An 881103-nucleotide genomic window follows, 5' to 3' on the forward strand; every position below is an offset into this window, starting at 1 on the left:
ACGGCGAAAACCCCGGCGTCGCAGAATCGTTGGACAAATACTCGTTCGCCGCCTCGGACGCGCTCGCAGTGCTCGACCGGCTCATCGCGGGCGGCCCACGCCGCGCGGTCGTCTCCGCGGGACAACTGCATCGGCGTATCGACGCGTGGGTCGGCGGCGGAGATCCGTTGCGCGAGAACTTCTCTGTGGCAGCAGAGATCACCACCGCGCCACCCGAGCGCACCATCGAGGACTACCGACGCCGACTCGCCGAGCTCTGGCAGCAGGCCCTCGGCGTCGACCAGGTCGGCCCGCACGACAACTTCTTCGAGTCCGGCGGCAATTCGCTGGTCGGCCTGCAACTGATCAACTCGATCAAACAGCAGTTCCGCGCGGTCATCCCGACGGTCGCGCTGTTCGAAGCGCCGACCATCGCCGACATGGCCGACTACCTGCTCACGGCGACCACAGAGGAAAGGAAGGCGCGGACATGAAACTCGTCGGAGTCATCGGGGCCGGCGTCATGGGCACCGGCCTCGCCCAAGCGCTTGCGGCGCACGGAATTTCGGTCGTCCTCGTGGACAGCTCCCGCGAACAGCTCGACCGGGCCGAGAGCGAGGTGGTCCGATACTCCCGCACCGGCCGCCTGTTCGGCCACGACACCGAGAAGTACGGTGACCTGACCCAGCGGGTCACCTACACCACCGATATCGCCGAGGCGGCCCCGGCGGAGTTCGTCATCGAGAACATCACCGAGAACTGGGCGCTCAAGGCCGAGATCTATCCGGAGCTGGACCGGATCTGTTCGCCGGAGACGGTGTTCGCGGCCAATACCTCGTGCATCCCGATCACCAAGATCGGCGGCGTGACCAACCGCCCGGATCGGGTGATCGGCATGCACTTCATGAACCCGGTGCCGATGAAATCCACCGTCGAGGTGATTCGCGGCTGGCACACCTCGGAAACGACGATCGCCACCGCGATGCAGCTGCTCGCCGATCTCGACAAGCGCGGCATCCTGGTCAACGACATGCCCGGTTTCGTGTCCAACCGGGTGTTGATGCTGATGGTCAACGAGGCGATATTCCTGTTGCAGGACGGGGTCGCCGCGGCGGCGGAGGTCGACGAGATCTTCCGCTCCTGCTTCGGGCACGCCTCCGGACCGCTGGAAACGGCGGACCTCATCGGGCTCGACACCATCCTGTACAGCATCGAGGGCCTCCAGGAGTTCTACGGAGACAGCAAGTATCGCCCGTGCCCCTTGCTGAAAAAGATGGTGGACGCCGGACTGCACGGCCGGAAAACCGGTCAGGGCTTCTTCTCGTACACCCCATAACCGACAGGATCGCAGTTATGTTCTCCGATGCCCGTGCCGAACTCCGTGAATTCGTCGCCAAGCGGTTCCCCGAGGGGAAGCTGCAAGACGACCACGACATCTTCGAAAGCGGCTTCGTCAACTCGCTGTTCGCGATGGAGCTGGTCATGTTCATCGAACAGAACCTCGACGCCCGGATTCCCAATGACGAGCTGAACCTGGACAACTTCCGCACCGTGGACGTGATGACCGACCTGGTCGGCAGGCTGAGCAACGGTCGTGGCACGGTCACCGAGGTGGCCTGATGGCCGTGCGGACCGAGGTGCGCCACGACTGGTCGCGGGCGGCGATGTCCGCCTTCGTCGACGAGGTGGTCGCGCCGCGGGCGGCCGAGTTCGATCGCGCGGGCCGGATCGACCCGATCATGGTGTCCGAGTTCGCCGAACGCGGTCTTTGGGGTGCGGTGCTGTCCGCGGCCGATGGCGGGACCGGTGCGGGCATGGTCGCCTTCGCGCGTGCGCACGAGGAGGTGGGTCGTGGCTGCTCGTCCATGCGCAGCTTGCTGACCGTGCACTCCATGGCGTTGTACGCGCTGGATCGGTGGGGGACGGAGACGGCGAAGCGGCGGTGGCAGGCCGATATGGTCACCGGCGCGGTGCTCGGCGCGTTCTGTCTGACCGAGCCGGAGGCGGGCAGCGATTTCGCTGCGCTTCAAGCGACCGCCGAGCGGGACGGCGACGAGTGGGTTATCAACGGTCACAAGCTGTGGGTCACGGGTGGTCAGCTGGCCGACGTGCTGCTCGTGTTCGCCCGCACCGAGCGTGGGCCGGCCGCGTTCCTGGTCGACGCGGCGAGTCCGGGGATTCGCCGAATCCCGGTGTCGCACATTACCGGAACGCGCGGCAGTCAGGTCGCCGAGATCGTGTTCGAGAACTGCCGGGTCGGCGCCGACGCGATCATCGGGCCCGAAGGGATGGGCTTGGCCATCGCGACCGGAGTGCTCGATATCGGGCGGTTCAGCGTCGCCGCCGGATGCGTCGGCATCTTGCAGGCCTGCTTGCAAGCCTGCGTGAGTTACGCCAATACGCGGCATCAAGGTGGGTCGTTGCTGCGCGAACACCAACTCGTGCAACAGATGATCTCCACCATCGCCACCAATACGCGCGCCGCCCGGCTTCTCGTTCACGAGGCCGCGCGGCTGAAGGATGCCGGTAGTCCCGACACCATCATGTCGACCTGTATCGCCAAACAATTCGCCGCCACCTCCGCGGTCGCCGCCGCCAATGACGCGGTGCAACTGCACGGTGCGCGCGGATGCAGCGACGAATATCCGGTCGGCCGATATCTGCGCGACGCGAAGGTGATGGAGATCATCGAGGGCAGCACCCAGATGCAACACGTGCTCATCGCCACCGACGCCTGCCGCAATCAGGCTCGGGTCGTCGAGGTCGATTGATCAGGAAGGCGAGGGAATCCGATGACATCCAACGTGCGTAAACGTCCCCGCTACATCAAATGCGTGGTCTGGGACCTGGACCACACCCTGTGGGACGGGATCCTGCTGGAGAACGCCGCGGTCACCGAGCTCAAGCCGGGCATCCGGGAAACGATCGTCGCGCTGGACGAGCGCGGCATCCTGCATTCCGTCGCCAGTCGCAACGATCCGGAAATCGCCCTCGCGAAGCTCACCGAACTGGGGATCGCCGAATACTTCCTGCATCCGCAGATCAGCTGGGACAACAAATCCGCCTCGGTCGCGACAATCGCCGCGCGGCTGAATATCGGCATCGATACGCTCGCCTTCGTCGATGACCAAGCGCTGGAGCGGGACGAGGTCGGATTCGCCCACCCGGAGGTGCTCTGCATCGATGCCGAGGAGGCGGCGGGGTTGCCGGACCGGCCGGAATTCCAGCCGAAGCAGGTGACCGCGGACTCGCGGGTGCGGCGGCACATGTATCAGGCGAGCATCGAACGCTCGACGGCCGAGGACCAGTTCTCCGGTACCAATGACGAGTTCCTGGCCACGCTGGATATGCGCTTCACCATCAGTCCGGCGGGTCCGGCGGACATCGGTCGCGCCGAAGAGCTGGTCGTGCGGACCAATCAGCTGAACTCGACCGGGGTGATGTACTCGGCCGAAGAGCTTGCCGCGCACGCGGATTCCGATGATCATGTGCTGTTGATGGCCGAACTGGAAGACAAGTACGGGACGTACGGGCAGGTCGGGCTGGCGCTGGCGCAACGCGGCGCCGAGCAGTGGCGGCTCAAGCTGCTGTTGATGTCGTGCCGGGTGATTTCGCGGGGAGTGGGGACGGTATTGCTGAATCATGTGGTCCGGCTGGCGCAGGCCGACGGGGCCCGGCTGGTCGCGGAATATGTGCCTACCGAACGGAATCGGATCATGTACATCACCTATCGGTTCGCCGGGTTCACCGAAATCGGTGAGCAGGACGGCATTACGCTGCTGGCCGCGTCCGCCGAGGCGCCACCGCCGCCACCGGCCTACCTCACGGTGCAGACGCTCGCCGCGGAGCACCGGCGATGAACGCGCCCGCGATCGACGCGCGTAAATGGATGCCCTACCCGCCGCCCGGCGGCGCGGCGACGACGTTGTACTGCCTGCCGCACGCCGGGGCCGGCGCGTCGACCTACCTGCCGTGGCGCAAGCAGTTGCAGCCCGAGGTGGACGTGGTGCCGCTGCAACCGCCGGGGCGCGAATTGCGGCTGCGCGACGAGCCTTTCGAGCAACTCGGACCGCTGCTCGACGACCTGCTCGCGGTAATGGACGGCGAATGGCGCGAACCGTTCGTGCTGTTCGGGCACAGCCTGGGCGCCCTCGTCGCCTACGAGCTGGCCCGCAGGCTCAGCGCGGGCGCGGGGCCGCGGCCTGCGCATCTGATCGTGTCGGGACGGCGTGCGCCGCACAAGCCGTCGCGGCTGCCGTGGGTCCGCATGGCGTCCGACTCGACGTTGCTGGAGATCGTGTACCGCCTCGGTGGCACCCCCGAGGAGGTCCTCGACGACCCGCAGATGCGTGCGCAGGTACTGGGTTTGATGCGGGCGGATCTCGGGGTCGACCAGACCTACCGTTACGTGCCGGAGCCGCCGCTCGACGTGCCGATCACCGTGCTCAGCGGCAGTTCCGACACCCACGTGTCGATGGCCGAACTCGAGCCGTGGGCCGAGTGCGGTTCGGCCGGGGTCGATATTCGGCTGGTGCCGGGTGGGCACTTCTTCCCGATCACGCACCGTGACACCGTGCTTCGGCGGGTGCGGCACTGCGTGCTGGGCTCGTTATGAGCGGCGACACCGCCCCGCGCCGGACGATCGCGCCCGACGGTGTCGCTCTGTGGTGGTTCGGGCTGAACGGGAAGTGTTGCGCCGGTGACCGTCTGGTGTTGTCGTCCGAGGAGCTCGCGCGCAGCGACCGGTTCGATACTGCTGCCTTCGCGGCCGACTACATCCGTATCCGGGCGACGATGCGGCGCGTGCTTGCCGCGTATGCCGGAACCGCGCCCGCGGATCTGGCGTTCACCGTGGGGGAGCACGGCAAGCCGGGATTGGCCTGCGCGGCACCGGCATTCAATCTCACGCACACCGATGGGCTCGCCGTCATCGCGATCGCCGGGTCCGGTTCGATCGGGGTCGATGCCGAATCGCTCGACGCCTACTTCGATCTGGCCGGATTGGCGCCGCGGGTGCTCACGCCGCGTGAGCGGGAGCGGGTGGGCGCGGACCACGGGCGCTTTCTGCGCCACTGGGTGGCGAAGGAGAGCTACCTCAAATGGCTGGGCAGCGGGCTGACGGTCTCGCCCGACACGATCGAGCTGAGCGCCGATCAGGCGGGGCGCGCGGTGGTTTCGGGGGTCGACGGCGTCGATCTGCCCGCGCGATATGTCCATCAATTCGGCCTCGGCACCCGTTACGTCGGGGCCGTCGTCGGCGACCGAGTGCCCCGTCGTTATCCGCTGCGCCCGGCCGAATCCGCCAGTGCCGAAGCGAATGTCCGGCACCGGACGTCAGGAGTGCAAGCATGACAACCTATTTCGCGGACGAACCCGCCACCCTCGCGGAGATGCTGGCCGCCCGCGCTGCGGCCACGCCCGACCCGGTGCGGTTCCATCATCTCGGTGACGGCGACCAGGTCACGGCGACCATGACGTTCCCGCAGCTGGATCGCGCGGCTCGCGCGGTAGCCGCGCATCTGGCGTCGGTCGCCCGACCGGGGGATCGGGCATTGCTGCTCTACGCGCCCGGACTGGAATTCGTGGTCGGCTTCTACGGATGTCTCTATGCCGGTGTGGTCGCGGTGCCGGTGGCGCCGCCGCAGCCGAACAAGTTGGCGGACAGTCTGGCTCGGCTGGCGTCGATCGCCGGTAATTCCGGCGCGCGGCTGCTGCTCACCAGCGCCGATATCGAGCCGCTGCTGACGCCGGTACTGGCCGAGGCCGACGGATTCGCTGCGCTGCGCACGGTTGTGACCGACCGGGTCGAGCTGTCCGAGGCCGACGGTTACCGTGATCCGGGCATCACCGGTGACACCATCGCCCATTTGCAGTATTCGTCCGGGTCGACCGGAGAGCCGAAGGGCGTCGCGCTCACGCACGGGAATGTACTGGCCAACCTGAGATTGGTCACCGGTCAGATCGGCGCGGGCGTCGGCGTGGCCTGGTTGCCGACCTTCCACGACATGGGTCTGCTCAGCATGGTCACCTATCCGGTGTACAGCGACTCGACCGTTATCAGTATGTCCCCCTTGGCTTTTGTGCAGCGGCCGGCCCGGTGGATCGCGGCGATGTCGAAGTTCGGCGCGACCCACACCGTTGCGCCCAACTTCTCCTTCGCCCTCTGCGTGCGACGGGTGTCCGCCGAGCAGGTCGCGACCTATGACCTGTCGCCGCTGCGGGTCGCGCTCTGTGGCGCGGAACCCGTTCGCGCGGACACCATGGCCGCCTTCGCGGATCATTTCCGTGCGTCAGGTTTCGACGCGCACAGCCTGTTCCCCTGCTACGGCCTCGCCGAGGCAACGCTTTTGGTGACCGGCGGTCCCCGCGGCAGCGGGCTCACCACCGTCGAGGTGGATCCCACCGCACTCGCCAAGGGCCGCGTCGAACCGGTAGCGAGCGGCGGTCGCCGCCTGGTCGCCAGCGGCGAACTCAACGACGCCTACGAACTCCTCCTCACCGACCCCGACACGAACACCCCACTGCCGGACGGGCAGGTCGGCGAGATCTGCCTGCGCGGCGACAGCATCGGCCTCGGCTACTGGGACGCACCCGAGGCGACGGCAGACACCTTCGCCGCCACCGTCACCGGCCGCGACGGCCACTTCCTGCGCACCGGCGACCTCGGATTCGTGCACGAGGGACAGCTTTACGTCACCGGCCGCCGCAAAGACCTGATCATCGTCGACGGATACAACCACTACCCCTCCGACATCGAAGCGTCCGCGATGGACTCCCACCCCGCGCTGCGCCCCGACCGCTGCGTGGCCTTCCAGGTGCTCGACCGCGACGAACCCGCCCTGGTCGTCGTCGCCGAACTGAACCGGGACCGCAACGCCGAGGAGGTCGACAAGACCGAGATCGTCACCGCCGTGCGCCGAGCAGTCGGCGAGCACCACGGATTACGCCTCGACGACGTGGTTTTGGTGACCGCAGGCTCGGTCCCCCTGACCTCCAGCGGAAAAGTCCGCAGATACGTTGTCCGCGAACAGTATCGAGACGGCGCACTGACCGTCCTGCCCTGATCGGGCCGAACCGGTACGGCCGCCTCTGCGGCGGTGTCGTTTTCGGCGATCGAGGAGTGCGGTGAGTTCGGCTCAGGCAAGTTTCTACATCTGGCGTACCTCGAGAATCGCCGACTGAATCGAATTATGCTGGTGGATCACGTGTTTCGATCAACGATGATTGAGGAATAATGGCCGAAATCCGATGTGGGCAGACCGTCCGTAGTTATGCCGAGTTGCGGGCGCGTGCCGCGCGGGTGGCCAGCGGGCTTGCCGCACAGGGCATTGTGGCCGGTGACCGGGTCGCGATCTACCTGCACAACGACGTCGCCTTCGTCGAGGCCAGCCTGGGTGCGGGGCTGCTCGGGGCGATCCCGGTGCCGGTGAACTGGCATTGGAAAGACGCCGAACTCGCCTTCCTGCTCGACGACAGCGGCAGCCGGGTCATCTTCGCCCACACCGATCTGGTCCCGACCGTCGAAGCCGTCGCCGGCGACCGGACCGTGATCGAGGTGCGCCGCGAATCCGCGCCGCCGACCGGGCGGCACCTCGACTACGAGGACTGGCTCACCGAGCAGCAGCCGTGGTCCCAACCACCCACGCAGGCACCGCAATCCATGATCTACACCTCGGGCACCACCGGGCGGCCCAAAGGCATCATCCGCGATTCGACCACACCCGAACAGAGCCAAGCCCTCGCCCGACTGGTGTTCGGTACGTTCGGTTTGGAGCCCGGGATGCGCACCCTGGCTCCCGCGCCGATCTATCACACCGCGCCCAACGTGCAGTGCCTCGTCAGTGCCGCGGCCGGCATCGACCTGACGATCATGCCGAGGTTCGACCCCGAAGAACTGCTGCGGCTGATCGAAGCCCATCGCATCGACCATTTCCAGGCGGTCCCGACGATGTTCGTCCGCCTGCTGCGCCTGCCCGAGGAGGTCCGCAACCGCTACGACCTGTCCTCACTGAAGGTGATCGTGCACGCCGCCGCCCCGTGCTCGCCGGAAATCAAGCGCCGCATCATCGACTGGCTCGGGCCGATCGTGCGTGAATACTACGGCGGCTCCGAAACCGGCGGCTGCGTCGCCTGCGACAGCAAGCAGTGGCTCGATCACCCCGGCACGGTCGGTGCGCCGATCGCGGACGCGGCGATCCGCATCTACTCCGATGCCGGCGATCTGCTGCCCGTCGGCGAGTCCGGCCGGATCTATATGCGACCACCGTCGAGCTGGCCGAACTTCACCTATCACCAGAATCCGGGCAAGCGGGCCGACATGGAACGCGAGGGCTTCCTGGACATCGGCGATATCGGATATCTCGACCATGACGGGTTCCTCTACCTCAACGACCGCAGCATCGACATGATCATCTCCGGCGGCGTGAACATCTATCCCGTCGAAATCGAGGCCTGTCTGCTCGAACTCCCCGGCGTCCGGGATGCTGCGGTATTCGGCATCCCCGACAACGATCTCGGCGAATCGGTCGCCGCGCACGTCGAGGCCGACGGCGTCACCGCCGACGCGGTGCGTGAACACATCCGCGCCAATCTGGCCGGTTACAAGGTGCCGAAAGTTGTTGTCTTCGACGACAATCTGCCTCGCGAAGACACCGGGAAGCTGTTCAAACGGAAGATCCGCGCGCAGTACTGGCCCTGAGGCTCAGATCCCGGCCGTGATGATCCAGGCGCGCGAGCCGAACCACACGCCGTCGGCGGTGTGATGCGCCGTCATGACGGCGCGGAGCCGGTCGAGCGCCCGCTCGGTTTCGGCGGCGTCGAATTCGCTGAGCAATTCGCCTGCCATGCGTAAAGCGAGCACGGAATCGACGCCGTCTTCGGGATCCTTGCCGTAATAGACCGGCTCGGACGCGTCGGTGACATCGACCTCGGTGAATCCGGCGGCGGTGAGAATGCTGTGTGCCGTCGCCGGATCGGCGAGGGAAAACGCCCCGCCCACCGGGGCGGTGATCGGTGCGCCCGCGAGTGCCGCACGGATCGCGACAACCCATTCCTGCTGATCACCGGCTTGCCAAACCAGTTGCACCAGCCGCGAACCGGGCCGCAACGCGCGGCTGATATTGGTGAACGCCGCAACCGGATCGGCGAAGAACATGGTGCCGAATCGGCTGACGGTGAGGTCGAAATGGTCCGGCGGGAACGGATGGGTTTGCGCGTCAGCCTGTTCGAAGCGCACGTTGTCGACGTCCTCGGCGGCGCTGAGCTGGACCGCGGTCGCCAGCATCGTCGTCGAGATGTCCACGCCGAGCGCGCCGCCCTGGTGTGCGAGCCGCGCGGCGTCGCGGGTGAGCTGACCGGTGCCGCAACCGATGTCGAGAACCTGGTCACCAGGTTTCACCTCGATCGCGTCGCGCAACCGCCGATGGTAACGACGCAGCTCCGCGTCGTAATCGAAGGCGTTGTTCGAGACCGGTACGTCGGGATTCGCGCTGTCGACCATGCGCACATCCTGGCAGTAGTGCCGGGCACGCGCAGCAGGAACAACCGCCGGAGTCGTAGACGGGCCGGCGCGCGACCATCGAGACAACTTGCCCGCGCGTTCAGTGGAGTTTCCGCCCCGGTTACCTGCGGGGCAGTTGTCCGTACAACCCGTCCGGCCATTGTCGTGGCATGACAGAGCAGCGGTACCGAGCTATCGCGGACGAGCTGGAAGGCGAGATCGCGGGGCTGCGACCCGGCACCCGGCTCGACAGCGAGCACACGTTGATGGAGCGGTTCGGGGTCAGCCGGGCCGCGGCCCGCGCGGCGGTGCAGGAGTTGGAGCGCCGGTTGCGGGTGCGGCGGGTGCGCGGGTCGGGCACGTTCGTCAGTGAACGGATCGACTACGTCATCTCGGGGGACCGGCGGCCGTCCTGGCATCGCACGGTGCTGGCGGCGGGTGCCGTACCGCGGTCGGTAGTCCGGGAGTCGGCGCTGGCCCCGCTCCCGGCGGATTCCGCGCACCGGCTGGAGGTCGAGCCGGGCACGCTCGCGCATCATATGACGCGGCTGAGCTACATCAATGACGCGATCGCCGCGTGCGGCTCGGAATGGGTTGCCTACGAGGCGGTTCCGGATCTGGCGGCGGGCATGCGCGTCGAGGAGTCGCTCGACGAGGTGCTCCGCCAGATGGGACACGTGCACGCGGTCAGGTCGTGGTGCCGGGTCGCCTCCGACATTCCCTCGCCCGAGGTGCAGGAGCGGTTGCAGCTGATCACGGCCACCCCGGTGTGGGTGGTCGAGTCGGTCAACCGCGACGCCGGCACCGGCCGCCCACTCACTTACAGCACGTCCTGGATGCGCGGCGACGCTGTGCGCGTCGTGATGGAGATCGGCACCGCGCCCACGCGGTCCGCCGCCGATCCGAACTATCTGAAAGAGGTTGTACAGCAGTGACTTCCCCTGTCTACAGTCGCGAACGCGTCGCCGAGCTGCTCGCGGTGGCGCCGGAACGCGACCTGGTCGAACTGGCCGACGCGTGCCTGGCCGACGGCGCCGAATTCGCGGTCCTGACCGCGCCCGAGATCGGTTCGATCGCCGCGCAGGTGCGCGAGCCGATCGCGCACGACCGCTTCTTCCTCGGCGCGGTACTGGCCTGCCGGGCCGAGGTGCTGCTCGGCGGTACCCGGGGCTGGGCCATGCGGATGGGGGACAACCGCAGAGCGACGCTCGCCGCGGCCGTCTGTGCCGCCGAGGTCGAAGCCGAACGCGCGCAGCGTGATCGGGTCCTGCACCTGTGCGCCCGCGTCGAGAACGATCAGCGCGCGGCCGAGCGCAGCGAATGGGCGCAACTGGCCCCCACCATCGTGCAATTCGAGGAGTTGACCTGATGACCGTGACCGCCCTCGGCGCGGCCCTACGACCGGACCAGACGCAGCGTGTATTTCGCGCCGTTCTCGACGCGTTCGCCCGTCCCGGCATCGCGGTGTCCCTACCCCGCACCGACTTTCCGGCGGCCCTGCTCCCGGTGCTGTGCCTCGCAGACCTCGAGACCGGCATTCATCTGCTGGACGACGACGGCTGGGACACGGTCGTCGCCGTGGCCACCGGAGCACCCGCTGCGACTTTGCAGACCGCGAAATATGTGACCGCATTACGCCCGCTCACCGCGGCCGAATTCAGTGCGGTCGCCGTCGGCACCGCCCTCGCCCCGGAGTCCGGAGCCACCGTGATCTGTGCCGTTGCCGCTTTGTCCGGCGGGACCAGCGTGCGACTCAGCGGCCCCGGCGTGCGCGAGCCGATCGAATTCGCCCCGGCCGGATTCGATTCCGAGCTGTGGTCGGTACGCGAACGCCTGATCGGCTTCCCCGCCGGAACCGACCTGCTCCTGGTAGATCCCGACGGCGGCCTGGTCGGCATTCCGCGCACCGCCGTCGTCGACCCCCGAAAGGCCAACTGACATGGGATATTCAGGAGCCCGCGGCGGCCTGGACGCGATCCTCGCCGCCGAGTCCCTGGTGCACGGCGCGCGAAACCACGACCCCGCACCATGGTTGACCACCGAGCAGATCACCGGACGTATGCGCCTCGCGGTCGATCGTGTGATGGGCGAAGGCGGACTGTACGACGAGAACACCGCCGCCGACGCGCTACGTCAGGCGGAGGGTGACGTCATCGAGGCCACCCACCTGGTCCGCGCCCACCAGTCGACGCTGCCGCGACTCGCGGTGAGCGAGCCGATCGACCCCGACGAGATGGTGGTCCTGCGCCGGATCGTCCCCGCCCACCGCACCCCGGACGGCCCGCAACTACTCGGCCGCACCAGCGATTACACCGGCCGCATGCTGGACCGGAACGCGCAACCGACCCCGGTCGTCGTAGAGGCGGAGCAGCCGGCCGAAGCCGAACGCACCGGGGCACAACGACACCCACGCCGCTTCTCCGACATGCTGCGCGAAATGGACCTGCTGGTCGACAACCGCCCCGCTGCGGACACACCGGACCCCGAGCCGTTCGACATCACCAAACACCCGGCCCGGCCACCGGCCCCGCGCTCGGCGATCCTGGCCAGCATGGCTCGCGCCGAAACCGGCTCGCTGATCAGCACCTGGTACCGCTCCATCCGCGGCCCGGAGGGCAACCTGCACGAGGTCACCCTCGGCGAGGTCCGCCACGGACGGCTGCCGCTGCGCGTCACCCACCCGCACACCGGAAACCCCGTGTCGCTCGGTCACATTCGAGCCTCGGAATGCGAGGCCATCGAGGACCTCGACGGCGTCGAGGAGGACCGCAGCCGCTTCGACGTCGGCTACGGCCTCTGCTTCGGCCACAACGAGCGCAAGGCCATCGCCATGGCCAATCTCGACATCGCCTGGCGCCGCTTCGGCGACGTCGACGGACTCGAGCAGGTCCTGCTGCTGACCACGGACGGCCTGGATTCCTGCGGCTTCCTCGAACACCTCAAGCTGCCGCACTACGTCACGTTCCGCTCGATGATCGACCGCAAGCGCGCGGTGCGCGACATCGACGCGGACGTGAGCGATCGGATCGCGGACTCGATCGGAAGGACCTGCTGATGACCATCACCGCCACGGATGCCGAAACGCCCACCATGGCAACGGTATTCGCCGCCATCGACGAAGCCGCGATCACGCCCGGCATCCTCGACGAGGGCTCCAAACGCGAAATCCGCCGCGCCACACTGGCCGCCGTCTGCATCCCCGGCTACCAGGTCCCGTTCGGCTCGCGGGAGATGCCAGTGGCCCGCGGCTGGGGCTCGGGCGGCCTCCAGGTCACCCTCGGCCTGCTCGGCCCCGCCGACACGGTCAAGGTCATCGACCAGGGCGACGACGACGGCGTCAACGCCACCAACCTGCGCCGGCTGATCGTGGCCAGCGAGCACTGCGGGCAAACCCAGGACACCCGCGAGAGCACCGTCGTGCAGACCAGGCACCGCGTCCCCGAGGAACCGCTGGTCGAGGGCCAGACCCTGGTCTTGCAGGTGCCGGTCGCCGAACCGCTACGCGGAGTGCAGACTTCGGTGCGCGAGTGCGCCCGCATGCACGCCGAGGCCGACTACTCGATGATCTGGGTGAGCCTCTACGAGGACCTGGTCCGCAACGGCGTCATCACCAAGACCACCGGCTACCCGGTGCTGGTGAACGGCCGCTACGTCATGATCACCACGCCGATCCCGCGCTGGGATGTGCCGCGGCTCAACGATTCCCCGCAGCTGTCGCTGTTCGGCGCGGGCCGGGAGAAGCGCATCTTCGCGGTCCCGCCCTACACCGACGTGCGGCCGCTGACCTTCGACGATGTTCCCTTCGAGGTCGAGGGCGACGCCGAACAGCGCTGCGCCCGTTGTGGTTCAGCCGACACGTTCCTGGTCGAGGCACCGGGCGGTCGTCAGTCGTGCAGCGACATCGAATGGTGCACAAGAACTCTCACCGGCGACGTGGACGCTGCCGCGCACACCGAGCACGCACCTCTGCGCTACCTGCCCGACCCGGCCCGCCGCGTCCGCGCCGCCGCCGACGCGGTCCGCCGCGACCCGGTGGAACTCGCCACCCGCCCGGTTCCCGCCACCCCGGACGGCTGGACCCTCGCCGTGCACGGTGTCGGCAAGGTTCACGGACCAGGCGGCGCCGCAGCGGTTCCCGGCACCGGCCCGGAAGCCGGCACCGCCATCAGCCCGCGCACCGGCGCGGTCGTCGCCGCCTGGGACGTCAGCTTCGACGTCGCGCCCGGCGAGGCGCTCGGCCTGATCGGCGAGTCCGGCTCCGGCAAGTCCACGGTGCTGCGCTGCCTGGTCGGCGAGGAAACCGCAACGGCGGGAACGATGTTCCTCACCACGGTCGGCTCCGGCCGTACCGACGTCTTCGGCCTGGACGCCGCGGCCCGCCGTGCGCTCCGCATCGACACCCTCGGCCTGGTCCACCAGAACCCGGCCGACGGCCTGACCATGCGCGTCTCCGCCGGCGGCAATATCGCCGAACGCCTCACCGCCGCAGGCTGGCGTAACTACCACGAGATCCGCGACCGAGCCGCCTACCTGCTGGAACAGGTAGAGGTGCCGCTGGATCGGATGGACGACGCCGTGCATACCTTCTCCGGCGGCATGCGCCAGCGGGTGCAGATCGCCAAGGCGCTGGCCACCGACCCGCGGGTGCTGCTCCTGGACGAGCCGACCACCGGCCTCGATGCCTCGGTCGCGGCCGGCGTGCTCGACCTGCTGCGCAAACTGCTCGCCGAACGCGACACCGCCGCCGTGGTGGTCAGCCACGACTTCGCCGTCATCGAAGCCCTCACCGATCGCTGCCTGGTGATGAACGTCGGCCGCGTGGTCGAATCCGGCCTCACCGACCAGCTGTTCCAAGACCCGCACCACCCCTACACCCAGCGCCTCGTCGCGTCCGCGCGCAGGTGAACCCGGCCATGCCCATGGAGGTGACCATGAACGATCAATCACCCGGCGTCCCAGTGCTTTCCGTGCGCGGACTGCGCAAGACCTTCACCCTGCACACCATCGACGGCCGCACCGTGACCTCGCTGCACGGCGTCGACCTCGACGTCGCGGCCGGCGAGCACGTCGCGCTGGCCGGACCCAGCGGCGCGGGCAAATCCAGCCTGCTGCGCTGCGTGCACCGCAGCTACCTGCCCGACGCGGGCACCGTCACCCTCGGAACCGACACCGGCCCAGTGGAATTGACCACGCTCGGTGATCGCGAGATGGCCCGGCTGCGCGGCCGCGAACTCGGCTATGTCTCCCAATTCCTTTCCGCGCCGCCCCGCACCGGACCGCTGGAAGTCGTTGCCGCGGCGGGCCGTCGCCGCGGCCTCGGCCGTGCCGACGCACGCGACGCCGCGGTCGAATCGCTGCGCCGCTTGGCCTTGGACGAAACCCTCTGGGACGTCGACTGCGGCGTCCTGTCCGGTGGTGAACGCCAACGGGTGAACATCGCCGCAGGCACCGTGCACCCACCCCGCCTGCTGCTGCTCGACGAGCCCGTCTCCGCCCTCGACCCGACCAATCGCGAACGCGCCCTGGAACTCATCGCGTCGCTGTCCGCCCGTGGCGTCGCCGTACTGGCCGTCTTCCACGACTTGGCCGCGATGCGGCAGCTGGCGTCGCGCGTGATCCGCTTCCGTGACGGCCGGATCGTGGAACAGGGCACCCCCGCCGAAGTATTGGGAGCAGCGGCATGACACACACCTTGGAACAGCCCCGCGCCTGGTCGCTACCGCAGTCACCGCGCGACTACGTGCTCGGACACGTCCGCGCCGTGCTGGCCGACCGCGTCCTCGACGACGCGCGCATCGTCGTCCGCGACGGCCGCATCGTCGAGGTCGGCCCGACCCGGCCGGGCACCGCGGTCGATGTCGACGGCGGCGGACTCATCTGCACCCCCGGCCTGGTGGACGTGCACTCCGACGGACTCGAACGCGAGCGCATGCCGCGCCCGGGCGCCGAACTGCCCTGGCTGTTCTCGATGATGTCCTTCGAGGGCAAGTTGCGCGCGGCCGGCGTCACGACCGTCTTCCACGGCGCGTCGTTCTCCGATCAGGAGTCGGCGAAGGACCGGCGCAGCGTGGCGGCCGCGCTACAGATGTGCGAGGCCATCGCCGAGTGGAACGGCCGCGACAGCGTCAGCCGCCTGGTCGATCACCGGGTACTGTACCGGCTCGACGTGCGTTCGGCGGCCGGTTTGGCCGCGCTGCAAGGCCATTTCGAACAGCAGGTCGCGGCCGGCCGAATCCGGCGCGACGCCCAGGCCGTCATCTCGCACGAGGATCACACCCCGGGCATCGGGCAGTACGCCGACCGCACGTTCTACGAGAAGTACATGGTCGGCATGCGCGGAATGAACGCCGAGCAGGCCCGCGACGCCGTGGACGAACTCATCCGCGACCGGGCGGGCAACGTCGCGGTCCGCGAGGATTCGATGGACTGGCTGGCCCGGCAGGCCGGAACCGGCCGGGTGCGGATCTTCGGCCACGACCCCGAATCCGCGGTGGAGATCGCCGACCTGGCCCGCCGCGGCGGCAATGTCGCGGAGTTCCCCACCACCGAGGAGGCGGCCCGCGAGGCGCGCGTGCGCGGCATGTCGGTGGTGATGGGCGGCCCGAACATCCTGCGTGGCGGCTCGCATTCGGGCAATGTGTCGGCCGCGGAACTGGCCGGACTCGACCTGGTGACCGCGCTGGCGTCGGACTACCTGCCGTCCTCGCTGCTCGGTGCCGCGTTCAACCTCGCCGACAACGCGACCATGCCGCTGCACGCGGCCGTCGCGCTGATCACCAGCGGACCCGCGGCCGCGGTCGGACTGTCCGATCGCGGCGCGCTCACGCCGGGCCAGCGCGCGGATCTCGTGCTGATCAGCCTCGAACACGGTTGTCCCGTCGTCCGATCGGTGCTGCGGGCGCACTGACGCCGCGGTCGAGTTGTCCGCGCCGTGCTGAACAACTCGCGCCACCTGCCCCTGCGCGTTTCGCCGGGATTCACTGGCGGTTGGAGCGGGGGACACGGCGGTCGCGGACGCTCGACCCTGCGGTGCGGTCTCGCCCGCCCCCGCTTCAAGGCCCGGACCTCGGGGCACAGAAGGAGACAGACTTCATGGGTAGCAAGGTTCGCCCTTTGTTCGCTGCCGCCGCGATCGCGGCGGTCGCCGTGCTCGCCGGTTGCGGCAGCAGCGCTGTGAAAACCGACGCGGGCACCGCGGAAGATCCGCAGACGCTGGTGTTCGCGTCCATCCCCTCGGAGAACTCGCAGAGCCTGCAACAGCAGTACAAGCTGGTCGCCGACGCCATCGAGAAGTCGACCGGCCACCCCGTGCAATTCCAGAACGCCACCGACTACGCGGCCGTGATCGAGGGCCAGCGCGCGGGCAAGATCCAGCTGGCCGGCTACGGGCCGTTCTCCTACGTCACCGCGAAAGACAGTGGCGTGCCGACGGTTCCGATCGCCGCGCCGATCAAGCAGGCGGGCGCCGCGCCCGGTTACCTGTCCTACGGCATCGTCAAGGCGGGGTCGAATATCAAGAGCCTGACCGACTTTCGCGGTAAGACGGTCTGCTTCGTCGACCCCTCTTCGACTTCCGGCTACCTCTACCCGTCCGCGGGGCTGAAGGCGGCGGGCGTCGATCCGGAGAAGGACATCACGCCCGTCTTCGCCGGTGGTCACGACGCGTCGGTGCTGGCGGTCAACAGCGGTCAGTGCGACGGGGGATTCGCCTACGACACGATCGTGGACAAGACCCTGCTGGAGAAGAACCAGATCAAGCCCGGCGACATCACCGTGCTGTGGAAGTCGGAGACCATCGCCGCGAGCCCGGTGGCGATGAGCAGCAAGCTCTCCCCGGAGTTGCAGGCGAAGCTGACCGCCGTGTTCCGCGACCAGCTGAACAAGCCGGCCCTGATCCAGGCCGGGACGTGCACCGACGAGAAGAGCTGCCAGCTGCCCGAGGCCGCGTACGGCTATGCGGTGGTGCAGGATTCGCTCTACGACGGGGTCCGCAACGTCTGCCGGATCACCAAGGCGAAGGTCTGCCAGTCGTGACCGGCGTGCCCGCGGACGTCGCGCTCGGCGCGACCATCGACCACATCCTGCGACCGGCCATCCGCCTCGACCACGTGCGCAAGGATTTCGGTCCACGGCTCAGCGCGCTCGACGACGTGTCGCTCGAGGTGTATCCGGGGGAGGTGGTCGCGCTGCTCGGCCTGTCCGGCTCGGGTAAGTCGACGCTGCTGCGGCTACTCGACGGCCTGCATCTGCCCAGCTCCGGCACGGTGACGGTACTCGGCCAAGACATGGGCTCGGCGCGCGGCGGCGAGCTGCGCGCGCTGCGCCGCCGGGTGGGTTTCGTGTTCCAGCAGTTCCATCTCGTCGGCAGCATGTCGGTGCTGGAGAACGTGTGCACCGGCGCGCTCGGCACGTTGCGCGGTCCGCGCATCGGGCTGTTCATGTATCCGAAGTCGGTGCGCTCGGCGGCGATGGCGCAACTCGATCGAGTCGGGTTGGCGGACCGGCCGTTTCAGCGGGCCGACACGCTCTCCGGCGGGCAGCAGCAGCGCGTCGCGGTGGCCAGGGCGCTGGTGCAGCGGCCGAAGATCCTGCTCGCGGACGAGCCGGTGGCGTCGCTGGATCCCGAGTCGTCGGCGCAGGTCATGGCCTTGATTGCGCAGGTCGCCGCCGAGGACAACCTGACCGTGCTGTGCAGCCTGCACCAGGTCGAGCTGGCGGTGTCCTGGGCGCATCGCCTGGTCGGGCTGCGCTCCGGGCGAATTGTGCTGGACAAGCAGGTTTCGGCGCTGGATCGCAACGCTACGATGTCGATCTACTCGAGCGTCGCCGCCTCGACCACCCAATTCGCATGAACGCCACGGTCGTTCAGTTGCCGGTTCGCGCGCCGGAGCCGGCGACATTGCGTCGGCCGTCGGGTACGGCGATCGGTGTCGCCGTCGTCTATACGGTGTGGTTGATCGCCTCGCTGTGGTCGGTGGCGTCGCTGCAACTCAACCTGGCCACCTTCGTCGACAGCATCGGCAACGCCGTCGATTTCGTCTCCCGGATCTTCCCACTGGACTTCCCGCCCTTCGGCGAGGTCGTGCGGATGACCGCGCAGACCCTCGCCATCGTCACCTGCGCAACGGCATTGAGCGTCGCGCTCAGTGTGCCGGTGTCGCTGGCCGCCGCCCGCAACACCAATCGGCACGGCTGGCTGCGCTGGACTATGCGCGCGGTCATCGTCGTGACGCGCGCATTGCCCGAAATCGTCTTGGCCATCGTGTTTTTGCGCCTGTTCGGGCTCGGCCCCGCGGCGGGCATCCTGGCGCTGGCCATCCATTCCGTCGGCATGGTCGGCAAGATGTACGCCGACGCGATCGAGGACACCCCGGCGGGACCGCGGGACGCGTTGCGGGCCGCCGGGGCGACGTGGTCGCAGCAGATCACCGGAGGCGTTGTGCCGCAGGCGATGCCCGCGTTCATCGCCACCGCGCTGCACCGGTTCGACATCAACCTGCGGGCCTCGGTGCTGCTCGGGTACGTCGGCGTCGGCGGGATCGGCATGGAACTGTCCCTGGCGATGAAGACCCTGCACTATCGGCGCGGAATCGCGTTGGCGCTGTTGATCGTCGGGCTGTGCATCGTGATCGAGACGATCTCCGGCGCGGTGCGCTCGGCCATGCTCGGCGCGCAGTCGCCGAGGCGGGCCGGGTGGTGGAGCAAGCTCCGGCACCGGGTGACGAGCGGATGGGTAGACGGCGGACCCGTTGCGGTCGTGGCCAAGCCGCATCCGATCAGTCCGCCGTGGTCGGCGGGGCGGATTCGACGCGCCGCGTACTTCGGGCTGACGGCATTGATCCTGATCGCGTCGGTGTGGGGCGCGGGTATCGATGTCTCGCGCATGGCCGACAGCATCTCCACGCTGTGGACCACGCTCGGTCTGTTCGTCCCGCCGAGCACGGGCGGCATCGGCGGCGAACTGTTCGCGCAGCTGCTCGTCACGGTCCAGATCGCGCTGGCCGCAACGTTTCTCGGTCTGGTGCTCGCCGTGCCGATCGGCCTGCTCGCGGCCCGCAACGTCGCGCCGACGCCGGGCATCGCGCGGTTCTTCCGGATCGTCATCGTCGTCGTGCGCGGCATCCCGGACCTGATCTTCGCGATCATCTTCATCGTCATCACCGGGCTTGGCGCGCCCGCGGGCGCCCTGGCCTTGGCGGTCGGCGCGGTCGGCCTGCTCGGCAAGCTCATCGCGGATTCGCTGGAGGAGTCCGACGTGCGCGTGCAGCAGGCGGTGTCCGCGGCCGGGGCGACCCGGCCGCAGGTGTTCGTCGCGGCGACGGTGCGGCAATGCGCTCCCGCGCTGGCGGCGCACGTGTTCTACCAGCTGGACGTCAATATTCGCGCCGCCACGCTGCTCGGTGTCGTCGGTGCTGGCGGTATCGGCTTCTACCTGATGAACGCCGCGCGTGTTCTTCAGTTCGACGTCGTCACCACGATCGTCCTGATGGTCTTCGCCGTCGTGCTGGCCGTCGAAGGCGTCGCGATGTGGGTCCGCCGCGCACTGTCCTAGTTCGTCCCAACCCCGGAGTTTTTCCATGATCATCTCGAATCCTGTTGGTGTCGAAGCGAACAAGGCGCTGCTCGCCGCAGCGGATGCGGCCGTGCTCGCGCACCGCGACGCGCTGGCGAAGCATTCGCCCGCCGAACTGAGCGCCATCAGGATGGAGGGTGCCGACGGAACCCCGACGATGTTCATCGACGTGCTGGTCGAGGACGCGATCATCGCCGCGGCCACCGCCGCCGGGGTCAATGTGCTTTCCGAGGAACGCGGTTGGGTGGATGTGGGGTCGGCGGTGACCCTGGTCGTCGATCCCGTGGATGGTTCCGCCAATGCGGCCGCCGGCATCCCGCTGGCCTGTTTCAGTGCGGCGGTGGCCATCGACGGCGAGTTCACCGAGGCCTTGACCGTGTGGCTGCACACCGACGAGCGCTGGTGGGCCACCCGCGAGCACAGCGAGTTCCGCACCAGCGGCCGCACGACGGTCGCCGGCGCAGCGGTATCCATGTTGCGGCCGCATCCGCGTAACTGGGAGGCGTGGTCCCGAGTCGCCGAGACCGCCGGTCGAATCCGCATCCTCAGTTGCAGCACGCTGGACGCGGCGTTCGTCGCGACCGGCGCCATCGATGCCTTCGTCGACGCGGGCAGCGACACTCACCGCCTGATGGACATCGCCGCCGCGACGATCCTGGTCGGCGCGTCCGGCGGCGCCGTCCTCGACGCGTTCGACCGCCCGATCGGCTTCGACACCGACCTCACCCGCCGCTGGAGCGGCATCGTCGCCGCCACCGCCGAACTCGCCGCTGAACTCCGCGCGCTGATCCAGGACGGTGCGGCATCGAGGACAACGACCTGAGTGCGCCGCCCGACACACCCCCGCCAACCCCCAAGAATTGCCCTGACCTGCGGCTACAGTCGGGCGAACGGCAAACTCGACAGGCGGGAGCTGACGGATGTGGGCGGTCGTCGACAAGTGGTACGCCGGTAGGTACGAGGGCTTCGGGGTCCTGATCACCGAGGACTGCGAGGAAGTCATCGCACGAGATCCGGTGGTGGACAGCGATATTCCGCTGAAAGCGGGCGATCGCGTGCTGATCGACTACCTCTCCGGCGCCGAGGGAGCAGGCACGATCAAGCTGGTCAAGGTCCAATAGAAGTCGTCCTATCGTCCTACGCTGGTGTGGTGTTCGACTCGCAAACCTTCGATCTGGCACCGTACGCGGACTTCGCCGACCTGCCCGCGCACGTGCGGCGCACGTATTGCAGCTGGCACGACGCCAGCTGGCGGTCGCTGCTCGTGCAGACGTTCGAGCACGCCACCGAGGCCGAAGACGTCGCGCTGCCCGGAGTGTCCGATCTGCACCTGGTGCTGTGCGTAGCCGGTGACGCGGTCATGCGCACGCACGCCGACGAGAACTCGATGCGCCGCTGGGTGCCGGGCACGCTGGAACTCATGGTGCCCGGCCGGGCGAGCGTGGTCGGTTATCGCGGCGCATCCGCGATGCGTACTGTCCAGGTGCACATTCCGTCGGCGACGATCGATCGGGCGGCGGCCCAGGCGGGCCGGTCGAGGCCGGACTTCGAGGCGCTGGCGGCCAGGTTGCGGGCCGGCGACGCACTCGTCGAACAGCTCGTTCGCGCCCTGCCCGGCGTCGAACCGGAGAACGATCTTTACGCCGAAAGCGCCGCGGCTTTCCTGGTCACGCACCTGCTCACCGAGGGCAAGCGGGACCGGCTGGCCGGTCCCGAGCACGCTGCGGTCCGGGCCGCCACCGCCATCATGCGCGACCGGCTGGCGGAATCGCTGACGCTGTCCGACATCGCCGCCGAACTGCACCTGAGCGTGTTCCACTTCATCCGGGTCTTCCGGGCCGCGACCGGCGAGACGCCGCACCGCTACCTCACCCGGCTGCGCATCGAGCACGCGCGACGGTTGCTGTCCGGTACTACGCTCACCATCGAACAGGTCGCCGTCCGCTGTGGATTCGCCAGCCCCGGCGCGCTGTCCACGACGTTTCTGCGGCACGTCGGTGTCCGGCCGTCGGTGTATCGCAGCAGGAACTGATCGATGTTCGGCAATCGCGCACCTGGTCCCCGACCTTCCACTCGCTTAGTTTCGAAGCGGCGCAGCAACTCTCGCGTCCCGGGTCGATGCCGGCAGTGAACGAAAGGATCTCCAGCCATGCAGAGCTATGACGCGACCGCGACCTCGACCGCCTCGCCCGCCGACATCTGGCGCCTGCTGATCGATGCCCGCACCTGGCCCGAATGGTCGCCCATCGACGCACTGGACACCGAACGCTCCAGCGGCCTCGATCCCGACGGCCGCGATCGGGTCGGCACGGTCCGCGCGTTCCGCACCGGGCGAATCGTCACCGCCGAACGGCTGATCGGCCTGGACGAGGAGAAGCGCCTCACCTACGAGGACGAGTTCAACTGGGCCATCCGGGACTACCAGGCGGTCGTCGACCTGGTGCCCGCGGCGAACGGCGGCACCACCATCCACTGGTACGGAACCTACACCGCCCGTTGGGGATTGGGCTGGCTGATGCGCACCGTCATGCGCCGCACCATGCAGCGCATGGCCGACGGTCTGGCGGCCCATGCGACCGTGCCGTCCTCCGGCAGCAAGACCCCGTAGCCGGCGCCGGGGGAGAGTTCGATCCGGGCTATTGCGCAGGTATCCGGTACCGGTAGTCTGGGCAACGTCAGAGCTCGGTCGCGTTCAGCGTGGTGAGGAACCTCATGCCATCGAATTTCGCTCTCAAGACGATGAATACAGCGCATCGGGTGCTGTTGAAGGTCAGTTGCGGGAAATTGGGCAACGACTTCGGCGGGATGCCGTCGGTCGAGCTCGTGACCACCGGACGCAAGTCGGGGCGCGAGCACGCGGTGATGCTGACCGCGCCGATCGTCGACGGGGACACCTACGTGGTGGTCGCCTCCCGCGGCGGCGACCCGACGCATCCGGCCTGGTTCCTGAACCTGCGGGACAACCCGAACGTGCAGGTCTCGGTGCGCAGCGGACCGCGCGTGCCGATGATCGCCAAGGTCGCCGACGCCGCCGAGCGGGCCGCCCTGTGGCCGCGGGTAACCGCCGCGCAGAAGGTGTACGCCGGTTACCAGGAGAAGACCACTCGTGAAATCCCGCTCGTGCTGTTGAGCCCGGCCGCGGATCCCGCGTCGAACTGATCGTCTCGGCCGGGCAGATTCACGTCGGCGGTTGCCGCAGGAATCTGCCCGACAGCCGGTAGACCAGCACGACGCCGACCACGTTGGCGGCGAGCGTCAGCACGCCCTGCTCGCCGAGCCACAGCCAGGCCTGCGAACCCGACGTGTGCGGGTCGAACACGCTCTGGATCACGCTGTTCCACGATGCGTGCAGCACGACGGCCGGCCAGATGCTGCCGGTGTCGAGCCGCAGCCGGGCGAACACGTACGACACCACCGTCACCTGGACCACGAAGAGCACGGCGATCAACGGCACCGATCCGCCGTTGCCGGTCAGATAACTGCCGCCGAGAATCAACGGCAGATGCCAAGCGGCCCAGACCAATCCGCTGACCATGATCGGCCGCGGCACCCCCGCATCGATGAGCCGGGTGAGCAGATACCCGCGCCACCCGAGTTCCTCGCCCAGCGCGAACACCACTCCGATCGCCGTACCCAGCCCGAGACCGACCAGCAGTTCACCACCGAACGCGACCCATCCGGTGGATGCGCCTGCGGGAGTGATGAACTGGGCCAGCCCGCTCGCCCAGCCCACACCATAGGCGGCCGCCGCGACGCCCACCGGATAGCCGAGCCCGATCAGCAACGCCCACCAGGTGCGCCGCCCGCCGAGCCGCAGCGAGATATCGCCGAACCCTTCCCGCAACACCAACCGGCTGATCAGGCCGGCCACGCCCGGCGCCCACATCAGGAACAGGACCGCGATCTCGTTCTGCGCGATCACCGCGTAGATCATGGCGGGCGCGGACAACACGACCAGCCCGACCAGGAAGATGCCGACCCCGCGCTGCGCCGTTCGCCGCCGATCCGCCGCCGGCGCCGACAGATCCGCGTGCCGCCCAAGTGTCATGCAGGCACACTAGGCAGCACCGGCCGACCCGGTCGTCACCCCGCAGGCCGGTATTCGCCTCCGGGACAACCCTGAAACGGCCCCTAGGCGATCAGTTTTTCCTTCTTCAACCAGTCATATGCCACATCGGCCGGATCCTCGCCGTCGATATCGACGCGGCCGTTGAGCTCCTGCATCAGCTGATCGGTCAGATGTTCGGAGATCGTCCCGATCAGGCCGCGCAGCTGCGGGTAGCGGTCGAGGATCGCGCCGCGCACCACGGCGGTGCCGCTGTAGGGGAGGAAGAACTTCTTATCGTCGTCGAGGGCAACAAGATTCAGGTTCTTGACCCGGCCGTCGGTGGTGTACACCATGCCGAAGTTGCACGGCGCGCCCTTGGAGGTCGCGGTGTAGACGACACCGGCGTCCATCCGGGTGACGTTCCCCGACGGAACACCATTCGGATCGTTATAGGGCACACCGTATTTCTGCAACATCGGAATGAATCCGTCGGAGCGACTGAAGAATTCGTCGTCGACACAGAAGGTCCGATCGGGCACCGGCAGCTTCGCCACATCCGAGAGCGACTTCACCTGCAACCGTTCGGCATTCGGCGTCGACGCGGCGAACGCGTACGTGTCGTTGAAGTTCGCCGGCGGCAACCACTCGAGATTGTGATCGCGCTTCTCGACCGCGTTGACTCGCTGCCAGAGTTCCTTCGGGTCCGCGATCGTCTCGGTCTCGTTGTGATAGTTGACCCATCCGGTGCCGGTGTATTCCCAGAGAATGTCGGCGTCACCGTTGAGCTGGGCTTGGCGAGAGGACGCGGAACCCGGTGCGCCCGTGAGGTCTTTCACCTGGGCGCCCGCCGCGGCCAGGTAGGTCGCGGTGATCTTGCCGAGCAGCACACCCTCGGTGAAGCTCTTCGAGGTCACGACCAGTTCAGCCCCGTCGAGCGGCTGCTCCCCGCCGGGCAGATGCGCCTCGTGGAACGTCCCGGACGAGCTGACCAGACCGCACCCGGCGAGCATCGTCACGAGAAGTGTGGAAAGCAGCGCGACGCGTGTCGATTTCATGAGATCCCCCGCGGGGTCGCGGCGAGTTCGACCAGCCGGCCGAGCCAGTCGATGCTCAACGCGAGCAACCCGACCAGAATCGCCCCGGAAATCAGCAACTTCGGCAGGAACAGCGTGACCCCGGTGGTGATCAGCGTGCCCAGACTGGTCGCGCCGATGAACGTGCTCAACGTCGCCGTCCCGACCAGAATCACCAGCGCCGTCCGCACACCGTTCAGAATCACCGGCACCGCGAGCGGCAACTCCACCTGGAACAGCGTGCGGCTACCCGAATATCCGATACCACGCGACGCCTCGATCGTCCGGTGATCCACCTGCCGCAGCCCGACGATCGTGTTCTGCAAGATCGGCAGGATCGCGTACACCACCAGACCCACGATCGCCGTGCGGAACCCGGTGCCCAACCAGAACGTGAACAAGACGAGCAGGCCGACTGCAGGTGCGGCCTGACCGATATTGGCGACGTTCACCGCGATGGGTTCCAGGCGCTTCAACGCGGGCCGGGTCAGCGCGATGCCCAGCGGAATCGCGACGACGACCACGATCAGCGTGGCCACCACGGTCAGTTTGATGTGCGCGAGAATCGTGGTTTGCAGGTTGTCCCAGCCCAGCGACGCCTGCTCGGTCGGCGTGAACGTGGTCGACCGATACCAGAGCACGTAGCCGATGCCGATGACCGCGATGATGATCGGCTCGAACCAGACGTCGAGCGGAACGCGGCGGCTCATGACGGCTCGCCCGATCCGGGCTCCTCGTCGGCCGCCACCACCGGGGTCGGCGCGGGATCCGTTCCGTCGACGTAGGTTTCGTAAGAGAGGTCCGCCTCCGCCGAGCGCACCTCGGCGAGCTTGGCCTGGATCGTCTCGGTCACCGACCCGATGCTGAGCGAGCCGACCACCGCGCCGCGACCGTCGGTGACCAGCGCCGCGCCCTGGCTCGCGGCCAGCATCGCGTCGAGAGCGTCGTTGAGCGTCGAGGAGCGCGCGACCACCGGCAACCGGCGATCGAGGAAGTCCGAAACCTCCGGCTTGGTCGCCACTTCGGTCAGCGACGGCCACGACCGCGGCCGTCCCGCCTCGTCCACCACCACGACCCAGGTGTGCCCGGCCGCCTTCGCGCGGGCGATCACGGCCGACGCGGACTCGCCGACCCGCGCGGTGATCACCTTGTCGTAGTCGACATCTCGCACCCGCTGCACGGTCAGATAGGCCAGTTTCGCGCCGGATCCGACGAACTCCTCCACGAACGGCGTCGCCGGATCGGTGAGGATCTCCTCCGGTCGCGCGTACTGCTCGATGTGCCCGCCCTCGGACAGGATCAGCACCTTGTCGCCGAGTTTGGTCGCCTCTTCGAAGTCGTGGGTGACGACCACGATGGTCTTGCCGAGCTCGTGCTGGATCGCGATCAGGCTGTCCTGCAAGCGAACCCGGGTGATCGGGTCCACCGCGCCGAACGGCTCGTCCATCAGCAACACCGGCGGATCCGCGGCCAGGGCGCGCGCGACGCCGACCCGCTGCTGCTGGCCGCCGGACATGTCCTTGGGCAGCCGATCGGCGAACGTGCCCGGATCGAGCCCGACCAGATCGAGCAGGTACTCGGTGCGCTCGGCGATCCGCTTCTTGTCCCAGCCGAGCACCCGCGGGATGGCGCCGACATTCTTGGCGACCGTCCAGTGCGGGAACAGGCCACCGGACTGGATGACATACCCGATCGACTGCCGCAGCTTGTCCGGATCCTCCCGGGTGACATCGCGGCCGCCGATGAAGATCCGCCCCTCGGACGGCTCGATCAGCCGATTGATCATCTTCAACGTGGTCGTCTTGCCGCACCCGGACGGCCCGACGAACGCGACGATCTCGCCCGCGTCGATCTCCAGGTCCAGGCGCTCGACCGCCGCGTTGTCCTGCCCCTTGTACCGCTTGACGACCCCGTCGAGCTTGATCGCCGCACCGGTCACATTGCGCTCCGCCGAAGCGGGCCGGCTGGTCACTTCTGTCATGACAGTCCCTTTGCGATCGTGAGGCGTCCGAGCAGGACGAGGAGCGCGTCGAACACCAACGCGATGAGGACGATGAGAATGGTTCCGGTCAGGGCCATTTCGATGGCGTTCGCGCCGCCGAGGCGGGAGAGTCCGTTGAAGATCAGCGAGCCGAGGCCGGGGCCGAGGACGTAGGCGACGATCGCGGCGACGCCGACGATCATCTGGGTGGACACCCGAATGCCGGTGAGAATCACCGGCCAGGCGATCGGCAATTCGACAGTCAGCAGAATGCGCCAGCGGGAAAACCCGATGCCGCGCGCGGATTCGATCACCGACGCCGGCACCGAGCGCAACCCGACGATGGCATTGCCGATAACCGGCAACGCGGCGAAGAACGCGAGCATGATGAACGACGGGACGACGCCGAGTCCGAACGGGACCAGCAGCAGCGCGAGCAAGGCGAGCGAGGGAATGGTCAGCGCGACCCGGCTGGAAGTAAGGGTGAGCGAGGACAACAGCGGGAGCCGATATACCGCCACCGCGACGAGGACCGCGATCACCGTCCCGACCAGGACCGTTTGAAATGCCAGAGAGGCGTGCTGATACGTGAGAAACGTCAGGAACTCACCCCGTCCCCGGACGTAATTCCATAGATTCACGCGTGTCCCATCGTCAGGCGAAGTCGTTACCTGTTTGTGCGTAGTCACCGGGCGCGAGCCGTCAAAGAGTAATCGACGCCGCGCGTTCGGCTCTGGATGACGCGCGGCGGGCGAATCGGCGGATTGTCGATCTCGCGCTGGCATTCCCCCCGCTACCGGCGGTCAAACAGAATGGTGCGCAGCAACTCACAATGGGTTCGAACGCATGGAATCAGGGTGGCAGCAATGGTTTCATGACGTCGGATCATCCGACGACCGAAGCTATGCTGCCCCTTTCAGGTCGATGGCCGAGTAGTACTCGGCATTGCCGGCGATCACCGTGCTCGACGCGCCGTCGACGCCGACCGGAACGCTCCCGGCCAGGGTGATGCGGGTCAGCCTGCGGTGTTCGCTGCCGTCGTAGTCGTCGATGGCGTAGTGCTGGGTGGCGTGGTTGTCCCAGATCGCGACGTCACCCAGCGACCAGTCCCAGCGGGTGGTGTTCTCCAGGCGGGTCACCCGATCCTGGAACAGCCGGAACAGTGCGTGCGATTCGCTGTTCGACAGGCCGGCGATCTGCTTCACGAAGCAGCCAAGCAGCAGGGCGCGCTCGCCGGTTTCCGGGTGCACATGCACCACCGGGTGCTCGGTTTCGAAGTAGGTGGATTCGAACTCGCGACGGTAGGCCTTGCCGTTCTCGTCCAGGCCCGCTTCGTTCTCCGCGGCGTAGTCGTACTGATTGGAGTGCCGCGCGCGCAGGCTCTCGGCCAGCCGCTTGAGCGGTTCCGGCAGCGCGTTGTACGCGGCCACGGTAGACGCCCAGGTGGTCGAGCCCCCGTAGCTGGGCAGCGCGACCGCGCGCAGGATCGACGCCTTCGGCACCCGATCGACGAACGTGACATCGGTGTGCCACACGTTGGAACGACCATGCTTCGAATCGATGGCCAGGCTCTTCACGCCCGCCGAGGTGAGCGTCGGATGCGGGCTGGTCGGGGTGCCGAGCAGCTCCGCGAACTCGTACTGCCCGTCCTCGGTCAGGTGCTGCTGCCCGCGGAAGAAGATCACCTTGTGCTCGTGCAGCGCCGCGCGAACGGTCGCGACGGTCGCCGCGTCCAGATCGGCGCCCAGCCGGACACCCTCGATCCGGGCGCCGATGTGCGCGCCGAGCTTGACCACCCGCACGGCGGTATCGGTCTCCGGCAGGTAATCGACGGACATACGAGGGCCTTTCGCTCAACCTGATGGTCTCGTCCGACGAAACCATCCCGGGCCGGGCCTGGCCAGTATTACGGTCAGCCAGATCGAAACGGACGACCGGTTCAGGTGCTCGATGCCCGCCGGGCCCGGAATGCCGCTGTCTTCGACCGGTTTTGGCACGCGGTGCTGCAAAAACGCTTGGTGCCGTTGCGGGAGGTGTCGAGGTAGACGCGGTCGCAGTTGTCGGCCGAGCAGACGCCGATCCGGTCGGCGTGTTCGCTGCCGAGCACGAAGGCCAGGCCGACCGCGGAGGCGGCGGCGATTCCGTCGACCAGCGCGGCATCGGGTGCGTGGAAGTGCAAGTGCCAGGGGCGCGTGCCGTGCCGGATGAGCGTTGGCCTGGCGCCGTATTCGGTGATCATCGCGTTGATCTGAGTGGCGGCGCGGTCCATGTCCGCGTCGGCGACCGCGTCGAACACCTCCCGAAGTTGCCCAGCGGCGCGGGCCATGCCGTCGGTGTCGGCCGGCTGGACCAGATAGCCGTAGGCCGAGACCACGGTGTTCAACCGGTCGAGCAGCTCCGCCTCGTCGGCCGCAGGCGGATACGGCCTGCCGCGGCGTTCGCCGGGCACGGTGACGTTCACCAGCTCGACGCCGTCCCGGACCACGGCCAATGTGTGACTGTCTAAATGCACTTGATCAGTCACCTCGCTTTCGATATGGTCGTTACTGTCGTTGAAGATTATGACAGTAACGGGAGTTGCTCATGTCGCTCACACCCACCCTCGCCAAGACCTGGATCGATCGCTGGGATCGTCAGCAAGAGGGATACCTGCCCGACCGCGAAACCATGTTCGCGGTCATCGCCGACGCGGTCGCCGCCAACACCGACCGCCCGGACCCGCTCGTCCTCGATATCGCCTGCGGCCCGGGGTCGCTCGGCGCCCGCATTCGCGAACGGCTGCCGCACGCCCGGGTGATCGGCGTCGACGCCGACCCGGTGCTGCTCGAATTGGCCCGCACCGCATACGGATTCGAACTCGTCGATCGCAACCTGGCCGACCCGGCCTGGATCGCCGAGCTGCCCGCCGAGCCGGTCGACGCGATCGTCAGCACCACCGCACTGCACTGGCTCGACCGAGACCAGCTCGCCGCGCTCTACACCGAGTCCGCAAAGCTGTTGCGCCCCGGCGGCATTCTGCTCAACGGCGACGACATGGCCACGCAGGCAACGGATATCGACCACCTGCACGACGTGATCTGGACCCGCCAGATCGAACGCGAAGGCGTCGGCGATCGCGAAGGCTGGGTCGAATGGTGGACGGCGATCACCGCCGAACCGGAACTGTCCGCCGCCGTAGCCGAACGCGACAACCGCCGCTGGGAGCATCCCGCCGACAACGGCGTCACCTACGACCAGCATCTGAACCTGTTGCGCGCGGCCGGATTCCGGACCGTCGAGTCGATCTGGCAATACGGTCGCCGGCGCATCGTCGCCGCCGTCAACTAGCGGATTAGCACCTTCGGCAGCGGGTATGCGCCCCGATGTCAACCGTTCATCGGATTGTGTCGGAGGTACTGGTGTCAGAGCATGAAAGCGGACCCCGCGAAGGGATCGAAGGCGTTGTCGAAGGCGTGAAGGGCAAGGTCAAGGAGGCTGCTGGCGTCGTCACCGGAGACGAGAACCTCAAAGGTGAGGGACAAGCACAGCAGGACAAGGCCGCATCCGAACGCGAAGCCGCGCAGAAGGAAGCGGAAGCGGAGAAGGCCCGCGCGGAAGCCAAGGTGGACGAGGCGCGGCAGGCCGGATATCAGCACGACCAGTAGCCGTCGAAGAACCCGCAGGCCGGCGGTGGTTTGCCGCCGGGCTCGCGGGTTATCCGGCGAACAGGAGGTGTGATCATGCCGAAGGAATGGACCGCCAAGCAGGAACGTCAGTACGAACACATCCGCGATTCGGAGAAGTCGCAGGGCAACAGCGCCCGTGCGGCCAAGGAGATCGCGGCGCGCACGGTGAACAAGATTCGCGCGCAGGCAGGTCAGACCAAGACGGCCAGCCGGACCTCGATCGAAGACATGAAACCGCAGCAGCGCGCCGGGCTGCGCGCCCGTCAGCGCAATGCCCCGACCGGCCCGACGCGCGACCAGCTCTACAACGAGGCCCGCCAGCGCGGCATCGAGGGCCGTTCGAAAATGAACAAGAGTCAGCTGGCCAAAGCACTGGACGCGAAGAAAAGGAAGTAGGTACGCATGAGTAGCACGCTGGCCGCCACCGTGGACGTCGAAGTACCGGTCCGCACCGCCTACAACCAGTGGACGCAGTTCGAGTCGTTCCCCGAATTCATGGAGGGCGTCGAGGCGGTGCAGCAGCTCGACGACCAGCACACCCACTGGAAGATTCACGTCGGTCCCGCGACCCGTGAATTCGACGCGACCATTACCGAGCAGCACCCCGACGAACGAGTCGCCTGGAAATCCGACAACGGTCCGCAGCACGCGGGCGTCATCACCTTCCATCGACTCGACGACACCCACACCCGGATCACCGCCCAAATGGAGGTCGACCCCGAGGGTTTCGTGGAAACCGCCGCCGACGTCCTCGGTGTGCTGAAGCACCGCGTGAATGGCGATATGCAGCGCTTCAAGCAATTCATCGAGAGCAGGCATCACGAAACCGGCGCGTGGCGCGGTGATATCGCGCGCCCCGACGCCTGATCGGCCGGACCCGGGGGAGCCGATTTCGTTAGCGGCGAGCGGTTTTCGAGCTCGCCGCTGACGTCGGCGTTGGCGCGCTGTTTCGGGTGCGGCAGGCCGGGAAGGCTATATGGATGAAGGACGTATTAGAACGCGAAACGAAATGGGAGGTCGACCGGGCATTCACGCTGCCGCCGATCGACGACATCGTGCCCGGCGGGCACATCGAGGAAACGTCGGTCGAACTCACCAGCACTTATTTCGACACCTCCGCGCGTGACCTGCTCACGCATAATTTGACGTTGCGTCGCCGGGCCGGCGCCGACGAATCGGGTTGGCAACTCAAGGTTCCGCAGGCCGACGGGCGCGTCGAGCTGGTCGCCGAATGGTCCGACGAAATGCCGAGCGAACTGGCCGATCTCGTCACCGGTGCCGCGTTGGGGCAGCAGTTGCGCGCGATCACGACGATTCACACGCTGCGTAATCGGCACCGCGTGCTCGGCCCGGACGGCGAACTAGTTCTCGAGATCGATGACGATGTCGTGCGCACGACACCCGCCGATGCCGACGCGGACGCACTGGCGTGGCGCGAGATCGAGGTCGAACTCGGCCCGCACACCGACGCCGTCCCCGCGCTGCTGATGGACCGGCTCGCCGAGGCGGGCGCGTCCAAGGCGCAATATCCGTCGAAGCTTTCGCGCGCATTGCCGCAGCCGAGCCCGCGCGCCGCCGGCTCGAAGGCCGAGCGTGCGATCCACGACTATCTGATCGCGCAGATCGACACGATCTTCGCCGGCGATGTCGCACTGCGCCGCGGCGAGGACCCGATCCACGACACCCGCGTCGCGACCCGGCGACTACGCAGCACGTTGCGCGTGTTCGCCGCACTGCTGGACCGCTCCGCGATCGACGGCATCGCCGACGAGCTGAAGTGGTACGCGGGCCTGCTCGGCGAGGTCCGCGACTGCCAGGTGCAGCGCGCCCGGCTGGCCGGCAAGATCGGCGATCTGCCGCCCGAACTCGTGCTCGGCCCGGTGGCCGCGCGCATCGAGAAGACGCTGCTCGAACGGCAGCTGACCAGCCGCAACGTGCTCGCCGAGGCGATGGACTCGCCGCGCTACCTGGCTCTGCTCGCGGTGTTGCAATCCTGGAAGCCGGAGCCGCCGTTCACGATTCGGTTGCGTACGCGCGAACTGGTGCGGCGCGCCCGGCGTGCCGCAGGCAAGGCCGACAAGCGGCTCGCGCAGGCGGTGCGGGATCGGCGCGACGAGTCCCTGCACCGGGCGCGCAAGGCCGCCAAACGCGCCCGCTACGCCGCCGAACTGCACGAACCTGTGCGAAAGAGCGCGGAGGCGAAGTCGAACATCAAGTACTACAAGCGGCTTCAGCGCGTGCTAGGCGACCACAACGACGGTGTCGTCTCGGCCGATTTCCTGTGGCGTACCGCGACCACGGCAGGCACGGCGGCGGGGGAGAACGGCTTCACCTATGGCCTGCTCTACGCCAACGAAAAGCACGCGGCTGAACGCGCGCGAACGGCCGTCGCGGCGGTCGCGGACCGTCGATAGCGGCAAACCGCGCGGCAGGAATGTGACGTAGCAATAAAAGCATGGGTTGCGCTCGTCCGGTGATTCGCCGGCAAAATATTGGGAAACACCCTGGTGCCGACGTGATTTGGCTGTTATCCGTCACGGCGACCGACCCCCGATTTTGTGATACCCGTCTGCTATTGATGCGCCATTGACAACTGGCGCATGCATGCTGAATTCTTGCCGGGTGACGGGGAAAGGGCCGAGCCGGCGAAAACCGCCATCGCACGTGTTAGGAGAATTGATGACTTTGCCGCAGTGGCCGGACCAGGACATCACACAGCTACGTGAGGTCGCGGACCGAATCGCGACCCTCATCCAGCGCAACACCGAAGGCAGCGGGGGACTGCCGCGTTTCGTCGACGCCCTGCGCCAGAGCGGGCCGATCGCGGAACTGCTGATCGAATACTCGGTCCGCTGGTTCAACGACAGCAACGGCGAGTCCGTCCTGCTCGGACCCGAGTTGTACTGGGTGCTCACCGAGACCGTTCCGGTCGAGGAACAGGTCGCCGCCGGGGAAGGCTTCGGCCAGGCAGGCATGAACTGCCATCCGGTCACCCGCACCCGGCAGATGCTGCTGATCTGCGTGCTGGAAAAGCTGTCGACCCGCCCGTGGCGCCCGGAAACTCCGGAGCAGGCCGCGGCGATGGTCAAGCGGCGCTACAGCGACAACGCGCGACCGGTGCTGCCTACTCGCTCGCCGGAGCCGGTCGGCGTCGAAGGCGTGATCTCGACCTCGCAGTTCCCGTAGGGTTCCAACGTCGAAAACCCGTGCGGTGCACGGTGTATTCGGCTCATCGATCGGGTTCGACTGTGGCAGAGACGCGTTCGTCATCGCGGTTAGCTCGTCGGCTGCGGTCGATATGTTCATGTTTTGTCGCACGGCACGCATGACACGGGTGGGATAGCGTGCGGGACTATGGGTTTCGCGCGCACCGCATTCGCGGTCGCCGCTGCCGTGGTGCTCGCGTCGGCAGGTGTCGCGCATGCGGAGGCGGACGATCCGGGGCGGTGTGAAGATCTGCGACTAGGAGTGCCCGGTGGCGAGCTGGGCGCCCGGTTGTGTCTGCCGGGGCAAGCCGCCGACACGCTGCTGGTGCTGATCCCCGGTGCGGCGATCAATGCGCGGTACTGGGATTGGCCCTACGAACCGGCGACCTACAGCTTCCGGCGGGCGGTCAATGCCGCCGGCTTCGCGGTGCTCTCGATCGACCGATTCGGCGCCGGCAGCAGTTCCCGGCCGCCGAGTGGCACCGTCACCTCGGCGCGCGAGGCCGACGCGGTCACCGGAATCATCGCGGGAATTCGACGCGGCGGCATTGCCGGACATGAGCCGTTCGCGAAGATTGTGCTGGGCGGGGTGTCGCTGGGTGCGGGCATCGGCGTGCTCGCCGCGATCGGCGGCGCACCGCTCGACGGTCTGCTGCTGACCGCCTACTCCCATTCGGTGACCCCGTCGAACACCATGGCCGTCGCGGGAACGTTCCGTCCCGCGGTCACCGATCCGGACCGGCGGTTCGCCGGCTACGACCCCGGATACCTGACCACCGAGCCCGGCACGCGCGCCGGCAGTTTCGCCGGCCCCGGCACCGATCCCGCGCTGCTCGCCGTCGATGAAAACCAGGTCAAAGACACGTTCTCGCTCACCGAAATGATCACCGGCCTGGCCGCGACCACCGGGTCGTCGACGCGGCGGATCGCCGCGCCGGTGCTGATCGTCAACGGCGCGCAGGACAAACTCTGTTCGGTGTGCGCGACCGACGAAACCCTGTACGCGGCCGAGGCGCCGTACTTCGGGCCCGCCGCGCGACTGCGCACCTTCGTGCTGCCCGACGCCGGGCACGCGCTGGTCATCGCCCGGAACACGGGTGCGCACCAGGCTGCCGTCATCGATTGGCTGCGTTCGCTCGGCTGATTCCTGGTCCCCTCCGGCCCGCGCGAGCGCTATCGTGGATGCGCCTTACACCTGTTCTGCCCGTTGCAATTCGAGGTGGTGGTTCCCATGAGCGCATCCGGCGTGACCGCAGAGATCTTCCGACGGGATCTGCGTGAGTTCGCGCGTCTGGCCGAAACCCGTTACGACCCCGTGGTTGTCGACGCGGTGCTGGACGCGCTCGGCGAGCGGTGGGCCGACGCCTGGCTAGCCGTGCGCACGACGACGCATCCGGCGCCGGTCCGGCAGGTCAGCGCGCGGTTCATGAACCTGCCTGCGGCGGCGGATCCGGTCGGTAAGTTGCGGGCGGCCGGATTGCTCGACTTCGTCGGGCACCCGATGGAGGAACTGCTGGCGCAGGTCTCGGCCGCCGTGCCGGTGGACTGGGGCATCGACGTCGCCGTCGACCGCGGCGTGCAGAAGATCTGGACCGCCTTCCCGGACCTGATCAGCGTGGACCGGATCGTGAGTTTCGCGGGCATGCCGGCCTCGGCGCGCGATCACGCCGAACGGCTGAGCCGGTGGGGTGGGGGCGAAATCGCCTTGATGGCGGTGGATTTCGTCAATCGAACGCTGAATCTGTACACCCAGATCCTGGCGCCGGGGCAGCTCACCGCCACCGACATGGCCACGATCCTGCGCGAGCTCGATTTCGTCGCCGCCGACGAGGACGAGCTGGCCGCCGTGGGCTGGCCCTACACGGTGTACGCGACCTTCAACTGGACCACACCGAACGTGCAGCGGATCTGCTTCCCGGCCCGCTACACCGCGGAGACCTTTCCGGCGATCGATCCGGTGCTGACCCGCTTCGTCGAAGGCGCGCCGTTCGCCGGGCCGGGGCCGCGCGGCTTCGCCTTCTATGCCGCCTACGGTCCGACCGAGCGGTACTACAAAGTCCAAGTCGACTACACCTCGGCGGCGCGGCAAACGCTGCCGGGCGGTGTCGGTGTGCCGCAGTCGCGGTAGCGGTCAGGCGCGGGACGGCGCGTCCACGAGTTTCTCCATCCGGCGGATGACATCGATCTGCGCAGGGTTGTACAGGTCCTCGAGGGCGGCGCTGATCGTCCGGCCGGCGAAGTGCGTGCCGCGGGGCGCGTCGGTGATCGGCGCCCGAAGCTGCGGGTGGTCGTCGAGCAGCGTCTGAAAGGCGGGTGCCAGCCGTTCGGCCAGCTCGCTGCGGGTCCGCTGATCGGCATCGGGCGGCAGCCGGTCCAGCTCGAGCACACCGGGGTGGGTGTAGTAGGCCTCCAGCGTCTCGGCGTACACCCGCAGCGTCGAGGGGCCGAGCACGCGCGCGAGCACGACGAGCAGCGCCCGGTCGGCGTCCGGGATATCGGCCGCCATGGTGGCCGCGGCCAGCTCCCGCGGCAGATCGGTCGGGGTCGGTGCGCGGAGAACCGATGCGAGTTCACTCCGAATCCGTTGTAGCCGCTCGATATTCGTGGCCATCTCGTCATCCAGCGCGCGCAACGCGTGTTCCGGATGCTCGTCCGCCGCACCCATCTCCGCGATCCGCGTCAGCGAAAACCCTAGATCCCGCAGCCGTTTGATCCGTAACAGCCGCACCAGGTGGGCAACCCCATAGCTCTTGTAGCCGTTGGACTTTCGTTCCGGCTCGTCGAGCAAACCCACGTCATGATAGTGCCGCACCGCCCGCAGGCTCGTCCCGGCGAGCTCGGCGACCTGACGAGTGCTCCACGCCATGACAGCCTCCTCTGGACTCGGATCCGCCGGCGCCTGCCGACACCCAACAGTCAAAACCATGCCGTCAGGTCAAGGTCAAACTCCCTGGTCATCCGGACCGGGCGAAATTCAGGGACGAGTTGGGGGATCATCCCGATGTCCGCCGACGTCCCTGTGGATCAGGATCGATCGATCAGCTGATTCGGGAGGGATCTGATGTCGTCGGCCACTGATGAACACGTACAGACCACTCAGGCTCCGGGCAGGTGGACGAATGCGCTTCTGCTGCTGGCAGGTTCGGCCTCGATAGTATTCGCCATCGGTACCGCGCTCCAAGCCTTCGTGATCGTCAACCAGGACACCCTGACTCGCATGATGATCCTGGCCGACGCCGATCCTGTTGGCGCAGAAGGATTTCTGACCGCTTTCCGGCTGGTCGGCTGCGTCTGCCTGATCGGCAACGCGATCGGCATCCTAGCCCTCCGCCGCCGCCCATCGCCGTGGCTGTTCTGGCTGATGCTCGCCGTAAACGCCACCCAGGCAGTCGGTTTGAAGGCTGTCCCTGCGGAGATGTTCACCGCCGCCCGCGACGAATTCGGCTGGCCAGGCATGCTTCCATCACTCATCACCGACGGCGGTGCCGCCATACTGGCCATCATCCTGCTGGCCACCTACGCGGTAACCCACACCACATGGGGTCAAGTCCGGCGATGAACCCGCCGCGCGCACGCGATATGGCGTTCAGGTGACGCGCATCGCACCCGTCGCGCGAAGATCGGCGGTCGGATAAGGTGACCGTGGGCGCGGCCACGGGGGTTGATCGGGGTCGCTGAATATTCATTGTTGCCAGTTTCGGGCAGGGCATGCCCCGGGCCGGTTGGGGGAGATTCACCGAATCGCCGCACGGACAGGTCGTTGGCTGGCGTACGAGGAGGTTTTTTCGTGCCATACGCGGTTGTGGGTCTGTTGACCCTTGCGTTGTGGATCTACTGTCTGATCGACATCATCACCTGCCCTGACGTGGGAATTCGGCATCTGCCGAAGATGGGGTGGTTGATCGTCGTCATCCTGCTGCCGACCATCGGCGCCCTGCTCTGGCTGTTCGCGGGCCGCCCGCTGAACGAGACCGGCCCGCGCTCGACCACCAGCTATTCCGAATACGACCGCCCCGGTCGCTACGTCGCCCAGGACCCGGAGGCCGACGCGGCATTCCTGCGCGGACTGCGCGAGCGCGCCGAACAGCAGCGCGCCGAAGCCCGCCGCCAGGAAGCCGCTCGGCAAAGTGACCTGGATCGCAGGCGCGAACAGGGCGAACAGCTCTAGTCAGGTTCCGCATCGCGCTCCCCGCCGACCTTCGCCCTGGCGACAGCGCCGGGAGTAGGCGCATCGCGGTGCGGCAACCAGATCGCCGCGCTCACCGCGCCGAGTGCGGTGATCGCGGCGGCAGTGCACGCACCGGCGTGCATGCCGTCGGTGAACGCCAGTTCGGTGGTCCGGATCGCCTGCGCGGCAAGGGGATCGGGCAGCCGAGTCGCGATGCCCAGCGCGTTGATCACCGAGTCTTGTCCGTGCTCGATGAGCTGAGGCGAAATGCCGAGTGCACGCCACTGCTCCGCGAGGCGACCGCGAAAGATCGAGCTCAACACCGAACCCATCACCGCGACACCCAACGCCACACCGACCTCGCGCGTGGTGTCGTTGACCGCGGAACCGACCCCCGCCTTGTCCGGCGGCACCGTGCTGATCAGCGCGTCCGTTGCCGGCCCGGTGGTGAGTGCCAGACCGATCGCGACGATCGACATCGCCAGCACAACCGGACCGAAGTACGGCGCGTCGACCGATATCACGGTGGCGATGAGGAAGCCGCCGCACATACAGGCCAACCCCGAGGCCACCACGATCTTGTTCCCGATCCGCCGCGTCAGCACGAGCGCAACTGGCGAGAAGACCGCAACGCAGATCGCGAATGGCAACGTCGCCACCCCGGTGCGCACGGTGCCGTAGCCGCGCACGATCTGAAAGAAGAACATGATCATGAAGACCAGTCCGACCAGCCCGAAGAAGGCGGTGGCGATGGCACCGCTCGCCACGGCGAAGCGCGGATTGCCGAAGAGCGAAACATCAAGCAGTGGTGTGGGATTGCGCCGTTCCCAGCCGTAGAAAACCGACAATAACGCGGCCGCGGCAACGAAGGCACCGACCGTCGTCCGACTGGTCCATCCGTGTCCCGGCGCCTCGATAATGGCCCAGACGAACAACGTCAGACCACCTGCGGCCGTCACCGCGCCGATCACGTCGAAGCGTCCGGGGCGCGGCGTCCGCCATTCCGGCACGACCATCATCGAGGCGACAATCGCTACGGCCGCGACCGGCACCGTGACCAGAAATACCGAGCCCCACCAGAAATGCGCGAGCAACAGCCCACCGGTCAGCGGCCCGAGCGCGATCGAAACCCCGGAAACCCCTGACCAGATCCCGATGGCCAGCGCCTTCTCGCCGCGATCGGTGAACACCGCCGCGATCACCGCCAATGTAGTCGGATAGATCAGCGCCGCCGCGACCCCCATCGCCGCCTGCCAGCCGATCAACGGTCCGATACTGGTACAGGTCGAGGCTGCCGCCGACGACGCGGCAAAACCGGCCAGCCCGATCACCATCACCCGTCGGTGCCCGTATCGGTCCGCGAGGTAGCCACCGACCAAGAGCAGCCCCGCGAATGCGAGAACATAAGCGTCGACGACCCATTGCAATGCCGTCGTCGTGGCGCCGAGTTGAATACCGAGCTCTGGCAACGCGATGTTGACGATGGTGTTGTCGATCCCGATCACCAGCACCGCCAGACACACCGTGGCCAGTATCAACCAACGCGAAGACCGTTCGAGTCCCACCATCTGCGACCACCTGATCGTCCGGTACGGATCGGTCCCCGGCCAGCTCGACCGGCTGGTCTCACGGAATCACAGCACTCATGTTATGCGCTATTTGCTGACTATTCGCCATTTCGGCGATCTAGTGCGGACTCGAATCGGGTGCCTATGCCGACGGCGGATTCCAGCGGCGCGCCAGCTCGTCGAGTCGATCGCGGATATGCCGAATTCGTTTGTCCGGTGCTGTTTTCGACGAGAACAGCGAGACCGACAGGGGATTCAATCGGGTCCGTGCGGGGTGTGGCACATCTGTGCGTTGCAGGATGCCGCCGAGTTCGGGTCCGTACCCGAGATCGACGACTATCTGGTCGGCTCGGTATTCGCTGCGGGCGACGACCGGTCGCACCGCCAGTGCCGCGATCTCGGGTAACAGTCGCAGCAGCAAGGCCGGTGCGAGACCGATGATCACCGTGGCCGCCGCGACCGTCGGGCAGGCGACGAGCACCCGGCTGAACACGGTCCAGCCGATCCCGAACACCCGGGAACTGCGCTCGGGCATCCGCCGCGCGATCGCATCGCCGACCGTGACCAGACCCAGACCCGACAGCAAGGCCCGTTCGATCCACACCACGGGCAGGTTGTAATGCCGGAAAGTCAACTGCCAGAACGCAGCACGTCCCTGAACCCGTTGCGCGAGTTGATGCGCGAGCGCCGCCTCCAACTCCCGCGGGCTCAGCCGTTGCGACGACTCGGGCGGCGTGGTGATCATCCGGCGCGGCACCACGAACTGCCGATCGGCGCCCTGCACCCACAGCGTGTACGACGCCGCGGAAACCCCGCCCTTGTGCGCGACCTTCGCCCACGCGGAACTCAATTTGCCCTGCTCATCGGCCGTCGGCTGCCGCACCCGGAATACCCGCAGCAGCCAACGCCGCGGCGGGCTCCGGAAGCACACCACACTCCAGACAAAACACACCACAAACCACGCCGCAGGCAACGCACCGGGAGCGCCGACGCCGAGCGCGCGGCCGAGCCCATAGAGCAACACCGTCATCGACGCCGCGGACGGTATCGCAGACAGCAGCAGCACAATCGATGCCCGCACGCGGTCGGCGATCGACCGCCGGGCAACTGCAGTTCCGCCTGGGTAATTCGCCTTGGCGATCACTTCGGAGGTCATGCCCGACCGTACAGCGGATTCCGGCCACACCGTTAAACCACCGGTGATCAACCGGTGGCCGACGGCTGGCCATCAGGAGCCGGGAATTGGCCCGTGACCAGGGCCGTCGACCGGTTGCCCTGATTCGCCGGTCTTCACATCGGAGGTGTTCGTCTCATTCGGGGCCGGCGCGGCAGCAGTAGTGTCGTCGGTCCCGTAGCGCCTGCGCAGCAGATGGTGCGCGACCGCGAGGGCGACGGCCGCCACGACGACGAGGGCGGCGAGGAACGGATTGATGTCCTTCGAGAGGCTCTGCGCCGGATCGGACCGGAGCCGCCAGATACCAAGGGGCACAGCATAAGCCGCGGCAAGCGCGACGGCGAAGCAACGCAGCGGGCGCAGCCGCGCATCCCGCAGCGTGCCGATCAGCGCGATCACCACCGGCACGACGGCCACCATCGCGAACTGTCCGATGATCAGGACCGGCACCGCCCACGCCGAGATGATGACGGACCGGGCGGCGGGATACCCATCGCGTTCGCGACGTGGTGTTGTGCTGAACATGTGCTTGTCCTCCGAGCCGAGCCGTCTAGAGCTGAACGCCGAGCGACCCGAGCAGCACATGGGTGTCCGAATTGACCCAGTACTCGACGATCAGATCCCGCTCGATGCGCAGAATGTCCGTTCCGGTGAAGCGGATCGCGGTGCCCGCCGGGGCGGTCGCACCGGGGAACCCGCCGCCGTAGTTGCCGACGGCGATCCAGCGGAGCGCGAGCTGGTCCCGGTCGATGATGGGGCCGACCTGCACGGTGAACACCAGCTCGGTGAACGCGGCGCGGATCTGCGCGATCCAGTCGACCAGCCCGTCCGGCCCGCGGACCGCGCTCCCGTCGGTGCCGTCCAGCATCGCGGCGTGCACGCCGAACTCCGGCGCGACGATATCGCTGACCGAGGAGTAGTCGCCGTTCCAGAGGGCCAACCAGCCGTCTACGAGTTGCTGGGCGGTGCGGGCCGGGGCGGTGGTGTGCTGTTCCATGACGAGCCTTTCGGATTGCGTTGTCGGAGAATCAGTTTCGAGAAGGACTTCGGGGCGGGCCGCTAGATTGAGGCAGCGATCGCGTTCCCATGCCAGTAAGTTTCGTGGCGACGGCGACCTGCTCGCGTCGGTAGTTCCTACCTATTACCTAGGGACCGCGCCTTACCTAGAGCTGCGCCGCCGGTTCGCGCCTCGCCCAGGACCAGCCATTGCGCACAGCGAGGTCGAATCATGTTGCGGCAGCGCTCGTTTGCGCATGCTCGCGCTGCCCGGCGGTTAGGCTCGACAGATCTCATGCCGTCGTCCGCCACCCCATGCACGCCGGAACACTGCTCTATCTGGGGGCGATGCCCGTCGCCCTCGGATCCTGGTGGGGTTTGGTCGTGTTCGCGGTCATTCTGCCGCTGTCCTTGGTGCAGCTGTTCTACGAGGAGAAACTCGTCCGCGCGAAGGTCCCCGACTACGCGGACTACGCCCAGAAGGTCGAGTACCGACTGCTGCCGCACATCTGGTGACCAGGGCCGGGTGGCGTATCGGCGGCGTGCACGCCAAGATCGTCGGGTGAACCAGAGGTATCGCGCGCTTCGGTGGATGATCGCGCCGAGCGTTGAAGAGGCACGATCGTGAGCTATTTGGTCGGGCGATCGGCGGAAACGGCGCGCCTCTTCGCGCTCCTGCACGAGGCCCGCGAATCCCGCGGCGGCGCGGTGGTCGTGCTGGGGGAGGCGGGCATCGGCAAGAGCTCTCTGCTGGAACACCTGGCCAAGGCATCCTCGGGTTTCATGGTCATGCGCGCTTCAGGCGCCGAATTCGAAACCGAACTGCCGTATTCGAGCCTGCATCAGCTGTGCGCCCCGGTGCTCGAACACCTCGACGCGCTGCCTGCCCCGCATCGCACCGCACTGCGGATCGCCTTCGGCCTGGAGACCGGCACCCCTGACCCGTTCCTGGCCGGTGCGGCGGCCCTCGGCCTGCTGCTCGAAACCGATCGACCGCTGCTGTGCCTCATCGATGACGCGCAATGGCTCGACCACGCCTCCGCGCGCGCACTGGCTTTCGTGGCCCGCCGGATCGGCGCCGAACGAGTCGCGCTGGTCTTCGCCGCGCGCGAAGGCTTGGCCGCGCTGGATCAATTGCCGCAGCTGACCGTCGAGCGGCTGAGCGAATCCGAGGCGCGGTCGGTCCTGGTTCGCGAGGTCCCGTCCTCGCTGGACGTGCGGGTGCGCGACCGCATCCTGGCCGAGGCCCGAGGCAACCCGCTGGCCTTGGTGGAACTGCCGCGGACCGCCGGTCTGGCCGGCCTGGCCGGCGGTTTCGACCTGCCCGCGCCGCGCGTCGCCGAACGGAGCTTCCGTGCCCGCCTCGAAGTGCTGTCCCCCGAGGTCCGGCTGCTGCTGACGGTGGCCGCCGCCGAGCCGGTCGGCGATCCCGGCCTGCTCTGGGCCGCGGCGGCGCTCCTCGGTATCGAGGACGCGGCCGCCGGCGAGGTACCGCTGGTCGAATTCGGCACCCGGGTGCGCTTCATCCATCCGCTGGCCCGCTCGGCGGTCTACCACGCGGCGACCGCCGCCGAACGTCGCCGCGCGCACGGCGCGCTGGCCCAGGTCAGCGATCCGGTCGCCGACCCGGACCGGGTCGCCTGGCATCGCGGGCTGGCCAGCGCGGGCCCCGACGAGGACGTGGCGGTCGCGCTGACCCAGTCCGCGGCTCGCGCCCGGGCCCGGGGTGGGCAGGCCGCCGCGGCGGCGTTCCTGGAACGCGCGGCCGCGCTGACCCTCGAACCCGGCATGCGCACCGAGCGGGTACTCGCCGCGGTCGAAGCGAAACTGTCGGTCGGCGACTTCGGCGTTGCCGCGGAACTACTGTCCACCCTCGACTCCGAGGACCCGCGGGTCGACCTGCTGCGCGGCCGAATCTCGTTCGCCCGCTTCCGCGGTGAGGATCAGCCGACCGATCATCTGCTGCGGGCCGCCGCCAAGCTGGCCGGGCCGGATCCGGTCCGGGCGCGCGAGTATTACGTGGACGCGATCGAAATGTCCACGCTCACCGGCGGTCTCGACGCGGTGATCGCCGCCGCCCGCACCGCACCGCCCAGTCCACAACCGCAGACGAGCGCGGACATCATCCTGGACGGCGTCGTCGCACTGGTCGTCGAGGGACATCAGGCCGCCGCGAAGCTGCTGCGCGCCGTCGTGGCCGGCGGCGCGGACCCGGCCTGGTCCAGCTGGCCCACCCTCGGATTCCTACTGGCCCTCGAATTTTGGGACGGCGACGCCATGCGCGGGGTCGCCACCCGGGCCACCGAGTCCGGCCGCGAGCTCGGCTCATTTCACCTGTTGCCGATCGGCTTGGCCATGCTCGCCACCGTCAACGCGTACGCCGGCGACTTCGGCGCCGCGGCCGCGATGATCTCCGAGGAGGAGGCGATCGCGGAGGCTACCGGCGCCGCCCCGCTCGTCTATCCGCGAATCCACTTGGCGGCGTTGCGCGGTCGGCGAGTCGAGGCCGAGCAGCTGTTCGCCGGAGTCGGGCCGCACATGTCCTTGAGCGTGCAACACGCGACCGCCATCCTCAACAACGGTCTCGCCGACTATCCGGCGGCCATGCGGGCCGCCGAACTCGCCGTCGCCACCGGCAGTCTCGGGTCGGCCGGCCTTGCGCTACCGGAACTCGTCGAGGCCGCCGTGCGCTGCCGCGAATTACCCACCGCGCGAGCGGCTCTCGCGACGCTGACCGATCGGGCCGGGGCGGGCGATCAGCCGTGGGGTCGCGGAGTCGAAACGTACGCACGAGCTTTGGTGGACGACGACGAAGACACCTATCGAAAAGCCGTGTCCCTGCTCGAATCCAGCAACCTCGCCGTCTGGGCTGCCCGCGCCCACCTGATCTACGGCGAATGGCTGCGCCGTCAAGGCCGCCGCCGTGACGCCAGAACCGAACTCCGCCTGGCCCACGAAGCGTTCTCGGCCTTCGGCGCCGAAGCCTTCACCGGCCGAGCCGCCGCCGAACTCCGCGCCACCGGCGAACAGACCCGCAGCCGATCCACCCCCGACGTCGAAACCCTCACCGTCCAGGAAATCCACATCGCCCGCCTGGTGGCCGACGGCGCCACCTCGAAAGAGGTAGCCGCCAAACTCTTCCTGAGCCCCCGCACCGTAGACGCCCACCTGCGCAACATCTTCCGCAAACTGGGCATCAACTCGCGCAGGCAACTCCGCGACCTCCCTGCCATCAAATAACGGTCGACTGCCACATTCACCGGCCTGCCGAACATGATTGGGCACTTGTCGGTGGGTCGTGATTGAATCTCGACGATTGTGCTGGAATCCGCCGTGTGCGGAGGGGGAGGGATCGTGCGGTACTGGATCGGTGCTGTTTTGGCATGCCTTGCGCTGGTGGTCAGTGGGTGTTCGCTGGTCGGGGCGGCAACGAAATCGGTCGCGCAAGGCGATTGCGTGAAGCAGGACGGTGCGGATTTCACCGTGGTCGACTGCTCGTCGGCAGAGGCCAAATTCGTCGTGTTGAAGAAGCTGAGCGGCTCGGAATACACCTGCAAGGACGTGGCGGGGGTGACGTACACGTATTACGAGGACAAGCAGGTCTGTCTCGGGGACAAGGGCGCTGATCCGCAGCAGGCGAGCAATTCCGCGCGCCCGGGCGACTGCCTCACCGATTCCAGCGTGCCCCCGGTGCGCAAACTGCCGTGCACCGACCCGCAGTCCATCTACAAGGTCCTGGAACGCAAAGACGGCGGACTCAGCTCCTTGGCTTGCGACAGCGTGACCGGCACCGAGGTCACCTACACGTGGGAGCTCAAACAGATCGGCGACGGCAAGAAATTCCCGAAGCTCGGCCCGGATCTCATCTTCTGCCTGGCGCACAAGGAAGTCGACACCACCCGCGCCCTGGAAAACGCCAAAACCGGTGACTGCCTGCGCGATACGAACATCAAGCCGAATCTGGAAACCACCGACTGCGGCGGCAACGACGCGAAATACCGCGTCCTGCGGATCGTCGGCACCGGCCACCAGTGCGACAACGTCCAGGGCGCAACGAGTTCGTTCACCTTCACCCCGGGCGGCCTGGCCATTCCGCGAGTGTTCTGCGTCGCCAGACTGCGCTGAATCCGCTCCGGTCGGCTAGGGTCGGACTCGCTCTGGCCGACCACTACCTGCGACGGATCCCATGATGATCGAGCTCGTACTTGCCGCGGTTGCCGCAGTGGAGGCCGTCGGTCTGGTGGTGTTGTTCGTGCTGCTGACCCGCAGCCGCCGGGAATTCGACGAGCTGCAACGCAAGGTCGACAGCAGGCAACTGCTGATGATCAGCGGCCGGGAAGCGGTGAAGACCGTGTGGGATACCGCGAACCTGTTGCGCAAGAAGGGCTTCCGGGGCGCGGTGCTCACCTCGATCGAGAATCTGGCGGGCTGGGCGCAGGTCGAACGACCGGATCTGGCCGGCCTGACGCCGGACGGGCACGTCGTGATCATGTTCTCCGACATCGAGGGCTCCACAGCGCTCAACGAACGGCTCGGTGATCAGGCCTGGGTCAAACTGCTCGGTCGCCACGACCGGCTGATCCGCAACTGCGTCGCCAAGCACGACGGGCACATCGTGAAGAGCCAAGGCGACGGCTTCATGATCGCGTTCGCCGAACCCGAGCAGGCGGTGCGCTGCGGTCTCGGCATCCAGAGCGCACTCGGCAACGGGGCCAAACCCATTGGCCGCGAACGCGTCCGGGTGCGGATCGGCATCCACATGGGCAAGTCCGTTCGCCGCGGCGACGATCTGTTCGGCCGGAACGTGGCGATGGCGGCCCGGGTCGCCGATCAGGCGAACGGCGGGGAGATCCTGATCAGCGAGGCGGTGCGCGAGTCCCTCGCCGGCGAACCGGATATCGCGGTGGTCGCCGAACGCGACGTCGAACTGAAGGGCCTGCACGGCACTCACCGCCTCTACACGGTCGACCGCGCACGGTCGGAGCAGCGCCCGCAGTAGCCGGCACCGCAATCACGGCGAAAGGCCGACCTCGATGTCGGCCGTCTTCGCCCATGCCGAATCATGGACGGGTTCCGCGTGTGGCAGGCAGCATCCGGACTCGACGGACAGGGGCAACACAGCAGATGGACAGTGGCGAGGAGCGAGACGAGCGGGAGCCGTCGCCGAGGATGACCGGCTGGACGGTGGCGCTGACCTGTGTGGCGATCGTGGCCGGCGGCGTGATCGTCGGCGGGTTGTTGCACAGCCGGGAACCGGAGCTGACCACCGCGCCGGTGGTTCCGTCGCCGATCACGGCTCAGCCGGAGGTCGACAGTTCCTATGTCACTCCGCCGGTCGTGTACCCCGTGGACATCCCGGGGTGCGCGGTCGTCGAGCCACCCAGTACTGGTCCGTCGATGTCGTTCGTCGAAGCGGAACCTTCCGGCTACGACAATCCGGCCTATCCGTGGTTCTCCGGCCCCAAAGCGGTGGCGATGTCGCAAGCGCTGCGCGACGCACTCCCGGACGCGGTCGATGTCGGGTTCGCGCCGGTCAAGGAATCGCTGCTCTTCGACCCGATCTTCGATCCGACCACCGATTCCGGCGAGCGGGACCTCGGCGCAGGCTGGACCACTGCTCACGGGCCGCTGCTCCGGGACGGCAAGCCGGGTCAATTGATGGTGTCGGTGAAGCAGTCCACGGCGCCGATTCCACCTTGTGTCGCAGGCGATCTCGATGAACGCCGTCGCCTCGCCGACGGCACGACCGTCGATGTGCACGATACCTGGAGCGAGAGTCGCGGGGTTCGCACGTTGACCCGTTCCGCGTACGCCTACCTGCCCGACGGCACCGTCGCCACCGCTCGGGCGACCGATGACAGCATGGACGGCAGCAGCCATTCCGGCACGGTGCCGCTGTCCCTCGACGATCTTGCCGCGGTCGCCACAGCCGCCGGACTCCGCGTCAGCACACCCGTGCCGCCGGGTACGCCGGACGTGCCGCAATCCTGCCACGGCGGTTCGGATTCCGGGGGAACGATCGACGAGGCCGCCGCTCACCGGCTGGATGCTGTGCTGGCGCGAATCCCGTTGGACGGCCTCGCTTTCGATCGGCCGCTCGGCCAGCTGCGACCGTCGGAGTCGGGCGCCAGTGGGGTGTGCCAGGCCGTTCAGGTGACCACCCAGGGGCGGCAATCGTTGCTGAGTGTCGCGATCGCGGTGGGACAGCGGGTTCCGGAGACCGCGGCGTCCGGGTCTGTCGGTGACCGCGTCCAGTCCCGGCAACTGCCGGATGGAGCGGTGGTCGAGAGCCGGGAGTCCCGGTCGACGAAGTACGCGAACGAGGCAGGCGCACAGCCTATTCCGGAGACCAGCCGCATCGTCACGGTCACCCGCCGGTCGGGCACTCAGATCCGGGTGAGTTCCACCGCCGAGGGCGCTACCGAAGCTTTGCCTTTCGACCAGCTGGAGGCGATCGCCACGAACCCGGACCTCGAGGTGCGCTGATGAAATCCATCCCAGGCCTGCGCGGGCTGCTTCTCGCGGCCACTGCGGCGGTGATCACCAGTGCCGGAGCGGTTTTCGTGCTGATCCAGCCGGACGATGGAACGCGCAAGATCACCGGCACCGCCGACGCAGCGCCCGGACTGGGTTGGTCGGTCGCCGCCGCCACCGACGGACACCCGAAGGCGGAGTTCCGTAATCCGGTCGGCGGGACCGAGTTCGACGTCGGCAGCGCGGGATTCGTCGAGGCCGGCGACACTCTGATCACGGTGACCGGCACCTCGAACGGCGATATGGCGCTACAGGATCCGACGATGGTCGGCATCGATGCGACCACCGGTGCGGTGCGCTGGCGAACGCCCGCCGCAGACCTGGGCGGTTGTGGTCGTGTCCCGGTCGACGGCCGCCTCGTGTGTTTCTCGGTCCCGGTCACCGGGCAAGGTGCCCTCGTCGGGTTCGACATCGGCAGCGGCGAGATCACCCGGACACCCACGGACTGGCTGGTTTTCGCGCTCGCGACCACCGCCGATCGGGTGTACATCGCCGAGGGCGACGTCGAATCCGACGACGTCCGCGTGCACGCCGGAACCCTCGCCCGGCCCGAGGCGAACTGGTCCCGCGCGTTCCCCATCGGCACCTTGTGGGAGGACGTCTCGACCGACGCGCTGGACGTCACCCACGGACAGGGCCTGCTGACCCTCGGCGCCCATGTCGCCGGATTCGATCTCGGCACCGGCGAACCCACCTTGACCGCGGATCTCGCCGGATGCGCCAGCAGCGGGTCGACGAGCGCGGCACTGGTCATCCGAACCAAGTCCGGCTGCTCCGGCAACGGGATCTCCGGCACCGACATCCTCGACCGCACCGGACGTGTACTCGCCGCCAGCGATGTCAAGGTGACCCACTCGCTCACACTCGACCAACCCGCCGACGACACCATCCCCGTCCTGCTCGGCGACAGCGCGCGCGATCGCCGCACCGGAGCAGTGGTCTGGACCAGCGCCGACCTCGTCGCCGTCAACGGCACCGCGACCGCCGTCCTCGGCGACGTCGCGTTGCTCCGAGATGACGTCGCGCACAAGATGACCGGCCTGGACATGCGAACCGGACGCCGGCTCTGGCAGATCGATTCCCAACGCTCCGGTACAGCGGACGCCTGGGACGGACACGTCGTCGTCCTGTCCGACTCCACCGGCCTCTGGGCGATGGACCCGAAAACCGGTAAAACGATCTGGGACATCCCATTCCGCGCCGTGAACGACAAACCCGAAGCCATCACCGGCGGTGGGCAATTGGCGGCCCGAAACAATGGCAGCTACGTCTATGCCTCCGCTCACACGATGATCGGTCTGCGCCCTATCGACCATTAGCAGGTGTAGATACGGTGTGGATTGTGTAGATGGTTCGCGGAGCAGAGTTGCGGCACAAGGTATTCGGATGAGACTGGCGACGTGAACGGCACCTGGACGGCATGGGGCGACGTCGTACTCGCCGCGATCGCCGCCATACCGATCGCCGCTATCGCGGCATGGTGGCTCGCCCGACGCCGCGGCCGGCGAGCGGCGCTCTGCGATGTCGGCATGGTGTTCGGCACCGCGCCGTGGCTGTGGATGATCCTCACGCCCAAGGGAACTGGGCGCTCCCTCAACCTGATCCCGCTACGCGACCTCACCGAGCAGCTGTCCGACAACCGAGTCGTCGAACAGTTCGGCGGAAACCTTCTGGTCTTCGCCGCCCTCGGCTTTCTCCTGCCGATCCGCCTACCCTGGTTCGCGCACCCGTCCCGCATCCTGCTCACCGGCGCGGCGGCCTCGATCGCGGTCGAGACCCTGCAATACGTCCTCGCGATCGGTCGCCACTCGTCCATCGACGACGTCCTGCTGAACGCCGTCGGCGCCCTGCTCGCGGGCATCCTCTCCCGGCCCTGGTGGGCGCGGCCCGACGAGGCGCCCCGCTACCTCACGACATCTCCTGGTCAACCATCGCGGCCATAGCCGACGCGCGCAGCGCGGGCGTCATATTGCTCAGGATCAGATCCGCGGCCCGCCGGAACTCCGCCGACTGCGTCTCCGCCGCCCTGGTCGCCGTACTCGCGAGGAACGTCGAGTCGATGCTCGCGACGTGATTGGCGATCCGCTGGGTCTCCGGAATCCCCAACCCGGCCGCGATCGTCAACGCCGCCTTCCAGCGCTGCCGGGCCACGGAGAAGTGCGCCGAGCAGTAGTGCACCGTGGCGATCGCATCGTTGGCCAGCACCTCCTCATACGGCGACCCGGACGCGTAGGCGATGTGCAGCGCCCGCTCGTACTGGGTGAGCGCCTCCCGATACTGCCCCTGCCGGCGATGCACGTCCCCGATCCCGAGATGCGTGCAGCACTTGAGGATCAGATCGTTGTTCCGCTCGGCCCGCGCCGACGCGGTCCGGAATCCGTCCAGCGCCAGGTCGAATTGCTTCAACGCGCAGTACACGTTGCCGATGCGGATCGAGAAGTAGTTGTGGAACAACGTATTCGACGGCATCGGCGACAACGCCTTGCGCGCGTCCTCCAGGTGCGCGAGCGCGTCGTCGTAGCGGCCGATCCGCATGTCGGTGTCGCTCATCCGCATCAGCGCGCAGGCGCGCAGATACGGATCGTTGGTCTCGTCCGCGACGCCGACCGCCTGGTGCAGATAGTCGAAAGCGTCGTCGTAGTAGCCCATCCGCTCATGCACCTGGCCCAAACCCTGTAGGGCGTAGCCCTCCATGAACTTGTCCCCGCTCCACCGCGCCAACGACAACGCCTGGTGGTATCCCATCAGCGCGTCCCGATACCGGCCCTGCCGGAAGTAGACCAGCCCGCTGTGGTGCATAGCCCTTGCGGCACTGGCATAGTCGTTCATTCCGTGCGCGAGCCGCACCGCGTCGTTGAGCACCACCAGCGCCTGCCGGCAGTGCCGCATCCGCCAGAGCGTGTACCCGAGATTGACCAGCAGGCGGCACTCCTCGGCCTGCTCGCCGCTGTTGCGCGCGACCTCGACCGCATCGAAGTGCAACGTGATGGCGTCATCGGAGCACCGCAGTCCGGTCACATAGGGCCACCACAGGATTTCGGAGAACAGCCTCGTGTAATCGGACCACCGCCCCCGGGTCGCCTCGCGCGCAATGGCGAGCAGATTGAGTCGTTCGCTGTGCAACCAGGCCACACATTCCTGGTGACTGGCCAGCGCGGGTGTCGGCGTTCCCGGCACCGGCAGGTCGACGATACGACTGGTTCGATCGGGCAGAATCTTGCTGCCCACCGCCCAGGCGCAATATCGGTAGTAGTCGAACAGCCGGGTCAGTGCGGCGCCGTCTTCGAGGTCCGAGGCCTGCGCCAGGGTCGCGGCATAATCGCGCACCAGGTTGTGGAACCGGTAGCGCTCGGAGACCACCTGTTCCAGCAGATGAACGTCCACCAGCGCTTCCAGCAACTGCTCTGCGGCATCTATCCCGATGTCGGCAAGAGCGGCAGTCGCATAGGTATCGAAGTCGCGACCGGGGTGCAATCCGAGCAGCCGGAACGCGTTCTGCTGATCGACCGGCAGATCGTGAAAACTGGCCGACAGCGCGGCCGCCACACTCCGCGATCCCGCGGACAGGTGCTCGAGCCGATTGGTGGGGTGCCGAAGCCGCTCGGCCAATCGATCGATCGGCCAGACCGGCCGCGCGCGCAGCCGTCCGGCCGCGATCCGGATCGCCAGCGGAAGATATCCGCACAGCCGAACCGTTTCCTCGACCGCGTCCGGCTCGGCCATTATTCGGTCGTCATTGACGATCGTGGTGAACAACGCCGTCGCGTCCGCGCGTGAAAGCACATCCAGTGAAAGGGTTTTGGAGACCTCCAAATCCACCAGCCGGCGCCGGCTGGTGATCAGCACCAGGCAACTGGGTGTACCGGGCAGTAGCGGCCTGATCTGGTCGGCATCGGCGACATTGTCCAATACCAGCAACGCCGCCCGAGTCGCGATTTCGGTGCGCCACAACGCCGCTCGCGCGTCCAGATCCGGCGGTATCGACTCGCTCGGCACGCCCAGCGCGCGCAACAGCCGCTCCAGCGCCACCATCGGATCGAGGGGAGTGCTGTCCGCGGCGTGCCCGTGCAGGTCGAGATACAGCTGGGCGTCCGGAAAACGGGCGCTGAGCTGGTGCGCCGCATGGATGGCCAACGTCGTCTTACCCACGCCGGCCATGCCGTCGATGGCCTTGATCAGCACGGTCGGGCGGACCGCCACCGGCGGGATGTCGGTCAGCAACCGGGCCATCTCGCCGTCGCGACCGGTGAAGTCCGCGATATCGCCGGGCAATTGGTTCCGGCTGGGCACGACGTCGGGGCGAGATTCTGTTTTACTGCCGCGGACGATCACGTCGGCGGCGGAATCCTCCGCGACCGGCTCCTCGGGGGGCGGCGGCAGTTGGTCCAGGCCGGTGAAATCCGCGACGTTGTAAACGGATTCATTCCGGCCGGTCGGTGTCCTGGTGGCCGCGAGCGGCGGCTCGATCTCGTCGCGCAGGATCCGCCGGTGCAACTCGCGCAGCTCGCGCCCCGGTTCGATGCCGATCTCGTCGGCGAGCCTGCGCTGCGCGTCCTGGAAGACCATCAGCGCCTCGGCCTGCCTGCCGCAGTGGTAGAGGCCGAGCATGAGCAGCGTACGAAACCGCTCCTGCAGCGGATACGAGCTGACCAGCGGCGCGAGCTCGGCCACCGCCTCGGCGTGCTGGCCGCGCGCGAGCTTGATCCCCGCGCGGTGCTCGAGCGCGGCCAGGTACCGCTCCTGCAACCTGCGGCGTTCGGCCTCGACGATCGGGCCGGCCAGGCCGCTGAACGGCTCACCCCGCCACAGCGCCAGCGCGGCGTCGGTGTGTGAGGCCGCCGCGGCCAGGTCGCTGTTGCGCCGGCAACGTTCGGCCGTCGCGATGAGCCGGTCGAACGCCACGTGGTCCGACAGCGACGGGTCACCGTGCAGCACGTACCCCGTATCCGCCCGTACCAGTGCGGGTTCGGCGACTCGACGGCGCGGCGCCAGGACCCGGCGCAGGCGGCTGACGTAGGTCTGTACACCGTTGCGCGCGTCGCTCGGCGGGTGTTCGCCCCACACCCCGTCGATAATTGCATTCACCGAAACTGGACGGTTCATTTCTAGCAGGAGTGCCGCAAGGACAGCCTGTTGTTTCGCTGGACCCAACTCGATTTCACGGTCATCACACCATGCCGTGAACGAGCCGAGCACGCCGTATCTGATCTGTGTTTGCGCCATGGACAAGCCCTCCTGAACCATGTGCTGCCAGCGCTGAGCATAGGTGGCGCAGGACGCGTCACATGCCGGATCGGGCGATAGTTACCACTTTGACCAGTCATTTACGCACTAGTACAGCGTCAGTTATGCAGACTGCGACATCCTGATCGAGTGTGCGACAGCATGATTCGGGGGATACGAGTTCATCGGCAGTCGACCGGCTGTCCGGTGCGCTTCCGTGTGCCCGATCATGGTCAAGCGTCCAGTTGGTGTCTCGAGCAGACGGTGCACCCACCGAGTCGTTGTTTTGTCGTGCTGCCGCGGGTCGCGGACGGGGTTGGCGCTCACGGGGATTCGGGGTGTGCGGTGTCGTCGGGCGATGGGTGTGCGGGTGGTCGGTTTCGCCGAGAGCTATGTCCCTCGGTGACCAGATCGATACCGCCCGGCACAGGTGATAAGCGAGGGAGTTTGCCATGCAATCCGGTAACAAATCACTGCTGCGCAGTCTGACTTCTATTCAGAAAGAATTGTGGATAGCGCACGAGCTGGCAGATATTCCTAATAATTGTATCGTTTACATCGACATTCGCGCCGACCTGGATCCGGGTCAGTTTCTCGCCGCGGCCCGGCAGGTATTCGGCGAATCCGAGTCGCTGACTGTGAATTTCGTGCGCGGCGCCGACGGGCCGATGCAGGTCGAACGCGATATCGCCGATTGGGCGCCGTCGTATCTGGATCTCACCGAGAAGCCGGATCCGGTGGCGGCCGCGCTGGACTATATGACGCGCGAACGCGAGGTGGGTTTCGATCTGGAGCACGACGCGCTGTTGAGCGTCGCGTTGCTCGAGGTCGGCGCCGAGCACTACATCCTGTCGATGTGCTTCGCGCACATCATCATGGACGGCGTCGGCGTCGCCTCCTGGGCGCAGCGGGTGCTCGACGTGTACTGCGCGATGAACGCCGGAACGCCCGTCGCACCAACCGGATTCGCGCACATCGATGACATCATCGACAGCGATCACGCGTACCGCCGCAGCCGGGAAGCGGCCGACCGCGCCTACTGGTGCGGTCAGATCCCGGCCGGGATCGATCCGCTGCGTCTGCCCGGCAGCGCCGCCCACGGCACCGAGCCGGGCCGAATCGGTTGCACCCACGGCTTTTCCGGCGCGGAGCTGGGTGAGCTGATGAGCACCGCGCAAGCGTTCGGCGTCAAGCTGCCCTACCTGCTGATGTCCGTCGCGGCGGCGGCCATCCAGCGCTACGCGCTGCGGGACGAATTCTGCGTGCAGATACCGGTTTCCAATCGAGACGAGGTCTCCGGCCGGACGCCGTGCCAACTCTCCGACACCGTGCCCATGCTGGTCGACTCGAGCCGGGAGCTCTCGCTCGGCGAGCTGGCCGAGCGGATCCACGCCACCATCGCCGGCGCCAGGGATCATCTGCGCTACGGCATGTCGGAGATCCGGCGCGACCTGAAAATGCCGAATTCCCAAGGGAATCCGTTCGGCCCGGTGATCAACGTCATGTCGTTCTTCGGCGCGCTGAAGATGGCCGACGGCGAGGCCGACCTGCAACTGTTCTCGGCCGGCAACAGCGGTGATCTGTCGATCGTCTTCTACTACGAACGAGAGTCCTCGCGCGGTGGCTACCTGCGAATCGAAGGCGACGCACAGCTCTACACCGACGAGGACCTGCAGGGCTACCTCGAGTCCATCGCCCGGTATCTGCGGCAAGCGATCTCCGACCCGCGGGCGCCGATCGGGACCCTCGACATCCTCGGTGCGGATCGCCGGCTGGTGGTCGAGGAATGGAACGACACGGCGGTGCCGGTCGACCCGGACGCGACCTTGGTGGGGATGTTCCAGGAGCAGGTGCGGCGGGGGCCGGACTCGGTGGCGGTGGTCTCCGGTGCCGTGCGGCTCTCCTACCGAGAGCTCGACGCCTGGGCGAATCGTGTTGCGTGCAGACTGATGTCGCACGGTGTGCGCCCGGACAGCGTGGTGGCGGTGGCACTGCCGAGGTCGGTGGAGCTGATCGTCGCGATTCTGGCGGTGTCGAAGGCCGGTGGCGCGTATCTGCCGATCGATCCGACCTATCCGGCGCAACGGTTGGCGTTCGTGCTCGGTGATGCCAGGCCGATCGCGGTGCTGACCGACAGCGCCACCGCAAAGGCATTGCCGGACAGCGAAGTTCCGCGCATCTTCATCGAAGAGGCCGGGCAGAGCGAGGCTGCGCAGCCTGTCGCGCCGCTGCCCGGCAACCTCGCGTATCTGATCTACACCTCCGGTTCTACCGGCACGCCGAAGGGCGTCGCGGTCACCCATCGCAATGTGACCTCGCTCTTCCAGAGCACCGCGCCCTGGTGTGACTTCGGCGCGGATGATGTTTGGGCCTGGTGCCATTCGCAGGCCTTCGACTTCTCGGTCTGGGAGATCTGGGGTGCGCTGTTGCACGGCGGCCGGGTCGTGGTCGTGCCGTGGGACGTCGTGCGCACGCCCGCACAGCTGTGGCATCTGGTGGTCGGCGAGAAGGTGACCGTCCTCAATCAGACGCCGTCCGCCTTCTATGCACTGGCGGAGGCCCGATCTGCTTGCGGCAATACCGATTCCGCTTTGCGGATGGTGATATTCGGTGGGGAGGCATTGAATCCGGCGAACCTGCGACCGTGGCGTTCGTCCGGCCGTGGCGCCGGTCCGGCGCTGGTGAACATGTACGGGATCACCGAGACCACGGTGCACGTCACCAAGCTCGAACTGTCGGCCGATGACACGCGCAGCGGCAGCCCGATCGGGTCTCCGCTGGGGAATCTGCGCGTGTTCGTACTGGATCCGTGGTTGATGCCGGTTCCGGTGGGCGTCGCGGGGGAGCTGTATGTGGCCGGTGCGCAGTTGGCGCGTGGGTATCACGGCCGGGCGGATCTGACCGCGACTCGGTTCGTGGCCGACCCGTTCGATCCGTCCGGTGGCCGGTTGTATCGCACCGGCGATGTGGTGCGGTGGACCGCGGGCGGGGTGCTGGAGTTCCTCGGCCGGGCCGACGATCAGGTGAAGATCCGCGGCTTCCGGATCGAGCCCGGTGAGGTCGAAGCCGTTCTGGCGCAGCACCCTTCGGTGACGCAGGCGGTGGTGGTGGCCCGCGATACCGATGGCGGTGAGCAACTGGTCGGATACGTGGTCGCGGACCGGGTCCGCTCGGTCACGGGCAACGGCAACGGCCACGTCCTCGACGGGGCAGAGGTGCGTAAATTCGCCGCCGCGCGGCTGCCGGAGTTCCAGGTGCCGTCCGTGGTGATGGTGATCGACGCGCTGCCGTTGACCGCGAACGGGAAGCTCGATCGGGCCGCGCTGCCGGTTCCGGAGTTCGCCTCCTCGGTGGCGTATCGGGCGCCCGGCAGCGAGCGTGAGCGGATCCTGGCCGGGTTGTTCGCCGAGGTGCTCGGACTCGACCGGGTGGGTCTGGACGACAGCTTCTTCGAGCTGGGCGGGCATTCGCTGTCCGCTACCCGCCTGATCAGCCGGATCCGGGCGGTGCTCGGCGTCGAGGTGCCGATTCGGACCGTCTTCGACGCGCCGACGGTGGCGCAGCTGGTGCCACGGCTCGATACCGGTGTGCAGATGCGTCCGACCTTGCAGGTCCGGCCGCGTCCGGAGGTCGTGCCGTTGTCGTTCGCGCAGCGGCGGCTGTGGTTCATCCACCGGCTGGAAGGCCCCTCGGCCACCTACAACATGCCGTTGGCCGCGCGATTGACGGGCGCGTTCGATCCGGCGGCCTTCGCGGCGGCGATCGCCGATGTGGTTGCCCGGCACGAGAGCCTGCGCACGATCTTCCTCGAAGCCGACGGCGTCCCGACGCAGCGGGTGCTGGAGTCCGGCAGCGTCGAGGTTCCGATCGCGATGACCGACGTCGATCCGGCCGACCTCGCCGCGGCGGTCGCCGAGGCGGCGCAGCATCGGTTCGATCTGTCCACGCAGCTTCCGTTGCGGGCCAGTGTGTTCCGTTGCGGCCCCGATGAATGGCTGCTGGTGTTGCTGATTCACCACATCGCCGGTGACGGTTGGTCGGCGACGGTGACGTTGGAGGATCTGTCGGCGGCGTACGCGGCGCGCGGGCAGGGGCAGGCGCCCGAGTGGTCGCCGATGCCGGTGCAGTACGTGGATTACGCACTGTGGCAACAGGAATTGCTGGGCTCGCCGACCGATCCGGACAGTGTGCTGTCGCGGCAGTTCAACTACTGGCGTGCCGAACTCGACGGTCTGCCGGAGCAACTGCGGTTGCCGATGGATCGGCCGCGGCCACGAGTCGCCAGCTATCGCGGAGACGCGGTGTTGTTCGGGATCGATGCTCAGCTGCGCGCCGAGGTGGAGCGGTTGGCCGCCCGCGAGGGCGCGACGGTATCCATGGTGCTCCAGTCGGCCCTGGCCGTGCTGTTGTTCAAACTCGGTGCGGGAGAAGATATTCCGATCGGCGCGCCGATCGCCGGCCGCACCGACGACGCGCTGTCCGATCTGGTCGGGTTCTTCGTCAACACCTGGGTGCTGCGCGCCGCGGTCACACCGGCCGCGACCGGGACGGAAATCCTGAGTCAGGTCCGGGCGAAGGCGCTGGCCGCCTACGAGAATCAGGACGCACCGTTCGAGTTGCTGGTGGAGTTGCTCAACCCGGCTCGCTCGGCGGCGCATCATCCGCTGTTCCAGGTGCTGCTGACCTTGCAGAACAACGCCGTGCCCACCCTGGAACTGCCAGGCGTCGCGGTCGAGCCCTACACGCCGCCGACCACCACCTCGCGATTCGATCTGACCTTCAACATCGGTGACGCCGTGGCCGCACGGCGGACCAACGGGGACGCCCCGGCGCCGCTCGGCTGGGACGGATACATCGAATACGCCACCGAGCTGTTCGACCGGTCCACGGTCGAGGCCATGGCGGGGCGGCTGGTGCGGATACTGCGGCAGCTGGTGCAGAACCCGGCCATCCCGGTGGGGGCGATCGATGTCCTCGACGGCGACGAGCGTGAGCTGGTGCTGCACCGGTGGAACGACACCGCCGTCCCGGTCGAGCAGAACGCCACAATGGTGGAGCTGTTCGAAGCGCAGGCCGCTGCAACGCCGGATGCGGTGGCAGTCGTCTTCGCGGACACCGAAATGTCGTACCGGGATCTCGATGCGCGCGCCGAACGGCTGGCACAGCTGTTGATCTCGCGGGGAGTCGGCCCGGATTGCGTTGTCGCGGTAGCGCTGCCGCGGTCGGTGGAGTTGGTCACGGCGCTGCTTGCGGTGCTGAAGGCCGGTGGTGGATATCTGCCGATCGATCCCGCCTACCCCTCGGATCGATTGGCGTACATTCTCGCCGACGCGGCCCCGGTCGTCGTCCTCACCGACCAGGCCACCGCAAACACCCTGCCCCACACCACCGCGCCGCATCTCTACCTCGATACCGACATCGACGATGCGGGCAGCCGGGACCGGTCGGTCAGGGTGCGCCCGGGCAATCTGGCCTACCTGATCTACACCTCAGGTTCGACCGGCGTGCCGAAAGGCGTTGCCGTCACCCACCGCAACGTGGTGACCTTCGCGCGTAAGCCGGAGTGGCAGGGTGGCGCGCACGAGCGGGTCCTGGTGCACTCCTCGGTCGCGTTCGATGCCTCGACCTATGAGATATGGGTTCCGCTGCTGGCCGGCGGCCGAGTGGTCATCGCACCGCCGGAACGCACGGACATAACGGCGCTTCGGCGGCTGATGGTGGTGAACGGGGTCACCGCCGCGTTTCTGACCACGCGGCTGTTCGAGTTGTTCATCGATGACTGCCCCGACGCGCTCGCCGGGCTGCACCAGGTCTGGACCGGCGGCGAGGAGATGCCGCCGGAGGTATTCGGGCGCGCCCTGCGCATGCTGCCTGACACCCGTGTCGTGCACGTGTACGGGCCCACCGAGACAACAACATTCGCGATCCGCCGGGCGTTCGGGGTTGCGGAACACTTCGACGGTGCGTCGGTGCCGATCGGGTCGGCGTTGCCGAATGTGCGGGTGTTCGTGCTGGATTCGTCGTTGATGCCGGTTCCGGTCGGGGTCGCGGGGGAGCTGTATGTCGCCGGCGCGCAGCTGGCGCGGGGCTACCACGGGCGGGCGGCGTTGACCGCGGCGCGGTTCGTGGCCGATCCGTTCGATCCGGACGGTGGCCGGTTGTATCGCACCGGCGATGTGGTGCGCTGGAATTCGGCCGGGCAGCTGGAGTTCGTGGGCCGGGTCGATGATCAGGTCAAGATCCGCGGCTTCCGGGTGGAACCCGGCGAAGTGGAAAACGCACTGGCGCAACACCCCTCGGTATCCCAGGCGGTGGCAGTCGTCCACGACGCTGACGGTGGCAAGCAGCTGGTCGGGTATGTAGTTGCAGGTCAGCGTGATTCGATCGACGGCGCGCAGGTGCGCGCCTTCGTCGCGGACCGGCTGCCCGAGTACATGGTGCCGGCCGTGGTGATGGTGATCGACGCGGTGCCGTTGACCGCCAACGGAAAACTGGATCGCGCGGCGCTGCCCGACCCGGAGCTGATGTCCTCGGTGCGGTATCGAGCGCCGGGCAGCGAGCGCGAGCGGGCCCTGGCTCAGTTGTTCGGCGAGGTGCTCGGCCGCGACCGGATCGGCCTGGACGACAGCTTCTTCGAGCTGGGCGGGCATTCGCTGCTGGCCACCCGCCTGGCCAGCCGCATTCGCGTCGCCCTTGGCGTCGAGGTGCCGATCCGGACCATCTTCGACGCGCCGACGGTGGCGCAGTTGGTCACCCGGCTCGATGCCGGCGTGCAGGTGCGTCCGGCGCTGCTGGAACGGCAACGGCCGGACGTGGTTCCGGTGTCGTTCGCGCAGCAGCGACTGTGGTTCATCCATCGGCTCGAAGGGCCCTCTGCCACCTACAACATGGCGCTGGCCGTGCGGTCGCACGGGATGAACGTGCCGGCACTGCGTGCGGCGATCACCGATGTCGTTGCGCGCCACGAAAGTCTGCGGACCGTCTTCGTGGACGCCGATGGCGTGCCGTCGCAGCGCGTACTCGCCGCCGAGCGCGTCGAGGTGCCGTTCGCGGTCACCGAGGCGGACGCCGCCGACCTCGACGCCTCGGTGACCGCGGCGGTGCGGTACGGCTTCGACCTGTCCACGGAAATCCCGATCCGCGCCGACGTGTTCCGCGTCGACGCCGACGAGTGCGTGCTGGTGCTGCTGATCCACCACATCGCCGGTGACGGCTGGTCGCTGTCGCCGTTGTTGCGTGATCTGTCGGTGGCGTATGCGGCGCGACTGGATGATCGTGCTCCGGGGTGGAGCCCGCTGCCCGTGCAGTACGTGGATTACACGCTGTGGCAACGCGAATTGCTCGGCTCCGCAACCGATCCCGGCAGCGTGCTGGCACAGCAGTTCACCTACTGGCGGGACGAACTCGACGGCCTGCCCGAGCAGCTGCGGCTGCCGATGGATCGGCCACGGCCGCGGGTCGCGAGCTATCGCGGAGACATGGTGCTGTTCGACATCGATCCCGAGACCCGGATCGCGGTGGAGCGGCTGGCCGCCCGCGAGGGTGCGACGGTATCGATGGTGCTGCAATCGGCGCTGGCCGTACTGCTGTTCAAACTCGGTGCGGGAGAAGATATTCCGATCGGCGCGCCGATCGCCGGACGCACCGACGAGGCATTGACCGACCTGGTCGGGTTCTTCGTCAACACGTGGGTGCTGCGCGCCGCGGTGTCCCCGTCGGCCTCGTTCACCGAGCTGCTGAGCCAGGTCCGGGCAAAAGCGCTGGCCGGGTACGAGAATCAGGATGTCCCGTTCGAGCTGCTGGTCGAGTTGCTCAACCCGGTCCGCTCGGCGGCGCATCACCCGCTGTTCCAGGTGACGATGGCATTCCAGAACAACACCCTGCCCGCCCTCGACCTGTCCGGAGTGCGGATCGAGCCGTACCCCGCCGGCACCGCGACCGCGCGGTTCGACCTCTTCTTCAATATCGCCGACGCGCCCGCCGGCGCCGGTTGGGACGGGTTCGTAGAGTACGCGACCGAGCTGTTCGATCGGTCCACCGTCGAGACGATGGCGCAGCGGTTGGTGCGGATCCTGCACCTGCTGGTGCGGAAGCCGGAAGCCGCCGTGGGCTCGATCGATGTCCTCGGCCCGGTGGAACGCGAACGGGTGCTGCGGCGCTGGAACGACACCACCGTCGCGGTTGCGGACACCACGCTGGCCGGGCTGTTCGGGGCGCAGGTCGCTCGGACGCCGGACGCGGTCGCGGTGGTCTGCGCGGATACCGAACTGACCTATCGCGAACTCGACCAGCGAGCCGACCGGCTGGCGCGGGTGCTCGTCTCGCGGGGAGTCGGTCCGGAGGGCGTTGTCGCCGTTGCCTTGCCGCGATCCGCGGAACTGATCGTCGCGCTGGTGGCGGTGTCGAAGGCCGGTGGCGGGTATCTGCCGATCGATCCGGCCTATCCCTCGGATCGGCTGGGCTTCATCCTGGTCGACGCCGCGCCCGTGGTCGTGGTGACCGATTCCGTCACCGCGCCCTTGCTGCCGCAGGCAATGACCCCGCGTCTGTACCTCGACACCACCGATACGGAGGGCTGCAACGGCCTGGCTCGGCCCGTTGCACCGATGCCGCAGAACCTGGCGTACGTCATCTACACGTCCGGCTCCACGGGTGTCCCGAAAGGCGTTGGTATCACGCACCGTAACGTTGTGAACCTGGTCGCTCAGGCGTGGTCGACCTCCACCGAGGACAGGGTGCTGGTGCACTCCTCGGTCGCCTTCGACGCCTCGACCTACGAGATCTGGCCTGCCCTGTGCGGCGGCGCGACCTTGATCGTCGCCGGTGCACAACGGTCGGATCTGGCCGAGATCACGCAGCTGATCGCGGGCCGCTCGGTGACGAAGATGTTCGCGACGCCACCGCTGCTGTCGGCGCTGGTCGAGCACGCGGACTCGTTGCCCGACAATCCGTTCCAGAGCCTGACCCAGGTGAACACCGGAGCCGACACCCTCACCGCGAGCCTGGCGGACGCGCTGAAGACCACGTGCGGGATCGCGCGGATCGACAACCTGTACGGCCCGACCGAGGCAACGGTCGACGTCACCTCCCACACCGTCCCCGACGACGCGGCGAGCACCGGTGCGGTGGTGCCGATCGGCGCCCCGGTAGCCAATACCCGCGTGTTCGTGCTGGATTCGTGGTTGGTGCCGGTTCCGGTCGGCGTCGCGGGCGAGCTGTATGTCGCCAGTGCGCAGCTGGCCCGCGGCTATCACGGTCGGCCGGCGCTGACCGCGGCGCGGTTCGTCGCCGATCCGTTCGACCCGTCCGGTGGCCGGTTGTATCGCACCGGTGATGTGGTGCGCTGGAACAGCGTCGGGCAGCTGGAGTTCGCCGGTCGCGCCGACGACCAGGTCAAGATCCGCGGTTTCCGGGTCGAGCCCGCCGAGGTCGAAACGGTACTGGCGCAACATCCTTCGGTCACCCAGGCCGTGGTGGTCGCGCGCGACCTCGACACCGGCGGCAAGCAACTGGTCGGATACGTGGTCGCCGACCGATCGGGCCCGCTCGTCGGCGAAGGCGAGCTGGTCGGGCAGTGGCGTCGCATCTATGACGACCTGTACTCCGAGGCCGTGGTCGCCAAAGCGGCCGGCCTGCAACCTGTCTCCGGCAACGGAGCCGAGTTCGGCGCCGGTTTCGACGGCTGGGACAGCAGCTACACCGGATCCCGGATTCCGGTCGAGCAGATGCGCGAATGGCGGGCGGCCACCGTCGAGCGCATCCGGGGTTTGAAGCCCAAGCGGGTGCTGGAGATCGGCGTCGGTTCGGGACTGTTGTTGTCGCAGTTGGCCCCTGACTGCGAGGAGTATCGGGCGACGGATCTCTCCGCCGCGACGATCGCCGTCCTGCGCCAGCAACTCGCGGACCTCGATGAGCGATGGGCGGATCGGGTCGTCCTGAGTGCCCAGGCGGCCGACGACGTCGCCGGATTGCCGGAAAGTCATTTCGACACCGTGGTGCTCAACTCCGTCATCCAGTACTTCCCGAGCCAGAACTACCTGCACACAGTCCTCGACCAGATCCAGGGACTGCTGGCTCCCGGCGGCGCGGTGTTCGTCGGCGACGTGCGCAATCTCGCCCTGCTCGAGGAGTTCACCACCGCCGTCCAGATCAGCCGCAACGGCGACGACGATCCGGTCGCGGTCGCAGATCGCGTCCGCCGCGACATCGCGGCCGAACAAGAGCTGCTGCTCGCCCCGGAGTACTTCGCCGGAATGTGCAGCGACGCCACCGGATTCGATGCCGTCGACATCCAGCTCAAGCGCGGGTACTCGGTCAACGAGCTGACCAGATATCGCTACGACGTCGTCCTGCACAAAGCGCCGACGAAACCGCGATCGGTCGCCGATACGCCGAAAGCCGCTTTCCGCGGCCATGATTGGCTGCGCAGCCTCCTGCAGACCCGGCATACCGAGGGCGTCCGGGTCACCGCGATCCCGCATGCCGGACTGGTCGGGCAGGTCGAGGCCGCCGACCGGGTCAGGGCAGGGCTGTCGGCCACCACCACCGACGCGCTCGGCGTCGCCTTCGAAGGAATACTCGACACCGCCGCCGACCGGCGAGGTCTACTGCCCGAAGACCTCTACCTGCTGGGCGAACAACTCGGATACACCACCGCCGTCACCTGGTCCGCGGAGCCGGGGCGGATGGACGCGGTCTTCCTCTACGCCGGTACCGCGCAGGGGCAACCGCTGACCGACATCTATGCCATATCCGCACCCGTGGACGACCCCGGCGCGTACGCCAACAACCCGCAATCGGGCCTGCTGGCCGCGGACGTCCGCCGCTGGGCGACCGATCGGCTGCCGGAGTTCATGGTCCCCGCGACGGTCATGGTGATCGACGCGGTGCCGTTGACCGCCAGCGGCAAGCTCGATCGCGCCGCCCTGCCGGACCCGGAGTTCGCCTCCTCGCTGGAGTACCGGCCGCCGACCACCGAGCGTGAGCGGGTCCTGGCCGATCTGTTCGCCGAGATCCTCGGACTCGATCGGGTGGGAATCGACGACAGTTTCTTCGTGCTGGGCGGCCACTCGCTGCTGGCTACCCGCCTGGCCAGCCGGATTCGGGCGGTCCTTGGTGTCGAGGTGCCGATTCGGACGGTCTTCGACGCGCCCACGGTAGCGGAGCTGGTGACCCGGCTCGACGCGGAAGTCCAAGTGCGCCGGCCGTTGTCGGCCCGGCAGCGCCCGGATGTGGTCCCGTTGTCGTTCGCCCAGCGACGGTTGTGGTTCATCCATCGACTCGAAGGGCCTTCCGCGACCTACAACATGGCGTTGGCGGTGCGGCTGCACGGTGTGGACGTCTCCGTCCTGCGCGCCGCGATCGGTGATGTGGTCGCGCGGCACGAGAGTCTGCGCACGGTCTTCGTCGACGCCGACGGTGTGCCGTCGCAGCGGGTCCTCGATACCGTCGACGTGCCGGTGGACGTGTCCGAGGTGGACCCCACAGAAGTGGACGCCGCTGTAACCGCGGCGGTGCGTTACGGATTCGATCTGTCGACGGAAATCCCGATCCGCGCCAACGTGTTCCGCTGCGGTACGGACGAATGCGTTGCCGCGATACTGATCCATCACATCGCCGGCGACGGCTGGTCGATGACCCCGCTGCTGCGCGACCTCTCGGAGGCCTACGCGGCGCGCCTCGAGCATCGGGCGCCGGGCTGGCAGCCGTTGCCGGTGCAGTACGTGGACTACACGCTGTGGCAGCACGACGTCCTCGGCTCGCACACCGATCCGGACAGCCTGCTGTCGCAGCAGTTCAACTACTGGCGCACCGAGCTCGACGACCTGCCCGAGCAGCTGAGTCTGCCGACGGACCGTCCGCGTCCGTTGGTGGCCAGCTACCGCGGTGACATGGTGCTGTTCGGCATCGATCCCGAGATTCGCACCGCGGTAGAGCGGTTGGCCGGCCGTGAGGGTGCCACGGTGTCGATGGTGCTGCACTCGGCGCTGGCGGTCATGCTCTTCAAACTCGGTGCCGGAGAGGATATTCCGATCGGCTCGCCGATCGCCGGACGCACCGACGAGGCTCTCGCCGATCTGGTCGGCTTCTTCGTCAACAGCTGGGTGCTGCGGGCGAAGGTGTCGCCCGCGGCGGCGTTCACCGAGCTGCTGGCCCGGGTCCGGTCGAAGGCGCTGGCCGCCTACGAGAATCAGGATGTTCCGTTCGAGTTGCTCGTCGAACTGCTCAATCCGACCCGCTCGGCGGCGCATCACCCGTTGTTCCAGGTGTCGCTCGCCTTCCAGAACAACGCCCTGCCGGACCTCGAGTTGTCGGGTACGCGCATCCAGCCGTACATCGCGACCACCGCGACCGCACGATTCGACCTGTTCTTCAACGTCGCCGACGCGCCCGCCGGTCAACCGTGGAATTGCCTGGTCGAGTACGCGACCGAGCTGTTCGACCGGCCGACGGTCGAGTCGATGGTGGCGCGGTATGTGCGGATACTGCGGCAGATCACCTCGGATCCGAGCGCGCCGGTCGGGTCGATCGATGTGCTCGACACCGATGAGCGCGACCGGGTGTTGCACTGGTGGAACGACACCGCGGCCGACGTCGCCGCCGACACCATTGCCGGGCTGTTCCGTACCCGGGTCACCGCGACCCCGGACGCGGTCGCGGTGGTGTGTGCGGATGCCGAACTGACCTATCGAGAACTCGATATCCGAGCAGATCGGTTGGCGCACGGGCTGATTGACCGCGGGGTCGGACCCGACACCGTAGTCGCGGTGGCACTGCCCAGATCCGTGGAACTGATCGTGGCGCTGCTCGGTGTGCTGAAAGCCGGTGGCGCGTATCTGCCGATCGATCCGGGCTATCCCTCGGACCGGCTGGAATTCATCCTCACCGACGCCGCGCCGGTCGTCGTGGTGACCGATTCGGCGACCGCACCGCTGCTGCCGCATACCGGCGCGCCGCAGCTCCACCTCGACACCACTGAGCTGAACGACCAGTCGAGGGTCGACACGATGGTCACGCCGCAGAATCTGGCGTACGTGATCTACACCTCCGGTTCGACCGGCATCCCCAAAGGCGTTGGTATCACCCATCTCAACGTGATCAACCTGGTCGCCTCGGCGTGGACGACCTCGGCCGAGGACCGAGTGCTGGCGCACTCCTCGATCGCCTTCGACGCCTCGACCTACGAGATCTGGCCCGCGCTGTGCGGTGGCGCGACACTGGTGGTGACCGGCGAGCAGCGGTCCGATCTGCCGGAGATCACCCGGCTGATCCAGACCCGGTCGGTGACGAAGATGTTCACCACGCCGCCGTTCCTCTCGGCGCTGGTCGACCACGTCGAATCCCTGCCCGGCAGCCCGTTGCAGTCGATGCGCCGGGTGATCGTGGGCGGCGCGGAGCTGACCGCGTCGGTCGTGCACAAGCTGAACGCGAAATATCCCGGCGCCCAGGTGATGAACGGGTACGGGCCGACCGAAACCACCGCGTGCGTCACCGATTACGACGCGCAGGACGAGGTCGACGGCGCGGTGCCGATCGGCCTGCCCGTGGCGAATACCCGGGTGTTCGTGCTGGATTCGTGGCTGGTCCCGGTTCCGGTGGGCGTTGCCGGCGAATTGTATGTGGCCGGTGCGCAAGTGGGGCGGGGCTATCGCGGCCGCGCGGGGTTGACCTCGGCCCGATTCGTGGCCGATCCATTCGATCCGTCCGGCGGCGGCCGGCTGTATCGCACCGGTGACGTGGTGCGGTGGACCTCGGCGGGAGTATTGGAGTTCGCGGGCCGGGTCGATGACCAGGTGAAGATCCGCGGGTTCCGGGTCGAGCCGGGTGAGGTCGAAACGGTTCTGGCGCAGCATCCTTCGGTGTCCCGAGCCGTGGTCGTCGCGCGCGATGTCGAAGCCGGCGGCAAGCAGCTGATCGGATACGTCGTCGCCGACCGTTCGGGACCGGTGGTCGCCGAAGAAGAGCTGGTGGGGCAGTGGCGCCGGATGTATGACGACGTATACGCCGGAGCCGGTAACGGAAATGGCAATGGAAACGGGAACGGCGCTCGCCGGGTCAGCGGCGCCGGGTTCGGTGCCGACTTCGGCGGCTGGAACAGCAGCTACACCGGCGCGGCGATCCCGGAAGAGCAGATGCGCGAATGGCGCTCCGCCACGGTGGACCGAATCCGCGATCTGGGACCGCGCCGCATGCTCGAGATCGGCGTCGGTTCGGGATTGTTGTTGTCGCAGTTGGCCCCCGACTGCGAGGAATACTGGGCGACGGACTTCTCCGCGGCCACCATCACCACATTGCGTCAACGACTGGCCGAGCTGAAAGCGGGCTGGGTCGATCGGGTCACGTTGAGCGTCCAAGGCGCCGACGACGTCACCGGATTGCCGGACGGCTATTTCGACACGGTGGTGCTGAACTCTGTCGCTCAGTACTTCCCCGGCGAGCGGTATATGCGCCGAGTACTTGAGCAGATACAAGGCTTGCTCGCGCCCGGTGGCGCGGTGTTCGTCGGCGATGTCCGCAATCTGGCGTTGCTCGAGGAGTTCACCACCGCGGTCCAGATCAGCCGCAATGGCGACGACGACCCCGCGGTCGTGGCCGATCGCGTTCGCCGGGAGATCGCGGCGGAGAAGGAAATGCTGCTGGCGCCGGAATACTTCCTGGCGATCTGCCACGCCGACAGCGGCTTCGACGCCGTGGATATCCAGCTCAAACGCGGATTCTCGGTCAACGAGCTGTCCCGATATCGATACGACGTCGTCCTGCGCAAGGCACCGACGAAACCGCGTTCGGTGTCCGGTCTCCCGACGGTGGAGTTCTGCGGCCTCGCGTGGCTGCGCACACTGCTGCACACCGGCGATCCCGACGGCATTCGGATCAGCGGAATTCCGCACGCCGGACTGACCGGGCAGGTCGACGCGGTACACCGCATCCGGACCGGTCAGCCGGTGTCCGCCGGCAGCCAAACCGATCCGCGCGCGGTGAATTTCGAAGGAATCCTGGCCAACCGTGGCCCCCGCGTCGACGCGGGCATGCTGCCGGAGGATCTGTACGAACTCGGCCGGCAACTCGGATACCTCACCGCGGTCACCTGGTCCGCGAAGCCGGGACAGATGGATGCGATATTCCTTGACTCCGCGACGGCCGAGGGGCAACGACTGACCGATGTATTTCTGCCGACCGGAACCGTGGGTGATCCCGCCGCCTACGCCAACAATCCGCACGATTCGCTGCTGCCGGCCGCGGTGCGCGGATTCGCGGCCGAGCGATTGCCCGACTTCATGGTGCCGGCCGCGGTCATGGTGATCGGCTCGGTGCCGTTGACCGCGAACGGCAAACTCGATCGCGCCGCACTGCCGGATCCGGAGTTGGTGTCCGCGCGGGCCTATCGCGCGCCGCGCACCGAGCGGGAAAAGGTCCTGACCGAGTTGTTCGCCGAAATTCTCGGCGTCGGCCGGGTCGGCGTGGACGATAGTTTCTTCGCCCTGGGCGGTCACTCGCTGCTGGCTACCCGCCTGGCCAGCCGGATTCGAGCCGTATTGGGGGTGGAGGTCCCGATCCGGGTGATGTTCGAGGCCGCCACCGCCGCCGAACTCGCCGCCAAATGGCCGCAGCTGGCGCCCTCGCGCCGACCGGCGCTGCGCCGAATGAATCGAGAGGTGGGTCTGTGATGATTCCATTGTCGTTTGCCCAGCGGCGGTTGTGGTTCATCCACCGGCTGGAAGGCCCCTCCGCCACCTACAACATGCCGTTGACCGTGCGGCTGACCGGTGTATTCGATGCGCCCGCGTTCGCGGCCGCGGTCGGCGACGTGGTCGCCCGGCACGAGAGTCTGCGGACGATCTTCGTCGAGGCGGACGGCGTGCCGGGTCAGCAGGTGCTGGACGTCGACGGCGTCGAGGTGCCGGTGACGATCACCGATGTGAATGCCGCCGCGCTGGATGCGGCGGTGATCGCGGCGTCGCGGTACGCGTTCGACCTGTCGACGGAAATTCCGATACGCGCCTTCGTGTTTCGGGTCAGTTCCGACGATTGCGTGGTGATGCTGCTGATCCATCACATCGCCGGTGACGGGTGGTCGATGGGGCCGCTGCTGCGGGATCTTTCGGAGGCGTACGCGGCTCGTCGGCAGGGACAGGCGCCGGGGTGGGAACCGCTGCCCGTGCAGTACGTGGATTACACGTTGTGGCAGCAGGAACTGCTCGGCTCACAGGCGGATCCGGACAGTGTGCTGTCGCAGCAGTTCGAATACTGGCGGGGCGAGCTGGCGGGGCTGCCGGAGCAGCTGCGGTTGCCGATGGATCGGCCGCGGCCGCGGGCCGCCAGCTATCGCGGCGATATGGTGGTCTTCCGGGTCGATCCGGAGATCCGCACCGCGGTCGAGACATTCGCGGCGCGCGAGGGTGCCACCGTCTCGATGGTGTGGCAGTCGGCGTTGGCCGTGCTGTTGTTCAAACTCGGTGCGGGGGAGGATATTCCGCTCGGCGCACCGATCGCCGGACGGACCGATGACGCCCTGACCGATCTGGTCGGGTTCTTCGTGAACACCTGGGTGTTGCGGGCCGCGGTCGCGCCGGGGCAGTCGTTCACCGAGATCGTGGCGCAGGTGCGGGCGAAGGCGTTGGCCGCCTACGAGAATCAGGACATCCCGTTCGAGCTGCTGGTCGAGTTGCTCAATCCGGCGCGGTCGGCGGCGCATCATCCGTTGTTCCAGGTGCTGCTGAGCGTGCAGAACAATGCCGCGCCGACCTTGGAGCTGGCGGGGGTCGAGTTCGAGCCGTATGCCCTCGCCGCGAAGACGTCTCAGTTCGATCTGACCTTCAACATCAGTGATGCCGGTCCGGCCGCGTGGGATGTGTACGTCGAGTACGCCACCGATCTGTTCGACCGGTCCACGATCGAGGCGACGGTGGCGCGGTTGGTGCGGGTGCTGCGGCTGGTGGTCGCGAATCCCGCTGTCCCAGTAGGGACGATCGATGCGCTCGATATCGATGAGCGGGAACTGGTGTTGCGTCGGTGGAACGACACCGCCGTTGCGGGGCAGGACAGCACCCTCGTTGATCTGTTCGCGGCGCAGGTGGCCAGAACACCGGATGCGGTGGCAGTTGTCTGCGCGGACGCTGAGATGACCTATCGGGACCTTGATGTCCGATCCGGTGGGTTGGCGCAGGTGCTGATCTCACATGGCGTCGCTTCGGATGGTGTTGTCGCCGTGGCGTTGCCGCGGTCCGCGGAACTGATCGTGGCAATGCTGGCGGTGTTGAAGGCCGGCGGCGGGTATCTGCCGATCGATCCGGGCTATCCCTCGGATCGGTTGGCGTTTGTGCTCGCCGATGCCGCGCCGGTCGTCATCGTGACCGATTCTGTCACCGCGAAGGTGTTGCCCGACACGGAAACACCGCATCTCCAGCTCGATACGACCGATGTCGAAGACCGCCCAGAGATGGATCTGGTTGTCGCGGTACGGCCACAGAATCTGGCGTACGTGATCTACACCTCCGGATCGACCGGAACCCCCAAAGGCGTTGGTATCACGCATCGTAACGTCGCGAGCCTGATCGCTCAGGCGTGGTCGGCCGGTCCCGACGACCGGGTACTGGTGCATTCCTCGGTCGCGTTCGACGCCTCGACCTATGAGATCTGGCCCGCGCTGGCCGGCGGTGCGACGCTGGTCGTGGCGAGCGAGCCGCGGTCGGACCTGGGCGAGATCACCCGCCTCGTGGAGTCGCGGTCGGTGACGAAGATGTTCGCGACACCACCGCTGCTGTCGGCGCTGGTCGATCACGTGGAATCGTTGCCCGACAATCCGTTCCAGAGCTTGACGCAGGTGAATACCGGCGCTGACACGCTCACCTCGGGTCTGGTCGATGCGCTCAAGACCAAGTGCGGGGTCGGTCGGGTCGACAACCTGTACGGTCCGACCGAGGCGACGGTCGATGTGACGGCGTTCGTCGTGCCCGACGACGTGGTGGATGCGCTCGTGCCGATCGGTGTACCGGTGGCCAATACGCAGGTGTTCGTGCTGGATTCGTGGCTGGCGCCCGTTCCGGTGGGAGTCCCCGGCGAACTGTATGTGTCCAGTGCTCAGCTGGCGCGGGGCTATCACGGGCGACCCGGCCTGACCGCAGGCCGGTTCGTCGCTGATCCGTTCGATCGATCCGGTGGCAGGCTCTATCGCACCGGTGATGTGGTGCGCTGGACATCGGACGGGGTGCTCGAGTTCGCGGGCCGAGTCGATGATCAGGTCAAGATCCGCGGCTTCCGGGTCGAGCCCGGTGAAGTCGAAACCGCACTGACGCAACACCCTTCGGTATCCCAGGCGGTCGTCGTGGCGCGGGACACCGAGGGTGGGAAGCAACTGGTCGGCTACGTCGTCGCCGACCGGACCAGTTCTGTCGAGGGCAACGGGCTCGCGGGCGCGGACGTGCGCCGGTTCGTGGCCGATCGGCTGCCGGACTTCATGGTGCCCGCGGTGGTGCTAGTGATCGACTCGGTGCCGTTGACCACCAACGGGAAACTGGATCGTGACGCATTGCCGGTCCCGGATCTGCGGTCGACGGTGGCGTATCGGCCGCCGACGACGATCCAGGAGCAGATGCTGGCCGCGTTGTTCGCCGAGATCCTCGGCCTCGACCGGGTCGGCATCGACGACAGCTTCTTCGCGCTGGGCGGGCATTCACTGCTGGCCACCCGCTTGGTCAGCCGGATTCGCGTCGTCCTGGGCGCTGAGGTGCCGATTCGGACGGTGTTCGACGCGCCCACGGTGGCACAGTTGGCGACCCGGCTCGACGACCGCACTCGGCGGCGTCCGGCGTTGCTGGCTCGGCAGCGCCCCGAGACGATCCCGTTGTCGTTCGCACAGCGGCGGTTGTGGTTCATTCACCGGCTGGAAGGTCCTTCGGCGACCTACAACATGCCGCTGGTGGTGCGGCTGCACGGGGCGGACGAGCCGGCTCTGCGCGCCGCGATCGGGGATGTCGTTGCGCGGCACGAGAGTTTGCGCACGATCTTCGTCGAGGCCGATGGGGTGCCCGCCCAGCGGGTGCTCGATGCGGACAGCGTCGAGGTGCCGATCGCGGTCACCGACGTGGATCCAGCCGAGTTGGATTCCGCGGTCGCCTCGGCGATGCGGTACGGATTCGACCTGTCGTCGGAGATCCCCGTCCGCACCGACGTGTTTCGGTGTGGCGTCGATGAGTGCGTCCTCGTTCTGCTGATCCATCACATCGCCGGTGACGGTTGGTCGGCGGGACCTTTGCTGCGGGACCTGTCGGTGGCGTACGCGGCGCGCATCGAGGATCGGGCGCCGGGATGGAGTCCGTTGCCGGTGCAGTACGTGGATTACACGTTGTGGCAGCAGGAAGTGCTCGGGTCGTCCGCCGATCCGGACAGCCTGCTGTCTCGGCAATTCGACTATTGGCGTGCCGAACTCGCCGAGTTGCCGGAGCAGTTGCGGTTGCCGGCCGATCGTCCGCGGCCGCGGGTGGCCGGCTATCGCGGTGACATGGTCGCGTTCGATATCGAACCGTCGCTGCGCGCTGAAGTGGAGCGGCTGGCCGGTCGTGAGGGTGCGACGGTATCGATGGTGTTGCAGTCCGCGTTGGCCGTATTGCTGTTCAAACTCGGTGCGGGGGAGGATATTCCGCTCGGCTCGCCGATCGCCGGGCGCACCGATGACGCGCTGACCGATCTGGTCGGCTTCTTCGTCAACACGTGGGTGCTGCGGACGAAGGTAGCGCCGGGGACGTCGTTCGCCGAGATCGTCGGGCAGGTCAGGGCGAAAGCCTTGGCCGGGTACGAGAATCAGGACGTCCCGTTCGAGTTGCTGGTGGAGTTGCTCAACCCGGTCCGCTCGGCGGCGCATCATCCGCTGTTCCAGGTGTCTCTTGCATTCCAGAACAACACCTTGCCTACCTTGGCGCTGCCCGGGGTTCGATTCGAGCCCTATGACGCGTCCGTCACAACCGCCCGGTTCGACCTGTTCTTCAATATCGCCGACTCCGCCGCCGGTCAGCCGTGGAACGGGTTGGTGGAGTATGCCACCGAGCTGTTCGATCGGTCCACGGTCGAGACGATGGTCGCGCGGTTGGTGCGGACGCTGGAGCTGGTCGTATCGGATCCCGGTGCGGCGGTGGGCTCGATCGATGTTCTCGACGCCGATGAGCGTCAGACGGTATTGAGCCGGTGGAATGACACCACGGCCGAGATTCAGGACACCACCCTGATCGGGTTGTTCGAGGCGCAGGTCGCCGCGGCTCCGGACGCGACAGCCGTTCTCTGCGGTGCGGTCGAGGTGTCCTATCGGGAGCTGGATGATCGTGCCGATCGGCTCGCGCAGATCATGATCTCGCGTGGGGTACGGCCGGATGCTGTTGTCGCGGTAGCCTTGCCGCGATCGGTGGACCAGATCGTGGCACTGCTAGCGGTGCTGAAGGCGGGTGGCGGGTATCTGCCGATCGATCCGGGGTATCCGTCGGATCGGTTGTCTTTCATCCTCGCCGACGCCTCCCCGGTTGCCATCGTGACCGATTCCGTCACGGCAAAGGGATTGCCGCACACAGAGACTCCCCACCTTTACGTCGACACTGTCGATTCCGAGGGGACCGATCTGCCTCGGGTCACGGTGGCACCGCAGAACTTGGCGTACGTGATCTACACGTCCGGCTCGACCGGCGTCCCCAAAGGTGTTGGCATCACGCACCGGAACGTGGTGAACCTCGTCGCTCAGGCGTGGTCAGTCGATCCGGAGGACCGGGTGCTGGTGCACTCGTCCATCGCCTTCGACGCTTCCACCTACGAGATCTGGCCCACCTTGTGCGGTGGCGCGACATTGGTGCTGGCCGACGCGCCGCGGTCGGACCTGGACGAGGTCACGGGGCTCATCGCCGGCCGGTCGGTGACGAAGATGTTCGCGACGCCGCCGCTGCTGTCGGCACTGGTCGAGCACGTGGAGTCGTTGCCAGGCAACCCGTTGCGGACAATGCGGCGGATCATCGTCGGCGGTGCGGAGTTGACCGCAGGAGTCGTGGATCGACTGAACGCTCAGTACCCCGATGCTCAGGTGATGAACGGGTACGGGCCGACCGAAACCACCGCGTGCGTCACCGCTTACGACGCCGGGGTAGCGACCGGTGGTGCCGTTCCGATCGGACGCCCGATGGGGAACGTACGGGTATTCGTGCTGGACTCCTGGTTGGTGCCGGTCCCGGTCGGCGTCGCCGGTGAGTTGTATGTCGCCGGTGCGCAATTGGGTCGCGGCTACCTCGGCCGGACGGATTTGACCGCGTCGCGGTTCGTGGCCGATCCGTTCGATACCGCCGGCGGTCGGTTGTATCGCACCGGCGACGTGGTGCGCTGGAACAGCCAGGGGGAGTTGGAGTTCGTCGGGCGGATCGACGATCAGGTCAAGATCCGCGGCTTCCGCGTCGAACCCGCGGAGATCGAAACCGCTCTGGCACAGCATCCTTCGGTATCCCAAGCGGTCGTGGTAGCCCGTGAGACCGGCGGTGGCAAACAGCTGATCGGCTACGTCGTCGGCGACGGGTCCACACTCGACGGGGCGGACGTACGCGGGTTCGTGTCCGAACGCCTGCCGGACTTCATGGTCCCGACCGTGGTGATGGTGATCGACTCGCTGCCGTTGACCACCAACGGGAAGCTCGATCACACCGCACTGCCGGAGCCGGAGATCACCTCCTCGGCACGGTACCGCGCGCCCCACACCACCGAAGAACAGATCCTGACCACAGTGTTCGCGGAGTTGCTCGGACGCGAGCTGGTCGGCGTGGACGACAGTTTCTTCGAACTCGGCGGCGACAGCATCCGTTCGATTCAGGTGGTGTCGCGGGCACGCGCGCTGGGCGTCGACATCAGCCCACGGGAGGTGTTCGAGCACAAGACGGCCGCGGCGCTGGCCGCCATTGCCGCCGGGCGGGATACGTCCGCACCAGTTCTGGCGGAGCTGGCCGGCGGCGGGGTGGGCTGGCTGCCATTGCTGCCGGTGGCTCGATTCGTGCGCGAGCTGGGCGCGGGGTTCGACACTTTCACCCAAACACTGGTGCTCGAGCTGCCGGAGGGGATCGATCGAGCGGGCCTGGTGGCGACGTTGGCCGCGGTGATCGATCGGCACGACGTGTTGCGATCGCGGTTGGTCGACGATGAGCGTGGCGCGGGGCTCGAGGTGGCACCGGCGGGTTCGATCGATGTGGACGGCTTGCTGCACCGTGTCGAAATGACTGCCGCCGAGGCACATTCGGCGGAGCGGACCGAGGTGGTTGCCGCCCAGGTGCGCGCGGCAGTGGATCGGCTGGCTCCGGCGGCCGGTGTGCTGCTGCAATTCGTGTGGTTCGACGGCGGACCCGCACGGACGGGTTCGCTCGCGGTCGTCGCCCATCATCTAGTGATGGACGGCGTGTCCTGGCGGATTCTGTTGCCGGACTTGGCGTCTGCCTGGCAGGACGTGTCGGCCGGTCGGTCGCCGGTGCCGGCGGAGACCGGCACCTCGATGCGGCGGTGGGCGCACGGACTCGTCGAGCAAGCGCATACCCCGCGGTGGGCAGAGCAATTGGCGTGGTGGCGTTCGGTTCTCGACGGCCCCGATCCGACCTTGGGTACCCGTCCGTTGGACCCGACGGTCGATGTCATGGCGACCGTGGACCGCGTGCGCGTTCAGCTGCCCGTGGCCGAGACCGACGTGCTGCTGACGACCTTGCCCGCGCTGTTCCACGGCGGGGTCGAGGACGGGCTGCTCGCGGCCTTGGCGGTGGCGGTCATTCGCTGGCGGCACACGCACGGCATGGGCCAGGAATCGGTGTTGATCCGGCTGGAAGGCCATGGGCGGGAGGAGGACACCGTTCCCGGCGCCGACCTGTCCGGCACGGTCGGGTGGTTCACCAGCATGTTCCCGGTGCGCCTGGCGGCGTCTGCGACGGAGTGGGAACAGCTGTGCGCCGGTGGCCCGGCCGCCGGCGCCGTGTTCAAATCGATCAAAGAGCAGTTGCGTTCCGTGCCGGACAAGGGCATGGGATACGGGTTGCTGCGCTACCTGAACCCTGACACCGCTGCTGTGCTGCAACAACATTCGGCCGGGCAGATCGGGTTCAACTACCTCGGCCGGCTCACCTCCGCGGATCTGCTGCCGCAACGAGCGCAGGGCACGGCATGGTCCCCGGCGGAAGACGCCGTCGGTGCCGCCCTCGACCCGGCTATGCCGGCGATGGCGGTGCTGGACGTGAGCGCGATGGTCGCCGATTCCGAAGAAGGCCCGGTATTGCAAGCGGTGTTCGCGACGCCTGCCGGGGTGTTGGCGACGGCTGAGACCGAGGACCTCGCCGACCTGTGGCGCAGGGCGTTGACGGGATTCGTGCGGCACGCCGAGACGTCGGGCGCAGGGGGCCTGACGCCCTCGGACGTGCTGTTCGATGCCGTGGACCAGGGTGCGATCGAGGCACTCGAGACCCGGTATCCGGGCCTGGTGGACGTGTGGCCGCTGACCCCGATGCAGTCGGGGCTGCTGTTCCACCAGGCCCTGGCCGAGCCGGGTTTCGACGCGTATCACATGCAGGTCGTCTTCGGGCTGGCCGGACAGGTGGATCCGGAGCGGATGCGGGCGGCTGGGCAGGGACTGCTGGACCGGTATCCGAATCTGCGGGTGGGCTTTGCCGCTGCCGCGCACGGCAAGTCGGTTCAGGTCGTCGTGGCGAACGTCGAACTGCCCTGGCGGGTAGTCGATTTGCGGCATCTCGACCAGGCGGCGCGCGATGCCGCATCGGCTCGGCTGTTCGTCGAAGATCAGCGCGCGCATTTCGATATGACGGTCCCGCCGCTGCTGCGATTGACGCTGGTGGTGCTCAATGACCGGCAGGCGGAGCTGGTGTTGACCGCCCATCATGTGTTGCTGGATGGCTGGTCGCTGCCGCTGTTGATCCGAGAGCTGTTGCGGCTCTACAGTTCTGCCGAACTGCCACCGGCTCCCGCCTACCGGCGGTTCTTGAAATGGTTGGGGGAGCAGGACGCCGAGGCCGGCGTGCGAGCGTGGCGGCAGGAACTCGACGGCGTGCACGAACCGACCCTGCTCGCGGACAGCGTGCGGGGCGGCGACGGCATCGAGGGCGTCGCACGGGTCGAGGTACCGCTGACCGCCGAGACCGGCGCGGCCTTGGGCAGGCGGGCAGGCGAACTCGGAATCACCGTGAACACGGTCGTGCAGGCCGCGTGGGGGATTCTGCTCGCCGCCATGACCGGGCGGCACGACGTCATCGTCGGTGCCACCGTGTCGGGCCGACCGCCGGCGATCGCCGACGTGGACTCGATGGTGGGCCTGTTCATCAACACCGTGCCCGTCCGGGTGCGGTTCGGTCCGCGGGACTCGCTCGCCGATCTGCTGACCGATTTGCAGGCTCGTCAGTCCGCGCTTCTCGACTATCACCATGTCGGGTTGAGCGACATCCACCAGGCCGTCGGGGTGAATGTCCTCTTCGACACGCTGATCGCGTTCGAGTCCTATCCCGTCGACCGGACCGGCATCGCGGCGGCCACCGACACCAGCGGCATCGCCATCAGCGACCTGCGACCGACCTCGTCGACGCACTACCCGTTGACGGTCATCGCCGGTGCCGCGCCCAGCCTGACGCTGTATTTCGACTATCGCACCGATGAATTCGGCCGGAGCGCCGTCGAGTCGATGGCCGAGCGCCTGGTGCGGATTCTGGGCCAGGTGGTCGCGGACCCGGATGTACCGGTGGCCTCGATCGATATTCTCGGTGCCGAGGAACGCGAGCTCGTGCTGCGCCGGTGGAACGACACCGGCAGCGACATCCCCGACGTCACCGTCGTGGGACTGTTCGAGGCGCAGGTTGCGCAGACGCCGGACGCGGTCGCGCTCACCTTCCCGAACGCCGACGTGTCCTACCGCGAACTCGACAGCCGGGCCGACCGGCTTGCGCGAGTGCTGATTTCGCGCCGGGTAGGGCCGGACAGCATTGTCGCGGTGGCAGTGCCGCGGTCAGCGGACTTGATCGTGGCGTTGCTGGCGGTGTTGAAGGCCGGTGGCGCATATCTGCCGATCGACCCGGCGTATCCGTCGGATCGGTTGGCGTTCATCCTGACCGACGCCGCGCCGGTGGTTGTGGTGACCGACCGCGCGACTGCGGACACGCTGCCCGACACGACAACTCCGCGGGTCTACCTCGACGCGCTCGAGATCTCGGAGGACCAGACAGCGATAGGTCGCTCGCCGAAGCCGCAGAATCTGGCCTATGTGATGTACACGTCCGGCTCGACGGGTACGCCCAAAGGCGTTGGTGTCACGCACCGGAACGTGGTGAATCACGTGTCTCAGGGGTGGCTGCCGGGTTCGGCCGAGCGGGTGCTGGTGCATTCGTCGATGGCGTTCGATGCCTCGACCTACGAGATGTGGGTGGCCTTGTGTGCCGGCGGCGGGCTGGTGCTGGCCGGTGAGTTGCGTTCGGATCCAACGGAAATGCTGGAGCTGGTCGCGAATCATTCGGTCACGCGGCTGTTCGCGACGCCGGCGCTGTTGTCGGTGCTGCTGGATCATGCGGAATCGTTGCCCGGCAATCCGTTCGCGCGGCTGACCGAGGTCATCGCCGGTGGCGCGGAACTCACCTCGACCTTGGTCCGACGGGTGCACCGCATCGCCGAGAGCGTGCAGGTGGTCAATGGTTACGGTCCGACGGAGACCACGGTGTTCGCGACGACCTTCGCTGCCGATCCGGCAGTCGACGGGTCGGTGCCGATCGGTCGGCCGCTGGTCAATATGCGGACCTACGTGCTGGATTCGTGGCTGACACCGGTGCCGGTGGGCGTCGCGGGTGAGTTGTATGTCGCCGGTGCGCAATTGGCGCGGGGATATCAGGGCCGCGCCGGGCTGACGGCGTCGCGCTTCGTGGCCGATCCGTTCGATCCGGCCGGCGGTCGCCTGTACCGCACGGGCGACGTGGTGCGCTGGAACTCGGCGGGAGCCCTGGAGTTCGTCGGTCGCGTCGATGACCAGGTCAAGATCCGTGGCTTCCGGGTCGAACCCGGTGAGGTCGAATCGATGCTGGCACAACATCCGTCGGTCGCCCGAGCCGTGGTGGTCGTGCGCGAAACCGATACCGGCAGTAAGCAGCTGATCGGGTACATAGTGGCCGATCGGACCGGCTCGGTAGACGGCGCGCAGGTGCGTGACTTCGTCGCCGAGCGGCTGCCCGACTTCATGGTGCCGACCGCGGTGCTGGTGATCGACGCGGTGCCGTTGACCGCGAACGGCAAGGTGGACCGCAAAGCCCTGCCCGACCCGGAGCTGACCTCGTCCCGGGCATACCGGGCGCCGGTGTCGACGGAGGAAAGGGTCCTGGTATCGGTATTCGCCGAGGTGCTGGGCCTCGATCGCGTCGGCGTGGACGACAGCTTCTTCGAACTCGGCGGCGACAGCATTCGCTCGATTCAGGTGGTGTCACGAGCGCGCGAGTTGGGCGTGGAGGTCACTCCGCGTGAGGTGTTCGAGCAGCAGACCGCAGGGGCATTGGCGGCGATCGCCGCCGGGCGTGAATTGACCGGACAAGTGCTGGCGGAGTTGCCCACCGGTGCGGTGGGCTGGATGCCGTTGCTGCCGGTCGCCCGGTTTGTGCGGAACCTCGGCGGCGGGTTCGACAGTTTCACCCAGTCGATGGTGCTGGATCTGCCGGTAGGCATCGATCGGGCCGGATTGGTCGCGACATTGTCGGCGGTGATCGATCGCCACGACATGTTGCGCTCACGACTGGTCGATGACGAGCGCGGGGCAGGGCTCGACGTGGCACCGGCGAGTTCGGTGGACGTGGATGGCCTGGTGTCCCGGATATCGGTGGTCGACGTAGCCGACATCTCGGCATTCGTGGTGTCGGAGATGGGAACTGCCGTGGGCCGGTTGGCTCCGTCGGCGGGCGTGATGGTGCAGTTCCTGTGGTTCGACGCGGGTCCGGATCAGGCGGGGTGGTTGTCGATCGTGGCGCATCACCTGGTGGTCGACGGCGTATCGTGGCGAATCCTGTTGCCGGACTTGGCGAACGCCTGGCAGGACGTGTCGACGGGGCTGACGCCGGTGTTGGCCCGCTCGGGAAACTCGATGCGGCGATGGGCCCACGGATTGGTCGAGCAGGCGGCCCGGCCGGAGCGGGTAGCCGAGTTGTCCTGGTGGCGTTCGGTTCTCGACGGACCCGATCCGATGCTCGGCAAGCGGCCGCTGGATCCGGCGATCGACGTGATGGCCGACGCCGGTCATGCACTGGTGCGGATTCCGGTGGCGGCCACCGAGGTTCTGCTGACAACCTTGCCCGCCGCATTCCACGGCGGCGTCGAAGACGGCCTGCTGGCGGCCCTCACGGTTGCCGTGCACCGCTGGCGTGAGCGCCGGGGTGTGCGCGAGGCGTCGGTGTTGATCCGGTTGGAGGGGCACGGTCGCGAGGAAGACGTCGTGCCCGGTGCGGATCTGTCGACCACCGTCGGCTGGTTCACCAGCATGTTCCCGGTGCGGTTGACCGCGCCCACGGCCGCGTGGGACGACCTGTGCGCCGGTGGCCCGGCCGCGGGCGCGCTGGTCAAATCGGTGAAGGAACAGTTGCGCGCGGTGCCGGACAAGGGCATGGGCTACGGGTTGCTGCGATATCTGAATCCCGCGACCGAGGAAGTGCTGGAACAGTATTCGGCCGGGCAGATCGGGTTCAACTACCTCGGCCGCTTCACCTCGACGGACCTCCTGCCGCATCGACTGCGCGGCGCGGGCTGGACGCCGTCGGTCGATGCCGGGCAGCTGATCAGCCCGGTCGATCCGGCGCTGGCGGCGATGCCCGCGATGGCGGTGCTGGACGTCAATACCATCGTGCTCGACACCGACGAGGGGCCGGTGTTGCAGGCAGTGTTCGCCGCGCCCCCGGAAGTGCTGGCCGAGAACGAGATACAAGAGCTGGCCGACCTGTGGCGGGACGCGGTCGCCGGGTTGGCCGGGCACGTGTCGGCCGGCGGGGGTGGCCTGTCTCCCTCTGATGTGCTGTCGAAGGGTATGGCGCAGACCGAGATCGAGGTGCTGGAGGACCGGTATCCGGGGTTGGTGGATGTGTGGCCGCTGACCTCGATGCAGTCGGGACTGTTGTTCCACCAGGTATTGGCCGGGTCCGGTTTCGACGCGTATCACATGCAGATCGTGTTCGGCCTGGATGGCCAGGTCGATGTGGAACGGATGCGGGCCGCCGGTCAGGGAATAGTGGATCGGTATGCCAATTTGCGGGTCGGGTTCGTTTCCGATCGCCGGGGTGACGCGGTTCAGGTCGTGCTGGACCGGGTGGAATTGCCTTGGCGTGTGGTGGATTTGAGCGGACTGGCCGAAAGTGCACGGGATGCGGCTTTGCGGCAACTGCTGGCCGAGGACCGGGATACGCATTTCGATGTGACGGTTCCACCGTTGTTGCGGTTGATGGTGGTGCGACTGACCGCGGACCGGTCCGAGTTGGTTTTGACGGCGCACCACGTGCTGGTCGACGGATGGTCGTTGCCGCTGCTGGTCGTGGATTTGTTCCGGCTGTATGGCGGGTCCGGTGTGCTGCCGCCCGTCGCCGAATACAAAGAGTTCCTGAAGTGGCTGGGGGAGCAGGACGCCGACGCGGGCGTGCAGGCGTGGCGTCGGGAACTCGACGGTGTCCGCGAGCCCACGCTGCTCGCCGACAGCGTGAGCGGCACCACCGACGGGTCCGAGCTGCCGGAAGTGGACCGGATCGAGGTGCCGCTGCCGTCGGCGACGGCACTGGAATTGACCCGGCGGGCCACGGAACTCGGGACGACCCTGAGCACCATGGTGCAAGGCGCGTGGGGAATTCTGCTGGCCACGGCGACCGGCAGCCACGATGTGATCGCGGGTGCCACGGTGTCCGGCCGGCCGCCGGCAATCGCCGGGGTGAATTTCATGGTCGGATTGTTCATCAATACCGTGCCCGTGCGCGTACGGTTCGATCCCCGCAACAGTCTCACCGAACTGCTGACGGATTTGCAGGCGCGGCAGACCGCGTTGCTGGACCATCACCATGTCGGCCTGAGCGACATCCATCAGGCCGTCGGGGTGAATGTTCTCTTCGACACGCTGATCGCGTTCGAGTCCTATCCGGTCGACCACACCGGAATCGGCGAAGCCACCACGACCGGCGGTCTCGCCATCAGCACCGCCCGGCCGAACGCGCCTACGCACTATCCGTTGACTGTAATCGCGAATACCGCGCCGACCCTGACCCTTCAGCTCGAATATCACCCCGCCTCGTTCGATCGGTCCACGGTCGAATCCATGGCCGGTCGGCTGGTCCGGATTCTGCGACAGGTGGTCGCGGATCCGGACGTGCCGGTGCGTTCGATCGATCTGCTCAGCGCCGACGAACGTGAGTTGGTCCTGCATCGGTGGAACGACACCGCCGCTTCGATCGAGCCGGGCCGGTCCCTGGTGGGACTGTTCGAAACTCAGGCCGCCCGGACGCCGGACGCGGTCGCGTTGATCGGCGTCGACATCGAGGTGTCGTATCAGGAACTCGATGCTCGCGCCGAACAGCTTGCGCGGGTGCTGGTTTCGCGTGGTGTGCGGCCGGACAGCATTGTCGCCGTAGCGGTGCCCCGGTCGGTGGAGTTGATCGTGGCTTTGCTGGCGGTGTTGAAGGCAGGCGGTGCGTACCTGCCGATCGATCCGGCCTATCCGTCGGATCGGTTGGCGTTCATCCTGACCGACGCCACGCCGGTAGTCGTGCTGACCGACCGCGCCACCGCGCGCATCCTGCCCGGCACCGCGACGCCGCTGCTCTATCTCGACTCCGTCGACCAGTCCGACGTCGAGGAACAAGCCGGCCGCATCCCGGCGGGACCGCAGAATCTGGCGTATCTGATCTACACCTCGGGCTCCACCGGTGTGCCCAAAGGCGTTGCCATCACCCACCGCAACGTGGCCAACCTGGTCGCGCAGCAGTGGTCGACCGGCCCGAACGAGCGGGTGCTCATGCACACCTCGGTGTCGTTCGATGTCTCGACTTACGAGATCTGGCCGACCCTGTGCGACGGCCACGCCCTCGTGCTGACCGACGCACCGCGTTCGGACCCCGCCGAGATGGCCGAGCTGATCGAGACCCACGCGGTGACCCGGGTGTTCGCCACGCCGGGTCTGCTGCCGGTGCTGCTCGATCGAGTCGAAACCATGCCGGGCAATCCATTCCGGACGGTGACACAGGTCGTCGCAGGTGGGGCAGAGGTGTCCGCGGCGCTCGCGCGCCGGGTGTGGGCAATCGCGCCCGGCATCGAGGTCGTCAATGGCTACGGTCCCACCGAGGAGACGGTGTTCGCCACAGTGTGCGCGGCCGACGCCGCGACCATGCGGACCGGCGCGGTGCCGATCGGGCGGCCGCTGGCCGGTGTGCGGGCGTTCGTCCTGGACGCGTGGCTGACGCCGACGCCGATCGGGACCGCCGGTGAGCTGTACCTCGCCGGATCCCAAACGGCGCGGGGGTATTACGGCCAGCCGGGACTCACGGCGGCCCGCTTCGTCGCCGATCCGTTCGATCCGGCCGGCGGCGGGCGGCTTTACCGCACCGGAGATGTGGTGCGCTGGAATAGCTCCGGGCGGCTGGAGTTCCTGGGCCGGGTCGACGATCAGGTCAAGATCCGTGGTTTCCGGATCGAACCCGGCGAGGTCGAAAGCGTGCTGGCACAGCATCCTTCGGTTGCGCGAGCCCTCGTGGTCGCGCACGACACCGAGGCCGGTGGCAAGCAGCTGGTCGGCTACGTAGTCGCCGATCGCACCGCCTCGACCGCGCTCGACCCGGGACAGGTACGCCGATTCGTGGCCGAGCGGTTGCCCGACTACATGGTGCCGTCGGCGGTGCTGGTGCTCGACTCGGTGCCGTTGACCGTCGCGGGCAAGGTGGATCGGCAGGCGCTGCCGATGCCGGAGTTCGCCTCGTCCGCGGCATATCGCGCGCCGCGCGGCGACGACGAACGGGTGCTGGCCGAATTGTTCGGCGAGGTCCTCGGCCGCGACCGGGTCGGGATCGACGACAACTTCTTCGAGCTGGGCGGTCATTCCCTGTCCGCTACGCGGCTGGCCGGTCGGATCCGGGCGGAGCTCGGGATCGAGGTGCCGATCCGGACGGTCTTCGACGCGCCGACGGTGGCGCAGTTGGTGACCCGGCTCGACGCCGACGTGCGGATGCGGCCCACACTGATGGCCCAGTCGCGCCCGGACGTGGTGCCCGCGTCGTACGCGCAGCGGCGGCTGTGGTTCATCCATCGGCTGGAAGGGCCGTCGGCGACCTACAACATTCCGCTGGCAGTGCGGATGCGCGGCCTGGACGTGCCGGTGCTGGGCGCCGCGATCCGCGACGTGATCGCGAGGCACGAGAGCCTGCGCACGGTCTTCGTCGAGGTCGACGGCACGCCCGCGCAGCAGGTGCTCGACGTGGACTCGATCGAGGTGCCGGTGGTCGTCACCGACGCCGATCCCGCCGAGCTGGATGCCGCGGTGACCGAGGCCGTGCGGTTCGGGTTCGACCTGGCCGGCCAGATCCCGATTCGGGTCACGGTGGTGCGTCCCGGCACCGAGGACTGCGTGGTGGTGCTGGTGATCCACCACATCGCCGGCGACGGCTGGTCGATGGCCCCGCTGCTGCGCGACCTGTCGGTGGCGTACGCGGCCCGCAGCCAGGACCGGGCGCCGGACTGGGAGGCGCTGCCGGTGCAGTACGCGGATTACACGCTGTGGCAGCAGGAACTGCTCGGCGCGGCGGAGGACCCGGACAGCCTGCTGGCCCAGCAGTTCGAATACTGGCGCGGCGAGCTCGACGACCTGCCGGAGCAACTGCGGTTGCCGACCGATCGGCCGCGGCCACGAGTGGCGAGTTATCGCGGCGACATGGTCATGTTCGACATCGATCCCGGGCTGCGGGCCGGTGTGGAGCGGCTGGCGGCGCGCGAGGGCGCGACCGTGTCCATGGTGCTGCAATCGGCGCTGGCCATGCTGTTGTTCAAACTCGGTGCCGGAGAAGACATTCCGCTCGGCTCGCCGATCGCCGGCCGCACCGACGAGGCGCTGGCGGACCTGGTCGGATTCTTCGTCAACACCTGGGTGTTGCGGACGCGGATCTCGCCGTCGGCCTCGTGTGCCGAGGTGCTCGGGCAGGTCAGGACCAAAGCGCTGGCCGCCTACGAGAATCAGGACGCGCCGTTCGAGTTGCTCGTCGAGCTGCTCAACCCGGTCCGCTCGGCGGCCCGGCACGCGCTGTTCCAGGTGACGCTGGCCTTCCAGAACAACAACCTGGCCAGTCTGGAGCTGCCGGGCGTCCGGTTCGAGCCCTACCACGCGTCCATCGGCGCCTCCCGGTTCGACCTGTTCTTCAACATCGGGGACGCGCCCGCGGGCTATCCGTGGAGCGGGCTCATCGAGTACGCGACCGAGCTGTTCGATCGCGGCACGGTCGAGATGCTGGCCGCACGCTTCGTCCGCATGCTGGCGGCGATGGTGGCGGATCCGGGTGCGCCGGTGGGTGCCGTCGACGTACTCGACACGGCTGAGCGCGAATTGGTGTTGCACCGGTGGAACGAGACCGCAGTCGCGATCGAACCGGATGTCACGGTGGTGGGGCTGTTCGAGGCCCAGGTCGCGCGGACGCCGGACGCGGTCGCCGCGATCCACGCGAACACCGAGGTATCGTACCGGGAGCTGGATGCCCGCGCGGATCAGCTTGCGCGGGTGCTGGTTTCGCGTGGTGTGCGGCCGGACAGCCTTGTTGCCGTAGCGGTGCCTCGGTCCGTGGAGTTGATCGTGGCCTTGCTGGCGGTGTTGAAAGCAGGCGGTGGGTACCTGCCGATCGATCCGGCCTATCCGTCGGATCGGTTGGCGTTCATCCTGACCGACGCGGCACCGGTCGTGGTCCTGGTCGATCCGGCCATCGCCGAGGCAGTGCCGGAAACGTCCGCGCCGCGGCTGGCGTTGGACGAGGTCGCCGTCGAGGACACATGCAGTCCGACCCACCGGCTTGCGCCGAGAGCGCAGAATCTGGCGTATGTGATCTACACGTCCGGTTCGACCGGTGTCCCGAAAGGCGTTGGGGTTACGCACCGGAACGTCGTTAATCACGTGTCTCAGGGATGGCTGCCGGGCGCGGACGAGCGGGTGCTGGTGCATTCGTCGATGGCGTTCGACGCTTCGACGTACGAGATGTGGGCGGCGCTGAGTTCTGGCGGTGCGCTGGTGCTGGCGGGTGAGTTGCGTTCGGATCCAACGGAAATGCTGGAGCTGGTCGCGAATCATTCGGTGACCCGGTTGTTCACGACGCCGGCGCTGTTGGCGGTCCTCCTGGATCACGCCGAGACGCTGCCGGGCAATGCTTTCCAGGGGCTGACGCAGGTGATCGCCGGTGGCGCCGAACTGTCCTCGGCGCTGGTGCGCCGGGTACAGACGGTCGCCGCCGATGTTCAGGTGCTCAACGGTTACGGCCCGACAGAGACCACGGTGTTCGCGACTACCTTCGCTGCCGATCCGGCGATCGAGGGGGCGGTGCCGATCGGGCGGCCGCTGGTCAATATGCGCGCCTACGTGCTGGATTCGTGGTTGATGCCGGTGGCGGCCGGGGTCGCCGGTGAGCTGTATGTCGCCGGCGAGCAGTTGGCGCGCGGCTATCAAGGGCGGGCGGGGCTGACTTCCACCCGCTTCGTCGCGGATCCGTTCGATCCCGCCGGTGGTCGTCTGTATCGCACGGGCGATGTGGTGCGCTGGAATTCGGCGGGAGCGCTGGAGTTCGTCGGCCGCGTCGACGATCAGGTCAAGATCCGCGGCTTCCGGGTCGAGCCGGGCGAGGTCGAATCGATTCTGGCGCAACATCCCTCGGTGTCGCGCGCGGTGGTTGTCGTGCGCGACAGCGAAATCGGCGGCAAGCAGCTGGTCGGATACGTGGTCCCCGACAAGTCCGGGCCTGCGGTCGGTGAAGACGAGCTGGTCGGGCAGTGGCGCCGGGTATACGACGACCTGTATTCGGCCGAAGAGGCCGACGGCCCGGCGGACGAAGCCACGGTCGGCAGCGTCGGATTCGGCGCCGACTTCGGCGGCTGGAACAGCAGCTACACCGGGGCGGCGATCCCGCTGGACCAGATGCGGGAATGGCGCTCGGCCACGGTCGAACGGATTCGCGGGCTGGCACCGCGACGGGTGCTGGAGATCGGCGTCGGCTCGGGCCTGCTGCTGTCGCAGCTGGCGCCCGACTGCGACGAGTACTGGGCCACGGACTTCTCCGACGCGACGATCACCACGCTGCGGCAACGGCTCGGCGAGCTGAACGAGGAGTGGGTCGACCGGGTCGCGCTGAGCGTCCGCGGCGCCGACGACATCGCCGGACTGCCGGAAAACTACTTCGACACCGTCGTGCTGAACTCGGTGATCCAGTACTTCCCGAGCGAACAGTATCTGCGGCGAGTCCTCGAACAGGTGCTGACGCTGCTGGCCCCCGGTGGTTCGGTATTCGTCGGCGACATCCGCAATCTGGCCCTGCTGGAGGAGTTCACCACGGCGGTCCAGATCAGCCGCAACGGGGGTGACGATGCCGCGGTCGTCGCCGATCGGGTGCGCCGCGATATCGCGGCCGAACAGGAATTGTTGTTGTCGCCGGAGTATTTCCTGTCGCTGAACCGGATGCTCGGCTTCGGTGCCGTGGATATCGGGCTCAAACGCGGATTCTCGGTGAACGAGTTGACCAGGTACCGATACGACGTGGTCCTGCACACCGCTCCGGTGACCGCCCTCTCCGTGGCCGACGCGGCGAAAGTCGAGTTCCGCGACCATGTTTGGTTGCGTGCGTTGTTGCGCACCCGCCACCCCGGCGGAATTCGGGTCACCGGCATCCCGCACGCCGGGCTGACCGGCCAGATGGAAGCCGCGAACCGGATCCGTTCCGGCGACCCGGTGCCGGTTACCGGCCAAATCGTCCCGCTGGCAGTGGGATTCGAAGGAATCGTGGCCGACAGCACCGCGCGGATCGATATGGGCGTAGTGCCGGAGGATCTGCACCGGCTCGGACAGCAACTCGGCTACGTCACCACGGTCACCTGGTCCGCACAACCCGGGCACATGGACGCGGTCTTCGTCGACACCGCGACGGCGCGGGACCGAGCACTGGCCGACGCGTACCTCGCGCCCGGCCCCGTGTCGGATCCGAGCGTCTACGCCAACCATCCCCACGCCGGCCTGCTCGCCGCCGAGGTCCGGCGCTGGGCGGCCGAACGCCTGCCGGAATTCATGGTGCCCGCGACCGTGCTGGTGATCGACAGCGTTCCGCTGACCCCCAACGGAAAACTCGATCGCACGGCGTTGCCCGACCCGGAAATGTTGTCCGCCAACGACTACCGGGAACCGCGCACCGACCGGGAGCGGACCCTGGCGGAGCTGTTCGCCGAAATCCTCGGGCTCCCACGCGTAGGCATCGATGACGACTTCTTCGAGCTGGGCGGCCATTCCCTGCTGGCCACCCGCCTCACCAGCAGGATCCGGGCGGTGGTCGGCGTCGACGTCCCGGTCCGGCTGATCTTCGATGCCCCGACCGTCGCGCTGCTGGCGCCGCGGCTCGACGAAGGCGCCGCCGGGGGAACGGATTTCGATCCGGTGCTGATCCTGAAGGGCTCGGGCACGCGGCAGCCGCTGTGGTGCCTGCATCCCGGTGGCGGTCTCGGCTGGTTCTACCAGCAGCTCGGCCGGCACCTGCCCGATCGGGCGGTCTACGCCATCCAATCCCGCGGACTGGACGGCGGGCCGACGGCCGGATCCATGGCGGAGATGGTGGCGGACTACATCGACCGCATACAGACCTTGCAGAGCGAAGGTCCTTACCACCTGCTGGGCTGGTCGTACGGCGGTGTCGTCGCGCAGGCGATGGCGGCCGAATTGTCCCGGCGGGGAATGGAAGTGGGTTTTGTCGGCGTGCTGGACAGCCAGCCGCCGCACGGCACCGCTGCGGATTTCGATGTGACCGACGACGAAGCAATGGCCGGTGTGCAGGCCTGGGCGGTCGAGCGATTCGACGGGCAACTCGACGCGCCGGTGATTCAGGAACTGGTGGAGCGGCTGACCACAGTTCTGATCAACAACTGCAAACTGTGGGACGGCTATACCTCGCCGTTCTATGCCGGGGATTTGACCATTTTCGGCGCGACTCTGGACCAAGCGGGGAATCGGACGATCGATGTGAAGAACGAGCTCGAACAGGCCTGGCGCTCGTATATCGGCGGCCGTATCGACGTCATCGAGGTGGACTGCGCGCACGGTGACTTCGATCGCCCCGAAATGATGAGCCTGGTCGGCCGGATGCTGAACGACCTGCTCTGATCCGATCACCGCGGCCGCGGTGATCGGAGCTAATTGCACACCGTAACAGAGCATTTGCCGGATCAGTCGTCGAGCCGCAACCCTGTGTGGTGGGCGACGAAGGCGAGTAAGCAGATGAGCCCGTTGTCGGAGGCCGGACCTCCACCAGCGTGTCCCTTGCCGACGATCACATCCAGCAGCACCGGCCCGCCACCGTCGTGCTGGAGCGCGGCCACCATCTTGCAGGAGTGCACCGCGGGCACCCTGGTATCGCTGTCGCCGGTGGTGAACAGCGCGGGCGGCCAGCGGTGCGACGGCTCGCCGGACCGGGCCGTGACGTTGTAGTACGGCGAATACCGCAGCAGGACAGACAAAGCCGCCGGGTCGTCGACGGATCCGTATTCCTCACGCCACGCGCGGCCGAGCCCCCACCGTTCGTAGCGCACCATGTCCAGCGGGGCGCCCGCACTCACCACCGCGGCATAGTCGCCCGGCCGCTGCACCATCGCGCCGACGGCCATCAGCCCGCCGTTGCTGCCGCCGAGCAGCGCCAGTTCGCCGCGGCGGGTCCAGCCGGTCTCCACCAGCCAGTCGCCCGCGGCGTGCAGGTCGGTGAACGCGTTGGGTTTGTGCACGCCCGCGCCGTCGAGATGCCAGCGGCGTCCGCGTTCGCCGCCGCCGCGCACGCCCGCGATGGCCATGACCCCGCCGGCCAGCACCCAGGTCAGCCCGTCCGGCTGATAACCGGGCCGGAAGGTGATGCCGAAGCCGCCGTAGCAGCTGAGGATGGTCGGCCGGGGCACCTGCGGCCCGGCCGGGGCGAGCACTGTCACCGGCACCTCGGTGTCGTCGCCGGAACGGTAAGTCGTTCTGGTGACGGTGATTCCGGGCAGCAGGCGCGTGGACGGTTCGTCCGAGGTGACCCGGCCCGACCGCAGATCCAGCCGCCACACCCCGAGCGGCCGGATCCAGTCGGTGTAGCTGAGCACCAGCACGCCCGGTTCGTCGGTGGACTTGATCGCGGCGACCGTCCCGGCGCCGGGCAGGTCGGCGTCGAGCAGCCAGGTGCCGTCCTCGGCATCGTGCACCGACAACTCCGCGTAGCCGTCCCGGGTGCGCAGAATCAGCAGCCGATCGTCGCCGTCGGCCGGGGCGAGGGCGAACGCGGCGAGCACCGCGGGCTCGTCGGCTTGTACGAGCACCCGCCATGGACCCCAGCCGCCCGACGGATCCGGTTCGGCGACGAGCAGCTGGCCGAATTCGCAGGTGGCGGTGGAGATAGCCAGAATGCGGCCCGCACTGTCGAGTACGACACCGGCCGAGGAGAGTCCGCCGAGTTCGAGCGGGCGCGGCGGCCCGCCTTCGGTCACATCGGCGATCGATACCCGAGTGGTCCGGCTGGTGCCGGCCCGGCCGGTCAGGATGAGCCAGCGGTCGTGCCAGAAGGTGAGGTGGTAGCGGCCTACCGGATTGTCGTCGCCGACGAGCAGTTCGTCGTCAGCGATCGTGGTGCCGAGGTGATGTCGGTAAACACCGCTGCCGCAACGGTTGTCGTGGCGGCGCACGTAGAAGTAGCCGCTGCCGTCGGCCAGCCACTCCACCGGTGAGTACCGGGTCAATGTGCACGTCTGTACCACTTTTCCGGTCGCGGCATCGATCAGCGAGAGCGGCGTCGAATCCTCAGACCCGCCCACGCTCGCCTGCACGGCCACGAATCGGCCGTCCGGTGACGGCGTCCACCGCCGCAGGATCGCCCCGGCACCGAGGGTCGACGCGTCGAGCAGCGTCCGCCAGTCCGCGGCGGGCGCATCGGCGACCTGCAACTGCCACGGCCCGCCCACGTGCGCGCGGCCGACCCGGAACCGGCGATCGCCCGCGGATTTCACCGGGGAGGCGGTCGGTCCCTGAACGATGATGTCGCGCAGCACTTCTCGCAACCGTTCCTGGCCTGGCAGCGCGGTGAGGTATTCCTCGGTCAACTGCCGCTGGAATGCGACCCAGGCGAGGTTGTCCGGATCGTCCGCGTCCTCGAGCGGCCGGTACGGATCTGGAATCCGGTTGCCGTGCAGGACATCCCACACATCGGACATCGGGGCGTCGGGATATTCGGCAGTCATGGTGCCACCTTCACAATCGATTCGTCGGTGCTGCGGTCGGCCGCCGGGGTGCGCCCGATGATCAGCAGAAAAGCCACGGAGGCAAGCAGATCCGCGGCAACGAACGCCCAGATCCCGGTGCGGGCGCCGCAGCGTTCGCCGAGCACGCCGCCGAGCACCGCACCGAGCAGATTCGCCGCCGTGGTACCGGTGGCCAGCAGCGCGCCGACCCGGGCGAAGTAACCGTCGCCGACCTCGCCCATGACCGTCACCAGCGCGATGTTGAGCACCGCACCGAAGAACATCGGCACGGCCGCGCCGAGGCAGGCGGCGAGCAATACCGCCGCGGTCGGCCCGGTCGCCATCGGCAGCGCGGCGGTGCCGATAGCGCCGCCGAGCACCGTGACCGCCAGAACTCGCCGCGCGGGTATGCCTTTGGCGTGAATGCGCGGGGCCAGCAGCGCTCCCGCGGCGGAGAACAGCGTGGCCACCACGGCCGGAATCCCGTAGACCGCAACGGGTAACGCGACGTCGTCGAGCAAGAACACCGCTCGCAACGCGGCGATACCGCCCGAGGCGGCCCCGCCCGCCAGGAGATACACGGCCAATGCCGCGAGCAACGTGTGCCCGCGCAAAGCCCTTACACCGTCGAGGAATTCGCGGGCGAAGCCGTGCCGCTGCTCGGTCGTCCGCCGGTCGGGCGCGGCGATCCGGGTGAGGCAGTAGGCGCTGAACAAATAGGTGACCGCGTCGCACGCGAACATGACCGCCGCGCCCGCCGAAGCCACCAGCGGACCCGCGACCGACGCCCCGACCGACCGCGAAACCATTGTCGTGGACTGCAATCCCGCCCGTGCCCGACCGAGGTCGGTGACCCCGAGCGTGGTCAGATGGCCGAAGTACAGGCCCTCGATCACCACCCGGGCGACGCCGAGGACGAAGGACAGCGCGGCCAGGCCGGCGATGGTCAGCACACCCGCGCTCGTTCCCGCCGCACAGCCGAGCACCGCCGCCGCGGCGACCAGGTCGGCGGCGAGCAGCAGCCGCCGCGGCTTGCGCACGCGATCCAGTAACACCCCGGCCGCCGGGCCGAGCACCAGCGGCGGGATCATCGCGCTGGTCACGATCAGCGAAACCTCGTGCGGCCCAGCCCCCAATCCGACGACCGCGACCACGGAGACCGCGGTGCCGGTGAGGGTGCTGCCGAACGTCGAGGCCGCCTGCGCGATCCGGTAGGTCCGCAGATCGGCCTCGGGCGAGGCCGCGGTAGCTGCTGTTCTCATCGATTCACCCGAAATACGCGTCGTCGCAGTAGGCGACGCTCAACACGCTGATCGGCGCGTCGTCGAACAGATCGTCGTCGGTGTTCATGGCCGCCAATGTGACCATGTTCTTGATTTCCATGTGCTTTCCTTTGATTAGCTTGGTGTACAAGAGATTTCGCCGGGCGCGGGGGTTGACCCGCGCCCGGCGAATGATCGGACTACAGCACCTCCTCGGAGCCGCCGCCCTGGCCGCCGCCGCAGTGGTGCTCGCTGTAGGAGCTCATCGGCGCGTCGTCGCCGAGCTCCGGATCGGACTGCAGCTGCAGTTTGAGAACCTTCGTCATGTCGTTCACCTCCTCTCGATTCGTGGGTGTCGTATTCGGTTCAGCGCACTTCTGCTTCGGCGCGGGTCAGAGGGTCTCCTCCGCGTTGTTGCAGTGGTGCTCGCTGTAGGAGCTGAGCGGGGCGTCGTCGCCGAGTTCCGGATCGGAATGCAGCTGGAGCTTGAGTACCTGGGTCATGTGGGTTCACCTCCTCTGGTGATCTCGTCGTGGCCGGATGGCTTGTGGGGCGCCGTCGAGGCAGTGGTCGAGGGTGAACAGCGGGTCGGGGACGCCGGCGGTGGCGTGCTGGAGGGCCAGCAGGATGCCGGCCGAACCGGTGGCCAGGTCGGCGCTGAGCCGCTGCCCGCGACCGCCGAGCCAGCGGACGCCGGTGTCGCCGGCGATCGCGTACTTGAACAGCGCGGTGGGACGGGACGGTGCGTCGGACAGAAAGTTCTCGTCGGGGAACCGGGCGGCTATATCGGCGTGCACGAGTGCCAGTCCGGCCTGCCCCTGGAACAACCCGGGGGCCGCGGTGAACCGGATGCCGGCGGCGCGAACGCAACTGCGCAGCAGCTCGAAGAGTTCCGCGTCGGGCTGGCGGCCGAGGTAGCGGGCCAGCACGTGGGCGTAGCCCGCGCTGCCGCACGCGAGGTACGGCATATTGCGCCGATCGGCATCCGAGACGCGAAAACCCTTGGCATCGACCGGCAATGGCTCGACGTGCACGAGTTCGTCACGCAGCAGCCGCAGCCCGCGCTCGAACGGCTCGTCCGCGCCGGTGAAGGCCGAAAGGTAGTACAGCGCAAGGGCGATGCCGGGCCGGCCGTGCACGAGTCCGGACGGATGGTCCGGGCCGAGCGCGGGAATCAGCGCGTCCCCGTCGGGGACGGCGTCGAGCAGCCGCTGGGCTTGGTCGAGATGGTCGGGGTCGCCGGTGCGGTGGAAGAACGACAGGTGCGTCATGGCGACGCCCGCCGCTCCACCACCCCAGGCGGCCGCTTCGGTGGCGAGCCGGTGCCGGCCGGCCTCGGCCAGCAGGGTCGTCGCCGCGTCGCGCTCACCGAGATCGTCCAGGACCCAGGCGATTCCGGCATTGCCGAACAGCAGTCCCGGTCCGGTCGTCTTCCGGTCGCGCAGCGCGAGGGTGCGCAGCCGCTCGATCACCTGCTGGTCGATCTCGCGGCCCGCCGCGTGCAATGCGTGCAGGACGCCGGCGGTGCCGTAGGCGACACACCGGGTGTTGGACCGAAGTCCGTCCGGTGCGGTCGGATACGTCCAGCGGGGGTTGGTGAGGTCGGCCATGCGTTCCAGCGCGTCGGCCGTACGGTCGCGCAGCCAGCGCACCGCGTCCTCCGGTGTCGCACGCACCTGGGCGGGCGTCGGCAGCCGTAGCACCGCCGGTGCGGTCTGCGATCGCAGCACGGTCGCCCACAAATCCGTTGGCGGCGGGCATGATTCGGCCAGATCCGCATGCAGGTGGTGCAGGGTTTCCGGGCAGCGCCGGGCGGTCTCGTGCATGGGGAAGACGAGCAACTGCGCGATCGCGGTCAGCCCGTAGGCGTCCACGTGCAGCGGATCGGTCTTCGCCCGTCCGCCCGGCGATCGCGATTCCGGCGGTTCGTAACCGGGTGTGCCGAGCAGGCCGAGCGGATGGTCGACGGGCTGGGTGGCCTCGAAGTCGATGAGCCGCACCGTGTCGTCGTCATCGACCAGGATATTGCCGGGGGAGACGTCGACGAAGGCGTAACCGAGCCCGTGCAGGGTGGCCAGCTGGTCGGCGAGCTGATCGAGGATCCTGGTGCATCGCCGGTAGTAGTCGGCGAACACCGTCGGATCCGCGCCGGCGTGGATCGCCGGATTCGTCGCGACCATCCACTTGGTGAGCGTGCGGCCCGGGATGAATTCGGTGACCAGGTACGTGTGTTCCCACTCGGTGAACAGCTCGACCGGTTCCGGCGCCAGGCCCGGCGCGCCGGCGTGCAGGGCGCGCAGCATCAAGTACTCGCGCTCGAGCCGGCCGCGTGCGTCGTCTTCGCCGCTGTAACCGTTGTGTGCGCGAGCCTCTTTCACGAACACCGGACTGCCGTCCGCGCGGCGGGCCCGGTAGGCGCCGCCCGCGTTGCTCGGTTGCAGCACGCTCTCGAAGGTGTAGCCGTGGAAGCTCACCTCGTCGGTGTCGTCCGCCTCGGGGACCGTGCCGAACGGGTCGGCAGTGCCTGCGGGGAGCAGGAATTCGGGCCGGCGCTCGTCCGGGACCTCGGTGCCGTCGAGGGCGAGCATGGTCGGCAGCCGGGTGCCGTCGGGTTGCAGCCGATGCCGGGCCCGGAACGCGCCGTAGCGGTACGACACACACTGCGACGCACCGAAGCGCCGGTCGGTGAGCACGTATGGTCCTGCGACGCCGGACAATTCGCGCTCCAGCCGTTCGAGCAGGGCGTAGGCGAGCTGGGGCGTGGGCGGATAGAGGGCGCAGAACTTGCCGCTCTGGACTCGGCTGCCGTGCTTGCCGTGCATCCAGAGGAAGTACTGCTTGCCGGTGAGGTGCTTGAACGAGACGCCGAGTTCGGCGCACGCGGTGCTCACCACATCCAGCACCTGCTGTGCGGAGCCCAGCGGGCTCGATACGTGTACCTTCCAACCCTGTTCCGGCAGTTCGGTATTCGGGGGCGCCCAATGGGTCCACACCTCGAACTGATGCCGGGTCCAGCCCGCGGGCGGCCGGGTCGGGTTGTAGCGCCGGCCCGGATCGGTGCGCTCGAATGGCTCGTAGTAGTCGGGGTTGGCGAACGTGAACGCCGTATCCTGGAGCATCATGGTCCCGTCCTTCTCGGATTCGGCCTGTTCGCCGGGGGAATCGAACAAGTCGAGAATGGCCGAGGACGGGGCTCGCGCGAATCGGCCTGCCGCGGTGTTCCCGGCCTACCGCGCCGCGATGAGAACCCTCATCACCCCGTCGTAGCGTCACGATTCGTGCGACACTTCTGCCCATGACGAGGCGTACCTCGGTCGCGGTGTACGCGGTCGGTGATGCGGGCGCCACCGGGGAACTCCTCGGGGCGGCCACTTTGCTCGAGCCGGGCTTCGTGCTGGTCGATCCACCGCTGAACCAGGCCCTCGCGGAGCAGCCGCGGAAACTGCGGGTCGGCGTGTTCGCCGCCGAGGACGGCATCGCCGAGGTCATCGACGTGGCCCAGGTGCGGGTGGTGCCCGACGCGCCGGACCTGGTGCTGCTCCAGCTCGCCGCCGAGTCGACGGCGCCGGCCCGTGGCGTGCCGGTCGAACTGCATTTCGATCGGCTCGGCATCGAGTTCCAGCCGCCGAGCGTCCCCGAGATCGTCGCGGCGGTGCGGGTGGTGCTCGCCGAGGCTCCGCCGCCGCCCGGACTGCCCGAGAACCCGGTCGAGGATCCGCTCCGGTTCGTCTTCCGCCTCTTCGGCGGCGGATGAACCCAGCGTGGGGAACCGCCGCTCATGACACCCGCTCTGCTCCGCAGGATCGCCGACGTGCTCTTCGTGATCGTCGCCGGTGCGGTGGATCTGATCTTCTGGGGCGGCGACCGGGACCTGGTCGGCGGCGCGACGCTGCCGGTCTGGGTAGTGCCGCTCCTTGCCGTCGGCCTGTGCGCGACGCTGCTGGTGCGCGGCCGGTTCCCGCTGCGGGTGTGGTTGGTGGTGTGGGTCGGTACCGGCGTGAATCTCATTCTCCCCGGCTACTTTCCGTTCGCCTACCTGCTCGTGGCGGTCTACTCGGTGGCGAATCGGGTGCCCGGGACCACCGCCCGGCTCGTGCTCGCGGCGTCCGCGCTGCCGCTCGGGCTGTTCAGCTATCGATTCGCGCAGGCCGAACCGCCGGAAGGCCAGCTGCGCGGGTTCGTGGCCGCCGCGGCGGCGTGGGCGCTGTTCCTGTCCATCGCCTGGGGTCTGGGCAGGCTGGCGCACGCGCGTGAACAGCATGCGCGCGCCGAGCGGGACCGGCTCGCCGCCGAGGCCGAAAAGGCGCTCGCCGCACAGCGTTTGCGGCTCGCGCACGAACTGCACGACAGCGTCACCGGCGCGGTGGCGGGCATGATCCTGCACGCGGGCGCCGCACGCGGGCTGGCGACCGGCGCCGATCCGCGGGTGCGGCAGGCGCTGGAGGTGATCGAGCAGGCGGGTGTCGAGGCGATGACCGAATTGCACTCCATGCTCGGGCTGCTGCGCTCGACCGACGCCGGCGGCACCGCGCCGGCCCGCCTCGCCGATCTCGAGCAGCTGCTCGAATCCGCTCGCCGCTCCGGGCTGAACGTGCGGCTGGACGTCACCGGCGCCGCACGGTCGCTGGATCCCGATGCCGACCTCGCGGCCTACCGGATCGTCCAGGAGTCGCTGACCAACGTGACCAAACACGCGGGACGCGACGCGACGGTCACGCTCGACATCGCCTGGAGCGAGCGCACTCTCGACCTCACCGTGCGCAGCTCCGGTGGCCGCGACGCACCTGCCGGGGCGGCGCTGTCGTCCGGCAACGGGTTGCGCGGGCTCCAGGAACGACTCGGTGCGCTGGGCGGTGAGCTGACCTCCGGGCCCGACGACGACGGCTGGTGTGTCCACGCCACCCTGCCCGCCTACGCATCGATCGAGGTGTCATGACGATCACCGTGCTGGTCGCCGAGGACGAGGCGCTGGTGCGCGCGGGCTGCATCATGCTGCTCGGCGCGACCGACGACATCGAGGTGGTCGGCGAGGTCGGAGACGGTGCCGCGGTGATCGAAGCGGTGAAAACCCTTGCACCGCAGGTCGTTCTGATGGATCTGCGGATGCCGATCATGGATGGCATCGAGGCGACCAGGGCGATCGCCGCCGGACCCGACGCGCCGGCCGTCCTCGTCCTCACCACGTTTCACGAAGACGCCGCGGTCCAGGAAGCACTCGCCGCGGGCGCCAGCGGCTTCCTGCTCAAGCACGCCGCCCCCGCCGACCTCGCCGAGGCCATCCGCCGCTGTGCCGCCGGCGACGGCTGGCTCGATCCGGCCATCGTCGGCAGCGTGCTCGGCGCCCTCCGCCGCGCCGGACCCCGCGCCGTCGCCGCACCGACCACCTTGTCGACCCTGACCGCCAGGGAACGAGAAGTGCTGGTGCTCATGGCCCGCGGCCGCTCCAACGCCGAGATCAGCGCCGAACTGTTCATCAGCGCCGCCACCACCCGCACCCACGTCGCCCACGTGATCGCCAAAACCGACTCCCGCGACCGCACCCAAGCCGTCGTCCTCGCCTACCAGAGCGGCCTGATGAGCTGATCTACTGCCTGGGGAACGGGCGGTGGCTCAGGGTGCGGTGGACCATTTCGGTGAGGGTGACTATGTCGAAGACGGGGAGGCCCAGGCGGTCTTGGATCGCGTGGCCGTAGGGGACGAGGTCGGTGCATTCGATTACCAGGGCACCCATATCGGGATTGGCGGTGGCGAGTTGGTCGATTTCGCGGAGGACTTCCTCGCCCAGACGGTCGGCGTTCAGTTCGTCGCGGCGGCCTTCGAGGATTACTTCGCGGAATTCGGGTTGGGCGTCCATACCGGCTACGCAGATAGGGACGGATTCACCGCCGATCGCGTTCAAATGGCGTGGGGTGAGGGCGGCTTTCTTGGCCACCAGCAGACCTACTTTTCGGTCCGCGCCGAGCATTCTATGGACCATCGGCACTTGGATGAGGCTGGAGCTGTAGAGCGGGATCTGGACGGCGTCGGCCAATTGCTGTTGGAAGATGACGAGAAAGCCGCAACCGCTGGTGATCGCCGCGACGCCGCGGGCCTCGAGTTCTTTGGCGGCGATGATGAACGGGTCGAGCAGGGTCGGGTCTGCCTCGGTGACCATTCGTTGCGGGGTTGCGCCGTGCACCACCTGGTAGTCGACCGGAAAGTCGAAAGTCGTCGGATTGCGGATGTGGCCGGGAATTTTGGTGAAGGCGGTGTCCAGGCAGAGTACGCCGATTGTGGTGTCGCCCTTGACACCTGGTTGTTCGTTCACGGTTAGAGCCTTATCGAGCGGGTACTGCTGAAACGATCCGGCCGCAGCGGGACGGGGTCGGTAGTCGGTTCTGCGCCGGCCAGGATTTGGCTGACGAGTTCGCCACCGGCGGGGGCCAGGCCCATGCCGATGTGGCCGTAGCCGGCCGCGACCAGGAGATTGCGCAGGCCGGTGCGGCCGATCACCGGCAGGCCGTCCGGCGCGCAGGGGCGCAAACCGCTCCAGGTTTCGCGGGTTTGCGTTTCCTCCAGTTCGGGGAGATATTCGGTGACCGTGCGCAGCATGCCCTGCACGCGGCGTTCGGAAATGGCGGTGCTCATTCCGGTCAGTTCGAGGCGGCCGCCGATGCGCAGGCGATCACCCAGGGGCACCATTGCCATTCGGCCCTCGCTCAGCAATACCGGCCGGCTCGGGCCGCTGGGCGGCATGTCCACGGTGACGCTGTAGCCCTTGATCGGTTGCAGCGTCAGGCCGATGCCGGCCAGGCGTGCGCATTCGGTCGACCACGCGCCCGCCGCGATGACCACGTCACGCGGGCGGAAGTCCCCGCGATTCGTGTGCAGCCGTTCGACTTTGGCCGCGGAGACCTCGAATCCGGTCACATCGATGTGCTCGCAGATCTCGACGCCCATCGTGCGCAACAGCTTGCCGAACTCGAGCACGAACTCCGGCACGTGCAGGTACGCACCCTCCGGGTTGTACAGTGCGCCTTGGATATCGAAGCGGGTCTTCGGCTCGAGTTCGTCGAGTTCCCCCGGACCGAGGACGCGCAGCGGCACTCCGTTCGCGACAGTTCGCGACACGGCTCGGCCGGCATCCGCGAAGCCCTGCGCGGTCTTGTACGCCAGCACGATGCCCGGCGACTCGAAAGTGTCGGCGATGCTCGGTGATTCGCACAGGTCGAGGAGTATGTCGAGACTGCGCTTCTTCATCGCGATCAGCGTGCGGAAGCCGGCTGCGGCGGCGAGTGGAGTGCATGCGCGCCCGAAATGCGTGAGCCAGCGCAGTAATTCGCGGTCCGCCCGCAATTCGACGTAGAACGGCGCGTCCGCGCTCAACATCCCGAGGGTGCGCAGCGATCGCATCCCCGGTTCGGCCAGCGGCGCGGCGCCGTGGGTGCCGACGAAACCGGTGTTCCCGTAGGAACACGACTGCGGCCCACCGAGCGCGCCACGCTCCAGCACGGTGACCGACGCCCCGTTGCGCCGCAGGTAATACGCACAGAACAGACCGGCGACCCCGCCGCCGACAACCACCACATCGGGGTCGTTGCGCACGGGACTCGCCTCGTCACTCGTCACGATCCACCTACACGGTCACGACGAAGAAGTTGGTCGGTAGGTTGACCACGACCCGCTCGTAGATCTCCGCCATGACCGCCGGACCCGGCTCGGCGAAGGTTCCCGGCGGTGGCTCGGCGAAGCGGATCACCGAACGGCCCGCATCGAAAAGCTGTGCGCCGTGGCCGAAGTCGCCGACGATCGCGCTGCCCGGTTCGACGAGGCGGGTGCGGCAGATGAACACGCCGTTCTCCTCGAGGTCGGCCATCAGGCGGCTGGTACCGAGGGCGCGGTAGTAGTCGACCGGATTGATGATCAGGCCGTCCGCGGTGCCGCCCATCTGCTCGACTTCGTTGCAGGCCCACAGGATCGTCGAGGCGAACGGCCCGGGGTCGGTGATCCGGGCGATGCCGGGGATGTTCAGCAGGCCGCCCTCGCCGCTGATGATCGTGTAGTTCTCGGCGGTGCACAGCCGGACGATCAACCGATAGTTGATGAACGACTCGAACGTCTCCGGGTCCTCCCACATCTGGGGCGGCACCTGCACCCAGGCGGTGGTGGTGAGCAGTTCCGGGATCGGCGACTTGTGGAACCGGCTGGCCAGCTCGCGGCGCACCTCGGCGCCTTCGATCGGCACATCGTCCGCGCCGGGGGCGCTCTCGTGCCAGTAGAACTGGCGCGGATCACGGGACAGGTCAATGGCTTTGAGCACATTGCGCGCGGGATAGCGGGGTTTGCGGCGCGAGCTGGTCAGGGTGTCGGTGATGGTCACGTCGTACTCGACCGACGCGTCGAGCCCCTTGTCCGCGCAGGCCTCGACGAACATCCGCCCCGGCGAAAGCTCCTTCTTGCGATCCGAGACGACCTGCGCCAGCGTCTCTTTGATGCCCTCTGTCTTCAGCATGTAGTGATTCCTTCCCTGTCATCGGCAACGCGCCGAGACTGTTCACTCCGGTTCGGCGGGTCCGTGCACGTCGGCTTCCCAGGGCAGGTGCGCCGAGGTCGGTCCGAGCACGCTCGCGCCGCCGTCGACGAGCTGGACCGTGCCGGTGAGATAGGAGGCGCGCTCGCTCGCCAGGAAGGCGGCCACGGCGGCCATCTCCTCCGGGCGGGCGATCCGGCCGACCGCCGTGTGCGTGCCCATGGCGTCGAATTGTGCTTCGAGCGAGCCGTCTGCGGATTGCTGTGCCGCAACGTGTTCCAGCAGGGGAGTGCGGGTCGCGCTGGGGGCGAGCACGTTGACGGTCACGCCGTCGCGGCCTACCCCGGCGGCGAGCGACTGGGCGAAGCGCACGATGGCGGCGCGGGTCACGCCGGACATGGCCAGGCCGCTGATCGGGACGCTCGCGGTCTCCGACGCGACGAACAGCACCCGGCCCCAACGCGCGGTCCTGAGGTAGGGCAACGCGGTGAGGGCCACATCGACGGCGGGCAGCAGGATTGCGTCGACCGCCGTTCGATAGTCCGATGTCTCGAAGCTCGCGGCGTTGCCGGTCGGCGGGGTGCCGCCGCTGATGACGACGACGTGCAGCGCCCCGAACTCCGCGGCGACCTCGTCGATCCAGCGGCGGGTGGCCGCGCTGTCGGTGATGTCCACGCTGGTGGCGTGCACGCGGCCGCGCGCGACCTCTTTGACGGCGGTTTCCGCCGCGGCGAGCCGACCGGGGTCGCGCCCGCCGATGGCGACGTGCGCACCCTCGGCGGCGAGCTCCCTGGCGATCGCCAGCCCGATTCCGCTCGTCCCGCCTGCTACCAGCGCGACTTTGTTCTCCAGACCCAGGTCCACTCGGTCAGCCCTTTCCGTTCGAATCCGTTGCGCCGAAGCGGTATCCGTAGCTGCGGGCGAGCGGCCACGACAGCGCCGCGACGGTCCGCTGTGCCGATCTCGCCAGACCGGTCCGCCAGGAGTCGTCGGTCGGGCGGATGACGGTGGCGCCGACGTTGAAACGGTCCGGGTTCCCGGTGACCGTGTGATTGGCGTGCAGTTCGACGGTTCGATCATCGAGGGGGTTGTCCGCGGGATCACTCGCGCACAGCCGCAGCATTTGATCGACCGTGCCCGCTGGATCGGCGATGAAATCCTCGTACCGCAGGAACATCGACCGCTCGGGATGGCGCTTGGTGAGCGCGTGCGCGGCGAGATTGAAGCCGGTCCAGTAGCCGGTGCTCTTCGCCGGACCCATCGCGTACACGTATTCTTTCGGCTTGCTCCATGATTGGGCCACCGCGCGGGGATCGCGGACCAGATGGACGTAATACGGGGTGATGCCGTCGAGATGTTCGAGCAGCGCCGATTCGCCGGGGATCTTGGTGGTATCGACGATGACGCGGGACTCGGTGCGCTTGGCCACGGCCTGGTAGACCTGGGTCATCAGGTCGGCGTGCGCCCGGATCTGCTCGTTGTGCAGACCGCGCCTGAGCACCTGCCAGGTGTGCCTGGTCCGGACGTTGCCGAGTTGCCGGCGGATGACCTCGTCGGCGTGCTGCACCAGGCTGGTTCCCGCGGGCTGCCCGATCGGCAGGATGGTGGACCAGACCGGGCAGTCGACCAGTTTCCTCCCGCAGCCGCAATCCTCGTTCACCCCGCGGCCCGCCGCGTTCTTCCATAGAAAGTGCAGTTCACCGACGTGGAAGAAGCCGGGGATCTCGTTGAGGATATTGCCGATGATGGTGCTGCCGTTGCGGCACCAGCCGGTGATACATAGGACCTTCAGCGGTTCGCCGTTGTCCGATGGTGGGTTGGTCATCTCTCGACTGCCTTCTCGATGGACACCGATTGCCGGAGCGTCATGGCCAGCACCGAGGCGGCGAGCGCGCAGGCCGCGCCGACCACGAAGACGGCCGGATAGCCGAAGCCGGTCGCGATCGCGCCGGTCGCCGGGCCCCACACGAACAGGCCCAGATCCCAGAACGAGGTGTAGGCGCCGAGCGCGGCTCCCTGCTTCGAGCTTTCGGTGTTGTTCATGACGATCAAGGCCAAAGACGGGTGCAGCAGCGAGAATCCGACGCCCATGACGATCGCGCCGAGTACCGCGATCGGCAGGTTCGGGGCCCAGGCGATGATCAGCAGTCCCGCGGCTTCGCCTGCGCCACACCAGGTCGCGACCCGGCGCGGTCCGAGCTTGTCCGGCAGATGTCCGATGACCAGCCGGGTGCCTGCGTAGACCGCGCTGAAGGTGCTCAAAACGATGACGCCCGAGTCGATTCCGCGTGCTTGCAGGCCGGTGATGACGAACGCGGCCAAGCCGACATAACCCGCGGCACCAAGTGCGAGGCCCAGACCCGGCAGTACGGCGGGGCGCAGCAGGAGTCCGCGGCCACCGCCGGACGGTTCGACGTGCGGCTGCGGCGCGACGATGCTGATCAGCACGAGCCCGACGAGCGGCGCGATGGCGCAGAAGGCCCAGACCGCGTCGATCCCGAAGTGGCGCAACACCGCACCGAGCGCGGTGCCCAGCGAGATACCGCCCCACATCGCGACGCCGTAGAGCCCGATCACCTGGCCGCGGCGGTTGTGCGGGGCGAGGGTGACGGTCCAGACCGCGCCCGCGACGAACAGCGCGGCCTCGCCGACGCCGACCAGCAGGCGCACCGCCAGCAGGCCGGCCAGGCCGATCGGCAGGAAGTAGAGCAACCCGCCCACCGCGATGGCGAGTGCGCCGAACCGCATGACGGAGCGGTGGCCGTGGCGGTCTGCGAGTCCGCCGAAGATCGGCCGGGTGAGCAGCGCGGTGAGGGCGGTGGCGGTCACCGCGATGCCGACCGCGAAATCGCCGGCGCCGAACTGGTCCCTGACGTGGGCGGGGATGACCGGGATCGCCGCGGACAGGCCGAGGTATCCGCAGAACAGTCCGCCGAATACCCCGGCAAGTGCGAGGCGCGGCATCGCCCCTGTGTCCGAGGGTGCGGTCATCGTCGTCCGGCCCACGCGGAGCTGGAACCTTCGTCGGTGGCGATCGGGTCGTCGCTGGCGGCCACCTTGCGCACGGCCGCGACGAGTTCGTCGCAGTCCGCCTCCGACAGCGTCGAAGAGAGCGGAATATCCACTGCGCGTTGGAGATAGCGAGTCGCGTTGGGCAGGAGTTCCTTGATGGCCGGGGTCTCCATGCCGCGGAACATGAACCGCCAGTTCCAGAATGCGCGGATGTTGTGATCGTCGTCCGAGCCGAGGTTGCGGGCCTCGATGCCCTCGTGGCACAGCGCCCGGGCGAACCACGGCGCGCGGCCGGTCGGGACCAGGAAGATGAAGGCTTCGCCGAGGTAGGCGCCGGTGGCGACCGGGCGGCGGATGTGGATCCCGTCGACGTCGGCCAGGGCGGCGGCGACGTAGTCGTAGTTGCGCCGGAAGGCGGCCAGCCGGATCGGCAGCCGGTCGAGCTCGGCGCGCAGCAGCGCGGCCCGGATCTCGTCCATCCGGAAACTGAGCAACGGTAGGTCCAGATCGGTGGCGATCGGCGGCTCGCCGTCCGGGAAATGACGGCGCAGCCTGCCCTCGTAGGCGCCGGAAAGCACTGTGGCGCGGGCGAATAGCGTGCTGTCGTCGGTGAGCAGGAAACCGCCCTCACCGCTGTTGAGTGCCTTGTCCGACTGGGTGCTGAAGCCGCCGGCCAGGCCGAAGGTGCCGAGTTTGCGGCCGTCCAGTTCCGCGCCGAGCGCCGGGACCGCGTCCTCGAATACCGGGACGCCCATTTCGTCGGCGAAGCGCAGCAGGGCGGTCATGTCGCCGGCGAAGCCGCGCATGTGCACCACCATGATCGCCTTGACCTGCGGGGTCCATCGACTGCGCAGGTCGGCCACGTCCAGGTGGAGGTTTTCGTCGACATCTACGAGGAAGGGGGTGCAGCCGGCGAGCAGAATGGCACTCGGCGTCGCTGCGAAAGTGAAACCGGGACAGGCGATCAGGCTGCCCGGCTCGATACCCGCGGCCATGATGGCCAGCGCCAGCGCGGTGGTGCCGCTCGACGTCGCCAGCGCGTGCTTACATCGGAAGTAACGACAGAGCTCCGCTTCGAACTGGCTGCATTCGGTTTCGTGTGCCTGACGATAGTCGTAGCGGAAGTAGAGGTGGCTGCGGATCGCCCGCATCGCCGCTTCCTCGTCCTCCGGATGAACGCATACCGCGCCGCGATCGTAGGTCGGCCAGGGTGCGCGCCGAATCGGGTCGCCGCCGTCCAGGGCCAGTCTCGAATCGGCGGCAATTGCCGCGCCCGGCAATTTCCGGGCCGATGCCGAATCATCGATCTCATTGTCCGCCATCGCAATTCCTACCCAACTAAAAAATAAAACATTGGCGAGTCGCCACCGTATCGCCCACCGAGTTTCTGCGGTACCCCCAGTAGGGCGTTTGCGCAACGCTACACCGAACCTTCATTCCGGATACCCGAAATCGATTGCTCGCCAATGACATCGGAAGTTGGGGCTTGCCTGAGATCAACTTGTCCAGTTGGACGAATACCCCCCCCGAGTGGGGGGTGTCGCGGAAGGGCCAGAGCACGAAAGTAGTCGCAGGAAAACGGGTTTGGTGCATTGTCTGCGACAAAAGGTTCGGCGCGAGCCAGGGTGTCGTCGGTGGCGATCGGCCGGCCTTGTCGATGACTCGCGCGGGAGGCCCAGACGCCGCCTCGTCTTGAGCGAGGTTCGAGGCGGGCTCGGTGCAGAGGTTGCGATTCGGGACCGGCTGGCCGATCAAGGCGGCGGTCCGTTGCCCAGCGCCTAGGTTTTGCCGAGAAGCTTTACCTGGATGTGACTCGATCCGCCGCCTCGTCCGGGTCCCGGCGCACGGCGTGGTGCCGGGGTGAGTGCGGGTGCTGCGCGTAGCGTTAGCCCGGTGACCACGTGTAATGCGGAGGATTGCCCCGGTTTCACAGTCGGGTTCGGGCAGTAGGCGAGCGGTGACTGCCGAGCGAGTTCGCCTCGCCGCCCTGCTGGCGATCGCCGGTCTGGTCGCGGGCGGGTGTGCGGACGGGCCCTATCCGCGCCCCGACGAGCGCCCGCCGCGGGAGTCGCGTCCGGCCGCCGAGGCGGTCGTCACCGCCACGCCGCAGGGGTTGCGATTGCGGGGCGCGCCGTGGTGGCCCGCCGGATTCAACGCACCGCAGTTGGCGACGAACTGGTCGGTGAACTTCGGTTGTGGCGCGCAAACGGATCTGGACGGCTATTTCGGCGCGCTGCCGGCCAACTCGATGACCCGGTTCAATCTTTTCCAGGCATTGTCGATCAATAAGCGAACCGGCGCAATGGATTTCAGTGCGGCAGACGCGGTTTTCGCGGCGGCCGAAAAGTACGGGCAGATCGTGCTGCCGGTGCTTTCGCCGCAGGACGGCGGCTGCGCGGACGAGCAGTTCAAACAGCGGCAGTGGTACGTCAAGGGCTGGAGCACGCTCAATCCGGTGCACGGCCGGTCGGTGATGAGTTTCCGGGACTGGATCGAGCGGGCCGTGGATCGGTGGAAAAGCATTCCGGTGATCGCCGGGTGGGAACTCGTCGGCGAACCGGAGCCGAGCAATTGCACCGGCAATCACTGTGATCTGCCCGCCCGCACCTGCCCGCCGGATGCCGCGGCGGTGCTGCGCAAGTTCATGGATGATGCCGGAGCCATTGTGCGGGAACTGGATCCGCAGCGGCTGATCTACGCCGGGTTCGCGGGTGGTGGACAGTGCGGTACGCAAGGCGACGAGTTCCGCAAGGTCAGTGCGTCGCCGGGGATCGATGTCGTCGAGTATCACGACTACCTCCGGGACTCGCTGCCGGGAGATCAGTTCAACGGCTTGGGAGTTCGGTTGCGTCAGGCCGCCGAATTGGGAAAACCGTTGCTGGTGGCCGAGATCGGCGAGGAGGCCGGGTCCTGCGGCAGTCTCGAGGATCGTCGGGCGCATCTGGACGCGAAGTTCGTCGCGCAGCGGGCTGCGGGTACGGCGGGCGCGCTGATCTGGGCGTTCGTGCCCGATCCGCGACCCGATCAGTGCACCTTCGATGTCGGCACGGATGATCCGCTCTGGTCGCTGGCGGCCGAGCGGACGACCGTGGGGTGATCAGTCCGCGCCGAGGACTCGGTAAATGCGCCATTCCGGTTGGCCTGCGCCATCATTGGGTGCCTCCAGGGCCAATGTCGCGATACCGCTGCCGTTTTCGTACATGGTCGGATAACGCCGGTTGACCGCGTCGGAGGTGCCTCGTCCGGTGTTGGGCACCGCGAGAATGTATTTCACGCCGCGTTCGGCGGGCCGGTTGAGCACCCGTACGAAATCGCGATCCGAGGGGACGACGAACTGATCCGGCCGGTGTGAGGCGACCACGACGGCGAACCCGTACACGGTGTCCATCAGCACCGCGCCGCGCGGCAGGTCCATGGAATCCAGATAGTTCGCCAGTCGCCGCTCGGTACTGAAGGTCGCGGCGATTCTGCGCTCGTCGGCTCGGCGCTCGGATGCGTTGTCGGGATCCGGGAACAGCACCGCTCCGAGTGAGTACTCCTGGACCGAGATGGCGTGGCTCGACATTCCCCACGCGGTCAGCGGAACGGCGCCGGCGAGTAGTGCGAGCGTCAGCGCCATCCCGACTGCCGGTGCGCGCCAACCGGTTCGAACCCGATGCCGGCCGGTTGCCGGGCTCGTGTCCGTCGTCGCGGTCTGCGCGTGCCGGCCTGGACGACGGCTCGGCGGAAACCCGCGCACGGGCGAAACCTGTAGTGCCAGAACAGCAGCCAACGGAATGGCGGCAACGTAGAACCGCAGGAACGCGAACGTCGACCCGCTCAGATAGCTGAATGCCTGAAAAGCGAGCACCGAACCGCACAGCAGGATCGGCACCACCACCTGCGTATCACGCCTGCGCACGGCGAGCGCGGCGACGATCGGCACGAGCAGCGGCAGCGTCGGTCCGAGAATGAGCGTCGCGGCGGTCGAATACTCCAGCGCCGCAGTAGTTTCGGTCGCCGACGAGCTGGACTGCTGCAAGATCGACGAGTTCCCGTACTGCGAACTGAACTGCTGGAACGCCAACCCGGTGATCAACCAGCTGGTCGCCGCCCACACCACGAACGCGGCCGCGACGGGCAGCACGACGAGGATGAAATCCATGACGGAGCTGTGCCATCGGCCGGCTTCGCCGCGACAACGCCGGTAGGCGACCACGAAGACCAGCGCACCCGCGGCCGCCGCGGGCGCGAGCGCGTCGTACCGGGTCAGGTAGGCGAGCCCGAGCGCGATCCCGCACGCGGTCAGGTCATTCGCGTCATCGGTGCGCATCCAGCGGATGAGCCGCCGCAGTGCCCAGCAGAGGCAGAACAGGAACGGCGCCTCGCTCATCCCGTTGGCGCCGTAGAACACCACCATCGGGTTGAGCGCGAACAGCACGGCGACACCCCCGCTGAGCCACAGCGGCGCGCCGCGATCGGTGCCGATGCCGAACACCATCACCACCGCCCCGGCCATGAACAACGCCGACATCAGCACACCCGACAGCCCCCAGGTGGTGATGCCCGGAAACCACTGCGCCAGTGCGACCATCGGCAACTGCGCCAGCGAGGTCAACGGCGTGAAGACGAAGCCGATCGCCGACAGGTGCGGATCGCGGCTGAACAGCGTTGCCTGCGTGGCGGATACCCGGCTGAGCGCGTCGCCCATCAGGAACCCGTTGCCCGCGCTCAACCAGGTGCCCGCGGCGAGATACAGCAGCGTCGATGCGGCGAAGATCCAGCGCTCTCTCACTCGGCGGCCTCCTTGGTCCCGAGCCCGTGAAAGGTCTTCTCCCAGTAGGACGGATTGCGGACCAGCTGATAGCAGCCCTTGGCGGCGGCGATGCTCATCAGCAGCCAGTAGAACGGCACGGTCAGGCAGGCCACCAGCAGGTCCGATCGGTTGTTCTCCCGGCACGCGAGCAGGTTCATGTAGATGGTCGCCCCGTTGCCGAGGATCATCGCGATCAGCGAGGGAAAGTAGATCGCGGCGGGGAAGAGCTGACCGATCACCGCGGGCTGACCGAGGATCCAGGACAGGGTGATGAACCAGAACGCCAGGTTCAGGCAGGCGATGATCGGTGTGCCCGCGAGGATCAGGGTGAACCGGATGAAGCTGACCGTGCCGATGCTGCGCCACAACCGGATCGGGCGCCGGGTATGCACCAGCCAGGTCTGTAGGTAGCCCTTGTACCAGCGGGATCGCTGGCGAACCCAGTTGATCGGGTCCGGGTTGGCCTCTTCGAGGGTGGTCGAGTCGATCACCGCGGTCCGGTAGCCCGACACCGCGATGCGCACGCCCAGATCGGCATCCTCGGTGACGTTGTAGGGATCCCAGGCGCCGATGTCGGTGACCACGTCGCGCTTGAAGTGATTCGACGTGCCGCCCAACGGAATCGGCGCCTTGCTGCGCATGAGCCCCGGCAGCAGGAACCCGAACCACAGTCCGTAGTCCGCGGTGAACCAGGCGGTGAGCAGATTCTGGCGGCCGTTGTGGAAGGCCAGCTTGGCTTGGATGCACACGACTTCCGGCGGTAGCTCCGCGAAAGCCGCGACCACGCGCCGCAATTGGAGCGGATCGGGGATGTCCTCGGCGTCGTAGATGGTGACGATGTCGCCGGTGGCCAGATGCAGTCCGTAGTTACAGGCCTTGGGCTTGGTCCGCGGTTGTGCCTCCGGCACGAGGACAATGGTGACGTGGTCGACGCTGGCCAGGGTGCCGATGCCGGCCCGCCGGGCGGCCTCGATGGTGGGGGAGTCGTCCTCCTCCAGCAGGAGCAGCACCTGCAACCGGTCCTTGGGATAGTCGAGCGCGGTCATCGCGCCGATCAGGTCGCCGACCACCTCGGGTTCGCCGTATGCGGGAACGAGAATCGTGTAGGGCGGTAGCTCGGCATCGGTGAGTGCGCGCGCCCGCGCGTCGCTGACGGTCATGATCGCGTCCCTGGCCATGCCGCGCTGGAAGATCAGCACCCGGTCGCCCATCGCGGCGAGATAGCCGAGCGTGCACAGGGCGACGAGCACGACGCAGGTTCCCATCGGGAAGAACACGGCGCACACCACGACCAGTAGCACGAGCCCCAGCGCGGTATTGCGTTGCCACGGCAGGAAAGCCACCGAGGCCGAGGCCAGCGGATCGGATTCACGCAGCCCGTGCACCGCCGAATGCAGTGCGCGCGCACTGTCCCAACCCGGCTGGGGCGCTTCGTCGATCGTCATGCTTTCCCCGCTCCCGCCACGATCGCCCGGGCGACCGAGAGCAGCATGTCCTGGTCCTTGTGTTCGGCGTCGGAGTCGACGTCCGCGGATTCCGAGTCCAGGACAACGGCTTTGCCGCGCAGGAACTGATGCAGGAAGTTCTCGAAGATGCCGAGCATCGACGGCTGCGGCGGCGGGAACGCGGCGTCGGACTCGTGATTGTCCGCCGCGATCAGGCTGATCCGCTCGGAACCGCCTGCGCCGCTCCAATTCCAGGTCAGCCAGGTCCAGCTGAGCAGGCGACGATCGTCGAGGACGGTATTGAGGCGGGCGGTGATGCCGTGGCCGAGGTCGATCCGGGCCGGCGGGCTGATCCGCGGCTGCGGCATGTTGTAGAGGACGAATTCGGGATATCGGTCGATCGCGTACTGATCCTCGGCGCGCACGGTGTCGACGACGATGCGACGACGTCGAGATTCGTTGTCCCACAGCGGGTTGTGCTGGTCGGCGCGGATCATCCGGCGGCTCATCGAGGTGCCCTGCCCGAAGTAGTGCTGCGCCCACGGATATTGCCGCTCGCTGAGCTGACTCCAGCCGGGCGGCACGGTATGTGGCTGCGTGAGCACGAGTCCGGGCATGACCGGGAAGGTGCGGTCGTAGTCCGGGGGGATCGGAATGATCATGATCAAGAGCGCGGCGACGGTCACGGTGGCCGCCGCCGCCCAGGCCTGCGGGGCGGTGAGCGGATCCAGTTCGCGGTCCAGCGGTTTGAGCGATGTTCCGCGCCGGCGCCGCCAGTCCACGTACATCACCGCGGCCACGATCAGCACCGCGACCACCGACGGAATCGCCTGGTAGACGAGCACTCGTGCCGACGGCCACCGGATGCGCAGCACCACCAGGACCGCGCAGCCGACGGCGAACGCGAGGCCCGCGCCGACCCACGCACGGGTTCGGGTGCGGCCCACCGCGATCGCGGCGGCGAACGCGGCAAACAACAGCATGGTCGCGCCCGCCGCGACGCTGCCGCCGCCGATGATGACGCGCATCGCTCGGTACGGCGGCGGGAACGCGGCCAGCAGGAGCAGCCAGCACGGCCAGTACCGGGTGACCGGGCGCAGACCGAACAGCAGCACGCACGCGGACAGGACGAACAACCACGCCGCCAGCAGGTCCAGGTGCAGCATCTCGTACAGGTAGCGATAGCGGGGCGTCAGCAAACCCAGTGTGCAAGCGGACAATCCGAGTCCGATCAGGCCGACGATGAGGTCGGTCTGCCGGTCGTGGATGGGCAGTTCGGCCCCGCGGCGCAGGGTCAGTCCGATCGCCGAGAAGATCGCCAGCACCGGTAGGACGAACACGAAGCCGATGCTCGAACCGGTCCAGGTGTCGTGCACCAGCCGCACCCAGGTGGTCCAGAACGCGGCGGCGGTCGCCAGCAGGATCAGCACGATCCGCGCCGTGATTCTGGTGACAGTTCCGCGGACGTGTCCGCGGGCCGCCGTGCCGGTGGACATCTACCGCCTGCCGCGCCGCAGCAGGAGGATCAGGCCGATCAGGAGTCCGAGTAGCACTACTGCCGCTCCGGCCGCGGTGAGAATCTTTGCCAGAGAAGTCATTTCGGAGCTGTCCGAGGTTTTCGGGGCCGCGGTGGCCGGATCGAGGAACTCCGGTGTTCGATCACCTGCCTGGAAGAGCACGGCACCGTGCAGCCGAGACCATCGGTTCGGATCGGCATTGAGCCAGCCGAGTACCCGGTCCAGGCGCTCTGGCGTATCGCTCGAAGAGCCGACGACGACGGTCCGTCCACCGGACCAGGTGCTCTGCAACGACGCGAACGGAGTCGCCGGGTCGGTGGTGATCTTGCTGATCGTCTTGCCGTCGTCGCCGGTCAACGCCAGGCCCGCGTCGGTCTGGCGCAGGGGCAGCCGGATCGATTCCGGCACATCGCCGTTCGCGGCGATCAGCACCGCAGGCGACTTGCTCGCGACCGCCTGATCGAAGGTGACCAGTTCGGGGCGGAGCGGGATGCTGGTCAACCGCTGGAGTCCGGTCAGCACCGTCACCGCGCGCACGGTGTCCGCGAAACCCGGTGTGCGCAAACCGATCTGTACCTCGGGGAGCAAGGCCTGTGGCAGCGCGCCGAAGCCGCCGGGGATCGGCGGTGTCGAGACGTTGCTGGTGACTTCGCTGCTCGGCTCGATGGTCAGCGTCAGCGGCGCTTCCAGTCCACAGCCATGGGTGAGGCCTGCCTGCTGGAGCGTCACCGACAGCGTGGTGAATCGGCCGAGGATCGAGTTCGGGATGGAGATCCACCGATCGAACCGGCCCGATCCGTCTACTGGCCAGCTGTCGATATAGGTCGTTCCCGTGCTCACGGTGAGCTGACCGTTGAGGGTGTCCGGCAGCGGGGTGTAGCTGCCGCGCAATCGAACTCGCACATCCTTCGACGGGCGGCCGAGGCGCGACTGATCGATGCCGACATCGACCCGCACCGGGCCGATCGCCGTCGCGCTGAGCTGGGTCTGGCCGAGTGCGCCGAGTGTCGTGCTGTCCGGGGCGATCTGGGGTGCGGGCGGCAGCGCCACCGCCGTCGCGGCCGAGGAGATCGCCACCTTGGCCAAATCGCTGACCAGCAAACGCATCTGATCCGGCAGGGTCTTGTCGGTCCCGTTGATCGTCAGCACCGGCGTCGGTCCGGTCGCCAAACGCAATGCCGCATCGGCCGATTCGCCGATGACCACTTGGCGCTCGAGGAACCCCGGCGGGTGGTCCGGGACCGTCGACCCCGGCTGCACCGCCCGGACATCCACCGCCACCGGCTGATTGCCGTAGCGGGCGATCACCGCGGTGGTCAGCGACATCGCCGCGGCGCTCTCCACCTTGCTCGGACTGGCAGGCAGGTAGACGGTCAGCTTTTCCAGTACCGGCGGCAGGAAGTCGGCGACCGTCGTCGGCTGCTGTTCCTCGCCGTTGTAAACGACCGCGGCCTCGGTCAGCGTCAATGGCCGCCCCAGCCAGTCGACGACGCACGCGCCGGCCTCGGAGATGAGCGACGACGTGACCGTCACCGCGATCGCGTTGTCGACGATCTCGGCACCGGCCAGCGACAACCGGATCGGCCCGCGCGGCACCAGCGGAAGCTCGATCCGGTCGATGAGCCGCTCACCCGAATGCACCTCCAACGACCCGCGCGCCACATGCGGCGGAAGTTGAATCGTGCCGATCAGCGCGGTCGGCGCCAGACCGGGCAACACTGGAATGTTCACCGAGACCTGATGCTCGGCGCCGGGGAAGGCCAACGAGGTCCCGAGCCCGAGCGACGGCAACCCGAGCGGCACATCACGCGGCTCGGCCTTCGCGATCGGCGCCGCCGACAGCGCCACCGCCGCGGCGACCACCGCCACCGACCGCCGCCATCCCGGTAGTCGACGCGTAACGCCGGAGTCTGCACGCAAGGTCATGAGCCGTCTCCCTGGTGTCAACCGCGGCTACAGACCTGGCCCGGACCAGCCAGCACCGCGCGAGCGAATCCTGGACCTACCGCTGAAATTCTAGGATGGACCTGCGTTGATGTGTCTACGACATGCCAGGATCAGTTGCTGATTCGATGTCCAGCAACCATCTGACCGGCTGGTTTGGTGCAACCTTGCGGGCGAATTCCGCTCCGGGGGCACTGTCGCGGCCGAGTTACTGTCGAGGAATGAGTCCGCAGCCGCTTGCCCTGCCCGCCGACGACTGGTCCGACTGGCTCTCCGGTTATGTACGCGACCGGCTGGAGACCGTCGCGGAGACGTTGGCGCGGCTCGGAGATGGTCGCCCGCGTGATACCGCCGAAGTGCTCGGCTTGTGGAACGACGCGGACATCGCACTGCGCGGTGCCGACTCCGCTGCCTTGTTGTTCGTCGAGGTGCATCCCGATTCCGATGTGCGGCGGCGTGGTGAGGAACTGGTTCAGCAGGTGGATCGGGTCCGGACCGAGCGCGACCTCGATCGCGCGCTCTACGAGGTGGTCGCGGCCACCGACACGACGGATCTGGACGAGGCGGCCGTGCGCATGCGCGAGCACGTGCTGCGCGACTTCCGGCGCGGCGGTGTGGACCGCGACGATCGGACCCGCGCCCGGCTGCGAGAGATCGCCGAGCGTCTCACCGTGCTAGACCAGGATTTCGGCCGAGCCATCCGCGACGACGTCCGCGCGATTCGCCTCGCCCCCGAGCAGCTGGATGGGCTGCCCGCCGACTTCATCGCGGCACATCCGCCCGCCGAGGACGGACTGATCGCGGTCACCACCGACTACCCGGACTACCGCCCGTTTCGGGCCTACGCCCGCGATGCCGATGCCCGCCGCAGCCTCACGATCGAGTTCGAGAGCCGGGGCTGGCCCACCAATGACGCTGTCCTGCACGAGATGTTCGACCTTCGGCACGAGAAGGCTCAGCTCGTCGGCTACGACAACTGGCCCGATTACGACGCGGCGGTCAAGATGGTCGGCACCGGCGACGCCATCGCCGAGTTCATCGAGCGGATCTCGACCGCCGCGGCCGCCGCCGGCCGGCGCGACCTGGACGCCGTGCTCGCGCGACGACGTGAGGACGACCCCGCGGGCACTATCGACCGCTCCGGCATCAGTTACTACACCGAGCTGATCCGGCGCGAACAATTCGACGTCGATGCCAGGGAAGTACGCCGGTACTTCGATTTCACCCGGGTGCGGGCCGGTCTGCTCGACGTCACCGGGCGGCTGTTCGGGCTGGAGTATCGGCAGGTCGATGTTCCACGCTGGCACGCGGACGTCACCGCCTACGACGTGTATGTGGACGGGGAACGGCGCGGCCGGATCTATCTCGACCTGCATCCGCGCGAAGGCAAGTACAAGCATGCCGCGCAATTCGACCTCGTCAGCGGGGTCACCGGCCGACTGCTGCCCGAGGGGGTGCTGGTGTGCAACTTCTCCCGCGGGCTGATGGAACACCAGGACGTGGTCACGCTGTTCCACGAATTCGGGCACCTGATCCATCATGTGCTCGGCGGGCGACAGGAGTGGACGCGGTTCTCCGGAGTCGCCACCGAGTGGGACTTCGTCGAGGCGCCGTCCCAGATGCTCGAGGAATGGGCTTGGGACGCTTCGATTCTCGGCACCTTCGCCCTCGACGAGACTGGCACCGCCATCCCGGCCGAGCTGGTGGCACGGATGCGGGCGGCGAAGGACTTCGGCAAGGGCATGGCCGTCCAGACCCAGGTCGGCTACACCGCGGTGTCGTATCTGCTGCATCGCGACCGGCCCGGCGATCACACCGAAGCGGTCTCGGCCGCGATGGAACGCTACGGCGTGCTCCCCGCGCTGCCCGGCACCCACTTCCAGGCGTCGTTCGGCCACCTCGCGGGTTACACCTCCGCGTACTACACGTACCTGTGGAGCCTGGTCATCGCCAAAGACCTGTTCTCCGCCTTCGATCCCGCTGACCTGTTCGATCCCACAGTGGCCCACCGATACCGCGACCTGATCCTCGCCCCCGGCGGTTCCCAAGACGCAGCCGACCTGGTCGCCACCTTCCTCGGCCGCCCCTTCACCTTCGAGGCCTTCGCCGCATGGCTGGACCGCGCCCCGGTCCCGCAGTCGACTCGGTAAGTACAAGCAGCGACTCGTGCTACTTGCGGCGGTAGGCCATGCGTACCTGGCTCGGTTGGATTCCATACCGCTTTTCGAACGCGTCTCTGAATGCGCTCAGTGACCTGAAACCGGACTCGAAAGCGATGGAATCAACGGTGCTGACATTGAGTGGATCCTGAAGTCGCCGCCGTGCTTGCTGGAGTCTGGCCTCGCGGATGAGCCGTGCCGGTGGAGTGTTGGTCGTACGTAGTGCGAGTTCGAGCTGGCGTCGTGAGCAGCCGAGATGATCAGCCACTGACAGCGGGGTGATGGTGGGGTCGTCGGAATACTTTCGGACATAGGTTGCGGCGTCCTTCGCAATCGATGCGAGACGATCCTGATGCGGCGCTTGTCGTTCGTGAATGGATTTGCCCAGTAGGTCGACGAGTCGTCCAGAGATCTCCACGAACTCCCATTCGGACATTGTCTCGCGGTGGAGGGCAAGTTCCCTCGTCATGGCGCGCACCGTGCCGAGGATTGCGCTCTGCGGATCGAGCGTCAGCGGTACGCCGCAGTTGTCGAGCTCGGGCGGAATATCCTCTGCGGGAACGGTGAGAATCCAAGCGTGGGCGTTGTCTTCATGTGCCAAGCTCAGCGGGCGATCCAAGGAAACCATGCCCATCTGCCCGGGTGTCAGTAAGGCGGCCTCCTCACCTTGAGCGAGTGCGATCCGCCCTTGTAGCGGAATCACCAGTCGCGCACTCCGATCATCGTCTTCGCGGACATGAGCGGCGGTCCGTACATAGCGGATGCGCCTCGATTCGAACTCGACCAGTTGGTATGGGCCGCAACGTTGGACCTCGGTCTGGCCGACGAAATCTCGATGTTCGCCGAAATCGAACCTCAATTCGCCGTGGTTCATACGAACATGACGTATCCAATAGTCTGGTCGGTCCGTGTCGGAGACATGAAGCGTTGAGAAAGTTTGTCTCTGATACTCCAGGTCGGCCACGCAGCTCCCTCTCATGCGTAAATCCGGAGTGAAGTGTACGCAGATCCGGTCGCGCCGAATCTGGTTCTCCCCCTAGCCTTTGCGTGAAAGTACCAATAGCACATCGGCTTGATGTGCCGCAAGAAGAAGTATTTTCGATAGGAAGGAAGAGTTCTTGCCCATGCAGTCCAGGTCGCCTCTTGACGGAAGATCGCTGAGAGTGTGCCATGAATCTAGTGCGAGTTCCGTCGAATTGGACAAGCGACTAGTAGGGTTGTCGGGCGCTGGCGGCACATCGAGGTTGACGATGAACCCCTGCTACCCGAAATGGCGATCATTCAGGTTGTCCCTCTGCGGTGTGGAGGTGGAGCTGTCATGCGAGTGACCGTATATCTGCTGCGAGAGCACGCGCGGCTCTCTGAAGAGGTCTTGCGACAACCTAATGGGTATAAGGAACGACCACTGATACCCGCCGAGGATGGCGTGCGGTGGCGACTGTTCGTATATCAAGGAAGTGATAAGCCGGTCTGCTGGCACGATTATCTCGTCCCGCTGCTTGACCACACCGATGGTGACGAGCCGATTACGGGCCGGTCCGCCGGTGCGGTGCTGATCGTAGAGGCGCACGCTCGACTTTTTGCGATCACTTTCGGCTACGGATTCCAGGCGATCGAGAAGTCCTTGATAGAACACGACTTCGGATTGAAGGTCGCGGCAAATTCGATAAATCCCGACCGGGTCAACCTCGCAGACACGCGGGGGCTCGGAAAGGGGCGGCGCAATGCAAGTAGTCGGTTGCCGACCCCGAATGAGGCATTCGCGCTGGGACTGCTGACCGATGAGGAATGGATCCGCAGGTTCGGCGGCGAAGTGAAGATCCCAGGTTTCGCCAAGACTGTGAACGGTTCCGATGCCCTGCAGTTGAATGTAGACAGCTTCGACTTCACTGCACTTTCGGGCAAGCTGGGAAAGGTGTTGGAGCTCTACGGATCTGATGACTACACGTCGATATTTCCGTTCCTGGACTACTTTCGTCGCGAAACCGACAAAGAGAAGATCGCCGAGCTGGACACTCAAATCACCACCGCTATGCGTGACAGAGACCCCGAGATCGGGTTCGCGCTCCCGGACGACTCGGATCTCGCCGCAGACTGGTTCAGGCTCTCCCGCCGTCGTACAGGGGGGATGGTGGCAGAACTACTGGCAGACGATGTCTACTCCGCGATCGATGGCGTCGATGGGTGGTCCGATCCCCTGAACGCGGTCAAGGTTCAGGCATTCGACCTCGGCGGGGAGCCGATCAATGAGAAGGAGCCTTTACGGAACTACGTGGTCGGTTCTGCCAAGAGCATCCTGAATGGCCGTGCCCAAGACTACGCACTCACTGCAGGGACCTGGATCCGGATCAACAACGACTACGTCGATCTGGTGAACCGATACATGCGCGACAGCATCTTAGATATGACTGAGGATCTGCACCTGCCGGCATGGGACGACCAATTCCTGCTCGACAACGTGCCGGGAAAGTACGGCGAGGAACGTTATAACAACTGGTTGGGTCAGAAACTTCCAGACGCGATCGTCCTGGATCGACAGCTCTATCGCGGCCGGCCTGGGGTCAAGATCGAGGTTTGTGACGTACTGACCCGGGACAAGAAGTTGCTGTGTGTCAAGCGGATGGATGGTTCCGACAAGATGAGCCATCTGTTCCAGCAGGGTTCGGTGTCGGCACGGATGTTGTTGGACGACAACGACTATCGAGAGAAGGTTATGGACGATCTGCGTCGTTTGGACCCTTCGGCCGAATTCGGTTCGGCCAGTGAATGGACGGTGGTCTACGCGATCGCAACCAGTAAGAAGGGGAATCTCGAGGACATCATGTACTTCTTCTCTCGGGCCGCTCTGAAGATGCACGGCGAAGCCATCGGGAGTCGGGGCTTCAAGGTTGCGATCGCAAAGATCAGGCACGCTGCAATCGCCAAGTGAGTTGATTGCCGGATCGGTCGACGCTGTCGGTCCAGGCCTCGGAATGTCTCTTCAACGGGTGCGGGACTTGGTCAGCGAAGTTTCCTGGCGACTTCGCCGAGGCCGTCGGCGATGGCGGTGACCTGTTCGGGGGTGAGGACGTCGATGAGGAGGTTGCGGACCAGGGTTACGTGGCCGGGGGCGGCGGATTCGAGTTTGCGGAGGCCGGCGGGGGTGAGGGTGGCGATGATGCCGCGGGGGTCGTCGGGGGCAGGGCTGCGGCGGACGAAGCCGGCCTTGGTCAGCTGGTCGATCTGGTAGGTGAGGCCGCTCTTCGAGGTGATCAGGGCGTCGGAGAGTTCGGTCATCCGCAGGCTGCGGCCGGGGGCTCGTTCCAGCCGGACGAGCACCTCGTACTGGGCGTGCGACAGGTGGGCGTCGTCCTTGAGCTGCTGCTCGATTCGGCGATTCAGCAGGGCCGTCGCGGCGAGGAACGCGTGCCAGGCGCGCATCTCCTCGTCGTCAAGCCAGCGCGGTTCGGTCATTGGACCACCTTACCGGGGTTGTTCAAATTCGAACAATAATCTACGATCGGGTGGAAGTTCAAATTTGAACTACCGGAAGGAGTGGTGAGACCGATGCGCATGCCGGTTGTCTACCTGTCGCACGGCGCTCCGCCGCTGGCCGATGATCCGATCTGGCCGGGCCAGCTCGCCGCATGGTCGGCGGAGCTGCCGAAACCCGAAGCGGTGCTGATGATTTCGGCGCACTGGGAGGACGCGCCGTTGGCCATCGGGGCGACCACCACTATCCCGCTGGTGTACGACTTCTGGGGCTTCCCGCAGCACTACTACGACGTGACCTACCCCGCGCCGGGCGCGCCGGAGCTGGCCGAGGACGTGCGGAAATTGCTGCGCCGACCTGGCATGTCGGTGCAGGACGTGCCCGATCGGGGACTCGACCACGGCGCGTACGTGCCGATGGTGGAGATGTATCCCGATGCCGACGTGCCGGTTTTGCAGATGTCCATGCCGACCCTCGACCCGGCGAGCCTGATGGACATCGGCCGCAAGCTCGCGCCGCTGCGCGACCAGGGCGTACTGATCGTCGGCAGCGGCTTCTTCACGCACAATCTGCGCGCACTGAACGACGACGGATCGGTGCACCCGGTGATGGCCGAATTCGACGAATGGGGCCGGCGCGCGCTCGACGCAGCCGACGTCGACGCCCTGCTCGACTTCGAACACAAAGCTCCCGCAGCACAATTGGCGCACCCGCGCACCGAACACTTCGCGCCGCTGTTCGTTTCGCTCGGCGCGGCCGACGCCGACCTGGCTACCCAACGCAGCGTGATCGACGGCTTCTGGCTCGGCCTGGCCAAACGCTCCCTTCAATTCGGCTGAACCCGGTCGAGCTCACCCCACCGAAAGGAACACCTGAGATGAGTTACACCGCAACGACTTCGCCGACCGAGGCCGCTCCGGCGCCGGTCGAGACCACGGGCCATGCCGCCACCCCGCACGCCTACGACGCCGGACTGCTCCTGCTGCGCATCGCGGTCGGGCTGACCATGGCCGCGCACGGTGCGCAGAAGCTGTTCGGTTCGTTCGGCGGCGGGGGACTGGAGGGGACCGGAAAGTTCTTCACCAGCAAGGGATATCCGGCCGGTGAGGCGATGGCGCTGGTCGCCGGTGTAACCGAGACGTTCGGCGGGCTCGCGCTCGCGATCGGCCTGCTCACCCCGCTGGCGGGCGCGGCCGTGGTCGGTACGCTGCTGAATGCGATCGTGGTCAAGGGAACCGGTGCGTTCTTCGCGCCCAAGGGGATCGAGTACGAGCTGATCCTCACCGCGGCCGCCGCGTCGATCGCGCTGACCGGTCCCGGACGCTATGCCGTCGACCGCTTCGTCCCGGTATTGCGCTCGCACCGCCTGGTTTACGGGCTCGCGGCGATCGTGCTCGCGCTGCTCACCGCGGGTGCTGTGCTGCTGGTGCGCACCTAGACCACTCGATTCCCCCGATCGGGGGAGCACGAAATCCGACTCACGGGCGACGTGGACGCGTACCGATGATCCGTACCGTCGAAGGCCCTTGACCGGCGCTTTTCCCCTTGCTTGCCATGGGGATTCGCCTGGTCCAACCGCGTCGTTCGTCTGGAGGATTTTGTGTTTTCCGCCGTGGTATCGGCCTGTCGGGCCCCGGATCTACGGCGGAAGATCCTCTGCACCTTGGGTTTACTCGCGCTGTATCGACTCGGCGCGGCGCTGCCGTCACCCGGGGTCGACTACCGGTCGGTGCGCGAGTGCATCGCGATCGTCTCCGGTGGTGAATCGGCCGGCATCTACCAGCTGATCAACCTGTTCTCCGGCGGAGCGATGCTGCACCTTTCGGTGTTCGCGATCGGCATCACGCCGTACATCACCGCGGGCATCATCATCCAGCTGCTGACCGTCGTGATCCCGCGGTTCGAGGAGTTGCGCAAGGAGGGGCAGACCGGGCAGGCGAAGATGACGCAGTACACCCGTTATCTGTCGATGGCACTCGCGGTTCTGCAGGCCTCGACGCTGGTCGCGCTGGCCGCGCGGGGTCAATTGCTGCGCGGGTGTCCCAAGGACATCCTGTCCGACACGTCGCTGTTCGGGATGATCATCATCGTGCTCGTGCTGACCGCGGGTGCGGCGCTGGTCATGTGGTTCGGCGAGTTGATCACCGAGCGGGGCATCGGCAACGGCATGTCGTTGCTGATCTTCACCGGCATCGCGGCGCAGCTCCCGAGCCAGGGGACGGCGATCCTGAACAGCCGGGGCGGGTTGATCTTCGCCGGCGTGTGCGTGGCGGTGTTCGTGGTGATCGTCGGGGTGATCTTCGTCGAGCAGGGGCAGCGGCGGATTCCGGTGCAGTACGCCAAGCGGGTGGTCGGGCGGAAGATGTACGGAGGCTCGTCGACGTATCTGCCGCTGAAGGTGAATCAGGCGGGCGTTATCCCGGTGATCTTCGCGTCCTCGCTGCTGTATCTGCCGCAACTGCTGGTGCAACTGACGCAACACAGCTCGGGCCCGCAGGCCAAGTGGCAGGAGTTGATCCAGAAGTACCTGGTGAACCCCGGCAGCCCGGCGTACGTCGCGATCTACTTCGCGATGATCGTGTTCTTCACCTACTTCTACGTCGCGGTCACGTTCAACCCGCAGGAACGCGCGGACGAGATGCGCAAATTCGGCGGGTTCATGCCCGGCTACCGGCCGGGAAAGCCGACGGCGGACTACCTGAGTTATGTGCTCAGCCGGATCACCCTGCCCGGCGCCGTCTACCTCGGTGCGGTGGCGGTGCTGCCGAACCTGCTGCTGGGCGCCGGTTCCTCCGGTCCGACGGCGGGTCTTGCGTTCGGTGGTACCTCCGCGCTTATCGTGGTGAGCGTCGGACTGGATACGATCAAACAGCTCGAGAGCCAAGTGATGAACAAGAACTACGAAGGGTTCCTGCGCTGACGATGAACTCACGGTCGGACTCGGCGTCGAATCACCCGCTGCTCAAGGTAGCTTCGTCATTCGTCCTCGCTATCACCGCGGCGACGCTGTCGGTGACCGGCGTGCCCAGCGCCACCGCCTCGGCGAGCAGCACGGTCGAAACGCATCAGCCCATCGATTGCGACCGGCATTTCGATCGGTCGCAGACCGACACCGATTCGACGTCGCGGGCGACGATTTCGGTATTGCTGGCCGACAATCACGCGGTATTCCGTTCAGGCCTGCGGGCGGCGATCGGCACCCAGCCGGACATCGAATGCGTCGCGGAGGTCGATCACGGGGTTGCCGCGATCAGGGAAATCGAACGGCTGCGGCCCGACGTCGCGCTGCTCGACCTCGACATGCCCGGTATCGACGGCCCGGCCACCATCGACGCGTTCGCGGCGCTCGGTGGCGCCACCCGAATCCTGACGCTCACCAGCTCGGATACCGACGAAAACCTCTATCGCGCACTGTGTCTCGGCGCATCCGGGTTCCTGGTGAAAACGCTGCCGTCGACCGGCTTGATCTCCGCCATCCGGATGGCGGCGCGCGGGGACGCGCTGATCGATCCGAGCCTGACCCGTCGCCTCGTCACCCGCCTGGCCACCGGCATCGAGCCGTTCCCGGCCGCGCCGGAGGTCGAAACCCTCACTGCCCGTGAGCATCAGGTGCTGATGCTCATCGCGAGGGCGTACACGAACCCGGAGATCGCCGAGGCGCTCGGCGTCGGCGAACAGACGGTGAAGACGCACGTCTCGAATGTGCTGGCCAAGTTGGGTGTTCGCGATCGGGTGCACGCGGCGGTCTACGCGCACACCCGTCGCATCGTTTCGCAGGAAGCGCCGGATACGTTCCCGCGCTACGACCTTCGCGGCGGTTCAGCTCACGGCGCGGCCGGCATGATCGGCGGGACGTAGTCGAAGGTCAATCCGAGTAGCCACACGAGCAGCAGAATCACCGGCAGGTGAAAAATGAACTGCAGGAACGTGAATCCGACCAGATCGCGCGCCCGTAGTTTGAGCACCGCGAGCAGCGGCAGCATGAAGAACGGATTGATCAGCGTGGGCAGCGCCTCGGCCACGTTGTAGATCTGCACCGTCCAGCCGAGGTTCATGTGCACGTCGTTCGCCGACTGCATCACGTACGGCGCTTCGACCAGCCACTTTCCGCCGCCGGACGGGACGAAGATGCCGAGCACCACGGTGTAGATGGCGATCACGATGGCAAAGCTGCCGCCGCCACCGATACTGGTGAAGAACTCCGCGAGATGATGCGAAACGGTGAATCCGCCCCGGCCTTTCGCCTTGGTGAGGACCGCGGCCATGGCGGCGTACAGCGGGAACTGGACGAGGATGCCCGCCGTGGCCGGCACCGCGAGGGTGACCGCCTGGAGGAACTTGCGCGGCGTTCCTTGCAGCACCAGGCCGAGGATCAGGAAGACGAGCAGGTAATTGTTCAGGCTGCTGACCACGGTGAGCACGGGCTTGTCCAGCAGCTGAAAGATCAACCAGGCCAACGTCAGCAGGCCGGCCAGGATCGGCAGGATGTGGCTGTATTCGAGCCATTCGCCGGGCCGGGAGCGCGGCGTCACCTCTTCGGGCTGGTCGTCGAGATCGACCTCCAGGATCTCGGCGGTCTTGATCGCCTCGCCCTTCGGCGCCGAGAGGTGCGCGATCACCGCGGTCAGCGCCATGAGGATGACGCACATGAGCAGGGACTGCCAGGTGAAGATGGTGCGCCCGAAGTCGAGCACGCCGGTGATCTTCAGCAGGGCCGGCGGTAGCGAGCCGGCGGTGGCCTGTAGCTGCGCGGCCGAGGACGAAAGGCCAAGTGCCCAAACGCCGCCCAGCCCCATGAAGGCCGCCGCGCCGAGTGCGCGATAGTCCACGCGCAGGTCGGTTCGCCGCGCGATCGCCCGGCAGAGCAGGCCGCCGAAGACCAGGCTCAGGCCCCAGTTCAGAAACGAAATCGACATGGAAAGCAGCGCAACGAAACTCACCGCGCCGGCCGCTGATTGGGGCATCACGGCGAGCCGGTCGATCAGCCGGGCGACCGGTGGAGATGTGGCGACGACATAGCCGGTGAGCACCACCATGGTCATCTGCAAGGTGAACGCGGTCAGATCCCAGAAGCCGTCACCGAACGCGGTGGCGACCGTTTTCGGCGACGATCCGTTGGCGAACGCGGCGAGCGCCACGATGAATACCCCAGCTAACGCGAAGACATAAGCGTCCGGGAACCACTTCTCCGTCCACCGTGCGAGCGACTGCGCGATCCGCGCCAGTCCCGTTTCGGAGCTTGCTTCTTCAATCGTGGACGTCATCGGAGTTGTTCCTCTACCTTCCAAACGCTGCCCGCACGCGTGTGACCCACCGCACACGGGTTCGGTTGGTCAGTATTGGTGCCCACCTGTGCGCAGACAAGGGGGAAATGCGCAGGTGCCATCTGCGAAACTGCAGAAACCGCCGATGGTCTGGGCACACGAGGGTCCATCGATGCCCAAAATGTCTGGCATGCCCGAAAGTTTGTGTGGCATGGATGCCATCGGATGTCTTCCCGTGTGGCAGTCTAGTCCGCAAGATCGGTTGGGGATGTGAGGAGGTCGGTCTGTGGATCCGGTGACGATCGTGGCTACGGCGGTGGCGGTGGGTGCCGCCGCGGGGGTGACGGATACCGCCAAGCAGTCGGTGAGCGATGCGTACGCTGCGTTGAAGCGGCTGCTCGGTAGTCGCTTTCGCGGTGTCGATGTCGGTGCGGTGGAGGATGCGCCGGAGTCGGCCGATGCACGGGAAGCGTTGGCCGATGAGCTGGCAGCGCAGGGTGCCGGCGCGGATACCGAATTGCTCGCCGCGGCAGAAGCATTGATCGGCTTGGCACGCGTGCAGGCCGCTGAGGTCGTCGCGGTGGTCGGCGTGGATCTGTCACAGTTCGAGGCGAATTCGCTGCGGATTGCCGACGTCGCGTCGTCCGGCAGCGGAGTGCGGGTGCGGGACGCGCAGCTGGCCGGGGATATCGATATCTCGAATGTACGTGCGGGGCAGGGGGAGTCACCCCACCCTCAGTAGGCGCGGGGGCTGGTTCTGCGGCCGCGCAGACCTTCGGGCAGGTGTCGTTCGCGCATGTCCAAGCGGGCAACATCACGGTCGCCACCACGATCAATCAGGTCGTGCCGCCACCGGTCGGCCAGGTGGTGGTCGGGCAGATTCCGCGGCGGCCGCGCTGTTTTGTGGACCGGACGGAGCTGGCCGAGTTACGTTCCGTGCTGAACGGGGAGCCGGTGGTGGTGACCGGGATGCGCGGAGTGGGCAAGACCCAACTGGCCGCCGCGCTGGCTCGTGACGACATCGACAGCGGGACAGAGTTGGTGGGGTGGGTCGACGCGGAGACCCTGGAAACCGCCTGCGCCGGTTTGGCCGAGATCGCCGAGCGGCTGGGAGTCGCTGACCCGGAAGGGGATTCGGCGGTGTCGGCGCGGCGGCTGCGCGATTGTCTGGCCGGGCGTCGTCAGGCGGGCCTGCTGGTGTTCGACAATGTTGTCGATCCCGACGCGATCCGGCCACTGCTGCCGATCGCCGGCGGTACGCGGGTATTGATCACCAGCACCAATCGCGACTGCGATGCTTTGGGCCGGTCCGTCGACCTCGGCAGCTACACCCGTCAGCAATCGGTGCACTACCTCACCCAGGCCACGGGGCGACCCGACGTGGCGGACGCCGGTCTGGTCGCCGCCGCCCTCGGTGATCTGCCGCTGGCTTTGTCCTGTGCGGCCGCGACGATTACCGGTCGCCGACTCGACTACGCCCGGTACCGCGACTTGCTCGGGCAGCGGACACTGCCAGAGGTGTTGGAGCGCAAGGCCGGTCACGAATATCCGCGGTCGGTGGTGCAGGCGATCCTGCTGTCGGTCGACGCCGTCGAAGCGCGCACCGGTCGCGACGATCGCGACGACCCGGTGCTGTGGCTGCTGGCCGCGATGTCGATGCTTTCCCCGGCCGGCGTACGACGTTCGATCCTGCCCGATCTCGACGGCCGTCTCGACGAGGCGCTGGAGCGGTGCGTCACGGGATCGCTGCTGTCCTGGTCGGCGGACGGTGATGCGGTGATCATGCACCGGCTGGTGGCCCGGGTGTTCCGCGAACGCGCCCAATCCGACGGTGTGGCAGGTGATTTCGTGTTCGCCGGGCTGGCCGTGGTCGGACCGCTGCTGACCGATGGCCGCGAGGTGTGGGCACGGCGGTACGAAGGCTTCCATGTCGTCGACCAGATCCACGCGATCTGGAACACCGGCTTGCCCGAGACGATGGACGGCGCACTGCTCGCGCAATTATTCGCGACCCGGGCGTGGGCCGTCGTCCAGTTGACCGAGGCGGCGGACTTCGCCCGCGCGTTGATCGCCGCGCACGACACGGTCATCGATTGCGGGCGGATTCTGGGTCCGGATCATCCGGACACGCTCATATCCCGTAGCAATCTTGCTCGTGTCCATGAATCGGCCGGGCGTCTCGACAAAGCTATTCCGCTGTATGAAGCCGTCCTGGCAGATTGCGAGCGTGTCCACGGCCCGGACCACCCCGGTACCCTGATCACCCGCCACAACCTCGCGGTCGCCTACACAACAGCGCAGCTGTTCGACAAGGCGATCCCTTTGTACCAGGCCATACTCACCGATTACGAGCGGGTCTTGGGCCACGGCCACCCGAACATTCACCTGGCGCGCATCCATCTCGCCAATGCGTACGGGGCGGCGAACCGACCCGACGAGGCCATACCTCTTTGCGAGACCACCCTCGCCGAACACGAACAGGCCTTGGGTGCGATGCACCCCGACACGCTATCCGCGCGACACGCTCTCGCCGCCGCTTATGCGTCGGCGGGACGTTTCGATGAGGCCATACCCCTGTTCGAAACCACGCTTGCCGACAGCGAACAAGTTCTGGGCGCGGATCACCCCGACACTCTGTCCGCGAGCAGCGACCTCGCCGACGTCTATCATTCGGTTGGCCGGTTCGAGCCGGCCATCGGAATTCTCGAGCCGACGCTGACCACGTACGAGCAGGTCCTCGGTCCGGATCACCCGCGCACCCTGATCGCCCACAACAATCTCGCCGCGGCTTACCAATCAGTGGGGCAGCTCGAAAGGGCTACGCGCATCCACGAGACCACTCTCGCCAGCCGCGAACGGGTGCTCGGTCCCGACCACCCGCACACTCTGATTTCCCGCAACAACCTGGCGGGCGCCTACGCGGTGGCCGGTGAGTTCGACCGTGCCATACCGCTTCTGGAGTCGGCCTTCGCGGCCCGTGAACGAGTCCTGGGCCCGCGGCACCCTGCCACCTTGCTCGCGCGCAACAACCTAGCCGAGCTCTATCAATCGGCAGGTCAGCTCGCCCGGGCAATCTCCTTTCTGGAAAACACACTCAGCGACTACACGCAGCTCTTCGGTCCCGATAACCCCCACGTTCTGATCGCCCGCAATAACCTTGCCGCCGCCTATCATTCGTCAGGCCGGTTCGATGAGGCGATAAAGCTTTTCGAGACGATGCTCGCTGCCTTCGAACGGACCCAGGGTCCGGACCATCCGATCACCGCCGCGGCACGCAGAAACCTCATCCAATTGCGCGAGTCCAAGTTCGAATGATGTGTCGTGTACGTAGTCGAATGCGGCAGTCTGTGGATTACCGTGGGGTTTTCGGCGCGGAGGGCGCTGCCGATTCGGTCGGTTCGGAAGTCTTCAGTCATGGGCGGCAATCGCGATGTCGTGGCGGATTCTTGTCATGGTGGCGTGGGTTTTGCTCTGGTCGGGACGATGGGTCCAACGTATCGGCAGGTGCGTCTGTTGACGGCGCGCGATTTGGTGGAGTGCGTTCCGGGTTCGTGTGGGGATAGCGGATAGAGTCGCCGGGCGAAGGAGGTCGGGTCGATGTATCGCGGTCGAACTGGGGTGAGCAGGCGGACGGTGCTCTGGGCAGGTGGGGTGGGGGCTGTGGTAGCCGCATTGCCGGTGTCGGCGTCTGCCGCGCCGGAGGGGCCGACGACCGTGGCGGAGTCTGCGCGGCGGGCTTGGCTTGCGGAGCAGGCGGTTGTGGCTCGGCATGTGCTGGCGGTGTGGGGTTTGCCGGGGACGTTGCTCGGGGTGATCGCGTGGCCGCCGTCGCCGTTGGAAGAGGTGTTCGAGGAGTGGGACTATTGGTTTCAGGCCCACCTTGTGGATTGCGCTATCGATGCCGCGTTGCGGGCGCCGGCGCCTGAGCGGCGGGATCGAGTTGCCGCTCTCGTCCGGGGCATTCGCACTCGCAACTTCACCGGCTGGACGAACCAGTATTACGACGATATGACCTGGCTTCTGCTGGCGCTCGAAAGAGCCGATCGCACACTCGGCGTCAGGTTTCCCGACGGCATCGATGCCTTGCGTGCGGCATCCGCAGAGAGCTGGGAACCGGAGGTCGGTGCGGTGCGCTGGCGTGTTGGTTCCGACTACTACAACGCGTGCACGAACGCCCCGACCGGTATTGCGCTGGCCCGTTTCGGTAACCTATCCCGCGCCGGCCAGCTCGCCGATTTCGTCGATACTCGATTGCGCGACAACAACTCCGGCTTGATCGTCGATGGCCTCCACGAACCGGGCGTTCGGCTCGAGACCGCTGTCTACAGCTACAACCAGGGCACCGCAATCGGCCTGGAGGCCGAATTGTCGGCGCGCACAGGCACTCCCGAATACCGCCGCCGAGCAACCGCGTTGATCGTGGCGACCAGCAAAGGTATGACCGACAACGGCGTCATCAACGGCGCGGGCGGTGGCGACGGCGGCCTGTTCATGGGCATCCTCGCTCGCTACCTCGCTCTGGCCGCAATCACCTTGCGCGACACCACCGCTGCTCAGATCGTCCACACCTCTGCCCAAGCCGCGTGGGCAAACCGCACCGACGTCAACGGCTTACCCCTGTTCGGTGCCGACTGGTCGACCCCGGCCACCGTCCCTGACCAACCCGAAGACCGAATACGACTGTCCAACGGCCGAATAGCCGCTTCCGCAACCCCGAACCGAGACCTCTCCGTGCAACTCAGCGGCTGGATGCTCCTCGAAGCCGACCACCAGCTCACCATCGCCGGCCTCTAGCGGCGAGACTCCGGGCGGGCAGCAGCAGGCGATCCAGGAGGAACACCGCGGCGGCCATCAGCAGGGCAGCGTCGAGGTAGTGGCAAGCCATGGCGCCGAGATAGGTCGGCCCACCCCAGGCGTTGGCGGTGAAGTTGGGATCGAGGCCGCCGAGGACTTGCATGCCGATTCGGAACGGGCTGTAGATCAGCAGAGCGATCGGCAGGAAGCCGAGGATCAGGCGCAGCAGGGCGGTCGGATGGTTCAGGATCGACCGGAGGGTGCGGGTGAGGCGTTGCGCCGCGGTGGTACTGAGCGGCGAGCGCAGCATGGCGATGAATGCCGGTGTGCCGCGTCTGCGTAGCACGACGACGGTGAAAGCGATGGTCGCGGCCAGCAGGAATGCATGTATTCCCCACGCCCCCGTGCCGCTCACCTGGGTTTCATGTTCCGGGGAGCGGTTGAGGTAGATCAGACCACCGGCCGCGATACCTGCCGTCAGGGAGACCGCAGCGATGACGAGCAGTGGTCGCGATAGCTGGGACCGGATGTGGTCGGCGGCGAGGTTGCGTGCTCGAGATCCCGTGTCGTAGGCGTTCATATCTCAAGCCTCGCCCGCTGACCTGGGCGTTGTCGTCATCCTCGGGCCGCGAGCTGCGCGCCCGCTCCGGGTGGACCCGACGGGGAGTATCCGACTTGCGGATGATTCGCGGCCTCGACCTCGGGGCGATGCATGCGCGCTATCGGGCCGATTACCGTCTGCGTTATGGCGATTACTACCTTGCCGCCGGAGCACACCGCGCGACCATGGCATCAACGACTGCCGGTGTTCCAGCACCGGCCGGGCGATGCCGGGCCGGACGCGATCGATATCGCGATCGCGGTCGGCTGCTTCGCGGTGTTCACGCTGCCGCTGCTGGTGGGGGCGGTCAGCGGGATCGGCTCGTTGCCCGCGATCGCGATATTAGGTGCGGCGGCGGTGGTTCCGCTGATCTTCCGGCGGCGGTGGCCGCTGGCGGTGCTCGTCGCGGTGGCCGCGGTGCTCTGCCTGGCCGCGGTGCTCGGCATTCGATTCACCCCGTGGGTGAGCAACACCGGTCCCGCGTTCGGCATCGCCGTGCTCACGCTGGCGGATCGGCGACCGCGGCGTGAGTCGCTGGTCGCGACCGGTGTGGCGCTGGTCGCGCTGTACATCACCGGGTGGGTCGCGACGGACCTGCATCTCGATCAGGAACAGGACTTCGTGCAGCTGCTGATCGCCATTCCGGCCTGGCTGATCGGCGACATGCTGCGCGCTCGGCGCGACTATCGGAACAGTCTTGCCGTGCAGCAACGGCATTGGGCCGCGGAAGAGGAACGCCGGATTCGCGCCGAGGAACGGTTGCGGGTGTCGCGCGACGTGCACGACTTGATCTCGCACACGCTGAGCATGGTCGCGGTCCGTTCGGGAGTGGCACGACTGCTGCTCGACGAGCAGCCGGGGGAGGCCCGCCAGGCGCTGGGCGCGATCGAGACGGCCAGCCGGTCGGCGCTGAACGAACTGCGGCGCGTGCTGGCGCAGACCCGCGAACCCGGGCAGCGACTCGACCCGGGCGAACCGGGGCTTGCCGAGATTTCCGGCCTGGTCGACGGCCTGCGGCACGACGGCCTGGCCGTGGAATATCACGTCACCGGCGAACCGGTCGACTATCCCGCGCTGTTGCAGACCACGGTCTATCGCATCGTGCAGGAGGCGCTCACCAACGTGGTCAAGCACGCGCACACCGACCGCGCGCGGATCGAGATCCGGCATGCGCCGCACGAGCTGACGGTGTCCGTCGAGGATGATGGTCCGGTGGCCGAGGCCGCCGATCGGCCGGACGGCAGCGGCTCCGGCCTCGGCCTGATCGGGATGCGTGAGCGAGTGTCGTTGTTCGGCGGACGATTCGAGGCCGGCTCGCGCCCCGAGGGCGGCTTCGCCGTCGCCGCGTACTTCCCGATCGACGAGGATGCCGATGTTTCCTGAAACTGTTGCTACAACAAGCGAATCGGATCCGATCCGGGTGCTGATCGCCGATGACGAAGCGTTGGTCCGCGCCGGGTTCCGTGTCCTCGTCGACTCCGCGCCGGATCTCACCGTCCTCGGCGAGGCCGGCAATGGCGGCGAAGCGGTGCGGCTCACTCGGCAACTGCGACCCGACGTGGTGCTGATGGACATCCGGATGCCGATCATGGACGGCCTCGAAGCGATGCGGCACATCGCGGCCGGCGGCGCGGACGGCCCACATGTGTTGATAGTGACCACGTTCGACCAGGACGAGCACGTCTTCCAGGCGCTGCGCAGCGGCGCGAGCGGCTTCATCCTCAAGGACTCGCCGCCGGAGGAACTGCTGCACGCGATCCGCGTCGTCGCCAAGGGCGACGCACTCCTGACGCCGAGCATCACCCGCCGCATGATCAGCGCGTTCGCCCGCCAGCCCGCGGCGCCTGCCTCACCGCCGGGTGCGCTGTCCGCGCTCACCGACCGCGAGCGGGAAGTCTTCGAACACATCGCGACCGGGCGCTCCAACGCCGAAATCGCCGACACGCTCTTCGTGAGTGTCGCGACGGTCAAGACCCACGTCGGCCGCCTGCTCACCAAACTCGACGTCCGCGATCGCGCCCAATTGGTCGTTCTCGCTTACGAAACCGGCATCGTGGTGCCGGGCAGCAACTGATCAGTCCGGCTTCGGCGGTGTCTCGACGGCGATTTCGTCGCCGAGTTCGAAACCGTTGGACAGGCGCAACCGGTCGCCACTCCAAAACCGGCCCGGGTCATACCAATTGGGGCTGCGGTCCGACGGCAGCAGCCCCATCGACTGGTAGGTCGCGGCCACGATCTCCGCGCAATACGCCTTCTCCAACTCCCGGGCCGACGGCTGACGCGACTTGCGCGGCAGGCTCACCCGCCCGCGCAGCCAGCGTCCGGCCAGACCGGCGGTGGACGGGAACGGGGTTCCGTCGAGCCGTGCGATGGTGCGCAACAGGCTGTCTTCCATCTCCCGGGTGGCCGGACGATTCAACTGCCGAAACCAGGCCTGCTGACCGTAGCGATGCGCCCACACCAGCACGGCGTCGCGCAGACTGTGCAGCTGGACGCCGCGGTGTGTGGTGCCCGACCACATGTCGACCAGCGAGTGGCCGAGCTCGGCATGCCAGATCAGCGCGGGCATATCGTCGATCACCACCGACATGCCGACATGATTCACCGGACTGTTCGTGGTCAGCCGAATCGCCCGGTCAGCCGCCGAATGGCCGCGGAACAGCCAGATGTCGCCCGTTCTCGTCAGCTCGAGCGCTCGGTCGAGATTGATGCTCGTCCCCGTCATGGCCGTAGCCTATGCGGTATGAGGTGGTGGAAGGCAGTGGGATTGGCGGGTGCGGCCGGTGTGGTCGCCACCGGCGTGGTGGTCGTGCGGGCCGAGCGTCGTCGTCGCGCGTACACCCCGGATCAGGTTCGCGAACAACTACACGTGCGCTTCGCCCAGGCCACGTCGGCGGAGCAGGCGGTCGAAACCGCTGCTCCGGCAGCACAAGAGGCGCGCGGGATCCGGGCGCTGCTGCGGCGGTTGTTCCGGCGGTCGCAACGCTGAACCGGCGCATTCGGCTGCGCGCGGGCGGTATCCGGTGATCTGATCGATCCACCCGGCGCCGCCGAGCCGGGGCTCCGAAAGGCAGTGACATGCGCGCAGCGGTCTTGGAGACGGTCGGGAAGATCGCGATCGTGGAACGGGCCATCCCCGAACCGGGTCCGGCCGAGGTGCTGATCAAGGTCGGTGCGGTCGGGGTGTGCGGGTCGGACGTGCACTACTACGAGCACGGCCGGATCGGCGGGCACGTGGTCGAACAGCCGTTGGTGCTCGGTCATGAAGCGTCCGGCGTGGTGCTCGGGCTCGGTGCGAACGCGCGTCGGCATGCTGTCGGGCAACGGGTTTCGCTCGAGCCGGGCGTGCCGGACCTCACCTGCGTGCAGTGCCGGGCCGGGCGCTACAACCTGTGCCCGGGCATCCGGTTCTTCGGCACGCCGCCGATCGATGGCGCGTTCTGCGAATACGTCGTGCTGCACGAGGAATTCGCGCACGCGGTGCCGGATTCGCTGACCGACGAGGCGGCCGCGCTGCTCGAGCCGCTGTCGGTCGGGGTGTGGGCGTGCCGGAAAGCGCGCGTGAGCGCGGGTGATCGCGTGCTGGTGAACGGCGCGGGACCGATCGGACTCGTTTGCGCGCAAACGGCATTGGCCTTCGGGGCGGCCGAAGTGGTGATCACCGACGTGAATCTGCGACGGCTGACGCTGGCCACCGAACTGGGTTGTACGCGCGCCGTGGATGTCGGCGTCACCGAGCTCGGCGACACCGGCTTCGAACCGAACGTCCTGCTGGAATGCTCCGGCCATCCGGTGGCGATCGGCGCCGCGGTGCGGACCGTGGCCAGGGCCGGACGGGTGGTGCTCATCGGCATGGGCGGCGACGATGTGCCGCTGCCGTTGCCCTACCTGCAAGAACATGAGCTGGAGCTGACCGGGACTTTCCGCTACGCCAACACGTGGCCGACGGCGATCGCGCTGGCGGCCGGCGGACACGTCGACCTCGATAGACTGGTCACCGGCAGATTCGGCCTCGAACAGGTAGCGGACGCGTTGACCAGCGGACGCGTCGACCCCGGCTCGATCAAGCCGATCGTGCTACCCGGCAGCTGATCGCGAACCCAGCCGAAATTGCCAGGGCTGCAACCTTTCACGACACGTAACGTTGCACGGCACGCCAGATCTGCACGTCGAATCGGAAGGAGCACAGAAGGATGACCACCAACTCCGAACGCCTCGCCCGAGGTGCCGCGCTCGCCGCGGTAACCGGCGCGGCCCTGCTGATGAACACCGGCACCGCCGCGGCTGACGAATGGCCGTCGAACACCGGCGGGCTCTCCGTCTACGAGACCAAGGACTTTGCCGTCCCCAGCGATCCCGACTACTGGAATCCGTTCTCCGAACGCCACCGACTGAGTTCCCCGTTCGGCACCGGCACCCGCATCGTGTGCACCGGCTTCCACGGTGTCCAACAGGACTGCTGGCAAGCCGACCTCGACGGCAACCCGCACAAGCTCAACCGCGCCCCGCTCGACGTGCCGTGGGCCGGCTCCGCCCAGACCGGACGTTACGGGCCGATCCACTACGTGTACCCGAGCTGAGTTACCGAGTCGACGCGGCGTGCCGCCTCCCTCCCGGGGATGATTTCGCCCCCACCGGCCACCTTCTTACCTCCCTTTGTCATCGGCCCGACATTGGTTTGCCGACGGTCGCGCAGCATAAGCGCTGAACACCCGGCAGCTGCCGGGTGCGCCGACGAAGAGGAGTTCGGAAGGTGCGCATCATTGCCGCAATCATGCTCGCGCTGACACTGCCCGTGGCCGGTATCGCCGGTGCGGCCGAGCCCGACGTGCCGCAGGTGTCGTCGGGCTCGGCTGTAGCCGCGGTCGTTCATTTGCCTACGCCCACTGGGTCTTTCGCGGTGGGACGGAATGTGCTGCATCTCGTCGATTCGGCCCGGTCGGATCCGTGGACGCCGGCGCAGTCGCGTGAGTTGATGGTCAGCATGTACTACCCGGCGCAGCGAGGTGGTGGTTCGCTCGCGCCGTACGCGACGGATCAGGAAAGTCGGCTTCTGCTCGATGGCGGCGGGATGGCGGGTGTCCCCGCGGAGTTGCTGAGCAAGGCGGGTACCAATGCTGTGGTGGATGCCGCGCCGGTGGCGGGCGCTTACCCGATGGTGGTGTTGTCGCCCGGGTTCACCGCGGGCCGATTCACCCTCACCGCGCTGAGTGAGGAGCTGGCGAGCCGCGGCTATGTGGTGGCCGCGGTCGATCACGCCGGTGAGACGTTCGGGACCGAGTTTCCCGGCGGCCGGATATCCACCTGCGTGGCCTGTGATCGGGTGACCGATGCCGCTTCGCTGAAGACGGTGGCCGAGACCAGAGCCCGCGACGTCGCCTTCCTGCTCGACCGACTCACCGGACCCGCGCCGATCTGGCCGCACGCCGGCCTCATCGATAAGGCGCGAATCGGCATGGCGGGCCACTCGATCGGCGGTGCGAGCGCCGCCGCCACGATGGCGGTCGACGCCAGGGTGCGCGCCGGCGTGGACATGGACGGCTCTTTCCCCGGCATCGTGCCGGCGGCGGGTCTGGGCGAACGCCCCTTCCTGATGCTCGGCGCCGACGGTGAGACCAGCCCCGGCGGCGATCCGTCGTGGGACGAGGCCTGGACCCGGCTGCACGGCTGGAAGCGATGGCTGACCCTGGCCGGCGCGGATCACGACTCGTTCATCGACACCGGCGCGCTCGCCGAGCAGGCCGGAATGCCGAGCCAGACCGCGCTGAGCGGTGCCCGGGCGGTCGAGCTGACGCGCGCAGTGGTGGCCGCGTTCTTCGACCATCAGCTGCGCGGTCTCGACGAACCGTTGCTGGACAATCCGGTAGCCGCCTTCCCGGAGATCCGATTCCACAATCCGTAACCCGGCCGATCGACTCGACGAAGGGAGCTGCGCGAGATGGGCAGCAAGATGTTGGCCGGGATCGGACTCACCGCGGCGCTGACCGCCGGCCTGATCACGGCCTGCGGCAGCGGTGAGTCCGCGAGTCCCGCATGGTGTCCGACGGTGCCGGGGCACGAGGTGTCCTGCGGCGTGCTGAAACGGCCGGTCGTCGCCGATCGGCCCGAGCTGGGCGAGCTCGACGTCAGTTACGCGCTGGTGCGACACAGTCGCCGGGACGCGCCCGTCGCGGGCACGATCGCGCCCAATCCGGGTGGGCCGGGCGGGCCGATCATCGAGCAGGCGGAGCCGGCGGTGACGTTGGCCGAGTCGCTCCTCGACGATCACGACCTGCTGCTGATCGATCCGCGCGGGACCGGATTGTCGAGCCCGTTGGACTGCGGACTCGGCGCCGAGGCGGTCGAACTGGCCAGCCGGGCTCGGCAGCGGGACGTGGTCGGGCAATGTGGTGAGCGGCTCGGACCGCGCGCGGCGGGCTACACCTCCGCGGCCACCGCCGATGATTTCGACGCCGTGCGTGCCCGGCTCGGCATCCCGAAGCTGGTGCTGTACGGCCTGTCCTACGGAACGTATCTGATGCCGATCTACGCGCAGCGGCATCCCGGCACCGTACAGTCGATCGTGTTGTCGGGCGCGTATCCGATCGATTTCGATCCGTTGTCGCGGCCGAGCGCCCAAGCGGTTTCGCTGACCCTGCACCGCATCTGCGAGCGCAGCAAGCAGTGTGACGGCGACACCGCCGTCGCCGATCTGGCGGCAACGATGGATCGATTGCGGACCGCCCCGCTCACCTTCGACGGTCTGTCGGTGACCGAAAGTCAGCTCAGCAGTTTGGTCTTCGAGTCGGCCAGCGGCGGGGTCGGGGCGGATCCGGCGACGCTCACCCCGTTGGGCGCGCTGCCCGCCGCGCTGCACAAAGCGGTGCGCGGCGACGATTCGGCGCTGCTGGAGTTCGTCAAGGCGACCGCGCCGTCGGACGACGGGGACGCGCCCCTGGCGATAGCGGTGGTCTGCAACGACTACGCCAAAGCATGGTCACCGGATATGCCGATAGCACAACGTGATTCGGCATATCGGCAAGCCCTGTCCGCGACCGCGCCCGGTGACTTCGGTGCGTTCAGTGCCGCCGGCTTCGACGGCGGCTCGAGCGACGGCGGCGACATCTGCCTGCAGTGGCCGAGTTCCGGTTCCGTACAACCGCATTCGAACGGCCTGCCGGACGTGCCGGTGCTGGTGCTTTCGGGTGATCTGGACGCGAACACCCCTGACGTCAACGGCCGGCTGGCGGCCGCGCAGTTCCGGCGGGCCACGTTCGTATCGGTCCCGAACACCGGTCATGTGCCCGGACCGGAACCGACCGGTTGTGTCGTCGGCATCGTCGACCGCTTCGTCCGCGCCACCTCGACGGACGATCTCACCTGCCTTGACCGGATACCGCCGATCGCGGTGACGGCGGTCACGAACTGATGGCCTGTGTCGCTGGTCGACGGCCCGACCAGCGACAATAGCCGGATGATCACTGCCGCCGATCGTCCCGAGCCGTGCCGAGGCGTCGGATCTCGGGTCGCGTGATGCTCCGGGCCAGGATCACCGCCGTCGCGGTCGCGGCAACCACGGTGGCCATCGTCGTCATCGTCGGCTCGTTCTACGGCAGGACCAGCGAGGTCGTCGCCGATCAGCTCGATCGCAGCCTGAACGACCGCGCGGACACCGTCCTGGCCGTGCTCGACTCCGGCGGTTCGCTGTCTCCGCGACCCGACACCGTCGAGCAGATCCTGTTACCCGACGGCACCGTGCGCCTGCTGGGCTCGGGCTACCAACCGCTACCGATCTCCGACGCGGATCGTGCGGTCGCCCGAACCGGCAGCCGCACAGTCGAATCCGACCTGGACGTCGACGGTCAGTCGTACGGGCTGCTCACCCGGCCGCGGCCCGGCGGCGGCGCGGTGATGGTCGCCCAGCGCTATCACGAACCGGAACGGATCGCCCGCGAATTCTTCTGGCGCGCACTCGGGATCACCATGATCGCGGTGGTGGTCGCGGCGCTGCTGAGCTGGCTGGCGATCGGCCGCATCCTGCGACCCGTGCGGCGGCTGCTCGCCGCGACCGAACGCATCAGTTCGACGCAGGACCTGCGCACGCCGCTGCCCGCCGCGGGCCGCGACGAAATAGGCCGCCTCACCGGCAGTTTCGACACCATGCTCGCCGCGTTGCGCCGCTCCCGCGACCAGCAACACCGGCTGGTGCAGGACGCCGGCCAGGAACTGCGCACACCGCTGACCTCGATCCGCGGCAGCGCCGAACTCCTGCACAGCGCCGAACTCGACGCCGAGGCCGAAACTCGCGTGCTGGCCACGCTGGTCCAGGAATCCGCCGCGCTCGACGAACTGGTGGCGGAGCTGGTCGAACTCGCCTCCGACAAGCACAGCGCGGAATCCGACGCCAGGTGACGCTATCCCGCTGCGGGGGAAGGGATTGCGAGACGTCCGGTTCGATATCCGCGAGCCGCGGCATAGATCTTGCTGCGCTCCTTGGACAGCTGGTCCTGCGGTGCGGTGATGCCGTCCGGCACGCGGAGCGTATCGAAATCGGGTTCCGCTGAAGGTGATTCGCTTCGAGTGAGCGTCAAGGTGCCGAGCGGGACTGTTTGCGTGCCGTGCCACAGCCGAGTCGGGTCGTGCACTTCGTCGATGGCGTCCGGCAAGTGCGCGGTCAGCTCGAACCGAACCGGGAGACGATCGGCCAGGTCGGTCACGAGATAGTCGCGCGGCATTGCCTGCGCCGCAACGGGATCGAGGGTCGGCAGCGGGCGCAACGGCCGCCAGCTCAATCGCGCCCATCGAGTCGCGCCCGGCGGGTACGGGGTGAATTCGCCGGTCGCCCAGCCGCCGCGCGCGTGCAGCAGTCGCTGCCCGAGGTTTGCTCCGGTCGCCGCCGCCACCTGTTCGGCGAGGTGGGCGCCGTCGTCATGCGGATCGCTGTTCACGCTGACGACGGTACGGTCTGCGCGGTCGCGAGCGTATCGGTCACCGTATCGGTCGTTCGTGACGCGCATAACGCGCCGATGGTCGGTCGCCCGGATTCCCGTACGATTCCTTCGAAATGAAACTGTTCGGACGGCGCCAGGAAAAGACGGAGCTCGAGCGGGTCCTCGATGGCGCGCGGCGTGGCACGGGGTCGGCACTGATGTTCTGGGGTGACCCGGGCATCGGGAAGACCGCGTTGCTGGAGTACGCGACCTCGACCGCGGCCGACTTCACCGTGCTGTGTTGCCGCGGCACCCGGATGGAGTCCGGTCTCGCCTTCGCCGCACTGCACGAGCTGCTGTGGCCGGTGATCGATCGGATCGACGCATTGCCGGCACCTCAGGCGGCGGCCTTGCACGGTGCCCTCGGGCGCAGCGGTGAGGCGGCGAACCGATTCCTGATCGGCGCGGCCACCCTCACGCTGCTGTCCAATTTCGCCACCGAACGACCATTGCTGATCACCGTCGACGACGCCGACCTGCTCGACGAGCCGACCGCCGAATGCCTGGCCTTCATCGCCCGGCGACTGCGCACCGAACCGATCGCGATGCTGCTCGCCGGACACGACGACCCCGCGCACGGCGGACCCTGGGAACAGATCTCCGGCGTCGAAGTCACCCCACTGTCCGACACCGACGCGAGCGACTACGTGCGGCACGAAGTCGCGGGCGCCGACGCGGACACCGTCCGCCGCACCGTGCGGATGGCCGCGGGAAACCCGTTGGCACTCCGCGAACTTCCCGGCATCAACGACGACGACGGAGAGCGGGCACCGGTCGGCCCGCTGTTGCGTCGCGCGTTCAGCGCCCGCACCGCCCGGCTCAGGCCGGCGGCCCGGACCTTGCTCCTGGTCGCGGCGGCCGAGAACCGTGGCGACGCGCGCGCGATCCGCGAGGCGGCGGCCACGCTCGGCGCGGGCCCGGCGGCCTGGGACGAAGCGCAACGATCCGGCCTGCTCGTCGTCGCCGACGGCCGAACCCGATTCCGCACCCCGCTGGTCTCGGCCGTCGTATACGAAGAAGCGCCCTTCCCGGAACGCCAAGCGGCACACCGTGCATTGGCGCAGACGATGCGCGGCCAGGACAACGAAGGGCTGCGCGCCTGGCATCTCGCCGCGGCCGCCGACGAGACCGACGAGGAGATCGCCGCACTGCTGGAGAACCACGCGCGCGACTGCTGGCGCCGCGGCGGTTATGCCACCGCCGCGCGAGCGATGCGCCGGGCGGCGGCGTTGTCACCCCTGCCCGCCGACGCGGGCAGGCGGCTAGCACTCGGCGCCAGATCCGGCTGGGAGGCAGGTCAAGTCGACACGGCCCGCGAGCTGCTCGATCGCGCCGACCGACTGGCCTCCGCGGAAGCGGTGGCGCTGGGCAGCGGCGGGCTGCGCGGCATCATCGAATTCGCCTGCGGTGATCAGGGGCGCGCGAATCGGTTGCTGCTGCGCGACACGCACTCGGTGGCGCACGCGGCCGAAGCAGTCGAGCTGGCGTGCTTGGCGATTCGAGCAGGCTGGTCGGGCGGGTCCGTCACCGCGCAGGCCGACGCGCTGCACCGGCTCGCGGAATTGGCGACCGACGCCGAATTCCCGGAGGTCACCCTCCTTTCCACGGTCGAGCAGTGGTGGAGCACCGGCCCCGGCCCGCGGCCGGTGCCGTGGACGGACGAGACGGTCGCCCAACTCGACACGGTCTCCTGGCGGCTGATGCCACCCGCGCCGCTGGGCGTCGCATGGGGCTTGGAACTTCGCCTACGAGATGTCTACCGGCACAAGGTCGACGAACTACGCCGGACGAACGCGCTCATCGGCCTGATCCTGACGACCTCCCAGACGGTGACCCTGGACATCGTCTGCGGGCGCTGGACCGAGGCGACCGCCAACGCGACGGAAACGTTGCGCCTCGCCGAGGAGATCGGCGCCGAACACGGTGCCTCCCAATGCCGTAACTCCTTGGCCTGGCTCGCCTCGTTACGTGGCGACCAGCAGGCCGTCACCGAATTAACCTCCCGCACACTGGAACTGTCGATCCCGCGCGGCGTGCGCGCACTGACCGCCGCCGCCTACTGGCACCGCGGCCAGGCCGCGCTGTTCGCCGGCCGACCGGGCGAGAGCCTGGAAGACCTGCTCCGGCTGACCGAACCCGGACACCACGCCGAACACCCGACCTTCGCCCTGCTCGCCGCCGAAGACACCGTCGAAGCGGCGTGCCGGGCGGGACGCGCCGAACAGGGTGCCGCGGCGTTGCGCCCGTTGCAGGAATGGGCCGACCGCACCGGAGCCACCTGGGCCGTGGCCGCCGCGTACCGAAGCGCCGCGCTACTCGCCACCGACGACGCGGAAGAGCTGTTCCAGCGCGCCCTCCAAGTCCCCGGCGCGGCCGAGCGCCCCTTCTGCCACGCACGCACCCGGCTGCTCTACGGCGAATGGCTGCGCCGTGCCCGCCGCCGCACCGATGCCCGGGTACAGCTGGCCGAGGCCGCCGAGGTCTTCCGCCGTCTCGGCGCCGTGCCGATGCTCGAACGCAGCCTGAACGAGCAGGAACTGACCGGTCAGCAACTGCGCCGCACCGAATCGCCGAAGGGCAGCATGGAGGCCCCGCTCACCCCGCAGGAACTGCGGGTGGCCAAGCTTGCCGCGGACGGCCTCACCAATCGCGAGATCGCCGCCCAACTGCTGATCAGCCCCCGCACGGTCGGCCATCACCTGTCCAGCGTCTTCCCGAAACTCGGGATCGTCGGACGCGGCGAACTGGCCAGGGTCGATTTCGAGAACGGCCTGCGCCTGACGGTCGACAGCTCTCCCGTGACCTAGGCCGGTGACGTCGGTCACCGACCTATTCGATGACCGATTTCAGGCGGCGCGCACACTCATAGCGTCGTCGGTATGAACGACGACAACGCATCTCGGCTCACCGTGATCGTCGGTGGCGGTTCGGCCGGGGCTGTGCTCGCCGCCCGGCTCAGCGAGGATCCCGATCGACAGGTCCTCCTGCTGGAGGCGGGCCCGGCCTACGCGCCGGACGGATATCCCGACGAGGTCGCCGACAGCAGCGTGCTCGGCGGGTACACCGGGCACGACTGGGGTTACCACTCCGAGCCGGGCTATCTCGGCCACCCCGTCGCGGTTTACCGCGGCAAGGTGCTCGGCGGCAGCTCGGCGGTCAACGGGTCCGTCGCCGTTCGCGCTCTTCCGTCCGATTTCGAGCGCTGGTCGAAGAGCGGACTCGAGGGTTGGTCGTACGAGGACCTGCTGCCCGCCTTCCGGGCGTTGGAGTCCACCAGTGCGGGTGCGGACGCGCTGCACGGTCGCACCGGGCCCCTGCCCATCGAGCAGTTGACTCGCGAGGACCTCAGCCCGATGCAGCGGGCGTTCGTGGATGCCGCTCTCGCCCAGGGTATTTCGGGTGTCGATGACTTCAACGGCGCCGACCCCGACGGCGTCGGCCCGTACCCGATGAACGTGCGCGACGGTGTCCGCGTCAATACCGGCATGGCTTACCTGACCGAAGAGGTGCGCGCTCGCCCCAATCTCACGATCAGCGCCGGCCTGCTCGTCGACCGTGTGCTCTTCGAGGACGGGCGAGCGGTGGGTGTCGTCCTCGCCGACGGCACCGAGGCGCGGGCCGACGAGGTGATCCTCAGCGCGGGCGCCTACGGCAGCGCCGCGATCCTGCTGCGCTCGGGCATCGGCCCCGCCGCCGATCTTGCCGCCCTGGACATTCCGGTGGTCGCGGACCTGCCCGTCGGGCTGCGATTGCAGGATCACCCGTTCTACTACAACGCCTACGCCGCCGACCCCGATCGCATCGGTGCGCAGACGCCGGTGATCGGCGCGAAGGTCTGGACCGGTAGTTCCGAAGCGGCCGAGGGCGAACTGGATCTGCACATCACCGCCACGCACCTGTTCGACCACACCACCAGCCCCACCGGCGTCGGGTTCGTGCTCGCGGTGGCACTGGTGCGCCCGCAGTCGCAAGGCACGCTGACCCTGGTCAGCCGCGACCCGGCGGACGCGCCCCGGATCGAGCTCAACTTCCTCGCCGAGCCCGACGACCGCCGCCGCCTGATCGAGGGCATCGAACTCGCCCGCCGTCTCGGCGGCACCCTGCCGCTGGCCGAACTCGTTGTGCGCGAGCTGAATCCGGGTCCGCAGGCGGTGAGCGCCGCCGACCTCGAGGCCTCGATGCTCGCCACCCTGGACACCTACCACCACCCGACCTCCACCGCCCCGATGGGCGCGGACGACGATCCGACCGCGGTGACCGACCGGCTCGGCGCGGTGCGCGGTGTCCCCGGCCTGCGTGTGGTCGACGCCTCGATTTTCCCCGACGTCCCCTCCGCGGCGACCAACCTCACGGTCATCGCCGCTGCCGAACACATCGCCCGCCAGATCTGAAGGAAAGACGTCACTGTGACCAATTCCGTTCTCCCGCACGCCCGCAACTACATCGACGGTCAGTGGACCGACTCCACCACGCACACCGAAACTTTGAACCCGGCCACCGGTAAGGTGCTCGGCACCTTCGCCGACGCCGGCGCCGACGAGGCCCGGGCCGCAATCGCTGCCGCCCGAACCGCTTTCGACACCACCGGCTGGGCCCGCGACCGAAATCTGCGGGCGAAGGCGCTGTTCGAGATGGCGGATCACCTCCAGGCCCGCCGCGAGGAATTCATCAGCCTGCTCGCCCGCGAGAATGGAAAGATCTTGGGCGACGCGACTTTCGAGGTCGACCTGACCGTCCCGAAGTTGCGGTACTACGCCGCGCTCGCGCTGAGCGATCACGGCGGCGCGGCCGAGGTCCGGCCCGGCCTTTACTCCATGACGCTTCGGGAACCCGCGGGTGTCGCCGGTGTCATCGCACCGTGGAATTCGCCACTGGTGCTTGCTGTTCGGTCGTTCGCCCCCGCCCTGGCCGCAGGCTGCACGGTGGTGCTGAAGCTGCCCGGTCAGACCGGCTTGATCAACGGTTTGATCAGCGAGCTGGTCGCGCAGACCCAGAGCCTGCCCGCCGGAGTCATGAACGTTTTCACCGAGTCCGGCAATGACGGTGCGCCGCTGCTCATTTCGTCACCCGACGTGGACGTGGTCAGCTACACCGGCTCGACCGCGGTCGGCCGGGCGATCATGGCGAACGCCGCGCCGACGCTCAAGCCGCTGTCGCTGGAACTCGGCGGCAAGAGCCCGATGATCGTCTTCGACGACGCCGACCTCGACGCCGCGGTGCCGGTGCTGACCAAGGCGATCACCACCTTCACCGGCCAGTTCTGCATGACCGGTAGCCGAATCCTGGTGCAGCGCGGCGTCGCCGACGAACTGCGGCGCCGGATGGTCGCCGCGCTGGAAGCGGTGAAGGTCGGTCCCGGCGACGACCCGGACAGCGAGATGGGCGCGATGATCGATGAGCGCAACGCCGAGCGGGTCGAAGGCGTCGTCGCCGACGCCGCCGCGTACGCGACGGTGCTGGTGCGGGGTCGACGGGACGGCGCGTTCCTGCATCCGTCCCTCGTCGAGGTCGACGATCTGAATGCGCCCATCGTGCAGCACGAGGTATTCGGCCCGGTCGCCACCTTCGAGGTGTTCGATACCGAGGCGGAGGCGATCACTCGGGCCAATGCCACGGAATACGGTCTGGCGGCGTCGATCTGGACCCGCGACGTCGATCTGCCGCTGCGCGTCATGCGGGAGATCAAGGCGGGCACGGTCTGGACCAACACCTGGGCCATCGTGCACGACATGTTCGAGGAGGGCGGCTTCAAACAGTCCGGTCTCGGCCGCCTCAACGGTCTGCGCGGTCTCGAAGAGTTCCAAGAGACAAAGCATTTCGTGCACGCGGCCGCGCGGGGCTGAGCATGTCGTCCGTTGTCCTCGCGCATCGCGGGGATGTGGCGCTGATCGTGGCCCGAACGGTCGAACCGGGTCACGAGCAGCACTTCCAGGAGTGGGCGCGCGGGATCCTGGCGGCCGCCGCCACTACGGACGGCTACCTGGGCGGCGGCCTGTTCCATCCGGTCGCGGACGGTGACCCGTGGATCATCGTGCACCGCTTCCGGAATCAGGACGCGCTGCAAGCGTGGCTGGACTCGCCGCAGCGGGCCCGGTTCTTCGACAATTCCGCGGGACACCGGCACACCGAGGTCGCGCGGCGTGAGCTGACCGGCATGGAGACCTGGTTCGCGGACCTGAACCCCGCCGCGGTCGTCCCGCCGCGCTGGAAGATGGCGGCCAGCTCCGCTATCGGGATCTTCCCGATCTCCCTATTCGGCAGCGCGGTCCTCGCCCCGCACCTGACCGCGCTGCCGCTGGTATTGCGGACCGCCGTCTTCGCCGCGCTGTTCAGCGTCCTGATGACCTACGCGTCCATGCCACTGGTGACCCGCGCACTGCGCCGCTGGCTCCGACCGAACATCAACCCCCACAAGGAGATTCCATGACCACCGCAATCATCGGCACGGGCAACATCGGCAGTCGCCTCGCGGCCGACCTGATCGAGGGCGGCGTAGACCTGCTGCTCGCGGGCACCGACCTGGCCGGCACCCAGGCCCTCGTCGCGAAGCTCGGCGAGCGGGCGACCGCGGTCACCGTTGACCAGGCCGTCGACCAGGCGGACGTGATCATCTTCGCGGTCTGGCTCGACACCACCAAGCAGCTGCTTGCCGAATACGGTGACCAGCTGTCGGGCAAGATCCTGGTCGACCCGTCCAACCCGATCGCACCGGCCGGCGACGGCGGTTTCGTGAAGACGATCCCCGCCGACCAGTCCGCGGGCCAGATCCTGGCCGCCCTCGTCCCCGCGAACGCCAAGCTGGTCAAGGCCTTCGGCACGCTGTCCGCCGAGTCCCTCGGTTCCGCCTCCCGTCGGACACCCGAGCTCGCGGTCGGCTTCTACGCCGCGGACGACGAGGCGGCGGGCAAGACAGTCGCCGAGCTGATCACCGCGGCGGGGTTCGACCCCGTCCCGGTCGGCGGCCTCGACCAGTCCATCCGCATCGAGGTCTTCGGCGACCTGCACGAGTTCGGCGCGCTCGGCAAGGTGGTCGGCCGCACCGCGGCGCTCGCCGCGCTCTGACCTCGGACGCCGCCTTCGGCACCGCGCTGAGCTGCGCGTTCAAAATCCGTTCAGTGGGCCTCGAGGCGCCGCCCGCATCATCTGTGCCGAGTGCCGGGCACCCGCGCGGCACTCGCTCTCAGACAAGGAAGTGCATGAGTTCGGATATCAACGTCGCGATCATCTACTACTCGGCCACCGGCAGCGTGCACGCGCTGGCCCAGGCGTCCGCCGACGCCGCCGAGAAGCTGGGCGCGACCGTGCGGTTGCGCCGGGTGCACGAGCTGGCGCCGCCGGAGGCCATCGCCGCCAACCCGCGCTGGGCGGCGCACTTCGCGGCCACCAGGGACATCCCGGAAGCCGTTGTCGGCGATATGGATTGGGCCGACGTCATCCTGTTCGGCTCGCCGACCCGGTTCGGCCTGCCCGCCGCTCAGCTCAAGCAGTACATCGACCTCGCGGGCGGACTGTGGGCGCGTGGCGGGCTGGTGAACAAGGTCTGCTCGGCGTTCACCTCGACCGGCACCGCGCACGGCGGCCAGGAGACCACGATCCTGGCCATCGCCAACACCTTCTACCACTGGGGCGCGATCATCGTCCCGCCCGGCTATGCCGACCCCATCCAGCACAAGTCCGGAAACCCTTACGGCACAAGCCATGTCTCGGACAACGGCGCGATCGTGCCGGGCGAGACCGAGCTGGCCGCGATGGAATTCCAGACCCGCCGCGCCGTCGAGGTGGCCGCGGCCCTGCACCGCGGCAAGGAAGTTCGGTAACTCCAGCATGAGGAATGACGTGAACCACGATTACATCGTTGTCGGCGCCGGCTCCGCGGGCGCGGTCGTCGCGCGCCGGCTGGTCGACGCGGGGCATCGGGTGTTGCTCCTGGAAGCCGGTCCCGCCGACCGCAATCCGGCGATCCACGACCCGTTACGCTCGGTCGAGCTGTGGGGCAGCGAGGTCGACTGGGCGTTCAGCACCGAGCCGCAGACCTATGCCGACGGCCGGTCGCTGCCGTGGCCGCGGGGCAAGACCCTCGGCGGCAGCAGCGCGTTCAACGGCATGATCTACGTCCGCGGTATCGCCGCCGACTACGACGCGTGGGCGTATCAGGGTGCGGCAGGCTGGGATTGGCGCGGCGTCGAGCCGTACTTCCGCCGCCTGGAGCGGTTCGAGGACGGTGCGGACGGCCGCGGCACCGACGGGCCGCAGTACGTGCAGCGCAACCCCGGACCGGATCCGCTGGTGCGGGCGTGGGTCGCGGCCGCGCAGGAGTACGGCCTGCCGTTCAACGACGACTACAACACCGGGGACATCACCGGCGTCAGCTACACCCAGCACACCATTCGTGACCATCAGCGGCAGAGCACCTGGGTCGGCTACGGCCGCCCCGTGCAGGACAACCCCGACCTGACGGTGATCACCGGCGCGCAGACCACCCGCGTGCTGTTCGACGGAGATCAGGCGATCGGCGTCGAGTACCTGCGCGAAGGACTGCGCTACACCGCGTACGCCGACGCCGAGATCGTGCTCTCGGCAGGCGTTTTCGGCTCGCCGCAGCTGCTCATGCTCTCCGGCGTCGGCCCGGGGGAGCACCTGCGGTCGCTCGGCCTTCGGGTGCGTGCGGACCTGCCCGGCGTCGGGCAGAACCTGCAGGACCACTGGTCCAGCCCGCTGGTCTGGCGGTCCAAGCAGCCGGGTCCGGCGTGGGCCGCGCAGGGACTGGAGGCGCACTTCTTCGCCGGCACTCGCCCGGGTCTGATCGCGCCGGATATCCAGCCGCTGTTCCTGTCCTGGGTCTACCCGCTGCCGGGTGTCGAGCTGCCGGAACAGGGCTTCTCCGCGGTCGCGCAGCTGCTGCACCCGTACAGCCGGGGCGAATTGCGTTTGCGCTCTGCCGATCCCACCGCGGCGCCGATCCTGGACCCGCGCGTATTCGCCGATCCGCGCGACCTCGAGACCCTCGTGGACAACCTGGAGATGCTGCGCGCGATCACCGCCCAGGACGCCATGCGGGACTGGGTCGACGGCGAGGCGGTACCGGGACCCGGCGTGCGCACGCGCGAGCAATGGCGCGATCACGCGCGCGCCACCGTCGTCAGCGGGCATCACCAAGTCGGCACGGCCCGAATGGGTCTGGACGCCCACTCGGTCGTCGATCCGGAACTGCGGGTGCACGGCATCGCCGGCCTGCGCGTCGCCGATGCCTCGATCATGCCGACGCTGCCCAGCGGAAACACCAACGGCCCCAGCATCATGATCGGCGAGAAGGCCGCCGACCTGATCCTCGATCGGGCGGTGGAACTCGGATGACGACCACGATCACCGCGTCCGTCGCCCGCGAGGGCCTGGACGAATTCCGGGTAGAGCAACTGGAATTGGAAGATCCGCGGCCGGACGAGGTGCTCGTCCGTTACATCGCCTCGGGCTTGTGCCACACCGATCTGGAGGCCGCGCGCGGCAATGTGCCGACGCCGCGGCCGGTCGTCCTCGGACACGAAGGCGCGGGCGAGGTCGTCGCGGTGGGCTCCGCGGTCACCGGTTTCGCGGCGGGCGACCGGGTGCTGCTGAGCCTGGACTCCTGCGGCACCTGCCTGAATTGCCTCAGCGGCCAGCCTGGTTACTGCGATCGCCACATTCCGCTGAACTTCCACGCGGCGCGCGCCGACGGTTCGGTGGGCTTGCGCGACGCCGCGGGCAAGCCGGTGCACGACCACTTCTTCGGGCAGTCCTCGCACGCCACCCACGGTCTCGCGCATCCGCGCAGCCTGGTGAAGGTGGATTCGCGGACGCCGCTGGAGGTGCTCGCGCCGATGGGTTGCGGCGTGATCACCGGCGCCGGGGCGGTGCTGAACTCGCTGCGGGTGCAGGCCGGCAGCACGGTCGCCGTCTTCGGGGCGGGCGCGGTCGGGCTGAGCGCGGTACTGGCCGCGGTGGTCGCGGGCGCGGCGCAGCTCATCGTGGTCGACCGCAATGCCGAACGGCTCACGCTCGCAAGTGAACTCGGTGCCACCCACCTGGTGGATGCCACCGAGGCGGACGCGGCCGAAGCGGTGCGCGAGCTCACCGGCGGGCGCGGCGTGGACTACAGCGTCGAATCCACCGGCGTGCTCGCGGTGATGAACACCGCCATCGCCGCCCTCGCGCCGCTGGGGGCCGCGGCCATCCTCGGCGTCACCGCGCCCGAGGCGGCCCTGCAGGCGAACGTGTTCGAACTGCTGAAGGGCCGCACGGTCAGCGGGTCGGTGATGGGCCACCAGGCGCCGGGAGTGCTGATTCCACGGCTGCTGCGCCTGTACGAGGAGGGCCGATTCCCGGTGCATCGGCTGGTCCGCACCTACCCGCTGACCCAGATCAACACCGCCGTCGCCGACGTCAAAGCCGGCGCCACGGTGAAAGCGGTGCTCACCACATGACCCGCACGCAAGACCTGACCACTGGATTCACTACGAAAGGCACATCGACCATGAAGACCAAGCGCACTCGCGTCGGCCGCACCATGCTCATCGGCATGGCGGTCGCGCTGAGCATGGCCGCGACCGCGTGCTCGGCCAAGGCCGACAACAGCCCGGCCGCCGACCAGTCGTTCGAGAAGCCGTCGGTGCTGCTCGTGCACGGCGCGTTCGCCGACGGCTCCAGCTGGAGCAAGGTGGCCGAGAAGCTGCAGCGGGACGGCTACCGGGTCACCACCGCCGCGGTCCCGCTGCGCGGCCTGACCTACGACGCCGCCTACATCCGCGGTGTGCTGGACGGCATGCCGGGCAAGACCATCGTGGTCGGTCACTCCTACGGCGGCGCGGTCATCACCAATGCCGCGACCGGCTCGCCCAAGGCCGCCGGACTGGTCTACATCGCCGCGTTCGCCCCCGACAAGGGCGAAACCCTCGGTGAGCTGGACGGGCGTTTCGGCGGCCCGGCCAGCAAGATCGCCGGGCCGCGCGAGTACCCGCTGCCGGACGGCAAGGGCAACGCGCCCGAACTGGTCATCGCGCAGGACAAGTTCGGCGAGTTCTTCGCCCAGGACCTGCCCGCCACCGACGCGGCGGTCCTCGCGGCCGGGCAGCGGCCCATCGCGGTCGCCGCGTTCACCGATCCGTCCGCGGAACCGGCCTGGAAGACGGTGCCGAGCTGGACCCTCGTGGCCACGGACGACAAGATGATCCCGCCGGCCGGACAGCGCGAGATGGCCGCCCGGATCAAGGCCACGGTCGTCGAGCACGCGGGCAGCCACGCCATCGCGCTGTCGCAGCCGCAGGCCGTGGTCGACATCATCGAATCCGCGGCCGCCAAGACCGCCTGATCGGCGCCCGGCACGCCGGATATGGGCGGGCGATACCGGTCGGCTGTAATAGTCCGCCGGTATCACCGATAGTCAGGGCATGAAACGAGTACTCGCGTGCGTAGGTATCGGTGCCGCTGCTCTGCTGTTCGCTGCTCCGATCGCCTCCGCTGACCCTGACGCCGACGCCACGCTTGCCAACCGGCACGACTGGTCCGGTGAGTTCATGTCGCAGAACAACCTGCGCCTGTCGTCGCGGATCGTGATCAGTCCGTACGGCACCAGCCGGCCGATCATGTGCAGTGGCGGGGACGGGCACTATTCGCTGTTCCCGTACGACTGCACGCAGAACGACGACAACGGTGTTCCGCACCAGCTGGACCGCGTCATCGCCCTCGGCGGCGGCGGTGTCTGGCTGTACCGCTGACCGTGTCGAACTGAAGGTCCCGCCTGTTCGCAGGCGGGACCTTCATTCTGTTCAGGGGCGGTCGGGCTGACCGGACAGGTCACCGGGCAGCAAACTGAACAGCACGGAGTCGCGGCGCTCGTCCTGGGCCCGCATATGCGAGCGCAGGATGCCCTCGCGGACGAATCCGGCACGCTCGGCGACGCGCTGGGAGGCGAGGTTGTCCGGCGAGCAGGTCAGTTCCAGACGGGCGATGTCGAGTGCCTCGAAGGCCCAATGTGCCAGCAGCCGAACGGTTCTGGTGGCCGCACCGCGTCCGCGGGCCGGTGGCGCGAGCCAGTAGCCCACGCCGGCCCGCTGCTGGTCGAGGTCGATGTCGTAGACCGAGCAGCCGCCCCAGACGTGCCGCGGATCGGCGGCGTCGACGATGGCGAGGCTGAGTTTGCGGCCGCGCTCCCGATCGCGCGTCTCCTGCGCGAAGGTCTCACGTACGCGCGCCTCGGTGATCGGTTCGGCGGACAGCAGCGAGAAGCGGCGGAACTCCGGGTCGGCGTACCCGGCCAGCCGTTGATGCAGGTCGGAGGCCCGCCAAAGCCGTAGCGCGACAACGTTATCGCTGAGCGGCGGGTCGGGAATCGGTAGATCCGGCATGATTCGAACGGTAGCCGCCATGACGCTGCGTGCCCACCGGCCCGAGGTGCACAGGTCGGACCGGTACGGGCGGCTGTTCACTCGGCCGCCCTGGTGCGGAACGACCAGAGGAAGACCGGGAAGTAGTTGCCGTCGAGTTCGACGTTGTAGCCGGTCGGATCGAAGTGTTCGTAGCCACTCAGGCGGGGTACCTTGACCGGTGCGGACACCTGGGCCTCGTCGATCTGCCAGAGTTCCGGTTCGCCGGAAGGTCCGCCGACCAGAACGATTTCGATCATCTGTGACACCCTTATCACCTGACTTGCTGTGGTCGAGAAGGTCGGGAAATACCGACTACTCCGCGACCTTAGGTATGCGGCGGAGGGTGTCTAAGCGAGCGTTCCGGGGCATGGAACATCGGTCGGGCGAACGGAATTCGGCTCGATGTGCGCGAATTGCCACGAAATCGGCTATGTGGGTGGATAAACCCTGGCGTACTGAACTCGAGGGTGCGACATTAGTTGTGTAGTTGCGATACAGCGCTCTGCACGGTGTACGTGCAAACCCTATGTGGAAGTGCCGTTTCGCGTAGTCCGTGACGTAAAGTCCGGATTCGCGGGCTCGGGAACAGGCCTTTCATAAGGGAGTTGCGGATGTTGATTCCATCGCGGTCACCCAGCGTGCTCAGCGGTATGTGCAATTATCCAGCGCGGTCGCCGAGTGCGGCAGTTCGCCGAGTCGAGATCCGGTCCGATGTCTGAGTCGCTGGAGGCCGACAATCTGGTGAGCCGGGCGGCGCGGGTACTGGATCTGCTGGGGGATCAGGCGAGCCCGGTCGCGCTGTCGAATATCGCTCGATGGGCCGGAATACCGAAGACCACGGTGTGGCGGCTGCTCCGGATTCTCAGCGCGAACGGCCTGGTCGAGCGGCAGGACGTCGGATATGTCGTCGGACCCCGGCTGGTGCACATCGCGGCACTGCCGGAGGACCACGAGCTGCTGCGCGCCTCGGCCGTGCCGTTCCTGGTCGATCTGCACGTGCGAACCGGGGCGATGGTGTCGCTCGGCGTGCTGGCCGGCTCGGAGGTGCGCTACCTCGAACGGATCTACGGGCACCTCGCGGCGCGGACGCCGTCCTACGGGCGTTCCTTCGCGCCCGCCCACTGCACCGCGATCGGCAAGGTCCTGCTGGCCTACAGTCCGGACCGGCCGTTGGAGCTGACCCGGCCCGGCGCGCTGATCCCGGTCACGCCGCGATCGATCACCGATATCGACGAACTGAGCGCGCAGCTGCAGGCCGCTCGCGACCTCGGAATCGCGGTCAACGACGGGGAATTCGTGCGTGGCGTGCGCTGTGTCGCCTGCCCGGTGCTGGAGGGGCATCAGCGGCGGCCGATCGCGGCGGTGGCCATCGGCGACACGGCCTCGAGTCTCGACGTGGATCGGGCGAGTAAGCAGATCCGGCAGACCGCGTTCGCGGTGTCGGTCGCGGTCCGCGCGGCGGCGAACAGCCGGCGCGGGCACGCCATGAGCCGAAGTTGCTGAGCGATGAGATGATCTGCGCATGGATGCGGGTGTGCGGCGGGTGGCGTTGGTGACCGGAAGTTCGCGCGGACTGGGGCGCGCGATCGCGCTGCGGTTGGCGCGGGATGGAATGGCGTTGGCGGTCAACGGATTACGTGAGAGTGCGGCGGCGTGTGCGGTGGTCGGCACGATTCGGGACGAGGGCGGCGTCGCGGATCTGTTCGCCGCGGACGTGACCGACGCGGATCAGGTAGCGGGGCTGGTCGATTCGGTCGGGGAGCGGCTGGGACCCATCGAGGTGCTGGTGTTGAACGCGACCGGCCCGCAGCCGGGCTCCGCGATCACCGACACCGGGTGGGAAGATCACCTGGCGCAGCTGGCGTTCTTCGTGAAGAGCCCGGTTCTGTTCGGGCGCACGGTGATTCCGGGGATGCAGGAGCGGCGATTCGGCCGGGTCGTCACCATTGATTCCGAGGTCGCGCATCGGCCGCCGCCCGGGCACTCGCCCTACGCGGTGGCGAAGAACGCGCAGATCGGTGTCGCGACCAGTTGGGCGCGCGAGCTGGCGCCGTTCGGCATCACCGTCAATAGTGTTGCGCCGGGCTATATCCCGTTCGAGCGGCACGACGAGCGACAGCTGGAAGTCGCGGACATGGACACCGCGGGTTACCTCGCGTCGGTCCCGGTCGGTCGGATGGGGACCGTCGAGGACATCGCGCACGAGGTCAGCTTCCTCGCCTCCGACGGCGCGGGATTCGTCACCGGACAGCGCATCGTGGTCGACGGTGGACGCGCGCTCGGCGCCTGAACCGCGGCCGCACCGGACCGAATTGTCACACAGATGTGTCGCCGATCCGGACACTTGTTCACCTGGTCGTGGCCTTGCCGCACGATGCTGTATGGAGGCAGGCAAGCCGTGCGGCGCCGACTTCCGCTACCCGCTGTCATCGGCCGCGGCCTGGCAGGCGACAGTTAGGGCCATCAGAACACCACTGCTAACAGGATGCGCAGGCGCCCCGTGGTAACAGGAAGATCTACCGGCTCGGCGGCACCGGGATTCGTCGCGACGACGAGTACGGTCGCGGACGTGTTGGACATGGATCCGGGCGAACAGAGCGCCGCGCAATCGGCGACGACGACCCGGCCGATGAAGCGAGGCAGCGAGTACGCGGTGCTGTTGCGCCGGGTGCGCGACGCGGGACTGCTGGACCGGCAACTGCGGTACTACCTCGGCAAGACGGCGATCGTCGTCGGCGCGTTCGTCGCGGGGTGGGCAGCGTTCTTCCTGCTAGGCGACTCGTGGTGGCAGTTGGCCGTGGCGGTATTCCTGGCGGCGGTGTTCGCCCAGTTCGCCTTCCTCGGGCACGACGCGGGGCATCGGCAGATCTTCGGCACCCGGCGGGCCAACTACCTGTACGGGGTGCTCGCGGGCAATCTCGCGATCGGGCTGAGCATCGGGTGGTGGACCAGCAACCACAATCGGCATCACGCGCATCCGAACACCGAGGGCGCCGATCCCGACATCATGGGCATCCTGGCCCACTCCGATGGCCGGGCGCGGACCGGTAAAGGATTCCGGCGCTTCATCTTCCGGCACCAGGGCTGGCTGTTCTTCCCGATGCTGCTGCTGGAGGCGGGCAGCCTGCACTTCTCGAGTGTCCGGGCGGTGTTCAAGTGGCCGATTCCCAACCGGGTCTGGGAAGGTGTGCTGCTCGCCGCGCACTTCGCCGGCTATCTCGCCGCGGTGTTCCTCGTGCTCTCGCCGGGGAAAGCGGTCGTGTTCATCCTGGTTCAGCAGGGGCTGTTCGGGTTCTACATGGGGTGCACGTTCGCGCCGAACCACAAGGGGATGGCCGTCCTGGCCGAGGACGACGCCACCGACTTCCTCCGCCGGCAGGTGCTCACCTCGCGCAATGTGCGCGGCAGTCTGCTGGTCGACACCGCGCTGGGCGGTCTGAACTACCAGATCGAACACCACCTGTTCCCGTCCATGCCGCGAGCCAATCTGCGCCGGGCACAACCGATCGTGATCGAGTTCTGCGCCGAGATCGGGGTGCCCTATTGCCAGACCGGACTCTTCGACTCGTATGCCCAAGCGCTACAACACCTGCACAGCGTCGGTAAGGCGACGCGGCCGGTACTGTCGGAACCGCTGGCGCTGGGCGGACTTTCTGGGGACACTGTTCCCATCTGCGGGGACGTTCCCGACGGCAACACGAAAATATCCACCTGAAGAAAAGACAGCCATCGGCGCTCAAACGGACACCGGGCGCCATCGCCGACCGGGCCTCGGTCCGGCAGTGAACACGGAGTACACGATGTTATCGCGATGGAAGAACACCGCCGCATGCGCGGCAGCGATGGTCACGGCCGCCCTACCGGTCAGTGTCGCGTCGACCGCGCAGGCCGCCCCGCAGGACTGCCCCGACATGTATGTGGTTGCGGTTCCCGGCACCTGGGAGACCTCCAATTCCGACCCGGGCAAGGGGATGCTCGCGGGGGTCGCCGACAACCTGCCGGGCAATGTCCGGACCGACTACGTCGTCTACCCGGCGACCGCGTTCCCGTGGGAAGGCGACGTCTACGGCAGGTCCAAGGGCGAGGCCATCGACCATGCGCGCGGCCTGGTCGCCACCATGGCGCAGCACTGCGACAACACTCGATTCGCGCTGCTCGGTTACAGCCAGGGCGCCGACGCCGCCGGTGACCTCGCCGCGGAGATCGGCACGGGCCTCGGCGTGGTGTCGCCGAACCGCGTCGCCCTGGTCGGGCTCATCTCCGATCCGCGTCGCTCGCCGACCGACACGCTGATCGGCCCGCCCGTCGCGGGTGCGGGTGCGGGTGGCCCGCGCATCGGCGGCTTCGGCTGGCTCAGCCCGCAGACCTACACGTTCTGCGCCGCGGGCGATCTGTACTGCGCGACTCCCGACGGCGACTTCGCCGCGCGGTTCGCCGGCCTGTTCGCCCAGATGTCGAACCCGAACCCGGCGCTGTTCGGCAGCTACCAGCAGCAGGCCAACTCGCTCATCGCCGACGCCCTGGCCGCCGGCGGTCTCGGCCTGCTCGCCGACCAGCTCAACAACTCGGCCTACGAGGAGCGCAAGCGTCAGGTCGACGACTTCCTGAAGTCCGGCATCCACCAGAGCTACCCCGGCTACCCGATCGGCGGCGGTGCCACCCCGCTGACCTGGCTGCGGCAGCGACTGATCGAAGCGTCCCGCTGAGCCGGCGGTCCGGCGGCTACTCGGCCGCCGGACCGCACCCACTCAGTGCCGGCCGCGGACCAGTTCGCACAGCGCGGCCGCCTCTGCGGGGCCGGTGTCGAATCGGTCGAAGCCTTGGGGGACACCGACTCCCGCGAAGAGATCCGCCGCACCGGGCACCGGCGTGCGGACCGCGGCGTGCACTGCCGATACTCCGGTCGCGCCGATCACCTCGCTGACGTTCGACGGTCGAATACCGCCACCCGCCATCACCTCGATCGCACCGGCGGCCTGCCGCACCAGATCCTTGATCACCGCCGCGCCTTCCAGCGCGGAGCGCTGCCTGCCCGAGGTCAGCACGCGAGCGAACCCGAACGCGACCGCCTGGTCCAGCGCCCGCTGCGAAGACGCACTGACGTCGATCGCCCGATGCAGCGTGACCTCCAGGCCTTCGGCCGCCGCCACGAACGCCTTGTTGATCGGATCGAGCGCACCCGCGAGATCGAGCGCACCGACCACCACCCCGTCCGCGCCCGCCGCACGAGCCGCCTGAATATCGCGCACCATCAACGAGATCTCGTCGGCCGAGTAGTGAAAGTCGCCGGCCCGCGGCCGAATCAACACGTGCACTTGGGTTTTCACTGTTCGGGCGACCGCGAATTCGATCAGCGCGAGGCTCGGCGTCAACCCCCCGTCGGACAGACCGCCGCACAACTCGATCCGGTCCGCACCCGCCTCTTCGGCGACCCGTACTCCACCAACCGACTCGACACAGATCTCTACACGCACATCAGCGAGTATCCACGTCGCTACGGAATGTGCTTACCCAGACCGCGTCATGCCGGGTCATTGCGCTGCACGCCGGCGTTACTCGCGGTGCTGGTTACGGTGCGCGAGTGGGCGGACGCTGCGGTCCGCCGCGCCGGCTAGTTCCCGGACGGATTGCGGGTGAAGCGTACGGTGTCGTGCCACCGGTTTCCGGTCGCGTCGAGCAAGGTAAAGCCTTCCGGCTCAACGAGTTCCCGCAGCCGGGCCACGCTCAGCCGGTCCGGGTCGGGGAAGTGTTCGAAGAAGGCGAGTTGGCCGCCGGTCTTGAGGATGCGGGCGAGCGAGCGGATGCAGGCAGGCTTGTCCGGGACCTCGCCGATCACGGCCGCGAGGAACGCGACATCGAAGGTCTTGTCCGGAAAGGGCAGGCCCGCGCCGGCGTCACCGCTGTGAAAGCCGACGTTGGTGTATCCGGCGGCCTCCAGCTTGTGCCGCGCCTTGTCGAGCATCTGCGGCTGGAGGTCGAACAGCTCGAGCCTGCCGTCAGTGAGTTCGCGGGCCAGTTCGAGACTGTAGAAACCAGGCCCGGGGCCGAGCTCCAGGACCTGGTCGGTAGGGGTCAGTTCGAGTTGGTCGACGGTGTCGCGGGGGTTCGTGAAGAGCCGTCGTACGGGGTTGTCCAGTAGGAACGCGGCCTGATGCGGATAGGGGAAGTCGCCTCGACGGGTTTGTCGGAGCAGGGTGTCCAGCCAGGTGGTCGTCATATGCGCCTCCAAGAGGGAGTGGTAAGGGTTACCTTACTTTGCGGGATCCCGTTGCGCTACAACGTCGATTCGCCAGTCGCGGACAATCGCTCATAGACACCTTAGGTGACCCTAAGTTACGCTGCGCGAGTGGCTGAAACGGTATCGCTGGGCGAAGTTCAGGAAACACTGCTGATCCCGTTGTACGGGCGTGCTCGCGACGCCCGGCAACGCCGGAGCGTGCTGAGCGACCGCAAGGCAATCGAACTGGTGGAGTCGATCGACTACGACTTCGAGAAGTTCCGCGGGCCGTCGCTGGCCGGGTCGGTGCTGCGGGCGTCGATCTTCGACGAGTACGTGCGCGGCTTCCTGCGCGAGCATCCCGAGGGGACGGTCGTGGACCTGGGCTGCGGGCTGTCGACCCGGTTCGATCGCCTGGACAACGGCCGCCTGCGCTGGTTCGACCTGGACGTCGAGGACACAATGGCGTTGCGGCGCAAGTTCTTCGACGACGGCGACCGCTACACCATGATCGCCGGATCGCTGTTCGACACCGACTGGTACGCGAAGGTCGCCGAGCGATCTGGTCCGATATTCATCCTGAGCGAAGCGGTCATGCTCTACTTTCCCGAGGATCAGGTCCACGAGACCTTGCGGCAGATCGCGGCGGCGTTCCCGGCCAGCCCGTTCGCCTTCGACACCGGCGGCGCGATCATGATGAACAATCAGGACAGCAACCCGGTTTTCAAAGCTGTTCCGGCGCGGATGAAATGGATCTGCGAGGACCCGGCCACCTTGGCGCGGTACGGGTTACGGCTGCGTGAGTCGCGCACCTTCGCCAGTCCGCAACCGGCGGTCGCCGGTACCTGGCCGGCCCGGTACCGCTTCGGGCTCAAGGTCATCGGCTGGACGCCGCCCGTAAAGACCTACAAACTCAACCTCTTCACCACTGCCGATTGAGGTGAGCGCTCGAGTCGCCAGCGGCAATCATTGGGCAACGTCGCTGTGCGGTAGTGGTATTTCGACGGCGCTGCCCACAGATGTGGGGGTTCGGAAAGGGCATCGAAGGGCGGCGAGCGCGGCTAACGTAGGACGAATGTTGCCTTGGTCTGCCGAACTTGCCGGACGTCTCGACGAACACATCTTCGACAGCACGCTGCTCCGCGACAATCCGTTGAAAGACCCGCACGAACGCCCGCTGTGGGTATACGTGCCACCGGGTTACGACGAGGACAGCGATCGCCGGTATCCGTCGATCTACGTAATCCAGGGCTACACCGGCCATATCGCGATGTGGCGAAACCGGTCGGCGTTCCGGCTTCCGTTCCCGGAGGCCGCCGACGCGATGTTCGCGGCGGGCGAGGCCCCACCGGCGATCGTCGTCTACGTCGACGCCTGGACCGCTTACGGCGGCAGTCAATTCGTCGACTCGCGCGGCACCGGCCCGTACCACTCCTACCTCTGCAACGAGATCGTCCCCTGGGTGGACGCCCACTACCGCACGGTCGCCGACCGCGACCACCGCGCCATCATGGGCAAGAGCAGCGGCGGTTTCGGCGCGATGATCACCCCGATGCTCCGCCCAGACCTGTTCGGCGCCTTGGCCACCCACGCCGGTGACACCCTCTACGAGTACAGCTATATCCCCGAATTCCCGGTCGCGGTGCGCCACCTGCGCGCCTACGACGGCGATATCGAGCGCTGGTGGGCGGAGTTCCGGAACCGGGTGGCCTTCACCGAACCCGAAGACATGGTGCTCATCTCGCTCTACGCGGTCGCGGCCTGCTTCTCCCCGGCCGCGGACGGCCGCCCCGAACTGCCCTTCGACGCCCGCACCGGCGTGCTGAAACCTGAAGTCTGGCAACGCTGGCTGGACTGGGACCCGGTCCGCATGGTGCCGGTGCACGCCGAGGCGATGCGCTCGATGCGGGCGATCTGGATCGACGGCGGCACCAAGGACGAGTGGTTCCTGGACGTCGGCGGCGAAGCCTTCCGGCAGGCGCTGCTCGATGCCGGGGTGTCCGCGGACGTCATCAACTTCGAACTGTTCGACGCCGGACACGGCGGCATCGACTACCGCTACCCGATGTCGCTGGCTTGGCTGGCCAAGCACCTCGATTCGCCTCGAGCCTAGCCGTGCCACGAGTGCCATAGCGCCGCATAGGTTCCGTCGCGCGCGACCAAATCGTCGTGGGTGCCGAGCTCGACGATGCGACCGGCGTCCATCACCGCGACCCGGTCCGCGTCGTGCGCCGTCTGTAGCCGGTGCGCGATCGCGATCACCGTGCGTCCTTCGAGGACAACACCCAGTGCTCGCTCGGTGTCTCGGGCCGACGCCGGGTCCAGCTGCGCGGTGGCCTCGTCGAGCACGACGGTGTGCGGGTCGGCGAGAACTACGCGGGCCAGCGAAAGCTGTTGTGCCTGTGCGCCGTCGAGGTGGTAGTCGTTGCCTTCCAACGTGGTGTCGAGACCATTCGGCAGATTCTCGGCCCAATCAGCGCCCACCGCGGCGAGTGCGGCGCGCAACTGGGTGTCGGTGGCGTCGGGCCGGACGATGAGCAGGTTCCCCCGAACGGTGTCGTTGAAAACGTGCTTTTCCTGCGTGACCAGGACAACGTGGTGGCGCAGGCGATCCGGGTCCAGCTCCGAAATCGGCACGCCCCCAAGGTGTACCGCGCCGGTCCGCGGGGCGTCGACCCCCGCGAGAAGCCTGGCGAGCGTGGACTTGCCCGCCCCGGACGTCCCGACGACCGCGAGCCGTTCGCCCGGCCGGATATCGAGGTCGACGCCGTGCAGCACATCGCCGCGGTCGTACGCGTACCGCACGTCGGCGAGGTGGATCCGGTTGTCCGCAGGCTCCGCCGAGACAGTCGGCTTCGCTGTCGGCGCCGATGCGAGACCCTCCAATCGCGCGTAGGACGCGACGGCGGTCTGCACACCGTCCACCCACAACATGACCGTGTCCAGCGGGTCGACCAGTTGCCGCAAATACAGCGCCGCGGCGACGATGGAGCCGAGGCTGACGGCCCCTCGGCTGTGCAGCGCGCCGCCGATGAGCAGCACCGCGACCAGCGGCAGCACATACGAGACGTCCAGCGTCGGGAACAGCACTGTGCGCAGCCGCAAGGTCGCCAATCGGGCGGCGCGGGCCGTGCCGATCGCGGAAGTGGTTGTCGCACTGTGACGTTCCGCCAGGCCGAGCGCCTCGATCGTGCGCGCCCCGGCCGCGCTGGTCGCGATGAGTTCGGCCAGTTGGGAGCCGCTGGCCGCCTCGGTGCGATACGCCGCCCGGGACCTGCGCAGATACCAGCGCAGGACAACGGTGCCGACGAGCAGACAGCTGAGACTCGACACACCGAGAACCGGGTCCAGGACCAACACCGCACCGATGATGAACGCGCCCTGGATGGCGGCGACGAAAACATCCGGCGCGGCAGTCCGGAGCATCGCCGCGATGGTCGGCGCGTCGGTGGTGCCGCGCGCGATCAGGTCGCCACCGGAGACCCGCTCGACCACCGCGGCGGGCAATGCGAGGACGCGACCGAGGAACCGTTCGCGAATACGGGCCGCGGCCCGCGCACCGAAGCGATAACCGACATATCGCGCGTAACGGGTGAGCACGATCTGCGCGACCGTGCAGGCGAGGATAGCGAGGGCCAATCGATCGACGGTGCTGACCGCCGTCGGCGTTCTACCGACGGCATCCACGATCTTGCCGAGCAGCCACGGACTGGCCAGACCGGCGGCCACCGCGAGGGTATTGAGCACCAGGACTGCGGCGAATGCGACAGGGTCAGTGCGGATCTCGTTCGCCGCGGCGCGACGGATCTGCGCGGCGTCGGCGACCGGTAACGGGGTGGTCACCGGTGTGCTCCCTCGTCGGTGCCGCGCGACACGAGGGCGCGGTAGCCGGGCTCGGCCTGCAGCAGATCGTGGTGGGTGCCGGTTGCCGCGACGACTCCGTCGACCAGGTAGATCACGGTGTCCACGTGGTCGAGGACGAGCGGAGACGTGCTGGCGACCACCGTTGTCCGACCTCGTCGCGCGGCACGCAACCGAGTCGCGATCGCGGCCTCGGTGTGCGCGTCCACGGCCGACGTCGGTTCCACCGCCAGCAGGAGCTCGGGCTCGGCGTAGACCGCACGAGCCAGCCGGAGCCGTTGGCGTTGCCCGCCGGACAGATTTCCGCCCCGCGGAGTGATCGTCGAGGCGAGGCCGTCGGGCAGCGCGTCGACCACGTCGGTCGCCACCGCAACGTGCAATGCGTCGCGTATCCGACCGTCGTCGGGCGCGTGCCGGCCGGCGACGACGTCTCGGACACTCCCGGTGAAGAGGTAGGCGTCGTTGTCCGCGACCAGGATTCGACGTCGGAGCTGATCGGCGAAGACGATGTCGACGCGAACATCACCCCACGTGACATCCGATTTGGTGAACCCGCCGAGCCGATCGATGACCGCCGCACTCTCGGCCGGGTTATCGCCGACCAGCGCGGTCGACAGCCCGGGCCGCACCTCGACGCCGGAGGCGGGATCGCGCAGCATCGATGCCGCGGGCGGGGCATCGACCGTGCCGGATTCGGTGCTGCTGTCGGGCGAGATCGACAGCAAACCTGTCACTCGCCGGGCGGCAACCCGTGCGCGGGCAATATCTCCCGCGGCCTCGATGAAGAACGACACCGGAACGACCAGCATCGCGGTGTACCCGTACACGGCAACCAGACTGCCGACACTGATCGAACCCTCGGCGGCCATCCGCGCGCCCAGCCAGATCACGACCGCGAGGAACGCCGCGGGCAACCCTCGGCCGAGCGCGTCCACCCAGCTCGTAGCGACGCCTACCCGGTACCCCTGTATCACTAGAGCCTGCGAATCACTTTGGTAGCGAGCGGCATACACGGATTTGCCGCCGAGCCCGTTCAGCACCGGGAGACCGTTGAACACATCGACCAGCCGGGTGGTCAGCGTGCCCTGCTGCTCACGGTGACCGGCCCCGGCCCGCTCGATCCGATGCAGCAGCGGGCCGACGGTCAGCGCCAGGATCGGCACACCCGCCAGCACCACCACCGCGAGCAGCGGCGAGATGGAAAACATCACGACCGCGATCACCACGTATCCGACCGCGGCGCCGACACCGGGACCGGTCACGGTCAGCGACTGCGCGATCACCTGCACATCGCCGCTGCCGATCGCCACGATCTCACCGGCGGTGATCCGGCGCGACAGGTCGGCGCCGAGCCGGACGCAATGCTCGACGGTCGTCGACACCGTCTGAAAGGACGCCTCCATGCGGACCTTCGACATGGTCCGATGGCGGGCAATGCTCAACGCCGCGTTGACCACTCCGATGCCGAACAACGCGGCGACCCAGCCGGTCAGCGCAGCCAGGTCGTTCTTCGCCAGACCGTCATCGATGGCGCGTGACAGCAGATAGGGCGGCACCGTGAGCGCCACCATCCACAGGCTGCCCAGCGTCGCCCCGAGCAGGACCCGCCGGGGCTGGCTGATCACCAGCCAGAGCAGAAACCTGTTGGGACTGGACCTTTCTCGTGGTCCGGGCGGATCGGCGATCGAGGGCACTCGCTCACGATAGGTGGCGAAGATCGCGCACGGGCGCGATCGCATCCTCCGGGTCGGCGATCACGACGGTGTTGCCGCCCAATTGCTTTGCGCGGTACATGGCCGAATCGGAGCTGCGGAACAACAGCCGTGGCGTGATCGTCGGGTGCGGTTCGCAATTCGGGCCGGGTTCGAATTCCGCGGCCCCGACGCTGGCGGTGATCGTGCTCGGCAGGCCCGGCATCGTCTCGACCGCGCGCCGCAGGCGTTCGGCGACGGCGGCGAGGTCCGCGCCTTGCCCACGGCCGATGACCATGAACTCCTCGCCGCCGGTGCGCACGACGATGGCGTCGGGCGGCGCGGCCGCCCGCAGTTGCTCGGCGGTCTGGATCAGGACCTTGTCGCCGAACGAATGGCCGAAGGTGTCGTTGACCGTTTTGAACCGGTCCAGGTCGAGGGTCACGACGTAGACGCGATCGCGGCGGCGCGGCCCGAAGTACCGCGGCAGGTGCGAGTCGAGGCCGCGGCGGTTCAGCAGCTTGGTCAGCGGATCGGACAGCGCGTCCACCCGCAGCAGCCAGCTACAGAACTGCACGACGGGCAGCACCACGCCGGTCACCGCGATCACCACCAGCACGACGACGATGCCGAGCGCGACATCACCCTGCCCGTGCCCGTTGCCGGTCGGCACGCCGAGCACCATCATCGCCGACAACCCGAGAATCGACAGCACGGACCAGCCGACGTGCAGCGCCAGCACCGGCGGCCCGTGAAAGATCGTGATGTACCCGCCGGTCGTGACCAGCAATACGCAGCCCATCGCGCCCAGCAGCCGATCCTGGATCATCACGTTGTTGGCGGTGATGGCGACATCGACGGCGACGACCCACAGCAGCGATTCGCGCTCGCTCGGCCATGGCAGCGACCACCAGCGCACGGTCCATACCGCGGCCATCACGATCACGATCACCGCCTGCGCCTGCCCGGCCGGTCCGGGTTGCCCGGCCTGCGAGATCAACGCCATCACCGTGATGAATCCGAGGACGATGCCGCCCGCGCCGACCATGAACTTCAACGCCCCGAGCGCGGAGTGGGATTCGAACGTCTCGATCAGCCAGCGATAATCCACCCGGTAGCGCCACCAGGCACGAACCATCACTCGACTGTTGGTCACCGATCCACCGCCTTCGGCCGGCAAGTTGCGGATACCTGACTGTAACCAACAGTAACTGAGAGTTTGCTCCTAGTCTGTGGGCCCGGTCTCGAACCATTGCGGGATCACGTCGCGGACGAACGAGCTGATGCATTCGGCGGTCGGACCGGAGAGGATCTCGCCGACGAAGTAGATGCCGTCCCGGCCCTGGATGCCGGCCACCCGGTCGAACCAGCCGGCGCGGACCGCGGCCGCGCTCGGGTAGGCGGGCCATTCGGCGATCGTCTCGGCGATCAGTTCGGGGTCGTCGAACAGAAACAGGCTTTCCTTGGCGAGCGACCAGGCTTGTGCGTCGGAGATCGAGGTGTCGGAGTTGCTGAAGCAGACCCAGTACGGTCCCGGATTCTGTTTGTTGGCGGCGGTGATGCGGTGCATGGCCTGCTCGGGATCGGTGTCGGTGTAGCTGCCGTACGGGTCGATCACCCAGAAGCCGAGGGGCTCACCGGAATCCGCGCGCCGAGGGAAGGCGATGCGCTCCTCGCGTACTCGGATGAGGTAGCTGCGGGTCCACGCGCGCGGGCAGTTCCGTTCGGCGAACAGTTCGCGAATGTCGCCCGCGGGGAACATCTCTCGAATCTGCGCGGGGCGCGCGGTCACCACCACACGCGAATAGAGTGCACTGCGCTGCTCACCGCCGGCGGAGTAGGAGACCCGAACCCCTTGCGATGGAACGGGTTCGATGCGGGTCACCTGGCTGTCGACGGTGACGGTGAGCCGGTGGTCATCGGCGATTCGGCGCAGGAAGCTGACGAACCCGCCGTGGAAGCTCAGGCTGACCGGTCGCCGGGAACTCAGCTGCGCGACCAGCGACTGCGGCATCCGGGCGAGCAGTGCCTGCTTCTCGGTTGAATACAGCGAAAGGACCAGCTTGGCGAGTTGCGAGACATGGCCGGAGATATGCGCGTTGATATTGATGATGGTTTCGGCGGGCTGCCGCGGCCTGCGCATGTTGGCGTAGATCGCCAGCCCTTGCAACACCTCGCTGACCAGCGGTGCGTGGCGCGCCCGGTAGGTCTCCCAGGTCTCGCCTGAGGTGTGGTCGAAGGCCAATCCGCTCTGCCCGGGCGCGTGCCGGTCCCGCATCGCCCGTTCGATGATGTTCCAGGCCTCGACCAGCTGATCGATCGCCTGCTCCGGGGTCATGCTCTGGAACAGTGGCAGGAAATGCGGCGGCACGGCCGGCTGCGGTGTGCCGGAGTCGGACCGGCCGACGAAGTAGAGCGTCTCGGTTTTCGTCGGCACCGGATGGTTGCGCAGCAACTCGTCGATGGCCGTGCCCGCCATGTCCGCGCCGAAGGACTGCTGGATGACCAGGTGTGACTGGAAATCGTAGGTGTCACCGTCGACGTCGACGGTCTGGCAGTAACCGCCGAGTTGCGGTCCGGCCTCGAGCACGTCGATGTTCTCGAACCCGAGCTCGCGTAGCTTCGCCGCGGTGAGAATGCCGCTCTGGCCGGCGCCGATGACGCAGAGGGGTGCCGCGAGATCCATGGGGACTCCTACGGGTTGGTAGTCATGAGTATGCGGCACCCGGCGTCCCCGGCTCGGCGGTTTCAGGTGCGGATCAGCTTGGCCACCGTGTCGACCAGACGATCGATATCCGCGTCGTTGTTGTAGCCGTGCGGCGAGATGCGCAGGCCGCCGGCGCGGGCGGAGACCGCGATGCCCTCGGCCTGTAACTGCTTGGCGAGCAACGGGATCGGCGGGCCGTCGAGGTGCACCGCGACGATCCCGGAACGACCTTCGGCCGAGCGATCCGACAGCACGGTCGCTCCGATCGAGGTGAGACCGTCGCAGATCCGATCGCAGAGGCGGTCGACGTGCGACCAGATCGCCGGGACGCCCGCCTCGAGCAGCAGATCGATCGATGAGCCGAGCGCGGCGATACCGGTGACGTTCGGCATTCCGCCTTCCAAACGTCGTGCGGTGTCGTCGAATACGAGCTCGAGGTTGTCCCATTCCTCGCGATGCGCCACCGAGTTCCAGCCGGGCTCCAGCGGGCGCAGCGACTCCAGCCGGGAGCCGCGCACGTACAGGATGCCGCTGCCTTCCGGGCCGAGCAGCCACTTGTGGCCGTCGGCCATGGCGAAATCGACGCCCCAGTCGGCCAATTCGGCGGGGATCGCGCCGAGTCCTTGAATCACGTCCGCGCACAACAGGGCTCCGGCCGCGCGGCACGCGCGGCTCAGCGCTGCCAGGTCGACGCGCCAGCCGCGGCCGAACTGCACCCAGCTGGTGACGACCAGCTTCGGCGGCGGTCCGGCCTGGATCCGATCGATGAACGCCTCGACGGTGAGTCTTCCGCTCGGGGCTTCGGGCTGTACGCGATCGACGATCACGCCTCGATCGGCCAAGGCCAGCCACGGGTAGAGCGTGGACGGGAACTCCAGATCCGGCACGATCACGCGGTCGCCAGGGGACCAGTCGAGGCCGTTGGCGATCATCCCGAGCCCGGTGGTGGTGTTCTTGACGAACGCCACGTCGCGCGACGGCACGCCCATGAGCCGGGCCGCCGACGCTCGTACCCGTTCGATCTCGGCACTGTGGGCCGCATAGGTGAACTCGCCGTCCAGTGAAACCTCGGTCGCGCGCCGATGCATCGCGTCCACCGACGGCTGGGGCATCGGGCAGATCCCGGCGTGATTGAGATACGCCCACCGGCGCGCGGCCGGAAAGTGTTCGCGGGCAAGGGGAGTGGTACCGACTGTCGTGGGCATCTCGTAACCTCCGAATCAAGCGGACATTATGTCCACTTCTAGCTGGCTGCAGACTACGGCTTAACCGGTCACTCCGTCCACTTATTCGCGAGTGTGGTTGCCCGGTATCGAAGCGGGCGATTCGTGATCGGGGCCCGGGTGATCTGCGCAACTGGCTCGGCGTCGGATCGATGCCGGTCGGGGGCGCGGGAGTTGCCGCGCGTTATCTTCGGTCGTGACTAAAACGATGAGTTCGGTGTCGATGGGGGTAGTCGCGTGCTGATTGGTCTGTTCGCGGCGTTTCTCGCGTGTATCGGATACGGGGTGGCGTCGGTTCTCCAGGCGTATGCGGCGCGTCGGTCGGCCGCGGCGGCGGAGGCGCGAGGTGACGACGGGCAGCTGACCGAGACCGGCGCGCCGACGGTCGCGTCCACGGTCGCGGCGGTGCTGACCGTGTGGTTCATCGTCGGCACCGTGCTCGATGTGGTCGGGTTCGCCGGGAACGCGGTGTCGGCGCGATTGATTCCGCTGTTTCTCTCACAGACGATCATGAGCGCGAATCTGATCATCACCGCGGTGCTGGGGATCTTCGTGCTCGGCATCCGGTTGCATGCGCGCGACTGGGTGGCGATCTGCACGGTGATCTTCGCGCTGGCCGCGCTCGGTGCGGCCGCGGGGCACGAGGGTGGCGGTAGCGACAATCCGGTGATGCATTGGGGCGTGTTGATCGCGTCGGTGGTGTTGTTCGCCGGCAGTCAGCTGGTCGTGCGCCGGCTGGGTTCGCGGGGTGCGGTGGCCGCTGGGTTGGCGGCGGGAATGTTGTTCGGGGCGTTGGCGATCGCGGTGCGGATCGTGCAGGGGATCGATCCGTTGAACGTGGGCACACTGCTCGCCGATCCGGCCGCATGGACGATCGCGATCGCCGGCATCGGCGGGTTCTACCTGCACACCGTTGCGCTGCAACTGGGTTCGGTGAACGGGGCGACCGCGGCGTTGGTGGTCGGCGAGACGGTCATTCCGGGCATCGTCGGCGTGCTGGTGCTCGGCGACACCTCACGGCCCGGCCTCGCGTGGCTCGCGGGACTGGGCTTCGTGCTCGCCATCGGCGGCGCGGTCGCCGTGGCGGTCTTCGGCAACGTATCCCAGCTCGAGCACGCCGACGCGTAGGCGCCGCACCACTTTTGACAAACGCACGCGTGTCAGCGCGGCGAGTCTGAGTGCGGGAGGTCAGAAGTAGTGCGGCTGGTGTCGAGTGCGGCGCGGATCGTCTCGCGTAGCCAGCGCTGGGCCGGGTCGGCGTCGAGCCGGGCGTGCCAGAGCAGCCGGACCTCGATGTCCGGCAGGCCGGGGATGCGGAACCAGCGGATGCCGAGCGCTCGGCCGTACTGCTCGGCCAGGCGCTGCGGGGCCAGGCCGACGTAGTTGCTCGTGGAGACCAGCAGTGCCGCGACCGCGGCGGTCGGCACCACCGCGGCGACACGACGGTGCAGGCCCGCGGCGTCGAGCACGTCGTCGAGGGGGCCGCGCGCCCGGCCGCGGCGGGAGGCCGAGACGTGCGGGTACTCGCACAACTGGGACAACGTCGGGCGGCGGTGTTTGCCCAGCGGGCTGTCGGCGCGGACGATGCCGACGATCTGTTCCCGGTAGAGCAGGTCGTCGCGGATGTCGGGCGCGGTGACGTCGGTGGCGCCGATGTCGAGATCGACCGAACCGTCGCGCAACGCTTCGATGCTCTCGCTGCCTTCCGCGACGAACCGCAGCGTCACGTCGGGGGCTATCGCGGCGGTGGCCTCGGCGGCTGCCGCGGAGAGCGTGACGGCCACGCCGTCGTTGATGCGAATCGTGAAGGTGCGCTTCAGGTCGGCGACGCTGAGCTCGCGGTCGGCGCTGATCAGGGCCGAGGCCTCGTCGAGCAGTGAGCGCACGCGCGGGGCGGTGCGCAGCGCGAACGGGGTCGGCGCCATCCCGCGACCGGCCCGCACCAGGATCGGATCGTGCATCGCGCGCCGCAACCGGCCCAGTGCTCGGCTGGTTGCCGGGATGGAGAGGTGCAGGCGCTCGGATGCCGCCGTGACGCTGCCGTCCTGGAGTAGCGCGTCGAACACGCGAAGGAGGTTCAGGTCGAGCTGCTCGGGCATAGTTGCATCGTACGCAAGTGACTGTTGTCAAAGTTGCGTGGCATGGAATCCGGCTGAGTCCATAACGTCGTGACCATGCCATTCAATGTTTTGACCCGTGATCGTCCACCGACCTCACCGGCGAGCCCACCGAGGCCGGACACCCAACGCGGCCTGCTCGCCGTCATGTGTTCCTGTGTCGTGGTCGTCGTCGGGATGGTCGCCGCGATCAATCTGGCCGTCCCGATGCTCGCCGCGAGCGGGCTGCACCCGTCCGCGTCGACGCTCGTCTGGATCGTCGATACCTACGTCATCTTCTTCGCCTGCCTGGTGATTCCCGGTGGCGCCGCGGGAGATCGCTTCGGGCGCAAGGGAGTTCTGCTGGCCGGTCTCGGCCTGTTCGCGGCGGGCGCGCTGTTGTCGGCGGTCGCGCCGAATGTCGCTGTGCTGCTGGTCAGTCGCGCGATCACCGGTGTCGGTGCGGCCGCCGTGCTGCCCAATACGCTTGCGGTGCTGTTGCATGCGGTTCCCGCCGAACGTAAGGGCGCGACGATCGCGGTCTGGGCGTCGATGACCGGCATCGGCGGCGTGGTCGGCAATGTCGGTGGCGGAGCTATCCTTTCGGGCGGCTCGTGGCGATGGTTGTTCATTGCCGCCGTGCCGATCTCGCTGGTGCTCGTGGCCTTGGTCTGGCGGATCGCGCCGGTGTCGCCCCGGCATGATCGTGCCCTCGACCTGCCCGGCGCGGTGTTGTTCGTCGCGGCGTCGGTGGCGTTGCTGCTCGGCATCGTGCAGGGGCCGGAGTCGGGGTGGGGGAGCCCGGTCGTCGTCGGCGGGTTCGTCTGTGCCGCGGTGCTGTTCGTGGTCTGGGCGGCCGTCGAGCTGAAAGTCGAACACCCGCTGCTCGATCCGCGCTTGTTCAAGGTCCCCGGCCTGCGCAGTGCCTGCCTCGGCATGACGGCGATCTTCTTCGGCATGTTCGCGCTGTTCTACGTCAACGCGTCGTTCCTTCAGTACGGCAAGGGATTCAGCGTCCTGCGCACCGGCCTCGGCATCATTCCGCTGACCATCCCGATCATCCTCGGCGCCCGCCACGTCGGCCGCCTGTCTCAGCGCTTCGGCCTCGACGCCACCATCGCCCTGGCCTTCGGGTTCGTCGGCGGCGGACTGCTCGGCCTGTCCACCAGCAATGCGCAGACGCCTTACGTCGAGTACGCCGCCTGGTTGATCGTCACCGGAATCGGTGTGACCCTTGCCCTCCCGACCCTCTCGGGCGCAATCTCGGGCTCCCTGCCGCACGCGCAAGCCGGTGTCGGTGCCGGATTACAAGCCACCACCCGCGAATTCGGCAGCGCCCTCGGCGTCGCCGTGATCAGCACGATCCTCACCGCCCGGTTCATCGCGGCCCTGCCCACGGACATCCGCACCACCCACGACCCGCACACCGTGGCCCAGGCGCTCGCCGCCACCCCCGACCGCACCGACGACGTTGTCACGGCGTTCATCTCAGGAGCCGATCTCGCCCTGCGGATGATCGGCATCACGGTCCTGATCCTCGGCGCGCTCGTCGTGGGCCAGTCCCTGCTGTCCCGACGGGGACAGGCGCGATGACCCGACGGCGGGTCACCGATCGGTGCTGAAGGCCGCGTCGAAGGACGCGGCCGGTGGGGTGATGGCGTTGAGGCCGCGGATGAAGGTGAGGGCTTCGGGTGCGCCGGCGAGGCGGTCCATGCCGGCGTCTTCCCATTCGATGGAGATGGGGCCGGTGTAGTGGATGGCGTTGAGGGCGCGGAAGCAGTCCTCCCAGGGGACGTCGCCGCGGCCGGTGGAGACGAAGTCCCAGCCGCGGCGCAGGTCGGCCCAGGGGAGGTGGGAGGAGAGGCGGCCGCGGCGGCCGTCGCCGCAGCGGACCTTGGTGTCCTTGCAGTCGACGTGGTAGATGCGGTCGGCGAAGTCGAGGATGAAGGCGACCGGGTCGAGGTCCTGCCAGATGAAATGGGAAGGGTCCCAGTTCAAGCCGAAGGCGGGGCGGTGGTCGATGGCGGCGAGGGCGCGGACGGTGGTCCAGTAGTCGTAGGCGATCTCGCTGGGGTGCACCTCGTGGGCGAAGCGGACGCCCTCGGCGTCGAACACGTCGAGGATCGGGTGCCAGCGTTCGGCGAAGTCCTGGTAGCCGCGTTCGATGGCGTCCGCCGGGACCGGCGGGAACATGGCGACGGTGTGCCAGATGCTCGATCCGGTGAAGCCGACGATCGTGTCGACACCGAGTTGGGCGGCCGCCCTTGCGGTGTCGGCCATTTCGGTGGCGGCACGCTGACGCACGCCTTCCGGTTCGCCGTCGCCCCAGATGCGTTGCGGGACAATCGCACGGTGCCGTTCATCGATCGGATGGTCGCAGACGGCCTGGCCGACAAGGTGGTTCGACAGTGCGAACACCTGAAGTCCGTGGCGTTCGAGGGTTTCCTGCTTGCGCTTGGTGTAACCAGGATCGGCGAGTGCCTTGTCCACCTCGAAATGATCGCCGGAACAGGCGATTTCGAGTCCGTCATAGCCCCATTCGGCGGCCAGCCGGCACACTTCCTCGAACGGTAGATCCGCCCATTGCCCGGTGAACAGCGTGATCGGTCTCATGGTTGTCCTCCTCCGATAGCGGTCCAGCGCCCGTCGTCGGCCGCGCTCGCCTCGACCGCGGCCAGCACCCGCTGCACGGCGAGCCCGTCGGCGAAGCTGGGACTCGGATCCTTCCCCGCCGCGATCGCGATGACCAGGTCGGCGACCTGGTTGGTGAAGGTGTGGTCGTAGCCGAGCCCGTGCCCGGGCGGCCACCAGGCCCCGGTGTAGGGGTGCTGCGGTTCGGTCACCAGGATGCGGCGGAAACCGGCGGTCTGCGGTTCCTCGGTGTGATCGTGGAACCACAGCTCGTTCATCGACTCGAGATCGAAGGCCAGGCTGCCGTGGGTTCCGTTGAGTTCGAGGCGAAGTGCGTTCTTGCGCCCGGCGGCGACCCTGGTCGCCTCGAACGACGCGAGTCCGCCGCCGGAGAGCCGGCCGAGGAACAAGGCGGCGTCATCGACCGTGACCTGGCCGCTGCCCACGCCGTCCGGCAGCGGGCGTTCGGTGACGAACGTGTCCATCAATGCCGACACCCCCGTCAACGACTCCCCGGTGACGAACTGCGTGGCATCGATGATGTGCGCGCCGATATCGCCGAGCGCCCCGGACCCGGCACGCTGCCGATCGAGCCGCCAGCTCAGCGGTGCCTCCGGATCGGCGAGCCAATCTTGCAGATACACCGCCCGCACATGCCGGACGGTGCCGATCCGGCCCTGCGCCACCAGATTTCGGGCCAGCGCCAGCGCGGGCACCCGCCGATAACTGAACCCCACCATCGACCGCACCCCGCGCAGCGCGGCCTGCTCGGCGGCGGCGGCCATCGACTCGGCCTCGGCCACGGTGTTGGCCAGCGGCTTCTCGCACAGCACGTGCTTGCCCGCTTGCAGTGCGGCAATGGCGATTTCGGCGTGACTGTCGCCCGGCGTGCAGATATCGATCAGATCGACGTCGTCGCGATCGAGCAACTGCTTCCACGCACCGACGGCGCTCGCCCAGCCGAGCCGCCCGGCGGCGACCGTCGCCCGGCCGATGTCGCGGCCCGCGAGCGCCACCGGCACCGGCCGCCACGGCAGATCGAAAAACGCGTCCACACTGCGCCAGGCCTGCGAATGGGCGCGCCCCATGAAGGCGTGGCCGACCATGCCGATGCCGAGGGTGCGGCGGTCTGTCGAGGTCATCGGTCTCCGATCGGTTAATAGCCGTTCGCCAGGTACTGTTCGGCGTTGTCCTTGGTGACCACCGCCGAGAAGGTCGTAATCTTCGCGGGCACATCGTGTTCGGCGAGATCGCCGAGCGCCCGGCGCTGCCCGAGCAGCCGGGCCAGCGCGACCGCCGAGGACGCCATCGCCGGGCTGTAGAGCACGGTGGCTTGCAGTGGCGAGTTGCCGGTCTGGATCTCCTTCATCGCCTGCGCCGAGCCGCCCCCGCCGACCATGACGAACTCGCCGGATCGATTGGCCTGCTTGATCGCGGCCAGCACGCCGATGCCCTGATCGTCATCGTGATTCCACATCGCGTCGATCTTCTTCGTCGCCTGCAACATCTGGCTGGCCACCTGCTGACCGCCCGCCGCGGTGAAATCGGTGGATTGCCTTGCGGTGATGCGGAATCCAGCGGCGGTGACGGCGTCGTGGAACCCTCGGCTGCGTTCCTGGGTGAGCTGGAGGTTGTCGATCCCGGCGACCTCGACGATCACCGGATCGCCGATGCCCGCGTCCTTCATCTTGCGGACGATGAAACTGCCCGCGTTGACGCCCATTCCGTAGTTGTCGCCGCCGATCCAGGTCCGGTAGGCGAGTGCGGAGGCGAAGACGCGATCGAGGTTGATCACCGGAATGCCCGCGTTCATCGCGTTTTTCGCGATCTCGGTGAGTGCGTTGCCGTCGAACGGCAGGATCACCAGCACGTCGGCCTTCTGGTTGATCATCGTCTGCACCTGTTCGATCTGGCGGCTGACGTCGTTGGTGCCCTCGGTGACGTTGAGCGTCAGATCGCCGAACTTCTCCGCCTGCGCCCGCGCGTTGCGGGTGATCGCCGCGGTCCAGCCGTGATCGGCGGCGGGTGCGGAGAAGCCCACGCGCACTTGGGCTCCGGCGGCGGAGTTGTCCCCGGTACTACCGGCCACCTGCGTGCTGGCCGTGGTGTCGTTGGAGGTGCAGGCGGCGGCGAGCACGCCCGCGCCGGCGGCGAGACCGGACAGGAGGATGCCGCGGCGGGGGAGAGAGACTGTCTTGCTCATGGTGTTCCTTGATGCGTGATTCAGGTGAGGGTGGGGACCGCGCGGGCGCGGCCGAAGCGCTGGAACAGCAGGACGGCAACGATGATGGCGCCCTTGCCGATTGCCTGGATGGGTTGCTCGAGGTTGTTGAGAATGAACAGATCCTCGATCACGGTGAACACGAGCACCCCGAGGATCGACCCGGTGATCGTGCCGAAACCGCCGCTCAGCAGGGTTCCGCCGATGACCACCGCGGCGATCGCGTCCAGCTCGTAGAGCTGGCCGTTGGTGCTGGTGCCGGTGGTGGTCTGCGCGGTGAGCATGATGGCGGCGACGCCGCAGCACAGCCCCGACACCGCGTACAGGAGCAGCGTGTGGCGGCGCACGTCGATGCCCGCCAGCCGGGCCGCCTCCGGATTGCCGCCGACGGCCGCGCTGCGCCGGCCGAAGGTGGTGCGCTCCAGCACGATCCAGCCGACCGCGACCACGATGACGAAAAGGTAGACCAGCAGCGGGATGCCGAGCACCCGATTCTGTGCCAGGGCGAGCAGATCGGTGGTGACCAGCTGGGACTGCCGCCCGGAGATCTGCTCGGCGAGCCCGCGCGCGGCCACCATCATGGCGAGCGTGACGATGAACGGCACCAACCGCCCGTAGGCGATGAGCGCCCCGTTCAGCAGCCCGCAGCAGAGGCCGACGAGCAGCGCGCTGAGCACCATCCCGCCCACGCCGTAGGACTGGGTGGCGGTGGTGGTGCACCAGACCGACGCCAGCGCGATGATCGCGCCGACGGACAGGTCGATGCCGCCGCCGATGATCACGAACGTCATCCCGACGGTGACCACGCCGATCACCGAGGCCAGGGTCAGGATGGTGATCATGTTGCCGGCGCTGAGGAAGTCCTCGCCCTTGGTCAGCGCGCCGACGATCAGCAGCGCGAGTAGTGCGACGATCAGCGTCAGGTGTTTGCGTAGTTCACTGCGCCCGGTCTTGCGGCGTGGTGGCGGATCCCCCTCCGCCGCTGTTGGTTTCGCTCTCGTGCGCACTGCGGTCGTCCGGCGGATCGGATCACCGCCACGCTCGGTTCCGGCACGCTGCATCTCGGATTCGCTCACAGCGCACTCCCTTCCATGATCATCGCGATGATGTCGGGTTCGGTGAGGTCGGCCGCGGCCGCGGTGTGGATGATCTCGCCCTCGCGCAGGACAAGCACCCGATCGGCCAGCCCGAGCAGTTCCGGCAGGTCGCTGGAGACCATCAGCACCGCCACGCGGCGCTCGGCCAGACCTCTGATCTGCGCGTAGACATCGGCGCGGGCGCCGACATCGACGCCGCGGGTCGGTTCGTCGAGCAGCAGCACCCGGCAGTCCTCCAGCAGCCAGCGGGCCAGGACGGCCTTCTGCTGGTTCCCGCCGGACAACCCGCGCACGGGGTAGTCGGGGTCGGCCGGGCGGATGCCGACGCGAGCGAGCACGTCGCCGGTATCGGCTCGCGCTCTGCGCCGATCGAACCAGCCGAATCGGGAGTAGCGCGGTATCGAGGCGGCAGAGATGTTGCGGCCCAGCGATTCCAGCAGAAACAGGCCCTGAGATTTGCGTTCCTCCGGCGCCAAACCCATTCCGGCGGCGACGGCGGCGCTCGTGCTGCCGGGCCGTACCCGGCGGCCGTCGACGCGGACCTGTCCCGCCGACGCGCGGCGCGCGCCGTAGATCGTCTCCAGCACCTCCGATCGGCCCGCCCCGACCAAACCAGCGAGGCCGACGATCTCCCCGGCCTGCACCGTGAACGAGACGTCCTGGAACCGGCCGGTCAGCCCGAGCCCTGACACCTGAAGCACCTCCGCGGTGTCCTCAACGCGCGGCTGGTGTTGTGCCAGAACCGCTTCGGCCCGGTTGCCGGTCATGAGCGAGACGACCTGTTCGGTGCTGGTGGTGCGCGCGGGCAGTCCGGCGGCGACGGTGCGGCCGTCCTTGAGCACGGTGATCCGATCGCCGATGGTGCGGATCTCGTCGAGCCGATGCGAGATGTACACGACGGCAACGCCATCCGCGCGCAACTGATCGATGGTGCGAAACAGGTTGGCCACCTCGTCGTTTCCGAGCGCGGCCGATGGCTCGTCCATCACGATGAGCCGCGCGTCGTGCGACAGCGCCCGCGCCATGCTGACCACCTGCTTGGCGGCCGTCGGTAGCGTGGCGACGACCGTCTCGGGTCGCAACTCGCCGTGACCGAGGCGGTCGAGCAACGCGGTCGCGGCACGCGCGGTCGATCCGCGCCGGGTGAAGCCGGCGCGGGACTTCTCGTGGCCGAGGAAGATGTTCTCGGCGATGTCGAGTCCGTCGCAGAGATCCAATTCCTGATAGATCGTCGCGATGCCGAGCCGAGTCGCGGCCAGCGGATTGGCCAGCCGGACCGGCTTCCCGAGCCAGCTCAGCTCGCCCGAATCCGGTTGGTGCGCACCGGCGAGCACCTTGATCAGGGTGGATTTGCCCGCGCCGTTCTGCCCGAGCAGGCAGTGCACCTCGCCGGCGCGGACGTCGAGGTCGACCTGATCGAGTGCGCGTACGCCGGGGAAGTCCTTGACGATGCCTCGCATGGTCAGCACAGTGTTCATGGCCGGTGCTCCTAGCCGTGTCGTCAGGCGACGCTGAAGATATGGTCGCTGATCAGGCGCGCCGCGCCGATCACCCCGCCGAGCTCGGCCAATTCGGAGAGCACGATCGGTAGGTTGCCGGTGGCCAGCGGGGACGACCGGCGATAGACCACGCTGCGGATCTCGGCGAGCAGCGGGTGCCCGAACCCGGTCAGCCCACCGGCGATCACCACGAGTCCGGGGTTGAAGAAGCTCACCAATCCGGCCAGGGCGGTGCCGAGATGGGCGCCTGCCTCGCGAATCATCGCTACTGCCAAGGGGTCTCCGGCGGCAGCGGCGTCGGCTAGGTCGGTGGCGGTGAGTGTGCCTGCGGCGGTGAGGCGTTCGCTGAGGAAGGGGGAGCGGCCGGCGCGGGCGATGGCTTCCCGCGCCAGCGCCGCGCCGCCCGCGTACGCCTCCAGGCAGCCGCTGTTGCCGCAGGCGCAGACCGGTCCGTCGTCGGTGATCCGGAGGTGGCCGATGTCGCCCGCGCTACCGGAGACGCCACGGTAGATGCCGCCGTCTACGACGATGCCGCAGCCGATCCCGGTGCCCGCCTTGACCAAGAGGAAGTCCGCCACCGAATGCGCTGAGCCGGCCTGCATTTCGCCGAGCGCCAGGATGTTCACGTCATTGTCGACCAGGACCGGGCAGCCGAGTTCCTGCGCGATCGCCTCGCGCACCGGAAACCGATGCCAGCCCGGCATGATCGGCGGCGCGACCGGCATGCCCTCGCGGAAGCTCACCGGACCGGGCACGCCGACTCCCGCGCCGTGCAGCCGTCCGGCCATGTGTGCGTCGGTGCGTAGCTTGCCCAGGAGATCCACAGCGCGTTCCAGCACCGGGGCCGGTCCCTGCCGGATGTCGCACGGCTCGGACAGCTGCCCGAGTACCCGCAGCTCACCGTCGGTCACCGCGACGTCGATGGAGGTGGCGCCGATATCGATGGCGGCGAAACGCAGACCCGAGGCTAACGTGGCGATGGCCGATCGACGACCGCCGCTCGACGCGGCCAGCCCGCCGGCCTCGACCAGTCCGAGCTCGGCGAGCCGATCGAGTTCCACCGCCAGCTTGGAGCGGGACAGCTCCATCGGCTGACCCAGTTCCGACCGCGACTGCGGGCCCCGATCGCGCAGCAGCCGCAAAAGCCGTGCCTGGTGGGCGTTTTCCGGTCGGGCCGCGATCCGCATCAGCTACTTCTTCCTGTCCAACTGAGCGAATTCAACCGCACTTTGTCGAGTCCTGTGGGCGCTTTCGTCGAACTCGGGCAAAGTTTGTTTTTCGACAGGACAAAGTTGAGACAGGGACGGCTCGACCGGCCGCAGGACCGGATAAGGGAAGATGGCTCGATGCCCAGGCAAACCGATCGCCCAGGAAAAGTCGGTCGACCACCGCGCCTCTCGCAGGAGGCGATCGTCGCGGCCGCCGACCAGGTGCTGCGGACCGAGGGCGCGGACAGCCTGTCGATGCGGCGCGTGGCCAAGGAACTGGGCAGCACGCCGATGGCGCTGTACCACCACGTGCGGGACAAGGACGAGCTGCTGCTGCTCCTGCTGGAGTCGCACGCACAGCACATCCCGCAGCGGGAATTCCCCGACGACCCGCGCGAGCGGCTCCTCGAGGCCGCGTTCACTCTTTACGAGGGCCTCGCCGAGCGCCTCTGGATCATCGAGGTGCTGGCCTCCGACCCGGTGGTCGTGCCGGCGGCCATGGGAATGGTCGAGATGATCATCGCCGCGGCCGTCGACTATGGCTGCACCGTCGAGGAGGCCGTCGACGTGTACCGCGCCATCTGGTACTTCATCGTCGGGGATCTACTGATCCGGGCGAGCCGGGATCGCCGACGGGCCCGGCTGGCGGCGGCGTCGGCGACCGAGGCGGGCATCGACCAGCTCGACCTGACCGAACTACCCACGCTGGCGGCGATCGGCGACAAGTGGGTCGAGACGACCTCGCGCGATATTCACCGGAAGGGATTGGAAGCCATAGTGAACGGCCTCCTGCCCTCGCGCTAGCGAATCACCAGACCACGACCGAGCGCAGCACGTCGCCGTGCTGCATGGCGGTGAACGCCTTCTCGACCTCGTCGAGCGAGATGCGTTCGGTGACAAAGCGTTCCAGCGGCAGTCGGCCCTGCCGGTAGAGATCGATCAGCACCGGGAAGTCGCGCTCGGGAAGGCAATCGCCGTACCAGGACGATTTGAGTGCGCCGCCGCGCGAGAACAGGTCGATCAACGGCATGTCCAGGGTCATCTCCGGCGTGGGTACGCCGACCAGCACCACGGTGCCGGCCAGATCGCGTCCGTAGAAGGCTTGCTTCCAGGTCTCGGGACGACCGACGGCATCGATGACGACATCCGCGCCGAAGCCGTCGGTGAGTTCCTGGATCCGCTCGACCACCTCCTCGGTGCTCGCGTCGATCAGGTGGGTAGCGCCGAATTCGCTCGCCCAGGCCAGCTTTCGCGCGTCCCGGTCGACGGCGATGATGGTCTTGGCTCCGGCGAGCAGGGCGCCGGCGATCGCGGCGTCGCCGACACCGCCGCAGCCGATCACCGCGACGCTGTCGCCCCGGGACACGTTGCCGGTGTTCATCGCGGCCCCGATACCCGCCATGACACCGCAGCCGAGCAGCCCGGCGATGGCCGGGTCGGCCGCGGGATCGACCTTGGTGCACTGCTTTTCGTGCACGAGGGTCTTGTCCGCGAAGGCGCCGATGCCCAGGGCGGGCGTCAGTTCGGTGCCGTCGGCGAGGGTCATCTTCCGGCCGGCATTGCTGGTGTCGAAGCAGTACCAAGGACGGCCGCGGCGGCACGCGCGGCATTCGCCGCACACCGCGCGCCAGTTCAGCACGACGAAATCGCCTACGGCCACGTGGGTTACGGCGTCGCCGACGGTCTCCACGATCCCGGCCGCCTCGTGCCCGAGCAGGAACGGGAACTCGTCGTTGATGCCGCCCTCGCGGTAGTGCAGGTCGGTGTGGCACACCCCGCACGACTGCACGCGCACGACGACATCGTGCGATCCGGGGTCGGGGATGACCACGTCGACGATCTCGACCGGCGTTCCTTGGCGACGGGCGATGACGCCGCGCACGGTTTCGGACACGAATCCTCCTACGGGGTTGCGATGGCCGCGGGCCGCCGCTCGATCTGCTTGCGGTAGCGGGTGAACAGGCGTGCGTTGTCGATGGCGAAGACGGCCACCGGTTCGCCGGCGCGTTCGTAAAGGGCGGTGCACGACGGGGTCGACGGGTCGCCGTCGATGAAGCGCACCGCGTCGCCGGGCCGTCGGTGGCCGGCGAACTGGATCATCCGGCCGTACTGGCGCGACCAGAAGTAGGTGTTCGGGACGTTCGCGGGCGGTTCGCCGACGATGGCCGCGGCGGCGACGCGGGCTTGGGCGGTCGCGTTCGACCAGTGCTCGCTGCGGTGGTGCGCGCCCAAGGCGTCCTGATAGGCGCGGGCGCAGTCGCCGATCGCGTAGATGCCGGGAACGGCGGTGCGGCAGCAGGAATCGGTGACGAACCCGTTGTCGATGTGCAGCGGGGAGTCCTGTGCCCACTCGGTGTTGGGGATCGCGCCGATGCCGACGATCACGGCGTCGGCGGGGAGCAGGCTGCCGTCGGTGAGGCGCACTGCGCTGACGCGTTCGCCGCCGAGGAACCCGGTCACCGCGACGCCGGTGCGTAGCTGAACGCCGTGGGCGGCGTGCAGATCCGCGCACAGCGCCCCGAGCTGCGGGCCGAAGACGCCGGCCAGGGGATCGGTGGCCAGTTCGACAATGGTTACCTGCACTCCGAGAGTGGCTGCGGTCGAAGCGATTTCGGAACCGATGAGTCCGGCGCCGATGATGACGGCGTGGCGCGCGACGCTCAACGCGGCACGAATCGCCCGCGCGTCATCGATCGTGCGCAAAGTGTGTACGCCGCTGAGTCCTCGCGCGCCGGGCAGTGTGCGGGCGCGAGCGCCGGTGGCCAGCACCAGCGACTGCCCGGCGACGACCGTGCCGTTATCGAGCGCCACGCCGGGACCTATTGCGGTAGAAGCGATTCCGATTGCACTCTGACCGAGTATCCAGTGCGCGCCGAGGTCGTCGCCCAAGGTGAGATCGATATCGCCGTGCAGGAATTCCTTCGACAGCGGCGGCCGATCGTAAGGCGGGTGAACCTCCGCGCCGACCACCGTGACCTCGCTGTCGTAGCCACGTTCGCGAAGATCGCGCACCAGCGAGAACCCCGCGAGCGACGCGCCGACGACGACCACGCTCATGACGGTTCCGCCGTAACCACGATGCCGCCGTCGAGCACCCGCACCGGGTAGGTGCGCACCGGGACCTTGGCCGGCGGCCCGGAAACCCGCCCGGTGCGCAGGTCGAAACATGACTCGTGCAAAGGACATTCGACTGTGCAGTTCTCCACCCAGCCGTCGGCCAATGACGCATCCTGGTGGGTGCACGTGTCGTCGATCGCGAACAGACCCTCGTCGGTGTGGAACACCGAGATCGGCAGCCCGCCATCGGTCCGCACGGTGGCGACCTCGCCGACCGGCAGGTCCGCGAGGCGTGCGACGAACAGTTCTGTCCCGGAGGTCGCCGAGTGCTTCGCAAGGGATTCCATAAACCCTCCATGAGTTGCTTAGAGCGCAACAGGTATCGCGATACGCAACAGTGTGCGACAGGCTGGAGCCCTCGTCAACCCCTGGAATTCCCCGGTAAACAACTGGTTTCCAACGGTTGACAGGGTGCCACGACAGGCGGACTATTTGTTGCGTAATACGAATTCGTTGCGCTACTAGCAACAACGGAGGCACCCTTTGGCTCACCCGAAAGTCGTCATCATCGGAGCCGGGATCGTCGGGGCATCGCTGGCCGACGAAATGACCGCACGTGGTTGGGCCGACATCACCGTGCTCGACCGGGGACCGCTGTTCACCACCGGCGGATCCACCTCGCACGCACCAGGTTTGGTGTTCCAGACGAATCCGTCCAAGACCATGACCGAGTTCGCGCGGTACACCACCGAGAAGTTCGGCGCGCTCAGCCACCCGGCCGGTCCCGCGTTCGACGCGGTCGGCGGGCTCGAGGTGGCGACCACGCCGCAGCGCTGGCGGGATCTGCACCGCAAGTTCGGCTGGGCGCAGTCGTGGGGGATCGAGGGGCGTCTGCTGGACGCGTCCGAATGTGCGGCTAGGTACCCGCTGCTCGATGCCGACCGGATTCTCGGCGGATTCCACACTCCGGCAGACGGTTTGGCGAACGCCGTGCGCGCGGTGGAGGCGCAGGCGCGGGCGGCGATCGGTCGCGGCGCGCGCTTCTTGCCCAATCAGGAGGTTCTCGGGATTGCCGAAAGCGGCGGCCGAGTGACGGGTGTGCAGACGGCCGACGGAGTCATCGCCGCGGACATCGTCGTCTGCGCGGCCGGCTTCTGGGGCGCGGAACTGGCGAAGCAGACCGGCCTTATCCTGCCGCTGGTGCCGATGGCGCACCAGTACGCCAAGTCCGGGTCCCTTGCCGCCCTGGCGGACGGTCCCGTCGACGCCGCGCGCCTGCCGATCCTGCGGCATCAGGATCAGGACCTCTACTACCGCGTGCACGGCGATCGCCTCGGCATCGGCTACTACGGCCACCAGCCGATGCCGGTGGACATGTCGACTCTGTCCGCGGCCACCGCCGGCGAAGCGATGCCCTCGATGCTGCCCTTCACCGACGCAGACTTCGCCCCCGCGTGGCGTGAGTCCATGGAATTGCTTCCCGCGCTCGGTGATTCGAAGCCGGAAGAGGGATTCAACGGAATCTTCTCGTTCACCCCCGACGGTTTCTCGATCATGGGTGAACACCGCGACCTCGCCGGGTTCTGGGTTGCCGAGGCGGTATGGGTCACCCATTCGGCCGGTGTGGCCAAGGCGACCGCCGAATGGATCATCGACGGCGCACCCAGTACCGATGTACACGAGTGCGATCTTTACCGATTCGAAGACGTCGCGCGCAGCGGTGAATTCATCATGCAGACGAGTTCGCAGGCTTTCGTCGAGGTCTACGACATCATCCATCCGCACCAATACCGAACGGCGTTGCGCGGTCTGCGCACCAGTCCCTTCTATGCTCGCCAGAAGGACATGGGCGCGTTCTTCTTCGAGGGCGGCGGCTGGGAGCGACCCGCGTGGTATGAGGCCAATGCGGAACTGGCACAACGGCTTTGTGACGACGGAATACCGTTCCCGGAGCGCGACGACTGGTCGAGCAACTTCTGGTCGCCCATCTCCATCGCCGAAGCCCGCTGGACTCGGGAACGTGTCGCCATGTTCGACATGACCCCGCTGACTCGCTACGAGGTATCGGGCCCCGGGGCACTCGAACTCCTGCAACGACTGACCACGAACAATCTGGACAAGTCCGTCGGCTCGGTCACCTACGCACTGGTGCTCGACGAAACCGGCGGTATCCGTAGCGATGTCACCGTCGCCCGGCTGGACCCGCAACGCTTCCAGGTCGGCGTCAACGGCCCGATGGACTTCGACTGGTTCACCCGGCACCTGCCCGCCGACGGCTCGGTGACGCTGCGCGACATCACCGGCGGCACCTGCTGCATCGGCGTCTGGGGACCGAACGCGCGGGACCTGGTGCAGCCCTTGTGTTCCGACGACCTGTCGCATCAGTCGTTCAAGTACTTCCGCGCGCTGCAAACCTATCTCGGCGCCATCCCGGTCACCATGATGCGCGTCTCCTACGTCGGCGAGCTCGGCTGGGAGATCTACGCGACCGCCGAATACGGCAACGCGCTATGGGATCTGCTGTGGGCGGCGGGACAGGCACACGAGGTCATCGCGGCCGGCCGGATCGCGTTCAACAGCCTGCGCATCGAAAAGGGCTACCGCAGTTGGGGAACCGACATGACCGCGGAACACCAGCCGGCTGCCGCCGGCCTCGACTTCGCGGTCCGGATGGCCAAGCCCGACTTCATCGGCAAGACCGCCCTGGAGCAGGCCGACCCGCCGGCGAAGATCCTGCGCAGCATCGTCTTCGAGAGCCCGACGGCGGTCGTCCTCGGCAAGGAGCCGGTCTACGTCTACGGCCTGCTGGGTGGATATGTCACCAGCGCAGGCTATTCGGCCACGATCGGGCGCGGCATCGCCTACGCGTGGCTGCCCGCGTCCGTCGTCGTCGGCGATGCGGTGGAGGTCGAATACCTCGGCCGGCGTCTCATCGCGACGGTGCACGCCGAACCGGTGGTCGATCCCGAGATGTCCAGGATCAGGAGGTAGCGAGATGGCCACGGCGACAACGGGCTACGACGTCATCGTGATCGGCGTCGGCGGCATGGGCAGTGCCGCCGCCTATCACCTCGCGGCGCGCGGCCGGCGGGTGCTCGGGCTGGAGAAGTTCACCCCCGCGCACAATCGGGGCTCGAGTCACGGCGGTTCGCGCATCGTCCGGCAGTCCTATTTCGAAGACCCTGCCTACGTTCCGCTCCTGCTGCGTTCCTACGAACTCTGGGCGAAGCTGGCCGCGGACTCGGATCGTGAGGTCATCCGGCTCACCGGCGGCCTCTACCTCGGCCCGCCGGACAGCCTGACGGTCGCGGGCAGCCTGCGGGCGAGCCGCGAATGGTCGCTGCCCCACGAACTGCTGGACGCCGCCGAGATCAAGCGGCGCTTCCCGAACTTCGACCCCGCGGCGGACGACATCGGAATCTACGAATCCAACGGCGGATTCGCCCGCCCCGAACTGACCGTGCAAGCGCACATCGACCTGGCCCTGCGCGCGGGCGCGACACTGTCGTTCGGCGAAGAGGTGATCAGCTGGGCCGAAACCGATTCCGGCGTCACGGTGACCACCGCCAAGGCCACCTATCACGGCGATCAGCTCCTGATCTGCCCGGGCGCCTGGGCACCGAAACTGCTGGCCGAGTTCGGCATTCCGATCACCATCGAACGCCACGTCCTGTACTGGTTCGATCCGATCGGCGGCACCACCCCCTTCGAGGACGAGCCGATCTACATCGCCGAGGACGACTCCGGCATGCAGATCTACGGCTTCCCCGCCATCGACGGGCCGACGGGTGGCGTGAAGACCGCGTTCTTCCGCAAGGGCACCGTCTGCACACCGGAGACCATCGACCGCGTCGTCCACCCGCACGAGATCGACGCGATGCGCGACCGCGTCGCCGCCTTGCTCCCGGCCGTGGCCGGCCCGTGCGTCCACACGGCCACCTGCATGTACTCCACCACCCCGGACGAGCACTTCGTCATCGCCCGCCATCCCGGCGGCGACCGCATCACCATCGCCTGCGGCTTCTCCGGCCACGGCTTCAAATTCGTACCGGTGGTGGGCGAGATCCTTGCTGATCTGGTGATCGACGCCGCCACCAAGCACCCGATCGCCCTATTCGACCCGCAGAGGCTGGTGACCGCATGACGGCGGACCTGTCGCCGGTGAGCACACCGGCCCTGATCCCCACGCTCGGTGGCAAATGGTATGTCGACGACACCATCTTCGCGGCCGAGCAGGAACAGCTCTTCGAACGAATGTGGTTCTGCGCCATCCGAACCGGCGACCTCGCCGAACCCGGCCAGTTCAAACGAGTCCAGGTGGGCCGGGAAAGCGTCCTGATCGTGCGCGGCCGCGACGGTGCGCTGCGCGCGTTCCTGAACATCTGCCGCCACCGCGGCGCGATGCTGTGCACCGAGGACCAAGGCCAGGTCCGCCGCAACCTGCAATGCCCGTACCACGCCTGGACCTACGGCCTCGACGGCAAACTGGTCGCCGCGCCGAACATGGCCGCACTGAAGGACGCCACCGGCGCCGACATCGATCGAGTCGCCTACGGCCTGATCCCGGTGGCCCTGCGCGAATGGCTCGGCTACGCCTGGGTCTGCCTGGCCGACGAACCTCCGTCGTTCGAGCACGAGGTGATGGGCGCGGTCACCGAGCGCCTCGGCGACCCGGCCGCCATCGACGCCTACGAGATCGACACCCTCGCGGTGGGCCGCCGGGTGGTGTACGACGTCGCGGCGAACTGGAAGCTCATCGTGGAGAACTTCATGGAGTGCTACCACTGCGCGACCATCCACCCCGAACTCACCGAGGTGCTGCCCGAATTCGCCGAAGGACTGGCCGCACAGGTGTTCGTCGGCCACGGCGCGGAATTCGGCGCCGATATCGCCGGATTCACCGTCGACGGCTCACCGGGTTTCGGACGGTTGCCCGGGGTTACCCCGGAACAGGACCGCCGCTACTTCGCCATCACGGTCCGGCCGACCGTTTTCGTCAACCTGGTCCCGGACCACATCATTTTCCACCGGATGTTCCCCATGTCGGCGGACCGAACTATCGTCGAGTGTGATTGGTTGTATACCAAGGATGTGGTTGCGGCGGGACGCGATGTGTCCCGCTCCGTCGAATTGTTCCATCGGGTGAACGAACAGGATTTCGCGGCATGTGAGCGAACGCAACCCGCAATGTCGTCGCGCGCCTACCGTGAGGGCGGGGTGCTGGTGCCCGCCGAGCATCACATCGCGGAGTTCCACGAGTGGTTGTCCTGTCGGATCGGCGACGTGAGGTGACGTGCAATGAATGGTGATCCGGATCTGCTCATCGGCGGTCGATGGACGCATGCCGCCGACGGCGGGGTGCGGCAGATCATCGACCCGGCGACCGGCACCGTGGTGGCGACCGTGGACGAGGCGACGCCGGCCGACGCGCGCGACGCCGTCGCGGTCGCCCGCACCACCTTCGACGAGGGAAAGTGGGCCGCGACTCCGGTCGCCGAACGGTCCGCGCTGCTGCTGCGGATCGCCGACCTGCTGGCCCGGGACAAGGACCGGCTGGCCCGGCTCGAGACGGCGGACACCGGAAAGACGTTGGTGGAGAGCGAGATCGACATCGACGATGTCATCTCGGTGTTCCGCTACTACGCGAACGCGGTCGCGGTGCAGGCCGACCGGCTGATCGACGTGGGCGACCCGGCGGTGATCAGCCGGGTGATCCGCGAGCCGATCGGCGTGTGCGTGCTCATCGCGCCCTGGAACTACCCGCTGCTCCAGATGTCCTGGAAGGTCGCGCCCGCGCTGGCGGCCGGCTGCACCATGGTGCTCAAGCCGAGCGAGGTCACCCCGCTCACCACCATCGAATTCGCGCGGCTCGCCGAGGAGGCGGGCGTACCCGCCGGCGTGTTGAACCTGGTCCAGGGCAGCGGCGCCGTGCTCGGCCCGGCCCTGACCGACAACCCCGACGTCGACTTCATCTCGTTCACCGGCGGCCTGGCGACCGGCCGGACGATCAGCAAGGTCGCCGCCGAACACGTCACCAAGGTGGCGGTGGAACTCGGCGGCAAGAACCCGCACATCGTATTCGCCGACGCCGACTGGGAATGCGCCGTCGACCACGTCCTGACCGGCGTGTTCCTGCACTCCGGGCAGGTCTGCTCGGCGGGCACCCGGCTGATCGTCGAGGAATCCATCGCCGAGGACTTCGTCGCGGAACTGGCGAGCCGGGCCGAGCGGATCCGGGTCGGCCCCGGCCTCGACCCGGCCAGCGAGACCGGCCCGATGGTTTCCGTCGAACACCGCGCGAAGGTGGAAGCCTATGTCGCGCTGGGCATCTCGGAGGGCGCGAAGCTGGTGACCGGCGGCGCGCGGCCGACCGACCCCGCCTTGCAGGACGGCAGCTACTACCTGCCGACGATCTTCGATCGGTGCGATCGATCGATGCGCATCGTGCAGGAGGAGACGTTCGGCCCGATCCTCACGGTCGAACGATTCACCACCGAGGCCGAGGCGATCCGGCTCGGCAACGACACCGAATACGGCCTCGCCGCGGGCGTGCGCACCTCGGACGCGGCGCGCGGCGAGCGCGTGGTGCGCGCGCTGCGGCACGGCACGGTGTGGCTCAACGACTTCGGCTATTACACCGCCGGTGCGGAATGGGGCGGGTTCAAGAAGTCCGGCAACGGACGCGAACTCGGCCCGACCGGCTTGGCCGAATACCAGGAAATCAAACACATTTGGCACAACACGGCACCAAAGCCGGCGGAGTGGTTCAAGGGCGTCTGATCGTAAGCAACAAATCTCGGCCGGACAGCCCGTACGGCCGCCCGCGAAAGGCACGGTAAGCAATGGTGGTCCAGGAACACGGTGTGTCCGATGACAGCGGAATGGAGGATTTCGGCTACAAGGAATCCCTCGACCGCAGTATCGGGAAGTTCGCCAGCTTCGCGGCGGGGGTCAGTTATATCTCGATCCTCACCGGCACGTTTCAGCTGTTCTATTTCGGTTTCGGCAGCGCGGGTCCCGCGTATCTGTGGTCGTGGCCGATCGTTTTCGTCGGACAGCTGGCTGTCGCACTGTGCTTCATGGAGCTCGCCGCGCGCTATCCGGTCGCCGGGTCGGTCTACAACTGGTCCAAACAGCTCGGCAGCAGAATCGTCGGGTGGTCGTCGGGCTGGTTGATGCTGACCGCATCGATCGTGACGCTGGCCGCCGTCGTGCTGGCGTTGCAGCTGAACCTGCCCCGGTTGTGGAGTGGCTTCCAGATCATCGGGGACGGCAGTGGTGAGCACGATTACGCCACCAACGCGGTGGTGCTCGGCACGATCATGATCATCTTCACCACCACGATCAACGCGCTCGGCGTCCGGCTGATGTCGATGATCAACAGCGCCGGCGTGTTCATCGAGATCATCGCGGCGGTGCTGATCGCGATCATCTTGGCGGCCAACGCGACTCGCGGCCCGCAGGTGTTCTTCTCGACGCACGGTTACGGCGCGGGGGAGTCCGGCGGCTATCTCGGCGCGTTCCTGGTGGCCTCGCTGGCCTCGGGCTATGTCATGTACGGCTTCGACACCGCGAGTTCGCTCGGTGAGGAGACGGTGGAGCCGCGGCGGACCGCGCCTAAGGCCATCCTGCGCGCCGTGCTCGCGTCCTTCGTCATCGGCGGCGCGATTCTCGCCTTCGCGGTGATGGCGGCTCCGGATCTGGACGATCCGCAGATCGGTAGCTCCAGCGGCGGCCTGCAATACATTGTCGAGCAGGTGATGTGGGGCCCGCTCGGCACGATTTTCCTGTGCTGCATCGTCGTCGCGGTGACCGTGTGCTCGCTCGCCGTGCACACCGCCGCCATCCGGCTCACCTTCGCCATGGCCAGGGACAACGCATTGCCGTTCGGCGAGAAGCTCGCCCGGGTGCATCCGAAGACCCAGACGCCGGTCATCCCGGCCGTCCTGATCGGCGTGCTCGCCGCGCTCATCCTGGTGATCAACATCGGGCAGCCGAAGATCTTCACGGTGCTCACCTCGATCGCCATCATCATGATCTACCTGGCCTACCTGATGGTGACCGGGCCGATGCTGAAGAAGCGGCTGCGCGGACAGTGGCCGCCGAAAGAGCTTGCGGCGGGCGGGTATTTCACCATGGGCCGCTGGGGGATGATCGTCAACATCATCGCCGTGGTGTGGGGTATCGGGATGGCCTTGAATCTGGCCTGGCCGCGCGCATCCGTCTATGGCACACCCTGGTACAACACCTGGGGCGCGTTCGTCTACATCGGCGCGATCCTCGGCGCCGGCCTGCTCTGGTACATCCTGAAGGGCCGCAAGCGAATCGGCACTCTGGCATCCCACGCAGCGGAGGTACGCAATGTCTGACGCCGTGTTCGACTACGTGATCGCGGGTGGCGGGACCGCCGGGTGCGTGCTCGCCGCCCGGCTCAGCGAGGACCCGGACGTCACGGTATGTCTGCTGGAGGCGGGCCCGTCCGACGTCGGTGACCGCGCCATCCTCGAACTCACCCAGTGGATGCGTCTGCTCGATTCCGGTTACGACTGGGACTACCCGGTCGAACCGCAGGAACGCGGGAACAGCTTTCTGCGCCATGCCCGCGCGAAGGTCCTCGGCGGATGTTCCTCGCACAACTCGTGTATCGCGTTCTGGCCACCCGCGGAAAACCTCGACGAGTGGGCCGCGCTCGGTGCGAAGGGCTGGGGCGCGGCCGACGTGCTGCCGTACGTGACCCGGCTGGAGAACAACGACGCACCCGGCGACCAGCACAGCCGCAGCGGCCCGGTCCGGCTGCGCGATGTGCCGCCGGACGACCCGTGCGGCACGGCGGTGCTCGCGGCGGCCGCGGCGGTCGGGCTGCCGACGGTGCAGTTCAACCGCGGCGCCACCGTGCGCAACGGGGCGGGCTGGTTCCAGATCAACGCCGCCGAGGACGGCACGCGCATGTCGACATCGCACGCGTATCTGCATCCCGTGCTGGATTCGCGCCCGAATCTCGAGGTGCGCACCGACTGCTGGGTCAGCGAAATCCTGTTCGACGACGCGCGCGCCGCGACCGGCGTGCGGTATCTCCGGCCCGACGGCATCGGCTACGACACCGTCTCGGCACGCCGCGAAGTGATCGTGACGGCCGGCGCCATCGATACGCCGAAGTTGTTGATGCTGTCCGGGATCGGGCCCGCCGAACACCTGCGCGAGATCGGCATCCCGGTGCTGGTCGACTCGCCCGGCGTGGGCGCGAACCTGGACGATCACGTGGAAGGGCTGGTGTTCTGGGACGCCGCCCGGCCGATGGTCGCGACCTCGACGCAGTGGTGGGAGATCGGCATCTTCGCCACCCTCGACGAGTCGCTGCGGGTGCCGGACGTGATGATGCACTACGGCAGCGTGCCGTTCGACATGAACACGCTGCGCCGCGGCTATCCGACCAGCGACAACGGCTTCTGCCTGACCCCCAACGTCACGCAGGGCCGCTCGCGCGGCACGATCCGGTTGCGCAGCCGCGACTTCCGTGACCGGCCGAAGGTCGACCCGCGCTACTTCACCGATCCGGACGGCCACGACGAACGGGTAATGCTGGCCGGCGTGCGGCTGGCCCGCAAGATCGCCGAGCAGTCCCCGCTGCACGAGTGGATCGCCGCCGAACTCGCGCCCGGACCGGACGCGACGACCGACGACGAACTGCTCAGCTACATCCGCGCCACCCACAACACGGTGTACCACCCGGCCGCCACGGCCCGGATGGGCGCGGTCGACGATCCGCTGGCGGTGCTCGATCCGGAACTGCGGGTGAAGGGGGTGTCCCGGCTGCGGGTGGTCGACGCGTCGGCGATGCCGAAATTGCCCGCGGTGAACCCGAACATTACTGTCATGGCCATGGCGGAGAAGTGCGCGGATCTCGTCCGGACCACGTGAGCGGCCATGTCGGCGGAGGGCGAACTAGCCGCGTTCCTCGGCGGGCACGCGCCGTTGCAGTCGATGACCGCCACCGATCTCGACCGGCTCGCCGCGGCCTCGTCGCTGCACGAGTTCGCGGCGGGCGCGGTGATCAGCGACTATTCGGCACAGGTGCCCGACGACATCTGGATGGTGTGGACCGGCCGGGTGATCCTGCGGCGCAACGGTCCCGATGCCGCCGCGTCGTCGCTGTCGGACGAGAGCCGCACGATCGACACCGTCGAGGCCGGTGGGATCTTCGGCTACGTGCCGCTGCTCACCGGCGGCAGCGCCGAATTCGTCGCGCTGGCCACCGAAACCAGCCTGCTGATCCGGTTGCCGGGCGAGCACGTGCGCGCGCAGTTCGCGCAACCGGACGGGCTGGCGTTTCTGGCGTCGTCGGCGTGGAAGACGGTGTCCGGCAATCGAACCCCGATGGCTCAGGTGCTCGGCACCCGTCCGGCGAGCGAACTCGTCTCCGCGGAACCGATTTTCGTGACGCCCGAGACCAGCGTCCGGGACGCGGTGATCCAGATGACCGAACAGCACGTCTCGGCGGTGCTGATCCGGTTGCCGGACGGGGACTTCGGCATCTTCACCGATCAGGATCTGCGGGCCAAGGTGGTGGCCGCCGGGCTGCCGGTCGACCTGCCGATCGCGCGGGTGATGAGCGCGCCGGCCCGGCGGGTCAGCGCCGACCTGTCCGCCGAGACCGTGCTGATGGAGATGCTGGAGAGCGGCCTTCGGCACATGCCCGTGGTCGCCCGGCGCGGCGAGGTGCTCGGCGTCCTCGAAGACTCGGATCTGCTCGCGGCCTCCGCGCGGCAGAGCTTCGCCCTGCGCCGGGCGATCGGCGCGGCCACCGATGCCACACAGCTGCAGGAAGCCGCGCGCGAAATCCCCAGCACCACAGTCGATCTGTTCCGCAACGGCACCAAAGCGTCCGCGACGAGCGGCATCCTTTCCGTGGTCATCGACTCGGTGGTGCGCAAGGCGCTCGAGCTCGCGATCGCCGAGGCCGCGGACGCACCGAACGGCGGGTTCGCCTGGCTGACCCTCGGCAGCATCGCCCGGCGCGAGGCGATGCCGTCCTCGGATGTGGACAGCGCGCTGTCCTGGGCTGATGAATTGTCTACGGCGAGTGGGCAACTGCGTGCGATCGCCGAGCGCACGCACGCCATCCTGGACGCCTGCGGGCTGCCCGCGGACAGCAACGGGGCGATCGCGGCGAAGCCGAAATTCGCACGCTCCCGGTCGGAATGGACGAAGGCGGCGATGCGGTGGTTGAACGATCCGCTCGTCGATCGCGGGTTGGTCATGTCGTCGCTGTTGATCGACGGGCGGGTGGTGTGGGGTGATCCGGGGCTGCACGCGGTGCCCGCCGCGTTCGCCCGGATGCGCGCCGACTATCCGAACGCCCTGCGTCTCCAGTTGCTCGACGCATTGTCCGGCCGGGTCCGGGCGCGATCACTGCGCGACGTCCTGTCCCGGCGCGGCGGCACCTTCGATCTGAAAAGTCACGCGCTGGTCCCGATCGTCAACCTCGCCCGCTGGGGTGGGCTGGCGGCCGGTGTGACGGCCGCGGCGACGCCGGTGCGGTTGGCCGCGGCGGCCACGGCCGGGGTGATCGCCGATCGCGATGCCGCGGTACTCACCGAGGTGTTCGTCATGTTGCAGCGCATGCGGATGGTGCATCAGGTCGAGCAGCTGTCCGCCGGCCACCGGCCCGGCGACGTGGTGGTGATGTCGGAGTTGTCGCCGTTGAACCGGAGTTTGCTGAACGACGCGCTGCGTGAGATCGCGGCCGTGCAGCGACGCGTCCGCGGGATCGCGATGCCCTCGGCTTAGAATGACGGCGTCATGGCGAAACAGGATGGTGAGGACCCGGGCCGGGCCGCTGCGGTGCAGTCGGTCGACCGCGCACTGCTCGTGCTGGAGATCATCGCCAAGCTCGGTCAGGCGGGTGTCACGGAGATTGCCGCCGAACTCGGTGTGCACAAATCTACCGTCTCTCGATTGATCGCCGTGCTGGAATCGCGCGGTTACGTCGAGCAGCTCTCCGACCGCGGCAAGTACCGGCTCGGCTTCTCCATCGTCCGGCTGGCCGGATCCACCAGTGCACAGGTCGATTTGGTCGGGCAGAGCCAGGGCGCGTGCAACGCGCTGGCCGCCGAGACCGGCGAGACCACGAATATCGCTGTGCTGGACGGCAATCGGATCATCAACATCGTGGAGGCGGCCGGCACCGGGTCGATCGCGTTGCGCTCCTGGGTCGGGCAGAGCTGCCCGGCGCACGCCACGTCGAGCGGCAAGGTGCTGCTGTCCGGGCTCGAACCGGCGGCATTGCGCAAGCAGGTCGGCCCGAAGCTGGAGTCCTTCACCGGCAACACACTGACCAAGGTCGCCGATCTCGCCGCCCAGCTGGTGGAGGTGCGGGAGAACGGATGGGCAAGTGTGCGTGAGGAACTGGAGATCGGATTGAACGCGGTCGCCGCTCCCGTCTTCGACAGCAACGGGGTTATCGTTGCCGCGCTGAGCGTTTCGGGTCCGGCCTACCGCCTGTCTCCGGATCGGTTCGCGCCGATGGCCGAGCTGGCCATCGCGAGCGCCGCGGAGATCAGTCACCGGCTCGGCTACTTCGGCTGATCGCGCCGGGTGCGGTTCGCCATTGACAACCCGCGCGGCCGACGATAATACTATGTTGCATATCGCGCGCCTGTTGCGCTATATGCAACAAATGTCTGTATCTGCCAACTGAATATCGCCGCACACGCAGCGGGAGATCTCCATCCGTTCGATGGAGAGCCGAAGGAGCAACACCTCCCGGGAATCTCTCAGGCCCAGTACCGCTACGCATAAGGCAACTCTGAAAAGTAGTGCACCACGCACTCGCCGACGGGGCAAACGCGCAACGCGTGAATCTCTCAGGCCATAGGACAGAGCGGGAGGAGCCACCCCCACGCATCCGCGAAAGGCTCCCCATGGCTGATCCTGCCTCCGCCCTGCGCACCGAACTCGATGTTTCGCTGCGCGAGTTCGACCCGGTCGTCGCCGCACTGGTCGACCAGGAGACCAGCCGCCAGCAACGCGGACTGGAAATGATCGCCTCGGAGAACTACGCGCCGCTCGCGGTGATGCAGGCCCAGGGCACGGTGCTCACCAACAAATACGCCGAAGGCTATCCGGGCCGCCGCTACTACGGCGGTTGTGAGTACGTCGACGAGATCGAAACCCTGGCCATCGAGCGGCTGCGTTCGCTGTTCGGCGCCGAATACGTGAATGTGCAACCGCATTCGGGTGCACAGGCGAACGCGGCGGTCATGCACGCGCTGCTGCGGCCCGGCGACGGCATCCTCGGCCTGGCGCTCGACCACGGTGGTCACCTCACCCACGGCATGAAGATCAACTTCTCCGGCCGGCTGTACAACGTTGCGGCATACCATGTTCGGGCCGAGGACCAGCTGGTCGACATGGCCGAGGTGGAGCGGCTCGCGCACGAGCATCAGCCGAAGCTGATCGTGGCCGGCTGGTCGGCTTACCCGCGGCATCTCGACTTCGCCGAATTCCGGCGCATCGCCGACGAGGTCGGCGCCTACCTGATGGTCGACATGGCCCACTTCGCCGGTCTGGTCGCGGCCGGGCTGCATCCGTCGCCGGTGCCGCACGCGCATGTCGTCACCTCGACCACGCACAAGACCCTGGGCGGGCCGCGCGGCGGATTCATCCTCGCCACCGCGGATCTGGGTAAGAAACTGGATTCGGCGGTGTTCCCCGGCCAGCAGGGCGGGCCGCTCGAGCATGTGATCGCCGCGAAGGCGGTCGCGTTCAAGATGGCGGCCGAGCCGGCCTTCCGCGACCGGCAGGAGCGGACCCTCGCGGGCGCGCGGATCCTCGCCGACCGGCTGCTGGCCGCGGACTGCCGGGCGGCAGGCATCGGAGTCGTCAGCGGCGGCACCGACGTGCACCTGGTGCTCGTCGATCTGCGCGAAGCGGAACTGGACGGAAAGCAGGCCGAGGATCTGCTGCAGACCCTCGGAATCACGGTGAACCGCAACGCGATCCCGTTCGATCCGCGCCCGCCCATGATCAGTTCCGGACTGCGGATCGGCACGCCGGCGCTGGCTGCCCGCGGCTTCGATGCCGCCGCGTTCACCGAGGTCGCCGACATCATCGCGACGGCACTGAGCGGTGGCGCGCCCACGGCGGCGTTGACCGCGCGGGTAGACGCGCTGGCGGAGCGGTTCCCGCTGTACCTCGGCTTGCGGAACCCGGCGTGACGATCAGCGTGTTCGACCTGTTCCGGGTCGGTATCGGGCCGTCGAGTTCGCACACCGTCGGGCCGATGCGCGCCGCGGCGGCGTTCGTCGAGCGGCTGAAGGACGCCGACGTGCTGCATCGGACGGCCGCACTGCGCGTTCAGCTCTACGGTTCGCTCGGCGCGACCGGGCGCGGTCACGGCAGCGTCGAGGCGATCGTGGCCGGGCTGGCCGGCGCGCAGCCGGAGAGCATCGACCCGGACACCATGGTCGCCACCGTCGCCACGGCGCGCGCCACCGGCCGGTTGTATCTCGGTGGCGTGCAGTCGATCGCGTTCGCCGTGGACAGCGATGTCGAACTGCTCGGGTTGGCCCGCTTGGCCTTTCACACCAACGGGATGCTGTTCGGCGCGTACGACGACGCCGGGCAGGTGCTGCTCGAACGCCAGTACTTCTCGGTGGGTGGCGGTTTCGTCCTCGACGAGGACGAGATCGACGGCCGGACCGTCGAAGCACCGGTCTCCGTGGCACATCCGTTCCGCTCAGCGGACGAGCTGCTCTCCATCACCGCCGCCACCGGCAAGTCGATCAGCGAGGTCGTGCTGGCCAACGAAATGTCTTGGCGCAGTGCGGATCAAGTGCGGACGGACCTCCTCGACATCTGGAAGGTGATGCGCGGCTGCGTCGACCGCGGCATGTCGACCGGGGGAGTGCTGCCGGGTTCCCTGCGGGTGCGCCGCCGCGCGGCGACCCTGTTCGAGCGCCTCGGCACCGAGGCCGAGGACAACGACCCGCTGCGCGCGATGGAGTGGGTCACCCTGTACGCGATGGCGGTCAACGAGGAGAACGCCGCAGGCGGCCGCGTCGTCACCGCGCCGACCAATGGCGCCGCGGGCATCATTCCCGCTGTGCTGCACTACATTCAGCGATTCATCGGCGGTGCGGACGAGGACAGCGTGGTCGAGTTCCTGCTCACCGCGGGCGCGATCGGCCAGCTGATGAAGGAGAACGCGTCGATCTCCGGCGCCGAGGTCGGCTGCCAGGGCGAGGTCGGTTCGGCCTGCGCCATGGCCGCGGCCGGACTCGCCGCCGTGCTCGGCGGCACGCCCGCACAGATCGAGAACGCCGCCGAGATCGGCATGGAACACAATCTCGGCCTCACCTGCGACCCGATCGGCGGACTCGTGCAGATCCCGTGCATCGAACGCAACGGCATCGCCGCGGTGAAGGCGATCACCGCGGCCCGCATGGCAATTCGCGGTGACGGCATGCATCACGTGTCGCTGGATCAGGTCATCCAGACCATGCGCGCGACCGGGGCCGACATGCTGGACAAGTACAAGGAGACCTCGCGCGGCGGGCTGGCGGTGGCCGTCGTCGAGTGCTGAGTTCAGCGGGCGGGGAAGCGGATGATCCGATCGTCGCCGGTGCGGACGTCACCGCGGCCGTCGGTGTTGGAGGTGGTGAGCCACAGCGAGCCGTCCGGCGCGACCTGCGGGGTGCGCAGCCGGCCGTAACGGTCACGCAGCTGCGCGACGGGGTTGCCGAGTGTGCCGTCGGCCAGCTGCGGAATCGTCCAGAGCCGCTCGCCGCGTAGGGCCGCGACGTACAACGTGTTCGCGGTGATCGCCAGGCCCGAGGGCGATGCTTTGCTGGTCGCCCAGGTGATCAGCGGATTGGTGTAGCGGCCGCCCTGGGTGTCGCCCTTGCCCTCGACGACCGGCCAGCCGTAGTTGCGTTTCGGCTGGATCAGGTTGATCTCGTCGTAGGTGTCCTGACCGAACTCGGTCGCATAGAGCCGCCCGGTCGAATCCCAGGCCAAGCCCTGCACGTTGCGGTGGCCGAGGCTGTAGACCGGTGAATTCGGCGTCGGGTTGCCGGGCGCCGGTTTGCCGTCGGGATCCAGGCGGAGAATCTTGCCGTTCGGACTCGCCGCGTCCTGCGCGCGACTCGACTGCCCGGCGTCGCCGGTGCCGACATACAGCATGCCGTCCGGGCCGAAGGCGATTCGGCCGCCATTGTGAATGGTGTTCTTCGCGATGCCTTGGAAGATCACCTGCGGCTGACCGTCGAGCCGGAAACGCACGATCCGATTGTCGCTACTGCTGCTGAAATAAGCGTAGACATAACCATTTTCGGCGTACTTCGGGGACACCGCGATGCCGAGCAGCCCGCCCTCGCCACGCGCAACGACCCCGGGTACCCGGTAAGCCTGTGTGGGCGCCGAGCCCGGCGTGATCCGCGTGATCACCCCGGTGTTGCGCTGCGCGACCAGCGCGGAACCGCCCGGCAGGAAGCTCAGACCCCACGGCACGGCGATGTTGCGCGCCAGCTCCTCCGGAGCATTGAGGTCCGGGACGCCGGCCGGGACTACCGGCTGTGCGACGGAACTGGGCAGGGCGACGAAAAACGCTGTCGCTATTGCGATCACAGCGGTGCCGGCGAATTGTGCCGCACTTCGAAGTGTCGAAGTCATGCCTAAGTAGAACCCCATTCAGCTGATCAACTCGACTGGCGAACGACTGGGGAAGGGGAAACGAATTCGGCCGGGCGAGTGGAAACTCGCCCGGCCGTTTGACCCGTCGCTGATCAGGCGTCCGGCACGATGACGACTTTGCCGGTGACCGTGCGGGATTCGGCGAGCTCGAGCGCCTTCGCCGCCTGGCTCAACGGAATTCGGGCCGCCACCTGCGCGCGCAGCGTGCCCTCGGCGGCCAGGTCGAAGACCGCGCTGAGGTCCTCGTGGATCAGGTTGCGGAACTTGGTCAGGTTGCGCTTGCCCGCCCACAGGTTGTAGAAGTGCGCATTGCGCTTGTTGGGCAGTGCGTTCCAGGCCATCAGCTGGGCGAACAGCTTCAGCACGGGCAGCCGCGAGTTGCCCTCCTCGTCCTTGGTCGAGGCGGTCCCGTAGGCGACCAGTGTGCCGTGCGGGGCGAGCAGCCCGAACGAGTCGACGATGCCGGGGCCGCCGACGTGATCGAACACCGCGTCGACACCCTGCGGTGCCAGCGCCCGGACCTGTGCCACCACATCGCCGCGGTAGTCGACCGCGGTGGCGCCCAGCGCCTCGACCGCCGCCGCGTGCCGGGCCGACGCCGTGCCGATCACCCGGATGCCTGCGGCGCGGGCCAGCTGGACCAGCGTCGAGCCCACGCCTCCGTTGGCGCCGTGCACCAGGATGGTCTCGCCGCGCTTGACCTTCGCCGTCCGGTACAACATCTGCCAGGCCGTAATGCCGTTCACCACAAAGGTTTCCGCTTCGGCCGCGTCGAGCGCCGCCGGCACCGGGACGAGGTCCGCGGCGTCGAGCACGACGTGGCTGGCCCAGCCGCCGATCTTGGTGAGCGCGGCGACGCGGCGGCCGATCAGCGTCTGGTCGACCGCCGAACCCGTCGCGATGACCGTGCCGACCAGGTCGTAGCCCGGCACGAAGGGGAACGCAGGCTGGTCGTAGTACTTGCCGCGGCGCATCTGCTGCTCGGCGAAGGACACGCCGGACGCGTCCACCTGGACCACGACCTGGTCCGGTCCCGGCGACGGAAGCTGACGCTCGGTGACCTGCAAGCCGGACGGCTCGACCAGGCCGGGGAGGACGATCTCGACTGCGGTGACGGGCTTCGTGGTGATCATGATGACTCCTAGTGTGTGACTGGTCAGTCACTTGAGGTGCTGAAAAAACGGCCCCGAGATCGGGGCTCGGTTTGTCTAGTGGGCGTCGGGATGGCGCATGCCGTCGGTGAGTACCGCGGCCCAGGCGCCGTCCTGGTGGTCGAGTTGGAGGGTGACGATGAGGTGGCAGAGCTGGCCGTAGGCCATGAACCGCTGCACCGCGCTGTCCGCGGCGCCGGATCGGGTCTTGGCGAAGTCGGTCACCTTGGCCAGGCCCCGGCGCATCGCGTCCGCGATCTCCGGGATGTCCGCGGCGGACTGGGCGTGCACCTGCAGCATGAGCAGGCTCTTGTCCGCGATGAGCTGGGCATACGCGCCGCCCATGGCGTACAGGATCTCGTCCGGGCTGGTGCTCTCGACGCGGGCGGCGCCGGCCGAAAGTGCTTGCTCGACAAGCTCGAAGCAGCGGTCGATCGCCGCCACGAACAGCGCGATCTTGCCGGGGAACAGCTTGAAGACGTAGGCCGGTGAGATCTCCGCCTTCGCCGCCACGTTGTTGATCGGCGTGCCGTGGTAGCCGGTGCGGGCGAACTCGGTGATCGCCGCATCGACAACCGCGTCCCGCCGAACCTCCGAGGTGGAGAGGGTCGCTCCGCGCTTTGTCATGTGAGTGACTGTACACTCACTCTTCGTCGGACGTCAACCGGAAGCGGTCAACTGCCGATTCGATAGCCCCCTACCAGCGAATGCGGTGGATAGTGGAGACGTGTCAGGTGAACAGAGTGCCGATCCGGAGCGACTGGGCGCGCCGGCCGGGCGGCGTCTGGTGCTGGGACTGCTCGCCGCGGGTGCCGCGGGTGTGCTCGGCGGCGCGTCGATCCAGCAGGGGTTGTCGGCGGTGCTCGGCCCGATCGGCAACCGCGATCCGACCGGGTTGGTCGGACTGCTCCCGGTGGGCAACACCTTTCGCTTCTACTCCGTCACCAGCAGCGTCCCGAAGCGCGATGCGAGCGACTACCGGCTCGACATCACCGGCCTGGTCGACGCGCCCCGCACTCACACCCTCGGGGATTTGCGGGCGATGCCGCAGCAGGAACTCGTGCGCGACTTCCAATGCGTCACCGGTTGGCGAGTGCCAGAAGTGCGTTGGCGCGGTGTCCGTCTGGTCGATCTGCTCGATGATGCCGGGGTACACGAGAACGCGCGTGCCGTGCGGTTCACCTCCTTCGACGGCACGTACTCCGAGAGCCTGACGCTCGAGCAGGCCCGGCGGACCGATGTGCTCGTCGCGCTGGAGATGCTCGACGGCCCGGTCACCCACGAGCACGGTGGCCCGGTCCGGCTCTATGTCGCGCCGATGTACGGATACAAGAGCATCAAGTGGCTCGCCGGGATCGAGCTGACCAAGGATGTCGTGCCCGGTTACTGGGAGCGGCGGGGTTACTCGATCGACGGGTGGGTCGGCCGATCGAACGGACGTGACGATGACCCGACCGGCTGAGCGCGACCTGCACCGGTTCACCCGGGCCGAGCGCTGGGTGCATTGGCTGACCGGTGTGCTCGTGCTGATCTGCGTCCTCACCGCCGCGATCCTCTACCTCGGCCCGCTCGCCGTGCTCGTCGGCAACCGCCAGATCGTCGAGATCATCCACGTCTACTGCGGTTTCGCGCTGCCGGTGCCGATCCTCGCCGGCCTGCTCTCGCGCGCCTACCGGGTCGACCTGTCCCGGCTGAACCGCTTCACCCGATCCGACTGGCTGTGGCTGCGGGACAAAGGCCGCCGCCTGTCCGGCGACGGCGTCGGCAAGTTCAACGCCGGACAGAAACTCAACGCGGCACTGAGCGCCGGCTCGATCCTCGTCCTCCTCGGCACCGGCGTGATCATGTTCTTTCCGGACTGGACCCGGCTCGCCTGGCGCACCGGCGCGACCCTGATGCACGACTGGTTCGCGCTCGCCTTCGGCCTGCTCGTCGTCGGCCACATCATGTACGCGCTGCGGGACGCGGAAGCCATGCGCGGCATGCTGACCGGAAAGGTCGCGAAGACCTGGGCCGAGCAAGAGCACGAGCGATGGGCCGCCGAGCGGGACGCCGACTAGGAACTCAGGTCCTGGCGCCGGTGCGGCGGTACCGGGCGAGCCGGGCGCGGTCGCGGGTGAGGGTGCGGACGTGATCGAGTAGGCCGGGGCTGACTCCCGCTGTGCCGGTGGGGAATCGGGAGGCATCGGTGTACGCGCCGCCGGCCATGAGGCTGTGTTTACCGCGGAAGGTGACCAGGGCGTTCATGATTCGGATCACGCCGTCCATGGCGTAGGCGACCCTGGTCGCGGGCGGCGCGGGGCGGTCGAATTCGTGCACGAGACGGGTGACCAGGGAGGCGGCGCCCTCGGTGCGCTCGAACAGCTTTCGCCACTGGGGGAGTCCGTAGCGCACCAGATCGTTGTGGAAGTACCGCAGGTCGGCGTCGGGGTGATCGGCGGACCACACGAGGCGATCGATGAGATAGAGCGGGACGTGCACGGGCGCCGGACCGTAGTACTGGCGGTCGGCCACGGTCACGTCCGCCATGAACGGGCGAAGCTGTGCGGCATAGAACTCGACCGGATCGACGTTGCGATAGACGGCGTCCATCACCTCCGGCAGGGTTTCCAACTGGTCGGCCGCCTTGTGACAGATCTCGCCGAACGCGCCGTCATCCGGTGACAGGTCGGCCAATCCGGCGAGCGTCGGCGCCATTTCGTCGATCAGCAGGGTGCCGACCCGGACGGCATCGATCAGCACGTTCTCCTGGCGGTCGCCGAGGAACATCCGCTGCCGCTTGTCGTGCGGATTCCAGACGCCGTAGTGCAGCGCGGTATCGCGCGGGACCATGTCCACGGAGAGCCCCCAGGCCAGCAGCGCGTCGGTGGCCTCGGGCACGGCGTCGAGCGGTTCCACGCCGTGGCGCTGCAACGACGAGAGCACCATTCCGACATCCCGCATCGCCGCCAACCGGTCGGCGACTTGCAGTAGTTCTACCTGGCGGGACCGCCATACCAATTGCCGAAGACCTTTGGCGAGTTCGCTCACCTCGGCGGCCGCGTTCATCGCGGGCAGGTTCGCCAGCAATGCGTCGGCGGACAACGGATCTCGGCGGGCAACCTCGTGGCAGGCCGATTCATCCAGGCGAATCGAGCGGGCTCCGCTACTACCCGGATCGGCGTGTGCCGACGGCCGGGACCGCTTTCTCAGGGCTGGCATCAGGTCCTATCTTTGTTCCGCGAGTCGTCCTGACCCGCAGGTGGTCGCACATGCATGCCGTCACCCGAGTGCGGTCCGAAGCGATTGTGCAGCAAGGCAAACAAACATCCCATGAGTTTGTCAATAAGCCCAATGGCAAACTTCCGGTAAATCACGCCGGGAAATCGTGCGATCCGGCGTGTCCCATCGTTATTCACGGTATGTTCGTCCTGATTTCGGTTCGCCGACCGCGCGGGTTTCGATGCGCAGGACCGAATCGGCAGCACGCCACGTGGCGGGGGGCGCTGCCTCGGAGCCGAAGGCCAGGTCAAATGTCCGTTGTTCGACCGATATCCGCAGATCCATCGCCCGTGAAACGCTGTTTGCAGCGAGGCTCTTCAGTCAAAAGGTTGAATCACTTGATCGGAACGCACCCGGTGCGCACCGCCTACTCGAGGCTCAGTGCGGCCCTATCGGGCTGGTTCGGCAAATCGGCGACAAGATCGGGCGTGGCCGCGTCGGTCGTGTTCCGGACCGCGACCGAGCCGGATGAGCTGAATCAGGCCGTCCAGAATCATTTTCCGGCCGCCCCGCACGCGGGTCGCGCCCATGTGTACATCGCCAGGACGCGGCCCGGATACATTGCGTTCAGCATCGGGAATGAGTTGGTCCCGCAACTGCTCGCCGCCGAGATGTTCTTCAAGGCCGACGACCGGGCAACCCGCGGCACATTTCGATTCGTCGAGTGGCCGGCCGGCTATCTGGATATCTTTCAGGACGACATCGACGGATTGCGCGAATCCATCCTTCGTTTGCTATACGAATCAGACTCGCGTACAGCATTTTTCCTGCAGTCATCGGCCTGACAACTGGGGATCCCCGGATGGGTGCGGCCGTGATCGGTTGAACTGGACGTGTGACCATTAAGTCCGTTGGTCACACGAGCGGAGATGCCGATGCGCACAGTCATAGCGAGAACGATGGCCGCGGTGCGGACCCGCGGCGCGATCGGCGCGGCCGTGCTCGCGATCGGATGCTCCGCGTTGGTGTCGCTGCCGGCGCCCGCGCAGTCCGCTCCGGCGGCATCGCTCAGCCGGGTGCAGGCCGAGGGGAGCTACCTCGTCGACGCGGCCGGCCGCAAGGTGCTGCTGCATGGCGTGAACAACGTCGACAAGCAGGCGCCGTATGTGGAACCCGGCGACGGGTTCACGCTGACCGATGCGGACGCGGCACTGCTCGCGAAGCACGGGTTCAATACCGTGCGGCTGGGCGTGAGCTTCGACGGGCTGATGCCCACGCGCGGTGTCATAGACACTGCCTATCTCGACCGGATCGGCGCAGTCATCGATACCCTTGCGGCACAGGGCATCTACACCCTGCTCGACAACCACCAGGACGGACTGTCGAAGATCTGGGGCGGCAACGGATTTCCGGAGTGGTCGCTGCGCGCCCGCCCGGCCGTGTGGGAGCCGAATCCAGGGTTCCCGCTGTACTACCTGATGCCGAGCATGAACCGCGGCTGGGACGAAGTGTGGGACAACAGCAATGGCGTGCTCGACTATCTGGGGCAGGCCTTGGGTGCGCTGGCCGCGAAGACGACCGGGCGCTCGGGCGTGCTCGGCATCGAGTTGATGAACGAACCGTGGCCCGGCTCGGCCTTCCACACCTGCTTCCCGAACGGCTGCCCCGGCTTCGACACCAAATATCAAGCGGCCATGCAGAAACTGACCGACGCGGTCCGGGCGCGCAACGCCACCCTGCCGGTCTTCTGGGAACCGAATGTGACCTGGAACGAGACCATGCCGACCAACCTCGGCAAGAACCCGCCGATCACCTCACCCGACATCGTCTTCGCGCCGCACGACTACTGCATCCCCAGCCAGCTGGCCATCTACCTCGGCCTGCCCGAACAGCTGCGCGGCGTATGCCCCGTGCAGCAGGACAAGACCTGGGGCAATGTCGACGCGTTCGTCCGGCGAACCGGAATCCCTACGTTGGTCACCGAATTCGGCGACGGCGACGCCACGGTCCTGCGCAACACCCTGGTCCGCGCCGACGAACGCTTCATCGGGTGGCAGTACTGGCACTACGCGTCCAGCTTCGCCCCGAGCGGCCCCAAACCCGACCCGTTCCTCGGCGACATCGGCCGGGACCTGGTCCGCACCTACCCCCGCGCCACCGCGGGCACCCCCGGCCGCCTCGTCTTCGATTCCACCACCGGCGATTTCAGCTACACCTACACCCCACGAGCCTTGTCCGCCCCGACCGAGATCTACGTCTCCGACCTGCACTACCCGAACGGCTACGACATCCGCGTCGACGGCGGCACCGTCACCTCGGCCCCCGGAGCACGGGTGGTCACGGTGGAAGGCAACGGCGCCGCCGCGGTCACGGTGCGAATCAACCGGCGGGCGTAGGCCGGGTCAGCGGATGGCTCGCCAGAGGGTGCGATAGAAGTCCGGGTAGGTGCGTTCGACGTGGACGGCGCGTTCGCGGACTTCTTCGTGGCGGGCGGGTAAACGGTTGAGCGGCACCGACATTGCGGCGTGGTGTTCTATGTGCAGATTGTTGCCGTTGGTGAACCAGGTGGACAGGTGGCTGCCGCGGATGGAGCGGGTGTTGCGGAGGACGTCGGTGGTGTCGGGGTCGCAGAGGATGTGTTCGGGGAGTTCGACGAGGAAGTGCATCGGGACGGCGAAGAGCAAGGGCAGCAACCAGAGTCGGAGGACGAGGTCGTGGTAGCCGGTCACGGCGAGGATCACGGCGGCGAGTAGTAGTGCGCCGAGGATCAGGTGTTCGGTGATGGTTCGGCGGCGCATGGTGGCGCTGATGTCGCCGTGTTCGTACTGCCAGCGGCCGGTTGCCGCGCGCAGCACGTCGCGGATGACGACGGCGAGCCGCGCGTAGTCGAACATGCCGCGCAGCAGCAGGCCGACGGTCAGTGGCTTGCGGGTGTCGAAGCCGAAGAACTCGGTGTCGCTCGGTGTGCCGAGGTAGCGGTGGTGCTGCAAGTGGCGTACGCGGTAGTTGGTGTAGACGACGAGCAGGGGCAGGCCGAGCGGTACGCCGACCAGTCGGTGCGGCCACGCGGTTCGAAAAGCGGAGTGGTGCAACGCTTGATGCTGCAACTCGACGGCGTGGGTATACATGGCCGCCAGCAGCAGCACACCGACGATCAGCGCGAGAGGTTCCGGTCGCAGGGCGAGCACGACGCCGAGCGTGGTGAGCACGGCGAGCAGAGCAAGTTTGGCGAGGAAGACGCGCTCGTCGGCGCGGGTGGTCCGGGCACGGGCGAACAGCAATCCCGGAGCAGGGTGGTTCATCTGGATCTTCTCGGCTTCGGGTCAGCGGCCGCTGAGCAGGACTACGTGGGTTCCGGTGAGGGTGGCATTCCGGGCATGGCCGAGCAGTCCGGCGAGGGCGACCGCGCCGGAAGGCGTCGGCTCGGCACCGTGCTCGGCCAGCAGGTCGCGAGCGGCCAGCAACTCGGTGTCGTCGGCGCCGAACACCGCGCCGCCGGTCTCGGCCACCGCGACCATCGCCTCCGGTCCTTGCAGCGCATGCCAATTCACCAGCGGCTGATTGTGATCGGTGGTGACGACGCCGTCGGCCGGCAGCATCCGATACTCGCCGGGCCAGCTGGTCACGACGGGATTGTTGGCGGCGGACCCGACGCCGTTGATCGGCACCGACCAGCCGACGGCCCGCAGCTGCCGGTGCACCGCGATGATGGTGGTGCCGTTGCCGACCGGAATCCACAGCGCGGCAGGCGGTTCGGTCAGCGCGGCGTGCAGCGCGTGCACGACGACACCGTGTCCCTCGAACACCGCGTCCACGAACGGGCCGTCGACGTTCCCGTCGATCGAGCCCGCGGCCTGCGCGAGCCGCCGGGATTCGTCGACGGCGTCCTCGTAGGTACCGGGAACGAGGTGCACGTCCGCACCCGCCTCCCGCATGAACGCGCCGCCGTCGCTCCATCCGGCGGGCAGCACGACGGTGCAGGCGATCTCGGCCGCGGCACACGCCATGGCCATGGCGCGGCCGTAGTTGCCGCACGTCGCGATGACGACCCGCTGATACCCCTCCGCGATCGCCCGGGCGACGACCGCGCGAGCGGCCGGCTCCTTGTGACTGCCTGAGGCGTAACGGGTTTCGTCTTTGATCAGGATCCGAGTTCCGGGCACGAGCGCACCGGCGTCGATGAGCGGCGTGGCATACGCGTCGGTCGGCGCGGTGGTCAGGGGTGAGGCGGGCACGGTCGGCCTTTCAGCGGAGAAGTTGAGCGTCGGCAAGGCGTTGCAGGTCGTCGCGCGAGTCGATCTCGGCGGGCGGGAGGGCGTCGGGGAGGTGGTCTTCGAGCAGGCGCAGGCGGGTGTCGAGCCAGCCGCGCACGGCCCAGGCGAGTTGCAGCAGGCCGCTGGCGACGACGAGCAGCGCGAGCCCGCGGCCGGGGCCGACGCCGATGAGGTGCCCGACGGTCGAGGCGAGCGGCCCGCCGGGTTCCAGCAGCGGTCGCACGTGTCGTTCGGCGAGCGGGCCGACCAGCAGGTAGCCCAGCGGCATGGTCAGCATCATCACGGTGATGAAGATGGACAGCACCCGGCCCTGGAGTTCGAACCCGACCTTGGTCTGCACCACGGCGATCCAGTGCCCCTCGGCCAGCGATTCGCCGAAGGTCAGCAGGAACATGCCCGCGATGACGAAGGCCGGGGAGCTGCCCAGCCCGACCACGGTCATGCCGAGGCTGCCGATGCCCATGAAAATGATCAACCCGTTGGTGCGCCGGACGGTCCCGCCCCACAGTCCCATCACGAGGCTGCCCGCCAAACCGCCGAATCCGCCCGCGCCCAAAGCGATTCCGAGCACGGTCGGCGACTGTTCGATCAGCAGCATCGGGGTGATGACGGCGAAGCCGAGCGTGTAGAACGCGTGGTCGATGACGAAAAACCGCAGTGCGGCCTGCATTCCGGGACGGCGGGTGATGTAGCGCCAGCCGTTGACGATCTCGCTGCGGAAGGACTCCTCCCGGCGGTGGAACATCAAGTTCGGGAATCGGACCAGCAGCAGCGTGACCACGCCGACGGTGAAAGTCAGCATGTCGAGCAGGATCACGCCCGCGATGCCGATCAACCCGATCAGCCCGGCCCCGAGCATCGGCGCGAACACCAGGCCCACGCCGACACCTAGTTGGCTGATGCCGTTCGCGTGCCCGAGATAGCGCTTGGGCACGAGCTGCGCGACGGCGGCGAGATAGGCGGGCCGCTGGAACGCCCCCGCGATCGAGGTCACCGTGACGGCCAGATAGATCTGCCACAGCTGGAGTCCACCGTTAAACACCAGCGCCGCAAGGGCACTCATCGCCAACGCGGCCGCACCGTCGCTGATCAGCATCACCCGGCGACGATCCCAGCGATCCGCGGCCGCACCCGCGACCGGACTCACGAGAATGCCCGGCAACAGCCCGATCGCGTTGACCACCGCGAAGTCGGTGATCGACCCGGTCTGCTGGAAGACCCAGATGCTGAGCACCAGCGCGCTGAGACCGCTGCCGACCATCGAGATGAACTGACCGAGCGCGACGAGCGCGAAGCGGGACAGGCTCGGCGGCGGACCGGCATCCGGAACTGTCGCCGGCGCAACGGGTTCGGTGTCGCGCTCGGCGAAATCGACCAGCGCCTCGGCGAGCGGTTCGGCGTGACTCTTCACGAAGAAGTGCCCCGCCCGTGGAAGTACGGCCAGATCGAGCGGACCGTCGCTGAAGTGCCGCCACTCGTGATGGCGCTCCGCATAGTGCTCGGTGACCCGGTCTTTCGCGCCGACGACCGCGAGCACCGGTGTGCGCAGCGGAGTCTGCGGGTCGGTGTAGGCGGCGGTGAAGTACTCCTCGGCATCCCGGGCGTCATGACGGACGTTGCGCAGCACGAACGCCTGCTGCTCGGCGTCATCGATATCGACGAAGCCGCCGCGGCCACGCAGATACGTCAGGTATTCGCGGTCGGAGGTGAAGCGGTCGGTCGGAACCAGCCGGTAGAACCAGTCGAAGAATCGTCCGGGCAGGCGCGCGGTGGGGAAGCCCGCGCCGAGGGCCACACCGACCAGATCGATACCCGCGGCCTCCGCTTGCCGGGCCAGCTCGACCGTGGCCGCGACGCCGAGACAGTGCCCGTACAACAGAATCGGCCCGGCGATCGCCGGCAACTCGACCAGGATCAGCCCGGCGATGACCGCGGCGGGCAGCAACTCCTCATCCGGCCGGGCGCGATCGTGACCGGGAAGTTCCACCGCGTACAACGCCCAGTGCGCCGGAAGTGCCTCGGCCAGAGGCTGATAGGCGACGGCACTGCCGCCGGAGTACGGCACCGCGACCACGGTTACGCCGTCGGCAGCGGCGTCGGAGTCGGTGAGCCGGTGCAACATTCGGCGTTCGACGATCACACCGGGCGAGCGCTCATCGAGCAACGCGGCCAGCCGCCGGACCGTCGGATATTGATACAGCTCGACCAGCGCCGGTGCCGGCTCGATCCGCCGGATCACCTTCAGCGCCGCGAACGAATCACCGCCGAGCGCGAAAAACGTGTCGTCGATGCCGAATTCGCCGACGCCGAGCACCTCGCTCCACACTGCCGCGATGTGCTTCTCGGTCGGAGTACGCGGCGTGGGACCGGTATTCGACCCGAGGTCGTCGGGCGGCGCCGGCAGCCGGGGACGATCGAGTTTAGCGTTCGGCGTCAGCGGCAGCGCCTCGAGCGCGAGCACCCGGGCGGGCACCATGTGCGCGGGCAGTTCGGCGGCGAGCGCCTCGCGGATCGCGGCCTCGTCGGCGTCCGCGCCGTCGCGGGTGACGACGTAGCCGATCAGCCGGGCCAGCCCGGATGGTGGCGTGTGCAGGCTCACCGCGCATGCCACCACCTCGGGCAATGCGCCGAGCACCGCCTCGATCTCACCGATCTCGACCCGATAGCCGTTGACCTTCACCTGCCCGTCGAGCCGGCCGAGGAAATCGACCAGCCCGTCGAGCCGCCAGCGCGCGGCATCGCCGGTGCGATACATCCGCGTACCCGGCACGAACGGATCGGTGACGAACCGCTCGGCGGTCAACTCGGGTCGCTCGTGATACCCGGGCGTCACGCCGGCCCCACCGAGATACAGCTCGCCCACGATTCCCGCGGGCACCGGTTGGCGATACTCGTCGAGCACGTAGACCCGGTTGTTCGCGAACGGTATTCCGATCGGCAGCGGCGCATTGCCGGGCAAGTGCGCCACCGACCCGTCGAACCACACGTTGTCGACGCTGACCTCGGTGACGCCGTACGCGTTCACCACCGAGTTCGACGGCCCGACCAGCCGCCGGGCCAGCTCGTACTCCCGAACCCGCCACTCGTCCCCGCCGCCGATCAGCACGCGCACGAAATCCAGCCGCTGCCCGCTCTGTTCGACATGGGTGAGCAGCGCGCGCAGCACCGCGGGGACCAGCTCGGTGCACTGCACGCCCTCGGACCGCATCAACTCGTACAGTTCGGCCGGATCGAGCAGCGTCTCCCGCGGCACGATCACCAGTTGTCCGCCGGTGGTCAACGCGCGCAGCGTCTCACCGACGAACATGTCGAAGGAGAAGCTCGCCGCCTGCTGATACGTCCACTCCGGACGCAGCTCGTAGGCGTGCCGCCACATCCCGACCGCATGCACCAGGTTGCCGTGGTTCACCACGACACCCTTGGGTTTGCCGGTCGAGCCGGAGGTGTAGATCAGGTAGGCCGGGTCGTCCGGAGTATTGCGCGGTGGGAGATCGCTGCTGTCAGAGGGTGTTTCGCCGGCCAGGTACTCGGCGTCGATGACCAGCCGCGCGCCGCAGTCGGCGAGCATGTAGTCGAGCCGGTCCCGCGGATACGCCGGATCGAGCGGCACGTACGCCGCACCGGCTTTGAGCACCGCCCACATCGCGGTGAACAGATCGAAGCCGCGATCGAGACAGATCGCCACCCGCTCGCGCGGTGCGACACCGTCGGCGCACAGTCGCCGGGCGAGCCGGTTGGCCCGCTGGTTCAGCCCGCCGTAACTGATCGTGCTGCCGCGGAAGGTGAGCGCCGGCGCGTCCGGAGTCGTTGCGGCGCAACGCTCGAACAGTTGGTGAATGGTCGTCGCCTCGATCTGGGGGCGGGCGCTGTCGTTCCATTCGTGCACGATCCGCTGCCGCTCGGCCGCGGTGAGCATGGGCAGCCGGGTGACCGGGGTGAGCGGCTCGGTGACGGCGGCGGCCAGCACGGTCAGCAGGTGGCCGAGCAGGGCCTCGATCCGGGCGGCGTCGAAGAGTTCGGTCGCGTAGTCGATGCTCAGCACCGCGCCGCCGACCGGGAAGTCCAGTCCGACAGCGAGATCCACCATGGTTGCCGCGGGTGCCAGTTCGCCCGCGTACCGGACGGTGTGATCGCCGGGCTTCGGGGTGTTGTGCACGGTCAGCATGACCGGGCTGAGCCGATTCCGGTTTCCGCTGCCAGGACGGGCAAGGGCGTCGACCAGATCCGGCAAGGCGAGGTCTTGATGCTCCAGATCGAGCAGCACGGCGTCGCGGACTCGGTCGAGCAGCTCGGCGAACGACGGATCGCCGGAGACGTTGCCGCGCATCGGCAAGATGTTCAGCAACGGACCGACCAGGGATTCCGAACCGCTCGCGGTGCGGCAGGCGACGGGGGACAGGATGGTGAGGTCGGTTCGGCAGGTATAGCGGGACAGCACCGTCTGCAAACTTGCCAGCAGTGCCATGAACAAGCTTGCACGCCGGCTCTGCGCGTAGGTCCGCAGTCGGTCGAGCAACTCCGGGTCGACGCGGGTGGAAACCCGTGCCGCAGCGAAAGATCGAGCCGTCGGGCGTGGACGGTCGGCGGGCAGTTCCACGTCGAGGTCCGCATCGTCGAACCGTGCTTGCCAATAGGCAGTCAGCAACGGATCGGACTTCGCGGCGGCAGCTCGGGCGGCCAGGTCCGGCAAAGGTGTTGGCGCAGGCAGCGAGTCGCCTTCTGCGGCAGTTCGATACAGCTGTGCGAGCTCGTCGCCGACGATGCCCGCCGACCAGCCGTCGAACGCGAGATGATGCACGACGAGCACCATCTCGTCCGCGCTGACCAAGAACGCGCGCGCGATCGGCCCGTGCCGCAGATCGATGGGGCCCGGCGCGGATTCGACCAGCGGGATGGTCCCGTCCGGATCGATCACCATGCTCGGTTCCGAACCGTCATCGGGGAAGCGGGATCTGAGCATCGGATGCCGGCGGGCGAGTTCGGCCAGCGCGCGGGTGAGCGCCGTCACGTCGATGCGCTCGTTCCATCGATACCGGATGCCGAGCGTGTGCGCGGGCAGCCCGGCGCACACCTGCTCGGCGACCCAGAAGTCGCGTTGCAGAGGGTTCAGCCGCAGCGGCACGTTCTCCGGCAAGCCGGTTGCCGGGCCTGTGTCCACGCGGACCCGCTGAACCAGCCGGTCCGCAATCGCCGCAATCGTTGGGTCCGCGTACAACTCACGCAGCGTGAGCTCGACGCCGTACTCGTGACGGAGCGCGGAACACAGCCGCACGGCGCTGAGCGAATCACCGCCGAGGAGAAGGAAGTCGTCGTCCGGACCGCCGATCGGAACTCCGAGCAACGACTCCCACAGCGCGGCGATCTTCGCTTCATCGGCCGTGCCCGTCCACGGCGCATTGCTGCTCTTAGCCGGCGACACCAGTGCGGCGCGGTCGATCTTGCCCTGCGGAGTGAGCGGAAACCGAACGTGCCCAACGAGTTCGGCGGGCACAAGATAAGCGGGCAAAGTTGCACCCAGTGCCATCCGCACAGCTTCGAGATCGGTACCGGCATCGGTCACGACATGGCCGATCAGAACGGACAACCCAGCCCGCTCGGCGACCGCCACGACGGCATCGGAGATCCCGGGGACCGCCCGCAGCGCCACCTCGATATCGCCCGGCTCGACCCGGAACCCGCGGATCTTCACCTGATCATCGAGCCGGCCGAGGTATTCCAACTGACCGTCGCGCCGGCGGACCCGGTCACCGGTCCGGTATTCCGTGCCGTCGGGTCCCGGCTGGAACCGTGCGGCGGTCAGTTCGGGCCGATTCAGATACCCGTCAGCGACCATGCGCCCGCCGATCAGCAGTTCACCGATCGATGCCGGATCGCCGTCGGCGTCGACCACCCGACAGGTCACCCCGTCCAACGGCGTCCCGATCGGCACCGCGTCGCCGACCCAGCGGGTCAGGTCCGCGACGGTCGCGACGACCGTGGTTTCCGTGGGGCCGTAGGTGTTGAGCAGCCGCGTCCGATCCCCGGCCACCGCCTGCCACCGGCGCACCGCATCGGGCCGCGCCGCCTCGCCACCGATGATGGTCAGCCGAACCGTCGTGGGCAGCGTGGCCTCGCCGCGATCGAGCGCGGCGACCAGTTCATGCCAGTACGCCGTCGGCAGGTCGAGCACGGTCACCCCGAGTGCCGCACACCGGTCGAGAAACAGATCAGGACGACTGATCATGTCCTCGTCCCGAAGCACCACCGCCGCACCACAACTCAGCGCCGGAAACAGCTCTTCGACACTCGCGTCGAAACTCAGCGACGCGAACTGCAACACCCGATCGTCGGCGTCGAGTCCATACCGATCGACCGCAGCCGCACAGAACCCCGCGAGCGCCCGCCGCGAGACCAGCACGCCCTTGGGTCGTCCGGTCGTGCCCGACGTGAAGATCGCGTAGGCCGCGCCGGCCCGCGGCACGCCACCCGGCAGGGCGACGACTCCGTCCGCGGTGACCAGCGCACTAGGCCGGGCATCATCGATCATCGCCGCCAGCCGCGCCGCCGGATACGCCGGATCGAGCGGCACATACGCCGCTCCCGCCCGCAGCGTGCCCAGGATCGCGACCACCGCCGCCCGACCGCGCGGCAGCTGAATGCCCACCACGTCGCCGACCCGAACGCCGTTGCCGCGCAAGCACTCCGCGAAATCGTCGGCCAGACCGGCCAGCTCGGCATAGGTCAGCGTGCCGTCGCCATCGATGAGTGCCGCCGCTCCCGGCTGCCTGCTCACCTGCTCAACAAAGGACTCCCACATCCCGTCATTCACATCGGATCGGAATGCCTCACCGGCAGCACTCACCGGATCTCCTCGCCTCGGTCGAACTCCGGGGCGAATGCTATGGCGCTGACCGTCGGTGAATGCGACGGCGGAAAGGGTCGATGATGATTTGATGACGGCGGTTTTCCGGAAAGGCCAGAGTGCGGGCGAGGTGGGATCGGTGTCGATTATCCAGCGATTATGGGCTCGGCGTCTCGAATCTATGACGACGAAACATGAAGCAGTGCAACGGTATTCGTTAGACCTATGTTATTCACGCGATGTATTTGCCTGCGTGGGTCAGGCGTAACCATAAAGTGGTTGGGAGCGTCGCCGTCGGTCATTCGGTCCGACGGTCTTTCGGGTGAATTGGGCGCGCAATTCGCGGGGCGGCCACTGCTCGTGCATCGACGTCAATCCGTCAGTTACGCAAGGAGTTCGGGCGGTCGGTTCGGTACGGTGGTTGACGTGGGCCGCTCGTCGGTGGTTCACGGGTGGGCGCGGCCGGTCCCGGTCGCGAAATGCAGGGAGGGCGGCATGGCCGATACCGAGGCGCAAGATCAGATCGAGCAGGTGGGTGCGGACTTCTTCGACGACCCGCAGGCGTACTACCGCCGGTGGCGCGAGCGCGGCCCGGTGCTCCAGGTTCAATTCACGCGTGGCATACCGCAGTGGGTGATCATCGGATACCCGGAGGCGCGGGCGGTGCTCGCCGATCCGCGCATGCACAAGAGCCTGGCCGGCATCGTCGAGCTGTTCCGCAAGAAAATGCCGACCGAGAACCAGGATTCGCTGGCCATCAGCGCGGTCAGCGGCCACATGCTCAACACCGATCCGCCCGACCACACGCGACTACGCAAGATGATCAACAAGGCGTTCACTACTCGCCGGGTGGCGGCGCTGCGGTCGCGGCTGGAAGAGATCACCGCCGGGCTGCTCGACGCGATGGCCGGGCACGACGAGGTCGACCTGCTGGAGGCGTTCGCGGTGCCGCTGCCGGTCACCGTGATCTGCGAACTGCTCGGCGTGCCGTTCAGCGATCGCGAGGATTTCCAGCGCTGGACGAAGGTGATGGTCGGGGTGGGCGGCGACCCCGCCGACCGACAGCAATGCGCGGACGAGATGGCGCAGTACCTGGCCGCGCTGGTGCAGACGAAGCGCACCGACCCGGGCGAGGATCTGCTCTCCGGGCTGGCGCAGACGCGCGAGGACGGTGACGAGCTCACCGAGGACGAACTGATCGCCATGGCGTTCCTGCTGCTGATCGCGGGCCACGAGACCACGGTCAACCTCATCGCCAACGGCACATACGCACTGCTGCACAACGAATCCCAGTTCCGTGACCTGCGCGAGGATCCGTCCAGGATGCCCGCCGCGGTGGAGGAGTTCCTCCGCTACGGCAGCCCGGTCGACTGGGCCACCGTGCGCTACACCTCGGCGCCCGTCGAGGTCGGCGGCGTCGAGATCCCGGAGGGCGAGTTCGTCTACGTCTCGCTGGCCGCCGCGAACCGCGATCCCGCCCGGTACCACGACCCGGACCAGCTCGACCTGGCCGGTGATCCCGCCGGGCACTTGGCGTTCGGGCACGGCATCCACTTCTGCGTCGGCGCTCCACTGGCCCGGCTGGAGGCGGAGATCGCGTTTTCCGCACTGCTGCAACGCTTCCCGAAGCTCGCCCTGGCGCCGCAGACCGACCCGCTGCCATGGCAGCCCAGTCTGCTGATCCGCGGCCTGGTCACGCTGCCGGTGCGGTTGCACGGGTAAACCGGGGTGTGATCGCCCGTCGACCGCGGCTCGTGGTGGAGTGGCGGTATGACGGACGAGAAACGAGCGGTGGGCGCGCTGGCCGGGATTGTGGTCGCCGACTTCGGGCGGATTCTGGCCGCGCCCTACCTGACGATGATGCTGGCCGATCTGGGGGCCGAGGTCATCAAGGTGGAGCGGCCGGGCGCGGGGGACGACACGCGGGGGTGGGGGCCGCCGTTCGCGGGTGGGCAGGCCACCTATTTCCAGTCGGTGAATCGGAACAAGACGTCGGTTGCTCTCGATCTGCGGAGCGCGGAAGGACAGCGGTACGCGCGAGAATTGGTGCGGCGGGCCGACATTGTGGTGGAGAACTTCCGCCCGGGGACGATGGCGAAGTTCGGGCTGTCTTATCCAGAGGTTCAGGAACTGAATCCGCGGGTCGTCTATTGCTCGTTGTCCGCGTTCGGCGGAGATAAAGGCGCCGAATTGCCCGGTTACGATCTGCTCATTCAGGCGGCGGGCGGGTTGATGAGCATCACCGGGGAGGGGCAGCCGATGAAGACCGGGGTCGCGGTGGTCGACGTGCTCGCCGGATTGCACGCGACGGTGGGAGTGCTTGCGGCGCTGCGGCATCGGGACGCGACCGGGGAGGGGCAGCTGGTCGAGGTGAACCTGCTGTCGAGTCTGCTGGCCGGAATGGTGAACCAGAGCGCGGCGTATGCGCTGGCGGAGGTGGTGCCGTCGATGCTCGGCAATCGCCATCCGTCCATTGCCCCATACGAGGTGTTTCCGACCGCTGATCGGCCGTTGGTCTTGGCGGTCGGTAGTGACGGCCAGTTCGCGACGCTGTGCCGGGCGATCGGGGCCGAGCGGCTGGCCGGCGATCCGCGGTTCGCCGACAACGCCACGCGCGTCGCGCATGTCGAGGTTCTGGCGGCCGAACTCGGCGGCATTCTGACGACCAAGACCGCCGCGGACTGGGAAGCGCTGCTCACGCCATTGGGTGTCCCGTGCGGGCCGGTCAACGACATGGCGGGCGCGTTCGCGCTCGCCGACCGGCTCGGACTGCAGCCGCGGATCCCCGCCGACACCGGGCTGCCGCCGCTGGTCGCCAACCCGATCACGTTGTCCCGCAATCCGGTTCGCTACACCGATGCGCCACCCGAGCTGGGTTCGGGCACCGATCGAATCCGGGCCTGGCTGGACGCGGATCCCGACGGCGTCAGCTCGCCTTGAGCGCCACCGGCAGCCGCGCGGCCATGCGCCGGGCCAGCAGGATCACCACGTGCGCGCGCAGCATCCCGATCGTGGCCGCGCAGGCGTCCGCCCGTGCCATGGCGGCGTAGTCGTTCACGTTTTCCGGATCGCTCAGCAGTTCGTCGAGTTCCATTCCGGCCCTGGCCTGTTCGAGGGTCAGGGCCCGGTCGGGCAGCCAGCTCAACCGCCACGCGGGCCGCCCGCGGTGGGTGATGCGCGACGCGCATTCCGGGCTTGCGTCACTGGTGATCGACCATTCGGTGACATAGAGCGCCATGTGAATTCCTCCAGGAGCGCGAGGCGAGGAAGCCTGATTCGGTCCATCTCGTCGGTATCAACGGGGTGTCGATCCCAGGTCCAAGGTAGAACTTGTGGTGACATTCCACGAGCCGCGAGCCGAATTCTAAAATCGACTTCAGATGGCGTTAACTGGCATATCACGGTCAATCACGAGCTGATCACGTCCTGATCATGGACGGAGGATCGTTCGATGGTTTATCGGGGGAATTTCCGCAACGACGTTCTTACTGTTCCGGCAGGGTGACGGAGGCTCGATAACCGGGGCACTGTTCCAAGTCGCCGTCGTGCGAGCAGGTGAGGAGCCAGTGCAGGTAGTGGCGGGCGTTTTCGAGTTCGCGCATGCGGGTTTCGATGGCGGACAGGTGGGTGTTGACGGTGCCGCGCCAATCGGCGGTGGTGGAGCGGGCGGTGAGCAGGGTGACGATCTCGTCGAGGCTCATCAGGCCGGTGGTCTGCCACTGCTTGATCAGGGCTATGCGGTAGAGCTGGTCCTCGTCGTAGCAGCGGCGACCGCCGCGACGGTGGGCGGTGAGGATGCCGCGGCGTTCCCAGTAGTGCAGCGTGGACAGGGGGATGTCGAAGTGGTCCACGACGGAGGCGATCGGGGTCAGCTGCATTCTTCTAGTTGACCTCAACCCGGGTTGAACAGGCAAGGTAACCCTAACTTTGTTCGTTCGACCTGGAGGATGAGTTGTCAGTGGAGTTGTATTCCGTTGTCGCTGCGGCCCGTGCGTTGCGGGCGGGGGAGACGACCAGTGTCGCGCTGGTCGAGGACGCGATCGCGCGGGCCGATCGGCACGATGGTGAGCTGGGGGTTTATCTGGCCCGGTTCGATGAGGAGGCCAGGCGGCGGGCCCGGGCGGCCGACGAGGAGCGGGCCCGTGGCCTCGATCGAGGTGTTTTGCACGGCGTTCCGGTCGCGGTGAAGGACACGATCGCGGTGGCCGACGGGGAGACCACCGCGCAGAGTTCGGTGCACGATCGCGCGTGGGGCGCGGGGCGGGATGCGCCGGTGGTGGCCAGGTTGCGGCGGGCGGGCGCGATCTTCACCGGGAAGACCACGACGATGGAGTTCGCGTGTGGGGTGCCGAGTTCTCCCGAACCGTTTCCGTTGCCGCGCAATCCTTGGGATCGGAGTCGGTGGACGGGTGGGTCGAGTTCGGGTACGGCAGGGGGGATCGCGGCGGGGTTGTTTCCGGCGGGGCTCGGGTCGGACACGGCGGGGAGTATTCGGATGCCCGCGGCGTTCTGCGGGGTCACGGGGTTGATGCCGACCTTCGGCCGGGTGCCGAAATCCGGTTGTGTGCCATTGGGTTACAGCGCGGATCGGGTCGGGCCGTTGGCGCGGACCGCGGCGGACTGTGCGGCGGTGCTGGCGATGATCGCCGGTCCGCATCCGAGTGATCCGGACAGCGTCGCTGCGCATGCCGGCGGACTCGCGATCGGTGAGTTCGAAGCTGGGCCTGCGGATCTCACCGGGTTGCGTGTCGGAGTGGTGCGGCGGGCGCATTTTCCCGACGGCTCCGATCCTGGTTTGGCTGGTGTATTCGACAGTGCGATAGATGTTCTCGCGGCGTGCGGTGCTGAACTCGAAGAGGTCGTCCTGCCGTACTGGGCGGAAACCATCACGGCGACGCTCGTGATCGCAACCTGTGAGGGACTTGCCTACCATCGGGCCGCGCTGGCTGAGCGGTGGAACGACTATTTCGTGTCGTCGCGGGGGTTGCTGGCGAAGGGCGCGCTGGTGTCGGGTGCCGATTATGTTCAGGCGCAACGGGTCCGGCGGGTCGCGCAGTCGGCGATCGGGGAGTTGTTCGACCGGTTCGACGTGGTGGTCGGTCCGACGGCGTCGGTCGGTGCGCCGCGCTTCGACGAAGTGGTCGATGCGGCAGGATTCCAGGACGACGCAGAGCTTTTCGTGAACGTGCACACGCCCTACTGGAACGGGCTCGGTAACCCGGTGCTGGCGATGCCGATGGGGTTCGGCGCGACCGGGCTGCCGTTGTCGCTCCAGATCGCCGGGCCCGCGTTCGGTGAGGCGATGATCCTGCGGGTCGGTGATGCTTTTCAGCAGCGCACCGAATGGCATCGGCAACTGCCCCAGGGCTATGGGGCGGTGGCGGCATGAACGAGTCCTCGGAAATCATCCGCACACTGTTGAACTCTGCTGGGCTGCCTGCGAATTCGGCCGAGATCGCCGGTCTGGCAACAACTTACCTGGCGTATCGCGCCGCGATCGATGCCCTCTACGCCGTGCCCGCGGCACGATACGTCGATCCCGCGACGCGGTTTCACGCGTCTGCTCGTGTCGAGGAGTGGGATCGATGAGCGCGATGCTGGCAGACCGGGCACGCGACCGGATCCAACGCTGGGAACCGCAACGGTTGGTCTTGATCCTGGCGTGCATCGGATCGTTTTCCGTCATCATGGACGCCACCATCGTCTCGGTCACCCTGCCCGATCTGCGCGCCGACCTCGGGTTCACGCCCGCCGCGTTGCCGTGGGCGGTCAACGCGTACACCCTCGCCTTCGCGGGTTGCCTGCTGTTCGGCGGGCGGTGCGCGGATGTGTTCGGCCGTCGGCGAATCATGTTCGTGGGGATGGGGATATTCACCGTGGCCAGGGTGGCCGTCGGGTTGGCGGATTCTCCGGCATTTCTTTTGACGGCGCGGGCGGTGCAAGGGCTCGGTGGTGCGCTGCTGATGCCGGTCACATTGTCCATGCTGACAACGGCTTTCGTGGAACCGGCGGCGCGAGCCCGCGCGTTGGCGCTGTGGAGTGCGGTAGGTGCCGCGGGTGCCGCGAGCGGTCCCGTGGTCGGCGGACTGCTCACCGAACTGGCCGGATGGCGTTGGGTGTTCTTCGTTCTCGCACCGTTGGGTGTGATCGGTATGGTCGGTGCGATTCTCGTACTGCCACCGCAGGTTTCGGCGGCCCCGCGGATGCGCCTGGACATCGTCGGCGCACTGCTCGTCACCGCGGGCATCACCGGCGTGGTGCTGGCGATCATGCGCTCGGCCGCCGTCGGCTGGACCGACTCCGGCGTGCTCGGCGCACTACTCGGCGGTTTCGCACTGCTGGGAATCTTCGGAATTCACCAAACCTATTGGGCCGCAGACCCGATCCTGCCGTTCGACGTTTTCCGCATCCGCTCGGTGAGCAGCGCCAACGCGGTGATGTTCCTGGTCGGTGCAGGCTTCCTCGCCAGCCCCGTCCTGCTTGCCCTGTATCTGCAAGACGTCCACGGCTTCTCACCACTCCTGGCCGGTGTCGGCTACCTACCCGTCGGCGTCGCGATGACCGCCGGCTCCCGCTCGGCCGGCTGGCTGACCGTCCGCCTAGGCGTCCGCACCGCCACAGTCCTGTGCTGCGCCGTCAGCGCCACCGGCCTGGCCGGCACCGCCATCTGCATCGCCCTGGACGCGTCCTACTTCTGGACAGTCCTGATATGCGGCGCAATCCTCGGCTACGGCACCGCCGCCGCCTTCACCCCCATCACCGTAGCCGCCACCAACGGCGTCCCACCCGACCGCAACGGCCTAGCCGCCGGCGTCCTCAACACCGTCCGCCAAACCAGCGGCGCAGTAGGCCTAGCCGCCCTCTCCGCCATAGCCCTCTCCGCCGGCTACGCCCCCAGCTTCGCCACCTGCGCCCTCTGCCTAACCGCCGCCGGCCTCGTCGCACTGGTGACAATGCCTCGCGATAGGTCGGAAAGGGGACTGGCGCAATAGTGTTCACGACTGCCGCTCATCGCTTCCGTGCGGAGTCCGGCCGCATACGCCCGGCGTCGATGAGCGCTTGCCCCGCCGTGTGATAGACCGGGGCGCTCATGGCATCTCAGCTCGCGTCATAGTCGCCATAGCGTCGAGGGGCGGGTGCCGCGGCGGCGAGTTCGTTTGCTGCCTGTTGTAGTGACACCGCCGCCGCGTGCTCGGCGCCGAGCAGGGCGACTGTTTCCTCGTAGATCGGCTGGATCCTGTCTCGCAGTTCCCGGGACTTGGTCACATCAATGGGGTCTGACATCTGGAGTCCTTTCATCGGCTCGGGCATTGGCTGGTCGGCACGTCACGCGTCGCCGAGCGGTCGCTGAACACGAACGGGTTGCCTTGCAGGCGGCCGGTCACGCTCATACTGACACGCCAGGTTCCCGCGTAACAGGCTGCGCGCACCTCGTACGACCTCGAATTCGGCGGACCCGGCGGAATCACCGAATCGGTGATGTAGGTGGCAGTCTCCCACCTGCTGCCCTGCTGGTATTCCAGCGCTAGAGTCAAGATGTGCTCGTCGGGTGGCGCGTCGCACTGGGCGATGCCGTTACCGGTAATCATCGGTGGGTAGACCGATGGTCGGCTGTATGTGAATTCAAACCCGCAAGACTTGGCGGAGACGAACTCGGGGTGTGCATTGGGCATGGCCTCGGCAGGTGTGATGCCGAGCATGGCGGAGCCGAGTAATCCCGCGAAAATGATTGCGTTACAACGAGATATCATGGGTTTCCCGACCTCTCTTCTGCCTGAGCAACCTGTGCGCGCCCGGTACTCCTGTGCGCGCCCGGTACTCCCGTGCGGCCCTCCGGCCGCTTGTTGTCGTTCGTCGGAATCCCGTTCGACCATGCGAGCTTTCAGCTCGGCGATGCCTTCTGCGCGCGGCAGTTCCGCGACCTTCCCTCGAACTTCGCTGGTGATCCAGCCGGCTGTTTCCATCTCGGTGAGCAGCCCGGCGAACACTTCGAGGGTCGGTGTGTTCGCCTCGTAGTACAGGATCTTGCCGGTTACCCCGTCCGCCTTCTTGGGTGGCGGTGGCCCGCCGGCCGAGAACTCGGCGACCTCTTCGGGTGTGCCTTGGCGCTCGAGGAAGTACCGCCGTGCGTAGTAGTGCTGCTGCGGTGTCACCCCCAACGGTGAACGCAGTTCATCGTCCGAACCCATCGCTTGCGCCTCCTGCTCGCTCGTCGGTTGGAAAGCACCCGACGCCGAGGAGGCGTGCACACCGACCGGCGGCTCACAACGCATGTCGGTCATGTGCCAATGGGGGAACTCCCTCTGCCCGGCGTCGGGGCCGGTACCACCATCGCGCCTGTTTGAGCACGTCGGAAGGGGTTTTCGGTCTACGCTGGTCTAACCGGCGGTCTACTCTGGTCCACTCGTGGTAGCCCAGGCCACTACAGGGAGCGAATGTTGGGTATGCAGGTCAAATGGACCGGTACCGAAGCCACGGCCTTGCGAGAAGCGCTGGGGCTCACGCAGAAACGGTTCGCGAGCCGTGCCGGAATCGCCAAGAGCACGGTGACGAAATGGAAGCACCGCGGCGGCGCCATCGTGCTCGGCGACAAGTGCGCCGCCATCCTGGACACCATGCTGGCCCGCGCGACAGCTGAACAACGTGCCCGGTTCGGCGCCGCAGTTGAAAGCCAACTCGCCGACGATCCCACCGACCCCGTTGTTGCCCTGTGGGTTCCAGGTATTTGGACTGCGGAATCGACCGCGGTCGTGGACAGCCTTATCGGAGAGGACCTCACCTTGGATCGACGCCAAGTCGGCCGAGCCCTGCTCGGTGTTGTCGTAGGAACGCACCTTCTCGAACCGCTGGAACGATGGTTGCTGTCGTCTGCGGAGGTGACGCCACCCAGAGTCACGGCCGTCGGGGTCGGCTTCCAAGAGGCAGTCGAGTTGGAGAACGCGGCCCGAATCTTCCGCGAATGGGACGACCAGTTCGGTGGCGGTCTGCGCCGCAAGGCCGTGATCGGTCAGCTCAGCGAGGTGAACGAATTGCTGCGGGATTCCCACCCGCCCGAGATCAAACGGCGTCTGACCAGAACAAAGGCGCTGCTCGCGGAGACCGCAGCGACAATGTCGTGGGACTCGGGCCGCCAGAGCAAGGCACAGCAGTACTACGCCATGGCAGTTCGCGCGGCGAAGGAAGCCGACGACCCGGCGTTGTGTGCGAACGCCATAGCCGGTATGGCTCGCCAGCTTCTCTCACTCGATCACTACGGGCTAGCAGCCGGGCGCGAGAGCGTGGAGCGCGAGCGAGCCATGGACGCGCTCGAACTGATCCGGCTCGCGCAAGACCAATTCGGCCACCGCATCACGGCGACGACGCGTGCGATGCTTCACACACGGGAAGCGTGGGCATTCGGGAAATTGGGGCGGCCCACCGCGTTTCACCGAGCCGGCGATCGAGCCCACCAAGCCCTCAGTGAGTCGGATCCGAGCGCCGATCCGTATTGGATCAATTACTTCGATGCCGCAGAGCTGGCGGGCACACTCGGCGGGCGGCTGTTGGAAATGGCGCGCAGAGAACCCGCGTTCGCCACTGCAGCGGCCGAGCAGATCGACCACGCGATCCAGCTGCGCCGTCCTGGTCGACGACGTAGTGCCGCGCTGGATCAGTTGGGAATGATGGAGGCCCGGCTCATCGAGGGCGAGGTGGAGGAGGCGTGCCGGATCGGGGAGACTGCCGTTGAAGCGGTCGGCAAGACAGCGTCGGACCGGGTGCAGAAGAAGCTGATCAAGGTGTATCGCGCGACGGAACAGTTCGTGCAGGTCGGTCGGGTTGCCGAGTTGCGCGGTCAAATGAAACCGTTGTTGCTCGCGACAGCGTAGGAGGAGCTGAGTGGTGCGTATTGGGGTTACCGGGCACATGAACATCACCGAAGACACCGCACCGCTGGTGTACGACGCGATCAGCAAGCTGCTCACCGAGCGTGTGGATTCCGCCGGGCTGGTGGGCGTCAGCTGCATTGCGCGTGGCGCTGACTCGGTGTTCGCTCGGGCTGTCCTCGATGCCGGAGGCCGGCTCGAGGTTGTGCTGCCCTCGCGGAACTATCGTGAGCGGAAGGTGAAGGCGGATCATGCGGAGCTGTTCGATCGGCTGATCGGTGCCGCGGAGACTGTTCACGTTATGGATTTCGAGGACGCGGGTAGGGAGGCGTACGAGGCGGCGAACGAATCGATGCTCTCCTCGTGCGACCGACTGGTAGCTGTGTGGGATGGCGGAGCCAGCGAAAAGGGTGGGACGGGCACAGTCGTAGAGCTGGCGAACACGAGAGGTGTTCCGGTGGAGATTGTGTGGCCCGAAGGTGCTGCGCGGGGCTAGGTCTCGATACCGCGAGCCAGTTGACTACCTAAGCCAAAGAGGATCGCTGGGTTACTGCGATGGAGAAACGTGGGTGCCGATGTTGCCGTGTAGGGGTTTGAAGGTGCCGTTGCGGAGGGATTGTTCAATGTCTTCCAGGGAGTGGCCTTTGGTTTCGGGGACGAAGAAGTAGACGAAGAGGAGGGAGAGGAGGTTGAAGGCGGCGTAGAGGATGAAGGCGGGGCCTAGGCCTAGGGTGTCGATGGTGCTGAGGGCGGTGAGGGTGAGGACGAGGTTGGAGCCCCAGAGGGCTACGGCGTGCAGGCTGGTGGCGCGGTCGCGGATGCTGAGGGGGTAGAGCTCGGAGCCGAGGAGCCAGCCGACGGCTTGCAGGCCGGCGGCGTTGCAGGCCATGTAGGCGAGCATCAGGGCGAGGGTGAGGTAGCGGTTGGGGTGGTCGGTGAGGACGAAGAGCAGGCCGAAGCCGAACAGGAAGGTGGTGGCGCCGGGAATCAGCAGGAGCATCAGGCGGCGACGGCCGACCTTGTCGACGAGGCGTTCGCCCACCGCGGTGAAGACGAGGTAGACGGTGGCGATGCCGAGTCCGGACCAGACGACCAGTCCGGTGCTGAAACCGGCTGCGCTGCCGAGGATCGTGTGCGAGTAGTAGATCATCATCTCCAGCCCGGAGAGCTGGGTGAAGGCGGCGATGCCGAGGCCGGCGACCAGCGCGGGGCGAGCCCAGCGCTGGGTCAGGTTGGCCCAGCCGCCGCGCGAATCCTTTTGCTCCTGTTGCGAGATCGCCCAGATCTTCAGGGTTTCGTCCACGGCGGCCGAACGGTTAGGGCGCATCCAGCGCAGCACCACCCTGGCCTTGCCGACCGTCCCGTTGTCGATGAGCCAGCGCGGCGTCTCCGGCAGTTGCAGCATGGCGGCGGCGAGCACCAGCGCGGGGATGACGGCGATGCCGATCATCCAGCGCCAGTCACTGCTCGGCTTAGCGGTGCCTTCGCCGGCCGCGACCACGCTGACCAGGTTGGCGAGGAAGATGCCGATGCCGATCGCGATGTTGAAGAAGGTGACCATCGCACCGCGGCGGTGCGGCGGCGCGAGTTCGGCGATGTAGGTCGGCACGATCTGCGAGCAGGCGCCGACGGCGAGGCCGAGGAACAGGCGGCAGGCGGTCATCATCCACGCGTCGACCGCGAGCGCGCAGGCCACGACGCCCACGGCGAACACGCAGGCGATGATGAAGATGGTCTTGCGCCGGCCTAGCGTCTTCGACAGCGAACCGCCGACCAGCGCGCCGATCACCGCACCGGCCAGGATCGCGGCGGTCAGGATCTCCTGACGGGTGTGGTCGATGCCCCACTGCGCCGACATCTTGGGCAGCGCGCCGGAGATGATGCCGGTGTCGTAGCCGTAGAGCATGCCGCCGAGCGCGGCGAACAGGGCCACGATGACGACATTGCGGTCGGCGCTCTGGTTTTCGTCCGCCGTCGGTTTCTCCGGCGCGGAGACGACCATCTCGTAGCCATCGAGGTTGCGACGGCGCAGCCGCGGGAGGAAACTCCGGCGCCTGGTTATCGTCGTATTCTCGGTGGGCATGCGCTCCAGTGGATAGTGCCGGAACCAGCTGCGCAAACTTAGCGGTCTTGTTTGTGAACAGAATTACTTTCGCGTTTAGTCGAATGCGTGGTTTATCGGTTTTATGAGCTGGTTGTCCCCGCCTCGACGGGAATTGACAGTTCCGCCGCTGACCGGGCGTCAGCCGCCTTTTCGGCCCGTCCGGCAGTCAATGCGACCACGACGATCGCGGCCACCAGACTGGTAATCGCGATGATCGAGGCCACTCTGCCGGTCGCGTCGCCGACTTCCTGCGCACGCCCGAGGTCGATATGTCCGAACACCACGGTGGCCACGGCCGCCCCGATCGCGCCGCCCAGATTGTGGAATGTCCACGAGGCGCCGACCGCGAATCCGGACCGCGTCGGCGACACGGTCGAAATCGCCAGCACGGTCGCGGGGCCGAGCACCAGGGCCCAGCCGCCACCGAACAGGACCAGCGCGACGAACAGTACCGCCAGTTGGTCACCGAACGCCGACCACGCGATACCGGCTCCCGCGAGCACCAGCAACCCGAATCCCCACGGCAGCAACGAATGTGCGCCCAACCGATCGACGAACCGGCCCGTCACCGGCGACGAGAGCGCGAGCGTCCCGCTGACGAGCAGCAGCACGAATCCCGCCTGCCGCACATCGAAGTCCCGACCCTGCGTCAGATACGTCGGAATCACCAGCAGCGCAGCGGCATAGCACAAACCGAGCGAGAAATCCGACACGATCGCCGCCACGAATCGGCGATTACCGAACAGCGCGGGGTCGATCAACGGATTCGCCGCCCGCCGCTCCGCCACGATCCCGACCGCCACGGCCGCGACCAGCACGACCGCGGCGATCAGTACCCATGGCGACAGCCAGCCGCGCAGGTCGCCCAGGACGAAGATGCCGACGGCCGAAACCACGGCGAACGCGACCACGACCTGTCCGGCCCAATCGGTCCCGCCGCTGGTATCGGGCTGCGCCCGCGGAACCGCGAGCGCGATAGCGATCAAGGCCGCGATGCCGAGCGGAATGTTGATCCAGAAGATGGACTGCCAACCGAGACTCGGCACCAGCAGGCCACCGAGCACCGGACCGATGGCCAGCCCGAGCCCGTTCACCGAGTACAGCCATCCGATCGCCTTCCCCCGATCACCCTGCGGGAAAAGCGATTCCACCAACGTCGACGTACTCGTGTACAGCACGGCACAGGCCGCGCCCTGCACGAACCGCGCGACGAGCAGCACCCCGATCGACCACGACACCGCCGCCCCCGCGGACGCGACCACGAACAGCGCGAGCCCGAACAGCAACACCTTCCGCCGGCCGAGCCGATCGGCCACCCGCCCCGCCATCACCATGAACATGGACAACGCCATCAGGAAGACGCCGAGCGTCAGCTCCGTATTCGACGCTCCCGCTCGCAGATCCGCGCCGATGGCGGGCAGCGCGGTGGTGACGATGGTCAGGTCGATGCAGCCGAGAAACGACGCCACCGCCAATCCGGTGAACCCGATCACCCGCCGCCGCGCGGGAATCTCGACGGTCATCGGTCGCCCTCCGCGTTGTTCAACGCCGACTTGCGCTTCTTGAACCGCAAGGGCAACCACGCGACCCGGTCCGGGTGCTCCGGCTCGACGAAGAGTTCTCGCGTGCGCCCCATCGCGGCGGAGATCTTCTGCGGGTAGATCACGTAGTCGAAACCCTCGTGCGCCCACAGTGGCATGATGATCGGGCATTCCTCTAAAAGATATGCGCGGCAAGACTTCCGGACCGACTCCTGATCGACGTCCGGTTCGCGCGAGAGCCGCCGCTCGATGAACCGATCGATGGTGCTGTCGATCGCGTGACGATACGGCTCGTCGGTCTCGTAGGCATGCTCGATCGCGTCGTATAGATCGCCGTAGCGCGGATGCGAAAGCGCGAAGTCCCAGCGCAATATGTTTGTCGGGCAATCGATCTGGTCCAGGTAGCCGATATTGCGGGCGATCCACTGGTCACCGGCGATGCGCGCCCGCGCGTGCCGATCGATATCGGTTCCGCCGCTGAGGTTGTGGCGTTGCAGGGTATCCGCGACCGCGATCGCGCAGCGGCCGAAGTTCGACCGATTGATCAGATCGATGGTGGCCGCGAGCTTTTCGCCCTCGTGATAGTCCGCACCCACGCTGACCAGCAGCACGGTGGAGCGTCCGTCGGTGGTGATGCCGTCCGAGCGTAGGTCGTAGGCGGCCTTGTGCGACGCGGAAAGCAGCGTGGTCGTTGTCATCAGCTCCACACCTTCAACGACTCGGCCGGATCGCTGACCCCGATGAACAACCCGATGGTGATGCGCGGGCGGTCCTGCGACGGCGCGACCGCGTGCACCCGGCGCGGATCGATGAAGATCGCGTCGCCGACCTGCGGCGTGATGACCAGCGCGGGCTCGCCGACGGCCGCGCGATCGATGCCGTAGACCCGGTCGCCGGAGCGGTCTCGATACTCGCTTTCGCCGGGATAGTCGTCCCAGATCTCCAATTCGCCGCCCCGGTCCGGCACGTCGAGGTAGACGTTGACCGAGAGCTGGCGGACGATCCGAATCTCGAAGTCCTCCGGCAGGTTTCGCCCCACGTTGTCGGTGTGCGGCTCGAGATCCACTCCCGCGAGCTGGTAGCGCGCGACGCCGGCGAAGAACGCCTGCCCGTTGCGCCGGAGCAAACTCGCTCCGGCGGGCCAGATCTCGTCCAGCAGCAGCCGAATGTCATCCGCGGGATAGGAATACGGCGAGGCGATATCGCGCAATCGGTCGATATTGTGGCGCGCCTCGTCGAAGTACGCCCCACGTCCGGCCTCGGTGCTGGTTTCGGAGAACGCGTGCCCGATCCGCCGGAACTGCGGGTCGGTGGCCAGCGGCCCGTGATCCTGTCTGCCGACGAACGCCTTGCGTAAGTGGTCGAGTGCGTCGGGCCGGACGAATCCGGCCAGTCTGACCGCGTGCACGTCGCCGTTCAACAGCGCGGTCAGCGACGCATGGTCGAATTCTTGCCTGGTGGTGTCCAACACGCGGTCTCCGAGAGCTGGCGTGGCCGTACTCCACCCGGGCACAGGCCCAGGCGTGAGAGGGGAGTTCGTGGTTCGGGCATGGCTCGGACCCCCGTCTCTCGAGAGGGCTCCAGGTGTCCGTGGAGCCCGCGCTTGCCCGGGCCGCATTACGCGGCTCGGCCTGGTCTTGACCCGGGGCACCCCGCCGCGGTTGGAGGGTTGCCGGCCAGCTAGCCGGGGACTTGACGTGTTATGTACCGAGATCGTCGAGGCGGCGCTGGGCGACGGCGGCGGCGAAACCACCGGCGAAGGACCGGCTGAACAGGATCGACAGCCCACCGGCCGGGCGGATGATGATGCCGAGGATCTCGCTGTCCCGGGGGAAGGTGGGCAGGCGTTCGTCGTCGGGCGCAACCAGGCGGATCGGCCGCGCGAAGGCGTCGCTGATCCCGTCGGACAGGTTGCGCTGGACCTTGGCGGCGATCTGGTCGAGCCCGCCGCGGGCGACCACGCGCGGGCTGCCAGGCATCAACTCGACCACAAGATTCTTGCCCATGAATCCGGCTCGCTTTTCGGCGGGGATGTCGGCGGGCACGACATTGTCGACCTCGTGCATCAGCAGATCCATTTGCGCGGACCACTCGGTATCGCCGATCAGCAGGCCGTTGTCACGGAACCCGTTGATGGTGACGGTCATGATCCGGTTGCGGGCGCGGAGAAAGTCACCGCCGGTCGAACTCATCCGGTCTCTGGACTTCTGCGGATACAGGCCGATGTTTTCGGGGCTCTCGTGCACGAAGCGATCGAAGAACCGCCAGATGAAATCCAGCAGCGGGCCGGAATCCAGGTTCGCCGCCGGGGCATCGACGGCCGGATCACCTCCGTCCTGCGAGAGTCCGCCGTTCTGGAACAAGCAGGATTGTGAACCGGACGGCGTGCTGAACTGGTCGCAGATCGGATAGCCGAGCGGTCCGCGCTCCATGCCGCGCTGCTGCCACAGGTCGTGGATCGCGCCGTGCACGGCGAACGGTCCGGTGTCGGGATGCCAGAAGATCGAGCCGTTGGTGAAATGGTTGAACCGGCCGACGCCGTCCGCGCACGCGGTCTCGTCGGTGATCGGCATGCCCAGGACGGCACCGAGATTCAGGTATTCGTACTTGCGCCGGATCTCGCCGTGGATCTCGAAAGCGCCGACATCCTTGTGGTAGAAGATGGTGCATTTCTCGTAGCGGGTGCTGGCGATGTCGAACGAGGTGAGTCCGGTCGCGGCCCCGCCCTGGCGTGGTCCGGTGAAGGTCTCGCCGCCGAGCTTCTCCGCTTTCGCGTCGATCTTCTGCCTGACGTCCTCGGCGGTGGCCGCCAAATCGGGGAACAATTCGCCGACCAGGTTCCGGGTGTACCGGACGCTGTAATCGCCACTGCCGGTGAAGTCGTGCGGGTTTCCGTCCCAGCAGATTCCCTGGCCGAAACCGGAGAAGATCAAGCCCTGGCAGCGATTACACCAACGCCACCCGTCTTGCGTTCCGTTCGGCCGGACATTCGCATAGACCACATAGAGCCCGCTGCCGTTGTAATCGTGTTGGTGTCCGTCCCAGCAGACGCCGTAACCGTATCCGGACCAGGCCAGCCCCTGACAGCGATTACACCAGCGCCAGCCGCCCTGTACGTCGGCTCCGGGGTCGGCGGTGGTGGCCAGGAAGTAAGGGCGACTGTCGTTTCCGTAATGGGGTGCGCCGTCCCAGCACACTCCGGGGCCCGCCCCCTGATAGGTCAGGCCTTGGCATCGGCTACACCAACGCCAGCCCGGTTGCCATATCGTGTCGTCTGCCATGGCGTCCCCTTGTCCGAATTCAATCTACGTGAATTCAGCTGCCGCGCAGGCCCAGACCGCGCAATTCCAGCGCGGCCAATTCACGGACCGTGTCGTCGTCACCGCGCCGCCACGCGTCCACCACGTCCGCGTCGATTCGATTCAGTTTGCGCAGTGGCTGATTGGTGAGCGCGCGCAAGGCGAGCAGGTCGCGTCCGCCCGGCACGGTAGATAGCGACACGGCCGCGGCGGCCCGGCGGATCCAGCGCACGCGCAACGGTAGCCAGACGAACAGGACCAGCCCGAGCGGGACGATCAGCAGGCTGATCGCGAGGGCCATGGCCAATTGGTTGGTCAGCGCCTGCTGATCGTGTCCGGCCTCGGCCATCGAGCGGGCGGCGCCGGCGGCTCGCTCGAACGGCGAGGTCAGGTCGTCGCCGACCACCGGGACCCGGCCGACCTTGCGGCCGACGTCGCCGAGGCTGTCGGCCAGGCCGCCGCCCGCGCCCTCCAGCTTCTGACCCGGAACAGCGAGTTTCTGCACCAGATCGTGTAGCCAGAGCGCGGCCTTGATCGAGCCGTACACCCACGCCGTCACCAGCAGATCCGTGACCAATTGCCGGGCGGCGACGGGGGCCCGATCGGCGTAAATCTTCACGGATTCAGAATCCTCGGTCCGTTGAGTGAAAACAGGGCTTTCGCGTTCGATCGAACAGGGGAGAGGCTGGACGGAAATCTGCCCGGCGCGGCGCGCGCCCGACGACGAAGGAGTTCGCAGATGGCCATTCGGTCGCTGGACGACGCGCTCGGTGCGGTGACCGAACTCGCGCCCATCGCGCGGCAGTACAGCCAGAAGGCCGAGGACGACCGCGACCTTCCGGCCGACGTGGTCGATGCCATCGCGGCCACGGGTTTGTGGGGCGTGTTCACCCCGACCGGCGTCGGCGGCAGCGGGCTGATCGGGGTCGACGAGGCGTTCGAGATCGTGCGGGCGGTCGCCTACGCGGATACGAGCACGGCGTGGAGTCTGTTCATCGGTGCGACGACGCCGGCGATCGTGGCGTCCAAGTTGCCGGCCGACGGTATCGAGGAGGTCTTGGCCGAAGGGATCGGGCCGATGTCACTCGTCTTCGGTCCGAACGGCCGGAGCACACCCACCGAGGGCGGGTTCCGGGTGACCGGGCGGTGGCCGTTCGCCAGCGGAATCGGTTATGCCGGTTGGGTTATGGCGAACACCGTCCTGCTCGACGCGGACGGTGCGCCGAAGGCGGGGGCCGGTGGGTTGCCCGAACTCGTCTCGGTCGTCGTATCCGCCGAGGAGGTGAGCATCATCGATGACTGGCATGTGGCCGGGCTGCGCGGCACCGGGTCGATGAGTTTTGCGCTGGACGACGTGTATGTGCCTGCGCGCCGGACGTTTCCGTTCTTCGCGCCCAGTCGGCTCCAAGAGTCGAAGTATCGGCTTCCGCTGTTCAGTCTGCTCGCGCCCGGGTTCGCCGGGGTCGCGGTCGGCACCGCCGAGCACGCGCTCGACGAGGTCCTCGCCGTGCTGCCGACGCGTGTCGGACCGCCGAAGTTCCAGCCCGCATCCGAGGATCCGGTGATCCAGCGGACGGTCGGACGCGCACAGGCCGCGATCCGGGCCGCCCGCGAGTCCACGCGGGCGGTGTTCGACACCTACGTCGACCGGCGGCTGCGCGGCGACGACCTGAGCCTGCTCCCGGTCGCCGGCCGCTGCGAGCTGCACCAGCAGGCGGTGTGGGCCGCCAACACCTGTCGCGACACGGTCGACGACCTCTTCCGCATCGCCGGTGCGAGCGCGATCTACGAGTCGAGCCCGATCCAGCGGCTCTGGCGCGACATCAACGTGCTCAACCAGCACCTGTATCTGCGCGACACGCAACACGAGAACGCGGGCAAACTCGCGCTCGGCATCGACGTGGTGAACCCGACGATCTGAGCCGGGGCAACACTTTTCAGAGCGTGCCCTGCCGCGCCGCCCGCCACAGATCGACCTGCCCGTCGTCCTCGAGCAGCGCGTCGATCTCGGCCAGCTCATCGGCGCTGAATTCGAGCGTGCCCAGCGCCGCGACGTTCTGCTCGAGCTGCTCGGTGGTGGACGCGCCGATCACCAGCGAGGTCACCCGGTCGTCGCGCAGGGCCCAGGCCAGGGCCAGCTGGGCCAGCGTCTGCCCGCGCTTGTCCGCGAGCGCGTTCAGCTTGCGCAGCCGATCGATCATCTCGGGGGTCAGCAGCTCGTTCTGGAACGACTTGTCCTGGGCGGCGCGCGATTCCGGCGGGATGCCGTCGAGGTATTTGGCGGTGAGCAGGCCCTGCGCGAGTGCGGTGAACCCGATGACGCCGAACCCTTCCTCGGCGGCGGCGTCGAGCAGACCCTCGGTCTCGATCCAGCGGTTGAGCATCGAGTAGGACGGCTGGTGGATGAGCAGCGGCGTGCCGAGGTCGCGCAGCAGCTTCGCCATCGTCAGGGAATCCTGCGCGGTGTAGGAGGAGATCCCGACGTACAGCGCTTTCCCTTGGCGGACAGCGGTATTCAGCGCGGCGGCGGTTTCCTCCAGCGGAGTCGTCGGGTCGAAGCGGTGCGAGTAGAAGATGTCGACGTAGTCGAGTCCGAGCCGGCCCAGCGACTGATCGAGGGAGGCGAGCACATACTTGCGCGACCCGCCGCCCTGCCCGTACGGCCCCGGCCACATGTCCCATCCGGCCTTGGTGGAGATGACGAGTTCGTCGCGATACGCGGCGAGATCCTCGCGCAGGATGCGCCCGGCATTGATCTCCGCCGACCCGTAGGGTGGGCCGTAGTTGTTCGCCAGGTCGAAGTGCGTGATACCGAGATCGAAAGCGCGCAAGGCGATTTCGCGCTGCACGAGGTAGGGGCGATCGTCGCCGAAGTTGTGCCAGAAGCCGAGCGAGAGCAGCGGCAGGTCGAGACCGGATCGGCCCGAGCGGCGGTAACTCATAGTGCCCTCGTACCTGGTCGGTTCCGGAACGTATGTCATGCGGACCTCCTCGTCGTCGCGAAATCGGTTGTGCGGATGGTCAGTTCGAGCGGGGCGCGAGCAGGTCCTCGACGAGGGTGTCCACCAGTGCGCGGGGGATGGGCGAGCCGGTCAGGGCGCGATAGACGATCGAGCCGACGAGTGCGTCGAGCGCGTCGTCGGGGCTCAGTCTCGGCGCGATCACGCCGGCCTCGATGCCGCGCACGAGCAGATCGCGTTCCTGCGCGCGGCGCGGACCGAGATAGCGCTCGTGAAAATTCTCGGCAGTGGCGGGATCATGCTGTGCCTGGGCGATGAGCGCGAGCAGCACCTTGCCCGCCGGGTCGTGGGTGAGGAAACGGGCGAAGGCGCGCAGATAGTCCCGGATGCTTTCTGCCGTCGGCGTTTCCGTCGGAACGGGCAGGTGTTTGCCGGTGTCCTCGATGATCGTGTCCAGGAGAATGTCGACCTTCGACGGCCACCAGCGGTAGATGGTCTGCTTGGCCACGCCGGCCCGGCGCGCGATGGCCTCGATGGTCAGTGCGCTGAAACCGTGCTCGGCGAGCAGATCGTCCGCGGCATGCAGCACGGCCAGGCGGGCGGCCTCGTCGCGCCGCGGACCGGAGCGGGGGCGCGGCGACGGCGTGCTCGTGGCTGGCATGCGAAACACAATACCCATCGGCGGCTTCGGTGAGTTAGTCTAGACGCGACGTCTAGTCTAGAAAATATTGCCGCAGTTAGAAGGAGTTTCCGTGTCTGACACGTCGAACCGTCAAGCCCTCGTCATCGGGGCCTCCCGTGGGCTGGGACTGGTGCTCGCCAACGAACTCGCCGGACGCGGTTGGCATGTCATCGCCACCACGCGCCAGGGTGGCGGCGAGTTGCAAGCGAATGCCGATGCGTCCGACGGGCGACTGCGGGTCGAATCGCTGGAGATGACCAGCGCCGACGAGCTGGCCGCACTGCGCGGCCGCCTCGCCGGTACCCGGCTCGATCTGCTCTTCGTCAACGCCGCCATCGACCGCGGCGACCTGCCCATCGGCGAGGTGCCGACCGACATGTTCACCGAGGTGATGATCACCAACGCGCTGAGCCCGCTGCGCACCGTGGAGGCGCTGCGCGATCTCGTCGCGCCCGGCGGCACGGTCGCGGTCATGTCCTCTGAGCAGGGCAGCATTTCGCAGAACACCGAGGACGGCTACGAGCTCTACAAGGCGAGCAAGGCTGCGCTCAACCAGCTGATGCGCAGCTACGCCACGCGCAATGCCGACGACGGGCAGACCAAGCTGCTGATCGACCCGGGCCACAATCAGACCCAGCTAGGCGGACCCGACGCGCCGCTCGACCCCAAGGAGAGCATCCCCGCCGTCGTCGATGTGCTGGAGGCGCAGGCCGGCGCGCAGGGCTTGCAGTTCCTGGATCGCCACGGCGAGACCGTTCCGTGGTAGCGGCGGTATTGGCCTGGGCCCGAATGGCTTTCGCGTCAGGTGCAGGGGCCCGCGTCGACGGACTGGTCCAGCACGTCGTCGAGAAGCGGTAACCACAGGTCCGGGGCGTTCGTATTCCCCAGTTATTCCTCAGTCGAGTTGGCTGCTCAAATGTGGTTCCTTGGTTAGGAATTCGACAGACCGTAGATCGGCACGCGCCGTCCGGAGCGAATTCGCGAACCACTCGAGGAGCTCCGTCATGCCCTTGTTACGACGCATGTTCGCAATCATGCTCGGCGCGTTCATCATTGCCGCGATGTCGGTCGCGGTCGGATCGGCCGCGCCGACCGAGGAACGGGAAGTGTTCGCCCCGGACGGCACGATCAGCCGGGTGGTCACGCCGGTGCCGGACAAGACGCCTGCACCGCGGTCCGCGGTGCAGGCGGACGTGATCGCGATCCAGCAGACCGGGCCGTCGGATCAGCGGTTCGACCTGGTGTTCGTCGGCGACGGGTACACGTCGGGTCAGCTGGGCACCTACAAGCAGCACGCGATCAACCGGTGGAACGAGATCACCCAGGTCGAGCCGTTCAAGACATACAAGAACTCGTTCAACGTCTGGGCGGTCAACGTGGTCTCCCAGGAGTCCGGCGTGGACAACGATCCGCGCGGAACGATGCGAAATACCGCACTGGACATGACCTTCTGGTGCGGCGGCACCGAACGCCTGCTGTGCGTCAACGAGACCAAGGCGTTGCAGTACGCCCGGTTGGCGCCCGCGGCGGATCAGGTGATCGCGCTGGCCAACACCACGAAGTACGGCGGCGCCGGCGGCGGCGGCGTGGCGACCTCGTCCGGTGGCAACGCCCAGGCGGGCCAGATCGTGCTGCACGAACTCGGGCACTCGGTGGGCGGCCTGGCCGACGAGTACGACTACCCCAACGACCGCTACACCGGGCGCGAGCCGCGCGAGGCCAACGCCTCGGTCTACACCAGCGCGCAGATGCAGCAGAACCATGCCAAGTGGTACCAGTACCTGGGCAAACCGTCCCCGGACGGCGGTGTCGTCGGCACCTACGAGGGCGCGGTCTATTACAAGCGCGGCGTGTACCGCCCCACCGACAACTCGTTGATGCGTTCCCTCGGCCGCGAATTCAACCTGATCGGGCTGGACGCGATGAAGGCCGCGATCGAGCGCAAGGCCCCGCCGAGTCGTCCCTGATCCCGCACCGGCAATTCCCCTGAGCCAGCAGTTATTTCGAGTCTCACACGGGAGTGCCTCGTGCTGAGCGGTGACAAGGAGAAGGCAATGGCATCCAGACAGCACCAGCACAGACCCGATCGGCGAGGACCGCGCACCCGCGTGGTCCGGGCCGTCGGCTGGACCGTGTCGAACCTGCGGCGGCTACCCCGGCTAGCGCTGCTGGCCGTGGCCGCCGCGCTATTGCTCTCGGGCGCACCCGCGACGGCCGAGCCGCAGACCGGACCCAGCTTCTCCGGCGGCGAGGCCCAGCCGGTGTTCAATCCGGCAGCGCCGGTACGCCAAGACCTTTGGGTGCGCGCGCCGATCGACAGCGATGCCGACGGCAAGGACGACGAGGTGCACGTCCAGGTGGTCCGCCCGGCCAATGCCACCGGCAAGCTGCCGGTCGTCTACCAGGCGAGCCCGTACTTCTCCGGCGGCAACGACGTCACCAATCACGGTGTGGACGTGGAGCTCTACGTGCCGGACGGCGCGGAGGCGCGGATGGCGCCGGCGCCCGGCGAAATGCGTGCGCGGGTGGCCGAGGATCTCCGGGCCGCGGGCATCACCCTCGACAAGGGCCAGATCACTTGGCAGTACGAGGAATACTTCCTGGCGCGCGGTTTCGCCGTGATGTACGGCGAGTCGCTCGGCACCGGAACCTCCACCGGCTGCCCGACTTCCGGCGCCCGCAACGAGACCATCGGCGCGCGGGCCCCGATCGACTGGCTCAACGGCCGGGCGAAAGCCCGTGACGCACAGGGCAAAGCGGTCACCGCCACGTGGGCCAGCGGCAAGGTCGGCATGATGGGCGTGTCCTACAACGGCACCCTGCCCAACGCGGTCGCCTCGACCGGCGTGCCCGGGCTGGAGGCCATCGTGCCGATCGCCGCGATCAGCAACTGGTACGACTATTACCGGGCGGGCGGCGCGGTGGTCGCGCCCGGCACCTACCAGGGCGAAGACACCGACGTGCTGGCCAAGTACGTCTACACCAGAGCCGATCGCAAGATCTGCGCCCCGATCATCGACAAGATCGAGCAGGACCAGAACCGGGTCGACGGCAACTACACCGCGTTCTGGAACGAGCGCAACTACCTCAACGACGTCGGCAAGGTGCACGCCGCGGTGCTGGCCGTGCACGGTCTCAACGACTTCAACGTCAAGACCAAGAACGTCGCCCAGTGGTACGACGCACTGAAGAAAGCCGGTGTGCCGCACAAGATCTGGCTGCACCAGTCCGGCCACACCGATCCGATCGGCCTGCGCAAGGACGAGTGGCTGCGCACGGTGAACCGCTGGTTCAGCAAGTACCTGCTCGGCCAGAACAACGGGATCGACCGCGAGCCCAAGGCCACCATCCAGCGCGAGGACAAGTCCTGGGTGAACGAGGCGGAGTGGCCCGCCCCGGGCACCGCCGCCGCGACCGCGGTCTTCCAGCCCGGTGGCCGCAATGTCGGCGGTCTGGCCACGACCGGCGCCGGGCGGGTCACCGAATCCCTCGACGACGACGCGACCAAGCTGGCCGCCGACCTCGTCGCCGCGCCGAGCTCACCGAACCGGCTGGCGTACTTCTCCAAGGCGACCGCGACCCCGTTGCGGATCAGCGGCGCGGTGGATGTCGCGCTCGGGGTGACGTTCCAGCGGCCGGCCGCGAATGTGACCGCACTGCTGGTGGATCGCTCGCCCGACGGCAGCTCCCGGATCGTCACCCGCGGCTGGGTGGACCCGCAGAACCGGGAATCGCTGAGCAAGACGAGCCCGATCACGCCGGGTAAGGAGTACGCGGTCAACCTGTCCATGCAACCGCACGACTACCTGCTGGCGCGTGGGCACAAGCTGGGCGTGGTGGTGTTGTCCAGCGACAACGAGTTCACCCTGCGGCCCAAGCCGGGTCCCGGTTTCGGCGTGAACCTCGCCGAAACGAAGGTGTCGTTCCCGGTGGTCGGTGGCCAGGCGGCGCTCAACGCCGCGATCGGCTGACCGGCCGAAATCCGGTCACGCCCAACGATTGTCGGGCGTGACCGGATTTCCGGCGGCTACTTCTCGGCAGCCAGGGTGATCAGGTCGCTGACCACGCCGGGCATGGAGACGCTCACCGCGTGCGAGGCGGGGACCTCGACGGTGTGCGCGGACGCGCGGTCGGCCATGAACCGCTGTGCCTCGACCGGAATGTTCTTGTCCTCGGTGGTGAGCAACGCGAACGACGGGATCGTCTGCCACGCAGCCGCTTTGGCAGGTTGCTGGAGGGCGTCCAAGGCGACGGGCCGCTGGGTTGCGGCCATCAGTTCGGCGGCGGTGGCGGGGACATCCGCGGCGAACTGGGCGGGGAACTCGTCCTGCCGGATGTAGAGCTCCGTGCCGGTATTGCCGTCCGCGAGCGGGTAGTTCGCCGGACGGGTGGTCGGCCCGAGGGTGGATCCGGGGAACTTGTCGGTCAGCTCCAGTGCGCTCTCACCCTCGGCGGGGATGAAGGCGGCGATGTAAACCAGTGCTTGCACGTTCGCCTTGCCCGCCGCGGCGACGGTGATGACGCTGCCGCCGTAGGAATGACCGACCAGAACAATCGGGCCGTCAACGTCATCGAGGACCGAGCCGATGTAGGCGGCGTCGCTGTCCAGGCCGCGCAGCGGGTTCGCTGCCGCGACGACCGAATAGCCTTGGGCGCGTAGTACTTCGACGACGCCGTTCCAGCTGGAGGAGTCGGCGAACGCGCCGTGCACCAGCACGATGGTGGGGGTGGTACTCACGAATGGGTCCCTTCTGGTTTATGCGGGGTACAGGGCGGCACGTAGCACCGCAACGGCCTGGGCGACAGCGGCTTTGGCCGCGTTGGTGTCGTGCATCGAGTTGACCATGACGAAATCGTGGATGATGCCGCCGTAGCGCGCCGCGATCACCGGCACGCCGGCGGTGCGCAGCTTGGCCGCGAAAGCCTCGCCCTCGTCCCGCAATACGTCGTTCTCGGCGGTGATGACCAGCGCGGGCGGCAGGCCGGACAGCTGCTCGGTGGTGGCGCGCAGCGGCGAGGCGGTGATCTGGGCGCGGTCCTCGGCGCTGGTGGTGTACTGGTCCCAGAACCATTTCATGCCGTCGCGGGCCAGGAAGTAGCCCTCGGCGAAGCGTTCGTAGGAGCCGGTGTCGAAGTTGGCGTCGGTCACCGGGTAGAACAGCACCTGCTGGACGAAGGAGACGTCACCGCGTTCCTTGGCCATCAGGGTGAGCGCGATGGCCATATTGCCGCCGACCGAGTCGCCCGCCACCGCGATGCGGGACGGATCGAGGTTCTTCTCCGCGCCCTGGGTGGTGACCCACTGGGCGACGCGGTAGGACTGCTCGTTGGCCACCGGGTAGCGCACGTCCGGCGAGCGGTCGTACTCGGGGAACACCACCGCCGCGTGCGCGCCGACGGCGAGGTCACGCACCAGCCGGTCGTGAGTGTGCGCGTCGCCGAAAACCCAACCGGCGCCGTGGGTGTAGACGATGACGGGCAGGGTCTCGGTCGCGCCCTGCGGCTTGACGATCCGCGCCCGCACCGAGCCGGTCGGGCCGCCCTCGATGGTGATCCACTCTTCATCGATCTCGGGCTTGAAGATGGGGGAGTCCTGCACCGAATCGACCGCCTTGCGGCCCTCCTCCGGCGCGAGCTGGTAGAGGAACGGGGGCGTCGAAGTCGCGTCGACGAACTCCTGTGCGGCCGGCTCCAGTGCGACGCCGTGCGGATTTCCGGTCATGGTCGTTCCTTTCGATAGTGGCGGAAAAACATTGCGGTACTGCTATTTTTGAGTGGTCAGGACAGCTCGGCCAGTGCTTCGGTGATGACCGCGGCGACCTCATCAGGGTGGGTCTGCATCACGAGGTGCGGCGCGTCGAGCTCGACGACGGAGCGCAGCGCGGCCCGCTGATAACCGAACCGTTCGACGTCGGGATTGATGGTGCGGTCCGCACTGGAAACGATCCCCCAACCCGGCTTGGTGCGCCAGGCCGTTTCCGTCGCCGGCTCGCCGAACGCGGCCGCGGACAGCGGTCGCTGCGACACCGCGAGTACCTGTGCCCGCGTCGTGTCCAGTCCCGCCGCGAACACCTCGGGGAAGGCCGCGACCTCGACCGAGACGTCGGTGCCGGGCTCACCGCCGGCGACCGGATACGGCGCGTAGACGAGGTTGGCGGCCAGATCGGAGTCGGGGAAACCGCCCTGCAATTGCCCGAGGCTCTCACCGATTTCCAGGACATAGCCCGAGACGTAGACCAGTCCGACGACATTGTCGGCGACCCCGGCGACGGTGATCACAGCGCCGCCGTAGGAGTGGCCGCACAGGAGAACCGGTCCATCGATCTGCTCGACGAACGACTTGATGTACGCCGCGTCCGCCGACAGGCTGCGGTTGAACACCGGCGGCGCTACCACGCGGTGGCCCGCGGCGATCAGCCGCTCGGTGACCGGGGCCCAACTGGACGCGTCGGCGAACGCGCCGTGCACGAGAACAATGGTGATCGCGGAAGACATAGAGTTCCTTTCTCGATCACGGGGATCGATGGCGTTGTGGCGCACTCAGTTTCCGGTGCGTGACCCGTCCGGCGCCCCTCCGCACGGGCCGCAAAAGCCCCCGATCAGGACACGGCGGCGGCCATCGGTTCGAATACGGTGCCGGTGGACCGGAAGCGCTGCTGATACTTGCGCGGCGAGATGCCGAGCCGGGCCACGAACGCCCGCCGCAACGCCTCGCTGCTGCCGTACCCGGCGCTCATCGCGGCCTCGGTGACGCTGTGTCCGGCGTGCAGCAGATCGCGGGCGACGCCGAAGCGGATGAACGCGACGTATTCGGCGGGGGAGCGTTCGAGTTCGGCGCGGAACAGCCTGGTCAGGTGCCGGACGCTGACCATGGCATGCGCGGCCAGCGTCTGGACGGTGTGCGGGAACGCCGGGTCGGCGCAGATCAGGTCGACCACCTTGCGCACCAGCGGGCTGCGCGGCACCGGTCCGCTCAGCGACGCCGAGAACTGCGATTGCCCGCCGGCGCGCTGCATGTAGACCACGAGCAACTGGGCGACCCGGCGGGCGGCGTCGGCGCCGTAATCTTCCTCGACCAGGGCCAGAGCCAAGTCGACGCCGGCCGCGACTCCCGCTGAGCTGTACAGGTTTCCGTCGCGCACGAAGATCGCGTCGGCGTCGACCAGGATCGACGGGTAGCGCCGCGCGAGGTCCGCGGTGAACTTCCAGTGGGTGGTCGCGCGGCGGCCGTCGAACAGACCCAGTTCGGCCAGGACGAACGCGCCGCTGCAGATCGACGCCAGCCTGCGCGTGTGCCAGGACAGGTGCCGGGCCGCGGCGATCAGCTCGGGCGTGACGAACTTCGCGGGCGGCAGTTCGCTGCCCGGGATGACGACCGTGTCGAAGCGGCCCGCGTCGGCGGCCGCGGCGCCGACTTCGATCCGCGCGCCGATCGAGGTCTGCACGTCGTGGCCGTCGGCCGAGACCAGCACCACCTCGTAACCGGGCGCGGTCTGGTTCGCCTCCACGAAAACCTCGGCGGGGCCGACGAAGTCGAGCATCTTCACGCCGTCGAAGACCAGAATGCCGACCCGGCGGCGGGGCTGCTCGGTGGAGTTAGGGGCCATGTCAACCATTGTTGTGGAGTGACGCCTCCAGAAACAAGGGGTGTGGGTTATCTCGCATCTCGGTTGGTACGGTGAGCGCATGGGACGGCCACGACAGTTCGACGAATCGGGACTGCTCGACGCCGCCACCGAGCTGTTCTGGTCGCACGGTTTCGACGACACCTCCGTGGAGGACATCTCCCGCGCGACCGGCGTCGGCAACGGCAGCGTGTACGCCGCGTACGGCAGCAAGCAGGGATTGTTTCTGGCTGTCTTCGAACGCTACTGCGAGCGTCGCGCCCGGTTCGTGCGCGACGTCGTCACGGCCGCGCCGGGTTCGGCGCGCGCCGCGGTGCGCGCGCTGTTCCGGGCGGTCATCGATGACTGTGCCGCACAACCGAATCGGCGCGGGTGCCTGATGATCAACAGCATCGCGCAGCTCGGCCCGCGCATCCCCGAGGTGGTCGACATCAGTAGCCGGACGACCACGGCCATGGAGCAGGGCGTGGCCGAACGGCTTTATCCCGCAGCGCGTCTCGGCGGCGAGATCGATGCGGCCGAGCTGTCGGCGCACAGCGCCAACATCGTGGTGGTGGCGCAGGGGCTGATCCAGTTGAGCCGCTTGGGGGTCGGGCGGTCCCGGTTGGCCGAGATCGCCGACATCTCGAGCGCGGCGCTGCCACCGGCGTGGGCGGACAAAGTCGCCGGCTGAGCGCCTGCTCGAATTACAGCTCCGCGGCCATCGCGGCCAGCAGGGTGCGGGAGCGCTCCGGCGTCTCGGCCTGCACCGCGACCTTGTCCATCACCTCGCGATAGAGCTGGAGATCTTCCTTTCGATCCAGATACAGCGCGCTGGTCAGCTGTTCCAGGTAGACGATGTCGGGCAGTTCCTGCTCGGCGAAGCGGAGCATGGTGAACGAGCTGCCCGCCGCCGCGTGGCCGCCGGCCTCGTACGGCAGCACCTGAATGGTCACGCCGGGCTTGTACGAGATCTCGATCAGATGCTCGATCTGCTCGCGCAGCACCTTCCGGCCGCCGATCGGCCGGTGCAGCACGGTCTCGTCCAGCACCGCCCACAACCGGGGCCCGTCCGGGAGGTCGAGGATCTCCTGGCGTTTGGTGCGCAGCTCCACCCGCCGCGTCGCTTCGGCGTTCTGGTGGCTGACCTCGATGACCGCGTGGGTGTAGTCCTCGGTTTGCAGCAACCCGGGGATCAGCTGACCTTCGAACGTGCGGATCGTCTGCGCGGCGCCTTCCAGGCCGAGATAGGTCTCGAACCAGGGTGGCAGCAGATCGTTGTAGCGGTGCCACCAGCCGGGCTCGTTCGCCTTGCGTGCCAGGTCCAGAAACATTTCGCGCTGATCCGGCTCGGTGACGCCGTAGAGGGTCAGCAGGTCCAGGATGTCGCGATCCTTGTACCCGGTCCGGCCGAGTTCGAGTCGGCTGATCTTGGCGTGCGAGCCGCGGATGTGCTCGCCCGCCTCGATCGGCGTGATGCGTTTCGCTTCCCGGAGCTTGCGCAGTTGCCCGCCGACCGCGATGCGCAGGGCCGTCGGGCCGCGTTCGGCGACCCGAGAGTCGATCCCCCTGATCCGGACCGGTTCCGTGCCCATGCCTGCTACTCCGCTTCTCGAAGACCTCGCCGGTGTCGCGCCCGTCGCTGTGACGAACCACACCATGCCTACCCTGATGGTATCGCTGGAACGGTCCAATTCAACCGAACTTGCACCTGAACGTGCAGATGTACCAGCGGGCCCGACCGGCGCGTCGTGCGTCCGCGGCTCGATGGCCTTCGCCCCCGATTGTCCGGCGAAAATGAAACGTTCAGAGCGCGAACGGGATTCGGTCGGGCAAACAGCGAACCGACCCGATCGCGCCGAATCCAACTGGACGAACGCTTTTATCCCCCGCTATGCCGAAAGTCGTACGTGTCGAGGTCCGTGTGTCCGTCATCCGGCAGACGCGGCGGGGTTCGGCGGGCCCTAGGGTGAGCGGGTGGTCGACGAGCGGGTGGTGTTCTGGTTGCGTCGGCGGACGTCGGTGGTGGATGTCGGGACGACGGGGATCCTGATCCTGGCGTGTGTGCTCTTCGGCGTGCTGGTGGGCGCCGGCCCGACGTATTACGGGTTGTCGGTGGTGGTGCTGTCGCCCTTGGCATTCCGGCGGCGGTGGCCCGAGGCGGCGGCGATCCTGGTGGCCTGCGCGGCGTTGGTGCAGTGGTTGACGGTCCGGAACACCGCGGGCGCGCTGCTGGCCGATATCGCGGTGCCGATCGTGGTGTACACGCTGGCCGCGCACAGTCGCCGGTATTGGAGCCGGGCCGGGCTGATCGCGGGGCTGTGCGGTGCGGTGCTCGGCGGGTGGAGTTGGCCGCAGCTGTCGATGCCCGTGCTGGCGCACGTGATGGTGGGGGCGTTCCTGGGCAGCACCGTGGTGGCGGCGTGGCTGGGTGGCGCTTGGCAGCGGGCGCGGCGCGGGGAGTTCCTGGCCCTGGCCGAGCACGCGGCGCTGGTGGAACGCACTCGGGATGAGCGGACCCGGTTCGCGGTGCTGTCCGAGCGGACCCGGATCGCGCGGGATATCCACGACATACTCGCGCATTCGCTGGCGGTGATCGTCGCGCAGGCCGACGGCGGGCGCTACGCGGCGCGCACCGAACCGGATGCGGCGGTCGGCGCGCTGGCGGCGATCGGCGAACACGGGCGGCGGGCGCTAGACGAGACACGGCGGGCGATCGGGGTGCTGCGCGAGGAGGCCGACGGCGCTGCGCAACCGGTGCCCCGGGTCGGTATCGCGGACCTGACGCAGCTCGTAGACGAAGTCCGGGACGCGGGGCTGCCGGTGGACTTGGCCGTCGATCTGCCGTCCGGGCTGCTCGACTCGGGGGTCGGCCTGGTGGTCTATCGGATTGTGCAGGAGGGGCTGACGAACGTGGTGAAGCACGCCGGATCCGGTGCGCGCGCCGAGGTTTCGGTGCGGCACCAGGACGACTGGTTGTGCGTCAGCGTCGGCGACGACGGGCGGGCCGAACGGAGTTCGGGTTACGGCGGATTCGGTCTGGTCGGCATGCGGGAGCGGATCAGTGCCTACGGTGGCGACCTCGAATTGCGGCCGCGGCCAAGCGGATCCGGGCACATCCTGGCGGCGCGAATCCCGATGCCGGCCGAGGTGTAGCCGGTGATCACGGTGCTGCTGGTCGAGGATCAGGCGTTGGTGCGGGCCGGTTTCCGGATGGTCGTGGATTCGCAGCCGGACATGTGCGTTGTCGGTGAGGCGGGGGACGGGGCGAGCGGCGTGGCCGAGGCGGTGCGGGTCGCGCCGGATGTGGTCGTGATGGATGTGCGGATGCCGCGACTGGACGGGATCGAAGCCACGCGGCAGATACTGTCGGTCGATCGGCCGCCGAAGGTGCTGGTGCTGACCACGTATGACCTCGATGACTACGCGATGGCCGCGGTGCGCGCGGGTGCCAGCGGGTTCCTGCTGAAAGACGCGCCGCCGGAAGACTTCTTGTCCGCGGTGCGGCATGTGCACGCCGGAGACGCGGTGTTGGCGGCATCGACGACGCGGCGGTTGATCGATCGGCTCGCGCCGCCGGTAAATCAGGTCGCGCGGCAACTGGTGGCATGCCTGACGGAGCGGGAAACCGCTGTGCTGCACGAGATGGCGAGCGGGTCGTCGAATGCCGAGATCGCGGCCGCGTTGGCGGTGGGGGAGGGAACGGTGAAAACCCATGTGCGGCATATTCTGGCGAAGCTCGACGTGCGGGACCGGGTGCAGGCCGTGATCCTCGCGCACGAGGCCGGACTGCGCCGGCCCGGCGCCGGGTAGGTCAGCTCTGATCGCGGTGGCAGGTCGAGTCGTCGGCGGGTAGGTAGTCGTCGAGCAGGTACCGCTCGACCGCGTTGTCGACGCAGCGGCCGCCGTCGATGAGATAGACGCCGTGGCGGAACGCGGCAGCCAGGGTGATCGATCGGGAGCCGGAAAGTGCTGTGCGCATTGCTCGTTGGCCTGCGGCGGGGGCGACCGGATCGCCGGTGGCGCCGATGAGCAGGGCGGGGAGTTGGTTGTCGATCTCGGTGGCGGGTTCGGCCGGGGTTGTCGGCCACACCGCACAGGGGGTGAGGTGGCGGGCCAGCGGTCCGAATAGCGGTTCTGCGTCCCGATGGCGCTCGATGTCGGCGAAGTAGGCGTCGATCGGGCGGGCGGGGCGATCGGCGCATTGATTGGCAACCGTTGCGCTGAAACCGAATTCGGGAACGGTGGTGGTGTCGGTGTAGAGCGCCAGCTTGCTCGCCATGGCCGGCGTCGGATCGGTCGCGTCGCGCAGGACGCGCACCTGTTGGCTGAGCTCGGCATAGGACGTGTCGGAATCGTCCACGGTCAGAAGCAGACCCGGGATCATGTCCGCGGTGATCGTGAGCGGGCCGAGCGTTATCGGGTCGGCGACTGCCTTGCGAAAGATTTTGTCGACAGTACGAAGAACGGCGTCTCCCGTTGTGCCCAAACCGAATTCCGCGTCATGATCGGACGCCCAGCGAGCCCAATCGGCCAACGCGGCCGCATCGGCCGGTGCCGTGTCACGGGTCAGATCGGGGCCGGGCGCCCGCGGGTCCAGCGAGCTGTCGAGCACGACCCGATCGACGTGATCTCCGAACATCTGCATGTACACCGCGCCCAGATATGTTCCCCAGGACCAGCCGATATACGACAGTTTCTGCTCCCCGAGCAGTGTTCGCAGCAGGTCGGTATCCCGCGCGACATTCCGAGTCGAGGCGTGTGGCAGCAGTGCGCGATTCGGCGTGCAGCGATCGGCCAACTCGCGTGCGGTGTCGACGGTCCGGTCGAAGTCCGCGCGGTTGGTCGGCGCGGATTGAGCCAGGCCGAGATATGTGCCTGTGGGCCAGCCGCATTCGAGTGGCGTGCTGGCGCCGAAGAACCGCGGATCCATGCCGACCAGGTCGTAGCGCTCCGCGAGGGCCGGCGCCGGATGGCCGCCTTCGGGGCCGTCGACGATCATCGTCACGCCGTCGCGGGACGGTCCCGGTCCGCCGGTCTGCACCAGCAACGTCCCCAGTCGGCGCGCGCTGTCCGGCGCGGCCCGGCGCGCGACGGCGATGGTGATGGTCTGTCCGGCGGGCTCGGCGTAGTTCAACGGTGCCCGGAACTCGCCACACTGGGCGCCGGCCGCGGCCAGGCGTTCCCCGACCTCATCCTCCGCGCTGGTTCGGCAATCGTGCCAGGTAATCGATTGGTCATTGAGCCGGCTCGGTAGCCCTATGACCGGTTCATCGGGTGCTGATGTGCAACCTGCCAGCGACAATGCCAGCACGGCGGCGGCCGCGCAATGATCGGATCGGAATGCTCTCATGAAAGCCTCACAGTCAGTGCGGCGTTCGCTCCGCCGCCAGTTGATCGCCGACCCGCCGGGCAGCGGGTGCGTTCCTGGACGGTACGGACCGGAACCGCCGCTCAGCATCTACCTGGCGACCGACTTTCGCGCAATCCGGCTCGGCCGGAAGGAATACCTGTCGCACGAAGATTTATCCCGAAGTTTGTTCGGCATATGCCACTTGTCGTCGATACTTGAATCAGCAAGAGGCGAAACATAACTCAATCCATGCCCCGCTCCGGCGGGTGCGCTCGGAAGGGATTTGTTCTTGATGCTAGGTAGAGCAGCCGTAGTCAGCGTGTGTGCAGCCGCCGCAATCCTGCTGTCGGTGCCACCCGCCGCCAATGCCTGGGGACCGCAGGGCCACAACACCACCGGTGCGATCGCGGACCTGCGGTTGAGCCCACCGGCCAGGGACGAGGTCAACCGCCTGCTCGCGGGCGAGCCCGACCCCACGCTCGCCGGGGTGGCGAACTGGGCCGACGAGGTGCGCAACAACGACCCCGAGCTCGGGAAGATCTCCGCGCCGTGGCACTACGTCAACATCGCCGAGAACGGCTGCGTGTACGAACCCGCGGTGAACGGCAACGACGGCCAGAACGTCATCGAAGCGTTGCGGCGGCAGACCGCGATACTCGCCGACCGGGCCCGTCCGGTGGCCGATCGTCGCCAGGCGCTGAAGTTCATCGTGCATTTCGTCGGTGACATCAATCAGCCGATGCACGCCGGGTACGCGCGCGACCGCGGCGGAAACGAGATCAAGCTCCACTACCTGGGCCGCAGCACGAACCTGCACGCGGTGTGGGACAGCGGGCTGCTCAACACCCGGCACGCGAGCGACGCCGAAGAGCTGCAGCGGCTGCTGGCCCTGCCCGCGCCCAACCTGCCGCCGGCCCAACCGGATACCGATCCGGTCCGCTGGGCCGAAGCCAGCTGCCGGATCGCCCTGGAGCCCGGCGTCTACCCGGCCTCGAACACCATCGGGGACGAGTACACCAACCAGTTCCTCCCGGTAGCCGAGTCGCAGCTCCGCCTCGCGGGGGAGTCGCTCGGCCAGCTGCTCAACGCGGTGCTCGGCATACCGACCGGGTCCACCGGATCAGCCACCGGGTAGGTCACCGCTCAGAATTGATCAGCGAGAACGGGTCCCGTGTACATCAGTGTGTGGTCAGGGCCGTACACACGGACGGTGAAGTGATCGAGGGTCTCGTCGTTCTCCCCGCGGAGATCGTTGTCGAACACCAGCGGCACCTGGTTGTCGGGTGTCGCGTAGGCGCGGCGCAGCTGGTTCAGCCGGCGTTCACTCGGCAGATCGATGGTCACCGCGAAGGTGCGCGCCACGATGTCGGCCGGGAAGACCGTGCCGTTCTCGCTGATCAATTCGAGTTTCTCCGCACCGGGCGCGAGCACGCCGCACAAGCCCGAGTCGATCACCGTCTTGACCGTGAAGGGGCGCGCGGTGAAGTCGCCGCCGAGGCCGCCGCAGACGAACGAGTCGAGATGGCCCTCCTCGAAGATGAGCGTCGCGCCGCTGCCGGAGTCGTGGCGGGCCATCAGGATCGACTGCGCGACAGCCGTATGCGCGCCGACGCGCGCACCGGGCCGCCACCCGGCATGGGAGATCGACTGCACCGGTGCGCCATTGACCTCTGCGGCCTGATACGCCTCGGCGAAGGCGCGGATCTCCTCGGTCCAGTCGGTGTCCACCGCGTCCGCCTGCCCGTCGCGGGCGGCGCGGAAGGCCCTGGTGAAGGTCTGGAGCTCGGTCATCAGCTGCGGATCTCGGCTGGCCTCCGCGGCCAGATCCGCCTCGTCGAGGCCGGCTTCGAGCTCCTTGGTCACCTGCGCCAATTCGGCTTCCGCGGCGAGGTATTCGTCGGCGACGGTCTGCAACCGCGCCATGATTTCCCGGAATTCTTCTGCTGTGGTCACAACGCTTCGGCTTCCTTCGCCCATTCGACAACCGACCTCGCCAGCCTGGCACGCCGACCGCCGAACCCTACTGCGGCGGCATCATCGGTCGATAAACGAATCGTAAGCGCTGTTATCGGGTGAAGGTGATCGCGCTGTGCCGGGGTGGGGCGGTGGTCGCGTAGCGGACCTGCCGATTGCCCGGCCGGGTCCGTTGCCAGTGACCGAAGCGCTGGACGAGCACCGCGATAGACGGGGCGCCGGTGAGCAGCGCCACCGGTTCGCCGATGCACTTTCGTTTGCCGGTGCCGAACGGGAGCCGGGCGGGGCCGAGGGCGATGAACAGCTGGTCGCCGGGATGCATTCGGCGACCAGCGAGTTCGGTGCCGGCGGCGACGTGGCGGAAGATGGTGTGCGGATCGTTGACCACGAACAGGCCCTCATCGCCGGTCGCGGTCCGAATGATCCGATAGATCGCCCCACCCTTGTCGAATTCGGTTGCGCCGGTACGCAACACGCGATCGATGAGCGCCGGTTCGGTGAGCAACCAGAATCGCCCCGGCAACGGAACCCGGATCCGCATGAGCCCGCCGCCCCGCTGTGCCCGCGCGACCAGCGCGGTCGGCAGATCCCGATCGACAAGCGCCCGCCACCAACCGATTTCGGCTCGAACCTCGCCGGGCATAACCATGCCGTTCCTAGACCGGATGCAACCGAATCTCAGGCTAGCAGCGATTTGTTCAGGTCAGGCGCGGAAGTCAGTGGAGTCGCGCGCCCGAGTCCGCGGCGTGCACGGCGAGCCGGTGCAGGCGCCAGCAGTAGCGCAGTTCCTCGGTGTCGGTGAGCAGCGGCAGGACCTGATCGAGGTCGGCGATGCGTTTACGCAAGATGCGCAGGAGTTCGTTGTCGAGGTAGCCGCCGTTGTCCTGCCAGGTGGACACGCAGCCCGCGATGGCCGCGTCGAGTAACACCATTTCGATGCCCGCCGGTTCCGCGCCGCGTAGTCGGTCGGGAAAAGTCGCGCGCAGGTGTTCCTCCCACAGCCGGTCCATGACAGCCTCGCGCTCACTGGTTTTACTCATGCGGCTCATTCTTGTCGATCGAAGGTGGATAGATCGGCAACGCCGGGCCCGTGTTGCCACGGGCCCGGCGTCGATGTCGGCAATTACTGCTTCTGGGTCACCACCGCGTAGAGATCGTCCCAAACTTTCGGCTTCGCCGGTGTCGGGGTCGCCGACCTCGGGGCGCGTTTTGCGCTGGCGTCGAAGGTCGCGTCGGTCGGCTTGTAGGCCGGCTTGCCCTTATCGGTCAGCCAGGTCTTGAACAACGCGTTCGTGCTGCGGCCGGTCACGGCGTTGGCCATATCGATGAAATCCGAGACCTTGGCATTGCCGTACTGGTACTTGGTCAGCCACTCCCGGATCAACCGGAAGAAGACGTCGTCATTGTTGATCGCGCTGCGCAGCGCCTGGATGGCCAATGCGCCGCGGGTGTACAGCTCGGCCGGCAGTACGTCGGCCGGTCCCGGATCGGTCAGTACGACATTCCAATTGATCCGGGTCGAGGTCGCGTAGGCGTAGTCGGCGATTTCCGCCGCGCTGCCGGTGTCGTTCTTCTCCGACCAGAGGTATTCCATGTAACTGGCGAAACCCTCGTTCAGCCAGCCGTCCTTCCAGGTGGCCACGGAGATCGAGTCGCCGAACCACTGGTGGGCGTTCTCGTGCACGACCACCGAGTCGTTCTTACCGCGGCGGAAGAAGCCGTCGGTGTAGGTCGGCCGGGTCTGGGTTTCCAGGGCGAAGCCGCCCATCCGCGCGTCCACGACGCCGCCGGTCGCCTCGTACGGGTACGGGATGAGCGTGCTGGCGAGCCAGTCCACGATCTCCGGTGTCCGCTCGATGCTGGACTTGGCGTTGGCCCGGATGGTCGGGTCGAGGTCGGTCGCGTAGGCGTTCAGGTTCGGCCGGGCCGGGGTGCCCGCGTCCTGGCCGCTGCGCTCGTATTTGCCGATGGCGAGGAAGGTGGCGTAGGTCATCTGCGGCGCCTTGCTCAGCCAGTTGTGCCGCTTCCAGCCCGGAATGGTCTGGGTGACACTGGTTTCGACGCCGGTGGACAGGACGTCGCGATCCTCGGGCGCGAGCACCGAGATCGCGTAGGTCGCCTTGTCGGTCGGGTGGTCGTTGCTCGGGTACCACCATTCGGCGGAGAACGGCTCGTTGGAAATCAGTGCACCGCCCGCGTTTTCGATCCAGTTACGGGCGCCTGCCGCATTCTGTACCCGGGACGGGATGTCGTTATACGCGACCACGGTGGTGAATTCGGCGCCGGGCGCCAGATTCACCGGCACGGTCACGGCCAGTTTGTCTTTGCCCAGGGTGTATTTGGCGGGCTTGTTCTGGATCAGTACCGACTGGGTCTGGAGCAGGAAGTCGAAACCGATGGAGGTACCGGCCTTCAAATCCTGCTTGGCCTTCGCGGTGATCGTCGTTGTGCCGGAAAGCCTTCCGGAGGACGGATCGAATTTCAGGTCTATGCTGTAATTGGAGACATCGTATGCGGCGCTGCCGATATTCGGGAAATTGGGGTCGCCGATTCCGGTGAGGTTCGCCGCGGAGGCCGTGCCTACATTCGAAGCCAATGCTGCGACCACCAGCAGTGGAACAGCTCGTGCCGAGGTCGTGCGCAACAAGTGAAAACGTCTCATGGTATACGAACTCCAATGTGTCAGACACAGGGGTAATTTCGAGCAGATACCCAGAGAATCACAGTGGAGTACCCCATCTCCAGTGGAGATCAACTGGGGATTTCGATCAGGTGAACGGGTATTCCGGAACGTCTCGGAAATTCTGTGCAGAATGCCTAGTTGTGCGGTGTCGGAGATGCTTTCAGCTGATCATCCGGAGCGGGTGGGGGACTGAGACGCTCACGCATGGAACTGAGCTTTTCGTCGATGGTTCGTCGACGCTCCGGCGGCTTGACTAGGAGCATGACAACAACGAAGAACGACATCATCCTGGTCACCGCGGGCACCGGCAAGGTGGGCCGTCGAGTGGCAGAACGCTTGGCCGACAACGGATTCCCGGTTCGGATCGGCTCCCGCTCGGCGGATCTCCCGTTCGACTGGGCGGACCGGAGCACCTGGGCGCCGGTGCTCGACGGCGTCCGGGCTGCGTTCGTGATGTACACCCCGGACATCGGGGATCCCCGTGCGGGAGAGACCATTCGGGCGTTCAGTGAGCTGGCCGTGGCGAATGGCGTGCGGCGGCTGGTGCTGCTGTCGGCGCGCGGTGAGGATCAGGCCGCCGCCGCCGAGGCGGCGGTGCGCGAGAGCGGCGCCGAATGGACTGTCCTGCAAGCGGCTTGGTTCAACCAGAACTTCGACGAGGGCGTCTTCACGGACATGGTGCTCGCCGGTGCGGTCGCCTTCCCCGCGGGCCAGGTCCTGGAGCCGTTCGTCGACTCCGCTGATCTCGCCGCCGTCGCGGCGATCGCGCTCACCGAGGACGGGCACGCGGGCCGGAACTACGAACTCACCGGCCCGCGGCTGCTGACCTTCGGCGACGCGGTGGCGGCGATCGCGCAGGAGAGCGGGCGGGACGTGCAGTACATCCCGGTCACCGGTGCGGAGTTCGGTGCGGTGCTGACCGTCGAGTTCGGGATGCCGGACGAAGAGGTGGCCGGCCTGATCGACATCTTCGCGACGCTGTTGGACGGCCGCAACGCCCACGTGACCGGCACCGTCCGGCAGCTCCTGGGCCGCGACCCGATCGACTTCGCCGACTACGTGCGCGACGCGGTGGCGGCCGGCGCGTGGAAGTAGCCGGGATGCCGAAAGAGCAAGCCAGGTCTGATGTTTCAGACCTGGCTCGCCGGACGGGATCAGCCGAACGTCACCTGCGCGGTGACGGCGAGCGTGGACAGGCCGTTGGTGCGACAACCCTGGTTGGGCGTCGCGCTGCGCGCCGCCACGGTGATCGCGTCACCCTTCAGCTGGCCGCCGGTGACGGTGGCGCTGAATGCCAGCCCGGTGATCGGGTCGGGGGAGATCCGCCAGTCGAACGTGCTGTCGGCGCCGGACACCCAGCCGATCGTGCCGCTACCTTTCGCGGTGACCAGCAACCCGCACGGATTGAAACCACCGGCGGTGGCGGTCGCCGCGCCGGTGCCGGTGAGCTTGCCCGCGCGCAGGTCGGCATGTTGACCGTTGCGCGAGGCGCAGCCGCTGAGGTCGCCGCTGACCGACACCTTCGCGTCGCCACCGGCCCGCAGCGGCGGGGTCAAGGTCAGGTCGAGCGTCGCCGAGCAACTCAGATCACCATCGGCGGCCTGGGCCGGAGCCGCCGGAAGGATCGCCAGGGCCACCGCGAGGGGCGCTGTCGCGGCCATCATCGTCAGGATTCGCATACGTCGGGCCATCTTCGTACCTCCTACTACTGTGCTGTTCGCACGCTGCTTCAGGGGACGAGCAAGCCACCGGTGGAATGTGTCTCCGCCGATGGCGGCATCACCCTACGATTTCCTCCGCGTCAAGACCCGAAAGACATTGCCCCCCAATGCGTGACGTGCGGAAACGGGGCAACTGGGGAACATGACGACGACCCCGGCACTGTGGCCGGGGTCGTCGCGTGGAGTCCGGGGGTTAGACCGGGACACCGCCGTAGGTTCTGCGGTGCTTGGCCTCGAGGAAGGACAGGACCCCGAAGGCCATGAGGCCGAGGGAGATCAGGATGAGCAGCCATGGGCCGAACGGCTTTCCGACGAAGTCACGCAGGACCGCATCGATACCCTTGGCTTCGGCGGGATCATAATTCAGCCCGGCGACCACCGCGGCGATACCGATCGCGATGACGATGGCGCCGCGGGCGAGGTAGCCGATGCGGCCGAGCCAGATCACGGCCGCACGGGCGCCGTGGGTCATCCAGCCCATACGCAGGTCGTCGACGAACTGGAGGCTGAGGCCGAGAATGGTCTGCCAGATGCCGAAGGCGATGATGGCCAGGCCGATCACCAGCACGACCACCTGGCCGCCGTCCCAGCTCAGGATGCGGGCGGTCAGGTCGCGGGCGATGGCGTCGCTCGGTTTCGGCGTGCGGCCGTGCACCACGTACCGGAAGGTGCCCAAAAAGGCCAGGGCATAGACGATTCCGGAGACGATCGCGTAGAAGCGATGCCCGCCCGAGTAGGTCCTTCGCGCACTGGCGATCTGGGTGACGCGCCAGACGACCAAGGCGGCGAAGCCGAACAGCAGGATCCAGAGCAGAAGGTAGCCAAGGGGTTTGGTCGCGATGGCCGCCAGCGCGCCGCCGCCGTCCGGCTCGTGCTCGGCGATGCCGATGGCCAGCATGAAACCGATGATGCCGATGGTGATGTAGGCGATGCCGCGCGCGATGAAGCCGAAGCGTGCGGCGGTTTCCACGCCGCTCGATGTGGTGGACCTACGCCGGCGATAGTCGCTGGCCCGGCGGCCCCAGCCGGATCGTCCGCGGCCGCCGCGCACGGTGCCGACTCGATCGCGTCGTCGATATCTGGTGGTGTTCCGGAAGATACTCATGGTTGTTCCTCATCTCTTCAACGGGCGTAATGCCCACTTCCGGTCGATTGACACCCCGGTGCTCGAGCCGAGATCCGGTGTGGGGCGGGCCGACTGGGGAATGCGGTCACCGCGCGATCAGCGCTGCTCGGAACGGGTTGTGACACAGCCCATACCGCGATTGACCGACCTGGGGAGAAATTGATCGGACGAATCGCCTACGGTTCAGAACGTTATGAATCTCTCTGTGACAGTCGTGCACCTGGTTGCCAGGTTGCATGTGGATCTCGGCCGGCTGGCCGCGCAGCTGTGTCGCTGACGCGCGCTCAGCTCACCGGATCCCCTGATTGTCTTGGATGGTTCTCTTGTCTTCACCTAGTTCGCGTAGCCGTGCCCTGAATCCGGCGCGTTGGTCGTTCGGCGTCCAGATCCTGCTCGGTTTGGTCGTCGGTATCGCGGCGGGCTTCCTCGCCCGCGCCACCGGCTCCGCCTGGCTCACCAGTACATTGACCCAGGTCGGCAGCATCTTCGTGCAGTTGCTGAAGCTTGCGGTGCCGCCGCTGGTGTTCACCGCGGTGCTGGTCAGCGTTGCCGGACTGCGGCACGTCACCAATGCCGCGCGGCTGGCCGGTCGCACCCTGCTGTGGTTCCTGGCGACCGCGCTGATCGCGGTCGCCGTCGGGATCGTGCTCGGGCTGATCACCAATCCGGGTCGCGGTGTCGAATTGACCCTGGTCGGTGCGAAGACCCCTGACTCGAAGGGTGGCTGGACCGACTTCCTCACCGGCATCATCCCGACGAACGTCGTCGGCGCGTTCACCGGCAACAATGTGTTGCAGCTGGTGTTCCTCGGCGCGGTGCTCGGCGTCGCCGCGCTCAAACTCGGCGAGCGGGCGAAACCCTTTCTGACACTGGCCGAATCGGTACTGGAGCTGGTGCAGAAGGCGCTGTGGTGGGTGATCCGGCTGGCGCCGATCGGCACCGCGGGTCTCATCGGGAAGGCGATCGCCAGCTACGGCTGGGGTCTGCTGCGGCCGCTGGCGACGTTCACGATCGCGGTCTACGCGGGCTGCCTCATCGTGATGGTCGTCGTGTACCCGATCCTGCTGCGCGTCGTGGGCGGCGTGAACCCGCTCCGTTTCTATGCAAAGGCTTGGCCCGCAGTCGAATTGGCCTTCGTGTCGCGTTCGTCGATCGGCACGATGCCGCTGACCCAGCGGATGGTCACCGAAAGGCTCGGTGTCCCACGGGAATACGCGTCGTTCGCGGTTCCGTTCGGCGCGACCACGAAGATGGACGGCTGCGCCGCCGTCTACCCGGCGTTGGCCGCGATCTTCGTCGCCCAGATCACCGGCACCCACCTCGACCTGCGCGACTACCTGCTGATCGCGTTCGTCTCCGTGGTCGGGTCCGCCGCGACCGCCGGCCTCACCGGCGCGATCGTCATGCTCACCCTGACCTTGTCCACCCTCGGCCTCCCGCTGGCCGGCGCAGGCCTGCTCCTGGCCATCGACCCGATCCTCGACATGATCCGCACCGCGACGAACGTCGCCGGCCAGATGGTGGTTCCGGTCCTCGTCGCGAAACGCGAAGGCATCCTCGACCAAGAGACCTTCGACGCGCCCTCCGCGCCACTGACCGCGCCCGAACCGGAGCCGGAACGGGAAGCGGAAAAGGTTCCCGTGGCCGCATGACGACACCGGTGGACCTTGTCCGCCCGGTGCGCCTCTGACCTCGTGAATCGGCGGTTGTCGTCTGGTTGACCCAGGGTGCGGTGGGTATAGCGAGGCGACGACGGAAGGAGCCGGCATGTCACGTGGGAAAGAGGACGAGGAGCCGAAGGGTGGGCGGCCCGGGCCGACGGATCAAGGGGGTGCGGGTGGGATGGCTACCCGTGAGGTGGAGGCCGAGCAGGACAGTGATGATCAGGAGTCGGGGGACTGAATCGATCAGCCTGCTTGGCGGTTGGTCGGGTCGGTGGGGTGGTACGAGCGGGCGATCAGGGCGGAGCGCAGGTACCAGAGGCCGGAGGGTTGGGAGGGGTCGAAGCCGGTGAGCTGGCCGATGCGCTTGAGCCGGTAGTCGACCGTGTTGGTGTGGACGTGCAGGGCGCGGGCGGTGCGCTGGCGGTTGAGATTGTTGCTGATGTGCATTTGCAGGGTTTCGAGCAGTTCGGTGTGCTCGTCCAGTGGAGTGAGGACGGCGCCGAGGTATTCGCGCCCGGGGCCCGGTCGGGTGAGCTGGTACTCGAGGGCGAGTTCGTCGAATCGATAGAGGCCGGTGACGCAGTGCAGGCGGTGCACCATGTCGAGGAGTTCGTGGGCCTGGTCGACGGCGCCGGGGATCTGTTCGGGGGTGGCCTGCACGAAGGTGGCGGTGATGCCGACCTGCGCGGCTTGGGACAGGCCCTCGATGAGTGCGTCGAGTTGCTCGTCGGGGTGCTGGTCGGCGGGCAGCAGGATGGTGCCGCCGTCGATGCTGAGCAGGGACAGGGCGTTGCCGCCGCAGCGGGCAGCCAGCTCGGCTTGAGTGCGGCGTAGCTTGCGGCGCGCGACTACCTGCGTATTGAGCGCGGGGTTGCGTTCGTCGCGGTGGCGTGGAATCGACACGGCGAGAACGGCATACGACTCGGCGATGGCGATGCCGCACTCGCGGGCCATCGTCGAGGTCGGCCGCCCGCCGAGCAGGGCGGAAGTGAGCGTGTGAACCGCCGTGTGGTGCTCGCTGACCGCGGCGCGCAGTTCGCGGAAGTAGGCGCGGGAAATGGCCGAGGTCAGCGTGTGCAGGATCTCCATGTTCAGCTTCGAGCCGTCGACGAAGTTGTCGAGATCCTTGACCGTCAGGTTCGAGACGACGAGGTCCATGCCCATCTGGAAGCCGGCGTGAATGGCGTTGTGGATCGCGTCGATCGGCACGCCCTCGCGCGCCCAGCCGGCCGCGGCCTCCTCGAGCTGTTCGACCTTCGCCGGAATGTTGTGCCCGTCCAGCATGCTGGCGGCGAGTTCGAGGCAGACCCGGGTGATCGTGGTGACGTCGCCGTAGATCGCTTCGCCGGGCAGCGTCCCGCACGGCACCACATTCTCGACGAAGTGGCCGACCATTTGCCGGGACAGCGCTCGCACATCGCGCAGCGGGGTGGACATCGGTTTCCCGGAGATCGTCAGATTCGGCCGGATCGGACTGTCGACAGCCATGACAACTCCTTTGTCAGCATTAGCTATGTAGCAGGTTCACATTAACTGCGGCTTGGTGGTCTGCGGCGTTTACCAGCCAATTTGTGAGAACAGGAGGGTGCGGCGCGCTGGTAGCTGTGATTGATCACAGCGGGAGGGTGCGCGGGCGGGGCGCGTCCGCTAACATAAGTGAAGACTTATACAAGGAGGTTGCTATGCCCCTGCTCACCGACCCTGCGGCTATCGCCGGGCTTGTCGTTCGCGAGGTCCGCACCGGATCGCGCGACGGCTCGCCGACCCGGATCGTGATCGCGCGCCGTACTTACGCCACCGATCAGAGCGATCTGTGGGACGCGCTGACCAATGCCGACCGGATACCGCGCTGGTTCCTGCCGGTCAGCGGCGAATTGAAGGTCGGCGGGCGGTTTCAGACCGAGGGCAACGCGGGCGGCGTCGTGGAGGAGTGCGACGAGCCGCAGCGGTTCGCCATCACCTGGGAGATGGGTCCGCAGGTGTCGTGGGTGACGGTCACGCTGACCGTCGATGGCGCGAGCACCGTGCTGGAGTTGGCCCATGAGGCGCCCGTCATGCCCGAGTTCTGGGATCAGTACGGTCCCGGCGCGGTCGGTGTGGGCTGGGATCTTGCGTTGATGGCGCTCGGTCTGCATCTGGCGACCGGCGAAGCGGTGGACTCGACCGAGGGGATGACGTTTCCGACCACGCCCGAAGGGCTGGTGTTCGTAGAGGTGGCGGCGAAGGGGTGGGCGGACGCGGCGGTCGCCGACGGTGATGATGCGGCCGCGGCGCACGAGTCCGCGCAGCGGACGATCACCTTCTACACGGTTGAGCCCGAGGACACTCCAGAGTCCTGATGGCGGGTTCGGCGGAGAAGATTTTCGAGGCGCTCGGTGATCCGGTGCGCCGGTACATTCTCGAACTGATGGCGGGCGGCGAGGCGGCCGCGGGCACGGTTGTCGCTGCGGTGCAAGGATATACGCGGATCTCCCAGCCTGGTGTTTCGCAGCATCTCAAGGTGCTTCGGGATGCCGGGTTGGTGAGTGTTCGGGCGGAGGGGACACGGCGGTTCTACGCGCTCGACGCCGACGGGGTGGCGGCGGCGCAGGCTTGGTTGGCTCAGCTGGTTGATCCGTTGGCGCAGTTCGCTCAACCGCTGGATGCGCTTGCTACCGAGGTTGCGCGTGGTCGGCGGGCTCGGCAGGCGGAGCCTGGTCGGGGTGCGGGAGAGTCGTCCGAGCAGGATGTCCGGCCTGCGTGAGTGGGCGTCGAATTCTGTTGCGGACGGGTGGGTTTGCGTGACGTCGAGGTGGTGGGCGGTGCCGCGTCGACCGCCCTCGGCTCGGGTCGTTCGCGGTGTTCGTGTTGTCTGGTGGTGTGAGATCGAAGGTGGTTCGGGATGGGGTCAACCTGCTGGCGTGGTTGGCGGTGCTGGTAGGCGTTGCCGGGGTCGGGTTGCACTTCAGTCGGTCGGAGTCTCGGATATCGGTGCTGGCCGCTTCGGGTGCGCCGTACCTGATGGCGTGTGGGCTGGTCGGGGCCGTGGCATTTCTCGCGATGCGGCGGTGGGTCGGAGCCGGGGTGGCGATCGTTGTCGTCGCCGGTGCGGTGTGGACGCAGGCTCCGCTGTATTTCAGCAGCTCCGGCGACGACGGTGGGTCTGCGGTGAATGCGATGCAGGCCAACCTGTTGTTCGACGGTGCCGATCCGCGAGCGTTGGTCGATGAAGTGCGTGCGCGGAATATCGCCGTGCTCACCGTCAATGAGCTGACGCCCGCAGCGGTCGAGGGTCTCGGTAAGGCGGGCCTCGATCAGTTACTGCCGCATCGGTATCTGTCTCCTGGCAGAACGGCGACCGGTACCGGGATCTGGAGCAGCTATCCGTTGTCGGAGACTGTCGAGTACGACGGGTTCGTACTGAACCAACTCTCCGCGACGGCAACGATTCCGGACATCGGGCCGGTAGCGACCTACGCCTTCCACCCGGTGCCGCCGGTCTACGGCACATCCGTCTGGGCTGACGAATTGTCCCGCCTGCGTGAGATTCTCGACCGGTCGCCAGCAGACCGCCCGGTGCTCGTCGGCGGCGACTTCAACGCGACCTATGACCACGCCCAGTTCCGCGCGATGCTCGCGGGCCGGTTCGGTGACGCCGCCGACCAAGCGGGTGCCGGCCATCTGGTCACCTATCCAACCGACAAGAGCTGGCCGCCCGTGGTCGGCATCGACCACTTCCTCGTCGCCCGAGGTCGTGCAGTCGAGGTAGAGACAGTGCGCATGCCAGGCGCGGACCACCGTGCCCTGTATGCCCGCATCCTCCTCCACCATCCACCCCGGCCGAATCCTTGACCCTCACCGCCAAACCCAACTATGCCTACGAACCGGACCTCGCCCAAGATCTGCACCCGCTCTCGGGAGACGCACCGAAATCAGTGCCCTAAAGCCGGTGCGTTTCCCGAGAGAGAGTGCGGATTCTGTTGCCGAGAGTGCCGTCCGGGTGCGGGGTTCGTCGCGCGTAGGGGCGGTCCGCAGCGTGTCGCTGGTGTCGAGTCCGCGGCACAGCGACCGCATCGCTGAGAAGCAGTGCACCCTGACCGAGCGACCGGCTGAGCGTCCGAGCAGCGAGCTTCGAGTGGCAGGCGGTGGGCCGTGGGCCGTTGGGCCGTGGGCGGTAGGCCGTGACCAGCGGGCAGATGGGACGTGGGTTGTTCCGCGGTGCGCTCGACAATCGAATTCCTAACGCTCGGTGCCGAATTCGGGCACCGGTGTTTCGCTGGTGCCGGGCTTGGCCCGGGGTGCATCGGTGGTGTCGATCTCACCGCGGCGGACGACGATTACGCCGCCGAGAATCAGTGTGCCGCCGAGCAATTGGATGGCGCGGGGGGCTTCGCCGAGCAGGGCCCAGGCGAAGAGTAGTGCGGCCAGGACTTCGAACAGTGCGACGAAGGAGGCCAGGCGGGAGCCGAGCAGGCGGGTGGCGGCGATGCCGGACACGTAGGAGAGGGCCGCCGTGACCACGCCGAGGACGAGGACCGGTGGCCACCAGGACACGGTGAAGTGCTGGAAGACGACCGGATTCGTGGTGGCGTGCAAGGGGACGATGCCGACCGCGCCCGCGGCGAGCAGGCCGAGTCCGCCGATGAGGAGTCCGCCTGCGGCGAGGACGGTGCCCGGCAGCGTGCCGTCGCCCTGCGCGGAGAGCACGAAGTAGCCCGCCGCGCCGATCATCGCGGCAAGGGCCCAGGCGAGGCCGATCCAGCTGGTGCTCATGCCGGAGCGCAGGTCGATGACCAGGAACAAGCCGGTGATGCCGAGCGCCGCGCCGGCGACCGTCGCGGCGCCGGGCCGTTGCCGATGGCGCAACCACAGCCAGGCGACGACGGCGATCGGGGCCGTGTATTCGATCAGGAGTGCCACGCCGACGGCCATGTGCGCGACGGCGTTGAAGTAGGCCAGCTGCGTACCGGCCACGGCGACCAGCCCGTACGCGGTGATCAGAGATGCGTTGCGGCGCAACAACTGCCAGTCGCCGTGCAACTGCTGCACCGCGATCGGGATCAGCACGGCCGCAGCGACCAGTACCCGGACGGCGACGACCGATGCCGCACTCCAGCCGCCGTTCATCAAGCCGCGGGCCAGTGAACCGGACAGGCCGAACGACGACGCCGACAGCACCGCCAGGATCAGTCCGGATCGGAGCCGCTGAACGGCCGTGTCATGAGTCATCGTAGCCATGGGTAATGACGCTATGGGTGGGCATGTAATATGTCAACATGATTTTTGCTCATGACACCGAGGAGTCGCTGCTGGCTGCGGTGGAGCTGGTGAATTCGGCCGAGGAGCCGGATACGCTGACCGAAATCGACCAGCTGGACGCGTTTTTCGCCGAACACGTCTACACCGGCGTGCATACCGGCGACGCCGCCGAGCTCGCGGCGGTCCGTGCCCTGCGCGCGCCGCTGCGCCGGATGCTCACCAGCGATCGCGACACGACGACGCGGCTGGTGAACGAGACCCTGGCCGAGCATCGCGCGGTGCCGCAACTGGTCCGGCACGGGAAAGTGGACTACCACATTCACGCAGTGCCGCCCGAGGCACCGTTTCCGGTCCGGATCGCCGTCGAGACGGCCATGGCGCTGATCGATCTGATCCGCACCGACGAGCTGAGCCGGCTATCGATCTGCGCGGACAACGCGTGTGAGGGAATCGTGCTCGACCTGTCCCGCAACCGATCTCGGCGCTATTGCAGCACGGCCTGCGGAAACCGCAACGCGGTCGCGGCCTACCGCGCGCGGAAGAAATGATCGCGGACCGGGTAAACCGGCCGTTAGGATAGGCTTTTCCGCACGAAATGGATAGCGCAGATCTCACATTGCGTGATCCGTACACCAGGTTTTACTGTCGATTTGCACGCCAAGCTGGATGACCAGGGGGGACCCGGGCGATTGCCCGGTTCCGTAGTCGACCAAAGGCGGTAATTCATTGACCGACGACCGATCGATGTTTCGAACATGGTGGCGGGACCCGGTCGATTACCGTGCCCTGGTCGAAACGTTCGAATCGCACGGCGCGCTCGGTCGGTTCAAGTTCATGCTCGGTGCAGGCGGGCTGGTCATGCTGCTGATCGCGGTGCTCGCGTCGATCGCGCAGGGGGACGTCGCGGGGTGGGTCGGGCAGGTGCAGGGCGCGGTCGAAGCGACGGTCGCCGGATTGTGGACGTTGCGCTGGTGGTTCTTGCCGTGGCCGCGCGAAGCCGAGTCGCTCGTCTGGATCGTGCTTTTCGATATCGACACCACTGCCAATGATTTGCTGGTGCACGATCGCGTCGTCGGAGTTCTGGGTGTCGTACTGCTGACCGCGATGGGGGCGTACGTGACCGTATTCCACGGTCCGCGGATTCTCGCGTTGCATGTCGGGTGGACGCTGCTCACGAGTGTGGTGCTGGCCTTCCTGATGTTCCGCGGCGAGTTGGCGGGCGGAGTGCCGGACCATCATTGGGAAGATCTGGCCCTCGGGCTGGCGGTCGTTCTGGTCATGCTGGTCGTGGTCGGCGTCATGCTCCCGTTCGTGCAGTTCTGCCACTGGCTGCTGCGCGCGGACGCGCTGTCCGACCCGTTGACCGGGCTGCTGAACCGCCGCGGCCTCGACGCCCGGCTGTCCGGGCACATCGTGCACTGCCGTCGCGAATCGGCGTTCGTCGCGACGCTGGACATGGACCGGTTCAAGGCCGTCAACGACACGTTCGGTCATCCGTTCGGCGACGAGGTGCTGATCCGGACAGCGCAGCGCATACGCGAAGCGGTCGACTCCGACGCGCTCATCGCCCGCACGGGCGGTGAGGAGTTCGTGATCGTCGGCTGCCTGCGCGAAGACGCCGCCGCCGTCGGCGAACGCTTGCGCCTGGCGATCGAGTCCATGCCCGGCCTCCCGCTGGCCATCACCGCGAGCGTCGGAGTCGCGGTCCTCGACGACTCGCGGACCGCCGGCCCGTACAACGTGGCCACCTACCGCCGCCTGCTCCGCGGGTCCGATTCGGCGATGTATCGCGCAAAACGCCGCGGCGGCAACGCCGTTGCCATCGCGGGACAGGACGAACCGCTGCCCCGTCCGCGCCGCAAACCCTCCGGCGTTCCGGAAATCCATCCGACACCGCCTGCCGAGGAGTTCGGACTACACACCCGCTCGGTGCGCCCGCCGGTATAGCTGGTCAAAAAAGGTTGCAGCGCAGAGTGTTTGCCGAGAGACTGCGTGGATGGGCGCATTGGACGCGGCTGCCGCGCGCGTGGCGGGTGGGGCTACGGTGCGGATCCGGCCTGTCGGTTCTTCGATGGTGCCGTTGATCCGCAGCCGCGAGCTGGTGACGATCGCGCCGGTCGATCCGGCGACGATCGAGGTCGGCGACATTGTGCTGGTCCGGGTTTCGGGGACCACCTATCTGCACCTGGTGACCGCGATCGCCGGTGACCGGGTGCAGATCGGCAACAATCACGGCCGGATCAACGGATGGACCAGCCGGGCAAGGGTTTTCGGTCTCTGTACCGAGATCGAGGGCGTGCCGCGCAGGAACGTCGACGGCAAGATCCTCCGTCCGGCCGAGTGAGTTCGCGGCACTTCTCGTTCCCGAAGCCCGGCGATGCGATCTACGGTGGCTGCATGACTTCGAGCGACACTCCTTGGGAACCGCCCGTCGCCGGGACCGAAGCCGAGCACCTGGTCGGTGCGCTCGAGCGTCTGCGGGCCACGTTCCGATGGAAGGCCGACGACCTCGACTCGGCCGGATTACAGCTCCGGATCGGCGCGTCCGCGCTGACGCTCGGCGGACTGCTCAAGCACCTCGCGCGGGCCGAGGACGAGATGTTCAGCCGAAAACTCAGCGGCACGCCGGTCAGCCCACCCTGGGACGCCGTCGATTGGCATGCGCATCCCGACTGGGATTTCGAGTCGGCCGCCGCCGACGCTCCGGCAGCGCTCTACGCGATCTGGGACGACACCGTCGCCCGCTCGCGGGCGAAGCTCGACGCGGCCTTGGCCCACGGTGGCCTCGACCAACTTGTCCATCTCGCCTGGCCCGACGGCCGTCACCTCAGCCTGCGCAGGCTGGTCTGCGACCTGATCGAGGAGTACGGCCGCCACACCGGCCACGCAGACCTGCTCCGGGAGGCCGTGGACGGGCGCGTCGGGGAGGACCCGCCGCCCGGCTGGCGTCCACGCAGCGCCGGCTAGCCGCACGTGAGCAGGGTCATGGTGCCGCCCGCACGGATGCGGCGTAAGTTCGTTAATTAGCGAAATACCGAAAGGTGGTGGGCGTGCTCGACGAGTGCAAGGCGTTGGCGAACGAGACCCGCCTGCGCGTTCTGGAGTGGCTCAAGGAGCCGGAGGTGCACTTCCCCGGGCGCGGCGACACGGCCGAGCTGGGCGTGTGCGTCGGTCTCATCCAGCAGAAGGCCGGCACGTCGGCCTCGACCATCTCGGCGCATCTGGCGATCCTGCAACGCGCCGGATTCCTCTGCGCTACCCGGCGCGGCCAATGGATCTACTACCGCCGCGACGAGGCCCGCATCCGCGGCTTCACCGAACAACTGCACCGCGTTCTCTGACCTACGAAAGGCAACGTCCTATGTCGACTGCACTGTCCATCCTCGACCTGGCGCAGATCGCGCCCGGCCAGTCCGCGCGCGACAGTTTCGACAACAGCGTCGCCCTGGCGCGGGCCGCCGAACGTAGTGGCTACCAACGTGTTTGGTACGCCGAGCACCACAACATGGCTTCCATCGCGTCGAGCGCCACCAGCGTGCTCATCGGGCACGTCGCGGCGCACACCGACACCATCCGGCTCGGCTCCGGCGGCATCATGCTGCCCAACCACTCGCCGCTGGTGATCGCCGAACAGTTCGGCACGCTGGAGACGCTGTTCCCCGGCCGGATCGACCTCGGCCTGGGCCGGGCCCCGGGCAGTGACCAGAAGACGATGCACGCGCTGCGCCGCAACCCGTCGTCGGCGGACTCGTTCCCGCAGGACGTGCTGGAGCTGCAAGGGTATCTGAGCGGGCATTCCCGGATCTCCGGCGTGCAGGCCGTGCCGCGCGCGGAAGGGATTGTGCCGCTGTACATCCTGGGCTCCTCGCTGTTCGGTGCGCAGCTCGCCGCGCAGCTCGGCCTGCCCTACGCGTTCGCGTCGCATTTCGCGCCGGACGCGCTGCATCAGGCGGTCGCCGTCTATCGCGAGACCTTCCGGCCGTCGGAGCAGCTGGCCGAGCCGTACGTGATGGCCGCCGTCAATGTGTTCGCCGCCGAAGACCGCGAGGATGCGCTGGCGCAGAAGCAGATCTCCTGGCGCACCCGGACCCGGATGTTCATCAAGCGCGGCGCCGCCGACGTCGACTACAGCGACGCGGAGATCGATGCGTTCCTCGGCTCGCCGAACGGCCGCCAGCTCGCGTCGATGACCCAGTACACGGCCGCTGGCACGCCCGCGGAAGTCGTTGCCTACCTGGAGGATTTCGCCGCCGACATCGCGGCCGACGAGCTCATCCTCGCTCATTCCGCGACGCGGATCGATGATCGCGTCCGTTCGGTCGAGCTCACCGGCGCGGCCATGGCCGCGGAACCGGCCGTCGGCTAACCCAGCGGGCGCGGCGGGCGCTTCTTGGTGACTTCCGTCGTGCCCTGGTGGGCGACGATGATGAGCACCACCAGCAGGGTGACGATTTCGAGGGTGTTGAAGGCGAACTGGTCGGCGACCGGGGCGGCGGCCTCGTCGACCACCGGCGGTGGTGTTGCCCCGACGACGAATCGTCCTGGTGCGGGCGCAGTTTCGGGTGCAATGGGGGCCGCGACCGGGGCGGTCGCCGGTAAGAAGAAGGATAGTGGCGGGCTCAGGATCGGGGACGGGATCAAGAGGGGGAACGACGGTGTGGGCGGGGTCGGCGCGGTGGAGAGGGCGAGCAGGCAGGTCAGTACGGCACTGCCGGTGACCGCGCTGCCGACCGCGGCGCTGCCCAATGCCGAGCCGCTGGAACCGAAACCCGGTGGGATGACCACGGATCCGGCCGAACCGACGAACGCCCACCAGGGTGGGGCGAGCATGCCCGGTCCGATCAGGCCGGAGCCGGCGGCCGATCCGAGGAACAGCAGCGCGCCCGCCGTCACGGCGCTGCCCGCGCAGGCGGTGACGACGCTGCCGCTGTCGAGACCGAGGACGGCGGGGTTGGCGGTGGCTCCCGTTGTGGGTGTGGCACTTCCGGTGGTCTCGGCGTCCGCGTCGGCGGCGGGGCCGATGTCGAGAATCGCGTTCGTGGTGGGGAGCGTCGGCGGCTCCAGCGACAGGTGGCCGCCGTCGGCCGCGCTGCCGGTCGCTGCCTCCGGGGTGACGGCGCTGCCGGACGCGATGTCTTCGTGGCCCGCGCTGCCGGTCGGAACATCCTGTGGGGCCGCGCTTCCCGTTGGGGCACCCGAAGCGGCTGTGTCTGCGGCGGGCGCTCCTTCCGTGGCCGTAGTGCCGGTAGGAGCGTCAGGCGTGGACGGGTCGCCAGGTTTGGCCGGATCACCAGACGGGACGGCGGGTGTGGGGCTGTCTCCGGCCGGGGCATCAGGTGACGGGTTGCTTCCGTAGGTGATCGCCGGAGGCACCGGTGGTCCGAACGGAATCGCCGTTGCGTCCGTCGGCGAGACATCCTGCGGCGCTGCGCTTTCCGTCGTGACGTCGGAGGTAGGCGGCGGACTCGGTATTACCTCGTCGGCCGTGGACCGGCCACCGAACAGCACGGCCGCCGGAACGAACGCGCTCACCACCACCAAACCGCGTGCGCCCCTGGTGATTCGCGGCGCGACGCCACCGGACGTCCTCCGAGTGCGTTTCATTCGTTGTGGGTGACCGGTCCGATGGAGCCCTGCTCGTACTGCGATTGGGCATAGGTGAAGGCGTCTTTGGGAATGCCGAGCACCCCGGAGAACGGTCGCTCCAGGTCGTGGATGGCGAGCAGGGACGAGCCGATCACGATGCCGAGCAGCGCGGTCATCGCGAGGCTGCGCCGGGTCACCTGCATACCGGTCAGCACCGGGTTCAGTAACACCAGGGCGGCACCGAAACACAAAGCGATGTACAGGAATTGGGGGACGGTGCGGGCCGCGTCGATGGCGCGGTCGTGGCGCGCCTGGGTCACCCGGTCGATGCCGGCCAGCGCGCGAGCCCGGGCCTCGATCACGATCGGATCCGTCGACCGGACCGATACGACGGCGTCGCGCAGGGAATCGAGCGTCTTGCCGGTCGACTCGCTGAGCCTGCTCTCGCGCTCCATGACCGGCCACTCGGTGGTGAGCACCTCGTCGGTGTAGGCGAGCACCTTGTCGTGGATGCGCTGCTGGTCCGGTCCCGGCATCGCGTGGATGGCGAGGTGGGTGTCGACCAGGCCCTTGGACTCGGTGATCGTGTGGTTGTACGCGTTCTGGTTCTGGTTCCAGCAGGCCACGAAGACGAACGCGAGGACCGCGGTGAAGATGGTCTTGGCCAGGTCGAGCGCGAGGTGACTGGACGACTCGTCGCTGTTCTGCCGCCATGATTTCGGGCGAACCCGGTCCCCGACAACCAAAACCCCCACCGCGATCGCCGCGGCGCAGATCGCGACTAGCAATTCCTGAGCCATCTCACTCCACTTTCCCGGGCAAAGTCGGTGCAAATGATTTCCGAGTGCATGGTTGAGCGGCCGAGGCGACCCCGGCATGGGCATATTAGTACAGCAACGGTCGAAGATTAGCCCTGGTGAGGTGCCGTAAGTTGGCGACGTTACCGAACTGTGATCAACCGCGAATAAGTTGAGCGAATTTGCAGCAAATGACAGTTGGGAGTCGGCCTATTTCGAGGAACCGGCGCGAGATCGGGCACCGTAGCGGGGCGTTCGCCGGTATTCAGGGCAAAGGGCGGCAGTCCGCGACAAGGGCGGTCGTATTGTCGGTTCCGCCGGCTTGCAAGGCGCTGTCCACCAGTGTGTCGGCGGCGTTCGCGGGTGACTGCTCGCCGGCCAGTATCGCTTTGATCGCCGCGATGTCGAGGCGTTTGTGTACGCCATCGGTGCTCAGCAGCAGCCGACCGGTGCTGGAGCCGGTGGTGGCGGTGCCGATGTCGGCCGGGCGCACCGTGCGCGCGGAGGTGATGACCACGTGGTCGAGGCGGGGCGCGGCGCCGTAACCGCGGGTGCGCCAGAATTCGCCGACGGTATGATCGGTGGTGATCTGGTGCAGGACGCGGCCGTTCCAGCGGTAGGCGCGGCAGTCGCCGACCCAGGCGATATCGCCCGGACCGTCGGGCTGTCCGGCGGAGGGCAGTACGGCGACGACGAGGACGCTGTCTGCTTCGTTCTGCGGAAACTGGCGGAGCAATTCCGCTTGAGCGCCAAGGATTCCCGCGTGCGCTCCGTTGCGAGCGCCGATGCGGGCGGCGAACTCCGCCGCGGTGCGCGCCGCCCGGGCGGCGGCCAGATGATCGCCGATGCCGTCGGCGACGACGAACGCGGTGCGTCCGGTGGCCGGATCGCTGAACGCGGCCGCGGCATCGGCATTGAGCGAGCGAGAACCGCGTCTGCTCAACGACTCCCAGGTGGTGCCGGTCAGCCGCACTACTTCGGGGTCATGGCCATCGGTGACAGGTGCCGAGCACATGGCCTGACCTCCTTGGGCGGGTCCTTGCTGCGTGCCGATCGGCACTACTCCAGTAAACCGCTCGAACCCGTGGCGTCGGCAACAGTTTGCCGTGCAGTTCCTGTGAAGCCCATTACGGTTTGGTCTCTTGGCGTGATCCCGACAACGGTACGGCGAGTTGGGCTTTGACCCGTTCGTAGGTCGGCAACGTCTCGTAGCGGTGCACGGATTTGTCCCGGACGAACAGATCGTTCGACAGATGCCGGTAGGCGGCGAGGTCCTCGGTGATCAGCACCACCACGTAATCCCATTGGCCGACAACGGAATAGCACTGCTGCACGGCGGGTTCGGCGAGCATCCGGTCGCAGAACGCGACGTAGTGGTCGGTGTCGTCCTCGGTCAACTCGACGAGTACCACGGTGGTCAACCCCATGCCCACCGCGCGCGGATCGATCACGGCGACCTCCGCGGTGATCACGCCGCCGGTGCGCAGGCGGGTGAGCCGGCGCTGAACGGCGCTGGGGGAGAGGCCGACTCGGTCGCCGAGCTCGTGCAGGGGCCGGGTGGCATCGACCTGGACGAGCTCCAGGAGCCGGTGGTCGATGTCGTCTAGCGGGAGAACAGTCACGCAAGATTCTTGCGTGCGGGCGGGAAAATTGTCAATCGTGTCCGGCGCCGTTACTTCTAGGGTTCAGCGCATGAGTGATCTGGTCGATATCGAGGTACTGCGGCAGCGGGTGGGGATCAAGTGGGCACGGGCGGGGGCGGGCGTGCTGCCGGGCTGGATCGCGGACATGGATTTTCCGGTACCGGAGCCGGTGCAGGCGGTATTGCGGCGGGCGGCCGAGGGCGATCTCGGCTATCCGGCGTGGGAGGACCGGCCCGATCGCAACCCCTTGCAGGAGGCCTTCGCCGATCGCATGCGGGAGCTGTACGACCTCGCGCTCGACCCGGATGACGTATACGTCTTCACCGAGCTGATCCAGGTCCTGCAGATCGTGTTGCAGCTGATGACCCGGCCGGGCGACGCGGTCGCGATGCACACGCCCGCGTACCCGCCGTTCCTGAAGACGCTGGAAGACATGGGTCGGCGGTTGGTGCCCATTCCGATGATCGAGGGGGCGGACGGGTGGACCTTCGACGCCGAGCGGATGGCGAAGGACATCCACGAGAACGATTGCCGGGCCTTGATTCTGGTGAATCCGAACAACCCGACGGGGCACATGTTCGATAGTGCCGAGTTGTCGGCTATCGCGGAGATCGCCGGTCGGCATGATCTTTTCGTGATCTCCGACGAGATCCATTCCGAGCTCACGCATGAGCGGCGGCGGCACCTGCCGATCGCCTCGCTGGGGGCGGAAATCGCCGGGCGGACAGTCACGCTCAATTCGGCGAGCAAGGCGTTCAATCTGGCGGGGCTTCGGTGTTGTGTCGCTCATGTCGGGGACAGCCGGGTTCGGGCGGCGTTGGCGGCGCAGCCGCCGTTGATGTACGGGCAGGTGAGCGCGTTGAGCGTGCTCGCGACCTGTACCGCGTGGCGCGAGGGCGCCGAGTGGCTGGCACAGACTCGGCGGGTGCTGACCGAGAACCGTGATCTGGTGGCCGAGTCGTTGCCGCCGGGGATCCGATTCCACCGGCCCGAGGCGAGCTACCTGGCTTGGCTCGATTGCCGCGCACTCGAACTCGGCCAGGATCCGGCGGCGTTCTTCCTCGAGCAGGCCAAAGTCCGGCTGCTGCCGGGGCCGGACTTCGGGCCTGGCGGTGCGGGTTTCGCGCGACTGAACTTCGCGACCTTCCGACCGGTGCTCGAGGACATGCTCGGGCGGCTGCACACCGCGGTGGAGAAGCACGTCAACCGTTGAGGGCGTCAGTTATTCGGCCGCGCCGAACCAGTACGCCAGTGCCGTCGAGATCGCCGAGGGGTCGTCACTCGACGCGCAGACATAGCCGTCCGGCCGGACGAGTACCGCCGCCGCGGCCAGCGCGCCGGGATCGACGGTGACGCAACGGATCCGCCTCTTCCAGTCGTCGGCTAGTGGGGCGAAGCGATGGTCCGGGCTGCTGTCCAGCAGCAGCCCGTGTCCGTCTCGCGCGTGCTCGGCGAGCCGGGTGCCGTCGCCGAGGTCGAGATCCGGCATCCGGTGGCCGAGTCCCGGTCCGAGGTCGTATCGGATGGCCAGGCCGGAAATATCCTCGGCTACCTGGAGATTCGCCTCGGGAATCTGCAGCAGCCCGCTGATCATGTCCCGTACCACCCGGGCGTCGGGATGCGGCGCGGTCAGAACGCTCTGCGCCTGGGTGTTCGCCAGCACCGCGGCCGCCACCGGATAGCGTTCGGTGTGGTAACTGTCGAGCAGGTGCTCCGGCGCCCAGCCGTGGATGTCGGCGGCCAGTTTCCAGCCGAGGTTGAACGCGTCCTGTAAGCCGAGGCTCATGCCCTGCCCGCCGAGCGGCGCGTGAATGTGCGCGGCGTCGCCGGCGAGAAACACTCGGCCTGTGCGGTATTCGCCGGCCTGCCTGGAAGCGTCGGTGAACCGGGAAGCGGCTCGCACCTCGCCGAGTTCGATGTCCGGTCCGTAGGTGCGGGTCAGTACGCCCTGGATCTCCTCGGCGGAAATCGCCGTGTCCTTGCTGATTCCGGTCTGGTCGAGGACGCTGAACGTGAACCGGTACACCCCGTCGCGCAGCGGCAACAGGAAAGCGAAATCGGTACGGTCGGCGTCGAATTGGGGCATCGACCAGGACTCGGCCACCCCCGCCGGCTTTCGGCGGAGGGTGATGTCGCAGACCGTCGCGGGGGCGTTCCCGTCTCGGCCGGGGAACTCGACGCCGCTCAGTTTGCGCACGGTGCTGCGCCCGCCGTCGGCGCCGACCAGGTACTGCGCCGTGATCTGCTGCTCGCCGTCCGGGGTGCGCACGGTCGCGACGACCTGTTCATCGCCGGGCGCGAGCCCGGAGTCGATCCGGACCAGCTCGTGTCCGCGGCGCGCCGTGATGCCGAACCCGGCCAGGTTGGCCTCCAGCGCCCGCTCCACATCGGCCTGCACGATCCCGACCTGATAGGCGAATCGACTGTCCAACGCCCCGTAGTTCAACGGGATACCGGAGAAATGTCCCCACTCCACGTTGGCGAAGGCGAATTCGTCCATCCGGCTGAGCCAACCGCGCCAATCCAAGATCTCCGCGGACCGCGGCTGCAAGTTCAGCGCCTTGGATTGTCGGCTACGAGTCGGATCGCGCTCCACGACAACGGCCCGCACCCCCGCCAACCCCAGCTCGTTCGCCAATAACAGACCAGTTGGTCCGCCGCCAACAATCACCACATCGGTATCAGGCACACCCCAACCCTGCCAACCGCATGCCCCGAGCGCCACCGCTTTTCGCGCCCACTCGGCTCGCCCACAGACTTCGAGGCGAGCCGGATGGTTGCTGATCGATCTCCGCTGTGGCTCGCCTCGGCGCGGCGTTGCGATCATCGTGATGCAGACCCCTGCGGACCGCGCGATCGGCACCGTACGCTGTGCCGCCCGCCGACGACTCGGCGTCTCGGTAGGAGGGACTGGACAGTGACGGTGCGGCCAGGTGGTAGGAAAGGGTACGTGTCCACAACTGTCGAAGGATCAGTCCCCAACAGCAGCTCTCGTGCGGTCGACGAGGTGGTGGACCTGGTCAGTGCGCTGATCCGGTTCGATACCTCCAACACCGGTGAGCTGGCGACGACCAAGGGGGAGCGCGAGTGTGCGGAATGGGTGGCTGAGCAACTGCAACAGGCCGGGTATACGACCGAGTACGTGGAGTCGGGGGCGCCGGGGCGCGGGAATGTGTTCGCGCGGCTGAAGGGCGCCGATTCGAGCAAGGGCGCGTTGATGATGCACGGGCACCTGGACGTGGTGCCCGCGCAGGCGGCGGACTGGAGCGTGCATCCGTTCTCGGGCGCGGTCCAGGACGGTTACGTGTGGGGGCGCGGCGCGATCGATATGAAGGACATGGTCGGGATGATGCTGGCCATCGCCCGCCAGTTCAAGCTCGAGGGGACGGTGCCGCCGCGCGACATCGTGTTCGCGTTCCTGGCCGACGAGGAGAACGGCGGCAAGTGGGGGTCGCAGTGGCTGGTGGACAACCGGCCGGACCTGTTCGAGGGGATCACCGAGGCGGTGGGTGAGGTCGGCGGCTTCTCGCTGACCGTGCCGCGCCCCGACGGCACCGAACGCCGGCTGTATCTGGTGGAGACCGCCGAGAAGGGCCTGGGCTGGATGCGGTTGCGCGCCAAGGCCCGTGCCGGTCACGGCTCGTTCCTGCACGAGGACAACGCGGTCACCATCCTGGCCGCCGCGGTCGCGCGGCTCGGCAAACACACCTTCCCCGTGGTGATGTCGGAGTCGGTGACCCAGTTCTTGGCCGCCGTCGCCGAGGAGACCGGGCTGGAATTCGACCCGTCGAGTCCGGACATCGAGGGCCAGCTGGCGAAGCTGGGCACCATTTCGCGCATTATCGGTGCCACACTGCGGGATACGGCGAACCCGACGATGTTGCAGGCCGGGTACAAGGCGAACGTGATTCCGCAGACGGCCGAGGCCGTGGTCGACTGCCGCGTGGTGCCGGGCCGGCAGGCGGCGTTCGAGCGCGAGGTGGACGAGCTGATCGGCCCGGACGTCGAGCGCGAGTGGATCACCAAACTCGACTCGTACGAAACGACATTCGACGGTCACCTGGTCGACGCGATGAACGACGCGATCCTCGCCCACGACCCGCGGGGCCGCACCGTGCCCTACATGCTCTCCGGCGGCACCGACGCGAAGGCGTTCGCCCGCTTGGGCATTCGCTGCTTCGGCTTCGCCCCGCTGCAACTGCCACCGGATCTCGACTTCACCGCGCTGTTTCACGGTGTGGACGAACGCGTTCCGGTGGAAGCGCTCCAATTCGGCACCCGGGTGCTGGAACACTTCCTGCTGAACAGCTGACGAAAGGACATTCAGTGCCCGATTACTCCTACAACCCGTACGACGCGCTGCCGCAGTTGCCGTCGTTCAACCTGACCTCCGACGACGTCACCGACGGTCAGCCGCTCGGCAACGATCAGGTCAGCGGCATCTTCGGGGCCGGCGGCAAGGACATCTCGCCGCAACTGTCCTGGTCCGGATTCCCGGCGGAGACAAAGAGTTTCGCAGTGACCGTGTACGACCCGGACGCGCCCACCGCGGCCGGATTCTGGCACTGGGCGGTGGCCGACATTCCGGCCGGCGTCACCTCGCTGCCCAGCGGCGCGGGCGGCGGCGAGGAAGGCGGCGCGCTGCCGACCGGATCGATCAGCCTGCGCAATGACGGCGGATTCGCCGGATTCGTCGGCGCCGGACCGCCGCCCGGACACGGCTACCACCGCTACTTCATCGTGGTGCACGCGGTGGACGTGGAGAGCCTCGGCATCGATGACTCGGCCACGCCCGCCTACCTCGGCTTCAATCTGTTCTCGCACGCCATCGCGCGCGCGACGATCGTGGGCACCTTCGAGCAGAAGTAGCTTCGGGCAAGACGGTGGCCCTGAGCGAAATGCTCAGGGCCACCGTCGTTCTCACTTCACGTTGACGACCCGGTCCGAGGCGTCCTTCGCGTAGAGCGCCGCGACCTCGGCCGCGTACTTCCGCGCGATCGGCGTGCGCTTGAGCGACATCTTCGGGGTCAGCTCGTCGCCGCCCGGCTCCCACACCGCGCCGATGATGGTGAAGCGCTTGATCTGCTCCACCCGCGAGAGCTTGACGTTGCCCGTCTGCACCGCGGCCAGCACCTCGTCGATGATCTCCTGGCGGGTCGCCAGCGCCGCTATGTCCGTGCCGGTCGCGTCGAATTCCTTGGCGCGCAACGCGGCAACGTCGGGATCGAGCACGATCAGCGCCGAGATGTAGGGCTTCGCGTCGCCGAACGCGACCACCTGGCCGACCAGCGAGGACACCGCCTTCACCGCGTTCTCCACGTTGCTCGGCGCGATGTTCTTGCCGGCCTCGTTGATGATCAGTTCCTTCTTGCGGTCGACGATGCGCAGGTAACCGTCGGCGTCGAGGGTGCCGATGTCGCCGGTGTGCAGCCAGCCGTCGGCATCGATCGCCTCGGCGGTCTGCTCCGGCATGTTGCGGTAGCCGCGGGTCACGATCGGCCCGCGGACCAGGACCTCACCGTCGGTGTCGAGGCGCAGCTCCATGCCGTCGACCGGGCGGCCGACCGAGCCGGGGCGCGGCTTGGTCTTCTCGGTGAAGGTGCCGACGCCGGTGGTTTCCGACATGCCCCACACCTCGCTCATCGGGAAGCCGAGGCCGAGGAAGTATTCGAGGGTCTCCGCCGGGATCGGCGCGGCGCCGGAGGCCGGCACGGTCAGCTCGTCCAGGCCCATGGCGTGCCGCAGCTTCGACAGCACCAGCGCGTCGGCCAGTTTGTGCTGCACGGCCAGGATCGGGCCGCGGCCCTTGCCCGCGAGATCGGCTCGAGCCGCGGCCATTCCGGTCTCGATGGCCCAGTTGGCGAGCGACTTCTTCACCCCGCTCGGCTCGGCGGCCAGCTTGCCCTCGATGCCCACCTTGATCTTCTGCCACACCCGCGGCACGCCGAAGAAGGTGGTCGGGCGGGCGTCGGGCAGCGCGGCGGCGACCTCGCGCGGGTCCGGCACGGTGGTCACCTGGACCCCGGTGACCAAGTTCATGGCATGGCAGGAGATGCGGTCGGCGACGTGCGCGGCGGGCAGATAGGACACGGCGCGGTCGTCGAGGCCGACCGGCAGCGGGCCGTTGACCAGCGCGATCACCTGGGCGAGCACGTTGCGGTGGGTGACCTCGACGCCCTTGGACGGGCCGGTGGTGCCCGAGGTGTAGATCAGCGTGGCCAGATCGTCCGGCTTGACCGCGCGCCAGGCCGCCTCGAAATCGAAGTGCGGGGCCGGGTTCGCCTCGACATCGGCGAGGGTGATGGTGCCGGTTGCCGGTCCGTCGACCAGGACGATGTGCGCGAGCTCGACGCCCGCGCCGGTCACCTTGTCCAGGAAAACCTGTTCGGTCACAACGACTTTGTTCGCGGCGTTGGTGAACAGGTGGGTGATCTGCTCGGACGAGCTGGTGTTGTAGATCGAGAACGGGGTGGCGCCCAGGTGCAGCGCCGCGGTGTCGACCAGATTGAACTCGGGCCGGTTGGTCAGCATGATGCCCACCGTGTCGCCGGGGCCGACGCCGAGCGCGGACAGGCCCGACGCGATCGCGCGCACCCGCTCACCGAACTGCCGCCAGGTGATCTGCTGGGTCCCGCCGACCGTCCGCAACGCCACCTGATCGGGCCGCAACGTCAGGGTCTCCTGGAACGCCTCCGGAACCGTGTAGACCGTTTTGTCCGATTCGTGCGCATAGCCGATGTCTGCTGTCGTCATATCCCTGTTCCTGATTTCCATGCCATGAACCGCGCCTCACGGCGTCCGCACGCGGGCGGTTCTCAGTGCGCCAGGAGTGGCGCGGCTCACTCATGGTAGCCAGGGAGTGGGGGTAGTGGTGGGGCTTACCCGGGAAGTAACCCGCATGCGACATTTGCCGCCCGGTGTCTACTTCGATCGGGCGAATCGGCCGCGCTGCCGGGCGGCGACCATGAACGCGACCAGAGCGCCGAGTGCGGTTCCCGCCGCACTGCCGAGCTGATCGAAATGCACCATGAGCGCGCACAGGATCGCGATCGGTGCGATCACCTCGACGCCGAGCTGCGGCATCCAACGGCCGCGCAGCGACCGCATGGAGAAGCCGACCACCGGTATGTAGACGATCGGGATGCGATGACCCCGGCGCGTGCGTTTGGCCTCCAGGTACTGGCGGGCGCGCCGGCCGTGCACCGGCGTGAGCAGCGGCACCGACGTGACGGCGATGCCCGCGGCGTGCAGCGCGTCGATCTTCGCCGGGTTGTTGGTGAGCAGCCGCACCGAACGCAGGCCGAGCGCGGTGAGCCCCCGGGCGGCATGTTCGTAGGATCGGTCGTCGGCCGGGTAGCCGAGCGCCTCGTAGCTGGCGAAGGTGTCGGTCCCGTGCTGCTCGCTGTACCGGTAGCCGCGGGCCTTCGCGACCAGCCCGGCCCCGCGCCCCTCCTGCTCGAGATAGACCAGGACGCCCGCGCCCTCGGCCTGGAACATGTCGAGTGTGGCGTCGAGTTCCGGTCCGCAGTCGCAATCGTCGGAGCGCAGGGCGTCGCCGTAGAGACAGCGCGAGTGCAGGCGCACCAGGCAATCATCGGCAACCTCGCCGAAAACCAGCAGATGCCCCTGCGTGCCCTGGTCGCCGAGCTCCAGCACACGCAGTCGCAGATCATGCTCCTTGCGGGTGAACCGGTGATCGGTTTCGGCAAGGTCGGACCCAGCTGTGGTCAACGCTTCTCCTTCGAAGCAAGGTGGTAGATCCGGTCGATCTCACTGACGAGCGGCATTGCGTCTGGGACATCTCCGAACGATTGCGTCGCGGCCGTGGCCGCCGTCGCCCAGACATAGTCCTGGCGATCGGCCGGTCGGCGCGTCGAGACGAGACGATATACCAGCGCCGCAGCGAAGGCTGCCTGAGCGCCGGGAGAGTCTTCGAGAGCCGCTGGGAACGGCGGAATCTCGGCGTCGACCCTATCCGACCAGACCGTGCACCGGAAGTCCTCGACCGCGCACACCGAGCGGACGCCGAGGGTGCGCAACCGCTGCGCGGTGTCGGCGACGGAGGTGGAATTCGCCTCCGGCACCATCGCGGCGAGGTCTGCGCTGGTGCCCGCGAGATAGTCGACCACATCTAGGTGCCGGTACAAATATTGCGGCAGATCCACGGCGGGGGAGGGATGGACGACGAGCAGTGGTCGCCGGGCCATTCGCCGCACCGTGGCGAGCACCTGCTCGACCACCGGGCGGGGGTGCTCGAAGGTCAGCAGGACCGCATCGGAGTGCTCGATCGCGGACCGAATCACCGGGCTGCGCAAATCTTGAGCACTCAGCCGAATCCGGTAGTCGCGGCAGCCGATATGGCTCGCGGCGCCGGTGCTCGTCATCAACACTGCGGTGACCGGAGTCGGCGCGCCGGCGACCACCTTGACCAGCTCGGTGTCGACGTTCTCGCTGCGCAGATAGTCCAGGATCTGCCGGCCGGCCTTGTCGTCGCCGATCGCCGTGATCAACTGGACGCGCAGCCCCAGCCGGGCGGCGGCGACCGCCCGATTGAGTCCCTTGCCGCCCGGGTGTTCGGCGAAGTTGCCGGGGGTGGAGGTGCCCACCTCCGGGATGTGGTCGACGCGGTAGATGTGATCGATCACCGCGTCGCCGAATACCGTGACCACACCCGGAACCGGTGGCGGCGCAACCGCTTCCGGGACGGGCAAGGAGTGGCCCGGGTGGGCCGGTCCGGCGTCGTAGATCGATTCGTTGGCGACCAGCGCAGCCAGTTCGGTGAACGCGCGCCACTCCTGGGTGCCGCGCAGCGACCGCACGGACGGCGCGGACGGCACCTGGTCGGCGTGCAGCGCGCTGTGCAGCAGCTCCCACTGGTCGGCCAGGTAGGTGCGCCGCTCGCCGAGGTCGGGGGCGTAGAGACGATCGAGATCGATTCCGGTGTCCGGGATTTCGCGGAGCAGGCCGAGGGCCAGGGCGGCGTCGACGATCAGCAGCGAGGACGGGTTCAGCTGGCGGGCCAGTTCGCGAATCACCGGCAGCACCGCTTCCTCGCGGTCCGTCCCCGTTCGCTGCGCCTGCCTGCGCACGGCGGGCAGTTCGAGCAACGGCTCGACGTCGATCTCGGTGGTGCGCAAGCGATCCGGGCTCAGGCCGGAGCGCTTACCCAGCCTGGTGAGGATGTTGCGGGCGGCAACCATGCCCGAGTCCTGCGGCATCATCTCCATCCTCCGGGTCGTGGTGACTGATCGTTATGCGGCGCTCACGATAGGCGGTTTAGCCGCCACATGAACTGGCAATTACCAAACTACAACGGCAATTGACCATTGAGAACGGCAAATGCCACACTGGTCATGACGATTCGATCGTCACCGCCAGACAACTCGGGAGGGCCTGGTGATGAAGGTGATTTTCCTGATCCGGCAGATCCGCCGGCGCAAGCAGCGCCGTGCCGTCACCGATACCGACCTGGAGCCGAACCTGCACGCGGCCTAGGCGAATCGAGTGCTCCTCTTTCGGCCGACGCGACTTCGGCGACGACGCCAACGCCCGTGGAGACAGCCGTGACCATCTACGCGAACAGCCGGTCGATGACCAGCAGCGTCACCGTGGAATGGGCGTGGCGGGCGGCCCGCTCGGAACCAGCCTGGCGACTGAGCTGGCTGCCGCACCACCTCACCCGCGAACAGGCCAGGGCCGGAATGGAATTGGCCGAGCTGCTCGGCCGGACCGACTCCGTCGCTGACAACCAGGAGCAGGCCCGCGCCGACGCGCTGGCCGGCGCCCTCGGACTCACCGTGCAGGCGGCCCTGTCCGTGCTGCATCAGCGGATGTACGACAGGCATCCGCGGGACTAGACGTCGAGCCGAACCTGCTCGATCCGTTGTACCGGAGGTAGCGATGACCATTCACACCACCGAATGGACCATGACCAGTGATATCACCCCGGAGTCGGCGTACCGCGACGGCGACGGCGCCCAGGTCTGGCGGCTGAGCTGGCTGCCCGACCGCAAGCTGACCGAGGCCCAAGCCCGAGCGGGCATGGAACTCGACGAACTGCTCAGCGACCCGCACGTCGTGCACGACCGGATCGCCCAGGCCCGGGTCGACGGCTACGCCGATCGGCTGGGCATGCTGCGCGAGCACGTGATCATCCTGCTGGCCAAGCGGATGGCGCAGCGACTACACGAGGAGTTGCGGCGCGACGGCGATCCGGCGCCGATTCGCCGCAACTCGCACTCCTACCGGTTGCGGCCGCACGTGATCGAGCCGCCGTACGTCCCCGGCTAGATCGAGACCCGTACTGCCACAACGTAACCGGAACACTCAGGCGTTGGCGGTGTGCTCGGCGCCGATGGCGTCGGCGATGTTCTGATACCCGTCGGCGCGCAATCGTTCGGCCAGACCGCGGTGGATCTTGCGGGTCCAGAAGGGGCCGCCGTAAATGAAGCCGGTGTAGCCCTGGAGCAGGGTGGCGCCGGCGCGGACGCGTTCCCACGCCTGGTCGGCGGTTTCGATGCCGCCGACGGAGATGAGCACGAGGCGGTCGCCGACGCGGCGGTAGAGGCGGCGCAGCACGTCGAGGGACCGATCGGCGACGGGGGCGCCGGACAGGCCGCCGGCACCCATGGCCGCGACCTCGTCGGCGGGGGTGCGCAGGCCGTCGCGGCGAATGGTGGTGTTGGTGGCGACGATGCCGGCCAGGCCGAGTTCGACGGCGAGGTCGGCGACGGCGTCGATGTCCTCGTCGGACAGGTCGGGGGCGATCTTGACCAGCACGGGTACCTGGACGCTGTCGAGCACGGCTTGCAACAGCGGGCGCAGCGATTCGACGGCTTGCAGATCGCGCAGGCCGGGCGTGTTGGGGGAGCTGACGTTCACCACGACGAAGTCGGCGAGCGGGCCGAGCAGGGCCGCGCTGATCGCGTAATCGCCTGCGGCGTCGGCGGGTTCGACGATTTTGGTCTTGCCGATGTTGGCGCCGATCGGCACGTCGCCGCGGCGGCCGCGCAGGTATTCGGCGGCGGCCGCGGCACCGAAGTTGTTGAAGCCCATGCGGTTGATCAGGGCACGGTCGGCGGGCAGCCGGAACAGCCGCGGCGCGGGATTGCCGGGCTGGGCCTGGGCGGTGACGGTGCCGATCTCGGCGAAACCGAAACCGAGCGGCGCCCAGGCGTCGACGCCGTCGGCATTCTTGTCGAACCCGGCGGCCAGTCCGACCGGCGTCGGGAAGTCGATGCCGAACGCGGTGTTGCGCAGGATGGGATCGTCGGTGACGAGCACCTTGGTCATGACCCAGCGAGTGGGCGCGAAACGAGTGGCCAAGCGCATGGTGGCGAAGGCCAGGTGGTGGATGCGTTCCGGCGGGACCAGGAACATCAGGCGTAATAACAGGGCGTACATCAGCTCACATTCCCGGTTCCGGCTGGGGTAGTGCGGTTTTTCGGCGGCGCAGCAGCACCCGGCGGCTACCGTCGGTATAGGCCCGCACGCGGGACAGTTCCCAGCCGCCGAACTCGGCCTGGATGGCCAGCCGCATGGACGCGGTCACCCGGGTCACCTCGGGTGGTAGCCGCAGCGGCACGTATTCGTAATCGTCGCTGGAGGTTTCCCAGCCTGCGGGCAGCGCGCTTCGGCGCGCACGCTGCTCGCGTGGTGGGGGGTCGTCGTCTGCGCGCGTTGCCGGAGTCATCAGTGGCCTCTCTTCCGATCGTCCGCGCGGATCCGCTGCAGACCGCCGTCGGCCGCGGATCCCACGAACATGTCACCGGTGCGCTGATCGATGGCCACCGAGTTCGGCTGCCGCACCGTCGGGTAGCGGCCCACTTCCGTCGGTATACCTGTCGATAGATCGAATCCGACGACTTCGTTGCTCTGCGTGCACGTCACCCACACGGTGTCGGACCGCTGATCGTAGGCGAGCGCGTAAGGCGAAGAGTTTACCGGGAATCGCTGACGCAGGACGAGAGGTCCGGCGCTGAACACCAAGAGTTCGTCGCCGGTGCTGTCGGTGACGATGATCCGGCCGAAGTGGTCGGCGATCATGTTGGTGGCGCCGTCGCCCGCGCGCAGGGCCAGGCCGAGGTCGTCTTTGCCCAGCTCGATCTCGGTGACCGAGGTCTGCCTGCGGTCCAGGACGGACACGTGGCCGGGGGTGAGGGCGAGCGCGTCGGCGGAGGCGAGGCCGGTAACGGTTCGGACTATCTTGCCCTCGGGCGAGAGGGTGCGGACCTTGCCGTCGGCGGTGCCGACGAGCAGCGTGTCGTCGTCGCGTCGCTGGACGGATCGGGCGTCGCCGTCGAACGGGACTTCGCTGAGGGTGGCCGCGGCGACGTCGACGCGCAGGACGCGATTCGGAGCCGCGATCAGGAGTTCGCCGGGCTTGCCCTGGGCCAGGCTCGCGCCGTGGGCGGGCAGCGGCAGGGTGCGGACGCCGGTGGGCGTCGCGGGGTCGATCAGGAAGAGGGTGCTGTTCGCCTCGGCGGCGTCGAGCGCGCCGATCTGACCGGTGCCTTGCTCGGCGAGCATTGCGCGGACGGGAGCCAGTCCGGTGACGTTGCCCGCGGGCGGCGCGGTGTCGGTGGGCGAGACGGCCGCGGTCGCCGGATCCCTGGTGGGCAGGTTGTCACTGTCGGGGCTGTTGCCGCAGCCGGCCAGCAGGGCCAGCGTCGCCACGCCGAGCAGGGCGGTGGGGACTCGACGGGGGTGGTTGCGCCGCGTCACCACGGCAGAACCCGCGAACGCCGCCAATCGAACCCAGCCGCGAGGGCGCATCCACCGAACTCCTTCTACCGACTTCTACCGATGATTAACCGCAACTCCACCATCTGACCATGATGGCGCACCATCACGGCGTACCGGGGTGGCGGCGGGGGGAGAATGTCGGTGATGCGCGTTACGGTTGAGCTGAATCAGTGTCCAAATCAGGGAGATCCGGTTGATAGCCGACCACACGTCGGGATTTACCATCGATGACATAACCGTTGGTCCGTTCGCTCACGGGTTCGGCACCACCGGCGATGGCCGGCCGTACGCGTTTCGCACGGTCCGGGCCAGCTTGACGCTGGAGATCTACCGGGCCGATCTGGCGAGCGAGGTGCCGGGCCCGGAGGATGTCGTCGCGGTCGCCGAGGCGCGGGTCACCGATATCGATCTCGACGACGAACGCAGCGTCGTCGCGCTGGTGCGCGACATGATCCCGGACGCGGTGCCCGTCGAGGCGGCGCCCGATCGGGAAGTGACGACGGTTCGGGCCCTGCTGGGACGCATCAGCTCCGTCATTGATGGTATGTAGATGGTGATGCCATATACATTTCTCGCCCGCACCGCGCTGACCGCGACCGGCCTCCTCCTGGTGGCCGCGGCCGCGGCATGCAGCACCGGATCGGACGAGGCGGCCGTCGACGCCGCTCGTTCGTCGGCCAACGCGTCGCTGTCCGCGTCGATCACCACGTCCTCCATCGCCGCGCATCCGCCGCTGCCGTCGGCCACACAGCTGGACGCGCAGATCAAGCGGGCGCTGGATCCCGGGCTGCCGGACACCGAACGCACGGACCTCATCGAGGACGGTGACGCGTTCCGGACGGCGATTCCCGATATGTACAAGGCGTTGCAGGACAATCCGCGCGCGGTCTACGGGGTCACCGATCCGGTGTTCGACAACCACGACGGCACGCTGACCGCGACGATGCGCCTGGACAAGGACGGCAGCGGGACCGCGGTGCGCACGACGGTGGTGCATTTCGTGCTGCTCGACGGTAAGTGGAAGATCTCGCGCACCGACCTGTGCGGGATCCTGCGTTCCGCCGACTACCGCACGCCCGCCTGCGGCTGACCGTGACCGAGGTGCGCGGGTCGCGCGTGCGGGGTTCGCGTGCACCGCAGGACGATTCGAAGCTGCACTCCGGGTTGTTGCGGTGGGGGCGGTTCGTGTACCGGCATCGGTTTCTGGTGCTCGGGGTGTTCGCGCTGGCGGTGCTGGCGTCCGGGTGGTACGGGCGCGATCTCGCGGGGCGGTTGACCCAGGAGGGGTGGTTCGACGAGTCCAGCGAGTCGGTGGCGGCGTCGAAGATCGCGGACGCGACGTTCGGGCGGGATACCGACAGCGACTTGATCCTGCTGTACACCGCGCCTTCGGGAACGACGGTCGATGATCCGGCGGTGCGGTCCGCGGTGACGGGTGCGTTGAACGGGCTGCTCACGCGGTATCCGGACAACATCCTGAAGATCGACAGCTACTGGGACAGTCCGTTCGCGGCCAATGCCACGGACGCCTCGCGCACGCACGCGTTCGCCAGCGTCGGATTGCGCGGCGAGGGCACGGCGACGGTCGAGAACTACGCCGCGATCAAGGACCATCTCGGCGCCGGGAGTGCCGGCGGTGGGCCGGGCGGGACGACGGTGCAGCTGGCCGGATTGCAGCCGGTGCTGGCCGGCCTGAATACCGGTATGCAGAACGACATTCACCGTGCGGAGATCATCGCGTTGCCGTTGGTCGCGATCCTGCTGTACTTCGTGTTCGGCGGGGTGGTGGGTGCCTTGCTGCCGGTGGTGATCGGCGGCATGACGATCATGGGGACCGCGGGGATCATGCGGGTGCTCACCGGGATGATCGATGTGAACGTATTCGCCAGTACCGTCATGACTTTGGTGAGTCTCGGGCTGGCCATCGACTACGGGTTGTTCACCGTCACGCGGTTCCGGGAGGAGCTGGCCGCGGGGCGCAGTGTGGAGGAGGCGACCGCGCGCACGGTCGCCACCGCCGGGCGGACCGTGCTGTTCTCGGCGGGCATCATCGCGGTGAGTCTCGCTGCGCTGTTCATCTTTCCGAACGGGGTGCTGCGCTCGGTGCCGTACGGCGGGATCAGTTCGGTGCTGCTCGCCGCGCTGCTTTCGGTGACCGCATTGCCCGCGGCGCTGAGCATCGCGGGGCGGCGGATCGATCTGCTCGGCTGGAAGCGGTTCTCCCGCAGCAAGACCGAGGAGCAGATCGATGCCGGGTTCTTCTCCCGGCTGGCGCAGTGGGCGATGCGGCGGCCGTGGGCGGTGGCGGTGCCGATCGTGCTCGCGCTGCTCGCGTTGAGTATTCCGTTCCGGCACATCGAGTTCGGCGGGATCAGTGAGAAGTATCTCGGTGCGGAGAACCCGGCGCGGGTGGCGCAGGAGCGGTTCGACGAGCTGTTTCCGAGTTTCCGTACCGAGCCGTTGAAGCTGGTGGTGCGGAATGCGAATCCGCAGCAGCTCAGTGACATTCGTTACGAGGCCAGTCAGATACCCGGGCTGACCGGGCGATTCGAGCCGTCGGTGCCGACCAAGAACGGCATCAACGTGTTGCAGGCCGGGCTGACGGACAAGCAAGATTCGGATCGGGTGATCAAGGCGTTGCGGGCGATTCCGGAGCCGGCCGGGGTCGATGTCATGGTGGCCGGAGTGCCTGCGCTGGAACGGGACAGCATCAACGGGCTGTTGCACGGGTTGCCGCTGCTGGTGGCGATTCTCGCGGCGGCGGCGTTGACGCTGATGTATGCGGCGTTCCGGTCGATTGTGCTGGCGGTGAAGGCCGTTGCCATGAGCGCGTTGAGCCTGGTGTCGACGTTGGGGGTGCTGACCTGGGTGTTCGTCGAGGGGCACGGGGCGGGGTTCTTCCACTTCACGCCCGGGCCGTTGATGTTCGCGGTGCTCGCGTTGATCGTGACGGTGGTGTTCGGGTTGTCCACCGACTATGAGGTGTTCCTGCTGTCGCGGGTCGCTGAGGCGCGGGCCAACGGTGCCGAGCCCGGGGAGGCGATCCGCTATGGGATTGCGCACACCGGCGGCGTAATCACCTCCGCCGCAGCGATTCTGATCGTTGTCACCGGTGCGTTCGGGTTCTCCGATCTGGTGCTGATGAAGTACATCGCCTACGGGATGATCGCCGCGCTGATCCTCGATGCGACGGTGATCCGCATGTTGCTGACCCCAGCGGTGTTGAAACTGATCTGGCGCTGAGGGGGATTCGCTGTGGTCAAAGGTGTCAACCTATTCGTGACGTTTCTGCTGGAGTTGGGAGTCATTGCGGCAGTGGCAGTCTGGGGATTCACCTTGGACGCCAGTGTGCTCGTTCGCGTGCTGGCCGGCCTCGCTACCCCCGCGTTGTTCGTCCTGATGTGGGCACTATTCGGCGCAGGCTCGAGCCCCCGCTTCCCCCTCCGCGGCAATTGGCGCCTTGCCCTGGAACTGATCTGGTTCGGCGGCGGCGCCCTAGCCTGGTCCACCGCCACAACCCTTTTGACCGGCCTGATCTTCTTCGCCCTCTGGGCAATCAATGCCCTTCTACGCGTCCGCCTTCAAGGCAGCCTGCTCCTCGACGAGCCGCAAGACGAGCCGCAAACCCCCTGAGCTCGCGCTGGTTCTTTCGGACGACGTTGTCGATTCGACGCAACCTGCGCGGGTTGCCCGTGTGGGTCAGCGGCGGACGGGGAGGACCAGTTGGGCGCCGGTGACGGGGTGGTTGAGGACCTCTACGGGGTGTTGGTAGACGCGGGTGAGGAGGTCGGTGGTGAGGACTTGGCGGGGTGGGCCGTCGGCGGCTATGCGGCCGTCTTCGAGGACGGCTACGCGGTCGGCGTAGGCGGCGGCGATGCCGAGGTCGTGCAGGACCACGACGACGGCGGCGCCGGACTGGGCGCGGGTGGTGGCCAGGCGGAGGACGGCTTCCTGGTGGCCGAGGTCGAGAGCGGCGGTGGGCTCGTCGAGGAGCAGGGTGCCGGTGTCCTGGGCGAGCACGCGGGCCAACGCGACGCGGGCGCGTTCGCCGCCGGAGAGAGTCGGAAACGACCGGGCCGCAAGGTGTTCCACGTCAGCAGCGGCCATCGCGGCGGCGATCCGTTCATCATCGAGTTCGCGCCGCTCGGTGCGCAGCCAGGGTGCTCGCCCCATCGCGATCACTTCCCGAGCGGTGAATGGGAAACCGACAGTGTGGGTTTGGGGGAGCACCGCCCGCCGCCGAGCCATATCCAGCGGCGACCAATGCGTCAGCGCCTGCCCCTCGAGCTCGACCGCCCCCTCGCTCGGCGTCAATTCCCCGGCCAACGCCGCAAGCAACGTCGACTTACCGGCCCCATTAGGCCCCACCAACGCAACCACTTCGCCCGCAACAACATCGAAGTCCACACCGTCCAGCACCCGCCGCTGTGCAGTCTTCGCCCCCCGCCGATCCACACTCACCCCCCGCGCCCGCAACGTCACCGCCCCCTTCTCCGGCGCCTCCGGCAACTCATGCGTCCGCGCAAACACCTGCCGAACCCCGCTCACTGGCCACCCCCGAACCAATCGCTTGCGGCACTCCCGTTGCACCGGTAGCCAACGCATCCCTCACCAAGCTGTGCAGAACCCGCAGGTCGGGTATCGCGCTGCTCGTGGCGTCGGGCGGGTGCGAGATTTGTTGCACGCCAAGCTAACCGCATCAGGCCCACCCGCCGGCGCGTGCTCGGGTTCGGCGGAGCAACCAGAAGAAGAAGGGGCCGCCGATTAGGGAGGTGAGCATGCCTAGGGGGAGGTCGGCGTTGTGGACGAGGGAGCGGGCGGCTACGTCGGCGGCCAGGAGGACTACGGCGCCGAGGATGCCGCTGAGTGGGATGAGGACGCGGTGGGCGGGGCCGACGAGCATGCGGACCAGGTGCGGGACGATGAGGCCGACGAACAGGACGATGCCGGTGAAGGCGACGCCCGCGGTGGCGAGGATGGCGACGACCAGGATGACGTTGCGCCGCAAGCGTTCCACGTCGACGCCGAGGTGGCGGGCGGAGGCTTCGCCGAGGGCGAGCAGGTCGAGGCGCGGGGCGATGAGGATGGCGGCGGCGATGCCGACGGCGGTCAGGATCGCGACGATGGTCACCGAATCCCAGGTCGCGCCGTTGAGCGAGCCCAACTGCCAGAACACGATCTGATCGCGCGCGGCGGGGCTGGCGACGAACAGCAGGAACGCGAGCAACCCGCCCGCGAACGCGTTGATCGCGACACCGGTGAGCACCAGGGTGACTACTTCGGTCCGCCCGTTCGAACGGGCGAGCAGGTACACGAGCAGGGTGGTGGCCAGCCCCGCGACGAACGCGGCGGCGGCCACCGACCAAGCGGCGACGAACGTCCCGCCGACCACGATGACGGTCCCCGCGCCGACCGCGGCACCAGCGGAAACACCGATTACTCCGGGCTCGGCAAGCGGATTCGCGAACACGCCCTGCAACAATCCGCCCGCGGTCGCGAGCGCCGCCCCGACCAGCATGGCCATCAGCACCCGCGGGAACCGCACTTGCCACAACGTGACTTCACCGGCGGGATGCGCGGGCATCGGCCCCCAGTCCAGTCCGATCCGATGCAGCACACTTCCGGCCACCTCGGCGGGTGTGGTCGGCACCTGCCCGATCGCGGCGGAGGCCAGCGCGAGCGCGATCAGTCCGAGGATCGCGATGACAAAAACTACTGTCGTGCGCGACCGTCCGCGCGATTTCGGCAGGGGCGGTGAAGGTTCCACGGCTGGTTCAGTTTTGGCGACGGCGGATTCGGTCATACGAGCCGCCCGGTCATGCGGGCTTGGTGCCGTACACGGCCTCGCTCAGGGCGGTGATCACCCGTCCGGTGTTGGGTCCGTAGCTCAGGATCACCTGGTCCGACATGTCGACGACCCGCTTGTTCCGCCCGGCCGGCGTCTGCGCGATGCCCGGCACCTTTTCCAAACCGTCCACGCCGCCAACGGATTTCAACCCGTCCGACATCACCAGCAGCAGATCCGGCGCGGCACTGATCATGGCCTCACTGGTGATCGTGATGAACGGTTCGGACAACGCGGCACCCGCATCCTGCCCGCCGAGCGCGGCGATCAGCGAATCCGCACCGGATCCCGGACCGGCCAGCATCGTGATGGCGGTGCTGCGCAGATACAGGAACGCCATCTTCAACCGCGGATCCTGTTTGGGCACAGCGGCGATGGCGGCGTCGATCTCGCCACGGGTGCGCTGCCCGAGCGCCTTGCCTTGCGCGGGCACGCCCAAAGCGTTTGCCACGGCCTCGATTTGGGGGACGACGCCGTCCATGGTGCGTTTCGGATCGGCGAACACGACGTTCACCCCGGCCCCGCGCAGCTGCTCACGCAACTGCGGCGTCACCGTCACGTCGTCGGTCAGGAACACCGAAGGGCGCAGTGCCAGTAGGGCTTCCAGGTTCAACGCACCGTTACCACCGGCCACGTTCGGCACATCGCGGATGGCGGGGATGGCGACGGTGCTGCGCCCGATCAGCTTGGAACCCAGGCCGAGCGCGTACACGATCTGCGACAGGGTGCCGTAACGGTCGACCGCGATGATCCGGCTGGCATCGGTGATGGTGACGTCCGCCCCGTCGAACGAGCGCACGGTGACCGGCAAAACCGGCGTCGGCTCCGGCCCGATCGGCACCGGATCGAGGTCGGCCAGCGTCGCCGTCGCCGGTCCGCGCTGTCCGGAAGCGGTCGCGGTGTCCGTGCCGCACGCGGCCGAGGCCACGACCATGGTCAGCGCCAGCACAGCGAGCACCCACCGGGCCGCCGCAGATCGAACACCACCGATCCACTGCGCCTGGACGGACGGTTCGCCGGACGTCGCATGCCTCATGTAGGCAAGCCTAAGACGTGCCGAGTGGAGCCAGGCACCGGGGCGGTGCCGACCACCCGGTCCGGCGCGCCGCTCGCGACGAACATTGCGATGCTCGCGACCACCTCAGTCGTTACGAGCACTGACATCGTCCAGTGCGGCCGCGATCGCGCGCGGCAATTCAAGGGCCTCGGCGGCGAGCACCCCGGTGAGTTGCCCGATATCGCGAGCTCCGACGATCATGCTCGCCACTCCGGGACGATCCCGAATCCACGCCAGCGCGACGGCCAACGGCGACGTGCCCAATCCGTCCGCGGCGGTCACCAGCGCATCGACCACGCGAGTCGCGCGTTCATCGAGACTGTCGCGGATATCCGCGGCCGTCGCCTCGTCCGCTCCGCGCGAATCCGCAGGCACCCCATCGCGATACTTGCCGGTGAGAATCCCGCCGGCCAACGGCGCCGAAGCGATCACGCCGACCCCGTGATGCAGCGCGGCGGGCACGAAATCGATCTCCGCGTCCCGGGCCAGCAGCGAGTACTGCGTCTGCGCGGCACAGATCGGCGCGACCGCGGCAAGACTCGCCAACTGCCACGCTCCGAACCCGCGCACGCCCGCATACCGGACCTTCCCGGATCGAATCGCTTGCTCGAGCGTCGCCGTGACCTCGTCGAGCGGCGTCCGCGGATCCCACACCGCGACATTCCAGATGTCGAGATGATCGGTCCCGAATTCGAGCAACGTGCGATCGAGCTGACGCAGCAGCGCGCGCCGCGAGGTATCGACCGCCGTGCGCGTCGTCGCGTCCGGCACCGCCGGTCCGGCGGGGGCCGGCGTCACCCGTGGCGCGAGACCGGCACAACCACTGAGCACCAGATCGTCCCGGGACACGAGGTCGCCGAGCAACTCGGCCAGAATCCGCTGCGCGCCCCCACCGGCATACGCGGGGGAGGTGTCGACGAGCGTGCCGCCCGCCTCGATGAACGCCACCAACTGCACGGCCGCCTCGTCGGCATCCGTATGCGAACCCCAGGTATGGGTCGCAAGACCTATCCGGGACACCCGTAGGCCGCTGCGGCCGACCGTCCGCTGTTCCATCACCGTGTCCGCGCAATCGTCACGGCGCCAAGCCTAGAGCGTGCACCGGCGTCCGGACGCCTACCCGCACAGTGGCTCGCGCGTCGTTCCCGACAGTGGTGCGAGCATGCCAGTACGGCCGCGACACTGTACTGTCGCTGCGGGATTGCGCCGGTGCTCACTCGCCCGCAACCCATCTGATGACCAATTGCCCAGTCGGAACGGTTATTTCGGGCAAGAACACATGGAGGCGGCATGAGACACCAGGAGACCGTGTGACGGGCGAATCGATGACCTGGATACAGGCGCTCGTCCTCGGCCTGGTGCAGGGGCTCACCGAGTTCCTGCCGATCTCGTCGTCGGCGCATCTGCGGATCGTGTCGGGGGTGTTCTTCGGCGACGACGCGGGTGCGTCGTTCACCGCCGTGACGCAGCTCGGCACGGAGGCCGCGGTGCTGGTGTATTTCGCCAAGGACATCTGGCGGATCCTGCAGGCGTGGTTCAGCACCGTGCTGAGCAAGCTGTCGTCGCGGAACCGGGTGCCGATCACCGAGCAGGTGACGACCCGGCTGCCCGTGGTCACCATGGGCCAGGCCGATCGCTACTTCGACGAAGAGCGGCAGCGCGAGCTGGACTACCGGGTCGGCTGGTATGTGATCATCGCCACCATCCCGATCGGCGTGCTCGGATTCCTGCTCAAGGACGTGATCCGCACCGCGGCGCGCAACCTGTGGCTGATCTCGTTCATGCTCATCGCGTTCGCGCTGGTGATCGCGGCGGCCGAGTACTACGGGCGCAAGCTGCGGCCGTTGGAGCAGTTGACCACGCGCGACGGACTGGTGATGGGTTTCGCTCAGTGCCTCGCGTTGATTCCGGGTGTGTCGCGTTCGGGTGCGACGTCGTCGGCGGGTCTGTTCCTCGGGCTGACTCGTGAAGCGTCCGTGCGGTTCTCGTTCCTGCTGGCGATTCCGGCGGTGACCGCCTCGGGGCTGTTCAGCATTCCGGATGCGTTCAAACCGGCCGGTGAGGGACTCAATGCCAGCGGTGCGCAGCTGATCGTTGCGACGTTGCTCGCGTTCGTGGTCGGGTACGCGTCGGTGGCTTGGCTGCTGAAGTTCGTCGCGAAGCATTCGCTCGACTGGTTCGTCGGGTACCGGATCGTGCTCGGATTGACCGTTATGGGACTCCTGGCGACGGGTGTCGTGTCCGCGACATGATTAGGCTGACTACATGACGGTGATTCTGCTCCGGCACGGAGTCTCGACCTCGAACACCGCCCGCACCTTGGCCGGTCGCAGCACCGGCGTCGAGCTGACCGACCACGGCAACACCCAGGCCGAGGCGGTCGCCGACCGGCTCGCCGGGCTGCCGATCGAACGGATCGTGCACTCGCCGCTGTTGCGCTGTCAGCGAACGGTGGCGCCGCTGGCGGAGAAATTAGGGCTGGAACCGGTCTTCGACGACCGGCTGATCGAGGTCGATTACGGCGAATGGACCGGGCGCCCGATCGCCGAACTGCTCAACGAACCCCTCTGGAAAGTGGTGCAGCGGCACGCCTCAGGCGCGGTTTTCCCGGGCGGTGAGGGGCTGGCGCAGGTGCAGACCCGGGCGGTCGCGGCGCTGCGCGAGCACGATCGGGCGCTCGCCGAACAGCACGGGCAGGACACGTTGTGGGTGGCCTGCACCCACGGTGACGTCATCAAATCCGTGCTGGCCGACGCGCTGGGCATCCATTTGGACGGGTTCCAGCGGATCGTGGTCGAGCCGGCCTCGATCAGCGTCGTCCGCTACACGCCGACCGCGCCCTACGTGTGGCGGCTCAACGACACCGGTACCGACCTGTCCGCGCTGTCGAATCCGCCACGCCCCGTTTCCGATTCCGGTTCGGCCAAGCCGGACGCCGCGGCCGACACCTCCGGGCCCGTTCCCGGCGGCGAGCTAGGTAACGCGGGGAGTGGGGATAATGGGAATGCGGAGCGCTGAGATTCCTTGTACACGGATAGTGGGCGTTGTATCCCAGCGCCGTGGGTAGTCGATCAGGGTCACGTATCAGGAGGTGCATGTGTCACGCGCAATCCATGTATTTCGCACCCCCGATCGTTTCGTCGCCGGGACCGTCGGTGAGCCGGGCGATCGTTCGTTCTATCTGCAGGCCATAGAGGAACCGCGGGTTGTCAGTGTGCTGCTGGAAAAGCAGCAGGTGAAGGTGCTCGCCGACCGGATGGGTCTGCTGCTGGACGAGGTGGCTCGCCGGTTCGGCGCCGAGGTGCCGCCGCAGGCCGAGGACATCGGCGATACCGCGCCGCTGGTCACGCCGGTGGACGCGGAGTTCCGGGTCGGCACCATGGGGCTCGGCTGGGACGCCGACGCGAATGCCGTGGTGGTCGAGTTGCTGGCGATCACCGAGACCGAGGTCGACGAGTCGGTGGTGCTCGACGACACCGAGGAGGGGCCGGACGCGGTCCGGGTGTTCCTCACCCCGATCCAGGCGCGGGAGTTCGCGCTGCGTTCGACCAGGGTGATCGCGGCGGGTCGCCCGCCGTGCCCGCTGTGCGGGGAGCCGCTGTCGTCGCGTGGGCACATGTGCGTGCGCACCAATGGGTACAAGCGCGGCGATATCTTCGGCGCGGCCGAACTAGAGGAGTGATCGGTGACGCGGGCCGGGGACCGGTTCCACAGCGGCGAGCTGACGGTGATCGGGCGGATCAGCACTGCCAGTAACGTGACCCTGGTTTGCGACATTCTCGACGAGGGTGAAGCGCCGTTGCGGGTGGTTTATAAGCCGGTGCGCGGGGAGCGGCCGTTATGGGATTTCCCGGACGGGACGCTCGCCGGGCGTGAAGTGGCGTCTTATGAAATTTCCGCTGCCGTGGGGTGGGGGGTGATTCCGGAGACGATTCTGCGCGACGGGCCCTATGGGGTCGGGATGGTGCAGCGTTGGATCGAGGGGGTCGATAACCACACCGAGCGGGGGGATCGGCTCGATCTGGTCGATCTGGTTTCGCCGGGTTCGGTGCCGGACGGGTTTCGTGAGGTGTTGCGGGCGCAGGATCCGGCGGGGAATGAGGTTTCGCTCATTCATGCCGATGATCCGCGGTTGCAGCGGATGGCTGTGCTGGATGTGTTGCTGAACAACGCTGACCGGAAAGGCGGGCACGCGTTGGAGGGGATGGACGGGCAGGTGTACGGGGTGGATCACGGCATCTGTTTGCACACCGAGCACAAATTGCGCACTGTGCTGTGGGGTTGGGCCGGGCAGCCGCTGAGTGATGCGCTGGTTGCCGATATCACCGCGTTCGCTAAGGAACTGCCGGGGGCGGTGGCGGATGTGCTGGCCGAGCACATCACGGATGCGGAGATCGAGGCGTTGGTCGACCGTACACAGGAGTTGGTCGACGATCCGGTGATGCCGACTCCGCGCACGTCCCGGCCTATTCCGTGGCCCGCTTTCTGAATTCAGTAGGCGCTGATCCGATTTCCCGGCACTGAATGCCGAGTTGCAGCCTGTGCCGAACCGAGCGATTGTTCCCCGCCCCGCCCCGCCCCGCCCCGCCCCGCCCCGCCCCGCCCCGCCCCGCCCCGCCCCGCCCCGCCCCGCCCCGCCCCGCCCCGCCCCGCCCCGCCCCGCCCCGCCCCGCCCCGCCCCGCCCCGCCCCGCCCCGCCCCGCCCCGCCCCGCCCCGCCCCGCCCCGCCCCGCCCCGCCCCGCCCCGCCCCGCCCCGCCCCGCCCCGCCCCGCCCCGCCCCGCCCCGCCCCGCCCCGCCCCGCCCCGCCCCGCCCCGCCCCGCCCCGCCCCGCCCCGCCCCGCCCCGCCCCGCCCCGCCCCGCCCCGCCCCGCCCCGCCCCGCCCCGCCCCGCCCCGCCCCGCCCCGCCCCGCCCCGCCCCGCCCCGCCCCGCCCCGCCCCGCCCCGCCCCGCCCCGCCCCGCCCCGCCCCGCCCCGCCCCGCCCCGCCCCGCCCCGCCCCGCCCCGCCCCGCCCCGCCCCGCCCCGCCCCGCCCCGCCCCGCCCCGCCCCGCCCCGCCCCGCCCCGCCCCGCCCCGCCCCGCCCCGCCCCGCCCCGCCCCGCCCCGCCCCGCCCCGCCCCGCCCCGCCCCGCCCCGCCCCGCCCCGCCCCGCCCCGCCCCGCCCCGCCCCGCCCACACACGCACGGCTTCTGATTTCCCGCACCGAAAATCGCATGCAAATTTCGGTGCGGGAAATCAGAAACCGTGCGGCTGTGAGGATCGGCGCGCGGCCGACGGCGACGGTGCGTGTCGGCGACCTCGCGTGTCGGCGACCGTGCGGGTTTCGGCGACGTGGGTGCTTTGGCGCCGGTTCAGCTGAAGGAGTGGGGGCCGAAGCGGCCCCACGCCACGAACACCGCGATGGCGAGGTAGACCAGGTTCACCAGCACGAACTTCCAGCCGCCGTCGCGCAAATGGGTGACCATCGCGCCGATCATCAACAAGACCCAGCAGGCGGCGGTGACCGGAACCAGGACGGGTGCGATATCGAGAACCGCAGGCAGGATCAGACCGACCGCAGCCAGAATCTCGACCACCCCGAGCGCTTTGATGAACCCGGCACTGGCTCGACCAGTCCATTCCCCACCAGGCGTCGCGGCCAGTTTCGCCTTGGGCACGAACGCCTTCGTGATCCCGCCGGCCAGCGCGATAGCCGCCAATACTCCGGCAGCGATCCACAGCGCGAGGTTCATGAGGTTCTCCTTCGATACGGCAGCTCCGACGCGGCCGGATGTATCCGAACTAGCTCGCCGACAAGCCGACGTCCGAACGTCAACCACATCGACCACCTGATATCCGCACCAGGCGCCCATAAGACGCCGCCCTCCCACCCTCCGTGACACCTCACCCACGTGACGTGCGCCATAGCCGCACCACTCCTGATTTCCCGCACCGAAATTCGCATGCAAATCTCGGTGCGGGAAATCAGAAGCCGTGCGGCTGTTGCCACCGGGGCGCACGCGACGCTCGGGTCGCTGCGACGAGTGCACCGGGGTAGGCGAGTGATGTTGTGGCACTGGTTCAGTGGGCGCGGTGCGTTTCGATCGCAGTGGGTTCGGCATCGCGTGCAGGGCTGCACTGTGTGCCGATCGCGGGCGATGGCGTTGTCGATCAGCTGGGGATTTCTCGTTGCCCTCGCGCCGCCGGGGCGCTACCGTCGGCGGTTGATTCGCGGGCGCGTGGTGCCGCGGCGCAGGTCTCCCGACAGCTGATTCTGCGAGAGCGAAAATCTTGACATCCCATGATTTGCTGAAAAACGCAGGTCGGGAGCGGCAGGTCAGGGGCTTACGGCGGGCTCTGGACCGGGGCGGGGGTCGATGATCTCGACCACACCTTTACCCTCGAATCATGCAGTCCTGGTCCGATACCGCCCTACCCACCATCCCCGGAGCAGGGCCACCGTTGCGGTTGTACGACACCGCCGACCGTCAGGTACGGCCGGTGACACCCGGTGCCACCGCCACCATGTACGTCTGCGGGATCACCCCGTACGACGCGACCCACCTCGGTCACGCCGCCACCTACCTGACCTTCGATCTGGTCAACCGCGCCCTGCGCGACGCCGGCCACGACGTGCACTACGTGCAAAACGTCACCGACGTGGACGACCCGCTGTTCGAGCGAGCCGAACGCGACGGCCTGGACTGGCGCGACCTGGGCACCCGCGAGATCAACCTGTTCCGCGAGGACATGACCGCGCTGCGCATCGTGCCGCCGCGCGAGTACATCGGCGCCATCGAATCCGTCGACGAGGTCATCGAATTCGTGCAGAAGCTGCTGGCTTCGGGCGCGGCCTACGTCGTCGACGACGCCGAGTTCCCCGACATCTACTTCCGCGCCGACGCCACCGAGCAGTTCGGCTACGAATCCGGCTACGACCGCGCCACCATGGAGCGGCTGTTCGCCGAACGCGGCGGCGATCCGGACCGTCCCGGCAAGCGCGACACCATCGACGCGCTGCTCTGGCGGGCCGAGCGTCCCGGCGAGCCGTCCTGGCAGGCCCCGTTCGGCGCGGGTCGTCCCGGCTGGCACATCGAGTGTTCGGCGATCGCGCTCAACCGCATCGGCCCCGAATTCGACATCCAGGGTGGCGGCAGCGACCTCATCTACCCGCACCACGAGTACTCCGCCGCGCACGCCGAGTCGCTCATCGCCGGCCGTCGCTTCGCCCGTCACTACGTGCACGCCGGTCTGATCGGCCTGGACGGCGAGAAGATGTCGAAGTCCAAGGGCAACCTCGTCCTGGTCTCCACCCTGCGCCGTAGCGGCGTCGACCCCGCCGCCATCCGCCTCGGCCTGCTGTCCGGCCACTACCGTCAAGACCGCATGTGGACGGATGAGGTCCTCGAGCAAGCCAAAGCTCGCCTCGACCTGTGGCGTCGCGCAACCGCCCTCGCGTCCGGTCCTGACGCCACCGACACCATCGCCCGCCTCCGCCAGCACCTGTCCGACGATCTGGACACCCCGAAAGCGCTGGACGCGGTGGACAATTGGGCCCGCCAGGCCCTGGACTACGGCGGCTCGGATCCCGAAGCGCCTGCGGCAATCGCGTCCGCCGTCGACGCACTCCTCGGCGTCAGCCTGTAGCTCACTTCGCACATCGGCTTGTCGCTCCGCACATCCCGCAGAACTCGAAGGGGTGTGTGCAGCGACAAGCAGACGTGCGGAACGGCGCGTGACGAGGCTTGCCTTCATCGCCGCGACTCAAACTCCGCCTAGCGTCCGAAATCAAAATGGGAGCCCGGTGGCGTCCTGACCGACAACAGCGTGGGACGCCGGTGGGCGTACGTCGCGTTCCCGACGGCCCTGCCGGGGAGTCGGGTGAGTGGACGTCACGCTGGGCGGTCGACCCTGGCAGCACAGCGTGAGCCTGCATCGACGGATCCGTCGGCCGTAGATCGGCGGCAGGCCGATGCGGATGTCCGTTGAGCACTGAGGTCGCACCTCATCGGATCGACTGAATACGGATGCCAGTCGATTCGGCCTAGGACTTGTCGGATCAGCCGACGGGGTGGCCGCCGGATAGGCCAGGCCCGCATCCCTGGATCGGCGGAAATGCTTGCCGGGGGTGGCGTTCCGTGATGTGGTACTGCGGTGTGCAACATTCCTGGGCGGGGCTTGATCGGGCGGCGGACGATGCTGGGCGGAGCGCTCGGTGCCGGGGTCTTGCTGGCGGCGGGGCGATTGACCGCGTCGGCCGATCCTGCCGCGCCGCAGACCGTGGCCGCTCGGCAGCGATTCTTCGGAGCCGATACCGTCGACGCGAAAACCGGTGCGGTTCGGGCGGATCGAGTGGTGCTGGCGTGGGTCGGATGCGCGACGTACGCGATGGCCATGGGCGGGTCGGTGTTCCTGCTGGACGCTTGGGTGCCTCGGCTCACCAGCACCGGATATGTGCCCGCCACGCCACAGGATCTCGCCGACCTCGCGCCCGAGGCGATCTTCATCGGACACGGCCATTTCGATCACGCCGGTGACGCCGGGCGGATCGCGCAGGCCTCCGGTGCCGTGGTTTATGGAACCGCCGATCACGGCGTGAGTATCCGTGCGCAGGTGAGCGATCCGGCATTCCGGACCGTCGCCCTCGGCGACGCGAACTCGCAACCGGGGGAGCGGCACGACTTCACCGTCGGCCCCCTCGAGGTAACCGCCATCCGCCACGTGCACTCCGCCCCCACCGCCCCCGAACGTCCTGGCGGTTCATCCCCGTTCTTCCCGATGCCGGAACTCTGCGCCCTCGTCCAGCATCCGCCGAGCCTGGCCGGCATCCTGCAAAACGTCCCGCGCCTGAACGACCCCGAGGGCGGCTCCCTCCTCTACCAATTCCGCGTCCCCGGCTTCTCCCTGGTCTGGCACGACTCCACCGGCCCCCTGACCGAGAAGGCCCCCCACGTCTTCGACATCTTCGCGGACCTCCCGAAAACCGACCTCCAAATCGGCGCCATCCAAGGCTTCAACCAAATCACCAACGGCCTCCGCGACCCCCGCCGCTACATCGAAGCCCTCACCCCCACCCTCTTCGTCCCCACCCACCACGACAACTGGCTCCCCGGCATCACCGCAGGCGCCGCCAACTACGACCCACCCCTCCAATCCGAACTAACCCGCATCCCTAACCGCCCCGAACTCCGCTCCCTCCACGACCCCACCGACTACATCCGCCCCGACCGCCTGACCTTCCCCCTCTAACCTACGAATCCCGCTCCGCACCAACACCTCCCGCGCAGCTGCACCCACTGCAAACCTGCACCACCCGCCACCACGACTCCGCCGAGCGGACATGCCCGCGCCAATCCGTGGCCGAGCCGAACACGCCCGCGCCAAATCGCGGGCGACCCCTCCGCCGTATCCCGCTCGCCAATGCCACCCGCCCGATCGCGCCCCGGACCGGGACATGGTTGCGCCAATCGTTAGTTACCCCTCCGCCGCGTCCCGCTCGCCAAGGAACACCTGGCCGGCTACGTGCCGAACGGGACATGATCGCGCCGAATCGCGGATGAGCCCGCCACCACGTCCCGCTCGATGACTCGCCACGTTCTCTTGCACGCCGAGTGGGGCATGCTTGCGCCGAAGTGCGAGTGAGCCCACCGTGATGTCCCCTTCGATGGGCCGCGACCTCCACCTTGCCTGCCGCGTGGGGCATGGCGGTGTCGGAACCGGAGTGGGTCGGCCGTGATGTCCCGCTCGATGAGTCTTGACTTCCATTTGCGTGTCGAACGGGACATGGTTGCACCGAATCACGAGTGGATGCTCCGTGATGTCCCGCTCGAAGGGCTTGCCGCGCGGGGACGGGCGGACCGGGCGGCGACTCGATGAGTGGTACATGGACTGCGGCAAGTGTTTAGAAAGGATCGCTATGGTGTGCCGGGTGCTTGTCGACCTGGGGGCCAGCGGTCCGCCGACCATGCTGTGAGTTGGCGGCGAGTGGCAGATGGTGGCGGCAACGTCGAGACGGGTCCGTCGTGATGTGCCACTCGTGGCAACTTCGGGCGGTCGGTGTGCGGCGAGAAGCCGTCCATCCGTGCGAGTAGATGGCTCAGCGTGATCCCGCTTGGCGGGTTGCTGATGGTCACGTGACGTCCCACAGTGTGCCCCATGCTCGCCGAGTTCTCGTCTGCCGCTGGTCCTACCCATCGCTGATCGGAACATGGTTGCGCCGCAACACGGTTGAGCCCGCCGTGATGTCCCGTGCGCCGAGTGCGCGCCCTCCGGTCGCCGGCCGAGTGGGACTTGGTTGCACAGAATCGCGAGTGAGTGCTCGATCATGTCCCGCTCGACGAACGGCACGCGCCAGTTGCGTGTCGAGTGGGACATTGTTGCGCCTGATTTGAGTGAGTGCTCGGTGATGGTCTGCTTGGCGGGTTCGGGGTGGTCTGGATCTAGTTGCCGTAGGTCGTGGGCTGACTGGTGATGTCTGCCATGGGGTCGACCGCAGGTGCGCGGCGATTGGTTTTGCGCTTCGGCGTGGGCGATTCGGGTTAGACACCTACCCCGTAGGGGTATATGGTCGATCTTGCCGATGGAGTGCTTCGATTCGATCGAGCTGAGCTTTCCGAACGAGGAGTGAGGTACGTGAACCACGACCAGCAGCGCAACCCGACCCGCCGCACCGTCGTCCTCGATGTGCGCGGCGTCCACTGGGCCAGCCAAGCCAATGTCGTCACCGCCGTACTTCGCCGCCGGCCTGGCGTGCTCGATGTCGCCGCCAACCCGACCGCGCAGACCGCCACGATCGCGTACGACCCCACCCGCACCTCGGTCGCCGAACTAGCCGGTTGGATCCGCGACTGCGGTTACCACTGCGCCGGCCGTTCGGTGCCCAGCCACATCTGCGATCCGCTGGTCGAGCCGCACTCCGACAGTCACGCGCTAGCCTCCGATAACGCCGTGGCAGCTGACGCCGCACGTGGCACTCCCGCCACCTCGCCTGTGACAACGACCGCGCACGACACGGACTCGGCTGCAATTCGTTCGGAGCCCGCCGACCTTGTCGATCACCCTGGTCACGGCACAGAGGTCGCATTCGCCCGCCGGAGTGTTGCCGGAAGTCGGAATTCCCATGGCGCGCATTCCGAAGCAAGCGCGACGGCTGTCCAGAGCGGATCCGACAGTGCTTTCGGCGCGCGTGGCGCTGAGCGCAAGGCGTCGACCGCCGACACCGAACATGTTGTGGCGCACACTGATCGCGACAGTCCGTCCGATCATGCCGAGGATGCTGCGGGTGGGATAGTCGCCGAATCGGGATCTGGCGCGCACGCCGACGATGAGTTGCGCGCGACGGAGTTCGTCTCCGCGAATCACGGCGGCCACGGCAGACCGGGCACGGACGGTGGGCGCGTCGCGTCGGATACAGGCCTCGCGAGTGACGCGCAGGCCGATTGTGCAGCGCACGCGGGCCATGGCGAACTCGTCGGCCACGATGCGCAGGCCCGTCATGGTGCGCACGCCGGGAATGATGTGGATGCTGCCCGGGACATGCAGACCGGCCATGGCGAGCACGGCGATTACGACGAGCAAGTCGGCGATGCCGGCCATGGCGTGCACGCGGGGCACGACGTGCAAGCCGGCCATGACGAGCGCGACGTTCATGCCGATCACGACGTCCATGCCGTCCACGCCATGCAGGCCGGTCCTGACATGCAGGCTGGTCATGACATGCAGGACGGTCATGACTCGCATGCCGGTCACGACATGCAAGCTGGCCACGACGCACACGCGGGCCACGCAGGCCACGCAGGACACGCCGGAATGTCCATGGAGGACATGGCCGCCGACATGCGCAATCGATTCGTCGTAGCCGCAGTATTCGCAGTCTTGGTGATGCTCTGGTCGCCAATGGCTACCGACATGTTCGGGTTGCATCTGCCTGTGCCGTTCGGGATGCGGCAGGACATTTGGGCGTTGGTTTTGAGTTTGCCGGTGGTGTTCTACTCGTCGGCGATCTTCTTCACCGGTGCGGTGGCGGCGTTGCGGGCGCGCACGTTGGACATGATGGTGCTGGTCGCGGTGGGGATCGGGGCGGGGTGGTTGTATTCGCTGGCGATCACGCTGACCGGTGGGGGCGAGGTGTTCTATGAGGCCTCGACGATGCTGGCGACCTTTGTGCTGCTCGGGCATTGGTTCGAGATGCGGGCGCGCGGCGGGGCCAATGATGCTATTCGCGCGCTGCTGGATTTGGCGCCGCCCAAGGCGGAGGTGATCCGCGACGGCGCGCCGGTCGAGGTGCCCACCGCGGAGGTGGTGGTCGGTGACCTGCTGCTGGTGCGGCCGGGCGCGAAGATCGCGGTTGACGGTGTGGTGGCGGAGGGGGACAGTGAGGTCGATGAGTCGATGGTGACCGGCGAGAGCATGCCGGTGCACAAGGAGCCGGGCTCGACGGTCATCGGCGCCTCGCTGAACACCAACGGCACGTTGCGGATTCGCGCGACCAAGGTCGGCGCGGACACCGCGCTGGCGCAGATCGTGGAACTCGTTCAGCAGGCACAGAATTCGAAGGCCCCGGGCCAGAAGCTGGCCGACCGCGCGGCCTTCTGGCTGGTGCTGGTCGCATTGTTCGGCGGCGCACTGACGTTCGCGGTGTGGCTGCTGGTCGGCGCCTCGTTCGCCAAGGCGATGCTGTTCGCCATCACCGTCGTCGTGGTCACCTGCCCCGACGCCCTCGGCCTCGCCACCCCCACCGCGATCATGGTCGGCACCGGCCTCGGCGCGAAACGCGGTGTGCTGTTCAAGAATGCGCTCGCCTTGGAAGCCGCGGCCCGCATCCAAACCGTGGTGATGGACAAGACCGGCACCCTCACCAAGGGCGAACCGGAAGTCACCGATGTGGTTACCGCCGAAGGACATTCGGCCGACGAGGTCCTGCGCCTGGTCGCCGCCGTCGAACGCGAATCCGAACACCCGCTGGCCGCCGCGATCGTCCGCCATGCCGAAACCCTCGGCAGCGCAACCTTGTCCGCCGCCGAGTTCGAGAACATCCCCGGCCACGGCGCGATCGCCGAGGTCGACGGCCATCGCGTCGTGGTCGGCAACCGCCGCCTGTTCGAACGCGAGCACATCGACCTCGGACCGCTTGCCGCGCAACGCGATCGGCTCGCCGACTCGGGCCACACCGCGGTCCTCGCCGCGATCGACGGCACCGCCGCCGCCGCGATCGCCCTGGCCGACGCCCCGCGCGACACCTCCGCCGCCGCCGTCGCCGAGCTGCACAATCTCGGCATCGAGGTGGTCATGCTGACCGGCGACAACCGCGCCACCGCCGAACGCATCGCCGCCGACCTCGGCATCGACACCGTGATCGCGGAGGTGCTGCCCGGCGACAAGGCCGCGAAAATCGCTGAGCTGCAACGCGATGGCCGTAAGGTCGCGATGGTCGGCGACGGCGTCAACGACGCACCCGCGCTGGCCGGCGCCGATCTGGGCATCGCGATCGGCGCGGGCACCGACGTCGCCATCGAAACCGCCGACCTCGTCCTGATGCGCTCGGATCCGCTCGACGTCCCCACCGCCCTGCGCATCGGCCGCGGCACCCTGCGCAAGATGCATCAGAACCTGGCCTGGGCCGTCGGCTACAACACCATCGCGCTGCCCGTCGCCGCGGGTGTGTTCGTGCCGGCGTTCGGCTTCACCCTGCGCCCGGAGATCGCCGCCATGTCGATGTCGGGTTCGAGCATCATCGTCGCCCTGAACGCGGTGTCGCTCAAACGCCTCCGCCTGCCCGGCCGGACTCCGACCGGCGACTAGTGTGAGTTCGGTGAGTCAGCCCGTCAAACGCCCCCGGCAGCCGCGGATGCAGCTCGAGGTGCGGCGCGAGCAGGTGCTCGACGCGACCCTGCGGCTGGTCACCGGCCACGGGTATGCGGCGGTCACGATGGAGGCGGTCTCGCGCGAGGCCGAGTTGGCCAAACCTCGTGTCTACGCGGCCTATCCGGGCGTGGAACCGCTGCTGCTCGCCCTCTTCGACCGCGAAGGACAGCGGGCGCTGGCGACGCTTGCCGAGGCGATGCCGGTCTTCACCGAGGACGGCGCCTTCGACGACATCCTCATCGCGGCGATGACAAACCTGCTCACCGCCGTCACCGCGAACCCGGACTCGTGGCGCCTGCTGCTACTGCCCGCCGCCGACGCACCGAGCCAGGTCCGCGAACGATCCGAGGCCGCGCGGCAATTCGCCCTCGATCAGTTGCGCGCCCTGCTCGAATGGGGTCGCGACCGCCGCTCTGGCCTCGCCGATCTGGATCTGGAACTGCTGGCCATGTCCCTGCTGGCCGCGGGCGAGCGGGCCGGGCACCAACTGCTCCTCGATCCCGAACAGTTCACCATCGCCCGCTACGAGCAGTTCGCCCGCGGCATGCTGGCCGTGATCGCCCCGCGTTGACCGGATAGTGCTGTACATGTCTGAGACACTGACCTAGATTCGGTGGGCATGAAGACGATTGAGCTCACCGCACCCGATGGCCGGCTCGAGGCAGTCCTGGCGCGGCCGTCCGGGGAGGGCCCGTGGCCCGGGGTGGTGGTGATCCACGATGGTGTGGGGTTCAGTGCGGACTTGCGGCGAACCGTCGGGATGCTCGCCGATTACGGGTATCTGACGATCGCGCCGAATCTGTTCTCGCGTGGGCGGGTGCGCTGCATCCGGGCGATCTTCCGGGCGCTGGCCTTCACCGGCGACGGTCCGCCGGTGCGCGATGTGCTGGCCGCCCGCGACCGGCTCGTCGCCGAACCCGACTGCAACGGCCGCACCGCCGTGATCGGCTTCTGCATGGGCGGCGGGTTCGCGCTGCTGGTCGCGCCGAAGGGTTTCGACGCGTCCGCGCCGTTCTATCCGTCGCTCTACGGCGACTACCGCGCCGTGCTCGACGGCGCCTGCCCCGTCGTGGCCAGCTACGCCCAGCGCGACCCGATCCTGATCGGCGCGCCCCGCAAACTCGACGAAGCGCTGACCGAACTCGGCGTCGAACACGACATCAAGGTCTACCCGAAGGTCACCCACGCTTTCGCCAACGTGACCCCGGTCGACCCGCTGCTGCGCGTCACCGGCCTCGGCTATAACGAGGACGCCTCCCGCGACGCCTGGCAGCGCATCTTCAGCTTCTTCGACACGCACCTGACCGGAGCCGAAAAGTAGATACCGATCGCGCAGTGACTACTCACCGCGCCACTGCGGAGCCCGCTTCTCAGCGAACGCGCGCGGCCCTTCGAGCGCATCCTTGCTGATGAACACCGGGCCGGCTTCTTCGAGACTCATCTGCCAAATCGGCGTATCCCAGTCCGAGCCGAAATCGTTGACGCGGTGCATGATTCGCTTCGACGCGCGCACGGACAGCGGTGCGTTGGCGGCGATGGTCTCGGCCAGTTCGAGCGCGACGGGCAACACTTGGTCGGCGGGCACCACCCGATTGACCAACCCCCAGTGCGCGGCGCTCGCGGCATCGATCGGCTTGCCGGTCAACGCCATCTCCAGCGCGATCTTCGGCGGAACCGCACGCGGCAGCCGCAGCAATCCGCCTGCCGCAGCGACCAATCCGCGCGTCACCTCGGGCAAGCCGAGCGAGGCATCTTCACTCATCACCGCGAGATCGCTGGCCAGCACGATCTCGGTGCCACCGCCGAGCGCGAACCCGTTGACCGCCGCGATGAGTGGTTTGTCGACGAAATGCTGTACCAGCCCGGCGAATCCGTACTCCGGATGCTCCGGATCGTGAATCACGTTGCCTCGAGCCAATTCCTTGAGATCGGCGCCGGCGCAGAAGGCACGCCCCGCTCCGGTGATCACCCCGACCCGCAGCAGCGGATCGGTGGCCAGCTCGGCCAGCGCGGCGCCCACCGCGCTCGACAACGCGGCGTTCACCGCGTTCATCGCCTCGGGGCGATTCAGGGTGATGACGGCGATGTGCCCCTTGCGTTCCAGCGTGGCTGCGGCGGTCAAAGTGGGCCCTCCTTCAGAAGTTCTTTCGAACCTACCGGGACGCCGCCGCGTCGCACCGCGACATCCCGGTCAGCGGGCGCGGTAGGCGATCCCGCGGATGTGACCACAGCTACCGCGCCGCGCGGCCCGTAATGACCGGTTCCGGCGGTGACCCCGTGCAAGACTTGGCGCGTGAGTGGGCCGAGCGAAGACATTCAGCAGGACAGCGGCAAGTCTGCGGCGAAGCCGGGCGGCGGTAGCCACGCGGTGCCGGATCGCGGGGACGTGATCGGGTCCGGGATCATCTGGCTGGCGAAATGGTCGCTGTGCATCGTCGCGATCGCGGCCGGCTCGTGGGTGCTGCTGTATCTGCTCGCGAAGCTGTGGGTGGTGATCCTGCCGGTCGCGCTGGCGATCGTGGTCGCGACCGTGCTGTGGCCGCCGACCCGCTGGCTCACGAAACACGGCCTGCGCCCGGCGCTGGCGGCGAGCATCACGATGGTTGCGTTCATCGGCGCGCTGGCCGGTGTCATCGCGCTGATCGTGCCGTCGGTGGTGGACCAGGCGCCGGACCTCGCGGACAAGTCCACCGCGGGTGTGAATCAGGTGCGTGACTGGATGCAGGGGCCGCCGTTGCGGATTCGCGACGAGCAGCTCAACTCCGCGGTCGACGCGATCGTGTCGAGGCTGCAATCGAGCGCCGCGCAGATCGCGGGCGGGGTGTTCTCCGGAGTGTCGACGGCGACGTCGGTGCTCATCACCCTGTTCCTGGTGCTCGTGCTGAGCTTCTTCTTCGTCAAGGACGGGCCGCGCCTGCTGCCCTGGCTGCACGCCGTGCTCGGCAGCCGCAGCGGCCGGCACGTCGAGGAGGTGCTGGACCGGATCTGGGCCACCCTCGGCGGGTTCATCCGGACCCAGGCGCTGGTCAGTCTGATCGACGCGGTATTCATCGGGGCCGGGCTGGTGATCCTCGGGGTTCCGTTGGCGCTGGTGCTCGCGGTGATCACGTTCATCGGCGGGTTCGTGCCGATGGTCGGCGCGTTCGTGGCCGGCGCGCTGGCGGTGCTCGTCGCGCTGGTCGGCAACGGGTTCACCACCGCGCTGATCGTGCTCGCCATCATCGTCGCCGTGCAGCAGCTGGAAGGCAATGTGCTGCAACCGGTTCTGCAGAGCCGCAGCATGAAGCTGCACGCGGTGCTGGTGCTGCTGGCGGTCACCGCGGGCGGCTCGCTGTACGGCATCGTCGGCGCGTTCCTCGCCGTTCCGGTGGTGGCGGTGGTCGCGGTGGTGGTCCGCTACATCGGCGAGCAGATCGATGTGGTCACCGCCGCGCCACCGGAGTCGGACGACGAGGTCCGGCCCGCACCGGAGTAGGTCAGTCGGTCTGCCGGGCCGCCGCGAGCGCGGCGAGAGCACCGGCGAACATGGTGTTCTTGATCGCGCCGAGGGTGCCGGGATCCTTGCCGCCGAGCGGGGCGAGGATGGCGAGCGCGGCGTCGGTGACCGCGCCCTCGGCAGCGGTGGCGTCGACGATATCGACGGCCAGCGCGTCGGTTCCGCCGAAGCGGCGGCCGGTGGTCATCGAAGCGACCGCGGTCTTCGGGGTCAGCTTGGCCTGGATGAGCGCGGCCATGCCCTCGGTGAACGGGATGCGGATGTCGACCTCGGGGAAGCAGAAGTAGCCGCGATCGGCGCGCATGACGCGGTAGTCGTGCGCGATGGCGAGCATCGCGCCCGCGCCGAACGCGTGACCGGGCAGGGCGGCGACCGTGGGGACAGGCAGAGTGAGCACGCGCGCGAAGATGTGCTGCACCTCGCCGACGTACCACGGGCCGCGTTCGGGGTTCGCGCCGAACCAGTCGAGGTCGAGGCCGTTGGAGAAGAACTTGCCGCTCGCGGTGGTGACGAGGCCCTGCGCGCCGTCGGCGACGACGGTGTCGAGGTGGGCGTTCACCGCGTCGAGAAAGGCTGGGGAGAAACGGTTTTCGTCGTCGCCGAGGTCGAGGACGGCGATCTTGTCGTGGTAGGTCAGGTTCGGCATGAGTTTCCTCGGTTCGTGAGTGGGGATTTCGGGAACGGGTGAGTCGTCAGGGCGGCGGGCCGAGCGCGAGGACGGCCCGGACTGCGGCGCGGAGTTGTTCGGGGGCCAGGGGATTGGTGAAGCGGTTGCGGCGCAACAGGATCGCGGTGGGCAGGTCGACGAGGCACAGGTTGAGGACGTCGACCGCGCGGCGGTCGCCACGATCCCACAGGTGCCGAGACAGCCGGATCATCAAGTCCACCAGCACCTTGTCGGTGTCCGCGAGTTCGGTCGCGATGTTGTCCGGTACCTCGCCGAGCAGTTCGTCGCGCTCGATGGTGAGCAACAGCCGTGAGGAGGTCGGGAACTTCTCGGCGAACGTGACGGGCGCTTCGGCCGCGGCGACCACCGCCTCGACCCCGTCCTGCTTGTCCGGCCCGTTCAGCGCACCGTCTACCAGCGCGGACTGCAACGCCAGAAACCGATGCGCGGCCCGCAACCAGGTGCGGCCGAGCAGCTCCGCCCGCGACCCGAAGGTGTGATAGATCGCCCCGTTGGACACCCCGGTCGCCGCCGCGACGGCACGGGTCGTGACCGAGGCCGGACCGGAGACCACGGCCAGCGACTCCGCGGCATCGAGCACGATGTCGGGGTCGTGAGTCCGTGGGCGAGGCATGCGACCACAATAACAGAGCATCCGCTCTGCTATGTACCGGCGACCTCGCGCGGCGCGGCAGCCGTGTCTGCGATCCGGCGCACCCACCCCGCGCACTCTTCCTCTCGCTGCGCCCGAGATTGCGGGCAATTCCGGGCGCGGCTGCACATGTCATGCGCGGCTGCACATTTCATGCGCGTCGGGTGCGTTCTCGGTGGGTGATCGGCGGCCGGTTTGCTGTGGACTTTCCGGCGTACTCCTGGCTAGCTCTCGGAGCGGAGAGCGCGTAGTCCAAATGCCTTCGATTCCGTACGCGCACTACGTATTTCGCACGGTAACAGGTACTGGAGGTCCTCGAAAGCAGGGTGCGGCGGCTTGGCTATCCTCGTACGAGCCGACGAGACAATGGGGTACTGTTCGGTCCTCCCACCCCTGCCCGAACGAACAGAACGGCGCCCGGCATGTCACGTGTGGTCACAAAGGAGCAGTACTTCGACACGGCTCTGGAGGTGCTCGCCGAACTGGGTTTCAAGGGGCTCAACATCGGTGTGCTGTGCCGCCGGCTCGGAGTTACCAGCGGCTCGTTCTATCACCATTTCGGCAGTTGGCAGGGTTTTGTCGACGTATTGCTGGAGCACTGGGAGAACCGGCAGGTGCTGATCCTGCGCACGCTGAAGTTCAATCAGGGCAACCCCGACGACGACATCCGCGCCATGTCCGACCTCGCGTCCGGCCTGCATCACGCCGCCGAGGCCGCGATCCGCGCCTGGGCGGCGAACGACGAATCGGTGAACCTGGCGCTCAAGCGGGTCGACGAATCCCGCAGGCGCACAGTGCACAAGGCGATCAAGGGCGTGGTCGGCGATGACGACACCTCCGCGGTGGTCACCTCGCTCGGCATGGCCATGTTGATCGGCTACCAGCAAATCGCCGCCGGCGGCGAAGATCTCTCCCTGGACAAGCTGCTCAACGAATACGCGCGCCTGATCTATTCGCACGCGCGCCGCTGACGCTCAGCCCAGCAGTTCGTCCACATAGCACCAGCGCCACGCCTCGCCGGGCTCGACGCTGCGCATGACCGGGTGCCCGGTGCTGCCGTAGTGCTTGGTCGCGTGATTGCCGATCGAGGAGTCGCAGCAGGCGATGTGCTTGCAGGACAAGCACATTCGCAGATGAACCCAGGTCAGACCCTCGTCGAGGCATTCGGCGCAGACATCCGGTCCGGCCGGATCCACGACCAGGGGAGCGTTCTCCAAGTGGGCGCACGTGTCGCCCGCCCGAGGCGCGGCCAGCGGCTCTAGCGGCTCTTCCTCGGTCTCGTCGTATCGATCGATCATCGATTCCTCGAGATCGAGCCGGGACAGCACGTATTGCAAGATCTCGTAGTCGGCGCCGCCGGAATCGCGCACGCGCAGAACTGTTTCCCGCTCGGCCCGCAGCATCTCCAGCCGGAGCCGCCGGTATTCGGCAGTCGGAGTGGCGAGTTCGGATTCGGAGCGGCCGAGGCGTTCCCACGCGGCGTTGGTCTTCCAGGTGACCCGGTCGCGCAACGAATCGACCACCGACGCAGGCGTTTGCGGGGTGATCCACTTGTCGAGTTCGGCCAGGCCCGCAGTGGTGGCTTGCTGGAGCAGGTTTGCCTTCTGGAGGGCGTTCTCCGCGCGGCTCGGTCCACGCAGGTGCATCAGCCGGACCAGCCAGGGCAGCGAAGTGCCTTGCAGCAGCAGTGTTCCCGCGACGACGACCAGTGCGAGAAGTTTCAGTACCGGCAGCTGCGGAGTGTCTTCGGGCAACAGCAGCACGGCGGCGAGGGTGACCACACCGCGCATACCCGCCCACGAAACCACCACCGAATGCCTGATCGGCACCCCGCCGGTATGCCGCCCGAGCCGGCGAATCAGCAACGACCACGGGAAGATCCACAACGGACGCGCCAGCATCGTCGCGAGCAGCACCCCGATCGCCGCCACCACCAAGGTCCCGTGATCGAGCCCGCTGCTCCAGGCGCCCTCGAGAATCGCGCGCACCTGCAACCCGATGATCACGAACACCGAACTCTCCAGAATGAACTGGATGGTGCGCCAATTGGTGCGCTCCGCGATCCGCGACGCCGCGCTCTGCCACACCGGTGCGCCGTGCCCGAGGATCATGCCGCAGGTCACCACCGCGATCACCCCGGACGCGTGGATCCCTTCGGCGGGCAGGTACGCCGCGAACGGCGCGAGGAACGACAGCGTCGTATCCAGTACCGGATCGGTGATCCGGCGACGAAGCAGCGCAAGCAGATACGCCACCACGACACCGACCGCGGCCCCGCCACCCGCGGCGAGCAGGAAGTCGCCGCCCGCCTGCCACACCGACACGGTCCCTGCCGACGCGGCGATCGCGGTGCGCAACGCCACCAGTGCGGTCGCGTCGTTGAACAGCGACTCGTCCTCGAGGATCGTCACGATCTGCCGCGGCATGCCGATCCGCCTGGCTACCGCCGTCGCCGCCACCGCGTCCGGCGGCGCCACCACCGCGCCCAGCGCGACCGCGACCGCGAACGGCACCGGCAGCAGCAACCACACCACGGTCGCCACCGCGAACGTGCTGAACAGCACCAACCCCACCGACAGTGACGCGATGGTGCGGAGATTGGCCCGGAAATCCACCAGCGAAGTCCGGATCGCCGCCGTATACAACAGCGGCGGCAACAACCCGAGCAAGATGATCTCCGGATCGGGATGAATCTCCGGCACGAACGGCAGATAAGAGGCAGCGACACCGGCCAGGGTCAGCACGAGCGGTTCGGACACTCCGAGGCGGCGGGCCAGCGCCGCCAGCGCTGCCGCCGAAGCAACAAGAACCACAAGGCCGATCGCGACATGCACCGTCGCATTCTCGCAGAGCGCACCGACGGCAACTCGCCGCGCGGTAGATGACACGTCCGGCGTCGACGGATTTCCTGTGTGAGCGGGGTTCAGGGTCCATGCTTGTCGGCGACAAGGAGGTAGGCATGGAGGAGTTTGCGTCCTGGCGGGCGAACGGCCGGCGGTTCACCCACCGCGGCCACCAGATCTTCTATCGCGACGACGGCGGTGGCGCCGATGGCACACTGGTCTGCATCCACGGTTTCCCGACCGCGTCCTGGGACTGGCATCGGGTCTGGCCCGGGCTGTGCGGACAGTTTGCCCGGGTGCTCGCGCCGGACATGATCGGATTCGGCTGGTCGGCGAAGCCGCGTAATTACCTGTACTCCATCGCGGATCAGGCGGATATTCACGAGGATCTGCTGCGGGAGCAGGGGATCGACCGGGTTCACATCCTGGCGCACGACTATGGCGACACCGTCACTCAGGAGTTGCTGGCGCGCGATGCCGAACGAAGGGCGGCCGGTGACGAGTCGCTGGTGATCGAGTCGGTGTGCCTGCTCAACGGGGGATTGTTCCCGGAGACGCATCGGCCTCGGCTGTTGCAGCGGCTGCTGGCCAGTCCGCTCGGGCCGTTGTTCAGTCTGCTGGCGACGGAGAGTGCGTTCAACGCGGGACTGTCCGGGGTGTTCGGGCCCGATACCAAACCGACCAGGGAGGAGTTGGATCAGTTCTGGACGCTATGGTGTGGCAAACGCGGTAAACGCAACGGCCACAAGCTGATTCGCTACATGAGCGAACGACGGAAACATCGCGAACGGTGGGTCGGGGCGTTGCGTGACGCTCAGGTTCCGGTGCGCCTGATCGACGGTTCGCTCGATCCGGTCTCCGGCGCGCACATGGTCCGCCGCTATCGCGAGCTGATCCCGAATCCCGACGTGGTGGAACTGCCGAAGGTCGGCCATTACCCGCAGGTGGAAGCATCCGACGAGACCCTCGCGGCCTTCCTCGACTTCCACGCGACCCGGGTCGCCCACCGCACCACCTGATCACGCCGCTCGGCCCGCTTCGGCAACGCGCCGGTTCCGGGCCGAGCTCGTGATCCGCTCACGAATTCGCCCGCCGCTTTTTCGTGAAGTACACCGCCGGTTCGCGGGTGATCAGCCCGTATCCGCTGTCCGGAATCGCCGCGAACGGAGCAGGCAGGTACAGCACCGGCAGCGTCTCGCCGATCAACGGCCGCTGCTCCCGCGCGATCCGATAGCCGATCTCGACTACCTCGGGCACAGCATCGGAAGCCTCGCCGCCGTCGCGCCGATACGGTTCGAGCCGCACCCGCCGAATCGCCGTCCGCGCCCAGCGGAACAGCACACACTCGCCCGCGTCCGGCCGCGCGTACTCCACCAACCCCACGCCATCGTCCCAGAAGACGAACTGCTCATCCTCCATCGAGCTGTGATATCCGGCCTCCGCACTCCACTGACCGATGATCTCGTCACCACGCATCGGGTGATTGAACCACCGCGCTCCCGCACTCGTGCGCCCGTCGTGAACGGGCTACCGGCGGTGATCGGTGGAATATCGCGAATGAGCCGACGTGACCTGCCCCGCCGCGGCGAGGTCGGGGCAGGCCCGGCTCGCGCCGCCTTTATGGCATATGCCATAACATGGCGGTATGGCAGGCACACGCCGAGCGCGTAGCGAAGGTTCTGTACGGCCACGCGCGGGTGACGCGCGACGGCGGATGATCGAGGGGGCGGTCGAGTCGATGCGGGTGCACGGGGCCAGCGCCACGAGTGTGGATCGGGTGCTCAGTACTACCGGAGCGCCACGGGGGTCGGTGTATCACCACTTTCCCGGCGGGCGCACCGAGCTGATCAACGACGCGGTCGTCATGGCGGGCGGCATCATGTCCGAGCTCATCGAGAAGCTGGCGCGGGACAACGACCCGGTGACCGCGCTCGATCAGTTCGCGGCGATGTGGCGACACACATTGGTGGACAGCGATTTCCGCGCGGGTTGTCCGGTGTTCGCCGTTGCGGTCGAAACCAACGACGACGCACCGGAATTCGCGCGCGCCGCCGCCGACGTTTTCCTCCGCTGGGAACGTGCCCTCGCCGACATGCTTGTCCGCGACGGCGTTTCCGAGACTCGCGCCCACAGTCTCGCCACGCTCACGGTCGCGGCGTTCGAGGGCGCGATCGCCCTGTGCCGAGCTCAGCGCGATATCACTCCGCTCGACGACGTGGTCGGTGAACTCCGCGGCCTGATTCCCGCCGTTACCCGGAACTGACCGCTTTCGGTCTGCCGTCAATGGGTACGGCGGTCCAGGTCTATGGATGAGAAGGGCTGCGGTCGGCCGTGCGAGGCGCGCGGTGAAGGGCCGCTGGGTGACGCGGCGATTGTCACTAGGCGGCCTCGATGGCAGCAGGCATCCCCGGTCGCGCAGGTGGGTGGTACCTCTTGACACACCTATTATGGTGGACACCATAATCAGGTACGGGTTCGTGTGAATCGGGTTTGCACCGAAACATTCTCGTGAACCCACCGTTGCCCTGTGCATCGAAGGAGCCGCTGATGTCCGTCGCCGATCTCCAACTGGAGACGATTGACCTGGTCCAGGACGGTCGGGTGCTCACGGCACGGGTCGTCGCGCCGCCGCTGAACTTCGCCACGCCTGAGTTCGTTCGCGATCTGGATGTGCTGACCGCTGCGGTCGACGCCGACGACACCGTCGGCGCGGTTGTACTGACTGGCGGGCTGCCCGGCCGGTTCCTCACCCACGCGGACCCGAGCGCGCTCACCGGGATGATCGAATTGCCGCATCCCTTCATTCCGGCGCGGGTCGCGGCGCCGTTCCTGCGGTTCGGCGATCTGGCGATGCGGTTGCCCGGTGCGACCCGCCTCGCGCAACGTTTCGGTGGCGGGCTCGGCGCGGGACTGGTGTGGGGGCATCGGTGGAAGAAGACCACGTTGCGGATGAACCGGTCCGGGGCCGTGTACCTGGCGGCGATCAACGGTCCCGCGCTCGGCGGCGGTCATGAGATCGCGCTGTCCTGCGACCTGCGCTATGCCGCCGACGCAGACCACGTCAAACTCGGTCAGATCGAGACGCTGGCGAACCTGATCCCGGGCGGTGGCGGAACTCAGCGCCTGTCCCGACTGCTGGGTGCGGCCAAGGCGATTGAGGTGACTCTCGAAGGAGCGCCGCTGTCCGCGCAGGAAGGTTACCGACTGGGTCTGGTCCATCGGCTGCTTCCGGAAGATCAGCTCCTTGCCGAAACCCAAGCGACCGCAGCACGATTGGCTACCCGCAACCCGGTCGTCGTCCAAGAAGCCAAGCGCGCCATCTACTTCGGCACCGACAAGTCATTGTCCCGCGGCCTCGATCGTGAACAGGCCGGGTTCATCTCCGCGGGCACCACCCCGGCGGCCACCCGCACCACGAAAGCTTTCTTCGAGGATCTCGAACGCTTCGGCGACACCCCGTTCCTCAGCAACTTGAAGCCCTGGCTCGATGGCACCCGCGTCGACCAGGTCAGCGAATGAACGCGGCGCCGGCCGGTGCGGAGACCGCGCAGGGGGAATGGCACAAGACCGCCTGCATCCTGTGCGAGAACAACTGCGGCCTGCTGATCCAGCTCGATGATCGCCGCTTCGCCAAGATCCGCGGCGACAAGGAGCACGTCGCCTCCGCCGGGTACACCTGCAACAAGGCGCTGCGCCTGGACCACTATCAGAACGGTGGCGCCCGGCTGACCACCCCGCTGCGCCGCGAAAGCGACGGTAGTTTCACCGAGATCGATTGGGACACCGCGATTTCCGAGATCGCCACGCGCCTGACCGAGGTGCAGCGGCGACACGGCGGTGACAAGATCTTCTACTATGGCGGCGGGGGACAGGGCAACCACCTCGGCGGCGCATACAGCGGAGCCCTGCGTCGAGCCGTCGGCGCGCGCTACCGATCCAGCGCCTTGGCCCAGGAGAAGACCGGCGAAGGCTGGGTCGACGGGCATCTCACCGGCAGCCACACCACCGGCGACTTCGAGCACGCCGAGGTGTCGGTGTTCCTCGGCAAGAACCCCTGGCAGTCGCACGGCGTCCCGCGCGCCCGCACGGTATTGCAGCAGATCGCCAAGGATTCCGCGCGCAGCATGATCGTGCTCGACCCGGTGCGCACCGAAACCGCCGACCTCGCCGACTTCCACCTGCAACTGCGCCCCGGCACCGACGCCTGGTGCCTGTCCGCGATCCTCGGCGTCCTGGTGCAGGACGACCTGATCGACCATGCCTTCCTCGCCGAGCACACCACCGACTCCGCTGCCGTGCTGCGCGAACTGTCCGGCATCGATATCACCGCCTACGCAGAGATCTGCGGTGTCCCAGAGGATTTGGTGCGCGCTGCGGCGCGGCGCATCGGGACCGCGGGCAGTGTCGCCACCTATGAAGACCTCGGCGTGCAGCAGAGCCCCAACAGCACGCTCATCTCCTATCTGAACAAGCTGCTCTGGCTGCTCACCGGAAACTTCGCCAAACCCGGTGCCATGCACCCGCATTCGTGGATGGCGCCGCTGGCCGGATACAGCCGCGATATCAAACGCACGCCGGTGACCGGTGCGCCGATCCTGGGCGGCATGGTGCCGTGCAACTCGATCGCGGAGGAAATCCTCACCGACCATCCCGACCGCTTCCGGGCGATGATCGTCGAATCATCCAATCCGGCACACTCACTCGCCGATTCGGCCAAGTTCCGGCAGACGCTCGACGCGCTCGACCTGGTCGTTGTGCTCGACGTGGCCTTCACCGAGACGGCCAGGTGCGCGGATTATGTGCTGCCCGCCGCAAGCCAATTCGAGAAGTGGGAAGCCACCTTCTTCAATCTCGAGTTCCCGCACAACACCTTTCACCTGCGTGCACCCGTTCTCGATCCGTTGCCGGGCACGCTGGCCGAGCCGGAGATCTACGCCAGGCTGTTGCGCCGGCTCGGCGCGGTCGGTCGCGGCAAACTCGCCGTGCTGCGGGCGGCGGCGAAACTCGGTCGCGGCCCGTACAAATGGACGTTCGCCGCCCTGCTGGCCACGGATAAGTCGCTCGCCGGCCTCGCGCCGTACGTGCTGTACGAGACGCTCGGCCCGACCCTGCCGGACAACGCCCGCTCCGCCGCGGTGCTGTGGGGACTCGCCCAACGCGTCGCCAAGGTCTATCCGGCCGCGATGCGCCGGGCCGGGCACCGCAGCGCGGACGCGCTCTTCGACGCGATCCTCGCGGGCCGCTCCGGGGTCACCTTCACCATCGACGACTACGCCGACGCGTGGGACTACCTGCCGTATCCCGACAAACGAATCCCCTTGGCAATACCGGACTTACTGCACGCGCTGCGCGACCTCGCTACTACACCAGCCACCCACACCAGTGCCGAATTCCCGTTCGTCCTCGCGGCAGGAGAGCGCCGCGCGTTCACCGCCAACACAATCTTCCGCGACAACACCTGGCGGCATCGCGACCCGAACGGTTCCCTGCGCCTCAACCCGGACGACGCCGCTGACCTCGGCCTCACCACCGGCGACCGAGCCCGCATCACCACCAGCCGCGGCACCGCCGTCTCGTCCGTGGAAATCAACGACCGTATGCAACCGGGCCACGCGTCACTGCCCAACGGTCTCGGCCTGGACCTCCCGGACGGCGACGGCACCCAGCGCACCGGCGTTGCCGCCAACGAGCTGACCGACGTCACCTGGCGCGACGCCTTCGCCGGCACCCCATGGCACAAACACGTTCCGGCCCGCATCGAGCGACTCGAGGAGGTCTGAGACCGCGACTCATGTTGCCGCACAATGGTTGTCGTGCCGAGAGAATCCGTAGGCGATTCGAACCGGAGTGAACCGCGACATCGAACACCCCGGCCGCGACCGTGTCTCCATTGACACGGTCGCGACCGGGGTGTTCGCGCGAGGGCGTCGTTCGCGAGCCCCTCATCGACTCGCGAAGCGCACCGGATTAGTGCGCGTTGCCCTGAACGTCGATGCCGCGGGTGGCGAGCCAGGGGAGCGGGTCGATCGGCTCGCCGCTGGGCAGGTGGATTTCGTAGTGCAGGTGCGGGCCGGTGGAGAAGCCGCGGTTGCCGACGGTGGCGATGATGTCGCCCGCGCGGACCTGCTGGCCGACGGTGGCCAGGATGTCGTTGACGTGGCCGTAGATGCCGATGGTGCCGTCGTCCTGCTGCACCCGCACCCACATGCCGAAGCCGCTGGCCGGGCCGGCCTCGATCACGACGCCGTCGGTGACCGCGGCGATCGGCGTGCCGATCGGGTCGGCCAGGTCCAGGCCCGCGTGCAGTGCGCCCCAGCGCACGCCGAAGGTGGAGGTCAGGATGCCCGCGATGGGGCGAACCGTCTTGGGCCGGGCGGCTTCGACGGCGAGGCGGTGCTGCTCCCACACGACGTTGTCCGGCACGGTCTGCGGCATCTGCGCTTCGCGCGGGGTGAAGGCGGTGAACATCGCCTGCGTGGCCACGTCGGCGTCGGCGGAGGCGAGCTTTCCGGTGGTCATTTGGCCGGAGGTCGGGTGCTGGTCGGCGGCGGCGAGGACACCGAGCGAGGCGCTGACGACGGCGGACACGGCCACCGCGCGGGTGGCGGCACGGTGGCGTCGAGTCCGGGTCGCGCCCCGACGAGAATATAACGGAACGGTCACGGGCATGGAACGAACGTACGGGAGGCTCATGCGGGTTTCGCAATCGTGTGGTTACCGTCACAGTGGTGCGAAAGCCCAGTTCAAGTATTACAACTGTGTAACGCAAGTGCACTCGTCGCGTGTTCACCTGGGGAAATTCCGAATTGCGCCGAGTTGACCAAATGGTCGCTCGGTGATCACACTATTTCAGTGGCCACTAACGGAGTCCGCGCCCTCATGGCGCTGTCCGACCCAACCCGCCGCGCCATCTTCGAGGCGCTCCCGCAAGCCCCGCGCGCGGTCGGTGAACTGGCCGAACTCACCGGCATAACCAGCTCCGCCGTCTCCCAGCACCTACGCGTCCTGCGCGAGGCCCGCCTCGTGATGATGCGCCCCGACGGCAACCGCCGCCTCTACTCCCTCGACCCCCGCGGCCTAGGCGACGCCCGCGACTACCTCGACCAGTTCTGGCCCAGCGCCCTAGCCGCCTACGCCGCCGCCCTCCAAACCGCCCGCACCGACGCCGCCCTCTAACCGAAACCACCTCTCCCACTGGTCATTCCACGCCCCGCTGCTGGTGAACGGGACTCTGCTGAGCGCGCACTCGCGATTCAGCTCGGCGGCGTCCTGTTGGTTGCGCCGCCCACGACCGGCGGCGTGATCAGCGGGACATGATGAGGGCGTACTCGCGTTTTGCCTCAGGGATGCCCCGTTAGCGGCGTGTGGCGTGGTGAAACGGGACATCGCTGAGGGCGCACCAGCGATTTGGCTCGGTGATGTCCCGTTGGTGAGCTGAACGGTGGCGCATTTGGGGTGAGCTGAATGCCGGGGACGCTCGAGGTGCTGATTGCAGTCGGTCGACCCGGTCGAGCAGGAGCTCGGCCAGGTGAAGCGTCGTGGATGTGGTTGTCGCGCAGCGAGGCTGACGGTGGGTGGGACCGTCAGCCGACGCGGCGGTAGGGGGTGCGGCGGGATTGGGTGCCGGTGCCGGGCCAGTTTCGCTTGTCGATCTGCTTGTCGACGGCGGCGATCACCTCGGTGACGCCGATGCGGAGCAGGCCGGGGTCGGTGGTGTCGGCGTCGGGGTCGCCGAGTTGGCCGGCCCAGAGGACGGCGTGCCGGTTGAGCAGGTGCGGGGGCGGTCCACCCCAGCGCGGCGGTGTCGGGCCGAAGATGAGGACGGTGCGGGTGCCGAACGCGGTGGCGAGATGGGCGACGCCGGTGTCGCCGCTGATCACCAGACCGGCCTCGGCGATGGTGGCGGCCAGTTCGATCAGGTTCTGTTCGCCGGCGAGGACCCGGCCGATCGGCAGACCCGCGCGGGCCGCGATGTTCAGCGCGATCTCACGCTCGTATTCGTTCCCGGTCAGCACCACCTCGCGACCGAGCACCAGCAGATGCCGGACGACCGCGGCGAACCGATCGGGCGGCCAGCGCCGAGCCGGCGCACCCGCGCCGACATGCACGACTACACAGTCGCGATGACTGGTGGTCGACACCGGCGGCACCAGGCCGAGGTTGCGCCGATCCGCGACGATCCCGTCGGATTCGAGCAGATGGCACCAGCGGTCCACATCGTGCATGTCCGTCTGCCACTCCGGCCCGGACAGCTCGGGAAACGCCGGATTGCGGTAGCTGAGGATCCGGCCCGGATTCGTCTTCTCCAGCTGCACAATGCTTTCGGTGCTCGGCCCGTGCAGATTGACGGCGAGTTGCGGACCGGGCGCGTCCCAGCGGAGGCCACCGATTTCGGCGGTCGGGATCATCGCGTCCACCGACGCGATCAGGTCGACGATCGGCTTGAGCCGGTGCGGTGCGGCGAGCACGATGTGATCGTGCGGCTTGGCACGGCGCAGCGCACGAAGCGCCGGGACCCCGGTCAGTAGATCGCCAAGGCCCCGTGCCTGCAGCACGAGTACAACCGCCACCCTCTTCTCCTAGCCACCCGGGACTCACGATTTCCGACCCACCCGTTTCACCCCATGGGCGTACACGACGAGAGTCACTTAGGGATGACTACCCGGGCCAAACCGTCGATAAACCCCGCTAGCGATCGCCCGGTGTGCGTTGGCGCACTAACCTCGTGACATGACCTCCCGGCTCAACCCGTACCTCAGTTTCGGCGACACGGCCCGCGCAGCTCTGGAGTTCTATCGAGACGTGTTCGGCGGCACCCTGACCATCAGTACGTTCAGCGAATTCAGCGATGCCGACGCCCCCGGCGCGGACCTGGTCATGCACGGCATCCTGGAGACCCCGAGCGGCTTCACTTTGATGGCCGCAGACACCCCGCCCGGCATGGAATACAAACCAGGAAGCAGCATTTCGATCAGCCTCAGCGGTGAGGACGCGGCCGAACTGCACGGCTACTGGGACCGGCTGGCGGAGGCGGGCACGGTGTCGGTGCCGTTGGAACGGCAGATGTGGGGCGACGAGTTCGGCCTGTGCCAGGACCGGCACGGCATCACCTGGATGGTGAACATCGTGGCGCCCGCAGCGGCGAATTCAGGCGGGCCCGCGGTTGGCGAATCGGGCGTTTAGCCGGACGTCGCCGCCGTACCGGCGGATAATTCGATGGGTAAGCCCACTGGACTTGCGAGTTGCGTGGGCAAATGTCCAGGAAACCCTACTGGCAAGGCATAACATCAAATTATGACGACAAACAGCGTGCTCGAGGGTCCTTTGCAGTCTCTTGCCCGCAGTGCGTGGCAAACCGTTCTGGTCACCGGTTTACTTTCGGTGATCCTCGGTGTGATCATTCTGGCCTGGCCCGGCGTGACTCTGCTGGCGGCGGGCGTCCTGTTCGGTATCTATCTGGTGGTCAGCGGTTTCCTGCAACTGATGGCCGCGTTCGGCGCACCGGCCAGCACCGGGATGCGGGTGCTGGCCTTCATCAGCGGTGTGCTGTCCATCGCGATCGGTGTCTTCTGCTTCCGCGACGAGCTGACTTCGATTCTGCTGCTGGCGATCTGGATCGGCATCGGCTGGCTGTTCCGCGGGGTCTCCGCGGTGGTGATCGCGGTGTCCGAGCCGGCCGTGCCCGGGCGCTGGCTGGCCGTGTTCTTCGGCGTGATCACCGTGATCGCGGGCATCGTGTTGATCGCCTGGCCGCTGACCTCGGTGGCGACCCTGGCGATCGTGGTCGGTGTCTGGTTGATCGTGCTCGGCATCATGGAGGTCATCCTGGCGTTCGGAATTCGCAAGGACGCCAAGGCGATCCACACCGGTATCTGACGGAATCACCCGGCCCGCGGCCGCCACGTCGAATCGGCGTGGCGGCCGCCGCGTTATATGTCGAACAGCGTTTGCCCGAGGTAGCCGCCCGGCGACGGCACGCCCGGCGGGATGACGAACACCGATGAGCCCACCGGAGTGGTCCACACGTTGAGGGCGTCGAACTCCGCGAGTCGCTGTTGGACCGGCAGGAATTGGGCGTCCACGTCGCGCTGGTAGGCGGCGAAGAGCAGGCCCGAATTCGAGATCTGGCCCGGTGCGGGGGCATCGTCGTAGTTGTAGCCGCGGCGCAGGAACCGTTCGCCGTCGTGCGTGTGGTGCGCGCGGGCGATGTGCGAGGACGGCGGGATGACCGGGATGCCGTTCTCGTCGACGGCCGCGAAATCCGGTTCGTCGAATTCCTTGCTGCCGGTCAGTGGGGCGCCGTTGGCGACGGTGCGGCCGACTGTGAGCTCCCTTCCCTCCTGGTCGATTTCGTCCCAGGTGTCGAGGGTCATCGTGATTCGGCGTAGGACGCAGGAGGTTCCGCCCGCGAGCCAGGGTTGGATGGTGCCGTCGTCCCATACGAGTCGATCGAAATCGGTTCCGGGGGTGATGTTTACGGTGCCGTCGACTTGGCCCATCAGGTTGCGTGGGGTGCGGCCGGGTTCGGCGTTGCGGAAGCCGCGTTGCACCCAGCGGACGCTGACCAGTGAGGACACGCTCCGGCACAGCACGCGGACCGCGTGCGACACCGTGGTCGCCTCGTCCGCGCAGACTTGTAGCAGCAGATCGCCGTCGCTCCAAGCGGATTCGAGTCGATCGATGGCGAACGGCGGCAGCGGTCGAAGCCAGGACGGACGCCGGTGTTCGAGACCAGAGACGGTGAACACCTTGGGGCCGAAGCCAACCGTGATGGTGAGCCGGGCCGGGCGTTGCGCCAGTTCGGGTTCCGTGTCGGCCAAGGCCGGGTGGCCCTGGGTGAGACGGGCGGCGTCGCCGGTCCAGATCTTCAGGATGCCGACGAGATCCTCCTTGGCGACACCCGGTTTCAGATCGAACGCGACGAAGGCCGCTTGGGACTGCGGGTCCGTGGCGATCCCGGATTGGTGTGTGCCGTAGAACGGTTCGATCGCCGGCCGAGGTACATCCTCACGATGCGCGAGTACGCCAGCGCCCCAACCGATCCCGGCCGCCCCCGCCGCGACGGCGCCGCCCCCGAGCAGGCGCCGTCGATTGAGCCGTCCCGGGCTGGTCTCAGCCACCGTGGGCCGGCGCCTGCGCACCGCTCGCGTGATCGGGCGCGTAATTCTCCTGGTTGCCCGAGAAATCGCGCACCTGGGCGGTGAACGTGGTCGTCGACCCGTCGTCGAAGGTCAGCGTGACCGGAGTTTCCGTCCCGGTCCGCAACGGACCGGTGAGCCCCATGAACATGATGTGATCGCCGCCCGGCCGCAACTCCGCCTTCCCGTGCGCCGGAATCACGAACCCGCCTGCCTTGGGCCGCATCGTCTTGGTGCCGCCCGCGTCCGCGACCACCTCGTGCAGTTCGACCCGGCCCGACGCCGGGCTCGTAGCCGACACCACCGTGCGTGCTTTGTCGCTCGAGTTGTTCAGCTCACCGAACGCCGCCGACATGTCACCGTCGGCCGCCTTGACCCACTGGTCTTTGATCGTCACCGAATCGGCGGCACGAGTCTCCGCTTTGTCGTTGGACGAACAGGCGACAAGGAGCAGTGGAAGTGCCAAAGCCGCCGCAGCGCCGCGCAGAAGGCGTGATGAGCGGCCGCGTGCTGAGTTGCTGGTGAGAGTGAACATGAAGATCTCCGATCGTGGGGAATGTGTTGTCGCGGTGCGAGTTCCGCACCGCCGTCGGCGGGAGGAGTCGGTCGACGCAAACCTGGCTCACGCGTGCGCGGATCGACAGGCAACTCGGCCGGCGCAGCCGAGTCCGACACCGGCGGTGTTGTTCGCCTGCTGCCGTGCTGCCGGATTAATCGCCACCGGCTTGCTGATTGACTGAGCGCCAGCTTGCCGCCCACCTGCGTGCAGGCTTGCCGAGTTGCCGTTGCCGAGCGGTCAAGGAAGCGCGGTGCACGAACCTCGCCCTGTACTGCGCAAGGTTCCATGCGTGTCCGTCGACCCGAGTTGCCCTGGTTGGACCGCTGCGCCTATGTGTTCGCTCAGCTGTACTCGAATCGCCGCATCATCCACTTACGAGGTCGGTACTCGGGGCGACCCCGTCCCTCCATCGAGTGACGATGGCCCGATACCCGAATCAACAGCTGCGCAGCGCAATCGGTGTGGCCGCGGATAATCGCTTGTCGCCATGAATTATCCGCAGACTTGATCAGCCATCGGCCGGCTCAACAACGTCGCGCATTGGACGCAGAGCAAGTTTGGCTTTCGACGTAGGCCGCTCGCTGTAGTGCTGCACGGTATCGCGCGGAATGCATTGTGCGACAGCGCAACTTGCCGGTCGCTCGTTGCCGGTGGTAAGCGCCGATCAGTGGTGCTGTGGTGGCCCGCGAAGTCCGAATCCGGAGCTGAACAGCAGCCGCCGCGGCGCAGTGAGCGGGCCGACGGGAACTGCGTAGTCGAAGACGAAGGGTGCGGCGGGGCGAGTGCTGATTACTCGCACGGCGCGGTTCGCGGCCGAAACAGCTCTCCCGAAGCCGATCTCGGCACCGCGGATGAGCAACGCCCCGACCGGGACAGCGGCCAGGTGTGCCGCGAGCATGATCGAAGTCATCCCGGCACTGTGGTGATGCCCGGGCGACATCGTCAGCGCGAGATGCCCGACCGCCTGCCCGATAGCCAGCAGCACCATCACCTCGGCAACACCGAAACGAGGCCGCCGCGCACCGACAACCACGCCGACAACCGTGCACGCGGCGATCAGCAAACCAATCGAAGACTGACCAGGGGAGACAACACCACCACCAATGGCATGCGCCGCAATACTCACCGCCCCGGACGCGGAACCGACGAACGCACCACGCAACCGCGCCGTAGCCTCCGCCGATGTTCGCACCGAGCCATACTACTTCCGGTCGTAGGTCCAGATAGCACCGGTGGCAGCAGCCGTCCGCCACGCGAAGACAAGGGTGCGTACCACCTACACCAGCACCGGCAGCAGTTCTGGCCGCTTGGCTTCCTGCCCGGTCCCAGAGGACTCGCCCCGCAGCCGTCGCCCGATCCACGGCGCGAGGTAGCGGGTGGCCCAGCGAAATTCCGTCGTCACCGTTTCGGTGAGCGAGCGATTGACCGCAGGCAACGGCTCGAGCCAGGTGTCGTCAGCGCCAGGAACCTCGAGTGCGGCGGCGAGTGCGCGGGCGACGATGTCGTGGCCGATCGGGCTCAGGTGCAGCCGGTCTTCGTCCCACGCGGCGGGATGGGTCGCGGCCAGCACCGGTTCGAAGTCGACGAGGGTGACGCCGGTGCGGGCGGCGAGGGCGCGCAGGTCGGCGTTGAGGGTGTGTACGCGGCCGGAGAGAGGGCGGGCGAAGGGGGCGATGGCGCCGATGTCGGGGAAGGTGAACGTGACGACTCGAGCACCGGCAGCGGTGAGCGCGGTGAACATCGCCTCGATATCGGCGAGCAGCCCGGCGCGATCGAAACGCGGCCGGATGATGTCGTTCATACCGGCAACCACGGTGGCGAGGTCCGGTTTCAGCGCGCGGGCGGGGGCGAGCTGCTCGGCGCGGATCTCGGCGGCGCGCCGGCCGCGGACGGCGAGGTTGGCGTACTGCAGGGCCGGGTCGGCGGTGGCGAGCAGAGTGGCGAACCGGTCGGCCCAGCCGCGGTAACCGCCGTTGCCGTCGGGATCGCCGATGCCTTCGGTCTGGCTGTCGCCGAGGGCGACGAAACGGGCGAATGCGGGTCCTCGGGTCGGCTCCACGTCGAGCTCCTGCGGTGTGCGTCGGTGGAATGCCCTACTGGCGCTCCGATTTTCGAGCCATCGTCGCACGCGTTCAGAGCGGCCGGAATCCCGACCCGACGCCGCCACCTTGATCGATATCCTCCAGGACCATGCCGATCTGGGTGGCCACGGCGGGATCGTGCAGCGGTGCGACCGGCGGGTGGCAGACCATGTCGAACACGGTGACGCCGACCATTTTCACGCCGATGTGCCCGACATTCATGCCGACCAGCCGATCGCCGATGGTGACCGGTCCGCCGGAATCGCCCGGCTGGGAACAGGATTGGTTCTGGAACCACCATCGATGCGTGTCCCACACGACGCCGCAGTTGTAGCCGGAGGTCCGCCCGTTCTTGCACACCACGTCACCCTGTTGCGGCGGTGCGCCGATGCCGCCGATCAGTGTGGCGGCGACCTGACGGACCGGTGTGACCTTGGCGCGATCGAATTCGAGCACCGCGTAGTCGTCGAGATGGTCGACGGCCGCGACGGTGCCGAGGACGCCCGCGTCCGGCACCCGCTCGGACCGCACCGACATGCCGACCTCCGTGCAGTGTCCCGCGGTGAGTCCCACCAGGCGGTCCGCGCGGTCGTAGCCGATCGTGGTCAGCGTGCACACGCCGCGGCCGAGCAGGATTCCGGAACCGCCGCCGAGTGGCACGCTGGGTGCCGCGGTGGCGACGCCTTGCAGGCCGACCGCGGCGAACGTCATCGCCGCGACAGCGAGGGTCAGTCGAATCCCGAACCGTTTCAGAGCGACCACGTCGTACCCTTCATCCGGGGGATGGTGCAGGTCACGAACATTTGTGCACGCTAGCGGTGGAGACGATCCGATTCTTTCAGACCGACCGGTTTCTACGGCGGCGCATCACCGTTCCGTGATCAGATCTTGGGCGAAGCGCAACCACGCCGGTTAGTCCCGCAGGGGAAGCCGGTTAGCTCTGTTGCGCACCAACGGCATGATCGGGCAGATCGGGCCCGGCAGTCGCGACGGGCTCGGCCTGTTCTCGGTGCCCCTGTCCTGCGGCGGCGTCTACTGGATGCACAACGGCGGCCGGTTCGGCTACATCACCGAAATCGGCGTGACCGAGGATGGTCGCCGCAGCGTCGTCGTATCCATGTCCACGGCCCTGCAAGCCGGTGCAGACTTCACCCACAGCAAGGGATTCGAGCAAGAGCGCGCGGTCACCGCGCTGGTCGATCACGCACTCTGCGCCGAATGAACCCGTACCTCAGAGGAATTCGGCAAGATGCGCGAGCAGCGCCTCGGGCCGTTCCTCGGCGATGAAGTGCCCGCAGTCGGGGATCGCGGCGCCCCGCACGTCTTCGGCGTAGGCGCGCCAGATCTCCAGTGCCGGAATATCTTCGAGGAAGCTGGCCGCGCCCCACAGGGCGAGCACCGGCATGGTGAGCCGATGGCCCGCGTTCGTGTGGTCGTGCTCGGCGTCCAGCGCGGCGGCGCGGTAGTCGTCGAAGCCCGCGCGCAGAGCGCCGGGAGTGCTGAAGGCGCGGATGTATTCGTCGATGGCTTCACCGGGCAGCCCGTGCCGGTTGACCGTCCAGGTTTCGAAGAAGTAACGGAGATAGCCGGGAATGTCATGGCCGACAAGACGTTCCGGCAGGTCCGGTTGTAGGTGGAACAGCCAATGGAAGTAGCGGCGGCCGAGCGCGGCGTCCATCCGCCGCCAAGTTTCCCTGGTCGGAATGATGTCGAGCACGGCGAGCTTGCGGACCTGATCCGGGCGATCCAGCGCCCAGCGGTGCGCCACCCGCGCACCGCGATCGTGCCCGACGACCGCCGCCGAGGTGAAACCGAGCGACTCGATCAGCGTGGCCACGTCGGCGGCCATGCTGCGTTTGTCGTAGCCCGTGGTCGGCTTGTCGGTGTACCCGTAACCGCGCAGGTCAGGGGCGATCACGGTGTGCCGCTCGGCCAACGCGGGCAGGACCTTGCGCCAGCAGTAACCGGTCTGTGGCCAACCGTGCAGCAACACCAGCGCCGGGCCCGAACCGGCGCGGCGGTAGTGCATATGAATGCCGTTCACGGTGGCGACCCCGCGGCTGATCTCGACCATAGGAGCATTCTCGGTCCGCCCGGGCGGCGACGGCGGCGGAATCGGGTCAACTGCCTCGGCTAGCTGCGAATGTTGCGGCGGGGGAGGGACTCCGGGGTGTTCGCCGTCGGGGTCGTCATGCGGTGGGGGACACGGTTGTCGAGGTTGTCGGCGCGACGGTTGTGGTCGGCGCGGGGGTGGTCGAGATGGTGACGGTCGGCGCGATCGTGGTCGTTACGGGAGGCGCGGTTGTCGGTAGCTGGGGTTCCGGGCAGACGCCGGTTTGTTCGCCGATGCTGTTGATTTCCGCATTGGCGCGGGGGTCGCCTGCGTAGTTGATGCGGTCGGTGCATTTGACGTAGTTGTCGGCGGGCGGCTGCTGTGGTTCGGGGCAGACGCCGGTTTCTTCGCCGAGCGTGTTGATTTCGGCGTTCGCGCGGGGGTCGCCTGTGTAGTTGATGCGGTCGGTGCACTTGACGTAGTCGTTGGCCGGCGGTTGGGCGGCCGCTGTTCGCGGGACTGCGGCAGGTGCCGGCTGCCCAGGGGCGGGTTGGGTGGGTGTGGGTTTGCCGCTGGTCGCTGTCGTGGTCAAGGGGGAGCTCGCGACGGGAGTTCTTGTGGCAGCAGGCTTGTCGGTGCTGCCCGAGGAACATCCGGTGAGCGCGAGGACTATTGCCGCCAGCGTGAGTAAGGCTGCCGCAAAGCTCTTTCGGGTGGATAAGTGCACGGGTCTCGTGCGGAACATGTCTCCTCCTGGTAGGCCGAGTAGATCGCGAACTACTGTGCGGCCGTGGCGGTTCGGCGTGCGTCGAGCTGGCGGCGCGCTATCGACCAGCCGATCGACACGATCGCACCGATCGGGTTCGGGTCGGCGGGCAAGGATGCACTGACCGCGGGCTGTGGAAGGCGCGCATCGCGCGTGCCGAGCCGAGAATGCCACCGAGGCACGGGTAACGCGTGGTCATGGCCATAACGCCGAACGGAGGAGGCCAACGGCCGACAGAGACGTTCGGTGCCCGCAGGCCTACGCGTCCCGAAGTCGCCGTCGGCGAACGTGTTTCCGACTGCATGAACGGACTCATGTGGCGTTCGGGGGAGTCGAACAGCGTGCCATCATGCCCTTCGTGCCGTGGTCTCTACGTGCCGATCCGGCACCCGGTGAACCCTAACCGTCACCACCGACCGCCAGCAGACACCAGAATCACGGGGTTGGCGCACCGCCCACGATGTGCTGACCTGCAACGACGAGATCCCCGAGCTCACAAGGCAATAGTCGCGCGGACCAGATTGTGATCGGACAACCCGTCCGAATCCTCCACCACCACATCGCGCACTGTCGCCCCGCGCACAACCACATGATCGATGAATTGCGACTTCGCCCCCGACGTACGCGGACGAGTCGCCGGCGACCCTTGCTCCAGCTCGGCAACGGAGAACCCCGCACCGAGACTCGACGCGACCGTCTCGCCGTCGACGTTGAAGTCGCCGAGCAGAATCGCCGGGTATTCCGGCGTGGCAGAGGCCATTTCGGCCAATCGGTCGAGCTGCTTCCCGCGCCGCCGATCCCCGGTCACGTGCGTGGCGATGACCACAACCCCGCCGGTACTGACCGCGAGCGCACCTTTCCCTGGATCATCCGCGAACGACTCGGCGGAGATCTCCCGACTCGGTCCCTCCACGATGAGCACCAAATGCTCACTCGGATCACGCAACGCGCTCGCATGCCTGCGCGCGGTCGGCACCCGCACGTACTGCATCGAGTGCACGGTCCGTCCCGGCAACGCCGCCCGCAGACTGAACAGTTGATCGCCGCTGACCTCTTGCAGCGCCACGACCTGCTCGGTTCTGGCCGCCACCCGCTCGGTCACCGCGTCGATGCGTGCCGCCTCGTCCGGCCACCGGCTGGAGACGTCCTCGTACCAATTCTCGGCGTGGATGCGGTGCAGAACGTTCCACGTGGCAACGGTGATCACAGGTCGCGATGCTAGGGGACCGCTCGCGGACGCTGTTCGGCGGAGCGGCATCCGCTCGAATGATGTCGGAGGTGTATGGGAGTGTTTGACCGGTTCGCCGTCGTTCGGGTCGAAGCGATTGGGGTATCGCCGCTTTCGTCGGTGCTCCGAGCGAGGCGCGGGAACGGCGGCTCTTTGATCAGCAAGACGTCGACGGGAATGTCAAGCAGTGCGCCGATGACACCGAGCAGCATGTTGCCGGCTGTGGCGCGTTCAGTCCGTGCCGGCGTCCACGGAATGCTCTGCCGAATCGTTCACTGACCGGGTTTCTGCTGTCACCGCGATATGGCGGCGGCGGGTGCTGGGTGCCGTGTGGCAGAACCAGAACTATGCATACATTGCGATCTATGCATATAATGGTCGCATGAGCACAGAGGGACGAGGCGAACACACGCATGGGGGCGCATTCCTGGGGGAGCGGTCGGAGCTGATCTTCGCGATCGCCTCCGGCGTCACCTACGCGGGTGGCATGACGGCGAAGTATCTGGTGTCCGCGCCGGAGTGGGTGGCGATCGCGCTGTTCGCGGCGACCTACTTCTTCGGTGGCTACTTCACCATCCGCACCGCGATCAACACCGTGCGCCGCGGTCGATTCGAGGTCGACTTCCTGATGCTGGTCGCCGCGGTGGGTGCGGCCATGGTCGGCAAGTGGGCCGAGGGTTCGGTGCTGCTGTTCCTGTTCAGCCTCGGGCACGCACTCGAGGAGTACGCGATGGGTCGTGCGCAGCGCTCGATCGAAGCGCTCGCCGAACTCGCCCCCGATACCGCGTTGGTACGTGGTCCCGACGGGGTGGTGCGTGAGGTCGCGGTGGACGCGCTCGCCATCGGAGATGTGGTTGTCGTGCTGCCGAATTCGCGGCTCGCCGCGGATGGGGTGGTGGTCGACGGGGTGAGCAGCGTCGACGAGTCGTCGGTGACCGGTGAGAGCATTCCGGTGGAGAAGGCGCCGATCGCCGACGCTGCCGCCGCGTTGGCGAGTAGTACGCCCGTCCCGGAATCGCATCGGGTGTTCGCGGGCACGATGAACGGCTCCGGCGCGATGGACGTGCTGGTGACCAGCCGGGCCGCCGACAGCATGCTGGCCAGGGTCATCACGATGGTCCGCGAGGCCGATACGCAGAAGTCGCCCACCCAGCGGTTCATCGACCGCTTCCAGCTGTTCTACGTGCCCGTCGTGCTCGCCGGTGTGCTCGGCGTACTGGCCTTCGGTGTGTTCGCCGCGTCGGAACCGTTCGCCGACAGCTTCTATCGGGCCATGGTCGTGCTCGTCGCCGCCAGCCCGTGTGCGCTGGCGATCGCCACCCCGAGCGCGGTACTGGCCGGCATCGCCCGGGCCGCGCAGGCCGGTGTCCTCGCCAAGGGCGGCGGACCCCTCGAAACCCTCGGCCGCGTGCGATCCATGGCGTTCGACAAGACCGGCACGCTTACCTGGGGACAGCCGAAGGTCACCGACATCGTCGAGGCCCGCCCCGAGCTGCGCGACGAACTGATCGCCACCCTGTTCGCCGTCGAGTCCTATAGCGACCATCCCCTCGCCGGCGCGATCACCCGCGACCTCGCGCTGCTCGTGCCCGCGGGCACCGAACGCACCGCCACCTCCGTGAACTCGGTGACCGGTCGCGGCGTCACCGCCCTGGTCGACGGTCGCGCGACCGAGGTCGGCAACCGCACCATGTTCTTCGAACTCGATCCCGAAGGCGTGCCCAGCGAGATCATCCGGATCGTCGACGAGCTACACGAGCGCGGCCGCACCACGATGATCGTCCGGCACGGGGGCGTTTACCTGGGTGTGGTCGGCGTGATGGACATTCCGCGCGCCGAAGCGGCGCCGGTCGTCGCCCGGCTCCGCGAACTCGGTATCGACGACATCGTCCTCATCTCGGGCGACAACCAGCGCGTCGCCGACGCGGTGGCCGCCGACATGGGTCTCGACGCCGCACACGGCGGCCTGCTGCCCGAGGACAAGGTCACCATGATCGGCAAACTCGGCGGGCGCAACGGCACCGCGATGGTCGGTGACGGCGTCAACGACGCACCCGCGATGGTCAACGCCTCCGTCGGCATCGCCATGGGCGCAGGCGGTTCCGCCGTCGCTTTGGAAACCGCCGACATCGCCCTGATGGTCGACGACATCGGCCGCCTTCCCTTCGCCGTAGCGCTGAGCCGTCGCACCGCTCGCATCATCCGCCAGAACCTGACCTTCTCCCTCCTGATCGTCGCCGCCCTCGTCCCCGCCACCCTGCTCGGCCTCCCCATCGGCCCGGCAGTCTTCATCCACGAAGGCTCCACCCTCCTGGTAGTCGCAAACGCTTTGCGCCTCCTGCGTTTCCGCCGTGGCGCTGAGCACGAGGGAATCGACCACGAGCCCCGCCCTACCTACTGACCGCGTGGCCCGCCGCCTAGAGGGACTGGCACAAAGTGCGAGTAAGCATTCGATGCCAGAGGCTCATACGCCCTCCGATGCGCGGAACGCGCTGGTCATCAACGACCGCCCCCGCCCCAAAGGGGGACCGCCACCCACCAGATCGGAACGACTGGCACACAGCGCAGCAACGCACTCGATGCCATTCCCCTCCAACCTCATTCGCTCAACCGGTCGGGTTGGCCTCAGCCGACCCGACCGAGGGTGCTTCATCGAGGCCCGGGCGGGCATCAGGAGCGAGCATGCGACGAAAGAGCCGAGCGGGTGTCGGTCGCGACCGGTATGGCTCGGGTATCCGTCGGGGACAGGTTGACTGTGCCGTGACGGCATGGTGTGCACTGCCGTAGTGACTGATGTGATCATCCTCCACGGTGCCTGGCATCAACCCGCTCACTATGACGACGTTGCCGGGCGGTTGCGCTCCGCGGATATGAGCGTGGAGGTACCCGATCTCTACGAGCTGTCGCTCGATGACAGCACTGCCCTCGTCGAGGACATCGTCGCCAAGTCCGCTAGACCACCGCTGGTACTAGGGCACTCCTTCGGCGGGGTTACCGCCGGAACGGTCCGCGGTGCAGCCGGATTGATCTTCTTGACCAGTTGGATTCTCGATGTCGGTGAGTCACCCGCGCAGTTGCTCGAGGAAATCGCAAACGAAACAGGTGCGCCCCCTGAGGGACTTGTCGTCGTCCCCGACAGTGACGGCAGACTGCGGCTCGATCCCGCCGACGCACGGAAGAACCTCTACGGCGATGTCGGCGAAGCCGCGGCCACCCGCGCAACCGAACTTCTCCGTCCGGAACCGCCCTCGATCTTCGCCGCAACGCCCACCCGGGTGAGCTGGCACGACACCCCGTCCATCTATATCGCCGGCCGCGACGACCACACCATCCCCGCGCCACTGATCAGCCGGTTCGCTGCCCACTGCGCGATGTCGGAGACCTGGGAAACCGGCCACTCGCCCTACCTGAGCCAACCCGACGCCGTCGCCGATCTGGTTCAGCGATGGTGGCGAACCAATCAGGTGAACAAGGACTGATTCGTCCGTCGACACGGAATCTCCACATTTGGTGCCTTACCTCTCCACAGGGCATGGCTAGGGTTCCGAGCATGGAACAGAGCGGAGCGGCTGGGGGACAGCTGGCGCGGCGGATTCTGGTGGTCGATGACGAGGTGACGATCGCGGAGTCGGTGGCGGCGCGGCTGCGGGCCGAGGGGTTCACGGTGGATTTGGCGCACGACGGGCCGAGCGCGGTGGCCGCCGCGTCGACGCTCGCACCCGATCTCGTGGTGCTCGACGTGATGCTGCCCGGCTTCGACGGGCTCGAGGTGTGCCGGCGGATCCAGGCCGAACGCTCGGTGCCGGTCCTGATGCTGACCGCCCGCACCGACGAGACCGACCAACTCGTCGGACTCGGCGTCGGCGCCGACGACTATCTGACGAAACCGTTCTCCCTGCGCGTCCTCGCCGCCCGGGTACACGCACTGCTGCGCCGCATGGACCGCGCCGCGGACCGCGACGGCGACACGATCACCGTCGGCGACCTGCGCATCGACGTCGACCAGCGCCGGGTCTGGCGCGCCGACATCGAAGCCCAGCTCACCCCGCTCGAATTCGACCTGCTCACCCGCCTCGCCCGCCGCCCGCGCGTAGTCCTGGCCCGCGAACGCCTGCTCGAAGAGGTCTGGGACTGGGCCGACGCCGCGGGCACCCGAGCGGTCGACAGTCACGTGAAGGCATTACGCCGCAAGCTCGGCGCCGACCTGATCCGGACCGTGCACGGAGTCGGCTACGCGTTGGAGGCGCGATGAAGCGTGCGTCGACGCCGGCTGATGATCCCCGCGCCGTGCGCGATGAACGGGAGGGTATCGACCGGAGCCGGCGCCTGACGCTCATCGATCGACTGCGCGCGGTCTCGGACTGGATCGCCGAAATTCTGCCTCGCCCGCTGGATCCGGTGCGATCGATCAAGGTGAAACTGGCGATCCTCATGCTGTGCGCCGGCGGAATCGCGTTCGGATTCTTCCGAATCAAGATCGGGTGGTTGCCGCCGAAGACAACCTTGGCCGCCGTCGGGATCGCACTGGTCACTTCGCAGTTCCTCGCGCACGGCATCACCAGACCGTTGCGCGAGATGACCGCCGCGGCCAAACGAATGGCGCACGGCGACTACACCCGACGGGTGCGCGCGACGTCGCGGGACGAGGTCGGGCAACTGGCCGAAGCGTTCAACCAGATGGCGGCGGATCTGGCCGCTGCCGATCAGCAGCGCCGCGACCTCATCGCGAACGTCTCACACGAACTACGCACTCCGATCACCGCATTGAACGCGGTGCTGGAGAACCTCGTCGACGGTGTCTCCGAACCGGACCCGAAGACCTTGCGCACCGCCCTCGCCCAAACCGAACGGCTGAGCTTGCTCGTCTCCGAACTGCTGGACCTGTCCAGCATCGAAGCCGGCGCCTTCCCACTCGACCGCGAAAGCCTCGACCTCGCACCGCTGTTGGCGGAGGTCGTCGCCGAGGCAGACGTCGCCGCCGCGGCCCTCGGACGCGGCGTTCGGTTCACGACCGACGTGCAGCCCAGCACCGTAACGGTTTTCGCAGACCGTGCACGTCTGCATCAAGTGCTGCTCAACCTGCTCGACAATGCCGCCCGGCACGGTCCGGCCGGTGGCGAGGTCCGGGTCAGCGCACGCCGGCAGTCCGGCAAGCTGGTGATCGAGGTGTCCGACGACGGCCCCGGCATCCCACCCGCCGAACGCGCCCGCGTCTTCGACCGTTTCACCCGCGGCGGCCGAACCGCAGGCGGCGGAACGGGTCTCGGCCTCGCCATCTCCCGCTGGATCGTCGACCTGCACGGCGGCACCATCGCGGTCGCCGACCCCGGCTCGCGCATCCGCGTGGTCCTGCCCGGCCACTGACCTGTCACACCCGTCACTCCCGGAGCGATACGTCCCGGGATGATCCCGCACACCCTCAGGAGGGGAATGTATGTCCGAAACACCCGCCGCGCCAACACCGTTGAGACCTGACGGAGCCGAACCGGCCACCGAGGGGAATCCGGGCTCCGGCACGGGAGCGACGTTGCTGGCGGACAAGCCTCGTGCCGACACCGAGCCGAAGGACGCGGCTTCTGCAGGTGGTACGGCTCAGCTGATGAACATGCGCTCGGTACCGATTTACACACGCCCGCAGCCGAAGTGGCGTCGTGTCGCCAGCCCGCGCGGTGTGCTGCCCGCCGCGGGTCTCGCCGGATTCGCCGGCGCGGCGCTGATTCCGTTGGACCGTCCGGGAATCGGTTGGCTGCTGGCCGGCGCGGTGGCTGTGGGTGCGGTGTATCTGGTGGATCGAAATGCGCGGCAGTCGGCGCAGGGCTCCGTGTCGGGCGCAGTCGAATCCGTGGACGGTGCATCCACCGGGCCGAGCGGTACTGAGACGAAACGATCCACGGAGACATCGAATCCCGGAGGGGAGGATTCGACGTCCGATGTAGCGGCGAGCGAAATCTCGGAGGCTGGAGAAGACGCCTCGGTCGTCGCGGATCCGCAACCCGCTGAACTCGGGAAATCCCCGGATCCGGCCGCAGCGAGCCCGCGAACTGCGGGGGAGTCGAAACCGAAAGCGCCAGTGTTGAAGTCCGGCCCGACACCGCCGACACCGCCGACCCCGGCCGATGCCGCCGATGCCGCCGATGCCGCCGATGCCGCCGATGCCGCCGATGCCGCCGATGCCGCCGATGCCGCCGATGCCGCCGATGCCGCCGATGCCGCCGATGCCGCCGATGCCGCCGATGCCGCCGATGCCGCCGATGCCGCCGATGCCGCCGATGCCGCCGATGCCGCCGATGCCGCCGATGCCGCCGATGCCGCCGATGCCGCCGATGCCGCCGATGCCGCCGATGCCGCCGATGCCGCCGATGCCGCCGATGCCGCCGATGCCGCCGATGCCGCCGATGCCGCCGATGCCGCCGATGCCGCCGATGCCGCCGATGCCGCCGATGCCGCCGATGCCGCCGATGCCGCCGATGCCGCCGATGCCGCCGATGCCGCCGATGCCGCCGATGCCGCCGATGCCGCCGATGCCGCCGATGCCGCCGATGCCGCCGATGCCGCCGATGCCGCCGATGCCGCCGATGCCGCCGATGCCGCCGATGCCGCCGATGCCGCCGATGCCGCCGATGCCGCCGATGCCGCCGATGCCGCCGATGCCGCCGATGCCGCCGATGCCGCCGATGCCGCCGATGCCGCCGATGCCGCCGATGCCGCCGATGCCGCCGATGCCGCCGATGCCGCCGATGCCGCCGATGCCGCCGATGCCGCCGATGCCGCCGATGCCGCCGATGCCGCCGATGCCGCCGATGCCGCCGATGCAGGGGCGGCACGGCTTGCGGAGACAGACTCGAAAACCGGTGAGCTTGCCCGATCGGATGATCACACGCCCCGGCCTACGGAGCAGCTCTCCGATGACGCGAGCTCGGTCGACCTGAGCCCGAAGACAAGTGGACTCGGCGAATCCGCGACACCCCACGCCGGGGCCGACAGTGCGCGCAAAGCCGACGCGGCGGCGGCGAACTCCGCAGCGTCGGACACGGCCGGCGACGAGAAGTCCACTGCCGGCGATGAGAAGGCGCAGACAGCCACCCTCTCCATCGCTGAGACACCCACGGCCGGTGCGGTGGTAGACCAGCCGACCGATGAAGATCCCGACAACCTCCCGCAATGGCCCACGATCCCACCCGGATTCGGCGAGAAATACGCCCGAATTTGGTGGACGACAATGCTCCTGGCCCTGCTGGCGGTGAGTACCTTCCGCGCAGCGGGGTGGCTGGGCACGCTGTGCGTGTTTGCAGCGGCTGTCGCCGGGTCGCTCGCGATTGTCGATCGGCGCTCGGCGCGTGGCGTGCTGTACGACGTGACCGCGTGGCCGTTCGCGGTGTTCGAGGCTGTTCCGTGGGCGCAGGCGGGAATCCAGCGGATCCGGACCGGTACGCGGCAGCGGGAGTGGGGCATCGCGGTGTCGGTGGCGGTCACCGTAGTGCTGCTGGCGGTGTTCGTTCCGCTGCTCGGCGGCGCCGATGCCACCTTCGCGAAACTGCTGGAGTCGGTGACGCCGCAGGTCGACGGCGGCCGGACGTTCCAGTGGATCGTGGTGTTCGTCGTGGTCGGATTGGCCGCGATCAGCGCGATGTACCTGCTGGCCGGCCCGCCGCCGCCCGCGACGGATTCCGCTGCGGCGGGGCAGGGCCGGTCGCTGCGTCGGGTCGAGTGGGCGTTGCCGGTCGGTGCGCTGACCATCCTGTTCACCGTGTTCGTCGGCGCTCAGTTCATGGCGCTGTTCGGTGGTGACGACTACGTGCAGCGCACCGCGGGCCTCACCTACGCCGAATACGCGCGCAGCGGTTTCTGGCAGCTGGCGGTGGTGACCATCCTGACCCTCGCGGTGATCCTGGTCGTCCTGCGCTGGGCGGCGAAAGACACGGTCGCCGACCGATTGTGGTTGCGCGTGCTGCTCTGCGCGGTGAGCGGCCTCTCGCTGATCATCGTCGCCTCGGCCCTCGGCCGCATGTGGACCTACCAGCAGGCTTACGGCTTCACCTTGCTCCGGCTGCTGGTCGAGGTCTGCGAACTCTGGTTCGGTCTGGTCTACCTGCTGGTCGTCGCCGCGGTGCTGAGCCTGCGCCGGATGTGGCTGCCGCGCGCGATGATCGGCACCGCCATGGCCACCCTGCTCGCTCTGGCCGTGCTGAACCCCGAACGCCTCATCGCGGACCAGAACATCAACCGCTGGCAGGACGGCAAGTCCATCGACACCGGCTACCTCGCGGAACTCTCCGCCGACGTCCTCCCCGCCACCGACCGCCTGCCCGAACCCACCCGCACCGAGATCCGCAACCGCGTCCGCGACCACCTCGACCCCGACAGCTGGCACACCTGGAACCTGTCGCGCGCGAACGCCGCGAAGTAGGCAGCCCGCCATGCGATACCGGTACCTGCTCGAGTTGGTCAGGTACCGGTATCCGTAGTTCGTCGGCGTAACCGGGCGCGAAGTCGGCGCCCGGTGAAGGGCTTCGACGCCTCGGCGAAGTCGGCAATTCGTTTGAGGCCGCGCAGGATTCCGACTCCGCTGGCATGCCTCGTCGAATCTTCAGGAACACTCGCAGGAACCGATGGTCAGCGAGGCCGCCGTTCAGCCTTCGCGATTCTCGTCGGGCAGCAGCTGCCGGGAGACCTGTTCCTGGGCCAGCCTGCGCAACGCCGACAGCAGCGTATCGCCGAGAATTGTTCCGACGATGGCGGTTTCGGTCATCCGCTCGACGGTGGGTTCGTCGCGAACCAGTCCGATATCGATCGCGGCGATCGTTTCCGCGGCCGCGGCGTAGTCGTCGAGTACGGCGATCACGTCGGCGTGGTTGAGCTGGCGCAGGGCGGCGCAGACGTCGGTGAGGGTGTGGCGGGCGGGGCTGTCGTCGCCGGTCGCCCATCCTCGGCGGGCGAGCAGTGCTTCGACGTCGGCTTCGGCGGCGTCCTGCTGCTCCGCGCCCACGGGTGATCGGCGTCCGCCGAGCGCGTACATGGCTTCGCCCAGCGCCTGGTGCGCGCTCAGGTTGCCGGAGTCGAGGACGGTCAGCAGCTCCGACGCGGCGCTGATCGACACGCCGCCGATGTCGACGAGCGCCCGGATGAGCCGCAATCGATTGACGTGGTCTTCGCTGTAATCGACCTGATTGTGGTGGGTCCGGATGCCGGGGGCCAGCAGTCCTTCGCGCAGGTAGTACTTGATCGTCGCAGGCGGGACGCCACTCGTACGACTGAGTTCGGCGATCCGCATGGGCGTCTCCTGATCTCGCGGCCATTGACAGTGAGAAGTACAGCTATCCATAATCACTACCGATAGTACAACTATCGATAGTCACTGTATCGACTCGCGAAGGCTGAATCATGACCGCGACCCACCGGCCGTTGGCCGGACCACCCGTCACGCAGTGGCATCGCCCACTGCTGTTACTCGCCGTCGCGATGGCGTTCCTGGTTGCGGTGTCGATCGTCGGGATGATCGTCGACGACCGCGTCCTGACCGGCCTGCCCATCTGGGGCGAAGTCGGCGAAATTCGCGCTCTCCACGCTGATCTACGCCGTGACGTGGGCCTGGCTGATCGCCCAGCTGCCCCGCTGGCATCGCCTCGCCTGGTGGGCGGGAACGGTCGCCGCGGTCGGGCTCGCAGTTGAGCTGCTCATCATCGTCGTCCAGATCGTGCGAGGCACGACGAGCCACTTCAACTTCACCACTCCGCTCAATGCCGCGCTGTGGAACACGATGGGCGCCACCATCATCGGCGTGTGGACGGCCACGGTGCTCGTTTCGGCCGCATTGTTCCGGAACCCGGCACCGGACCGGGCCCGCACTTCCGCGATCCGGGCCGGCGCGGTCCTGTCGGTGATCGGGGCCGCCTTGGGGATGCTGATGCCGACGCCGACCGCGGCTCAAATGGCAAGCGGCAGTAAGGTTCTAGGGGCGCACACGGTGGGGCTCGCCGACGGCGGTCCCGGTCTGCCGATCCTCGGCTGGAGCACGGTCGGCGGCGATCTGCGCGTCCCGCACTTCGTGGGAATGCATGCGCTGCAAGTGATTCCGCTGGTATTGATCGCGCTGGAGTTCGGTGCGCGACGATTCCCGGTATTGGGATCGGTCGAGAAGCGCCGCGCGATCAGCTTGGTCGTCACCGCGGCTTACGGTGCACTTCTCGCGGTGCTGACCTGGCAGGCATTGCGCGGACAGTCGATCGTGCATCCCGATTCGCAGACCGGGCTCGCACTCGGTGGAATCGCCATTGCCGCAACGGTTTCCGTGGTGCTGATCCTGCGCAGCCGGGTCACCTTCGCGGCGCCGGTCGCGATCGGCGCCGCCCGATGATCAGCCGCCTGTTCGACCTCACGTTCCTGGTCGCCGCCCCGTTCTGGGCGCTGATGATCCTCGCCCCACGGTGGCGTATCACCCAGACCATCATCGCCTCACCGCTGATCTGCGTACCGCCGCTGCTGATCTACGCAGCCCTGGTCCTGCCTGATTTCGCGGCCGTGTGGTCCGCCGTGACCAGCCCGACCCTGCCCGCCGTGCAATCCCTGCTCGGTACCAGCGCGGGCGCCGCCGCCGGCTGGGCACACTTCATCGGATTCGATCTGTTCCTCGGCCGCTGGATCTACCAGGACAGCCGATCCCGCGGCGTCCACCCGCTATTGATCAGCCCACTCCTGGTCTTCACGATCCTGCTCGCACCACTCGGCGTCCTCGTCTACCTGCTCATTCGATCCGTGCGCGCACCCCGCCCGGAATCTCGCACAGTCGCGGAGGTCTGATGGAGACCCTCGTACTTCTCGTCGTCGTCTTGTTCGGTCTGCGCTTCGCGGGCGCACTCGGCCTTCGCCGGTTCGCGGCCTGGCCACCCTGCGCCGCCTATGCGCTGGCGCTGATGCTGATCATCACGGGTACAACACATTTCATTCCCGACGGCTTCGCGAACACGCCGATACCCACCCACGCCGACTTCGTCGCGATCGTCCCTCCGGTCGTGCCGTTCCCCGGACTGATGGTCTACGTGACCGGAGTGCTCGAACTGGCCGGCGCGGTCGGTCTGCTGCGCAGCCGAACCCGCCGCTGGGCCGGCCTCGGCCTCACCGCCCTGTTCGTCCTGCTGATCCCCGCCAACATCTACGCGGCCCTCGCCGAAATCCCGTTCCACGGTGCCCCGGCCACACCCTTGTGGGCACGAATCCCCGAACAGATGCTGTACATCGCGGTCGCCCTGTTGGCCGCCACGCCGACGGGCTTCGGCGCAAAAGTCGAAAGGCAGCGCACGACAACAGAGTCGTTACCAGTCGGATAGGCGACGCGGCCCCTGACTGTGGCCACCTGACTGTGGCCACCTGACTGTGGCCACCTGACTGTGGCCACCTGACTGTGGCCACCTGACTGTGGCCGCGTTGGCGGACGCGCTGCTCCACGTACAGTCGGCGGCGGCTTGCCACGATCCAGTCCCACGAACGGGACTTGCCCGCGGCGAACCGCGAGTGGGCCCTCGGTGATGTCCCGTACGGCACAGGGTGGCGGTATCTGGCGAGTAGTTACGGCGGTGGCGGTATCTCGCGAGTAGTGCAGGCCACCATTTGCCGGTGATCAACGCTGCGATGAAATCCGCCGACGATGCGAGGTTGCCGGTACGGCCGGTGTTCGAGTCGTCTGAGAGTCGGTCTGGGCAACGCTGTTCGCCCTTGGACGCCGAGCGCCTGCCGGTCCTTACTTCGCTGACGGCGGCGCGATGTTTCTCGCCGTCAGGCAGTCGCGAGTGCGCGGGCGACCGCGTCGGCGGGGTCGGTGGCGGGGATGGTTGCCGCTAGCGGGGTTCCGTCGGCGTCGAGGAGTTGCCAGCCGCCGAGGGAGATGACCGGGATGCCGCCGCGGCGGCGGGCGAGGGCGAGTTCGGAGAGGGTCCCCCAGGAGCCGCCGATGATGATCACCGCGTCGGCGGAGGCGATGAGGATCGCGTTGCGGGCCTCGCCCATGTCGGTGAACAGGACCGCGGACAACCCGGCGCACACCGCATCTCGGTCGGTGTCGGGTCGCACGCCGATCACGAGCCCGCCCGCGCCGGACGCTCCTTCGGCCACCGCGGCCATCACGCCGGTACCTCCGCCGCACAACACGGTCACCCCGGCCTCCGCCAACAGCCGACCGACCAGTCGCGCCTGCTCGCTCTCGACCGCACTGCACTCCCTCGGTCCGCACACCGCAACCTGCATCGCCACCTCCCCGAATCGCGAAGTTCATTCCCTCGACCGGTAAGCCATGCGCCACGGTGCGCCGAACGGGACACTTCCGTGCGGTTACTCGACCGTTGCCACCACCATGTCCCACTCGGAGCGTATCGATGCGCCGGCGGGGAGTGGGCGGGTAGGTGAGGCCATGACGCCAGAGGATGCTGGGCGGTGGCGCGATAGCTGCGACCAGGGGGCTTCCGGCAATCCTGGCACCGCACCGAAACCGGCGCTCCGGTCTGTCTCCCATTCGACCAGCATGCCGGCCCAAGGTGTGCAATGTTGTTACTGCGCAACGGCATTGAGGGGTGTCTCGCAGCGCTGAGTAGGCACCGGTTAAGGGGGTGCGGCGGAACTATGTCGTCGTCCAACGTTTCCGGGGGGAGTTCCGCCGCGCACCGCGGGCGGCACAAGGCGGTTCCGTTGTGGCCGGGGATGATTCCGCCGCCGCGCCCGCAACGCTGGCATGCGCAACGCCGGAATCGACCGTGGCTGGTGGGGTCGGCCGCGGTGGTCGGATCGGTGGCCGCGGTGGCGGTGGTCATGGTGTACACGGCGTCGGCGAGCACCCCGCGCCAGTCGGCCACGTACTCCGATCCGGTCCTCGGCGGTGGCCCCGGCTGTCAGCCGACCAGGAGCGAACAGTTGGTGCGCGGCAACGGAACCGGCTCGACCACCTCCGGCCCGGACGTCATCCTGGCCTTCCAATACGCCTACTACGTCGCGAGATCGGGCGCCGACGCCCGCGCGGTCACGACGACCGACGCGTCGGTACCACCGGTAGATGTGATCAACGCGGGCATCAAATCCGTCCCGGCAGGCACCCAGCACTGCGTGATCATCACCCCCATGGCGGACGGCCGCTTCGATGTGGTGATCACCGAAATCCGCCCCGACGCCGCCGTGCGCACCTACCGCCAGTTCGTATCGGTCACAGCCGCACCGGGCGCTGTATCAATCGTGAAGATCGCACCCCCCACGTGATCGCACCTCCGACGTGATCGCACCTCCGACGTGATAGCATCGCTGACGTGATCGCATCGCTGACGTGATCGCATCGCTGACGTGATCGCATCGCTGACGTGATCGCATCGCTGACGTGATCGGACCCCCTACGTGATCGGACCGCCGAAGTAAGAGCGCACCCGACGAGCGATCAAGCACTGCGGTGATGACCACTGCCGTAGGTCCACCCAAGCCTTGGTTCCGGAGCGAACGATGCGGATCGCAGCGACGCCGCCCGACGAACAAGACGGCGACTACGTCGAAACGATCGCCAACTGCCGCGACTGCGCGACCAAAGTCCCTGTGCTGTCCCAGATCTCGAAGTCTTCCTCGTGAAACCCGTCCATCAGATAATTCGTCGTGACCCGGCACGCCAGCCACCCCGGAGCGGGCCGGGCCCGGATATGCACGGTGAGCTCGATGGTCGACGACCCCGGAATCCCGAGATCGAACACCACCGGCGCGACCGCATCGACCAGAAACGCCAGCGCGATCGGATCGGCCTCCCGCCCATCCGCCAGCCGCATCCAGAATTCGACGGTGGTGGCACCTCCCGGACTGCCACGCCAGAACCCGGGCACCTCCGCCATCCGCGTCTCGGTCCGCTCGGAGATCGTGGGCCGCTGCCGCGGATACTCGGCGAACGGGTCGACACAATCCTGCGGCGCGGGCAATGCCGGCGGTTTGCCGTTGACCAGCGTCGGCCCCTCGGCCGCCGCCAGATCGGTGAATGTGGCCAGCACCCGCAGGATTTCCTTGCCGTCGCGCAGCATGCTCGCCTGCCCGGTCGCGGTGCGCCGCCCGACCCGCGCCACCTCGGTGGTGATCCGGGCCGGCCCGGGACCGCCCGGTCGCAGGAAATGCGCGGAGGCGGAAAGCAAATCGGGGTGCGGGAACTCGTGGCGCAACGCCTGTAAACAGGTAGCCAGCAGATACCCTCCATTCGTTGTGCTGATGAAGGTGGTCCACCGGTCCGACAGCGTGAGCGCGAACTCGTGCTCCCCGACCCGTTCGCTGGCCGTATCGCTGTCGAACACGAAACCTGCCGTAGTAGTCATCCCACGATCTTGCCTGCCGAACGGGACATGAGCGAGCGCGCCTGCGGCCGTGTCCTGTTCCGCAAAAGCTAGCCAGTCCGTTGCTGGTTGCAGCGCGAACTACCGGTACGGCTATTGGATGTGCGCTCACGAGCGCCCCGGCGAAAGGGAGACAGATGCAGACATTTGCCATGAACACCGATATCGCTGATTGCCGGGTGGATCCCGGCCCGATGTCCGCGGCCCGCGCGCATCGAGCGATGCAGATCCACCTGGACTGTTCGGTCGACACCTGCCGGGTCCGCCGACGCGCCCGCGGCATCCTCGTGCAGTCCGGGTCGATGGTCCTCGATCCGCGTGCTGTCCGGTAGCTACGGACCGCCGGAAAATTCGTACTGAATCCGACCCATCCGGTTCGGCGATCCAGGCGAATTCCGTTCCGTCCAATCCCCAGCACGGCTTCGAGCCGTATCGACGGAAGCGAAAGACAACGATGACTGTTATGCGACGTTCGGTTGTGGCGGCGATGATGCTGACCGCGTTGGTGGGTGCCTCGGCCTGTTCGAGCGACAACAAGTCCGACGACAAGACCGCGGCTCCCTCCGCGTCCGCCGCGATGACCACCTCGTCCACCGCCGCATCGGGCGATCTGGTCGGCTCCGGCTGCAAGGCTTACGCCCAGCAGGTGCCGACCGGCGCCGGCTCGGTCAGTGGCATGGCCATGGATCCGGTCGCCACGGCGGCCTCCAACAATCCGCTGCTGACCACGTTGGTCGCCGCGGTGTCCGGCAAGCTCAATCCGCAGGTGAATCTGGTCGACACGCTCAACGGTGGCCAGTTCACCGTGTTCGCGCCGGTCGACGCCGCGTTCGCGAAGATCGATCCGGCCACGGTTGACTCGCTGAAGACCGACTCGGCCACGCTCACCAAGATCCTGACCTATCACGTGGTGCCGGGCCAGGTCACCCCGGACAAGATCGCCGGCACGCACAAGACCGTCGAGGGCGGAAATGTGACGGTCACCCGGAGTGGAGATGACATCAAAGTGGGTAATGCCTCGGTGATTTGCGGCGGAGTGAAGACGGCAAATGCGACGGTGTACATGATCGATACCGTGTTGATGCCGCCGGCCGCGTAACCTCGCCACACCGTAGTTCGGAATGGTCCTTCCCCTTCAGGAGTCGTGCTCGCCGTGTTGCTGCCGCAGATCCATTCCAGATTTGTCCCTGTCAGCGATCGATGCGGAGGTACGCATGCCGAATGAGCCGAAGCTCGCCGCGATCCGCCTGCGCCGCAACACCGGCGAGGGCGGAGCGCCGGTGACGCCGTCGTGCTCGACCGGCGTGGATCCGGAGGAGGCCGCGCGGTCCCGGCGGCTGGTCGAGCTACTCGACGCGATCGGGGGCGGCGATCGCGATGCCTTCACCGAGTTCTATCGGGCGACCAGCCACCGGGTGTTCGGTTTGGCGCTGCGTATTCTGCGTGGTCACGCGGCGGCGGAGGAGATCACCCAGGAGGTGTACCTGCAGGCGTGGTCGCTCGCGTCGGGGTATGACCGCAAGCTGTCCAGTCCGATGGGTTGGCTGATGATGCTGACCCACCGGCGGGCGGTCGACCGGGTGCGGCGCGAGCAGTCTGCCGCCAGCCGCGACATCGCTTACGGCCAAGCCAATCTGGGCCGCGATCACGATGTCGTCGCCGAGGAGGTCGGGCAGCTGCTCGACGAGCAGTCGGTGCTCGACTGTCTGGAGACGTTGACCGCTATCCAGCGGGAGGCGGTCGCGCTGGCGTATTACAGCGGCCGCACCTACAGCGAGGTCGCTGATCACCTCGAGGTCCCGTTGCCCACCATCAAGACCCGGATCCGGGATGGATTGAAGCGGCTCGAGAACTGCCTGACAGGAAGTGATACCTGATGACCGACCCCGAGCGGCCCGGCGCGGACCTGCTCGACCTGGCCTACCCGTACGCGATGGACGCGGTCGCCGAGCTCGAGCGACGCACCATCGAACATCGGTTGCGCGATGCCGATCAGGATACCGCGAATGCCTTCGCCGCCATTGTTTCCGGAGTGCGGGAGACGTTGGCCGCACTCACCGTACTCGATGCGACCGCGCCGCCGGCCACATTGGAGACGACGTTGTTGCGGGCGCTGGACGAGGCGACCAGGGGAACGGTGAAGTCTCGCAACAGGTTCGAGCGGGTGCGGTGGTTGGCGGCCGCCGCCGCGGTGGTTGTGGCGATCGGCGCCGGCGTCGGCGTGGTCGTGTACCGCTCCGCCGATTCCGGTCCGACCGGGCTCACCGCGCAGATGGTGCTCGAACAGCCCGATGTGATGGTGAAGTCGGTTCCGGTGGCCGGCGGCGGCACGCTCACCGTTCGTACTTCGGCCCGGATCTCTGCCGCGACAGTGAGTTTCGAGTCCGTGTCCGCTCCGCCGTCGAATCACTCGTATCAGGTGTGGTTGATTCCGCTCGGTGGGGCCGCACGCTCTGCCGCGGTGATGACCGAGGTGCCGGCCAGCGGTCCGGCCATGGTGACTCGCTTCGATGCCGTGGACACGTTGGCCATCACGGTCGAACCCGTTTCCGGTTCTCCGACGCCTACGGGTTCCGTGATCGCGAGCGTAAACCTCACCTGACCCAGCTGCTTCGCACGCGTCGCAGCTTCCATCCCGACGATAGGGAATCTGCGATGAAACAAGTTGTGGGACAAGCACGCCCGAAACGGGTCGTCAACCTGGCTGCTGCGGCACTGACGGGGGTCTTGGCCGCGCTCACAGTGCTCGGCGTCGGTCATCTGGTCGCCGCGTTCATCGATCCGGCGGCCTCGCCGTTCTACGCGATGGGTGCCGCAGTGGTCGACCATACGCCACATGCGTTGAAAGATGAGGCGATTCGCCGATTCGGCAGCAATGACAAGCTGGCGTTGTTCGTGTCGATGGGCACGGTGATGATCGTATTCGCGGCGATCCTCGGCATTGTGGAGCGACGACGCCCGCTGGGCAGTGCATTGCTGGTGTTGCTGGGTGGTGTGGTGGTGGTGGCCGCGTTGCAACGGCCAACGGCCACAACATGGTTCGCTGTACCGGCACTCGTCGGCGTGATCGCCGGTGTGGTCGTGATGCGAGTGCTCATCCGGCAGATCCCGGACGGTGGTCATCGGCTCAGTGCGGAGTCGGCGGCGACGGTGACTTCTGGCAGCGCTCCATCGAGCGCGGCCACGCGGGGCGGCGGCCGGTCGACTGCTCCACATTGGAATGATGGTGTGCGGGGTGATTCAGAGGTAAGTGGAGCGCCCGTACCGAGTACGGGACGGCATGCGGCGCAGTCGAACGGCGATCTTGGAGTGGGGCCTCACTCTCCGGCCGACGGTGAACAAGAGCTGGATACCAGGCGGCACTCGTCGCCGGTCGACGGTGATCATGCGGTTCGTCGCAGTCCGGACTCAGGCCGCACGAGATGGTGGCGTACTCGACTGAACCGTTACGCGCCGACTGATGATCCGCACGACCCGGAGTCGAACGACCAGACCCGGCCCGGGGGAGGCCGGCAATCTGCGGCCAATGCTGGGTCGGCAGCGTTCGGCAGCGCGGAGGCGCGGGCTCGTCAGGTAGCGAGTGGTGACGCCGAAGCCGGTGATGGACATACAAAGTGGAGCGTTGCGGGAGCGAGCGGCGACGCTGAAGCTGGTGATGGCCGTGGGGTGGGCAGCGTTGCGGGAGCGAGCAGTGATGCTGAAACTGGTACCACGCGTGGGGTAGGGAGCGTTGCAGGGGTAAGCGGTGATGCCGAGGTTGGTGCCGGGCGCGGGGCGGGCGGAGTCGCGGGAGTGAACGGCGATGCCGAGGGTGGTGTCGGACGTGCGGCGAATGGTGATGCGGCGGCGAACGGTGATGCGGCGGCGAATGACAAGTCCGTAGGGGACCACAACGCGATGGAGGGCGCTAGGCCCCGCTCTGCGGTGGACGATGAACACGCGCCGGGTACCGGACGGCACTCGGCACCGGTCAGCGGTGATCGTGGGGTTCGGCGCAACTTGGATCCGGGCGGGCCCCGCGATCCCGGCTCAGGCGGTGGGAAGCGCTCGCCTGGTGAAGGTGCTTCGCGGCGACGGTTTCTGGCGATGGCTGCGGGAGTTGGCGCCTTGGCTGCGGGGGCGGCGGTTGCTGGGAAGTGGATCGGGGCGCGGTTGCACGATGTGGTGGCCGATCGGGCGGGGTTCGTGGTCCCGCGGGCGGCAGTCCCCGCGCCCGCCGCGGGACCCGGTGTGCGGCCGTCGGTTCCAGGTCTGTCGGAGTTCGTCACACCGAACGATCGCTTCTATCGAGTCGACACCGCACTACAACTCCCCGCATTGACGAGCGGCGACTGGCGACTGCGGATCCACGGAATGGTCGATCGCCCCATCGAATTGGACTTCGACCAGCTGCGTCGAAGGACACCGGTCGAACGGCTGATCACCATGACCTGCGTGTCCAACGAGGTCGGCGGCGACTTGGCGGGCACCGCGGTCTGGACCGGATACCCCCTGGCCGACCTGCTCGCCGAGGTGGGCGTGCACCCCGAATCCGACATGCTCCTGTCCCGCAGCGTCGACGGATTCACCGCGAGCACACCGGTTTCCGCGGTCACCGACGGCCGCGACGCCCTGCTGGCGATCGGCATGAACGGCGAACCACTGCCGATCGCCCACGGCTACCCCGCGCGACTGATCGTGCCCGGCCTCTACGGCTACGTCTCCGCCACCAAATGGGTCATCGACCTCGAACTCACCCGCTTCGACCGCGCCAAGGCCTACTGGACCGACCGCGGCTGGGGCGCACAAGCTCCCATCAAAACCGCCTCGCGCATCGACGTCCCCGCCGCCTTCGCCACCATCCCCGCCGGCGAGGTCGTCGTCGCCGGCGTGGCCTGGGCTCAGCACCGCGGCATCGACACCGTCGAAGTCCAAGTCGACAACCAACCCTGGCAACCGGCCACCCTCGCCGACGAATACTCCACTGACACCTGGCGCCAATGGACGTGGCGCTGGACCGCAGCCCCCGGCCCCCACACCCTCCGAGTCCGCGCCACCGACCGCACCGGCGCCCCCCAAACCGACACCCGCACCCCACCCTTCCCTGACGGCTCCACCGGCTGGCACAGCCGCGTCATCACCGTCAACTGACTCGGCACGCGAACCAACCGCCGCCCCGAGGTTCCACCGGCAGCGTGTCAGTCTGTGGTCCGTCGATGGCGGTGCTGCCGATCATTACCTGCGAGGTAATCGTCGTGCTGCCGCGTTGTTCGTAGGATCGGGGAGTGAGTACGCAAACGGCAGGTGATCTGCTGCGACATTGGCGGCTCGAGCGCAGGCTCAGTCAGCTGGAATTGGCGGGACGGGCGGAGACGTCGGCCCGGCATCTGAGTTTCATCGAGACCGGTCGCGCCACGCCTAGCCGGACGATGCTGTTCCATCTGAGTGAGCACCTGGAAATCCCACTGCGCGAACGCAATCGGCTGCTACTCGCGGCGGGTTACGCACCGGCCTACGCCGAACCGTCGCTCGATACGCCCGCGATGGACGCGATCCGCCGGACTATGCGGCAGATCCTCGTCGGCCACCAGCCGTATCCCGCGCTGGCCATCGATCAGAGCTGGACCATGATCGACGCGAACAGCGGTGTCGCGGTGCTGCTGTCCGGCATCGATCCCGCCCTGCTGACCCCGCCGGTGAACGCCCTGCGGTTGAGCCTGCATCCCGACGGTATGGCGGGGCAGATCGTCAACCTCGCGGAGTGGCGCGGTCACGTGTTCGCCCGGCTGTCTCGCCAGATCGAGGTCACCGGCTCACCCGACCTGGTCGAGCTGCGTGACGAACTGCTCGCCTATCCCGGCGACGAAATCGACCCGGCACTACCCGAACCCGACCAGTCCGTCGTCCCGCTGCGTTTTCTGCACGACGGCAACGAACTGTCGTTCATCAGCGTCACCACCGTCTTCGGCACCCCGATGAACGTCACCGTCGCCGAGCTCGCCATCGAATCGTTCTTCCCCGCCGACGAAGACACGATGAAGCGCCTCACCGCCCCATGAACGTCGCCGAGCACCTCGGCGCACTCCTGGGCGTCCCGGTTCACGCGGTCACCGACCTCGGGGCCAGTCACGCGTGGACGCTGCACCGCGCCACCTTGGTCGACGGCCGCATAGTCTTCGTCAAAGCATCCACCGAGCCGAGCACGATCTTCATCGCGGAAGCCGAAGGTCTGCGTTGGCTTGCCACCGGCGCGATCCCGGATGTGCCTGACGAACGCCAAGGATCACGTGAGCCGTTTGATGCGACTGCCGCGAAGGTTGACCGGACAGTCGCAGCTGGAGCGCAATTCACGCCGCTCGAACCGACGGGTGCACGCGCTGCGGGATGGGAGTCCGGCCGTGCATCGGCCGATCCGCCGATGCGTGGATCCGAGGCTCACCCGATGCGTGGATCTGAGGCTCACCTGACGCGTGGATCTGAGGCTCACCTGACGGATGGATCCGAGCCTCACCTGACGGGTGAACCCAAGCCTCACCTGACGGATGGATCCAAGCTTCGCGCGACGGGTGAACCCGAGCCTCGCCTGTCGTCGGCCAGGTCGAGCGATGACTCGGCCGCGCCGAATCAAACGGTCGATCGGGTCGAGCCGAGCCGTGATCGTGATCGTGATCGTCGAGCCCGGCGTTCGACCCGGTCTGATTATCTCGACCGCGCTGACGGGGGCGTGCCTGTCGCCGAGCGATCCCGCCCTGCATCCGAATTGCTGCCCGCGGTGTTGGCCGCGGATGACCGGATGATCGCACTGCCCTGGCTCGAAGAGGTCGGCCCGACATCGGCCGCCGCTGAGCGATTCGGCAGGGAACTGGCGGCGCTGCACGCGAATTCAGCGAACGAGTTCGGTGCACCCTGGGAGGGCTGGATCGCCGAATTGCCCTTGGACAACACACCGTCACCGGGTCCATGGGCGAAGTGGTACGCCGAACGCAGACTCGCCCCATACCTCCCACAAGCCGCACCCCACCTCGGCCCCGACGGAATCCACCTGATCGAAAAGGTAATCGACCGCATCGACACCCTCGCCGGCCCACCGGAACCACCCGCCCGCATCCACGGCGACCTCTGGTCCGGCAACATCCTCTGGACCACCGACCGCGCCCTCCTCATCGACCCCGCCGCCCACGCCGGCCACCGCGAAACCGACCTCGCCATGCTCGCCCTCTTCGGCGCCCCACACCTGGACCGAATCCGCGCCACCTACAACGAAACCCACCCCCTCGCCGAAGGCTGGCGCACCCGCACCCCCCTCCACCAACTCCACCACCTACTGATCCACGTGGTCCTATTCGGCCCCAGCTACCGCTCCCAAACCCTCACCGCGGCAAGCGCGGCCCTAGCGAGCTAACCGCTCACCGAGCGGGACATCACGGAGCGCCCACCGGCGTGTCACTGCCACCAAGTCCCGATCGACAGCAGCCACACCGCCGAGTGGGACTTGACGGTGCTGCTGCCGGCGTGTCCGTACAGCCGTGTCCCGTTCGACGGCAGCTCGACTCGTGAGCGGGACACGGTGCAGCCGTGGGCGGGCGAGTGCGACCATGTCCCCGTCCGGCGGCATCTTGACCAGCGAGCGGGACTTGGCGGCGCTGTTATCGGTGTGTCGGCGCAGCCATGTTCCGTTGGGTGGTAGCCCGATCGGTGAGCGGGACATGGTGGAGCGGTTACTCGCACGATTCCGCTGCTATGTCCCGGTCACCGAGGGGGTCTTCCGGCTTCCATAGGGGTGAGCCACTGGCGGGACCGGACGGCGGTCCATTCGCCGCGGCCATGTCCCGATTGGTGACGGGACATGGCCGTTCATGCTCGGCGGCACGTGGCGGTGTTTCGCGAGTAGTCCCCACCGGTGTGGCGTTAGCGTTCAACTCGCGACGCGCGACATGACCTTCTCCGCGAACCGGGACAGGTTGGCGATCTTGGTGTCGAGGGGTTCGGTGTCTTGTTCGAGGGTGTACGGGAGGCGGAAGCCGACTATGACGTCGGTGACGCCTTTGTCTTCGAGTCGTTTGATGCCGTCGAAGGTGAATCCGTCGAGGGAGATCACGTGGACCTCGAAATCCTTCCGGGTCCCGTATTCGGCACGCAGGGCATCCAATTCGACCAGCAGCTTGTCGAGTTCGGCCCCGTCACCGCCCGCGTGCATCCAACCGTCGCCGCGTTGCGCCGCACGCCGCAGCGCGGGCTTGCTGTGCCCGCCGATGAGAATCGGCACCGGCTCGGTCGACACGGGGCTGATCTTGATCGGCGGAAAATCGTAGAACTCACCGTGGAACTCGAAGTACCCGCCGGCGGTCAGCCCGCGCACGATGTCGATGCACTCGTCCATCCGCGCCCCCCGCTTCTCGAACGGCACATCCATGATCTCGAAGTCATCGGGCCACGGACTGATCCCCACCCCGAGCCCGAACCGATTGCCGCTCAACGCCGCCACCGACGCGGTCTGCTTGGCGACCAGCACCGGCGGACGGATCGGCAACTTCAGCACGAACGGCGTGAACCGCAGGGTCGTGGTCGCCGCCGCCATCGCCGCGCTGAGCACGAACGCCTCGATGAACGGCTTGTCCTCGAGGAACTCCCGATTCCCGTCGGGGGTGTACGGATACTTGGCGTCGGAGTCGCGCGGATAGGCGATGCTGTCGGCGACCGTCATGGACGTGTACCCGGCTTCCTCGGCGGCGCGCGCCAATGGGACGTAGTACGACGGGTCGGTCATGGTCTCGGCATAGGTGAAGCGCATATCAGTCGCCTTCCTGGCGCCGTAGCGCCGCGTGCGCCCCGGCGCGGCGCCCGAAGAACGAGCCCTCACCGAGACAGGTTCCACTCGAATAGCCGCCGGTGTCCTGCGCGATGTTGGACGCGCAGGCGCCGGCGGCGTACAGCCCCTCGATGGTCGATCCGTCGGTTCGGAGCACCTCGCCGTCGACGGTGGTGCTGAGTCCGCCGAGGGTGAAGCCGACGTAGGTTGCCGCGCCCGGGGTCAAATCGAAAGCGCCCCAAGGGCCTTCGGTCAGCGGGGTGATCCAGTCCGGATGCTTGCCGAGCTCGGGGTCGTGCTCGTCGGCCGCGGCGACGTTGTAGTTGGCCAGGGTTTCCTGGAGTGCGCCGACCGGGATGTCGAGCGCGGACTCCATCAACGCGACCGTTTCCCAGCCGTCGATGAACTGCACCATCGGCAGCTCCGGCCAGGACATGTGTTTGCTGTCGACGATCAGGTAGGCGGTCGAATCCGGTTGCGCGACAACCGCTCCCGCCGTGCGTCCGTGGTAGGAGTCCTCGGCGACGAAGCGTTGGCCGGCTTTGTTGACGATGATGCCGTGCAGCAGGGTGTCGGGCGGATAGAACGAGGCGGTGAGGAACGCGCCGTCCATGTGTGCGGTCGCGGCGCCGGCGGATTGGCCGAGCCGGATACCGAGTCCGTCGTCGGTCGGGACGCCCAGCGGCAGGAAATGCTGTGCGAGCCGCGCGGTGTAGGTGGCGAGCATGTCGGGATTCATCACGAAGCCACCCGCGGCCAGCACCACCGCACCCGATACCGCGCCGCCGGGCCAGCTCGCTCCGACGATCCGATCCCCGTCGGCGACAAGCTGATCGACCTTGGTCTCGAAGCGGACCCGGATGCCGAGCTCACGCACCCGCTCGGCGAGTACCCGCATCACCTCGTAACCGCCACGCTCGGCAGGCGCATTCACCTTGTGCCCGCGCGGGGCGGGCCGCGCCTGGTCCAGATAGGGCGAGACCTTCTCGTTCCCGGTCCACATCAACCCCTCGGTGCCCGGCTGCACCACCGCCTTGCCGGGATAGAACGACCGCTCGAAGGTCAGCCCCTGCGACTCCAGCCACGCGAAGTGCGCGACACTGCCCACGCAGTAGGCGTCGACCTTGAGGTGATCCGGGTCGGGCGAGACCGCGGTGAGGTAGTCGCGCATGGCGGCAGAGCTGTCCTCGTGCCCCGTGGCCTGCTGCACCGGAGTGCCGCCGCCGAGATAGAAATGCCCCGCCGCCAGCGCCGATGCCCCGCCCGCGGCGCCGGTGCGCTCCAGGATCAGCACGTCCGCGCCCGCCTCGGCCGCGCCGATCGCCGCGCAGGCACCGGCGATGCCGAAACCGACGACGACTACGTCCGCGGTCTCGTCCCATCGGGTCGGCCGCGACGCGAGCCACGGAACTTCGGTCCCTACTGCCATGGATTCGCGAACCCCTCCGGAATCATCGCGTCGAACATCGCCTGCATGTCCACGGACAGACGCATCAGCTCGAAGCACGACCCGATCGGCCCGCCGTCGAGATAGGCGAACTCCATCCCGACACCGTCGAACTTCCCCCGCGCCAGCACCTCGATCCCCGCCGCCCGCGCCTGCTCGAGCGCACCGTCGAAGTCCTCGGGCACCCACGCCGCATGATGTAGTCCGGGCCCGACCCGATCGAGATGCTCGCTGTACAAACTGACCCCACCGCGCGGCTCGATCAGCTCCAACTGCTGCCCACCCGCATACCCCAGCCCGACCGTGATCGTGTAATCGGCAGGCGCGCCACGCAATTCACACAACTCCGGCCCGAAACGCACATCCGGAATCGTGAACCACTTCGGCACGCCGTACTGATCGCTGAACTGCCGCTGCGCCGCCGCCATATCCCGCACCACCCAGCACAGCTGAAAGATCGGGCCGTCCGCAATCATCGGGTGGACACCTTCACCGAGAAGTAACCGAGTCCGAGGGCTTTTCCCGCCGATGCCGGCCCGACCTGACCGTGAGCAGCAGATGTTCGCAACGTGAACCCGAATACCGCACCGAACCGGTCGCGGGACCTATTGCGGCTCCGGGGCGCCGATGTATCCGCACGACAGCGGGCGTCGAACTTCGACACGGTCGCGGGATTGCCCTGTGCCACAAGGTTTCGGCAGCATTCCGCCCCGATCCTCGCCCGCACCCGCTCGCTTCCCACTTCTTCAACTAAACACGTGTGCTTAACCCAGTCAAGGCCAGGGTTTAGTACAGTCCACTTATGCTGATCGCCGATTCGCGCGCGTCCCTGCTCGACGCGGGGGAGCGACTCATCGCCGAACGCGGAGTCGAGGTCCCGCTGCGGGAGATCGCCGCCGCCGCGGGTCACCGCAACAACTCCGCGGTGCACTACTACTTCGACTCCCGCCACGGCCTGATCGAAGCCATAGTCGACCGCCGGATGAACTGGCTCGAAGAACGCCGCATGCACCTACTCGCCACACACGAGGCCGACGGCACCGCACACGAGATCAACACCCTGGTCACGATGCTCGCCGCACCGATCCTCGACCTCATCACCCAGGACGATGTCACCCACTACGGCCGCTTCCTGGAGGTCGTGCGCGCCCACCCCGTGGTCGCCGACCCACGCCGCCTCGCCGGCACCGACCGCGCCGCCGTCCGCATCATCGCCACCCGCCTCGCCACCGCCCTCCCACAACTCACCCAACGCCGACGCCGCCAACGCCTCGAAACCATGGCCACAGTCATGTTCGCGCTCATCGCCGACTACGAACGCACCCTCGAAGCAGGCATCCGCAAACCCCACCCCGACGACGCCACCGAAATCACCGACATGATCGTCGCCATGTTGACCGTGCCCACCCCCGACACCAAGCCCACCAGCCGCCGCAGCTGAGTCGCCGACACGTTTCGGCAGCCCGCGTTACAGCGGTGCCCGCCGGTCCAGGGATCTAGCGTGCCCGCTCGGCATTGCTAGATGTCTCCGAGCCAACCCCCGCCGCACACCTCTTGATTTCCCGCACACGTAATCGCATGCAATTCGGTATGCGAGAAATCAGGAGATGTGCGGGAACGTCGGCTGCATCTGTCTGGCGCGGTGCATCGGAGCGAGTCGCCACACGCCGCCGTATCTGTCGCACGGCGGATGGCTTGAGCTCGGCGAGTTCTGGGAGCGCAACCGCTACCAGGTTTATCAGGGCGTGGCGGTGCCGAGTTGGCGGAACCAGGCGGCGTGAACGACCGGGAAGTCTCCGGTGGTGGCGATGTGTCAGGATCGCGTGCTCGATTCGGCGTGGACAACCGAGGCCGCTCGAGCAGTTGAGTGCGCAGGTTCGTATCGAGGTGGGTCGTTTTCGACCTCACGGTCGGCGGCCCGTTGGCGCGATAAGCGCATTTCCTATGACGGACAACGGCGTGTCGATCGTGATGACGCGCGCTGGCGCACGATGCGACGGCACCATCTGCTGCCTGCTGCCTGCTGCCTGCTGCCTGCTGCCTGCTGCCTGCTGCCTGCTGCCTGCTGCCTGCTGGTGCGCACCGTGTCGTCTAGCTCATCTACTGTGACGGACAACTCCGTGGGGATCGTGATGACGCGTTGGCGTCCGTTCGATGCGCGCGAAGGCCGCAATCATTGCGCACCGCGGTCGGCCCATCCGCGCCATCTCGCCCACACGCAACAGCTCGGTTGTCCGGAGTGATGCCCCCGCTGGGATACGGTCGCTGGGTGGAACTACTAGGCATTCATCACGTGGCGATCATCGCGTCCGACTATGTGCGGTCGAAGCGGTTCTACACCGAGACACTCGGCCTCGCTGTGATCGCCGAGCATTACCGGTCGGCCCGCCGCTCGTACAAGCTGGATCTGGCCATCCCGGGTGGCAGCCGGATCGAACTGTTCTCCTTCCCCGAACCTCCGGACCGGGCGAGCTGGCCGGAGGCGGCAGGGCTGCGGCATTTGGCGTTCGCGGTCCGCGACGTCGCCGCCACCCTCGACGAACTGGCCGCGAAGGGTGTCCGCACCGAGGAACTGCGCACCGACGAGGTCACCGGGAAACGCATGGCGTTCTTCTTCGACCCCGATGACCTGCCCCTGGAACTCTACGAAGTCTGATTCATCCCGCGCGCCCGCCGCGCCAATTCGACTGTCGCGGCGCGCAACTCGTCGATCGCGCCGATCGGCTCCGCGTAACCGACCCGGGTCCGCGCCACCCCGCGCGGGGTCACTACCCGCAGGTCCAGCCCGTACCGGTCCGCGCGCTCGCAGCTCGCCTCGGTCGCGTCCGGATACCCGCCCAACCCCTGCGCCATCGCCAGCAACGCCGGCGCGTGATCGTCGTTGAGGTGCACGATCGCACCCGCCGCGACCGGCACGATCGGATCCGGCGCTACCGCGGCGTACTGCTCCGCGGTCGCCGAATCCATCCGCCCGTACCCGCCGACCCACCGAACCCGGCGCACCCGCAGCACCCACACCGAGAAATCGCTGTAGTCGATATAGAACTTCGCCGCCGGCACCGCCGCGAGATGTGCCTCCCGCGCCGCGTCGACCTCCGCGCCCACCGGCCGCTCCACCACCCCGGCCAGTGTGATCCTCGTCCCCGCCAGCGGATCCGCGGGCGCGTCCGGCGCGACGATCGCGAGACTGGCCCGCTGATCGCCGGCCAGGTTACGACCGTGCTCGGCCATCCGCGACACGCACAGCACCGGCTGCCCGTCCAGCAACCCGTACGTCACCAGCGACGCCCACGGCGTCCCGTCCTCGCTCAAACTCGCCAGCGTCGCCGTATTCGTCGCGGCGGCAACGGTTCTCGCCTCCTCGGCGGCCGACGGGCGGGCCGGATTCGCCACCGGCGCGGTCGGCTGCGGGATGGAGGGAGCGTCGCCGGGGTCACCGTGGTCGAGGGTCATGCCGTCTATCTTCTCCTGCCCCACCGACAAGTCGCCAGCGGCCCATTCCCCGGCTCGGCATGCGTAGTGCGGCCAATGGATCGGATTGACCGCGCGGATCGCGCCCGGATAGACCAGACTTGCCGAGTGACCCGATACGCATTCGACGCCGACCACAACGTGATCGTCGCCATCTGGGCGACCGGACGCGGTGACCTCGCCCAGGCGGTGGCCACCCTGCCCCGGACGGTAACCCATGATCAGGCAACAAATCTGGCGTCGAACCTGACCACGCTGTCGCGGTTCCACTGGCGCACCTACACCCATCCGGCCAGCGCGGCCGGCGACCCCGACATCCCCAACAGCGAAGCATGGCGCCGCGCCGAAGAACGCCGCAACTTCAAAGAGGTCGAGGCCGGCATCCGCAGCCCCAACCTGCCCTCCGAAGAAGGACTCGTCGTCTCCTACAGCGGCGTCGTCGAATCCGCGCACCGCGTCGGCCGCACCCTCTACGACATCGACGACCTCACCCTGCGCGACACCATCGCCGCCGAGGTCAGCAACGAACAGGCCGCCATCGAATCCGCCGAGCGCGGCGACCTATCCGGACGCGCCCGCCAAGCCGTCGAAATGTCGCGCCCCGACGTCTCCCCGGCCCAGGTGCAGGCCGCCGACGACCTCTTACGCGCCGATCCGCTCGGCTCCATCGAACTGTTCACCGAACTCGACCCCGCCTCGGCCTCCGTCGCCGCCGCGCACTGGCTGCTCGCCGCCGCCGAAGTAGCCGGCGAAATGGCCGGCGTGCCCTGCACCGACGTGGTCGTGGAAGCAGACGACATCGAAGCCCTCCAAGTCGAAACCCCCACCCTGGTCCTGGAACGCCTGGACGCGGGGGAGAGCCCGACCGAGGTCGTCGTCGACCTGATCGCCGAAGCCATGGCCGTGCACGAAGGCCGCGTCCCCGCCCCGTGGGCGGTAGTCGGCCGCGTCGCCGAAATCGAAGAGCAAGCGCGCAAATTCGAGGTCGACGCCGACACCCGCGAAGCCATGCTGGCCGGCTTCCGCATCAGCCGCCTCGACCCCTCCCGCCCCGCCCTCGACCTCCTCGAAGACCTCCTCGACGGCATCCGCGGCTGCCTCCTCCTCTACGCAGCCCACACCGACGACCCCGACGTGGAAACCCTCTTCACCGCCGACGTCCGCCTGGAAGCCGACGCCGACCCCGAACACCTCCTCTGAACCCGCCGTACCGAGCCCCGGCCTGGCCTCGCACCTCGAGGCCGGGCCGTCCGTATCTATCGGCCCGGTACACGCGTCTGACCACCGAACTCCGCATCGCCAGCTACGCAGGTGCGAACAAAACGTCGTGCGCGACACCTTCGAGCCCCCATCGAACGGGGCATCACTGCGCCGAAACCCCGCCAAAGAGCGCACAGATGTCCCCTTGGACGGTCTGTCCAGATACGAACGGGACGTAGCTGCGGCGACACGCGAGTGATGGCTCGGTCATGTCCCATTCGTGCATGAACGATCGCCTGCGTGGCGGGTGGCGGCAGAGCGCGAGAGGTCTCGCCGGGTTGTGCCACTCGCGGAATCGATCGGGGCGGCTCGGGCGATACGTAGTGGGGGACATGTTGGACCGCCACCGACCGGGACATGGCTGCGCCGAACCGGGCCTATGAGCTCAGCGATGTCCCGTCAGACAGTCGGTCAGGACTTGAACGGGACATGGGTGTGGCGACACGCGGGAAAGCCCGTCGCTACGTCCCGTTCGACGAAGGCCTGGCGCAGAGATTCGCCGGCGGCTGATCATGGGACAGCGACCGACTGTTGGCGGCCGCCTATGAGTGGGGCCTGCACGTCCAATGGTGCTGGGCTGTGCGGTCGTTTCAGGACTGATGATTGGCTCAGCTTTGATCGGTGTTGGACGCCGATGGCTGACAGCGGCACGGCTTCTGATTTCCCGCATGCAGACTTGCCGCGATGACACGCGTGCGGATGTCAAAAGGCGTGCGGCGGAGCGGTGATTACGAGGGAGCTACTTGGCTGCCTGGTCGGTGACGGGGTCGGTGCTCAGCCACTTGAGCAGACCTTCGTAGACGGCGTGGTGGTTGAGGAGGGTGAAGTGGTTGGCGGCGGGGATGTGCAGGCCGTTAGAGTCGTCGAAACCTATGCGGCGGGCGCGGTTTCGGCCTGCGGCGCTGGGGGTGAGGACCAGGCCGTCACCGATGATGCGGCCGAGGGGGTGGCGGGGGCTGCGGGTTATGCAGGCGGTGACGAAGTAATGGTCGGCGCCGGGGAGGAGGGGGACCTCGCGGATCGCTCTGCGGGTCAACGCATCTGTGTCGGAGCCGCTCCAGTCCTCGTCTACCAGGGAGCCTTGTCGCAAGTCGCGGATTCCGGCGCTGCGGCGGCGCAGTAGACGGCCGAACGGGCGGGTCTCGGGGACTCGGACCAGCGCGGCGGACGCGTAATGGACGAGTTGCTCGAGCGGCGCGCCGAGATGCGGCGAACCGAGACAGACAACATGGCGAACCTTGCGCACCCACGCCCGCCCGGACTCGCTCGCGTCGAAACACGCACCACGAGCGATCAACCCGCCCATCGAATGACCGACCAACGACAGCTGCTCGATCTCGACCGGCCAATGCTCGACCAACCGCTCCAGCAACTCACTCAACTGACGAGCGTTCTCGGAAATGTGCAGACCGCTGTTGTACCGAATCTGCAAGGTGCTGTAGCCGAGATCCTGCTCGAGCCCTTCGGCATACGTCGTCCGCCCGCCCAGCCGCCACGCGTGCTCCGTCTCGACCAGCCCGTGCAGAAAGACCACCACTCGCCGGCTCGGTTGCGCGACATAGTCTCCGATCTGCTCGGGCGGCACCGGATCCCCGTCCACGCGCAACGTCATCGGCCCGGCGAGGATGGGACGCGCATCCTCGAGATCGTCCCCGATCAAACCCTGCAACGCGCCGAGGAACCCTGCCCCGAAGACCGTCCGCGACGGCGCCTCAACGCCAGGCAGGTCCGCCGTGCGCTCGGCCAACCGCCCCGCCGCAACGGCTGTCCCGCTCACGATCCGATAGACGCTGTCGGCGATCGCGTCGTGCACGACCTCGACCGGCACCGCCGCTGGGCCGACTCCGAGCCGCACCGCCGCGAACACCCGTCCGGCGATCGCGCGGTGCACGGACGCGATCCCGTCCACCGCCCCGCCGAGCTCGTCGCCCGCCAACCGCGCGAGGGCCCGGACCTCGGCCTGTCGCTGGTGCGTCTGCTCAGTCATAGGTTCAGTGTACAAGCGTGCACTGAAACCGTCTCGTCAACCGTAGACTGCCGCGTCTGCGCTGGTAGTCCACCGGATCTGAGCTTCGATGCAATCCGCCGGGGCACTCCGAATGGGCTGACCCGAGACGGCATCCTCGACAACGTCACCCTCTACTGGCTGACGAACACGGCGGTCTCGCGTCTCTACTCGGAGAACAAGCCGCCGTTCCTGACGGTCAAGGGCGTCTCGATAAACCCGGGCAGGAGCCCAGCGGCGCGACGTCCCACCGCCGAAACCGCGCAGACCGCTGTGATTGAACAGACCGTCCTCCTCGGTCGAACTCGGAATACCGATCTCAGGAAGGCTGCGGCACCCGGGTCACTCCGACAGCGGGCTCGACAAGACTGCCCAGATACAACACCCCGTCCTGCTCCACTACGCCGGTCACCATCGCGAAGTTCGTCCCCTCGGTCTGCAAGTCGTGCACGACGTTGCCCGCGAAGTCCACGCCCATCACCCAGACCGTCCGCGCCGGCTTCGGACGCATCCACTCGGGAAGCGCCCACACCACGCGACGCAGAATGCCAGGCAGCGGAAGAAGCCGGTCCAGCAACGGGTTTCGAGACGTCGGCAAGGTGATCCAGACGAGACCGTCGCTGCCCAGACTCATGTTGTCCGGGAAGCCGGGAAGGTTCTCGATGAGGTAATCATGGGTGCCTGCCTTCGGCCCCGAAAGCCAATACCGCGCAACCCGATAGCCGCCGGTCTCGGCGACGACCACGCACGAGCGGTCCGGGGCAAGCACCACTCCGTTCGCGAAAACCAGTCCGTCGAGCAAAGTTTCGACCGTGCCGGACGGATCGCGACGGAACAGCCGGCCGGTCCTGGAATGCTCGAGTAGGTCGCCCATGTACTCGGCCAGCGAGTAGCGGCTCGACGAGGACGAGAAGTAGATGGTCCCGTCGACATCGCGAACGACGTTGCTGGCGAACGGAATCGGCTCACCGTCGAGTTCGCCGACCAGTACCTCCAGTGTCCCGTCCGGATTCAATTGCAGTAGTCCGCGTTCGAAATCGCAGATCAAGATGGTGCCGTCCGGATCGGCGTGCAAGCCCAGCGGACGTCCGCCGGTATTCACCAGCTCACGCACGTCACCGCTGGACGGATCGATGCTCAGAACCGATCCATCGGCGACGCCGGCAACCAGCCGTCCGTCCGGCCCGAGCACGACATCCTCGGGGCCCACGCCGGGCAGCTCGAGCCGGGTGAGGGCGGGAAGTGCTGGCGTACTGCGGGTTTGGCGTGACCGCGGGGGAGCGGGCGGTGGTGTCCAGCGCTGCGGATTCATTGTCGTTGTGGGCACGACTCAGCGTAGCGCCGGGTCAGTGGACGTCTCGGCGCAACGGCGGGGTAGGGGAGTCATGGGCGTTGGGAGGGCTGGTGGACAGGGCGGGGATCGGTGGTATTGCGTGGAGGAGTTGACGATGGGGGCTCTCGATGGAAAAGCGCAGACCGAGGCTGGGGTCGAGCGGGAGACTCAGTACTAGCAAACGAAACATTGTCTTACGTAGATATGCGCATCTAACCATGTGATCTCCGTCCATCGTAATCTCACCAAACCTTGTGGTCACGACTAGAGATCGCATAGACGAGGGGAGGGGTGCAATCTCGTCGAGTATTGACTCGGCCATGCCAACCCCTGTCGCAGGTGGTTCAGGTTCGGCCTGGGCGAGCTGTCGACGGCGGCGCGGAATGGTCCAGGCGACGCCGACATGGGCGGTCTGTGCTCCGCATGTCCTCCCATGCGAGGGGCGGGACGCCTCGCCGACACGGCGCTGACCGCCGTCCGAACCCTGGCAATGTCGCGAAAACGCGCCTCAACCGGCAAGATGCCGCCGCCGCGAGCTAGGCCTGTACGGGCACTCCCACTGCTCGACGAGACTGTCGGTCGCCGACCACGCGCCGTGGCCGGATCGCTCTCTATTGGCTCCCGGGGAACCGCAACGAGAAGGGCCCTTGAAGCCAATGCGTATCCCGAGAGCCGGTGCAGCTCCCGAGATGCGCGTGGGAAGGAGTGTGGGACGCCAGCACACTTACGGCTGATGCGTGATCGAGTACCACAGCACCGCGAGCGTGCCGAGGACGAACAGTGGCGACAGGACCCACGTTTCGAGCTTGTTCCCGGTGCGGTCGATGATCGGCACCCGGGTGCGGAGCTTGAACGGCCAGAAGAGCCGGCAGCCGCGGTCAGTGAGGCAGTCGCCGACCAGGTGCACGAGGGCGCCGAGGCCGACGGAGAAGGGCAGCCAGACGGGCTTGTCCGAGATCCAGTGGTCCATGGCGAAGGTTCCCGCGACGGCGAGGACCACGATGGTGCCCCACGCCTCGATGCCGTCACCCGGCGGGCACAGGTGAAGCGCGCGTACAGCGAGCGCCAAGAGGAAGAAGACGAGCCCGAGGGTGAACCAGCGTCCGATCCAATGCTCACCCGCCCACGTGCCGTAGGAGACGGCGGCGACGAAGGCGAAGGAATGGGTGGCGTGGCGGTGCCCGCCGGAGATCCACGAGATCAGCTTGCAGAGGTAGTACGAGACCGGACCGAGCACATGCGCGATCGTTCCTTCCGGATGGTCGGCGTCCGGCAACAACGCCGCACCGGCCGTCAGGAATGTTCCGAGCAGCAGATCGACGGGGCCGAGATGTCCTGATACACCTTGGATTGTCGGGTAGGTCAAGATCGCGACGGGCAGCGCCGCTGCTGCCCCCGACCAGGCCAAAGCGCCACTGGTCGCATGAGAATGTCCTAGCACCGGTTGAAGGTTAGTTCACCGCAGCGTCGTTCAGCGAATGCGTGTTCAGTGATCTTGTGCGGCGGGCGAATTGGGGGATAGGCAATCCGTGGCGATCGGGATCGGCTGCGGCACAGAAGCAGTGGACACTGCCGGCGAGGGTAGGGGAGTGTGCTGAGTGGATTGTGTAAGGTGCGTTGATATCTGGCGGGGGAGTATGGGCCGATTGCCGCACGGAAGAGCCGTCGTCCATCGAGGGAGCGGGTCTCCTCGTTGACGGATGAAGTAAGAAAACATTGTGGTACCTAGACGTGCGTATATATGCATATAAACGCTATTAGTCGTCCATCGACCAACAAAACTGACGGTATAGAACTAACTGCACAAAGACGGGGAGGGGTCGCTAGCCGAACCGTGTGCGGCTAGTCGAATCCTCGCGGGCAATGGAGTGCGACGCGTCAGCGCACAAGCCGGAAGAACGCCCGAACATCCTCGACGAACAGCTCCGGCTGCTCGAACGCCGCAAAGTGCCCACCCCGCGCCGGCTCACTCCAGTACCGAATATCGCTGAACCGCCGAGCCGCCCACCGCCTGGACGGCCGTTGCAACTCCTTCGGGAACACCGAGCACCCGGTCGGTACATCCACGGTGTCGCGCACCGCCCCGGAAATCCACTCATCGACCTGCGCGATGCTCTCCCAATACAACCGAGCAGCGGACGCACCCGTACCGGGCAGCCAGTACAGCATGAGATTGTCGAGCAGCTCGTCCCGAGTGAGCACGTTCTCCGGATGCCCGTCACAGTCGGTCCAAGACCAGAACTTCTCGATGATCCACGCACACAACGCAACAGGGGAGTCCACCAGCCCGTACCCGGCCGTCTGCGGCCGAGTGGCATGCATCCTGGAGTACCCGGATTCCCACCGTCCTGCCTCCTCGAGCGTGCGGAGCGCGGTCTGTTCCTGCTCGGTGAGATCGTCGAACGTGTCCGGATCGGGCGGCGCGAGCGGCGGCACGAGGTGTATCCCGACAACGTGCTCGGCATCGAGTTGAGCGAGCCGAGTGGACACGCTGGTACCCCAGTCGCTGCCCGCCGCGCCATACCGCTCGTATCCGAGCTGTTCCATCAGCACGGCCCACGCCGCGGCGATCCGATCGATACCCCAGCCGGGCTCGCTCGGCCGGTCACTGAAGCCGTATCCAGGCAGGGAGGGGCACACGAGATGGAACGCGTCAGCGGGATTCCCGCCGTACGCAGCGGGATCGGTGAGCGGCCCGATCACTTTGCCGAACTCGATGATCGACCCCGGCCACCCATGTGTGAGCACGAGCGGTAGCGCGTCCGGTTCCGGGGATCGCACATGCAGGAAGTGGATCCCGAGCCCGTCGATCTCGGTCCGCATGTTGGTGAGTGCGTTCAACCGTGCTTCGGTGGCCCGCCAGTCGTATTCGTCCGCCCAGTACGCGCACAGTTCCTGCACGTACGCCAACGGCACGCCTTGCGACCAGTCCTCGACGGTCTCCCGCTCCGCCCACCTTGTCGCCCGTAACCGGGCCTGCAGATCCGCGAGCTCCTGCTCGGGTATCTCGATCCGAAAGGGCTGCAACACCTGTCCCGTCACGGCCGAGCATGCGGGTTGACGATCCGATCCAGCGCGTGCAGATCGGATTCGAGCGTGTAGAACACCCGCAACGCCCCGAGGAACGCGAACAACCCGCAGACGCACAACGCCACGATCGATGCGATCACCGTCTGCTGCTGATCGGGATTCAGGAACGCCACGCCCGCCGCCACCCCGAAGAGCGGCACCGAGGCCGCGATCCCGAGGTAGATCCGGCTACGCCGGGCCAGCCGCCGCAGCTGCGCCGACTCGGCGGGGGAGTTGCGGCCCGCGGCAACTAGTCCCGGGTAGTACCAGCGCAGTACGAAGAACGTCACCGGGAAGTAGGTGTACACCACCGCCACCGCGGCCGCGACCAGGTGCGAGGAGATCAGATTGAACAACAACCCTGCCGACAGGTCGGCGATGTCGTGGAGCTTGATCAGGAACACCACCAACGCCAGCAGCCACCCGGTGAACGCCACCGCCGCAATGCGATCACTGCACGCCAGAGTGTCCGCGCGCGCTTTGGTCAGCGTCTCCTCGCTGTACTGCTTCCCTTGCCGCAGCCCGTGCGGAACGAGGAACACCAGCCGACACCAATACAGCAGAATCGCAACGCCGACGGGATATCCGACGGCCGCGGCGATCAACCCGAGCTTGGTCAGCTGCGCTTGCCCGTCGGGCCCGAGTTCGAGGTCGAGCAGTTTGGTGTTGTGCCCGGCGAGGTACAGCCCGCCGAGCATCTGCCCGAGCGCGCTGGACAACGTCACCACCGGCATCGGCCGCATCCGCAGCCGGCCGCGCAGACTGCGCTTCGGCGGGTCGACGAGGTCGCGGGCGGTCCGATCCAGGGTGAGTTCGAGGTGCTGCGCGAGATCGGCGCCGGACGCGTAGCGGTCGTCGCGATCGGGGGACAGGCAGGTCAGCAGCGCATGCCGCAGAATCTGCGGGCAGTCCGCCGGCGTGGTCGCCTGTACGCGTTCGTCGATCGGCTTGCGCCGCAGTTCGATCATTCTGGTGAGCGAGGTATCGGACTCTCCGATGCCGAGCTCGTCGCTGAAGGGCAGCCGCCCGGTGAGTAATTCCCACAGGACGACCGCGAGCGCGTAGAGGTCACTGCGGGTGTCGAGGTCGGCGGCGGTCGTGGCCATGTTGGGGTGGCAGGCCTCGAGCTGCTCGGGGGACATGTACGCCAGCGAGCCGCCGAAGTAGGCCACCGGGCTCGCACCCGGAATGTGCGCGCTGAAGCTGATATTGAAGTCGGCGAGCTTGGGTTGCCCGTCCGCGGTGAGCAGTACGTTGGCCGGTTTGATGTCGCGGTGCAGTACGCCGGCCCGGTTCGCGTAGTCCAGCGCGGTGGCGAGCCGGCTACCGAGCCAGGCCACCGCCTCCGACCAGCTCAAGCGCGCCAGATCAGCCCGGGTGGCGGAGGGTTGCGGTGTCAGCACCCCACCGGAGGTGACCGAGGCGTCGACCGCGTCGAGCAGCAACTGCCCGGTCCGGCGCGCGACCGGGGTACTGCGCACCAGCCGCAGCACGCCGAGCAGCGTGCCACCCGGCACATACTGCATGTACATGAGCTTGAGATGCTGCGCCTCGATCTGCCGCTGATCGAAGACCCGCACGATGTGGTCGTGATCGAGCTGCGCCAGCGTCTGCGGCTCGCTCCCGCGGTCTCGCGAAATCTTCACCGCCACAAGCCGTTGCATCGACCGCTGCCGCGCGAGGAACACCCGCGCGAACGCGCCTTGCCCGAGCGCGATCAGTAGATCGAAGTCATCGATGGTGGCGCCGGGCGCGATGGTGTCGAGCGCGTTGACCGCCGTCGGGTCCGAGAGCAGCGTGGTGCGGAAGTTCTCGGCGGCCAGGATGTCGGTGTCGAGCTGGGTGGCGAGCTGGGCCATCTGCGCGGCGAAGTCCTGCTCGTACTCGGTGAGGTCGAGTGCGGGGTCGCCGCCGCGGGTGCGTGCGGTGATCTCCTCGTAGATGAGGTCCGGCGGTAGCGGGGCGGCGTCGAGTTCGGGGAACTGGGCGCGATAGTCGGCGAGGCGTTTGCCGTGGTGGGTCTGCTGCCAGCGATGGTGCAGGTCTACCTTGATCAACTCGATCAGCGCCGTGCGGCGCAGCCCGCCCTCGACAGGCAGGTGCGCGGCCAGGTCCGGTGGCTCGGCCGCGTCCTCCCATGCACTGTCGAATCCAACAACCAGTCGCGTCAACGCAGTCTGCGTCGCCGCCACCCGGTCCATCTCCATGTGGCCCACCCGATCAAAAATGGCTTCCCGAGCCCCCACCCGAGAATAAACGATCATCACGGCCGTAGCCGTCGAATTACCTGCTACCGCTAGTTCTGCGGTCGGACATCTGCGCTAGGCACCACCGAAGTGATGTGCAACTAAGTGTTGCGCGTCCGGGTTTCGTCGGTTAGCGTCATGCGCAACAAGTTGTTGCGAATCAGAGGAGTAAGCATGGAGCACGGCCAGATCGAACGCACGATCTACGTCGAAGCCGCCCCGGAGGTCGTCTACGAGGTGATCAGCAGCCCCACCCACCTCAGGGAGTGGTGGCCCGACGACGCCGACCTCGAACCGGTCACCGGCGCCAGCGGCACCCTCACCTTCGGCACGGGGGACGAGCGCGACGTCGTCTCGATCACCGTGGTCGATGCCGAGCCACACCGGCTGTTCTCCTTTCGCTGGACGCATCCGGCCGGCGAAGTCGCGTCCGTCGGCAACTCGCTGTTCGTCACCTTCGAACTCGCCCCCTCCGGAGCCGGCACCACGGTCCGGATGACCGAGACCGGATTCCGCGAAATGGGCTGGGAGATCGCCGTTCTGGAGCAACAGTACAACGACCACGTCTCCGGCTGGGGCGCCTATCTGCCGCGTCTCGGCGAGTACGCCGTGCGCTTGGTCGCCAGCCGATGAACGGGACCGTCGACGACGACCTGTGGTCCGCGATCGGCGACCCGACCCGACGGCGCATGCTCGACCTGCTCCTGGCCGACGGCGAGGGGACCGCGACCAGTCTCAGCGAACAACTACCCGTCACCAGACAGGCCGTTGCCCGTCACCTCGGCGTCCTCGATCGAGTCGGCCTGGTCCACGGGTCACCCGAGGGCCGGGAACGGCGCTACCGCGTCGACGACGCCCAACTCGCCCGTGCCGTAGCCCAACTCAACGCGGTCGGCACGACCTGGGATGCCAGGCTCCAGCGCATCAGGCGGATCGCCGAAGCCATTCAACGCAGCAAGCAGCAGTAGAAGAGGAATCGAAATGGTGGATATTCTGCACCGGGTCGGGGTCAAGTCACACTCCGTCGACGACGTGTACGCGACGCTGACCTCGGTCGACACATTGGCCGGCTGGTGGGCCAGCGACACCAAAGGGGACGCCGGCGCCGGGGGAGTCATCGAGTTCCGGTTCACCGCAGGCGGATTCGACATGAAGGTGGTCGACCTGCAACCCGGTAAGCGGGTGCTGTGGGAGGTTGTCGGCGGGCCCGAGGAATGGATCGGCACCGAAGTCGTTTGGGACCTGAAGCGCGAAGACGGGTACACGATCATCCTGTTCAAGCATCAAGGCTGGAAGGAGCCCGGCGAGTTCATGCACCATTGCAGCACCAAGTGGGCGACTTACCTGCTGAGCCTGAAGCAGCTGGTCGAAACCGGAACGGGCGCACCGGATCCGCACGAGCTCCGCATCGGCAACTGGCTCTGATCCAGGTCGGCAGGGGATGGCTCCTCGGACATGGGGTGAGTGTGCCAGGGGGCACCGACATCGCCTCAGATTGACATAATGTTGATTATCGGCGTAGAAACGGGCGTGGATAATCGAGGGTGCGCCGGTCGTTTACGGCGGTGTTTGCAGTGATTCGCGTGCGTTCGCCTCGACCCCTCCGAGTCCTGCCTCCGTTAGGTCCACGGAGTGTTGATGTTGTCCGGCATGGATCGCTGTCGATCTCCCCTTGGCCGGGTTTATCGCTGATGTAAATATTCCTGCCAGAACCTGATTTGGCCGGAATGTCTTGGGCGGGTTCTGGATTGGGGTTTCGGGGGCTTCTCCCCTAGGCCTACTGCCCTACCTTTGAATCGTCACAGTGACGTTTTGAAGGTAGGGCAGTGGACCTTGAATTGCATTGCGTGGCAGTCGCTCTGGCTAGATTCCGCCGTTTCCGTAGTAGCCGCCGAGGAGTCTGCGGCGGAGCCGGCGATTCTTCTCCGCGTCGGCGGCGGTCTTGTCGGTCGAGTCGGCGGGTCGCTCATCGGGTCAGGTCCACCTGTGGGGCCAGTTGCGAGGCCAGGTGTTGTTGACTGGCTCTGTTTTCGGATGCCAGTTGTCGGTCATGCTGGGCGGGTGTTGATACGTCGGCTGGTTGCGCTGTATGTCGGGTTGTGGTTGTACGGGCTCTCGATGGCCGTGATGGTGCGGGCCGGGCTCGGGCTGGATCCGTGGGATGTGTTCCATCAGGGTGTGGCGCGGCATGTGCCGCTCAGCTTCGGCACGGTGACGGCGTTGACCGGGATCGCGGTGCTGCTGGCGTGGATTCCGTTGCGGCAGCGGCCCGGTCTGGGCACGGTCAGCAACGTTGTGGTCCTGGCGATCTCGGTGGATGTCGGGCTGTGGCTGTTGCCTGCGTGGGACATGATCGTGGTGCGGATCGGCGCGATGGGTGCGGCCGTGGTGCTCAATGCGATCGCCACGGTGCTCTACATCGGCGCCGGGATGGGTCCCGGTCCACGAGATGGACTGATGACTGGCCTGGTTCGCCGGACCGGGGTTTCGGTGTGGGTGGTGCGGACCTCGATCGAGGTGACGGTGCTGGCGATCGGCTGGGTGCTCGGTGGCAGTGTCGGGATCGGGACGCTGGTCTACGCGTTCGGCATCGGACCGCTGATTCAGCTTTTGATCCCGCTGGTGAATCGTCACCTGCCCGGCTTCCAGGACAAGGCGGCCGAGCAGATCGCGGTCGTCGCATCGGTAACGGCCGCACAAGACGACAGCTTGCTCGCGCGTGAGTGAACCCGCCCGAAGGTCAACGGGACCTGGCTGCGGGATTCACCGAGTAGCGCCACTGCCACGTCCCGTTGATCTTGTGTCTGCGTGCCCCTTGGCGCGGTGGACTGCTCCCCCGCTGGTTTGACGGCACCACAGGAACCCATCCATAAAACGTCACTGTGACGTTAATGGGGTAGTTTGAACCCCTGCGTCAGGTCGCGACTTTCTCGTCTTCCAACGATTGGCGGACCTGCTCACGCAACTCTGGCCCATCCTCGTGCTTGTGTACCGAGACGGCGTGCTCGCTGGCGGCCTGCACGACTTCATCCTCTTCGCCGGAGATGGTGAGCGTGCAATTCGTCTCGCTTGGGAACTTGCGGCAGTCGGCTACTTTCCTCGTCATCGGACGAGCCTCCTGAGAGAGATCAATGGTTCTGCCTCCTACGGTAGACCCGTCGGTGATCAACCAGGCACTATCCGCGGCATCAGATGGCCCGGCGTAGCAAACTCCTAGAGTTCGGTAGATTCGGCAAGTCGCTGCGGCTCGTCGGCATGGGTGTGCTTCCACCGCCCCCATAAGCCGCCCATGATCACCAGGGCGATCACGACCGCGCTGTGCAGCGCCCACAGCGCGAGCCACGGCCGCAGGAATCCGACTTCGGTGTACTGCCCGCGGTCGCCGACGCAGTACATCGAGAAGTTGGTGCTTTGTCCGTCGGAGTCGTGGAAGGTGTCGGAGACGACGATCGGCTCGGTGTAGGGCGCGTGGCAGAACAGCGGCGCGGTCAGTTTCGCCTCGCCGGGCCAGATGGCGACAGGCAGCACGGTGCCGAGCATCGCGGTGCTGAACAGGATCACGCCCAGCATCACCAGGATCTTCCGGGTCCGGCGGGGCGGGTGGTCGTCGGCTCGATGCTCGTCGATCCCGTCGGACCGATATTCCTCGCTCATACTCGGTCCATTCGTAGAAACGTTCCGGCACGGTCGAAGTCGGCGACCATCGTGGTGCGCGGTGAGGTGACGGTGACGGAGATCCGAATCGCGTCGCCGAGGCGGCTGACGATCACCGCCGAGACGTGCCCGTCCGTCACGGCGGTCCGGGCGAGGGCGGTGTCGAGGATTTCCTCGAGCCGGAGCAGGCCGGAAACCTCGCTGACGTCGAACATTTCGGTGTCGGGGTGCTCGGCGGCGGACACGTGGACCGGTCTGGGGTCGTGCAGGGTGTGGTTCGCGTAGGTGTAGTCGTCTTGTTGTTCGGGGCGGGTGGGTACCTGGATGCGCAGGTGTACCGCGGAGTCCTGGGTGAACAGGCCGGGGTTCTCGTTGCTGAAGCGGGTGACCTGGGGTGGTTGTTCGAGCATTCCCCAGCGGGTGGTGCGGGTTTCGGGTGCGGTGAGCATGATGACGCCGACGCGGAAGTCGGATACGCCGAGGCGTTGCCGGAGGGTGTCGATGGCGGCGGCCGGCAGGGCGGAGACGAGTCCGCCGCCGCGGGCTTGCACTACTTTGTCGAAGTCGGCGCGGTCGACGGCGCCGATGCAGCCGGTCGTGGTGAGGAGAAGCGCTCCGAACAGGGCCACGAGGCGGGAGCGGCGGTGTGGCATGGGCTGCATCGTATAGCGCCGTGGTGGCCGTGGTTGCTCGCGTGAGTGGCGGGTGGATGTTAGGTTTCATCAGCGCTGGTCGTACGTCCAGCTTGGTTCGCTGGTGGAGGCATTGTGAAGACGTCCCGAGCTGTGATCGCGTGCGCGGCATTGACTGTGTTGCCGTTGACGGCCGCGCCGGTGGCATCCGCGGCGCCCGGGTTCGGTGAGTATGTGGCGCTGGGTGATTCGTGGGCCGCGGACGCGTCGCTGATTCAGGCGACCGGCGACTTCGTGCCGTTGGGATGCGCGCAGAGCCAGGGTAGTTACGCCAAGCAGGTGGCGGCCGCGTTGCAGGTTCCGGTGTTCCGGGACGCGACGTGTGGTGGTGCGATGACGAAGAACCTGGCCGGTCCGCAGAACACTCCGTTGGGGGTCAATCCCCCGCAGTTCGATCGCCTCACCCCGTCGACCGATCTGGTGACGCTGGAGATCGGCGGCAACGACGCAGGACTGGCCGCGGTCGTGCAACGATGCCTGACCGCGGACGCGTCGGCCGCGCCGTGCGTCGACGGTCTCGTAGTCGGCGGCGTGGATCAGATGTCGCTGAACATCGCCGCCGCCGAACCGAACGTGACCGCGTCGATCCGAGGAATTCGGGACCGCTCGCCGCACGCCCGGATCCTGCTGCTGGACTACTTCGAAGGAGTCAGCACCGGCCGCGGCTGCTTCCCGACGGTCCCGATCTCCGACACCGACGCGGACTGGCTGGGCCGCAAGCTGATCGAGCTCAACGCGATGCTGGCGCGGATCGCCCAGGCAACGGGTGTGGAACTGGTCGACACCTACTCCACCAGCGGCGGGCACGACGGCTGCCAGCCGCCCGGCACCCGCTGGGTCGAAGGCCTGATCCCGTGGTCGAGCAACCCGCCCGGCCCGGCAGTCCCCTTCCATCCCAACCAACTCGGTGCCGACCATCAGGCACGCAGCGTGTTAGCGGTGCTGGGTCAGTAACTGCCCACCCGTGCCCGCGGGTGCGGACCTCGACTCGATGGTGACCGTCCCGCCCTCCGCGAACATAGTGGTACCTACGGTTTGCTTGGTAGCGTGTAGCAAGCGAACCGGCAGAAGGTGAAAACCGATGAGTGCTACCACCATCGCCCGGCAGTGCACGCTGTGTGAGGCGCATTGCGGAATCCTGGTCACCGTCGAGGACGCGCAGGTCACGCGGATCGAAGGCAATCCGGATGACGTGCTGTCGCAGGGCTATATCTGCCCGAAGGCGACCGCGATGGGTGGGTTGCATCATGATCCGGACCGGTTGCGCACGCCCATGCGACGGGCCGGCGACGGGTTCGAGCCGATCGGGTGGGACGAGGCGTTCCGGGAGATCGGGCAGCGGTTACGGGCGGTGCGCAGCGCGTACGGTCCGAGTGCGATCGGCATGTATCTGGGGAACCCGGCGGCACACAGTTCCTCGGTGATCTACGGGGCGCTGCTGCGCGTGGTACTGCTGACCCGGAACTTCTTCTCCGCGTCGTCGATCGATCAGTTCCCGCAGGAGTTCGTGGCGTGGCGGATGTTCGGGTCGAATGTGCTGATGCCGGTCATCGATATCGATCGCACCGATCGGCTGGTGATTCTCGGCGCGAATCCGGCGGTGTCAAACGGGTCGATCACCACGATGCCCAATGCCAAGCAGCGCATCAAGGATGTGCGTGGCCGCGGCGGGCAGGTCGTGGTCATCGATCCGCGCCGGACCGAGACGGCGCGGCTGGCCGATCAGCATGTGGCGGTGAGCCCTGGCGGTGACGTCTATCTGCTGCTGGCGATGCTGCACGTCCTGGTCGCCGAAAACCTGTGTGACGAGAAGGCGATTCGTGCGCAGTGCACCGGATGGGAGCAGCTGCGCGAACTGGTCGCCGAGGCGACACCCGAGCAGATGGCGCCGCACGCCGGAGTCGACGCCGACACCATTCGCGGGCTGGCGCGCGACCATGCCGCGGCGTCGTCGGCGGTTCTGTACGCGCGGATCGGGGTGTGTCAGCAGGTGACGGGCACGCTCACGCATTGGCTGGTGAACACGATCAACGCGGTCACCGGGAATCTGGATCGCGCGGGTGGGCAGATGTTCGCGACTCCGCCGATCGATGCCGCGCGGTTCGCGAAGTATCTGCCGATGGGTTACGGGGCGTGGACGGATCGCTCCGGCGCGTACAAGTCGTTCCGTTCCGAGCTGCCGGTCGCGGTGCTGGCCGATGAGATCCTGACCGAGGGTGACGGGCGGATCCGGGCGATGATCACCTACGCAGGCAACCCGGTGCTGTCCACTCCGCAGCGCGGGCGGCTCGGCGCGGCGTTGGATTCGCTGGATTTCTATGTCGCCGTGGACATGTACATCACCGAGACGACCCGGCACGCCGACATCATCCTGCCGCCGATCTCGCCGCTGGAACGTGAGGACGTCAATATCCTGTTCCCGGTGTTCAGCGTGCGCAACAACCTGCGTTACGACGCGCGCGTGTTCGATCCGCCGGCCGACGGGCTCGAGGATTGGCAGATCATGGCGCGGTTGATCACCGAGATGGTGCCGATGCCGGTTCGCCGGTTCACCGGGCGGGCACTCAACGGGTTGTTCGAACAATTCAGTCCGGTGCGGTTGGCGACGGCAGGCGTGGCTACCGGTCCATACGGAGTGCTGCGGCGTGGGCGTAAGGGACTCACGGTGGCGAAGGCGCGTGCGTCCGCCGGTGGGATCGATCTCGGCCCGTTGCTGCCGAGGTTGCGTGCGTTGATCGGAACGAAAGACCACAAGGTTCACCTGGCGCCCGAGGACTTCCTCGCCGCCACCCGCACCCTGCTCGACGACGCCCGCGCCGGCAGCGCCCTCACCACACCCGCCGACGGCTACGACCTCAAACTGATCGGCCGACGCCACTTGCGCAGCAACAACTCCTGGCTGCACAACGTCCCCGCGATGGTGAAGGGCCGCGACCGCTGCACCGCCCTCATGCACCCCGACGACGCCACCGACCGCGGACTCACCCACGGCGAACCCGTCACCGTCACCTCACCCACCGGTTCGATCGTGGTCCCCCTCGAAGTCAGCGACGACATCCGCGCCGGCACGGTCGCCATCCCGCACGGATGGGGCCACCGCGAGCCCGGCGTCGGCTGGACGGTCGCCGCCGCATTGCCAGGAGCCAACGTGAACCTGCTCCACGACCCCTCACTCACCGATACGTTCTCGGGTAACGCCGCGGTCAACAACACCTGGGTCGCCATCACCCGCGCGCCCGCCGACGCAGTCATCGAGGAACACGTGCAGCGCGCATGGACCTCGGGCGGATCGGTGCGGGTGGCGCAATACGAGTGATCCGGCCGAGTCCGGTCACGCTCGTGGAGCGGGTCGCGCACGCGCGCAACCAGGCTCAGGCCGAGACGTACGAAGGAGCCCTGCAGCGTGCATCGACCCGGTTCGACCGGTCCGGCCGAACCGGGTCGATGCGGATCTGGTCTATGGCTCGGCGAGGGCGCGTTCGGTGAGTGCTGCTATGGCGGGTGCCAGGGTTTGGGTGTGCCTGGTTGTCAGGTGGTTGTCGTCGCGGAACACGAGGTTGTTGCCGACGATGACCGGACAGCGAGTGGTTGTGCAGAACAGGGGGCTGAGGTCGGCATAGCGTGCGGTACCGGCGTCGGCGGCGTGCGCTTCGGCCGCGATGCCGCCGTCTGGGTATGCGGCCGACTGTGACGGTGCGCAGGTCGTCGCGTCGGTGAGATGGGCTGAGAGGCAGTCGGGAACGATGCCGTGCGGATCGGGTACGGGACCGAGTACCAGCACGCGAGCCCCTGTGGCACGCAACTTCGTCACTGTGCGAGTCAGGCTGTCCAGCCAGGACTGATCGTAGGCGGTGAAACCGAAGTCGGCGCCGTATCGTCGCGACATGCTGAGTACTATCAATTGGGGTCGTTGCTGGTGCAGCCGAGTGAAGACCTGATCGCGCCATTGCTCGCATTCGGAATATCGTCGCGCTAGATAGGGGCTTGTGATCGGCAGGTCCAGCAGCGGGCAGGTTATCTTGCTCATGGTGACAATTTTCCAATTATGTTGCGGCGCAATGAGTTCGAACGCGGGTTGCCACATCGCGGCATGAGAGTCGCCGACGAGAGTCACCGTTGTTGTCGCGGCGGTGTCGCCGGAAACGCACTCGGGTTGTCCTGTTTCGCGCCAGGAGCGTACGCATCCGTTGACGAAAACGGACGGCTTGTCGGAGCCTGCCCCGGTGAGTGAAGGTGTGAGGTTGGCCGGGACCGCGTTGCGATCGGCGGACTCGGCGACCGCTGCCCGCACTTGGGCGAAGGCGTCGCGCACTGCTTCGTCGTATCGGTCGGTGGGGGTCGCCGCGCCCGTGCGTGGCGGCTGGGTGATGACCAGGCCCTCGGCATCCGCGCCGGCTCCCACAGTTGGTGGGCTGGCCAGCACGAGTATCAGGGGGACGCATATGCCGAGCGAGGTCAGGGTGCCGCCGAGCGCAAGGCTGCGGGCAGGTGAGCGCGTCAGCGCAGTCGCGAACCGGACCGGATTTTCGATCAGCCGCAACGTCGCCGCTGCCAGCCCACCGGACACCGCCGCCAGGACGAGCCGTTCCAGCAGACCTGGCGCGTGGCCGAGCAGATGCGGTGCGAGCACCGACACCGGCCAGTGCCACAGATACCACGAGTAGGACCCGCGACCGATCGCCTGCAACCAGGGAAGGGAAAGGATACGGCCGGCACCGAGGTCGGAGCCGGCGCACCCGGCCCCGATCGCCAGTGTGGCGCCGACGACAGGTATCAGCGCGGCTGTGCCGGGAAAAGCGGTAGCGTTGTCGAAACGGGTGCCAGCGTAGGCGATCAACACCAGACCAGTCCACCCGAGGGTACTGGCTGCCGGTCCAGATAGCCTGCGCCACAGCGGAATCGACAACGCGACAAGTCCGCCGGCCGACAGTTCCCAGGCGCGGCTGGCCAGCGAGTAGTACGCCCAGGTGGGCAGCGTTTGTGTCCAGATCAGTGAGGTGACGAATGATGTTGTCGCGATGAGCCCCAAAGCGATCAGGTAGTCGGTTACGCCTCGTCTGGGTGCGATGCGTCGCGAAAACAGCGCGGTCGCGATCATCAGCACCGGCCACAGCAGATAGAACTGTTCTTCCGCCCCGAGTGACCAATAGTGCATGAACGGCGAGTTCGCGGCGCCTGCGGCGAGATAGTCCGATCCGCGCTCGGCCAACCGGTAATTGCCGACATACAGTGCACTCGCGATGGCATCGCCCAACACGACGCGCGTCTCGGTCGGCGGCAACAACAGGCGGGCAGCGGCCGCGGTCGCCACGATCACGGTCACCGCAGCCGGCAGCAGCCTGCGGGCGCGCGAGGCGTAGAAGCGGTGTAGCTGGATCGTGCCGGTCGAGGTGCGTTCGCGCCAGAGCAGGCCGGTGATCAGAAAGCCGGAGATGACGAAGAAGACGTCCACGCCGACGAACCCGCCACCGAATCCTGGCAGGTCGAAGTGATACGCGACCACAGCGAGGACAGCGACTGCGCGCAGTCCTTGGATATCCGGCCGAAAGTTGTGTTCTACCTGGGTGATGCGACGGGTCGGTGAATGTTGTCCGGGACGGAGCCGACGCTCCGCCCCGGACGATCGATGATCAGGCAATGGTCCTCATCGGATGGCTGGTGTCCTCGTTCGGGCTTGCGAAGCGACGATCAGCAGGGCCCACCGGGAGCGTTCACCTTTTCGACGACTCGCACACCTGCTGCCGCGAATTCGGTGACCGCCCTGCCCATGTGACATCCCGAGGTAACGAGAACCACTTCTGGAGCCCATCGGCTGTCGCGCAGAATTCGAGCCGTCTCCCCCGCGTTCCGTGCGGTGTTGCCTGCGGTCGGCTCTTCGATTATCCGCCTCCCGTCAACGCCATGCGCCTGCAGCCAGTTTCGCATCGCGCGAGCTTCCGTGACATTGAGCTTCGCATTCGTTCTGCCCCCACTGACAATAACCGGCGCCGCGGACGCCTGGATCCGCCCGAGTCCGGCCTGGAGCCGATTGACGTTTCCTGGACCACCCTGGTCGGTCACTCCGGCGCCGAGAACGACGATCGGCGTCGACGGACCCGCGTTCGCCGCCTGGATGCCGACGGCGAGTGTCGCCCCGACGAGACACGCTGCCATGCCCGCGGTCAGCGCGGAGCGGCGGGCGATCCCGGAAGCGGTGCGGCGAATGTTGTGGTTTTTGTTGTGCGACATAGCGTTCAATCCCTTGACTCGGATCTGATCGGGCAGGTCCGGAGCGAGCTGAGACAGCCGCCGACGCGGGAAGTGCGCTGACGGAATGGGTGTCGCCCCGGTAACCGAATGGCCTTGTGTGGCTTGTTGTTTCGGCTGCCACAAGATTCGGCAAGCGAGGTTTCCGGATGGTCTGCCGCCGGATCCGAGACACCGCCCAGACAGCTCGCCTCGAGCTATCGGCATGCCAGCCGCGGCGTCCGGAGCGAGTCGGGACCGGATCCGGGTCGACGCCGATCACCCGTTTTGCTGGCGGGCGGGCGTCGAGGCGGGGGAAGAATGAGGGTCGCCGCCGGCGGCGCGGGAGTCCCGCGCGGCTCCGGTGGCGGCCGCGCGGCTGGTCGCGGCCGACCATGGCGCAAGCCATCACGAGCACAGGCAGGCGATGTAATGACAAACTCGGACAACGAGAGCGGACCGGATCTGCTCTCAGCGCTCAACGCATTGCACGAGGCGATCGGAAAACCGACGCCCGGCATGATGCAGGTCCAACTCGATCAGAACGCGGTCGCTCGGGCCACCTTCTACGATTTGCTCAAAGGCAAGGCGGTGCTGCCGGAATGGCGCACCGTCGAATCGTTCGTCGCTGCCTGTCTGGCGTACGCGGCGCGCAAGAAGATCACTCTCGCACCGGATCTGGGCAGCATCGGCTGGTGGGAGCGGCTACACGAGGCGAAGCGCGCCACGGTCCGTGTCCAGTTGCGCACGCCTGGAATGGATCTGCACGGCACGTGGCATCCCAACGAAACCGAACGTGCCGCAGCCTGGGAGCTTTATGTCGAATTGGTGACTCGCGTCGCGCTGGTACCGCTGGCCGAGGACGGCGGTGTCGACCGCGAAACACTCACCAGTATTCATCTGCTCTTCGGCATCCACCGTGACGTGCTGCGCCGTTACGGGCCAACGATCGCCGAGCCCAAACCGAACGGTGAATACAATCTCGCCTACCTCGCGGTGTCCACCTTGAATTACGTGTTGCGCCCGTTCCTCACGACGTGGCATCCGTTGTTGTCCGAGGTCGAGGCGCGGCGTCCGTCCGACGTCAGTGCCGTCACGAACGAACGCCAGTGGCCGCGACACGCGGAGTTCCGGCAGGCGCTCGCACGTTTGCGCGAAGACCTTCGCACCTACGCGAACTGGCTCGCTACCGCATGTGGTGCGCCCGATCTGATCGACGCGATGCCGCCCACGGAGTCCGCCGAGAGTCGATCGATGCCAGTGGCGGCCAAGGACAGTGCGCACGTCGAGGATCCCGGCACTGAGTAATAGTGGTCGTGGCTCCGGCGTGTGTCACGATGTGATCGGGCAGGGGGCCTGCTCCGGTTCCGGAAGCGAGGTGGTGTCCGTGGTCCAGAAATCGGCGGAATCTCTGACGTCGACAAGCAGTTGGCACAACCGAGCTTTGACCGAGTTAGGCGATGGCCACACGCGGATGACGCCATCGCGGTAGCCGACCACGATGCCGCCTTTGTCGTCCACGGCCAAACTCTGTGCCTGGAGGGAACTACCGTCGAGTACTCGCCCGACTTGTTGCAGCTTGCCCGCGCCATTTGTTTTCCAGATCACCGCTTTGCCATCTTGCCCAGTGGAGATCAGATATCGGCCCTGGGCGGCAAAGGAGACCTTGGTGATCGGGAGATTTCCGTGAGCGCGAATCCGCTCCGGCGCGCGCCCGTCTATCGGGCCGAGGACGAGCTCGCCGTTCTCGTATCCGACCGCCATCAGATCGCTCGACGAGGAATGGGCGGCGGCACTGATCGGCGACTGGCCGCCCGGGAGCGCCACACGGACATCACCGGTCTCGGGATCCCATAACCGCAGCGTCCCATCCAGGCCACCGGCGAAAACCCGTCGATTGTCCGTCAGGAACCCGGCCACGTAGACCGAGCCATTCGGACTTTGTGGTTTCGAGCCGGTGTCCACGTCGATGTCGGGGGTGATCCGTTGGCCGGATCGGCTCCAGAGACTGACATTTCCGTCGAATGTGCCGACCACGAGCCGATCGCCGGTCTCGTCGAAGGCAACGGAAGTGACATTGTGATCGTTGTTGTCGGCCGGATGATCGGTGCACACCGGCAATTTCGCGATCGGCTGTTTGTTGGCATACGTCGACGCGGTGTCCCAGATCAGGACGGTGCAGTCCGCGCTCGCGGACGCGAGGTATCGACCATCTCGGCTATAGGCCACACTGAAAATCGTTGCGCTGTGACCAACCAAGGTGATGGGGCAATCGGACTGGGGCGCGGCCGCGCCCCAGTCGATAGGGCACGTCCCGCCGTCGCCCTCGATCCGATCGGCCCGCCATATCCGTACCACCGCGTCCTCGCCGCCGGACGCCACCCGGTCGCCACCCGGCTCGAACGCCAACGACCACACTCTGTTCGCGACGCCGAATACCTGCGCGATCTCTCGTCGGCCGGCGGTGTTCCAGAGGTGCGCGACACCATCGTGGGCGGTCGCGATCCGTCCGTCACCAGCGACCGCGATCGATCGGACCGGGCCCAAGTGACCGAATGCGCCACCGTCCTGCTTGCCCGACTGCACGTCCCACAGCACAATCGTGCTGTCCGCGCCGCCGGAGTAAATGTGCTGCCCGTCGGCCGAGAACCGTACGGCCAGCACCTCACCTGCGTGACCTGACATCGTCTTGACCGGCTCGCCGCCCGAGACGCTCCACAGCCGGACAACGCCGTCGGCACCCGCCGTCGCTATCTTGCCGTCGTCGCTGATCGTGACGCCGAAGACCGCCGCGGGGTCGGCTCGTCGTGGCGCGACGGTCTGGCCCAGATCGTTCGTGTCCCACACCGCGAATGTTCCGTCCGCGCTGCCGCTTACCAGCGTGCGCCCGCGCGGGTCGACCGCGATTGATGTGACCGGTGTTGTGGACGCGTCTCGCGCCGTGACGAGACCACCGAGGGCAATATCCCATATTTCGATCCGGCCGGCTTCGGTGCCGATCACGACTCTGTTTTCATCGAGGAACGCAACCGTGCGGATGGGCGCCCCCGACGTCTCCAGTATTCGCAGCGCATCGGCGGTAACTCCGTCCCACATGCGCAATTTTCCGTCGGCACCACCGGATACGACGCGAGTACCCGACGGGGAGTACGCCAGTCCGAGGATCGCGCCGTTGTGGTGTTCGCGCGGAGCGCGTTTCGGCACCGCCGGTTTCGCGTCCGCGGTGGTAGAGATTCGAACATGCCCGTCCCACCCACCCAGCGCGATACGCGCGCTGTCCGGGCTGAGCGCCACACCGAACACTTCGTTGCCCGCGCGCTTCAAGACGGCCTCATACGGTGTGTTGTCCTTGTTCCACAGTCGGAGCGTGCCGTCGTAACCTGTCGAGACCACATGCCCGGTGCTCGAAAACACCGCGGCGGACCGCCCTTTGTGGCCGGCCATGGCGGGACCGAGCGGCAGCATCGTCGCACCGTCCCACACCCGGACACTGCCGTCGTGTCCACCGGACACCACTCGCTCCCGGCCGGATGCTTCCCTGTCGACCTGCAACGAGTAGATCGGCCCGTAATGGCCTCGCCCGTACTGCTCTTCACGAAGAACATCGGCACCGTCGGGACCGGGCCCGACGCTCCAGGCACGCACAACCTGTTCGGCACCGCCTGAATAGACCCGTGTCCCATCGGTATTGAATTTCACCGCGTCGACCGGGCCGGTCGCCCGATGGCCGTTGACGCGCAGCGTCGCGTCCACATCACCGAGGCGTGCCAGCCAGATGAGACCGGACCACGTCCCGGCGACGACACGGCCATCGCGACTGACATCCAGGCTCGCGATGTTGGCCGAATTCGGCAACGGGACCGGCGCACGAGCCTCGGTCAAACGCGGGCTCACGGTGTCGACGGACGGTACGTACAAGAAGTAGAGCTGCTCGCCGCTTCCCCCGGCGATCACCTGCGACCCATCGGCGACAAAGACAACAGAAGCGAGCGCTTTGCCCAGGCTCTCCGACTCCGCCCGCAGACGCCGTGTCGCCACATCCCACACACGAACCTTGTTGTCGTCTGTGGTGGTGGCAAGGCGAGATCCATCGGCGCTGACCGCCAATCCGGTGATAGGTGACCCGATATCGACGACACGACCTGCCCGCGTCCAGGTTTTCGTATTCCATACTTCGACGCGCTTGTCGATCGCCATGGCGATGTCATCGGATCCCGGAATAGGGACCGCCGCGAGGATGCTGCTGGGAAATATCTTTCGAACCCCTAGTAGGTCGGCGCTGGCATTGAGCATGGCGCCCTCGGCTTCCTCGGGCCGCAGTTGATTCACCAGCAGCAGCTTCCGCACGGCGTTGTGTGCTCTGTTTCCGTGCAGTCCGGCCAGCTCGGCCTCCGCCTCCGTCACAGTTTTCCTGGCGTTGGCTACGTCCCGCTGCGCGATCGCGATTTCGCGTTGGGCGAACGCGACTGTCGCTGCTGTCAGCGCCGCGACCAACAGCAGCACCAGCGCGGCCATCACATACTGGTGCTGCCGGGTATCGACCCGAATGATCTCGCGCTTTTCGATGCCATGGATTCGAGCGGCCAGACTCGCGACCGCGTCCTTGAACAACGGATCACGCAGACGCAACACGTCCACATGACTGCGTCTGATGTCGACCCAGCGAGGCTCGCGCGCGAAGACGCCCTGCAACGTGCGCGGAATCGCCGTGGTCTTCGCCCAATCGAAATCGACCGCACTCTTGTCCCAGGCCAGCTCGCCGTCGGCGAGGGCGATGAGCACGGTCTCCGGCGGGTGGTGCGCCAGCCATCGCTCCAATTCCATGGAAACCCAATAGGATTCGGCGGCGGCGGGCGATGCTACCACGACAAGGAACCTCGACTCGTCGAGCGCCTTCTCGATCTGGCCGGGCAGATCGGCCCCGGCAGGCAGATCGGTCAAGTCCCGGAAGACCGTCAGCGCCCGCGGCCGATACCAGCGGCGGACAAGGCGCTCGAGCCCGCGCTGTAGCGCTGCGGCGGGTTCCTGATCCACCACGCACTTATACGAAATGAAAACATCAGGCATCGCCTTGCAGCCCCTATGTGGTCGGTCTCTGACAGCGTTTGCGGGATCAGGCAGGCTCTCGCAGACCGTCGCACAGTTCGACTCGGGCGAAACCGGAGTCGTTCGATACCCAGATTCGCCACTCGGCTGTACTCATGGTTGTCATCAGCCTGGCACACAACTCGGCCGGCTTCGCCGACAGCGACTCGATCCTGCCTACGCCGTTCGCGGTGCCGGTCACGAGTGAACCGCTCACCGAATCGAAGCTCACGCTTCTGGCCGGGCTCAAATAGCGGCTGACCACTGCCGTAGTGGCCTGCCGATGATCGGTATCCCATAGCCGGACCATGCCGACACCATCGGTACTGGCCGCCCGACGTCCATCGGCACTTACCGCGACACCCCACACCGGGACAGCGTCGGCACTGGGCATCAGGCTGACGCGGCCAGAGGTGATGTCCCAGTATTGAATCGAACCGGCCGTGTCGCCGGCCACCACCCGACTGCCGTCGGGCGTTATCGCGACAGCCTGGACCGGAACTGGATCCTTATTCGGAATGGCGATGGTCTTGTCCCGCTGAGGCTCCCAAATCTGGACGGTGCCATCGGTCCCGCCGATGGCGACCCGATCACCGGCGGCATCGATCGATACCGACCGCAAGACATTCGGGTCGGCGCCGCGCATCGTCACCAGTTGACCCGAATCGGCGCCCCACCATCGAACCGTCCCCGCCACATCCGCTGTCACCAACCACCCGCCATCAGGCGTGAGGGCGAGGCTCCATACAGCGGCGTCACCTACGCCTGGCATAGCCCGCATTTTTCCGGACTCGGTGTCCCACAGCCAGACACCGCCCCGCGCATCCGCGACCGCCGCGCGTGGTGCGGCCGCGCTGATAGCCACGGCGCGTATTCCGGCATCTGCCGGGTGGGCGCTGGCGACGATCGTCTGATCTCGCGGATTCCACACCACGACACTGCCGTCTGGTCCCCCGGCCACAGCTCGCTGCGCATCCGGGCACACGGCGACAACGGCGACTTCGCCACCAGCGCCGAACCCGGCCGGAATCGGTGTCGTCGTCGATGTGGCGGAGTCCCACAGACGGATGCCACCGCCTAAGTCGACGACTGCGACGCGGTCCCCGTCGGAGGCAGGCGTCATATCGAGAATCGCGCTCGATGCCGTGTAGAAAGCGGTGGCGACAGCATCGGATTCGACATCCCAGCGACGCAAGACACCCGACTCGTTGCCGCTGAGCACGCGATGCCCCTGCGCCGTGACAGCCAATGCGGTGATCGAACTGGGATCGCGGTTGGGCATCGCCGCCACCGCATTTTGCGTGCGATCCCAAGCCCGCACGTCACCATGGTCGTCGCCTGCCGATATCCACTGGGTGTCGGAGGAGATGGCGACCGCCGAGATCGCATACGTGCCGCCGCCCGGCATCGCGGAAACCGCTCCCGATGCCGTATCCCAGACCTGCACTACGCCACCGTTGTCTCCGACGGCCACCCCGCGACCATCCTCGCTGACGGTCACCGCGGCGATCGACTCAGCGGCATGCATGGGACCGGCGGCGAAATCTCCACCGTCGACATCCCATAACCACACCGTCCCCTTCCCATCCCCGGCGACCACGCGTCGACCGTCGGGCGTAATGGCTACACTCGCCACCGACCCCGCACTGCGGTGCGGAGCATCGATGACTGTGTGGTGCGCGACATCCCACACCTGCACACCGCCCTTGTCGTCGCCGACCACAACCCGCCGACCGTCCGGGGTCACCGCGACCGCGCGGACTCGACGAGTCCCACGACCGGGCATGTCGAGGGCCACCGCCGAACCGACGTCCCACAACCGCACCAAGCCGTCGGGGTACCCGGTAGCCAGCCAGTGCCCGTCCGGACTGATAGACGCCACTTCCCCGCCTGGGCCCAAATCGACGATCTTGGCCAGACCTTGCGTACGGTATTGCGCGTCGATCACCGCGCCTTCGACCAGTTCTGGCGAAAAGTGTTGTGCGGCAAGCACCTCCAGGACAGCCCGCCGATAGCTGCCCCAGCCCACGGTGGTGAATTGCTGGTGCGCGTCCTGCACGAGCCGAGCGGCAAGGCTCTCGGCGGCGAGATCGCGTGCGTGGTTGCGCTGGACAACCGCGACTCGGGCGGTCAGAGTGGCGACAAGGGTCAGTACCGCCAGCACTGCCACGGCCGACATAGCCCACCGTAGATTTCTGCGTGTCTCCCGCAATCCTTCCGAATGCAGGTCATCTTCCCGAATTCCACGCACGACCGCCGTGATGCTGACTGCGGCACTGTCGATGTCAGGACCTGTCTTGTCGGGTCCGCGCCACGTCACCGTCTTCCAGACCGGCTGTGTCGGGTATCGACCGAGTAACCGCGGGGGAAGCGCTGTCGACTGTTCGCGATCCCAGTCGTTGGCCTTCTTGTCCCAGACCAGCGCGCCATCGGTGACCACGAGCAGGATGCTGTTTACCGAGCGGTTGTCGAGCCACCACTCGATCTCGCGATCGACCCATTCGGACCGCTGAGCCTCAGGAGAGGCACACACGACCAGCCAATCCGACTTTGCCAGACCCGTAGTGATCTTTTCCCACAGGGTCGGTCCGATGGAGACTCCGCTGTAGTCGAGAAACGTTCGCGTGATCGGTGGCCGGTACCAACGACGAGGCAGCGTTTCCATCGCTTTCTGCAGCTTCGGCAGCAACGCGCGGTCACGATCACCGCTGTAGGAAAGAAAGGCACCGTAGCCGAGGTCGGGTCGCAGCTTATACCGTCGTAGCGCCATATACGTTGTCCTCTTAGCGGTTAGGACCGGCCCGGCGTGGATGTCGCGGGCGGCTTGTACGCCGGCCGCGCTCGTGGTCGGTCGGATTCGGATCTCGGCTTTTGCTGTGCGGCAGTGTGGATTCGGCCGCATTGCGCACGGACAGTGACCGCAGGTGATGGTTCATGGCGGCGAACACCTCGGGCGGGGAATTGGTCGTAGTAGACGTCCTCGAGCGGCCCCCTCGATGTCGTTATATCCCAACCCCATACCTCGCTCGGGCCGGTCGCGACCGGCTCCGGAGCCACCCTAGCCGGGGTGGGTGCCCAGACGTCGTCGTTCGCGAACTTTGTTGTCGGCGTACGGGATCCGATACACCGTGGAGACCGAGCGCCGGTCGATTCCTCCCACGCCGCTGTCCGTAGCGGTTTCCCGGATCCGGACCGGACCGGCCCGGACGTTGCCCCCGCGATCCTTGAGTTCTGAGTATCGGCGAAACAATCTGCAGCACAACCAGATCCGGCGATAGACGCAAGGGATTGGCCTGACATGAACCGCAACAGCACGACCTCCGACAAAACCGAGGAAAACCCGTTCGCACCCTTGATAGGTGTCGTCCTGGCAGGCGGGATCGGCGAGGCGGCGTCGCTGTCGCTGCGCATGGCGCCCTGGATCGGCGGACCTCAACAGGACGTGACCTGGCAACCACTGGATCTGGCCCTTCGCCTATATACCGGCCAGGTGGTCTGGACCGGGCAAGCTACTGCCGCGGCAGCCGGGCTCGGTGTCACCACGAGCGCGGTGCTCGTCGCGACGGCGCTGGCCCTTCGGTGGATCGTGGCACTGCGGTGGCGAGATCTCAGAAGTAAGCGTCGCGAGAGCGCACCTCCGCATCTGGGTCTTCCGCGATCGACCTTCCGGACCGTATCAGCCGGCCAGCGGCCTGGCCCTGCGACCGGATCGACTATGCCCGCCTGCTGCGCGCATGCGGAAGCGGAGACCTCACGCGCGAACCAGGATCCGAATCCATCGCTGCACCGCTACCTCACCACAACGACGAAACAGGCAAGCGTCGACCCGCTACCGGGATGAACCCGCCGATTTGCCGCTCCTGGCATATCCTCGACGACACCCCGGCGCCCGATACCTGCCGCGGGTCGGCTGGTATCGCCGAGCTTGATGGCCTGGCGGTTGAGGCAGGACGTGCGATCGTCACCCTGCGGGCGGGTCGTTCACCCTGTCACGACCGTCACCCGGTAGCCGATGCGGATCTCGCGGCCGACATGCGCGGCACCACTGAGGTAGAGCCAGCGGTCGGTGCCGCCGCGCGGGTCGGGCAGGTACGTGGCCTGAACGTGCTCAACACCGAACGGGAAGTTGCCGGAGATCGAGGTGGCGATGCCGGTCATCAGCGACGCCTCGGCCAGCAGCTGCGGCTCGGGTGCCGTCGCGGGCAGCGGGGTCGCGGTGGGGATGAAGAACCCGAACTGTTCGGGTGGGGCGCCGGAACCCTGGACGAGCATGCCGGTGACGAACAATCGCGCGATTCCGGTGTGCACCAAGCATTCCGGCGTCAACTGCAACGGTGGAGTCGGCCGCAGCTCGAGTTGGAACGCCATGCGCCGAACTTTACGGTCACCGAACACCGATGTCCTCACGACGCATAAGCACTGCATCATCGTCCCGAGCGGCGAGGCTCGAGCAGTGCTCCTGATCAACCGGGGCCTCGATCAACGATCGGCAGCACATTGAGGCACCCATCCCGCCGATCCGCACCACGAACATGTCCCACGCCGGTAACAGCCACGGCCCGACCTCCACCGACACCGCCAGGACCACAACGTTGCTGACCGTCCTCAGACCGGGCCGTGTTCGGGGCGCGGCACTGAAACCACGCGCCTGGCAGAGTCGATCGCGATCGTTCACGGTCCTCGATGGCAGGTGGCGCAACGTTGCGCGCGCGACTGTTCCGCTTGACCAACCGATCCGATCGGCCGCACTCGACGGAGAAACCCGCCGTCGCAGCCGCATTCAACTCCAGTGTTGCGGTCGATGCAGACATGCATCCACTGCCGCATTCGGTTCGAACCACGTTGGTGCGCTTGATAATTCATCGCCTGCATCAGCGGTTCCACGTGAATCACCGCCGCGCGATTCAGGCATACGCAGTCGGCCCGGCCGACACCTGTCTGATGTGACGGCTTGCTGCGACTCGCGGTGTCGGCCTTCGTGTCCGCGCGCGAGTGCCACACGGTTCGTCTTCCACGCAGAAGCGGTAAAGGCGAGCCGACGTCGCAGGGCCATGCGTGCACACCGAGCGCTGTCGCGATCTGGACCGCGATATAGCCGACCACGAGGGGGACCCGGAACCTGCCTTCGAAGTCTCCGGACTCCGTTCACTCGCGCGAATCGAACCGATCTCAGCTGTCCTTACTCAGCGACTCCCGATAACTGGTTTCGATCTTCTCGCGCAGATGCTTTTCGGTATGCCGGATCGCGGGTCCGATGAACGCCTGAATCACCCGGTCGAGAGCGCGCCCGGCCAGACCACCGGGGACTCGATAGTCGGCCGTCGCACTGACCTTCGTCCGTTCCGCACCGAGCGACTCGAAGTCCCAGCGGACGGACCCTTCGATGCCTTTGATCGCACGCATAGTCACCCGCGATCCGTCGACCCATTCGGTCGTGTCCGCACGCAACTTCAGCGTGGTCGGCCCGAGATGCAGGGCGGTGTCGAAGACCGCTCCGACACCGGAGGTCTGCTCCCCCACCGGAGTGAAGTCCCGGATACCGAACATCCACTCCGGCACATTCCGGTAGTCCGCGACGTAGGCGAACGCGAACTCCACCGGCGCTCCACACGTCGCACTGTGCTCGACATGCCCCATGACTACCCCTCCGGCCGCTACCGTCCTTCCCTCGACCCTAGGCCACCTACGTGATCTTCGCTGAAGCCCGCTGCCCGCCAACCACTTACGCGCGCACCTGAATCGCGGCGAAGGGCCGATCAACGATTGCAACCACAAGCGATCAGACGGTGAGCACGACCTTGCCCCGCAGGTGACCGCCGTCGAGCACCCGATGGGCGTCGGCGACGCGTTCGAACGGGAACGTCTCCTGCACATGAACCCGCAACTCACCTCGCTCGACGAGCCCGACAAGACCACGCAACGCGATCGGATCCGGGTCGACCGCGATACCACTGAAACGCACGCCGGCCGCCGCACATCGGTCGGCGAGCTGCGCATCTTCCTCGGCCACCGCCGTAACCAGATGCCCACCCGGTCGCAGCACCCCGAGCGACCGCTCGGCAGAGTCGCCACCGATCGTGTCGAGTACAACATCGATATCGCGGACCACCTCGGCGAAATCGACCGTCGCATAGTCGATTACCGCATCGGCGCCGAACCCCTCGACGAACTCCCGTTTGCTCGCACCGGCAGTCGCGATCACGTGCGCGCCGAGCGCTTTCGCGATCTGGACCGCGACATGGCCGACCCCGCCGCCACCGCCGTGGATCAGCACCCGATCACCCTCGGTGACACCGCCGAGATCGACCAAGCCCTGCCACGCCGTCAGCCCCACGATCGGCAACGCCGCCGCTTCGACATGCGACAGCGCGGCCGGCTTGCGCACCAGATGCAACGCCGGCGCCGCCACGAATTCGGCATATGCCTGGGCCGCGCGCGGGAACAGCGGCATGCCGAACACCTCGTCGCCGGGCCGGAATCGCCAGGTCCGCGGCGCGTCCTCGACCACGCCGCTGATGTCCCAACCGAGGACGAACGGCGGCGGGCCGAGCAACGGGAATTCGCCCGCGCGCAGCCGCGCCTCCAGCGGATTCAGGCCGATCGCCTTGACCCGGACCAGGACCTCGGTCGGAAGTGGTTGGGGCTCAGGCGCGTCCACGATGGTGAGCACGTCGGGACCGCCGAGTTTCTGCTGGGTGATGATTCGCATGAAACCGACGCTAGGTATCCGACAGGAACCGGTAGGTACCTTAGGCGGCATGAGCGATCCCTTTCTCGCCGACTGCCCGGCCCGGCTCGCGGTCGAGCTGATCGCCGACAAATGGACGGTGGTCGTGCTGGCCGGCCTCAGCAAGGGACCGGTGCGCCACGGCGAGCTGATCGAGTTGATCGGCGGCATCTCCCGCAAGGTGCTCACGCAGACACTTCGGCGGCTCGAATCGCACGGACTCGTGCGTCGCCACGCCTATGCCGAGGTGCCGCCCCGGGTCGAATACGAGCTCACCGCGCTCGGCGCGACACTGATCGATCCGATCCACACACTCACCGAGTGGGCCAGGGCCCACGGCGACGCGGTGCTCGATGCGCTCGACGCCCATTCCGATCCGCTCGCCCAGCACGGCTGAACCGATCACCGGGAGCACCGGCGGGGCGGATAGGGTCGGGTGGTGACGTGGACGGTGGGTTTCGACCTGGATATGACGCTGATCGACTCGCGACCGGGCGTCAGCCGCGCCATCGACCTGCTGGCCGCGGAGTTCGATGTGCCGGTGCGTGGCGCCGATTTCGCCGAACGGCTCGGGCCGCCGCTGGCCATGATGCTGGCCGAGGCGGGTGCGCCCGAGGAGTTGGTGCCGGCGATGGTCACCCGGTATCGGCAGCTGTATCCGAGCATCGTGTCGAGTATTCCCGCGATGCCGGGGGCGCAGGACGCGCTGGGCGCGATCGAGGAACGTGGTGGGCGGGTGCTGGTGGTCACCGGCAAGCACGGGCCGCTTGCGCAGTTGCACATCGATGAACTCGGTTGGCGGATCGACCGGCTCGCCGGTGACCTGTGGTCGGCGGACAAAGCCACTGTGCTCACGCAGGAGCGGGCGAGCATTTACGTCGGCGATCATGTCGGTGACATGCGCGGGGCGCGGGCAGCCGGTGTGCTCGCGGTCGGTGTCACCACCGGGCCGTGTGATGCGGAGGAACTGCGCGCCGCTGGTGCCGACGTGATCCTCGCCGATCTCACCGAATTCCCGCAGTGGCTCGCCGAAGAACTCGGGCCGGTCGCCGACGCCGGCTGAGCGACCAGGTCCTCTCGACGGCTCCGCCCCGAATCCTCGCCTCGTCGAACCACTTTCACCGCACCACCGACCTCGCAGACTTGCACCGCGAGTTTCCGCGTCGCTAGCCTGCCAATCAGCCGGCCGCGCCCGCTGCGCGTTCTGAGAGGAGAACGAATCCATGGACCGTTTCACCGACAAGGTTGCCGTGGTAACCGGCGCGGCGCAGGGCATCGGCGCGGCCACCGCATTGAAGTTCGCGGTCGAGGGAGCCCGCGTCGCGGTGCTCGACCGCAACACCCCCGACACCACCCTCGAACAGATCAGCCGCGCCGGCGGCACCGCGCGCGGCTACGTCTGCGACGTCACCGACCGGGACTCGGTGCAGTCGGTCTTCGAGCAGGTCGCCGCCGAACTCGGTGACCCGCAGATCCTGGTGAACAACGCCGGCATCACCCGCGACAACCTGTTCTTCAAACTCTCCGAAGACGACTGGAACGCCGTGCTGTCGGTCAACCTGACCGGCGTCTACCACTGCTCGCAGGCCGCCCAGAAATACATGGTCGCCCAGCGCTACGGAAAGATCGTGTCCCTGTCGAGCCGCTCGGCCCTCGGCAACCGCGGCCAAGCCAACTACGCCGCCGCCAAGGCAGGCATCCAGGGCCTGACCGCCACCCTCGCCATCGAACTCGGCCAATACAACATCAACGTCAACGCCGTCGCCCCCGGCTACATCGCCACCGCGATGACCGACGCCACCGCCGAACGCGTCGGCATGTCCCCCGAGGACCTGCAACACTCCGTCGCCGAACGCACCCCCCTCGGCCGCGTCGGCCAACCCGACGAGGTCGCCGCCGTCATCGCCTTCCTCGCCAGCGACGAAGCCTCCTACGTCAGCGGCCAAACCCTCTACGTCAACGGCGGCGCCCGCTGAACGGGACCTGACCGCGGCAAGATGCGAGTACCGCCGCCGTGATGTCCCGCTGAGTAGCACCCATGGCAGCCAGCGACTGGCCGGACTACCGAGGCACGCTCGAAACAGCCAGCGTCCGGGCAACAACCTCGTACCGGCCTGACAGGAACGTTCCGAGGGCACCGGAATCGGTTGGACTGCACGATGATCGTGGCCAACGGGACATGATGGCGGCGAAGTGCGAGAAGGCCCACCGTGACGTCCCGCTGAGTCACGGGTTGCCATGGGCGGTGCTTGCTTTCAGCCCCACGGGACATTTCCGTGGGTGCACGGCCACTGCCCGTCGTCGCTGCTCGATTCACCAGGGCAGTGGACCTTCGCGGTCGAAGTAGCCGCCGGTCGGGCCGTCGGGGCCGAGGGTGGCGAGGTGGAGGATGGCGTCGGTGCCTTCGATGAGGGTTTGGTAGCCGGCGTGGGCGTTGAAATCTGTTGCGGTGTAACCGGGGTCGGCGGCGTTGACCTTGATGCCGGGCAGGGCTCGCGCGTATTGCGAGGTGATCATGTTCAAGGCCGTTTTGGATGAGGTGTAGGGCAGGTTCACCAGGGTGGATTCGAGGCGGTTCGGGTCCGAGGTGATGGTCAGGGAGCCCATTCCGCTCGACACCATCACGATGCGGGGCTGCTCGGCGGCGCGCAGCAGCGGCAGGAACGCGTGGGTCACCTGGACCGGGGCGAAGACGTTGGTCTCGTAGACCTCGCGCAAGTGCGCGGCCTGGATCTGCTCCGGCGCGTCGGCGAATCCGCCGGAAATGCCGGCGTTGTTGATCAGCACGTCCAGTCGTCCGGCGGTCTCGCGGATCGTGTCGACCGCCGCGGTGATCGAGTCGACAGAGGTGACATCGAGGTGCACGAATTCGACGTTCAACCCCTGCTCGCTGAACTCGGCGACCGCCTGCTTGCCGCGCTCGGCATCCCGGGCGCCCAGGAAGACCTGCCAGCCGAGCTCGCCGAGCCTGCGCACCGTTTCGTGGCCGAGTCCCTTGTTGGCTCCGGTCACCAGAGCCGTTGTCGTTGCGTTCATGCACCCAGCCTCGGCCCGGCCGTCGTCCCCGGGAAGGGCTGGCATGTCCTGGGACCGGTGGTACCACCCCCGGGCCGAGCGTCTGCGGGATGATCGAGGGATGGACCGTTCGGAACTCGCGGCGCTGCTGCGTCAGGCGCGCACCCGGATACAGCCGCGCGACGTCGGCCTGCCCGCGGGCCCGCGCCGCCAGGTCCCCGGACTGCGTCGCGAAGAGGTCGCCCAGCTGGCCGGTCTCAGCGTCGACTATGTGGTGCGGCTCGAGCAGGGACGTGGACCGCGTCCCTCCACCTCCGTGCTCGCCGCCCTCTCCCGTGCCCTGCGGTTGAGTGACGACGACCGCGACCTGCTGTTCCAGCTTGCTGGATCGGCACCGCCCCAGGCCGGGCGGATCGCCCAGGTGGTGCGCCCCAGCGTGTTACGGCTGCTGGACCGGATGGTGGACCTGCCGACACTGGTGATGTCGGCCAAAGGTGATGTGCTGGCCTGGAATCCGATGGCCGCCGCGCTGCTCGGCGACTTCTCCGCTCTGCCGCCGGCCCGGCGCAACATGATCCGCGAATGCTTCCTCGGCACGGAATCGGCCCGGGTGCGTTTCAGCCCCGAAGAGTTCCGGATGGTCGCCGCCTACGGTGTCGGCACCCTGCGCAGCGCCAAGGCCCGCTATCCCACCGACCCGGACCTGGATCGGCTTATCGCCGAACTGCGTTCTCGCAGCGCCGATTTCGAACAACTCTGGCGCGAACGATCCGCCGCGCAGTGGCGCAGCGCCACCAAGACCATCACCCACCCCGAACTCGGCACGCTGGTACTGGAATGCGACACCCTGCTTGTGCCCGACACCGACCAAACCGTCGTGTTCTACTCCGCTGCTCCCAACACTCCCGCGGCCTCGGCCTTGGAACTGCTGCGTATCACCGGCACCCAGGAATTCAGCGACCACACCTGAGTCGCGGACGGGCAGGCCTCGGCGTCGCCGATCGTCGGCACGTGGTCTGCCGCGCCCCGACGAACACCATGGTGTCGACGCTCGAGGTGAGCAGGACCATTAACTTCTCAGTCGGACTCGACGGCGCTTTCCCACAGGCTCGCGATCAGTACGGCGAAGTTGTCGTACCGTTCGGGGTCGTCTCCGTCGCCCGGCCACCACTCGTAAGCGGTCCACTCTCCGTCGGCCGCGACGTCGGCGGCGTGCAACAGCAGATACTGACCGCTGCCGCCGTCGTCGTTCGACACCAGCAGGCACCGCTCGAGCAGGGGGAAGAGCTCTTCGAAGCTCGACCCCGACCACGCCGCCATGAGTTCGGATTCCAGGGCGGGAAACCAGCCGATCTCGTCCGCGGTGAGCAGGTCGACGGCGTAGGAGATCGTATTCCAGCCGTTGCTGGTCGCCAGGAAGTTCCGGTAGGTCGGCGGGAGCCCTACGCCGAGCCGCTGCTCGGCAGCCAGGATCTCGTCCGCACTCGCCGGTTCGTAGCCGAGCCACCCGGCGCTGCGCTGGGCCGCACTGAGGAATTGGTCCGCGCGGCCGTCCTCGGCCATGCTGCGCATGAACTCCGAGTCCGGAAACTCGGAGCTGTAGCTCCGCAGGAATCCGTGCCACTGCGTAGTGGTCGACGGCGGGACAATATTCATGCCTGATTCCTCCTGCGATGCACGGCACAACGTATGCACCCTAACCTCACCGGCTTCTTCCGGGTCACGGGCCGGCGCGCGAGGCCGCTCGCTCGGCACGAAACAGGCTCGGCCCCAACGGAACCGAGCCTGCTCGACAGTGCTACTTCGGGTCTCCGACCAGCCCGTACTCCTCGAGCATGACCCCGATCTCGGTCGACTCCAACTTCTTCATCAACTTCTTGCGCACGATCTCCGGCCCGGGGATATGCAGTTCGTCCCCGTCGCGTAGTCGGCTCGTGGCGGCCAGTAGCTTGCGCACGTCGAAGGTCGAGTTGTAGACCTCCGGCACCCCGCGCTCGATACCGAGCAGCTGATAACTCGCCTCCATCGCCGTGCGCACCGAGTACTCGGTGGTGAAGATGCAGTCGCGGGTCGACTCGGCGAACTGGCCGATGAACGCGAAGTTCACCGCACCGTCCGGCACCACGTTCGGCCGATCGCCGGCCTGGCGCGGCATGAAGAACGCCGTCACATATGGCATCATCACCGGCACGCATTTCGCCGAATTCGCGGCCAGCTCAGCGATTTCCGCTTCCGGCACACCCATGTGGTACAGCCATTCCCTGGTGATTTCCTCGCCGGTGCATTCGCTCATCGGCTTCTTCACGTAATCGCCGGGCACGTCGACGAACAGCGAGTAGATCCAGACCACGATCTGATCCTTGGGCTGCTGCTTGAAATGTGGCTGCCGGTTCACCGTCCAGCTCATCAGCCAGCTCGAATCCCGCACGGTCACGATGCCGCCGGTGACGACCTTGCCGCTGAACGGATCCCGCTTACAGATCTTCTGGATATGCCCCGGGATCTTCTCATCGAGGGTGGTGACGGTCGCCGACTCCCATTTCGTCTGCTCGATATGCCCGCCGAACACGTCCGGATGCCCGAACGAAGGGTCCTTGGCCGCGATGCGCCGCCACAGATCCCACGCCGGCGCGGGACCGTCGAGCAGTTTCGCCGGGGTGTGGTGATCGCCGTCGTCGGAGTTCTCCGTCAGCGAGCCGATCGTGGTGAACACCAGATCGTTCTCGCCCAGCTCCACCGCACCCTCGGCGCCTTCGGAAATCCAGTGAATCTTGGTGGCCTGCTTGCGATCTGCGGTGAGGTCGAAGTCGATATCGGTGATCTCGGTGTCGAACCGGAAACTCACCCCCTGATCGAGCAGCCACCGATACAGCGGCAGCACCAGCGACTCGTACTGGTTGTACTTGGTGAACTTCAACGCCGAGAAGTCCGGCAGCCCGCCGATGTGATGGATGAAGCGATGCAGATACAGCTTCATCTCCAGCGCGCTGTGCCATTCCTCGAACGCGAACATCGTGCGCCAGTACATCCAGAAATTGCTTTGCAGGAAGTCCTCGCCGAAGACCTCGTCGATCCGCTTGTTCTCCATCTCCTCCGGCGCGGCGAGGAACACCTTGACCATGTCCTTCTGCGCCTTGTTGCTCAGCGTGAACAGCCCGTCGGTGTGCGCGTCCTGACCGCGTTTCTCGGTCGCGCGCTGCAACGAGGAATTCGGGTCGTCCTTGTTCAGCCAATAGAACTCGTCGAGCACGCTGGCCCCGTCGATCTCGATCGAGGGCACCGAGCGGAACAGATCCCACAGGCATTCGAAATGGTTCTCCATCTCGCGCCCGCCGCGGATCACGAACCCTTTCTTCGGCTCCTTGATGCCGTCGAGTGCGCCGCCGGGCAGCTTCAACCGCTCGAACACGGTGATCTGATCACCCGACATCTGCCCGTCGCGGATCAGGAACGCCGCACCCGACATCGAGGCCAGCCCCGCCCCGACGAACCACGCCGTCTTGTGCTCCACGCCCTCCGGTTTGCGCGGCCGGGCGAAGGCCTCGTAGTTGCCGCTGCTGTAGTACATCGGTCTCCTCTCCTGGTGCTGGTTCGGAATGACTTGCCGCGCTTGCGATTACGAGTACTTGTAGAAACCTTCACCGCTGGACACGCCGAGCTTGCCCTGGTCGATGTAGTTGTCCTCGAGCCACGCGGCGAGCTTCTTGGCGTCCTCGTCGCCGTTGGCCAGGATGTTGTAGGGGGTGTTGAGCCCGATCACGTCGATCATCTGGAACGGGCCGAACGGGGCGCCGGTGGCGATGCGCCAGGTCTTGTCGACCGACTCCGGGTCGGCGTAACCGCCCGCGCTCAGCCCCATCGCCGCGTTCAGCAGCGGCACGAGCAGCGAGTTGACCACGTAACCGGCCTTCTCCTTGTGCAATTCGATCGGGACCATGCCGATCGCGGCGGCGAACTCGGCGACCGCGTGGAAGACCTCCGGGTCGGTGTCCTTGGTGCCCATCACCTCGGCGGTGTTGTAGCGCCACACGTCGTTGGCGAAATGCAGGGCCAGGAAACGATCGAGGCGGCCGGTGGAATCCTTCAGATCGCTCGGCAGCAAGGTCGAGGAGTTGGTGGCGAAAATGGTGCGCTGCGGGGCCAGCTCGGCCAGCTTCCGGTAGGTCTCCTGCTTGATCTTCAGCACCTCGGGGACGGCCTCGATGACGAGGTCGGCGTCCTTGACGGCCTCGGCGAGATCGGCGGTCAGTGCGATGGCGTCGGCGGCTTTCTCGGCCTTGCCGTCACCGGCGCCCTCGACCTCGTCGCGGTAGATCGCGACCAGCTTGGTGAAACGATCGTGCGCGGCCTTCACCGCGTCGTCGTCGATGTCGTAGGCCGTGACCTCGAAACCGTGGAACGCGGTCTGGAATGCGATCTGCGAACCGAGCACACCGGTGCCGAGCACGGTCACCTTGCGGATGGTCATGATGATTTCCTTCCTGCCGGAGGCGAGGTTCGCCCCTCGGCGTCCACATCACTGGATCGAGGCGAAGAAACCCGCGACGATCTGGGCGATCTGGTCACGCAGGTCATCGGTCGCGTCGCGGCCGGGATGCGCGCCCGTCGATGGTTGAGCCAGGATGAGATGCAGCACAGCGAACACACTGCGGCCGGTCAGCAATGCACGGGCGAACAGATCCTGCTCGTCCTTATCGTCGGCCGAGACTGCCGCGGTGAGTCGTTCGGCGATCATCGACTCCAGCCGCGCGACCAAGGCCAGCCCTTCGGCGCGGTACTGCTCGGTCGGTGCGCCGAACAGCAACTCGCGCTGATAGGCGACCGTGTTCTCGACGCGGCTGGCCGCGGCGTCGACGATCGGGCGCACCATGGCCAGAACTGCCTGTGCCGGATCGTGTTCCGAGCGGGATTCCTGTTCGCCCAGTTCCAGGGCGGTGCGGAATTCCTCGTTGTAGACCATCAGCAGCAGCTCGCCCTTGGACGAGGCGTACCGGAACAACGTCCCGGCCGCCACATCCGCGCGATCGGAGATCTGCTGAGTGGTCACGCTGTCGAATCCACGCTCGGCGAACAACGCCGCCGCGGCCTCGAAGATCCGGGCCTGCTTGTCCTGCATGTTGCGCAGCCGGCGGCCGGCTTGCACCGCCTCGGGCGTGGTCATCATCTGCGGCACCTCCCAATAATGAGTGGACTCATTTCTGAGCGTACTCCTAGTTACTCAGGAGGCAACCGCTGGCAGCGAGATACCCAGTCCATGCCTGATCACCGCTCGAAACGGGGCCGGATGTCGCAGGGGATTCTGTGATGTGCGGGGCGAAGACGCCGGCAGCCGCACACCTTCTGACATCCGAGCGCGCGGCGGGGCGGCGAGTCGGTGTGCGGGAGATCAGAAGGTGTGCGGCTGTCGTTCAGTGGCCCGCCGTCTACTCGGACGGCGGGCACCTGGACCGTTAGGCCGCTTTGTATTTGCGCAGGTACTCGCCGGTCAGCGAGACCGGGTCGTCGAGGAGCGCGGCGGGGGTTCCGGTGAAGACGACTTCGCCGCCTGCCTTGCCGCCGTCGGGGCCGAGGTCGATCACCCAGTCGGAGTGGGCGACGACGTCGAGGTTGTGTTCGATGACGATCACCGTGTTGCCGCGCTCCACCAGGCCATCGAGCAGCGCGAGCAAGGTGTCCACGTCGGACATGTGCAAGCCGGTTGTTGGTTCGTCGAGCACATACACCGAACCGGTATTGCCCAGTTGCGTGGCGAGTTTGATCCGCTGACGCTCACCGCCGGACAACGTGCTCATCGCCTGACCGAGGCTCAGATAGTCGAGGCCGACCTCGTTCATGGTGCGCAACTTGGCATTGAGTGCCTTCTCCGGGAAGAACTCCAGCGCTTCCTCCGCGGTCATCTCCAGCACGTCGGCGATCGACTTGCCGCGCAAGGTGAGTGCGAGCACGTCGTCGGAGAAGCGGCGCCCGTCGCAGGCATCGCAGTGGGTGGTGACCGGGTCCATGTAGGCGATCTCGGTGATGATCACCCCGCGGCCCTCGCACTGCTTGCACGCGCCGGCGGAATTGAAACTGAACAGCCCCGGCGACTCACCGGTCGCCTTGGCGAACAGCTTGCGGATGGGATCCAGCAACCCCAGATACGTCGCCGGCGTGGACCGCGAGGACGCACCGATCGCCGACTGGTCGACGAAGATCACCTCCGGATGCTCGACCACGAACACATCCCGGATCAGACTGCTCTTGCCCGAACCCGCCACCCCGGTGATCGAGGTCAGCACGCCGGTCGGAATCCCGACGCTCACATCCTTGAGGTTGTGCACGCTCGCATGCTCGATCCGCAACTCACCCGTGCCCGCCCGGAAGGTGTCCTTCACCGCGAACTGCCGCCGCAACCCGGCCCCGGTCGGCGTATCGGCCGCCCGCAATTCCGCGAAACTGCCCTCGAAGACCACCTGCCCGCCGTGCGCGCCGGCCCGCGGCCCGACATCGACGATGTGATCGGCGATCTGGATGACATCGGGATCGTGCTCGACCACCAGCACCGTATTGCCCTTGTCCCGCAACGCCTTCAGCAGATCGTTCAACCGCCCCACATCCCGCGGATGCAACCCGACGCTCGGTTCGTCGAAGATGTAGGTCATCCCGATCAACGTGCTCGACAGATGCTTGATCATCTTCAACCGCTGCCCCTCACCACCGGACAGCGTCGAGGTCGGCCGATCCAGGCTCAGATAGCCCAGCCCGATATCGGTCACCCGCTGCAACGAGGTCCGGATCGCGGCGGCCAGCCCGGCCGCGGCCGGATCGGTGATCTCCTCGAGCACCACCATCAGGTCGGTGATCTGCAACCCGGCCCAGTCGGCGATATTGCGGTCGTTGATCTTCGTGGCCAGCGCTTCGGCGTTGAGCCGGGCGCCGTGGCAGGTCGGGCAGATGCCCTCGGTCAGGAACTGGCGGATCTGCTCGCGCGTCTTCTCGCTCAGCCCGGAGGTGTCGCGTTGCAGCCGGGTGCGGGTGAACTTCGCGGCGATGCCCTCGTAGTTCGCCTTCCACGTCCCCTTCGCGAAGGCCAGCTCCACCTTGCCGCCGGCCCCGTAGAGCAGATCCTGCACCTCGACCGCGGAGTAGTCGGCGATCTTCTTGTCCGGATCGAAGCGCCCCGAACTGCCGTACATCTGCCACTCGCCGCCGCCCACGCTGTAGCCGGGCAGCAGGATCGCGCCTTCGTTGAGCGACTTGGTCCGATCCAGCAGCCGATCCGGATCCGCGCGCACCGAGACGCCGAGACCGTCGCAGTCCGGGCACATTCCCTGCGGCACGTTGAACGAGTAGTTGTAGACGAAACCCGCCGAGGGCGAACCGAATCGGGCGAACATCGCCCGCACCATCGAGAAGATGTCGGTCATCGTCCCGACCGTCGAGCGCGGCCCGCCGCCGACCGGCTGCTGATCGATGATCACCGGCGCGGTCAGGTTCTCCATCGCCTCGGCATGCGGACGCTCATAGCGCGGCAGGAAGTTCAGGATGAACGCCGGAAACGTCGCGTAGAGCTGACGCTGCGACTCCACCGCGATCGTGTCGAACACGATCGAGGACTTGCCCGAACCGGACACCCCGGTGAACACCGTGATCTTGTTCTTGGGGATCTCCAGCGACACATTGCGCAGGTTGTGCTCACTGGCACCGAGGACTCGGATGACATCGGCGGGAACGGCGGATTCGGCGAAAGGCATAGGGACACCATGCCATCGAGTACCGACAAAATACCCACGGTAATGTGACGTAGATCACAGCAAATAAGGTCGCTGACCTGCACTCGCGGAAACACAGCCCTTTGCTCGGACACAAGCCCACCCAGCCCGCTCGGACACAACAACCCCTCGCTGACGGAACTCAGCCGCGATACAGTCTTCCTATGCCGTCGCGGGAGCAGAAAACACGGAAAGTCACCGTCACGCTGCCCGAAGAACTGCTCGCGACCCTGGAAGCCTGGCGCGGGAACGGCCGCATCGACTCGGTGTCGGCGTTCGTCGCCGAAGCCGTCCAGGCGCGGATCAACCGCACGCAGTCGCTGGCCAAGCTCGAGCAGGTCCTCGGCGGCCGGCCGCCGCTGGACCTGATCAACCGTGCGCGCGCCGCGCAGGGCTTACCCCCGTTATCCGAGGAAGAGGCAGGCGGACCGCACGCCGGCGCCGCGTGATCACCGCGGCGCTGGGCGGTGTCGTGTTCGACACCGCCGCCGTCATCGGGTTCGCCAACCAAGCCAACTACGCCCAAGCCGTGGTCTGGGCAACCGTCAACGCGGGCAACACGATCGTCGTGCCCGCCACCGTCCTCGGCGTCGCCCGCGCCCACATCCCCGCCGACCGCCTCGACATCCTCGAAGCGCTCCTCGAACTACCGCACACCATCGTCCCGATCCTCGATCGCGCCGCCGCCGAACGCCTCGGCACCGCCCTCACCGGCAGCGCCAACGCCGAAGCCCTCCTGCCCGCCAGCCAAGCAACCCACGAAGCGATCACCCGCGACTGGCCCTGCCTGACCGCACGCCCGAAAAAACTGCGCCAACTCGACGCCCGCGTCATCATCGACCCACTACCCTGACCCGCGAGGTCCCCGCCGCACAGCTGCTGCCCTGACCGGCCCCGGCGACGTCACCGTCCCACGGCTATCTGATTGCCGTGCAACAATTGCCGGGCGGATTCGGCGAGATCCTGCTCCGCCGACCGATCCGCTCGCGCTCATCGCCGACGGCTCGACAGGCAAGCACTCACTCGCCCACAGCCGCACACCTACAGATCGAGGGGCGCAGCCGCACCACTTCTGATCTCCCGCACCGAAAATCGCATGCAAATCTCGGTGCGGGAAATCAGAAGTAGTGCGGCGCGACCCGACCCACGCGACCCGACCCACGCGACCCGACCCACGCGACCCGACCCACGCGGCGACGCCACCTCCGCGGCTATCAGCTTGCCGCACGAATACTTTGTCGACCGAGTCGGCAAAGTATGTGTTCTGCTCCACCGCCCGATCCGCTGACGGCTCGACAGGTAGTCGCTCACATGACCGCAGGCGCACGCGCGCAGGTTGACGATCACAGCCGCACGCCTTCTGATTTCCCGCACCGAAAATCGCATGCAAATCTCGGTGCGGGAAATCAGAAGTGGTGCGGCGCGACTCGACCCATGCGGCGCGACTCGACCGACTACGCCCTGCGCGACGGTGACGTGCTGACGCGATTCATGCGACGCGACCTTGCAGAGGCGTGCCGCAGGATGGCTGACGTTGCGAGATGGCCCAGTTGCCGCGGTGGAACGCGTCCATCATGCGGTCGTGCGGCGACCGAATCCTGCACGGGCAGGGTGAGGGCGTGGACTTCGCTCCTGGCGGCTGCTGGAACGAAACCCGCATGGGCAACGTCGCGGTCAGCGGTGATCGCGCCGTCTCCACCAGCACCCTCAAAAGCCGATGTCTCACACCTGCGCCGGGCCACCGGCGGCGAGATAGCCGCCCCGCCAGCGATCCTCAGCGCAGCAGTTCGATTACCGGGGCGAACTGTTCCATGGAGTGCTCGAGCACGGTGATGTAGCTGAAGCCGTAGCGATCTCGATGCGCGCGTACGCGCTCGGCGATCTCCTCGGGTGTGCCGATCAGCAGCGTCGGCAGCTCTTCGGGGTTGTCGGCGACGTCGTCGGGTAACGCGGGGCCGAATAACTCCAGGACTGCGGTGCGTTCTTCCGGTGGCACTACGCGCTGGATCAGGATGTTGAATTCGACGTTGTCGGCGCGATTCCCGAGCAAACCGCGCACGTATTCGACCTTCTCACTCATCTCGCCGACCCCGGCCAGATGCAGTGGTCCGCCGTTCTCGGTCGCCGATGCACCGGGAAACGCGATGATGTCGGCGTGCTCGGCGGCCAGCCGCAGGATCCGGTTGCCCCACCCCGCGATCAGCAGCGGCGGTCCCGACGGCTGTGCCGGGCGCGGCTGATACTCCGGATCGGAGAACAACGTGCGCAACGTGGTTACCGTGCGCTCGAGATGATCGACCCGCTTGCCGCCACTCTCGAAAGGGATACCGGCGGCCTCGAATTCGGCCTGCACGTACCCCGCGCCCAGCCCGATCTCCACCCGCCCGTCGGTCAACTGATCAGCGCCGGCGATGTCGCGGGCCAGCAGCACCGGATTGTAGAAGGGGGCATTGAGCACGAACGTGTTCAACCGGACCCGCTCGGTCACCGCCGCGGCCAGGATCATCGACGGAAACGGCGCCGGGCAGCCGAGATGATCGGCGACACCGATCACGTCGAAACCCAGTTCCTCGGCCCTGCGGCATTTTTCGATCCAGTTGGCCCGGGAGTCCGGGGTCACCATGTTGACACCGAACCGGAATGCACGCTGCGCGGTCACGGGTTCTTGTCTACCAGCAGGCGGCGCGCGGCAACAGCACAGCCATCCCGGCGTCGTTCCGTGTTCTGCCCTACAGTGGACGCCAGAGATTTGCTGACTAATCGCTCATGCTCCGCCACCTGATCCGAAAGGAATAACCAGATGACTGAGCTAGATCCCGTGGTGCAGGAATTCGTCGACGCGCTCAACGCCAACGACCAGGACCGGCTCTTCGCCGCGCTCACCGACGACGCGACCATGTCCGACGACGGCGTGGAACGCAATGTCGGGCAGTGGACCGACTCGGAGGTCTTCGGCAGCAACGGCCACATGAACGTCGAGTCCATCGACGACGGCGGCACCGCGCTGGTCGCCGACTACACCAACTCCCGCTGGGGTTCGATGCGCACCAGCTGGCGGTTCACCGTGCGCGACGGCAAGGTCGCCCGCTTCGAGACCGGCCAGGCGTAACGGACTTGCTTGTGCCGCACCGGACTTGACATCCTGAGCCTCGTGTTCGACGCGCCCCGTTACGGTACGGGTTCCCTGGCCGATGTGTTCCCCTCGCTGCTCGCCGGATTCGGAGTGCCCGGCGAGACCGTCCACGCAGGCCCGGATGCGTTCGCATTACGACCATCGCCTTGCCCTGGTGTGCTCCTCCGCGGACGAGCTGCGCACCGCGCTGCACGACGTGGCGGCGGGCTCCTCGCCCGACTCGGTTCGCAGCGGTGTCAAGGGATCCGCCGCTTCGAGTGTCGTGTTCGTTTTCTCCGGCCAAGGCCCGCAGTGGTGGGCCATGGCGCGTGAGCTGCTCGAGCAGAGTCCGGTGTTCCGGCAGACGATCGAGCGGGTCGATGCCGAGCTGGGCAAGTACGCCGACTGGACGGTGACCGAGGAGCTACGCCGCGACGAGGCCGACAGCCGCATCGGCCAGACCTTCATCGCTCAGCCCGCGGTGTTCGCGTTGCAGCTCGGATTGGCGGCCCTGTGGCAGAGCTGGGGTATCGTCCCCGCGGCCGTCGTCGGCCACAGCATCGGCGAAGTCGCCGCCGCCTGCGTGTCGGGGGCGCTGTCGTTCGAAGACGCGGTCCGGGTCATCTTCCATCGGAGCCGGGTGCAGCAGAAAGCATCCGGAAAGGGGAAGATGCTCGCGGTGGGTCTGCCGCGGGACGCGGCGGAAGACCGGATCGGCGCGTATCGCGGTCGGGTGGCCGTCGCGGCGTTGAACGGCCCGGAATCGACCGCCCTGGCCGGCGACCCCGACGCGCTCGAGGAAATCGAACGCGAACTCAGCGACGACAAGATCTTCGCCCGCATGCTCCAGGTCAGCGTGGCGTTCCACAGCCATCACATGGATCCGCTGCAGGACGAGCTGATCTCCTCGCTGGACGGGCTCGCGTCCGGTCCGGCGTCGATTCCGATGTACTCGACGGTCACCGGAGCCATCGCCCCGACCGGCGCGCTCGATGCCGAGTACTGGTGGCGAAACGTGCGGGAGCCCGTGCAATTCGCGCCCACCATCGATCGCCTGATCGAAGACGAGCACCTGGCGTTCGTCGAATTGGGCCCGCACCCGATTCACGCGACCGCCATCGCGGAACTGCTCGACCAGCGGCAGGTCAAGGGAACTGTCGTCGGGTCACTGAATCGCAAGCACAGCGACTACGCCACCCTGTTGAACTCGCTCGCTTCGCTCTATGTAGCAGGTTTCGACCCGGATTGGGACACCGTGTTCGACGGTGTCTCCGAACGTGTTCCGCTGCCCTTGTACCCGTGGCAGCGCGAAAGCTATTGGCTGGAAGCGGCGAGCTCACGCGGCAACCGATTCCCGTCGCTGGGGCATCCGCTCGTCGGGGACAAGAGCCGCATCGCCGTCGCCGACGAGCCGGGCAAACACGTGTGGGAGCTGGAGCTCGACCCGGTCCGCTTCCCGTGGCTCGACGATCACCGGGTCCAGGGGCCCATCGTCTTTCCCGCGGCGGGACACCTGGACATGGTGATCGGCTGCGCGGAAGACGCGTTCGGTGCGGGCTCGTACTCGCTCGAGGATGTCGAATTCCGTAGAGCCCTCTTCGTTTTCGACAACCGCCCGGCTCCGCTGGTCCAGGTGGTTCTCACGGCGGCGATGAACTATTCCGTGTACAGCAGGCAGGACGGCGACAAGGACTGGACTCTGCATTCGCTGGGGACCCTGCGCCGCGAAGCGCCGACCGCGGCGCTGCCCAAACCGCTCGCGGAACTGCAGGCGGAGTGCACCGCCGAGGTCGACCCCGCGGGTTTCTACGCCGACCTGCAGCACAATGGCCTGTCCCTGGGCTCGACCTTCAAGGCGGCTATCCGTTTCACCCACGCCCCCGGCCAATCGCTGGCATTGCTCGAGACGCCGTCGGCGGCCGCGGACGAGGCGCCGCGCCATGCGTTCCATCCCGGGCTGCTCGACTCGTGCATCACCTCGCTCGCCATGGTCTACGACGACGTCCTGGTGAATAATCGCCCCGACGGCGAAGCCAAAACGCTTTTCCTCCCGGTCGAGGTCAAACGGCTCAGCTATTACCGCAAGCCCAGCAGCACCGTGTACTGCTACGGAAACGCACGCCTGCATGGGGACCCGTTGTATCGCGAGGGCGATTTCTGGATCGTCGCCGACGACGGAACGATCGTGGCCGAGTTCGAAGGCCTGCGGCTCAAGTCCATCACGCAAAGCACCGATGCGGGCGACGACCTCCTGCAGTCGTTCTACGACTTCCGTTGGCATCCGGCACCGGTGCACACGAAGACCCGCATCGCCGCCGATTTCCTGCCGTCGGAGCAAGACTTGCACGTGGCCGTCGATCCGTTGATCGACGAGCTGCGGGAGTGGTCGGTCAACAACCACTACCACGCCGTGACGGAAGTGGAGATGGACCGGCTGTGCATCGATTATGTGACCGAGGCCTTTTACCAGGTGGGCATGAACTTCTCGGTGGGCCGGCGCTTCACCCTGGACGAGATCGCGCAGGAGATGGGGGTGCACGACAAATATCGGCGCTACCTCGGTCGACTGCTGGAGCTGTTGTCGCTGCAGGGGATCATCGAGGACGACGCCGGAACGTGGCAGCTGCTGATCACCCCCGCCCGAGTCGATCCGGCACCGATCCTCGCCCGGCTGCGCGAACAGCATCCGGAATGCGCGAGCGAGTTCGCGGTGCTGGAGCGCTGCGGCACGGAGCTGGCCGCCGTTCTGCACGACGAGGTCAATCCGGTCGAACTCATCTTCCCGGAGGACGAGTTCGAATCGGTCGCCGATCTCTACGGGACCTCGTTCTCGTTCGAGAAGACCAACCGCATCGTCCGCCGGATCGTCGCGGAGTCGCTGCGGGCGCTGCCCAGCGACCGGCCGGTGCGCGTGCTCGAGATCGGTGCGGGCACCGGCGGCACGACCGGCCACGTAATCGCTGAGTTGCCTACCGAGCGTGCGGAATACGTGTACTCCGATATCTCGGAGCTGTTCCTCGCCAAGGCGCGCCAGCGGTTCGCCGACAGCGATTTCATGAACTATCGAATCCTCGACATCGAGTCCGACATCGAGGCGCAGGGCTTCGATCCGCACTACTTCGACATCATCGTCGCGTCGAATGTCTTGCACGCCACCGCGAGTCTGCGGGCCACCCTCGACAACGTCAAACGTCTGCTGACCGCCCAGGGGCAGATCCTGATCGTCGAGGGGGCGGTGTCGCCGCACTGGGTCGACCTGACCTTCGGTATGACCGAAGGGTGGTGGAAGTTCGCCGACCACGATCTGCGGCCCGACTATCCGCTGTTGTCCGATGCGGCATGGCGCGAATTTCTGCCGACCGCGGGCTTCGAGCACGTCCAGGTCTTCTCCGAACGGGCCACGTCCGAGCAGTCCGGCAACTCGGTGATTCTGGCGCGCGGGCAGGCGGTGGACCTCGAGCCGTATCAGCCGCGCGTCGAGCCCGGCGCCTGGGTCGTCCTGGCGGACGCGGACGGTGTCGCCGAACGCTATCTCGACCTGCTCGGGGAGGCCGGCGCGGCCAGTGTCCTGGTCACCCGCGGCGAGGCCTTCGAGCAGGTCGACGCACGCAGCTTCCGGGTGCACCCGACGAGCAGCGCGGATATTCAGCGCGTGCTGGAGCAGGTGCGTGAACACGCCGGGGACGTGGCCGGCGTGCTGCATCTGTGGAACCTCGATTTCGCGGAGTCGGATCTCACCACCGAGCTGTTGCCCGAGCTGGAACTGCACGGCGGTTACAGCGTGATCACGCTGGCGCAGGCGGTTCAGCAGCTGGAGTGGTCCAAGGCTCCGCGGTTCTGGGTGGCGACCGCGGGGGCGCAGAGCATCGAGGGGACCGAGCGCGTCGCGCCCGCCCAGCTGCCGAGCTGGGGAATTGTCCGGGTGCTGTTGAACGAGCAGGTCACCCTGCCCGCGAAGATCATCGACTTCGACCCGGCGACGCCGGACGCCGGGCAGCGAGCGGCTCAGCTCTTCGATGAGCTGCTGCATGTGCAGGCAGCCGATGAGGAGGTCGCCTTCCGCGCAAACCAGCGGTTCGTCGACCGCCTCGAGCACGTCTCGCTCGCCGAGTTCGAGGCATCGGTCGCGGCGCTCGCCCGCGGGTCGGACGAAACTCCGTTCGCGCTGGCCACTCCCACCGAGGCCGGGATCGAGCACCTCCGGTTCGAACAGCAGGCCGCACCGGTCATCGGGCCGGGCGAGGTAGCCATTCGGCCGCTCGCCACCGGCCTGAACTTCCGCGACGTCATGCTGTCGCTCGGCGTGCTGTCGGAGGGCGCGACCTTCGGCGGGTTCTATGCGGACAACCTCGGTGTCGAATGCGCCGGTGTGATCACGCAGGTCGGATCCGAGGTCGAGGGAATCGTCCCGGGAGATCGTGTGGTCGCCTTTGCTCGCGGGTGCTTCGGCTCGACGGTGGTCGCCGATGCGCGGCGGGTCTTCACGATGCCGGCGGACCTCTCGGCCGCCGATGCCGCGACGCTGCCGATGGCGTACCTGACCGCCTGGTACGGAATGGTGGAGGTGGGCAGGCTGCGCCGGGGCGAGCGGGTGCTCATCCATGCCGCCGCCGGCGGGGTCGGGCTCGCCGCGGTCCACATCGCGCACCTGCTCGGCGCCACGGTCCTCGCCACCGCCGGTAGCGAGGAGAAGCGGGAATACCTGCGAACGCTGGGTGTCGAGGACGTCTTCGACTCCCGTTCGCTGGCGTTCGCGGATGCGGTTCGAGAGCGCTACGACGGTGTCGACCTCGTGCTGAATTCGCTTCAGGGCGAGACCATCCCGAAGAGCCTCGAGTTGCTCCGCGCCCGCGGGCGGTTCGTGGAGATCGGGAAGAAGGACATCTACGACAACTACAAGCTCGGTCTGAAGCCGTTCGGCAACAACCTCATCTACGCGGCGATCGACATCGACCGACTGCTGCTGGAAGATCCGGCGCTGTGCCGCGAGGCCATGCTGAAGGTGCTCGACGGTGTCGCGGCGGGCACGCTGCCCGCGCTTCCGCACACGGACTTCGGTGCCGCCGATGTGGCCTCCGCGTTCCGCTACATGGCGGGCGCGAAGCAGATCGGCAAGGTCGTCGTCGAATTCGAGCCGGACACCGAGCTTCTCGTCTATCCGGCCTCGACTGCGGACCAGGCGTTCGATGCCGATGGCACCTACCTCGTGACGGGCGGATATACGGGATTCGGCCTGTGGACCGCTCAGTGGCTGGTCGACAAGGGCGCGGGCACCGTGGTGCTGGTCGGGCGCCGGGCCCAGGTCGATGCCGAGAACGAGTCGGTGATCGCGGCGATGCGGGAATCCGGGGCCACCGTGGTGCTCGAACGGGCCGACGTGTCGAGCGAGGCCGAGGTCGTGGCGCTGCTGGAGCGGCTGTCGGAACAGTCGCCGCTGCGGGGTGTCTTCCATGCCGCGATGGTGCTCGACGACGTGGCGCTGACCCAGATGACGGAGGAGCAGTTCCTCCGCGCCGTGCGGCCGAAGATCGACGGAGCGTGGCATCTGCACAACCACACGCGTGCGCTGGATCTGGACGCCTTCGTCATGTACTCGTCGATGAGCTGGTACATCGGCACGCCCGGTCAAGCCAACTACGCGGCGGCGAACGGGTTCCTGGAAGCGCTTGCCGCACATCGCCGCGACCTCGAACTGCCTGCCCTGACGGTCAACTGGGGCGCCATCGGGGAGGTCGGGTTCATCGTGCGCAACAAGCTCGACACGCTCGCCCGGATGGGCTGGAAGTCGATCTCACCGGACAACGCGGTCGGCTTCGTCGGGCGCTGTCTGGCCCAGGGTGTCAGCCGCGCCAGCGTATTCGGCGTGGACTTCGCGATGATGAGTCAGGTCATGCCGTCGTTCCGCAGCTCGCTGCGGCTTGCCCATCTCGCGTTGGACGACGCATCGGGCTCGGCCACCACGTTCGGTACCGAGAGCCTGCGCGCCGAACTGCTCGAGCTGGCGCCGGACGCCCGAGAATCGCGGCTGGTCACGGCACTGTCGGAGCAGGTATCGCGGATCTTCGACATGCCGGTCGATCGCCTGGCCCATGACGTTTCACTGACCGACCTCGGTATGGACTCGCTCATGGCCGGCCAGATTCGCAACGTGCTGGCCAAGCAACTCGACATCGACTTCCCGACCATGGGCCTGATGCGCGGGCCCACCCTGGTCGAGCTCGCCACCGATGTCCTCGCCCATGTCTTCGACACCGGGACCGTGGCGCTGCCCGCATCCGGGGAGGAAGTCGCCGGCCCGGAGCGCTGGATCCGCGCGACGAAGGGCCGGTCCGACACGGCGACGCTGCGCGTATTCACACTGCCCTTCGTCGGCGGCAGTTCCTCGGCCTTCACCTCGTGGGCGAACAGCCTGCCCGACACGGTCGATGTGGTGGCGATCCAGTACCCCGGCCGGGACAACCGCATCGACGAGGTGCCGATCGACTCGATGCCCGCCTTCATCGCGGAACTGGCCGATGCGATGCTGCCGTATCTCGACCGGTCCTTCGTCATCTATGGGCACAGCATGGGCGGACTGCTCGCCTACGAACTCACCAAGTATCTCGAGCGGCAGTTCGCCGAGGTCCCGATGAAACTCATCATCGGGGGCTGGCCCTCCCCGGAGCTGGTCGAGGGGTACGTGCGGAACCTGAAGCACATCCGCGACGGCTTCGACCTGGACCACGAATCCGACAGCCGGGTGCTGGAAGTGTTGCGCGACAACGGTCTGTTCGCCGCGCACTTCGATGACGAATCGACGGTCAAGCCGCTGATCCCGGCGGTGCGGGCGGACCTCAAGATGCTCGGCGACTATCGCTTCGACAACGGGGTCACATTGCGTGCTCCGATCACGGTCCTGCGCGGTGCCGAAGATCCGCTGTTCGAGCCGGCCCAGCTTCGCGGCTGGGAGCAGCTGACGATCGGCAGGTTCTCGCTCACCACCGTTCCCGGTGGCCACCTGTTCATCCAGAACGCAAGCGCGCAAGTGATGGAAACGATCGCCCAGGAGCTGTCTGCCGACAACACTTTCCCGAGTTTCACGAGTCTCGTGGTCGGCGCTGCTGAGTAGCTCCAACGGAGATGAACAGCATGAACGGAGAATCATGAACCAAGTCGAACGTTACGACGTGGTGGTGTGTGGCGGGGGTCTGGCCGGCCTGACCGCGTCGAGGCAGATCAAGCGCGCCATGCCCGACTGCACCGTGCTGGTGCTGGAACGCAGCACCGGCGACATCCCCGACGCCGCCTACAAGGTGGGTGAATCGGCGGTCGAGGCCGGTTCGCACTACTTCACCGAACAGCTCGGCCTCAGCGGCCATTTCAATCGGCAGCAGCTGCCCAAGCTCGGGCTGCGCTTGTTCTTCGGCGATGCCCACGGCCCGCTCGAGGCACGGCCCGAACTCGGTTCGCGGCGGTTCCCGCGGGTGCCGTCCTATCAGATCGACCGCGGCATCTTCGAACGGGAGCTGCGGCGCTCGGTTCGTGAACTCGGTGTCGACCTCGTCGAGCTGGCCAAGGTGACCGATGTCGACCTGGCCGGCGACGACGAGGATCACGTCGTCCACTACGCGATGGAGGGTGCAGGCACCGAGCGCACGGTCCGGGCGCGCTTCATCGTCGACGCCTCGGGGCGCCATCGGCTGATCCAACGCAAGCTCGGACTGGGTACCCCGAGCGCGCACAAGATCAACGCGGCCTGGTGGCGCTTCCGCGGTGAATACGACGTCGAGCAGATGGCGGCCGCCACCAGCCCGACCTGGACGCCGAAAACCCAGGAGCGCCGGTGGTTTTCGACCAATCACCTGATGGGTCCCGGCTACTGGGTGTGGATGATCCCGCTGTCGTCGGGAAACACCAGCATCGGCATCGTGACCGACGAGAACGTCCACCCCTTCAGCACCTACGCGACCGAGACGAAGGCCCGCCGCTGGCTCGACGAATACGAACCGACGCTCGCCAAGTTCATCGAGCAGGCCGAGATCATCGACTTCCTCAAGGTGCGCAATGCGAGTCACTTTTCCAAGCAAGCGTTTTCGCACCATCGATGGTCCTGTGTCGGCGAGGCAGCCGTATTCCTGGACGCCTTCTACAGCCCGGGATCCGACTGGATCGCCTATACCAACACCATCACCACGCGGATGATCGAACTCGACCGCAAAGGCGGTCTGACCGAGGCGGTCGCCGACACGTTCAACCAGTTGCTGCTCGACGATCTCTGGTCGAACTACTTCCCGGTCTACCTGAACAACTACCCGATCTTCGGGCACGCGCCGGCGATGTTCACCAAGGTCATCTGGGACACCTCGTTCTACTGGGCACTGCCTGCCCAGTTGCTCTTCCGCGGCCTGATCGGCAACGAGGACGCGGCGGCCGAATTCCATCCCATCGCACAACGATTCCGGGACATCCAGACGCGCATGCAAGCAAACCTACGGACCTTCGCGACCCGAACCCGTCCGACCGACGAGTACATGTTCCTCGAGTACAGCAAGGAACCTATCTGCACACAGCTGCACTTGGACCTGCTCACCGACAAGACCGCCGACCAGTGCTTCCGGGATATGCGGCGCAATGTCGACCGCTTGGAATCGTGGGCGGGGTCGTTCGAGCAGCAACTCGCCGACCTCCCCCGGTCCGAGCCGGCCGCGGTCGTCCGCTGACGGCAGCGGGCAGCAGGGTGGGAATGCGCCGGGTCTGCATTCGTCGATGTTTCGCACCGGAAACGACTGCGCCGCTTAAACTGATCGAGCCGGCGCCACCGGCATTCGGGGCGAGGAGGGGGCTGTGACGGCAGGAGAATCCACCGCGCCGCCGCTGTTCGTCCAGCGGTCGGGAACCGGGCCGCCGGTCATTCTGGTGCACGGCGGGCTGCCGGCGCGCGTGACCTGGGCCCGGCAGCAGGTGCTCGCGGCCCGCTGGTCGCTGATCATTCCGAGTCGTCGCGGCTACGCACCCAATCCTGCTGTGCCACAACAGGACTTCCTCGCCGACGCCGACGATCTGACCGAGCTCATCGTGGAACTGCCCGGCGGCGCGCACCTCGTCGGCTTCTCCTATGGAGGTTTGGGCGCAGCTGTCGCGGCCGGGCGACGGCCACATCTGGTTCGGTCGCTGACGCTGATCGAGGTACCGCTGTTCGTCACCGCCGAGGAAGACCAGTCCGTGCGCGAGCTGGCGGCCCTGGCAGACCGATTCGCCGCGGACGCGGACGACGCGCAGGCCGAGCGTGAGTTCCATGCTATGGCCGGCGTGGGACAGAAACTGCCTGCAGGAGAGGAAGACGACATCCGTCAGGCGATGCGGCTGTGGCGCGACCTTCGTTCCCCGCGGGAGGCGAAGCCGCGCTTCGAGGCGATCGTCGAGGCACACATACCAACGCTGGTTGTCTCGGGACAGCACAACACCGGGCTCGAGCGACTGTGCGATGCCGTCGCCACCGAGCTCGGTGCGCAGCGGGCCCACATACCCGGCGCCGGGCATGCCGTCGCACGTGCGCCGGGGTTCAACACGGTACTGGAAACATTTCTGACAGCGGCGCAACGCGGCCGCGATAACGAGGAAGGCACTCTATGAGCGACGATGCGATTCACGGGCACGAACAGATCCTGGAGCACACATTCGCGGCGCTGCGCAGTTTTCCGATCCCGCCCGGAGTCGAGCTCCTGCTTCCGCCGCCGTCGACCAAGACCTTGGACATGCAGTTCGAGGAGTACGTTCCTGGTCGATCGTTGACCGCGACGGTGGCGGTGTCTTCGGAGTACGCGAACGCCGTGGGGTTGCTGCAGGGCGGATTCCTGTCGGCGATGATCGATGACCTCTTCGGGGCGCTCAGTTACCTGACCGCGCGCGGTCCGACGACGAGTTTGGACATGACGACGCATTACATGCGCCCGGTATTCGTCGGCGAGCGGCTGCGGTTGCACACCACGGTGCGCAAAGCCGGGCGAACGGCCATTTTCCTTGCCGCGGAAGCACACAACGGAGCCGACAAGCTGGTGGCGACGGCGACGTGCACGGTGCAGGTCCTGCCGGTGCCGTCTGCGTAGGAGAGGGAACCCCCATGACTATGAGTCAGCCGTTCGACTACTCGGGCCGCAGCGTTTTTGTCGCGGGCGGTACCAGCGGTATCAATCTCGGCATCGCCCAGGCCTATGCGAGGGCGGGAGCCAATGTCGCTGTGCTGTCCCGTAATCAGGCGAAGGTCGACGCGGCCGTCGCCGGCTTGAGCGAGCACGGCGGCTCGGTGCTGGGATTCGCCGCAGACGTGCGTGAGTTCGACGCCGTTGCCGCGGCGTTGGCCTCGGCGCGGGACCGATTCGGTGAACTGGACGTCCTGGTCTCCGGCGCGGCGGGCAATTTCCCCGCGCTGGCCACCACCATGTCATCGAACGCGTTCAACTCCGTCATCGGCATCGACCTGCTCGGCACGTTCAACGTGCTGCGGGCCGGGTACGATCACCTCCGCAAACCCGGCGCGGCGGTGATCACCATCTCCGCACCGCAATCATCGATCCCCATGCCGATGCAGGTGCACGCGTGCTCCGCGAAGGCGGGGGTCGACATGCTGACCCGAACGTGCGCGGTCGAGTGGGGCACCGCCGGCGTCCGGGTGAATGCGGTCATTCCCGGTCCGATCACCGGCACCGAGGGGATGATGCGGCTGGCTCCGACGCCACAGATCGAGCAGCTCGTCACCGACTCGGTGCCGCTGGCTCGGTACGGGACCGCGCAGGAGATCGCCGACTGCTGCCTGTGGTTGAGTTCGCCGATGGCGAGTTACGTCACCGGAGCCCTCATTCCCGTCGATGGTGGGTGGTCGCTCGGCGGCGCGGCGCAGATGTTCACCGAGATGCGCAGAGTCGTCGACAATCCCGATCTCCTCGCCGGCTACGGTTCGTCGAGCTAGCCCGTCGTCCCCCTTGCTCGGGGGTTCGCTCTGTCCTCGAATCTGGCCCGCTGGCCCTCGACGAGGCCGCGATCGCTCTGGCCACTATCGTTGCCCGCCGGCGCCTGCGTGCGCTGCCGGGCAACGATATGCGACCCGCCCTTGCCGTGACGCTGCATCCACGACGCCTGCGCATGCGCGCCGAAATCCGCACTCCGGCAACAGCAGCGACCGCCGGCCGACCGGCCGTTCCACCTGAGCTCAGGTCGCCGCCCTGTCCGGCGCCGACATGCTAGCCTGAGTTCGAGGACAAGGAATGATGTCCGGTTCGGTCGAATTGCTTTTTCGACGATATGCGTTGTGCCGGCGGCAATGACGCCGTTGTCGGTGCGCCGTTGGTAAGACCAGATCTGCAATGGGCAAGGGGGAAATCGTGCTTGAACCCCGATTTACATTCACCCGCTCGACGGAGCCGCTCGGGCCCGCGAGGCAAGTGACATGAAATGGATTCGGAGTAAAGTCTCCGCTCGCGACTTCATGTGGAAACCCATCCGAAGCCAGATTTCTACGCGTGCCCGGCTGCATTCGCTGGTCGACCGGCTCGAGCTGCCGGTGGACTGGACCGTCGAGGAGTTCATCGCGTCGGTCGAGCACACCCGCGGGCGCCGGATCGTGCGATTGCTGCTCCCGCCGACCGCCCCGGTAGGGCTGTGCGGGCTGTGGCTGGCCTGCTGGGACTGCGACGTGATCCTGCTCCGGCAGGCGTCCGATCCCGCGATAGAACTGCACGTGGCCCTGCACGAGGTCAGTCATATGCTGCTCGGCCACGGGCAGGACACGTCGATGCCCACCGCCGAATGGACGCGGCTGACCAGCGAATTGGCGCTGGACCAGGAGATCGACCCGGCCACCGTCGGCGCCGCCCGCGGACTGTCCAGCTACGATTCGAGCGAAGAGTACGAAGCCGAGCTGTTCGCGACACTGATCGGTTTCCGCGCGCGCAGCGCCGGACCACGCCGCGACCCGCTGGTGAAAGACCTGTAGTGCATGTGGCCGTACGACCACCTGCCGACCTGGGCCACGATGCCGGCGACGGTGTTCATCGTCGCCGTCGCGATCCTCCGGCCCGTCTTGACCCCGCGCACAACCATTTTCGGCAGCCTGATCAACACCGTGATGGGAATCGACGCGGCAGCAGCCATCCTGCGTGAGCCGGTCATCGCGCGCCAGGTAGCCCGAGTCGTCCCCGGCGGCCTGCCCACCGTATTCGATGCCTGGCATTGGCTGACCGTGTCCGCCTGGGCATGCGGACTCGGGATGGTGATGTTCCGCGAATACGGTCGGGTGCATTTCCGAATCCGGTTCAAGATTGTGATCGTGCTGTCGGTGATTGTCGGCATCGCGTTTCTGGCGTTGAGCAATCCGGCGCGGGTGCACGGGATGGCGTCCATCGCGGACTACGGGGGTTGGCGATACGGCGTCTATATCGGGTTGTATTCGACTCTGCCGTTAGTAGTTTCTTGCTACTTGTGCGCACTGAAATATCGCGCTATAGCGTGGCGGACGACCACACGGTGGGAATGGATCATGGTGGTCGCCACGATATGTTTCGGCATCGCCAATTTTCTCCCCGTGGGCTCGATCGCGGTGGCCGCTGCGCTGGACGCGGCAGGGGTCGGCCACGAACTGACCCAGCGGACGTTCGACCTGGTCTCCCATGGACTCGCCTCCGGCGAGCCGGGTCTGTTTCTCTTTGCCGCGCTGGTTGCGGTGCTGGCCCGGTCCACGGCACACGCCGTCGTGCAGCTGCTGCGACTGGATCGCGACTCGCGTACCGCGCGCCGGCTCTATCCGCTCTGGCGGGATCTGACTGCCGCCGCACCCCAGGTCGTATTCCGGCCGAAGTGGGCCGACGATTGGAACGCTCCGGCGCAGGAGCGCCTGCACCGCCGGCGGATCGAAATCCACGATGCGGCACAGATCGTCGGCAGATATGTGCTTCCGCTGCCGGACGCCTTCGACGAACTGGTCGAGACCACCGTCGCCGACATCGACCAGGAACACCTGCTACTGGTCGCCGAGCTGGTCATGGCGGCCGAGCGGCTCAGCGGCAACGGTGGCGAACCCGCGGACGAACCGACCGTGTGCCGGGCGGACGTGCCCGACCAGCAGACACTGCTCCGGTTGTGGCAGCCCGCAATTCGGCTGCTCCGCTCGACCGACCTCGAGCGGGTGTCCGGAAGCCTCGGTGAGCCGCGCTGAGCGTCCGCGCTCAATCTGCTTGTGCCGGAACCCGTTCCGGGCGACGCCGCCACTCCGGAAGGGACAGGTAGGTCGCGGAGCGTAGGGCCCACTCGACCGGGCCGTATCGATGGTTACGCAACCACCAGGTGCTGCATGCCAGTTGGGCGGCGTAGGTGAAGAGGGCGATGGCGATGACGCCGGCGGGTGGGACCTTGTCGGCCAGGGCCAATCCGTAGCCGGTGTAGATCACCATGAGGACGACGGATTGGCTGATGTAGTTGGAGGCCGCCATCCGCCCGGCCGGCGCGAGCCGGCTGATGAACGGTGCGGTGCGGGGTGATTGGGTGAGGCAGATGATGCCTGCCATGTAGGCGAAGGTCATGAACGGATTGACGAGTTGTTGCACACCGGCCCAGAAGCTGGGCGGGGTGATCCATTGCATCGTCGCGGCGAAGGTCACCGCCGACACCGGCAGGCCGATCGTCAGACCGCCGGCGAGTACCCGAGGCGCCCAGCGCCGCAACGTCTCTCGATCGGTGAGCAGCTCACGCTTACCCGCCGCCATGCCCAGCAGGAACATGGCGAAGCTGGTCACGCCCTGGGTGAACCAGATCAGCGCGATGAAGGTGGGCGCGAGCCACATCTGGCCGGCGAAGGTGTCGCCGAAGCTGCCGGTGTATCCGTCGTGGATCCGTTGCACATCGAAGAGGCTGGCCAGCGCCTTCACCCCGTCGTCGGGGGCGTCGCTCGGCAGGAACGCCCAGCCGCTCCACACCACGTACAGGATCGCGCCGGTGATCACGGCGGTCCGCGGCTTCAGCTTCTTCAACGGGATCAGGATCAGGCACAGGACGGCATAGAGGGTGAGGATGTCGCCGATCCACAGCAGGAAAACGTGAGCGAGCCCGATCACGAGCAATGCCAGGCAGCGCCGCAGCAGTCGCGCGTTGGCCGAGGCTTCGGCCCGCTGCGCCGCCGCGATCTGCAACGTGAACGAGTAACCGAACAGGAACGCGAACAGCAGATAGAACCGGCCCTCGAACAGCCCGTTGACCACCGCGCTGACGAAGTGATCGATCGGTCCGTCGAAGCGCGGCTGCGGATGGTCGGCGGTGCCGCCGAACGACCACAGCATGGTCGCGACCATGACATTGGTGACGAGGATGCCGAACAGCGCGAACCCGCGCAGAATATCGACCTCGGCGATCCGTCGACCCGACGTGGTGACGGGCAGAACCGATTCGGACATGGTGCGAAATTAGCCGCCGCGGCCGGGTCCGCGCGTCGGTCGACGGGCTGACCCGCGCCCGACATGTGTCTATCGCGACCGCGACCTACGGCGTATTGACATCACTCACGTGAGGTCGGCGACCTCCAGGTAGATCTGCCGATCGACCACGATCTCGGCCAGAAACCCTTGCGCGCCACCGGCAGTGGCCGGGAACGCCGCGACCGCCAACTCCCCCGCGCGCAACCGGGAACCGGTGAATTCACGCTGCCCGAGGATGATCGGTTGCGCCTGCGCGAAACCCGCCGCGGCGATCTGGTCCGCGAGTGGCTCGCCGAGCAGGTCGGTCACGGTGCCGGGGATGAGCCGGGCGGTGACGATCTGATCGAAGCTGGGCTGGCGCGTGATGTGGTGGGCCAGATACATCCGGTCGGGACGGCCGAAGCAGATGTGGGTGAGCAGGCCGCGCCCGCGTTCCCGCTCCGGTTCGAGTTCGGCGAAGTGGACGACCTCGCGCACCGTGGCGCGCACGCCGGTGGCGATCGCGATGCCGCCGCGTTCGCGCCGGCCGCGGATCAGGGTGCCGTGGAACGATCGGCGCGGGCGGGGGCGATTCGGATCCAGTTCGGCGACGGGGAAATCCTCGGGATCGAAGGTGTGGATGTCGGTGTAGCCGATCCGCCGATCCGCGCCGAGGGCCCGGCTGCCACGTTCGTCCAGTTCGACGTCGAGCAGGATCTGGAAGTTGTGCGGCGCCTGGAACGTCGGCCGGTACGAGACGAAGCAGTCGACGCCGGTCCCGAAAACGACCATGTTGTGCAGACCTGCACCGCCTGCCAGTCCGGGCTGATGGTGTCCGGGGGCGCGAATATGAATTGCACTCATTGTGAGCTCCTTCCTTGCCACCCTCACAGTGCCAACCTCCGGCCGCTGTGCCACGAGTGCCGGGCTACTCGAATACCCCATGACCAGCTACTCGACACCGGTTACCGATCCCCACGCAGGTACCGGGTCACCATGTCGACCAGTTCGTTCTCCACCGCCTCGATCGCGATGCCGCGCGGATCGGCCATGAGCTTGTGCGTGTTCATCTCGACCGTGAACAGGATCAGTTCCGCCGCGGTGTCGAGGTCGCGCACGCGCACGTCCGGGTGCCGGGCGAGCAGCTCGCGCACCTGACCGACGCGCAGCTTCCCGTGCCGGGCGACGGTGTCGAGCAGCTCCTGTGACAGCGGGGCCTCCTCGATCATGATGCGCAGCAGCCGCGGGTCGTCGCTGTGGTTGTCGATGGCGTCGCGGACCAGCGCCCGGACCGTCGCGCGCAGGCTGCCCGCGGTGAGCTCGAGCTCGTCGCCCTCGGTCCACCGGCCGCGGTCGATGTGCTGGATCAGCAGTTCGGCGAGGATCGAGTCCTTGTTCGGAAAGTATTGGTACAGCGACCCGATGGAGATGCGGGCGCGTTCGGCGATGCGGTTGGTGGTGCCCGCGGCGTAGCCGTGCTCGGCGAAAACGTGAGCAGCCGCGGTGAGGATGCGTTCGCGGGTGAGCTCGGCGCGCACCTGTCTGGGCTTGCGACGTGGGTCGAGCTGGCGGCCGGCCGACGGCATTCGGAACCTCCTGCGGAGCGCGAAAAGCGAGTAGCCAAAAAGCTGAGCAATTGTTCACAATAGTGTCATGACCTGGGAGAACATGTCCATCCCCGCGGTGAGCAACGGGGCCGGTAACTCGACTCTGCGCCAGCTGACGACGGTGGACGAGATCGAGACGATCGTCGGTCGCCCGGCGTCGATAATCATGCTGAAACAACTCGATGCGCTTGACGAGGGGTGCCGGACGGTGCTCGCGCACTCCCCGATCGCGGCGTTCGGCTACCGGGACCGCGACGGTGTCAGCCGGACGACGTTCATCGGCGGCACGCCGGGGTTCGTGCGGGTGCAGTCGGCCAAGCGGATCTCGTTCTCGCTGTCCGGGGCCAGCGAGCCGCACGGTCCGGTTTCGTTCTTCTTCCTGCTGCCGGGTGTCGGGGAGATTCTTCGGGTCAACGGTTCGGTGACCGGGCGCAAGGGTGCGCAGACGGGCGTCGAGATCGAGGAGGCCTTCGTGCATTGCGCGCAGGCGGTGCTGCGGTCGCGGCTGTGGCAGCCGGCTGTCCCGGCCGCGCCGGTTGTGGTCGAGGGTTCGGGTCCGTTGTTCCGGCCCGGGGTCGCGGAATTCCTGGCTGCCGCACCGTTTCTCGCGTTGTCCTCGTGGGATTCCGCCGGCGGGAGTGACACGAGCCCGCGCGGGGATCGGGAGGCGGTGGCGCGGATCGTGGACGGCCACACGCTCGTCATGCCGGATCGGCGGGGCAACAAGCGCGCCGACACGCTGCACAATCTGTTGCGCGACGATCGGCTGTCGTTCGCGGCGATGGTCCCGGGACGCAGCGGTGTGCTGCACGTTCGCGGCCGGGGCTCGATCACCGACGATCCGGCGTTGCTCGAGACGTTGGCGTTGCGCGGGATGGCGCCGCACGCGGCGCTGCTCATCGATGTCGAGGATGCCGAGGTGGTCGGCAACGACGCGGTGGTGCGGTCGCGGCTGTGGACGCCGGGTGCGCTGGTCGATCGTGACGCGGTGCCCGACCTGATGGCGTTGGCCGGGAAGCACTTGGCCGCCAGTACCGCGAAGGGTGGTCCGCCCGCGTTCTTGCTGAAGGCAGTCGGGGCGATACCGGGGGTGAACCGATTGATGCGACTGATCATGAATCGGGCCTACCGGTCCGGGTTGGAGAAGGAGGGTTACGAGGACATCGAGACGAGCCGTCGGCTTCCGGACGGCAGCAGCGAGACGAACAAGCCCGTGCGAGAGGTGCGGATCGCCGAGATTCGTGCGGAGACGCCGACCGCGGTCACCCTCGTACTGGAGGACGTCGACGGCCCGGGTTCGTTCGACTTCCGCGCCGGACAGTTCTTCACCCTCGTCACCGACATCGACGGTCGTCCGGAGCGGCGCGCGTATTCGGCTTCGTCGGCGCCCGGAGGCTCTCGATTGGAGGTCACCGTCAAACACGTTGCGGGCGGACGATTCTCCACGCACGTGCATCGAGGTCTGCGCGTCGGCGATCAACTCGCGGTCCGCGGACCGGCGGGCTCCTTCCACCTCGAACCGCAACCTCCGGACCAGATCGTGCTGGTCGCCGCAGGCAGTGGTGTGACGCCGATGATGAGCATCATCCGTACGCAGCTGACGGATTCGGCGGACCGCACCCGGATCGCGCTGCTCTACAGCAGTCGCTGCGAGGAGGAGATCATCTTCGCCGATCAGCTGACGCGGCTGGCGAAGGACAATCCCGAGCGGCTGAGCGTCACCCACGTCTTGACTCAGCGCGAGGGACGGCTCGATGCGGACGGCATACGTCGCTGGGTCGCCGATCTATCTCCGGCCGCGGGCACCCACTATTACGTGTGCGGTCCCGTTCCGCTGATGGACGCCGTTCGCACTGCCGTCACCGGGCTCGGAGTTCCCGACGAGCTGGTGCACCACGAGCGCTACATCAGCGGAACAGACACTGCCACCGAAGTGACCGCGCCACAGGAGATGACCGTCGAACAGGACGGGCACCAGGTCGGCACAGTGGTCGTCGAGCCCGGCCAGACCCTGCTCGACGCAGGCCTCGCCGCCGGACTCCCGATGCCCTACTCCTGCACCGTCGGCAACTGCGGCGACTGCATGGTGAAACTCCGCAGCGGTGAGGTCACGCAGAGCGAGCCGAACTGCCTGACGCCGCAACAGAAAGCCGACGGTTTCGTCCTGGCATGCGTGGGTTGCCCGCTATCGAAGATCACCCTCGAGATCACCGACCTGTGAACTCATACGAGGCACGGTGCGCGGGTACGCATCGTGTGCCAGAAGACAATCCGAGCCTGCGCAACTGCGGTCGGGCCGTCAATGTGGTGCGGCCATCGCCTTCAGATCGGGAAGGTTGCCGATGCGCTGACTTGCCGGGCGGCCCGGTGCGCTCGTCTGTGGTGATCCGGTGGCGCGCAGGCGAGCACGCACTTCGGCGGGTGTTCTGCGTTGACCGGCCGCCGTGCTGATTCCCTGATAGCCGGCGACGGCTCCGGTGACGATCGGTGAGGCGCTCGATGTTCCACTGAACATGTCGGTGTACCAGAGGTCTTCGTCGGCGCCGCCTTGCAGATCGCCGTAGCCGGTGGTGGTGACCTCGCGTCCCCACGCCTGGGTGTCGACGCGGGAGCCGAAGTTGGAGAAGGCCAGCCGGGAGCGGCCGGGTCCGTGGTCGTGACCGTGGAAGCCGGCGGGTGGTGCGCCCGCGCCGACGATGATCGCGCCGGAATCGGCCGCGCCACCGCGGAACGGGTTGCGCCACGCGGCGGGAAAGCCCGCTGGGCGAGTGTCGTAGAGAGCGGCGTCGAGATCTTCCGCGCCGTTTCCGCCGGCCTCCACCACGATGACTCCGCGCCCGACCGCGTACCGGATCGCGGCGAGATCGTCCGGCCACCATTCGATCGCGATATAACCGGCCTGGTCCGGGCGGCCCGCGTAGTTGAATCGTGGTCCGGGACGGTGCAGTTCGAGCAGGATGACATCGCCTGCACCGAGCGCGTCGGCGGCGGTCCGGATCGCGGCGGCCGATCCAGGTCCGAAGATCGAGACGGCTCGGATCAGGGCGTCGGGTGCGATGCCGGTGATGCCGAAGGCGTTCACGTCGCCGCTGATCTCGCCGGCGACCGCGGTGCCGTGATCACGCCAGCCTTGATCCGGTGACGGATCGCCGCCGATGACTCCGCCTTGATTGGCAAGCAGATCTTCGTGCGTGAACCGCCACGCGCCTTCGATGTCGATCACCCGCACGCCTTGTCCGCGTCCCCCGGGCACGGTCCAGGCCCAGCGCGCATCGACACCTTGTGGAGCGGCGTCCAGGTAACCCTGGCGCGCTTCGAAATTCGGGGTGACCGGCGGTGCGTCGGCGGCCGCGGTCTCGATGCTGCCGTCCGGGGCGATCGGTGGTTCGGCGGGCGGTTTGAGGTAGGCGCCGTCGACCGAGTCGTCGTCGCGCAGCCGCGCGGCCAGGTCAGCGAGTCCTTCGGTGACCCCACGGACGGCGAAGAACTTCAGGTACTCCGCGGCGACGGGTTCGTGGGGAGTCCCTGCGACCCGCGCGTGCAGGCGATTCGGCGGACCGAAGATGCGAGCGAGCCGGCCGCCCGCAGGCAGCAGCGCGGTCAACCGCGCCTCGGTGCCGCGACTATCGCTGAGCGCGCTCGGCGTGAGCGTGGTGTCCGGGCCGTGGGTGACCACGATCAGTTCCGCCGGCGAGCGGGGCGCGGAGTGCTGCGATGCCATCGTTCAAGTCAACCGCGTGCGCCGGCCGGGCACTGCCGTAATGAGTTACGCAACGGCCGCATATCGGCATCGCCTGCATCAGCGAACCGCACGCATGCGCGACACTCCGGGCAGATCCACCACGCCGTGCCGGACCGCGGCGACGCTCAGCACCTCCATCGTCCCGATCACGATGAGGAACAGGCCGACCACCAGCCCGAGTACGTCCACCGAATCGAACGGCAGCACGCCGATCACGATGCCGAGCACCATCGTCGCCAGCCCGAACAGCTCCTGCCGACCGGCGCCGGCCAGATTGTTCGCCCAGACCGCGACCGTGGCATGGCAGATCCCGCGCACCGACCACGCCAGCCCGATCCAGAACGACAGCAGCAGCGCCGAATTCCCACCGGCGAAACACAGCACGGCCAGCAGCATCGACACCGCACCACTGGCGAAGACGAGCACCCGCAGGGCAGGCGCGAACTTCGCACCGAACGCGATGACCATCTGCAAACCGCCGTTGAGCAGCAGGTACAGACCGAACAACAGCTCCGCGGTCGGCATCGACTTGTGTGGCCATACCGCTACGACCACACCCACGATCATTGAGCAGGCACCGGCCACCACTATCGCCTGCCGGGCATTCCCGGACAGTGGTTCCGTACGCCCTGCTAGCTCGCTTTCGGGCATAGCTACATGATATGGCCGGATCGTTCAGTTAGCCGCGTGTTTGCTTTCACTCGGTGCGGCGACCGAGCGCGGTGCGATCAGGCCGAGTCGAGCGGGAGAATCAGGGCACGGAAGGTCGTGTAGCGGGCCAGATTCTCGGTGGCGTCCGCGGCGGTGCGCCGGCCGATGTCGGACGCGAGGGCGGATCGCAGCGCGGCCATGTTGTCCCAGTCCAGCATCGGAGGGTTCGTCGTAGATCACGACGAATCGTGCCGCGGGCTCCGTGACCGTCATCCGTTCAACTCCTGTCATGAGGAATCTTCAGCGCGGTGGCACCGGCGCTGGGCCTTCTCCATGTAGACCGCGGGCGCAACCGAAAGGAATCGCGCCGCTCAAGGGTGCATGTCGGAGCCGAGTAGTGGGTGAACTTCCAACGTGCACGCGGTGATGGTCGCGGCGACGAGCTTGGGCGCGGGGGCGTCGGGTGGGGTGACGAGTAGGCGGGTGTAGGTGGGGCAAGAGTTGCCGGCGGCGTCGACGGCCATTCCCTCGACGATGGCCGACGCGGCACCGGCGGTGGGGATGTTGCTGTCGGTCACGGTGACCGGTGGCGGCGCATCGCGGTCGGGCGGGAGTCCGCCGAGGTAGCCGCGGAGGGTGTGGTCGGCGCGGATGGCGGGCCCGCCCTCGTCGGCCTCGACCTCGGGGTAGCCCGAAAGCTCGCATGCCGGAGTGCCGTTGATCAGGCCGATGGTGATCTGCACGCCGCGATGAGTCGCGCCGGGTGAGACCTCGGTCGCGCTGAGCACGAGTCGGCCGGGCGCGCAGGGGGAAATCTGCTTGCTGCCGATGCTCGGCGGAGCGTCGTCCGAGGCCGGGTCGCTCGCGCATCCGGCCGCTGCGATCACCGCGGCGCAGAGGGCGATCCGGGCGTATCGCTTGGTCTGTTTCGACATAGGAATCAGATCCTTTCGTCGTCGGAGCAAGCCATCCCCCGCGGCGCTATCCGTTCACTCCGATAAGGATATGGTCGCAGGTGACCGGGTGCGTGTCTCGTCAACCAGGTCGAACCCGCTTGCGGCCGTTCGGGTTTCGACCGTCCGCTAATCCTCGGCGTGCCCGGCGAAACTCAGGAACACTCCGCGCACCGAGGAACCGTCCAGCAGTCGCCACGGCGCGGTGACGTGACCGGCGCCGGCCCGTTCGGACTGCTCGTCACCGGGGCGCAGAATCCGGTTGATCCGGACGATCGCCGTGCTGCCCGGCACCCGCGCACCGACCATGATGTCGGTGCGTGCCGATCCGTCTTCCGCCGACACCGGCTCCGATCCCAGTGCGGGAACGGCGATTTCGGGGGTCACCACGGTGACCGATTCGTCGGTCTTCCCGCTGTCGTGCTGCGCCTGGGGCTGCGCCGTTCCATCGAGCAACGCCAGGATCTGCGCCACCACGACCGGATCGCGCGTTCCGTCGTAGAGCCAGCGCTGCCCGAGCACGCCGTGCGTCGACGTGCCGATGAGGGCGTCCTCGGCTCCGTCGAGCGGCGCGCCGCGATAGGCGAACGGCACCTGATAGGTGACCGGCTCGTCGCCGGAACTGTCGGTGACCGCCATGAATTCGATCCCGACCGCACCGTCCGGATCGTCGAGCCGGAATCCCCCGACCCGATCCAGCACCGGCCCGGTGCCGCCGCGGTACCACGACCTGGTCGGCAACCACGAAGCCAACAATTCCACCTTGGTGGGCACCATCGTCGTCTCGTGGATGACGGCCATGCTCCGAGTCCTCCTGCTTCCGCGCCGCGGCGACGCTGTGCCCCGAGTTTATGGGACCCGGATGCGCCGGCCGTACCGATTCCGTTGCCGCCGCCCTGATTTCGGATGTCCGAGAACTCCGCGATCGCCAACGTCCCGATGCTCTGCCGGGATATTCTTGATGTGGTGTTTTCGTGACGAAGCGTGTTCCCGTACAGCGACGCTTGGAGCGAGCATGGGTACCCCAACCGGAAGTGGCGCGCACACCATTTCAGTAGCCGGTGGTGATTTCTCGTTCGACCCGAGGGCTTCATCTTTCAGATGTATTCGGGCGGCGGCACTACCTTGCGGTTCGGCAACATGACCGCGCTGCCCGGCCGGTTCAGCAAGATCGACTGTCGATGGTCCGGGGTCACCGAGGTGGCGTTCACTTCGACCGCCGAAGATGTCCAGCTCGCGCTGTATGTGTGGGGTCTGCCCGCCGACGCGTCGAGAGATCTCTGGTCTGCACGAGCAGGCGGGCACCGACTAGCCGTCTTCGCCGAATCGGATCGCTCGACCTGGGTGAAAGTGGCGGCGGCGATGTCGCGATACAGCGGCGGACGGGTTGCCCTCCGGCTGCCGGGTCCGTCCGCGCCGCCGCCGAAGAAGCCGTTGTGGCGGCGCGCACGAGACTATTTGGCGGAGTAGTCGCGGGGCGATCGGGTTTGTCCTCGACGCGATGCGGCCGATTCCAGCTGCGGGCTGGGCACCGAACGACGGCTGCGGTGCAATCCGATGAAACCGACGCCTCACCGCGTCGGCCTCGACTGCGCCTTGGTCGCCGGACGGCACAGATTCACCGCCCGGCCGCCGCGCTTGATCAGCGCACCGAGCTGCGCCTCGTGGTACACGGCGACCGACTCACGGCCAGCCTGCTTGCACAAGGAGAAGGCCGTTTACATGGTCAACTCGGACCGAGGCGGTCACGTTCGGTTCGCACTGGTTCGGAATGACTTGCCGCGCTTGCGGTTACGAGTACTTGCAGAAACCTTCACCGCTGGATACGCCGACCTTGCCCTGGTCGATGTAGTTGCCCTCGAGCCACGCGGCGAGCTTCTTACCGTCCTCGCCCTTCCGGCGGTCGTGCACGCAGCCGCACGCTTTCTGATTTCCCGCACCTGGATTTGCATGCGATTTTCGGTGCGGGAAATCAAAAGGCGTGCGGCTGTCTGTGAATGTGGTCGCTCTGCGGCGGCGATCAGCGCGTTGTGCCGCTGGTGCTGGTCGCGTCAGCCGGACTGCTCACGCTCCCGTGCGATTGCTCGACACCGTGGATAGTTTGCGGACGGTCAGCGCATTGCCTCGCTGGTACTACTGGTCGGGTTGCCCGGACTGCTCACACTCCCGTGTGACCGCTCGCCACGGTGGGTGGTCGCGGGCGGTAATCGCGTTGCCTCGCTAGTGGTGTTGCGTCGTCCGGGTCGCTGCTCAGGCTCCCTTGGCGACTGCTCGTCTCCGTGGGTGGTTGGCGGGCGATCGGCGCGTCGGCTCACTGGTAGTGGTTGCGTCGGCCGGACTTGCTCACGCTCCCGTGCGACTGCCCGCCACCGTGGATAGTTCGCGGGCAAGCGCATTGTCTCGCTGGTGCTGGTTGCGCCGGACCGGAGTGCTCAGGCTCCCGTGTGGCTGCTCGCGTCTGCGGGTGGTTTGCGGGCTATCAGTGTGTTGACTCGCTGGTGCTGGTCGCGTCGGCCGGGCTGCTCAGGCTCCTGTGCGACTGCTCGCCTCCGTCGGTGGTTTGCGGCGGGCGTCGGCGAGTAGTTCGTCGAGTTGGGCTTCGGCTCGTTCGGCGCGGGCGAGGGTTTGGGTGCGGGCTTGGTCCAGGGCCTCGATGCGGTGGGCGGCTTCGGTGCGGGCCTTGTCGATGGTGGCGGCGGATTCGGCTCGGGCGGCGGCGATTTCGGCCGCGGCGGTGCGGCGGATGTCGGCGAGTTCGGTGCGGGTGGTGTCTAGTTCGGCGCGGACCCTGCGCCATTCCTCGCGGGCTTCGTTCGCGGCTTCGATTCGTTCCATCGCGGCCTGCTCGGCGCGTTCGGTGGCGCGTTCGGCGTCGGCGGCGCGTTGGACGGCGAGGTCACGTTCGGAATGGGCGGCCGCGACCTGGGCGGCGGATTCGCGTTGGGCGTGTGCGATTTCGGTGGCGACGCGTCGTTCGGCACGTTCCACCTGCTCGGCGGCTTCGGCGCGGATTCGTTCGATTTCTTCGGCGGCCTCGCGACGGGCGGTGCGGACGTCGGCCTCCGCTTCGCTGCGGGCGGCGAACACGTCGTCGGCGGCTTGCCTGGTGGCGCGTTCCATTTCGCGCAGTGCGTCGTCGCGAGTGCTGTGGGCATCGGCGACGGCGGCTTCCGCGCGTTCGGCCGCGCCGGCCGCGTCGTCGGCGGCCTCCTCGGCGAGCGCGCGGGCTTCCTCGGCTTCGCGTCGCGCCTGTTCGGCGGCGACAGTAGCCATTTCGGCTTCGGCGATCCGGCGTGCGGCATCGGCTTGAACCGCCTGGACCTGCGCTTCGGCAACGGATGGGTCGCCCAGGGTGGACAGTTCAGCGACGGCGGCGTTGAGGGTGTTGCCCAGTTGGTCTGCGAGTCCACGGAATTGGGTGAGCAGCTCATCTGCCCGGAGACGTGCCACGGTGACCGGACCCTGTGGCGTCACAGTGACAGATGCGAGGGGTACCTCTGACTCCTGTTGTTGCCGTTGCCGTTCCCGCCACGCGCGCCATCTCGTGTGGTCCGGGTGATCACAGTATTCGGACGGGCGGCCGGGTCCCCCGCCGCGCGTGATCGGTCGGGAGCAGCCCGGGTAGTTGCAGACGTTGGACACCGGAAAATCGTAGCGTTGGTTTCGTCATTAGTGACGTATTGAGACGAAACGAAATATTCCGTGTCGCAAACGGACTCATTTGCTGACGTCGATTTCTGACCGCCGATAAGTGAACATTATCGGCGGTCAGACTTGAGCAGACTTTCGCAGACTCCCCCAAAACCGTTGGATCTATTACGTTTACGTTTGGTTGTGTCAACGAAACGAAACCGCTACGTAACCCTTCGAAAACTGTGCACCCCTGTACGGCCGTACCAATTCAGGGAAAGCCTCGGATCTAACGGATTGTGGCGGCACATTCGCGATGATCGAACTCGGGCACGCACGGAAAGAAGGCCGAGTGCTCTCGAAGCTGCGGCGAGAGGCATCGCAAACCGGCAGCGCGATTGGGCGGATCCTCCTCCAGATCCTCAGAGCCATCGCCGAGTTCGAACGCGCCTTGATGTCCGAGCGCACTCACGACGAGTCGACCGCAGCCCGCGTCTACGGCCGGAAGCCCTGTGACCTGCTGCCGGAAGGCCGTTTCTCCCCCGCCCGCCGGCGGGGCCGGTTCTCCGGCTTGACTTGGAGTGCACTCCAAGTCCTAGTGTCGGAGGCGTTCGTCAGCCCTTGAGGTACCGCCCGGTCCGCCGGGCAGGAGGAGTATCCGCGCATGATCACCCGAACCACGCTCGGCTCACCCGGTCTCACCGTCAGCGCGATGGGTCTGGGGTGTATGGGGATGAGTGAAAGCTATGGTGCCGCCGACTGGGACGGCGGCCTGGCCACCATCGGCCGGGCCTTGGATCTGGGCGTCACATTCCTCGACACCGCCGACGCCTACGGCACCGGGCACAACGAGGTGCTGGTGGGCCGGGCCATCCATGGCCGCCGGGATCAGGTGCAGCTGGCCACCAAGTTCGGCATCGACCGCAGCGCCGGTGATCGGGCACGCCGCATCCGCGGTGCCCGGGACTATGTGCTGCGTTCCTGCGATGCTTCGCTGTTGCGGTTGGGCGTCGAGGTGATCGACCTGTACTACGCCCACCGCCCGCCCCAGGACGTGGAGATCGAGGAGACCGTCGGGGCGATGGCCGAGCTGGTCGAGGCGGGCAAGGTTCGCCATCTGGGTCTGTCCGAGGTCGACGGCGAGTTGCTGCGCCGGGCGCACGCGGTGCACCCGATCACCGCGGTCCAGAGTGAGTATTCGCTGTGGACCCGCGATGTCGAGGCGGTCACCCCGGTGATGGCCGAGCTGGGGGTCGGGCTGGTGCCGTACTCGCCGCTGGGGCGGGGGTTCCTGACCGGCGCCGTGGATCGTTCCACGTTGGGCGAGAAGGACTTCCGGCGCACCAACCCGCGTTTCGCCGGTGCGGCGGGCGAGGCGAACGAGAAGATCGCGCAGACCGTGCGTGAGGTGGCCGACCGGTTGGGTGCCACCCCGGCCCAGGTGGCGCTGGCGTGGGTGTATGCGCAGGCCGAGCGGCTCGGGGTGTCGGTGGCGACCATCCCGGGCACCCGCAGCCCGGCCCGGCTCGAGCAGAACGCGGCCGCGCTGGAACTCACCCTGGACGCCGAGGCGCTGTCCGCGCTGGACCCGCTGAGCCAGCAGGTGATCGGCGAGCGCTACATCCCCGCGCATACTGCTGAGGTCGCTCGGGGCTAGTCGGGGGGCTCGACGCCCAGCTCGGAGCCGTCGAGCAGATACATCAGAACTTCCGAGACAGGGAGTTGAGCATCCCGGCGGCTTCGGGCTCAGCGACGCCTTTCGTACTCAAGGGCAGTCAAAGTTGTTGCTCCGCTTCAGATCTGGCCGTGCAGCATTCGCAGCAGGTGGTCGAGGACGCGTCCGTTACTGACGCGAAGACCGTCGTGCTCGTGCTCGTTGGTCGCCCACAGCCGTAGGCCCTTGATCGTCTCAGCGGTCTGCAACGAGTAAGTGGCATCGACGTACATGTCGTCGAGATAGACGGCGGCGACCACGGGAACCTCGTTGGCGGCCAAGCGCTGAGGATCGTAGAGGTCGGGCCAGTCTTCGCGGGCGAACAGCACCTCAGCGGGCTCGCGCAGGGGCGCAAGACTCGGCTGGTCGAAGTGGCACCGGTAGGTCATCTCACCGGTGAACAGCACCGGTGAGTCCCCGGCCAACGCCCTGCGCGCATCGAACTGGGGAAACTCGCCGCGCACCCGCTCGGCCGCCCAGTTCGGCGCGCCGGTGTGGCGCTGGGCGTAGGTGAGTTCATGCATGAGCGGGTTCAGCGGCAGTTGGGCGTAGCTGAGGAAAGCCGCCGTGCGGGCGAGGAAGCTGTCGGACAATTCCGTTCCGGCCCAAGGGTCTTCGAGAAGGTAGTGCAGCACGTCCGCGCCGTCCTTCGTGCCGAGCATCAGCCCGAGCGACTGGAAGGCCTCGACGGTGAGCAACGACCGGTCCGGCATCGGCGCCGGACGCTCGATCAGGTGCGCGGCGATGCGGCGGACCGCGGCGGCGTCCTGTGGGTACCGGCGATAGAAGGCGGTGTTCTTGCGGTGCACGCGCGGATAGGTGACGCGGTAGACCTCGTCGGCGGTGACACGCAAACCGGGAAGCCCGCCGGTGATTATCGCCTCGCGCAGACCCTCGGGCGCGAACGAGAGGTAGGTGACGGCGCACATGCCGCCGAAGCTCTGGCCGAGCACCGACCACGGTTCGCCGGTCAGTTCGCGCCTGATCAGTTCGGCGTCGCGGACGATGGCGTCGGCGCGGAAATGGCTGAGGTAGTCGGCCTGCGCGGCGGGCTCGCCACGGGCCGGAAGCGTTTGCCGGGTGACCGGCGTGGAGCGGCCCGTGCCGCGCTGGTCGAGCAGTAGGACGCGGTAGTCGTCGAGCGCGCGGTCCAGCCAGGAGTCCCGGCCGACCGGACGCGGCGGCAGCATGCCGGGGCCGCCTTGCAGAAACAGCAGCCAGGGAAGCCGCTCGCGCTCGCGTCCGGCGGCGACCACCTCGCGCGCGTAGACCTCGATGTGCTCGCCTTCCGGCTGATCGTGGTCGAGGGGGACGGAGAAGAGATGATCGGTCAGCGTGACACCGGGCATTTGAAGGCTCCTTCGCGGCAGTGGAGTGATCTCGATAGGTACGTTGAGCACAATCGCGGCGTCAAGCGCGCCTCGGCTGTGTGCGGATGCTGATGGCGTTGGCCGCGATGATCGCTGCGATGCTCAGCCAGGCGATCATGTCGAGTTGCTGTCCCAGAACGAGTACGCCGACGGCTGCGGCAAAGACCGGGTTGACGCTCATGAACAATCCGAACGCCTCGGCGGGCACGCGGCGCAGCGTGAACAAGTCCGCAAGGAACGGCACTGCGGAGGACAGGATTCCGGCCGCGACAGCCGCACCGACCGCAGCGGCGGACGGCGTGTGGTGCACGGCCACGCCGGCTCCGATGGGCAGGTAGACCAAGGCGGACAACCCCGCTGCGGCGGCGGTGCCCTGTGCCCCGGGGATGCGCTGACCGATGGAACGGTTCAGCAGGATGTACGCGGCCCAGCAGGCAGCCGCGAGCAGAGCGAGCCCCATGCCGAGGTAATCGGCGGTAGGGCGCGGGCGCATCAGTGCGACGACTCCCGCCACGGCGAGTACGGCACAGCCCAGATCCACGCGTCGGCGCGAGCCGGCCAGCGCGATCGTGAGCGGACCGAGGAACTCCAGGGTCACCGCCAAGCCGAGACCGATCCGGTCGATCGCCGTATAGAGCGACAGGTTCACCACGCTGAAGACCGCCGCGAGTAGCAGCACGAGCCCCCATTGGTCCCGCGTGAACGACCGAAGACGGGGCCTGCCCACCGCGAGCAGCACCGCCGCCGCGACGTACTGCCGGATCGCGACGACGCCGACAGGGCCGAGCACCGGGAAGGCCAGCGACCCGATCGCGGCGCCGAGCTGGGTCGAAAGGCTGCTGGCGAGCATCGTGCCGACCCCGGCCATGGGTGCGCCGCTCTTCGCAGGCAGGACGGCGCGGTCTGCCGGGCGCGTGGGGTTTGTTTGCACGCATCGATCCTGCGTCGCGCGGGCCTATTCGCAAAATGCATGGCGCGCCAGCACTATACGATTTGGTTATGGATATCGAGCTGCGTCAGTTACGCTGCCTCGTCGCGATCGTGGACGAAGGCACGTTCACCGACGCCGCGATCGCGCTGGGTGTCTCGCAGGCCGCGGTCTCCCGCACTCTCGCGGCACTCGAGCAGCGCCTCGGCGTGCGGCTGCTGCGTCGTACGTCCCGCGAATCCTCGCCGACGGCGATCGGACTACGCGTCGTCGCGCACGCCCGGCGCGTACTGACCGAGGTCGACAACCTGATACTGGATGCGACATCGGGCCACGTCGAACTGCGTATCGGCCACGCCTGGTCGGCACTCGGCCGACGCACACTCACCTTTCAACAACGATGGCGGGAAGCGCACCCGGAAACGCAAATGCACCTGCTGCGCATCAACTCCCCGAGCGCCGGCCTGGCCGAGGGCACCGCGGACCTCGCGATCATCCGTCGGCCGCTGGCGGACCGCCGCTTCGAGAGCGCCATCGTCGGTCTGGAATCACGCTGGTGCGCGCTGGCCGCCTCCGACCCGCTGGCGGAGCGTCGTTCGGTGCATCTGGCCGATCTCAGCAGCCGCGTCCTGCTCGTCGACCACCGCACCGGAACGACCGGCGCGGACTTGTGGCCCGCGGAGGCGCGCCCCGAGATACAGGAGAGCCGCGACATCGACGACTGGCTCACGGTCATCGCCACCGGCCGCTGCGTGGGGGTTACCGCACAGGCCGTCGTCGACCAATATCCCCGGCCCGGCATCGTTTACCTGCCGGTGCGCGATGCCGAACCGGTCGCCGTCCGGCTGGCCTGGTGGCGCGACGACCCGCACCCGGCCGCGCGCATGGTGCTCGAGCTTCTCACCGAGCTTTACCGCACCTGACCGACGAGTTCGGCGGCCCGCCGGTCGAGGATCGCGGCCAGTTGCCGGGCCTGTTCGTGGGCGGTGGCCAGGGACTTCTCGTACAACGGGACCAACTCGGCCATCGCCGGAACGGCAGGAGCCATGGTCAATTCGGGAATCACCGAGGTCACATCGAGCCCGAGCGTGTGGGACCAGCCCAGAACCGTTTCCAACGTCGGAATCAGGTGGTCTCGCCCCTCGTTCGGAGCGCCGGGACCGTAACCGCCACCGCGGGCAGAGATCACCACGGCAGGACGGCCGGCGGTAGGGGCGCCCTGAGTGAATCCGAGGGTGCGCCCCTCGATCATGATCTGGTCCAGCCAGGCTTTGAATACCGACGGCATCGTGAGGTTGTACATCGGGACGGTGAACAGGTAGGCGTCGGCGCGGAGGAACTCGGCGATGAGTTCGTCCTGGATCCGGGCGGCCGCGGCCTGCTCAGGGGTGTGCTGGGCCGGGTCGGTCATCCGGGCGGTGATGCCCGCCGCGCTGAGGTGGGGCACAGGCGAGGCCGCCAGGTCGCGATGGACGACCGGGCCCTGCCATGCGGCGCGGAAGGAGCCGGCGACTTGGCGGGAGACAGAGGCCTCGCCGAGCGAGGAGGCGTCGATGTGCAAGAGGTACGACATGGCGTTCAGCCTTTCCAGAAGGGAGTCCCGACGATCGGCTGCGCTGGCGCGAAATCAACAGGCACCCTTCAATTCATACGATTTGTGCGTAGCCACATGATGGATCAGAATCGGAAGCGGTACAAAAGGCACACCGGTGTGTGTGACGGAGAGGAATGTGCGCCATGGAGGTCACAGCACGATCGGACGCGATGGCCGGCCGCGGCCCGTGTGCCGGTATCCCCGCCGAGCAGATGCAGTTCATCCGGCAAGTCCTCGACCGCATCGGCGACAAATGGAGTCTGCTCGTGATCGCGGTCCTGGAAGCGGGACCGTTGCGCTACACCGACCTGCAACGCGAGATCCCCGGCATCTCCCAGCGCATGCTCACCCTCACCCTGCGCCAGCTCCAGCAGGACGGCCTGCTCGACCGCGCCGCCTACGCCGAGGTACCCCCGCGCGTCGAGTACTCCCTCACCCCACTCGGCTTAGGCCTGCGCCAGATCGTCAACTCCCTGATCGCCTGGGCCGCCGAGCACCACAACGAGATTCGCGAAAACCGAGACCGCGCCGCCTCCTGACACCCGGACTCGGTCAGGCGTGATCCGCAGAGTTTGCGGCATCGATCTCGGCCATGTGCTCCTCCGCCCACGCCCGCAGCGCGGCCAGCGGATTTTCCAGGGAGAGACCGAGATCGGTGAGGCGATAGTGCACGCGCGGCGGGACCGTGGGTTCGACGCGGCGGGCGACCAGGCCGTCGCGGGTCAGGCTTTGCAGAGTCACCGACAGCATCTTCTGTGAGACGCCGGGCATCCGGCGCTGCAGTTCGGCGAAGCGGACCTCGCCGGGTGCGGCCTCGGCAAGCAGTTTCACCACCATGGACACCCATTTGGTGCCGAGCCGGTCGAGCAGCTGCCGGGTCGGGCAGGCCGCAGAGAACAGATCGCCACGCTTGCCCGTGCTGGGCGGGGTAGTCACCTGGAGCTCACCACCTGTCTCGAAAGTGCTGTCTTGGCAGGCTACCCCAGGTTACCTACGGTCAGCTAGAAACCATCGGTAACCACATCGCGGAGGATCCCATGTCTGACGAACTGCCCGACCTCACCGTGCGGACAGTGGCAACCAACGGCATCGAAGCGAACGTGGCGATCGCCGGCACCGGACCGGCAGTCCTTCTGCTGCACGGCTTTCCCCACACCTGGCAGCTGTGGTCCGAGGTGATAGGCCCACTCGCGCAACGACATCGGGTGATCGCGCCAGACCTGCGCGGACTCGGCGCCAGCACGCGAGCACCGGACGGCTACGACGCGGGCACGCTTGCCGCCGACGCCGAGGGACTTCTCGACGCCCTAGGCGAAACCAGCGCGTCGGTAGTCGCGATCGATGCCGGCGCTCCCCCGGCGTTCCTGCTAGCGATGCGGCGGCCCGAACGCGTCGACCGTTTGGTGCTCATGGAATCGCTGCTGGGCACACTGCCCGGTGCCGAAACCTTCCTTGCCGCTGGACCGCCTTGGTGGTTCGGTTTTCACGCGGTGCCTGGTCTTGCCGAAAAGGTCCTTGCCGGAAACGAATCCGACTACCTCGACTGGTTTCTGGCGACCGGCACCCAGGGCCGCGGCATACCCACGGAGATCCGTGAGGCCTTCGCCGCCGCCTACACCGGCACCGATTCCTTGCGGTGCGCCTTCTCCTACTACCGCGCGATGCCCACCAGCGCTGAGCAGATCCGGCAGGCAGTCGACAACGCCCGGCTCACCGTACCGACCATGGCCATCGGGTCTCACCCGGTCGGCACCGCGCTCGAAAACCAACTCCGCCCCATCACCGACACATTGACCGGACACTTGATCGAGGACTGTGGGCACATCATCCCACTCGACCGCCCCGCGACCCTGATGCCTTTGCTTGCCGACTTTCTCGATCGTCCCGCACGAGCAGATTTCGCTGGTGAGACGCGCACCGGCAACGGATGATCAGACCTTCGCTCCACGCAACCGACGGAAAGCAGGCTCCCGAGTGAATACCGACGTTGACATCCGCACTGCTGCCGGAGTCGTGCGTGGTCGATGGGAGGGTGGCGTCGCGGTTTTTCGTGGTATCCCCTACGCCGAGTCGCCGGTCGGCGCGCAGCGTTTTGCCGCGCCCGTTGCGGCGCCGTCGTGGGCGGGCGTGTGGGCCGCGCTGAAGTTCGGTCCATCGGTGTCCCAGCCCGGTAGGCCGTGGTCCGGCGACGCCGGAAACTGCTTGACGGTCAACGTCTGGTCGCCGGATGTCGGTGCCGTCGGTCTACCGGTAATGGTGTGGATCCACGGAGGCAGGTACCTGGAAGGGACTTCGAGCAACCCGCACCAGGACGGCGCGCTGCTCGCGGGTTCCGGTGTGGTCGTGGTCAGCATGAACTATCGCGTCGGGGTCGAAGGGTTCGCCTATATCGCCGGGGCGCCGAACAATCGGGGCATCCTCGACCAGATCGCCGCGTTGCGCTGGGTGCAGGACAACGTTGCCGCGTTCGGCGGCGATCCGGGCAATGTCACCGTGTTCGGTCAGTCCGCCGGTGCTGGTTGTATCGCGGCGCTGCTCACTATGCCGTTGGCAGCCGGGTTGTTTCGGCGTGCGATAGCCCAAAGTGTCCCCGGCACTTACTTTTCCGAAGAACTCGCCGCCGCCATTTCGGCCACGATCGCCGAGCAGATCGGTGTGCAGGCCACCGCCGGTGACCTAGCAAGCATCTCAGCACGTGCACTGATCGACGCAACGGACGCGGCGTCGAAGAAGATGCTGGAGCACGTCGAATCATGGGGCCCGACTGCGCTCACTCCGACACCGTTTTCCCCTGTTGTCGATGGTGAGGTCCTCCCGTCTGCGCCGTGGCGCGCCCTCGCCGACGGTGCCGCCCGGAACATAGACCTGCTCGTCGGGCACACCCGAGACGAATACCGACTGTTCAATCCGCTGTTCGGCACCGAGGTCACCGATGCGCAGCTGACGCAAACGCTGGATCTTTTCGCGCCCGCCTCGAACAGCAACGGCGGTTACCGCGCTCTCTACCCCGAGGCCACGCCGGGCGCGCTGTACGAACTCGTCCACTGCGACTGGCTGTTCCGGATGCCGAGCCTGCATCTCGCCGACACCCACCACGCAGGCGGCGGCCGAACCTGGAACTACGAACTGTGCTGGAGCTACAACCCGGATCAGGGCGCCTCGCACAGTCTCGACGTGCTGCTCGTGTTCGGCACGCTGAGCCTCGACGACGTCCGCAACCATCCCTCCGCTGAACCGGACGCCGCCGAACAAGCTATCCGGGTCGGCGACCACATGCGTTCCGACTGGCTGAATTTCGCGACCACAGGCAACCCCGGCTGGCCACCGTACGATCCGGACACCCGATCCACCCGCGTCTACGCCGCCGAGCCGACCACGCAGCCCTACCCCGAGGAACGTTCACACCAGATCTGGTCCACCCACCTGTTCGACGTCCTCGACCTGCTCTAGCAGCGCGACGGCACCGGTTCCGGAGCGCGCGGACCGACGTACCGCGCGGCCGGCCGGATAACCTTCGAGTTCTCGGCTTGCTCGAGCACGTTGGCCGTCCACCCGACAACGCGGCTCGTGGCGAAGGTCGGCGTGAACATGGAGCGAGGAATCCCGCAGAGCTCCATGACAACTCCGGCGTAGAACTCGACATTGGCGTACAGATCGCGCCCAGGTTTGAGCTCGGCGAGCAGCTCCGTGACTCGTCGTTCCACGGTCGTCGCGAACTCCACGAGATCACCGCCGAGTTCGACACCGATGTCGCGCAACAGAACTGAGCGCGGATCCGCGGTGCGATACACGGCGTGACCGAAGCCCATGACCCGGTCGCCGTTGATGATTTTGCCGCGCACCCAGCCGTCGATGCGATCGGGACTGCCGATCTCGTCCAACCCGTCGAGCGCACGGTCCGGGGCACCGCCGTGCAGTGGACCCGTGAACGCGCCGATCGCCGCGACGACCGCCGAGACGACGTCGGCTCCCGTCGACGCCACCACTCGCGCGGTGAAGGTGGACGCATTGAACCCGTGATCGATCGTCGCGATCAAGTACTGCTCGATCGCCCGGACAGCCTGTGGGCGCGGCGATTCTCCGGTCAGCATGTACAGCCAGTTCGCGGCTGTCGACAGATCCGCCCGCGGAGCGACCGGTTCCAGACCGCGGTCGAGCCGATGCAGCGCGGCCAGGATCGTCGGCGTCACCGCGCAGATCAGCAGCGCGTCGGCTTTGCGTGCCGCGGGATCCTCATCCCACACCGGCCGCAGATCGCGCACTCCGGCCAACATCGACAGCGCGGTCCGCAATCCGACCATCGGCCGGAACGGATCGGCACTCGCCATCGCCGGCAAAACCGGAAGCAGCTCCGCCGGAAGGGTTCGCGCTCGCGCCACCTCGGCCGTGAACGCGCTCAACTCCGCCCGGTCGGGCAGATGCCCCTCGAACAGCAGAAACCACACCTCCTCGAACGTGCACCCCGTCGCCAACTCGATCGCCGAGTACTGGCGGTAGTGGTAGAAGCCTTCCTGCCCGCGCACATCGCTCAGCCGGGTCTCGGCCGCCACCACATTGCGCAGTCCCGCGGGTACGTCGATCAGCTCGTCGAGTTCGACACCGTTGATAGTCATCGTTCAGACCTCCTTGACTGAACTGTGCGATCACGCTCAACTAGAGTCAATATTGATCAAGTCAATATGAGACCGGAAAGGCAGGTCATGGACAAGAAAGGTGACGCACGCCACCTGACCACCGCCGAGGTGGCGAGCCGGCTCGAGATCAAGCCCGAAACCGTCTACGCCTACGTCAGCCGCGGACTGCTCACCAAGATCCCGGCGCCCGGCCGCCGCGGCAGCCTGTTCCGCGAGGACGAGGTGGCGCGGCTCGCGCAGGGCCGACGGCACGGCGGTGATCGCCGGGCGACGATGGAAGACATCGCCAGCACGATCTCGCGCATCGAGGACGACCAGCTGTACTACCGCGGGCGCAACGTCGCGGATCTGGTGACGACACATCCGGTCGAATCGGTGGCCAACCTGCTCTGGACCGGCGAACTAGCCTCCCCACCAGAACAATTCACCGCTCCGGCCGAGATCCTGAGCACCTGCCGCGCCGCCGTCGCAGCCCTGCCCGACAGCACTCGGCTGACCGACCGGATGCGCGTCGCGGTGACCGTCGCCAGCGCCGGCGATCAACTCCGCTTCGACCTGTCACCCCAGGGCGTGCTGCGAACCGCCCGAATCCTGCTCGCCGTCGAGGTCGACTCTCTCAGCGCGCCGCATCACAATTCCGGAACCCTCGCCCACCGCCTGGGCCTCAGCCTCACCGACCTCCCCGTCCCCACCGACCTCCTCGACTCGGCCCTGACTCTGCTCGCCGACCACGGCCTCGCCATCTCCACCGTCGCCGCCCGAGTGGCCGCCAGCGCCCGTGTCCACCCCTACGGCATCATCTCCGCCGGTCTCGGCGCCCTCGACAGCCAATACCACGGCGCCGCAAGCACAGTCGCCTACCGCTTCCTCGCCGAAGCCATCACCGACCCCCTCGCCGCCGCCTCCGACCGCCTGCGCCTCGGCGGCCGCCTCCCCGGCTTCGGCCACCTCGTCTACCGAACCAGCGACCCCCGAGCCGACCTCCTCCTCACCATGCTCCGCACCGTCCCCGCCGCCCAACCAGCCCTCACCGCCATCGACACCATCACCACCCCCCTGGGCGCCCCGCACACCGCCATCCCCAACATCGACCTCGCCCTGGCCGTCCTCATGCACGCCTACCGCATGCGCCCCGACGCCGGCGAAGCCATCTTCGCCCTCGCCCGCACCATCGGCTGGACCGCCCACACCCTCGAGGAATACACCGAACCCCCAATGCGCTTCCGCCCCAACCGAACCCCCACCCTCTGAATACGGTCCCGTCGGGCTGTTCGCGAGTTCGGGGGCAGTCGCCCGACATCCGACGCCGATGACTGAACACCGTCTCCCTCGATCGGGTGGTGCACTACCTTCGCGCCAGAAATATCCCATGCTCGACGCCGATGTCGGGTCCTGGTAATAATTGCCGAAAATCGGGCGGATAGGGCGTAGGCGCTGGTTGAGCTGTCCGGTCTTGTTGGACCCATCGGATATCAGCCGCTGCGGGTCCGAGACACCCTCTTCTGATCGAGTGTCAATGTCGGACAATCCGTTTGACGACGAGAACGGACGCTTCTACGCACTCATGAACGACTCACCCGCCTGGCTGGCCCGCGACCGCAGGCCACCCCGGGCTGAGTTCTCGAGCTCAGGGGTGGCGCGCGTCGCGGAAACGTCGGAACACCTCGTGTCCGCTGGACAGCAGGACGACAGCGCCTGTCAGGGTGTAGAAGGCGTCCGGGGTGTGCAGCGAGCCGTTGAAGTCGTCCAGGACGATCGGGTCGAACAGCATGTGCCGGTAGAGGATCCAGGCCAGCGGCAGGGCGAACAGCGCGTGCCCGAGCGCGTACCAACCCGCCCGCAGGGGCGTCCAGTTGCCGGCCGCGACTCGGATCAGGTCCAGAGCCACGAGCATGCCCAGGCCGATCACCACTGGCCAGATCCACCCGTTCCACAGCGAGGGCTCGAGCACCTCCATGCGCCGGATGCTCCCGTCCGCGCTGTGAAACCGGTAGGGCATGGCGATGTGCTGCCAGACGATCACGCCGAGCAGCAGCGCCGACCACATCGCCGAGCCGAACGCGAAGTAGCCGCTCCGATCCGTCTGGTGCGGGTCGGGCACTTCGTCCGGCAGGTCCTCGGGCGTCCAGGTGCCACCGCCGACGACCGTCTCATTGCGGTACCGGGTGCGCTGGGCCACCGCGAACGCCACCGTGGGCCAGGCGATCATCTGGGCGGCAGCGGTCACCGTCACCATGACCGCGGTGAGCACCAGCTGGCGGAGACTTTTGCCGTCCACCACGTCCAGGGCGACGAACAGGACCACCACCAGCGGCAGAACCGTCGTCAGCAGGAGCTTCATCAACCGCAGGTAGGGCGGGTAGAGCTCGGGGCCGATCAGCACGAGCGGCCGGTCCGCGAAACGCAAGGCGAGCGGGACCGGGTCGCCCATCTCGACGAGCACCTCGCGCTCGGCTGTGCTCGGGTCGGACGCGCCGCGTGCCTCGACCATGTCGGCGATGGTGGCACGCAGCTCCTCGGCGATGTCGCCGCGCTGCTCGGCCGGAAGCCGGCGGATGACCTCATGCACGTAACGCTCCGTCAGCGAGCTTTTACTCATCAATTCCCCCTAGATCAGTCGCGAGATCGAGGCGACCAGGGCCTGCCATTCCGACGTCAGCCCCTCACGTACCCGCGAGCCCTCGGAGTTCACCCGGTAGAACTTCCGAGGCCGCGAATCATCGACGTTCCACTCGCTGGTCAGCAGGCCCTGCTTGTCCAGACGGCGCAGCAAGGGATACAGAGTGTTGCCCTCGACCGGAATGCCCGCCTCATTGAGCGTTTCCAGCAGCGCGTAGCCGTACTGCGGCTCCTCCAGCAGCACCAGGCAGGCCAGCACGACCGTGCCACGGCGCAACTCCTGGGCCTGATTGAGGATCAGCTCTTCCGGGCTCACACCGAACACAATACTGTGTGCCATACATTATTGTCGAGCGACAGTTCCCGGAACATGCCCCGGATAACGGCCTATTATCTGGGGTGACATCGGAACCGTCCTGCGGCGAATCCGCCGCGGCACAGCACGAAGCCGCCCCGTTATCCGGGGTAAGCCGGAAAGGCGGGCACGATGGCCGCAAGCCGACCCGGGCCCGGCAAATACCTCGCCGACTGCCACACCTGTCCCGCACCGGACTCGCACGGCTGTCCTACGACCAAGCACGCGACCTGCTCGATATCGCCTCCGCCGAGCACGGGCCGGGCACCGGCTGGGACTTGCACGAACTCCGGCACTCAGGACTGACCCACCTCGGCGAATCCGGCGCGAGCCTGCTTGAGCTGATGGCCAAGTCCCGCCACCGGAAGGCCGAGAACCTGCGCCGCGACTTCAAACCGTCTCCACAGGCCATGCGCGAGCTGACGAGCCTCATCGGCCCTGGAGCCTCCCACACTCACTGACCAGCATTTACGCCATATCCGCCCGATTTTCGACGATTACGACCGGGACCCCATGTCGCCCGGCTCTCGGCTGTCATCCGGGACCACATCGGCGTCGATTGGCACTGCCCCGCCGCTTGGCCCGACTGGGTGGGAATCACCGACCGCTGCCCGACAGTTGGCCACGGCCTTGGCCGCTATCGAGGGTGCGGGTGTACCGGTCAGCGTCTCGACCGCTCTCAGTGCGACGAACTGTGTTTGTTCGGCATCGACGCCTCGTCCCCGTGGAGTCCCGACTGGAACCTATTGCGGTGCCTGGAAGCCGCCGATCTTCTGTTCCAGCAACTCGGCCAGGCGCAGTGGGGTGCGGTCTTCGAACATCGGGCCGATGAGTTGCACGCCGACCGGCAGACCTTCCGGGGATGGACCGGTTGGGATGGCGGTGGCAGGCAGGCCGGGCATGGTGGCCGCGCCTGCCCAGACGAGCTGGTCGAAGTACGGGTAGTCGACGCCGTCGATGTCGATGAGCCGGTCTTCGAGAGCTCCGTTCTGGTTGTGCGGGAAGGCGGGAGTGGGCGTGATGGGGCAGACCACGGCGTCGAATTCGGCGAAGAGTTGCCGCCAGCCGTGGCGGTGGAGTTCGCGGCGGTTGTTCGTTTCGACCCATTCGCGGTGGCTGAGCACGATGGCGCGCTGCCGCGTCGCGTCGAGACTCTGATCCTCTGCGCTCAGGGCGGCGGCCTGGATGCGCACCTGTTCGTATACGTCGAGGGGAAGACTTGCCGCGGCGGTCGACAGCATCAGCAGCATGTAGAGCTTCGCGGCCTCGGCGAGATCCGGCAGCAGCGGACTGTGCCGTTCGACGCGGGCGCCCTCGTTTACGAGTGCCTCGGCGACCCGGTTCACCCCCGCCCGCACCGCTGATCCGGTCGGAATGAGTGGATGGTCCTCGATGATCAGGACACGGAAGTCCGACAGCCGCTCGTGCCGTGCGGGCGGCAATGCCAGGTTGTAGGCGACGCCGTGGTTCAGCGGGTCCGGTCCGGCCATCACGTCCAGCAGGAGGGTGAGGTCGCGGGCGGTGCGGGCCATCGGGCCGACGACGGCGAGATCGTGTTCGGTCGGCAAGGCGGGTGCGGGCGGCGCGACCATGCCGCGGGGCGACGCCAGGCCGAGGGTCGGCTTGTGCGCGTAGATACCGCAGAAATGCGCGGGCGTGCGCAGCGAACCGGCGAGGTCGGAGCCGATGGACAACGCACCGAATCCAGCCGCCAGCGCCGCCGCCGAACCGCCGGAGGATCCACCCGAAGTGCGCTCATGATTCCACGGATTATTAGTGGTCCCATAGATCTCGTTGTAGCTCTGGATATCTCGCAGTGTCGCCGGCACGTTGGTCTTTCCCAGCAGCACCGCACCGGCCGCCTTCAATCGCGCGACCTGTACCGCGTCCTCACCCGGCACATAGTCCTTGAACTGCGGCATGCCCCAGGTCGTAGGCAGCCCGGCCATGTCGTAGGACTCCTTGACCGTCACCGGAATACCCAGCAGCGGGCCGTCCTCGCCGCGCGCACGCGCCTGGTCGGCACGGCGTGCGGCGGCCCGCGCATTATCGAAGTCCGGAACACAGATCGCGTTGATCACCTTGTTCTCACGCTCGATCCGAGCAATTACCTCATCGGTGAGTTCCACCGAGGTCACGTCACCAGCACGCAATGCGGCCGCAAGTTCTTCCGCCGACTGAAAGTTCCTATCCATGAATTGGAAGCTATTAGCCCACCGGAGGAGACATAAAATACCGCTTCGCACAACGGGGGAAGTCGAACGGGCCACCTGCACCAGTTGAATCAGCCGAAACTTCGCCATCGAGAACATCCCACCGCAGGTCAGAGCGTCGGCAGTGAGCGAACTCGACCGTCACGGGGCATGAAAAGCCGCCTCGTACAACGGGATAGATGTCTCAATATCGGCGACAAATCCACAGCGCAGATTCCGCAAACTGGTAGGCATGAGCGACCTCGTCAAAATATGGTGTCTGCGGCATGCAGAGTCGGAGAACGTCAAAGCGGGTGTGGCCGGAGCTGTCCCGTCAGCGGCACTCACCGCACGCGGCCATCGCGAAGCAGTGGCCGCTGCCCAGGTTCTGAGGCGTAGCCCGAGATATCGACTACAGCACCGACGGCTCGGGTATTCCGCGGGCGACGCCGACGCGCGCGAGAACTGTCGATGCGGCGAATTGGGCTGGGGCAGCAGGACAATGGGGGGTGGTCTAGGGATAGGGAGTTGATCGATGGACGAGCGCGCCGCTGTGGTCGCGATGCCGGAGTCGGTGCGGACCGAGTTGCGGCGTGGGGTGCGGAGCGTGCTGGTGGACGCGGCGGCGCTGCGGCTGGTGCGGGAGCGGTTCGATGATAATCAGGCGGGGTCGTTGCGCCGGTATCTCGAGGCTTCGCAGTCGGCGAATACGTTGCGTGCGTATCGGACCGATTGGATTGCGTGGTCGGCGTGGTGTTTGGCGGAGAGTCGGCAGGCGATGCCGGCCGATCCGCTCGATGTCGCCGTTTATCTGGCTGCGGCGGCCGATGCGCGGCGCGACACTGGCGAGTGGGCGTTCAGTGCGGCGACGCTCGAACGGAAGTCGGCTGCGATCGCTGCGGTGCATGCGGCGAACGGACTGCCTTCGCCTACTCGATCCGACGTTGTCCGGCTTACGCTGCGCGGCATCCGACGCACGCGGCGTACACAGCCGAAACGTAAACGGCCCGTGCTGTTGCACACCCTCGACCAACTGCTGGCAGGGCTACCCGAACCCGGCTGGCCGACCGAACCTGCTCGGCGCCGCGATGCGCTCGTGCTGTTGATCGGGTTCGCAGGGGCGCTGCGGCGCAGCGAGCTCGCCGGGCTGCGGATCGCGGATGTGGAGGTTCAACTCGATCACGCGACCGGTGAACCGGTGCTGCTGGTGCGGTTGCCGTCGACCAAGACCGACCCGACCGGTGTCGCCGAACAGCGTGTCGCGTTGCCGCGCGGTCAACGCCCACGCACCTGCCCGGTCTGCGCCTTCGCCGACTGGGTCCGGCTGCTCGAAATACACACTGCCGCAGGCACATCGGGCCTACGCACTTGGCTGACTGAGGACATCACCGATCCGGAGATCCACCGGTGTCACGGTTTCACCGGAACGGCCTTGGCCGAGCAACCGGACCTGCCCTTGTGCCCCACCATAAATCGTCACGGTACGGTCGGCGGCACCCCGATGTCCGGTCGCGCGGTCGCCGAACTCGTCAAACGCTATGCCGCGCGCGCCGGCCTCGACCCGGACCTGTTCTCCGGGCACTCCCTGCGTGCGGGGTTCGCCACCCAGGCCGCCCTCGGTGGGGCGAGTGACCGCGAGATCATGCGCCAAGGCCGTTGGTCCAACCCGCGCACGGTGCACGGCTACATCCGCACCGCGAATCCGTTGGAAGACAACGCGGTCACCAAACTGGGGTTGTGACGGTTGGGCGGGTCCCGCGAACCCGCCCAACCGCACCGGACGCTATGTCCGGTACCGGAACAGGATCCGGCCGCGGGTCAGGTCGTAGGGACTGATTTCGACCAGCACCCGGTCCTGCGGCAATATCTTGATGTAGTTCTTGCGGATCTTGCCGCTGATATGTGCGAGCACGGTGTGCCCGTTCGGTAGCTCGACGGTGAAGGTGGCGTTGCGCAGGCACTCCACCACCGTGCCCTCGACTTCGATTCCCTTGCTGTGTTTTCCGGCAGTCGTCATCGCTTGTCGCCTTTCGGGTTTGCCCAGCGTTATGGGCGCTCCCGGCGACGGCTACTTCGTTCGCCCAACCATGACGGCGAGCGGGAGGCCCCATGTCGAAACTGTGTTCACGGGTCTCACCTCCTCGGCTGATGTCACGGTCCCGAGGAGGGTATCAACGCGAATATTCTCCGGGCCACTGATTTTCGCCGGATTCACCGGGTTCTGATGATGCGGCTGACTCCGTTGTCGAACTCGACCACGATCCGCGCGATGTCGCCGGGGTCTTCGGGATCGAACCACACGACAACTTCGTCATCGATGCCGATCGGGTTGGCGGGCACCTGGAATGCGGTGGGTGTCAGCCATCGGCGCGTGCCGGCGTTGTCGGTGAATTCCACGGTCAGGCGAGCCATCTTCGGGTTGGATGTCGCCGCGAACTCTTGCAGCCCTGTGGAAGTCACCAAACCGAGGGTGCGCACCGACCGTGCTCGCAAACTCGCCGACGCACCCCGCTGCCGCCACCGGTGCAGGTAGCCGAACGCCGCGAGTCCAACCAGGAACAGTGCGAACACCAGCAATCCATTGCCGACGAGCCGAGCAATCCCTGTGTCGCCGGTCAGATACGGCACGACACCGGCAACTCCAGACCCAGCGGCTAGATACTCCACTGGACCGACCCAGGTCCGCGCGACCTCCGCGACGACCGTTTTCGTCCGCCACGCCGAGACAACGATCAGCCCGATCATCGCAACCCACAACGAGGGAATCAGCGCCAGCAACCACAGTGGTTGACTCTCGATCCGCGGCGCCGACACGGACAACAAAGCCCCCGCAACAACCCCGCACACCAGGAAAACCACCTGCTTGACCCTGGACGGTCCATCCCGCCGGATACGCCCCTCGACGCGAGAACGCGGCGGCACAGTACTCATCCGCCGAGACTACCGACCGCCCCTGGTGAATAACGCACGCACGCAACGGCCGCCGAATTACCAGCGACCGTTGCGCCGTGCATCGACCGGGGTTAGGCGTTAGGCGTAAACAGATCGTCGGCAGTGTCAGCGAGCATCGCACGACGGTGCCAGGTCTCGAGCTGGTCCACATCGTGGCAGCCCGAGATCCGCTCACGAATCTCGTCGCTGACGGCAATGCCGCGGATATCGAGGACGTCCAGGACCATGCGGGCTACTCCCGCCACCTCACCTTCCGCCACATACTTCCGAGCGAAGTCGCTCTGGTACTCGTATCCCGTCGTCATCAGCTCCTCCAGGTGGCGTTTCGCGGACTCACACAAAGCCCAGGGGCATGGTGAGGGAGATTACATTGTGCCACTGACACTTTCGCGCGGGTTCTCGATATCTATTGCGAAGCATTTCCGTCTCACATTTGCCGAAAGTTCCTGTGAGAGAAAATGACTGGCTATTTTGGAACCCGGCGTTTAATTCGCATGTACTTTTCGTGCCGCAATTTCGATGGAGAGTGTGGTCGGCATCGATGGTCGCGGGTTGCAGTTTTGCCACGCCCGGATCGCATGCATTCCGTTTCCGGATTCCATCGATTGCTGGATATATGCTGATCTTGTGCAATCAGTGCCGGCACCGATGCTGGCCGTCTCCGGGCGGCCGCCGGCTGATACCGGCCTGTGGGCGATCGAGATGAAGTGGGACGGTATTCGTGCGATCGGGCGGGTGACGGGCGGGGAGTGCCGGTTCTACAGTCGGAGTAATCGGGATCTGAGCGGGTCTTTTCCGGAGTTGACCTCAGTTTTCGCTGATCTGCTCGATGGCCGGGATGTGCTCGTCGACGGTGAGATCGTGGCCCCGGAACCAGGCACGGGCGTCCCCTCGTTCCGCCGACTCCAGCGTCGGATGCACGTGGTGAATCCCAGCGCCGAACTCATCCGGGAAGTGTCGGTGCAGTACCTGGTGTTCGATTTGCTCGATGACAGCGGAGAATCCCTCCTGAGCCTTCCGTACACCGAACGACGCGCCCGGCTGGATGAACTGGCAATCGATCTTCCACTCGCCCGCACCCCGCCGTATTACGCCAACGTCGACGCCACCACCATGCTCGACGTCGCCCGCGATCACGGATTGGAAGGCATCGTCGCGAAACGCCTCGACTCCACTTACCAACCCGGCCGCCGCTCCCCCGCCTGGATCAAAACTCCGCTCCGCAAAACCACCGAGATCGTGGTCGCAGGCTGGCTCCCCGGCAACGGCCGCTACACAGGCAGTTTCGGATCCATCGTGATGGGCGCCTACGACGAGGCCGGCCGCCTGGTGCACATCGGCAATGTCGGCACCGGCTGGACCATGCGCGACCGTAAGACCCTTCAGTCCCGCTTCGACGAAATCGCCCGCCCCGAAACGCCTTTCGACGTCCCACCCCCGCGAGCCGTCATTACCGTCGCCCGCTGGGTCGAACCGATCCTGGTCGCCGACATCGAATTCCGCGAGGCCAGCGCAGACGGATTACGCCACCCGAGCTGGCGCGGCCTGCGCCCGGACAAGTCCCCTCGCGACGCGAAAGTGCCTATGCCGGACCACTAGCAACTGTGGTGACGTCGTCCGGCAGCCGGCGAAGTCACATGCTCCGACTAAAACGCAACGATGTTGCACCTAGCCCAACACTGCGCAAGAACACCCACGCCAGAACGCGCGCTCATACCGTTAGTAGTCCGGGATGGTTGGCAAACCAGCGTCCAGCGACGTCGCTGAGGGTTCGCCGCAGACCTGAGCGGGACGGCCGCTGGTGTTAGTTTCTGATCGTGAGCCTCGAGCAGCGCCCCTCTGATTCCCCGTATGTCGAGCGGATCTATCGGGCCGGGCCGGTCGCCGGGGAGGTACCGGCACGGATGCGGTCGGTGGCGAATTCGAACTGGGAACTTGTCGTTTGGTGCGACCGTGGGGAGACGCACGTGGCGGTCCGCGGCCCGGAGACCGGTCCGACGGTGCTGGAGCTGGGGCCGGGGCCAGGCGAAACGCTCGGAATCATCTTCCGGCACGGTGCGTTTCTTGCGCCGATGCCGGTCTCGGCGCTGGTTGACACCGCGGTGTCGAGTCCGCACACCACGGCTCGCTCGTTCGTGCTGCAGGGTGCGGAATGGGAGATCCCGGACTATGACAACGCCGACGTTTTCGTGGACCGCCTGGTCCGCGCCGGGCTGCTGGTACGTGATCCGCTGGTCACCGATGTACTCCGCGGCGACGGAACCACGTTGGTCACTCCACGGTCGGTGCAGCGGCGGGTGGCCGCGGCGACCGGGCTGACGCAAGGCATGATCCGGCAAATCGAGCGGGCCAGACAGGCGGTGCTGCTACTTCAGCAGGGGACGCCGGCCATCGAGGTCGCGCAGCGGGCGGGATATCACGACCAACCGCACCTTGCGCGTTCGCTGACCCGGTTCGCCGGCCGCACGGCCTCCCAACTGCGGCGCGCCGATAGCGATGAGATGTTGTCGCTCCTGTACAAGACCGATGTCGAGGTGCGTCCCTAGGTTTGTGGTGTCGCCAGGAACGTCTGGCGCACCGGGCAAAATCTTTGGAGGCACGTCATGGCATACACGCAGATCTACGTCAACCTGCCGGTTACAGACCTGGAGGCGAGCAAGAAGGTGTACACGGCGATGGGGGGAACGATCAACCCGGACTTCACCGGGGACAGCTCCGCCCAGGTGGTGTTCGCCGAAGCGATCATGGTGCAGCTGATGACGCGCGAGATGTTCGCGACCTTCACCAAGCGAGACATTGCGGATGGTCCGATCGAGGTGATCAACGCGTTGGCCGCCGGTTCGCGTGAAGAAGTGGATCGCCTTGTCGACGCGGCGCTCGCCGCAGGGGCCACCGAACCACGGGAGGCCCAGGACATGGGCTGGCTGTACAACCGGGCAATCGACGACCCGGACGGCCACTGCTGGGAGCTGCTGGCCTACAACCCGGGCGCAACCGGCGACGACACCACGACCGACCAGGGCTGACATCGGCGGCGGGGTCTGATCGTCCCAAGCGACATGGATGTGATGCCTCGATTGGGTCCCGAACCCGAGGCATCGACATCCGCTCATGCCGCGGTGCTCGCGATTCGGATACGTTGGCCACCCTGCTCCTCGGATAGCGCCGAAGCCCGAGCGGCACCATGGACGCCGATCGATGCGTTGCGCCGATCGCGCAGACTCGTTCGGGTGTTTGGCTATGAGCAGTCGTAGCGGTAGGTGTACGGATGGTAGGGGCAGGTGCGGCAGTCGAAGATGTAGATTCCGCCGCCGTCCCCGAGGCTCAGGCCATGGGGACTCATCTTGTCCACGAAAGTGGGGTTTCTGAAGTCCATCTCGGTGTCGGTGGCGGGGCGGTCTTCCAGCGGTAGCCAGATACGCCATGCATCGCCGTTGAATTCCATGCTGTTGATGGTGAGCAGATGGTCCATCGGTTCATCGCATCCGGGACAGTTCGGCCAGTCCGGATCCTGGGTCCAGGTCGGGTAACCGCCGACTTTCACGCCACTGGACTCCGCCAGATGCTGTTCGTAATCCCATCCCGTCGTCTCGCAGAGCTGATCGAAGCGATCTTCCAGGGATTTGAACAGTTCCCGAGGCATATCACCGCGGGGGTAGTCGATGACCCGTTCTGGGTGCACAACGCATGGGTTCGGCAGATAGTCGGGCTGTGCATTGCGCGGGTGGGGTGGTTGTGGATGGTCCTCGCCGCATCGAGAGCTGTTGCGCCAGTACAGCTGTGGTCGTGGCGCATAGCTCCGTAGATGGACGTGGGGGCACCACAACACTTGCAGCAGATCCGCTTCGGTCGGGAATGGTAACTCCGGGATGGCATCAGCGAACAACTGCAGGACCGGCACGAAGGGTGCTCCCTCCGGTGTGATCTGACCCCAGCTAAGACTGCCTCGATCCAACCGGTCCTCGTGCATGTCGAAACACCGCGGCCACGGCTCCCACCGCGGCCACAACAGCGGCCCACCCAGCGAACTGTCCCGCAGACCTGGTCGACCCGGACGGGGATGCAACCGCACCGCCTCTCGCCGAAACGGAACAAGCTCGGGAAACAAGGCCTCCAGATCGACCGGCCTCGGCGGAGTCGTACGCACCATCCACGAAGACTACGAACCCGCAATCGGCACCGTCCACCAAACCCGCAGCGGCCCAGCCATTCCCGAGCACCTGCTCCTCTCGTACCGGGCGCAGCCGACGACACCACAGATCTTCGACCCCTCGCTGAACCGACTCGGTTCAAGAGAAGTCCAGTACCACCCGCCCACGCAGGCCACCGGCTCCCACCAGGCGATGGGCCTTGGCCGCTTCGGCGGCGGGAAGTACGTCGGCGACGTGCAGTGTGAGGGTGCCGGTCTCGGCTTGGCGGCTCAGTGTGTTCAGTCCTTCGGTGTCCGTGATGCCGTCGGTCACCATTACCGGGCATACGCGTACGTCGCGTTCGGCGGGGCCGGACCAGCCGCGTAGCTCGGCCAGCGTTCCACCGTCGGCGATGGCGGGCACTGCTTGGGTGGTCTGCATCGAGCCGTCGACCAGGCCCGCCACCCCTTCGGGTGCCAGTGCGCGGATGTGGGTGGCGACGTCGGTGCCGCGTTCGACGATGTGGTCGGCGCCGAATCGGCGCACTCGTTCGATGTCGTGTGGGGCGGCGTCCGCGATGACGGTCAGTCCGTCGGCCTTGGCCAGCTCGACTGCGTAGCCGCCGACCGCGCCCGCCGCACCGGTTACGGCGACGGTTGCGCCGGGCTCTATGGCTAGCGCGTCCAGTGCGAGGCGTGCGGTCATCGCGTTCATCAGCAGGGTCGATGCGGCGGGAAAGTCGATCCCGGCCGGTGCCGGCACCACCGAGGCGGCGGGCACCACGACCTGTTCGGCGTATGCGCCGCCGTGCGGGCCGGTGAACAGCACCATGGCGAGCACTCGCTGGCCTACCGTGAGTCGCCCGTCGGTCCCGGGGCCGAGTTGGTCGATCACGCCGGCGGCGTCCATGCCGGGTATGAACGGGGGCTGCCGGTCGGGCATGCGGACGGCGTGGCCGCCGGTCCGGAGCAGGACATCGGTGGGGTTCACCGCGGCCGCGTGCACGCGGATGCGGACCTCACCCGGGCCCGCTTGCGGTTCGGGCAGTTCGAGCACGCGCAGCACGTCCGGATCGCCGAAATGGTAGAAACCAACAGCTTTCACACCGCGGTGCAACCATGCTTCGCGGGCGGGACATTCCCTCGCCGCGACGTCGACCGGTCAGCCGCACCGAGCTGGCGGATATGACACCTCCGAGTACTGCACATCCGCCACTCGAAGTGCCTGCCGCAGAACAGGATTCCGCGACAAGGACTTCAGGATTCGCGCCCGCCCAGGTGCCGCGCCAGAAAACGTTCGATCGTGTGGAACAGCTCGATCTGGTTCTCCGGGTTCACGAATCCGTGCCCCTCGTCGTCCTTCAGCAAATACTCGACCTCGACCCCTCGCCGGCGGAGTGCTTCGACGAGGTTGTCGGACTCGGCCCGCACCACCCGGACGTCGTTGGCGCCTTGCACGACCAGTAGTGGTGTGCGGATCTGGTCGACGCGGGTGATCGGTGAGCGGGCGAGCATGTCGGCTTCCTGCCGCGGGTCGTCGGGGTCGCCGACGAACAGGTGCCAGTTGTTGGCGGTGTGGGGTTTGGCGAACACCGGGATGGTGCGCAGGAAGTTGGCCAAGTTGGAGATGCCGACGTAGTCGATGGCGGCGGCGAACACGTCGGGGGTGAAGGTGACGCCGACGAGGGCGGCGTAACCGCCATAGGATCCGCCGGAGATCGCGACGCGGCGCGGATCGGCGTAGCTCTGGTCGACGGCCCATTGGACGGCGTCGATGAGGTCGTCGTGCATGGTGCCGGCGAATTCGCCGATCGCGGCTTTGGTGTGCGCTTTGCCGTAGCCGGTCGATCCACGAAAGTTGACCTGCAACACCGCATATCCGCGATTGGCGAGCAGCTGGATGGCGGGATCGAATCCCCAACTGTCGCGATGCCAAGGGCCACCGTGCACCATGAGAACCATCGGCAAGCCGACCGGATCGATGCCGACAGGCAACGTCAGGTAGGCGGGCAGGGGCAGTCCGTCGCGCGCGGGGATCGTCACGGACGTCATCGGCGCCATCGATGCGGGCTTCAACTGCGGGTAGGGCCGGAACAACTCGCGACTCTCGCCCGTGGAGTGGTCGTAGAAGTACGCGACATCCGGTTCGCGATCATGGGTGAAGGTGACAACCCAGCGTTGCCCGGAGTCATCGGCGGACAACGCGGCCAGATCTCCGTCGGAAAGCTGCTCGAGGTTCTCGAGTACGGCCGCGAAATCCGGATCGAGTGCGTGGATCACTTGCCGCTCGCCGAGGTAGCGAGCACCGATCAACGCCCCGGTTCGCCGATCGAGAATCAGCGGCGGCGGAAGCACCGGAGCGATGCCACCACGCGGATCGAGATCGAACGCCGGGTGACTGTCGACCTCGGTTTCGACCCCGGTACTCAGATCGAGCCGGACCAGCCTGGTCCGATCGGTGCCACGGTTGGACCCGACCCACGCTCCGGTCCCGTCCGGGGTGGGCTGGACCGGCCACACACCCATCGGATAGTCGGCGCCGTCGAACAACGCGACGGGATGCAAGGTCCCGCCATCCCATCGCGAGAACTCGATATCACCGGCGGCAGTGAGTCCGCGAGCGAACACCGCACCGTCGGGACCGCACATCCAGGCCGCGACGTGACCGGGATTTTCGGCGAGGACAGTGATCGCGCCGGTGGCGATGTCGAGTTCGCAGAGGTCGAACAGTTCGATCTTCCGGTTGTTCAGGTGCAGCAGCGCCTTACCCGGCCGTGCGGCGGGCAGGTCGAACTGGATGACCGTCGCACTGGGAAACGGCGTCAGGTCGACTGCCGGAGCGTCCGGGTGGTCGAGGTCGACGCGGTAGAGGTGCCATTGCTCATCGCCGTCGTTGTCCTGGGTGTAGAGCAGCCAGCGCGGATCGCCGGTCCAACGGAAGTGATAGACGTTGCGGTTCTCGTCCGCGGTCACGCAACGGGCTTCGCCGGACTCGAGGTCCTGGACCCAGACGTTGAGCCGGTCCTTGTGTGGCGCGAGGTAGGCGACCTCGGTGCCGTCGGGTGAGATTTCCGGCGACACATTCTGTGGTGCGGCGAAAAAGTCCTCGACAGAGATGAATTCCGGCAACGCCATGTCGATCCTCCTGGTTGATGGCCGTGTCGGAACCCAGGACATCGTTCGCCGTCACGGCATAGTCAACGCGGCTTCCGCATGATCCACCTCACAGGCCTCGGCAAATCCGAATCACGGTGTCCGGCAGGCTGAATCGAGCAGGAAACCGGTGTTCGCGCACTACGACGCGGCAAGACCGAGTGGAGGTTGCCCGTCGAGTGCGGGCAAAAAGAAGGGAAAGGAAGATGTGTTCCTTTCCGTATTCATTGTATATCGCACCCGGGGGCTTGCGGCAAGGTCCCGGTGATGGCGCATACTCGCTGGCCGAGGCCGGAACCGGTGGAAATGGGAGTCACGAATTGGGGCACATGCCAACTCAGGGGTATGACGAGGAACTACAGTCCGAGCGCGGCTACGTGGCCGGGCTCTACGCCCGCCTCGACACCGAACGCGCGCAGGCGAAGGGCCGCTACAGCGAGGCGTTGCGCGGTCATGATGTGTCCGCGATGGAGCGCGAGGACCAGGTGCGCGCGCTGAGCAAAGCGGTGCAGCGACTCGACGTGGCCGATAACGGCCTGTGCTTCGGCCGCTTGGACACCCTGACGGGCGAGCGCTCCTACATCGGCCGGATCGGTCTCTACGACGAGGCGAACGAGTTCGAGCCGCTGCTGCTCGATTGGCGGGCGCCGGCGGCGCGTGCGTTCTATGTCGCCACCGCGGCGACACCGGAGAACATGCGCCGGCGTCGTCAGTTCCACACGCGCGGACGTCAGGTCGTCGATTTCACCGACGAGGTGCTCGGCCGTCCCGACGACGGCGAACGCGGCGACGCGGCCCTGCTCGCGGCGGTCAACGCACCGCGCGGCGAGGGCATGCGCGACATCGTCGCGACGATCCAGGCCGAGCAGGACGAGATCATCCGCCTCGACCATCCGGGCGTGCTGGTGATCGAGGGCGGTCCCGGCACCGGCAAGACCGTGGTGGCCCTGCACCGCGTCGCATACCTGCTCTACACGCAGCGTGAGCGGATGGAACGCCAGGGCGTGCTCGTCGTCGGCCCGAACCCGGCGTTCCTGAACCACATCGCCCACGTGCTGCCGTCGCTGGGCGAGACCAACGTGGTGTTCACGACCGCGGGCGAGCTCGTGCCCGGGCTGCGCACCACCGCCGAGGACACCCCGCAGGCGGCCCGGCTCAAGGGTTCGCTGAAGATCCTCGACGTGCTCGCCGCGGCGATCGCCGACCGCCAGCGCCTGCCCGAGGAGCCGGTGACGATCGAACTGACCGACACCACGGTGCGAATCGACGCGGCGACCGCGGAATGGGCACGGGAGGAAGCGCGCGGGAGCGGACGCCCGCACAACGAGGCCCGCGCGGTGTTCCGCGAGATCATCACCTACGTGCTCACCGAACGCGCGATCGCCCGGATCGGCAAGGACTGGCTGACCCGCGATGACCGCGAAGCATGGGAGGAACTGCGCGAAGACCTGGTCGAAGAACTCGCCGACCACGACGCCTTCACCGCGGCCCTCGACGAACTGTGGCCGATCCTGACGCCGGAAACGCTTCTGGCACAGCTGTATTCGTCTCCGGAACGGCTGCGCGCGGCGGGCGCGGATGAGGCGCTGTTACGCGCGAACGCCGACGCCTGGACGGTATCGGACGTCCCGTTGCTCGACGAACTGATCGATCTGCTGGGCCGCGACAAGCCGGTCGATCAGACCGCCGAGCGGGAACGCAAAGCCGAGGCCGAGTACGCCGCGGGCGTGCTGGACGTCATGGTCAGCCGCGAGGACATGATGGACGACGAGGACCACCTGTTCGCCCAGGATTTGCTCTACGCTGAGGACTTGGCCGACCGCTTCCTCGAACGCGACACCCGAGACCTTGCCGAACGCGCTGCGGCGGACCGTGATTGGACCTACCGGCATGTGGTGGTCGACGAGGCTCAGGAGCTGTCCGAGATGGACTGGCGGGTCCTGATGCGTCGCTGCCCGGGCAAATCCTTCACCGTGGTCGGCGATCTGGCCCAACGCCGGTCGGTGGCCGGCGCGACCTCGTGGGACGCGATGATGGCGCCGTATGTGCCCGGCCGGTGGGCCTACCGCTCGCTGACCGTGAACTACCGCACCCCGGCCGAGATCATGAGCGTCGCCGCGGCGGTTCTCGCCGAGTTCGCCCCCGAGGTCAAGCCGCCGGAGTCGGTCCGGGCGTGCGGCGTCCAGCCGTGGTCCAGGCAGGTCTCGGCGGACGAATTCGCTTCTGCCATCGAGGAATTCGTTGAGGAGGAGGCGGGTCGCGAAGGAACCAGCGTGGTGATCGGCCCGCCCGGTATGCCGGGCACGGTGACGGCCTCGGAGACCAAGGGGTTGGAGTTCGACTCCGTCCTGGTCGTGGAACCGGAACGGATCCTCGCCGACGGCCCGCGCGGTGCGGCCGAACTCTATGTCGCTCTCACCCGCGCGACTCAGCGCCTCGGTGTGCTGTACGAGGGCGCGCTGCCGCAGTCGCTGACCGGACTCACCGAAACCGGCACGCCCGTACAGGCCGGAACCCTCCGGTAGGCGTGCCGGGTGCGGCGCTGCGCCCGCTCGTTCTGCCGGGCGATGTTGCGTGGTGGCGGGCCATGCGAACGCAGAGATGCTCGGGCTTGCCCGCCGTCAGTGCCGAGCCGCGAGGAATTCGGCCACTCCCGGAGTATTTGAGCCCGCTCCGCGCGTATCCGACGGTCGCCAGCGGGGCGGGCTCAGACCGATTCGCCTGCCGCACAGCATATTCAGCGACAGGCGTCGGATACGCCTTCGAGCCAGTCCCGAATGGCGACACGCTGAGCGGGAGTGAACGACGCCTCCAATTCGGCCTCGCGGCGGGCAACGGCAACCCGCGCCTCGGCTAGCCGGGTGCGGCCGGCCTCGGTGACCGCGATCTGGTGGGTGCGCCGGTCGGTGGGGTGCGGATGACGCTCGATGAGGCCTTCATGTTCCAGACCGTTGAGCATTTCGTTGGCGGCTTGCCGGGAGCTGGCGACCTCGCGGGCGATGTCGGCGACCGACATCCCGGGATGGCCCGCGGTCATCATCAGCGTGGCGTATTGCGAGGTGGACAGGCCGAAAGCCTTGAGCTCCTCGCCGATTGCCGACCGCATGTTCAACCAGACCTTGCGGACCATGAAGGTCAGCGAGCCGGACTCGTCCCGGTAGGAACCCAACGAAAAGACCTCCTCGGTATTGACAGGTTCCTGACGATTATGCAGAGTTTAATAGTCAGGTTCTTGCCAATCTTAGCGAAGGTTTCCATGCCCGTGTCTCCTACGTTGCCGCGGTCCAGGCAGCGGTTGATCCTCGCCGTACTTCTGTTGTCCTCGTTCCTGATCTGGATGGACAACACCATCCTCGGCCTCGCCTTCCAGACCCTCGCCGATCCGGTGCGCGGACTCGGCGCCACCCCGGCCCAATTGCAGTGGGCGACCGGCGCTTACACCCTGGTCTTCGCCGCGTTGATGTTCACCGCGGGCGCGCTCGGTGATCGGTTCGGTCACCGGACCGTGCTCGCCACCGGCATGGCGACGTTCGCCGCCGCGTCGGTCTGGGCCGCTTATGTCGGCAACGCGGACGAGTTGATCGCCGCGCGGGCCGTGATGGGCGTGGGTAGCGCGCTGATCATGCCGGCCACGATGGCGATCCTGACCTGGACGTTCACCGGGCCCGCGCGGGCGACCGCGATCGGCATCTCCTCGGCTTCCGCGGGTGTGGGGATCGCGGCGGGTCCGTTGCTCGCCGGTGTGTTGCTCGATCATTTCTGGTGGGGGTCGGTGTTCCTCATCAATGTCCCGGCGGTGCTGATCGGGTTGGTGGGAATCGTGACGCTGATCCCCGAATTCCGCAGTCCCACACCGCGACCGCTGGATCCGGCCGGGCTGCTGCTGTCGATCAGCGGGCTCGCGGCGTTGGCGTACGGGCTGATTCGTGCGGGGCAGGTGGCTTCCTGGACGCCGGTGGACGTCTGGGTGCCGATCGCGGTCGGGGTGATCCTGCTGGGCGCTTTCGTGGTCGTCGAATTGCGCCTGCGGGAACCCAGTTTCGATCCTCGGCTGCTCGCCGAGCGGACCTTCGGTGGTGGCAATGTGGCGATCGGGCTGCTGCTGTTCGCGATGACCGCCGCGGGTTTCTACAGCGCCTTCTACCTGCAAGGCGCACGGGGCTTTTCACCGTTACAGGCGGGATTCGCCAGTTCGCCGGCCGCGCTCGGTGCGATTGTCGGTGGGCCGCTGGGCATTCGGCTGGTGCGGCGCTGGTCGCTGCGCCCGGTCACCGCGACCGCGTTGACCGTGGCGGCAGTGGCGATGGGGTGCTCGGCCCTCTTCGGGCTGCACACGTCGCTGGTCTGGATCGAGATCGTGTTGCTGGTGCAGGGTCTGTCCATCGGAATCGTGATGGGCAGTGTGACCGCGGCGTTGCTGAGCACGCTGCCGCTGGCGCGCGCCGGCGCCGGGTCGGCGGTGACCAATACCGTGCGGCAGACCGGCAGCGTGCTCGGGATCGCGGTGGGCGGCACGATCATGTCGATCGTGTACCGGCGGGCGATCGAGGGCTCGGTGCACGATCTGCCGGGTGAGGTGCAGGAGCACGTGCGGGTGTCGGCGGAACAGGCCAGGCATGTCGCGTCCGGAATCGGCCGGCCGGATCTGGTGCGGGCGGCTGATGAGGCGTTCATCCATGCCATGCATGTCGGTGCGGTGTGGACCATGTTCATCGCGCTCGCCGGAGCAGCGGTGCTGGTGACCGCGTTGCGGCCGAGCCGGACACGCATCGAATCCACGCCGGAACAGACCGACGTGCTCGAATCCGCCGCGCTATGAACGAATAGACCCGAGTCCAACCGAAGGTCCGTCGAGGACGCTGCGGCGTTCGAGCCGATCGGTGAACGGCTGCGCTAGGTGGACGGCTGCCGCTAGGTGGACGAGCTGAACGTCGACAGCTCGTCCACCTGGCGCCCGCTCGGCTACTTGCTGACGTCGGTGCCGAAGTACTTCTCGGAGATCTTGGCCGGCGTGCCGTCGGCGCGCAGGGTCACCAACGCCTTGTCGACGTCGGCCATCAGCGCGTTCCATCGGGGTGGGCTAGTGCCGGTACGCGGACAACTCAGTAACCGGCCGGCTCCGCGCCGCGCACGAGTTCGGCGATGTGGTCGGCGAAGGCCGGCCACAGTTCGCGCGGCAGGTGGTGGCCCATCCCGTCGAAGATCATCAGTTTCGCGCCGGGGATGGCGTCGGCGGTGGCGCGGCCGCCGCTGACGTCGCACATCAGATCGTTCGCGCCGTGCAGCACCAGGGTCGGCACGTGCAGCGCCGTCAGCTGTGCCGTGCGATCGCCGGAGGCGAGGGCGGCCACGAAGTGGCGCATCATCGCCTCGTGATCGCGTCCGCGGTCGTAGCCGCGGGCGGCGGTCTCGGCGACGGCGGCCTCGTCGAACGCGAATCCGGGCGACCAGATCGCCCGTGACGTGCGGATCTGCCAGTCGATATAACTTTGCCGATCGTGCGGTGGTGGACCCAGCGGCCCGATAGCGGCGAAATCGGCATCGCCCACATCGGGTGCACCGGATCGGGAGCTGATCGAGGTCAGCGATCGAACCCGTCCGGGATAGTGAATTGCCATGGTCTGCGCGATCATTCCGCCCATCGACAGACCGACCAGGTGCGCGCTGCCGAAACCGAGTGCGTCGAGCAAGCCGACGGTGTCTGCCGCCATGTCCGACAGGTTGTACGACGCTGTGGACAGGTCGCCGGCCATTGCCGCGGGCATATCGACGACCGGCGCGTCGGCCATGTGCGTGGAGTGGCCGGTGTCCCGGCTGTCGAACCGCACGACATGCAGGCCGCGGTCGACCAGCTCGGCACAGAATCCGTCCGGCCAATTGATCATCTGCGCGCCGCCGCCCATGATCAGCAGCACCGGCGGCAAGGTGGCATCGCCCAAGCGCTCATAGGCGATCTCGATCCCCGACGGACCCACATTCCGCGCCGTTTCCTCGGCCATTGCTCCTCCATTCCGCGTAACCCGGTCTCCGCAGTACCGCCCGGCCGTCCGTGTGAAAGTCGGGGCGGGCGACCGTTATCCGATGCCTGCACGAACTCGGGCCTGCGAGTATGCAGCACCGACAGGGCCTTGCCGCAAGCCCACCTGCGCGATATAAATTGAGGTGGAAAGAGTTCCAGCGCACCATGAACCGCGAGCGGCACGGACTGCTTTTATGCATCGACCGCAAACGCGTGGTCGGTGATCGCGCACAGTCAGCAGCTCCGCGCTCGCACGGCACCAATCCACCCGCGCGTGTTTCGCACTGTGACAACAGGAATCGTGGGGTTTGCCGACCGATTCGGATCGGTGTGCTGTCGCGGCAGTTCGACTACTGGCGCGCTGGCGTCGCACAAATCATTCGCCGGGCAACCCTTCGCAATCCGCGAAACTCGCGTACATCATCGGAGTCAACGACGCCGCCTCTCACCAGGACAACGACCCGGTCGGCGAACGCGAAGCCCTCGCTGCGGCCCAATTCGGCGAGCCGGCCGGCGCGTGTCCGGGCCGGGGCAGAAAAGCTGGCAGCGACTATGACGGCCCGAAATGCCAACACGCAGTCACTGCAACGAAGCACTTGTGCCGCAACGAGACCCGACTACGCCGACGCTGATCCAGCGAGTACGCGCGCATCCCCGAGACTGTCGGCGAGCGCGACAAGCATCGTTGAACATCCGGCGTCGACAGTGAGCGACGCCAATTCGTCTCCGCGCGTATTTCCGCGGTTGACGATCACTACGGGCCGTCCTCGTTTCGCCGCATGCCGGACGAACCGCAGTCCCGACATGACGGTCAGCGACGATCCCGCGACCAGCAGCGCATCCGCCTCATCGACCAGTTCGAACGCCGCCGCGACCCGATCCTTGGGCACGTTCTCCCCGAAATACACGATGTCCGGCTTCAGCATTCCCCCGCATTCGGCGCAATCGACCATTCGGAAGCTGTCGGTGTCGGCGATGACCGCGTCGGCGTCGGGTGCGACCTCCACCCCGTTCGTCGTCGCCCCCTCGGCGAATCCTGGATTCTCTGCTTCCAGCAACTCCGCCAAAGCCATCCGCGAAATCAACGCCTCGCAACCCAAACACCGCACTCGCGCATACGTGCCGTGCAGATCGATCACCCGGCGATGCCCGGCTTTCGTGTGCAACAGATCGACATTCTGTGTGATCAGCCCGCTGACCACGCCTATCTGTTCCAGCCGGGCCAGCGCGCGATGCCCGGGATTCGGCCGCGACGCGTCCATCCGCCGCCACCCGATGTGGTTACGCGCCCAATACCGCTGCCGGAATACCGCGTCCCCGACGAACTGCTGATAGGTCATCGGATTCCGCGGCGGCGACGACGGCCCGCGATAGTCCGGGATACCGCTGTCGGTCGACACCCCGGCGCCGGTCAGCACCACCACCCGCCGACCGGCCAGCAACTCGACCGTGCGCTGGAAGTCCGGTTCCGCGATGTCCGACATCATTTCAGCGTACGACGCCGCCGATCAGACGCGCCGCATCACCGAGACGACCTTGCCCAGCACCGCGGCCTTGTCCCCGTCGATGACCTCGTACGCGGGGTTGCGCGGCTCCAGATACACGTGACCGTTGCGCTGCCGATACACCTTCACCGTGGCCTCGCCATCGATCATCGCGGCCACGATCTCCCCCGAGTGCGCCTCGTTCTGCTGACGCACCACCACGATGTCGCCGTCGCAGATCGCCGCGTCGATCATCGAATCCCCGCGCACCCGCAACCCGAACACCGTGCCGCGCCCGACCAACTGCCGCGACATCGTCACCATGTCGTCGGTGTGCTCCTCGGCCAGGATCGGGGTGCCCGCCGCGATGTCACCGACCACCGGCACCGCCACCGAATCCTCGTTGGTCTCCCGCGGCGCGGACCCCTGCAGGAACATCCGCACATCGATGGGCCGCGACATGGTCTCGCTGCGCCGCAGGAACCCCTTCTCCTCGAGGCTGTTCAGATGCTTGGACACCGACGACGACGACCGCAACCCCACCGCGTCCGCGTCCCCGATCTGCCGGGAGTTCGGCGCGTAACCCTGCCGCACCACCCAGTCGCGGATGGTGGCGAGGATGCGTTGCTGGCGCTCCGGCAGGCGGGAGGTGTCGAGATGCTCGAGGTCGTCGTAGGTCACCGGGGCATCGTAGAGGTCGGCGCCGATCCCACGGTCGCACAGGTCATTACGGAGTGTCGCGCAGTCGGGTCAGGCTCTGCCGAGGTGGTCGAGGAACAGTTCGTGCGGCCACTGCTCGTGCAGCACACGGTCGAACAGTGAATCGCTGGAGTGAGTGCAGAAGGGTGTCTTGTCGGCGTCGCGGACCGTCGCGACGACCGGAGCCGCGAGCAGCCCCCACGGTTCGATCGCGTTGGCCAGCCATCCGTTCACCACCAGCTCGGGGTACTCGGGTGCGTACCAGACCTCGAAGATGTGGGTGAGTTCGCGCGGATCGATGGCCAGCCAGACGCCGTAGGTCAGGGTGTAACCGGCGGTGAGGTCGATGGGCAGCAGTACCCGGACGAACGCGCCCAACTGCGGTACCTGCATCATCACCGAGCCGTCCGGCGTCGGACCGGTCATCCAGAGACCGGCGGTCAGCTCCCGGTCGGGCAGGTCCAGTACCGGATCGGGCAGCCGGAACCGCATGTGCCGATCGTGGCGATCGAGGTCGTCCCCGCAGGTCGGACAGCAGCCGAATTCCCCGTCGTGCCCATGATCGTGGCCGGGTTCAGCCTTCGGTCCCTCGTTCGGATGTGCTTCGCTCGACACAGAATTCGTTCCCTTCGGGGTCGAGGAGGGTGACCCACCCGCGACCGTCGGCGGTACGGTGATCCGCATACAGTGTCGCGCCCATCCCGATCACCCGCTCGACTTCCTCGTCCCGAGTACGTTCGGTCGGCATCCAATCGAAGTGGATCCGGTTCTTCACCGTCTTGCCTTCCGGAACCCGGATGAACAGAAACCCGGGCAGCGGTGCGGGCCCTTCCAGCAGCGTCTCGTCGTCATCCACTTCGTCCGCGTCCGACATCGGCCAGCCGGTCACGGAACTCCAGAACGACGCGAGCTTGTAGGGATCAGCGCAGTCGATGGCGATATGGCGAAGAATCATGCCGGCGAGCCTATCCACACCCCGAGTCCCGATGCAGCGCAATTAATCCGGTGCCGCTACCGGCCGACCGAACGAACGCCATCCAGTGCGGGTATGCATCCGCTGCCAGAACACGGCGAGCGTGAGCGTTACGAAAGGTGTTCTGCCGCAGCCTTGGCCGGTGGCCGGTTCACCGCCAAGTCGGGCGCGGTGCCTTCGTATCGTTCGATTTCGACCAGCGACAGTTGTCCTGTGCACCCCTGGCTCAAGGTGGAGGAGGGGCGGTCGGGGGTGAGGACGTTGGGGTTGCCGTGGCGGCAGAAGGTGGGGTCGGCCGGGTCGGGGTCGTACCAGGCGCCGGTGGAGAGTTGGGCTACGCCCGGGCGGACGGCGTCGTCGATGATCAGGCCGGCCAGGCAGGTGCCTCGGGTGCTGCGGATGCGGACGAGGTCGCCGTCGTGCAGGTCGCGGGCCGCGGCGTCGTCGGGGTGTAGCCGGACCGGTTCGCGGGCCGCGATTTTGGCGGATTGGCTGAAGGTGCCGACGTCGAGTTGGCTGTGCAGTTTGGTGCGTGGCTGGTTGGCGACCAGTTGCAGCGGGAATTCGGCGGCGGCGGGCGCGCCCAGCCATTCGTCGGGTTCGAGCCAGGTCGGATGGCCGGGGCAGTCGGCGTAGCCGAAGCTGTCGATGGTCTCGGAGAAGATCTCGATCTTGCCGCTCGGCGTGCTGAGCGGGAATCGTTCGGGATCGGCGCGGAAGTCGGCGCACATGATCTGCTGTGGGTCGGGGACGGGCAGTTCGATGTGTTCGCTGACCCAGAAGGCGTCGAAGTCGGGCAGGTCGTGGCCGGCGTGGTGGAGTCGCCATTCCTCGTAGAGGTGGCGCAGCCATTCCTCGGCGGTGCGGCCCTCGGTGAATTCCTTGCCCGCGCCGAGGCGTTCGGCCAGCTCGGCGAAGGTGGCGTAGTCGTCGCGGGCCTGGCCGTGCGGCCGGGTGATCGCCTTCATCGGGAACAGGATGCGATCGTTTTCCCCGGCGCCGTAGTCGTCGCGCTCGATCGACATGGTCGAGGGAATGACGAAGTCGGCGTGCCGGGCGGTCGAGGACCAGAACGGGTCGTGCACGACGACCGTCTCAGGGCGCGCGAACGCGGTGCGCAGCCGGGCCAGATCCTGGTGGTGGTGAAAGGGATTCCCGCCGGCCCAGTAGACCAGCCGGATATCGGGGTAGGTCAGGTGTTGCCCGTCGTAGTCGAAGGGCTGTCCGGGATTGAGCAGCATGTCGGCGATGCGCGCGACCGGAATGAAGGTGTCGACGCGGTTGAGTCCCTGCGGCAGCCGCGGCGGCGAGAACGCACGCGCGGGCTCACCGACACTGGCCGCCGACCCGTACCCGTGCCCGAACCCGCCGCCGGGCAACCCGATCTGGCCGAGCATCGCCGCGAGCACCAGCCCCAGCCACAGCGGCTGCTCACCGTACTGCGCGCGCTGCAACGACCAGCTGACCGTCACGAACGTCCGCGCACCCGCCATCTCCCGCGCGAGCGAACGAATCCGCTCGGCGGGCAGACCGGTGAGCGCCGCGGCCCACTCCGGGGACTTGACCGTGCCGTCCGCACCACGCACGTAGCCGATGAACCGCTCATAGCCGACCGTGTACTTGTCCAGAAATGCCCTGTCCGCCAACCCTTCCGCATCCAGCACCTGGGCCAGCGCCAGCATCAGCGCCGTATCGCTGCCCGGCCGCGGCGCGAGCCACTCCGCTTCCGCCTCGGCGGGAGTGTCGTCGCGCAGCGGCGTCACCGACACGAACTGGCAGCCCCGCGCCCGCGCGGCACCGATCCACCCACGCGTGTTGTGCCGCGACACCCCACCCGGCGCCACCGCGGCGTTCTTCGGCGACAACCCGCCGAACGCCACCACCAACTCCGCGTGCTCGGCCAGCACCGTCTTCGACGTGGCATGTTCGAGCACCACGCCGAGATGCCCGAGCAGGTGCGGCATCAGCACCTGCGACACCCCGAGGCTGTAACTGTTGACATGGCGCACATACCCGCCGAGGCAGTTCAGGAATCGATGCAACTGACTCTGCGCGTGATGAAACCGCCCCGCACTCGCCCACCCATAGGACCCGCCGTACACGGCTTCGGCCCCGTGCTCGCGATAGACCCGCCCCAGCTCACCGGCCAGCAGATCGAGGGCCTTGTCCCACGACACCGGCACGAACGGATCTTCCCCGCGCCCGGGCGCTCCCGGCCCGTGTTCCAACCAGCCCTGCCGGACATAGGGTTGATCGACCCTGGTCGGATGGTGCTGCGCGGAGGCCACATTCTCGATCAGCCGCATCGGCTCCGGATCATCGCGCCACGGCCGCACCGCGGTCAGCCGCTCACCATCGCTGTCTGCCTCGAAGGCGCCCCAGTGCGTCAGATGCGTGGTCACCATCCCACCGTAACCCGGCCCGCCGACAACCGGGCTGCCACGTCGACGGCCGTCAGTTCGTCCGAGCCGGCAGCCCCGCCCAAACCCGACTCGCAGACGCCGAGAACACCTTTCGGCCCGACCTCAGACGCGGCGCAGCTCGAAAATCCGGAACTGACGCCCACCGGAGAGTTCGTACTCCATCTCGTACCCCGGCCAGAATTCGACGGCCAGGTCCCAAGCCGGTTTGCGCTCGACCCCGGTGAGCTCGGTGACCGACACCGTGAACTGCTCCCCCTTGTGCCGGACGGTGGCGGTACTCGCGGCCCGCAGATTCGACGACCACACCGGATGTTTCGGATCACCCCAGTTGGAGCCCATGACCAGGAAATCGTCCCCACGCGGGACATACAGCAGCGACGTGGTCCGCGCGATGCCGGTCTTGCGCCCCGCGACGGTCACCTCGATCGAGGGCAGCCCGACCAGATCCAGCACCCCCATCCGGCCGTCGGTCCAGCGCCGGACCGCGCGTTCGACGGGGATGACGACCGGCGCCGTGCGCATGACCCAGCGCTGTTGAGCCAACCTGCGAGCAATCGGCGGCAGCGGATTCGACACCATGCCAGAATCCTGACACGTCTGTCCGGCGAACCGGCAGCGGCAGGCCGCGACCGAGGGGCATGTCACATCGCACCGCGCAAAGTCGTTGACAGACAACGCTGCACGCATTCGAGCGGCGACGGACCGTGCGGCCGATCCATCCCGATCGACCGCCCAGTCCGCTTACTTCCCGACCAGCTCAGGCACCTTCCTCGACCGGCAGACCGGCATCGGCCCAATCCTGGATCCCGGCCCGATACGCGCGCACATTCGTGTACCCCAGCGCCCGCAGCTTGACCGCGACGTTCTCACTGTTGCGGCACGCCTCGTTCGAGCAGTAGGTCACGATCGCCGCCGCGCGATCCGGAAGCAGTTGCCCCGCAGTCGATTCCACCTCGGACTCGACCAGCACCCGGGCGCCCGGCAGATGCGCTTTCTCGTAGTACCCGGCCCCGAGCGTGTCGAGCACCGTCACCGAACCCGCCTCGATAGCCGCGGCCAGCTCCTCGCGAGCAATGACGTCGGTCATGAGATTTCCTTCCTCCGAACCAAAAACTATGTGCGTGTGCACGCTACTATATGCGTGCGGACGCACACAAGTAGGTAAGATCAACCCGTGACCGACAACCACCACGCGGCAAGCCACGCCTGGTCCGCCCTCCTACGCGTACACGCCCAACTGGTCCCCCAACTCGACGCCGACCTGCGCGCAGCCGCCGGCCTCCCCCTCGCCTGGTACGACGTCCTGCTCGAACTCGACGGCGTCCCGCCCCTGCGCATGACCGACCTCGGCGAACGCGTCGTGCTCAGCCGCACCCGAGTCAGCCGCCTGGTCACCGAACTCGAAACCGCAGGACTCGTCACCCGCGAAGCCAACCCCGACGACGGCCGATCCGCCTTCGTCGCCATCACCGACGCCGGACGCACCCGACTCCACGACGCCGCCCCCCGCTACCTCGCCGGCATCCACCAACGCTTCGCCGCCAAACTCGACCCCGACGAACTGCGAACACTCACCCGAACACTCGGCAAAATCCTTGGCCCCACCGACATTTCCTAGCCAGACTCTCAGGAAGACCGCTCCGCCACACCGGTACTTTGGATAGCGCGCACATCGGGCGCGACCACCGGAAGGACGCAATCTCTTGATGATCGGTGCCCACAGGCCGCTCCCCACCCGACCGACCTGCCCGCACCTACGAAGAGCCGCCTGATGTTCGCGCGCTGGGGAGATCTCGTCCACCGGTTCCGATTCCTCGTCATCGGCATCGTCGGCGCCGGCCTGCTCGCACTCGGCGGATACGGCTACGACCTCGGAAACCACCTCGGCGCCAGCGGATTCGACGACCCGACCTCGGAATCGGCACACGCCGCACGCATCGCCGACGACGCCTTCCTGCGCGACCACTCCGCCGACGTACTCCTCGTCTACACCGCACCACCCGGCGTGAAACTCGACGATCCCGCGTTCAGCGCCAAGATCGTCGACAGCCTCAACAACCTGCCGAAGAAATACCCGCAGATCGACAAGATCAACGGCGCCTACTGGGCAACCGACGCAGCCCCCGGGACCCCCGCCTTCTTCGGGAAACCCGAAGAGAACCGCGCGTTCGCCTCTCTGGCCATCAAGGGCGACAACGACACCGACATCGTCAACAACTTCCGGGCCGTCAAGGACGTCTTCTACATCCCCGGCGTCGACGTCCAGGTCGCCGGACTGCAACCGATCGCAGGCGCCCTCACCGACACCCTCGCCGACGACCTGCACCGCATGGAACTGCTCGCCCTGCCCGCCGTCGCGATCCTGCTCTTCTTCGTCTTCGGCGGCCTCGTCGCCGCGGCGCTGCCGCTGATCCTCGGCGGCCTCACCATCATCAGCGCCAACGGCATCGTCCGCTTCATCACCGAATTCACCCAGGTCAACTCGTTCGTCTCCAGCGTCGTCACGATGATCGGCCTCGGCCTCGCGATCGACTACGGCCTGTTCATCGTCAGCCGCTTCCGCGAAGAAGTCGCCGAAGGCTACGAAACCCGGGTCGCCGTGCGCCGCACCGTGATGACCGCGGGCCGCACCGTCGTCTTCTCCGCCACCATGATCGTCATCAGCCTCGGCGGCATGCTGTTCTTCCCGCAGGGATTCCTGCGCTCACTCGCCTACGGCTCCATCGCGACCGTCTCGCTCGCCGCCCTCTCGGCGATCACCATCCTGCCCGCCATCCTCAGCATCCTCGGCCCGCGCGTCGACCTGCTCGGCATCAAACGCTTCAGCCGGACCAAAACCGCCGAGGAAGTCGAGAACGGCCTCTGGGGACGCAGTACCCGATGGGTGATGCAGCACCCCAAGAAGATCGCCGTCCCGCTGATCCTCGGCCTGCTCCTGCTGATCATCCCGGTGAAGAACATCGCCTTCGGTACCTTCAGCGAAACCTATCTGCCACCGGACAACTCGACCAGGACCGCACAGCAGGAATTCGACGCCACCTTCCCGAAACGCAAGTCCGACCCGGTGCAGCTGGTGTTCGTCACCGAAGACACCGACGACAACCGCCAAGCCCACCGCAACGCCATCGGCGCGGCGGTCAAACTAGCGAACCAGGCACCCGGACTCGCCGAACTCCGACCAGGCGTACCAGGCGAATTCGCGACCCCGACCGCCTCGACCATCCGGCCCGGCGTCTACCGCACCGAGGCACAACTCGCCGACTCCACGAACACCGCCGCGGCCGACGCGACCATCGAATACCTGCGCTCCATGGACCTCCCCGACGAGGTCACCATGCTGGTCGGCGGTCAACCGGCCTTCAAGAAGGACTCCATCGACGGCATGCTCGGCCGCGTCCCGTTCATGGTCGTCGTCGTCCTGCTGCTCACCACCATCCTCATGTTCCTGACCTTCGGCTCGCTCGTACTGCCGATCAAGGCCGCCCTGATGAGCGTCCTCGGCCTCGGATCCACCCTGGGCATCCTCACCCTCATCTTCGTCGACGGCCACGGCTCCGGCCTGCTCAACTTCACCCCGCAGCCGATCCAAGCCAACGTGCTCATTCTGATCATCGCCATCATCTACGGACTCTCCACCGACTACGAGGTATTCCTGCTGTCGCGCATGGTCGAAGCCCGCGCGAAGGGCGCGACCACCACCGAGGCGGTCCGCATCGGCACCGCGCACACCGGCGGCATCATCACCGCCGCCGCGCTGATCCTGCTCGTCGTCACCGGCGCGTTCGCCTTCTCCGAGCTGGTGATGATGCAGTACATCGCCTACGGCATGATCGCCGCGCTGTTCATCGACGCCACCATCCTGCGCATGCTCCTGGTCCCCGCCATCATGAAACTGCTCGGCGACGACTGCTGGTGGGCGCCGGCCTGGATGAAACGACTCCAGCAGCGCGTCGGCCTCGGCGAACCCGTCCTCGACGACGAACATCCCAGCACCCGCGGCATGACCGACCTCGTCGAAACCACACCCATCACCGACCCGGTCACCGTGCAACTGCCCGTCGTCACCGCGGAGCAGAGCCGGCGTTGAATTCGCCCGTAGCGGAATCGGTTCCGGCCTCGGGGCGGCCGAATTAGCGTGGGCAGCTCGAAGGGAGGCGAGCATGAACGCTCCGATCAAATTCTCGATGACCGCCAATGTGATGGAGGTCGGGTCCTGGCCGGACTTCGCCCGCGGGTGTGAAAAGGACGGCTTCGACGCGCTGATGGTGCCCGACCATCCGGGGGTGTTCGTGTCGCCGTTCGTCGCGCTCGCCGCGGCCGCGACGGCCACCGAGACGATCCGGCTCGGCACCAACGTGATAAACGCCGGGATGTGGGAACCGCTGCTGCTCGCCGGCGAGGTCGGCACGCTCGACGTGATGTCCGGTGGGCGGGCGCTGTTCGGGATCGGGGCCGGGCACAATCCGGCGGAATGGACGATGCAGGGGCGCGAGCATCCGTCGGCGGCCGATCGGGTCGCGCGGATGATCGAGGTCACCGACACCACGCGGCGGTTGCTCGCCGGTGAGACGGTCACGTTCGCGGGTGCGCATGTTCAGCTGTCGGAAGCAGTGCTGGCCTTACCGCGGCCGGTGCAGGAGCCGGTGCCGGTTCTGGTCGGCGGCAACGGAACCCGGGTGCTCCGGTATGCGGCTGCTACCGCGGACATCGTCGGGTTCTCCGGGCTCGGACGGACGCTCCCCGACGGTCGCAGTCACGAGACTCGGTGGAGTCGCGAGCAAATCGACGCGCAGGTCGAACGGGCGCGCAACGCCGTGGACCAGGCCGGGCGTAGGCCGGCGTTCGAGGCGCTGGTGCAACATGTGGAGATCACCGATGACGCCGAGGCCGCGTGTGCGCGGTTCGCCGAGGACATTCCGACGACCAGTGTGGCCGAGTTGCTCGACTCGCCGTACGTGTTGATCGGCACGGTCGACGAGCTGGTCACCGAGTTGCGCGGGCATCAGAAGCGTTGGGGGTTCGACCGATTCGTCATGCGCGCCGCTGCTCGTTCTGCCGGTGCCCAGCTCCTCGAGGCACTCGCCTCATCTGAGTAACCGCACCGAACCGCCCCTCTCGTCCGAGCTGATGAGAGGGCTGGTTCGGGTGATCGGTTGTTGGTGATTTGTGGCGGGTGTTAGTCTAGACAATCTGCATGCGTAGATGCGCATATCTACGTAACTAGATGTATTATTCTCAGTCATACCTACTAAAGCCCAGCCGACCTTCAAGACTTACCTCCCCTGGAACCCGAAGTCCCCCAAGCGAACTCCCTACAGAACCGCAGCCACTCCCCTACCCCCACAAACAGCATCCCTGCCTCGCACCTCTCCCACTTCCCCGACAACCCACCGCCGCAGATCCCCCTAAAACGGACATACGACCAGTTACGCTGTCCCCCAGGTCCATGGCCCCGGTCACCCCGGTTGAACAGGAGTCCGATGCGATCAGCACGCCATCGCCACGTCTTGGCCATCCTCGCGGCCGCCACCGCTGTGCTCGTCGTCGGCAGCACCGCCACCAGCGCCGCCCGGCCGGAATCACCCGCACAGGTCGCTCCGCTCGGCGCCGACTTCCGCTGGGGTGTCGCCGCATCCGGGTACCAGTCCGAAGGCCATGCGCCCGACAGCAACTGGTCGCGCTACGTCGCCGGCGGCAAAACCCATGACCCCTACGGTGATTCGATCGACTTCTGCACCCGCTACCGCTCCGATATCGCCCTGGCCGCACAGCTCGGCGTGCAGGTCTACCGGATCGGCCTCGAATGGGCGCGCGTGCAACCGCGGCCCGGCGAGTGGGACGAGAACGGGCTCCGCTTCTACGACAACGTCATCGCCGCCATCACCGCGGCAGGCATGCAACCGATGCTCACCATCGACCACTGGGTCTATCCCGGCTGGGCGGTCGACCGCGGCGGCTGGCGCAACCCGGGCATCGTCGAGGACTGGCTCGCCAACGCCCGCGCCCTCGTCGACCGTTACGCCGCGGCCGACCCGCTGTGGGTCACCTTCAACGAGCCGACCTTCTACCTCGTCAACGAGCTGCAGAAGGGCGGCATCTCGCCGGCCGACATACCCGCGATGCACGACCGGATCGCCCAGGCGCACAACCGTATCTACGACTACATCCATGCCGTGCAGCCCGGCGCGCAGGTCACCAGCAACGTCGCCTACATCCCCACCGGCGAGGACCTGATCAACAAGCCGCTGCTCGACAAGATCGACGCCCGGCTCGACTACATCGGCATCGACTACTACTACGGCCTCTCCCCCGAGTCCCTGCGGGCCGGTCCGCCCGACTTCGAACGCCTGTGGACCCAGCCCCTCCAGCCCGAAGGCATCTACTACGCCCTCCAGCACTACACCCGCCAGTACCCCGGAAAGCCGCTCTACATAGTCGAAAACGGCATGCCGACCGAGAACGGCGCACCCCGAGCCGACGGTTACACGCGCGCCGACAACCTCCGCGACACCATCTACTGGCTGCAACGCGCCAAATCCGACGGCATGAACGTCATCGGCTACAACTACTGGAGCCTCACCGACAACTACGAATGGGGTTCCTACACCCCACGTTTCGGCCTCTACACCGTCGACGTCCTGACCGACCCCACGCTCACCCGCAGACCCACCGACGCCGTCCCCGCCTACACCGCGATCACCCAGGCCGGCGGCGTCCCGCCCGACTACCGCCCCACCCGAGCACCCCAACCGTGCTCCTTCGTCGACGCCGCGGCCAGCTGCCTCGACCCGGTCACCGTCCCCCGATGACCGCAGACCCCACAGCGATCCTCCAGCGCTGGCAGGATTCCGGCGCCCTCTGGCGCGTCCTCTCCCGCCGGCCGGACCAGGTGACCATCGGCCTCTTCGAATGCACCGGCGGTCAAGAAGTCGACCGATTCACCTCCGAAGACCCCGCCCTCCTGCGCTTCCTCGGCAATCGCCTCAGCAGCGAAGACTGACCGCAATTGACCTCCCCAACCGACGACAAAAACCACCGCCCTCATGCCCCGAGCGGCGAGCAACCGGTAGCCAGGTGACCACCGACCGGGACATGACAGCGGCAAAGAGCGAGTAGGCCCACTGTGATGTCCCGTTCGGCGAAGAAGCAGACACCGAATGGGACATGACGGCGGGGCTACTCGTGATTTACCGCCGCCATGTCCCGCTCGGCGACGACGCGAACGGGGAACGGGCCACGCGCGCGTTCCGGGCGGCGAAGGTCAATGTGCCCAAACGAACTAGGAGAACCGGCCACCGCCAGCGATATGCAGACGGGGCATGGCGGCGGCCAGTAACTCGGCGGAGATGTCGACGGCGGATGGGACCCGACAGCGGCGCGACTCGTGTTTCGCCGCTCCTAGGTCCCGTTCGGTGCAGACGTAAGTGCCGAGCGGGGCAAAGCTGTGGCACAGTGCGAGTGATGGCGCCGTCAGGTCCCGTTGGCGAGGGGGTTAGACGCACTTGGCGACGCGGGGAGTGATTGCGGCGTCGCGTCCTTGGGTTGATGGGGAGAGAATGAAACGGGCTGCGGGGTCAGGGGTTTGGGCGGTGGCCGAGCATTTCGAGTAAGCCGTCGAGTTGGAGTTCGAAGAGTTCGTCGCGGTCGGCGAAGGTTTCGGTGCCGTACATGTCGAAGAGGTCGGCGCTGACGGCGCCGAAGAGGCTGGCCCAGAAGGTGACGCCGCGGACGATGAGCCAGTCGGGGATGTCTACGTTCAGTTCGGTGCGGATCTGGGCGAAACTTGTTGCGAGGGGCGATGTTACGCGAACCTCGGTAGCGGGGGGCCGGAGTCGGTCCGCGCGGTAGGCGCGGTCGAAGAGGGATTGCAGGGTGATGATGACCCGGGTGCCGGGGGCCATGGTTTGGTCGGCGGGGGCGTCGTAGCCGGGGACCGGGGTGCCGAAAAGCAGCCCGTAGCGGGCAGGTTCGGCGTGCGCCCAGCGGCGCACGGTGCGGCCGAGGACCCGCAGCTGCTCGATCGGGTCGTCGGGCGCGTCCGCCAGCGCGGTGTCGACGGCGTCGCCGAGGTCGTTGTAGCCGTCGACGACGAGCAGGGTGAGTAGTTCGTCGCGGCTGCTGACGTAGCGGTAGACGGCCGAGGAGACGACGCCGAGATCGCGGGCGACCGCGCGGAGCGAGAGCGCCGCGGCACCGTCCGTGGCCAGATGTTCGCGGCCGATGCGGACTATGTCGTTCATGGTCTGAGCCCTTGCTCGGGCGCGCGGGGTCGTCGGCATGTGTTCACGGTGCAATACCCAGAGAGCGTTGTCAACAACAGTGAGCACTGCTCTTGAGAATTCGGGGGGCGCTACCCTCGACTCCACCGACAGCGAGCGCAAGCTCGGCCTGCGCCCCACTCCGCTCGACGAGGCCGTCGCCACCACCCCTGGTGGAAATCGCAGTCCTGAGCGCGGGAATGCGGGTGCCGCCGGACCAAATCCTGGGCACCCGCCCTGGTTCGGCGCACAACCTACTGAGTAGTAGTGTTAGCCGAGTCACTGGCGACCCGATCGAGGAGCTTCCTATGGACCAGCGAGCAACGGACTTCGACGTCCTCATCGTCGGATCTGGGTTCGGCGGCAGCGTCACCGCACTCCGGCTGGTCGAGAAGGGCTACAAAGTCGGCGTGCTCGAGGCGGGCCAGCGGTTCGCCGACGACGAGCTGCCGAAGAACAGCTGGGAGCTGAAGAAGTTCCTCTGGGCGCCGAAGCTCGGCTGCTACGGCATCCAGCGCATCCATCTGCTGCGCGACGTCCTCATCCTCGGCGGCGCCGGGGTCGGCGGCGGATCGCTGAACTACGCGAACACGCTGTACGTGCCACCGGAGCCGTTCTTCCGGGACGCGCAGTGGCGCGACATCACCGACTGGCAGACCGAACTCGCGCCGTATTACGAGCGCGCGCAGAAGATGCTCGGCGTGGTGCGCAACCCGCACATGACCCCGGCCGACGAGGTGTTCAAGCAGGTCGCCGACGACCTCGGAGTCGGCGACACGTTCGTGCAGACCCCGGTCGGCGTGTTCTTCGGCGAACCCGGAAAGACCGTGGCGGACCCGTACTTCGGCGGCGTCGGTCCCGAACGGACCGGCTGCGTCGAATGCGGCGACTGCATGGTCGGCTGCAAGTTCGGCGCCAAGAACACGCTCGTGAAGAACTACCTCTATCTCGCGGAAAAGGCCGGGGCGCAAGTCATTCCGATGACCACCGTGACCGACCTGCGCCCGCATCCGGACGGCACCTGGGACGTGTCCACCGCCCGCACCGGCGCGTGGGTGCGCAAGCAGCCCAAGACCTTCAGCGCCGCGCACGTGGTGCTCGCCGCGGGCACCCGGGGCACGCAGCAACTGCTGTTCGCCATGCGGGACAAGGGCGCGCTGCCGGAGCTTTCGGATCGGCTCGGCCAGCTGACCCGCACCAACTCCGAGTCGATCGTCGGTGCGGCGACCAAAAAGGTCACGCCCGGTGTCGATTTCACCAAGGGCGTCGCGATCACCTCGTCCATCCACCCGACGCCGGACACGCACATCGAGCCGGTCCGGTACGGCAAGGGCTCCAACGCGATGGGCCTGTTGCAGACGCTGATGGTGGACGGCGGCGGCCGGATTCCGCGCTGGCTGCGCTTCCTCGGCATCCTGCTGCGCCGTCCGATGGACCTGCTGAGCTTCCTCAGCACCAAAGACTGGAGCGAGCGGACCATCATCTCGCTGGTCATGCAGCACCTGGACAACTCGATCACCACCTACACCAAGCGCGGGGTGTTCGGTCGCAAGCTGACCAGCAAACAGGGTCACGGCGAACCGAATCCGACCTGGATTCCGGTGGGCAACGACGTCACCCGCCGGGTGGCCGCCAAGATCGGCGGCATCGCGGGCGGCAGTTGGGGCGAGATCTTCAACATTCCCCTCACCGCGCACTTCCTCGGCGGTGCGGTGATCGGTGCTGATGCGGACCACGGCGTGATCGACGGGTACCACCGCGTCTACGGCTATCCGACGCTCAGCGTCGTCGACGGTGCGGCCGTCTCAGCCAACCTCGGCGTGAACCCGTCGCTCACCATCACCGCGCAGGCCGAGCGCGCCGCCGCGTACTGGCCGAACAAGGGTGAAGTGGATACCCGGCCCGAGCTGGGTACTGCCTACCAGCAGATCGCTCCGGTCGCGCCGGCGAAGCCGGTTGTGCCCGCGAATGCGCCTGCCGCGCTGGTGCTTCCGATCGTGCAGATCGGTAAGACCTCCGCCGCGGGCTGATCGCCGTACTGCTGCAACGAGCGGCAGTTTGCGCTCACAGTTGGTGAAGCGGCCCACCGCAGGCAGTGACCTGCGGTGGGCCGACTTCGGTGGCCGAACGAGCGCGTGCCATTGTCGGCCTATACGCCCTGGTGGAATGCCCGCTCGGCTACGCGTTCCACGACGACGCGCGGCACCCGCCCGATTCCGTGCGCCATGGAATCGGCCACCCGGAATCCGCCGGTATGGTCGATTCAATGGAGTGGAGTTTTCGTGCGGCCGAGGAGCTTTCGGCCGCCTTTCGCGCTGGCGAGGTGACCTCGGTCGAACTGACCGAGGAGGCGATCGCTCGGATCGAGCGGGACGACAAGGCAATCAACGCGATCTGCGTGCGGGACTTCGACAACGCTCGGACCGCCGCACGGGCCGCGGACGAGGCGCGTGCACGCGGCGAGGACGGCCCGCTGCTCGGCATTCCGGTGACGGTCAAGGAGTCCTACAACATGGCCGGACTGCCCACGACCTGGGGCATGCCGCAGTTCAAGGACTACGTGCCGGCCGAGGACGCGGTACAGGTCGCGCGGATCAAGGCCGCCGGCGCGGTGATCCTCGGCAAGACCAATGTGCCGCTCATGCTGCAAGATCTCCAGAGCTACAACGAGATCTACGGCACCACCAGCAACCCGTGGGACCACGACCGCACGCCGGGTGGATCCTCCGGCGGCTCGGCGGCAGCCCTCGCATCCGGATTCGGCGCGCTGTCCATCGCTTCCGACATCGCCGGATCGCTGCGCACCCCTGCACATTTCTGCGGCGTCTACGCGCACAAGCCGACCCTCGGGCTGGTGGCGATTCGCGGCATGGTCCCGCCGCCCGCGCCCGCCTTCCCGACCGACCATGATCTCGCCGTCGTCGGCCCGATGGCCCGCACCGCCCGCGACCTCACCCTCCTGCTGGACGTGATGGCCGGACCGGACCCGCTCACGCGCGGCGTCGCCTACGACTTGGCACTGCCACCCGCGCGCCACGACCAACTCGGCGACTTCCGGGTCTTGGTCCTCGACGAGCATCCCCTCATTCCGACCTCGTCCGCTGTCCGGGCAGGCGTGAACCGGGTGGCAGGCGCGCTGGTCGACGCGGGTGCGAAGGTCGAACGACACACCCCGCTGCTGCCCGATCCGACCGAGGCAGCGACGCTTTATGTGCAACTACTGGGTGCGAACCTCGCCTCGAATTTTCCCGCAGAGCGCTACGAGCAACTGCGAGCCCACGCAGCCGGACTGAATGCGGACGAACAGGGTCTCGCGTCGATGTGGTTGCGCGGCATGGTGTTCAGCCATCGCGACTGGACCCAGGCGAACAACCGCCGCGAGCAGCACCGGCACGGCTGGCGGCAGCTCTTCGCCGAATTCGACGCCGTGGTCAGCCCGATCACCGCGACGCCCGCGTTCCCGCACGACCACGAAAAGGGTGTCGGCGAACGGAAGATCGACATCGACGGCGTCGAATACCCGTTCCTCGACCAGTTCGCCTGGGCCGGTCTGGCCACCATGCCCGGCCTGCCCGCCACCGCCATCCCGACCGGCCTATCCCCCGAGGGCCTGCCGGTCGGCGTGCAGCTCATCGGCCCGATGTTCGAAGACCGCACCCCACTGCGCCTGGCCGAGTTGCTGGAACAGAAGATCGGCGGCTTCCAGGCACCGCAATAGGTTCCAGTCGGTAGCATGCGGGCACGCTCTGGGAGGGCCCCGGGCGGGTGACGGAGGGCGGCGCATGCCGGAGGACGACCCGAGGCGGCAACTCGCCGAACGGTTTCGCGAGGTCAACGGCGACCATCCGATGACGGCCGCCGACGATGCCTATGTCAGCGCACAGTTCGTCGTACTCGATGAACTGTGCGCGGCGCTGGGCCGCGACGCCGACGAGACCCGCCGGCTGATGTTGGCGCGGCACTTGCCGATTCCGGGGTACCTGCGCTCCGACGGCGCCGAGATGGTGCCGCGCGACCTGTTCGCCCTAGCCGAGGCGGCAGGCGGGGTGGACCGGCTCGAAGCCTGGTTCACCGCCCGCTGGCCCGATCCGGAACTCGGCCGGCAGGAGTGGAACGCGTATCTCAGCGGGCAATACGTGTGCCTGCACTCGGTGCGGCCCACCAACATTCAACGCAAAGACTTCCTGACCAGCGCGATCGACGCCGCCACGAATGAGCTGGATGTCGGCTCGCCCGAGTGGTACGACCGCCTGCACGCGTTGATCGACGAACTCGACGCGCTGGAGCCCGCGTTCACCGAGTACGACCGGCTTCGCTTCGGCGGACCTACCTCTCGCGAGATCTACATCGACTCGGTGCGCAAGCGCTTCCCGCGCCACCGGGTCACACCGCAGTAGGCACAGAGTGGTACTGCCTGCGGTGTTCGGCCCAGGGCTCGTGCTGTTCCTCGGGGGACATCGCGAGTAGCAAACGCAGTTGGGCCCATTGGGTTTCGTCGGTCGGGGTGTAGATCTGCACCCAGGCGCCGGCGACCGCGGGGATCGACATGCTGGTGATGACCATTTCCAGCTGGCCGACGGCGAGGTTGCGGATCTGCTTGATCCGGTTGGCCGGGATCGCGACGTCGTTGCGGGCCCACAGGGTGGCGAAATCGGTGCTGGCGGTGCACATTTCCTCGATGAACTCCTGCCAGGTCGGGTCGTCGAGGTTCTTCGCGTAGGCGCCGCGCAGGTACGCGACCATACGGCGCAGGTCGTCCCAGCAGTGCTTGTAGGTGTTGCAGCACTGCGGGGTGAGGAATACCCGGCGAGCGACATTGCGCTCCCCCAGCAGAAACCCTGGGCACAGTGCGGCGTAGGACTCGTTGAAGGCCAGCACGTCGTACCGCGCGCTGAGCACCGCGGCGGGTAGTGGCGCAAGGTGGTCGAGGATGGTCTGCATCTCTTCCGGCAGTGCGCTGTTCGTGTGCGGGCTCGGCACGGTCGGCACCTCGGCGAGGCGGTAGAGATGCCCGCGTTCGGCGTCGTCGAGGGCCAGTGTCCGGGCGACCGCGTCGAGCACCTGGACGCTGACGTTGATCTGGCGGCCTTGCTCGAGCCAGGTATACCAGGTGACGCCGATGCCGGACAGCTGCGCGACTTCTTCGCGGCGCAATCCCGGTGTGCGGCGGCGCGGTCCGGGTGGCAGCCCGACGTCGTCCGGGGAGATCTTGGCCCGCCGCGACTTCAGGAAGGTCCCCAGTTCCGCGCGGCGCGCTTTGCGCACCGCCCGCACATCGAGCACATCGGTCATCCACTGATCGTGCCGTAAATCGGTAGCGGTATCCAGGTGCTGCTAGTACCCGTTTTAGCGCCGAGGTTCGACGAGTGCGTCGAGGCTGCTCAGTATGTGCTCGCGAATCGCGGTCCAGTCCGACCATTCCGGCGCCGCGCCGGGAATCGCGGCCACGAGCGCGACGCCGCGGACGGTCGCCACGGCCATGTCCAGCAGACTCTCGAAGCCCGCGGCCGCGGCGTAGGTGGGCAGAGCCGCCCTGGCCTGCCTGCGGAAACTGTCCATGCCGACGGTGGTCAGTTCGACTGCGCTGCGCGCGATCTCGCTGTCCGTGCGGGCGACGTTGAACAGCTCGAGCACCGCGGGGGCGATGGGCAGGCAGTGCAACCGCCACAGCCGATCCAGCAGCACCGCGGCGACCTCGCGTTCGCTGGATCCCGGCGCGGGTGTCGTGACGAACTCACCGAACAGCTGCTCCCCGAGCCGGGCCATCGCCGCGTCGACCAGCGTCGCCTTCGACGGAAAGTAGTACTGCTGCGCACCCTGGCTCACGCCGGCCCGCTCGGCGACGCTGCGGGTGGAGGTGCCCGCGTAACCGACCTCGATCAGGCTGGCCACGGTGGCGTCGAGCAGTGCGGCGACGGTTCCGGTCCGCCGCTCGGCCTGTGTCCGCTTCGCGCTGCTCACCGGCCCAGCATAGCAAAACCCGTCGACCGACTTGTTAAGTCGATCGACTTGGAATAATCTCTGAGCACCCGAACCAGGAGGCTCAGTGGCCGACTCCACGACCCGACAACCGATCCGGCGGTTCCTTTCCTCCGTGGTCTGCGTCCCGTTGTTCATCGCGATGCTGGTCGACGAGAACATCCGCACGTTCGCGATCGTCAACGCGGTAGCGCAGCTGGTGTTGTTCATCGCCGTCGCATGCGTTCCGGCGTGGCGCACCCGCCGGATGACCTACGTCGACATCGCGTGGCCGTGGGGCCTGGTCGTGCTGGGCGTGGAAGTGCTGGCGTTCGGCGACTTCTCGCTGTTCGTTGGCGCGATCGCCTGCTTCTACCTGGTCGTCGGAGCCCGGATGGGACTCGCCGCGGTAGCCCTCTGGCGCACCGGCGAATTCGACAAGGAACTACCGCGGTATCGGTTCCAGCGGTTGCGCTGGCGGCGCACGTCGCTCGGCAGCGAGCGCGTGGACCTGGTCGCCGAAGTAATGGTGCAGGGCTGGGCGAACTGCACGGTGCTCGCGGTACCCGCCGCGCTCGCGGTCTCCACCGACAACCCGTCCTTCGGCGTGCTCAGCATCGTCGGACTGGCGGCCTGGGCCGGTTCCTGGATTCTGGAATCCACTGCGGACATGCAGAAGCTGCGCTTCGGCGCGGCCGCGAAACGGGCGGGCGTCAAGCACAGCTGCGATACCGGGCTGTGGAAGTACAGCCGGCACCCGAACTACTTCTTCCAATGGATGCAGTGGAACGCGGTGGTCATCATGTGCCTACCCGAACTCGTCGACCATCTCGGCCGGACGAACATCTACACCGGGATCTGGCTGGTCATCGGGTTGCTCGGCTGTTCGGCCACCATGTACTGGTGCCTGGTCTTCTACACCGGCGCCGTCCCCGCCGAGTACTACAGCGTGCAGAAGCGTCCCGACTACCGCGACTATCAGGCGCGCACCAACCGGTTCTTCCCCGGACCAGCCCGGGTATAGGGCGGCGTGGCATGTCGCACACCCGACAAATCACCTGGTAGCGGTAACAATTCGAGCACCGCCCCGGCCCCCGGGAGTTCGGGGCGTGCTCCCGCTCGAGTTATTCGGTAAGTTGATCACTTGTGCCCAAGTCCCGGATGCTGGAGTTTCCACGCACGGGCCCAACACTTTTCATACTGGCCGCGAGTGCCGCTCTGGCGGTGATCCTGCTGTTCACCACGGTCGACCCGTGGCTGGACCGGGCAGGCATCCTGGACGGCGGGCTGGACGTGCACGTATACCGGGACGGCGCCTGGCGCATCCTGCACGGACTGCCGCTCTACACCGAGCCGACCATTGCTGGGCTCCTGTACACCTACACGCCCTTCTCGACCATCGCCTTCATCCCCATCGTCGCGATTCCGTGGCGGTGGGTCGCCGACACCTGGCTGATCTTGAATCTGCTGGTGCTCTTCGGCTGCGTCCTACTGAGCTGGCGCATCCTCGGCTACCGGATCAACCGCCAGCTCGCCGCCATCAGCGCCCTGCTGGCGATCACCCTCGCGTTCATCGAACCGGTCCGCACCACCCTGTTCTACGGCCAGATCAACCTGATGCTGATGCTGCTGGTCTTGTGGGACTTCTCCCGCATCGACCGCAGCAGGCTGCGCGGCATCGGCGTCGGCATCGCCGCGGGCATCAAACTCGTCCCCGCCTACTTCGTCGTGCAGTTCCTCGCACTGCGCCAATGGCGTTCGGCCGGCACCGCGGTGGGCGCGTTCGTCGCCTCGATCGTGCTGGCCTGGATCGTGCTCCCCGCCGACTCCCGGCAGTACTGGACCTCGACCTTCTTCCAGTCCAATCGCATTGCCGACGACATGCACCCGTCGAATCAATCCATCCGCGGCGCCATCGCCCACCTGACCCACCACCCGGCACCGGTCTGGCTGTGGCTGCTCATCGCCGGCACCGTCACCCTGGTCAGCCTGGCGATCACCGTCGGACTCTTCCGCCACGGCGAAACACTGCTCGCGGTAACCCTGGCCGGCCTCACCGCCTGCGCGGTATCCCCGTTCTCCTGGGACCACCACTGGGTCTGGTTCGTCCCCCTGTTCGTCTACCTCGTGCACCGAGCGCAGTCCCACTGGGCCTGGTGGCTGGTCGCCGCAACGCTTTTCGTCTCGATCGGCGCGTGGACCTGGGAGTACGACCCCAACTACGTGGTCGTCGGCCTGTTCCTGTTCCCGCCATGGTGGCCGGGCGCGCAACTGCTGATCAACAGCTTCGTCATCGTCTACGCGATCGTGCTCATCGGCGCGACCATCGTCCTGTTCCGCCGCCGCGCGGGCCTCGAAGTCGCCGACGAGGTCCGCGCGGCGGCGTAACCGCTCAGAGCAGGTGGAGCAGTTGCAGGTCGGTGACGTACTTGTCGATCAGTGCTTCGGTCAGGTGCGGGATGTCCTTCTCCGGCCCGATACCCGCGGCTTGCACCGCTGCCTGGAACTTCTTGGCGGGCAGTAGCGAGCCGCGGATCGGCGCACGCTGATGCCGGTAGGCGTCGAGCAGCGGCAGGACCGACGCCTGACGCTGCTTCTCCGGTAGCGCGCGGATGGCCGTTTCGAAGCGCGCGAACCACTCGGCGTAGTCGGTGATCCGCTGAATGGGACGGCCGGAATCGATCATCCAGTCGACGAATTCGTCCAGCGAGATGCCGTCGTCGTGCGGGTTCCAGGCATCGTAGGTCTGGAAACCTTCGGTGGCCTGGATGCCGAGGGTGGTGATCGCCTCGGCGGTGAAATCGGCGGGGAGACCGTCGTAGTGCGCACGCTGACGGTTGCCGGCGGCGTCGGTTGTGTAGAACGAGTACGGGGCGATGCCGGTGGCGGCGATGCTCAGGATGAGGCGGGTGAACACGTCGGGGACATTGAGTTGTCCGGCGTAGCGACGGTCGGCCAGGATCATGTCCGAACGGAACACCGCGACCGGCAGCCCGCACAGGTCGTGCGCCTCGCGCAGCAGGACCTCGCCGGCCCACTTGCTGTTGCCGTAGCCGTTGGCATACCCCTCGCGCACGGTGCGGACCGCGCTCATCTCGCGAATGTCGCTGTCCTCCTCGAACACCGAAGGATCGACCTGATCCGCCACACCGACGGTCGACAGGTACGTGACCGGCTTGCGCCGCGCGGTGATGGCCAGGCGGATGATCTCGGCGGTGCCGACCACATTCGGCCCGAACAGCTGCCCATACGGGAGAACGTGATTGACCAGCGCGGCCGGGTGGACGATCAGGTCGACCGTCTCGGCGAGCCGTTGCCAGGTCGCTTCGTCCAGACCGAGATCCGGGTCGCCGATGTCGCCGGCCAGCACCTCGAGGTTCCGGGCGGCCAGTTCCCGGTAGTGCGCGACGAGTGTCGGATCGCCGCTGTCGAACGCCGCATCCAGGCGTTTGCGGGCCGCGGCCGCGTCGCTGCCGCGCACGATGCAGATCAGCTTTCCGCCGGTCCGGTCCAGCCGCTCCAGCCACTCCAGGCAGAGGAAGCGGCCGAGGTAACCGTTCGCGCCGGTCAGCAGGACCGTCTGCGCGGGCAGCGGAGCGGCGGGAATCGTGTTGGCGGCGGCCAGGGTTCGCGCATCGATGAACTTGTCCAGGGTGAGGTCGGCGGCGCGGATCTCCGGGCTGGCGCCGTGCACCGAGGTGACGGTGGGCCGCTTCGCGCCCGAATCCTGTTCGGCCTCGATGTATTTCGCGATCTCCCGGAGGTTGTTCGCCGAGCTGATGATCACGCCGACCGGCACCTCGACGCCGAAGGTCTCGTTGAGCAGGTTCGAAAACGACAGCGCCGAAAGTGAATCGCCGCCGAGATCGGTGAAGTGCGCGTCGGGCCGTAGTTCGGTGGAGGCGATGCCGAGCAGGGCGCGCGCCGCGTGGCTCACCGTGTCGAGCACCGGACGGGTCGCGGCTTCGCGGCGCAGCTCCAGCATTTCGTCGCTCTGCCGGGCCGCGTGATCGGTGTAGATCTGCTCGAGGCGTTCCCCGTAGCGCTCCTTCAGCTTGGGGCGCAACAACTTCGCGATTCCGGAGAGCAGCCCGTTCTCCATGGTGAACGGCTCGGTCTCGATCAGGAATTCGCGCGGAATCTCGTACGACTGCAGGTCCGCGCCCTTGGCCAGCTGCTGAATCGATTCGGCCAGTGCGGTTTTCAAGGCGTCGGGGTCGGTGTCGCGCAGCGCGGCCTCGGTGGGCACGATCACCGCGACCAGGTAGGAGCGCTCGCTGCTGCCGTAAATGTAGATCTGGCGGATCAGCGGGCTGCTCGCGAACACCGCCTCGAGATTGGCGACCGTCACGAACTCGCCCTGCGACAGCTTGAGCACGTTGTTGCGCCGATCGACGTACACCAGCTCATCGGGTCCGAGCTCGGCCACGATGTCGCCGGTCCGGTAGAAGCCGTCCTCGTCGAAGATCTCCGCGGTGATGTCGGGGCGCTTGTAGTACCCGGGGATCTGGGTCTTCGCCTTCACCAGGAACTCACCGCGCGGATACGGTTGATCGGTCCGGAAGTAGCCGAGTTCCGGCACGTCGACCAGCTTGTACTCGGTGACCAGCGGTCGCTGGATCCGATTGTCCATCAGGATGCCCGCACCGGCCTCGGTCGAGCCGTAACCATCGTGCAGCTGTACGTCGAGCACGGACTCCATGAACGACCGCATCTCCGCGGACAGTGGCGCGCTGCCGGCGATCACACCGAGCAGCCGTCCGCCCAGATAGTCCTGCCGCAGTTCGGTTTTCACCTCTTGCTCGAGCGCCTCGAGGTCGACGCCGACGCCGGAGCGCCGGTCCATCTCGCTGCGGTAGCGCTGAAAGATCATGTCGCACACGCGCGGAACGAAGAATGCCTCGGTAGGCCGAACCAAGGCGATGTCCTCGAACAGCGTCGACATGTCGCTCTTGGCCGCGAAATACGCGGTGCCGCCGCGGGCCAGCACGCCGATCAACGACAGGCGGCCGGCGATGTGACTCATCGGCATGTAGTTCAGATTGATGCCGACGCCGGTGGCCAGACCCTGCCAGCCCGCCCGCGCCAGGCGTTCGGTGTAGATCGCGCCCTTCGGCGTGCCCGTGCTGCCCGAGGTGTAGATGAGCAGGGCGATCGGGTCGTCGTCGGGGTCCGGGACGAACAACGGGGCCTGCGGCAGTGCGCTGCCCCGCGCGAGCACGTCGGCGAGCGGCTCGACGGTTACCGAACTACCCGCATCGGCAAGGCGCTGACGGGCGGATTCGACCGCCGCACGCTGCGCGTCGTCTTCGGAGTGGTAGTCGAACACCACCAGACGCTCGGGCGAGGTGCCCGCGAGCAGGCAGTCGACAGCCGCCTCGAGATGATCCGGCGTCGAGGCGAGCAGGCGCGGCTCGGTCTCGGTGAGAATCGAGGTCAGCTGGGAGACCGCCGCGCTGGCCTGCAACGGCACGGTGACCGCACCCATATGCATGATGGCCAGGTCGAGGGTCAGATAGTCGGTGCTGGTGAAGCCGAGCAGTGCGATGAAATCGCCTGCGTGCAAAGGCTTTTCGGGGTCGTTTTGCCAGGCTGTCGCCACCGCACCGACCCGCCGCCACAATTCGCCATAGGTGATGGTCTCGAACCTCGGCAGCAACCGCACCGAACTAGCCCCGGTCACCTCGTCGGTGACCACCTCGAACGCTCGCTGACCGACCGCGGGCCGATCGGCATACCCGGCCATCGCCGTGGCAACGACCTCGGTCATCCGCTTCTCGGGTTCCCGCATGGCCGCGGCTACCGCCTCGATCGGCCGCGCGGCCTTGATCTGTTCGTCGTCGGCAAACAATTGCGCGATTCGGCGCTGTAGTCGCTCGTCGCGTGAACCAACCGCCATGGCAGATCTCCCTCGCTGAGAAAGTTGGAAACGCCCTATATCTCTGAAACAGGTTAGCCTGTCTAAGTATTTCGGGATAGACGGCGTTCCGGCGATGAATCAGGTGGTCTCCGCCACATCTCACCGGAATAATATGCCGCAGAACCGACATTCCTCGCGAACCGAGCGCTTATCCGGGTGTTGCCGATACTAGTTTTATTGGGCTCCTGTTACTGGTGTCGAACTACCCGCAAGATCAGTGCATGACGCAGATCTTGTCGCCGGATTCGGCAGCCGCACAGCCGGTTACCGCGCCCCCGGCCGCACCACCCGCCGCGTACGGTGCGCGGCGCACCCTGGCAATCCTCGCCGTAATTCTCACCGGTCAGTTCATGGCCGTGCTCGACGCCTCCATCGTCAATGTCGCGATTCCCTCGATTCGCAGTTCCCTGCACACCTCCGGCGCGGCTTTGCAGCTGATCGTGGCCGGATATGTGATCGCCTATGCCGTCCTGCTGGTGACCGGCGCCCGGCTCGGCGATCGATTCAGCCAGCGGCGGATGTTCATCGCCGGCTTGGCGCTGTTCACGCTCGCCTCACTGGTGTGCGGGCTGGCCTGGAACGAAACCTCGCTCATCGTGTTCCGCTTCGCCCAGGGTGTGGGCGCGGCGGCGATGGTGCCGCAGATCATGACGCTCATTCAGCGCAATTTCACCGGTAATGCCCGGGCCAAGGCGCTGAGCGTGTATTCGGCGATCATTTCCGGCGGCATGGTCGCCGGGCAGGTGCTCGGCGGGCTGATCGTCAGCGCCGACGTGTGGGGCAGCGGCTGGCGCGGGGTGTTCTTGGTCAACGTGCCTATTGGCCTGGTGCTGCTGGTAGTCGCGCCGCGGGTGCTGCCCACGGTGACCCAGCGTTTCGATCGCAAGCTCGACCTGGCCGGGCTGACCGTGCTCACCGTGGCGGTGCTGGCGCTGGTGCTGCCGTTGGTGCTGGGCCGCGAGCTCGACTGGCCGCTGTGGTCGTGGATCTCGTTGGGCGCGTGCGTGATCGCGTTCGCGGCGTTCGTCGGGATCGAGCGAGCCGTCGCGGCGCGCGACGGCGAGCCGTTGTTCTCGCACCGGGTGCTGGCCGCGCCGGGATTGCTGCTCGCCGCGGCGACGTTGTTCGTGGTGATGGCGACGTTCGGCGGCTGGATGTTCGTGATGGCCATCCACTTGCAGAGCACGCTCGGCTACAGCGCGCTGCATGCCGGCCTGCTGTTCATCCCGATGGGTCTGGCCTTCGCCGCCACCGGTCTGAACTGGGAGCGCATCCCACATCGCTTCCACGCCACGATGATTCCGCTCGGGCTCGTGCTGGCCGCGGCGAGCATGGTGGCCGTGGGCGTGTTGCTGCGCGACGGCGCCGAGGTCGGGCCGCTGGCACTGGTCCTGCTCGGGCTCTGCGGTGCGGGTAACGGGTTCGCGTTCAGTCCGCTGATGACGCGGACGCTGGCCAAAGTTCCGATGAGCCTGGCGGCGGACGCCAGCGGAATCCTGGTGACGAACGTGCAGCTCGGCATCGTGGTCGGCATCGCCTCCTTCGGCACGCTGTTCCTCGGCCTGGCGGGTACCACGGCGCTGTCCGCGTCACACGCGCTCGGCGGCACGGCGATCGCCGAAGGGGTCACGGTGCTGATCGCGGCCGGTCTCTCGGCCCGCGCCGCACGGTAGGCAGCACGCGCGAATCCCGGGTCGCCCGCAGACCCGGGATTCGTGCTGGCTGCACCGGCTTCGAATCACCCCGACGCAAACCGTCGCGCTCCCCCGCGCCGGAACGCATGCTCGAGGAGGGCTGCTTCGCCCGTCGGACAGAGAGGTGTCGAAATGCCAGTGGGGCGAGCCGGTCTCGTTGGTGCGCCGCAGGTCTTCGAGTCGGTCGTCGACGCTATCGGGCATACGCCGCTGGTTCGGTTGAATCGGGTGCCGGCAGCCGGGGGCGCGGCGGTGTACGCGAAACTCGAGTTCACCAATCCCGGTGGCAGCGTGAAGGATCGGATCGCGCTGTCCATGGTGCGGGCGGCCGAGGCGAGCGGGGAGTTGCGCCCCGGCGGCACGATTGTCGAAGGGACATCGGGCAATACCGGCATCGGGCTGGCGCTGGTCGGGGCGGCGCTCGGGTATCGGATCGTGGTTGTGGTGCCGGACAAGACAAGCCGGGAGAAGATCGCGATCCTGCGGGCGCTCGGCGCGGATGTCCGGGTGACGCCCGGTGGACGTCCCACGCATCACCCGGAGCACGTGCGCAATCTCGCGACTCGGCTCGCGGCCGAGCTACCCGGCGGGTGGCTGGCCGGTCAGTACGACAATCCGGCGAATCCCGAGGCGCACTACCGCACCACCGGGCCGGAGATCTGGGCGCAGACCGGCGGGCGCGTCACGCATTTCGTGGCGGGCATCGGGACCGGCGGCACCGTGAGCGGCGCCGGACGCTATCTCGGTGAGGTGTCCGACGGTCGCGTTCAGGTCATCGGGGCGGATCCCGAGCATTCGGTGTACGGCGGCGGGGACGGACGGGCGTATTACGTCGAGGCGGTCGGTCATTTCCGGCATCCGGAGACCGTCGAGGACGAATGGCCGCAGTCGTATCACCGTGAGGTGTTGGCGCGGGTCGAACGGGTCAGTGACGCAGAGGCTTTCGCAGTGATCGCGCGATTGGCGCGGGAGGAAGGGCTGCTCGTCGGCGGGTCGGCCGGCGTCTCCGTTGCGGCGGCGCTGCGGGTAGCCGCCGAGCTGCCGCCGGAGGATCTGGTGGTGGTGATCGTGCCGGACTCCGGGCGGGCCTATCTGAGCAAGTATTTCGACGAGGAATGGGTCGGCAGGCTCGGCTTCGACGTCGGGGCCACAGAAACCGTCGGAGATGATCAGAGCCGTTCCGGCACTGTCGAATTCGTTCCGTCGACGGCGACTGTCGCCGAGGCGCTCGAAATACTCGGCGCGGCAACGGCTCTGCCCGTAGTCCTGGATCGGCCCGGATCGGTCGAGGTCGTGGTGGCCGAGATCCTCGGCTCCGCAGCGCACTCCACGCTGACCGCCGCACCGCTGGACGACCCGGTCACCGCGCACCTCGATCCCCCGCTCCTCGTGGTCGGCATCCGCGAATCCCGCGGTGCCGCCGCCGAACGACTGACCGGCGATTCCCGCCCGGTACTCCTCGCCGACAACGGCGTCATCACCGCAATCCTCGATCGCACGGAAGAAGGTGTCGGATGGGCGTTTTCGCGCTCGGCATAGAACTCGACGGCGAAGGCTTCCACCCCGAGGCCTGGCGGCGCGCCGCGCACGCGCCGGATCGCCTGCTCACCGGCGACACCCTGCGCACTCGCGTGGCGACGGCGGAGAACGCGGGCTTCACCCTCGTCACCTTCGCCGACTCCATCCTGCCGCCGGCGGCCATCGCGGGCCGCATCGACGCGGTCACCCGCGCGTCGTTCGTGGCCGCGACGACCAGCACCATCGGCCTGGTGCCCACGGTCGCCACCAGCTACGCCGAACCGTTCCACACGTCCTCGCAGATCGCGACGCTCGACTACGCGTCGCGTGGCCGGGCCGGATGGATCGCCGAGCCGATCGATGACCCGCGGGCCGCCGCCGCCTGGGGACGCACGCAAGTCCCCGGCGACGAACTCGCCAGGGAGCAGGACGATTCCATCGAGGTCGCCCGCCGCCTGTGGGACTCGTGGGACGACGACGCGGTGATCCGCGACTACCCCAACGGACGATTCCTGGACCGGAACAGACTGCACTACATCGACTTTCGCGGCGAGACGTTCTCGGTGAAGGGACCGGCGATCGTGCCGCGCCCACCGCAGGGGCAGCCGGTGGTGTTCGGCGTGGACGGCGACGTCGACGTCCGGCTCGTCGCGGCCGACTCGGTCGCCGCCGCCATCGAATCGGCCGAGCAAGCACGCCCCGGTCTGGCGTTCGCCGAAATCGATGTCACCCTGGACACCCCCGGCGCCACCGCGGTCGAACGCCTCGGCGCCGCGCCCTCGAATTCCCCGGCCCGGCTGGCCTTTTCCGGCTCCGCGGCCGAGCTGGTCGACCTGCTGACCCATCTCAGCGCCCATCTCGACGGCGTGCGCCTGCACCCGGCGGTCATCGACGAGGACCTTCCGGTGCTCGCCCGCGAGGTCCTGCCCGCGCTGCTGCGCGCCGGCATCGCGCACCGTCCGGTGCCGGGTTCCACGCTGCGCGCCAACCTCGGCCTGGCCCGCCCCGCCACTCGCTACGCCGCGTCGAACTGACAGGAGCCAACGACATGACAGCTCATCCACGTCCGGACGCCCAGGTCCATTTCGGTGTGTTCTTCCAGGGCGTCAACCACACCACCATCTGGTCCGACCCGGCCAGCGGCTCGCAGATCGACTTCGAGACCTTCCGCCGGGTCGCGCAGACCGCCGAGCGCGGGTTGTTCGACGCGTTCTTCCTCGGCGAGGGGCTGCGGCTGCGCGAGCAGGACGGCAAGATCCTCGAACTGGACATCGCGGGCCGCCCGGACGCGATCGCCCAGCTCGCCGCACTGGCGGGCGTCACCCGGCACATCGGCCTGGTCGCGACCCAGAACACCACCTACAACGAGCCCGCCGACCTGGCCCGCCGATTGAGCGGCCTCGACCTGATCTCCGGCGGTCGCGCCGGGTGGAACGCGGTCACCACCGACAATGCCTGGACTGGTGAAAACTTCCGCCGCGGCGGCTATTTGGATCACGCGCTGCGCTACGAGCGGGCCGGGGAGTTCCTCGCCACTGCTCGCGCGATCTGGGATTCCTGGCGTGACGGCGCGATCGCCACCTCCCAGCAGAGCCCTTCGTGGGCGAGCGCCGACGCGGTGAGTCCGGTCGAACGATCCACCGATCATTTCCAGGTGTCGATCACTCCGACGCTTCCGCGCAGCGCCCAGGGGCATCCCGTCATCTTCCAGGCCGGAGACTCCCCCACCGGCCGGGATTTCGCCGCGGCCAACGCCGACGTCATCTTCTCCAGACACGGAACGCATTTCGACGACGCCCTCGCGTTCGCCAACGACATCCGTGCTCGCCTGCGCGCGGCAGGCCGGCCGGAGGACGACATCAAGATCCTGCCCGGCACCCAGATCGTGTTGGCGGAGAAGGAATCCGAGGTCGAGGAGAAGGTCCGCTGGGTCAAGAACGGCCAATACACCGGCCAGACCACGCTTTCCCTGGCCGGTCAGGTGTGGGGCCGCGACCTGTCCCACCTCGACCCCGACGGCCCCCTCCCGAAGGAAGACCCCGAACACCGCCCCATCTCCGAAACCCGCGGCGCCCCGCGCCACGGCCAGGACCCGCACGCCATCGCCCGCGAATGGCGCGCCCGCGCCGAGGCCGAAAACCTTTCCCTCCGTGAGACAGTCATCGCCACCACCGAACGGTCCGGATTCGCCGGCACGCCCGCTCAGGTTGCCGACGAACTCGCCCGTTGGGTCCGTCAGGGCGCGGTAGACGGCTTCAACATCTCCCCCTACCTGGTCCCCACCGGTCTCGACGAGATCGTCGACTGGCTGGTACCCGAACTCCAGGAGCGAGGCGTCTACCGCACCGAATACACCGGCACCACCCTCCGCCAGCACCTCGGCCTCCGCGAGCCCCTCACCCGCCGCAGCTGAGCACCCACAGCCGCACCGTCAGAAAGCGTGCGGCTGTGGGAGTGCGACGTGGATGCGGTGTTCGGCGCCGTAGTGGTGGCCGGTGCCGACTACCAGGAAGCCCAGGCGGGCGGCGAGTTTGAGGCTGGGTTCGTTGTCGGCGTGGACCAGGGCCCAGACGGAGTTCAGGCGCAGGTCTTCGAGGCCGTACCGGAGGATGGCGGCGGCCGCCTCGGTGGCGAGGCCGCGACCGCCGTAGTCAGGGCTGAGGTACCAGCCGATCTCGGGTAGGTCCCCTGGGAGTTCCCAGGAGGGACGGAGGTGGCCGAGGCCCACGACCGCGCCCTCGTGCAGGATCACCCAGTGCCCCATCCTCGGTGGCCCGTCGTAGGCGAGCCGTCGCTGCACCATCTCTCGCGCGTTACCCTCCACGCCGAAGTCGATATCGATGTAGGTGCTCATGCTCTTGTGCGCGAACACCGCCACGACGGCGTCGGTGTGCTCCGCGCGTAGCGGCGCGAGGGTCAGTCGTTCGGTCTCCAATGTTGTTTGCCCCATATGCCGATCGTGCACCCTCGCACCGGGTTATGGGGCGGCGACGCCCGGTACGTGGTCGAGGACGCCCGCGCAGTGCGGTCCGCCGATGGCGTTGACCTTCGGCAGATCGTCGCGGTAGGTGTAGGGCTCGCCGCCGTACATGAAGCTCGCGTTGAAGACGGCGCCCGGTTGCACGCCGCCGACGAAGGCTTCGGCGTCCGGCATCGTCCGGGCGAGGCCGAGGACCACGCAATTCAACCGGACGGGCCTCGAATTGTGCACTCAGAGCAGGGATTCAATGGCTGCAACAAGCGCAGCCGCATCGGGGGTGACGGTGGGACGGAAACGCCCTGCCACCTTCCCGTCCCGATCGATCAGGAACTTCTCGAAGTTCCACTGGACGTCGCCGGCCGCGCCGTCGGCGTCGGCGGTCTCGACCAGGGTTTCATACAGCGGGTGCTGGTTTTCCCCGTTGACATCGGTCTTCTCCAGCAGCGGGAAGTCGACGCCATAGGTGGTCGAGCAGAATTCCTGGATCTCCTCGGCCGTGCCCGGCTCCTGCCCCATGAACTGATTGCTGGGCACGCCGACCACGCTGAAACCGCGCGGGCCGTAGGACTTCTGCAATTCGACCAGCCCGGTGTACTGCGGCGTCAGCCCACATTTGGAGGCCACGTTGACCAGCAGCACCACGTTGTCGCCGACCAGCTCGGACAGCGTCGCGGGTGCACCGCTCAGCGTCTGTAGCGGTACGTTTCGAAGATTCATTCGTATCGGACCTGCCAATTCTTGATTCCGTTGATCCACCCCGACCGCAACCGTACCGGATCGGCGACCTCGGTGATCTTGGGCATGGCGTCGGCGATCGCGTTGAACATGAGGTCGATTTCCAGCCGGGCCAGGTTCGCGCCGACGCAGTAGTGCGCGCCGGTGCCGCCGAAGCCGACATGCGGATTCGGATCGCGCAGGATGTCGAAGGTGAACGGATCGTCGAACGCGTCCTCGTCGAAGTTGGCCGAACCGTAGAACAGTCCGACCCGGTCGCCCTGCCGGATCGGCGTACCGCCGAGTTCGGTGTCGGCGGTGGCGGTGCGCTGGAACGCGGTCACCGGCGTGGCCCACCGGACGATCTCGTCGGGCGCGGTGCGCGGCCGGCGCTCCTTGTACAACTCCCATTGCTCCGGATGGTCCACGAATGCCTTCATGCCGTGCGTGATGGCATTGCGTGTGGTTTCGTTGCCCGCCACCGAAAGCAGGATCACGAAGAAACCGAATTCGTCCGAGCCGAGCGACTCGCCGTCGACGTCGGCGTGCACGAGTTCGGACACGATATCCCCCGCCGGGGCGCCGCGCCGCTGCTCGGCCATGTTCCAGGCATAACCGAGGATTTCGGCGGAGGCGAGCGCTGGATCACCGTAATCAGGATCGTCGTAGCTGAGCATCTGATTGGACCAGTCGAACAGCTTGCGCCGGTCTTCCTGTGGGACACCGATCAACTCGGCGATCGCCTGCAACGGCAACTCGCATGCGACCTGTTCTACGAAATTGCCGCCGCCCGCTTTTTTCGCCTCGTGCACAATGGCATGCGCTCGTTCGGTCAACGCCGCACGCAATCCCTCCACCGCGCGCGGGGTGAAACCCTTCGTGATGATCTTGCGGAACTTGGAGTGCTTCGGCGGGTCCATGTTCACCAGCAGCACGCTCGCCGCGGCCGATTGCTCCGGCGTGGTGGTGTCGGCCGGCCGGATGATCGAGCCTTTGCGTTCGGAGGAGAACAGCTCCGGGTTGCGCGAGATCTCCTTGACGTCAGCGAGTGTGCTCACCACCCAGTAGCCGCCGTCGCGGAACCCACCGGAGTGGTCGTCCTCCTGCGGCTGCCACCAGACCGGAGCGGTCCGGCGCAGCATGGCGAATTCCTCGATGGGCCTTCGCGTCTCCCACAGGGCCGGATCGGTGAAGTCGAATCCGGCCGGCAACGACGGTGTCGCCACGGCTACCTCCTCAGGTGGTACTGCGAACCGCGCCCCTCGGCGCAGCGAACAATCTCAGCGCAGCCTCATCCGGCGCATCAGCCGCAGCGACATCAGCGTCGTCTTCAGTTGCTTCTCGTACGGCTGCCCCGAACGTGCCGACAGCACTTGCCGTTTGAGCACGCCGACGTTCACCGTGTCGGTGTACTTGAGCAGGCCCTGATCGCCGTGCCGGGTGCCGACGCCGGACTGCTTGACCCCGCCGGACGGGGTGGCCTTGGCCGCGTAGGTCGCCACGAATCCGTCGTTGATGTTGATATTGCCCGCCTGGAGCTGCGCGGCGATCCGGTTGGCGCGGGCCAGGTCTCGGCTCCACACGCTCGCGTTCAAGCCGTAGTCGGTGTCGTTGGCGAGCCGGATGGCCTCTTGCTCGTCGTCGAACGGGTAGACGCTCACGACCGGGCCGAACGTCTCCAGCGTCGCGTGCGTCATCTCCGGAGTGACGCCGGTGAGCACGGTCGCCTCGTAGAACGCGGGACCGATATCGGGGCGAACTCTGCCGCCGGTCAGCACCGTGGCTCCCTTGGCGCAGGCATCCTCGACATGCTCGGCCACCCGATCCCGGTGCTGCACCGAGACCAGCGAACCGAACTCCGGTGCGTAGTCGTAGGCCGCCCCGATCTTGCCGTTCAATTCGTCGGCGGCCGCGACCAATCCGCGCACGAACTCGTCGAACCGGCTGCGGTGCACGTAGATCCGCTCGATGTGCATGCACGCCTGTCCCGAGTTGGCGAACACCGCGAACGCGGCCCCGGCGATCGCCTCGTCCAGGTTCGCGTCCGCGAGCACGAGCATCGGGTTCTTGCCGCCGAGTTCCAGGCTGCAACTGATCAGGTTGCGCCCGGCCTGCTCGCCGACCACCCGTCCGGTGGCGGTCGAGCCGGTGAACATGACGAAATCCACGGCGTCGATCAGGCTCGGACCGATATCCGGCCCCTCACCGCACACCACCTGCACCAGCCCGCGCGGCAGGCCGGCCCGATGCAGCAGCTCGACGCCGAACAGGACGCACAGCGCGGTCTTGTTGTCCGGCTTCAGGATTACCCCGTTGCCCGCCATCAGCGCCGGCATCGCGTCGGAGAGCGCGATGGCGAACGGGAAGTTCCACGGCGCGATCACCGCGACCAGACCCTTGGGCCGGTGTTCCTCGGTCGAGGTGGTGATGATCGGCATCGCACCGCCGCGCCGCTTCGAACGCAGCACGCGCCGTGCGGTTTTCAGGTAGTGACTGATCACCATCGGCACGTCGCACGACTCCTCGACGGCCATCCGGCGGGTCTTCCCGCAACCGATCTGGATGAGATCGGCGATGGTCTCGACCTCGGTGAGGATCAGTTCGTGCATCCGCTCGAAGACCTCGAGCCTGCGCCGCACCGGCAGCGCGGCCCAGTCCGGTTGTGCCGCACGGGCGGTCGCGGCCGCCGTGGCGACATCGGCGGGACTCGACTGCGGGAGTTCACCGACCGGCGCGCCAGTGTAGACCTCCGTCATCGAGTACGGTGCGACGGTACCGTCGGCGACGACCAGACCGGTCGACCGGTCGATCAGCGCTCCGGTGATCCGGGCGGGCAGCGTCGCCGTCGGGCTCTTGGTGGTCTCAGTGGTCATCGGGACTTCTCCATGACGTGCGGAATCGCCGCAGGTATCGGGCCGGTACTCTCCCCGAATTAGAACACGTTCCTATTGCCCGGCGTGGGCGTTCGCGCAGTCTCATGGCTCAGTCCGCCTGATAGTCCGGCGCGTGCCGCACGGTGTAGTCCTTGGCCCAGCGGTAGTCCGGCTTGCCGCTGGGGGCGCGGGCGATGACCTCGGCCAGCCAGATCCGCTTGGGCACCTTGTACCCGGCCAGGTGCTTGCGGACGTGCGCGGTCAGCTCGGCGAAATCGACCGGCCCGGTCACCGAGACCACCGCGGCGACCTGCCGGCCCCATCGCTCGTGCGGGACGCCGACCACCACCGCGTCGTAGATGCCGTCGTGCGCCTTGACCACGCTCTCGACCTCTTCGACGAAGACCTTCTCGCCGCCGGTGTTCACCACCATGTTGCCGCGGCCGAGCAGCGTGACCGACCCGTCGGCCTCGATCCGCGCGCGATCGTCGGTGACCACGATGCGCACGCCGTCGACCGTCTTGAACAGCTTGTCGGTCTTGACCGAATCCTTGTAGTAGCCGAGTGGGATCGACCCGCTCTTCGCCAGCCACCCCTCCTCGCCGGGCCGCACGGGCCGCCCGTCGTCGTCGACCACGATCGACCCGCGACCGATCTGCACCCGCGGCCCACGCCCGGGGTCGTCGTCCTTCTGCACGAAACCCATTCCGCCGAAACCGGTTTCCGAGGAGCCGATGGAGTCGGTGACGGCCAGCGCCGGAAACAGTTCCAGGAGTTCGTTCTTCACCGGTTGCGACAGCAGCGCGGCGCCGGAACCGATGGCGAGCAGCCCGGACGCGTCCACGGGTGCGGCGCGGTAGGCGTCGAGCAGCGGGCGCGCCATGGCGTCGCCGGTGATGACCATGACCTGCGGGCGATGCCGAACGACCGCCTGCCACACCAGATTCGCGTCGAATCGCGGTTCGAAGAGCGCGGCCTTGCCGGACCAGAGGGCGGCGAAGGTCGGCATCATGGCGGCCGCGTGGATCAGCGGCGGCAGCACGAACCAGGTGCTCTGCGCCCCCTGCGCGCCGACCCGGGACTGTTCGTATTCGTCGGCCACCGGGACGCCGGTGTAGAAGTCGATGCCGCCGCCGAGCACCCGCCACATGTCTTCCTGACGCCACATCACGCCCTTGGGCAGGCCCGTGGTGCCGCCGGTGTACATCATGAACAGGTCGTCGGCGCTGCGCTCGGGGAAGTCGCGCTCGGCGGAACCGGCGGCGAGCGCGTCCTCGTAGTGCACGGCGTCGACCGGCGGGTCGGCGTCGAGGGTGTCGTCGGGCACCACGATGCCGTGGTGCAGCGAGCGGATCCGTGCGGCGGCCGCGTGCACCGCCGTCGCATAGGACGAGTGGTAGACCAGTGCGCGGAGGTCGGCGTTGTCGTAGACGTAGCGCAGTTCCTCGACGCCGTAGCGATAGTTGATGTTGATCGGCACGGCCCGGACCTTGAAGCAGGCGAGCAGCGTCTCCATGGTCTCGATGCCGTTGTGCATCTGGAATCCGACGTGGGTGCCCGCGCGGATCCCCGCGGCCGTCAGGTGCGCGGCCAGCCGGTTCGCCCGGGCATCGACCTCGGCGAAGGTCAGGCGGCGCTCGCCGGCCAGCAGTGCGACCCGATCGGGCATCGCGTCGACGGAATGCTCGAACAGGTCGGCGAAGTTACGTGCCACGGCAATTCACTCTCTCGATACGGATCTCACACCACCGTCAGCGGCAGCGGGATACCGCGGTCGGTGAAGGCGAAAGCGGCGCCGGTGCTGAACCGGGTCAGCGCGACCTCGGTCGACTCGCGGACGGGTCGCTCGCCGCGGACCAGCTCGACGGTCAGCTCCTGGTCGGTGGAATCGACTGCGTGGGCGGCGAATCGAGGGTTCACGGCGCGGGCCATCGCGTCGATCGGAGCGAGGTGGTCGGCATCGATCAAGGCCGGCCAGGCACCGTCGGACTGCGCGTCGCTGTCGTGCGGGATGGTCAGCCGGACGTTGCCGCCTTCGGTAACGCGAATATCCGTGTAGGGCAGCGGATTCCAGGCCGGATGCAGACGCAGCACGGTCGCCAACGCGGCCGCGTCGTCGCCGAGGTTCAGCGCGTTGCGCAGTCGTTCGGCGGTGAGCCCGGCGATGCCCGCGAACTGCTTGCGGCACAGCGTGATCGCCGCCGCCGGAGCGAGCCGGGAACGCAGCGCGATCAGGAAACCGAGGGTCAGCAGATGGTGTTGCAGGCAGACCTCGTCGGCCATGCGCACCAGCGCCGACTTCGAGAAGTCCGGGAAGCGCAGGTCACTCAACAGCGGGCCCGCGTAGTCGCAGCGCCCCTCGTTTTCGGGATCGATGTCGGCGAGCACCAGCCGCGCGGCCGCGGATTCCGCGATCAGGGCGGTGTTCGGCGGGACCTGCGGCGGTACGTGCGCGGCGTCGATGGTAACTGTCCACGCACACATCGGTTTTCGGTCGGCAGGCCGACGTGGCGGACGATGGATCGGCCGCACCTGGGCGTGCGGATTGGTGGCCAGCGCGGTCGCGTCGAAGGTCGGATCCTCGATGTCGTGGCACATCGCCAGCACGAAGTCGTCGCCCATCGGCTCCACGTCCAGCAGCGCACCGCAATGATCGAGCCAGAACTCGCCGTGATCGCGGTCGTCGACCCGGAACCGGAAGTCCATGAATTGTGGTGGGGCACCGATATCCAGCTGCAAACCCTTGAAGATGGTTACTACGTCGTCGCCGCTGAACCCGAACGCGCGTTGCATGCGCCGGGTGTAGATCGGACTGGCCAGCTGCCACTCTTCGATCGCGACGGCGGTCATCCCGCCCCGGCCGAACGCCGCGATGGTGTGGGCCATGCCGGAGCGGTCGATCAGATGGCCGCACAGCAGCAGCTCGGGCAGCAGTGTGGCGAGCTGTGCCCGCGACAGCTGCTCGAAGTTGCTCCCCGGCAAGGCATTCACCACAGCGAGGCCGGGCCTTCGCCGACCGGATACCACCCGGGCAGCGGTCCGGCGCCCGCGCGTTCGATGCGCTTCTGCATGCCGGCGGGCAGCACCTTGCCGGTGATCATCTCCAGGAACATGTGCGAGACGTTGCCGAAATCGAAGAAGTCACGCTGCCACGACCATTGGTAGTCGCCGCCGTAGCGGAACCAGCTGCCGCCGATGCCCTCGGGCGAAAACGGCCGCCCGTCCGGGCGTTTCACCTCCGACACCTGTTTCCAGAAGCCGATGACGGTGCCGCTGCGGTCGTCGACGACGAACTCCTGATACGGATAGGTCCAGCCGTCGAGTCCCTGCATCTCCTGACCGAGGGCGAGCTCGCGGATCTCGTCGCGGCCGACGGCCATGAATTCCTGGGTGGGACCGTAGTTCCAGCCGTAGGTGGCGTCCTCGGTGTACATCTGCGCCAACGGCTTCCAGTCGCCCTTCTCCTCGCAGCGCTGGTTCTCGATCAGCCAGCGCCGGACCATCTCGTCCAGCTCGTCCCGCGCGACCATCACCGGCCACCTTCCGTCGGAGCAAGCGACAACGCTTGCGTCGGGCAATATTCGATGGCGCGCTCGATGTCGGCACGATCGGCGGGTTCCGTTGTGTCCATCAGGATTTCGACTTGGCCGTGCTTGGGCACGCGGAACGCGTCCGGCGCCTCCTCCTGGCAGACCGCATGCCCCTGGCACAGGTCCAGATCGGCGATGACTCTCACTGACGCACCTTCGCTTCCGGCTGAACCTCGACGAGTACGAGATGCGCACCGCGCGGGGTGGACACCACGGCCGCCACGGCCGCGGCAAGGTCGCTCGGTCGCAACATGTTCGGATGCCGGGCGAACCCCCAGTCCTTCCACGCCTCCAGCAGCGGCCCGACGACCTCCGGCGTGGAATTCATGCCCATGCCGGTCAGCGTCGGCCCTGGGCGCACCAGCGAAGCGCGAATCCCGGTGCCCTCCAGTTCCATTCGCATCTGCTGGGCCATCGCCTCCAGACCGGCCTTGGCGGCGCTGTAGGCACCGGTGCGCGGCCGCGGCTCGGGAGCGCAGTCGGAACTGATCAACACGATGTCGCCGCGCTGACGCTCGAGCATGCCGGGCAGCACCCGGTGCACCAGCCGATGCGCACCGATCAGGTGCACGTCGACCTGCGCCAGGAACCGTTCCGGGTCCATCTCGTGCACCGGCGAGAACTCGATGTCCCCGGCGCTGGAGACCAGAATCTCGATGGGGCCCAACGCTTTCTCGGCCGCGGTCACGAATTCGTCGATCGACGCGGCGTCGGTGACGTCCAGGCGGTGCGCGAACGCCTCGCCGCCGTCGGCGCGGATCTTGTCCGCTAGTTCCGCGCACTGCTCGACCCGCCGCGCGCCGAGCGCGACCGGATACCCGAGTTCGGCGAGCGCGGCGGCGGTGCCTGCGCCGATGCCGGAGGACGCGCCGGCCACCAGCACCGGACGGCGCGGCGGATGGGGTTCGAATCGGGGCATTATCTCGCCTCCACGACGATGGGGAGTTTGGCGAAGCCGCGCACATTCGACGAATGCACGCGCACCACACCGGTATCGACGACGCCGTACGACCGCACGCGGGAAGCGAATTCGCGCAGCGCGACCGTCGCCTCCAGCCGGGCCAGGTGCGCGCCGAGGCAGTAGTGCACGCCCGCACCGAAACTCGCCAGCCCGGCCTTGTCGGCGCGATCGATCCGATAGCTGTCGCCGTCGTCGAACACGGCCGGATCGCGGTTGGCCGAGCCGATCAGCAGCAGCACCTTCGCGCCGGCCGGGATGGTGCCGCCGTGATAGTCCAGATCCGCGGTGGCCGAGCGCGCGATCACCTGGCTGGAAGTGTCGTAGCGCAGCGTCTCCTCCACCCAATCCGGCACGTGCGCGGGTTCCGCCGCGACCTTGGCGTACTCCCCCGGATTGCGCGCACCCCAGTACAGCGCGTTGCCGAGCAGCTTGGTCGTGGTCTCGTTGCCCGCGACCACCATCAGGAACAGGAACCCGATGATTTCCTCGTCGGACAGGGTGTCACCGTCGACGTCGGCCTCCAGCAGCGCCGAGGTCAGATCCGCGCTCGGCGTGCGCTTTCGCTCGGCCACCATCTCGGTGTAGTAGGTGAGCAGTTTGATCGAGGCCTCGATGGCGGCCGGCGGAATGTCGAGCACGCCGTCGTCGCGGTGCACGACCAGGTCGGCGAGCCTGCGGATTTCGACCCGATCGCAGGCGGGTACGCCCATCAGCTCGGAGATGACGTCCATCGGCAGCTTGCCCGCGACCTCGTCGATCCAGTCGAACGCCCCTTCGGCGATGGCGGGCTCGAGGTAGGACAGCGTCAATTCCTGGATCCGGCCCTGCATTTCGGCCACTCGCTTCGGCGTGAACCCCTTGAAGACCAGTCGGCGCATGCGCAGGTGCCGCGGATCGTCCATGGCCAGGAACGACATCACCCGGTGCGCGTGCGGTCCCCAGGCGGCCGGATCGAGGGAGACGCCGTTGGCGCTGGACAACCGGGCGCTGTCCCGGAATCCGTTGGTCACGTCGGTGTGCCGGGACAGCGCCCAGAAATCCAGCTCGGCGTTGTAGTAGAGCGGCGCCTCGGTGCGCAGCCGGTGATAGGTCGGGTACGGGTCCTCGTGGAACCGGTAGTCGTACGGATCGAACGTCAAAGGTTCCAACGCGGCCGTCACGACACCCACCCACCATTCGAGAACAAGTTCTCTCGACCGGTGAACAGCAGCGAACCGGGCAGAGACACATAGCTGGACATGTGTCTGGACGGTACCATCGGCTGTCACCTCCGACAACGTTTCCGGTGGTTTAACCACACCATCGCGCACGATCCCGTCGACTCGCCCGAGAACCGCACAGATTCCGCGACGACCACCCGGACCCTTGGTCCAGAATGACAGAGTTAGAACCTGTTCTTGCCTGAAATCGACGCCGGAGACTATATTCCGTACACCTGTCCAGACAGCATCGGAGAATCGCATGACCAGCCTTCTGCCCGCCGACGGTGCGCGCCTGCTGATCGGCGGCAAGCTCGTCGAGGGCGGGGACGGCGTCTTCGCCACGATCAACCCGGCGACCGAGGAGGCCCTGGGCCAGGCCGCGAACGCGAACGCCGCCGACCTGGATGCCGCGGTCACCGCCGCCCGCACCGCCTTCGACCAGACCGACTGGTCCCGCGACCACGCCTTCCGCGCGCACTGCCTCGAACAACTGCGCACCGCACTGCAATCCCACATCGAAGAACTGCGCGAGCTCACCATCGCCGAAGCGGGCGCACCCGCCATGTTCACCCGCGGTCCGCAGCTGGAAGGCCCCGTCGCCGACCTCGCCTACTCCGCGTCGCTCGCCGAAACCTACAGCTGGGAAACGGATCTCGGCGTGGCGGAACCGATGGGCATCAAGACCCGCCGGGTGCTGCGCCGCGAGCCGGTCGGCGTGGTCGGCGCGATCACCCCGTGGAACTTCCCGCACCAGATCACCTTCGCCAAGCTCGGTCCCGCGCTCGCGGCCGGAAACACGGTGGTGTTCAAGCCCGCTCCGGACACGCCGTGGTGCGCGGCGGCAGTCGGCGCGATCCTCGCCGAGGAGACCGACATCCCGGCCGGTGTGGTGAACATCGTGACCTCCGCCGACCATGGGCTCGGCGCGCAACTCACCGAGCACCCGCTGGTCGACCTGATCAGCTTCACCGGTTCGACGCAGACCGGTCGCGCCGTGATGCGCGGCGCCGCAACAACACTCAAGAAGGCATTCCTGGAACTGGGTGGCAAGTCGGCGTTCATCGTGCTCGACGACGCGAACATCGCGGGAGCCTGTGCCGTGGCAGCGTTTTCGGTGTGCGTGCACGCCGGGCAAGGCTGCGCGATCACCACCCGGCTGCTCGTTCCGCGCGCCGCCTACGACGAGGCAGTGCAGGCGGCCGCTGCGACCATCGCCGGGATCAAGCCGGGCAATCCGGCCGAGTCGCGCACAGTGTGCGGGCCACTCATCTCCGAACGGCAACGCGCCAGAGTCGAGCGTTACCTGGATATCGCCCGCTCGGAAGGCGGCCGCATCGTGGTCGGCGGCGGCCGACCGAAGAACCAGGAGCGCGGCTTCTTCATCGAACCGACGCTGATCGCCGACGTCCCCAACACCGCGACCGTCGCCCGCGAGGAGATCTTCGGCCCCGTCCTGGTGGTCATCCCCCACGACGGCGACGACGACGCCATCCGGCTGGCCAACGACTCCCCCTACGGCCTGTCCGGCTCGGTCTGGGGCACCGACCCGGATCGAATCCGCCGCGTCACCAACGGCGTTCGCACCGGGACGCTGAGCGTCAACGGCGGCGTCTGGTACTCCGCCGACGCGCCCTTCGGCGGCTACAAGCAGTCCGGCATCGGCCGGGAGATGGGCGTCGCCGGGTTCGAGGAATACCTGGAAACCAAGCTGATCGCGACCGCTGGATAAGAGGAGCACCCTTCATGGCCCGTTTCGCGGGAAGATCCGTCATCGTCACCGGCGCCGCCCAGGGCATCGGCGCCGCCTACGCCGCGGCGCTGGCCGCCGAGGGCGCGAAAGTCGTTGTCGCCGACAAGAATGCCGAGGGCGGCCGGGCGGTCGTGGAGAAGATCACCGCCGACGGCGGGACCGCGCTGTTCGGTCCGGTCGACGTCGCCGACCCCGAATCCGCCGCCGCCCTGGCCGAATTGACGGTCGCCGAGTTCGGCGGCATCGATCACCTGGTCAACAACGCCGCCATCTACGGCGAGATGAAGCTCAACCTGCTGCTCACTGTGCCGTGGGACTACTACAAGAAATTCATGAGCGTGAACATGGACGGCGCGCTGAACATGACCCGCGCGGTCTGGCCGCACATGCGCAAGGCGGGCGGCTCGATCGTCAACCAATCCTCCACCGCCGCATGGACTTACTCCAGCTTCTACGGCTTGGCCAAGGTCGGAATCAACGGCCTCACCCAGCAGCTGGCCTTCGAACTCGGCGGCTCGAACATCCGGATCAACGCCATCGCCCCCGGCCCCATCGACACCGACGCGACCAAGACCGTGACCCCCGCGGCCATCGTCGAGGACATGGTGAACCGGTTGCCGCTCAAGCGAATGGGCACACCGGCGGACCTCGTCGGCGCGTGCCTGTACCTGCTCTCCGACGAGGCGAGCTGGGTCACCGGCCAGATCTTCAATGTCGATGGCGGACAGGTGTTTCGCGCATGACCGACGCCACGATCGGCTTCATCGGACTCGGCTCGATGGGCGCGCCGATGGCCGAACGACTGCTCGACTGGCCGGGCGGGCTGACCGTCTGCGATGTCCGTGCCGAGGCGGTGCAGCCGTACACCGAGGCCGGGGCCGATTCCGACTCCTCACCGGCGGAGGTCGCCGACCGGGCGACGATTATCTCGGTGGCGGTAGTGAATGACGCGCAGGTTCGCGACGTGATCACCGGCCCCGAAGGGATATTGCGCAGTGCCGCACCGGGAACCGTGGTGGCCGTGCACTCCACCATCAGCGACCAGACCGCCGAGGAACTCGCCGGCGAATGCGCCACGCACGGTGTCGAATTCGTCGACGCACCGGTGAGCGGTGGCCGACCGGGCGCGGCGAAAGGCACGCTCGCGGTCATGGTCGGCGGCAGCGAGGCAGCGTTCGCGCGGGTGCAAGCACCGTTCGGCTGCTTCGCCGACCTGATCGTGCACGCCGGCCCGGTCGGTGCCGGAACCCGAATGAAGCTGGCGCGCAACCTTGTCCACTTCGTCTCCTTCACCGCCGTCACCGAGGCGCTGCGCCTGGCCGAGGCGGCCGGGCTCGATATCACCGTGCTCGGCAAGGTCGTCCGGCATTCCGACGCCGTCACCGGCGGCCCCGGCGCGATCATGCTGCGGAAAACCGCCGCCCCCATCGAGGACGGCGACTTCTGGCTACCGATCTTCCAGCACGTACGCGACCTCGGCGAAAAAGACCTCAGCCTCGCCCTCGACCTCGCCGCTCGGCTCGACCTCCCACTCCCCCTCACCGAACTCGCCCTCGACCACCTGGGTCCGGGGCTCGGCGTCGGCGCCTCCGAAAGGCAAACCCAATGACCGACAACGGTTCCGCCGATTCCGTGCGCGAGCGCGGCCTGGCCAAGATGGCCGAGGTGTATGGCACCGAGTTCCAGGACTATCCCGGCAGTCACTTCGCCGTCACCGCCGATCACCTCTTCGCCGACATCTGGTCGCGCCCTGCGCTGTCCGTTCGCGACCGCAGGCTGATTCTGCTCGGCGCGCTCACCGCGCAGGGCGCGATCGATACCGCGGGCATCCAGATCGGCGCCGCGCTGCGCAACGAGGAATTGACCGAGGAGCAGTTGCACGAGATCGCGGTGTTCCTCTGCCACTACGTAGGTTGGCCGAACGGCACCAAACTCGACCTCCTGGTGGGCACCATTGTGGCGCAACAGAAGAAGGCCGCCCGTCAGCAACAAGCCGATCGCACCGAGTGAAGGACCCGAAACATGTCTGATGCCAGCACCCTTCGACCGTTGCGCGCGAGCAGCGTCACCGAGTGGGACCAGCAGGCCGACGTCGTCGTCGCCGGTTACGGCATCGCCGGGGTCTGCGCGGCGATCGAGGCCGCCCGTGCGGGCGCCGACGTGCTGATCCTGGAGCGCACCGGCGGCTGGGGCGGCGCGGCCGCTATGGCGGGCGGATTCATCTATCTGGGCGGTGGTACCCCGCTGCAGCAGGCGCTCGGCTTCGAGGACACCCCGGAGAACATGGAGACGTTCCTGCTGGCGGCACTGGGCCCCGGCGTGGACAAGGCCAAGATCGCAGACTACGCCCGCGGCAGCGTCGAGCACTACAACTGGCTCGTGGCCAACGGCGTCCCGTTCCGCGAGGCCTTCTGGGGCGAGCCGGGCTGGGAACCGCCGCACGACGAAGGCCTGATGTACTCCGGCGGCGAGAACGCCGCACCGTTCAACGCGATCGCGAAACCCGCTCCGCGCGGCCATGTTCCGCAGATGGCGGACAAGAAGATCGGCCGCAAGAGCGGCGGCTACATGCTGATGAAACCGCTGGCCGAAACCGCCGAATCGCTCGGTGTCCGCGTCGAATACGACCTGCGGCTCGGCCGGCTGATCGTGGACGACGACGATCGCGTCGTCGGGGTGATTGCCAAGCGCTACGGCAAGGAGGTGGCGATCCGCGCCGACCGCGGCCTGGTCCTGGCCACCGGCAGCTTCGCCTATCACCAGCAGATGATCGAGGGCTACGCACCGCGCCTGATCGGCAGGCCGGCCGCCGCGATCGAGGAACACGACGGCATCGGCATCCGGGTCGCGCAGGCGCTCGGCGCGGAGCTGGCGCACATGGACGCGACCGAGGTGGCGTTCTTCGGCGACCCGCAGCTGGTGGCGCGCGGCATCCTGGTCAACGGGCGCGGCCAGCGGTTCATCGCCGAGGACACCTACCCCGGACGGATCGGCCAGGCGACGCTGATTCAGCAGGAGAACCAGGCGTTCCTGGTCATCGATGAGGCGTCCTATGAGGCCGGACTCGCTACCGAGACCTCCACCCCGTTCTTCCGGCAGCCGCCGACCTGGGCGGCCGAAACGGTGGCGGAGCTCGAGGCCGACATGGGTCTGCCCACACTCGCGTTGCAGGCCACCGTCGACTGCTACAACCTGCACGCCGCCGACGGCAAGGACCCGCTGCTCGGCAAGAAGCCGGAATGGGTTCGGCCCCTGCAAGGTTCGCTGGCAGCGTTCGACATGCGCGGATTCACCGCGGGTTTCACCCTCGGCGGACTGCGCACCGATCTGGACTCGCGGGTGCTGCACGTCTCCGGCGAGCCGATCCCCGGATTGTTCGCCGCCGGACGCTGCACCTCCGGACTCTGCGCCGGCGGCTACGTGAGCGGGGCGTCCCTGGGCGACGGCAGCTTCTACGGCCGCCGGGCCGGCGTCGCCGCCGCGAAGAACTGACCCGCCCGCGGGAGTAGTATCCAGACACATGTCCGAACCCGATTCCGTGATTCTCGAGGCGACCCGCCGCAGGCTGTCCGGGAAGCAGGCCGACACCGTCGACAAGCTGACCAGGTCGGCGGTGGAAGTGCTTGCCCGCGAAGGGTTCGCGGGCATGACCATCCGGATGGTCGCCGCCGCGGCCGGCGTCGGGGCGGCCACCGCCTACACCTACTTCTCCTCGAAGGAACACCTGGTCGCCGAGATCTTCTGGCGCCGTTTGGTTTCCACTCCGTCCCCGGCCAGCGACGACCCGGACCCGACGGTCCGGGTGGTCGCCGAACTGCGCAACATCGCCCTGCTCGTGGCCGACGAACAGGAACTCTCCGGCGCGGTGACCAGCGCCCTGCTCGGCCGCGACCCCGACGTGGTGCACCTGCGCGGCCGGATCGGCGCCGAGATCCGCAAGCGGATCATCCGGGCCCTCGGCGAGAACGCGGATCCCGATGTGGTCGAGTCCCTCGAATTGCTCTACGCGGGCGCTCTGGTCCGCGCCGGCATGGGCTACGCGTCCTACTCCGAAATCGCCGACCGCATCGAGAAATCCGCGCTGCTCATCCTCACCTGACGACACCCAGCACCAGCGCCGCCGCGACCAGCACGTCGACCACCGCGCAGAACTCCGCGTACCAGCGCGGCACCATCAGGTCCGCGCGGTGATGCGCGAAATCCCAGATCGCGTGCGCGAGAAAGCCCGCGGCGAGCACCACCTGACCGGCCGTGCCGTCGACGAGCAGCAGGACCGCAGGGTCGGCCACCGTCGCTGCACGACGGCGAGCAGTGCGTTGTCCGGGGATACGGGAGTCGCGGTAGCTGATTCGAAGACCATGGCGTCACCGTCCTCCGGTACAGACCGCAGGACAACGATCCCGCCCGATGATGTCCGGAATCTTGGGAAGCCGGTCATTCGACGTACGCTGGACGGGTGCGCGCGCACGAAGTCGTCATCGTCGGTTACCACGACAGCGAGCTGGTCGAGATCTCCGCGGTCTCCAGCTGCATGGACGTGGCGAACCGGCTCGGCGCCGATCCGCAGTACCGGGTGCGGCTGGCCACGCCCGGCGGCCACGACATCAGCACCCAGTCCGGACTGGTGTTGCGCGGCGAAGTCTGCCTCGAACGCCTCACCGGACCGCTCGACACCCTGATCGTGGTCGGCGGCTTCGGCAGCCGGATCGCCGCGGACAGCGCCCGCACCGTCGGCCACATCCGCCGCCTCGCCGCGGCCAGCACCCGGGTCGCCTCGGTCTGCACCGGCGCCGAAATCCTCGCCGCCGCAGGACTACTCGACGGCAAGCGGATCACCACGCACTGGATCTTCGCCGACTGGCTGGCCGCCCGGTATCCGGCGGTCACCGTCGACGCGGGCCCGATCTACATCCGCCAGCAGGACGTGACCACGGCGGCCGGCGTGACCAGCGCCTTCGATCTCGCGCTGGCGTTCATCGAGGACGATCACGGCGCCGAGATCGCCCGGCAGATCGCCCGGGCACAGGTCACCTACCTGCATCGCCCGGGCAATCAGGCGCAGATGAGCATGTTCGTCGCGCCGCCGCCCGCCGATCACGACCTGGTCCGGCGGGCGGTGACCTTCATCAACAGCCGCCTCGACCAGGATCTGTCCGCGAGCGTGCTGGCGGCCGAAATCGGGGTCAGCGAACGGCATCTCACCCGATTGTTCGTCGCCGAGCTCGGCCACACGCCGGGTCGCTTCGTCCGGCGATCACGCACCGAGGCCGCGGCCCAGCTGCTGGCGGGCACGCGGCTGCCGATCGCGGGGATCGCCACCCGCTGCGGGTTCGGCTCGGCCGAAACACTGCGGCAGGCGTTCGTCGATCGGTACGGCACGTCGCCGTCGCGTTTCCGGGTGGCGTACGCGGCGACCGACGATCAGGATTCGGCGGGGATCGGCAGTTCGGTGAAGCCGAAGGCGACGAGCTGACGCACCGGGTCGTGATAACTGACCCATTCGCAGATCTTGCCGTCGCGGAAACGGAAGATATTGAGATAGTCGTTGCGGTACGGCCTGCCGGTTTCCCGAACGACCATGTCGCCCTTGACCTCGACCAGGAAGCTGTCGGGATTCAGCATGGGTTCGACATCGACCACCGATTGCGCGGTGGATGAGTAATTGTCCATCGCACCGTTCAATTGCCGGAGCTGGTCCTTGCCCTGCCCCTGATTCGGGAACCCCGGCAGCTGGTACGGAATCGACATCCGGACGTCGTCGGTGCACAGCTCGTACATCTTCTCGTACTGCGCCGTCGAGACGAATTCGTAGAACTGCCCGATCATCGCGATTTTGCGTTCGCGCTCGTCGTCGTACATATCCATCACAGCCTCTCGATCAAAGGGAACCGCATGGTCTCGGTTGAGGCTAACAATTAATACGACCGATCGATCGTTTTGTGACTGGCCTCACGCACCCCAATACCCTATCTGTTCCCCATCCGCCACACTCGGTGACTTCTATCCCGATGCGCCGAAATCGAACCCCGGTCCACCCCTTGCTCGTATCTTTGCCGTAGGCAGCGCAGATCGGAGTGGATAGTGCAACCAGGTGGGCTTATCGCGGACTACGTGATCGTCGGCGCCGGATCCGCGGGCGCGGTGCTGGCCAATCGGCTCAGTGCCGATCCGAATACCTCGGTCGTGCTGCTGGAGGCCGGGCCGCAGGACAAGAACAAATTCGCCCACATTCCCGCCGGTTTCGCGAAACTCTTTCGCTCCGAGGTGGATTGGGACTATCTGACCGAGCCGCAGCCGGAACTCAAGAACCGGCAGATCTATTGGCCGCGGGGCAAGATGTTCGGCGGATCGTCATCGATGAACGCGATGATGTGGGTGCGCGGTTTCCGCGCCGACTACGACGAGTGGGCGTTGCTGGCCGGCGAGGAGTGGGGTTTCGCGGCCGCGGTCGAGCAGTTCCGGCGGATCGAAAGCGTAGAGGACGCACAGTATCCGGACGAGGGCGCCAACGGGCCTTTGCATATTTCCCGCCAGCGCAGCCCCCGCGCGCTGACCGCCGCGTACCTGGCCGCGGTGCGGGAGGCGGGTTTCGACGTCGAGCCGCCGAATCGGCCGGAGCCGGAAGGCTTCAGCGAAACCATGGTCACCCAGCACGGCGGCAAGCGCTGGAGCACCGCGGACGGCTACCTGCGTCCCGCGCTGCGCCGGCCGAATCTGACCATCCGCACCGAGGCGCTGGCCACCCGCGTGCTGTTCGAGGGCACCCAGGCGGTCGGCGTCGAATATCACCAGGGCGGCGGCCCGCACACGGTCACCGCGCGCCGCGAGGTGGTGCTGTGCGGCGGCGCGATCAACAGCCCGCAGTTGCTGATGCTGTCCGGCATCGGCGACCGGGACGAGTTGGCGCGCCAGGGTATTCGCGCGCTGCGGCACGCGCCCGAGGTGGGCGCGAACCTCCAGGACCATCTGGTCACCGGCGTCGGCTACGGCGTGGCCGAGGACTCACTGTTCGCCGCGGAGAAACCGCGCCAACTGCTCGACTACCTGATCCGGCATCGCGGCATGCTCACCTCGAATGTCGGCGAGGCGTACGGATTCGTGCGCAGCCGGCCCGATCTGGACCTGCCGGACCTCGAAATGATCTTCGCCCCAGCGCCTTTCTACTACGAGGGCCTGGTCGATCCGACCGAGCACGGCGTCATCCTGGCCACCGTGCTGCTGCGCCCGCACAGCCGCGGCCGGATCACCCTGGCCTCCGCCGATCCGGCCGCCAAGCCGCTGATCGACCCGCGCTACCTCTCCGACAGCGCGGGCATCGACCGCGCGGCGCTCATGTCCGGCCTGCGCACCTGCACCGACATCGCCAACGCCCCGGCGATGAAAGCCGTACTCGGGCCGATCATCTACCCGCCGCAGGCCCCGGCCCAATTGGAAGCCACCCTCGAACTCACCCTGAACGGCTACTCGCACACCCTGTATCACCCGGTCGGCACCTGCCGGATGGGCACCGACGTGGCCAGCGTCGTCACGCCACAGCTGCAAGTGCGTGGCGTGCAGGGTCTTCGAGTAGCCGATGCCTCGGTGATGCCGCTGCTCATCCGCGGGCACACGCACGCGCCCGCCGTGTTCATCGGCGAGCAGGCGGCCAAGTTCATCCTGAACGGGTAGGTCAGGACGCGACGAACAAGACCAGCGACGCGGCGGCCAAGGCCAGATAGGGCATGGGATAGGCCAGGTCGCCGTAACCGCGGGCGCGGACGATGGTGAAGATCGCGCCGAAGAAATAGAGGACCAGGCAGATCGCGGCGGCCAATCCCAATGGCGGGACGGCGAGTCCGACGAGCAGGCCGACCGCGCCGGCCGCCTTGATCACCGCCAGTGGATACAGCGTCCAGTCCGGGATGCCGTAGCTGCGCATGTTGTCGCGCACCCATTGCGCGCGGAACACGTCGACGCCGGACGCGATCAGCATGGCGGCCGCCGCGGCGATGGTGACGATGACGTAAGCGATGGACATGGGTAATACCCTCCTGTTTGTGTGCTCGATCGACCGTGTGACGGATGGCCGAACGGAAAGGTGACCGATGCCCGCTCAGGACCTGCTGGCGCAGCGTTTCGAAACGCATCGGAGCCACCTGCGGGCGGTCGCGTATCGGATGCTCGGGTCGGTCAGCGAGGCCGACGATGCGGTGCAGGAGGCCTGGTTCCGGCTGGCCCGGCAGGACACCGACGAGCTGGACAACCTGGTCGGCTGGCTGACCACGGTCGTGTCGCGGATCTGCCTGGACATGCTGCGCTCGCGCACCGCCCGCCGCGAGGATCCCCTCGACCTGCTCGCCGACCTGGGCGACGCCGCCTACGACAGCGACCCGGAACACGAGGCGGTGCTGATCGATGCGGTCGGCCGGGCGCTGCTGGTGGTCCTGGATACGCTCGGTCCCGACGAACGGGTGGCGTTCGTGCTGCACGATCTGTTCGCGCTGCCGTTCGATCAGATCGCGCCGATCGTCGGGCGGACCACGCCGACCACGAAGAAGCTGGCCAGTCGCGCGCGGCAGCGGGTACGGGGTGAAACCACTACGACGGCAACCGAACTCGCCGAGCAACGGCAGGTGGTGGAAGCGTTCCTGACGGCGGCTCGTGGCGGCGATCTGACCGCCTTGCTCGCCGTACTGGCACCCGACGTGATCCGGGTCGCCGACCCCGCCGCACTGCCGGCGGGTCTGGCCGCGGTGGTGCGGGGCGCTACCGAGGTGGCGAAGGAAACCGTTCTGCTGCAACGTCGGTCGCGGGTGGCAGCCCTGGCGCTGGTCAACGGCGCGGTGGGCATCCTCGTCGCGCCGCGCGGGAAACTGCTACTCGCCCTTGCGGTTACGGTGCGCGAAGATCGGGTCGCCGGCTATGAGGTGATCGCCGATCCCGTCCGCCTGCGCGAGCTGGACCTCGCGGTGCTCCCCCGATAGCGTTCGCCCACAACGCAAAACCTGCCCGCACACCATTCCGATGGCGTGCGGGCAGGTGGTCTCTTGCCGGTTACTACAGCGCGGGCACCCGAGCGAACCCGACCGGCGGCGTCGGATTGGGCCCGGTCGGCAGGACCGGGCGGAAATCGGGCATCGCCGGCAGCACGTCCACATTGCGCGCCGCGTAGCACCGGACCTTCGGCAACGCGCGCAATACCTCGGCCCGTTCGACCGGCTCGTCGTCGATGAAGCCGATGGTGTCCAGCGTCAGCCCGAGCGTGAGCCCGATCCGGCTGATCGCCGAAGACTTCGGCCCCCAGCCGATTTCGAGCGCGGAGAACATCTCGTAGACGCCGTGCCGGTAGAGCTTGTCCAGCGTCCACTCGCGATCACCGCGACTGGCGACGGCATGCCAGATGCCCCGCTCGCTGAGCAGTCGTAGCGTGCGCAGCGCGGTGGGCCGCAGCGCGCCGCTGGTCCGGTCGCTCACCGCGCCGTCCCATAATGTGTTGTCCAGTTCCCAGACAAGACATCTCAGAGCCGGTCTCATGTGTCCTAGCCCCCTATCGCGTCGTCTCTGCCTTCCCTGGCGTGCGCGCGGCAGATGGGTACAGCTCACCCTCTCCGGCGCGGCACATGCCCGGCAAGCCCCTGGTTCCTGGGACAAGCCCGGCGCAGCGATCCTACCGAAAGCGCCCGCCGCACTCCCGGCAACCGACAGAACCAGCGGTACCGGATTCACCGGACAACCGCTGTGACGCAACACAACCACCAACCGACCAGTCTCTGATGGCCGTCATAGAACCTGCGGAATCGATCCGCAGCCGGTATGGACCGTTTAGTGTGAATGCGCCGCACAGCTATCTCCCGGGGGCGGAAGGAAGTCGTCAATGTCGATCGACAACTCAGCGCGCCAGAGCCTGACTCTCGCAGGCCGGCCGATGTCGTCCCCGCTCAAGGACGTTCGCGCGTTATCGCGGCAAATGGTCGGGCACTTCGTCGAAAACGTCATCCCCTGCGGCACGCTGCCCGCCGACGCGATCTCCGGCGACGTCACCACCATCACCCGGGTCTGCCTCGAGTTCGCGGTCAGCATGCTCGACGGCCAGGACATTCCGGAGAAGTTGCAGCGCCTCCAGGACGCCGCGTCCGGCTGGGCGCGCGAGGGCGTGCCGATCGACACCATCCACCACTCCATCCACGAGGGCTTCAAGATGGGCCTGGACCTGGTGATCTCGGATGCGTCCATCAAGGACTACGAGAGCCTGGTCGACGGCGCCAAGATGGTGCTGGAGATGCTGGACATGATCAGCTCCGCGGTCTCGGTGGCCTACATCCGGGAATTGCGCGCGGTGGTCAGCGAGCACCACACCGCCGTGCACACGCTCACCTCCGCGCTGCTCGGCGGGCACAGCACCTCCACGATGGCGCGCGAATGCGGGATCGCGATCGCGACCTCCTATGCCGTGCTCGCCGTGGCGATTCCGCCGCATCGGGAGGAGCACAATCCGATGCTGGACAGTCAGGTCGTCGCGCGCCGCAAGCTCAGACGGGTGCAGGCCGAACTCGCCACCCGCTGCGGCGACAGCGCGCTGTCGCTGCTGAGTGTCGACGGCGGCACCATCCTCATCCCCGCGGCCACCTTCGACACCGCCGGCTACGACGCCCTGGTGCTCCAGCTGTCGCACGCCGCGCAGGTCGGCATCACCGCGACCATGATCGATGGCACCCCAGAACAGATCCCCAACGCCGCCGACCAGGCCCACGAACTGCTCGACATGGTGCAGCGGCTGGAGGCGGTGCCCGGCCTGTACCGATTCGACGAACTCGCGCTCGAATACCAGCTCACCCGACCGGGTCCCGGCCGCGAATACCTCGGTCAGCTGCTCGACCCGCTCGATGAGCACCCGGAACTCCTGGAAACCTTGCAGCGCCACATCGCCAACAACCTCAATCGCCAGCGCACCGCCCGGGTCCTGCACGTGCACACCAACACCGTGGACTACCGGCTCAAGCGCATCGGTCAGCTCACCGGCTTCGACCCGTCCCAACCGTCGGGGCTGTGGTATCTGCGCTCGGCATTGGTCGCGCGTAGCTATCGCACGACATGAGGTCGCTCTCGAATTCCACTGTGGCATAGCGGCGCGCGCCGAGCGGCGAACCGACGACCACCTCGCGGTTCGCCACGCCGCGCAGCATCGGGCAGCTGGCCTCGGACTCCAGCGGATGCTCGGTGACCAGCGCGTCCACCGACGTGCCCAGCCACGGGAGCTGCTCGACCAACGCGGCGGTCGAGCGGCCCGAGTACAGCAGGATGTCGGTGGGACGGGTCAAGTCCGCACGCCAGCAGTTGATTCCGTCGAGCAGGGCACGCAGCGCCACAGGGTGGCCCGTCGGTTCGCTGCCCGAGATCGTCACGCCGTCGAGCTGGTCGGCGGGCAACTCCCGCAACCAGTCGACTATCGCCTCGACGCCGCACCGGGTGGATTCGTCGAACACCCAGGTGTTTCCGGCGAGGCAGGCGCGGCAGAAGACCCGGCAGCCCGGCAGCCAAATGCCGGCCCGAATTCCGTAGCCGATGTTTCCGACCGGAAAGCGCAGGTGCGACAACAGCATCGTTGCTCGGTCCGGGTGCCGACTGGAGTGCACGTTCATCTCTCCTGAGTCTTGCCGCGGGCCGGCGGAGCGCCCCGCGTCCTCACCTGGTGAGCCTCGTGGCGCCGATGCCTGCTGTCTGTCCGCCGAACACTCGACATCACTCCATGATCGAGGATTTCGGCAACAACCATTCCCGCGTAGGCGAAGTCAAAATGGGTAATTCGAAGAAATTCTGGGAAATAACGATCAGGTCAGTGGATACCATATTTCACGGAACAATGCGAAATTGGCGGCCGTGAAGTTTCGAACAGTACGAACGGTGACGTTGCGGTACCGGCGACACATCGCTGATCACTACTGGCACAAGCAGATTCGGGCACTGCATCATGGAACCGACCGGTCGATATCAGCTTACGCTGTACGAATCAGGGTTCCGCACCACCATTCGATCATCATTCGTTCCGGCGTCGAGTAGTGCGCAAAGCGAATAAGTGAACCACCCGACTTGGCACCTCCGGGACCGAGTGATTTAATTCCATTCATGGTGATCCGGAGACTGCTCACTATGGCGGGGGTGGCCGTCACCGACCTGCCCGGCCCCTACGCGACGCCGGGCACGGTGCGCCGGATCGGCATCGTCGAAGACCACCAGGCGGTCGCGGTCGGCCTGGCCGCGATCCTGTCCGACCAGCCGGACCTGACCGTCGTCGCGATCGCGCCGACGGTGCCCGAATTGCTGAAGCAGGCAACCGATCTCGACCTCGCCATCCTCGACCTGCGCCTGCCCGACGGCTCCAGCCCGCGCGCCAACGTCGAGATGCTGCACGACCTGGACATCCCCGTCCTCGTCTACACCACCGGCGACTGGCGCGACCTGATCCGCTCCGCCGCCCGGGCCGGCGTGCTCGGCGTCGCGCTGAAGAGCGACCCGGCCGAACGCACCACCGCGATGATCCGCGCGGCCGCCTCCGGCCGGCAGGTCGCGACGATGGCCTGGGCCTCGGCCATCGACAGCGACCCGGCGCTGACCAACATCGACCTGCCGCCGCGGCAGCGAGACGTGCTGGAGCACTACGCGAACGGCGAGACCGCGGCCTCGGTCGCGCACAAGCTCGGGCTGTCCGAGCACACGGTCAACGACTACCTGAGCCGGATCCGGCGGCGGTATGCCGAGGCGGGGCGGCCGGTCCGGTCCCGGGTCGACCTCTACCGCGAGGCCAAGCGGGACGGCTTCATCGGCGGCGACCCACGGCCACGATGACCGAGACGGCGGTGCCCCGGCGCAGCGCCGAAGCCCGCCTCGTCCGTGGCGCAGGCCTTTTCGTCGGGTCGGGCGGCCTGTTCTACGCCGCCCTCACCGTGCCGACCGCGCTGACCCAGTCGTCGCTGGCCGCGTCCTGGTGGACACCGCTCGCGATCACCGTCATCTATCTGCCCGCCGTGCTCATCGCGGTCGCGGCGCTGGGCTGGCGCTTCGACCTGATGCGGTGGGCGGTAGTGGTTTTCGCGTTCGGCTATCTGTTCGCCACGATCAGCTGGCTGGTCGTGCGGGTCGACGCCGTGGTGCCGCCGGAGCAATCACTGTGGATCACCTGGATTCCCGGCCTGCCCGCGGTCGCGCTCGCGCTCTTCTGGCGGCGCATCCCGTTCGGCTATCTCGTCCTGGCCGCGGCGCTCGACCAGACCGCGGCGGCGTACGCCCGCGGGCCGGACGCGCACAACCCGATCGTGCCGGATTTCCTGTTCGCCGTGGCCTATTCGGCGCTCCCCTGCGCGGCGTGCGTCGTCCTCGTCCAGGTCGGGCGCGCGCTGGATCAGACCTCGCACACAGTGCGCGCGAAAGCCACCGCGACCGCCGCCGCCGAGGCGCGCCGCTTCGAACGCAAACGCTTCGACGCCCTGGCGCACGACTGGGTGATCGCGACGCTGCTCGAGGCCTCGCGCGCACCCAACTCCGCCGTGCTGACCCACCACGCCGACATCACGCTGCGTGACCTCGAACGGCTGCGCGCCGGGCGCCCGGCCCAGGACAACCTCGATCTCGATCAGGTCGTCGCGAGTATCCGCGCGACCGCGGCCGAGGTCGACGACTCGGTCCAGTTGCACACCGACCAGGTTGCCGGAGTCGCGCTCACGGTGCCGAGCGATGTGGCGACCGCGCTCGCCGCCGCGGTCGGCGAGGCGCTGCGCAACTGGCAGCGGCATGCCGGTTCGCCGGATCACGAGGCGGCGTGCGCGGTGATGGTTAGAGCCGACGCCGAATCGGTGCAGGTCGAGGTCGTCGACGACGGGGTCGGGTTCGATCCCGCGCTGGTCCCGCCGGACCGGATCGGCTTGCGCGCCAGCATCATCGACCGGCTCGCCGAACTGCCGGGCGGCTGGTCGGCGATCGATGCAGCGCCGGGTCGCGGCTGCCGGATCAGCACCGGGTGGGTGGCGTCATGACGGCGAACCGGACCGTGCGCGACGACGTGCGCGACATCCTCGGCATGCGGACCACGGCGGCGTGGCTGCTGTGCGGCCTGTTCGCCGTCGCGATCACCTCGGAGGCGTTCGCCGCCGACGACGGCATCCGGGACATCCGGTTCACCGCGGTCGCGGTGGTCCTCATCCTGGCCGCGGGCACCGCCGTGCTGCTCGCGCCGGGCGATCCGCTCCCCGCCCGGTTCGCCGTGCCCGCCGCCGCGGCGGCCCCGCTCGCCGCCGCGCTGGCCATCTGGCAGCTGCCGGTGCCGATGGCGAACTCGACCCAGATCTGGTTCCTCGGCGCCGCATCGGCGTTCCTGAACTTCCTGTGCGTGCGCGGCGCACCGACCTGGGCGTGGACCGGCGTGCTCGGGCAGATCGTCATCTGCGCGTCGTGGACCATGCACACCGGTCAGGGCTGGCTCACCGGCGTCGGGTTCTCCTTCATCAACCTGACCCCGCTGCTCATGGCCACCTTCTTCGCGAGAGTCGTACGCCCCATGGCACATTCGATCCTGTCGCTGCGCCAGCAGGAAACCGACCGAGCCGCCGCCGAGGCGGCCGCGCAGGCCGCTCAGCAGGAGCGCGACGAACGGGTCGCCCGTTTGGACATCGCCGCGCGGCCGCTGCTGGAGATCATCGCCTCCGGCCGCCCGCTCACCGCGCGCGAGCAGGCGGAGTGCCGGCTGGTCGAGGCCGAGTTGCGCGACGACATCCTGGGCGGTGTGATGATCGATGACTCGGTCGGCGCCGCGGCACGCTGTGCGCGACAACGCGGAGTCACCGTCGTGCTGGACGACGGCGGCGGCCTCGACGAGGTCGACCCGGAGCTCCGGCAACAGGTGCGCACCGTCCTGCGCGACGCGCTCGACTACGCCGACGGCGGCACCGTGACCGCTCGCATTCTGCCGCCGGGGCGCAGTACGCTGGCCTCGATTCTGTTGCGCGACAACGGTGAACTGCGGATAGAGGTCGAGTCCACCGGGGCGGTCCGGTCCGACCTGGACGACCGGCAACTTGTTCGCGAAGCGAAGCAAGACCCCAGACCTGCGGGCTGAAAGCTGGGGAATTCCCAGGAGCGGAAACGGATCATATATTCAGTGGGCACATCGGTTATTGGTCTGCAACCTTCGGGGAGGTGCGGCACCGGAGCCGACGGACACTGCATGAAGCGGGAAAACTGATGACCTCCATCGTTCCAGATCCCCGATCACACCCGTACCGGACCGGGGCGTGGCGCGACCCGCACCTGTCGGCGCGGGAACTCGAAGTCCTCGTCGCCTGGGTCAAGTGCGACTCGAAAACCCAAGTGGGAAAACAGCTCTACCTCTCGATCGGCACGGTCAACACGCACATCACCCGCATTCGCGGCAAATACGCGGCGGTCGACCGCGCGGCGAACACGAAGGCCGCGCTGGTGGCGCGGGCCCTGCAGGACGGTCTGATCGAGCTGGACGAGTTGTAGCCGCACTGCGCCACTGTCTTTCTCTCGCTTCGACGCTAACACCGCGGTAGCCACGCCGACATCATTCGAACGACCGATGTGAATCGAGCGTGAACCATTGCCACCGACAGTGGTGTCGGACGATTGACCGACAGACAACGATGCCGAATCGTGACATCGTCAGGGTTCGCGGACGAAAAGGACCACGACGGCGGACACCATGCCGTCGCGCAGATCCGTTGCGCCCACGATCTTCTCGGGCTAGAAGACCGCATGCGGAAGGTGTGGGGACCGATCGTGAACCGACGACAAACGTATGAGGTGACTGTTTCGGCCGCGGAGCTAGCGGCGCTTATCCTGGCGGTGCACGAGGCCGCCGGACAGTCGGGGGGACCTTCGGCACGCCGCTGGCGACACGGCAACGTCGTCGGCATCAGTACGCCACGGGTGCGCGATCTGCCCCTGGCGACCGTGCGCGCCAAACATGTCGTCGCGCGCCGGCCGGTCGCGGCGATCACCGCCGCGCTGCACCGGACCGTCGCCGTGGACGTCATCTTCACCCTGGACGACGACGTCGCCTGCGCACAGTTCCATTGTGCGACAACACACTCCGAGATCACCCTGGCGCAGGAGCGGACCTGGGCGGAATACCTCTCCACCAAGACGTCGGCGGCACTCATCGCGACCGGCATCACCACCAGTCTGTCGGCCGGGTACGTCTGCGCCGCCGAGGCGGGGTTACAGGTGGCCGCCACCGCCGATCAGCCACGGATTGAAGGTGCAGGCGAGGTCCGGGTGGCCGGCCGGATCGAGGGCGCGCAGTGCGATGGAGAGGGCGCGCGGTGAGTACATCAGCGTCTGGTGATCGGAGAGGTCGAGTTCGCAGCCGTCCTGGAGGGTGACGTTCTGCACGGACGCGCCGCCGCCGGGCCGTAGGAAGGTCAGGTTGTAGGGGGTCATGATCTCGTCGTAGCGGGTGCCGACGATCGTGTAGTCGATGCCGGAAATGGTGTCGCCGCCGGCATTGAGCCGGTTGACGAAGTCCGAGCCGATGGTTTGCTCGGCCACCGCGTGACCGACCACGATCGAACTGGCGCCGACCACATCGATCCCGATCGTGTTGACGGCGCGGCCGAGGGCGGCGATGCCGTCGATGGTGGAGCCGTGATGCGTTGCGCCGAAGGTGATCAGGTTGTGCACCTTGTCCGCGCCGCCCTCGAACTTGGTGTACCAGTTGGCCATTGCGCCGCCCTGCGAGTAGCCGATGAGGTCGACGGCGGGCGCGCCGGTAGCCGCCAATACCCGGTCGACGAAGGTCGCCAGCTGCTTGGCCGAGTCCTCGATGTTGCCGGTGCCCATCACGCCGGGCAGCAGTGGCGGAAGGCCACCGCCTTGCGCCGGATCGGCGCGGCCGTAATTGAAGGCGAAGGTGCAGAAGCCCGCGTCCTTGATCGGCTGACTCATGAACGCGAAGCTGTTGTAGGCGTTCATCCAGGTGCCGTGCAGCAGCACCACGGGGCGGCGATGTTCGGCGGTCGGCTTGCAGTTCCAGTCGTTGGCGCCCGGCGGCGCGGCGTCCGGGTGGAACAGGCCGTAACCGAACGCGGACAGCCAGGACGGCTGCGCGGGACCGGAACCCACTGTGTCACTCGCGAATCCGCCGGACAGGCCCGCACTGAATCCGTAGTCGGTGATGGCCGTGCCGCGCCCGCGGCCGTCGATACGGTCGGCGATGCGCTGTTCGATCGACTCGACCGACGGGGCGGCGTGCGCGCCCGGGCCGGCCACGCCGAGCACGAGCGCCGTGACGCCAAGCAGGACGGCCACGATCGATGCTCGGCTGGAGGTCCGTCGTTTCATTGACACAGGCAAACACCGAATCATGGAACGGATATAACCACGTCACCAATGGCGCGTAAATCTCGTCCAGATTCGGTAAACCTCTTACAGATTCGATGAAAACGCGCTGGTCGCACCCAGCACAGTGCCCACCGGGCGGCGCGTGCGGTCGCCGCCCGATGGGCACTTTCGCCACGGGTCCGGGGTACGGAACTGGAGGCGGGGTTGAGGACCAGTTCGGCTCCCGCAGGATCCGTGACGGCGGCGCATCCGCCGGAACAGGCTGTGAGGGTATGGGTTTCGCCTGTTCCCGCGCGATGCACGCCTATTCGGGTGCTACAGCCCGCCCCCGCCGCCGATCAGCCACGGGTTGAAGGTGCACTCCAGGTTGGGGTGTCCCACCGGGTCGAGGGCGCGCAGTGCGATGGACAGCGCCCGCGGCGAGTACATCATCGTCAGATGGTCCGAAACGTCTTGTTCGCAACCGTCCTGGAGGGTGATGTTCTGCACCGTCGCGCCGGGACCCGCCTTCAGGAAGGTCAGGTCGTAGGGATTGGTGACCTCGTCGTAGCGGGTGCCGATGACCGTGTAGTCGACGCCCGGGACGGTGTCGCCGCCGGCATTGAGCTGGTTGACGAAGTCCGAGCCGATGGTCTGCTGGATACCCGCGTGGCCGACGAAGATCTCGATGAAGCCGAGGATGTCGATGCCGAAGTTGTTGATCGCCCGGCCGAGCGCGCCGATCCCGTCCAGCGACGTGCCGTGATGCGTCGCGCCGAGGGTGACCAGGTTCTTCACCTTGGCCGCGCCGCCGTTGAACTTGGTGTACCAGTTCGCCATCGCGCCGCCCTGAGAGTGCGCCACGATATCGACCTCGGCGGTCCCGGTGGCGGCGAGCACTCGATCGACGAAGGTCTCCAGTTGCTTGGCCGAGTCCTGGATATAGCCGGTGCCCATCACGCCGGGCAGCACCGAGCCGAGGCCGCCGCCCTGGATCAGGTTGGACCGGCCGTAGTTGAAGGTGAACGTGCAGAAGCCGGCGTCCTTGATCGGCTGGCCCATGTACGCGAAGCCGTTGTACGCGTTCATCCAGGTGCCGTGCAGCATCACCACGGGGCGCGGATGCGCGGCGGTCGGCTTGCAGTTCCAATCGTTGGCGCCCGGCGGCGCGACATCGGGGTTCAGCAGGCCGTAGCCGAACGCGGCCAGCCAGGACGTCGCCGCCGGGCCGTAACCGACTGTGTCGCTGGCGTATCCGCCGTTCAGCCCGGAGCTGCTGCCGGAGCCGCCGAAGCAGTTACCCGAGCCGTTGCCCGAGCCGGCGCCGCTGCCGGAGTTGCACGCGGAGCCGGACGAACTGCCGGAATCCGCGACCGGCGCCGCCGTGCGGCCTGCCGCGATGTAGTCGGCGAGCTCCTGCTCCGCGGATTGCGCCGCGGGCTCGGCACTCGCACCGACACCGGCGATCCCCATGACCAGCACCGAGACACCCGTGATCACCGCCGCCGTCAGCGATGAACGGCCGAAGGTACTTCGTTTCATTGCATGCCTTCCTACGTCGAGCACAGAATTCGAGTAGCGGCGCCGAGGTATGCCGGTCGACGGCACCGAAACTGCGCCAACGCTAAAACCGAACCGGCGGGCAACCCATCGGTCGACGCGCTTCCTGGACAGCTCACCAATCCCGCTGTCGCGGTTAGTTAAACGGCACAGTGCGGCACGTGCCTTTCTCTAAGCAGCGGCCGTGCGCGACGGTGAGGTGTCCAGATAAGTAACGGAATTATGGAGCGAATAGGCGCTACGACCGACCATGGGTGAATCTTTTCCAGCCATCGGCGCGAAACCGGTGGCAAACACTGGGAGACCGCCATGTTCGCTTCCGTCTCATCGAACTACCGCGGCGCCGCGTGCACGGTACGGCGCACCGTCCGCACCCTGTTCGGCGCGGTCGCCGTCGCGGCCGCCCTGGTGCACCTGCCCGCCGCCGTCGCCGACAGCACCGGTTCGGCCGACATCGCATTGCCGGACGTCCTGCGCAGTTTGGTTCCGCCGGCGCCGGAACCCCTTCCCGCACTGCATGGTCCGGCGACCGCGATCGTGGTGCTCGGCTACGGCCTGCTACCCGACGGCAGCATGCGCCCGGAGCTGGTCGACCGCCTGCATGCCGGATTCGTGCAGGCCCTGCTCGCGCCCGCGTCGCCGATCATCGTCACCGGCGGCAACCCGCACAACGGCATCACCGAGGCCAGGGCGATGGCGGATTGGCTTGTCCAGCACGGTATTCCGCCCGAACGAATCCATCTGGAGCCGGACGCGGACTCGACCGTGCAGAACGCCGAACGCTCCGCGCGGATCATGCGCGCGATCGGCGCGCGCGACGCCGTGGTGGTCACCTCGGCCGACCATATCGACCGCGCCGTCGGCACGTTCACCGCCGCGGGCGTGCAGGTGGTCGGCGCGGTCACGCCCGATCAGGTGCCGCGCCTCACGTGGCAATTCGGTCCCGGTTCGTAAAAGGAGCAAATCATGCGCGATATCTCTGTGAATGCCGCCGAGCAGGTGCGAGCCCTGGTCGATCGTCGTTATCGTTCGACGACGCCTTATGACGTGAGCCGGAAAAAGATTCGGGAATTCGCCCGGGCCGTCCAGGATTATCATCCGGCGCATTGGAGCGCGGACGCCGCGGCCGATCTCGGTTTTCCCGGACTGCTCGCGCCGGCCACCTTCTCCTCGATCATCCTGAGCCGGGTGCAGCGGGAAATTCTGGATACGGTGCTCACCGGCTATCGATCGTCCCGGATTCTGCACGCCGACCAAGTTCTCGACCTCGGCCGCCCGTTGGTCGCGGGCGACCGGCTGACCTGCGACATCTATTTCGAGTCCTTCCGGCATTTCGCCGACTACGACGTGCTGTCGATCAAGAGCGTGCTGGTCGATCAGCACGGCGAGACGGTGCAGACCGGCTCGACCGCCCTGCTGGCCCGGACCGGGCTCGCCGATCCGCGGTTGGCCGAGACCGTGCGCGACATCGCTATGCGGGGCTACTCCCCCGCCGGGCCCGGGCAGCTCTGTGTGGCGAGCGCGGACCGGGTCGCGCCGCCGTGCGGTAGCCGAATGCCGCGCACCACAGTCGATTTCGATGCGCTCGCGGTCGGCACCGAGCTGCCATCGCGAACCGTGCGGCTCTCGCACGGCGATCTGGCGAATTACGCGGCCGTGGTCGGCGACACCGAGCCGGCCGGTTGCGACGACGCGACGGTGCGCGGGCTGCCGTCCGCGGACGCGCCCGGCATGCTGAAACTCGGTATGGCGGCGGCATTCCTGAGCTCCTGGCTGGGTGATCCGGGCGCGGTGACCAGGTTCCGTGCGCAGTTCGCGCATTTCACGCACTCGCTGCGGATTCCGCCGTTCGCGACGAGCGCGATCGAGCTCACCGGCCGGGTGACCTCGCTCGATCCGCGCCGGCGGCGCGCCACCATCGCGATCGACGCCCGATCGGATGGGCGCAGGCTGTTCGGTTACGCGGCGGCGGAAGTGCGCTTCCCCCTTCGCGATTGATCAGACTGCGGCACGCTCGGAGCTGAGCAGGCCCACCAGCCGGGCCAGCCGGCGATGCGACTCCAACCGGGCCTCGCGATCGTAAGTGCTTGTGTGCACAAGGATTTCGTCGGCGCCGGTCTGGGTGACCAAGCGCTCCAGCTGGTCGGCGACCTCGTCCTCGGTGCCGTGCACGTGACCGAGCAATGCTTCCTCGAAGATCCGGCGCTCCCGATCGGTCATGGTCAGCGTCTCGATCTCGGCGGGCGGGATCAACGTCGGGAATTCGCCGCGGGTGCGGGAGTACGCGTTCGACCAGGCTTCCGGCAGCAGCAGCCGGTGCGCTTCCGCGGTGGTATCGGCGATGACGACCGAGCCCGACACCATGACGTAGGGCTCGGCGCCCCACGCGGTGGCCTGGAATTCGGCCCGGTAGCGCTCGATCGCCTCGACCATCCGATCCACCCCGCCCACCGCGGCGATGACCAGCGGCAGCCCGAACCGCGCGGCTCGCTCCGCGCCCGAACCGGTGGCCAGCAGGAACGCCGGAATCCGCAGCCCCTCGGCGGGCCAGCCGTGCACGCCGCTGCGGCCGTGGTCGAAGTAGTCGAGCAGCTCGCTCAGCTGGGCGTCGAAGTCCTCCGCGGCACGCTTGTCGTGGCCGAGCGCGCGGCGCACGCCGTCGGTGAAGCCGACCGAGCGGCCCAGGCCCATGTCGATCCGTCCCGGGTACAGCGATTCCAGCACCCCGAACTGTTCGGCGACGATCAGCGGCTGATGGTTGGGCAGCATCACCCCGCCGGTGCCGATCCGGATGCGTTCGGTCGCCGCCGCGGCGGCCGCGGCGAGCACGGTCGGCGCCGAGCCAGCCACGCCGGGCACGCTGTGATGTTCGGACACCCAGAACCGGTGATAACCCCACTCCTCGGCGAGGCGCGCGAACTCCACGGTGTCGCGCAAGGCCGCGGGATGGCTCTGGCCGCGCCGGACGCGGGAGCGGTCCAGGATGGAGAACCGGACGGAGGGAAGTGCCGAGGTCATATCTGTGTCAACGCGACGGAGGCCCGGTGATTCCGCGCTGCGTCGACGGTCACTTCGGCGACGGCAGCTCCAGCGCCTTCGACAGCACGGCCCAGGCGCGCGGCAGTTCCGCCTCGAAGTCGGGCCAGGAGTGCATGCCCGCGGCGTCGTATTCGACGGTGGCGGGGATGTTCAGCTCGTTCAGTCGTCCCGCGAACCGCTCGGTGCAGGCGCGCGCGCCGGCCTCCAGCGCCGCGCCGCCGCCGGCCAGGCGCAGTGCGTCGACGACGGTCGGCGACTGCGCGATGGCGACCAGGTCGGCACCGGTCGGCACGCCGGTCGCGGCGGAGAGGTAGATCGCGGTGCCGCGCAGTTCCTCCGCGCCGAGCAGGCTGTCGTGCTCGGCCCATTCCGGGGAACTCGGTGGGCCCCAGAGGTTCTCGACATTGCCGCCGCGCGAGGCGACGGTGATGGTGGTGACAGCGTGCCCGAGCGGATCCGCGGTGGAGTAGCAGCCGCTCATGCCCGCCACCGCGCGGTAGCGGCCCGGATGTCGTTGGGCCAGCATCATTGCCGCCTGCGCGCCCATCGAGACGCCGGCGATGGCGCGGCGGCCGTTCGATTTCAGCAGCGATTCCACGATCGGCGGAAGTTCCTCGGTGAGAAAGGTTTCCCAGCGGTTGAGGCCCAGGGCGGCGTCGTGCCGATCCCAGTCGCTGTACATGCTGCCGGTGCCGCCGCTGGTCAGCACCACGTCGACCGGCTTGTCCGCGAAGAACTCCGCGGCGCCGCCCTTGCTGAGCCAGCCCGAGGTGGTTTCGCCGTCGACCCCGTCGAGCAGGTAGAGCGTCGGGCGCGGTCCGGAACCGGTGCCGCGCAGCACGTCGACCTCGATGATCCGGCGCATAGCCGCCGACGCGATCCTGAGGTGGTCGCGGTGCGGGCCGACGGTGTCGATCGAGATCAACCCGCTCCGGGTCATCGCCGGATCGACCGCGGGCGGCGGCGCGCTCGGCACGCCGGGCGGATCCGCGACCGCGGGCACCGCGACCGTCGCGGCGATGACTGCCATCGCCGCCGCGCTGATCGTGCCTCGGTAGCTCATCGGGTGGCGGCGGCTCGTTCTGCCTGCCGGGCCGCCACCCGGTCTCGCTGTTCCTCGAATCGGGTTGCCTTCTCGGCTAATTCGTCGAGGTAGGCGCTGAGCTGATCGCGGGCTCGTTCCCCGTCGCCGGACAGGTCGGTGCGCTCGAACACATTCCACGCGCGTAATACGGGCCGCACCACGACGTCCAGGTGCTGGCGTAGGTCGTAGATGCCGTGCTTGGCCAGCACGACCGCGTTGCGGCGGAAGTTCGGCTGGGTGAGTCCGGGCATCTGGAAGCGCGTGACGATGTCGGTGATGGCACGAAGCGTCTCGTTCGGCATCAGGTCGAGAGCGGCGGCGCTGATGTTGCGATAAAAGATCATGTGCAGGTTTTCGTCGGCGGCGATCCGTTGGAGCATACGCTCGGCGATGGGTTCGGCGCAGGCGGTTCCGGTGTTCCGGTGGCTGATTCTGGTGGCCAATTCCTGCAATGTCACATAGGCGACCGAACGCAGAAACTGCGGCCCCTTCACCGGTTTCGCGATCCCGGTGGTCATATGCGCCATCCTGGCCTGTTCCAGCAGCACCGGATCGACCGCGCGGGTGACCACCAGATAATCGCGCATGACGATGGCGTGCCGGTTCTCCTCGGCCGTCCAGCGCCCTACCCAGGTACCCCAGACCCCGTCCAGGGAGAACGATTCCGAGATCTCCCGGTGATAGGAAGGCAGATTGTCCTCGGTGAGCAGGTTGGTCACCATCGCGGTCCGGGCCACCTCGGTGAGCTTGGATTGACCGGGCTCCCAATCTATTCCGCCCATCGCGGCGAAATTACGGCCGTCGTCCCAGGGCACGTAGTCGTGTGGGTTCCACGCTTTCGCTTTGCGCAGATGCTCGTTGAGCAATCGTTCGGCGACGGGTTCCAGTTCGCGGAGAATATCGGTATCGGTCAACGCGGTCGTCACACGTGCTCCTTATGCTCGGCGCGGGCAGCGCGGCGAAATTCGACACTAAGCCGGAAAGATCAAGCGGAACGTCCGATTTCGTGATCATTGGTCGAGGTGACGACGGGTATCCGGACTTGCTGGGCCGGATCACAATCGGTCGCCTCCTGCGGGTCGGCCACCCGGTACAGGCCGGGCGCCCGGCCCGCGGCGCGGATGCGGTCGAGCAGGTCGTGGGTGCGCGCGGCCAGTTCGGGGATGCGCGCGGTGGGGCCGGCGGCCACCACGGCGGTCAGCGGCACCTCGGCGGCCTCGGTCAGCACGGTCAGGACGTCGGCGGTCATCGATGGCGCACCGACCCGCGCGGGACGGATATCGGCCGGCACCAGCACCGTGCCGCCCGCCGCGGACAGCAGCGACAATGCGCGCGAGCCGAGCGGATCGGCCAGTGCGGCTTGCACTCTGCGCAACTTGCGCCTGGCCGCGGCGGTGCCGGCACCGGGTCTTCGTTCGTCGGGGTGGGCCGGAATGCTCAGCGCCACCACCTGATACGCGGGGGCGACGGCGATCCCGGTCTGGTGCACCAACTCCCCGACCGCGTGCCCGCCGAGCAGCGCGGACACCATCGTCTGCGCCGCGGTCTGGTGTTCCCTTGCGACCAAACGATGTTCGTCGACGTAGGCGGTCGAGGCGGTGACCGTCACCATTTCCAGCACCCGCAGAATCAGCTGCGCGCCGGCTACTCCGTCGTCGTCATCGGTATGTGCCGCAACGAATTCCAGGCCCGAGCGGAGTTCGTCGTGATAGGCGGCCAGGACGGTTTCCAGCGCGACTCCCTCGCGCGCCCAGCGCATTGCGGCGCCGGCGATTTCGGTCGGCTCGGCTACCCGCCGCGCGGTACGCGGCGCGAGCGACTTCACCGCCGCCGCCATGCAATCCCGCGTGGTCGTGGCGACCTCGCCGGACAGCTCACCGCCCGCTCGGGGCGTCAGGTAGTCGAGCAGTTTCGACGCCAGACTCTCGGAACTCGAACCAACCCGCATAGCCGTCATGACTATCGAAGGTTAGCGACGGATCGTGATCGAATCGGGATACGCCCTCGAAATCAGGTAAGTCATCAGTCGGTACGTCACTCGTTGGGCGAAATCACAAGCACCGGAGTGAGTTTCGTCATGTCAACTGTGCTGGACGCCAAGAATTCCGGCATCCGTACCGTACGCTACGCACGACGACTTTTGCTTCGATGCGAACACTGGACCCCCGAAATAATGTGTGACGCAGCGCCGACCGCGCATTCCGGCGCTGCGTCGAGGTCACCTTAACGCCATCTTCCGGCCGCCGGACAGACATCTCGGCGATCCTCGGGCGCGGTCATCGGCGCGCCGCGCATCGACTGGTAAGTTGCACAAACACCGCGCTCCTTCGCAGGCCGCGTGGGTCTCGCATGGACCACTGACGCCACGGCCAAACCTGTGAGCTCGCCCATGGGATGTGACGAACAACTGTGCAGTAGCTCTCACCAGGGATACCATCGAGCGCTGCGCCCCCGTACGGCGACGCTGCAGAGTTTTCGAAGGGCAATGACACACCACATGAGCGGTACGCGAGAGAAGCTGGAAGAGCTGCGGGGAATCCTGGAGCTTGCTGAGGAACCCGCCGGCGAAACCGGCATCGCGAAGCGCAAAGCCAAGGGAATACCGAGCGCCCGGCAGCGGGTGCGCGCGCTGCTCGATCCGGGCAGCTTCGTCGAGATCGGCGCGCTGATGCGCCAGTCGGCGCAGCCGGGCGCCATGTACGGCGACGGCGTGGTCACCGGCCGCGGCCGCATCGACAACCGGCCCGTCGTGGTGATCGCGCACGACCAGACCGTGCACGGCGGTTCGGTCGGCGAGATGTTCGGCCGCAAGGTCGCCGCCGCGATGGAGTTCGCCTACGAGAACGCCTGCCCGGTGGTCGCGATCAACGACTCCGGCGGCGCCCGCATCCAGGACGCGGTGACCTCGCTGGCCTGGTACGCGCTGATGTGCCGGCGGCAGGGCGACATGTCCGGGTATGTGCCGCAGGTGGCCGTCATGCTCGGCAAGTGCGCGGCCGGTTCGGTGTACGGGCCGGTCAACATGGACGTCTTGGTCGCCACGGACAAGTCGTACATGTTCGTCACCGGGCCGGAGGTCACCAAGGAGGTGACCGGCGCCGACGTGAGCGCGGAGGAACTCGGCGGCGCCGCGCCGCTGACCCGCAACGGCACGGTCCACCACGTCGCGCCCGACGAGCAGGCCGCGTTCGACTGGGTGCGTAACTACCTGAGCTACCTGCCGTCCAGCTGCCTGGAGCAGCCCCCGGTGGTGAATCCCGGCCTGGAGCCGGAGGTGACCAGCCATGACCTCGAACTGAATTCGATCATCCCGGATTCGGACAAGGTCGGCTACGACATGCACGAGATCCTGATCCGGATCTTCGACGACGGCGACTTCCACGAGTTGGGCGCGGGTACCGCGCAGAACCTGATCACCGGTTTCGCCCGGGTCGACGGCCGCAGCGTCGGCGTGGTCGCCAACCAGCCGCAGGCGCTCGGCGGCGCGCTGGATGCGCAGGCCTCGGACAAGGCGACGCATTTCATCCGGCTCTGCGACGCGTACGGGCTGCCGATCATCTTCGTGGTCGACACCCCGGGCGTGCTGCCGGGCATCGAGGAGGAACGCAACGGCGTGATCAAGCGCGGCGGGCGGTTCTTCCGCGCGGTGATCGAGGCGACCGTGCCGATCGTGACGGTCGTGACCCGCAAGGCCTACGGCGGCGGCTACGCGGTGATGGGCTGCAAGCAGCTCGGCGCCGACATCAGCCTGGCCTGGCCGACCGCCCGGATCGCGGTGATGGGCGCGGAGAGCATGGTCGGCATCGTCGGGCGCAGGCAGCTCAAGGCGGCCCCGGTCGACCAGCGGGCCACGGTGCGGCAGCAGATGATCGACTTCTACAACGCCACCATGGCCACCCCGTGGATCGCCGCCGAGCGCGGCTACATCGACGCGGTCATCGAGCCGTCGCAGACGCGGCTGGAGATCCGCAAGGCGCTGCGGTTGCTGCGCGAGAAGGACACGGTCAAGCCGAATCCGCGCAAGCACAGCCTGCTGCCGGTCTGACCGCGAGTACCCGGTTGTGTTGGGTCACAACGCAACCGGGTATCAATTCGTGGAGTTTCCGGCGATCACGTTCGCGCCGAACGGCTTCGGGCGCGATGACCTAACGTCGAGGACGTGCCCGGCCGTCGTTCGCCGCGACTCGGGCACGCGACGTGCCCGCCGAGCCTGAACCCTACCCTCGTCCGGCGGGCACGCCGCACTCTCGGTCAGCTGTGGCTGCCCCAGCGCAGATCCGCTGTGGCCCATTCCATTTCCCACATCCGCAGGCGCCGGCGGTCCAGGCTGCGCCGCAGCGCGAAGTAGCAGCCCGCCACCACGATCGTCGCGCCGAGCAGCGCGCCGCCGGTGAGCAACACCGCCTTGCTGAGCGCCTGGGTGCCCGACGGCGGCTCGACGATCTTGTCCGCGCCGTTCAGCCAGATGGTCACCGACTGCCCCGGCTGCACGAGGGTGGTCGATTGATAGTCCTCGGTGTGCACGACGCCGTCGGCGTCCTTCCACTGCACCTTGGCCGGCATGATCGGCGCGTACAGCGGCGCCTTTCCGGTCTCGGTCACCGTCGCGTCGACCTGATGCAGCTGCGCCGTCTTGGCTTGCACCACAGCGGTTTCCGTGTGATACACACTGACGCCCACGGTCAGCACCAGCACCGGAACGACGATCAGGAACACCAGCGCCAGCGTCGCGGCGACCATGGTCTGCACGCGATCTTCTCTGCGGCGCATCGGGTTTCGATCCAGCCCGACGCGGCGGCACGTCCTGCGATACATATTCACCGACCCTGTGGTCATGACGGTGACTCCTCGGTCCGGAATTCGGTGGTGAGTGCGACGAGAGTGGCGAAATAGTCCTCGATGAGATCGGGCAGGGCGCTCGGATCGTCGCCGGCGGCCCAGGTTTGCAACGCCGAGATGAGCAGGCCGGCCCCGGCGGCCACCGCGGTGGCCGGGCGCACGTCCCGTTCCGGGTCGACGTCGAGCCGGGCGGCGATGATCCGCACCGATTCTCGCTGACCTTCGATGCGAATGCGCTGATATCCGGCGAACAGATCGGGTTCGTCTTCGAAGCGCTGGAACAGCGTCCACCGCCGGGCCAGCAACGCGGCGCGTTCGCCGCCGTATTCGACGGCGAACCAGTCGTGTACGGCGTTGCGGTAGGCGAGCAGCGGCGATTCGTGCAGGGGGCGGCGGCAGAGCGCCTCGTTGAACAGGTGAACGTCTTGGTCGACATCGCCGAGGATGGCTTCGGCGATGGAGGTGAAGTGGCGACTGAAGGTGCGCCGGGTGACACCGGCCCGCACCGCGATGTCCTCGACGGCGACCGCGCCGAGCCCCCGCTCGGTGAGCAGGTCGAAGGCCGCGCGCGACAACGCTTCCCGGCTGCGCCTGGTCCGCAGCCGACGGCCATCGAGATCGACACCATCGTCGCTCATGTCTTCAGCTTACCACCTTATTGTCCCAATGGGACAATACTTCGGGCCCAGGGTCGGCTCGTTTCGGGTCGCTCAACGGGGCGGGCTGGTTCCTGCTGAGCGCGCTACGAACTTCGCTTGGTTATCAAATGCCCAATCCGGCCGAGCCGAATCATCAAGGCGGGCGGTGCGGTCAGGCCCGGCGAATGCTGGACGGCTGATCGAGGATCCGCGGCTGGCGGCGGCGCAGCGCCTGCAACAGCGAGATGGTGTACTCCGGCGGCGCGGCGTGCACCGAAAGCTGGTTCGCCACGGCGCGATACGCGTCCAGGTCGCCCTGCTTGTCCAGGTACAGCGCGCTGGTGAGCTGCTGTAGGTAGACGATGTCGGGCAGGTCGACCTCGGCGAAGCGCAGGATGGTGAACGCGCCGTCAGCCAGCGCGGGCCCGCCGACGTGATCGGCCAGCACCTGGACGATGACGTTGTTCTTGGCCACGACCCGCAACAGGTGGTCGATCTGGTCGTTCCACACGGTGGAGCCGCCGATCGGCCGCGACAGCGCCGCCTCCTCGACGACCACCCACAGCTGCGGCGGATTCGGGCGGTCGAGCATCTCCTGACGACGCATCCGCAGCGCGACCCGCCGCTCGATGGCGGGCTGCGGCTCGCCCGAATGGGCCAGCGACAGCAGCGCGCGGGCGTACTCCGGGGTTTGCAACAGCTCCGGCACTGCCCTCGGCTCGTAGGCGCGGACCAGCGTCGCCGCCTGTTCCAGGCCGAGATAGGTGTCGTACCACTTGGGCAGCCAGTCGTTGTCGCGATGCCACCAGCCCGAGGCATTACCCTGCCGGGCCAGTTCGAGGTATTCCTCGCGTTCGGTCGGATCGGTCACCTGGTAGAGATCGAGCAGATCGACCAGGTCGCGCACCCGGAAGCCGGTGCGGCCGAGTTCCAGCCTGCTGATCTTGGAGTCCGAGCCGCGAATGGCCTCGCCCGCATCCTCACGCGTCATCCCGCAGCCTTCACGGAGTCTGCGCAGCCTGCTGCCGAGCATCATCCGCAGCACGGTCGGTCCGCCCGCCGGCGTCACCCCGCCGAGCGGCGAGGAATCAGCCGGTTTTCGCACCTCCGAAGGACGCATTCCTAGAGTCTGCCATGCCGGAGTTACTTGTTTCTACTGACGAAAGACCCTGTGCCGGTGCCGGACCGCGAGTCCACTGGCCGCCCAGAACGCAAAATCCCGGGCCGCGGCGGCCGCCGCGAACGGCGCGCGGACCGAGATCGGCGCAACTACTCAGCGCGGCGCGCTCAGCGCAGCGCGATATCCGCCGTCGCGCGCCCGAACAGCTTGCGGCCGTCACAGGTCGCGGTGAGCGAGATGGTCGCCGTGCGCCGCTCCGGATCGAGCGATTTCACCTTGCCGCGGAACTCGATCTCGCTCGCCTTGGTCGCCGCGACCGGCGCGAACCCGGCGAACCGCACGCCGTAGTCGGTCACAGCGGCCGGATCGCCCAGCCACGAGGTCAGATAACCCGCGCCGAGGCCCATGGTGAGCAGCCCGTGCGAGACGACATCGGGCAGCCCGGCGCTGCGCGCGACTACGTCACTGAAGTGGATCGGGTTCGAATCACCGGACACGCCAGCATAATTCACCAGATCGCCGCGCGAGAGCGGCATCGAGCGCACCGGCAGTTCCAGGCCGACGGACAGGTCGTCGAAGCTGGGGATGGTGCGCGGCGTGCGCTGCCGATCGAGCGGGTCGGCCTGCGCGGGCTCGTCGAAGCACTCGACCACGCCGGCCTCCGCGCCGAGCGCGGCCCGCTGCGCCGCGGCATCGTGGCGGTCGACGCCGGACTGGCCGGTCATGATCACGCCGTCGACCGCGGTCACCAGCTCCGCGGCGATTTCCACGCCGGTCTGCGCGACGGCGGTGGAGGTCGCGGTCTGCAGCAATTCCTTGTGCTGGTTGGTGAGCACGTTCTTGGTCACCATGAAGTCTTTGTCGCCGAACTGCCGGAACGACTCGATGTAGGAGACGCAGTGCAGCTGATCGCCGGCCAGCACCGGGCGGTGCACCTGGATCGACTGCTCGGTCTGCAACACCTGGCCGATGTCGTAGGCGGTGAGCACCGACTCGAACATGTTGCGCTGCATCAGCATCAGCACGATCGAGGTGAAGGTCAGCGGCGCGACCAAGCCGTCGTAGCCCAGCTCGGCGGCGGCGTCCTCGTGCCAGTGCGCCGGATGCTTGTCGTGCACGGCGCGGGCGAACTCGCGGATCTTCTCCCGGCCTACCTCGTAGTGCTCGGTCATCCGGTAATGCCGTCCCACCAGGGCCAGTGCCTGTTCGGACGCGGTGGTCGTGATGTCGTTCATGTGCCTCTTTCGCGAATCCTGGCGTCGAGCTCGCCCGGACCGGCCCACAATACCGAAACGCGACAGGGTCGCATCGCAGGGGCAGCCGGCCCGGACTCGGCCCAGCCGACATCGGGTGCAGGGGTTCGTCCGTGGTAGATCGCGGCAAACGCGGGAAACGCTAACACCGATTACACAGTGGCCTTGACGACGCACCGGACAAGGGGCAAATCATCAGCACTCATTCGGTGCTGGCACACCCTGCAAGCGCTGATCCAACCAGAGCATTGCTTCTGGATATCCAAGAGCAGCCGCGATGACGTGCTCCCCCAGCACGCTCCGATAGACCGACGGCACGCCGAGGCGGCATTGCTCGAGATAGAGATTGCGGGCCCCTTCGGCCGGGATCCAGAATTCCTGCTCGCCGTTATAGATATAGAGCGGCGTACCGGATTTCAGATCCGCCATTTTGGTCACCCGGTAAATATCGTCGGCGACCTCGGAATGCAGCGGATTCGGAATGTTCGCGGCGATATCGATCGGCAGCATGAGCACGCCGATCAGCCCGTAGGTGCTGCCGCAGAAGTTCTTCGCGGGCGAGGTGACCACCCACTGCGCCAGATTGTTCATCCTGGCCAGGATCTCGGGGCGCTCCCGGCCGATGCCGAACACCGCCGCCATGAACACCGCCGAGGCCAGGTTGCCGTTCATGCTCCGGGACAGGATCTCGTAGTCCGCCGGCACGCCGCCCAGCGCGGCGCCGACGATCACGTCCGCCAATTCCGGTGCGTACCCGTCGATCAGCTTCACCGCGCCGTGCGTGGCGATCGCGCCGCCGGAATATCCGGTCATGCCGAATTTGCTCGCACCGAACTCATCCGGCAGCAGACCGCGCACGGCACGGATCGAATCCAGCACCGCGTGGCCCGCGACGACCGGCTCGGCGTAGGCCATCCACGGCCCCTCGTGGTCCGGGATGAGCACCGCGTATCCGCGCAGCGCGGCGACATAGGTGGTGGGCGGGATGAAGTCGGTGGCGCTGGTGTCGGGGTTGAGGCCGTGCGAGAGCGTGTATCCCGGCGTGCAGCTACGGCCCAGCGCATCGATCGGCAGGTTGTTCACCACGACCGGACGCGGGCCAGGGCCTGGCCAAGCCGCGGCCGGAACCACCAACGTGGCGGTCGCGAAGGAGGGTGCGCCGTGTGCGTCGGTGGTGCGGTACTTCAACAATTGCGCGCGCTGGATCGGCAGCAGCATGAGCGGCGCGGTGGTCGCGGTGACGTCACGTGACTCGATGACCTGCCCCGCGGCGTACCCCGCGAGATCGAACGGCCAGGCATCGAAGATCGGATCACCGACGTTGCCCGGCAACGACGCATCGCGCAGCGCGACCAGCGGCGGCGACAGACTGGTTGCCTCCCACACCGGCGGGCCCGGTTCCGGCGCCTGCCCGATCGGCGGCGGCGGAATCACCTGATCGATCAGGTTCTGCACGCCGGGCAGCAGCGAGCCGCCGTCCGGCGGTGGCGGGAGCAGGCCGGGAAACTGTGGCAGCGGGGGCAATTCCGGGAGGGCCGGCCAGCCGGGTGGCGCGGGCAACGGCTCGGCGGCCGCCTGCCCGGTCACTGTCGGGCAGACGATCAGCAGTGCCACGGCAATGGCAGGCAAGCATCTCATGGCACACGCCTTCGGGTGCGGACGTCGGGTTCACCTGGCGGCCAGGGAGTTGCGGCTTCCGCCCCCGAAAAATGCCCCCTGGTTGTACCAGACAGTCAGGCTAACCCGCCGTGCGCGCAACACCGCGCTGAAACGACCGAGTTGTGTGTGACACGTGGCCGAACCGCAACAACCGAGCCGAATGTCGCTGATCACGAATCACTTCGGCGCGGTGTGCGGGTCGAGCGTTCAGCAGTTGCTGGGTGCCGGTTCTCCTCTGAAACGAGCGTCGAGCCAGTTCAACGCATCCGGGATGCCGAGCACCGCCGCGGTCAGGTGATCGGGTACCGGAATCTGCTCGGTCTGCACCTTTGCACCGGCTGCACACCAGCGCTTGTCGGTGTTCACCACGGCGTCTACCGGGATCAATCCGTCGATCGGCGAATGCCATTCGAAGACCGGCGTTTTCGGCACGCCGTCGTAGAGCTCGAGGCTGTTCTCCTCCACCACGCGGCGCGCGGTGCTGTCGTTGATCATCGAGGTCGTCTTCGCGAAATCGAGCGCGCCGTGCCCGGCGCCCGCGGAGAGGATGTCGTTGGTGCAGCTGTTGGCCATCTTCGCGCGCGCCGCGAGGCCGCGATCGTTCAGCTGCTCGCTGAGCGGAAAGCGGTCGGGGTACTCCCGTTCCAGGCCGAGGCCGGCCGCCAGCGCGAGCCCGAACACCGGGTGCGAGCTGAGGCCGAGCGACTCCAGCATCTTCACCAGGTTCATCGGCACGCCGCCCATGGCCGCGCCCGAGATGTTCAGTTCGGGCGCGTACTTCGGTGCGAGCGCGGCCGCCCACGCGGTGGCCATGCCGCCGCCGGAGTAGCCGACCATCGCCACCGGACTCTTCTGCACCTCCAGCTCGGCCACTCGCTGCACCGCGCGGATGCCGTCGAGGGTGATCTGGCCGCCCAGTTTCGCGGCGCCGTAGGCGAAGTTCGGTCCGAGATGATCGGGCAGCGCGACCGTCCAGCCGCGTTGCAGGAGCACATTCCAGCCCGGCGCCTCGCGCACGACCAGGTTCGGATCGTCGGTGTAGAGGACCTTGGAGACCGAGCATTCGGCGCCGAGTCCGTTGATGATGTGCTGAAACGACAGCAGCGGGCCGTCTTTGGCGTGCGTGCGCGGGGTGAGCACCGTGGTGGTCGCCGCGATCGGCTTGTCTTCCGAGCTGGTGGAGCGGAAGCGGACGACGGTGACCGTGGTGTCCGGGAAGATCGGCAGCGGCGGCATCACCCGGGTCGCCAGCACATCGCCGGGCTGCTTGTCCGCGATGTCGGCCGGAGTCGCGTAGAAGGGATCGGGGTCCGGTGCGGGATAGAGGGGCGCGCTGTGCGCGGGTCCGGCCATGGTGGCGACGAGCGCGAGCCCGGCCGCCATGGCGCCGACCGCGCGGATCACTCGTGTGCGGGTCGCTCCCCTGCCCATCGAACGTAGGGCCTGACTCATCGATAGGTGCCTCTCGAATGGTCCAACGTTGTGAGTCATCCTCGACAATTTCGGCACCGAGCGGCAGATAGGGCGGAGATCGTGTTGAGATCTCACAAGTTTGGAGCGACCAGTCTGTGACGGTTATGCGCATTCGCTCGTGACACTGCCCGACCGCCGCGACGCCGTCCTGTGACATGTCCAGCCAACAAGACGGAACATGTTCTCGTCCATGCTGCGGCTCTACCTTTCAGCAGTACCGGCGCGGCTGCCGCGCCCGGCTCGGAAGGAGACGGTGGCATGGATGGCACTGCGCGCAAACTCGCATACCGCGAAGACATCGACGAGATTCCGACGCGGCGGGTCACCGTCTACTTCGACGGCCCGACCCCCGACGACGCGATGATCCTCGAGTACGCGGCCAGCAGCACGGAGGCGTGGGAGTTCACCTCCGCCGCGGTGCACGCCGGGCTCACCGTCACGGTGGACGGCAGGCTGCGCCCGGGATTGCGCCGGCTCCCCTGCCGATCGCTCTGGCACTGACCGGATTTCGGCGCGCCCGCCCGGAAGTCGCCGATTCCCGGCACATTCCGCACATCGGCAGGCAGTGCGAGTTGGCACCGACCGCAATTCCGGCGACCGCTCAGGCGGGCGCCAGAACTCGATGCAGGAAGGCTACGGCATCCGGCAACGCCGCCCGCGCGGCACCGAGGTGATCGCCCGGGTAGAGATGGGTTTCGAGATCGGTGCCGGACAGGCGCAGCTCGGCAAGGAGTTTCGCCGTCAGCGGCGGCGGGACCTCCATATCGGTCAGACCTTGACCGATGAACAGTGGAATCGTGTAGCCGGCGGTGGGAATTCGCATCATCGTCCGGGCCGCTGCCCACAGCGCCGGATCGTCGAGCGGCTTGGCCAGCATGTCGCCGATCGCCACGTCGGCCAGGCGGGCGTTGGCCTCGGTGATGCATTCCGTCTCTACTACTCGCAGCGCTTCCTGACCGGCCGGGGTCAGGTAGCTGTCCACGTCGAGTTCCGGTGCGCTGGCCCGCAGTCCGGCCAGCAGCATGGCGACGTAGGCGGGGGTCTTCTCCAGCGGCAGGCGCGGAATCCACGGTCCGGCAAGCGGAATCAGCAGCTCCAAGTTCGACGGCGGACCGGTGGCGGCCGCGCCGCGCAGCTGGAGTTCCGGCGCGTCGGCCGGACCGAGAGAGGCGGTGAACAGGGCGGCCTGCGCGCCTTGCGACTGGCCGAGCACGGCCCACTCGGTGCCCAGCGTCGGCGCGACCGCCCGTGCGGCCCGGACGCCGTCGATCACGCTGCGGGCCTGCGAGGGACCGTCGAGATAGGGATGCGTGCCCGGCGTGCCGAGCCCGACATAGTCCGAGATCACCACCGCGTACCCCGCGCGCAGCAGCTCCGGGTACAGCGAATCCAGATAGTAGACGCGAGGTTCCAAGGTGAACGCGCACTGATCGGCGATGCCGGTGGTGCCGTGCGCGTAGGCGACGATCGGCCACCCGCCCGGCGGCGGCGGACCCGGCGGCACGTAGACGACGCCGGTGCTCTGCATCGGCCCGCGCGGCCCGCGCGACCAATAGGTCAGCCGCTGCGCCGTCTCCGCGCCGTCGACCCGGAATCGCCCGGTCAGTTCCACCTGATCGGTCACCGTCCCCGGCGTCTCGCCGCCGCTTGCCGCCGCCTGTGGCGCCAACGCGACTCCCACCGAGATCACGACCCCAGCCGCCCCCGCCATGATCCGTGCACACATCATCGAACGACTATCCCCACCGCGACTCCGCGGGGCAAGCCACCACAATCAGTGGCCTATGCGGGGACTGCGCGCCGGTTGCCCGCCCGTCGCCGGGAGTTGTCCGGGCTCGACACCGGGCCGGAAACTGTCGTAGGTACCGGCCGGTCGCTAGGCTCGAAGGGCAGGGCCGGGTTCAGCCACGGCCCGTGCCCGATGGGAAAGGAGCCGGAGTGCGGCACCAGAACCGGCCGTCTCGCCTGCCGCGGCGGACCGACGTCGTATTCCACGCCCGAACGACCGTACTGCTGTGCGCCGCACTGCTGCCGACTGCGGTGGCCTGTGGCGCGAACGATTCCGCCGCTGTATCCCCGGTCACGACAACGGTTTCCGCGACACCGCCGCCGACCTCCGCGAAGCCGGCCGCCACCCCCACCGTCGATCCCTATGCGGGGCTACCGCTCATCGATCACACCGACTGGACCGAGGCCATCGACGGCACGCGGCTCCTTGTCTATCCCACTGTCGCCGGTCGCCGCACCACCACCCCCGGGACCGACGAACGCGCGTGGCAGGAGGTGCTCGGCCGAGCACCCGACGCGAACACGCCCGGCATGCGCGACCAGTTCATCTGCCACTGGGTCTGGGCCCGGCTGGTAGAACCGGACAAGCCGAGTTGGAATCTGGAACCCTGGCGCCCGGCGGTCGGCTACCAGGCCACCGTCGACGCGCGCTGCAACCCGGGTGGCCCCGAACGCTGAACCCGGACCACCCCCGATCGAAAGGACCGACCCCATGCGCATTCTCATCGCAGGCGGACACGGCAAGATCGCTCTGCTGCTCGCCGAGGCCCTCACCCGGCGCGGCGACCAGGTGGTATCGCTCATCCGCAACCCGGACCACGCCGCCGAGGTGACCGCGACCGGCGCCGAGCCCGTGCTGCTCGACCTGGAACAGGCCGGCCCGGAGGACCTGCTCGCCACCGTAGCCGGTTCGGACGCAGTGGTTTTCGCGGCGGGCGCGGGACCGGGCAGCAGTGCCGAACGGAAGTACACTGTCGACCGGGACGGCTCCGTCCGGCTGGCCGACACCGCCGAACGGGCGGGCGTACGGCGTTTCGTGCAGATCTCCACGATGGGCGCCGGTCAACCTCCCGCACCCGGGAGCGACGACATCTGGGCCGCCTATATAGACGCCAAGACGCAGGCCGAAGTCGATCTGCGCGAGCGTGCGCTGGATTGGACGATCCTGCGGCCCGGCCGGCTGGTCGATTCCACGGGGACCGGCCTGGTCACGCTGGCCGCGCCGCCGGTCGGGCGCGGCGATGTCCCGAGGGCCGATGTCGCCGCCGTCATCGCCGAACTACTGCCCGCGACCCACACCGCCGGCACGACACTCGAACTCATCGCCGGCGACACGTCGATCGACCGGGCCGTCGCGACACTTGCCGACCGGGCAACTTCGGCCGATGCCGCCCCCCTTGCCGATTGACGTTCACCTTCTCGTTAGGAGTGAGCAACCTTGTTCAGCCGCATCGTATCCATGAAGATCCGGGAGGGATCGCGCGCCGACTTCCTCGACGCCATCTCGCGCAGCGCCGTGTCCGCACTGCGGGACGAACCGGGTTGCCTGCGTTTCGATGTCTGCGCCGATCGCCTCGACCCCCATCGATTCTTCCTCTACCAGCTATATACCGATGACGAGGCAGCCGAGGCGCATCGCTTCACCGACCATTTCCTGGCGATGCGGGCGGCCGCTGACCGATATGTCGAACCGGGTACCCAGATTCACTACAGCACAGACGTTCTTTTTGTGAACTGATCGTCTTATTGGTACACGGTGTCAGCAAACAATCAGACGCCGAATCCCGCACGTGCGCTTGCAAATCGATCGTGCAGATGTACTTGCATCTGAAAGGTGCAGCGACCTAAACTCAGTCGCGCAACGCTTTACAGGGGACAACCAGGGGAGGCCGGATGGTCGAGCCGAAGGCCGCAGTCGCCGTGGGTCCGCCGCCGCCAAACGTCAGGGGCGTTCGAATGAACCAACCACTTTCCGGCGCTCGGCTCGGAATAGCCGCCGCCGCACTGGTCGACAAACCAGCGAACGGTACAAAAATGAGCACACCGTCGGCCCGTAGCGGCCAAAGGAACACCGCGTACTCGCGGGAAACCGCCGTCGCGTTCGTCATCGATGCCGTCGAGTCCAAGGGTGCGGCCACCCGGCACGATTTCGATATCGATCGGATCGTGACCACGGCGCACGATGTGGTCGACGACTGGGACTTCCATACGATGCAGCCGTCGACATTCTGGCGGATAGCCTCCAGCTTCATCAGGCAGTGAGACTTCCGGGCATCCCGATGTCCGATGAAGGCCGAATTGCCTTGTGCCGCAAGCGCTGAGCCAACTAGCTCCACTGGCGATGATCTACCCTCCGGCGCAGGGTTTGCGGCACAAGGCACTGAGGCGCCGAATCGGATCGAGGTGCCCGTCGGCGCACGTGCTACCTGGTGACGTCCCCGCGTTGAAGTGCACTGCGCCCGCAGCGAATCCGGCTGCGGCGGCGTCGAGTTGCGCGATGCGTGGAGCGGAACACCCTGCGCTGTCAGGGAATTGCACCGTGGCTGTGTCGGATCGGACCATGCCGGTGCCGAATCTTCTTGCGCGCGTGCCGAGTTGTCGGGCGTCGAGTTGTCGCGTACCGAATCGCACAGCGCCGGTACCGAATTGCAGTGCGCCTGAGCCGAACCGGCACAGCCCGCCGACTGCCTGCCCCGTGCCGAATCCCGGCGTCCGGCACTCCGCACCGTTCGCCATGACGCCCGATCACTCCATGTCATCGGTGCGGCATCGCACTGGTCTCCCCCACCGATTCGCTCTGTGTCGCATGCGCTTATCCACCGAGCGGGTAGTAGAGACAGCGGGCGTGGGGGCGCATTCCTGGTAGCTGATCGTGCACTGGATCGTTCAGCACGCGACGTGTCACGTGACATCCCCGGCGGGTAGGTAAGCTGCGCAGATTCGCGCACAGAAACCGGGCCCTCTCGAACCTCGCGGCACCGAACAGCACTCGCCCCAGGCCACCACGGCCGGCTTCGTGACGCGTGGCGTTCTGGTTTATGCGTAGTGCCGGGTTCCCCCATGATCCCCTCTCGGGCGATCAGTAACCGTAGCCCTCGGCATACTTCCCGAGGATCTCTATCGACTTCTCCGGCCGCTCGGCCTGCACGCTCAGTCGATCCATCACCGACAGATACAGCGCGAGGTCTTGCCGCCGATCCAAATACAGTGCGCTGGTGAGATGTTCGAGGTAAACGATGTCCGGCAGTTCGGACTCGGCGAAACGGAGGATGCTGAACGAGCTGCCCGCGGCGGCATGTTCACCCGCCGAGTACGGCAACACCTGAACGGTGACGTTCGGCATCTCGGCGAGCTTGATCAGGTGCTCCATCTGCTCGCGGTGCACCCGGGGTCCGCCGACCGGCCGATGCAGCGCGGCCTCATCGATCACCGCCCACACAACCGGCGGATCCGATCGATGCAGGATCTCTTGCCTGCGCTGTCGTACCTGGACCCGCCGATCGGTGTCGGCATCCTCATACCCGAGTGCCACTACCGCCCTGGCATATTCGGGTGTCTGCAGTAGTCCGGGAACAAGATGCGCTTCGTACGTGCGGATCTTGCTCGCTGCCTGTTCGAGACCTAGGTAGGTGCCGAACCACTGTGGCAGCAGATCGCTGTAGCGATGCCACCATCCGGGTTCGTTTGCCTGCCTGGCCAGATCGAGGAACCGCTCCCGCTCGTCGATGTCGTCGACACCGTATAGCGACAGCAAGTCCCGGATATCGCGTTCCTTGAAACCGGTGCGGCCCAACTCGAGACGACTGATCTTGGCGTGCGAGCCACGGATAGCGTCGCCCGCTGCCTCGCGGGTGATTCCTCTGGCCTCTCGCAGCCTGCGCAACTGGCCACCCAGTGCGATACGAAGCACTGTCGGACCACGTTCCGCGACAACGGGATGCACCTGACCATCGTCGTCGGGTTCAGCGATCATTGAGTTCGTCTCCGATACTCGGGGGTTGCCCACAGTGTGTCACAACCACCTGTCGCGAAACACACCGCACCGATCGCTTATGTTACCGCTCAACTCGTCAGATAGTCGAACTCCCCGGCCTTCGCGCCGCGCACGAACGCATCGATTTCCGGGCGGGTGTAGAAGAGCACCCCGCCTTCGGGATCGCGGGAGTTCCGCATGGCTACCTGGCCATTGGTCGCCTCGGCGACCTCGACGCAGTTCCCGCTCGGGTTGCTGTACGTGCTCTTGCGCCATGAGCCAGTGACTTTGTTGGTGGATGTTTCCGACATGTTCCCCACTCCTCGGTTGTGCCAACTGTGGCCAATCAGTTCGTGCAGATGCACGCTCAAACGTTCTTGCATTTGCACCAACAGTTTGGACGATAGCACGAAGTTCGCCACTGCGCGCCTACTAATTCGGACCACTCGGTCCGAGATCTGAGACACCGACGTTTCGGCCAACGAACCGACTGGTCAGCAGGTGAACGAGAGCATCCTGGAGCGTTGAATCTTGTACTGTCCCAGGGCAGATCGGATGAATCAGTCATTCGCGACAACCCCCGATGCGCACCGCCGACACCGGCCCGCATCGGCGTTCCAGAGGAGCCTCACCCCATGCCAGAAGAGGACAACAGCCCCGTGATCCGGACCGACATTCCGCACTCGGCGCGCATCTGGAACTACTGGATGGGAGGTAACGATTACTACGAGATCGACCGGATCGCGGGTGACGCCGGCATCGAGATCGACCCCGAGATCGTCACCATGGCGGGGCAGTCGCGGCAGTTCCTGATCCGCGCGGTCCGTTACCTCGCCGGCGAGGCGGGCCTGCGTCAGTTTCTCGACATCGGTACCGGACTGCCGACCATGCAGAACACCCATGAGGTCGCCCAGGCGATCGCGCCGGAGGCGAAGGTCGTCTATGTGGACAACGATCCAATGGTGCTCGTTCAGTCAAGGGCCCTGTTGACCAACACGACTCGCGAAGGCGTGACCACCTATATAGAGGCCGACTACAACGATCCCGGGCTCATCGTCGCGGATGCGCAGAACATATTGAACTTCGACCAGCCGATCGGCGTGATGTTCATGGGGGTACTCGGACACGCCGCGTCCTATGCGGACCTGCTGCGTGTCGTACGAACGATCATGGCCGCCGTGCCATCCGGCAGCTACCTCGTCCTCTGGGACGGCACCGACGACAGCGCGGAGTACGTGAAGCTCTGCGAGAACTACTCCGGCACCGGCGGCGCGCCGTACGTCCCGCGATCCAAGGACGAACTCCGCGGCGTCTTCGACGAGCTCGAACTCGTTGCGCCAGGGTTCGTTTCACTCACGCAGTGGCGCACCGAGCCGGACGAGAAGGCTCTGACCAGGCCGATCTCTGCCTACTGCGGAGTAGCTCGCAAGCCGTAGCCCGGCCGCGGGGTCCGACGGCGGTCGGCGACGACCGCCGTTTCGCTCGATTTCGGCCCGAGTTCATTCGCGCCGTGAGTGCAAATGTACTTGCATCTGTAAGCGACAGCGGCATAGACTCGGTCACATATTCGGGGAGGTACGCAGGGAGATTCGAGCCGGCGGCGCCTACACAGCAACTCCCCACACGCCACACGCGAGGGGCGGTCGAATGAGCCAGCCATTCCGGACTCCCCGCCGGGTTGCCGTCATCGGCACCGGCGTCGAGACTTTGCGGCAATGTCCCGCTCCGGTTCCGGTGTCCGACTGCGGTGTCGAACCACCCGGCCTCACCTATCGGCAGGCGCGCGACATCCTGTCCGCCCACGAGGTCCATGGACCGCAGTGCAGGCAGTGGCTGGCCGCGGCCGCCTACCTCTCCGCCGGCCTCGACGACGAGTAGTCGTTCGAATCCGTTGGCACGCATCGATGTTCGCAGCTGCCGAACATTCCACGCAGCATAACCCGGATGCGCGCCGCCGTCCCGGCACAGTGCGATGTCACGAATAGGTCACCCGATAATGCCGTAGGCTCCCAATGGATCTCGCCGATAACTCCCCCGGCGCAGAACCCTTTCGTATAGTGAGCCGAACGATTCGGGCACAGTTCTATTACGCCCGACGTGGCAATGGAGCGACCCGAATGACCTTCTCCGCGCTGCATCTTCCCGCTGATTCGTCCGACACGGCCCTGGAAATCGGTGGCCAGCCGGCTTCGGTGCCGTTGCAGAACACCGACCGGGTGGCCTCCCGGATGGTGGGTTATTTCGCCACCTGCATGGCGCCATGCCGCACCCTGCCCGGCGAACAATTGCGCGGGGACGTCACCAAACTCACCCGCAGCTGCCTGGGTTTGGTCGCCGAAATGTTCGACCGGCGTACGGTTCCCGGCGACGAACAATTCGGCGAGGTCCGCGAGGCCGCCGCCCAGTGGGCCCGGGAAGGCGTGCCGCTCAGCACTATTCTGCGCGGCTACCACGAAGGCGTGCGCATCGCGTTCGGCCTGGTCACCGCGCCGGCCCGGGCGGGTGACGTCGACCAGCTGCTGGTCGCCACGGATCTGATGCTGGAACTACTGGAGGCCGTCACGGCGGCCGTGGCCGATGCCTACGTCGACGAGCAGCATCTCGTCGCCAAGGAACACCAGACCGCCGCCCAAACCCTCGCCTCCGCGCTGCTGAGCGGCCGTGGCAGTTCCGCCCTCGCCCGGCAGGCCGGCATTCCGATCGCCGACGCGTATCAGGTAGTCGCCCTGTCCCTTTCGGAACATCCGGACGAGCGCGACGCCCGGGTCGACGCGAACGTCGCCGCCAGGCGCAAGCTACGCAGGCTGCAATCCGCACTCGCCACCGTCTTCGCCTCCCGCGCGCTCGCGCTGCTCAGCACCAAGGGCGGCACGATGCTCATCCCGGTCGGCGAGAACGGCGAGGCCGCCATGACCGCCGAGACACTGGCGCAACTGGCCGAGGCCGCCGAGGTGCCGCTCACCGCGACCGTGGTCGCCAGCGATACCGACGAGGTGCCCGAATCCGCCGACCAGGCACACGAATTGCTCAATCTGGTGCGCGTCGGTGGCAAGCCCCCTGGCCTCTACGAAATGGCCGACCTGGCCGTGGAATACCAACTGACCCGGGGTGGCCCGGCAACCCGGCGGATCGCCACCATCCTCGACCCGCTCGAGGCGCACACCGAACTGTTCGAGACCATGCGCGCCTACCTCGCCAACGACATGAACCGCCAGCTCACCGCACGCCAGCTCTACGTTCACCCCAATACCGTCGACTACCGGCTGCGCCGGATCGCCCAGCTGACCACCATCGATCTCGCCACCTCGGCGGGGATCTCGCAGGCCGCCATCGCCCTGCTCGCCCGCGATCTGGACAACAGCGTCACCCGCCGCTTGTGACCGGCGCGTGACCTGTAACGGATTCGTGCTGGTCACCGGAGCACAAGCTTGGGATCCTGAAACTGCCGCGGACACTGGATGGTGAAAGTATGCGAATAGCCGAGATATTGCGCAGAAAAGGTAGCGACGTCGCCACGATCGCACCCGACACGACAATTCGAAGCTTGTTGGCCACCTTGGCCGAACACAATATCGGCGCGGTTGTCGTGTCACGTGACGGGGAAGGGATCGTCGGCATAATCTCCGAACGCGACGTGGTGCGCAATCTGCACGCGCGTGGAGCGGAGCTGCTCGACACCCCGGTTTCGGAGATCATGACCACCGACGTGCGCACCTGCGCGCCCGACGACCGGGTCGACGGACTACGAAACACTATGACCGAGCATCGGATTCGGCACCTGCCCGTCGTCGATCAGGGCCGGTTGATCGGCATCGTCAGCATCGGCGATGTGGTGAAGAGCGCGATCTCCGAGCTGGCCACCGAGCGTCAGCACCTGGTCGAGTATCTCCAGGGTAAGTACTGAGCCCGGCGGCCCGCGGTCGTCGCTAGGCGCTGCCGAGGTCGGCCGAGAGCCAGTGCTCGGGTCGCAGGTACACCACGACCTGATCGCCGAAGCCGGCTGCCTGCTTCAGGTAATGGTCGACGGCGTCACCGCTCAGATAGCGCTTGACCATTTCCACGTGCAGTTCGTCGGTCAGCGGAACGATCCTGGACACCGAGCCCTCGACCGAGACATACCGAGTGGTCGGTTCGCTGCGCTGCACCATCAGGGTGAAACGCCCGGCCTCCTTGATCAACCGGAGTTTCCGGGAGTCCGCCCCGGTCATCAGCCACGGCTCGGATCCGGGCTCGTACTGGTACCAGATGGGTATCGATAGCGGGCCCCGGCCGGCGCCGCCGGCCACGGACAACGCCGCGACGTGCGGCTGCGCGAGGAACTCTTGACGCTCTTTCAAGGTCAATGCCATGGCTCCACCCTAGTGGGTGAAAGCCGTTGCCCTCGATAACCTTCGAAGACGCCGGTAAAAGTGCGTATCGTGGGTGGCGTCCAACGCACCTTGTGAACGGGTTTTGCGGAGGGAGCGTCACGTTGCGATCCCATGCCTCGAGGCCGCATTTCGCGTGGGCCGCCCCGGCAGACTTGCGCAAGCTCTTCCCCGCACTGGCCGAATCCACCGAGATCTATCTCGACAGCGCCGCGACCACGCAGAAGCCGCTGCCGGTCATCGAGACCATTCATCGTTATCACAGCTCACGAACCGCCAATGCCGGCCGCGGCACCTATCCGTGGGCGACCAGTCTCACCACCCGGTTGAGCCGGATCCGGGATCGCACCGCGGCGTTCATCGGCGCGCAGTATCCGGACGAGGTGGTCTTCACCGGTGGCGCGACCGCGGCGCTCAATGCCGTCACCCTGTCCTGGGGGCTGGCCGCGCTGGAGGACGGCGACGAAATCCTGTACAGCCCAGCCGATCACGCCTCCAACGTGCACCCCTGGTACCACCTACGCGGCCTACTCGCCCGGTTCGGGCGGCGGATCGAACTGGTCCCCTACCGGGTGACCGGCGACGGCGAGGCCGACACCGCCGACATCCTCGCCAAAGTCACCCCGCGCACCCGGTTGATCACCACCAGCCATCTGCACCACGTATACGGCGGCCTCACCACCCTCGCACCACTGCGCGGCCTGCTCGACCCCGAGATTCTGCTGTGCTACGACTGCAGCCAGAGCGGCGGGCACGTGCCGGTGGACGTCACCGAACTCGGCGCGGATTTCGCGATCTTCGCCGCGCACAAGATGTTCGGCGCGCCGGGAACCGGAATCCTGTACTGCCACAGGCGAGTCCACGCTAGTCTGGTGCCATTCCTGCCCGGCGGCAACTCGGGGGTGCTGGTGAGCGAGGCTGGACTGATTCCGGCGGCGATGCCCGCGCTGCTCGAGGGCGGCACACAGAACATCCCGGGCATTCTCGCGCTCGGTAGCGCGCTGGAAGTGCTGGAGTCCTTCGACATCGGCGCCATCGAGGAACACAATCGCGAGCTGACCCTGCGCCTCATCGACGGCCTGCGGCCGATCGACGGCCTCGACTTCCTGCCCGGGCCCGCGCACGCGCCGAACGCGGTCGGCTACGGCATCACCTCCTTCACCCTCGACGGCATTTCCACCACCGACCTCGGATTCGTGTTGAGCGAGCTGGGTTTCCTGGTCCGCACCGGACTGCACTGCACGGTCGCGCTCGCGGACAGCGCCGCCGGCGCCCGGCTCGCCGACGCCGACGACTCGGTGCGGGTCAGCACGCACATCTACAACACCACCGACGAGATCGACCGATTCACCCAGTGCGTCAAGACGATTGCCGAGGAGGTCAGATGACCATGGACACCCCGCGCTACGACCGGCGGGCCGCGTCCCGGGTGCTCGCCGGGCTGGCGCAGCCGGGTCTGTTCGCGGCGCCGGTGCCCGTCCCCGACCGGCGCAGGTTCGAATTCACCTGCACCGCACTGCATACCGAGCCGAACAGTCACCTCACCTACTCGCAGCGGCTGTACCTGGAACGGTTCATGCGGCCCTGCCGCGCCTACCAGGTCACCAGCGCCACGCACCGGATCACCTGGACCGACAGCGACGGCATCCCCAATACCGGGCACTATCGCGCCGACGGCCTCGGCCCGCTGATCCCGATCGCCATGCGCGAGACCGTACTCGCGCTGTGGCACGCGCTGAGCGCGAATACCGCGTTCGCCGAACGCATTTCCGCGCTGGGTCCGCGCGAGCACGCGATGCTGGACGGCACCACCACCGATCACGACCCGATGGACATCTTCCGCGTCGGGATCGAGGCCGCCGGGCGGGCGCTGGCCCAGCACGCGCTGCTGGCCAGGCAGACGCCGTATCGCGGCGCGGCCGAATTCGCCTTGGGCATGCACGAATCCGGCCTCTTCTCGGCCGTCGCCACCCGCTGGTATTGGGAGTTGCAGGCCTCGACCTACCGGCGCGGGATGATTCCGGTGACCCTGATCGCGCAGCCCGACGGCACGGTGCGCTACTCCGCCGAGACCGTGGCGACGCTGCGCGCGATGAAGGACGCCACGATTTCCGACGCGCACACGGTGATGCGCCGGGCCACCCACGTCGAGGGGCTCAGCATTCCGGAGGCGCTGGCCAAATATCACGACGACCTCGACCTCATCTCCCGCCAGTACGCACTGCTGCCGGCCGGGACCAGGCCGGCCTGCCTGGCCGCGATGCCGCACCACCTCGGCGGCGGGCATTACAGCATCCTGCCGGTGGTCGTCGATCAGTTCGTCGCGGTGTTCGCCCAGGTCGCCGGGCGCTGCGACCTCGTCGAGGTGAGTGCCGAGCTGGACGCCGACACCGCCGATCGGGCGGCCACCGCCGAGGACCAGGTCTTCTATGTGCCAGATATGACCTGCAAGCACTGTGTCCGGACGATCGGCGGGGTACTGGAGTCGATGGACATCCGGGTGGTCGAGATCGATCTGATCAGCAAGCGGGTGGTCGCCGAGTTCCGCAGTCCGCGCAACCGGGCCAGGGCCTTCGAGGCCATCCGGGACGGCGGTTACAACCCGGTCGCCGAGCGGCCGGAGATCGCCGCGGAGGGCGCGCCGGCCGCCCAGCCGTCGGAAACCGCGGTATGACGGCTCCGACACCGGCGCTGCCCGCGAAGATCGATCCGCTGGTGCGCGCCTTCCTCGATACCCCGGGCGCCGTGGCGGCGGCGCTGCATCGGTTCGGATCGCCGGTGCACCTGGTGTTTCCGCAGGTGTACGCGGAGAACCTCGCGCAATTCCGTTCGGTGCTCGATCGGCTGCTGACCCGGTATCGAATCTGCTACGCGCACAAGGCGAATCAGTCTCGGGCGTTCGTGCGGACGGCGGCGCGGGCCGGGATCGCGATCGATGCCGCGTCACCGCAGGAGGTGGCCAGCGCGGTCGCCGCCGGGTTCGGCACCGAGCGGATCGAGGTGACCGGGCCGAAAGGTGAGGTGTTCCTGCGGGATCTGATCGAGCGCGGCATCACGATCAACGTGGACAACCTGTGGGAGTTGGCACGGATCCCCGAGTTGGCCGGTAATCGCGCCGAAGTGCCGGTGCTGCTGCGTGTTTCGGGCTTCGATGACGCGCAGGTGAGCCGGTTCGGGGTGCCGCTCGGTCACGTCGAGCGGGCGTTGGAGTTGCTGGCGGCGCATCGGGACCGAATCACGTTCCTCGGGTTCGCGTTTCACCTCGACTCGGGCGACACGGGTGAACGGATTCGCGCCATCGATGCGTGTCTGGCATTGGTCGAGCGGGCGTACGGCCACGGGCTGACGCCGTCGGTGCTCGACATCGGCGGCGGGTACCGGCAGGTGTTCACCGCCGACGCCGATCGGTTCGACGACTATGTGCACGCGCTGCGCGAATCGCTGCTCGGCCGCGGCGAGCCGATGAGCTGGGGCAGCAACACCTTCGGCTATCACGTCGGCGGTGGCGCGGTGCACGGGATTCCGGTATTCCACAAGTACGCCAACACGATTCCGCCGACCACGATGCTCGAGGACCTGTTCACCGCGCCGCTGGAACGGCACGGCGGACGCACGATCGCCGAGGTGATCTCGGACAATCTGCTCGATCTGTGGCTGGAACCGGGCAAAGCGCTGGTCGATCACGCGGGGGTGACGGTGGCCACGGTCGAATTCGTCAAGGAGATCGCCGACGGCACCGTGCTGGTCAATCTCGATCTGAGCCGCGACTCGGTGACGCCGGCCGATCAGGAGGTGATGGTCGACCCGATCATCCTGCCGCGGCAGTATCCGACCGAAACAACTCCTGTCGGTGTGTATTTCGCCGGACGGCTCTGCCTGGAGCGTGATCTGATCACCAATCACAAGGTGTGGCTGCCGAATCGACCGAGCCCCGGCGATCTGGTGGTGTTCCCGAATACCGGCGCCTACCACATGGATCTGTCCGCGGCGACGGCGTCCATGCGGCCGCCGCCGATCAAACTGGCGGTCACGCACCGCGGCAATGACTTCCAGGTGTGCCCGGACGCCGAGTACGCACCGGACCCGCCGATCGAGCACCACACCGCACCGCGACGTTCGCCGCGCATACCCACCGAGGCGTCCTGATGCGCTACGACCACATCACCGAACTCATCGGCAACACTCCCCTGCTGCGGCTCGACCCCGCGGTGCACGGTCTGCCCGACGTCGAGTTGTACGCGAAGCTGGAGTCCTACAACCCCTTCGGCTCGGTCAAGGACCGGGTGGCGTGGGGCATGATCCGCGACGAGTTCGACGCGATCGTGGCCGGTGGGCAGACGTTCATCGAGGCGTCGAGCGGCAATACCGCGAAGGCGCTGCGGATTCTCGGCGCGATGCACGGCGTCGGATTGCGGGCGGTGACCAACCGGATCAAGGTCGCCGAGGTGCGAGATCTGTTGCAGCTGCTGGGCACCGAGATCGTCGAGCTGCCCGGGCTGTCCGAGTGTCCCGATCCGACCACGCCGAACGACGTGTATTCGGTGATCGAGGCGACCATGGCGCAGCAGCCGGACGCCTACTATCACCCCTCGCAGTACACCAACGAGAAGAACATCGAGGCGCACCATCACGGCACCGGCCGGGAGATCCACGAGGACCTGGCCGCCGACGGCATCAACCGGGTCGACTACCTGATCGGCGGGCTCGGCACCACGGGTTCGACCCGGGGAACGGCCACCTATCTGCGCAAGCACAATCCCGAATTACGCACCGTCGCCGTCGTTTCCGACCGCACCGACTTCATTCCCGGGATCCGCTCGGAGAGCGAGATGTGGGATGTCGGCCTGTTCCAAGCCGACTTCTACGACGACATCGTGACCGTCGAGGCCGGGACCGCGGTGGACGCGACACTGCGCCTCGCGACCGGTTACGGCATCCTCGCCGGGCCGACCAGCGGGGCCAGCTACGCGGCGGCGTTGGAAACCCTTGCCGCAGCGAATATTTCGGAGCGCGCGGACGGGCCGATCGTCGCCGTCTTCATCGTCTGCGACCGGCTGGAACCGTACCTGTCCTACATCAAGAAGCGCAGGCCGGAGCTCTTCGACCGCGCGGCCCACCGGCCGTCCCCGACCGCCACGGAACAGGCTGCGACGCCGGCCCTTTCGCCCGCAGAACTGGCCGAGCTGGACCGCACCGGCAAGCCGACCATCGTGGACACCCGCGGCTCGATGGCCTACCGGATCGGGCACGTGCCCGGCGCGCTGAACATCCGCGACGACCAGCTCGACGACATGTTCGCGCACGGCGTCCCGTTCTCCCGGTCGCGACCGCTGGTGTTCGTCTGCCCGGTGGGCGAGCTGTCGCTGCGCTTCGCCACCCGGGCCAAGCAGGCCGGTTACGACGCGAGCAGCCTGGCCGGCGGCATCGTTGCCTGGCGGGATGCCGGGCTGCCGCTGGAAAGTGGCGGGTGACGCGCGCGGGCCATCCGCCAATTCCGCGCGTGTCACTTTCGCGTCGCGCGGAGACTACTCAGCACGCGCGCAACCCAGCGCTATCCACGTCCGAGAGAGATGATTCATCATGTACCGGTCGAAGAAAACCGTCGCCGCCGCACTGACCTCGTTCGGCGCCATCACCGGGGCGCTGGTGCTCACCGCACCCGCCGCGCCGGCCGCGGTCACCGCGGTCGGAGTGGCGCCAGGCCTCAGCTTCGGCAGCTCCACCGCGTTCGGCACCACCTGCTCCTACATCGCGACGGCCACCGCGGCGCCCGGCGACGTCGTCGGCTTCTTCGACGCCACCGGCGTCTTCGATCCCGGCGGCTGGATCACCGTCCCGTCCTCCGGCACGGTCACCGCGAAGTGGACGCCGCTGGTCCCCGGCAATCACAGCGTGTTCGCGGTGCACAATTCGGGCGCGTTCGTCTCGACCACAGCGACCGTCGGCAACGGGGTCAACGTCGGGCCGGTCTGCCTGGTCCTGCCCTGAGCGAGCCCGCGGTCAGCAGCGGATCGACCGGGCCGCGATAGCCGTCGGCCACGGTGGCGACCGTCGCGGTGAACAGTGCCACGATCTCCACCGCGGTCGCGTGGTCGAACAGCGCGGTGGGATAGGTGAATACCCCGTCCACCCCGGCGGGCGCGCCGACCCGGTCGTACCGCTCGACCAGGCCGAATTCGAGGTCGTGCTTCGCCCGGGTCACGCCGGTGGGAACCTCGGTGACGGCCTGTCCATCCGGGCAGGCCGGAGCGGCGCCGCGTTGCAGGATCAGCGTGGCCTGGAACAGCGGGCAGCTGGCGTCCTGCAGCAGGCATCGCCGCAGGCGCGGGTTCGGCGTGTCCGGGTGGGCGAACGCGGCCAGGGTGACCCGGCGGACCTGTTCGAGCAGTTCGTCCAGGTCGGCGGCGCGGTCAAGGCGGATGCGCAGCAGGACGTCGTCGGCGAAGTTGCCGACCAGGTCGTCGAGCAGGCGGTGGTCGCGACCGGCCACCGCCGTCGCGAGGGTGACATCCGTGCTGCCCGCCAGCGCGCCGACGACGATCGCGAACGCCGCCTGCAACACCATCAGCAGGCTCGCGCGCGCCTGCTGTGCGCGCAGGAGCAGCGCTCGATGCACCGTCGCGTCGAATTCGACCGGCACGGTGGCTCCGGAACTGTCCCGGACCCTGTCCTTCGGATGTTCTCGTGCGCAAGCGAATTCGAGCACGGACGGACGACCGGCCAGCGTATTGGCCCAGTAGCGCAATTGCTGTGTCGCCCGGCTCCACTCGTCGCCGTAGTCGCCGAGCTGGGCGTGCTTCCACAAGGTGTAGTCGGCGTAGGCGACCGGCAACGGCGGCCACCCCGGCGCTCGGCCCGCGCGCCGCGCGAGATAGGCGGTGGCCAGGTCGCGCATGAGCGGCGCGACGGATCGGCCGTCGATCGAGATGTGGTGCGCGACGAAGATCAGCACCAGGTCGTGCGGGCCCAGCACGCACACCCGGGCACGGAAGGGCAGCTCGGTGCCCAGATCGAACGGAACCGCCGCGAATTCCTCTATACGGCAGGGCAATTCGGCCTCGGTCGACACGACGACCTCCAGCACGATCACCGCGTCGGCCGAAGGAACGACCACCTGGATCGGCCCCGAGGCGGTCGCCGGATAGCACGTGCGCAGCGGTTCGTGCCGGTCGACGACATCACCCAGGGCGACGGTCAGCGCGGACAGATCCACCGGCTGACCCGAAATGCGCACGGCGCGTGCCACATTCCAGTCGCTCGACGCGCCGTCCGGCGAATGCCACATCCGCTCCTGCGCCGGGGCGAGCGGTATCTGCGCCGGACGCGGTCCACGGGCGAGCACCGCCCGCCGCCTGGCCGGCCACCGAACGGCTTGGCGCAGCGCATGATTCGGCGGCACACCGTCGATGTACTCCCCCGGTCTGACCCCCGCCGCGGAGCCGTCCACTCGCCATTACCCTCCGCTGCCCGGCCTGACTGATCGGCGCACGCTATCGAGCCCGGGTGAACCGATCGTGGCCGCGGGATGGACGTCCCGAATCCGAAACGGCAAGACCCCGATATCCGGGGCGCGCCGCCTTTCCGCCGATCGCACCGGCCATCCGCTGCGGGTCGGGCCGGTCGCCGCCGACCAGGCACTAGTCTGGTGCGGTGCAATCAGGCCAGGAAGCAGACGACGACGCGGGCCCACGGATCTGGGGCGGCACGACCCTCACCGAACGCCGGGAGGCCCGCCGCACCGCGCTACTCGAGGCCGCGCTGGATCTGATCGGCGAGGCGGGTGCCAGCGGGGTGACCATGCGCGCGGTCTGTCGCCGGGCCAACCTCACCGACCGGTACTTCTACGAGAGCTTCACCAGCCGCGACGAACTGCTGGACGTGCTCTACCGGCAGGTGGCCGAGGAATTCCTGCAACCGATGACCGCGTTCGCCGCGACCGACGAGCCGACCCGCGACCGCGAACTGGCCCGGATCCTGGTCGACAAGGTGCTCGACGACCCGCGCAAATCCCGGCTGTTCCTGGTCGAGCCGTACTCCAGCACCGGCCTCGGCCAGACCACCATCTCGGTGATGCCGGTGTTCACCCGGCTCATGCAAGATCACCTGTTCTCCCACATCGACGATCCGGTCAAGCGCAGGCTGGCCGCAGTCACCATGGCCAGCGGCAACGCGGGCATGTTCTCCGCCTGGCTCAACGGCTCGCTGCGCGCCACCCGCGACGAGATCACCGACCACTGCGTCGCGGTGATCACCGCGTACCGCTCGCTGTACAAATCCTGATCCGCCGCGAGCCGGGCTCGCGCACAACGTAATTCGGCATGCCGATGCGACCGCGATCACATCCGGGTTGCCAATGCTTCCGTTCGGGTGTTTACTGGCCAGCGCAAGGTGCCGATCGTTCGCTGAGGCTCCTTCACGGAAACAGGCCAGCGACCCCGAACGTCGAGAGACGCCCCGGGTCAGGACAGATCTCCCCGGATTAAGGGGTGATCCCGATTGGCTCCCGGTCCCCGGGTTTACGCCGTGAAGTGCCAAAGGTCTTACGAGGAGACGTGCTTTACCGGCGTTTTTGTCGGATTTCACTGCTGCGCTCTGCAACGATCACGTACGTACCGTGCGGTATTTGCCGTGCGCAGATGGACGAAGGAGGTGAGCCGGATGCCCGGCGGTAATTATCCGTATCCCCAGTTTGCCAAGTATTCACCCGGTGACACCTCAACAGCCGATTTCATTTCGGGATCTACCCCGTAACCTGCTGTTTTCGACGGTGCGCTGACGATTGTTCAGGGAGTGCGGTCATGACGACAGTGGAAATGATCCTGCGGCTGCTCGCCGGGGTCGGCCTCGGCGCGGCCATCGGCTTCGAGCGGCAATACCGGGCCCGGATGGCGGGCCTGCGCACCAATGCGCTGGTCGCGGCGGGCGCCACGCTGTTCGTGCTGCTGTCGGCGCACGGCTTCTCCGGCGGCGACGCCGACCCGACCCGGGTGGCCGCGCAGATCGTCTCCGGCATCGGCTTCCTCGGTGCGGGCGTGATCATCCGCGACGGACTCAACGTGCGCGGCCTCAACACCGCGGCCACCCTGTGGTGCGCGGCGGCGGTCGGTGCGCTGGCCGGCGCCGGGATGTTCAGCACCGCGGCGGCGGGCACGGTCGCGGTGGTGGGCGTCAACGTCGCGCTGCGCGCCGCCGGGCGGGCCGTGGACAAGCAGCCCGAAGCCGGGCACGAGCAGCCCACGTCCTACGCGTTCGCCGCCGTGACCAACGACGACAACGAGGCGCACGTGCGCGCCCTGCTCGTACAAGCGTTGACCCGCACGGACTTTCAGCTGATCTCGATCTCCAGCGCGAACACCGGCACGCCGGGCCGGGTCGAGGTGCGCGCCGAACTGTTCGGCGACCAGCGCGACGATCGCCAGATGGAATCGGCGGTGAGCCGGCTCAGCCTCGAACCGTCGGTGACCAGCGTCGGTTGGCACATCGCCACCACGGATGTGAAGGGCCCGCAGGCATGACTCTGCTTCGTTCCTACCCTGTCGGCAGCGCCATCGATCGGCCGCGCAATCGGTTCGCCGATGTGGTGGTGTTCGTCGGTGCGGCGGTGCTGATCTGGTTGGTCGTCCGCGTCTCGGCGAGCGCGAACGTGCCGTTCGACCAGGCCAGCGCGCCGGCCACGGTGTCAACCGATCCTGGGCAGCTGCCCTATTACGCGGCCCGCTCGCTGCTGCGGATGTTCGCGGCGCTCGGGTTGTCGATCCTGTTCACCTTCGTCTACGCGACGGCGGCGGCGCGGCTGCGGCGGGCCCGGACCGTGTTGCTGCCGCTGCTCGATATCTTGCAGTCGGTGCCGATCCTCGGGTTCCTGTCGATCACTGTCGCCGGGTTCATCGCGCTGTTCCCGGGTTCGCAGCTGGGGCTCGAAAGCGCTTCCATCTTCGCGATTTTCACCTCGCAGGCGTGGAACATGGCGTTCGCCTTCTACCACAGCCTGGCCGCGCAGCCGCGCGAGCTGGACGAGGCGGCACGCAACCTGAGACTGTCACGCTGGCAGCGATTTTGGCGCGTCGATGCGCCGAGCGGCATGATCCCGCTGGTCTGGAACGGGATGATGAGCTTCGGCGGCGGGTGGTTCTTCCTGGTCGCGTCCGAGGCGATCAGCGTGAACAATCACGAATACGCGTTGCCGGGCATCGGATCCTATGTCGCGACGGCCACCGGGGACGGCGACCTCGGCAAGGTGTTCATCGCGATCGGCGTGATGGTCGTCATGGTCGTCGGGGTGAACTTCCTGTTCTGGCGGCCGCTCACCGCGTGGGCGGAGCGGTTCCGGGTGGAGGACACCGGGGCGGCCGACGCGCCGCGCAGCGTGATGCTGAATCTGTTGCGGCGCTCGCACATTCCGCTGCTGCTGGGCAAGGTGTTCGGTCCGCTGGTGTCGCCGCTGGACCGGGTGATGAGCGTGTTCGGGCTCGCCGAGTACCCGCTGCATGCCTCGCCGGTCCGGCGTCGCGCGGGTGATCTGGTGTTCGCCGCGGCGGTCGCGGCGGCGGTCGCCTACGGTGGGTATCGGGTGGTCGACTACATCGAATCCACCGCGGGCTTCGGCGAAGTCGGGCACGCGTTCGGGCTGGGTTTCCTGACCCTGCTGCGCGTCGTGGTGCTGCTGGTGTTCGCGACCATCGTGTGGGTGCCCATCGGCGTGTGGATCGGGTTGAACCCCAAGGTGTCCCGGCTCGCGCAGCCGGTGGTGCAGGTGCTGGCCAGCTTCCCGGCGAACTTCCTGTTCCCGTTCATCACCGCCGTATTGGTGTGGAGCGGAGCCAGTTTGAACTGGGCGGGCACCATTCTGATGGCGCTCGGCGCGCAGTGGTACATCCTGTTCAACGTCATCGCCGGCGCGAGCGCGGTGCCGACCGATCTGCGCGAGGCCGCCGCCAACCTGCAACTGCCGCGAAAACTGTGGTGGCGCAGGCTGATCCTGCCCGCGATCTTCCCCAGCTATGTGACCGGCGGGATCACCGCGGCCGGTGGCGCGTGGAACGCGTCCATCGTCTCCGAGGTCGTCGACTACGGGTCGACCACGCTGGTGGCGGCGGGGCTCGGCTCCTACATCCACGAGGCGACCAAAGTCGGTGACTCGCCACGGATCCTGATCGGCGTGCTGGTCATGAGCATCTATGTGGTCGGCATCAACCGGCTGTTCTGGCGGCGGCTCTACGCACTGGCCGAACGGCGGTACTCGCTGTGAACGCCCGCTCCTTCTGTACTCGTTCGACGGGAGACCGATCATGACCGTGACCATCACCGAGGCCAACCGCGATGTGCTGCTGGACATCTCGGGCGTCGGCAAGCGATTCACCGGCGCGGCCGGCGACGAGCTGCGGGTGCTCGACGGCATCGATCTACAGCTGCGCAGCGGCGAGATCGTCGCGCTGCTCGGCCGTTCCGGCTCCGGCAAGTCCACCCTGCTGCGCATCATCGCCGGGCTGATCGCGCCGTCCGACGGCGAGGTCACCTACCGCGGTACCCCGCTCAACGGCAGCAATCCCGGTGCGGCACTGGTGTTCCAGTCGTTCGCGCTGATGCCCTGGCTGACCGTGCAGGACAATGTCGAGCTCGGGCTCGCCGCGCGCAACGTGCCGCCGGCCGAGCGGAAGCAGCGCGCGCTCGCCGCCATCGACATGATCGGGCTCGACGGGTTCGAATCCGCCTATCCCAAGGAGCTTTCCGGCGGCATGCGCCAGCGGGTCGGGTTCGCGCGCGCCCTGGTGCTGGAGCCGGATCTGCTGCTGATGGACGAGCCGTTCTCCGCGCTCGACGTGCTCACCGCGGAGAACCTGCGCACCGAACTCGTGAACCTGTGGGCGACCGACGGTTTCCCCACCAAGGCGATCTGCGTCGTCACGCACAACATCGAGGAGGCCGTGCAGCTGGCCGACCGGGTGCTCGTGCTCGGCTCGAACCCTGGCCGCATCATCGCCGAAATCCATGTGTCCCAAGCACGTCCGCGGGACCGGCGCGCACCATGGTTCGAGGCCATGGTCGACCAGATCTACGGACTGCTCACCGGACGCGACGACGAACCCGTCGTCATCGAACCGGACAAAGCAACTCCCACCGCCCAGCCGCTGCCCGACGCCTCCGTCGGCGGCCTGGCCGGTCTCGTCGAACTCGTCTACGCAACCGACGGCCGCGCCGACCTCCCCGACATCGCCGACGAACTCAACTTCGAGATCGACGACCTGCTCCCCCTCGTCGACGCCGCCGAAATGCTCGGCTTCATCACCGTCGAAGACGGCGACGTCCTGCTCACCGACATCGGCATCCGCTTCACCACCGCCGACATCCAGGAAAGCAAGCGCATCTTCGCCGAACAAGCCCGCCACCGCGCACCTTTGGTCCGCACCATCTGCAAGGGCCTCACCGGCAGCTCCGACGGCAGCCTCCGCGCCGGCTTCTTCCTGGACCTCCTCCGCCGCGGCTTCGGCCCCGAAGACGCCCGCCGCCAACTCGACATCGCCATCGACTGGGGCCGCTACGCCGAGCTGTACGACTACGACACCGACTCCGACAAAATCACCGCCGACCCAGCCGCCCAGGTCTTCGACGGTGTCCGGGGAAAGTGGACGGCCTAGGCGCGCTGAAGCGGGGTCGATTACCTCGGAGGTAATCGACCCCGCTTTACCTTTCGGGAACTCTTCAATCATGGCTACGAACATCGCGCCACCTCCTCGTCTCCCACTCGCCGGCCCACTACGCGGCCTGGCCATCGGCCGAATCGTCTTGGGCACAGCAGCAATCGCCGTACCGCGCACCCTGATCACCACATTCGGCATCCACCCCACCCCCGAACTCACCTACATGACACGCATCTTCGGCGCGCGGGCGATCGCCCTCGGCCTCGGCTACCTCACCGCCCCGATCCCCGAACGCCCCCGCTGGCAACGCCTCGCCCTGATGGTCGACATCATCGACACCGCCCACGGAACCGCCCACGTCGCCCGAGGCGACATCCCCCGCCCCACCGCCCTCGCCGCAGCCACCTTTACCGGCACCTACATGACGATCGGCGCAGCCCGCCTCGCCCGCGACCTACAGTGACCTGGCCGCTCGCGCGGTGCGAACCGGGCGAGCGGCACTCTTACCCACCACAAGGTCATGGCGATCTCTGCGCATCGCGTTTCGAACGCCACTGCGCGAGTTCCTTTCGGCTGGCCTTGCTATCCTGATCCTCCGGGCCCAGCACCCGCTCCCGATCGGCCAGCACCTCCGCGAAATCTGCCACCGCTCCCGCCAGATCGCCTGACTCACCGAGACATACCGCAAGGTTGTGACGGGTCCTGAGCGTGCCAGGATGGTCCGGACCGAGAATCTCGAGCTGGATATCGAGCAGTCGCGCGTATTCGGCGAACGCACCACGCGGATCGCCACTTTCCGCTCGCCGGGTCGCGAGATACTCTCTCGCCTGCAGCGCGTCCGGGTGATCCGAGCCGACGGCCGCCACGATCGACGGCAACCATGCCGACCATAAATCACGATTGTCGGCGGTGCGCGGCGTCTCGAGAGCAGCGATGAAGGCCAACGCCCGCCCGCTGTCCCCGCATGCCAAATAGTGGCGCGGTGTCGACCCGCGTGCGTACTCCGCCGCTGCCGTGCTGGTATGCCGGAGCGTGGCCGAGATGATCGCTCGGTGTGCGTCTTCGATGTCGACGTCCAGCCAGGCGAACGCCGATGTCAGCTCCGGTAGCAGCGAGTTGTGAGCGATGCCGAGGGACTCCTGCGCGGTGCCGGGCCGGCTGCGTGTGATCAAACTGCCCAAACTTACCGTGACGTCGCGAATTCGGACCGCACTCAGGTCTTCACGAAACGACGACATCGCGTCATCGAGCAGCTCGACGGGTAGCACCGGGCCCGCACCGGCCGCGACGAGGATCGCGAGCAAGGGACCTATCGCAGCCGCGATATCGGATGTCGTAGTGTAGATGGCAGTCTGAATACGTTCGGCGACAATGGTTTCGAGATCTCCGGTGACCACCGTCGGACGTCCGATCACAATCGGATTCACTTCACCTTGCAACCGGGCCAACAGCCAGCCGCCCGCCGCAATGTTGAGTTCTTCGTCGGGCTCCTCATCCCAATCCCCATCCGGTGCAGGTCCTTCGGGCGCGGGTGCCGGGCCGTAAGGAAGGAGATCGCGCCAACCGGCCTGAACCAGCGCGTCAATGTCCGCGGCGGTCGGCTGAGGCAGCTCGATTCGATACATATGGGCGAGGTCAGGGTTGTGATCGGTATCGGACCCTCGGCGGATGCCGGCAATCACCCGGACATGTCGTAGATCGTCACGACGAGTGAGCTCGGCGACCCCCGCCACCAACAGCTTTCGACTGCCCGCCTCTGGCTGGTCCAGGCCGTCCAGCAGAAGAGTGATTCGAATGCCAGGCCTTGCGACCTCAGCCAGCGGTTGCCGGATACAGATATCGAAGACATCGAATCCCGCAGCGTCGGCACGCCTTCGGGCGAGGCGACATGCCTCTGCGTATCCCGGCACGCGCTCGGCAAGTTGTTCGGACAGCTCCTCGGCCACCGACTCCAAGGAGCTGCTCACGGTGAGAAACACCGCAGCGGTGACATACTCGGACGCGATGGGCAGACCGTCGACTACGCTCGGGCGAATCAGCGTTGCCATCAGAGTCGACTTGCCGCATCCCGCAGGACCGACGACCGCCCGCAGCCGCTGTCCACTGGCATCGATCACATCGGCAAGGCAGACTCGCATCGTGTCGGTCAGCAACAATCGACGCGTCAGCTGATCAACATGGCCGGCCGCAGGACGACCGGTGAGTGCATCCCTTCGCCGAGCTACGTTGGGTACCAGCCACAGCCCGGCATCACCGCCCGAACTCGCCGACACCGTGCCCGCCGTGAAGGACAGATGCAACGGCTGCTGCAGAAGGCAATCGCGAGCAATCGGGTCGACCAGGTCATATGGCAGCAGATTCTCGCCACGCAACGGCAATCCGGAGCCGAATGTGGACAGTATTGTGCGGGTGAAACATCCAGCGTACGCAGGCCCGTCACCTGCGGCAACGAGCAGCTCCATCCGTCCCGCCGAGTGCGCGAGCGGGCCGGTCCACCGGTGCGCGGCACCACGCACTCCCTGTTCGGTCTCGCACGCATCCACCAGGACGATCAGCCCGTCCAACGCCGAGGTTTCGAGCCGCTCCCTGATCCCCTGTACGAGGTGAAACGCGTTGTCCGACCGCGGCGGCAACGGCGAATCGTTGGCCATCAAATAGAAATCACCCGAATTGGTTGCGGTCCCGTGACCAATGAACGCGACCAACAACGTGGCCCGCTGCTCCGCGGCACTCGCAAACGCCTCGTTGATAGCCGCAACTAGTTGGGCGGCAGTAGGATCGAGCACTGGTCTGTCGATCCGCGTCGCCGACTCCCATCCGCCAGCCTCGCGCAATCCCGCATACAGATCACCAGCGAGTGAATCGGTGAACCCGAGCGCTCCCAGCGCCGCACACTCCGACCCCACCACCAGCGCGAGCCGTCCTCCCATGCAAACAAGATACCCGCGTGCCCTCATGACGAGCCTGCGCGCAAATACCTACTTGACCAGTTGGGCTCGCCAGTGGGCGAGGGTGGATTGGGTGCGGATGGTGGCGGAGTGGGTGGGGCCCAGGGCTCGGAGTTCGGCTACGAGGAGGACTTCGAGGTCGGCTATGGCTCGGGGGAGGTCGCCGTTTTCGGCTTGGCGGGATGCCAGGTCGTTGCGGGTGGCGAAGGTGTCGGGGTGGTCGGGGCCGAGGACGCGGAGGCGGTCGGCGAGGAGCTGCTCGAGTTCGGCGATGGCGTCGGGGAGGTTGCCGGTGTCGGCGTGGTAGTCGGCGAGGGTGCTTCTGGTGGTGAGGGTGTCGGGGTGGTCGGGGCCGAGCACGCGGAGGCGGTCGGTGAGCAGGTGGGTGAATTCGGTTGCGGCGCCGGAGAGGTCGCCGCTGCGGGCGCGGAAGGCGGCGAGGCTGTTGCGGGCGGCGAGGGTGGCGGGGTGGTCGGGGCCGAAGATGCGCAGGTTGTCGGCGAGGAGCTGCTCGAATTCGGTTCTGGCGCTGGTGACGTCGCCGTTTGCGCCGTGCCAGTAGGCAAGGCTGTTGCGGGTGCGCAGGGTCTGCGGGTCGTCTTCGCCGAGGACGCGGGCGCGGTCCAGGCGTAGTTGTTCGAAATCGGCGATGGCGCCGGGCAGGTCGCCGAGGTCGGCGCGGTTGGAGGCCAAATCGTTTCGGGTGCGCAGGGTGTCGGGGGCGTCGGGTCCGAGGAGGCGGCGCTGGTCGGCGAACAGGCGCTTGTAATCCGCTCGGGCACCGATGTAGTCGCCGCACCGGGCTCGGTAGGTCGCCAGATTCGTACGTGTGCCAAGGGTTTTCGGATGATCGGGGCCGAGCACTCGAAGCCGGTCGGCGAGCAGCAGTTCGAAGGCCGAGATCGCGCCGACCAGGTCACCGCTTTCGGCGCGGTGGTAGGCCTCGCGGCTACGCGTGGTCAACGTATCGGGATGGTCGGGGCCGAGGGTCTCGACGAAGGCGGGCAACCAGGCCGCCCAAAGGTCGCGGTTGTCCGCGGATCTCGTGGTCTGCAACAGTTCCAGGAAGTGCAGGGCACTGGCCGAATCCCGATAGGCGAGGCAGTGACGCACGGCCGATCCGCGTGCGTAGTCAGCTGCACGATCACTCGGACTCTGCTTGATCGCGGTCACGATCGCCCGATGCGCGTCTTCGAGTTCCACACCGAGCTTCTGGCATTCGGCGCGCAGACCGGGCAGCAGCGCGCCGTGCGTCACGCCGAGCGACTCGCGGGGCGTGCCGGGCCGGCTCCGAGTAACCAGCGCACCCAAAGCCACTGTCACGTCCCGGATTCGGGCGATGTGCAAGTCGAACCCGCGGGCCGTCAACGCGGCATCGAGCAGCTCGATCGGCAGCACCGGACCGACCCCGGCGGCCACCATGATGCTGAGGAATGTGCCCGTCGCACAGTCCGTTTCGGCATACATCCCGCGCGAGGCCGCGTCGACCCGGAGCGCGACGATCCGGTCGAGTCCGATCCCCTCCGCGACGGCCCCGTCGGTGATACTCGACGCCACCTCGAGCAGCATCTTGGCCAGCAGCCACCCACCGGAGACGACGTGGGATCCCTCTACGTCCGTGGGTGTTTGACTCAGCAGCGACTGGATCCAGTTCACCCAATCCGCCGGGTCCGACGGCGCACCGCTACCCCGCGCGGATCCGACCGCGGTGGCGATGTCGTCGGCGGCCGGCTCGCCCACCTCGATCCGGTACATGTGGGCCAGCGCGGGCGCGTTCTCGACGCCCGTACCGTCCCGGATACCGATGATTACCCGCACGTGCCGCAGATCATCACGCCTGGTCAGGTCGGCAATCGCGGAGACGAGTAACCGCCGCGTGCCTTCCGGCGGCTGGTTCAGTCCGTCCAGCACGAGCGTCACCCGGCGCCCCGAGGTGGACAACCGCGCCAGCGGATGCCGCACCGACAGGTCGAAGATGTCGAACTCGTCTCGGGCCCGGTGCGCGTGCACCGCCTGCGCCGCCTCGGCGAAACCCGGCAGTCGCGCGCTCAACTGCGCGGCCAGCTCGGCCGCGACTGCCTCGATCGAGCTGGCAGCGGTGAGAAACACTGCGGCGGTGATGTATTCGGGGGTCACCGCCAGCCCCTCCACCAGACTCGGCCGGATCAGCATCGCCAGCAGAGTCGACTTACCCGCACCCGCAGGCCCGATCACCACCCGCAGCCGATTACTGCCCGCATCCACGATCGCGTCGAGATGCTCACGCACATCCGGTGTCACCAGCAGTCCGCGCGTCAGCTGATCGACGAATCCCGCTGCCGAGCGCCCACTTACGGCGTCGCGGTGCCGCGCGGTATTCGGCACCAGCCAGAGCCCGGGATCGGCGCCGTGCGCCACCGACACCGCACCCGAGGTGAACGAAAGATATTGCGGCTGTTGGTGAACGCACTCCCCGGCGATCGGATCGACCAGATCCGCGGGCAGCAGATTCTCCCCGCGCAGCGGCAGCCCGCCGTCGAAGGTGGACAGCAGGGTCCGGGTGAAGCACCCGGAAAACGCCGGCCCCTCCCCCGCCGCGACCAGCATCTCCATCCGCCCCGCCGACTGCGCGAGCAGATCGGTCCACCGCCGCGCCGCGCCGATCACCCCCTGCCCGGTCTCGCAGGCGTCCACCAGCACCACCAAACCGTCGACGGCCGACTGGTTCAGCCGCTCCCTGATCTCCTGGGTGAGATGAAACGCGTTGTGCGAGTTCGGCACTGCGGGCGAGTCGTGTCCGAGCAGATAGAAGTCCTCGGCACTGGTCGCGACCCCGTGCCCGATGAACGCCAGCAGCAACGTCGCCTGCCGCTGCCCTGCCGCCTCGAATGCCGCGTCCACCGCCGTGACCAGCTGCGCCGCAGTCGGATTCAGCACCGGACCGTCGTCCTCGGTCGCGGACCTCCACCCGCCCGCCTCGGTCAAACTCCCGTACAACCCCGTCGCGAGTTCGCCGGTGAACCCCAGTTCCCCCAGCGCCACACACTCGGACCCGACAACCAATGCGAGTCGTCCTCCCATGCAAGCAACATACCCGCGTGCTATGCCAGCAGATCACACACCCGCAACCTGGCCGTTCCGGCTTACCAACGATTGCGTCACCTTCGCCGACGCCATTTCGATATCGAATGGTGCTGTGCGAGACGTAGTGTGGCGGGCCTGGACACGAGCGAAAGGAAATCCGCGCCATGAGCGACCCCGTGGTCGGTTTGACCGGTACGCTCACATCGCCGATCCGAGGAGCGGGGATGCTCGGGGAGGTCCTGGTGGCAATTCGAGGGGGGACGGAGCTGTACATCGCACGTGCCGTCGAAGCGATTCCGGCAGGGACAACAGTGCTGGTCATCGGCGTCAATCCGGGGCGCATCGTCGACGTGGTGCCCTGGATCCCGCCGCCGACTCCGGCCGAGACCATCTGAAACAGTAAGGGAGACAACCGTGCTGGGTTATCACGTACCCGACCCGGACGAGGCGATGCTGATCAGCGGCGCCAAGAGCAAGGACAACGCGCCGTTCAAGGTGGTGATCGGCCGCGGCAGCTGGGTGGTCCCGCTGTTCCGCAAGGTCAGCTACCTGTCGCTGGCCATGTTCGAGGCCGAGATCAAGGAGCGCTGCGTCACCAAGCAGGCCATTCAGCTCGAGGTCCGCGCGGTGATCGCGTTCAAGGTCGCCAACGACACCACCTCGATCGTCAATGCCGCGCAACGCTTCCTGTCCGAGCAGGAACGGGAGATGTCGGTGCTCACCGGCCGCATCTTCTCCGGTCATCTGCGCTCGATCGTCGGCTCGATGACGGTCGAGGAGATCATCCGGGAGCGCCAGAAGCTGGCCGACGAGGTGCTGGTCGCCTCGAAGGTGGAGATGGGCAATATCGGGCTCTGGGTGGATTCCTTCCAGATCCAGTCCATCGACGACGGCAACCTCGGCTACATCCAGGCGCTCGCCGCGCCGCACAACGCGTCCGTGCAGCGCGACGCGCAGATCGCCCAATCGCAAGCGGCGCAGCTGTCCGCACAGGCCGAGCAGGAATCGCTGCGCAGGCAGGCGGAGTATCAGCGGGAGACCGCGATCCTGCGCGCGCAGTATCAGCGCGACATCGATAAGGCGAATGCCGAAGCGGCACAGGCGGGTCCGCTCGCCGAGGCGATGGCCTTGCAGGAGGTGCTCACCGCGCAGGCCGAGCAGGCCCGCAAGACCGCGGAGCTGCGCGAGCAGCAGTTGCAGACCGAAGTGGTGAAACCTGCTCAGGCAGAAGCGGAACGGGTGCGCATCCTGGCCGAGGCGGAGGCCGACCGGACCCGGATCCAGGCCGCCGCGGCCGCGTCGAACAACCGGATCGCGTTGGACCAGTTGTTGATCGAACAACTTCCGGAAATCGTCAAGCAGGCCTCGAACGGCCTGGCGGGCGCGAATCTGACCGTGCTCAACGGGCCGGACGGAGTGAGCGAACTCGTCAACGGAATGGTCGGTCAGGGACTCACCGTTTTCAATTCACTGCAAAAGGCGCTTTCGTCCAACGACAACGATAACGCGGGCTAAGGTGACCGGGTAGTGACGGCGCGGCGAGGAGCGGGTGTTGGTGTCCATCGGGAAATTGGTGTCGTTCGACAGCTCTCGGGGATTCGGGTTCATTCGACCGGAGGACGGCGGGCCGGACGTATTCGTGCACGTCAACGACATCGGCCTGGATGAAGACGAGTTGCGCCAGGGCAGGGTGTTCGAATTCGACATGACGGAGGGTGATCGCGGACCGAAGGCGGTGAATCTGAGCGTGGTCGGTGGCCAGCCCGGTCCGCCGCCGGCCCCGCACAAGTCCAAGCATCGGTCGAATTCCGGACAGCTGACCGCCGCCGAACACAAACGCCTGATCACCGAGCTACTCCTCGACGCGAGCCCGGCGCTGACCGCGGGCGAGATCCTCACCATCCGCGACCGGCTCACCGTGTTCGCCGACCAACACGGCTGGCTGGACGCCTGAACCGGCCTCGTAGCGCCGCATCCGCGATCTTGTCGGATGCGGCGCTTACGATCATCGGCGAGTACCGATGAGTTCTGCGCGGTCAGGCCGTCGGTACCGGTGAGAACCGAATCCGAGGAGGATCGCGTGGACCTACCGGTGATGCCGCCCGTCAAACCGATGCTGGCCAAGACCACGTCCGGAGTGCCACACGAGGCCGGGCTCAGCTACGAGCCGAAGTGGGACGGATTCCGCTGCATCGTCTTCCGCGACGGGGACGAGGTGGAGCTCGGTTCACGCAATGACCGCCCGTTGACCAGGTACTTTCCCGAGGTCGCCGAGTTGCTGAAGCAGGCGCTGCCGGATCGGTGCGTGGTGGACGGCGAGATCGTCATCGTCACCGACGAGGGCCTGGACTTCGACACCTTGCAGAACCGGCTGCATCCCGCCGCCTCCCGGGTGAACAAGCTGGCCGTGGAGACGCCAGCCAGCTTCGTCGCCTTCGATCTACTCGCTCTCGGCGACAAGGACCTCACCGAGGAACCGTTCGCCGAGCGCAGGCGGCTGCTGGAAACCATCCTGGATACCGAGCTCGCGCGTGTGCACCTCACCCCGATCACCCAGGATCCCGCGGTCGCCGAGGACTGGTTCACCAGATTCGAGGGCGCCGGCTTCGACGGGGTCATGGTCAAGGCCAACGACCTGGCCTATCTCCAGGACAAACGGGTCATGCTCAAGGTCAAACACGAGCGCACCGCCGACTGCGTGGTCGCCGGATTCCGCTGGCACAAGGACGGCGAGGGCGTCGGCTCGCTGCTGCTCGGCCTGTTCGACGAGGACGGCAGCCTGCACCACGTGGGCGTCGCCAGCAGCTTCACCGCGGCCCGGCGCAAGGAACTGGTCGACGAACTGGCCCCGCTGCGCGAGAACGCGCTGGAAAACCACCCGTGGCGCGAATGGGCCGACGCCGCGGCGCAGGCCAGGGCCGACGGCAAGATGCCCGGCGGCGTCAGCCGCTGGACCGGCGGCAAAGACCTTTCATGGGAAGCACTGCGCACCGAACTGGTCGCGGAGGTGCGCTACGAGCACGTGCAGTCCGGGCGGCTGCGCCACGGCGGCCGGCTGGTCCGTTTCCGCACCGACCGCACGCCGGAATCGTGTACCTATGCTCAGCTCGACGAGGCACCGCCCGCGGAATTGAGCGCGATCTTCAGTGAGGCGAAGTGAGTACGTCAGTCGATATCGAGGTCGATGGGCGCACCGTCGCCATCAGCAATCCCGACAAGGTGTATTTCACCAAGCGCGGTGACACGAAACTCGATCTGGTGCATTACTACCAGGCGGTCGCCGAACCGTTCCTGAATGTGGTCGGCGGCCGGCCGCTGCTGTTGGAACGTTATCCCGACGGCGCCTCCGGAAAGTCGTGGTTTCAGAAGCGGGTGCCGAAATCCGCGCCGGACTGGCTGCACACCGTCGAGGTGTCCACGCCCAACGGCACCACCGCCGACGCGCTCGTCGCGCACGATCTCGCGCACATCCTGTGGGCAGTCAACCAGGGCTGCTTGGGTTTTCACGTGTGGCCGAATCGGGCGGACAACCTGAAGATCGCCGACGAGCTGCGCATCGACCTCGACCCCTCCCCCGGCATCACCTTCGACGATCTCAAGCACGCCGCCGTGCTCACCCGAGAGTTGTTCGTCGAATTGGGCATCGAGTCCAGGATCAAGACCTCGGGTTCGCGCGGTCTGCACATTTACGTTGCGCTGGAACCGAATTGGGACGGCTACCAGGTGCGCGCCGCGTCCGTCGCGCTCGCGCGGGAGCTGGAACGCCGGCATCCCGAGGAGATCACCGCGCAGTGGTGGAAGGAAGAGCGCGGCAATCGCGTGTTCGTCGACTTCAACCAAAATGCCCCGCACAAAACGGTTTTCGGCGCGTGGTGCGTGCGGCCGAAAGTCGGCGCGCAGGTGTCCACGCCGATCGCCTGGTCGGAATTGGACACCGTCGTCCCGGACGAGCTGACCATCGCCACCGTCCCCGCCCGGCTGGCCGAGCTGGGTGATCCGTGGGCCGATCGCGCACCGCAGTCGATCGCGCCGCTGCTGGAGATGTCCGAACGCGATATGGCCTCGGGCTTGATGGATGCGCCGTGGCCGCCGCAGTATCCGAAGATGCCGAACGAGCCGCCGCGCGTTCAGCCGAGTCGAGCCAAGAAAGAGGAGTAGCGCGCTACTCGGTCCATAACACCCAGGTGCCGCTGCGGCCCGCGCTCTCACAGACCAGCGCGCGACCGTCCGCGGTCCGGCCGGTTTTCGCCGCGCTCCCATCGCATTTCGCTCCGGCCTGCTGAACCACCGTGGAGACCGTGTACGGCCCGGCCCACTGGTAGGTGCCGGAGCTGAGTAAGCAGATGAGAGTGGTCCCGTCCGCGGCGTTGCCGATCTGCCCGACCTGGCCCTCGGTGCACGCAGCACCCTTCTTCAGGTTGCTCTGGGTTGTCGTCGGCGGGCCGGCCGTCGTGGTCACCGCCGCGGTCGGTGCTGCCGGAACAGTCGGCTGCGGCACCTGATCGACCGTCGACTGCGCCGTGAGACTCGCCGCGGGTTTGTCCGCGCGAGTCAGCGAGTCGGGCAACATGTTTCCGGACACCACCACCAGCCCGGCCAGCGCCGTCACCTCCGCGACCCCGATCAGCAACGCGAACATCGCCATCACCCGGCCGCGCGGATGGGAGAACGCGATGAAGCCGAAAACGATGGCGACCGGAAACAATCCGACCAAGGCCGCCACCAACGCGACAATCGCGTACGGATTCACGATCGGCGGAATCTCCACCCGCAACCGGCCGGTCCGCCGCCGGCTCGGCGCCGGTTCCTGCCACTCGGGCTCCGGGTCGACGACCCACTGTTCCTCTTCGCCCGCCGCTGGCCACCGATCGTCCGGTTGAGCCGCAGGCCAACGTTCACTTTCACGGCGATCCGCCCGTGCCATGCCAGGTCCCTCTCCACACCAACCACCGTGCAGGAACCTCGGACTGCCCGGACCCGCCCCGATATCCCGACCAACAATAGGGGCCGAACGGCGCGACATCATCTGAAACGTCCAATTACTAGCCGTTTTCCCCGCCGGAGGTTCATGCTGATCCGAAAGTGTCACTGATCTTGCGCTGACTCCCAGGAGGATCCATGTTCGGTAGCACCGACTCCGAAGGCCAGGAAAATCGGCCTTGGCACGCTCAGGCCGGGGATCTGCTCGGCGACAATTACAACGTTCCCGGTCTCATTCTGTGCGCGCTCGGCATCGTCGCTTTGGCCTGCACGCTCACCGCCGCGGGCTACGGCTTCGACGAGTGGACCCAGACCGGCGCGATCATCACCGCCGCGCTGTGGATCCTCGGCCTCGGCGCCTTGGTGGTCGAGCATCGGCGCGAGGAGGTGATCGAGCGCAAGTACGGCAGGCTCGGTCACGCGCCTGGCCACCGGCGGCCGGTGCGCTACAGCATGGAACCGCCGGACAGCACGCCGGACGCGTTCGCCTAGATGGCGCACGGACCGCCACGCTCAGGTGTGGCGGTCCACCTTCGGCAGCGACTCCGTGACCAGCGTCATCAGCATGTCGGCGAGCAGCTCGTGCACCTGCGGACGGGTCAGCGTGCCGCGGGTGATCCATTCGCGCCCGGCCACTTTCACCAAACCACCGTAGGCGCGCACCATCGCGCGCAATGCCGCACTGCGTGCCGAATCGGCGAGCCCGACCATCAGCAGCAGTCGTTCGGCGGCCGCGTCGTCGGCCTGATCGAGGATCTGCTGCACCTCGGGGTCGTTGCCGACGCCCTCGTGGCTGGTCACCTTCACCCAGGTGCTGCCGTGCTCGGCGATGGTGTCCAGCAGCCAGTGCACGCTCGCGTCCACCCGCTCGCGCTCGGTGCCGGTGGGCACGATCATGTCGTCGAGCTTCGGCAGCGTGACCATCCGGCGCACCACCGCGAGGTAGAGGTCGCGCTTGTTGCCGAAGTAGTGGTTGATCAGCCCGCGGGCCACCCCGGCGCGCTGGGCCAGCTCGGCGGTGGAGACGGCCGCGTACGGGCGCTCGCCGAACATGTCGATCGCGCACGCCAGGATCTGCGCCCGCCGCTCGTCGGGTTCGAGCCGGCGGCGACGCGTCACGGGGACGGCGGCCGCGGGGGTGGGTGCACCCGGCGCGGCGTCGTCGGCGGTCCGGCGAGCGGTGGGCTCGCTCGTCGTATCAGAGAGACCGGGCAATGAGATCCTTCATCACCTCGTTGCTACCCGCGAGGATGCGCAGGACGCGGGCGCCGGTATAAAGCTGCGAAATCGGATACTCCGTCATGTAGCCGTAGCCGCCGAACAGTTGCAGGCAGCGGTCAACCACGATACCCAGTTGGTCGGTGAGCCAATATTTCGACATCGCCGCTGTGGGAATGTCCAGCTCGCCGCGCAGGTGCTTGACGATGCAGTCGTCGAGGAAGGTGCGGCTGATCTTCGCGATGGTCGCGCACTCGGCCAGCTCGAACTTGGTGTTCTGCATGGCGAACAGCGGCTTGCCGAATGCCTCGCGGCCCTTGGTGTAATCGATGGTGAGCTGTACGGCCTGTTCCATCATGGCGACCGCGATGATGCCGGTGACCAGGCGTTCCTGGGCCAGCATCTGCATCATCTGATAGAAGCCCTGGCCCTCGGCCTCGCCGAGCAGGTTCGAGGCGGGCACCCGCAGTCCGTCGAAGAACAGCTCGGCGGTGTCCTGGGCCTTGCCGCCGATCTTGTTCAGGATGCGGCCGCGCTTGAAGCCGGGGGTGTCGTCGGAGACGTCGGCGAAGATCAGCGAGACGCCGGACGCGCCCTTGGTCGGGTCGGTTTTGGCGGCGATGATGATGCCGTCGCAGAGCCAGCCGTTGGTGATGAAGATCTTCGAGCCGGTGATGACATATTCGTCGCCCTCGCGGATCGCGCGGGTCTTGATGTTCTGCAGGTCGGAGCCGGTGCCGGGCTCGGTCATACCGATGGAGAGCACCATCTCGCCGCTGGCCGCCTTGGGCAGCACGCGCTGCTTGAGTTCCGCAGAACCGAATTCCTTCAGGTACGGCGCGATGATCGAGCTGTGCACCGGCATGCCCATCGAGCCGTCGCCGGCCCGGGACTGCTCCTCGATGATCGCCGCCTCATGCGCGAAAGTGCCGCCGCCCCCGCCGAATTCGGCCGGGATCGCGGTGCACAGCAGGCCGAGCTCGCCCGCCCGGTTGTACAGCGCGCGATCGGGATGGCCCTGCGCGACGAACTTCTCCTCGTGCGGGACGACCTCCTTCTCGAAGAACGCCTTCGCCAGGTCGCGGACCGCCTCGACCTCGTCGTCACTCCATGCGGCGCGTGCCATCATCGAATCCTTTGCTCGCAACTCTCCCGGCGTCCGTGCCGGTCCTCGCCATCAGATTGTCGCACTATTGGCAGAGTGTCAACAAGACGGACACGCGTTCGACCGGCCGGCGGGATATGCCCTGGCAGAGGTCAGCTTGCGGGCTGTTGTGCCTGATTGACGGCGGCGAGCGAGGTGAAGATCGGCGTCTCCGGATCGGCCGAGATGCCCTGCCTGCGCAGGAACCCGTCGATCAGGCCCCAGACGAACTCGGTGGCCTGATCGATGAACTCGGCGGTGCGCGCCGGATGCGGCACCACGGTGTCGGCCAGCCACAGGTCGGTGATCGAGACGACGACTCCGACCACGGCGCGGGACAGGTAATCGATGCCCTCGGTGTCGATCGGAATGGACTCGGCGATGTCGCGGGCCTGCCTGGCGAAGCGATCCGACGCGGCCCGGCCGAGGTCGAACTGCAATACCGTTCCGTCGGACTGCTGAGTCACCTGTGCCTGGCCCAGGAAGCGAAAAACGTTGGGATGCTGCAGAATACTGTCGGCGTATCCGGTGAGCACCCGGCGCAGCGCGAGTCGCGGCGGTTGCAGCATGAGCGTCAGATCGTTGCCCGCGGCGGCCGCGGCGGCCTTGGCCATCCGGTTGCCGATCTCGGTGTAGAGGTCGGCCTTGTCGGCGAACTGCCGATACAGGCGGGGCTTGGTGATGCCGGCCTCGCGGGCGATGTCGTCCATGCTCGGCCGCGGCCCGTCCCGGTCGATCACCCGGATCGCGGCGTCGACGATCTCCGCACGGAAGGTCGTCGAACGGACGCTGGGACGAGGCACGACCGCAGCATACACGTACCGCTGGTACGGATATTTGCGTGAGGTACGCCATAGTCTGCGGCTAGCCCTCCCGCATTCGGGGATTTCTTCGTACTGTCAGTATCGGAAAACGTACTAGCGGTACGGGTCGAGCGTTCCAGCATTCCGCGCACAGTCGCGAGTGCCCGGCCGACCACCGCGTGACCGTCCGGCAGCCCGCACCCGAACGAGGCAACAAGATGACCAACCAGCTCGACACCGATACGCCCCGCCCGGACCGGCAGTGGACGGTGACCGCCGACGGCACCGAACTCGCCGTCTACGAATGGGGCGACCCCGCCGCCGCACCCCTGGTCCTGGTGCACGGGCTCACCGACACCCATCGGGTGTGGGCCACGGTCGCCGCGCTGCTGTCCGACGGCTTCCGGGTGATCACCTACGACGTGCGCGGCCACGGCCGTTCGGCCACTCCCGCACTGCTCGCGGACTTCCGGCTCGACCGGCTCGCCGCCGACTTCTTCGCGGTGATCGACGCGGCCAGCCCGAAGCGCCCGGTGCACACCTGCGGGCACGGCTGGGGCGCGGTGCAGCTGTGGGAGGCTGTGTGCGATCCGCGGGCGAACACCCGGATCGCCTCGTTCACCGCGATTTCCGGCCCGAACCTCGATCATCTCGGTCTGTGGCTGCGGGCCGTCGCGCCGCACGCCAAGCTGCGCGCGGGCGATCTCGGCTGGTGGTTGAGCGGTGCGCGCTGGACGCTGCGCCCGATTCCGGTGGCGCGCAGGCTCTATCCGCCGCGGGTGCGCACGCTGGTGGTGGAACGGCTCGGCGGCCTCTCCCCGCTGCCCGCGCGGATCGCGCGCACCTGGCGCACGGATCTGCTCGCCGGCGGCCGGATCGCCCAGGCCAACCTGCTGCATCATCTGCGCAAGCCGCGGGTTCGGCGCACCGCGGTGCCGGTGCAGTTGCTCGTCGATACCACCGACCCGTTCGTGCCCGCCTCCATCTATGACACCTCGACGCGCTGGGTGGACCGGTTGTGGCGCTGTGCCGTCCCGGCCGATCACTGGCTGCCGGTCACCGAGCCGCTGCTGGTCGCCGAGGCGATCGCCAACTTCGTCGACGACATGCGCGCCGACCACGCCGCGATCACTCCGCGCAGCAGCTGATCGCACCGCTCTTCCACATAACCGATACGGAGATCTCATGCCGGACGCAGCCCAGCGGCTGATCCGCACCCTCGGCGCACCACTGCCCGACGAATTCGACCGGCTCACCGACTCCGATCTCGCCGAACTCGACCGCCTGCTGCGCCACGCGGTGACCGCACGCGGTGAACGCCTCGGCGCGGCGGTCGAGTCCTCGCTCCAGCTCATCCCCCGGCTGATGCGCCCGACGGTGAAACGGGCGTTGGGGCTGTGAGCGTGCGAACCGAAAACACAGCCGCCTGCGCGGTCACGACGGAGCCGAGCGCCAGCGAGGCGCAGTCGTGAGCGCGCAATTAATGGCGCGGGCCGAGACCACCAAACTCGCTCGCCTGCTCGACATTTCCGACCCGGCCGCGCTCGACTTCCTCAACGGCCTTTCGCCGGAGGCGATTCGGAGCTTCCGCGAACGCGCCACCGATCTACTGTTCGACCGCGACGCCGCGCGGATGAAACGCGTTGCCGCGGCGACGAAGTTGGTGCCGACCGCGATCAGCGCCAAGGCGGCCGAGCGCGCGTTCGGCCCGGTGCTGTGCGCGGCAGTCGCGGGTTCGGTCGAGCCGTCCCGGGCGGTCGATATCGCCAAGGCGCTGCCCGCCCGGTTCCTCGCCGAGACCGCGATCCAGCTCGACCCGCGGCGCACCGCCGACATCATCGCCGCGGTACCCGCGAAGCTGGTCGTCGAGGTGGCGCGAGAGTTGTTGCGCCAGAACGACCATGTGACGATGAGCCGGTTCGTCGGCGTGGTCCCGGAGGAGTCGATGCGCGCCGCGGCGCCGGTGCTCGGCGACGCGGACCTGTTGCGGGTCGGCTTCCTCATGGAGGACAAGTCCGCACTGGACCGGCTGATGGCACTGGTCACCGACCGGCTCGCCGGGGTGATCCGCACCGCGCACGAACAAGACCTCTGGGCCGAGGGGATCGACCTGCTCGACAGCGTCGGCCACGAAAACCGCGCTGCTTTAGGCGATATCGCGGCCGGACTCGGCGGCGAGGTGCTCGACGGCCTCATCGAGGCGGTCCGTACGCTCGACGCCTGGGACTCGCTGCTGCCGGTGACCAGCGCGATGAACGCGGACAGCTTGCGCGCATTCGCCGAAAGGCCTGCGGTACAGGAGGAATCGGTGCTCGCCTCGATCATGAACGCCGCGTTGAACAAGGGTTTCTGGCTCGATCTGCTGCCGCTCGTCGTGCACCTCCAGCCGGCGCAGCTGTCCATTCTGGCCGCGCGGCTGGCGGACAAGTCCGACGAGGAACTGGGTGAACTTGTCGCCCAGGCGGATTCGGCGGGCCTCTGGAACTCCATGCTGCCCATCGCGCTCGCCATGACCGACACCGATCGCCGCCGCATGGCCGGTCTGCCGATCATGCGGAACCCCGACGTACTGCGCGCGGTGATCAGTACCACCGCCGAGCACGAACTCTGGTCGCAGGCACTGCCTTTGGTGGACGCGCTGCCCGACTCGGCGACGCCGATCCTCGCGTCGTGCATCGGCGAGCTCAGCCAGGACCAGATGCTCGCCGCGGTGCTCGTCGCCGCGCGCAGCGAGAACATCGACACCCTGGTCGATATCGCGCTCGCGCAGGATCCCGACGGGCGGGCGCGGGTGCTCGAACTCATCGACGGGATGGACGATCTCGACGAGTTCCTCGCCGCGCTGACCCCCGACACCCCAGATGTGGTGTGGCAGGGACTGATCGAGGTGCGCGCGGAAATCCCCGATGCCCTGCGCACCCGGCTGGCCGACCGTGCGGACACCTGCGGCCGCACCGCCGCGGCCGAGGGACTGCGCGCGGATCCGGCCTGACTCGAACGCCGGGCGGTGCCCGCGCCGAGGTGATACTTTCGCCCCATGATGGGACCGGCTGGTCAGAGGCCTCCTAGCCTCAGCAACGCCGGATGGCTGCACGAACCGTTGACGCCGATCGGCGCGATGCGGCCGTACCCGGACGGGCGGGTGCCGCCGCAACCGCTGCGCCGCTGGAAACCGCCGGGCGGCAACCGAGGTCGGCTCTGGACGCTCGGCGCGCTGGCCGGCGTCTCGACGCTGGTGGTCGTGGCGGTGCTCGGCGTGTCCGACAGTCATCCCGCGGCGCCGACGCCGGACCTGCGCGGCTATCACTACGTCGACAATCTGTGCGCGATCACCGACACCGCGCCCTACCTGCATGCCGGATTCGTGCTGGCGCCCTCCAGTTCGGCGACGCTGCGCTACCCCCTGCACCAAACCCGCCTGCACCCGGCCCTGGACACGATGAACTGCACGATCCGCCTCGCTCCGCCCGGACCGAGCGAGCGCGCCGACGACACCACGCTCATGGTGAACGCCGCCGTGCACAAGCGCGCCGATCCCGCGCCCGAGTTCACCGCCCGGTTCGAGACCTGGACGCAGGCCGAACTCGCCGAGGACGATCGGGTCAGCAAGCTCGACGGGATCGGCGACGAGGCCTACCTCGTGCGCAAGGAAACCGAGCACGCGCAGAACACCGGCGTGACCCTGGCCATCCGAGACGGCTGGACCACCTTCGAGATCAGCTGGCTGCACCCGCCCTCGGTGGTCACCACCACCGACATCAAGGTGCCCGAGGTCGTCGAATTGCTGAAGCACACGGCCGCCACCACCATGGCGCTGCTGCGCGCGTAAACCACCGAGAGGTAACCGGGCGGCAACCAGGTCGCGGAGTTTGCGACAATGGTCGGGTCGATTTCCCAGCTCACCGAAGGATGCCTGTACCACCGATGGCCGAAAGCATGATTGATCCGGACGAGCTCGCGACCTGTCTGCGGGTACTGGACCAGGCCGGGCAGCTGGAGAAGGAGCATCCCGACTCGGTGGCGGTGCAGCGCGCGGTCGGCCACATGTTCAAAAAGCTCAAGCAGCGCCGCCGGATCGAAGCCAGGACGGCCGTGGCCGAGGCGGACCGCGAGGTCATCGCCGCGACCGCCACCGGTTCGCCGCAGCGGATCGACGACGAGACCGCGGGCATTCCGCTCGCCTCGAACGCGCGCGGGGCGACCGCGGGCACGCTGATCCGGGCGCGGCCCTGCTACATCTGCAAGCAGCCGTACACGCAGGTCGACGCGTTCTATCACCAGCTGTGCCCGGAATGTGCCGCGAGCAGTCACAGCAAGCGGGACGCCCGTACCGATCTGACCGGCCGGCGCGCGCTACTCACCGGCGGGCGCGCCAAGATCGGCATGTACATCGCGCTGCGGCTGCTGCGCGACGGCGCGCACACCACCATCACCACCCGCTTCCCGAACGACGCCATCCGCCGCTTCGCCGCCATGGACGACAGCGCGGACTGGCTGCACCGGCTGCGCGTGGTCGGCATCGACCTGCGCGATCCGGCGCAGGTGGTCGCGCTCGCCGACGACGTCGCGGCGCAGGGCCCGCTCGACATCCTGATCAACAACGCCGCCCAGACCGTGCGCCGCTCCCCCGGCTCCTACAGCGCGCTGGTCGACGCCGAGTCCGGTCCGCTGCCCGCCGGCGCGCTGCCCGACGTGGTGACGTTCGGCAAGACGATGCAGGCGCACCCCACCGCGCTCACCGCCTCGCTCACCCCGTCACTGTCCGCGGCCGACATCGCCGAACTCGCGCTGGTCGCGGGATCGGCCACGCCCGAACGCATTTCGCGCGGCATCGCGATCGACGCGGGCGGCCTGGTGCCGGATCTGGCCCACACCAACAGCTGGGTGCAGACCGTAGCCGAGGTCGACCCGACCGAGCTGCTCGAAGTGCAGCTGTGCAATTCGGTCGCGCCGTTCATCCTGGTCTCCCGGCTGCGCCCCGCCATGGCGGCGGCGCAGGCCCGGCGCAAATACATCGTCAACGTCTCGGCGATGGAAGGCCAGTTCGCCCGCGCCTACAAAGGCCCCGGCCACCCGCACACCAACATGGCCAAGGCCGCACTGAACATGCTTACCCGCACCAGCGCAGGCGAAATGCTCGAAGCCGACGGCATCTTGATGACCGCAGTAGACACCGGCTGGATCACCGACGAACGCCCGCACTACACCAAGGTCCGCCTAGCCGAGGAAGGCTTCCACGCCCCCCTCGACCTCGTCGACGGCGCAGCCCGCGTCTACGACCCGATCGTGCAAGGCGAGCAAGGCATCGACCTCCACGGCTGCTTCCTCAAGGACTACCGCCCCTCGCCCTGGTAATCCGGCGGTACCGCGGGCAGAATCCCCTGCTCTCCCTAGTCGACGGGGTTTCCGTTCTGGTCGAACCACTGGCCGCCCTTGACAGTCCAGCCCTCCCATTCGGTTCCCTCCAGATCATCGGAGAACCGACCGCCGAATCCTGCCGGGGCGGTCCCTTCCGGGGCCGGTTTCGCTGCGCGGATGTCGGCGTCGAACTGATCGAGAATGGCTTGGTTGCGCGCGAACTCTTCCGGGGTCGGCAATTTCATTCCGGCCGCTTCTGCTTCGTCGCGGGTGTAAAAGATCTTCCCGCCCACTTCTTTCGGCATGATGCTCTCCCTACATTTCCGACATGGTGAGCCTGACATGCTCAGGCATGGCGGTTAAGTGCTCGGCGTGTGCGCCGATGACGCGGCGGCAGACCTGTGACTCCTCAGGTGTTCCCCCGAGTAAGTTTTGCTCTTGGCTACTCTGACGCACCAACCGGCCTGGCGGTTCCATTTTGTAGTGACTGTGTTCGCGCAGTACAGGGAGCTATCAGGCTGCACAGCAAGGAATCTCGTGGTGGGCCGGTCATCCCGTGAAACAGCCATCACGCATAGCTGATTTTCGGAATCCCGCGGCCAGCAGTGGACACCGGCTGGATCACCGACGAGCGCCCGCACTACACCGAGGTCCGGCTTGCCGAGGAGGGCTTCCACGCGCTGCTCGCCCTGGTAATCCGGCGGCGGCCCGGGCAGAATCGGCCGCATACCGATCTTCGAGGGGCGGCATGACGAATTCGAGTGGGTTGGGTGCGTTGGTGCGGGATCGGCTGCCGTTTCTGCGTTGGTCGACTATTCGGATGGGGTTTGGACTCGGGAGTGTGCTGCGTACCGGGCAGGTGGGTGATGGGCGTGAGCAGGCGTTGTTGGAGCATGTCCTGGCGACCACGACGGCGGGTGATTCGGGCAGTGTGCTTGCCGCGATCGATGACTTCGCTCGCAATCGCAGTTTGCTGATGAATGTCGGCGATGAAAAGGGTCTGATCCTGGATAACGCGATTGAGCGGGCCGAGCCGATGCTGTTGCTCGAGCTGGGCGCCTATTGCGGGTACAGCGCTGTGCGCACCGGTCGCGCGATGCCGGCGGGGGCGCGACTGGTGTCGGTGGAGGCGAGTGCGGCCAATGCCGAAATCGCCCGTGCTGTCGTCGAACACGCGGGGTTTGCCGATCGGATCACCGTGGTGGTCGGCATGATCGGTGATGGCGGCGCGACCATGCGGCACCTCGCTATCGAGCACGATTTCGGGCCCGGCGCAGTCGATTTCGTGTTCATCGATCACCTCAAGACCGCGTATCTGCCCGATCTGAAGTCGATCCTGGCCGCGAGTTGGCTGCATCCGGGGACCGTCGTGGTTGCCGACAACGTCCGGATCCCGGGAGCGCCCGGTTATCGGCGCTACATGCGCGAACACGAAGGTTCGAGCTGGCGCACCACCGAACACAAGACTCACCTCGAATACCAGTCCCTGGTTGCCGATCTGGTGCTCGAATCCGAATACCTCGGCTGACGGCTACGCTGGAGGAATGCTGTATCGGCTGCTGGCCGACGCCACCGCCGTGGTGCATTTCGTATTCGTGGCGTACGTGGTCGTCGGAGGGTTCCTCGCGTGGCGCTGGCCGCGCAGTATCTGGCTGCACCTGATCGCGTTCGGCTGGGGATTCAGCACGATCCTGATCGGGCAGGAATGTCCGCTGACCAATTTGGAGAATTGGGCGCGGCATCGGGCCGGTGAGGCCGGGCTGCCGTCGAGCGGGTTCATCGACCACTACATCACCGGGGTGATCTATCCGGAGAACGCGCTCGGGTTGGTCCGGGTGCTCGTCGCGGTGTGCGTGGTGGTGTCGTGGGTGGGCTACGGATGGCTGCGCCGACGGGCGGCCGGATCGACCACCCGCCTTCAGGCATCCCACTAGTTACACGCCGAGATAGACTGGCCGACAGCTCTTTTCAGGCGCGTGAACGGTCGCGCGCGAGCCGCTCGGTGACCACCTTCGCCACCTCGGCGGGGCGCTCGTCCAGATAGAAGTGACCGCCGGGGAACGTTGCGCGCTCGAAGGTTCCGGTGGTGAAGTCGCGCCACTCGTCGGCCTGATCCGGGGTCATCGTCGGGTCCTCGGTACTGACCAGCGCGACGACGTCGGCAGTCAGCGGGGCGCCCGGGGCGTACCGATAGGTCTCCACGGCCTGGTAGTCGCCGCGCACCGCGGGCAGCACCAGTTCCGCGAGACTTGGTTCGTCGCGCAGCATTTGGATCGGCGCGGGGTCGGCGGCCAACCGCTCCAGCTCGGCGATCAGGTCGGCGTCGGAGCCGGCATGCACGCGCTGGGTCTCCACGAAAGTCGGTGCGGGACGGCCGGAGACGAACAAAGTCGACAACGCCTGCCCCCTGCGCTCCAGCCGGCGCGCCGTCTCGAACGCGACTGTTGCACCCATGCTATGACCGAATAGCGCTAGCCCATCAACGATTCCGAGCTTCAGCACCTCCTCAGCAATCCGCTCGGCGAGCGTTTCGAGTTCGGTGATCGGCGCCTCGCCGAGCCGATCCTGCCGGCCCGGATACTGCACCGCGGCCACCTCGACGCCCGGACCGAAGTATTTCGCCACATCTCGATAGGCGGTCGCCGGACCGCCGCCCGGCGGGAAACACAGCAGGTGGTGTCGGGGAGTCGCGTCGGGACGCAGGCTCCGCAGCCAGTCACCGGACTCGATGGATCTGCCCATGTATATCTCCTTCTCAGACGGAACTATTACGCTCTTTCGCGTGAACGCGCACACACGGCTGGTCCACGACTACGAAGCCGGAATCGGTGTCACCCCCTCTGCCATTACGCCCGCACCCGATCCCGGCAGCAATCTGGCTGCGACACTGCCGGTCTGGTCGCTGGCCGCCGGGTCGGTCGCCGCGCTGATCGCCGCCGCGAACCGGATCCGCGGCGTCCGCGGGCTCGACCCCGTGGCGCACCGCATCGACCCCGCGCGCATCACGGCCGCGTTCTGTAGTGAACGGTTACTCAGCATCAGCGGTCGCCCCGCCACGATGTTCGGCGACCTCTCCGGATTCTTCCCCACCTTCGACGGGTGGGTCCGCACGCACGCCAACTATCCGCACCACCGCGATCGACTGCTCACCGCGCTCGGGCTGCCGTTGGACGCGCCGTTCGATCTCGCGGTCGCGCACATGGCGATGAGCCGGGCGGCCGACATCGAGGATCATGCCGCCGCGCACGGGGCGATCGCGGTGCGGGTGCGCAACGAGCAGGAGTGGCTGGGCAGTGCCGAGGGGTGGGCCGCGACGATGGGACCGCTGGTCGCGATCGATCGGCGTGCCGATCGCGGAGAGCCCGGATTGCCGGTCGGGGCGGCGCCTTTCCAGCCGTTGCGTGGGCTGCGGGTGCTCGATCTGACCCGGGTGATCGCCGGGCCGGTGGCGACGCGGACGTTGGCGTTGCTTGGCGCGGATGTGCTGCGGGTGGATCCGCCGGGGTTGCCCGAAATCTCTTGGCAGTACGCCGATACCGGGCAGGGTAAGCGGTCGACCCTGGTGGATCTGTGGGCGCAACTGCCGCTGGTTCGGGATCTGCTGGCGTCGGCGGATGTGCTGGTGACCGGATACCGGCCCGGTTCGCTGGAGCGCGCGGGTCTCACCGCGGCGATGCGGCCGGGGATGGTGCACGGCCGGGTGAGTGCGTGGGGTGAGGCCGGGCCGTGGGCCGAGCGACGTGGTTTCGACAGCATTGTGCAAGCGGCGTCCGGGATTTCGATCGCCGAGGGTGCGCCGTCGGTGCCCAGTGCGCTGCCCGCGCAAGCGCTCGACCATGCCTCCGGTTACCTACTCGCGGCCGGCGTGATCGATGCGCTGGCCGCCCGCGCGTCCGATGGTATCGGCCGTGATGTGCGAGTTTCGTTGGCGCGCACCGCCTCCTGGCTGCTCGCCGCACCGGGTCGCACACCCCGGCACCCACCCGCCGCCCTGCCCGATCCCACCGAGGTGATGTCGCACGGCGATATCATCACCGCCACGCCCGCCATCGCCGAATACCCCGCCTACAGCTGGCCGGCCCCCACCTACGGCGGTGATCGCCCGGCCTGGCCGCTGAAGACCCACTGACTTCCGCGCGCACACCTCCACCCGCTGCGCACGAATCGGAGTGCAAATCCGTGCGCAGCACCACCGTGCGCGCAACGACGCCGCGCCCCCACGCGCACACCTCGACCTGCCGCGCACGAATCAGCCGGCAATTTCGTGCGCGGCAAATCGCTATATGCGCGACCGCCGTCACCGGGACCGCCCCACCACGCTGCGCGCACCCAGCCGCAGCGCGCACGTTTCGGTTTCGCGCGCACGAATCAGCTAACGATTCGGTGCGCGGCGGGACGACCGGTGCGCGCGGAGCTGAAGCGAGACCGGCGGTTAGGCTCGTTGCGTGCGGCAGAAGATCATCATGGATGTTGATACGGGGGTCGACGATTCTCTTGCGCTGCTCTACCTCCTTGCGTCGCCGGAGGCGGAGATCGTCGGGATCGCGTCGACCGCGGGGAATGTGCCTGCCCCGCAGGTGGCGGCCAACAACCTCGCGTGGCTGGACGTGTGCCGGGCGCCGGACATCGAGGTAGCCCTCGGGGTCGCCGAGCCGCTGGCGATCCCGCTGCGCACCACCGAGGACACGCACGGGCCGCAGGGGGTCGGGTATGCCGAGCTGCCACCGTCGACGCGCACGCTGTCGACGCGTTCGGCCGCGCAGCTGTGGGTCGATCTGGTGCGGGCGCATCCCGGTGAGATCGTCGGGCTGTGCACGGGGCCGCTGACCAATCTGGCGTTGGCCCTGCGGCTGGAGCCCGCACTGCCGACGCTGTTGCGCCGGCTGGTGATCATGGGTGGCGCGTTCAACCATCCCGGAAACACCACGCCCACCAACGAATGGAACGTGCACGTCGATCCGGAGGCCGCCAAGGAGGTCTTCGACGCCTTCTCCGCCGCGCCGCCGGATCGCCGGCCGATCGTCTGCGCGCTCGACATCACCGAGACCATCGAGATGCGGCCGAAGCATCTGGCGCAGCTGGCCGAGCGCGCGGGCAGCGTTCCGGTGGAGACGGTTTCGGAGACCGATCCGCCGGAAGCCCGGTCGGCGGCGAGCAATCCGATCGTCCGGTACGCCACCGACGCGGTGCGGTTCTACTTCGACTTCCACCGGCTCTACGACCTCGGCTACCTCGCGCACATGCACGATCCGTTCGCGGCGGCGGTCGCGCTCGATCCGGCGCTTGCCGTGACCCGGCCGGCGACGGTCGATGTCGAGCTCGCCGGAACGTTGACCCGGGCGACCACCGTGGCCGACTGGGCGGGCATGTGGGGCCGGGAACCCAACGCGGACATCGTGATCGGCACCGATCCGGAGTTGTTCTTCGATCGGCTGATCACCAGGGTCGGCGACTTCGCGCGGCAGGTGTACCCGCAGGATGTGTGAGACGGGAACAGCCGTGCACAGCGGCAACGACGACAATGCCTACCTCGCCGAGTTCCGCGATCGGCTCGGGCTGCCCGGAATCATCGACGTGCATACGCATTTCATGCCGGAGCCGGTGATGCAGAAGGTGTGGGCATACTTCGATTCGGCCGGTCCGCTCACCGCGCGCGCCTGGCCGATCGCCTATCGCGACGATGAGCAGGTCCGGTTGAAGACGTTGCGCGGCTTCGGTGTTCGTGCGTTCAGCTCGCTGGTCTATCCGCACAAGCCCGAGATGGGGGCCTGGCTCAACGAATGGACCGCCGAGTTCGCCGAGCGAACCCCGGATTGCCTGCACACCGCGACGTTCTATCCCGAGCCCGCCGCTGAAAGCTATGTCGCGGAGGCGATTCGGCGCGGTGCGCAGGTGTTCAAGGTGCACGTTCAGGTCGGTGGTTTCGATCCCGGTGATCCACTGCTCAATCCGGTGTGGGGGTTGATTCAGGACGCGAGAATTCCGGTGGTGATCCACTGTGGATCCGGGCCGGTGGCAGGGGAATTCACCGGACCCGGACCCATTGCGGCTCTGCTGCGGCGGTTTCCGCGGTTGCCGTTGATCGTCGCGCACATGGGTGCGCCCGAGTACCGCGAGTTCTTCGATCTGGCCGAGAAATACCCCGACATCCGGTTCGACACCACCATGACGTTCACCGACTTCTTCGAGCAAGTCGACCCGTTCCCGGCCGATGAACTCGGGCGACTGCGCTCCTTCGGCGACCGCATCCTGTTCGGTAGCGACTTCCCGAACATCCCGTACACCTACGGTCATGCCGTCGATGCGCTGGAGCGGCTCGAGCTCGGGGACGAGTGGCTGCGCAAGGTCTGCTACCAGAATGCGGCCGACCTGTTCGGTGTCGCGTAGGGCCTAGCGTTCACGGGTGATGCCGTCGGGGTCCGGCAGCGTCACGGTGATGGTGTCGATACCGGACTGCAACGAGCCGAAATAGAAGCTGACTCGGCAGCCCGGGGACAGCGCGTGCACGATCCGCACCAGGTCCTCGCGGCATTCGGCGGTGTACCAGTGGGTGACGCCGCGGGGCAGCCACTCCCAGGCCACGAGCGAACCGGCCTGGTCCAGCCGCTCGATCACCCCGCTGCGCGCGATCGCCTGCCAGCAGGTGCGCTCCGATTCGGTCATCTGCACTTCCCTCTGCGTCCGGTGGGCGGCTACTCAGGCCGCACCCACGGTGAATCTGGTGCGGCGATGCACGGGCCGTTCGGCTTCGTCGAGTAGCGCGACCGCGAAGTCCTCCATCGAGATGGTCGAGGTGCCGTCGGGACGGACGAGCAATTCGTCGACGCCGCGACGGTAGACGCCGGTGCGCTCGCCCGGCACCAGCTCGGCCGGTGGGCTCAAATACGTCCATTCCGTGACGGTTTCGGCCCGGCACAAGGCAAGCTGATCCGCGCAGGCCCTGGCTATCGGACGCAAGTGCGCCGGGAAGTCCGGGGTCTCGTGCAGCGTCGCACCCTCGGCGTCCGGGACCAGCAGCGTCGCCGCGCCACCGACGACCAACAGGCGGACTCCGTTGTGCGCCAACGCTTTCAATAGTACCGAGGTCAGTGCCGGAAGTTCGTGTTCCTGACCGGACGGTGGCCGGGTCGCGGTGATCACGAGATCCTGTCCGGCACTGAGTGTTACGACGTCTTCGAGGTCGGCGGCATCGCCGATCCGCACCTCGGCCGCGGCGGGTACGGCGGCCGCGCGGGCCGGGTCGCGGATCACCGCGACGACCTCGTGGCCGCGGGCCAATGCCTCGGTCACAACTCTGCTGCCCACATCGCCTGTCGCGCCGAACACCGTGATGCGCATGATTCGTTCTCCTCCGGACTCGTTTCAGTTTGCTTAGCTCTAAGTAACTTAACTTAGCGCTGAGCAATTCCGCGCCATGAGATACCTCACCGCTGAGGTATTGGCTAGAGTGCGGGGGTGACCGATCATGTCGACCGTGTGCTCACGCAATGGCAGGCTCAACGCCCCGACCTGGACGTCTCGTCCATGGCCGTGTTCGGGCGGCTGTCCAGACTGACCCAGTTCACCGGCGCCGAGCTGCGCAAAACCTTTGCCGCGCACGGCCTCGACGCCGCATCCTTCGACGTCCTGGCCACGCTGCGGCGCAGCGATCCGCCGCACCGCCTGACCCCGACCGAGCTGATGCACTCGTCGATGGTCACGTCCGGCGCCATCACGCAACGGCTGGATCGCCTCGAAGAACGCGGCCTGGTCCGCCGGTCGCCCAGCGAATCGGACGGCCGCGGCATCCAGGTCTCACTCACCGATGCGGGCCACAAGCTCATCGATGACGCACTCCCCGACCACGTCGCCACCGAGCAGCGCTTACTCGACCCGCTCACCCCGAAGCAGCGTACGGCGCTGGCCGACACGTTGCGGGTGCTGCTCGAATCCCTCGGCGACGCAATCTGATTCGACGCCGCGCCCCTTCATGCCGGCCCGCACGATATCGCCGGCTGATTCCTGCGCGTCACCTCAATGGACGCGCTGGTCAGGCATGCGGTAGCGCGGCGACCAGACCGCGAATGTAGTTGACGCGCTGCTCTGTATCGAAGACCTGCGCGCGGTCGGTGATCTTGACCTGGGTCGCGTAGTAGAACCCGGCCCCCTGAACGCTCACCTGCACGAACCCCTGGATCTTCTCCTCCTTGACCGCCAGGAACAGCAGCCCGAGCAGGCAGAAGACAAACAGCAGGATGGCCAGCACGATCGCGTACGACGGAATGCGCTGATCGACGCTCGTCTGATTGGTGACGATCCACGTGGTGCCTGCCAGCGGATGCTGCCCGGACGGTGTCAGCACGTGCGTACCGGTACACCCGATATCGCCCACCGTCACCAAAACCGGCTCCGGACTCCACTGCGGCGGAGGCGGTTCCGGACCGGAGACCCACTGCGGCCGAGCCATGCCGGACTCGGACGGCCGGGCAATAGCTTCATCGGACATCACCAGCACCTCCTTCGCCATTGCCGAGGGAAGGATCCCCCCGCACACATCGGCTGGCGAGTCCTCGTCGCCGCATCATCGCCAGCCGAGGAACCTTCCAATCTACTACTCGTCAATGCCGCTCGACAACTAGCAGATCCTCGGCAAATATCGATCGGACGCGATGATTGCGCAGGTAGACGACGAAACGCCGCCTACCGGGATGCCAGCCAGACCACCACCCCCGGCCGACGGGCGACCGATCAGCGCTCGGTGCGAGCAGGCGATAGCGGACGTCGAAACTCGGCATGTCGACCCGATTCTGCCGGTCACCACCGAGGTCGTGCGGGTGTGGGCGCGGATCAGCGTCCGGCCGATCAATATGGCCGACGGGTTCATCGCGGCGACTGCGTTGGTGCATGGTCTCGCCGTCGTCACTCGGAATGTGCAGCACTTCCAGGAGACGGGGGCCGCGGTGCTCAACCCGTTCGGGTGAGCACCGGTGGTCAGTGGGTGTCGAAGGCGCGGAGGAGTTCTTCGGCGGCGAGGGCTGCGGTGAGGGTGCCGTCGCGGACTCGGCTTTCCACTTGGGCGCGAATGGCTTTCACGTTGGGGTTGTCGGCCAGGCGGCGCAGGAGTTGGTCGTGCACCATGGTCCAGGTCCAGTTGATCTGCTGGCGGCGGCGCTTTTCGTCGAATTCGCCTGCGTCGGTGAGGACTCGGCGGTGTTCGAGAACGGTGGACCAGAACTTGTCCAGGCCGATGCCTTCCAGGCCGCTCATGGTGAGCACCGGCGGGCGCCACAGGGCGTCGTGCGGGTGGATCAGGCGCAATGCGCCGGCCAGTTCGCGGGCGGCGGACTTGGCTTCCAGCTCATGCTTGCCGTCGGCCTTGTTGACCGCGACCAGGTCGGCCAGTTCCAGCACGCCTTTCTTGATGCCCTGCAACTGATCTCCGGTGCGGGCCAGGGTGAGGAAGCAGAACACGTCGACCATGTTGGCGACGGTCACCTCGGATTGGCCGACGCCGACGGTCTCCACCAGGATCACGTCGTAGCCGGCGGCCTCGAGCAGCACGATGGTCTCACGGGTCGCCTTGGCCACGCCGCCGAGCGTGCCCGCGGTGGGTGACGGACGGATATACGCGTTGCGCTCCACCGAAAGTCGTGCCATCCGGGTCTTGTCGCCGAGGATGGAACCGCCGGTGCGGGTGGACGACGGATCGACCGCGAGCACCGCGACCCGATGCCCCTTGCCGATCAGATCCATGCCGAGCGCGTCGATGAACGTCGACTTGCCCACACCCGGAACTCCGGTGATGCCAACCCGATTCGACACCACGGCGTTCTCGGAACTGTGCGCGTCCGGCGTCAGCTTCAGCAGCAACCGCTGCGCGAGATCCCGGTGATCCGCGCGCGTCGATTCGACCAGGGTGATCGCCCGCGCCAGCGCGGCCCGCTCCCCCGCACGTACCGCGTCCGCCATCGCATCGACATCGATCGCCCGTCCCCGTCCCGCCGACCGGCCGTTGTCCGCCGACGCGCCGGGGCGACCTTCAGCGGACGAATCCGCTCGAAGGTCGCCGTCGGCCGAGGGAGCGACAGAGTTGTGCTCGCTCATTCGCCCTCGGCGGAATCCTCGGCACCGCTGCCGCTTTCGGACCCTAACTCGGGATGACCGAGTTCGGTGGCCAGCTTCTTCAGCAGATCGATCGCGGCGTCCGCGATGACAGTTCCGGGCGGGAAGATCGCCGCGGCACCGGCCTCGTACAGCGCGTCGAAATCACCGGGCGGGATGACGCCGCCGACGATGACCATGATGTCGGGTCGCCCCGCATCGGCCAGCGCCTGCCGCAGGGCGGGCACCAGCGTGAGGTGGCCGGCCGCCAGCGAGGACACGCCGACGACGTGCACGTCGTTGTCCGCCGCCTGCTGCGCCACCTCTTCGGGGGTCTGGAACAGCGGGCCCACGTCCACGTCGAAGCCGAGATCGGCAAAGGCGGTGGCGATCACCTTCTGGCCGCGGTCATGCCCGTCCTGCCCCATTTTCGCGACGAGGATACGCGGGCGACGGCCTTCCGCCTCGGCGAACTCCTCGACGAGATCGCTCGCCTTGGTGATGTTGCTGACCTTCCCTGCCTCGTCGCGGTACACACCCGAGAGGGTACGGATCTCGGCCTGGTGGCGGCCGTAGACCTTCTCCAGCGCGTCGGAGATCTCACCGACGGTCGCCTTGGCGCGCGCGGCGTTGATGGCCAGGGCCAGCAGGTTGTTCTCCATGCCGCCCGCCGAAGAGCTTGCCGCACGGGTCAATTCGGCCAGCGCGCGTTCGACCTCGGCCGAATCCCGGTCGGCGCGCAGCTGCCGCAGCTTCTCGATCTGCTCGGCGCGCACCCGCGAGTTCTCCACCTTGAGGACCTCGACCTGCTGGTCCTCCTCGGCCTGATACTTGTTGATGCCGATCACCGGCTGCTGCCCGGTGTCGATGCGTGCCTGCGTGCGCGCGGCGGCCTCCTCGATGCGCAGCTTCGGGATGCCCTCGCCGATCGCCTGCGCCATCCCGCCGTGCGCCTCCACCTCGGCGATGTGCGCCCGCGCCCGGTTGGCCAGCTGATGGGTGAGCCACTCGACGTAATACGAACCGCCCCAAGGATCTACCGGGCGGGTGGTCTTGGACTCCTGCTGGATGAGCAGCTGAGTGTTGCGCGCGATGCGGGCGGAGAAGTCCGTCGGCAGGGCGAGCGCCTCGTCGAGCGCGTTGGTGTGCAGCGACTGGGTGTGGCCCTGGGTCGCGGCCATCGCCTCGATGCAGGTGCGCGCGACGTTGTTGTAGGCGTCCTGCGCGGTGAGCGACCACCCGGAGGTCTGCGAATGGGTGCGCAGCGACAGCGATTTCGAGCTCTTCGGCTCGAATTTCGCGACCAGCTCGCTCCACAGCAGCCGCCCGGCGCGCAGCTTGGCCACCTCCATGAAGAAGTTCATGCCGATGGCCCAGAAGAACGACAGCCGCGGCGCGAACTTGTCCACCTCCATGCCCGCGTCGATGCCGGCCCGGATGTACTCGACGCCGTCGGCGAGGGTGTAGGCCAGCTCCAGGTCGGCGGTCGCGCCGGCTTCCTGAATGTGGTAGCCGGAGATGGAGATCGAGTTGAACTTCGGCATCTTCGCGCTGGTGAAGGCGAAGATGTCGGAGATGATCCGCATCGAGGGCTTCGGCGGGTAGATGTAGGTGTTGCGGACCATGAACTCCTTCAGAATGTCGTTCTGAATGGTTCCGGCCAGCAGCTCCGGTCCGACGCCCTGTTCCTCTGCCGCAACGACATACAGCGCGAGGATCGGCAGCACCGCGCCGTTCATCGTCATCGACACGCTGACCTGGTCGAGCGGGATGTGATCGAAGAGCTGACGCATGTCGAGGATGGAGTCGATGGCCACACCGGCCATGCCCACGTCGCCCTGCACCCGCGGGTGATCGGAGTCGTAACCGCGGTGTGTGGCGAGGTCGAAGGCGACCGATAGGCCCTTCTGCCCGGCCTGAAGGTTGCGGCGGTAGAACGCATTCGAGTCCGCGGCGGTGGAGAAGCCCGCGTACTGGCGGATGGTCCACGGCTGGTTGACGTACATCGTCGGGTAGGGACCGCGGACGAACGGCGCGACGCCGGGCACGCTGTCGAGCGGATAGCCCTCGGCCACAACGGCATCCCGGTCGGCCTTGGTGAATACCGGTGGCACGTCGATACCTTCGGGCGTCGACCAGACCAGTTGCTCGGGCGCGTAGTGATTCGCCTTCGCTGCCTCGCCGATGTAGGACTCGACCTGCGCGGGGTCCACGGCGGCGGGCTCCGGGGCGTGCTCGGCCAGCGGCACCTCGGCGAAATTGCCGATCACGTGCTTGATTTCACGAGTAGTCATCAGGCTCCCACCTTCTCCAACAGGCCGGACAACGCGGCGACCGCATCGATCTTCGCCGCGAGGAATCCGTCCGGACGCTGCGCGTCGGCCAGCTCGGCCACCGCCTTCGCGGCTCCGGCCAGTAGCACCGTGTCCACGCCTGCGGCGCGCAACTGCTCCACGGCCGCACCGGCTTCCGTGCCGTAGCGCTTGTCCGAACCACACAGCACCGCGATCGGCGCACCCGCCTCGGTGGCCGCGGCGGCGATGGCGTCCACCGCCAATGGTCCGGGATTGACGGACTCGATTCCACCGGAGGCCAACAGGTTTGCGATGAAGGTCACTCGGACGTTGTGTTCGGCCACCGAACCGAGCGGCACCAGCAGCGCCTTCGGCCGGGAGCCGTGCTCGGCCAGATAAGCGTCGGACCGGTTGCGCAGCGCCTCGAACGTGGCACCGTAACGAGCCACGCGGTTGTCTGCGCGCGCCGCCTCGGACAGCGGGCGCTCGGCCAGGTTCGGAAATTCGTTCACGCCGGTCACGGACGTCTTCCGGTGTGCGACATCGGCATCGCGGGCCGCCTTGGTTTCCGCGATGCGCTCGGCGAGCAGGCCGGAATCCAGCGCGGCGAGATAGCCACCCGCGGCCTCGATTTCCTGCATGAACTCCCACGCCTTCGCGGCGAGCGCGCCGGTGAGATCCTCGACGAACCAGGAACCGGCGCCCGGGTCCTGTACGAAGCCGAGGCGGGATTCCTCGAGCAGCAGCAGCTGGGTGTTGCGCGCCATGCGGTCCGCGAACGACTTCGAGACGCCGAGTTCGCCGGCGGGCAGCGCCGAATCGAAGGTCAGCACGGTCACCGCGTCCGCCCCGCCCACGCCGGCACCGAACGCCGCGAGGGTGGTGCGCAGCAGGTTCACCCACGGGTCGCGCTGGGTCATCATGGCCGCTGAGGTCACCGCGTGCTGCGGTGCGCCACCGAAATCCGGTGCGCCGCAGACGTGCGCGACGCGGGCCCAGAGTTGGCGGGCGGCACGGAATTTGGCGACCGTGGCGAACTGGTCGTCGGTCGCGGCGAAGCGGAAGGTCAGCTGCTCCAACGCATCCGCGATGTCGAGTCCCTCGCTGAGCGCGCGCAGGTAGGCCAGGCCCGCGGCGACGGCGGCGCCGAGTTCCTGGGCATCGGAGGCGCCGGCGTTGTGGAATACGGTGCCGTCCACGGTGATCGCGCGCACGGTCTCCGCCCGCGCCACCGCGTTGGCGGCCAGGGTCACCGTGTCGGCGAGCTCGATATCGGCGATTCCGGCGAACCGGCTGGTGAGCGGCGCCGCGCCCAGCCAGACGTGAATGTCCCTGCGGGAGGTCGCCGCATAACCGTCGAGCGCGCTGTACAGCTGTGCGGCCGCGTCTGCGGTCGCGGTTCCCGCGTCCAACGTCACCGGAGCCAGGTCGAACAGCAGTCCGGACAGCGCGGCAGGCAATTCCACCGCAGGCACGCCGTTTTCGCCGACCCCGAGCCATACGGCGCTGATGCCGTTGCCCAGGCCGGCCATGATCTCCCGGTTCACCGCGGCCGCGTCGCGACCGTCGAAATGCGCGCTCACGTGCCAGCCGCGATGCACGTCGCGGGTGGCGTCGCTGCCGCGCACGAACGGATACGCGCCCGGCAGCGGCTGCTCGGGCAGTTCGTCCCGACGCGTGTACAGCGGGGCGATGGTCAGCCCGTCGTAGGTCGTCTCATCGAGCAGGTGCTCTGGTTCCGCCGGCAGTTCGGCGACCTCGACCCGCCGGACCTTCGCCAGCACCCCGGCCACACCCTTGCGCCACGCGGCGAACTGCGGAACCGGATCCGCGCCCGCAGGCGCCGATCCCGGTCCGGGCTCTGAAGCAATCGGCATAGCTTGCTGTTCCTCTTCCACTCGACTGCAGGCGCACCCGTCATGTGTGCCGAAACCGCCGCATTCGCCCAGTTCAGCGACTACTTTGGTTAACGAGCATTCGTCCCGTTTCTTCTGATGCTAGCGGGAGTCCTGCAACGTGTTGTCCCCTAGTACCAGTACCACCCGGTAACCTGACCCCGGTGACCAGGCTGATCCGTGACCCGCGCGTGCTGGCGTTGCTCGCCGGCCTCGTCGTGTTGTTCGTCGCCGCGATGCTGGTCCCGCTACCGAGCCCGCGCCAGATCCAGGACTGGGCGACCTCGGTCGGCCCGATCTTCCCGTTGCTGTTCTTCGTGGTGCACGCGCTGGTGACGGTCGCGCCGATCCCGCGCACGGTGTTCACGGTGAGCGCCGGGTTGCTGTTCGGTCCGGTGCTCGGCATCGCGCTCGCGGTCGGGGCGACCACGGTCAGCGCGGCCCTCGCCATCCTGCTGGTGCGCGCGCTGGACCGCGAACAGGTCGCCTCCCGACTCACCCACCCGGCCGTGCGCGCCGTCGACGATCGCTTGCAGCGACGCGGCTGGCTGGCCGTCGGCTCGCTGCGCCTGATCGCCGCCGTCCCGTTCTCGGTGATCAACTACTGCTGCGGGCTGTCCTCGATCCGCTTCTGGCCGTACATGATCGCCACCCTGATCGGCGTCCTCCCCGGCACCATCGGCACGGTCATCCTCGGCGACGCCCTCACCGGCACCACCCACCCCGCCTTGATCGTGTTCTCGGCCGTCCTGATCGCCGTCGGCTTGATCGGGCTTGTGGTCGACGCGCGCTGGAACACCGACGCCGTCCCACTCACCGAGGAACCTGTAACGGTCCCCAAGTAAGCAACCCGCAGCTCGCGCGCTCGAACCGCACGCGATAGACAAGGCCTGTCGGACAGCGCGACCATGTAGAGCTTCGCGGCCTCAGCGAAATCCGCACATCGGAAGATCCGCGGCACCGGCAGCTTCGAGATACCCCGGCCACCGGAAAGTGCCGCCGCACACCCCTTGATTTCCCGCACACGCAATCGCATGCGAATCGATGTGCGGCAAATCAGGAAGTGTGCGGCGGGGCGTTCAGTCGACGGTCAGTTCGATGGGGACGGCGATCACGTCGACCATGGCGCCGTTGCGCAGGACGGTGACGGGGAGTTTGATGCCGATGGCGTCGGCGAAGAGCTGGCGTTGAATGCCTTGGGCGTCACGGACTTCCGCGCGGGCGACGCTGAGCACGAGGTCGCCGCGGCGGAGGCCGGCTTGCTCGGCCGGGCCGCCGCGGACGACCTCCATGATGCGGACGCCGGCCGCTTGGCCGGTGCGGGCGGCGACGGTGGCGGGAAGCGGGGCGGGCATGCCGACCAGGCCGAGGTAGGCGCGGCGGACGCGGCCTTCGGTGTGCAGGGTGCCGATGATGCGGCGGGTGGTGGCGTTGATCGGAATGGCCAGGCCGAGACCGATACCCGCGACGGCGGTGTTGATGCCGACCACGCGACCGGCCGAATCCGACAGTGCGCCACCGGAATTGCCGGGGTTGAGGGCGGCGTCGGTTTGGATCACGTCTTCGATCACGCGTCCCGCGCGACGCGAGGCGACGGGTACCGCACGACCCAGCGCGCTCACCACGCCGGCGGTGACCGAACCGGCGAGGCCCAGCGGGCTGCCCACGGCGACCACCAGCTGGCCTACGACGAGTTCGTCCGCGTCTCCCAGCGTGACCGCTCCCGGCGCACCATTACGTGAACGCAACACCGCGAGATCCGACAGCGGATCAATGCCGACGACATCGAATTTGGCTTCCACCCCGTCTGCAAATACGACCTCACCGTTGGTCGCCGATCCGATGACGTGCGCGTTCGTCAGCATGAATCCGTCATCGGTGAACACCACCGCCGACCCGCTTCCCCGCCGGGTGCGCACGCTGGCCACATGCGGCGTAACCGACGCGGCCACCCGAATCACCGTGCGCGAATAGGCATCCATCGCGGCGTCATCGTCCACGTCGACCACCACCCCTGATTACACGTTGGCACCAACCCCTCCAGCATGCCCGCACTCCGCGTGCGGCGCACCGTGTTCACCAGAGGCGCAACCAAATCGACCGCCCGCCGTCACCTCAACGGCCACAGCCGACTTGACGTACATGGCATCCACTTGACGCATGTTGCATGCGTGCGTCAAGAGGTTGCTACGTACGCCAAATCGGCGCGGAACAGCTTGGAGACCAGCGTGATTCAGGTCAGGCGGCGGGGCTCATGGTGGCACCCTCGAAGAACTCGGACTCGGTCATGCCGAGGCGGGTGGTGACGAGTTCGAGGGCGAGGCGCAGGACTTCCTGGGCGGTGGGCGCCACCACCTGAGACTGTTCGAGGCGGGTGGTCCCGCATTCGACGCGGACCCGGCAGCGCCAGCCGGAGCCGGTGGGGTACGGCTGCGGTCGGCCGATGGCGACGCTCATACGGACGCCGTCCCGGAGGAACTCGTTCGTGGCCAGCAGGTTGTCGTCCGGCGTGATCATTATCGTCATTTCACGCACGTCCCATCACAGGCAATGTTGCAGCTACAAGTCGGTTCCTCATCGGATGCTCCCGGTATTACTCAACAGGCAGGGCACTTACGACTATCGGTTTGGAATGAATCTAACCCGATAGTCGTGACTCCGCAACATTTGAGCAAACATTCTGTCACGGCCCGGGCTCGCCGACCGAAAATAGCCGGAACCCGGGCGCGTCGACATTGCGCTCGGGCCGGGTCAGAGTTGCGGCAGCCTGCGGCGCAGCAGGCAGAATTCGTTGCCCTCCGGGTCGGCCAGCACATGCCAGCTCACGTCGTCGCCCTGTCCGACATCGACCGGTTTGGCGCCGAGTGCCAGCAACCGTTCCAACTCGGCATCCTGATCACGGTCGGTGGGATTGATGTCGATATGCAGCCGGAGTTTCCCGTTCCGCGGTTCATCGCTCGGGCTGAGGATGAGCGTGGGCTGCGGTCCACCGAAGCCTTCGGCCGGTCCGATCTCGATGCTTCCGTCGTCCTCCCGGTCGAGTTCGACATAACCGAGAACCGCACTCCAGAATGCGGCGAGCCGCTCGGGGTCGGCGACATCGAGGACCAATTCGGTAATGCGGGCGGCCATAGCACGAGTGTACGTATCCGTAACTGTGCGCTCGGCCACGCACTACTCGCCCTGTGTCCAGCATCACGGCGTAAACCCCTGCCGCTCAACGGCTTTCCGTTCCGATTTCACTGCCGCGTTACACGGTCGGCACGGGATCGGAAATGATCACCGCCGACGCTGAGCGCATGCGTCCGATCCGAGCACGACATCGTGTCCAGGTGCTGGCATGCGATGTGTGCGGCCGCCTGCCGCACCCACACCGGGCGCGCTTGACGCTGGCCAAATTGGCCGCGGTATTCCCGGTCGAACTCGTGCTGCACGCGCTTGTCGTGCATTACCACCCGCCCTATTTACTGACGGTCACTTTGCTGACGATCAGCACGACCGTGCTCGTCATCTGGGTCGTCGAGCCCTCCGCGACCCGCGTGCTCGGCGCGTGGCTGCACGCCCCCGAACTCCGCAGCCGCGACGACGTCGACCGTGCGCCCACCCTGTGGCGCATTCGCGTCCGCGTCGACGATCGCCCCGGACAGCTCGAAGCGCTCACCGGACATCTGGCCCGGCGCGGCGCGAACATCCTCAATGTCCATGTGCACCAACTCGAATCGGGCGTACTGGACGAACTGGTCGTCTCCGCGCCGGCCGGCGTCACCCCGGACGCGCTGTCCTCGGCGATCGTGCACGGCGGCGGATCGTCGGTCCGCGTCTGGCCCGCCTCCGCCTTCGCGCTCATCGACGGCCAGACCAAGGCACTCGGCATCGCCGCCCGCGTCGCGGCCGACCCCGACGAACTCCCCTTCGCCATCGCCGAACTGCTCGGCGCACGCTATCTGACCCCCGGCAGCTACGTCCATCGCGACCTCACGTTCGACGGAACCACCCTGGTCGTCCCGTGGCAGGCGGATCGCCCGTTGATCTTCACCCGCCCCGACGAGCCGTTCACCCCCGCCGAGAACGCCCGCGCACATCGGCTGACCGACCTGGCCCGCAGCGTCACCAGACACCGCTGACGAACAGTCACAACAGAATTCCGCCTACCTGCGGCATCGCGAACGCCTCTTGCCCTATCCGTCTGAGACGGTATCGTACTAGTAGTACCGCATACTGACGGTACCGAGCTCAATGAGGTGCGAGATGACCGAGCAAAGTGTGCGCAGCAAGGAACGCACGGGCAACGGATACCCGAGGGCGAGGCGAATCAGATTCCGCTTCGGCGAGCCGGTACCCATGTCGAAGTACTACGCCGGCGGCGACATGGTGTTCAGCCACTTCATCGCCGGGTTGTCCGCCGGATTCCCGCCCGGCGAGGAGTCGTTCATCCGGTCGGTGCGCCGATTCGCCGACCAGATCACCGATCCGGTGCTGAAGAAGCGGGTCGCCGGGTTCATCGGCCAGGAGGCGATGCACGGCCAGGAACACCGGCGGCTCAACGAGAAACTGATCGAGATGGGCTACGCCATCGAATGGCTGGACGCGCCGGACGTCGTCGAACGGCAGAAGCGCCTCGAACAGCGCCTGCCCGCGCGCCTGCACCTGGCCGCCACGGCGGCGGCCGAGCACTACACGGCGGTGCTCGCCGAACGCGTGCTGTCCAGTCCGGAGATCCAGGCGCTGGCCGGTGACGAAGAAGTCCGGAACCTGTTGAACTGGCACGCTTTCGAGGAACTCGAGCACAAGTCGGTGGCCTTCGACGTGTATCGCGCGGTGGGCGGGACGGAGACGATGCGCATCCTCACGATGGCGACGTTGGTCGCGCTGACTCTCCCGCTCACCGCGGTCACGCTCACCGCGTCGATCAGCCGCGACCCGGACGCCCGGCGTTACCCGCTGAGCCTGGCCAAGGAGGCGTTCACGCTGTTCCGTGGTCCGGTGTTCCGCGGCATCGGCCGCGAGCTGGTGCTGTATCTGCGGCCGGGCTTCCATCCCGACGACATCGACTCGCGAGAGCTGTTGGAGCGCTGGCAGAAAGAGCTCTTCGGCACCGACGGCAGCCTCGTCGATCACCTGAAGTAGCCGATCCCTCAACCGAAATACCCCGGAATCAACGGAGATTCACATGACTTCCAGCGTGCAGAAAACCGGCGCGGGCGGCTACCCGAAGGTGCGGCGGATGAAGTTCCGCTTCGGCGAGCCGGAACCGATGACCAAGTACTACGCGGGCGACGACATCGTGCTCAGCCACCTGGTCGCGTTGCTCTCGGCCGCGTTCCCACCCGGCGAGGAGTCGTTCATCCGGTCGGTGCGCCGATTCGCCGACCAGATCACCGATCCGGTGCTGAAGAAGCGGGTCGCCGCGTTCATCGGCCAAGAGGCGGTGCACGGCCAGCAGCACGGCAGCTTGAACGAGCAGCTGTTCGCGCTCGGCTATCCGCTGCCCCGATTCGTGAGCGGGCGCGGGGATCTCGTGCAGCGGGCCGAGCGGCTGGCACCGCCGGCCGCACACCTGGCCATCACGGCCGCCGCCGAGCATTACACCGCGGTATTGGCCGCGCGCGTGCTGTCCAGCCCCGAAATCCAGGAATTGGCCGCCGATCCCGAGGTGCGCAACCTGCTCAACTGGCATGCGCTCGAAGAGCTGGAACACAAGTCGGTAGCGTTCGACGTCTATCGCTCGGTCGGCGGGCCGGAGTGGCTGCGGATCGCGATCATGTCGGTGCTCTACGTCTTCACGATCCCGGTGGTCGGACTCGGGGTGCTCGCCTCGATCCTGGCCGATCCCCCGGCCTGGCAGCCGATCACGGTGACACGGCAGTCTTATCGGCTGATCCGCGGGCCGATCGTGCGCGGGCTGCTCAGCGAGATCCAGGTGTATCTGAAGCCGGGCTTCCACCCGGACGACGTGGACACCGGCGCCCTGCTGCGGCAGTGGCAGACCGAATTGTTCGGCGCCGACGGCGCGCTCGTGGATCGCGTCCGATGAGCGCGGCGCTGCCCGACCAAGGAGCGCTTGCGAGTCGCGAATGCGCGAGGCCGCACGAGGTCATCGTGGTAGGCGCGGGGTTCGGCGGCATCGGCGCCGCGATCGCCCTGCAACGCAAAGGCATCCACGATTTCGTCATCGTGGACAAGTGGGATCGGGTCGGCGGGACCTGGCACGCCAACACCTATCCCGGTGTGGCGGTGGATATCCCGTCGTTCATCTACAGCTTCTCCTACGAGCAGCGCGGCGACTGGTCGCGAATCTTCGCGCCCGGCACCGAGTTGCGCGACTACGCCGAGGGGATGGTCGACAAGTACGGTCTGCGACCGAAGCTGCGGCTGAACACCACGATCGTCTCGGCGGTGTTCGACGCCGAGGACAGTCTCTGGCTGCTCGGCACCGACAGCGGCCGCACACTCACCGCGCGCTATGTGGTGATGGCGATCGGCGGGCTGGAACGGCCGAAGATGCCCGACATCCCGGGCCTGCAAGACTTCGGCGGAACCCTGATCCATACCGCGCTGTGGGACGACGATGTCGCGCTGGCCGGCAGGCGGGTCGCGGTGATCGGAACCGGCGCGACCGCGTTGCAACTGGTGCCGGCCATCGTCGATGAGGTCGAGCATCTCAGCGTGTTCCAGCGAACGCCGATCTGGGTGTTCCCGAAAACCGATGCGGCGGTGGGGCCGCTCGGTCGCGCGGTGCTCGAGCGTCCGTGGGTGCGCTCCGGTATCCGCATGGTCGGCACCCTCGCCACCGAGATCGGGATGGGCGGCATGGTGGCCGGTCCGACCTGGCTGTCGGACGCCGGTCGGCGGCTGGCGGAGATTCCGGCCCGGCGATGGATGCGTAAACAGGTGCACGATCCAGTCATCCGGGAAAAGCTGATCCCTGCCTACGGGCTCGGCTGCAAGCGGCCGTCGATGTCGAACGAATACCTGTCGACATTCAATCGGCCGGACGTCAGTCTGGTCACCGATCCGATCGGCTTCATCGGCGAGCGCGGCATCATCACCGAGGACGGCGTGGAGCATCCGGTCGACGTGCTGATCTGCGCCACGGGATTCAAACTGTGGGAGAAGGATTCGATACCGCCGTTCCCGGTGACCGGTCGCGACGGGCTCGATCTGGGCGAGTTCTGGGACCGTCATCGGTTCCAGGCCTATCACGGTGTTTCGGTGCCTGGGTTCCCGAATATGTTCACCATCACCGGGCCTTACGGCTTCGTGCTGGGTTCGTACATCTGGATGATCGAGGCGACTGCCGCGCATCTGAGCCGGGCGATCGCCGAGACCAAGCGGCGCGGTGCGACCGAGTGCGAGATCAGCAGGCGCGCGCACGACGGGTACTTCGCCAAATGCCTACGCCGCCAAGAGAAGAACTTCCTGTTCACCTCCGCCTGCGCCGGGTCGAACACCTACTACATCAACAGTCACGGCGATTCGCCGTTCCGGCCATCGACGCACGGCGAGATGTACTGGCAGAACCGGCATTTCGATCTCGACGACTACCACTACCGCCAGCCCGTGCCCGCTCCGCGGACCGGCGCGATCCTCGAGGAATCGGTATGAAACTCACCAACATCCGCCCCGAACTGGTGGTGGTGACCGGCGCGGGCAGCGGCATCGGCCGGGCCATCGCGATCCGCTTCGCCAGAGCCGGTGCGCACGTGGTGGTTTCCGATCTGGATCTGGATTCCGCGCTGGCCACCGAGGCGATGATCCACGCGCGCGGCCGGCGGGCCTCGGCGGCCCGGCTCGATGTGACCGATCCGAGCGCGTGGGAGGCGTTCGCCCGGGACGTACTGGCCGATCACGGCGTGCCGGACGTGCTGGTCAACAATGCCGGCATGCTGGTCAGCGGCGCGTTCGTGGATCTGACGCCGGCCGACTGGGATCGGCAGCTGAGCGTGAACCTGCTCGGCGTGGTACACGGTTGCCGGGTGTTCGGGCAGCAGATGATCGACAACCGCAAGCGCGGGCACATCGTGAATATCGCGTCGGCGGCGGCGTTCACGCCGACGCCGGTGATGTCGGCCTACTCGGTGTCCAAGGCCGGGGTGAAGATGCTCACGGAGTGCCTGCGACTCGAGTTCGGGCCCAAGGGAATCGGGGTCAGCGCGATCTGTCCAGGGGTGATCAACACCAATATCGGCGAGCACGCGGTGACGGTCGGGGTCGATCAGGAGTTGGTCGCGCGGGGTAAGGAGCTGGCGCGGCGGGTGCAGGACGTCGCCGCGCAACTGCCGTTCTCGCCGCTGAGCCCGGATCTGGTCGCGCGGGCGGCGGAACGGGCGGTGCGCTACGACCTCGCGGTGGTGCCGGTGCGGGCCGAGGCGTGGCTGGGGTACTTCATGTTGCGTATCGCGCCGGGGGTGAATCGGCGGATCACCCAGCCGCTGGATGTCGAGCGGATCGAACGACTCGGGCGGCGGGTGCTCCGGCTGATCGATCCCGCGTCGGCGAATCAGGTCAAGACGCAACCGGTTTCGACGCCGATCGAGGTGTGAGGGGTACGACGATGAGCGCGGACAACGGTGTGCGCGTCCATGTGCTGAAGGTCGGTGCGGTGGTCGAGGAGACGGCCGATGCCCGCACGCTGGTCTTCGAGGTGCCCGATGAACTGACCGAGCGGTTCCGGTATCGGCCCGGTCAGTTCCTTACCCTTCGAATACCCAGTGCGCGTACGGGTTCGGTGGCCCGATGTTATTCGCTGTGCAGCAGCCCGCATTGCGATGATCGAATCGCGGTGACGGTCAAGCGAACCGCGGACGGGTATGCCTCGAACCTGATCTGCGACACCGTCGCGGTCGGCGATCTGATCACGGTGCTGGAGCCGTCCGGCGCGTTCGGGCCGCGTGATCTGGACGCCGATGTCCTGCTGTGCGCGGCGGGTAGCGGCATCACCCCGATCCTGTCGATCATCAAATCCATGATGGTCGGCGGGAGGGGGAATGCTGTTGTGCTGTATGCCAATCGAGATCGGCAGTCGGTGATCTTCGCAGAGGTGCTCGACGAGTTGGCACGCAGCTACCCCGATCGGCTGCGGATGCTGCATTGGTTCGAATCGGAACGTGGGTTGCCGACCGCGGCTGCTCTCACGGGCCTGGTGCAGCCATATTCCGGTCGAGACTGGTTCCTTTGCGGGCCTGCCGGATTCATGACGGTGGCCACGGCCGCGGCGACCAGGTTGCGAGTCCCCCACGTCTACACCGAGGAATACCGCTCGCTACAGCAGAATCCGTTCGACGAACCCGCCCGCGCCACGCCTGCAACCCCGTTGGGCGACTCCGCGGTCGTCGAGGTGGACATCGACGGCGAAACCCATGTCCTGGACTGGCCCAAGCAGACTCCCCTACTGGATGTGCTGCTGGACAACGGAATCGACGCCCCTTACGTCTGCCGCGAGTCCGCCTGCGGCACCTGCGTCTGCTCGGTGAAAGACGGACGCACCCGGATGCGGCAGAACGAGGCGCTCATCGATGACGAGATCGCCCTCGGCCTGACCCTCGCCTGCCAAACCCTGCCCGAGTCGCCCCGGGTGCACATCGCATTCGACCAGTGACTACTCCGGTTCGAACGCGAGGTGCGCCGGCTTCTGCACATCCAGGGGCAGGTTGTTGAGCTCGGCGACCCCGTCGAGCATGTTCCTGGCGATGATGCTCACGTGCTGGGCGAACCGCTCGGTCGACATCGGCTCGGTCCTGGCCCGGTTGGCGCCGAGCCACCAGTCGGTCGCCGAGCCCACCGCGCCGAAGATGGCGTAGGCGGTCAGTTCCAGGCTGCCGGTGTCGACGTCCTGCCCTTCGAGGCGTTCCTCGATCATCTGCGCCGCCAGCAGCGCCGAACGCTGCGCCACCTCGATGGCCCGTTCCGGCTGCTCGGCCTGCTGGGCCAGCCGGCTGTGCACCAGAAAGCGGAACACGTCGGGCTGCTCCTCCACCACGGCGACGTACTCCGCGATAGCGGTGCGGATCAGCTCGGCCACCGAATCGGTGGTCAGGCTGATTTTCGCCAGCACCCGCTCCCACAGCATGCTCTGCACCCGTTCGAGGATCGCCAGGTACAGATCGGTCTTGTCCGCGAAGTGCCGATACAGCTTCGGCTTGGCGCAGCCCGCCGCCCGCGCGATGTCGTCCATGCTCACGTCGGGCCCGTGCTCGGCCAGTGCGCGGAACGCGGCGTCCACGAATTCTCCGCGCACCTGCTCCCGGTGCGCCCGCCATCGCTCGGTCCGAGCGTCCGGGCGCGGCTCCGCGGGTGAAGCGGGCGAGCTGCTACCGGCGGCCGTCATGCTTGTCATGATATTGAATCCCGACCTCGGCCACGCAGTTCGGGCCCACTCCCGCGGTCAGCGCAGCCAGCCCTTTCGTTTGATGTAGGCCAGCGGGATGACCGCGGCGACCAGGGTCATGAGGGTGGTGGCGAGAAATCCGTGCTGCCATTCCAGTTCGGGCATCCAGGTGAAGTTCATGCCGTAGAACGTGGCGATGAGGGTGGGCGGCAGGAACACCGCGGTGATGATGGTGAACACCTTGACGATCTGGTTCTGTTTGACGTCGAGCCAGGTCATCACCGATTGCTGTAGGTAGCGGACCTTGTCGTGCTCGAAGCCCGCGTGCTGCTTCACGCCGTCGACGTCCGCGACGAGGATGGCCAGCAGGCTCTCCAGGTCGGCGCTGTGCACGGTGAGGTCGGCCATCAGATGCCTTGCGGCACGGGCCAATTGGAGCTGGGTCTCCTGGGTGCGGGAGACGATCTCCTCGGCCGCGTTCATCCGGGACATGGTGCCGCGCATGTCGGCGACGCCGATCTCGCGGCCGCGCGCGTCGTAACCGTTGGTGGCCATCTCGATTTCGTCGTTCATCGCCTCCAGCGCGTCGCTGGCGTAGTAGATGACCCGCTCGGAGGCCTCGTTGAGCGCCCACAGCAGCGCGTACATCACGCCGTGCGCGGAACCGGTGAGGGTCGGGTTGCGGCGCATCTTGGCGATCGCCTTGTCGAACGGGATGAAGTGCTCGTCCGGTTGCAGCGTCACCAGGAACTCCGAACCCAGTGCGAACACGATGGTTTCGCGTTCGATGGCGTCGCCGCGCTTGTAGTTGGCGACGACCGGGAGGTAGAGGAAGTTGTCGGTTTCCCAGACCCGGTTGCGCGCGGCGGCGAAGTCGACGCCGAGCCGCTCGCGCAGCACCGCGGCGGTATCCGCGTCGGCGGCGGCCAGGGGAATCCAATGTTGTTGCAGGACTTCGGTATCGAACCGGTCGGCGGTCACGGCGCTGGCGATGGCACGCATCGCTACCGGCCGTAGGACGAGTGGGCGGGCGAGACCGACGAGGAGCCGACCGGCGCCTGCGGGTGGGCGTAGTGCATGGTCAGCAGTCCCGCGCTGATCAGCAGATAGAGCCCGACCGTGAACCAGATCGACTGACGCTCCAGATTTGGTGCGCGGTGCGGTGTTTCGGCCCTCTTGAACATGATCGCCATGGCGGAACTCCAATGCTTCGTAGCGTCTCGGTGGTGACAGCGCCCGCCTGCCGCGGGCTCCGGACGCGCACAGCAGGCCGCGCCCGGACGTGGTGTCGAAGAATGTCAATAGTTGGTGCCGCGTCAGGCGATCGGCCGGCCGCTCAGTTCGGCCACGGATCGCGCGGGCAGATCAACGACGAACCGGCACAACCCGTTTCGCTGAGGCGGTCCGGCTGGAGACGTCGATACTGTCAACCGGCATCAGCCGCTCACCCCGCTTCGTTGGTTGCTCATTCGCGCAGAATTGCGCACCCATAATTAGAAACCCGCCGCCCTGCGTTCGTCAATCAGTTGCGCAAGTATTCGACTCCGTGCCACGCTACGGACAGGTTGGGAGGCGGACGTGAGCGAGGACGGCGAGCCGGGCCCCATCCCGGCGGCGCAACTACATGACGCGGCAACGGTTTTCGGCATGCTCGCGGCCACCGCCCGGTTGCAGATCCTCTGGTTGCTCAGCCAGGGCGAGCGCGACGTCGGCACACTGGCGATCGATATCGATCAAACCGTGCCCGCGGTCAGTCAGCATCTGGCCAAACTCAGACTGGCGGGTCTGGTTCATATGCGCAAAGAGGGCCGGCGCAGTGTCTACACGATCGCCGATCCGGGCATCGCCGACATCGTGCGGCTTGCCGTCCGGCACCACCGGCTGCACGGCGGTCAGCTGCCCGAGGGGCTGGACTGAGAGCAAGATCGCCCCTGCTCAGGTCGCATCCGAGCAGGTCACTGGGTACCGTGACCTGGTCTGACCCGTTAATGATCCAGAAAGGGAGCGGTGATGCACCCGTTCTCTGTCCGTAATGCCGGACTTGCCGTTATTGCCCTGGCCGGATTGGTGACGGGATGTAGCAGCGCGAACACGCCGGACGCCGCCCCCGCGGCGTCCGCGAACCCGTATGCCGACTGCGCGCCGCTGACCAACCAGGAGATCAGTGACGCGGTCCGGGCCGGCAGTCTCACCACGCACCACACGCCCCAGGTCTGCTACTGGGAGGCGCAGGTCGGCGACGGCGACGCCACCGTCAGCTTCACCTACTCCGCGCAGGACTCGCTGCAACAGCTGTGGGACCGCGCCCGCGCCGACGGCTTCCAAACCGAGCACATGGTGATCACCAAGCACGTCCTCGGCACCGTCACCGCGACCGCCTTCTACATCCGCAACCCGCACGACCCCGGCGACTGCGCGGTCACCGCCGCCGTCAACGGCGCGATCACCTGGCGCGTCCAGAACCGTTCGCCCACAACAGCACTCGACCCGTGCGCGGCGTCACTTACGCTGGCCACGATGATGGTCGACCTCTCGCCCTAGAACAGGAAATAGCGCTGGGCCATGGGGAGTTCGGTGGCGGGCTGCTCGGTCCAGACCTCGCCGTCGATGCGGACGGTGAAGGTGTCCGGGTCGACTTCGATGCGGGGCATCGCGTCGTTGTGCGGCATGTCGGTCTTCTTGCGATCGCGAACGTTCTTGACCGGGGCCAGTTTTCGGTTGATCCGGAGGCGATCGGCCAGGCCGTCGTCGATGGCTTGCTCGGAGACGAAGTGCAACGAGGTGGCGGCCGCGACCAGCGGGGCGGCGCCGAACATCGGACGGGGCAGGACCGGCTGCGGCGTCGGGATCGACGCGTTGGCGTCGCCCATCGCGGCCCAGGCAATGGCCCCGCCCTTGAGCACCGCGTGCGGGCGGACGCCGAAGAACGCGGGCTCCCACAGCACCAGGTCGGCCAGCTTGCCGACCTCGACCGAGCCGATCTCGTGGTCCAGGCCGTGCGCGACGGCCGGGCAGATGGTGTATTTCGCGATGTAGCGCTGGACCCTGGCGTTGTCGGCGGCGCCGTCGCCGGGCAGCGCACCGCGGCGGCGCTTCATCACGTGCGCGGTCTGCCAGGTACGCATGACCACCTCGCCGATGCGGCCCATGGCCTGCGAGTCGCTGCCGATCATCGAGATCGCGCCGAGGTCGTGCAGCAGGTCCTCGGCGGCGATGGTGGACGGGCGGATCCGGCTCTCCGCGAACGCGAGGTCCTCGGGGATGGACGCGCTGAGGTGATGGCACACCATGAGCATGTCGAGGTGCTCGTCGAGGGTGTTGACGGTGTGCGGGCGGGTCGGGTTGGTCGAGCTGGGCAGCACGTTGAGATGCGCTGCGACAGTGATGATGTCGGGCGCGTGACCGCCGCCGGCGCCCTCGGTGTGATAGGCGTGGATGCCGCGGCCCGCGATCGCGCCCAGGGTATCCTCGACGAAACCGGCCTCGTTCAACGTGTCCGAGTGCAGCGCCACCTGAACGCCCGCCGCGTCGGCGACGGTGAGACACGCGTCGATCGCGGCGGGCGTGGAGCCCCAGTCCTCATGCAGCTTGAAACCCGCCGCGCCGCCGCGCAATTGCTCCCACATCGCCTCGGCGCTGACCGTGTTGCCCTTGCCGAGCAGCACGATGTTCATCGGCCAGCCGTCGGTGGCCTCCAGCATGCGGGCCAGGTGCCAGGAGCCGGGCGTGACGGTGGTCGCCTTGCTGCCCTCGGCCGGGCCGGTGCCGCCGCCGATCAGGGTGGTGATGCCCCCGCCGAGCGCCTCGTCCATCAGCTGCGGGCAGATGAAGTGCACGTGACAGTCGATGGCGCCGGCGGTGAGGATGCGCCCGTTGCCCGAGATGATCTCGGTGGACGGGCCGACCACCAGGTCGGGGTGCACCCCGTTCATGGTGTCGGGGTTGCCCGCCTTGCCGATGGCACAGATCCGGCCGTCGCGAATGCCGATGTCGGCCTTGATGATTCCCCAGTGATCGATGATGACCGCGCCGGTGATCACGGTGTCCGGGGCACCGTCCGCGCGGGTCGCGCGGGCCTGGCCCATGGATTCGCGCAGCACCTTGCCACCGCCGAAGACCGCCTCCTCCCCCGCGAGTCCCGGTCCGCCGCTGCGATCTTCGGTGATCTCGACGAAGAGGTCGGTATCGGCCAAGCGAATTCGGTCGCCGGTGGTCGGCCCGAACAGTTCCGCGTACCGCGCCCGGCTCAGCTCACTCACTCGGGGCCTCCTGGGGTGCGGGTGTGTTCGGTCACTGCGTCTCGTCCAGGCGGCCGGGCGGGGTCAGGCTGATGCCGTGGACCTCGCGGGTGCCGCCGAGGGGGATGAGCGAAACACGTTGGCCCAGGCCGGGTTCGAAGCGCACGGCGGTGCCGGCGGGGATGTCGAGCCGGTGGCCGTGCGCGGCGGCGCGGTCGAAGCGCAGCGCGGCGTTGGACTGCGGGAAGTGCACGTGGCTGCCGACCTGCACGGGACGGTCGCCGGTGTTGACCACGTCGAGTTCGATCCTGGCCGCGCCTGCGTTCAGTTCGATAGTGCCCTCGGCGCAAAGGTATTCACCGGGAATCATGCGCGGACGGAGGTCGTCGCGCACTGGCGTTTCGGCCTCGGCCACGTCACGCTGCTCGCTCATCCAGTCCTCCTAGCCGATCGGATGATGGACGGTGACCAGCTTGGTGCCGTCCGGGAACGTCGCCTCGACCTGTACGTCGTGGATCATCTCCGGCACCCCCTCCATCACGTCGGCGCGGGTGAGAACCGTTCGCCCCGAGGACATCAGCTCGGCGACCGAGCGGCCGTCGCGCGCGCCTTCGAGCACGTGATCGCTGATCAGCGCGACGGCTTCCGGATGGTTGAGCTTGAGCCCGCGCGCCTGCCTGCGCCGGGCCAGCTCGGCCGCGTAACTCAGCAGCAGGCGTTCCTGCTCATGCGGCGACAATCGCATCCGGGCTCCTCGCCGGGTCGGGTGGACGGGTGACGGTCATTCTGGCACGACCGTTCCGGGAACGCGGGACGAGCGGCTGGTCAGCGCCGGACCGGGAGGTTCTGCAGGCGAACCTGGCCGCGCGCGATCACCCGTTCCTGCTCGTCGGTGATCACCACCTGCCACAGCTGCTGCATGCCGCCGCGGTGGATCGGGGTCGCCTCGCCGTAGAGGTTGCCGTCGCGGACCGCGCGCAGGAAGTCGGTGTTGTTGTTCACCCCGACGACCGAGCCGCGCTCGCCGTACCAGACCCCGCCCGCGACGCTGGCGAGCGTTTCGACGACGGTGCAGTAGACGCCGCCGTTCTGCAAACCCGCGGGCTGATACAGGTGCGGCTTGACCGTCCACTCGCCGCGCACCCGGTCCGGGCTGATCTCGGTGTAGCGCAGGCCGATCAGGTCGCTGAACGTGCCTTCGCTGACCTTGGTCATCTGCTCCGGCGTGATCGTCGCCAGCCAGTCGGCGGCCGGGGTCTGCTGATCTGTCATGCGGTCCACTTTTGCACAATGGCCGACGGCCGATTACCGCTGGCTCGCTTGCCGGTTCCCCCGGAAGATAAAGCGATGGGCTCCACGGCTAGACGTGGAGCCCATCGCGGCAATGGATCGGGGGTCACCGCAGCCCTCGGGACTCTCGACCAATCCTAACGCCGGTTATGAGTATAGGTCAGGCTTACCTAACTAAGCAAGGCCGTCGCGCGACGAACCGGTAATCCGCGCTGTTCCAGGGCAGCCAAGAGGCCTTGACCACGGCGGGTGCCGACCACCGCGTCGGTGCCGGCCAGGTCCGGCACGTAAGTCGAAGCGCCCGCGATGGATTCGCCGACGAGCAACCAGAACCGGCGCGCGCTCAGTCCGGAATAGCGGGCCATGCTCGACTGGATCAGCGCCAGCGAGGGCTCGCAGCGATGCGCGAGCCAGACGTACATCGCACCCTCGCACGGCAGGCTCACCGCGCCGGACTCCTCGGCCAGCGGATCGCCGTCGAGCACGCGAATCGTGGTGTCGCCCAGCCCCGCCCAGTCGATGCCGCCGTCGTTGTCGGTGTGGATCCACAGGTTCTCCAGGCCCGGATCCCAGGCCCGGCCCTCGGCCACCAGCAGCGCGATCACCCGCCCGACCACGGCGTGGATGAGCGCGGTCGCCACCACCTCGGCCGCGACATCGGCCCGGATCATCTCCGCCGCGTGCCGCCGATACATCCGCTCGATCCGACCTTCGCGCACCCCGTCGGCCAGCCGCCACCAGCGCCGCTTGCCCTGCTCGACCATCGCCGCCACCGCATAGACCCGCGGATGCTCGGGTTGCAGCGCGCGCAACCTGTCACATGTGCGGTCGAACGCCATCTGGGTATGGCGCGGCGGGCGGGTGGTCATGAGCTCGGGCATTGAACCTCCTCGAGGATTGGCCGTAGCGGTGCGTACCGCAAGATAGGTTAGGCTTACCAGACCAACCGGTTCTCTGCTACAACGAATCTCAGGAGTAGTTCGTCACCGTGACCATGCTCGGCAACCTGCGGCGGCGACGTCTGTCCGGCCTTCTCGTGCTGACCGTCCTGCTCCTGCTCACCGTCGTCGCGAGTGTCGCGATCGGGACCAGGTCGCTGTCGCCGGGCACCGTCTACGACGCCGTGCACAACGCGCTCACCTGCCAGGGCGGACCGTTCAACTGCCCGGCCGGATCCACCGCCGAGGAAATCGTACGTGGACTTCGGCTGCCCCGCACGGCGCTGGCGCTGGTCACCGGGCTCGCGCTCGGCATCGCCGGCGCGCTGATCCAGGGCTACACGCGCAACCCGCTCGCCGACGCCGGGCTGCTCGGATTGAACGCGGGCGCGGCCTTTCTCGCGGCGCTGAGCATGTACCTGTTCGCGTTCACCACGCCGGAGCAGTACATCTGGTTCGCCTTCGCCGGGGCGCTGATCGCGGGCGTCGTGGTGTTCAGCGCGTCCGCCGTCGGCGGCGGCAAGGCGAGTCCGCTGAGCCTGGTGCTGGCCGGCGCGGCAGTCACCGCATTTTTGCAGGCGATGACGAATGCCATTGTGCTGCTGGATCCCGCGGCGCTGGACACCTACCGGTTCTGGGTGGTGGGCACGGTCGCGGGCCGTGACGTCACGGTGTTCTGGCAGGTACTGCCATTCCTGGCGCTCGGGGTATTGCTCGCGGTGATCGCCTCGCCCGGGCTGAACCTGCTCAGCCTCGGCGACGATGTGGCGCGCGGGCTCGGGGTCGATATCGGCCGCAGCCGCGCACTCGGGCTGGCATCGATCGTGCTGCTGTCCGGCGCGGCGACCGCGGCGGTCGGGCCGATCGCGTTCATCGGATTGGTGGTGCCGCACATCGCGCGGTTCATCACCGGGCCGGACTATCGCTGGCTGGTCCCGTATTCCGGCTTGATCGGCGCGATCCTGCTGATGCTCGCCGACATCGTCGGACGGATCGTGGCCAGGCCCGGCGAATTGCAGGTCGGGGTGATGCTGGCGGTGATCGGCGCGCCGTTCTTCATCGCGTTCGTGCGACGACGGAAGTTGGTGAGCCTGTGACCGCGTTGCTGAAGACCGAGGGTGTGCGACCTGCCCTGCGGGTCGGGCCGGTGTCGATGGTGCTGCGTCCGGTGATGGTGTTCATCGTTGTTGCACTGGCCGCATTGTTGCTGCTGCTGTTCTGCTTGGACATCGCCACCGGTGAATCGCACATCCCGCTCGGCCGGGTGATCGACGTATTGACCGGCGGCGGAACCCGATCCCAGCGGTTCATCGTGCTCGACTCGCGGCTGCCGCGCGCGCTGACCGCGGTGGTGGTCGGCGCGGCGCTCGGGCTCGCGGGCGCGATCACCCAGTCCATCCTGCACAACCCGCTGGCCGCGCCGGACATGCTCGGCATCACCTCCGGCGCCAGCCTCGGCGCGGTCGCGGTGGTCATCGGCGGCGGCGGAACCGGGATGCTCGCGACCTTCGGCGCGCCACTGGCCGCGCTGGTCGGCGGACTGCTCACCGCGGCGGCGATCTATCTGCTGGCCTGGGGACGCAGCCCAACCGGCGATCGCGGGGTCACCGGTCTGCGCTTGGTCCTGATCGGGGTCGGCCTGAACGCGGTGCTGATCGCCGGGGTCAGTTGGCTGCTCACCCGTGCAACTTTGCCGGACGCGCAACGAGCGCAGTTGTGGCTCAACGGATCACTCAACAACGCCGATCGATCCGGTTTGCTCCCAGCGACATTCGCGCTCGCCGTGGTCGTGGTGGTGGCTCTCGGCTCAGCGCGCACACTGGCCGCGCTGCGGCTCGGCGCCGACACTACCCGCTCGCTCGGCGTGAAAATCCAGACCCAGCAGGCGATCCTGATCGGCGCGGCCGTGGTCGGCGCCTCGGTGGCGACCGCGGCGGTCGGTCCGGTGAGTTTCGTCGCGCTGGCCGCGCCGCAGATCGCCCGGCGACTGCTGCGCACCCCCGGTGAACCACTCATCGGTTCGGCGCTCATCGGCGCCATCCTGGTGGTCGGCGCGGATGTCGCGTCCCGCACGATCTTCCCGGCGGACCTGCCGGTGGGCATCGTGACCGCGGCGTTCGGCGGACCGTTCCTGCTCTACCTGCTCGTGCGAATGAATCGGAAGGCGACGCTGTGACGACCACGGACCCTGTGACCACCGCGGCGCCCAGCCGGCTCGCCGCCGACGGCGTCACGCTCGCCTACGGCGACCGGGTGATCATCGACGGACTCACCCTCGACATCGCGCCCGGCGTGATCACCACGGTGATCGGCCCGAACGGCTGCGGCAAGTCCACGCTACTGCGCTCGCTCGGCCGGCTGCTGCGCCCGCAGCAGGGCCGAGTGTTGTTGGACGGCAAGGCCATTTCGACGATGAAGACCAAGGACGTCGCCCAGGTGATCGGCATGCTGCCGCAGGCGCCGGTCGCGCCGGAGGGGCTCACCGTCGCCGATCTCGTCGCGCGCGGGCGGCATCCGCACCAGTCGTGGTTCCGCCAGTGGTCGGCCGCCGACGAGGACGAGGTGATGTCCGCGCTCGCCCAGACCGGCATCGCCGACCTGGCCGACCGCGCGCTCGACGAACTCTCCGGCGGTCAACGCCAGCGCGCCTGGATCTCCATGGCCCTGGCCCAGGGCACCGACATCCTGCTGCTCGACGAGCCGACCACCTACCTCGACCTCGCGCACGCCGTCGACGTGCTCGACCTGGTCGACCGGCTGCACGCCGAACTCGGTCGCACCGTGGTGATGGTGCTGCACGACCTCAATCTGGCCATCCGCTACAGCGACGAACTGATCGTCATGCGCGACGGACGCATCGTCGCGCAGGGCCGTCCCGGCGACATCATCAATGTCGAGTTGCTGCGCGAGGTTTTCGACCTCGACGCCTCGGTGCTGGAGGATCCGGTGTCCGGCCGGCCGATGGTGGTGCCGATCGGAACACGCCACGTCATGGGCAAGGCAGGCGGGCCCGTCATGCCCGAATCCGCGCCGCTATGACAAATGACACACCAGCTATTCCATAGTTACGACACCCTGTAGTACGCATGCGCGTCGTTGAGTCCGTAAAATTGTGGGATGGCAGGACTTGGTGAACTCGAGAAAGCGGTCATGGACCAGTTGTGGTCGACCGATGAACCGCAGACAGTCCGGCAGGTGCACGAGGCATTGGCCGCACGCCGCGAGCTCGCGTACACCACGGTGATGACGGTGCTGCAACGACTCGCGAAGAAGAACCTCGTGGTCCAGCAGCGCGACGACCGTGCTCATCGCTACGCGCCGGTGCACACCCGGGACGAATTGGTCGCCAGCCTCATGGTGGACGCTCTGCAACAGGCCGACGCCGCGGGCAGTCGCGCCGCCGCGCTGGTGCACTTCGTGGAACAGGTCGGCAAGGATGAGGCTGACGCATTGCGGGAGGCACTCGCTAAGCTCGAAGCAACCGAGGACACACCGCCCCCGCAGTAGACTCCTCGCGACCTTGCCCCCAACGCAGTGAGCTGAGTCGATGAACGCAACCGCGCCGGTATTCGCCGGACTCGCATTGCTTCTCGCGGGGCCTGCCCCGGCCCTGCTCAGCCGAGCGACCTGGACGTACCGGACACCCCGCGCCGCGCTCGTGCTCTGGCAGGCCATCGCGCTGGCCGCCGTGCTCAGCGCGTTCGGGTCCGGGTTGGCCATTGCCGCTGAGCTTCTGGTGCCGGGTCCCGACGGTCGGCCGACCACGCAACCCACGCGCGAGATCGACGCGCTCGGGTTGCCGCTGTGGTTGGCCTATGTCTTCGTGTTCGCGTTGACGCTGCTGGTCGGCGCGCGGCTCTGCTATGCCATCGTCCGGGTCGGCGTGCACACGCGGCGGCGGCGGGCGCGCCATCGGATGCTGGTCGACCTGCTCGATCAGAGCGGCCCGCGCCGGCGCGCCTCCGACATCCGGGTGCTCGCCGCGACCGAGCCGATCGCCTACTGCCTGCCCGGGCTGCGCCAGCGCGTGGTGATCAGCGAGGGCACGCTGACCAACCTCGACGATGCCGAGATCACCGCGATCGTCAGCCACGAACGCTCGCACCTGCGCGCCCGGCACGATCTGGTGCTCGAGGCGTTCACCGCTGTGCACGAAGCGTTTCCGCGGTTCGTCCGCAGCAAGGCCGCGCTCGGCTCGGTGAAACTGCTCATCGAATTGCTCGCCGACGACTCCGCGGTGAAGGTGACCGGGCCGAAGCCGCTGGCGCGCGCCCTGGTTGCCTGCTCGAAATCCACCGCGCCGCAGGGTGCGCTCGCCGCGGGCGGGCCGACCACCCTGATTCGGATCCAGCGCCTGACCGGGCGGATCGGTGACGTCCGGGTCGCCAGCGCCGCCTACCTCGGCTCGGCCGCCATTCTCGTCGTGCCGACGATGGCCGTCGCGGTGCCCTGGCTGGTCGAGCTGGGCCGACTCTTCCGCAGCTAGACAGTCGTAGGACGTATCCTGAACACTTGGCCTGCTACCCGGCGGGCCTCATCGCCTTTTCGCGCCGCACCCTGATTCCGTCGCGGCGCGCGGCGCACCGAGCCGGTCGCCGAACCACCGAACAGCGCGCTCACCAGCCCGAGCGCGTCTTACGAAAGGCACACACCACCCGTGACCCCCTCGACGCCTGTCGCCGCTGCGCCCGTGACCTTCATGGACCTGGGCCTGCCCGCCGTGCTCGTGCACGCACTGCGCAACGACGGCATCGAGGCACCGTTCCCGATCCAGGCCGCGACCATTCCGGATGTGCTGGCGGGCAAGGATGTGCTCGGCCGCGGGCCGACGGGTTCCGGTAAGACGCTGGCCTTCGGGTTGCCCATGCTGACCCGGCTGGCGACCGGATCGACCAAGCCGGGCCGTCCGCGTGGTCTGGTGCTGGTGCCGACCCGCGAGCTGGCCGCGCAGATCGAACGCGCACTCGACGCGCCTGCGCTCGCGGTCGGACTGCGGGTCGCGTCCGTGGTCGGCGGCGCGCCGATCCGGCGGCAGGCCGAGCGGCTCGCGCGCGGCGTCGACCTGCTGATCGCCACGCCCGGGCGACTCGCCGATCTGATCGCCCAGGGTTCGGCCGCGCTCGGCGATGTGCAGATCACCGCGCTGGACGAGGCCGATCACATGGCCGACATGGGGTTCCTGCCGCAGGTCACCAAGCTGCTCGATCAGACGCCGAAAGACGGTCAGCGCCTGCTGTTCTCGGCCACGCTGGACGGCGAGGTGGACAAGCTGGTCAAGCGCTACCTGCGGGCCCCGGTCACACATTCGACCGCGCCCGCGTCAGCGTCGGTCACCACCATGACCCACCACCTGCTCTTCGTGCGCGACAAGCTGGCCAAGCGGGCCGTGGCCGCCGAGATCGCCGCGCGGGACGGGCTGACCATCATGTTCGTCCGGACCAAGCACGGAGCCGATCGGCTGGCGAAGCAGCTGCGCGGGGCGGGGATCGCGACCGGCGCGCTGCACGGCGGCAAGGCGCAGAACAATCGGACGCGCACGCTGGCGGCGTTCGCGGATGGGTCGATTCCGGTGCTGGTGACCACCGATGTCGCGGCGCGCGGCATTCACGTCGACAACATTTCCCTGGTGGTGCACGTCGATCCGCCCGCGGAGTCGAAGGCGTATCTGCATCGGGCCGGGCGGACCGCGCGGGCCGGTGAGGACGGCGTGGTCGTCACGCTGGTGATGGACGAGGAGCGGCGCGAGGTCGAGGCGATGACCCGCAAGGCGGGCGTCGAGATCGTGGGCGTCGAGGTGCAGCCCGGAGATCGCCGGCTGATCGAGATCACCGGTGCGCGGCAGCCGTCCGGGGTTCCGGTCGCCGCGCCCGCGCCGCCGAAGCAGCCTGTGGCGGAAGCGAGTTCGAAGTCGGGGTCCGGGCGGCGACGTGGCGGATCGGGGCGGCGGTCGACCGAGACCCGCGGTGGTGGTGCGCCCGTGCGGGCCGAGGCCTCGGCGAGTGAACGCCGGAAAGACGGGTCCATCAAGGGATCCTCGCGCGATCCGGGTTCATCGAAGTCCGCCGCGGGCGGACGCGGTGCGGCGAAGGGTAATTCGGGTGCTGGCGATGCGCGCGAGGCAGGTGCGGCGAGCGGCGGCTCCGGGGCACGCGGAGCTGGTGCGGCGAAGGTCGGACCATCGGGTGCGGCACGCGGATCAGCGCGTTCGGGGTCCGGCGGTGCGCGGTCGACAGGGTCCGGCAGTACACGCGATGCAGGCAAGTCGAGTCGGTCCGCGGGTGAGCGCGGTTCGGGCGCCGCGAAGGGCGGGGCCGGTTCCGGCGATGTACGCGGGACGGGTGCGGCGAGCGGCGGCTCCGGGGCACGCGGAGCGGGCGTGGCGAAGGTAGGACCGTCAGGCGCTGCACGCGGAGCAGGACGTTCGGGTACCGGCGGCGCGCACGGTTCGGCGCGTGGTGCGGGGGCGGCGGGTTCCGGTCGCAATGCTGGTGGTGGGGCGGGATTCACCGGTCGTTCCAGTGGTTCCGCCGCCGGTTCCAGCGGCCGCTCGGGTGGCGCGACCAGCGGCGACACGCCCGGGAATGCACGGCGACGCGCCGTGCGCCCGGAGCACGCGCCGGGGACCCGCAATCGTGGGGCAAACTGACGGTCGTGGCCAACCATCCGGTGGGCGCGATCGCCTGCGCACTGCTGGCGGCGCTGTTCTTCGCGGTGGCGGCGGTCGCGCAGCAGCGCGCGGCGGCGGCCGTCCCCGAGGGTGATTCGCTCGTTCACGCGCTGCTGCGCAACCCGCGCTGGTGGGCCGGAATCGTCGGCGATGCCGGCGGTTACGCGATGCAGGTCGCCGCGCTCGCGCTGGGCGCGGTGCTGCTGGTCCAGCCGATCCTGGTGAGCGCGTTGGTATTCGCGCTGCCGCTGGCGGCCAGACTCAACGGCCGCCGCATCGCCGCCCGCACCTGGGCCACCGCACTGGCACTCGTCGCCGCACTGGTCTGCTTCCTCGTCGTCGGCAATCCCTCCGAGGGCAATACCAATGCGCCCCTGGACGATTGGCTGCTCCCCCTGATCATCCTGGTCGCCCTCATCGCCGCGGCCACGATCATCGGCGGCAGCAGCGCCGACCCCGGCAGGCGTGCCCTACTCCTCGGCGCCGCAAGCGGTTCCCTCTACGGCTTGGCCGCCGCCCTCACCTCCTACGTCACCTCGCTGTTCGAACACGGCATCGGCCACGTACTCGGCAGCTGGCAGACCTGGGCCCTCGTCGCCGCCGGCATCACCGGTGTCTACCTGCAACAGCGCGCATTCCAAGCCGGCCCGCTCTCCGCATCACTCCCCGCGGTCACCATCGCCGAACCCCTCGCCGCCGCCTTCATCGGCATAACCGTCCTCGACGAACGCTTCCGCACCAACACCTTCGGCCTCACCATCACCACCCTCGCCGTAATCACTATGTGCGCCACCACAATCCGCCTCTCCCGCGCCCAAGCCGCCACCTGACCCCGCGCATCGATTCGCCGACCGCGGACGAATCAGCGGGCAAATCGGGCCGCAGCAGTAGAAATTGTGCGCAACTGACAATCCGCCACCGAGAATGGCGGACCGCCGCAAACTCCCGAGCCAGGCGAACACGAGCGCGCCAGCCGCCGTGCAGCCCCGAACACATACACGACGCGAGCTAGCGGCAGCCGCGCATCAGTTTGCCCGCCGCGCACGAATCAGCGGGCAAATCACTGCGCGGCAGGAGAAATAGCGCGCGGCGGACAATCCGCCACGGAGAATGGCGGACCGCCGCAAGAAATCCGCGCCAAGCGAACCGACCTCGCCAGCCGGCCGCCATGCGGCGTCGAAGGCGCACCGGAAGCCCGCAGCGGCCGCGCATAAATTCGCCCGCCGCACACGTCCCGCCTCGCAATTCGTTGCGCACCAAGCAAACTCAAGCGCGCCGACTAAGGTGTGCGCCGTACAGCACCAAAGGCGTACACGCGGGCTGGCAGCCGCGCAGTAAATTGCCCGCCGCGCACGATCCAGCGGGCCAATCAGCCCGCAGCAGGCGAAATCATGCGCGGCAGACAATCCGCCGACGAGAATGGCGGACCGCCGCAAGTCGTCCGCGCCACGCGAACCCGAGCGCACCGAGCCAGCTGGCCGCCATGCGGCACCGAAGACCCACCGGGAGTCGCGGCAGCCGCGCATCAGTTTGCCCGCCGCGCACGATCCAGCGGGCAAATGACTGCGCGGCAGGAGAAATTGCGCGCGGCGGACAATCCGCCTAGCGACCCGCCGACCTCGTCACCGCGGCTCGCTGTGGCCAGCTGCTCGTGGACTAAAGTGCGATTTCGCTGCCGCCGCGCACTTCTTTGCGTGGCGCGCACGATATTGCCGACTGTTTCGCTCGCATCGGGCGGATTCGTGCGCGGCGGGTGCTGGTTCGCTGCGGGCACGCCGGATAGCCGCGCGGGCGGTGGTGGTGGGGCACGCCGGTCGGCTGGCCCTGTCGCCGCGCGCAAGCCGAGGCCTCGCGCGCTGTGAACTTCGTCTCCGCCGGGTGCTGGAGAATTGCGCGCTACCGCCCCGACTTGGTTATCATCGGTTAAGTGCAGTTTCTCCCTGGCCATCAGCCGCCGTATGACCTGACCTACGACGACCTCTTCCTCGTCCCTAATCGGACGGAAGTCGCCTCGCGGTTCGACGTCGACCTCTCTACCGTCGACGGGTCCGGCACCACCATTCCCATCGTCGTGGCCAACATGACCGCGGTCGCGGGCCGCCGGATGGCCGAGACGGTCGCCCGGCGCGGCGGCATCGTGGTGCTCCCGCAGGATCTGCCGATCAGCGCGGCCGCCGACACCATCGCGTTCGTCAAGAGCCGCTCGCTCACCGCCGACACCCCGGTCATCCTCGGCCCGGAGCATTCGGTGTCCGAGGCCGTCGCCCTGATGCACAAGCGCGCCCACGGCGCCGTCGTCGTGGTGGACGAGACCGGACGCCCGATCGGTGTGGTCACCGAGGCCTCGTGCACCGACGTGGACCGGTTCGCCCGGCTGCGTGACGTCGCGATCACCGATTTCGTGCAGGCCCCGGCCAGCACCTCCCCGCGCGACATCTTCGAGCTGCTGGAGACCAAGCGCGCCCAGCTCGCGGTGCTCACCGCCGAGGACGGCACCCTGGCCGGCGTGATGACCCGCACCGGCTCGGTCCGTGCCGGGATCTACCAGCCCGCCGTCGACGCCCAGAACCAGTTGCGGGTCGCCGCCGCGGTCGGCATCAACGGCGACGTAGTCGCCAAGGCCAAGTCGCTCGTCGACGCGGGCGCCGACGTCCTGGTGATGGACACCGCGCACGGCCACCAGGCCAAGATGCTCGAATCCCTCAGCGCCGTCCGCGATCTCGGCCTCGGCGTGCCGCTCGTCGCGGGCAACGTGGTGTCCGCGCAGGGCACCAGGGACCTGGCCGCCGCGGGCGCCGACATCATCAAGGTCGGCGTCGGCCCCGGCGCCATGTGCACCACCCGCATGATGACCGGCGTCGGCCGCCCGCAGTTCTCCGCGGTCGCCGAGTGCGCCGCCGCGGCCAAGGAGCTCGGCGTGCACATCTGGGCCGACGGCGGCGTTCGGCACCCGCGCGACGTCGCTCTCGCGCTGGCCGCGGGCGCGTCCAACGTGATGATCGGCTCCTGGTTCGCCGGCACCTACGAATCCCCCGGCGACCTGCGCACCGACCGCGACGGCAACGCCTACAAGGAAAGCTTCGGCATGGCGTCCAAGCGCGCCGTCGCCGCCCGCACCGCCACCGACAGCGCCTTCGACCGGGCCCGCAAGGCCCTGTTCGAGGAGGGCATCTCCAGCTCGCGTATGCGCCTGGACCCCGAACGCCCCGGCGTGGAGGACCTCATCGACCACATCTGCTCCGGCGTGCGCAGCGCGTGCACCTACGCGGGCGCGCGCAGCCTGGCCGAGTTGCACGACAAGGCCGTGCTCGGCGTGCAGTCGGCGGCCGGTTTCGCCGAGGGCCGCCCGCTGCCCAGCGGTTGGTGAGCCGTAACCAGTTGTCGCACTTATGAGTTCGCGGCCGCCCGGTCCACCGCCCGGGCGGCCGCAGCGCGCATCGGTCCTTCGACCGCCGAGACCCGGCGAGATCGGCGTCCGACACGCCCGCCACGGCACGACCACCGGCCAGCGCCACCCGGCGCGTGGGCCGGTAACATAGTGGTTGCCGGTCTTCCGGCCCAACATCTTCGGCTTGCGAAAGGATCCAGTTGTCACCCGCGTCCGAGGGCGCAGCACAGGAGGGCTCCTCTACCGAGCCGGGTGACAAACCCGGCGTCCTCCTTCCCCCAGCCCCACATCCCACCGGCCAGTTCCGCATACCGTTCGGCGGGTGCTGACGATGTCCGTCACGCTCACGGTGCTCAGCCTGCTGGGGTTCATCGCTCTCACGGCAGGCACCGCCCTCTTCGTCGCCGCCGAATTCTCCCTCACCGCGCTGGAACGGAGCACCGTCGAAGCGCACGCGCGCGACGGTGACGTTCGCGCCAGGATGGTGCGCCAGGCGCATCGGACGCTGTCGTTCCAGCTGTCCGGCGCCCAGCTCGGCATCACCATCACCACCCTGATCACCGGTTACATCGCCGAGCCGGTACTGGCCCGCCTGCTGGATCCGCTGTTCAGCGGCATCGGGCTGAGCGAGGGCGCGGCGCACGGCATCTCGCTCGTGCTCGCCCTGGTGCTGGCCACGTCGCTGTCGATGATCTACGGCGAGTTGGTGCCGAAGAACATCGCCATCGCCAAGCCGCTGGCCACCGCGCGCACCACAGCTCCCCCGATGGTCGCGTTCTCGGTGATCTTCAAGTGGCTGATCCACTTCCTCAACAACACCGCCAACTGGGTCGTGCGCCGGCTCGGCGTGGAACCGGCCGAAGAGCTGCGTTCCGCACGGTCGCCACAGGAACTCGGGTCGCTGGTCCGCACGTCCGCGCTGCGCGGCGCGCTCGACCAGCGCACCGCCTTGGTGATCGACCGCTCGCTGCAATTCGGTGAGCGCAGCGCCGAGGAACTGATGACCCCGCGGGTGAAGATCGAGGCGCTGGACAAGCTCGACACCATCGCCGACCTGATCGACGCGGCCCGCCGCACCGGCTACTCCCGGTTCCCGGTGATCGACGGCGACCTGGACAACACCCTCGGCGTCGTGCACATCAAGCAGGCGTTCACCCATCCCGCGAACGTCCGCCGCACCATCCCGCTGCAGATGCTGGCCCATCCGGTCCCGATCGTGCCGGCCAGCCTGGACGGCGACGAGGTGCTGGAACGGATCCGTGCCGACGGCATGCAGGTCGCGCTGGTCGTCGACGAATACGGCGGCACCGCGGGCATCGTCACCATGGAGGACATCATCGAGGAGATCCTCGGCGACGTCCGCGACGAGCACGACGAGGAAGAACTCGACGTGCGCCGGGTGTCCGACGGCTGGGACTGCTCCGGCCTGCTGCGCATCGACGAGGTCTCCCGCGCCACCGGATACGACGCCCCCGAGGGCGAATACGAGACGCTCGGCGGGCTCGTGCTCACCCGGCTCGGGCGCATCCCGGTGGCCGGCGACGAGGTCGTCCTGCCGAATCCGCGTTCGCAGCAATGGTCTTCGAACGAACAACCGACCACCGGCGGCTGGATCGCGCGGGTGGAACGCATGGACGGACGCCGCATCGACCGGGTTCGCCTGATCCCGGTCGCCCCGGACGATCTCGCGTTCCGCCAGCTGCAAGCCGAACCCGAGCAGGAGCACAGCCATGGGTGATCTCTTCGGCGTTCTGCTCACCGTGGTGCTGCTGCTGAGCAACGCCTTCTTCGTCGCCGCCGAATTCGCGCTGATCTCGGCCCGCCGCGACCGCCTCGAAGCGCTCGCCGCACAGGGAAAGCGCAACGCCGACTTGGTGATTCGCGCGGGCGAGAACCTGTCGATGATGCTGGCCGCCGCCCAGCTCGGCATCACCATCTGCTCGATCCTGCTCGGCCGGGTCGCCGAACCCGCGGTGGCGCACCTGCTGGAGGGGCCGTTCGATCTCCTCGGCATGCCCGAACAGCTGCTGCACCCCGTCGCTTTCGCGATCGCGCTGGCCATCGTGGTGATCCTGCACATCCTGTTCGGCGAGATGATCCCGAAGAACATCGCGCTGGCCGGTCCGGAACGCAGTGCGCTGCTGCTGGTTCCGGTGCACCTGATGTGGTTGCGCCTGGCCCGCCCGCTCATCGCGATCTACAACCTGGCCGCCAACCTCACCCTGCGGCTGCTGCGGATCGAGCCGAAGGACGAGTTGCAGGCGACCGTCTCGTCGGTGGAACTCGCGGAGATGATCGGCGAGTCGCGCTCGGAGGGACTGCTGGACGAGGAGGAACACCGCCGGCTGACCCAGGCACTGGGCACCAGCGATCGGGTGGTGGCCGACGTGATGGTGACGCTGGAGACGACCCGGACAGTTCCGTTGCGCGGCAACGGAACCACGCTCGGCGACATCGAAACCGCCGTCGCCGAAACCGGTTTCTCGCGGTACCCGGTGCAGGCGAGCGACGGGTCGCTGGTCGGCTACATGCACGTGAAGGATGTGCTCGACAAGGTCGCCGACGAAAGCGCCGGACCGGGAACTCCCATCCCGCGCACCGACATTCGCCCGTTGCCGACGGTCAGCATGCACACGCCGCTGTACGAGGCGCTCGCGCGGCTGCGGCGCACCAACAGCCACCTGGGCCGGGTCGTGGATACCCGCGGCAACACCACCGGCATCGTGGCGTTGGAAGATCTCGTGGAAGAGTTCGTCGGCACCGTCCGCGACGGGACGCACCGGATCATCGAATGAACGAGTGGGGCTCCGAGTTCGCGGTACTGACCGAGGAGCGGTGGCGGGCGCAGGCGGCCGAGCATCTGGCTCGGGTCGATCGGCTGGTCGGGCCGTATGTCGAACGGCGAGCCGCGGGTTCGACGCATCCGGTGATCGATTTCCTGTTCACCTATTACGGGCACAAGCCTGCGCAGTTGCGGCGCTGGCATCCCGGGTTCGGGATCGGGATGGCCGGTGCGCGCGAATACGACGGTGCGCGTGGGTATCACCGGGTCTCGGCCGATGCGGCCGCTGTCTTCACCGCGGACCCCGCCTACCTCGAGCGCCGTCGCGACACCGTCGAGTTCGTGGCGAACCTGTTGCGCGCCACCGCGTCCCGGCCCGCGCAGCTGTCCTGTTTCGGGTTGCACGAATGGGCGATGGTGTATCGCACCGAGGACGTCCGGCATCAACAGGTTCCGCTGCGTCTGGGCCGGACCGGCACCGACGAGGTCGTCGAGTCGATGTCGCTGCGCTGCACCCATTTCGACGCGTTCCGCTTCTTCACCCCCGACGCGGTCGGCCGCAACGCCGAGCCGCTGACCCGCGCCGATCAGGTCGCCCGGGAACAGCCCGGCTGCCTGCACGCGAATATGGACCTCTACAAGTGGAGCTTCAAGCTCGTTCCGCTGATCCCGTCGGCGCTCATCCTGGACTGTTTCGAACTGGCTTGCGCCGCACGCGAACTCGACATGCGGGCCAGTCCCTACGATCTGTCTGAGTACGGGTACGAGCCGGTGCGGATCGAAACGCCGTCCGGGCGCGCGGAATACGTGCGCTCGCAGTCCGCGCTGGCCGAGCGCTCGGCGGAGTTACGCCGGATTCTGCTCGACGCCTGCGTTGCGCTGCTCGCCGTCGACGTTGCGCAATCCACTGCCTGACCTCGCCTGAGCAACCGTAGATCTTCCACGTGCACTGCCACTGAACTGCCGACTTCGTCGGATTTCCGCAAAACCCTTCACATAAGTTAACGGCTGTTACTACCATGCAGTCAGTTCCCTAAGCTGTCCCAGTCAGCGGCGGGATAACTGATCAACGATGATGAAGGTTGGGGAACCGACGATGCGCTCACTGACGAGCTTGCGCCGTTTCAAACCGCTGGCCCTGGTCACGGTCGGCTTGGCCGCCGTGCTGATGCTACCGAGCAGCGCATCGGCAGATCTACAGTCCGACCTGCAGAACGCCGTGCAGGAATTCCTCGATGTCGGCCGCACCTCCGTGCCGCGCGCCGACTGCGGACCCGGCTCGATGCCGGAGAACGGCATGCAGGGCGACGTCACCGCCGCCGACCGGGACAGTGGCCGCAGCACCCAGGGTTACCGCTGCAACATGTCGTTCGTCGGCGGATTCGCCGGCCGCGGCGCGGGCATCACCTCGACCAGCTTCGAGCACTGCTCCTACATGGGCTCCTTCTTCCCCGGCGACCTGATCAGCGAGGGCCGCGGCGTCCAGGTTCTGGATGTATCGGACCCGGCGAACCCGCGCCCGACCGCCACGCTCACCGAACCCGCGATGCTCGCGGGCACCTGGGAGAGCCTGAAGGTCAACACCGCGCGCAAGCTGCTGGTCGGCACCGGCGTCCCGGTCGGTACGGGCGTCGGCTACCTGTCGGTCTACGACATCTCCGACTGCGCGCACCCACGCCTGCTCAATCCCGGCCCCGGCACGAATATGCTGATGCCGCTGCCGATCACGACGCACGAGGGCGGCTTCTCCCCCGACGGCAATACGTATTGGGCCTCGGGGATCGCGCCCGGCTTCGTCAGCGCCGTCGATCTCACCGATCCGACCAACCCGCACGTGGTCTGGCAGGGACTGACCGGCATCGAGGCGCACGGATTCGGCGTGAGCGCGGACGGCAACCGCATGTACCTGTCCGCGCTCGGCGGATTCACCGTGCTCGACATCAGCGCGGTGCAGCGGCGCGACTCGAACCCGCAGGTATTGCACATCGGCCGGGTCTTCTGGACCGACGGCTGGGCCACCCAGCACAGCATCCCGGTGACCTACGACGGCAAGCCCTACCTCTACACCGTCGACGAAGGTGGTTCCGGCGGCGTGAAACTCATCGACATCGCCGACGACACCAACCCGAAGGTCGCCGCGAAGATCAAGCTGGAGATCAACCTGCCGCAGAACATCGACAGCAATATCGGTTCGTCCATGGGTGGTTCGGCGTTCGCCTACGAATCGCACTACTGCACCGCCGACCGCCGGGACAACCCGACGGCGCTCGCGTGCGGCTGGATCTCCTCCGGTATCCGGGTTTTCGATGTGCGCGACCCGTTCAATATCCATGAGATCGCTTACTACAACCCACCCGCCCGTACCGGTCAGAACCTGAGCCTGTGGAACTCGCCGCACGCACTCGCCTCGATCATCGGAGTGCCGCTGATGAGCGCCCCGCCGGCGATTCGCTCGGTCCTCGAAGGACAGTTCAACCCGTTGGATGCGCTCACCCCGCGCACCGGCCGGCTGGCCTTCGGCGACGTCTCCACCGACTGGTGTCTCTCGCCGCCGGAATGGCGTGGCTCGCAACTGTATGTCACCTGCTCGGACAACGGATTCATGGTGCTGCAACTCGACAACGACGTGTATTCGCCCCCGGCGGATCAAGAATCGATCGTCGGGTCGTAGTGATGCCTCGTTGGTTCCGCGGCGGCGCGCTCGTCTCCCTCGGTTTCGCCCTGCTGGTGCTGGGTGCGGCGCTGCGCCCGCTCGTCCTGCCGGAAAACCACACCGCCACACCGATTCTCAACTCGGTGGAGATCGGTTTCGTGCAGGACATGACCGCACATCATCAGCAGGCGTTGATCATGGTGCAGCGGCTCGACCGCAATGTCGATCCCGGGGTGCTGTTGCTGGCCCAGCAGCTCGACGACACGCAACGGCTCGAGATCGGCACGATGCTCGGGTGGTTGCGTCTGGCGAATGCTTCTCCGGTACCAACCCATCCGATGGCGTGGATGCACAGCGGAGAGGCTGTGCCGCATGAGCATTCGGTCGCGCAGCCGGATCAGAAGAAGGCGGCCGACACGTTGATGCCGGGCATGGCGACGATGGCCGAGCTCGATGCCCTCGCCGCCGCCCGTGGTCGTGATGCCGAGATTCTGTTCCTGCAGTTGATGTTTCGGCATCACCAGGGTGGAATCGCCATGGCGCAGGAGGCCGATCAGCTGTTGCCGTCGGGGCCGGTCAAGGAGACCGCGCGTTCGATGATTCACGCTCAGGGGCAAGAGGCAGGGTTCATGGGTGTCCTGCTCGCGCAGCGCGGCGCCGCACCGTTGCCTTAGGCGACGTGCAGTCCGAATCCGTTGGCTCCCGGTGACTCTCGGCCGTCCGCCAGGCGCAGGCGCCGGTCGTAGTCACCTCCGCCTTGCGGTCGGTACCGGATCGGTTCCAGCTTCTCCAGACTCGATATGCGCGCACGCAAGTCGTCGGCGATGCCGTCGAAGCGGTCCGAGTCGACACGAATCGTCCCGTGTACCAGGAACGGCGGCAGCACATCCATGCCCGGGTAGTACAGAATCCCGTGCTGGATCGGGAACAGCAGATCCTCGACCGGTCCGTTGATCCCGCGATCGGAGTAGGACGGCTCCTTGCCGCCGATCGAAACCACCAGCATCGCCCGCCGCCCGGCCAGCACGCCCGCGCCGTAGCGCGGGATCGCCGTACCGCCCGCACCATAGGCGAACCCGCAGGTGAGAACCCGATCTACCCATCCCTTCAGGATCGCGGGCATGCTGAACCACCACAGCGGAAAGTGCAGCAGGACGGTGTCGGCCCACAGGATTTTCTCCTGTTCGGCGCGAATATCCGGGCTCAGCGTCCCGTCGCGATAGGCCTCGCCCGAGGCCAACATGAAATTAGGCTCCTCGACCGCGCCGAAATCGTCGGCATCGGCCTGTGCCTTCCATCCCATCGCATACAGATCACTGATCCGAACCTCATGCCCGTCCGCCCGCAACTATTGTACCGCAACATCTTTCAGCGCCCGGTCAGTGAGTCAGGCTTCGGGTGCGCGTACACGACAAGTACGCTCATTCCAGCTTTCGTCACACATCCCGCCAACACGTAATCGGCGACCAGAATTCCGAACCGCTCCCGACCAGGGGTTATCAACCGCCCGGAATGAGCGGCATTTACGCCGTGTTGCCGACAACGAAGGGTCGGCACGCAGCGTCGACCGCCTACAGGGAGGCATGGCATTGTCCGAAAAGACGTTCGCGGAGCAGCACATCATCGTCACCGGCGGGGGAACCGGAATCGGCCGGGCCGCGGCGCTGGCGTTCGCCGCACAGGGCGCGGCCAGCGTGACCATCACCGGCCGCCGCCCGGAGCCCCTCGACGAGGTCGCCGCGCTGCACTCGGCGGTGATCCCCCTGGTCGCCGACGTCGCCACCGAAGCAGGCACCGAGGCCATCGCCGCGGCCGTCCAGGCGCGCGGCGATAAACTCGATGTCCTCGTCCACAACGCCGGCGTCTTTGGCACCACTCCCCTCGACGACCTCGACCCCGCGGATCTCCGCCACCAATTCGAAGTCAACGTCTTCGGCCCGATCCTGTTGACCGCCAAGCTGCTTCCGTACCTCCGCTCCCCCGGCAGCAACATCGTCGTGGTCTCCAGCATTTCCGCCCGCCTGGCCAACCCCGCGCAATCCGTCTACGGCGCCAGCAAAGCCGCCATCGACAGCTTCATCCGCAGCGCCGCAGTAGAGCTGGGCCCCAAGGGAATTCGCGTAAACGGCGTAGCCCCAGGCAACGTCCAAACCCCCATCCTCGCCACCGGCGGCGTCTCCCCCGAGGACATCGATGAATGGCGCACCGGCTACGCCGACAAGGCACCCGCCGGTCGTATCGGCCAAGTCTCGGACGTAACGCCCTGGATTACCCGTCTGGCCGAACCCACCAGCTCCTGGATAACCGGCGAGATCATCGTAGTGGACGGTGGCATGCTGATCGCCTGACCTCAACACAAGCCGGCCGCCACCTCGAAGGTGACGGCCGGCCTGGTTCGGGGGCGTGGTCGATCAGGACTCTTCGGTGAACCGGTACCAATTGCCGTGGAACGTCGAGTATCCGATGCCCGAGGTCGGGGTGCCGATGTAGGGCGGGGCGGCGTCGGGGAAGTAGGCGAAGCCGCGGGACGAATTCGACTCTCCCCCTTCGGTATAGAACAGGCAGCCGCCGTCGCGGCGGGTGATGTAGGTGATGGTGTAGATGCCGAGGCGGGTGCGGTGGCCGGGGTTGACGCAGTCGGCGGCCTGGTTTTGCAGGATGTTGCGCGAGACTTTCCAGCCGGTGGTTTCAGGGATGTTCTGCCAGACCAGGGCGCCGAAGACACCGATGACGACCAGTCCGATGAGGCTGTAGAAGAAGGAGTGGTAGCGGAACAGCCCGAGTAGCCCGAACAGCAGCGCGACCACGCCGAGCACGCCGATGGCCACCCAGAGGATGACCTGGATCGGGAAGGTGCCTTCGGCGGCCAACTGCCAGAACAGGATTAGGCAGCACAGCACGATCAGGGCGGTCAGCAGCCCCATCCAGAGTACGAACCATCCAGGGGTACGGCGCGTAGTGCCAGCGGTCTTCACGGTGCTCAACATACGGGGGACATACCCCGATGGACGGCGAAAACCCCTAACTCGACGGCAATCCGGAACCCGGCCGCGAATACACGAACGCCCTGGCCATGAGACCAGGGCGTTCGCCGGCTAACTGTTCATCGCGACATTACAGCGGCGGGAACCCGGAGGACCCGGTGGCCATCCAATTCCAGAACATCGCCGCACGATTGGCGAGCAACGCGACAACGTCGAGGACAACGCTTCCCATAAATCTTCCTCACATCCGACAATCTCCAGTGCAGCGCCCAGGGTAGTCGATCCCCGGCGCGCCGACCCCGGCGCGGACGACGGACCCGGCCCACGGCCGCAGGCTCGATCAGCCGATCGGCGGTGCGAGGTACTCCAGCGCGTAACCCTCGCCGGCCGGGGTCACGCGAGCAATGCCGGGTGAGTCGAGGTGCGCGCCGGCCACGAAATGCTGCGGTCGGGCCAGTTGCGCGAGCAGGACCGCCCGCGCGGCGCGTGCCTGGGACTGGTCACCGTCGAGCTCCCAGGTCACGTCCGGCCGGTCGAATTGGAGCGTCGGAACGTGCACGGTGTCTCCCCAGGCCAGCAGGTGACCGGCGCTGCTCCGGACGTCGTACACGGTGTGACCAGGCGTGTGGCCCGGTGTCGGGATCGCGGTGATCCAGTCGTTGATCGCGACCTGCTCCGACACGGGTACCACCCGATCCCGGATCGGCTCGAGCCGCCCGGTGAACACCGAGATATCGCCCGCGCCGAGCCACACGCGCTCGAGTTCGGGGAACGCCTCGGCACCGTCCGGCGTGATCAACCCGCTCACGTGGTCTTCATGCCGGTGGGTGATGGCCACATCGGTGATGTCCGCGCGGTCGATGCCCGCTTCGTCGAGTGCGTCGTAGATCAATCCCATGGTCGGGTCGTGCCAGACGTTGGACGCGCCGGTGTCGATAAGCACCGACCGCGTTCCGTCGGTGACGTAGAACGCGTTGACCGACAGCCGGAGGTTGTCGCCGGCCAGCGGCACCGCGGCCGGCAGCTCAGCGAGGGCGCGTCCGTCCTCGTCACGGAGTCGCGTCGGCGGCATGTCGATGTACCCGTCGCGCAACGAAATCACTTGCAGATCCCCGAATTCGAACGTGGCATGGTGCCGGCCACTCGAGCTGAGACGCATGGAACCTCCATCATGTTCGGCGCAGATCGCGCCTCTCCGATAGGAGAGTACATCTTCCATAGGAGAAAGTTACACTGTGCGCAGCAAGGCACCCATCGATCGAGGAGCAAGGTGGTCCAGCAAGACGCGAACGCGGCCGAACCACAGCAGCGTGACGACCTGGCCGGCGCGTTCGGCACCAACGTGCGGCGACGCCGCGAGGAGGCGGGCCTGACGCTGGAGCAGCTGTCCCTGCAGTCGTCGGTCAGCCGGGCGATGCTGTCCAAGGTCGAACGCGGCGAGAAGAGCCCGACGATCGGCGTCGCGTCCAAGATCGCGCACGCGCTCGACGCGCCGCTCTCGGACCTGATCGGCGGGCCGGCCGGTGCCGCGTCCGGCGTGGCCGTCGCCCTGCGCAGGAACGAACGCCCCGTATTCCGTGACCCGGAAACCGGTTTCGAGCGGCACATGGTGTCCGCGGCCCCGGGTGCGGGCGGCGCCGAGCTGATCGTGCACTACCTCCCCGCCCAGGTCTCGACCGGACTGCTGCCCGCCTATCCCCCGGGCACGGAGAAACAACTCGTCGTCCTCGACGGCACCCTCACCGTCGCGCTCGGCGGCATCATCGAAACCCTGAACACCGGCGACTCCCTGTTCTTCCAGGCCGACGCGGACCACGGCTTCGCCAACCGGACGGACGCTCCCTGCGAATACATCATGGTCATTTCGCGCAGAAGTTGAAGCGCCGCAAAATTTTTCATCTGCGGCGATGCGCGACCGCGCGGAACACCTCGGCGAGCACGCCGAACATGAGCACCACCACGGCGACCGGCAGCGCACGCCCGGGCGCATCGGTGGTGAGCGTCTCGCGCAGACTCTGTCCGGGCAGGAACACCGAGGCGGTGATCGTGACCGCGGTGAAGCACAGGACATACGACAGAGCCGCCGCGATCAGCGGTCGCGCCATCCGGGCAGGCGTCAGCGGGGCGCGGGCCATCCGCCAGGCGAACCCGATGCCGCCGACCACAGCGAACGCAACCCATCCGTAGTTGGTCGTGCTGAACCCGTTGATGCCGTGGAAGTCGAAATGACGGGCACCGCCGATGACCAGGTCTACGACCGCGGCGACGGACAGCGACGCAACCCACGGCCACAACGACATCAATGCTCTCGCGCTGTGCCACGACATACCGGTGCTGTGCGAATCCACCATCCGAGCCTCCCGCGCTCACTCCCGCCTCGAGCCCATCGTGCGCGCACCACCGATCGGGCACATCAGGGACAACCCCGGACTATCCCCGGAGAAAACCGCACCTTCGCTTACGGTGCCCGATGATCGGGCGGTCTACAGTCAGCGAGACGATCGGAGCGGAGATTTCGGATGAAGGACATTCTGGCCCCTGAGCTGGACGTACTCTTCTGCGGCATCAACCCCGGTCTGTCCTCGGCGGCCGTCGGACTCCCCTTCGCGACCCACGGCAGCCGGTGGTGGCCCGCGCTGCATCGATCGGGCTTCACGCCGCGGGTGCTCGCGCCCGCCGAAGCCGACCGGCTGCCGACCTGGGGACTGGGTTTGACGACCATGGTCCGTCGCCCGACCACCAAGGCCGCCGAACTGACCCAGGCCGAACTACGCACTGGCGCAACCGAACTGACCGAACGCGTGCACACCTGGCGACCTCGGTGGCTGGCTGTCCTCGGCCTCAACGCCCACTATCCGCCCCAACGACTCGCCGAAGAGTTCGCCCGGCTACGCCGAGCCGCAGGCCTACCTGATCGCAGTCTAGCTGGGCCGCAACAGAACCCGGCGTGAAGCAGCTTTCGCGCATCAGCCCCCGCGCCACTGGGTGTGTCAGTCGATGTCGGGCGGCACCTGGGGCAGCCCCTCGCTGGCGCGCAGTTTTTCGGCCATGGCGGTGAGCAACTGCTGCGATTCTTCGGACAGGTCGAAGGCGCGACTGGACAGGCGGCGCAGTTTGTAACCCTGCAGCTGGGCCAGCAGTGCCAGATCGTGGTCGATCTTGGCGGCATAGATATCGTCGGTGAAGTAGTCCGGTTTCACCTTGAAGAATTTCGCCAGCGCCGCGGCGGTCTCGGCGGACGGCCTGCTGCGACGTCCCGAACGCAGTTGGGAGAGATAGGGTTTGGAGAGCGGAAACCCCGCCGCGGTCAGCGCCGCGGAAACCTCCGCGTTCGTGTGCGGTGGTCGTCCCGGTGGATGCACGGTGGCGAACAGTGCGTTCAATCGCTCCGCGAAATCGACCACCGAATTCCCCCAGTCCTTCCATCACAGTCGAACTTGTTGATTCAACGATCCACGTTCCCAGATTAAACGAAGGCGATCGTTTGCGTCAGAAATTGATGATCGGGCACCTACGGACCGGTCTTCTCGCTCACCGCGCCGAGGAATATCGCGATCCCGAAACCGGCGTCCACCAATCCACAGACCGGCCCGCTGCGAAATACCCTGTGCCGACCTCGCCCGGCAACTGGTCACCGGCGCTATCAGACCCGACACGGTGCGCACCGATCGGTACCGTGGCGAGTGCAGAAACCAAACGGAGGCAGACCTTGGCAAAACGCACGATGACCGTATCGGACAGCATCCTGATCCAGGCCGACCCGCTCGCGGTCTACCAGCGGATCAGCGACCCGACCCAGATGGGCGAATGGAGTCCGGAAAACCGCGGCGCAACGGTCGACGAGCCGAGGGAATCAGCTTATGTCGGAATGGTTTTCGTCGGACGCAATAAGCGCGGGCCGGCCCGGTGGACGACCCGCTGCACGGTGACGGCGGCGGACCCCGGCGAGCGGTTCGCGTTCCGTGTACACACGATCGGCGTCCGCAAGCCGGTCATCCGCGGACCGATCGCGAGCTGGGAATATCGTTTCGAGCCCGAGGCGGGCGGTACCCGGGTCACCGAGACGTGGCACGACGACCGGACCGCCTGGCCGGACAGTGTCGCCGCCGTCTTCGACCGAATCGTCACCTACGGAAAGACTTTCGCCGACTTCCAGCGCAAGAACATCCACGTCACGTTACGAAATCTCGCGCGCACGATCGGCTAGCCCGGCGGCAGCGTGCCTGCCCGTCCAGCCCGGGACTTCGTGAGACCCTGGCGACAGCCGAATCCATGCTCGATCTACGGACAGGATGTTCCGATGACAGTGCTCGTCGCGGGATCCACCGGCTTCGTCGGCAAGCGATTATGCCCCGAACTGGCCGATGCGGGCCACGCCGTCCGCGCCATGACCCGACACCCCGAGTCCTACCGGGGCAGCGGGGCACCGATCGGCGCGGACGTCGCCGATATCGGCTCGCTGCGCACCGCCATGGCCGACTGCACCGCCGCCTACTATCTGGTCCACTCACTGGCCGAAACAGATTTCGAGCGCCGCGACGCCGAGGCCGCGTCCAACTTCGGCCGCGCCGCCGCCGAGGCCGGCGTGAAACGGATCATCTATCTCGGTGGTCTCGGCGAGGACAACGACGACCTGTCCGCGCATCTGCGCAGCCGGCGCGAGGTCGAGGGCCTGCTCGCCGCGGCAGGCGTGCCGGTGACCACGCTGCGCGCCGGAATCATCGTCGGCCACGGCGGCATCTCCTGGGAGATCACCCGCCAGCTCGTCGAGCACCTGCCCGCCATGATCACACCCCGCTGGGTGCGCACCCGGACCCAGCCGATCGCGGTCGACGACGTGGTCCGCTATCTGGTCGGCGTTCTCGACAACCCCGAAACCGCCGGACGTACGTTCGAGATCGGCGGCCCCGATGTACTCGAGTACGCCGACATGCTGCGCCGTGTCGCCAAGATCGAGAAACGACCGCTGGTGGTCGTGCCCGTTCCACTGCTCTCCCCTCAGCTTTCGTCGTTGTGGTTGTCCCTGGTGACCGATGTCGACACCACGACGGGACGCACGCTCGTCGACTCGATGACCAACGAAGTCGTGGTCCGGGACAACAGCATTCGCGAACTGGTGCCCTTCGAACCGCTCGCTTACGACGACGCCGTGCGGCGTGCCCTCGCCGAGCGCGCCGAAGCCGATCAGACCGCATGAGCCGCAGATCAGAACCCGTTCGCCCGCTCGCTGCGCGACGACGCCGGGTCGCGGCGGTCGCGGTCGCGGGCACCGGTCTGCTCGGTGCCTCGTTCGCCGCCGAACCCGATTCCGCCCGGTTCTACCGCCTCACCCTCGCGACCGCAGCGGCCTGGACACTGGGTGGTCGCACGGCCCGCATCGAGGACACCGAACCGCAACGCCCCGTACTCGGTCCCGTCCTCATCGGTGCCGCGACATTCGCCGGGTTCTATGGCTGCGGCCTGATCGCCCGCCGAATCCCTTTCCTGCGCAAGGCAATCACCGGCGTCCTGAGCTACGCCGAACAAGGACCCACACCACAGGTACTGCTGATCACCCTCGCCAACGGCGCAGCCGAGGAGATATTCTTCCGCGGGTCCGTCTACTCGGTCGCAGGCAAGCACCCGGTCCTCGTCTCGACCGGAATCTACGCCTGCACCACCGCCGCGACCCGCAACCCCGCCCTCGTCCTGGCCTCCGTCCTCATGGGCACCCTGTTCGGCCTGCAACGCCACGCCACCGGCGGCATCCAAGCCCCCCTGCTCACCCACCTGACCTGGTCAGCCCTGATACTGCACTACCTGCCACGCATGTTCCGCGACTGATCCACCGCGCGCTCCAGGCTGCGGGTGGCGCCACCCAGCACAAGAACGAAACCCCGGGTCATCCGGCGCCCTTATGGTCCAGTCCGCCCGAGCGGCCAGATGCGGTCGATGAGGCCGCGTCCGACGATGAGTCCCACCATCTTTCGGGGAGCTCTGCGCGGCGTGATGGCGCTCAGGAAATCAGGGAGCCGCAGGTCGTTGTAGGAGATCGAGCGGAAGTACTTGTACATCAAGGTGGGCATCGCGCAGGCGAGCGGTGTCAGTATCACGCCGAGCACAATGGCCGGCGGGGTCAACGAACGCGGGCTCGTTACCGAGGCGACGACCGTTGTCGCGAGTAGCGTAATCGCGACCGATACCGTGCAGATGATGTCGACCGCTCTATGCAGGATGAGCATGGGCAGGCCGACGCGGACGGGCACCATCGCCCACACCATCAGCGCGACCACCGATATGCCCGCAACGATTCGGTATTGCGTTGCCTGCCAGAGATTTCCCCACAGTCCGCTCACCAACACGACGCCGAGCACTGTCGCGATCGGCAGGGCGAGATTCCATACCGCGAAGGTCCTGGCACCACCGTCGAGCCAGTGAACTTCCCTACCGTCGAACGCGGTTGTGCCGGAGGGAATTACCGGCTGCACCGGTTCCACCGATGCACAGGTCTGTCCGAGCAACAGCAGCAGGTGGGGCTTGCGGGCGATCAACCGGTCGACGAAGAAGATTCGCCGCCCGACGACCATACGACTGCGGCGGACGTACGTTCCGCCTTCCAGGCACCAGGTCATGGAGACGAAGACGATACCGAGCCAGAAGCAGTAGCCGGCGAGCTCGATCACGATCCACCATCCGGTTTCGATGCGCAGGCCGAACGGTGCGGTCCACTCGTCTTGCCCGGGCAGCACCCACTCCCATGGCCATTTCCACTGCCAGGGCAACGTCCAATTCCACGGCCATTTCCATTCCCACGGAACGTCTTTGCCGCCGCCAATGGTCGGCGGCAGGGCAAGCCCCAGGAACGCGCGGAGCGGATAGCCGAGGCCGACCGCCGCGACGACCGACCAGCCGATCACCGCCGGTGCGTGGCGGCGTGGATTGCCCAGGTCGAAGCTGTTGCGCTCGATGCTCCGAATCCCCTCATACAACACCGCGATCACCAAAACCCCAGCAGCCATGGGAATTACGTGATGGAAGAACGAGATGAACGGTAGCCCGCACAGGATGACGGTCAAGACGACCCGTCCTCCGATTGCCCCCAATGTCGCGTACGCCGCTACCTGAAGCCCGGCCGCCCGGGTCGGGATCCGCCCCCGCTGTGCGGCATTCGGCGATACCCGGTCCTCGTCGAGACCCCGCAGGTCGTTGAGCTGGTATCGCCCTTGATAGATCAAAATCTCCAGGATGAACCACAGCACAAGCGCTCGGGGAACGAAGAAGGGGACATCCAGCACCGATGGCCGCAGCACGATCAAGGTGAGCGTCCCGATGGGAAAGAACAGCGCTTTGCTCAAATCCATCGGCCGCGGTAGCAACAGATACGACAGCAACGTCCGCTCGCCGGTCGCCGGTCGGATCAGCGGCAGCAGCGGCGCCGCTCGACGAATCCGCGTGTCACGCACCAGCTTCAGAAAGTACGAACGCCCGTTGACGGTGCCGTTGCCCGCCTCCACCACGAGCAACACGATGATCGGCAAATAGATCACCAGCATGGTGAACTGAATGTAGAACGCGAAGTCCCGGGCCATGTAGCACAGCAAGCCCAAGAAGATGAACTCCAACGACAGCATCGCGACGAGTTGCAGGATGCGCGGAATCCGGTAGCCACGGCTGAGGGAGTTGAGTTCACCGATCATTTCCCGGTACGTAAGCGGTCGCAACAGCGGATAACCGGCCATGTCCGGCTTGCTCAGCGGCAGCAATTTCGACAATTCGCGTTCGAGGGCACGGGTATAGAAACTGCGCACAGTGGCTTGCGAGGCGGTGACCTGCATCATGCACGCCAGCGCCAGCGGAATGAGCGGGACCGCGGCCGCCGCGGCATCGGGGATACGGGTCAACGGCTCCTTACCGCTGACAAAGGTCACGAAGGCGCCGAACAACGTCAACGTGGTCACCACGCCCCCGAACACACCGACCAGCTGGTTGTTCAGTTCACGCTCGTCGTCGCGGGCAGCGACATAATCGGCAACCAGCGCGTCGAAGTAATTCTGTTCGCGATCCACGATTCGCCCACCGTCATCTGTCACCGCAGATGACTGCGCCGCACGGCACGCAGCGCTGCCCTGCGCGTACAACTCAGTGTGGCAATCGCATTCGGTGGCCGGTATCCGCTGTTCGCACGACTGGACCGTTCGACGAGTCGCCTGCATAGGACGAGCAGGCGGCAGCTCCGCCGGTGCCCCGTCCGGCGAGACAACCGACCTGACCGCGCGAAAGGCCCGCGAACCGCGGTGCCGTGCCGGTACCGTTGAGCTGGCGGTTCGGCCTCCGCGTGGGAGAAGTGTTGGCCAGGGTATTCATCAGTCACTCGAGCAGGGATCGCGAGTGGGCCAGTGCGGTTCGCGGGTGGCTGGTTGCCGACGGGCACGAGGTTTTCCTGGATCTGCATCCGGTCGACGGGTTGATCGTCGGCGAGGAGTGGGAGGGCGAACTCTATCGGCGGCTGCGGTGGGCCGATGCGGTCGTCTGTGTGGTCACCGGGGCTTATCTCGCGTCGGTGTGGTGTGCGGCCGAGGTCGGGATCGCAAAGGCGAACGGCAGCATGTTGCTGACGGTGCGGGTCGAGGCCGATATCGTTCATCCGCTGCTGAAATCGTTGCAGCAGTCCAATGCCGCGACCGAACCCGAGGTGGCCAGGGAGAAGCTCGCGGTCGCACTGCGCAGGCTCGACGCGGGCGGCGGCCTGGGCTGGTCGGACGACCGATCGCCCTATCCCGGCCTCGACGCCTTCGACATCGGCCGGCATCGGGTGTTCTTCGGGCGCGGTCGCGAGGCCGCGGAGATCGCCGAGCTGTTGCGTCAACCGGCTAACCGCACCGCTCCGGGGATCCAGCTCGTGATCGGACCATCGGGGTGCGGGAAATCCTCGCTGGTGCGGGCGGGCGTCATCCCGCGCATCGCCGGGGAACCGCTCTGGTCGCCGCTCGAACCGATCGTTCCCGGCACCGACCCGGTGGGTGCGCTGGCTCGCTCGCTCGCGGCCGCCAGACGACGCGCGGGACTGGATCGGGAAACGCCCTTCCAGCGAGAACGACTGACCGGCAACGGCTTTCGTGACGCGGCCGATGAACTCCTGCTCGCCGAGCAGGGCGGCGCCGACCGCAAGCTACTCCTGGTGATCGACCAGTACGAGGAGTTGCTGCGGCGCACCCCGGCAACGGAACGCGCCGAGTTCGTCGACGCGCTGATCCCCGCCATCGGCGGGCCGGTACAGGTCCTGGCGACGTTGCGACCGGAATTCCTGGAACCGTTCGGCGCGGATCCCGCGCTGTCCCGCATCCCGACGCGCACCCACCCGGTGCTGCCGTTGCGCAACGAGGCATTACGCGAGGTCATCGAGGGACCGGCCAGGGTGGCGGGCCTGACCATCGAGGACGGCCTGGTCGAAGCGCTGCTGACGGACACCGGTACCGGCGACGCCCTCCCGCTGCTCGCATTCACCCTCGAACAGCTCGCGTTCCGGCTCCGTCGTGGCGACCAGCTCTCGCATCACCGCTACACCGAAATCGGTGGTGTCCGAGGCGCATTGGCCCGGCAGGCGGAGACCGCGCTGGCCGAGGCGCACACGGCGACCGGGCTGTCGCGCGACGAGATCATCACGATACTGCTGCGCTTGGTCACTGTCGACGAACACGGTGTCCCGACCCGCGACCGGATTCCGCGCGCGGATTTCACCGAGTCCGCACAGCAGGCGATCGACGCCTTCGTCACCCACCGGCTGCTGGCCACCGCCGAGGAGGACAAGCAGATCGTCGTCTCCCCCGCACACGAAGCGTTCCTGCGGAACTGGACGCCGTTGCGCGACGCCATCTCTCGCGAGGGCGACTCGCTGCGGGCCCGGCGGGCCGTCGAGATCGCCGCGACCGAATGGGCGAACGACGACCACAAGCCGCAGCGGCTGTGGGAACGTGACCGGCTCGCGGTGGCGATGAAAGACACGGGCGCACGCCTGCGGCTGCTGCCCCGGCCACAGCTGCGGCAGTGGCCGCCCCGCCTCCGTCGCCTCAGCACCACCCGGGTCGAAACAAGTTCACGGGCAAGGGAATTCCTCGAACGCAGCTACCGACGGGATCGGTTTCGCCGCGGCCGGGCGACCGTCGTGCTGTCGGCGCTGCTGTGCGCGGCGCTGGTGGCCGCGGTCATCGCGATCGTGCAACAGCAGCAGGCGGTGGCGCGACAGCACACCGCGGTGGCGCGGCAGTTGCTGGCGCAGGCGGATCAGCTACGCAACCTCGACCCGCGAATGGCGATCCGGCTCGGTCTGGCGGCCGACCGGATCGATCCCGGGAACGAGACGCGGCAGTGGCTGATCAACATGCTGTCCACGACCCGGTACGCGGGCACCCTGGACGGGCCCCCGAACCGAGTCTTCCGGCTGGCATTCTCGCCGGACGGGCAGACGATCGCGGTACAGCATTCGGGCGGGGCCGTCGCCCTGTGGGGCCTGTCCGACACAGGCCGCGCACAGCAACTGGGCCAGCCGCTCACCGACGTCAGCGACATCACCGACATCGCCTTCACTCCCGACGGCAAGACTCTGCTCACCGGAGCCGCCCAAGACCTGAACGCCGTATACGTGCGCATGGGGCTGTCGCCCTCCGCCGAGGCCAAGCACAATTCGTCCAGCGTGGACGGCCTGATGCAGTGGGACGTCACTGATCCGGCCCGTCCGCATCTCAAAGCGCGTTCAGTCCTCGATATTTCGGAGAAACTGAGCATTCGGTTCGCGCCGGCGACGATGCTGGCCATCGGCTACACCGATAAGCAGCCGACCCAGCTATGGGACCTCACCGACCCCGAGCATCCGATGCCGGCGGCTACGCTCTCGCCGCCGGAGGACGAAGTCTACAGCTCTGAATTCTCGCCGGACGGACGGCTTCTGGTGATCGCGACACGCAGCGCCATCACGATTTGGGACGTCTCGGATCGGCATACGCCGCGGGCGATCAGCCGACCGGTGACCGGGCAGGGGCCTACACAGGACCTGGCGTTCTCCCCGGACGGCAGCCAACTGGCTGCGACGATCTTTCCGGGCGGCCTCACGCGCTGGGACATCACCGACCCGGCCCGTCCGCGCCTGTACCCGAACTCGGGCCCGAGCATCGGTAGCATCTGGTCCAAGCTGGCGTTCGGCCCCACCGGCAACGATCTCGCCATCGCGCCCGGGTTCGGCAACGGGGTCGGATTATATGAAATCCCCGCTGACGAAAAAACCGCTCGCCTGCGGACGCGACCGGTCGGCGATGCCACCGCGGCGACCGCAATCGCGTTCTCGGCGAAGGAGATCATCGCGATCGGCGGAGCCGACGGGCGGACGTCGCTGTGGACGATCGACGCACACACGCAACCACAGCCCATGGGCCGACCGTTCTCCGGCGAGGTCGATCAGGTTGCCGGTGGGTGCGGCGTCGCGACGAGCGGTGATCTCATCGCGGTAGGTGGCAAGAACGGGAAGGTCGACCTCTGGGAGACCGGACAGCGCGACGGACCGGTGCGCGCGGTGTCCTTCGACACCGAGCATCTCGACTACGTCAATGAGATTCGAATCAGCTGTGTCGCACTGTCATCCGACGGCAAGACCTTGGCGACCGGCAGTCCGGATCGCACCGTGTCGCTGTGGGATGTCGGTGATCGACGCCATCCGCGGCGGCTCGGTCCGCCGCTGACCGGACTCGACGGGGTCGTGTCCACCCTCGCGTTCTCGCCCGATGGCACTCGACTCGCCGCGGGCAGCTATCAGAACTCGCTGGTTTGGAGTATCGAACAGCGAGAAGCGCCGAAGCGACTCGGACGCGGCATCCACGATGGACCGATGGCACAGGTCTCCTTCACCGCTGACGGCCGCCTGCACGCAGTGGGCTGGGTACACCGGATGCTGACCATCTGGGACTTCACCGACGCCGACCATCCGGTACCACGCGGCGAAATACCACTCGAACAGAGCACTCAGATCGCGTATTCACCGGCCGCCGGCATGCTGGTGGTCATCAAGCACGGCGCCGGACAGTTCTGGGACGTCACCGACCCGGCACACGCGAAGCCGGTCGGCAACGCCGTGCTCTCCGATCTCGGCAGCGACTTCCGTGCCCGATTCGATTCGACCGGAACGATTCTCGCCACTTTCGGCAACGATCAGGTGCAGATGTGGCTCGTCACCGACCCCGCTCATCCGACGCAGATCGGAGAACCTCGCAATATCGGGGCCAGAGAAATCGCGACGGCCGCCTTCACTGCCGATTCGGGCCGGCTGGTCACCGGTCACGAACTCGGAGCCGTGGTCGAATGGGATCTGCACCGGCTCCACGAACTTCGCCGCGAACCGGCCGACATCGGTTGCACGACAGTAGGATCCGGACTCTCCCCGGAGGGGTGGCGGCAATACATCCAAGAACTTCCCTACCGCGACACCTGCCGATGACAGGCGGTCATCCGACCGGCGAAAGCCGTACGACCCGGGCCGGTTCGCTGTCGGTGTAGTAGATGGTATCTGCCGCGTCCACCGTAATGCCTTGGACCTCACCGAGATCGGTATACGGCAGCCGTTGCGGTGTCTTCGCCTGCGGCGCGAGCCGCCAGAGCGTGGCGGTCGTCGTCGACTGCAATTCGCCTTTCTCCGTAGCGAATTGGAGCGCATTGTCGGCGAGTAACCGATTGCCCCGATGATCGATCGTGATCGCGTTGACGAATTGCAGGCCCGGGACCGGGGTCGCCACTGCGGGCGCCTTTCCTCCGCGGAAGGTGAGCAGCGATGTCCCCGGCCCCGGATCCGGGTCCGACACGAGGACGACGAGATCGCCGTCGTCGGATACCGCGATCACCGGGCGCACATGCTCGACAGTCGCCAGAACCTCGAAGGAATCCGCGCCTGCGGGCAGCTTCAACACCCGCGATCTGTCGATGTCGGTGACGAAGAGGGTGCCCGAACGGTCCACCGCCACACCGATTCCGAGCGATGTCCCGGTGCCCGTCGAATCGGGCAGCGGAAGGGTCGTGATCGTCTTCCGATCCGCCGAGATCTTCAGTACTCGCCTGGTTGCGTACTCGCCGACATACAACTCATCAGCCGGGCCCAACGCGACCGCGAAGGGACTCTTCAGCCCCGGAACCGGAAGGCGCTCAGGGCGGAAACCCCCGGCCGGCAGTCGCTGCACATACTCTGCCTCCGGCACATACACATCCCCGTTGCTGCCCACTACGAGAGCGCGCGGGCCCACCACCAGCATCGGCAGATCCGTCTGCATCTGCCAGCCGGTGGCCCGCTCCACCTTCGGCGCACTCCGCCACCAGACCCACCCGGCGATCAGCACTGCGGCAAGCGTGATCGCGCCGATCGCCCACCGGACCGACCGTCTCGCCTGCATACGCCGATTATCCAAGCGCGCCGATCGTTTCGCGCCAGATCGCCGCAACACCCCCGCCCGCCGTCCCGCCCGTGCCTATAGTGGGCTGTGCCAGAAGTGGGCGGATCGGTGGACGAGAACGACCCGGTATGGGTTCGACTGAACGAGCAGTTGCGCTGGTACAGCACGAAAGGCGCACTGGCGCAACGCATGTACAAGCGGGTCAAGTTCGGGCAGATCGCCGTCGGCGCCGCGGTGCCGGTGGTCGCCGCGCTCTCCGCGCCCGCCGGAGTGACCGCCTCGATCGCGGCGCTCGTGGTGATCGCCGAAGGCGCCCAGCAGCTGTTCCAATGGCACACGAATTGGCTGCGCTATCGAGGAACGGCGGAAGCGTTGAAGCGAGAGAAGTACCTCTTCCTCGCCAACACCGGTCCGTACCTGTCGACCGATCGGCGGGCGACGCTGATCGAACGCGTGGAATCCGTACTCGGCAACGAGAACACCGGCTGGCTCTCCGAACACGAGCGACGCCCGGAGACGGCCGGCTGAAGTTTCCCTCGCCGCCCCTAACTGGGTGTGTCCGCCTGGGCGGTCAGATCGTCCACAGCTCCACCGTGAGTGTGCCGCAGCGCCTCTGCTGCTTCCGGGACTGTGCTGTAGACGCTCAGCAGATCCGTCAGACCGGTGACTTGCAGCGGCCGGATCGTTGCCGAGCGGTTGGCCACGATCACCAGCCGCTGCCCACCGGTCCTCGGCTGCGCGCCGGCGGCCAGGACTGCCAGTCCCGCGGAGGCGAGGAACGTCACGGCGGACAAATCCACGACGACACCGCAGCGGGGCTCGTCACCGTCCGTCGACAACGCCCGATCGATGGCCTCGTCCAAGTGCGGCGCGGTCAGCACGTCGATCTCGCCGCTGGCCCGCAGGACGGTCACGCGATCGAGCACGACCTGCTCGATCGTCAGCCGCGTCCCGGCTGAACGGGAGGTTCGCGCAGCTGACGGGCCTGAGTCGAAGTCGGTCACGAATCAAGTTTACATTGTATCCTCGCCACATCGAGTCCAACCTCCACGTCCGGGGGGTCCGGTCAGTCGACGGGGAGCATGAGTTCGATCCGGTCCAGCAACGCTTCCAGCGCGTCCTCGAACTCGACGGCGCTGTGATCCTGCGACAGCTTCGGCTGCAACCGGGACAGATGCGGAAAGTCCGACAACCCACCACCCGACGAACTCCCCGCATCCCCGGTCGTCGCGGGACCTCGTGCGGCAACCTCCAGCAATAGCTGCCCCAACAGGAATGTCGTGTAGGAGCGGTACGCGCCGACCGCGGCGTCGTCGTCGAATCCGTAGGCCAGCAGGGTGTCGAGAAAGGTCTCCATCCACCGCAAGCTCCGCAACGGCGGCCGCACCCACGGCGCTTCCGGCGGGCGAGTCGCGGCCAACGGGAACAACTCCGGATGGTCCAGGGCGATCTGGCGCACCCCATGCGCCAACCGCAACAGAAAATCTTGCCAGCCGTCTTCTTTGCGCCGGGCAGCGAGTTGGTCGGTGTGCAGGTCGCCGATCAGCAAATCGACCATGCCGCCGAGCAGGTCCTCGCGACTGTGCACGTATCGATAGAGGGCCATGGCCTCGACGCCGCATGCCGACCCCAGCCGGCGCATGGTCAGCTTGCGCAGACCTTCCTGATCGACCAGATCGATGGCAACTTCGAGGATCAGGCGTCTACTCAACGGTGCGCGCGAGTCATCGCGCTCGCTCGACTCGGAGTCGCGAGAGTCCGGCATCGTCGCCAAATCCTCTACGCGATCGTCGTGATGTTCGTCCACCGGACATCCCCTCACTGCACGCGTTGAAGCAAGACCAACGGTCAGCCTATTTCACCGTTCACACACTCCCCAACTGAGCAACGCCGTCGACGCACACCTAGCCCCTGACCTCGCCAGTTTACAAGGTAAACGCGGCCAGCTACATTGTGTCGAATGCGCGGTCAGGGTTCCGTCGAAGGACGTGACGCCGAGACCGATGACGCGATCGGCAACTGCCTCAGCGATGCGTCATCGTCGGACAATTGGCAGGATTTCTTGGTGCGACTGGGGCATGGGATGCGTCAGATCGCACTCGACGATCCTGAGCTATTTCTCGTCGCGGCAGCGACTCCCCCGCCGGAGGCGCCGTGGGTCCGTCCGCCGCTGGCGAGTCTGTCGTGGATGGAGACATTCTTGAATACCTTGTTCGCCTACGGATTCGACGACGACGCCGCCGTCGCCGCGTACCGCTCCTACACGACATTCCTACTCGGCCAACTGTTACTCGAGGTTGCCGCACACAGCCCGGCGATCGGCGCGGCTCCCGGCCGGACCGCAGCCGGTGAACTCGCGCAATATCCGAATTTGTTTCGCCTGCAACCGATGCTGTCCGAGGATCACAGCCTCGCCGAATTCGAAGACGCGCTCGAAGCTCTGCTGGAACGGATCGAACGCATGCGCGCCTCGCTGTGACTCGGCCCGGCCCGTGACATCCGTCGCCGTCCGGTTGACTCGATCAGGATCGGGTACCGCCGGAGAATACGGTCGTGCGTACGGGCATGGTCGAGTTGACGCGCACAGCGGAGGTGCGAATGCGCGAGCGGGAGACGGTGAAGAGTCAGATCAGCGAGGTGATCGCCACCCGGGTTGTCGCGGACGGGACCGGGCGGCTGTTGATCGAGGTAGGCAAGCCCGGGCTCGGTCCGGATTCCGGAACGGTGTGCCCGTTCAGGATTCAGGGCTGGGGCGAGTCGTCCGCGGTGGGTGTGGATGCGATCGCCGCGTTGTACTGCGCGCTGGCCGATATCGGCGATGTGCTGACCCGCGCGAACGACGACGGTCACGCCTACACGGTCGTCGGCCCCGCGCATCTGGGTTTTCCGTCGCCGCACACCGATCGGGTCACCCAGTCGCCCGCCGCGAGCTATGCACTCGGGGAACTGATCGCGATCCGTACCTTGTCTACCGCCGACGGCCCACGGACGATCGCCATCGGCCGGCCGCTCCGTGCCACCGAAGGCGAGTTCTATCTGTGCCCCTTCCGCATTGACGGCCATCCCCACGCGATAGCGTCCGGCCTGGACGAGATTCAAGCGGTGTTGACGGTGCTGCGAATGATCGGCGCCTGGTTGCACCTGCCCGCTGACTGGCCGCTGAGCCGCGTGTCGTGAACGTCGCGCCGCGGTCAGTGCGCGCGCAGCAATTGCCCGGCGCCCTCGACCCGATCGTCGATCCCGTGCTCGCGCAGCGCGTGCCAGAGCGTGGCGGCGTTGATCGCGATGACGGGTTTTCCGAGTTCGTTTTCCAGCTGGTCTGCCAGTCCGACGAACGAGAGGTTGGTGCCGACCTGGACGATCGCATCGACGTCCGGGCCGTCGAGCGCGGCGACGACTTCCCGCAACCGTTCACTGCCGACCCGGGCGATGTCCATGGCGGTCGGGCAGCGTAGTCCGGTGATCGCGGCGACGTCGAAGCCCGCCTCGGTGAAGAACCGTCCCACCTCGACATCGGCGACCGGCTGGTACGGCGAAAAGACCGATATACGACGGCAACCGAGTTCGTTCAAGGCGGCGCGGCACGAACTTGCGCCGGTGGTCACGGGCAATCCGGTGCGGTCCCGGAGTCGTTGTTCGAAGGCCGCGTTGCCGGCGACTCCGCCCCAGAACGTCTCGGCGGACATACCCATGACCAGCCGATCGGGCTCCGCGGTGAGCACGTCCCGCACCGCGGTGTCGATCGAGCCCCGGATCTGCCCGAGCAGGGCGCGGAAGTCGTCGTCGTTGCCCATCACCGGATCCGGGATGTACATCGAGCCGGCGCGATAGGCCACCCCGGACAATCCGGCCCGCCAATAGTCGTGTTCGACAACGGTATTCGTGCTCGGCACGATCACACCGAAGACAGCTCGGGGGCCGACCGCGTTGGTCATCGGATCGAGCCCACCCGCCGGGCCAGCACGTCGTCGACCGCGCGGTGGGCACGGGCTCGCCCGGCGGATCGGTCGAGCAACAGGGTGTCGACGAGCAGCGGCGAAACGATGGCCATGGCCGCCTCATCGATGGCGGCTTCGCCGGTGAGGCCTACCGCACGCACCGATCTGCGGATCGGCGCGAGGAGATCCAGGACGTAGCGCTGACGCAACGGGACACATTCCGCATCGGCCGACGAGGCGGTCACCAGTGCCCGCAGAAACGCGCCAACCGGCTTGTCCCGCAGTCGATCACACAGCAGATCCACTTCGGCGCGCAGGTCGGCGACCGGATCACCGCTCGGCTCCGCCGCCTGATGCGGAGCGACCGAGATGAGGGCCGCGAGAACGTCGCGCGGCGTCGGCCAGTGCCGGTAGATCGTCGTCCGGGCGACGCCGGTGACCGCATGCAATCGCTGTGGAGTCAACGCCGAACCCCCTTCGGTCAGCACAAGATCCAAGGCGGCGGTCAACACGATCTCCTCGGTGTCGGCGGCGGGGCCGACCGGGCGTCCGGGCTTGCTCACCCAATAAACGATACATCTTGTTTTGAATATTAATAACCAGTACATTTTGTATCGTTATTAACGCTCGCCCCAGGAGGACCCATGCGTCCACATGTCGAACTCATCGACGAACGCGATCTGATCCGGCACACCGCCGAGTTCCAGCACGCCACCGGCAGCGCCGACCAGCGCAACCTCAGCTACGACGAGGAGGACGGATCCGCCTCGCTCAAGGTTCGTTTCACCAGCGATTGGTCGCGACCGGCCGGCGTGCACCAGGCCGAGACCGAATGGTTCGTCCTGTCCGGGCAGGTCACCATCGGTGCCACCGAGCTCGGCCCCGAGGGCTTCTGGATGGCCCCGAAAGGCGTATGGACACCGCCGATTTCGGTCACCGCCGACACCGAGATCCTGCTGTTCCGGGAAGGCGGAGCCCACGGGTTCGAGCCGGCCGACGGTGACCGGGACTTCGTCCGCGACGACCAAGAACTGGTCGTGCTCGACACCGCGGCGATGCCGTGGATCGACGTCAAGGACGGCAGCCCGATGCGCTTCGATCTCGGCGGCACCCCGGTCCCCGGGCTCTACATCAAGCTCCTGCACCGCGATCAGGAAACCGGCTTCTACACCCGGCTCATCAAGGCCAAGCCGGGGTGGCGCGAGGAGCCGTTGGCCCACCATCCGTGCAGCGAGGAGGCGTACTGTCTCGACGGCGGATTCGACTACAACTTCGGCAAGATGTGGCCGGGAACGTATTTCTGGCGGCCCGCGCGCATTCGCCACGGCGACTTCACCGCCCACGCGGAGCAGGGCTGCACCTGGATCGTTCGTTCCGACGCCGACCTCGTGGACTGGTATACCGACAACGCCAAGATCGAGGTGTCCGGCACCCCGACGAACTGGGGCCCGGACTTGCCACACAGCCTCGCGCCGCGCCCGGTCGAACCGGTCCGCTCCCGCTCGATCGGGCAGTGGGCCGACCCCACGTATCAGTAGTCGCCGGCGTTCACGGCCGGCCGCGGCGCAGGTACCGGCCGTGCGCGTCGCCTTGTACTTCGCCGTCCCGGACAATGTGGTTTCCACGGAGGAACACGTCGGTGACCGCGGCATTCATCTCGAAGCCTTCGAAAGGTGTGTATTCCTGCGCTGATTCGGAGGCCGCCGCCCGTACCGTCCAGCGCGCGTCCGGATCGACCAGCACGATATCGGCGTCGAACCCCACCGCGAGGTCCCCTTTGCCGGCCAGCCCATAGCGCCGGGCCGGGTTCGCCGCGGTCAGTTCGGCGATCCGGCCCAGCGGCAGGCCGCGCTTCATTCCCTCGCCGACCAAGCCGGGCAGCAGATACTCCGCGCCCCCGAAACCGGATTTGGCGAGGAACACGTCATCCCGGTCGGCGCCGAACTTCTGCTCGTCCCGGCAACACGCGTGATCGCTGACCACCCAGTCGATGTCGCCGGCCAGCAGATGCCGCCACAGCGCCTCCACGTCGGAGCGTTCGCGCAGGGGCGGATTCACCTTGCCGCCGATGCCGTGCGCCGTGTCCACATCGGCGAGCAGATGACCGATGGTGACCTCACGGCGAAAGTTGATCCGCGGGAAGGCTTTTGCCATCGTCATCGCGGCTTCGACCGCCTTGGCCGAGGACAGGTGCAGCAGGTTGATGTCGGCCAGCCCGGTCTCGTGCGCGAGATAGGACGCGATGGTGATCGCCAAGCCCTCGGAATGCGGTGGGCGCGAAGCGCTGTAGGCGCGCAGCCCGCTCTGGGCGCTGTCCCCTTCTACCAGCGCCGTGTAGGCGGCCATGATCTCGGCGGTCTCGCAGTGCAGCGACAACGACAGGTGGTCGCCGAATCGCGCACGGGCACGCTGGATGCCACGCATCACGAACTCGAAGTGGGCCAGGTCGTAGCGTTCGCCCGGCGGGATCATCAGGAAGTCGGACTGGTCCGCCGATCGGCCGTGCAGGCCGTGGCCGCCGTAGAACATGAAGATCTTGAACGACGTGACCCCGAATTCCGCTACCAGGTAGGGGATTTCGTCGATGTGCTCAGCGGTCATCGGCGCCAGATGCAGGCCGTAGTCGACCGATGATCGTCCCGCCATCCGGTCGAGGACATCGGGCACGAAATCCCGATACGAGCCACCACGGTTCAGGTAATAACGCCCGGTCCGTAGATAGCTCAGCGAGGTGGTCACGCCACCCTGTGCGCAGGCGCGGCTTTCACTCTCGGTGTCGGCGGCAAGGTCGCCGTAGATGCCCCAGTGCTGATGCGCGTCGACGACACCGGGGAAGGCGAGCAGGCCGGCCGCGTCTACCACCTCCGTCCGCTCTCCGGCGGGTAGAGCGGGGCCGATCGCCTCGATCGCGCCCGCCGAGACTGCGATGTCGAATAGTTCGAGGCTGTCCGGCGCGGAGTCACCCGCACGGACGACGCGGGCATTGCGGATCAGGAGTTCCGGCACGACACTCTCCAGTTTCTCTATACGAAACGCTGTTTCCAATTTGCCGATCTTCGCAGTACGATGCGCTGGTAGTCAACGCCGCGAGTCCGCACCGATGTTTCGGAGCGGGAAACACATTGCGGCGCAAAGGAGGATCGATGACGCCGCAGCCACTGACCGGAATCCGCGTGCTCGACATCGCGACCCTGTTCGCCGGCCCATTGGCGGCCACGCTGCTCGCCGACTTCGGCGCCGAGGTGGTCAAGATCGAGCATCCGGCGGGCGACCCGGTCCGCGGCCACGGCGCCCAGCGGGCCGGGGTCGGACTGTGGTGGAAGCTGCTCGGCCGCGGCAAGCAGTCGGTGACGCTGTATCTCGGCGAACCGCGCGGCCAGGAGATCTTCCGGCGCATGGTCGCCGACGCCGACGTCGTGATCGAGAACTTCCGCCCGGGCACCCTGGAACGGTGGGGCCTGGGCTATCCCGAACTGCGCGCGCTCAATCCGCGGCTGGTCCTGGCCAGGGTCACCGGATTCGGCCAGTTCGGACCATACGCCCGCCGTCCAGGATTCGGCACCTTGGCCGAGGCGATGAGCGGATTCGCGGCCGTGACCGGCGAACCGGACGGCCCGCCGACCCTGCCGCCATTCGGCCTGGCCGACGGAATCGCGGCATTGACAACGACTTTCGCGATCATGACCGCCTTGCGAGCACGCGAGCGCGACGGCGCCGGGCAGCAGATCGACCTGGCCATCATCGAACCCATCCTCACCCTGCTCGGCCCGCAGATCATCGCCTACGACCAACTCGGCGAACTACAGCCGCGCATGGGCAACCGATCCTCGAACAATGCCCCGCGCAACACCTATCGCACCGCCGACGGCGGCTGGGTCGCGGTCTCGACCAGCGCGCAATCGGTGGCCGAGCGGGTGCTGTGGCTGGTCGGGCGACCCGACCTGATCGAGCAACCGTGGTTCGCCACGGGGGCCGAACGGGCAACGCACGCCGACGAATTGGATGCCGCGGTCGGCGGCTGGATCGGCAGGCACAGCACCGAGGAGGTGCTGACCGCGTTCGACCAGGCCGAGGCCGCAATAGCGCCGATCTACACGGCCGCCGATGTATTCACCGACCCGCAGTTCCAGGCTCTCGGCTCGATCATCACCCTGCCCGATGCCGAACTCGGCCAGGTGCGCATGCAGAACATCCTGTTCCGGCTATCGGAGACACCCGGCGAAATCCGTTGGACCGGGCCGCCTTTGGGCGCACATACCGACGAAGTACTCGAGCGCTACGGTATCGACGCGGCCGGGCTCGCAGAACTGCGATCCGCCGGAGTGATTCGATGACCGGCACCGAACCCACGCAGGAGCAGAACACACCCGCTCTCGCCGCGCACGAACACGATCCGTTGATCACTGCGGTCCGTGGTGACCTGCGGCTGATCGAATTAGGTCAGCCCTTCTTCACCGGCATGCCGTGCTCGCCGAATCATCCCGGCTTCCGAATGACGCTGGCGCGCAGGCACGGTGACACCGTGCGCCCGGACGGCGGTTCGGCGGCCAACGAGATCATCGTCACCGGCGGGCATGTCGGCACCCACATCGACGCACTCAGCCATGTCAGCCAGAACGGCGCACTGCACGGCGGGGTAGACGCGCACGAGGCCCAGCGCGGCGGCCGGTTCAGCACGTACGGCGCCGAGCACCTGCCGGGCCTGCTGCGCCGTGGCGTGCTGCTCGATATCGCCCGGCTGCACGAAGTCGACACGCTTCCCGGCGGTTACGAGATCACCCCGCACGATCTGGAAACGGCAGCCAGGCAGGCGGGCGTCCGGGTAGGAACCGGTGATGTCGTGCTCATCCGAACGGGCTGGTCACGACTGTTCGACGATCCGGACGCGTACCTGGGCGCGGAAACCGGCGTGCCGGGACTCGGTGTCCAGGCGGCGCACTGGCTGGCCGTTCGTGATGTGATCGCGACCGGTTCGGATACCACTGCCTACGAGTGCATTCCGCCCGGTGACGGTCACCGCGTCTTGCCGGTGCACCGCGTGCTGCTGGTCGAGTTCGGCATCTACATCATCGAGCATCTCGCGCTCGAAGATCTCGCCGCGAGCGGCCTGCGCGAGTTCGCCTTCCTGCTCGCGCCCTTGCGCATCGTCGGCGGCACCGGCTCCCCCGTTCGTCCGCTCGCGGCGGTGAGTCGATGAGTCAGGCCACGATCGTCCAGCGACTGGCTGCCTTCGCCGCATCCGCCCGCGACAGCGGCCTCGACGACGAGCTACGCGCCGACGCCGCGCGACGAATCCTCGACGTGCTGGGCAACAGCGTGGCCGCGTTCGGCACACCGGCCGCCGCCGCGGTGGCCGCTGTGGTCGAGGAGTGGGGCGGCAAACCGCAGTCGACCGCGCTCGGGCTGACCGGGCGACGGCCTGCCGCGAGCGCCGCGCTACTCGGTGGAACCCTCGCGCATGCCCTGGATTTCGATGACACACACCTGCCCTCGGTGTTGCACCCGTCGGCGACGGTGGTTCCGGCCGCGCTCGCCGTCGCCGAGTCGACGAACGCCGGCGGCGCCGCGCTGCTCGACGCGGTCGCGGTCGGGGTGGAGATCGCGGTCCGAGTCGGGATGGCTGGTTATGACGCCACGCTGGGCAATTCGATCTTCTTCGAACGTGGCCTGCACGCGACCGCGATCTGCGGCACGCTCGGCGGAGCCGCCGCCGCGGCGATGCTGGCCGGCGCCGATGCGGCGGTCATCGGGCACGCGCTCGGTATCGCGGCGAGCATGGGTTCGGGGCTGCTGGAGGCCAACCGGACCGGCGGGACCGTGAAACGGGTGCATTGCGGGTGGGCCGCACACGCCGCGGTGGTCGCGGCCCAGCTCGCGTGCGCCGGACTGACCGGGCCGCCGACCGTGTTCGAGGGGAGATTCGGCCTGCTCCAGGCGTTCTGCGGTGAGCGGAGCAATCCGGCCGCGATTGTCGATGGTCTCGGTGCGCGGTGGGAGTTGCCGACGGTGTTCTTCAAGCCCTACCCCTGCAACCATTTCACCCACGCGGGCATCGATGCGGCGCTGCGGATGCGGGCCAGTGGCATCGCCACCGCGGACATCGAGCGGCTCGAACTCGGCGCCCCGACCGTCGTGCTGCGCACCATCGGCGAACCGCGTGCGGACAAGGTCCAGCCGAAATCCGGTTACCACGCGGCGTTTTCCGGCCCGTACACGGTGGCCGCCGCCTTGCTCGGCGGCGGTGGTCTGGGCGTATTCCATCAGGACTTCACCGACCGGGCGGCCGCTGCCCCGGAGCGGCTGGCCTTGGCCGACCGCGTCACCTGTGTCGCGGACGCTCGATGCGACGCGATATTCCCGCATCAGTTCCCCGCCGTGCTCACCGCGTGGCTGCGCGACGGGCGGGTGCGCACCGAACGAGTGGAGGTGAACCGCGGCGGTCCCGGCAACCCGCTGTCCGCCGAAGAGCTCGCCACCAAGTTCCGCCTGAACACCGAGCAGGTGCTGTCCGGGAGCCGAATCGATCGGATCACCGAGGTGGTGCTGGATCTCGCCGGACAACCTGACCTGGTCGAGCTGATGTCGTTGCTGCGGACCTGATCGATCAGCGGGGCGGGAACAGACCCGCGCGACCGAGCAGCGCGGGCGCCGGCTTGCCGAGCAATTCGCCCAGCCAGGAACCTGTTTCGAGCACCGGCTCGATCCGCACGCCGGTCTCGACGCCCATCCGGTCCAGGGCGTAAAGGAGGTCCTCGGTGGCGATATTGCCGGTCGCCGCCGGCGCGAAGGGACATCCGCCGATGCCCCCGGTGCTCGCGTCCAGCACCCGGACTCCGGCCTCCAGCGCCGCTATCGCATTGGCGTAGCCGGTATTTCGCGTGTTGTGGAAGTGGCAGCGCAGGGTTGCCTCCGGCGCGATCCGCGCCGCACCGGCGGCGAGGGCCCGGACTCGATCCGGTGTGCCGACGCCGATCGTGTCGGCAAGCGCGATCTCGTCCGGTTCCGCCTCGGCGACGCGGCGGATCAGTTCCAGGACAGTGGCTTCGGGCACTTCCCCGGCGAACGGGCAACCGAATGCCGCCGCGATCGTGACCGTGCGGAACAGACCCGCCTCCCGTGCCCTGACCGCCAGCTTCGTCCACCGCTCGACGCCCTGCGCGGTCGAGCACCCCTGATTGCGCAGGCTGAATGAATCCGTCGCCACCACAACAACATTGACCTCGTCGACGCCAGCGTCCAACGCCCGGTCCAGGCCTCGCTCGTTGAAGATCAGGCCCGCGTAGGACACACCGTCGGCACGTGGAACACCGGCCATGACCGCCGCCGCGTCCGCCATCTGTGGCACCCGGCGCGGATCGACGAAGCTGACCGCCTCGATCCGGCGCAAGCCCGCGTCGACGCTGCGCCGCACCAGTCGAATCTTGTCGGCCGCCGACACGATCTCGGATTCGTTCTGCAAGCCGTCTCTTGGTGCGACCTCGACCAACGTGACCTTCACTGCCCCTCCATCGTTCGGCTCGCCTTGCGCCTTCGTTTCACTGAGGGATACATTGTATCCACTTTCGCCGACCGTGATCCGCCCATCGCGAAATCGACAAGGGCGTCCGGGTGCGCACAGGATGGAGATTGCGAGATGGCAGCCGAAGCGACGAAATCAACAGGGCCGCTTGCCGATCTGCGGGTGGTCGAGATGGGGCAGCTGCTCGCCGGCCCGTTCTGCGGTCAGTTGCTCGGCGATCTCGGCGCCGAGGTGATCAAGCTGGAATCGCCCGGTACCGGTGATCCGATGCGTCAGTGGGGCCGTGACCAATCGCAAGGCAAGTCGCTGTGGTGGCCGGTCGTGGCCAGGAACAAGAAATCGGTGACCTGCAACCTGCGCGAAGCCGCCGGGCAGCGGCTGGCGCGGTTGCTGATCGGGCACGCCGACATCGTCATCGAGAACTTCCGGCCCGGCACCATGGAACGCTGGGGTCTCGGATTCGATCAGCTGCGTGCGGACAATCCGGGACTGATCATGACCCGCGTCACCGGGTACGGCCAGACCGGGCCCTACGCACCGCGCGCGGGATACGGCTCGATCGGTGAGGCCATGGGCGGAATACGCTACGTCACCGGCGATCCCGATCACGCACCGGCCAGAACCGGTATCTCCCTGGGCGATTCGCTCGCCGCGGTGTTCGCCACCATCGGCACCCTCGCGGCGGTGCACCATCGGGCCAACACCGGACGCGGCCAGATGGTGGACTCGGCGATCTACGAGGCGGTATTGGCCATGATGGAATCGCTGCTGCCCGAATGGGCGATCACCGGATATCAGCGCGAACGCACCGGACCGGTACTGCCGAACGTCGCCCCCAGCAACGTCTATCCCACGGCGGGCGGCGAGATGATCCTGGTCGCGGCCAACCAGGACACCGTCTTCGCCCGGCTGGCCGAGGTCATGGGCCGCCCCGAACTCGCCGGTGACGAAAGGTATTCCACCCACATCGCCCGCGGCGCGCGGATGGCCGAACTAGACGACCTGATCGGCGCGTGGACCGCGACCATCGAGACCGACCGGCTGCTCGAGCAGTTGCACACCGCCGGCGTGCCTGCCGGACGGATCTTCACCGCGCGCGACATGTTCGCCGACCCGCATTTCGCCGCGCGCGAGGCCATCGTCCGGCTCGCCCACCCGGAGTTCGGCGAGCTGCCGATGCACAACGTGTTCCCGAAGCTGAGCGAAACCCCCGGAGCCATCCGGCATCCCGGCCCCGAGCTCGGCGAGCACAACCAGAACGTCTACGGCGGGTTGCTCGGACTCGACACCGACGCCATCGGGCAGCTCGCCGCCGACGGCATCATCTGAGGAGACGATCACCGATGACCGAGCGTGCCGCCGACTACCGTCGTTCCGGCTACAGCGCCCGCCTCGGCGCGGGACGCTCCCCCGCCGTTCTGGTGGTCGACATCTGCGCGGCCTATCTCACCGACGGGTCACCACTGCGTGCGCCCGTCGATGCCGCCGTCCGAGCCGCTGCCGTAATCGTCTCGCAGGCAAGGCATTCCGGTCTGCCGGTGATCTTCACCCGGGTGCGCTTCGAGCCCGGCGGCCCCGACGGCGGCCTGTTCCGGCGAAAGGTGCCCGCGCTGAGGGTGTTCGAGGCGGGCAACCCGCTCGGCGATTTCCTCGACGACCCCGCCCCGGCTCCCGGCGACCTGGTGATCACCAAGCAGTACCCCAGCGCGTTCCAAGCCACTCCGCTAGCCGCGGCGCTGACCGCCGAGCGGATCGACACGCTCGTCATCGTCGGCCTCACCACCAGCGGATGCGTGCGCGCCTCCGCGACCGACGCGCTGCAGCACGGCTTCCGGCCACTGGTCGTCGCCGATGCCTGCGGCGACCGGGCCGCCACGCTGCACGAGGCCAGTCTGCTCGATCTCGACATCAAATACGCCGACGTGCTGAGTCTCGGCGAGGCCCTCGCGGTCTTGCGTGCGGGCACCGCCGACGACCGCACCCCACCGACTTCCGAGACCGCCGCCGATGCGGAACTCGCTTAGCGACAAGAGGATTCCATGGGTCAACACCCGCACGGCTGGTGGATCGTGCTGCATCTGGTGCTGTTCGTGTTCTGGCTCGGCGGCGACCTCGGTGTGTTCTATTCCAGCCGGTTCGTGCTCGATCCCGAGCTCAGCGCCTCGGCCCGGGCGACGGCGCTGGCGATCATGAGCGGCTTGGATCTCGGGCCCAAGGTCTGCCTGGTCCTGTTCCTGCCCAGCGGTGTCACGCTGATGGCATTGGAGCCGCACGGCGCCACGTTGTTCGGAATCGGCTTGTTCCCTTGGTGGTTCGTGGTCTTGGTATGGATCTTCGGCGCCGGATGGCTGATCCTGACCGTGCTCACGCACCGCACGCACGGCCGGCTCGGCGCGGTCCGGCGAGCCGACCTCCTCATTCGGTTCGCGGTCATCGCCGTGCTGGCCGGCACCGGCGGCTACGCCCTGCTGGCCCAAGACCCGTTCGGCGTGACGACCAACCCGCGCTGGCTCGGCGCCAAGATCCTGCTGTATACGGTCGCCATTGCCGCTGGACTAGGTATCCGAATGATGTTGCGGCCCTTCGGTCCCGCGTTCGGCACCTTGATGACCGAAGGCTCCAGCGAACCCGTCGAGCGCACCCTGCGGCGCAGCGTCGACGGCTGCCTGCCGTACGTGTGGCTGATCTGGGGCAGCGTGCTCGCCGCCGCGACGCTGGGCGTGCTCAAACCCGGGGCTCGGCTATGAGTCCCGGTCACGATTACGGCGTGTAACCCAACTGAGCCGATACCGCCCCGACCGCCTTCAGCAGCATCGGGACACACTCGTCCATCCGTGGCTGGAAACGCGACAGCGGCCCGCACACGCTGATCGCGGCGACGACCCCGCCGTCGTGGTCGAGGATCGGCGCGGCGATGGAGGCCGCCCCGATCTGCCGCTCCCCCAGCGAAATCGCGTAACCACGCTTCTTGATGGCGTTCAGCTCGGTGCGCAACTTACGCACCGAGGTGATCGTCGCGTCGGTGAACGCGGTCAATTCGTGCCTGCTCAGGTACTCGTCGATCTCTTCCTTGCGCAGCAGCGCCAGGATCACCTTGGAGGAGCTGCCCGCGTACAACGGATACGGCACCCCCAGCGCGACCTCCATCCGCAATTCCTGTTCCGGCACAACCTGATCCACGTACATCCGGGTGTCGCCGCGGCGGATCGACAGCGTCGCGGTCTCCCCCGTCACCGAGGCCAGCCTGCGCAGCTCCGGCGCGGCCATCACCCGAAGGTCGGTGCGCGCCAGGTACGCCCGGCCGAGCGCGATGGCCGCATGCCCGAGTGCATAACGGCGCGTGGCGGGTTCGAACGCGATGAGGTCGCGATTGCGCAGCGCGGTGAGGATACGGTGCACTGCGGCCTTGGTGATGCCCAGTTCGGTGGCGATCTCGGTGACGCCGAGATCGGCTCGGCCGCTGCGGCCGAACAACAACAGCACGTCCATGGCCCGTTCGACCGCGGCGATCGACCGGCTCTGGTTGTCGGATTCGGTTTCGGACACGTCCCGAGTGTAAGCGGTGGATTTCCCCAGGGGAAACACCATCGCCATCCGCGTTCCGCTTGCGTCACGCCGTCGCCGGACGTTACGGTGTGCGTAACAGTGTTTCCACTATCGAAACGGATGTCACGGTGGAATCCAACTATCTCCGCGCAGTATTGGCGCAGTGGGCCAGCGGGGTCGTGGTCGTCACCACGGTCCGGGCGGACGGTGGCAGGCACGGCATGACCGCCAGTTCGTTCACCGGTGTGGCGCTGGATCCGCCGCTGATCTCGGTCTGCCTGGTTTCCACGAGCACGACATGCCGGATGATCCGTGGGAGTGGCGTTTTCGCGGCGAACGTGCTCGGGCACGATCAGCAGAACATCGGCCGGCGATTCGCGTCCCCCGTCTGGAACGCGGCGACCGATCGCTTCGCCGCAGGACAGTGGGACACCGCGAGCACCGGCGCCGCCGTCCTGACCGACGCCGTCGCCTGGCTCGACTGCGTGCTCACCGCCTGTCACCCCGCCGGAGATCACACCATCATCGTCGGCGCGGTGCAGGATGCCGCCACCCCGCGGCCCATAGCGCCGCTGATCTACCACGACCGCACGTACCACGAGGGGATAGTCCGATGATCGGTGAACGACTCGTCGAGGACATGACCGACGCCGAACGCGAACGCGCCCAACGGGTCGACGCGATACTGCCCGCGCTGCGCGCGGCTGCCGAGGAAGCCGACCGGCTCGGCGCCTTTCCCCCCGGCCATGTCGAACTGCTCCGCGACGCCGGCCTGCTCGGGCTGGTGGTGCCCGAGAAATTCGGCGGGCTGGGCGGCACGCTCCGGGATCTGGCCGCAGCCACCTTCGCCATGGGCACCGCCTGCCCGTCCACCGCGCTGGCGTTCTTCTTCCACAACACCAGCGCCTCGCGCGGGCTGCTTCCGCTGGAGGCGATCGACGCCGGACTGTTCGCCGACGCCGAGATTCCGGTCGTGCGCGCCTTCGCCGAGAAGGTGCTCACCCGGATGGCCGAGGGGCGCTGGCTGGCGAACTTCGCCTCCGAAGCGGTCAAGACCGCCGCCGCGAACATCACCATCGCCACCACCGCGCGCAAGGTCGACGGCGGCTGGGTCTTGCAGGGCGAGAAGTCATTCGGCTGCGCGACCGGCGTCGCCGACTTCTATCTCACGTCGGCCAAACTCGAGGGATATGACACCGCGGAAGGGCTCGCGACCTTCTTCGTCCCCCGGGACGCGCCCGGCGTCGCGGTCCGCGCCCCCTGGGACGGGCTCGGGATGCGCGCCACCGCCAACAACGGCATCCGGCTCGACCAGGTGTTCATCCCGGAAGACGAAGCGTTGGCAGTACCGGGCGCGTTCACCAAGATGCTCACCATGAGCAGAGGCAGTTTCGTCGGCAACCAGCTCGCCATCGCGGCGGTCTACACCGGCTGCGCACAGCATGTCTACGACGAAACACTGGCCGTGACCACCGCGAAGACCTTCGCCGACACGGGCGACCCGATCGCCTCCTCGCCGGTACACCAGGTGCTCATCGGCGAGATGACCAAACAGTTGCAGACCGCCTACCTGTGGTTGCGGTATCAGCTGACGATCGAGACCACCGAACCACCGATCAAACCCAAACCCGAGGTGTTCGCCCAATGGCGCTTGGGCAAGGGCGCGGTCACCGAGGCCTGCTTCCAAGTAGCGCTCGGCGCGTTCAAGGCCGGCGGGACCTCCGCCGCGGCCATGAGCGGGGTGGCGGGGCGTGCGCTGCGTGATCTGGCGATGGGCCTGGTGATGACCTTCCCCGCCGAGCGGGGCATGCTCGAAGTGGCCCGCATCGTCACCGACGCCAAGGCGAACGAATTGTTCGCCACCGCACCGGCGAGCGCGGACCGATGAGCGCCGAACTGCCCGCGGTCACCGATCTGATCGATGACGCATGGGGCACGCCGCAGATCGATCTCGGTGTCGCACTACAGGATCCGGCTACCGGTCGGCCCGTCGCCCGCGCCGTCGCCACGGACGCTGATCGCGTCGAGCGTGCGCTCGCGGTCGCCGACGCCGCCACCGGCCGGATCGACGCGAACACGCTCGACGCGATCGCCGCCGATCTGGACGCACGCTTGCCCTGGATCGCCGAACTCGACGCCCGCGCGACCGGTGTACCGATCACTCAAACGGCTCCGCTCGCCGCGATCGTGTCCGGCTCGTTCCGGCTCGCGGCCGAACAACTGCGCACCGGAGCCCTGCGCGATGACCAAGACGGCGTCGAAGTGCATCGGCTGCCGCTCGGCCCGGCTCTGTGCCTGGTTCCGTGGAACGCGCCCGCACCCATGGCCGCGCACAAAGTGGCCAACGCGCTCGCCGCGGGCTGCCCGGTGATCCTGAAAGTCAGCGAACTCGCGCCCTACAGCTCGGTGGTGCTGGCCGAGGCGATCGCCGAGCACGTGCCCGCGGGCATGTTCCAGCTGGTGCAGGGCGGTGCGCAGGTCGGCGCGCAATTGGTCGCCTCGCCCGTGATCAAAGCCGTCTCGTTTACCGGCGGTCTCGCCGGCGGGCGTTCGGTCGCGACCGCGTCGGCCGGGCTGTTGCGTCCGTGTCAGCTCGAACTCGGCGGGAACAATCCGCTGGTGGTCTTGCCCGACGCCGATTTCGATATCGCCACTCGAATCGCCGCCGAGCTGCTGACCACGTTGAACGGTCAATGGTGCCGCGCGCTGGGCAGATTGATCCTGCCCGCCGAACGCGCGGGCGATCTGGTAGAAGGGATCGGAAAGCGACTCGCGGCCTTGCGGATCGGGGCGCCGATGGATCCGCTGACCGAGTTCGGGCCGCTGCTGCACGCCAATCACGTACGGACCGTTCAAGCCTCGTTCGAGGGTCGCGCCGCCCGCACCTTCGGCGACTTGCCGATGGTCGGAAACTATCTCGCCCCAACACTTCTGGACGGCGACCTGACCGAGGAGGTCTTCGGCCCGGTAGCCGGCGTCGTCACCTATCGCGACCTCGAGGAAGCGGTGACAATAGCCAACGCCGTCCCTTACGGATTGGAGGGCTACGTCTGCGGCGCCGACGAACAACAAGCGCTCAGCGTCGCGCGTCGAATCCGGGCCGGCGAAGTGAAAGTGAACGGTTCGTCGATCATGAGCCTGCACCTGATGACCCCGCGGCCGGCCTGGGGATTGTCCGGACTCGGCGAGGAGGGCACCGCGGAGACACTGCGCTTCTTCACCGGCGCCCGCGTGGTCGGCGTCGAAGGCCGCTTTGCCTTGCACACGTCATGACCACCCCGGCGATTGTCGTGGTCGGCGCCGGGCCGGTCGGACTCACCGCCGCGCTGACTCTGGACCGACGCGGAATTCCGGTCACCGTGCTCGAGCAAGGCGACGAGCTCGCGACCGAATCGCGGGCCTCCACCTTCCATCCGCCGACCCTGGCGATGCTGCGCGACCTGGGCGTCCTGGACGCGTTGCTGCACAAGGGAATCGTCGCGTCGACCTTCCAATACCGCGAGCGTGGCGGCGGGGAGATCGCCACCCTCGATCTCGCCGTGCTGGCCGAGGACACCCCGTTTCCGTTCCGGGTGCAGTGCGAGCAGAGCAAGCTCACCCCGATCCTGCTCGATGCCCTCGGTAGCGCCGACGTGCGTTTCGGTTGCCGGGTGGACGGATTGCGCGGCACCGGCGATTCGGTGGTGCTGAGCACCGACCGGGGCCCGATTCGCACGGACTGGGTGATCGGCGCGGACGGTGCGCATTCCGCGGTCCGGCACGGACTGGGCGTCGACTTCGGCGGCAGCACGTATCCGGAGCGGTTCCTGGTGGCCTCGGTCGAGGAGGATCTGAAGCGTGTGCTGCCCGGCATCGCGCCGATCAACTACATCTTCGACCCGGACGAATGGCTGGTGCTGCTGCGCACCCCACAGCATTGGCGGGTCCTGTTGCCGACCCCGTCCGACACCGACGACGAGTACGAATTGCGCAGGCTGCCACTGCGATTGGACGCGGTCGCCGACTTGGGTAGGCCCTGGAAGATCGCTCACGCCTCGCTGTATCGGGTGCATCAGCGAGTCGCCGGGCGATTCCGGCACGGCCGGGTCTTGCTGGCGGGCGACGCGGCGCATCTCAACAATCCACTCGGCGGAATGGGGATGAACAGCGGCATCCACGACGCCGTCCAGTTCGCGTCCGCGCTTGCCGATGTCATCGGCGGCGCTCCGGAAGAGCGGCTCGATGAGGTTGCGGCACATCGCCATACCGTCGCTGTCGAACACGTGCAACGGACCAGCCATGACAACTGGAATCAGCTGCGCGGGCGCGACGGCGGCCATCGTGAGCAGTTGCGAGCGTTGGCCGCCGATCCGATCGCTGCCCGTGCTTACCTGCGTCGCGCCTGCCTGCTCGACTCACTCGAGCCGCGGACATGAGAATCGAGCGGGAGAATCCCGCCCACCCGCGCGAGATCGTCGGCGCGGTGATCCCGACGCCGCCAGAAGCAGTCGATGCTGTAGTCCGGAATGCGCACAACACTTTTCACGAGTGGTCGCGCCGGCCGGTCGCGATCCGGCTCGCCGCGCTCGGCCGCGCGGCGGACGCGCTCGATGCCCGCAAGAACGAGCTGGCCGCGCTGCTCGCGCGCGAATCCGGTAAGCCGGTCTCGGACTGCCGCGGTGAAATCGGTTTTGCCGCACTCTATCTGCGCTGGGTTCGCGATCACGCGACCGATGTCCTGTCGCTTCGCGACACGGACAACCCGCAGGGTCGAATCACGCTGGCCCGGAAACCCTTCGGCGTGGTCGCGGCGATCACGCCGTGGAACGCGCCCGTCATTCTCTCGATGCTCAAGCTCGGGCCCGCGCTCGCCGCCGGGAACGCGGTGATCCTGAAACCGTCGCCGCTTGCGCCGCTCACCGTGTCCGTGGCGGCCGAATTCCTGCCCGCGACAACGGTTGTGCACGGCGGACCGGATACCGTGCGGGCGCTGGTCACCCACCCGCTGGTGCGCAAGGTCGCCTTCACCGGCGGCGAGCAGGCCGGACGTGCGATCGCGGCGGCCGCGGGCGGTGCGCTCACGCCGATGCTGCTCGAACTCGGGGGCAACGACCCCGCCATCTTTTTGGACGACTTCGCGTTGACGCCAAGCGATTTCGAGCGACTCGTCCTGGCTTCCTTCGCCACGGCGGGCCAGGTGTGCATGGCGGCCAAACGCCTGTACGTCCCCGAGTCCAGGCTGACCGAGTTCGTCGAGTCGTATATCGCAGCCGCGCAACGCATCCTGATCGTCGGCGAGCCGACCGACGAACGCACCACCATGGGCCCGGTGATCACCCGCACGGCCGCCGAACGCCTCACCGGCCTCGTCACCGATGCCACGAACCGCGGCGCACGGATCGTCCCGCTCGCCTCGGCACCGTCCGGCGACGGATACTTCCTCGACCCGGTACTCGCACTCGACGCACCCGACGACGCCGACCTCGTCCGCCTGGAACAGTTCGGCCCCGCCGTCCCGATCCTCACCTACCGCGCCGAGACCGAAGCCCTCACTCGCGCAAACAATTCCGAGCTCGGCCTGGCCGCATCGGTCTGGTCCGCCGACGAAGAGCGCGCCGTCACTGTCGCCACCCGCCTCGAAGCCGGCTTCACCTTCATCAACACCCACAACCGCACCGGCATGTCCCTGCACGCCCCCTTCGGCGGCACCAAGAACAGCGGTTTCGGCCGCGAATACGCCGAAGAAGGCCTGCTCGAATACGTCCAGACCACCGTCACCCACGCCCCCGGCCCCTTCCGCGCAGGCGGTGCCGGCCTACCCGCCGGTGCCTATCCGCATGCAGCCCAGACCAACTCGGCACCATGAAACGGCGGTCAGGTTCCCAGAGCGCGCGTCACGGTCGAGACCAGCAGGTCGGCCCGCGCTGCTGCGGGGTCAGCGTTCGTCCCGGCGAGCGCCGGCGAGTCCGCGGGCAGCTGATCGATCGCGTGCAGCACCGACAGCAGCAGCTGCCTGCACCAGGCCGGGTCCTCGGCGGTGATCGCCCCGGCCTCCCGGAGCCGGTCGAACAGCAGGTCGATGCCGTCGCCGACTTCCCCGCTCAACAGCGGTCGGTGGTTGTCGGAGGCCACTTCGACGGCGAAGCGGTGGCTGACCTTCAGCTCGAATACGAGTTCCGCGAGGCGGTGTAGCGCGACCAGCGGCGGCGCCGTAGCTATCCGCGCCTGCGCCATCGCTTGCAGGTAGCGGTCGTTGATGTGCACAACCAGTGCGTTGTGCAGCGCCTTACGGGAGGAGAACCGCCGGTGCACGGTGGCGCGGGCCAGTCCGGCCGCATCGGCGATGCGCTCGAGCGAGGCGTTCGGGTCGACGGCGAGCACGGTCTGCGCGGCCTCCAGGATGCGGGCCGTACTGCGCTCGGCGTCCGCCCGGCCCCGCTTGGGTGTGCCTGCTTGGTTCACCGCGCCTCCCTTGTCTGTGCAACCCTAACTTCCGTGCAATATGAGACTAAAACTCCTCAATTATTGACTTAACTGCGACATCTATGTATCACTTTATAGCAGCAGTGACAGTTGAACGAACGGAGTAAAGACATGGATCTCGAGCTCGCCGGCAAGCGCGTCCTCGTCACCGGCGCGAGCAAGGGCATCGGCCTCGCGACCGTCAGAGCCTTTCTGGCCGAAGGCGCGTCGGTCGTCGCCGTGGCCCGGCGCTCCACCCCCGATCTGGAGGCAACGGGCGCGACCTTCATCGCGGCCGACCTCGCCACCTCCGACGGTCCGAAACGGGCAGTCGACACCGCGCTGGCCGCGGACCCGCACCTGGACATCCTGGTCAACAACGCCGGCGGCGGCGGCATGCCCGATGACGCCTTCGCCGACTCCCTCGACGGCGACGACGCCACCTGGCTGACCTCGTTCGAACTGAACCTCGGTGCAGCCGTGCGTACTACGCGAGCCGCACTCCCCGCACTCACCGAGGCACGGGGCGTGGTGGTCAACGTCAGCAGCAACACCGCCCGCCAGCCCACCGGCGTTCCCCTGCACTATGCCGCCGCCAAGGCGGCCCTGAACTCCTTCTCGAAAGGACTGGCCGAGAAACTGGCCCCAACGGGTGTACGGGTCAACGCCGTCACCCCGGCCAGCACCCGCACCGACATCACGATGAGCGCGGACGGCTACCTCGCCCGGGTGGCCGCGCACCTCGGCCTGGAACACGCGGCGCTACTCGCGGCAACGCCGCAACAGAGCGGCATGGTGACCGGCTCGCTGATCGAACCGGCCGAGATCGCCCGCGCGATCCTGCTGCTGGCGTCACCGGTGATGCCGAGCGCAGTCGGCGTGAACTGGCCGGTGGACGGCGGCGCACTCAAGGCCGCCTGACCGCCCTTTCAGTTGTTCCGGCCGCGGCGCCGGGCCGCGAAAAAGACGGCGGCCGCGATGATCACCACGGCGCCGACTCCGACTCCGACCACCACGGCGGTATTGCCATCCGAGTCATCGGTGCCCGCCGCATTGTTCAGTGCCGCAGTAGGTTTCGGGGTTTCCGCGGCCGGTCCGAAGGTCAGTGGGACCGAGGCGATGATCTCGGTGGCGTTGGTCAGGCTGGTGACGCTGATCGTGCACGCGCCGGGTGCGGCGGTGCAGTCGGTGCCACCGACGTCGGCTACCAAGGCGATCGACCGCTTCTCCCCGGTGGGTTGCCACTTGCCTTGCGCGTCGGCGGTTCCGAGCATCGAACCCGGCAGGTTGCAGTCACCCGGGCTGGTGATCTGTGGTTTGCATTGGCCGACCGCCACGGCGGGCATGTTCGCGGGCAGACCGTCGAGGGTCACCGTGATCGTCTGTCCCGCAGCGAGTCCGGTGGATTGGCTCACCTGTAGTGCGGGGACGGCCAGTGCTGCGGGGGTTCCGGCGAGCACGGCGATCGTGGTGAATGCAGCCAGGGCCGCGGTGTGAATTCCGATGAGTTTCATGGCTTCCTACCCGAATGTCAGTGGAGTGGCGAGCAGGATGTTCGTGGGATCGTTCAGGCTGGTGACCGCGATGATGCACGCACCGGCCGAGGCCGCGCAGTCGACGCCGCCGATCGAACCGACCAGGGTGATCGCGCCGCTTCCGCCGTTGGGCTGCCAGCGGCCCTGCTCATCGGCCTTGCCGAGCAAGGAGCCCGCGAGGTTGCAGTCCGCCGGACCGGCGACCTGCGCCTTGCACTGCCCCACCGCTACCGAACCGAGGCCTGCGCCCAATCCGTCGACTGTCGCCGAGATCGTCTGTCCCGCAGACACTCCTGTCGTTTGGCTGAGCTGCAGAGCGGGGGTCGCCGCGGCGAGTCCGGCACCGAACAGAGTGGCGACCGATAGGCCGGCGAGGATCCCGAGCCGGGTACCGATGAGCTGCATATTTCCTCCTGATGGATTTCACAGTCGCCGCCGATCGGCGAGCGCGGAGCCGGCGACGAGCACAAGCAGGCCCGCGGTGACCGTCCACAGCACCGTGGACGGCCCCTCGGTGTCGGCCTCGGATTGCACCGCCGCGGTCGAGACCGGCGCCGTAGTCGTCGGTAGCCGCGAGCCCGCGAAAACCACTGATACCGCTGCGGAATTGGCGGTGATGGTCGCGGGTGGTTCGGTGCCGGGCAAGGGTGCGGCGGCGATCACGCACTGCTGCTCGGTGCAGTCGATGTCGTGGAATCGGTGGTGCGCGGTCAGGGTCAGCGGGCCGAAGGTTCCGTCGCCGCCGATGTTGACGAAGGTCGCGCCGCCGTCCAGGTCGCAGTCTTTCAGTCCGTTGCTGAAGCCCTGTTTACACATGCCTACCGCGACGGCGGCGAGTCCGGCCCGAAACCCACTGCCCTGCACTGTTATTTGCTGGCCGTCGGTCAGATCGGCGGTCGTGCTGACCACTATTTCGGCTGGTCCGTCGGCCGTGGCGGTCGGCGGCGACATCAGCAGGTGTCCGCCGAGAATTCCGACTACGGCCGCACAGGTCACACCGGCACGCATTCTCATGGCAGGTTGCTTTCCGCCGTCGCGTGCATCCGCTGTCGCGCACTGTGCCGGACCGACGACCACACCACGATGAGCACGCAGAGCGCCGAAACGGTCAGCGCGGATCCGGGTCCGATGAGCCGACCGAGCAGATCGACGACGCCCAGCGCGGCCATACCCGAGAGCACCGCGACCGCGGCGGTGACGCCCGCGACGGCAGTTCGATCGGTGCGCGCGAAGCGCAGGCATACACCTTCGTCCAGTGCCGTCACCGCACGGGCACCTGCCGAAAGAGCAAGCGCGAGGCCGATAGTCAGTGTCACTGGTCCCGGCGCGGTCGCGACGAGCACCATTCCGCCCGCCGCCAGGATCAGCAGCACCGGCACGGCGTCCGGTCGACGCCCAGGCAGGACGATCGCGACGACCGCGGGCGCGGCGGCGACCGACAACCACAGGCATTGCTCGGGGCCGAATTCGTTCCACCGGAACAACAACAGGTGCAGTGCGGGCAGCGTGACGCCGCCGATCGCGATTCCGGCCGCGAGATATCCGGGTAAAGCCGCGCCGGCACCGATGGCCGCGCGGCGTCCCGGCGGGAGCACTCCGGCACCGCGGCGCGCGAGCAGCCCGGTTATCAGGCCCAGCGCAGAGGTGAGCGCACCAGCGATGATCAGCGCGCCGCCGGGGTTCGCGTAATAGCGTCCGGCCAGCCATGCGGCGACGGCCACCCCCACCATGGCCGCCGCGTGCACGCACACCGGACCCCGGCGCCCGAGGTCGAATGCGAGCGCCCGGCCCGCGGCCAGCAACGGCCCGGCTGCCGCGCCGGCCAGCAGCACCGCGACCGTGAACACCACGGCGCTGTCGGCCACCCCCGCCACGAGCACCGCGAATCCCGCGAGAACCGCACCCGCACCTGCCATTCCGGCCGACAACCGCAACCGCCACAGCCAGCAGGCCGCGACCAGCACACCGAGCACGGCGGCGGTGAGTACGACATAGCCGACCACCGCGCCGGGCACACCGATCACGCCGCCCAACGGCTTTCCGAGCAGGACCAGCTGTCCACCGGCCACCGGCCCGGCCGCGATCGCGCAGAGCGCGGCTCCCGCGCTCGCCGGCTTGCCGTTTCGAGTCCCGTTGACATGGTGAACGATTCGCTCCGAAGGAGTCCGTGACCGGCGACCGCTGTCGGTGTTTCCCAGGGATGCGCGATTCCTCGTCATCCTCAACCTCCACTCGCGTTCCACTGAGGGAAACGCAGTTTCACGATTGCCATATTGAACCCGCGGCGCCGACCAGTGTCAAGACACGTGAAAGAGGCAACGTTTCCGGGAATTACGGCCACGTGAAATGTCGGACCACCCCTGGACAGATCCTTCGCCGGGGTACAGAATCGAGATCACGATGGAAACATCGTTTCGTTCTACGAAACACAGCTTCGAGTGGGAGGGTCCTGGTTCATGACCCGAGTCGCGGCCGCACAGCTCGCCGCCGGAACCGACGTCGCGGTCAACCTCGACGCCTGCCTCCGGATGATCGATGAGGCCGCAGGCGCGGCGGCGGAACTGGTTGTCCTGCCCGAATTCTGTAACCATCTATCTTGGTACGCGGACCGCGCACACGCGCACCGAACGGCCTGCACAGTCGGCGATCCGTTCCTCACCGCGATCGCCCGGCGCGCCCGACGGCACCGGCTCTACGTGAAGATCGGGGTCACGCTGGCCCGCGCCGGCGGCCGCACCACCGGCACCGGCCTGCTGTTCGGACCCGACGGCGATCTGCTCGGCGAATCCGACAAACAGATCCTGATGGGTGCGGAGAACGACTATCTCGACGCAGGCCGAAGCGAATCACCGGTCATCGCAACACCACTGGGCCGCATCGGCATGTACGCCTGTATGGAGGGCGTGATCAACGAGGTCACCAGGTCGCTGGCGCTGCGCGGCGCGCAGCTGCTGCTCAACAGCCTCAACTCGTTCGCCATCGACGAAGCGAGCCTGCACATTCCGGTACGCGCCGCCGAGAACAGGGTGTGGGTGGTCGCCGCGAACAAGGTGGGTCCGCTCCTGCCTGCCGAGCAGCTCCCCGCGATCGCCGCCCGGCTCGGCGTGCCGCCGGATCGGCTGCACGGCGCCGGCGAAAGCCAGATCGTCGGCCCGGACGGCATTCCGGTCGCCATCGCACCGGTCAGCGGCGAGGCGATCGTGGTCGCCGATATCGAGGTCGCGTCGGCCGACGACAAACGCCGCCGCGACGGCACCGACATCCTGGCCGCACGCAGGCCGGAGCTCTACGCCCCGTTGTCCGGTGCGTCGCGTGAACGCCGCGCGCCTGGCGGCGCTCCGATGTTGTCGACCGCCGTATCGGTCGCCGACACCGCAGTGCTGGCCGGCCTCGCCGCCGACGGCGTCGACCTCATCGTGCTGCCGGAGCTCGCGACCCTGCCCATTCCGGAAGTCGTTCGCGCCCTGCATGACACGACGGCGCACGCGGTGCTCAGCGTGCGGGACGACGATGCGCATCGCGGTGTGCTGGTCAGCGCGGACGGGGTGGTCGGCTACCAGTCGCAACTGCACCCGACCGAACGCTATCCATGGCTGGCGGACCTGGGCGGTGACCTGACCGTCTTCGAGTTGCCTTGGGGCCGAATGGCCATCGTCGTCGGGGACGACGCACTGTTTCCGGAATCCTTCCGCCTGGCCGCGATTCAGGACGCGGACGTCGTCGCAGTCCCCTGCTCGCCCACCGAACCGTGGGAACTGCGGCTCGGACTGACGGAGCGTGCGGCGGAAAACCGGCTCAATGTGGTGGCTGCGGGCACCGCCGAATCCGGCGGACTCGTCGGCGCGATCTACGCGCTCAGCCCGGATTTCACCCTGTGGACCGCGTGGAGCGGACCGTTCACCGGCGTGATCAGCCATCCGATCGTGACCGGCGTGCCACCCGGCTCGACGAGCGTACGTGGCGTCGTGCGCCCCGCCGAAGCGGTGAATCGCCACGTGTCCAAAGGCACCGACCTGGTGGCCGACCGGCCGTCGTGGCCGCTGGACGCATTGACGAAAGAAGCTCAGTGACAACACAACCCGGAGCGACGATGAGTGAAACCGTGCAGCATGTCGAGCAGATGGTCGACGCGACCGCCAGGACAGATGTCACCGAAACCTTCCAGGAATGGCGAGAGCTGCTGAGCGGGTTGCAATCCCGGATCGCCGAGCGTTTCGAACTCACCCGGGACCCGTCCACCGCGGACCTGGACAGCTACGGCGACCCGGTGACCGGACCGTCGGGCAGCCTGGCCGCCTACACCGGGCCCGACATCGATTGGCTCGTGCAGTCCTGGATCGGCGACCCCGCAACCGGTTTCGTCAACCTGCACCTCACCGCCTGGCTCGGACCGCGGATCAGCGTCCCGCATCTCGGCATCGCGTTGCTGCTGTGGCCGCAGGGCTGGTTCTACGTCGACGCGATCCCGCGCGGCGACCTGGTCGGCGACGGAGCCTACTTCGACCGCTACTACGCCGAGAACGATCCGCCGTGGTTGGCGTTCAAGGAAGACCATCCCGATTTCACCTGGTTCACCAGCCGCACCGGGTTCATCCGGGCGAGCCTGTCCCCCACCGCGTACTGCTATTCGTTCCCGGCGAACCGCGACAATCGAGAGACCGTTGCCGAGCTGCTCACGGCCCGGGTCGAGCAGTGGCTCGGCTGGGTCGATGCCGCCGAACCCGTCCCGGCCGAGCAGCGGGCGGCACTCGCCGATCGAGATCTGGCGATCCGGCGCAACATCGCCGAACGCGATCCGGCGAATGTCATGGGCGAGCGGATGTTCGGGCCCGACGTGACCCGGCGTTTGGTGCGTGCCCTGTGGGGCGGCGACCGGGTCCTGCCGAGGCCGGTCGCATGAGTATCGTTCGTTCGCTCTGGTGGTCGGCGCGGACGGCGGGCGACGCCCCCTTCGACACCGCGCACCTGAAGGTCTACTACCCCGCGATCACCACGGGATCCGACACCGAACGGCTGTCCGGGGTCTTCGCGCCCGATCCGGCGGCCGTACCGTATCCGGTGGTGCTGTTCCTCTCCGGCGTCAACGTCGGCCAGGATTCCTATCGCCGGTTCGCCACCGCGATCGCCGAAACCGGTTTCGTGGTGGTTACTTTCGATCGAGTCGCCGAATTGTTCGGCGGGCAGCGCGGATTGACCGTCGGTGTCGACCTCGACGCGGCCAGGCCCGAGGCCTACGGCACCCGCCCGACCTGTCCGACCATCGGCGCGATCCTGGCAGCCGTCGCCGAGTTGAACGAACAGGGTCCGCTGGCCGGTGCGCTCGATCTGAACCGCGTCGCGCTGGGCGGGCACTCCGCGGGCGGCACCGTCGTGCTCCAGTCCGCGCGTTTCTTCCCCTCGGTCCGTGCGGTGTTCGCCTGGGGCGCGCACACGATGGTGGCGACCATGCTCGGCTGGCCCGCAGGCACCGTGCTGCCCGCTCAGGTCGACTGCCCGGTGCTGCTCGGGGTCGGCACCAACGACGGCGTGATCAAGGGCAGTGCCGACCGGTACGGCGAAGACGGTTCGCACCGCCCTGATCCGGTGGCCAGGACGTTCGACGAGGCCTTGCCACCGGGCGATCACCTGTTCGCGGTCGTCCCGGAGGCCAACCATTTCGGCATCGCCGACGTCGACCCGACGGCGGCGCGGGCCTTCCTCGACGGCCCGGACGACGCGGACGCGCTCGCGCCGTTCGCTCGGCTGAGCTCAGTGTTCCTGCGTACCCACCTCGGTGGTTCGGCGGCGGCCCGCGCCGAACTCGCCGAATTCACCGACGCGGGTGTGCTGCGACCCCAACGATCGGAGCACGAACAATGCTGAAAAACTTCTGGTACGCACTGGAATTCGCCGACCGCGTCGGTCGAACCCCGAAAAAGGTGACCTGCCTCGGCCAAGACTTCGTGCTGTATCGCACCACGGCGGGCACCGCGGTGTGCCTGTCGGATCTGTGCGTGCATCGCGGTGGCGCGCTGTCGATGGGCACCCTCACCGGGGACTGCATCGCCTGCCCGTACCACGGCTGGCAGTACGACGCCGACGGCGCCTGTGTGCGGATACCGGCGAACTCCGAGGACCGGCTCATCCCGAAGAAGGCCAGGGTCGACGCCTACCCCACCCAGGAGCGTTACGGCATGGTCTGGGCGTTCCTCGGCGACCTGCCCGAACCACAGCGCCCACCGATACCGGACATCCCGGTGCACGACGATCCGGCGTTCCGGATGGTGCAGTTCGAGATGGAGGTCGAGGCCAACTACGAACGGACCTTCGAGAACGTGGTCGACGCCTCGCACACACCCTTCGTACACGGCACGCGGTTCGGCAATCCGGACAAGCCCGAGATCCCGAATTTCACTATCCGCAAGGATGATTGGTCCGCCGAGGCGGACATCCAGCTCAGTCCGCCACCGCCGAGCGGACTGTGGGGACTGCTGTTCCGGAACAAGCCCCGGCCCGAATTCGTGACGGTCACCAACGGCTGGTACCTGCCCAACGTGGTCAAGCTGCATATCCGGCTGCCCATCGGCGACCTGCTGCTCTACGACTTCAACATCCCGCTCGCGCAGAACCGCACCCTGGTCAAGATCCTCGGCTACCGCAACTTCTTCACCGGCCGCTGGGCCGACGCCGACACCCGCAGGAGAATCAAAGACATTCTGCTGCAAGACAAGCCGGTGGTCGAATCGCAGCGACCGGAGTTGCTCCCGTTCGACCTCGCCGACGAGCTGCACGTGCGCAGCGACGCACTCCAGATCGCCTACCGGCGCAGGCGAACCCAGCTGATCAAAGACGGCTGGTGGCTGGGCGACGACGACATCATCACCGGCGACGCACCACGCCGCACGGCCACCGTGATCGCCTCACCGGCGCGCCGCGACAACCCCGAACTCGATCAAGCCTGGGTGCACAAGGCCCGCAACGGAGGACTGCCGCAATGAGCCTGCCCACCGAGCTCAGCGAACGCACCCTTGCGCAGCTGAGCACAGCCCTGGAACTTGTTCCGGCCGAAGATGTCTCGTTGACCAGCCCCATGTCGCCGGAGCCGGTGGGCAGGCTGCGGGTGTTGCGCGGCGATCCGATCGACAAGCTGGTCACCGTCGATCTGGTGGTCCCCGTGATCGGCTTGGACAGCCATATGATCTTCGCCTTCACGGCGGCCGATTCCGCGGTCCCGCATTTCACGCTGGACTCGGTGCGGTCGGCGGAATACCACGCTATGCATCTCGATCTCATCCCGCGCGCCGATCTCGCGGTGCACCTCGACTATCTCGATGCCGCGTTTCTGCCACTCACCCCGCTGCTGGAGGCGGCTTGGCAGCTCGACGGGGTGTCTGCGGCGGCCGTCGGTCCGCGGCAGCGGGCGATGATGTCGCCGTGGATGGTCGTCTGCCGCGCTACCGAGCCCGCCTTCCGCGCCCTCGGCGCCACGGTCGACGACTATCTCCAGCACTGGCTCACCCTGGTGGACAAGGGAGTTCCCGCAGTCGACAGCGATGTTGCCGCCCGCGACCGCGCGAACCGGGCGAATCTGTTCAGCCCGGCGGTAGATCCGGTGTGGGCGCAGGTGGCCCGACTCCTCGGCGACGAACAAGCCGAGCGGGTGCGGACGGAGCTGCTCCGATGACCGCCGCCGAAGCGCCGAGCCAATGGCAGCAGCGTATTGCCGGCGAATGGGTCGGCAGGCCATCACTTTTCGCCGCGGACGGCGGCTGGCGTGGTTTCGAGGACATCCGCCGTTCGTCGGTATTCGCCGACGGGACAACGACGTACTACATGGACGGCGGCCTCACCGGCGGCGGGGAGTTCGCCGGACGCTTCGCGCTCGGGGCGCCGTTCGCCTTCGGAGTGGTCGACTCCGACGACGACCGGCTCTACACCGGCCCCGACTTCTACGGCGCGGGCAGGCCTTACGGCGGATTCGTCGACGCCCACTATTACGGTCCCGGCTGGCAGGTGGGTTTGAACACCTGGAATCAGACTCTCGGCGATACTCAGGTGTATTCCTCGGTGCTGTACCAAGGTCCGGCCGTTGTCGGTGTGTTCAACGGCGTCTACACCCGCGACCCCGCTCTGGCCGGCGAACTCGTCGAGCACGAAACTCGCTGCGGCGCCACACCGTTCGTCCTGCCCACCAAGGACGACTGCTGCTTTACCGGTGACTGCGAGCTCTGGGGCGTCGATCAGCGGCACCGCGGCACCGTGCACATCAGCCTCGAGATCACTCCGCTGAGCCTGCTGACCGCCGAGCATCGCGTGACCTGGAGCGGGGCGCTCGACCGCACCTACGAAGCCACTGTGCGCCGCGACGGCGTCCGCTCCTTCCACGAGGGCCCCGGCGCCTGGGGCAACGCGACCGCTTACGGCCGCGCCAACTACCCGGTAGTGCACCTGCCCGACGGCGGCAAGATCAACGGGCGAGAATTCATGGTGGACGCCGCACCCGGGATGGGTGCGGGCGCCGAGCTCGCCGTCGTCTATGAACTGTTCGAGCACAACAGCCTCAGCGCCGTGCTGCACGGCGTGCTGGTCCGCCGATGAGCCGGCCGCAGCCCACCAGCACCGTCGTCGTGACCGGCGGCACGCGTGGCATCGGACTCGGCATCACCCGCGCGCTACTCGGCCGCGGTCATCGAGTCGCCTTGTGCGGCACCGATATCGAGCGAATGGATCGGCTGCGAGACGAACTGCCCGATACCGCGCTGCTGATGTCCGCCGACGTCACCGATCGCGCTGAGCTGCAAGCGCTCTGGGATGCGGCCACGGCCCGATTCGGTCCGATCGATGTGTGGATCAACAATGCCGGCGTCTCCCATATCCGCGCCCCGGTCTGGGAACTATCCGCCGACGAGGCACGAAAAGTAGTCGCCACCAACCTGATCGGCGTGATCAACGGCTGCGCCGTCGCCATCGCGGGCATGGTGGGCACGGGCGGTGGACATGTCTGGAATATGGAGGGCCTCGGCAGCGACGGCCGAGCGGTTCCCGGGCTGTCGGTCTACGGCGCGAGCAAGCGCGCACTCACCTATCTGACCAAGGCACTGGTCAAAGAAGTTCCGCCGGGCGTCTCGGTCGGTCTGCTCAGTCCGGGCATGGTCGTCACCGATCTGCTGACCCACGGCTACACCGATCCGGTGGAGTCGGCAAAGGCGCGCAAGATCTTCAACATTCTCGCCGACCGGGTCGACACCGTCGCACCGTGGCTGGCCGAACGCGCGGTCGCCCCCGCCCGCAACGGGGCACACATCCGCTGGCTGACCACACCGAAGGTGATCGGCCGTTTCGCCAGCGCACCGCTGCGGCGGCGCGACCTGTTCACCGAATGACCGGTGCGGCAAGGACTCCGCCGACGAGACGGAATCCGGAACAGCATCGAGAGCTGAGAGAGGCACTGTGCCTGACGTATTGGGCTGGAGAGCGAAGTTCGGGGTTCTCGCCCCTTCGACGAATACCGTGGTGGAGCCCGACTTCGCCCGCATGGGTGTGCCGGGAGTGACGACGCACTTCGGCCGCATCCACATCCGCGACCAGAACATGGGCGATGACGCGGGCATGGACCGCCTGCTCGACCAGATCCGCGCCGAGATGGGCGCGACCTGCGCCCGCGTGCTCACCTGCGAGCCCGACTACATGGTCATGGGCATGTCGGCCGAGACCTTCTGGGGCGGTGTCGAGGGCAACCAGAAGTTCGTGCGGCAGATCCACGACGCGACCGGGCTACCGGTAGCCACCGGGGCCGAAGCCTGCCGGCGTGCGCTGACGTTGAACAACGCGACACGCATCGGAGTCGTCACGCCGTATCAACCGATCGGCGACGAGAACGTGGTGCGGTTCTTCGGCGAGCTGGGCTTCGAGGTGGCCGCGATCAAGGGGCTGCGCTGTCCCACCGCGGTTTCCATCGCCCACGTCACCGAGACACAGTTGCGCGATGCGCTACGCGAGGTCGACAGCGACCGCATAGATGCTCTCGTTCAGTGCGGCACGAACCTGTCCATGGTCGGCCTGGCCGACGCCGCCGAACGCTGGCTCGGCAAGCCGGTCATCGCGATCAACGCGGCCACCTGGTGGATGGCGTTGCGGGACAACGGTATCCACGATCGCATCGACGGCGCGGGGGCACTGCTGCGCGATCATTGATCCGCGTCGCGCCGGATCGCCGTCGCCATCTCCACGACCGTGCCGGACGGACCCGGGGTAACAGTCACCGAATCCATCAACGCCTGCATCACCGGGAGTCCGCGCCCGCGATACGGCTGCGCCGATGCGGGCGGTGGCTGCCAGCGACCGGTGTCGGCGACCGTGACCCGCAAGCGGTCGTTCAGTATCCATACCCGCAACCGGATGACACCGCCGTCACCCTGGTGCCCGTGCTCGACCGCATTGGTGCACGCCTCGCTGACCGCCAGGACGATATCGACACCTTGATCTGCCCGCACCTGCGCGCGGTCCAACCACTCGCGCAGGGCGGCGCGGACCGCCGACAGCTCACCGGCATCGGCCGTGATGACCAACTCCAGCGGAGTCGGCGGATCCGGCTCAGCGCCTCCTGGGAGCTGTGCCTCGTCCGAACTCGATGATCGAGGTTCTTGGATCATCGCCGGTGCAGACCTCCTTATCGCCTCGCGAAGGTACGCACCCATCCCACTGTGCATTCGCGTGCTAGCGGTCTACCACATATCGGCGGTTTCAATCATGAGCAATCGTACGGCCACCGGACCGGGCGTCCGCCAGCACCCGCCGCGCTCGCCTGACCACTGCCAGATCCACCATCCGGCCCTCGTTGTCCAGTGCTGCCCCGCCGGCCGCGTCGAACCGGGCCACCAGTGCTCGCGCCCGTTCGATTTCGGCCGAATCAGGGGTGAAGACGTCGTTCACGACCGCGAGCTGGGCGGGATGGATGCAGGCGCGGCCGCGAAAGCCCATGCGCGCCAGGGCCATCGTCGAGATCTTCAGTGCGGCGAGGTCACCGAAATCGGTGCGGACCGGGCCGAGCGGGGGCGCGATGCCCGCCGCGGCGCTGGCCAGCACCACCTGCGAGCGCACTGCCCACAGCTCGCGTTCGTCGGGGCCGGGATCGATACCGATATCGGCACAGAGGTCCGTCTCGCCGAGTTGCAGGCGGTCGACGCGCGGCGCGGCGGCGATCTCGCGAGCGGCCAGCACAGCGGACGCGGTTTCCAGGATCGGGCAGATCCGGATGCCGCCGGGACGGGGCTCGAACTCACGCAACACGGCGCCCGCTGCGCGGACTGCGTCGGCAGACTCGGTCTTGGCCAGACACACCGCGGACACACCCGCCACGGCTACCGCCGCCAGGTCGGCCTCGCCGATCGAGCCCGGGTTCACCCGTACCCAGATCTGCGGTCCGCTCGCCCGAGGCGCGTCCAGCCAGGCGGCGACCGCGATCCTCGCCCGGTCCTTGGCGGCTGCGGGGACCGAGTCCTCGAGATCGATGAGCACCACATCGGCGGGACTCGACATCGCCTTGCCGAAGAGTTCGGGGCGGCTGCCCGGCACATACAACGCCGATCTCACCAGGACACCTTCCGTCCGTTGGGGCGTACGCCTCGTGCGGCGGCCCCCGACTGCACGCTATCCAGACGGTACCGGCGGAACCCCGCTTTTGGCAACATCGTTTCCCTTAGCGAAACGTGCAATAGAAAGATTCCCACCGACCGGTTGACAGCACCCGGAACTCGAGCGCTAATTGACGCCAAGTAAGAAACGCTATTTCGCATCAGGAAACAGCGTGCTCGTCACTGGAGTCATGATGAACCTCCGACATCCGGCGGTCGCCGCCATCGCCCTGTGTCTCACTCTCGCCGCCGGACCCACCGCCCGCGCCGAACCCGCGACGATGCACGAGACCATCGCCATCCCCTGCGCCGGAACGGCTTTGCCGGTTCCGGTGGACTGGCATCTGCCGATCGGCACGCCCAAGGGATTGATCTGGCTGCAACACGGATTCGCTCGCAGCAATACCAATATCGCCGGTCTCGGAAGCGCTTTCGCCGAAGCGGGCTATCTGGTCTTCGCGCCGAGCCTGCCGTTCATCGACTTCGCGGGTTGCACGTTGCAGAACCTCACCGGCAACACCGGGTTCCTCGGCGCGATCGCGACCCTCTTCGCCACCGCGCAGGAGCCCGGCAGCGCACTCGCCCAAAGCTTTTCCGCCGCCGCCGTACACGCGGGCCGGCCCGAACTTCGATTGCCCGGGCAATATGCCTTCGTCGGCCACTCGGCCGGGGGTGAGGCCGTCGAGTACGTCGCCCATCGGTTGCATACCGATCATCCCGACGGCTGGGGCGGGTTGCAGGGACTCGTGCTGCTCGACCCGGTCAAATCCTTCGTCGGCGACAACGCCGATCGCGCCCTCACCGACCTGGACCGCACGGCGCTGCCGATACTCACGGTGTCCGGTCCGCCGTCGCTGTGCAACGCGTTCGGCAGCGGCACCAGCGCAGTCCAGTCGCTCCTGCATCGCGCCTACGTCGGCATCCGCATCAGCACCGGTGTCCATACCGACGCCGAAGGGGCCAGCGTCGACATCCTCGGCAGCATGCTGTGCGGCACACCGGAATCGGTGAACATCACCACCCTGCGCACCCTCGCCCTCGGCTGGATCGGCGACTATTTCACCGGCAGCCGATCCGCCGACTTCTACCCACCCGACGCCCCGCTCGCCGACGCGCAGACCGCCCGCGCCGCGGTAGCCCGGGTCGCGGCCGCACCCGAGGCCCAAATCCTGTCCGGCGCTTCCTGATCGACGGTCAATCGACGCCGCGGCGTGGATGCAAACCCTGGGTCATGTTGGTCACGGTTTCGTTCAGTAGTTCGTCGACGCCGTCCGGGCCGACGAGCCCGGACATCAGGCCCGGTGGCGACTACCAGCCTGTTGCCCGTTTCCGCGCGGCCGGCGCGCGAGCAGCACGGCAACATCGTTTCAGCTGATCTTCGGCTATTCGATGTCGATATCCTGGATGGCGCGGGCCAGTCCGACCGTGGCCCGGTGTAAGTGCCGAGGTAATTCGGCCAGGTCGGCCTGCGCCGTATCGCTGATCGAAATCGCCGCGACGGCCGGACGATGGATCGTGTGTACCGGCGCGGCCACACACACCATCCCGACGCGGAACTCCTGTCGGTCGAAGGCGGTTCCGCGCACTCGGATCGAGCGCAGCTCCTGTCCGAGTTCGGCTGGGGTACAACGGGTGTGCGGCGTGTACCGGGGGTAGGGGCCGGGCCCCAGCAGCTCGGCGACATCGATCGACGGGCGGTAGGCCAGCAGCAGTTTCCCGATCGCAGTGCAGTGCACCGGGGCCCACGCGGACAGCGCGGCCGCGGGTGGCGGGTGGTGCCCGTGAATGCTGTCCAGATACCGCACCCGGGCACCGGAGAGGATGCCCAGCGAAACCACCGCGGTGGGCACGACTTTGTGCAACTCCACCAGATACGGCACTGCGGCACAACGTAACTGCGCGACGTCCACGCCGATGCCGATCGAGTTCGTCCAGCCCGCCAATCGGTCACCGAGTATGTAGCCGCCCTCGATCGCAAGCACCAAATCGAGAATCACCAGGTGCCGCAGCAATCGGTGCACGGTCGATTTGGCCAATCCGGATCTGCGCGCCAGCTCGGAGACACCCATCGGCGCGGCATCCGTCACCGGCGCAAGGGTTTCCATCAGCAGCAGCGCCTTGTCCAACATCGACCCCGACAAAGCGGCCGAGGAGTATTTCGAGGGAGTCGGCACAGTGGCTACCGATACGACGGTGCATTCGATATCCGAGATCTCACGGCGCTCCCTCGAAATTCGGGGCGGCGTCTGGCGAGATCGCTTGCCGCACAAGCCCCTCGAACCACACCCTATTGTTGTACGTTACCGTGTTTCCACCGATGGCGGATGCTGATCGAGCACCCTGGGGAGAATTCAGAACACACCCTTCTGCGCCCGGTACCGCGGCGACCTCGGGGTCAGCTCGTCCTTGACGTTCGGCTGAGCTCCGGCGATCCGCACGCCGGTCATCGGTACCACCCCGCTCATAGCCGCCACCACGGCGGCTACGCCGATTCGATTCCGCCACTTCCCCATTCGAGCTCCCGGCCCGAAAACACCAACGCTTTGCCTGTCGACAGCAGAGATACCGATCGCGAAGGAAAGCGATTGGTGGCGCACAGGTCATCGGCACGGATTCGCCATCGTGCGGGTCGGTGCGTTGCACGGCTCATTCGGCGACGGCCACATTTATGTCGATATCGGAGCGGCACAAACCCTTCGATTACCCGAAAACGTCGGCGCAGATTCAGTCGCTAGTTCACCGTCTGCGCCACCGCGCGAGCGCCGACGCTCCGAACGAGCGTGGTGGCTTCTGGGTGGCCGGCAGTCGTTGCGCCAGCAGCGCTCGCAGCGCTCGATCGCCCTGCACCACGGGTAGTTCGGGCGACTTGGACAGGTCGTCCAGCAGTACCGCCACCGTCTCCTGGGAGCAGGACTTGTTGGTGCCGAGAAACCCGGTCGGCCCGCGCTTGATCCACCCGGCTACATAGGCGCCCGGCACCGCGCGGCCGGTGATCGGGTCGACTACTCGACCCGTCTCATTCGGGATGATGCCGAGTCCCGGGTAGAAAGGCAGCCCGGCGACAGGCTCGCCGCGGTAGCCGATCGCGCGTAAAACCATTCCTGTTGCGATGATTTCGTGCTCACCGGTCGGCACCGCACGCACTTGGCCCAGCGTGTCGACGGTCAGGTCGTTGTGTTCGATCGTTATCGCGGACACCGCGTTGTCGCCGGTGATCTCCACCGGCGACACCTTGAATCGGAGCTCGATACGCCGGTCGGCGCGCTGCGGTCGATCGATCAGGCTTTGCACGAGTAGATATTTCGTTCGATCGCCTACCTCGTCGGCTACGGCGGCCGAGTCGAGGTGCGGTTCGTCCGGTATCTCATTCGGCCGGACCACCAGGTCCGCACCCGTGTGGTTACGCAACCCGATCAGTTCGGGCACGGTGAACGCGGCCTGCCCGATACCGCGGCGGCCGAGCACGACGACCTCGCGAATCCGGCTCTCCCGCAACGCCGCCAGCGCGTGCGGCGCGATATCGGTTCCGGCGAGGCCGGCCGGATCGGTGGTCAGGATACGGGCCACGTCGAGCGCGACATTGCCGTTGCCGACGATCACCGCGCGCTCATGGCTCAGGTCGTACTGCCGGTCGCGATGCTCCGGGTGACCGTTGTACCAGGCCACGAAGTCGGTCGCGGAGGCACTGCCCGGCAGCGATTCACCGGGGATGCCGAGCCGGCGATCCGCCGACGCACCGACCGCGTAGATCACCGCGTGATGATGCTGTAGCAACTCGGCGTGGGTGACATCGCGACCGACCGTCACTCCCAGGACGTATTCGAAGCCGGATTGCCCGGCAATGGTGTCGAACAATCCGGTGATCTGCCTGGTGCCTCGATGGTCAGGTGCCACACCGTGTTTCGCCAAACCGTGCGGCTGGTCCAGCCGCTCGAAGACGTTCACCCGCACACCGGGCTGAGCCAGCAGTTCATCGGCGGCGTACAGCGCCGCCGGCCCCGAGCCGACGATCGCCACCCGCAGTCGCCGTGCCTCGGGCAGCACGGTGCCGCCGATCGCCACGGGTGCCATCGCCGGGCGCTCACGCACAGGTTGCGTCTTGTAGAAATCGGCGTTGAGGTCCACGAAGATTCGCTCGTCGGCGGCCAACTTGGTATGCGGCACAATCGCTCCGGTCGGGCAGGCCTCGGCGCAGGCGCCGCAATCCATGCACGCGACCGGGTCGATGTAGAGCATCTCGGCCCGTTGAAAGTCCGGCTCATCCGGCGTCGGATGGATGCAGTTCACCGGGCAGGCGTACACACAGGAGGCGTCATTGCAGCAGGACTGCGTGACGACGTAGGGCATGCCGTCGCCTCAGTGCGCGCCGGCGGGCTGGCTGCGGTAACGCGAGGGGGTGCCGTCGATCCGGCAGATCCACCACAGCGGCCGCACCAGCGGATTGATCAGGCCGAGCTCCTCGGCCAGCATCCGGACATCGCCGAAGCTGTCCCGCAATATCTTCTGCGAGTTCGGGTTTCGCCAGTACACGTCGCGCAGCACCGATCGCGGCACGTCCCACTCGGTGCGGAACTCGCGGGTCGGCACCGCGATCAGATCGCAGATGATTCGCATGGTCGGCGCGAAGACCACCGAGAGAATGAACTTCCGGATCCGGCCCATCCGCGGCACCCGGTCGCGCAGGTACTGATGCGCGAAGCTGATGTGGCGCGCTTCCTCGGCGACGTGGATCGACATCACCCGCTCCAGCATCGGATGGGTGTTCGCGCCGGAGCGCAGCACGCTCTTCTGGCCGTGATCGATCGGCTCCTCACCGGCGAGCACCATGGTGAAGAACCACTCCGGGAAGATGTTCGCCAGAAACGGCACCAGTGGTCCGACCACCTTGATGCTGCGCCGCATGCCGGGCACATCCGCGCCGATCCGATTCACCAGTTCCTGGAACATCATCGTGTGGTTGCACTCTTCCACCGCCTCGTGGGTGCAGTACCGATACTCCGGTGATCCGTTGGGCAGGCTGAACACGTACTGCATCAGGCCACGGATCAGGATGTTCTCGAACTGCAGGCCCACCTTCGCGATGTTGGCCTGGCGCCACATACCGAGCGCGATCTGCCGGTCCTCGGGCAGTGCGCGGTACCACTCGTGCGCGCCGAACGGGTCCGCGGCGGGCAGGATCCACCGCCGGTCGGTCGGATCGATCGCGAATTCCGTTGCGTCCCAATCAATGTCGAGGTAGGGATCGAATCGCCTGTGCACCGACCCGTACGACAGCGTCTGCAGCGTCTCCCGGTAGTCGTCGACAGCCTCGGTGTCGGCTTTCAGGTCCACCATCAGGGTCCCTCCGCTTTCTTTGAGCGCGACACGTTGTCGCGGTCAATACGCCGAGCGTAACGCGCAACGAATCGACAAGCAAGGGTTGATTGAGACATCGTGTCGCGGTCGAAACGCGACAGCACTGGTCGCCGGTTCGGCTGTCAGAGCCGGCGGAACCCGGGAAACGCCGTCAGAACGGCGACAACGAGACGCCCAGCACCTCGTTGAGCGGACGGTGCGGATCGAGGACGAGACCCCGCGCCCGCGCATGACCGTCGATGACGTACACAATGGTGGTGGTGAGCATCCGCGCCATCGCGGCCGCATCGACGCCATCGGGCCGAGTCCGCACCCACCTCGTCAGCGCGCCGTCGACCATCGCGACCACGCCGAAAACCATGGACTCCATGCCGGGTTCGTCCTCCGCGCCCAGCAGCGCCATGGCCATTCGGAAGATCGCCACGATGCGTTCGGCGATCGCCGCTTTGGTCCCCGTCACCAGTTCCTGTCCGGAGGGGGCATGGCTGCCTGGCCCCTGTTCGATCCACTCGTGGAGCTTCGCGTGCGCCGAGATCCAGCGCGCGAATTTCTCGACGGTCCGATAGATGACCTCGTCGATACTGCCGTCCAGGTTCAGCCCGGTGACCAATTCCTCGGCCACCCCGAGCACCGCGAACGCTCGCGTCTGCGCATCGAGGTCGGTCCGATCGGCGAAATGGCGGTAGATGACCGACCGTTTCACCCCGGCCCGGTCGGCGATCGCCTGCAGCGGAATGTCCGGCCCCGACTCGGGGTCCTCGATCAGGGCCACCGCCGCTTCGAGAATCACCCGGCGACGCTCGGCGTTGTGCTCTCCCCACCGCCCGTTCGACTCGTTTGATCCAATCGCCACCGCAATAGCATCGCAGACCCGCCGGGATTTCCGGGCACCCCACCGCGCACGATCGGCGCCGGCCCGGTGGCGCTGCGCACGCCCAAGCGATGTTTCTCGCCGCCGCAGGCCATTCCGCGCCGATCTTCGCGCCCGAAAGCCGTTATCGGAGAACGCGTTCCATCTCCTGGAACGAAATATGGCGGATGCATCGATCGGATTCGATACTCAGCGATGACGACCATTGCCGGTACGTGGTCACTGATTCCAGCGACAGGAGCTCCGATGAAACAGTCCGACCTCTCGATGCGGCACGTCCTCGAGGACATTGCGTCGATGGACGAACTCCCGGTCTATTCCCCGGTGCCGATGCGCGTGCACCCGGTGGGAATCGAAGCGGCCGACGCCTTTTCCGTCGAATGGATACTCCGGCACGGCATGGCCGAACCGAATTCCCGGGACACCAGGGCGAATATGGGCCTGTTCGTGGCACCCGGTTATCCCCCCGCGGCGAGCGCGGAATCGGTCAAAGCGATCACCTGCTACTTCCAGTGGGGACTGCTGTGGGATGACTACCTGGAAACGCTGATGCCGGATCTGTCGAAAGTGGTCCTGGCCGCCAGCGAGGCGAACCGCGTATTCCTGTGCCCGAGCGAGGACCCGATTCCCGCCGACGATGTGTGGCTGAACAGCCTGCGCGACCTGCGCAACATGCTCGACGACTGCCTCACCCAGGCCGGCACCCAGTTGGTGCTGCCCGAGCACCTGGTGTGGGTCGGCGGCGAGGTCTGGAAGTGCGCGCTCCAGCTGCGCCCCGAACTCCCCGACGTGGACGAGTTCCTGCGGATGCGCTGGTTCAAGTCCGGCCCCGGCATCCTGGCCGCGATGACCGGTCCCGCCTGCGGTTACACCTTGACCGCGGAGGAGTACCACATGCCGTTGATGCGCGCGTTCACCCGCGCGGTATACGCCCCGCTCTATCTCTACAACGACGTGCTGAGCATGGCGAAGGAGCTGCCGAAAGGGCAGTCGGACATGAACATCGTGTCGGCGCTCGCCCGCACGCACGACCTGTCACCCGCCGAGGCCTTCACCGAGACTTTCAAGCTGATCGAGCGAATGATGATGGTCATCGAACCCCTCCAGCGGAAGCTGCTCCAGCACCCCAGCCCCGCGGTGGTCCAGTACGCGAAGGACCTCCCGCTGTGGATGCCCGCCACCCTCGCCTTCACCTCGACCAGCGCCCGGTACCTGGAGACCGTGGGGTCCGACGGCGTCGAACCACTGCGCCTGCCGAAGATCACCTTCGTCGACACCCCGATCTACTGGGATCCCACCGATCACACCCCGCCGCCCTACCCGGAGATCTCCTGGTGGTGGTCGCTGCTCGACGACTGAGCGCAAGCTCCTGAATGCGCGCCGCCGGCATCGAGTGATACCGGCGGCGCGAATTACGTTCGCTCCCCGGCGCAGACCAGCTGACGTAGCCGATCGAGACTTTCGCCGAGCGCGGCTTCGGTTGCCTTGCAAAGGGTTTCAGCGATTCCGCGGGGTATGAATGGGCTGTCGTAGTGCATACGCAGCGTGACGGTGCTGGCATCCGCGCCGGGTTCGATGGCGGCGCGCAGGGTGATCCGTACCCGCATCGCAGCGGTGCCGGTGAGCTCGAGCAGCATGTTGTCGGCGAGTTCGGTGACCATCCACGCGATCGACCCGGACCTGCCGAGGAGCGAGAGTTGCTGGCAGTAGCAGTCGTTGCGCCGCAGCCGGGCCGGCGGCTCGCTGTCGAATCCGCGGTGCAGAGTCAGCCACGACGGGTGGTGTTCCGGTTCACCGAGCAACGGCCAGATGCGCTGGGCCACAGCCGGGATCGAGACAGCGCGGCCAGCAGACACGGCGCCCATACGATGTCCTTCTCAGGTGTCGAGTCGATCGACCGAGACCGCTGCCGACCCAGCGCCGTTCACGCGCCGCGTGCGGGCGATACGGCAGCATCGCGTACACCCGCCCGCGGCGAATTCGTCGTGATCGGTGTCAGGAATGCTCTCCGGCGAGCCGATGATCGGGATCGCCGTTCCAGCGGTAGCGGCCGTGCAACCCGATGACCGCGTCGTATTCGGCGCTGTTGTAGAACTGTCGCGCCCACCGCCGATACGCCATGATCGGCCCATCACCTTTGACCAGTCGCGGCCTATCGGCATATATCTTGTTCTGCCAGATCGGGAAGTCTTTGTTGAGGTCGTGCACCAGGGCCACATGCGCCAGCCGGGTGATCAACCGCGATGGGACGGTATTCAACAGCGGAACGCGCGATGGGCGCGCGTCGCCGCGACTGGCGCCCGTTCGTGCGGTCACCATTATCCGCATCGTCAGATGAGTGGGATCGATCGGTGTCGGAAGAACCCAGGCCACAAATCCTATGTCCAATCGCGGGTACACACCCTCGACCACTATCCAGCCCAGGCCGGACAGGGTGATCTTCGCGGATATCGGAAATTGCGCGAACGGCCCGATTCCCTGTTCGAGGGCCGCTCTGATCTCCGCCGGAGCTTTCGCAAACGGCCCCGTACCCGATTTGTCGGGTTGCACCCGAACGTTCATCCGAACGGTCGTCGTGGAAAAGTCGGGGCGCTCGGTGACGTCATAGACGACTCCGTGTACCACCGGAAGATGCGCGAAATCGAACCCGTTCTCCATAACATCCTGGGGATGGTCGTGCAGTGTACGGCTGTAATACCTCGGCACCGGAAAACCCGAAATATCCGGCGGCTCCACTTCCCAATCCGGCGCCGCGCCATCGGAGTGCCGCCAGACCAGCACGATACCGTTGACCTCGCGCGTCGGCAGCAGCGTCAACCCGACCTTGGGCGGCGGATCGCCGGTGCCGGTGCGCACGCACGCGCCGGTGGGATCGAAGGTGAAGCCATGGAACGGGCAGACCAGATTCTCCCCGTCGACGCTGCTACGGATGCCGAGGTGAGCGCCGAGGTGCGGACAGTACGGCTGCGTCGCACGTACCAGACCCGAGCGGGTGCGATACACCACGATGTCTTGTCCCATGACTTGTTGCCGAATCACTTTCCCGGCCGGTATGTCGACACTGCGGCCGACAGAAAACCAGCCGTTCGGATACGGCAGCGAAGGGAAAAGATCAGATGCTGCGGCCTGCGCCGGACGAATGGACGAAGAATCACTCGGCGTAGATCTCGATTTCATGGGAAATTGGAGTTTCACGGCCTATCGCACCTCCTGGATAAGATCCTCCGTGCCGCTACGGGCTGCCCTGCACGGCATTCGGGGCGGGTTCCTGTCGCGACGTTACCGGTCGGCGGGCATAGATTGCCAGCACGCGTTCCGTCGCATGGAACACGCGACGCTTAAGTCCTCGATCCGACCTGACCGGCTCGACAAAAAACGTTCCGTTCCATGGAACAAGATCTCGCCGATCTTCCACCGAATCAATAGAGTCGATCGAGAATTCCGCGCGCCCTGCCGAGCGTGTGTGAGCGATATTCACAGCGTGGCCTAATTTCCGCGTCGACGCCATCCGGCCGCGCCGTGATCGACGTTTCCGGAGGTATTCGATGATGCTCGAACGTCACGAAAGAACGGCGCGCGGGCCGGGATGGACCAGGCAGCAGAAGTGGGAAGTGATCGTATCCTGCGGTGGCGTGGCGTTGGTGATCGCGGCAATGGCGGCGCCGTACGCCGCACTTCCGCAATTGACCGTCGCCACCGGCGCCACCCAGGCACAGTTGACCTGGATCATGGACGGATACACGCTCGCGCTGGCGTGCGGGGTATTACCCGCGGGCGGGCTGGGCGACCGCTTCGGCCGGCGGCGCATCCTGCTGATCGGGCTGGCCGTTTTCGCGGCGGCGTCCTTGCTGTCGATCTGGACTCCGGACTCCGGAATGCTGGTAGGCGAGCGAATCGTGGCCGGCATCGGCGCGGCGCTCGTGATGCCGTCGACGCTGTCGGCATTGACTGATGGATTACCCGCTCGGCTGCAATCGCTGGCCGTCGGTCTCTGGGCCGGGGTCGCCGGGACCGGTGGGGTGTTCGGCATGCTCGGTTCCGGTCTCTTGGTCGAATACGGCGATTGGCGCATGGTTTTCGTGGCATTCGTGGTGTGCGCCGCGCTATTGTTCGGCCTGTATGTGGCCGTGATTCCCGCGCAGCGAGCCAGGGGTTCGAAGTGGGATGTCGCAGGCTCGTCGACCAGCGCCATTGCCGTCGCCGCTTTGGTATTCGCCCTCATCGAAGGGCCGTTGCGCGGTTGGACACATCCGGCCGTAGTCATTCCCGCGGTGGTAGGCAGCGTCGGAGTCGCCGTTTTCGTGATGGTCGAATTGCGCACGGGCAACCCGTTGTTGCCGATGAATCTATTTCTGTCGCGCGGGTTCAGCAGTGGCGTGTTGTCGATCGCTATCCAGTTCATGGCGTGTTTCGCGGCCGTGATGCTGACGTTCCAGTACATGCAGTTGATGCTCGGTGACAGCCCGCTGCAGGCGGGCCTGGCGCTGGCACCGATTCCGATCCCATTGATCCTCGGCTCGCTGCTGACCCCGTGGTTGACGCGGATATTCAGCCTGCGCCAATTGATCGTGGCAGGTCAGCTGCTGATCGCGATCGGGTTCTACGCCTTCGGACGAGTCAGCGGCACTGCCGATCATCTCGATCTGCTGGCGCCACAACTGATCATGACGACCGGCTACGGCCTCGCCACCGCGCCGTCGACCTGGGCCATCGTGCGCGACGCACCCGTGGGCAAACACGGTGTCGCCGCAGCGGTCAACGACGTGTCCAGGGAGTTCGGCGCGGCGATCGGCATCGCGTTGGCCGGCAGCGTGCTCGCCGCCCGCTACGCGCAAACGGTGACCGCGCATCTCCCTCAGGTCGCGCCCGAACTGCGGGCCCCGGTGTCGAAGTCGCTGGCGACGACTCTCGCGACAACTCCGCGCAACGATGCCGGGAGCTACGCCACCCAGGTCGCGACCGACGCCTTCGCACAGGGGGTTACCGCGGCGGCGACCACCTTGGGGACTGTCGTCCTGGTCGGCGCACTCGTCCTGTTGTTCCTGACGCCCGGTGTCCGTGCGGTCCAAGCGGGAAGCGGGCCGGATCGCCGCAGTTGACCGCTGCCGCACAGCCCGGTCAGTCGAACTGCACGGTTTCCGTGCGAACCGAACCGGCGTCGGCTTGGCCGTTACTACCGGTCTCGGCTGAATAGAACTGCTTCGCCCAGCGACGGAATGCGATGATCGGGCCGTCCCCCTTGGCGAGTCGCGGGTGCTCGAGGAAGGTCTTGTTGTTCCACATCGGGTAGTCCGCCGGCACGCTGATCGCCATCATGAACGGCACGAACAGCCGAGTCACCAGCCGCGCGGGTAACCCGTTGCCGCCCGGCCCCATCAAACTGGCGCCGTAGCTGTACACCACGTGCGTCGGATCGGTCGGGGTGGACAGTGCGAAGGCGCGACCCCGAATGTGCAGGTCGGGCAGCGTGAAATGGACTGCGATATAGCCGAGCCCGTAGACGTCGGCGACGAGTCGTTCGCGTATCCCGAACAAGCGTGGCGTGCGATTGACACCCTCGAACTCGTAACGCAGGTGCGGACCGTCGATTTCCATCGGACGCACCTGCGCGATCGCCGAAAAGTTGTGCACGTGCAGAAAGTGCCCGAGATCGACGAGGTTTTCGGTGACCTCCTGTGGATGCTCTCGCAACCGGACGTCATGCCGACGTTGCGCCGGAAAGTCGTCCGGCAGCGGCGGAATCTCCCACGTCGGCTCGGCGCCCTCGGCGTGATACCAGATCAGGATGAAACCGTTCACCTCGCGGACGGTGTGCAACGAGAGTGCCGCCTTCGGCGGTGGCGTCCCGTAGCCGGTGCGGACACACGCACCGGTCGTGTCGTAGGCGAAACCGTGGAACGGGCACACCACGCATTCACCGTCGACGCGGCCCCCATATCCCAGGTGCGCACCCAAATGCGGGCAGTACGCGCCGGAAGCACGCAAGATCCCTTTCCGGGTACGAAACACGACGACATCCTCGCCGACGAATCGATACGTCCGAATCTTGCCCGGTGCAACGTCTTTGCTCGATCCCAGGACAAACCATCCGTTGGCGTACGGTCGCCGCGGCCGTAGCACGGTCTCCGGCGGGCTTTCGAGACGTTTCACAACATTCCTCCTTGCTACGTATTGCCACGAACGCGTGCCCACAGCGCTAGTCGGCGTCACCGAGGTTCAGCGCCGGTGCGGGGACGGTGTCGACCCCCGCTGCGGTCCGGCGGTCAGCGCCGTAGAACTGTTTGGCCCAGCGTCGATACGGCCCGATCGAGCCGTCCCCCTTCATCAGCCGGGGATGCTCGAGATAGATCTTGTTCTCCCAGATCGGATAGTCACCGGTGAGCAGGCCGACCAGGTTCGGTGCGGCGAGCAGTGTCACCAGCCTGCCCAGCGGGTGGTGGTCGCCGAAATTTCCGAAGGGCAAGTTGAGCGCCAGCGTGTAGCGGAACATCACATGGGTCGGGTCGGTGGCCGTGACGAACCACAGGTGCTGGCCTTCGAGGCCGAATCTCGGGAACACGAAGTGCGCGATGGTGTGGCCCAATCCCCAACTCTCCGTGACGATGTCGAACTTGACCTTCTGTCCGAACGGCAGCGGCTTGGCGCCGGCGGTACGGCAGCGCATGAGCGGGCCGTCGAATTCGGGTGGCACGATCTCGTAGCCGTCGACCACGTTGTGGACGTGTGCCAGATGCCCGACGTCGACCATGTTCTCGGTGACTTCCTGGGGATGGTCGAGCAGGGTGGACGAGCGCCGGACCGGCCGCGGGAAGCCCGGCCGGGCCGCCGGGATATGCCAGTCCGGTGCCCGGCCGTCGGGGTGATACCAGACGAAGATGGCATCGTTGACTTCCTCGACGTGCCGGAGCGCGAGTCCGATCTTGCCCCGCGGCTGGGTGCCGTAACCCGTTCGCACGCAGGCACCGGCCGGGTCGAAGGCGAAACCGTGGAACGGGCACACGAGGCATTCACCGTCGACCCACCCGCCGTAACCGAGGTGGGCACCCAGGTGCGGGCAGTGCGGATTCGTGGCGCGAACCAGTCCGCTGCGGGTGCGGTACAACACGACGTCCTCACCCATGAACCGCTCGCGCCGGACCTGACCCGGACGCAGCTCGTCGCTGAAGGCCAGCGGGAACCACCCGCTCGGATACGGCAATCTCGGTCGCGCCGCACTGTCGGTCGGTCCGGCAACGCCGTTGGTTGTGCTCACTGTCGAGCCTCCTCTGGTGTCGATCAGGTTCAGCTGTTCCGTGTTATGAAATACCCTGGTGCAGAACCATATTCAGTCCGGCGGGTGTGGATCCCTGGTCACCACGAAGTGCAGCATCGTCCGCAGTTCGGTACGGACCGGCGCCGGCATCGGCGTCTGCCCGAGCAGCCCGAGAGCGTAGGAAAGATGGCTGCGCGCGATTCCTTCCGCGTATCCGCGGCCGCCGGTCAACTCGATGAGCGTCGCCATGGCTGCCAACTCCGCGTCTGAATTACCAGCGCTGTCCCACAGTCTCGACAGCTGCGCGGTGTCCGGGTGGGCGGCATGCAGCGCGGCAAGAACCGGCAGCGTCCGCTTGCGCTGGCGCAGGTCGTTGTATCCGGGCTTGCCGATCAAATCCGCGTCACCCCAGATGTTTTCGACATCATTCATGGCTTGCCAGGCGAGCCCGGCGTGCCGCGCTGCCTGCTCGAACGGCTCCGCCGCGGCGGCACTGCCGCCGCCGAGCCGCACGCCGAGGCCCGCACCGCAACCGAGCAGGGCACCACCCTTGCCGAAGCCGAGCTGCGGCCATTCGTCGAGGGCGATCTCGACGGCTGGGCGGCGCTCGAAGTTCATCTCCGCGGCCAGGGCATTGGTCAACGTGTGCAGCGACTCGTTCAACAGCCGAGTGGCGACGGCCCCGAGTTCCCCTGGCACGCTGAGCAATACCTCGTTGGCCGCGATCCACAGGGCGTTGCCGGAGAGCAGGGAGGTCGGGGTGCCGAGGGCTGCCCACACGGTGGGCCGGTCGCGGCGCACCGCGTCCTCGTCCATCAGGTCGTCGTGCAGCAGGCTCGAATTGTGCAGGAATTCCATCGCGATCGCGGCGGGGAGCGCCGATTCCGGTTGGCCGCCGACCGCTCGCGCGCACAGGAAGGCCACCGAGGCCTGTAGGCCGCGGCTGCCGCGCGCCTGGACCGGCGTGCCGTCCAGTTCGCGCCAGCCGAAGTAGTATCGGCAGGCCAGCGCTAGGTCCGGGTGGATCGGCGCGAGCGCGGATTCCATTCCGGCTCGCAGCATTTCGCGAGACCGGTGCACCGTGTCGGGCAAGGGCGGCGGCTGGACCGCGGTGTCACGGCTGGACATGGGGCTCCGTTCCCGGCCCACCGCAGCGCGACAGGATGCGCATGTAATTGACTCGGCCGGAGCGATATCCGTCCAGGAAAGCGTCCTCGACGCCGGAGGCGAGCGCGGACTCCCGGCGCAGTTCCCAGTACGGCGTCGCCGGCCTGGTCAGGTCGTCGACCTGGAAGGGGGTCAGGCCGGCATCGAGCAACGCCCGCAGGTAACTGTCGCGGCGATGGGTGTGGCAGCGGTAGTGCTCGTCGATCGCGGCCGCCTCGGCGGATTCCGGTGCGATCGTGTCGTCACAGCACCAGGTCACCAGGACGTACACCCCGCCGGGCTTGAGCACCCGCGCGAACTCCGCGAACGCCTCCGGCAGCTGCACGTACATAGTGGTCTCGTTGGTGACCAGGTAGTCGAAGGTGTCGTCGGCGAACCCGGTGTCGATCATGTTCCGGTCGTGGAACCGCACGTCGCGCGCGCACCCGTGTTTCGCCGCCTGGGCGCGCGCGAAATCGTTCTGATAGCTGGAGAAGTTCACGCCGTCGACGACACAGCCGAATGCGCGGTGCAGCAGGAAGGACGTGCCGCCGCGCCCGGACCCGGCATCGAGCAACCGGCTCCCCGCCTGCATTCCACTCAATGCGTCGATGAGCACGTCGACCTGACGAGTCTCCATTCGATGCAATTCGGCATCGATCGCCTTGTCGCGGCTCACGCCGGCCCGGCCGAGAATGCTGCGGTCGAAATCTCCGACCGCGAAGTGATGGTGGTAGAACCCATCTGCGTGCCCGAGATCCAGGTTCAGCGCATCCTGCCTTTTCGTATCGTAATAGGTAAAGGCATCCCGCTCGAATTCGTTGCGTAACAGCGCAGGACCTGCGCTTGTCTGGGTCGCCATGCCAGCTCCTCTCTCCTCGCGGATATGTCCGCCACGGCCCCATCGAGTGTCCGACGCCGCGCGGCTCGTCCGCCATCGAACGTTCCACCGGACGGAACGACAGTTAGCTCTGCCCGGCCGTCCGGCGTTACCTTCGATTGCAATCGAAGAGCAAGGAGAACGGTTCTCCATGGCGCAATCACATATGTATTCACACACCGCCGATAGGACAATCCGTCCGGGCAATCCCGCGGCACTGGATACGGAAAACTTCAGCAAAGACGAAGTAATGATGCCGACCGCCCGGTCCGCGCCCGCGATAGCCACGGCAATGGCCGGTGATCGCGCGGCTACCGATGCGGTAATTCATGAATTCCTGGAAAACAAAGCAGCGTCGGCGCAGGCACCGACGCTGCTTTTGTTCGTCGATCTGCTGCGCGAATTCCTCGACGGCGGTAAACGGCTGCGGCCATTGCTGTGTTGTTGCGGCTGGCGCGCGGCCGGCGGGCGGGGCGACCACGCCTCGGTCATCCGGATCGCCGCTTCGCTCGAACTCTTCCACACCTTCGGTCTGATCCACGACGATGTGATGGACGCCAGCGACACCCGGCGCGGGCGGCCGACCGTGCACCGCCGAATGGCGTCCGCCGTGCCGGCGCGATCGGATGAACGATTCGGCGTGAACACCGCGATCCTGACCGGCGACCTGGCCTTCGGCTGGTCCTACGAACTGCTCCACGACGCCGGCCTGCCACCGGCCGTCGCCGACACCCTCTGGCAGGCGCTGGACCGCATGCGCACCGACACCCTGGTCGGCCAGTACCTCGACCTGTTGCACACCGGTAGCTGCGACGCCGACATCGCCGCCGCGCTGACCATCGCGCGATTCAAAACCGGGAAATATACGGTAGAACATCCGCTTCGGCTCGGCGCGATCGTCGCGGGTGCGACACCGGAAGTCCTGTCCGCCTGTTCGGCATTCGGTATTCCGCTCGGCGAGGCCTTTCAACTACGCGATGACCTGCTCGGCGTTTTCGGTGATCCCGCCCGGACCGGTAAGGCCGACGTGGACGACCTGCGTGACGGCAAGCCCACAGCACTCCTCGCCGCGGCGCGAACGCGGTCTACCGATTTCCAACGGCACCGGCTGGATGCCATTGTCGGGAACCCGAGCATCACCGATACGGAGGCTGCCGAGGCTCGTGAAATCATCCGGGATACGGGCGCTGTCGAGTACGTCGAAGAACTCATCGCCCAGCGGTTGGCCCTGTCTTCCTCGGTAGTCGAAAGCGGTGTCTTCGACACGGACGGTGCGGAATACCTTCGCTACGTCGCGTCATTGGCGACCCGACGGGACAATTGATGACACCGCACGTTCTACGACCGTCCGTCGGCGAATACTGCCGGCCACCGCCCGGCGCGACGGACATACATATCTCCCATAAGAAAGTCGACCCAGCCCGGCTCGAACACTTCTCCCGCGAACTGATGACTCGAATTGAACTGCGCGCATAGCGCCGCGTACGTTCCGTCCACAGTCGAGCCGCAATCGGTCGCCGTCCACGAAGGATGCGCTGGCGATGATGATTTCCGGAGGACCCGAGGGCCGCTTACCCGCGGGCCGACTATCCGAGGACCGACTGTCGATGCTGGACAAGGCGATTGTCGTGCTCGATACCCTCGCCGCCGATCACCGGCCGCTCGGCGTATCCGAGCTGGCCCGCCGCACCAAACTGCCCAAGGCGACGACACATCGTGTGCTGCACCAGCTTTCCGCGCACTGCCTGGTCGAGAACCTGGACAAAGGCTATGTGCTCGGCAAGCACGTGGTGGAGCTGACGCGAGCGTTCCACTATCCGCCGCACGCGTTACGCCGCGCGTGCGTTCCGCACATGCTCGATCTCTACGTGCTGGACACCAGAAATGTCGTGTATCTGGGCGTTCGCGAGAACCGCACGGTGCGCTATCTCGCAGTGGTGCACGGGCACAGCGCCGTGCGGCCACCGGCGCGCGGCGCGGACAACGCGCCGCTGCACTGCACGGCGATCGGACGAGCACTGCTGGCTTACGAACATCCCGAACGCATCGATCAACTGATCGGCACCGACCCGCTCGTGGCATACACCCCGCACACGGTGCGCAGCCCCGCTCGGTTGAGCGCCGAATTGCAGTCGGTACGCCGCGACGGGGTGGCCCACTGCGATCGCGAGTATCGATCCGACATCGCCTGCGTCGCGGTTCCGGTGCTGGACACGACCGGGCACGCGATCGGCGCACTCGCGGTGGGCGGCCCGCAGCTGGATCGAGAGGCGGTCTCGCACCGGTTACGCCGGATCGCCTATGCCGTCGCCAGGTCGATCAATGCAGGCCCCTGACTCCGGCAACCGATCGGCGTTCCATCCGATGGAACATCGACTGGCCGACGGCGTCCACACCCCGTGCAATCGAATTACCTTGACCGCAAACCTAGTTGGGAGCCAGCGCGTGATGTCCGACGACCTGTACCGAACGGCGCGCGAGCACCGGGTGGGCACCGGCAGCGCACACGGCAAGATCATCCTGCTCGGTGAGCACACGGTGGTGTACGGCATGCCTGCCATCGCGATACCGATGCCGGACCTGCGCGTGGATGCGGTCGCATACCAGCGGGCTCCAATCGGGTCCCCCTACATCGATCCGGCACCTCGCAGGCCCGACACCGAGTTGATCCGCACCGTGCACATCGACCCGGGTGGCGACGACGCGTCCGGCGACAGCATCGGCACCGCAGCGCACGCGCTTCTGCGCATCCTCGGCTACCCGGCGCACCCGGTAGACGTCGTCGTGCGCTGCGCGGTGCCGCCCGGACGTGGGCTCGGCGCCAGCGCGGCCTGTGCCCTGGCGGCGGTCCGCGCCCTCGCCGACCACCTCGATCATCCGCTGCCGCCCGAGACGCTGCGGCGCGCGGCGCAGCGCGGTGAGGACCTCGCGCACGGCACCGCGAGCGGCATCGACGCCGCCGCCTGTCTGGCCGACGGGCCGATCTGGTTCGAGGCGGGCTGGGTGCGCCCGCTCACCTGCCCGGCGCGGGCCCGGATCGTGGTCGCCGACACCGGAATCCCGGGCAGCACCAGCGTGGCCGTGGCGCACGTGCGAACTCGACTCGGTGTCGAATCGGACTGGGCTCGGAAGCAATTGATCACTGCCGCAGCACTGACCCGGCTGGCCGCCGACGATCTGGCCACCGGCGCGCTGTCCGCCCTCGGCCGGCACTGCCTTGCGTCGCACGCATTACTGAGCGAGCTCGGCGTCAGCTGCCAAGCCCTCGACCGACTGGTCACCGCCGCCGTCGACGCGGGTGCGCCGGGCGCGAAACTGACCGGCGGCGGCCTGGGTGGCTGCATGATCGCGCTCGCCGAGGACATCCCGCACGCGGACCGCGTCGCCGCCGCGCTCGAACGGGCTGGGGCCGTACGCATCTGGACCATTCCGTTCGGAGCCGCGGCATGACCGCCGCGGCGACCGCGGTCGCCTATCCGAATATCGCGCTCGTGAAGTACTGGGGCAAGCGCGACGAGGAGTACCGCCTGCCGATGACCGGCAGCATCTCGCTGACCCTCGATCTGTTTCCGACCACCACCACGGTGACCGTGGCGCCCGGCGCGACCATCGATGCCGTCTGCATCGACGACGCTCCGCCGAGCCGACCGGCCACCCAGCGCGTGCAACAGTTCCTCGGACTGGTCCGCGCACTCGCCGGACGCCGCGAACACGCCACCGTGCAGACCACCAACTCCGGGCCGACGGCCGCCGGATTGGCTTCCTCCGCAGCGGGTTTCGCGGCGCTCGCGGTCGCCGCGGCCGCCGCGTACGAACTCGAGCTCGATCCGATCGCGCTGTCCAGGCTGGCTCGCCGCGGCTCCGGATCGGCCTGTCGATCGGTGTTCGGCGGGTTCACCTGCTGGCGCGCAGGCGCAGGCCTCGGGCCCGACGGCGATGCGACCTCCTACGCCGAACCTCTTCCCCGCGGAACCATGGACCCGGCCATGGTCGTCGCGATCGTCGATGCCACCCCCAAGCCGATCTCGAGCACGGTCGCGATGCGCCACACGGTCGCGACCTCACCCTGCTACTGGGCGTGGTCCGCGAGCTGCCTGCAGGATCTGATCGAAATGCGAAAAGCGTTGGCGGACGGCGAATTGGTGACGGTCGGCGAGATCGCCGAACGGAACGCGCTCGGGATGCACGCGGCCATGCTCGCCGCGCGACCCGCCGTCCGTTTCCTCACCCCGGCCTCGCTGGCGGTGCTGGATCGGGTCGCGAAACTGCGGGTCGACGGCATCGCCGCCTACGCGACCATCGACGCGGGGCCGAATGTCAAGGTGCTGTGCGAGGCGGCCGCCGCCGACGTGGTCGCCGCCGGGCTCCGCGCGGTCGAGACGGTCCAATCGGTGCACATCGGCCGGCCCGGGCCCGCACCGACCCTACGGCGGCTCCGATGATCAGCTGTAGCGCGCCGGGCAAGCTGTACGTCGCCGGCGAGTACGCCGTCACCGAGCCCGGACACGGCGCGGTTCTCGTCGCGATCGACCGGTATGTCACGGTGCGCGCCGGCGCGAGCGACGACGGGCTCACCACCGTCGAGTCGACGCTGTCCGGCGCAAATACGCTGCGCTGCAACGGGATCGATGACCTTCTGCGCACGCCCGCACCGTTCGCCTATGTGCAGTCGGCGTTGGGCATGGCGGCACGGGTGCGCATCGCGCTCGGCGGTGCCCCGCCGCCGTGCCGACTGTCCATCACCTCCGACCTCGCCGACGGCCGGGGCACGAAGCTCGGCCTCGGATCGAGCGGCGCGGTCACGGTCGCGATGATCAACGTCCTGAACTCGGTCTACCGCTTGGGTCTGAATCGGGCGCAACGCTACCGGCTGGCGATGCTTGCCACTATGGCCGTCGACCCGCACGCGTCCGGCGGCGACGTCGCGGCAGCCACCTGGGGCGGCTGGCTCCACTATCAAGCACCGGACCGTACGCAGGTCCAGCGGGTGCTCGCCACCCGCGGTGTGGCGGGCTCCCTGGACGCCCCCTGGTCCGGCTTCGCCGTCCGGACGTTGCCCGCCCCCACCCGGTTGCGCCTACAGGTCGGCTGGACCGGCACGCCCGCGTCATCGGCCGCACTGCTCACCCGCTTTCGAGCGCGCGATCGAGCCGGCGCCGGTAGCCGGACGTTCCTCGCCGAAAGCAACGCCTGCGTGCGCAGATTGGCCGCCGCGATCACCCAGGACCACGACGCGGCCATCGCGCACGAAATCCGAATCGCCCGAAACCTACTCTGCGCACTGGACCGCACGGCAGGCATCGGCATCCGGACCGAAGCACTCGAATTGCTGTGGCGCACCGCCGAATCATTGGGCATACCGGCGAAGTCCTCCGGTGCGGGCGGCGGCGACTGCGGCATCGCGCTGGTGCCGACCGGCACCGCGCGGCTCGCGTCGCAGCTGCGGAAACGCTGGGCCCACAGCGGGATCCGCACCCTGCCGTTGCTGATACACCAGACCGAGGGAGCCGCGTGATGAGAAGCAGCCGCAAGGACGATCATGTGCGCTTCGCGGTCGAGCAACACCGGTCCGGGCCGGCGGCCAACGACTTCGATGCGGTCGCGCTGGTCCACCACGCGTTGGCGGCCACCGACTGCGCCGAGGTCGAACTGGCCACCGAGGTGCTAGGGCGGCGCTGGGAGACACCGTTTTTCATCAACGGCATGACCGGAGGCAGCGAGCACACCGGCACCATCAATCGAAACCTGGCCATCGCGGCGCGCGAGACCGGGCTGCCGATCGGGTCCGGCTCGATGAGCGCGTACTTCGCCGACGAGGCGCTCGCCGACACCTTCCGGGTGCTGCGCAAGGAACACCCCCGCGGTTTCGTGATGGCCAACGTCAACGCCACCGCCACGCCCGATCAGGTGCACCGGGCGATCGATCTGCTGGAGGCGGACGCGCTGCAGATCCACCTCAACGCGTTGCAGGAGATCGTGATGCCGGAGGGTGATCGGGAGTTCCGGGCCTGGCGCGACCAGGTGCCGCGGATCGCCGCCGCCGCGGGCATTCCGGTGATCGTCAAGGAGGTCGGCTTCGGCCTGAGCCGGGAAACGGTTGCGCTGCTGCGTGACTCGGGCGTCGCCGCCGCCGACGTCGGCGGCCGGGGCGGCACGAACTTCGCCAGGATCGAGAACAACCGGCGCACCGCGGCCGACTTCGGCTTCATCGAGGACTGGGGGCAGTCCACGGTCGCCTGCCTGCTCGACGCGGCCGGCCTGTCCGGGATCGAAGTACTCGGCTCCGGCGGCATCCGGTCGCCGCTCGACGTGGCCAAGGCGCTGGCCCTCGGCGCGGGCGCGGTGGGTGTCGCGGGCCGTTTCCTGCACACCCTCGTCGATCAAGGCACCGACGCGCTGATCACGATGATCACCGAATGGCGCACCCAGCTGCAGCAGATCATGACCGTACTCGGCGCGCTGAAACCGGCCGATCTCACCGGCTGCGATCTGCTGATCACCGGCGCCCCAGCCGAATTCGCCGAACTACGCGGCGTCGACGTCACCGCCTACGCGAACCGCACCAGGCAGGCGAACCAGGAAAGGAGCCTCGAATGACCGAATCAGACTACGCACCAGTGCCTTTGGCATGGATCGGTCCGATCCGACTCAGCGGCGAGATCACCGACGAGGTGACGGCGCCGCTGGCGACCTACGAATCGCCGCTCTGGGCCTCGGTGCGCCGCGGTGCGCGCATCTCCATGCTCTGCGAAAACGGCATCACCGCAACGGTACTCGGCGAGATGATGACCCGCTCCATCCTGCTGGTCGCCGACGGCGCCGCGACCGCGCACGCCGCGGCGCAACGGATTCGGCACAGCTACCCGCGGCTGCGCGCCGTGGTCGCGGCCAGCAGCCGGTTCGCCGAGCTGACCGGCATGACGCAGCAGATCGCCGGAAACCTGCTCTTCCTGCGCTTCGAGTTCGGCACCGGCGACGCGTCGGGCCACAACATGACGACCCTCGCCGCCGAACACCTGACCGACTATCTGCTCATGGCGGAGCCGACACTGCGCTACGGCTCGATCTCCGGGAACTACTGCACCGACAAGAAGGCGACGGCGGTGAACGCGATTCTCGGGCGCGGCAAGAATGTCGTCGCAGAGATCCGCGTACCCGCCGCAGTGGTTGACGAACGCCTGCACACCAGTACCGAGCGCCTGGTCGAGCTGAATGTGCGCAAGAACCTGATCGGCACCCTGCTGGCCGGCGGAATCCGTTCGGCCAACGCACATTACGCGAACATGCTGCTCGCCTTCTATGTCGCCACCGGGCAGGACGCGGCCAATATCGTCGAAGGATCGCAAGGCATCACCCACCTGGAGGATCGCGCGGGCGATCTGTACTTTTCGTGCACGTTGCCGAACATCATCGTCGGCACGATCGGCAACGGGAAGCACCACGAGTTCGTCGCCGAGAACCTCGCGCGGCTCGGCTGTCGCGAGCCCCGCCCGGTCGGCGCGAACAGCCGCAGGCTGGCCGTCATCGCCGCGGCCGTGGTGCTGTGCGGAGAGCTTTCGCTGCTCGCCGCGCTCACCAACAACGGTGAACTGATGCGCGCCCACACTCGAATGGAGCGCGCCACCTCGGAAATCGGAGCGTGAATCAATGACCACCCCGCAGATCGGCATCCACGACCTGTCCATTGCCACCACCCACTATCGGCTCGATCACATCGAGCTGGCCCGCCACAGCGGTGTCGACGCGGACAAATACCTGCTCGGCATCGGCCAGGAGCAGATGAGCGTCGCGGCCGCCGACGAAGACATCGTCACCATGGCCGCCGCCGCGGCCGCGCCGATCATCGAGCGGCACGGCGCCGAGTCCATTCGCACCGTGCTGCTCGCCACCGAAACCGGTGTGGACCAATCGAAATCGGCGGCGCTGTTCCTGCATCCGCTGATCGGACTGCCCCATACCGCGCGCGTCGTCGAACTGAAGCAGGCGTGCTACAGCGCCACCGCGGCCTTGCAATTCGCGACCGGCCTGATCGCCTGTCACCCCGACCAGCGGGTGCTGGTGATCGCCACCGATATCGCGAAGTACGAACTCGATTCGGCCGCCGAGGCGACCCAGGGCGCCGCGGCGGCGGCGATGCTGGTGTCCGCGGATCCGGCCATCCTGCGGCTGGAACCCGAGTCGGGCGTGTATTCCACTGACATCATGGACTTTTGGCGACCCAACTATCGCGACACCGCCGTGGTCGACGGCAAACTCTCCATCGAGGCGTACCTGCACGCGATCGAAATGGCGTGGCAGGACTATCGCGGGCGGGGCGGACGCGATATCGCGGAGTTCGCCGCGTTCTGCTACCACCAGCCGTTCACGAAAATGGCGTTCAAGGCCCATCGGCACCTGTTGCGGGTCAACGACGCGACCGCCGACGATGCGGCGGTGCTGGCCGCGATCGACGACACCACCCGATACAACCGGCTGGTCGGCAACAGCTACACCGCCTCGCTCTATCTCGCACTGGCCGCATTGCTGGACCATCGTGGCGATCTCACGGATCAGCCCATCGCATTGATCAGCTACGGCTCGGGGTGCGTCGCGGAATTCGTGTCGGGTGTCGTGTTGCCTGGTTATCAAGACCATCTCCGCACCGCCGCCAACAACGCCGCGATTTCCGGACGTAAGCCGGTCGATTACGCGCGCTATCGCGACCTGCACGACGAGCCGCCGACACCCGGCCGGCCGATCCCGGAGGAATCGAACGGCCCGTATCGGCTCACCGCGGTCACCGACCACAAGCGGCTGTACAGCACACACTGACACCGCTACCCGCCGTGACCAGCTCTAACCGGGCTCGAGCTCCTCGTCGGAGACCCGGCCGGTGAGCAGCCGACGAGCCATGGCGATTTCCTCGTGCACGCGCAACATGGTCACGGTGGCGTTTTCCATCAGCCAGCCGTGGTCACCGGGATCGGTGATCGACAGCCCGGCATGGACCAGCCCGCCGAGGAAGTCGAGGATCGCGGTGCTCACCGCTTCTCGATGAATCGACCGCATCGGCAGCAGATACAGCAGCGTCCGCGCGTTGATCAGTGCGTCGATCCCCTCCTCGCTCACCACACAATCGACTGCGGGAAGCTCGATCGGAATGTCGACCAGCAGCAACAACTGCGCGATCCGCGCGTGGTTGGCCTTGGTCAATTCGTCGAACCGCGCAACCGGGTCATCGTCATGGTCGCCCACGGACCGCCCCCTTTCAGGGTTGGATGAGAACGCTTGCCAGAATCCATCGCGAAAGGCACAACCCGCCACCCGTCCGGCTTTCCTGCGCACGTAGGTAACACGTCGTCGACATGGATGCCCCCACTGCGCCGGATCAGCGGCCAAAGGCGATCCGGCGCATGACATGCACCACCGCAATCGACGGCGTCCGGCGGCGAATGCGGCCTGGGCGCCTCGTCATTCAGCCTGCGTACCGGCTGCTTTCCGTTTTGTCCGAAGTCTCATTCGACTTAACGCGGACGCACCGCGTCGAAGGATTCCGGCAGCGTCTGCCCGCCATCGACGACGATCGCCTGGCCGGTGATGTAACCGGCCTCGGCGCTGGCCAGGAACAGCGCGAGGTGGCCGATATCCGCAGGCGAGCCGAGCTTGCCCGCGGGAATGCCGGCGGCCATGTCGGAGAGGTACTGCTCCCCCAGTTGGGCCAGACCCTCGGTACGGATATTGCCGGGCAGGATCGCGTTGACGGTGATGCCGCGCGGCGCCAGTTCGATGGCCGCGGTCCGCATGAAGCCCAATTGCGCGGCTTTGGACGCGCCGTAATGCGACCACCCCGGATAGCCGGTGATCGGACCGGTGATGGACGAGGTGATGATCACCCGGCCGGCCGCCGATTCGGTGAGCGATGCCAGGCAGGCCTGCACCGCGAACACCGTGCCCGCGAGATTGACCTCGAGTACAGCTGAGAATTGTTCAGCGGACATGTCGGCGAGCGCGGCCTGGGGCATGATTCCGGCGTTCGCGCAGAGCACATCGATTCCGCCGAACTCTTCGGTGACCGTGGCCGCCATCCGGCGACAGGACTGCGCGTCGGTGACATCCGCCGGCACGGCGATGGCGGTCCCCGGTCCGCGAGCGGTCAATTCTTCGGCGGCGCCGGTCACTTCGGCCGTATTGCGCGCCGCCACCGCGACATTCGCGCCCGCCGCGACGAACACCTGCGCGATGCCGAGGCCGATCCCCCGGCCTGCACCGGTGACGATGACCGATTTCCCGTTTGTGTCGAACACAGGCAGATGTCCTTTCGACGAGTCCCCCGCCTCGAGCATCGCTTGCGATAAGAGCGCGCGCAATCTGTCGGCAAATCTACCCGGAACTCCGGTGTGTCGATCGGCACTTGTTTTGACATGCCACACACGGGGACCGATTATGAGATTCACGAATCCGTCAAGGATGAAGGAAGGCCCGATGCTCGCCTTCGATCCACAGGCTTCAACCAACCGTTCCAACGGAACTGACAAGGCATTTCCCGCGCTCACGCTCACGGAGGCCGAGCGCTCGGCGCTACACGGACTTGCCGGGTTCCCCTTGCTGGACGCCATACACGGACGTCGCTCCCGCCGATTCCCCATGGGTGGCGCGATTCCGGCCGGGCCGCTGACCTTTGCCAGCAAGCATCCGCCGCAACCTTTGAGTAATCTCGAGCGGGCGCTGGTGCTCAATACGGTCGCGGGCTGGACCGGCTGGCACTTCGGCATCAGCCATCACCCCGCCTACGCGCCGGCCACACCGAATTACTGTGGCACGCCGACCGGCCGGACCTTCGGATCGGCGGCCGGTTTCCACACCAGCGAGTTCTTCTTCACCGACGACTCCGGCACCTACTTCCTGCCCACCCGCGACGCCACGCCGAGCCAGGACTATCCGCCGAGTGCCGGAGCGACCGAAGCCCAACTCGGACAACTACTCTCGCGGGTCGTCCGGCTCTCGGACCAGCGCATCACCATCCCGCGCGAGGAGCCGTATCTGGAGGGACACAACACCTGGATCGCCAACCATCCGGGATCGTTGCTCGTCATCCCGGTCGCCGATCTGGCGCAACAGACCCTGGCGAATATCGCCTTCTTCACCCAGAACGGTTTCGTCCTCTATGACGACGTGCACGGCACGACCATCCCCGGTGTCGAAAACTACCGGGACCGTTTACGTTTCGCCGATCCACTGCCCCTGTCGTTCGTCGAGCAGTACTCCCTGGCCGAGGCGAGCGCGGAGTTGATGGCCGCGACGCACAACGGGCATTTGCTGCTCGGCGCAATGGGATTGGGCGGCTGGAGCTTCGACGGCATCGACCGGCTGACCATGTTGGGTGCGAGCGGGCGGCCCGACGTCCCCGGCCTCGGCTTCCGCTACGACACCGACCCGCGGTGGCCGATGCCGAATCCAACGGGGCTCCCAGGGACGTTCGAGGCCTACTGCCGGCCGCATTACCCGTCGATGGCCGACGCGGTCGACGCCCTGGCCGAACGCAAGTTCGGTCGCGGCGGGCCCTACCATCCGGATACACCGGGACCCTTCGCCGACAACGCGCAGGTTCGAGGCTCAGCAGCCCCGTGGGACAAGCGTTTTCGGGAATTGCTCACGTTGCAGGCCACCTATATCGATGCGGCGTTCGGCAAGTTCCCCGGCACCGTGCCCAGCGTTTGGATCATGAACTACCTGCAAGCCCAGCACATCGACGTCGAATTCTACGACACGCTGCTCACCGAGACCGCGGTCCTGGCCACCCACCGCGAGCACCAGCGCATCTGGCACGACTGACTCCCAGCCGAAGGAAACCCATGGCGCACAGACTCATTCGCTGGATCACGGCAACCATCATGGTCGCCACCGCAGTCGCGGCACCGGTCGTGCTCGGCCAGGCCGAACCCGCCGCGGCGGCACTGCCGACCTGTGCCGAACCGGAACCCGGCCAAGACTTCGACCGGCGTCCACCCCGGGACCTCGGCTTCGGACCCGGATTCACAGCAGCCTTGGACGCGGTTCGCGCGCAGCGACCGACCAATATCGCCGTCAATGTCTACCGCAACGGGTGCCAGGTCTACAGCTCCGAACCTGAGCGCAACGGACTTGCTACGCAAAGCTTTTCGGTAGCCAAATCGGTGAGCGCGATGGGCGTCGCCCGGGCCGTTCAGCTCGGTCTGCTCACCCCCGACAGCACAGTCGGCGAGTTCGTGCCGCAGGCCGATCCGGCCCATGCCGTGGTCACCGTGCGCGACTTGCTCACCATGACGGCCGGCACCGACTACGACGTCACACGCGATTACGGCGCGGCCTACGTGAACAACCTCGACGACTGGCTCAGCAGGCCGATCGTGCACCCGCCGGGCACCTACTTCCAATACGACCAGTCGCTGCCCGCCGTGCTCGATCGGCTGGTCGCGCGGGCGTCCGGGACACCTTTCCGGGAATTCGTCCGCACCGAACTGTTCGGCCCGCTCGGCATCGGCGACCAGGAGTGGCAGTGGCTGCCCTCGTCCGACGGTGACGTCGCCGGATACTGGAATCTGTGGACCGCGGCCCGCACCTACGCCAAGCTCGGTGAACTCATGCGACTGGGCGGCGCCTGGCACGGAAACCATTTGCTGGCACCGGAATTCATCGACCAGGTGGCCCGGCCGACACCGGCCAACGGCCACTACGGCCTGATGTTCTGGACCAACGCGGGAACCACCGGTACCACGCCGATGACGATGCAGGACCGGCGCGAGATCAGCGGTCGATTCGTCCCCGGCGCACCGGATTCCCTCTACGGAATGTGGGGCATCCTAGGGCAGCGGGTGATGATCGAACCGGAAGCAGGCATCGTCATCCAGGCCAGCGGCGCGGAGGTGATCGGGCAGCGTGACCCGATCGACGCCGCACTGAATCTCTGGGACGGCGACGCCCGCCTCGACTGGCTGCTCACCCAGGCCGTCTTCACCAATACCCTCGACCCACAGCCACTTTCGCCGATCCCATTCGGCGGTGAGACCGCACACGGCTGGGCACCCGACCAAGGCCTGCTGCACACCCTGTTCCATCCCGAACAGCTACTCGGCATGACCGACCCGACCCGGCGGATCCTGGAATGGCTGCAAAGCATGCGCTGACCGTAATCGAGTCATAGCGACCGGGTTGCGCCTGAATGCCGGCCGACGCCGCGCGGGACCCGCGGACTTAGGTTGCTCTTGGATTACTGCCGTACCGTCCGGGCCCATGGCGCGTGCGCAGATTGTGGTCTGGGTAGTTCTCGTCTCGCTGATCCTGCTCGTCGCCGAGCTGCTGGAGCAGGTACGGTTTCCGGCCGCGCAGATGATCGTCGCGATGCTCGCGGGTGCGGCCCTCGCGCTGTTCGGGAAGGTGCCCGCGCCGCTGCCGAACACCGTCGCCACCGGCGTGCAAGCGATGCTCGGGGTGATGATGGGCAGCTATCTGCAGATCGAACTGCTCGCCAAGGTGGGGTGGCAGTTGGCTCCGGTCGCCGCGGTCGCGGTGGTCAGCCTGGGCGTCAGTGTGGTCGCGGCGCTGCTGTTCACCCGGTTCACCGGGGTGGATCTGCCCACTGCCACCCTCGGCCTGCTCGCCGGCGGCTCGGCCGCCATGGTCAGCGCGGCCGACGACGCGGGCGCCGACGCTCGCGCGGTGGCCTTCATGCAGTACCTGCGCGTCGCGGTGGTCGCGGCCACCGCGCCCGCGATCGCCCTCGTCCTGCGCGACGACCACCTCGGCTCCGGCGGCGACAGTTCTATCGGTGACGCGATCGACAAAGCGCTGCCGCATTGGGCCCTCGTCGGCCGTGGCGACCAGGTCGCCGGATTGAGCATCGCGATCGTGCTCGCGATAGCGGGATCGTGGCTGGGCAAGCGGCTGCGGCTGCCGACCCCGACCCTGATGGGGCCGATGCTCGCCACCGCCGTGCTGACCTCGCTCGGCCTCACCCACGGGTTCGCGCCGACCAACCTGCTGCGCGACGTGTTGTTCGTGTTGATCGGGTTCGAGATCGGCGCGCGGTTCAGCAGGCCGGTGATCGTCGAGATGGCCCGCCTGATCCCGGCGGTGCTCGGCGCTATCGTCGCCCTGTGCGGCGTCGTCGCGGCCATCGGCTTCGCGGTCGCCGCCCGCACCGGGTTGGAATGGTCCGACGTCTATCTGGCCACCACGCCGGGCGGTATCAATGCCGTGCTCGGCGTCGCGGAGTCGATGAACGCCGACGCCACGCTGATCGCCAGCGTGCAGAGCCTGCGGTTGTTCCTGATGGTGCTGGCCTTGCCGATCATCCTCGCCGTGCTCCGATCCCGTCGAAGGGCTGAGTAAGCGCTATCGGTACTGCTCGGTGATCAGCTCCGCGACCACCTCCGGCCTCTCGACCATGAGCAGGTGGCCTGCTCGATCGATGATCCGATGGTCGGCGGCAAGCTCGATCGCCAGCTTCCGATGGCCGTTGACCCACCACCGAGCGCCGCGGTGGCGTGCCGCGGTGACGATCATGGTCGGGGCGCAGAGCCGCGGGTGTCGGCGGCGCAGCCCGATGAGATCGGCGGCGAGGGTGGAATAGCTGTTCCATTCGGTGACGCTTCGCGCCAAATAGTCACTGTCATTGAGTGATTCGGCGATTTCGGCGACTTGCCCGGCGCTCAGCCGACGCAGCAGCAGCGGTTGGAGTACACGAAAGAGTCGCGATCCACGATGGTTGCGCGACAGCAGTCCGGCGACCCGATCGACCATCGAGGCACGCGCAGAATGCAACGGTCCCAAAGGCTTTCGGCGGCTGACCGCAATGCTCGGATCGATCAGGACGAGCCGGTCGACACTGCCCGGACAGCACCGGGCCAGCGCCTCCGCGCCGAACGCGCCCATCGAATGCGCGACCAGCACCACGGTTTCCCGCGCCGAACGCCGGCCGATCAGCCGCGCCAGTTCGGCTACTTCGCGATGCAGGTCGATGGCGACCGTCGGGCGCCGGTAGTGGACGACGGTGACCGCCGGATCGAGCAGCTCGGTCACCGGCGTCCACAAGCCGGGCAGGCTGCCGAGGCCACCGACGATGACGACGGTCGCGGTCATCGGTTTCGGCTGTCTCGCAACAGCATTACTCCGGTCAGCACCAGCGCGCAGCTGATCACACCGACCTGTGCGCGTTGGGCCACACCGAGATACAGGTCGTCACCGCCGAATGCGATGGCGGCCAGGGTCCACATCGAGGTGCCGAGCACCGCGGCGACCAGCACGGCACCGAGCGTTCGGAACCGGTGCAGGCGAGGACGATACCGGCTGAGCAGATACAATGCGCCGATCAAGACCACCGCCGCGATCGAAGCCACCGAGCTGGTCATGGTGTGCAGCGCGTGATGCAGCGGCACGGTGCGCGCTGCCTCGGCGGCCGCACATGTCGGGTCGTGCGTCGGAGTGCAGCTCAACGGCCAGACCGTGTCCATGATCGTCGCCACGCGAATACCGCCAGCGCTGTGCTGCCGACGAGCGTCGGCCATCGGCTGCCGCGGTGCGGACGGGCGCGCACCGCCAACGACCAAGCGAGAGCACAGAACAGCGCAAGCACGCCGGCCGCGGCATCGGAGATCCGGAAGAACATGGCATTGCGCTCCCCCTCCGCGGCGAGTTCGGCGAAACCCTCGTTGTCCGACGGTGCAAATGTCTCCTCGGGTGACGTCCGGACTCGCCCCGCGGTCAGCGAACGGTGAGCGCCGGTCCAGGGCAAGACGTCACCGCGGCGGTCTGATTACCGTCGGGGTGGGTGGTCGTCACCTTTTCGAAGTAAGTCACCGGGAACACTCCGGAACGGTTCGGTGTGAAGGTTGCATTATCTATTTCGCCCTCGCTGTAGCTCGTGTATTCCACTCGGCCACTGCCGATCGCGGGCGTCTCGACCCATCGATCAACGCTGGTGGTGCTGAACGGAGCCCGCGGCAACATGTCTTCGATCAGCATCTGCGGCACCGCTGCCGCCCAATTGACTTCGGATTTCCATTCCTCGCCGGCCGGTTGCGCGTAGAGCGTCTGTTTACAGGTGGCCAGCACCGTCACCTCCTGCCCCACCGAAGCCGTGGCCGGGGTAACGGTGACCCGGTCGGGAATGGGCTGGGCCTGCGGCGGGAACGGTACCCAATGATCGCTACCCGCCTGTGCGGGCGCGGCGACCAGGACAGTCGCGATCACACCCGCGACGAGAACACCCGCGATTGCTCGCATGAAATCCCTCCTGAATATTCGGTTCGAGACCAGCTCATCGATCGCTGCGCGCTGCCCCCAAACTAACCGAAACCCGCGTGGCACCACGGTTTCAAAAGGGTCACGAAATCCAGTGGTGAAATGCGCTCAGGAATTAAGTGAAGAATTCATCCCGAGTGAACTGCACGCACATACTCTGCAGGACACCCTTCAGGATCGGTGCGCCATAAGTTGTCGGCGCGAACGCGAGTGTCTACGCCATCGAAAGCGGTGTGAGCACGACATTGCCGACTCTAGGACGAATAACTCGCGCCGTCGGCGGCCGTGCGGGCGGCGTCCAGCTCGCGCCCGAGGCGGTGTCCGATCGGGCGTAGTTGTCGCACAAGGGTTTCGGGTCGCTCCAGTCGGGCTGCCGTGGTGGACAGAGTGAGTCCGGCCAGCAAGGTGGCGTCGGATCCGCGTACGGGCACCGCGAGGCAGCCCGCCAAGGGTTGGGCCGGATCGAGGTGAACCGCGAAGCCACGGCTGCGGGTTTCGGGGTCGCGGTGGTGCTCGGCGAGGATCAGTCGCCCGGGTGCCGAATGGTGCGGATCGCGGATCAACAGATCGGCCGTCACGAGCGGAACGTCCGGGTCGGCGTCGAGCACGAGTACCGCGGGCACCGCTGCGTCGCCGCGCTGGTAGCCCATCAGATGGATGCCGCCGCGCTCGGTGCGCCGAAGCTCGCCGAGCAGTGCGGACACCCGGGCCGGCAACGGCGTGGCAACGGTGACGACCGGCCGCTCGATACCGCCGCGAAGTCCGGCCGCCTTGGCGCCGAGCGCGAATCCGGAGAGGTCCGGCAGCCGGGTCAGATATCCCTGCTGCACGAGCGTGTTCACGGTGTCGTAGGTGGTCGCCGCCGACATGCCCAGGGCGTCACCGAGTTCCCGCACGGTCACGCCCGGTCCCCGTGCGGCCACCGCCTCGAGCACTTTCAGCGCGTTGACCACCGGGGCCGAATTGCGCCGGCCGCCACCGCCGCGAGCCGCGGATCCACGCAGCGTCACGATCGACCACCTCCTGTCCCCGACCGAAGGCCCAGCGGATAACCATATACGTAACCGCAAGTAGCATTAACCAGAAGAATGCTACAGGCGCGTTTTATTGGGAATCAAGAGCTGGATACCGGTTCGTTATCGCAGTCCACTGCATCACGGCCACCACCTAGCCAACTGCCGTGACGGGGCGCTACCGGATCTGTGGTGCTCACCACAAACTCCGAGCAGATTCCTACGGATGCGTACCATTCAACAGACGCGCGTTGCGACTACGCCACCCCAGCGGTAACGACCGGCATCCCCTCGAACGGGCAGCTGAGTGAGCGGAAGGGGTTCCATCCGTGAAATTCGATAACCGGCCGGTTGCCGAACGCGACAACCACCGTCGCCTGGTTCTGCCGGAAACATCACCGATGTCCGGACTGAACCGCCGCAGCCTCGGCTCCTGCGACGTGCTCGCGCAGTCGGTGGGCGTGATCGCGCCGAGCGGCGCCGCCATCACCATTCCGGCCTTGGTGATAGCCATTACCGGTGCCGCCGCGCTGTGGGCCATGGCGATCGCACTGGTAGTGGCGCTGCTGGTGGCCACGACCATCAATCAGTTCACCGTTCGGGTGGCGAGCGTCGGATCGCTGTACACCTTCACAGCGAAGGGACTCGGACCGACGGCCGCGTATCTGAGCGGAGCCGGGCTCATCCTCGGCTATGGATTCGTCGCCGTGTACGCCTTCGCCAACATCGGATTACATGCGGGCGAGCTGGCCCAGTCCGTCGTCCCGGCGACCATACCCGGGCCGGTGATCTGGGCCTGCTGTATCGCGGTCGCCGCGATATTGTGCACCGTCCTTCTGACTCATCGCATCGCGGTGTCCGCCCGGATCGCGCTGGTAGCCGAAATCGCGGCGGTAACAACGGTTCTGGTACTGGGTGGGGTGCTACTCGGCAGGCGCGGGGTGCACAACATCGACTGGCAAGCGCTGGCGCTGCCCGACGTATCGGCGCACCAGCTCATCCTCGGCAGTGGCCTCGCACTGATGGCGCTCATCGGGTTCGAGAGCGGCGCCGCACTGTCGGTCGAGGCCAAGCAGCCCTTCGCCACCATCCCGCGCGCGCTGACCTCCTCGTTGCTGGCGACCGGCGCCCTCATGCTCGTCGCGACCGCGACCCATCCTGCGCTCGCGCCGCAGGCCGAAAATCGCGCCAGCCCACTGCTTTCCGGCCTATCGGACAGTTATGAGGTGGACGGCCTGGCACAACTGCTCGACGCGGCCGTCGTGGTGTCGTTCTTCGCCTGCGCGCTCGCCTCCGTGACCGCGTTGATCCGAGTGCTGTTGTCGATGAGCATCGACGCCGTCGCGCCGGCCTGGCTGGGTCGCATCGACCGCGTGTCACGGGTCCCGCGCACTCCGGTGTACCTGGTGATGCCGATCGTCGCGGTGCTCCCGATCGTTCTGCTCGCGACCGCGGACTCGACCGCGGATGTCCTCGCCACCGTCGCGATCGCCTCGGTGTCCGGGCTCCTCATCGCCTACCTGCTGGTTTGCCTTGCCGCTCCGGCATTTCTGCGCAAGATCGGCGAATCCACGCCGCGGCAAACACTGCTCGCGTCGACCGCGGCCGCGGGACTCGCCACCTGCCTCATCATGTTCGTCACCGCCCATGGCAACGACAATGACCGATACATCGCCATGTTGCTGGTCGGCATCGCGCTCGTGGCCGCCGTCGCACTGCGGGCGCTGAGCAGACGAGCCGACCGCATCGGAACCCACGACTATCCGACCCGCGCCGAGATACTCGAACTCGAACCCGCTGACCGGCAAGGGGATTCGTGATGGATCGGAACCTGTCCGGATCCGGCTTCGGCGGCCGACAATCCTCGGCGGTACTCAACGCGTTCGCGGTACTGGAAGCCGTTGCCGCACAGGGCCCCGGCATCACCGCGCAGCAGATCAGCAGCTTGCTCGAGCTGCCGCGCGCGACCACCTACAAGACGGTGAATCTGCTTGTGCAGCAAGAGTATCTGGTTCGTCTGCCGGACCTGTCCGGCTTCGCGCTCGGGGTCAAGGTGGCCGAACTGGCCCAGGCGCCCGAGCCCGCGATCGTCACCGTGCGCACCCCACTGCCTGAGGCGGTCAGCGCGACGGTCGCGGAACTGCGACGCAACTTGCGCGGCGGGGTCCATCTGATGGGCTATCAATGCTCCGACGAGGCCGGAGCATCCGTCCTCGTCCTGGACGCCGACCCGGACGTCCCGGTCGCCTCGCCCGCACGGCTGGCCGATCCACAGGCCTCCGCGGCGGGCCGACTACTGCTCGCGGACTTGCGTCGCGACCCGGCGACGAGCAACCGCGGCTACGCCGTGCATATCGACGAAATACAGCCGCGCGCCGGATGTCTCGCGGTTCCGGTGCGCCGGTCCGACGGCGCGCTGCTGGCCGGCCTGTCGCTCGCGACGTCGACCAAGCGACTCGACCGTCCCGAACCTTTGGTGCACCGTTTGCGCCTGGTGGCCGGGCGGCTTGGCGACGAGCTGGAGCCGATCAGCTAGTTCCGGACCGGGTACAGACAGCGGTCTGGCCGGTGGCGCCGTTGCCACCGGCCAGACCTCGGAGCCTTACGTCAGTTGTGCGCGCAGGACCGGCCGAATCGGTCGGCCGAGTCCACAACTGTTGCAAGGGCGGTATTTTCGGTTGCCGAGCAATTGAACTTCCTCAAGCATCGGACATCGGGATGTGTTCGGCTACCCGCCCAAGACGGCAGAAGTCCTGCGTAACACGGGGTAACGCGCATCATGGCGCTCGCAGGGCGGGGTTACTGCGGCACCGCGCCGCGAGACGGAAACATCTGTGGTCTCGACCACATCACTCGAGCGGATCCCGGATAGTATCGCCCCCATTTCTTCGCGAACCAGGTTGGATAAACCCCGCCCAAACCACGCTGAGCACGACCGATTCAGTCGAATTGTCCGAAGTCTCATTTGACTTCACACAGTGACACTGTCAGCGGCAACCGCAGGATGAAGGCGGCCCCCACGCCGGCCGTGGAGGCACCGCACAGCAGGTCCCCACCGTGCGCCCGGGCGATACCGCGGGCAATGGACAACCCCAGTCCGGTGCCGTCGATTCGATAGTCCCTGGCGGTATCGAGCCGGACCAGTCGATCGAAGATCCGCTCCCGGTCGCCGACCGCGATACCGGGACCGGAATCGGCGACGGTCACTTCGACAAGCCGGTCGCCGATATCGACGGTCACCGCGATGCGGCCGCCGGGTGGGGTTACCTTGCCAGCGTTGTCCAGTAGATTCGCCAGCACCTGACTGATGCGCTGCGGATCGGCGCTGATCTTGGCGCGGGTACCGCTGATCGACAACACCAGGTCGGGCCGGATCAACCCGATCCGGTCCAGTTGATCCTGCGCCAGACCGAAAATATCGGTTTCGGCCTCATACAGCGTCAAGCCCGCGTCGATGCGAGCCAGGTCGAGGAGATCATCGACCAGCCTGGCAGCGCGGCGCGTCTCCCGAATCAACAGCAACTCCAGCCGGGACCGCTCCTCCGGCGCGGCGTCGCTGCCGTGCAGGATCGCCTCCGCGATGGCCCCGATGCCCGCCACCGGCGTCCGCAGCTCGTGCGCCGCGTCGGCGACGAAATCGCGGGTGCGCCGCTCCGAGGCACACGCCCGCGCTTCGGCACCCTCCAGCGCATCCAGCATCTCGTCGAAAGCCGCTGCGGTACGGCCCAACTCGGTATCGCGGCGGATCGGGAACAACCGCTCGCCGCGGCGGCCGCGCGCGATACCGGTGGCGAGGGCAGTCATCGAGTCGAGCGGCGCCAGTGCGCGCCGGATGGCGGGCGGTAACGCGACCAACGTCATCAGCACCCCGCAACCGATCGCGGCGGCCATGGCCTGTTGCAACCGCATTCGACCCTCCTCCAGCAACGTGGCGTCGAATCGGAGCTCGAGTCGCGCGTCGGCCAGCGGCCCGGCGCCGTCCAGCCGGACTTCCCGGAGTTTCACGAACTCGGCTGTCCTGGTGTGTATTTGACTGCTACGCAGGATGCGTCCGTCGGCGAGCCGGAGATCGACCTGAATGCGCGGACCGTCGATCCGGCCGACCAGCTCCGCCGGTGCGCGGCCGGCCCTGGCCAGCTCCTCGGCCACCTCGACCCGGTCGGACAGCATCGCGTCGATGCCGTCGTTGTACCCGGCACTGATGAGCTTGACCAGCACCGCGCACAGCGCGACGAGCACCACCGCCAGCACCGCGACCACCATGAAGGTCACTCGATGGCGCAACGACACGGTGCCGAGCCCGCGGCGGCGGGTCACGCAGCATCCGCTCGCAACACATACCCGTGACCGCGAACGGTGTGAATTATCCTGGGGCCCTTGGCTTCCAGTTTGCGACGCAGCGAGCTCACGAACACCTCGACCAGGTTGTCGTCGTATTCGTGGTAGCCCCAGACACCGGTCAGGATCTGGGTCTTGGACAGCACTCGACCGCGATGGGTGACCAGATACACCAGGACCTCGAATTCGGTCCTGGTCAGGTCGAGCGGCACGCCGTCGCGAGCGGCGCCCCGGGTGCCGATGTCGATCGCCAGATCACCGACCTCCATGATCGAACCGACCTGTCCCAGCCGGCGCAGCAACGCACCGATCCTCGCCACCAACTCGGCCAGCAGGAACGGCTTGGTCACGTAGTCGTCCGCGCCCGCGGACAGACCGTGTACCCGGTCGGTGATGTCCTCGCGTGCGGTCAGCATCACCACGCCGACGTTTCCGGCGGCACGGACCGTCTGGAGTAATTCGAATCCGTCGCGGCCGGGCAGCAGCACGTCGAGCACCACCACGTCGGGGTGGAACTCGTCGAGCTGGGCCTCCAGCTCGGCGCCGCTGTCCCGGACCGCAACCACGTATCCGGCGGCGTCCAGCGCGGCCGCCACCGCCGTGCGGATGGCCTCCGCGTCATCGACGATCAACACCCGCCTTGCGCGTGCCCTCTGCATACCGTTCTCCTTTGCGAATCAACAGCTTTCGCGGATAGATACGGTCCGCTCACCGGACGCGGGGTGCGCCGTGGACGAGATGTTTGATCTCCTGGAACTCCTCGAGGGCGCGTAATCCGTTGAGCCTGCCCACCCCGCTCTGCTTGAAGCCGCCCTCCTCGAACTGGTCGTGCACGATGGCCCAGGTGTTGGTCCACACCGTTCCGGCCTGCAACTCCCGGGCCACGCGCAGCGGGCGGTCCACGTCGGTGGTCCAGATGCTCGCCGCGAGACCGTATTCGGTCGCGTTGGCCATCGCTATCGCCTCGGCCTCGTCGTCGAATATCTCGAACGTGGCGACCGGGCCGAAGACCTCCTGCTGGACGATCGGCGCGGTGATGTCGTATACCTCGATCAGACTCGGCCGGTAGTAGGCGCTCACCGCGCCGGGCCCGGTATCGACCAGCCCGCCGCGTTCGACGATGGTCGCGTATTCGGCTGCGGCGGCGACCATCCGGTCGACACGCTCGGCGTTCGCGCGATCGATCATCGGCCCCATCTCGCTGTCCGGATCGGTACCCGGACCGACCCGGACGGCGGCAAGCGACTTGGCCATCCGCTCGCGCAGCTCGTCGGCGATCAAGTGACTGCACAGGATTCGGCTGCCGGTCATACAGAATTGACCGGTAAAGGTGGTGATCGCCTTGGTGAGCACCGGGACCGCGGCGTCGAGGTCGGCGTCGTCGAAGACGATCATCGGGCTCTTGCCACCGAGTTCGAGCGAGAGCGTCTTGAGCTGGGCGGCGGCCTGGCCCATTATCATCCGGCCGACCTTGGTGCTGCCGGTGTAGCTGATCACCTCGACGTGCGGTGACGAGACCAGCAACGGCGCTGCGGTATTGCCGGATTCGGTGCAGCTGTTCAGCACTCCCGCAGGCAGTTCCGTTGCCGCCGCGAATATTTCGTGCAGCAGCCCGTTCACCAGACCGGTCTGACCCGGCAACTTCATGACCACGGGGCAACCTGCCGCCAGTGCGGGCGCGAACGACCGGACCGACAGCACGATCGGCGAATTCCACGGTGCGATCACCCCGGCGACCCCGGCGGGTTCGGTGAGCGTCATCGAATACAGACCGGGTTTCACCTCCGCCGCCCGTCCGCTGTCGACCAGAGCAAGCGCCCCGTAATAGCGCAGCTTGGGGATGGCCAGATCGATCTCGAAAGCTGCCTCCGCCAGTATCTTTCCGTTCTCCACGGCCAGCAGATCGATCAATTCCGTTCGGCGAGCAGTCATTTCATCCGCGAGCTGGAACAGGGCGCGAGCACGCAATTCACGATCACGCGTCCAGTCGGATTCGGCGAAGGCGCGGCGCGCGGCGTCGATGGCGAACTCGGCCACCGATTCATCGGCGTCGGCGAAGTACCCGAGCACCTCGCCGGTGACCGGCGAGTGGGACGCGGTGCGGGTGGGACCCTCGACCAGGTCTCCGTCGATGAAGTTCTGGGCATGGCGAATCATGTTGTCGGACATGGTTTTTCTCCGTCTTCCGGGCAGGTGTCAGAGCTGGGCGGCGATGTGTTCGGCGGCCATGATGACCGTGGCGTTGGTGGCCGCAGAGGGAATGTCGGGGAAGATCGACGCGTCCACCACGCGCAGGCCGTCGAGGTCGCGGACGTTGCCGAGGTGGTCCACCACGGCCAGCGGGTCCCCCGGAGCGCCCATCGGCACCGTAGAGGTCGGATGGTGGTAGGTGTCCAGCGTCGCCGCCATCGAGGCTTCGATCTCGGCATCGGTGGCGTGCGGTCCCGGCGCGATCTCGTGATCGATCAGGTCGGCCAGGGGTGCTTCCGCCGCGATCCGTCTGGCCAGATCTATGCCGTAACGCAGGCGATGACGATCGGCCGGCTCCGCGAGGAAGTTGAGGTCGATCCGCGGTGCCACCGCGGGGTCACGGCTCGTCAGGGTCAGCGAACCGCACGATTCGGGACGCGTCAGCGCCACCGCGAGGACGAACGCCGAGCCGGTTGGGCTCGACTGCTGATCCACCAAATGCGTTGCGGTGATGTGGATGTCGAGCTCACCCGGAGCCGCGCCTGGACTCGCGGTCCAGACCTTCGCACCGATCACCGGATAGGGAACACCGATACGTGTCGGCACCGCGGCGTAGGCGTTGTAGTAGAACGGATGGTCGTACAAAGTTTCGCCGACCGGCAGGTCCGCGATCACGGGAATGTTCAGCCGGTAGAGCGCGTGCCCAGGACCGATACCGGAACGCAGCAGGATGGCCGGACTACCGTAGGCGCCCGCGCTGAGAATCACCTCGCCGGCGGCAAGGACGGTCCCGTCGGCCAGTCGCACACCGACGGCCCGGGCACCGTCGAAGAGGACCCGATCCACCAGAGTCCGGTCCCGGATGGTCAGGTTCGACCGAGCCCGGACCGCCTCGGTCAGATATGCCATGCCGGTGTTGACCCGCACCCCGTCGATCACATTCATCGCATACGGGCCCACCCCGTGCGCATCCGGCCCGTTGAAGTCCTCGACCGCCGGAAGTCCCACGGCCAGTGCGGATTCGACGAACGCGCGCTGCATGTCGCTCACCTCGTCGAGGGCGAGCTGACGCACCGGGAACGGTCCGGTGCGGCCGTGCCACGCGTCGTCACCCGCGGTGGTCGATTCGAGCGCCCGGAACGCGGGCAGCACCTCGTCGAAGGACCAGCCCTTCACCTCCGCTGCGGTCCAGCGCTCGAAATCGGCGGGCCTGGCGCGCGCCACCACCGAACCGTTCACGGCCGAGCAACCGCCGAGAAGCTTGCCGCGCCACGCCTCGATCGGGTGGGTGACGAATCCCGGCTCCGATCGATATCCCCAGTCATGACCGGTGAACGCGCCGACATTGGCCGCCAACGCCACCTGCAGCGGATAATCCTGCGGCGGATAGGCGGGACCGGCCTCGAGCAACAGCACGGACTGATCCCTACGTTCGCTCAGGCGGGTCGCGAGCACCGCGCCCGCCGAGCCGCCACCCACCACGATCACATCGAAGTTTTGCTGAACAGACATAGGAGAACTCCCCTATTCGTCTGTCGGCCGCCGGGGATGACCGCGCAGTCATCTGATCCGAGCATCTGAGCCGACGGCAAACCCGGCAAATCATTGCGGCAAGTTTGCTGAGTCGAATATTAACAGATACTGAGGAAAGCTACGGCTGTGAAGAATCTCTCTGACGGTAACGGGCTACAACAATTACGCACTCGCCCATCGGCCATGAACGGAACGCCGGTCGCATTCGTCGTCGCATCCACTGAAACGCGCTACGTCAGCGGCCCTCGGCCGCGTACACGATCTCGCCTTCCACCAGCGTCATCTCCACCTGGGCGTCGGCGATCTCAACGTCCGGATAGTCGAATGGATTGCGGTCCAGCACAACAAGGTCCGCGTAGCAGCCGTTGGCGATGCGTCCGGTACAGTCGGCGTGGTTCACATAGGACGATCCGGCAGTGTAAGCGTCGATGGCGTCGGCGAGGCTGATCCGGTATTGCTCCAGCAGCGTTCGGCCGACGCCGCGCTGTGCGACACGGTTCACCGCAACATGGATGCCGTGCAGCGGATCGGCGCTACGCACCGGCCAATCGCTGCTCGCGGCCAATAATGCACCGCTGTCGCGCAATTCGGCGAACGGATACGGCGAGGCGGCGTGCTGCGTCCCGAGCAGCGGCATGGTCGCCTCGTCCACGTGCGGGTCGTAGCCGACCCGTGACAGTTGCATGCTCGCCACCGCACCCATCGCGGCGAATCGCTCGGCATCGTCGGGATGAACCACCCCCAGGCGCGCCAGATGGTGCCGATTTCCTCTGTCTCCGTTTATCTTCCACGCCGCCTCGACAGCGTCGAGACATTCGCGCACGGCACGATCATCGTGCTCGTGGAAATGCACCTGGAAGTCATGCGCGTCCAGCATCGTGACGATCTGCGACAGCCCGACGGTGTCCGCGCCGAGCACGCCACGCCTCCAGACAGCTGCGGACGGCGCCGCACTTCGACTCGCGGCGGCGCACGGCGATATTTTCACCGCCCGGGCCTGTAACCGGCCGCGCTGCAACCGTTCTCGACGAGCGATCAGCTCACCGAGCTGCTCGCTCCCTCGGTCCGGGTCCCAGCACAGCGCGCCGTTCACCCGTGCGGTCAATGTCCCCGCCGCGGCGGCCAGCAGGTATATCTCGCCCGGATCGGACTGCCCACCACTCGATCCCAGCAACGCGTCCTGCCAGCCGGTGATGCCGAGTTCGTGCAACATGCGCTGGGCGCGCAGCAGCCCGGCCAATTGCTCGGCCTCCGACAACTCCGGCACCAGGCGCGCCACCAGGTCTACGGCGCTGTCCTCCAGGACGCCGGTCGGGGCGCCGTCGGGTCGGCGGTCGATCCGCCCACCGGCCGGATCGGGCAGCCACCGGTCGATCTTCGCCAGTTCCAGCGCCATACCGTTCGCCCAGGCCTGCTCGCGATCCTTACTCAACAGGTACACCGGCCGATCCGGAACAACCGAGTCCAGCAGTTCGCCCACCTCCGTGTTGTCGCGCAGTGCCGTAGCGCACCAACCGCTTCCGACGATCCATGTCCGGTACGGATTCGCGGCGGCATACTCGGCCAACGACTCGAGGCATGCCTCGACCGTGCGTGCCCGCCCCAGGTAGCACTGCCCGAGTTCGATCCCGCCGAACACGGCGTGGATATGCGCATCCTGGAAGCCTGGCAACAACATCCGTCCGCGCAGATCGATCACCTCGTCGGCCCGGGTTTCCGCGCCCAGCCGGATCCGGCCGTCGCATACCGCGACCGGATCCGACGTGATCACGCCGCCACCGAGGTAGACCGGACCACCGACGAACAACAACTCCGGCACGACACCTCCGCAAGTCATCGAGAACTGCGCTCAGAGCTTGGGTTGTTGCATAGTGGCACAGTGGATTCCGCCGCCGCCCTCGGCGAAGTTGCGGATGTTCACCGCGACGGCTTCGCGACCGGGGTGCAGGTCGCGCAGCGTGGCGAGGGCTCGTTCGTCGGCGGGTTCGTCACCGAAGGCTGGAACGATGACCGCGCCGTTGCACACGTAGTAGTTCACATAACTGGTGCGTAGATCCGGGCCGTGGTCGCCCAGTTTGCGGGCGTCGGCTTGATAGAGGTCGATCACGCGCAACTTGCGTCCGGCCGCGTCACTTGCCGAGGCCAGCACGCGTCGTGATTCCTCCCAGACCGGGGTCCACAGGTCGCTGGGCGCGCCGTCGGGCGAATGGCTCACGACGACCACGCCGGGCTCGATGAAGCGACTGATCAAGTCGATATGCCCGTCGGTACTGTCCTTGCCACGCAAACCCGCGAGCCAGATGACCTTCCGGACGCCGAGCAGCTCACGCAGCAGGCCTTCGAGTTGATCGCGGGACCGGCCGAAGTTGCGGTTGTCGTTGACGATCGAGCTTTCGGTGGCGATCAGCGTGCCGTCGCCGTCGACCTCCAAAGCGCCGCCCTCCGCGATGATCGGCGCCTGCACCCTGCGCACGCCGAATCGCTCCAGGATCCGTCGGCTGAGCCTGTTGTCGTGGACGACATCTCGCCTGTTGCCCCAGGCGTTGAAGTTGAAGTCGATACCGGTCACACCTTGCGGCCCGGTGACGAAGTTGGGGCTGGTGTCTCTGGCCCACAGATCATCCACCGGGATCGGCACGACCTCGACGCTGGTGCCGCACATCCGCTGCGCGTCGGCGACCTGGTCGGGCATCGCGCACAACACGACCGGTTCGAACCGGGCGATGGTGCGCGCCAACTCGGCGATCTCCTTCCGTACTACGACCACTCCGTCCGCACCCGACTGCGCCGGGCCCCATCCACCCTCGGCGGACGGCCAGCCCATGATCGTGCGCTCGTGCGGTGCCCACTCCGCGGGCATCGAACAACCCGCCAGCACCGACCGCACCTCGTTGCCATCCAGCGAGCCCGGCGGTGGCCCCGGCTGGGCGGCGCGGCCCTGGTTGCCGAACTCACCGCGCTGATTCGCAGGCTGCTGTTGCTGCGCCGGTTCGGCCTTCGAACACGCGGTCAGTGCCGTCGCACCGACCACCATGGTCGCGGCCAGACCGAACGCCTGACGCCGGGACGGAACCCGAGGATCCATGAGCCGATTCCCTTTCTGCAAACCACATCTCGACCTTTTTCGGCAATTCCACTGCAAGCGAACCTGATTGGCAGATTCCGCCAGATCTTCAATCGAACTTCAGTTAAGAGATGTCTCCAATTCCACTACCGCAAGCAAACGCCATAGAATTGAATAGGCGCAGCAGCGTGGAGGCGAGTTCGCCGATCTCGAGGTGAGCGATCATTTCCGCACCTCTCGGCTCAGCGACGATAGACCCCGCGCCCGGCGAGTAGGGTCAGGTCGACCTTGGTGTCGATGACCTGTTCGATCGGCGTTCGCACGATATCGCGGTCGAGCACAATGAGATCCGCGGATTTCCCCTCGGCGATGGTGCCGCACACTTTATCGACACCCAATTGGTAAGCCGAACCAGCGGTGTGCGCCCGCAGCATCATCGGCAGGTCCACCTTCTCCGCGAGTCCCAGTGGCACCGTGTCGGACGGCCCCTTCCGAGTGACCGCCATCATCATCGCCTCCCACGGCTCGAGCTTGAACTCCACCGGGAAGTCACTCCCCATGGTGATCCGGGCGCCCGCGGCGTTCAGCGAGCCGATCGGGAACAGCCGGTCGTAGCGGGCATCGCCGAGGGTCGGGCGCAAGGCCTTCATCGAGTTGTCCGACACCCACTGCGGGGACATACACGCCGAAACATCAAGTGCGGCAAAGCGCGCCAGGTCCGCGGCATCGACTTGATAAAGATGAGCCAGCGCCTGCCGGGTTGCCGGATTGCGCTTACCCTTCAGCGCGTCGAACCCGTCCAGCCCACGCCGCACCGCGCCATCGCCGCACGCGTGGATATGGACGTTCCATCCCGCGCCGTCCAATGCGGTCAGCATGGAGCGCAGGCGATCGAGTTCGAAGAACGGTGCACGGTTGCTGCCATCCGAATACGGCTGAAGCATCGCCGCCGTCTGATTCTCCGGCACGCCGTCCATGAACAGCTTGATCGTGTCGACCTTGACCAAACCGCGAGAATTGCGGGCCTGAACCTTCGTGATGTCGCTCAACGTCTGCTCGGTCCAGTCCTCCGCGCGCAGAATCAGCGCCACCCGAGCCCGGACATTCAACTCCCCCGCCTGCTCGAGCTGCGACCAGACCCGCGCCGATTCCCAAGCCATCGGAATGTCCAGACACGTCGTGATGCCCATCCGATTGAGCCGCGCGACAGTCGCTTTCGCCAACGCCCCCACCTGGTCATCGGGCAGCGACGCAGACGCGATGCCGAGAACTTTCGCCGCCATACCATCGCGCACGATCCCCGTCGGCTCGCCGGCGGCGTCGCGTGCGATGCTCCCGTTCGAGGGGTCAGGGGTATCGCGGGTGATCCCGGCGGCCCGCAGACCAGCCGTGTTGACGATCATGCTGTGGCCATCGGCGCTCTGCACGGCGATCGGCCGCTTGGTCGACAACGCGTCCAGGTCTCGGAATGTCCACTGCCGCCCGGCCAGCGTGCCGCTGCTACCGATCACCCATTCCCCGTCCGTGGCCCCCGGGGCGGCATCGAGCGCTTTCTGTAGGTCCCGGCGCAGGATGTCGGGCGTCTCGTCACTCACCTTGTTCGCGGCCAGCAGCCCCGCCATCAGCGAGTGCGTGTGTCCGTCGTTGAGGCTCGGCATGAGGGTGCGGCCACGCAGATCGACTGTTTCCGCGCCCGGCACCGAGTCGGTTTTCGGGTCGAACGTCGACCGGACGGATTCGATCTTGCCGTCCGACCCGACCACCACCGCGGCAGGTGGGGGTGTGCCCGTCTGCATCGTCAGAATAGGGCCTCCGTGAAACACCCATCGCGCTCCACTCGTCGCACCCGACGGTGCCGAAGCCGACGAGCAACCCGCGAGCGTCAAGGCGCCGACGCCGGCGACGCCCGCCGCTCCGGCAAAGAAAGTACGTCTCGAAAATCCAGCCATGATGAACTCCATCGTTCTGTGTCGGTCCGTGTGCAGGCGTTCGGATACAACGTCCGTCAGCGAATTTCGGCAAAGTGAAGATTCGTCGTGAGCCTCCTCGAATTGTGCGAGACAAGCGAGCAGTCGCGCGCACCAAGGATGTCCAGTTCGGCGGGACCGCTCAGCGATAATTCCGACCGCGAGTCCCCGCACTACCGGGGAAAACATGCACCTCGACCACATGTGTCCGGCACGAAATTCTGTGCTCGAAATCACCTCACGCACATGACATTTGCGCATTCCACTTGAAATTACTTCAGCTACGCCACGATCGGCGCCTTGGCCGCCGGCTACTTCCGATTCGGCGGCGGCAGCAACCTGGCCAGCGCCGGCGACGACAGCAACGACGCCAGCACCGGACGCAGAATAGTGGTGAGCCGCTGGCGATCTCGTTCCGAAAGGTGCGCAAGAAACTCTCGGCGAACAGCATCTATGTGATCGGGTGCCGCGCGCATCAGCGATTGTTTACCGGCCTCGGTGAGCACCACATCGGCGCCTCGGCGGTCGTAGCGGCTCGGCTCCCGGGTGACCAGGCCGCGCGACTCCATCCGGGTGACCTGATGCGAGAGCCTGCTCTGCGAGACCAGTGCCGCCTCGGCCAACTCGCCCATCCGCACCCGGCAATCGGGCGCCGCCTCCAGCGCGATCAACACTCCGTAGTCCTCCAGCGACAGCCCATGACCACGGCGCAGCTCCGTACCGAGCCGCGCCGTCAGCAGCTGGCCGGTGACCAGCAATGCCATCCACGGCGCAAGCTCATCCTCATCCCACCTGCTCATCGGCCCGACATCCGGTTGCTCAGCGCTAGTGCCCATGCCGTGAGCCTACCTGAAGAAATCTTCAATTTATATGAATCTTCATTGAATCGTCAGGATTTGGCGGGTAGCTTCGGGACCGGCAACAGACGTCGATCGAAGGAGCTCTCCCATGGCCGATATCGCCTCGCTACTACGCGACCGACTCCCCTTGCTGCGGATGGCATTCGACGGCGACCCGGGCTACGACCGCATGCGAGCGACGTGGAACGTCCGCCACAGATTCCGGCCGCTCGGCCTGGTGGCGCCACGGACCGCAGCTGAGGTCAGCACCATCGTCACCTGCGCCGAGGAGGCGGGCGTCGACCAGCTCACCATCCGATCCGGCGGCCACTCCATCGAGGGCAACAGCTTCGGCGGACCCGAAGACCGGCCACTCGTCATCGATCTGGTCGAGATGAACGACGTTGTCGTCGATCCTGTGCAAGGCACAGCCATCGCTGAGCCGGGCGTGCTGCTGGGCAAGCTCTATTACGAAACATGGCGCAACGGCGGCTGGATGGTACCCGCCGGCGACGGCCTGTCCGTTGGCGTCGGCGGCCAGGTGACCTGCGGTGGCTATGGGCGCGCCGCCCGCAAGTACGGCAACCTCACCGACCGCGCGCTGTGGATGGAGGTCGTCACCGCGGACGGACGAATTCTGAAGGCCGACAACGACAATCACGCGGACCTATTCTGGGCATTGCGTGGATCCGGCACCGGCTCGTTCGGGGTGATCACCAAGGTCGGCTTCCGGATGAACAAGGCACCGCAAGCGCCTGCCCACTTCTCCCTGCGCTACCGGATCGCCGATATCGACTTCGAACAGACCTATCGCGCGGTGCACGACTATTGCATGGACTCCCCGGTCGAGTTCAGTCCGATCCTCGTGGTCTGGCGCGGGATCATCGAGCTGTCCGGCGCGCTGTGGACCGAGACTCCCGAGGAACGCACCGCTCTCATCGATGAGATGCGGACAAGGTTGCCCAGGCCGACGGAATCGGACATCGTGCCTATGAGCTACCTCGAGGTGCTCGAACGGCAAAGCGTCGAGCAGACCCAGACGCATTGGCTCGACGACGCGAGTGCCGTACAGCGCGATGCCGATGAATACCTGCACTACAACAAGATTCGGGCACTTTTCCTGCCTGCGGGGTTGAGCCTCGACTGCATCCGCGAGCTAGGTGAATTGGCACGTCGGCAGCCGAGAGGCGCACGCTATCAGCTGGTTCGGCTGAATCCGGATACCGAACAACCTGCGGGCAGCACGGCCATCAAGGCGCGCGGTTGCGCCTGGATGGCAGGCTTCGGCTCCGACGTAGCGCATGGCGCCACCGACGATCTCGACGAGATGATCCGGATGGGTGACCAGATCACCAACGGATGGCAGCGCCAAGCCTACGAACTACTGCGGCCCTACAGCATCGGCGGTTACATCGGCGACGACGACCTGCGCGAAGCCGACTACGGCGATCTCTACGACAGCTACTACGGGCGCTATTTCCCACGCTTGCAGCAGATCAAGGCGAAGTACGACCCCGACAACATCTTTCGCAATCAGATGAGCATCCCACTGGCCCGTGATTGAACTATCCAGCGCAGACCATGGCGATTACGTAACGAAGGAGATCAGGAAATGATTGCTGCCGCAAGCCAATTCGCCCAACCACGAAGATACTGGTCACGCGCCGTCGCGACTGCCCTTTCCGCAATTGCGGGTAGCGCATTGTTCGCATCAGGTGTTGCGATCGCGCAGCCGACCGACGACCCGGCGCCGCCCGACGGCCTGTGCGCGCGGTGGCCGAGCGCGCATCCGCTTATCCGCTGCGATGAGGACCCGGCACCGCAACCGCGCAACCGCATTTGGACGCTACCTCCACTGCCGAGGCCGACGCCACCGAGCAGCCCATCGGTTGCGCCGCCGCGCAGCACGAATCCGGACCGCCCGGACGCACCCGGTCCCACAGTCTCGATCCCGCCGCGGTCGGGCCAAGGCACCGATGCACCGGAAGCCGGACGTCCTACTGCGCCGAAAACAGTGTCACCACCCAACGCTCCGAAACCCCCGACACCGCCACCCATCGCGCCGCCCGCGGTGCCACCACCCGCGGCGCCGCCGTCGCACAATGCCCCGAAGCCCGCTCCACTGCCGCCCGCCTCACCACGTCCGCCGGCCGTGGCGCCACCACTGGCCGTCAAGCCGCCGCCTGCAATGGCGCCACCACCCGCGGTGGCACCACCGCCGGTGATGCCACCACCGAGCGCGTAGCCCTGTGCCCGCCGTCCTGATCCGGCGGCGGGCTCGGCGAGCCGGACGGCGATCAATTCCGCGACCCCATCCGACCTTTCGTCTACGTACTCGTAGGAAACATACCGATGACAATTCCTGGTAAGACGAAACAGCTATGGCGCGCAATGCTTTTCGCGATTACAGTAGCTACCACGACATTCGGCGCACAACTGTCGACGCCCGCAGCCGCGACCCCCGCCCCCAGCATTCCATGCGCACAGTGGCGGGCCGCGCAACCGCATCTACCCTGCAGCGCGATACCGCCGGTCGGCCCCGGTGTCCGCGCCGGAGCGTTGATTCCACCGCCGCTTTCCAGCAATCGCACGCCCATCATTCCCGTCGACTGAGCGGCGCCTCGGCAACGCCGGCGAGGGCACAGCGCCACGCCGACAGCGCAGACACTCTCACCCCAACCCACACGCACACCAACGGCTCGAGCAAACCCTCAGGCAAGGCGGTCTCGGCTTCGGTGCACGCCTGATTCCGGTCGGCCACGTCCTACTCACCCCTGGGCGAGCCGCTCGATTGCATCTCGCCGACGGGCCTGACCGACGAGTCCTGGCAGTTCAGTGGCGCTGTTTCCGGTCGTGGCTGGTTTCCGCTGATTTTCGCGCGTGGTTTCAGGATTTCCCGGCGTGAACTGTCGTGTTTCGAATCGCGGATCACGCTGGTGGTCTGCGGTGAGGTGAACACAAACGAGACTTCAGACAAAACGGACACAGTAAGCGAAACTGTGCCTTTACTGGAGATTTGCGAGGCAGGAATTCTCGGCCGAGTTATCGAAACACTTATGTTTCACTTTTGCCCAATGGCGTGGATCACACGAAATTCTTGGTCTCGCGCACCCGATTGTGGGGCGCGTATGTAGGACATGCACGTTGCGTTTCGTCCATGTTACGGCCCAGGTCACCGCAGTTTGCGGAGATAGCCAAGCAATTGCCGACTGGGCAATTCTGATGGCGGATCACCCGTTGTATGCAACCGGGAGACACATCAATTCCAGCGGTTGCTCCTCATCTGGAAAGGGCCTACGAATGACCATATCCACCCTCGCTCGATCGCGGACCCGTCGGCGTAGCCGACGCATCCGCGCGGGCACCTTGGCCGTCCTTGCTGCCTCGACTGTTTTCACCGTCACCGCGACCGCCGCTACCAGCGCCGCACCGCTGAACGAAACCGGCCGGCGCAACGCGTCCACGACCCAGCAGGTGCTCTACCTGCTGACGCGTGATGCCAGCGGTGCCGAATCGGTGGTCGCTACCACCCCGGCGGCGGTGTCGTTCTATGCGGACACTCCCCCGGCACCTCCCGGGCCCTCGGGTGGGCTCGCACCCTGGGACAACCTCAACGGCGGACGCAGCATCGGCCCCGGCCAGAATCCCCATCCCGGCTGGCGCACCGACGATCCGTCCAATCCGGCCATCAATCCCGAGGACGCGGACCTGGTACACCAGCGCCGCCGGGAGATGGTCGACGTCGCGACCCGCGACGGGGCGATCGACGGCGCCGCGATCGGCGCCGCCTCGGGTGCCGCGATCGGCGCGGCCGCCGGCGCGGCGACCGGCGTCGGCATCGGCACCGCGGCCACCCTGATCGGCACCGGCGCGGGCATCGGCCTCGGCGCACTGACCGGGCTCGTGGTCGGCCCGATCGTCGGCGCGATCGCCGGCGGCGTCGCCGGATGCATTGCCGCACTGATCTTCTGCCCGATCGGCTGGATCATCGGCGCCACCATCGTCGGCATCATCGGCGCCGTGCTCGGCCCGCCCATCGGGGCAGTCGCGGGCGGTCTGATCGGTGCGGGCGTCGGTGTCGGCGTCGGCACGGTCGCGACCGCGACCGGTGCCGCGATCGGCGCCGTCGGCGGTGCGATCATCGGCGGTGTCGCCGGTGGGATCATCGGCGGCGAGACCGCCCATTCGGAAGCCAGTCGCCTACTGGCGCAACAGAATTACGACGACCTCGAGGCGTTCGCCTACCGGAACAGCCCGAATCGCAGGTCGCAGGTTGCCGCACCCGTCACGGCCGTCACCCACGACGCCGTGCGCGAGGTCGCCGATGCCGCGCCGATCGTCAACGACGCCCCCGGCGGCGTCAGCGGGATCGCCGAGGTCATCGACAACGTGGCACCCGCGGTCGTCAACACGGCGATGGACGTGATCGACAGCGCCCCGGCCCCGGTGGTCGATGCGGTGTTCGACGTGGCAGCCACCGCCGCACCGCAACTCCAGGACCTGGCCGGACAGTTCGGCCTCACCCTGAACCGGTAAACCACCACGGAGACAGCGGAATACACAAGAGAACAGCCCGGCCGGGACCAGCGACGGTTCCGGCCGGGCCACGCCACACCCCCACCTGCGGGCCTCGAACGCACACAAGAAGGACCTGCCCATGAAATGGAACCTGCGCCTCGTCGCGGCCCAACGCGGCATCTGGCGAGCCATCGACCTGCACCGACTATTGACCGAACGGGGCATGTCCGTCAGTACCGGCAAAATGTCGAACCTGTGGTCAGGGACCCCCAACAGCCTCAAACTCGATGAGCTGGACATCTTCTGCGCCGTCCTCGACTGCCGCGTCGACGAACTCCTCGCCCCCGAACCGGTCACCGCCGCCCGCGCCGGGGACTCCGACGCGGCCGGGCCGGAACTGCCGCGACAAGAGCAGTGACGATTCGAGGCGCCGCACGCGATGCACGGTGTGTCTGGGCAGGCAGACCCCAGACGAGGCGATATCTTGCCGAAATGCCGTATCTGCGACGAGAAGGACCGGTGTTCATCGCGCATCTGGGCACCAGGGACGAACCCGACACGGAGAACCGATTTCATCCCGAGTGGATCGCTGCGATGAACGCGATCCTCGACGAAGCCGCCGCAGCCCGCGGGCCGGCGGCACTCGTTACCGCCGGCGCCGGCAAGTTCTACTCGACCGGCGCCGACATCGCCTGGGCGGCAGACCATTCCGACCGTATCGACGAGTATCTCACCGAGGTGCAACGACTCCTGGCCCGGATTCTCACCCTCCCCATGCCGACCGTGGCCGCGCTGAACGGCCACGTCTATGGTGCGGGCGCGTTCATGGCGGTAGCCCACGACTACCGGATCATGCGCGCCGACCGCGGCTACGTCTGTTTTCCGGGCGTCACTCTCGGCGCGAATTACGCCCCCGCCTCGGTGGAATTGGTGCAGTCACGGCTGCCCGCGCAGGTCGCGCACCACGCGCTGGTCTCCGGACAACGCTACGGCGGACCCGACGCGCTCGCCGCCAGCCTGGTGGACGAGATCGCCGACGAGCACGAGGTGCTGCCCGCCGCGATCCGGTACGCCCAAGCGCTGGCGCACACCAGCGGGCCGGTGCTCGGCCACATCAAATCCTGCCTGCACAAGGCCGCGGCCGACGCCCTGTGCGAGCCGGTGACGGGCTATAACAATCACGCCCTCGCCCATCGGTCATGAATCGAACGACGGACGCATCGGTGGGTGGTCCCGGCATTTCCCCTCGGACCGCGTGCAACCCACTGAAGGATGGCTGAAGATTCGCTGACATCGCCAGGCGTGCAGGCCCGGCCGGATTACCGTCGAGAACACGGCCGGTCCACTGCCCGCCCCCTCCCCCTCATCGGGGTCGCGCAGTCCCGGCCGTGCACGTGGTTCCTCCGAGCCTGGCTACTAGGAACCACATCGGTGGATGAGCGGTGTCGTCCGAGTTCGGCAGCCTCCGACGGCACCGCTCCACCCCTGATTCCCCGCACAGGCAACCTCAACTGGTTGCATGAGCACACCCAGCCCGGCCCCAACCACGCCGACAACCAATGGCCCACCGATCGTCCGCGCGGTAGTCACGGCGTTCAACGTCAACTGACACCGAATCGCCTGGCGGATCCACCCTCGGCCCGGCCAGGCCGGGATCCGGCGATTCAATGATCCATCCGCACACGCCCGCTCCGATCGATGGTCACAGCTCCACCGTGGCGCGGTTCACACATCAACCGCGATGGATCGGGTCCGGGCCTTCCCACCGGGATGCGGAGGGTGAACTGCAGATGAACCGCCGATCACGGGAGCTGGGAACCGGCAGGTAAAAGTTGCTGACAGTTTGCTGATGCGGTGTCCTGTTTGCGAGAAGTATTCACCGGTACCGCAACGGTGAGACTCGTACCGGGAAGAGGGGCCATGACATCAGTTTTTTCGGTGGTGAACCGCGCCCGCCATGCCGCCGCCGCCGGTTTGCTGGCCAGTGGCTTGATGTGGAGTGGCAGCGGGATGGCGGCGGCAGATCCGGTAGCGGACAAGCATCGCACCGTCGATACCGACAGCGGCTGGCGGCTCTCGGTCGACAAGACCAATGGTTCCAGATCAATGGGCGGTAAGCGTTCGAGCAGACGAGGGTTCCCCGTGGCCGCCGCACTGACCGCTGCGCTGCTCGCGGCCGCCATGACAACCGTGTTCGACACCACCGCGACCGCCCAACCCGATATCCCCTGTGAGCAGTGGCAGCAGATGCACCCGGGCTGGCCGTGTATCCCGGTCCCCAAACCACCTCCGGGTCCTCCGCCAGGGCCACCGGCGACAACGCCTGCGTTACCGACCCCGGTGTTGCCAGGTGCGCCTTCCGGTAACACCGGCGGTGCGGGAGGCCAGGCCGGCGCCCTCACACCGCCTGTGCTGGCTCCCGGCAACGGCACGCCGATCGTTCCTGTACCAGGTGAACCGCAGCCGCCCGCGCCCAGCGGTGCCCGCCCACCGCAGCCGGCGAGCCGCGAACCCGCTCCGGACGCGGCGAGGACCCCGCCGGATCGGACAACCGTCCCGGATCCCGGTGCGCCCGCACCGGCACCACTTCCACCCGCCCTCGCGCCACCACCGGCGAACCCCGGTGCCTCGGCGCCGTCGATCCGTGATCAGCTTCCGATGCGGCCTGCCTCCCGCTGCGGCGAAGAACGAGAATGGTCGTTCAGCCAGGGCTGTCACAACAAATATGACTACAAGGTCGTGGTACACAAGACCAACCCGAACTACACGCCACCCGGCACCACTCCCTACGACACGTGCTCGGCGGCAAGTGACGGCATTTCCTGCACGGTCAGCAGGTCCACGACGATTTCACGCACTGTCACCACAACCGGGCAACTCGGCGTCGACGCCACCATCGGAGCGTTGAAAGCCAGTGGGCAGGTGTCGCAGTCGGTCGCCGATACCGAATCACTCACTATCGGCGAAACCGGCGGGAGAGCACCATCGATACCGATGAAAGCCGGCGAGACGATGTCTGCGTATCCGACCTACACCCAGGTGCTCTACGAGGTACAACGCTATGACGCCGGCACCGGGCAATACGTGTCCACCGAACAGAAGCAGGCATTGTTCCCCGAAGGCAGCACCTACCTCGTCGGACCGACCGGCGCACCGAACGGATTCCCCGCACCCCCACCGGGAATCATGCCGGCCCCACCCCCACCGAGCATCCCGCGTCCGGCGGGAGGAAACTGACTATGTCCAGCGCAGATGACTTCGATCCCCGATCCTCATCGAGCCCAGGAGTCGCGATGACCCACACCACCGATCCCCCGCCGCGCCGCAAGCGCTACCGCATCGCCGCGGTCGCCGCGGTCATGGTCGTAATCGCTGCCGGCCTGGGCTACTACTGGTTCAAGCCGGCACCACCACCGAAAGTGTTCGTCGAACGCAGCCAGCCGATCTTCGAACTCACCAAAACCGACCTGCGCGGCCAGACCCTGCAGAACGCCCTAAACAAAATCGTCTACCCCCGGTCGGTGCTCGACGATCATCTCGGCGACGTATGGGTGGTCGATCTCGGCAGCGGACCGTCACGAACTCTCACACCGATTCCCGACGACGCCGCAGCCTGGACAGTGACCGCAGTATGCTTCCGCGTCCAAACACTCGACGAAGAAGCAGCCAACCGGAAACTGGCCGCCGGGCAGAAACCCGCCGTCAACTTCATCACCTTCGGCATCCAACGCTCCGACACGATCTCCCCGGACAAACTCGGCGCGATCATCCAAGGCAGCCTCGACGACACCCTGCCCGGATGCAGCAGCGCCTCAGCAATGAACGCCTACCGGCCCGGAACCGGACCCACAATCCGCGTCCAATGAGGCTTCAGCGCACCCAAGTGCTCCCAATCGGCTCGAAGATGCCTCCATGGCGACACCGGTCTCATCAGGGCAGCGGTTCCTGCCGCAATCGCGTCGAAGCGCTGACGGCGCGGTCTGCGCCGATGGCGACGCCGACGATCACGCAGGGCTCGGTGCCGTGGTTGCGCCAGGCATGCCGGGTGCCGTTCTGGATGACGACGTCACCGGCGTGCAGCAGTCGATGGTCACCGTCATCGAGTTCCAGCGTGACCTCGCCCGAGACGACCAGCACATAGTCGATGCTGTCGGTGGTGTGCATTCCGGCGCTGTCGGGCTCCTGGACCGCCATCGCGCCTGGCATCTGCCGTTCCAGCACCGCCAAGGCCGAGGTCATGTCGAGGTCGGCGGGTGCGGTGGGCTCGCCGGGCGGGATCGTGTTGATCATGAAACGCGATCCGTCCCGGGGTGGGTACCACGCCTCGGCGAGGCGCGGCGAGCCGTCGTCGGGGAACGTGGGGCGCTCGTCCCGGCCCCAGAGCCGGTAGGCGGCGAAGCCGGGCATCAGTGCGGTGGTGATGGCTTCGACGTCGCGGTCGTCGATCACGCGGGACTTGCCGTCACGGTCGTGTCCGGTGACGACTCGCCGAACCTTCATGTGCTTCATCAGGTCACTCCTCAATACGACAGCGTATGGATACGGGTACGTATGGATACGCCACCGTATCCCGTCCGTGCGGAGCCGTCAATACGCTGGCGTATCCTCTTCATCGTGGGCAACGAGTCGACCCGGCTGTCTGCCCGGGACTGGGCGCTGGCCGCGCTGAAGGCGATCGCGGACGGCGGGCTGGCCGCGGTCGCGGTCGAACCGCTGGCGCGGACCCTCGGCGTGACCAAAGGCAGTTTCTACGCGCACTACCGGAACCGAGACGAGCTGATCGAAGCCGCACTCGCGGAGTGGGTGCGCAGTCACGGCGACGGCGGGCTGGCCGAATACGCCGCCATCGCCGATCCGGCACAGCGGCTACGTGAGCTGCTCACGACCGTCGTGCAAGCCGTCCGGCCGCTGGCGCCGTCGGTACACCTGAGTCTGCTCGGCGACCGCAACGATCCCCGGGTCCGGGACGCGGTCCGCCAAGTGAACAACGCTCGGCTGGAACTGATGACGCGCACCTACCGCGAGCTCGGCCTGCCGCCGGACCGTGCGGCACACCGGGCGCGGATCGCCTACGCGGCCATTCTCGGCCTGCTGCATCTAGCGCAAACCGATGAAGACGCGCCGCGCTCCGACATGCTCTCCGCCGAAGCGACTGCGGTCTTTCTGCCTTTCTGAGGGTGCACCCCCGAGCGGGCGGTCGCAGAGCCGACTCGCTCCGATTACGAGTAGCTCTTTGCCGCGAGCGCGGAAGCTGCGGCTCCAGGACGTTGCGATCCGAATGTACCGCGTACGCATGCGGTCAGCCTGGGCCTTTTTCGCCCAGGCTGACCGTTCGTTCTTGATCTACCGTCGCCATGTGAGTGCAGTACAGAGCGATCCCGGACGTGTGTTCCGGGAGTGGAGAGAGCAAGGGTCGCCCGTCCAGGTTGGGCGGCACGGGCCACGTGACGCTGTTCTCATCAGTGTCTGCACCGCAATGTGGCCACTGCCTGCCGCAAATGCCTCAGGGCCGCAATGCATTACAACCAGAGTACGGTTCGCGCCCTAACGCGGAACCTGGCCTCGAGTAAGCGCATCGGTGTGAGCGACCGCATCGCTGATCCTCGCTGACAACGCGGGCTTCGAGCTCCTTCAGTGCCCCGCGACGCTCCCTGTTCTCCGGCGGGTAGGTCGCCCAACGGACTCATTCTGGTCGACCCGATCGGCTTACAGAATCGTTCCCTGCGCGCGCCGCAATCGCAGCCGCCCTATTTCCTTCTCGGGCAATTGATCCCGCTGAAAAACTTTCTCGTTCCGTTTCTTCCGAGTGCCTTTATGGCGCTGAAAGGATAATCATGGCTACACCGATCGACTTCGACCGCACAACCACTGCGCTCGAAACACTCACTCCAGCGGTCGACCCGCATCGCGTAATCACCGCAGGACCTGATCTCGACGCCGCGGCTACCGTCTGGAACGGCGCGGTAACCCACCGCCCAGCGCTGATCGTGCGCTGCGAAACCACCGCAGACGTGCAGCACGCGGTCCGCGCCGCGCGCGAAAGCGGGCTGGCCCTGTCCGTCCGCGGCGGCGGACACGACTGGGCGGGGCGCGCGATCCGGCCCGGCGGCCTGGTCGTCGACCTCGGTCGAATGCGGCACGTCTCGGTACGCAACAACATCGCCACCGTCGCCGGGGGCGCCACCTCCGCCGACGTCGCGGAGGAAGCGGACCGCCACGGACTGGCCGCGGCGACCGGAACGGTCGGCGCGGTGGGCATGCTCGGGTTGTCCCTCGGTGGAGGCTACGGTCCGCTCATCGGGCGCTTCGGTCTCGCCGCCGACAACCTGCTGGCCGCCGAAGTCGTGCTCGCCGACGGACGCGTCGTGCGCGCGGGCCATGGCGACGGTGCGGATCCCGAATTGTTGTGGGCGCTGCGCGGTGGGGGCGGCAACTTCGGCGTGGTCACCTCGGCCGAGGTGGCCCTGCATCCGCTGACCGAGGTGCTCGCCGGGTCGTTCGCGTTCCCGTGGGAACAGGCCGAGCAGGTACTGCGCGGTTACGGTGAGCTCCTCGAACACGCTTCCGACGCGCTCACCTCGGTGATTGCCTTCGTCGCGGATCCCGACGGCACCCCGATGATCACGGTCGCTCCGACCTGGTCGGGAGCTCCCGCCGACGGCGCGGCCGCGCTCAGCGGATTCGCCACGCTCGGATCGCCACTGACCGCCGCGGTCGGTTCGAAATCACCGCTCGCGAAACTGCGCGAGTTCGACGGCGCGTTCCCAGACGGAGCCCGCTACTCGATCCGCACCCGCAATGTCGCAGGCTTCACCCCCGATGTCGTGTCGGCGCTGCTCGCGACCTACGACGCACGCACCTCCCCGTCGACATTCATCAACATCCACCACTTCCACGGAGCTGCCACCCGAATCTCCTTGGACAGCAGCGCCTTCGGGCTGCGCCGAGACCACCTCATGATCGAACTCATCGAATTCGGCGCGCCGGACGAGGACCCCCTGTCCGTCCGCTGGCCCAGGAAAGCCGGCACCATGCTTGCCCAGCACTCACTGCCCGGCGGCTACCCCAACCTCCTCGGCCCCGACGACGAACAGCAGGCCGCGCACGCCTACGGCACCCACAACGCCCGCCTCCTCGCGGTCAAGAACCGCTACGACCCCGACAACATCTTCACTGCGACTCCCCTGCCGGGTGGGACCTCCGCGTCGAGGTGATCAGCGGGCGCGTACGCGGCGCCAACTACATCGCCGCCTGCCCCTTCCGACGCCTAATTTGTATTTCGAAGTACAAAATAGGTAGTGTGGTCGTCATGAGCGCCGGCAGACCACGAGGGTTCGACGAAGCGGCCGTCCTCGACGCGGTCGCCGGGCGGTTCCGCGTACACGGGTTCGCCGACACCTCGACCGAGCAGCTGTGTGAGGCGGCCGGGGTGCGGCGGAGCAGCTTGTACAACACGTTCACTTCGAAGAACGAGCTGTTCGTCCGCGCGCTGGAGCGACACACCGGCGTCGCCCTCGAGCAGCAGGAGGTCGTCCTGACCGATCAGCGACTGCCGGGAGCCGGACGCCTCGCCGCCCTTTTCGATCTCACCCTCGCCGAGGAACGTGCCGCCGAGCGGGACGGCCACGCCGCGGGCTGCATGATCGTGGCGTCGCGGATGGCACCCGATCTCGGCGCCAAGGACCCGCGCGTGCAGCGTCTCCTCGACCGCTACGCGGACGTTCAACTCACACTGCTGGCCGGCGCCGTGCGGGCCGGCCAGTTGGACGGCACCCTCCGCAAGGACGTCGCAGAGCGCGACGCGGCACTCATGATCTCCTCGGCCATCTCAGGGCTGCGCGTCCTCGCACAGTCCGGCTCCGGGGCCGCCGAGCTCCGCCGGGTGGCCGATCTACACCTCGATTCTTTGCGCGCAGGCACCTGAACGGTGCTTTTGCGTCCTTCATTTTTGTACTTTCAAATACAAATTTAGTCCGACGATAGGGATAGAGCGCCGATGACGAGACACCTGTACCTGCTGATGCTGACCATGCTCATCGTGGTGTCGAGCGAGCTGCAGATCCCGGCGATGATGCCGGTGATGGCACACGACCTGGGAGTCGACACGGGCATGATCGGGATGCTCGTCTCGATCTTCGCGCTGGGCATGGCGATCGGCGGCCCGGCCATCGCCTTCGTCCTGCGGCACCGGCCGCCGAAGCGGGCACTGCTCACCGTGGTCGCGGCGTACGCGATCCCCGAACTGCTCGTCCCCCTCGTGCACGAGTACTGGTGGGTGGCGTTGATGCGGCTCTTGACCGGATGTCTCGCCGGAGCGGCCGTCGGCCTGTCGATCGCCTACGCCACCAGGCTCGCCCGGAGCCAGGACACGATCGGCGAGGCCGTCTCGATCGTGCTGAGCGGCATCATGGTCGGCACCGTCGTCGGGCTTCCGGTGTCGCACTTCATCGCCGACCGGTGGAGCTGGCAGGCCACGTTCTATGTTCTCGGCGCCGCCGCTATCGTCGTCTTCGTCGTGAGCCTGCTCGCCCTGCCGCCGCGCGCGGCGGCGACGGCCGACGACGCCGCCCAGGACATTCGCAACCTCCGCCTCCCCCGCCTGTGGTCGCGCTACCTGGTCAGCTTTCTGACGATCGGCGCCGCGTACGCGGCCTTCTCCTACTTCACCCCGCTCCTGGAGCAGAGCGCCGGATTCAGCTCGTCGGCGACGACGCTGATCCTGCTCGCATACGGCGTCTGCGCGCTGGTGGGGAACCTGGCCGTCGGGAAGCTGGCCGACCGGCACGCCGTCGGCGTCCTGCGGTTCGGCCACGCCCTGCTCGCCGTCTCGCTGGCCGTGATCGCGGTCGCCAGTGCTGCGCAGCCGGTGGTCCTGGTCATGGTGCTCGCCGTCGGCCTCGCCGGTGTCACGATGAATCCGCCGCTGGTCACGCGGGTCGTGGAGGTCGGTGGCAGCGGGGCCCTCGTCAGCACCGTCCACACGTCGATCATCACGCTGGGGATCACCGTCGGCACGGCTGTCAGCGCGGCCACGATCGGCGCATTCGGCGACGATCCGGCGGTGGCCATGTGGACGGGCAGCGTGTTCGCTGTGCTCGCCGCGGTCGTGCTGGCCCTGCAGCGCCCGCGCCACGACAGCATCGACGGGCTCCGCGCACCGGAGGCCCAGCAGGTAATCCAGAAGACAGCCCGATAGGAGGCGACGATGTCCACGAATCCAGTGCATACGACGTGGCATTCAGGTGAGGAGACGATGCACCGGCTCCTACGGGTAGCGCACGGCGACAACCCCACGATCCCCGGTCTGCCGACGTCATACGGGATCTGGATGGCCCAGAGCCCGCTCCTCGCGCTGGGCACGGTCGACGAGCACGACCGCGTCTGGACCACCGTGCTCGGTGGTGACGCCGGGGTCGTCCGGCCCGTCGCGGCCGGTGTCCTCGGCGTAAACGCCCGCTCGCGTGAGCCACTGCTGGGCTTCGATCCGGTGCTGGAAGCGTTGTTCGCCGGGCACGATCTGCGCGACGGCGGAATCGCCCGGCACCCAGGCGACGGGAAGCTGGTCGGCGGGCTGGCGATCGATCTGGAGACCCGGTCGCGGGTCAAGATCTCGGGCCGGGTGCTGGGCGGCGGCGTCGTGGCGACCGAGCCGCAGGCCGGCGTGCAGTTGGCCGTCGCCGTCGAGGAATCGCTGGGCAACTGCCCGAAGTATCTGAACCGGAAGGCGGTTCGGCCCCACGACTCGTCACCGACGCTGGTCAGCGAGCAAATCCCGCTCGTTCCCGAGGCGATCGACCTCATCGGCAGATCCGACCTGTTCGCCATCTCCAGCCGCCACGGCACGGCAAGCATGGACACCAACGTCCGCGGCGGGTCACCCGGGTTCGTGCGGGTCCTGGCCAACTCGGCCAACGGCGTCACACTCGTCTATCCCGAGTACTCCGGGAACCGGCTCTTCCAGACTCTGGGCAACCTGCGGGCCGACCCCGCGGTCGGCGTGACCTTTCCCGATGTCGAAACCGGTGCCGTGCTGTACCTCAGCGGACGCGCGGACGTCCTCGTCGGCGCGGACGCCGCGGCGCTGCTGCCGCACAGCAAACTTGCCGTCCGCGTACACATCGACGCGGCCCGGCTCGTGCGGGACGGGTTGCCGTTCCGCGGCACACTGCTGGATCCGTCGCCCTACAACCCGCCGGCCCACCGGTTGGCCCAGGAAATCGACGGTCCGCCCGCCATCGGGACGACCGATCCCGACGGGAAGCCGCTGGCCGTCGCTACGGCGACGCTGCTCCGGCGATCGACCATCTCGCCGACCATCTCGCGGTATACCTTCCGGCTCGGCCCCGATCCGTCGACCGAATCCGCGCGAGCCGCGTTCGCAAAGCTGACACCGTGGCGCGCGGGGCAGCACATCACCCTGGATTTCTCCGCCCACCTCGATCGCGGCTGGTCGCACATGCGCGACCATGATCCGCGATCGCTCAACGACGACCACATCAGGTCGTTCACCATCTCGAGCCTGCCCGTCGCACAGCCCGAGGACCGATCGGGGGTGCTGGACGGCACCGAGTTCGACATCACCGTCCGTGCGCAGGGGCCGGTGACGGCCTTCCTCAAACGGTGGCATCCGGGCCGGTCGGTCGACGTCGCCGTGCTGGGCTTCGGGACCGGCGACGAGATCGAGTTCGGCAGCGACGATGACGATGACGTCGTCGTCGCTGCCGGAGTGGGAATCACGCCGCTCATGGCGCAGGCGCAATCGGCGTCCGCCGCCGCGAAAAGCCAACGACTGAAGCTCCTTTGGAGCGTGCGGGCCGACGACCTGCCGCTCGCGATCGAGGTCCTGGGAGCAATCGACGAGGTGGCAGCCGTGACCGACCTGTTCGTCACCCGCGCCGCCGCCGGAACGGAGCCGGAGATCGCGGAACTGCGCAAGCTCGGCGCGCGGGTCCACACACGACGGATCGAGCAGGCCGACGTCCGGTCCGCAGGCACCGCCGGGCGGCGACGCTTCCACCTGTGCGCGCCGCCTGGTCTGACCCGGTCGGTATTGGAATGGGTCGGAGACGAGCACGTGCGATGCGCGACCTTCACGTACTGAGTGCTGACTAGACGTCAGTATCGGCGGCCGGTCGAAATGCCTACCCGAACCGGTCTCCGGCCGTCAACCGACACAGCACGCCGCACTGTGCTCGTGCGGCTACTTCAGAATTTCGATCACCGGAGCGAAGGCATCCATGAAAGGCTCGATTGTCGTGAAATAGGTGATCCCGTACCGATACCGGTATTCACGGAGGCTGTCGGCCATTTGCTGCGGCGTGCCGACCAGAATGCAGGGTGACTGCCGGATGCGTTCGTCGGTGAAACCGGGCATCAATTGACGCGCCATATCACCCACACTGTCGCGTTCGGCGGGGCCGGCTACCGCGTAAATATGCAGGCTGAGTTCCACCTGGTCGCTGCGCTCGCCGAGCAAGCGGCGCAGGTAGTCGGAGCGTTCGCCGACCTCGTCCGCGGTCATCACGTCCACCACGCCGTTCTCCAACCCCACCGCACCGGGCAGCGCGATCACGTCGGCGTGCTGAGTGGCCATGCGCAGCAAGCGGTTTCCCGATCCACCGATCAACACCCGCGGCCCTTCCGGGCGGGTCGGCGCGGGCTGGTAATTCGCGTCGGCGTACAACTTGCGCATGGTGAGCACGGTCTGCTCGACCTGCGCGACGCGCGCGCCCGGACCCGGCATCGGTATCCCGGTCGCGTCGAATTCTTCCTTCGTGTATCCCGCGCCGAGCCCCAATTCCAGCCTGCCGCCGCTGAACCGATCCAGCGCGGCAACATCCCGGGCCAGCAGCGTCGGATTGTAGAACGGCGTATTCAACACCAAGGTACCCAGCGTAATTCGCTCGGTCACCTCCGCCGCGAGCGACAAACTCGGAAACGGAGCCGACAAGCCGAGATGGTCGGCCACCGCCACGACGTCGTAACCGAGCGCCTCGGCACGACGAACCTTGTCCACCCACTCCGAACGCGAACCCGGGAAAGCCATGTTTATACCGAAGCGAAATCCAGTAACCATATCGTCGGTTCTACCACGCGGAACAGGCAATTAGCCTGGGCGTTTCAGGGCCAGGCTGACTGCGCGTTCTTGATCTACGGTCGTCGGGTGTGCGGTACAGGGCAATCTCGGGCGCGTACTCCGCGAGCGGGGCAGCAGGTCATGCCTGCACCGAGAGGAATACCCGGATCCATTGTCCTGAGACGCAATCCGAGGCCGCGGCGCTGAAACCCGCCGCGCCGAACCATGATCGACGGTTTGGCCGAGATCGACGCTGACTCCGCGTCTCGTGCATTGCACGACTCCACGCTGCGAGCCAGATCCGCCGCGGTCAGGAGTGCGCGGGTTCACCCCCGACGCCGTCCGGACGACAGAATCCCGCCCGGCGGCAAACATGTTCCGGCACAACCGAAGTCCACGTATGGAAAGGTCACTATGAACGTCACCGACATGGTTGTCGAACTGCTGGACAAATATCGAGGCACCATCGCCCCCTTGACCTCGATGGGTGATCCGGTGCTTCGGCGGCCCGCCGAACCGGTGACCGGCCAGATCGACACAGCGCTGCTGAAAGAACTGAGCGAACTCATGCTGGCGACCATGCACGCCACGCACGGCGTCGGATTGGCCGCGCCCCAGATCGGAATCCCGTTGCGTATCGCCGTCATCGGCGACACCGCCGAAATCCCCGAGGACGTCGCGGCGGCGAGAAAACGAATTCCGGTGCCCGACTACACGATCATCAACCCGCTGTATACCGCAGAGAAGGATTCAGTCGCCTTCTACGAGGGCTGTCTCAGCATGCCCGGATACCAGGCCGTAGTACCCCGGCCGGAAACTGTCCATGCCGAATACGACGATCTCGACGGCGTCCGTCAGGTCGAACGAATCACCGGCTGGCCCGCCCGCATCTTCCAGCACGAAACCGATCACCTCGTCGGCACGATCTATATCGACAAAGCACTCACCCGCTCACTGACCAGCAACGAAACATACCTGTCCCGCTGGGCGCAGCCGACACCCACCGAAGCCGCCGAAGCACTCGGATTCCCACTGCCACAGCGCATCAGTTAAGGGCGAACGCGGCAATATTCCGCACGATTGCTACAGAACATGACCGCACGGTCGAGCGCTGCCCGCGAATACCGACCAGCCGTGCAGAGCGACGCGACCGACCGCTGTGTGATGTCGCCACAGCTTGCAGATCGTCGCGCTCGGCGCCGGCCGCGGCGTGCACCGCGAAGCCTTCGCTGAGCACCGTCATGAACCGGGCCGACGCTCGGGTGCCGGCTCCCTCGGCGAGACCACCGTCTGCCACCACGCGCGAAAGCCGCTCTGCGAGCGCATATTCGGTGGCAGCCATGCCGAATACGCCGCCACCTCGCGCGTGCTCTATGCGCCCTGGACAGGAACAGGAGCATCGACGGGTCGCCAGCCTGGTACTGATTGGGCCAGGCTGGCGACCCATTCTTGATTATCTTCGATCATGTGAATGCACCACACAGCGAAGTCGGGCGCGTGCTGCGGGAGTGGCGAGAGCGGGTGCCGCCTGCGCTGGTGGGGATTTCCGGATCCACCAACGGGCGGCGAACTCCGGGGCTGCGCCGTGAAGAGCTGGGCGGACTGGCCGGGGTGTCGCCCGATTACATCAAGCGGCTCGAACAGGGTAGGGCACGCCCCTCGATCGCGGTTCTCGATGCACTGAGCCGCGCCTTGAGGTTGTCGCGTCCCGAGTACGAGCGCTTGTGCACGCTGGCCGGCTACGCACCGGCTGGTGAAGGCTGCGTGCCGACCCATCTCGGCCCTGGCGCGCGGCGGCTGCTCGACCGGCTCGATAATGGTCCGGTGGGCGTCTTCACCGCGGCGTGGACACAGCTTGCCGCGAATTCTTCCTGGGCCACATTGTTCTACGACCCGGGCACTCAACGCGGCTTCGAACGCAACCTGGTCTGGCGCGAGTTCACCGGATTGAACAACTGCGTCACCGACCCCGCCGAGAACGAGCGCTTCCGCGCTTCCCTGGTAGCCGACCTGCGTACTGCCGCCATCCGCTACCCCGCCGACCCGCACCTGCCCGAACTGCTCGCCGAACTACGCTCGGTGAGCAGCTCGTTCGTCCAAGCCTGGGACGCCGCCTCCCCGACCATGCAAACGGTCCATCAGGCGATGGTCGTGCACCCACAGGTCGGGCCGATCCAGTTGGACTACGACATCTTGACCATCCACAGCGGCGACCTGCGCGTGGCCCTGTTCACCGCCGAACCGGGCAGCGACGACGCCCAGCGACTCGCCCTGGCCGATGTCATCGGCCTGCAGGATCTCTCCGCAACCGAGCCCACCCAACTCTGACGCGTTCCCGCCACGATCGACGCCGGTCGTCACCCGACGGTACGAACGATTCGGCATGCCGGTGTGCGCGCCCGAGCAGCGCGGCACCGGAATCGGCTGGGCCCTGGTCGATTTCGCCGGGCACCTCTGCGTTGATCGGGGCGCGCGCGGACGGTGCAGCTGTTCGCCACCCCGTGCGATTTCCTCATCTTCCACAGGCATGGCCGATGACGGCGATGCCATCGATTGGCGGCAGCGCGGCGCGCCATCCAGAGCTGCGAGCGCTGCGGATCCAGGCGCCTGATCGGGCCGGCGGTGTGGCAGCTCAGGTGGCAGCGACTCGGTAGGGCGCTCCGACAGCCGCCGCGCCAGGTCCACGGGCTCACAACGCCCGGAACAGTGGGCGCCGTGCTGACAGCCGACAACGAATAGCGTACGCTCGTGCTCTATTATTTTAACGAACGACCGTACGCCAAATTTCTCGGCAACCATCGCGGGTAAAGGGGTGCGGGCTCCGAACGATGAGAGGTTGACCATGGAGAACAGGGTTGTCGCGATCACCGGTGGCGGTACCGGGATCGGTGCGGCAGTGGCCGGCCGGTACGCGAGCGACGGGGCCACTGTGTTCGTGCTGGGTCGGCGCCGTGAACAGCTGGCGAAAGTCGCCGCCGAGACCGGCGCGCACCCGATCGTCTGTGACGCGAGCGAGCCGGCCGACGCGCAGCGCGCGGTCGCGGAGATCCTCGATCGGTTCGGACGGTTGGACGTGCTGGTCGCCAATGCGGGCGGACATGGGCTGTCCTCGGTGACCGGAACAGATGACCAGGAGTGGGAATTGGCGCTGCGCTCCAACCTGTCCAGCGCCTTCGTCAGCTGCAGAGCCGCGCTGCCCTCGCTGGTCGAGTCCGAGGGACAGGTGGTGATCGTGTCCTCGCTGGCCGGATTGTTCGCCGGGCCCAACGTGGCGGGCTACACCGTGGCCAAGCACGCGCTGATCGGGCTGACCCGCTCGATCGCCCGCGACTACGGCCCCAGCGGCGTGCGGGCGAACGCGGTCTGCCCCGGGTGGGTGCGCACCCCGATGGGCGACGGCATGATGGACCAGCTCGCGGCGACAGCCGAGTTGTCCGGTGGGCGGGAGGAGGCCTACCAGCGCGCCACCGCGGAGATTCCGCTGCGCCGCCCGGCCGACCCGGCAGAAATCGCGGCGATCGTGAAGTTCCTCGGATCGCCGGAGTCCTCATACATCACCGGAGCGGTGCTGGTCGCCGACGGCGGTGCGCACGCGGTCGACCTGCCAACCCTGGCATTCGAGCGAGCCGGCCTGTGACGAGGTAGTTCAGCTTCCCAACCGACAGCCTCTGCCAAGCCCGGGCAGGCAGACCAGCGTTCAGCTGCCGTCGGCCGAGCCCGGGTCTGCGGTGAACACCACCGCCCGCAGGTCGCCGTCGGGAATATGAATGGTGTCGCAGTCCAGTGCGATCTGCCCCAGATCCTCGTGCGGCAGCAGCATCCGGCTGTCGTGCAGCCCGGCGGTGGGCGTGCTCGCCCAGAGCTCGGCGAACTCGGCGCTGGCGCGCCGGAGGTCCGCGGTCAACGACGCCAGGCCTTCGTCCGCGGGGTAGCGGGTCGAGGCCGCACGCAGCTCGGCCACCAGCAGGCGCCGGAAGCGGGCGTTGTCATCTGGCGACCGCGTCACCCTGTGGTCCTGGCCGACGAACACCCGCCACGCGATGTTGCCCTCGCGCGGGTGCAGCGAGGGCGCCCCGCAGGCCAGCGCCTCCCAAGCCCGGTTCCAGCCGAGTGCCGTCCACGTGGCGTCGAGCACGCACACCGGCGTGCTCTCGATCCGGTCCACGAGCCGGCGCGCGCTATTACTGAGCTGCCGTGGCACCTGCCCTTCCACCGGCGCGTAACCGGCCAGCGTGCACAGGTGCTCGTACTCCGCCCTGCTCATCCGGAGAGCTCGGGCCAAGGCGTTCAACACGCCGGGCGAGGGATGCCGACGACCCTGCTCCATGCGTTTCAGATGGTCGGTCGACACGCCGGCCAATTCGGCGAGCTCTTCGCGGCGCAGGCCGCCCGTGCGCCTGCGGCCGTGACCGACGACCCCTACCTCTTCGGGCCGGGTGCGTTCACGGCGCTCCCGCAACACCGTGCCCAAAGTGCTCGCGTCCGACATGACCGAAGAATACCAACGGCATCGACCGGGAAGGGGACATCCTGGCCCCTGCTACGACCGCCGAAACCCGAAAGAATCACTACCGGGAAAGGCGGAGACAGCGCACGCGAATCTGTGCTGACACGCCGCTCCGCTCTCGATGTCTACCGATCGTGTTCTCGATGAAGGAATTTCATGATTGACGTCAACCACCTCGCCGACCGGGTCGCTGTCACCGAGACCGTGGCCCGTTTCGCCTGGTCACAGGATCTCAGGGACTGGGACGGTTTGCGTGCGACCGTCGCCGACACCGTCACGCTGGACGTTTCCGAGCACTTGGGCGGGCCGGCGCAAGAATTGAGTGCCGATGATTTCGTGGTCGCCAGCCGGGCGGTGCTGGAAGGGTTCCACAGTACCCACCATTCGACCTCCAACGTCATCGTCGAGCTCGCGGGCGACCACGCTACCTACCGGAGTTTCGTGGTGGCCTACCACCACGTTCCCACCGACGAGGTCGACTGGCTCGTCGTGCGCGCTTTCTGGCACGTCGACCTGCAGCGGATCGATAACGAATGGCGGCTCAGGCGCATCCGCGTCGTGCGCAAAGCCCCTTTCGCGGGCAACCCTGAGCTCTACGCGATCGCCGCGGGGTCTGCGGACAAGGCAGGCGAGAAAGTGAGTGCATCGACCGACGACGTGCGCGCCGTTCCGTTTCGAATGGCCGCGGCGATGTCCGATCGCGACATCGAAAAGCTGGTGGCCAATTACATCGACGACTTCGACTGCGTGGTGCCGGTGCACCCCGATCGCTCCTTCCGCGGTGCCGACCGGGTTCGCGCGAACTACACAATGATCTTCGCCCGGTATTCGAACGGCCTGGACGCCCGGGTCATCGACTCAGTGGTGGACGGTGACCGGGTGTGGACGGAGTGGGAGATGATCGGCACGCGGGCCGACGGGGTCGTCGAGACCATCCGCGGCACAGTCATCATCCGGGTCGAGAACGGCCGCGCCGCGGCGGTCCGCTTCTACCTCGATCCGGTCGATGCCCCTGATGCCCCGGAACCGCTGAACATCCTCAGCTGAAATCCGGCTCGGCAGATCACGCAGGAGGCAGGCGCACCTTCACAGTGCGCCTGCTCGACCCACAGGAGTAGATTCATGTACCTCACCGTTCTCGCCGCATCCGGCCCGACCGGACTCTCCCTCACCCGGCAGGCACTCGAACGCGGCCACATCGTCACGGCCATCGCCCGCAATCCGGACCGGATCACCGTTGCCGACGCCCCGGGGCTGACCAAGATCGCCGCGGACGTGTTCCACACCGACGAGATCGTCTCGGCGCTCGAAGGCAGTGAACTGGTGCTGTCCGGACTGGGTGTGCCCAAGGGGACGAAGCCGGGCGTGCTGACCGCGGGCGCCCGGTCGGCGGTGGCGTCGGGCGCCCACGTCATCTGGCTGGGCGCTTACGGCACGGGCCCCTCGGCCGCGGCGGCAAGCGCGCTCAACCGGCTGGTCCTCAAAGGACTCGGAGCGGAGATCGCCGACAAGGTCGAGTCGGACGCCGTGGTCACCCAAGCCGGCGGAACGGTCTTCCACGCCGGACCCCTGTCGAACAAACCGATCAGCCCGGACCGGCGCACCGTCGGGCTCGATGCCTCCCCCAAGAGCATCTTCCGCATCATGGTGAGCCGGGACACCGTTGCCGCCGCGATGCTCGACGAAGCGGAGAACCCGCGGTTCCCCGGCCGGATCGCTGTCCCCCTCACGCGCTGACCCGAGGACCGATGGGCGGCGCAATCGTTCACCAGGCCAATAGCGAACGCACGTACGCTACCTTCGATATATGTCACCACGACGCTCAGCGGTCGAAGCACAGGCCACCAGAGGCCGGATCCTCGGCCGTGCCGCCGAGATCGCCTCCGCGGAAGGCCTCGATGGCATCACCATCGGCAGGCTCGCCGAGGAGCTGGAGATGAGCAAGTCCGGCGTGCACAAGCACTTCGGCACCAAAGAGACCCTGCAGATCTCCACCCTGGACAAAGCATTCGTGGACTTCTGGCACCGGGTAGTCGAGCCCGCACTGGCCGAGCCGCCGGGCCTGCGGCGGCTGCGCGCGGTATGCGCCAACTCCGTGGACTACCTGGAAACCCCCCTGCTGCCCGGCGGATGCCTGATGACCGCGGCGCTCACCGAATACGACGGCCGCCCCGGCCGGGTCCGCGACGCGGTCGCCGAGGTGTGGTCGCGCTGGCGAGAACAGCTGCGGGCGGACCTGACCACAGCGGTGGAAAACGGCGAACTCCCCGCCGACTTCGACACCGACCAGGCACTGTTCGAAATCATCGCCGCCGGACTGGCATTGAACGCAGCCATGCAACTCCAGCACGACTTGGCGGCCGTGGGCCGCACCCGCCGCGCGATAGAACGCGCCTTGGACCTCTCCGGCTAACCAAGCATCGCCGGGCCGACGAGAAGCCTCAACGAGGAATGAGCGAGGCGAGTGTGACCAGCGATGACCGTCAGGTCTTCAGACGGTCCCGCAGTTCGACGTTCAGTTGCGCGCTCGCGTCCAGGAGTGCCTCGCGAAGGAGTCGGTGACTGACGTCGACGTCGGGGGCATGGGCCAGGACTGTCCGACGTGAGGCGGTGGGATCGTCGATGCCGACGACCGAGATGGTCGCGGGGAGCGCGGCGATGGCCAGTCCCGGCACCAGGGTGATGCCAAGCCCGGCGGCGACCAATCCCCACTTGGTAACCCAATCGCGGGCGACGTGGGTGACGAGCGGCTGCCAGGGGGCACTGTTCCAGGCGCCGAGCAACGAGGTAGCGGATTCTTCGCTGCCGACGATCCACCGTTCGTCACGCAGCGCCGAGATCGAGACGCTGGCCTGACGAGCCAGTCGATGGCCTCGGTGCACGGCCAGATACAGCGCGTCCTGCACGAGCGGAGTCACCTCGACTCCGTCCGGACTGTCGAATTCTCCGGACAGGACGGCCAGATCGATGCGGCGACGGGTCAACGCGGTCAGCAGTTGCGGGCTCGTTCCTTCGCGGAGCTGCACGACGAGTAGCGGATTATGTTGTTCAGCAATAGTTATGGCGCGGGGAACGAGCGCGGCAGTGGCGGTCGAAAAGGCACCGAGCCGGATCCGCGCCGGAGCATGCGAACTCAGGTCATGTAGTTCGCTCTTTGCCCTGTCCAGTGCTTCGAGCACGGATTCGGCGTGCCGCGCCACGATTCGGCCGGCTTCGGTCGGCCGTACCCCGCGGGCATGACGCTCGAACAGCCGCCGACCGGCGGCCTGTTCCATCAGCGAGACCTGGCGCGAGATCGCCGACTGCGTGTATCCCAACCTCTCGGCTACTGCCGAGAACGAGCCCGCGCGCACCGCCTCGCGGATTACCCGTAAGCCGGGCACTGTGAAATCAGGCATGCGCAGTACTCATATCAGATATGCGAGACTCTCGCTGGCCGCATCGCTGCGGCGGCCCTAGATTCCATTCCGTGCCTTGTGCCGGAATGAGTAGGTGAGAAGGTCATGAAGCTGGGCCTGTTTGCGATCAACTACGGATCGTGTGCCGAACCCCGCACGGCCGTTCGCGTGGCGCAACACGCTGAGGCGGCCGGGTTCGAGTCCTTATGGAGTGCAGAACATCTGGTGTTGCCGGATCCGTCTCCCGAAGGATTCTCGTTAGCTCCGACGCTGCCGCTGCTGGATACCGTCGTCGGGTTGACTGTTGTTGCAGCGCATACGACTACGGTCAAAATCGCCAGTGGCATCATCGTTCTGCCGTTACGAAACCCAGTAGTACTGGCGAAGGAATTGGCCAGCCTCGACCAGGTGGCACAGGGAAGATTGATAGTCGGTGTAGGTGTCGGCTATGTTCGCGCTGAGTTCGCCGCCGTCGGCGTAGCCATGTCGGAACGAGCGGCACGCACCGACGATTACATCGGCGCCATGCGCGCCCTGTGGAGCATGCCTCAGCCCGCATACCGCGGGCCCTATGTCAGCTTCTCCGGAATCAATACGCATCCGAGACCACTGCAGCAGCCAGGCCCACCGATCGTCGTCGCCGCCGGCGGTCGCGTGGCCGACCGCCGCGCGGTCACGCTGGCCAACGGCTGGTACGGCTTCGGGTTGGATCCGGACCAAACCCGCACGCACATCCAGAACCTGCAGGCGGCGGCCCGGGAATATCAGCGACCGGCCCCGCTGGGGCAGCTGGAGATCACAGTGACACCGGCTGGCCCCGTGAATCGCGATATCGTCGCGCAATACGCGGCGCTCGGGGTCGACCGGCTGGTGCTGCTACCGCAGCCGACCACTGACTACACCACCCGGCACCAGCCCGTCCCTGTCGATCGAATTCTCCGCACCATCGATGACGCGGCAGCGAACTATCGCGATATCTGAGGTACGAAGCACAGCAACCTCCCAGCCCGACCGGCCAACACGGGCATCAGATTCGATCGGGCTGCAACACGTTCACGATCTCCTCGGCGAGTAGGAAACCGGCCAGGCCGTGGCCATGCTTGGCCCGGCGCACGAGAGAGACGATGTTGTCGCTGAAAGCGTCGCGAACCTTGCGGAAGGCCAAGCGGCCGTCGCGCAACTCGTCCGCGACGTCGAACTCGCTGAGGAAGGCGATAGCCTCCCCCGAGGTGGCCAGCCGTTTCATCGTCTCGATCGAATTGGTGTGGAACGCCGGCTCGATGTCGAGATCGGCATTGGCGAAGGCCTCGGCGACGATGCCGTGAATCACCATGGAGCGGTCGGCGAAGATCAGCGGATACGGCGTGCATTGAGCCAGCGGGATCGTGTCCATGTGGGCGAGCGGGTGTCGCGGGGAGACAACGACTCCCAGGCGGGTGTTCGTCTGCCAGCAGACCTCGATCTGCGTCGATGCCGGAACATTGAAGCCGAGACCCAGATCGGCCTCGCTGTTCTCGACCGCCCGCAGGATTTCCAGCGTCGTCATGGTGCGGATCGATATCCGGACCTGCGGATGGCGGGCGCGGAAGAGCGTCGCTGCCGTGGCGACGACGCTGCTGGCCAGGCCGGTCATCGTGGCGATCACGACTTCGCCGCTGCCGAGCGCGTGCAGATCGCGGATGTCCGCGATCGTCTCGCGGTATTGCTGAAGCGTCCGCCGTATATGCGCGAGCAACGCTTCGCCGGCCGGGGTCGGGCGCATACCGCGAGGCAACCGCTCGAACAGTGGTTGGTCGAGCTCGGCTTCGAGGAGCAGGATCTGCCGGTTGATCGCCGATGGCGCGACATGCAACCGGGCTCCGGCCGCACGGATGGACCCGAGCCGGGCCACCTCGTCGATGTACTGCAGCAATCGCGAGTGGAGCACCGCACCTCCTGAGCAATGTGTGCGAAAAAAGAGTACACGTCGTGCGAAAACGGATGCTTGTCAGCAACGGTGCCGATCGCGTTCTATCAGTACCAGGCGATGGGGCCGCGCAGCGGCCGCCTTCACCCCGCAAGTACATGAACATCGACGTGAGGACCGCAGTGCTCCAACAAGATTCGACGACCGACACGCCACGCACAGACGTGGCCGCCCAGGACGATCACGTACGGACGATCTTCGGCATCCTGGAGGGCGAGCGGGAAGCCGACCTGCTGCTGCGCAACCTCAACATCCTCGATGTGCACAGCGAAACCGTCTATCCCGGATCGCTGCTGGTCCACGGGCAGCGCATCATCGCACTGAACCCGGACGAATCGATCGTGCGGGTCCGCGAAACCTTCGACGGCGAGGGCCTTTACGCCATCCCGGGCCTGATCGATGCCCATCTGCACTTCGAATCCCAACTCGCGCACCCGGCGGCGTTCGGCGAAGCCATCGTGCCCAGCGGAACGACGACGGTGTTCGGGGAGACCCTCGACTTCGCCAGCGCGGCGGGCGCGGAAGCAGTCGACGCCGCTCGCGCGCTGTTCGCCGACCACGACAAGCTCCCCTACCGGCTCTACGCCTTCGCACCGGGTAAGAAGACCTCGCCCGAAGTCACGGAGGCGATGCTGGCGATGGACCCGGTCATCGGATTGGGAGAGCTGGCCCACCTGTCCTACATGACCGGCAACGCCGACGATTTCCGTAAGTCAGCGCTCGGCCGGGCGAACGCGGGATTCGTGAACTGCCACTGGGGTGTCACGTCCCTGACGGACATGCTGCTCAACTACATGCCCGCGATCGGCGTCGACAACAACCACGACGTCTGGAACGAAGACGACATCGAGAAAAGCATCCGCTATGGCCTGAACACTCAGATCAAGTTCGGCGTCGGTAGCCCCGAGGTCATTCGAACCATGTTGCGCGCCATCGTGAAGCGCCGTTGGCCTGCCGAGAACTTCGCGCTCTGCGCCGACAACATCTCGGTGGACCGAGTGCTGCGGCAGGGCCACATCGACTGGGTCGTGTCCTTGGCGGTCGAGATGGGCATGCCGCCGATCAAAGCCATCAAGATGGGCACGCTCTACGCCGCGCGCTCGTTCCACAAGGACCGCGACCTGGGCTCACTGAGCCCGGGACGATTCGCCGACATCGTCCTGACCGACAGCCTCGCCGAAATCAACCCCCGCTACGTGTTCAAGGGCGGCGAACTCGTCGCGAAGGACCGCAAGCTGCTCGCCCCGGTCCGCATCGACTACTCGGTCCTGGCCAAGAAACCGAAACCCGGCCTCGGCGACCTGCGTGCCGAGCAGCTCGATCTCGCCCCACTAGAGCTGTCCGACAACGGAACTCAGGCGAAGGTGCTGCTCTTCGACGTGTACGGGCGCGGGCATCTCAAGTTCGCGCAGGAGGTGTGGGTGCCGTATCGCGACGGCGCGGTCGTACCCGAACACGAAGGCGCGCGACTCAACCGGATCTCCATCGTGCAGCGCTACGCCGACGGTGCGCGGCACATAGTCAACGGCCTGTTCAAGGGCGTCTCGATCGACCGCGGCGCAGTCTCCACTTTCTGGCCCGCGCCATCGGCCTACTTCGTGGTCGTCGGCACCGACAGCGCCGAGATGTGCGACAACCTCGAGCAGCTCGACGGTCTCGTCGGCGGCTGTGTCGTGACGGCGGACCGGCGGGTGAAAGCCGTTCTGCCGCTGGACTTCTATGGCGTCATGGCCGACATGGACCTCGCCGAGCTCGTCGAGGCGACCCGCTCGATCGACGACGCCTTGACGGCGCTGGGCAATCACAACGAGGGCGAGCCGGTGGTCAACAAACTCTTGACGCTGTTCATCTCCCTCGACCGCTTCGGATTCATGAAATAACCCCGGGACTTCCCCGCTACCGCGACAGAGATGCGACCGTCATGCAGCACGACAAAGACGCAGGAGTCGTCGACACCGGAAACAAGGTGCGGCGCTGGATCACCTACGTTGCCGGAATCTATATCCTGACACTTGGCCTCAGCCTGGCCATCCGGGCGGGGATCGGCATCTCCCCGCAGAGCAGCCTCACCCGCACGATGACGCTGGTGCTACCCCCGCTCAGCCAGGGCACTTTCAACCTCATACTCGAGGTCATCATGCTCATCCTGACCTTCCTGGTCAGGCCGAGGGCATTCAGGGCGAGCAACCTGCTTTCCATGATCCCGGCGCTGGTCCTGGCCTTCTTGCTCGACTTCAACCTGATGCTCACCGAATGGATCGAGGTCGAGCCGTACCTGGCCGATCTGGTGCTGCTGTTCGTCGCCGACGCGATGCTGGCATTCGGCCTCTTCCTGATGATCCGCGCCAATCTGGTGCTGATGCCCATCGATCTGTTCGTCAACACCATCCAGCAGAAGACCGGCCGGAAGTGGGGAAACATCAAGACGGTATTCGACTGCACCTTGCTTGCCCTTTCGGCGGGCATCGGGCTGATGTTTCTCGGCGCGCCGCATTTCATTCGCGAAGGCACCATCATCAACGCGGTCCTCGTCGGACAGTATGTGAAGGCATACTTCTTCCTGTACAAGAAGTTCGCGGCGCGGAAGGCGCTCGCCCCGGCTGCCACCGGTCTCCGTGAATCCGCTTGACCGATGGCTTTCCGCGACGTAATTTTGAGCCTACCGAATCCTGAGCCGCCGGAAGGGAGCGAAGTCGGATGTCGACCGCCTCTGACCTGCGTCGCCTCGCTCACCGGACCGCTTGGATTCCGGGTCGCATAGCCCACGGCTGCTGAGCAGACCTTTCCCGGCGTGCCCAATCGTGGCCCCGGCATCTTCCGATCTGTCAGCACCCGCAGCACGTCGACCCGTGCTGATTGCGCGCCGGCTTCTCCGGGCTGCGCTATCGAAGTAGAAAGCTGTAGAAATGGCGAGTTGGGTAATCACATCCACCGACCACCGAAATGATCACGTGTCATGGTAGCGGCGCGAATCACGGTCAATGGAAAGGCAATACCGATCGCACCGGCGGCACCCCACACGACCGTCCTGGATTTCCTGCGAGAAAGCGGCCTCACCGGAACCAAGGAAGGCTGCGCCGAAGGGGAATGCGGCGCGTGTTCGATCATGGTCGCCCGCCCGGGCACCCGGCAACCCACTGATTGGGTCGCGATCAACTCCTGTTTGGTCCCGGCGGCCGCCTTCGATGGTCAGGAGATCGTCACCGCCGAAGGACTCGGCGTCGCCGGCGCACCGGGGACGGCCGCCGCGCTGCATCCGGTGCAACAGGAGATGGCGGTGCGGGGTGGCTCGCAATGTGGTTACTGCACACCGGGATTCGTGTGCAGCATGGCCGCCGAATACTACCGTCCCGACCGCCGCACTCCCGCGGATCCGGCAGGCGCCGAGCCGGATACCTACTCCGCCGAGCACGGCCCCAATGGCTTCGACCTGCACGCACTGAGCGGAAACCTGTGCCGCTGCACCGGATATCGCCCGATCCGGGACGCGGCATACGCCGTCGGCACACCGCACGCCGACGATCCGCTCGCCAGCCGGCGCGCGCTGTCCCCGCCCGAACCGGTTGCCACCGAATACACCACGAACGGCCGCACGTTCCGGAGGCCGGAAACCCTGCGCGAAGCAGCGCGGTTGTTGCGGGATCGGCCCGACGCGGTGCCCGTCGCGGGTTGCACAGACTGGGGCGTGGAGGTGAATATCCGGGCCCGGCGGGCGGATTACGTGATCGCGATCGATCGCCTCCCTGAATTGCGGGGTCTGCGCGTGGAACCGAACAGCATCGATATCGGGGCCGCCCTGTCGCTCACCGAGATCGAACAACGCCTCGACGGCCGGGTACCGCTGCTCACGGAGTTGTTCCCGCAGTTCGCCTCCCGGCTCATCCGCAATGGCGCGACGCTCGGCGGCAACCTGGGTACCGGCTCGCCCATCGGCGACGGTCCGCCCGCGCTGCTCGCGCTCGGCGCATCGCTGGTGCTCGCCGATGCCGACGGTGAGCGCGAGGTCGACCTCGCCGGCTATTTCACCGGCTACCGGCGCACGATACGCAGGCCGGACGAGCTGATCCGCGCCGTGCGCATCCCGTTGCCGCTGGCGCCGATGGTGGCGTTCCACAAGATCGCCAAACGTCGCTTCGACGACATCTCCAGCGTGGCAGTGGCTTTCGCCTTGGACATCGAGGACGGGATGGTCCGGGCGGCGCGCATCGGCCTGGGTGGCGTCGCCGCCACTGCGATCCGTGCCCGGGCGACCGAAGCCGCGCTCACGGGCCGGCCCTGGTCGGCGGAGACTGTCGAAACCGCCACCCGGACACTGCGTTCGGAAGGTACGCCGCTGGACGATCATCGTGCCAGCGCCGAATACCGCTCCGCCATGCTCGGTCAGAGCCTGCGAAAGCTGTACGCACAGAGCACAAGCGAGGTCGAGTGATGAGTCAGCTGTCGCAGCGACCGGCCAACCCGGTCGTCGGTGTCCCGATGCCGCACGAGAGCGCGTCTCTGCATGTCACCGGCGCCGCGCTGTACACCGACGATCTGGTACATCGCACCAAGGACGCGTTGCACGCCTACCCGGTGCAGGTCATGCACGCGCACGGACGGATCACCGCACTGCACACCGAGGCCGCGCTGGCCGTGCCGGGCGTGGTGCGGGTGCTCACCGCCGCCGATGTACCCGGCGTCAACGACGCCGGGATGAAACACGACGAGCCGCTGTTCCCGGACCGGGTCATGTTCTACGGCCACGCGGTGTGCTGGGTGCTCGGCGAGACCCTGGAGTCCGCCCGCTCGGGTGCGGCTGCCGTCACCGTCGAACTGGACGAGCAACCCGCACTGATCACGCTGACCGAGGCCATTGCGGCCGAGAGTTTTCACGGCGCCCAGCCGACGGTGCACTGTGGCGACATCGACACCGGCTTCGCCGAAGCGGCGCACGTGTTCAGCGGCGAATTCCAATTCGCCGATCAGGAGCACTTCTATCTCGAGACGCACGCCGCACTCGCGCACGTCGACGAGAGCGGGCAACTGTTCGTGCAGAGCAGTACCCAGCACCCCTCGGAGACCCAGGAAATCGTCGCGCACGTGCTCGGCCTGCACAGCCACGAGGTGACCGTGCAGTGCCTGCGGATGGGTGGCGGCTTCGGCGGCAAGGAGATGCAGCCGCACGGATTCGCGGCGGTCGCGGCGCTCGGCGCCCTCCGGACGGGGCGGCCGGTTCGCGTGCGGCTCAATCGGACTCAGGATATGACGATGTCCGGCAAGCGGCACGGGTTCCATGCCCGGTGGCGGGTCGGGTTCGATGCCGACGGGCGGCTGCGCGCATTGGACGCGACCTTGACCGCGGACGGCGGCTGGAGCCTGGATCTGTCCGAACCGGTGCTGGCCCGCGCCCTGTGCCACATCGACAACATCTACTGGATCCCCAACGCGCGGATCGCCGGTCGCATCGCGAAGACCAACAAGGTGTCCAACACCGCTTTCCGTGGCTTCGGCGGCCCGCAGGGGATGCTCGTCATCGAAGACATCCTGGGCCGGTGCGCACCACTGCTCGGCCTGGACCCGACCGAGTTGCGGGAGCGCAACTTCTACCGGCCGGGTCAGCACACGCCCTATGGGCAGGAGGTGCTCGACGCCGACCGGATCTCGCGGACCTGGCAGGAGGTGCACGAGCGGGGCGACATCGCCGAACGCCGCCGGGAGATCGCGGTATTCAATGCCGCACACCCGCACACCAAACGCGCCTTGGCGATCACCGGGGTCAAGTTCGGGATTTCGTTCAACCTCACCGCCTTCAACCAGGGCGGCGCCCTCGTCCTGATCTACAAGGACGGTTCGGTGCTGATCAACCACGGTGGCACCGAGATGGGCCAGGGTCTGCACACCAAAATGCTCCAGGTCGCCGCGACTACCCTCGGCATACCGTTGCACAGAGTTCGCTTGGCGCCGACTCGGACCGATAAAGTGCCCAACACATCGGCCACCGCGGCGAGCTCGGGCGCCGATCTCAACGGCGCTGCCGTGAAGAACGCCTGCGAGCAGCTCCGGACGAGGTTGTTGCAGGTGGCCGCCAGACAACTGGGTGCGGGCGCGGCCGATATCCGCATCGTCGACGGCGTCGCGCGTTCGCTCGGCAGTGACCGCGAGCTGGACTGGGACCGGCTCGTGCACACCGCGTACATGCAGCGAGTTCAATTGTCCGCGGCCGGTTTCTACCGCACCGAAGGACTGCACTGGGATGCGCAGGCGTTCCGCGGCACCCCGTTCAAGTACTTCGCCTACGGCACCGCCGCGTCCGAGGTGGAGGTGGACGGCTTCACCGGCGCCTACCGCATCCGGCGAGTGGACATCGTGCACGATGTCGGCGACAGCCTCTCGCCGCTGATCGACATCGGCCAGGTCGAGGGCGGATTCGTGCAGGGCGCAGGTTGGTTGACCCTGGAGGACCCGCGGTGGGACACCAGCGACGGGCCCGGCCGCGGTCGGCTGCTGACGCAGGCGGCAAGCACCTACAAGCTGCCGAGCTTCTCGGAGATGCCCGAGGTTTTCCACGTGACGCTGCTGGCGAACGCCACCGAGGAGGGTGCGGTGTACGGGTCCAAGGCGGTCGGCGAACCACCGTTGATGCTGGCGTTCTCGGTGCGAGAAGCGTTGCGGGAGGCCGCCGCGGCCTTCGGACCCGCCGGGATCAGCCTGGAGCTTGCCTCTCCCGCCACACCGGAGGCGGTGTACTGGGCCATCGAAACAGCCAGGAGCGGCAGCCGAGACCACGACGTCAGCCAGAGCACCATCAGCGCAAGCACTTTCAGCAGTGTCTGACTCGACCTGGATCGCCGCGGTCGCGCGATTGCGGGCCCGCCGCGAACCCGGCGGGCTGGTGACCGTCGCGACCGTCCGTGGGCACGCGCCCCGCCGGGCCGGTGCCAAACTCGTTGTGGGACAGACCGAGACGTGGGGATCGATCGGCGGGGGCAATATCGAGGCCGTCGCGATCGATCGGGCCCGCGAGCTGATGAACCTGCCCGATGCGGAGCCGGAACTGCTGGAATTCGCGTTGAACGACAAGGTCACCAACCGTCACGGCGTGCAGTGCTGCGGCGGAGCGGTCACCGTACTGCTCGAACCACTGCCGGTGGGCCCCGCCGTGGCGATCTTCGGGATCGGGCACGTCGGGCTGGAACTGGCACGCGTCCTGGCCCGCCACGACCTCGATCTGCATCTGATCGATACCCGCCCCGATGTACTCACCACCGAACGGCTCCGCGTGCTCGGGGATGCGGTGGCACAGATCCACGTGCACCACACGCCGCTGCTGCCGGAGGAAGTACTCGCGGAATTACCGCCCGGAACGCACATCCTGATCATGACCCATGATCACGCCGAGGACGCCGCGCTGTGCGACGCCGCTTTGCGCGTAACGGGTCTCGGCTCGATCGGCCTGATCGGATCGGCTGCCAAATGGGCGCGGTTCCGGCAGCGCTTGGCAACCGAAGGCGGTCACGACAACACTACTATCGACCGGATCACGACGCCGATCGGTCTGACCGAGATCACCGGCAAGGAACCGGCCACGATCGCGGTGAGCGTCGCGGCAGACCTGCTCTTGACCTTTGACAAGCACCGCCACTGAGCGGCAGACGCCGCGGGCCCGACCAGCAGATGCCGGCCGGGCCCAGGCAAGGCGCACTGCGCGTCAGGCCGCCTTCCCTTCTGTGGCGGGCGAGGCCGCGCCCATTACGACGCGAGGCAGGATCGCAGACCGCGGGTGAGTTCGGCGCGATCGAGGTCACGGCCGATGAAAACGACTTTGCCGGTGTGGTTTTCGCCCTCACACGGAGCCGACGGCCGGATCTCGAAGGAGGTGTGGATGCCCTGCAGGATGAACCTGCGGGTGTCGTCCTCGACCGCGAACAGCCCCTTGATGCGGTACACGTCCTCGCCCCGTTCGGCGAGATGGGTAGCGAGCCAGGACTCCAGCGCGTGCGGATCGATCCGGCCGTCGAGTTCGACGCCGACCGAGGTCAGGTCCGGGTCGTGCTGGTGGGTATCCTCGTCGAGCCAGTGCGGATCGCCGGCCATGGTGCGGGCCATGTCGAACGCGCCGATACCCAGCACATCGGCAAGATCGACCGCGGCATACTCGGAGGTGATGATGTCCGCGGTGGCGTTGATCGCCCGAACCGAATCCTGCACCGCAAGAACGGATTCGGCATCGACCAGGTCGACCTTATTGATCACGATCCGGTCCGCGAAGGCGATCTGATCGAAGACCTGAGAGCCGACGCCGTGGTGATCGACCTCCGCGAGATGCGCACGCACATGCTTGGCGTCCACCAGCGTGACGATCGCGTCGAGGGCGAAGTGCCGCGCGATCTCCTCGTCCACGAAGAAGGTCTGGGCGACCGGATTGGGATCGGCCAGCCCACTGGTCTCGATGAGAATGCGATCGAAACGGTCGCTGCGCGCCAGGAGTGAATGCAGGATCTCGATCAGGTCGGTGCGCGCGGTGCAGCACAGGCAGCAGCCATTGCTCATCTCGATGATCTTCTCGTCCGCGTTCAGGACGAGATCGTTGTCGATGGGGATCTCGCCGAATTCGTTCTCGATGACTGCGATTCGATGGCCGTGGTTGGCCGTCAGGATGTGATTGACCAGGGTGGTCTTCCCCGAACCGAGAAATCCGGTCAGGACGGTTACCGGGATTTTGGCATTGTCAGGCATGAATTCCTCCGGTTGGTGTGCTCGGTGCGAGAATCAGTCGCGCATGGGCCAGCGCGTCCGCCGAGATTTCGATCCGCTTGCCGTCGAAGTCCGGGCCGCGCGTCGCGTCGAGCCCCATGCGGGATGTGATCCCGTCGCTGGTCGAGGATGGATCCAGGGGTGATCCGGGAAGTCCGTCGGCGAGCAGGATGTCGCGGTGCGGCTGGAAGTGGGTCGCCAGCGCCCACAGCACCGCCGCGTCATCAGTGAGGTCGATATCGCTGTCGACGGCGACGACTGTTTTGACGTACGGATCCCAGCCGAGCAAACCGAGCATGACCTGCCGGGCTTGTCCCGGCCTGCGTTGCCGCAGTGCTACATAGCAGTGGAAATGGGTTCCGGACGTCGGGTAGTGCACAGCGGTCACATCCGGGAACCGCGCTTTGAGCTTCTCCGCCATCTCCGACTCGCGTGGAATTCTGGCCAGGTTGAGGTGCTCTGCGGTGTTGCCGCCTTCGACGTCGAACAGGATCGGGTTCCGCCGGCGCATGATCGAGGTGACCCGAATCAGGTTGTTGGTGGACCGATTCGAGGAGTAGCCGGAGAATTCACCGAACGGGCCCTCCGCTGCGTGCGCGCCGGGGTCGATCGTGCCCTCCAACACGAAATCCGACCAGGCAGGCACCGCGATGCCGTGCTCCGGAGTCGGTACGACCTCGAGTGGCTCACCCAGCAGGCCACCGGCGATCGAGCGTTCGTCGACCTCGTAGCCGACCCGCGCGGACGCGGCGAGCATGAACAACGGATGGCCGCCGATCACCATAGCGACCGGCATCGGCTCCCCCCGGTCCGCGTAGCGCGCCAGGATCCGCCACAGGTCTCCCCGTGAATGCAGACTGGTCGCTAATTCGTTGGGCGAGTGGACCATCGAGCGGTGATAGCTCAGGTTTCCGGTACCGGTATCGGGATCCGCCGCGACGATGATGCCGCTGGTGATATAGGGCGCCCGGTCCGAGGCGAAGTGCCGCAGCATCGGCACCGTCGCCAGGTCGACGTCCGCGCCGGTGTGCACGACCTCGAGGATCGGCCCCGAATCGACGTGCCGCAGGGGCAGCGGCCGGGCCGCCCGCGCCGCGAACGCCTGGTGCAGACTCTCCGGTCCCACCTCGAGCAGGCGCGCGATCCGGCGGCGCGAGGCGAACACGTTGCTCACCACGGGCACGGAGACGCCATTCACCTTGCGGCACAACAGCATTTCGTCCCGGCCCCGGGCGGCGAGGGCGTAGATCAAGCCGGTGACGCCCTGATCCGCCGAGATCGCGTCGTCGACGGACAGTACGTCCTCGGGGTGTGCCGCGAGGTATTGCTCGACAAAGGCGTGCGGGTCCTGTCGTGGGGACAGCTCGGAATACGTCATCGGACGGCCCCTGCGGTCAACTGGGTGGCGGATCCCGCTCCGTGCCAACGGCGATACAGGTCGTGTTCGAGGCCGAATTGGTCGAGGATTTTGCCGCTCACGTGCGCGAGCAGGTCCTCGATGGACGCCGGCCGCTGATAGAACGCGGGCACTGGGGGCAGCACGATCGCCCCGGCTTCGGTCACGGCCGTCATATTGCGCAGGTGCACGAGGCTCAGCGGTGTCTCGCGGGTGACCAGCACCAGGCGTCGGCGCTCCTTGAGACAGACGTCGGCGGCTCGGGTGAGCAGATCATCGGAGTAGCCGTGCGCGATACCGGCCAGCGTCTTCATCGAGCAAGGCACCACGACCATGCCCATGGTGAGGAAGGATCCGGAAGCGATGGCCGCCGCGATATCCCCGCGTTGGTGATAGACGTCCGCGAGCCCGGCCAGATCGTCGGCGCGCAGGCCGGCCTCGAGGTCGAGAGTGCGGTGCGCCGCGCGGGAAACCACCAGGTGGGTCTGCACCGTGTGCAACCGGGCGAGGGCGGTGAGCAGGTGGACGGCCAGGTGCGGTGCGCTGGCGCCGGTGACTCCGATGATCAGGCGCGGCCTGCCGGGCGGGCCGGCACCGTCTGGGTATTCGTCGGTCATGACGGTCTCTCTGTGGGCGGGCTGGCTGTGGAATGGCATGTGCGAGGGCCTAATCGGCCGGCCTACGCGTGGCGTCGCGATCGCGGCGACGGGCGTGGAAGACGAGATTGAGCACGACCGCCAGCACGGTGCCGGTGGCGACGCCGCTTTTGAAGAACACCTCGGCCATGGTGGGCAGTTGCTGATAGAAGCGCGGCGCGTACGCGGGAATCACACCGATGCCCAGCGACAGCATGACGAGCATCAGGTTGCTGGACCGATCGAAATCCACCCGCGACAGAATCCGGATGCCGGAGACGGTCAACGCCCCGAAAGTGACCACCGCGGCCGCCCCGATCACCGGTTCCGGGATCGCGGCCGCCACCCGCCCGACGGGCTGAACAATGCCCAGCACCAGCAGCAGCACCCCGACGAGCGCCACCGGATACCGGCTCCGCACCCGGGTCAGCGCGATGAGGCCGATGTTCTGGCCGAAGGTGGTGTAGACGAAGCCATTGAACACACCGCTCGATGCCGTCATGAGGCCGTCGACGCGGAGCAGTCGGGCGATGTCGTCCGGCCCGACCGGCTTGCCCACCACCTCGCCGACGGCCAGTCCTTGTCCCGCGCCTTCGACCATCAACACGAAGACGATGACGAGAAAGAGCAGGATCGACGGAAGATGGAATTGCAAGGCGCCGAAGTGCATCGGGCTCATCATTCCCACGATCGGCCCCGCGCCGGTGTGGGCGAGGCTGCCCACACCGGTCGACCATCCGACGATCGCCCCGGCGACCAGTGCCAAGAGAATGGACAGCTGCCCGGCGATGCCACGGAACAGTCGCCGGAACACCACCATCGAAGCCATGGTGAAACCCGCGAGCGCGAGATGGCTCAGCCGGCCGTAATCGGGATCGCCGGGATCGGACCCCGCGATGAGCCGTACTCCGACCGGGATGAGCGTCAGGCCGATGAGTGCGATGACCGTGCCGGTCACCACCGCGGGAAACAGGCTCAGCAGCTTGCTGAAGTAAGGGGCGACCAGCACCCAGATCACGCCGGCGACCAGCAGTGAGCCGTAGACGGTCGGAAGTCCCTGGTCCTGGCCGATCAGCACCATCGGCACGATGCCGCTGGATGCCGCACCGACCACCAGCGGCATCCGGATGCCGAATTTCCACAGCCCCAGCGCTTGCAGCAAGGTGCCGACGCCGGCGAGCACGAGGTCGGTGCTGACCAGGTCGGCGATCTCCGCGGCGGACAGGCCCAGGGCCGTGCCGACCACGATCGGGACCACGATGACGCCCGCGTACATGACCAGCGCGTGCTGCAGCGCCAAGAGCACCATCGACGTGAACGGCAGCCGCTCGTCGACCGGGGACGCTTCGACCGGTTCGGGCGAGTGTTCCGCTGTCATGACAGTTCCCGACTGGTGGGCTGAGCATCGGGTGCGGGTTCGCCTGGGGCCGAACCGTTCTCCGCGGTGCTGACCGGGTGGCCTGCCTCGGCACGATCCGGGTCCGGTCGGCTCGCCTCGGCGTGGCCGGGTTGCGCGTCGTCGAGCTCCGTATGGTCGAGCTGGTCCCGCGGGATCCCGTTGAGCAGCAGATTCAGCAGGAACGCGGCGATGCCGCCGGCGGCGATGCCGCTGGTGAGCACGGTCTGCAGCGGGCCGGGCAAGTGCGCGTAGAAGTCCGGATTTCCGACCGGCATGAGTCCGAATCCGAAAGCGATAGCCACAATCAGATGGTTTCGCGGTCGGGTGAAGTCCGCCGCCATCATGAACTTGATGCCGATCGCGCCGACGGTGCCGAACATGACCATCCCGATCCCGCCGAGTACCGGCCCCGGCAAGGAGGCGACCACCGCCCCGAGCTTGGGCATCAGGCCGATGATCACCAGGATCGCCCCTGCGGTCGCCACGACATAACGGCTCATGACCCGGGTGATGCTGACCAGTCCGACGTTCCCGCCGAACGTCACGAAGGTGAAGCTGCTGAATATCCCCGCGATCGCCGTACCCACACCGTCCGCGCGCAGTGCGCGAGCGATATCGGGTGGGCCGACCGCGCGCCCCACCACCACGCCGGTGGCCAGCGTATCGCCCGTCGACTCCACCATGTTGACCACCTGCACGACGAGCATCGGCAGAATCGCGGCGAGCACGAAGGTCGGCGTACCGAACGAAAATGGTTGTACCACACCGAATATCGGTGCGTCGGCGGTCGCGGAAAAGTCGGTCAGCCCGAGCGGCCAGGCCACCGAGGTCCCGACGACCAGCGCGATGAGAATGGCGAAGCGGCCGATGGTAGGACGAGCGACTCGCTCGAGGAGCACCACCAGCACGATGGTGCCCAGGGCGAGCAGCAATCGTTTGGCTCCGCCGTGGCCGGCCGCCGTCGCGGATCCGGCGATCAGGGTCGCCGTCTTCGGCACCAGCGAGAAGCCGATGATCGCGATGGTCGTGCCGGTCACGATGGGCGGGAAGAACCGGGTCAGTTCGGCGAACCAGGGCGCGATCACCCAGGTGAGCACGCCGACCACGATGGTCGCGCCGAAGACCGCGGGCAGACCGGCGCTCGTGCCCACGATAATGGCCGGCGCGATACCGGTGAAGGTGGAGCCCATGACGATGGGCAGCTTGACGCCGACATTGAACAGGCCGAGGGTCTGCAGCAAGGTGGCCAGGCCGCTGACGAAGACGTTCGCGGTGACCAGCGTGGTGATCTGGGCCGGGGACAGGCCGATGCCCAATCCGATGACCAGCGGTAGCGTGACCATGCCCGAGTAGGCGACGATCACGTGCTGCACAGCGAGTGGAACCAGGTGGCGCAGTGGCGGGACCGTGTCGACGGGGTCTCTCGACCCTGCGGTAGCACTACGGGCGCGGAATTTCATGACTGCTCCCGGCCCCACGGCATGCGCAGTGCCGTCATGCCCGCGCGGGCGACGAGTCGTTCGGCCCGGTATTGCGCCTGTGCCATCGCCGCTGCTTCGTCGACCAGCAGGCACCGGCCCTTGTCGTAGACGATTCGCCCGCCGACGATCGTGGTCTCGACGTCCGAGCCGCGCGCCGCGTAGACCAGCGAGCTCACCGCGCGGTGCAGCGGGCGCAGATGCGGCCGGTCGAGGTCGACGACGATGATGTCGGCGAGCCGGCCCGGTTCGAGCACGCCGGCGTCGATACCGGCGTACTGCGCGCCCGCGCGGGTGGCGAGGACGAGCGCGTCTTCGGCGCGCGCGGCGGTAGGGTCCAGGGTGGCCAGCCGCTGCGCGAAGATCGACAGCTTCATCGCCTCGAACAGGTCTTGCCGGTGCCCGCAGCTGGGCCCGTCGCTGCCGAGAGCGACTGTGGCGCCGTACTTTCGGAGTTCGCCCAGCCGGATTGTGCCCGAGGCGAGATAGGCATTCGAGGCCGGATTGTGCGCGACCCCGGCGCCGGCGGCGCCGACCTGTTCGATTTCGTGCTCGTCGAGCCAGATGGCGTGGGCCAGGGTCGCCCGGTGGTCGAGCAGACCCTCCTTGTCCAGCCATTGCACCGGCCGTAGCCCGTACTCCTCGACGTAACTCGTTGGGTCACCGCTGCTCTCGCAACAATGGGTATGCCATCGAGTGTCGAACTCCGCGGCGAGTTCGACGCAACCGCGCACCACCTCCTGATCCACATAGGTGAGGTTCAGGGGCGCGGGCCACACTTCGACCTTCGAGCCGCGCGGGCGATGCTGCATCACTTCGCGAGTGATCGCGAGTTCGTCGGCGTTGCTGTATCGGAACAATCCCGACGGCTGGCCGCGCCGGGCCGCGATCGCGGTGCGCTCGCCGATCACTCCCCTGGCGACCGCACCGCGCAGACCGGCGTCCTCGATGACGTCGGCGACTGCGAGCGTGGTGGCCGCATCGCTTGGCGCGTAATGGTTGTCGATGACGGTGGTGGTGCCGGCGCGCAGCGCCTCGACCGCGCCGAGGCGGGCCGCCGCGACCGCGTCCTCGCGGGTCATCTCGATCGAGTAGGGCCACATGAACTCACACAGCCAGGGCACGATCGACATGCCCTCGCCCAGCCCGCGGGCCAGCGCCTGGGACAGATGGTTGTGGCCGTCGACGAAGCCGGGCAACACGGCCCGGCCGCCGCAGTCGATGACGGTGTCCGCACGCCAGTCGGCGAGTTCGGACGCGGGGCCGACCGCGACGATCCGCGAACCGGAGACGGCGACCGCGCCGGGTAGGTGGACGTTGCGGGCGTCGTCGACGGTGATCACCGTTGCGCCGGTGAGCAGAAGATCGCAGCGTTTGGGGGATGGAGGTGCCATGGCCGCCTCTGCCTTTCCCAGGCGGCCGAGCCGCCTCAAATCCGTGAGCGAAGGGAGATGACTCCCGGCCAGGGCAGAACCCTGGCGATCGCCGAACGGTTTAACCCAGGATCGGGAGGTCACCGGCAGTGCGACTTGGCCGCTAGGACCATCGCAAATACATGTAAACCTGGCACGCACTCTGCTGTCAACCCTTGATTTCGTCGCAGCCTGGTTACGCGGCGCGGAATGATAACCCACCTGAACTGCGGAAACATGAAAATTAAGCGATCGAATATTACATGCAATCTGTTGACACATTCGGGGGCCTTGTGCTGAACTCGGTGCCATCGAGTCGGCGTCGGGCCGGCTCGCCGCCGCGTCCATGAAGCGGCCCGTAGGTGCGGTATCTCGCGGCCGGGGATCTCATCCCGACCTGATCAAGGAGAGCCACGATGATCATCGATACGCACGTCCATCCGACAAATCTCGTCGACGAGGCGTGGCGTCATACCGGTGAACCATTCACCGGTGAGCGCACTCTCGCCATGATGGACGGCCCATTGTGGATCAATGGCAAGCCGCGCCGGGTAGACGTCAGTTGCATCATGCCGCCACCCGGAAATACGGCCTGGCGTGAGGGAAATCGCAGCGGCCGCGAGGGCATCCGGGATTACCAGGCCTATATCACTTCGCTGGTGCAGAACTATCCGGACCGGTTCGTCGGAAACTTCATCTACAACCCGCGCTTCGGACCGGAGAACGGCGCCGCCGAATTGGCATTCCATGTGCGGGAACACGGCTACAAGATGATGAAGCTCCATGCCAACATGCACTCGTACCGCCCGGATCGGGCGCTGGATTGGCTGCGTCCCGCCCTGCGGGTCTGCGATGAGCTCGGCGTCACGGTGCTCATCCACACCGGCGACGGCCCGTATTCGATTCCGACCCAGTTCTATCCGATCATCCGGGAATTTCCCGGGGTGAACTTCATCCTCGGGCATTTCGGCATCCAAACCGGTGGCGTCTACTGTTTCGAGGCATTCTGGATGATCCAGGATTCGACGAACGTCATCGGCGAATCCGGCTGGTTGCTCCAATCGCGGATCGTGGAATTCGCGAAGGAGATGAAGAAGAGCAAAATGGTTTTCGGCACCGACTCACCGCCGAACGAGCCGGGGATGTGGGCGCGCGAGCTCGAGGTCCTGTGCCACGAGCCGCCCCAGGGGCTGAGTTTGTCCGAGGACGACCTCGAGGGTTACCTGGGCAACAATATGGCGAAACTGCTCGGGCTGGCCCCGACGCCGCCCCCCAAGGACAAGGCCGAGGCCGAGGCGTATCTGCGCGGCGAGGTCCCGCAGGCCTCGGCCACCAATTCACACGCAGATCACTACAGCGGCTACACCCCTTCGGCCTGGGCCGAGGAAGCGGCGTTGGATGCCGCGAAGTAGACGCTAGCGCGGGGTCTCGGCGGGGCGCGTGCGACGGTGTGCGCGCCCCTCCGGATCCGGTGACCCGTCGTCACCGACGAGCAGCGAGAAGTTCCGCCGGCGCGAGGTGCCGCCGGACCGGTCGTCGCGGGTCGTCGCCTGGGACAGCCGCACTCGAAGCCGGGAAATGTGGCGCCGCGCAACGGTTTCGGCGAACTCCGGATCGCCGGCGACCATCGCGTCGACGATCTGGATGTGTTCGTCCAAGGCGAGCCGGGGAGCGTCCTTACTGCGCCACAGGGAATGCAGTGCGAGGTGCGACCGCCCGGCGATCGGTTCCAGTGCTGCCGTCAGGTGGGCGTTCGCGGCGATGTCGCGCAAGGTGCGGTGAAACCGGATATCCAGTTCGATATGTGCGGCGTTATCCGCGCCGCTGCCGAGGACGCGTTCGTGTTCGGCCACGATCTCGCGCAACGTGGCCACACCGCCCTGGTCGAGGTTCTCGGTCGCCAGCCGCGCGGACAAGCCTTCCAGGTTCTCCCGCACTACATACAGTTGCCGCAGGTCAGCGATATCGACCTTGCTGACCTCGGCGCCCCGGCGCGACACATGGTCGGCCAGACCTTCATAGATCAAACGCTGTACCGCCTCGCGCACGGGAGTGCGACTCACCTCGAGCTGGCGGGCGAGTTCGGGCACGCTGAGCGCCGTTCCCGGCGTCAGTTGATTACGGAGAATCGCGGCCTTGAGGGCCTCGTAAGTGCGATCGGTGAGAAGTTCGCCGGACGCGTTGCTCTCCTGTGCTGGCGACTCGGACATGGCGGCACATCTCCCTTTCCGGCAAGTGCCCGTCATATTACATGCAATTCTCACGACCTCACATTCAAGGAGTCAGCTCATGAGCAGAGCAACCGGCACAGGTCGAACCCGACCACCAGGCACCCCGCAGGCCCGGTGGTCCCGATGACAGCGATGGTGCGTGCCGCCCGGACGCACGAGGGAAAGGGTGTCGGCAGCAGCGCGTTGCGGCCGGACGGGGCGCTCAAGGTGACCGGCGAATTCGCGTATTCGTCGGATCTGTGGATCGACGGCATGGTCTGGGCCACCACCGTGCGCAGTCCGTACGCGGCGGCGCGCATCCGATCGATCGATGTCAGCAAGGCGTTGGCGGTCGACGGCGTGCACGCGGTCCTGACCCACGAGGATGTCCCCGGCGCGAAGACCTACGGGATGAAGGTCGCCGACCAGCCCGTGCTGGCCATCGACCAGGTCCGGTACCAGGGCGAACCGGTGGCGCTGGTGGCCGCGGACCACCCCGAAACCGCCCGGCGGGCCGCCGAATTGGTGACGGTCGACTATGACCTGATGGAACCGGTCACCGATGCCGAGCGGGCCCTCGATCCGCAGACCCGGTCCATTCACGATGGGTCGAATCTGGTGCGGCACGTCAAGATCCGCCACGGCGATATGGACAAGGCGCGCGCACGAGCAGAGGTCGTGGTCGTCGGCGACTACGAGGTGGGGATGCAGGATCAAGCCTTCCTCGGCCCCGAATCGGGTCTCGCCGTTCCGGCCGCCGATGGCGGAGTGGATCTGTACGTCTCCTCGCAATGGCTGCACAAGGATCTCGAACAGCTCGCTCCCTGTCTCGCGCTACCGCCGGATAAAGTCCGGCTGACCATGGCGGGGGTGGGCGGCGCCTTCGGTGGCCGCGAGGATCTGTCGGTGCACGTCCATGCCTGCATGCTGGCGCTACACCTCGGCAAGCCGGTGAAGATGGCGTACAACCGCTACGAATCGTTCTTCGGCCATGTTCATCGGCATCCCGCGAAGATGCGCTACGAGCACGGCGCCACCCGGGACGGCCGGCTCGTCTACGTCAAGGCACGGCTGGTGCTCGACGGCGGGGCCTACACCTCGACCTCCCCGGTCGTGATCGCGAACGCCTCCTACTTCGTGGCGGGGGCGTACGCGGTCGAGCACGCGGAGATCGATGGGCTGGCCGTCTACAGCAACAATCCGCCGTGTGGGGCGATGCGCGGTTTCGGCGCGGTGCAGTCGGCATACGGTTGCGAGTCCAACATGGACAAGCTCGCCCGCGAACTCGGGATGGATCCGCTCGAGTTGCGGCTGAAGAACGCGATGACCACCGGGACCGTACTACCGACCGGCCAGGCGGTCGACGGGCCTGCCCCGGTCCGGGAACTGCTCGAGGCGCTGCGCGCTAGACCGCTGCCGGCGGCGCAGTCGAGCCACGACCTGCGCATGCTGCCGGGCGGGGTCGGCAACACCACGCACGGCGAAGGCCTGCGGCGGGGAATCGGCTATGCGGTGGGGGTCAAGGCAATCGGCTATTCGGGCGGTGTCGACGACATTTCCACGGCCCGGGTGATGCTTTCCGTCACGGCCGGGGAACCGGTGGTGTCGATCCATACCGCCGCGGCCGAATGCGGACAGGGCATCACGACCGTGCAGTCGCAGATCGCGACCACCGAGCTTGGCGTCACCCGAGTGGTGGTGCTGCCTGCCGACACCCAGATCGGCGACGCCGGTTCGGCGTCCGCGTCCCGGATGACCTGGATGTCGAGCGGCGCCGTGCAGGGCGCGTGCCGGCAACTCGCGCGGGAGCTCGTGCGCCGGGCCGCGGCAGCGACCGGTCGAAGCGCCGCCGCGCTCGTCCTTCGGGACAATGCGATCGCCGACGCCGTGACCAATGAATCGGTGGTCCCGATCGCCGATCTGGTCGGAACGGACACCTTGGAACGGGTCTTCGAGTATCACCACCGGCCGACCCAGGGCATCGACCCGGAGCGCGGCCAAGGTGACGCGCACATCGCGTTCGCGTTCTGCGCGCACCGCGCCGTGGTCGACGTCGATGTCGATCTCGGACTGGTGAAGGTCGTCGAACTCGCCGTGGCCCAGGACGTGGGCAAGGCGATGAACCCGATGGCCGTCGAAGGTCAGATCGAGGGCGGCAGCGCGCAGGGCCTCGGCTTGGCACTGATGGAAGAGATCCTGGTGGATCACGAAGGGAAGGTACGCAACCCGTCGTTCACCGACTACCTGATCCCGACCATTCTCGATGTGCCGCCGATGCCGATCACGCTGTTCGAGTTCGCGCACCCGGATTCACCGTACGGACTCAACGGAGTGGGCGAACCACCCACGCTTTCCGCCACGCCCGCCATCCTGAACGCGTTGCGCAACGCCACGGGACTGGACCTGCCTCGGATTCCCGTGCGTCCGAGCGATATCGCGTTGGATCCGGCCAAGGCGTCGTGACCGGCGGCCGGCCCGGACCGGCTACCGCAGCGCGAGCGCCAGAAAGAAACTCGCTCGGTCTTCGAGGCGGGACAGGTCGCGACCGGTCAGGTCTTCGATGCGCTGGATGCGGCTGCGTAACGTGTTGACGTGGATGTGCAGCAGCTCAGCGCATCTGGTCCAGGCGCAGGAGACCTCGATGAACTTTTCCAGGGTGTGCACGAGGTCGGCCCGGTGCAGCCGATCGTAGGTGCGCAGCGGGTGCAGCAGGCGGGTCTGGAATATCAGGCGTACGTCTTCGGGGACCCCGGCCAGTAGCAGCGTCCGGGCGGTCAGCTCGTCATATCCGACGACGCTGTCCCGCCCGCCGCGGCCGGCCGCCAGCCGGCACGCCGAGCGGGCTTGTTCGACCGCTACCCGCAGCCCGGTGCGGTCGACGACGCCACTGACGCCGACCGCGAGCCGACTACCGTGCAATCCGGGCGCCAAAACCGCGACCATCCGAGTGATGTTCTCGACGGCCTCCGGGTGCGCGGGCAGCACTGCGATCGCGTGGCCGCCCACCAGCGCGACCGCCGGCCCGCCGCCGTGCAGGATCTCGCGCAGCAGCGCGCGTAATTCGTTCGGGCGCAACATATCCGCGTCGATCACCGCCGCCACCGCGATATACGCCGCGGCGGACGCGAGACCGGTCAGATCCAGGCGCACCAGGAGGTCCGTGGGTTCGGCCCCGGACACGATCTGCTCGACGAGCTCCTGCGCGAGCCGCACCTCCGCGCGCTGCTCATCGTCGGCACGGGCATGTTCCAGCGCAACGACTGCGGCCAGATCGGTGACCATCGCGACCCGCTCCGCGGGCCATTCGGTGCAGTCGGCCGCGAAGACCAGCAGCCAGTCCCCCGCCCGGACGACGCGGCGCTCATCGACCGCGAAGACACTGCACGGCATCTCGGCATCGCGCAGCACCACGGGCAGGTGCTCCGCCTCGAGAAAGGCGCTGACCGCCCGGGTGGGCGGCGGCGTCGAGCCGGCCACCAGACGACCGGTCGACGACATCACCCAGCAGCGCAGACCGAAGTCGCGTTCGATCAACGTCAGCACCGAGCCGAGCCCGTCGCCGGCCGCCAATTCGCGGTTGTGCCGCAACGCCGCGCGCAGATCCGTGGCGCGCCCAGTGGCGAACATGCGGTTGATGTATTCGGTCACGATCGCGAAACCGACGGTGACCGGCAGCCGGAACAGCGGTATCCGGTGGCGCCTGCAGGCGTCGACGACGTCCTGCGGCACTCCGCCGTACCGAGCCTGGCCCGCGACCAGGCCCGCCACTCCCGCGTCGGCCAGCGCCGACACGAACGATTCGCTGTCGGCAGGATGCTGCCGCCAATGCAACCCGGTGAGCACCAGCTCACCCCCGGACAGGTAACGACGGGGATCGAGCAGATCCGTCGTGACCACCCAGCGCACGAAGCGGTCCTGATCTTCCTCGCCGACAAGGAGTTCCAAGCCCAGGTCAGCCAGGGTGAGCAGGGATCGCAATCGCACAGTAGCCAACTTACCGGCGACGATTCGGAACTGCCGGTGTTCGCCTTCACCATCCGGCCAGACTTTTTGGATCCAGATACTTGCACTCACCTGTCGCGAGTGCTAAAAAATATCTATGCCAGATGGCACAGGTTATCTGGTCCCTCAGATAAAGAATGGAGTGTGTTGGAGGTGGCGACCATGCTGATGCGTACCGATCCGTTCCGTGATCTGGACCGTTTCACGCAACAGGTGTTCGGCACGGCAGCCCGGCCGACGGTGATGCCGATGGACGCCTGGCGTGACGGTGACGAGTTCCTGGTGGAGTTCGATCTGCCCGGGATCGATCCGAAGACGCTGGATCTGGACATCGAACGCAATGTGGTGACCGTGAAAGCGACCCGTCCGCAGCTGGATTCAGAGCGATCGATGATCGCTGCGGAACGCCCCCGCGGAGTGTTCAGCCGCCAGCTGTTCCTCGGCGAGGGACTCGATACCGACCACATCCGCGCCGACTACACCGACGGTGTACTGCGCCTGGCGATTCCGGTCGCGGAGAAGGCCAAACCCCGCAAAATCGAGATCGAACACCGCAACGGCAAGCGCCAGGCTATCGACGCCTGACCCCGCCTGGCGCTTCTCTCGATCTGGAGCCGTTGTTCGCCGAGGTCGAACAGATCCTGTGCGAAGCCCTGGTGCCCGCGCCCAGACCGCCGCGCACACCGGTCCCGGTGCCGGGTCCCCGGAAACGAATCCGTCCGGGGCGATCGCAGTACTACCAGCGATGGCGAGGCCGGCGGCCCGATACCGGGCGGGCCACCCAGCGCGGGCCCCCGCCGCCCCGCTGAGTTCCATCCCGAACAGCTGAATCGATCCGAGTAGAGGGAGGTGATGCCCACATCCGAGTCAATGGAATGAAACGCGTTGGCGGCGAACGCCGCCCACGCAGCACCTGTTGAAAGTCACATCACTCTTCCTTCGTCGCGGGGGTGGGCCGCGCGCCTTTCGGCCCACCCCCGCCCAACTCCCGAACGCCGCAGACGGCGGCCGAAACCGTGAGAAGTGTGGAGGTTGACCATGACCACGATTCCCACCCGCGACGAGGCCGACTACGCCGAACAACTCATCCCGGCCAACCCCGACCGAGCAGCCGACGTCGGCCTGGATACCACGGCGCTCACCCCGCCGACCGAACACCTCGGTGGCGCATTCGATACCGCCGACCTCGCCGACCGTTACGAACAATCTCTGATCATCCCGATACCCGATGACGACTACCCCCTCGCCTACTGACACCTCCGCCGCATAGCCCGCCGTCACGGCGTAGTGGCATGGTTCAACCCCGAGAAAGGGTTCGGTTTCATCCGCCGTGTTCTCCGCCTCCCACGCCCTGTGACCGTTTTACGCGTGACGGACAGATATTCGAGCTGATCTCCAGTAATAGAAGAGGCCCCGCGCCGGATCTCTCCGATGCGGGGCCTCGAGCTGAAAAGAGCTGCTAGACACTACTTTTCAGTCAATCAACAGCACTCTACTTGCAGGCAGCCTTCGCCTCACGCCGACGCCGATGCAAAATCGGCTCCGTGTAACCGTTCGGCTGCTTCGTACCCTCCAGGATCAACTCCTTCGCCGCCTGGAACGCAATGCTGCCCGCGAAGTCCGGGGCCAGCGGCCGGTAGCTCGCGTCGCCCGCGTTCTGCCGGTCAACCACCGGAGCCATCCGCTCCAGGCTGGCCACCACCTCGTCTTCGGAGACGATGCCGTGGCGCAGCCAGTTGGCCACGAGCTGGCTCGAAATGCGCAGGGTCGCACGGTCTTCCATGAGTGCGACGTCCTCGATGTCGGGCACCTTGGAGCAGCCGACGCCCTGGTCGATCCAGCGCACCACGTAGCCGAGGATGGACTGCGCGCTGTTGTCGAGCTCCTGCTGCTTTTCCTCGGCGGTCCAGTTCGGCGCCGCGGCGAGCGGGATCTCCAGGATCTGGTCGACGGTGGCGCGGCGGCCGCCCTTGAGGATTTCCTGCTGCCGCTCCAGCACGTTGACCTGGTGGTAGTGGGTCGCGTGCAGCGTGGCGGCGGTCGGCGAGGGCACCCATGCGGTGTTCGCGCCGGCCTTCGGGTGCCCGATCTTCTGCACCAGCATGTCGGCCATCAGGTCCGGCATGGCCCACATGCCCTTGCCGATCTGCGCCTTGCCGGGCAGTCCGGTGGCCAGGCCGGTGTCGACGTTCCAGTCCTCGTAGGACTTGATCCACTGCTGGGCCTTCATATCGGCCTTGCGGACCATCGGCCCGGCCTCCATGGAGGTGTGGATCTCGTCGCCGGTGCGGTCGAGGAAGCCGGTGTTGATGAACACGACGCGCTCGGCGGCGGCCTGGATACAGGCCTTGAGGTTGACCGTGGTGCGGCGCTCCTCGTCCATGATGCCGACCTTGAGCGTGTTGCGCGGCACGCCGAGCACGTCCTCGATCCGGCCGAACAGCTCGCTGGTGAACGCGACCTCGTCCGGGCCGTGCATCTTCGGCTTCACGATGTAGACCGAGCCGGTGCGGCTGTTCTTCAACTCGGTGTCGCCGCGCAGGGCGTGCGTGGCGATGAGCGAGGTGACCAGGCCGTCGAGGATGCCCTCGGGGATCTCGTTGCCGTCCTTGTCGAGGATCGCGTCGCTGGTCATCAGGTGACCGACGTTGCGCACGAACAGCAGCGAACGACCGTGCAGCACAAGGTCGCTGCCGTCGAGCGCGGTGTAGACGCGGTCCGGGTTCATGGTGCGGGTGAAGGTCTTGTCGCCCTTGCTCACCTTCTCGGTGAGATCGCCCTTCATCAGGCCGAGCCAGTTGTGGTAGCAGAGGACCTTGTCCTCGGCGTCCACCGCGGCGACCGAATCCTCGAAGTCCATGATCGTGGTGATCGCGGACTCCAGCACCAGATCCTTGACGCCGGCGGTGTCGGTGCTGCCGACCGGCGAGGACGGGTCGATCTGGATCTCGATGTGCAGCCCGTTGTGCTTGAGCAGCACGGAAGTCGGCGATTCCGGATCGCCGAGGTAGCCGACGAGCTGCGACGGATCGGCCAGGCCGATCTCGGTGCCGTCCTCCAGGCCGACCTCGAGCTCACCGTCGACGATCTTGTACGAGGTCGAGCCGATGTGCGAGCCGGTGATCAGCGTCGCGGAGTCGTCGAGGAAGTTGCGCGCCCACTCGATGACCTTGTCGCCGCGAACCTTGTTGTAGCTCTTGCCCTTTTCCGCGCCGTTCGCCTCGGAGATGGCATCGGTGCCGTACAGCGCGTCGTAGAGCGAACCCCAGCGCGCGTTGGCGGCGTTGATCGCGAAGCGCGCGTTCATCACCGGCACCACGAGCTGCGGGCCCGCGGTGGTGGCGATCTCGGTGTCCACGTTCTGGGTGGCGATCTGGAAATCGGCGGGCTCCGGACGGAGGTAACCGATTTCGCCGAGGAAGCTCTTGTAGGCGGCCTTGTCGTAGTTCGCGCCGGGATGTTCGGCGTGCCACGCGTCGACCTTGCCCTGGATCTCGTCGCGCTCGGCGAGCAACGCGCGGTTGCGCGGCGCGAGATCGTTGATGACCTGCTCGGCTCCGGCCCAGAACGCGGCGGAATCTACGCCGGTTCCGGGGAGCGCCTCGTTCTCGATGAACTCGTGGAGAACGCTGGCCACCTGAAGCCCGCCGACCTGAATCCGCTCTGTCATCTACTGCCTCACTTCTGAGAAAGCCGGGTGGGAAAGACGCATACATGTTACCCGTGGGTAGTGATACCACCCTGTAGCGGGTCAAACGCGGCGTCTCGCCGATATGTTCCGGCGCGCCGATCGTGAGGGGATCGATCAGTCGGCGCGTCGTGCCTTGTCGGCGGTCGGCCGGACAACTCCTTGATTCTATCGGCGCGGGGATTTAATGTACTGATCGGAACATTTTCCGATCTGCAGGGAGTGTGTGTGTCGCTCACGGACAAGGTCGTCGTGGTCACCGGCGGCAGCCGGGGACTCGGCAAGGAGATGGTGCTCGCGTTCGCCGCGGCGGGCGCGGACGTGGTGATCGCCAGCCGCAAGCTCGACGATTGCGTGGCGCTGGCGGACGAGGTGAAGAACACGCACGGCCGGCGCGCGCTGCCGGTCGCCTGCAATGTCAGCGACTGGGCACAGTGTGACGCGCTCGTCGAGACCGTGTACGCCGAATTCGGCCGGGTCGACGTGCTGGTGAACAACGCGGGCCTCTCCCCGCTCTACCCGAGCCTGGATCAGGTGTCGGAGGCCCTGTTCGACAAGGTGATCGGCGTGAATCTCAAAGGGCCGTTCCGGCTTTCGTCGCTGATCGGCACCCGCATGGCGGCCGACGGCGGGGGTTCGATCATCAACATCTCCTCGATCGAGGCGGTCCGCCCCGCACCGTTCGCGCTGCCCTACGCCGCGGCGAAGGCCGGATTGAACACGCTCACCGCGGGTCTCGCGCAGAGTTTCGGACCGGCGGTGCGGGTCAACACGATTCAGTGCGGCGCCTTCGCCACCGACATCGCCAAGGCCTGGCCGGACGAGATGCGCGCCCAGATCAGCTCGCTCAACGCGCAGCACCGGGTCGGCGAACCCCACGAGATCGTCGGCGCCGCACTGTTCTTCGCCACGGAGGCCTCGGCCTTCTGCACCGGCGCCACCCTCGCACTGGACGGCGGCTGGCGGTGAAAGCACTGACTTACCAAGGCCCGCGGCAGATCTCGTACTCCGACGTGCCCGATCCGATCCTCACCGCGCCGGACAGCGCGATCATCCGGGTCACCGCGAGCGGCATCTGCGGCAGCGACCTGCACATCTACGGCGGCCACGGGTTCACCGACAAGATCGGCTACAGCGTCGGGCACGAGGCGGTCGGCGAGATCGTCGAACTCGGCCCCGAGGTGCGTAGCCTCGCGATCGGTGACCGGGTGCTGGTGTCCGCGTCGGCCGGTTGTAATCGTTGCGCGAAGTGCCGGGTCGGCATCGTCGCGGCCTGCGAGCGCACTCCCCTGGCGATCGACGCCTGCTACGGGCTCGGCGGGGCGCTGCCCGGCGGCCAGGCGCAGTTGCTGGCGGTCCCGCACGCCGAGGGAAATCTGATGCGGCTGCCCGAGGGCGTCAGCGACGCGGCCGCGGTCGTGCTCACCGACAACGCGCCGACCGCCTGGTACGGCGCGCGCCGCGCGCGCATCGCGCCCGGCGACACCGTGGTGGTGATCGGGCTCGGACCGGTCGGGCTGATGGCGATCCAGTCGGCGTTCGCGATGGGCGCGGCCCGCGTGCTGGGCGTCGACCTGATCGCCGAACGCCGCAAGCAGGCCGCCGAGCTCGGCGCCGAACCGGTCGAGGCGGACGACCCGAAGCTCGCCATCCGCGAAATGCTCGGCGGCGGCGCGGATGTCGCGATCGAAGCGGTCGGCGCGGATGCCACCATCAAGCTGGCGATCAGCGCGGTCGGGCATCGCGGCCGGGTGAGCGTGATCGGCGTCAACCAGAATCGCGCGTATCCGTTCCACATGCCGCTGGCCCAGGTCAAGGAGCTCGAATTCCACATCGGGCTGTGCTCGATCCAGTACGAGCTGCCGACCCTGCTGAAGCTGACCGCGGCGGGCCGGCTGCGTCCGGAAGCCGTTGTCACCCATCCGATCCCGATGTCCGACGGCGCGAACGCCTACCAGCTGTTCGACGAACGCGCGGACGGCGTGAGCAAAGTCGTCCTGGACCCGGCCCGATGAGCACCACCGAGGCCGGCCCGTGACCAGCGGTTCCGATATCGCCCCCACCCGCAGGCGCGGCCGCCCGCCCGCCGCCGAATCGACGGCGGGCGACACCCGCGGACGCATCGTGCGCGCCGCGGTGGAACTGTTCGCGGAGAAGGGATTCCACGGCACCGGCGTCGCGGAGATCGGCGACCGGGCCGACGTGCAGCGCGGCGCGCTGTATTACCACATCGGCTCCAAGGAGGAACTGCTCTGGCAGATCCTGCACGACTACATCCAGCTGATGCTGGTCGACGCCGAACGCATCACCGCCGGTCCCGACGACCCGATCACCAAGCTGCGCAAGCTGATCCACAGCCACGTCGGCCTGATCATCGATCATCGCCGCGAGGTCGCGATCCAGCTCCGCGACGTCACCGCGCTCAGCGGCGAACGCGGCGCGCAGCTGCAAGAACTGCGGGACCGAGTGCAACACTGCTGGCAGCGGACGATCGACGCGGGCCACGCCGCCGGACTGCTGCGCACCGACGACCACGTGGTCACCAACAGCGTGCTCGGCATGCTGAACATGGTGACCTTCTGGTATCGACCGCACGGCGGGCACTCCCCCGCCGAGATCGCCGACATCCTCGCGACCACGTTCCTCGACGGCGTGGTGACCACGTCCGACAACCACACGAAAGGCTGACCATGGCTTGGGATTTCGAGACCGACCCGGATTTCCAGAAGAAGCTGGACTGGGCGGCGGAATTCGTCCGCACCGAGGTGGAGCCCCTCGACCTGCTCTACCCGAACCCGTACGACCGCACCGACAAAGCGGCGATGGCGCTCATGCGCCCGCTCAAGGAGCAGGTCAAGGCGCAGGGGCTGTGGGCCTGCCACCTCGGTCCGGAGCTCGGCGGCCAGGGCTACGGGCAGATGAAGCTGGCCCTGCTCAACGAGGTGCTCGGCACCTCGTTCTGGGCGCCGTCGGTATTCGGTTGCCAGGCACCGGATTCCGGCAACGCCGAGATCCTCGCGCACTACGGCACTCCGGAGCAGAAGGCTAAGTACCTGGAGCCGCTGCTGGCCGGTGAGATCGGCTCCTGTTACGTGATGACCGAACCCACCGGCGGCTCGGACCCGACCACGTTCAAGACCACCGCGGTGCGCGACGGCGACCACTGGGTGATCAACGGCGAGAAGTGGTTCAACTCCAACGCGCAGTTCGCCAGCTTCCACATCGTCATGGTCGTCACCAACACCGAAGTCAGTGCCTACCAGGGCATGTCGATGTTCATCGTGCCCGCCGACACCCCCGGCCTGGAGATCGTCAAGAACTTCCACGTGCACGGCTTCAGCGAGCACGAGGGACACCTGCGCTTCACCGACGTCCGGGTGCCCGCCGACCACCTGCTCGGCGCCGAGGGCCAGGGCTTCATCGTGGCCCAGACCCGCCTCGGTGGCGGCCGCGTGCACCACGCGATGCGCACGGTCGCGTTGGTACGCAAGGCTTTCGACATGATGGCCGAACGCGTCGTCTCCCGTCCGATGCGCAAGGGCCCGCTCGCCGGCTTGCAGATGACGCAGGAACGCATCGCGGACAGCTGGATCGAGATGGAACAGTTCCGCCTGCTCGTCCTGCGCACCGCCTGGCGCATCGACAAGGAACAGGACTACCTGAAGGTGCGCAAGGACATCGCCGCCATCAAGGTCGCCATGCCCAAGGTCATGCACGACATCGCCCAGCGCGCGCTGCACCTGCACGGCGCCATCGGCGTCAGCACCGACCTCCCGTTCGTCGACATGATGAACTACGCCGAGGTCATGGCGATCGCCGACGGCCCCACCGAGGTACACAAGATCACCCTGGCCAAGGAGGTCCTGAAGGACTACGCACCGGGCGATCCGGTGTACCCCAGCGGCTACCGCCCGGCCCTGCGCGAGAAGGCCCGCGAGCTCGTCGCCGACCGCCTCGAACACATCGTCGGCAACCTGTAAGTACCGAACCACCGGGCCTCGACGACAAACGTCGAGGCCCGGAGCCGTCCCCACCGCAAACCAAGCGACAGATAGGGACGCCTTCGCACAGTTGCTTCCTACTTCGCATACCCCTCAGCCGGTTGAGCGATATGCGATAGCTGAACCAGGTGCGCAAAGACCACAGCTGTGGGTCGAATCACGAAGCGCGAGTAATGAAGTCGGCGGGAGACGGGTTCGCGTAGGGGGCCATCGGGCTCAGGCGGAGGACCGATGGCATGCGACGGGTCAGCGCTGACGGTCCGCTGAAGGTCAACCTGCCCGTTCGAATCGCCTGCGCGAGTGGCAGTCTGCCGAGCCATACCAGGTATAGCGAGCTGATGTCGGAGATGATCGCGACGTCGATCGGATAGCCGGGATCCGTCGCGCACACCGACGGCACTCCGGATTCGATGACGATCCAAAACCTTTCCACCGCATCGGAAAACCGCACCGCGAGCACCTGCCGCTTTCCCGGGAACGACGACGTGTCGAGCCGAGTGTGCATCCACCACACCAGGACCGCCGGATCGAGCTCCTCCGGCTGCGGATCGCCGAATGTCCAGCGCGCACCCCATTCGCCGAGGCCGAACAGAATCGGCTCGAGCTCCTGACCGGCCGCGGTGAGCAGGTACTCGGACCCGATCTTGTCCACCAGCCCGGCCCGCTCGAACTGCCGCAACCGCTTGGCCAGCAGGCTTCGGGACAAGCCGGGCAGCCCGCGCGCGAGGTCGTTGAACCGCGTGGTGCCCAGCATCAAGTCGCGCACGATCAGCAGCGACCAGCGCTCGCCGAGCACATCCAGCGCCCGGGAGATCGGACAGTATTGGCCGTAGCCGGGGCCCGTCATGGGTCACCTCGCAATCGGGGGTCCAGTTCCTGGACCGGCTGAGTCCACTTTCTGGACTATTCGGTTATCGCGGCCGTTCTTACCTTCGAAACATGACGACGATTTCCCCCGACCTGACCACCGACTGGACCGCCCTCGCGCGGCAGGTCGGCGAATCCCTGCGCCCTGAAGTGGCCGACCGCGATCGCAGCGGCGAGTTCTCCCGCACCGCGTTCGAGATGCTGCGCGTCGCCGGGCTCTCCGCCGCGCTGGTGCCCGCCGAATTCGGCGGCGGCGGCGCGACGCACCGCGAGATGGGTGCGATCCTGCGCGAACTCGGCCGCCACGATCCCTCGACCGCGGTCGCGTTCGCGATGCACACCCATCTGGTCGCCGCGCAGGTGTGGCGGCACAATCACGGCATCGATGCCGCCCCGCTGTTCGGCAAGGTGGTCGACGGGGCGATCCTGATCAGCACCGGCGCCGCGGACTGGGTCGGTTCCAGCGGCCGGGCCGAGCGGGTCGACGGCGGCTACCGGGTGCACGCGCGCAAAACGCCGGCCAGCGGCGTCGAAGCGGGCACCGTCCTGGTCACCAGCATCCGCTGGGAGGACGCGCCGGACGGTCCGCACGTCCTGCACTGCGCCATCCCGGTGCACACCGCCGGGGTGCACATCGAAAAGACCTGGGACACACTCGGATTGCGGGCGACCGGCTCACACACCGTGGTCTTCGACGACGTCTTCGTCCCCGACGCCGCGGTCTCCCTGCTCCGCCGCGCCGACACCTGGCCGCCGCTGCTGAACGTGGTAATGGGCGCGGCGATGCCGCTGGTCATGGCCGCCTACCTCGGCATCGCCGACGGCGCGGTCGACCTCGCCGCCGCGCTGGTCGCGGACCGGGCCGACGCACCGACCTTCCAACTCGCCGGCGAAATGGTCAACGCGCACACCACCGCCACCGATCTGATCGACGCGATGTTCGCCGGTTCGGACAACCTGCGCTTCGACAACACCGACAGCCACGCCAGCCGCACTCTCAGCCGCAAGACCGCGGCCGCCGACGCGCTCATCGACACCGTCCGCCTGGCCATCGAAACCGTTGGCGGCCTCGGCTATTCGCGCGCCTGCGAACTGGAGATGCGCTACCGCGACATCCACGGCTGCCTGTTCCATCCGCTGCCACGGGCCAAACAGACTCAGTTCACCGGCCGAGTGCTGCTGGGGCATATGCCGATCGGTTGATGTCGCCCCGGCCGCCCCCATCCCTCCGGTGGGGGCAAACGTCCTTATGGGACAGCCGAATTCGCCTGTCGTACACCAGATTCGCGCGCAACAGCCGACGCCCAAAGACCTGGTCGACGTCAGCAATTGGTCACAACTCGGCACCTCGAAATCGATGCACAGCCGTGTTCAATGGAGACAACACCTGTCGCGGCACCTGGAGGACAACCGTGGTTTCAGCACGCAAGATCGCCCGATCCCCCATCACGTGGACGCTGGCCGTCCTCCTGATCGTCGGGCTCGGCGTCGGCCTGGCGCTGGCCCAACCGTGGCGCTTGTTCACCAACACCACCGTCAACGAGGCCGCACCCTCGGCCGCCGCCCCCGGCGAGCCCGCGCAGCCGCGCACCCTGGCCACCGGCACCCTCATCTCGCACGAGCACGACACCTCCGGCACCGTGCGGATCCTGCAACTCCCCGACGGCACCCGAGTCCTCCGGCTCGAGGACCTCGACACCTCGGACGGCCCCGACCTGCACGTATGGCTCACCGACGCCGAAGTGGTCGAGGGCAAAGCCGGCTGGTTCGTCTTCGACGACGGCAAATACACCGACCTGGGCAGCCTCAAAGGCAACAAGGGCAGCCAGAACTACGTCCTGCCCGCCGACACCGATCTCGCCGCGTTGACCAGCGTCACCATCTGGTGCCAGCGGTTCCACGTTTCCTTCGGCGCCGCCCAGCTACAGAACGCCTGACCCGCGCCCGGAAATAAATGACCCGACAGCGGTAGGTCCGTTATGTCACCATGGAATTCGACGATGATCACCAGGTAGCGGTGATCCACGAGCACGCGGAAGGAGGAGGTGGCCATGTACGAGAACGATCCGATTCGGGCGAACGCCGATGCGGCACAACGATTGTCGACCGTAAAACCAGCATTCGATCGACAGCTGTACAGCGGAAACGACGACGGCCGCCTCCCGGCCGGTAACTGACCGCCCCTTTCGCCCGCTCGACTTCTCTCGAAACATGGTGATTCCCATGACATTCCGCTATGCCGCCAACCCGGCGGCGCTGACCGCCGACAACTGGATACACACCGGGGTACTGGTGCTGAACGCCTCCTACGAGGCGCTCGACGAGATCAGCGCCGACCGGGCCGTCGTGCTGCTGATGACCGGCACCGCGGAGTCGATCGCCGACCGGGCGCCGCACTTCCTGATCCGGTCCCAGCACTTCGAGCTACTGCTGCCGGAGACCATCCGGCTGCTGCGCTACGTCTATATCGAGCACTCCGCGCGGGTGCACGACGAGAGCCGGGCGACCCTGGCCGGCGTGCTGCGCCGGGACAGCCACCGGTGCGGCTACTGCGCGGCGTGGGCCCGCACCGTCGACCACATCCGGCCGCGCAGCCGGGGCGGCCCGAACACCTGGAGCAACCTCGTCGCGTGTTGCAGCCCGTGCAATACGACCAAGGCCGACCGCACCCCCGAGGAGGCGGGCATGCGGCTGCTGTGGCAACCCAAGGCGCCCAACCACCAGGCCAAGCGACAGCGGCGGATCTGGAAGCAGCTCGCCGCCACCTGAACCATCCGAGAAAGGAGAGGATCGCGATGACCATCCGCACCGAGACCAGCGCGGTCGTGGAACTGACCCTGGCCGAGCTGCTTCCGCTCTCGGACTCCCGAGAGTGGCATCGGGCCGCCTGCCGGGGTGACCCGCAGCACGAAGCGTGGTTCCCGTACCCGTCGCAGGACTTCGACTACGCGCGCGGCATCTGCGCGGGCTGCCCGATCCGCGCGGCCTGCGGTGAATTCGCCGCCCGCACCGGCCAGTCCGGCGTCTGGGGCGGCCACGAGTTCGACCGCGGCCAGCTGATCCGCCCGTGAATCCCGCCGCCGTGTCCGCCCCGGACCCGGCGGCGGCCGGACACGGCGTACGGCACGCCGGTGAGGGCAGCCTCGGCGAGGCCGCAAACCGCAGGTGAACATACACTGTGCAGCGTGGGCACTCATCGCAGCGGAACCAGATCCCGGGGCGTCAGCAAAGGTCCGGTTATCGCAGTGGTGGCCATCGTGCTGCTCGTCGCTGGGGTCGTCGCGTGGTTCCAGTTACGGGACCGGGCGGCCGACGAGGACAGCGCCGCGGCCGCGGAATGCGTCTCCGGTCCGTCGACGCTCTACGTCACCGCCGATCCGGACATCGCGACGCAGGTCAGAGCCGCCGCGGACCGGTACAACGCGACCAAACCGAAGGTGCGTGATCACTGCGCGCAGGTGGTCGTGACCGCGCAACCGTCCGCCGCGATCGTCGCCGCGTTCACCAACGGCAAGCCGTGGGATCAGAACCTCGGCCCGCAGCCGGTGCTGTGGATCCCCGATTCGACCCGCTCGATCGAGTCGATGCGGGTGCCGGGAATGATCGAAGGCACACCCGCGCCGATCGCGGTCAGCCCGATCGTGCTCGCCGTGCCGGACGAATTGCGCGGTGCGCTAGAACAAGCCAAGACCACCTGGGCGGATCTGCCACGGCTGCAACAGGGTTCGCTCAAAGATGTCGGGCTTTCCGGTTGGGGCAATCTGCGAATGGCGTTGCCGCCCGGGGATTCTTCGCTCGCCGCAGCGGTCGCGGTGGGGTCCGAGGTATCCGGCGCGGAACCACTCAGCGAGCAAGCCGCACAGTCGGGTCAAGCCGTCGCGGCGATCTCCGGTCTCGCGGCCGACGCACCGGAGGCGGCCGACACCGCCGCGGCGTTCGGCATCATCGCGGGCGCGCCGCAGTCGGCCACCGTGCACGCGGTCGCCGCCACCGAGCAGCAGGTGAAAACCCAAGCGGGACTGACGATCTTCCGGCCGTCCGGCACCGCGCCGATTGCCGATCACCCGGCCGCGCTGATGTCCGGACCGTGGGTCGACAAGACGCAGAACCTCGTCGGCGGACTCTTCGCCGACTACCTGCGCGCACCGGAGCAGGTGCAGGCCTTCACCGCAGCAGGATTTACGACCGCGCCCGCCGCCACACCCGCACCGCCGCGTGCCGCACTCGACAAAGTCCGTGCCACCCTTGCCAATCCGGTGCTCGGCGTGCAATCCACCGTGCTGGTCGACGTCTCCTCGTCCATGTCGACCACCGACGGTTCGATGACCCGGCTCGCGAATGTGATCGGCGCGCTGAGCTCCACGCTGACGGTGATGCCGCCGGACTTCGGCCTCGGCCTCTGGACGTACGGCAAGAACCTCGACGGCACAACGCCGTACAAGGTGCAGGCCGCCACCGCGCCGCTCACCGACGACCAGCGCACCAAGATCAGCAACGCGCTGAGCGCCATCAAGGCCGGCGAGGTCCGCGCCGACCAGGCGTACCCGACCCTGATCGCCGCGTACAAGAGCGCGATCAACGGCTACACCCCCGGCCGAACGAATTCCGTGCTGCTGATCACCGATGGGCCGGAAGACGATTCGACGGTCACCGGCGCGAAGCTCGCCGCCGACATGGCCGCCGCGATCGACAAGGCCCACCCGGTCCGCGTGGACATCATCGTGATCGGCGGCCAGGGCACGCAGACGCTCAAGAGCATCGCCGAGCAGTCCGGCGGCACGTACACCAAGGTCACCACCTCCGACGACCTCAGCTTCGGCTCCGCGGTGGTCCAGGCACTGACCACCCCCTGAAGCCGCACCACTCCTGATTTCCCGCACCGAAATTCGCATGCAATTTCCGGTGCGGGAAATCAGAAGGCGTGCGGCTGACACAGAAAAGCGCCCTCCGCCTGAACTGAGCGGAGGGCGCCTTCGGGTCTGACGGTCAGTCGGCGTACGCCTCGATCGGGGGGCACGAGCACACCAGGTTGCGGTCACCGTAGGCGCCGTCGATGCGGCGGACGGGCGGCCACACCTTGGCCCGCGAGTGGCCGAGACCCCGTGGGTACACGGCGGTTTCGCGGCTGTACGGGTGCTCCCAGTCGCCCACCAGGCTGGCCGCGGTATGCGGCGCACCGCGCAACGGGTTGTCGGTCACCGGCCAGACGCCCGCCGCGACCTGATCGATCTCCTTGCGGATCGCGATCATCGCCTCGATGAAATCGTCCAGCTCGTCCAGGTTTTCGCTCTCGGTCGGCTCGACCATCAGCGTGCCCGCGACCGGGAAGCTCATCGTCGGCGCGTGGAAACCGTAGTCCGCCAGTCGCTTCGCCACATCGTCGACGGTGACGCCGGTCTGCTTGGTGATCTCGCGCAGATCCAGGATGCACTCGTGCGCGACCATCCCGTGCTCACCGGTGTAGAGCACCGGGAAGTACTCGTCGAGCCGGCGCGCGATGTAGTTCGCCGAGGCGATCGCCGTCAGCGTCGCGTCGCGCAGGCCGTCCGCGCCCATCATGCGGATGTAGGCCCAGGTGATCGGCAGGATCGAGGCGGAACCGTAGTTGGCCGCCGACACCGCGTGCGAGTCGGTCACCAGCGGATCGCCGGGCAGGTAGGGCGCGAGGTGCGATCGGACCGCGACCGGACCGACACCGGGCCCGCCGCCGCCGTGCGGGATGCAGAACGTCTTGTGCAGGTTCAGGTGGCTGACGTCGCCGCCGAACCGCCCCGGACGGGCAAGTCCGACAAGCGCATTCAGGTTCGCACCGTCTACGTACACCTGGCCGCCCGCGTCGTGCACCAGCGCACACAGCTCGGCGACCTCGTGCTCGTACACGCCGTGCGTGGACGGATAGGTGATCATGATGCAGGCCAGCCGGTCGGCGTGGTCGGCGATCTTGGCCCGCAGGTCGTCCAGGTCGACGTCGCCGTTGTCGCGGCACTTCACCACCTCGACGCGCAGCCCGGCCATCGCCGCCGAGGCCGCGTTGGTGCCATGCGCGCTGGACGGGATCAGGCAGGTATCCCGGTGCGTGTCACCACGATCCAGGTGGTAGCGCCGGATCGCCAGCAGGCCGGCGTACTCGCCCTGGCTGCCCGCGTTGGGCTGCAGGCTGACCGAGTCGTAGCCGGTGATGTCGGAGAGCCACTGCTCCAGATCGTGGATCACCTGCAACAGGCCGGGCGCGTCCTCGACCGGCGCGTACGGGTGCACGCGGGCGAAGCCGGGCCAGGTGATGGCCTCCATCTCGGCGGTCGCGTTCAGCTTCATGGTGCAGGAGCCGAGCGGAATCATGCTGCGGTCCAACGCGATGTCCTTGTCGGACAGCGAACGCAGGTAGCGCAGCATCGCGGTTTCGGTGTGGTACTTGGTGAACGCCGGGTGGTCGAGGAACTCCGAGGTCCGGTTCTCGATCGCGACGGCCGGGGCCGGGTCGCGCTGCTCGGAAGACAGTGTGGTGCCGAAGGATTCGAGCACCGCCGCGACATGCGCGTCGGTCGTCGCCTCGTCGCAGGCGATGCCGACGTGATCAGCGTCCACCAGGCGCAGGTTGATCCCGCGCGACTTCGCCTTCGCCACAACGGCTTCCGCACCGCCGGGCACATGCGCCAGCACGGTGTCGAAGAACGTGTCGTGCACGACCGCGCCGTCCAGGCCCGCGGCGATGGTGGCGGCGTGCCGATGCACCCGGCGGGCGATATCGCGCAGGCCGTCCGCACCGTGGTAGCTCGCGTACATGGCCGCGACGATGGCCAGCAGCACCTGCGCGGTACAGATGTTGGAGGTGGCCTTCTCCCGGCGGATGTGCTGTTCGCGCGTCTGCAACGCCAGCCGGTAGGCCACGTCGCCGTCCGCGTCCACCGAGACGCCGACCAGCCGGCCCGGCAGCTGCCTGGCATACGCGGTGCGCACTGCCAGATAACCCGCGTGCGGGCCGCCGAAGCCGAGCGGCACGCCGAAACGCTGGGTGGTGCCGAAGCAGACGTCCGCGCCCTGGTCGCCCGGGGACGCGATCAACGTCATGGCCAGCAGATCCGCACCCACCGCGACCAGCGCGCCCCGCTCGTGCGCGGCGCTGATGAGCGATGTCCAGTCCACTACCCGGCCGGACGCGCCCGGCGCCTGCACCAGCACACCGAAGAATTCATCTTCGGGCAGCTCGCCGGCGGACAGATCCGCCGGAACCAGCTCGATGCCGAGCGGCTGCGCGCGGGTGGTCAGCACGGTCTTGGTCTGCGGGAACAGGTCGTTGTCGATGACCAGCCGCGACGACTTCGACCGGCTCGCCCGCTGCAACAGCGTCATCGCCTCGGCGGCGGCGGTGGCCTCGTCCAGCATCGACGCGTTGGCCACGTCCATGCCGGTCAGCTCGGACACCATGGTCTGGAAGTTGAGCAGCGCCTCCAGCCGGCCCTGGCTGATCTCCGGCTGGTAGGGCGTGTACGCCGTGTACCAGGCCGGGTTCTCCAGCAGGTTGCGTACCAGCACCGGCGGGGTCAGCGTGTCGTAGTAGCCGAGCCCGATCATCGAGGTGGCCACGGTATTGGAGTGGGCGAGCCCGGCGAGTTCGGCCAGCACCTCGTGTTCGGTTGCGGCAGGCGGCAATCCGGCCAAGCCGGACCCGTCGAGGATGGTGGCGGGCAGGGCCTTCGTGGCGAGCTCGTCGAGCGAGCCGACGCCGACGACGTCCAGGATCCGGGCGATTTCGCCCCGGTCGGGTCCGATATGGCGGTCGGCGAATGAGCGAGTCACGGCAGCTCCCATTGGGTCGGGCGGGTCGACACGTGTCGACGGTTACCAGCCCTCCCCCTCTGTCGTGTTGCCTGAGAGATTCGGACGCGCGACCGCAATGAAGGTCGAGCCCCTTTCCCCATGGGCGGGCGGCCCGGAGCCACCGCTTTCCAGAGGCGCCCAAGCCCGCACGGTCCCTGATGCCTGAGAGATTGACGGGGAGGTGCTGCTCCTTCGGCGCCCGGACTCTGTCGAACCCGGGACTCTCCCGCACGGCGTTGGCGCGCCACCAGTTTAAGCCGACGACACGCGAGAACGTGTCACTGGTCCCTTCCCTGCGGGTGTCGCGCTGGTCACGTCGGTGCGCGGGGTCCTCAACGATTACATCGATAGATGCGCATATCTACTTAACACCATGTTTTTTCCGTCCCCGAAAACCAGGTGCCACACAGCACAACACCCCGCTACCCTGGCTTTACCGGGGAGGCGGGGTGTTGTCAGTTGTCTATTCTTAACCAGTCTTACGGCTCATGCGGGCCTTACGCCGATAGGACAGCTCGTCCTCCGGCCGTTCGGTCACCGCGGACGCGCGTTCGGCCGGGAAGTTGGCGATGGCGCCGGTGAGCTCGTGCATGGCGCCGCTGATCGCGATGCCGAACACGCCTTGCCCGCCCTGCAGTAAATCGACTACCTCCTCGGCCGAGGTGCACTCGTATACCGAGGTGCCGTCGGAGAACAGGGTGATCCCGGCGAGGTCCTGCACTCCCCTGCTGCGGAGATGGTCGACCGCGATCCTGATGTTCTGTAGCGAGATGCCCGCGTCGAGCAGCCGCTTCACGATCTTCAGGACCAGGATGTCCTTGAACGAGTACAGGCGCTGGCTACCCGAGCCGGCCGCGCTGCGAATGGAGGGCACGACCAGTCCGGTCCGCGCCCAGTAGTCGAGCTGCCGGTAGGTGATCCCGGCCACCTGGCATGCACTGGGGACCCGGTAGCCGACCAGATCGTCGGGAACCGAGTCGTCCGGGAACAGGCCTGGCTGCACCACATTTTGCGATTCCTCTGCCACTGACCACTCCCTTGCTCCGCCGACGGCTACCCTCATCGATGACCCGGCTCCGCTTCGACCACTGCTCATACTGACGACCTGGCCAAAACGGACGTGGCCCAACTATCGAGATTACTCCCCTGATTGTCCAGGGAGCACCATCGTCAGGCCAAACGCGACGCGCGGTTAAAGTCTCAAGCTCTGGTTAAGGGACGATCCCCCGGTCAGCCCGCGAAAACGCCGGATTGTCGGAAAGATCCTGTTCAGCTATCCGTGGCCTTGAAATCGTCGGGCGAGACCGACTCCAGGAATTCCTTGAACTTCTCCACCTCGTCCTCGCGCTCGTCCGGCATGACCAGCCCGGCTTCCTCGAGCACCGGCTCCTCGGCATAGATCGGGCAACCCACCCGCAAGGCGATCGCTACCGAGTCCGACGGCCGCGCCGAGATGTGCAGATCGTTCTCGAAGACCAGATCCGCGTAGAACGTGCCCTCCTGGAGATCCACGATGCGCACCTCCTTGAGGGTGTGCCCGAGCTCGGTGATCAGGATCTTGATCAGATCATGGGTCAGCGGGCGGATCGGCGTCACCCCCTCCTGCTCCAGCACGATCGCCGTTGCCTCGGCCTGCCCGATCCAAATCGGTAGATACCGGTCCCCCGACACCTCGCGGAGCAACAGCACGGGCTGATTCTGTGGCTGTTCGACACGAATGCCGATCACGCGCATTTCACTCATCGCACTGCCTCCCATTTACTCAACACCAGCCGCTCGCGCCGACCGCCCGGCACGACCACCGCAGAGCTCGCCGTACCACGAGTCTAGGCGAACCCGCGCAAGTGCAGCGGTCCGTGTGCAGAGCCGAAATCGGCGTGTTGGGTGACCGAAACATGACACGGATTCCGCGTCAGCGTTTCAACGGGATGCTCAGCCGCCCAGCGACGTCCGCACCGACGACTTCACCAGACAGGCGTGCAACGTCAGCGACAGCGCCGCGAGTTCGCGCACGGTTTCCTCGGCTCTGGCCCGCGCGCCGGCGTCGCGGCTCTTCGCGATCGGGGCGGCGATCTGCGCGACCAGCGCCGCCTCGCGATCGGCGGCCAGCTTGAACGCACGCAAATGCCGTGCCTCCAAACCGAATTCGGCCATCGCCTTGGCGGTCTTGGCCAGCGTCACCGCGTCGCCGTCGAAGAATCCGGCGGCGCCGGGGGTGATCAGGTTCGCCCGGATCAGATCGTTGAGAAAGGTCTCGTCGATCTCGGCCTGGGCGAGCAGATCCGCGCGGGTGAGCCGGATTTCGTGATCGAAGCGCAGATCGTCGGGGGAAATCTCGCTGGGCACCACGCCGAGCCTCCTCGGCGCCGCGGCGCCGTTTCTGTTCCCGCCGGGCGCGGCCGGATGCTCGGAGTCGGCAGTCGTCGCCGCCGACTCCGATGCACCCGTACGGCCCGAATGCGCCCGGGCGCGGGCTTCCCGCACACCGAGCGTCGCCGCACCGCTGTCGATCGCTTCGAGTTGTTCCTTGATCACCTTCAGCGGCAGGTACTGATCGCGTTGCGCGGTCAGCACGAACCGAAGCCGTTCACAATCGGCGATGGAGAATCTGCGGTAGCCCGAGGGCGTGCGCTCCGGCCGAATGAGGCCTTCCGCTTCCAGGAAGCGGATTTTCGAGATGGTGACGTCCGGAAAGTCCGGGCGCAGTAGGTCGAGCACGGAGCCGATCGACATACCTCCGCGCGCCCACTGCGCCGCACCCGTCACAGCGCTGAGTCCTTCTTCATGACCCCGAGCCCTTCATGAGGAGAAAGAACCCAGCGCCGCGTGCTCATAGGCTCCCTGCACCCGCCGAGTCGTTCTGCGCCCGCGGTCCGGTGAGGAACACCAGGCGGAACTTGCCGATCTGCACCTCGTCGCCGTTCTGGAGTTCCGAGGAGTCCACCGGCTCCCGATTCACATAGGTGCCGTTCAGGCTGCCGACATCGACAACCTGGAACGAATCGTCGTCCTGACGGAACTCGGCGTGCCGACGGCTGACGGTGACGTCGTCGAGAAAGATGTCACTGTCGGGGTGGCGGCCCGCCGACGTAGTCGGCTGATCCAGCAGGAACCGCGAGCCCGCGTTCGGACCGCGCTTGACGACCAGGAGGGCCGCACCAACGGGCAGACCCTCGACCCCTTGGACCGGCTGTTCGCCGGTCGGCTCTCCGGAGCGCGACGCGTCGACCTCGTTCAGGAAATCCGCGCGGAAGACCGACGTCGTCTCGGCCGCGGTCTCCCCGTAACCCGGGTCTTTGTTCTCGCTCACCGTTTCTCTCCTCCTCGAACCTGATTATCCATGCAAGCAGGTGATACCTGTGGCACCACGACCTGCCGTCGAGTCCCTAGATTCCCGACAGTGACTGTCGGCGCATCTGTTGGCATTGACCGTACCCTGCCAGGGCGTGCCCGTGCAGGTAGAACCGGGAAGGCTGATTCAGCCCCCGATAACTCCTTGATAACCTGCCGCATCCAACAGTTCATCAAGGGTCTGGTCGAGGCCGGCGGCGTCCGCGACCTCGAGTTCGAACAGCCATCCGTCGCTGTACGGATCGGTGTTCAGCGTCTCCGGCTCCTGCACCAGAACTTCGTTCACCGCAACAACTTTGGCTGCGATCGGCGCGTAGATGTCGGACACGCTCTTGGTCGACTCGACCTCCGCGATGCTGTCCCCCACGGCGACGTCCTTATCCGTTTCGGGCAGCTGCACGAACACAACGTCACCGAGTTGGGACTGGGCATAATCGGTGATGCCCACCCGAACCCGGGTAGGGCCGATCCGCTGCACCCACTCGTGCTCCTCGGTGTAGCGCAGATCTTCGGGGGTCTGGGTCACAGGCCGTCCGTCCTTTCCATTGTGATCGTGTGGGCGCAACTCTATGCGAGGCTCGAGCCGATCTTCGACTCGACGCCTCGGTCAGGTCGAGCGGTGTGCCACAGCCGGTATCGAGCGAGCGACGGCGATCGCCTTACCGGTGTAGAGCAAGCCGGTCCATACATACACCGCCGTGCCCCAGACCAGTAATGCCCCGCCGAAGGCACGGCCGAAACCGTCCAGCGCCCAATCCATCTCCCCGGCCAGCAGCCAGACGAACGCCGACATCAGCGCGAAGGTGGCCGCCTTGCCCAGATAGATCACCTCGGGCGGGGGTAGATCGCGGCGTTTGTAGACCGACAGCGTGAGCGTGAGGACCAGATCGCGACCGACCAGGAGCACCGCGACCCACCACGGGATGAGGCCGCGGATCACGAACGCGACCAGCGTCGTCACCAGGTACAACCGGTCCACGAACGGGTCGAGCAGGGCGCCGAGGCGGGAGGACTGATCGAGCAGGCGGGCCAGCTTGCCGTCCAGGAAGTCGGTCAGTCCGCTGGCGAAGGCCAGCACGAACGCCCAGCCATCGGCATGCTCGACCAGCAGCAGCCAGAGGAACACCGGAACACCCAGCAGGCGCACGAAACTCAGGACATTCGGGACGGTGAGGATGCGGTCGTCGAAGACGCCGCCGGTCGCGCCGTCGGTGTCGGCGCGCTCCTCCGGTTCCGTTGTGCCCGATTCGGTTGTCACGCCCCGTGCTTACCGCACCGACCCCGGTCGACGCCATCCGGGCACGCCGGTTTTCTCGATATCTCCATGCAAGGATGGTTTCCGCCACAGACCGGCGGTGACAGAATGAGTATGAAATCATCTCATCTGTCGGTACGGTGAACGTCCGGTGAGCGAGAGGAAGTCATGCCCGCATTCGACTACGACGTGGTGGTGATCGGTTCCGGCTTCGGCGGCAGCGTGAGCGCCCTCCGGCTGACCGAGAAGGGGTATCGGGTCGGCGTGCTCGAGGCGGGCCGGCGCTGGAACGCCGAGGACATTCCCCGCACGAATTGGAATGTGCGCAAGTCGATCTGGGCCCCGCGACTGGGTCTGACCGGGCCGCAGCGGATCAGCGTGCTGGGCAAGTGCGCGGTGTTCTCCGGCGCGGGCGTCGGCGGCGGCTCGCTCATCTACGGCAACACCCTCTACGAGCCCCTGCCGAACTTCTACACCGACAAGCAGTGGGCACACATCACCGACTGGCGGGCCGAGCTGGCCCCGTACTACGACCAGGCGCAACGGATGCTCGGCGTGGCGCCGAATCCGCGAATGACCCCGGCCGACGAGGTGATCCGCGAGATCGCCGACGATCTCGGCGTCGCCGACACCTTCCACCCGACCAACGTCGGCGTGTTCTTCAACGAGAGCGATCCGGGCACCGAGGTCGACGACCCCTATTTCGGCGGCGTCGGCCCGCGCCGGCGCGGATGTGTGCACTGCGCGCAATGTTTCACCGGCTGCCCGAACAACGCCAAGAACACGACCACCACGAACTACCTCTACCTGGCCGAACAGGCCGGCGCCGAGGTGCATCCGCTGACCACCGCGACGTCGGTCCGGCCGCGGCCGGACGGCGGCTACACCATCGAGACCGAGCGCTCGGACCGCTGGATCCGCAAGCAGCGCAAGACCTTCACCGCCGAGCAGGTGGTGTTCGCCGGCGCCGCGCTCGGCACCCAGAAGCTGCTGCACAAGATGCGTGACGACGCGGTGCTGCCGAATCTCTCGCCGCGGCTCGGCGAGCTGACCCGCAGCAATTCCGAGGCGATCCTCAACGTGGTGAGCCGCGCCCGCCGCGATTTCGCCGAGGGCATCGCGATCACCTCCTCGATTCACCCGGCCGCGGACACCCACATCGAGGTCTGCCACTACGGCAAGGGACAGAACGCGCTGTTCCCGATGTCGGTGCCGATCGTGGACGGCGGCGCGTTCCGGTTCCTGCGCTTCCTGCTGGCGATGGTGCTGCACCCGTTGGTCTTCCTGCGCAGCCTCAACGCCAGGCACGCGTCGGAGAAGTCGGTGATCCTGCTGGTCATGCAGTCACTGGACAACTCGCTGACCTCGTTCCGCAGGCGCGGGCTGCTCAAGACGAAACAGGGCACGGGCGAGCCGAATCCGACCTGGATCCCGATGGCGCACGACATCGGGCGGCGCTTCGGCGAGAAGGTGCGCGGCGATACGCACGGCCTGGTGATGGATGTGTTCAACATTCCGGCGACCGCGCATTACATCGGCGGCTGCGTCATTGGGGAAAGCCCGGAAACCGGTGTGGTCGATCCGTATCAGCGGGTGTTCGGCCATCCGGGACTACATGTGGCGGACGGGTCGGCGGTGACCGCGAACCTGGGCGTCAACCCGTCGCTCACCATCACCGCGCAGGCGGAACGGGCAATGGCGTTCTGGCCCAACAAGAACGAGGCCGATCCGCGGCCGGAGCTCGGGAAGGCGTACCAGCGCATCGCGCCGGTGGCGCCGAACCAGCCGACGGTGCCTGCTGCCGCGCCGGGCGCCTTGCGTCTCCCGATCACTCCCGTCGATCCCCCGGTGCCTGCCACCTGAGCCGTCGGCATATCTGACCGGTGCCGAACGTGGCGAAACCGACACCCACGCCAGGGCCGATACCCGCTAGCGTCGGCATCGTGTCAGACAGTGGTATCGATCTACGTTCCTACCTCCCCGCGGCGGAGGTGCGCGCCCGCGGCGCGGCCGTGCGCGAACGGGTGCCGGTCACCGCGCGCGATCGCGCGGCGGCGGGAGCGCGCAGGCCCGACGTGCTCGATTTCGTCGAGGCGAGCAACGCGGGCCGGCTCCCGCACCTGGTGCCGCTGCGGATCGGCCGGATGATGACCTCCCCGTTCACTTTCTACCGCGGCGCGGCCGGGCTGATGGCCGCCGATCTGACCGGCGGACCGGACACCGGGCTCACCGCGCAGCTGTGCGGCGACGCGCATGCCGCGAATTTCGGCCTGTACGGCACGCCACGCGGCGAAATCATCATGGACATCAATGATTTCGACGAGACCATCGTCGGGCCGTGGGAGTGGGATCTGGACCGGCTCGCGGCCAGCCTGGTGCTCGCGGGGCGGGAAAGCGGTGCGGGCGAGGACGACTGCCGCGCCGCCGCGCATGACGCCGCCCGCGCCTACCGGCTCGCGATCGCGCAGCTGGCCGAGCAGCCGTTCCTCGAATCGTGGAGCGCGCTGCCCGACGAGTCGGTGCTGGATCAGGCCGCGGCGCACGATCTCGTCGACGACTTCAAGAAGGCCGCGAAGAAGGCGCGCAAGAACACCAGCGCGAAGGTGGTGGCCAAGTGGACCGAGCACCTCGAGGACCATCAGACCGGCATCAAGAAGCACCGATTCATCAGTGACCCACCGATTCTCACGGCGGTCGAGGACAAGGTGGCCGCGGCGATCACCGACGGCCTGGAGCGTTACGCCGACACGCTGCGCCGGTCGCGGCGCAACCTGCTGGCCCGATTCGCGGTGTCCGACATCGCCTTCCGGATCGTCGGCACCGGCAGCGTCGGCCTGCACACCTATGTCGCGCTGCTGCACGGCAACGAGGGTGAGGACCTGGTGTTGCAGATCAAGCAGGCCAACCCGTCCGCGCTCGCACCGTATCTGCCCGCGCCGCCGCCGAAACACGAGGGCAAGCGAATCGTGCAGGGCGCCAGGCTGGTTCAGTCCGAGAGCGATATCCTGCTCGGCTGGACCAGTGTCGACCTGACCGGCGACGGCGTCGAATTGCCGTTCATCGTGCGGCAATTCCGCAATCTGAAGGGCAGCATCGATCCGGCCGGACTGTCCGCCGCCGACCTCGACGACTACGGCAGGCTGGCCGGCGCACTGCTGGCCCGCGCGCATTCGCGCTCGCTCGATCCGCGCCTGCTCGCGGGCTATCTGGGCGAAGACGAGCGGTTCGACGACGCGGTCGCCGCATTCGCCGTCCGCTATGCCGATCGCACCGAGGCCGACCATGCCACACTGGTCGAGGCAGTGCAGGCGGGCAAGATCGCCGCCGAAGAGCCGGAGTGACCGCGACACCAACACGCCGACTGTTGCCGTGAGCGCGGCGAATTCGGCCGCGCACCTCGTATCCTGTGCACTGTCGAGTGTCGACGTGAAGGGCGGTCGTTAATGCTCGTACGAGTGCAGAACGCGGCAGGCACCAATGCCGAGCGGGCGCTGATCGATTGGCTGCGCACCTGGAAGGACGCGGACAGTCCGAAGGGCGTCGCCACGATCAACTGCAGTCTGTTCCACAAGGATCGGCTGCACCAGTTCGACGCGGTGGTGTGGACGCCGACCAGCTGCGTGGTGATCGAGGCCGAGGCACTGGTCGCTCGCCAGGACGGCGTGCTGGAGATCCCGCTCAACGGCCAGTGGACGATCAACGGCGACCCGGCCGCCATGGAGGGCCGGGACCGGCGCACCCCGTTGGAGAAGTCCCGCGAGCACACCTTCGCGTTGCAGAACTGGCTGGCCGCCCGCGGCCTCGGTCAGCGCGCGGTGCACGGGCTGGCGCTGGTGGTGCCGCTGCGCGGGGCCGAGCTGAAGATCCAGCAGGCGTGGAGCGATCCGAGCTTCGACGTCATCCTGGGTGACGATCCGGGCCGGTTGCGGCATTACTTCGACTCGCTCGCCGAAGAGGAGAAGCACCTCTGGACGGCCAACGACGTCGCCATCGCGTTCCGCGGCCTCGGCATCCTGCCCTACCTGCCCGCGCCGCAGGAGTTGCTGAACGAGGGCTTCCTCGGCCCGATCGACATCACGCTGTGGCACGGCGGCCCGAACCAGGCCCAGGCCGAGGCCTACGCGGAGGAGCTGGCGCAGGCCGAGCGCGAGGCGCACCGGCCGGTCTACGCGGTGGAGGCGCCGTGGTACAGCCCGTGGAAGCTGTATCCGCGGGAAACCAGGGACATGGATTTCGGTCGCGCGTTCATGCGGATCACGCTGGCGATCGGCATGCTGATCGCGTTCGCCTGGGTGCTGTGGTTCGTCATCAGCGCGATCTTGACCTACGGGCCCTGACCCGGCTCAGGCCTTGCGCGCCACCGTGATTCGCGGCAGCTCGACCGTCGGCTCGTCGACCGCCTCGGCGGGCTGCGAGTCGCGTTCCACCAGCAGCGCGACGTGCAGCCGGGACGGACAGCCGAGCTTGAGCATCACCTGGCGCACGTGATTGACCACGGTCCATTCCGAGATCCCCAACTGGGTGGCGATCATGCGGTTGGTCATGCCGGTGGCGACGAGTCTGGCGATCTCGCCCTGCCGGTTGGTCAGCGCGGCCAGCGGTGAGTCGTCCGGGTCGGGCAGCGTCGGGCCGGTACACGCGTAGGCCACCGCCTCGGCCAGCGACATCTCCCCCGCCGTGCGCATGATCTCCCGAAACCTGGCCTCACCGAGGGCATTTCGGTGTTCGGCCACCCGTGGCGCCGGATCGCCCGCGCCCAGTTGCGGAATGCCGTGCGTGGCGCGCAGCCGGCGGGCGGCGTACATCAGCGTCATCGTCGCTTCGGCGTACTCGATCCCGACCGCGTCGTAGGCCATCGCGCAGCCCTCCAGCGCGACGATCGCTTGCAGCACATGCTCTTCCAGGCCGTCCTCGTCCAGGTTCTCCCGGTAGAGCAGCTGGGCGCGATCGGCGGTCCGCGGTCCGATCTGCGTGCGCGCCAGCGTATTCAGTCCGATCAGGCGTGCCGTACTGTCCAGGCACCTGGCCCGGTCGCGCAGCTTGCCCCAGATCTCGGTGTCCCGGGTGGGCGGATCGGGCATGCGCAGCAGCATCATCGAACCCTGTAGTCGGCCCGGCCACGGCCCGGTGAGCTCGTCGGCGTAGCGCGCCGCGACGCTCAGCCGATCCTTGGCGCCCGCCCGGTCGCCGACCGCGATCAGCACCGGGACCAGCACCACCGCGACCCGGGCCGCGTCCACGGGCCGGTCGAAACGCCGATACGCGGCAATGGAATTCGTCAACAGGTCGACCGCTCGACGCAATCGCCCCGATCGCCCCGCCCAGGTGCCGAGCACCTCGAGGCACAGCGGTGCGGTCAGCCCGGGTGAGAGCGTGCTGCGGTCGCTCATCTCCAGCGCTTTGGCCAGCACCGACTCCACCTCGGACTGGTAGCCGAACTGGATCCACGCTGATTCCAGGTCGGCGGCCAGGCGCACGGCGCGTTCCGGCCGCCCGCTGTCGATCAGATAGTGCACCGCGGCGATGAAGTCCACGATTCGTTTGCCCGCGGCGTCCAGCGCGGTCGCGCGGTGCTCGCTGGTGTCGAACCGGGGTCCGATGGTCTCGGCGAGCCCGCAGAGCCGGTCCACGTGGTCGTCGCGCATCGCGGTGGCGCGGGCCGGGTCGGCGGCCAGGATCTGCCGGCAGTAGGCGTGCACGGTGGCGAAGAGCCGGTAGCCGTTTCCGTGCGGCCCGCTGGAGACGTGATCGAGCAGACTGCGCCTGACCAGCTCGGTCATCGCGTTCGTCGCTTCCTCGTCGGTGGTTCCGGCGGCGAGGCAGGCCATGTCCGTGTCGATCACCGACTCGTACATCGACAGGCGCAGCAGCAGGTCGAGCACCTCGGGGGCGACGTCGTCCAGACCCCACTCGACCGCGCCGTGCAGCGTCCGATGCCGGGCGGGCACGTCGACATAGGACGTGGACTTCAGGTCGGCGCCCGCCTCGATGCGGTGCAGGGTGCGCACCGGGCCGATCCGGGCGATCGAACCCGCCGCGAGTTCGATGGCCAGCGGCACGCCGTCGAGTTCGCGCACGATCTCGTCGAGCACGAGCCGATCGGCCACCGCGCCGGTTCCCCGGTAGTGGCTGTCGATGCTGTCGAGCAGCAGCTGGGCCGCGGGTGCGGAACCCGGGTAGTAGTCGCCGGTGTCGCAGCCGGTGCTCAACGGGCGCACGCACAGCACGCATTCGCGGTACAGGTTGAACGGGATCCGGCTGGTCGCCACGAGGGTCAGGTTCGGGCAGTGGTCCAAGAGCCGTGCCACATCGGTGGAGATCTGCTCGACCACTCGATCGCAGTTGTCCAGCAACAGAATTGCCGGACTCGCGCCGATCATCGAGGCCAGCGCCGACAGGGCCTCGACCGGATCGAAGTATCGGGGTGCCGCGGCCAGCGAGCGGTGACTTGCCTTCTCCAGCACCGCGTTCCACGCGCCGGTTCGATCGACGCACTCGCCGAGATCCACCATCGCGTCCCGGTCTGCGCGGAATCCGCTGTCCGGCAACGCCTCTCGAGCTAGCCTGGATTTACCCACCCCGGCGGTTCCGGTGAGGGTGAGCAACCGGACCCGGCGATCGAGGAGTAATCGGCCGAGTTCCGCGAGTTCGGCCGCCCGCCCGACAATCGTCGGAAGCCGATAGGTTCCGGCCAGCGTAGGCCGGAGGTCATCGCCCGCCATGGGTACCTCTCAGTCACTGCCACGGCTGAGACGACCGCACGAAATACGCCCGAGCCACGTTGCATCCAGGCCGACCGAGCCGAGAGATCGATCGGCGAACCCGAATGTTCACCGATCGAATACGACCATACCAAGACCTCGCGACACTGCGAGGCGTTCAGCAATACTCCGAGTTGACCTGGGGCTGCGAAGATTTCGTAGGTCACGCGTTACCGACCGTGTCCAGTCGAACGACCATCGACTTCTCCGCCGCCCCGCGGTCGGGTAGCAAGAACCTGTCGGTAGCTATCGTCAACCGGTGTTCGGACTACCGCAAGACACCAGGCTCGGGGGCTCACTCCGGCTCGTCGCCATCGTGGTCAGCGCCGCCGTCACGGGTCTGGTGCCCTTGACGTTCCCGCCCGACGGCGGTGCGACGGCGTTCGATCGCGCGGTCGCGACGCGGATCCATTCGGCGTTCGACGCTCGGCCCGGTATCTATCCGGCGCTGGTGCTGCCCAGCAACGGCTACATCCTGCTGCCGCTGTCGCTGCTCGCGGGCGCGTGGTTCGGCTACCGCGGCCGATGGCGGCGCGCCGCGATCATGGTGCTGGTCCCCGAACTCGCGCTGGGGCTCAATGCGCTGCTGTGGAAGCCACTCTGGGACAGGCACTTACACGACTACCTCGCCTATCCCAGCGGGCATACGGTGCATCTGGTCGCGATCGCGACGGCGTTCATCGTGCTGATCGATTCGATCCGGGCGCGGCTCCTCGCGTTCGCGGTAGCGGTGGTGGCGATGCTCGCGGCGGCCGTCGGCATGATCGGCCTCGACTACCACCTGCCCACCGACATCATCGGGGGCGCCGCGGTCGCCATCGCGACGGTGCTCGCGCTCTGCTGGGCGGCGCAGGCGTTATTCGACCGGCCGGGCCGCACCGAACAGCATTCGACGCAGTAGACCGTCACGCAGGATCAGCGCGTGGAAGGCGATCGCGCAGATGTGCGCGGTGAACACCACGAGCAGGGCATAACCGAAGTAGGTGTGCAGTGACCGCAGTCGCTCGTACAACTGCCAGTCGGCGGACACCAGCGCGGGCAGCTCGATCCCGCCCGCGAGCCGCCCGTCCGCGCCGGACGCGGACACCATCGCCCAGCCGATCAGCGGCTGCGCGAGAAGCAATACGTACATGAGGATTTCGGATCCGAACGCGACCCGCCGTTCGATCGACCCGAGCCGTGCGAACGCCCCGGGCCCGCGCCGCAGCACCCGATTGACCACCCGCACCACCGCCAGCGCCAGCACGCACACGCCGACGGTCATGTGCACCGTGCGCAACGCGTTGCTCTCACCCCACCAATGCACCATCCCCGCCCCCGCGATCAGCGCGGCAACCACCAGCGCCGCCATCAGCCAGTGCAACACCCGGGTCAGCGGATCGAACCGGACGATCTCGGTACTCACACGCATTCTCCTGCCACTGCCGGACCCACGGTTAAGACACGGATGCCGCGGGCGAACAGTTCAGCGCGCCGGGATCGATGACCGGCAAACCCTTGGTACCGACCGGGAAAGGTGGTAGAACTTGTTCTAGTTTACTGGATGGGAGCGCGTACGGTGCGGTACGGGATTGTGTTGTTCACCAGCGATCGAGGCATCACGCCCGCGGATGCGGCGGTGGCCGCGGAGGGTGCCGGTTTCGACACGTTCTACGTGCCGGAGCACACGCATATCCCGGTGATCCGGGCGGCCGCGCATCCGCAGACGGGAGACGCGAGCCTGCCGGACGACCGGTATCTGCGCACCCTCGATCCATGGGTGGCGCTGGCCACCATCGCCGCCGTCACCACCAGGATCGGCTTGTCGACGGCGGTGGCGCTGCCCGCCGAACACCACCCGATCACCCTGGCGAAAACCATCGCCTCGCTCGACCACCTCTCCGGCGGCCGGGTCAGCCTGGGCGTCGGATTCGGCTGGAACACCGACGAACTCGCCCACCACGGCGTCAACCCGGCCAAGCGCCGGACGGTCCTGCGCGAGCATCTGGACGCGATGCGCGCCCTCTGGACCGACGAAGAGGCCAGCTTCGCCGGCGAATTCGTCAACTTCGGCGCGAGCTGGTCCTGGCCCAAGCCGATCCAGAAGCGGATCCCGGTGCTGCTCGGCGCGGCGGGCACGGAGAAGTCCTTCGCGTGGCTGGCCAAGAACGCCGACGGCTGGATCACCACCCCCACCGAGGACGGCGTCGACGACAAGATCGCGCTGTTGCACCGCGTCTGGCGCGAACACGGCCGCGAGGGCACCCCGGAGGTCATCGCACTCGCCGGTAAGCCGAACCCGGAACAGCTGGCGCAGTGGGCCGAAGCCGGCGTCACCGAGGCCGTTTTCGGCATGCCCGATCGCACCACCGACGAAGTGCGCGCCTACCTCGGCAGGCTCGCCGGAAAGCTCGGCATCGGCGCCTGAGCACCGACGACAGCCGGCGGCCCGTGCGCGATGATGCGCACGGGCCGCCGTCTTCATCGATTCAGCGCAGGTCGCGCCTGCGGAATGCGGTGATGCCCACCGCAAGCAGCGCCGCGGCGATCACCAGCAACCAGATCACCGGTGCGGCTTGAAATTCCGCGCCGGGCAGTTTCGGCGGATGCACGAACGGCACCACGTCGACCACCCACTGCGGCAGCCCGTCCAGCGAACCGGCGAAAAAGATGACGAGCATGACGCTGAGAATGCCCCAGACGACCGGGGTGAACCGGGGCACGATCCCGTAGATCGCCACCGCGATGCCGGTGAACACCCACACCGCGGGCACCTGAACGGCCGCCGCGCCCAGCGAGTCGGCCAGCTTGCCCGCCAGATCCCCGTCGGTCGCGCCGTAGACGATGCCGATCGCCAGGCCGGCCAGCAGCAGGAGCACGGCGGGACCGAGCAGCGCGAAACCGATGTGGCTCAACGCATATCGCTCGCGGCTCACCGAACCGGACAGCGTGGACTCGGCGCGATGGCTCGACTCCTCGTCGTGCAGCCGCAGCGCCGCCGACAGCGAGTACGCGGCCGCGCCCATGGCGAGCAGCGAGAGCGCGAAGGTGACGAACGAGTCCTGGAGCATGTCCGACCCGCCCATCCGGGTGAGCATGTCCTTGATGGAGGAGTTGTTGTCGAGCATGTCGCCGACGCTCTTGATCGCCCCGCCCATCAGCAGCCCGTACAGCACGAATCCGATCGCCCAGACCAGCAGCGAGCCGCGTTGCAGACGCCAGGCCAGCCCGGTCGGGCCGGACAGCCCCGCAGCCGCGGTCGGCGGGCCGGGCCGTTCGGCGAGCAGCCCGGACCCGGTATCGCGCCGGCTCAGCAATCCATATGCCACGCCGACCGCGAGCACCGCGAGGACGAGCAGCGGAATCAGCACCCACCAGCGTTCCTGCGCGAACGCCCGCATCTGGATGCACCAGCCGAGCGGCGAGAACCAGGTCAGCACACCGTTTCCCGCGTCACCGATGGCCCGCACCGCGAACGCGGCGGCGAGTGCGCCGAGCGCGACCCCGCGGGCGATCCGCGCGCCGGTGCTCACCTGCGCGGCCACCGCGGCCACTCCCGCCCAGGCCAGACCGGAGCAGGCCAGGGCCGCGGAGAAGGCCAGCGAGCCGGCGATCGGCAGGTCGTTGCTGTACAGCATTGCGGTGGACAGGATTCCGACCAGCACACAGCCCGTCGCGGTCAGCAGCAGCGCGGCGGTCAGCCCGGCGAAGCGGCCGATGCTGGTGGCGCCGATCAGTTCGGCCCGCCCCGTCTCCTCCTCGACCCGGGTGTGCCGGATCACCGTGAGGATCGTCGCGATGGCGATCATCGCGAAATACGGTCCGGCCTTCCACAACGCCATCGAGCCGAGGTCTGTGCTGAACACCGGGCCATACATGGCGACCAGCGCGGGACTGTCGGTGATGGTCTTCGCGTAGTTCGCCAGATCGGCCGGCGTGCCATAGACGCTCTTGGTGCTCGCGACATAGAACGCGGGCAGCATGCCGAACGCGAACACCCACAGCGGCAAGATGATTCGATCGCGGCGTAGGTACAGGCGCAACAGCTGACCGGTACCCGCGAAGTCGGCCGAGCCGCGCACGGCCGGGGCGGCATACGGCCTGCCCGCAGTAACGGTGGTCATGCGCGCACCTTCTCCCCGTGCTCCACCGCGCCCTTCGAGGCGTCGCCGTCGACGTGATAGTGCCGCATGAACAGCTCTTCCAGGGTGGGCGGCGCGCTGGTCAGGCTGCGCACGCCGGTGTCGCCGAGCAGCCGGATCAGCTCGCCGAGGTGCTCGCCCTCGACCTGGCAGCGCAGCGTCTTGCCGTCCCACTGGACATCTTCGATACCGGCGATCCGGCCGAGATCGCCCGGGTCGCCGAGTAATTCGGCGGTGATCGAGGTGCGCGACAGGTGCCGCATCTCCGACAGCGAGCCGCTCTCCACGGTGCGTCCGGCCCGGATGATGGTCACTCGATCGCAGAGCACCTCCACCTCGGACAGGATGTGGCTGGACAGCAGGACCGTCGTTCCGCGCTGCTTGGCCTCTTCGACGCATTCCCGAAACACCTGTTCCATCAACGGATCCAGGCCCGAGGTCGGTTCGTCGAGCAGCAGCAACTTCACGTCCGAGGCGAGCGCGGAGATCAGCGCGACCTTCTGCCGGTTGCCCTTCGAGTAGGTCCGCGCCTTCTTGCGCGGATCCAGATCGAACCGCTGGATCAGCTCCGCCCGGCGCTCGGCGTTGATGCCGCCGCGCATGCGGGCCAGCAGATCGATGGTCTCACCGCCGGACAGCGACGGCCACAGCGTGACATCGCCTGGGACGTAAGCGAGTTCGTGATGCAGCGCGACCGCGTCGGCCCACGGGTCGCGGCCGAACAGTTCGGCCCGGCCGGAGGTGGCGCGCAGGATGCCGAGCAGCACCCGGATCGTCGTCGACTTGCCCGCGCCGTTCGGCCCCAGGAAGCCGTGGATCTCCCCTTCGCTGACCGACAGATCCAGCCCGTCCAGTGCGGCCACATGGCCGAATGTCTTACGGAGATCGTTGATTCGAATGATCTCGGACATCAGTGCTCCTTGATGAAGGTGTCCAAAAGCGTTGGGTCGGTGAGGATTCCCTGGGTGTAGAACTCCAGGGCGGGAGGCGTGAGCTCTTCGGTCAGCTCACGGATGGCCTTACGGAAATCGAGCTTCTCGCCGGGTTGCTGATGCATCTGCATCCAGAGCAGCGTCGCGCCGACGTTGAGCGTCATCAGGTATCTCGCCCGGGCCGCCGGGTCCCGGCTCGGCTTGATCGTGCCCGCGTCGACGCCCTGCTGGATGTAGATCTCGGCGTCGTCCACCATGTGCTCGAACAGCGATCGCGCCATCGGTCCGCCGGCTTGCAGGCTGCGCACCATGTAGGCGACCAGCGGACCGTAGACCTCGATCTCGGCCAGCGCGGACAACATGCCCTTGGCCATGCTGTTCGCGGTGAGCGCCTTGAGCTTCTCGTCGCGGATCAGCTTCAGCACCCGGTCGTCGCACGCGGCACGCAGGCCGTCCTTCGAGCCGAAGTGATGATTCACCAGGCCTGGCGAGACACCCGCCGCCTTCGCGATGGCGCGCACGCCGACCTGGAAACCCTCGTCGCCGAAGACCTCGATCGCGGCGTCGCGGATCCGGGCCGCCGTGGTCAGATCCGTGGCGGGTCCTTGCGGTACGGGCTGTTCGTTAAACACATGTTCAATATACTAAACACTCGTTCAATCCACCACAAGAGCCGTGCCCGGAATGTCGTGTCAACAGTCACGGTTTGGTCGGCGCGGCGCGGGCTAATGTCGAGTTATGACAACCGGCATCGCAACGACCGCGGATCACCTACGCGCGGCACTGGACGGACCGTGGGGCGAGATCCGGGAGCAGGCCCGGATTCAACTCGCCGATGACAAGTTCGCCGGGGACTCCTACCTCGACTACAAGGCCGCCCGCGCGCGGGTGCTCGAGCAGATGCGGGTCATCGCCACCATGGGCTACGCCGAGCGCGGCTTCCGCCGGGAGAACGGCGGGACCAGCGAGCCGGGCGCCGCGGTGACCGGGCTGGAGATGCTCGCGTACACCGATCTGTCGCTGTGGGTGAAGGCCGGCGTGCAGTGGGGCCTGTTCGGCGGCGCGGTGGAGAACCTCGGCACCGAGCGGCACCGCGAGTACATCAAGCGGCTCATCTCGCTCGACCTGCTCGGCTGTTTCGCGATGACCGAGTCCGGGCACGGCAGCGATGTCGCGCACCTGGAGACCACCGCGACCTACGACCCGGACACGCAGGAGTTCGTGATCCACTCGCCGACCCCGTCGGCGCGCAAGGACTACATCGGCGGCGCGGCCGAACACGCCAGGATGGCCGCGGTTTTCGCGCAGCTGATCACCCAGGGCGAGGGCCGCGGCGTGCACTGCCTGCTGGTGCCGATCCGCGACGAGAACGGCGCCGACCTGCCCGGCGTGACCACCTTCGACGACGGGCTCAAGGGCGGGCTGCCCGGTGTGGACAACGGCCGGATCGTGTTCGACCAGGTGCGCATTCCGCGGGAGAACCTGCTCAACCGCTACGCCGACGTCGAGCCGGACGGCACCTACACCTCCGAGATCGAGAACCCGAGCCGGCGCTTCTTCACCACGCTCGGCACCCTCGTTCGCGGGCGGGTCAGCGTCGGTGGCGCGGCCGCCGCGGGTACCCGGGTCGCGCTGAGCATCGCCTTGCGCTATGCGCTCAAGCGCAGGCAGTTCTCCGATCCGGACAGCGGGCAGGAGACGGTCCTGCTGGACTACCGCAGTCACCAGCGGCGGCTGCTCCCGCTCGTCGCCAAGACCTACGCGCTGGCGTTCGCGCAGAACGACCTCGTGCGCCGGATGCATCTGGTCCAGACCGGCCAGGACCTGAACCCGAGTTCGCAACGGGCACTGGAGAAGCGGGCCGCCGGCCTCAAGGTCGCGCAGACCCGGCACGCCACCCGCGCCATCCAGGAATGCCGCGAAGCCTGCGGCGGCGCCGGCTATCTGACCGAGAACCGCCTGGTCACGCTGAAGGCGGACACCGATGTGTTCACAACCTTCGAAGGCGACAACGTGGTGCTCACCCAGCTGGTCGCCAAGGAGCTGCTCACCGCGTACTCCGACGAGGTCCGCGACCTGGACGCGCTCGGCTGGGTCAAGTTCGCCGCCACCATGGCCGGCGACGAGGTCCGCAAGGTGACCGGCGTGCGTCAGCTGATCCAGCGCCTGCGCGACGGATCCAACGACTCCGTCGACGAGGGCGACCTCGCCCGCCGCGCGGTCCAGCTGCAACTCTTCGCCGACCGCGAGGAATACCTGGTGCGCACCGCAGGCCACCGCCTGCGGGCCCGCGCGAAGGACACCACCCCGTTCGAGGCGTTCAACAACGCGCAGGACCACATCCTCGCCGCCGGCACCGCCCACATCGACCGGTTGGTGCTCGAGGCGTTCATCGAAGGCATCGAGGGCATTCAGGACCAGGAAGCCCGCGACCTCGCCGAAACCGTCTGCGACCTCTACGTTTACGCGACTCTGGAGGAAAACCGCGACTGGTACATCATGCACCGCTTCATGTCCGTCGAGCGCGCCAAGGCGGTCCGCCGCGGCGTCAACGAACTCGTCGACCGCCTCCGCCCCGAGGCCCTCACCCTCGTAGAGGGCATGGGCGTCCCGGAATCCATGCTGCGGGCAGCAATGCTCGATGACGCGAGCGTGTACGAGCGGGGGTAATCGACCCCGATCGACCAGGCGACAACGTCCTGAGCCCCGCCGGGCTCAGGACGTTGTCGTTTTACTCGACGAGTTATCCGTCACGTTCTGAGCTACGTCACGCAGGTCGCGGTCGCGGGTCTCGCCGGCCCAGAGGAAGGCCGTGGCGGTGCAGGCGAGCATGAGGCACAGCAGGAGGGTGATCGGGAGGGTGGAGGGGTAGCGGTGCAGGAGGGCGACGCCGATGATCGGGGTCAAGGAACCGCCAACGATGGTGGCGAGTTGGTAGCCCAATGATGCTCCGGTGTAACGCACTTCGCTGGGGAACAGCTCGGCGAAGAAGGGGGCTTGGGCGCCGGTCAGCAGGCCGTGCAGGGTGAGGCCGACGGTGATGACCAGGGTGATTCGGATCGCGCTGCCGGTGTCGACCATGGGCAGCGCGGCCAGTGCCCAGGCCGCGATCAGCACGGCAAGGAGCACGCTGGATGTTCGTCGGCCGTAGCGGTCGCCGATCGCGCCGCCGAGCACGATCGCGACGGCCTGGAAGACCGAGGCGATCGTAATCGCGGTCAGGGCGGTGGATTTCGGGACGTGCACGACCTGGGTGAGGTAGGCGAGCAGGAAGATGCTGAACGTGTAGTACGTCGCCTTCTCCCCCACGTCGGCGAGCGCGGCCATCAGCACTTGCTTGCGGTAGCGGCTCAACACGATGCGGACCGGGGCCTGCCCCTCGTGAGTTGCGTTGCGCCGCTGGGCCGCCAGAAAGATCGGCGACTCCTCGACCGCGTGCCGAAGCCAGATTCCCACCGCGACAAGCACTATCGACAGCAGGAACGGGATTCGCCAACCCCAGTCCTGGAATTCGGCGTTGGACACACCGAGGCCGAGGACCGCGAGCACGCCGGTGGCGAGCAGATTTCCCAGTGGCCCACCGGTTTGCGGCCAGCTACTCCAGAATCCGCGATGCGCGGCCGATCCGTGCTCGGCGACCAGCAGCACCGCGCCGCCCCACTCGCCGCCGAGCGCGAGGCCCTGCACCAAGCGCAACAGCACCAGCATTATCGGCGCCGCGACGCCGATGGTGGAGTACGCGGGAATCAGGCCGATCGCGACGGTCGCGCCGCCCATGAGCATCAAGGTGATCGAGAGCGTGCGGCGACGGCCGAGCCGATCGCCCAGGTGGCCGAACAGGACTCCGCCGAGCGGGCGGGCGAGGAAGCCGACGGCATAGGTGACCATCGCCAGCAGCACGCCGGTCAGCGGGTCGCCGGAGGGAAAGAAGACCTTGTTGAAAACCAGCGCGGCGGCCAGGCCGTAGAGAAAGAAGTCGTAGAACTCGATCGTCGTGCCGGCCACACTGGCGGCGACGATCCGCGCGAAACGCGCGCCGGCGGGTGCGGCCGGGTCGGCCATCGTGATGTCTCCTCGTTCGTACCGAATCGTCCGGTACGACTATCGCGCACAAACAGCCCATGATCCGGCGTTTCGGCGGAGACCCGGTTCCCTGCCCCAGGGGCGAACCCGGATAAACCTTCCGGGCTCGCCCCTGCCTTACCTCAGGACGGCGGCGGGCACGGGTTGCCGTCGTTGTCCGACGGCGGCGGCAGCGGACGGCCGTCCGGTCCCTTCGGCGGCGGCAGCGGCTTGCCGTCCGACCCCCGCGGCACGATCGGGCAGCCGTTCTCCGACGTCTGGACGCCGGGCGGCGCCGATGGACCCGCCGTTGCCGCCCCTGCCGCGATGAGGCCCGAGCCCATGATCGCCGCGAAACCGAGCACGATAGCCGCGCGAAGTTTCATGTGATTCCCCTTCTCGAATGCTGTTGCCTTTCATCGGATTAGACGTGCCAGCACGCGCGGGGTTCCACACAAGATCAAATGTGTCCTACGTCACACTAGAGGCTGCCTGGCTTCACACCGAAATCGAGGCGAGATCTATCCCTTGCAACGGCTTCGCCGTCACGTCGTGCACGCGTGCTGCCCACACCGCATGACCGTGACCGGACCACAGCGGTGCCACCGGAAGCTCGCGAAGCAACTGATTCTCGGCGATCCGGTACAGCTGAGCGCTTTCCGCGGATAGGCCGGCGGAATCGGCGGCGGCCAGCTGCTGAGCGAAGCCCTCGTCGATGTACCCGACGGACTGCGCGAGTGCGGCGAGTAGTTCGTGCGGGCTCGGCGTATTCAGCGAACGGGTCAGCAGGAAAGGACCGTCGCCGGGTTCGTTCGCCTCGTCACCGCGCTGTCTCGCGGTCACCTCGACCCCGAGCGCGGTGCGGACCTGATCGACCAGCGACCGTCCCCATTCCTCCTGTCCGGCACCGAAGTACACCGAGACCGGACCGGCGAAAGAAACCTGGCCGAGCAGTGATTTCGCCGCGGCCGCGTCATGGGTGCACGGCCGGCAGGGACCGGAGCGCTCCCCCGGCGCGATCCCGGGCGGCAGGATCGCACGAGCCGGGTCGACCTGATCCGCGAGCGGACCGGCTGCCAATGCCGCGCGATCCACCGCCATGGCGAACGCGTGACGAACCGTCGAGTCCTCGAACCGCGTGTCCGACAAGGGAAATGCCAGGTAGCCGACCTCGGGCAGCGGCCACATCGCGTGCCGCTCGGCGAACTCGTGGTGCATCGCGTCGTGCCGCCCGCCGGGTACCTCGGTGGCCAGGTCGAGCGAGCCCGACTTCACCCGGTCGTACTGCGCGGCGGAATCGCCTACCTCGAGCTCGATTTCGCGCGCCTTGCCGGCGGCATCGTCCACTCGCACGAGTCGCCCACCCGAACCCGGCCGCCACGGTCCGGCCATCCGGAACGGGCCGTTGCCGATCGGGCTGGCCGCGAAGCCCGCCCAATCCCGGGACGCGAGAACCGATGCGGGAAGCGGCAACAGCGCGGGCGAAGCCAGCACCGCGGGCACCTGACCGAAGGGGCGGTCGAGGACGATCCGCAGCGTGCGCTCGTCCGGCGCGCTGATCTCCACGGCGCGCAGCACTTCGGTGAGCACGCCGGATCCGGCCCACCGCTGGTCCGCGACCGTCCGCCACGTATCGACGTAGGACTTCGCGGTGACCGGCGTCCCGTCATGGAACCGGGTGGTGCGGAGTTTGACCTCCCAGCTCACCTGATCCGCGCTGGAGATCGAGTCCGCGGCCCGCGGAGTCACCGTCCCGGTGGCCGCGTCGTAGTCGACCAACGGCGTCCACAGCGCGCCGACGAGCATGCGTCCGGCCTGATCGCGCAGATCCGCCGGAAGCAGGCCGGCCGGCTCGCGGACCCCGACCGTGAGCACGCCGGGCCTCGCCGCGTCCGTCGATTCGGCGCAGCCGACGAGGCCGAGCAGGACCACGGCGAACACGAGCACAAGGCTGAACCATCGCGTGCGCCCGTCAGCGACTGCTGGTCGCAGATCATCTGGCATGCCAGCATCATTCACTTATACCGGCGCGAAACCCACAGCAATGATCACCATCCCGGCGCCCACCACGCGAAAGCCGTTCCCCAGTTCGCCATATCGCGATTTGGGGATCGACGCCGCAGGCACCGGACCTACAGTGAGGACATCTCGGCGACCAGGAATCCCTGGTCACAAAGCGACGCGTCTCGCTGGAGGTCGTTGTGCACCGCTGGTTGCTCCGGTCGTCCCTGCTCCTGGTCACCGTCACGGCGACGCTGGCCGCCACCGCGCTGCCCGCCGCCGCCTGCGGCGAAGACGACGCCCCGCACGGCGTCGCGGCACAGCGCACCGGCTCGCCCGGCGCGGAGAAGAACGTCAAGGCCGTCGGCAATGTGCCGGACGCGCAGGGCGCGATCTCGCTGCAATTCCTCCAGTACGGCGCCCGGGACGTCATGGTCGTCTCAGGTGAATTCGGCTTGAAGACATACGATCTCACCGCCAACCCGGCCGCGCCGAAGCTGATCGGCCAGCTCAACATGCCGGGCATGTGGGAAACCGAGGACACCGAGGTCGATCCGGTCCGCAAGCGTGTCTTCCTGTCCCGTGACCCGCGCGCCTTCAACGGCAATGTCCGCACCGGCGAGTCCGGCATCTACGTGGTCGACCTGGCCAAGCCGGAGCAGCCGACGGTGCTCAGTTACGTCAAAGTGCCTGCGGGCCACACCACTACGTGCATCAACGACTGCCAGTACCTGTGGACCGGCGGCCCCGCCAAGGCGGACAGCATGCCTGCCGCGTGGGGCGGCCGCCCGATCTGGGTCACCGATGTCCGCGACCCACGCAAGCCGAAGGTCAACCCCAACCCGATCGAGTTGGCGCGCAACGACGGTCAGACCGACTACGTGCACGACGTGCAGGTAGACGAGACCGGCATCGCCTGGGCCTCGGGACGCGGTGGCGTGCGCGGCTATTGGACCACCGGCATGCACAAGGATCCGGTGACCGGCAAACTCCGGATGGCCTCGGCCAACGACCCGGTCCCCTACGCGGGCGGCGGTATCAAGGAGACGGCCGCGCCATCCAAGTTCATGCACAACAGCTTCCGCCCGATCGGCAACCGCGCGAAGGACGGCGGCGGCGCGGGCCCGTTCGCCAACGGCAACCTCATCTACGCGACCGAGGAGAGCTTCGTCGACGGCTGCGCGGGCGACGGCGTGCTCGTCATCGCCTCACTCGAAGGGTCTTACGGCGGCGAGGGCTGGCGTTCCACCCCGCAGAAACCGTACCGGCTCAACACCATCGGCACCTGGGGCGTGGCCGGCCAGGAGGGCAGCGATCCCGCCTCCGCCGACTGCTCCGCCCACTACTTCGACGTGCAGGACAAGATCCTGGTCCAATCCTTCTACGCCCAGGGCACCCGCTTCCTCGACGTCTCCGACCCCACCAACCCCAAGCAGATCGCCTACTACCGCCCCGCCGACGCGGCCGCCTGGGCACCCTACTGGCACCGCGGCTTCGCCTACGTGGCGGACAACACCCGAGGCATCGACATCCTCCAGCTCACCCGCTGATCCCGCGCAGCCGCGCGTACTCGGGGAACCGATCGCGCAGCGCATGGTCGAAAGCCGCTGCCCGCTCGCGTGATTCACGCGCGTAGTACCGCTCGAGCGACAGATACCACTGCATCAGATCGGCTGCGGTAGTCGCCGCGTCGTCGAGCAGGCAGAGCACGACCGTTCCGCGCAACCGTTCCGGCTCGACGTAGCCACCTTCGTTCTGCACCCGCGCCAGGACCACCAGCTGCGCCACCGTGTCTCGCTCGGCATGCCACTGAAAGACCGGTCCCGCAGCATAACTCAGCACCCATTCGACGCCGTCGCGGCCGTTGGTTACGAACTCCTGCACCGACAGCGCGCCGGGGAAACTCCACGAGCTCTCGAACTTTCCGAAGCCGATCGAGTCGATGACGCCCCGCCGCACACACTGCTCGCTGTCGTACTCCAGCCACGCTTGTGACGGCAGAGTCAGCATTACGTCGCGGACCCCGGTCGAGATCACCGTCGCGTCCGCCGACACCGCTACCTCGCCGCCCGGGCTCCGCTCGAGGAACACGCGTATCGCGGGCGCGACCAACTCGGACATGCGATCGGTCAGGACGTATTCCGCACCCCAGGCGATACCGAACTCGCCTACCGGCCGATACCCGAGCGCCGCAAGCGCATACCCGATCATTTCAGCGGTGAGCGACATAAGGTCGGCGATGGCCGGGCGGTCGAGCACCTCGAAGAACTCGGGCCGCGGTTCACCGAAACGCGCACTGTGCCGGAACCCGGTCAGCGACCAGCCCAGCTGCTCGGGCACATCGAAGAGGTAGTCGACCTCGTCACGATCGTCGGCCGCGCGTTGCTCGGCCAGCAATTGATCGAGGTCATCCCAGAGGCGTAGCGGAAGTTGCCCTACTACCCGCAGATCGTGGTATTCACCGTCCGCCGGGCTGTCCCGCACCACCGACCACACCTGCGCCCCGTCATACCAACCGGCTACGTCGGCATACCTCGTGTAGTCGTCGAGCGTGCAGGACACGACCTCGCAGCCCGCCGAAAGCCGCTCCAATGCAGGCCCTTTCGCCCCTTCATCGACGAACTCCGACGAATCGTCGATCACCACGACAACCAGCCAGCCATCCGCGAGCTCCGTCGCGACCGCATGCGGGCGCGGAAACTCCACGCGCTCCCCCGTCCGCCGCAACCCCAGCTCCGCGCACACCCCATCGAAGCCCTTGCCGCGAAAGGCCAGCCAAGATATCGCTCCCACGGTCACTGTCTAGCGTCGCGGACACTCCCGCGTCAAAGGGTCGCTAGTCGCGTTCGCGCCCGAGCAGTTCCACCAGCAGCGCGACCTGTCCGGCGAAGTGGTCGATGAATTCCGGTGTGCGCGGGTCGGTTCCGCAGACGCCCTCGAGCACGTGCGGCAGTGTGGTGGGGGCCATGGCGGCGGCCATCAGCATGACGAGCAGCGCCGACGGGTCCAGTTCGGCGGGGAGCCGGCCCGCGGCTTGCAAGCTGCGTAGTTCCTCGACGCTGTGCTCGAGCATCTTCGCGCGCGGCGCATGGTCCGCGTCGCTGTCCGGACCGGTGTATTCGAGTCCGCCCCAGGCCAGCAGCCGGACGCCGTCGGGGTTGTTCCGCGCTTCCAGGGCATAGCGCCGGAACTGTTCCGGCAGTGGGGTTTCCGGCGGAACCAGCTCGCGCCGGCGGTCCTGCCAGCGCTGCGACATGGCCTGATGCAGGCCCTCTTTGCCGTCGAAGTAGTAGGAGATCAGCTGCTGGTTGACCCCGGCGCGGGCGGCGATCGCGGCGGTCCGCGCGCCCTGGAAACCGTGCGCGGCGAACTCGGCCTCGGCCGCGTCCAGGATCAGCTGACGGGTGCGCTCGGGATCGCGCTGACGCTCCTGCGGCTTGGGTGACCTGCGGGGTTTCGACGACGTCACACCTTTCATTCTACATACGCATAGCAATTTCAGGCAGTAGTGCAAGTTAATCAATCAAACGATTGACAGAGTGAAGCAATCGATTGAATGATGGACGGACCGTCCCGTCACTCAGGAGAAGTTCGTCGTGAACGCACAGTCAGATATCCAGCAGACCAAGGTCCTCATCGTGGGCGGCGGCATCACCGGCCTGTCCACCGCGCTGTTCCTGGCCCGGGCCGGGATCCGCCCCACCCTGGTCGAACGGCACTCGTCCACCGCATTGCAGCCGCAGGCCCGCGCGTTCAACCCGCGCTCGATGGAGATCTACCGGGCGCTCGGCCTGGAACCGGCGATCCGCGACCGGACCTCGATCCTGGCCGACTTCCCGGAGATGATCGGCGCGGACACCCTGGCCGGTCAGGAGCGCTTCCGGGTCGACATCCTCAGCCAGGTCCGCCCGCCGGCGACCCTCAGCCCGACCGACTGGACGATGATCGACCAGGACGAACTCGAACGCGTCGTGCGCGCCGACGCCGAGAACCACGGCGCGGACATCTGGTTCGGCACCGAGCTGATCTCCGTCGATCCCGCCGCAGGCGGAGTCACCGCCCTGGTGCGCGACCTCGCCGGCGGCGCCGAACGCCACATCCACGCGGAGTACCTGGTCGCCGCCGACGGCAATCGCGCGGGCATCCGCACGAAACTCGGCATCGAGGCCGCGGGACCGGGCGAACTGATCACCGCCGCGAGCTTCGTCTTCGACGCCGACCTCACCGTGCCGTTGCGCGAGCGCCGATTCCTGCTCGGCTATTTCGATCAGCCGACGACCGGCACCGCGCTCGTCCCCGGCCGCGAGTTCGGCCGCTGGGCTCTCGGCATCCCGTTCGGTCCCGAGTCCGGCCGGAGCGCGGCCGATTTCACCGAGGAGCGCTGCATCGAACTGACCCGCCGCGCGATCGGCGACCCCGGCCTCGAACTCACCCTCGTCCCCCTGATGACCGGATCGGACCAGAAGGTCGCCACCACCCGCATCGGCGCGTGGGTCGCGGACGAGTACCGAGCGGGCCGGATCTTCTTCGTCGGCGACGCCGCGCACGTCTTCCCGCCCACCGGTTCCTTCGGCGCGAACACCGGCATCGCCGACGCGGGCAACCTCGCCTGGAAACTCGCCGCGGTGCTCAAAGGCCAAGCAGGCGAGTCGCTTCTGGATAGCTACGCCGACGAGCGCCGCCCTGTCGCACTGGTCACACTCGATCAGGCGATGCAGCGCCTGCAGGGCAGGCACAGCGGCACCGGCGACGACACCGCCACCATCGATGACCTCACCATGATCCTCGGCTACCGCTACCGCTCGGCCGCGATCGAAACCGAAGCCGGCACCCCGGACGAACCCGTCGAAGACCCGCGGCACCCCAGCGGCCGTCCGGGCCTGCGCGCGCCGCATGTCTGGCTGCGGCAGGACACGACGACCCTGTCCACGCTCGACCTCGTCGACGGCGGATTCACCCTGCTGATCGGCGAAGCCGGCGCGGACTGGCGCACCGCAGCGGAAAAAGCCGCCGGCACAATGGATCTCGATCTGCGCGCGTACCGCATCGGCGCCGATTTCGACGACGTCGACGACATCTTCGGCGCGGCATACGGCCTCGGCTCCACCGGCGCGAGCCTCATCCGCCCCGACGGATTCGTCGCCTGGCGCGCCACCGATCTCCCGGCGAACCCGGAGCACGAACTCCAGCTCGCGCTGACCCGAGTGCTCGCCCGCGAAACCGGCTACGCCCCCTAGAATCCGGCCCGGACGGCGACCGCTGCCGTCCGGGCGCCGGGCACTCGGGCCATCCGACACGCGGTCGGCGGGCCGTTGTGCCAGCCCGGATGCGAAGGTCGCCGGAAGGTGACTACGTTCGCGTGCATGGATTCAGACACGCTTCCGGGAGGCGACAGCACGGAGACGCGGGTCGATCATCTGGGCCGGCGGCGCCTGTTCCGGCGCGGCCGGCGGATGCCGGTGGTGAGCCAGGCGGTCGGCAAGCTGGTGGCCGATCGCCCGGCGACCGCGGACACGATCGTCGCGGCGCCCTCGCCGCTGCAACCGATCGACCTCACCGACGACGCGGCCGTCACGGAGGTGCTGGATCTCGCCGTCCGGGTCGGCGAGGTGGTGCTCGCCTCGGGCACCGGCGTGAACGACACCACCGCTCAGGTCCGGTTCATCGCCGCCACCTACGGCCTGGCCCGCTGCGATGTCGACGTCACCTACGACGCGATCCGCATCTTCGCCGACCGCGGCCCGCGACTACCGCCGGCCAGCACGATGCGCATCGTCAACTACCGCTCCTTGGATTTCACCCGCCTCGCCGCGGTCGACCGCCTGACCCGCCGCATCCGCAACGAGGTGGTCGCCCCCGAGGACGCGCACGCCGCGCTCGACGCGATCACCACTGCGCCGCACCCTTACCACCGCTGGACCGCCACCTTCGGCTGGTCGCTGCTGGCCGCGGCCATCGCCGCGCTGCTCGGCGGCGGGGTCGTCGTCGCCGCGGTCAGTTTCGCCACCACCCTCGCGATCGACCGGTCCAACCGGGTGCTCAACCGCTACGGCCTGCCGTTCTTCTTCCAGCACATGGTCGGTGGCGCGATCGCCGCGACACCTGCCATCGTGCTGGCCACCCTGGCCGGTCCACTCGGCATCGATGTCGACCCCTCGCTGATCATCGCGGCCGGAATCACCGTGCTGCTCAGTGGATTACAGCTGGTCGGTGCGGTCCAGGACGGCATAACCGGCGCACCGATCACCGCGACCGCCCGCATGCTCGAGGTCATGATGATGACCGGGGGCATCATCGCGGGCATCGCGATCGCGTTGCGCGTCGGCTCGACGCTCGACGCCGTCGTGCCGCCGTTCCTGCTCACCACCCGCGACATCACCGACCTGCCGGTCAAGATCGTCGCGGGTGCGGTCGCCGCGCTCGCGTTCGCGCTCGCTTGCTACGCGGAGAAGCGCGCCCTCGCCGCCGCCGCGGGCAGCGGCGCGGCGGGCACGATCTGCTTTCTGCTGGTGCAGCAGGCCGGCTTCGGACCGGTGCTCTCCTCCGGCGTCGCCGCGACCGTGATCGGCATGGCCGGTGGTCTGATGGCCCGCCGCGCGCTGACGCCGCCGCTGGTCGTCGCGGTCGCCGGCATCACGCCGCTGCTGCCCGGTCTCAAGCTCTACCGCGGTCTCAACGCACTGCTCAACGATCAGCTGGTGATCGGCGCGAACCAGTTGCTCGCCGCGTTCGGCGTCGGCTGCGCGCTGGCCGCCGGCGTCACCCTCGGCGAATGGTTCGACCGTACCGTTCGACGGCCGCGCATCCTGCGTCGCTTCGGTTCGCTGCGCCGCCCGATCGTGCGGCGCATCCGGCCGCGCAGCCGGCGCAGGCCGCCGCCCATTCAGTGAACAAGGTACGTGCGTCCCACACGGGAAACCTGTATCGTCGGACAGGTTAGTTAGGGTAGCCATACTCGGTGGCCCGCCGGTGCTCAGGTGAGGTGGTTCGGACATGTCAGAGGCAGCATCGTTCTCTACGCAGATCCGCAGTGCCACCACGGAACAACACGTCGAGGCGAACACCTCGCGGTTCATGACCGACATGCTCGGCGGCGCGCTCGGGGTCGACTCGTATCACCGCTACACCGGTCAGCTCCTGTTCGTCTACCGCGCGCTCGAACACCGCTGGGACACCCTCGCGGCGGACCCGATCGCCGGACCGTTCATCCGCCCCGAGCTGGCCCGCACCGCCGAACTCGAGCGCGACCTCGACCACCTCGTCGGTCCGCGCTGGCGCGACGAGCTCGAGCCGCTGCCCGCGACCGCCGCGTACGCCACGCGGATCGACGAGTGCGCGCGCGACTGGCCTGCCGGTTACGTCGTGCATCACTACACGCGTTACCTCGGCGACCTGTCCGGCGGACAGATCATCGGCAAAACGGCCGCGCAGCTGTGGAACCTGACCCACCGTGGCGACGGCGTCCGCTTCTACGTCTTCGACGCCGTCACCAACCCGGCCGCGTTCAAGCGCGAATACCGCGCCCTGCTCGACCGGCTGCCGCTCGACGATCTCGAACGCCGCCGCGTGCTCGACGAGGGCAAGCAGGCCTTCGCCATGAACACCGCGGTGTTCCACGAACTGGCACAGGAGTTTCCGGCGGCTCAGTAGGCGCCGGCGCCGCGGGTCACCGCGCCGATGGTCCGCGCGATGAGCAGCAGGTCCAGCACCATCGACCAGTTCTCCACGTAGGAAAGATCCAGTCGCACCGAATCTTCCAGCGAAAGATCCGATCGTCCGCTGACCTGCCACAGCCCGGTGACCCCCGGTTTGACCAGCAGCCTGCGCCGCATCTCGCCGTCATAGCTGTCCACCTCGCGCTGCACCTGCGGGCGCGGGCCGACCACGCTCATCTCCCCGCGCAGCACATTGAAGAACTGCGGTAGCTCGTCCAGGCTGAACTTGCGGATCACCTTGCCGATCGGCGTGATTCGCGGGTCGTTTTTCAGCTTGAAGAAGACCGGATTGCCCCCGTTGCGTTCGATGAGCGCGTCCACGCCCGCCTCCGCCTCGGTGTACATGCTGCGGAACTTGATCATCCGGAACGGCTTGCCGCCGCGCCCGATTCGCTCGGACAGATAGAACACCGGCCCCGGGCTGGTCAGCTTCACCGCCAGCGCGATGCCCAGCATGGTCGGCGCGATCAACACCAGCACCGCGGCCGCGAACAGCACGTCGAACACTGCCTTGCCGGCCGACTTGGCCCGGTCGTATTGCGGTTTGGCGATGTGCAGCATCGGAACTCCGGCGACGAACCGATTGGTCAACCGGGTGCCCGCGATGTCCACCACGCCGGGCGCGACGATCAGCTCGACCCCGAGCGGGTCGAGTTCCCAGGCCATGCGGCGCAGTTCCATCGGGCCGAGGTGATCGGTCGCGGTCACCGCGACGGTGTCGGCGCCGCTGCGGCGCACCGCGTCGAGCACGGTGCGGTCGCTGCCGACCACCGAGAACGTGTGCCCCGACGGTTCGCGGATGTACTCGGTGATCTCGTTGTGCCCGTTCGGGATACAGACACCGACCACCCGGTATCCGGACGCCGGGTCGCCGGCGAACGCGTTCGCCATCGCCTGCGCCGCCTCCGCACAGCCGACGACGAGGACCGACGTGCGGTACTCCCCCTGCGCGCGGAGCTGCCTGGCATGGATCCGCCATAGCAATCTGCTCAGCATCAGGCCGAAAAGTCCGAGTGGTAATGCGATAGCCAGATAGCCACGGGCGAACTCGATCTGGAAAACCAGCGAGACGATCGCGAGCACGCCGAACAGCCGCAGCGTCGCCGAGACCAGCCGCCGGTACTCCTCGCTGCCGCTGCCGACCACCTGTGGCGACCGGGTGTGACCGAGCGCCAGGAACGCGGCCCAGGCCAGCGCGAGCGCGCCGGAGACGACCGTGTACCCCACTTCATAGGGCAGATGCCAGGCCAGCGGTGGCGCGGCGGGTCCGCCGAATCGGATGACCTGCGCGAGCACCATGGCCGCGACGATCACACCGAAATCCGTTGCGCCTAAGCGCCTTACATACTCACCCTGCCATCGCTCACGCTCTGAGCGCGGCAGCATGTGCGGCGATCGGCGATAGTCAAGATCGTCGTCGTCGGCGAGCTCGAAGCTCATGGAAACGCACCTCCCCACGGGAGAGAAGAAAAGTAGCCCCCCGATCTGCACTGATCGGTCCCCACGGCACAAACCTGACCGCCTCGGGTGTCCCGTCCTTCGGCGGTCAGAAGCCGATTGTTACAGAACACAATCCGTTTCACATGTCGAATCATCAGGGCCGCAGAGTGTTCCACGCGGTAGCCGATAAAGGAACGGTCGGTTTGCCACCCAGGTATGTTTTCGACACCCGGGACCATAGGAGACCAGGTCGCGAACCTTCGCTACCCCCAGGCGAATTCATCCCATCAAGACCGAACCACTAAGCCCCCCGTTAGCCGCCGGGACGCTACCCGCCGGAAACAGTTGAAAAGTACCGGAAATTACTTCCTGGCCAGCTGATTTCAGCTACGACACGCGGGGCTTTCGTTGTAACGTCTCACTGGATCGAGTCGACGTCAGGGGTGCGCCGGCAATGCGCCGGAGGGCGACTCTAGGCAGAAGGTGGGCTGCGTTGCAGTGTCGATTGTGTGATTCCGAACGACTGACGAGTGTGCTCGACTTGGGTGCGACGCCACCGTGCGAAAAGTTCCTCGCGCCAGCGGAACTCGATCTTGCAGAACCAACCTACCCGCTACACCTGAGACTGTGCGCGGACTGTCTGCTATTGCAGATTCCCGCCTTGATCACCCCCGAGGAGACGTTCACCGAGTACGCGTACTTCTCCTCGTACTCCGAGAGCTGGGTGCGGCACGCGAAAACCTTTGTCGCGCAAGCGATCGAACGACTCGAACTGAACCAGGACTCGTTCGTGATCGAGGTGGCCAGCAACGACGGCTACCTGCTGCGGCACGCGGTGGCGGCGGGTATCCCCTGCCTGGGCGTAGAACCATCGGTGAACGTCGGCAACGCCGCTCGCGCCGCGGGCGTGCCCACTGAAACCACCTTCCTCGACGAGCAGTCCGCGGCGAAGATCCGCGCGACGCATCGCCCGGCAGACCTGGTGGTGGCCAACAACGTCTACGCCCACGTGCCCGACCTGCGCGGTTTCACCAGGTCGCTGCGCGCGCTGATGGCCGACGACGGCTGGCTCTCCATCGAGGTGCACCACGCGCTGAACCTGATGCGCTTGGGCCAGTTCGACACCATCTATCACGAGCATTTCCAGTACTACACCGTGCATTCCGCGCAGCGCGCGCTGGCGACGGCGAACCTCGCGGTCGTCGACGTCGAGCTGCTGGACACCCACGGCGGCTCGATCCGCGTGTGGGCCCGGCCGGCCGAAGTGGGCGCGGTACCCAGTACACGTGTCCGGGAAGTCCTTCAGCTGGAACAGGATGCGGGCCTGCACCACGTCGAGGGCTACGACGAGCTGCGCACCCGCACCGAGGCGGTCCGCCACGATCTGCTGCGCTTCCTGCTCGACCAGCGCGCCGCGGGCAAGCGGGTAGTCGGCTACGGCGCACCGGGCAAGGGCAACACCCTGCTCAACTACTGCGGCATCCGCACCGACCTGCTCGAGTACACCGTGGACCGAAACCCGTACAAGCACGGACGATTCACGCCGGGCACCCGGATCCCGATCTATTCACCGGATCGGATCGAGCTGGACCAGCCCGACGTCGTCCTGGTGCTGCCATGGAATCTCGAAGCCGAGATCACCGAGCAGCTCCGCCACATCGCCTCGTGGGGCGGCCGTTTGGTCTACCCGCTTCCGGCACTGCACAGTGCCGACCTCACCAGTCACAACGACGTGAACAGCGCAAGAAAGACGGAAATGACAGGGAGGGGAGCACGATGAAAGTTGTGCTGTTCTGCGGCGGATACGGCATGCGGATGCGTGACGGCACCGATGACATGATCCCGAAACCCATGCAGCTGGTCGGGCCCCGGCCGTTGCTCTGGCACGTCATGCGCTACTACGCGCACTACGGCCATAACGAATTCGTCCTGTGCCTCGGCTACGGCGGCCTACACATCAAGAACTTCTTCCTGACCTACCAGGAGTCGGTCTCCAACGACTTCGTCATCCGCGACGGCGAGGTGCAGATGCTGCGCTCCGACATCAGCGACTGGAAGATCACCTTCGTCGACACCGGACTGGAATCGCCGATCGGCGAGCGGCTGCGCCGGGTTCGCGAGCACGTCGCGGGCGACGAGCCGTTCCTGGCCAACTACGCCGACGTGCTCACCGACGCACCGCTGGACCAGATGATCGACAAGTTCACCGCGTCCGGCGCGGCGGCCTCGATGATGGTGGTGCCGCCGCAGTCCTCGTTCCACTGCGTCGATATGAAGCCGACCGGTGAGGTCAAGGAGATCATGCCGGTGTCGCGAATGCCGTTGTGGGAGAACGGCGGCTACTTCGTGCTGAGCCAGGAGATCTTCGATCTGCTGCCGCCCGGCGGCGATCTGGTCGCGGACGCGTGCGCCACGCTGGCCGGGCAGGGCCGGCTCTTCGGTTATCAGCACCTCGGGTTCTGGAAGCCCGCCGATACGTTCAAGGAGCGGGCCGAACTCGACGCCGGCTACCAGTCCGGCAAGCGCCCGTGGATGGTCTGGGAGAACGCGTGATCCGGCTGAACGTCGGGGCGGTCACCGAGATCGCCGTGCTCGGTGCGCATTGCGACGACATCGCCATCGGGATGGGGGCCACGCTGCTGACCCTGGCCCGCGCGCGCCCGGGTCTGCGGGTGCGCGCGCTGGTGCTCTCCGGCGGCGGCACCGCCCGCGCGGACGAGGAGACCCTGGCGCTGGACGCGTTCTGCCCCGGCGCCGAGGTCGACCTCACCGTGCTCGACGTACCCGACGGCCGGGCGCCCGCGCACTGGGACCGAATCAAGAACGAACTCAGCACCTTTCGCGCCCGGGTCGCTCCCGATCTGGTCTTCGCCCCGCAGCGCCACGACGCGCACCAGGACCATCGGCTGCTCGCCGAACTGGTGCCGACCGAGTTCCGCGATCACCTGGTGCTCGGTTACGAGATCCTCAAGTGGGAGAGCGATACGCCCGCGCCCAACTTCTACCACCGGCTCACCGCGGAACTCACCGAAGAGAAGTCGCGGCTATTGCTGAAGCACTATCCGTCCCAGGCCCACCGGGACTGGTTCGACGAGCAGGCCTTCACCGGCCTGACCCGGCTGCGCGGCGTGCAGTGCCACACCGCGCACGCCGAGGCGTTCGTGCTCGACAAGGCTGTCATCGATTTCGGAGGTTCCTAGCCATGCGCGTTCTGCTCACCGGTCACCAGGGGTACCTCGGCACCGTCATGGCGCCGATCCTGCGGGCCAACGCGCACGAGGTGATCGGCCTGGACGCCGGCTTCTTCGCCGACTGCGTGCTCGGCGACCTGCCCGGCGATCCGCCCGGACTGACCATGGACCTGCGCGACGTGACCGTCGACCAGTTACGCGGTTTCGACGCGGTCATCCATCTCGCCGCGCTGTCCAACGATCCGCTCGGCGCGCTGGCGCCGGAGATCACCTACGACATCAATCATCACGCGTCGGTGCGCCTGGCCCGGCTGGCCAAGGAGGCGGGCGTGCGGCGGTTCCTGTACGCCTCCACCTGCTCGGTCTACGGCGCCGCCGGTGCGGATCTGGTCACCGAGGACGCACCGCTGCGCCCGATCACCCCGTACGCGGAGAGCAAGGTGCGCGTCGAGGACGACGTCGCGGTGCTGGCCGATTCCGGCTTCTCCCCCGTATTCCTGCGCAACGCAACGGCATTCGGCTTCTCCCCCCGGCTACGCGCGGACATCGTGCTCAACAATCTAGTCGGGTACGCCACGCTGACCGGTGAGGTGAAGGTGCTCTCCGACGGCACGCCGTGGCGGCCGCTGGTGCATGCCCGCGATATCGCGTGGGCCTTCGCCAACTGCCTCACCGCGCCGCCTGCCGCGATTCACTGCCGCGCCTTCAACATCGGCACCGAGGCCAACAACCTGACCGTCGCCGACATCGCCCGCGCGGTGGTGGAGGCGGTGCCCGGCTCGACGCTGAACATCACCGGCGAGAGCGGCGCCGATCCGCGGTCCTATCGGGTCGACTTCTCGGCGGCCCGCTCCGCCATCGGTTTCCGCGCGCTGTGGACCGTGCAGGCCGGGGCGGACGAGCTGTTCCAGGAGTACACCGCGCGCGGCCTCACCTACGACGACTTCTTCCAGAAGTTCACCCGGCTGCCGCACCTGGAACGACTGCGCGACTCCGGGCTGCTCGACGAATCAATGCGCCGGATCCAGCCCGGCACCGCCCGTGTTCCGGCCAGCTGAGCCGTCCTGGCCGTCGTCACCACGCCGCGAGCAGCTGCTGCCAGCTGCCCGCGGCGGCGTCGCGTGCGGACACCAGGGTGACCGGCCGGGGCCAGGCGATGGCCAGGTCGGGATCGTCGTACGCGACGCCGATGTCCTCAGTGGGGTCGTGCGGGCGATCGATGCGGTAGCAGACGTCCGCGCTGTCGGTGAGTGCCTGGAAGCCGTGCAGGAAGCCGGGCGGCACGTACAGGTGCCGGAACGTCTCGTCGTCGAGCAGGAACGCCTGCTGCTTCCCGAACGTCGGCGAGCCACGCCGCAGGTCGACCAGCACGTCGTGCACCGCGCCGTGCGCGCAGCGGACCAGCTTCGCCTCGCCGCGCCCGGCCCGTCCGTGCATGCCGCGGACAACGCCACTGCCCGAACGGGATTGGGAGTCCTGCTGGAAGGCGGCCGCGGCTCCCGGCCGGCCGAGATAGGTGTCGAACTCCGCCGCATCGAACGTTCTGGTGAACAGGCCGCGGTCGTCGCGGAACGGTTCGGGGACCAGGACGAGGACGTCGGCGAGCTCGGTCTGCTCGATGCGCACCAGGCCATGGTGCCACGCGCGACCGGGTCTGCGGCGCGCCACGGAAGGGCTCACCGTGACCACACCCGCTAGCGCGCGGCGCTGCCGAGGTTGCGGGAGTATCGATCTCGGCCCGGTGCTCGATCTCGGCATGGTCCCCGCCGCCGATTACTTTCCGCCCGCCGCCGCTCCGGTCGGCCTGGCCGAGACCGCGCATCCGCTGCGCATGGACCTGTGCGCTCCCTGCGGTCTCGCGCAGCTCGCCGAGGACGACACCCGCGCCGAGGAACCCCGCGGCATCGAGCCCGCGGCGCTGCGCGAGCAAGCCGCCGACGCGGTCGCCAGGGTCGCGAAAGCCGGTCTGCTCCAGGGCAAGACGGTGCGCGAGTTCGGCAGCCCGCACGGCGGCACCTGGGTGCCGCTGCTCACCGAACGCGGGTACGCCGCCACCGAAGGCGTCGGCGACGTGGTGCTCGACTGCTTCGGCCTGATGCACGAGCCCGATCAGCGCGCCGCCTTCGCCGAGCGGGCCGCGGCGACCGCGCCGGACGGGCTGCTGCTGATCCAATTCCACTCGCTGGCCACCATCGTCGCGTCAGGTCAGTGGAACGCGCTGCGGCACGGTCACTTTGCCTACTATTCGCTGTCCGCGCTCGGCCGATTGCTGGCCGCCGCGGGCATGAGCATCAACACCGCGTGGCAGTTCGATCTGTACGGCGGCACCGTGCTGGTGGCCGCACGGCACGGCACCCATCCGGCCGACGACGCGGTCGGCGAGATCCGCGCGCGGGAAGCCGGATACATCGATCCACTGGCGGTCGGCAGCCTGCAGCAGGCCGCCGACGGGCACGCCGAGGCGTTGCGCCGCTGGCTGATCCGGCATGCGGCACAGGGTGATCGGGTCTTCGCCTACGGCGCGGCCTCGCGCGCGGTGGCGTTGTTCAGCCTGGCCGGCGTCGATCGCGGGCTGATCACCGCGGTCGCCGACGCGTCGCCGGCCAAGCAGGGCCGCCGGATGCCGGGCACCGACGTGCCGATCATCGCGCCCGCCGAACTCGTCGCGGCCCGACCGGATCTGGTGCTGCTCACGCTGCCCGACCTACTACCCGAGGTGCGCGCCCGCTACCCCGAACTCGACGGTTGCTGGATCGTCGACGACCCCGCCGACTCGGCCGTCAAGGGAGGATGAGTTGCCTCGAATTCGCTGTCCCCCAGCCCATTTGTTGTCCGTTTGCTCTATGCGCTTGATCTGACATGATTTCGTTTACCGAACACCTGATTGCCCTAGATTGTCGATGAAGTTATTCGCTCCTGCGTGCCGGGGAGCGGGCGTCGAGCGAACTACCACGCTCGGCCAGGTGTGTGTGCAGAGGGGACAACCTGATGAGGGAATTACCGCAGCAATGCGGCCGAAGCGTCCGTATGTTCGCGATCGCCACGGTGTTGGCGTCCGGGTTGGCGTTCGGGACCGGCACCGCGGGAGCGGTCGTCGACAGCAGTAGCCAGATCGTCGATCAGAAGGATCGCTCGATCGAGGCGATCCAATCCGACACGCGGATCGATTTCGTGCCGCCGTTGGATGGAAATCCGTTCACCCGCGAGTGGTTTCACACGGGCGAGGCGTCGTTCAAGGTCACCGGCCCGAGCGCCGACGACTGGCGTGGGCACATCACCGTCGGCTACCAGGTCGGCTATCCGGCGACGCTGAGCGGGCGGTTGAAGTTCGGCTACTCGACCCCGGATCTCGGAGTCGATCTCGGCGGCGACAGCGGCGCGCTGCTCAAGCTGAACGGGTTGATTCCGCGCGCGGGGATCGAGCTCGAGGTCGGCCTCGGCCCCGGCATCCAGACGGTCGAGTTCGCGGGCGGCGACATCTCCGGCACCGGCGGTTTCATCCGGATCGGTGGCTTCCACGGCACCGTCACGGGTGTGGTCGGGCAGACCACGATCCGGCCGTTCGTCAAGGTGGTCAGCGGTAGCGGCGACACGGTGTACACCTATGGGCGGCTCTGGACCATCTGAGCGCCGATAGATCACGATGAAGCCGCCCCGGGCCCGGCCCAGGGCGGCTTCATCGTTCAGACCAGCAGATCCGGCCGGTTGCGCACGGTCGCCACGGTGCGAACGCGCAAGCGGTACAACGCCGCTCGGGCCAACCGGGTGTCGCCGGCCAGCACGTCGCCGCGACTGACCAGATGCGGGTAGTCGCCGGCGATGCGGTGATGGAACCGGTACATGTCGGTCAGCTTGCTCACCGTCGAGGTCCGGCTGCACAGGTTGAACGACGAATTACGCCACGCCGCAAGGATTTCCGACATCCCGAAGAACACCCCGAACGAGGAGACCCGGGCAAACAGGTCGACGTCCATCGGGAACACCAGATCACCGCGCAACCCGCCGACCTGATCGAAGTGCTTGCGGTAGAACATCGCCGCTGCGGTCGGCCCGAAATCCGCGGGCCCGCGCCGCACGATGACCCGGGCCAGCGCCCGCGCGCTCTGCCTGCCGAGCAGCCCGGCCAGGCCGAGCCCGGTCTCGAGTAGCGCGCCGTCCTCGTCGATCACTTCGAATCGACTGGACGAGATAGCGATCGACGGGTCGGCGACCATCACCTCCAGTTGCGCGGCCAGCGCTCCGGGCCGCAGCACGTCGTCGGCGCAGACCACCTTGATCAGGTCACCGGTGGACGCGCCGATCACCTTGTTCCAGTTGTCCCCGATGGGTAGCACGGTTTCGTTGCGCAGCAACCGGATTCGCGAGTCGTCCACCGCGTGCGCGATCTCGCCGGTCTCGTCGGTGCTCGCGTTGTCCAGCACGACGAGTTCGAAATCGACGTCCTGGTCCAGCACCGACCGCAGGGTCGTGGCCAGCGTACGGCCGGAGTTGTAGGCCGGTATGCAGACCGACAGTCGGGTCATGGCTTATCCCCCTCGATGATGACCCGGTCGCACCGGGCCGCTTTCCACCAGGCGGAAGACCCGTTCGAGCCCGGCCCGGCTGGCTTCGATCTGTTCGATGGCCTTCTGCTGCAACGCGTCCCGTACACTCGGCGCCTCGGTCCACGCCTCGCGCACGGCCTCGGTCAGCGTCTGCTCCAGCGCGGGATCGTTCAGGTGCACAACCCGCAGTCCGGTGCCGAACATCTGCGACAGCCCGTGGAACTTGTCGTCGTAGTACTCCGAGGCAGTGATGCCGATCGCCGGAATCCCTTGGGAGAGCGCGAAAACCGCGAGATGGTAGGCGCTGGTGACCAGCACCCGGCAGCCCGCGACCTGGCGGGCGACGTCGTGCGGCGTGCCGCCCCGGCCGACCGCTGGTCGCGCGGCGGTCGCGCCCGCCAGCAGCGGCAGCGTGGAAAGCCGGTCCTCCGAGGCGTATTCGGAGATGATCAGCGGCACCACACCGGCGTCGAGTTGCCCCGCGCAGGTGCGCACCACCCGGCCCAGCGTCGCCTGCGCGGCCGCGCTGACCCGCGAGTAGTCCGCCACCCGCAGGCACAGCCCGAGGTCCGCGCCGATCCTGGCTTTGCGCAGGCGGTAGGCGAATTCGACCGCGTCGTCGCCGGTGACCAGCACCCGTTCCGGCGCGACGCCGAACTGCGAGAGCAACTCCGGCCCGCGTCGTCCCTCGCGTAACGCGAGGAAATCCACGCCGGGTAGCACCTCGGCCGCGCGCCGCACCAGCGCCGGGTCCCGCAGCGGTCCGAGGCCCTGACCGACCAGGGCGGTCGGAATGCCGCGCGAACGAGCGTGTTCGAGCAGGTTCAACGTGCGGTGCGCCTGGTAGCGGTCCACGTCGGTCATGTATCCGCCGCCGAGCGCGAGCACCAGCGACGCCTGTTCGACCGCGGCCGGGATCTCGACCGGGAATTCGGTTTCTTCCGGCGTCGCGACGTGCTCGGTGATGCCGGGACCGTTCGCCCGGCGCCGGGCCGCGGAGCGAAGCGCCCGCAGCCGGTCCTTCGGTCCGTCGGTCGCCGCCCGCCAGCGCAGGGCCGCCGGACCGACCAATCTTGTTCCGGCCGTACGGGATAGGCGTCCGGTCCAACCGTCGCCGCCCCAGCTCCAATCGGGTCCGCACAGCGGCTCCGCCTCGGGTAGCAGCGCCCGTAGGACGCCCGGCTGGTGCGTGAGCACCCCGATGCGCGCTCGCGGCCAGCGGGCGCGCAGCCGTTCGACGGTCACGGCCATCATCGCGATATCGCCGCGGTTGCGCAGCCAATATTCACCGTTTTCGACGAGCACCCGGATATCACTCTCGGTGACATCGGCGCGCTCGGCCTCGGAACCCACGGTCCCCACTCTCCATACCCTCCCGCCAGCCCCCCGCGGGTCGGTCCGTGCCGAGCACGAACCCGTCCTGAAATCTACCCCACGCTATGCATCGCGGCCACCGTACGCAGAGTTACCGGCCAGCTCCGGGCAACTTACTCCGTTGCGCGCGAACGTACTTCGTGCCGACCGGATTGTTTGCTGATCCGCCCGGCGTAGAGCGCGCTGAGCGAAGCACCGGCGAATGCCGTGCAATAGTCCACGAGTTCGTCCATACCGCCACCCGATCCACTGCGGCGGTAGTTGTCGGTGCCGGGTCATATGATCCTCCGAGGGAATACCAGAGTTCGTCCAGCAGCCGCGACAAGGACAGAGGTCTCAGTGAGTCACAGGCAGGGTGTGCGTTTCGAACTCGCCCCCTCCACCGAACAGGCGATCGTGATGGGCAGACATTGCGGATTGTCGCGGGTGGTGGAGAACTTCTGCCTGGAGACCGTCTACGCGAAGTGGGCGCAGCGCAAGGCCGAGGAAAGCTATGGTCTGATCGGCGACGCGCTGACTCAGGTACCTTGGTCCGCGCCGGAACTGGAACGGGAGTGGCGCGCGGTGCACCGGCAGCGCTTTCCGTGGTTCGCCGAAAACAAGATGTCATCCCGCGTGCCGAAAGAAGCCTGCCGGGGCCGCGCCGCAGGGTTCGCCAACTACCTCGAATCCAAGAACGGCAGACGTAAGGGCCGAAGGCTCGGGTTCCCGACATGGCGCAAGCGCAAGCACGGCTCCCGGTTCCGCTACGACGCGGACCGCGCCAAACCTGTCGGCCCTCGAACGGTGCGCCTGCCCGCCATCGGCGATGTCGGCACGCGGGAAGACATGTCGTGGCTCACCGACCGGCTGGTCGATGATCGTGCCCGCATCCTCGGGGCGACGGTGCGAGAACACGCAGGGCGCTGGTGGATCTCGTTTCAGCTGGAGCTGGACCGCACCGACATCAACCTCCGTCACAAGGTAGCCGCCGAGGCTCCGGCCTGTGGTATCGACTTGGGATTGACGACGTTCGCCGTGATCAGCAACAGTGACGGCAGCTTCGAACATATCTCCGCCCCGAAACCATTGGCCGCGGCCCTGCGCGCCCTGGCACGCGCCAACCGAAGTCTCGCGCGTTGCGCGGAAGGATCGAAGAACCGGATCAAGGCCCGTCGGCGGGTAGCGCGACTGCACTTGCGGGTCGCGAATCAGCGTCGGGACTTCCTGCACAAGACCACAACACGGCTGGCGAGAACCAAGTCGGCCATTGCGGTGGAAACACTGAATGTGAAGGGTATGACCGCCAATCGGCGGCTTTCCCGAGCGATTTCTGATGCCGGATTCGGTGAGTTCATACGCTTGCTTGCCTACAAGGCCGACTGGTATGGCGCGACACTCTACCGGGCCGACCGTTGGTTTCCATCGTCGAAGACCTGTGCTGTATGTGGGAGCGTCAATCAGGGTCTGACCTTGGCGGACCGCAGCTGGCTGTGTCCTGGGTGCGATACCGCGCATGATCGGGATCGCAACGCGGCCGCGAATCTGCTGGCCGCGATGCTCGCCGATCCCCACTTCCTCGCCGGGAAGTTCCCCGGAGAGACGAAACGCCTCGCCGAGATTGCGGAAGACCAACTCCCACAGTGGAGTAGGCGGCAGTCAATGAAGCAGGAAGAAGATCAGCTAGGAATCGCTGAGATTCACGCAACGGTGACCCATCGGTAGCTCGCCGACTGCCCGACCAGAAGGGCCACTGTCCCCTAGACTTTTGCGGGAGAGGCGAGTTCACCGACAGCGACTCGTCCGCCATCACCGCCAGTAGGGGGCATGGGTGACGGGATGTACCGAGACAGTCCGGGTACACATGACGGGTTCCGAGTGGTTCGCGTCCGCGCCCGGCGGGCTCAATCGGTACTTCACCGAGCTCTTCCAGGCACTCGTCAGACAGCCCGAAGCCGAGGTGTCGGCCGCGGCCTTCGGCACGGACTCCCCTGCGGCTCCGGGAGCCCAATCATGGGGCGGCTTAGGCGGTTCCACGCTGCGGCGGGCGCGCACCGCGTTCCTCGATCGCGCCGAACTGCACCCCGGTACGGTGCTCGATCGGCACTTCTGCCTCTACGGTCCGGCGGCCGTCGCCCGGCGCGGGCGGCTGCCGCTCGTCATCCATTTCCACGGACCGTGGGCCGCCGAGAGCCGGCTCACCGGACAGAGTGAAACGGCGGTGCGCGCGAAATATCTGCTCGAACGCGTCCGCTATTCGGGCGCGGACCGATTCGTGGTGCTGTCCAACCACTTTCGCGACGTACTACATACCGACTACCGGGTTTCCCCGGAGCGCATCGCGGTCATCCCGCCCGGCGTCGATCTGAACCGCTTCCACGCCGAGCCTATCCCGGAGGCGGAAACCCGGACGGTGCTGTGTGTTCGCCGGCTCGAACGCCGGATGGGCATCGACAATCTGCTCCGCGCCTGGCCCGCCGTGCTCGCCGAACATCCCTCGGCGCGGCTGGTGATCGTCGGCACCGGCACCGCGGAAGGCGAATTACGCGCCGCCGCAACGCCACTCGGTGATACCGTCACCTTCGCCGGGCATATCGCCGATCAACGCCTCACCGAACTCTACGAACAGGCGGAACTGACCGTCGTGCCGACCACCGCCCTCGAAGGATTCGGACTGATCGCGCTCGAATCGCTCGCCGCCGGCCGCGCGCCCGTCGTCACCGACTGTGGCGGACTGCCGGATTCGGTGCGCGGGCTCGACCCCTCACTCATCGTGCCCGCCGGTGACATCGACGCGCTCGGGGCGCGCATCGTCGCCGCGCTGCACGGCGCCCTGCCGACCCCCGCGCAATGCCGGGCACACGCGGAAACCTTCTCCTGGGATGTCACAGCCGAACGGCATCTCGCGATGTACCGGGCAATCAGGCAATGAGTACCGCCCTGTTCCTCGCGCACACCGCGGCGCCGTCCGGCGCCGAACTCGCCACGCTGCGGCTGGTGGCGGCCCTGCGCGAGCAGGGGCGGCTGGAGGTCGCCATGGTCTACACGGAGGACGGCCCGATGGTCGAGCGGATGCGCGCCCGCGGCGTCGAAACCCGCGTGCAGCGCGGGCAATTCGACAGCCGGGCGATGACCATCGGCTCCGGTCCGCTGCGCCTGGTCGCCGGGTTCGTCGCGCTGCTGCGGCTGGGCTGGTCGCTCGGCGGCACCGCCAAGGAACTCGGCGCGGATGTCCTGGTCGCGGAGAGCAGCAAGGCGCTGGTGATGGGCGCGGTCGCCGCTCGTCGCGCCCGGATTCCGCTGGTCTGGCAGGTGCACGACCGCATCGCCGCCGACTACTTCGGACGGCTGCCCACCCTCGTGCTGCGTCTGCTCGGCCGGCTGTTCAGCCGTGGATACATCGCCAACAGCCGAACGACGCTGCGTACCTTGCCGATCGGACGCAGGCCGGCGATCATCGCTTATCCGGGAGTCGAACTCGGCACCGAGATCGCGCGTCCCGAGCAGCGCCCGCCCGCCGACACCGTCGTCGCCGTGGTGGGCCGGTTGTCCCCGTGGAAGGGCCAGGACGTCTTACTCCGTGCCCTTGCGGCCACGAAAGTTCCGCCACGCCAGGTATTCCTGATCGGCGGTACGTTCTTCGACGAAGAGCCCTACCGCGCCGAACTCGAACAGCTCGCCCGCGCACTGGAACTGCCGGTGACCTTCACCGGCCACGTCGACGACCCCGCCGAATACCTGCGCGACGCCGACATTCTCGTGCACAGCTCGGTGCTGCCCGAGCCGTTCGGGCAGGTCGTGGTGGAGGGCATGCACGCGGGCTGCGCCGTGATCGCCTCCGGCCCAGGCGGTCCCGCCGAGATCGTGCAGCCCGGCACGAACGGGCTCCTCGTCACCGGCGGCGACGAACGCCAGCTCACCATCGCGCTCGACACCCTCATCGGCGACCCGGCCCTGCGCGGCAGGCTGGCCACGGCGGCCCGCTTGCGCGCCAGGGACTTCGACATCACCGAAACGGCGCGCACGGTCGCCGCCTTCCTCGACGACATCGCACAACGCAACGACGCCGCGGGCACACCACATGCATCGGAGAGAGCCCCGCATGGCTGAACACCCAGCCCCGAAGGTCCCGGACCATTCGCAGGCGCCCGCCGGCCCGGATCACCGGACTCCGCCGCACCGCATGGGCTTTCTCGGCATCATCCGCGATATCGGTTACGTCAGCTTCGGCAAGTACGGGCAGTACGTCGTCACGATAGTCACCGTGCCGCTGACCGCCAGGGTGCTCGGCACGCACGGCCTCGGCCTGCTGGCGATCGGCATGTCGGCCTATTTCATCGGCTCGCTGCTGGTCGATCTCGGCATCACCTCGTATCTGGCCGCCCGGGTGCACGACGCCAGCCTGGGCGGGGACCGCATCCGGCACATCAATCAGTTGCGGGGCGACTACCTGGCCATCCGCGCCAGCTCCCTCGGCATCCTCGGGGCGGCGTTGCTGCTCAGCTATGCGGTGGGCGCGCCCATTCATCTGGAGATGATCCTGCTCGGCCTGTTCGCGGGTGGTTTCTGGTCGGCGTCGGAAGACTGGCTGCTCATCGGGCAGGGGCGCTTCGGTGCGTCGACCGCCTACCAGGGCGTCGGCCGGATCGGCTATCTCGTGCTGCTGGTCGCGGTGCTGCCGCGCATGCCCAACGCCCAGGTCGCGGTGCTGTGCCTGCTGGTGTCGTCCATTCCCACCGTCGTGCTCACCTGGTGGGACTCGCTGCGCACCTTCGGCCCGCCGACCCGGCCGCGCGGCGTGCGGACCGTGTTACGCAACGGCGCACCGGTTTTCATCTCCCGGCTCTTGGTGACGACGTACGGGCAGGGCGCGGCGGCGGTCTACTCCGCGGTCCTCGACGCGGTATCGCTCGGCCTGTATTCCGCCGGGGATCGCCTGGTCCGGGCCATCCAATCCACCCTGGACCCCATCGGTTTCGCGCTACTACCGCGGATGGCGCGCAAGAGCGCCGACGACAACTTCTGGCGGCACGCCTTGCAGGCCCTGCTCGCCTGCATCTGCACCGCGACCGTGGCCGCCGCCGCGGTCTGGCTGACCGCGCCCTGGCTCATCCACCTGGTGTTCGGCGAGGACTTCGCCGCCGCGATCGGGCTGCTCCGGGTGGAGATCTTCGTGCTGCCCGCGACCGCGATCACCTCGTTCGTCACCACCGCCGTACTGCCCGTGCGGCAGGACACCACCGGCGTGCTGATCGGCGCCGTGCTCGGCACCTGCGTGGCCGCCGTGGCGCTGGGCATCGCGTTTCGCACCCACTCGGTGTGGACCTTGGTGTACGGCACCGTGGTCGTCGAATTCACCGTCGCCGCTTGGTATCTGCTGCGAATCCGCACGTTGATCAACCGCGAGCGCGTAACAGCACCCCCGGATCCCGCGATTGTGCTGATGCGGGAGGAGGGCGGCACATGAGGATTCTCTATCTGGGAGATGACTGGGTCGGCAGCAACGCCCATTCGCTCGCCGACGGCTTCCGGCAGGCCGGACATGACGTGGTCGTCATCGACACCACCCGGGTCACCTTGCCGGCCAGGCTTTCTCCGCCCTGGGTCTATTCGAAGCTCGCCCGCCGCCGCGCGCCGTGGAACGTCAACGGCCTGCACGCCGAGATCGAGCAGGCGGCCGCGGCGTTCCGGCCGGATCTGGTGTTCGCGTTCAAAGGCATTCACCTCGATCAGCGCAGACTCCTCGACCTGCCTGCCGCCCTGCACGTGCACTACAGCCCTGACGATGTCGCCAACCCCGAGAACACGAGCGCGGAATACCTTGCGCACGAAGCGGAATGGGACCACATCGTCACCACGAAACGACACAACGTCGCCGAGCTGCGCGACCGTGGCGCCCGCGCAGTCACTTTCGTGCGCAGCGCCTACGACCCCGCTTGGCATCACCCGACCGCTCGACGCGGAACCCGCCAGTTCCTGGTCGGTTTCATCGGGGTGTGCCGCCCGGACCGACGGGCAGATATGGTCGCGCTCGCTCACACACACGGCTCACGCATGCTCGTGCGCGGACCCGGATGGCGGCGCGTGCCCGAATTGCGTTCCACCGGAGCCGAAGTCGGCAGCGCGGTATACGGCGAGCGCTACTCCGAGGTCGTCGCGAGCGTCACCGCCAACCTGGTGCTGCTCAACTCCGACAACCGCGACACCCACACCTGCCGCACGTTCGAGGTACCCGCCGCCGGTGGCCTGTTCGTCGGCGAACGCACCGACGAGCACGCGGAACTGTTGCAGGACACCAGCGAATGCTTCCTGTTCGACACCGCCGACGAGCTGTTCGCCGTCCTCGACTGGTGCGCGGCGCATCCCGACAAGGCGGCCGCCGTGGCCGCGGCCGGATATCAGCGGATCGTGGCGGGCAACCACCGCTACGTCGACCGGGCGCGGGAGATCATCCATGCGATCAGCTGAGCCCTCGTTATGACCGCGACCACCGAGGTGCTGCTGATCGCCCTCGCGCTGGCCACCATCGCGGTGGCGGCCACCAGGATTCCCGGCGTCGCCCGGGTGTTCTTGATCGCGCAGGCGGCGTTCTGGTCGCTGTCGTATGTCGCACGCCCTGTGGTGTTGCTGTGGGTGCAGCCGGAGCCACACTTCGGTGACAACGTGCCGGACCCGCGGCTGGCCCAGCTCGGCTACGACCGCGGCATCGCACTGGTGCTCCAACACGTCGTCTTCGGCCTCTGGGTCTACGCGGGATTTGTTGTCGCCTACGCTTTTTGGGCCCGAAGGCACCCACCTGTCAAACTCCCCTCGCTCACCAACGACCCGGACTTCGTGCCGACCCTGGCCGCGATGTACGGCGTCGGCCTGCTCGGCCGCGGCGCGTCCTACGTCTCCGGCTCCATCGGCAGCGCTGGCGATGTGGAGAGCGCCAATCCGATCCTGGCCTTTGTCGCCATCCTGGCCACCATCGCCGCGCTCGGCCTGATCATCTTCATCCGGCCCGAGCGCCCGCAGCTGACCTGGCTGATCATCGGCGGGCTGCTGCTGGGCGAGCTGGCCTGGACCGCGATCGTCGAATCGAAGACCCCGATCATCGGCGCGGCGATGGCCATCGCGGTCCGGTTCGCCATCCTCGGCTGGACCAAGCGCAAGGCGGTCTCGGTCGCGGCCATCGCCGTGCTCGGCATCGGCGGGTTCGGCTGGCTGCAATCGCTGAAGCAGACCCAGTACGCGAAAGCCGAGTCGTCGCTGACCGATTCCGGCTATCCGCCGATCGTGCAGCCGTTCCTCAGCATCCTGCGCCGCTTCGACCTGCTCGAGGCCGCCACCGACGCCTACTTCCACCAGCCGGGGTTCTGGCTGACCCCCGCCGAGGCGCTGCAACACGCCACCTACAGCCTGATCCCCAGCCAGCTCCTGGGCACGATCAAGTTCCAGTCCGGCACCGAGTGGGCGATGGAGGTGCGCGGGGCCTCGGTCGACATGACCAAAGTGTCGGTGTCGCTGGCCGAGGGCAATCTCAACGAGGGTTTCGTGCTCGGCGGCTATCCGGGCGTGGTGGTCTGCGCCGCGTTCACCTTCCTGCTGCTGCTCGCCTGGGCCAAGGCGCTGTACTCGCGCTTCTTCCCGGTCGTGGTGCTCGGGCTCGCCATGACCGGCGCCTCCGCGCTGTTCGAGCGCGGAATCCTCGGCAGTATGGAGAATCTCGGCAAATTCCTCCAGGCCGCCGTGCTGGCCTGGCTCATTTCACTGGTGGTCCGCGAGTATCGGCGGCGCACCCGGATCGAAACAGTTTCTACCGCAAGGCAAGACGCGCCCAGCGCGCAATTCGTCGGGGCATCCACCATCGAAAAGAGAGAATCCCCATGGGGTTGATCGACTATTGGCATATCGCGCGCCGGCGCTGGGTCATCATCGTCGCGGTGGTGGTGCTGTGCCTAGGCGCGTCGGCCGGATATCTGAGCACCTTGCCCACCACCTACGTCGCCAACAGCAGCATGTACGTGTCGATGGCGACCGGAACCTCGGTCAACGATTCCTACCAGGGTGGGCTGGCCGCCCAGCAGCGCGTGCGCTCCTACCTGGACCTGGCCACCAGCGCCACCGTCGCCAAGCGGGTCATCGACGACCTCGGGCTGAAGATGTCGGTCGCCGAGGTGCAGAGCAAGATCAAGGCGTACTCGCCGCCGGCCACCACCAACATCGTGCTCACCGTGCAGGCCTCGACCGCCGAGGGCGCGCGCGACTTCGCCAACTCGGTGGTCGCCCAATTCCGCAGGCTCGTGGACGAATTGGAGACCATCGAGCGCGACGCGGCGCCGGCCGCCCGGATCACCGTGGTCGACCGCGCCGAGGTGCCGTCCGGGCCGAGCGGTCCGCAGTCGAAGCGCATCCTGCTGCTCGGCCTGCTGGCCGGTCTCGCGCTCGGCTGCGCCGGCGCCTTCGTCCGCGACCGCACCGATCGCACGTTGCGCACCTCCAACAATCTGGAAGCCATTCTGCCGGTGCCGATTCTGGGCATCATCGACGCGGGCCGCCCTGGCGCCCCGGACGAGACGCGCAGGCTACGCACCCGGCTGCTCCGCGAGGGCGAGGCCAGAACCATTCTGCTGACCAGTCTTTCGGCGCGGTCCGAGCCGGATGTGGCGATGACCCTGGCGCGGTCGTTCGCCGACATGGGCAGCAATGTGGTACTCATCGACGCCGACACCACGGGCGATGGAAGCTCGCGCGCCTTGGAAAACACCGGCGCCGGTCTCGCCGCGGTGCTGCGCGGGGCCACACCCGTGCACGAGGCGCTCACCGGCTGGGCCGAAACCGGCGTCACCGTACTGCCGCTGGGCGAGGCCGACGGCCAGACCCCGGATCTGCTCGCCTCCGACCGGTTCGCGGCGGTCGTCGCGAAACTCCGGACCGACTATGACCACGTCGTGGTGCAGACCGCACCGATCACCCATGCCGCCGACGCCATCGCGCTCGCCCCGCTGTGCGAACAGACCATCGCCGTCGTGCTGCTCGGCAGCACCAGCGCGCCGCAATTGCGCGGCGCCCTGGCCACATTCGGCGACAACAAGCTGACCGGCGCGGTAGCGTACAGCCAGCCGGGCAACCGGTTGCAGCGACTTACCGGGAGGCTGCGGCTTTGAGCAACGAATTGGTTCGTCGCAACGAGACGGTCGGCCGGCGGAGCATGCTCGCCGCCGCGCTAGGCGCGGTAGGCGCGGTACCGGTCCTGGCGGCCTGTAGCACCACCGAGTCTCCCGCGACGCCGAACATCGAATTCCGTTCCCCGCACGTCACCGACGCACCCGCCGCGCGCAACGTGCGCGACTTCGGCGCGGTCGGCGACGGCGTCGCCGACGACACGGCGGCCATCGCCGCGGCGGCCGCCGTCAAGGACGCACCGCTGGTGATGTACCTACCCGCGGGTCACTACAACGTGACCGCCTGGCCCGAATTAAGCGACTACGCCACGGTTCTCGGCGACGGAGCCGATGTCACGGTGGTCAACTGTATGACCGACACCACGCTCATCGCGCTGCGCAAGCGCAGCCGGGTGCGCTTCGCCAGGCTCGGCTTCTACCTCGCCGGGCCGAAGGCGACCGCGGTCCTGCTGTCGGAATGCTTTCGCTGCTCGTTCGATTCGGTGGTGATCCGCGGCAACCACATCGCCGAGAACCATCCGCGCTATCTCCAGCAGCGCGGCGTGGTGCTGGAGGGCAACACCGGCGGCACCGCGTTCCTCAACTGCGACATCAACAATTTCGGCATCGGCATCGTCACCTCCTGCATCCAGAACTACGTCACCTCGTCCAAACTCACCAGCAACTACGTCGGCGTGCTCGGCACCGGCAACGACCACAACGCCGGATTGGCGCTCACCAACGTCGAATTCGTCTCCGACTCGGACCCGAAGACGACCGACAAGCACATCCTCATCGACGGCGCGGCCAACGACTGGTGGCTCACCAACGTCTGGTTCGAGGGCGCCGACATCGCGCTGTCCGTGGGTAAGGCGGGCGGCGGCGGGCCCGCGCAGTTCGGCATGATCAACTGCAAGGTCGCCGCGCGCACCGTCGGCCTCGACCTGATCTATTGCCGTCAGCCGTATCTCGCCAATGTCCAGTTCGACAAGGATCTGGAAAAGCCCCCGATCGAGCTGCGGATCGATCCGAACGGCTGCCCCGAGGGGACCGCGGTGAACCTGATCTCCACGGCGGCAGACGATCTCAACCCGACGATCTTCCCGCCGCACTGGCACGTGCTCGGCCGCACCAGCATGCACGCGCCGACATTCACCGGGACCATGGTCGGCAAGGCCGGGCGCGGCGACACCGACGTCTTCCAGACCCAATCGGCCGACGGCGCACTACGGTCGGCGGTACTGTCCAGCGGGACTTGGCTTTCCGAGCAGACCGAGGGCGGAATCGTACTCAAAGACGCGTCAGGGACATATTGGCGGCTGTCCGTCTCCACCGAGGGCGTGCTCAAGACGATGTCACTGGGCAAAATCCGACCTCGCGAGTAGGCGCCGATGTCGACCAGTCCGAAATCGTTGGCGCGCATCAGTCTCGGCCCGGTGTCGCTGCACGGCAACACCGTCGTGCTGCGGCCACCGCGGATCGCGGACTACCCCCACTGGCGGCGGATCCGACTACGGGACCGGCGCTTCATCGAGCCGTTCTGGTACAGCTCCACGCTGGACTGGGCGGCGCGACACTGCGGAACCCATTGGGTGCGTGAGTGTTTGACCAGCCGGGCGGAGGCGAGCTCGGGGCGCAGGCTGGCCACGGTGATCGAGGTGGACGGCCGGTTCGCGGGTCAGGTCGAACTCGGTTCGATCGATACCGCCACCGGCGCGGCGGAACTCGGCATCTGGGTGGATGCCGAGGTCGCCCGGCACGGGATCGGCGGCATGGCGGCGGCGCTGCTGATGGACTACGGGCTCGAGCGGATCGGCCTGGAACGGATCACCGCGCCGATCTCGCCGGACAACGTCGCCGCCGCGCACGGCGCCGCCGAACTCGGGTTCAAGCGAGAAGCCTTGATGGGCCGCTACTTCGACGTGGGCGGCGCGCGGCGCGACCACGAGCTGTGGGCCGTCACCAGGGCGGACGTCCCGGGCGGCGGGTTCGCGCAGTCCTGGCTGGACCGCTATGACCGGCATGCTCCGCAGCCGCCCGCCCCGCACGAGGACGCGACCGGCGCGTTCCCCAGGACCGCGGTGGTTGCCGCGTCCGCGCGCTTCTACGCGGGACGGGTCCTGCATCTGCTCGATCCGCTGCGCGCCGCCCGGCCGGTCCGGCTCGCCGAGGCCGACGGCGCGCAGATCCTCGTCCGCAGCCGGCGGCTGTCCGACTGGCGCCGGTGGCGCGACGCGCGGTTGCGCGGCCGGGCCACCCTGGATCCTTATCCGGTGGCGGCCGACGACACCTGGGCGCAGCAGCACACTCGGCTCCGCTGGCTGCGCCACTTCGTCTGTGCCCGTCCGGGATTGCGTTCCGCGAGCGGGCTGGTGCTGGCGATCGAGGTCGACGGCGCGTATGCCGGCGAGGCCAGGCTGTTCGACCTCGACATGTTCGACCGCAACGCCCGCATGTTCGTCTGGACCGAGCCGGGGCATCCCGACGACGTCCAGACCACGGCCACCCGGCTCCTGCTCGAGCACGCCTTCGGGCCGCTCGGCCTGTGCCGGGTGTCCACGGCGGTCGAGCCCGCGGACACCCGCTCAGCGGACATCGCCGCGCGGGTCGGCATGACCAGGGAGGGTCGTATGCGTTGCTATGTCGGCGCGACCGGCCGTCGGGGCGACCACGATCTGTGGGCCATTACCTCGTGCCCGGTTGCCGAATCGGACATCGAGTCCTCGTCGCCGTCCGCGCAACGGACGCCGGGCTCCCCCGAACACCAGTAACCACGCGCCGAGCTGTATATCAAACGACCGACAGGCAACCCGGTTGCGCGGACAAGCCGATCCGGCCGACGTACAGTTGTGCGCAGAACCCGGTGCGCGCAGGGAGGATTCGCGCAGGCGGTCTTTCCTGCGTGCGCGACCCGACTCTCCAGGAGCCAGACCATGGAGTCTATTTCCGCTGAACCGGCGGACCCCCGCCGCTTCACCCGCAGCAACGAGCTCCAGGCCCGGCTGCACGAACTGGTTCCGGGCGGCGCGCACACCTACGCCCGGGGCGCGGACCAGTATCCCGAGTTCATGGCGCCGATCCTGGTGCGCGGCAGCGGATGTCAGGTCTGGGATGCCGACGGCAACCGCTACATCGAGTACGGCATGGGGCTGCGTTCGGTCACGCTCGGCCACGGCTGTCAGCCGGTGCTCGACGCCGTGCACCGCGCGATCGCCGACGGCATCAGCTTCAGCCGCCCGACCGAGCTGGAACTGCTTGCCGCACAGGACTTCCTGACCTTGGTGCCCGGCGCCGACATGGTGAAGTTCGCCAAGAACGGTTCCGACGCCACCACCGCCGCCGTCCGGCTGGCCCGGGCCGCGACCGGCCGGACCGCCATCGCCGTCTGCGATCAGCCGTTCTTCTCGGTGGACGACTGGTTCATCGGAACCACCGCGATGGACAGCGGCATTCCCGCCGAAATTGCCTCGGGCACTGTCCGATTCCGATACAACGACCTTCCCTCACTGGCGGCCGTGCTCGAATCGGGAACGGTGGCCGCCGTCGTCCTGGAGGCCGCCACCGCACTGCACGAGCCCGAACCCGGCTTCCTGGAGAGTGTTCGGGACCTGTGCGACCGGCACGGCACGCTGCTCATCTTCGACGAGATGATCACCGGCTTCCGCTGGTCCGCAGGCGGCGCGCAGGCGGTGTACGGCGTACGGCCCGACCTGTCCTGCTGGGGCAAGGCGATGGGCAATGGTTTTCCGCTGTCCGCGCTGGCGGGTAAACGCGAGTTCATGGAACTCGGCGGGCTGCGCACCGATCAGGACCGGGTGTTCCTGCTGTCCACCACGCACGGCCCGGAATCGGGTTCGCTGGCCGCTTTCCGCGCGGTCGTGCACGAATATCGGACCGGCGACCCGATCGGCCGGATGGAGCACGCGGGCCGCCGGCTCGCGGACGGGGTGAACGCGGTGGCCGCCGATCTCGGCATCGCCGACTACTTACACGTACTCGGCCGCCCGTCCTGCCTGATCTTCGTCACCCGCGATCCGAACGGGCAACCGTCGCAAGAGTTCCGCACGCTGTTCCTCCAGGAGCTGCTGTATCGGGGCGTGCTCGGTCAGTCCTTCGTCACCTCGGCCGCGCACACCGATGCCGACATCGACGAGACGATCGCGGCCTGTCGTGAGGCAGCCGCGGTGTACCGCAAGGCGATCGAGCAGGGCAGTGTCGACGGACTTCTGGAAGGCCGCCCCGTCGCGCCCGCCATTCGCCGCCGGGCCGAGCCGCGCAAGATCGCTACGGAGCGCGCATGACCCAGCCGCGCATCGCGATCGTGCACGAACGGTTCACCGAGTACGGCGGTTCCGAAGCGGTCGTCGGCGAGCTGGCCGAAACCTGGCCCAGCACCGAGGTTTTCGCGCCGATCGTCGATCCGGCGGGCGTTCGGCCGCCGCTGACCGCGGTGTACGACACCTGGCTCAGTCGCGCCTACGCCGCCTCGGGCCGCCGCTCGCATGCTCCGCTGCTGCCGTTCGTCCCCCGCGCTCTGCGTCGCCTGCCACTCGGGGATCGCTTCGACGCCGTCGTCGTCAGCCATCACGCCTTCGCCAGCCAGGCAGCCTTCGCCACCGACGCTCCGGTCATCGCCTACGTGCACAGCCCGGCACGGTGGGCCTGGGACAAGGACTTCCGTGCGCAAGAGGCCGGTGGGCGTGCGGGGCAGCTCGCCCTCGCCGCGCTGGGCAGCCTGGCTCGTTGCGGTGAATTGCGCGCCGCGCCAAGGCTTTCCCACGTGGTCGCCAATTCGCGCGCCGTCGCCGCTCGGGTCAACGACTGGTGGGGACTGCCCTCGACGGTCACCTATCCCCCGGTCCAGATCGATCGTTTCACCCCCGAGCTGACCATCCCCCGGGACGACTTCTTCCTCTTCGCCGGTCGGCTCGTCCCGTACAAGCGTCCGGACCTGGCCATCCTCGCCGCGCAGCGCGCAGGCTGCCGGCTCGTCATCCTCGGCGACGGCCGCTTCCGCGCGCATCTGGAAACGCTCGCGGGCTCGGAAACGACCTTCCTCGGCGCGACCTCGCACGAGGTGCTGCTCGACACCTATCGCCGCTCGCGCGCCCTGCTCATGCCAGGCGTAGAGGATTTCGGCATCGTCCCGGTCGAGGCAATGGCTTGCGGCACACCGATTCTCGCAGTCGATCAAGGCGGCGCGCTGGACACGGTCGACCCTGGCGTCACCGGTGAACACATCCCGCACGGCTCCGACGAGGCAGTCATCGATCACCTCGCCAAAGCGATGCGCGACTTCGACCCCGCCCGCTACACCCCCTCGACCATCCGCGCGCACGCCGAGTCGTTCTCCCCCGCCGCCTTCCGCGCGCAGATGGCGGACACGGTCTCGCAGTACCTGCGCTGACCCGAGCCCGCGACGCGGGAATAGGCCGAGTCGCCCGGTGGTTGCGGCCGATGGCCGAACAACCACCGTGTGCGAGGGAGACAGCAATATGCCGCAGGTCAGCGCCACCGACAGGTCCGACGCACCGCATGCTGCCGCAGATCTGCGCGACCGCACGGTCGTCCTGATCGGCGGCGGCTCCGGCATCGGGCTGCGGGTCGCCCATCGCGTGGTAGCCGCCGGCGGTCGAGTCGTGCTGGGCGGTCGCACCGCATCGCGGTTGGCCGCAGCGGCCGAGGAGCTGGGCGACGCGGCCCGCTGGCAGACCGTGGACACCGGCGATGCCGCCCCGCTCGCCGCGTTCTTCGACGGCATCGACCGCGTCGATCATCTCTTCACCACGGCGGCGTCCTACCAGGTCGGACCGATGCGCGAGCTGAGCCCGGCCGACGCCGCGTCACCGTTCGAATCGAAGTTCTGGGGTCAGTACCACGCGGTCCGGCTGGCCGCGCCGAAGCTGGCCGACGACGGGTCGGTGGTCCTGATGTCGGGCGCCGCGTCGGCGCGTCCCGCCGGGCTCGCGCCCGCCTATGTCGCCTGCAACGCCGCCATCGAAGGACTCGGTCGCGGACTCGCGGTCGAACTCGCGCCGGTCCGGGTCAACGTCATCTCGCCGGGCACGGTCGACGGACATCTGTGGTCGAATCGCTCGGACACCGTCCGCGAGGCGGCATTCGATCAGTACCGCCGCGAGTCGCTGCTCGGCCGCCCCGCCACGGAGGACGAGATCGCGCACTCCGTCGTCTATCTCTTCACCAACACCTTCACCACCGGGTCGACCCTCTATCCCGACGGCGGTTACACCCTCCGTTGAGCCGCACCGGGCGAAACGCGGTGCGGCTCAACGCCGGCCGTGAACTACGGTTCAGGCCGAGCAGGTGGGAGCGGCAGGCTTCGGCGCGTTCCAGTCGTTGGCGGCGACCCAGTGGAACACGGCCAGCCGCCGGTCGATATAGCGTTGCAGTCCTGCGGTGGTGCCGCAGTCCGGCGCCAGATTTCCCGGCTTGTAGTACTTGGTGATCAGCTCTTTCAGTTTTCCGTTATAGGCGTCCTCCTGCTCACACGTCGCCTTGCGGGTGTCGTGGATGAACGCGGGATTCTGAAAGAGTTCGGCACGGGTTTCGCTGTGCACCGGTTTCTCGAAGATGGCCGGCGATAACTCCAGCCATTCGCCGACCTCCTGATACCAGCGGTCGTCGTGCTCCTTACCGTCGCAAATCTGCTGCGCGACCTCCGGCGCGACACCGAACAGCGAATCATCGGCCCGAGCTGGGGATCCGGGCAGCAGCGCCGTGGCGGCCAGCGCACACGTCACCACCCCGGTTTTAGGTGAGAATTTCAAAGAACGAGCCCTCCATGTGGTCGTGAATTTCACATGCCTGTCCCTTTGACTAGGCAGTATGTCACTCACCCGGCCGCAGAACGGGTTTCCCGCTGACAGCGGCGGGCCGTGCGTGGGACAGTCTGTGCATGAACGCGCGCCGCCGCCTTGCCGCTGTTGTTGCCGGAATCGTCAGCGTCGTCTTGGTCGCGGGCTGCGGCACCGCGAACGACAAGGGCAGCGGTCCGACGACCTCGACCGTGGCGGGGGTCATCCCGCTCATCTCGACGAACGATCTGCGCGCGGCGAAGCCCGACGAGGTGCACCTGTTCGGGCTCAACGATCTGCACGGCAACCTCGAACCGCCGGCCGGCTCGACCGGGAAGGTGTCCGGCTACGACGCGGGCGGCGCGGCCTACCTGGCGACGCATCTGGCGCGGCTGAAGGCGGCCTATCCGGCCAGCGCGATCGTCGCGGCGGGCGACGACATCGGCGCCAGTCCGCTGGTGTCCGGGCTCTTCCACGACGAGCCGACCATCACGTTCATGAACAACATCGGGGTCGCCGCCTCCTCGGTCGGCAACCACGAATTCGACCACGGCGTAATGGAATTGGCGCGGCTCCAGCAGGGCGGCTGCGCGCCGGACGGTTGTTCGCCGGGCGAGCCGTTCACCGGGGCCGAGTTCCCGTACCTCGCCGCGAACGTCACCGATGCCGAGGGCAAGCTGCCGCCGTCGCTGAAGCCGTGGACCATCGTGCAGGTCGGCGGCCACAAGATCGGCCTGGTCGGCACGGTCACCCCCGATACCGTGAATCTCGTTTTCCCCGAGGGCATTCGAGGATTCACCTTCGGTGACGAGGCGGCGGCGATCAACCACTACGTCCCGGAGATGAAGGCCGCGGGCGCCGAGACGGTGGTCGCGCTGATGCACGACGGCGGCAGCCAGCGCGCCGCCGCCGGCGCGCAGGTCGACTACAACGGCTGCGCCGACATCACGCCGAACGTCACCGACCTCGCCAAGCGCGTCGACCCGGCGGTGAAGGCGCTCTTCACCGCGCACAGCCATCAGTCCTACGTGTGCACCATCGACGGCAAGTCGGTCACCCAGGCGGCCTCCTACGGCCGGTTGATCACCGACCTGACGCTCAGCTTCACCCCCGACGGCGTGCAGGCCTCGGCGGTCAATCGCGTGGTGACCCGCGACGTCACGCCCGACGCGTCCGCCACCGCCCTGGTGAACTTCTACACCGAGCAGGCCCGCCCGCGCACCGCCCGGGTGGTCGGCGCGGCCGCCGCGACGCTGCCGCACGATCCGGACGCCACCGGCGTCTCGCCGCTCGGCAACGTCATCGCCGACTCGATGCTCGCGGCCACCGCCGGGCCGGTGCCCGCGGTAGCGGCGTTCATGAACCCGGGCGGCGTCCGCGCCGACATCAAGGCCGGGCCGGTCACCTACGGCGACATCTACACGGTCCAGCCGTTCGGCAATCAGGTCGTCACCCTCACCCTGACCGGCCAGCAGGTCCTGCGCCTGCTCGAACAGCAGTGGGACAACGCCAGCAAGCCCGCGATGCTGTCCCCCGCGGGCATCACCTACGCCTACTCGGACTCAGCGCCCAAGGGCGCCAAGGTGATCGGCGACAGCGTCCGCATCGCGGGCCAGCCGCTGAACCCGACCGCCACCTACCGGATCACCACCAACAGCTTCCTCGCGTCCGGCGGCGACGGCTTCACCGTCTTCATCCAGGGCACCGACAACGTCCCCGGGCCCACCGATCTGGTCGCCTTCGAGGCCCTCTTCCGGGACAAGTCACCGGTCCAGCTGCCGCCCGCCCGGGTGGAGAAGCGATAACTGTTCGGTAGCCCAACTTAATTGGACAATTGACCAGTACTGGGATATCTGGAAATTGTTGTAACACTTACCCTTTGACCTGCGCCGATGGGTGACCAGTCCCACAACGTGATCCAGCCCGGAACGCTTGCCGGAGTTGATCTGGACCCATTACTGTTTCGCATAAGTCAGGACGAAGGGGTTCCTACTTTCGGCCCGATCGCTGTTACCGCGTCAGGTCTGCGTCTCGCGGCCGAACCTTATCTCCGCATTCACCGTTGCATGCCGGATGACTTGTGCGACAACACGGTTCGAATGAACAGCAGGAGAGGGCGATGGCTACTTACATCGTGACGGGCGGTACCGGATTCTTGGGCCGGCGGGTCGTTCAGGAGCTCCTGGACCGGGAGCCCGACGCCGTCATTCATGTCCTGGTGCGCGAAGAGTCGTTGCAGAAGTTCGCCGACCTGGCCACCGGATGGGACGGCGGCGAGCGGGTGTTCTCGCTGGTCGGCGACCTCACCGCGGACGGGCTCGGCCTGACCAGGGAGGCGCCGCGGGCCGACCACGTGATCCACCTCGGCGCGGTCTACGACATGACCGCCGACGAGGAGACCGCGCACGCGGCCAATGTCGCGGGCACCCGGTCGGTACTCGGCCTGGCGCGCTCGATCGGCGCTGTGCTGCACCATGTTTCGTCGGTCGCGGTGGCCGGCGACCACAAGGGCAAGTTCTTCGAGGAGGACTTCGACCTCGGCCAGCAGCTCACCTCGCCGTACCACCGGACCAAGTTCGCGGCGGAAAAGCTCGTCCGTGAATCGCGCGGCGTGCGCTGGCGGGTCTATCGGCCCGCGATCGTGGTCGGCGACTCGCGCACCGGCGAGATGGACAAGATCGACGGCCCGTACTACTTCTTCTCCGCGATCGCCAAGCTCGCCGCGCTGCCTGCCGAGCTGCCGATGCCGCTGCCCGATCTCGGCGCGACCAACATCGTGCCGGTCGACTACGTGGCCGCCGCGATGGCCGCGCTGGTGCGCAGGCCCGGCCTGGACGGGCGCACCTTCCACCTGGTGAACCCCGAGCCGCAGCCGTTCAGCGACGTGTACGGGGCGCTCGCCACGGCCGCCGGTGCGCCCGCCGGAATCGGCGTCGTGCCGCTCAGCGCTCGCGCGCTCAGCGGACTGTCGCACCTGCCCGGAGTTCCGGCCGTGCGCGATTTCCTGTTGGAGCAGTTGGGGATTCCCGCTGCCGTCGCTCCGCACACCTCGTTCGCGGCGGAGTTCATCTCCGACTCGACCCGGGCGCAGCTGCGCGGCACCGGCCTGTCCGTGCCGTCGTTCGACAGTTACGCCGGACAGCTGTGGCAGTACTGGCGTGCGCACCTCGACACGCATCGCGGGCAGCCCGCGGTGTCCGACGAGCCGCTCGACGGGCGGATCGTGCTGATCACCGGCGCGTCGTCGGGCATCGGCCTGGCCACCGCGCACGCGGTCGCCCGGCGCGGCGCCACCGTGCTGATGGTGGCCCGCGGCAAGGACGATCTGGCCGACGCGGCCGATTCGGTGCGCGCGGAAGGCGGTGTGGCCTATGACTATCCGTGCGACATCACCGACGCGGACGGCGTCGAGACGCTGGTGCAGACCATCCTCACCGAGCACGGCCACGTCGACTACCTGGTGAACAACGCGGGCCGATCGATTCGCCGTTCGGTGCTGAACTCCACCGACCGCATGCACGATTTCGAGCGGACGATGGCGGTCAACTACTTCGGCGCGGTCCGGTTGATCCTGGCGCTGCTGCCCTCGATGCGGGCCCGGCGCTTCGGCCATGTCGTCAACATCTCCTCGATCGCGGTGCAGACCAAGGTGCCCCGGTTCGCCGCGTACGTGGCGAGCAAGTCGGCGCTGGACAACTTCAGCGAGATCGCCGCGGTCGAAAACCGGGACGTGGGCATCACTTTCACCTCGGTGCGGATGCCGCTGGTGCGCACCCCGATGATCGCGCCGACCGATCTCTACAAGTCGCTGCCGGTGCCGGACCCGGATCAGGCCGCCACCATCGTGGTGCGCGCCCTGGAGGACCGCCCGCACCGAATCGACACTCCGGTCGGCACTTTCGCCCAGGCCGTCGATCTGCTGATGCCCTCGGTCAAACGCTCGATCCTGCACCAAGGCTTCCGCATTTTCGGCGAATCCACTGCGGCACAAGGCAAGAAGCCGTCAACCAAGCCAACCGGCACCTCAGGCCGCAGCCCGTTGACCGTACTCGCCCCCGTCCTCATGCCACTGATGTCCATGCCCCGCCCCGCAGCACGCGTAGCCAGGGTGGTCCCCGGCTTACAGTGGTAGCACCCCGCGCACCGTTTCGCCCGCCGCGCATAGCCTCGCCCGCCGCGCACAAATCAGCTAACGATTTCGTGCGCGGCGGAGCAAACTGTGCGCGGCAGGCGGGTTTTGCGGTGCGCGAGTAGTCAGATTCGCGCGTGGTTGGGCGGGACGATATCGGGGTAGCGGCCGTGGATTCGGGCTATGCAGTGGCGTACGGTGTGCAGTTCGGCGTGGAGTTCACGCAGCCGCTGGGTCTGGTAAGTCCTTTCGGCGGTATTGATGGCACGCGCGAGGGTGCGTGCGTGTGCGGCAAGCAAGTCCAGAAATACCCGGGCTTGTGCGATGTCGGAATCATCGGACATTCGCTGTTCTTAGCACGGGCGCCGACCCCGCACCACTCGAACTGTGCGCGTTCCACGGGATTTCGCCGCAGCGTATCCGAATCGAAAAGGACCACGGTTGTTTCAGAGAAATTCGTGGTGCGCGCGCACAATTCGACAGCGGCGGACCTGAACGGCCGGCGACGGGGGCCGACTGCCTGCCGACCCCCGTCGCGGATTCCCCGGCCGGAGAACTACACCCGGCTCGCGACCAACTCGGCCGCGGGCCACATGGCCCAGGCGTAGTTGGAATGCTGGGTCGGATCGCCGCCGCCGGTGCACACCGGATCCCCGGCCGTGCAGTAGTTTCCGGTGCGCCACGCGTACAGATCCGGCACGTTCCAGCCGGTCAGCCGCATCGGATCACCGAACAACAGCACTGCCGCGACGCGTGATTCCAGGTCGGCCGGCAAAGTGCTGATGCCACCGAGCGCCGTCACCGCGCCGGTGCCGAGCACGCCGTGCGTGACGACCGCGCCCTGCGAATAGCCGACCAGGACGAACCGCTGGTCCGGGCAGGCCGCCGCCTGCCACAGGACGTGCGCGGTCATGTCCTGGGTGCCGCGACTGATCGACCCTGGATCCAGCAGGTCCGCAGGATAATTGACGCGGTAGGCGACCGTGCTCACCGGAAGCCGGTGCAGCAGTGTGCCGTAGAGCGGGTCGCCGGCCACCGCGCCGAGGTACCCGGGTTCCTGGGTGCCCCTGGCGACTACGACATCGACGGCCGCGCACGGCGCGGCCAGCGCGGGCAATCCTGTCGTCGCTCCGAATCCCGCGACGAGCAGTAGCACCACGAATGCTTGCACTACCCGCCACTTCTCGAAATGAATTACCTTCCGGTCTGCCATTGTGATCACCCGCTCACGCCGTTGTGAGAAGCCGAATGACACTTGTCAGGGACAAGTGCCACTCGGCTATATCTGCGAAGGTAAGAACGGCGGAGCAGGCCGTCAAGCAAAACGACCCGAACGATGCGTAGTCAGCGCCGAATCGTGTCCTGGCGTACCTTTTCTATGGCACGAGAACCGCTGCGCCCGTGAAACGTCCGTGCGCGAGGTCGGCGAGGGCCTGATTTGCCATCCCCAAGGAGTACCCACGGGTGGTGACTTCTATGCGATGTTCGCCTGCGAGAGTGAGAAATTCACGGGCATCGGTGCGGGTGTTCGAGGTGACCGAGCGAATTTCCCGCTCCTGGAACAGATGCCGCTGGTAATTCAGCGCGGGGATGTCGCTGAGGTGAATACCCGCGATGGCCAGGATGCCGCCGCGATCCAGCGCCTCCAGCGCGGGCGGCACGAGCGTGCCGACGGGGGCGAACAAGATCGCCGAATCCAGTTGCACCGGAGGCAGATCCGCCGCGCCCTGCACCGAGCTGGCGCCGAGTTCGCGGGCCAGCTCCTGTGCGGCCGGGTCGCGGGTCATCACGTGCAGTTCCGCGCCGCGGGCCAGCGCGACCTGCGCGGCGATGTGCGCGCTGCCGCCGAAGCCGTACAGGCCGAGGCGTCCGCCGGGCGGCAGCTCGGCCCGTTGCAGCGCGCGGTAGCCGATGATGCCCGCGCACAGCAGCGGCGCAAGTTCGTTGTCCGCGTAGCCATCCGGTAGCCGGAGCGCGTACGCAGCCGGGACGGTGGCGAATTCGGCGTATCCGCCGTCGGCGTCCCAGCCGGTGTATGCCGAACGGGGACAGAGATTTTCCGCGCCGCGCAGGCAGAACTTGCAGGCGCCGCAGGTGTGCCGGAGCCACGCGATGCCGACCCGGTCGCCGACGGCGAATTCCTCGGTGAAGCGCGCGTCCTCCGCGACCGCGCCGACCGCCGAGCCGACGGCGACCACTTCGCCGACCACCTCGTGTCCCGGCACCACGCCCGCGCGATGCACCGGCAAGTCCCCCTCGGCCACATGCAGATCGGTTCGGCACACACCGCAGGCCAGCACGCGCACGAGTAACTCGTCGGCGGCGGGTTCGGGCACCGGTTCGCGCACCTGATCCAGCGGCGCTTCATCGATCGGCCCGGGCCGGCGCACCCGCCAGCCGGTCATCGATGCGGTCCGGGCAACCTCGTTCATACCGATCTCCCCTCGTGGTCAGGATGCACGGTCGTATCGAGCTGCGCCCACCCTACTCGTCCGATTTCGCCACGTCACAGCTCCGCTTCTGATACATTTATGTATTGAATACATTTCTGTATCCAGTTGGCCGGCACTCCGTCGGCCGCGCCCGAGGAGGTGCCCGTTGGCGTCGTCCGCCGAAGCGAAGACCTCGGCAACCCGGGTCACCCGCCGCCGCGCCGAGACCAGGGATCGGCTGCTCACCGCCGCGTACGAGGCGTTCGCCGAGGAAGGCTTCGGCAAGGCCACCGTGGAACGGGTCTGTGAGCGGGCCGGATTCACCCGCGGCGCGTTCTACTCCAATTTCGGCTCGCTCGACGAGCTGTTCCTGGCCATGTGGGAGCAGCGCTCGGCGGCCATGCTCGCCGACGTGCAACGCATGCTCGACGAGATCCCGGTCGGCACCGACGACGTGCGCACCTCGATCGAACGCCTGGAACGCGCGGTACCCGTCGATGAGGGCTGGTACCGGATCACCGCCGAGTTCACCACGCACGCGTTGCGCAATCCCGGGCTGCGCCGGGTGATGGCCGCGCGCGAGGAGGCGATCGTGAACGCCCTCATGCCGGCCGTCGTCGCCGGGCTGGCCCGGGTCGGGCGCACCGTGCCCGACCCGGAGGCGCTCGGGCAGGCACTGGTCGCGGTGCACGACGGCACCAGCGTGCAGGTGCTGATGGAACCGCGCAGCCGGGTCGCGCGGCGTCGGCGCACCGACCTCATCTATCACGTCGTGCTGGCCTACAGCACCGAAACCAAAGGATGAACATGTCCGATCCCGCATTCGCCGAGCAGGCAGATGTCATCGTCGTCGGCGCTGGGCTGGCCGGCCTGGTCGCGACCCACGAGCTGGTCAAGGCGGGCCGCAAGGTGCTCGTGCTCGATCAGGAGAACCGCAACAACCTCGGCGGGCAAGCCTTTTGGTCGCTCGGCGGACTGTTCATGGTGGACACGCCCGAACAGCGGCGGCTCGGCATCAAGGACTCCTACGACCTGGCGTTGCAGGATTGGCTCGGCTCCGCCGGTTTCGACCGCGACGACGAGGACCTGTGGGGCCGGCAGTGGGCCGAGGCGTACGTGCGCTTCGCGACCGACGAGAAGCGCGACTACCTGCACGAGCTCGGGCTGCGGGTGACGCCGCTGATCAGCTGGGCCGAGCGCGGCGGGAGTTTCGCGGACGGGCACGGTAATTCGGTGCCGCGCTTCCATCTCACCTGGGGCACCGGGCCCGAGGTGGTACGGGTGTTCGCCGAGCCGGTGCTGGAGGGTGAGCGAAAGGGGCTCGTCGGCTTCGGTTTCCGGCATCGGGTCGACGAACTGATCGTCGAGGACGACGCGGTGGTCGGCGTACGCGGCAGTGTCCTGGAAGAGACCGATCTCAAGCGCGGCAAGGCGTCGTCGCGAAACATCGTCGGCGAGTTCGAGTTCCGGGCGAAGGCGGTGATCGTCACCTCCGGCGGCATCGGCCATAACCACGAGCTGATCCGCCGCAATTGGCCCACCGAGCGGCTCGGCAAGTGCCCCGAGACGATGATCTCCGGCGTGCCCGCGCACGTGGACGGGCGGATGCTCGGCATCACCGAGTCCGCCGGCGGGGCCATCGTGAACCGGGATCGCATGTGGCACTACACCGAAGGCATCAACAACTGGGATTCGATCTGGCCCGATCACGGCATCCGGATCATCCCCGGCCCGTCCTCGCTGTGGTTCGACGCGAACGGAAAGCGGTTGCCCGCACCGTGTTTCCCCGGTTTCGACACCATGTCCACGATGAAGGAGATCCTGGCCACCGGCTACGACTACTCCTGGTTCGTGCTCACCCAGTCGATCATCGAGAAGGAGTTCGCGCTCTCGGGTTCCGAGCAGAACCCCGACATCACCGGCAAGGACCTGAAATTCACGCTCAAGAGCCGGTTGGCCAAGGGCGCGCCGGGTCCGGTGGAGGCGTTCAAGCAGCACGGCGTGGATTTCGTGGTCGCGGACAACCTGCGCGAGCTGGTCGCCGGGATGAACAAGATCGCGCGCGGCCCGCAGCTCGACCACGACGCGCTGGAACGCCAGATCGTCGCCAGGGACCGGGATGTGGCGAACAAGTACTCCAAGGACAGCCAACTGATGGCGATCACCAACGCGCGCCAGTTCCTCGGCGACAAGGTGAGCCGGGTGGCCAAGCCGCACCGCATCCTCGACCCGGCGGCCGGTCCGCTCATCGCGGTGCGATTGAACATCCTCACCCGAAAGACGTTGGGCGGCTTGCAGACCAACCTCGACTCGCAGGTGATGCGCCCGGACGGCACCGCGTTCCCCGGCCTCTACGCTGCGGGCGAGGTGGCCGGGTTCGGCGGCGGCGGGGTGCACGGATACAACGCACTGGAGGGCACCTTCCTCGGCGGGTGCATCTTCTCCGGGCGTGCGGCAGGTAAGGCGCTGGGCGCGAAACTCCGTTAGCGCCTACAGCTTGCGGGCAGGTTCTGCGCGAGCGACGGCGCGGCGGCCTGCGTGGTCGGCGCGATCACCGGCGGCCTGGTGGTCTCCGGTGCGGTGAACGCCGGTGTCCCGGCATAGAGCCGGGCGCCGGTCGCCCGCACACCCGGGGTGAGGGTGATGCCGAGGATCTCCGCCTGGTCGCCGTGCACGTCGGTGACGCGCGCGTCGAACGGGCCCGGCCCGGCGCCGGAGATGGACCAGTAGTTGTCCATGCCCCGGCTGAGGTTCTGCCACGCGCCGCCGGTGTACGGCCGAATAGCGACCTCCCGCAACGGGTTTCCGGATCCGCTGAGCAGGATCGCGAACCAGGCGCTGCTGGAGTCCGGTTTCACCTGATAGAACAGCTCCGGCGGCGGCTCGGGATTGCGCACCACGCTGTAGCGGACCTTGGCCACCCCGTCGGACAGATCGGCGAGCTGGGTGAAGGCGGCGACGCTCAAATCCAGTTGTCCCGGAGCACATGCCGGGCAACGGTCGACGATGAGCGCGCGCACATCGCCGCGCGGACCCTGGATGTCGAGGTACGCGCCGCACGGATCGGCCCGGCCGAACTCCGGCGTCGACATGCCCACATAGAAGCCGTCCATGGGTAGCCCGGGGAACGAGCAGGACACGCCTTGGCTGAACGAATAGAAGCGGGCCTCCCCCGTGACGACGGCCGGCGGTTCCTGCGCGGGCGCCGCAGTGGGCTCAATACTGCTGGCGGCCACCGGCGTTCGCGAGGTCGCCGACTGGACCAGCACGTTCGAGGTGGCCGGCGCGCCGGTCGCGTTCGGCGTATCGCAGCGTACCGGCTCCGGGCGGGTCAGCCACACGGCCATGCCCGCGATGGCGACCAAGCCGATCGCGGACCAGAGCCACCCCGAACGGAAGTGTCGTTGGTTGATCGGTATGCGGTGCATCGCTCCCCGACTACGCCTCTACCTACTCACGGACTCTCCATCCTGACGTCCATAGGAAAGCAGCCGAACGGTCGTCGCATGCCGGGAACGTAAATTATCCGCAGTGAAAAGACCATGCTTCAGCAATCGTGAGGCAAATGCCCAGCATCCTCCTGGACACTTCCGCAGCCCACCGGAAATTAACCGGCTAGCTGAACCCGTCCATCAGCGAAAGCACCCGCAGCATCACCTCATCCGCGCCGCCGCCGATGCTCAGCAGGCGGCTGTCCCGGTAGGCGCGCGAGGTCCAAGTCTCCGTCATATAGCCGGTGCCGCCGTGAATTTGCAGACACCAGTCCGCGACCTGACGCGAGAGCCGGCCCGCGTCCAGCTTGGCGATCGTGGCCATCCGCGTGACATCGTTACCGGCCGTGTAGGACTGGGCGATCGCCTCGGTGTAGACGCGCAGCATGTCGACCTTCGCGGCGAGTTCGGCGTAGGTGTATTGCAGGTACTGGTTCGCGGTCAGCGGCTGTCCGAACACCTTGCGCTGCTTGGCGTAGTCGCGGGTCAGTTCCAATTGCATGGCACAGCTGATCGGCGCGCTGTAGGCGGCGAACATTCGCTCCATCACGAACTGCGACATCTGCTGCTGGAAGCCCTTACCGATCTCACCGATGGTGTTGCGCACCGGAACTCGCACGTCCTCGAAGGTGAGCAGGCCGGTGTCGGAGGCGCGCATGCCCAGCTTGTCGAGCTTGCGGTCGACGCGGAAGCCGGGGGTGTCGGTAGGAATGATGATCTGGCTCATCCCGCGATACCCGCCCTCCGGCGAGGTGCGCACGAGGGTGCACAGCCAGTCCGCCTGAACGGCGTTGGTGATGAACACTTTCGAGCCGTTGATCACCCAGTCGTCGCCGTCGCGGCGCGCGCTGGTCCGGATCCCCGCGACGTCCGAACCGGCCTCCGGCTCGGTAACCGCTACGCCGCACACGGTTTCACCGCGCATGGCGGGCGCGAGGTACTCCTGCTTGAGTTCCTCGCTGCCGTGCGCGTGCAGCGACGGCGTGGCCATGGCGACGTGCACGCCGAGCGCCATCGGAAACGACCCGTGCGCGACGCGACCCAGTTCCTGGCACAGCACCACGGTGAACAGATGGTCGGCGCCCTGCCCGGAGTAGGCCGGGTCGTACTCGAGGCCCAGGATGCCGAGCTTGGCCAGGTCGGCGAAGATCTCGTGCAGCGGCATCATCTCGGCCTGTTCCCACTCGTCGACGTGGGGATTGATCTTCTGCTCGAGGTAGCGCCGGACCATCGCCCGGAACTCCTGATGTTCGTCGCTGTACATCACGTGCTCCTACTCCGAGTCCCCTCCGCCCTCCTTATTGTCACTGTGCCAGTACCGCTCGTCACACTATTTCTCATTTCCGGTGCTGGGCGATTCCCGGTGCGCAGTGTCAGAGGGCGTGCGGATCGTCGGCGCGGGCAGGAGTAACGTGCCGGGCATGTCGCGTGCCCGCATCATCCGGATCGCCACTCGGTCCAGTCCCATGGCATTGGCCCAGGCCGAGCAGGTCGCCGCCCTGCTCGGCGAGCTCGGGGTGGACAGCGAGCTGGTCAAGGTCACCACCGCGGGCGATCGCTGGATGGGCGATCTGTCCAAGCTCGGCGGCAAGGGCGCCTTCGTCAAGGAGATCGACCACGCGCTGCTGGTGGACGACGCCGACCTGGCGGTGCACTGCCTCAAGGACATCCCCGGCGACATCCCGGTGCCCGAGGGGTTGAAGTTCGCCGGCTACCTGCCGCGCGACGACGTGCACGACGCGGTGATCACCGCCGACGGTGCTCCGCTCGCCGAGCAGCCCGCGGGCACCGTGGTCGGCACCAGCTCGGTGCGCCGGCGGGCCCAGCTGCTGCTGCACTACCCGCACCTCACGGTGAAACCGTTGCGCGGCAACGTCAACACCCGGCTGGCGCGGCTCGAAGAGGGCCACATCGATGTGCTGATCGCGGCCGTCTCCGGCCTGCACCGCGTCGACCAGGCGCATCGGATCACCGAGACCCTCGACCTGGACACCATGTGCCCGCCCATCGGTGCGGGCATCATCACCCTCGAATGCCGCGCCGACGACGCCGAGCTCCTGGAACTCGGTGCCCGCCTAGACCATTCGGAGACGCACCGGCAGGCCGACGCCGAGCGCGCCATGCTGCACGCTCTGCAAGGACACTGCAACTCCCCCATCGCCGGTTACGCGAGCACCGAGGCGACCGGCCGGTTGACCTTGCACGGCAAGGTGTTCAACGAGGACGGCACGCAGTGGCTGGACTCACACCAGTGGGGCGTTCCGGAGGATCCGCAGGCGCTCGGCTTCTTCGTCGGCGCGGATCTGCTGCGCCAGGGCGCGCGGGCGATCATCGACGCCATCCCGCACTGAGCGGATAGTCAGCGCCAGCGGGCGTGGCGCGGGAACAGGGAACGACCTGCCTCGTGCGCGACCTCGACGAGGACGCGGGCCAGTCGCGCGGTGTCCAAAGCTGTTCGTTCGCCGCCGATTTGGCCGGACAGCGAGAGTGCGGCAACCGCGGCGCCGCGACCGCGGATGGGCACGGCCACGCAGGCGATGCCCGCCACCGATTCCTCGTTGTCCACCGCGACGCCTTGCCGTTGCCGGATGCGGGCCAGTTCGCGATGCAATTCGGCTCTGTCGCAGATGGTTCGGGCGGTCAGTTGCGGAAGGTGATCGCGGAAGGACGTTTCGACGATGCTCGGCTCCAGCGACGCCAGCAGCGCCTTGCCGAGCGCCGTACTGTGCGCGGGCATCCGGCCGCCGAGCCGGGTCGGCACCGTCGCGGCGAACCGGCCGCCGGCCTTGTCCAGGTAGAGCACCTCGCGGCCGTCGAGCACGCCGAGATGTCCGACCATGCCGGTTCGTTGACAGAGATCGTGCAGCAGCGGGCTCACCACATCGCGAATCTCGTTGTGGTCGGCGGCAAGTCCGCCCAGCTCCAGCGTGCGCATGCCCAGTCGATAGCCGCCGGGGGCGTGCGCGAGCCAGCGTAGCCGGATCATCTGGTCCAGGATGCGATGCACCGTGGAGCGCGGCAGGCCGGTGCGTTCGGACAGGCCGAGCAGCGTGAGGGTGGGCGTCGCGCCGTCGAAAGCGTCCAGTATCAACGTCATTCGCTCGATCATCGATACCGGCGGCTGTGGCGGCCGGGCGGACACCGGTGCCGAACCCGCCCACAACTCGCCGGATTCGGGAGGAGTCACCGCCTCGACCGTCATAGCTCACCTCCACTGTGGCGCTCGCCTAGAGCTTAGATCACGTTTGTGTCACCCATCACAGTGCCTCGGCGAGGGCTCGGTGGAATCCCGGAAACTACGGAGACCACTACGGATCTTCTCGGTAGCCGGGAACGAAACTTGACAGCTAGACCCCGCTGTCCCGGTGGCCGACCATGGCGTACAACCACTCTCGGGTGTACCGCTCGGCCAGCAGCGGAAGGAAGGTGTCGATGGTGGCGTGGTCGGCGACGTGATCGTAGGCCGAGCGCAGGAACTGCTCGATGGCGTCGTCATCGATGACACCGTCGAACTCCTCCTCCAGGCGGACCGCGGCGGCATGCAGCGCGACCGCCTGGTCGAGCGACGGATCGTGGGGGTTGGGCGAGGTAACAGGGCTCTTCACAGCAGACTCCCGATCGTGACGAGACATTCGGTGCGGTTGAGCGCATGCGCTGGCTTCGGCATGCCTCATCGAGTCGAGTACCCAACGGTCGGCTCAGGACACAAATACGTTCCGAGCGAGAAAATTAGAACAGGTTATTGTCTGTCCGGCGGCGGCGTGCCACGCTGGTCGAATGGATCTCGCCGCCATCGAAGCCGTCCGTCAGCTCAAGTACCGCTATTTCCGGACGCTCGACCTCAAACGGTGGGACGAGTTCGGCGACACCCTCGCGGTCGACGCCGCCGGCCGCTACGGCACGCACGCCCTCGGCGAGCCACTCGTCCTGGACGGCCGCGACACCATCATCGCGTTCATGCGGGAAAACCTCGGCCCGACAGTCGTCACGGTGCACATCGCGACCCATCCGGAGATCACCGTCGACGGCGAAACCGCTACCGGCTCATGGGCTTTCGAGGACACCGTCATCGCCACCGAATACGGCGCGCTGATCCGCGGGGCCGGCTACTACTCCGACACCTATCGCCTCGACTCCGACGGCAGCTGGCGCATCACCTCGACCAGCTACCAGCGCATCTACGAATCGATGCAGTCGCTCTCGGACACCCCCAGCCATCAGCTCCTCACCAATATGTGGGCGACACCGACACCGAAATAGGCGCCACCCCGAGCGGTCCACTTTCGAGGTGCTGGCGCTGGACGAGGTCGGACGGGCGGCGGATGCTCCTACTATGTCCCCCCTTGCGCCCGAAGAATTCTCGACCGAAGTCACCTACCTCAATACCGCGTCGTTCGGGCTGCCGTCCGCGCGTGCGCTGACCGCCCATCGCGAGGCGAGCGCGCGGTGGGCGGCGGGTCGCGGCGGTCCGATGACGAACGATTACCTGATCCCCAAGCTGCGCGAGTCGTATGCCGGGCTGCTGGCCGGCGCCACCGCGGACGATATCGCGCTGGGCAGCGCCGCCTCGCAGTTGATCGGCCCGGTCGCCGTCGCGCTGCCGCCGGGCGCCGAGGTACTGGTCGCCGAGGGCGAGTTCTCCTCGGTCACCATGCCTTTCCTGCATCGCGGCGATCTCACGGTGCGCACCGTGCCGCTGGAGCGGCTGACCGAGGAGGTGCGGCCGGAGACCGCGCTGGTCGCGGTGAGCGTGGTGCAGTCGGCGGACGGGCGGATGACGGATCTACCGGCGCTGCGGGCGGCGACCCGCGCGCACGGTGCGCGGCTGCTGGTGGATGCCACACAGGCGGCGAGCTGGTTGCCGTTGAATTTCGCCGATGCCGACTACTGGGTGTGCGCGACGTTCAAGTGGCTGATCGGGGCGCGCAGCATCGCCTTCTTCGCCGCGGGACCCGAGGCGACCGAGTCGGTGCGGCCGGTCGGGCCCGGCTGGTACGCGGCCGCGGATCCGTGGGCCGAGCTGTACAACCCGGTCAAGCTGCCGAGCACCGCCCGGCGCTTCGATTCCACGCCGGACTGGCTCGGGGTGATCGCCGCGAGCGCGGGCATCTCGCTGATCGAGGAGCTCACCGTCGAGCAGATCGGCGCGCACAACCTCGGCCTGGCCGACCGCTTCCGCGCCGGGCTGGCCGAGATCGGGCTGTCCGGGGTGCCGAACCGGGCGCCGATCGTCACCGTGCCCGGCGCGGGCGACGCCGCGCCGCGGCTGGAGGAGGCCGAGGTGATCACCTCCGCGCGCAATGGCGGGCTGCGCTTCTCGTTCCACCTGTACAACACCGTCGAGGACGTGGATCGGGCGCTGGAAGTGCTTGCCGCGCAATGACCGACGGGGTCTACGGCTGCGCTGCGACGGCATTGCGGCAGCGCTGCCTGGCCCGGCCGATTCCCTCGATCTCGACCTCCACCACGTCACCGTCGCGCAGATACGGATAGCGACCTGAAAGTGCCACCCCCGCAGGGGTTCCGGTGTTGATGACGTCGCCCGGTTCGAGGACGGCGTACTGCGAGAGGTGCCAGACCAGGTAGCCGACGTCGAAGATGAGGTCGGCGGTGCTGGAGTCCTGGCGCGGTTCGCCGTTCACGAACGAACGCAGCCGCAGGTTCCCGGCGTCGAGCCGGTCGCGCGGGACCAAGGACGGGCCGAGCGGGTTGAACGTCTCGCAGCACTTGCCTTTCGACCACTGGCCGCCCGATTGTTCGAGCTGGAAGGCGCGTTCGGAGACGTCGTTCGAGATGGTGTATCCGGCAATGTGATGCAGTGCTTCGCCGACGGAGTCGAGGTAGCGGGCGCGGCGGCCGATCACCACCGCCAGTTCCACCTCCCAGTCGGTCCGCTGGGAGCCGCGCGGGATCACTACGTCGTCGTAGGGGCCGACGACGGTGTTCGGGGTCTTGAAGAACAACACGGGCGTTTCCGGTGGTTCCGAGCCTGATTCGGTCGCGTGCGCGGCGTAGTTCATGCCGATGCACCACACCGCCTGCGGGCGGGCGATCGGCGCGCCGATGCGTTCGCCGGCGATGTCGATGCGCGGAAGTTGTTCCGCGGCAAGCGCCGCGGCAACGGCGGCGATGCCGTCCGCAGCGAGGAAATCGCCGTCGATGTCGGCGGTGAGCGAGCGCAGGTCGTAGGCCTGGTCACCGTCGACGACGATCGGTCGTTCCGTGCCCGGTTCGCCGATGCGCTGCAACTTCATTCGGGTACTCCTTCGGTCATCCAGGTCGGCGCGAGGGGTAGTTGGTAAGTGCGCCAGGCGACTTCGGTCAGGACTTGGTCGCGGTCGGCCGGAGTCAGGTGGTCCAGCGTGCCCATGGTCGTCTGCCAGACGGTCCGATACGACGCGGCCGTAAGTGTGAACGGCCAATCGCCGCCGACCATCAGGCGCGCGGGGCCGAACACCGCCAACGCGTGATCGACGTAGGGTTGCCAACGGGGAGAGCTGATCTCGTCGCCGGAGACCGTGGCCAGCCCGGAGATCTTGGCGACCACATTGGGTTGCGCGGCCGCGTCGGCCAGCAGCTCGGCCCATGGTTGCCAACCGCCGGTCGCGATCGGCGGCTTGCCCAGATGGTCGAGGACGATGGTCAGATCGGGGTGTTCCCGGGCGATGTGTGGCACCTGAGCGAGCAGATCCGGTCGTTCGGCCACCGCGTCGAAGGTCAGGCCCGCCTCGGCAAGCAGCGCGAGACTATCCGAAACCTCGGGCCGCAGCAGCCATTTCGGGTCAGGATCGCGGTGGATCAGGTGCCGGACGCCGACGAATTCCGGACGCGCGCGCAGGCTGGGCAGTTCGGCGGCGACGACATCCGGTCGATGCAGCGGCAGCCAGCCGACCACGGCCGCCGGATATGGGGCCCCCGCGGCGGCGGCCAGCAGCGCCCGATTCTCGGCCAGCGAATCGGACGCCTGCACCAGCACGACGGCGCCGACGCCGTGCTCGGCGAGCTCGGGCTGCACGTCGGCGAGAGTGTAGTTTCGGTATAAAACATCCGATGTTTCAGTTAACCAATCGTAGTGGACGTGGAACATTCCGCCGTCTATCCGCCAGATATGGACGTGGGAGTCTACAGTCATCGGAGGCATACGTTCACATCCTCGAAGGCGAAGGAAACAGGTGTCGGTCACCGACGACGCGATAGCGAAGATCAAGGCGATGATCATCTCCGGCGACCTGGAGCCGGGCGCGCGACTGCCCAGGGAGGCGGACCTCGCCGCGCAGCTCGGCGTCTCGCGCAACTCGTTGCGCGAAGCGGTCCGCGCGCTGTCGCTGGTCCGGATCCTGGACGTGCGCCAGGGCGACGGCACCTACGTGGCGAGCCTGGAACCCAAGTCGCTGCTCGACGCGATGAGCTTCCTGCTCGAATTCCACCAGGACGACTCGGTATTGGACATTCTCGGCATCCGGCGCATCCTGGAGCCGGCCGCGACCGCGCTGGCCGCGCAATCGATGCCGGAGGACGGGATCGCCCACCTGCGCACGCTGGTCGTGCCGGAGACCAACTCGGTGACCGAGCTGGTCGCGCTCGATCTCGAGTTCCATGCCGCGATCGCCGCCGCCTCGGGCAACAAAGTACTTGCGTCGCTGCTGGATTCGCTGTCGTTGCCGACCATGCGGGCGCGGATCTGGCGCGGGATCACCGAGGAGAAGGCGTTCGAGCGCACGGTCGCCGAACACCGCGGGATCTGCGACGCGATCGCGGCCCGCGATCCGGAACTGGCGCATGCCCGCGCCCTCGCCCACGTAGCGGGCGTGATGGAGTGGCTGCGCCGCGCGGCAGTTTGACCTGATCGCCGCACGCCTTTTGATTTCCCGCACCGAAATTTGCATGCGATTTTCGGTGCGGGAAATCAGAAGGCGTGCGTGTGTGTCGTGGGTCATGAGGACCGGGCCAGGTCGTGCCAGAGGTCTTCTGGGACGGGGGTGTTGAGCATCGCGATGGTGTCTTCGGCTTCCGCTTTTGTGCCCGCGCCGATGACGGTGGCGGAGACGGCCGGGTTGCGGCGTGGGAACTGCAACGCGGCGGCGCGCAGGGGGATGTCGTATTTCGCGCAGAGCCGGTCCATCGTTTGTGCGCGTTCGATGATGTGGCGTTGCGCAGGCCGGTAGTCGAAGGTTGCTCGACGCAGCGGATCCGCCAGGATTCCGCTGTTCAGGACGCCGGCGACGAGTACTCGGATGCCTCGGTGGGCGCATTCGGGGAGCAGCTCGGCTTCTGCGCGCCGGTCCAGCAGTGTGTATCGGCCGGCGATCATCACGTGGTCGATGGGCGTCTCGCGGACGAAACGCAGCGCAACGTCCACATCATTGACACCGACTCCGATGCCGGAAACGAGGCCTGCGTCGCGCATCCGCACCAATTCGGGCATTGCTCCGGCCAGCGTTTCGGCTTGATGCTCGTCCGGATCGTGGATCAGTAGCAGGTCTACCCGATCCAGTCCGAGTCGCGCCAACGAGTCTTCCAGGGACTGCCGTACACCGGCGGCCGAATAGTCCTGTCGCCTTGAACGTTTCGGGGCTCCGTAGAAATCGTGGACGCCATCGGGCGCGGACGGATCGTCGTAGAGCAGGCGGCCGACCTTCGTCGATACCGTGTACTCCGACCTGGAGCGCAGGAACCGTCCGAGGCGCTCCTCGCTGCTGCCCGCGCCATAGTGCGGCGCGGTGTCGAATGCGCGAATGCCCGCGTCCCACGCCGCCGCTATGCCGGCCTGGGCGTCTTCCTCGCTGACCGCACGGAACAGCCCCGCGTAACCCGCTCCGCCGAGAACGATGTCGGCTACATCATTCACCAGAACCACCCGAGGGATTCAGCTCCCACATCACCGGCAGCGGCGCGTCGGCGGCCGAATAGTCGTGCACCACTTCGAGATACTCGTTGATCCGCGCCTGCCATGCGACATTGACGGGCAACCCGGCCAACCTGGTCAACAGCAGATCGTAAGCGGCACAGTCGATCACGTGAAACAGGTCGGTCCCGCTGCGCCAGATGGTCCAGGACGTGGCCCCGGCATCCTTGATCGCGGCCACGAGTTCGGCGGGCACCGCCCGATGAGCGGCCTCGTACTCGGCCTCGGCTCCGGCTTTCAGCTTGGTGTGCAACGCGATTCGCATCCTCACTCCTGCCGTCGCCCGCTGGCGATGCGCGTGATCACCAGCGCCACCAGGATCAGCGCGCCGTTGATGAATTTCAGCGAATCGGCGCTGACTCCGCCGTAGGACAACAGCTTCTGGATCAGCGTGAGAATCAGGACGCCGAAGAACGCGCCGAGCACCGAACCCCGCCCGCCGTTGAGTGCCACACCGCCGATCACACAGGCCGCGAACACCTGGAAGATCATCCCGTCGCCCTGGCTCACCTGCACGCTGGCGAACTGCCCCGAGTAGATGAGCCCGCCGATCGCGGCGAGCCCACCCGCGACGACCAGCACCGCGATGACGACGTTGTCGGTGCGGATGCCCGCCGCCCGCGCGGCGGCCTCGTTGCCGCCGACGGCGTACAGGGCTCGCCCGGCCGTCGTATAGGTGAGCACGAGATAGCCGACGAGGAACAGCGCCAGACAGAGCGCCACATCGACCGGTACACCCAATATCCGCGTGTTCCCGAGCCATTCGACCGACGGCGGAATCTTGGTGAGGGTGAAGCCCTCGGTGAGGAACGTGAGCAGCCCGCGCAGCGCGATGAGCATCGCCAGGGTCACGATGAAGCCGTTCAGCCCGAACCGGACGATCAGCACCCCGTTGAGCGCGCCGACCGCCAGACCGACGAGCAACGCGATCGGAATGGCCATCCACGGTGAGGTCCAGGTGTAGGCGCCGACCTTCGCGGTGCCCATGGTCGCCCAGATGGCGACGCCGGGGGCGAGGCCGAAGGTCGACTCCAGCGACAGGTCCATTCGGCCGACCACCAAGACCAGCACCTCGGCCAGCACGATCAGCGCGATACCGCTCATCGAGGTCAGCACATTGGTGAGGTTGGCCGAGGAGACGAAGTTGGTGTTGATGAAGTACCCGACCACCAGCACCAGCAGGATCGGCGGGACGAGCAGGAAGTCGCGCAGCGCACCCCAGCGCACCGCGGCCGGCGAGCGCCGGGTCGGAGCGATCGCGGTCATGACAGTCCTTCCATGGCCGCGACGAGTTCCTTGTCGCCCCAGCCCTTCTCGAATTCCTGAGCGATCCGGCCCTGCACCATCACCAGCACCCGATCGCAGTCGCGCAGATCGTCCAGCTCGTCGGAGACGACCAGGACGGCGGTCCCCCGATCCGCAGCGTCGCGCACGACCCCGCGTAGCGTCTCCTTCGACCGGACATCCACACCTGCCGTCGGCGTGATCAGCACCAGCACCGCCGGGTCGGTGGCGAGCGCGCGGGCGAACACCACCTTCTGCTGGTTGCCGCCGGACAGCTCGGCGACGCTCTGATCGGGGCCCTCGGTCTTGATGCCCAGATCATCGATCGCCTTGCCCGCCACCGTGTTCCGGGTCCGGCGGGACAGCAGCCCCAAGCGACCCAGCTGACGCGGCACGGTCAAGGTCGCGTTGTCGGCGACGCTCATCTCCGGGATCAGGCCTTCGTCGTGCCGATCCCGCGGCACGAATCCGATGCCCGCGTCGAGCGCGGCGTGGACACCGTTGCGGCGCAAGCGATTGCCCGATACGAAGATGGAACCGGCTGCCGCCTTGTGCAATCCGACGATCGTTTCGGCGACCTCGATCCGGCCGCTGCTGCCGCCGCCCGCGAGGCCGGCGATCTCCCCGGGCCTGACCTCGAATGCCACGTCGTCGAATTCGCCTGCCCGGGTGAGCCCTTCGACCCGCAGCGTCGGCGCGGCCGACGCATCCGGATCGCGCCGCGCGACCGGCGTCTCCAGCTCCACCGAATCACCGGTCATCGCGGCGATGAGTTCGCGCTTGCCGAGTTCGGCGACCGGCGCGGTCACCACATGCCGGGCATCCCGGAAAACGGTGATGTCCTGGCAGATTTCGTAGGTCTCGTCGAGGTGGTGGGAGATGAACAGGAACGTGACACCCTGCTTCTGCAAGTCCTCGATGCGGCCGAACAGGCGCTTGATCGCCGGTCCGTCGAGTTGCGCGGTCGGCTCGTCCAGGATGATGAAACGCGCTCCGTGCGAGAGGGATCGCGCGATCTCGACCAGCTGCCGATGCTCCACGGATAGATCCCGGGCGACGGTATCCACGTCGACCGGCACCGACCAGGTATCGAGGAGTTCACGGGCTCGCCCGCGCACCTTGCGCCAGTTGATGATTCGGCCGCCGAAGCCCTGACTGTTGACGAACAGGTTCTCCGCCACCGACAGATCCGGGATGATCGTCGACTTCTGATACACGCACGCCACCCGGGACCGCCATCCGTCCCGGTCGGCGGGCGACGGCGCCGGGAGACCGTCGAAGCGCACCTCCCCCTCATCGGGAGTCGCGAGTCCGGTCAGAATCGACACCAGGGTCGATTTCCCGGCACCGTTGCGCCCGACCAGCGCGTGCGTCCGGCCCGCCTCGACCCGCAGGCCGACCCGGGCGAGCGCGACCACGTTGCGGCCGAATCGTTTCGACACGTCGATCGCTTCGGCGATCGGTTCGCCGGTCATCCGCCGTGACCCCACAGACCGGGCGCGGTGGTGTTCACCGTGTCGAGTTCGCCGACCTTGCCGCCGGTCCGGGTGACGACGGGCGCGGACAGCTGGTCCTCGAGGGTGCCGCCGACGCCGGTGTCGATGATCGTCGAGCCGTGGTCGGTCGGTCCCGGGGCGAACTTGCGGCCGTCGACCGCGGCCTTGGCGTAGAACGCCGCGTACTGCGCGTACAGGTCGGCCGGCTGCGAGATGGTCGCGTCGATCTCGCCCGCCTCGATGGCGTCCAGCTCGGCCTTGATGCCGTCGTTCGACACGATCGTGATGTGCCCCGGCGCACCCGCTTTCACCAGCTTGTTGCTGCGCCTGAGCAGTGCCATCGTCGATTGCAGGAACACGCCGCCCGCCTGCATGTAGATGCCGTTGATGTCAGGATCGGTGAGCAGCTTGTCCTGTAGGCCCGAGACGGCCCGGTCGCCCTTCCAATCGGTGGGGATCTCGATCATCTTGATGCCGGGGTACCGCGTTTTCATGCACTCCGCGAACGCCTCGGACCGATCGCGTCCGTTGATCGAACTCAAGTCGCCTTGGAATTCGACGACCTTGCCTGCGCCCTTAAGCGTTTCACCGAGATAAATGCACGACTTGGTGCCGTAGGCGCGATTATCCGCGCGCACAACCATATACACGCCGCCGCTGTCCGGCCGGGTGTCGACGCTGACCACCGGCACGTTCTTGGCGGCCGCCGCGGTGAGGGCGGGCTTCACCGCGGCGGTGTCCTGCGGCGCCATGATGATCGCCTTGACGTTCTTCGACAGCAGGGTGTCGACGTTCGATTTGAGCCGGTTGGCGTCGTTGTCGGAGGAGGTGTTCTCCAGCTTCACCCCCGCGGCAGCCGCTTTCGGGCCTAGATAGCCCGCGTAGGCGCTCCAGAAGTCGGAGTCCGAGCGGGGCTGGTCCGCACCGACGAGGACACCGTTGTCCGCGCCGCTGCCCACGGTGACGACCGGGGCGCTGGGTCCGGTCCCGGTCGACTCCCGGGTACACGCGGCGCCCGAGGCGATGACGAGTGTGGCGCCGAGGGCTACGCCGATGAGGCTGGCGGTTTTCATGAGTTCTCCTGCTGTCGGGAAGGGCGGGCCTGCGGATCCGCGCGCCACGCGGCTCCGGACGGATAGGTGTAGTCGCGCAACGAGTCCGGCCACATCTCCGCGCTGAAACCGGGTTCGCGCGGGGCGAGGTAGCGGCCGCCGGCCACGCGCACCGGATGCCGGAAGTGCTCGTGCAGATGGTCGACGAATTCGATCGCGCGGCCCTCGGTGGTTCCGGTGATCGCGACGTAGTCGATCATCGCCAGGTGCTGGACCAGTTCGCACAGTCCGACGCCGCCCGCGTGCGGCACCACCGGAACGCCGAACTTGGCCGCCAGCAACAGGATTGCCAGGTTCTCGTTCACACCGGCGACCCTGGCCGCATCGATCTGCAAGATGTCGACCGAACCGGCTTGCAGCAGTTGCTTGAACAGAATCCGGTTTTGACCGTGCTCGCCGGTCGAGATCCGCACCGGCGCAACGCGTTTACGGATCGCGGCGTGACCGAGGATGTCGTCCGGGCTGGTCGGCTCCTCGACCCAGGCCGGATTCGCCTGTGCGAGGCGGGAAATCCAGTCCACGGCGGCGTCGACGTCCCAGCGCTGGTTCGCGTCGACGGCCAGCCCGATGTCGGGTCCGATCGCCTCCCTGGCGACCTTGATCCGGCGCACGTCCTCTTCGACGTCGCGACCGACCTTGATCTTGATGGTCTCGAATCCATCCGCCACTGCCTGCCGCGCCAGCCGCGCCAGCTTGTCGTCGGAGTAACCGAGCCAGCCCGGCGAGGTCGTGTAGGCCGGATATCCGATGTCTAGAAGCCGGTCTGTGCGCTCCTGCTTACCCGGCTCGGCACGACGCAGAATCCGTAGCGCCTCGTCCGGAGTGAGCGCGTCGGTCAGATACCGGAAGTCGATCAGGTCCACGATCTGCTCCGGCGACATCTCAGCGACCAACTGCCACACCGGTTTTCCGGCGAGCTTCGCGGTGAGATCCCACGCGGCGTTGAGCACCGCGCCGACCGCCATCTGCATGACGCCCTTCTCCGGTCCGAGCCAACGCAATTGAGAATCGGCGGCAAGGTCGCGGGCGAATCCTCCGAGGTTCCCGGTGATTTCGGCCACCGAGCGGCCGAGCACCAGATGCTCGAGCGACTCGATCGCGACCCGCTGCACGTCGTTGCCGCGCCCGATGGTGAACGCGAATCCGTGCCCTTGCGGACCCGCCGGATCGTCGGTCCGCAGGATCACATAAGCGGCGGAATAGTCGGGGTCAGGGTTCATCGCGTCCGAGCCGTCCAGCTCGCGCGAGGTCGGGAACCGGACGTCTGACGTGTCCAGCGCCGTGAGGTGCGCCATGGGGAGATCCTCGTTCCAGATAGTGATCTGGGTCACGACTATACATCGGATGTCTGATCTGGCAATGGGAGATCGAGGATTCGTCAATCCTGGTTGCGCAGTGGCAATCTGGCGCGAGCTGCGCCGATTGGTGTTATGTTCGCCGCAGTTAAACATCGGACCTGTCCGGTGACGTGCCTCGCGCACCGGAACCGAGGTGAGAAGGTGGTCGGTATGTCGTCGCATGATCCGCTCGACGGACTGGTAGCTGTGGTTACCGGGGGCGCGTCCGGCATCGGGAAGGCGGTCACCGAGGCGCTCGCCGCGGCCGGCGCGCGCGTCGCGGTGCTCGATCTGAATCCCGGTGACAGCTCGGCGACCGCACTGCGGTGCGATGTCGCCGATGACGACTCGGTGCGCCGCGCGATCGCGAGCGTCGTCGACACCTTCGGCCGGATCGACATCCTGGTCAACAATGCGGGCATCGGCGCGCAAGGGACCGTCGCGGACAATCCCGACGACGAGTGGCGGCGGGTGTTCGAGGTCAATGTGTTCGGCACGGTGCGCGTTTCGCGGGCCGCGCTCCCCCATCTGCGGCAGTCGCCGGCCGCGGCGATCGTGAACATCTGCTCGATCGCGGCCACCACCGGGCTGCCGGACCGCGCGGTCTACAGCGCGAGCAAGGGTGCGATCCTTTCCCTCACCCGCGCGATGGCCGCCGACCACCTGCGGGAGGGAGTCCGGGTGAACTGCGTCAACCCCGGAACCGTCGATACGCCCTGGGTGCAGCGACTATTGGCGGCGAGCGCGGATCCCGATGCCGAGCTGGCCGCGCTACAGGCACGTCAGCCGCACGCGCGGCTCGTCACGGCGCAGGAGGTCGCCGGGGCCGTCACCTATTTGGCCGGTCCGGCCGCGGCGTCCATCACCGCGACAATGCTGGAGGTCGACGGCGGGATGCATTCCCTGCGGTTGCGGGCGGCGGCGCAGGTGGCCGGAGCGGCGCGATGACCGAGCGCAGGCTGCCGCGGCCGCGGGAGCTCGCGCCGCTGGTCAAATTCGAGCGTCCGTTCGGCGGTCGATCGCGCAAACTCGCTCGGGCACAGACGATCTGGGAGTTGCGGGAGCTGGCGCGCAAGCGCACGCCGAAGGTCGCGTTCGATTACGCCGACGGTGCCGCCGACGCCGAGCTGAGTCTCGCGCGGGCGCGGGAAGCGTTCTCCGACATCGAGTTCCAACCGGCCATCCTGCGAAACGTTGCCGATGCCGACCCTTCGGTTCAGGTGCTCGGCCGGACGTCCGCGCTGCCGTTCGGTATCGCGCCCACCGGCTTCACCCGAATGCTGCACACGGCGGGCGAGTTGGCGGGAGCGCGGGCGGCCGAACGCGCAGGCATCCCGTTCACGTTGTCCACGATGGGGACCACCGCGATCGAGGATGTCGCCGCGGGGGCCGGGGCCAACGCCCGCAACTGGTTCCAGCTCTACATGTGGACCGACCGTGATCGCTCGTTGGCGCTGGTCGAGCGCGCCGGGAAGGCCGGATTCGACACCCTCGTCGTCACGGTCGACGTACCGGTGGCCGGAAACCGAATGCGCGACGTGCGCAACGGTATGACGATCCCGCCGTCGATCACACTGACCGGCGCGTTCGATGCCCTGCGCAAGCCATGGTGGTGGTGGGACTTCCTCACCACCGAACCGCTGGCGTTCGCCTCGCTGGACCGCTGGTCGGGGACGGTGGCCGACCTGATCGGCGCCATGTTCGATCCGACCGTCACCTTCGACGACCTGGCCTGGATCCGGGAGACCTGGCCGGGCAAGCTGCTGGTGAAGGGCGTGCAGACGGTCGACGACGCCAAGCGCCTGGCCGGGCTCGGCGTCGACGGCGTCGTCCTGTCCAATCACGGTGGGCGGCAACTGGATCGCGCGCCCGTCCCGCTGCACCTGCTGCCCGGCGTGGTGCGTGAGGTGGGCGACGATCTGGAGATCCACCTCGACACCGGCATCATGCACGGCGCCGACATCGTCGCCGCCCTCGCGCTCGGTGCGCGCTTCACCCTGATCGGGCGGGCCTACCTGTACGGGTTGATGGCCGGTGGCGAGGCCGGGGTCGACCGCACCATCGAGATCCTCCGCACGCAGATCGTCCGGACCATGAAGCTGCTCGGCGTCGGCTCGGTCGAGGAACTCGAGCCGGCGCACGTGCGGCTGCTCGAACGGTATCGAGCGCGCGAATAGGGTTACCGCTGTGCGGGTTTGGTGATCAGCGGCAGATCCAGGGCGGTCAGGATGCCCGCGGGCGCCTCGACCACCGCGGGGATGGCGTTGACGATGCGCATGGCGGTGGCGAGCAGGGTGGCGTGGTTGTGATCGCCGTTGTGGCTGGAGGTCACCAGATCCATTGCGTAGCTGGGTTCGCCGGTGATCTCTACACGGTAGGAGCCTTCGTGGTGGGCGGGTTGCGGCCAGTCCGGGCAGAGGTCGGGGTGCAGGCGGGTGACGTGTTCGAGGACGGTGACCGGGGTGTCGCCGACCATGCCGCGCACCTCGAAACGCAGTGCGGCGGCGGTGCCTTCGGGGATGTGGCCGGTGGCGATGTCGAAGGCGTGGGTGGCCGGGATGCGCTGGTAGGTCTCGGTGACCGCGTCCAACGTGACGCCGATGCCCGCCGCCAGCTGGCGGACGGTGCCGCCCCAGGCGAGGGACAGCACGCCGGGCTGGAGCAGCATCGGGATGTCGTCGAGGGGTTTGCCGAATCCCATGATGTCGAACATGACTTCGCGGTTGTCGTAGCTGGCGTAGTCGACGATCTCGATGCAGCGGAGCTCGTCGATGCGCAAGCAGGTGCCCGCGAGGGCAAGCGGCATCAAGTCATTGGCGAAGCCGGGGTCGATGCCGTTGACCCACAGCGACGAATTGCCTTGCGCCGCTGCCTCTTGGACCGGCTTCAGCAGCTCGTCGGGCAGGACGCCGTAGGGGTATTGGAAGAACACCGGGGCGCACGCGACGACATTGATTCCCGCGGCGAGGATTCGTTGCAGGTCGCCGATGGCGTCCATCAGGCGGTTGTCGGTCATCGAGCAGTAGACGACGCAGTCGGGTTTCGCCGCGAGGATCGCCTCGGTGTCCGTGGTCGCGGTAACGCCGACCGGATGATCCAATCCGGCAAGGCTTCCGGCGTCCTCCCCGTCCTTCTTCGGGCCGGAGACCCAGACGCCGGACAGTTCCAAGTCGGGGTTGGCGATGACGCCGGCCAGGGCGTGCCTGCCGACATTGCCGGTGCCCCACTGCACTACGCGATATGTCATGTCAGATCCGGAATCGGGAGGTCGAGGTTCGGGGTGATCAGGCCGCCATCGGGTTCGAGGATCTTGCCCGTGACGTACTTGCCGGCCGGGGACACCAGGTAGAGCGCGGCCGCGGCGATGTCTTCGGGATCGCCGATGCGCTGCAGCGGCGTCTTGGTTTCCAATTGGGTGCGCATCGCGTCGTTGCCCGCGACGATCTCCAGCGCGGAGGTCAGGATCGAGCCCGGCGCAATGGCATTCACCCGGATGCGCGGGTTCAGGTCCAGGGCAGCGAGTTTGGTGTAGTGCGCGAGGGCCGCCTTGGCGGTGCCGTACGCCGCGAACGCGCGGCCGGGCAGCCGGCCCATGGTCGAGGTGATGTTGAGAATCGAACCGCCACCGGCGGTTTCGAGGATGCGGGGAACCGCGGCGCGGACGAGGGCGTGCGCGTTGGTGACGTTGAAGTTGAACGCGTCCACCAGCGCCTGCGGGGTGGTGTCGAGCAGCGGGCACGGCATCGCGCCGCCGACATTGTTGACCACGATGTCGAGCCGGCCGAACCGCTGCACCGCGATCGCGGCCAGCGCCGCGGTGGCCTCGATATCGCTCAGGTCCGCGGGCACCACGTGCGCTTGGCGGCCCACCGCGGTGACCCGCTCGGCCACCTCGTCCAACTGGCTCTTGGTGCGGGCCGCGATGACGACGTCCGCGCCCGCCTCGGCGAAGGCCACCGCGATCGCCGCGCCCAGGCCGCGACCCGCGCCCGTCACGATGGCGACCTGTCCGTCTATGCGGAACCGATCCAGAATCATTCGCGCTCCATCCATGCCGTACCCGACCTCGCGCAGACCTGCGGTTGTCGAATATTCGACAATCAATGCACTAATATTCGACACATAGTAGGTCGCCCGCCCGAGCAGAAACAAGGGGTTCCGTCATGCCGGACCGATCCGCGTCCCCGCCGACGCGCCGCGTCGTCGACATCGTTTCGCTGCTCGCGACGACCACGGAACCGATCACGGTCGCGGGGATCGCCGAACGGCTCGACATCGCGCGGGCAACGGCGACCGCGATCCTGACCGAACTCGATGCCGCCGGCTGGGTCGGCCGGGACGCGCACCGGGGCTACGTGATCGGGCCCGCCCTCGCCGGACTGCACGGCGCCGCACTCCCCCACGGAGTCGGCGCGATCCTCGCGACGCTCGCCGCACGGACCGGTTCCGGGGCGACGTTCAGCCGGATCGAGCCCGACCGGCTCACCGTGCTCGACGTCCGGCACGGCACCGACCGGGTCGTGCCGGGAATCCCGGTCGGACACCGCATTCCACTGCAATTCCCGGCCGGTGCGAGTGTGATGCCCTGGCGTTCGGCGAGCGAACAGAACGCGTGGACGGCGACCGCCGCCGGTGCGGACCGGCGCACGGCCGGCACGTTGCTCTCCCTCGTCCGGGATCGCGGGGTCGCCGTCTTCCGTCCGCGCGCCGACGACGCGGGCATGGTCGACCTGCTCGCCGACCTACTCGGCGCGGTGGGATCCGAACTGCTGCAACCACATCTACGCACCCGCGCCCTCCGTCAGCTCGCCGCGCTCACCGCGCGGCCGTTCACCAGAGCCGAATTGGATTCCGACGAAGCACTTCCGGTGAGCTACCTCGCCGCACCCGCCTTCGACGCCACCGGCACTGCCGCCTACGAGGTGCAGCTCGGCCCGCTGCGCTCCGAGGCCACCAAACCCGAACGGGACGAATACATCTCGGCCACCCTCGACGCCGCGCGCCAGCTGACCACCGCGCTTTCGCAAGCGGCACACCGCTGATCGGACAGGCTCATGCGGCGAGAAGGTGCTCCTCGGCGAAGGCGATGGCGGCGGCGACCGCCTTGTCCGCAGCAGGAAGATGTCCGACGAGCAGATGCCACACGTGTCCCATCCGCGGTGTGACGTCCAGGCGGGTGGGGACGGCGGCGGCCGCCGGTGTGGCGGCCAGCCCGATGGCGTCGCTGAGCATGACCTCGTGACCGCCGATCTGGATCAGGACCAGCGGCAGTCCGAGCGTGTCGGCGAAGACCGGTGAGGCCACCGGACTGTTCCGTGGGGTGCCGCCGAGGACCAGGTCCGCGGCGCGGCGCAGGCCCGCGCGATTGACCGACGGGTCTATGCCGTCGAGCGTGCGCATCGTGGCCCCGGTGTGTTCGAGGTTCACCCAGGGTGAGAAGGCGATCGACGTGGCGTAACCGCCATCCGGTGGACTGTCCTATTGTTGCCAGGGTTTGGAACTGCTGGAATGTGGACGGGGGCGTGTGGGTAAACAGAATCGGCGCAAGCGTACTGGGCGGCGGCCGGAGACCGGCGCTAACCGGTCTAACCAACACGAGTCTGCGGCTCCGGTGGACGCGGAGCAGGTCGCCAATGCGTTGATGGCGGCGGCGATGGAGACCGCGCAGGGCGCCTCGGCGGCCGCGGGACGCTGTGCGACGGCGCTCGCCGGGCACGGTCCGCTGAGCGCGCAGGTGGAGCACGGCGCGGATCTCGCGGGTCAGCACATCATCACCCGGGTCTTTCAGTACGGCTGGCTGCCCGAGGACGTGCATCAGGCCGCTCGGCGGCACGTCGACGAGTACGCGGTCGCGCTGCTGACCGACGTGGTCGCCGCATACATGCAGCCGTTCGCCGGCGCATCGGTCGACGAGACGTGGCGCGCGCAGGTCGACGCGCTCGATGCCGTCGTCTGGTGGTCGTCCTCCGCGCCGCACCTCGGGCAGTGGGCGGCAAAGCACCTGCTGACCCTCGTCGAGGCGGTCACCACTGTGGTTCAAGCGCTGGCGCTGCTGATCCGGCTGCCGCGGCTCGAACTCATTCGCCCGCTGCCCGGCACCGCGCAACCGAGCGCTGCCGTGCATCACCACGTCGACGAGAAGATCCTGAGCCGGGTCCGCGGGTTGCTCGCGAAGGCCGAGTCGACCACGTTTCCGGATGAGGCCGAAGCGCTTTCGGCGAAGGCACAGGAGTTGATGACCAAGTACGCGGTCGATCGCGTGCTGGTCGACGCGGACACCTCCATCCCCGATCTTCCCGGCGCAGCACGGATCTGGCTGGAGACACCCTATGTCGATGCCAAAGCACTGCTGGTCAACGTGGTCACCGACGCCAATCGCTGCCGGGCGATCTTCTCCTCGGCCTGGGGGTTCATGACCATCGTCGGCGACGACACCGACCTGGAGGTGATCGAGCTGCTGACGACCTCGCTGCTCGTCCAGGCCACCAGGGCGATGATCGCCAGCGGCAACCAGACCGAGCGCAGCGCCGACTCCCGCAGTCGCGCCTACCGCAAGTCGTTTCTCATCGCCTACGCCACCCGAATCGGTGAGCGGCTGGCCGCGGCGACCGAGGCCACGATCGCGAAATCGGCTGACGCGGAACGACTTCTACCGGTCCTCGCCTCGCACCAGCTGAAGGTGGACAAGGCCTTCGACACCCTGTTCCCGGCGGTGCGCAACCGCGGTGTCTCGATCCCCAACGCCAACGGCTGGGACGACGGCCGCGCCGCCGCCGACAACGCCGAACTCGGTGCGCGCGGCCGGAATTAGCGGCACATAGCGTCGGCCTGGTCGATAGCTAGGGCGGGGAACACGGCACGGTCGAGGTCGGGTATCCAGCAGTCGGCCGCGATATCGCTGTTGTAGTTGTCGCGGAAGTGGCTGACCAGGGCGGACAGGTCCGGGTGGGTGTTGGTGATGTCCCACAGGACGGCATGCGGATAGGCCGGGGTGGGATCCACGATCGGCACGCGCCGAATGTGCGGGTGCCAAGGGCTTTTGAAGCCGTCACCGCTGAACGTGGCCAGGGTATCGGAGGCGGCGATCCGGTCGACCAGGAGCTCGATGGGCGCGGGTCCGCGCGTGACATCGGGGTTGCCGAGGACTTCGGGCCGTCGCGTCGTGTCGATCGTGATGCCGCTGAATTCGCTCAGGTCCTGGTAATAGTCGGACCATTCCGAGGGGACCGCGGCACCGGGCACCCAGACGGTGAAGGCGCGGATATCGCCGAGCGTCACGGCAGACCGACCGGCGAGCGGGTGGTTTCGGCCGACCAGTAGATGTAGTGGCTCCAAATATGCTGGGGCGGCGGCAATCTGGGCAGGCAGCGGACGCGGCCCGCCGTGTGCTCTGGCGAACGCCGCATCGGCCCGACCACTCAGCAATGCGTCGCGCGACGTGGTGAAGGCATTCGACATCACGATCTCGGTATCGGCGCCGGGGTGGCGATCGAGATAGAACTGCAAGGCCTGCATCGCTGCCTGTCGCTCGCCGAGGACGGCCACCCGCAGCGGGCCCGGGTTGTCCCGCACCGCCGCGACCGCCTCGCCGGCCATGGCCAGCAGCGACCTCGCGTGCGGCAACAGCCTGGCGCCGGCCGCGGTCGGCGTGATGCCGGTGTGGATCCGCTCGAACAGCGTTGCGCCCAACTGGGTTTCCAGTTTCACGATGCGCTTGGAGATCGCCTGCTGGCTGAGCCCGAGTACGTCGGCGGCCAGGCTGAACTGGCGGTGGTCGGCCGCGGCGACGAAAGCCCGGACGGCGGCCAGGTCGAGGTCTGTGGTCACCTCGATATACAACCATCAGTTGTACCGACGAGCATGTCCATTGTTCGACTCGCCGCATTTCACCTGGTCACATGGTGCCGAAAGCTGTGGCGCCACGCCTGTTCGGACAACCGGACAGCGAGCGTCACTCTCGTCGAAGGCACAGGTGATCCGATGACAGGCGCGTCTTTCGTGCATCTACACAACCACACCGAGTACTCGATGCTCGACGGCATGGCGAAGATGGGTCCGCTGTTCGCCGAGGCCGAACGGCTGGGCATGCCGGCGGTGGCGATGACCGATCACGGCAACATGTACGGGGCGGCGGAGTTCTTCCGGCAGTCGAAACGGTCGGGGGTCAAGCCGATCATCGGGATCGAGGCGTACGTCGCGCCCGAGTCCCGGTTCTCGACCAAGCGGGTGTTCTGGGGTGATCCGGCGCAGAAAGGCGACGACGTGGCGGGTTCGGGTGCGTACCTGCACCTGACGATGTTCGCCAGAAACGCGGTCGGCCTGCACAATCTGTTCAGATTGTCGTCGCTGGCGTCGTTCGAAGGGCAGCTGGGCAAATGGCCGCGGATGGATGCCGAGCTGATCGCCGAGCATGCCGAGGGCATCATCGCGACCACGGGCTGTCCGTCCGGCGAGGTGCAAACCCGGCTGCGGCTGGGTCAATTCGACGCGGCCTACGACGCGGCGGGCCGGTGGCGAGAGATCTTCGGGCCGGAGAACTTCTTCCTCGAGGTGATGGATCACGGGCTGAGCATCGAACGCCGGGTCCGCGAGGATCTGCTGTCGGTCGGCGCGAAGGCGGGACTGACGCCGTTGGCGACGAACGACTGTCACTACGTGCTGCGGGGGCAGGCGTCGGCACACGAGGCGATGTTGTGCGTGCAGACCGGGAAGACGCTGTCGGATCCGACTCGATTCCGGTTCGACGGTGACGGCTACTACCTGAAGTCGGCGGCCGAGATGCGGGCGCTCTGGGACGAGGACGTTCCCGGCGCTTGTGATGCCACCCTTGCCATCGCCGAACGGGTCGAGCCCTACGACGAGGTGTGGGAGTTCCGGGACCGGATGCCGGTGTTCCCGGTACCGGACGGTCACACCGAGGACAGTTGGCTGCGGCGCGAGGTCGAGGCGGGGCTGCGGTGGCGTCTCCCGTCGGGCGTTCCCGAAACTTACCGCCGGCGTGCGGAATTCGAGCTCGACATAATTCGCGACAAAGGGTTTCCGGCGTACTTCCTGGTGGTCGGTGACCTGGTGGCGCATGCCCGGCAGGTGGGGATCCGGGTGGGTCCGGGTCGCGGCTCGGCGGCGGGCTCGCTGGTCGCGTACGCGTTGGCGATCACCAATATCGATCCGATCGAGCACGGGCTGCTGTTCGAACGGTTCCTCAACCCGGAGCGACCGTCGGCGCCGGACATCGATATCGACTTCGACGACCGCCGGCGCGGGGAGATGATCCGCTATGCCACCGACCGGTGGGGTGCGGACAAGGTGGCGCAGGTGATCACCTTCGGCACGATCAAGACGAAGGCCGCGATCAAGGATGCCGCGCGGGTGAATTTCGGCCAGCCCGGATTCGCCGTCGCCGACCGCATGACCAAGGCGCTGCCGCCCGCGGTGGCGGCCAAGGACATCTCGGTGGCGGGCATCACCGACCGTGGGCACGAGCGTTACGGCGAGGCCGCCGAGGTGCGCGCGCTCATCGACAACGACCCGGATGTGCGCCGAATCTATGACACCGCAGTGGGATTGGAGGGAATCGTCCGCGGGGCCGGGGTGCACGCGTGCGCGGTCATCCTGTCCAACGAGCCGCTGCTCGACACCGTCCCGCTGTGGAAACGGCCGCAGGACGGCGCGATCATCACCGGCTGGGACTACCCGTCGTGTGAGGACATCGGGCTGCTCAAGATGGACTTCCTCGGGCTTCGCACGCTGACGGTGATCGGGGACTGCCTGGACAACATTCGTGCCAACCGCGGTATCGAGATCGACCTGGACACCCTCGCTCTCGACGACGAGCACGCCTACGCGATGCTTGCCCGTGGCGACAATCTCGGTGTGTTCCAGATGGATTCGGCGGGCATGCGGGAGTTGTTGCTGCGTATGGCACCGACCGAGTTCAACGATTTGATCGCCTCGAACGCGCTGTATCGGCCGGGACCGATGGGGGTCGGTGCGCACTGGGCGTACGCCGATCGCAAGAACGGACGGGAAGCGGTCACGCCGATTCATCCCGAGCTGGACGAGCCGCTGCGGGACATTCTGGCCGAAACCTATGCGCTGATCGTCTACCAGGAGCAGATCATGCAGCTGGCGCAGCGGGTGGCCGGGTACTCGCTCGGGCAGGCCGATCTGCTGCGGCGCGCGATGGGCAAGAAGAAGCCGGAAGTGCTCGCCATGGAATTCGAGAACTTCCGGAAAGGCATGCGCGACAACGGGTACGGCGATGCGGCGATCACGGCGCTGTGGGATGCGGTGCTGCCGTTCGCCGGGTATGCCTACAACAAGTCGCATGCCGCGGGCTACAGCCTGGTGATGTACTGGACCGCCTATCTGAAGGCGAACTATCCGGCGGAGTTCATGGCTGCTCTGCTCACTTCTGTCGGGGACGACAAGGACAAGTCGGCGATCTATCTGGCGGATTGCCGAAAGCGCGGTATCCAGGTGCTGTCGCCGGATGTCAATCACTCGGTGGGCACGTTCTCCAGTGTGGGAGAGGATATTCGGTTCGGGCTCGGCGCTATCCGCAACGTAGGTGAGCCGGTCGTAGCCGCTATTGTGCAGGCGCGGGAGCGCGGCGGGGCGTTCGCCGGCTTCTCCGATTACCTCGAGAAGGTCGACGCGGTCGGATGCGCCAAGAAGGTGGTCGAATCACTGATCAAGGCGGGTGCGTTCGACTCGCTCGGCCATCCGCGCAAAGGGTTGCACCTCATCCACGACGCTGCCGTGGACGCGGTGATGAACACCAAGAAGGCTGCCGCACGCGGGCAATTCGATCTGTTCTCCGCCGATGATGATGCCGCCGATGCCTTAGGTTCCGTTTTCGAGATTCCGGTGCCGGATCAGGAATGGGACAGCAAGCAGCTGCTGGGTCTCGAACGAGAAATGTTGGGGCTCTATGTTTCCGGGCATCCGCTCGACGCAGTTGCTCCGCTACTCGCGGCTCGTTGTGACACGCCTATCGTGACGCTCGCCGAAGGTCGAGTACCGCACGGCCGGCAGATTCTGGTGGGCGGCATTGTTGCTGCGATCGATCGACGGGTGACGAAGAAGGGCGAGCCGTGGGCCATCGTGCGGTTGGAAGATCTGGATGCGAGCACCGAGGTGCTGTTCTTCCCCGCTGCTTACGCCTCGGCGGCCGCCACTCTCGCCGAGGATGCCGTCGTGGTGGTCACGGCCCATGTCAGTATTCGGGAGAACCGGCTTTCGGTGCTCGGGGATCAAGTCACGGTTCCCGATCTGGGCGGGTTGTCCGCGGGAAACCCTGTCACTGTGACAATTCCGGTCTCGGCCTGCACAGTTGAGAATGTGCGCACCTTGCGCGAGACACTCGAGCGCCATACGGGATCGGTAGAGGTTCAAATCAAGCTGATCGGCAAGGCGGGGCCGCAATTGCTCGCGATCGATCCGAAGTTCCGCGTCACTACCTCGCCGGCGTTGATGGGCGAGCTCAAGGCCTTGTTCGGGCCAGCGTGTCTTCTGTAGTTATTCGACCTTTTCGAAGGGGGTGGGGCTCTGGCCGGTCCAGCGATACAGGTGGGCGGTGCCGGCCTGTTTGGTGCTGCCGCCCGATTTCGTAGTTCCCGAGGTGGCGACGTAGTAGCGGCCGTCGCCCAAGGCGATCAATCCGTAGGGGGCGTGGAACTGCCAGCCTCGGGTGCCGGAACGGTCGTCCTGCTGGCCGCCCGGGGCGAGTGAGAGCACCTGCGCTTGCTCGGGTCGGGGTTGTCCGATCAGCTCTTGGCGTTGCGGCGGCTGCTTCGCCTCGACCATGAAGAACGGGTAGTTGGGGAACTGCGGCTTTTTGCCCGGATAGACGGCCAGGAACCAGTTGCCGGTGTGCCGATCGAATTCGAGGTTCTGCACACCGAAGGTGGTGTTTCCGGTGCGGACGAAGAACTTTCCGTCCGGGTCCGCGGGTCCACTGGTGTGTGGGGAGCGCTGGGTGAGCGGTCGCTCGTAAGCGTGCCAGCGGCTGGTGTCGTACTGGAGGATCACCTGGTAGTCGTTATCGGTGCGGCTGTTTTCGGCGTAGATACCGTAGGCGACGGTGAGCTTCAGGTCGCCGTCGCTGCTGCCGAAGGCCGGGCCGAATGCCACGCCGTCGATGCCGCTGCATCCATAACGGTGGTCGGGGGTCGCGGCGGTGTCGCCGTCGAACTTGCCGTCGCCGTTCATATCCGCGGTGTAGTCGGCGACCACCTCGCGCAGATACACCGTGGTGACGATGCCGGTGGATTCGGCGTTCATGTTCTGCTCGGTGATCCGGTCGACATCAATGATCGCGATGTAGAACGCTTGCGCGGCTTTGTATTCGAGTGAGCCGTAGACGCGACCGTCGCGCTCGTCGAAGGCCAGATCGCCCAGGTGGCCGGTGAAACCGGTCAGAGTGCCGATCACCGTGCCGCGCAGATCGGTCTTCACCAGTAGGTCGGTGAACGAGAAGTACATGAACCCTTTGCGGGTGTCGATCGCGATGCCCTGTACGTGACCGGATTTCCAAGCGCCGCCGGATATTTCGCTCGGCAGCTGCTGGGTTTCGGCGCCGGCGGGCGGGCATGCGGTCAGCGCTGCCGCGTACAGGGTCAGCAGTCCGAGACGTAGTATCCGTGCGAACACCGAGCACCTCCATCGTCGAACGACGTCGATGCAGTGAGGTTAGGGCGGCGAACCGACCGCGTATCGACCACGCGGAGAACAGCATTCGACGGATCGGTGAGCGGAAGGTCGGAAAACGACGAAAGCCCCTGACCGAAGTCAGGGGCTTTCGTGAAGGATGTTCCGGCGGTGTCCTACTCTCCCACACCCTGTCGAGTGCAGTACCATCGGCGCTGGCAGGCTTAGCTTCCGGGTTCGGAATGGGACCGGGCGTTTCCCTGCCGCTATGGCCGCCGTAACTCTATGAAACTATCCACACAATCGTGTGTTGTTTCAGATACTGCACAGTGGACGCGTAGCTTCTTTGTT

General features: G+C 67.3%; 770 protein-coding genes, 1 rRNA gene, 5 pseudogenes and 4 riboswitches (1 of these 780 running past the window's edge). Of the genes and pseudogenes, 427 read left to right on the plus strand and 349 right to left on the minus strand.

Going from position 1 to position 881103, the window contains the following annotated elements; genetic code table 11:
- The 9 genes from F3087_RS07960 to F3087_RS08000 all read left to right on the plus strand — a co-directional run.
- Positions 1 to 473 carry the final stretch of a type I polyketide synthase gene (locus F3087_RS07960; RefSeq protein ID WP_191093848.1) on the plus strand. The gene continues 4411 nt to the left of window position 1, outside the view, so only the last 473 of its 4884 coding nucleotides appear in the window; the start codon falls outside the window, past its left edge; the stop codon is at positions 471 to 473.
- Entirely contained in the window at positions 470 to 1315 is an 846-nt protein-coding gene (locus tag F3087_RS07965; protein ID WP_150401203.1) for a 3-hydroxyacyl-CoA dehydrogenase family protein, read from the plus strand. The genes F3087_RS07960 and F3087_RS07965 overlap by 4 nt, the downstream gene beginning before the upstream one ends.
- A gap of 17 nt (positions 1316 to 1332) precedes the next feature.
- The gene (locus tag F3087_RS07970) at positions 1333 to 1599 is read left to right on the plus strand and encodes an acyl carrier protein (RefSeq protein WP_150401204.1); all 267 of its coding nucleotides are present in this window, start codon (positions 1333 to 1335) and stop codon (positions 1597 to 1599) included.
- The gene (locus F3087_RS07975; protein ID WP_150401205.1) at positions 1599 to 2750 is read left to right on the plus strand and encodes an acyl-CoA dehydrogenase family protein; all 1152 of its coding nucleotides are present in this window, start codon (positions 1599 to 1601) and stop codon (positions 2748 to 2750) included. Before F3087_RS07970 ends, F3087_RS07975 begins: the two co-directional genes overlap by 1 nt.
- 21 nt (positions 2751 to 2771) lie before the next feature.
- On the plus strand, positions 2772 to 3839 hold the full coding sequence (locus F3087_RS07980) for an HAD-IIIC family phosphatase (RefSeq protein ID WP_150401206.1): 1068 nt from the start codon (positions 2772 to 2774) through the stop codon (positions 3837 to 3839).
- The gene (locus tag F3087_RS07985; RefSeq protein ID WP_150401207.1) at positions 3836 to 4594 is read left to right on the plus strand and encodes a thioesterase II family protein; all 759 of its coding nucleotides are present in this window, start codon (positions 3836 to 3838) and stop codon (positions 4592 to 4594) included. Before F3087_RS07980 ends, F3087_RS07985 begins: the two co-directional genes overlap by 4 nt.
- Positions 4591 to 5331 carry a 4'-phosphopantetheinyl transferase family protein gene (locus F3087_RS07990; RefSeq protein WP_150401208.1) on the plus strand — a complete coding sequence of 247 codons (741 nt, stop codon included), beginning with the start codon at positions 4591 to 4593 and terminating at the stop codon, positions 5329 to 5331. The genes F3087_RS07985 and F3087_RS07990 overlap by 4 nt, the downstream gene beginning before the upstream one ends.
- Positions 5328 to 7043 (plus strand): fatty acyl-AMP ligase, encoded by a 1716-nt coding sequence (locus tag F3087_RS07995; protein WP_191093849.1) that lies wholly within the window; start codon positions 5328 to 5330, stop codon positions 7041 to 7043. Before F3087_RS07990 ends, F3087_RS07995 begins: the two co-directional genes overlap by 4 nt.
- Positions 7044 to 7213: 170 nt before the next feature.
- Positions 7214 to 8677: an AMP-binding protein gene (locus tag F3087_RS08000; RefSeq protein ID WP_150401210.1), complete on the plus strand. Its 1464-nt coding sequence runs from the start codon at positions 7214 to 7216 to the stop codon at positions 8675 to 8677.
- A gap of 3 nt (positions 8678 to 8680) precedes the next feature.
- On the opposite strand, the gene F3087_RS08005 is transcribed toward F3087_RS08000, so the two are convergent.
- The gene (locus tag F3087_RS08005) at positions 8681 to 9478 is read right to left on the minus strand and encodes a class I SAM-dependent methyltransferase (RefSeq protein WP_150401211.1); all 798 of its coding nucleotides are present in this window, start codon (positions 9476 to 9478) and stop codon (positions 8681 to 8683) included.
- Positions 9479 to 9648: 170 nt separating this feature from the next.
- Between F3087_RS08005 and F3087_RS08010 the strand changes: the two genes are divergently transcribed.
- The 15 genes from F3087_RS08010 (at position 9649) to F3087_RS08080 (ending at position 23210) form a co-directional block, all read left to right on the plus strand.
- Complete coding sequence (locus tag F3087_RS08010) at positions 9649 to 10413, plus strand: GntR family transcriptional regulator (protein ID WP_150401212.1); 765 nt, start codon at positions 9649 to 9651, stop codon at positions 10411 to 10413.
- Entirely contained in the window at positions 10410 to 10847 is a 438-nt protein-coding gene (locus tag F3087_RS08015) for a phosphonate C-P lyase system protein PhnG (protein ID WP_150401213.1), read from the plus strand. The genes F3087_RS08010 and F3087_RS08015 overlap by 4 nt, the downstream gene beginning before the upstream one ends.
- Positions 10847 to 11416 (plus strand): phosphonate C-P lyase system protein PhnH, encoded by a 570-nt coding sequence (gene phnH, locus F3087_RS08020; RefSeq protein ID WP_191093850.1) that lies wholly within the window; start codon positions 10847 to 10849, stop codon positions 11414 to 11416. Before F3087_RS08015 ends, phnH begins: the two co-directional genes overlap by 1 nt.
- Before the next feature lies 1 nt (position 11417).
- A complete protein-coding gene (locus F3087_RS08025) occupies positions 11418 to 12533 on the plus strand; it encodes a carbon-phosphorus lyase complex subunit PhnI (RefSeq protein WP_150401215.1) in 1116 nt (371 codons plus the stop codon).
- The gene (locus tag F3087_RS08030; protein WP_150401216.1) at positions 12533 to 14383 is read left to right on the plus strand and encodes an alpha-D-ribose 1-methylphosphonate 5-phosphate C-P-lyase PhnJ; all 1851 of its coding nucleotides are present in this window, start codon (positions 12533 to 12535) and stop codon (positions 14381 to 14383) included. The genes F3087_RS08025 and F3087_RS08030 overlap by 1 nt, the downstream gene beginning before the upstream one ends.
- A 26-nt stretch (positions 14384 to 14409) precedes the next feature.
- A complete protein-coding gene (locus tag F3087_RS08035; protein WP_150401217.1) occupies positions 14410 to 15162 on the plus strand; it encodes a phosphonate C-P lyase system protein PhnL in 753 nt (250 codons plus the stop codon).
- Positions 15159 to 16385: an alpha-D-ribose 1-methylphosphonate 5-triphosphate diphosphatase gene (locus F3087_RS08040; RefSeq protein ID WP_150401218.1), complete on the plus strand. Its 1227-nt coding sequence runs from the start codon at positions 15159 to 15161 to the stop codon at positions 16383 to 16385. The genes F3087_RS08035 and F3087_RS08040 overlap by 4 nt, the downstream gene beginning before the upstream one ends.
- Positions 16386 to 16570: 185 nt before the next feature.
- On the plus strand, positions 16571 to 17512 hold the full coding sequence (locus tag F3087_RS08045) for a phosphate/phosphite/phosphonate ABC transporter substrate-binding protein (protein ID WP_150401219.1): 942 nt from the start codon (positions 16571 to 16573) through the stop codon (positions 17510 to 17512).
- Positions 17513 to 17517: 5 nt separating this feature from the next.
- Positions 17518 to 18330 carry a phosphonate ABC transporter ATP-binding protein gene (gene phnC / locus F3087_RS08050; protein ID WP_223885011.1) on the plus strand — a complete coding sequence of 271 codons (813 nt, stop codon included), beginning with the start codon at positions 17518 to 17520 and terminating at the stop codon, positions 18328 to 18330.
- Positions 18327 to 20030, plus strand: coding sequence for a phosphonate ABC transporter, permease protein PhnE (phnE, locus tag F3087_RS08055; protein WP_191093851.1), 1704 nt, complete (start codon positions 18327 to 18329; stop codon positions 20028 to 20030). The genes phnC and phnE overlap by 4 nt, the downstream gene beginning before the upstream one ends.
- Positions 20031 to 20055: 25 nt before the next feature.
- Complete coding sequence (locus tag F3087_RS08060) at positions 20056 to 20874, plus strand: inositol monophosphatase family protein (RefSeq protein WP_150401220.1); 819 nt, start codon at positions 20056 to 20058, stop codon at positions 20872 to 20874.
- A 97-nt stretch (positions 20875 to 20971) separates the two neighbouring features.
- The gene (locus F3087_RS08065) at positions 20972 to 21172 is read left to right on the plus strand and encodes a hypothetical protein (protein ID WP_150401221.1); all 201 of its coding nucleotides are present in this window, start codon (positions 20972 to 20974) and stop codon (positions 21170 to 21172) included.
- A 29-nt stretch (positions 21173 to 21201) separates the two neighbouring features.
- Positions 21202 to 22083 (plus strand): helix-turn-helix domain-containing protein, encoded by an 882-nt coding sequence (locus F3087_RS08070; RefSeq protein WP_191093852.1) that lies wholly within the window; start codon positions 21202 to 21204, stop codon positions 22081 to 22083.
- Positions 22084 to 22200: 117 nt separating this feature from the next.
- Positions 22201 to 22659 carry an SRPBCC family protein gene (locus F3087_RS08075; RefSeq protein ID WP_150401223.1) on the plus strand — a complete coding sequence of 153 codons (459 nt, stop codon included), beginning with the start codon at positions 22201 to 22203 and terminating at the stop codon, positions 22657 to 22659.
- 104 nt (positions 22660 to 22763) lie between these two features.
- Complete coding sequence (locus F3087_RS08080; RefSeq protein WP_150401224.1) at positions 22764 to 23210, plus strand: nitroreductase/quinone reductase family protein; 447 nt, start codon at positions 22764 to 22766, stop codon at positions 23208 to 23210.
- Between the two features lie 19 nt (positions 23211 to 23229).
- On the opposite strand, the gene F3087_RS08085 is transcribed toward F3087_RS08080, so the two are convergent.
- The 7 genes from F3087_RS08085 to F3087_RS08115 form a co-directional block, all read right to left on the minus strand.
- Entirely contained in the window at positions 23230 to 24099 is an 870-nt protein-coding gene (locus F3087_RS08085; protein ID WP_150401225.1) for a CPBP family intramembrane glutamic endopeptidase, read from the minus strand.
- A gap of 83 nt (positions 24100 to 24182) precedes the next feature.
- Positions 24183 to 25154, minus strand: a complete 972-nt coding sequence (locus tag F3087_RS08090) for a glycine betaine ABC transporter substrate-binding protein (RefSeq protein ID WP_150401226.1) — start codon at positions 25152 to 25154, stop codon at positions 24183 to 24185.
- Positions 25151 to 25882: an ABC transporter permease gene (locus tag F3087_RS08095; RefSeq protein WP_150401227.1), complete on the minus strand. Its 732-nt coding sequence runs from the start codon at positions 25880 to 25882 to the stop codon at positions 25151 to 25153. The genes F3087_RS08090 and F3087_RS08095 overlap by 4 nt, the downstream gene beginning before the upstream one ends.
- On the minus strand, positions 25879 to 27153 hold the full coding sequence (locus tag F3087_RS08100; RefSeq protein WP_150401228.1) for an ABC transporter ATP-binding protein: 1275 nt from the start codon (positions 27151 to 27153) through the stop codon (positions 25879 to 25881). Before F3087_RS08100 ends, F3087_RS08095 begins: the two co-directional genes overlap by 4 nt.
- Positions 27150 to 27794, minus strand: a complete 645-nt coding sequence (locus tag F3087_RS08105) for an ABC transporter permease (protein ID WP_150401229.1) — start codon at positions 27792 to 27794, stop codon at positions 27150 to 27152. The genes F3087_RS08100 and F3087_RS08105 overlap by 4 nt, the downstream gene beginning before the upstream one ends.
- Before the next feature lie 261 nt (positions 27795 to 28055).
- Positions 28056 to 28991 (minus strand): TauD/TfdA dioxygenase family protein, encoded by a 936-nt coding sequence (locus tag F3087_RS08110; RefSeq protein ID WP_150401230.1) that lies wholly within the window; start codon positions 28989 to 28991, stop codon positions 28056 to 28058.
- Between the two features lie 101 nt (positions 28992 to 29092).
- A complete protein-coding gene (locus tag F3087_RS08115) occupies positions 29093 to 29665 on the minus strand; it encodes a CGNR zinc finger domain-containing protein (protein ID WP_150401231.1) in 573 nt (190 codons plus the stop codon).
- A gap of 71 nt (positions 29666 to 29736) precedes the next feature.
- Between F3087_RS08115 and F3087_RS08120 the strand changes: the two genes are divergently transcribed.
- The 8 genes from F3087_RS08120 (at position 29737) to F3087_RS08155 (ending at position 36152) form a co-directional block, all read left to right on the plus strand.
- A complete protein-coding gene (locus F3087_RS08120; protein ID WP_150401232.1) occupies positions 29737 to 30480 on the plus strand; it encodes a class I SAM-dependent methyltransferase in 744 nt (247 codons plus the stop codon).
- A gap of 71 nt (positions 30481 to 30551) precedes the next feature.
- Positions 30552 to 30797, plus strand: a complete 246-nt coding sequence (gene mbp1, locus F3087_RS08125) for a microaggregate-binding protein 1 (protein WP_150401233.1) — start codon at positions 30552 to 30554, stop codon at positions 30795 to 30797.
- 75 nt (positions 30798 to 30872) lie between these two features.
- Positions 30873 to 31214: a plasmid stabilization protein gene (locus F3087_RS08130; protein WP_150401234.1), complete on the plus strand. Its 342-nt coding sequence runs from the start codon at positions 30873 to 30875 to the stop codon at positions 31212 to 31214.
- A gap of 6 nt (positions 31215 to 31220) precedes the next feature.
- The gene (locus F3087_RS08135; RefSeq protein ID WP_150401235.1) at positions 31221 to 31685 is read left to right on the plus strand and encodes an SRPBCC family protein; all 465 of its coding nucleotides are present in this window, start codon (positions 31221 to 31223) and stop codon (positions 31683 to 31685) included.
- A gap of 113 nt (positions 31686 to 31798) precedes the next feature.
- On the plus strand, positions 31799 to 33232 hold the full coding sequence (locus F3087_RS08140) for a CYTH and CHAD domain-containing protein (RefSeq protein WP_150401236.1): 1434 nt from the start codon (positions 31799 to 31801) through the stop codon (positions 33230 to 33232).
- A 265-nt stretch (positions 33233 to 33497) separates the two neighbouring features.
- Positions 33498 to 34004: a hypothetical protein gene (locus tag F3087_RS08145; RefSeq protein ID WP_150401237.1), complete on the plus strand. Its 507-nt coding sequence runs from the start codon at positions 33498 to 33500 to the stop codon at positions 34002 to 34004.
- A 168-nt stretch (positions 34005 to 34172) separates the two neighbouring features.
- Entirely contained in the window at positions 34173 to 35168 is a 996-nt protein-coding gene (locus F3087_RS08150) for an alpha/beta hydrolase (protein ID WP_223884912.1), read from the plus strand.
- An 87-nt stretch (positions 35169 to 35255) separates the two neighbouring features.
- Positions 35256 to 36152, plus strand: a complete 897-nt coding sequence (locus F3087_RS08155; protein WP_150401238.1) for an aromatic prenyltransferase — start codon at positions 35256 to 35258, stop codon at positions 36150 to 36152.
- 3 nt (positions 36153 to 36155) lie between these two features.
- On the opposite strand, the gene F3087_RS08160 is transcribed toward F3087_RS08155, so the two are convergent.
- The gene (locus tag F3087_RS08160; RefSeq protein ID WP_150401239.1) at positions 36156 to 36890 is read right to left on the minus strand and encodes a helix-turn-helix domain-containing protein; all 735 of its coding nucleotides are present in this window, start codon (positions 36888 to 36890) and stop codon (positions 36156 to 36158) included.
- A gap of 195 nt (positions 36891 to 37085) precedes the next feature.
- On the opposite strand from F3087_RS08160, the gene F3087_RS08165 reads away from it, so the two are divergent.
- Both F3087_RS08165 and F3087_RS08170 read left to right on the plus strand, forming a co-directional pair.
- On the plus strand, positions 37086 to 37583 hold the full coding sequence (locus tag F3087_RS08165) for a hypothetical protein (protein ID WP_223884913.1): 498 nt from the start codon (positions 37086 to 37088) through the stop codon (positions 37581 to 37583).
- Positions 37584 to 37811: 228 nt separating this feature from the next.
- Positions 37812 to 38192: a PLD nuclease N-terminal domain-containing protein gene (locus F3087_RS08170; RefSeq protein ID WP_150401240.1), complete on the plus strand. Its 381-nt coding sequence runs from the start codon at positions 37812 to 37814 to the stop codon at positions 38190 to 38192.
- Here the strand turns inward: F3087_RS08170 and F3087_RS08175 are convergent.
- The 4 genes from F3087_RS08175 to F3087_RS08190 all read right to left on the minus strand — a co-directional run bounded on the left by F3087_RS08175 (position 38189) and on the right by F3087_RS08190 (position 41931).
- Positions 38189 to 39760 carry an MFS transporter gene (locus F3087_RS08175; RefSeq protein ID WP_150401241.1) on the minus strand — a complete coding sequence of 524 codons (1572 nt, stop codon included), beginning with the start codon at positions 39758 to 39760 and terminating at the stop codon, positions 38189 to 38191. The two genes, F3087_RS08170 and F3087_RS08175, sit on opposite strands and share 4 nt — an antisense overlap.
- Positions 39761 to 39902: 142 nt before the next feature.
- On the minus strand, positions 39903 to 40916 hold the full coding sequence (locus F3087_RS08180; protein ID WP_150401242.1) for a hypothetical protein: 1014 nt from the start codon (positions 40914 to 40916) through the stop codon (positions 39903 to 39905).
- 72 nt (positions 40917 to 40988) lie between these two features.
- The gene (locus F3087_RS08185) at positions 40989 to 41459 is read right to left on the minus strand and encodes a hypothetical protein (protein ID WP_223884914.1); all 471 of its coding nucleotides are present in this window, start codon (positions 41457 to 41459) and stop codon (positions 40989 to 40991) included.
- A gap of 25 nt (positions 41460 to 41484) precedes the next feature.
- Positions 41485 to 41931: an ester cyclase gene (locus F3087_RS08190; RefSeq protein ID WP_150401243.1), complete on the minus strand. Its 447-nt coding sequence runs from the start codon at positions 41929 to 41931 to the stop codon at positions 41485 to 41487.
- 314 nt (positions 41932 to 42245) lie between these two features.
- Here F3087_RS08190 and F3087_RS08195 point away from each other — a divergent pair, with 314 nt between their 5' ends.
- From F3087_RS08195 to F3087_RS08225, 7 genes are all read left to right on the plus strand, one after another.
- Entirely contained in the window at positions 42246 to 42446 is a 201-nt protein-coding gene (locus F3087_RS08195) for a hypothetical protein (RefSeq protein WP_150401244.1), read from the plus strand.
- A 108-nt stretch (positions 42447 to 42554) separates the two neighbouring features.
- Entirely contained in the window at positions 42555 to 45170 is a 2616-nt protein-coding gene (locus tag F3087_RS08200) for a helix-turn-helix transcriptional regulator (RefSeq protein WP_150401245.1), read from the plus strand.
- A 216-nt stretch (positions 45171 to 45386) separates the two neighbouring features.
- Entirely contained in the window at positions 45387 to 46055 is a 669-nt protein-coding gene (locus tag F3087_RS08205; RefSeq protein WP_150401246.1) for an LppU/SCO3897 family protein, read from the plus strand.
- Positions 46056 to 46116: 61 nt separating this feature from the next.
- The gene (locus F3087_RS08210) at positions 46117 to 46929 is read left to right on the plus strand and encodes an adenylate/guanylate cyclase domain-containing protein (protein WP_150401247.1); all 813 of its coding nucleotides are present in this window, start codon (positions 46117 to 46119) and stop codon (positions 46927 to 46929) included.
- A 125-nt stretch (positions 46930 to 47054) separates the two neighbouring features.
- The gene (locus F3087_RS08215; RefSeq protein WP_150401248.1) at positions 47055 to 48416 is read left to right on the plus strand and encodes a hypothetical protein; all 1362 of its coding nucleotides are present in this window, start codon (positions 47055 to 47057) and stop codon (positions 48414 to 48416) included.
- Positions 48416 to 49783 (plus strand): outer membrane protein assembly factor BamB family protein, encoded by a 1368-nt coding sequence (locus F3087_RS08220; protein ID WP_150401249.1) that lies wholly within the window; start codon positions 48416 to 48418, stop codon positions 49781 to 49783. Before F3087_RS08215 ends, F3087_RS08220 begins: the two co-directional genes overlap by 1 nt.
- A gap of 81 nt (positions 49784 to 49864) precedes the next feature.
- The gene (locus F3087_RS08225) at positions 49865 to 50407 is read left to right on the plus strand and encodes a VanZ family protein (RefSeq protein ID WP_150401250.1); all 543 of its coding nucleotides are present in this window, start codon (positions 49865 to 49867) and stop codon (positions 50405 to 50407) included.
- Here F3087_RS08225 and F3087_RS08230 read toward each other — a convergent pair.
- On the minus strand, positions 50373 to 53708 hold the full coding sequence (locus F3087_RS08230) for an AfsR/SARP family transcriptional regulator (protein ID WP_150401251.1): 3336 nt from the start codon (positions 53706 to 53708) through the stop codon (positions 50373 to 50375). The two genes, F3087_RS08225 and F3087_RS08230, sit on opposite strands and share 35 nt — an antisense overlap.
- A 431-nt stretch (positions 53709 to 54139) precedes the next feature.
- Between F3087_RS08230 and F3087_RS08235 the strand changes: the two genes are divergently transcribed.
- Entirely contained in the window at positions 54140 to 69352 is a 15213-nt protein-coding gene (locus tag F3087_RS08235; RefSeq protein ID WP_150401252.1) for a non-ribosomal peptide synthetase, read from the plus strand.
- Positions 69352 to 90051 (plus strand): non-ribosomal peptide synthase/polyketide synthase, encoded by a 20700-nt coding sequence (locus F3087_RS08240; protein ID WP_150401892.1) that lies wholly within the window; start codon positions 69352 to 69354, stop codon positions 90049 to 90051. Before F3087_RS08235 ends, F3087_RS08240 begins: the two co-directional genes overlap by 1 nt.
- 62 nt (positions 90052 to 90113) lie before the next feature.
- Here F3087_RS08240 and F3087_RS08245 read toward each other — a convergent pair whose 3' ends face one another.
- The 4 genes from F3087_RS08245 to lanKC all read right to left on the minus strand — a co-directional run bounded on the left by F3087_RS08245 (position 90114) and on the right by lanKC (position 96531).
- The gene (locus F3087_RS08245; protein WP_150401253.1) at positions 90114 to 92147 is read right to left on the minus strand and encodes a prolyl oligopeptidase family serine peptidase; all 2034 of its coding nucleotides are present in this window, start codon (positions 92145 to 92147) and stop codon (positions 90114 to 90116) included.
- Positions 92144 to 93409 (minus strand): MFS transporter, encoded by a 1266-nt coding sequence (locus F3087_RS08250; RefSeq protein WP_150401254.1) that lies wholly within the window; start codon positions 93407 to 93409, stop codon positions 92144 to 92146. The genes F3087_RS08245 and F3087_RS08250 overlap by 4 nt, the downstream gene beginning before the upstream one ends.
- A 200-nt stretch (positions 93410 to 93609) precedes the next feature.
- The gene (locus F3087_RS47090; protein ID WP_256656750.1) at positions 93610 to 93735 is read right to left on the minus strand and encodes a hypothetical protein; all 126 of its coding nucleotides are present in this window, start codon (positions 93733 to 93735) and stop codon (positions 93610 to 93612) included.
- 183 nt (positions 93736 to 93918) lie between these two features.
- A complete protein-coding gene (gene lanKC / locus F3087_RS08255; protein ID WP_223884915.1) occupies positions 93919 to 96531 on the minus strand; it encodes a class III lanthionine synthetase LanKC in 2613 nt (870 codons plus the stop codon).
- Positions 96532 to 96704: 173 nt separating this feature from the next.
- Between lanKC and F3087_RS08260 the strand changes: the two genes are divergently transcribed.
- From F3087_RS08260 to F3087_RS08270, 3 genes are read left to right on the plus strand one after another with little or no spacing between them, the layout of a single operon-like run.
- Complete coding sequence (locus F3087_RS08260; RefSeq protein ID WP_150401255.1) at positions 96705 to 97163, plus strand: hypothetical protein; 459 nt, start codon at positions 96705 to 96707, stop codon at positions 97161 to 97163.
- A gap of 24 nt (positions 97164 to 97187) precedes the next feature.
- Complete coding sequence (locus tag F3087_RS08265) at positions 97188 to 98345, plus strand: sensor histidine kinase (protein ID WP_150401256.1); 1158 nt, start codon at positions 97188 to 97190, stop codon at positions 98343 to 98345.
- Positions 98342 to 98992, plus strand: a complete 651-nt coding sequence (locus tag F3087_RS08270) for a response regulator transcription factor (RefSeq protein ID WP_150401257.1) — start codon at positions 98342 to 98344, stop codon at positions 98990 to 98992. Before F3087_RS08265 ends, F3087_RS08270 begins: the two co-directional genes overlap by 4 nt.
- Before the next feature lies 1 nt (position 98993).
- Here the strand turns inward: F3087_RS08270 and F3087_RS08275 are convergent, their stop codons facing one another.
- From F3087_RS08275 to F3087_RS08305, 7 genes are read right to left on the minus strand one after another with little or no spacing between them, the layout of a single operon-like run.
- The gene (locus tag F3087_RS08275) at positions 98994 to 99716 is read right to left on the minus strand and encodes an aspartate/glutamate racemase family protein (protein WP_191093854.1); all 723 of its coding nucleotides are present in this window, start codon (positions 99714 to 99716) and stop codon (positions 98994 to 98996) included.
- Between the two features lie 2 nt (positions 99717 to 99718).
- Positions 99719 to 101017 (minus strand): NAD(P)/FAD-dependent oxidoreductase, encoded by a 1299-nt coding sequence (locus F3087_RS08280; protein WP_150401258.1) that lies wholly within the window; start codon positions 101015 to 101017, stop codon positions 99719 to 99721.
- Between the two features lie 7 nt (positions 101018 to 101024).
- Positions 101025 to 101900, minus strand: a complete 876-nt coding sequence (locus tag F3087_RS08285) for a family 3 encapsulin nanocompartment shell protein (RefSeq protein WP_150401259.1) — start codon at positions 101898 to 101900, stop codon at positions 101025 to 101027.
- Positions 101901 to 101942: 42 nt separating this feature from the next.
- Positions 101943 to 102782: an SDR family NAD(P)-dependent oxidoreductase gene (locus F3087_RS08290; RefSeq protein ID WP_150401260.1), complete on the minus strand. Its 840-nt coding sequence runs from the start codon at positions 102780 to 102782 to the stop codon at positions 101943 to 101945.
- 4 nt (positions 102783 to 102786) lie between these two features.
- Positions 102787 to 103743 carry a sulfotransferase gene (locus tag F3087_RS08295; protein ID WP_150401261.1) on the minus strand — a complete coding sequence of 319 codons (957 nt, stop codon included), beginning with the start codon at positions 103741 to 103743 and terminating at the stop codon, positions 102787 to 102789.
- The gene (locus F3087_RS08300; protein WP_223884916.1) at positions 103740 to 104882 is read right to left on the minus strand and encodes an MFS transporter; all 1143 of its coding nucleotides are present in this window, start codon (positions 104880 to 104882) and stop codon (positions 103740 to 103742) included. The genes F3087_RS08295 and F3087_RS08300 overlap by 4 nt, the downstream gene beginning before the upstream one ends.
- A 23-nt stretch (positions 104883 to 104905) precedes the next feature.
- Positions 104906 to 106252, minus strand: a complete 1347-nt coding sequence (locus F3087_RS08305; protein WP_150401263.1) for a DegT/DnrJ/EryC1/StrS family aminotransferase — start codon at positions 106250 to 106252, stop codon at positions 104906 to 104908.
- A gap of 635 nt (positions 106253 to 106887) precedes the next feature.
- On the opposite strand from F3087_RS08305, the gene F3087_RS08310 reads away from it, so the two are divergent.
- Positions 106888 to 108027, plus strand: coding sequence for a beta-mannosidase (locus F3087_RS08310; protein WP_150401264.1), 1140 nt, complete (start codon positions 106888 to 106890; stop codon positions 108025 to 108027).
- Here the strand turns inward: F3087_RS08310 and F3087_RS08315 are convergent, their stop codons facing one another.
- The 4 genes from F3087_RS08315 to F3087_RS08330 are packed head-to-tail and all read right to left on the minus strand — an operon-like array spanning position 108028 to position 114613.
- On the minus strand, positions 108028 to 109704 hold the full coding sequence (locus tag F3087_RS08315; RefSeq protein WP_223884917.1) for an ArnT family glycosyltransferase: 1677 nt from the start codon (positions 109702 to 109704) through the stop codon (positions 108028 to 108030).
- A complete protein-coding gene (locus F3087_RS08320; RefSeq protein ID WP_150401265.1) occupies positions 109701 to 111170 on the minus strand; it encodes a glycosyltransferase in 1470 nt (489 codons plus the stop codon). The genes F3087_RS08315 and F3087_RS08320 overlap by 4 nt, the downstream gene beginning before the upstream one ends.
- The gene (locus F3087_RS08325; RefSeq protein ID WP_150401266.1) at positions 111167 to 112666 is read right to left on the minus strand and encodes an exosortase/archaeosortase family protein; all 1500 of its coding nucleotides are present in this window, start codon (positions 112664 to 112666) and stop codon (positions 111167 to 111169) included. The genes F3087_RS08320 and F3087_RS08325 overlap by 4 nt, the downstream gene beginning before the upstream one ends.
- Positions 112667 to 114613, minus strand: coding sequence for a hypothetical protein (locus F3087_RS08330; protein ID WP_150401267.1), 1947 nt, complete (start codon positions 114611 to 114613; stop codon positions 112667 to 112669).
- A 239-nt stretch (positions 114614 to 114852) separates the two neighbouring features.
- On the opposite strand from F3087_RS08330, the gene F3087_RS08335 reads away from it, so the two are divergent.
- Entirely contained in the window at positions 114853 to 116781 is a 1929-nt protein-coding gene (locus F3087_RS08335; protein WP_150401268.1) for a M3 family metallopeptidase, read from the plus strand.
- Between the two features lie 19 nt (positions 116782 to 116800).
- On the opposite strand, the gene F3087_RS08340 is transcribed toward F3087_RS08335, so the two are convergent.
- Positions 116801 to 117754, minus strand: coding sequence for an AraC family transcriptional regulator (locus F3087_RS08340; RefSeq protein ID WP_191093855.1), 954 nt, complete (start codon positions 117752 to 117754; stop codon positions 116801 to 116803).
- 354 nt (positions 117755 to 118108) lie between these two features.
- On the opposite strand from F3087_RS08340, the gene F3087_RS08345 reads away from it, so the two are divergent.
- Positions 118109 to 119719, plus strand: a complete 1611-nt coding sequence (locus F3087_RS08345) for a DUF6119 family protein (RefSeq protein WP_191093856.1) — start codon at positions 118109 to 118111, stop codon at positions 119717 to 119719.
- Between the two features lie 71 nt (positions 119720 to 119790).
- On the opposite strand, the gene F3087_RS08350 is transcribed toward F3087_RS08345, so the two are convergent.
- On the minus strand, positions 119791 to 120243 hold the full coding sequence (locus F3087_RS08350; RefSeq protein ID WP_150401271.1) for a MarR family winged helix-turn-helix transcriptional regulator: 453 nt from the start codon (positions 120241 to 120243) through the stop codon (positions 119791 to 119793).
- 99 nt (positions 120244 to 120342) lie between these two features.
- Here F3087_RS08350 and F3087_RS08355 point away from each other — a divergent pair, with 99 nt between their 5' ends.
- The 4 genes from F3087_RS08355 (at position 120343) to F3087_RS08370 (ending at position 124120) form a co-directional block, all read left to right on the plus strand.
- Positions 120343 to 121101 carry a dioxygenase family protein gene (locus F3087_RS08355; protein ID WP_223885012.1) on the plus strand — a complete coding sequence of 253 codons (759 nt, stop codon included), beginning with the start codon at positions 120343 to 120345 and terminating at the stop codon, positions 121099 to 121101.
- A 38-nt stretch (positions 121102 to 121139) separates the two neighbouring features.
- Entirely contained in the window at positions 121140 to 121700 is a 561-nt protein-coding gene (locus tag F3087_RS08360) for a DoxX family protein (RefSeq protein ID WP_223884918.1), read from the plus strand.
- 162 nt (positions 121701 to 121862) lie between these two features.
- Positions 121863 to 123182, plus strand: a complete 1320-nt coding sequence (gene secY, locus F3087_RS08365; RefSeq protein ID WP_150401273.1) for a preprotein translocase subunit SecY — start codon at positions 121863 to 121865, stop codon at positions 123180 to 123182.
- Positions 123183 to 123184: 2 nt separating this feature from the next.
- On the plus strand, positions 123185 to 124120 hold the full coding sequence (locus F3087_RS08370; protein ID WP_150401274.1) for a response regulator: 936 nt from the start codon (positions 123185 to 123187) through the stop codon (positions 124118 to 124120).
- On the opposite strand, the gene F3087_RS08375 is transcribed toward F3087_RS08370, so the two are convergent.
- Entirely contained in the window at positions 124087 to 125526 is a 1440-nt protein-coding gene (locus F3087_RS08375) for a short-chain fatty acid transporter (protein WP_150401275.1), read from the minus strand. The genes F3087_RS08370 and F3087_RS08375 overlap by 34 nt on opposite strands.
- 286 nt (positions 125527 to 125812) lie before the next feature.
- Between F3087_RS08375 and F3087_RS08380 the strand changes: the two genes are divergently transcribed.
- The 3 genes from F3087_RS08380 to F3087_RS08395 all read left to right on the plus strand — a co-directional run bounded on the left by F3087_RS08380 (position 125813) and on the right by F3087_RS08395 (position 130320).
- Positions 125813 to 126268, plus strand: a complete 456-nt coding sequence (locus F3087_RS08380) for a hypothetical protein (RefSeq protein WP_150401276.1) — start codon at positions 125813 to 125815, stop codon at positions 126266 to 126268.
- 101 nt (positions 126269 to 126369) lie between these two features.
- Entirely contained in the window at positions 126370 to 128841 is a 2472-nt protein-coding gene (locus F3087_RS08385; protein WP_150401277.1) for a tetratricopeptide repeat protein, read from the plus strand.
- A gap of 345 nt (positions 128842 to 129186) precedes the next feature.
- Complete coding sequence (locus tag F3087_RS08395; RefSeq protein WP_317983913.1) at positions 129187 to 130320, plus strand: glycoside hydrolase family 76 protein; 1134 nt, start codon at positions 129187 to 129189, stop codon at positions 130318 to 130320.
- Here the strand turns inward: F3087_RS08395 and F3087_RS08400 are convergent.
- Positions 130301 to 130900 (minus strand): hypothetical protein, encoded by a 600-nt coding sequence (locus tag F3087_RS08400; RefSeq protein ID WP_150401279.1) that lies wholly within the window; start codon positions 130898 to 130900, stop codon positions 130301 to 130303. The two genes, F3087_RS08395 and F3087_RS08400, sit on opposite strands and share 20 nt — an antisense overlap.
- A 165-nt stretch (positions 130901 to 131065) precedes the next feature.
- On the opposite strand from F3087_RS08400, the gene F3087_RS08405 reads away from it, so the two are divergent.
- The gene (locus F3087_RS08405; RefSeq protein ID WP_191093857.1) at positions 131066 to 132304 is read left to right on the plus strand and encodes a sensor histidine kinase; all 1239 of its coding nucleotides are present in this window, start codon (positions 131066 to 131068) and stop codon (positions 132302 to 132304) included.
- A complete protein-coding gene (locus F3087_RS08410) occupies positions 132294 to 132995 on the plus strand; it encodes a response regulator (RefSeq protein WP_150401281.1) in 702 nt (233 codons plus the stop codon). Before F3087_RS08405 ends, F3087_RS08410 begins: the two co-directional genes overlap by 11 nt.
- On the opposite strand, the gene F3087_RS08415 is transcribed toward F3087_RS08410, so the two are convergent.
- Positions 132996 to 133646 carry a hypothetical protein gene (locus tag F3087_RS08415; protein ID WP_150401282.1) on the minus strand — a complete coding sequence of 217 codons (651 nt, stop codon included), beginning with the start codon at positions 133644 to 133646 and terminating at the stop codon, positions 132996 to 132998.
- Positions 133647 to 133664: 18 nt separating this feature from the next.
- Here F3087_RS08415 and F3087_RS08420 point away from each other — a divergent pair, with 18 nt between their 5' ends.
- From F3087_RS08420 to F3087_RS08445, 6 genes are all read left to right on the plus strand, one after another.
- Positions 133665 to 133910 (plus strand): hypothetical protein, encoded by a 246-nt coding sequence (locus F3087_RS08420; protein ID WP_150401283.1) that lies wholly within the window; start codon positions 133665 to 133667, stop codon positions 133908 to 133910.
- Positions 133911 to 133999: 89 nt separating this feature from the next.
- On the plus strand, positions 134000 to 135013 hold the full coding sequence (locus tag F3087_RS08425; protein ID WP_150401284.1) for an NAD(P)-dependent alcohol dehydrogenase: 1014 nt from the start codon (positions 134000 to 134002) through the stop codon (positions 135011 to 135013).
- Between the two features lie 101 nt (positions 135014 to 135114).
- On the plus strand, positions 135115 to 135501 hold the full coding sequence (locus F3087_RS08430) for a hypothetical protein (RefSeq protein WP_150401285.1): 387 nt from the start codon (positions 135115 to 135117) through the stop codon (positions 135499 to 135501).
- A gap of 173 nt (positions 135502 to 135674) precedes the next feature.
- Positions 135675 to 136823 (plus strand): alpha/beta hydrolase family protein, encoded by a 1149-nt coding sequence (locus tag F3087_RS08435; protein ID WP_223884919.1) that lies wholly within the window; start codon positions 135675 to 135677, stop codon positions 136821 to 136823.
- A gap of 36 nt (positions 136824 to 136859) precedes the next feature.
- Complete coding sequence (locus F3087_RS08440) at positions 136860 to 138329, plus strand: alpha/beta fold hydrolase (RefSeq protein WP_223884920.1); 1470 nt, start codon at positions 136860 to 136862, stop codon at positions 138327 to 138329.
- Positions 138330 to 138433: 104 nt separating this feature from the next.
- Positions 138434 to 139312 carry a HAMP domain-containing protein gene (locus F3087_RS08445; RefSeq protein ID WP_150401286.1) on the plus strand — a complete coding sequence of 293 codons (879 nt, stop codon included), beginning with the start codon at positions 138434 to 138436 and terminating at the stop codon, positions 139310 to 139312.
- Between the two features lie 2 nt (positions 139313 to 139314).
- Here the strand turns inward: F3087_RS08445 and F3087_RS08450 are convergent, their stop codons facing one another.
- Positions 139315 to 139848 (minus strand): catalase family protein, encoded by a 534-nt coding sequence (locus tag F3087_RS08450; protein WP_150401287.1) that lies wholly within the window; start codon positions 139846 to 139848, stop codon positions 139315 to 139317.
- A 116-nt stretch (positions 139849 to 139964) separates the two neighbouring features.
- Here F3087_RS08450 and F3087_RS47295 point away from each other — a divergent pair, with 116 nt between their 5' ends.
- The 10 genes from F3087_RS47295 (at position 139965) to F3087_RS08500 (ending at position 151637) form a co-directional block, all read left to right on the plus strand.
- A complete protein-coding gene (locus tag F3087_RS47295; RefSeq protein ID WP_150401288.1) occupies positions 139965 to 142697 on the plus strand; it encodes a helix-turn-helix transcriptional regulator in 2733 nt (910 codons plus the stop codon).
- Between the two features lie 72 nt (positions 142698 to 142769).
- On the plus strand, positions 142770 to 144281 hold the full coding sequence (locus F3087_RS08460) for a GMC family oxidoreductase (RefSeq protein WP_150401289.1): 1512 nt from the start codon (positions 142770 to 142772) through the stop codon (positions 144279 to 144281).
- A gap of 15 nt (positions 144282 to 144296) precedes the next feature.
- Positions 144297 to 145733: an aldehyde dehydrogenase family protein gene (locus F3087_RS08465; RefSeq protein ID WP_150401290.1), complete on the plus strand. Its 1437-nt coding sequence runs from the start codon at positions 144297 to 144299 to the stop codon at positions 145731 to 145733.
- Positions 145734 to 145735: 2 nt separating this feature from the next.
- Complete coding sequence (locus F3087_RS08470) at positions 145736 to 146317, plus strand: antibiotic biosynthesis monooxygenase (RefSeq protein ID WP_150401291.1); 582 nt, start codon at positions 145736 to 145738, stop codon at positions 146315 to 146317.
- Complete coding sequence (locus F3087_RS08475; RefSeq protein WP_150401292.1) at positions 146314 to 146952, plus strand: NADPH-dependent F420 reductase; 639 nt, start codon at positions 146314 to 146316, stop codon at positions 146950 to 146952. Before F3087_RS08470 ends, F3087_RS08475 begins: the two co-directional genes overlap by 4 nt.
- A gap of 134 nt (positions 146953 to 147086) precedes the next feature.
- Positions 147087 to 147707, plus strand: coding sequence for an NAD(P)H:quinone oxidoreductase (gene wrbA / locus F3087_RS08480; RefSeq protein WP_150401293.1), 621 nt, complete (start codon positions 147087 to 147089; stop codon positions 147705 to 147707).
- A gap of 19 nt (positions 147708 to 147726) precedes the next feature.
- The gene (locus F3087_RS08485; protein ID WP_223884921.1) at positions 147727 to 149244 is read left to right on the plus strand and encodes a GMC family oxidoreductase; all 1518 of its coding nucleotides are present in this window, start codon (positions 147727 to 147729) and stop codon (positions 149242 to 149244) included.
- Complete coding sequence (locus F3087_RS08490) at positions 149241 to 150347, plus strand: NAD(P)-dependent alcohol dehydrogenase (protein ID WP_150401295.1); 1107 nt, start codon at positions 149241 to 149243, stop codon at positions 150345 to 150347. The genes F3087_RS08485 and F3087_RS08490 overlap by 4 nt, the downstream gene beginning before the upstream one ends.
- On the plus strand, positions 150344 to 151231 hold the full coding sequence (locus tag F3087_RS08495) for an alpha/beta fold hydrolase (RefSeq protein ID WP_223884922.1): 888 nt from the start codon (positions 150344 to 150346) through the stop codon (positions 151229 to 151231). The genes F3087_RS08490 and F3087_RS08495 overlap by 4 nt, the downstream gene beginning before the upstream one ends.
- Positions 151232 to 151310: 79 nt before the next feature.
- Complete coding sequence (locus F3087_RS08500) at positions 151311 to 151637, plus strand: hypothetical protein (protein ID WP_150401296.1); 327 nt, start codon at positions 151311 to 151313, stop codon at positions 151635 to 151637.
- Between the two features lie 51 nt (positions 151638 to 151688).
- On the opposite strand, the gene F3087_RS08505 is transcribed toward F3087_RS08500, so the two are convergent.
- Positions 151689 to 152267, minus strand: coding sequence for a GNAT family N-acetyltransferase (locus F3087_RS08505; RefSeq protein ID WP_150401297.1), 579 nt, complete (start codon positions 152265 to 152267; stop codon positions 151689 to 151691).
- 77 nt (positions 152268 to 152344) lie between these two features.
- Positions 152345 to 152545, minus strand: a complete 201-nt coding sequence (locus F3087_RS08510; protein WP_150401298.1) for a DUF5988 family protein — start codon at positions 152543 to 152545, stop codon at positions 152345 to 152347.
- A 454-nt stretch (positions 152546 to 152999) separates the two neighbouring features.
- Between F3087_RS08510 and F3087_RS08515 the strand changes: the two genes are divergently transcribed.
- The 4 genes from F3087_RS08515 to F3087_RS08530 all read left to right on the plus strand — a co-directional run bounded on the left by F3087_RS08515 (position 153000) and on the right by F3087_RS08530 (position 156994).
- Positions 153000 to 153791 carry an IclR family transcriptional regulator gene (locus F3087_RS08515; protein WP_150401299.1) on the plus strand — a complete coding sequence of 264 codons (792 nt, stop codon included), beginning with the start codon at positions 153000 to 153002 and terminating at the stop codon, positions 153789 to 153791.
- A 19-nt stretch (positions 153792 to 153810) separates the two neighbouring features.
- Positions 153811 to 154578, plus strand: coding sequence for an SDR family NAD(P)-dependent oxidoreductase (locus tag F3087_RS08520; protein ID WP_150401300.1), 768 nt, complete (start codon positions 153811 to 153813; stop codon positions 154576 to 154578).
- Between the two features lie 288 nt (positions 154579 to 154866).
- Complete coding sequence (locus F3087_RS08525; protein WP_150401900.1) at positions 154867 to 156003, plus strand: fatty acid desaturase family protein; 1137 nt, start codon at positions 154867 to 154869, stop codon at positions 156001 to 156003.
- An 85-nt stretch (positions 156004 to 156088) separates the two neighbouring features.
- Positions 156089 to 156994 carry a cutinase family protein gene (locus F3087_RS08530; RefSeq protein ID WP_150401301.1) on the plus strand — a complete coding sequence of 302 codons (906 nt, stop codon included), beginning with the start codon at positions 156089 to 156091 and terminating at the stop codon, positions 156992 to 156994.
- A gap of 42 nt (positions 156995 to 157036) precedes the next feature.
- Here the strand turns inward: F3087_RS08530 and F3087_RS08535 are convergent, their stop codons facing one another.
- Positions 157037 to 157762 carry a copper homeostasis protein CutC gene (locus F3087_RS08535; protein WP_191093858.1) on the minus strand — a complete coding sequence of 242 codons (726 nt, stop codon included), beginning with the start codon at positions 157760 to 157762 and terminating at the stop codon, positions 157037 to 157039.
- Positions 157763 to 157899: 137 nt separating this feature from the next.
- Positions 157900 to 158490, minus strand: coding sequence for a class I SAM-dependent methyltransferase (locus F3087_RS08540; protein ID WP_191093914.1), 591 nt, complete (start codon positions 158488 to 158490; stop codon positions 157900 to 157902).
- Positions 158491 to 158634: 144 nt separating this feature from the next.
- On the opposite strand from F3087_RS08540, the gene F3087_RS08545 reads away from it, so the two are divergent.
- The gene (locus tag F3087_RS08545; protein ID WP_150401304.1) at positions 158635 to 159444 is read left to right on the plus strand and encodes a class I SAM-dependent methyltransferase; all 810 of its coding nucleotides are present in this window, start codon (positions 158635 to 158637) and stop codon (positions 159442 to 159444) included.
- A 136-nt stretch (positions 159445 to 159580) separates the two neighbouring features.
- Positions 159581 to 160618, plus strand: a complete 1038-nt coding sequence (locus F3087_RS08550; protein WP_150401305.1) for an alpha/beta hydrolase-fold protein — start codon at positions 159581 to 159583, stop codon at positions 160616 to 160618.
- On the opposite strand, the gene F3087_RS08555 is transcribed toward F3087_RS08550, so the two are convergent.
- From F3087_RS08555 to F3087_RS08575, 5 genes are all read right to left on the minus strand, one after another.
- The gene (locus F3087_RS08555) at positions 160615 to 162348 is read right to left on the minus strand and encodes an ABC transporter ATP-binding protein (protein WP_150401306.1); all 1734 of its coding nucleotides are present in this window, start codon (positions 162346 to 162348) and stop codon (positions 160615 to 160617) included. The genes F3087_RS08550 and F3087_RS08555 overlap by 4 nt on opposite strands.
- Positions 162345 to 163991 carry an ABC transporter ATP-binding protein gene (locus tag F3087_RS08560; RefSeq protein ID WP_223884923.1) on the minus strand — a complete coding sequence of 549 codons (1647 nt, stop codon included), beginning with the start codon at positions 163989 to 163991 and terminating at the stop codon, positions 162345 to 162347. The genes F3087_RS08555 and F3087_RS08560 overlap by 4 nt, the downstream gene beginning before the upstream one ends.
- Positions 163992 to 164064: 73 nt before the next feature.
- Entirely contained in the window at positions 164065 to 165213 is a 1149-nt protein-coding gene (locus F3087_RS08565) for a GGDEF domain-containing protein (RefSeq protein ID WP_150401308.1), read from the minus strand.
- Between the two features lie 69 nt (positions 165214 to 165282).
- The gene (locus F3087_RS08570; RefSeq protein ID WP_150401309.1) at positions 165283 to 166743 is read right to left on the minus strand and encodes an NAD(P)/FAD-dependent oxidoreductase; all 1461 of its coding nucleotides are present in this window, start codon (positions 166741 to 166743) and stop codon (positions 165283 to 165285) included.
- Positions 166744 to 166805: 62 nt separating this feature from the next.
- Positions 166806 to 167969 (minus strand): aminotransferase class V-fold PLP-dependent enzyme, encoded by a 1164-nt coding sequence (locus F3087_RS08575; protein ID WP_150401310.1) that lies wholly within the window; start codon positions 167967 to 167969, stop codon positions 166806 to 166808.
- 255 nt (positions 167970 to 168224) lie between these two features.
- Here F3087_RS08575 and F3087_RS08580 point away from each other — a divergent pair, with 255 nt between their 5' ends.
- On the plus strand, positions 168225 to 169115 hold the full coding sequence (locus F3087_RS08580) for a hypothetical protein (protein ID WP_150401311.1): 891 nt from the start codon (positions 168225 to 168227) through the stop codon (positions 169113 to 169115).
- A gap of 32 nt (positions 169116 to 169147) precedes the next feature.
- On the opposite strand, the gene F3087_RS08585 is transcribed toward F3087_RS08580, so the two are convergent.
- Positions 169148 to 170086 carry a LysR family transcriptional regulator gene (locus F3087_RS08585; protein ID WP_150401312.1) on the minus strand — a complete coding sequence of 313 codons (939 nt, stop codon included), beginning with the start codon at positions 170084 to 170086 and terminating at the stop codon, positions 169148 to 169150.
- 75 nt (positions 170087 to 170161) lie between these two features.
- On the opposite strand from F3087_RS08585, the gene F3087_RS08590 reads away from it, so the two are divergent.
- Positions 170162 to 171676, plus strand: a complete 1515-nt coding sequence (locus F3087_RS08590) for an MFS transporter (RefSeq protein ID WP_223884924.1) — start codon at positions 170162 to 170164, stop codon at positions 171674 to 171676.
- Positions 171677 to 171688: 12 nt separating this feature from the next.
- On the opposite strand, the gene F3087_RS08595 is transcribed toward F3087_RS08590, so the two are convergent.
- The 6 genes from F3087_RS08595 to F3087_RS08620 are packed head-to-tail and all read right to left on the minus strand — an operon-like array spanning position 171689 to position 178718.
- Positions 171689 to 172696 carry a sugar phosphate isomerase/epimerase family protein gene (locus tag F3087_RS08595; protein ID WP_150401313.1) on the minus strand — a complete coding sequence of 336 codons (1008 nt, stop codon included), beginning with the start codon at positions 172694 to 172696 and terminating at the stop codon, positions 171689 to 171691.
- The gene (locus F3087_RS08600; RefSeq protein ID WP_150401314.1) at positions 172693 to 173856 is read right to left on the minus strand and encodes a Gfo/Idh/MocA family protein; all 1164 of its coding nucleotides are present in this window, start codon (positions 173854 to 173856) and stop codon (positions 172693 to 172695) included. The genes F3087_RS08595 and F3087_RS08600 overlap by 4 nt, the downstream gene beginning before the upstream one ends.
- Before the next feature lie 14 nt (positions 173857 to 173870).
- Entirely contained in the window at positions 173871 to 174917 is a 1047-nt protein-coding gene (locus tag F3087_RS08605; RefSeq protein ID WP_150401315.1) for a substrate-binding domain-containing protein, read from the minus strand.
- Positions 174918 to 174937: 20 nt separating this feature from the next.
- Complete coding sequence (locus F3087_RS08610) at positions 174938 to 176011, minus strand: ABC transporter permease (protein WP_223884925.1); 1074 nt, start codon at positions 176009 to 176011, stop codon at positions 174938 to 174940.
- On the minus strand, positions 176008 to 177510 hold the full coding sequence (locus tag F3087_RS08615) for a sugar ABC transporter ATP-binding protein (RefSeq protein WP_150401316.1): 1503 nt from the start codon (positions 177508 to 177510) through the stop codon (positions 176008 to 176010). The genes F3087_RS08610 and F3087_RS08615 overlap by 4 nt, the downstream gene beginning before the upstream one ends.
- 23 nt (positions 177511 to 177533) lie before the next feature.
- Positions 177534 to 178718, minus strand: a complete 1185-nt coding sequence (locus F3087_RS08620) for an ROK family protein (protein ID WP_223884926.1) — start codon at positions 178716 to 178718, stop codon at positions 177534 to 177536.
- A 159-nt stretch (positions 178719 to 178877) separates the two neighbouring features.
- Between F3087_RS08620 and F3087_RS08625 the strand changes: the two genes are divergently transcribed.
- Entirely contained in the window at positions 178878 to 179543 is a 666-nt protein-coding gene (locus tag F3087_RS08625; RefSeq protein ID WP_150401317.1) for a TetR/AcrR family transcriptional regulator, read from the plus strand.
- A gap of 4 nt (positions 179544 to 179547) precedes the next feature.
- On the opposite strand, the gene F3087_RS08630 is transcribed toward F3087_RS08625, so the two are convergent.
- The 3 genes from F3087_RS08630 to F3087_RS08640 are packed head-to-tail and all read right to left on the minus strand — an operon-like array spanning position 179548 to position 182143.
- A complete protein-coding gene (locus F3087_RS08630) occupies positions 179548 to 180633 on the minus strand; it encodes an S-(hydroxymethyl)mycothiol dehydrogenase (protein ID WP_150401318.1) in 1086 nt (361 codons plus the stop codon).
- Between the two features lie 8 nt (positions 180634 to 180641).
- A complete protein-coding gene (locus F3087_RS08635; protein ID WP_150401319.1) occupies positions 180642 to 181796 on the minus strand; it encodes an NAD(P)/FAD-dependent oxidoreductase in 1155 nt (384 codons plus the stop codon).
- Positions 181793 to 182143 carry a bifunctional 3-phenylpropionate/cinnamic acid dioxygenase ferredoxin subunit gene (locus F3087_RS08640; protein ID WP_150401320.1) on the minus strand — a complete coding sequence of 117 codons (351 nt, stop codon included), beginning with the start codon at positions 182141 to 182143 and terminating at the stop codon, positions 181793 to 181795. Before F3087_RS08640 ends, F3087_RS08635 begins: the two co-directional genes overlap by 4 nt.
- A gap of 196 nt (positions 182144 to 182339) precedes the next feature.
- On the opposite strand from F3087_RS08640, the gene F3087_RS08645 reads away from it, so the two are divergent.
- The 10 genes from F3087_RS08645 to F3087_RS08690 all read left to right on the plus strand — a co-directional run bounded on the left by F3087_RS08645 (position 182340) and on the right by F3087_RS08690 (position 197379).
- Positions 182340 to 184787, plus strand: coding sequence for a GcvT family protein (locus F3087_RS08645; RefSeq protein ID WP_150401321.1), 2448 nt, complete (start codon positions 182340 to 182342; stop codon positions 184785 to 184787).
- 4 nt (positions 184788 to 184791) lie between these two features.
- On the plus strand, positions 184792 to 185940 hold the full coding sequence (gene solA / locus F3087_RS08650) for an N-methyl-L-tryptophan oxidase (RefSeq protein WP_150401322.1): 1149 nt from the start codon (positions 184792 to 184794) through the stop codon (positions 185938 to 185940).
- Positions 185937 to 187088, plus strand: a complete 1152-nt coding sequence (locus F3087_RS08655) for an aromatic ring-hydroxylating oxygenase subunit alpha (protein ID WP_150401323.1) — start codon at positions 185937 to 185939, stop codon at positions 187086 to 187088. Before solA ends, F3087_RS08655 begins: the two co-directional genes overlap by 4 nt.
- Before the next feature lie 6 nt (positions 187089 to 187094).
- Entirely contained in the window at positions 187095 to 188576 is a 1482-nt protein-coding gene (locus F3087_RS08660) for an aldehyde dehydrogenase family protein (RefSeq protein WP_150401324.1), read from the plus strand.
- A 62-nt stretch (positions 188577 to 188638) separates the two neighbouring features.
- On the plus strand, positions 188639 to 190165 hold the full coding sequence (locus F3087_RS08665; protein ID WP_150401325.1) for an APC family permease: 1527 nt from the start codon (positions 188639 to 188641) through the stop codon (positions 190163 to 190165).
- Positions 190158 to 191714, plus strand: coding sequence for a GMC family oxidoreductase (locus F3087_RS08670; RefSeq protein ID WP_150401326.1), 1557 nt, complete (start codon positions 190158 to 190160; stop codon positions 191712 to 191714). The genes F3087_RS08665 and F3087_RS08670 overlap by 8 nt, the downstream gene beginning before the upstream one ends.
- Positions 191715 to 191720: 6 nt before the next feature.
- Positions 191721 to 193583, plus strand: a complete 1863-nt coding sequence (locus F3087_RS08675) for a putative nucleotidyltransferase substrate binding domain-containing protein (RefSeq protein ID WP_150401327.1) — start codon at positions 191721 to 191723, stop codon at positions 193581 to 193583.
- 12 nt (positions 193584 to 193595) lie between these two features.
- Positions 193596 to 194381: an IclR family transcriptional regulator gene (locus F3087_RS08680; RefSeq protein WP_150401328.1), complete on the plus strand. Its 786-nt coding sequence runs from the start codon at positions 193596 to 193598 to the stop codon at positions 194379 to 194381.
- A 210-nt stretch (positions 194382 to 194591) separates the two neighbouring features.
- A riboswitch (glycine riboswitch) is annotated at positions 194592 to 194685 on the plus strand.
- A 31-nt stretch (positions 194686 to 194716) separates the two neighbouring features.
- A complete protein-coding gene (gene glyA / locus F3087_RS08685) occupies positions 194717 to 196012 on the plus strand; it encodes a serine hydroxymethyltransferase (RefSeq protein WP_150401329.1) in 1296 nt (431 codons plus the stop codon).
- Positions 196009 to 197379 (plus strand): L-serine ammonia-lyase, encoded by a 1371-nt coding sequence (locus tag F3087_RS08690; RefSeq protein WP_150401330.1) that lies wholly within the window; start codon positions 196009 to 196011, stop codon positions 197377 to 197379. Before glyA ends, F3087_RS08690 begins: the two co-directional genes overlap by 4 nt.
- A gap of 2 nt (positions 197380 to 197381) precedes the next feature.
- Here F3087_RS08690 and F3087_RS08695 read toward each other — a convergent pair whose 3' ends face one another.
- From F3087_RS08695 to F3087_RS08705, 3 genes are all read right to left on the minus strand, one after another.
- Positions 197382 to 198467 carry a PQQ-dependent sugar dehydrogenase gene (locus tag F3087_RS08695; protein WP_150401331.1) on the minus strand — a complete coding sequence of 362 codons (1086 nt, stop codon included), beginning with the start codon at positions 198465 to 198467 and terminating at the stop codon, positions 197382 to 197384.
- A 113-nt stretch (positions 198468 to 198580) separates the two neighbouring features.
- Positions 198581 to 199621 carry a medium chain dehydrogenase/reductase family protein gene (locus F3087_RS47095; protein ID WP_150401332.1) on the minus strand — a complete coding sequence of 347 codons (1041 nt, stop codon included), beginning with the start codon at positions 199619 to 199621 and terminating at the stop codon, positions 198581 to 198583.
- 75 nt (positions 199622 to 199696) lie between these two features.
- Positions 199697 to 200266, minus strand: coding sequence for a TetR/AcrR family transcriptional regulator (locus F3087_RS08705; protein ID WP_150401333.1), 570 nt, complete (start codon positions 200264 to 200266; stop codon positions 199697 to 199699).
- Between the two features lie 100 nt (positions 200267 to 200366).
- Here F3087_RS08705 and F3087_RS08710 point away from each other — a divergent pair, with 100 nt between their 5' ends.
- Both F3087_RS08710 and F3087_RS08715 read left to right on the plus strand, forming a co-directional pair.
- Positions 200367 to 201101 carry a molybdopterin-dependent oxidoreductase gene (locus F3087_RS08710; protein ID WP_223884927.1) on the plus strand — a complete coding sequence of 245 codons (735 nt, stop codon included), beginning with the start codon at positions 200367 to 200369 and terminating at the stop codon, positions 201099 to 201101.
- Positions 201085 to 201699 (plus strand): cytochrome b/b6 domain-containing protein, encoded by a 615-nt coding sequence (locus tag F3087_RS08715; RefSeq protein ID WP_150401335.1) that lies wholly within the window; start codon positions 201085 to 201087, stop codon positions 201697 to 201699. The genes F3087_RS08710 and F3087_RS08715 overlap by 17 nt, the downstream gene beginning before the upstream one ends.
- 4 nt (positions 201700 to 201703) lie before the next feature.
- Here F3087_RS08715 and F3087_RS08720 read toward each other — a convergent pair whose 3' ends face one another.
- The gene (locus F3087_RS08720) at positions 201704 to 202840 is read right to left on the minus strand and encodes a monodechloroaminopyrrolnitrin synthase PrnB family protein (protein ID WP_150401336.1); all 1137 of its coding nucleotides are present in this window, start codon (positions 202838 to 202840) and stop codon (positions 201704 to 201706) included.
- Positions 202841 to 203238: 398 nt separating this feature from the next.
- Here F3087_RS08720 and F3087_RS08725 point away from each other — a divergent pair, with 398 nt between their 5' ends.
- Both F3087_RS08725 and F3087_RS08730 read left to right on the plus strand, forming a co-directional pair.
- A complete protein-coding gene (locus F3087_RS08725; RefSeq protein WP_150401337.1) occupies positions 203239 to 203685 on the plus strand; it encodes a hypothetical protein in 447 nt (148 codons plus the stop codon).
- A 90-nt stretch (positions 203686 to 203775) separates the two neighbouring features.
- Positions 203776 to 205236, plus strand: coding sequence for an endoglycoceramidase I (locus F3087_RS08730; RefSeq protein WP_150401338.1), 1461 nt, complete (start codon positions 203776 to 203778; stop codon positions 205234 to 205236).
- A 6-nt stretch (positions 205237 to 205242) separates the two neighbouring features.
- Here F3087_RS08730 and F3087_RS08735 read toward each other — a convergent pair whose 3' ends face one another.
- From F3087_RS08735 to F3087_RS08745, 3 genes are read right to left on the minus strand one after another with little or no spacing between them, the layout of a single operon-like run.
- Positions 205243 to 206142 (minus strand): fatty acid desaturase family protein, encoded by a 900-nt coding sequence (locus F3087_RS08735; protein WP_150401339.1) that lies wholly within the window; start codon positions 206140 to 206142, stop codon positions 205243 to 205245.
- A gap of 21 nt (positions 206143 to 206163) precedes the next feature.
- Entirely contained in the window at positions 206164 to 207075 is a 912-nt protein-coding gene (locus F3087_RS08740) for a pyridoxal-phosphate dependent enzyme (protein ID WP_150401340.1), read from the minus strand.
- Positions 207076 to 207085: 10 nt separating this feature from the next.
- Positions 207086 to 213955, minus strand: a complete 6870-nt coding sequence (locus F3087_RS08745) for a non-ribosomal peptide synthetase/MFS transporter (protein WP_223884928.1) — start codon at positions 213953 to 213955, stop codon at positions 207086 to 207088.
- A gap of 495 nt (positions 213956 to 214450) precedes the next feature.
- Between F3087_RS08745 and F3087_RS08750 the strand changes: the two genes are divergently transcribed.
- Both F3087_RS08750 and F3087_RS08755 read left to right on the plus strand, forming a co-directional pair.
- A complete protein-coding gene (locus F3087_RS08750) occupies positions 214451 to 215677 on the plus strand; it encodes a cytochrome P450 family protein (protein ID WP_150401341.1) in 1227 nt (408 codons plus the stop codon).
- A gap of 48 nt (positions 215678 to 215725) precedes the next feature.
- Positions 215726 to 216895: a CaiB/BaiF CoA transferase family protein gene (locus F3087_RS08755; protein WP_150401342.1), complete on the plus strand. Its 1170-nt coding sequence runs from the start codon at positions 215726 to 215728 to the stop codon at positions 216893 to 216895.
- Here the strand turns inward: F3087_RS08755 and F3087_RS08760 are convergent.
- Positions 216882 to 217193: a hypothetical protein gene (locus tag F3087_RS08760; protein WP_150401343.1), complete on the minus strand. Its 312-nt coding sequence runs from the start codon at positions 217191 to 217193 to the stop codon at positions 216882 to 216884. The two genes, F3087_RS08755 and F3087_RS08760, sit on opposite strands and share 14 nt — an antisense overlap.
- Before the next feature lie 247 nt (positions 217194 to 217440).
- Positions 217441 to 217833: a helix-turn-helix domain-containing protein gene (locus F3087_RS08765; RefSeq protein ID WP_150401344.1), complete on the minus strand. Its 393-nt coding sequence runs from the start codon at positions 217831 to 217833 to the stop codon at positions 217441 to 217443.
- An 80-nt stretch (positions 217834 to 217913) separates the two neighbouring features.
- On the opposite strand from F3087_RS08765, the gene F3087_RS08770 reads away from it, so the two are divergent.
- Genes F3087_RS08770 through F3087_RS08780 form a run of 3 tightly spaced genes read left to right on the plus strand, consistent with a single transcriptional unit; the run spans position 217914 to position 220947 of the window.
- Positions 217914 to 219344 carry an amidase gene (locus tag F3087_RS08770; RefSeq protein WP_223884929.1) on the plus strand — a complete coding sequence of 477 codons (1431 nt, stop codon included), beginning with the start codon at positions 217914 to 217916 and terminating at the stop codon, positions 219342 to 219344.
- Complete coding sequence (locus tag F3087_RS08775) at positions 219341 to 219544, plus strand: hypothetical protein (protein WP_150401345.1); 204 nt, start codon at positions 219341 to 219343, stop codon at positions 219542 to 219544. The genes F3087_RS08770 and F3087_RS08775 overlap by 4 nt, the downstream gene beginning before the upstream one ends.
- Positions 219541 to 220947 (plus strand): DHA2 family efflux MFS transporter permease subunit, encoded by a 1407-nt coding sequence (locus F3087_RS08780; RefSeq protein WP_223884930.1) that lies wholly within the window; start codon positions 219541 to 219543, stop codon positions 220945 to 220947. The genes F3087_RS08775 and F3087_RS08780 overlap by 4 nt, the downstream gene beginning before the upstream one ends.
- 106 nt (positions 220948 to 221053) lie before the next feature.
- Here F3087_RS08780 and F3087_RS08785 read toward each other — a convergent pair whose 3' ends face one another.
- Together F3087_RS08785 and F3087_RS45855 are read right to left on the minus strand one after the other, a co-directional pair.
- Complete coding sequence (locus F3087_RS08785; RefSeq protein ID WP_150401346.1) at positions 221054 to 221239, minus strand: hypothetical protein; 186 nt, start codon at positions 221237 to 221239, stop codon at positions 221054 to 221056.
- Between the two features lie 11 nt (positions 221240 to 221250).
- Complete coding sequence (locus F3087_RS45855; RefSeq protein WP_191093859.1) at positions 221251 to 222237, minus strand: hypothetical protein; 987 nt, start codon at positions 222235 to 222237, stop codon at positions 221251 to 221253.
- Positions 222238 to 222399: 162 nt separating this feature from the next.
- On the opposite strand from F3087_RS45855, the gene F3087_RS46490 reads away from it, so the two are divergent.
- Positions 222400 to 223821 carry a helix-turn-helix domain-containing protein gene (locus F3087_RS46490; RefSeq protein ID WP_396897544.1) on the plus strand — a complete coding sequence of 474 codons (1422 nt, stop codon included), beginning with the start codon at positions 222400 to 222402 and terminating at the stop codon, positions 223819 to 223821.
- 37 nt (positions 223822 to 223858) lie between these two features.
- Positions 223859 to 224314: a hypothetical protein gene (locus tag F3087_RS08800; RefSeq protein ID WP_150401347.1), complete on the plus strand. Its 456-nt coding sequence runs from the start codon at positions 223859 to 223861 to the stop codon at positions 224312 to 224314.
- Positions 224315 to 224365: 51 nt separating this feature from the next.
- On the opposite strand, the gene F3087_RS08805 is transcribed toward F3087_RS08800, so the two are convergent.
- The 6 genes from F3087_RS08805 to F3087_RS08830 all read right to left on the minus strand — a co-directional run bounded on the left by F3087_RS08805 (position 224366) and on the right by F3087_RS08830 (position 231381).
- Entirely contained in the window at positions 224366 to 225901 is a 1536-nt protein-coding gene (locus F3087_RS08805; protein WP_150401348.1) for a sugar porter family MFS transporter, read from the minus strand.
- Positions 225902 to 226002: 101 nt separating this feature from the next.
- Positions 226003 to 227445, minus strand: coding sequence for an MFS transporter (locus F3087_RS08810; RefSeq protein WP_150401349.1), 1443 nt, complete (start codon positions 227443 to 227445; stop codon positions 226003 to 226005).
- Entirely contained in the window at positions 227442 to 228161 is a 720-nt protein-coding gene (locus F3087_RS08815) for a tRNA-dependent cyclodipeptide synthase (RefSeq protein ID WP_150401350.1), read from the minus strand. The genes F3087_RS08810 and F3087_RS08815 overlap by 4 nt, the downstream gene beginning before the upstream one ends.
- On the minus strand, positions 228161 to 228934 hold the full coding sequence (locus F3087_RS08820; RefSeq protein ID WP_150401351.1) for a 2OG-Fe(II) oxygenase: 774 nt from the start codon (positions 228932 to 228934) through the stop codon (positions 228161 to 228163). The genes F3087_RS08815 and F3087_RS08820 overlap by 1 nt, the downstream gene beginning before the upstream one ends.
- 123 nt (positions 228935 to 229057) lie before the next feature.
- Positions 229058 to 229178, minus strand: a riboswitch (SAM riboswitch).
- Positions 229164 to 230744 (minus strand): LGFP repeat-containing protein, encoded by a 1581-nt coding sequence (locus F3087_RS08825; protein WP_150401352.1) that lies wholly within the window; start codon positions 230742 to 230744, stop codon positions 229164 to 229166. Its footprint overlaps the riboswitch before it by 15 nt.
- 34 nt (positions 230745 to 230778) lie before the next feature.
- Positions 230779 to 231381 (minus strand): hypothetical protein, encoded by a 603-nt coding sequence (locus F3087_RS08830; protein ID WP_150401353.1) that lies wholly within the window; start codon positions 231379 to 231381, stop codon positions 230779 to 230781.
- Positions 231382 to 231501: 120 nt separating this feature from the next.
- Here F3087_RS08830 and F3087_RS08835 point away from each other — a divergent pair, with 120 nt between their 5' ends.
- Positions 231502 to 232683 carry an acyl-CoA dehydrogenase family protein gene (locus tag F3087_RS08835; protein ID WP_150401354.1) on the plus strand — a complete coding sequence of 394 codons (1182 nt, stop codon included), beginning with the start codon at positions 231502 to 231504 and terminating at the stop codon, positions 232681 to 232683.
- A 16-nt stretch (positions 232684 to 232699) separates the two neighbouring features.
- Here F3087_RS08835 and mgrA read toward each other — a convergent pair whose 3' ends face one another.
- Complete coding sequence (gene mgrA / locus F3087_RS08840) at positions 232700 to 233743, minus strand: L-glyceraldehyde 3-phosphate reductase (RefSeq protein WP_150401355.1); 1044 nt, start codon at positions 233741 to 233743, stop codon at positions 232700 to 232702.
- A gap of 40 nt (positions 233744 to 233783) precedes the next feature.
- Positions 233784 to 234383, minus strand: coding sequence for a TetR/AcrR family transcriptional regulator (locus tag F3087_RS08845; RefSeq protein WP_150401356.1), 600 nt, complete (start codon positions 234381 to 234383; stop codon positions 233784 to 233786).
- A gap of 91 nt (positions 234384 to 234474) precedes the next feature.
- Here F3087_RS08845 and F3087_RS08850 point away from each other — a divergent pair, with 91 nt between their 5' ends.
- The 3 genes from F3087_RS08850 (at position 234475) to F3087_RS08860 (ending at position 238375) form a co-directional block, all read left to right on the plus strand.
- Entirely contained in the window at positions 234475 to 235170 is a 696-nt protein-coding gene (locus F3087_RS08850) for an SDR family NAD(P)-dependent oxidoreductase (protein ID WP_150401357.1), read from the plus strand.
- A 238-nt stretch (positions 235171 to 235408) separates the two neighbouring features.
- On the plus strand, positions 235409 to 236371 hold the full coding sequence (locus F3087_RS08855; RefSeq protein WP_150401358.1) for a M64 family metallopeptidase: 963 nt from the start codon (positions 235409 to 235411) through the stop codon (positions 236369 to 236371).
- A gap of 87 nt (positions 236372 to 236458) precedes the next feature.
- On the plus strand, positions 236459 to 238375 hold the full coding sequence (locus tag F3087_RS08860) for a Xaa-Pro dipeptidyl-peptidase (RefSeq protein ID WP_150401359.1): 1917 nt from the start codon (positions 236459 to 236461) through the stop codon (positions 238373 to 238375).
- Between the two features lie 56 nt (positions 238376 to 238431).
- Here the strand turns inward: F3087_RS08860 and F3087_RS08865 are convergent, their stop codons facing one another.
- The 4 genes from F3087_RS08865 to F3087_RS08880 all read right to left on the minus strand — a co-directional run bounded on the left by F3087_RS08865 (position 238432) and on the right by F3087_RS08880 (position 242011).
- On the minus strand, positions 238432 to 239142 hold the full coding sequence (locus tag F3087_RS08865; protein ID WP_150401360.1) for an alpha/beta fold hydrolase: 711 nt from the start codon (positions 239140 to 239142) through the stop codon (positions 238432 to 238434).
- An 18-nt stretch (positions 239143 to 239160) separates the two neighbouring features.
- The gene (locus tag F3087_RS08870) at positions 239161 to 240126 is read right to left on the minus strand and encodes an alpha/beta hydrolase (RefSeq protein ID WP_150401361.1); all 966 of its coding nucleotides are present in this window, start codon (positions 240124 to 240126) and stop codon (positions 239161 to 239163) included.
- Positions 240127 to 240182: 56 nt separating this feature from the next.
- The gene (locus tag F3087_RS08875) at positions 240183 to 240899 is read right to left on the minus strand and encodes an alpha/beta fold hydrolase (RefSeq protein ID WP_150401362.1); all 717 of its coding nucleotides are present in this window, start codon (positions 240897 to 240899) and stop codon (positions 240183 to 240185) included.
- Positions 240900 to 241003: 104 nt separating this feature from the next.
- Positions 241004 to 242011: a GlxA family transcriptional regulator gene (locus F3087_RS08880; RefSeq protein WP_150401363.1), complete on the minus strand. Its 1008-nt coding sequence runs from the start codon at positions 242009 to 242011 to the stop codon at positions 241004 to 241006.
- Between the two features lie 79 nt (positions 242012 to 242090).
- On the opposite strand from F3087_RS08880, the gene F3087_RS08885 reads away from it, so the two are divergent.
- Complete coding sequence (locus tag F3087_RS08885; protein ID WP_150401364.1) at positions 242091 to 242702, plus strand: TetR/AcrR family transcriptional regulator; 612 nt, start codon at positions 242091 to 242093, stop codon at positions 242700 to 242702.
- A 13-nt stretch (positions 242703 to 242715) separates the two neighbouring features.
- Here the strand turns inward: F3087_RS08885 and F3087_RS08890 are convergent, their stop codons facing one another.
- Positions 242716 to 243603 carry a helix-turn-helix domain-containing protein gene (locus F3087_RS08890; protein WP_150401365.1) on the minus strand — a complete coding sequence of 296 codons (888 nt, stop codon included), beginning with the start codon at positions 243601 to 243603 and terminating at the stop codon, positions 242716 to 242718.
- A 382-nt stretch (positions 243604 to 243985) separates the two neighbouring features.
- Here F3087_RS08890 and F3087_RS08895 point away from each other — a divergent pair, with 382 nt between their 5' ends.
- Complete coding sequence (locus F3087_RS08895; protein WP_150401366.1) at positions 243986 to 245164, plus strand: sensor histidine kinase; 1179 nt, start codon at positions 243986 to 243988, stop codon at positions 245162 to 245164.
- A gap of 3 nt (positions 245165 to 245167) precedes the next feature.
- Positions 245168 to 245821, plus strand: a complete 654-nt coding sequence (locus F3087_RS08900; protein WP_150401367.1) for a response regulator — start codon at positions 245168 to 245170, stop codon at positions 245819 to 245821.
- A 1-nt stretch (position 245822) separates the two neighbouring features.
- On the opposite strand, the gene F3087_RS08905 is transcribed toward F3087_RS08900, so the two are convergent.
- Positions 245823 to 247361: an alpha/beta fold hydrolase gene (locus F3087_RS08905; RefSeq protein WP_150401368.1), complete on the minus strand. Its 1539-nt coding sequence runs from the start codon at positions 247359 to 247361 to the stop codon at positions 245823 to 245825.
- Positions 247362 to 247653: 292 nt separating this feature from the next.
- On the opposite strand from F3087_RS08905, the gene F3087_RS08910 reads away from it, so the two are divergent.
- Complete coding sequence (locus tag F3087_RS08910) at positions 247654 to 248496, plus strand: S1/P1 nuclease (RefSeq protein ID WP_150401369.1); 843 nt, start codon at positions 247654 to 247656, stop codon at positions 248494 to 248496.
- Positions 248497 to 248504: 8 nt separating this feature from the next.
- Here F3087_RS08910 and F3087_RS08915 read toward each other — a convergent pair whose 3' ends face one another.
- The 4 genes from F3087_RS08915 to F3087_RS08930 all read right to left on the minus strand — a co-directional run bounded on the left by F3087_RS08915 (position 248505) and on the right by F3087_RS08930 (position 251931).
- Positions 248505 to 249314 (minus strand): hypothetical protein, encoded by an 810-nt coding sequence (locus F3087_RS08915; RefSeq protein ID WP_150401370.1) that lies wholly within the window; start codon positions 249312 to 249314, stop codon positions 248505 to 248507.
- A 112-nt stretch (positions 249315 to 249426) separates the two neighbouring features.
- On the minus strand, positions 249427 to 249984 hold the full coding sequence (locus F3087_RS08920; RefSeq protein WP_150401371.1) for a cytochrome P450 family protein: 558 nt from the start codon (positions 249982 to 249984) through the stop codon (positions 249427 to 249429).
- Positions 249985 to 250051: 67 nt separating this feature from the next.
- Positions 250052 to 250375, minus strand: coding sequence for a hypothetical protein (locus F3087_RS08925; RefSeq protein ID WP_150401372.1), 324 nt, complete (start codon positions 250373 to 250375; stop codon positions 250052 to 250054).
- An 83-nt stretch (positions 250376 to 250458) separates the two neighbouring features.
- The gene (locus F3087_RS08930) at positions 250459 to 251931 is read right to left on the minus strand and encodes a M1 family metallopeptidase (RefSeq protein ID WP_191093860.1); all 1473 of its coding nucleotides are present in this window, start codon (positions 251929 to 251931) and stop codon (positions 250459 to 250461) included.
- A gap of 348 nt (positions 251932 to 252279) precedes the next feature.
- Here F3087_RS08930 and F3087_RS08935 point away from each other — a divergent pair, with 348 nt between their 5' ends.
- Positions 252280 to 253113 carry an NAD(P)H-binding protein gene (locus F3087_RS08935; RefSeq protein WP_150401374.1) on the plus strand — a complete coding sequence of 278 codons (834 nt, stop codon included), beginning with the start codon at positions 252280 to 252282 and terminating at the stop codon, positions 253111 to 253113.
- Positions 253114 to 253172: 59 nt separating this feature from the next.
- Here the strand turns inward: F3087_RS08935 and F3087_RS08940 are convergent, their stop codons facing one another.
- Together F3087_RS08940 and F3087_RS08945 are read right to left on the minus strand one after the other, a co-directional pair.
- Entirely contained in the window at positions 253173 to 253709 is a 537-nt protein-coding gene (locus F3087_RS08940; protein WP_150401375.1) for a hypothetical protein, read from the minus strand.
- Between the two features lie 223 nt (positions 253710 to 253932).
- Positions 253933 to 254844, minus strand: coding sequence for a DUF1206 domain-containing protein (locus tag F3087_RS08945; protein WP_223884932.1), 912 nt, complete (start codon positions 254842 to 254844; stop codon positions 253933 to 253935).
- A gap of 335 nt (positions 254845 to 255179) precedes the next feature.
- Between F3087_RS08945 and F3087_RS08950 the strand changes: the two genes are divergently transcribed.
- Both F3087_RS08950 and F3087_RS47100 read left to right on the plus strand, forming a co-directional pair.
- Positions 255180 to 256517 carry a dicarboxylate/amino acid:cation symporter gene (locus tag F3087_RS08950; RefSeq protein WP_150401376.1) on the plus strand — a complete coding sequence of 446 codons (1338 nt, stop codon included), beginning with the start codon at positions 255180 to 255182 and terminating at the stop codon, positions 256515 to 256517.
- Between the two features lie 115 nt (positions 256518 to 256632).
- Positions 256633 to 256767 (plus strand): hypothetical protein, encoded by a 135-nt coding sequence (locus F3087_RS47100; protein ID WP_263407201.1) that lies wholly within the window; start codon positions 256633 to 256635, stop codon positions 256765 to 256767.
- A gap of 5 nt (positions 256768 to 256772) precedes the next feature.
- Here F3087_RS47100 and F3087_RS08955 read toward each other — a convergent pair whose 3' ends face one another.
- On the minus strand, positions 256773 to 258017 hold the full coding sequence (locus F3087_RS08955) for a PucR family transcriptional regulator (protein ID WP_150401377.1): 1245 nt from the start codon (positions 258015 to 258017) through the stop codon (positions 256773 to 256775).
- A 194-nt stretch (positions 258018 to 258211) separates the two neighbouring features.
- Here F3087_RS08955 and F3087_RS08960 point away from each other — a divergent pair, with 194 nt between their 5' ends.
- From F3087_RS08960 to F3087_RS08970, 3 genes are all read left to right on the plus strand, one after another.
- A complete protein-coding gene (locus F3087_RS08960) occupies positions 258212 to 258868 on the plus strand; it encodes an SRPBCC family protein (protein ID WP_150401378.1) in 657 nt (218 codons plus the stop codon).
- The gene (locus F3087_RS08965) at positions 258868 to 259272 is read left to right on the plus strand and encodes an ArsR/SmtB family transcription factor (protein ID WP_150401379.1); all 405 of its coding nucleotides are present in this window, start codon (positions 258868 to 258870) and stop codon (positions 259270 to 259272) included. Before F3087_RS08960 ends, F3087_RS08965 begins: the two co-directional genes overlap by 1 nt.
- Before the next feature lie 116 nt (positions 259273 to 259388).
- Positions 259389 to 260360: an endonuclease/exonuclease/phosphatase family protein gene (locus F3087_RS08970; RefSeq protein WP_223884933.1), complete on the plus strand. Its 972-nt coding sequence runs from the start codon at positions 259389 to 259391 to the stop codon at positions 260358 to 260360.
- 387 nt (positions 260361 to 260747) lie between these two features.
- Here the strand turns inward: F3087_RS08970 and F3087_RS08975 are convergent, their stop codons facing one another.
- On the minus strand, positions 260748 to 261746 hold the full coding sequence (locus F3087_RS08975) for an EamA family transporter (protein WP_150401381.1): 999 nt from the start codon (positions 261744 to 261746) through the stop codon (positions 260748 to 260750).
- Positions 261747 to 261784: 38 nt separating this feature from the next.
- On the opposite strand from F3087_RS08975, the gene F3087_RS08980 reads away from it, so the two are divergent.
- The 6 genes from F3087_RS08980 (at position 261785) to F3087_RS09005 (ending at position 266133) form a co-directional block, all read left to right on the plus strand.
- The gene (locus F3087_RS08980; RefSeq protein ID WP_150401382.1) at positions 261785 to 262315 is read left to right on the plus strand and encodes a CGNR zinc finger domain-containing protein; all 531 of its coding nucleotides are present in this window, start codon (positions 261785 to 261787) and stop codon (positions 262313 to 262315) included.
- Positions 262316 to 262511: 196 nt separating this feature from the next.
- Positions 262512 to 263714: a GGDEF domain-containing protein gene (locus F3087_RS08985; RefSeq protein ID WP_223884934.1), complete on the plus strand. Its 1203-nt coding sequence runs from the start codon at positions 262512 to 262514 to the stop codon at positions 263712 to 263714.
- 49 nt (positions 263715 to 263763) lie between these two features.
- Positions 263764 to 264111 carry a S26 family signal peptidase gene (locus tag F3087_RS08990; RefSeq protein WP_150401384.1) on the plus strand — a complete coding sequence of 116 codons (348 nt, stop codon included), beginning with the start codon at positions 263764 to 263766 and terminating at the stop codon, positions 264109 to 264111.
- A 53-nt stretch (positions 264112 to 264164) separates the two neighbouring features.
- The gene (locus F3087_RS08995) at positions 264165 to 264734 is read left to right on the plus strand and encodes a mycothiol transferase (RefSeq protein ID WP_150401385.1); all 570 of its coding nucleotides are present in this window, start codon (positions 264165 to 264167) and stop codon (positions 264732 to 264734) included.
- Between the two features lie 83 nt (positions 264735 to 264817).
- Complete coding sequence (locus F3087_RS09000; RefSeq protein ID WP_223884935.1) at positions 264818 to 265108, plus strand: ArsR/SmtB family transcription factor; 291 nt, start codon at positions 264818 to 264820, stop codon at positions 265106 to 265108.
- Between the two features lie 20 nt (positions 265109 to 265128).
- Entirely contained in the window at positions 265129 to 266133 is a 1005-nt protein-coding gene (locus F3087_RS09005; protein ID WP_150401387.1) for an LLM class flavin-dependent oxidoreductase, read from the plus strand.
- Here F3087_RS09005 and F3087_RS09010 read toward each other — a convergent pair.
- The 4 genes from F3087_RS09010 to F3087_RS09025 all read right to left on the minus strand — a co-directional run bounded on the left by F3087_RS09010 (position 266130) and on the right by F3087_RS09025 (position 269772).
- Positions 266130 to 267371: a hypothetical protein gene (locus F3087_RS09010; RefSeq protein WP_150401388.1), complete on the minus strand. Its 1242-nt coding sequence runs from the start codon at positions 267369 to 267371 to the stop codon at positions 266130 to 266132. The genes F3087_RS09005 and F3087_RS09010 overlap by 4 nt on opposite strands.
- The gene (locus F3087_RS09015; protein WP_150401389.1) at positions 267368 to 268153 is read right to left on the minus strand and encodes a bestrophin-like domain; all 786 of its coding nucleotides are present in this window, start codon (positions 268151 to 268153) and stop codon (positions 267368 to 267370) included. Before F3087_RS09015 ends, F3087_RS09010 begins: the two co-directional genes overlap by 4 nt.
- 262 nt (positions 268154 to 268415) lie before the next feature.
- The gene (locus F3087_RS09020) at positions 268416 to 269165 is read right to left on the minus strand and encodes a PP2C family protein-serine/threonine phosphatase (protein ID WP_150401390.1); all 750 of its coding nucleotides are present in this window, start codon (positions 269163 to 269165) and stop codon (positions 268416 to 268418) included.
- A gap of 112 nt (positions 269166 to 269277) precedes the next feature.
- Positions 269278 to 269772 (minus strand): Lrp/AsnC family transcriptional regulator, encoded by a 495-nt coding sequence (locus F3087_RS09025; RefSeq protein ID WP_150401391.1) that lies wholly within the window; start codon positions 269770 to 269772, stop codon positions 269278 to 269280.
- 70 nt (positions 269773 to 269842) lie between these two features.
- On the opposite strand from F3087_RS09025, the gene F3087_RS09030 reads away from it, so the two are divergent.
- Entirely contained in the window at positions 269843 to 271006 is a 1164-nt protein-coding gene (locus F3087_RS09030) for a MalY/PatB family protein (RefSeq protein WP_150401392.1), read from the plus strand.
- Between the two features lie 9 nt (positions 271007 to 271015).
- On the opposite strand, the gene F3087_RS09035 is transcribed toward F3087_RS09030, so the two are convergent.
- Positions 271016 to 272482, minus strand: a complete 1467-nt coding sequence (locus F3087_RS09035; RefSeq protein ID WP_223884936.1) for an FAD-dependent monooxygenase — start codon at positions 272480 to 272482, stop codon at positions 271016 to 271018.
- 261 nt (positions 272483 to 272743) lie between these two features.
- On the opposite strand from F3087_RS09035, the gene F3087_RS09040 reads away from it, so the two are divergent.
- Both F3087_RS09040 and F3087_RS09045 read left to right on the plus strand, forming a co-directional pair.
- Positions 272744 to 274105: a M20/M25/M40 family metallo-hydrolase gene (locus F3087_RS09040; protein ID WP_150401394.1), complete on the plus strand. Its 1362-nt coding sequence runs from the start codon at positions 272744 to 272746 to the stop codon at positions 274103 to 274105.
- 14 nt (positions 274106 to 274119) lie between these two features.
- Complete coding sequence (locus tag F3087_RS09045) at positions 274120 to 274662, plus strand: YbhB/YbcL family Raf kinase inhibitor-like protein (RefSeq protein ID WP_150401395.1); 543 nt, start codon at positions 274120 to 274122, stop codon at positions 274660 to 274662.
- A 51-nt stretch (positions 274663 to 274713) separates the two neighbouring features.
- Here the strand turns inward: F3087_RS09045 and F3087_RS09050 are convergent, their stop codons facing one another.
- From F3087_RS09050 to F3087_RS09060, 3 genes are all read right to left on the minus strand, one after another.
- Positions 274714 to 276546, minus strand: coding sequence for an AMP-dependent synthetase/ligase (locus F3087_RS09050; protein WP_150401396.1), 1833 nt, complete (start codon positions 276544 to 276546; stop codon positions 274714 to 274716).
- A 168-nt stretch (positions 276547 to 276714) separates the two neighbouring features.
- Complete coding sequence (locus tag F3087_RS09055) at positions 276715 to 277524, minus strand: GTP cyclohydrolase II (protein ID WP_150401397.1); 810 nt, start codon at positions 277522 to 277524, stop codon at positions 276715 to 276717.
- Complete coding sequence (locus F3087_RS09060; protein ID WP_223884937.1) at positions 277521 to 279011, minus strand: PfkB family carbohydrate kinase; 1491 nt, start codon at positions 279009 to 279011, stop codon at positions 277521 to 277523. Before F3087_RS09060 ends, F3087_RS09055 begins: the two co-directional genes overlap by 4 nt.
- 345 nt (positions 279012 to 279356) lie before the next feature.
- Between F3087_RS09060 and F3087_RS09065 the strand changes: the two genes are divergently transcribed.
- Together F3087_RS09065 and F3087_RS09070 are read left to right on the plus strand one after the other, a co-directional pair.
- A complete protein-coding gene (locus F3087_RS09065) occupies positions 279357 to 279650 on the plus strand; it encodes a hypothetical protein (protein WP_150401399.1) in 294 nt (97 codons plus the stop codon).
- 43 nt (positions 279651 to 279693) lie between these two features.
- Positions 279694 to 280083 carry a hypothetical protein gene (locus F3087_RS09070; protein WP_150401400.1) on the plus strand — a complete coding sequence of 130 codons (390 nt, stop codon included), beginning with the start codon at positions 279694 to 279696 and terminating at the stop codon, positions 280081 to 280083.
- Between the two features lie 36 nt (positions 280084 to 280119).
- Here F3087_RS09070 and F3087_RS09075 read toward each other — a convergent pair whose 3' ends face one another.
- The 3 genes from F3087_RS09075 to F3087_RS09085 are packed head-to-tail and all read right to left on the minus strand — an operon-like array spanning position 280120 to position 282567.
- Positions 280120 to 281196, minus strand: a complete 1077-nt coding sequence (locus F3087_RS09075; RefSeq protein ID WP_150401401.1) for a quinone-dependent dihydroorotate dehydrogenase — start codon at positions 281194 to 281196, stop codon at positions 280120 to 280122.
- 4 nt (positions 281197 to 281200) lie between these two features.
- On the minus strand, positions 281201 to 281485 hold the full coding sequence (locus F3087_RS09080; RefSeq protein WP_223884938.1) for a DUF5703 family protein: 285 nt from the start codon (positions 281483 to 281485) through the stop codon (positions 281201 to 281203).
- Positions 281485 to 282567 (minus strand): YncE family protein, encoded by a 1083-nt coding sequence (locus tag F3087_RS09085; protein ID WP_223884939.1) that lies wholly within the window; start codon positions 282565 to 282567, stop codon positions 281485 to 281487. Before F3087_RS09085 ends, F3087_RS09080 begins: the two co-directional genes overlap by 1 nt.
- Positions 282568 to 282730: 163 nt before the next feature.
- Here F3087_RS09085 and F3087_RS09090 point away from each other — a divergent pair, with 163 nt between their 5' ends.
- From F3087_RS09090 to F3087_RS09105, 4 genes are read left to right on the plus strand one after another with little or no spacing between them, the layout of a single operon-like run.
- Positions 282731 to 283087, plus strand: a complete 357-nt coding sequence (locus F3087_RS09090; protein ID WP_150401402.1) for a hypothetical protein — start codon at positions 282731 to 282733, stop codon at positions 283085 to 283087.
- Positions 283088 to 283627: a hypothetical protein gene (locus F3087_RS09095; RefSeq protein WP_150401403.1), complete on the plus strand. Its 540-nt coding sequence runs from the start codon at positions 283088 to 283090 to the stop codon at positions 283625 to 283627.
- Complete coding sequence (locus F3087_RS09100; RefSeq protein WP_223884940.1) at positions 283579 to 285780, plus strand: MMPL family transporter; 2202 nt, start codon at positions 283579 to 283581, stop codon at positions 285778 to 285780. The genes F3087_RS09095 and F3087_RS09100 overlap by 49 nt, the downstream gene beginning before the upstream one ends.
- A 36-nt stretch (positions 285781 to 285816) precedes the next feature.
- Positions 285817 to 286170, plus strand: a complete 354-nt coding sequence (locus F3087_RS09105; protein ID WP_191093861.1) for a YrdB family protein — start codon at positions 285817 to 285819, stop codon at positions 286168 to 286170.
- Between the two features lie 66 nt (positions 286171 to 286236).
- Here the strand turns inward: F3087_RS09105 and F3087_RS09110 are convergent, their stop codons facing one another.
- The 4 genes from F3087_RS09110 to F3087_RS09125 all read right to left on the minus strand — a co-directional run bounded on the left by F3087_RS09110 (position 286237) and on the right by F3087_RS09125 (position 290495).
- Complete coding sequence (locus F3087_RS09110; RefSeq protein WP_396897539.1) at positions 286237 to 287067, minus strand: heme ABC transporter ATP-binding protein; 831 nt, start codon at positions 287065 to 287067, stop codon at positions 286237 to 286239.
- Positions 287068 to 287236: 169 nt separating this feature from the next.
- Positions 287237 to 288340: a FecCD family ABC transporter permease gene (locus tag F3087_RS09115; protein WP_396897540.1), complete on the minus strand. Its 1104-nt coding sequence runs from the start codon at positions 288338 to 288340 to the stop codon at positions 287237 to 287239.
- Positions 288341 to 288353: 13 nt separating this feature from the next.
- Positions 288354 to 289418, minus strand: coding sequence for a heme/hemin ABC transporter substrate-binding protein (locus F3087_RS09120; protein ID WP_150401407.1), 1065 nt, complete (start codon positions 289416 to 289418; stop codon positions 288354 to 288356).
- A gap of 105 nt (positions 289419 to 289523) precedes the next feature.
- The gene (locus F3087_RS09125; RefSeq protein ID WP_150401408.1) at positions 289524 to 290495 is read right to left on the minus strand and encodes an aldo/keto reductase; all 972 of its coding nucleotides are present in this window, start codon (positions 290493 to 290495) and stop codon (positions 289524 to 289526) included.
- Between the two features lie 269 nt (positions 290496 to 290764).
- Here F3087_RS09125 and F3087_RS09130 point away from each other — a divergent pair, with 269 nt between their 5' ends.
- The 4 genes from F3087_RS09130 (at position 290765) to F3087_RS09145 (ending at position 293928) form a co-directional block, all read left to right on the plus strand.
- Positions 290765 to 291691, plus strand: a complete 927-nt coding sequence (locus F3087_RS09130) for an undecaprenyl-diphosphate phosphatase (protein ID WP_150401912.1) — start codon at positions 290765 to 290767, stop codon at positions 291689 to 291691.
- A gap of 13 nt (positions 291692 to 291704) precedes the next feature.
- Positions 291705 to 292457, plus strand: a complete 753-nt coding sequence (locus F3087_RS09135) for a histidine phosphatase family protein (RefSeq protein ID WP_150401409.1) — start codon at positions 291705 to 291707, stop codon at positions 292455 to 292457.
- Positions 292458 to 292536: 79 nt separating this feature from the next.
- Entirely contained in the window at positions 292537 to 293121 is a 585-nt protein-coding gene (locus F3087_RS09140) for a DUF3090 domain-containing protein (RefSeq protein ID WP_040735411.1), read from the plus strand.
- A gap of 3 nt (positions 293122 to 293124) precedes the next feature.
- On the plus strand, positions 293125 to 293928 hold the full coding sequence (locus tag F3087_RS09145) for an SCO1664 family protein (protein WP_150401410.1): 804 nt from the start codon (positions 293125 to 293127) through the stop codon (positions 293926 to 293928).
- 863 nt (positions 293929 to 294791) lie between these two features.
- Here F3087_RS09145 and F3087_RS09155 read toward each other — a convergent pair.
- The gene (locus tag F3087_RS09155) at positions 294792 to 295172 is read right to left on the minus strand and encodes a DoxX family protein (protein WP_150401411.1); all 381 of its coding nucleotides are present in this window, start codon (positions 295170 to 295172) and stop codon (positions 294792 to 294794) included.
- A 655-nt stretch (positions 295173 to 295827) separates the two neighbouring features.
- On the opposite strand from F3087_RS09155, the gene mshC reads away from it, so the two are divergent.
- From mshC to F3087_RS09170, 3 genes and pseudogenes are all read left to right on the plus strand, one after another.
- Positions 295828 to 297066, plus strand: a complete 1239-nt coding sequence (gene mshC / locus F3087_RS09160) for a cysteine--1-D-myo-inosityl 2-amino-2-deoxy-alpha-D-glucopyranoside ligase (protein WP_150401412.1) — start codon at positions 295828 to 295830, stop codon at positions 297064 to 297066.
- Between the two features lie 549 nt (positions 297067 to 297615).
- A complete protein-coding gene (locus F3087_RS09165) occupies positions 297616 to 298668 on the plus strand; it encodes an MBL fold metallo-hydrolase (protein WP_150401413.1) in 1053 nt (350 codons plus the stop codon).
- Between the two features lie 1314 nt (positions 298669 to 299982).
- Positions 299983 to 300267 (plus strand): annotated as a pseudogene (locus tag F3087_RS09170) (heavy-metal-associated domain-containing protein); the annotation flags it as partial.
- Between the two features lie 81 nt (positions 300268 to 300348).
- Here the strand turns inward: F3087_RS09170 and F3087_RS46495 are convergent.
- Entirely contained in the window at positions 300349 to 301167 is an 819-nt protein-coding gene (locus F3087_RS46495; RefSeq protein WP_223885028.1) for a hypothetical protein, read from the minus strand.
- Positions 301168 to 301170: 3 nt separating this feature from the next.
- On the opposite strand from F3087_RS46495, the gene F3087_RS09175 reads away from it, so the two are divergent.
- From F3087_RS09175 to F3087_RS09185, 3 genes are read left to right on the plus strand one after another with little or no spacing between them, the layout of a single operon-like run.
- Positions 301171 to 303219, plus strand: coding sequence for a copper-translocating P-type ATPase (locus F3087_RS09175; RefSeq protein ID WP_223885017.1), 2049 nt, complete (start codon positions 301171 to 301173; stop codon positions 303217 to 303219).
- Between the two features lie 10 nt (positions 303220 to 303229).
- Positions 303230 to 303853 (plus strand): TetR/AcrR family transcriptional regulator, encoded by a 624-nt coding sequence (locus F3087_RS09180; protein ID WP_150401414.1) that lies wholly within the window; start codon positions 303230 to 303232, stop codon positions 303851 to 303853.
- 48 nt (positions 303854 to 303901) lie between these two features.
- On the plus strand, positions 303902 to 304603 hold the full coding sequence (locus F3087_RS09185) for a dienelactone hydrolase family protein (protein WP_150401415.1): 702 nt from the start codon (positions 303902 to 303904) through the stop codon (positions 304601 to 304603).
- Positions 304604 to 304621: 18 nt separating this feature from the next.
- Here the strand turns inward: F3087_RS09185 and F3087_RS09190 are convergent, their stop codons facing one another.
- On the minus strand, positions 304622 to 305404 hold the full coding sequence (locus tag F3087_RS09190) for a crotonase/enoyl-CoA hydratase family protein (RefSeq protein ID WP_150401416.1): 783 nt from the start codon (positions 305402 to 305404) through the stop codon (positions 304622 to 304624).
- A gap of 192 nt (positions 305405 to 305596) precedes the next feature.
- On the opposite strand from F3087_RS09190, the gene F3087_RS09195 reads away from it, so the two are divergent.
- Positions 305597 to 306757 (plus strand): AI-2E family transporter, encoded by a 1161-nt coding sequence (locus F3087_RS09195; RefSeq protein ID WP_223885018.1) that lies wholly within the window; start codon positions 305597 to 305599, stop codon positions 306755 to 306757.
- 1 nt (position 306758) lies between these two features.
- On the opposite strand, the gene F3087_RS09200 is transcribed toward F3087_RS09195, so the two are convergent.
- Positions 306759 to 307424, minus strand: coding sequence for an enoyl-CoA hydratase-related protein (locus F3087_RS09200; RefSeq protein ID WP_150401417.1), 666 nt, complete (start codon positions 307422 to 307424; stop codon positions 306759 to 306761).
- A 46-nt stretch (positions 307425 to 307470) separates the two neighbouring features.
- Positions 307471 to 308079 (minus strand): TetR/AcrR family transcriptional regulator, encoded by a 609-nt coding sequence (locus F3087_RS09205; RefSeq protein ID WP_150401418.1) that lies wholly within the window; start codon positions 308077 to 308079, stop codon positions 307471 to 307473.
- Between the two features lie 440 nt (positions 308080 to 308519).
- On the opposite strand from F3087_RS09205, the gene F3087_RS09210 reads away from it, so the two are divergent.
- Entirely contained in the window at positions 308520 to 309068 is a 549-nt protein-coding gene (locus F3087_RS09210) for a TetR/AcrR family transcriptional regulator (RefSeq protein WP_150401419.1), read from the plus strand.
- Positions 309069 to 309071: 3 nt separating this feature from the next.
- Here the strand turns inward: F3087_RS09210 and F3087_RS09215 are convergent, their stop codons facing one another.
- Positions 309072 to 310931 carry a Na+/H+ antiporter gene (locus tag F3087_RS09215; RefSeq protein ID WP_150401420.1) on the minus strand — a complete coding sequence of 620 codons (1860 nt, stop codon included), beginning with the start codon at positions 310929 to 310931 and terminating at the stop codon, positions 309072 to 309074.
- Between the two features lie 125 nt (positions 310932 to 311056).
- On the opposite strand from F3087_RS09215, the gene F3087_RS09220 reads away from it, so the two are divergent.
- The gene (locus F3087_RS09220) at positions 311057 to 311959 is read left to right on the plus strand and encodes an alpha/beta fold hydrolase (RefSeq protein ID WP_150401421.1); all 903 of its coding nucleotides are present in this window, start codon (positions 311057 to 311059) and stop codon (positions 311957 to 311959) included.
- 58 nt (positions 311960 to 312017) lie between these two features.
- On the opposite strand, the gene F3087_RS09225 is transcribed toward F3087_RS09220, so the two are convergent.
- Positions 312018 to 312416, minus strand: a complete 399-nt coding sequence (locus F3087_RS09225; RefSeq protein ID WP_150401422.1) for a hypothetical protein — start codon at positions 312414 to 312416, stop codon at positions 312018 to 312020.
- 169 nt (positions 312417 to 312585) lie between these two features.
- On the opposite strand from F3087_RS09225, the gene F3087_RS09230 reads away from it, so the two are divergent.
- From F3087_RS09230 to F3087_RS09240, 3 genes are all read left to right on the plus strand, one after another.
- The gene (locus F3087_RS09230) at positions 312586 to 313203 is read left to right on the plus strand and encodes a TetR/AcrR family transcriptional regulator (RefSeq protein WP_223884941.1); all 618 of its coding nucleotides are present in this window, start codon (positions 312586 to 312588) and stop codon (positions 313201 to 313203) included.
- Positions 313204 to 313487: 284 nt separating this feature from the next.
- Positions 313488 to 314459: an enoyl-CoA hydratase/isomerase family protein gene (locus F3087_RS09235; RefSeq protein ID WP_150401423.1), complete on the plus strand. Its 972-nt coding sequence runs from the start codon at positions 313488 to 313490 to the stop codon at positions 314457 to 314459.
- Entirely contained in the window at positions 314456 to 316720 is a 2265-nt protein-coding gene (locus F3087_RS09240; protein WP_150401424.1) for a molybdopterin-dependent oxidoreductase, read from the plus strand. Before F3087_RS09235 ends, F3087_RS09240 begins: the two co-directional genes overlap by 4 nt.
- 187 nt (positions 316721 to 316907) lie before the next feature.
- On the opposite strand, the gene F3087_RS09245 is transcribed toward F3087_RS09240, so the two are convergent.
- Positions 316908 to 317609, minus strand: coding sequence for a M23 family metallopeptidase (locus F3087_RS09245; RefSeq protein WP_191093862.1), 702 nt, complete (start codon positions 317607 to 317609; stop codon positions 316908 to 316910).
- A 210-nt stretch (positions 317610 to 317819) separates the two neighbouring features.
- Between F3087_RS09245 and F3087_RS09250 the strand changes: the two genes are divergently transcribed.
- Positions 317820 to 318116 carry an ArsR/SmtB family transcription factor gene (locus F3087_RS09250; protein WP_223885019.1) on the plus strand — a complete coding sequence of 99 codons (297 nt, stop codon included), beginning with the start codon at positions 317820 to 317822 and terminating at the stop codon, positions 318114 to 318116.
- 407 nt (positions 318117 to 318523) lie between these two features.
- Here the strand turns inward: F3087_RS09250 and F3087_RS09255 are convergent, their stop codons facing one another.
- A complete protein-coding gene (locus F3087_RS09255; protein WP_150401426.1) occupies positions 318524 to 319510 on the minus strand; it encodes a glycosyltransferase family 9 protein in 987 nt (328 codons plus the stop codon).
- Between the two features lie 160 nt (positions 319511 to 319670).
- Here F3087_RS09255 and F3087_RS09260 point away from each other — a divergent pair, with 160 nt between their 5' ends.
- Positions 319671 to 320123 (plus strand): VOC family protein, encoded by a 453-nt coding sequence (locus tag F3087_RS09260; protein WP_150401427.1) that lies wholly within the window; start codon positions 319671 to 319673, stop codon positions 320121 to 320123.
- Positions 320124 to 320234: 111 nt separating this feature from the next.
- Positions 320235 to 320816 carry an HdeD family acid-resistance protein gene (locus tag F3087_RS09265; RefSeq protein ID WP_150401428.1) on the plus strand — a complete coding sequence of 194 codons (582 nt, stop codon included), beginning with the start codon at positions 320235 to 320237 and terminating at the stop codon, positions 320814 to 320816.
- A gap of 53 nt (positions 320817 to 320869) precedes the next feature.
- Here the strand turns inward: F3087_RS09265 and F3087_RS09270 are convergent, their stop codons facing one another.
- The 5 genes from F3087_RS09270 to F3087_RS09290 form a co-directional block, all read right to left on the minus strand.
- On the minus strand, positions 320870 to 322060 hold the full coding sequence (locus F3087_RS09270) for a Dyp-type peroxidase (protein ID WP_150401429.1): 1191 nt from the start codon (positions 322058 to 322060) through the stop codon (positions 320870 to 320872).
- Positions 322053 to 322613, minus strand: coding sequence for a copper chaperone PCu(A)C (locus F3087_RS09275; protein WP_150401430.1), 561 nt, complete (start codon positions 322611 to 322613; stop codon positions 322053 to 322055). Before F3087_RS09275 ends, F3087_RS09270 begins: the two co-directional genes overlap by 8 nt.
- Positions 322614 to 323301: 688 nt before the next feature.
- Positions 323302 to 323829, minus strand: a complete 528-nt coding sequence (locus F3087_RS09280; protein ID WP_223884942.1) for a hypothetical protein — start codon at positions 323827 to 323829, stop codon at positions 323302 to 323304.
- A gap of 84 nt (positions 323830 to 323913) precedes the next feature.
- Positions 323914 to 324696: an SGNH/GDSL hydrolase family protein gene (locus tag F3087_RS09285; RefSeq protein WP_150401431.1), complete on the minus strand. Its 783-nt coding sequence runs from the start codon at positions 324694 to 324696 to the stop codon at positions 323914 to 323916.
- Between the two features lie 73 nt (positions 324697 to 324769).
- A complete protein-coding gene (locus F3087_RS09290) occupies positions 324770 to 325480 on the minus strand; it encodes a S1 family peptidase (protein WP_223884943.1) in 711 nt (236 codons plus the stop codon).
- A gap of 181 nt (positions 325481 to 325661) precedes the next feature.
- On the opposite strand from F3087_RS09290, the gene F3087_RS09295 reads away from it, so the two are divergent.
- A complete protein-coding gene (locus tag F3087_RS09295; protein ID WP_150401432.1) occupies positions 325662 to 325940 on the plus strand; it encodes a hypothetical protein in 279 nt (92 codons plus the stop codon).
- A gap of 9 nt (positions 325941 to 325949) precedes the next feature.
- Here F3087_RS09295 and F3087_RS09300 read toward each other — a convergent pair whose 3' ends face one another.
- The 3 genes from F3087_RS09300 to F3087_RS09310 all read right to left on the minus strand — a co-directional run bounded on the left by F3087_RS09300 (position 325950) and on the right by F3087_RS09310 (position 328744).
- A complete protein-coding gene (locus tag F3087_RS09300) occupies positions 325950 to 326792 on the minus strand; it encodes an alpha/beta fold hydrolase (protein WP_150401433.1) in 843 nt (280 codons plus the stop codon).
- A 115-nt stretch (positions 326793 to 326907) separates the two neighbouring features.
- The gene (locus F3087_RS09305) at positions 326908 to 327516 is read right to left on the minus strand and encodes a hypothetical protein (RefSeq protein WP_223884944.1); all 609 of its coding nucleotides are present in this window, start codon (positions 327514 to 327516) and stop codon (positions 326908 to 326910) included.
- 514 nt (positions 327517 to 328030) lie between these two features.
- Positions 328031 to 328744, minus strand: coding sequence for an endonuclease/exonuclease/phosphatase family protein (locus tag F3087_RS09310; protein WP_150401434.1), 714 nt, complete (start codon positions 328742 to 328744; stop codon positions 328031 to 328033).
- 403 nt (positions 328745 to 329147) lie between these two features.
- Between F3087_RS09310 and F3087_RS09315 the strand changes: the two genes are divergently transcribed.
- The 5 genes from F3087_RS09315 (at position 329148) to F3087_RS46500 (ending at position 337172) form a co-directional block, all read left to right on the plus strand.
- Positions 329148 to 331166: a heavy metal translocating P-type ATPase gene (locus F3087_RS09315; protein WP_223884945.1), complete on the plus strand. Its 2019-nt coding sequence runs from the start codon at positions 329148 to 329150 to the stop codon at positions 331164 to 331166.
- 385 nt (positions 331167 to 331551) lie between these two features.
- Complete coding sequence (locus tag F3087_RS09320) at positions 331552 to 332244, plus strand: alpha/beta fold hydrolase (protein ID WP_191093863.1); 693 nt, start codon at positions 331552 to 331554, stop codon at positions 332242 to 332244.
- A 71-nt stretch (positions 332245 to 332315) separates the two neighbouring features.
- Positions 332316 to 333017 (plus strand): response regulator transcription factor, encoded by a 702-nt coding sequence (locus F3087_RS09325; RefSeq protein WP_150401436.1) that lies wholly within the window; start codon positions 332316 to 332318, stop codon positions 333015 to 333017.
- Positions 333014 to 334129: a HAMP domain-containing sensor histidine kinase gene (locus F3087_RS09330; RefSeq protein WP_150401437.1), complete on the plus strand. Its 1116-nt coding sequence runs from the start codon at positions 333014 to 333016 to the stop codon at positions 334127 to 334129. The genes F3087_RS09325 and F3087_RS09330 overlap by 4 nt, the downstream gene beginning before the upstream one ends.
- Positions 334130 to 334199: 70 nt before the next feature.
- Positions 334200 to 337172 carry a DUF4153 domain-containing protein gene (locus F3087_RS46500; RefSeq protein ID WP_223884946.1) on the plus strand — a complete coding sequence of 991 codons (2973 nt, stop codon included), beginning with the start codon at positions 334200 to 334202 and terminating at the stop codon, positions 337170 to 337172.
- A 222-nt stretch (positions 337173 to 337394) separates the two neighbouring features.
- Here the strand turns inward: F3087_RS46500 and F3087_RS09345 are convergent, their stop codons facing one another.
- On the minus strand, positions 337395 to 338036 hold the full coding sequence (locus F3087_RS09345) for a MerR family transcriptional regulator (protein WP_150401438.1): 642 nt from the start codon (positions 338034 to 338036) through the stop codon (positions 337395 to 337397).
- A gap of 306 nt (positions 338037 to 338342) precedes the next feature.
- Between F3087_RS09345 and F3087_RS09350 the strand changes: the two genes are divergently transcribed.
- The 3 genes from F3087_RS09350 to F3087_RS09360 are packed head-to-tail and all read left to right on the plus strand — an operon-like array spanning position 338343 to position 340089.
- A complete protein-coding gene (locus tag F3087_RS09350; RefSeq protein ID WP_223884947.1) occupies positions 338343 to 339119 on the plus strand; it encodes a hypothetical protein in 777 nt (258 codons plus the stop codon).
- Complete coding sequence (locus F3087_RS09355; protein WP_150401439.1) at positions 339116 to 339562, plus strand: ABA4-like family protein; 447 nt, start codon at positions 339116 to 339118, stop codon at positions 339560 to 339562. The genes F3087_RS09350 and F3087_RS09355 overlap by 4 nt, the downstream gene beginning before the upstream one ends.
- Positions 339562 to 340089, plus strand: a complete 528-nt coding sequence (locus tag F3087_RS09360) for a DoxX family protein (RefSeq protein ID WP_150401440.1) — start codon at positions 339562 to 339564, stop codon at positions 340087 to 340089. Before F3087_RS09355 ends, F3087_RS09360 begins: the two co-directional genes overlap by 1 nt.
- Positions 340090 to 340534: 445 nt before the next feature.
- Here the strand turns inward: F3087_RS09360 and F3087_RS09365 are convergent, their stop codons facing one another.
- The gene (locus F3087_RS09365; protein ID WP_150401441.1) at positions 340535 to 341002 is read right to left on the minus strand and encodes an SLOG cluster 4 domain-containing protein; all 468 of its coding nucleotides are present in this window, start codon (positions 341000 to 341002) and stop codon (positions 340535 to 340537) included.
- Positions 341003 to 341374: 372 nt separating this feature from the next.
- Here F3087_RS09365 and F3087_RS09370 point away from each other — a divergent pair, with 372 nt between their 5' ends.
- Complete coding sequence (locus F3087_RS09370; RefSeq protein ID WP_150401442.1) at positions 341375 to 342001, plus strand: hypothetical protein; 627 nt, start codon at positions 341375 to 341377, stop codon at positions 341999 to 342001.
- A gap of 275 nt (positions 342002 to 342276) precedes the next feature.
- Here F3087_RS09370 and F3087_RS09375 read toward each other — a convergent pair whose 3' ends face one another.
- The gene (locus tag F3087_RS09375) at positions 342277 to 343080 is read right to left on the minus strand and encodes a thioesterase family protein (protein WP_150401443.1); all 804 of its coding nucleotides are present in this window, start codon (positions 343078 to 343080) and stop codon (positions 342277 to 342279) included.
- Positions 343081 to 343235: 155 nt separating this feature from the next.
- Here F3087_RS09375 and F3087_RS09380 point away from each other — a divergent pair, with 155 nt between their 5' ends.
- From F3087_RS09380 to F3087_RS09395, 4 genes are all read left to right on the plus strand, one after another.
- Positions 343236 to 343430 (plus strand): hypothetical protein, encoded by a 195-nt coding sequence (locus F3087_RS09380; protein WP_150401444.1) that lies wholly within the window; start codon positions 343236 to 343238, stop codon positions 343428 to 343430.
- A gap of 131 nt (positions 343431 to 343561) precedes the next feature.
- The gene (locus F3087_RS09385) at positions 343562 to 344197 is read left to right on the plus strand and encodes a fasciclin domain-containing protein (protein ID WP_150401445.1); all 636 of its coding nucleotides are present in this window, start codon (positions 343562 to 343564) and stop codon (positions 344195 to 344197) included.
- A gap of 115 nt (positions 344198 to 344312) precedes the next feature.
- On the plus strand, positions 344313 to 344975 hold the full coding sequence (sigK, locus tag F3087_RS09390) for an ECF RNA polymerase sigma factor SigK (protein WP_150401446.1): 663 nt from the start codon (positions 344313 to 344315) through the stop codon (positions 344973 to 344975).
- Positions 344975 to 345700: an anti-sigma factor gene (locus F3087_RS09395; protein ID WP_150401447.1), complete on the plus strand. Its 726-nt coding sequence runs from the start codon at positions 344975 to 344977 to the stop codon at positions 345698 to 345700. Before sigK ends, F3087_RS09395 begins: the two co-directional genes overlap by 1 nt.
- A gap of 196 nt (positions 345701 to 345896) precedes the next feature.
- Here F3087_RS09395 and F3087_RS45860 read toward each other — a convergent pair whose 3' ends face one another.
- Positions 345897 to 346196 (minus strand): hypothetical protein, encoded by a 300-nt coding sequence (locus tag F3087_RS45860; protein WP_191093865.1) that lies wholly within the window; start codon positions 346194 to 346196, stop codon positions 345897 to 345899.
- A 961-nt stretch (positions 346197 to 347157) separates the two neighbouring features.
- Between F3087_RS45860 and F3087_RS09405 the strand changes: the two are divergent.
- The 3 genes and pseudogenes from F3087_RS09405 to F3087_RS46505 form a co-directional block, all read left to right on the plus strand.
- Positions 347158 to 348228: pseudogene (locus F3087_RS09405) on the plus strand (molybdopterin-dependent oxidoreductase); the annotation flags it as partial.
- A 134-nt stretch (positions 348229 to 348362) separates the two neighbouring features.
- Entirely contained in the window at positions 348363 to 349136 is a 774-nt protein-coding gene (locus tag F3087_RS09410; protein WP_150401448.1) for a helix-turn-helix domain-containing protein, read from the plus strand.
- A 734-nt stretch (positions 349137 to 349870) separates the two neighbouring features.
- Entirely contained in the window at positions 349871 to 350479 is a 609-nt protein-coding gene (locus F3087_RS46505; RefSeq protein WP_223884948.1) for a fructosamine kinase family protein, read from the plus strand.
- A 513-nt stretch (positions 350480 to 350992) separates the two neighbouring features.
- Here F3087_RS46505 and F3087_RS09425 read toward each other — a convergent pair.
- Genes F3087_RS09425 through F3087_RS09435 form a run of 3 tightly spaced genes read right to left on the minus strand, consistent with a single transcriptional unit; the run spans position 350993 to position 353809 of the window.
- Entirely contained in the window at positions 350993 to 351868 is an 876-nt protein-coding gene (locus F3087_RS09425; protein WP_150401449.1) for a TIGR03619 family F420-dependent LLM class oxidoreductase, read from the minus strand.
- Position 351869: 1 nt separating this feature from the next.
- On the minus strand, positions 351870 to 353315 hold the full coding sequence (locus F3087_RS09430) for an FAD-binding protein (protein ID WP_150401450.1): 1446 nt from the start codon (positions 353313 to 353315) through the stop codon (positions 351870 to 351872).
- Positions 353306 to 353809, minus strand: a complete 504-nt coding sequence (locus tag F3087_RS09435) for a VOC family protein (RefSeq protein WP_150401451.1) — start codon at positions 353807 to 353809, stop codon at positions 353306 to 353308. Before F3087_RS09435 ends, F3087_RS09430 begins: the two co-directional genes overlap by 10 nt.
- A gap of 326 nt (positions 353810 to 354135) precedes the next feature.
- On the opposite strand from F3087_RS09435, the gene F3087_RS09440 reads away from it, so the two are divergent.
- Positions 354136 to 354774, plus strand: a complete 639-nt coding sequence (locus tag F3087_RS09440) for a TetR/AcrR family transcriptional regulator (RefSeq protein ID WP_150401452.1) — start codon at positions 354136 to 354138, stop codon at positions 354772 to 354774.
- Between the two features lie 828 nt (positions 354775 to 355602).
- A complete protein-coding gene (gene gloA2, locus F3087_RS09450) occupies positions 355603 to 355989 on the plus strand; it encodes an SMU1112c/YaeR family gloxylase I-like metalloprotein (protein ID WP_223884949.1) in 387 nt (128 codons plus the stop codon).
- On the opposite strand, the gene F3087_RS09455 is transcribed toward gloA2, so the two are convergent.
- Positions 355977 to 356786 carry a HugZ family pyridoxamine 5'-phosphate oxidase gene (locus tag F3087_RS09455; RefSeq protein WP_150401455.1) on the minus strand — a complete coding sequence of 270 codons (810 nt, stop codon included), beginning with the start codon at positions 356784 to 356786 and terminating at the stop codon, positions 355977 to 355979. The genes gloA2 and F3087_RS09455 overlap by 13 nt on opposite strands.
- A gap of 126 nt (positions 356787 to 356912) precedes the next feature.
- Here F3087_RS09455 and F3087_RS45865 point away from each other — a divergent pair, with 126 nt between their 5' ends.
- Complete coding sequence (locus F3087_RS45865) at positions 356913 to 358004, plus strand: hypothetical protein (RefSeq protein ID WP_223884950.1); 1092 nt, start codon at positions 356913 to 356915, stop codon at positions 358002 to 358004.
- Positions 358005 to 358803: 799 nt separating this feature from the next.
- Here the strand turns inward: F3087_RS45865 and F3087_RS09465 are convergent.
- The 5 genes from F3087_RS09465 to F3087_RS09485 form a co-directional block, all read right to left on the minus strand.
- Entirely contained in the window at positions 358804 to 360051 is a 1248-nt protein-coding gene (locus tag F3087_RS09465; RefSeq protein WP_150401456.1) for a lipase family alpha/beta hydrolase, read from the minus strand.
- A 337-nt stretch (positions 360052 to 360388) separates the two neighbouring features.
- Positions 360389 to 361396 (minus strand): SMP-30/gluconolactonase/LRE family protein, encoded by a 1008-nt coding sequence (locus F3087_RS09470; RefSeq protein WP_223884951.1) that lies wholly within the window; start codon positions 361394 to 361396, stop codon positions 360389 to 360391.
- Between the two features lie 730 nt (positions 361397 to 362126).
- Complete coding sequence (locus F3087_RS09475; protein WP_150401457.1) at positions 362127 to 362843, minus strand: metal-dependent hydrolase; 717 nt, start codon at positions 362841 to 362843, stop codon at positions 362127 to 362129.
- A gap of 437 nt (positions 362844 to 363280) precedes the next feature.
- Complete coding sequence (locus tag F3087_RS09480) at positions 363281 to 364429, minus strand: epoxide hydrolase family protein (protein ID WP_223885020.1); 1149 nt, start codon at positions 364427 to 364429, stop codon at positions 363281 to 363283.
- Between the two features lie 11 nt (positions 364430 to 364440).
- Positions 364441 to 366678, minus strand: coding sequence for a serine/threonine-protein kinase (locus F3087_RS09485; RefSeq protein ID WP_150401458.1), 2238 nt, complete (start codon positions 366676 to 366678; stop codon positions 364441 to 364443).
- A 213-nt stretch (positions 366679 to 366891) separates the two neighbouring features.
- On the opposite strand from F3087_RS09485, the gene F3087_RS09490 reads away from it, so the two are divergent.
- The 4 genes from F3087_RS09490 (at position 366892) to yczE (ending at position 369444) form a co-directional block, all read left to right on the plus strand.
- Positions 366892 to 367350: an SRPBCC domain-containing protein gene (locus tag F3087_RS09490; RefSeq protein WP_150401459.1), complete on the plus strand. Its 459-nt coding sequence runs from the start codon at positions 366892 to 366894 to the stop codon at positions 367348 to 367350.
- Positions 367347 to 367685: an ArsR/SmtB family transcription factor gene (locus F3087_RS09495; protein WP_150401460.1), complete on the plus strand. Its 339-nt coding sequence runs from the start codon at positions 367347 to 367349 to the stop codon at positions 367683 to 367685. Before F3087_RS09490 ends, F3087_RS09495 begins: the two co-directional genes overlap by 4 nt.
- 13 nt (positions 367686 to 367698) lie before the next feature.
- Positions 367699 to 368142 (plus strand): SRPBCC family protein, encoded by a 444-nt coding sequence (locus tag F3087_RS09500; protein ID WP_150401461.1) that lies wholly within the window; start codon positions 367699 to 367701, stop codon positions 368140 to 368142.
- 636 nt (positions 368143 to 368778) lie between these two features.
- Positions 368779 to 369444: a membrane protein YczE gene (yczE, locus tag F3087_RS09505; RefSeq protein WP_223884952.1), complete on the plus strand. Its 666-nt coding sequence runs from the start codon at positions 368779 to 368781 to the stop codon at positions 369442 to 369444.
- A gap of 187 nt (positions 369445 to 369631) precedes the next feature.
- Here the strand turns inward: yczE and F3087_RS09510 are convergent, their stop codons facing one another.
- From F3087_RS09510 to F3087_RS09520, 3 genes are all read right to left on the minus strand, one after another.
- Entirely contained in the window at positions 369632 to 369823 is a 192-nt protein-coding gene (locus F3087_RS09510) for a DUF1059 domain-containing protein (RefSeq protein ID WP_150401462.1), read from the minus strand.
- A 107-nt stretch (positions 369824 to 369930) separates the two neighbouring features.
- Positions 369931 to 370371 carry a hypothetical protein gene (locus F3087_RS09515; protein WP_150401463.1) on the minus strand — a complete coding sequence of 147 codons (441 nt, stop codon included), beginning with the start codon at positions 370369 to 370371 and terminating at the stop codon, positions 369931 to 369933.
- The gene (locus F3087_RS09520; RefSeq protein ID WP_150401464.1) at positions 370368 to 371024 is read right to left on the minus strand and encodes a hypothetical protein; all 657 of its coding nucleotides are present in this window, start codon (positions 371022 to 371024) and stop codon (positions 370368 to 370370) included. The genes F3087_RS09515 and F3087_RS09520 overlap by 4 nt, the downstream gene beginning before the upstream one ends.
- 114 nt (positions 371025 to 371138) lie before the next feature.
- Between F3087_RS09520 and F3087_RS09525 the strand changes: the two genes are divergently transcribed.
- Both F3087_RS09525 and F3087_RS09530 read left to right on the plus strand, forming a co-directional pair.
- Positions 371139 to 372017: an SGNH/GDSL hydrolase family protein gene (locus F3087_RS09525; protein ID WP_191093866.1), complete on the plus strand. Its 879-nt coding sequence runs from the start codon at positions 371139 to 371141 to the stop codon at positions 372015 to 372017.
- A 127-nt stretch (positions 372018 to 372144) separates the two neighbouring features.
- The gene (locus F3087_RS09530) at positions 372145 to 374379 is read left to right on the plus strand and encodes a molybdopterin oxidoreductase family protein (RefSeq protein ID WP_150401466.1); all 2235 of its coding nucleotides are present in this window, start codon (positions 372145 to 372147) and stop codon (positions 374377 to 374379) included.
- Between the two features lie 141 nt (positions 374380 to 374520).
- On the opposite strand, the gene F3087_RS09535 is transcribed toward F3087_RS09530, so the two are convergent.
- Together F3087_RS09535 and F3087_RS47400 are read right to left on the minus strand one after the other, a co-directional pair.
- Entirely contained in the window at positions 374521 to 376701 is a 2181-nt protein-coding gene (locus tag F3087_RS09535; RefSeq protein WP_396897541.1) for an acyltransferase family protein, read from the minus strand.
- A gap of 50 nt (positions 376702 to 376751) precedes the next feature.
- Positions 376752 to 377516 (minus strand): YdcF family protein, encoded by a 765-nt coding sequence (locus tag F3087_RS47400; RefSeq protein WP_150401467.1) that lies wholly within the window; start codon positions 377514 to 377516, stop codon positions 376752 to 376754.
- Positions 377517 to 377720: 204 nt separating this feature from the next.
- On the opposite strand from F3087_RS47400, the gene F3087_RS45870 reads away from it, so the two are divergent.
- A complete protein-coding gene (locus F3087_RS45870) occupies positions 377721 to 378596 on the plus strand; it encodes a hypothetical protein (protein ID WP_191093868.1) in 876 nt (291 codons plus the stop codon).
- Between the two features lie 24 nt (positions 378597 to 378620).
- On the opposite strand, the gene F3087_RS09550 is transcribed toward F3087_RS45870, so the two are convergent.
- The 3 genes and pseudogenes from F3087_RS09550 to F3087_RS47405 all read right to left on the minus strand — a co-directional run.
- Positions 378621 to 382355: a TIR domain-containing protein gene (locus F3087_RS09550; protein ID WP_150401468.1), complete on the minus strand. Its 3735-nt coding sequence runs from the start codon at positions 382353 to 382355 to the stop codon at positions 378621 to 378623.
- Positions 382356 to 382401: 46 nt separating this feature from the next.
- Positions 382402 to 384552, minus strand: coding sequence for a WD40 repeat domain-containing protein (locus F3087_RS09555; protein WP_223885022.1), 2151 nt, complete (start codon positions 384550 to 384552; stop codon positions 382402 to 382404).
- A gap of 264 nt (positions 384553 to 384816) precedes the next feature.
- Positions 384817 to 385275, minus strand: a pseudogene (locus F3087_RS47405) (toll/interleukin-1 receptor domain-containing protein); the annotation flags it as partial.
- Between the two features lie 396 nt (positions 385276 to 385671).
- Here F3087_RS47405 and F3087_RS09560 point away from each other — a divergent pair.
- Positions 385672 to 386214: a hypothetical protein gene (locus tag F3087_RS09560; protein ID WP_150401470.1), complete on the plus strand. Its 543-nt coding sequence runs from the start codon at positions 385672 to 385674 to the stop codon at positions 386212 to 386214.
- Positions 386215 to 386354: 140 nt separating this feature from the next.
- Here F3087_RS09560 and F3087_RS09565 read toward each other — a convergent pair whose 3' ends face one another.
- The 3 genes from F3087_RS09565 to F3087_RS09575 form a co-directional block, all read right to left on the minus strand.
- Positions 386355 to 386741: a hypothetical protein gene (locus F3087_RS09565; protein WP_150401471.1), complete on the minus strand. Its 387-nt coding sequence runs from the start codon at positions 386739 to 386741 to the stop codon at positions 386355 to 386357.
- An 801-nt stretch (positions 386742 to 387542) separates the two neighbouring features.
- Positions 387543 to 388247 carry an SRPBCC family protein gene (locus F3087_RS45875; RefSeq protein ID WP_150401472.1) on the minus strand — a complete coding sequence of 235 codons (705 nt, stop codon included), beginning with the start codon at positions 388245 to 388247 and terminating at the stop codon, positions 387543 to 387545.
- A complete protein-coding gene (locus F3087_RS09575) occupies positions 388153 to 389082 on the minus strand; it encodes an NADP-dependent oxidoreductase (RefSeq protein WP_150401473.1) in 930 nt (309 codons plus the stop codon). Before F3087_RS09575 ends, F3087_RS45875 begins: the two co-directional genes overlap by 95 nt.
- A 49-nt stretch (positions 389083 to 389131) precedes the next feature.
- On the opposite strand from F3087_RS09575, the gene F3087_RS09580 reads away from it, so the two are divergent.
- The 3 genes from F3087_RS09580 (at position 389132) to fabG (F3087_RS09590) (ending at position 391076) form a co-directional block, all read left to right on the plus strand.
- On the plus strand, positions 389132 to 389497 hold the full coding sequence (locus F3087_RS09580; RefSeq protein WP_150401474.1) for a winged helix-turn-helix transcriptional regulator: 366 nt from the start codon (positions 389132 to 389134) through the stop codon (positions 389495 to 389497).
- 42 nt (positions 389498 to 389539) lie between these two features.
- Entirely contained in the window at positions 389540 to 390163 is a 624-nt protein-coding gene (locus F3087_RS09585; RefSeq protein WP_191093872.1) for an HAD family hydrolase, read from the plus strand.
- A 160-nt stretch (positions 390164 to 390323) separates the two neighbouring features.
- On the plus strand, positions 390324 to 391076 hold the full coding sequence (gene fabG, locus F3087_RS09590; RefSeq protein WP_150401476.1) for a 3-oxoacyl-ACP reductase FabG: 753 nt from the start codon (positions 390324 to 390326) through the stop codon (positions 391074 to 391076).
- A gap of 337 nt (positions 391077 to 391413) precedes the next feature.
- Here the strand turns inward: fabG (F3087_RS09590) and F3087_RS09595 are convergent, their stop codons facing one another.
- Positions 391414 to 392136 carry an SDR family oxidoreductase gene (locus tag F3087_RS09595; protein ID WP_150401477.1) on the minus strand — a complete coding sequence of 241 codons (723 nt, stop codon included), beginning with the start codon at positions 392134 to 392136 and terminating at the stop codon, positions 391414 to 391416.
- Between the two features lie 100 nt (positions 392137 to 392236).
- Here F3087_RS09595 and F3087_RS09600 point away from each other — a divergent pair, with 100 nt between their 5' ends.
- Entirely contained in the window at positions 392237 to 393085 is an 849-nt protein-coding gene (locus F3087_RS09600; RefSeq protein WP_150401478.1) for a helix-turn-helix transcriptional regulator, read from the plus strand.
- 107 nt (positions 393086 to 393192) lie between these two features.
- Here F3087_RS09600 and F3087_RS09605 read toward each other — a convergent pair whose 3' ends face one another.
- The 5 genes from F3087_RS09605 to F3087_RS09625 all read right to left on the minus strand — a co-directional run bounded on the left by F3087_RS09605 (position 393193) and on the right by F3087_RS09625 (position 399848).
- Positions 393193 to 393771, minus strand: coding sequence for an SMI1/KNR4 family protein (locus F3087_RS09605; RefSeq protein ID WP_150401479.1), 579 nt, complete (start codon positions 393769 to 393771; stop codon positions 393193 to 393195).
- Positions 393772 to 393913: 142 nt separating this feature from the next.
- Positions 393914 to 395683, minus strand: coding sequence for an oleate hydratase (locus F3087_RS09610; protein WP_150401480.1), 1770 nt, complete (start codon positions 395681 to 395683; stop codon positions 393914 to 393916).
- 48 nt (positions 395684 to 395731) lie between these two features.
- Positions 395732 to 396583 carry a 3-hydroxyacyl-CoA dehydrogenase gene (locus tag F3087_RS09615; RefSeq protein ID WP_223884954.1) on the minus strand — a complete coding sequence of 284 codons (852 nt, stop codon included), beginning with the start codon at positions 396581 to 396583 and terminating at the stop codon, positions 395732 to 395734.
- A 48-nt stretch (positions 396584 to 396631) separates the two neighbouring features.
- A complete protein-coding gene (locus F3087_RS09620) occupies positions 396632 to 397279 on the minus strand; it encodes a TetR/AcrR family transcriptional regulator (protein ID WP_223884955.1) in 648 nt (215 codons plus the stop codon).
- Positions 397280 to 397565: 286 nt separating this feature from the next.
- The gene (locus F3087_RS09625) at positions 397566 to 399848 is read right to left on the minus strand and encodes an ATP-binding cassette domain-containing protein (protein ID WP_150401482.1); all 2283 of its coding nucleotides are present in this window, start codon (positions 399846 to 399848) and stop codon (positions 397566 to 397568) included.
- A 182-nt stretch (positions 399849 to 400030) separates the two neighbouring features.
- Between F3087_RS09625 and F3087_RS09630 the strand changes: the two genes are divergently transcribed.
- Together F3087_RS09630 and F3087_RS09635 are read left to right on the plus strand one after the other, a co-directional pair.
- Positions 400031 to 400315 (plus strand): ribbon-helix-helix domain-containing protein, encoded by a 285-nt coding sequence (locus tag F3087_RS09630; RefSeq protein WP_150401483.1) that lies wholly within the window; start codon positions 400031 to 400033, stop codon positions 400313 to 400315.
- On the plus strand, positions 400312 to 400719 hold the full coding sequence (locus F3087_RS09635) for a hypothetical protein (RefSeq protein ID WP_150401484.1): 408 nt from the start codon (positions 400312 to 400314) through the stop codon (positions 400717 to 400719). The genes F3087_RS09630 and F3087_RS09635 overlap by 4 nt, the downstream gene beginning before the upstream one ends.
- 921 nt (positions 400720 to 401640) lie before the next feature.
- On the opposite strand, the gene F3087_RS09640 is transcribed toward F3087_RS09635, so the two are convergent.
- Positions 401641 to 402525, minus strand: coding sequence for an LLM class F420-dependent oxidoreductase (locus F3087_RS09640; protein WP_150401485.1), 885 nt, complete (start codon positions 402523 to 402525; stop codon positions 401641 to 401643).
- 141 nt (positions 402526 to 402666) lie between these two features.
- Between F3087_RS09640 and F3087_RS09645 the strand changes: the two genes are divergently transcribed.
- The 8 genes from F3087_RS09645 to F3087_RS09680 all read left to right on the plus strand — a co-directional run bounded on the left by F3087_RS09645 (position 402667) and on the right by F3087_RS09680 (position 416164).
- Positions 402667 to 402975: a nuclear transport factor 2-like protein gene (locus F3087_RS09645; protein WP_150401486.1), complete on the plus strand. Its 309-nt coding sequence runs from the start codon at positions 402667 to 402669 to the stop codon at positions 402973 to 402975.
- Between the two features lie 145 nt (positions 402976 to 403120).
- Positions 403121 to 410086, plus strand: coding sequence for an SDR family NAD(P)-dependent oxidoreductase (locus tag F3087_RS09650; RefSeq protein ID WP_191093873.1), 6966 nt, complete (start codon positions 403121 to 403123; stop codon positions 410084 to 410086).
- Between the two features lie 34 nt (positions 410087 to 410120).
- The gene (locus tag F3087_RS09655; protein WP_150401488.1) at positions 410121 to 411677 is read left to right on the plus strand and encodes an NAD(P)/FAD-dependent oxidoreductase; all 1557 of its coding nucleotides are present in this window, start codon (positions 410121 to 410123) and stop codon (positions 411675 to 411677) included.
- Between the two features lie 124 nt (positions 411678 to 411801).
- Positions 411802 to 412590 (plus strand): alpha/beta fold hydrolase, encoded by a 789-nt coding sequence (locus F3087_RS09660; RefSeq protein ID WP_191093874.1) that lies wholly within the window; start codon positions 411802 to 411804, stop codon positions 412588 to 412590.
- Entirely contained in the window at positions 412587 to 413063 is a 477-nt protein-coding gene (locus F3087_RS09665) for a PaaI family thioesterase (protein WP_150401490.1), read from the plus strand. Before F3087_RS09660 ends, F3087_RS09665 begins: the two co-directional genes overlap by 4 nt.
- Positions 413064 to 413077: 14 nt before the next feature.
- On the plus strand, positions 413078 to 413923 hold the full coding sequence (locus tag F3087_RS09670) for an SDR family oxidoreductase (RefSeq protein ID WP_223884956.1): 846 nt from the start codon (positions 413078 to 413080) through the stop codon (positions 413921 to 413923).
- A gap of 477 nt (positions 413924 to 414400) precedes the next feature.
- Positions 414401 to 414946 carry a hypothetical protein gene (locus tag F3087_RS09675; protein WP_150401491.1) on the plus strand — a complete coding sequence of 182 codons (546 nt, stop codon included), beginning with the start codon at positions 414401 to 414403 and terminating at the stop codon, positions 414944 to 414946.
- Positions 414947 to 414949: 3 nt separating this feature from the next.
- Positions 414950 to 416164 (plus strand): DUF6545 domain-containing protein, encoded by a 1215-nt coding sequence (locus tag F3087_RS09680; protein WP_150401492.1) that lies wholly within the window; start codon positions 414950 to 414952, stop codon positions 416162 to 416164.
- A gap of 10 nt (positions 416165 to 416174) precedes the next feature.
- Here F3087_RS09680 and F3087_RS09685 read toward each other — a convergent pair whose 3' ends face one another.
- The 3 genes from F3087_RS09685 to F3087_RS09695 form a co-directional block, all read right to left on the minus strand.
- Positions 416175 to 417395: a DUF418 domain-containing protein gene (locus tag F3087_RS09685; RefSeq protein WP_150401493.1), complete on the minus strand. Its 1221-nt coding sequence runs from the start codon at positions 417393 to 417395 to the stop codon at positions 416175 to 416177.
- A 105-nt stretch (positions 417396 to 417500) separates the two neighbouring features.
- A complete protein-coding gene (locus tag F3087_RS09690; RefSeq protein WP_150401494.1) occupies positions 417501 to 418259 on the minus strand; it encodes a hypothetical protein in 759 nt (252 codons plus the stop codon).
- Between the two features lie 101 nt (positions 418260 to 418360).
- Positions 418361 to 418981, minus strand: coding sequence for a TetR/AcrR family transcriptional regulator (locus F3087_RS09695; RefSeq protein ID WP_150401495.1), 621 nt, complete (start codon positions 418979 to 418981; stop codon positions 418361 to 418363).
- Between the two features lie 67 nt (positions 418982 to 419048).
- Here F3087_RS09695 and F3087_RS09700 point away from each other — a divergent pair, with 67 nt between their 5' ends.
- Complete coding sequence (locus F3087_RS09700) at positions 419049 to 421223, plus strand: 2Fe-2S iron-sulfur cluster-binding protein (protein ID WP_150401496.1); 2175 nt, start codon at positions 419049 to 419051, stop codon at positions 421221 to 421223.
- A 78-nt stretch (positions 421224 to 421301) separates the two neighbouring features.
- Here F3087_RS09700 and F3087_RS09705 read toward each other — a convergent pair whose 3' ends face one another.
- From F3087_RS09705 to F3087_RS09720, 5 genes are all read right to left on the minus strand, one after another.
- Complete coding sequence (locus tag F3087_RS09705; RefSeq protein ID WP_150401497.1) at positions 421302 to 422723, minus strand: S8 family serine peptidase; 1422 nt, start codon at positions 422721 to 422723, stop codon at positions 421302 to 421304.
- A gap of 78 nt (positions 422724 to 422801) precedes the next feature.
- Positions 422802 to 423395 carry a DUF308 domain-containing protein gene (locus tag F3087_RS09710; RefSeq protein WP_150401498.1) on the minus strand — a complete coding sequence of 198 codons (594 nt, stop codon included), beginning with the start codon at positions 423393 to 423395 and terminating at the stop codon, positions 422802 to 422804.
- 77 nt (positions 423396 to 423472) lie between these two features.
- Positions 423473 to 423613, minus strand: coding sequence for a hypothetical protein (locus F3087_RS45880; protein ID WP_191093875.1), 141 nt, complete (start codon positions 423611 to 423613; stop codon positions 423473 to 423475).
- A 153-nt stretch (positions 423614 to 423766) separates the two neighbouring features.
- Entirely contained in the window at positions 423767 to 424330 is a 564-nt protein-coding gene (locus F3087_RS09715) for a DUF4232 domain-containing protein (RefSeq protein ID WP_150401499.1), read from the minus strand.
- Positions 424331 to 424477: 147 nt separating this feature from the next.
- Entirely contained in the window at positions 424478 to 425149 is a 672-nt protein-coding gene (locus F3087_RS09720; protein ID WP_150401500.1) for a maltokinase N-terminal cap-like domain-containing protein, read from the minus strand.
- A 339-nt stretch (positions 425150 to 425488) separates the two neighbouring features.
- On the opposite strand from F3087_RS09720, the gene F3087_RS09725 reads away from it, so the two are divergent.
- Positions 425489 to 425818 (plus strand): hypothetical protein, encoded by a 330-nt coding sequence (locus F3087_RS09725; protein ID WP_150401501.1) that lies wholly within the window; start codon positions 425489 to 425491, stop codon positions 425816 to 425818.
- Between the two features lie 1053 nt (positions 425819 to 426871).
- On the opposite strand, the gene F3087_RS09735 is transcribed toward F3087_RS09725, so the two are convergent.
- Positions 426872 to 427798: a coiled-coil domain-containing protein gene (locus F3087_RS09735; protein WP_223884957.1), complete on the minus strand. Its 927-nt coding sequence runs from the start codon at positions 427796 to 427798 to the stop codon at positions 426872 to 426874.
- Positions 427799 to 428294: 496 nt separating this feature from the next.
- On the opposite strand from F3087_RS09735, the gene F3087_RS47410 reads away from it, so the two are divergent.
- Positions 428295 to 428603 carry a recombinase family protein gene (locus F3087_RS47410; protein ID WP_150401503.1) on the plus strand — a complete coding sequence of 103 codons (309 nt, stop codon included), beginning with the start codon at positions 428295 to 428297 and terminating at the stop codon, positions 428601 to 428603.
- 39 nt (positions 428604 to 428642) lie between these two features.
- Positions 428643 to 429635: an aldo/keto reductase gene (locus F3087_RS09745; RefSeq protein ID WP_150401504.1), complete on the plus strand. Its 993-nt coding sequence runs from the start codon at positions 428643 to 428645 to the stop codon at positions 429633 to 429635.
- 137 nt (positions 429636 to 429772) lie between these two features.
- Here F3087_RS09745 and F3087_RS09750 read toward each other — a convergent pair whose 3' ends face one another.
- Both F3087_RS09750 and F3087_RS09755 read right to left on the minus strand, forming a co-directional pair.
- The gene (locus tag F3087_RS09750) at positions 429773 to 431041 is read right to left on the minus strand and encodes an alpha/beta fold hydrolase (RefSeq protein WP_150401505.1); all 1269 of its coding nucleotides are present in this window, start codon (positions 431039 to 431041) and stop codon (positions 429773 to 429775) included.
- Between the two features lie 61 nt (positions 431042 to 431102).
- Positions 431103 to 431993, minus strand: coding sequence for an EamA family transporter (locus tag F3087_RS09755; protein WP_223884958.1), 891 nt, complete (start codon positions 431991 to 431993; stop codon positions 431103 to 431105).
- Here F3087_RS09755 and F3087_RS09760 point away from each other — a divergent pair.
- Positions 431984 to 432913 (plus strand): LysR family transcriptional regulator, encoded by a 930-nt coding sequence (locus F3087_RS09760; protein WP_223884959.1) that lies wholly within the window; start codon positions 431984 to 431986, stop codon positions 432911 to 432913. The two genes, F3087_RS09755 and F3087_RS09760, sit on opposite strands and share 10 nt — an antisense overlap.
- Here F3087_RS09760 and F3087_RS09765 read toward each other — a convergent pair.
- Positions 432901 to 433563: an FMN-dependent NADH-azoreductase gene (locus tag F3087_RS09765; protein WP_150401506.1), complete on the minus strand. Its 663-nt coding sequence runs from the start codon at positions 433561 to 433563 to the stop codon at positions 432901 to 432903. The genes F3087_RS09760 and F3087_RS09765 overlap by 13 nt on opposite strands.
- 191 nt (positions 433564 to 433754) lie before the next feature.
- On the opposite strand from F3087_RS09765, the gene F3087_RS09770 reads away from it, so the two are divergent.
- Positions 433755 to 434123 carry a winged helix-turn-helix transcriptional regulator gene (locus tag F3087_RS09770; RefSeq protein ID WP_223885023.1) on the plus strand — a complete coding sequence of 123 codons (369 nt, stop codon included), beginning with the start codon at positions 433755 to 433757 and terminating at the stop codon, positions 434121 to 434123.
- A gap of 13 nt (positions 434124 to 434136) precedes the next feature.
- On the opposite strand, the gene F3087_RS09775 is transcribed toward F3087_RS09770, so the two are convergent.
- On the minus strand, positions 434137 to 434520 hold the full coding sequence (locus F3087_RS09775; protein ID WP_150401508.1) for a winged helix-turn-helix transcriptional regulator: 384 nt from the start codon (positions 434518 to 434520) through the stop codon (positions 434137 to 434139).
- Between the two features lie 101 nt (positions 434521 to 434621).
- Here F3087_RS09775 and F3087_RS09780 point away from each other — a divergent pair, with 101 nt between their 5' ends.
- Together F3087_RS09780 and F3087_RS09785 are read left to right on the plus strand one after the other, a co-directional pair.
- On the plus strand, positions 434622 to 435515 hold the full coding sequence (locus F3087_RS09780; protein WP_150401509.1) for an alpha/beta fold hydrolase: 894 nt from the start codon (positions 434622 to 434624) through the stop codon (positions 435513 to 435515).
- Positions 435516 to 435558: 43 nt separating this feature from the next.
- Positions 435559 to 437034 carry a carboxylesterase/lipase family protein gene (locus F3087_RS09785; protein WP_150401510.1) on the plus strand — a complete coding sequence of 492 codons (1476 nt, stop codon included), beginning with the start codon at positions 435559 to 435561 and terminating at the stop codon, positions 437032 to 437034.
- On the opposite strand, the gene F3087_RS09790 is transcribed toward F3087_RS09785, so the two are convergent.
- Positions 437031 to 438197, minus strand: a complete 1167-nt coding sequence (locus F3087_RS09790; RefSeq protein ID WP_150401511.1) for a citrate/2-methylcitrate synthase — start codon at positions 438195 to 438197, stop codon at positions 437031 to 437033. The two genes, F3087_RS09785 and F3087_RS09790, sit on opposite strands and share 4 nt — an antisense overlap.
- A gap of 87 nt (positions 438198 to 438284) precedes the next feature.
- On the opposite strand from F3087_RS09790, the gene F3087_RS09795 reads away from it, so the two are divergent.
- Complete coding sequence (locus F3087_RS09795) at positions 438285 to 439469, plus strand: citrate synthase (protein WP_150401512.1); 1185 nt, start codon at positions 438285 to 438287, stop codon at positions 439467 to 439469.
- Between the two features lie 376 nt (positions 439470 to 439845).
- Here F3087_RS09795 and F3087_RS09800 read toward each other — a convergent pair whose 3' ends face one another.
- Both F3087_RS09800 and F3087_RS09805 read right to left on the minus strand, forming a co-directional pair.
- Entirely contained in the window at positions 439846 to 440817 is a 972-nt protein-coding gene (locus F3087_RS09800) for an HAAS signaling domain-containing protein (protein ID WP_150401513.1), read from the minus strand.
- Positions 440818 to 440826: 9 nt separating this feature from the next.
- Complete coding sequence (locus F3087_RS09805; protein ID WP_150401514.1) at positions 440827 to 441177, minus strand: PadR family transcriptional regulator; 351 nt, start codon at positions 441175 to 441177, stop codon at positions 440827 to 440829.
- A gap of 59 nt (positions 441178 to 441236) precedes the next feature.
- Here F3087_RS09805 and F3087_RS09810 point away from each other — a divergent pair, with 59 nt between their 5' ends.
- Complete coding sequence (locus F3087_RS09810; protein ID WP_223884960.1) at positions 441237 to 441653, plus strand: hypothetical protein; 417 nt, start codon at positions 441237 to 441239, stop codon at positions 441651 to 441653.
- Positions 441654 to 441935: 282 nt separating this feature from the next.
- Here the strand turns inward: F3087_RS09810 and F3087_RS09815 are convergent, their stop codons facing one another.
- Entirely contained in the window at positions 441936 to 443387 is a 1452-nt protein-coding gene (locus tag F3087_RS09815) for an amidase (protein WP_150401515.1), read from the minus strand.
- Positions 443388 to 443919: 532 nt separating this feature from the next.
- Here F3087_RS09815 and F3087_RS09825 point away from each other — a divergent pair.
- On the plus strand, positions 443920 to 445125 hold the full coding sequence (locus F3087_RS09825; protein ID WP_150401516.1) for a site-specific integrase: 1206 nt from the start codon (positions 443920 to 443922) through the stop codon (positions 445123 to 445125).
- Positions 445126 to 445167: 42 nt separating this feature from the next.
- Here the strand turns inward: F3087_RS09825 and infA are convergent, their stop codons facing one another.
- The 3 genes from infA to F3087_RS09840 form a co-directional block, all read right to left on the minus strand.
- The gene (infA, locus tag F3087_RS09830; protein WP_150401517.1) at positions 445168 to 445401 is read right to left on the minus strand and encodes a translation initiation factor IF-1; all 234 of its coding nucleotides are present in this window, start codon (positions 445399 to 445401) and stop codon (positions 445168 to 445170) included.
- 194 nt (positions 445402 to 445595) lie between these two features.
- Positions 445596 to 446315: a DUF3592 domain-containing protein gene (locus F3087_RS09835; protein WP_150401518.1), complete on the minus strand. Its 720-nt coding sequence runs from the start codon at positions 446313 to 446315 to the stop codon at positions 445596 to 445598.
- A 92-nt stretch (positions 446316 to 446407) separates the two neighbouring features.
- Entirely contained in the window at positions 446408 to 446641 is a 234-nt protein-coding gene (locus tag F3087_RS09840) for a hypothetical protein (protein WP_150401519.1), read from the minus strand.
- 343 nt (positions 446642 to 446984) lie between these two features.
- Between F3087_RS09840 and F3087_RS09845 the strand changes: the two genes are divergently transcribed.
- From F3087_RS09845 to F3087_RS09855, 3 genes are all read left to right on the plus strand, one after another.
- Positions 446985 to 447935 carry an ATP-dependent DNA ligase gene (locus F3087_RS09845; RefSeq protein ID WP_150401929.1) on the plus strand — a complete coding sequence of 317 codons (951 nt, stop codon included), beginning with the start codon at positions 446985 to 446987 and terminating at the stop codon, positions 447933 to 447935.
- 218 nt (positions 447936 to 448153) lie between these two features.
- The gene (locus tag F3087_RS09850) at positions 448154 to 448882 is read left to right on the plus strand and encodes a helix-turn-helix domain-containing protein (RefSeq protein WP_150401520.1); all 729 of its coding nucleotides are present in this window, start codon (positions 448154 to 448156) and stop codon (positions 448880 to 448882) included.
- A 57-nt stretch (positions 448883 to 448939) separates the two neighbouring features.
- Complete coding sequence (locus tag F3087_RS09855) at positions 448940 to 449362, plus strand: VOC family protein (RefSeq protein ID WP_150401521.1); 423 nt, start codon at positions 448940 to 448942, stop codon at positions 449360 to 449362.
- Positions 449363 to 449574: 212 nt separating this feature from the next.
- Here the strand turns inward: F3087_RS09855 and F3087_RS09860 are convergent, their stop codons facing one another.
- From F3087_RS09860 to F3087_RS09870, 3 genes are all read right to left on the minus strand, one after another.
- Positions 449575 to 450237: a hypothetical protein gene (locus tag F3087_RS09860; RefSeq protein WP_223884961.1), complete on the minus strand. Its 663-nt coding sequence runs from the start codon at positions 450235 to 450237 to the stop codon at positions 449575 to 449577.
- 388 nt (positions 450238 to 450625) lie between these two features.
- Positions 450626 to 451570, minus strand: a complete 945-nt coding sequence (locus F3087_RS09865) for an NADP-dependent oxidoreductase (RefSeq protein WP_150401523.1) — start codon at positions 451568 to 451570, stop codon at positions 450626 to 450628.
- A gap of 152 nt (positions 451571 to 451722) precedes the next feature.
- Entirely contained in the window at positions 451723 to 453600 is a 1878-nt protein-coding gene (locus F3087_RS09870) for a S9 family peptidase (protein ID WP_150401524.1), read from the minus strand.
- Between the two features lie 347 nt (positions 453601 to 453947).
- Between F3087_RS09870 and helR the strand changes: the two genes are divergently transcribed.
- Positions 453948 to 456143 carry an RNA polymerase recycling motor ATPase HelR gene (gene helR / locus F3087_RS09875; RefSeq protein WP_150401525.1) on the plus strand — a complete coding sequence of 732 codons (2196 nt, stop codon included), beginning with the start codon at positions 453948 to 453950 and terminating at the stop codon, positions 456141 to 456143.
- Between the two features lie 212 nt (positions 456144 to 456355).
- On the opposite strand, the gene F3087_RS09880 is transcribed toward helR, so the two are convergent.
- Positions 456356 to 456787 carry a MarR family winged helix-turn-helix transcriptional regulator gene (locus F3087_RS09880; RefSeq protein WP_223884962.1) on the minus strand — a complete coding sequence of 144 codons (432 nt, stop codon included), beginning with the start codon at positions 456785 to 456787 and terminating at the stop codon, positions 456356 to 456358.
- A 93-nt stretch (positions 456788 to 456880) separates the two neighbouring features.
- Between F3087_RS09880 and F3087_RS09885 the strand changes: the two genes are divergently transcribed.
- Complete coding sequence (locus tag F3087_RS09885) at positions 456881 to 458437, plus strand: MFS transporter (protein ID WP_223884963.1); 1557 nt, start codon at positions 456881 to 456883, stop codon at positions 458435 to 458437.
- Positions 458438 to 458720: 283 nt separating this feature from the next.
- On the opposite strand, the gene F3087_RS09895 is transcribed toward F3087_RS09885, so the two are convergent.
- The 8 genes from F3087_RS09895 to F3087_RS09930 all read right to left on the minus strand — a co-directional run bounded on the left by F3087_RS09895 (position 458721) and on the right by F3087_RS09930 (position 466303).
- Positions 458721 to 459617 carry an alpha/beta fold hydrolase gene (locus F3087_RS09895; protein ID WP_150401527.1) on the minus strand — a complete coding sequence of 299 codons (897 nt, stop codon included), beginning with the start codon at positions 459615 to 459617 and terminating at the stop codon, positions 458721 to 458723.
- A gap of 637 nt (positions 459618 to 460254) precedes the next feature.
- Positions 460255 to 461121 (minus strand): NAD-dependent protein deacetylase, encoded by an 867-nt coding sequence (locus F3087_RS09900; protein WP_150401528.1) that lies wholly within the window; start codon positions 461119 to 461121, stop codon positions 460255 to 460257.
- Between the two features lie 24 nt (positions 461122 to 461145).
- Entirely contained in the window at positions 461146 to 461802 is a 657-nt protein-coding gene (lexA, locus tag F3087_RS09905; RefSeq protein ID WP_150401529.1) for a transcriptional repressor LexA, read from the minus strand.
- Between the two features lie 69 nt (positions 461803 to 461871).
- Positions 461872 to 462504, minus strand: a complete 633-nt coding sequence (locus tag F3087_RS09910) for a DUF2199 domain-containing protein (RefSeq protein ID WP_150401530.1) — start codon at positions 462502 to 462504, stop codon at positions 461872 to 461874.
- Positions 462395 to 462775: a VOC family protein gene (locus tag F3087_RS09915; protein WP_150401531.1), complete on the minus strand. Its 381-nt coding sequence runs from the start codon at positions 462773 to 462775 to the stop codon at positions 462395 to 462397. Before F3087_RS09915 ends, F3087_RS09910 begins: the two co-directional genes overlap by 110 nt.
- A gap of 128 nt (positions 462776 to 462903) precedes the next feature.
- Positions 462904 to 465198 carry a molybdopterin guanine dinucleotide-containing S/N-oxide reductase gene (locus tag F3087_RS09920; RefSeq protein ID WP_150401532.1) on the minus strand — a complete coding sequence of 765 codons (2295 nt, stop codon included), beginning with the start codon at positions 465196 to 465198 and terminating at the stop codon, positions 462904 to 462906.
- A 120-nt stretch (positions 465199 to 465318) separates the two neighbouring features.
- On the minus strand, positions 465319 to 465795 hold the full coding sequence (locus tag F3087_RS09925; RefSeq protein WP_150401533.1) for a nitroreductase family deazaflavin-dependent oxidoreductase: 477 nt from the start codon (positions 465793 to 465795) through the stop codon (positions 465319 to 465321).
- 178 nt (positions 465796 to 465973) lie between these two features.
- Positions 465974 to 466303: a rhodanese-like domain-containing protein gene (locus F3087_RS09930; protein ID WP_150401534.1), complete on the minus strand. Its 330-nt coding sequence runs from the start codon at positions 466301 to 466303 to the stop codon at positions 465974 to 465976.
- An 87-nt stretch (positions 466304 to 466390) separates the two neighbouring features.
- Between F3087_RS09930 and F3087_RS09935 the strand changes: the two genes are divergently transcribed.
- The 5 genes from F3087_RS09935 to F3087_RS09955 all read left to right on the plus strand — a co-directional run bounded on the left by F3087_RS09935 (position 466391) and on the right by F3087_RS09955 (position 472216).
- Complete coding sequence (locus F3087_RS09935) at positions 466391 to 466834, plus strand: MarR family winged helix-turn-helix transcriptional regulator (protein ID WP_150401535.1); 444 nt, start codon at positions 466391 to 466393, stop codon at positions 466832 to 466834.
- Positions 466835 to 466987: 153 nt separating this feature from the next.
- Positions 466988 to 469303: an MMPL family transporter gene (locus tag F3087_RS09940; RefSeq protein ID WP_150401536.1), complete on the plus strand. Its 2316-nt coding sequence runs from the start codon at positions 466988 to 466990 to the stop codon at positions 469301 to 469303.
- Positions 469304 to 469376: 73 nt separating this feature from the next.
- Positions 469377 to 470312: a TIGR03621 family F420-dependent LLM class oxidoreductase gene (locus F3087_RS09945; RefSeq protein ID WP_150401537.1), complete on the plus strand. Its 936-nt coding sequence runs from the start codon at positions 469377 to 469379 to the stop codon at positions 470310 to 470312.
- 384 nt (positions 470313 to 470696) lie between these two features.
- Entirely contained in the window at positions 470697 to 472025 is a 1329-nt protein-coding gene (locus F3087_RS09950) for a family 1 glycosylhydrolase (RefSeq protein ID WP_150401538.1), read from the plus strand.
- A complete protein-coding gene (locus F3087_RS09955) occupies positions 472022 to 472216 on the plus strand; it encodes a hypothetical protein (RefSeq protein WP_150401539.1) in 195 nt (64 codons plus the stop codon). The genes F3087_RS09950 and F3087_RS09955 overlap by 4 nt, the downstream gene beginning before the upstream one ends.
- Before the next feature lie 574 nt (positions 472217 to 472790).
- Here F3087_RS09955 and F3087_RS09960 read toward each other — a convergent pair.
- Positions 472791 to 473495, minus strand: a complete 705-nt coding sequence (locus tag F3087_RS09960; protein ID WP_150401540.1) for a TetR/AcrR family transcriptional regulator — start codon at positions 473493 to 473495, stop codon at positions 472791 to 472793.
- A gap of 287 nt (positions 473496 to 473782) precedes the next feature.
- Here F3087_RS09960 and F3087_RS09965 point away from each other — a divergent pair, with 287 nt between their 5' ends.
- From F3087_RS09965 to F3087_RS09975, 3 genes are all read left to right on the plus strand, one after another.
- The gene (locus tag F3087_RS09965; protein ID WP_150401541.1) at positions 473783 to 475504 is read left to right on the plus strand and encodes a GMC oxidoreductase; all 1722 of its coding nucleotides are present in this window, start codon (positions 473783 to 473785) and stop codon (positions 475502 to 475504) included.
- Positions 475505 to 475740: 236 nt separating this feature from the next.
- On the plus strand, positions 475741 to 477192 hold the full coding sequence (locus F3087_RS09970; RefSeq protein WP_150401542.1) for an amidase: 1452 nt from the start codon (positions 475741 to 475743) through the stop codon (positions 477190 to 477192).
- Positions 477193 to 477256: 64 nt separating this feature from the next.
- Positions 477257 to 477871, plus strand: a complete 615-nt coding sequence (locus tag F3087_RS09975) for a DUF6058 family natural product biosynthesis protein (protein ID WP_150401543.1) — start codon at positions 477257 to 477259, stop codon at positions 477869 to 477871.
- On the opposite strand, the gene F3087_RS09980 is transcribed toward F3087_RS09975, so the two are convergent.
- Entirely contained in the window at positions 477858 to 478766 is a 909-nt protein-coding gene (locus F3087_RS09980; RefSeq protein WP_150401544.1) for a helix-turn-helix transcriptional regulator, read from the minus strand. The genes F3087_RS09975 and F3087_RS09980 overlap by 14 nt on opposite strands.
- A 54-nt stretch (positions 478767 to 478820) precedes the next feature.
- Positions 478821 to 479435: a TetR/AcrR family transcriptional regulator gene (locus tag F3087_RS09985; RefSeq protein ID WP_191093877.1), complete on the minus strand. Its 615-nt coding sequence runs from the start codon at positions 479433 to 479435 to the stop codon at positions 478821 to 478823.
- A gap of 85 nt (positions 479436 to 479520) precedes the next feature.
- On the opposite strand from F3087_RS09985, the gene F3087_RS09990 reads away from it, so the two are divergent.
- Positions 479521 to 480456, plus strand: a complete 936-nt coding sequence (locus tag F3087_RS09990) for a DUF1295 domain-containing protein (protein WP_191093878.1) — start codon at positions 479521 to 479523, stop codon at positions 480454 to 480456.
- Positions 480457 to 480578: 122 nt separating this feature from the next.
- On the plus strand, positions 480579 to 481820 hold the full coding sequence (locus tag F3087_RS09995) for a glycosyltransferase 87 family protein (RefSeq protein ID WP_223884964.1): 1242 nt from the start codon (positions 480579 to 480581) through the stop codon (positions 481818 to 481820).
- Positions 481821 to 481824: 4 nt separating this feature from the next.
- Here the strand turns inward: F3087_RS09995 and car are convergent, their stop codons facing one another.
- Complete coding sequence (gene car, locus F3087_RS10000; protein WP_150401547.1) at positions 481825 to 485331, minus strand: carboxylic acid reductase; 3507 nt, start codon at positions 485329 to 485331, stop codon at positions 481825 to 481827.
- 242 nt (positions 485332 to 485573) lie between these two features.
- Between car and F3087_RS10005 the strand changes: the two genes are divergently transcribed.
- From F3087_RS10005 to F3087_RS10020, 4 genes are all read left to right on the plus strand, one after another.
- The gene (locus F3087_RS10005; protein WP_223884965.1) at positions 485574 to 487025 is read left to right on the plus strand and encodes an MFS transporter; all 1452 of its coding nucleotides are present in this window, start codon (positions 485574 to 485576) and stop codon (positions 487023 to 487025) included.
- 153 nt (positions 487026 to 487178) lie between these two features.
- The gene (locus F3087_RS10010; RefSeq protein ID WP_150401548.1) at positions 487179 to 488585 is read left to right on the plus strand and encodes a PLP-dependent cysteine synthase family protein; all 1407 of its coding nucleotides are present in this window, start codon (positions 487179 to 487181) and stop codon (positions 488583 to 488585) included.
- On the plus strand, positions 488561 to 489598 hold the full coding sequence (locus F3087_RS10015) for an LLM class flavin-dependent oxidoreductase (RefSeq protein ID WP_150401549.1): 1038 nt from the start codon (positions 488561 to 488563) through the stop codon (positions 489596 to 489598). The genes F3087_RS10010 and F3087_RS10015 overlap by 25 nt, the downstream gene beginning before the upstream one ends.
- Before the next feature lie 14 nt (positions 489599 to 489612).
- Entirely contained in the window at positions 489613 to 490977 is a 1365-nt protein-coding gene (locus tag F3087_RS10020; protein WP_150401550.1) for an NtaA/DmoA family FMN-dependent monooxygenase, read from the plus strand.
- An 18-nt stretch (positions 490978 to 490995) separates the two neighbouring features.
- Here F3087_RS10020 and F3087_RS10025 read toward each other — a convergent pair whose 3' ends face one another.
- The 11 genes from F3087_RS10025 to F3087_RS10075 form a co-directional block, all read right to left on the minus strand.
- On the minus strand, positions 490996 to 491514 hold the full coding sequence (locus F3087_RS10025) for a GNAT family N-acetyltransferase (protein ID WP_150401551.1): 519 nt from the start codon (positions 491512 to 491514) through the stop codon (positions 490996 to 490998).
- A 27-nt stretch (positions 491515 to 491541) separates the two neighbouring features.
- On the minus strand, positions 491542 to 491751 hold the full coding sequence (locus F3087_RS10030) for a hypothetical protein (RefSeq protein WP_223884966.1): 210 nt from the start codon (positions 491749 to 491751) through the stop codon (positions 491542 to 491544).
- A 24-nt stretch (positions 491752 to 491775) separates the two neighbouring features.
- A complete protein-coding gene (locus F3087_RS10035; protein WP_150401552.1) occupies positions 491776 to 492261 on the minus strand; it encodes a glutathione peroxidase in 486 nt (161 codons plus the stop codon).
- The gene (locus F3087_RS10040) at positions 492258 to 493484 is read right to left on the minus strand and encodes a cytochrome P450 (protein WP_150401553.1); all 1227 of its coding nucleotides are present in this window, start codon (positions 493482 to 493484) and stop codon (positions 492258 to 492260) included. The genes F3087_RS10035 and F3087_RS10040 overlap by 4 nt, the downstream gene beginning before the upstream one ends.
- A 54-nt stretch (positions 493485 to 493538) precedes the next feature.
- Positions 493539 to 495131: a succinic semialdehyde dehydrogenase gene (locus F3087_RS10045; RefSeq protein WP_150401554.1), complete on the minus strand. Its 1593-nt coding sequence runs from the start codon at positions 495129 to 495131 to the stop codon at positions 493539 to 493541.
- 109 nt (positions 495132 to 495240) lie between these two features.
- Positions 495241 to 496845, minus strand: a complete 1605-nt coding sequence (locus tag F3087_RS10050) for an acyl-CoA synthetase (protein ID WP_150401555.1) — start codon at positions 496843 to 496845, stop codon at positions 495241 to 495243.
- A gap of 26 nt (positions 496846 to 496871) precedes the next feature.
- Positions 496872 to 498113 carry a hypothetical protein gene (locus tag F3087_RS10055; protein WP_396897542.1) on the minus strand — a complete coding sequence of 414 codons (1242 nt, stop codon included), beginning with the start codon at positions 498111 to 498113 and terminating at the stop codon, positions 496872 to 496874.
- A 5-nt stretch (positions 498114 to 498118) separates the two neighbouring features.
- The gene (locus F3087_RS10060; protein ID WP_150401557.1) at positions 498119 to 498661 is read right to left on the minus strand and encodes a Cif family virulence factor; all 543 of its coding nucleotides are present in this window, start codon (positions 498659 to 498661) and stop codon (positions 498119 to 498121) included.
- Positions 498661 to 498867, minus strand: a complete 207-nt coding sequence (locus F3087_RS10065; RefSeq protein WP_150401558.1) for a ferredoxin — start codon at positions 498865 to 498867, stop codon at positions 498661 to 498663. The genes F3087_RS10060 and F3087_RS10065 overlap by 1 nt, the downstream gene beginning before the upstream one ends.
- Positions 498864 to 499640, minus strand: coding sequence for an SDR family oxidoreductase (locus F3087_RS10070; RefSeq protein ID WP_150401559.1), 777 nt, complete (start codon positions 499638 to 499640; stop codon positions 498864 to 498866). Before F3087_RS10070 ends, F3087_RS10065 begins: the two co-directional genes overlap by 4 nt.
- Entirely contained in the window at positions 499640 to 500842 is a 1203-nt protein-coding gene (locus F3087_RS10075; RefSeq protein ID WP_223884967.1) for a cytochrome P450, read from the minus strand. The genes F3087_RS10070 and F3087_RS10075 overlap by 1 nt, the downstream gene beginning before the upstream one ends.
- Positions 500843 to 501143: 301 nt before the next feature.
- On the opposite strand from F3087_RS10075, the gene F3087_RS10080 reads away from it, so the two are divergent.
- From F3087_RS10080 to F3087_RS10105, 6 genes are read left to right on the plus strand one after another with little or no spacing between them, the layout of a single operon-like run.
- On the plus strand, positions 501144 to 502613 hold the full coding sequence (locus F3087_RS10080) for an aldehyde dehydrogenase (RefSeq protein ID WP_150401560.1): 1470 nt from the start codon (positions 501144 to 501146) through the stop codon (positions 502611 to 502613).
- Between the two features lie 14 nt (positions 502614 to 502627).
- Positions 502628 to 503377 carry an SDR family oxidoreductase gene (locus tag F3087_RS10085; RefSeq protein WP_150401561.1) on the plus strand — a complete coding sequence of 250 codons (750 nt, stop codon included), beginning with the start codon at positions 502628 to 502630 and terminating at the stop codon, positions 503375 to 503377.
- On the plus strand, positions 503374 to 504243 hold the full coding sequence (locus F3087_RS10090) for an NAD(P)-dependent oxidoreductase (RefSeq protein ID WP_150401562.1): 870 nt from the start codon (positions 503374 to 503376) through the stop codon (positions 504241 to 504243). Before F3087_RS10085 ends, F3087_RS10090 begins: the two co-directional genes overlap by 4 nt.
- Positions 504240 to 504644 carry a carboxymuconolactone decarboxylase family protein gene (locus F3087_RS10095; protein ID WP_150401563.1) on the plus strand — a complete coding sequence of 135 codons (405 nt, stop codon included), beginning with the start codon at positions 504240 to 504242 and terminating at the stop codon, positions 504642 to 504644. The genes F3087_RS10090 and F3087_RS10095 overlap by 4 nt, the downstream gene beginning before the upstream one ends.
- 12 nt (positions 504645 to 504656) lie before the next feature.
- Positions 504657 to 506126, plus strand: a complete 1470-nt coding sequence (locus F3087_RS10100) for an FAD-dependent oxidoreductase (RefSeq protein WP_150401564.1) — start codon at positions 504657 to 504659, stop codon at positions 506124 to 506126.
- Positions 506127 to 506154: 28 nt separating this feature from the next.
- Positions 506155 to 506733 (plus strand): TetR/AcrR family transcriptional regulator, encoded by a 579-nt coding sequence (locus F3087_RS10105; protein WP_150401565.1) that lies wholly within the window; start codon positions 506155 to 506157, stop codon positions 506731 to 506733.
- Here F3087_RS10105 and F3087_RS10110 read toward each other — a convergent pair.
- Entirely contained in the window at positions 506726 to 506923 is a 198-nt protein-coding gene (locus F3087_RS10110) for a hypothetical protein (protein ID WP_150401566.1), read from the minus strand. The two genes, F3087_RS10105 and F3087_RS10110, sit on opposite strands and share 8 nt — an antisense overlap.
- A 167-nt stretch (positions 506924 to 507090) precedes the next feature.
- On the opposite strand from F3087_RS10110, the gene F3087_RS10115 reads away from it, so the two are divergent.
- Positions 507091 to 508107, plus strand: coding sequence for a GlxA family transcriptional regulator (locus F3087_RS10115; RefSeq protein ID WP_191093879.1), 1017 nt, complete (start codon positions 507091 to 507093; stop codon positions 508105 to 508107).
- Here the strand turns inward: F3087_RS10115 and F3087_RS10120 are convergent.
- Positions 508056 to 508499 (minus strand): nuclear transport factor 2 family protein, encoded by a 444-nt coding sequence (locus tag F3087_RS10120; RefSeq protein ID WP_150401567.1) that lies wholly within the window; start codon positions 508497 to 508499, stop codon positions 508056 to 508058. The two genes, F3087_RS10115 and F3087_RS10120, sit on opposite strands and share 52 nt — an antisense overlap.
- A 216-nt stretch (positions 508500 to 508715) precedes the next feature.
- Between F3087_RS10120 and F3087_RS10125 the strand changes: the two genes are divergently transcribed.
- Complete coding sequence (locus F3087_RS10125; RefSeq protein ID WP_191093880.1) at positions 508716 to 510302, plus strand: GMC family oxidoreductase; 1587 nt, start codon at positions 508716 to 508718, stop codon at positions 510300 to 510302.
- A gap of 1 nt (position 510303) precedes the next feature.
- On the opposite strand, the gene F3087_RS10130 is transcribed toward F3087_RS10125, so the two are convergent.
- Positions 510304 to 510651 carry a DoxX family protein gene (locus F3087_RS10130; RefSeq protein ID WP_150401568.1) on the minus strand — a complete coding sequence of 116 codons (348 nt, stop codon included), beginning with the start codon at positions 510649 to 510651 and terminating at the stop codon, positions 510304 to 510306.
- 67 nt (positions 510652 to 510718) lie between these two features.
- Here F3087_RS10130 and F3087_RS10135 point away from each other — a divergent pair, with 67 nt between their 5' ends.
- Positions 510719 to 511597, plus strand: coding sequence for a sigma-70 family RNA polymerase sigma factor (locus F3087_RS10135; protein ID WP_150401569.1), 879 nt, complete (start codon positions 510719 to 510721; stop codon positions 511595 to 511597).
- A gap of 73 nt (positions 511598 to 511670) precedes the next feature.
- Here the strand turns inward: F3087_RS10135 and F3087_RS10140 are convergent, their stop codons facing one another.
- The gene (locus tag F3087_RS10140; protein WP_150401570.1) at positions 511671 to 512147 is read right to left on the minus strand and encodes an HAD-IIIC family phosphatase; all 477 of its coding nucleotides are present in this window, start codon (positions 512145 to 512147) and stop codon (positions 511671 to 511673) included.
- A 340-nt stretch (positions 512148 to 512487) separates the two neighbouring features.
- Here F3087_RS10140 and F3087_RS10145 point away from each other — a divergent pair, with 340 nt between their 5' ends.
- Entirely contained in the window at positions 512488 to 513708 is a 1221-nt protein-coding gene (locus F3087_RS10145) for a PucR family transcriptional regulator (RefSeq protein ID WP_150401571.1), read from the plus strand.
- Here the strand turns inward: F3087_RS10145 and F3087_RS10150 are convergent.
- A complete protein-coding gene (locus F3087_RS10150; RefSeq protein ID WP_150401572.1) occupies positions 513626 to 514252 on the minus strand; it encodes a 4Fe-4S cluster-binding domain-containing protein in 627 nt (208 codons plus the stop codon). The two genes, F3087_RS10145 and F3087_RS10150, sit on opposite strands and share 83 nt — an antisense overlap.
- A gap of 508 nt (positions 514253 to 514760) precedes the next feature.
- Here F3087_RS10150 and F3087_RS10155 point away from each other — a divergent pair.
- The 5 genes from F3087_RS10155 to F3087_RS10175 all read left to right on the plus strand — a co-directional run bounded on the left by F3087_RS10155 (position 514761) and on the right by F3087_RS10175 (position 518951).
- Positions 514761 to 515456, plus strand: coding sequence for a response regulator transcription factor (locus F3087_RS10155; protein ID WP_150401937.1), 696 nt, complete (start codon positions 514761 to 514763; stop codon positions 515454 to 515456).
- Positions 515453 to 516640 (plus strand): sensor histidine kinase, encoded by a 1188-nt coding sequence (locus tag F3087_RS10160; RefSeq protein ID WP_150401573.1) that lies wholly within the window; start codon positions 515453 to 515455, stop codon positions 516638 to 516640. The genes F3087_RS10155 and F3087_RS10160 overlap by 4 nt, the downstream gene beginning before the upstream one ends.
- Positions 516637 to 517719, plus strand: coding sequence for a hypothetical protein (locus F3087_RS10165; protein WP_150401574.1), 1083 nt, complete (start codon positions 516637 to 516639; stop codon positions 517717 to 517719). The genes F3087_RS10160 and F3087_RS10165 overlap by 4 nt, the downstream gene beginning before the upstream one ends.
- Positions 517720 to 517844: 125 nt before the next feature.
- Complete coding sequence (locus F3087_RS10170; RefSeq protein WP_150401575.1) at positions 517845 to 518126, plus strand: response regulator transcription factor; 282 nt, start codon at positions 517845 to 517847, stop codon at positions 518124 to 518126.
- Positions 518127 to 518402: 276 nt separating this feature from the next.
- Complete coding sequence (locus tag F3087_RS10175) at positions 518403 to 518951, plus strand: hypothetical protein (protein ID WP_150401576.1); 549 nt, start codon at positions 518403 to 518405, stop codon at positions 518949 to 518951.
- Here F3087_RS10175 and F3087_RS10180 read toward each other — a convergent pair.
- Complete coding sequence (locus F3087_RS10180; RefSeq protein ID WP_150401577.1) at positions 518844 to 519965, minus strand: esterase/lipase family protein; 1122 nt, start codon at positions 519963 to 519965, stop codon at positions 518844 to 518846. The genes F3087_RS10175 and F3087_RS10180 overlap by 108 nt on opposite strands.
- A 315-nt stretch (positions 519966 to 520280) precedes the next feature.
- Positions 520281 to 521486, minus strand: coding sequence for an esterase/lipase family protein (locus F3087_RS10185; RefSeq protein WP_150401578.1), 1206 nt, complete (start codon positions 521484 to 521486; stop codon positions 520281 to 520283).
- A gap of 327 nt (positions 521487 to 521813) precedes the next feature.
- Here F3087_RS10185 and F3087_RS10190 point away from each other — a divergent pair, with 327 nt between their 5' ends.
- A complete protein-coding gene (locus tag F3087_RS10190) occupies positions 521814 to 522458 on the plus strand; it encodes a YdcF family protein (protein ID WP_150401579.1) in 645 nt (214 codons plus the stop codon).
- A gap of 12 nt (positions 522459 to 522470) precedes the next feature.
- Positions 522471 to 523502: a fused (3R)-hydroxyacyl-ACP dehydratase subunits HadA/HadB gene (locus tag F3087_RS10195; RefSeq protein ID WP_150401580.1), complete on the plus strand. Its 1032-nt coding sequence runs from the start codon at positions 522471 to 522473 to the stop codon at positions 523500 to 523502.
- Here F3087_RS10195 and F3087_RS10200 read toward each other — a convergent pair whose 3' ends face one another.
- The 4 genes from F3087_RS10200 to F3087_RS10215 are packed head-to-tail and all read right to left on the minus strand — an operon-like array spanning position 523503 to position 527584.
- On the minus strand, positions 523503 to 524522 hold the full coding sequence (locus F3087_RS10200) for an LLM class flavin-dependent oxidoreductase (protein WP_150401581.1): 1020 nt from the start codon (positions 524520 to 524522) through the stop codon (positions 523503 to 523505).
- 49 nt (positions 524523 to 524571) lie between these two features.
- The gene (locus tag F3087_RS10205; RefSeq protein ID WP_150401582.1) at positions 524572 to 525606 is read right to left on the minus strand and encodes an alpha/beta hydrolase; all 1035 of its coding nucleotides are present in this window, start codon (positions 525604 to 525606) and stop codon (positions 524572 to 524574) included.
- On the minus strand, positions 525603 to 526553 hold the full coding sequence (locus F3087_RS10210; RefSeq protein WP_150401583.1) for an acyl-ACP desaturase: 951 nt from the start codon (positions 526551 to 526553) through the stop codon (positions 525603 to 525605). Before F3087_RS10210 ends, F3087_RS10205 begins: the two co-directional genes overlap by 4 nt.
- Before the next feature lie 59 nt (positions 526554 to 526612).
- Entirely contained in the window at positions 526613 to 527584 is a 972-nt protein-coding gene (locus F3087_RS10215; protein WP_223884968.1) for a transcriptional regulator, read from the minus strand.
- Between the two features lie 540 nt (positions 527585 to 528124).
- Between F3087_RS10215 and F3087_RS10220 the strand changes: the two genes are divergently transcribed.
- Positions 528125 to 529672, plus strand: a complete 1548-nt coding sequence (locus F3087_RS10220) for an acyl-CoA carboxylase subunit beta (RefSeq protein ID WP_150401584.1) — start codon at positions 528125 to 528127, stop codon at positions 529670 to 529672.
- A gap of 206 nt (positions 529673 to 529878) precedes the next feature.
- Here the strand turns inward: F3087_RS10220 and F3087_RS10225 are convergent, their stop codons facing one another.
- The 6 genes from F3087_RS10225 to F3087_RS10250 form a co-directional block, all read right to left on the minus strand.
- Positions 529879 to 530463 (minus strand): Rv1733c family protein, encoded by a 585-nt coding sequence (locus F3087_RS10225; RefSeq protein ID WP_150401585.1) that lies wholly within the window; start codon positions 530461 to 530463, stop codon positions 529879 to 529881.
- Positions 530460 to 531104 (minus strand): TetR/AcrR family transcriptional regulator, encoded by a 645-nt coding sequence (locus tag F3087_RS10230; protein WP_150401586.1) that lies wholly within the window; start codon positions 531102 to 531104, stop codon positions 530460 to 530462. Before F3087_RS10230 ends, F3087_RS10225 begins: the two co-directional genes overlap by 4 nt.
- 172 nt (positions 531105 to 531276) lie before the next feature.
- Positions 531277 to 532224, minus strand: coding sequence for a helix-turn-helix domain-containing protein (locus tag F3087_RS10235; RefSeq protein WP_150401587.1), 948 nt, complete (start codon positions 532222 to 532224; stop codon positions 531277 to 531279).
- A 167-nt stretch (positions 532225 to 532391) separates the two neighbouring features.
- Positions 532392 to 533459, minus strand: coding sequence for a fused (3R)-hydroxyacyl-ACP dehydratase subunits HadA/HadB (locus F3087_RS10240; protein ID WP_150401588.1), 1068 nt, complete (start codon positions 533457 to 533459; stop codon positions 532392 to 532394).
- A 213-nt stretch (positions 533460 to 533672) separates the two neighbouring features.
- Positions 533673 to 535115, minus strand: a complete 1443-nt coding sequence (locus F3087_RS10245) for a lipase family protein (protein ID WP_150401589.1) — start codon at positions 535113 to 535115, stop codon at positions 533673 to 533675.
- 228 nt (positions 535116 to 535343) lie between these two features.
- Positions 535344 to 536588 (minus strand): lipase family protein, encoded by a 1245-nt coding sequence (locus tag F3087_RS10250; RefSeq protein ID WP_396897543.1) that lies wholly within the window; start codon positions 536586 to 536588, stop codon positions 535344 to 535346.
- Positions 536589 to 536867: 279 nt separating this feature from the next.
- Here F3087_RS10250 and F3087_RS10255 point away from each other — a divergent pair, with 279 nt between their 5' ends.
- The gene (locus F3087_RS10255; RefSeq protein ID WP_150401590.1) at positions 536868 to 537110 is read left to right on the plus strand and encodes a hypothetical protein; all 243 of its coding nucleotides are present in this window, start codon (positions 536868 to 536870) and stop codon (positions 537108 to 537110) included.
- Positions 537111 to 537210: 100 nt separating this feature from the next.
- Here the strand turns inward: F3087_RS10255 and F3087_RS10260 are convergent, their stop codons facing one another.
- On the minus strand, positions 537211 to 538338 hold the full coding sequence (locus F3087_RS10260; RefSeq protein WP_223884969.1) for a lipase family protein: 1128 nt from the start codon (positions 538336 to 538338) through the stop codon (positions 537211 to 537213).
- Between the two features lie 209 nt (positions 538339 to 538547).
- Between F3087_RS10260 and F3087_RS10265 the strand changes: the two genes are divergently transcribed.
- From F3087_RS10265 to F3087_RS46515, 4 genes are all read left to right on the plus strand, one after another.
- Complete coding sequence (locus F3087_RS10265; RefSeq protein WP_223884970.1) at positions 538548 to 539075, plus strand: DUF2599 domain-containing protein; 528 nt, start codon at positions 538548 to 538550, stop codon at positions 539073 to 539075.
- A gap of 34 nt (positions 539076 to 539109) precedes the next feature.
- Positions 539110 to 539805 carry an SDR family oxidoreductase gene (locus F3087_RS10270; RefSeq protein ID WP_150401591.1) on the plus strand — a complete coding sequence of 232 codons (696 nt, stop codon included), beginning with the start codon at positions 539110 to 539112 and terminating at the stop codon, positions 539803 to 539805.
- Between the two features lie 51 nt (positions 539806 to 539856).
- Entirely contained in the window at positions 539857 to 540135 is a 279-nt protein-coding gene (locus F3087_RS10275; RefSeq protein ID WP_223884971.1) for a putative quinol monooxygenase, read from the plus strand.
- A gap of 296 nt (positions 540136 to 540431) precedes the next feature.
- A complete protein-coding gene (locus F3087_RS46515; RefSeq protein WP_223884972.1) occupies positions 540432 to 540659 on the plus strand; it encodes a hypothetical protein in 228 nt (75 codons plus the stop codon).
- An 817-nt stretch (positions 540660 to 541476) separates the two neighbouring features.
- Here F3087_RS46515 and F3087_RS10285 read toward each other — a convergent pair.
- Positions 541477 to 542370, minus strand: a complete 894-nt coding sequence (locus F3087_RS10285) for a helix-turn-helix domain-containing protein (protein ID WP_150401594.1) — start codon at positions 542368 to 542370, stop codon at positions 541477 to 541479.
- An 89-nt stretch (positions 542371 to 542459) separates the two neighbouring features.
- Complete coding sequence (locus tag F3087_RS10290; protein WP_150401595.1) at positions 542460 to 542681, minus strand: DUF397 domain-containing protein; 222 nt, start codon at positions 542679 to 542681, stop codon at positions 542460 to 542462.
- A 324-nt stretch (positions 542682 to 543005) separates the two neighbouring features.
- Here F3087_RS10290 and F3087_RS10295 point away from each other — a divergent pair, with 324 nt between their 5' ends.
- The 4 genes from F3087_RS10295 (at position 543006) to F3087_RS10310 (ending at position 546274) form a co-directional block, all read left to right on the plus strand.
- Complete coding sequence (locus tag F3087_RS10295; RefSeq protein ID WP_150401596.1) at positions 543006 to 543806, plus strand: SAM-dependent methyltransferase; 801 nt, start codon at positions 543006 to 543008, stop codon at positions 543804 to 543806.
- 211 nt (positions 543807 to 544017) lie between these two features.
- Entirely contained in the window at positions 544018 to 544248 is a 231-nt protein-coding gene (locus F3087_RS10300; RefSeq protein ID WP_150401597.1) for a hypothetical protein, read from the plus strand.
- A gap of 239 nt (positions 544249 to 544487) precedes the next feature.
- Positions 544488 to 545750: a PucR family transcriptional regulator gene (locus tag F3087_RS10305; RefSeq protein WP_150401598.1), complete on the plus strand. Its 1263-nt coding sequence runs from the start codon at positions 544488 to 544490 to the stop codon at positions 545748 to 545750.
- Positions 545751 to 545839: 89 nt separating this feature from the next.
- Entirely contained in the window at positions 545840 to 546274 is a 435-nt protein-coding gene (locus tag F3087_RS10310) for a CBS domain-containing protein (RefSeq protein WP_150401599.1), read from the plus strand.
- Between the two features lie 22 nt (positions 546275 to 546296).
- Here the strand turns inward: F3087_RS10310 and F3087_RS10315 are convergent, their stop codons facing one another.
- Positions 546297 to 546719 (minus strand): pyridoxamine 5'-phosphate oxidase family protein, encoded by a 423-nt coding sequence (locus F3087_RS10315; protein WP_150401600.1) that lies wholly within the window; start codon positions 546717 to 546719, stop codon positions 546297 to 546299.
- Between the two features lie 122 nt (positions 546720 to 546841).
- Between F3087_RS10315 and F3087_RS10320 the strand changes: the two genes are divergently transcribed.
- From F3087_RS10320 to F3087_RS10340, 5 genes are all read left to right on the plus strand, one after another.
- Positions 546842 to 548125, plus strand: coding sequence for an aminotransferase class V-fold PLP-dependent enzyme (locus tag F3087_RS10320; RefSeq protein WP_223884973.1), 1284 nt, complete (start codon positions 546842 to 546844; stop codon positions 548123 to 548125).
- Positions 548122 to 549411, plus strand: a complete 1290-nt coding sequence (locus tag F3087_RS10325) for a heavy-metal-associated domain-containing protein (RefSeq protein WP_150401601.1) — start codon at positions 548122 to 548124, stop codon at positions 549409 to 549411. The genes F3087_RS10320 and F3087_RS10325 overlap by 4 nt, the downstream gene beginning before the upstream one ends.
- Positions 549408 to 550883, plus strand: a complete 1476-nt coding sequence (locus tag F3087_RS10330) for an alanine racemase (protein ID WP_150401602.1) — start codon at positions 549408 to 549410, stop codon at positions 550881 to 550883. The genes F3087_RS10325 and F3087_RS10330 overlap by 4 nt, the downstream gene beginning before the upstream one ends.
- A complete protein-coding gene (locus tag F3087_RS10335; RefSeq protein ID WP_150401603.1) occupies positions 550883 to 552208 on the plus strand; it encodes a pyridoxal-phosphate dependent enzyme in 1326 nt (441 codons plus the stop codon). The genes F3087_RS10330 and F3087_RS10335 overlap by 1 nt, the downstream gene beginning before the upstream one ends.
- A gap of 109 nt (positions 552209 to 552317) precedes the next feature.
- Positions 552318 to 552725: a hypothetical protein gene (locus F3087_RS10340; RefSeq protein ID WP_150401604.1), complete on the plus strand. Its 408-nt coding sequence runs from the start codon at positions 552318 to 552320 to the stop codon at positions 552723 to 552725.
- Here the strand turns inward: F3087_RS10340 and F3087_RS10345 are convergent.
- Positions 552691 to 554184 carry a condensation domain-containing protein gene (locus F3087_RS10345; RefSeq protein WP_223884974.1) on the minus strand — a complete coding sequence of 498 codons (1494 nt, stop codon included), beginning with the start codon at positions 554182 to 554184 and terminating at the stop codon, positions 552691 to 552693. The genes F3087_RS10340 and F3087_RS10345 overlap by 35 nt on opposite strands.
- A gap of 203 nt (positions 554185 to 554387) precedes the next feature.
- Between F3087_RS10345 and F3087_RS10350 the strand changes: the two genes are divergently transcribed.
- From F3087_RS10350 to F3087_RS10370, 5 genes are all read left to right on the plus strand, one after another.
- Entirely contained in the window at positions 554388 to 555017 is a 630-nt protein-coding gene (locus F3087_RS10350) for a TetR/AcrR family transcriptional regulator (RefSeq protein ID WP_150401605.1), read from the plus strand.
- A 107-nt stretch (positions 555018 to 555124) separates the two neighbouring features.
- Positions 555125 to 555295: riboswitch (M-box (ykoK) riboswitch) on the plus strand.
- A gap of 240 nt (positions 555296 to 555535) precedes the next feature.
- A complete protein-coding gene (locus tag F3087_RS10355) occupies positions 555536 to 556252 on the plus strand; it encodes an MgtC/SapB family protein (RefSeq protein WP_150401606.1) in 717 nt (238 codons plus the stop codon).
- Positions 556249 to 557985: an ABC transporter permease gene (locus F3087_RS10360; RefSeq protein ID WP_150401607.1), complete on the plus strand. Its 1737-nt coding sequence runs from the start codon at positions 556249 to 556251 to the stop codon at positions 557983 to 557985. The genes F3087_RS10355 and F3087_RS10360 overlap by 4 nt, the downstream gene beginning before the upstream one ends.
- A 40-nt stretch (positions 557986 to 558025) precedes the next feature.
- Complete coding sequence (locus F3087_RS10365) at positions 558026 to 559372, plus strand: ABC transporter ATP-binding protein (RefSeq protein ID WP_150401608.1); 1347 nt, start codon at positions 558026 to 558028, stop codon at positions 559370 to 559372.
- Between the two features lie 70 nt (positions 559373 to 559442).
- Positions 559443 to 559838, plus strand: coding sequence for a hypothetical protein (locus F3087_RS10370; RefSeq protein WP_223884975.1), 396 nt, complete (start codon positions 559443 to 559445; stop codon positions 559836 to 559838).
- Positions 559839 to 559893: 55 nt separating this feature from the next.
- On the opposite strand, the gene F3087_RS10375 is transcribed toward F3087_RS10370, so the two are convergent.
- Together F3087_RS10375 and F3087_RS10380 are read right to left on the minus strand one after the other, a co-directional pair.
- The gene (locus tag F3087_RS10375; RefSeq protein ID WP_223884976.1) at positions 559894 to 562305 is read right to left on the minus strand and encodes a tetratricopeptide repeat protein; all 2412 of its coding nucleotides are present in this window, start codon (positions 562303 to 562305) and stop codon (positions 559894 to 559896) included.
- 48 nt (positions 562306 to 562353) lie between these two features.
- Positions 562354 to 565383, minus strand: coding sequence for a tetratricopeptide repeat protein (locus F3087_RS10380; RefSeq protein WP_150401609.1), 3030 nt, complete (start codon positions 565381 to 565383; stop codon positions 562354 to 562356).
- Between the two features lie 227 nt (positions 565384 to 565610).
- On the opposite strand from F3087_RS10380, the gene F3087_RS10385 reads away from it, so the two are divergent.
- The 5 genes from F3087_RS10385 to ligD all read left to right on the plus strand — a co-directional run bounded on the left by F3087_RS10385 (position 565611) and on the right by ligD (position 569544).
- Positions 565611 to 565781, plus strand: a complete 171-nt coding sequence (locus F3087_RS10385; protein ID WP_317983914.1) for a hypothetical protein — start codon at positions 565611 to 565613, stop codon at positions 565779 to 565781.
- 19 nt (positions 565782 to 565800) lie between these two features.
- On the plus strand, positions 565801 to 566901 hold the full coding sequence (locus F3087_RS10390) for an SPFH domain-containing protein (protein WP_150401611.1): 1101 nt from the start codon (positions 565801 to 565803) through the stop codon (positions 566899 to 566901).
- A 34-nt stretch (positions 566902 to 566935) separates the two neighbouring features.
- Positions 566936 to 567340 carry a cold-shock protein gene (locus F3087_RS10395; protein WP_150401612.1) on the plus strand — a complete coding sequence of 135 codons (405 nt, stop codon included), beginning with the start codon at positions 566936 to 566938 and terminating at the stop codon, positions 567338 to 567340.
- Positions 567341 to 567466: 126 nt separating this feature from the next.
- A complete protein-coding gene (locus tag F3087_RS10400) occupies positions 567467 to 568546 on the plus strand; it encodes an ATP-dependent DNA ligase (RefSeq protein ID WP_191093881.1) in 1080 nt (359 codons plus the stop codon).
- Positions 568543 to 569544, plus strand: a complete 1002-nt coding sequence (ligD, locus tag F3087_RS10405; protein ID WP_150401613.1) for a non-homologous end-joining DNA ligase — start codon at positions 568543 to 568545, stop codon at positions 569542 to 569544. The genes F3087_RS10400 and ligD overlap by 4 nt, the downstream gene beginning before the upstream one ends.
- Positions 569545 to 569548: 4 nt before the next feature.
- Here the strand turns inward: ligD and F3087_RS10410 are convergent, their stop codons facing one another.
- The gene (locus tag F3087_RS10410; protein WP_150401614.1) at positions 569549 to 570310 is read right to left on the minus strand and encodes a DUF4190 domain-containing protein; all 762 of its coding nucleotides are present in this window, start codon (positions 570308 to 570310) and stop codon (positions 569549 to 569551) included.
- 194 nt (positions 570311 to 570504) lie between these two features.
- Here F3087_RS10410 and F3087_RS10415 point away from each other — a divergent pair, with 194 nt between their 5' ends.
- On the plus strand, positions 570505 to 570858 hold the full coding sequence (locus F3087_RS10415) for a hypothetical protein (protein ID WP_150401615.1): 354 nt from the start codon (positions 570505 to 570507) through the stop codon (positions 570856 to 570858).
- A gap of 21 nt (positions 570859 to 570879) precedes the next feature.
- Here F3087_RS10415 and F3087_RS10420 read toward each other — a convergent pair whose 3' ends face one another.
- From F3087_RS10420 to F3087_RS10430, 3 genes are all read right to left on the minus strand, one after another.
- A complete protein-coding gene (locus F3087_RS10420; protein ID WP_150401616.1) occupies positions 570880 to 571581 on the minus strand; it encodes a TetR/AcrR family transcriptional regulator in 702 nt (233 codons plus the stop codon).
- Positions 571565 to 572710: an acyl-CoA dehydrogenase family protein gene (locus F3087_RS10425; RefSeq protein ID WP_150401617.1), complete on the minus strand. Its 1146-nt coding sequence runs from the start codon at positions 572708 to 572710 to the stop codon at positions 571565 to 571567. Before F3087_RS10425 ends, F3087_RS10420 begins: the two co-directional genes overlap by 17 nt.
- Before the next feature lie 131 nt (positions 572711 to 572841).
- Entirely contained in the window at positions 572842 to 573531 is a 690-nt protein-coding gene (locus F3087_RS10430; protein WP_223884977.1) for a TetR/AcrR family transcriptional regulator, read from the minus strand.
- 218 nt (positions 573532 to 573749) lie between these two features.
- Here F3087_RS10430 and F3087_RS10435 point away from each other — a divergent pair, with 218 nt between their 5' ends.
- From F3087_RS10435 to F3087_RS10455, 5 genes are all read left to right on the plus strand, one after another.
- Complete coding sequence (locus F3087_RS10435; RefSeq protein ID WP_150401618.1) at positions 573750 to 574679, plus strand: alpha/beta fold hydrolase; 930 nt, start codon at positions 573750 to 573752, stop codon at positions 574677 to 574679.
- Positions 574680 to 574716: 37 nt separating this feature from the next.
- Positions 574717 to 574932, plus strand: a complete 216-nt coding sequence (locus F3087_RS10440) for a hypothetical protein (RefSeq protein WP_150401619.1) — start codon at positions 574717 to 574719, stop codon at positions 574930 to 574932.
- 67 nt (positions 574933 to 574999) lie between these two features.
- Positions 575000 to 576523 carry a hypothetical protein gene (locus F3087_RS10445; protein ID WP_150401620.1) on the plus strand — a complete coding sequence of 508 codons (1524 nt, stop codon included), beginning with the start codon at positions 575000 to 575002 and terminating at the stop codon, positions 576521 to 576523.
- A 45-nt stretch (positions 576524 to 576568) separates the two neighbouring features.
- Complete coding sequence (locus tag F3087_RS10450) at positions 576569 to 577360, plus strand: hypothetical protein (protein WP_150401621.1); 792 nt, start codon at positions 576569 to 576571, stop codon at positions 577358 to 577360.
- A gap of 95 nt (positions 577361 to 577455) precedes the next feature.
- The gene (locus F3087_RS10455) at positions 577456 to 578886 is read left to right on the plus strand and encodes an SDR family NAD(P)-dependent oxidoreductase (RefSeq protein ID WP_150401622.1); all 1431 of its coding nucleotides are present in this window, start codon (positions 577456 to 577458) and stop codon (positions 578884 to 578886) included.
- 35 nt (positions 578887 to 578921) lie between these two features.
- Here F3087_RS10455 and F3087_RS10460 read toward each other — a convergent pair whose 3' ends face one another.
- Positions 578922 to 579182 carry a hypothetical protein gene (locus F3087_RS10460; RefSeq protein WP_150401623.1) on the minus strand — a complete coding sequence of 87 codons (261 nt, stop codon included), beginning with the start codon at positions 579180 to 579182 and terminating at the stop codon, positions 578922 to 578924.
- Between the two features lie 312 nt (positions 579183 to 579494).
- Here F3087_RS10460 and F3087_RS45885 point away from each other — a divergent pair, with 312 nt between their 5' ends.
- The 3 genes from F3087_RS45885 (at position 579495) to F3087_RS10470 (ending at position 580823) form a co-directional block, all read left to right on the plus strand.
- A complete protein-coding gene (locus F3087_RS45885; protein ID WP_191093883.1) occupies positions 579495 to 579641 on the plus strand; it encodes a hypothetical protein in 147 nt (48 codons plus the stop codon).
- A gap of 68 nt (positions 579642 to 579709) precedes the next feature.
- Positions 579710 to 580417 carry an O-methyltransferase gene (locus F3087_RS10465; RefSeq protein ID WP_223884978.1) on the plus strand — a complete coding sequence of 236 codons (708 nt, stop codon included), beginning with the start codon at positions 579710 to 579712 and terminating at the stop codon, positions 580415 to 580417.
- Between the two features lie 16 nt (positions 580418 to 580433).
- Complete coding sequence (locus F3087_RS10470; protein WP_150401625.1) at positions 580434 to 580823, plus strand: DUF2784 domain-containing protein; 390 nt, start codon at positions 580434 to 580436, stop codon at positions 580821 to 580823.
- Between the two features lie 34 nt (positions 580824 to 580857).
- On the opposite strand, the gene F3087_RS10475 is transcribed toward F3087_RS10470, so the two are convergent.
- Positions 580858 to 581631, minus strand: coding sequence for a thioesterase II family protein (locus tag F3087_RS10475; RefSeq protein ID WP_150401626.1), 774 nt, complete (start codon positions 581629 to 581631; stop codon positions 580858 to 580860).
- A 40-nt stretch (positions 581632 to 581671) separates the two neighbouring features.
- Here F3087_RS10475 and F3087_RS10480 point away from each other — a divergent pair, with 40 nt between their 5' ends.
- The 3 genes from F3087_RS10480 (at position 581672) to F3087_RS10490 (ending at position 585276) form a co-directional block, all read left to right on the plus strand.
- Complete coding sequence (locus tag F3087_RS10480; RefSeq protein WP_223884979.1) at positions 581672 to 583018, plus strand: CoA transferase; 1347 nt, start codon at positions 581672 to 581674, stop codon at positions 583016 to 583018.
- Between the two features lie 316 nt (positions 583019 to 583334).
- Positions 583335 to 584375, plus strand: coding sequence for a nucleoside hydrolase (locus F3087_RS10485; protein WP_317983915.1), 1041 nt, complete (start codon positions 583335 to 583337; stop codon positions 584373 to 584375).
- Entirely contained in the window at positions 584368 to 585276 is a 909-nt protein-coding gene (locus F3087_RS10490; RefSeq protein WP_150401628.1) for an amidohydrolase family protein, read from the plus strand. Before F3087_RS10485 ends, F3087_RS10490 begins: the two co-directional genes overlap by 8 nt.
- A gap of 3 nt (positions 585277 to 585279) precedes the next feature.
- Here F3087_RS10490 and F3087_RS10495 read toward each other — a convergent pair whose 3' ends face one another.
- Both F3087_RS10495 and F3087_RS10500 read right to left on the minus strand, forming a co-directional pair.
- Complete coding sequence (locus tag F3087_RS10495) at positions 585280 to 585552, minus strand: hypothetical protein (protein ID WP_150401629.1); 273 nt, start codon at positions 585550 to 585552, stop codon at positions 585280 to 585282.
- 33 nt (positions 585553 to 585585) lie between these two features.
- The gene (locus F3087_RS10500) at positions 585586 to 586227 is read right to left on the minus strand and encodes an NAD(P)-dependent oxidoreductase (RefSeq protein ID WP_150401630.1); all 642 of its coding nucleotides are present in this window, start codon (positions 586225 to 586227) and stop codon (positions 585586 to 585588) included.
- 117 nt (positions 586228 to 586344) lie between these two features.
- On the opposite strand from F3087_RS10500, the gene F3087_RS10505 reads away from it, so the two are divergent.
- Positions 586345 to 586839, plus strand: coding sequence for a MarR family winged helix-turn-helix transcriptional regulator (locus F3087_RS10505; RefSeq protein ID WP_150401631.1), 495 nt, complete (start codon positions 586345 to 586347; stop codon positions 586837 to 586839).
- A 79-nt stretch (positions 586840 to 586918) separates the two neighbouring features.
- Here the strand turns inward: F3087_RS10505 and F3087_RS10510 are convergent, their stop codons facing one another.
- Positions 586919 to 587374 (minus strand): hypothetical protein, encoded by a 456-nt coding sequence (locus F3087_RS10510; RefSeq protein WP_150401632.1) that lies wholly within the window; start codon positions 587372 to 587374, stop codon positions 586919 to 586921.
- Between the two features lie 202 nt (positions 587375 to 587576).
- Here F3087_RS10510 and F3087_RS10515 point away from each other — a divergent pair, with 202 nt between their 5' ends.
- On the plus strand, positions 587577 to 587849 hold the full coding sequence (locus tag F3087_RS10515) for a PIN domain-containing protein (RefSeq protein ID WP_223884980.1): 273 nt from the start codon (positions 587577 to 587579) through the stop codon (positions 587847 to 587849).
- 10 nt (positions 587850 to 587859) lie between these two features.
- On the opposite strand, the gene meaB is transcribed toward F3087_RS10515, so the two are convergent.
- From meaB to F3087_RS10530, 3 genes are read right to left on the minus strand one after another with little or no spacing between them, the layout of a single operon-like run.
- Entirely contained in the window at positions 587860 to 588972 is a 1113-nt protein-coding gene (gene meaB / locus F3087_RS10520) for a methylmalonyl Co-A mutase-associated GTPase MeaB (RefSeq protein ID WP_150401634.1), read from the minus strand.
- On the minus strand, positions 588969 to 591263 hold the full coding sequence (gene scpA / locus F3087_RS10525; protein ID WP_150401635.1) for a methylmalonyl-CoA mutase: 2295 nt from the start codon (positions 591261 to 591263) through the stop codon (positions 588969 to 588971). The genes meaB and scpA overlap by 4 nt, the downstream gene beginning before the upstream one ends.
- On the minus strand, positions 591263 to 593140 hold the full coding sequence (locus tag F3087_RS10530) for a methylmalonyl-CoA mutase family protein (protein ID WP_150401636.1): 1878 nt from the start codon (positions 593138 to 593140) through the stop codon (positions 591263 to 591265). Before F3087_RS10530 ends, scpA begins: the two co-directional genes overlap by 1 nt.
- A 182-nt stretch (positions 593141 to 593322) precedes the next feature.
- Here F3087_RS10530 and F3087_RS10535 point away from each other — a divergent pair, with 182 nt between their 5' ends.
- Entirely contained in the window at positions 593323 to 594003 is a 681-nt protein-coding gene (locus F3087_RS10535; protein ID WP_191093884.1) for a TVP38/TMEM64 family protein, read from the plus strand.
- Positions 594004 to 594237: 234 nt separating this feature from the next.
- Here the strand turns inward: F3087_RS10535 and F3087_RS10540 are convergent, their stop codons facing one another.
- The 3 genes from F3087_RS10540 to F3087_RS10550 form a co-directional block, all read right to left on the minus strand.
- Complete coding sequence (locus F3087_RS10540; RefSeq protein ID WP_150401950.1) at positions 594238 to 595140, minus strand: S1C family serine protease; 903 nt, start codon at positions 595138 to 595140, stop codon at positions 594238 to 594240.
- 256 nt (positions 595141 to 595396) lie between these two features.
- The gene (locus F3087_RS10545; protein ID WP_223884981.1) at positions 595397 to 595684 is read right to left on the minus strand and encodes a hypothetical protein; all 288 of its coding nucleotides are present in this window, start codon (positions 595682 to 595684) and stop codon (positions 595397 to 595399) included.
- A gap of 225 nt (positions 595685 to 595909) precedes the next feature.
- Entirely contained in the window at positions 595910 to 596290 is a 381-nt protein-coding gene (locus F3087_RS10550) for a VOC family protein (protein WP_150401638.1), read from the minus strand.
- A gap of 167 nt (positions 596291 to 596457) precedes the next feature.
- On the opposite strand from F3087_RS10550, the gene F3087_RS10555 reads away from it, so the two are divergent.
- The 6 genes from F3087_RS10555 (at position 596458) to F3087_RS10580 (ending at position 602756) form a co-directional block, all read left to right on the plus strand.
- The gene (locus tag F3087_RS10555; RefSeq protein WP_150401639.1) at positions 596458 to 597282 is read left to right on the plus strand and encodes an ACT domain-containing protein; all 825 of its coding nucleotides are present in this window, start codon (positions 596458 to 596460) and stop codon (positions 597280 to 597282) included.
- A gap of 124 nt (positions 597283 to 597406) precedes the next feature.
- Entirely contained in the window at positions 597407 to 598285 is an 879-nt protein-coding gene (locus F3087_RS10560) for a metal-dependent hydrolase (protein ID WP_150401640.1), read from the plus strand.
- A gap of 43 nt (positions 598286 to 598328) precedes the next feature.
- Complete coding sequence (locus tag F3087_RS10565) at positions 598329 to 599192, plus strand: metal-dependent hydrolase (protein ID WP_150401641.1); 864 nt, start codon at positions 598329 to 598331, stop codon at positions 599190 to 599192.
- Complete coding sequence (locus tag F3087_RS10570; RefSeq protein WP_150401642.1) at positions 599189 to 600763, plus strand: flavin-containing monooxygenase; 1575 nt, start codon at positions 599189 to 599191, stop codon at positions 600761 to 600763. The genes F3087_RS10565 and F3087_RS10570 overlap by 4 nt, the downstream gene beginning before the upstream one ends.
- Positions 600760 to 601701 carry an SDR family NAD(P)-dependent oxidoreductase gene (locus F3087_RS10575; RefSeq protein ID WP_150401643.1) on the plus strand — a complete coding sequence of 314 codons (942 nt, stop codon included), beginning with the start codon at positions 600760 to 600762 and terminating at the stop codon, positions 601699 to 601701. The genes F3087_RS10570 and F3087_RS10575 overlap by 4 nt, the downstream gene beginning before the upstream one ends.
- Positions 601702 to 601712: 11 nt before the next feature.
- Positions 601713 to 602756, plus strand: a complete 1044-nt coding sequence (locus tag F3087_RS10580; RefSeq protein WP_150401644.1) for a ferredoxin--NADP reductase — start codon at positions 601713 to 601715, stop codon at positions 602754 to 602756.
- Here the strand turns inward: F3087_RS10580 and F3087_RS10585 are convergent, their stop codons facing one another.
- From F3087_RS10585 to F3087_RS10595, 3 genes are read right to left on the minus strand one after another with little or no spacing between them, the layout of a single operon-like run.
- Positions 602757 to 603485: a TetR/AcrR family transcriptional regulator gene (locus tag F3087_RS10585; RefSeq protein WP_150401645.1), complete on the minus strand. Its 729-nt coding sequence runs from the start codon at positions 603483 to 603485 to the stop codon at positions 602757 to 602759.
- Positions 603486 to 603542: 57 nt separating this feature from the next.
- Positions 603543 to 604487 carry a CorA family divalent cation transporter gene (locus F3087_RS10590; RefSeq protein ID WP_150401646.1) on the minus strand — a complete coding sequence of 315 codons (945 nt, stop codon included), beginning with the start codon at positions 604485 to 604487 and terminating at the stop codon, positions 603543 to 603545.
- 2 nt (positions 604488 to 604489) lie between these two features.
- Positions 604490 to 604678: a hypothetical protein gene (locus F3087_RS10595; RefSeq protein ID WP_150401647.1), complete on the minus strand. Its 189-nt coding sequence runs from the start codon at positions 604676 to 604678 to the stop codon at positions 604490 to 604492.
- Positions 604679 to 605063: 385 nt separating this feature from the next.
- Between F3087_RS10595 and F3087_RS10600 the strand changes: the two genes are divergently transcribed.
- Both F3087_RS10600 and F3087_RS10605 read left to right on the plus strand, forming a co-directional pair.
- Positions 605064 to 605402, plus strand: coding sequence for an ArsR/SmtB family transcription factor (locus F3087_RS10600; RefSeq protein ID WP_223884982.1), 339 nt, complete (start codon positions 605064 to 605066; stop codon positions 605400 to 605402).
- A gap of 93 nt (positions 605403 to 605495) precedes the next feature.
- Complete coding sequence (locus F3087_RS10605) at positions 605496 to 606026, plus strand: DUF3558 family protein (RefSeq protein ID WP_150401648.1); 531 nt, start codon at positions 605496 to 605498, stop codon at positions 606024 to 606026.
- On the opposite strand, the gene F3087_RS10610 is transcribed toward F3087_RS10605, so the two are convergent.
- From F3087_RS10610 to F3087_RS10630, 5 genes are all read right to left on the minus strand, one after another.
- On the minus strand, positions 606023 to 607744 hold the full coding sequence (locus F3087_RS10610) for an urease subunit alpha (protein ID WP_150401649.1): 1722 nt from the start codon (positions 607742 to 607744) through the stop codon (positions 606023 to 606025). The two genes, F3087_RS10605 and F3087_RS10610, sit on opposite strands and share 4 nt — an antisense overlap.
- Before the next feature lie 31 nt (positions 607745 to 607775).
- Positions 607776 to 608093, minus strand: coding sequence for an urease subunit beta (locus tag F3087_RS10615; protein ID WP_150401952.1), 318 nt, complete (start codon positions 608091 to 608093; stop codon positions 607776 to 607778).
- Between the two features lie 72 nt (positions 608094 to 608165).
- Positions 608166 to 608468, minus strand: coding sequence for an urease subunit gamma (locus tag F3087_RS10620; RefSeq protein WP_107656465.1), 303 nt, complete (start codon positions 608466 to 608468; stop codon positions 608166 to 608168).
- An 80-nt stretch (positions 608469 to 608548) separates the two neighbouring features.
- The gene (locus F3087_RS10625) at positions 608549 to 608938 is read right to left on the minus strand and encodes a PaaI family thioesterase (protein ID WP_223885024.1); all 390 of its coding nucleotides are present in this window, start codon (positions 608936 to 608938) and stop codon (positions 608549 to 608551) included.
- Between the two features lie 245 nt (positions 608939 to 609183).
- Positions 609184 to 609894, minus strand: a complete 711-nt coding sequence (locus F3087_RS10630) for a hypothetical protein (RefSeq protein WP_150401651.1) — start codon at positions 609892 to 609894, stop codon at positions 609184 to 609186.
- A 107-nt stretch (positions 609895 to 610001) separates the two neighbouring features.
- On the opposite strand from F3087_RS10630, the gene F3087_RS10635 reads away from it, so the two are divergent.
- The 13 genes and pseudogenes from F3087_RS10635 to F3087_RS10695 all read left to right on the plus strand — a co-directional run bounded on the left by F3087_RS10635 (position 610002) and on the right by F3087_RS10695 (position 626115).
- Positions 610002 to 611048 (plus strand): FecCD family ABC transporter permease, encoded by a 1047-nt coding sequence (locus tag F3087_RS10635; protein ID WP_150401652.1) that lies wholly within the window; start codon positions 610002 to 610004, stop codon positions 611046 to 611048.
- Positions 611045 to 612127: a FecCD family ABC transporter permease gene (locus F3087_RS10640; RefSeq protein WP_150401653.1), complete on the plus strand. Its 1083-nt coding sequence runs from the start codon at positions 611045 to 611047 to the stop codon at positions 612125 to 612127. The genes F3087_RS10635 and F3087_RS10640 overlap by 4 nt, the downstream gene beginning before the upstream one ends.
- Positions 612124 to 612990, plus strand: coding sequence for an ABC transporter ATP-binding protein (locus F3087_RS10645; RefSeq protein ID WP_150401654.1), 867 nt, complete (start codon positions 612124 to 612126; stop codon positions 612988 to 612990). The genes F3087_RS10640 and F3087_RS10645 overlap by 4 nt, the downstream gene beginning before the upstream one ends.
- 78 nt (positions 612991 to 613068) lie before the next feature.
- Positions 613069 to 613458, plus strand: a complete 390-nt coding sequence (locus tag F3087_RS10650) for a BlaI/MecI/CopY family transcriptional regulator (protein ID WP_150401655.1) — start codon at positions 613069 to 613071, stop codon at positions 613456 to 613458.
- Positions 613459 to 613498: 40 nt separating this feature from the next.
- Positions 613499 to 614437, plus strand: coding sequence for a M56 family metallopeptidase (locus F3087_RS10655; protein ID WP_150401656.1), 939 nt, complete (start codon positions 613499 to 613501; stop codon positions 614435 to 614437).
- A gap of 213 nt (positions 614438 to 614650) precedes the next feature.
- A pseudogene (locus F3087_RS46520) lies at positions 614651 to 616033 on the plus strand (DEAD/DEAH box helicase); the annotation flags it as partial.
- Between the two features lie 569 nt (positions 616034 to 616602).
- Positions 616603 to 617448 carry a DMT family transporter gene (locus F3087_RS10665; protein WP_150401657.1) on the plus strand — a complete coding sequence of 282 codons (846 nt, stop codon included), beginning with the start codon at positions 616603 to 616605 and terminating at the stop codon, positions 617446 to 617448.
- Between the two features lie 1097 nt (positions 617449 to 618545).
- A complete protein-coding gene (locus F3087_RS10670; protein ID WP_150401658.1) occupies positions 618546 to 619985 on the plus strand; it encodes a GuaB1 family IMP dehydrogenase-related protein in 1440 nt (479 codons plus the stop codon).
- 352 nt (positions 619986 to 620337) lie between these two features.
- Positions 620338 to 621744, plus strand: a complete 1407-nt coding sequence (locus F3087_RS10675) for a hemolysin family protein (protein WP_150401953.1) — start codon at positions 620338 to 620340, stop codon at positions 621742 to 621744.
- Positions 621737 to 622801, plus strand: a complete 1065-nt coding sequence (locus tag F3087_RS10680; protein ID WP_150401659.1) for a hemolysin family protein — start codon at positions 621737 to 621739, stop codon at positions 622799 to 622801. The genes F3087_RS10675 and F3087_RS10680 overlap by 8 nt, the downstream gene beginning before the upstream one ends.
- A complete protein-coding gene (locus F3087_RS10685; RefSeq protein ID WP_223884983.1) occupies positions 622798 to 623703 on the plus strand; it encodes a 3-methyladenine DNA glycosylase in 906 nt (301 codons plus the stop codon). Before F3087_RS10680 ends, F3087_RS10685 begins: the two co-directional genes overlap by 4 nt.
- A gap of 181 nt (positions 623704 to 623884) precedes the next feature.
- Positions 623885 to 625459 carry an LVIVD repeat-containing protein gene (locus F3087_RS10690; protein WP_150401660.1) on the plus strand — a complete coding sequence of 525 codons (1575 nt, stop codon included), beginning with the start codon at positions 623885 to 623887 and terminating at the stop codon, positions 625457 to 625459.
- A gap of 2 nt (positions 625460 to 625461) precedes the next feature.
- Entirely contained in the window at positions 625462 to 626115 is a 654-nt protein-coding gene (locus F3087_RS10695; protein WP_150401661.1) for a DUF305 domain-containing protein, read from the plus strand.
- Here F3087_RS10695 and F3087_RS10700 read toward each other — a convergent pair.
- On the minus strand, positions 626112 to 626744 hold the full coding sequence (locus tag F3087_RS10700; protein WP_263407202.1) for an NAD(P)H-dependent oxidoreductase: 633 nt from the start codon (positions 626742 to 626744) through the stop codon (positions 626112 to 626114). The genes F3087_RS10695 and F3087_RS10700 overlap by 4 nt on opposite strands.
- Positions 626745 to 627024: 280 nt before the next feature.
- Between F3087_RS10700 and F3087_RS10705 the strand changes: the two genes are divergently transcribed.
- The gene (locus F3087_RS10705) at positions 627025 to 627789 is read left to right on the plus strand and encodes an SDR family NAD(P)-dependent oxidoreductase (RefSeq protein ID WP_150401662.1); all 765 of its coding nucleotides are present in this window, start codon (positions 627025 to 627027) and stop codon (positions 627787 to 627789) included.
- Positions 627790 to 627852: 63 nt separating this feature from the next.
- On the opposite strand, the gene F3087_RS10710 is transcribed toward F3087_RS10705, so the two are convergent.
- Complete coding sequence (locus F3087_RS10710; protein WP_150401663.1) at positions 627853 to 628365, minus strand: hypothetical protein; 513 nt, start codon at positions 628363 to 628365, stop codon at positions 627853 to 627855.
- Positions 628366 to 628765: 400 nt separating this feature from the next.
- The gene (locus F3087_RS10715; RefSeq protein WP_150401664.1) at positions 628766 to 629584 is read right to left on the minus strand and encodes an MBL fold metallo-hydrolase; all 819 of its coding nucleotides are present in this window, start codon (positions 629582 to 629584) and stop codon (positions 628766 to 628768) included.
- Between the two features lie 111 nt (positions 629585 to 629695).
- On the opposite strand from F3087_RS10715, the gene F3087_RS10720 reads away from it, so the two are divergent.
- Positions 629696 to 630304, plus strand: coding sequence for a helix-turn-helix domain-containing protein (locus F3087_RS10720; RefSeq protein WP_150401665.1), 609 nt, complete (start codon positions 629696 to 629698; stop codon positions 630302 to 630304).
- Positions 630305 to 630320: 16 nt separating this feature from the next.
- On the opposite strand, the gene F3087_RS10725 is transcribed toward F3087_RS10720, so the two are convergent.
- Positions 630321 to 630776: a hypothetical protein gene (locus F3087_RS10725; protein WP_150401666.1), complete on the minus strand. Its 456-nt coding sequence runs from the start codon at positions 630774 to 630776 to the stop codon at positions 630321 to 630323.
- Positions 630777 to 630944: 168 nt separating this feature from the next.
- On the opposite strand from F3087_RS10725, the gene F3087_RS10730 reads away from it, so the two are divergent.
- Complete coding sequence (locus tag F3087_RS10730; protein ID WP_150401667.1) at positions 630945 to 631376, plus strand: mismatch-specific DNA-glycosylase; 432 nt, start codon at positions 630945 to 630947, stop codon at positions 631374 to 631376.
- 39 nt (positions 631377 to 631415) lie between these two features.
- Here F3087_RS10730 and F3087_RS10735 read toward each other — a convergent pair whose 3' ends face one another.
- Positions 631416 to 631829 carry a helix-turn-helix domain-containing protein gene (locus F3087_RS10735; protein ID WP_150401668.1) on the minus strand — a complete coding sequence of 138 codons (414 nt, stop codon included), beginning with the start codon at positions 631827 to 631829 and terminating at the stop codon, positions 631416 to 631418.
- Between F3087_RS10735 and F3087_RS47300 the strand changes: the two genes are divergently transcribed.
- From F3087_RS47300 to F3087_RS10750, 3 genes are all read left to right on the plus strand, one after another.
- Complete coding sequence (locus F3087_RS47300) at positions 631799 to 632632, plus strand: SRPBCC family protein (protein ID WP_317983916.1); 834 nt, start codon at positions 631799 to 631801, stop codon at positions 632630 to 632632. The genes F3087_RS10735 and F3087_RS47300 overlap by 31 nt on opposite strands.
- Positions 632633 to 632725: 93 nt before the next feature.
- Entirely contained in the window at positions 632726 to 633622 is an 897-nt protein-coding gene (locus tag F3087_RS10745) for an NAD(P)H-binding protein (RefSeq protein ID WP_150401669.1), read from the plus strand.
- Positions 633619 to 634248 (plus strand): CPBP family intramembrane glutamic endopeptidase, encoded by a 630-nt coding sequence (locus F3087_RS10750; RefSeq protein WP_150401670.1) that lies wholly within the window; start codon positions 633619 to 633621, stop codon positions 634246 to 634248. The genes F3087_RS10745 and F3087_RS10750 overlap by 4 nt, the downstream gene beginning before the upstream one ends.
- Before the next feature lie 71 nt (positions 634249 to 634319).
- Here the strand turns inward: F3087_RS10750 and F3087_RS10755 are convergent, their stop codons facing one another.
- Positions 634320 to 636167 (minus strand): hypothetical protein, encoded by a 1848-nt coding sequence (locus F3087_RS10755; RefSeq protein WP_191093885.1) that lies wholly within the window; start codon positions 636165 to 636167, stop codon positions 634320 to 634322.
- Between the two features lie 584 nt (positions 636168 to 636751).
- On the opposite strand from F3087_RS10755, the gene F3087_RS10760 reads away from it, so the two are divergent.
- The gene (locus tag F3087_RS10760) at positions 636752 to 640885 is read left to right on the plus strand and encodes an nSTAND1 domain-containing NTPase (protein WP_191093886.1); all 4134 of its coding nucleotides are present in this window, start codon (positions 636752 to 636754) and stop codon (positions 640883 to 640885) included.
- Positions 640886 to 640892: 7 nt separating this feature from the next.
- On the opposite strand, the gene F3087_RS10765 is transcribed toward F3087_RS10760, so the two are convergent.
- Positions 640893 to 641828 (minus strand): NHL repeat-containing protein, encoded by a 936-nt coding sequence (locus F3087_RS10765; RefSeq protein WP_150401673.1) that lies wholly within the window; start codon positions 641826 to 641828, stop codon positions 640893 to 640895.
- 87 nt (positions 641829 to 641915) lie between these two features.
- On the opposite strand from F3087_RS10765, the gene F3087_RS10770 reads away from it, so the two are divergent.
- Positions 641916 to 642356, plus strand: coding sequence for a DUF4231 domain-containing protein (locus F3087_RS10770; RefSeq protein WP_150401674.1), 441 nt, complete (start codon positions 641916 to 641918; stop codon positions 642354 to 642356).
- Positions 642357 to 642373: 17 nt separating this feature from the next.
- Here F3087_RS10770 and F3087_RS10775 read toward each other — a convergent pair whose 3' ends face one another.
- The gene (locus tag F3087_RS10775; protein WP_150401675.1) at positions 642374 to 642832 is read right to left on the minus strand and encodes an STAS domain-containing protein; all 459 of its coding nucleotides are present in this window, start codon (positions 642830 to 642832) and stop codon (positions 642374 to 642376) included.
- A gap of 62 nt (positions 642833 to 642894) precedes the next feature.
- Complete coding sequence (locus tag F3087_RS10780; protein ID WP_150401676.1) at positions 642895 to 643593, minus strand: TetR/AcrR family transcriptional regulator; 699 nt, start codon at positions 643591 to 643593, stop codon at positions 642895 to 642897.
- Positions 643594 to 643788: 195 nt separating this feature from the next.
- On the opposite strand from F3087_RS10780, the gene F3087_RS10785 reads away from it, so the two are divergent.
- Together F3087_RS10785 and F3087_RS10790 are read left to right on the plus strand one after the other, a co-directional pair.
- Complete coding sequence (locus tag F3087_RS10785; RefSeq protein WP_150401677.1) at positions 643789 to 644307, plus strand: TetR/AcrR family transcriptional regulator C-terminal domain-containing protein; 519 nt, start codon at positions 643789 to 643791, stop codon at positions 644305 to 644307.
- A gap of 74 nt (positions 644308 to 644381) precedes the next feature.
- Complete coding sequence (locus F3087_RS10790; RefSeq protein WP_150401678.1) at positions 644382 to 645005, plus strand: DUF6968 family protein; 624 nt, start codon at positions 644382 to 644384, stop codon at positions 645003 to 645005.
- 14 nt (positions 645006 to 645019) lie between these two features.
- On the opposite strand, the gene F3087_RS10795 is transcribed toward F3087_RS10790, so the two are convergent.
- Positions 645020 to 645763, minus strand: coding sequence for a maleate cis-trans isomerase family protein (locus tag F3087_RS10795; protein ID WP_150401679.1), 744 nt, complete (start codon positions 645761 to 645763; stop codon positions 645020 to 645022).
- Positions 645760 to 646329, minus strand: coding sequence for a TetR/AcrR family transcriptional regulator (locus tag F3087_RS10800; RefSeq protein ID WP_150401680.1), 570 nt, complete (start codon positions 646327 to 646329; stop codon positions 645760 to 645762). The genes F3087_RS10795 and F3087_RS10800 overlap by 4 nt, the downstream gene beginning before the upstream one ends.
- Positions 646330 to 646410: 81 nt before the next feature.
- Here F3087_RS10800 and F3087_RS10805 point away from each other — a divergent pair, with 81 nt between their 5' ends.
- Positions 646411 to 647304 (plus strand): DUF4437 domain-containing protein, encoded by an 894-nt coding sequence (locus F3087_RS10805; protein ID WP_150401681.1) that lies wholly within the window; start codon positions 646411 to 646413, stop codon positions 647302 to 647304.
- 10 nt (positions 647305 to 647314) lie between these two features.
- Here F3087_RS10805 and F3087_RS10810 read toward each other — a convergent pair whose 3' ends face one another.
- Positions 647315 to 648772: a dihydroorotase gene (locus F3087_RS10810; RefSeq protein WP_150401682.1), complete on the minus strand. Its 1458-nt coding sequence runs from the start codon at positions 648770 to 648772 to the stop codon at positions 647315 to 647317.
- 137 nt (positions 648773 to 648909) lie between these two features.
- Between F3087_RS10810 and F3087_RS10815 the strand changes: the two genes are divergently transcribed.
- From F3087_RS10815 to F3087_RS10825, 3 genes are read left to right on the plus strand one after another with little or no spacing between them, the layout of a single operon-like run.
- Complete coding sequence (locus tag F3087_RS10815; RefSeq protein WP_150401683.1) at positions 648910 to 650100, plus strand: CaiB/BaiF CoA transferase family protein; 1191 nt, start codon at positions 648910 to 648912, stop codon at positions 650098 to 650100.
- Positions 650097 to 650963 carry a cyclase family protein gene (locus F3087_RS10820; protein WP_150401684.1) on the plus strand — a complete coding sequence of 289 codons (867 nt, stop codon included), beginning with the start codon at positions 650097 to 650099 and terminating at the stop codon, positions 650961 to 650963. Before F3087_RS10815 ends, F3087_RS10820 begins: the two co-directional genes overlap by 4 nt.
- Positions 650960 to 652366, plus strand: a complete 1407-nt coding sequence (locus F3087_RS10825) for an MmgE/PrpD family protein (RefSeq protein WP_150401685.1) — start codon at positions 650960 to 650962, stop codon at positions 652364 to 652366. Before F3087_RS10820 ends, F3087_RS10825 begins: the two co-directional genes overlap by 4 nt.
- A 4-nt stretch (positions 652367 to 652370) precedes the next feature.
- Here the strand turns inward: F3087_RS10825 and F3087_RS10830 are convergent, their stop codons facing one another.
- Entirely contained in the window at positions 652371 to 653264 is an 894-nt protein-coding gene (locus tag F3087_RS10830; protein ID WP_150401686.1) for a hydroxymethylglutaryl-CoA lyase, read from the minus strand.
- Between the two features lie 135 nt (positions 653265 to 653399).
- On the opposite strand from F3087_RS10830, the gene F3087_RS10835 reads away from it, so the two are divergent.
- Genes F3087_RS10835 through F3087_RS10845 form a run of 3 tightly spaced genes read left to right on the plus strand, consistent with a single transcriptional unit; the run spans position 653400 to position 656032 of the window.
- The gene (locus tag F3087_RS10835) at positions 653400 to 654614 is read left to right on the plus strand and encodes a CaiB/BaiF CoA transferase family protein (RefSeq protein ID WP_150401687.1); all 1215 of its coding nucleotides are present in this window, start codon (positions 653400 to 653402) and stop codon (positions 654612 to 654614) included.
- A gap of 14 nt (positions 654615 to 654628) precedes the next feature.
- A complete protein-coding gene (locus F3087_RS10840) occupies positions 654629 to 655309 on the plus strand; it encodes an isochorismatase family protein (protein ID WP_150401688.1) in 681 nt (226 codons plus the stop codon).
- A gap of 15 nt (positions 655310 to 655324) precedes the next feature.
- Entirely contained in the window at positions 655325 to 656032 is a 708-nt protein-coding gene (locus F3087_RS10845) for a hypothetical protein (RefSeq protein WP_150401689.1), read from the plus strand.
- A gap of 13 nt (positions 656033 to 656045) precedes the next feature.
- Here F3087_RS10845 and F3087_RS10850 read toward each other — a convergent pair whose 3' ends face one another.
- Entirely contained in the window at positions 656046 to 656831 is a 786-nt protein-coding gene (locus F3087_RS10850) for an IclR family transcriptional regulator (RefSeq protein WP_150401690.1), read from the minus strand.
- 128 nt (positions 656832 to 656959) lie between these two features.
- Between F3087_RS10850 and F3087_RS10855 the strand changes: the two genes are divergently transcribed.
- The 5 genes from F3087_RS10855 to F3087_RS10875 are packed head-to-tail and all read left to right on the plus strand — an operon-like array spanning position 656960 to position 662676.
- Entirely contained in the window at positions 656960 to 657448 is a 489-nt protein-coding gene (locus tag F3087_RS10855) for a flavin reductase family protein (RefSeq protein WP_191093888.1), read from the plus strand.
- Positions 657445 to 658719, plus strand: a complete 1275-nt coding sequence (locus tag F3087_RS10860; RefSeq protein ID WP_223884985.1) for an acyl-CoA dehydrogenase family protein — start codon at positions 657445 to 657447, stop codon at positions 658717 to 658719. Before F3087_RS10855 ends, F3087_RS10860 begins: the two co-directional genes overlap by 4 nt.
- Complete coding sequence (locus F3087_RS10865) at positions 658716 to 660104, plus strand: aldehyde dehydrogenase family protein (RefSeq protein ID WP_150401692.1); 1389 nt, start codon at positions 658716 to 658718, stop codon at positions 660102 to 660104. The genes F3087_RS10860 and F3087_RS10865 overlap by 4 nt, the downstream gene beginning before the upstream one ends.
- Positions 660101 to 661246 carry an FAD-dependent oxidoreductase gene (locus tag F3087_RS10870; protein ID WP_150401693.1) on the plus strand — a complete coding sequence of 382 codons (1146 nt, stop codon included), beginning with the start codon at positions 660101 to 660103 and terminating at the stop codon, positions 661244 to 661246. Before F3087_RS10865 ends, F3087_RS10870 begins: the two co-directional genes overlap by 4 nt.
- The gene (locus F3087_RS10875) at positions 661243 to 662676 is read left to right on the plus strand and encodes an aldehyde dehydrogenase family protein (protein WP_150401694.1); all 1434 of its coding nucleotides are present in this window, start codon (positions 661243 to 661245) and stop codon (positions 662674 to 662676) included. The genes F3087_RS10870 and F3087_RS10875 overlap by 4 nt, the downstream gene beginning before the upstream one ends.
- Before the next feature lie 8 nt (positions 662677 to 662684).
- Here F3087_RS10875 and F3087_RS10880 read toward each other — a convergent pair whose 3' ends face one another.
- Complete coding sequence (locus F3087_RS10880) at positions 662685 to 663272, minus strand: TetR/AcrR family transcriptional regulator (protein WP_150401695.1); 588 nt, start codon at positions 663270 to 663272, stop codon at positions 662685 to 662687.
- A gap of 132 nt (positions 663273 to 663404) precedes the next feature.
- Between F3087_RS10880 and F3087_RS10885 the strand changes: the two genes are divergently transcribed.
- A complete protein-coding gene (locus F3087_RS10885) occupies positions 663405 to 664193 on the plus strand; it encodes an SDR family NAD(P)-dependent oxidoreductase (RefSeq protein ID WP_150401696.1) in 789 nt (262 codons plus the stop codon).
- 8 nt (positions 664194 to 664201) lie between these two features.
- Here F3087_RS10885 and F3087_RS10890 read toward each other — a convergent pair whose 3' ends face one another.
- From F3087_RS10890 to F3087_RS45895, 4 genes are read right to left on the minus strand one after another with little or no spacing between them, the layout of a single operon-like run.
- Positions 664202 to 664786: a neocarzinostatin apoprotein domain-containing protein gene (locus F3087_RS10890; RefSeq protein WP_150401697.1), complete on the minus strand. Its 585-nt coding sequence runs from the start codon at positions 664784 to 664786 to the stop codon at positions 664202 to 664204.
- 6 nt (positions 664787 to 664792) lie between these two features.
- Entirely contained in the window at positions 664793 to 665212 is a 420-nt protein-coding gene (locus tag F3087_RS10895; RefSeq protein ID WP_150401698.1) for a neocarzinostatin apoprotein domain-containing protein, read from the minus strand.
- 18 nt (positions 665213 to 665230) lie between these two features.
- Complete coding sequence (locus tag F3087_RS45890) at positions 665231 to 665821, minus strand: GPS-CTERM domain-containing protein (protein WP_191093889.1); 591 nt, start codon at positions 665819 to 665821, stop codon at positions 665231 to 665233.
- Positions 665818 to 666876: a hypothetical protein gene (locus tag F3087_RS45895; protein ID WP_191093890.1), complete on the minus strand. Its 1059-nt coding sequence runs from the start codon at positions 666874 to 666876 to the stop codon at positions 665818 to 665820. Before F3087_RS45895 ends, F3087_RS45890 begins: the two co-directional genes overlap by 4 nt.
- 387 nt (positions 666877 to 667263) lie before the next feature.
- Here F3087_RS45895 and F3087_RS10905 point away from each other — a divergent pair, with 387 nt between their 5' ends.
- The 8 genes from F3087_RS10905 to F3087_RS10940 all read left to right on the plus strand — a co-directional run bounded on the left by F3087_RS10905 (position 667264) and on the right by F3087_RS10940 (position 674980).
- On the plus strand, positions 667264 to 668877 hold the full coding sequence (locus F3087_RS10905; RefSeq protein ID WP_150401699.1) for a nitrilase-related carbon-nitrogen hydrolase: 1614 nt from the start codon (positions 667264 to 667266) through the stop codon (positions 668875 to 668877).
- Positions 668878 to 668897: 20 nt separating this feature from the next.
- Positions 668898 to 669707, plus strand: a complete 810-nt coding sequence (locus tag F3087_RS10910; RefSeq protein ID WP_150401700.1) for an oxidoreductase — start codon at positions 668898 to 668900, stop codon at positions 669705 to 669707.
- Positions 669704 to 670669: an alpha/beta hydrolase family protein gene (locus tag F3087_RS10915; RefSeq protein WP_191093891.1), complete on the plus strand. Its 966-nt coding sequence runs from the start codon at positions 669704 to 669706 to the stop codon at positions 670667 to 670669. The genes F3087_RS10910 and F3087_RS10915 overlap by 4 nt, the downstream gene beginning before the upstream one ends.
- Positions 670663 to 671784: an aromatic ring-hydroxylating dioxygenase subunit alpha gene (locus F3087_RS10920; RefSeq protein WP_150401702.1), complete on the plus strand. Its 1122-nt coding sequence runs from the start codon at positions 670663 to 670665 to the stop codon at positions 671782 to 671784. The genes F3087_RS10915 and F3087_RS10920 overlap by 7 nt, the downstream gene beginning before the upstream one ends.
- On the plus strand, positions 671781 to 672470 hold the full coding sequence (locus F3087_RS10925; RefSeq protein ID WP_150401703.1) for a hypothetical protein: 690 nt from the start codon (positions 671781 to 671783) through the stop codon (positions 672468 to 672470). The genes F3087_RS10920 and F3087_RS10925 overlap by 4 nt, the downstream gene beginning before the upstream one ends.
- Positions 672467 to 673384, plus strand: a complete 918-nt coding sequence (locus F3087_RS10930; protein ID WP_150401704.1) for a hypothetical protein — start codon at positions 672467 to 672469, stop codon at positions 673382 to 673384. The genes F3087_RS10925 and F3087_RS10930 overlap by 4 nt, the downstream gene beginning before the upstream one ends.
- Positions 673381 to 674169, plus strand: coding sequence for an SDR family oxidoreductase (locus F3087_RS10935; protein ID WP_150401705.1), 789 nt, complete (start codon positions 673381 to 673383; stop codon positions 674167 to 674169). The genes F3087_RS10930 and F3087_RS10935 overlap by 4 nt, the downstream gene beginning before the upstream one ends.
- A 67-nt stretch (positions 674170 to 674236) precedes the next feature.
- The gene (locus tag F3087_RS10940) at positions 674237 to 674980 is read left to right on the plus strand and encodes a maleate cis-trans isomerase family protein (RefSeq protein ID WP_150401706.1); all 744 of its coding nucleotides are present in this window, start codon (positions 674237 to 674239) and stop codon (positions 674978 to 674980) included.
- Here F3087_RS10940 and F3087_RS10945 read toward each other — a convergent pair.
- Positions 674974 to 675438: an ATP-binding protein gene (locus F3087_RS10945; protein ID WP_191093892.1), complete on the minus strand. Its 465-nt coding sequence runs from the start codon at positions 675436 to 675438 to the stop codon at positions 674974 to 674976. The two genes, F3087_RS10940 and F3087_RS10945, sit on opposite strands and share 7 nt — an antisense overlap.
- A gap of 91 nt (positions 675439 to 675529) precedes the next feature.
- On the minus strand, positions 675530 to 676378 hold the full coding sequence (locus F3087_RS10950) for an HpcH/HpaI aldolase/citrate lyase family protein (RefSeq protein ID WP_150401708.1): 849 nt from the start codon (positions 676376 to 676378) through the stop codon (positions 675530 to 675532).
- 232 nt (positions 676379 to 676610) lie between these two features.
- Here F3087_RS10950 and F3087_RS10955 point away from each other — a divergent pair, with 232 nt between their 5' ends.
- The gene (locus F3087_RS10955; RefSeq protein WP_191093893.1) at positions 676611 to 677606 is read left to right on the plus strand and encodes an alpha/beta fold hydrolase; all 996 of its coding nucleotides are present in this window, start codon (positions 676611 to 676613) and stop codon (positions 677604 to 677606) included.
- 195 nt (positions 677607 to 677801) lie between these two features.
- On the opposite strand, the gene F3087_RS10960 is transcribed toward F3087_RS10955, so the two are convergent.
- The 4 genes from F3087_RS10960 to F3087_RS10975 form a co-directional block, all read right to left on the minus strand.
- Positions 677802 to 678548, minus strand: a complete 747-nt coding sequence (locus F3087_RS10960) for an IclR family transcriptional regulator (RefSeq protein WP_191093894.1) — start codon at positions 678546 to 678548, stop codon at positions 677802 to 677804.
- A gap of 607 nt (positions 678549 to 679155) precedes the next feature.
- Positions 679156 to 680766 (minus strand): FAD-dependent oxidoreductase, encoded by a 1611-nt coding sequence (locus tag F3087_RS10965; protein WP_150401711.1) that lies wholly within the window; start codon positions 680764 to 680766, stop codon positions 679156 to 679158.
- 9 nt (positions 680767 to 680775) lie between these two features.
- Entirely contained in the window at positions 680776 to 681753 is a 978-nt protein-coding gene (locus F3087_RS10970; protein ID WP_150401712.1) for an AurF N-oxygenase family protein, read from the minus strand.
- A 172-nt stretch (positions 681754 to 681925) separates the two neighbouring features.
- Entirely contained in the window at positions 681926 to 682627 is a 702-nt protein-coding gene (locus F3087_RS10975) for a TetR/AcrR family transcriptional regulator (RefSeq protein WP_191093895.1), read from the minus strand.
- Between the two features lie 264 nt (positions 682628 to 682891).
- Between F3087_RS10975 and F3087_RS10980 the strand changes: the two genes are divergently transcribed.
- Positions 682892 to 684004 (plus strand): terpene synthase family protein, encoded by a 1113-nt coding sequence (locus tag F3087_RS10980; protein WP_150401714.1) that lies wholly within the window; start codon positions 682892 to 682894, stop codon positions 684002 to 684004.
- A gap of 53 nt (positions 684005 to 684057) precedes the next feature.
- Here F3087_RS10980 and F3087_RS10985 read toward each other — a convergent pair whose 3' ends face one another.
- The 3 genes and pseudogenes from F3087_RS10985 to F3087_RS47415 all read right to left on the minus strand — a co-directional run.
- Positions 684058 to 684510: an SRPBCC family protein gene (locus F3087_RS10985; RefSeq protein WP_150401715.1), complete on the minus strand. Its 453-nt coding sequence runs from the start codon at positions 684508 to 684510 to the stop codon at positions 684058 to 684060.
- Positions 684511 to 684640: 130 nt separating this feature from the next.
- Positions 684641 to 685501 (minus strand): hypothetical protein, encoded by an 861-nt coding sequence (locus tag F3087_RS10990; RefSeq protein ID WP_263407203.1) that lies wholly within the window; start codon positions 685499 to 685501, stop codon positions 684641 to 684643.
- A gap of 3 nt (positions 685502 to 685504) precedes the next feature.
- Positions 685505 to 685822 (minus strand): annotated as a pseudogene (locus tag F3087_RS47415) (Rieske 2Fe-2S domain-containing protein); the annotation flags it as partial.
- A gap of 455 nt (positions 685823 to 686277) precedes the next feature.
- Between F3087_RS47415 and F3087_RS10995 the strand changes: the two are divergent.
- On the plus strand, positions 686278 to 687744 hold the full coding sequence (locus tag F3087_RS10995; RefSeq protein WP_263407204.1) for an MFS transporter: 1467 nt from the start codon (positions 686278 to 686280) through the stop codon (positions 687742 to 687744).
- Positions 687745 to 687763: 19 nt separating this feature from the next.
- Here the strand turns inward: F3087_RS10995 and F3087_RS11000 are convergent, their stop codons facing one another.
- From F3087_RS11000 to F3087_RS11015, 4 genes are all read right to left on the minus strand, one after another.
- Entirely contained in the window at positions 687764 to 688795 is a 1032-nt protein-coding gene (locus F3087_RS11000; RefSeq protein WP_191093896.1) for a Rieske 2Fe-2S domain-containing protein, read from the minus strand.
- A gap of 46 nt (positions 688796 to 688841) precedes the next feature.
- Positions 688842 to 689897, minus strand: a complete 1056-nt coding sequence (locus F3087_RS11005) for a Rieske 2Fe-2S domain-containing protein (protein ID WP_150401718.1) — start codon at positions 689895 to 689897, stop codon at positions 688842 to 688844.
- A 72-nt stretch (positions 689898 to 689969) separates the two neighbouring features.
- Positions 689970 to 691025 carry a polyprenyl synthetase family protein gene (locus F3087_RS11010; RefSeq protein WP_150401719.1) on the minus strand — a complete coding sequence of 352 codons (1056 nt, stop codon included), beginning with the start codon at positions 691023 to 691025 and terminating at the stop codon, positions 689970 to 689972.
- A complete protein-coding gene (locus tag F3087_RS11015) occupies positions 691012 to 691905 on the minus strand; it encodes a methyltransferase domain-containing protein (RefSeq protein WP_150401720.1) in 894 nt (297 codons plus the stop codon). The genes F3087_RS11010 and F3087_RS11015 overlap by 14 nt, the downstream gene beginning before the upstream one ends.
- A gap of 268 nt (positions 691906 to 692173) precedes the next feature.
- On the opposite strand from F3087_RS11015, the gene F3087_RS11020 reads away from it, so the two are divergent.
- From F3087_RS11020 to F3087_RS11055, 8 genes are all read left to right on the plus strand, one after another.
- Positions 692174 to 693247: a polyprenyl synthetase family protein gene (locus F3087_RS11020; protein ID WP_191093897.1), complete on the plus strand. Its 1074-nt coding sequence runs from the start codon at positions 692174 to 692176 to the stop codon at positions 693245 to 693247.
- 217 nt (positions 693248 to 693464) lie between these two features.
- A complete protein-coding gene (locus F3087_RS11025) occupies positions 693465 to 694259 on the plus strand; it encodes an IclR family transcriptional regulator (protein WP_150401722.1) in 795 nt (264 codons plus the stop codon).
- A gap of 112 nt (positions 694260 to 694371) precedes the next feature.
- Positions 694372 to 695373: a mevalonate kinase gene (gene mvk / locus F3087_RS11030; protein ID WP_191093898.1), complete on the plus strand. Its 1002-nt coding sequence runs from the start codon at positions 694372 to 694374 to the stop codon at positions 695371 to 695373.
- Positions 695370 to 696365 carry a diphosphomevalonate decarboxylase gene (gene mvaD / locus F3087_RS11035; RefSeq protein WP_150401724.1) on the plus strand — a complete coding sequence of 332 codons (996 nt, stop codon included), beginning with the start codon at positions 695370 to 695372 and terminating at the stop codon, positions 696363 to 696365. The genes mvk and mvaD overlap by 4 nt, the downstream gene beginning before the upstream one ends.
- Positions 696362 to 697438 carry a phosphomevalonate kinase gene (locus tag F3087_RS11040; RefSeq protein WP_150401725.1) on the plus strand — a complete coding sequence of 359 codons (1077 nt, stop codon included), beginning with the start codon at positions 696362 to 696364 and terminating at the stop codon, positions 697436 to 697438. Before mvaD ends, F3087_RS11040 begins: the two co-directional genes overlap by 4 nt.
- A complete protein-coding gene (gene fni / locus F3087_RS11045; RefSeq protein WP_150401726.1) occupies positions 697438 to 698520 on the plus strand; it encodes a type 2 isopentenyl-diphosphate Delta-isomerase in 1083 nt (360 codons plus the stop codon). Before F3087_RS11040 ends, fni begins: the two co-directional genes overlap by 1 nt.
- Positions 698517 to 699566, plus strand: coding sequence for a hydroxymethylglutaryl-CoA reductase (locus F3087_RS11050; protein ID WP_150401727.1), 1050 nt, complete (start codon positions 698517 to 698519; stop codon positions 699564 to 699566). The genes fni and F3087_RS11050 overlap by 4 nt, the downstream gene beginning before the upstream one ends.
- A 4-nt stretch (positions 699567 to 699570) precedes the next feature.
- Positions 699571 to 700734, plus strand: a complete 1164-nt coding sequence (locus F3087_RS11055) for a hydroxymethylglutaryl-CoA synthase (protein ID WP_150401728.1) — start codon at positions 699571 to 699573, stop codon at positions 700732 to 700734.
- A 24-nt stretch (positions 700735 to 700758) separates the two neighbouring features.
- On the opposite strand, the gene F3087_RS11060 is transcribed toward F3087_RS11055, so the two are convergent.
- Together F3087_RS11060 and fabG (F3087_RS11065) are read right to left on the minus strand one after the other, a co-directional pair.
- Entirely contained in the window at positions 700759 to 701157 is a 399-nt protein-coding gene (locus F3087_RS11060) for a hypothetical protein (protein ID WP_150401729.1), read from the minus strand.
- A gap of 269 nt (positions 701158 to 701426) precedes the next feature.
- Positions 701427 to 702206 (minus strand): 3-oxoacyl-ACP reductase FabG, encoded by a 780-nt coding sequence (gene fabG, locus F3087_RS11065; RefSeq protein WP_150401730.1) that lies wholly within the window; start codon positions 702204 to 702206, stop codon positions 701427 to 701429.
- Between the two features lie 178 nt (positions 702207 to 702384).
- Between fabG (F3087_RS11065) and F3087_RS11070 the strand changes: the two genes are divergently transcribed.
- From F3087_RS11070 to F3087_RS11080, 3 genes are all read left to right on the plus strand, one after another.
- On the plus strand, positions 702385 to 703734 hold the full coding sequence (locus F3087_RS11070; RefSeq protein WP_223884986.1) for a hypothetical protein: 1350 nt from the start codon (positions 702385 to 702387) through the stop codon (positions 703732 to 703734).
- A gap of 20 nt (positions 703735 to 703754) precedes the next feature.
- Entirely contained in the window at positions 703755 to 705065 is a 1311-nt protein-coding gene (locus F3087_RS11075) for a serine hydrolase domain-containing protein (protein WP_150401731.1), read from the plus strand.
- A gap of 106 nt (positions 705066 to 705171) precedes the next feature.
- On the plus strand, positions 705172 to 706269 hold the full coding sequence (locus F3087_RS11080) for an AbrB family transcriptional regulator (protein WP_150401732.1): 1098 nt from the start codon (positions 705172 to 705174) through the stop codon (positions 706267 to 706269).
- A 3-nt stretch (positions 706270 to 706272) separates the two neighbouring features.
- Here the strand turns inward: F3087_RS11080 and F3087_RS11085 are convergent, their stop codons facing one another.
- From F3087_RS11085 to F3087_RS11100, 4 genes are all read right to left on the minus strand, one after another.
- Positions 706273 to 707019 carry an alpha/beta fold hydrolase gene (locus tag F3087_RS11085; RefSeq protein ID WP_150401733.1) on the minus strand — a complete coding sequence of 249 codons (747 nt, stop codon included), beginning with the start codon at positions 707017 to 707019 and terminating at the stop codon, positions 706273 to 706275.
- A complete protein-coding gene (locus F3087_RS11090) occupies positions 707016 to 707402 on the minus strand; it encodes a DUF998 domain-containing protein (protein ID WP_191093899.1) in 387 nt (128 codons plus the stop codon). The genes F3087_RS11085 and F3087_RS11090 overlap by 4 nt, the downstream gene beginning before the upstream one ends.
- Positions 707403 to 707640: 238 nt before the next feature.
- On the minus strand, positions 707641 to 708162 hold the full coding sequence (locus F3087_RS11095; protein ID WP_150401735.1) for a hypothetical protein: 522 nt from the start codon (positions 708160 to 708162) through the stop codon (positions 707641 to 707643).
- Between the two features lie 272 nt (positions 708163 to 708434).
- Positions 708435 to 709190, minus strand: coding sequence for a helix-turn-helix domain-containing protein (locus tag F3087_RS11100; RefSeq protein ID WP_191093900.1), 756 nt, complete (start codon positions 709188 to 709190; stop codon positions 708435 to 708437).
- A gap of 332 nt (positions 709191 to 709522) precedes the next feature.
- On the opposite strand from F3087_RS11100, the gene F3087_RS11105 reads away from it, so the two are divergent.
- Both F3087_RS11105 and F3087_RS11110 read left to right on the plus strand, forming a co-directional pair.
- Positions 709523 to 711013 carry an APC family permease gene (locus F3087_RS11105; RefSeq protein ID WP_150401737.1) on the plus strand — a complete coding sequence of 497 codons (1491 nt, stop codon included), beginning with the start codon at positions 709523 to 709525 and terminating at the stop codon, positions 711011 to 711013.
- Positions 711013 to 711729 carry a helix-turn-helix domain-containing protein gene (locus F3087_RS11110; protein ID WP_150401738.1) on the plus strand — a complete coding sequence of 239 codons (717 nt, stop codon included), beginning with the start codon at positions 711013 to 711015 and terminating at the stop codon, positions 711727 to 711729. The genes F3087_RS11105 and F3087_RS11110 overlap by 1 nt, the downstream gene beginning before the upstream one ends.
- Before the next feature lie 425 nt (positions 711730 to 712154).
- On the opposite strand, the gene F3087_RS11115 is transcribed toward F3087_RS11110, so the two are convergent.
- From F3087_RS11115 to F3087_RS11150, 8 genes are all read right to left on the minus strand, one after another.
- A complete protein-coding gene (locus F3087_RS11115; RefSeq protein ID WP_223884987.1) occupies positions 712155 to 713510 on the minus strand; it encodes a sensor histidine kinase in 1356 nt (451 codons plus the stop codon).
- Complete coding sequence (locus F3087_RS11120; protein WP_150401739.1) at positions 713507 to 714190, minus strand: response regulator transcription factor; 684 nt, start codon at positions 714188 to 714190, stop codon at positions 713507 to 713509. Before F3087_RS11120 ends, F3087_RS11115 begins: the two co-directional genes overlap by 4 nt.
- A 49-nt stretch (positions 714191 to 714239) precedes the next feature.
- Positions 714240 to 715700 carry an aldehyde dehydrogenase family protein gene (locus tag F3087_RS11125; RefSeq protein ID WP_223884988.1) on the minus strand — a complete coding sequence of 487 codons (1461 nt, stop codon included), beginning with the start codon at positions 715698 to 715700 and terminating at the stop codon, positions 714240 to 714242.
- A 27-nt stretch (positions 715701 to 715727) separates the two neighbouring features.
- Positions 715728 to 717233: a GMC family oxidoreductase gene (locus F3087_RS11130; RefSeq protein ID WP_150401740.1), complete on the minus strand. Its 1506-nt coding sequence runs from the start codon at positions 717231 to 717233 to the stop codon at positions 715728 to 715730.
- A 256-nt stretch (positions 717234 to 717489) separates the two neighbouring features.
- Complete coding sequence (locus F3087_RS11135) at positions 717490 to 719073, minus strand: amidohydrolase (RefSeq protein ID WP_223884989.1); 1584 nt, start codon at positions 719071 to 719073, stop codon at positions 717490 to 717492.
- Positions 719074 to 719103: 30 nt separating this feature from the next.
- Entirely contained in the window at positions 719104 to 720339 is a 1236-nt protein-coding gene (locus F3087_RS11140) for an agmatine deiminase family protein (RefSeq protein ID WP_223884990.1), read from the minus strand.
- 221 nt (positions 720340 to 720560) lie between these two features.
- Positions 720561 to 722114: an amidohydrolase gene (locus F3087_RS11145; RefSeq protein WP_191093901.1), complete on the minus strand. Its 1554-nt coding sequence runs from the start codon at positions 722112 to 722114 to the stop codon at positions 720561 to 720563.
- A 482-nt stretch (positions 722115 to 722596) separates the two neighbouring features.
- Positions 722597 to 723121 (minus strand): MarR family winged helix-turn-helix transcriptional regulator, encoded by a 525-nt coding sequence (locus tag F3087_RS11150; protein ID WP_150401743.1) that lies wholly within the window; start codon positions 723119 to 723121, stop codon positions 722597 to 722599.
- Between the two features lie 112 nt (positions 723122 to 723233).
- Here F3087_RS11150 and F3087_RS11155 point away from each other — a divergent pair, with 112 nt between their 5' ends.
- The 7 genes from F3087_RS11155 (at position 723234) to F3087_RS11185 (ending at position 731508) form a co-directional block, all read left to right on the plus strand.
- Positions 723234 to 724688 carry an FAD-binding oxidoreductase gene (locus F3087_RS11155; protein WP_150401744.1) on the plus strand — a complete coding sequence of 485 codons (1455 nt, stop codon included), beginning with the start codon at positions 723234 to 723236 and terminating at the stop codon, positions 724686 to 724688.
- Between the two features lie 275 nt (positions 724689 to 724963).
- Positions 724964 to 725389 carry a hypothetical protein gene (locus tag F3087_RS11160; RefSeq protein WP_150401745.1) on the plus strand — a complete coding sequence of 142 codons (426 nt, stop codon included), beginning with the start codon at positions 724964 to 724966 and terminating at the stop codon, positions 725387 to 725389.
- A gap of 1035 nt (positions 725390 to 726424) precedes the next feature.
- Positions 726425 to 727660, plus strand: a complete 1236-nt coding sequence (locus tag F3087_RS11165; protein ID WP_150401746.1) for a hypothetical protein — start codon at positions 726425 to 726427, stop codon at positions 727658 to 727660.
- A gap of 121 nt (positions 727661 to 727781) precedes the next feature.
- Positions 727782 to 728060 (plus strand): helix-turn-helix domain-containing protein, encoded by a 279-nt coding sequence (locus F3087_RS11170; protein WP_150401747.1) that lies wholly within the window; start codon positions 727782 to 727784, stop codon positions 728058 to 728060.
- Positions 728061 to 728134: 74 nt separating this feature from the next.
- Positions 728135 to 728845: an enoyl-CoA hydratase/isomerase family protein gene (locus F3087_RS11175; RefSeq protein ID WP_150401748.1), complete on the plus strand. Its 711-nt coding sequence runs from the start codon at positions 728135 to 728137 to the stop codon at positions 728843 to 728845.
- Positions 728846 to 729562: 717 nt separating this feature from the next.
- Positions 729563 to 730879 (plus strand): hypothetical protein, encoded by a 1317-nt coding sequence (locus tag F3087_RS11180; RefSeq protein ID WP_150401749.1) that lies wholly within the window; start codon positions 729563 to 729565, stop codon positions 730877 to 730879.
- 56 nt (positions 730880 to 730935) lie between these two features.
- Positions 730936 to 731508: a hypothetical protein gene (locus F3087_RS11185; RefSeq protein ID WP_150401750.1), complete on the plus strand. Its 573-nt coding sequence runs from the start codon at positions 730936 to 730938 to the stop codon at positions 731506 to 731508.
- 64 nt (positions 731509 to 731572) lie between these two features.
- Here F3087_RS11185 and F3087_RS11190 read toward each other — a convergent pair whose 3' ends face one another.
- Entirely contained in the window at positions 731573 to 732151 is a 579-nt protein-coding gene (locus F3087_RS11190; RefSeq protein ID WP_223884991.1) for a cupin domain-containing protein, read from the minus strand.
- Positions 732152 to 732256: 105 nt separating this feature from the next.
- Here F3087_RS11190 and F3087_RS11195 point away from each other — a divergent pair, with 105 nt between their 5' ends.
- The 5 genes from F3087_RS11195 to F3087_RS11215 all read left to right on the plus strand — a co-directional run bounded on the left by F3087_RS11195 (position 732257) and on the right by F3087_RS11215 (position 738743).
- Entirely contained in the window at positions 732257 to 732817 is a 561-nt protein-coding gene (locus F3087_RS11195) for a TetR/AcrR family transcriptional regulator (protein WP_150401751.1), read from the plus strand.
- A gap of 659 nt (positions 732818 to 733476) precedes the next feature.
- Positions 733477 to 734856 (plus strand): FAD-binding oxidoreductase, encoded by a 1380-nt coding sequence (locus F3087_RS11200; protein ID WP_150401752.1) that lies wholly within the window; start codon positions 733477 to 733479, stop codon positions 734854 to 734856.
- Positions 734857 to 734951: 95 nt separating this feature from the next.
- Complete coding sequence (locus tag F3087_RS11205) at positions 734952 to 735566, plus strand: TetR/AcrR family transcriptional regulator (RefSeq protein WP_150401753.1); 615 nt, start codon at positions 734952 to 734954, stop codon at positions 735564 to 735566.
- Positions 735567 to 735638: 72 nt separating this feature from the next.
- Positions 735639 to 736838, plus strand: a complete 1200-nt coding sequence (locus F3087_RS11210) for an MFS transporter (RefSeq protein ID WP_150401754.1) — start codon at positions 735639 to 735641, stop codon at positions 736836 to 736838.
- 9 nt (positions 736839 to 736847) lie between these two features.
- Entirely contained in the window at positions 736848 to 738743 is a 1896-nt protein-coding gene (locus tag F3087_RS11215) for a pyridoxamine 5'-phosphate oxidase family protein (RefSeq protein WP_150401755.1), read from the plus strand.
- A 99-nt stretch (positions 738744 to 738842) separates the two neighbouring features.
- Here F3087_RS11215 and F3087_RS11220 read toward each other — a convergent pair whose 3' ends face one another.
- Complete coding sequence (locus F3087_RS11220) at positions 738843 to 739718, minus strand: TIGR03621 family F420-dependent LLM class oxidoreductase (protein ID WP_150401756.1); 876 nt, start codon at positions 739716 to 739718, stop codon at positions 738843 to 738845.
- Positions 739719 to 740132: 414 nt separating this feature from the next.
- On the opposite strand from F3087_RS11220, the gene F3087_RS11225 reads away from it, so the two are divergent.
- Positions 740133 to 740771: a peptide deformylase gene (locus F3087_RS11225; protein WP_150401757.1), complete on the plus strand. Its 639-nt coding sequence runs from the start codon at positions 740133 to 740135 to the stop codon at positions 740769 to 740771.
- On the opposite strand, the gene F3087_RS11230 is transcribed toward F3087_RS11225, so the two are convergent.
- On the minus strand, positions 740764 to 741060 hold the full coding sequence (locus F3087_RS11230) for a hypothetical protein (protein WP_150401758.1): 297 nt from the start codon (positions 741058 to 741060) through the stop codon (positions 740764 to 740766). The genes F3087_RS11225 and F3087_RS11230 overlap by 8 nt on opposite strands.
- A 125-nt stretch (positions 741061 to 741185) precedes the next feature.
- On the opposite strand from F3087_RS11230, the gene F3087_RS11235 reads away from it, so the two are divergent.
- Both F3087_RS11235 and F3087_RS11240 read left to right on the plus strand, forming a co-directional pair.
- Positions 741186 to 742046, plus strand: a complete 861-nt coding sequence (locus tag F3087_RS11235) for a helix-turn-helix domain-containing protein (protein WP_223884992.1) — start codon at positions 741186 to 741188, stop codon at positions 742044 to 742046.
- Between the two features lie 514 nt (positions 742047 to 742560).
- On the plus strand, positions 742561 to 743355 hold the full coding sequence (locus tag F3087_RS11240) for an SDR family NAD(P)-dependent oxidoreductase (protein ID WP_150401759.1): 795 nt from the start codon (positions 742561 to 742563) through the stop codon (positions 743353 to 743355).
- 60 nt (positions 743356 to 743415) lie between these two features.
- Here F3087_RS11240 and F3087_RS11245 read toward each other — a convergent pair whose 3' ends face one another.
- A complete protein-coding gene (locus F3087_RS11245) occupies positions 743416 to 744207 on the minus strand; it encodes a helix-turn-helix domain-containing protein (protein WP_150401760.1) in 792 nt (263 codons plus the stop codon).
- Positions 744208 to 744381: 174 nt separating this feature from the next.
- Between F3087_RS11245 and F3087_RS11250 the strand changes: the two genes are divergently transcribed.
- The 3 genes from F3087_RS11250 (at position 744382) to F3087_RS11260 (ending at position 746638) form a co-directional block, all read left to right on the plus strand.
- Positions 744382 to 745272, plus strand: a complete 891-nt coding sequence (locus F3087_RS11250) for a nuclear transport factor 2 family protein (protein WP_150401761.1) — start codon at positions 744382 to 744384, stop codon at positions 745270 to 745272.
- Between the two features lie 75 nt (positions 745273 to 745347).
- A complete protein-coding gene (locus F3087_RS11255; protein WP_150401762.1) occupies positions 745348 to 745962 on the plus strand; it encodes an NAD(P)-dependent oxidoreductase in 615 nt (204 codons plus the stop codon).
- 70 nt (positions 745963 to 746032) lie between these two features.
- On the plus strand, positions 746033 to 746638 hold the full coding sequence (locus tag F3087_RS11260; RefSeq protein ID WP_150401763.1) for a TetR/AcrR family transcriptional regulator: 606 nt from the start codon (positions 746033 to 746035) through the stop codon (positions 746636 to 746638).
- 70 nt (positions 746639 to 746708) lie between these two features.
- On the opposite strand, the gene F3087_RS11265 is transcribed toward F3087_RS11260, so the two are convergent.
- Positions 746709 to 747623, minus strand: coding sequence for a LysR family transcriptional regulator (locus tag F3087_RS11265; protein ID WP_150401764.1), 915 nt, complete (start codon positions 747621 to 747623; stop codon positions 746709 to 746711).
- A gap of 105 nt (positions 747624 to 747728) precedes the next feature.
- Here F3087_RS11265 and F3087_RS11270 point away from each other — a divergent pair, with 105 nt between their 5' ends.
- Complete coding sequence (locus F3087_RS11270; RefSeq protein WP_150401765.1) at positions 747729 to 748604, plus strand: TIGR03619 family F420-dependent LLM class oxidoreductase; 876 nt, start codon at positions 747729 to 747731, stop codon at positions 748602 to 748604.
- Between the two features lie 46 nt (positions 748605 to 748650).
- Here F3087_RS11270 and F3087_RS11275 read toward each other — a convergent pair whose 3' ends face one another.
- On the minus strand, positions 748651 to 749550 hold the full coding sequence (locus tag F3087_RS11275) for a LysR family transcriptional regulator (protein ID WP_150401766.1): 900 nt from the start codon (positions 749548 to 749550) through the stop codon (positions 748651 to 748653).
- A gap of 161 nt (positions 749551 to 749711) precedes the next feature.
- On the opposite strand from F3087_RS11275, the gene F3087_RS11280 reads away from it, so the two are divergent.
- The 5 genes from F3087_RS11280 (at position 749712) to xdhC (ending at position 757213) form a co-directional block, all read left to right on the plus strand.
- Positions 749712 to 751469 (plus strand): adenine deaminase C-terminal domain-containing protein, encoded by a 1758-nt coding sequence (locus F3087_RS11280; RefSeq protein ID WP_223884993.1) that lies wholly within the window; start codon positions 749712 to 749714, stop codon positions 751467 to 751469.
- Between the two features lie 86 nt (positions 751470 to 751555).
- Positions 751556 to 752218, plus strand: coding sequence for a YczE/YyaS/YitT family protein (locus tag F3087_RS11285; RefSeq protein WP_263407205.1), 663 nt, complete (start codon positions 751556 to 751558; stop codon positions 752216 to 752218).
- Positions 752219 to 752545: 327 nt separating this feature from the next.
- Positions 752546 to 754018: a xanthine dehydrogenase small subunit gene (locus F3087_RS11290; RefSeq protein WP_150401769.1), complete on the plus strand. Its 1473-nt coding sequence runs from the start codon at positions 752546 to 752548 to the stop codon at positions 754016 to 754018.
- The gene (gene xdhB, locus F3087_RS11295; protein ID WP_150401770.1) at positions 754018 to 756402 is read left to right on the plus strand and encodes a xanthine dehydrogenase molybdopterin binding subunit; all 2385 of its coding nucleotides are present in this window, start codon (positions 754018 to 754020) and stop codon (positions 756400 to 756402) included. Before F3087_RS11290 ends, xdhB begins: the two co-directional genes overlap by 1 nt.
- Complete coding sequence (gene xdhC, locus F3087_RS11300) at positions 756395 to 757213, plus strand: xanthine dehydrogenase accessory protein XdhC (protein ID WP_150401771.1); 819 nt, start codon at positions 756395 to 756397, stop codon at positions 757211 to 757213. Before xdhB ends, xdhC begins: the two co-directional genes overlap by 8 nt.
- 104 nt (positions 757214 to 757317) lie before the next feature.
- On the opposite strand, the gene F3087_RS11305 is transcribed toward xdhC, so the two are convergent.
- Genes F3087_RS11305 through F3087_RS11330 form a run of 6 tightly spaced genes read right to left on the minus strand, consistent with a single transcriptional unit; the run spans position 757318 to position 764624 of the window.
- A complete protein-coding gene (locus tag F3087_RS11305) occupies positions 757318 to 758304 on the minus strand; it encodes a CobW family GTP-binding protein (RefSeq protein WP_150401772.1) in 987 nt (328 codons plus the stop codon).
- The gene (locus F3087_RS11310; protein WP_150401773.1) at positions 758297 to 759700 is read right to left on the minus strand and encodes a UbiD family decarboxylase; all 1404 of its coding nucleotides are present in this window, start codon (positions 759698 to 759700) and stop codon (positions 758297 to 758299) included. The genes F3087_RS11305 and F3087_RS11310 overlap by 8 nt, the downstream gene beginning before the upstream one ends.
- Entirely contained in the window at positions 759697 to 760335 is a 639-nt protein-coding gene (locus tag F3087_RS11315) for a UbiX family flavin prenyltransferase (protein WP_150401774.1), read from the minus strand. Before F3087_RS11315 ends, F3087_RS11310 begins: the two co-directional genes overlap by 4 nt.
- A gap of 49 nt (positions 760336 to 760384) precedes the next feature.
- Positions 760385 to 761731, minus strand: a complete 1347-nt coding sequence (locus tag F3087_RS11320; RefSeq protein WP_150401775.1) for a nucleobase:cation symporter-2 family protein — start codon at positions 761729 to 761731, stop codon at positions 760385 to 760387.
- A complete protein-coding gene (locus tag F3087_RS11325) occupies positions 761728 to 763212 on the minus strand; it encodes a uracil-xanthine permease family protein (RefSeq protein ID WP_150401776.1) in 1485 nt (494 codons plus the stop codon). Before F3087_RS11325 ends, F3087_RS11320 begins: the two co-directional genes overlap by 4 nt.
- Positions 763209 to 764624: an amidohydrolase family protein gene (locus tag F3087_RS11330; protein WP_150401777.1), complete on the minus strand. Its 1416-nt coding sequence runs from the start codon at positions 764622 to 764624 to the stop codon at positions 763209 to 763211. The genes F3087_RS11325 and F3087_RS11330 overlap by 4 nt, the downstream gene beginning before the upstream one ends.
- Positions 764625 to 765058: 434 nt before the next feature.
- Between F3087_RS11330 and F3087_RS11335 the strand changes: the two genes are divergently transcribed.
- Positions 765059 to 766054, plus strand: a complete 996-nt coding sequence (locus F3087_RS11335) for an amidohydrolase family protein (RefSeq protein WP_150401778.1) — start codon at positions 765059 to 765061, stop codon at positions 766052 to 766054.
- Between the two features lie 3 nt (positions 766055 to 766057).
- Here F3087_RS11335 and F3087_RS11340 read toward each other — a convergent pair whose 3' ends face one another.
- The gene (locus F3087_RS11340; protein ID WP_191093902.1) at positions 766058 to 766852 is read right to left on the minus strand and encodes a GntR family transcriptional regulator; all 795 of its coding nucleotides are present in this window, start codon (positions 766850 to 766852) and stop codon (positions 766058 to 766060) included.
- Between the two features lie 144 nt (positions 766853 to 766996).
- Here F3087_RS11340 and pucD point away from each other — a divergent pair, with 144 nt between their 5' ends.
- The gene (gene pucD / locus F3087_RS11345) at positions 766997 to 769315 is read left to right on the plus strand and encodes a xanthine dehydrogenase subunit D (RefSeq protein WP_150401780.1); all 2319 of its coding nucleotides are present in this window, start codon (positions 766997 to 766999) and stop codon (positions 769313 to 769315) included.
- A 21-nt stretch (positions 769316 to 769336) separates the two neighbouring features.
- Here pucD and F3087_RS11350 read toward each other — a convergent pair whose 3' ends face one another.
- Entirely contained in the window at positions 769337 to 770836 is a 1500-nt protein-coding gene (locus F3087_RS11350; protein WP_150401781.1) for a PucR family transcriptional regulator, read from the minus strand.
- A 180-nt stretch (positions 770837 to 771016) separates the two neighbouring features.
- Between F3087_RS11350 and F3087_RS11355 the strand changes: the two genes are divergently transcribed.
- Together F3087_RS11355 and F3087_RS11360 are read left to right on the plus strand one after the other, a co-directional pair.
- The gene (locus tag F3087_RS11355; RefSeq protein WP_150401965.1) at positions 771017 to 771439 is read left to right on the plus strand and encodes an Hsp20/alpha crystallin family protein; all 423 of its coding nucleotides are present in this window, start codon (positions 771017 to 771019) and stop codon (positions 771437 to 771439) included.
- 453 nt (positions 771440 to 771892) lie between these two features.
- Complete coding sequence (locus tag F3087_RS11360; RefSeq protein WP_150401782.1) at positions 771893 to 772108, plus strand: hypothetical protein; 216 nt, start codon at positions 771893 to 771895, stop codon at positions 772106 to 772108.
- 238 nt (positions 772109 to 772346) lie between these two features.
- Here the strand turns inward: F3087_RS11360 and F3087_RS11370 are convergent, their stop codons facing one another.
- The gene (locus F3087_RS11370) at positions 772347 to 774524 is read right to left on the minus strand and encodes a malate synthase G (protein ID WP_150401783.1); all 2178 of its coding nucleotides are present in this window, start codon (positions 774522 to 774524) and stop codon (positions 772347 to 772349) included.
- A gap of 246 nt (positions 774525 to 774770) precedes the next feature.
- Here F3087_RS11370 and F3087_RS11375 point away from each other — a divergent pair, with 246 nt between their 5' ends.
- The 4 genes from F3087_RS11375 to F3087_RS11390 are packed head-to-tail and all read left to right on the plus strand — an operon-like array spanning position 774771 to position 778522.
- Positions 774771 to 775511 (plus strand): SDR family NAD(P)-dependent oxidoreductase, encoded by a 741-nt coding sequence (locus tag F3087_RS11375; protein WP_150401784.1) that lies wholly within the window; start codon positions 774771 to 774773, stop codon positions 775509 to 775511.
- Positions 775508 to 776557, plus strand: coding sequence for a zinc-binding dehydrogenase (locus F3087_RS11380; protein ID WP_150401785.1), 1050 nt, complete (start codon positions 775508 to 775510; stop codon positions 776555 to 776557). The genes F3087_RS11375 and F3087_RS11380 overlap by 4 nt, the downstream gene beginning before the upstream one ends.
- 19 nt (positions 776558 to 776576) lie before the next feature.
- Positions 776577 to 777230 carry a TetR/AcrR family transcriptional regulator gene (locus F3087_RS11385; protein ID WP_150401786.1) on the plus strand — a complete coding sequence of 218 codons (654 nt, stop codon included), beginning with the start codon at positions 776577 to 776579 and terminating at the stop codon, positions 777228 to 777230.
- A 2-nt stretch (positions 777231 to 777232) separates the two neighbouring features.
- The gene (locus F3087_RS11390) at positions 777233 to 778522 is read left to right on the plus strand and encodes an acyl-CoA dehydrogenase family protein (RefSeq protein ID WP_150401787.1); all 1290 of its coding nucleotides are present in this window, start codon (positions 777233 to 777235) and stop codon (positions 778520 to 778522) included.
- A gap of 178 nt (positions 778523 to 778700) precedes the next feature.
- Here F3087_RS11390 and F3087_RS11395 read toward each other — a convergent pair whose 3' ends face one another.
- On the minus strand, positions 778701 to 779390 hold the full coding sequence (locus F3087_RS11395) for a winged helix-turn-helix transcriptional regulator (protein WP_150401788.1): 690 nt from the start codon (positions 779388 to 779390) through the stop codon (positions 778701 to 778703).
- A 92-nt stretch (positions 779391 to 779482) separates the two neighbouring features.
- On the opposite strand from F3087_RS11395, the gene F3087_RS11400 reads away from it, so the two are divergent.
- From F3087_RS11400 to F3087_RS11420, 5 genes are all read left to right on the plus strand, one after another.
- A complete protein-coding gene (locus F3087_RS11400; protein ID WP_150401789.1) occupies positions 779483 to 780613 on the plus strand; it encodes an acyl-CoA dehydrogenase family protein in 1131 nt (376 codons plus the stop codon).
- Positions 780614 to 780822: 209 nt separating this feature from the next.
- Positions 780823 to 781347, plus strand: coding sequence for a DM13 domain-containing protein (locus F3087_RS11405; RefSeq protein WP_223884994.1), 525 nt, complete (start codon positions 780823 to 780825; stop codon positions 781345 to 781347).
- Between the two features lie 286 nt (positions 781348 to 781633).
- Positions 781634 to 782179, plus strand: coding sequence for an HNH endonuclease (locus F3087_RS11410; RefSeq protein WP_150401791.1), 546 nt, complete (start codon positions 781634 to 781636; stop codon positions 782177 to 782179).
- Positions 782180 to 782205: 26 nt separating this feature from the next.
- Complete coding sequence (locus tag F3087_RS11415; protein WP_150401792.1) at positions 782206 to 782481, plus strand: WhiB family transcriptional regulator; 276 nt, start codon at positions 782206 to 782208, stop codon at positions 782479 to 782481.
- Positions 782482 to 782595: 114 nt separating this feature from the next.
- Entirely contained in the window at positions 782596 to 784263 is a 1668-nt protein-coding gene (locus F3087_RS11420) for a VWA domain-containing protein (RefSeq protein WP_191093904.1), read from the plus strand.
- Between the two features lie 133 nt (positions 784264 to 784396).
- Here F3087_RS11420 and gcvP read toward each other — a convergent pair whose 3' ends face one another.
- From gcvP to F3087_RS11455, 7 genes are all read right to left on the minus strand, one after another.
- Positions 784397 to 787219 carry an aminomethyl-transferring glycine dehydrogenase gene (gcvP, locus tag F3087_RS11425; protein WP_150401793.1) on the minus strand — a complete coding sequence of 941 codons (2823 nt, stop codon included), beginning with the start codon at positions 787217 to 787219 and terminating at the stop codon, positions 784397 to 784399.
- A gap of 148 nt (positions 787220 to 787367) precedes the next feature.
- Positions 787368 to 787467, minus strand: a riboswitch (glycine riboswitch).
- 230 nt (positions 787468 to 787697) lie between these two features.
- Entirely contained in the window at positions 787698 to 788291 is a 594-nt protein-coding gene (locus F3087_RS11430) for a MerR family transcriptional regulator (RefSeq protein ID WP_317983917.1), read from the minus strand.
- A 206-nt stretch (positions 788292 to 788497) separates the two neighbouring features.
- Positions 788498 to 788971, minus strand: a complete 474-nt coding sequence (locus tag F3087_RS11435; RefSeq protein WP_069160942.1) for a bifunctional nuclease family protein — start codon at positions 788969 to 788971, stop codon at positions 788498 to 788500.
- Between the two features lie 189 nt (positions 788972 to 789160).
- Positions 789161 to 789961 (minus strand): transcriptional regulator FtsR, encoded by an 801-nt coding sequence (gene ftsR / locus F3087_RS11440; protein WP_150401795.1) that lies wholly within the window; start codon positions 789959 to 789961, stop codon positions 789161 to 789163.
- 97 nt (positions 789962 to 790058) lie between these two features.
- A complete protein-coding gene (gene garA / locus F3087_RS11445) occupies positions 790059 to 790538 on the minus strand; it encodes a glycogen accumulation regulator GarA (protein WP_150401796.1) in 480 nt (159 codons plus the stop codon).
- Positions 790539 to 790706: 168 nt separating this feature from the next.
- A complete protein-coding gene (gene gcvH, locus F3087_RS11450) occupies positions 790707 to 791105 on the minus strand; it encodes a glycine cleavage system protein GcvH (RefSeq protein ID WP_150401797.1) in 399 nt (132 codons plus the stop codon).
- Between the two features lie 81 nt (positions 791106 to 791186).
- Entirely contained in the window at positions 791187 to 791756 is a 570-nt protein-coding gene (locus F3087_RS11455; protein ID WP_375906881.1) for a CDP-alcohol phosphatidyltransferase family protein, read from the minus strand.
- Positions 791757 to 792002: 246 nt separating this feature from the next.
- Between F3087_RS11455 and F3087_RS11460 the strand changes: the two genes are divergently transcribed.
- The 3 genes from F3087_RS11460 (at position 792003) to F3087_RS11470 (ending at position 796171) form a co-directional block, all read left to right on the plus strand.
- On the plus strand, positions 792003 to 793697 hold the full coding sequence (locus tag F3087_RS11460; RefSeq protein ID WP_150401799.1) for a GMC oxidoreductase: 1695 nt from the start codon (positions 792003 to 792005) through the stop codon (positions 793695 to 793697).
- 80 nt (positions 793698 to 793777) lie between these two features.
- Complete coding sequence (locus F3087_RS11465) at positions 793778 to 795175, plus strand: DUF2252 domain-containing protein (protein WP_150401800.1); 1398 nt, start codon at positions 793778 to 793780, stop codon at positions 795173 to 795175.
- A gap of 114 nt (positions 795176 to 795289) precedes the next feature.
- A complete protein-coding gene (locus F3087_RS11470; RefSeq protein WP_223884996.1) occupies positions 795290 to 796171 on the plus strand; it encodes a nuclease-related domain-containing protein in 882 nt (293 codons plus the stop codon).
- 6 nt (positions 796172 to 796177) lie between these two features.
- Here the strand turns inward: F3087_RS11470 and F3087_RS11475 are convergent, their stop codons facing one another.
- The gene (locus F3087_RS11475; RefSeq protein WP_150401802.1) at positions 796178 to 798556 is read right to left on the minus strand and encodes an ATP-binding protein; all 2379 of its coding nucleotides are present in this window, start codon (positions 798554 to 798556) and stop codon (positions 796178 to 796180) included.
- A 298-nt stretch (positions 798557 to 798854) separates the two neighbouring features.
- Between F3087_RS11475 and F3087_RS11480 the strand changes: the two genes are divergently transcribed.
- Complete coding sequence (locus F3087_RS11480) at positions 798855 to 799496, plus strand: phosphatase PAP2 family protein (protein ID WP_223884997.1); 642 nt, start codon at positions 798855 to 798857, stop codon at positions 799494 to 799496.
- Here the strand turns inward: F3087_RS11480 and F3087_RS11485 are convergent.
- Entirely contained in the window at positions 799452 to 800000 is a 549-nt protein-coding gene (locus tag F3087_RS11485; protein WP_223884998.1) for a cytochrome b, read from the minus strand. The two genes, F3087_RS11480 and F3087_RS11485, sit on opposite strands and share 45 nt — an antisense overlap.
- 153 nt (positions 800001 to 800153) lie before the next feature.
- Here F3087_RS11485 and F3087_RS11490 point away from each other — a divergent pair, with 153 nt between their 5' ends.
- Positions 800154 to 801002 (plus strand): LLM class F420-dependent oxidoreductase, encoded by an 849-nt coding sequence (locus tag F3087_RS11490; protein WP_150401969.1) that lies wholly within the window; start codon positions 800154 to 800156, stop codon positions 801000 to 801002.
- 61 nt (positions 801003 to 801063) lie between these two features.
- Here the strand turns inward: F3087_RS11490 and F3087_RS11495 are convergent, their stop codons facing one another.
- Genes F3087_RS11495 through F3087_RS11505 form a run of 3 tightly spaced genes read right to left on the minus strand, consistent with a single transcriptional unit; the run spans position 801064 to position 804280 of the window.
- Positions 801064 to 802698, minus strand: a complete 1635-nt coding sequence (locus tag F3087_RS11495) for an ABC transporter permease (protein WP_150401804.1) — start codon at positions 802696 to 802698, stop codon at positions 801064 to 801066.
- Positions 802695 to 803627, minus strand: coding sequence for an ABC transporter ATP-binding protein (locus F3087_RS11500; RefSeq protein WP_150401805.1), 933 nt, complete (start codon positions 803625 to 803627; stop codon positions 802695 to 802697). Before F3087_RS11500 ends, F3087_RS11495 begins: the two co-directional genes overlap by 4 nt.
- A complete protein-coding gene (locus F3087_RS11505) occupies positions 803627 to 804280 on the minus strand; it encodes a TetR/AcrR family transcriptional regulator (RefSeq protein WP_150401806.1) in 654 nt (217 codons plus the stop codon). Before F3087_RS11505 ends, F3087_RS11500 begins: the two co-directional genes overlap by 1 nt.
- A gap of 106 nt (positions 804281 to 804386) precedes the next feature.
- On the opposite strand from F3087_RS11505, the gene F3087_RS11510 reads away from it, so the two are divergent.
- Complete coding sequence (locus tag F3087_RS11510) at positions 804387 to 806318, plus strand: acyl-CoA dehydrogenase family protein (protein ID WP_191093905.1); 1932 nt, start codon at positions 804387 to 804389, stop codon at positions 806316 to 806318.
- A 45-nt stretch (positions 806319 to 806363) separates the two neighbouring features.
- Here the strand turns inward: F3087_RS11510 and F3087_RS11515 are convergent, their stop codons facing one another.
- The 3 genes from F3087_RS11515 to F3087_RS11525 all read right to left on the minus strand — a co-directional run bounded on the left by F3087_RS11515 (position 806364) and on the right by F3087_RS11525 (position 809651).
- Positions 806364 to 807710 (minus strand): MFS transporter, encoded by a 1347-nt coding sequence (locus tag F3087_RS11515; protein ID WP_150401807.1) that lies wholly within the window; start codon positions 807708 to 807710, stop codon positions 806364 to 806366.
- Positions 807711 to 807853: 143 nt separating this feature from the next.
- Positions 807854 to 808096 carry a hypothetical protein gene (locus tag F3087_RS11520; protein WP_150401808.1) on the minus strand — a complete coding sequence of 81 codons (243 nt, stop codon included), beginning with the start codon at positions 808094 to 808096 and terminating at the stop codon, positions 807854 to 807856.
- 112 nt (positions 808097 to 808208) lie between these two features.
- Complete coding sequence (locus tag F3087_RS11525) at positions 808209 to 809651, minus strand: peptide ABC transporter substrate-binding protein (protein ID WP_223884999.1); 1443 nt, start codon at positions 809649 to 809651, stop codon at positions 808209 to 808211.
- A gap of 260 nt (positions 809652 to 809911) precedes the next feature.
- Between F3087_RS11525 and F3087_RS11530 the strand changes: the two genes are divergently transcribed.
- Positions 809912 to 811261, plus strand: coding sequence for an LVIVD repeat-containing protein (locus F3087_RS11530; RefSeq protein ID WP_223885000.1), 1350 nt, complete (start codon positions 809912 to 809914; stop codon positions 811259 to 811261).
- On the opposite strand, the gene F3087_RS11535 is transcribed toward F3087_RS11530, so the two are convergent.
- Complete coding sequence (locus tag F3087_RS11535) at positions 811251 to 812504, minus strand: hypothetical protein (RefSeq protein WP_150401810.1); 1254 nt, start codon at positions 812502 to 812504, stop codon at positions 811251 to 811253. The two genes, F3087_RS11530 and F3087_RS11535, sit on opposite strands and share 11 nt — an antisense overlap.
- Before the next feature lie 43 nt (positions 812505 to 812547).
- Complete coding sequence (locus tag F3087_RS11540; protein WP_191093906.1) at positions 812548 to 813180, minus strand: TetR/AcrR family transcriptional regulator; 633 nt, start codon at positions 813178 to 813180, stop codon at positions 812548 to 812550.
- A 127-nt stretch (positions 813181 to 813307) separates the two neighbouring features.
- On the opposite strand from F3087_RS11540, the gene F3087_RS11545 reads away from it, so the two are divergent.
- From F3087_RS11545 to F3087_RS11555, 3 genes are all read left to right on the plus strand, one after another.
- Positions 813308 to 814948 carry an FAD-dependent oxidoreductase gene (locus F3087_RS11545; protein WP_150401812.1) on the plus strand — a complete coding sequence of 547 codons (1641 nt, stop codon included), beginning with the start codon at positions 813308 to 813310 and terminating at the stop codon, positions 814946 to 814948.
- A gap of 216 nt (positions 814949 to 815164) precedes the next feature.
- Positions 815165 to 816601 carry a threonine/serine exporter family protein gene (locus F3087_RS11550; RefSeq protein WP_223885026.1) on the plus strand — a complete coding sequence of 479 codons (1437 nt, stop codon included), beginning with the start codon at positions 815165 to 815167 and terminating at the stop codon, positions 816599 to 816601.
- Between the two features lie 103 nt (positions 816602 to 816704).
- Positions 816705 to 817361, plus strand: coding sequence for a biliverdin-producing heme oxygenase (locus F3087_RS11555; protein WP_150401814.1), 657 nt, complete (start codon positions 816705 to 816707; stop codon positions 817359 to 817361).
- On the opposite strand, the gene F3087_RS11560 is transcribed toward F3087_RS11555, so the two are convergent.
- Positions 817355 to 818866: a sugar transferase gene (locus F3087_RS11560; RefSeq protein ID WP_150401815.1), complete on the minus strand. Its 1512-nt coding sequence runs from the start codon at positions 818864 to 818866 to the stop codon at positions 817355 to 817357. The genes F3087_RS11555 and F3087_RS11560 overlap by 7 nt on opposite strands.
- Positions 818867 to 819359: 493 nt before the next feature.
- On the opposite strand from F3087_RS11560, the gene F3087_RS11565 reads away from it, so the two are divergent.
- Genes F3087_RS11565 through F3087_RS11580 form a run of 4 tightly spaced genes read left to right on the plus strand, consistent with a single transcriptional unit; the run spans position 819360 to position 823115 of the window.
- Positions 819360 to 820646, plus strand: a complete 1287-nt coding sequence (locus F3087_RS11565; protein WP_150401816.1) for a class I SAM-dependent methyltransferase — start codon at positions 819360 to 819362, stop codon at positions 820644 to 820646.
- Positions 820643 to 821419: a glycosyltransferase family protein gene (locus tag F3087_RS11570; RefSeq protein ID WP_150401817.1), complete on the plus strand. Its 777-nt coding sequence runs from the start codon at positions 820643 to 820645 to the stop codon at positions 821417 to 821419. The genes F3087_RS11565 and F3087_RS11570 overlap by 4 nt, the downstream gene beginning before the upstream one ends.
- Positions 821416 to 822066, plus strand: coding sequence for a PIG-L deacetylase family protein (locus F3087_RS11575; RefSeq protein ID WP_150401818.1), 651 nt, complete (start codon positions 821416 to 821418; stop codon positions 822064 to 822066). The genes F3087_RS11570 and F3087_RS11575 overlap by 4 nt, the downstream gene beginning before the upstream one ends.
- A 2-nt stretch (positions 822067 to 822068) precedes the next feature.
- Entirely contained in the window at positions 822069 to 823115 is a 1047-nt protein-coding gene (locus tag F3087_RS11580) for an NAD-dependent epimerase/dehydratase family protein (RefSeq protein WP_150401819.1), read from the plus strand.
- A gap of 16 nt (positions 823116 to 823131) precedes the next feature.
- Here F3087_RS11580 and rfbC read toward each other — a convergent pair whose 3' ends face one another.
- Entirely contained in the window at positions 823132 to 823683 is a 552-nt protein-coding gene (gene rfbC / locus F3087_RS11585) for a dTDP-4-dehydrorhamnose 3,5-epimerase (protein WP_150401820.1), read from the minus strand.
- Between the two features lie 55 nt (positions 823684 to 823738).
- Here rfbC and F3087_RS11590 point away from each other — a divergent pair, with 55 nt between their 5' ends.
- Complete coding sequence (locus F3087_RS11590) at positions 823739 to 824851, plus strand: class I SAM-dependent methyltransferase (RefSeq protein ID WP_223885001.1); 1113 nt, start codon at positions 823739 to 823741, stop codon at positions 824849 to 824851.
- Positions 824852 to 825084: 233 nt separating this feature from the next.
- Positions 825085 to 825684, plus strand: a complete 600-nt coding sequence (locus tag F3087_RS11595; protein ID WP_223885002.1) for an MspA family porin — start codon at positions 825085 to 825087, stop codon at positions 825682 to 825684.
- A 56-nt stretch (positions 825685 to 825740) separates the two neighbouring features.
- Here F3087_RS11595 and F3087_RS11600 read toward each other — a convergent pair whose 3' ends face one another.
- Both F3087_RS11600 and F3087_RS11605 read right to left on the minus strand, forming a co-directional pair.
- Positions 825741 to 826580 (minus strand): glycosyltransferase family 2 protein, encoded by an 840-nt coding sequence (locus F3087_RS11600; RefSeq protein ID WP_150401823.1) that lies wholly within the window; start codon positions 826578 to 826580, stop codon positions 825741 to 825743.
- Between the two features lie 3 nt (positions 826581 to 826583).
- The gene (locus F3087_RS11605; RefSeq protein ID WP_223885003.1) at positions 826584 to 827954 is read right to left on the minus strand and encodes a polysaccharide pyruvyl transferase family protein; all 1371 of its coding nucleotides are present in this window, start codon (positions 827952 to 827954) and stop codon (positions 826584 to 826586) included.
- A 378-nt stretch (positions 827955 to 828332) separates the two neighbouring features.
- Here F3087_RS11605 and F3087_RS11615 point away from each other — a divergent pair, with 378 nt between their 5' ends.
- From F3087_RS11615 to F3087_RS11670, 12 genes are all read left to right on the plus strand, one after another.
- Positions 828333 to 829679: an RNA-guided endonuclease InsQ/TnpB family protein gene (locus F3087_RS11615; protein WP_223885004.1), complete on the plus strand. Its 1347-nt coding sequence runs from the start codon at positions 828333 to 828335 to the stop codon at positions 829677 to 829679.
- Between the two features lie 139 nt (positions 829680 to 829818).
- Entirely contained in the window at positions 829819 to 830886 is a 1068-nt protein-coding gene (locus F3087_RS11620; RefSeq protein WP_150401825.1) for a glycosyltransferase family 4 protein, read from the plus strand.
- On the plus strand, positions 830883 to 832064 hold the full coding sequence (locus tag F3087_RS11625) for a glycosyltransferase family 4 protein (protein WP_150401826.1): 1182 nt from the start codon (positions 830883 to 830885) through the stop codon (positions 832062 to 832064). The genes F3087_RS11620 and F3087_RS11625 overlap by 4 nt, the downstream gene beginning before the upstream one ends.
- A 73-nt stretch (positions 832065 to 832137) precedes the next feature.
- Positions 832138 to 833421, plus strand: a complete 1284-nt coding sequence (locus tag F3087_RS11630; protein ID WP_223885027.1) for a lipopolysaccharide biosynthesis protein — start codon at positions 832138 to 832140, stop codon at positions 833419 to 833421.
- The gene (locus tag F3087_RS11635) at positions 833418 to 834422 is read left to right on the plus strand and encodes a CgeB family protein (RefSeq protein WP_150401828.1); all 1005 of its coding nucleotides are present in this window, start codon (positions 833418 to 833420) and stop codon (positions 834420 to 834422) included. Before F3087_RS11630 ends, F3087_RS11635 begins: the two co-directional genes overlap by 4 nt.
- A 9-nt stretch (positions 834423 to 834431) precedes the next feature.
- The gene (locus tag F3087_RS11640) at positions 834432 to 835832 is read left to right on the plus strand and encodes a hypothetical protein (RefSeq protein WP_150401829.1); all 1401 of its coding nucleotides are present in this window, start codon (positions 834432 to 834434) and stop codon (positions 835830 to 835832) included.
- Positions 835823 to 837103: a GNVR domain-containing protein gene (locus F3087_RS11645; RefSeq protein WP_150401830.1), complete on the plus strand. Its 1281-nt coding sequence runs from the start codon at positions 835823 to 835825 to the stop codon at positions 837101 to 837103. The genes F3087_RS11640 and F3087_RS11645 overlap by 10 nt, the downstream gene beginning before the upstream one ends.
- A gap of 44 nt (positions 837104 to 837147) precedes the next feature.
- Positions 837148 to 838485: a glycosyl hydrolase family 28-related protein gene (locus tag F3087_RS11650; RefSeq protein ID WP_150401972.1), complete on the plus strand. Its 1338-nt coding sequence runs from the start codon at positions 837148 to 837150 to the stop codon at positions 838483 to 838485.
- A 6-nt stretch (positions 838486 to 838491) separates the two neighbouring features.
- Positions 838492 to 839871: a GNAT family N-acetyltransferase gene (locus F3087_RS11655; protein WP_150401831.1), complete on the plus strand. Its 1380-nt coding sequence runs from the start codon at positions 838492 to 838494 to the stop codon at positions 839869 to 839871.
- A gap of 162 nt (positions 839872 to 840033) precedes the next feature.
- Entirely contained in the window at positions 840034 to 841401 is a 1368-nt protein-coding gene (locus F3087_RS11660; RefSeq protein WP_150401832.1) for a glutamate-1-semialdehyde 2,1-aminomutase, read from the plus strand.
- A complete protein-coding gene (locus F3087_RS11665; protein WP_150401833.1) occupies positions 841398 to 842507 on the plus strand; it encodes a glycosyltransferase in 1110 nt (369 codons plus the stop codon). Before F3087_RS11660 ends, F3087_RS11665 begins: the two co-directional genes overlap by 4 nt.
- A gap of 88 nt (positions 842508 to 842595) precedes the next feature.
- Entirely contained in the window at positions 842596 to 843360 is a 765-nt protein-coding gene (locus tag F3087_RS11670) for an SDR family oxidoreductase (RefSeq protein ID WP_150401834.1), read from the plus strand.
- 51 nt (positions 843361 to 843411) lie between these two features.
- On the opposite strand, the gene F3087_RS11675 is transcribed toward F3087_RS11670, so the two are convergent.
- Positions 843412 to 843921, minus strand: coding sequence for a hypothetical protein (locus F3087_RS11675; RefSeq protein ID WP_150401835.1), 510 nt, complete (start codon positions 843919 to 843921; stop codon positions 843412 to 843414).
- A 95-nt stretch (positions 843922 to 844016) separates the two neighbouring features.
- Between F3087_RS11675 and F3087_RS11680 the strand changes: the two genes are divergently transcribed.
- Together F3087_RS11680 and F3087_RS11685 are read left to right on the plus strand one after the other, a co-directional pair.
- Positions 844017 to 845720: a bifunctional metallophosphatase/5'-nucleotidase gene (locus F3087_RS11680; RefSeq protein ID WP_150401836.1), complete on the plus strand. Its 1704-nt coding sequence runs from the start codon at positions 844017 to 844019 to the stop codon at positions 845718 to 845720.
- A 314-nt stretch (positions 845721 to 846034) separates the two neighbouring features.
- On the plus strand, positions 846035 to 848047 hold the full coding sequence (locus F3087_RS11685) for an SDR family oxidoreductase (RefSeq protein ID WP_150401837.1): 2013 nt from the start codon (positions 846035 to 846037) through the stop codon (positions 848045 to 848047).
- A 122-nt stretch (positions 848048 to 848169) separates the two neighbouring features.
- Here F3087_RS11685 and F3087_RS11690 read toward each other — a convergent pair whose 3' ends face one another.
- The 3 genes from F3087_RS11690 to F3087_RS11700 form a co-directional block, all read right to left on the minus strand.
- Positions 848170 to 848388, minus strand: a complete 219-nt coding sequence (locus F3087_RS11690; RefSeq protein ID WP_150401838.1) for a hypothetical protein — start codon at positions 848386 to 848388, stop codon at positions 848170 to 848172.
- A gap of 212 nt (positions 848389 to 848600) precedes the next feature.
- Entirely contained in the window at positions 848601 to 849257 is a 657-nt protein-coding gene (locus tag F3087_RS11695) for a cutinase family protein (RefSeq protein WP_150401839.1), read from the minus strand.
- A 163-nt stretch (positions 849258 to 849420) separates the two neighbouring features.
- The gene (locus tag F3087_RS11700; protein WP_375923674.1) at positions 849421 to 850449 is read right to left on the minus strand and encodes a zinc-binding alcohol dehydrogenase family protein; all 1029 of its coding nucleotides are present in this window, start codon (positions 850447 to 850449) and stop codon (positions 849421 to 849423) included.
- Positions 850450 to 850642: 193 nt separating this feature from the next.
- On the opposite strand from F3087_RS11700, the gene F3087_RS11705 reads away from it, so the two are divergent.
- Together F3087_RS11705 and F3087_RS11710 are read left to right on the plus strand one after the other, a co-directional pair.
- The gene (locus F3087_RS11705; RefSeq protein WP_150401841.1) at positions 850643 to 851281 is read left to right on the plus strand and encodes a TetR/AcrR family transcriptional regulator; all 639 of its coding nucleotides are present in this window, start codon (positions 850643 to 850645) and stop codon (positions 851279 to 851281) included.
- 2 nt (positions 851282 to 851283) lie between these two features.
- The gene (locus F3087_RS11710; protein WP_150401842.1) at positions 851284 to 852963 is read left to right on the plus strand and encodes an FAD-binding dehydrogenase; all 1680 of its coding nucleotides are present in this window, start codon (positions 851284 to 851286) and stop codon (positions 852961 to 852963) included.
- Here F3087_RS11710 and F3087_RS11715 read toward each other — a convergent pair.
- Together F3087_RS11715 and F3087_RS11720 are read right to left on the minus strand one after the other, a co-directional pair.
- On the minus strand, positions 852960 to 853904 hold the full coding sequence (locus F3087_RS11715) for an expansin EXLX1 family cellulose-binding protein (protein ID WP_150401843.1): 945 nt from the start codon (positions 853902 to 853904) through the stop codon (positions 852960 to 852962). The genes F3087_RS11710 and F3087_RS11715 overlap by 4 nt on opposite strands.
- 187 nt (positions 853905 to 854091) lie before the next feature.
- Positions 854092 to 855234 carry an acyl-CoA dehydrogenase family protein gene (locus F3087_RS11720; RefSeq protein WP_191093907.1) on the minus strand — a complete coding sequence of 381 codons (1143 nt, stop codon included), beginning with the start codon at positions 855232 to 855234 and terminating at the stop codon, positions 854092 to 854094.
- 154 nt (positions 855235 to 855388) lie between these two features.
- Between F3087_RS11720 and hemC the strand changes: the two genes are divergently transcribed.
- On the plus strand, positions 855389 to 856318 hold the full coding sequence (hemC, locus tag F3087_RS11725) for a hydroxymethylbilane synthase (RefSeq protein WP_150401845.1): 930 nt from the start codon (positions 855389 to 855391) through the stop codon (positions 856316 to 856318).
- Between the two features lie 8 nt (positions 856319 to 856326).
- On the opposite strand, the gene F3087_RS11730 is transcribed toward hemC, so the two are convergent.
- Entirely contained in the window at positions 856327 to 857169 is an 843-nt protein-coding gene (locus tag F3087_RS11730; protein ID WP_150401846.1) for an IclR family transcriptional regulator, read from the minus strand.
- Positions 857170 to 857314: 145 nt separating this feature from the next.
- Positions 857315 to 857572: a three-helix bundle dimerization domain-containing protein gene (locus tag F3087_RS11735; RefSeq protein ID WP_150401847.1), complete on the minus strand. Its 258-nt coding sequence runs from the start codon at positions 857570 to 857572 to the stop codon at positions 857315 to 857317.
- Between the two features lie 172 nt (positions 857573 to 857744).
- Between F3087_RS11735 and F3087_RS11740 the strand changes: the two genes are divergently transcribed.
- Positions 857745 to 858227, plus strand: coding sequence for a nuclear transport factor 2 family protein (locus F3087_RS11740; RefSeq protein WP_150401848.1), 483 nt, complete (start codon positions 857745 to 857747; stop codon positions 858225 to 858227).
- Positions 858228 to 858300: 73 nt separating this feature from the next.
- Positions 858301 to 859350, plus strand: a complete 1050-nt coding sequence (locus F3087_RS11745; RefSeq protein ID WP_150401849.1) for an aminotransferase class V-fold PLP-dependent enzyme — start codon at positions 858301 to 858303, stop codon at positions 859348 to 859350.
- A gap of 10 nt (positions 859351 to 859360) precedes the next feature.
- On the opposite strand, the gene F3087_RS11750 is transcribed toward F3087_RS11745, so the two are convergent.
- Both F3087_RS11750 and F3087_RS11755 read right to left on the minus strand, forming a co-directional pair.
- Entirely contained in the window at positions 859361 to 860221 is an 861-nt protein-coding gene (locus tag F3087_RS11750) for a fumarylacetoacetate hydrolase family protein (protein WP_150401850.1), read from the minus strand.
- Positions 860218 to 861108, minus strand: a complete 891-nt coding sequence (locus tag F3087_RS11755) for an amidohydrolase family protein (RefSeq protein ID WP_317983918.1) — start codon at positions 861106 to 861108, stop codon at positions 860218 to 860220. The genes F3087_RS11750 and F3087_RS11755 overlap by 4 nt, the downstream gene beginning before the upstream one ends.
- Positions 861109 to 861139: 31 nt before the next feature.
- Here F3087_RS11755 and F3087_RS11760 point away from each other — a divergent pair, with 31 nt between their 5' ends.
- On the plus strand, positions 861140 to 861808 hold the full coding sequence (locus tag F3087_RS11760) for a FadR/GntR family transcriptional regulator (RefSeq protein WP_150401852.1): 669 nt from the start codon (positions 861140 to 861142) through the stop codon (positions 861806 to 861808).
- A 92-nt stretch (positions 861809 to 861900) separates the two neighbouring features.
- Here F3087_RS11760 and F3087_RS11765 read toward each other — a convergent pair whose 3' ends face one another.
- The 6 genes from F3087_RS11765 to F3087_RS11790 are packed head-to-tail and all read right to left on the minus strand — an operon-like array spanning position 861901 to position 868059.
- On the minus strand, positions 861901 to 862815 hold the full coding sequence (locus tag F3087_RS11765) for an aldo/keto reductase (protein WP_150401853.1): 915 nt from the start codon (positions 862813 to 862815) through the stop codon (positions 861901 to 861903).
- Positions 862808 to 863137, minus strand: a complete 330-nt coding sequence (locus F3087_RS11770) for an L-rhamnose mutarotase (protein WP_150401854.1) — start codon at positions 863135 to 863137, stop codon at positions 862808 to 862810. Before F3087_RS11770 ends, F3087_RS11765 begins: the two co-directional genes overlap by 8 nt.
- A gap of 2 nt (positions 863138 to 863139) precedes the next feature.
- Entirely contained in the window at positions 863140 to 864138 is a 999-nt protein-coding gene (locus tag F3087_RS11775) for an ABC transporter permease (protein ID WP_223885005.1), read from the minus strand.
- Entirely contained in the window at positions 864135 to 865631 is a 1497-nt protein-coding gene (locus F3087_RS11780; protein ID WP_150401855.1) for a sugar ABC transporter ATP-binding protein, read from the minus strand. Before F3087_RS11780 ends, F3087_RS11775 begins: the two co-directional genes overlap by 4 nt.
- Positions 865628 to 866725, minus strand: coding sequence for a sugar ABC transporter substrate-binding protein (locus tag F3087_RS11785; RefSeq protein ID WP_150401856.1), 1098 nt, complete (start codon positions 866723 to 866725; stop codon positions 865628 to 865630). Before F3087_RS11785 ends, F3087_RS11780 begins: the two co-directional genes overlap by 4 nt.
- Entirely contained in the window at positions 866722 to 868059 is a 1338-nt protein-coding gene (locus F3087_RS11790) for an enolase C-terminal domain-like protein (RefSeq protein ID WP_150401857.1), read from the minus strand. Before F3087_RS11790 ends, F3087_RS11785 begins: the two co-directional genes overlap by 4 nt.
- Before the next feature lie 213 nt (positions 868060 to 868272).
- Here F3087_RS11790 and F3087_RS11795 point away from each other — a divergent pair, with 213 nt between their 5' ends.
- Together F3087_RS11795 and F3087_RS11800 are read left to right on the plus strand one after the other, a co-directional pair.
- Positions 868273 to 869049 (plus strand): SDR family NAD(P)-dependent oxidoreductase, encoded by a 777-nt coding sequence (locus tag F3087_RS11795; protein WP_150401858.1) that lies wholly within the window; start codon positions 868273 to 868275, stop codon positions 869047 to 869049.
- Positions 869046 to 870278 carry an alpha-hydroxy acid oxidase gene (locus F3087_RS11800; protein ID WP_150401859.1) on the plus strand — a complete coding sequence of 411 codons (1233 nt, stop codon included), beginning with the start codon at positions 869046 to 869048 and terminating at the stop codon, positions 870276 to 870278. The genes F3087_RS11795 and F3087_RS11800 overlap by 4 nt, the downstream gene beginning before the upstream one ends.
- Positions 870279 to 870280: 2 nt before the next feature.
- Here the strand turns inward: F3087_RS11800 and F3087_RS11805 are convergent, their stop codons facing one another.
- Positions 870281 to 871348 (minus strand): NAD(P)H-dependent amine dehydrogenase family protein, encoded by a 1068-nt coding sequence (locus tag F3087_RS11805; protein WP_150401860.1) that lies wholly within the window; start codon positions 871346 to 871348, stop codon positions 870281 to 870283.
- A complete protein-coding gene (locus tag F3087_RS11810; RefSeq protein WP_150401861.1) occupies positions 871345 to 872139 on the minus strand; it encodes an SDR family oxidoreductase in 795 nt (264 codons plus the stop codon). The genes F3087_RS11805 and F3087_RS11810 overlap by 4 nt, the downstream gene beginning before the upstream one ends.
- A 125-nt stretch (positions 872140 to 872264) precedes the next feature.
- Between F3087_RS11810 and F3087_RS11815 the strand changes: the two genes are divergently transcribed.
- Complete coding sequence (locus tag F3087_RS11815) at positions 872265 to 873143, plus strand: helix-turn-helix domain-containing protein (RefSeq protein WP_150401862.1); 879 nt, start codon at positions 872265 to 872267, stop codon at positions 873141 to 873143.
- A gap of 10 nt (positions 873144 to 873153) precedes the next feature.
- Here the strand turns inward: F3087_RS11815 and F3087_RS11820 are convergent, their stop codons facing one another.
- Positions 873154 to 873546, minus strand: a complete 393-nt coding sequence (locus F3087_RS11820) for an alpha/beta hydrolase fold domain-containing protein (protein ID WP_150401863.1) — start codon at positions 873544 to 873546, stop codon at positions 873154 to 873156.
- Between the two features lie 166 nt (positions 873547 to 873712).
- Here F3087_RS11820 and F3087_RS11825 point away from each other — a divergent pair, with 166 nt between their 5' ends.
- Entirely contained in the window at positions 873713 to 874912 is a 1200-nt protein-coding gene (locus F3087_RS11825; protein ID WP_223885006.1) for a DUF2786 domain-containing protein, read from the plus strand.
- Here the strand turns inward: F3087_RS11825 and F3087_RS11830 are convergent.
- Complete coding sequence (locus F3087_RS11830) at positions 874909 to 875928, minus strand: LysR family transcriptional regulator (RefSeq protein WP_223885007.1); 1020 nt, start codon at positions 875926 to 875928, stop codon at positions 874909 to 874911. The two genes, F3087_RS11825 and F3087_RS11830, sit on opposite strands and share 4 nt — an antisense overlap.
- 153 nt (positions 875929 to 876081) lie before the next feature.
- Between F3087_RS11830 and dnaE the strand changes: the two genes are divergently transcribed.
- Positions 876082 to 879621 (plus strand): DNA polymerase III subunit alpha, encoded by a 3540-nt coding sequence (gene dnaE, locus F3087_RS11835; protein ID WP_150401865.1) that lies wholly within the window; start codon positions 876082 to 876084, stop codon positions 879619 to 879621.
- Here dnaE and F3087_RS11840 read toward each other — a convergent pair whose 3' ends face one another.
- Together F3087_RS11840 and rrf are read right to left on the minus strand one after the other, a co-directional pair.
- A complete protein-coding gene (locus tag F3087_RS11840; protein ID WP_223885008.1) occupies positions 879622 to 880755 on the minus strand; it encodes a hypothetical protein in 1134 nt (377 codons plus the stop codon).
- 160 nt (positions 880756 to 880915) lie between these two features.
- Positions 880916 to 881032: ribosomal RNA gene (gene rrf / locus F3087_RS11845) — 5S ribosomal RNA — on the minus strand.
- Positions 881033 to 881103 lie beyond the last annotated feature (71 nt).

The sequence above is a fragment of the Nocardia colli genome (assembly GCF_008704205.1).
Classification (GTDB): Bacteria; Actinomycetota; Actinomycetes; order Mycobacteriales; family Mycobacteriaceae; genus Nocardia; species Nocardia colli.

What these genes read in the sequence shown, in the direction of transcription:
- F3087_RS07965 (WP_150401203.1), top strand. Translation starts at nt 470, where the DNA reads ATGAAACTCGTCGGAGTCATCGGGGCCGGCGTCATGGGCACCGGCCTC.
- F3087_RS07970 (WP_150401204.1), top strand. Translation starts at nt 1,333, where the DNA reads ATGTTCTCCGATGCCCGTGCCGAACTCCGTGAATTCGTCGCCAAGCGG.
- F3087_RS07975 (WP_150401205.1), top strand. Translation starts at nt 1,599, where the DNA reads ATGGCCGTGCGGACCGAGGTGCGCCACGACTGGTCGCGGGCGGCGATG.
- F3087_RS07980 (WP_150401206.1), top strand. Translation starts at nt 2,772, where the DNA reads ATGACATCCAACGTGCGTAAACGTCCCCGCTACATCAAATGCGTGGTC.
- F3087_RS07985 (WP_150401207.1), top strand. Translation starts at nt 3,836, where the DNA reads ATGAACGCGCCCGCGATCGACGCGCGTAAATGGATGCCCTACCCGCCG.
- F3087_RS07990 (WP_150401208.1), top strand. Translation starts at nt 4,591, where the DNA reads ATGAGCGGCGACACCGCCCCGCGCCGGACGATCGCGCCCGACGGTGTC.
- F3087_RS07995 (WP_191093849.1), top strand. Translation starts at nt 5,328, where the DNA reads ATGACAACCTATTTCGCGGACGAACCCGCCACCCTCGCGGAGATGCTG.
- F3087_RS08000 (WP_150401210.1), top strand. Translation starts at nt 7,214, where the DNA reads ATGGCCGAAATCCGATGTGGGCAGACCGTCCGTAGTTATGCCGAGTTG.
- F3087_RS08005 (WP_150401211.1), bottom strand. Translation starts at nt 9,478, where the DNA reads ATGGTCGACAGCGCGAATCCCGACGTACCGGTCTCGAACAACGCCTTC.
- F3087_RS08010 (WP_150401212.1), top strand. Translation starts at nt 9,649, where the DNA reads ATGACAGAGCAGCGGTACCGAGCTATCGCGGACGAGCTGGAAGGCGAG.
- phnH (WP_191093850.1), top strand. Translation starts at nt 10,847, where the DNA reads ATGACCGTGACCGCCCTCGGCGCGGCCCTACGACCGGACCAGACGCAG.
- F3087_RS08025 (WP_150401215.1), top strand. Translation starts at nt 11,418, where the DNA reads ATGGGATATTCAGGAGCCCGCGGCGGCCTGGACGCGATCCTCGCCGCC.
- F3087_RS08030 (WP_150401216.1), top strand. Translation starts at nt 12,533, where the DNA reads ATGACCATCACCGCCACGGATGCCGAAACGCCCACCATGGCAACGGTA.
- F3087_RS08035 (WP_150401217.1), top strand. Translation starts at nt 14,410, where the DNA reads ATGAACGATCAATCACCCGGCGTCCCAGTGCTTTCCGTGCGCGGACTG.
- F3087_RS08040 (WP_150401218.1), top strand. Translation starts at nt 15,159, where the DNA reads ATGACACACACCTTGGAACAGCCCCGCGCCTGGTCGCTACCGCAGTCA.
- F3087_RS08045 (WP_150401219.1), top strand. Translation starts at nt 16,571, where the DNA reads ATGGGTAGCAAGGTTCGCCCTTTGTTCGCTGCCGCCGCGATCGCGGCG.
- phnE (WP_191093851.1), top strand. Translation starts at nt 18,327, where the DNA reads ATGAACGCCACGGTCGTTCAGTTGCCGGTTCGCGCGCCGGAGCCGGCG.
- F3087_RS08060 (WP_150401220.1), top strand. Translation starts at nt 20,056, where the DNA reads ATGATCATCTCGAATCCTGTTGGTGTCGAAGCGAACAAGGCGCTGCTC.
- F3087_RS08065 (WP_150401221.1), top strand. Translation starts at nt 20,972, where the DNA reads ATGTGGGCGGTCGTCGACAAGTGGTACGCCGGTAGGTACGAGGGCTTC.
- F3087_RS08075 (WP_150401223.1), top strand. Translation starts at nt 22,201, where the DNA reads ATGCAGAGCTATGACGCGACCGCGACCTCGACCGCCTCGCCCGCCGAC.
- F3087_RS08080 (WP_150401224.1), top strand. Translation starts at nt 22,764, where the DNA reads ATGCCATCGAATTTCGCTCTCAAGACGATGAATACAGCGCATCGGGTG.
- F3087_RS08085 (WP_150401225.1), bottom strand. Translation starts at nt 24,099, where the DNA reads ATGACACTTGGGCGGCACGCGGATCTGTCGGCGCCGGCGGCGGATCGG.
- F3087_RS08090 (WP_150401226.1), bottom strand. Translation starts at nt 25,154, where the DNA reads ATGAAATCGACACGCGTCGCGCTGCTTTCCACACTTCTCGTGACGATG.
- F3087_RS08095 (WP_150401227.1), bottom strand. Translation starts at nt 25,882, where the DNA reads ATGAGCCGCCGCGTTCCGCTCGACGTCTGGTTCGAGCCGATCATCATC.
- F3087_RS08100 (WP_150401228.1), bottom strand. Translation starts at nt 27,153, where the DNA reads ATGACAGAAGTGACCAGCCGGCCCGCTTCGGCGGAGCGCAATGTGACC.
- F3087_RS08110 (WP_150401230.1), bottom strand. Translation starts at nt 28,991, where the DNA reads ATGTCCGTCGATTACCTGCCGGAGACCGATACCGCCGTGCGGGTGGTC.
- F3087_RS08120 (WP_150401232.1), top strand. Translation starts at nt 29,737, where the DNA reads ATGTCGCTCACACCCACCCTCGCCAAGACCTGGATCGATCGCTGGGAT.
- F3087_RS08130 (WP_150401234.1), top strand. Translation starts at nt 30,873, where the DNA reads ATGCCGAAGGAATGGACCGCCAAGCAGGAACGTCAGTACGAACACATC.
- F3087_RS08135 (WP_150401235.1), top strand. Translation starts at nt 31,221, where the DNA reads ATGAGTAGCACGCTGGCCGCCACCGTGGACGTCGAAGTACCGGTCCGC.
- F3087_RS08140 (WP_150401236.1), top strand. Translation starts at nt 31,799, where the DNA reads ATGAAGGACGTATTAGAACGCGAAACGAAATGGGAGGTCGACCGGGCA.
- F3087_RS08145 (WP_150401237.1), top strand. Translation starts at nt 33,498, where the DNA reads ATGACTTTGCCGCAGTGGCCGGACCAGGACATCACACAGCTACGTGAG.
- F3087_RS08150 (WP_223884912.1), top strand. Translation starts at nt 34,173, where the DNA reads ATGGGTTTCGCGCGCACCGCATTCGCGGTCGCCGCTGCCGTGGTGCTC.
- F3087_RS08155 (WP_150401238.1), top strand. Translation starts at nt 35,256, where the DNA reads ATGAGCGCATCCGGCGTGACCGCAGAGATCTTCCGACGGGATCTGCGT.
- F3087_RS08160 (WP_150401239.1), bottom strand. Translation starts at nt 36,890, where the DNA reads ATGGCGTGGAGCACTCGTCAGGTCGCCGAGCTCGCCGGGACGAGCCTG.
- F3087_RS08165 (WP_223884913.1), top strand. Translation starts at nt 37,086, where the DNA reads ATGTCGTCGGCCACTGATGAACACGTACAGACCACTCAGGCTCCGGGC.
- F3087_RS08175 (WP_150401241.1), bottom strand. Translation starts at nt 39,760, where the DNA reads ATGGTGGGACTCGAACGGTCTTCGCGTTGGTTGATACTGGCCACGGTG.
- F3087_RS08180 (WP_150401242.1), bottom strand. Translation starts at nt 40,916, where the DNA reads ATGACCTCCGAAGTGATCGCCAAGGCGAATTACCCAGGCGGAACTGCA.
- F3087_RS08185 (WP_223884914.1), bottom strand. Translation starts at nt 41,459, where the DNA reads ATGTTCAGCACAACACCACGTCGCGAACGCGATGGGTATCCCGCCGCC.
- F3087_RS08190 (WP_150401243.1), bottom strand. Translation starts at nt 41,931, where the DNA reads ATGGAACAGCACACCACCGCCCCGGCCCGCACCGCCCAGCAACTCGTA.
- F3087_RS08195 (WP_150401244.1), top strand. Translation starts at nt 42,246, where the DNA reads ATGCACGCCGGAACACTGCTCTATCTGGGGGCGATGCCCGTCGCCCTC.
- F3087_RS08210 (WP_150401247.1), top strand. Translation starts at nt 46,117, where the DNA reads ATGATGATCGAGCTCGTACTTGCCGCGGTTGCCGCAGTGGAGGCCGTC.
- F3087_RS08215 (WP_150401248.1), top strand. Translation starts at nt 47,055, where the DNA reads ATGGACAGTGGCGAGGAGCGAGACGAGCGGGAGCCGTCGCCGAGGATG.
- F3087_RS08220 (WP_150401249.1), top strand. Translation starts at nt 48,416, where the DNA reads ATGAAATCCATCCCAGGCCTGCGCGGGCTGCTTCTCGCGGCCACTGCG.
- F3087_RS08230 (WP_150401251.1), bottom strand. Translation starts at nt 53,708, where the DNA reads ATGGTTCAGGAGGGCTTGTCCATGGCGCAAACACAGATCAGATACGGC.
- F3087_RS08235 (WP_150401252.1), top strand. Translation starts at nt 54,140, where the DNA reads ATGCAATCCGGTAACAAATCACTGCTGCGCAGTCTGACTTCTATTCAG.
- F3087_RS08240 (WP_150401892.1), top strand. Translation starts at nt 69,352, where the DNA reads ATGATTCCATTGTCGTTTGCCCAGCGGCGGTTGTGGTTCATCCACCGG.
- F3087_RS08245 (WP_150401253.1), bottom strand. Translation starts at nt 92,147, where the DNA reads ATGACTGCCGAATATCCCGACGCCCCGATGTCCGATGTGTGGGATGTC.
- F3087_RS08250 (WP_150401254.1), bottom strand. Translation starts at nt 93,409, where the DNA reads ATGAGAACAGCAGCTACCGCGGCCTCGCCCGAGGCCGATCTGCGGACC.
- F3087_RS47090 (WP_256656750.1), bottom strand. Translation starts at nt 93,735, where the DNA reads ATGACGAAGGTTCTCAAACTGCAGCTGCAGTCCGATCCGGAGCTCGGC.
- lanKC (WP_223884915.1), bottom strand. Translation starts at nt 96,531, where the DNA reads ATGATGCTCCAGGATACGGCGTTCACGTTCGCCAACCCCGACTACTAC.
- F3087_RS08260 (WP_150401255.1), top strand. Translation starts at nt 96,705, where the DNA reads ATGACGAGGCGTACCTCGGTCGCGGTGTACGCGGTCGGTGATGCGGGC.
- F3087_RS08265 (WP_150401256.1), top strand. Translation starts at nt 97,188, where the DNA reads ATGACACCCGCTCTGCTCCGCAGGATCGCCGACGTGCTCTTCGTGATC.
- F3087_RS08270 (WP_150401257.1), top strand. Translation starts at nt 98,342, where the DNA reads ATGACGATCACCGTGCTGGTCGCCGAGGACGAGGCGCTGGTGCGCGCG.
- F3087_RS08285 (WP_150401259.1), bottom strand. Translation starts at nt 101,900, where the DNA reads ATGCTGAAGACAGAGGGCATCAAAGAGACGCTGGCGCAGGTCGTCTCG.
- F3087_RS08295 (WP_150401261.1), bottom strand. Translation starts at nt 103,743, where the DNA reads ATGACCAACCCACCATCGGACAACGGCGAACCGCTGAAGGTCCTATGT.
- F3087_RS08300 (WP_223884916.1), bottom strand. Translation starts at nt 104,882, where the DNA reads ATGCCGCGCCTCGCACTTGCCGGGGTATTCGGCGGACTGTTCTGCGGA.
- F3087_RS08305 (WP_150401263.1), bottom strand. Translation starts at nt 106,252, where the DNA reads ATGGCGGACAATGAGATCGATGATTCGGCATCGGCCCGGAAATTGCCG.
- F3087_RS08320 (WP_150401265.1), bottom strand. Translation starts at nt 111,170, where the DNA reads ATGACGATCGACGAAGCGCCCCAGCCGGGTTGGGACAGTGCGCGCGCA.
- F3087_RS08325 (WP_150401266.1), bottom strand. Translation starts at nt 112,666, where the DNA reads ATGTCCACCGGCACGGCGGCCCGCGGACACGTCCGCGGAACTGTCACC.
- F3087_RS08330 (WP_150401267.1), bottom strand. Translation starts at nt 114,613, where the DNA reads ATGACCTTGCGTGCAGACTCCGGCGTTACGCGTCGACTACCGGGATGG.
- F3087_RS08335 (WP_150401268.1), top strand. Translation starts at nt 114,853, where the DNA reads ATGAGTCCGCAGCCGCTTGCCCTGCCCGCCGACGACTGGTCCGACTGG.
- F3087_RS08345 (WP_191093856.1), top strand. Translation starts at nt 118,109, where the DNA reads ATGCGAGTGACCGTATATCTGCTGCGAGAGCACGCGCGGCTCTCTGAA.
- F3087_RS08350 (WP_150401271.1), bottom strand. Translation starts at nt 120,243, where the DNA reads ATGACCGAACCGCGCTGGCTTGACGACGAGGAGATGCGCGCCTGGCAC.
- F3087_RS08355 (WP_223885012.1), top strand. Translation starts at nt 120,343, where the DNA reads ATGCCGGTTGTCTACCTGTCGCACGGCGCTCCGCCGCTGGCCGATGAT.
- F3087_RS08360 (WP_223884918.1), top strand. Translation starts at nt 121,140, where the DNA reads ATGAGTTACACCGCAACGACTTCGCCGACCGAGGCCGCTCCGGCGCCG.
- F3087_RS08370 (WP_150401274.1), top strand. Translation starts at nt 123,185, where the DNA reads ATGAACTCACGGTCGGACTCGGCGTCGAATCACCCGCTGCTCAAGGTA.
- F3087_RS08375 (WP_150401275.1), bottom strand. Translation starts at nt 125,526, where the DNA reads ATGACGTCCACGATTGAAGAAGCAAGCTCCGAAACGGGACTGGCGCGG.
- F3087_RS08400 (WP_150401279.1), bottom strand. Translation starts at nt 130,900, where the DNA reads ATGAACGCCTACGACACGGGATCTCGAGCACGCAACCTCGCCGCCGAC.
- F3087_RS08405 (WP_191093857.1), top strand. Translation starts at nt 131,066, where the DNA reads ATGGCGATTACTACCTTGCCGCCGGAGCACACCGCGCGACCATGGCAT.
- F3087_RS08410 (WP_150401281.1), top strand. Translation starts at nt 132,294, where the DNA reads ATGTTTCCTGAAACTGTTGCTACAACAAGCGAATCGGATCCGATCCGG.
- F3087_RS08415 (WP_150401282.1), bottom strand. Translation starts at nt 133,646, where the DNA reads ATGACGGGGACGAGCATCAATCTCGACCGAGCGCTCGAGCTGACGAGA.
- F3087_RS08420 (WP_150401283.1), top strand. Translation starts at nt 133,665, where the DNA reads ATGAGGTGGTGGAAGGCAGTGGGATTGGCGGGTGCGGCCGGTGTGGTC.
- F3087_RS08425 (WP_150401284.1), top strand. Translation starts at nt 134,000, where the DNA reads ATGCGCGCAGCGGTCTTGGAGACGGTCGGGAAGATCGCGATCGTGGAA.
- F3087_RS08430 (WP_150401285.1), top strand. Translation starts at nt 135,115, where the DNA reads ATGACCACCAACTCCGAACGCCTCGCCCGAGGTGCCGCGCTCGCCGCG.
- F3087_RS08440 (WP_223884920.1), top strand. Translation starts at nt 136,860, where the DNA reads ATGGGCAGCAAGATGTTGGCCGGGATCGGACTCACCGCGGCGCTGACC.
- F3087_RS08445 (WP_150401286.1), top strand. Translation starts at nt 138,434, where the DNA reads ATGCTCCGGGCCAGGATCACCGCCGTCGCGGTCGCGGCAACCACGGTG.
- F3087_RS47295 (WP_150401288.1), top strand. Translation starts at nt 139,965, where the DNA reads ATGAAACTGTTCGGACGGCGCCAGGAAAAGACGGAGCTCGAGCGGGTC.
- F3087_RS08460 (WP_150401289.1), top strand. Translation starts at nt 142,770, where the DNA reads ATGAACGACGACAACGCATCTCGGCTCACCGTGATCGTCGGTGGCGGT.
- F3087_RS08470 (WP_150401291.1), top strand. Translation starts at nt 145,736, where the DNA reads ATGTCGTCCGTTGTCCTCGCGCATCGCGGGGATGTGGCGCTGATCGTG.
- F3087_RS08475 (WP_150401292.1), top strand. Translation starts at nt 146,314, where the DNA reads ATGACCACCGCAATCATCGGCACGGGCAACATCGGCAGTCGCCTCGCG.
- wrbA (WP_150401293.1), top strand. Translation starts at nt 147,087, where the DNA reads ATGAGTTCGGATATCAACGTCGCGATCATCTACTACTCGGCCACCGGC.
- F3087_RS08490 (WP_150401295.1), top strand. Translation starts at nt 149,241, where the DNA reads ATGACGACCACGATCACCGCGTCCGTCGCCCGCGAGGGCCTGGACGAA.
- F3087_RS08495 (WP_223884922.1), top strand. Translation starts at nt 150,344, where the DNA reads ATGACCCGCACGCAAGACCTGACCACTGGATTCACTACGAAAGGCACA.
- F3087_RS08500 (WP_150401296.1), top strand. Translation starts at nt 151,311, where the DNA reads ATGAAACGAGTACTCGCGTGCGTAGGTATCGGTGCCGCTGCTCTGCTG.
- F3087_RS08505 (WP_150401297.1), bottom strand. Translation starts at nt 152,267, where the DNA reads ATGCCGGATCTACCGATTCCCGACCCGCCGCTCAGCGATAACGTTGTC.
- F3087_RS08510 (WP_150401298.1), bottom strand. Translation starts at nt 152,545, where the DNA reads ATGATCGAAATCGTTCTGGTCGGCGGACCTTCCGGCGAACCGGAACTC.
- F3087_RS08515 (WP_150401299.1), top strand. Translation starts at nt 153,000, where the DNA reads ATGTCTGAGTCGCTGGAGGCCGACAATCTGGTGAGCCGGGCGGCGCGG.
- F3087_RS08520 (WP_150401300.1), top strand. Translation starts at nt 153,811, where the DNA reads ATGGATGCGGGTGTGCGGCGGGTGGCGTTGGTGACCGGAAGTTCGCGC.
- F3087_RS08525 (WP_150401900.1), top strand. Translation starts at nt 154,867, where the DNA reads ATGGATCCGGGCGAACAGAGCGCCGCGCAATCGGCGACGACGACCCGG.
- F3087_RS08530 (WP_150401301.1), top strand. Translation starts at nt 156,089, where the DNA reads ATGTTATCGCGATGGAAGAACACCGCCGCATGCGCGGCAGCGATGGTC.
- F3087_RS08550 (WP_150401305.1), top strand. Translation starts at nt 159,581, where the DNA reads ATGTTGCCTTGGTCTGCCGAACTTGCCGGACGTCTCGACGAACACATC.
- F3087_RS08570 (WP_150401309.1), bottom strand. Translation starts at nt 166,743, where the DNA reads ATGGATCTCGCGGCACCCCTCTGCGTCATCGGCGCCGGCCAGAGCGGC.
- F3087_RS08575 (WP_150401310.1), bottom strand. Translation starts at nt 167,969, where the DNA reads ATGCCCACGACAGTCGGTACCACTCCCCTTGCCCGCGAACACTTTCCG.
- F3087_RS08585 (WP_150401312.1), bottom strand. Translation starts at nt 170,086, where the DNA reads ATGCCCGAGCAGCTCGACCTGAACCTCCTTCGCGTGTTCGACGCGCTA.
- F3087_RS08590 (WP_223884924.1), top strand. Translation starts at nt 170,162, where the DNA reads ATGCCATTCAATGTTTTGACCCGTGATCGTCCACCGACCTCACCGGCG.
- F3087_RS08595 (WP_150401313.1), bottom strand. Translation starts at nt 172,696, where the DNA reads ATGAGACCGATCACGCTGTTCACCGGGCAATGGGCGGATCTACCGTTC.
- F3087_RS08600 (WP_150401314.1), bottom strand. Translation starts at nt 173,856, where the DNA reads ATGACCTCGACAGACCGCCGCACCCTCGGCATCGGCATGGTCGGCCAC.
- F3087_RS08605 (WP_150401315.1), bottom strand. Translation starts at nt 174,917, where the DNA reads ATGAGCAAGACAGTCTCTCTCCCCCGCCGCGGCATCCTCCTGTCCGGT.
- F3087_RS08615 (WP_150401316.1), bottom strand. Translation starts at nt 177,510, where the DNA reads ATGAACACTGTGCTGACCATGCGAGGCATCGTCAAGGACTTCCCCGGC.
- F3087_RS08620 (WP_223884926.1), bottom strand. Translation starts at nt 178,718, where the DNA reads ATGCGGATCGCGGCCCGACCGGAAAACGCCCACCAGGCACGGCTTTTG.
- F3087_RS08625 (WP_150401317.1), top strand. Translation starts at nt 178,878, where the DNA reads ATGCCCAGGCAAACCGATCGCCCAGGAAAAGTCGGTCGACCACCGCGC.
- F3087_RS08635 (WP_150401319.1), bottom strand. Translation starts at nt 181,796, where the DNA reads ATGAGCGTGGTCGTCGTCGGCGCGTCGCTCGCGGGGTTCTCGCTGGTG.
- F3087_RS08640 (WP_150401320.1), bottom strand. Translation starts at nt 182,143, where the DNA reads ATGGAATCCCTTGCGAAGCACTCGGCGACCTCCGGGACAGAACTGTTC.
- solA (WP_150401322.1), top strand. Translation starts at nt 184,792, where the DNA reads ATGGCCACGGCGACAACGGGCTACGACGTCATCGTGATCGGCGTCGGC.
- F3087_RS08655 (WP_150401323.1), top strand. Translation starts at nt 185,937, where the DNA reads ATGACGGCGGACCTGTCGCCGGTGAGCACACCGGCCCTGATCCCCACG.
- F3087_RS08660 (WP_150401324.1), top strand. Translation starts at nt 187,095, where the DNA reads ATGAATGGTGATCCGGATCTGCTCATCGGCGGTCGATGGACGCATGCC.
- F3087_RS08665 (WP_150401325.1), top strand. Translation starts at nt 188,639, where the DNA reads ATGGTGGTCCAGGAACACGGTGTGTCCGATGACAGCGGAATGGAGGAT.
- F3087_RS08670 (WP_150401326.1), top strand. Translation starts at nt 190,158, where the DNA reads ATGTCTGACGCCGTGTTCGACTACGTGATCGCGGGTGGCGGGACCGCC.
- F3087_RS08675 (WP_150401327.1), top strand. Translation starts at nt 191,721, where the DNA reads ATGTCGGCGGAGGGCGAACTAGCCGCGTTCCTCGGCGGGCACGCGCCG.
- F3087_RS08680 (WP_150401328.1), top strand. Translation starts at nt 193,596, where the DNA reads ATGGCGAAACAGGATGGTGAGGACCCGGGCCGGGCCGCTGCGGTGCAG.
- glyA (WP_150401329.1), top strand. Translation starts at nt 194,717, where the DNA reads ATGGCTGATCCTGCCTCCGCCCTGCGCACCGAACTCGATGTTTCGCTG.
- F3087_RS08695 (WP_150401331.1), bottom strand. Translation starts at nt 198,467, where the DNA reads ATGACTTCGACACTTCGAAGTGCGGCACAATTCGCCGGCACCGCTGTG.
- F3087_RS47095 (WP_150401332.1), bottom strand. Translation starts at nt 199,621, where the DNA reads ATGATCACCACGAAGCCCGTCACCGCAGTCGAGATCGTCCTCCCCGGC.
- F3087_RS08705 (WP_150401333.1), bottom strand. Translation starts at nt 200,266, where the DNA reads ATGACAAAGCGCGGAGCGACCCTCTCCACCTCGGAGGTTCGGCGGGAC.
- F3087_RS08715 (WP_150401335.1), top strand. Translation starts at nt 201,085, where the DNA reads ATGACCCGACCGGCTGAGCGCGACCTGCACCGGTTCACCCGGGCCGAG.
- F3087_RS08720 (WP_150401336.1), bottom strand. Translation starts at nt 202,840, where the DNA reads ATGCCAGCCCTGAGAAAGCGGTCCCGGCCGTCGGCACACGCCGATCCG.
- F3087_RS08730 (WP_150401338.1), top strand. Translation starts at nt 203,776, where the DNA reads ATGCGCACAGTCATAGCGAGAACGATGGCCGCGGTGCGGACCCGCGGC.
- F3087_RS08735 (WP_150401339.1), bottom strand. Translation starts at nt 206,142, where the DNA reads ATGAACCACCCTGCTCCGGGATTGCTGTTCGCCCGTGCCCGGACCACC.
- F3087_RS08750 (WP_150401341.1), top strand. Translation starts at nt 214,451, where the DNA reads ATGGCCGATACCGAGGCGCAAGATCAGATCGAGCAGGTGGGTGCGGAC.
- F3087_RS08755 (WP_150401342.1), top strand. Translation starts at nt 215,726, where the DNA reads ATGACGGACGAGAAACGAGCGGTGGGCGCGCTGGCCGGGATTGTGGTC.
- F3087_RS08760 (WP_150401343.1), bottom strand. Translation starts at nt 217,193, where the DNA reads ATGGCGCTCTATGTCACCGAATGGTCGATCACCAGTGACGCAAGCCCG.
- F3087_RS08765 (WP_150401344.1), bottom strand. Translation starts at nt 217,833, where the DNA reads ATGCAGCTGACCCCGATCGCCTCCGTCGTGGACCACTTCGACATCCCC.
- F3087_RS08775 (WP_150401345.1), top strand. Translation starts at nt 219,341, where the DNA reads ATGAACGAGTCCTCGGAAATCATCCGCACACTGTTGAACTCTGCTGGG.
- F3087_RS08780 (WP_223884930.1), top strand. Translation starts at nt 219,541, where the DNA reads ATGAGCGCGATGCTGGCAGACCGGGCACGCGACCGGATCCAACGCTGG.
- F3087_RS08785 (WP_150401346.1), bottom strand. Translation starts at nt 221,239, where the DNA reads ATGTCAGACCCCATTGATGTGACCAAGTCCCGGGAACTGCGAGACAGG.
- F3087_RS45855 (WP_191093859.1), bottom strand. Translation starts at nt 222,237, where the DNA reads ATGACCGACATGCGTTGTGAGCCGCCGGTCGGTGTGCACGCCTCCTCG.
- F3087_RS46490 (WP_396897544.1), top strand. Translation starts at nt 222,400, where the DNA reads ATGCAGGTCAAATGGACCGGTACCGAAGCCACGGCCTTGCGAGAAGCG.
- F3087_RS08800 (WP_150401347.1), top strand. Translation starts at nt 223,859, where the DNA reads ATGAACATCACCGAAGACACCGCACCGCTGGTGTACGACGCGATCAGC.
- F3087_RS08805 (WP_150401348.1), bottom strand. Translation starts at nt 225,901, where the DNA reads ATGCCCACCGAGAATACGACGATAACCAGGCGCCGGAGTTTCCTCCCG.
- F3087_RS08810 (WP_150401349.1), bottom strand. Translation starts at nt 227,445, where the DNA reads ATGACCGTCGAGATTCCCGCGCGGCGGCGGGTGATCGGGTTCACCGGA.
- F3087_RS08815 (WP_150401350.1), bottom strand. Translation starts at nt 228,161, where the DNA reads ATGACAACGACCACGCTGCTTTCCGCGTCGCACAAGGCCGCCTACGAC.
- F3087_RS08825 (WP_150401352.1), bottom strand. Translation starts at nt 230,744, where the DNA reads ATGGCAGACGACACGATATGGCAACCGGGCTGGCGTTGGTGTAGCCGA.
- F3087_RS08835 (WP_150401354.1), top strand. Translation starts at nt 231,502, where the DNA reads ATGGCCATTCGGTCGCTGGACGACGCGCTCGGTGCGGTGACCGAACTC.
- mgrA (WP_150401355.1), bottom strand. Translation starts at nt 233,743, where the DNA reads ATGACATACGTTCCGGAACCGACCAGGTACGAGGGCACTATGAGTTAC.
- F3087_RS08845 (WP_150401356.1), bottom strand. Translation starts at nt 234,383, where the DNA reads ATGCCAGCCACGAGCACGCCGTCGCCGCGCCCCCGCTCCGGTCCGCGG.
- F3087_RS08855 (WP_150401358.1), top strand. Translation starts at nt 235,409, where the DNA reads ATGCCCTTGTTACGACGCATGTTCGCAATCATGCTCGGCGCGTTCATC.
- F3087_RS08860 (WP_150401359.1), top strand. Translation starts at nt 236,459, where the DNA reads ATGGCATCCAGACAGCACCAGCACAGACCCGATCGGCGAGGACCGCGC.
- F3087_RS08870 (WP_150401361.1), bottom strand. Translation starts at nt 240,126, where the DNA reads ATGACCGGAAATCCGCACGGCGTCGCACTGGAGCCGGCCGCACAGGAG.
- F3087_RS08875 (WP_150401362.1), bottom strand. Translation starts at nt 240,899, where the DNA reads ATGTCTTCCGCGATCACCATTGTTCTCGTGCACGGCGCGTTCGCCGAC.
- F3087_RS08880 (WP_150401363.1), bottom strand. Translation starts at nt 242,011, where the DNA reads ATGGCCCCTAACTCCACCGAGCAGCCCCGCCGCCGGGTCGGCATTCTG.
- F3087_RS08885 (WP_150401364.1), top strand. Translation starts at nt 242,091, where the DNA reads ATGGGACGGCCACGACAGTTCGACGAATCGGGACTGCTCGACGCCGCC.
- F3087_RS08890 (WP_150401365.1), bottom strand. Translation starts at nt 243,603, where the DNA reads ATGGGCACGGAACCGGTCCGGATCAGGGGGATCGACTCTCGGGTCGCC.
- F3087_RS08905 (WP_150401368.1), bottom strand. Translation starts at nt 247,361, where the DNA reads ATGAGAGCATTCCGATCCGATCATTGCGCGGCCGCCGCCGTGCTGGCA.
- F3087_RS08910 (WP_150401369.1), top strand. Translation starts at nt 247,654, where the DNA reads ATGCTAGGTAGAGCAGCCGTAGTCAGCGTGTGTGCAGCCGCCGCAATC.
- F3087_RS08920 (WP_150401371.1), bottom strand. Translation starts at nt 249,984, where the DNA reads ATGGTTATGCCCGGCGAGGTTCGAGCCGAAATCGGTTGGTGGCGGGCG.
- F3087_RS08925 (WP_150401372.1), bottom strand. Translation starts at nt 250,375, where the DNA reads ATGAGTAAAACCAGTGAGCGCGAGGCTGTCATGGACCGGCTGTGGGAG.
- F3087_RS08935 (WP_150401374.1), top strand. Translation starts at nt 252,280, where the DNA reads ATGACAACAACGAAGAACGACATCATCCTGGTCACCGCGGGCACCGGC.
- F3087_RS08940 (WP_150401375.1), bottom strand. Translation starts at nt 253,709, where the DNA reads ATGGCCCGACGTATGCGAATCCTGACGATGATGGCCGCGACAGCGCCC.
- F3087_RS08945 (WP_223884932.1), bottom strand. Translation starts at nt 254,844, where the DNA reads ATGAGTATCTTCCGGAACACCACCAGATATCGACGACGCGATCGAGTC.
- F3087_RS08950 (WP_150401376.1), top strand. Translation starts at nt 255,180, where the DNA reads ATGGTTCTCTTGTCTTCACCTAGTTCGCGTAGCCGTGCCCTGAATCCG.
- F3087_RS47100 (WP_263407201.1), top strand. Translation starts at nt 256,633, where the DNA reads ATGTCACGTGGGAAAGAGGACGAGGAGCCGAAGGGTGGGCGGCCCGGG.
- F3087_RS08955 (WP_150401377.1), bottom strand. Translation starts at nt 258,017, where the DNA reads ATGGCTGTCGACAGTCCGATCCGGCCGAATCTGACGATCTCCGGGAAA.
- F3087_RS08960 (WP_150401378.1), top strand. Translation starts at nt 258,212, where the DNA reads ATGCCCCTGCTCACCGACCCTGCGGCTATCGCCGGGCTTGTCGTTCGC.
- F3087_RS08965 (WP_150401379.1), top strand. Translation starts at nt 258,868, where the DNA reads ATGGCGGGTTCGGCGGAGAAGATTTTCGAGGCGCTCGGTGATCCGGTG.
- F3087_RS08975 (WP_150401381.1), bottom strand. Translation starts at nt 261,746, where the DNA reads ATGGCTACGATGACTCATGACACGGCCGTTCAGCGGCTCCGATCCGGA.
- F3087_RS08980 (WP_150401382.1), top strand. Translation starts at nt 261,785, where the DNA reads ATGATTTTTGCTCATGACACCGAGGAGTCGCTGCTGGCTGCGGTGGAG.
- F3087_RS08985 (WP_223884934.1), top strand. Translation starts at nt 262,512, where the DNA reads ATGTTTCGAACATGGTGGCGGGACCCGGTCGATTACCGTGCCCTGGTC.
- F3087_RS08990 (WP_150401384.1), top strand. Translation starts at nt 263,764, where the DNA reads ATGGGCGCATTGGACGCGGCTGCCGCGCGCGTGGCGGGTGGGGCTACG.
- F3087_RS08995 (WP_150401385.1), top strand. Translation starts at nt 264,165, where the DNA reads ATGACTTCGAGCGACACTCCTTGGGAACCGCCCGTCGCCGGGACCGAA.
- F3087_RS09005 (WP_150401387.1), top strand. Translation starts at nt 265,129, where the DNA reads ATGTCGACTGCACTGTCCATCCTCGACCTGGCGCAGATCGCGCCCGGC.
- F3087_RS09010 (WP_150401388.1), bottom strand. Translation starts at nt 267,371, where the DNA reads ATGAAACGCACTCGGAGGACGTCCGGTGGCGTCGCGCCGCGAATCACC.
- F3087_RS09015 (WP_150401389.1), bottom strand. Translation starts at nt 268,153, where the DNA reads ATGGCTCAGGAATTGCTAGTCGCGATCTGCGCCGCGGCGATCGCGGTG.
- F3087_RS09020 (WP_150401390.1), bottom strand. Translation starts at nt 269,165, where the DNA reads ATGTGCTCGGCACCTGTCACCGATGGCCATGACCCCGAAGTAGTGCGG.
- F3087_RS09030 (WP_150401392.1), top strand. Translation starts at nt 269,843, where the DNA reads ATGAGTGATCTGGTCGATATCGAGGTACTGCGGCAGCGGGTGGGGATC.
- F3087_RS09050 (WP_150401396.1), bottom strand. Translation starts at nt 276,546, where the DNA reads ATGACGACAGCAGACATCGGCTATGCGCACGAATCGGACAAAACGGTC.
- F3087_RS09060 (WP_223884937.1), bottom strand. Translation starts at nt 279,011, where the DNA reads ATGCCGCAGGACTCGGGCATGGTTGCCGCCCGCAACATCCTCACCAGG.
- F3087_RS09070 (WP_150401400.1), top strand. Translation starts at nt 279,694, where the DNA reads ATGACCATTCACACCACCGAATGGACCATGACCAGTGATATCACCCCG.
- F3087_RS09075 (WP_150401401.1), bottom strand. Translation starts at nt 281,196, where the DNA reads ATGTACGCCCTGTTATTACGCCTGATGTTCCTGGTCCCGCCGGAACGC.
- F3087_RS09080 (WP_223884938.1), bottom strand. Translation starts at nt 281,485, where the DNA reads ATGACTCCGGCAACGCGCGCAGACGACGACCCCCCACCACGCGAGCAG.
- F3087_RS09085 (WP_223884939.1), bottom strand. Translation starts at nt 282,567, where the DNA reads ATGCGCCCTCGCGGCTGGGTTCGATTGGCGGCGTTCGCGGGTTCTGCC.
- F3087_RS09095 (WP_150401403.1), top strand. Translation starts at nt 283,088, where the DNA reads ATGGTGATGCCATATACATTTCTCGCCCGCACCGCGCTGACCGCGACC.
- F3087_RS09115 (WP_396897540.1), bottom strand. Translation starts at nt 288,340, where the DNA reads ATGACCGAATCCGCCGTCGCCAAAACTGAACCAGCCGTGGAACCTTCA.
- F3087_RS09120 (WP_150401407.1), bottom strand. Translation starts at nt 289,418, where the DNA reads ATGAGGCATGCGACGTCCGGCGAACCGTCCGTCCAGGCGCAGTGGATC.
- F3087_RS09125 (WP_150401408.1), bottom strand. Translation starts at nt 290,495, where the DNA reads ATGGAACAGCGGACGGTCGGCCGCAGCGGCCTACGGGTGTCCCGGATA.
- F3087_RS09130 (WP_150401912.1), top strand. Translation starts at nt 290,765, where the DNA reads ATGACCTGGATACAGGCGCTCGTCCTCGGCCTGGTGCAGGGGCTCACC.
- F3087_RS09135 (WP_150401409.1), top strand. Translation starts at nt 291,705, where the DNA reads ATGACGGTGATTCTGCTCCGGCACGGAGTCTCGACCTCGAACACCGCC.
- F3087_RS09155 (WP_150401411.1), bottom strand. Translation starts at nt 295,172, where the DNA reads ATGAACCTCGCGCTGTGGATCGCTGCCGGAGTATTGGCGGCTATCGCG.
- mshC (WP_150401412.1), top strand. Translation starts at nt 295,828, where the DNA reads ATGCAGTCCTGGTCCGATACCGCCCTACCCACCATCCCCGGAGCAGGG.
- F3087_RS09165 (WP_150401413.1), top strand. Translation starts at nt 297,616, where the DNA reads ATGCTGGGCGGAGCGCTCGGTGCCGGGGTCTTGCTGGCGGCGGGGCGA.
- F3087_RS09175 (WP_223885017.1), top strand. Translation starts at nt 301,171, where the DNA reads ATGCAAGCTGGCCACGACGCACACGCGGGCCACGCAGGCCACGCAGGA.
- F3087_RS09185 (WP_150401415.1), top strand. Translation starts at nt 303,902, where the DNA reads ATGAAGACGATTGAGCTCACCGCACCCGATGGCCGGCTCGAGGCAGTC.
- F3087_RS09200 (WP_150401417.1), bottom strand. Translation starts at nt 307,424, where the DNA reads ATGCCGAACCTGACCTACCACGACAAGATCGCCGTCCTCGACCTCGGC.
- F3087_RS09205 (WP_150401418.1), bottom strand. Translation starts at nt 308,079, where the DNA reads ATGCCTCGCCCACGGACTCACGACCCCGACATCGTGCTCGATGCCGCG.
- F3087_RS09210 (WP_150401419.1), top strand. Translation starts at nt 308,520, where the DNA reads ATGTCACGTGTGGTCACAAAGGAGCAGTACTTCGACACGGCTCTGGAG.
- F3087_RS09220 (WP_150401421.1), top strand. Translation starts at nt 311,057, where the DNA reads ATGGAGGAGTTTGCGTCCTGGCGGGCGAACGGCCGGCGGTTCACCCAC.
- F3087_RS09225 (WP_150401422.1), bottom strand. Translation starts at nt 312,416, where the DNA reads ATGCGTGGTGACGAGATCATCGGTCAGTGGAGTGCGGAGGCCGGATAT.
- F3087_RS09230 (WP_223884941.1), top strand. Translation starts at nt 312,586, where the DNA reads ATGGCAGGCACACGCCGAGCGCGTAGCGAAGGTTCTGTACGGCCACGC.
- F3087_RS09235 (WP_150401423.1), top strand. Translation starts at nt 313,488, where the DNA reads ATGTCCGTCGCCGATCTCCAACTGGAGACGATTGACCTGGTCCAGGAC.
- F3087_RS09240 (WP_150401424.1), top strand. Translation starts at nt 314,456, where the DNA reads ATGAACGCGGCGCCGGCCGGTGCGGAGACCGCGCAGGGGGAATGGCAC.
- F3087_RS09245 (WP_191093862.1), bottom strand. Translation starts at nt 317,609, where the DNA reads ATGCCCGTGACCGTTCCGTTATATTCTCGTCGGGGCGCGACCCGGACT.
- F3087_RS09250 (WP_223885019.1), top strand. Translation starts at nt 317,820, where the DNA reads ATGGCGCTGTCCGACCCAACCCGCCGCGCCATCTTCGAGGCGCTCCCG.
- F3087_RS09260 (WP_150401427.1), top strand. Translation starts at nt 319,671, where the DNA reads ATGACCTCCCGGCTCAACCCGTACCTCAGTTTCGGCGACACGGCCCGC.
- F3087_RS09265 (WP_150401428.1), top strand. Translation starts at nt 320,235, where the DNA reads ATGACGACAAACAGCGTGCTCGAGGGTCCTTTGCAGTCTCTTGCCCGC.
- F3087_RS09275 (WP_150401430.1), bottom strand. Translation starts at nt 322,613, where the DNA reads ATGTTCACTCTCACCAGCAACTCAGCACGCGGCCGCTCATCACGCCTT.
- F3087_RS09300 (WP_150401433.1), bottom strand. Translation starts at nt 326,792, where the DNA reads ATGGTCGAGATCAGCCGCGGGGTCGCCACCGTGAACGGCATTCATATG.
- F3087_RS09305 (WP_223884944.1), bottom strand. Translation starts at nt 327,516, where the DNA reads ATGTTCCGCACGAGACCCGTGCACTTATCCACCCGAAAGAGCTTTGCG.
- F3087_RS09315 (WP_223884945.1), top strand. Translation starts at nt 329,148, where the DNA reads ATGAGCACAGAGGGACGAGGCGAACACACGCATGGGGGCGCATTCCTG.
- F3087_RS09325 (WP_150401436.1), top strand. Translation starts at nt 332,316, where the DNA reads ATGGAACAGAGCGGAGCGGCTGGGGGACAGCTGGCGCGGCGGATTCTG.
- F3087_RS09330 (WP_150401437.1), top strand. Translation starts at nt 333,014, where the DNA reads ATGAAGCGTGCGTCGACGCCGGCTGATGATCCCCGCGCCGTGCGCGAT.
- F3087_RS46500 (WP_223884946.1), top strand. Translation starts at nt 334,200, where the DNA reads ATGTCCGAAACACCCGCCGCGCCAACACCGTTGAGACCTGACGGAGCC.
- F3087_RS09345 (WP_150401438.1), bottom strand. Translation starts at nt 338,036, where the DNA reads ATGCGGATCGCCGAACTCAGTCGTACGAGTGGCGTCCCGCCTGCGACG.
- F3087_RS09355 (WP_150401439.1), top strand. Translation starts at nt 339,116, where the DNA reads ATGATCAGCCGCCTGTTCGACCTCACGTTCCTGGTCGCCGCCCCGTTC.
- F3087_RS09360 (WP_150401440.1), top strand. Translation starts at nt 339,562, where the DNA reads ATGGAGACCCTCGTACTTCTCGTCGTCGTCTTGTTCGGTCTGCGCTTC.
- F3087_RS09365 (WP_150401441.1), bottom strand. Translation starts at nt 341,002, where the DNA reads ATGCAGGTTGCGGTGTGCGGACCGAGGGAGTGCAGTGCGGTCGAGAGC.
- F3087_RS09370 (WP_150401442.1), top strand. Translation starts at nt 341,375, where the DNA reads ATGTCGTCGTCCAACGTTTCCGGGGGGAGTTCCGCCGCGCACCGCGGG.
- F3087_RS09375 (WP_150401443.1), bottom strand. Translation starts at nt 343,080, where the DNA reads ATGACTACTACGGCAGGTTTCGTGTTCGACAGCGATACGGCCAGCGAA.
- F3087_RS09380 (WP_150401444.1), top strand. Translation starts at nt 343,236, where the DNA reads ATGCAGACATTTGCCATGAACACCGATATCGCTGATTGCCGGGTGGAT.
- F3087_RS09385 (WP_150401445.1), top strand. Translation starts at nt 343,562, where the DNA reads ATGCGACGTTCGGTTGTGGCGGCGATGATGCTGACCGCGTTGGTGGGT.
- sigK (WP_150401446.1), top strand. Translation starts at nt 344,313, where the DNA reads ATGCCGAATGAGCCGAAGCTCGCCGCGATCCGCCTGCGCCGCAACACC.
- F3087_RS09395 (WP_150401447.1), top strand. Translation starts at nt 344,975, where the DNA reads ATGACCGACCCCGAGCGGCCCGGCGCGGACCTGCTCGACCTGGCCTAC.
- F3087_RS45860 (WP_191093865.1), bottom strand. Translation starts at nt 346,196, where the DNA reads ATGAGCACTCGCATCACGACCACACCGGCGATCACGCCGACGAGTGCC.
- F3087_RS46505 (WP_223884948.1), top strand. Translation starts at nt 349,871, where the DNA reads ATGATCGCACTGCCCTGGCTCGAAGAGGTCGGCCCGACATCGGCCGCC.
- F3087_RS09425 (WP_150401449.1), bottom strand. Translation starts at nt 351,868, where the DNA reads ATGCGCTTCACCTATGCCGAGACCATGACCGACCCGTCGTACTACGTC.
- F3087_RS09430 (WP_150401450.1), bottom strand. Translation starts at nt 353,315, where the DNA reads ATGGCAGTAGGGACCGAAGTTCCGTGGCTCGCGTCGCGGCCGACCCGA.
- F3087_RS09435 (WP_150401451.1), bottom strand. Translation starts at nt 353,809, where the DNA reads ATGATTGCGGACGGCCCGATCTTTCAGCTGTGCTGGGTGGTGCGGGAT.
- F3087_RS09440 (WP_150401452.1), top strand. Translation starts at nt 354,136, where the DNA reads ATGCTGATCGCCGATTCGCGCGCGTCCCTGCTCGACGCGGGGGAGCGA.
- F3087_RS09455 (WP_150401455.1), bottom strand. Translation starts at nt 356,786, where the DNA reads ATGACCCTCGACCACGGTGACCCCGGCGACGCTCCCTCCATCCCGCAG.
- F3087_RS09465 (WP_150401456.1), bottom strand. Translation starts at nt 360,051, where the DNA reads ATGACTGAGCAGACGCACCAGCGACAGGCCGAGGTCCGGGCCCTCGCG.
- F3087_RS09485 (WP_150401458.1), bottom strand. Translation starts at nt 366,678, where the DNA reads ATGGAGATGGACCGGGTGGCGGCGACGCAGACTGCGTTGACGCGACTG.
- F3087_RS09490 (WP_150401459.1), top strand. Translation starts at nt 366,892, where the DNA reads ATGGAGCACGGCCAGATCGAACGCACGATCTACGTCGAAGCCGCCCCG.
- F3087_RS09495 (WP_150401460.1), top strand. Translation starts at nt 367,347, where the DNA reads ATGAACGGGACCGTCGACGACGACCTGTGGTCCGCGATCGGCGACCCG.
- F3087_RS09500 (WP_150401461.1), top strand. Translation starts at nt 367,699, where the DNA reads ATGGTGGATATTCTGCACCGGGTCGGGGTCAAGTCACACTCCGTCGAC.
- F3087_RS09510 (WP_150401462.1), bottom strand. Translation starts at nt 369,823, where the DNA reads ATGACGAGGAAAGTAGCCGACTGCCGCAAGTTCCCAAGCGAGACGAAT.
- F3087_RS09515 (WP_150401463.1), bottom strand. Translation starts at nt 370,371, where the DNA reads ATGAGCGAGGAATATCGGTCCGACGGGATCGACGAGCATCGAGCCGAC.
- F3087_RS09520 (WP_150401464.1), bottom strand. Translation starts at nt 371,024, where the DNA reads ATGCCACACCGCCGCTCCCGCCTCGTGGCCCTGTTCGGAGCGCTTCTC.
- F3087_RS09530 (WP_150401466.1), top strand. Translation starts at nt 372,145, where the DNA reads ATGAGTGCTACCACCATCGCCCGGCAGTGCACGCTGTGTGAGGCGCAT.
- F3087_RS47400 (WP_150401467.1), bottom strand. Translation starts at nt 377,516, where the DNA reads ATGCCGATAGCTCGAGGCGAGCTGTCTGGGCGGTGTCTCGGATCCGGC.
- F3087_RS45870 (WP_191093868.1), top strand. Translation starts at nt 377,721, where the DNA reads ATGACAAACTCGGACAACGAGAGCGGACCGGATCTGCTCTCAGCGCTC.
- F3087_RS09550 (WP_150401468.1), bottom strand. Translation starts at nt 382,355, where the DNA reads ATGCCTGATGTTTTCATTTCGTATAAGTGCGTGGTGGATCAGGAACCC.
- F3087_RS09555 (WP_223885022.1), bottom strand. Translation starts at nt 384,552, where the DNA reads ATGTCGGCCGTGGCAGTGCTGGCGGTACTGACCCTTGTCGCCACTCTG.
- F3087_RS09560 (WP_150401470.1), top strand. Translation starts at nt 385,672, where the DNA reads ATGAACCGCAACAGCACGACCTCCGACAAAACCGAGGAAAACCCGTTC.
- F3087_RS09565 (WP_150401471.1), bottom strand. Translation starts at nt 386,741, where the DNA reads ATGGCGTTCCAACTCGAGCTGCGGCCGACTCCACCGTTGCAGTTGACG.
- F3087_RS45875 (WP_150401472.1), bottom strand. Translation starts at nt 388,247, where the DNA reads ATGTGCAGGAGACGTTCCCGTTCGAACGCGTCGCCGACGCCCATCGGG.
- F3087_RS09575 (WP_150401473.1), bottom strand. Translation starts at nt 389,082, where the DNA reads ATGCGAATCATCACCCAGCAGAAACTCGGCGGTCCCGACGTGCTCACC.
- F3087_RS09580 (WP_150401474.1), top strand. Translation starts at nt 389,132, where the DNA reads ATGAGCGATCCCTTTCTCGCCGACTGCCCGGCCCGGCTCGCGGTCGAG.
- fabG (WP_150401476.1), top strand. Translation starts at nt 390,324, where the DNA reads ATGGACCGTTTCACCGACAAGGTTGCCGTGGTAACCGGCGCGGCGCAG.
- F3087_RS09595 (WP_150401477.1), bottom strand. Translation starts at nt 392,136, where the DNA reads ATGAACGCAACGACAACGGCTCTGGTGACCGGAGCCAACAAGGGACTC.
- F3087_RS09600 (WP_150401478.1), top strand. Translation starts at nt 392,237, where the DNA reads ATGGACCGTTCGGAACTCGCGGCGCTGCTGCGTCAGGCGCGCACCCGG.
- F3087_RS09605 (WP_150401479.1), bottom strand. Translation starts at nt 393,771, where the DNA reads ATGAATATTGTCCCGCCGTCGACCACTACGCAGTGGCACGGATTCCTG.
- F3087_RS09610 (WP_150401480.1), bottom strand. Translation starts at nt 395,683, where the DNA reads ATGTACTACAGCAGCGGCAACTACGAGGCCTTCGCCCGGCCGCGCAAA.
- F3087_RS09615 (WP_223884954.1), bottom strand. Translation starts at nt 396,583, where the DNA reads ATGACCATCCGCAAGGTGACCGTGCTCGGCACCGGTGTGCTCGGTTCG.
- F3087_RS09620 (WP_223884955.1), bottom strand. Translation starts at nt 397,279, where the DNA reads ATGATGACCACGCCCGAGGCGGTGCAAGCCGGCCGCCGGCTGCGCAAC.
- F3087_RS09625 (WP_150401482.1), bottom strand. Translation starts at nt 399,848, where the DNA reads ATGCCTTTCGCCGAATCCGCCGTTCCCGCCGATGTCATCCGAGTCCTC.
- F3087_RS09630 (WP_150401483.1), top strand. Translation starts at nt 400,031, where the DNA reads ATGCCGTCGCGGGAGCAGAAAACACGGAAAGTCACCGTCACGCTGCCC.
- F3087_RS09645 (WP_150401486.1), top strand. Translation starts at nt 402,667, where the DNA reads ATGACTGAGCTAGATCCCGTGGTGCAGGAATTCGTCGACGCGCTCAAC.
- F3087_RS09650 (WP_191093873.1), top strand. Translation starts at nt 403,121, where the DNA reads ATGCGTTCGCATTACGACCATCGCCTTGCCCTGGTGTGCTCCTCCGCG.
- F3087_RS09655 (WP_150401488.1), top strand. Translation starts at nt 410,121, where the DNA reads ATGAACCAAGTCGAACGTTACGACGTGGTGGTGTGTGGCGGGGGTCTG.
- F3087_RS09665 (WP_150401490.1), top strand. Translation starts at nt 412,587, where the DNA reads ATGAGCGACGATGCGATTCACGGGCACGAACAGATCCTGGAGCACACA.
- F3087_RS09670 (WP_223884956.1), top strand. Translation starts at nt 413,078, where the DNA reads ATGACTATGAGTCAGCCGTTCGACTACTCGGGCCGCAGCGTTTTTGTC.
- F3087_RS09675 (WP_150401491.1), top strand. Translation starts at nt 414,401, where the DNA reads ATGAAATGGATTCGGAGTAAAGTCTCCGCTCGCGACTTCATGTGGAAA.
- F3087_RS09680 (WP_150401492.1), top strand. Translation starts at nt 414,950, where the DNA reads ATGTGGCCGTACGACCACCTGCCGACCTGGGCCACGATGCCGGCGACG.
- F3087_RS09685 (WP_150401493.1), bottom strand. Translation starts at nt 417,395, where the DNA reads ATGTCCGAATCGGTTCTGCCCGTCACCACGTCGGGTCGACGGATCGCC.
- F3087_RS09690 (WP_150401494.1), bottom strand. Translation starts at nt 418,259, where the DNA reads ATGAGTGCAATTCATATTCGCGCCCCCGGACACCATCAGCCCGGACTG.
- F3087_RS09695 (WP_150401495.1), bottom strand. Translation starts at nt 418,981, where the DNA reads ATGCCGTCGGCCGGCCGCCAGCTCGACCCACGTCGCAAGCCCAGACAG.
- F3087_RS09700 (WP_150401496.1), top strand. Translation starts at nt 419,049, where the DNA reads ATGACCTGGGAGAACATGTCCATCCCCGCGGTGAGCAACGGGGCCGGT.
- F3087_RS09705 (WP_150401497.1), bottom strand. Translation starts at nt 422,723, where the DNA reads ATGGCATCGCAGCACTCCGCGCCCCGCTCGCCGGCGGAACTGATCGTG.
- F3087_RS09710 (WP_150401498.1), bottom strand. Translation starts at nt 423,395, where the DNA reads ATGCCCGAAAGCGAGCTAGCAGGGCGTACGGAACCACTGTCCGGGAAT.
- F3087_RS45880 (WP_191093875.1), bottom strand. Translation starts at nt 423,613, where the DNA reads ATGCTGGACTGGGACAACATGGCCGCGCTGCGATCCGCCCTCGCGTCC.
- F3087_RS09715 (WP_150401499.1), bottom strand. Translation starts at nt 424,330, where the DNA reads ATGTCGAAACAGACCAAGCGATACGCCCGGATCGCCCTCTGCGCCGCG.
- F3087_RS09720 (WP_150401500.1), bottom strand. Translation starts at nt 425,149, where the DNA reads ATGGCCGTCATCCACGAGACGACGATGGTGCCCACCAAGGTGGAATTG.
- F3087_RS09725 (WP_150401501.1), top strand. Translation starts at nt 425,489, where the DNA reads ATGACCGCGCTGCCCGGCCGGTTCAGCAAGATCGACTGTCGATGGTCC.
- F3087_RS47410 (WP_150401503.1), top strand. Translation starts at nt 428,295, where the DNA reads ATGATCGAACTCGGGCACGCACGGAAAGAAGGCCGAGTGCTCTCGAAG.
- F3087_RS09745 (WP_150401504.1), top strand. Translation starts at nt 428,643, where the DNA reads ATGATCACCCGAACCACGCTCGGCTCACCCGGTCTCACCGTCAGCGCG.
- F3087_RS09750 (WP_150401505.1), bottom strand. Translation starts at nt 431,041, where the DNA reads ATGCCCGGTGTCACGCTGACCGATCATCTCTTCTCCGTCCCCCTCGAC.
- F3087_RS09765 (WP_150401506.1), bottom strand. Translation starts at nt 433,563, where the DNA reads ATGTCGTACCTCTTGCACATCGACGCCTCCTCGCTCGGCGAGGCCTCT.
- F3087_RS09770 (WP_223885023.1), top strand. Translation starts at nt 433,755, where the DNA reads ATGGCCGGCCGCGGCCCGTGTGCCGGTATCCCCGCCGAGCAGATGCAG.
- F3087_RS09780 (WP_150401509.1), top strand. Translation starts at nt 434,622, where the DNA reads ATGTCTGACGAACTGCCCGACCTCACCGTGCGGACAGTGGCAACCAAC.
- F3087_RS09790 (WP_150401511.1), bottom strand. Translation starts at nt 438,197, where the DNA reads ATGACTATCAACGGTGTCGAACTCGACGAGCTGATCGACGTACCCGCG.
- F3087_RS09795 (WP_150401512.1), top strand. Translation starts at nt 438,285, where the DNA reads ATGGACAAGAAAGGTGACGCACGCCACCTGACCACCGCCGAGGTGGCG.
- F3087_RS09800 (WP_150401513.1), bottom strand. Translation starts at nt 440,817, where the DNA reads ATGAGTAAAAGCTCGCTGACGGAGCGTTACGTGCATGAGGTCATCCGC.
- F3087_RS09805 (WP_150401514.1), bottom strand. Translation starts at nt 441,177, where the DNA reads ATGGCACACAGTATTGTGTTCGGTGTGAGCCCGGAAGAGCTGATCCTC.
- F3087_RS09815 (WP_150401515.1), bottom strand. Translation starts at nt 443,387, where the DNA reads ATGGATAGGAACTTTCAGTCGGCGGAAGAACTTGCGGCCGCATTGCGT.
- F3087_RS09825 (WP_150401516.1), top strand. Translation starts at nt 443,920, where the DNA reads ATGGACGAGCGCGCCGCTGTGGTCGCGATGCCGGAGTCGGTGCGGACC.
- infA (WP_150401517.1), bottom strand. Translation starts at nt 445,401, where the DNA reads ATGACGACTGCCGGAAAACACAGCAAGGGAATCGAAGTCGAGGGCACG.
- F3087_RS09835 (WP_150401518.1), bottom strand. Translation starts at nt 446,315, where the DNA reads ATGAGTACTGTGCCGCCGCGTTCTCGCGTCGAGGGGCGTATCCGGCGG.
- F3087_RS09840 (WP_150401519.1), bottom strand. Translation starts at nt 446,641, where the DNA reads ATGACGACGGGATACGAGTACCAGAGCGACTTCGCTCGGAAGTATGTG.
- F3087_RS09845 (WP_150401929.1), top strand. Translation starts at nt 446,985, where the DNA reads ATGCTGGCCGTCTCCGGGCGGCCGCCGGCTGATACCGGCCTGTGGGCG.
- F3087_RS09855 (WP_150401521.1), top strand. Translation starts at nt 448,940, where the DNA reads ATGGCATACACGCAGATCTACGTCAACCTGCCGGTTACAGACCTGGAG.
- F3087_RS09870 (WP_150401524.1), bottom strand. Translation starts at nt 453,600, where the DNA reads ATGGCGTTGCCGGAATTCATCTCTGTCGAGGACTTTTTCGCCGCACCA.
- helR (WP_150401525.1), top strand. Translation starts at nt 453,948, where the DNA reads ATGCCAACTCAGGGGTATGACGAGGAACTACAGTCCGAGCGCGGCTAC.
- F3087_RS09895 (WP_150401527.1), bottom strand. Translation starts at nt 459,617, where the DNA reads ATGGCCGAGGAAACGGCGCGGAATGTGGGTCCGTCGGGGATCGAGATC.
- F3087_RS09900 (WP_150401528.1), bottom strand. Translation starts at nt 461,121, where the DNA reads ATGTCGGACATCGCGGAACCGGACTTCCAGCGCACGGTCGAGTTGCTG.
- F3087_RS09910 (WP_150401530.1), bottom strand. Translation starts at nt 462,504, where the DNA reads ATGCGGATCACCGTACCGCCGACGGTCGCGGGTGGGTCACCCTCCTCG.
- F3087_RS09915 (WP_150401531.1), bottom strand. Translation starts at nt 462,775, where the DNA reads ATGATTCTTCGCCATATCGCCATCGACTGCGCTGATCCCTACAAGCTC.
- F3087_RS09920 (WP_150401532.1), bottom strand. Translation starts at nt 465,198, where the DNA reads ATGGTGACCACGCATCTGACGCACTGGGGCGCCTTCGAGGCAGACAGC.
- F3087_RS09925 (WP_150401533.1), bottom strand. Translation starts at nt 465,795, where the DNA reads ATGGTGTCGAATCCGCTGCCGCCGATTGCTCGCAGGTTGGCTCAACAG.
- F3087_RS09930 (WP_150401534.1), bottom strand. Translation starts at nt 466,303, where the DNA reads ATGACCGACGTCATTGCTCGCGAGGAGCTGGCCGCGGCTATCGAGGCG.
- F3087_RS09940 (WP_150401536.1), top strand. Translation starts at nt 466,988, where the DNA reads ATGTTCGCGCGCTGGGGAGATCTCGTCCACCGGTTCCGATTCCTCGTC.
- F3087_RS09945 (WP_150401537.1), top strand. Translation starts at nt 469,377, where the DNA reads ATGAACGCTCCGATCAAATTCTCGATGACCGCCAATGTGATGGAGGTC.
- F3087_RS09950 (WP_150401538.1), top strand. Translation starts at nt 470,697, where the DNA reads ATGCGATCAGCACGCCATCGCCACGTCTTGGCCATCCTCGCGGCCGCC.
- F3087_RS09955 (WP_150401539.1), top strand. Translation starts at nt 472,022, where the DNA reads ATGACCGCAGACCCCACAGCGATCCTCCAGCGCTGGCAGGATTCCGGC.
- F3087_RS09960 (WP_150401540.1), bottom strand. Translation starts at nt 473,495, where the DNA reads ATGCCGACGACCCCGCGCGCCCGAGCAAGGGCTCAGACCATGAACGAC.
- F3087_RS09965 (WP_150401541.1), top strand. Translation starts at nt 473,783, where the DNA reads ATGGACCAGCGAGCAACGGACTTCGACGTCCTCATCGTCGGATCTGGG.
- F3087_RS09970 (WP_150401542.1), top strand. Translation starts at nt 475,741, where the DNA reads ATGGAGTGGAGTTTTCGTGCGGCCGAGGAGCTTTCGGCCGCCTTTCGC.
- F3087_RS09975 (WP_150401543.1), top strand. Translation starts at nt 477,257, where the DNA reads ATGCCGGAGGACGACCCGAGGCGGCAACTCGCCGAACGGTTTCGCGAG.
- F3087_RS09980 (WP_150401544.1), bottom strand. Translation starts at nt 478,766, where the DNA reads ATGACCGATGTGCTCGATGTGCGGGCGGTGCGCAAAGCGCGCCGCGCG.
- car (WP_150401547.1), bottom strand. Translation starts at nt 485,331, where the DNA reads ATGGCGGTTGGTTCACGCGACGAGCGACTACAGCGCCGAATCGCGCAA.
- F3087_RS10005 (WP_223884965.1), top strand. Translation starts at nt 485,574, where the DNA reads ATGACGCAGATCTTGTCGCCGGATTCGGCAGCCGCACAGCCGGTTACC.
- F3087_RS10010 (WP_150401548.1), top strand. Translation starts at nt 487,179, where the DNA reads ATGCCAGTGGGGCGAGCCGGTCTCGTTGGTGCGCCGCAGGTCTTCGAG.
- F3087_RS10015 (WP_150401549.1), top strand. Translation starts at nt 488,561, where the DNA reads ATGGGCGTTTTCGCGCTCGGCATAGAACTCGACGGCGAAGGCTTCCAC.
- F3087_RS10020 (WP_150401550.1), top strand. Translation starts at nt 489,613, where the DNA reads ATGACAGCTCATCCACGTCCGGACGCCCAGGTCCATTTCGGTGTGTTC.
- F3087_RS10025 (WP_150401551.1), bottom strand. Translation starts at nt 491,514, where the DNA reads ATGGGGCAAACAACATTGGAGACCGAACGACTGACCCTCGCGCCGCTA.
- F3087_RS10035 (WP_150401552.1), bottom strand. Translation starts at nt 492,261, where the DNA reads ATGAATCTTCGAAACGTACCGCTACAGACGCTGAGCGGTGCACCCGCG.
- F3087_RS10045 (WP_150401554.1), bottom strand. Translation starts at nt 495,131, where the DNA reads ATGACCACTGAGACCACCAAGAGCCCGACGGCGACGCTGCCCGCCCGG.
- F3087_RS10060 (WP_150401557.1), bottom strand. Translation starts at nt 498,661, where the DNA reads ATGGTCGCGCGGGACGAGCTGGACGAGATGGTCCGGCGCTGGCTGATC.
- F3087_RS10070 (WP_150401559.1), bottom strand. Translation starts at nt 499,640, where the DNA reads ATGCCCCGATTCGAACCCCATCCGCCGCGCCGTCCGGTGCTGGTGGCC.
- F3087_RS10080 (WP_150401560.1), top strand. Translation starts at nt 501,144, where the DNA reads ATGACCAGCCTTCTGCCCGCCGACGGTGCGCGCCTGCTGATCGGCGGC.
- F3087_RS10085 (WP_150401561.1), top strand. Translation starts at nt 502,628, where the DNA reads ATGGCCCGTTTCGCGGGAAGATCCGTCATCGTCACCGGCGCCGCCCAG.
- F3087_RS10090 (WP_150401562.1), top strand. Translation starts at nt 503,374, where the DNA reads ATGACCGACGCCACGATCGGCTTCATCGGACTCGGCTCGATGGGCGCG.
- F3087_RS10095 (WP_150401563.1), top strand. Translation starts at nt 504,240, where the DNA reads ATGACCGACAACGGTTCCGCCGATTCCGTGCGCGAGCGCGGCCTGGCC.
- F3087_RS10100 (WP_150401564.1), top strand. Translation starts at nt 504,657, where the DNA reads ATGTCTGATGCCAGCACCCTTCGACCGTTGCGCGCGAGCAGCGTCACC.
- F3087_RS10105 (WP_150401565.1), top strand. Translation starts at nt 506,155, where the DNA reads ATGTCCGAACCCGATTCCGTGATTCTCGAGGCGACCCGCCGCAGGCTG.
- F3087_RS10120 (WP_150401567.1), bottom strand. Translation starts at nt 508,499, where the DNA reads ATGGATATGTACGACGACGAGCGCGAACGCAAAATCGCGATGATCGGG.
- F3087_RS10130 (WP_150401568.1), bottom strand. Translation starts at nt 510,651, where the DNA reads ATGTCCATCGCTTACGTCATCGTCACCATCGCCGCGGCGGCCGCCATG.
- F3087_RS10135 (WP_150401569.1), top strand. Translation starts at nt 510,719, where the DNA reads ATGCCCGCTCAGGACCTGCTGGCGCAGCGTTTCGAAACGCATCGGAGC.
- F3087_RS10140 (WP_150401570.1), bottom strand. Translation starts at nt 512,147, where the DNA reads ATGAGACCGGCTCTGAGATGTCTTGTCTGGGAACTGGACAACACATTA.
- F3087_RS10145 (WP_150401571.1), top strand. Translation starts at nt 512,488, where the DNA reads ATGTCGATCGACAACTCAGCGCGCCAGAGCCTGACTCTCGCAGGCCGG.
- F3087_RS10150 (WP_150401572.1), bottom strand. Translation starts at nt 514,252, where the DNA reads ATGAACGTGCACTCCAGTCGGCACCCGGACCGAGCAACGATGCTGTTG.
- F3087_RS10155 (WP_150401937.1), top strand. Translation starts at nt 514,761, where the DNA reads ATGGCGGGGGTGGCCGTCACCGACCTGCCCGGCCCCTACGCGACGCCG.
- F3087_RS10160 (WP_150401573.1), top strand. Translation starts at nt 515,453, where the DNA reads ATGACCGAGACGGCGGTGCCCCGGCGCAGCGCCGAAGCCCGCCTCGTC.
- F3087_RS10165 (WP_150401574.1), top strand. Translation starts at nt 516,637, where the DNA reads ATGACGGCGAACCGGACCGTGCGCGACGACGTGCGCGACATCCTCGGC.
- F3087_RS10170 (WP_150401575.1), top strand. Translation starts at nt 517,845, where the DNA reads ATGACCTCCATCGTTCCAGATCCCCGATCACACCCGTACCGGACCGGG.
- F3087_RS10180 (WP_150401577.1), bottom strand. Translation starts at nt 519,965, where the DNA reads ATGAAACGACGGACCTCCAGCCGAGCATCGATCGTGGCCGTCCTGCTT.
- F3087_RS10185 (WP_150401578.1), bottom strand. Translation starts at nt 521,486, where the DNA reads ATGAAACGAAGTACCTTCGGCCGTTCATCGCTGACGGCGGCGGTGATC.
- F3087_RS10190 (WP_150401579.1), top strand. Translation starts at nt 521,814, where the DNA reads ATGTTCGCTTCCGTCTCATCGAACTACCGCGGCGCCGCGTGCACGGTA.
- F3087_RS10195 (WP_150401580.1), top strand. Translation starts at nt 522,471, where the DNA reads ATGCGCGATATCTCTGTGAATGCCGCCGAGCAGGTGCGAGCCCTGGTC.
- F3087_RS10200 (WP_150401581.1), bottom strand. Translation starts at nt 524,522, where the DNA reads ATGACCTCGGCACTTCCCTCCGTCCGGTTCTCCATCCTGGACCGCTCC.
- F3087_RS10205 (WP_150401582.1), bottom strand. Translation starts at nt 525,606, where the DNA reads ATGAGCTACCGAGGCACGATCAGCGCGGCGGCGATGGCAGTCATCGCC.
- F3087_RS10215 (WP_223884968.1), bottom strand. Translation starts at nt 527,584, where the DNA reads ATGACGGCTATGCGGGTTGGTTCGAGTTCCGAGAGTCTGGCGTCGAAA.
- F3087_RS10220 (WP_150401584.1), top strand. Translation starts at nt 528,125, where the DNA reads ATGAGCGGTACGCGAGAGAAGCTGGAAGAGCTGCGGGGAATCCTGGAG.
- F3087_RS10225 (WP_150401585.1), bottom strand. Translation starts at nt 530,463, where the DNA reads ATGACCACAGGGTCGGTGAATATGTATCGCAGGACGTGCCGCCGCGTC.
- F3087_RS10230 (WP_150401586.1), bottom strand. Translation starts at nt 531,104, where the DNA reads ATGAGCGACGATGGTGTCGATCTCGATGGCCGTCGGCTGCGGACCAGG.
- F3087_RS10235 (WP_150401587.1), bottom strand. Translation starts at nt 532,224, where the DNA reads ATGCGTCCTTCGGAGGTGCGAAAACCGGCTGATTCCTCGCCGCTCGGC.
- F3087_RS10240 (WP_150401588.1), bottom strand. Translation starts at nt 533,459, where the DNA reads ATGAACGACATCACGACCACCGCGTCCGAACAGGCACTGGCCCTGGTG.
- F3087_RS10245 (WP_150401589.1), bottom strand. Translation starts at nt 535,115, where the DNA reads ATGAGATGCTTGCCTGCCATTGCCGTGGCACTGCTGATCGTCTGCCCG.
- F3087_RS10250 (WP_396897543.1), bottom strand. Translation starts at nt 536,588, where the DNA reads ATGAGTCAGGCCCTACGTTCGATGGGCAGGGGAGCGACCCGCACACGA.
- F3087_RS10255 (WP_150401590.1), top strand. Translation starts at nt 536,868, where the DNA reads ATGGATGGCACTGCGCGCAAACTCGCATACCGCGAAGACATCGACGAG.
- F3087_RS10260 (WP_223884969.1), bottom strand. Translation starts at nt 538,338, where the DNA reads ATGATGTGTGCACGGATCATGGCGGGGGCGGCTGGGGTCGTGATCTCG.
- F3087_RS10270 (WP_150401591.1), top strand. Translation starts at nt 539,110, where the DNA reads ATGCGCATTCTCATCGCAGGCGGACACGGCAAGATCGCTCTGCTGCTC.
- F3087_RS10275 (WP_223884971.1), top strand. Translation starts at nt 539,857, where the DNA reads ATGAAGATCCGGGAGGGATCGCGCGCCGACTTCCTCGACGCCATCTCG.
- F3087_RS46515 (WP_223884972.1), top strand. Translation starts at nt 540,432, where the DNA reads ATGAGCACACCGTCGGCCCGTAGCGGCCAAAGGAACACCGCGTACTCG.
- F3087_RS10285 (WP_150401594.1), bottom strand. Translation starts at nt 542,370, where the DNA reads ATGATCGCTGAACCCGACGACGATGGTCAGGTGCATCCCGTTGTCGCG.
- F3087_RS10290 (WP_150401595.1), bottom strand. Translation starts at nt 542,681, where the DNA reads ATGTCGGAAACATCCACCAACAAAGTCACTGGCTCATGGCGCAAGAGC.
- F3087_RS10295 (WP_150401596.1), top strand. Translation starts at nt 543,006, where the DNA reads ATGCCAGAAGAGGACAACAGCCCCGTGATCCGGACCGACATTCCGCAC.
- F3087_RS10300 (WP_150401597.1), top strand. Translation starts at nt 544,018, where the DNA reads ATGAGCCAGCCATTCCGGACTCCCCGCCGGGTTGCCGTCATCGGCACC.
- F3087_RS10305 (WP_150401598.1), top strand. Translation starts at nt 544,488, where the DNA reads ATGACCTTCTCCGCGCTGCATCTTCCCGCTGATTCGTCCGACACGGCC.
- F3087_RS10310 (WP_150401599.1), top strand. Translation starts at nt 545,840, where the DNA reads ATGCGAATAGCCGAGATATTGCGCAGAAAAGGTAGCGACGTCGCCACG.
- F3087_RS10315 (WP_150401600.1), bottom strand. Translation starts at nt 546,719, where the DNA reads ATGGCATTGACCTTGAAAGAGCGTCAAGAGTTCCTCGCGCAGCCGCAC.
- F3087_RS10325 (WP_150401601.1), top strand. Translation starts at nt 548,122, where the DNA reads ATGACCATGGACACCCCGCGCTACGACCGGCGGGCCGCGTCCCGGGTG.
- F3087_RS10330 (WP_150401602.1), top strand. Translation starts at nt 549,408, where the DNA reads ATGACGGCTCCGACACCGGCGCTGCCCGCGAAGATCGATCCGCTGGTG.
- F3087_RS10335 (WP_150401603.1), top strand. Translation starts at nt 550,883, where the DNA reads ATGCGCTACGACCACATCACCGAACTCATCGGCAACACTCCCCTGCTG.
- F3087_RS10340 (WP_150401604.1), top strand. Translation starts at nt 552,318, where the DNA reads ATGTACCGGTCGAAGAAAACCGTCGCCGCCGCACTGACCTCGTTCGGC.
- F3087_RS10355 (WP_150401606.1), top strand. Translation starts at nt 555,536, where the DNA reads ATGACGACAGTGGAAATGATCCTGCGGCTGCTCGCCGGGGTCGGCCTC.
- F3087_RS10360 (WP_150401607.1), top strand. Translation starts at nt 556,249, where the DNA reads ATGACTCTGCTTCGTTCCTACCCTGTCGGCAGCGCCATCGATCGGCCG.
- F3087_RS10365 (WP_150401608.1), top strand. Translation starts at nt 558,026, where the DNA reads ATGACCGTGACCATCACCGAGGCCAACCGCGATGTGCTGCTGGACATC.
- F3087_RS10370 (WP_223884975.1), top strand. Translation starts at nt 559,443, where the DNA reads ATGGCTACGAACATCGCGCCACCTCCTCGTCTCCCACTCGCCGGCCCA.
- F3087_RS10375 (WP_223884976.1), bottom strand. Translation starts at nt 562,305, where the DNA reads ATGGGAGGACGGCTCGCGCTGGTGGTGGGGTCGGAGTGTGCGGCGCTG.
- F3087_RS10380 (WP_150401609.1), bottom strand. Translation starts at nt 565,383, where the DNA reads ATGGGAGGACGACTCGCATTGGTTGTCGGGTCCGAGTGTGTGGCGCTG.
- F3087_RS10385 (WP_317983914.1), top strand. Translation starts at nt 565,611, where the DNA reads ATGCTCGGGGAGGTCCTGGTGGCAATTCGAGGGGGGACGGAGCTGTAC.
- F3087_RS10410 (WP_150401614.1), bottom strand. Translation starts at nt 570,310, where the DNA reads ATGGCACGGGCGGATCGCCGTGAAAGTGAACGTTGGCCTGCGGCTCAA.
- F3087_RS10415 (WP_150401615.1), top strand. Translation starts at nt 570,505, where the DNA reads ATGTTCGGTAGCACCGACTCCGAAGGCCAGGAAAATCGGCCTTGGCAC.
- F3087_RS10425 (WP_150401617.1), bottom strand. Translation starts at nt 572,710, where the DNA reads ATGGCACGCGCCGCATGGAGTGACGACGAGGTCGAGGCGGTCCGCGAC.
- F3087_RS10435 (WP_150401618.1), top strand. Translation starts at nt 573,750, where the DNA reads ATGACCAACCAGCTCGACACCGATACGCCCCGCCCGGACCGGCAGTGG.
- F3087_RS10440 (WP_150401619.1), top strand. Translation starts at nt 574,717, where the DNA reads ATGCCGGACGCAGCCCAGCGGCTGATCCGCACCCTCGGCGCACCACTG.
- F3087_RS10450 (WP_150401621.1), top strand. Translation starts at nt 576,569, where the DNA reads ATGATGGGACCGGCTGGTCAGAGGCCTCCTAGCCTCAGCAACGCCGGA.
- F3087_RS10455 (WP_150401622.1), top strand. Translation starts at nt 577,456, where the DNA reads ATGGCCGAAAGCATGATTGATCCGGACGAGCTCGCGACCTGTCTGCGG.
- F3087_RS10465 (WP_223884978.1), top strand. Translation starts at nt 579,710, where the DNA reads ATGGGGTTTGGACTCGGGAGTGTGCTGCGTACCGGGCAGGTGGGTGAT.
- F3087_RS10470 (WP_150401625.1), top strand. Translation starts at nt 580,434, where the DNA reads ATGCTGTATCGGCTGCTGGCCGACGCCACCGCCGTGGTGCATTTCGTA.
- F3087_RS10475 (WP_150401626.1), bottom strand. Translation starts at nt 581,631, where the DNA reads ATGGGCAGATCCATCGAGTCCGGTGACTGGCTGCGGAGCCTGCGTCCC.
- F3087_RS10490 (WP_150401628.1), top strand. Translation starts at nt 584,368, where the DNA reads ATGTGTGAGACGGGAACAGCCGTGCACAGCGGCAACGACGACAATGCC.
- F3087_RS10495 (WP_150401629.1), bottom strand. Translation starts at nt 585,552, where the DNA reads ATGACCGAATCGGAGCGCACCTGCTGGCAGGCGATCGCGCGCAGCGGG.
- F3087_RS10500 (WP_150401630.1), bottom strand. Translation starts at nt 586,227, where the DNA reads ATGCGCATCACGGTGTTCGGCGCGACAGGCGATGTGGGCAGCAGAGTT.
- F3087_RS10510 (WP_150401632.1), bottom strand. Translation starts at nt 587,374, where the DNA reads ATGTCCGATGAAGCTATTGCCCGGCCGTCCGAGTCCGGCATGGCTCGG.
- F3087_RS10515 (WP_223884980.1), top strand. Translation starts at nt 587,577, where the DNA reads ATGCCAGCCAGACCACCACCCCCGGCCGACGGGCGACCGATCAGCGCT.
- meaB (WP_150401634.1), bottom strand. Translation starts at nt 588,972, where the DNA reads ATGAGCGAGCACAACTCTGTCGCTCCCTCGGCCGACGGCGACCTTCGA.
- scpA (WP_150401635.1), bottom strand. Translation starts at nt 591,263, where the DNA reads ATGACTACTCGTGAAATCAAGCACGTGATCGGCAATTTCGCCGAGGTG.
- F3087_RS10530 (WP_150401636.1), bottom strand. Translation starts at nt 593,140, where the DNA reads ATGCCGATTGCTTCAGAGCCCGGACCGGGATCGGCGCCTGCGGGCGCG.
- F3087_RS10540 (WP_150401950.1), bottom strand. Translation starts at nt 595,140, where the DNA reads ATGGATGCCTATTCGCGCACGGTGATTCGGGTGGCCGCGTCGGTTACG.
- F3087_RS10545 (WP_223884981.1), bottom strand. Translation starts at nt 595,684, where the DNA reads ATGACGATAATGATCACGCCGGACGACAACCTGCTGGCCACGAACGAG.
- F3087_RS10550 (WP_150401638.1), bottom strand. Translation starts at nt 596,290, where the DNA reads ATGGCCGCCCGCATTACCGAATTGGTCCTCGATGTCGCCGACCCCGAG.
- F3087_RS10555 (WP_150401639.1), top strand. Translation starts at nt 596,458, where the DNA reads ATGCGTCCGATCCGAGCACGACATCGTGTCCAGGTGCTGGCATGCGAT.
- F3087_RS10560 (WP_150401640.1), top strand. Translation starts at nt 597,407, where the DNA reads ATGACCGAGCAAAGTGTGCGCAGCAAGGAACGCACGGGCAACGGATAC.
- F3087_RS10565 (WP_150401641.1), top strand. Translation starts at nt 598,329, where the DNA reads ATGACTTCCAGCGTGCAGAAAACCGGCGCGGGCGGCTACCCGAAGGTG.
- F3087_RS10570 (WP_150401642.1), top strand. Translation starts at nt 599,189, where the DNA reads ATGAGCGCGGCGCTGCCCGACCAAGGAGCGCTTGCGAGTCGCGAATGC.
- F3087_RS10575 (WP_150401643.1), top strand. Translation starts at nt 600,760, where the DNA reads ATGAAACTCACCAACATCCGCCCCGAACTGGTGGTGGTGACCGGCGCG.
- F3087_RS10580 (WP_150401644.1), top strand. Translation starts at nt 601,713, where the DNA reads ATGAGCGCGGACAACGGTGTGCGCGTCCATGTGCTGAAGGTCGGTGCG.
- F3087_RS10585 (WP_150401645.1), bottom strand. Translation starts at nt 603,485, where the DNA reads ATGACGGCCGCCGGTAGCAGCTCGCCCGCTTCACCCGCGGAGCCGCGC.
- F3087_RS10590 (WP_150401646.1), bottom strand. Translation starts at nt 604,487, where the DNA reads ATGCGTGCCATCGCCAGCGCCGTGACCGCCGACCGGTTCGATACCGAA.
- F3087_RS10595 (WP_150401647.1), bottom strand. Translation starts at nt 604,678, where the DNA reads ATGGCGATCATGTTCAAGAGGGCCGAAACACCGCACCGCGCACCAAAT.
- F3087_RS10605 (WP_150401648.1), top strand. Translation starts at nt 605,496, where the DNA reads ATGCACCCGTTCTCTGTCCGTAATGCCGGACTTGCCGTTATTGCCCTG.
- F3087_RS10615 (WP_150401952.1), bottom strand. Translation starts at nt 608,093, where the DNA reads ATGATTCCCGGTGAATACCTTTGCGCCGAGGGCACTATCGAACTGAAC.
- F3087_RS10620 (WP_107656465.1), bottom strand. Translation starts at nt 608,468, where the DNA reads ATGCGATTGTCGCCGCATGAGCAGGAACGCCTGCTGCTGAGTTACGCG.
- F3087_RS10625 (WP_223885024.1), bottom strand. Translation starts at nt 608,938, where the DNA reads ATGACCAAGGTCAGCGAAGGCACGTTCAGCGACCTGATCGGCCTGCGC.
- F3087_RS10630 (WP_150401651.1), bottom strand. Translation starts at nt 609,894, where the DNA reads ATGCCCGAGCTCATGACCACCCGCCCGCCGCGCCATACCCAGATGGCG.
- F3087_RS10650 (WP_150401655.1), top strand. Translation starts at nt 613,069, where the DNA reads ATGGCAGGACTTGGTGAACTCGAGAAAGCGGTCATGGACCAGTTGTGG.
- F3087_RS10655 (WP_150401656.1), top strand. Translation starts at nt 613,499, where the DNA reads ATGAACGCAACCGCGCCGGTATTCGCCGGACTCGCATTGCTTCTCGCG.
- F3087_RS10675 (WP_150401953.1), top strand. Translation starts at nt 620,338, where the DNA reads ATGTCCGTCACGCTCACGGTGCTCAGCCTGCTGGGGTTCATCGCTCTC.
- F3087_RS10680 (WP_150401659.1), top strand. Translation starts at nt 621,737, where the DNA reads ATGGGTGATCTCTTCGGCGTTCTGCTCACCGTGGTGCTGCTGCTGAGC.
- F3087_RS10685 (WP_223884983.1), top strand. Translation starts at nt 622,798, where the DNA reads ATGAACGAGTGGGGCTCCGAGTTCGCGGTACTGACCGAGGAGCGGTGG.
- F3087_RS10690 (WP_150401660.1), top strand. Translation starts at nt 623,885, where the DNA reads ATGCGCTCACTGACGAGCTTGCGCCGTTTCAAACCGCTGGCCCTGGTC.
- F3087_RS10695 (WP_150401661.1), top strand. Translation starts at nt 625,462, where the DNA reads ATGCCTCGTTGGTTCCGCGGCGGCGCGCTCGTCTCCCTCGGTTTCGCC.
- F3087_RS10700 (WP_263407202.1), bottom strand. Translation starts at nt 626,744, where the DNA reads ATGGGATGGAAGGCACAGGCCGATGCCGACGATTTCGGCGCGGTCGAG.
- F3087_RS10705 (WP_150401662.1), top strand. Translation starts at nt 627,025, where the DNA reads ATGGCATTGTCCGAAAAGACGTTCGCGGAGCAGCACATCATCGTCACC.
- F3087_RS10710 (WP_150401663.1), bottom strand. Translation starts at nt 628,365, where the DNA reads ATGGGGCTGCTGACCGCCCTGATCGTGCTGTGCTGCCTAATCCTGTTC.
- F3087_RS10715 (WP_150401664.1), bottom strand. Translation starts at nt 629,584, where the DNA reads ATGCGTCTCAGCTCGAGTGGCCGGCACCATGCCACGTTCGAATTCGGG.
- F3087_RS10725 (WP_150401666.1), bottom strand. Translation starts at nt 630,776, where the DNA reads ATGGTGGATTCGCACAGCACCGGTATGTCGTGGCACAGCGCGAGAGCA.
- F3087_RS10730 (WP_150401667.1), top strand. Translation starts at nt 630,945, where the DNA reads ATGAAGGACATTCTGGCCCCTGAGCTGGACGTACTCTTCTGCGGCATC.
- F3087_RS10745 (WP_150401669.1), top strand. Translation starts at nt 632,726, where the DNA reads ATGACAGTGCTCGTCGCGGGATCCACCGGCTTCGTCGGCAAGCGATTA.
- F3087_RS10750 (WP_150401670.1), top strand. Translation starts at nt 633,619, where the DNA reads ATGAGCCGCAGATCAGAACCCGTTCGCCCGCTCGCTGCGCGACGACGC.
- F3087_RS10765 (WP_150401673.1), bottom strand. Translation starts at nt 641,828, where the DNA reads ATGCAGGCGAGACGGTCGGTCCGGTGGGCGATCGGCGCGATCACGCTT.
- F3087_RS10780 (WP_150401676.1), bottom strand. Translation starts at nt 643,593, where the DNA reads ATGCCGGACTCTCGCGACTCCGAGTCGAGCGAGCGCGATGACTCGCGC.
- F3087_RS10785 (WP_150401677.1), top strand. Translation starts at nt 643,789, where the DNA reads ATGCGCGGTCAGGGTTCCGTCGAAGGACGTGACGCCGAGACCGATGAC.
- F3087_RS10795 (WP_150401679.1), bottom strand. Translation starts at nt 645,763, where the DNA reads ATGACCAACGCGGTCGGCCCCCGAGCTGTCTTCGGTGTGATCGTGCCG.
- F3087_RS10805 (WP_150401681.1), top strand. Translation starts at nt 646,411, where the DNA reads ATGCGTCCACATGTCGAACTCATCGACGAACGCGATCTGATCCGGCAC.
- F3087_RS10815 (WP_150401683.1), top strand. Translation starts at nt 648,910, where the DNA reads ATGACGCCGCAGCCACTGACCGGAATCCGCGTGCTCGACATCGCGACC.
- F3087_RS10820 (WP_150401684.1), top strand. Translation starts at nt 650,097, where the DNA reads ATGACCGGCACCGAACCCACGCAGGAGCAGAACACACCCGCTCTCGCC.
- F3087_RS10825 (WP_150401685.1), top strand. Translation starts at nt 650,960, where the DNA reads ATGAGTCAGGCCACGATCGTCCAGCGACTGGCTGCCTTCGCCGCATCC.
- F3087_RS10835 (WP_150401687.1), top strand. Translation starts at nt 653,400, where the DNA reads ATGGCAGCCGAAGCGACGAAATCAACAGGGCCGCTTGCCGATCTGCGG.
- F3087_RS10840 (WP_150401688.1), top strand. Translation starts at nt 654,629, where the DNA reads ATGACCGAGCGTGCCGCCGACTACCGTCGTTCCGGCTACAGCGCCCGC.
- F3087_RS10845 (WP_150401689.1), top strand. Translation starts at nt 655,325, where the DNA reads ATGGGTCAACACCCGCACGGCTGGTGGATCGTGCTGCATCTGGTGCTG.
- F3087_RS10860 (WP_223884985.1), top strand. Translation starts at nt 657,445, where the DNA reads ATGATCGGTGAACGACTCGTCGAGGACATGACCGACGCCGAACGCGAA.
- F3087_RS10865 (WP_150401692.1), top strand. Translation starts at nt 658,716, where the DNA reads ATGAGCGCCGAACTGCCCGCGGTCACCGATCTGATCGATGACGCATGG.
- F3087_RS10870 (WP_150401693.1), top strand. Translation starts at nt 660,101, where the DNA reads ATGACCACCCCGGCGATTGTCGTGGTCGGCGCCGGGCCGGTCGGACTC.
- F3087_RS10875 (WP_150401694.1), top strand. Translation starts at nt 661,243, where the DNA reads ATGAGAATCGAGCGGGAGAATCCCGCCCACCCGCGCGAGATCGTCGGC.
- F3087_RS10885 (WP_150401696.1), top strand. Translation starts at nt 663,405, where the DNA reads ATGGATCTCGAGCTCGCCGGCAAGCGCGTCCTCGTCACCGGCGCGAGC.
- F3087_RS10890 (WP_150401697.1), bottom strand. Translation starts at nt 664,786, where the DNA reads ATGAAACTCATCGGAATTCACACCGCGGCCCTGGCTGCATTCACCACG.
- F3087_RS10895 (WP_150401698.1), bottom strand. Translation starts at nt 665,212, where the DNA reads ATGCAGCTCATCGGTACCCGGCTCGGGATCCTCGCCGGCCTATCGGTC.
- F3087_RS45890 (WP_191093889.1), bottom strand. Translation starts at nt 665,821, where the DNA reads ATGAGAATGCGTGCCGGTGTGACCTGTGCGGCCGTAGTCGGAATTCTC.
- F3087_RS10905 (WP_150401699.1), top strand. Translation starts at nt 667,264, where the DNA reads ATGACCCGAGTCGCGGCCGCACAGCTCGCCGCCGGAACCGACGTCGCG.
- F3087_RS10910 (WP_150401700.1), top strand. Translation starts at nt 668,898, where the DNA reads ATGAGTGAAACCGTGCAGCATGTCGAGCAGATGGTCGACGCGACCGCC.
- F3087_RS10915 (WP_191093891.1), top strand. Translation starts at nt 669,704, where the DNA reads ATGAGTATCGTTCGTTCGCTCTGGTGGTCGGCGCGGACGGCGGGCGAC.
- F3087_RS10920 (WP_150401702.1), top strand. Translation starts at nt 670,663, where the DNA reads ATGCTGAAAAACTTCTGGTACGCACTGGAATTCGCCGACCGCGTCGGT.
- F3087_RS10925 (WP_150401703.1), top strand. Translation starts at nt 671,781, where the DNA reads ATGAGCCTGCCCACCGAGCTCAGCGAACGCACCCTTGCGCAGCTGAGC.
- F3087_RS10930 (WP_150401704.1), top strand. Translation starts at nt 672,467, where the DNA reads ATGACCGCCGCCGAAGCGCCGAGCCAATGGCAGCAGCGTATTGCCGGC.
- F3087_RS10935 (WP_150401705.1), top strand. Translation starts at nt 673,381, where the DNA reads ATGAGCCGGCCGCAGCCCACCAGCACCGTCGTCGTGACCGGCGGCACG.
- F3087_RS10945 (WP_191093892.1), bottom strand. Translation starts at nt 675,438, where the DNA reads ATGATCCAAGAACCTCGATCATCGAGTTCGGACGAGGCACAGCTCCCA.
- F3087_RS10955 (WP_191093893.1), top strand. Translation starts at nt 676,611, where the DNA reads ATGATGAACCTCCGACATCCGGCGGTCGCCGCCATCGCCCTGTGTCTC.
- F3087_RS10960 (WP_191093894.1), bottom strand. Translation starts at nt 678,548, where the DNA reads ATGTTGGACAAGGCGCTGCTGCTGATGGAAACCCTTGCGCCGGTGACG.
- F3087_RS10965 (WP_150401711.1), bottom strand. Translation starts at nt 680,766, where the DNA reads ATGCCCTACGTCGTCACGCAGTCCTGCTGCAATGACGCCTCCTGTGTG.
- F3087_RS10970 (WP_150401712.1), bottom strand. Translation starts at nt 681,753, where the DNA reads ATGGTGGACCTGAAAGCCGACACCGAGGCTGTCGACGACTACCGGGAG.
- F3087_RS10980 (WP_150401714.1), top strand. Translation starts at nt 682,892, where the DNA reads ATGAAACAGTCCGACCTCTCGATGCGGCACGTCCTCGAGGACATTGCG.
- F3087_RS10985 (WP_150401715.1), bottom strand. Translation starts at nt 684,510, where the DNA reads ATGGGCGCCGTGTCTGCTGGCCGCGCTGTCTCGATCCCGGCTGTGGCC.
- F3087_RS11010 (WP_150401719.1), bottom strand. Translation starts at nt 691,025, where the DNA reads ATGTCCAGCCGTGACACCGCGGTCCAGCCGCCGCCCTTGCCCGACACG.
- F3087_RS11015 (WP_150401720.1), bottom strand. Translation starts at nt 691,905, where the DNA reads ATGGCGACCCAGACAAGCGCAGGTCCTGCGCTGTTACGCAACGAATTC.
- F3087_RS11020 (WP_191093897.1), top strand. Translation starts at nt 692,174, where the DNA reads ATGATGCCGACCGCCCGGTCCGCGCCCGCGATAGCCACGGCAATGGCC.
- F3087_RS11025 (WP_150401722.1), top strand. Translation starts at nt 693,465, where the DNA reads ATGATGATTTCCGGAGGACCCGAGGGCCGCTTACCCGCGGGCCGACTA.
- mvk (WP_191093898.1), top strand. Translation starts at nt 694,372, where the DNA reads ATGTCCGACGACCTGTACCGAACGGCGCGCGAGCACCGGGTGGGCACC.
- mvaD (WP_150401724.1), top strand. Translation starts at nt 695,370, where the DNA reads ATGACCGCCGCGGCGACCGCGGTCGCCTATCCGAATATCGCGCTCGTG.
- F3087_RS11040 (WP_150401725.1), top strand. Translation starts at nt 696,362, where the DNA reads ATGATCAGCTGTAGCGCGCCGGGCAAGCTGTACGTCGCCGGCGAGTAC.
- fni (WP_150401726.1), top strand. Translation starts at nt 697,438, where the DNA reads ATGAGAAGCAGCCGCAAGGACGATCATGTGCGCTTCGCGGTCGAGCAA.
- F3087_RS11050 (WP_150401727.1), top strand. Translation starts at nt 698,517, where the DNA reads ATGACCGAATCAGACTACGCACCAGTGCCTTTGGCATGGATCGGTCCG.
- F3087_RS11055 (WP_150401728.1), top strand. Translation starts at nt 699,571, where the DNA reads ATGACCACCCCGCAGATCGGCATCCACGACCTGTCCATTGCCACCACC.
- F3087_RS11070 (WP_223884986.1), top strand. Translation starts at nt 702,385, where the DNA reads ATGCTCGCCTTCGATCCACAGGCTTCAACCAACCGTTCCAACGGAACT.
- F3087_RS11075 (WP_150401731.1), top strand. Translation starts at nt 703,755, where the DNA reads ATGGCGCACAGACTCATTCGCTGGATCACGGCAACCATCATGGTCGCC.
- F3087_RS11080 (WP_150401732.1), top strand. Translation starts at nt 705,172, where the DNA reads ATGGCGCGTGCGCAGATTGTGGTCTGGGTAGTTCTCGTCTCGCTGATC.
- F3087_RS11085 (WP_150401733.1), bottom strand. Translation starts at nt 707,019, where the DNA reads ATGACCGCGACCGTCGTCATCGTCGGTGGCCTCGGCAGCCTGCCCGGC.
- F3087_RS11095 (WP_150401735.1), bottom strand. Translation starts at nt 708,162, where the DNA reads ATGCGAGCAATCGCGGGTGTTCTCGTCGCGGGTGTGATCGCGACTGTC.
- F3087_RS11110 (WP_150401738.1), top strand. Translation starts at nt 711,013, where the DNA reads ATGGATCGGAACCTGTCCGGATCCGGCTTCGGCGGCCGACAATCCTCG.
- F3087_RS11120 (WP_150401739.1), bottom strand. Translation starts at nt 714,190, where the DNA reads ATGCAGAGGGCACGCGCAAGGCGGGTGTTGATCGTCGATGACGCGGAG.
- F3087_RS11125 (WP_223884988.1), bottom strand. Translation starts at nt 715,700, where the DNA reads ATGTCCGACAACATGATTCGCCATGCCCAGAACTTCATCGACGGAGAC.
- F3087_RS11130 (WP_150401740.1), bottom strand. Translation starts at nt 717,233, where the DNA reads ATGTCTGTTCAGCAAAACTTCGATGTGATCGTGGTGGGTGGCGGCTCG.
- F3087_RS11140 (WP_223884990.1), bottom strand. Translation starts at nt 720,339, where the DNA reads ATGGATCCTCGGGTTCCGTCCCGGCGTCAGGCGTTCGGTCTGGCCGCG.
- F3087_RS11145 (WP_191093901.1), bottom strand. Translation starts at nt 722,114, where the DNA reads ATGCAGACGGGCACACCCCCACCTGCCGCGGTGGTGGTCGGGTCGGAC.
- F3087_RS11150 (WP_150401743.1), bottom strand. Translation starts at nt 723,121, where the DNA reads ATGGGCACTAGCGCTGAGCAACCGGATGTCGGGCCGATGAGCAGGTGG.
- F3087_RS11155 (WP_150401744.1), top strand. Translation starts at nt 723,234, where the DNA reads ATGGCCGATATCGCCTCGCTACTACGCGACCGACTCCCCTTGCTGCGG.
- F3087_RS11165 (WP_150401746.1), top strand. Translation starts at nt 726,425, where the DNA reads ATGACCATATCCACCCTCGCTCGATCGCGGACCCGTCGGCGTAGCCGA.
- F3087_RS11170 (WP_150401747.1), top strand. Translation starts at nt 727,782, where the DNA reads ATGAAATGGAACCTGCGCCTCGTCGCGGCCCAACGCGGCATCTGGCGA.
- F3087_RS11175 (WP_150401748.1), top strand. Translation starts at nt 728,135, where the DNA reads ATGCCGTATCTGCGACGAGAAGGACCGGTGTTCATCGCGCATCTGGGC.
- F3087_RS11180 (WP_150401749.1), top strand. Translation starts at nt 729,563, where the DNA reads ATGACATCAGTTTTTTCGGTGGTGAACCGCGCCCGCCATGCCGCCGCC.
- F3087_RS11185 (WP_150401750.1), top strand. Translation starts at nt 730,936, where the DNA reads ATGACCCACACCACCGATCCCCCGCCGCGCCGCAAGCGCTACCGCATC.
- F3087_RS11190 (WP_223884991.1), bottom strand. Translation starts at nt 732,151, where the DNA reads ATGAAGCACATGAAGGTTCGGCGAGTCGTCACCGGACACGACCGTGAC.
- F3087_RS11200 (WP_150401752.1), top strand. Translation starts at nt 733,477, where the DNA reads ATGGCTACACCGATCGACTTCGACCGCACAACCACTGCGCTCGAAACA.
- F3087_RS11205 (WP_150401753.1), top strand. Translation starts at nt 734,952, where the DNA reads ATGAGCGCCGGCAGACCACGAGGGTTCGACGAAGCGGCCGTCCTCGAC.
- F3087_RS11210 (WP_150401754.1), top strand. Translation starts at nt 735,639, where the DNA reads ATGACGAGACACCTGTACCTGCTGATGCTGACCATGCTCATCGTGGTG.
- F3087_RS11215 (WP_150401755.1), top strand. Translation starts at nt 736,848, where the DNA reads ATGTCCACGAATCCAGTGCATACGACGTGGCATTCAGGTGAGGAGACG.
- F3087_RS11220 (WP_150401756.1), bottom strand. Translation starts at nt 739,718, where the DNA reads ATGGTTACTGGATTTCGCTTCGGTATAAACATGGCTTTCCCGGGTTCG.
- F3087_RS11225 (WP_150401757.1), top strand. Translation starts at nt 740,133, where the DNA reads ATGAACGTCACCGACATGGTTGTCGAACTGCTGGACAAATATCGAGGC.
- F3087_RS11230 (WP_150401758.1), bottom strand. Translation starts at nt 741,060, where the DNA reads ATGGCTGCCACCGAATATGCGCTCGCAGAGCGGCTTTCGCGCGTGGTG.
- F3087_RS11240 (WP_150401759.1), top strand. Translation starts at nt 742,561, where the DNA reads ATGGAGAACAGGGTTGTCGCGATCACCGGTGGCGGTACCGGGATCGGT.
- F3087_RS11245 (WP_150401760.1), bottom strand. Translation starts at nt 744,207, where the DNA reads ATGTCGGACGCGAGCACTTTGGGCACGGTGTTGCGGGAGCGCCGTGAA.
- F3087_RS11250 (WP_150401761.1), top strand. Translation starts at nt 744,382, where the DNA reads ATGATTGACGTCAACCACCTCGCCGACCGGGTCGCTGTCACCGAGACC.
- F3087_RS11255 (WP_150401762.1), top strand. Translation starts at nt 745,348, where the DNA reads ATGTACCTCACCGTTCTCGCCGCATCCGGCCCGACCGGACTCTCCCTC.
- F3087_RS11260 (WP_150401763.1), top strand. Translation starts at nt 746,033, where the DNA reads ATGTCACCACGACGCTCAGCGGTCGAAGCACAGGCCACCAGAGGCCGG.
- F3087_RS11265 (WP_150401764.1), bottom strand. Translation starts at nt 747,623, where the DNA reads ATGCCTGATTTCACAGTGCCCGGCTTACGGGTAATCCGCGAGGCGGTG.
- F3087_RS11270 (WP_150401765.1), top strand. Translation starts at nt 747,729, where the DNA reads ATGAAGCTGGGCCTGTTTGCGATCAACTACGGATCGTGTGCCGAACCC.
- F3087_RS11290 (WP_150401769.1), top strand. Translation starts at nt 752,546, where the DNA reads ATGGTAGCGGCGCGAATCACGGTCAATGGAAAGGCAATACCGATCGCA.
- xdhB (WP_150401770.1), top strand. Translation starts at nt 754,018, where the DNA reads ATGAGTCAGCTGTCGCAGCGACCGGCCAACCCGGTCGTCGGTGTCCCG.
- F3087_RS11305 (WP_150401772.1), bottom strand. Translation starts at nt 758,304, where the DNA reads ATGCCTGACAATGCCAAAATCCCGGTAACCGTCCTGACCGGATTTCTC.
- F3087_RS11310 (WP_150401773.1), bottom strand. Translation starts at nt 759,700, where the DNA reads ATGACGTATTCCGAGCTGTCCCCACGACAGGACCCGCACGCCTTTGTC.
- F3087_RS11315 (WP_150401774.1), bottom strand. Translation starts at nt 760,335, where the DNA reads ATGACCGACGAATACCCAGACGGTGCCGGCCCGCCCGGCAGGCCGCGC.
- F3087_RS11320 (WP_150401775.1), bottom strand. Translation starts at nt 761,731, where the DNA reads ATGACAGCGGAACACTCGCCCGAACCGGTCGAAGCGTCCCCGGTCGAC.
- F3087_RS11325 (WP_150401776.1), bottom strand. Translation starts at nt 763,212, where the DNA reads ATGAAATTCCGCGCCCGTAGTGCTACCGCAGGGTCGAGAGACCCCGTC.
- F3087_RS11330 (WP_150401777.1), bottom strand. Translation starts at nt 764,624, where the DNA reads ATGGCACCTCCATCCCCCAAACGCTGCGATCTTCTGCTCACCGGCGCA.
- F3087_RS11335 (WP_150401778.1), top strand. Translation starts at nt 765,059, where the DNA reads ATGATCATCGATACGCACGTCCATCCGACAAATCTCGTCGACGAGGCG.
- F3087_RS11340 (WP_191093902.1), bottom strand. Translation starts at nt 766,852, where the DNA reads ATGTCCGAGTCGCCAGCACAGGAGAGCAACGCGTCCGGCGAACTTCTC.
- pucD (WP_150401780.1), top strand. Translation starts at nt 766,997, where the DNA reads ATGACAGCGATGGTGCGTGCCGCCCGGACGCACGAGGGAAAGGGTGTC.
- F3087_RS11355 (WP_150401965.1), top strand. Translation starts at nt 771,017, where the DNA reads ATGCTGATGCGTACCGATCCGTTCCGTGATCTGGACCGTTTCACGCAA.
- F3087_RS11360 (WP_150401782.1), top strand. Translation starts at nt 771,893, where the DNA reads ATGACCACGATTCCCACCCGCGACGAGGCCGACTACGCCGAACAACTC.
- F3087_RS11370 (WP_150401783.1), bottom strand. Translation starts at nt 774,524, where the DNA reads ATGACAGAGCGGATTCAGGTCGGCGGGCTTCAGGTGGCCAGCGTTCTC.
- F3087_RS11390 (WP_150401787.1), top strand. Translation starts at nt 777,233, where the DNA reads ATGGCTTGGGATTTCGAGACCGACCCGGATTTCCAGAAGAAGCTGGAC.
- F3087_RS11395 (WP_150401788.1), bottom strand. Translation starts at nt 779,390, where the DNA reads ATGACGGGCCCCGGCTACGGCCAATACTGTCCGATCTCCCGGGCGCTG.
- F3087_RS11400 (WP_150401789.1), top strand. Translation starts at nt 779,483, where the DNA reads ATGACGACGATTTCCCCCGACCTGACCACCGACTGGACCGCCCTCGCG.
- F3087_RS11410 (WP_150401791.1), top strand. Translation starts at nt 781,634, where the DNA reads ATGACATTCCGCTATGCCGCCAACCCGGCGGCGCTGACCGCCGACAAC.
- F3087_RS11415 (WP_150401792.1), top strand. Translation starts at nt 782,206, where the DNA reads ATGACCATCCGCACCGAGACCAGCGCGGTCGTGGAACTGACCCTGGCC.
- gcvP (WP_150401793.1), bottom strand. Translation starts at nt 787,219, where the DNA reads ATGGGAGCTGCCGTGACTCGCTCATTCGCCGACCGCCATATCGGACCC.
- F3087_RS11430 (WP_317983917.1), bottom strand. Translation starts at nt 788,291, where the DNA reads ATGAGGGTAGCCGTCGGCGGAGCAAGGGAGTGGTCAGTGGCAGAGGAA.
- F3087_RS11435 (WP_069160942.1), bottom strand. Translation starts at nt 788,971, where the DNA reads ATGAGTGAAATGCGCGTGATCGGCATTCGTGTCGAACAGCCACAGAAT.
- ftsR (WP_150401795.1), bottom strand. Translation starts at nt 789,961, where the DNA reads ATGTCGATCGGCTCCGTGCTCGACCTACTGCGCCCGGACTTTCCGGAC.
- F3087_RS11460 (WP_150401799.1), top strand. Translation starts at nt 792,003, where the DNA reads ATGCCCGCATTCGACTACGACGTGGTGGTGATCGGTTCCGGCTTCGGC.
- F3087_RS11475 (WP_150401802.1), bottom strand. Translation starts at nt 798,556, where the DNA reads ATGGCGGGCGATGACCTCCGGCCTACGCTGGCCGGAACCTATCGGCTT.
- F3087_RS11495 (WP_150401804.1), bottom strand. Translation starts at nt 802,698, where the DNA reads ATGACCACCGTTACTGCGGGCAGGCCGTATGCCGCCCCGGCCGTGCGC.
- F3087_RS11500 (WP_150401805.1), bottom strand. Translation starts at nt 803,627, where the DNA reads ATGTCCGAGATCATTCGAATCAACGATCTCCGTAAGACATTCGGCCAT.
- F3087_RS11510 (WP_191093905.1), top strand. Translation starts at nt 804,387, where the DNA reads ATGACAACCGGCATCGCAACGACCGCGGATCACCTACGCGCGGCACTG.
- F3087_RS11515 (WP_150401807.1), bottom strand. Translation starts at nt 807,710, where the DNA reads ATGGCCGACCCGGCCGCACCCGCCGGCGCGCGTTTCGCGCGGATCGTC.
- F3087_RS11520 (WP_150401808.1), bottom strand. Translation starts at nt 808,096, where the DNA reads ATGAAACTTCGCGCGGCTATCGTGCTCGGTTTCGCGGCGATCATGGGC.
- F3087_RS11550 (WP_223885026.1), top strand. Translation starts at nt 815,165, where the DNA reads ATGCCGGTGGTGAGCCAGGCGGTCGGCAAGCTGGTGGCCGATCGCCCG.
- F3087_RS11555 (WP_150401814.1), top strand. Translation starts at nt 816,705, where the DNA reads ATGTCAGAGGCAGCATCGTTCTCTACGCAGATCCGCAGTGCCACCACG.
- F3087_RS11560 (WP_150401815.1), bottom strand. Translation starts at nt 818,866, where the DNA reads ATGAGCTTCGAGCTCGCCGACGACGACGATCTTGACTATCGCCGATCG.
- F3087_RS11570 (WP_150401817.1), top strand. Translation starts at nt 820,643, where the DNA reads ATGAAAGTTGTGCTGTTCTGCGGCGGATACGGCATGCGGATGCGTGAC.
- F3087_RS11580 (WP_150401819.1), top strand. Translation starts at nt 822,069, where the DNA reads ATGCGCGTTCTGCTCACCGGTCACCAGGGGTACCTCGGCACCGTCATG.
- F3087_RS11595 (WP_223885002.1), top strand. Translation starts at nt 825,085, where the DNA reads ATGTTCGCGATCGCCACGGTGTTGGCGTCCGGGTTGGCGTTCGGGACC.
- F3087_RS11600 (WP_150401823.1), bottom strand. Translation starts at nt 826,580, where the DNA reads ATGACCCGACTGTCGGTCTGCATACCGGCCTACAACTCCGGCCGTACG.
- F3087_RS11620 (WP_150401825.1), top strand. Translation starts at nt 829,819, where the DNA reads ATGACGGGTTCCGAGTGGTTCGCGTCCGCGCCCGGCGGGCTCAATCGG.
- F3087_RS11625 (WP_150401826.1), top strand. Translation starts at nt 830,883, where the DNA reads ATGAGTACCGCCCTGTTCCTCGCGCACACCGCGGCGCCGTCCGGCGCC.
- F3087_RS11630 (WP_223885027.1), top strand. Translation starts at nt 832,138, where the DNA reads ATGGGCTTTCTCGGCATCATCCGCGATATCGGTTACGTCAGCTTCGGC.
- F3087_RS11635 (WP_150401828.1), top strand. Translation starts at nt 833,418, where the DNA reads ATGAGGATTCTCTATCTGGGAGATGACTGGGTCGGCAGCAACGCCCAT.
- F3087_RS11640 (WP_150401829.1), top strand. Translation starts at nt 834,432, where the DNA reads ATGACCGCGACCACCGAGGTGCTGCTGATCGCCCTCGCGCTGGCCACC.
- F3087_RS11645 (WP_150401830.1), top strand. Translation starts at nt 835,823, where the DNA reads ATGGGGTTGATCGACTATTGGCATATCGCGCGCCGGCGCTGGGTCATC.
- F3087_RS11650 (WP_150401972.1), top strand. Translation starts at nt 837,148, where the DNA reads ATGCTCGCCGCCGCGCTAGGCGCGGTAGGCGCGGTACCGGTCCTGGCG.
- F3087_RS11655 (WP_150401831.1), top strand. Translation starts at nt 838,492, where the DNA reads ATGTCGACCAGTCCGAAATCGTTGGCGCGCATCAGTCTCGGCCCGGTG.
- F3087_RS11660 (WP_150401832.1), top strand. Translation starts at nt 840,034, where the DNA reads ATGGAGTCTATTTCCGCTGAACCGGCGGACCCCCGCCGCTTCACCCGC.
- F3087_RS11665 (WP_150401833.1), top strand. Translation starts at nt 841,398, where the DNA reads ATGACCCAGCCGCGCATCGCGATCGTGCACGAACGGTTCACCGAGTAC.
- F3087_RS11670 (WP_150401834.1), top strand. Translation starts at nt 842,596, where the DNA reads ATGCCGCAGGTCAGCGCCACCGACAGGTCCGACGCACCGCATGCTGCC.
- F3087_RS11680 (WP_150401836.1), top strand. Translation starts at nt 844,017, where the DNA reads ATGAACGCGCGCCGCCGCCTTGCCGCTGTTGTTGCCGGAATCGTCAGC.
- F3087_RS11685 (WP_150401837.1), top strand. Translation starts at nt 846,035, where the DNA reads ATGGCTACTTACATCGTGACGGGCGGTACCGGATTCTTGGGCCGGCGG.
- F3087_RS11690 (WP_150401838.1), bottom strand. Translation starts at nt 848,388, where the DNA reads ATGTCCGATGATTCCGACATCGCACAAGCCCGGGTATTTCTGGACTTG.
- F3087_RS11695 (WP_150401839.1), bottom strand. Translation starts at nt 849,257, where the DNA reads ATGGCAGACCGGAAGGTAATTCATTTCGAGAAGTGGCGGGTAGTGCAA.
- F3087_RS11700 (WP_375923674.1), bottom strand. Translation starts at nt 850,449, where the DNA reads ATGACCGGCTGGCGGGTGCGCCGGCCCGGGCCGATCGATGAAGCGCCG.
- F3087_RS11710 (WP_150401842.1), top strand. Translation starts at nt 851,284, where the DNA reads ATGTCCGATCCCGCATTCGCCGAGCAGGCAGATGTCATCGTCGTCGGC.
- F3087_RS11715 (WP_150401843.1), bottom strand. Translation starts at nt 853,904, where the DNA reads ATGCACCGCATACCGATCAACCAACGACACTTCCGTTCGGGGTGGCTC.
- hemC (WP_150401845.1), top strand. Translation starts at nt 855,389, where the DNA reads ATGTCGCGTGCCCGCATCATCCGGATCGCCACTCGGTCCAGTCCCATG.
- F3087_RS11730 (WP_150401846.1), bottom strand. Translation starts at nt 857,169, where the DNA reads ATGACGGTCGAGGCGGTGACTCCTCCCGAATCCGGCGAGTTGTGGGCG.
- F3087_RS11740 (WP_150401848.1), top strand. Translation starts at nt 857,745, where the DNA reads ATGGATCTCGCCGCCATCGAAGCCGTCCGTCAGCTCAAGTACCGCTAT.
- F3087_RS11745 (WP_150401849.1), top strand. Translation starts at nt 858,301, where the DNA reads ATGTCCCCCCTTGCGCCCGAAGAATTCTCGACCGAAGTCACCTACCTC.
- F3087_RS11750 (WP_150401850.1), bottom strand. Translation starts at nt 860,221, where the DNA reads ATGAAGTTGCAGCGCATCGGCGAACCGGGCACGGAACGACCGATCGTC.
- F3087_RS11755 (WP_317983918.1), bottom strand. Translation starts at nt 861,108, where the DNA reads ATGCCTCCGATGACTGTAGACTCCCACGTCCATATCTGGCGGATAGAC.
- F3087_RS11770 (WP_150401854.1), bottom strand. Translation starts at nt 863,137, where the DNA reads ATGCGAATCGCGTTGCACACCAAGCTGAAAGCCGGAGCCGAGGCCGAG.
- F3087_RS11775 (WP_223885005.1), bottom strand. Translation starts at nt 864,138, where the DNA reads ATGACCGCGATCGCTCCGACCCGGCGCTCGCCGGCCGCGGTGCGCTGG.
- F3087_RS11780 (WP_150401855.1), bottom strand. Translation starts at nt 865,631, where the DNA reads ATGACCGGCGAACCGATCGCCGAAGCGATCGACGTGTCGAAACGATTC.
- F3087_RS11785 (WP_150401856.1), bottom strand. Translation starts at nt 866,725, where the DNA reads ATGAAAACCGCCAGCCTCATCGGCGTAGCCCTCGGCGCCACACTCGTC.
- F3087_RS11790 (WP_150401857.1), bottom strand. Translation starts at nt 868,059, where the DNA reads ATGGCGCACCTCACGGCGCTGGACACGTCAGACGTCCGGTTCCCGACC.
- F3087_RS11795 (WP_150401858.1), top strand. Translation starts at nt 868,273, where the DNA reads ATGTCGTCGCATGATCCGCTCGACGGACTGGTAGCTGTGGTTACCGGG.
- F3087_RS11800 (WP_150401859.1), top strand. Translation starts at nt 869,046, where the DNA reads ATGACCGAGCGCAGGCTGCCGCGGCCGCGGGAGCTCGCGCCGCTGGTC.
- F3087_RS11805 (WP_150401860.1), bottom strand. Translation starts at nt 871,348, where the DNA reads ATGACATATCGCGTAGTGCAGTGGGGCACCGGCAATGTCGGCAGGCAC.
- F3087_RS11810 (WP_150401861.1), bottom strand. Translation starts at nt 872,139, where the DNA reads ATGATTCTGGATCGGTTCCGCATAGACGGACAGGTCGCCATCGTGACG.
- F3087_RS11815 (WP_150401862.1), top strand. Translation starts at nt 872,265, where the DNA reads ATGCCGGACCGATCCGCGTCCCCGCCGACGCGCCGCGTCGTCGACATC.
- dnaE (WP_150401865.1), top strand. Translation starts at nt 876,082, where the DNA reads ATGACAGGCGCGTCTTTCGTGCATCTACACAACCACACCGAGTACTCG.